Consider the following 754746-nt stretch of genomic DNA (forward strand, 5'->3'; position numbering starts at 1 on the left):
GTATTTTTTTGAAGGGTCAAAGCCAATAGGCTTGATCATAAACGCATCTAAAACGGCATCTCCTATATCTACTTTTACAAATTCTTTAGGCTGAAGCTGGAGCGCATCAAATTTCTGTTTCAATTCTTTGTTATCCTCTAGCACCCGTATTTGTTTATGAGCAGGCAAACTGACCAGCGAATACACCGGAGGTGTTGTTGCATTTTCAAAAACCTGAATTCCCCATTTCGCATTCTCGGAAATCTGATATGCGTTTTGTCCGGAATTAGATGCAGGCGTTACCCGTTGGGCGGTTCCTTTTCCATCAATTCGGCTTCTATATAAATAGCGTTGTGTATAATCATCCGGTGAGGCCGTATAGTACACATACCCTCCTTTTGGATCTATGCAGTTTATACTCACCACATCAAAATTGCCTTTGGTTATGGGTTGAATATCCGTCCCGTCTCGTGACACTTTGTACAAATGCAACCAACCGTCCCGCTCACTAGACCATGTAAAATATTTCTCGTTGTTCAACCAACGGATATCATCATGCATATCTAAAAAAGCTTCGTCTTTCTCTGTCAGGATATTTTTAAACTTAAGCGTTTCAATTTCTGCTACATATACTTTATTCGTGTTTTGCGGACGGTTCAGTTGTTGAATCATTAACTCGTTGGAATTCGGAATAAAATCCATTCGCGCTAAATAATTATTCCGTGGGTCACCAGGAATATCAAACCATTTAGTTTCCCCTCCTTTTGCCGGCACTACACCCACCTTTACTGCAGATAGTTGTGTACCCACTTTAGGATACGGCATAGGAATAGGCTTGGAATAAATAGAATCTACATTATTGATCATGTAAAACGTACCTACACCCTCCGTATTAGATTGCCAGTAGGCAATATTCTCCCCGTCAGGACTCCATCTAAAACCATCTCTACAGCTTAATTCTTCCTCATAAACCCAATCAAAAGTTCCGTTTATAATATTACCGCCGCCATCTTTGGTTATCTGGGTAACGCTATTTGAACTTACCTCTTCTACATAGATATTTAGATCACTTACATAACCGACCCGAGACCCATCTGGAGAAAATTTAGCGAACATTAACGTAGCCTCTGGCAAAGATTTACCCAACTGGCTTAGTTTCTTTGTAGCCAAATTCAGCACCCAATAATCCCCTCTAGTATGGTAACGCCATACCTTTCTGGTATTGGTGAAAACAAGGAGTTTGGTATTATCATTAGACCATTTGTAATCTTTGATGACCAATGGCTTTTCACTGCCTTTAGGTATTAAATCTACCGCGGAAACTATAATAGTCCTTTTCCCCGTTTTGGCATCGTATTTTACAATATCCTTACCGGCAAGATTGGTACTCTCCTCTAATGTAGAATAGCCCTTGTTATCTTTCATCCACCTAACGGGACCAAAACCTTTCTGACCAAACTCGCCATTTTTATAAATATCCGCCAGCGTCAATGTTTTTGCTTCTTGTCCATGTCCTACGTTGGCAAATAATAGCATTGCGAATAGGTTGATCCATACCATTTTCTTCATAGTCATTCCTCTTTTTTAAAATAATCAGTTAAAAATCCTTTACTTTCACTTTATAATTCTTGTAAGAAATCCTACAAAAAGGAGGCTATACAAGGGGTAGCAAGCTAAGTTACAATATGCCTTTGCTAATTTTAAGCAACTTTTGCACTTTTAACAAAACTCTAATGCAACCCTTTTACTATGTTAGCATCTAATAGTCTGAACCTCTAATCTATATCATATAATGAAAAGAAAATTCATGTTTTTGCTTACCGCTGTTCTTTGTAGCGGATTGTTCCTTGCCTGTAATGACACCGATGACACTATAGAATGTATTGAAGATTTTTCAGGTGTTTTGGCTTCCGCCGAAGAAAAACTACCTGGAGATTGGATGCTGACCGCCATGACGGCCGATACCGAAATTGACCTAACCGATGATGAAACGGACAACCCCTTAAAAGACCTTTTCGCACAGTATGAAGATTGCCAGAAAGATGCTTCTTATTCTTTTGGTACCAACCGCACCTATGTATACCGGCAAGCACAAAATACAGCGGACTGTACTAACCAAGTCACTTTAGGCGGCACTTGGCAACTTAGCGATGATACGCTCCGCTTGGTAACCGATTGTAACCTGAGCTCTATTGCGCTAACGTTTGCAGAAGACGACTCCGCTTTTATGTTTACCAACTCGTTTTCTATTGCAGATGCAGAGGGTAAGACCATACAGACCAACGTAACCTTTACGTATACGCTTACGGTGCAATAGCAGCATATACTTTGCAAAACAAATAGTTGTATTGTCGATTGAGAGCACTTGTACTCTTGATCGGCAATTTTGTTTTAAAATGGTTTTGGCTCTGTTTATCAAGAGATTCACAAAACCCTGACTTCATTTAAGCCGGAGCGCTACTAATGTTTAAGTCTACATATTCCCGCATTTTAAGGAATAGCATATTTCTTAAACTAAAACTAATGGGTTTTCTGTAATCGTAATCTAATTTGTATTGCGATATTTATAACTGAATCTTTAGAGGAAAGAAGCTAAATTCTGTATAAAGCCTTTAGTATCTTTTTACCCCTAGATTAGAGAAATAAAGCAACTAGTTGCTTTATACAATTGTTAGCAAAAATAGCTCAGAGAGTAAATTTCTAACTTCAAAAAGCCCAATCATTGAGTCTTTGTCAAGTGTAACGATATATTATTTTAAGGTTCCTTCTGACGTTAAAATACCTAAAAGTACGTCTTGAAATAAATCAGCATTTCCGTCAATCCCTTTTCCATAATATCCTGAGAATAGAAAATCGCCATCAGCTGAAATTCCAACATCATTTATAAAACTTGCATCCTGAACTGTATAAGACCATTTAGTATCGAACATCTTATCGGTTCTAATAATTTGCCGCTCATCATTTTTAGCATATCCTGAAAATAGAAAGCCATCATTTAACAGTTCAAAATCATAACCATAAGCTAAATCAGGAATTGTAGACTCTGTTAATTCACCTGTAGCTTTATTCAAAATTTTAATTCCCATTCGCGAAAAATTCTCGGTCCCGCCAACTACAAAAAGGGATTCGAACATTAAATAAACACTTCCATCATCATTTAAGAGTTTGTTCAAGCTAGATAAACCATTTACATCCATCTCTACCTGCGTAAAAGCCCAGCCATCTAGCTTTTCACCAGTTACAACATCTAATTGTTCAATAAAAATCACATTAAAATTCTCCCCTGAAATAGATTCTGCCCCAGCTATATAAATACTATTAGCATCAAGCGTGATGAAGACTCGAGCACTTGACAAGCTATAAAACTTTTCCCAAATTAAACTTAATGCAGGCCCAAATGCGGCAATTATTCTGGTTGAAGTACCACCTAAAGACAAATAGAGTTTATTGTTCACCCATTTACTATCAATAATAGTTGTGTTACTCGAACCTCCCTCGGTCAAAAAATCAGAAACAATAATAGAATTAATCTCATCTCCCATTTCATTTACCAAAATTACCGTAGCTTTTTTATTTGTTTCAACATCATTCCCTATATTATTCCCTATAACTGCATAAACGTCTGAGTCTAGTTTATGAATATCTTGAATCTGAATAAAAGGGATATTTTCCAACACTTTTGAGTCAATTATCTTCAACTTATCATCCAATCTTCTTATTACCCATTTACCTTGATTTATACCAGGACCAACTAAATAATCTTCATATTCAAAAGAAACAAAACCCTTATCAGTATCGAAAAGTTTTACACCCCTATCATTAATTCCGTTAGTGCCGAAACGAGCAAGACCGATTTCTGGTTCTATGATAGGGTTTTCTATCTCTTCGGGTACGACCTTTGGAGAATTAGAGTCATCATTGCTACAACCAACAAGAATAATAAACAAAATAAAGTAGTGAAAATACCTGAACATAACTTTGAACATTTTACTAAACTAACGTTTTTAGATATTCTTTAGTATTAAAGAGTAAATATCAAGCCTTAAACTGGAAAACGGCAATGCGCAAAATCAAATACAACTTTTGGTAAATGGAATTTTTAGCTTGTTTACTTAAATGGACATACTCGAATGGGTAACAAAACGTGCCATTCTGCACAATCGAAATTAAATCGTTCTCGAATCGGTATGCAATCGAAACCTAATCTGCGTAAAGAGCCTGTGCTTACTCGAACGTGTCGCAACTTTTGCTAACAAAACCTATGAGTAATGCGGGCTAAGGTTTTTAATCGCAGCATTTGCGTATTTTTATAAAGTCGCAAAATCTTCGGGATTTCGCTTTGATACAAAAAGAAAAAACAAAACCAAAAGATTTCGCTAAGCGTTGTGGCGGAATGGGAATTGCTTCTCTGCTACCGCACTACGCATAGCCTGAACGTTAGCTTTAATTAAAAAATATGACGAAAAACATTCTAATCGTAATTTTGATTTGGTGTTCTAATATTTATTGTCAAGATACACTGGTTTATACTAATCCGAATTCTAAGGCAATTCAAGACCAATATCTATTATTTACTAAAACAAATACTTTTGAACACAATGTAATTAATAACAAACTCGAAAACTGGTTTGGAATAGGAGAATATAAATTATCTGACAATACTTTGGATTTAAAATTTGGTGATTCTGATAGGTTTAAAAAGACAAATCTTGTAGAACATGTCACTCTTTACGATTTACCAAACTCAAAAAATGATACACTAATAGTTAGATTTTACAAAGAAAACACAATTCCTATTGACGGTCTTTTCAAATTTAATAAAAAAACATATGAACCTGATGTCGAAAAAGGAGTCATCAGAATTTCTAAAAGTATTTTTAATAACACTCAAAATCCTAAAATAGAAGTATATATTAACAACCAATACAAAGAAATACAACTTGAAAATATGAAAATTTTAAGGGCTTTGTATTTAAGACATTACGATTACAGTAAAACTTATCATTTCGAATCTAATTTTGAAAAAAAAATACCAATAAAAAAAGGAGATATAATCACACACAGTGAATATCTTAAAGAATGCAATTTGAATCTTAACTCACTTATGAAGAGTTTTCAGGTTTTAGACAAGCAAAACTAAAGCTAACAAAAGTAACCGTTTCACAACTAGTCATCATGAGTAAATTAATGCCTTATAATCAACCATCACAATTTGTCCGAGCATTAAAAAAATCCTAAACTAGAAATATATCTAACGTAATTAAATGAAAAAATTAAAAGAACTAACTGACGCTAAAATTGAATCAGGAAGACAGGCTAATCCTGAGTTTATGAATGGTGTAGATACTATAATTAAACAAGCAAAAGAATTTCAACAAGGAGAAGATGCCATAAAAATTGCACAGAAAGCTCCTAATTTTAAACTGCCTAACCCTGAAGGTAAATTAATATCATTAGCTATTTTATTAGAGAAGGGTCCTGTTGTTATTACCTTTTATAGAGGCAATTGGTGCCCTTACTGTAACCTACAACTTAGAGCTTTGCAAGCTAGATTAGATGAAATTCATGCATTGGGAGCTACATTGGTTGCCATTAGCCCACAAGTCCCAGATGGTTCATTAACAGAAGATGAAATTAGTAATATGGACTTTACGGTATTGTCTGATCAAGACGCAAAAGTTGCTTTACAATATGGTGTTGCCTGGGAAGTACCCGAATTTTTAGCAGAACATATGCGCGTAGACCGTAAACTTGATTTAGAGAAAATTAATAATGGTAACGGCAATGTATTACCAATCCCAGCCACCTTTGTATTAGGAAAGGACGGAATAGTTACTTGGCGCTATGTTAACGTTGACTACAGAACTCGTTCAGAACCTGATGAAATTATTGAAGCCTTAAAAAATCTATCTTAAGAACGAACGTACGGCCATTCATTGATAACGCAAGTCTATTAACTATTTCTAAAATAAAACTAGCTATAGCTAAACCCAATACCAGGTTTGGGCTTTCTACTAAAACGGAAACCAAAAATTTCCTTACCTCCACACTAACCATAGCCCAACCATTACCACTAATTTCCTATTTCAATAAAAACGCTCCTGTAAAATGCTGCTGTTTCTTTTCAGGTAATGTATGAAAACCAACTGCTTGCATGTCTCTAAAAAGACGTTCTAGTTCAATGGCTCTGTAAAAACTTTGTCCGCCTACTGTTTCCATCGCTTTATTGACAGTTTCCTTGCATGCATTTGCTACCAATGTCTTTCTAGCTAATATTTCAACACCTGTCCTTTCTTCAGGCTGAAAATCTAAATCGTTGGCTATTGCAATCATATCTTTATGAAGCACTTGAGCCATTGTAAGGCTATTGTAAATTTCCCCCAGCAATAAAGTACTATGAAGTGGTCTGCTTTGTTTTGCTTTTGACTTTTCTAAAGTAATCTTCATCGCTTTTTCTGCAATCCCAATATAGGGAGCCATGATTAACGGCAACGCCACGGTTAATACTACATTCCAAAACATAGGGAATTCGCCTTTTGCTCTTTTCACCGTTATGGCATCTTCTGGAATAAACACATTAGTAAGGGTCACGGTCTGTGAACCTGTTCCGCGCATTCCTAAGGTATGCCAATCATCCAACAGTTGTATCCCTTCAGATTTCATAGCTACTGTAAAATGGAGTACTTGCCATCCTTCCTCTGGATGATTATAGGGTATGCTGGTCACCAAGAGGTCACCTATGGCAGATTGACTAGCAAATTGTTTTCTTGCTGAGACCAAATAACCATTGTCGGTTTTTTTCATGGTTCCATTAGAATCTAGCCAGTCTCGTGCACCTGTACTTACCAGCACCAAGTTTTTATCTACTACCTCTTTTAAGAATTCTTCGCCTGTGCCCTCGTGTTTATATTTCCAGATATTTGCGGCAAGAAGGTGTTGGTGCATGGACAATGCCAATGCCGTAGAAGGGCAATACTGCGCTATTTTAACCAATATAGCACACATACCAGTAAAGGAAACTCCGGCGCCTCCCAATGCTTTTGGTATCATGGCCGTTAGATATCCATGCTTTTTTAATAACTGATAATTATCGGCTACAAAAGTATCGGCCTTATCGTGGGCAATTCCATTTGCAGCTATTTGGTCCCCAAGCTGGTCTATTAGATGTAACCAGTGATTTATAGGGGTTTCAGTTACCTTGTTTTCATGAATATTCATACTACGACTGAATTTTTTTTCTATAACACGGCTCAAACAGACAATTGCGCTTTTTGATATTTTAAAGGGGTAATACCATTCTCGTTCTTGAATATTCTTGCAAAATGGGCAGGACTTTCAAAACCACTATCATAAGCCACTTCATATATTTTCTGATTGGTATTCTCCAATAATCGTTTTGCATGAAGAAGCCTTTTTTTAGTAAGCCATTTTCCCGGAGATGTGCCATAAGCACTATAAAAATCGCGATTAAAAGTACTTAAACTTCTGTGCGAAAGCCTTGCAAATTCTTCTAATGATAAATTATAAACAAAATTAGACTCCATTATGTTTTTAATGGATGGTTTAACTTCTTGGGCAATCTGTTTAAAATAGCTCCCTATTTCTGGGTTATAGGGCAGTGACAAAATATTGACCAACAATTCCTGAAATTTAATTTCCATCAAATATTTTGAAGGCTTTTCTTCATTAGAAAAATAATCTAATATGGATGTGAAATACGTGGTTAACGTTCTATCCATTTTTAGCGGAATTGCACTATCACTTTGAAGATTGCTTTTTTGATTGGCTCCTATTTCAGGTTTTTGTGACATAAAATCCTTGACATAAGAATCGGGAATAAAGATTACTATGGCGCAAAAATCAGAGTCAAAATACTTCTCTATAATATTGGCTCCTTTTTTCACAAAAAGCACCTCATTGGCATGAACCATATAGCTGTGCTCTAGCGTTCGCCATTTCTTTTTACCCTCTAATACATAAATAAAATAATTGAGGTGGTTCCAAGTAGTGAATATAGATTTTGTCTCCGTACATCTATATTCCGAAAATAGAAGTGACGACACTTCAATTTTCTTGAATGTAGGTGTGTTTTTTGCTATGTCGTAACCGTTACCCATTATTTTTTTAGTAAACCTCGGGACAAGCCCACAAGGCATTAAAAGGAATACACTTTGCTTTTGAGGCAAGCCTCGGAGCATGTAATCTCCATTATCGAGTAAATTTTATACTATGAAAAGTACATTTTTTTTAAGAGAATGAACTCATTAGAAACAGCTTAGGAAATAACTACCTATCTATTTGCTAGAAACGCATCTCAATTTTCTATTTTCTTAGTACGCATTAAACTAGCAAGTCATGCCTACTTCCTATAAACCCATAAATGGATTTCTAATCAATTTCTGCGGGTTTTAAAATCATGTCATTATCAGATGCTAACTTGGCAAATTCCTCTGCACTTAGTGTATTAGACGGTTCTGTTCCTGGCTCTACCCCTACTTTTTTGAAAAAATCCAACAAACCATGTTTGGCATTTGGTACCGTAGCAAATACTAGTTTTAAAGGTTCATTGCCCGTATTTTGGAACGAATGCCATTCTCCCGGTGCCGTATACCATACATAGCCTTCTTTTACAATTGTTTCTTTACGCTCATCGTTCTCATAACTTATAACAATACCCGTTCCTGATAGGAAATAAGCAATCTCTTCCGTTTTATTATGCTTGTGCTCTGGTAAAGCGCCACCTACACCCAACTCGTATTTTGAAAAACCTGAAGAAGCGTTAGGGTGACTTTCAGGATCCATATAAATTTGAAGCAACCCTCCAGAACCCAATTTGTCTTTGCGCTCTGGAAATAGCCACAATTGCTGAGCGTCCTCTGGCGTTACTATTCTTTTACTAGGGTGCGAATGCGTAGAATTATCGTGAATATGAGAATCTTCTTTTTCGTCAAGAGAAAGAGCTGCTAGGGAGTCCTCTTTTTTCTTGGATGTATCCACATTTTCACCACAACCTTGAACGATGGTAAATACTATGGTTAGGGCAGCTAATTTCAGTACTTTAAGGTTTTTTTTGTTTTTTAGCATGGTTGAAACATTTATGATTGTTATTAAATTCCTATTGATGAAACAAAACTAGAGAGAATATACATAGTTTAACTGACTAGGACTTTCAATAAATTGACTGAGTATGTCAAAGTACTATTTTTGAAAGAATAACACCTATTTAGAGACTTGCTAAATTAAAAGCTGAAAACGCTAGATAGCAAAACAGACCGCTTCGTGCCGCAGAGAGGGGCTCGGTATTATGAGCGTTGTATGCTTTTTATGTAGTAACCCTCCTAAAACTGATTATCTATATATGGATGTTTGTTGATATGCATTATTTATAAGACCAGTATACCAGTACTTAGAATTTACCCCTGAACAGCCAAAAGCAACCTATTTTGATAAGCAATCAGTTGAAACAAAAGTGCGTATCCCCTACTCTACATTTCTCATACTAAACGCTCCGACCAACACGCCTCTCGCCTATTTCCTTACTGCGCAGCAGCACTATATCCCTTACAAAAAGTTCTGACTTAATTTTTTGAGAGAATTTATTCCTTTTGATTGGCTATTTATTTTAAAAACGATGGTAGCTCTGTTAATGAACAGGGCTAACAAAAACCAGTCTTCTTTTAAAAAGGAATATTACGGATGTTCTACGTCGATAAATTCCTACGTTTTGACGAATAGTGTACATCTTACACCAAAGCTTACGCTTTTCTGTAAACGTATTTTAATTTTTAATGTGATATTTAAAGAGTGAATCTATAGGAGAAGACTATTTGTGTATAAAGCAACTAGTTGCTTTATACAGTTGTTGGCAGTAAGTTAAAAGAACATAATAATTTATGACAGAATTAAATGACAGTATTGCAGTAAAAGATATGATTTCTGCTGCAAGTCCAGTAATAAAGGCTTTAGTTGAAATATTTGTTAAGCCTAAACTTGAAGGTTTTAGAAAAAAATATCCTTCTGTTGATTTAACTAAAACTTATATTCCCACGGAAGAACATTTTCAAGAATACTACCATAGAACATATAAAAAACTCGCAGTAATAAATACTTTAGTATTCAATAACTCGCAAAGGTTCTTGAAAGAAATATACTTACCTCTTACTCTTTCATCAACTAACGATGAGAAAATCAAATACCAAATCAATTATTATCCACAAAAACTCTGTCATGAATATGGAAACATATTAATAACAGATACTGCTGGTATGGGGAAATCTACATTAATGAAAAGGATTTTCATTGATATCGTTGACCAAAATATTGGGATTCCAATAATAATAGAATTAAGACGTCTAAATAAAGACAAAACTATAATTACTGAAATACAAGAACAGCTTAATTCAATAAATAAAGATTTTGATTCTGAGTTGTTGCTAGAGCTATTATCGGAAGGTGGCTTTATTATAATACTTGATGGTTATGATGAAATTTCACTAACTGATCGAGAGGCTGTAACTTCCGATTTACAAGATTTTATAGCTAAAGCTTCAAACAACGAATTTTTCATAACATCTAGACCCGAAAAGGCTTTATTAAGCTTCGGTAATTTTCAAGAATTTAGAATTAATCCTTTAAATAAGAAAGAAGCTTTTGAACTACTGCGAAAATATGACCACCAAGGTTCAGTTTCTGCCCTTTTAATTAAAAAACTTCAAGAACAGGAAATGTCAAATATTGAAGAATTTTTGACAAACCCTCTTCTAGTTTCACTTCTATTTACTGCTTTTGAACATAAGCAAGCCATACCGTTTAAGAAGTATCTTTTTTACCGTCAGGTGTATGATGCCAATTTCGAATCACACGACTTGACAAAAGGAGACTCTTATACTCACGACAAATACTCTAAATTAGAAATTGATGACTTCCATAGAGTTTTAAGACATTTAGGCTTTTCTTGTTTTAAACTTCAAAAAATTGAATTTAGTAAAGACGAAATACTAAAACTAATTACAGATAGTAAGGAATTTTGCGCTGGATTAAATTTCAATGAATCAGATTTTTTAGAAGATCTATTGAGAACAGTTCCATTATTCGCCCAAGATGGTAACTATTATAGATGGGCGCATAAATCATTACAAGAGTATTTTGCGGCTCAATTTATATATTTAGATTCTAAAGAAAAGCAAAACTCTATCTTGGATAAACTTTATAATCATTCCAATATTGAAAAATTTATAAATGTAATTGACTTATACTATGATATGGATTATAAGACATTTAGAAATAGGATTGAACGGTCTCTTTTGTCTGAATTCAAAGAATTTGTTGAGAACAACTACAACCATAAATATACAGACGTACTAGAAGAATCGGTAATAGAAAGAAAAGAAATTTCTTTTTTTACAAATTCATTTTTATTTAAAGCAACTCAAAAAGATAAAAAGCACCCATTTGAAGCAGGTAAAATCGGAAAAATGTTAAAGTCATTTTCTAAAAAAAATGAACTAGATGAAGGAGGTTTTAACGGGATTTTAGTTAGACCACCATTATTTGAATTCATATACGCTATACATTATCAAAATAGCAAAACAACTTTGTTGAGCCTTTTAGCTAGGAAAAAATCAAATTATATTAAGGGTGCTAATCATAGTGACATAGAAAATAAAACAATGGAATTGCACTATGTTTTTGAGAAAGAATATTATCCAGAAAAAATCAATGATGATATCAAAAACCCATTTAACACAAAAGAAAATTTCAAAAATATAAGTGAGTTTTTGCAAGCTACGAAATTAAACTCTTATATAATTGATTACGGTAAAGGCTTGACATTTTTGGAAAAAATAGAAAAGAGTATAGCAAATGAAGAGGCTGATGATTTTTTAGTGGGCGACATGTAAGCCTTCTGCCAACAATGTATATAAAAAATAGCGCAAGTTATTTATAACACAAAGGCTTGGGCATTTTTGGAAACCAGCCAAATGTTTAAATTTGACGATTTCCCTAAAATAAATAGAAAAATTTAAAAGTTCGGCTTGTGTTCATCCGAAAGTTATGAGTTTTTTTTTACACGCTACGTTTCATTTACCAACCGTTAGGTACAATTTAAAACAGACAATATAGATGAAAGAAAAATTATTCTGTAATAGTTGTAAAGGTTTACGCAACCAAACAGAAATTCATAAAATTGAAAAGAGAGGTGGTGATGAAGAAGGAGATTTCCAATGGTACAAAAGCTATTCTTTAATCCAATGTAACGGCTGCGACAATATTTCGTTTTTTAAGGTTTCTGGAGATACAGAAATGTATGAACAAGATGAATACGGACATCAAGATTATTATTTTGATAAATCTGTATATCCTCCGTATTTAAAGCGAGGAGAAGCAATAAAGCAACCATTCTATTTACCTGAAAAAATACGGACGATATATTCTGAAACTATTGCTTCGTTCAAATCAAACTCTTCGATTTTAACTGCCGGTGGATTACGAGCCATTATAGAAGCCATATGTAACCATCTAAAAATTAAAGGAAGAAATCTGGCAGAAAGAATTGATGGATTGAGCGAGAATGGAAATCTAACTCTTGCGGAATCTAAAAGACTACACTCAATAAGATTTTTAGGAAATGACGCGTTACATGAGATTGAAAAACCAAAAGACGAGCATTTATATTTATTATTAGAAATTGTAAACCATTTATTATCAAATCTCTTTGTCAATGACAAAAAGCTGAAAGGCAGAGTTGAAACCATGATTGACTCGTATGATGATTTTATTAGACTAATTCAAAATAGAATTGATGATGAAATGGTCGGAAAAAAAATGACTCTTTCTAATATCTTAGATAAATCAAAAAGGTTGATTACAAAGAAAAACCTGAACGTTTTCGAAAATAGTTTCATTAAAGATATCAGCTCAAAAAAGATTACATTCGTTAAAGTAGTAAAAAAGAAACCTGAAAATATCTACGAAATCATGGAGAAACCACTATTATTTCAATTTGGGATTGTGTAAAAAACTGTGCCTAACAATACCTATAGTAAAAAGTGTGGTAAGTGATGAATTTAAAAGCTTGGGCGCATTTGCTAAGCCCCTCCGCTAGCGCTCGTTTGCAACGAGTGCTCCATACAGTTTTTGCAAGTACCAATAAGACCTTTTAAGGGATAAGAATAGGTTAACCATCAGTGCAGGTAAAGCTTTTTACAAGTATATTCAACCTTACAATGATAACTTAGATTACGCACCAAAATTTAATTAATCAGAAGCGGTAGTAAAAAATTATTATGGAAAAATGAATCTCAAAATAGTTAACGGATTTTTAATTAATACCATAAATTTGATTTAGCAAAAATGCCAGCAGATGAACTTCACATTAAAAAACATCCCTCTCTATTTTCTAATTATATTCCTTTTTAATTCTTGCTCTAAAGAAGATGACCCGGAAACAATTACGGAGGAATTTGGTGAAATTGAGGTTGTAGTAACTTTTAGTGAAGGATACGATAAACTGTACTCTTTACGTATGATTACTTATGGAGTAAGAGACGGAGAAGATATGATCCCTAGATTCATTCCGGTCACGTATCTGAACACAGGCATAGACTATGACGATTCTGGATTCATTGAAGAGCAATTTGAAGATACTATTCATAGTTTTAAGACTACAGAAGACTCCAAACGTTTTAATTACGGTATTATACTACGTTCGGAATTACAAGACCCTTTTCAGGTAGACTATTCCGTTAAATTCTATTTTAACGGGGAGCTAGTACACACCCATAGTTTCTCAGAAAGCAACATAACTCAAAGTGTTAACGAATTAGGCGGCTGGAGCTCAACAGAGGGTTTTTATCAAAATTCTTTAATAATTTTATAAATCATTCCTGACGCTACAACCTAAAAATCCAGTCCAAAATAATCCATAAGCTTTATACACCTTCCCGTATAAGTAAATAAAGAATTACTACAACGCTCATTTAATTCGCCACTTTTCATAAATAAGTGCGTTGCCAAAATTATAAGAATGAAAAACATTTTAATTCTAGTATTGCTATTAACAGTTCATAAAACATACTCCCAAAATAACTTTTACGAATCTACCTGTGATTGTATCAATCAAATAAAGGATAAATCCAATGAAAGTGAATTAGCCTATAGAACTAAAGATTGTTTAAAGGAATCGACTACCAATCATCCCGAAAAAGTCAAAAAAATTTTAGAAAACTTCGCGAATGATAATCCTAAAAAGAGCCCTGAATTAACAGAAAAGAATACCTCTTACATATTATCCGAAGGATTAAAAACCAATTGTCCCGAATTTGCTAAAATTGATTCCCTGTTTACTACACTGCGAAACAATTCTGAAAATATTATCGAAAAAGTGGCTGATGACATTTGCACTCAGGCAAAAATTGAACCTAAATTATCAGGGCAAGTCGTTGACAGAATTAGAAAAAAAAGTATCGAAAAATATTTAGTCAGTATTTATGGGCAATATAATCTTAGTGATAGTTTAGATTTCAGCCGATTTGAAAATGATCTTAAATTAGAGCTTGAGGAAAACTGTGATGTTCCTAATAAGTAATAAAATAACGTTTCTTAACCAACCCGTAATATAAATTAGACATTCATCCAATTAAAGAAATACTAATGGACACTGAATCCTATCAAAACCTCAATCCATTTCTATTAGATTATATTCCCCCTGCTTTTTCAACATACCAATTAAGTGTTGTTTTATGGTTTGCATAGGTTCAGAATCCACCACAAAGTCCGTAGAAAATACGAGGAATAATTTATTGTTTTGTTGTACCCATATCCAACTAATAAATTTAAAATGTATTTCTCGTTCCCTATAATTTTGTAGACTCTGAAAACAAGATTTAGCGCTGTTCTCATCTTTAAAAAACCATTCTTCCACCTTAATATTTCCCTTAGGGTTTTCTTCGTTTTTGGTTAAAAAAGAAACGTTTAATCGGGTAGCCTTTGTAAAATCACTATTATCAAAATCTTGGGCTAAGGTTCCCGCAAATCTTTTGGCTTTGTAATTGTTTAATCTTCGGGTTACATATGCTTCATCCGCTATAGCGTCAGCATTTTTATACAAACTGCTTAAGCTTTCATTAAGTAGTGCTAATTGTTCTACAGCGTCTGTCTGAATGCTATCAAATTGTACATTGAACACCTTAATGGGAGTCTCCGCAACACTATCATTTTGCACGGTTGATTGCTCAGGAATCAATTTGTTTTGGTTGTTAGCGCTTTTACAGCTACAAAATGTAAGAACACTAAATAAAATAATACCTATCTGTTTTATAACCATAGTTGCCACTGCATTACTCTACAATGATAAGAATTATGCTGATTTCCTGTCGGCAATCTTAAAAATTTAAACCCCAAGGTTCAACCCTAGGTTATTATTAGCCGAATGTCCAGAAGTTACCTGCAACAGCAAAGTCTTAGTTATCCTATGGACAAGTAAAATGAAGTTCAATAGGTTTTCTGGGTTCAAAATCTATATCGTCTCTATAGTCAATCAACTCAAAATTATGCTCTGGCCAAACAATGTTGGTAGGGTTACAGGAGTTGTAAACAATACAGTCTACTATTTTATTGGCACCCGTACCTTCAGCAGTGCCAAATGCCGCAAATATTAAGGAATTAGAAGTAGGTACCCCCCTATTCTGTCCTAAATCACCACATATAATTTGCTTCGCACGTATTCTGGTAAAAATCACATTTTTAGAACCTTCCACAGAAGAAACAACACCATTGCCCATTTCTAGAAAATCTACATCTTCTACCAATCCGCCAAAGCCACCACGGGCACCTTCCGTATTCTGGTCTTCAAATAGTACGCCTACACCAGTGGGACTATTGTTACCTACGATCAAGCCTTTTTTAATTTGTTGTCCGGCACTTTTATAGATACTAATATTATCCTCCGTCCAAGCGATATTCCGGTCGTTAATCACCGAAAAATTCTCTAATAATCCGCCTATACATTTATCATATTGCACAAATTGCCCTCTAGGGTACGGACCTCTCATATTATGCCCTTCAATATAGGTTAATACAGAATCATCGCACTGGTTTAAACTAATACCCGTAGAACCATCTTTAACTTTTACATTGGTAATCACTAAATTTTGAGATTCAATACCCTCAATACAATTTCTTGTGGCATCCGGTAAAGGACCGCTAGACGGCGCATTGGTATAGGTAATGGAACAATTATTTATGGTTAAATTATCTGCATTTGCGAATTTAATGCCGGTATAGGCACCCGTATACTCAATAATACAGTTGCTGATGACTACGCCAGAAAAATTGTTTATTTCTATACCATGCTGGTTAGAAGTTTTAATATATAGATTTTCTATGCGTTGGTTATTGGCACTAACACTTATAGGTCCTGATTCTTGAAGGTTAGATTTGCAAATGTTTCCGCTTAGAGACGGTACGATGGTATACGTTGCTATGGTGCCGTTTTCTGCAGTTACCGTATAGGTAATCTCACTACTAAAATCTTGAACAGCCTTAGATTCCGGACTCACCGTAGTACCTGATGATAGCGCAATGGTAGGCATTAATTCCTGGATGGCAACGCTATAGGGATTCAGCTCAACATGAATTGTTTTAGTATCCTTATCCAATGTGCCTATGATATCCGTAGTAAGACCTTCATTATCTGCCGTACTAAATCTAAACGCTGTTATTTCCGGTTCGGTAATGACCACAGGTGTCTCTGGAGTAGCTTCTGGTGTATCTTCTGGAGAATCTTCCGGAGTAGCCTCTGGTGTTACGTCAGGAGGTGTATTTGCAGTGTTAGGGGTATTGAATGCATCAGTATCCGATGAACAAGAGCCTAGTTGCAGTACTAGAAATGCAAATGCCAGTAGTATTGTAGTTTTATAGTAGGTAAGCTTACGCATAGTTCTAGCCATAATGGGTGTTTAATTCATTAATACATAACTAAATAGGTTCCCATTACATTTCAAAAACCTACTCCCTTTGGATAACTATATTTTAGGCTGATTGTTGTTCTTAAAGACCAAACATTTTACCACACAAAGGTCTAATTATTCTTTTTAATTTAAGTACATTATACTTTGGCTTAATTCATGTAGGGCAGTAAACTACCTCTAGGCAAGCCCACGAGACATTAAAAAGTATACACATTGATTTCGAGGCAGGCCTCGGAGCATTTAAACTCGATTATCGAGTAAAAATCAATACTTTAAATCTCGTAGATCAATTAAATCTTAAAGCAGAACACTAATGAAAAAAATCATGACGTTACCTGTAGAACACTAATTACCTATGACCGGTCTGGTTTTGGAACAAGTGCACTAAATCCAAAATTTGAAAATGCTTAAAAGAACAATTAGCTAGTACAGACTTGGAGTTTATTTCAATTGAAGGTTAAAAAATAAAACATGATAGTTGTAAGCGGTTTTTATTTTAATATGTTGAATGGATAATTTTAAACAAAACTATAAACGAAGCTTTTATTTAAGTGGCGACCGCAAGAAATATTGGTATTCCGCTTTCTTTCTAGGCTTCTTTGTCTCTTTAATTTTAATAGGCCTTAAGCCGTTTGAAAAAAGTATAATAGACCACCCGTATATAACGCTTGTTCATATTGGTGTTGGGTTAATTTGTACGGCAGTCTATATTCTGGGGTACGAAATTTTATTAAGGTGGTTTAAAACCATAAAATTCAATTATTTAAAACTTATTCTTTTTGATGTTTTTCTTGCCCTAGTAAGTGTGACTCTTATTTTTCTTTATGACCGTTATGTTGTTGTAAAAGATGGGCATGTTACTTTTGGTTTTCTATTGGAATACATTCTTGTATTGGGTTTACCTTTTTACCCTGTTATTCTTTCTATTTTCCACTTTTTAAAAACAGTCGTGTTTCCCATTCAAGTATATGCACCCATCTCCAAAGAATATTTAGCAGATGCGGAAAATATTTTAAGCATAAAAGAAGATAATGGTGCAGCTGGGTTTAGCACAAATTTGGAACAGCTTTTATATATACAATCTCAAGATAATTATATAGAAATACATTATTTAAAGGATGGAGATTACACTAAACATTTAATGCGGGGTACATTAAAGCGTATTCTAAATGACTTTGCCTTTCTTCTTAAAGTACATAGATCGTTTGTTGTAAACCCACATAAGGTAGAATGTTTAGTAGGAAACTCTAATAAGGCCGCTATTTCTTTTAAGGGCGTTGCGGTTTCGGTTCCGGTTTCTAAATCCTACTACTCTTCTGTAAAGAACTATTTATCCACTAGTACCAAAATCTAGTCATTTCGCCACAAAAGGACTTACTTTCTTTTTCAAAAATTAAGCGCTTTATATTTTAGTCGTCAGTAATACTTAATAGTAATGAACATTTTTTAAACTATAAATAACGACCTAATGAAAAATTTCTATTTTAAATTCTTATTCGCTTTAATAGTACCACTCTCCATGAATGCTCAAAGCCAAGATACACTGGTGGATGTAGGAGGTTACAAAATGCATTTCAATATTATAAAAGGAGAAGGCACTCCCATTCTTTTTGAAGCTGGTGGAGGTAATGATGCTTCCGTCTGGGAACCCATTTTAGAAAAAATTCATACCGTTACGGGAACAACCCTAATTACTTATGACCGGTCAGGAATTGGAACAAGCGAGTTAAACCCCAAACTTAAAAACGATGCCGATTTTGGAATAGAAAACGGAATTAAAGAATTAGAAACAGGTCTTTCTAAATTAGGGTACGACAAGGATATTATCTTAGTTTCCCACTCCTACGGCGGACTCTACAATCTACTATACACCCGTAAACATCCTAAAAAGGTGAAGTCCATTGTTTTAATAGATGCAACGCCCATTGATTTTTGGAACGAAGAATTACTGACCATGAGAGATATGAATGTGGATATAAGTACTATTCCAAAGGGTACCGGTGATTATTATGCGAATGCAAATTATAATGAAACGATGCGTTCTGTAAGAGGTATGCAGTTCCCAGAACATACGTCTATTACCAGCGTTTTTCCAGAAAACTCATTTCCATATTTTCCTGAGATGCTTTCAACTAGATGGAAAAAACTTCAGGACGAGCTAGGCGAAAGAAACAAGAATGTGACCAATATAATAGCCAAAGGCAGTGGTCATGCCGTTTTTGAAGATAATCCTGCGTTGATCATCAATACTATCATTAAAGCTTACTCAGAAACGTTAGCTAAAGACCAACAAAATGCAGTGCTACAAAAAGCGCTTGACAATGCCATAGCATTAGCTATTGAAACTAAAGTTCATAATCGTTCAGAACATGATTTGAATACATTAGGGTATTCATTTATGCAAACCGAAGAACTTGATCAGGCTTTAGCGATTTTTAAATTGAATACCATGCTATTCCCAGAAAGTGCTAATGCATATGATAGTTATGGCGAAGCTTTATTAGCGGCAGATAAAAAAGCAGAAGGCATTGAAATGTACAAGAAATCTATTGAATTAAACCCTGAAAATGAACATGCAAAAGAGGTGTTATTGAAATTGAAACAAGAATAACTATTTACAATGGGGTAAAAAAAAGTATATTCAAGCTTGTAATGAGCACTTAGCTTGTGCACCAAATTAAATTGGTTTGGAACAGACTTCAAAAATGAATAAATCTCTACGGAATAGTATTTTAGTATCCTACGTATTAGGTTTACCCATAGGGCTCCTAACTATAATTGCTACTATTTATCTACCACTTTTTTTTACTGGAGAAGGGTTGTTTTCCTTCGCTATCATAGCAGGATATGGATGGCCAACCCTAGGGTTGGCTTTATCTTTTTTAGTGGCCTTGGGAATTGGCGCAAAAGTAGCCTATGACCACTTGCACCATGGTAAATCTTTACTTTTTAGCTCGTTTATGTATTCTGCGGTAGTAAACGGTATCATATGGGCTACCTTTTGTTTCATCCTTCTATTTTCCCAAGAAGACAACTACCCTATGATGATTCCCGCTGTACTGGCGCTACTTTTTTGTACCGTAGTAACCACCTTTACTTTGGGTTTGCTTATCACTTTTATAATAAGCAGAATTAGACAAAATGGAAGTTGAGAAAGCAACCCCTTAGAGAATCTGCATCTATACTACAGTTCTATTTTTTAACCGCACAATAACAAACCCCAAACCTTTTAATTTAGACGAGCTATGAAATCTAGTTTTAAACTTCTTTTCTTATTCGTTCTGCTATTTTCACAAGCATGTAAGGACGATGATAATTGTAGTGAGGTTACCTGCTTTACACCTCCTGAACCCTTTTCTTTTGAATTGGTAGACAAAACTTCCGGAGAGAATCTATTTACTAATGAGACCTATAACGCCAATGACATAAGCGTAGTAGATCTTGACGACCAAAGCGCCGTTGAATTTACGTTCCAAGATGAGAATAATACCAACCTCATTATAATAAATACCATTGGCTGGGAAACGGAAACCGTTGCGTATAGCATTCAAATAGCCACCAAAAGCGTATTTGAACTTTATGTAACCGCAGAACGTTCCACCGATGGCTGCTGCCCAAATACAGATTTTACAGAAATACGCATAGAAAAAGCAGATTCTGAATTGAACAAAGAGAGCGGTATTTATACCATTTTAGTGGATTAGGCCTTATATCAGGTATTGCAGTAGAATCTTTTAAGAGCATTTAATAGTGTTTTTGAGATACACTGTTCCGCAATAATTAGCACCTTTGCAGGGATATTTTAATACAGTACTCGTCCCCAAGTCTAATACCTGTTTTCAATGAAAAAATTTACCTGCCAACACTGCTCCAATGTGGTGTATTTTGAAAATCATACCTGTGTGGCCTGCAAACAATGGTTAGGTTACGAGCCTATTTCTTCTCGTATGCTCGCCACCAACGCGCAGCAGAACGTACCTACGTTTCAGCTAGACGGACGAAATTATCACTATTGCAGTAACCACCAACACCATGTGTGCAACTGGCTGATAGAAGCAAACGGTGCAGATACCTTCTGTGAGGCCTGCAAGCTTAACCGTACCATTCCCAATCTTTCCGTAAAGGACTATCTTGACGAGTGGAAGAATATTGAAATGGCCAAACACCGCCTAATTTATGCCCTAAAACGGTGGAGATTACCTTTCTATGGAAACACTACTGGGAGCCATAATTTGGAATTTAATTTTCTTTCCGAAGATGAAAAGCTAAAAGAAAACCAATCTGCCATGACGGGCCATGCAAACGGACTGGTTACCATAAACCTAGCTGAGGCCGATGCTATTTCTAGAGAACAGGCAAGAAGGGAATTAGAGGAGCCTTACCGTACCTTAATTGGGCATTTTAGACATGAAGTAGGCCACTACTATTGGGATAGGCTTATTTATGAAAACCAAAATAATTTAACTGCGTTTCGTAATCTTTTTGGAGACGACCGTGCAGATTACGGCCAAGCCTTAGAGCAGCATTATAAAAAAGAGCACAATTACAACTGGAAAGGGAATTACATAAGCAAATATGCCAGTTCTCACCCGTGGGAAGATTGGGCCGAAACTTGGGCGCATTATTTACACATAGTAGATATGGTAGACACCGCATTAAATTTTGGATTGCTAACGAATGCGGAGACCAATATTACCGATGCCTATTACCATCCTAACTTCACTGATATCTTTAAAGCTATTGTGCCGTTATCCATTGCCGTAAATAGTTTAAACCGTAGTATGGGCCAACCAGATGTATACCCTTTTGTGGTACCCCAAAACGTGCTCCAAAAGCTGGAATTTGTACACGCTGTATTACGTAATTACAATTCTTAGCAACAGACTGATTTTGAAGTAAACACCTATAAAAAGCTCATAAAATAGAGATTCCGTTTTTCTATTTAAAACTTATGTATTAAATTAGTAAACCACTCTACAGGTCAATAGCACACAGGAGTACAGCCGTTTTACTAACTTTTATCTTAAGCCCCATCTTATGGAAAGAGTAATACAAAGTAACATCTATTCAGACTTTTTTTACATGCTATTTGGTGTAATCGGCTCAACGATTTACTTCATGAAAGGCAGCTATATACTTGGTAGTATTTTAGTTGTGTACGGCATTGTATATCTGGTAAAAATCTTAGAGCATTTTTTTAAGAAAAATCAAAATCAGCATAGCCCTGCAGAATAGTACTTGGTTGGCTATTTCTCAAATACAAAAGTAGTCACCGATTTTTCACTCAACAGAAATTTACCATCTTCTGGTTTTTCTAAATTGCTATGCTTTAAATTCTGGTCCTTATTGGTGGTATAAGACTTTAGCTTGGTGTATCCTTCCATATTCATTTGAAGCGCTAGAAGTACCTTATCCTCTCTTTGGTTGACTGCTACCACAACCCTTTTCCCATCTGTATTCTCATATGCTGAAACCAAAATGCCATTTTGTAGCGTCTCTACGCTGGTACTATTATCATACGCAACTGAAATTCGAGTAGCTCCCGGACGTATAAATCGCGCATAGTTACCAAGCGCCCACAACAATTTTGAATCATAGATAGCACCATCTGCAATGTTCTTATCATGATAGACCAAGCCATCTTTAAAGTCATACGGACTCATAGCCAACCACCAGTGCCAAGCACTTGCATTGGCAATAGTGAGATCCGCATGAATTACACGCGCCACGTATAAGGCGGTTTGTATACCCAAATCCCTACCCTTTCCTTTAATCTCTTCGTTATTCTCTAAGATGCAATATTCACTCATCCAATATTCCAAATCTGGATATTTCAGCAATTTTTCTGCAATGCGTTCTCGCTCTCTTTTTAACTTCTCTATGCTCCAGGTCGTAAAATAACTGTGTGCAGCTATTTTAGGTGCCAAGGTGTTTAAACTCCCTAAATAATGTGGGCTTGTGGGATTGAAGAAAGTTTCAATCTGGTCGCTTCTATTTTGGTATTTCTTCTTTGTTCCCGTTAAATAATCGATAGCACCGGCTTCCGTAATTTCTATTTTAGAGTTGATTTTTTCAAGTTGAAATATCGAATCGATTACCCTAGCGGCCACAGCCAACTCAATATTATTCCAAGGCGAGCCTTCTTGCCCACCTTTCCATTCCCATTGCGGTTCGTTAAACGGACTCACATAATCAAAATCTATGGCTAAGCTATCTTTAAAGTGATGAAGTACATCTGTTAGAAAATTGGCATAGGCAGCATAATTGTCACTACTCAAATTTGCCGATAATCCATCGTCCGAATGTGCCTTTTTGTTTTTAGTAAAGTAAATTGGCGGACTGTTTACAAAAGCAACAAACTGATGTACACCTTGCTCTTTAGCAGCCTGCAAGAACCAACGCTGTCCTGCTTGTTTTTGCCAGTCATACGTTTCATTGGCTTGCAGAAATCCTTCGGTTCTTCGCCATGGATCTTTTATACCGCTATCATCTTCCTGAGTGGCACTTCCTGCGCCAATATTAAAACGCCAAGCGGTTAAACCAATCCCTTTGGGCGAACCCGTTGCATCGGTTTCGGTACTGAACAGCCATTCCGCTACTTTGCTTTTTTTGGCTTCAGGCCACAGCCCTACATATTGCGCTGCCCAAGCATCCGAAGCGCCAAAATTATGAATGGTCTGAAAAGTAATAGTAGCATCAATATTGATTTCAACAACAGCTTGCCCTTGCGCTGATAGGAAGTAAAAACTGCTACTCGCTAAACTTAGTAAAATCCATTTTTTCATCACCTTTCCTATATTTCAATTTCTATTATTTCTTGGCTACACTAGGGACTTTCATTATGCTGCCCTCATTACTGAAAAATCCATTTTTTAAATCGCCTTCACAAGCTTTTAAAAGTTCCTTTTTAAGTGCTTCCAGTTTATCCGGATGCTCATTTGATAAGTCCTTTTCCTCTTTGTAATCCTCAGGTAGAAAGAACAATTCAAATACTTCTTTTTTTAAATCGGTTCTAATTTTCCAACCCTCTTTGGTAACTAAAGTGGGACCGGTATACGAGGAATACACCACAGATTCATGACCATTATCTGTACTAGTGCCAAGCAATTCATCATAGTACGAAATACCATCCGTACGGAACGGTTTATTGAAACCAGTAACCTCTGCAAGTGTGGCCACTAAATCATAATTAGCAACAAGCCGTTTACTAGTTTTTCCCGGTTGTATTTTAGCAGGCCATCTAAAAATAAGCGGAACCCTAATTCCACCTTGAAGATTACTTCTTTTCATACCCGCTTGGCCACCGTTACCATCAAAAACATCTCCTGCAAGATTGCTGTAATATTTACGCTCCACATCGTCAAACCGTTGGCCTGTTTCTATATTCGCGTATGGTTTTAAAACCCGCCCTTCTTGCGCATAATAGATTTCATGACCGTTATCTGCCGTAAATAGGACAATGGTATTCTCATCTAGTTCTAATTCTTTCAATTTTTGCATTAGCTGCCCCACATTATCGTCCAACATTTTGACCATAGAGGCGTATTCCTTTTCAATAGGTGTAAGCCTATCGTCATTTACAAAATCCGGATGTACTTTAGGAATGGCCACAGGACCGTGTGGTAGTTGAGTGGGGAAATAAAGGAAGAAAGGATTGTCGCGGTTGGTTTCTATAAAATTGAGCGCTCTATTCATAAACAGGTCTTGCGAATAATGAACCTTCCCTTTTATATCATGCCTTTCCGTGAGGTTCTCAGGTGTTTCTGGCTCACCGGACTTTCCCGCGTTGGCAAGTGTGTTTCCTTTAATATTTACCTTTTTACCATTTTCAAATACAAAAGGTGGATAAAAACCATGTGCTCTAACATGGTCTAAGTATCCGTAATAATAATCCCAACCATGTCTTTTCATTTGCTGGTCCGTAGCCGAAAAACCCCATTCTAACTTCCCGATTTCAGCCGTTTTATATCCTGCTTCTTGGGCTACTTGCCCAAGAAACACCTGATTTTTAGGTATGGGGCGTAGCGCTTGGTTTATATTATTTTCAACTTCGGTTTGAGTAAGATTATGTGTACTTATTTTTTTATACATTGCCCCTGGCGTAATCTCAAATTTCTGGGTATGGCAATCCGTAATCCCTGTTATAAGGGATGCGCGAGCGGGAGCGCATAACATATTAGAGTATGCATTTTGAAAACGAATTCCCTCACTAGCTAATGCATCTATATGTGGAGTTTTTATGATTTGTTGCCCTTCATGCCCCAATAAACCTATTCCCAAATCATCTGCATAGATTAAAATAATATTGGGCTTTTGATCTACAACATCATTGGTTTTATCAGTATTCGATTTACAAGAAAAAAATAATACGAATGAACTCAATGCTATTAAAAAGGATATTCTATTCATCGCTGTTTAAATTTTCAATCCGCCTAAAGTACACCTAAGGCAAAATTCCATTAGAAAGAAAAATAGAGGTTCAAAACGGAACCTCTATTAAAAAAACTCAACTAACTAAAATGATTTTCTTCAACTTTCTGGTTTGGTTTAGTGTATTTGAAAAGGATTCAATTCGCTATCAGGTCTTTCTCAATATACTTCACAACTGATTTAGAAAGCAATTCAGAACCTTCTTTGGTATAATGAACATTCCCCGGACCTGCAGCATGTTTTTTATGCACTTTTTTGGAAATCTTCCCTAAAGGGTTCACCGTAATCCCATACTTCTTCATTACCGCCAAAGCTTCTCTGTTATATATCTTTTCTGCATTTGCAAAACGGCCTGCTTCTCCTTCCGGAACATAACTTGTAGTGGCAAAAATGAGCTTAGCGCCCGTCTTTTGTAAACGGATAACCAAAGTTTCTAAATTCGCTCGGTATTCTTCCGGGGTATACGTAACCGTACCTTTTATTTTATCTCTATTTCCCACTTTTTTTGAGTCTGGATGCCGGTAACACAAATCCCATAATCCCCAATTAAAATGGATAACATCCCATTTGGTGTCACCTAAATATTCATCCAATTTTTCTAGTCCAGTACCCGTGTGCTGGGCATTACCTTCATTATGAACCACATTAGCCCTATCCTCTAAAGCTAGTTTTACAAAAGGGGTATACCCTATGGATATAGAATCTCCTATGATCAATACATTAGGCCGTTTATCTTGTACGAACCCTACTAGAATTGCGCACAGAATGACAATAAGACTCAGTTTATTTTTCATAGGTACTTGTGGTTATTTTAGTGTTCTAGCTCTTTCTTTTAGCTACGGATTGAAGTTTGTCTTTAAAGGAAATAAAGAGGTCCAAAAATTGGACCTCTTCAAAAAAAAACAATTAACTAAAACTAACGATTATCTTATTTGCTGTCTAAATAGGTCTCTTGACTGAAAGTAAACACATCAGAAGGCGTACGTGCATTTTCAAAAAGCGTTTTCATTTCCTTTATGACTTCTGGGTTTTTCTCAGCTACATTATTCTGCTCCCCAATATCTGTAGTAAGGTCGTATAGTTTTATGGCAACATCTGCCCCACCGAAAACATCATACTTTACCGCTTTCCAATTATCTTTACGGATGGCCTGTCTACCGCCTTTTTCATGAAATTCCCAATACAGGTATTCATGATTTTTTTGTAAGTCTTCATGACCTAAAAGTGTGGGTAAAAATGAAATACCATCTAAGCCTTCAGGTGTTTCAATACCAGCTATTTCTGAGAATGTTGGAAACACATCCCAAAAAGCAGATACCAGCTCCGTTGTACTTCCCGGTCTAATTTTTCCAGGCCATGCCGCAATCATAGGCACTCTAATTCCACCTTCGTAAAGGTCTCTTTTTGTACCCCGAAAAGGTCCGTTACTATCAAAATATTCTGGGTCTGCGCCACCTTCTGTATGCGGGCCATTATCTGAAGTAAAGACCACTACGGTATTATCTGCAATACCTAACTCCTCTAGCTTTGCCACGATTTCTCCAACTTGCGCATCTAATAATTGTACCATGGAAACAAATGCCGTGTGAGGTTCTTTTTGTGACCTATATGGCCCTTGGTTAAACTCCGGACCATCATCAACACCTTCATAGGGTGTTTCTGGAGGGAATTTGCCTCTGTTTTTCTCCATGAATTCTTCAGGAGCAGCCAATTCCGCATGTGGAATAATAGATGCCACATATAAGAAGAACGGATTGTCTTTGTTCAATTCTATAAACTCTAACGTTTTTTCATGAATCAACCCTGGTGCGTAAGTCCCTTTATTCTTTCCTAAATTCCCTTTGAGCACCAATGAATCTTTATTTGCCCATAGATGGTCTGGGTAATAATTATGCCCCAACCGCTGACAATTGTACCCAAAAAAGGTATCAAAGCCTTGGTTTAAAGGATCTCCTTCGGAACCAGGAAATCCAAGTCCCCATTTCCCAAAAGCACCTGTCGCATAGCCTGCTTTTTGCATAGCCTCCGCCATAGTAAAAGTATTATCGGGTAAAGGATATTGACCCTCTGGCATGATTTCTTTATTTCCCCTAACAACAGTATGCCCTGTGTGCATACCGGTTAATAATGCCGACCTAGAAGGTGCACAAACCGTACTACCCGAATAGTGCTGCGTGAAAAGCATGCCTTTCTCTGCCAGCTTATCTATATGAGGCGTATTGAACTTTTTCTGACCATACGAACTTAGATCACCGTACCCGAGGTCATCTGCCAGTATGTAGACAATATTTGGTTTAGCATTACTAATTTCAGTAGTAGGCTCAGTTGTTTCGGCTGTGTTTTTTTCCTTGTTCTTACACGAGAAAACCAAAGTGCCCAGCAAAATAAAATAAAGAAGTTGTTTCATATTCTAATCTTAGTAAGTACCACGGAGTAAGAAATCATACTCCGTGGCAGTTATACTTATCCTTTTAATTATCGGTATCCATTGTTGGTAGGGTCTGATTCCAATAAGTTTGGATTCAGCTCTAACTGGTTCTGAGGTACAGGCAACAAAACATGGTATGGTTTAATGTTAGCACCTGGATTGTTCCATGGTCTGTGTTGAACAGTCTGTACCGTTTCTAACAATATGCCCCAACGTATGAGGTCCATTCTTCTATGGCCTTCTGCACTTAGCTCAAACTTTCGCTCGTCATATATTGCCTCTCTAAAATCTTCTTTAGACATGCCCGTCCATGGTTGGTCGGGCTCAAATGCTCTTTCTCTTACTTTATTGACATAGAAATAAGCGCCTCCAGGACCGTTCAATTCATTTTCAGCCTCTGCCGCCATTAAATATACATCAGCTAAACGAAAGACAATATAATTTTCTGGGTGATTGCCACGTAAGGAATTCTCTTGATCCAAATTCCAGTTCTTTCTAAAATAAGGAAACGCTAGTTTCCATCCCAAATACTCAGTAACAATGGTAGCATCATATCTAAGGTCTCCTTCTTGCCAGTTTTCTTGTAAAGCAAATTCTGGTAAAGGCACGGACCAACCGTAACCGGTCATATCTTCGGCTTGATCACGTAATAGACCTTGAAATATATCCACTTTAGTTCCTGAAACACCGTCTACAATAGTATCGTTATTTCGCCCTGCAGGTTCATCTCTAATACGCGGATTATAATCATCCGTTCTTGTGGTAAACAAACCATCATAATCGGCTTCAAAATCAACTACATAAATATGTTCGTCGTTATACTGATTGCTTGGATCTGACTGATCAAAAACATCGGCATAATTATCTAATAACCGGTGTGCTCCACCATCTATTACAACATCGCACTCCGCTTTTGCCAAAGCCCATTCCTCATCAAAAAGGTGGTATTTTGCCTTTAACGTTGCGGCGGCCCATTTACTAGCTCTACCTAAATCGTTACCAGAGTAAGCACTAGGCAACAAATCAAAAGCTCTTGCCAAGTCTTCCTTCATAGCACTTCTTATCTCTGCCTTTGGAGTTCTTCCTAATACAGACCTTTCCAAGACAGGCAACTGCTCTGTATAAAAAGGTACGTCTCCCCATAAATTGGTTAAGTGATAATACGCCAGTGCTCTTAGAAAAAGCAGCTCACCCAATCTACTATCTCTAGCCTCTTGAGTTAAACTTTCATTACCCTCTATATTAGAGATAAATTCTGTTGTATTATTAACCACTTTGTACAACTGTATCCAAGTTCCGTTGCCATCTGCAGTTCCTTCCTGAATTAGGTAATTATGAATAGAGCTGTTTACATCTCTATTGGCGGCTTGTATATCTGCACCACTGGTGTAATAATTATCTAACCCACGTTGTCTGTACACATTATTGTCTTGCAACAATCTATACACTCCATTTACAGCCAATTCTGCTTCTTTATCATTTGTAAAAAAGGCATCTGGTGTAATTTGATCTCTTAAATCCTCTTCCAAGAAATCATCGCATGAGCTTAAAACAAGAAAGCCCACAAGTAGTATCAAAAATTTACTCGTTATATTAGTTTTCATATCTGCTTTTTTAAAATTCTACTTTTATACCTAAGGTTATTGATTTCGCATAAGGATATTGACCTGATGCAAAACCTTGGGAAACAGAACCAAAAGAATTATTAGTACTTTCAGAACTAAAATTATTCACTTCTGGATCACCCAAAGTAAAGTCAGTAAAAAGTAAAAGATTTGTTCCGGTAACATAAACGTTCAATGAACTGAACACATCACTAAGCCCTCCTGATTCTAACGGGACATTGTAATTTAAAGACATGGTTTTTAACCTTATGTAAGAACCATCTTCTATATTTAAACTGCTATTAGGATTAAAAAGACTGTTGGATGGTCCTGCTCTTGGAATGTCTGAAGTTTCATTTACACCAGCAATCCAACGGTCTAGAACTATAGGGTCCACATTTTGTTCTCCCCTACCAAAATAGGCCGTTTGTGAACGTACATTATATATTTCTGCACCATAACTTCCGTGAAAAAAGACATCTAACGAAAGGTTTTTATAAGTGAATGTATTTCTAAACCCACCATAAAAATCTGGGATAGGGCTACCTAATACTACTGAATCCTCATCATTAATATTAGAATCGCCATTAACATCTTCGTATCTAGGACCACCAATAAAAGACCGTCCTTCTCTACCGTCTGCAATAATCTCATCTGCACTTTTATAGGTTCCCAAATATTTAGCCCCAACAAAAGTAGGTAGTGATTCTCCAACGATTAACCTAGCAGAGTTACCACCTTGATTTCCTGTAGATTGTAAAGTAATATACTCTTGACCATCCAACTCTAATATCTCACTTTTATTAGAAGATATACTTAGGTTGGATTCCCATTGAAAATTCTCATTCTCTACGTTAACAGTATTTAAACCAAATTCAAAACCACTGTTTCGTACAGAACCTAGGTTTTGTAATTGGGTTGTGGAGTTCGCACCCACTTGCCCAGACAGCGCTACTGCTAATAATAAATCTTCGGTTGTCTTCTTATAATAATCGGCTTCAAAAGTTATTCTATTATTAAAGAAACCCAATTCAATACCCAAATCTAATTGTTTGGTGGTTTCCCAACTTAAACCGCTACTTGGTACATCGCCAACTGCAACCCCATTTATTAAGGAGCCATTAAAAACCGTTGTGGTGTTATTATAAGTTGCTAATGAATTATAAGCTTTGACCCCTTGCTCTCCAACAATACCGTAACTACCTCTAATTTTAAACCTATCTATGACATCTGAATCTGCCATAAAGTTTTCCTCGTCTACATTCCAAGCGGCACCTATAGAAGGGAAAAAGGCATATTTATTACCCGTTTCAAATACAGAAGAGCCATCATACCTACCAACCAACGTGAGCAAATATTTACTTTTGTAGCCATAGTTAACACGACCAAGAAATGAACTTAAGGTACGTTGACTATATCCCGAGCCTACTACTGCTGTTGAAGCATCACCTAAAGCTAAATTATTGAAAAGTACAACATCGTTAGGAAATTGATCAGCCTCAGAACGAGTACTCTCATTATTATCCTTTTGCCAAGTAAAACCACCTAGTACTTTTATAGAATGATCATCTAAATCTAAGTTATAGTTCAGCGTGTTTTCATTCAATATACTCTTCGTAAAGTTGGTGTTAATACGACCGAAACCTCCATTTACTCTTTCTGGTAAAATACCTGGTAAGTAGTTGTTCTCCTTTACATAATTTAACTGAGCTCCAAAAGTAGATTTAAAAGAAAGGTTTTTAGCTATTTCATATTCTACATATGCATTGGTTATTACTTGGGTAACCAAATCATGGTCTACACGTAATTGTATATCTGCTTCTGGGTTACGTTCCAATCCTGCACTAATAGGATTTTCGAACGAAAAACTTCCATCTTCCAAATACACCGGACGTGTTGGTAATACTTGGGATACAATCCCACCATAATCTACTTTGTTATTTTCTATCTTATAGTGCGTAATATTAGCTCTAATACCTGTCTTAAACCGATCCGAAACTCTAACATCAAGATTGGTTCTGAAGTTTACCCTTTCTAATCCAGAGCCTCTAAGAACCCCTTTTTGATTGAAATAATTTCCAGAGATAAAGTAATTGGCATTTTCAGAATTCCCAGTTACGGATACATCCGTATTTGAAATAGAACCCGGTTGCTCCACTAAATCCAACCAATCTGTGGTAGTCGTAGTGTCTGGATTTAAAACCAATGGTAATGTACTATCCGTAAGTCCAAAACCATCTGGTCCCGGTGTAAACTGATACGATTCATTTTTATAGTTCACAAAATCTTGTCCGCCAAGAATATCTATACGGTTTGCCGTTCCTTGTAAACTTTGGTAATGATTTATGGCAACTACCGGTTTCCCTGGCGCCATGCCTTTACCATTTTTAGTAGTAATTAAAATTACCCCAGAAGCACCCCTTGTACCATATATGGAAAGTGCGGTGGCATCTTTTAATATTTCAATAGAAGCAATATCGTTTACGTTTATCGTATTCAGGTTAAAACCTGTTCCTGCAATGAAACCATCAATAACATATAACGGATCATTATTTCCGTTGATAGAACTATTACCCCTAATACGAATAGTGGAACCAGAACCTGGTGTACCATTGTTGGAAGTAACCTCTACCCCAGTAGCACGCCCTTGCAACGCTTGATCTACTCTAGCTACAGGTTGGTTTTCCAGAACATCTGATTTAATAGAAGATACGGAAGACACTAAATCTTTTTTGGTAGATGTACCATACCCAATAACAACAACCTCTTCTAAAAGAGCCACGTCTTCTTGTAGTACCATATTAATGGTAGTTTCGTTTCCTACTGGAATACTTTTGGTAACAAATCCCAAATAACTAAACTCTAATGTAGCACCCTCAGTTGCTTTTATAGTATAGTTTCCATCAAAATCGGCCACGGTTCCTACCGTAGTTCCTTTTACTAAAACATTTACACCCGGTAGCGGTTGGCCAGACTCATCCGTAATGGTTCCTGTCAAATCTTGCTGTGCCTGAAGCGACACCATGCCGAAGAACAGCAGTAGCAATAACATTCTTTTTAAATTCATAGTGGTTTATTGTTAGTTAAATAGTGGCCCTTTGTTGAGTTAAAAGCCTTAGGGTAAATATATTCTAGAGTTTGAGCGCATTTATCTCATATTGGTATACATATGTTGCAGATGACCGTTTTACGGGCTCTAGAGGCGGCTCATGCAACATTTATACCCTATATTTAGTACATATTTTAACCCTTTACCACAGAATTACAAGCGTACATCTCAACTGAGCTTAAAAAAATAACACATAAACATAGTTCACTTAACCAAATTGTTTATTTGAACTATACCATACTTAAAAGACCACTTTGACCAAACCGCTCTTATGAAACAAGTTCTCCTCTTTTTAATACTACTTTGTTCAGGGGTAAATTGTGCCGCACAAAACACCAATACCTATTTTCATTCTTTACATATAGATGATAGCCGTTTTAATAAAAGAACCAACGTTATCTACGAAGATTATTTAGGCTATTTATGGTTAGGTACCGATAGTGGATTATATAGATATGATGGTCATTCCTTGGTTGAAAATCAATATGATGTCTTTGATGAAAAATCTATACCTAACAACAGTATTAATTCTATTATAGAAGACAGCTACGGAAATTTATGGCTTGGTAGTGAGAGCTACTTAATACTCTACCATAGAAAAACCAATAGCTTTAAAGGGTTTTACAAGAACAATACAACGGGCATTCTTGGCAAATCTAAAGATGGTACAATATGGGTGAATCTAAAAAATACAGGTATTGTTAAGGTTGTTCCGCAGGGGGATATAGGTAAGATTGAATTTCACACCCAACTGAACTACAAACAGAACAGTAAGATTTGGACCAACGATAAAACCATAAATGACTTCTCCGAAGACCTCTTTGGACGAAATTGGTTCGCTACGCCCAAAGGCATCTTGGCGCTCAATACAGATGATATGTTGGTAGAAACGGGATTCTCTAAAAATGTATCCTTTCTAACTCCATTAGAAAACAACACTTTATTAGCTGCTACAGATGAGGGTATGTTTCTTCTTCAATATGGTAAAACCGATTTTCAACTCAAGATATTGGAAACTATAGACGTCTTCAATAAAAAGAACCAAACCAATACGGACTTTACCTCTATCTCAGCAGATTTAGGTTCAGGAACAATTTGGGCCAGTACTCAATCTGGCTTATACAAAGGGAAGAAAACCAATAATTCATATGTTTTTACCAAAATAACCGATGGTCAAAAGACCGATAGTACACCTTATGAAAACCGAATTAACTCTTTAATTATAGATCGATATAAAAATCTATGGGTGGCTACGAATAAAGGCATCAAAAAACATATTGATAGAAATTCAATTTTTGAATATACTACCATCAATAACAATCTAAACAACCACTTTACCCAATCCCTGTTAAAAACAAATAAAAATGAATTACTGGTAACCTATAATCACGTTGGTTTATACAGTTACGATTTAAAGACAAATACCAATAGGTTACTGACAACCGCCAATGAAGATTATAGCGTTGTAAAAGAATATTATTCTCAGAAAGAAATACTTTTTGCCTCTGGAAAAACCCTTTTGCTTTCTAAAAATTATAGCGACCATACTAAAAATGTACAATTTGATACGCTCAAAAAATACAATTACAACATACGTGACTTGGTTCCTCTGAGTAAAGATGAAATATGGGTTGGCCTTTGGGGCGGAGGAATAAGTATAGTAACCCCTAAACAGGAAAAAAATGCTTTTAAAAGCAAGGTGATTTCTACCCTTTTTGGAAAAAATGTCTCGGTAATGCATCTAGACCGTAATCAAAATATGTGGATTGGCACCCGTGGTGACGGTCTCTTTAAGGTTAACTTGATTAATGAAGAAATTAAAGTATTCAACCCTTCATTGAGAGATGGTCTAAGTTCAAATGCTATTTTATGTCTGCGTGAAGATGATAAAGGCAATCTATGGATAGGCACCAGAGGCGGCGGTCTCAATTTTTACGACCAAGCAGCCCAAACTATTAAAAGCTACGGTAAAAATGAAGGCTTAGTGTCCACAACAGTTGCTAGCATTGAAAGAGATTTTTCAGAAAATTTATGGCTAAGTACCCGAGATGGTATTTCCAGATTTGATATCAAAAAAGAAAAATTTGTCAATTTTAGTATTGAAGATGGTGTTACCGAGAGTCACTTTACATTCAATTCAAGCGCAGTTGGTGAAGATGGAAAAATCTATTTTGGTTGCCCCGGAGGTTTCTTTTCCGTAAACGCTAAAAACTATAAAAAGGAATCATCAGTACCCAATACCATAATTACCAACTACACCATTTTTGGAGATTTTGACAAATCAAATACCGCCAATAAAGAGAATCATTCAAAAAAATATCTAAATACTACAGACAGCCTTAAGTTAGCACATAACAGAAATAACATTGCTTTTGAGTTCTCTACCTTAGAATTTACTGCGCCCAATAAAAATGAATTTGCTTATATACTTGAAGGCACAAATGATTTCTGGCACTATACAAAAGCATCTAACAGAAATGCCAATTACAATGACCTACCTCCGGGCAGCTACACCTTTAAAGTAAAAAGTTCTAATAGTGACGGGGTTTGGAACGATAATCCAGCCACTTTTCATTTTCAAATCAGCCCTCCTTATTGGAAAAGTAATATGGCTTTTATTCTATACTTTCTTCTACTAATAACTTCCATTTATACTACTTGGCTAGTTATTAAACGCTGGTATAGATTAAAAAAGAAATTAGTAGCGGAAACGGTAAGTAGAGAAAAAGACAATGAAATGAACCGTATGAAAATGGTGTTCTTTACTGATATTTCTCATGAGTTACGTACGCCATTAGCCCTAATTCTAGGTACTATTGAAAAAGTGGTGAAAGAGAAAAAGTTTACGTTAAGCCCTATCACCTCTCAAAGAATTTACAATAATACCTTAAGAATGCACAGGCTTATTAATCAGTTGATGGATATCCGAAAGTTTGACGAAGGGAAGCTTAAACTACAGATTTCTAAAAACAACATTGTTAACGATATTGAAATCATCAAAAATGCCTTTAATGACTTTGCTAAGATCTATGATATAGACTACCAATTTGTTACAGAGGAAACTAAGATTGTGGGATGGTACGATGTAGATATTCTAGAAAAAATTCTATTTAATCTCTTGTCCAATGCATTCAAATACACTCCTAAAAAGGGAATCATTACGGTTTCATTAGGACTGGCCTCTGGAAGGGAGAAAAGTCATTTCAGTAAAAAGTTTAGAATGGGTTCCTATATTAAATGTAGTGTTAGGGATAATGGCATAGGTATTCCGCAAGAAGATATTGAGCAAATTTTTGACCGCTATTATCAAGCTACTAAAAAATACAGTAATCAGATACCCGGAACTGGAATAGGGATGGAATTGGTGCAAAAACTCATTGAAAGGCATCATGGTACCATACAAGTAGAGAGTGAGGAAAATACATTCACGGAATTCACTTTTTATCTGCCGATTCACAAAAACCGGTATCTAAAAAAAGAGCGCATTGACCGAGGTACACCTCTTACCAAGAATTTTATTAAAAACTCTGAATTCCAAGTGATCGAAGAGATTTCATCAGAATTCGAGACAAAACCTAAAGCACTCCAAACGTCCAAACCATTAATACTACTTGTGGAAGATAATGAGGACCTAAGATCTATGGTAAAAGATGAATTAAAAACCGATTTTAATGTAATTGAAGCATGCAACGGTAAAGAAGGTTATACTACCTGCTTAGCACAACGGCCTGACCTAATTATCTGTGATATTCTTATGCCCATAGAAGATGGTATTTCTATGCTCCAAAAATTAAAGGATAATCCGGAAACGAAGACCATCCCTATTTTTATGCTCACCGCTAAAAACTCTGAGGAAACAAAAATTGAGTGTCTTAGCTTAGGTGCCGATGATTATATAGAAAAACCGTTTAGCTTAGAATTTGTAAAGTGGAAGGTGAAAAATACGTTCAACACTCGTGAAGACCTCAAAAGTAAATACAGTAAAATTATAACACCAGAACCCTCTGAAATAGAAGTAGATTCTAACGATGAAAAATTTATACGCAAGCTGGTAACTATAATAGAAAAATCTATTGATGACAAACATCTTAATGTTGAATTTTTAGCTTCTGAGGCTGGTATGAGCAGGGCCAATTTATACCGTAAAGTACAAGCCATTAATAATGATACTCCTGTAAATTTTATAAAACGAATTCGTCTGAAACGAGCTGCTCAGTTATTAAAAAATAACAAAATGTATATTTCAGAAGTAGCCTATATGACCGGTTTCAATAATCAAAAATACTTTAGCAAGTGCTTCCGTAAAGAATATGAAATGAGTCCTACAGAGTATGCCAAGCAGTTTTATGAAGAAGCGAATACAACCGTTAATATATCTAATGAGCAATAGATAACTATCCCTTTATCATACAAGTTCAACATTTGTATCCCTTAAACGACTCATTATAGCCCTTTGTAATCTGTGGAATATAAATATTTTCACAGTTCTATTATCCCAGAACGCTATCCCTTTAAGGAACGCTATTCAGCTGAACTAATTAGATGCCCATATGACTCTTCCCATTAATAAAACCTTGTGCACAACACTGGTATGTATATATGCATTACACTCTTGCAAACCTGCTAAAATCGACATAACAGAGCACAAAAAACCAAATATCGTTCTTATAAACATAGACGACCTTGGTTATAAGGATGTTGGTTTTATGGGGAGTGAATACTATGAAACTCCAAACTTAGATGCTTTGGCGGAAGAAGGCATGGTATTTTATAATGCCTATGCGGGTGCTGCAAACTGTGCGCCAAGTAGAGCCTGTCTTATCTCTGGTTTAAATACACCTAGGCATGGTGTTTATACGGTGAGTCCGTCTGATAGAGGAAACACAAAAACCCGAAAATTAATTCCGATTAAAAATACCGACCATCTCAATGACTCCATTTTTACCCTTCCTCAGATGCTTAAATCAGCTGGGTATGTTACAGGTAGTTTTGGCAAATGGCATGTAGGTAACGACCCCAGTACACAAGGGATTGATGTTAATATAGGCGGAAGTGCAAAAGGAAACCCAGGTAAAGGCGGTTACTTTTCCCCATATAAAATAGACAACATTACCAATGGCGAAAATGGCGAATACTTAACGGATAGGTTGACGAACGAAGCCATAAGTTATATAGAGAAAAACAAAGACACTACTTTTTTTCTTTACATGCCTTATTACACGGTGCATACGCCTATTATGGGTAAAGAAGAATTAGTAGCCAAATTTGAAGCAAAAAGCGGACAGAATGGACAAAATAGACCTGACTATGCTGCAATGGTATACGCCATGGACCAAAATGTGGGCAAGTTGTTACATGCTTTAAAACAAAATAATCTTGAAGAAAACACCGTAGTAATTTTCACCTCGGACAATGGAGGTATACGAGCTATCTCCGAACAGAGTCCGTTAAGAGCAGGAAAAGGTTCCTATTACGAAGGTGGTATTCGCGTTCCTCTAATTATAAAATGGCCAGGGAAAATAAAACCAAAATCGACCTCTACAGTAGCGGTCAGCAATTTAGATTTCTACCCCACGCTTCAGAATATTGTAAAACCCCAAAGAAGAGCTAAACTTCTTGATGGTGTAAATCTTGAACCTATTTTATATGGAGGCGAACTCGCTGAACGTAACCTCTATTTTCACTTCCCCATCTATCTTCAGAAGTATGACCAATTAAAAGACCAAGGCAGAGACCCTCTTTTTAGAACTCGCCCAGGTTCCGTAATTATTTCGGGAGAATGGAAACTACATGAATATTTTGAAGACGGAGAATTAGAACTTTATAATCTAAAGACTGATATAGGTGAGAAAAATAACTTAACGAAACAAAACCCAGCTAAGACCAAACAGCTATACGAAGAATTGAATATATGGCGAACACAAACGAAAGCTCCCGTTCCTACTATAGCTAATAAGTTGTATGACCCTACTCATCTAAAAGAACAGTAGCAGCTACTTCTCTACCCCATAAATATCTTTTAAAACAGAAACTACCGAACCTTCAAAATGCGTGTCTAGGTCATACCGTATTCTTACTTTCGTGCCCAACGGAGCGTAGTAATAAATTACCCAAGCATCTGCTTCACGAGTACCTATGCACCCATGTGAATAGGCCTTTCCTAAAGTTTTAGGATTGGTTGTAGGGTGAATCATCTGTCCGTTTCTGATACCATTAATTTCGGTTTCCATCCATGGAATTTGAGGCATTTGCGTAAGTTTCCCATCGTCACGATGCGTTACATAATATGGCTTACCATTTACGGGATTATAAAAATCAGGATGCTTGGCATGTCTAACAATCGTTCCCTCTCCCGTTTTGGTTCGCAAATCCGTTATACGATCTCCCATTTTCAGGTAGCGTTGTTTATCCTGTCCTACCCTTACCGTAAACTCATCTTTTAGAATAGAATCCTGATAAATACGAAGCTTAAATTCAGGGATGTTCACATCAATCTCCGTATGGGCTAAATCGTCCAATATATGGCAGGCTTTTGTAGAATCCGGAAGATGTAATACACTTCCTTTTGGCAGTGCTATCATTTGTCTTTGATCATATACAAATGAATCTCTGGCCTTCATACGGTAGTAATCCGTATTTGCCAGCGTATCTATAATCCACGGATTATTACGCACCAATAGATGTTCAGATAACGGATAGGGCACAATAGAATCATAGCGCAGCACTAAGGAGTCTATATACTCAAAATACTCTGCTATCCTAACGTTTCGGGATACGTTAATGTCCTCGTATGTTTTTACTTTTTTAATGGGTACAGGCGCTACTTCTTCCTGAACAGGTTCTTTTTCAGATACCAACTTGGCTTGGTCTTTACACGAACCCATGCTTAAAATCAACATCAGCATAAAAAAAGCACCTAATAACGCTTTTTGTTGTTGAAAGAAATTCAGCTTTTCTGGGGACTTTAAGATATGTAGCATGTTAGTCTGACTATATGTAACTGGGCAATCTAACACCCAACTTTACTGTTATTCTAAATTGGTTCATATTCATTAGGAGCTACAAATTGGAAAGCCTCTTCTAGTTGTGTAATATCAAAATAGCGTTCTTGATATCCTTTCTGCAGCCTTTCAAAAAAAACATTATCAATAGGAATCAGTGCTTTCAAAATCTTAGAGTGTGCCACAATAGCTATATTTCCTATTTGTCTATAATTTCTTAGAATCCAGATGATGTCTTCCATGAACACCTTTGTTTTACTTTTACTTACATTTAGTTCGTCTAGTTTAACCAGCACATTTACATAGCCAAACCCTTCTTCTACTTTCTCCTTAAAGAACTTTTGTGCCAGTTTTTCATCTGTTCCGGTGAATTCGTCAATAACTTCTAACGCAAGTGTATTTCCTTTGTACGTTCTTATTTTTTCAATCATGGCCTTAATTTTAAATATACGGAAATGAGTCCAAACGGACTATTATAAACACATCAAAAGTAAGGGCTAAAATTCACCCATACCATGACCTTAGTCAGCAGAAACTAAAAGAAAAATTAAGGAATAATTCTACCGTCCTCCATCTGAATAATACGATCGGTACGCTTGGCAAAATCCTCATCATGGGTGACGATCAATAACGAAAGACCTTCTTCTTCTTTCAGTTTTTTAAAGATATTAAAAACGTTATCTGCATTGTGGCTGTCTAGGTTTCCTGTGGGTTCATCACCCATAAGAATTATAGGATTATTGATTAAAGCCCTGGCAATGGCCACCCGTTGCTTTTCACCACCCGAAATACGAGAAGCCCGTTGGTTGGCGAGATAATCTATTTTTAGCATTTCTAGCTTTTGCATAGCATCTCGTTCAATATCTGCGTGCGATTTCTCATTCAGTTTCTTTGCTGGAAGCATCACATTTTCCAAAACACTGAATTCCGATAACAAATAATGAAACTGAAACACAAAGCCAATATGTTTATTCCTAATCCTAGAAAAATCTTGGTGCGGTTTTCCCGTAACCAATTCATGATTCAGATACAATTCTCCTGTATACTCCGTATCCATGGTAGAAAGAATATAGAGTAACGTAGATTTTCCCGAACCGGATTTGCCCATAATAGAAGCGAACTCCCCTACTTTCACTCCAAAAGAAATATCTTTAAGCACATGAAAGTCTTTGGGCTTATAAAAATGCTTATTGATGTTTTTTGTTTCAAGAACATACTCCATTTTTTCCTTCTTTAAGTTCCACGAATTATACGAACAGGATCTATGCGTCTAGCCTTTGCAGATGGGAACCAACCTGCAATAAAAGTAGAGAGCAGCGCAAAAGCAATTCCTATTACATAATACCCAATATTATAACTTATAGGATAGGTGGTAATCGTAGGCAGTGCAGACGTTTCAAAAGCTACGTTATCTATTAGACGAGCTAATCCATACCCTACTATTAAACCCAAAACACCACCAACCAACCCAATCATCATAGCTTGGCTTATAAAGATGAGCTGTACATCCAAACCAGAAAATCCTATTGCTTTTAAAATGGCAATATCCTTCATCTTTTCATAAATAAGCATATTTAGAATATTATAAATACCAAACCCGGCTACAATCAATAAGGTAATAGAAACGGCATAGGTAATAAGGTCTCTGATGTTAGAACCGGTTTCAAACTGTGCATTGGCTTCGTTAATATCCGTAGCCTTTATCGCAAACTGTTTTTGAAGGCGTTTTGCCAAAGTAGGTGCCAACGTAATATCATAAAGTCTAATATTAATATCCGTAATGTAATTCTGCGCTTCCCCCATAATACGTTGTACCGTTTTGAGGTTGGCGTAACTCTGAATGTTGTCTACATCTGCTACGCCACTTTGATAAATTCCAACAATCTTGAGTGGAAAAATATCCCCCCCAACCGTACTTATCTGAACTCTTTCGCCAACCGATAAAGACATTTTTTCAGCAAGACCAGAACCTAATATAATTCCGTTTTCTGTGTTTTTGAGTGCCTCCGGAGTTCCTTGAATGATATAATCGTCCATACTAGAAAGTCGGGTTTCCTCCATAATATCAACACCTACCAAATTGCCGCTTAAATCAATAGAACCGGATAAGTAGAAGATTTGTGCACGGAGCTGGGGTGTTGCGCCTTTTACTTCTTTATCTTTTTTTAGATACTTTAAAATAGGCAAGGCATTATGGATTTTCTTCTGACTTTGCCTAGGCTTAATCGAGTGTACGATGTTGAAAGAATTTTTAAATTCATCATAAAGTGATACCGGTTGCGTTTCACTGGGTTCAATTTCATTATACAAGTGAATATGTGGCGTCTGATTCAAAACTAAGCCATCTAGCATTTCATTGAGGCCAGTCATAAAACTGATCAGCGTAATATACGCTCCAATACCAAAAGTAACACCCAGGGCTGCTGTAGCCGAAGACTTCATTTTTGTTACCAAGTGGGTTTTGGCAATGTTCAATATAACGGGCCAATTGATCATTGTTCTGGTTTTAAAAGCTCGGTCTCTTCGCTAATACCTGTTATAATTTCTATGCGGTCTAAATTCTGTAAACCTGTAGTTACCTCTACTGTACCATTAGAGGTTTCTACTCTATTCCCATCAATAAGATAGTCTTTGGGAATGGTCAGTATATCTTTTCTTTTAGCAATGATAATGTTGCCCTCTCCTGCCAAACCAGGATATAGAATTTTTGGCGGGTCATCAAAACTGGCTTCTACCGTAAAAGTTTGCGAGCGTTCATCTTTGCGGGGATAGATTTTATCTACCGTTGCCATAAAAACTTTGGATGGGTAAGCATCTAGTGTAATCAACGTTTTTTGACCTAGGCTCAGTTTTACAATATCTACCTCATCTACCAACATCTTAATTATAAAAACCGAGTCGCTTCCAACCGCAGCGATAGGTTCCATAGTGCTTACAATTTCTCCGGTTTCTTTTAGCAGCTCATAGACCTTCCCATTAATTTTACTGGTTACCGTAAAGTCTTTGGTATTTATCTGTGCAGATTCATAGTTGTTGCGCGCTTGGCTTACTTGTGTCTTTAGCTCATTCTTGGTACGATCATACTTACTTTGTAACAAGTTTAAATTATTACGGGAAAGTTCATAGGCCAGCTTCCTATTATCAAAATCTACTTTTGAACCTATCTCTTGTTCCCACAAGCGTTTCTGTCTATAGAAATTAATAGAATCATTATGAAAAGATAGTTTCGCTGCTTTTATTTCATCTTCTAAACCCGTGAGAACAGCAGCACTCCCGTTATAATTTTCCTGTGCCAACTTCAATGAAAGTTTCGCATTTTCCGTATTCAGCTTAGGGGTATTATTGATAATTTGAAGCAATGGTGTTCCCTTTTTAACCAAGTCTCCCTCTTCCACTAAATTGCGGTCTAAAATCCCGCCTACGGCAGCGTATACCTTATACAGACTGTCTGGCTGAATTATAGCAGACGCATACACAGATTCTGTTAGCTCCGATTTCTGAGGAAACACCTTCTCTTGTTCGTCACCACAGGACTGTAATGCGAATACAAAAATCAAAATAATTAAATAGCGCATAGTATGTAAATTGCTCATATTCAAATTAAAGGGAAATTCTATTCAAAGAACATGAGATAAGTCATGCTATTAATGATTTCGTATAAAAAAATAGTCCAACTTATTATTAGATGTGTTGAAGTACCACTAAATTTTTAATCTTCATTTTCCGTTTCAAGATGATATAAATCAACCTTTATATATATTATTTCTCCTATTTTTGAGAAAAGGAAGATCATGGCCGTTGAAAATTTTGGTATAAAGGGATTGACGGACGAGCAAGTTGTTACATCCAGAAAGACCCATGGTGCCAACTCATTTACCTACAAAGAGAAAAACGGATTCCTAGAAGCCCTAAAAAGTATCTTGAAAGAACCGATGATTCTTATATTGTTGGTGGCTTCTTCCATATATTTTATCACCGGGAATTTTGGAGATGGCATCTTTATGGTTGCTGCCATAATATTGGTCGGTTCCATATCCCTCTATCAAGATTCTAGAAGCCGAAAGGCGTTAGAAAAACTAAAAAACCTTACCGAGCCCAATTGCAAGGTTATACGCAACGGGGTTACCGTAGAAATACCAAGTGAAGAACTTGTTATAGGCGATAGTCTAATTGTTGAAGAGGGCACGATGATTCCCGCAGATGCAACTATTGTACACTCCAATGATTTTTCTGTAGATGAAGCTACGCTTACCGGGGAATCGCTTTCGGTATTTAAAGAGACTTCCTCTACGAACAATACTATTTTTACCGGCACCATCGTAGCCAGTGGTTTGGCTATCGCTACTGTAACGGCCATTGGTAACCACACGCAACTTGGAAAAATTGGTAATAGCCTAGATAATATTGAAGATGAAAAAACACCTTTAGAGCTGCAGATTGCAAATTTTGTAAAACAAATGGCCATTTGGGGAGGTATTACTTTCCTACTGGTATGGGGAATTAATTATTTTAACTCCCATGATGTACTAGACAGTTTACTAAAAGCGCTGACGCTTGCCATGAGTATTCTTCCCGAAGAAATTCCTGTAGCATTCACCACCTTTATGGCTTTGGGGGCTTGGCGTTTAATGAAGTTGGGAGTTGTAGTTAAACAAATGAAAACTGTGGAAACTTTGGGTAGCGCCACCGTAATATGCACGGATAAAACCGGAACGCTTACCCAAAACAAAATGAGCCTCGCCAGACTATTTTCCATTAAAACTGGAAAAATAACTTCTACCGAAGCTATACTTAAAAATGAAGAAAAAGAGCTTATAACCGTTGCCATGTGGGCCAGTGAGCCCATACCTTTTGATCCCATGGAAATTTCTCTGCATAACGCCTACGCAAAGCAGACAAATGTGGACGAAAGACCAGAGTATCATATGATTCACGAATACCCTTTAGGAGGCAAACCACCTATGATGACCCACCTGCTCGAAAACGAATCTGGGCAACGTATCATTGCGGCTAAGGGTGCGCCAGAAGCTTTGATACAAATCTCCAACCTGACTGCTGAAGAAAAAAAATCTGTTTACGCTACCATAGAAGAACTAGGTAAGCAAGGTTTTCGCCTATTAGGTGTTGGTCAGGCTGTTTTTGAAGGCACGGACTTTCCTAAACTCCAACAAGATTTTTCTTTTGAATTTAAAGGTCTAGTTGCGTTTTATGATCCTCCAAAGAAAAACATAAGTCAAGTACTCAAAGATTTTGATACCGCTGGAATAAATGTAAAACTGGTTACAGGAGATAATTCTGCCACGGCCGTAGCTATTGCCAAAGAAATTGATTTTATAGGATACGATAAATGTATGTCCGGTGATGAGTTGATGCAGCTCACCGATGCCGAATTTCAAAAAAAGGTGATGGATACGCAAGTCTTCAGCCGTATGTTTCCAGAAGCCAAACTCAGAATTATAAATGCGTTAAAGGCGAATAATGAAGTTGTAGCCATGACAGGCGATGGGGTTAATGACGGACCAGCACTTAAAGCGGCACACATTGGTATTGCCATGGGAAACAAGGGTACCGAAATTGCCAAGCAAGCCGCCTCCTTAATTTTGGTAGATGACGACCTGTCTAAAATGGTAGATGCCATTGCCATGGGAAGAAAGATTTATACCAACCTAAAAAAAGCGATTCAGTATATTATCTCTATTCACATTCCTATTATACTTACGGTTTTTATTCCCTTGGCGTTACGGTGGATTTATCCGTCTATATTTTCGCCATCACATGTAATTCTATTGGAACTCATTATGGGACCTACCTGCTCAATAATTTATGAAAATGAGCCTATGGAGAAAAATACCATGATCAAGAAACCTAGACCATTTACTACAACTTTTTTTAAGTTCAATGAATTAACCACAAGTATCATGCAGGGTCTGGTTATTACTTTGGCTTCGCTATCTGTTTACCAATATGCCGTAGGACAAGGTTTTGGCGAAGCAACAACCCGTACTATGGTTTTTATGGTACTAATCGTTGCCAATATCTTTTTAACCTTGGTGAACCGTTCTTTTTACTTCTCTCTATTTACAACCTTGAAGTATAAAAATAATTTAGTAGGTCTTATCATAGGTATTACAATGGCTTTGGCCGCTCTCCTACTCTTTGTTCCGCCATTGACCGACTTCTTTGAGTTTAATACTTTAAGTGCATCCCAATTGCTTGTGAGCCTTTTTGCAGGAAGTATTTCCGTGCTTTGGTATGAAGCCGTTAAATGGGGTAAAAGAACAAAGGCCAAGAAAAACTAAGGTGTATGTTTAGGGTTCAAATACTAGTTAGATAGCTACTTAAAGTTTTTCGCCATAGGCTAAATCTCCTGCATCACCAATACCAGGAACAATGTAGCCTCTTGCGTTAAGCTCGGGGTCTATTGCGGAAATCCATAAATGGGTATTTTCAGGGAATACACTTTGTACATGTTCAATACCAGCCTGTGCTCCAATAACCGAAACAATATGAATTTGTGCAGGTGTACCGTGATTTTTGAGTGCTTTCAAAACATTTTCTAAAGTTTTTCCGGTAGCCAACATTGGGTCTGTGAGCACTAGAATTTTACCGTCCAAAGAAGGTGCTGCAAAATAATTTACGATAACTTCAAAGGCATCTTCATCTCCTCTGTGGTGTCGGTATGCAGAAATAAAGGCATTCTCAGCACCATCAAAATAATTCAATAGACCTTGATGTAATGGCAGTCCAGCCCTTAAAATGGAACACAAAACCAACTTGTCTACAGGCAAGGCCATTTCTTTGGCACCCAATGGCGTGGTTACCTGACTACTTTCATACTGAAAGGACTTACTCATTTCATAACTCAAGACTTCTCCAATACGCTCAATATTCCGCCTAAAGCGCATGGCATCTTTTTGGATGTCTACATCTCTAATTTCAGCGATAAATTTGTTCATGAGCGAATTGCTTTCGCCTAGATTATGGACCGTCATAGAATGAATATGATTTGAGTTATGGTTATATTTTAAATATGCCCAAAAGGTACATCTAAATCATAAACCGAGAAAAGTTTACCTGTAAAAAAAGGGTCTTATAAATTACAAGACCCTTTTTTCAACCATCTAAAAATAGATTCTGAAGAACTACCTATTTACTAACTGTCTGTATTTTCAATTACTATTAAAACTACTTATTTATCACTATAAAATTCAATACTCCACATACCGCGAACTTGGTTTACATCATAACCAAGTGCCATATCCTCTGGATACAATTTATTTAGAGCTGTCATAGTCTCCGGCAAAACCTGCGTATTAGGTTTGCCATGACATTGCAGGCAAAGCGCATTGGTAACGATCGGGTAATAGAAAGACACTTCTCCGTCTTCCGTTTCAACCACTGGCTCCAGTTCCTCTCCTGATGCCAAGGCTTTTTTGAATGAAGCTATATATTCCAATTCCTTAGCACTAGCCTTATTTTTGGGGTTTCTGGTCTTATCCGAAACTCTTTGGATTACTGCATTTTTCATTAATGAAACGCTATCTGTAATCGTAGTTGCCTCTAGGTTACAAAAACCTATAGCGCCCACGGTTCCTTTTTCCTGAATAGCTTTTGTTAGGCTTTTACCCAATGCCATCTTAGCTTCTTTTGCATAGGACATTCCTATTGCACCGTACACTTTCCCCGGTTCAGGGTAGTCAAAGCAATTGCATTGCTCCATACCCATTCCTATCTTGTGTGAAGCTTTAAAATGTTCATCAAAACCTTCTGGCCGTTCTAATTCGTTATTGTAGATGTAATCCGCAATTTCCGCTACAGCTTCATCACGATTTGGTAGGTATGGCATAGGACCAAACCTTTTATGTGCAGCAGGAATTTTCGTTTCTGTTTCCGGATCGTTTACCCATTTAATCAAGGCTTCCGTAAACTCTTCTTGAGTTACTGTAGAATCTATGTAGTGTCTTTTAATCGCCTCCATTGGTGGCGCAATCCTATCTACCATTTTTGTTTTGGGATCATGGCACATATAACACTCACGCTCCAAAATTACTTTCCCGGGATGGGGTTCTTGGATTGCGGTATTCACAGCTACGTCAATATTCTCAACAGATTCGATTTTATTTTTTTGACTCTCTTTACAACTTGCAAAAAAGAGAACAACAAGTAAAAGAACAGAATACTTTTTCATTTAGGTCGATTAAATAAGGGTTCAAATCACATTAAGATTTTGACTTCACAATTTGTATTATGTCATTTTTCTGCAAAACGCCAGACTGTCTCCATACCTGTTTTCCGTTTTTAAATAACATCATAGTAGGCACACCACGTACATTATACGTACTGGCCAAGGGCTGGTTTTTATCCACATCTATCTTTACGATTTTTATGCCATCTCCCAGTTCTTCTTTCACTTGCTTTAAAATAGGCGCCAACATTTTACAAGGTCCACACCAATCTGCAAAAAAATCTACCAACACAGGTGTGTCAGATTCTATTATAGTATTAAAACTGCTTTTCATTTTTCTAGTTTAGATTTATAAAATTACTAAAAATTGCCCTCGCTAAAACTGACGTAAGTCATGGTTTATAATATTCTTCTCTATTAACTTTATATAAGTATCTAAAATCACAGGGGCACTTCCGTAATGTAAATGGTTACGAGGATTGCTTAATTATAAAACAAGCAAGATGAAAAATATATTGGTCGCCACAGACTTTTCCAACAATGCATATTGTGCTCTTTTTTATGCCACGCAATTATTGAAGTCAACTAAATGCAACTTTTACCTTGTAAATGTTTACAATGACCTCACGCCTTTAATTGGAGCAAAATCAGAATTTTTAGTCGGTCAAAAGCTATTGAACGAATTAGCTGCTACTTCCAAAGAAAAAATTACGGCTCTTGAGCATAAAATAACTTTGGATAATGAAAACCCTTTACACAAATTTGAGACCATTTCTAAAAAAGGGAATCTAGTTAAAACCATACACCATATGCTCAATGCATTTGATATTGATTTGGTAGTTATGGGCAGCAAAGGCTATACAGGCGCTAAGGAGATTTTTCTTGGCAGTAATACCATTCAAGTAGCCAACACCATAACCCAATGTCCTGTTTTGACCATTCCCAAAGAATTAGATTTTGTAGCTCCAACGGACATTGCCTTTGTAACAGACTATAAAAAAGGGTGTACAAAAAAAACAACCGCGCCTCTTTTGTTCATTGCAGAACTCTTTAACGCCACAATTAAGGTCATGCATATTAATGAAGAAGAGGAGCTAAGTAAAGAGCAAGAATCTCATAGAGAAATGCTTGAACTATGTCTTAAAAATACCGAGCATAGTTCTCATTGGGTACAGGCTTTTGCAGACAAGGCCATGGTTATAGATGATTTTTTAAATAACCAGGGCGTAGATATGTTTGCTATGGTGCACTACAAACACAACTTCTTTGATCGCATTTTAAATGAGCCTGTGGTAAAAAATGTAAGCATGTACTCTAATATACCATTTCTAATATTGCCCTTTAAAGACTAACTAATAGCCTATTTGATTAGCTATTTAGCAATTACATTTAATACTCACTTAAGAAATAATATCATGTACAAAAGAATTTTAGTACCGACAGATTTCTCAAAAAACGCCCTTAATGCGGTGCGGTACGCACTTGATTTATACGCAAAGCTGAATTGTGAATTTTATTTTTTGAATGTTTTTAAGTTAGAAAATTACACTACCGATGCCCTAATTATACCCGAACCGGGTAGCCAGGAGTTTGAGATTGCAAAAGCCAAATCAGAAGAAAATTTCGTGAAGTTATTAGATATGCTCGCTTTACATCATGACAACCCAAAACATATCTACCACACCATACCTACTTTTACTTTTCTATCGGCAGCAATCAAAAAAACCATTTCAAATAAGGATATTAATTTGGTGGTTATGGGTACCAAAGGTGCATCTGGCGCCAAAGAGGTTATTTTTGGTAGTAACACGGTAAAGACTATGGAAATCGTATCCGAATGTCCCGTTTTGGCCATACCAGCAGATATCCGTTTTTCCCCTCCAAAAGAAATTGTTTTTCCAACAGATTTTAAGTCCGGTTTTAAACGAAAAGAATTGAATTACCTCATTGAGATTGCTAAAATGCATGGTTCCACCATTCGCATACTACACGTCTCAAAAAAACAAATACTAAAACCTGAACAGGAAGAAAACAAAATACTATTAGATAATATATTAGACGAAGTAGCCCATAGTTTTCATTCCCTAACTGAAAAAAACATAGCAGACAGCATTACCACTTTTGTAGAAAGCAGAGATAGCGATATGATTGCTTTTATTAACCAAAGACACTTTTTCTTCGAGAAAATATTTACTAAACCATTAATCAAAGAAATAGGATATGATGCTACTGTGCCTATTTTGGCCTTGCACTAAAGGAACCTAACAATGAACTAAATAGGAACTTGGGTAAAGGAGAAGAATACTTATAGAACCGCTATTTTTTTTTAATAACTAAAGGTGGACATCATTTCAAAAATCTTCTCGATATCTCCGTATTAATAGTTTTATAAAAAGCATTCATGGACGCACTGCTCAACTTTCTAAATGACCCATTAGCCGCAAAGGTTTTAAAACTTTTGTTGTGGATTATCTTTATTGTTTTCTCCATTGGCTTTCTAAGGAAGCTGCTTAAAAAACGTATTAGTGATGTAACCATTAGATACAAGGCTCAAAAGGGTGTTGAGTTGGTTGGCTATTTTTTGATTTTCCTTTTGATATTGATTTCTTTTACCGTGAAAAGTATAGCGGACTATACTATTATCATCGGTCTGTTTACTGCGGGAATTACCTTTACGTTGCAAGAGCTCATTTTAAGTATAACAGGTTCATTTTACATTTTTTTTGTCCGTGTTTACAAACCTGGCGATAGAATTGAGATTAATGGAATAAAAGGCGATGTCATTGATATTGATAGTATTTACACAACCCTAATGGAATTGGGTGAATGGGTAAGTAGCGATAACTATTCTGGGCGGATTGTAAAAATCAGTAATTCCTTTGTTTTTAAAGGTCCTATTAAAAACTATTCTATGGATTTCCCTTTTCTGTGGGACGAGCTAAATATTATGGTTACCTATGAATCCGATATCGCATTAGCGAAAAAAATCATACTGGATGACGCCACAGAACTGCTTTCTGAATACACCAAAAACTCACTGACCAAATGGAAAGAAATGGTAGCTCATTATTATATTGAAGACGCCACTCTAGAACCAACCATAGCACTAAAAATTACCGATAATTGGATTGAAATTAACCTAAGGTATATAACGGATTATAAGAGACGCCGCATTACAAAGAATCAACTTTTTGAGCGTATTCAACAATCTATAGTTGCCTCTAACGGTAAAGTAGTTTTAGCTTCTACTACGCTACAATTATTAAAAATACCCGACGTAAATGTTCAGGTAAAGAGCTCAGTTTAAAATAGATTTCATCCCCCTTTAATAACTCAACTTATGAAAAAGGAAATCGACATTATAAAATCATCCGGTGCAAGGGCCCATTTTTCAATGGATAAGCTCCGTAACTCCCTTAAACACACAGGAGCAAATCACGAGTTGGTTGAGCATATTGTTGATCAAGTGCGCGATGAACTTTATGAAGGTATTTCTACCAATGAAATTTACAATAGAGCCTTTGCCCTATTGAAAAAAAAGAAATCCGTTTTTGCTTCAAAATATAAACTTAAAAAGGCGATTTATGAGTTAGGACCAACGGGGTTTCCTTTTGAACGTTTTATTGGAGCCCTTTTGACTTATTCCGGTTATGAGACCAAAATAGGCATTGTTATGGACGGTATTTGTGTTACTCATGAAATTGATGTAGTAGCCGAAAAAAATGAAACCGTAACCATTATTGAATGTAAGTTTCATAGTGAAGAAGGTCGCAACTGCAATGTTAAAGTACCGCTCTATATACATTCTCGCTACAATGATGTAAAGGCGCATTGGAAGACCAAAACAACGGAGACCAAAACCCTGAACCCCGGTTGGGTAGTGACCAACACACGTTTTACTTCGGATGCCATAAAATATGGTAAGTGCGTTAATTTATACCTTTTAAGTTGGGATTACCCTTTAAACGATGGTATCAAAGACCGTATTGACAGGCTTGGTCTATACCCCATTACCGTTTCTACCATATTGACCAATCGTGAAAAACAATTCTTGTTAAGTAGAGATGTGGTTCTCTGCCGGGATCTATGGAAAGAAAAATTCTTGTTAGACCATTTGGGAATATCTAACACGCGTAAGGCAAAAATATTAAGCGAGGTTGAACAACTCTGTAATCTTTAAGCTATGAACAAAGTAAAAATTCACTTTTTGGGTGCCTCTGGCACAGTAACCGGATCAAAGTTTTACCTAGAAACACCAGAACTCAATGTAATGGTAGACTGTGGAATGTATCAGGGTTTAAAAGAATTACGGCAATTGAACTGGGAACCCTTACCTATTGATACCTCAAAAATTGATGTGGTGTTACTAACACATGGGCATTTAGATCATACAGGGTATCTTCCTAGATTGGTCATGCAAGGCTTTCATGGAAAGATAATAGGCACGCCCCCAACTTTGGCTATAACCGAAATCATACTTTTGGATAGCGCCAAGATTCATGAAGAAGAGGCCGAACGCGCCAATAAAGAGGGGTATAGCAAACACGATCCAGCAAAACCTTTTTATACGCTTCGCGAAGCGGAAAGGGCAATAGATCTATTTTCTTCGGAAGAAAAAGATGAATGGATATCTCTTTCCGAACATGTTCGTTTCAGGTTCAATTTTAACGGACATATTATAGGCGCCACTTTTATAGAACTGGAGATTTTTGGAAAGCTATTTGTTTTTTCAGGTGATGTTGGTAGAGAACATGATCCCTTATTGGCACCACCAGAACATCCAAAATGGGCAGATTATCTTTTTATTGAAAGTACATACGGCAACAAGTTACATCCAAAGGAAGATGTAGAACAAATCTTGGTTGACCTGGTTACTGAAACTATTAATCAAAGAGGAAACTTAATTATTCCATCCTTTGCCGTAGAGCGTTTACAGTCGCTCATGTACCTCCTATGGCAGTTATTTAAAAAGAACAGAATACCCAACATTCCTATTTTTATTGATAGTCCCATGGGTAATAATGTGTTATCTGTTTTTGAACAATTTCCCGAGTGGCACAAACTCTCAAGCAAAGAATATGCGGCCATGTGCAGACACTTCAATATCATAAGCTCATATGCAGATACCTGGAAAACAATTGACGATACTAGACCAAAAATAGTAATTGCCGGTAGCGGTATGGTTACTGGTGGAAGAGTACTCACCTATTTAAAACAGCTAATGGGCCGTTCTTCAACAACAATATTAATGGTAGGTCACCAAGCAGAAGGTACTAGGGGCAAACAACTTTTAGAAGGTGCTTATGAGTTGAAATTATTTGGAAAATATTATCCTGTGAAATCAAAAATATATCACTTAGAAAGTCTCTCTGGTCATGCAGACCAAAAGGAGCTATTACATTGGATGCAAGACATTAAGAACATACCCGAAGAAGTTTTTCTTGTTCATGGTGAACCCTCTTCTCTAGATGCTTTTAGAGTAAAGATTCACGATGTATATAATTGGAACGTACACATTCCTAAACTGAACGAAATCAAAGAAATTATTTTATAATTCAGTACCTGACCCAAGTCATTGTCTACCAGCCTAACCGGTCTTAACTTTAATCTATATAACGAGAGCTATGGTAACAAAAATGGAAACAGAAAAGTTAAATTGGACACGACAGAAAAACGAAGAGGAACTTTGTCGGGAAACTGAGCAATGGAAATCAAGTCTCAAATTTTCGGATAATGCTATTCTTTTTGTAGAACGTTTATTGAATTCGTATGTTTTTGAACCAGACACCCCTGACCTTTTTGAGTGGTTACAAAACCATAAGATTAGATTACATAGGGTAAGAGCGGCAAAAAAAGAAATTCAAGAAGAAATTCGTCAACACAAAAATATGTTGGCCGGAATCTTAGAATCCGCTGCAGATTCTTGCGATGCCAGTTTCCTTAAAAGACATGCCATATTACAGCAAAAAGTAAATGCATGTACTAAAGATTTTAAGGATTTAAAGGCAGATGTATTCAATTATGCAGGGGCAATACTAAGGAAGAAGCGTAAACCCTAAAGACCACCTTATCTTAAGCTCTTTAGGAAATGACTATTGTCATTTTAATTTGCCCTTATATATCTTATCTTGCGCCCAACTCTTATTGGGCGCAACTTCAAATAAGCACAATTAAGAATACGTTGATAGAAGAAAATAAGTTATGAAAAAACTCTCTGCACTACTCTTATTAGTTGTTTTAGGTTGTTCGTCAACAAGTTTGGTCGAAAATTGGAAAAACCCTGATATCGTCTTATTCGATGCGCAAAAAGTACTTATTGTAGGTATGACCCAAAACCAAGATGCTAGAGAAAGTTTTGAAGCCCGCCTACAAAAAGAGTTTACCAAGAGAAATGTGGAGGCCATGCAAAGCCTAGATGTTTTTGATGTATCCTTTACCGATAAAAGAAAAACAGAAAAAGAACTAGATGATGTAGAGGAAAGTCTATTAGATAAGGGCTTTGACGCTATTTTATTTACCAAAATTACCGGTTCTGAAAACAGGGAAAGTTTTTTAAGTGCTATTTCTAGATTAGATAACCACAAAGGACGCTTTAATGAGGACTATCTAGACAATCAAGATATTTATTACGATGATACTTACTACGATGATTTTAATGTCTACCATGCAGAAACTACGCTGTACTGTATTTGCGCTGGTAAAGATAGATCTATGATTTGGAGAGGTAGTATAGATATCTCAGACCCAAAAAATATAGAAAAATCCGTGGATGATTATATACAGCTTGTTGTTACCGCCATGGAAGAGCAAGACCTAATCTTTAGAAAAGAAAAATAGCTTTCTTTAAGTCAATGTTTCATCACTTTTGCAGAAATTACTTGTTAGGGTTCTACCCTACTACCGAGGTCTATTTTATTTCCCGATTGTATTTGCTAAATTTAGCTACTTGAACGGCAAACCTGTCGCTCTTAATTGGAAAATCCATGGAAGATCTACAGCTGAAAATTAATCCTGAAGTAGCATTAGTTTTTGATAAATATCCAGAGAGCGTTCGGAATCAAATGTTGGCCTTACGAAAATTGGTGATTGAAACGGCTAAAGAAATTGATGGTGTACATCAGTTAGAAGAAACCCTAAAATGGGGAGAACCCAGTTACCTGACTAAAATAGGCAGCACGCTCCGTATGGATTGGAAAGCCAAATCTCCCGACCAATATGCCCTCTATTTTAAATGTACCAGCAGATTGGTAGAAACTTTTAAAGTCGTTTTTAAAAACACTTTTGACTTTGAAGGAAAAAGAGCAATTGTTTTTAAGCTTGATAATGAAATCCCTACCGAAGAACTTACCTATTGCATAAAAGCTGCCCTAACGTATCATAAAGTAAAACACCTGCCTACATTGGGTATTTAAGAAGCTATGGCAAAGATGGAAACAGAAAGTTACTGCCCTGCAAACCCTAAAGAATGGCGGTCATGGTTGGAAGAAAACCATGTGCAAGAGGACTCAGTTTGGTTGATCATCCATAAAAAAAATACAACCAACACCAATTTATCTTGGAGCGAAGCTGTAGACCACGCACTTTGTTTTGGTTGGATAGACAGTACCAAAAGAACAATAGACTCGGAGAAATACAAACAGTATTTTTGCAAACGAAAAGCAGTAAGTAATTGGTCTAAAATCAACAAAGAGAAAGTAACGCATCTTATAGAAAAAGACCTAATGACCGATGCTGGCCACAAAAGTATTGCTATAGCAAAGACCAATGGTTCGTGGACTATATTGGATGCCGTTGAAGCCTTAGAAATCCCACCAGACCTAGCCGAGGAATTACAAAAAAGAAAAGGCGCTGAAGATTTTTTTACTGCATTAAGCAAATCCGGAAAAAAAATCCTGTTATATTGGGTGATTTCTGCCAAAAGAAAAGAAACTCGGCAAAAACGAATTTTGGAAATCGTAGAGAATGCCAGTAAAAACCTAAAACCAAAGCAGTTCAGGTAAAGGAAAAACAGCTACTTTTAAAATTCTAGTGGTTACCCCTACCAACAATATTCGCTATTATGAAAAAACTATTTTTTCTACTCTTACTCTTATTAAACTTTAATGCGCTAACCGCACAAGAAACTCTTCAAAAAAACAGGGTTATAATATTAACAGATATTGAAGCAGACCCAGACGACACACAATCATTGGTCCGTTTACTAGTATACTCAAATGAAATAGACATTAAGGGTATTGTTGCTACCACTTCCTGCTGGCTTAAGGACAGTGTGCACCCAGAATCTATAACTAGGATACTAGAAGCCTATGACAAAGTACAACCCAATCTAAAACAACATCATCCTGATTTTCCCGAAGCCGACGATTTATTAGCAGTAGTAAAAACAGGTTTACCCGTTTACGGAATGTTGGGTGTTGGTGAAGGAAAAGACTCTGAAGGCTCTGATTGGATTATTAAAACTCTTGAGGAAGATGATGATCGCCCGCTATGGATTTCGGTCTGGGGAGGCTCATCTACATTGGCACAAGCACTATTCACAATAAAAGCGACGAAAACGAGACAAGAACAAAAACGACTAATTTCCAAACTCCGCGTTTATGCTATTTCTGACCAAGATGATAGTAGTATCTGGATCAGGGATAATTTTCACGACCTCTTTTATATTGTGAGTCCCGGAGATGATTATGGTACCGCCACTTGGCAAGGAATCAACAGCGTTATACCAGATAATGACAATACAGAAATTAGTAACCCGTGGATTGTAGAGAATATTCAACAAGCACACGGACCTCTTGGTGCCGCCTATCCTGATGTTGCTTATGGAATGGAAGGTGATACGCCAGCATTCCTTTCTCTTATCCCTAATGGGTTAAACTTTGCTGAACACCCTAATTGGGGAGGCTGGGGTGGTAGATACGAATTTTACAAGCCTTATTTCTCTGGAAGAAAACAAGGGAATTCTGGTGTCCCGTTTGAGGTTGAAACTAGAGAAATATGGACAAACGCCGAAGACAGCTATACGCCTTACGTTGCAAGTGAGTATGGAAGAACAATAACTTCAGACACTTTAAATTTCACAAGCGATAAAGCATCCTTATGGCGTTGGCGAGACGATTTTCAAAATGATTTTGCCGCCCGAATGGATTGGTGTACGCTACCTTATGAAGAAGCCAATCACGCTCCAATTATTGTGCTAAATCATCCTGAGAACATTACTATAGAATCTGGTAAAAGCATCACTTTTGATGCCGCTAATTCTACTGATCCGGACGGAGATAACTTAAGTTATCTGTGGTATAATTATCCTGAAGCGGGTACGTACGAAGAACCTCTACATATTGAGGGCACAAAAAACCTGCATTTTGCCAAAATCAATACGCCTAGACTTAGGGAAGAGGTAACCGCTCATTATATTCTAAAAGTAACCGATAAGGGCGAACCTGCATTATCTAGCTACAAACGAATTATCGTTACGATTAAACCCCGAGTTTATTAGCGTGTCTATTTTTTAATCAAATGGTTGGGGAAATCTGAAACCCGTTCACAACAAATCTGCTCCATAACCTGTTGTAATTCGGTTTTAAGTAATGATATGGTGTGGTTTCCTCCGTTGTTACCAAGGGCGCTTACACCGTACATAAACGAGCGTCCCATAAAAGTGAATTTAGCACCACTAGCCAAAGCCCTGGCTACATCAGGGCCGGAACGTATACCGCTATCCATCATTACGGTTAACTGCTCTCCATACTTTTCTGCTATTCTACATAATGGTTTTATGGTAGATTCTCCCGCATCTAATTGCCTACCGCCATGATTGGAAACAATGACACCATCTATACCTAACCTCACCGCTTTTTCCGCATCAGCTTCATTGGCTACTCCTTTCAGAACCAACTTGCCTTTCCACATATCTCGAATCGGTTTAATTTTCTCCTCATTCAATCTTCCTGAAAAGGTCTGATCCATGAACTTACCCAATTGTTTTAAATCCAATCCTTTGGGCATGTAGGGTTTTAAAGTCTCAAAACTAGGTTGCCCGTGAATAAGCGTTTTCATTGCCCATTCCGGTTTACCCATAATCTGAAGTATATTTTTAACGGACATTTTAGGAGGCATTGCCAATCCGTTTCTAATATCCCGTGGTCTAAAACCAAAAGTAGGTACGTCACAAAGAATAACCAAAACTGGACATTCCGCAGCGGCAGCCCTTTTTATAATATCATCACGCAACGAATTTTCTGCTGGATGATACAATTGAAACCAAGCATTACCTTCCGTTATCTCAGAAATTCGTTCAATACTACTGGTGCTTACCGTACTTAATACAAAAGGGATATTATGCTCAAAAGCTGCTTTCGCTAAAATCTCAGGTGCATTAGGCCACATAAGACCTTGCAAACCAACCGGTGCTATACCAAAAGGAGCATCATACGTATGACCAAAAAGTTCCGTTTTCATGACGGATTCCGTGTGCTTACTTAGGTAATACGGTAAAAGTTCAACATCTCGTATTTCAGCTGTGTTCTTATGTAGGTTCACATCTTCGTTACATCCTCCATCCAAATACTCGAAAGCAAATTTTGGAATCTTTCGCATCGCCTTGTTTCGCAAATCAGCAATAGACGGATACCGAGGATCGAATCCTGTTTTAGATTTTTTTCCCATTGTAGTAAGTTATAGGTAAAATGGCACGCATTAAAAGGTGCCATTCAAATTTTATATCAAAAATAAATTCTATTCTAAATCGTATTTTTTATACGCTCTGTGACCGTAAAAGGCTACCACAAAAAAGCAAAGCATAGGAAGTATAAACGAAAAATTCACTTCTGGTACTCCTAGTATACGGACATCACTATATCCCGATCCGCCAATGTCTAATATTAAGCCTTGTAACATGGGCATAAAAGCACCACCTACAATGGCCATAACCAAAAATGCGGAAGCAGATTTGGCATCATCCCCCAATCCTGTTAATGCAATCCCGTAAATAGTTGGGAACATTAAAGACATACAGAAAGAAACCATAACCAAAGAATATAGGCCTCCTATGCCCTCCATAAAAATCGTACCCGCACAGAAGACAATTGCCAGTAAGGATAGGATCATCAGTAACCTTCCTGAATTGATGAACTTCATAAGATATGTACACAAAAACCTACTGACCAGAAATATTACTAAAGCTGCATAGGCATAGTTAACGGCATCTCTGTTGTTAATGCCAATGTTTTCTGCATACTGGTAAATGTACGTCCAGCACATAATCTGGGCACCTACATAGAACATTTGCGTAAGCATTCCGCCTACAAAACGTTCCTTTTTAAATATCCGCTTTATGGATTCTCGTAACCCAACTTGATTCTCCGTCTTGCCTTCTGGCATTTTTACCATGGCAATAACCACGAACATAAAAATAACGAACACACCCAATCCCACATATGGGTTCCGTATCACCATTAAATCTGAAGTCTTAACGGCTGCTTTTGCCGACTCAGATAAGGTTTCATAAATATAGGAACCGTCTGAAGCCACATCATCTGACTGCAATGCTCCCAGTATAAAAAATTGTGCAACAAACAGACCAGAAAGAGCTCCTAGCGGATTAAAAGCCTGGGCAAGGTTCAATCGTAAAGTTGCTGTTTCCTCTGCTCCCATGGCCAAGATATACGGGTTAGCCGTAGTTTCTAAGAAGGCAAGACCAAAGGTTAATACATACAAGGCCAAAAGGAAGAAGATATAGCTTTCCATAGCTGCTGCAGGATAGAACATAAGTGCTCCCACTGCGTACAGCGCCAGCCCAACTAAAATACCCACTTTGTAACTAAATTTCTTCACTACATAAGCTGCTGGTAATGCCATGGTAAAATAGCCGCCATAAAAGGCCGCCTGTACCCATGAAGCTTGCGTATTGTTAAGCTCCAAAATTCTCTTAAATGCTGCTACCATGGGATTGGTAATGTCATTCGCAAATCCCCAAAGCGCAAACAAAGAGGTAATTAATATAAATGGGAAAAGTAATTCTTTAGCTACTACTGGTATTTTTTGTTCGGTTTTCATATTTAATCTTCAACTGTTATTGCCCTATCTAAATGTGTATATCCTCCATCTACAAAAAGTAATTGTCCTGTAGTATGGCTAGATAGTTCTGACAATAGAAAAACAACCGTGTTGGCTATTTCTGCAGCTGTCGTCATACGGTTACCTAATGGAATTTTACCCGTGATGGATTTCATTTTTTTCTCAGGTTCCGAAAATGTACTGATCCACTTTTCATATAAAGGCGTGTAACATTCCGCTACTATTACGGCGTTCACCCTTATTTGGTAAGGTAAAAGTTCTACCGCCCATTCTCTTGTTAAAGCATTTCTACCTCCGTTGGAAGCTGCATAACCAGATGTTCCGCCTTGACCCGTAAAAGAAGTTTTAGAGCCAATATTTACAATGGCTCCTTTGCTCTTTTTAAGCTCAGGAAGGGCATACTGTGCCATAAGATAATAATGGACTAAACTTTTTTGAAGGGAAGCCATAAAGTCTTCGTAATTGCCATTTTCCAAACCAACACCATCATTTACGCCAGCATTGTTTACAAGACCATCAATTCTACCAAAGGTAGAGATGACGTTTTCTACGGCTGCTTTACATTGCTCAGGATCCGTTAACTCCGCAAAGGCGTAACCTACTTGGCCACCCGCTTTTTTAATCTCTTCTACCACCGCTATGATACTAGGTTTGTTTCTACCTATAATAAAAGGAATAGCTCCTTCTTTTAATAGAATCTGACTTATACCAAGGCCTATGCCTTTTGAACCACCAGTAACGATAATGACTTTATCCTTTAAGTTTAAATCCATATTTGCTTTTTGCTACTAATATGCTTTTGCCAGTTGTTTTGAACTTCCCAATCCTTCAATACCAAGCTCTACAACATCTCCTGCCTTTAAGTATTTTGGTGGATTAAAACCTAAACCAACACCAGAAGGCGTACCTGTAGAAATAATATCTCCTGGTAATAACGTCATAAACTGACTGATGTAACTTACCACTTCTTGTATATTGAAAATAAAATCTGAAGTATTGCTATCTTGAATTTTTTCTCCATTTAACTTCAACCATAAATTAAGGTTGTTTGGATCTTTAATTTCATCTGCAGTAGCGATAAACGGTCCTAAAGGAGCAAACGTATCACATCCTTTTCCTTTACACCATTGTCCTTCTTTCTCTATCTGAAAAGCACGTTCACTATAATCATTGTGCAAAACATAACCCGCAATATGGTCATATGCATCTTTCTCTTCTACATAAGAAGCTTTCTTACCAATAACCACGGCAAGCTCTACTTCCCAATCCGATTTTTCACTATTCTTAGGAATGATAACGTCATCATTAGGCCCTACAATAGCAGAAGTTGCTTTAAAAAAGAGTACTGGCTCTTTTGGAATAGCCATACCACTTTCTGCTGCATGTTTAGCATAGTTTAAGCCTACACATACAATTTTTGATGGGCGTACCAAAGGCGAACCTAAACGAACATCTTCCGAAACTACCGGACAGTTTCTTTCGTTTTTCTCCAACCAATCCTTCAATTTTGCGATGCCATCGCCTCCAAAAAAATCTTCGCTGTAATCTGATATAAACTCAGAGACATCCAACCGTGTACCATTATCTAATTGCACTCCGGGTTTTTCAGCCCCTATACTTCCAAATCTTATTAATTTCATCTCTATTTTATATTTTGATATGTGTCTGTTTTCTTTATAATTTAGATGCTACTATGAACCGTTTAAGGTAACAAATCCTCCATCTATTGGAAAATTAGTTCCCGTAATAAACGAAGCTTCTTCTGAGCAAAGGTATACCGCTAAATTTGCGACTTCTTCCGGTTTACCCATTCTGCCAATAGGTTGAGTTTTGGATAATTTTTCAAAAATTTCTTTTTCTCTACCTGGGTAATTCTTATTAATAAACCCATCAACAAAAGGCGTGTGCACTCTTCCTGGGGAAATACAATTACATCTAATGCCATCTTTTAAATAATCTTTGGCCACGGAATAGGTCATGGTCAATACGGCACCCTTTGTCATGGAATAGGCGAATCTATCATTTATTCCTACCGATGATGCAATGGAAGCCATGTTTATAATAACGCCACCAGTCTCTTTCAATGAGCCAATACTAGCATGCATGCAGTTATAAACCCCCTTGATATTTACATCATACAAGCGGTCTAAATCTTCTTCTTGACAAACTTCCAAATTGCCTATATGAGCAATACCGGCGTTATTGATTAGAATATCGATTGGATTTTTTGCCGTTATGGCTTCAAATGCAGCAGTAACTTCTTTCCGCACAGCTACATTGCAACTATAAGTGAAGGCAGTACCTCCCATGTTTTCAATAAGTGATGCAGTCTCTTTTGCATTTTCTTCGTTCATTTCTAGAATGTGAAGAATTGCACCTTGCTCGGCAAGCGCTATACAAATAGCTTTGCCTATACCACTGCCACCACCAGTAACCACAGCTGATTTATTCTTTAAACTAAATTTCATAGGTGTTTTATAATGTTGTGCTTAATTCTTTTTCCCAATAACTCCCGTTTGGAAAACTGTATTCTGCTAACGATTCGGGTTTCATTGTTATACTATACCCAGCCATACTTGGTGGCATATACGCGCCATTTTTAATGACCACAGGGTCAAAGAAATGTTCGTGCAAATGGTCTACGTATTCAATAATACGATTTTCTAAAGAACCACTTATAGCAATATAGTCGATCATTGATAAATGCTGTACATATTCACAAAGTCCAACGCCACCTGCATGCGGACAAACAGGTATATTAAATTTTGCAGCCATGAATAAAATGGCCAATATTTCATTGACACCTCCTACCCTACAACTATCAATCTGACATATTTCTATAGCATTGGCTTGCATTAATTGCTTGAACATTACCCTGTTCTGACAATGCTCTCCTGTTGCTACTTTAATAGGTGCTACCGCTTTTGCTATCTTGGCATGTCCTAAAATATCATCCGGACTTGTGGGTTCTTCGATCCAATACGGATTGAATTTTTTCAATTCGGCCATATTCTCAATAGCTTCATCCACATCCCATTTCTGATTGGCATCCATCATCAATCGAAGGTCTTCACCAATTTCTTCGCGAATAATTGCAGCACGGCGCATATCATCTTGCAAATCCGAACCTACCTTAATTTTCATATGGTCAAAACCAGCTTCTTTTGCTTCTCTACATAGCCTACGCATCTTATCATCTGAATACCCCAACCAACCGGCCGAAGTAGTATAGGCAGGATAACCGTCTTGCTTTAATTTAGCTATACGTTCTTGTTTTGAACCTTCTTTTTCCTTTAGCATGGCCAATGCTTCTTGCGGAGTGATAGCATCGGTTATATAGGTGAAATCAACACAACGAACCAACTCTTCTGGAGTCATATCGGCCAGCAACTTCCATAGTGGTTTCCCTTCGGCTTTGGCGTATAAATCCCAGACGGCATTTACCATAGCACCAGTAGCTAAATGAATAACTCCTTTTTCAGGACCTAACCATCTTAGCTGGCTATCACCAGTAATCATTTTCCAGAAAGCACCCATATCTGCGGTAAAGCTTTCCAATGTTTTCCCAACCACTAATGGAGCTAAGGATTGGATTGCGGCGGCACATAATTCATTGCCCCGACCAATGGTAAAAGTTAATCCATGACCTTCTAGTCCGTTGTCGGAATCGGTCTTTAATATTACATACGCCGCAGAATAATCCGGGTCTGGATTCATTGCATCCGAACCATCTAAGGACTTACTCGTTGGAAAACGGACATCTTTAATTTCGACACCCGTAATTGTTATTTTTTTTGACATAAATTCTTTATTAACAGTACAAACTTAAAACTTCAACTTTTTCAAAACCACCAGATATTGTACCCAAAGTGATACTTTTTTTGCTTATTAGAGTGTTTTATCTCCAATTAAGATATCAAATAATCAAAAAAATACATTTCGCAAACTTTCATAAAAGCTTTAAAATCATTCGTTTCTTTCCTCTGGCTCATTATTTCTTTAAACCTTAACTACCTAACTATTTCTCTAAGTTCTTTTAATAACTTCAATGATTCACCTGACACAGATCCATCTTCATACATTTCTAAATTAATAGAAAGAGGGTATCTATTATGTTGCGCATTCTTCACATATTTACTCAACTCTTCTACCGAGTATTTAGACTTTTTTATTGGCGTATTAAAGTCGATATGTCCCCATCTTTCTTCTAAAGGAAAACACGTATGCGCCATGAGGCCTTTATGTTTTCCATCAACAAACTTACCTTCATCTAAATTTTCAAACCGCTGTAACCCTTCTCCTGAATAGAAATCTTGATACTCGGTTACTCTTGGTAAAATCCAAGAATTATAGGTCAATACTCTTTGTTCATTCCCCCTTCTAGCAGCTTCGCTCATTTCTTTAAATGACGCACTCAATACTCCTTCTTGTGTGCCATCAAAACGGGAATCATAGTAGCGCTGTCCGCCATCAAAAAACCACCCGTTTAATTTGTCTCCATATCTATTACCGACCTCAGCAATAATCTCATTTACATTCTTATACAATCTGGTTTTATCTGCTTCATAACCTCCTGCCACATTTAACCATGCAGGATCTTTAGAATGATAACAATCGTAACCGTAGTGGTAATAAAAAATTAACTTAATGCCTTTTGCGTGGAGTTGATCGGCCATTTCCCCTAGCAAATCTCGCTTCGTAGTACGGCCTTCAATCAGTTTATCCAATGATGTTATAGGAGCTGAAATATATTGCTGTCCCCAAGTTATAGACCAGATAACATACGCCGCTCCAGTTTCCTCAACCATATTGGCAAATTGTTGAACATCAAAATCGTTTATTTTTTGCTCCCAATCTTTAATTTTCATTCCTTCCTTAGGAGTTGCCCTATTCGTCCATTGAAACATAAGTCCATATCCGGCATCCTTAAACCAATCCAGGTCTTGCCGTACAGATAAGGCTTCATCTATTATCTGTTCTTCAATGGTTGGTCTTGTCAGCTCTAATGCTGAAACTTTAATAATTTCATCTGACTGAATTTTTAACTCAATTTTATTGCTTCCTTTTTTAAGCTGAATATTGCCTAAATTCAGTCTACTCCAATCTTCTGATTGTACTTTTACATTTCTTTTTTCACCGTTACATAGTAGTTCTATGTTGGTATTTTTACCTAATATTTCTGCAGTAACCGTGTAATTTCCAGATGAAGGCACATTTACTTCCCAAGACAAAGAATGTTTACCAAAAGCAGTAGATTCCACCCATAAAAACATAAAATTTAGCACCTTAGATTCTATGTTTTCACTTTTTAATGCGCTCCCCGCGGAAAGCACATTAATAGTTTCTAAATCTATAGATATAGGAGAAAGCCCACTATTCGTAATTTCATCTTCTGTTTCTGCATAAGGGTCTGGACTGTCCTGTGCAACCAAAGCTAAATTTGCTAAAAGAAGAAAAAACAAGCACCATATTTTTTTGATACTCCTAGAGCCAAGTTTGCACTTGTAGTACCTGATTTTATTCATTTTAGTTACGTTATATTTCTTTAAAAGCCCTTAGATTTTAGAAATTCTAAGGGCTTTACTTTTGATATTAGAATTGAAGTACTAGAAAATATTTCAATTAATTACAACTTTTCTATATACACATAATACGCAGGGTGTATTCTTTTGTCTTTATCTATCAGTTGAGCTTCCATATTATATTTTCCTGCAGAAATATTAGCCGTAAACGACACTTCTTTTTGGTCTTTCTCAATTTTTGCCGTCCCTTCTAAGTCAGCCACAAAGATATAAGCACTCTCAAAATCGGATTTTGTACTGGCTGGCATGGCACGATCTAGTTCTATTGTTTTTTTCTCCGCAGAAAAAGTTTCGTTTATACCAAGTCCACTTTCACGTGGAAAACGGCGTAGACTTATTTTATACTCACCATCTTCAACAAATTGAATTTTCCAGTTCCCTGTAGCTTGCACCGCATTCGCAGCTCCATACTGGTGCCACATTGTGGTAAACTTACCTGTTAACATGTCATGTGCGGAAATACGACTGGGGTTCTCTTGTGGCGTACCCACTTTAATATAAGCGTATCGTTCATTAACACCTTCGTCCATTATCGATTGCCACCAATTCTCATAACCCATGGCTAATTTTTCAGCAACCTCAGGATGCTGATCAAAAACATTGATAGTCTGGCTGCGGTCTTGGTTCATATCGTATAGCTCAGTACCATTTACAAGGCGCCAGTTGTCATCCATAACAGCATACTTTCTGTATTTCACCAAATTTTGCAGACGCTGCGTATCCATATACAATGTTCTGTTAGGCCAATCTTTGGCAGTATCATATAGTAAAGGTTTTAAACTAGTCCCATCTAATGGCTTAACCGGATTATAGTCAAAACCCAACAGGTCTACAAAAGTTGGTAACAAATCGTAATGTGCTACTAATTTATCAATATCCTTACCACCGGTAAGCTCACCGTTGGGCCATCTAATCATGAAAGGTACGCGATGCCCACCTTCATATTCACTACCCTTACCACCTTTAAGACCCGCATCATAAACTTCGTTTCCGCCTGCTGTACCATTATCTGTTGTAAAAATAAGAATGGTATTATCGGCAATATCAAGTTCATCAAGCTTATCCTCTAACAGTTTAAAGTTATCATCTATATTAGTAATCATTCCATAAAACCGTTTGAACTGGTCAGGAACACCATCAACTTCTTTATACATATCCAAATACTCTTTTGGGACATTTAATGGGCCATGTGGAGCATTAGTAGCTATATAACAGAAAAAAGGACTGTCTTTATTCGTCTCTATGAAATCCAAGGCTTCTGAAAAGAACACATCGGTGCAGTATCCTTCGTATTTTTCAGTTTTACCATTGTGCCAATAGGTATCATCAAAATAATCATTGTTCCAATAATCAGGGCCTTGAGTTATACCACCACCTCCATGGCGAACAACTTCGTGAAAACCTCTGTCTTCCGGACGGTACGGATAATTATCTCCCAAGTGCCATTTACCGAACATACCATTGGTATACCCATTTTGAGCAAAAATCTGAGGAAGGATTACCTCATCTTCAAAAAGTAAAGAACGTCCTGCAATCGTATGAAATACATTTAACCGGTTCGTATGCCGACCGGTCATTATTGCCCCTCTACTCGGGGCGCAAGTGGTAGACACGTGATAATTACTCAACCGAACTGCATCCGTATAAAACTTATCGATATTCGGCGTTTTTACGTACGGGTTTCCGTAGCATCCCAAGTCACCCATACCTTGGTCATCCGTGATTACGACAATTACATTCGGTTTTTCCTTGGATTTACTTTGTGCCTGCATAACTGCGGATGACGTACAAGCCAAAATCATGAAAACCGAAAGGCTCTTCGCTACAAAGCCTTGCTTATTTTGGTTGCCGAGCTTTCTATTACTTTTAAATAAATTATGTTTCATTTTTATTCCCAGAGTTTAGTATTGTTTGTATTGAAAATATGACGATTTTTAAAAAGCTATCGCGTCATTAATATCCTGCATTCTGAACAAGATTCTCATTGTTCCGAAGCTCATCTGTAGGTATAGGAAACAATAGTTCACGCTCCGTTAATGTTGGGCCGTAAGCAAATGAATGACCTACAAAATCTTCAAAAGTTCCCGTGGTAACATTAAATCCTTTTTTAAGCCTAACCATATCAAACCAAGTGACATTCTCATAACTAAGCTCGTGCCATTTTTCCTTCCAAATAGCTTCACGAAACTGGTCTTTGCTTAGCCCGGCCAAATCAGGAAGCTCTGCTCTAGTTCTAATTTCGTTTACAGCGTCGTATGCTGCTGCTGTAGGGCCTGACAACTCATTTGACGCCTCAGCATAAATTAGTAAGACTTCCGCGTAGCGTATCAAATCCCAATTTAAATCACTGCTTGCCGTATCAAGATTAGCAACGATATCAAAATGTTTATAGAGGAAGTATCCACCTAGAACAATGGTCTCATCCCTATCAAATTTTGAGGTATAGGTAGTATAGTAAAATTCCTTTTCAGCTACCCTTTTATCTCCTTCTTCATATGAGTTTATAAAATTCTCATTGGCATAAATAGCACCTGTCTGTTCTGAATAAGCAGAAATATTCATGTTATAAGGAATCACTAAAGGTTGCCAATCAGAAGGGTCTACAAAAGCTTCATATTGAACCATAAAAATGTTCTCGCCAGCATTATTTTGTTCAGGGTCGTGTAAATCTGCATACGTTGGGAACAAACTATATTCCGCCGAGTCTATAACTTCTTTGGCTTTGTCCGCTGCTTTTTGATAGTACTCGCTACCCAATTGTAGAGGGTTACCAGCCATAGTCAAATACACGCTAGATAGCAATGATTTGACAGCTCCCAAGGTTACTTTTCCCGTACCATCATTAAACGGAAGACCTGATGCCTCTGCATTAGTCAAATCTTCTACGATTACCGTATAAATATTCTCTACCGTTTCTTGGGACGAATACAAGTTTTCCGAACTCAAATCAATAGGGTCAGTAATTAAAGGAACACTACCAAAAATCCTAACAAGGTTATAATAGTAATAAGCTCTTAAAAAGCGAGCTTCTCCCAATAGTTGATTTTTTTGGCCTTCATCCATAGTAATATCAGGAATATTTGCAATAGCTAAGTTGGCATTGGCGATACCTTTATAGCTACTATCCCAGTATTCCTTGCCATATGCATTATCTGACGTATTGGTCAAGTTTCGAATGATATTGCTATTATCCGCCTGACCTAAATCACTATCTGCTAAACCTGTAGCAAATTCCAACATTAGCCAAGGGCTACCGCCATATGACCCTCCGCGTACTTCCCTTAAATTGGAATAGATAGAATATACAGCAGATTCTGCATGCTCCGCAGTTTTAAAATAACTGTCTGCGGTAATATTAGATGGATCGGTTTCTTCAAGAAAATCAGAACAGCCCACTCCTATGATTAGCAAGAATCCCATCAAGACTACTTGAATTCTGGTTTTAATTATATTTTTCATGTTTGTCATTTTTTGTTTAGAAAGTTGCGTTCAACCCAATCATAAATACTCTAGGCTTTGGATATTGATCAAAGTTTACCTCTCCTTGTCCAAAAGTGTTATCACTAGTTTGTACTTCTGGATCGTAACCTTCATATTTTGTGCTTACAAAGAAATTTTGAGCCGATGTATATATCTTCAACCTACTTAACTTAAATTTCTCTGCGATATCCGGTGAGAAATTATATCCCAATAGTAAGTTTCTACCTCTAATGAATGACCCATCTTGAATCATGTGAGAAGTATCTAAATTGTCATAACCGGCAGATACGGGTCTCCACTGTGCAATTTCTGTATCTTGGTTCTCAGGAGTCCAACCATCCAATACCGTGGCAAGGCTATTTGCTATACCCTGTCTATTTTCTTGTGGACGTGTAGTGATGTACATGATATCATTACCGTACTGAAACTGTAAATCCACCAATAATTCAAAATTCTTGTAGCGGAAGGTGTTGATCAAACTTCCATAACCATCGGGAATACCCTTACCAATAATAGTTCTATCGGCCTGATTGATAACCCCATCATCATTCCTATCCTCTATTTTTACATCACCTGGTAATCTAAAATATTTAGCAGCTTCATCAGCTTCGTCTGTTCCCCATGTGCCCTGATTAACTAGGCCAAAGAATGAACCTACAGCCTCTCCTTCACGAATGATAGTCCGACTAGAAAAAATATCACTTCCTCCAGAAAGCGCAACTACCTCATTTTTATTCATGGCAATGTTGAAATCCGTATCCCAAGAAAAATTATCGGTTGCAATATTCCTAGTACTCAAGGAAAACTCAATTCCTTTATTTTCCATACTCCCTATATTTCGGAATACAGAAGCGTATCCACTACTGGTAGGTACAGGCGAGTTCAGTAACATATCTTCTGTTAACTTACGGTAGAGATCAACCTCAAAGGAAATTCTTCCATCAAACAAGCCAACCTCAATTCCGGCATCAACTTGGTTTGTTTTTTCCCATTTTAAATCAGGATTAGCCAAACGGTCTATACCAATACCATTTACAACCGAATTATTAACCACATAGGCATAGTTTCCTAAACCAGGTAATGCTCCGTATGCAGGTATTTCTGAGTTACCAGTAACACCATAACTAGCTCTTAATTTAAGATTGGATATCGTTTTAGATTCTTTCAAAAAATTCTCTTCGGAAACTTTCCAAGCTAAAGCTGCTGAAGGAAAGAAGGCGTATCTATTGGTATCTCCAAATTTGGATGATCCATCTACACGACCTGTAACCGTCAATAGGTATTTATTTTGAAGACCATAATTGATCCGTCCGAAATAAGAATTTAACCCATAAGCAAAAGCACTTGACGTTGGATTGCCAACCACTGAACCCGCTCCTAAATTATCGAAGCTAAAAAAGTCATCCGAGAAATTTTCCGCTCGGGCACTAAATGCCGTGTTATTTATATGTTGCCATGATATCCCCAATAAACCAGTTATAGAATGGGTATCAGCTATCTCCTTATTATAGGTCAGGTAATTTTCAAATTGCCATGAAGTATATTCATTAGCTTCTCTTTCTGCATAACCGTTTGTATTCGTTCCAATAAAACTAAGTTCACGGCCCGCATATTCATCGGTTTTTTGCTCTACGCTATTTACTCCTATGGAAGTTCTAAAATCCAGTCCTTTAGCCAAAGTAATATTGGCGAATATGTTTCCTAATATGGTATTGGTGCGCAAGAATTTTTTGTACTCTTCCCCTACCCTAACTGGGTTTGGCCCGCCTTCCATTCCTGGATAATCTGCATTACTCGCCCAGCTTCCGTCAGGATATTTAACTGGAACAATTGGAATATTCTCAATCATGTTCCTTCCTACCCACGAAGCGTGAATAACTCTTTCTTTTTGGTTGTTATAACTAAGACTACCGCCTACTTTCATCCAATCTCTAATATTGGAATCAAAAACAAAACGACCAGAATATCTCTTTAACCATGAGTCTTTCATGATACCCTCTTCGTCCATATAACCAAGAAACGCACCATAACTACCTTTCTCCGTTCCTCCTGTAAATGACAGTTGGTGGTTCTGTGTGAAGGCCGCTCGGGTCACCTCATCTTGCCAGTCCGTATCATAAAGCGGATTACCATTGGCATCAAAAAGTTTTGGGTCATTTCTTTTTAAAGCCGGGTCCGTATACTTGCCATTGGCAAAACCCACGGCATCATATTTTTCTGCATTCTGATAGGCTACCTCTTCTATCATTAAAAATTGCTCTGAGTTCAGTACGTCTACTTTTCTAGAAAGGTTTCCTATACTATAGTAGCTATCATAACTAATTTTTCCTCCTGATTTACTTCCTCTTTTTGTAGAAACCAAAATAACACCATTAGCACCTCTAGAACCATATATTGCCGTTGCCGAAGCATCTTTTAAAACTTCTATTGAAGCAATATCATTGGGGTTGATATAATCTATTGGGGAACTGTTATTGCCCAATCCCGATGAGACCAATATAATTCCATCTACTACATACAATGGATCATTAGAAAGACTAACCGAAGAATTTCCTCTAATTCTAATATTAGATTTCCCTCCCGGTCTACCTGAATTAATAGATACGCTTACACCGGGCATTTTACCAGATAAGGATTGGGTAAGGGAAGCGGCCGGACGCTCTTGCAACTCAGCTGCAGAGACAGAACCAACGGCACCTGTTAGGTCACTTTTCTTTTGGCTACCATAACCAATTACAACCACCTCATCTAAGCTTGCGGCATCCTCCTCCATAGTTACATCTATACTACTAGATGCGCCAACCGTAAGCGACTGAGTTTTCATACCAATGTATGAAAAGACCAATACATCTCCCGAGCTTGCCGCTATGGTATAGTTTCCATCAAAATCTGTTTGTGTTCCTGTTGTACTGCCTTCTATAAGTACATTCACGCCCGCAAGAGGTATTCCTACATTATCCAAAACAGCACCGGTAATTTGCTGTTGAACATCTTCAAAATCAAGTCCTGAGGTTATGGGAGCGCTGCTCGCCTGAACTTCTGAAATTAATGCTGGCAAAAGGAATGCACAAAGGCAAACCTTTAGAACCTCCTTTGGGATAATGCCAAAGGGATAAATTTTGGTTGTCCGTTTTTTCATTTTCTAATAATTAAGTTAGTACGATGGGTTGGCGACTGCGAATTAAGTATATCGCAAAAATGGCGTCTCAAAAAAATAATATAGCCTCTTTAAAAACTATATATTATCATTTTGTTAAAATGACATAGCCAAAACTAAGAATGTAAAAAAACTCTCACCACCAAAAAAAATACCAGATTCGATACTTTTTTTGCATAAACTGTATTACTTGGAAATTTTTAATACGGTTTTTACTACTTTTTTCATTTTATGAAATTCAGTCTTTTAATTACCAAATCATGTAAACACCTGAGATTTTCACTTTTACATATGATGTTCTGATAAATAATTAAAATAAAAAAAAGCTCCACGTATGAAGCTTTTTTTATTCGTTTCAAGTTGCACAATGAATCAGTTCATTTTCACTTGTAATTATTCATTTGTGGGTTCTATTGAATTTCTTGCTTCTGAAAATGAATTAGAAGGTGGACTTTTTGGTAGTGATTTTTCGAATGTTTTGAACTTATCCATTAGTTCTCTCTTCTTTTCTGGATTTTCAGCGGACACATCTTTCTGCTCTGCCCAGTCCGAAGAAATATCATATAGTTCCGCTCTTCCTAATTCTTCATTTGCCAACAACTTCCAATTCCCTTCCTGTACACCTGCACTTGGCCAAAAATCCGGTCGGTCATTCGGAAAACGCCAATCCCAAAAAATCGGTTTTTGTCGTTCAAAAGGTTTTCCCATAATAGCTGGTATTATACTTACCCCATCTGGTTCATAATTTTCAGGATAGGTTGTATTCGCTAATTCTAAAAATGTAGGTAGTAAATCTACGGTAGCCAATTCTGTAGTTTTATCAACCACACCAGAAGGAGTTTTGCCTGGCCAACGCACTAAAAACGGTATACGTACACCACCAGCAAACAAAGATCGTTTTCGTCCCTTTAAACCGCCTGTTTCACCCACAGAGTAATAGGTTCCCTTTCCGGGCCCTGTAGAATTGTCTTCTATTATTTTTTTATCACCTGTAATTTCCGGTCCGTTATCCGATGAGAAAACTACCAATGTATTTTCATCTAAACCTAAACTTTTCAAAGCTTCAAATAGCTCACCAATACGAGCATCATACTCCGCTATCACCGCTGCGTAAACCTGTTGTTGCTCCTTTAAATGAGCAAATTGCTGCATGTACTTTTCCTTAGGATAATGCGGGGTATGCGTGGCGTGAATCCAAGCATTTACAAAAAATGGTTTGTTCTTGTTCCGTTTTACAAAATCGATTGTTTTATACAACGTTGAGTCTGCTTGCATTTGGTGTAGGTCACTCGGCAAATTAAATGCGCCGTACTCATCATAACCATATTCTAGTGGACTAGGTGCATCTTGAACATGGGTATTGGAAAGATGCCATTTGCCGAAATGAGCAGTGGCATAACCTGATTCTTTTAGCATTTTTGGAAGTAAAGGAGCTTCAGGGTTTAACCAATCTGGCATACCTCTTTTCATATGTGATTCCACGGATGCAAAGTGACCGTGCACACTTTGTCGCGCCGGAAATTGTCCCGTCATTACTGCAACCCTACTAGGTGAACAAACAGGGTTCACCACAGAGAAGTTTTGAAAATCGATGCCCTCAGCGGCCATTTTATCAAGGTTTGGGGTTTCACAAAACGTACTACCATGGATACCTAAGTCACCATACCCCCAATCATCGGCAAAAATGAATATGATGTTAGGCCGGGTATCCTGTTCAACCGCTATCTCCTTTTTAGCTTCTTGTTTTTCTCCACACGAAAGAATCATCAAAGTGCTAAAAAGCAAGAGTTTTATTCCTATTTTCATTTCTTGGTCTTATTTGGTTTTGTAGTGTTTCTAATGATTCTACATTGAAATTATGACTTAGTCCAATCTGGCATGTCCCAACCTTCTTTTACATAAGATTGTGGTGTACCGGGTGTAGTTCTCCCCTCTTCAATAATTTTGGTGATTTTCTGAGTAAGCTTTTTTACTACTTCCGGATTATTAAAATAAAGATTTGTTGTTTCTCCTGGGTCTTCTTCCATATTGTAAAGCTCATATATGGCTTCACCTTCTTTTGGCTCAATAATCTTAGGCTCCAAAGAACCTCCAGAACCGCGAAACATATTTAGTTTCCATTTCCCTTCTCTAATTGCAAAATTTCCCGAAACGGAATGATGAATTACAGCTCCTCTTACCGCTTTATCATATCGCTCCCCTTTTAGAATGGGTAATAAACTATAACTATCCTCACCCGCATTATCAGGAAGTTTTACTCCAATAATATCAGCAATGGTAGCCAAGTAGTCGGTCTGGCAAACGGGCACATCTGACTTCTCCCCTGCTTGTATTCCGTTAGGCCAACGCATTAGAAAAGGAACCCGATGTCCACCTTCATAGATATCTCGTTTACCTCCTTTAAAGTTGAGGCTACTATAGTGTCCATATTTTTCTCGTTGATAAACGTAGTTGGTCTCCGCGCCATTATCCGATGAAAAAATTACCAGGGTATTGTCTTCAATTCCATTTGCCTTTAATGCCTCTAGAACATGTCCGATTCTATGATCGGTTTCTTCCATAAAATCGCCATAATTTCCGCAGTTACTCTTCCCTTGAAAATCAGGATGCGTACAATGCGGTAAATGCGGACTGGTCAATGGTAAATACAAAAAGAACGGTTTACCCGCTTTGGCCTCCGCTGCAGATTCGCTAATATAATCCACCGCTTTATCGGCAAATGTCTTTAGAACTAATTCATCGTTAAATGATGGTGCCACTTCTACCCATCCATTGGTGCCTTCTTTACGCTCACTTATGTAGGGTGGTGTCATTCTATACCCTTTCGGGTTAATACTATCACTAAATGCACGTGGTCTTTTATCCGCTTTCTTTTTAGTCCATAATACAGGAGGGTCTAACACCTTATCATTTTCTAAATACGTTAAAATACCGTAATTCATAGAAGCTGGAATACCAAAATAATAATCAAATCCTTTCTCTATTGGCCCATCTGTAAAAGGCTTTGACCAGTCACGTTCTTTGCCCAAACTCCCTTCAAATTCCATTTGAAGATGCCACTTTCCTATCATGGCAGTTTTATAGCCGTTTTCTTGAAGTAAAGAAGCAATGGTCATCCTATCCTTTTCTATTAAACAAGGCCCATCAGCTCTTAAAACTCCTTCTTTTAAAGAGGTTCTCCAACTGTATCGCCCTGTTAGCAAGGAGTATCTAGATGGGGAACATACCGCATCACTGCTATGCCCATCCGTAAAAATGATGCCCTCATTGGCCAATTTATCCATATTTGGCGTTTTGAATTTAGCATCGGGATTAAGTGCCCCTACATCGCCATACCCTTGGTCATCTGTGTAAATAACAATGATATTTGGTTTTTGGATGTTCTGGGCGCCCAGAGTTATTGAAAACAATAAAAGTAAAATTCTTAATGCTTTATATTTCGGTAAATTCATAATCGGTTTCTTTATTAGTTTTAGATTGTTCCTTTACAAACAATCCCTCCCAGTATTGGACACAAGATATGGATTGGGTTCCTTAAGGTCTTACTCCATACTTCCTTCTGGTGTCAATCGTATTTCTTTTAGACTTGCATTGCTCTTTTTTCCATCTACCAAAGAAACTGTTATGGTATGCTTTCCGGGCTTATTAAACTTTATAAGTCCCATTTCATAATAACTATATACCTCTGATGAATTTTGCTGATTCTGAACTACAACTCCCTCATCTGAAGTTATATTCCAAACCAAACGACCTTCACCTGCATAGTTTAATTCCGTTTGATAATAACCCGGATCTTTCACCTCTATTTCCCAAGTCACTTTACTTCCTTCTTTCCAATCTTGTGCTTGCTCAATATGTTTCCATTCCCCAAATTTTTCCATCCATCTTTTCTCCGCAATGGCGCAACCCTCGGCCGTAGCAAAGTCAACTGGCAGCACCGTTGAAAAAACTGGGTCTATACTATTGGATACAGCCACCTCTGGGCTACCCTCTATTTCTAGCTCTATAACCGATATTAATCTTTCGTTTCGTCTTGCTGGTAGTGAAATAGCAACCCAACCATCTTCAGTTGTGGTTTCTAATTTTTGTCCTTTTCCATCCACTAATAAATCAGCAGACTTAATCGTATTCTTTAACCCTGGAAGCCACAGTTTACCATCTAATGGCCATTGGTAAACACAAAGGTTCAATTTGCCATCAGCCGCTACGGTGGCATCACCCCATGGCAATGCATGACCCCATGGCGAAGCTCCTGTTTTATATACCACCTGAGGATACTTGCTAATCCATTCTCCTGATGCTCTTAGCGATTCTTGAGCCTCCGCAGGAATTGTTCCGTCTGGTGCAGGCCCCACATTTAGCATATACGTCCCTCCACGGGCCACTGTAGAAATAATACTTTTTAAAATCCGTTTTGGGCTTTTCCAATTTTGGTCGTACCAAGCGTAGCCCCAAGAATCGTTGGTAACATCTACAGTTTCCCATAACCCACCAATATTTTTTATGGGAATGTTCATATCCCCTAAAGATTTATAATCTCCTAAACCATGACCGGCCCTTCCTGAAATCATAGCATTAGGTTGATGTTTGCGAACTACTTCTACCAATTCTTCCACATATTTTTTTTCCATATTGCCAGGCGTATCGAACCAGACCATGGCGATATCACCATATTGGGTTACAATTTCTTTAACCTGCGGAAGACACTTTTCTTTGAAGTAATAATCAAAGCCTACCTCTTTCCCTTTCTCGTTCACCTTTGGTCCTCCATTGCCTCCTGGAAATGTCCAATCTTGATTGTGTGAATAATAAAAACCAAAACCAAGGCCTAATTCTTTACATGCCTTTGACAGTTCCTTCATAGGGTCTCTGGCAAAAGGCGTGGCCTTAACTATATTAAAATCGTTGCTTTTAGAATTGTACATGGCAAAACCATCATGGTGCTTACTGGTAACCACTATATATTTCATTCCGGCATCTTTAGCGAGTTGGGCAATTGCCATAGCATCAAAATTTACAGGGTCAAAGGTTTTTGCCTCTGCCATATATTCGTCCACGGGAATATTTGCTCTTCTGGGGTTCATTATCCATTCGCTAATGCCATAATATGTACTGTCTTTCCATGTGTTGGCAATCTTGGAATAGATGCCCCAGTGAATGAACATGGCGTAATTACCATCATCAAATAATTTTGTTCTAGAGTCAGGTGCATTTGCTCCCAATGAATTTTGATGTCCCCACATCTCGTCCATATTTTCTCCTTTTTCTTTCTTTTGGCTGAATACAGAACCACCTTGAAAGAGGAACGTCACAAATAATATCAACACTATATTTACCCTGGTATTCTTAAATTTCATTGGTTTGGACTTTAAATTGAATTCGATTAATTATAACAAATTTATGGACGATTACCATCCACTATCTTCATAGGAGAACTATACATTCTGCCTTCTGAATTGATTACATTTATGAAATAAGCAACTGCTTCTTCAGGAAGCTTTGCTGAAATTGTTTTATTGGTATCGGATACTTCAGTAGTGGTTTCTATCCATTGGTAACTGTCCTTTCCCCAATCACTAGTATCTGTGCTATAGTACAAATAAGCTTTATCTACTTTTCCTTGATATTGATACAACAACTTCTTGTTTTTGTTTTGAATGAGTTTTGGTAATTCTGGTGCAGTACCGTTGTTTGTCATATATTCTGCAAACGAGTAAATTGACTCCGGTGCCCATCCTGCTTGATGACCATGTTTCATATTATGCCCAACTGATAGATATTTTTCATTGGGAGAAGCTTCGTAAGTTTTAGTGAAACTGTTCATAGTAAAGTGAAAATCGTTGGTACCATTCACAAAAAGTGTGGGTTGTTTTTGAAGTGGCACATATAAAGAAGGTTCCCAAGTATCTAAATAATACGTTTGTTGCTCTTTACTTAACTGACTTAATAGATTACTATAATTAGGAGTTTCTTGTAAATATCCACAACCGTAAACAGGTATGGCAAAAGCATACCGATTGTCAACGCCTGTTATCACATTGGTTAGAATACCTCCCCAAGAAATACCGGTAATCCCGATTTTGTTTTCGTCTACATTTGGTAGGCTTTTCAATAAGCTTGTAGCCAACATAACATCTGCCACCGCGTGAAAGAACCATTGGTCTTCTAATTTCTCTACAACTACATCTTCAAAAAAACCTTGACGCTTGGGTCCGGAATACTCAAAGGTCTGATACTCCTTTTTACCATTCTCGCCTTCAATTTTATCTCCGGGAATTTGGCCTTCCAATGCTATTGCTATTGCAACATACCCTCTGTTGGTCCATTCTTTAACCCAATCAATAAATGCAGTACCTCCACCTCCATGTACTAAGACTATTGCAGGGACTTTATCATTTTTAGTCAGGTTTTCGGGAACTCCGTACCAGCTAAAAACTTTTGTTGGTTTTCCTTTAAAAGATAGGCCTTCATAAAAAATTCCTTTTATATTCTCTTCTGATTTTTCAGCATCAAACTCATTGGTAAAATTATACTTCGGGGCTTCTAACACACCACTTTCAATTAAAGTAGTCTTTACCAATAAAGGCCCGTCAACATTCTTTTCAAGAAGGTGATTTTTATCTTTACCTGTTGAACCAGTACTTTGACCACTTAAAGAATGTGTGTGGGTAATCAGAAAAAAGCCGACTACCAAAGTCATTAGATTAAACCGAAAATATTTAAATTGAAGTAAATGCATTTTTAAATTTTGAAAAAGAATTTGTTTCGTACCGTTCTTGATTCGAACACTATTTACAGTAACCGATTTTAAATAAAATCAACTTGTAAAAGGATTATAAATAAGAAATACTCAATTAAACAAACGAACTATTAGAATTACTTAAATAATTAGAGAGTTTATTATCAATATTCCAATGTGGTTAAAACTAATAATCTATCGTGTGGTCAACTACCAAAAAAAATACAATTTCTGATACTTTTTTTGCACGCAAATGCATTTTCTAGTCGTTTGAAGAATAATATTTTAAATAAGCGGAAGGTGCCATCCCATGAATAGTCCTAAACTGCCTATTAAAATTAGAGATATTATTAAACCCGGATAAGTATGCTATAGAGGTGATACTTTCCTTGTTTTCCAAAAGGAGCCTACAAGCGTAGCCCACCTTTATTTCATTAAGATATCTAGTAAAAGATTTACTATGGGCTTTCTTGAAAAATCTGCTGAATGCAGATTTGTTCATACCTGTCATTTCAGCAACATCGCTGGCGCTAATACCATCATTGAAGTTTTCGAATACGTAGGCATATATTTTATCCATTCGTGAGTTATCGGCTTTTTGAAAAGCATTTACAAAGCTTGTACTTGACAATAACTGGTAATTTTCTTGCTTTGATAAAGCAACCAAAACCTCAATAGTTTTATATACACGTGTAGTAGTATCGAAGTCTTTTAGATTCATGATTTGACCCACCAAATCCGTACTCAACGTATTAAACTTAATACCTCTATTAGCTCTATTTAAAAGGTCGGAAATTTGTTTCATTTCTGGGATATCAAAGAAACCTTTTCCTAAAAAATCTCTAGTAAAATGTATGGCCAGAGCCTCCGCTTCCAATTTACTATCTGGCTGAAAATAAACCTCATCGTTTAACCACATGTGCGGAACATTTTTACCGATGAGTACTACTTCTCCCTCTTGAAATTTTTCTATGTTATCTCCTATAAAACGTGTTCCAGAACTTTTTAGAATTACCACCAACTCAATCTCTGGGTGATAATGCCAAACCCTTAAAAAATTAGGGTACAGATTATGATTGACCGAAAATGACCGATCAGATACAGATGCCCTATTTAACAAATGAAGTTTCATGTAATACTATACTATTTATAAGACTGGAATTCTATTTTGCCTGTTGGTCCCAAAGTCTATACGGATCTTCATATGCTTCCATTTCCGTCAATAACAACGCTTCCATTTCTGCCAGCTTATCCGCATATTTGGGATTATCTGCCAAATTGGTTAGCATTTCGCCTTCTTTATTATGCTCTTTTAAATATTCATTTGGGTTTTCAGCCAAATTGAATAGTTGTGTTTCACGCACTGCACCTTCCATTACATCATATTTGATTAATTTCCAGTCGTCTTTTTTTACCGTACGCATACCTGGTTTTGTTCCTCCACAATATACTCCGTACAACACATCCCTAACAGTTTCTTTTTCACCTTCCAAAACAGGCTTAAAGCTTGTTCCTTCTACAGTTTCTGGAATCTCTATGCCTGCCAAATCACATAAGGTAGGTAAGACATCTAATAAATAAACATTCCCCTTTGTGCGTTTGCCTGATGGAAGTCCAGGTCCTTTAATAATCATGGGTACCCGCCATGTATGCTCATATAAGTTTTGTTTTCCCATAAGTCCGTGTCTTCCAATAGACATTCCGTGATCGGAAGTGTAAACAATATAGGTGTTGTCCAATTCACCCATGGCTTCTAATTTCTTTAGTACTTTGCCTAGCTGAATATCTATGTTTTCGGAACAGGCATATTCCCTACCCAACTCATTTCTAACGGTCTGTTCATCTCTATTTTTCCATACTCCACTTACCCGTTCTTCATCCCTAAGCTCTGGGTGACCATGGAAAAAAGGATGTGCTTCTAAATAATTATCTTGAAGTGGTGGCTGTTTATCATTGGCCGGAGGAAGACTATTTTTGTCCGTATGATTTACCGCTCCATATTTCGCTAACAACTCTGGCGTACCGTCTCTGGTATCATGTGGATGGGAAAATCCAAAATATATGAAAAAGGGATTTTCTTCTTTAACTTTCTCTCGATCTCCTAAATATTCTAAAACTTGTTTGGAGTGCCAAGCACTTCCTGTCTCTTCAGTACCCCCTCTTTTTACAGCATCATGAACAACCGTAAACTGTTCGTTTGCGCCAGGATATGAGTTACCTTTTTTACAAGTTCTCATAGTATTATAACCTGCTCTATTGAAAACAGCCCCAATGGTCTGCTTATCTAGTTCATGAGGAGCCGTGTTCTTTTGAAATTCTGCACTAGGCGGTAAATGCCACAGGGTACGCCCCGTCATAATCATATGTCTAGAAGGTGTACATACCGCACCGTTCATAGAGCCCATATGGTGGGCAGCTTCTATAACCGTACCTTCTGATGCTAATTTAGAAATAATAGGAGTTTCTAATATTGACTTTGGATCATACACCTGTAAATCAAAAGGTGATTGATCATCTACCAAAACAAAAAGAAAGTTTGGCCGTTTTTTAGTTTCCGTTTTTTTTTCTTCGCTTTTACATGACGATAAAATAATCACCACGGAAAAAGCCCATAAGAAACTCCTGTTATTAATTTTCATGCTGTACTATATTTAAAAAAATATTGTTTTTCTACTATCTGCCCATCCAGCCACCGTCAACCAACATTACGGTACCTGTCATATAATTAGAAGCTTCTGAGGCCAAGAAAACAATAGGTCCTTTAAAGTCTTCTGGTTCTCCCCATCTTCCCGCAGGAATCCTTCCTAAAATAGACTTACTACGGTCTTCATCTTTTCGCAAAGCTTCTGTATTATCCGTAGAAATATATCCTGGAGCAATAGCATTTACCTGTACTCCTTTGGATGCCCACTCATTAGATAATGCCATAGTTAATTGACCGATAGCTCCTTTTGAAGCGGCATAGCCTGGCACGGTAATTCCTCCTTGGAAAGTCAATAAAGAAGCTGTGAAAATAATCTTCCCGCTTCCTCTATTTACCATTTCCTTACCTATTTCCCTAGACAGAATAAACTGGGCATTTTGGTTTACTTCAATTACCTTGTCCCATAGTTCATCTGTATGCTCTGCTGCAGGTTGTCTTAAAATAGTACCGGCGTTGTTTACCAAGATATCTATGATAGGGTTTTCACTTTTTACTTTTTCAATAAAAGCATACAAAGCTTTTCTATCACTAAAATCACATTGATAGGCTTTAAAGCTTTTATTCAATTCAGTTATCCGCTTTTCTATTTTAGAACCCGAAAGCTCCAAAGTAGCGGAAACCCCAATAATATTAGCACCTGCTTCTGCCAAAGCTTCAGCCATGGCAAAACCAATACCGCGTTTACAACCAGTTACTAAAGCCGTTTTTCCTTTTAAATCGAACTTATTCAATATCATATTCGTTCTTCCTTGTGTTTATTAAAATCTTAAAGTACGCCCTGTAAAGGTTCGCCATCCATATCTGTAAATGCTTTGTTCTCACCTGCCATTCCCCAGATAAATCTGTAGTTACTAGTACCTGAACCTGAGTGGATAGACCATGGTGGAGAAACTACGGCTTCAAAATTCTTCATGGCAACGTGGCGCGTCTCTTGAGGCTGTCCCATATAATGCATTACAATATTGTCTCCTGGAATATCAAAATAAAAATAGACTTCCATTCTACGCTCATGGGTGTGCGGTGGAAACGTGTTCCAAACACTACCTTTTTTCAATTCCGTATATCCCATTACCAACTGGCAACTTTGAATACCGTCTTCGTGAATGTATTGGTATAATGTTCTTTCGTTACTTGTTTCAACAGCACCTAATTCTACTATATTAGCATCTGAACGTGTTGCTTTTTTATTTGGATATTCTTTATGCGCCGGAGCTGAATTCAAATAGAATTGTGCAGCATCAGAGCCATCTGTACTTGCAAAAGTCACCTCTTTTGAACCTTTACCTACGTATAAGGCTTCCAAGTTTCCAAGTTCAAATACTTCACCATCTACGGTTACGGTACCTTTACCTCCAACATTAATAATTCCCAATTCTCTTCGCTCTAAAAAATAATTGGCTTTCAACTCATCGTAAGTTGGTAATGAAAGGCTCTTAGATTTAGGAAAAGCGGTACCATATATAAAACGATCGTAATGTGTGTAAATCATTTTTATAGCATCCTCGCCCATTAGGTCTGAACTATGAAACTCTTTTCTAATTCTTTGTGTGTCGTATAATTTGGCATCATCAGGATGCACTGCGTACTTAACTTCCATGTCTAAATTTTAGATTTAATTATTTTGTTATCATTTTCTGTAATTCTTCTAAGGTCTTTCCTTTGGTTTCTGGCATCATAAATATGACGAACAGCAACTGCAGTACCATCATACCACCAAAAAAGAAAAACACTATTCCAGGGTTGTCAAAACTACCCATGGCTATTGGCATAAAAAGCGTAATCAATGCAGCTAATACCCAGTGGGTAGAACTACCAAAGGACTGCCCTTGTGCTCGTAAATTTGTTGGAAATATCTCTGATATAAAAACCCAAATTACCGCTCCTTGCCCAATAGCGTGAGAAGCTATAAACAGGAATAAGAAAATAGGTACCATTAGGCCTTGCCACTCTAATGTGAAAGCAACACCTACCATAGTTAATGAGATAATATAACCGATAGAACCAATGTACATAAGAACTTTACGACCTACTTTATCAATTAAATAAAGGCCCAATAGCGTAAAAACCAAATTGGTTATACCAATACCAATACTGCTCAATAAAGCCGTATTTTCTCCCAAACCAGCGGAACTAAATATCCGAGGCGCATAATATAGAAAGGCATTAATACCTGACAATTGATTGAAGAAAGCAATCAAAAATGCTAGCATTAAAGGAAATTTGTATTTCTTGACAAACAGGGCAGATTTCTCTGTTTGTTCTTCTTTTAACTGCTCAATAACGGACTCGTCCAATTCAGTTCCGGTAAGTTCCAATTGAATTCTTTTTGCTCCCTCCAAGTCGTTTTTCTTCTCTAACAACCATCGTGGACTTTTAGGAACTCCTATCATAGCCACAGTATAGATTAAGGCAGGAAGTGCTTCTATACCAATCATCCAACGCCAAGGTTCTGATCCAAAATCTTTCAATAAATAATTGGATACGAAGGCGATTAAAATTCCGAAAACAATATTGAATTGATACAATGCCACCAATCTACCACGGTTTTTAGCCGGAGCAATTTCAGAAACATAGGTAGGTGCTGCAACAGTTGATGCCCCTACTCCCAGACCTCCAAGAAAACGGAAGAAAGAAAATAAATACGGGTCATCTGCGAGACCTGAACCTAATGCAGATACAAAGTATAATATACCTATCCATAAAAGGGTGTTTTTTCTTCCTATTTTATCGCAAGGAATGGATGCAAAAATAGCTCCTATTACTGTACCCCATAATGCCATTGACATAATGAACGTACCATGAAAAATGTCTGACGTACCCCATAAAGTCTGTAGCTGTTGGTCTGCTCCAGAAATTACAACGGTATCAAAACCGAATAAAAACCCTGCTAAGGCAACCACAAATGATGTGAAAAATAATTTAGTTTTCATGGTGGTTTATTTAGATTTTTTAACTGAAACTGATAACGGACTAGACAAAGCCTGAGACTGTTGTTTCAACATATTTTCCCAGTCTTCCAAAGAACCTACTTGTCCACTTTTATCCCAAGCAAAACCTGCGTAGTACGTCAGTTTCTCTTGAGGCTTAGTTACGATTAAAAGATTACTCTGATCCACAGCATCGGATTTGTGGATTATAGCATTTTCCACTATTGCTGGGTCTATAACTATACCCTCACCTACTTTAGAACTATCTATAGTTTCCCAATGACGGAACCAACCTTCTTCTTTGTTCACAGCTCCTTCACCTTCGTTTTTATGCAACGTAATACCTACCGTGTAATTTGGCACCTCTTTATCTGAAGAAAGACTAATATCAAACTTGGAAAAATTGGAACCTAAATCTAGAGTTATACGTTTGGTCTCTTTTACTCCATATGCACTCCACGGAGCATAATCCAGTTCAAACACTGTGCGTAATGGACCTGCTGCCAAAGTTCTAGATGCCGTGAAATTATTAGATACTAAAAGGCTATCATTATCCCAGATACCAATACCACCTGTTCCTCTACTGCTTCCTACGTGATACGGGTCGTAACCCTCACCGTGGTCAATATGATAAGAACCTGATTTAATTGTATGTGCCTTATACCATTTGTTTATGATAGATTTATCGGTACGTTTTAGCCATAAATCTATTCCGCTAGAAAGTGTACTTCCTGAAACACCTGCCAACGCTTCTTTTTCTCCTGTAGGACCGTACGTTCTAAAAGCTACTTTATCATTCTCCCAGGTATAATCATCCGTTCTTTCTGGTACGAGACGTGAATATGCAATAACATCACTTTCTGCCGGTGCCTTTACGCTATCCACAAGAATAACATATTCGGAGGTGCTATTTGCGGGAACCTCAGCTTGAAAAAGTAATTCATCATTGGTGCCGTCCTGATCATTATCTACCCATTGCGTACGCAGGTATTCTTGACCACCTATTTTCTTTACTCGAATATTGCTTTCCGAGTTATTTTTTAAAACAGCGGATAAGTCGGCAGCGTTTGCGCCCACGACTTCAATTCTAGAAAAATTAAGGTCGTTTTTTACTTCTACTGATACCGTTTCAATCTTAGTAGTAGATTCACAAGATGCCATCAAACAGATTGCTGTTAGATAAGCAAGGTTTAAAGGGTTAGTTAGGTTGATTTTCATTGTTTTCATTTTGTTGTTACTTCGCTATTTTCTCACTCTTTAGACTAAAGACTTTAAAGTTTTCTATGGTCATATGATTATTCACCGTTCTAAAGCCAAAATGGCCTGAAGTATAAGGGTTAGGGTCATAAAAATCAATTATACGTTCGCCATCTCTATAATATTGGACGATTCCATCGTATGCTATGATTTTAATCTTAGTGACTTTGTTAGCCTGAATAAGGTATTTTTTATCTGTAAAATCATGCTCTGGCAACAAAGGCCTTTCGCCATCGCCAGTATATCTACGAAAACGAGTTTTAGAATTGTCATGACCACCAACACCTATATAGTAAAGCCGAAGATTATCATAGTTGGAAAATTTACCACCACGCTTTTCTGAATTAACGAATAGGTCATTAGGGTGCTCCATATCTTGAGCCATCCAAAAACAATTAAGATCTGATACACGGTCTTGCGGGCCATCTTCACCAATAACACAAGCGTCATATGTTATCATAAGCGGACCTTCAAATTTTTTAGTGAGCCAAATAGTACAACCGGCAACATCTGTGATTTCTAACTTTCCATCTTTTACTTGGGCGGTACCTTCGGGCATCTGCTCTACCTTCCAGTTTTCAAGACCCAGTTGAAAAGAATCTAGATAAACTAGTGTGGTACTTGCCGTAAGCGTATCATTAATCTTTACAGTTTCCTCCTGTGCACTTGCTATCATGGAAACTGACATTAGGATGAAACTCGCTACTATTTTACTTTTTATCTTTTTTATCATACTATTTGCTATAAGCCTAACTTATTTTAAGGCTTCTTCCTCATTCAACTTATCTAATTCTTAAATTTTATTTTTTTAAGAATTTCTTCATCGCAATTGACTTATCTAATTCCTTTATCTTGATGTTTCTATAAAATATTTCGGCTGTTTCAGATTGAAATCCTATTATCCCCTCACTAACAGAAAGGTTTGTGCCCATATTTACAATCTTTCCGTTTAGCTTGTGAATAGTATATTCATCTCCCATCACAATTATCTCACACTTATTCCATTCGTCATTTAAAGCATTGAATTCCGCCTCTTTAGAAGCATGAAGTTCATTTTTACTTTGTTCTTTTTTCTTCCCTCCATTCTTTGGAGTACTAAAAGTTTCGCCATCTGCAGAGTACCAATCTAGAGTTGTGCCTGCAGCCCAAAAATCTCCTGTGTGGTTTCTTTCCGTTAAATGGTTATACCGTACTTGATATTCAATGCCCTTAGGCCATACGCTATCATCAAATACGTGGTAATAACAACCGGCATCATACTGCCACTGATCAAAATTGTTCGTTATTTTCTCACCCCACTTATATTCAAATCTAAGAATATATTTACTATATTTTTTATCGGTATAAAATAGGCCATGCGTGCCATTATCACCTGTATTAAGATTTAAACTATCTGGAGAATCTTTAAAAACATGTACAATTCCATCTTCAATAGCGTACACTTTTTTCGCCATCTCCTCATCTCCATTTCTCAACTTAAGATGCCATCCATTCCAATCCTTACCATTAAAAAGGTCTACAAAACCTTTATCGCTAGATTTCTGAGCTTGCAGGTTGCCAAAGCTAATTGCACAAACTAAAGTAGCAATAAGATATAACTGAAAAGAGTTTTTTTGATTTTTCATTTTCTAATATTCTCGTTGTTTGGTTATTTATATTCTATTTCTACTGCGTTGCATTCCCTCTACAGTCTTTCTAGACTTACAAATTATGTCTCAATAATTTCTTCCAGTAATGCAATGGGTTCATGAAAAATTACCTGCAAGTAAAACGGATTATCATTATCTTTTTTGTCTAACCAACTAAAAGCTTTATCCACTACAATCTGACAACTGAAGCCTTCTATTGGACCCACATTCTCCCCATTTCTGACGAATTTTTTGAGATTTTCATGACTAGGCGACGCATTGGTATGCGTAGCGAACCAATAATCGAATCCAAAATAATCTGGCTGCGGTTGGGCACGGTTATTAAAAAGTGAACCGCATTGCCATTTACCCACCAATGCCGTTGAATAGCCAACAGTTTTTAAACGCTCAGGTATGGTTTCTTCTCTTTTTTGCAAATTCACCAAATGACGTAAATCTTGACTCTTTTTAAGACCAGGTATAAAATCATAGATACCTGCTTTATTAGGTTGAGAAGGTTCTTTCCCATCCTGTGCTCCAGCAGACATAACTGACACAATCAGTACCACAAAGGAGAAAATACGAAAGGTCATTTCACTTAAAGTTTATGAAGTTATAATTCAATCGCAATGTAATTCTAGTGATAGAAATAGCATATAAATTATATGCCCTATACTATAACTCATGATTCTTTTCCCTAAAAATAGGGGTTACACAAGGGTTTGATATTCTTAAGGAGTTTAGTTCTATACCCAAAAGCAACGTTTCTGCATAAAACTAACCTTTTATTTTTGCTTAACTATCATGTACTCTCGTGGTTCAGGCAATAAAAGTATTACTCCAAACCCTATAAATACACGTAAATATTTTATTAAGAAAATCTATCAATGCCATGTAATTTTCGCCTTCCTTGCCTCCGTATCTACCCAAACACTTGCATGTTCAAATTCACGTGTGAATATCCATCCATCTGGCTTTACGCGCTTAAAGACACCTGTTGGCTTCCCTAATGGTTTTTGTAATGAAGGGTAATCTACCAGATTGCCATCTTCCAGGTTCCAACCCCAATTCCACTGAAAATACGAATAAGGTTGAGCGCCGATAAGGTAACAGGCTTGATGAAATTCTAATTGATCATGAGACCTTTTCTCTATTCCATCGGTCTTTGTTGCTCCCGTCGTAATATCATTTTTTCCTTTTCCTTTAGCACCAAAACGATAGATTGAAATTTTACCGGCCTCTGCAATGCGGGCCATATCTCCCCATTCTTTAAGTAGGTTTTCTTTATTGGTGACAGTAGCGTTATAATGCTCAAACATAAAAGCATCGCAATGAGGAAAAACCTCTTTTGTTCTGGCGGCATTGTTACCAATCAATATTTTATCTGGCCCCAATTGTTCTTTGAGCGCAGCCATCATCTCACCTTTGGCTTTTGCTAATTCCGCTATATCATCAACATGATAATCTGCATTTTCGTCCACGTTCATACGATCTATAAAAATACCGTCAGCACCCGAAATTTTAACGCCTTCTATAGCTGATGCCACCCACCACTCACGAAATTCAGGGTTTAATGCATCAAAATAGTACGAAAATGCCGGTCCTCTTGTTTTTTCCAAGAGTTTTCCAGTCTTTGGGTCACGTGCCAAAAATTTGGTCAATTCTTCGTTTTTCGCAATGCCATCCGGTGTAAATTCTTTATTAAAACGTGGAAAGGGCCATGCCACATAAGAATTGTAGTAGAACAACACTTTGATCTCAGGCTCAACTTCATGAAATGCTTCCACCTCGTGCTTTGTCCCCAATACCTGGTCACCAAGCAAATTGTATGCGTGAGATTTCTCCATACAGATAAAATCTGTTCTATCTGAAATAAATTGAATCTCTTCAGGCTCCAATACACGATCAATATCACCAAAATGATAGTACATCGGGGTCGTTTCCCAATTGAATTTTGGGAAATAGGACTGTGCATTAAAGCTAGAACCATCACTTGTAAGTAATGATGGTTGTTGCTGTCCGTAAGCGCATAAACTTACTGCAATCAAGCAGAAAATTGTGCTAAATGTTTTTACTGATGGCATTTTAAATAGTATGTTATTTTTCATCTTTAATAGTTTATTCTATTTCAATTTTTCGTAATGTTCCAGCGTCAAATTTCTTTTTTGAATTTTTATAAGTAATAGTAATAGAAACTTCATTATTTAAGAGCAACTCACCTTGTTTTGACTCCAATACCACATTACCCATTTCAGAAGTTATGATAGTATGGCCTTTGGCCGAAACTTCTTTTCCGTTGCCTATAAAAACTACCCAATCTCCGTTCTCTTCATTCCCAAATAAAGTATAGGTAGCGTCACTAGACATTGCTTTATAGTTTGCTTTTTGATGATTAGCCGATGAAAACACGAAATCTTCACGACCGGATTTATGTAGGATATTCAACCCAACAAATTCATTATTCCCGTTTTCATCTTCAAAGCCTGAAATCTTTTCTATGCTTTTTCCTTCGGCAGAAGTAAAAGGTTCATAGACCGAAACGAAAGGTTTTTCCCATGCAGCCCCGTGTTGTCTTGCGGCAAAGGTTAAATAAGGTTCTTTATCTACTTTATAAGGTATACCGTGATTGCCTCTAAATGCTTTGTTCGGCGGAGATTTTATGGAGAATACCTCACGCCCTACTGTGCCTTTCATCCAAAGGTTCATAAAAACATCATCCTCACCCTCGGGCATGTCTATTTTCCATTCAGCTTGGTAATCGTCTTCTAGCTTTACCGATTTTTTATCCCACATATAATCCAAGGCATAAAGGTGGCCGCCAGCAAATGCCATTTCCTCACTTTCTGTTAGCTTCAGTGAATTTCCATCAGCATCCATTACACGCATACTTTGTCCTAGATTATGATAATAGTAATCATGAAATTTATCACCTTTACGCTGTTTTTTAGAGCGAAATACATCAACATAATAACCCGCAGTTTCACCTGTTTTTACAATACTTACCAATCTGCTTTGATCACTCTGCGTTTCGGGTTCTAAAAAGTAAACATCAGAGTAAGTGATGTCTTCATAAAAGCCTTCTTTCTGTTCGGATTTTGGATATTCACCCAAGACATCAAAAGCATGGTAACTTAACATTTCTGTATACGAAGAAGCTCCGTCTACCATAACCGTATTGTGTGCAGGAAACTGCGAGTAATACTCCAAATAAATAGGTTGCAAATAGCCCGCTCCTTTTCCTGGGTCTGCTCCTTGAACAAATCCCTTTCCATACAATTCCATATTAATACCATTGGCATGCATATGGTTTCCTAGAGAACCGTTCAAAGAAACCATTAGTCCATCTTTACCTTTTCCCATACGCTGCACATGCCAACTAACACTTGGAGCATTAAAAGTTTGGGTGATATAATCTTCTATGTTGTGTTCTTTATAGTTTTGATTTAACACTAAAGGTTTACTTGCAAAAAAAGAAGATATTCCTTTAGAATGTCTTTTTCTGTTTTGAGCAGATTCCTCTTTATCCTTAGCAAATAATCTATACAAACCTGTAAACTCTTTTTCTAAATCTTTGTCCCCATTTTTCTGAGCAATACGAATCATATCTTCTATTGCCTCTGTACTTATTGGCCCGTAGTTTGAATCTCCAAAAGCTACAATCTGATTGTTTGGAAATAAATACTGTGGCATCATTTTCACCGCTTTACTCATTACAGGGGTATACGGAAGAATGTTATGATCAAATGTGTTATCGAAATCACGAATAAATTCGGTAAGACTACTTGTTACCCCAAGTGAATAACTAGGACATTCGTTCCAAACCCCATTACTTTCATCATAGCCGTAATCAATAAACTTTGATAGCGACCACTGCCTAGCGGAAGTAACATTTAAGATGTAATTAATATAATACTCGCGACCTTTTTTATCCTCATAGTTTTCATCGTCTTGTAATACCATGGCTGCTTTTAAGATGATGTTGGCTTGATGAAGGTTCCAATTATTTTGCGGTACACCATTTTTTATAACTAGGTCTGTCCAACGTTTTATAGTTGCATCATACATAGCAATATGCTCCGGATGGTTTGCTTCTATGTACGGATGTAAAAAATCATAAAGTATGGCTATTTCACGAAGAATACCTTCGTGTATTACTTGAAAGTTGGTAAAACCAACCAGTGTTTGAATATGTCCGTTTAGCAAATCAATAGGTTCCCCACGGTAAGACATACCTTGCATATAGGTATGGAAAACATCATAGGAAAACTTTGCGAAATGCTCGTCATTTTCAAGCCAATATAAAAATGCTGCATCTCTTGCCAATCCAGTAATCTCATCATTGATAGAGTTTATAATTCTACCTGTTTTCGATTGCTCTACCCACTCAAACGGCTGACCTTCTTTACTCTTATTTGGTAAATACAAACCACGGGGGTCGTCCATATAGGGCAAAATATCTTCTAACTTTGGTTTTCCATAAAGCGTAGTATAATCACGCGAACCAGAAAAACGCACCGTAGGCACAGGAGCCTCACCATCTGCATGAGAATAATCCTGACCATTTATATAAACATTGGTTGCTTTTGTTTTCCAGTACATTTGCAAACGAGATACCATCCATTCCGGATCCTTAACATGACGCTCTACATGTTCGTCTACCTCACCATGCAATCCCGCTAAAACGTCTTTTGCCCATGCTTCTTTTTTGATGGTTTCCTGAAGGTCTTTCTTTTCAGAATTGGTGATGTACAATCGTGGGTAACCTTGTTCTAAATTTTTCGGTAACGGTATATCTGCTGAGTTCTGAGCTGATATATAAGTGGTGAACAAACAGAAACCAACTACCAAAGTAAATGTTCTGATGACAATTATTGATATTCTACTGTTTCTTGTCAACATTTTGGTCTCTTTCTGTATATAATTATTCATCTATAATGGTGTATAGGTAATAGTTAATTTCCCTTCTTTATTCGCTAAACGATAAATACTGTGCGTAATTGGCACTTCAGGTTTTGTGTTCAGTAATCCATTCGCTTTTACTAAGTAATAATGACCTGATTCAGAGTTTGCAATTGCAGCCCAATACGTTCTATCCGATAATTTTGGAGCAGGTCGAAAAGCCTCTTTTGGCAGTACCTTTTTAAGCATTTCTATTTGTTCAGAAGACGGATAGATAATATCACTATCTGCCAATTTTAGATAAGTTGACATATCTAAATACCCAGAAGAAGTTTGCCCTAAAACATCTTGATTGAGAATAACAATCACCGTAAAGCAACATATAAATTGAAGTATTTTTTTCATCATATAGAATTAAGTATTGCCCCTGCCTAAGGGGACAAACTATAATATTGTTGATGGTTAAAAAAAAAGCCAAGAACCAATTACATTACAATGTTATCGGTTCTTGGCTATATATAATATAATATAGTGTTCAGGACATATAAATTATAGCCCATTACCTGTATAATGGACTATAAAGAGGTTATTCAAAATAAAAATCGGTTATTATTCTTCTCAAAATTCCAATGATTTTTATACATCTATTTTTTATATGACAGCGATTTTATATTTGCTTCTGCAAAATAATACTGAATTGTATACTTCTATTTTTTCTTCAATGCTTTGGCAATAGCTTCATTGACCAATGGAGCCATAACGTTATATCCATCAAGATTTGGATGCACACTATCTCTACCATACTCGCTTTTTAAGCCCTTTTCCGCATCTACCATTGGCGTATAATAATCTAGGTAGACTATATTGTTTTTATCCGCATATGCCTTAATTCTTTTGTTCAGTTCAACAATCTGATCAGCAGGTGAAATAGACGGACTCCAAGAGTAACTATTAGCTGGTAATGCCGATGCCAGAACCACTTTAATCCCATTCGCTTTAGCTAACTGAGCCATTGAGAATATATTCTTCGCAATCTGGTCCATTCTGATGGGACCACGGTTACCTGCAAGATCATTAGTTCCTGCAAGTATAACAACAGCTTTAGGGTTCAAATCAATAACATCTGGACTAAAACGCAACAACATTTGTTGTGTTACCTGGCCGCTTATTCCCCTATTGATGTATGATGGATTTTTTTCAAAAAACTCAGGATTGTTTTTGCCCCAGCCTTCGGTAATAGAATTCCCCATAAAAACAACACGTTTCTCTTTTTTAGCAGGTGCTTTCAACTGGTCGTTTGCAGCTTTATATTTTCCAAAGTTAGCCCAATCATCATTGGAGAGTAACGTCATTTTAATCACGGTAGCTGCAGCATCAGGAGCCGTTTTTGGAAGCTGAATGGTCAACCCTTTATCGGTAAGACCTGCTTTCAATTTAGTTCCGTCTGCCAATAAAGTAGCTCTCTGTAATTTTATATCGCTATTGATAACTAGGTTACCATCTTCGGGCCAATCAAAAACATGAGCATAAAGAATATCATCTTTAATTGTATAACGGCCCCATTCAGGTCTGTCATAAGGACTAGCGCTACTTCCGTAAATGGCTTCACCGTTTACATCCGTCCAGTCTCCCATAGCCTTTAATCTTTCTACGCTCTCTGGTGGAAATTGACCAAGACCATCAGGACCTATATTTAAAAGGAAGTTCCCTCCTTTTGATACGATATCAATCAAATTTTGAATCAGCTTTTCACTGCTTTTCCAGTTATCATCTGATGGTTTGTACCCCCAAGACCCGTTCATAGTCATACAAGACTCCCAATCGGAATCGATTCCAGTAGCCGGTATTTCTTGTTCAGGAGTACCAAAATCGCCCGCAAAGTTACCTTCTCGGTCCATTCCTTCCATTCCCATACGGCCCTTATCCACTCTATTGTTTATGATCGTATTAGGTTGAATCTCCCTGATAAAATCATACATTTCCTTACCCATTTCGGTTGTATAATCTGCAATCCAATCGCCATCAAACCAAACTACACCTATATCACCATAATTGGTCAATAACTCCTTAACCTGTGGTTTTAGATAATCTTTAAAATATTCTGGAAATTCAGGATTTACAACGGTTTGGTCTTTTTGACCCGCATTATAATTAGGGAATAAATTGCCCTGAGCCTGAGGATGGTGCCAGTCTACAATGGAGTGATAAAAACAGAAAACAATATCTTGTTTTTTACACGCATCTGATAATTCTTTGATGACATCTCTTTTAAAAGGAGACGAATCCATAATATCATAATCAGATACTTTTGAGTCCCACAGACCAAAACCATCATGGTGCTTTGAAGTAATTACAATATACTTCATTCCGGCATCTTTGGCCATGGCTACCCACTCATCGGCATCAAATTTTACTGGATCAAATACTGGAGGTAATTTTTCATACTCCTCAATAGTATAATCCAATTTATCCATAATCCATTCGGCACCACCTCCGCAAACTTCTCCGTTTCTTTCACCACCCGGAATAGAATATACACCCCAATGAATAAACATACCGAATTTGGCATCTTGCCACCATTCCATGCGTTCATCATCAGATAGTTTTTTTACTTCTTTTTCTTGGGCCAGTCCTTTGCCCGCAGTCAACATCGCAACAAATGCGAACAATACCACTTTCATTATTACTTTCATGTTCTTGTACTTAAGATTACTTGGTTCTAATTGATAATTTATGTTCAGATTGATTTCTAACTACAATAATGTCTAATTTCTCTTGTGTTTTAGATTCCAAAACAACTTTAAAAAAGTCTGTTATTCCTTCAATTTTTTCTCCGTTGGCCTGTACTATTACATCCCCTGTTTTTAGTCCGTTGTTCTGTACTGCTGGGCTTTCTGCCCAAACACTCAGGATAATTACCCCTTGAGCTGTTTTTAAACCGTAGGCAGATTGCTCTTCTTTTGAGGATACATTTTTAAGTTTATTTCGCAACCAGGTCACAACCAGTGTCGTTTCCGTTCCTTTCTCTGATTCATTTTTTAGCTCCGGTACTTCAGGTGTTTTGGCAAGTGCTTTCAACTCGGCCTTTTGCACGCCAAATTTGTCCATCGGGAAATTTTTAAATCCGATTTTGAAAGCAGGCGAATTTTCTAGAACGGAAAAATCAAGATGCGCAGGGTCCTTGAATAATGGATCTCCATAAGCACTGTTCAAATCCCTATCATACACTCTAGATTTCATCATGGTTACTTCATTAGGGAACAAGTTATAATCCAATTCCTTTCCCCAACCGTCTAACCTAATATCTTGATATGACTTTTGGACAATGTTGTGCCGGAATACATCTTGGCTATTTTTGAACCATACATGAGGGTGCAGTGAATTATTGACCATGATGTTATTCTCGGCTACCCTAGCAAATCCTTCCCTTAATTTAAGGCCATTGTTCAACAGCAAATTGTTGTAGATATGATAATTGGAAGACCCATCGTCTAAATCAATATCCCAACCGTGATCACAACGAAAGCGGTTATTACGAATGATGGTAGTATGCACAGCATCCCATTTCCACATATTGGGGTTTGCATCAGTTAAACTATCCATTACACCTCTTTTGGGATGCCAAAACCTATCTCTTCCCCACGAATTGAAAGACCCATGGTCACTGGTCTCCAATACGGTATTGAATACATCATTATACTCTAAAATATGTCCGCCCCAAGTACCATCACCAATATTGATACCCGCTCTAGGCACATCATAAATACTATTATGCCGAACAGTAATATCCATAGCCATGGAAATTTGAACGCCAGCCGTTTGCTTCTCTATTCTGCCTATTCTATAAATGAGGTTATCCTCCACCAAACATTCTCTTGGGTACAGTTCGTTTTTAGGACCCGATACGGTATCCATTTCGGTTACCGAAACAAACTCCTTATAAGTAAAAGCAGGAGACCTCACTGCCGAAGGGTCACCTATAAAAGAAACGGCACTAGCACCAGAATCATGAATGTGATTTCCTTTGATCTCAAGGTTTTTATTATACTTACTTGCCAAGATTACATTGCCACCAAGGTTTGTGAATTCGTTATTGCTCACCTTGCAATTTTCCGTTCCTTCAAAGAAAACGGCTCCACCTCGGTATATCATCCAATCGCTTCTTAAGAGAGGCTCGTATTCGTCCATAAAGGTGCGTTGCGAATTCTCAAATTTCACCCCTTCTATGGTGACATTCCTTACCGGGTTCTCTAAGGTACCCGTAAGCTGAATTAGATTTTTTAATACCGAAACCTCCAATTGAGCTGTATTCAAATCCGTACCCTCCAAAGGCCAATAGTAGAGCTTGTTTTCCTCTGTATTCAAGTACCATTCTCCCGGGCTATCTAGTTCCTCAAAAACATTCTCTACCATGCGGAATTCTTTGTGCGGTTCTGACGCTCTATTATTTTGATGCCCGCCTTCAAAAATTGGATTCCCCTCGGCGTCAAGACCTGTAATACGAAAATGAAAACCACCCCATCTACCACCGTGTAAAGCATGAAAATATGCTCCAGCGGGGTTCTCCCATGATGCCACACGTTCTTTAGACAAAGCATCTTCCGCATAGCCTTGCCAGTACTGTGCAGTTTCGTCGTAATTGGGATATCGGGCTAAAACCTGTGGTTTGCCATTGACCATAAATTGGTCGAAACTTGAGGCTTGATCTACATTGGCTACATACATATGGTCTTCATATTTCTGCCAATTCAACTGTATGGGAACAGCCCCTTTTAAAGTAACTTCTGAAGCTCCCGAGCCTTTAATAGTCAAATTACTCAATGAAGCGGGTATTGTAATTGGCTTAAATAAGTAATACGTTCCTGGAAGGATATTGATAATTATATGAGCTTCTGGGCTATCTTTTTTTAATTCCGATGCTTTCTGAATTGCCTCTTCTAAAGTTTTATAATTAATCTCATCTGTCTTTTCATTTTCTTCTGATTTAGAAACATAAATCTCTATGGTTTTCTCTTCTTGAGTACACGAAAAAAGAAGAGCCATAAAGCCGACCAGGAAAAGTATTTTATTGAGTTTTTGCATGTTTTTTTGATTTGTTTAATAGGTAATCAAAACCTTATCATACTCTTTGGAAAGCTTAAACACGACTTGCCCTGAGTTGTTCCTGTTAGTTGTTCCCTTTCTGCTGGCTACGAGTTTCCCTCCTTCGAACAATTGTATTTTAGGTTGGCTTCCCTCCTTTGGTAGAGGCATATTGATGGTTATAGGATTGTCATTACTTACCGCATACCCATTCGTAGTTTTTTCAAGCGAAAACGAAAATGGTCTACCCGATGAAACGATATCCCACCCGTGCGATTCAAATTTTTCCATTCCGGATAAAAACATGAATGCGATATCGGCCTCATTATTGGTCAATCGCAATACGGACAACAATCCTTTTTGATAGAAACCTTCTTTGGCTGCAATATCACTTTCAGATGCATTTAAAACGATCCGATCTAAAGTGACTTTATCACTTAGCGAAACATCAATAATCTGCGTATTGGGATACGCTGTTAAAGATGAAAAAGACACATTTGCTATGGGATTAGTTTCCCCTTCCATAAAAGGATTAAATATTACCGCAAACGGATTTCCCCAAGCCGCTTCATCTCTTTTTAAAATTAATGTAGGTATGGGTTTTTCAAGAACTTCTTCGGGAGCAGTACCCTCACTAAGGGCATTAGATTTTGGCGAATTGACTTTGTATAAAGTTTGATTTTCGTTTCCTTTTACCCACAGTTTCATGAAATTATCGGCCTTTTCACTACTTTTTAGCGTAAAAACGGCTTGAATATTACCAGAATTGACCACTTTGCTTTTATCCGTAAAATAATCGTAACCTTTTAAATCCCCCTTTTGAGAAGATAAATCATCGGTTGAAACCGTATTTAAAAGATTCTTTTTTGCATCAAAAATATCTAATGATTGCCCTAAGTTATGATAGATATATTCGTGCTTCTGCTTCCCTCCTTTTTGCTTTTTAGAGCGAAATACATCGATTACATATGGTTTTTGACTTTTGGAAGCGATTACTGCCGTAAAACGCTGTTGATCTGAAACCGTCTTTGGTTCAACAAAGGATACGTTTGAAAAAGTTACTTTATCAAAAGAAGGTCTTTCTCCTGATTTAGGAAATACATTTTCTAGCTTAAAAGGAAAATAAGTCCGCATTGCTGCATAATCAGATTTACCGTCTACGACTACCGTATTATGTGCCGGAAACCGTGAATAGAACTCCCTATGATCTGGATGCCAGTAACTAGAGCCACGCCCCATATCCGTACCCAACACATAATTGTTCGCATACAATTCTAATGAAATACCATTGGCATGAGCATGATTGCCAAAAGACCCCACTGTGGATGCCATTACAGCATTTTCAGCCTCTCCCATTCGTTGATTGACCATACTAACATTAGGCGCATAAAAAGTTGGAGATATGAGCTTATCTGTATTTATATCTTCAGAATTACTATCAATCAAATTATCTGTATAGAAAAACAACTCAAAGAAATCTTTTGCTTTTCGGTCGTACGAACCATCATTTACCTTTTGGGACAAAAGCCCTGATATCAATTTTTCTTTATCTTCTTGACCGTACTTTTTATAGTTTGAAACTAAAAGCTCAAAATTTTCTGGCGGCAACATTTTATGATGTGAATCTCCAAAACCAACCATATAACCACTTGGAAACAAATACTGAAAAGAGGCTAAGGCTGCCCTTTCTACTATAGGATAATTAGCAAATTCATTGGCATTCGTTGCATGATCTAACAAAGTGAAGATTCGTAAAAAGGTAGTAATCACATGCACTGAATATGATGCACACTCAGGCCACATGGCATTTTCTTGGTCATATACCAACAGACTTTCTTTGATAGCTATTTGCCTATCCGTAGAAATATTAAAAGTATGATCTAAAAAATACTCTTGTCCTTTTCCGTTCTTATAATTTTCGTTCCCCTCTAAAACCAAACCAATATAGGTAAGAAACCTAGCTTGGAATAAGTTCCAATTATTATCAGGAATTCCCTTATTGATTATTTGGTCTCCCCATTTCTGAAGCACAGCTACAGAAGTGTCTAACTTTTTATTATTCGTCTTAAAATAGTTGAATAGAAAATCATAGGTAGTAACCAAGGAAACCACAATACCTTCATGAATAACTTCAAAAGTAGCAAGGCCGGATATGTTGGCCTGTTCGGATTTTTCTAAGTCAATAGGAGCATCTCTATAATACATTCCCTCCATATAGGTAAAGAAAACAGGAGCCGCAAAATCTGCATACTTTTGTTCACCAGTAAACCAATATAAAAAAGCAGCATCTGAAACCAATTCCATTATCTGCTCATTGATCTTATCTATTGCAAAACCTGATTTGGAAGGATGTACCCATTCCATTTTCCCGGTTTCCTTGTGCTTTAAATACAGACCACGAGAATCATCCAAATAGGGTTGTACATCTTCTAACTTGGGGCGCTCATAATCTGTTGCCCAATCTCTTGTACCAGAATATCTAACTGTAGCCACAGGAGCCTTTCCTTCTGAATGCGAAAAATCTCCTCCCTTTAGAAAAACTTTAGTATGCTTAGTGTTCCAGTTCATTTGAAGCCTTGAAACCAACCATTCTGGGTCATTCTCCCAATAGGTAATATACTTTTCTAAACGCTCCTTCTTTTTAACAACAAGTTCCTTTTTCCATTCAACGTTTTCAACCGATTTTACAAAGACTTCCTTTTCTTGATCGGTGACGTAAATTCTTGGGTGTTCTGTTGTTTGCCCCGTAACAATGATTGATACAAATAGAATACATGCCGAAATCCATACTTCTTTCCTTTTCATTCTCTTCATCATCTTTCTAAAATTCATGGGTGTTCTATACCGTATCAATCAGTTACCTCAAGGACTTTTCTAATTTAATATTGGTTAGGGTGTTCGTAATCCCCTATTCTGTGATATACATTCCTTTTTAAAGGTATCTGCATACCATCGCTATTCTCTAGCCAATCATAAAGGCTATTGGCAAAATCCTTTATCATGGGTTGTAATTCTGGTTTGTCAATAAGGTTTACAATTTCACTAGGGTCATTCTCTATATCATAAAGCTCGTTCGTATCCCAAATACCATTGTAGCGTATGTATTTATATTTATCTGTTCGTACACCAAAAACCGTTGGTGTCATTGGAAAATCGTACTCAAAATAATACTCGTAGAATATCTTATCGCGCCATTTATTCTCATCCCCTTTAAGCAATTGAACAAATGATTTACCTGGCATATAATCCGGCTTTTCTAGTCCCGCACACTCTAAAATAGTTGGCGCTACATCTACATTTTGCACCATTCTTTCTATAGTCTGCCCTCCTTCAAAAATTTCTGGACAACGCACCAACATCGGTACTTTAACCGACTCTTCGTAAAAATGACGCTTATCTATCAAACCATGCTCGCCCCAACTAAATCCATTATCACCCATATAAATAACCATGGTAGACTCATCAAGACCGTTGGCCTTTAACCATTCCATAACGGTTCCTACACTTTCATCAACACCCATTAAAGTTTCGCAATACCGTTGTACCAAATCATCAAAAGTACCTTCTGCCTTTCCGTGATACATGTAATCTACACCATGCCAGCTATCTCGTTGTTTTTTAACCCATTCTGGCCAATTCAACTTTTTATAAGCACTACCAATAGTTTGCGTATACGAGTCCGGTTTCACTATTTTTTTACCCGCATACATACCTTCATGACGCTTGGCTGGCTTAAACATAGCATGAACTGCCTTATGAGAGAGGTACATGAAAAATGGTTTTTCAGCATCTCTATTATCTAACCAATCCACTGCGTGCTCGGTCAACAAATCTGTTACGTAAGTCTCTTTATCGTATTGCGTATTTTTTCCGTTGATGTTAAGATTGGGCGCATAGTAATCTCCTTGGCCAGCAAAACTTTCCCAATGGTCAAAGCCAGGTCTTGGATTGTCATTATGGTCTCCCATATGCCATTTCCCAAAAAAGGAAGTTTGGTATCCTGCCTTCTGAAGGTACTCTGGAAAAAACGTTAGATTGCCAGGGTTTGGAGCTACATTATCTACAATCGTGTGTACATGTGAATACTCTCCCGTTAGAATACTAGCCCTACTTGGCGAACATAAAGACGTTGTTACAAAGGCATTTTTCATGTGTGCACCTTCTGCCGCCATCTTATCCATATTAGGAGTCTTTAGCCACGGCACCTTACCTGTAAAGCCCATAAAATCATAACGGTGATCATCTGTTAAGATGAAAATTACATTCCGTTTCTTTTGGCCCTTAACCTTCTTTAAATTTAGGTTGGTTTTTTTAATTTTTTGAGGTTGCTGAAATCCAAAACTAGGGTTTGGCGATAAGAGCAACATGGTAATAACAAAGACAAAAATTCTACTTTTCATATATGGTCTGATTTGTAATTAATTGGTTTTTTGAATACGCATAGCGAATCCGCTATTTCTTTCAATGTTCAATTTAATTAAACTATTTGAATCCAATTCTTTTTCCTCGATCTTAACGTGTGTTCTCGTTTGTACCATTCTATCATCTGTATACAATTTTGCCTTATAAGGGGTATTTTCATCTAAAAAAGAAAAATCAAGTTCAACGGTTCTTCCTTGATTTCCGTTGATACCACCAACAAACCAGTCGTTCCCTTTTCTACGAGCAATCACTCCTATTCCTCCTATTTGTGCTTCTAGTACCTTGGTTTCATCCCATGTGGTAGGTACAGCATCAAAAAACTCCAATTCCGGTTCGTTTCCTATATGTCTTGTATCTCCCCAAAGACCATCATTCTTTTCCGGAGAATCCAAAGGTTTATCATACCAATACAGAAATTGTAACGGACTAAAAATACAGACGGTTTTTGCCAGTTGAGAAGCATGTGACCCCATTACATCTACCCTAGAATTGTAATAACAAACCGTATTATCTGCAGCACCGGCCAGCATTCTTGTAAACATCGTTATTAAAGTATGCTCATTGGTTACTGTAGTTTCATCACCAGCAATTCCTTCTTGTGTTAAAAAATTAGGGTATGTTCTTGAAAAACCTGTTGGACGATACTCATCATGCACATCAACTACCATTTTATAACTTGCCGCTTTTTTTATAGCCTCATGTAGCCATGCCGTTGCATCTTGGTCTCCTACTCTAACAAATCCGAATTTAATACCTGCCACTCCCCATGATTGGAAAAGTTCTAGAACTTCATCTAATTGTTTTTCAAGGGCACGTCTATTGACATATAGGATGACACCTATGTTTTTGGTTTTACCGTAATCAATTACAGCTTTTAGATCTAATGGTCCTTTTGAACGATTAGGGTCTACCGTAATGGTTGTCGCATCAGATGAATCATACATTTCATTCCCGTACCAACCAGCATCAAATAACACATATTGCATATTATGATTTGCGGCGAAGTCTACGGTAACATATCCACCTTCTGTAGTTAATGTCGCTTCTCTGATTACCTTCCCTGGTTTAATCCAAGATTCATCATTTATTTCAGAAGCATCGTTCAAGTTTTGAATGATGGAATTATTGGTTAATAATTGCCCTTCATTTTCTGCCATCATTACTACACGCCAAGGCGATTGAAATGGCAGCTTTTTATGAACTTTCATCATATTTTCATGCTGTTCAGAGATTACCGCGCCGGTAATGGTATCCTGTTGCTGCTCACCCATCTTACTGTCCAAAGAAGAAACAATACTAAATTCTGAACTTGAACCTTTATCAAAGCTAAGACGAGCAAAATCTACCAATTTAGCTTCAGCTAAGGCGACCATTAAACTGTCTCCCATTTCTATAACTAATGGGCGTTCACATCCTTTTTGTAATTGTGATATCGGAATCTTTCTATATTCTCCTTGTGCGGTTAAAACACCCTTTTCTCGTTTTGGTGTTGACCACAGTTTATAGTCCTCTTTAAAATTATAATTGATTTTTTCGTCTAAATCAATTTCGGTAATTCCGCCTTGCTCGAGTATTTCATACGCCAAAGCAATACCCTCATTATAGGCCCTAACAATTAAACTTATTTGATTACCACCCTTATCCAAAAGAACCTTGAGCTGGTTGTAGTTGTCATGAAAACTACTATTATCAAGAAAATTTGAATGCCACGTGTTTGATTCGGAAGTATGTTCTGTACTCAATACAGACAAAGAGCCGCTAAAAGGCAACTGCTCTGATATAATTTCTAAAGTTGATGGTAATAAGACTGAGTTTCCATTATAAAAAACAGTAAATTCTATTTGGTCATTTTCTGTTGTAACGCTTATTTTTTTAGTTCCGTCAGGCGATTTTAATTCAGTTTTCTCAGATGAAGAACATCCCAAAAATATCACTAAGATTATAAGAACCAGAATCTTATATTTTAGAAAATGTAAAATCTTAATCATTTTGGCTGTTTATAATTTAATCTGGCTTTTTGACTTTTAAATTAAATTCTAGGCTTCCCTTTTAAGTATCCCATAGATTGAAGAAATTTATCGGCTTCCCTCGTAGTCTTAATATAAAACTCACCGTTACTTCTGGGTTTATTAAAAAATCCGTGGGTTTGACCTTCGTATAAAAAGAGGTCACACCTGCTTCCTACTTCCTCCATTTTTACTTTATATTTTTCCATTGTCGATACTGGTATTAAAGCATCTTTTGTTCCTAGAAAAATTATGGTAGGCGCAGTACCCTTCTTAATATTATGCTTTGGAGATATCTCCATATGACGGCCGTTCATTCGTTCGTACTCAAACCCATCAGGTCCATTATCAATTACTGGATTGTAAAGCACTAAAGCGTTAGGTTTTGCACTTATAGAAAGGTCATCTGTAGATTCATCTAATCCTTCTAAAGTTGCCGTTGCTGCTGCCAAATGACCGCCAGCAGAACCTCCTGAAGCTACAATTTTATTAGGGTCTATTTGAAATTTAGCTGCATTACCTCTCACAAACCTAATAGCCGATTTTGCATCGCTTACGGCTTCAAATGGTGTAGTCTGATGTCTTGATTTCACACGATAGTCAACCAAAAAACCAACCATACCCCTAGAAGCGAAGTATTTTGCCTGGTCCTCAAATTGCTTTGTAGTTCCGCCGTTCCATCCGCCTCCAAAAAAGAAGACTATAGCAGGATATTCCTTGTTTGGTTTTAGGTTTTCAGGATATAGCACTTGCATTTTTAGCGTATCTCCTTCAATAATTTTATAGATAATCTCATCAGGCAAAGATGGAATTGACGCATTGCTTTCTTGGCTGCTTGCTGTGGCCAACACCAAAAACATTAATACAAGTAAGACTTTATTTTTAAAGTTTTTCATTCGGTTGTTATTTTATAATTCCACTCCTCCCGATACATGTAGCAGTTATCCTTTGCATAGCAAATCTATATATAATTCTATTCCACATTCTTTGTGACGAACAACCATTACCCCTACATCAAAATTATTTAGATGCCTCAAGTTTTTTCAATCGTAATAAGGCTTCCATATAGTAATAATCGGCATAAACAATGGGCATATCTATTTCCGAGTTATTAGGGTGATGTCCAGTTGAATGCAGGAGAAGAGATTGATTTGTATCTCCACTATAATAAGGTTCACTGGATAATTTCTCTAATAAATCTTTAGCTGCATCAATATATTTTTGTTTTAAAATAGCATCTTCAACAAGTCCGGAAAGCTCTAACAAGCCACAAGCGGCTACAGCAGCTGCAGAAGCATCTTTAGGTGAATTCGGAATCTTGGGGTCATCAAAATCCCAGTAAGGAATGCCATCTTTAGGTAAACGCTCCAAAAAGTGATCAGATAGTTTGATTGATGTATTTAAGAAATCTTTGTTACCCGTCTCTCTGTACGCAATGGCAAAACCATATATACCCCATGTCTGCCCCCTGGCCCACATAGAATCATCTGCATACCCTTGGTGAGTCATCCCTTTTAGGAACTCTCCTGTTTCACTATCAAAAGAACCTAAGTGAAACATAGAGCCATCTTCTCTAACTAAATAATCCATAGTTAACCTTGCATGACTTTCAGATAGATTATATAGATCCTGACTACCTCCGTTCTTAGCTGCCCAAAAAAGCAACTCTAAATTCATCATATTATCAACAATGGTATTATGATTAAATTTACTTGTCATTACTGGCCAAGATAAAATACTACCTACTTTAGGATTGTAAAGCGTAGCCAAAGTATCTGCAGCTGCCAGCAAAATACTCTTATATTCTTCATTACCTGTTAATCTATATCCATTGCCATAGCTACAATATAACATGAAACCAATATCATGATTGTCTGCTGGGCTATATGCTATTTCTTTTAGTGCCTCTGTAGATTTCATGGCACTTTCCTTTATTTCGGAATCGTTGGACTGCTCATAAGCGTACCACAATACACCAGGCCAAAAACCGCTACACCAATCACGTACACCTACCATTTCCCAATTGGTCTGTCCTTTTGGAATATTTCTAGGAAATTGATCTACGCTTTTTACCGTTTCTTGAACTTCCTTGATTTTCTTGACATTTTCATCAAGCACTTTCTCTGCAGAAAATTGAACAACTTCCTTTTCTTTTACTTTGGAAGCACACGAAAACAATAAAAACGAAACAAATAAAATTAAATGTAGCCTTACTCTCATCTGAAATATTTTAGATACCCTGAGGATATCATTAAAATTGGTTGATTAATTGAAAACGAAATGTTCTTAATACGAATAAAATCTGCCCCCAAACTTGAACAGGTTTTAAATTGAATTTTCGCTCTCTACAATTTTACCGAGAATGCAGATAAAGACTCATAAATTATGATTCATAAGCTATAAAATAATAGCCTTTTATAGCTTATAGGGGTAAAATTTACACGTTACCCCTCAAAACCGAAGCAATTCCTTGTGCTTTTAAGAATATTCTCTTTTAAAGTTTAAAGAAGACTTTTAGACCTTGGTATTGCATTTCCTTTTTTGACCTACCTCAGTTTAAATTCCCGCAGGTTTTCCTGTTTGAAATTTCATTCTAAACAACACCCAATCTTTAATAACTCAATATTTATAGTACTTGCGAGAGTACTTAAGGGTTATTCTAATGTAACACACCTAAGTTTCCCTTTAAATACTTCTAAAAATAGGCCTGCCATTACTTCTTAAAATCATGCCATTTTCACTTCCGATAATCACCTTGATAATTTGAGGTTTTCACCTACCCATTTTTGTCAATACCTTATTTTAAGCCTATTTAAACTGATAATGAACAATAATTTATAATCAATGAATGATAATTTATCGATACTGCTTTCAATTCTTTTTAACATTGGCTTAACAATTTTTGAGTACTCTTATTCTACAGTATGAGTTCAAAAAATTAATTCAACAAAAACTATTAAATAACACTTTTATGACCACTGAAAAAAGAAATCGAACCAACTTAAAGTATGTAGCGGGTCTATTAGGAATCTTAGGGTTTTTAATAAGCGGCGCATGTACAAATTTATACGCTGCAACAAGCAGTCGTATTATTCTTGACGTTATAGATACGCAAGATTTAACTATTACTGGTACCGTAATAAGTAGTGATGATGGCATGCCTGTTCCTGGGGCGAATGTTATTTTAAAAGGAACCACTACAGGAACCACTACAGATTTTGATGGGAACTTCGCAATTGATGTTCCTTCTTCTAATAGTGTACTTGTATTCTCATCCATTGGGTTTGCTTCAAAAGAAGTTACCGTAGGAAATAACACAACTATCAACGTTTCACTAGATATGGATGTCTCCGCTCTTGATGAAGTAATTGTAGTGGGTTTTGGTACAACTAAAAAAGAAACCTTAACAGGTGCTGTCGAACAAATTAGTTCTGAAGTTTTTGAAGATCGTGCGGTTAGTAATGTTGCATTAGCTTTACAAGGGCAAACGCCAGGTCTTACTGTCAATAGATCTTCTTCAAGACCAGGTAATGAAAATGTTAATTTACAAATTAGGGGTGTTACTTCCATTAATGGTGGAAGCCCATTAATTGTAATAGATGGTGCACCTGCATTTGACGACAGTGAGTTTTTTCAAATGAACCCAGATGATATAGAATCTATTAGTGTGCTTAAAGATGGTGCTGCATCTATATATGGTTCTAGAGCAGCAAATGGTGTTATTTTAGTTACCACTAAAAAAGGTAAAGGTAAAATGAAAATTGAGTTCAATTCTAATACTAGAATGAATTTCCTAGGTTTGAAACCACCTTTTCCATCGTATCAAGAATATGGACAATTATGGTTAGATACAGCAGAACAGGATTTAGCTGCAACGGGTGTTGCTAATTATTGGAACTGGGGAGAAGAAGCTTTACAAGGTATTGCATCTGGACAAGCTGGCTATTACGCAACTCCAATAGTTGACGGCTGGGGAGAAGGCGGATTCTTATATCTAGCACCTGCAGATCGTTATGAAGATCTGTATGGATCAAACATAGGTCATCAACAAAGTTTAAGTCTTTCTGGAAGTTCAGACCAAGCAAGGTATAGATTATCTATGGGCGTATCTGAATCACAAGGTGCATTAAAAACTGCTTATGATGGTATAAAACAATTTTCTGTACGTTTAAATACAGATTTTGACATTACAGAAAGACTAAATTTAGCAACTAACATTTCATTACAAAAAAACCGTACATCTAGTCCTTCTTCAGGTTTTGGACGAGGCTTAGTTGGACAAGATGCTCCCATATTCCCTGCAAAAAATTCTCTTGGACAATGGTATGGTAATTTTGGACGATATTCTACAAATTCTATAGCCGCTACTAGTGAAGGTGGTAGAGATGATTTGGAAGAAAATATAGCAAAAATTTCTTTAAATCTTAAGTATGATCTCGGGTCTGGTTTTAGTGTAAATGCTACTGGAACATATAACCATGTAAATAGTAGACAAGATATTACTCAATTAACAGTACCAGTATTTGGTTGGGAAGGCGAAAGTTATAATGAAGCAGTAAATTCAACGTCAAGTATTGAAACTGTACATCTTACCAATGAATATCAAACCTATGGTGGTTTTTTAAACTACGAGACTAAATTAGGTAAGCATAATTTTAAAGCCATGGTAGGCATGACGGCTGAACTAAATGAATTTAAAGGGCTTAGTGCAAAAAGAACTGATATTGTAAATGAAGGTGTGTTTGATTTAGCAGTTGCTTCAGGAGTTCCAACAATTGGCGGGGCTGGAAACAATAACAATAGAGGTCAAGACCATGATGGCCTATACTCTTATTTAACAAGACTTAATTATGATTATAATGAAAAGTACTTGGTTGAATTAGTAGGTAGACGTGATGGTTCTTCTAGATTTGCTCCTGGATTTAAATTTAACAATTACGGAAGTGCATCAGTTGGTTGGAACATTCACAAAGAGAGTTTTTTAGAAAATCTTGAAAGCTTAAGTAATTTAAAGCTGAGAGCTAGTATTGGCTCTAGTGGTAATCAAGCAGGTATAGGTAGGTACGATTATGTGTCTACAATATCTCAAGGCACTGAACTTTTTGGTGAGGGAGGAACTTTAAGCAATACTGCTTCAGTTGCTGGTATTACCACTACACAACGTTCTTGGGAAGTTGTTACAATCAAAAATATCGCTATTGATTTTGGACTTTTTAACAACAAGCTTTCTGGTACTTTTGAGACCTATGAAAGAGAAAACAAAGATATGCTTTTAGGCAGATCGTATTCTGCACTATTAGGTGGCGACGCCCCGGAAACGAATATTGGAAATTTAAAAACCACTGGTTGGGAAGCCATGTTAAATTGGAAAGATCAAAAAGGAGATTTCTCGTATAACATTGGTGTAAATATGAGTGACAACACAAATGAACTAGTTAACCTAGAAGGTGGCGGAGGCTCAATACAAGCAGGTTATAATCAGTTAGTTGAAGGTTTTCCTTTAAATTCCTATTTTGTATTTGAAACCGATGGCCTATTCCAATCACAAGCAGAAGTAGATGCCTACAATGCATTATATGATAAAGATGGTTCTTCAGTGCCTAACGGAGGAAACGCTTTGCGTGTTGGTGATACTAAAATAGTAGATTTAGATGGAGACGGTAGTATTAACGCAATAAACCAAGACAATGAAAAAGGTCAAGGTGATATTAAATATGTAGGAGATGCACAAACACATTATGTTTTTGGTATCAATTTAGGAGCAAAATATAAAGGTTTTGATTTTACCGCCTTTATGCAAGGTGCACTACAACAAAATGTACTTAGACAGGGAGTTAGTGCATTTCCCTTTAATAATCCTTGGCCTAACCAAACAAACGCTTATAATGACCTTACTTGGACTCCAGAAAATACGGGTGCAACATATCCTAGATTAACGGCTCAGCGGACTCTAGCCCGATGGAACTGGTCTAACACAGATACATTTATACAAAACAACAAATATATACGTCTTAAAAATATTGTTATAGGGTATTCGTTACCTGCAGATGTTTTAGATAAATTAAATATGGATAAAATACGTATTTATGTTTCTGGAAATGATCTTTTTGAGCTTAGTTCTTTGGTTGACGGTTATGACCCTGAAGATGGGAACGTCCCAACAGTAACGGATTCCAATGTACAAACATCAGTATATCCATTTCAACGTACTGTTGCTGTTGGAGTTAATTTAGCATTTTAACATTACCAAAAGATCACAAATAATTACTAAAAAATATACAAATGAAAAAATTAATAACCCTATTTTCAGCAGCCGTATTCCTATTGACGAGCTGTGAAGATAAATTTCTAGATTTACAAGATTTAGATAGTGTTACGGAGATTGTCTTCTTTGACAATCCGCAAGATTTCGAAGATGGTGCTAACGATTTTTACAGTGGGCTACATTCCCCAAAAGCATCAAACCCTGGTACTGGATCTGGAGACAATGACGGTTTTGCAGAAATTTCAGATTACGGCACAGAATTAAACGGGTATGCTCAAGACTTTGGACAAGGAGTTAATAACCCAACATTTGAGGACTCGTATTGGAAAAATGCATATTGGTATCTTAGAGATATAAATACTTTAATTCAAAAAGGAGAAGAGTATGTTGCAAATGGCGGTAGCGCATCAGAGATAAGTGAATCAATTGCAACGGCTTACTTTTTTAGAGCATACCATCACTTTAGATTATTAAAACGCTTTGGTGGCGCTCCTATTATGACCGTAGTAGCTGGTTTAGATGATGAAGTTTTAGATTCCCCAAGAAATAGTAGGTATGAACTTGTAACACAAGTTTTAGCAGATTTAGATTTAGCTATTGCAGGTTTACCCGCAACAGCTGTAGGTTCTGATCTTGGAAAAATTAGTAGTATTGCCGCAACAGCATATAAAGCACGTGTACTTTTATTTGAAGGTACTTGGGAAAAATACGTAGGTACTGTTACCGATTTTGAAGGGTCTGGTGGACCAACAGTTACCGCAGATGCTTATATCGCACAGGCAGTTACAGCAGCAAAAGAAGTAATAGATAGTGGTGATTTTGAAATTTGGAACCAAAATGCAGACCCACTTATGGAAAATAATTCATATAAATGGTTATTTTCTTTAGAAGGTGCAGATTCAAACCCTGGAGGCTACACCAAAGCATCAAATAACGAATTCATTATTCAAAGTATATTTGACCATGCAGCAAACGATCAAATACGTTCTCAATTTACGCAGATAAATGAAAGTAGAAATTCTGCCACACAAGTTGCTCTAGATATGTATTCCACTTTAAATGGTTTACCTATAACCGCTACCGGTAATACTCAATTTATGGGTTATGCTAAACAATCTGATCAATTTATTGATAGAGACCGAAGAATGTGGGCAAATTTTGGAGGGGGATCAGCACCAGTTGATGGATCAAATGCAATTTTAGCAATTTCAAATGTTAATAATTCTAATTTACCCAATCAAAAATTTACCACTTGGAATAAGTATAGAAGTGTTCGTGAAGAATCTTATAATTATCCTCACTTAAGATATGGTGAAATATTACTTACCTATGCTGAAGCATTGTATGAGCGTGATGGTTCTATTTCTGATGCTGATTTAGACATATCTATTAACCTAATTAGAAATAGAGCAGGCATTGCTCCTTTAACTAATGCATTGGTTACTTCTAACGACTTAGATATGTTAGAGGAGATTAGAAGAGAAAGAACCGTTGAATTATACATGGAAGATAATAATCATTGGAATGATATTAGACGATGGGATACAGCTGTAGATTTACTTAGTAACAACATAATTGGAGCTGTAATTGAAGGAACTGAATACGAGTCTAATATTGATCTTTTTGATCCATCAACTGCTATTTATGGTTTTGTTGATAATTACCCTTCTGGGGTGGGACCAGTACGAGCCTTAATAATTGACCCTGCAAGTTTTAGAACATTTAATCACAAGAATTATCTGTGGCCATTACCATTAGAAGAACTTGTATTGAGCTCTAGTTTAAAGCAAAACCCAGGGTGGTAAGATTTTTGAGCATCCATTTATATGGATAAATTGTTTGTTTAGTTTTGAGTTAGTTTAGTAAAAGGCAGTTGTATTCCACCTACAGCTGCCTTTTCTTTTGTGCTAATTTCTAGCTAGAAGACAAGGGCTACCTTTAGCTATCTTGGCTTTCTTGCTGATCTATAAACTCCGTAGGGGTTACATTAAATAGCTCCCGGAACGTTTTACTAAAGTACGCTGTAGAATTAAAGCCGGTCATATAGGATATTTCCTTAACGGAATACTTATTCGCTTTTAATAGCTCCGAAGCATGCCGTAAACGGACCGTACGCATATAATGACTCGGGTTTTTGCCTGTTAAAGAATTTATTTTTCTGTACAATTGAGATCTACCGATTCCCAACTCTTTTAGGAGATCCTCCTGTTTAAAATCCATATCGCCAACATTGTCCAAAATAGTTTTTGTGACCTTATCCAAAAACACCTCATCAATAGTATTGGTAGTAACTTCACTTGCAGGAAAGATGCCCCCAATTTCAGAGAACCGTTGTCTTATCCTCTTTTTGGTTTCTAGTAAGTTGTTGATACGAGCAATTAAAACTCTAGTCACAAACGGTTTCGATAAGTAACCATCCGCTCCACTATGGTACCCTTCTACCCTATCATCATCCAAACTTTTAGCGGTTAGTAATAATACAGGAATATGACAGGTTTCAAATTCGTTTTTAAGGTTCTTACAAAGCTCAAAACCATCCATTATGGGCATCATAACATCACTTATAATCATATCTGGTAAATGTTTTTTAGCCATTTTTAACCCCTTCTCTCCATTCGCGGCCTGCTTTACTTGATAAAACTCCCTAAGGTCATTTACTAAATGTGTCCGTAACTCCTTATTGTCTTCTACAACTAGAACTGTTGGGCGGTCTTTATCTCCTGTCTGTTCTTGAAAATCTTTGCTTGTTACCAATTCATTGGTCGTAAGCATTTCATACTCCACCGCTTTCATGGAATTAATACGAAACTCGTTCTTAATATTTTCGGTTTCTATGGCTTCCTCATCAAGATTCAAGGGCAACCTGACTGTAAATTTACTTCCTTTTTTAGATTGACTTTCAACAGATATATCGCCTCCGTGCATTTCAGCTAAAGCTTTACTAAAGTTTAGCCCAATGCCCGTTCCTGTTTTTGATGGATCTAAATTATAGAACCTAGAAAAAATGTTTTTCAATTGTATCTTATCCAATCCTCTACCGGTATCTTTCACTATAATTTCTACATAATCGCCCATCTTCTCTCTGATGAAGAGGACCGAGTCGTATGTTTTCACTTTTTTAGTAATCTTATTTATGGATACTTCAATGGTTCCTTCTGGCGGAGTGAACTTTATAGCGTTGGAAATTAAGTTGGTTATTATTTTTTCGACTTTGTCCAAATCAAAATGAGCTTGTATTTTCTTTGAATCTGACGTAAACGTATAAGTCAGCTCCTTCTGATCTGCCAAGCCTTTAAAGAGCATAAAAATATCCTCAGAAAACTTCACAATGTTTCCTTTTTCCAATTGCAAAGGCATCATCCCAACATCCATCTTTCTGTAGTCCAAAAGCTGATTTACCAAATGCAATAACCTTCTGGCGCTACGCTGTATGGTCTGTGCCGAATTCATCATAGGGCTAGACTCATTAATACTAGAAAGTATCTTATCTACAGGATTTAAGATTAAAGTTAATGGAGTTCTAAACTCATGCGAAACATTTACAAAAAACTGAAGTTTCATCTGATCTAGCTCGTGCTTTTGACCCTCTCTTACTTTTTGAGTGTAGTAATACATTACCGCCCAAAGAAGAAAACCGCCGGCAATGGCATAAATAAGGTACATCCACCATGTTTTCCAAAACGGGGGCAAAATCTCTATATTCATCTTTGCAGAACCGGCATTGACCCATTTACCATCCACAGATGCCTTTACTTCAAAAGTATAGTTACCTGGTTGAAGGTTAGAATGGTTTACCACCCTATTGTTTCCAATATTTACAAAATCATCATCAAGCCCTTGCATTTTATAAGCGTATTGCACTTGCTCCGGGTTCTCAAAATATAGCGCTACAAATTCAAAGGAGATATAGTTCTCATCGTACTTTAGTTTGATTTCCCCAATGGAATCCAACGCACTGTTAATCAATACACGCCCACTTATAGAATCGCCTTTAACTACTTTCTTGTTGTTGAGTTTAAAGCTTGTAATTAGCGGTTGCAGTTTTACTTCTGCAGGTAATTTTATATTGTCCGGATGAAATATATTAAACCCGTTTAGCCCACCTGCCAAGATTCTACCATCCTTGGTCTTGTCTATTGACTTTGTTTGAAACTCTGCACCTTGCAGTCCGTCATGAACATTAAAGTTTCTAATCTCGTTCGTTACCGGATTTAGGAAAGAAAGTCCACTTTTTGAGGTAATCCAAAAATTGTGATTATCATCTTCTTGGAGACCAACTACCAAGTTATTAGGAAGGCCATCATGCGAGGAATATGATTTGATTTGTTTTAGGTTCTCATCAAGAACAAAAATCCCTGAGTCCGTACCCAGCCATATGTTTCCCTTATAATCTTCGGTTATAAAATTTATTCTATTTCCCTCTACTCCTTCTTCATAAACCCTTGCAAAATCTATATCTTTTGGAGCAAACTCAGTAAGCTTATCTAGCTCAACTATATTCAACCCAAGAGTAGTTCCTATTAATAACCGTTTTTTAGAATCTACATACAAATACAGGATAACATTACTAGTTAAACCTATATCCTTTAAGGATGTATTCCTGTAATTGCTAAATACTCCCGTTTTAGGGTCTAAAAGGTTTAGACCATCTGTACGCAGGCCAATCCAAATTCTTTTTTCAAAATCTTCTAAACCCGCCCACACAGAATTCTGACCTATAGATTTAGGGTTAAATACGTCATTTTCATAACGCTTAAAAACCTCTTTTTCCGGGTCAAAACTGTTAAGGCCACCGTCTAAAGTACAGATCCAAATTTTACCGTCAGAGGACTCAAACGTATATAAAATTTTATCGGATGATAAGGAGTTTGCATTACCGGGAACATTCTTATAATGCTTGTATGATTCATTCTTTTCATCAAATAGATTAAGGCCTCCATTATAAGCACCCAACCAAATTCGCTCTTTTGCGTCTTGTAATACAGACTGTACTATTTTCTCGCTAAGCCCTTCAAGACTATTAGGTTGATGATAATAATGACCAAAGGAATACTTTGATGGATCCAATTTACTTACTCCCTTATCATAACTTCCTATCCACAAAATCTCATTCCTGTCCTCGTATATTATAGAGGGTTTATCATTAGCCAGTGAGAAAGGGTCAAAAAGGTTATTTACAATTTGCTGGGTTATTTTCCCTTGTTTCTTATCATATAAATAAATGCCATGGCCATCTGTTGACAACCAAAAAATACCGTTATCATCTTGATAGATATTGCTTACCGGAATATGAAAATCTACCAAAGAAAGGTGTTCAAATTCGTTTTTATCTCGAATCCAAAATATCATATCAGATAAATCATTTCCTATTAAAAAATCACCATCGCTATCTATAAATACTCTTTTAGGTATATGGTTTAGTTCGTAGGGATTGCCACTATCAATAAATACTCTGTCAAAATCATCTTTGGACCTATTATATTTATTAAGATATTGCCCGTCTGTGTTAATCCATAATTCATCCTTACTTATCAGTATAGAATTAACGTTGTTGGAATCTAAAGACCTATCATTTGTAGCATCGTTTAAATAGTATGAAAACTTTAAGTTATGAAGCGTATCTACATCCGTAAGTTTAATTTTAATAACTCCATTTTCAGTAGCTACCCAAATATCATTGCCCTTGTCATCATAAACCACATCGTTTATAATCTTTCTAGGGCTACTTGATAAGGATAAGGGGCCATAGAGATCAATATGCGTGAATTTGTCAGTTTCCTTATCATAGACATTTAAACCGTTATTGGTTCCCACCCATAGTTTTCCATATCTATCTTCGGCTATCGTATTTATTCTATTATTACTTATGGAAGTGGTATCGTTTAAAACCGACCTAAATATTTCAAATTCATAGCCATTATATCTATTGAGTCCGTCAATAGTACCAAACCAAAGAAAACCTTCTTTATCCTGAAATATCTCTGAACAAGTGCTGCTAGACAACCCTTCCGGCGTTTCAAAATTCTCAAACTTTAGGGTGTTAAACTGTGCACTCAATGTTGTTGAGAGAAGTAGAAGCAATAAATAAATAGGTTTTACAGTAACCATGTACGGATTGGACTTTATCGTGTGCGTAAACAACAAATATAATTTAAGGGGAAAATCTACGAAAAGATGCACTAGAACCACAGTAAAATCGGGAATAATTTTGAGTGAACGGTAACATTATATTAATATTTAGTGAGAATACGTTAGCACCTTACTACTAGATGTAAGAGCAGAAAATTGAATAATTTTCTTTAAATCGGACTTTTTTATCCAATTATTTTTGAAAAATGGTCATAAGGTGACTTTTGTCACATTCTAAACCAAAAGTTGCTCCTAAATTTGCGGAGTGAAACCATCGCAACTACTCATATCAATTCTATTCTTGGCCATAACCCTGGCAAGCAGTTTAAAAATTGCAGGGACTATTGGTTACTATACTTTGTTCACCGAGAATTTTATTGAAACACTTTGCGAAAATAAGAATACCCCAGAGCTACATTGCGACGGAAAATGTGCTCTTTCTCAAATGATGGCACAAGAGAACCCTAACGATAAAGAGCCTATAAATCTTGATATTCTAAAAATTGAAACTGTTCTATTCTTACAGTCCGTTTATGCTATTGAGTTTCCTTCTGTCTTTGTTTCACACGTTTTTGATGTATCCTATACGGATAACTACTACTTCCGTTTAATGAACCAAATTAAACATCCTCCCAGAGTTTAAAATTATACTTCAACCTCTTATTCCGAAAGCTTTTAGCAGCGTTCGAAAGTATTTACATGTATAATTTTAATTATTCAAATTATGAATTTCAAATATCTATTGGCATCCCTACTGTTCACAATTGGTCAACTTAGTATGGCTCAGAATTTTGACGGAAAGGTATTAGATAGCCAAAATAACAGTCCCCTCCCTCAAGCACATGTTCTTTCTCAAAAAGGCAGTGCCACTTATACCGATGCAAATGGGAATTTTCAACTTTCCATTCCTGAAAAAGGTACTACCGTAACCATCTCTTATATGGGTTATAAAACGATACAACAATTTATATCTCCTAATAATACCACAAACCAATTTCTTATGGAGGAAGAACCTTTTGAGGTTCATGGGGTTATGGTAACCGGTAACGCAAAAATAGACCCTGTATTTGCCGCAGTAACAAATGACTACGTCAAGAAAATAGTGCAACCTAGAAATGTTGCCGACCTATTTAACGACCTCAACGGTTTCTCCCTCATTAAACGGGGTAATTATGCAATTGACCCTTCTTTTAGAGCTACCCAATATGAGCAGTTAAATGTACAGTTTGATGGCGGCACCAAAGCCATGCACGCCTGTCCAAACCGGATGGACCCTATTACTACACATGTTATTCCTGAAGAAATAGAAAGAATAGAAATCATTAAAGGCCCTTATACCGTGCGTTACGGGGCTACATTTGGTGGCATCGTTAATTTGGTTACTCAAAAACCTGGAATTGATGACTATGGTATTAGCGGCAGCGTTCAAGCGGGTTATGAAAGTAACGGAAACTCATTGGTTTCTATGGCACGTTTACAACAGGCTACAGAAAAATATGATGTGGTGGGCAACGTAGGTTTTAGAGATTTTGGCAACTATGAAGATGGTGATAGCGTTGAAATTCCTTCGTCTTTTAGAAGTTTGGATTACGGATTACGCGTTGGCTATAACTTTACCGAAAACCAGCGACTACAAGCACATTGGCGACAATCATACGGAAGAGACGTATTACATGCCGGACTTCCTATGGATACAGAAACGGACGATAGTTCTATCTTTTCTTTGGATTATAACTTAAATGGCCTGACTGGTGTACTCAAAGGTTTGGATGCCAAAGTCTATTACAGTTATGTAGATCACTTGATGACCAATGCCCAACGCCCCACTTTTATGATGGTAGATGCCGTTTCTTCTGTAGATGCGGTTACCGCAGGAGGAAAATTAGAACTGGAGTTTAAACCCTCTGAAAAGCTAACCTTGTTTACTGGTGTTGATATGCTTCATATTGCTAGGGACGGACAACGTACTAGACTGGTTAAACAAAATGCCATGGGTACCTTGGCTACACCAATGGAATTTACGGATAAGGTTTGGCAAGATTCTTATATCAATGACTTTGGATTGTTTGTGGAAGGTAAATACCCTATCAGCAACAAAACCATTCTAACGGCTGGTTTGCGATATGATGGAGTGATATCCGATATAAGAGACCCTGAAGCAGATTTTGCTGCATTATATACGGATTTAGATAAACGTACAGAACATAACATAAGCGGTACGGCATCTATCAAATATGCCCTATCTAGTCAGTTTTTAATGGAGGTTGCCTATGGTAGAGGCGTTCGTTCTGCGAATATGGTTGAGCGTTTCATCAATCATTTTAGCGTAGGGCAAGATTCTTATGAATATATTGGCAACCCTAATCTTGATGCTGAGATCAATAATCAATTCGAGGTTGGTTTTAAAGGAAAAATACCTTTGGAGGCCAATGGTTTTGACCAGTTTAATTATGGTAGTTCTTTTTACTATTCTTTCTATGAGAATTATATTGTAGCCGTTATAGACCCCACCCAAAGCCGAAAGTTCATGCCCATGCAAGAACCCACAAGCGTAAAAGTTTATAGAAATTTGAACGATGCTTATAAAACAGGATTTGAGGTAAACGCCGGTGTAGACTTTTTAAATAATTTTAATTTTACTACGGAGCTGTCTTATGTATACGCTAAGAATAAAGACCTAAACGAATCCTTGCCTCTAGTTCCACCTTTGGTAACTAGATTTAAACTAGGCTTTGAAAAAGAAAAATTCTGGGCGAATGCCAATTATACCTTAACATCAAAACAAGATAACATTGCTTCTTCTTTTGGAGAAACTGTAACAGATGGTTATAATGTTTTGGATATTCGTTTAGGCGTGGTTCCTTTTAAAAATATTACTATAGGAGTTGCCGCTTTAAATGTATTTGATATAACATATAACAACCACTTAAATTTCTCTTACAACAATCAAACAGATTTTGATAGTGTTCCTATCAATGATCCAGGAAGAAACCTATCAGCTTTTGTTCAGTACAAGTTTTAATCCTATTCATAAACAAAAATGCCCCGTTAAACATAAAGTTCAATGGGCATTTTTATTTGATATACTCTAAAATTTAGTAGTTTAGATACTACAACCTTTCCCTTCTTTCTTTACGCCTAACTTTACAAGAATAGTTTCTAACAAGCACCACTTTGTAAATGCAGATTGTATAAGGTTTACCCCTATGAACACGGTAAACCACAACCAGTTTATATTTACATACACGGCCAGAACAACACTTAGCAAAACCATTACACCAACGATAACTCTAAAATATGTATTTAGCATTTTGATTGTTTTTTGATATTAAATAGCCCTTTCAATAGGCACTACAGCTGCCTTTATAGGATTACTAGTTTTCAAGGTTGTATTGAATTCTTTGATCAGTATAAAAAGAGCATCAATTTTATCCTCTTCAACAAAAGAAAAGAACAAACTAGATTCTACGCCTTCTTTTTCGCTGGGAAACCAACTAGCAGCTCGTAACACTTCGGTATGATTTTTATATCCATCAATACCTGAACTGCTAAAACTATCTATTTTCGCTTGTTTAAAGAGTCGCAAGATTTCCTTTTCAAATTCGTGTACGACCGTTACGATTAGTAATTTCATCTTTATCTTTTTTAGTCTTCTATCTTATCTTCTACTTCTTTCATTTCCGTTTCAGGATAGTTCTTGCGCTCTATTAGATAATAGACCAACGGTACCACCAACAAGGTCAATACGGTAGAAACAATAGTCCCGCCCATTAAAGAAATTGCCAAACCTTGAAATATTGGGTCAAATAAAATAACGAAAGCTCCAATAACCACCGTTCCCGCAGTTAACAAAATAGGGATTGTACGTACGGCACCAGCTTCAATAGCAGCTTGTTTTATAGGAACACCTTCTTCTAGCCGTAAGTTTATAAAATCTATTAACAGTACAGAGTTTCGTACCATAATACCGGCCAAGGCAATCATACCTATAAAAGAGGTTGCAGTAAAAAATGCACCCATTATCCAGTGTCCTAAAACAATTCCTATTAATGATAAGGGTATGGCCACCATCATGACAATAGGCGCCTTAAAGTTCTGAAACCATCCTACGATCAAAATATAAATTAGAATAATAGCTCCTAGAAAGGCAATTCCTAAATCTCTAAATACCTCTAGTGTAATCTGCCATTCCCCATCCCATTTGACGGTATAGTTATCTTCAAATTCAGGCTGCCCTAAATACATCTCATTAATAGTATACCCTTTTGGCAAGGCTATCTCTTTTAGCTTTTCTTCCATTCCCAAAATGGCATATGCCGGACTCTCTAATTCTCCCGCCATATCTGCCATTACATACACCACTCGTTTTTGGTTTTTATGGTTAATGCTCTTTGCACTTATAGTTTCTGTAATATCTACCAAGTCAGCAATAGGAACCATAGTACCCTGTTTAGAGATAATTTTTAACTGAGAAATATCAGAAATAGTTGATTTCTCTTTTTCATCCAAAGCCAATACCAAGCCTACTTGATCAATGGCATTTTCATCGTATAAATTGGTTATGGCCCTATTGGACAATGCCATATTCATGGTGTAAGCAATCTGCTGTGGCGTAACACCATAAAGCATTGCTTTTTCTTTATCAATCTCAAATTGATATTCCGTTTGGTCGTCTTCAACCATCCAATCAATATCTACAACATCATCTGTGTTTTTTAGAATATTTTGAACACTGTTAGCAACCTTGATCTGCTCGTCATAATCTGGTCCATACACCTCTGCAACAATAGTAGATAACACAGGAGGTCCTGGAGGAACTTCTACCAATTTTACGTTCGCATTGTACTTGGCCGCAATTTTCTGAATATCCGGTCTAAGCAATCTTGCAATATCATGACTCTGGGCAGAACGCTCCTCTTTATCAATAAGATTCACTTGAATATCTGCCATATTGCTACCTCCACGTAAATCATAGTGTCGTACCAAACCGTTAAAAGTAATAGGTGCGGAAGTACCAATATAATTTTGATAATTGACCACTTCTGGGCGCGTAGATAAGTACTGAGAAATTTCTTGAGTTACCACCCCAGTACGTTCTAGAGTAGTTCCTTCTGGCATGTCAATCACTATTTGAAACTCATTTTTATTATCAAAAGGCAACATTTTCACGGCTACAGATTTCGTGAAAAATAGCATCACAGAGCCTATGAGCAATAAAAAAGTTACGCCTAAAAACAACCATCGTTTGCTTTTATTTTCAATAAGTGGTCGTTCATATTTATTATAAATTCTATAGATAAAAGTTTCCTCCAAAGGTTTTTGTAGCTTTACTACTTCACCTTTCTTATCCTTTTCTCTTAGGAAAACAAAACCTAAATAAGGTGTAATGGTCAAAGCAACAAACAAGGATAAAATCATGGCAATAGAAGCACCAATAGGCATCGGAGCCATATATGGACCCATTAATCCCGATACGAATGCCATGGGCAATACGGAAGCAATTACGGTAAAAGTTGCCAAAATGGTTGGGTTACCAACTTCATTAATGGCATACAACGCGGCTTGTTTAAAAGGCAAGCGTTTCATCTTAAAATGCCGGTGCATATTTTCGGCTATAATAATGGAATCATCCACTACAATACCGGTAACAAAAACCAAAGCAAAAAGGGTAATTCTGTTCAGCGTATAGTCTAACATGTAATAACTTAACAAGGTCAACGCAAACGTGACCGGCACAGATAAAAACACCACTAGACCACCGCGCCAGCCCATAGCCAACATAACTACCAACGTCACGGCAATAATAGAACCAATAAGGTGTAACAGAAGTTCGGATACTTTATGCGATGCCGTTTCTCCATAGTTTCTGGTAATTTCTACATGAACATCATCGGGGATTAAATTTTCGCGTAAATACTCAACTTTACTAATAACAACATCTGCAATTTTCATAGCATCCGCACCTTTTCTTTTCGCTACGGAAATGGTTACGGCAGGGTATTCAGATTTATAATCGGTTACCTTATCACTTGCCTGTCCAAAACCTAAGGACACATAACTTTGTGGAATTTCAGGACCATCAATAATGTTCGCAATTTGCTTTAAATAAACGGGTTGGTTCTGTTGCACGCCAACTACCAGGTTTTCAACATCGGAAACCGATGCCAAAAAACTACCCGTATTTATCAAAAATTCCGTGTCATTTTTATCAAAACTGCCCGAGCTTAACTGCGCATTGTTCGCCTTGATCATTTCAGAAACCGATAAAAAATCCAATCCGCTAGCGGCCAATTTATCCTTATCTAAAACCACGCGCAACTGGCGGTCCTGATTACCAATTTTATGGGTAACCGCAACATCGTTCACCTTTTTGATTTCACTTTCCAACTCCTGCGCCATTTGGCTTAACTGGTACCCATCGTAATTTTCGCTCCACAAGGTTAGCCCAAGCATAGGCACATCATCAATAGCCCTGGTTTTCACCAACGGAAACGTTACGCCCTGCGGCATCTCGTCCATATGCTTATTAATTTCGTTGTAGAGTTTTACAAATGAGCGCTCAATATCCTCACCCACATAAAACTGAACAATTACCATTCCCTGCTCCTTCATAGACGTAGAATACACATATTCCACTCCCTTAATATTCGATATTAATTGTTCTAAAGGCTTAATCACCCGCGACTCTACTTCAGTAGGACTCGCACCAGGGTACCCCACAAAAATATCGGCCATAGGCACATCTATCTGAGGTTCTTCTTCTCTCGGAATCAAAAACGAACTGTATACCCCAATGACCATAAAAACAACCATTAACAACACTGTTAACTTGCTACCTATGAACATTTTGGCAATTTTACCTGCTAATCCTTCTTTCATCGCTATTTATATTATTTTGGGCGTTCGGGCGGGCTTTTCACTTCTACTCCTCATGCTATTTATCTGTATCCAGATCAAAAGCATTGTGGGGTATCCGTTGCACTCCCTAACGCAATCGCTCGTTATCTTCTCTATCTTTTTACTGTACGCTAACCTTTACCCCATTGAATAATTTTCCTTCAGAAGAAACAACGTATTGTTCCTCTTGAGACAATCCTGAAAGTACTTCCACCTTATCGCCAAAAACGCGTCCTAAACGTAACCAACGTAACAAAGCGGTACCGCTCTGGCTTATGGTATAAACACCGGTCAATTGGCCTTTTTCAACTAATGCTTCGGTAGGAATCATAATGGCACTGGCATTTGCTTTTCGTTCAACAGGAAACTGAACCGTGGCATACATACCGGATAAAATCTTAGCATCAGAGGCATCCAACATCACCTTTACCAAGTATTGCCCGCCTGTATTCTTGGCAGAGCTGCTCACTTCTGTTACTTTACCTTTTACTGTTTTATGCAATGATTTTATAAGAACTGTTACTTCAGTATTAAGCTTGATATCCAAAATCTCTGATTCTGCTACCATAGTCAAAACTTGATGTTTTTCAGGAGACTCTACTTCCAACAATGGCATTCCCGGGTTGGCCATATCGCCTGCGTTTATAAACTTGTTCGTTACCACTCCGGCAAAAGGAGCCCGAATATTGGCATACCCCATTTGAGCGTTCACTCCGTTTTTCATTTGTTTTGCACTTTCCAAACGCGCCTGAGCCATATTATAATTGGCCGTTATATCATCTAGCTCTTTTTGCGAAGCACTGTTCTCATTGAACAAATTTGTAAAACGTTGGTAATCCTTCTCCGCATTGGTAAAGGCTGCCGTTGCTTCTGTTATTCCTGCATTTACTTGTGCAAGCTTGGCGGAAACATCTGCATTGTTTACACTCAATAATAATTGGCCGTTTTTTACCTTATCCCCTACTTTCACGTAAATCTTATCTACATACCCCATCATACGGGTGCTGATATTGGCACTTTTGGCCGCCTCAATTTTACCACTAGACGTTACGAACGAATTCTCTGTATTCTCAGCTACCGTGCGCACTTGAACGGGAACCGCCGGGGAATTATCCACAACCGCTTTCTTTTCTGTTTCTCCACAGCTAGCCAATACAAGTGTCATTGTTAGAACTGCTGTTATTATGTAATTTCTATTTTTCATCATTTTAGAATTAAGTACTAGGTAAAAGTGTATCGTAGTTTATTACTTGGTCAAGAATTGTACATATGCCATGGCATAGTTATGTTGAAAAATGGTGCTGTAATATTCCAGTTGTTTCTGGGCATATTGGGTTTCGGCCATTAATACATCGGTCGTTTTTTCCAATCCCTGTTGAAAGCGGTTGGTGCGTATGCGCAAAGATTCTTTGGACTGCTCTAGGGCAAGGGCCGTAAGCTCCAAGTTGTTCTTGGCATCTTGGAGCGAACGTTTGGCCCTATTCAGCTCTACCTGACTTTCAGCTGTATATTGCTCTAATTCTATTTTTGATTTTTCGTATTCCGCTTTACTTTTTTGAGCTTTTCCGTAACGCTTGCCTCCTTCTAGAATATTCCATTTTAGCTCGGCCCCGAACAAATATCCGTTGGAAGCTCCTTGAAAAATTTCGTCATCGTGAAGTTCATAGGTCCCAAATGCATTTAACCTTGGCAAGAAGCTCATTTTATCTGCCTTGTGCATTTGTCCGTAAGCATTACTTGCAGATGACATGGCTAGTATATCCGCTCTGTTTTCAGAAAGCTGGTGTACGGCCGCATCACTAATTGTAACCGTTAGTGAATCTGTGGGCTGTAAGATTGCGTAGGTTTTATCATCCATTAAAACCGATAAGTAATTAGATGCATTTTGAATATTACTCTTTGCATACTGCAACTGGTTCTGTATCTCACCTACACGGACTTCTACGGCAAGAACATCTGATTTCTGTAGATATCCCTGTTTAAAACTATTGTCTGCAATACGTTTGTTTTCTACTGCGGCTTCTTTTGCTTTTTCTAAAACTTCTACCGTTTTATACGCCAACTGTAGCTGCATATATGCCTTTTCTATCTCCAGCGACATATATTCCTGAGTACGTTCTGACTGTAGCTTGGTGGCATTATACTTGGACTTGGCCGCCTTGCGTTGGTAGATGCCATCAAAATTAACCAGTGGTTGTTGTACCTCTATTCGCGTAGCGAAATCTTCAATTTGACTAGGATTGTTCAGTAAATCCGGAGCAAAATCACCTGAAGTCAAAATAGATTGATTTAACTTAGAACCAAATGCCATTAACGGGTTGGTAGTTGCTATTCCCGTATGTGAAACTCCTATACTAGGCAACAAGGTGGCATTGGTCTGCCTATAATCTCCCAAAGCTGCCAAAACATCTTGTTCCGCCATTTTTAAGGTGTTGTTGTTTTCGTTTACCTTGGCAATGACCTCAGCTTTTGTAATCAGTAGTGTTTCCTGTGCTTCTGCAAAAAAGGAACCTCCCAGAAAAACCAATATCAAGAAAATATACTTCATCATTAATTTATTTTCTACAAAATTACGGTCGCGTTCCTAGCTCCACAGTAACCATTGTTACCATTCAAAAAAGTATTGCATCGCTCATTCTACGGAATAAAAAAAGGCCCCTCGTTTACCGAAGTGCCTTTCGTTGACTTACCTATATTATTTAATTTCTAACTAATTTATTTCTGAGGAGATTTCACAAACATATTAAATAACAACCCTCCCATAAGAGCTCCGTACAACGTACTGTTCAGTGGTTTGGAGGTGATAGCGCAAGTACCAGAAACACACCCAATTTCTGAATAATACACATACCCGGCAATTGCTCCTACAGCTATACCAAGCATTGTAAGCCATACTGTTTTTCTTATCATTATAATGTTGTTTTTCGGGTACCACCATGGCCTCCGGCCACAACAATCAATATCTTTAAACTCAACCAAATGAACTTGAAGAATTGAATGATAGGATTCCTCATAATGAATCGTTTTGATTTTGATATTCTTTTCATCTTTTTCTATTTCAAATTAAACCACTTACCAATAATGAATAATCGCTGTCCTACTTTTTACTCAGGAATGAGCCACCAAAACGGCTTCATTTTGGCCTTATACATAAAGGCATAATGCAATGCCAGTTTTAACCAGTGGCCAGCTAAACCAATTTCACCAAAGGTCTTGCCCAATTTTCTACCATGAGTTTCTGGATATTTTATAAAATCGGGAACAATAGGGAATGTGGTAATGCTAATTCCGCTTCCTTGTGTCATGCCATAACCTGCAGAAGCAATACATGCTGCGCCCATATTACCCATAGATCCTTTGTGCTGTAATTCTTTTTTCCCTTTAATGACATCTATAATATTATCTGCAACCAACTTGGCCGTAATTCCCGATGGCATTCCCGTACGTGGCGGTGCCGGCGAAATAGCTGTTCCGTTTTTACTTACCCTTGGTTTAGAAATGGCGTGTGGAGGTGCAAAGGCAATACCTGGCGCGAATATGTTTTTATATGACGGATTCTGATACGTTTCTGGCCAATCTTGCACGCTCCAATTTTCATAGGGTTTTGGCCTGTAATCTGCATCTACCAGCATAAAGCCTTTAAAAAGCTTATCTGTTATCTCTTCATTATTTTTATCGTAAGCCTTGAACCCATGCCCTGAAAAAGCAGGAATGAGCATTGCAAAATCATAGGTTTCCGATTTTTGCTCGCCCTCCAAATTTTCATAATGGGCTATACCGTCTTCTATTTTATTTACTCCGGCACCTAGAATCCATTTTATGCCTCGGTCTTCAAAAACCATTTCAACCAATTCACTAGACTTCATAATGTTACTGCCGTAGCTAAGCAGAACGCCATCCATACCAAAATCTCCCAATTGATATTCGTTAGAAATCCAGGTAACTTCAGCCATATCTCGCACATTATGTCTGTGAAGTTCTTTCTCTACATTTAAAATATACTCAAAAGCAGCCCCTTGGCAGGTTGCCTTGGCATGACCTGTACCTATTAGAATTTTTACTTTTTCACCCTTCTTCATTCTTTCAATGAGGGCATCCAATCCTTGCCATGCATGTTCCGCATGGGTATAGGTACATACAGAATAGGTCTTATTGGTTGCGGGCATAAGCCCTTCCGTTTGGTCAAAAGCCAATTTTGGACCAGTAGCATTAATCAAATAGTCGTAGGTTACTTTTTCCGTTCTGCCTTTTTCTTCCTCAAGAACATACTGCACGTTTACATAAGGTTTTGAGATTTCAGTATCCCCTTCTGGGTGAAAGGTTGTCACCTTGGCCCTTTTAAAGTCAATCCCTTTTTTCTTATATAATGGTGTTAGGGGAAAAAGAATATCTTCCGACTTCATCCTTCCCACACCTACCCATATATTAGAAGGTATCCATTGGTAATTTCCGTTTGGGGAAACAACGACTACTTCATGTTCTTTTGATAATTTTCTCCTTAGGTGAGTGGCGGCCACGTGACCTGCAATTCCAGCTCCTAGTATAACTATTTTAGACATTTTGTTTGGATTTTTGGTATGAAGTTCATTCCTAAAAAACAACAACCAACCTGATTATTATTGACTAAGAACCAACAACACTAACACTGTAAATTTCAGTATTTAACAAAGCGCTCACAGCTACTTTTGTTACAGAAACAACCTGCTCAGAAGAAAAATAATTGTGTAAACGAATATTGACGGGTTTGTTGCAAATAGTTTATAAATAATACGGTATTCTGTAAGAAGTAGGTGACATGATTATTTATATTGCAGTTATAGTCTAAACATGGGTAGACTCAACAGAGTGGTTTTATACCCTAGTATTGAGAGGTATGTACTAGGGTACATATACAATTGTTACAAAACAATAAAAAAAGCACTAGTAAGATAAAAAAGTTCATTAGCTAGATTGCAAAATGTAGACTAACTAACAAAGCTCAATCAGATTATAAACGAGTTCAAATTTTTACAATACTAGAGTTAAAGAAAATGTAGACGCGTTTTGTACCGCTTGGATTGATAAAACAAGATTAACAGTAACAGATACTATTACTTCCTAAAAAGAGTTTTACTTTTTATATAAGGTCTAATTTTAGGATGATTATACAGTAAAAATAATTGATAAATGCAACGTTTCCCCACTAGGGTGCTCTTAACCTCGGTATTATATATCCTTATGATACTGGGCCTTAATGCGCAATCTAGTAATCAATTTTTAGAAAAAATTGGACTTGAAAATGGGCTTTCATCTAATTATCCTACATGCATTATTGAAGACTCCAAAGGATTCATTTGGGCTGGCTCCAATAACGGATTGAACCGATACGATGGGTATCAATCTAAAGTATTTAAGTATGACCCAAACAATAGTAACACCATCTCAGAAAATTGGATTACTGCTCTATTAGAAGATTCTAATGGAAATATATGGATTGGAACAGAAGGTGGTGGACTAAACCTTTATAATACCACTACAGACGTTATAACGAGATTTACCCATAGAAAAAATGATTCAACTTCTATTAGCAGTAACACGGTACATAGAATATACGAGGATAGTACATTAAGACTTTGGGTAGCTACAAATAGTGGTTTGAATTTACTAAATCGCTCCAAAGGCACCTTTAAACGCTGGATACAACCCAATGAATGCGAAAATTGTGAGTTCTCCGTAAAAGCTATAACTGAAGATCAAAAGGGAAATCTTTGGATTGGAGACGAGTTTCAAGGGCTTTACTACTTTACTCCCTCCAGTGGTAAATTCACCAAACCTCATTTAAACAATACCAATGAAAATGTACTTCCTTCAGAATTTATAAATGATCTATATTTCTCTAAAGGCAATTTATGGGTAGGTACTGACAATGGATTAGCCATATTAAACACACTAACTACTCCATTTAAAAAAGTGGCATTAGATCCTGAACGTAAAAGTGCTCTTAATGGCATGTATATATGGAAAATTTACAATGACAATAATGGGAGTATTTGGTTATGTACAAATGGTAGCGGTTTAATAAATTATAATAGAAAGACACACGAGATAACTGTTTATAAGGCAGATGGCAACTCTGCTTACAAAATAGGTAGTAATTCCATAGAAGATGTACTTGTAGATACATCCAGAAACATTTGGATGGCAACCACAGGAAACGGATTGAATAAATTCAATTTGAAAAACCTGAACTTTCATCATTGGGAAAAAGACAACGACAACAGCAATTCATTGGTTGATAACAGTGTCCGAGCAATGTTGCAGGATAAAGACGGTACGATATGGGTAGGAACTAACAATGGGTTAAGCGGATTCAATCCAACATCTCATCTATTTAAAAATTATAAAAAGGATTTTAATTATAGAGCTGATGTCAATACTCCAAAAATCCGTTTTATACTTCGTTCCAAAAGCAATGACTTATGGATAGGCTCACAAAGTGGTGGACTCTATAAATACAATCCAAAGCAAGATCGGTTCATCTTAGAATTAGATTTTATAAATAATCCAATAGCAACTAAAATAGGACACATTCAAACCTTATATGAGGTAGAAGATGGTGTACTGTTAATTGGAACCGTAGGAGCTGGCTTAGTTACCTACAATACTATTACAGGCGAAACCAAGCATATATACTCACAAGACAATCCCAATAACATCATATTTAGCTTAGATGCAAAATGCATGTTAACAGCTTCTGAATCTGAAATATGGATAGGTACTGACATAGGTTTGCTCTTGCTTAATACCAATACTTTAGAGTTTAAATTATGGGAATATAAAGAAGGTTGTGACAACTGTATTGTTGGAAATAAAATTCGTTCCTTATACCGTGACAGGAACAATAGATTGTGGATTGGAACCAGAAGTGGCTTAGCCATATTTGATCCTAAATCCGAAAAATTTGAGCAATACGGAATAGATGATGGTCTACCAAGTGATATCATATTTGGTATTCTACCAGGTATTGACGGTAATATTTGGCTAACAACTCCCAATGGGTTGTCAAAAACAAACCCTCTAAATATAGAATTCAAAAATATTACAGTACCCGGAAACAATATTCTAGACATGGGAGCCCATGCACAGGGGTTAGACGGAAATTTACTCATAGGAGGTACATCTGGGTTTACGGTTTTCAACCCTAACGACATAAAAAGTAACCCGCACATTCCTAATGTAGTTTTTACAGATGTTAAGGTTAACAATGAATCCATATCGTTCGATAAGAATATTTCCGAATTGGACTCCATAGATTTATCCTATGACCAAAACAATTTAACCTTTGAATTTTCTGCTTTAGAATTCACAAATTCCCAAATTAATAAATACAAATACAAATTAGAAGGGTTTAATGATAGTTGGGTTGAATATGGTAGTAAACACGATTTAAATTTTACAAATTTAGACCCAAAAACATACGTATTAAAAATTAAAGGCTCCAATGATGAAGGTGTGTGGAATGAGCAAGAAACGTCACTAACTATTTACATAAAACCACCTTTTTGGAAAACACTGTGGTTTAGAATCCTTAGTATTTTACTAATTATTGGGTCTCTTTTTACTTTCTATTATTTACGGATCAATAGATTGAAAAAAACGGAAGCCATGCTTCAAAAAGAGGTCTCTAAACAAACAAAAGAACTGGTAGAGAACAACAAAAAGTTAGAGGAACTAGATAGAGAAAAGGATGGTATCATTGGGATTATGGCTCATGACCTCAGAGGCCCTCTTAATAATATTCAAGGTCTTAGTCAGCTTTTAGAAAGTAATGAGAACTTAAATGAAGAACAAAAAACATACATTGGGTACATTAATAAATCTGTAAAAAGTGGTAATAGCCTAATCACAGATTTGCTCTTTATGAGTAATGTTAATCACCCAGAAAAAACAATTGAATTAAAAGACATTGAGCTTTCTGAATTTATAGAAGAATGGGGAAAAAGCTATATAACCAGGTTAGATAAAAAAGGTCAAGAACTAAGAACGTTTATTGACAAAAAGCCTCTCATAATTCATACGGACCAAAAATTGGTGACCCGTATTTTTGATAATTTAATGACCAACGCAATTAAGTTTTCAAACAAAGGAAATAAAATTGATTTATCCGTAAACTCCAGTAACGACCTAATAATTATTTCCTTCAAAGATTACGGCCCTGGTATGTCTGAAGCTGATAAAAATAAAGCATTTAAAATGTTTCAAAAACTCTCTGCACGACCAACGGATGGGGAAAGTTCCCATGGGTTGGGCTTAGCTATTGTTAAAACACTGGTTGAAAAGCTAGAAGGGTCTATTACAATTAAAAGCGAACTGAGGAAAGGCACTGAGTTTATTCTCAGTTTACCTAAAGGGAAGATATAATCTAATCTTCTATTGCCAATTACAACTACTACAATTTTATAACTCTTGGGCTGTGACAGCTCATTTGAGAGATTCTCTCTTTAAAGTTGACTACTAGTATATGCGTAAATAAAACACACGGTTTAACTCCGTAATCTTCTTATTCAAAAAACACCCCTTCATTAAATAATACAGTATTCTGTAAGAATCAGACGACATGATTATTTATATTGCAGCTATAATACCGATTTAAACAGGCTAAAAAGCGCCATGGTTACCCTCATATTTAGATAGATGTGTGCTTGTGGACATATACAAGCACTGTTAAACAAAATAAAATGTACAAATTCATAATTTTACTTCTCATTCTATTTGTGCCATTAACTACGTTTTCACAAGATAAATATTTCAAATTACCACAGGCTAAAACCCAAAAACCCTTCTTAATTTTCAATAAAAACATTATTGGAAATGATTTTTTAATGAATCGTTTTGGAACTTCAGAGAAAGAGGCGAGAGAAAAAATTAAAGAAATGTATGTTTTAATAGACAAACAAAACAGAGAACTCAGCGACTATTATAACCTCACAGAACACGGACTCGTATTATTCGATTTAAAAGATAGTTTAATAAGTAAAACTCAATCAGAACTGAATAAATTTTTCGGACTGGACAAACAAAACGAAATCTATATTGACGGCTATTTATTAGAAAGTAAAAAATATAGCATCGCATTAATCGGAATTACCGAGATTGAAATTGTGGAGCCTGATGGCATAAATGGACTTAAGAACAGAGTCCTGAATATATGGACTTTAGGAAAAAGCAAAAGGTATTTCAAAAACGAAAACTGACCATGAAAATAATTTGCAACAAAACCTAAATATAATACAAACCTTAGGGCAAAATCACAAGGTCTGTGCCTATTTACAAACCGCTAAATTTTATTGATTTAGCTTTAAAATAGAAAAATAAAATAATTATCATTGAAAAAAATCTGGCTGTTTCTATCAAATATTTTCTTTACAAATCGCAATTCTAAAACCAAATTTAATTTGGAAACAGTATTAGAAATGGATAGAGAGGACTTGATTGTTACGGAAATAGATACGTATTTAAATGAAATATCAAACTACGGACAAGAGATAGAAAAATTGAATTCTTCTCAAAGAGTTTTGCTAATTATTGAAAACCTACAACGCGAAATTAATAATGGCGGATTTAAACAATTTTACTGGAATTCAAGCGGAGATTATGCAATGGAAACGGTAGATACTCTAAAACAAATTGGAGCTACAATAACTGCTGGAGTAGTTAAAAAAGCTAACGACCAATTTCCTGACGGACTTGTTCCTGAAGACAGGGATAAAAGAGGTGAGGTTTTGAATTTAATTGGGGAAAAATCTTCTGAATACTGGAATGCGTTAGACCTTAAATTCTACGGACCTAATAAGGAAACCGGAATATGGGAAATTGACGACTTGCCAAATCTGCTTATTAAGTTTGTAAAAGCTAATAAAGCTGACTTTGAAAAATAATATGTTACAACAAAACCTCCTAAAAAAAGCCTCCCTCCTATTTTCTAAACCAAATTCCTGTTTTCTTCTACCTTAAAACTCCTTATCTCATCTTGCCTTTCACATAGCTTACCAGCTTTTTTATATTTACAGTCGGTGCTAAACGTAAAGGTTCGTGTGTAACGATTCGTTCCTAATCATAACCTTACCCCTGCCTGTAATTCAAAAAGTAGACAGACTTGTCTGCTTTTTGTATATTTGTCCCGTGAAACACTCCGAAATAAAAAATAGAATCATTGAGACGGCCTCCTCCTTATTTTATAAGAATGGTTATAATGCTACAGGGATAAATGAAATCATTTCCGAAGCTGGTATTGCTAAAGCAACACTCTACAGACATTTTAAATCTAAAGAAGATATCTGTATTGCCTATCTGCGGTTTAAAGACACCGGTTTCACTAAAGATATTGAAGAACTCACCTCTTCCAAACCAAAAGGAAAAGCGCAAATACTAGCTATTTTCGATTTTCTTGAATTACTCTTTCAGACCAAAGACTTTAATGGTTGCTGGTCTATCAAAACAGTTTCAGAAATTTCGGGGAATAATGAAGTAATTAGAAATGAGATACAACAGCAAAAAAATGCGTTTATTGAATTTATCTCAAAACTGATAACGACTAATTTAGAGGATATTAAAGAAGAAGAAATTAACTCACTTTCTCGAAAAATATATTTACTCTACGAAAGCGCAGTAGGTGAAAGTTATTTGCATCAAGCAGATTGGCCAATTGAGGAAGCAAAGAATTTGTGCTCCACAATATTAGAATAAAGCAATTTACGCCCATATAGACAGACTAAAATTAGACTGTCTAATTAGTAATGCCGCTAATAATTACTTTGACGAACAACACTTAAAGCAACTACTTTTCTAAAACAGCTTTTATAACTCTACGCAAACCTTCTTCTAATATTACTCTAGGGCAAGCAAGGTTTAATCTAATATAGCCATCTGCATTGGCAACAAACATATTTCCGCCTTCCAATAAAACCCCTGCATTTCGTGCGAAATACAATGTTAGGTTTTCATTATCAGCAAAATAATAACTAACATTTACCCAAGCCAAATAGGTTGTATCAGGAATAATGAACTTTGTATGAGGCAAATGTTCATCTAATTGTTCTTTTAAGTACTTAAAGTTATCATCTAAATAATCTGTCAATTCAATGAGCCAAGCATGACCTTCTGAATAAGCAGCCTTAGCTGCTACAATACTCAATGGGTTTTCTACAGGCACATAATTCTCATTGTATTTAGTTCTCAATTCATCGTTGGGAATAATAATATTAGCAAACAAATTACCAGCAAGGTTAAATGTTTTACTTGGCGCCATACAAGTAATAATCTTATCTGAATTAGGAAAAAGACTTGCCAAAGGTGTAAAGATTTTGTCTTTACGGAGTACGTCACAATGAATTTCATCAGATATAATAGTCAATCCGTTTTCTAAACAAACTTGGCCAAACTCTAATAATTCTTTTTGGGACCATAATCTCCCGGTAGGATTATGAGGGTTACAGAAAACCGCCAAAACACATTTCTCGTCTGACGCTTTCTTTTTAATATCATCCATATCCATGCGAAACCTGCCCTTCTCTTCTATCAGATCAGAACAGACCAACTCTACCTCATTATAATCGGTTCCGTGCTTAAAAAACGCATAAGAAGGCGTAACAATCAATACTTTTTCGTCTGCTTTACAGATATAACCGATCAAATCATATAAAGCGGGAATAACACCTTTAGCATGTACTAAATGTTCTATGTTAAACCTCCATTTATAACGGTCTATACACCATTGCAGAAAACTCAACGCATAAGAAGGGTCAGCTACCATAGAATATCCCAATAACGGGTGTTCTAAGCGCTCTTTCATAGCATTGATAATTTCTGGTGCAATCGCAAATTCCATATCTGCAACCCACATTTTAATAAAATCTTCTTCCGGATAATTACCACTAAGATCTTCATCTGTATCAAAAAGATAACCTCTATACCCCTCTACGGACATAGCATTGGTTCCTTTTCTTTCTAATACTTGATTAAATTGGTATGTGTTAGATGACATCATTTTAAAAATTAGGAAGCGTTATAGTACTAGATTATTAAAGGCTATTTCTTTGCAGCAACTACAGACATTTCTACGAGCAATTCAGGTCTGGCCATACGAGCTTCAACACATGCACGTGCCGGCTGATGCCCTTCCTCTACCCAGGCATCCCAAACTTCATTCATGGCAGCAAAGTCTTTCATATCTCTTATATAAATGGTTACCGAGAGGATGTGTCTTTTGTCAGAACCGGCTTTATTAAGCAATTCTTCTACCTTTTCTAGGGTTGTTACCGTTTGTTCTTTGATGCTTTTAGTAGCATCTTTTGCCACTTGACCGCAAAGATAAATTGTACCATTATGCTCTACAATCCTACTCATACGCGGCGTTGTATCTATTCTTGTTATCGACATCAGTTTTTGTTATTGGTTAAAATGCAAAATGAATACATATAATTTTTTTACTGAGGAACTCATTGCAACTATGTACACTTTCCTAACACAAATGCATGCGGTTGGGAGACTTGTACATTATAAATAAAAGACTTTAAACTTGATTATTAGAATATTGATGAAAAAGAATTACACCAAGTACAACAGGTACTATAATCATTGCCCTAAAACATATTAAGATGCAAAAGGACACTGATTATAGCCTTGTTGTTCTCTGCCAGAAGTTTCAATAATTTAATACTCATTTCAAAAATCCAAATTAGATAAAACAAGTACCCATTAAAAGCCTGACAAAATTATTAAGTACAAAGAATTACTTTATAATATGTGTTCCATGAACAACTGCGGCACCTGCTCTTAATGCTGCTGCAATAAACGTTGTTTCTGCTAATTCTTCTTCGGTTGCTCCTGCTTCCACTGCATGATTCTTGTGAATCTCAAGACAGTAAGGACATTGCGTAGTAAGTGCTACTGCTAAAGCTATTAATTCTTTATATTTTTTAGGAATTGCTCCTTCGCCCATAGCTGCTTTATCCAATGCTTGAAAAGCTTCCATTGCAGCAGGTGCCATTTTACCTAAACTTCCTAGTTTACTCAATTGTTTCATGTCATACATAGTACTTCAAATTTAATGTTGAATTCAAATGTACAAATAAAGACAGACCTGTCTGTCTTTATTTTGTTTTTAACATTTATATACAAATTAGAATCTATGAGTCATTCTATTGCCGCAGAACTAAATGAAACGTTATATAGATTGACGAAAGCTAATTTGAGCTATCAGAACCTCTGCACAACAAAACTCTTCTATAAATATTACGCCTTTCTGTAAGAATAAAATGACGCGAATATTTATATTGCAGGTATAATCTAAATGTGGGTAGGACTAACAGAGTTGTTGTATACTCAATTATGGAGAGATAAGAATACTAATGTAGATATGTAATTGTTAGGCACAATTAAAAAACAAAACCTTAAATGAGCGAATTCCATTGCCTCGACATTGAATTTCCCAATGTTGATTTAAATCCATATTTTATTGATACTAAGACGGAAGTTAAACAAATTCATCACGCTCACTTGTACTCACACCAAGATGAAATTGAACTTAGAATCTTCTATGAAGACAGTACTTATTTTGGAGAAAAATTATCAACTTGGTTAAATAATATCGATTCAAAAAAATTTGGCTCATTCATTAAAGTAAAATTAACTGAAAATCATACTAACGAGGGATTACAAAAAATTGATTTTTCTGAAGCAAAACTAATCGGTCTTTCAAATAGCACTAGTTATTATAAAGGTGACGAAAAATATATTATTATCACAATTGATACAATTAAGTCATATTGGGATTCTAACGAAGAAAATAAAAATACAGGTGAATTTTATTTAGACGATAAAGGATTTAGGGTTGTTCAATCATTTTATGGAATTTTTGCTCCAAAAACATTTTTTAAAAATGACGGTAAATTTGAGATAAATAGAAAGAAAGACGCAACCAAGTTTTACAAACTTGGTAAATCATCATTTCGTCCAGAATTCAATTTATATTCAAAAGGCAATGTAAAAGATAGAACTGCTTCCATTATAAAAGAACCAAAAATCCAATTCAAATATCAAAATGAGATTACAGAAAAAGAAACTATTTTTTATGGTAATGTAGTATTGATGTTGGCTTCATTTTATCATCATCTAAAAATAGATTACACTCTTCGTAGAATACATTTGACAGAAAGTACAATAACCATAAAGAAAAGTGAGCAAAAAAACTATTTTGATAGAAATGGAAGTCTTAGGGGATTTGGAATTAATTGGAATTTCAATAAATTTCTTCAATCAAGTTGGCAAACAGAATCTATAACCAACTTTGGTATGCTTTCAAAAGCAATTACTTTGTTTAATCAATCGCATTTAGTTGACAATTCATCTGCATTTTTGATTCGTTATAATATTATTGAGATTTGTGACAAGCAAAAACAAGACACAGAAAAGTTCACCCTTACTTTGAGCAAAAGACAAATAAAACAAAAACAAGAAGAAGCTTTATCAAATCTATTAGAGACAATTAAAACTGATGAACAGCAAGTCTTTAAAAAGCGTTGGGCAAATGTTCTAACTTTATTACAGAACAAGCCTATGAAAAACCAATTGATTTCCTTTTTAGAAAACCAAAGTTTAGACCCAAATACATTTCCAATTACAATTAGAGAATTAAAAGAACTAAGAAACAATATAACACATGGTAGTATCGATAAAGTAGATGTAGAATTACTTAGAAAGGCTAATATCTTACTTTATAGAATTAGTGGTATACTAATCTTAAACTTAATGGGAATAAAAGATTGGAAATTAAACACGGAAATAAAGTAACTGTGCCTAACACGGTATAAAAAACATAAGTCATCTGTGCTAAACCGAAACAAAAGTGGTTATCACCTGCTCTACGCCTCAAACATTAGATTCATAAACACCACCCCCAACTCTACAAATCAACCAATTTTATATGGTATCGATTTAGTTTAACCTTGCCCATATTTTCCAGTTTTTTAAGCAACCTAGATATTACTACGCGAGAAGTATGTAGCTCGTAAGCTATTTCTTGGTGGGTACTATTTATAGTGGTGCTGCCTGTAACCCGAGATTTGTTTTTCAGGTATTTTAAAAGACGTTCATCCATTTTTAAAAATGCGATGCTGTCTAAAGTTTCCAGCAATTCATTCAGCCTATTATGGTAACTTTCTAGAATAAAATTACGCCAGCTTGGGTATTTGGCCATCCATTCTTCCATTTTACTAATGGGCACCATAATTAACTTTGCTTCGGTTTCTGCCACCGCGCGTATTTCACTCTTTCTATGACCTACACAACAGTTTAGTGTCATGGCACAAGTATCGCCATGCTCAAGGAAATAAAGCAATAGCTCATCACCTTTGGCATCTTCCCTCAACACCTTTATTACTCCTGAGACCAGCAACGGCATAGTTTTAATGAATTCCCCTATTTCTATAAGTTTAAATCCTTCAGGAATTTCTTTATACGTAGCTACGTTATCAATTTCTTGAAGAAGTTCTTCCTCAAAAATATGCCCGTAATTCTCTTGTAATGGCTGGTTCATCTTAAAAATTTAATCACTCTTTAATAGAACAGGTCTTAAACCCGAAAAGCGTGTATAACGGACAGAAGTTTATAAAACTGGTTATAATAAAAATTGCAGCTACGCCCAACAGCACGTAAGCTAAAGTGCCCCCAATACTATTTTGCCAATAGAGTACAATAACAATAGCGGCAAAAATAAATCTAATGATGCGGTCTGTACTTCCCATATTCTTTTTCATGGTTCTAAAATTTAGTTGGTTGAAGGTTTCTCGCATCAGAAATATTCTGGCTTCATCCAATTCCTGTCATACCCTTTATTCTGTATATTCAGTAATTGGAGGGCTCACTACTTAGACATTTTACCACTCACACAACTAGCAAAAGAAATTGCCTTTGCGGCCATAGAATTAGCGCTGTCTATGGATGGGTAACCCAATGCTTTTAACTTGTCTTTTACAAGCAAGGCTACGTTTACATCTTCATGCATAAAGGAAACCATAGAAGACTCTACATCTACCGAAAGGTTAGATATCTCATCTAACTCCGAAATTTTAGAAGTTATGGTTTTGGCGCAGCCGCCACATTTTAGGTTTTGAACTATAATAGTTGTTTTCATAAAATTATTTTCTACGGCCACACAAAGGTGTTAACCGTTGGTTATTTATAAAATTTAAGACCATCTTGAATAGCCTCCTTTTAAATCAAAAATTTGCGAAAAGCCCATTTCTAGGAGTTTTCTAGATGCTTTCTGACTTCTTGCTCCTGAACGGCAATAGACATAAACCGGTTTTGTTTTATCTAAGCTTGAAAAAGATTTTTCAAAAGCGGCTTGATTAAAAAAATCGATATTCTTAGCTCCTTTTATATGCCCACCGCTAAACTCATTGGCCGTACGAACATCTACCAATTGTACTTTTTTACCTGAAATAGCAGTTGCATATTCCTTTTTATCCAAGACTTTTATTTTATCTGAGGCTTCACTTTTATTACCGAATATTGAACTTAAGAATGACATAGTTTTTATTTTTTTTGAAGGAAGGATTAAAAAAAAGGAAACGGTCTAATTAATCCTGACCGTTTCCCAATAAAATAACCAACCAATTTTTTTTGTTGTTTCTATTTTATCGCCAGAAATCCCATTTATGTTATCAATAGAACTGCTGGTGTCTTAGCTTTTATGTTAGAGCAATGTAGTAGGACAAACGTAGTCTGATACTCTTATGCCCGTATTTTTAATTTCTGCAAAACCACCTTCTACATCTACAAAATTATCCCAACCTCTTTGTTTTAATATAGACGAGGCTATCATACTACGGTACCCGCCTGCACAGTGAATCACAAAAGGTTTTTCTTTAGGAAACTGTGCCAAATGCTGGTTGATTTCATTAAGCGGTACGTTAATAGCACCTATGACATGTTCAGAATCAAATTCGCTTTTCTTACGTACATCTATAACCAACGGTTTTTCCGCAGCGTAGGCTATCTCTAATTCTTTTGGTGTAATACGGCTAACGGTCTCAATCTCTTTCTTAGCTTCTTTCCATGTTTTGAATCCGTCTTTTAAATAACCAATAGTATGGTCGTAGCCCACACGAGATAATCTGGTCATGGCTTCCTCCTGTTTACCGGGATAGGTAATTAAAAGAATTTCTTGTTTCACATCCGGAATCATCTCTCCTACCCATTGGGCAAAGCTTCCATCAAGACCTATATTTACGCTATTGGGAACAAACCCTTTTGCGAAATCTTTGGCATCTCTTGTATCTAATAACAAGGCTCCCGTTTCATTAGCAACCACTTCAAAAGCCTCTGCAGATAAAGGTTTTTTTGCACGGTCCATAACCGTATCCAAGCTATCATATCCTTTAATGTTCATCATCACATTTTGTGGAAAATAACTAGGAGGCGTTGTTAAGCCCGTCAATAATTCTTTAATGAACTCTTCTTTGGTCATATCTGCTCGCAACGCATAGTTGGTAGCTTTTTGGTGTCCTAAAGTATCCGTAGTTTGCTTACTCATCTTCTTTCCACAAGCAGAACCGGCACCGTGGTTAGGGAATACCATTAAATCATCGCTCAGCGGCATAATTTTGTTGCGCAAAGAGTCATATAGGTAACCTGCCAACTTCTCTTCCGTTAAATCTGCAACTACATGTTGTGCTAAATCCGGTCTACCCACATCGCCAATAAACAAAGTATCTCCGGTAATAAGGCCATACTCTTTTCCTTCTTCATTTATTAAAAGATAGGTTGTACTCTCCATTGTATGACCGGGAGTGTGAATGACCTTTATTTTATAATCACCAACATTAAAAATTTGACCATCTTCTGCAATCAACGCATCATAGCCAGGTTTTGCTGTTGGGCCAAAAACAATCTCTGCTCCTGTTTTCTTTTTTAGGTCTATATGACCACTCACAAAATCTGCATGAAAATGAGTCTCAAATACATATTTAATTTTAGCATGGTCATTCATTGCCCTATCTATATAAGGTTGTACCTCACGTAGTGGGTCAAAAATAGCCGCTTCTCCATTACTTTCTACGTAATAGGCCGCATGTGCCAAACATCCTGTATAAATCTGTTCTATCTTCATTATGCTTTGCTTTTTTAATTAGGGTAAAGTTACAACGTACTGAAAACCTGCGAAGTAACATTAGTTACAAAGCTCATGAATTATAAAATCAAAAAAAATGATATCCGTCAGGTTAAAAAAATAAATAACACCCTTTTTAAATCAAGAAAAGAGCACCTGTTTTACCGTTATTCGTTCTTCAAAAAATAAGTTTAGCCTATACTCCACACCCATTTTTCACACTACCATAATACCCTAATAACCAACAAATAGCACCAATTAAGAACATTGAGAAAATCCTTTACGGTTTTATTAAGTTCATTCACTGATAACTTCCCATGATTCACTTAATGAAGCTATTTCATATGAAACCATTGCCAATATTTGTAGCTGTAAACACAAATCATAAAACTAAAAATATGAGTGCAAAAGCAATGTTAATAGGTGTAACAACCATCGCAATAATGGCAGTTTCGTGCAAAAGCCAACAAGCTAGCAGTGAACCTGCAAAACAAGGTCCACCTTCTGTTGATGCAATTTTTACTAAAATGGATTCTAATAAAGACGGTCTTCTTTCTAAAACTGAAGTAAACGGTCCTTTAAAAGAAAAGTTTACAGAGATTGATACCAACAAAGATGGTTTCTTATCAAAAGAAGAAGTAAAAAAGGCTCCAAAACCATCAGGAAAGAGACCTCAAAGACAATAAGCGTTTAAACAATCTTACTTATAATTTAAAATCTCCTTATCATGAAAAATACGTTTTACCTTACTTTAGGCTGCTTTGCTTTTTTATTCTCTTTAAATAGCTGTAGCAACGATTCTGATGATACATCTGTAGACGATAGTGTTGATGAAGAAGTATCAACAGAGCTTGTAATGAATGTAGACCCCGAATACTTTACAACAGATAATTTAACGATAACAACCGTACCCTGTACCTTATCTGACGGTACAGAAACAGATTGTTATAAAATAGTAACGGGCAGCACTCCTTCTGATCACGAAATGGGTCCTTGGTGTCCTGATAATATTACGGACAATGCAGAGGCTGGAGGTATATGGTTAGAAAGCGGAGAAGTTTATGATGTAGATGGTGCTTTTATTCAAAACATGGCCAATTTTTATAATGATGAAAAATGGCAAATGTATGATGAGAATGGTGATGTTTTTATTACCGCAACAGAAGATGATTGTATTAATGCAGCCAACCCAGATGTTGGGGCCGAATATGAAAATTTCTGTGTAGAATGTATTCCTTCTTACATCACCGATCTTTCGCAAACTTGGTTAATTCCGGTTACACCAGTTCTACAATCCGAAAAGGCTTATTTCTCCACAGGTGGTGGCGGTCCAATGACGGCAAGTACAATCCCTTCTACACGTGGTGTTGCTCTTAACGGAATAGAATATTCTGCTCCAGCTCCAACAAATAGTATTTTAAGTGCCTATACCCTTGCTCCTTTTGATGATGCAGGTGGGCATATTAACGTACACCAAGGCTACCATTATCATGCTGCTACAGGCTATAGCACTACTATAGATCAAGATGATGATCATGCGCCACTAATTGGGTACGCAATGGATGGTAATGGAATTTATGAAATGTTAGATGATAGTGGCAATGAATCTACAGATTTAGATGATTGTAGAGGTCACTCAGATGATATTAGAGGTTACCATTATCATATTGACGCTGCAGGAAACAACAACTTTATTAACTGTTTAAAAGGTGCTTATGTCATTGAATAAATCCAGCAAAAGAAATGGGTTGCTTGTAGCCTTCTTATGGCTACTGCTCCCCATGGTGGCCTTTGCCCACTCCCCTTCTCAATCAAGTACCATTTTAGTAGAAGGTAAGAATGGCGTTTGGACGCTTCAAATAAGAGCTTCCCTTACTGCTTTTGAGCAAGTAGTTCATGCGGAATACACAGCTGAAGGTTATAAAACACCAGAAGAATTTCAAGATTTAATGGGTACGCTTTTATCAAGAAACTTACATCTAAATATTGATGCTAAAGAGATAAACCTTGTTAAGCCTATTATTAAATTAGGCCATGAAACTATTGTGGTCTACAAGTTTGTTCCCCCGGCAAACTTTGAAACTGTGAAATTGCAGAATACCCTGTTTAAAGATATAAACAGAAGTACCAGTAGTTTTATGGTCTTAAAAAATGGTTCCAAAAGAAACTTGTTTTCGTTGGATAAAAAAAACCAATATGTAGCTCAGGTACATCTTGAAAACAATGAATTTGTACTTCAGGAAAAGTCCATTGGTTTAGCAGGTATCTCTGTTAATTGGTATGTACTTGGATTGGTATTGATACTCGGAGCTTTTGGTATGGCAAAGAAATTTAAATCGAAGAAAAAATACCCTTTCGCCAAAAGTTAGATTGACCAACTCATGTTGGTTTAAATCAATTTAAGTTGATATTAAATACGTTTTATGAAATATAGAAGTATCCTAAAAATAGGGATGGTAACCATAGGGTTGGCACTATGTACCGCTTGTGGTGAGAAACAAAAGAAAGATCAAGTTGATCAAAACAAGATGAATCAACGGCACGATGATAAAAGGCCATGCAAAGATGGCGAAGAACCTCCGCAAAGACCATCTGCAAAAGAAATGTTGGCAGAGATGGATAGCGATAAGGATGGAAGATTATCTGAAAGCGAAGTGAAAGGTCCTTTACAACATGATTTTTTAAAAATAGACACCAACAACGATGGTTACATTGAAGAAGAAGAATTAACTAACGCACCTAAACCCAAAGGTCATCCACCACATGGAAAACCGCCCAGAGGTGATAATAAAACTGGGAAATAGTACTTGCTTTAGCAAGGCAACTTAACCCTGCGCTGATTAACGTAAATACTTGCTTTTAAAATGCTTTACGGTGCTTATCCGTAATAATTAATCAATTAAAAAAATGATCATGTTCAAATTCAATTACATCTTTGGATTCTTGACTTTTATTTCCCTCAATTTTGGGTCTTGCAGTTCCGATGAAAGTACAGATGGTAGTACAGACGCTGAAACTGAAACAGCTACGGATAGTGGCGATTATTTAATTACAGAAGCGGCTTTCAACAGTACTTCATTAGTCTCTTTTGAAACCGTTACCGCTACTTTAGAAGATGGTTCTAGTGCAGAATGTTTTCAATTAACTTTCTCAAGTAACCCAGTAGAAAGTGGCCCTTTTTGCCCTGAAACTATTAATGATATTGGTGGTTTAGGGGTTTATGATGGAGCTACAAATCCTGGTTTTCAAGTAATGAAAGCAGAATTGTTCAATGCTATGGAAGCAGATGGTTACGATATTGTAGATGACGAAGGCAACATTAACACAGATGATTTTGCTTCAGGACCTGTAGATGGAGATTTAGCTTATTGTTTACAAGCTGCTCCTGATAATAATTTACAATTGACATTTCTGATTCCTACAACACCAAAATTGGCATCTTCAAATAATGATATAGATACAATTGAATTGGTTGGTGTTTCAATAGATGGTGCTCCTATTAACGGCGCTCCACCTTCTGTTGCTAACCCAGGTAGAGAAAAAGCAGGTAATATCCCTTCTTTAGACCCTTGCGGTGGTCATCATGATCCAGCTGGCTACTATCACTGGCATTTTGTGGCAGCATCCATGAACCAAGTCTTGGAGGCCAATAATATAACGGACGTTTCCTGTACATTGGTGGAACAGGTTGTTGACACCAAATTAATAGGTTTTGCTAAAGATGGTTTTCCAATATATGCCTATGGGGTTGAACCGGACGATTTAGATGATTGCGGCGGAAGAACTGCAGCTACAACAGAATACCCAAATGGTACATATCATTATGTTGCCAGTAATACAGATGCTCCAAACGTTCCAAAATGTCTTAAAGGAGTAGCGGCAAGCAACAACTTTAGTTACCAATAAGAAGCGTTATGAAAAAGACTTTTATTTTTTGCTTACTTACTATGCTGACCATAAAAATGACGTACGCCCACAATCCATTGTCGGCTACCTACTATTTAGAGGTTAATCAAGAATTGGGAATATTGAACGTTAGTGTAAGTCAGGCTGGTTTTCAAGAGGCCCTAAACAAACATTATCCAGAAATTAATTTCGATAAATTGTCTGATGTTGAGTATAAGAAATTAGCGGTAGGTTATATAAAAGATAATTTCAATTTAATGGTAAACGGTAATCAGGTCCAGCTTTTAAACGGCGGTCTGAAACTGGGAAACCACCAAACGGATTTAAAATTTATAACCTCAGATTTACCTCATAAGTTCAGCAACCTAGCTATTAAAATTGATGCATTCAAAGAGAACGACCACCATCAAACGGTTTTTTCATTGTCTTTGCATGGTGTATCGGACAAGGTTATTCTAACCGAAAAAAATGATTACGCTACTTCTGTTAATTTCGAAAACAATAAAATGGTAGCCAAAACAGAAGGCTTTGACACAAAATATTTATGGTTTTTTACAGCGATTCCAATTCTTATAGTGGGTAAAAAGTTATTCTCATCTCAGAAGGATAGCGAATAGGCAGCTATCCATTTCATTTTTAGTTCTTTATCAAAAATAGCTATGCAATCTAAGATTGCATAGCTATTTTTTTATATGACCTATGTCATAGTCAGTATTATCTTACTACAATACCTTTAGTCTTTAGAAAACAATCTAGTAACGCTTGGAAAAGAGGTTGTTAAAGCCTTGGAGCTACTAATTAATAGTGACCATAAGATATTTTAGAACTGAATAATTCTGTGAAATGAAAAAAATTATAATTCCTACCGATTTTTCAAAAAATGCACAAAGGGCTATTGATTATGCACTTCTTCTTTTCAAAAATGAGACTTGCACATTTTATATCATACACGCATATCATGATGCGCCTTCTGCCCCAGGGTCTAAAATGACCTTTCAAGAAGACCTGAATAAACTTGTGAAAGAATTGCAGGCTCAAAACACGACTTATAATCATCGTTTTGAGGGAATCTTAGAAACCGATTCAGTTTTTAGCTTAACAAAGCGGACTGTAATTAGCGAAAAGGCAGATTATATATTTGTCGGAACAAAAGGCTTGTCTGCCCTCCGTGAAGCTTTTGTGGGAACTAATACGCTACAACTCATTAGAGATATTAAGAATTTCCCAATAATTTCTGTACCCTCTGTCTATACCATTAATAGTCTAAAGGAAATTGTTTTTGCAACGGACTTCAAACATACTTTCAAAACTGAAGAGCTCACCCCTATTGTTCAAATAGCTTTAATCTGTAATGCCGATTTGAACATAGCTCACATTAAAACTGAAGAAGCTTTGAGCGATGAACAAAAAATAAACAAAGAAATATTGAGAAGCGGACTCAAAGGAGTGAAAGGTCATTTTTTTGAAATCGATTTACAAGATTCTGTAGCCAATACATTGGTTCAAATAAAAAATACAAACCAAAATATAGGTATGCTATCCATTTTGAAGACGAAGCACGGTTTTTTTGAAAGCTTAACACGTGAGAACATCGTAAAAAGTATCGCTTTTAAAACTGAAGTGCCTTTTATGGTACTACCACAAATTGAATAAAACAAATTATTTGGAGGAGAACAACACACAAAATAAATAGGTCTTGAAATTTAGATTATGGGGGAAATAGCTACATCAAGCAAACAGATTACGTTTTACTATAGCTCAAAATCATTACGGGCAAAACAAGCCTTGGCCTATGCCAAAGCAGAAGGATTACCTGTAGAAGAAATTGATCTCCTCAAAAATAAACTCACTGGAACACAAATCTTAGAACTAGCGGAACGACTACAATTAGAAGTGGCGGACTTGGTAAACAAAGAGATTCCAGCCTATAAAAAACACTTTGAGCAGTATAGTTTATCTACAGATGATTGGATAAAAATGATGCGGTACAATCCTCAAATTATAAAACAACCTATTGCCCTACGTGGCAACAAGACCATCTTGGTCAAAAACCCTACAGATATAACTAAATTATAATTCCTACTGCATATAACATGTACAAGTAAATAGAACGGTATTCGCATATGATGAAATAGAAAATGTACAAATGAAGCAGGAAGAACTGAATATCAATTTATTACAACTTAAAATATGTCTCAGCAATCAGAGGCGCCCGGCGCACCAGGAATGGAGGCTAGATGGACTTCTAGTACAAAAACAGGAATAGGCAAAGCCTTAAATTCTGCATCAGATGTAACTTTCACCCTTAGTCACGGTATTCTTAACGAAGCTTATTACCCACGAGAAGATATTGCTTGCATACGTGATATGGGTTTTGTTGTTACCGATGGCCATGAGTTCTTTTCAGAAGAAAAAAGAGATACGGAACACTTTATAGAAACACTCAAAGATGGTATTCCCGCGTATCATATAGTTAATACGGACAAGTTCCAAAAATTTCAGATTACTAAAGAAGTCATTGTAGATCCTTATAGAAATACTATTCTACAACATATAGTTTTTGATCAGAAAGACCCCGAACTTCCTTTACGGCTATTTGCATTACTTGCTCCGCATCTAAACAATGAGGGTGGCCACAACACAGGATGGATTGGTGAATATAAAGGTGTTGAAATGCTATTCGCTCAGAATGGAAACATTGCATTGGCTATGGCTTGTTCCACAAAATGGGTGAAACGTTCCGTAGGGTTTGTAGGAACATCTGACGGTTGGAGAGATATTCGCCAACATGGAAAATTAGAATGGGAATATGACCTTGCCATTAATGGAAATGTGGCACTTACTGGAGAAATAGATCTTACAGAAAAAGATTTTGTTTTGGCCATAAGTTTTGGAAGAACCCATATAGAAGCCGCCAATCACGCAAGGGCAAGTATTCTAAATGGTTTTGAAACCGCAAAAAGAAAATACATACAAGAATGGCAAACTTGGCAAGATACCCTACCAAATATACCTGCAGCAAATTTTAGAATGAGTGCTGCCATGTTGCGTATGCACGAGGCCAAAAATTTTCCCGGGGGAATTATTGCTAGTCTTTCCATTCCTTGGGGAAACACAAAAGGAGACTCGGACAAAAGTGGCTACCATGTAGTTTGGCCAAGAGATTTACTGGAAACTGCAGGCGGATTTAATGCGTTGGAAACAAAAGCAGATGTATCCCGTATCGTTAACTATTTGATGTCTACCCAAAATGAAGATGGTAGTTGGCCACAAAATATGTGGCTTCAAGGAGAACCTAACTGGGATGGCCTGCAGATGGATCAAATTGCCCTGCCAATTTTGGAAATACTCAAAGGCTACTTACGCAACACAATGGGTGTAAGCCGGATGAAAAGATATTGGCCTTTAGCAAAAAAAGCGATTACATTTCTATTGAAAAATGGCCCGTATACCAGTCAAGACCGTTGGGAAGAAGAAGATGGTTTTTCTCCCTTTACGATGGCCACAGAAATTGCCGCATTATTGGCCGGAGCCGAACTGGCAGAAGTAAGTGACGAAAAAGATTTTGCCATCTATTGCCGCGAAACCGCAGATAGTTGGAACGATACTATAGAATACCGCACCTATGTTACGGGTACTCCCCTAGCCCAAAAACACGGTGTAGACGGGTATTATATTCGTATTAATCCATTTTCAGATATTCCTGCAACGGAATTGGGTGACCGAACTATTAAACTTAAAAATCACCATTCTGATTATGGAGAAACAAAAATAAACGAACTGATCAGTGTAGACGCTTTAGCGCTAGTCAGGTTTGGTCTTCGGGCAGCCGATGACCCCAAAATTCTGAACACATTAAAAGTTATAGACGCTGAATTAAAGGTTGCAACTCCTAATGGTGATTGCTGGTACCGTTATAATGGTGATGGTTATGGTGAGCAAGAAAACGGAGACCCTTATGATGGTACCGGAATAGGTCGTGCATGGCCACTGTTGACCGGAGAAAGAGGTCATTATGAAATAGCCGCCGGTAATATGGAAGCAGCTACTAAGCATTTAATAGCTATGGAAGCCTTTGCAAACAATGGTTTGTTACCGGAACAAATATGGGACAAAGCTGATATTCCCGAAAAGGGCTTATACTTTGGTGAACATACTGGTTCTGCAATGCCACTAACTTGGGCACATGCAGAATATATTAAACTCTGCATTTCTATACAGCACAAAAATGTTTTTGACATGCCCAGCCAAACGTGCGAACGTTATCTGAGGAAAAAAAAGAAATCAGATTATAAAATATGGCGTTTTGATAATGGAACCAGAACACTACCTAAAGACAAAACATTACGAATTGAGACCTTAACGGAATGTACGGTTCATTGGACAGATGATGATTGGAAAAGTACGTTTATTACAGAATCCGAAAATATGAAATTCGGCATTTTTGTAACCAATATTATACCCACAACACCCCAGTCTACTGCATTGCAATTTACATTTCATTGGAAAGAAGCAGACAAGTGGGAACAGAGAAATTATTCTGTAAGTATAGCTAATGAATAATGCTTGATTAGTGATTGAGAAACTCAACTAGTAGTAAAATCATAAGATTACTCTTTAGAAAAAAGTAGACATGCAGATGTCTACTTTTTTTTGTTCTGTATCATAAATATTGACAAAAAAACAGGCGGTAGAAAGTGATATTCACCTCTGCTGCCTGTCTTCCAATTACCAACCAACTCTAATCATACCAGTGTCTTAAAAAGCCAATGGTGTTTTTCTTGTACTAGGCTTTTTTATGATGATTCAAAATTTTGCCTTTTGCATTCGTATGTACATGTATTTTTTTACCATGGTTTTCTAGGATAACTCTATAACGTTTTTTTGCTTTCCCATTTCCCAATTGAACCATGTCGTAAGAATCTTTTTCAAATTTCCATTCAGGATATTCTTTTGCAATAGATTTACTTACGGCATAAGGTAGCGCTACATTTTTAAAATGCTCTGTAGTTTTAACAAGGTTACCGTCTCTGTCATAAGTAGCAGTAAGTTCTTTTCCTTTCTCTTTCATTACTATTTGAAAGGTATCGTAATCTGCATTAGAATCTATATTTGGGTTGATGTAAACATCTCCCTCTACATATTCTACGGGTATCGCATTGTACTCCACAATTGAGAAATCCGGAAAATCTTCTTCCACAGCGGTTACTACTAGTTCTGGTACTTCTTCTACTTCCAATTTAGCTCTAAAGAGCATGTCTTGTGCATTAGATTGAAAAGCCAATCCCATTAAAACTGCACTTAATACTACTGTTTTCATTTTCTTATAATTTAATATGAATTTCAGTTAAAATTATTTTTGATACTTATGCAGATACCGCTTCATCTGAATGGTTATCTACTTTAGTAGCTGAATCTGACATTATTTTTTTTGCTTTCTCTAGTTCTTCAGGGGTGCCGTTAGCAATTACTAGAAACTTATCTGCTTTAAGAGCAGTCTCATATTGTAATACGCTATCTTTTGGAATTCCAATACCAAAAAGAGCACCACCAAGGGCAGATAATCCCCCAACAACTACAGCTCCTTCAAGAGCACCTACTAAAGATGATATTATAGGACCTGCCAACATAACCGGTCCAACACCTGGTATTAAGAAAAAACCGGCACCAAAAACAAGTCCCCAGATACCTCCCCAGAAAGCTCCTGCCGACCCCCAGTTTTTCATTCTATCACCAGTGTTATAAAACCCCATTACTTTGTCTTCCTCGTGGTAATCTTTACCAACAATAGAAAGCTTTTTCATATCAAAGCCAGACTCTTGTAGTTCTTTAACCACTTTTTCGGCTTTTTGATGCGAGTCGCATATAGCGACTGTTACTCCATTTTTCATATGATTCTTATTTAATTATTAATTAAACTTCAAATTCTTATCATCTTTTGATAGGTCAAAATTATCTTGATTGATAAGCGATAAGAATGACCCAGATCAGTTACCCTTAGTTTTAATATTTTTTTAACAAAGCAGTTATTTATTCTTAAAATTGATAAGCAATTGATAAACAGTATTTTATATTGAAACATGGCATTGTAATTTCTATAGGGAGCTCTCGTCTTTATTCAAAACACGTTTAAGTAATATGGAATAAATAGGTGCATTACCTAGCATGGTAGTACAAACTGATGCCGTAACCGCAGTAAAAATCAACGGTAATATCAACTCATAATTTGCCGTCATTTCTACGGAAAGCGCCAAACCCGTGAGTGGAGCCCTAATGGTTGAGGCAAAGATGCCCGCCATACCGGCAACACCAAAAATAGCTGGATCAGGCACCAGGTCTGGGAAAAAATGTTGCGCTACTCCGCCAAAAAGCATCCCTAGAATAACCCCTAAAGTTATTAAAGGAGTAAAAATACCTCCTGGTACTCCCGAGCCATAACTAAGAACAGAAAGAACAAAACGGACAATAAACAGCGCTAGAAGAAACTTTAACGTAAAAGAACTATTATATACATGTGAAATAGTGCTGTAACCTGCTCCAATCATATCTTCTGAATACAATCCTACCGCAGTAATTATAAACGCCATACAGAGCGCAATGATGACATAACTTACTTTCAGTTTTTTAAATAAATCCAAAGCGCCAATCAATAATTTGTTAAACATAATTCCGATTACGCTAAGCACAAGCCCCAACAAGACAAACAACCATATGCCAGATAATTCTTCAAAAGTAAAAATGGTTGTTTTAAGGACAGGTCCACTCCCAACCAACAACCGTACTACCATATCTGCAGAACCGGCACCGATCATAAGCGCTGCTAGTGAATAAAAATTAAACTTAAAATGGCCGTTCATTTCTTCAATAACAAAAATGATACCTGCAAAAGGAGCGTTAAAGGCACTTGCCAAACCTGATGCCGCACCTGCGCTGATTAATGGATTATCCTCTTCTGAAGATTGCTTAAAAACGTCTTCTGCCATCTTACCAACGTTGGCACCTATCTGTACTGTTGGTCCTTCACGACCCAATAGCAAGCCACTACTTAATGAAAATATAGAAGCGATGAATTTAATAGGTAAAACCCTGCGCCATCTCACCGGTCTTAAACCATCTAGAGCACCTTCAATTTCCTGAATACCACTACCAGCAGTTTCAGGAGCGTATTTTTTGACCAAGAATATTGAAAACCAAATACCAAAAAAAGTAAAAAGCATAGGCCAGAGCCAATCTTGCCAAGCCTGACCAATCTCACCTATTTGAAAAGTTGTTCTAAGCGCAGCTAAACGAGCAAGAACCAACCTAAAAGCAGAACTCAATAGACCTGTAACCAAACCCACCAAAAGTGCATAAAATAAAAGTCTATAATTACTGACATCTAGATCTACTAACCTATATCGTGACCGGGTTATTTTTCTATTGTTCATGGCTGTGCTTAAACTGTATCCAAATTGAATATAGATTCACAAAATTAAACCGTGTATACTGCATCAAGAATGACCCAGATCAGTTGTTAAAAACAATACTCATTTATTTTTTAGATATGACCCAAGTCATTCTTATTGGGTGGGAAGTCGGTTAATTTTGAGGGTTGCATAGCGCTACAAATTCAAAAAATAGATTTGAAAATCAAGACTCCAAATAAGATAAGGCAATCACTGACTGAGATCGGGGAACTCTCCTATTTTGCAGGTCGCTTTTTTAAAGAGGCGTTACGGCCACCTTTTGAATTCAACGAATTCTTGCGGCAATGCTACCAGATTGGTTATAGATCGCTAACCTTGGTACTGGTTACGGGTTTCATTATAGGATTGGTTTTAGATTTACAATCACGTCCTACAATGCTTCAATTTGGTGCTGTTTCTTGGATGCCTAATATGGTAGGGATTTCAATCGTACGAGAATTAGGTCCTGTTATTACAGCTTTAGTTTGTGCTGGTAGAATTTCTTCAGGAATTGGCGCGGAGTTAGGTTCCATGCGGGTTACAGAACAGATTGATGCCATGGAGGTATCTGGTACCAACCCTTTTAAATATTTAGTGGTTACAAGAGTTATGGCATCTATACTAATGCTTCCGTTGCTAGTTGTTGTGAGTGATGCGGTATCTCTTTTTGGTTCGGCTTTAATTGAAAACATACAGGGAAACGTTTCTTTTCAATTGTATTTCAATACTATTTTTGACGCCCTGTCCTATACAGATTTAATACCCGCGCTTATTAAAACATTCTTCTTTGGTTTTGCCATTGGACTAGTGGGTTGTTTTAAAGGCTATTATAGTAAAAAAGGAACAGCAGGTGTTGGTGTAGCAGCAAATACGGCTGTAGTAATGACCTCTTTACTTTTATTCGTCATAGATTTTGTAGCAGTTTTTATATCCAACATATTTTTTGATGTGTAATGAAAAACCAAAAAAACATAGACGTAATGGAACAGGCTAAAGGCCAGAAGGAAGTCATTATAGAAATCAAAGATCTCTATAAAAGTTTTGGTGACCATAAGGTGCTGGACGGGTTTCATATGGAGCTATACAAGGGTGAAAACCTTGTAGTCATGGGCAAGTCTGGTTCTGGAAAATCTGTAATGATAAAATGTTTAGTGGGTTTAATGCAACCAGATAGTGGCTATATCTCTGTTCTAGGTAATGAAATAAAGAATTTAGATCGTGAAACCTTAGATGTACTTAGGTCAGATATTGGATTTTTATTTCAAGGGAGTGCGCTTTATGATTCTATGACCGTACGGGAAAATTTAGAATTCCCCATGCGGCGGCACAAAGAAAAGTTTGGTGAAATTAAGGATACTACGCCGTTAGTAATGGATGCCTTGGAAAGTGTTGGTCTCGTAAATACAATTGACCTTATGCCAGAAGAACTCTCTGGTGGAATGCAACGCAGAATTGCTTTGGCACGCACATTAATTTTACAACCTAAAATTATTTTATACGATGAGCCTACTACGGGATTAGACCCAATTACATCCAAAGAAATTATTGAGTTAATGCGTAACATTCAGATAAAATATGGCACATCTTCATTAATCATTACGCATGATGTGGATTGCGCTAGGGTAATTTCTGATCGGATGATTCTATTGGTAGACGGTATAAATTATGCAGAAGGCAAATACACGGATTTGATACAATCAAACGACCCTAAAATAGAGGCCTTTTTTAAAAAATAGATCATGGAAAAATCAGCATCGGAAAAATTCAGATTAGGGGTTTTTGTTCTCATAGGTTCGGTATTGTTAATCATCGTAATCTATATGATAGGTAACAAACAAAATATGTTTGGGAACACCTTTACCCTTAACGTCACTTTTGACAACATACGTGGGCTCCAGAACGGTAATAATGTTCGTTATGCGGGTATTAGTATTGGTACGGTAAAAGACATTGAGATGATCAATGATACCACCATACAAGTAGGTATGCTTATAGACAATAAAATGCAAAAACATATCAAAAACAATTCAATTGCTAATATTGGTTCAGATGGTTTGGTAGGTAGTATGATTATTAACATCGTTCCTGGAACCGGTGAAGCACCCTATGTTAAGTCTGGTGATGAGATAAAGTCTTATAGCAACGCTGCTACAGCAGACATGATGAATACATTAAACGTAACCAATGAAAATGCCGCGGTATTAACAGAGCAATTGCTAACTATTACACGCTCCATAAATGATGGAAAGGGTACATTGGGCCGTTTACTTAATGATACCATTATGGGGCATAATTTAAATCAAACATTAATCAACCTAAAATACACGACTAATGACGCCCAAGAGACCATGCACAAACTAAACGCTCTTGTAGAAAGTTTTGATACCAAAGAAAGTGTTGTCGGAACCTTATTGAGTGATCCGCTATCCGGAGAAAAAATCCGTAATGTACTTAACCATTTAGAGAATTCATCTATAGAAATTGAGAAAACAGCCAAAAACCTCAACACGGTAGTTGACCGTGTCAACGGCGGTGACGGAGCTATTAACTATCTATCTACAGATACCACATTGGTACATCAGCTTCAAAACTCAATGAAAAATGTAGATGAAGGTGTGCTGAAATTCAATGAAAACATGGAGGCATTAAAACATAATTTCTTGACCCGTGGTTATTTCAAAAAACAGGAAAAGCAGAAAGAAAAAGAACAGAAAGAATAACGGAAAACAGGAATAGTCAGCTTTAAATTCATTCGTTCATGATTTGTATCATACATCATTTTTAAATACTGTAATACCTTCATCCCATCAAAATAATTAATGAGCAGAAACAAGTTCTTCTCCCTGTTGATTAGGAGAAATATTCTTTTACATAAAAGGAATAAAGTAACACTATATATTCAATAAGATGAATTCAAAAATAACATCTATTTCGGCTCTCGAGATATTAGACTCTCGAGGAAACCCTACGCTAAGGGCGTATGTAACTTTAGAAGATGGAACCAGAACTTCTGCTTCCGTACCTTCAGGAGCATCAACCGGTATGAACGAAGCTTTAGAACTGCGCGATGACGAAAAACGTTACAGCGGAAAAGGCGTTCAAAAGGCTGTAGAAAACGTTAATAAAAAGATAGCTGCAGCCCTAACAGGAATGCATGCCGTTGACCAAAAAGATATTGATTACACCATGATTGCATTAGATGGTACCGAGAATAAATCTCAGCTTGGTGCCAATGCTATTTTGGGCGTTTCCATGGCAGTTGCTAAAGCGGCAGCCGTTTCATCTAACCTTCCGCTATATCGTTATTTGGGCGGATCCAATACCTTACGTGTTCCCGTGCCGTGCATGAATATCCTAAACGGTGGCGAACATGCAGATAATAGTGTAGATTTTCAAGAGTTCATGCTCGTACCACACGGAGCTCCAGATTTTAAGGAAGGGTTACGTTACGTTGCAGAAACTTTTCATGTACTAAAAAAAATATTGAAAGATAAAGGCCTCGCTACCAGTGTTGGTGATGAAGGTGGCTTTGCACCTAATTGTGCCAGCAATGAAATAGCTATAGAATTTATTATTGCAGCAATTGAACAAGCAGGGTACCAACCTGGTATAGATTTGTCTGTTGCTATTGATAGTGCTGCCAATTCCTTTTCTCCTAATTTGGATAACAAGTATGACCTTACAAAGTCAGGTGCCGGTAAAATGACAACTAATGAGCTTATTGACCTGTCTGGCGAGTGGTTAAAAAAATATCCTATCATCTCATGGGAAGACCCCCTTTCTGAAGGTGATTGGGATGGGTTTGCAAAATTCACCAAAAAATTTGGCGATAAAATCGAAGTAGTTGGTGATGATATTTTTGTTACCAACAGAAAATATATTAGTAGAGGAATTAGCGAGAAAACCGCTAATTCGGCACTTATTAAATTAAATCAGATTGGGTCGGTTACAGAAACCATAGAAGCAGTACGCATGTGTCGTGAAGCCGGATGGCGTTATTTTCTATCTCACCGCTCAGGAGAAACTGAAGATACTTTTTTAGCAGATTTTGCCGTGGCTATGGATGGTGGACATTTAAAATCTGGTTCTGCATGTAGAGGTGAACGTGTTGCTAAATACAACCGTTTATTAGAAATAGAACATGAGCTTAAAGGACGCTCAGAATATCGTTGGAAATAAATAAGTATCTTATCATATACAAGAACATTTCTTGGAAGTAAATGCTATATTTATATAGTTTAGAACATGCATTTTTATAATAAATTAGAATTATGATGGACATATCAGTTAGCGAAAGTACCCGCGTTCTTAGGGATAATTATAGTGGTCATCTTGCCTATATTGCAGACGGGAAACCTTATGTTATACCTATCACCTACTTTTTTGATGCTGAAGACAACAGTATTATAAGCTATACGGCAGAAGGGCATAAGATAGATTCCATGCGGGAAAACGATTCTGTGTCTGTGGTAGTGGAACAAATACAATCTATGGTCAATTGGGAGTCTGCTCTTATTCATGGTACTTTTGAAGAACTAGAAGGTATTACTGCAAAACAAAAATTGCATTTATTTACAGAAGGCGTAAAAGCAATTATACGTCGCAAAGAACATAAAAACCCAGAGTTCATCAATGAGTTTTCAAGTAAGTCTTATACTAGAGGTAATCCTATTGTATACAGGATTAATATTCTTGAGATTACCGGTAAACGTCGGGAGGCCTAAAAAAAATTATAAATCAAATTGAGAATCAATTCTCGATATTGATCATTATCTAAAGCTGTTTTAAAATGTGCTACGGAATTAAAAATCGTGACTCATTTTAAAACAGTTTTTTTTATTCATATTCTATTTTCTACCTTCTTTATAGCCGGTCAAAGCAGACTATATTATATAATATATCTTCACTATTCTTCTCTGCACATTATGTGCCTTTTCTCTCATTTAAGTTCTCGCTAGATAATCATTTTGCAGAGGTATGATTGAGCGTCACAACTAGGCATTTTAAAAGGTATAAAGTAGCAAAAAAGTAAGCTTTTGATAAGAAATCACTTGCCAAAAATCATAGTAAATCTTCAATACTAAAAATTTTATAAATAATATCCTTCTGCATGATTTGAATCATAAATACAAATCATACTACCTCCTACTTTTGTATAAAATTAAAGCCATCATCAGTAAAGATGGTTCGTACTAAAAGTCAATATAATGAAACGTCGCTCAATAATTTTACTAGCTATAATGCTCTTACCAATAAGCTGGGCCTATTCTCAAACTTTAGAGTTAGACTACTGTCAAGAGAGAGCCAGATCTCTTAGTCCTATTAAAAAACAAGAGCTATTATATGAAACCCAAGCAAATCTGAATATCAAAAATTTAAATACCCTAAACCTGCCGCAATCGCGTTTAAATGGGGCTTATAATTATGTGTCTGACGTGTTGGATATTGGTATTGATATTCCTGGTTTGGATATCGCAGAAATTCCTCAAAACCAATACACCTTAACATTAGATATCTCTCAAAAAATCTATGATGGGGGTTATGTAAAAAATGCCAAAAAAATGCAAGAAGCACAATTAGCTGCCAATGTAAAGGGAATGGAGGTTGATTTGTTTGAGATAAAGGGAATGATAAACACGCTTTATTTTAATGCACTGGTTTATCAAGAAAATGAAAAATTACTAGGTACTGTAGTAGACGAATTGAATAAGCAACTTAAGAAAATAAATTCTCAAGTAGAAAATGGTGCTATGCTTAAGAGTAACGCCAACATTCTTAATCAGCAAATATTAAAAATTCAACAACAAATATTAGAAGTGCAATTAGGCCGTAAGGCAATGATAGATATGTTAAGCGATTGGATAGGAGAACCTATTTCTCCTAATGCCGAATTTACACTACCACTTATAGCAGACCAGGAATTAAGCCAAGATATAAGTAGGCCAGAACAGCAATATTTTGATTTGATGGAGGAAAATTTAGAATCTCAAAAAAAAGTATTGAATGCCCAAGTTTTGCCTAGTCTGTCTGGTATAGCTCAGTTAGGAGTCGGGAGCCCTAACCCTTTAAATTATTTTGAAACGGATGCCACAGAATATTATGTAGTTGGAGCAAGATTGAAATGGAATTTTTGGGATTGGAAACAAACATCCCGAAAAAAGAAAGTACTAGAGATTAACAAAGAAATTCTATCCAGTAAAAAAGAAGACTTTGAAAAGAAAATCAACATAGCATCCATCCGTGATAAATCTAGTATTGACACCTATAGCCAACTTATAGAAAAGGATAAAAAAATATTAGAGCTACAGGAAGATATCGTTAGAAAAAGCTATTCCCAATTTCAAAATGGTGTAATCACATCAACAGAATACATCATAGAAGTTAACAAAAGAACTGAGGCCCAATTGAATCTTCAGATACACGGAATACAAAAAATACAATCAGAAATTAATTATCTGACTACTAAAGGAAATTTGTAACCATTAAATAAACAAAAAAATGAAATATTTTATAGGTGTTATCATTTTATGCTTTGGACTTATAAGCTGCTCCGGCGAGAAATTATCGGATGCATACGGCAATTTTGAAGCAGATGAAGTGATTGTTGGCTCTGAAGGCCAAGGCAAAATACTTTCCTTTAATGTAAAGGAAGGAGAGCAAATAAAAGCGGGTGCTATAGTGGGTTATATTGATACTATGCAGCTATCCCTTAAAAAACAACAGTTGGTTGCCAGTATCAATTCGGTCACAGCGCAAACCATGGATGTTCAAAGTCAGTTAAACATTTACAGGGAACAGAAAAACAACATTCTACGTGAAAAGCGTAGAGTAGAACATATGTTGAAGGATGAAGCAGCTACCCAAAAAGAACTAGACAATATAACCGGAAATATAGAGGTGGTAGACCGTGAGATTGAAGCGGCCCGTAAAAAATTAGAAACTGGTAACAGAGGCATTCTAAGCCAAATAGAGCCCATAGAAAAACAAATAGATCAGATTAATGATCAAATAAACAAAAGCCTAATTATTAATCCTGTTTCTGGAACGGTTCTCACCAAATATTCCGAAGAAATGGAGTTGGCCGGTTATGGCACGCCCCTATACAAAATTGCAGGGTTAGATGAAATCACACTCAAGGTTTATGTGAGCGGTGATCAACTACCTCATATAAAACTAGGGCAAGAAGTAGAAGTGTTGATTGATGACACTAAAAAAGAAAACCGCTCTTTAAAGGGTACCATTAAATGGATTGCTTCCGAAGCTGAGTTTACCCCAAAAATTGTTCAAACTAAAGACGAACGGGTAGATATGGTTTATGCTGTTAAAGTGCTTGTCGTGAATGATGGGTACTTAAAAATTGGTATGCCTGGAGAAATAAATTTCATGAGTAGTTCTGAAAAGGACTGATCAGTTGAGAAAAAATAAATGTAACGGTTAAGACAAAACGATGACTCCAATTTCAGCAGAAAATATTGTAATGAATTATGGTAAGGTCAAAGCATTGGACGCAGTTTCCCTAAAAGTGGAAAAAGGCGAATTGTTTGGACTTATTGGTCCTGACGGTGCTGGAAAAACCAGTCTTATCAAGATTCTAGGCACGCTACTATTGGCAAATAGTGGTACTGCTGAAATAGAAGGGATGGATGTTGTAAAACAATACCAAAATATACGCCGACAAATTGGGTACATGCCCGGTAAATTTTCGCTATATCAAGATCTAACGGTTGAAGAGAACCTTAACTTTTATGCCTCCATTTTTGGAACAACTCTAGAAGAGAACTACGATCTTATCAAGGACATATATAAGCAAATCGAGCCTTTTAAAAAACGAAGAGCAGGTAAACTCTCTGGTGGGATGAAACAAAAATTAGCCCTTTCATGTGCTTTGATTCACAAACCCAAAGTACTGTTTTTAGATGAGCCTACCAGAGGTGTAGACCCTGTTTCCAGACAAGACCTTTGGGATATGCTTCAAAGTTTAAAGAAAGATAACATCACAATCTTGGTTTCCACAGCCTATATGGAAGAGGCCCTTCTCTGCGATCGAATATCCCTTATGGATCATGGTAAAATATTGGCTACGAATAGCCCTGACGGACTTATCGCAAATTTTGAAAAGCCATTGTACGCCATACGTTCTGGAAACTCCTTTAAAGTTATTAAAAAACTAAAGGATTATGAGCATGCCAACTCAGTTTATCCTTTTGGAGATTGGGTTCATTATACGGACAAACGTGATACGATTGACCCATTAGAAATAAAATCCTATCTGGAGAATAATGATACCACCAATGTTGAAATAAAACAAATAAAAGCAAGCGTTGAAGATTGCTATATGTCACTTACCTCTAAAAATCAAAATTATGAGCCAGCCTGAAAAAGCATATAGCATTAGTGTTGAAAATCTGACCAAAAAATTCGACGATTTTGTGGCTGTGGATAAAATTACATTCAATGTGAAAAAAGGCGAAATATTCGGTTTTTTAGGAGCTAACGGCGCAGGTAAAACAACTGCTATGCGTATGCTCATTGGGGTATTAGAACCTACTAGTGGTAAAGGCGAAGTAGCGGGCTTTGATATCTTTAAAAACTCTAGAAAGCTCAAAAAGCACATCGGCTATATGAGCCAAAAATTCTCTTTATATGATGATTTAACAGCAAAAGAGAACATGCGTTTTTTTGGTGGAATCTACGGTCTTACTAATAAAGAAATTCGCAATCGCACCAAAGAATTATTAACCCATTTTGGGATGGAACATATTGAAAAAGAACGCGTAAGCTCCTTACCCTTGGGTTGGAAGCAAAAACTAGCGTTCTGTACTGCTTTGATGCACAAACCGGATGTAGTCTTTTTGGATGAACCTACTAGTGGCGTTGACCCATCTATAAGAAGACAATTTTGGGAAATGATCTATGAAACTGCAGAAGGTGGTGTAACTGTTTTAGTAACTACTCATAATATGGATGAAGCCGAATATTGTCATCGAATATCAATGATGGTCGCCGGAAAAATGATAACAGTAGATACGCCCCAAAATTTAAAAGATAAATATAAGCTTGAAACAATGGGAGAAGTATTTCTCCATTTGGCAAGAGGTTACGAAAAAGAACATGCAATTACTGCAAGCTAACCGGCTTAAGTCATTGAAGTTATAAAAAAGCAAAATGAAAAATTTCAAGATATTCAAAGGACTTGTTCGTAAGGAGTTTCTCCATATCCTAAGAGATTGGCGTTCCTTAACGATGCTATTGGGCATACCCATAGTCTTGGTTCTGTTATTTGGTTCTGTAATGACCATGGAAATCAAAGATGCTAATATTGCGGTTGTGGACCATGCCAAGGACCACGATTCAAAAGAATTAATTAATTTAATAAGCACTTCTGAATTTTTTAAACTAGTAAAATACCTAGATACTTCTGATGAAATTGATGAAGAATTTAAAAAAGGTACCATTCGTATGGCCTTTGTTTTTGATAAAGACTTTGGCTATAAACTACACCACGAAGGTCATGCGCAGATACAGTTAATTGCTGATGGATCTAAGATATTGACCTCCCCTAGCCTTATCTCATATGGTAAAATTATAATCAATAAACACATTGCAAGCAAAAACCCGCCAAGCAGAGCCGGATACTACATTATACCCACAGTGCGTATGATGTACAACAAGAATCTTAATGGTAGGTATATGACCGTACCTGGTATTATGTCTACAGTGATTTTACTGGTAGGGGCTTTGATGACTTCGTTATCAATTACCAAAGAAAAAGAATTAGGTACTATGGAGTTACTGTTAAGTACCCCCATAAATAGATTTCTGATCATGTTCGCTAAAATAGTGCCCTATCTAATAACCTCTTTTATTAGTGCATTATCTATTATTTGGGCCGCAAAATATGTGTTTGAGGTACCTGTTTCAGGGAGTATGGGACTTTTGCTATTGAATACTGTTCTCTACATTCTTACAGCTCTAGCTTTGGGTTTGTTGATTTCTACTTTCGCAAATTCTCAGCTAACAGCTATGATGATTACTATGACTTTATTGATGCTGCCCACAGAAGTTTTATCGGGAATGACTTTCCCTACAGATAGTCTGCCTGTGGTGTTACAATGGTTAGGGAAATTACTGCCTTCCACTTGGTTTAATATTATAAGTAAAGGTATCCTGCTACAAGGTGCTAAGGGCGGTAGTCTTTTCTTTGAAACAACCATCCTTGTAGTCATGGTAATGGTGTTTTATTTCTGGAGTGTTATACGGTTCAAACCAAGACTCCAATAAGAATTAACAGTTAAAATAAAGAGAGATGCGTATCATAAGATTCATCATCGTTAAAGAATTTATCCAGATTTTCCGGAATCCACTGTTGGTACTCATTATTTTGTCTCAACCTTTCATACAGGTTCTTCTATTGGGTACAGCTGGGGGTGATATTAATTATGCCAGTGTTTATGTAGTAGATGAGGATTTATCTTCTACCTCTAGAGAGATAATCTCTAAAATGGAGGGTTCAGATTTCTTTGATATCAGAGGGGCTGCTCTAACCATGGATGAAGCCTATAAAGTAATGGAGTACAAAAACATTAATCTGATTGTACATTTTCCTCCAAATTTCGAAAAAAAACTAATCAAAGAACATAGCAGTAAAGTGCAGTTAGTTACTAATGCTATTGATGCTATTACCGCCAGTCTTACCTATGCGTACTCCAGCGAAATTATAGGCGCTGTAAATAAAGATGTAGCTATAAAATGGGGCAGTAAAAGCCTATCAAATAAAGCATCAACAGTTAGTATTCCCTATTCTTACTGGTATAATAGAGCGCTAATTAGTCAGTATATCATGGTGCCAGCTATGTGCGTAGCAATGGTTGTTATGATAACAATTCTATTGTCAGGAATGAATATCGTAAAGGAAAAAGAAATAGGCACCATGGAACAATTGAATGTGACTCCCATGAGAAAGACTCATTTTATTATGGGAAAAATTATTCCGGTTTGGATTATTAACATTGTACTTCTTGCCATTGGTTTAATTTTAAGTAGCCTTGTATTTCACGTACCTGTAGTAGGAAGTCTGTGGCTTGTTTTCTTTTTATCCGGTGTTGTAATGTTCCTGCTTTTGGCAGTAGGCGTATTAATCTCGGTAATTTCCAACACCCAACAACAAGCTATGTTTTTCACCTTTTTTATTATCATGATATTTGTGATTTTTGGTGATTTTATAACACCTATTGACAATATGCCTTCATGGGGTAAAGCGATGGCTGATTTAAACCCACAAGCCTACTATTCACGAATGATTCACTTGGTAATCACAAAAGGTAGTGGCATAAAGGATATCTTACCTGATCTACTAAAAGTATCTGGTTTAACCTTTGCTACTCTAGCCGTTTCACTATGGATTTTTAATAAAAAAGACTAGAAAAGGTAACGGTAAATTTATACTCCACCCCTATTATACTGGAAAAGTCTCTAGCTGAAATTGAAATTATAGATGCAAAAAAATACGGCTATCGTAAGTTACAATAGCCGTATTTTTTTTTAAAACTTAATAGAAGAGTTTAACTCCTAATCATTCTTTAAGGCCGTAAAACCAGAGACCACATCAAAAAGCTCTTCGTCTATGGAACTTTGTCTTAAACGATGGTAGGTATGCCCTATATCATCCAGCAATTCTTCAATATTCTTTTCTGCACGTTGCATGGCATTCAACCTACTTAAGTTTTCACTAGCTAACGATTCCGTACAGGTCTTATAAAGCGTAACAAAGAGATATTCTCTAATTAAACGACGTATAAGCTTACTACTATCACCAATAACTTCAGGTTGTTTTTGAGTAGGCCATTTTAGCTGTGCTTTTTCCTGGCGCCATTCTGCATCTAGGGGAAATAATCGTAATTTTTCTTGTTCGTAGGACCCTTCGTTTACCAAGTGGTTATGGAAAAGATAATACTCATCTACGTTTCCGTTTTGCCGGTTTTCCTCTACCTGTACCAAAATTGAACCTATAAGTGCGGTAATGGCATTTATAGAATTTGGAAGGTTAAATTCTTTGGTCACCGTCAGTCCCATATCCGCCAGTAATAAAGGTACCCGGACACCAACGGTCCAGATTTCCAATTTACCTCTGTGAGTAGATAAAGACTCTTGGACGTATTGCGAAAGGGAGTCATTAAATTGCCCAACAAAACCTTGGTCCGATCCAAAAACAATAGCGCAAATAGATTTTTCGCCTTTACTATTGTTCTCGTTCTCTCTAACATCCTGGTTGTCCAAACCAATATCTTTTAAATAGGCTACAAGCCCTAAAGACACATTGGTCCAATAATCATCCAACGATTCCATGGCCCTTTCATATTGGCCAATATTAGCTGCTGCCATGGCCTTCATAGTTCGTACTATGGAGTTTAGCTCTTTGGCTCCGGTAATCTGTCTTGTTAAGCTTTCCAGCGAATCCATGGCTATGATTTTTAGTGGTTACTCTGCCTTTTGAAATTCCTTGAGTGCAGTTTTTGTAGCCGCTAACATACTTTCTCGGCCTGCATCATCTAACCCTTTATCGGAATACAAACTTTTTTGAATAGCTTCTGGTAACGTGGCTATACTTTTTATCACCGCCTTTTCTGCTTCGCGCATGTTTTCAAGTGAAATCGTATCAAAAAAGCCTTGGGTCAGCGTTAGAAGTACTCCTATCTGTTCTGCCACGGACAACGGTTGAAGTTCATTCTGTTTAAGAATTTCCCGAATACGTTTACCGTGTTCAATAACATTTTTTGTTTCTTCATCTAAATGAGAACCAAAACGGGCAAAAGTCTCCAATTCTTCAAATTGTGAAAATCCAAGTTTTAAATCGCCCGCAATGGCTCGGTAAGCAGGTAATTGTGCCTTACCACCCACACGAGAAACCGATTTGCCAACCTCAACCGCAGGTAAAATACCTAACTCAAATTGTTTAGGTGATAGGTAAATCTGCCCATCCGTAATTGAAATTAAATTGGTGGGAATATAAGCCGACATGTTCTGCGCTTCAGTCTCTATTATGGGAAGGGCAGTCAATGATCCGCCGCCAAGTTCATCGCTTAAATGCGTAGAACGTTCCAATAATCTGGAATGGATATAAAAAATATCACCAGGAAAAGCCTCCCGGCCAGGCGGTCTTTTTAGTAAAAGGGAAAGCTCACGATAGGCTCTGGCATGATTTGTTAAATCATCATATACAATAAGTACATCTTTACCAATTTGCATAAAATATTCAGCAATACTAGTTGCTGCATAGGGAGCAATATATTGTAATCCTGGAGAATCGTTTCCTTCTGTGACCATAACAATGGTATACTCCATTGCCCCATTCTCTTTTAAATCTGCAATAACTTTAGCTACGGCAGAAGCCCGTTGCCCAATAGCACAGTAGACACATATAACATCTTTATCTTTTTGATTGACAATAGTATCCAATGCAATGGCCGTCTTACCTGTTTGGCGATCACCTAAAATCAACTCTCTTTGTCCGCGCCCTATTGGGATCAGTGCATCTATAACTTTAATACCCGTTTGCAAAGGCATGCTTACCCCAGAGCGATCCATAATAGGTGTAGCGCTCCGCTCTATAGGCAATCTTTTTTCATAGGAAATAGCACCTTTATCATCCATAGGTTCTCCCAAAGGCCCTATCACTCTTCCTAGGAGTGCTTTGCCTACAGGAACATCCATTACGCGATTTGTGCGTTCTACAAGGTCTCCAGCATCTAAATCCGAATCTTCACCTAAAAGAATGGCGCCTATTTCGTCTTCTTCAATACTAAAGGCTATACCATACAAATTACCAGGGAATTTTAATAACTCCTCATAACCTACGTTGGGCAAACCTGAGACTTTTACCACACCGGCAGAAACACTGGTAACACGGCCTACCTCTTTTGGCGCCAGATTAAACTCGTGCTCTTTTGTATGCTTTGCAAGTTCATCAAACGTATCGTTTACTAAACTTTTATAATCTGTTGCGCCCATGTCATTTCATTTTCGATTATTCATTCGTGTCCATTTCAACCTTTTTACCAGCTTCAACATCTTCTTCAAGAGATTTTAAATAGTCCGTAACACTCCAAGATAGTTTGTACCCATTGGTTAAAATCTCAATACCATTTATCAATTCTGGCCTGGTTTTAAACTCGTAGGTATTCTCTGTTTTCAACAACCCACTTATTGTTTTTTGTATAACACCTTGCTGATTAGCAGAAAGGGCAAAAGCACTTTGTACCAATATGGGCTTACCTCCTTTTAGAGCCTCAGAAAATTTTGCTTTCTCATTGGCTTGTAGTTCATTTATTCTTTTCAAAAAGACTTCTACGGTCTGCCCCTCTAAGCTAACAGATGAGAGATCTGTTAATGTTTTTCTTGCCATGTCAAGAACCTCATCTTTTAACCTTTTAGCCATGTTATTATTTTTATTAGCTTGATCTTCAGCAAAAGCTTTTTCTAATCTATCCTTGAGTTCATTAGCTTCATTCCTTGCATTTTCTTTAAGCTTATCTCCTTCGGATTTGGCTTCTGCAGCGGCCTTTTGCATTAATTCATCCCTTTCTTTATTGAAAATTTCATTTTTATGGTTGAATTCATCCTTAGCTTTTGCTGCCTCTTTTTTCTGAGATTCGGCATCCAAGAGTTTGTTCTTTATATTAGTTTCCCGTTCATCTATTGATGATAAAATAGGTTGATAAAGAAAACGTTTCAATAACCACATTAACACCAAAAAATTGATGATTTGAGCTATTACGGTAAACCAGTCGATTTTCATTTTTTAATTATTTAGCGATGAAATAATTCCAGAAAGGATTGGCAAAAATCAAAATCATTGAAATCACAAAACAATAGATTGCCAATGATTCTAACATCGCCAGCCCCACAAAGAGGGTACGTGTAACCGTCTGACTTGCATCTGGCTGTTGGGCCATTGAACTTAAAGCGGTTGAAATAGATTTACCCTGACCTAAAGCAGGTATCATACAGCCAATTCCTGTTGTTATTCCGGCTGTAATGATAGAGACCATTGCGATTATTGTAGCATTATCCATAATATTAAATTTTGATGTTATACCAATTTTTAGTTTGAAATTAAATTTAAAAAAAGGGGTTTATTCCCTTTGTATTACGCTTCTATTACTGTTTGATTTTTATGCTTTATTCTTTTGTTTCTAGTCTTCTTTTTTTCTGATTCTTCAGTTGCTGCGGCAATGTATACCGTTGCCAAAATGCTAAATATATACGCTTGTATAACACCTGTAATAAGTCCTAAAACAGTCATTAAAACCGGAAAAAATAAGGGCGCAATACTCAAGAGAATAGTAACAATTAGACCACCACTCATAATATTACCAAAGAGACGCACCGCCAATGCCAACGTACGTGATATTTCACTTATAATATTAAAGGGAAGCATGATGAACGTGGGCTCTATAAATGTTTTCAAATATTGTAAAACACCGTTTTCTGCAATGCCGAAAATAGGCGTTGCCAGAAAGACACAAATAGCCAAAGCTGCTGTTGTAGACAATGAACTTGTAGGAGGTTCATAACCTGGAAAAATAATACACAAATTGGCAAAAGCTATAAAAATGAACAGTGTTCCTATAAAGCCCAAAAACTTCTCAGATTTCTTAAGTCCAACTTCTTTTATCTGTTCATTCATACCGGTTACCAGCATTTCTAAAATGCATTGCCACCGCGATATCTTTAAATCGGTACGGAGTTTTCTGGTTATCAAAATGGACACAAGCACCAATACAAACATTAATACCCAAGTGGTAACCAATGTAAGATTGATGGTGATAAAGCCATTTTGCCAAAAAATCGTTTCGTCAGGACTGAGTTCCATTTTAATACTCTTTTTCTAGTTCTATTGGTTTCATCTCTTTGGTTTTGGTCATACGAATCACAATAAATCGGGCGCTTATAAAACCCAAGAGGCAAATCAACATATACTTAAAATTGTTTTGGCCCATGTAATAGAAACCCAAAAGGGTAAGCCCCACCCTTGTGAACAAACTTCCCAAATACCATAATACCGGCTTTGGGGAGGATAACATCTTCTTTGAAGTAAACCATAGCCCTCCAAAAAATAGAAAGCCTAAGCAAGAGCCGCCAAATAGAACCATTAAGGTCATTACTAAATCATTCATCTTTCTTATTTTTATGTTCGTGCATTGATTTGTTTTCTTTGTCTATCCATTGCCAAGCAAGGACACAACCAACAAACAGCCCCGCTAGCAATAAGGTTAGTGTCCAAGAAAAAGTCTGCGGATATCTCTGATCTAACCATACCCCAACAACGGCTCCTAATACGGTTGGTACTGCAACGGACCAACCCACCATTCCGAATGTGCCAAAACCTCTCCACTCACTCCTTTTCTCTTCATTTCTGGCATGCAACATTTGTCTTTCTTTGCTATCCACTTGATCCATGAAGCCTTTTTCCCTTTTCTTATCCTCCGTATTTTTGCTCATGACTGACGAAGTTTTTTAATCCCGTGAATAAATTCACTTTCTAATTTGGCAACGGCCTTCCGTACATCTCTTTCCTCTTCATCTAAATTCACAAACTGACTTTCTACGGCACTTCTAAGTTTTCCTAAATCAGCTCCTGCAATTGCATTTCTAACTGATATCTCTACAAAACCGTCCCTCTTTGTGAGTATACCTTCATCCATTGCTACATAATGTTCTTGGCCATCCCTAGTCTCATAGGTCAATATGCCAGGTACCAGAGCAGCTACACAATCTAACCTGTGAGGTAAAAATCCGTATGAACCGGCATTGGTATCTACTACAATGCGGAGCACTCCAGAGATTTTAAGAAATATCTTAAACGGAAGTAAAATATGTAACTCCATTATTTTTAGTTCTAGATCTATACTTTAGCGGTAACATTTTTTTTCTCTTCATCAGGTTTCTTTTCCGCTTTCTTAGGTTCTTTTTTAGCCTTTTCTATAGCTTCATTAATAGCACCCACCATATAAAAAGCACTCTCCGGCAAATCTTTAAATTCATCCTTAAGAATACGTTCGCAACCATCAAGGGCATCTTCTAATTTCACTCCTTTTCCTTTGAGTCCGCTAAACTGTTCCGTTGTAAAGAAGGGTTGTGTAAAGAACCTTTCTAAACGCCTTGCTCGGTTTACAGTAGCACGATCCGTTACAGAAAGTTGCTCCAAACCCAACATGGCAATGATGTCCTTTAGCTCTTCATATTGGGCCAATGTTTGTTTTATTTGCTGTAGAAGGTGGTAGTGACGTTCACCAATAACAGTTGGTGTCGCCATTTTGGAGCTGGACTGCAATAAATCTATTGCAGGAAAAAGCCCCTCTCCCGCTCTTTTTCTTGATAAGGTAATTGACGCCGATAGGTGAGAAAATGTATGCACCGCAGCAGGATCCGTAAGGTCATCCGCAGGAACATAAACTGCCTGTATACTGGTAATGGCCCCCGTATTGGTATTCGCAATACGTTCTTCAAATTTGGAAAGCTCGGTACCCAAAGTTGGTTGGTAGCCCAATCTTGACGGCATTTGCCCCATAAGACCGGAAACTTCCATTCCTGCTTGAATAAAACGAAACACATTATCTACAAGTAACAGCACATCACGATGTTCTTCATCCCTAAAATATTCAGCCATAGTTAAAGCCGCATGACCTACCCTAAAACGGGCTCCAGGGGGTTCGTTCATCTGCCCGAACATCATCACCATATCTTTTAAAACATCGGCCTTTTTCATATCATGGTACAGTTCATGCCCTTCTCTGCAGCGTTCACCAATACCACAAAACATACTTATACCTTGGTGATACCCTACCATATTATGTATCATCTCGGTTAGTAACACGGTTTTACCAACACCGGCACCACCAAACAAACCTGCGTTACCGCCATGTTGTAAAGGCACCATTACATCAATCGCTTTTATTCCTGTTTCAAAAATTTCAGATTTTGTAGACCGTTTTGATAACGGTGGTGGCAATTGGTGTACACTTTTACGGGGTAATTTTGGTAAAGCTTCTCCGTGATCAATGGTATTTCCAAAAACATCGAACATGCGGCCCATAATCTCCTTGCCTATTGGAACGGATAACTGTCCGCCATCTGTTTCCGCTCTCATTCCCCTTGCCAAACCTTGCGTTGGGGTTAAGGCTATACCTCTAATTCTATGGTCATCTAATTGTGACAACACCTCAATAGCAATGGCATTATCAGGCCCTGTGTGTATTAAAGTATTTATAGAGGGCAAATCCTTATCGAACCAAATATCTACAACACTTCCAAGCACGGCAACTACTTTACCTACTATTGATTTACTGATGTTATTTTTTGAGACTGTTGCCATAATTCTCTGGTGTATATGAAACAGTAAAAGTATGATCCAAAACTGCTACTTGCCATGACCTAGGTCATGACGCAATTTTTTTCCTCCATGACCTAGGTCATTTTCATTGGCAAGGAAACATCGGAGATTCGTAGTCTATAATCTTGGCCGGAGACGACCTTTAAAATATATAGCGATGAAAAATTACATACGTCACTTTAGTGAAATTGACATTAACGATGTACCAACTGTAGGAGGTAAAAATGCCTCTCTCGGAGAAATGTTTCAAAAGCTAACCTCTAAAGGAGTCCAGATTCCTGATGGCTTTGCTACTACAGCAGAAGCGTATTGGCACTTTCTGCAAGAAGTACACATTCAAGAAGAGATTTTTGGTCTTTTAGCAAAGTTGAATACTACAGATTTTTCGAACTTAAAGGAGATTGGTGCTAGCGTAAGGAAAGCTATTTTAGATACAGAACTTCCAAAAGATCTTAAAGATGCTATTGAAGAAGGATACGATGCCCTTTCTAAAAAATATAATGGTGATATTTCGTTAGCGGTAAGAAGTAGCGCTACTGCAGAAGATTTACCCACGGCGAGTTTTGCGGGCCAACAAGACAGTTATTTAAACGTAAAAGGAATAGATGAGCTTGTTGATGCTTGTAAAAGATGTTACGCATCACTATTTAATGACCGTGCAATAAAATACAGAGAAGATAACAACTTTGACCATACTAAAGTAGCGTTATCCATTGGTATACAAATGATGGTACGTTCAGATTTGGCTGCTTCCGGAGTAAACTTCACCTTAGATCCAGACACTGGTTTTGACCAAGTGGTAATGGTTTCCAGCATATATGGTTTGGGCGAAAATATTGTACAGGGCAGCATTAACCCAGATGATTATTTTGTTTTTAAACCCAGCTTAAAGAATGGTATTGAACAACCTATTGTATCTAGACGTTTGGGGAGCAAAGAAAAAACCATGGTCTATGATACATCTGGTAGTGGTACTATAAATCTTGATACTCCTATGGAGAAACAAGAACAATATGTACTTACAGATGCCGAAGTAGTAAAACTAGCGCAGTGGTCATTAATTATTGAGGATCACTATAAACGCCCTATGGATATTGAATGGGCAAAAGACGGACAAACAAATGAGCTTTTCATAGTTCAAGCTAGACCGGAAACTGTTCAGAGTGCGAAAACGAATAAATTAAAAATCAACACCTATACCTTACTTAAAAAAGGTAAAGAGCTTACTCACGGAATGGGCTTGGGTAACAAAATAGCATCGGGTAAAGCCCGCATATTACATAGCCCAGCAGAATCTGATAAACTTCAAAGAGGTGAAATATTGGTTACCGAACGTACCAATCCCGATTGGGATCCGATTCTTAAAAAAGCAGCGGGTATTGTTACAAATCAAGGTGGGCGAACCAGCCATGCGGCTATTGTTGCCCGTGAAGTTGGTGCTGCCGCAATAGTAGGAAGTAACAATGCTACAGAAGTGATTAAAGACGGACAAGAAATTACCATTTCTTGCGCAGAAGGCGATACAGGCGTCGTTTATGATGGCCTTTTAGAATGGGACGAAACCGAAGTGGACCTAACTACCTTAGGAAAGCCAAAAACGCAACCTATGCTTATTTTGGCAGATCCAGACCAGGCATTCAAATTTTCATTTTATCCTTCTGAAGGAGTTGGATTGATGCGTATGGAGTTCGTTATCAACAACTCTATTCAAATTCACCCTATGGCCTTAAAACATTTTGACACGTTAAAAGACCAAGCGGTTAAAGATAAAATCCAGAAACTAACACACCACTACCCAGACAAGTCAGATTATTTTGTACACAAACTTGCCGAAGGTATTGGAACAATAGCTGCAGCCTTTTATCCAAAAGATGTCATTGTTCGTACCAGTGATTTTAAAACCAACGAATATGCCAGCTTAATTGGTGGTTCTGAGTTTGAACCTGTAGAGTCAAATCCAATGTTAGGTTTTAGGGGCGCTTCTAGATATTACAATCCTAAGTACCAAGATGCTTTTGAACTAGAATGTAAAGCACTAAAAAGAGTACGGGAAACTATGGGGTTGACCAACGTAAAAATTATGATTCCATTCTGCCGTACACTAAAAGAAGCTGCAAAAATAGTAGCCGTTTTAGAGAAAAACGGTTTGAAAAGAGGTGAAAATGGACTTCAGCTTTACATGATGACAGAGATACCTAACAACATCATCTTAGCAGAACAATTTGCTGAGTTCTTTGATGGGTTTTCAATTGGTTCAAACGATTTGACACAATTGACTTTAGGTGTAGATAGAGATTCTGAATTGTTGAGTGACATCTTTGACATCAATGATATAGGAGTTAAAAAAATGATTGCGATGGTGATTAAATCAGCTAACAAAACCAATACCAAAATTGGATTATGTGGCCAGGCGCCAAGTGATTTTCCCGAGTTTGCCCAGTTTCTTGTAGAGCAAGGCATTAACTCCGTATCCTTTAATCCTGATGCATTGATTTCAGGTATTAAAAACATTAATAAGGCTGAGAAAAGCAAGACTGCATACGGAATGGCAGAAAGCAGCAATTAATATCTCTTTAGAATTCTAAAATGAAAATAGCAATATTCAACGTCCATAATTGGGAAAAAGACTATTTACAAAATGCAAGTAATGGCAAGCACACTTTAAAAATGTTTGATACCTATCTGACTTTAGATACGGTTGATTTAGCTAAAGATTGTGATGCCATATGCATTTTTACAGAAGACAATGCATCTGCACCCATCTTAGATAGGTTGCATGAACTTGGTGTTAAATATGTAGCCCTACGTTCGGCCGGTTTTAATAACATAGATGTGCCACATGCAAAAAAATTGGGTATTCGCATGGCGCGGGTACCTGAATATTCTCCCTACGCCATTGCCGAATTTACGGTAGGTGTTATGCTTGCCCTTAACCGAAAATTAGTCAGAACCCACTACCGGATTATGGAAATGAATTTTTCATTAAACGGGCTGGTTGGTTTTGATATGAATGGCAAAACGGTGGGCATTATAGGCACGGGGAAAATTGGCCGTGTAGTGGCTAAGATTTTACACGGATTTGGTTGTAAACTATTGCTTTATGACATTTTTGAAGATAAATCTTTGGTAGAAAAATATGATGCTACTTACACAGATTTAGATTCTTTGTGCAAGCAGTCTGATATCATTACCCTCCATGCTCCTCTAAATGCAGAAACACATCACCTTATTGATGAGGCTAGAATTGCGGATATGAAAAAAGGCGTGATGCTTATTAATGCTGGCCGTGGCGGATTGGTAAAAACCATAGATGTTATAAACGGACTTAAATCAGGTCAAATAGGCTATTTCGGGATGGATGTGTATGAAGAGGAAAAAGGACTCTATTTTGAAGATCATTCCGAAGATATTCTTCAAGATGATTCCATGGCGCGTTTAATGACCCTTAGAAATGTATTGATAAGTAGTCACCAAGCATTTTTGACCGATACAGCCCTAAACAATATTTCACGAATAACCTTTGACAATCTGGAATGTATGGAAAAAGGAGATTCTTGTATTAACGAGATAAAATAAGCCTAGCATGGGAAAATTAATATTGGTCAGGCACGGTAAAAGTCTATGGAACGTAAAAAATGTTTTTACAGGGTGGACGGATGTTGATTTGGCACCGGAAGGAATGGAAGAGGCAAAAAAAGCTGGGGAACTTATCAAATCAAATCTTATTGATATTGATATTTGTTTCTCTTCTTATCTAAAAAGAGCCATCCGTACCGCATGGATTCTATTGGAAACAGCAGAAATGATGCATGTAGACACCAAGTATAGCTGGAAGCTAAATGAAAGGCATTATGGAGATTGGCAAGGAAAGAACAAAGATGAAGTTTTAGAAGAAGTAGGAGAAGAATTCTTTTTAAGCGTGCGCAGAGGCTATGCCACTCCCCCTCCCAGTCTTTCTATAAACGATAAACGAAATCCAAAATTCGATTCTAATTATAAAGCTTTGGATGCATCTGTATTACCATTGGCAGAATCGCTTAAGGATACTTCAAAAAGAGTAGTCAATTACTTTTTTGAAGCTATTGCTCCAGAATTGGCCAAGGGCAAAACCGTATTGATATCCGCACACGGAAATTCATTGCGCGCTCTTATAGAATATCTAGAGCATATATCATCCGAAGAAATTGCAAAAGTTGAAGTAGCTACGGGTGTTCCACACTTGTATGAGTTTGATGGTAAACTGAATGTTGTAGAACATTACCAATTAAAATAAGACAAAAAAACGAGTTTAAAACTTATTAAAATGGCACGTATAATTACACTCACCGTAAACCCCGCTATTGATAAGAGTACTACCGTAGCGGGAATTGGCCCTAATACAAAATTACGTTGTACCCAACCTACATTTGATGCGGGCGGTGGTGGAATAAATGTATCACGAGCTATAAAAAAGTTAGGCGGCACATCGCTTTGTAGCTACTTTTCCGGTGGTCCTTCAGGAGCTTATTTGAAACAACTTTTAGATGAAAAAGATATAGAACAATCTATAACCCCGATTAAGGGGTTTACACGTGAGAACCTTGCGGTAACGGATACCAGCACCAATCAACAATACAGATTTGGAATGCCGGGTCCACCAATACAGGAAGCAGAATGGCAAAATGCCTTAAAGCAATTGGAACTGCAGCTCAATAAGGGAGATTATTTAGTTGCAAGTGGAAAGTTACCTCCCAACATACCAGATGATTTTTACGTAAAAATAAGCCGTATAGCAGAAAATAAAGAAGCACTTTTTATTCTTGATACTTCTGGTGAGGCACTTATAAAAGCAGCGAAATCCCGTGTTTATATGCTAAAACCCAACTTGGCAGAATTAGGCGCGTTATGTGGGGTTACCTCTATAACAGACTTAGACCTGAAATCATTGGCACAAGAATTTTTAGAAAATAATGATTGCCAAATTCTTGTCGTCTCCCTAGGGCCAAAAGGGGCCTTACTGGTTACCAAAAATGAAATGGTACAAGTACCAGCTCCCGTGGTTCACCAAAAAAGTACTATTGGTGCAGGTGACAGTATGGTTGCCGGAATGGTCATGAGCCTTATATGGGGTAAATCTCTAGTTGACATGGTAAGGTATGGCGTGGCATGCGGAACTGCTGCCACAATGCACCATGGCACACAACTATGTATTAAAGAAGATGCGGACAAGCTGTATGAATGGATAAAACAGCAAGCACCCATTTTAGAAACTAATTAAAACACTAATGATGGAAATTGAAAAATATTTAAAAGAAGAAACCTTCTACCTGCTAGATCATGAATGTATTACTATTCCTAAGGATAAAATCCACCTTCCAGGCCCCGATTTTAATGATAGGATAATGGCTTTGTCCGATAGATCTAACCGGGTTTTAGGAAGTTTACAACAGTTATTTGACCACGGGAGACTAGGAGGTACAGGCCATCTTTCCCTATTGCCGGTAGATCAAGGTGTAGAACATTCCGCAGGTGCCAGTTTTGCACCAAACCCTGAGTATTTTGACCCTGAGAATATTGTAAAACTTGCCATTGAAGGGGGCTGTAATGCAGTAGCTTCCACATTAGGTGTACTAGGAGCAGTATCCAGAAAATACGCTCATAAAATTCCTTTTTTGGTTAAATTGAACCATAATGAGTTACTTACGTATCCCAACACTTTTGATCAAATTTATTTTGCACAAGTAGAACAAGCTTGGGACATGGGTGCTGTAGCTGTAGGAGCTACAATTTATTTTGGCTCTCCAGAATCCGATAGACAAATACAAGAAACCAGCAAAGCATTTAAACGTGCGCATGAATTGGGTATGGCCACAGTTCTTTGGTGTTATCTGCGTAATGACGCATTTAAAAAGGATAAGGACTATTCCGTTAGTGCTGATTTAACCGGGCAGGCCAATCACCTTGGTGTAACGATTGAGGCCGATATCATCAAACAAAAACAGCCAAGTAATAATGGTGGTTTTAATGCTTTGAAAAATTTCGGAAAAACTAATGACCTTGTCTATAGTAAACTAACAACAGACCACCCTATTGACCTGACCAGATACCAAGTTGCGAATTGCTACATGGGGAGAGCTGGACTTATTAATTCCGGTGGTGCTTCAGGTGATGATGATTTTGCAGCCGCTGCACGTACTGCGGTAATTAACAAAAGAGCTGGTGGTATGGGATTGATTTCGGGCAGAAAAGCTTTCCAAAGACCAATGAAAGAAGGTGTTAAACTATTAAACCTTATACAAGATATCTACTTAGACCCAGCAATTACGATAGCTTAAAAATATACGATTATGAAAATGACGGAAAAACTTTCTTTGCCCTTAGCTCATAAATCTCTGATTCCTTTGGCAGTTGGTTCTAAAACGAGTTTAGGTCATACAAATGGAAATGTGTTAGCGGGTGATATAGGAGGAACTAAGACTAATCTAGCACTTTACGAATATAAAGATGGTCACCTTTTTCTAGTCAAACAAAAATCATATAGAACAAAGAACCACTCCTCTTTACTAGAAATCATAGAAGATTTTGAAATAGAAGAAATGGCTAAGATAGATAGTATATGTTTTGGTGTAGCCGGTCCCATAACCAAAGGAAAGGTGCATGGCACCAATTTCCCTTGGCGAATTGATACCAAAAAGCTCATCAAAGCACTTCATCTTAAATCCATTTTTTTAATAAATGACATGCAGGCCAACGCCTATGGGCTGGCCGCACTAGAGGAAAAGGATTTAGATCATTTAAAATATGGTTCAAAAATAGAAGGTAATGCTGTTATTATTTCTCCAGGAACTGGTTTAGGGGAAGCCGGCCTATTTTGGGACGGCTCTGCATACCATCCTTTTGCCACAGAAGGAGGCCATTGCGATTTTAGTCCGAGAAACGATTTTGACCTTGAAATATGGAAATATTTTCAGCAGAAATATGGCCATGTAAGTTGGGAGCGTTTGCTATCAGGACAAGGTATATGTGATACCTATCAACTGATACGTAATGTTAGTGGTGAAAAAGAAACCGATGCTTTTAAAGCAAAAATGGCCAAAGAAGATCCGGCTGCCGTTATCACCAAAACGGCTTTGGAAGGTTCTGATGTAGTCTGCAGGGAAACCTTAGATCTTTTTGTTCGATTTTTAGCAATAGAAACTTCTCAACTTGCCTTAAAATTTAAGGCTACCGGAGGTATTTATATTGGTGGAGGAATTATGCCCAAGATTATAAAAGGAATGAATAGAGAAGTATTTACAGATAATTTTATGCAGTCTGGACGCATGAACTCTCTTTTACAAATGGTTCCCGTAGATGTTATTCTTAATGATAATACAGCTTTGATGGGAGCGGCATATTATGCTGCAATGAATCTTGAGTAAAGTTCAACCTATTTGAAGTAAAAAAGACAGCAGGTCTTGAATCATAATGACTCAAGACCTGTTGTCTTTTTAGAAATTCTAAGACCTTTCTTCACTTAATTTCGTGGGCTACATCTTATCGACTTCTACATCCATTTCTATGACTTTGAACAATTCCCTTCTATTTCTTCTAGTGTTCTTGATAAATTTAGTCACTTCTTCTTCAAGCTCGTTATGCTCCACCCTGAACGTTTTATAATTTTGTTTTTCAGGGTCATCAATTATTGCCGCTATATGTAATAAATGCTTACCAACTCGCTCTAACAACTCGTCACAATCTCTTGAATCCTTAAGGATACTTTCCCCAGCTCTTCTTATGTTATCCAAATCTGCTTGTGCCTTAATCCACAAGAAATATTTATCCTCTAAGTGTCTTAAAAACCTAAGGTCATCCTTATAAAACAAAAGGTCTGACTTCCAATGTTCCGTTAAAATATATAGTTCTTGCCAGTCACCATTTTCAATAAAATCACCTTTGGGCCTGATTCTAAAATTTTCCATGTCTTATATTATTTTAAAAAATAACAGTTTTGATTTTTTCTTGTTCTTGTTATTCTAAAACAAGTATGGGTACTTTAGAGTTTAGAATCAACATTTGCGTCAATTCCCCTTCAGTAGGCTCACTGTGCATAGTTTGATTTCTAGGAAGAATGGCCACAACATCAATATCATTCTTTATCGCGTATGTATTTATTCCTTCTATAACATCATTATTCTTAATGAACACACGCTCTTTATAAAACGTTTCTAGATAATATTCTATAGCATTCTCATTCTTCTCTTCTTCTTTGCTATACCCATAAAGACCAGGCTGGTTTTCTACAGTCAACACATGTACCTTAGCATTACATTTACGGGCTATCATTAAAAGCGTTCCTAATTTTTTGGTATCATCAATCTCTTCCCTACCAATAACCAATGCAATATTGGCTAGATTGTAATCTTGACAATCATGAGGTATAACCAAAACTGGACATTTACCCTTTAAAACAAGGTTTGCTGTATTTGTATGTTGCTTAATTTCTTTTTTGTCTTTACCAGATGTTCCCATTATGATAAGATCTATCTTATCTTTTTTCCGGATTTTAATTAAGGTCTCAATAAGCTTTCCATCTTGAATTTCCCACTCCAATTTATTCTTAAGAATGCCTCTATATTCTTTCTCCAGCCTTTCAAAATTTTCGGGTAGCAATTCAAGATTACAGTTTCCAGAAACATAGGCTAATACAATTTTAATATCGTCCAGTCTACCAACGAAACCTGCAGCATACTCCAATGCTTTTTTTGATGCCTTCGTAAAATCAAAGGGAATGAGTATTGTTTCAATTTTGTCCATGTTGTGTTTCTTTACGTATGGCTTTCGTAAGCCATACACTCAAATTTAGTCTTAGATTATAAGAAAATACATGACTTTGGTCATATGCGAATACGTAACACATATGACCAAAACATGCTAGTTAATTAACTTACTGCTTCAATCTTGAAGTTTAGGCTTAACAATTTTCCAGGTATTAGTTTTATCTTTCACAGCTAAGAGATTTTTTGAAATCAACCTAGCCTGTAATTCAGGTAATTTATATAGTTTTTTAGACATCACAATGTCTTGCCTTTCTTGTATTGGCCACAGCATTTCACCAGCTTGGTTCACTACTACCTCGGTAAAATCATAATCATATATTTTTAGTTGAAAGGAATTCTTTCCCCGTAATTCCTTGCTTTCGTAGATACCCACTGCAACGCCATCACTAAACTGACTCACATTTAAAAAATCAGTTGGTACAACTATGTTGCCCTTTTTGTCCATAAACCCGTATCGCGCAATACCATCTTCCTTAATTGTTTTTACGGCACAAAGTCCATCTTTAAATTTAGGGGATTCAATGCCTTCTATGCCAAAATTGTTAGTGTTTGGTGTTTTGTTCCATACCAAATCTCCTCTAAATCCAATAACCAACTGACCGTCTTCATCAATAAAACCCCATTGGCTTCCTTTTTTAACTGCTGCTAAACCTTCACTAAAAGGCTCAATCTGATCAAGTTCGCCAACTATAGGTTTATTGATGTCCTCTACTGACTGCGAAATACCCAAAATAGGTATTGACAGTAAAAACGAAATAATAAATAAGCGTTTCATCTCTAAATGTTTTTGTGTTCACTCAAAGGTATAGGGGTCTTTTTCAATTTTAAATGACCTACGTCAGTTGCCTATTATTTTTAAACGCATCAAAAGAAATCTTTCAAAATACTTCTCAGTTACTTCAGTCTCAATTTATAGGTATGGGAACAGCCTCATCCCCCTACCTTCCTCCAAAACCTATAATTTCCTAGAGGCTACTGATTTAAATCATATTTAAACTTGAGGATTTAAAATAGCTTTGAACTGGTTTTGATTACACTAGAAAAAATCATTTCTAAAACTGTATAAATTCTAAAATACTTCGTCATGATAAAAGATTATGGAAAACACTACAACGACCTCACAAGATTAATAAAGGAATTAGGGACTAATATACCCGACACTATAAGTGGCTTCAATAGTTTACACAAGGCCAGTACTGCAGAAGGTGTACTTTCTACCCAAACCAAGGAACTTATTGCTCTGGGTATCGCCATTACAGTTCGCTGCGACGGTTGTATTGCCTTTCATGTGCACGATGCCATTGAAGCAGGCGCTAGTTCCGAAGAAATTATAGAAACCATAGGCGTGGCTGTTATGATGGGTGGAGGTCCCGCTCTCATGTACGGTTGTGAAGCTTTGGAAGCATTGAACCAATTTGTGGTACTCCAATAATATGAAACAGCAACCAAACAAAAAAGACACCGGTACGCCGAAGGATAAAAACTCAAAATCGCCTTTTGGCGGATTCAATTCTAATTGGATTCTCATTTTGGTTTTTGGGTCTTTTGCCTTGTTCACTTTTATCTCCAGCCCTGTTTCTGCTACACAAAAAATAAGTTGGACGTTTCTTCAAGATTCGCTTTTAGCGAAACGTGAGGTTTCAAAAATAATAGTGGTCAATAAGGAATTTGCAGAATTCTATATTAAAAAAGATACCGCTGCAAACAAAGCTTCAAAAGATAGTGCCGAGAGTTTGTTTGGTAATATTCAAGGGCCTAAATACAGAATGACTATTGGCTCTGTTGAGAATTTTGAAAATAAGTTAGAACAAGCGCAAAGTTCTTTTTCGTCTCCAAACAAAATTGATGTTCAGTATCAAAACCGTACAAGTTGGGGTTCTACCCTATCTTGGATTTTACCACTAGTGGTACTTATGGCTTTCTGGTTTTTTATGCTGAAGCGAATGGGAAATGGTAGCGGCATGGGAAGTTCTATGATGAACATAGGAAAGTCTACTGCTAAACTGGCTAAAAAGGACACTAAAAGCTCCGTAACTTTTAACGATGTAGCAGGTTTAAAAGAAGCGAAAATTGAAGTCATGGAAGTCGTAGACTTTCTAAAGAACCCAGAAATGTATACGGAGTTGGGAGCAAAAATTCCAAAAGGCGTTTTGCTCGTAGGACCTCCTGGTACAGGAAAAACTCTGATAGCAAAAGCCGTAGCCGGAGAAGCCCAAGTTCCTTTCTTTTCTATGTCCGGTTCTGAATTTGTTGAAATGTTCGTTGGTGTTGGTGCATCTAGGGTGCGTGATTTATTTAAACGTGCAAAAGAAAAAACTCCAAGTATTATTTTTATTGATGAAATTGATGCCGTAGGCCGTTCCCGTGGTAAAGGCGGTGGTTTTCAGTCTAATGATGAGCGTGAAAATACATTGAACCAATTACTTACCGAACTAGATGGTTTTGGCCCCAATACTGGCGTAATTGTATTGGCCGCAACCAACCGCCCAGATGTGCTTGATAAAGCCTTATTGAGACCCGGAAGGTTTGACCGGCATATATATCTTGAACTACCTACCAAGGATGAGCGTGAAGAAATTTTCAAAGTGCACCTTAGACCACTTAAACTTGCGGGAGATGTAAAACCAAAGGATTTGGCTAAATTAAGTCCGGGATTTTCAGGAGCGGACATTGCCAATATCTGTAATGAAGCTGCACTTATTGCCGCTCGTAAAAAAGAGAAAAAAGTACATTCTCATGATTTTATGGATGCAAGGGACCGTGTTGTTGGAGGAATGGAACGAAAAAGTAAAATTATAGCACCAAAAGAAAAAGAAACCGTTGCACATCATGAAGCAGGTCATGCCGTGGTAAGTTGGTACTTGAAAAATGTAGATGCCTTGGTTAAAGTCTCTATTATCCCACGGGGTAAATCTTTGGGTGCTGCATGGTATTTACCAGAAGAAAGACAAATTGTTACCAAAGCCCAATTTATAGATCAGATGTGCGCCTCATTGGGGGGAAGGGCTGCAGAAGAAATTGTTTTTAACGAGATTTCTTCAGGAGCTTTAGATGATTTGGAAAAAGCAACAAAACAAGCCTATGCCATGGTATCTTACTACGGACTTGACGAAAAAATAGGCCCAATGAGTTTTTATGACTCCTCAGGACAAAATGACCGTCTTGTAGGGAAACCTTATAGTGAATCTATGGCCAAGCTTATAGATCAGGAAGCTCAATCTCTAATTCTCAATGCCTACAAGAAAACTAAAGCCGTATTAGTTGAGCACAGAGCGGAGCTAGAGAAACTTGCCCAACATTTGCTGGAGCATGAAGTAGCCGAGAAAGAGGATTTGGAAGCTATTCTTGGAAAAAGAATAGAATTTATTCCTAAAAATGCAGATGTAAATGACGATACCCAATTATCTGTCATCTAAAATAAAAAAGCCATGTTTTATCAATCTATTTGATAAAATTTAATGATACGCTAGGTCATTTTTTAGAGGGTGCATTATACTTATAATGTACCCTCTATTCTTTTAAAATGATTTCCTAAACTAGATTGTTCATATTTCTATTTACTATATTTAAAGTTAACTATACTAGCAAAGTATGACTTGCGTCATATCTAATGTGCTAGGAAAATTACACCTTTGACTATAGATTAAATTTTAAGTAAAACTCTTAGTTAATAATTTTATAGACAGGTTATGAAAACAGCAGTTATTTACAATTCCGATTTACACTTTGAACACAAACAATGGGAGTCTGAACTTGCTTTTTGGAAGGACGAATTAAAATCTTTCAATAACAGATTAGGTGAACTTGTAACACGTTGGACGGATAAGGATGTTCTTGCGCAACTCGAACATTATCAGAATGAATTTATTCTACATGGTAATGTAATTGAAGATTTACAAGAAGCGATGGAAAAGCATGAAATGAACATTTCCGAGCATAGTAATAAACTAGGTGACACTATGGATGTTCCTATGTTTAGTACACATAAAGAGATTCGTGAAAAAATGGAAACCCAGAGACAGATTTACGCTGATCTTAAAAAAGATTTTTTCCGGTTTCTGTCAAAATATATGTAATAACACCATAAAATATGGCTGCATTTAAAATTCCGAAACAAAAAGAAATAAAAAGGTATGCCACCTTATTCAACGTCCTCGCCAAGTATGGTTTTGAGGACGTTTTGGTAAATAGCGGTATCTCTAAGGCGATTCCAAAAAGTTATTTGAACGGACATCCCGATACCGAAAAAAACCTTTCTTTTTCAACATACGAACGTATTCGTATGGTGCTCGAAGAACTAGGACCAAGCTACGTAAAGCTAGGCCAGATTTTCAGCAATCGGGAAGACATGCTTCCACCTGAACTCATAAAGGAATTAGAGAAACTACAAGACCATGCGCCCAATTTAAAAAACTTTGATGTACAAAAAACCATTGAAGACGAGTTAGAAATTACCTTGGCCGATTATTTCTTGTCCGTCAATCCAGAACCCTTAGCGGCAGCATCTTTAGCCCAAGTACACAGGGCCATATTATTGAACGGTGATGAAGTGGTTCTTAAAATTCAGCGCCCAAATATAGAAGAAGTTATTGAGAGCGATTTGTTGATTATGAAACAAGTTGCCAAAGCATTGGAGAAATACAGTACCCAAGCACAAGCTTTACAACCCGTGCGTATTATAGCCTCTTTTGAACAAAGTATTCGCGAAGAACTTCAGTTTTTGCGAGAGATGGATAATACTGAAAGATTCGCTCGCAATTTTGAGGGCAATGAAATGATTCATGTTCCGGTAATCTATCGTTCGCTGTCTACCAATCGTATGATCTGCATGGAATTTATTGACGGGATAAAAGTATCCGAAGTCAATACGCTAAAAGCTGCAAACATAGATCCAGCGGCAGTAGCTAAAGTTGGAGTTGACCTGTATATAGAACAAATTCTTGAGCATGGTTTCTTTCATGCGGATCCACACCCAGGAAACATTTTTGTACTTCCGGCTACGGGCCAAATCTGCTTTTTAGATTTTGGCATGATGGGTACGGTAATGCCTAATGATAAAGAAGCCCTTGGCGACCTTCTTCTCTATTTCTTGAGAAAAGACGTTAAGAAAATTATTATTCTACTTGAGAAAATTGCGGTAAAAACAGATATACCCGATTACAAAAAACTAGAACAAGATTTATATGAACTGGTTTCTGGAATAAGTGACATTTCACTTCAAAATGTGAAAATAGGAACTATTCTCATTCAGTTTAAAACTGTACTGTACGAGAATAGAATTGTCCTACCACACTATCTATATATGCTGATAAGGGGACTTATTATAATAGAAGGCGTAGGTAGAAAATTAGACCCAGATTTTAATATTACGGATAATTTAGAGCCTTATACCTCTAAAATTATTCGCAGAAGATTCAGCCTAAAACGGCTATTCAAAAAGAACCTAAGTCGCTTTCAAGATATTAATGATCTCATAGACACCCTGCCCGATGACGTCAATGCCATACTTAAAAAAATAAAAGATGGTAAACTGTTAGTCATCCACGAACACAAGGGGTTAAATGAATTTCAAACGGCAATGAGTAAATCTGTGAACCGTTTGGTCTTTGCTGTAATCATAGCAGCCCTTTCTATTGGGTCTTCTATCTTGGTTATGGCAAAAATGCCTCCTCTGGTTAATGGTATTCCACTATTGGGAGCTATTGGTTTTGTGCTATCGGCCGTATTGGGTTTTTACATTGTAATATCAATTTTTAAAAACAATCAATTTTAAGCAGTGACCACTAATCTAAAAACTAGATGATAAAGTTTGAAGGCATAAGTGAATTTACGGACAGCTACATTTTAGGTGTGCTCATAAGTATGGGAATTGGCTTGATTATTGGCTTGGAAAGAGAATATGATAAGTTAAAAGATCAAGGGTTTGCCGGTATTCGTACTTTTCCTATTGTTGCCATTCTAGGCTTTACCTTAGAAAACCTCACCGATAAATTCACGGTTTGGATATTGATTATCAGTTTAGGAGCTTTCATACTGTTTTTAGCGTTCAATCATATTTATCAAAAACAGGAAGAATATGGCAAAGGATTAACCACCAACTTAGCCTTGATCGCTACGTTTGTTTTAGGTATCATGGTATCCGCAGAGTATTATAGAGATGCCGTTGCTACAGCGGTTATTATAGTAACCTTACTTTCATTAAAAACAAGATTCCGAACGGTAATCAGCAACATTACTTCAGAAGAGCTTTTTGCTTTTATTAAGTTCTCGATTATATCACTTTTGATTCTGCCTTTCCTTCCTAACAAAGTCTACGGCCCCAGTGGCTTATTGAATCCGTTTGAAATTGGATCCATAGTTGTTATTGTATCTTTTTTGAATTTTATAGGCTATTTTTTGGTCAAATATGTAGGTTCAAAAAAGGGAATATTATTAACAGCGATTCTAGGTGGTCTCATATCCAGCACAGCGGTTACATGGAGCTATGCTTCTCGAAGCGAAGAATCTCCCGAGCTCTCAAAAAAGTACGCAGCAGGTATCATTATTGCTTCCGCAATTATGTTTCCTAGACTTGCGCTTTTGGCGTATATTTTTAATGGAGACCTTCTGATATATTTAGCACTCCCCTTTTGCCTTTTAACCATAATATGTATAGTAGTCTCGTTAGTCCTCATCCAAAGAGATACAAAAAAACCAGATACCAATATTAAGTTAGGAAACCCACTTAACATATTAAATGCTATTGGTTTTGGAGCTATTTATGTGGTAATCCTATTTGCTGTTTTCTACAGTAATAAGTTTTTTGGCGAAAGTGGTCTGTATTATTCCGCCTTAATTTCGGGGTTAGCAGATACGGATGCTATTACCATAAGTATGGCAAAATTTTCATTGGATTCAGAAAAACTAGAATTGGCATCTTTGGTCATCATTGCTGCCATTTCAAGCAATATGCTCGTGAAGTTAGGCATCAGTATATTTAAGGGCTCAAAAACTACAGGAAAGCTCGTAGGCTATACTTTTGGTTCCATCATTCTTGTAGGTGTCATCTATATCCTTGTGAACAACGTTTAATCCTAGCCAAAAAAGCATCTACTTAAATAAATTTTCTAATCTGTCTTCAGCAAGATGGGCTAGCCCTTATTTTCTTAAACTATCACCTGGATAAACAACTGAAATTTCATGTTTTTACGTGTGCATGACCTAGGTCAGTTTATCATCTCGCGCCTTCCCATAACTTTGAATACGGATTTTTCAAGTAGGCTTTTGCTAGAATGCAATTGTAAACTTCAAACCCCTATTATAACTAAAAAACCGCACAAAATAATGTAGCTCTTAGATAGACCCGAAGACTTTAATCAGGCGATGATGATGCTGAAGAAACTTACTGGCCAACTACGAATTACGATAAATAATAATTTAAAATAATTTATTATGGATATTCAAAACAGTGACAGAAAAGCGTACTTCATTGGTGGTGGAATAGGATCACTAGCCGGAGCAGCATTTCTAATTCGTGATGGCGGAGTATCAGGTAGCAATATTACCATCTATGAGAGCTTGCCAGTCCTTGGCGGTAGTTTGGATGCTGGAGGAAATCCTGAGCAAGGGTATACGTTGCGTGGTTCCCGTATGTTAACCTTAAATATTTATGAATGTACTTGGGCATTGTTTAATACAATTCCATCACTTACAGACCCCAATACCTCTGTATACGAAGAAACTGTTGCGTTTAACGAACGCGTAAAATCTAACGCAAAAGCACGTCTTATTGATAAAAACCGAGCCATTGTTGATTCTTCTAAACTAGGTCTTACCATGGCCAACCGTACAGAACTTCTTAAACTGAGTGAGGCAAGTGAAGAAAAATTAGGTAATAGTTCAATTTACGATTGGTTTACCCCTTCGTTTTTCGAAAGCAATTTCTGGTTTATGTGGCGAACAAGTTTTGCTTTCTCTCCTTGGCATAGTGCTGTTGAATTTAAACGTTACCTACATAGATTTATGCAGGAGTTTCCCAATGTTGAAACCATGACGGGAGTTAGACGTACAGTTTATAACCAGTATGACTCTATGATTCTTCCTTTGGAAGTCTGGCTTAAATCTCACGGTGTCACTTTTATGAGAGGCAGTACGGTTACTGACTTGGATACAGAATATGGTCTTGATCCAAAAACGGGAAGCGAAAAAGTAATTGTAAAAAACCTTGTTTACGAAAATGCAAGAAATAGCAAAACAATTGAAATTAAAGATGGTGATTTGGTATTCTATCAAAATGGATCAATGACAGATGCTTCTAGTTATGGTTCCATGACAAGTGCTCCTAAATTCTATACAAAAGCAGATAGCCAAGGATGGACCTTATGGGAAAAACTAGCTAAAAAATATCCGGAATTCGGTAATCCTGCAGTATTCAATTCTAACATAGCAGAATCCTTTTGGGAATCTTTTACAGTAACCTTAAAAGACACTGCCTTTTTTGACCAGATGGAAAAATTCTCTGGTAATAAAGCAGGAACAGGTAGCCAGGTAACTCTAAAAGACTCTAACTGGTTTATGAGTTTTTCACTAAACCAACAACCACATTATAAAGATCAACCATCAGATGTTCAGGTATTCTTTACGTATGGGCTACACCCTGACCGTGTTGGAAATTTTGTAGGCAAACCTATGACAGAGTGTTCTGGAGAAGAAATTCTTAGAGAACTCGCCGGACATCTAAAATTTGATTATGATGTTGTATTTGCGAATGCTATTTGTATTCCTTGTAGAATGCCGTATATCACAAGTATGTTCATGCCACGTTTAAAAACGGATAGACCCCTACCAGTCCCTAAAAACTCAAAAAACTTGGCATTTATTAGTCAGTTTGTAGAAATACCTGATGATGTTGTTTTCACGGTTGAATACTCAATTAGGGCTGCTCAAATGGCAGTGTATGAATTACTTGAGATTGATCTTGAAATTCCGCCAATAACCAAATTTGATAAAACGGTAAAAGTGGAAGTAGAAACGGTAATGAAAGCATTTCATTAAATATACTCACGGTCAACCTTAAGGAATTAATAAAAAAGAACATTTATTAAACAGGCAAATTAAGACTCTGCTCCGAAGCTTCGGAGGGGTCAGGATAGAAAAACAATGAAAGCAAACTTTTTATACCTAGCCTTAATTGCACAATGCTCAGAAAATTAGAAAACATGGGAAAAATAACAGAAAAATTCGACAAAGTATTAAATGCATCACCATTCCCCGGACATGTAGATCATGCTCCAGATGCCAGTAAAGAAGTAGTACGCAATTCTAAAGATCAACCCATGCCTTTTGCTGATCTTACCGGAAACTACCAACGTAATAAGGGTATTCCACCTATATCTTTTAAAGACAGTAAAGTTTATATTGTAGGTACTGGTATTGCTGGTCTATCTGCTGCATATTACTTTATAAGAGATGGGCACATACCTGGCAAAAATATCGTTTTCCTTGACAAAATAGCTATTGAAGGTGGTTCTTTAGATGGATCAGGAAATGCTGAAGATGGCTACCTTATAAGAGGTGGCAGAGAACTGGAAATGAACTATGAGAACCTATGGGATATTTTTCAAGATATTCCTGCTTTAGAAATGCCCGCTCCTTATAGTGTTCTAGACGAATTTCGTTTACTAAATGATAACGACCCCAATTATTCAAAAGCTAGATTAATTCATAATAATGGAGAAGTACTAGATTTTAGCAAATTTAATTTAAACAAACTAGATCAATTAGCTGTTGTAAAACTTTTACTAAAAAAGAAAGAAGAGTTAGATGATGTTACCGTTGAAAGTTATTTCAGTGACTCCTTTTTTGAAAGTAACTTTTGGGCGCTTTTCCGTACCATGTTCGCTTTTGAAAACTGGCACAGTTTACTAGAGTGCAAATTATATATGCACCGGTTTTTACACCGTATTGATGGTTTTAATGACCTATCATGCTTGGTATTTCCAAAATACAATCAGCATGATACTTTTGTAAAACCTCTAACAGAACATCTAAAATCTAAAGGGGTTCAAATTCAGTTCAACACCTTCGTTAAAGATTTAGATATACAAATAAATACAGAAGGTAAAGTTGTTAAAGGTATAATTACCCAACAAGAAGATAAAGAAGTAACCATCCCTGTAACTGAAAACGATTTTGTAATTGTTACCACAGGTTCTATGACAGAGGACACTCGTTATGGAGATAATACAAATGCACCAATTGAAGGTATTGATAGTATTAAAGGTGGTGAAAGTGACGGATGGCAGTTATGGAAAAACTTAGCTACAAAATCTATTGAATTTGGTAAACCTGAAAAGTTCTACAGTTCTGTTGAAAAATCTTCTTGGGAATCTGCTACATTAACGTGTCGCCCTTCTGCTTTAACTGAAAAATTTAAAGAATACTGTGTAAACGACCCATATTCCGGAAAATCGGCAACCGGAGGTATTGTAACTATTACAGACTCTAACTGGTTAATGAGTTTCACCATTAATCGCCAACCGCACTTTCCTGAACAACCAGATGATATTTTGGTGGTATGGGTCTATGCTTTATTTATGGATAAAGACGGGAACTATAGTAAAAAATCAATGCCACAATGCACAGGTAATGAAATATTAGCTGAGTTATGTTTTCATATTGGTTTAGAGAATAAAATTGATACTATTATTAAAAATACTATTGTAAAAACCAGCTTTATGCCCTACATAACTTCTATGTTTATGCCTAGAGCAGCAGGAGACAGACCAGAAGTTGTACCAAATGGTTCTAAGAACTTAGGTCTTGTAGGACAGTTTGTAGAAACACATAATGATGTAGTGTTCACCGTAGATACTTCAATTAGAACTGCTAGAATAGCTGTTTATGAATTAATGAATCTTAACAAGCAAGTACCAGATATTGCTGCTGGTCAGTATGATATTCGTCAACTATTAAAAGCAGCTAAGGCTTTAAACGATTACAAACCTTTTCCTGGTGAAAGTGTTCTAAAGCGTGTACTAAAAAACACCTACTTTGAACATATTTTACCTGAAGGAATAGAAGACGAAGGTCAACATGATTCTTTTCTTTATGAACAGTTAGATAAAATTAAAGGGTGGGCAAAAGAGCTTACACATTAACTTTTTATCTGACTTGCAGAAAATACGTTAACAGTTATTACGCTGCATCTTATAATATTTACATTTAAGAAATACAGATTCAGCAACTTTAGTTAGTTGCTAATCTGTATTTTTTTGTGCTTACAGGTCTACGGTTCTGGATGTTTCTAAGTGCTATCTACCATTAAAAACTACTCTTCTTTTTTTAAATTTTTATAAAAAGTAGCTACATGATTTAAATCAGTATAATCGTTTTTCAATCGCTATACCTTTGAATAGGTATTAATTAAAAACTATAAAAATGAAAACACCTAACATCGGAATTTCAGCAGAAAATAGACAGGCCATAGCAGACCAATTATCAAAAGTATTAGCAGACGAATTCGTACTTTATTCAAAAACCCTAAATTTCCATTGGAACCTTGAAGGTCCTGATTTTCATTCTGTACATCTGTATTTAGAAACTTTGTATGAAGAGCAACAAGAAGTAGTTGATACCGTGGCCGAAAAAATACGCATGGTAGGTCATTATGTACCAGCTACGTTAAAAAACTACTCTCAATTGACTCATCTTACCGAAAAATTAAAAGGTAAAAATGATAGTCAAAGCATATTTGCCGAGTTATTGGAGGACCATGAGAGCATTATTATCTTTCTAAGAGAAGAAATTCAACCTATTGCAGAAAAATGGAAGGCTGAAGGCATTAGCGATTATATTACAGGGTTAATGGAACAGCATGAGAAAACTGCTTGGATGCTGCGATCACATTTAGCTTAGTTCAATTAAAGCAAACCTATTATGAAACGGATTGTAAAACCTAAAAAACGTACATCAATTGTATTCGGTTTTTGTTGTGTACTCATAGTTATTGTTTTGGTATTAAGCTCTGCCAAAAACTTGTCATCTAGTAGTATTGCTCAAAATACCAAAAGGAATTTAGACTATCCAATAGTTGGCACGAATCAGACTAAATTCTACGACAACAGTACTGAAATTAATACTCAAACCGTTGGCGATGATTTTTACGGGCAAAATGCAAATTACCCTAAAAATACTCCTAAATATAAAGACAACGGTGATGGTACAGTTACCGATTTAGTGACCAGTTTAATGTGGCAACAGAGCCCGGACACCAATGGTGATGGAAAAATTACGGCAAGAGATAAAATGACCTACAAGGAAGCAGTTGCCGGTGCAGCTTCTTTTAATTTAGGAGGGTATACAGATTGGAGATTACCCACAATTAAAGAACAGTATTCGTTAATTGTTTTTAGCGGAGTTGACCCTAGTGGTTATAAAGGTTCGACTTTAGATGGTTTAAAGCCTTTTATAGATACAGATTATTTCAAATTTGCTTACGGTGATACAAATGATGGAGAACGTATTATTGATTCTCAATATGCTAGTTCTACCATGTATGTAGATGGAGAATTATTATTTGGAGTCAATTTTGCCGATGGTCGTATAAAAGGCTACGGATTAAAAATGCCATTTGGTCCTGGAGATAAAACGTTTTTTGTAACCTATGTTAGAGGAAACAAGAACTATGGCATTAATAAATTTAATGATAATGGTGATGGTACCATCTCTGATAAGGCTACAGGTCTTATGTGGATGCAAAACGATAATAAAAAAGGCACAACATGGCAAGAAGCATTGAACTATGCGGAAAACTATGAATTTGCAGGGTATTCTGATTGGAGGCTGCCCAACGTAAAAGAATTACAGAGCATAGTTGATTATTCTAGATCTCCTAACACTTCTGACTCTGCGGCTATAGATCCAATTTTCAATTGTTCAGAAATCGTAAATGAAGCTGGTCAAAAAGACTATCCTTTTTATTGGTCAAGTACAACGCATTCTAACTGGTCTACGGACATGAATGGTAGAAATGCATCTTATGTTTCTTTTGGAAGAGCTATGGGCTATATGGATGGCAAATGGATGGATGTACACGGTGCAGGTGCGCAGCGTAGCGACCCAAAAATTGGTAACCCTAAAGATTGGCCCGAAGGCCACGGCCCGCAAGGTGATGCGCAAAGAATTAATAATTATGTGCGGTTGGTAAGGGATATTAAATAACAATAGCTTCTGATTTTTTATCACTTAAAAATCAGAAGCTATTTTTTTATTTTAGTTTTTTAATGCGAGGTCTTACTCTAGCTTAACATTGAAATTTCTGCTGATAGAGTTTTAGAAATTACCTTTTCCTAACTCCACCAATTATTTACTGGAAAAACTCTAAGGTCTTCCGCTATTTAAAAATATAAGCTACAAGAAGAATTCTTTCTTAGCTTATACAAAAATTCTAATGGGTATAACCGCCACCTAAGAAGCTCTCTAACACCTTGAGTTGCCACTTACCTACTATTGAAAGTTTGGTTTCAGCATTCATTAATACAAGACCATAACCCAAACGAGATAATTTACAATCACTTATAACCTCATCAGCAATACTACTAAAAACAGGTCTGAAATGCTCTCGTAAATTCATTTTAGAAGACTTGGCCACATCCATAGCTTTCGCTACCGCAGAGCTAATTTGCTTTGGTGATAGTCCTTTATACAATAAATCGCTAGCAAAGAAATGCATACGCAAACCGTAGTAAAGATCCATGAAGTTGTTAATGCTGTCTGCGGTTTGGTTTTCTTGCTTATAAATAGAGACTTGCATAATAATATTAGTTTAGAACATTTTATAGTTTGAATTAAAAATAAACAAGCCGAGATCAATTTTTTCAAGAACTTCTTTTCTCAATATTTGACTCGGCTTGTTCTGGTAAATAGCGCAAATAACTTGCGCTACACTTGCTTAGAGAGATTAAATCCCCACAATCTTTATATCTCTAAGCTAAAAAGTTAAAGACTTTTTACATACCCGAAAACCATCTTTTTGAACTGACGAAAGTTATTTGTAAAACCTTCCATCCTTTGTTTAAGTTGGCGGTGTTTATCTCTATAGTCGGCATCGGCCAAACCTTTTTCACCTAATTCTAAACGAGACAGTAATTTTTCATGTTCTATTATATCATTCTCTAAATAATCGAACAATTCTTTATGTACGGTATCTAGATTTTCAAGAATTTGGCCGTAGGCTGTTTGTGCAGCATCATTGGTCTTTCTTTTCTCTATTAAATCAGCAAAAAATCTAGTCTCGTCTTTATAAAAGGCAATGTTGCTCAACCATTCCTCACTTTCAAAATGAAGAACGTCTAACCCGGCACCTATTAATAATTCCGTTTTTGGATTCAACGTTTCTGTTTTCATAATGTACTATTTAAATTTGTTGTTTTATAAATTACCTGGCTCAACTGAGCTGGGATTTTATAGCTATTTGATAGTAACGTATCAATTTATTTTTCTATCTCATACCTATTGAAAAAACTAGCTTCAAGGCTCTTACGGGCATTATCTAAAAGCACTTTTACCTCGCCTATACTTTGATTACGGATCATGGCTATTTGACTAATAGAAAATTCATATTCCGTAGCTAATTCAAACACGGTACGCATTGGCTTTGGCAAATAATGCAAGACCATGGCCGCATGTTTTTTGATACTCTCTTTATCCAAATCCTTATCAATTTTATCCATCAGTTCTTTTTTATCGTCTTCGATAAAAACATGGTTTAATATGTAATCATTCTTTGGGTATGACATATCATCTAGCTCATCTATCATAACTAAATCGCCACCACCATCTGTACTAAATTTTTCTTCCATCTCATCCCATTCCGGACGGGAATAATCATCAATATTTTTCAAAAAATAATCATCAAAGTCTTCATCTAGTATGGTGTTCTCTAAAAGTTCATCTGCTTTTTTAAACAACCAAGGATGCAAATCATCTTCACTTCTAACCTCTTCAAAATGATCAAAGACTACAATAAAGAGCTGATCAATAAAATCATCTACCTTATATTTTCCTTTTGGAAGGTTTCCTTTAGTTAGTGCAGTTGCCAATCTTTTGGTAACGTAATGTTTTACCTGACTTAAGTCTTTCAATAATAAATTATTGAATAAGGACTTATCACCCTCCTTTTTAAAGTGTTTTAAATCTGAAAACGTACTTGCTACAAATACATTAAATTCCTTTTTACTTTCATAATATTCAAGAGTGTCCATGTTGTTTGCTTTAAATTATAATACGATATAAAAATGCGTACATATGAGGTAGATTACTATGACCTAGGTCAGCCGTTCCAAAATAAAACCGATTTAGACCTTAAGATTTCCTCTGAAAAATCTAATCAATAAACAGCCGTACTAACTTCTTATAATGCTACGTATATTTGTTAATTACCCAATTTATCTTCCAGTTGATTTCCTAATTGATTCTCCAATTTCTGAATATCAGAAAGGTTTCCTCTGGCAACCAGTAAATACGTTTTATCTTTTAATTTACTAATGCTAGCAATAGCATCTTTTTCAGTTATACCAAAACCCCTCAATATTCCATATGGGCCTCCAGAAAGTTCTCCTATACCCCTCTTTCCTACAGAATTAAGAAATGTCTCAACCAAGAACCCAGCTACAAATAAGCGTCCTAACTCAGCATTATAAAAAGTGTCAAAAGCGGTAGTAGTACCCAGTAACTCCTTAAAGAAAGGGCTTAATTGGTTTTCTATAGTTGTTAACTCTTTACTCTCATTTATATACTCTTCTCCAAGATTTCCGATTACCGATACGGCCATTTTATCAAAATTTGTTTGGCGGACGGTTTTTAAAGCATTTTCCAAATCCGAAACCAGTTCGTACGGTTTTAGAAAAATCTGTTTTTGTTCTGTTTTTGACATGTCCATTTTAATAAAAATTTAGAGATTGCTGTGTTTGGTCGGGGCGTTCTCTAGGGTAAAATTACAAGTAGATATTTTTAATACTACTGACCTAAGTCATGAAGACAAAAAATTAACTTAGTTAAATTTGTTGTACAGATTTAATACTAATTAAAAATTTATATCATGGCAAACGATAGTGGAAATGTACTTCTAGCATTATTCACGGGAGCAGCAATTGGTGCAGGCTTCGGAATATTATATGCTCCTGAAAAAGGAGCTGAAACAAGGCATAAAATCAAAGACAGAGCTTTGGAAGCCAAACATGATCTTTCTGATCGCGTAACACACGCCAAAGATGAGTTGACTAAAACAGCCAACGAAAAGAAGGAAGATTTTGAACGTAAATTAGATGAGACCATTAGCCATATGAGCTACAAAGCAGATGATATTATTGCTACTTTGGAACGCAAATTGGAAGAGCTTAAAAAGCAAAACGCACAACTACACAAATAATGCATTATGGCATTTGAAACATTAAAAAAAGACCTCGTTGATGTAGATACAGATATGAGGTCTTATCTTGAAACTAGCGAAGAATATTATAAACTAAAGGTTTTTAAAGTTCTAATGGGTACTGTTACGACAATAACGCAGTCCCTGTTCATTGGAGCTGTAGTATTTCTTGCGCTATTCATGCTATCTATTGGAGTGTCTATTGCTCTTAATGAGGCTATGGGTAACTTCTATTCCGGGTTTTTAATTGTTGGTGCTTTCTATATTCTAGTTGCCATTTGCAGCTATGTTTTTAAAAATGTTCTCCACAGACCTTTATTACAAAAATTTTCGAAACATTATTTCAATAGACCATGACAAAAAAATATAGCTCATTTTCTGAAATAGATAACGATTTAAAAATCTTAAAGCTTAAGCAAGAAATTGCCAAAGAAAATTTGAAGCTTGATCTTAAAAGCACAAAAAGTCATTTAAGTCCTGTACAAATGGTAAGTACCACAAGTTTTGGTGTTAAACAATTAGCGGTAGATTTTGCTTTGAGCAAAGGGTTGGATTGGCTTCATAGGTTACGACGCAAACCATAGCTCAAAACAACCTCTGCATACTACCCAAAATCTGCAACTTGCTGTAATTGTTTTTTATCCGAAAGGATAATTCTACGGGATTCACCCAGTTCTATCAATCCCTTATCCTTAAAACTTGAAAGTACACGTATTGCGGTCTCGGTAGCTGTACCTATTAAACCTGCAAAATCTTCCCTAGAAATACTAATACCCAAATGAGCATCTTTAATCAGCCCTTTGTCATATAATTCCAAAAGAGCTGTAGCTGCTCTTTTCCGAACCGAATCAAAAGCCATACCCATTAGCTGTTCTCTCATGTGCAACACATCATTAGAGACCATACCAATAAACTTATGTGATACTTCTTTATTATTGAATAAAAGTTGCGTGAAATCATTTTTAGGAATAGAGCATATCTCACAATTAGTGAGTGCTACGGCCGTTTCTGTATATAAACCCGAATTACCCAAAACACATAGCTGGCCTATAAAATCTCCGGCTTTAAACATACCTGTAACATACTCCTTGCCATTTTCATTGTGCTTGTATGTTTTAACTTCCCCACTGTGAATAAAATATAGATTATGAGCAGAACTATCTTCCGAAAAAATCTCTTCTTTTGCTTTGTATTTGCTCAGTTCTCTATCTTCAGAAAGGTCTTTTAAGTTTTGATATTTTGAGGCTTCTTGAATAAATTCATTGAGGCCTTGAACACTTCTCGAAAATTCCTTCCGTAAAAAAGAACTCTTTTTAAGCCTAGCCTCTATGGCCTCAATTAAATCTTCTGCTTCAAAAGGCTTGGTCAAGTAGTCATCTGCTCCCATGGTCATTCCCTTACGGAAATCTGCCTTTTCAGATTTAGCGGTTAGAAAAATAAACGGAATACTGGCAGTAGCTTGATCCTCACTTAATTGCTCATAAACACCGTAACCATCTAATTCTGGCATCATTATATCGCAGAGAATAATATCTGGCGTAAATGATCTTGCTTTTTCAACACCAATCTTACCGTTTTCTGCAGTAGTCACTTCATAATTCTCAAGTTCCAGAATTTCCGCGGTCATTTCGCGTACATCTAGATTGTCTTCAATAAGTAGTATTTTTTTCATTTTTCAATAGATTTAAGGGGAGTTCTATAGTAAAAGTTGTGCCTTGGTCAAGATTACTCTTAAAGGTAATATTTCCTTTCATTAAAAGAACATATTGCCTTACGATGTTCAACCCCAAACCGGTACCCTCATAATTAGCCGCATTTTTAGCTCTATAAAAACGCTGAAATAAATGAACTTGGTCTTCGGTAGGTATGCCAATACCTTGATCCGTAATTTCAATAAAAAGATTAGTTTTCTTAGTATCAATTTTCAGGGATATTTTTTTGTTCTCTTGTGAATATTTAATGGCGTTAGACAACAAATTATATACAATGTGCCTTAATAGTTTAGGATCAAGCTGCACTTCTATATTAGACTGGCTATTTATAATCTCAATTATTTGACCTGTTTTTTTGACTCCCTGTATCTCCTCTACCAAAGATTCTAAAAATTCAACCAAATCAAATAAAGTAGGTTGTGATATAACTTTTCCTTCTTCCAACTTACTCAATGATAGAAAGTCATTCAATATTCCCACTAAATTCTTAACACTGACTTTTATCTTACTTATATACTTTATTCTTTTTTCTTCTTGACCAACTTCATTCTGCCTTTCAATAAGATTTGTAGCAGAAAGTATGGTGCTTAATGGAGTTCTAAACTCGTGTGAGGCCATTGAAATAAAACGAGATTTCAATTCGTTTAACTCTTTTTCTTTTTCTAGCGTATTCCTTATCTCAACTTCTACCCTTTTCTGATCAGAAATATTGTTGTAAACCAGTAATGCCCTTGTTACCAAATGATCTTCATTAAATAAAGGGGTTGTATTTACCAAATAAGATGTGTTCTCTACTTTTACTTCAAAAGAACAGTGCTCGCCTTTTAATGTTTTCTGAACATTTTCCTTAACCTTTTTCTTTAGCTGAATTGGTACATTACTTAACTCATCTATTCTTTTTCCAACTTGTATGGCTTCTCTAAACCCAACAGCATCTAGGTCTTCTCCTTCAATAAATACCACAGACAGATTCAAATCTACTACGCCTACAAAACCCCTTGGGAAATTTTTAAAAATGGTTTCCAACAATTTTTGACTGTCTATCGCACTATTCTCGGCAGTTTTTGTAATCTGAATCTGGTCCTCAAGACTTAAATTAGACTCTACCAATTTCTGAACCATATCCTTTAACTCCACCGTCCGATCGGCTACCTTACTTTCTAATGCTCCCGCATAAGCAGCCAATTCTTCCCTACTATTTTTTAAGGCAACGCCTTCATTGTGTTGGTCAATAGCCACACTTGTAGCCTGCGTTATATTGTAGATGATTTCTTTTTCTGTATCTAGAGGTTTTCTTGAAACGGGAAAATAAATAGCAAAGGTTCCCAACAGTTCCTTATTAGATGAAAATATAGGAAATGACCAACAAGCTTTAATGTTGTCTTTCAACGCCAATTCTCTGAAAGCTTCCCACAACGGATCATTAAACGTATCTGAAACAATTACCTCTTCTTTTAAATATGCGGTTGTACCAGAAGATCCATTTCCTGGCCCCACAAACATATTTTCTATAGCTTTCGTATAGATTTCGGACAGGTTTGGAGCTGCCAATATCTCTAATTTTCTAGATAATTTATCTAACAAAAGAATAGAACCTTGGCAGTTAGGAATTGCCGTTTCTATAGTCTCAATAATCTTATATGCTATACTTTTTAATGGTTCATGCTGAATAATCATATCCATAACATGAGACTGTCCTATTTTAAAGAACTCATTAATCTTGTGAGTGGTAACATCATTTTGTACTCCTACAAAATGAGTCATTATTTTTTTGCTGTTATATATAGGCGTAATACTGATGTCATTCCAGAATAAAGAGCCATCTTTTCTGTAGTTACGCAAAACCACGCGGCATGCTTCTCCTTTTTCAATGGCAACAGACATTATTTTAATCTCAATTTGCTCCTTATCTTCATCTTGTAAGAAACGGCAATTTTTACCCATGAAATCTACCTTCTCATACCCTGTTATTCTGGTAAAAGCTTCATTACCATATATAATAGGAAAATCTGGCTTTTGGGTATCGCAAATAATAATTCCGCTAGCCGTGGCACCCAATGCACGATTACGGACATACAAAATATCTTCTATTGCCCTCTCTTGCGTGATATCTCTAATGATGGTCAAAAGCTTATTCTTGCCCATAGGAACAATCCTACCTTCATAAAACTGCCGTCCGTTTTCTCCATCAAAATCATACTCTACAAACTGAAGTTCTCCTGTTTCAATAGTTTTATCCATTCCCTTACGTACAGCCTCAGCAATATGAGCAGGTAACAATTCATTTATATTCCCGCCTATTAAACCATCTGGTGGAGCAAAAAGTTTTTCGGGCTCTGGTGTATAGCTATCCAGAAATTTACCTTTATAATCTAGAATAAACGTCATGTCCGGCAATGCGTTTAACAAAGCCTTGTTCTTAGCTAAATTTTCTTCTAGCCGCTGTTCTATTTCTTTTTGTTCCGTTATATCTTGTATCGTCCCAAACCATTCTAAAGGTTCTCCCATAGCATCATAAGATGCTCTACCATGAGCCGTGATATGTCTTACCGTACCATCTGCTCTTACTATTCTTACATTATTTGAAAAAGCCGTGCCGTTTTCAATTGCAAAATCTACAGATTCTTTAGTCTCTTGCCGTTCATCTGGGTGAATAAAGTTAAAGGCAGTTTCATTAGTAAGTTGCTCATCACCAGGTGGCAGACCACATATTCTATAAAACTCATCAGACCAATTTCTTTCACCTGTCTTCAGATTCCAGAACCAACTACCAACATGAGCCAGACTTTGAGCCTCGTTCATTTTTTCTGTATTGATAGCTGCTTTTTTCTGAGCTAATAATCGTTCTGTAATATCTATTACAAACGCTACAACTAAATGCTCATCCTTTATATCTGTTGGGCTTAGACTTATTTCTACTGGAATTTGCACTCCATCTTTTCTAAGTCCCCATAAATCTTCCCCTTTACCCATAGCCCTACTTGAGGGAGATTTCGCAAAACCTTTTCTATGATTTTCATGAGATTTTTCAAATTGATGCGGGATAAGGTTTTCCACTTTTTTACCCACTAACTCGCCTAGTTCGTAGCCGAACATTTTTTCAACAGAAGGGTTCGCCTTGATAATTTGGCCTTGCTCATCTACTACCAAAATACCTTCTACCGAGGATTGAAATATACCCTTGAAGAGTTCGCTATCGTTAAGTTTTTCTACCATATACGCAGGGTAAGAGTCTTTCTTTACAGACTAAATTAAGGAAAAGAAAAGGACTGTGGTAGAAGTTTAGTCCTAAAAAAACACACCCAGATGCCAAGCCCAAATAGTAGAGATTATATACTTTGTTTATTAGTATGGGAAAAAGAGCGTTCATGTAAAGTTTTAACAAATATATAGTTACCCTTTCTTCAAAAATATGACGCTTGTCATGTTTCTGACTTTATACCCTAGACTACACCGAACTAGTCTGCTTTAACGGGAAACGCACCTCCGTTTTCATCAAGAATTTTCTTTGTGGTCAAGTAGCCTAAGTCAAATATGGCATCTATACTATTCATGTCAAACGTTCCAAATTCCGATAGGCCTTCTGGCAAGATAATCATATCACACTCATCAAACTTCAACATAGATTCTGAAGCGGATTTTAGTTTATATGCCCGCTCTACTACCGTATAAGAATGTTTTAAATCTTCTATTCTTATTTTTTTTAAAGCATTTACATAGCTTCCAATAATCCTATCGCATTTCTTTTTAAGTGGTTCTATGGGGAAATTGTTTAAAACGCCACCATCTACATAATAAGCATCCCCTATTTTCATAGGTGTGAACATCCCTGGAAACGTAGCCGAAGCAAGTACAGGACGAATAACCTGCCCTTTATGAAACACTTTAAGAGTACCTCTTATAATGTCTGTGGCTGTTACATAAAGTGGTTTTTTTAATGCACTAAAATCATCCACAGGGAAGAACTCCTTGAAATTTTCATAATACTTTTCAGTATCAAAAAAGCCAGGTTTACTACGGGCGTAGTTTTGTGTACGAAATAAAGGAATAGTTTTAAAAAAATGTAATATTTCTGACCAACTGGCACCACTTGCATAAAGTGCGCCCACAACGGCTCCGGCACTTGTACCTGCAATATGTGTTGGAAAGATGCCGTGCTCTTCCAGAGCTTTTATAGCGCCTATGTGTGCTACACCCCTAATTCCTCCTCCAGAAAGTACAAGACCTATATTCATTTTTATTTTACTTGGTTGTTAGTATACAAGATTCCTGATATGAAAGGTATTGAAAATGGACTCCCCTTTACAGGACCGGACTAAAAACTTTGGCAAACCCCTCTTTCAAACGGTCTAATTTGGGTCTTTTTTTAAACTCATGATAATCCATTTGCTCGCTTATTTTACAGTCCCTCAAAAAATCGTGTTTCAGTTGTTCGGTAAGCTCTCTATCGTACGCCAAAATATTTACCTCATAATTCTGTTCAAAGCTTCTAACATCTAAATTTGCGGTACCTATGGTTGTTAACTGATCATCCGAAAACATGACTTTACTATGTAAAAAACCATCTGGATATAAATAAATTTTAATACCTGCCTCTAGAAAATTTTCAAAATACGATTGCACACTCCATTTAACCAAAAAACTATCGGAACTAGAAGAAAGCAAAATCCTCACGTCTACACCGCCCAACGCAGCCACCTGTAAAGCTTCCATAATTGCCTCACCTGGTATGATATAAGGATTAATAATATACACGTACTTCTTAGCTCTATTTATCAATGAAAAATAAAGTTGATGTACGGACGGAAAGTCAGAATCCGGTCCACTTGATACCGTTTGCACAATAGATTTTCCTATTTCCGGAATGGCAGTAAAATAGCTTAATGTTAGAATATCGTCCTTACCACTGGCAAAATTCCAATCCATAGCAAATACCGCTTGTAAACTATTGACTACGGGACCTCTCAGCCGTAAATGCATATCATGCCATGTTCCCAAAACAGGGTCTCCGTTAAGGTATTTATCCGATACATTAATACCGCCCGTAAATGCGGTAAGACCATCAACAATAACTATTTTTCTATGGTTTCTGTAGTTGATAGATGAGAGTAACCTCTTAAATCGTATGGGTAAAAAGCCGTACACCTCTATACCTGATTTCTTTAAATTATTTATATAAGTTTTGCTTAACGTATTACTTCCCAAGCCGTCATACAAAAAACGTACTTCTACACCTTCTTTTCTTTTCTTTTGTAAAATGGAAAGAAACCTATTTGCCAATTCGCCTTCCTCAAAAATATAATATTGAATGTGTATAAATCTTTGGGCACTTTCCATAGCCTTAAAAATAGCCTCAAAAGTTACCGGGCCATCTTTAAGCACCGTAAGTTCATTACCCTGACTAGGTAAAAAATTGGAGTTTTTAGCTATAAGCTTCACGAGTTTTATGTGGCTTTTGATGGGAGCAGGAACGGTTAAATCTTCATCGTCATCAATATCATCATAATAGTCTTTGACCGTTTTGAGGTACGCTGTTATTTCTTCTGTCTTTTTAAGCCTGTAAAACTTGTTTTTACGTCTATTACGACCAAGAACATAGTAAAACAACATTCCACCAACAGGAATTGTAAAGATGGCCAAAAGCCAGCCTAATGTCTTTGTAGGCCGAATACCGTAAAGCAGTAACCTAACCACTAAGAAAAGGGCCAACGAAAAATAAATAATAAGAGCGATGGTCATATTCTGGGTGTTAATTGAATGCGATATAAGGTTTACTCTCGGATACTTATTTTAAAGTTTACCAAGCCACCATCAATATCCGCTTCATGCAAAATACCATTTTTATAGAAGTAGATATTCTCTTTACCATTAGCATTAATTTTCTTGTACTTATGATTTCCTAATGAAACAATAGTATTCATGGTACCATCTTGTTCAGAATAGCATTCTTTGATATTCTTTGGCTCCTTAAAATACATTAATACCGTGGTATATTGAATAGAGTCTTGTAAGGTACTTTCTTTTTTATCTTTTATAATTTCATATTGAGCATTCTTCCATAAGGTGCTTGTTTCTGCATGTTCTCTACTATTAACAACAATGCTAACCTTGGCCTTTTTGAGCATGGACTTACTAAAAGTTACATCATATTTATAATCTACCTCTATTGTCCTCAACAGCTTGGTTTTAATACTCGTAAAACTCTGATATGTGGTTATAGTTCCTTTTGTTTTTTGGTGTGTGTCCAAACTACCAATTACCTTATCCTTCATAACAATGTCATAATGTAGCTCAGTAGAATTAGAAACTGAATCACTACTAAAACCCATAAATAAGAGAACCCATATTAGATGCTTGATCATCATGCTTTTATTTAATTAAAAGAAGCTATGCTACAATGCAAATTACTTTTTATTACACAGTATACCGCTGACATATGTCATGTAACCTCAGGAAACCACAAGTGGACATAGATTTAAAAATAACTTAAAACATGGTTGCAAACAAAGTAATAAATCTATGTTCTTGTTCCGGTGATATTGCCTATAACTCTGAGAAAATTAGAAATAAGCGTAAGGCGGAGCCTTTAAAAGAAAAAATGCCCTAAAATCTAACTTACCATACATGGACGCATATAAGTTTGGATAGAAAGGCATTTCTAATGGTTAGTGCTTGCTAGTTAATCTCTTCTGTCTTTAATGGTAGTTTTTAAATTTCTTACGGAAATATTTATACTTCTATTCGTTGTACATTCAACAAAGTTATAGAAGAAGAAGGATCAAAAGAATGATTTAAGTCATAGACTCTAAAAAAAATTAACATTACCAAAACAAAATCCCTACTCATCAATACTTGATAAAATTGTCTTCTACCTAAGCGATAGGCATGATTACTTTTTTAAATCTGGACCTGTGGCAGGCACAACAACCATATTTATGATTTGAATTTTACTCTTCAAGAACAAACCTAAATTTGAGTTGTTTATGCGTTAGTATAATCTTAATGTTTAAAAACAACCTCTATCAGCATTCTATTTAGATAATGCTACGGTAGCTACAAAAGTATAACCGGTCTCTTTGACCGGCCTATTGTATAATAGTAAAGTGTAGTTTAAAATAATCCCAAACGAAACCATTGGAAAACAAAAAACCTCGTAAATCATGTGATTTACGAGGTTTTATTACCATTTGCATGGATTTTGTCGGGGTGGCAGGATTCGAACCTGCGACCTCCGCGTCCCAAACGCGGCGCGATAACCGGGCTACGCTACACCCCGATAATATGGTTATCTTCTTTTATTCACTACTTGAGAAATATTTTCTGCCCTCGCAATTTGCTTTGACAGCTATTGCGGAGAGACAGGGATTCGAACCCTGGGTAAGTGTTTCCACCTACGACGATTTAGCAAACCGTTCCTTTCGGCCACTCAGGCACCTCTCCAATAATCTCTTTAAAGAACTTAATTTTAGCACCGTTAGGTGGTTAAAATTGCGGTTGCAAATGTATATTTTAGTATTCAATTTCACAACTATTTCTTTCATTTTTTTCAAGAAATTTAAAACTATTTTAAATCGGCATTTAAAAAAAATAAAATAGGTGACATTTGAACTTTCCTACCACCTTATCATTCAGGATATTCCACTCGTAAATGGTAAATATTTATCAGTTTTTGTTTGAAAATCTTTTTTATCGCTTCAATCTCTTTAAAGGTAATATTCGCATTTAAAAACTGCCCAGCGCTCATTTGTCCCGCTACAATTTTATCTACAAAGTCTTCAATAATTCCAGAAGTTGGATTTTTTAAACTTTTGGAGGCCGCCTCTACAGAATCTGCCATCATAAGTATTGCCGTTTCTTTTGAAAAAGGTATTGGTCCGGGATATCTGAAATTTGCTTGATCTACGTCCTCATCTATTTCTTGTTGTTTTTTATAAAAGTAATAGACTAAACTAGTGCCATGGTGAGACCTTATAAAATCTATAACACGATCTGGAAGTTTGTTTTTCCTAGCCAGTTCAATCCCATCAATAACATGATTGATAATTATTTTAGCGCTCTCCTTAGGAGCCAACTCATCATGCGGGTTCACATTCGTTATCTGGTTCTCAGTAAAATAAGTTGGGTGATTCATCTTACCAATATCATGATACAGCGCTCCTACCCTCACCAACATAGCATTAGCCCCTATTTCATTGGCTGCTGCTTCCGCAAGATTCGCTACTTGCAGGGAATGATGAAAAGTGCCTGGGGCCTTGTTAGAGAGCTCTTTTAATAGTTTGGAGTTGGTATCCGACAATTCCAGTAGAGAGACATCAGAGACCAGCCCAAAGACCTTCTCGTACACATAGATCAACGGTTGAACAAAGAGCGTAATCATTCCGTTTAATAAGAACAGTCCTAAAGTAAACCATTGTATATTATCTAAATTGCCTTCATGTATGATATGAAAAGCCAAATACCCCACCACGTATATCAACGTAATCTGACCGACAGATATAAAAAGGTTCGCCCTTTTATATAACTCGGAAACCGTTAATATGGTAACAATACCAACTATTATCTGCAGAAAGATGTATTCGAAACTGTTAGGCACTACAAAACCTAATATGAGCACGGTTAATACGTGAACAAAAAGGCCTAACCTGGCATCAAAAAATGTTTTGAGCACCAAGGGTAAAATGCATATAGGTACTACAAATACAAATGCCTCGTCATATTTAACCACCATGGTGGTGACGAACACCATAAAAAGAATATTAAAAAAGATAAATGTAACCTTGGTGTTGTTCTCAAAATCTTCCTTTCTATATCTCTTCAGAAAAAGAAACAGCATCATCAACACCAATGCTACAAGAACAGTATACCCGAAGAGTATAAAGTAATAGTTCTTGGCTGTCCACAGTTCAGACTCAAACTCCGCTTTTAAAGAGTTTAAAACAGTAAGGTTCTCTGCCTCAACGACCTCCCCTTTTGCTATTATAAGTTTACCCTCATCTACAGCTCCCCTTGTATGAGATATACCTGATAGTGCTTCGTTTAAGGCTCTCTCGGATAAATTTTCATCATAAATGATATTCGGCTTAACAATATCCAGAAAAAGGTCTTGATACTCTCGGGCGTAAATGACCAGATCTTTTTCTTGAAGTATTTTCTGAAGTGCCTCTCTTAAATTTCTAATTTGAATAAGACTACTTACCTGAACGGTTTCCGCTTGATTATCCTTTACAAGATAAAGTTGGTCTTTTATGCTTCGCTTATTGGACTGAGCTAAAATCCCGTTTTTATATAATTTCTTAAGAATATCTTTTCCTGCAGAATCTAGAGCCTCTAAGGCACTTGCACTAAATCTCTCCCCAGTAAATACCTCATAGAATTTCTTTTCGTATTCTTTGCTTACAGTACCTTCTACAGATGGGTCTAGCCTGTAATAATCTATTTGATTTTCAAGAAATTCTGCCTTTTCTCTTGAAATATCCTCATTATCTTTCTGAATAGAAAAATCAAAGGGAGCATACAAATTTTCGTATTGCCAAGGTTTCCCTTTTTGAAATTCATATTTAAATTTCCCTCCTTTAGGAAAGAAGAAAACAATACAGGCAACCGAAACCAAGTATAAAAAATACTTATATAGAAGCGATTGGTTTTTAAAAACTTTATCCAAAATATTGCGCATGGGCTTGGTATCTCTGTCAAAAATAGAAAATTATAAACTTCCGACAGGCTTTTATAGAAACAACGAAATGTATTGCCTATTAATTTCTTAGTTTTGCAATACGAGAAACTCTTGCTTTAATATGAAAAATGTAGTTATAGTATCTGCCACAAGAACCCCAATTGGGAGCTTTATGGGAGCTTTATCCACAATTCCAGCCCCAAAACTTGGAGCTGCGGCCATAAAAGCGGCACTTGCAAAAATAAATCTTGACCCAAAATTAGTTGACGAAGTCATCATGGGCAACGTGGTTCAAGCCGGAACAGGCCAAGCACCTGCCAGACAAGCAGCTATTTTTGCAGGAATACCGGACAGCGTACCGTGTACTACTATAAATAAAGTTTGTGCTTCGGGCATGAAAGCAGTTATGCAAGCCGCTCAAGCAATAGCTTTAGGAGATATTTCAGTTGCAGTTGCAGGTGGAATGGAAAATATGAGTCTTATTCCTCATTATGTTCATATGAGAAACGGACAAAAATTTGGCCCTGCTACATTGGAAGATGGCATGCAAAAAGATGGTCTTGTAGATGTTTATGACCAAGAAGCTATGGGTGTCTGTGCCGATGCATGTGCTACGGAGTATAATTTTAGCCGTGAAGACCAAGATAATTATGCTATTCAATCCTATAACCGTTCTGCAGAAGCGTGGAAAAATGGAAAATTTACGAATGAGGTTTCTCCTGTAGAAGTACCTCAACGCCGTGGAGAACCTATCATTGTTTCTGAAGACGAAGAATTCAAAAACGTTAGAATGGATAAAATTCCAGCGTTACGCCCAGCATTTTCAAAAGACGGTACGGTTACCGCAGCAAATGCATCTACTATTAATGATGGTGCAGCTGCGCTAGTATTAATGAGTGCAGAAAAAGCGGAAGAACTAGGTTTAAAACCTTTAGCTACTATAAGAGGTTATGCTGATGCTGCTCAAGAGCCAAAATGGTTTACCACTGCACCGGCAAAAGCACTTCCTAAAGCAATTGCTAAAGCTGGTATTTCAATAGACGATATAGACTTTTTTGAATTCAATGAGGCTTTTTCAGTGGTTGGGTTAGCCAATATGAAATTATTAGGATTAACAGACACCAACGTAAATGTAAACGGCGGTGCCGTTTCATTAGGACACCCTTTGGGTTGTTCAGGTGCACGTATTCTTATTACGCTCCTTAATGTTTTAGAGCAAAATGATGCAAAGATAGGGGCTGCCGCAATATGTAATGGCGGAGGTGGCGCTTCTGCAATAATTGTAGAACGATAAAGAATACCTTCACTCAACCAACCATATGCAATACGGAATTTGTCCCTTAAGTATAGTTTCCGTTCGCGTAAATGCCGATGAAACATCAGAAATGGTTTCACAACTGGTATACGGCGAACACTTTAAAGTCTTGGAGCGCAGGAAAGCTTGGAGTCGTATTCGCGTTGCTTTTGATAAGTTTGAAGGATGGGTGAGCAATCACCAAATGAACCTAATATCGGAAGAAGCTTATGATTCTATTGAATCTTCTACTGATATAGGCTACACATCAGACCTTATTTCTTTTGTTGAAACTGAAAACTCTATACTTTTACCCGTTATCCTAGGATCCTCTACCTGTAACTGTGCTGTGCTTTCACACACTTTTGATGGTAAGACCAACGGAAACAAGAAAGACAAGACAGAACTTATACAAACCGCTTTACTCTACCTAAACGCCCCCTATTTATGGGGAGGAAAGACTCCTTTTGGTATTGATGCGGCAGGGTTTACTCAAATGGTATACAAGATAAATGGATATCGTTTATTAAGGAAAGCCGCAGAACAATCTGGCCAAGGTCATGCTTTGAGTTTTATAGAAGAAACTGAAGCAGGAGACTTAGCTTTTTTTGATAACAATGAAGGCGAGATATACCACGTGGGTATCATTATGGAAAACAACTACATTATTCATGTAGACGGGAAAGTACGAATAGACCGTATTGACCATACCGGCATATTCAATACTGAAATTGGCAACTACACGCACAAGCTAAGGGTCATAAAACAAATCGTTTAACTCCCAACTGACAGAAAATAAAGAAAATAAAAAATCCCCTAGGAAATTCCTAGGGGATTTTTTTATGATTATGTTATCGGCAAATTACTCGCCTAACAACTTTTTAACTCTCAAAAAGTTATCATTGTCGCCCATTGCGCCATAGATATTTTTTAATTGAGTTAAGATACCTTGGTTATCAGGATTCAATTTCAACGCATCTTCCAAAACAGTTGCTCCTTCTTTGAAAAGGTTATCTTTCTTTTCTTTTAACTCATCGTAACGAGCAATATCTTTTTTGGAGTTACCCAAAGAGTTCATCTCATCAATAAGACCGTTACCTTCGTTTACGTAAGTTGTAGAAAGGTTTAATTGTGCATTGGTATACCCAGGATTGATTGCTAAAGCTTTCTTGTATGATTCTCTAGCATCTTCCAAATTACCTTGCTCCATGTTGATTACACCAATATTGTAGTGTAAATCTGGATTATCCGGTGCAACAGATGCAGCCTCAGCCATTAAAACTTTAAACTGGTCTTTATCGCCCATTTTATAGTATAAATTAGCTTCGTTCAAGATTAAGTTAACATCTTTAGGATCGTTGGCTCTTGCTGCTTTGTAAGCTTCTAAAGCTTTATCATCCTGACCCAATTGAGTATAGATCAAAGCTGTATTCTTAACAATTTCAGCTTTTTTAGATGGAGATTTCTCGTCTTTAGGATCTTTATAAGTTCCTGACTTCACCATTAAGTCTCTCTGAGTCTTGTCCATCTCTTCTTCCGTACCAGTCTCTACGTTAGTAGCTTTATAAACCACACCACTACCGTCATAACCAACTTCTTGAAGCTCGTTATAGTAAGTTAATGCTTCTTCATAATGACCACCATTAACAGCGCTACTGGCTGCATAATAAAGGTAAGAAGTATCTTTTGGGCTAATTTTATAGCTTGTATATAACTTCTCAGCAGCTTCTTTAAACTTTTTGTTACCGTTATCCTCTACTGCAGAGTTTACTAAATCGGCACTTAAAGCAGACATGTGCTGTTGAGTTTCATCAGAATACTTTTTCTTTCCGCTTGCTTCCTCAACTGCAATCACTTTTTGATAAGCATCTGCGGCTTTTTGAAAAGCACTTGCATCACCTTTTTTGGCTAAATCGGCATAAGCCTTACCACTTACGAAGTAATATTGTGCCTGTAACTTTGGATCTGCTCCTGATATAGAACCAGAAACAGCTTCAAGTGCACTACTAGCTGATGCGGCATCGCCGGCTTTCATAGCCTTTTCGGCTGCTTTTATTTCGTTCTTCTGTGCGAATCCTACCATGCAAAAACAAAGGCTCGCGACTATTAAAAATCTACGTTTCATTTTCAAATTAATTAAATATTAGTGTTATAATTATGGTTCAAATTTATTCTTCTTCTGTTCCTTCTGCCTCATCAATATCAAGAGCCGTGCCACCTTCTTCAGCATCCACGTCTATATCTAACAGATCAGCCTCTTCTAATTCATCTTCATCCTTCATAACCTTGGCCACAGCAGCAATAGAATCATTACCCTTAAGGTTGATTAAGCGCACCCCTTGAGTAGCTCTTCCCATAACACGAAGATCTTCAACACTCATACGAATAGCGATACCTGATTTGTTGATAATCATCAAATCATCTGAATCTGAAACATTTTTTAAAGCAACGAGTCCACCTGTTTTCTCCGTAATGGAAATAGTCTTAACTCCCTTACCACCTCTGTTCGTAATACGGTAGTCATCTATATTAGATCGCTTACCATATCCATTTTCAGAAACAACAAGAAGATTTTCTTCCATATCATGAACGGACACCATACCAATAACTTCATCGTTATCGTCGGCTAAAGTAATACCACGCACACCAGAAGCATTTCTACCCATAGGTCGTGTCTTACTTTCTTCAAAACGTATGGCTTTACCAGATTTCAAGCCTAAGAATATTTGGCTTGTACCAGTAGTTAATTTTGCTTCTAGCAACTCATCGTCTTCGCGAATACCAATGGCATTAATACCATTTTGTCTTGGACGAGAATATTGCTCTAGGCTTGTTTTCTTGACCACACCTTTTTTGGTAGCCATAATAACGTAGTGACTGTTTACGTATTCTTCGTCCTTAAGGTCTTGAGTACAGATAAACGCCTTAACGTTATCATCTTGCTCAATATTAATAAGGTTCTGTATAGCCCTACCTTTTGAAGTTCTACTACCTTCCGGTATTTCGTAAACCCGCATCCAGAAACATTTCCCTTTCTGTGTAAAGAAGAGCATGTACTGGTGGTTGGTTCCTATGAACAAATATTCTAAGAAATCTTCATTTCTAGTGGATGATGCTTTTTGACCAACGCCACCTCTGTTTTGTGTTTTATATTCGGAAACTGGTGTTCTTTTAATATATCCGGCATGCGAAATAGTAATTACTACTTGCTCATCAGGAATCATATCTTCGATACTTAAATCCCCTCCGGCCAAATTAATTACAGAACGACGCTCATCACCATATTTTTCTCTTATCTCTACAAGCTCTTCCTTAATAATATCCATTCTTCGCTCTTTTCTAGCCAAGATGTCTTTAAGGTCTGCTATGGTCAAAATAACCTCATCATATTCAGCACGTAGTTTGTCTTGTTCAAGACCCGTTAACTGACGAAGTCTCATTTCAACTATTGCTTTCGCTTGAATTTCGGTAAGCTTAAAGCGCTCCATCAAGTTTTCCCTAGCTTCATCTGCATTAGATGACGCTCTGATGATAGCAATTACCTCATCAATATTATCAGAAGCAATAATTAAACCTTCTAAGATGTGGGCGCGAGCCTCAGCTTTCTTAAGTTCAAATTCCGTACGTCTTACAACTACTTCGTGACGGTGTTCCACAAAATAGTGAATCATCTCTTTTACGTTCAACAACCTAGGACGGCCATTTACTAACGCAATGTTATTAACACTAAAAGAGTTTTGTAATGCCGTATACTTATATAAGGTATTAAGAACAATGTTTGGAATAGCATCTCGTTTCAAAATATAAACGATACGCATCCCGTTTCTATCCGATTCGTCCCGAATAGTTGATATACCTTCTATTTTCTTTTCGTTGACAAGATCGGCAGTTTTCTTGATCATATCTGCCTTATTGACCTGGTATGGAATCTCGGTAACAATTATACACTCCCTACCTTGAACCTCCTCGATAATTGCCTTAGCTCTTATCTTTACTCTACCTCTACCGGTATGAAAAGCTTCTTTAACGCCTTCATAGCCATAAATGGTACCACCTGTTGGAAAATCCGGTGCTTTTATATAGGTTATGATTTCATCAATCTCTATATCATTGTTTTCGATATAAGCAATAGTACCGTTCACCACCTCTGTAAGGTTGTGCGGCGGCATATTAGTTGCCATACCTACTGCAATACCTGAAGCTCCATTTATCAACAAGTTGGGTACACGGGTAGGAAGAACCGTAGGTTCTTGCAAAGAATCATCAAAGTTTAATTGATGATCCACTGTATCCTTATCTATATCCGCCAACATGTCATCGGCAATCTTTCGCATCCTTGCCTCAGTATAACGCATAGCCGCAGGGCTATCGCCATCTACCGATCCAAAGTTACCTTGCCCATCTACAAGCATGTAGCGTAAACTCCACTCTTGCGCCATACGCACCATAGAATCATAAACGGACGTATCACCATGAGGGTGGTACTTACCTAATACCTCACCTACAATACGTGCAGACTTCTTATGAGAGCTACTGGAACGAACTCCAAGCTCATGCATTCCGTACAATACCCTTCTGTGAACGGGTTTTAGACCATCCCTGACATCAGGTAAAGCACGTGACACAATGACTGACATCGAATAGTCGATGTAAGCAGATTTCATTTCGTCTTCGATGTTAATCGGGATCAATTTTTCTCCTTCTGCCATTTTTAAATCCTAGAATTACTTTAGTTAAAAAACATGCCAATATACGTAAAATGATAGCCTTTAAAGCACATACGGCTTTCTTTATTAAACAATTTATCAACACTTTTTTTTACACTAAAAATTGCTGGTTCTCTTTTACACCTATTCCTTTTTCATTATTTCAGGATACTTTATCTAATATTAGGTACACTATTTGCGTTAGATTGGTATAGTTTTAGTAATTTTATAGATGAAAGGATAAATTTATGGATGATAATTTTTCACCGAGAGTAAAAGACGTAATTGCTTATAGTAAAGAGGAGGCGCTACGGTTAGGCCATGATTTCATTGGTACCGAGCATCTAATGTTGGGGCTTTTACGAGATGGTAATGGCAAAGCAATTAGTATTCTTGACGCTATGGAGGTCGATTTAGATCATCTAAGGCGAAAGGTTGAAATACTTAGCCCTTCCAATCCAAACCCGAATAGTTTACAAAAAGATAAAAAGAACCTGCATTTGACGAGGCAGGCAGAGCGGGCCCTAAAGACTACGTTTTTAGAAGCCAAGCTTTTTCAGAGTTCCTCGATCAATACTGCACATTTATTATTATGTATTTTGAGAAATGAAAATGACCCCACCACGAAACTACTTCACAAACTGAAAGTAGATTATGATGGTGTAAAGGAACAGTTTAAATTTATGATCACAAGCGACGATGATATTGTAGACGCACCAACTTCCGAATCGTTTCCTAGTGAAAACGACGATAACGAGGGTAAAGAAGGTAGCTTTGGAACTGCAGCCGGACAAAAAGGCAACAAAAAATCAAAAACACCTGTACTTGACAACTTTGGTCGTGACCTAACGCTTATGGCGGAAGAGGACAAACTTGACCCTGTAGTTGGTAGAGACAAAGAAATAGAGCGTGTTTCACAGATTTTAAGTAGAAGAAAGAAAAACAATCCTTTATTAATAGGTGAACCTGGTGTTGGTAAAAGTGCTATTGCCGAAGGTTTGGCATTACGTATCATAAACAAAAAGGTTTCGCGTATCCTATATAATAAAAGAGTTGTAACTCTTGATTTAGCTTCTTTGGTTGCCGGCACTAAATATCGTGGCCAGTTTGAAGAGCGCATGAAAGCGGTTATGAACGAGCTTGAAAAGAATGATGATGTTATTCTTTTTATAGACGAGATTCATACCATTGTAGGTGCCGGTGGCGCTACAGGTAGCTTAGATGCATCAAACATGTTCAAACCTGCCTTGGCAAGAGGTGAAATTCAATGTATTGGAGCTACTACGCTAGATGAATACCGTCAGTATATAGAAAAAGATGGTGCACTAGAAAGACGTTTCCAAAAAGTTATTGTAGAACCTACAACAGTTGATGAGACTATTGAGATTCTTCATAACATTAAAGCAAAATATGAAGATCACCACAATGTAACCTATACAGATGAGGCTATAATTGCTTGTGTTAAGTTAACCAACCGTTATATGACGGATCGTTTCTTACCAGACAAAGCTATTGATGCCCTTGATGAAGCTGGTTCTCGTGTTCATATTGTAAATATGGATGTTCCTAAACAGATTCTAGAGCTTGAAAAGAAGCTTGAAGATGTTCGTGAACTAAAGAACAGCGTTGTTAAAAAGCAGAAATACGAAGAAGCTGCCAAACTACGCGATGATGAGAAACGTCTTGAGAAAGACCTGGCTTCAGCGCAAGAAAAATGGGAAGAAGACAGCAAATTACATAAAGAAATAGTTAGCGAAGACAATGTTGCCGATGTTGTTTCTATGATGAGCGGTATACCCGTAAACAGAATAGCACAAACAGAAAGCAATAAATTAGCCGAACTACCTAACCTTATTAAAGCCAATGTTATTGGCCAAGATGAAGCGGTTGCAAAGGTTGCTAAAGCTATTCAAAGAAACCGTGCTGGGTTAAAAGATCCAAATAAACCTATTGGTTCGTTCATTTTCTTAGGTCAGACTGGTGTTGGTAAAACCCAGTTGGCCAAAGTATTGGCACAACAACTCTTTGACTCGGAAGATGCGTTAATACGTATTGACATGAGTGAATACATGGAGAAGTTCGCTATTTCTAGACTAGTAGGTGCACCTCCGGGATACGTAGGTTACGAAGAAGGTGGCCAGTTAACTGAAAAAGTTAGACGCAAGCCTTACTCTGTTATTCTATTGGATGAAGTTGAAAAAGCGCATCCAGATGTATTTAATATGCTGTTGCAAGTTTTAGATGATGGTTTCCTAACAGATAGTTTAGGACGAAAAATAGACTTTAGAAATTCTATTATCATTATGACTTCTAACATTGGAGCCCGTAAATTGAAAGATTTCGGACAAGGTGTTGGTTTTGGAACTTCAGCAATGAAATCTCAAGAAGATAGTCATCAAAAAGGAGTTATAGAAGGCGCGCTTAAAAAAGCATTTGCCCCTGAATTTCTAAATAGAATAGATGACGTTATTGTTTTCAACTCATTAGAAAGAGAAGACATACACAAAATTATTGATATTGAACTTCGCAAGTTGTTCGCAAGAATCAAGGATATTGGATATGAGCTTAACCTAACGGACAAAGCCAAAGACTATATTGCAGACAAAGGTTTTGATAAACAATATGGTGCTAGACCTTTAAAAAGAGCTATTCAAAAGTATATTGAAGACGCTTTAGCCGAAGAGATAGTAAACTCCAAACTTGAAGAAGGAGACACTATCCTAATGGACCTAGACGAGAAGAAAGAAGAACTTACAATTGAAATTAAAAAAGCAGAAAAATCTTCTAAATCATAAACTTAACGTAAGAAATGTTAGCAAAGGGAGTCAATTAAATTGACTCCCTTTTTTCTTATGATAAAATTTGAAAGTAAGAAACACTACACAATCCTATTCTAGCAATAGCACTATAAACGATATTTACGCTTTTAATCTATTATTTTTCACAATAGATAATGATACATCTACATTCGTCTCAGGACATTATAATATATTTAAAATGAAAGTGAGACGACCAAAGAAGACTATTATAGTCAGGGAGTATCAATTAGATGTTGGAAAAATACAGGTTTACGAAAACTATATGGTTTCGCTGTTTGATGAAGGGGCAACACTTACATTAGAGAGAGTATACCAAATAATAGGAATTTCAGAAATTCACTTTAGGGATAAAAACTTTGGCTATATAAGCCTGAGAAAAAATTCTTATGCCGTAGACCCTACTATTTACACCTATTTGAGACAATTAGATAACCTTAAAGCATTAGCTATTGTTTCCGTAAAAGAAATAGATATGCATAACTTTAAGATTGAAAAACTTTTCTACAAAAAACCAATGAAATTCTTTATTGAATTTGATAATGCCGTTACATGGGTTAAAAGACGTGTGAAAGCTAAATAGAATTACATAACTCTACCAAAAACAAAAAACCTCAAGATTTAAAAGTCTTGAGGTTTTCGTTTTTCTATACCTTATCTAAAGTCTATTCCGGCGGCGCTTCATTTTCGTTAACCTCAGGTCTACTTTCTGGCTGCGCGAACAAATCCATAAAAGCGGATCCAATATCGTCAATAACATTAGTTGCCGTAAGTGCCTGGTAGCCTGTTTTATCAACAGCTATATCTCCTGCTCTACCATGTAAATACACTCCAAATACAGCAGCATTTAATGGGCTATAGCTCTGAGCAATTAATCCAGTTATCATACCAGTTAAAACATCACCAGTGCCAGCTGTTCCCATTCCTGGATTACCAGTTGTATTTACATAGCCCTTTTCATCATAGATTGTAATGGTATGCGAACCTTTTATTACCAGGATACAATCGTATTGTTTTGAAAATTTCTTGGCTTTATCCAACTTATCAAAATCATCTTTCCACTTCCCTATTAGACGTTCCAATTCTTTTGGATGCGGCGTTAATACACTTTGAGCAGGAATCTTTTTAAGTAAGTTTTTGTTTTCCGAAAGGATATTAAGCGCATCTGCGTCAATAACCAAAGGCTTTTTGTTTTTATCTAAAAACTCATCTAACGCTTTTACTGTACTCTCATCTTTTCCTAATCCAACTCCAACACCTATTACGGTTGGATTAATATCAAAATCAATTTTAGTAATATATTTTTCTTCGGCATCGGTTAAGACCATTGCTTCTGGAAAACTTGTTTGAAGGGGAATATATCCGCATTTAGGAACATATGCCGTAACCAAACCACTACCCGTTTTTAAACAAGCTTTAGAAGCCAAATTAACCGCTCCTATCTTTCCATAGCTACCTCCTATTATTAGACCGTGCCCATGAGTGCCTTTATGCGAGAATTTCTCCCTCGGAATATAAACGGGAAGCATTTCATTTTTACTTATTAACTCATACTCCGTTTCCGTAGTTGCTAGAAATTCAGGGTCAAGACCAATATCTAAAGCTTCCCATTGTTGGGTAAAAATTCCAGTTTCTGGCAAGAAAAAAACCAATTTTGGAACTTGAAAACTTAATGTATGGTTTGCTTTTACTACCGCCTTTTCATCTTTTTGAACCTTATCTGTAAACAATCCTGATGGAATATCTACAGAAAGCACAAAAGCTTCCGATTTTTGAATATGCTCAAACAAGTTAACAACCCAAGTATCGGGTGCACGATTCAAGCCAATTCCAAAAATAGCATCTACCACAATATCTTCACGACCTATTTCAGGTAAAACCGAATTTTCTTCAAGAAATTCGGGCCATACCTTTCGCTCTTTTAACCGATCTAGGTTTACTAAGAAATCGTCTGAACGCTTCTTACTATAGTTTACAACGTATACGGCTATATTGTAGCCATGTTCTTGTAAATGACGAGCCAAGGCAATACCATCACCTCCGTTATTACCAATACCACAGAACAAGTGTATTTTTACCGGTCCTCCTTGAATTCTAAAATGTAACCAATTAAAAAGTTGAACGGCAGCACCTTCCATTAATTCATTACTAGAAATATTATTCTTTTTTATTGTCGCCTTGTCAGCTTCATAAATTTGCTTTGCAGAGAAAATTTTCATGTATAAGATTGTAGAATTATCTAGTTTTTAAATATGTACCTAGTTGTTAATTGTTACTTCTGTATTAAAATCAAGGGTTTACAACCATAAATCCTTGCATAAATCTCACAAATATTTGAATAATGTAAGTAATTAACATTAACGCTCAATAACTAACAACAAAAATTTGATTAAGAATCCAAAAGTACTACTTTTGATGCTTTCATTTTTACTATGTATCAGCATATCGCCAACATATCAACTGAATTTTTCTTCACGACCAATGGTTCAATCAACACGTTTGGCACCACCACCCCTTTGGGGTAGACAAAAACATATCAGTTCGCTATTGCGTTATTTCGCATTCAATCTATTTTTAAGAGTTAATTTCATCTAACATGAAAGTTTTAAAATTCGGCGGCACCTCTGTTGCTAACGCCTCCAACATATCATTAGTAAAAAATATTGTAGCCAATACAAATACCAATAAGACCATTGTGGTGGTATCAGCTTTTGGTGGAGTCACAGACCTCTTATTGAATGCGGCTCATTTGGCTTCAAAACAAAGTGAAGGTTATAAATCAATTTTAAAAGAAATTGAAGACAGACACTTAGAGACTGCCAAGGAACTTATTCACGTAAATGCCCAGAGCAAAGTACTTAGCAAGGTCAAAAGTGAACTCAATACTTTGGAGACACTACTGGAAGGTGCGTTTCTAATTGGTGAAATCACTCCCCGACTTTCCGATAAAATTGTAAGCTACGGCGAGCTTTTATCATCCTATATTATTAGTGAGTATTTTGCCCAAGAAGGATTGAAAGCCGGCTATTTAGATAGCAGAGAGCTGATCAAGACCAATGATGTTAACGGCAAAGCCACGGTTAATTTTGATTTAACCAACGCTAATTGCGCAAATTTCTTAGATAAAGACGAACACCAAGTTATTGTCATGGGAGGTTTTATCGCTTCCAGTGAAAGTGGTAACTCTACCACTTTAGGACGTGGAGGTTCTGATTATACCGCAGCCATTATAGCAGCGGCAATCAATGCTGAATTTTTAGAAATCTGGACAGATGTTAGTGGTATGTATACTGCTAATCCTAAATTGGTAAAACAAGCCAAGGCTATCCCACACATATCTTACGAAGAAGCCATGGAGCTTTCTCATTTTGGCGCCAAAGTTTTATACCCTCCAACAATTCAACCGGTGTTGGCTAAGGGAATCTCTATCGTTATAAAAAATACTTTTGAACCTGAAAATGCAGGTACATTAATTACCAAGAACAAAAACGAAAAAGGCAAGACTGTACGTGGCATAAGCCATGTTGAAAATATTGCACTTTTATCTCTAGAAGGACCTGGAATGGTAGGTATTCCAGGAACTTCAAAACGATTTTTTGAAGTACTTTCTCAATCGGAAATAAGTGTTGTACTTATTACTCAAGCGTCTTCTGAACATTCAATCTGTGTAGGTATTTCTGCTGATGACATTGATAAGGCAACAGAAGTTGTGAACGCCGCTTTTGAATATGAAATTGAAAGAGGAAAAATAAAACCTGTAATAGCCGAAAAAGAATTGGCCATAATTGCTCTAGTTGGCGATAATATGAAAAGCCACCAGGGTTTGAGCGGTAAAATGTTCAGCACCTTAGGGAAGAACAATGTAAACCTTAGGGTTATTGCACAGGGAGCATCCGAACGAAACATTTCTGCAGTCATAAAAAAAGAAGATGTCAAAAAAGCTCTGAATGCGCTACATGAAGAATTTTTTGAGGAAAACATAAAACAATTAAACCTATTTGTAATGGGTGTTGGTAATGTAGGTTCAAAATTTTTGAATCAAGTTTATCAACAAAAGAAGTTTTTGAAGGAGAACTTAAAATTGAACATTCGTGTAATTGGTATGTCCAATTCACGAACCATGGTTTTTGAAGAGAATGGAATTTCTCTCAAAAACTGGGAAGAGGCTTTGGCCGGTGGTCAAAAAGCGGACAAGGTTGAATTCATGAAAATGGTGAATGAACTCAATTACCGTAACAGTATTTTTGTTGATAATACGGCTAGTGAAGAGGTTTCTAAAACTTACAATACTTATTTAGGCAATAGTATTTCTGTAGTTACATGTAATAAAATTGCATGCTCTTCGGCCTATGAAAATTACCAAGAATTAAAATCTCTTGCTAGAACCTACAATGCTCCATTTTTGTTTGAGACCAATGTAGGCGCAGGATTACCTATTATAGACACCTTGAAGCACTTAATTGCTTCCGGTGATAAAATTCTTAAAATTCAAGCGGTACTTTCCGGAAGTCTAAACTTTGTATTCAACAATTTTAATGATAAGACTACTTTTCATGATGTTGTGAAACAAGCACAACAAGAAGGTTATACTGAGCCAGATCCAAAAATAGATTTAAGTGGTGTTGATGTAATGCGGAAAATATTGATTTTAGCCAGAGAAAGTGGAAATCAATTAGAGATTACAGATATCGCGAACAAACCTTTCTTACCACAAGAAAGTTTGGATACCGATAATAATGAAGACTTTTTTGCTACACTTATAAAAAATGAAGATGATTTTCAGGCTATGTACAAGGAAGCAAATGATGCTAATAGTAAACTTAAATATGTTGCTCAGTTTGAGGACGGAAAAGCAAGTGTAGGCCTCCAGGCTATACCAAAAGGTCATGATTTTTATAATTTAGAAGGCAGTGATAATATCGTTTTGTTCTACACAGAACGTTATCCTAACCAACCTATGATTATAAAAGGAGCAGGTGCAGGTGCAGATGTTACAGCATCAGGTATTTTTGCCGATATCATCAGAATCGGAAATTTCTAATTATGGAGGAAATCAAAGTTTTTTGCCCTGCCACTATAGCAAACGTTTCTTGTGGATTTGACGTCTTAGGTGTTGCCCTTGATAATGTAGGCGACACAATGGTTGTTCGTAAAACCCAAGAAAAAGGCATACGAATCACCAAACTTGAGGGTCAAGATTTACCAATGGAAACGCTTCAAAATGTTGCAGGCGTAGCTGGGTTAGCTCTTTTAGAAAAAAGCGATTACACAGGTGGATTTGAAATTGAAATTTACAAAAAAATTAAAGCAGGTAGTGGAATAGGCAGCAGTGCCGCAAGTTCAACAGGTGCGGTTTGGGCCATGAACGAACTTCTAGACAGGCCGTTTACCACGTTAGAACTCGTTAAATTTTCAATGGAGGGGGAAAGACTAGCAAGTGGTGTAGCCCATGCAGATAATGTAGCTCCTGCCCTATTTGGTGGTTTTACGTTAGTACGCAGTTATGACCCTTTGGATATCATTCCTATCCACACACCTAGTGATTTGCATGCAACTGTAATTCACCCGCAGATAGAAGTTAAAACATCAGATTCAAGGAAGATACTCAAAACCAATATTACTTTGGCGGACGGTATTAAACAATGGGGAAATGTAGGCGGACTCATAGCTGGTCTGTTTACTGAAGATTATGATCTTATAGGTCGTTCTTTGGAAGATCACATTGTAGAACCCGTACGTTCCATTCTTATACCCGGTTTTAACCAAGTAAAAAGTGAAGCTCTAAAAGCCGGCGCTTTAGGTTGTGGCATCTCAGGGTCGGGACCATCTATTTTTGCTTTCAGCAAAGGAATAGATACCGCAAATAAAGTTGCTACGGCAATGAAAGAAGTATACAAAAACATTGGTATTGATTACGATGTTCATGTATCTAAAATTAACAGTGAAGGAATTAAGACCATACAGTAATGAATTTTTACAGTCTAAATAAAAAAGCACCTGAAGTTTCATTTAAAGACGCAGTGATTAAAGGGATTGCACCTGATAAGGGACTCTATTTTCCAGAACAGATTGACCCTCTTCCTGCTAGTTTTTTTGAAAAAATAGAAGATTTAACTGATCATGAAATTGCGTTTAATGCCATTCATCAGTTTGTAGCAAAGGAAATTCCTAATGACAGACTTCGTGAAATTATCGCCAAGGTTCTTGACTTTGATTTTCCTTTAGTTGAGATTGAAGAAAACATTTCAACCCTAGAGCTTTTTCATGGACCAACCATGGCTTTTAAAGACGTAGGCGCCCGTTTTATGGCAAACTGTCTTGGTTATTTTTCGGAAGGAGAAAAACAAGATGTAACTGTTTTAGTTGCTACTTCTGGTGATACTGGTGGTGCCGTAGCCAATGGATTTCTAGGTGTAGAAGGAGTACGTGTGGTTATTTTATATCCCAACGGAAAAGTGAGTGATATTCAAGAAAGACAGTTAACTACTTTAGGTCAAAACATTACCGCCCTTAAAGTTGACGGTACTTTTGACGACTGTCAAAAAATGGTGAAAACTGCATTTTTAGATGAAGCTCTTCTGGAGAAAATGCAATTAACATCCGCCAATTCCATTAACGTGGCGCGCTGGTTACCACAATTGTTCTATTTTCTTTTCGCTTACAAACAGGCAAAATCAAAAGAAAAGGAAATTGTATTTTCCATACCTAGCGGAAATTTTGGAAACGTATGTGCCGGTATGGTAGCTCAACGTTTGGGTATGCCGGTTAAGCACTTTGTGGCTTCCACAAATGTTAATGATACTGTTCCTCAGTTTATGAAAACCGAGGAGTACAAACCAAAACCATCTACAGCAACAATTTCAAATGCTATGGATGTGGGTGACCCTAGCAATTTTGTCCGTATTAGACATTTGTATCAAGACAATTTTGACAAACTAAAAGAAAGCCTCTCTTCTTATTCATTTACAGATGCAGAAACTAGAGAGACCATGAAGAAAATATATAACAACAGTGGCTACATTGCAGACCCGCATGGTGCTGTTGGTTATTTAGGATTGAAGAAATATCAGGAATCACATCCTGGTACTTATGGAATCTTTTTAGAAACCGCTCATCCCGTGAAATTTTTAGACGTGGTGGAAGACACTATAGGCAGGACAGTTGAAATTCCTGAACAAATTAAAAAGGTTATGGATAAGGAAAAGAAATCCATTTCAATAAAGGAGTATGATGAATTGAAACAGTATTTGTTAAACAGATAAAACAAAAAAGCCCCTAAAGAAAAATTTCTTTAGGGGCTTTTTTATTACTTCAAAATAGGAAGTTCAAACTTGTCCAGCGGACTTGGCTGCTTCATTACTCTCTCTATTTCTTCCGATTTTCTCGGTGCCATTGCTGATAAATTTATAGGACCTTCTTTTGTTATTAGAATATCATCTTCTATTCGCACCGCAATACCCCACCATTTTTTATCACAATCACTACCTTCTGGAATGTAAATTCCCGGCTCTACTGTAATAACCGTATTTTCTTGAAAAGGTCTATAAGTACCTTGATCGTGAACATCTAAGCCCAAATAATGTGACGTACCATGGGGGAAGTAAACACGTGCATCTGCCTCTTTTTTAATAATTCCCAATGCCATTAGTCCTTCTGTAACTACCTTACTGGCAGCCTGACCTGGAGCTTGAAAAGGAGCTCCTGCCACACTAGCTTCAATACCGGCTTCCTGTGCATTATACACAATGTCATAAATCAGCTTTTGTTCTTTAGAAAACTTCCCATTGGCAGGAATGGTTCTAGTAACATCTGCAGTATATCCGTGGTATTCAGCTCCTAAATCCATCAACACCAAATCATTACCTACTTTAGTTTTATTATTTTCTATATAATGTAAAATACAACCGTTGTTCCCTCCTCCTACTATAGACGGATAGCCTTCGTATTCTGCTCCATATTTTTTATAGACGTACTCATGAACTCCCTGAATTTCAGTTTCAGACATATTTGGATGCATAGCTTTCATTACCTCAACCTGACCAACAGCAGAAATTTCTACGGCCTTTTTCAAAAGCATCATTTCTTCAGCTGATTTAGTCTCTCGTAGCGTCGCCATAATTTCGTTCAGCATGGAAGAATTCAAATTATTAGCATCCAATTTCAATGTTACCTTCTGTTTAATTTCACTTCTTAATTTGTCATCCTCAGCATTTACGAAACCGTTTATTAGTTCGTCTTCTTTTAGTTTTTCATCCCTACTCAAATATCTACCTAATATTTGTGCGACATTGGCGCTATTCTCCACATCCGTAGATGTAATCATAGAATAGAACCTATCTTTTGAACTATCATAATCCGCAGGGTAATTGGCTTTAGTTTTAAATGTTTGAACCAAATCGTAAAGATCCGCTTCATCACTTGAGTCACGGAAATCATTCTCAAAATCAAAAAACAAAACTTTATCAAACTCCTGAAAATTGAATTCAGCTTGTTTAAATGCACTGCCATTAAATGCCGTATTGAATCCCAAAATATTTTTAACCCCTTCTACACCCAAACGTTTTCCATTCCATTGCTCGGCTCGTGGGTCACGCTCTTGAACATATAGTACTTCATTATTACTAACACCTTCAATTTGTTGTTTTTCAGAAAAAATAACCAAAACTGCATTTGGTTCTTTATAGCCCGTTAGGTAGTAAAAATTAGGGTCTTGATGATAGACATAATCAACATCATTTGCGCGGTTCCGTACCGCATTTGCAAAAAATACGGCCACACTATTAGCAGGCATCATTTCTCTAACTGCCTCTCTCCTGCCTTTATGAAAATCTGACGAAAGAAAATCCGCAGGTTCATCTTGTGCAATGCTTGTCAAAGGAGCCAATAACAACGCCACTAATAAATAAAGAAGTCTCACCATTATATTTGTTTTATGGGATTAATTTAAAGTTTGGTAATTTACAAAGATTGTATAAAACATAATAAAGCGCAATTATACAATAAGCTCATATTTTAATAATATTGAAAGTTAAATAAAATTGTCTATCGCTATGCGACCATACAAATATCATCTTCATACACTTCTTTAAAACATCAACTTCCACGTAGAAATTAGAAGTCTTAAAATTGACCTAGAATACTTACATAAGTCTTTTGCTCCGATACTACTTTTTGTATTTGCGCCTTCATCAACAATAGCATCTTCTTTGCTTTCTTAGTGAAAAGAAATTCCCTAAATAAGAAAAACCCTTGAATATACATTCAAGGGTTTTAAATGAAAATTATTTCTGTTCTAATAGATTTTCAATAATTCATATTAAGAACTAATTAATGTTCTACATAAAAATCATAAACTACCACTTCTCCATAATTATTAGAATTACCTGTTTGGCTGCCTTCTTTTTCAGCATTACTTTGTGTGTAATTACCAATTTTAAAATAAGCTTCTCCATAGCTTCTATCCATAACGTAGGAGTTACTGCCATCTTTTACTAAATAACGAGAAGCATTACCACTAGCATAAGCACTTTTTAAGCCACCATCTTCACTGTAATAGCAATAGTGTTTTCCATTTACTACTTCAAAAATTACTTCATGCTCAGTTCCTAAACTATAATTTGATTTAATAGTTAGGTCACTTCTTAGCTTACCACCGTTGAAACTTAAGAAAAGTTTTGAACCTTCTAATCTTAAAACCATTGCATCATCAATACCATCTGCTTTATTACCGTGTATTTGAGTAGCAACTAAATGGTCCTTTACTATGGGTAGATGCGTAATAGCTTGCTTAACATAAACCACATTGGTTCCCGAAGTTGTCCATGAAATATCAGTTTTACCATCTTCTGTTCTTTCACGAAGTTCAGAACGTACATAATCAGAATTAGGAGTTGTTCCATTACCACTTCTAATTGGTGCTCTAAAAACAATTCCGTTTTTATTATCATTTACATAGAAATACTCATTGTTACCTTCTCCACATAGTGTTTTATCTTCTCCACCATCTGGATAAGTAATTTTCCATTGGTTACAATTATTCATTAAATCCGAAGGAATACTAGCAGTTCCTGTTCCGCCGCCGCCGTTACCATTGTCGTCGCTAGCCCCAAAAACTTGTACTTCTGCTAGAGATAATGGGTTGTTCCCTTTTAATTTTATTCTAACTCTTGAACCACTTACACCACCTGTACTAACCGTAACAGAAGGATTTGGCGTAGAAGTAATTGTTGTCTTAAAAACCTGAGTACCCGCAGAATTATAAACAAAAACGTCAAAATTGCTCAATCTACTTGAACAACAATTTGTTCTGTTCCAAATCTTAATATCGCCTATGGTATAGTCATCTCCCAACTGTACTTGCCACCAAGGCTGGTACATATTACTCGTATGGGTAACACTACCTTGGCTCCATACACCAGATGTATTTCCATCAACTGCTAAACCAGCAAGACCTGAAGTACTTGAATAGTTTGAAGATTGAGTTGCTGATTTACCAAGTGCAAGATTACTAGAATCAGCATTATTACCGGCATCAACGCTAACAGGTGTTATTTTTATCCAGTTAATATTCCAACCATTACCTGTGGCAAGAATTTTAAGAGTACTGCTCCCCGCAGACAAATTCACTGTTTTTGAAGTGGTTATCCAGTTTTGCCATCCATTAGTTGCAGCTTTATTAACATTAGATAGCTTTGTGTTATCCTGATAAAAATCGAATTTTGAGCTACTATCTTTAGAAGCAACTCTAAATTCCATTTTATAACTTCCAGAATTTGCTATGTTCAAATCATACTCCAAATAATCTCCAGTAGCTATCCATCCAACATTCTGACCTCCTCCAGAATCGGAGGTTGTTTCTGTTCTAACACCATTCATGTTATCATAATCCTCTGCTTGGATTATAGTTGATGAACTTGATGGAACACTGAAAAGGTTCGCTACAGCAAAGTCTTCTTTCTCCTCTACCTCAGTTTTTGCACAACTTTGAGCAAAAACTAATGCCAGAACAGCACCACTTGCCAAAAGACGAGATCTTGAATTTTCAAAAATTGTTTTCATAATAGTGTATTTAAAATAAGTTCATGGTTAACCAGTATGGTTAACCAATTTGGTTAACCAATATTAACTAGAAAATGTTAAAAAACTAAATAAAACGCCAATTATTACCTAAATAACAATTTAGGTGCACAAAAAATACCAATAAAACAAAGACCTCAAATTTGTATCAAAAACATCCTTAAACTTCTATTTTAAAACAAATGGCATTGAAGTTATTTTCTATTTGTCTGATAACCTTAAAAACAACTTTTGTATCCTTGATTTATTCAATAGCTTTGTTTACTAAATAGCAAGAAAATGAAAAACACAGCTTTAACATCTACCCATGAAGCTTTAGGAGCTAAAATGGTACCCTTTGCAGGGTATAATATGCCTGTTTCTTATGAGGGCATAAATGTAGAACATGAGACCGTTCGTAATGGTGTAGGCGTTTTTGACGTTTCGCACATGGGGGAATTTTTAATTGAAGGACCAAAAGCTCTAGAGCTAATTCAAAAAGTATCTTCCAACGATGCTTCCAAACTCACCATTGGAAAAGCCCAATATAGTTGTCTTCCTAATGAAACAGGTGGCATTGTTGATGACCTTATTATATACTACATTAAAGAAGAAACCTACCTTTTAGTAGTAAACGCTTCCAATATTGATAAAGATTGGTCGCATATATCAAAATATAATGAAGAGATAGGCGCAACTATGCGTAATATTTCAGAAGGATTCTCACTTTTAGCAATTCAAGGTCCTAAAGCCGTTGAAGCCATGCAAGCCTTAACCTCAGTAGACTTAGCCAGCATCAAATTTTATAATTTTGTTGTTGCCGATTTTGCTGGAATAGGAAATGTAATCATATCCGCTACAGGATATACTGGTTCCGGTGGATTTGAAATCTATTGCAAGAACAGTGAAGTTCAGCAAGTATGGGACAATATTTTTGAAGTTGGCGCCGCCTTCGGTATTAAACCAATTGGCCTTGCTGCACGTGATACCCTTCGTCTTGAAATGGGCTATTGTCTGTATGGAAACGATATTGATGACAGTACATCTCCTTTTGAAGCTGGTTTAGGTTGGATTACCAAGTTCACTAAAGATTTTGTGAACAGCGAAGCCTTAGCAAAAATAAAAGCACATGACCCAGAGCGCAAACTAATTGGTTTTGAACTAGAAGAAAGAGGTATACCCAGACACGGTTATGACATTGTAGACGGCCAAGGAAAAACTATTGGTATTGTAACCTCCGGAACCATGTCTCCTTCATTAGGAAAAGGAATTGGATTAGGTTATGTACCGCAAGTTTTTTCTGAGGTTGGTTCTAAAATACATATTCAAGTTCGTAAAAAGGCAATACCCGCAACCGTCGTGAAACTCCCATTTTTTAAAGCCTAATGGTAGATTATCAAACCATAATAGATAAAATTGTAGCGAACTCCAAAGAAGCAACAGAAAGAGGTGTTATAGCTTCCTATATTCCTGAATTAGCCAATATTAGTTTACATAAATTCGGCATTCATATTCTAGATGCGGACAGGAAAACTTATAGTGCCGGAGAAGCATTGGAAGGCTTTTCTATTCAAAGTATTTCTAAGGTACTAGCACTTGCTTTCTCTTTTAGTTTAGTAGGAGATGAATTATGGAAAAGAGTTGATGTTGAGCCTTCTGGTGACCCATTCAATCATTTATCACTATTAGAACTAGAGAATGGTATTCCTAGAAACCCTTTTATAAACGCTGGTGCTTTAGTTATTGCAGATGTATTAGTTTCTCATTTAGAAAATCCTAAAGAAGAATTCTTGCGTTTTGTTCAAGAGCTAGCAAATGACTCCTCTATTCGTTATAACGAAAAAGTAGCATTGTCAGAAAAAAGGACTGGATTTAAAAACTACGCAGCGGCTAACTTATTAAAATCTTACGGCAACCTGCGCAATGATGTAGATTCAGTGCTTGATTTGTATTTCTATCAATGTTCATTAGAGATGAACTGCAAGCAATTAACCGATGCTTTTTATATTTTCATGAATCACGGTACTTGTCTAAGAGAAAAGAGCTATCTAAATCTAACCCAGGTAAAACGCATAAATGCTTTAATGCTAACTTGCGGTTTTTATGATGAAGCTGGAGAGTTTGCTTTTGAAGTTGGCCTTCCCGGAAAAAGTGGTGTTGGCGGCGGAATAGTAGCTTTACTGCCTAATACATATTGTGTAGCTACCTGGTCTCCTGGTTTAAATCCAAAAGGAAACTCTAAATTAGGAATGGCTGCTTTAGAAGAATTAACAACTAAAACAGGACACTCAATTTTTTAAAGATTGGATATAAAAAAAATTTTAATACTTGGTGGAAGTGGTTTTTTAGGTAACGCTATTTACAAGGAACTATGTAACTATTTTGATACTTATGGAACGTATAATTCAGCCAGACGGTCGTTTGAAGACAACAAACAATTCTTCAAATACGATATGGAGGAAGATGATGTACATGAGATTTTAGAAAAAGTCCGGCCTAAGGTAATCGTTTCAGCCCTTCGCGGTAATTTCGCCGCTCAAATATTGGCACATCAACATATTATTGAATATTTAAAAGAGAACGATTGTAGACTGTACTTTCTTTCTTCTGCCAATGTCTTTGATGCTTATAGAAAATACCCATCTTACGAGCACGACAAAACTCTTTCCGAGAGTGTTTATGGAAGGTTAAAGATTAAAATTGAAAACATGCTGCTTAGGCTGCCTCAAGATAAAATGGGAATCCTACGTATTCCCATGGTTTTTGGAAATAGCTCTCCGCGGATAAAAGATATTAAAAAATATATTTGGGATAATGCCCCTGTTGAAGTTTTTCCTAATCTGGTTTTGAATGTCACCAATGATGATAAACTTACCCAGCAAATACATTATCTCATTAATAGGGACAAGACAGGAGTCTTTCATTTGGGCAGTAACGACCTTGTTCATCATGAAGATTTTATAAAGGAAGTAGTAGAACGTATTGGAGAATTTACTCCAATTTACAAACGGATATTTACAACTAACGACGAGAGATATCTTGCCGTTCTACCAAAAGACAATAAATTGCCTAAAAATTTACAATACGGGTATCAAGATATTATTAATCATCATGTGATGCGTTAATACTAAAATTAGGGGGTTTTCGCAATTAAAGGAATTTGAATTGCGTAATTTAAGAGTGCTATTAATTACGAACAAAACATTATTTAGAATACTATGAAAAAACTATCGGAACAAGAAATAGAAAGTCAGCTTACCAAATTAAGCGGCTGGGAGTATGTTGATGGTGCCATTGAAACTTCTTTTGAATTCAAAGATTTTAAAGATGCATTCTCTGTTATGACTCGCATTGCATTTGAATGTGAAGCTCAAGGCCATCACCCAGATTGGAGCAACGTCTACAATTCTTTACATATTCGACTCAACACTCACGATGCAGAGGGGATTACTGAAAAAGATTTTAAGTTAGCACAAAGCATAGAAGAGATTATAGAGAGTGAATAAAAAATTGACACGCGGTTCTCATTCATTGCTTCAAAAACGACACTAAGTAAAGTTCTTTTGAATTGATGAAGTTCGGTTACTTGCAACCGTTGCCATTTTTATTAAATTTGCTACCTTCAACAAATATATTACACATAGATTATGGGAAGAGCTTTTGAATTCAGGAAAGCACGTAAAATGAAGCGATGGTCAGCAATGTCAAAAGCCTTTACGCGTATTGGTAAAGACATTGTTATGGCAGTAAAAGAAGGAGGACCGGATCCGGATTCCAACTCTAGACTGCGAGCCGTAATTCAGAACGGAAAGGCCGTTAACATGCCTAAAGACAATATTGAGCGCGCTATTAAAAGAGCCTCAGATAAAAGTCTAGGTGATTACAAAGAAGTTCTTTTTGAAGGTTACGCGCCGCATGGTATTGCTATTCTAATAGAAACTGCAACAGATAACAATACCCGTACCGTTGCAAATGTTAGAAGTTACTTTAATAAATGTGATGGTAGTTTGGGTACATCAGGTTCGGTAGAGTTTATGTTTGATCACACCTGTAATTTCAGGATTCCTGCCGAAGGAATCGACCCGGAAGAACTAGAATTAGAACTTATAGATTTTGGAGCAGAAGAGGTTTTTGTTGATGATGATGGTATCTTGATTTATGCTCCTTTTGAGAGCTTTGGAGACATTCAAAAAGAATTGGAAAACAGAGAACTCGAAATTTTGTCTTCTGGCTTTGAGCGTATTCCACAAGTAACCAAAGCACTTTCTGAAGAAGAAGCTGCCGATGTTGAAAAACTTTTAGAGAAAATTGAAGAAGATGATGATGTACAGAATGTATATCATACAATGCAAGAGTAGCATTTTGCATCAAATATATTTGAATAAAAAAAGCGCCCAGAAATGGGCGCTTTTTTATTGTTTTATACTATTTATTTATTACCATCTGTTTTTGATATTGCTCACCTTGAGCATCAAGTGATCTAATAAAATAAGTTCCTGAAGGAAGTTCTTCTACATTTAACAAGTACGCCCCATCATCAGATACTGCTGATCCACTATATGAATGTACCAATCTTCCAGAAACATCAAATATATTTATCTCAGTTAATTGAACCGGTTTTTCAAAACTTAATATTGTTTCAGCTATCACAGGATTTGGAGTCAAGGTTGTTGTATTTATAATCGAACCTTTAGCATTAATACTAGTTAAAGACATATCCGAGTCATCACAACTAATACCACCATCATTAATAGTCCAATCATAGATATCGATTAATTGTTGACGTGCATCTTCACTTGCACAATATGTTATATTAGTTGCGTCTAAAGTAATATATTGAGTTAATTCTTCTTGCTGTGCCCAACCAATTAAGGTTTTATCATAGTTTAAGGAACTTAAACCTGAACCTGAAAACATTTTTGATAAATCCTTAGTATTAGAAATATTAAAAGAAGATAAATCTTGATTGAATGAGTTAGCATCTAAAAACATATGACTCATACTATTAACATTACTGGTATCCCATGAGCTAATGTCTTGATTAAAAGAATCTGCATTTAAAAACATATATGACATATCTAAAACATCATTAGTATCCCATCCACTTATATCTTCGTTCATGCTCGTCGCATTTACAAACATGCGACGGAAAGAAGTTACATCTCTAAGATCCGGAATATCACTAGCAAGAATATGAAGGTTCTTACAATCCTGAAATGCTTGAGACATACCAGTCCATATCTGATCGCCCCACTGATCTACAGAAATTAGTTTATAAGAATCACTTTTGTAACTTTCTTCCATAAAAATTCTTGGGAAAGCACCACTTATTGAAATTTGATATACACCTGGCACTTCATAAGTATGTGTTTTACTGCCCGTAATCCCTATATCCGAAGTCCCATCTCCCCAATCAACACTATAATTATATATTTCCGGGGCATATATAGGTATCTTAATTTGATTATCCGCTGAGGCCCCTACATTATCTGTTTTCCATGTTGTAATAAAAGGTCTAATTATTGGATCATTACAATTGCTCTTACCGGCGTCAGTTATGCTCCAACCAAAATCATTGATTAATTTTTGGCGTGCTTCTTGACCTTGGCAATATTGCGAGTTACCAGCATTAAATATTACTCCATTTTTCAGGGTTTGACTACTCCAACCATTAAGCAAAGCGTCATAATTTTTATTAGAAAGACTCGCTCCTTGAAACATATTATTCATAGTTGTCACATTACTAATGTTCCAAGATGAAATATCAGAATCAAAGAAATCAGAATAAGAGAACATATAGTCCATATTAGAAATATTGGAAAAATCCCATGTACTAAGATTAGTTCCAATATTATCTACTCCACTAAACATGTGTGAAAGAGAAATTACATTCGATAAGTCTGGAGTATCAGTTGCAACAATTTTAAGATCTTTACAATTAGCAAAAGCATACTCCATAGATGACCATTTTATATCACCCCAATGATCAATGGATATCAATTTTTCATTGTCTCCAAAAGTACTCCAATTCATTTTCGGGAATATTCCTGTAATACTGATTTGAAATACTCCACCTGTTCTGTACTTATGAGTGATTTCTCCCGTGACTCCAGAATTTGAAGTATCATCCCCCCAATCTACGTTATAATTATAGTCCATTCCGGATGCAGGTATTCTTACTTCATTGTATCTTGATACCCCATTATTATTTGTTTTCCATGTAGTAACAAAGGATGAAGAATCAATACAGTCCGCCATTTGACCTGAATCCTTTATATGCCAGCCATAATCATTAACCAGTATTTGACGGACCTCTTTTCCCAAGCAGAAAGTCAAATTATTAGCAGAAAAATAAACATCTCGAGGTATTCTTCTTTCGTCAGCACTCAAAGTACTCCATCCAAGAAGTAATTTATCATAATTTTCAAAAGACATTTCCGTTTGTCCATTGAACATATTCTGAAGTCCAAAAGAACCCGTTAACCCACTAATATCCCAATCACCTATGTCTTGATTAAAAGCTTTACTGCTATGAAACATTGAAAACATAATTTCTACCTGACTAACATCCCACTTTCCAATATCCTGATTAAATTTACTAGCGTACTGAAACATTTCAGACATGTTTTGAACATTACCAACATCCCATGAACCAATATTTTGATTAAACTCATAAGCTGATTTAAACATGTTATTCATTTTGGTAACATTACTCACATCCCATTCGCTAATATCTTGATTGAATTTATAACTGTCATTGAACATGTGGCTCATCTTAGTCACGCTACCTACATCCCATGCTCCAATAGGTGCATTAAACAAAGTTGTTCCGAAAAACATATATTGCATATTTTCTACTTGAGATACATCCCATTTATTGAGGTTTTGATTAAAGCTTTTGGCTGTTGTAAACGTTCTAAACATATCAACAACATTTCCAACATCCCAATTATCAAAAGAAGAATTCCCAACAAGCGCATCACAACCTTCAAACATAGATGCCAAGGAATAAACCTTTGTTAAATTTGGAATATCGCTAGCTACTACATCAAGATTTCTACAGTCTGTAAAGGCAGATTCCATTGAGGTCCATTTAACGTTACCCCATTGGTTAACTGAGATTATTTTTAATTCATCAACATTTTCGGTCTGCTCAAAACCAGCATTGAAATAAATTCTTGGAAAATCTCCACTAATTGAAACCTCGTAAATGCCTGGTGTCTCATAGGTATGTGTTATATTTCCTCCCACATTTACATTTGTTGAACCATCTCCCCAATTAACAGAGTAATTATAATTTTCTTCTGGAAAAGTCGGTATCGTAATTTGATTATCTCCTGATATTCCTGGATTATCAGTTTTCCAGGTAGTTACAAAAGGCCTGAATTCATTCATTTCGGCCTCATTGATTCTGAACTCCGAAATACTGTTCCAGTTATTGTTCTCCTGTGAATTACCCTGGCCTATATAGCGCAGGTACCTCACACTTTGCAACGGAAAGCTATAAGCCTCCAAAGATATGGAATTGCCACTGCTCCTTTGGCCTTCCAAAACGTTAGTCCAGTTAGAACCATCATCCGATACGGCAAGGTCAAAAAGACTAGTCCTTCGGTTTCCCGAGAAAAAGGCGATCTCCACATCGGACACGTTCTTGGTCTCCCCAAGATCGAATGTCATCCATTCTCCCAAACCGTTGGAACTCCATCGGGAATAATAATTGCCGTCCATAACGTTGCAGGGGCCGTTACCGTCGTCCGAACTGACTGAAATCCGAACGAGAGCGATTCCCGTACTCGGCGAAGAATCCAGACAATCCCTTTCAGGTAAAACAAACTTGTTTATTCGGAATTCCGTAACTCCTTCTAAATCATTATTGTCCTGGGAATCTTGAGCCGTATAGCGTAAATATTTGGTATTTCGGACGGGAAAATTAAACTTTTCCAAGGCCAGCGAGGCACCGCTGCTAGACCCGTCCTTTAGTACTGTTGTCCAGTTAGCACCATCATCCGACACCGAAATATCAAACACGCTAGCGCTTATATCACCTGACAAAAAGGCTATTTCAACTTGGTCGACATCACTTGAACCATCCATTTCAAAAGTTATGGATTTGCTCGAAAAGTTGGAACTCCAATAGGAGACTAAATCATTGTCCATGACATTACAGGGACCGTTGCCTTCATCTGAAACAGCCACAATTCTATTTGGAACTAGGCCGGAAGAGGGACTTGAATCAAAGCATTCAATTTCAGGAATTCGTGGTTCGTTTATTCTAAATTCGGTAATACTATTCCAATTATTATTTTCCTGTGAATTCCCTTGTCCTACGTATCTAAGGTATCTAATATTTTGTGTTGAGAATTGAATCTCTTCTAAGTTTGTAGAAGCACCACTACTTGATTGATTCTCCAAAACAGTAGACCAGTTTTCTCCATCAATAGACACTTCTAAATCAAAAATACTAGCTCTATTATTACCCGAGAAAAAGGCAATTTCCACACCTCCCACGTTCTTAGGCTCTCCAAAATCAAAAGAAATCCACTCACCTAGACCATTGGAACTCCATCTAGAATAAAAATTACCATCCATTACGTTGCATGGACCATTACCGTCATCGGAATTTGCTACAATATTTTCAGGCACTAAACCAAAAGGTGGGTTTATTTCAAGACAGTTACTTTCAGGTAAAACAGATTCGTCTATTCGGAATTCCGTAATCCCGTTTAAAGCATTATTGTCTTGGGAATTACCTTGAACAGTATACCGTAAATACTTCGTGCTTTGGAAAGGAAAATTAAATTTCTCTAAATCCAAAGAGGTTCCACTACTTGATCGGTCCTTTAAAACTGTTGTCCAGTTTACTCCATCAACGGACACTAAAATATCGAATACGCTGACCCTTGTCTCTCCATACAAAAAGGCTATTTCAACCTGATCAACATCCTTAAAACCTGTCAATTCAAATGTTATGGATTCGCCTAGAACATTGGAACTCCAATAGGAGGTTAAATCATTGTCCATCAAATTACAGAGACCATTGCCGTCATCTGAAACAGCCACAATTCTATTTGGAACTAGACCAGACGAGGGACTTAGATCAAGGCATTCAATTTCAGGTATTCGTGGTTCGTTTATTCTAAATTCCGTAATACTGTTCCAATTATTATTTTCCTGTGAATTCCCTTGCCCTACGTATCTAAGGTATCTAATATTTTGTGTGGAGAATTTAAACTCCTCCAAGTTTGTAGAAGCACCACTACTTGATTGACTCTCTAAAACAGTAGACCAGTTTTTACCATCGATGGATACTTCTAAACTGAATATACTAGCTCTATTATTACCCGAGAAAAAGGCAATCTCAACCCCCCCAACGTTCATAGCCGCCCCTAAATCGAATGAAATCCACTCACCTATACCATTGGAACTCCATCTAGAATAAAAATTACCATCCATTACGTTGCATGGCCCATTACCGTCATCGGAATTTGCTACAATATTTTCAGGCACTAAACCAAAAGGTGGATTTAGCTCAAGACAATAGCTTTGAGCACTAGCACTTAAGGATATACCAAGTAAAAAAAATAAAAACTGGGTTTTAATGTAAAGTTTCTTCATATAGTTGGTCGGTTTTGATGCTAGAAAAAAATAGTTCAATATTTATAATTTGTCTGGTATAAGAAAAATAATGCTTGTAAGATATTACTTAGATTCAGACATAGGAGTTAGTAAAGCTGATTATCGATAAAGTGTATATAAACTGTGTTAAAATACACACAGTTTTTACAAACAAAAAAAAACGCCCATTTCTGGGCGCTTTTTTGTTAATTATCATAAGAGTAATAATAGAGTGGTTACCTGAGATTAAAACAGTAAGCCTAACTCAAGAAACACTACCGAGAGATCTTTCCTACTACACCTTTAAAGAATTTTTTATAGACTTTAAAATCAGCTTCTTTATCGTCCGTAGTATACAAAGGTTCTGAAACCTTGACCTGTTTTTTACCAAAATCAAAAGCTATTAAAACTATGGGGACATTAGCTCCTTTAGCAATGTAGTAAAAACCTGTTTTCCATTTATCTACCTTCTTACGGGTACCTTCTGGCGCAATTGTTAACCTGAATTTTTTTCGTTTTTCAAATACCTTTACTGTGGCCGAAACCATATCGTTATTCTTGCTACGATCAATAGGCTCACCCCCTAATCGTCTAAATATAAACCCGAAAGGAAAAGCAAAAAGACTCTTTTTACCAACAAAATTGATTTCTTCTCCCCATACCTTTCTAATAAGGAGTCCGAGGAAAAAATCCATATAACTTGTATGTGGTACTACTGCAATTACAAACTTATCTATATGACCGGGAAATTCGCCCACCATTTTCCAGCCCATCAACTTGAAATAAATAAAACGAGCTAATTTTTGCATGAGAGTACGTAGAGATTTAAAAAAGTGAAATTGGCTTTACCATCTAAGGTAATCACCTATTTCACCAATAAAAATATAATACTAAATTTTTCTGTAGATGGATTCTAACTTTTCAGGAGTAATGGTGTCCCGCCAGTTTTTACCTAATGCATTTTCCCATAGCGGAACCATGTTCATTGCTACGGAAATCATAGTCTCAAACTCTGCTTCACTTAGATTAGCACAGATACCAGTTGGTAATTCAATATTATGTTTTTCCTTCATTTTATTGAAAAGATTTACACCTTCTGGGTAGAACTCTTCAAGATGTTGAAATACTAAACAATTACCAATACCATGTTTGACTCCCAATAAATAGCCAAGACCATAACTCATAGCATGTGCCACACCTACTTGAGAATAAGCAATGCTCATACCTCCGTGCCATGAGGCCATCATTAGTTTATCTCTTGACTCCTCTGCCGGTAAATCTCCTAAGTAAACCTCTTTACACAATTCTAGAGCTTTCTCTCCATAACTTTGGCTAAAGGCATTTAAAAATGTCCCTGTAAGTGATTCAATACAATGAATAAAACAATCCATACCAGTATAGAACCATTGCTCTTTTGAGACTCCTTGGGTTAAATCTGGATCTAAAAGCACTTGACCAAAAGTAGTATGGTCTGAATTTATTCCTAATTTTTTATCTGGCCCCAATAAAACCGTAGTTCTAGAAACTTCTGCGCCTGTTCCACTTATTGTAGGTATTCCCACGTGAAAAATTGCTGGCTTTTGAACTAAATCCCATCCTTGATATTCTGAAGAACTTCCGTTATTAGTTAGTAAAATTGATACAGCTTTGGCTAAATCTAATAGAGTTCCTCCTCCAATACCAACAATTCCCGAAGGCAAATCTTGATATTCTCTCTTAATTTTATCGACTAAAGCATCTACTTGAGCTGTTTTAGGCTCCTCTTCTGCAGAGATGAATATAATCTGATCATTGAAAATCAGTGGAATTCTTTTTGCCAACTCCGTATTTTCAAAAACATCATCAACTAAAAAAATAAAAGGAGCATCAGAATGTTTGCGCTTGGGCATTAGTATCTCTCCCAATTGATTAAAACTTCCCTTGCCAAAAACCACTCTAGGCACCATTGGAAAATTTCTAAATTCCGTTTGTTTACCTACAGTTGCTTTTTTTACCTGCATTTCTTTTTTTACCTCCATCATAACCTATTTCAAATACGCTAATATATCTGACAATGTATTAATTTTCAGATAATTGTAATCTTCATCATTAATTTTCACTTGTTCATGTTGCCACGTAGTATGAAAGGGTACATGTACCGCTTGCGCACCAATTTCAACCAAAGGCAGCACATCGGATTTTAATGAATTCCCTATCATTAAAAACTCATTTACATCAATTTGCAAATGGTTCAACAAATGTATATAGTTTTCTTCTTTCTTATCACTTAGGACTTCCACATGGTGAAAAAATTCAGAAAGTCCAGACTTTTCTAATTTACGTTCTTGATCTAAAAGATCACCTTTTGTCAAAACAATAAGTCGGTAATTACCGCTTAATTTACGTAAAACTTCTCTTACACCATCTAATAACTCTACTGGTTGGCGTAACATTTCTTTACCTAGATTCAAAATTTCTTCAATCGTTGCTTGTGAAACCCTGTTATTTGAAAGTTTCAATGCAGATTCTACCATAGAGAGCATAAAACCTTTTACACCATAGCCGTAAAGCTCCAGGTTATTGATTTCCATTTTAAACAACTCCTGATCTATGGTATTCATAGTCTCGTAACCTTCCAAAAGCTTAGCGAACTTCTCCTCTGCTTCTCTAAAATAGGTTTCGTTTACCCACAACGTATCATCGGCATCAAAGCCAACTACTGTAATTTTACTATAATCTACTTCCATGCTTGTTGTGCTCTTTTCAAATCTTCGGGAGTATCTATTTCTATTCCCGAAACGGTTGTTTCAACCATTTTGATTTTCTTTCCGTACTCTAGGTAACGAATAGCTTCAATTTTTTCAATAGCTTCTAACGGCAGCATTGGTAATCTTTGGAAAGCCATTAAAGCACTTTTCCTAAAGGCATAAATACCTTTGTGCTTATAATAAACACTATCAATTTCTTTATTTCTTGGGTAAGGAATTACAGAACGTGAAAAATACAGGGCAAAATTACGATTATCAACAATGACCTTTACTGTGTTGGAGTTGTTTATTTCTTCTTCATCAGTAATCCTAACCATTAAGGACGCTAAGTCTATTTCTTTCTCCGTATCGTTTTTAAACACTTCTAAAACGCTTGCCAAACTTTCTCTATCCGTAAAGGGTTCGTCTCCTTGAACGTTCACAATAATATCAACATCCATATCCGTAACTGCCTCAGCAATTCGATCACTACCGCAGTCATGTTCCTTCTGGCTCATAAGTGCTTGACCACCTGCGCTGGTTATAGCATCAAAAATAACATCACTATCTGTCACTACATAAACCTCGTCAAATAACTTGGTCCCTATTGCTGCTTCGTAAGTACGCAGAATTACAGGTTTCCCTGATAGGTCCTGCATTAATTTTGCAGGGAATCTAGATGCCGCATAACGGGCCGGTATCATGGCTATTATTTTCACTTTATATCCTGATTATCGTTTACTATTATATTTCTTTTCTCTCTACAGATTACTAAAACTTGAAAATTTCGTAAGCCACTTTAAATGTCTTTAGTCCGTTCTTTTGGGCCTTAACTTTCTATAAATACGAAAGATAAAAACCAAAATGATAATAACTAAAATCACTGCAAGTACTGGCGCAAATATTGATGCCGTGGCTACAACGACCGCTGTACCTGTTTCTACTGTTGAAACTATAGGATTGGCCAAACCACCTGTTGTTGCTGTAGAAGCCAATCTACCTGTTGCTCCCGCACCTTTTATAGCAGTAGCTGTTCCTCCTCCTGCAATGATTGCCAAAGACCAAGTTACCACCGGGTCTAAATCTGCCACTGTAGACACCATAACGGCCGTACCGGCTATGGCGGCTAAAGGCACTGCAAAGCTATCTAAAAGATTGTCCACCAAGGGTATGAAATAGCCAAAAATTTCAACTAGGGTTGCAACTCCCAGAGCTACCACCGCTGCAAAACTCCCTATCCATTGCCAGCTTTCATTAAGCTCCCAAACTCCGGTATATGATGCCAAGCTCAAAGCAAATAGTGGCAAGAATACACGAAAGCCTACAGATGCAGCAAGGCCAATGCCTAAAAAAATACTGATTATGCTTTCTGAGGTCATATTATTCCTAAATTATAGTGATTTACATAAGGTTAAATGGAGTACATTCTTCTGTATAGAAGCTCAAAACCCATTAATAAACTCTTTGCAAAGACGCAATTTAGCCTATTCCTCACCAACAAAAAAATCATCCTTGAATCCTATAAGATACAACTGCTTTTTTGCCCGTGTAACGGCAGTATACAACCAACGTAGGTATTCTTTATCTACTCCATTTGGCAAATAGGGTTGCTCAACAAAAACAGTATTCCATTGCCCTCCTTGAGACTTATGACAGGTTATAGCATATGAAAATTTCACTTGCAATGCATTGAAATATTTATTGCTCTTTACACCTAAAAACTTCTTGTATTTAGATGATTCATTAGCAAAGTCCTTCATTACTTCTTGATAGAGCCTATTCCCCTCCTCATAAGGTAAAGACGGTGTTTCTGCCTTTATCGTATCTAACAATAAAACGGTCTCAAAAGGTTTTTGGTTGGGATAATCTACCATTTGAACTTTAACCTCTGCAAATCTAAAACCATACAATTCTTTTATAGCAAATAATTCAAGGACTTCAATAACATCGCCGTTAGCTATAAAACCAGCTTCACTATTAGGAGACAACCAAAAGTAATTGTTCTTTACGACCATCATAAAATCTCCTACGGCTATCTCATTTTCTAAAAATAAGATTCGGCTACGAATATTTTCGTTATAGAGATTAGCCCTTTTATTGGACCTGACTATAAATGCGGTCTCTTCTTTCCCATTTTCGGAATAACTGGTATCAATAGCTTCTTGTATCTCATAACCATCAACAAGCCTAACTATATCTTTAAAATTGCTTAAATGAAATTTAAACTCATCTGTAAAATTACTTTGCAATTGCTCCCGAAGTAAGGTTGCATTTACCAAAATACCAGAATCCTCGGCCTGCCTAACTACTTCATCCAATTCCAATCGCACCACTTCCTTATCATAGTTTAGTGCTAACTTATCCGGGTCTAATGCTGGACTGATATTCAAATGCACAGGTGGTAGCTGAGCAGTATCCCCAATTAAAATGAGTTTACAATTATGCCCGGAATAGACAAACTGAATTAAATCATCCAAAAGAGATCCATTACCAAATAGCTTAGAATCTGTTGGCGCATCGGGTATCATAGAAGCTTCATCCACTATAAAAATGGTATTTCTATGTTTATTTGGTGCCAAAACAAATTGAATTCCTCCTCCTCCCTGCTTTTTAGGAAAGTATATCTTTCTGTGAATGGTGAAGGATTGCGTGTTCGCGTAATTAGACATTACTTTTGCCGCTCTTCCTGTGGGCGCCATTAAAACAGCCTTCATTGTGGTTTTCCAGAGGCTATTAACCACAGTTCCTACCAAAGTTGTTTTACCCGTACCGGCAAAACCTTTAAGTAAGAACACATCGTCCTTTCTGTCAGAAAGTATATACGTAGCTAGCTTTTGTAATGCTATTGCCTGCTTGAGTGTAGGCTCGTGTGGAAATTTCTCCTTTAGTATTTTATAAAATGATGCATCGTTCAACGTTACCATAGGTATCAAAGATAAACAGGATTTTTACGAGAAAAACTTTTGCGATTGAAAAAAAATTGTAGATTTGTCACAACCACTAAAATATAATTAACACTTAAGAAATGAAGACCATAATTCAAATTGTACTGTGGGTAGCATGTGCAGGTTTAGCATACGCTATATACCAATCAGTTACGGGACCAATAGAGTTCAACAAAGTAAAAGAAGAACGTTACGGGCAGGTTATCGCCAAGTTGAAGGACATTAGAAACGCTCAAGAGGCCTATAAAACTGTAAACAGAAAATACGCCAAAGATTTCAACAGTTTGATCAAGTTTATCGATACTGCTGAGTACACTATTACTCAACAACGTGATTCATCTTACATGGAATTCGATAAAACATATCAAATTGACCTTTTGAAAGAGGTTAAAATCATTGATACGTTAGGTGCTGTTTCGGTAAAAGATTCTCTTTTCAAAGGAGATACTCGTTACAAGACTCTTATGGAAGTTCCTTTTGCACAAGGCGGAGAGAAATTTGAAATGAAATCTGATATTCTTACTAAAGGAAGCTATAAAGCTCCTGTTTTTGAAGCTAAAATAGATAAGTCAGTAGTATTGTACGATCAACCGGAAGCACTTCTTAAGAAAGAAAAAGCAGAAATTGGTGTTGAAGAAGTTAATGGAGCATTTATAAAAGTTGGTTCTCTTAACGAAGTAAGTACGGCTGGAAACTGGCCCCCTGTATATGACAAAAAAGGAGACGAATAATAATACTGGAAAACCAGTTGAGAATTTTAAAAAACTGTCCATTCAAGTTAGCTTGAATGGACTTTCTTTTTGTGTATTTGACACAGTAGCAAATTCAATCTTAAACTCAGAAAAGGTTGTTTTTGCAAAAGAGCTTACGCCCTATGAAATCTTAAAGCGGTTAAAACTTCTATTTTCTACGCATCACATAGAAGAAGATCAGTTTTCTGAAATTGTAGTAGTACACAGAAACAACTTGTTCAGTCTTGTACCACAAGTCTTATTTAACGAAGACGAACTGGCCAACTACCTAAAATTCAATACCAAAATATTGGCCAATGATCACTTAGCCTTTGATGAGCTCGAAAGCTATGAGATTAACAATGTTTATGTTCCATTTGTAAACATCAACAACTACATCTACGATCTTTTTGGTGAATTTACCTTTAAGCATAATGGCACCGTAATGGTAGAATCGTTATTGAACAACCATTCCGCTAGTAAAGAAGCCGTGTGCTACATACATACTTCGCAACGCCAGATGGATGTTACCGTTATAGCTTCAAAAAAGCTTTTACTGTTTAACAGCTTTAACTTTGTGACTAAAGAAGATTTTCTCTATTACCTGCTTTTCACGTTAGAACAACTAGAACTTGATACAGAATCGGTTTCCATAAAACTCTTTGGTGATATTGAAAAAGATGATGATATTTATGACCTTTGCTACAACTATGTAAAGGATGTCTCCATGTTCTACCCTTCATTTACTGAACATCCAGGCATAGATCGACCAGAAGAAACTATTGATTTCACCGTAATAAACGCTTTTTAATGCGCATCATTTCAGGTTTACATAAAGGAAAGCGAATAACAGCACCTAAAAAATTACCCGTTCGTCCAACCACAGACATGGCCAAAGAAGCTTTGTTCAATATTTTGAACAATCGATATTACTTTGATGACCTTGTAGTGCTTGATTTGTTTGCAGGAACAGGAAATATCAGTTACGAGTTTGCCTCTAGAGGTACGAAGCAAATTAGTGCCGTTGATGCTGACTATGGATGTGTGAGATTTATTAATGAAACATCTGACGCAATGGAAATGGGTATTGCTGCTTACAAAAGTGATGTTTTCAATTATCTTGAAAAGTCTCGCGAAAAAGCAAACATTATATTTGCCGACCCACCTTACGGCTTACCATTGGAATCCTTCGAGAAAATACCAAAACTAGTTTTTGAAAAAGAATTATTACTAGAGAACGGTCTGCTCGTAATAGAGCATGCTAACCAAATGGACTTGTCTCATCTGGACAATTTTGTTGAAAAACGAAAATACGGAGGTAGTATTTTTAGCTTATTCGCAAATCCAAGCGAAGACTAAAACTTGTAATCGGAATAAAAAAAATAAAGCAGGCCCATAAGCCGGATTCTGTTAAGCCCCTAAGGACTCCCCTATCATTTATCTAGGACTAACATTACTGTTAATATCAAACCGCCTACCCTTCGGCTCGAGCGTACAGCCCTCAAGCACCGATTTACATGACGTTTCACCGCATAGAGTTTACCTGGTTTCACTACAGCATTACCTGTACATACTTTCTGCTGCACTTGTCCTTTCCGTTAAACGGACGACGGGCGTTACCCGCTATGCTGCACTATGGTGTCCGGACTTTCCTCTCCCGTTTTCACGGCAGCGATAAGGAGACCTGCTTAACGTGCTAAATTAGTACAATTGTTGATAAATAAAGACTTTATCCTACCGAAATAAAACGCTCTTATCATTCCTATATTTATATTTGTATAATTGAGTTGATGTAAATTCTAAAACCCTAAGTTTTTTTTGGAACCTTTTATTGTATCGGCACGTAAATATAGACCTCAGACATTTAAGGATGTTGTGGGGCAACAGGCCATTACTAATACCCTAACCAATGCCATTGAACATAATCATTTGGCACAGGCCCTTTTATTTTGTGGTCCTAGGGGAGTTGGTAAGACTACCTGTGCACGTATTCTTGCCAAGCAAATAAATTCCGATGGAACAGAAAGTGAAGATGAGGATTTTGCATTCAATATTTTTGAGCTAGATGCCGCCTCTAACAACTCTGTAGATGATATTCGTAACCTTATAGACCAGGTACGCATACCACCCCAAGTAGGTAAATACAAAGTATATATTATAGATGAGGTGCACATGCTCTCACAATCGGCCTTCAATGCTTTTCTAAAAACACTTGAAGAACCGCCAAAGCATGCTATTTTCATCTTAGCAACCACTGAAAAGCACAAAATTATCCCAACGATACTTTCTCGTTGTCAAATATTTGATTTTAAACGCATTACAGTTAAGGATGCTGCTCAATATTTGAAATACATAGCCGAAAACCAAGGTATAGTTGCAGATGATGATGCTTTACATATCATTGCTCAAAAAGCTGATGGTGCCATGAGAGACGCCCTTTCTATTTTTGATAGAGTGGTTAGTTTTTCAGGAAAAGAACTGACAAGAAAGGCCGTAACAGAAAACCTAAATGTTTTAGATTACGACACCTATTTCTCGGCAACAGATTTTATTTTAGAGCATAATATTCCACAGCTACTACTTTTATTCAACGAAACCTTGTCATTAGGTTTTGACGGACATCACTTTATAAGTGGCTTAGCTTCGCATTTCAGAGATCTTATGGTTTGTCAACATCAAGACACCATTAACTTATTGGAAGTAGGTGACGTAGCCAAACAGAACTACTTAGAGCAGTCAAAAAAGACCTCTATGCAGCTTCTTATGCAAGCTTTAAATATTGCCAATGACTGCGATTTAAAGTATAAAACCAGCAAGAATCAGCGGCTGCTGGTAGAACTTACTTTAATGAAATTAGCTTCAATTGGATTTGAGGCCGAAAAAAAAAACTCTGAATCTGACGTCTTAGACGGTTCTACTATAGATTTTATTGCGCCTGCATCCTTTTTTAGAGGAAATAGCTCTGTTAAAAAAGATTCTGCCGAAACCCCTACCCCTCAACAACACACAAAACCAGCTACTCCAGCACCTGCAGAGATAAATAAGCAGGAAGCCCAGCAGTATCAGGCAGAGGAAACAAAGCAAAAATCAAATTCTTTAGCAGTGGCAGAACCTAAAGTTGAGGAAACTGCACAACCACCTAAACCCGAAGCCGCTCCGGTAAATAAAATTAATATTGGTGGAGGAAAAAGAGTTTCCGGACTCTCTATTTCTAGCCTAAAAGCAAAGAAAGAGCACGAACTCAGCCGAAAGGACGATACAATTGACGAAAGTAAACTCCCTAAAGACCCCTTTACCGAAGAGGCTATGCAAAAACATTGGGCGGATTTTGTTCATAAAATCGATATAGATGGCAAGAAAATACTAGCATCTAACCTCAGCGTAGATATACCTAAGCTAGTTCAAGACAAAACCATTTGGATTGAATTGCCTAACGAAACAATGAAAAAGGAAATTGAGCGGGAGCAATATGGCCTTATGGAGCACCTGAGAAAAAATCTCAACAATTATTTCATTGAACTTAAGATTACTGTTAACGAAAAAATAGCTAAAAAATTCGCGTTTACTCCTGAGGAAAAGTATGAAAAACTTAGAGAAAAGAACCCAGCTATAGATTTGCTTAGAAAAACTTTTGACTTAGATCTTTAACCCTTTTACAAAGCGAATTCGCAGGGCATATACTAACATTACTAATGCTATAATTAGTAAACCACAAGCCTCTCTACCGCGTTCAATATTTTCTATATCTCCCTCTCCAATAGCAAAACCTTGAAATTGCACAGGCCATTGCTTATAAGCACCTTTAATTGATATGAGACAAAAAATAGTTGCTATAGTAAACGTCAAACGATTCGCTACAAAAAGGACTGATGCAAAAGCAGCTAAGCCATAAATTACATACCATATAGTAGCATCTGGATCATTGTATTGTAGATATGCCGCCCAAGTGAAAAGGATTGCAAATACAGCGCCTACTATTTTAAAGAAAGACTTCATTCTTCTTCAGTTAGATGTTTCTTTAAGATACCATATACATCGGTCGCTTCAATATCATCATTAAAAGAGGAGTTTACCTGATCCGTAACCAAAATAGGAAAGTCCGCTTTATCTTCTGGTATTCTACCGTGCGAACCCTTTACTAAGGTTGCATCCAACGGAATTATATTCATTACAGTTCTGAATCCCATTTTTTTCTTAAGCAACATAGCAACAACTTTTGCCATTACCAATTTGTCTTTAGGATCCGTCAACATTTCCACTGGATCATAACCTGGTTTTTTATGAATATCAACCATACGCGCATAATCGGGTGCTTTGGCGTCATCCAACCAGAAATAATATGTGAACCAAGAGTCGGCATCGGCAACCACAACTAGGTCACCGCTTCTTTCATGATTCAATTTAGCCTTTTCAAGCTCTTCACCCATAAGTACCATCTCAACTCCTGAAACTGATTCCAGCAAAGCTTTAACCTCTAACTTAACGGAAGGATCATTCAAATAAATATGTGCTATTTGATGATCTGCCACAGCAAAAGCTCTGCTTTGGCCCGCATCTAAAAGCTCCAGTCCTCGTTCTTCACGAATAGCTATATAGCCCTTAGAACGTAAAATTCTATTTAAGTGGATAGGATTATTCACATCTGTAATACCATATTCAGAGAGCAATACAATACGTGCGTTACGCTTTTGAAAATGGTTCACCAATTGCTCTACAACCCCATCTATTTCTTTCAGGTCTTTTTTGATTTTATCAAAATCAAGTCCGTGACGTTGTAAATTATAGTCTAAATGCGGAAGATAAACCAAAGACAATGTTGGGTTATGCATCTCATCCGTACGTATGGCTGCATCTGCAATCCATTTACTAGATTTTATTGACGTTTTTGGGCCCCAAAATTGAAAAAGAGGAAAAGTCCCCAACTCATTTTGTAGCGTATCTCTTAACTCAGGTGGATATGAATATACATCCGGAATTTTTCTACCATCGGCCAAATAATTAGGTCTTGGAGTTAGACTGTAGTCTACATTAGAATACATGTTATACCACCAAAAATGATTTGCACATGTAAAATGCTCATCTTCTTTTTTTAGCTCATCCCAAATTTTTTCGCTCTGCACCAATTTATTAGACTGGTTCCAAAACTTCACCTCACACAAATCTTTAAAATACCATCCATTACCAACAATACCATGTACGTCAGGCGTTTTTCCGGTCAAATATGTAGACTGTGCGCTGCAAGTTACCGCAGGCAAAACCGGACTTATGTAAGCTGATTTACCTTTTTTTAAAAAAGCTTCAATAAACGGGGTATGCTCCCCAATAAGACGTTGGGTCAAACCCACAACATTAATCACTAGCGTTTTCTTCATCTTCTAAAACTTTTCTACAAACCAATCAATCTCTCTAATAATAGACTCAGAAAGGTCTCTTTTTAAAGCAGACGGAAGAACATCCCAAGTATAGGTCTCAATTTCCAAATGCTCAGAAACAGGATGGTCCTTTATATATTTCATCACTTTTAGAATATGGTCTTGCGTAGAATCTAACGCACCAAAACGTTCTAAAAATATTGGCACATGAAAATGTGCCCGTAACTCTTCAAATTCTCTTTTATTCTCAAGTACAATAGGCAAATCATTGTAAGTTTTTACCTTTCCATCTACCTTTTCCGTTACTTGATGAAGGTATGTAGGTTCGTCAAAAAGCGTCAAGGCTTTCCATATCTCATCATTCCCTGACGGGTTAGACAAGATTTTTAAGGCTGCACTAACTTGAATCTTTCCTATAGCAATGCCTGCTTCTGCAAACTTTTCAAAGGTATCTATGGGTTCTTCATAAGCCAATGAAAAATGACAAATATCGTAACAAACCGTAAGGTAACGGCGTATTATTTCATCCGCAGTCTCAGTATTTACTCCAAGTTTTTCACTGATTACAGATGTTCCGATAGGCAATAGGTAATCTGCAAAAAAATGCAACACCTCATCACTGTTCTCTAACATGCCATCTGGTTCCGGTTCAATATCAAGATGTAGATACTTCCCCGTTTCTTTTTCTATATTATGTAGATGGATGGCAACCTCTATCATATTTTTTGCTCCAGTTTCAAAAGCTAATTTTGTAGCCTCTTCTGTAGCATGCCAGTATTTATAACTTACGGGAGATGTTGAAATCCCACCTGCAATACCCTCTGGAAGTAAAGCTGCCAACTGATCAAACATACGCTTGGTATAAATCAGCCTTTCCTGGGTGGTCCAATCTGGTGCATGAACATCATCTTTAACCCGTTCATTATGAAAATTACCATACGGAAAACCGTTCATGGTAAACACATAAACCTGATTATCACCTAACCATTGTTTAAACTCGTTTAGGTTTCCGTTCAGAGCAAGCTCTTCGCTCGCCTTATTGGATAATCGTAAACCAAGTCCAAAAGGGTTATTAGGAGACACCTTTTCCTTTATCTGCGGAACGTGTTCTTTAAGACTGTCAAAAGTGGTCTTCCAATTAAATCCTGGATGGATATTGGTGCAATATGTAAGTTGAAAATTGTTATCTATGCGCAAGCTACTCTACTTTAAGTTTTGAAATTTCGTTTACCAAATCCAATGCCTTTTTCATGGTCTGCCGGTCAATTTCGTGAACGTCGTGTTTTACACCAATATCTGAAATAAGAGTTATGGTAAGTTCCCCACCTAAGTGTTCCCTAAATTCTTCTATTCCATTAAGTAATTCATCGACTTCTTTTTCTGTAGCCAACGGAAAACTTAAATCAAAACCGATATTCTGAAAAACACGTACAACACGATTTAAATCGGCCTCATTAATCAAACCAATTAAATGAGTGTATGCCACATCTAGAACAATACCCTTTGCTACGGCTTCGCCATGGCGAAGTGCGTAGTTGGTCATATACTCCAATTTATGTGCAGCCCAGTGACCAAAGTCCAATGGCCTAGAAGAACCACTTTCAAAAGGATCACCGCCTTGTGCAATATGGTACATATGCATTTCTGCACACCTATAAATGGTATACTGCATGGCTTCCATATCTCTATCTCTCAATAGATGTGCATTTTTCTCTATATATTCAAAAAAGACAGCGTCCTTAATCAATGCAACCTTTAAGGCTTCAGAAATACCGGAAATCCAATCACGTTGTTCCAACGTTTTAAGGAAATCAGTATCATTAATGATAGCATATGGAGGAGCAAAAGTTCCTATAAAGTTCTTCTTCCCGAAGGCGTTGACACTATTTTTTACACCCACAGCAGAATCATCTTGCGAAAGTACTGTAGTAGGTATGCGTATCAACTTAACACCTCTATGTGCTATTGCCGCAGCGTATCCTGCCATGTCTATTACAGCGCCTCCACCTATAACGACAACAAATGAATGGCGACAAATCGCATACTCGCTAACTGCCTTAAGGATATCTTCAACTTGACTTTCATTATTCTTGCAAGCTTCACCACCTTGCACCACCATACTTTTCATATGAACCAGATTCTCTTGGTAATGTTGACAGTAGGCTTTTATATTTTTAATAAGGTCCGGGTGAGCAGCAGCTACCCCATCATCAACAACAAAAAGAAGCTTTACGGGCTCATTTTTATATGCCTTAATAATATCCTTGAACAAGGTATTTTCTGTACCGAACAAATTTTCGGTAAAGTGGAGGCCATATTGATATGAAACCTCAAATTTTTGCTCTATAGTTTTAAACATCGTATTTCTTTTGAAGGTCGATAAAAATTGACCTTAGGTAACGGCAAACACTCTAGATAAGCCTTTTGAAACAGGCAGTAATGCCAATATAATTAATCCGTACCACCAGTCAAAAAATGCAACGGCAATAGACGAATCCAATAAGATTAATGCTATGACACCTGCCATAACAGCTTTTTTAATATTCTCTGGTGAGTTTACGGAGTGTGCTTTTATTAAAGGTCTAAAAACCGTGAACGCAAACAATACTAAAAACAATAACGGAAATAAAAGGGCATCCGTATGTAAAAAGGCCATAGTTGCCACAGCTAAAATAACTGCACCATATAGTACTCCTGCCAATACAATGTGGTTTTTGTTTTTTCCATGTACTTCCCCTCTGCTTATCAGCGTGATAGCAAAAATATAAACGATTGGAATAATAGCCATAAACCAGGAATCGAAATTACCTAAAATGGACATGCCCAACAGCAAATTTACACCTCTACATAAGCCCATACTCAACGGACCGAAAAAATCATATTTTTTGGCAATCCCATCGTATAAAAGAATTGCCAAGGCAAGTGCAACAGCTACTATGCCAGAAGTTCCCGAAACTAAAAAGGCCAACAACACACCAATAACCAAGGTGGTTACACCATACATAGCAGCTGCATTAAAAGGAACTACGCCACTAGGAATAGGCCGCTCAGGTCGTTCTACTTGATCAAGCTTAAAGTCAAAAACATCATTAAGAATAACTCCTCCGGCATAAAGAAACACCGATGAAAATACTAAGTATACGATATTTAGGAAAAGGTTAGAACCAACAAAACCGGCATCAATCCCACCTATGAAAACACCGCCAATAGCTACACCTGCCAAAATATCTGCGGCAGCTGTAGGTAAATTAGCAGGTCTTGCCAATCGCGCATAACCAAGAAATGTGCGATTCATTATTTAATCTGATCAGAATCTACTCTAGGCTCTTGCCCTCTTAAAACGCTATTATCATTAAAAAGTTGGGCTTGGTTAATACCTTTTGGATTCAACCAGTGCTCTTCTTTCATCTTACCATTTGTGCCAAAAATATCTAGCGCATTCTGGTAACAGGTTTTTACAACGTCTTCTCTTGCAATCCCTCTTTTTAGCATAAGGTTTGCGGTTTTTGGCACCGCTAATGGATCACTTACACCCCAATCTGCAGAGCTATCTACAATTATATTATTACTACCATATTTTTTTACAACCTCTACCATTCGCTCATTACCCATTTTTGTTTTTGGGTAAATAGTAAATGCAGCAATAAAACCTCTATCAAGAACGTCCTTAACCGTTTCTTCGTTATTATGATCAATTACCACTTGCGAAGGGTCTAGACCATGCTCCAGACAAACTTCCATACTTTTTAAAGTACCTGCTTTTTTATCACGGTGAGGCGTGTGTACTTGGACGACCATACCCAATTCTTTAGCCATTTCTAATTGCATACGGAAATACTTATCTTCCGCTGGGGTTTGGTCATCATAACCTATCTCGCCAATAGCTACTACATTCTGCTTGTGAACATATAAAGGTAAAAGCTCTATAACTTGTTCTGCCAAAGCTTCATTGTTTGCCTCCTTAGAGTTTAGACCAATTGTACAATAGTGGTGAATACCAAATTGACTAGCTCTAAAAGGCTCCCAGCCAACTAAACTACTGTAATAATCTTGAAAAGAACCTACTTGAGTTCTTGGTTGTCCTAACCAAAAAGAAGGTTCTATTATAGCAACAACCCCGGCCGCAGCCATAGCTTCATAATCGTCTGTGGTTCGCGATGACATATGTACATGCGGGTCGATTATCATCATTTTATCTTCCATACTAATCTTTTATATTTTTCCAGGTAATGTTTTTGTTCTCTACTTGAGCTTTCAACTCGGGATGCTTTGCCAATAATTCTTTAGCCATTGGCTCTTCAGAAGTATAACAGCATAAGGCCGCTACTTTATTTTCAATAGGATTATCGCTAGCAAACAAGCGCACCATATCTTTCAATAGGTTTTCATCCAAAAATGCGGCTACTGGCCTCCAGAATAAGGGTTCTATTTCTCGTGAAGCTGCCCATCTCTCATGTGCGTAATCAGATATAATACGCGTCAAATCCTTATTCGCTCGTTCATCAATACTTAAAATGGTCGAAAGGTCTAACTGCATAAATGCAGCCTTAAGGAACATTTGGTTCCATTGCTGATCATTAAAGTATTTTGCGGGATACGGATTCTGCATACTTATCGCCTCGAATATTGTGGCAATGTTCGTACGCAATGCTTCTACTGCAGTTTGCTTATAATTTTCGGCATCGGGCAATAGAATAAGATACTTCAGGAAAGTTTCAAGTTCTCCGGTATCCGCCACCTGAATTAGGTTGGCAACTTTAGGCACAAAGAAATCGCCGTTTGCCTTCAATACCTTTATTAAAAGATAAATTCTGGCTATCTGAAGCGTTGTGGCATTCTGCGTTCTTAAATATTGGGTTACTTCATCTGTATCTGAGCTCAGATTCAAAACGGTGTCTGAATCAATCTTACTAGCCAACAAGCTGTAAGTCATATACAGGTCCTTTGTAGAACTAGAGCTAGTGATTTGCTCCAATTTTGATTGCAACCATGAATCTGTAGCAGCATCTAAATTGCTATTCAATAAAGACTGAAGCTCTTGGTCTAATTTGGTTAATTCCATAATCTGTTATTCGGGTTTCTTGACAAGTGGTAACAACCCTATTTTTAGTGCCTTTCGGCATAATAAAAAACAACTATTCACAAAACTAATTATTCTTTGGAGAAACAAGATATATTAGATGCTAAATTCTAGTTATAGTTTACAAAGATTCTTGCTAATTTTACGAAAAACATAATTATGCTAGGCCTGAAGTTACCAACTGACCCAAGATGGGTGAATATTGTTGAGAAAAACATAGATGAAATTTTAACGGACCATGCGTACTGTGAGCAAAAAGCAGCAAGCACAGCCATATCATTAATTATAAGTTTTCCGGAATATACAGCGCTCGTAGAGGAAATGATTGCTCTTTCTAGAGAAGAGATGGCACATTTTAAAATGGTACATGACCGAATTACAGCAAGAGGGCAAACTTTAGGGCGTGATAGAAAGGACGAATATGTACTTCAATTGATAAAATTTTTTCCAAAAGGTGGAAGCCGAACGACCCAATTAGTTCATCGTCTTTTATATGCCGCATTAATTGAAGCGCGAAGTTGCGAGCGCTTTAGATTACTTTCAGAAGAACTAGAAGACAAAGAACTTGCAGAGTTCTACCACAAGCTTATGGTAAGTGAAGCCGGACATTACACCATGTTTTTACAATTTGCAAGACAATATGGTGACCGTACCGAGGTGGACAAAAAATGGCAAGCACTACTAGATTTCGAATCTGGAATAATGAAAAACCTAGGAAATAAAGAAAGTATTCACGGATAAGAATTTCAAATTTTAGGTAAACAAATAGCATTACCTAAAACTTGAAGTCTTCAATTATTTTTACTCCGGAATAGGAGTATCTGCATCTAATTTATTTTTATAATAATCATACGTAGCAAACTGAGACCGTAGTTTTGGCTTGTCATTTATACGATACGCATTATCCTGCTCTTCGTTGAACACTCTGGCCTTAACATTATCGTTCCAAGAGATTTCATAGGTATCTAGCAATTCCTTTTTCACATCTTCATCATAAATAGGACAACCAACCTCTACTCTATTCTCCAAGTTACGGGTCATGAAATCTGCCGATGAAATAAATACGCTTGTATCTCCATCATTACAGAAAATGAATATACGTGGATGTTCTAGAAATTTATCTACAATACTGATTGCTTCAATATTCTCGCTCATACCTTCTATACCTGGAATCAAGCAGCAGATACCGCGTACAATCAATTGTATCTTAACGCCGGCATTACTGGCCTCATACAATTTATCGATCATCTTATATGAAGTAAAGCTATTCATCTTTATTTTGATGAAAGCCTCTTTACCTGCCTTAGCATTCAAAATTTCTTTATCGATCAGTTTAATAAAGAACGATTTAGTATAGTGCGGAGATACTATTAAATGTTTGTATTTATTGATTTTATACGTGGTTTCAAAGAAATCAAAAACCTTGTTCAATTCTTTTAAAATAGGCTCGTTTGCCGTGAACAATGTATAATCTGTATAAATTTTTGCTGTTGATTCGTTAAAGTTACCCGTACTTATAAAACCATAACGTTTTATAATTCCGTTCTCTTCACGTTCAATCATACATATTTTACTATGCACTTTTAGACCAGGTACACCAAAAATAAGCTTCACTCCTTCCGCCTGAAGTTCTTCTGCATATCTAATATTGGCTTGCTCATCAAAACGTGCTCGTAGCTCAATCTGCAAGGTTACCTGTTTCCCATTTTTTACGGCATTTGAAAGGCATGCCGCTACTTGAGAATCATTGGCAAGACGATAAACCGTAATCTTAATCGCTTTTACTTTTGGATCAAGAGCTGCTTCCCTTAAGAATTTCAATACATAAGCAAACGATTGATAAGGCGTGTACTGCAAGTAATCTTTCTCTGCTATTTTCTCTAACAGACTACCTTCTAGACTTAGTCCTTTTACCGGTAGCGGCACTATCTTATCATACATAAGATCTTGTCTTCCCAAGCTAGGAAAGCTCATGTAATCTCTCTTGTTATGATATCTTCCTCCGGGAATGACACTATCCGCATCTTCAATTCCCATTTTATCTTTTAGAAAATCTAATGTATCCGATTCTATATTTTTGTCATAAACAAAACGTACCGGATCACTAATTTTTCTATGCTCTACGCTAGAGTAAATTTTCTCTATAAAACTCTTACTTAAATCATTATCTATATCAAGTTCTGCATCTCGCGTAATCTTGATCATATGAGAAGAAATGGACTTGTAATCAAACATTGGGAAAACGCTATCCATACAATACCTAATTACATCATCTAGAATAATGATATAATTCTTATCACCTTCTTTAGGAAGCACAACAAAACGATCTATGCCTTTTGGAATTTCAATTAAAGCATATCTTTTCTCTCTTTTCTCATACGTAAGCTTAGTGTGATCATCACTTTTCAACACCATTTTTACAGCCAAGTAAGCAGCAGTATCTTTTAACATAGGGAACTCTGCCAAATCATTCAAGATAATGGTCATGAGTTGTGGACTCACCTTTTGGTTAAAGTAGCTTCTAGCAAACTCACCTTGCTTTTCTGAAAGTTCATTTTCATTAAGCAAGTAAATATTTTGTTCTTCTAGTTCGTTTTCAATATTCCTTAGTATTTCAACGCTTTTACGCTGTTGCTCAATAACGAACTTGGTAATCTCTACTAGTAAATCTTTAGCCTTTTCACCACCTAAAACACTTTTCCCAGATTTTCCTGCTTCAAAAATACGTTTCACAGTGGCATAACGAACCTTAAAAAACTCATCTAAGTTGTTCGAAAAAATACCTAAAAAACGAAGACGTTCAATTAACGGTACGTTTTCATCCTCGCACTCTTGAAGTACCCTTTCATTAAAACGTAACCAACTTATTTCTCTGTTTATATATCTAGTTTTAGTCTTTATCATTTATCTAAGGTCTTTCGGGAAAATTGTCTGTTTTGTTATTCCTTTTTCAACTGAATTCCAATTATCAACATTGAAATTAAGATGCACCAGTCCACTGGTAGAAACGTTGTCAATATAGGAATTTCCCAAAGAATTGGCAACATGTGTAAAAGCATGATTATGCCCAAAAATCATTACAGAATCTAAGGAATCATCAAGATTTGCTATAAAGTCGAAAACCGATTCTCCCGAAAAATCATACAACTCGTTCTTTATCTGTACTGAAGATAATGGTAGGTTTAGTTGTCTGACAAAAATCATACAGGTATGCAAAGCCCTATTAGCAGGACTTGAGAAAATAGCATCTACTTTTTGAGCTTGAGATTTAAATTCTGAAGATACCAAAAGAGCGTCGTTTACCCCTCTTTCCTGAAGCGGCCGATCTTTATCACTCACCGAATAATCCCAAGAAGATTTGCCATGCCTGACCATCACCAATGTTTTCATTTAACTAAAATTTAAAGTTTTAAAAATGTTTTGATAGCCCTTCACCTGACTTAAGCCAAACGATTAAGGTGCCAACCGTTCCATTTTCCAATCTAAATTATCTATTAAGGCGTATCTAATGCGATCATGCAAGCGATTAGGCCTGCCCTGCCAAAACTCCATAGATTGCGGCTTAACAATGTAACCGCCCCAATTATCTGGCCGTAGAATCTCTTTATTCTCGTATTTGTTCTCTAATCTTTTTAAATTATCCTCTAAAGTCTCTCTTGAAGGAATAACCGAACTTTGCGGAGAAACCAAAGCACCCAACTTACTGCCCTCTGGACGTGATTCAAAATAACCGTCAGATAAATTTTCTGCTATTTTTTCGGCCTTACCCTTTATAATAATCTGCCTTTCCATGTTGGGCCAAAAGAAAGAAATACAGACATTAGGGTTAGCTGCAATAGCTCTACCCTTTTCACTATGGTAGTTTGTATAAAAGATAAATCCTTCGTGGGTAAACTTTTTCAATAACACTACCCTACTTTTGGGATAGCCATCTAAACCAATAGTAGAAACAGTCATTGCATTAGGTTCGTCTACTCCATCCGATGCCTCGGTTTCATAGAACCATTTCTGAAATAGCTCCATTGGATTGTCTGAAATAGAACCCTCTAGAAGGGCGCTTTTTTCATATGATTTTCGGTAATCGCCTAAATCTTTTTGCATAATCTTCTTTGCTAAAATCCTTTTACCCAAAGTTCAGCAAAAGATTGGTAACGAAGAAGTAGGAAGGAGACTAAAACTCAAAAAACTTACCATCATCGGCAAGCTCAACATTTGGGAAGATTTCCATAGCTTCTTCTTTAAAAAGCTCAATGGATTTATAACGCGTAGAATAATGTCCTAAAATAAGCATTCCCACGTTGGCAGCTTTAGCAATAGATGCTGCCTGCATTGCTGTGGAATGTTTTGTTTTTACCGCTAAATGAGCCTCAGATTCTAAAAATGTAGATTCGTGATACAATGCTGTTGCACCTTTAATTTGGTCAACGATATCTGGCTTGTAGCCGGTATCACTGCAATACGCATAACTTTTAGGAACTGGCGGATCAAAACTTAATTCTGTATTTGAAACTATAGTACCATCATCCAGCACCACATCTCTGCCATTTTTAATGTTTTGAAAATAAGCTTTGTCAATCTTATGCTTCTCAACAGCTTCTACATTAAGTTTGCGCTCACCTGCTTTCTCCTTAAAAAGAAAACCGTTGGTATACACCCTATGACTTAAACGAATGGTCTCTACCGTAACTTTATCATCCTCAAAAATAACCTCAGGCTCCTTACTGGTAAGCTCATGAAAATATAGTTGATAATTGGTCCATGAATCTCCGAGCTTTAACAAAAGTGTAATAGCCTCTTTAATTCCTTTTGGACCGTAAATATGTAATTCCTTATCTCTTCCCAACAAGCGAAAAGTTGAAACAAGACCAGGCAAACCAAAAAAATGGTCGCCATGTAAGTGAGAAATAAAAATATGGTTGATACGCGAAAACTTAATCTTATGTTTCCGTAATTGTACTTGCGATCCTTCACCACAATCAATCAAAAACATATGATTCTTAACTTCCAACACCTGAGAAGTAGGGTTGGTCATCGTTCGTGGTGTTGCTGCATAACAACCTAGAATTTGAAGCTTCATTTTTCTAGTTCTTGGGCGAATATATTAAAGCATCTTCAGCTGTAAATTGCCCTTTAAAACTAAAAGCATAAGGAGATTCTCCATGGTCATTTAGATACTGAAGACGTTCTTTAGCCTCCTCCGGAGTGGGCACATGACCTTCCTTAGTATACCACAAACACATGTGCATGTCAGACATGTTATGAAACCATTCTTTCTTTCTTTTCATGACTCCAGCATGCTGTGAGGCATATGTAAAATTGAACAAGGCCTCTTTAGATTCCCAAACCGACATATTTATAATAAGGAAATTATCCTCAAAAACACGTAGCGCGGTGGCATCGTTTTCTTCACCTTTTAATCTCCAAACAAACCCTGTACTATTATCTGCAATGGCATTTATACGATCTAGATCCTTTACAAAATCAGCCATCACAGGGCTGTCTATTGGGGCTAGCATTTTAGCAATGTTTACTTGAGATAGGTGGTAGTTACTCATAAATCTAAATCGCGTTCTATTTCTTCCATTTCAATAACATCTTGTGCTTCTTTAATTGTTGGCACAACCATTATAGCATCTGGCACCTCATCATAAGAGACTTTATTGGTAACCAAAACAAAAGATTTCTTAGACTTTTTATGCAAATCGGAAATTTGCAAAAATTCAAGAACATCATCTGCCTTTAGCTTTGAAAAGGAAAAAAGGTTTATGACAATATTGTCATTTTTAATTTTTGGATAAGCGTCATTTAAGTTTTTCAAGAAAATAGAAAGCGTGGCATTTTCTTGAGAAACGATAGTTGTAGAACCGTCTGAATCGAAAATCATACTTTTATTATTTTATTTTTGAAGCTAATAAATAAATCACTGCCATACGAATGGCAACACCATTTTCTACTTGATTTAATATGATGGACTGCTTTGAATCTGCCACATCACTTGTAATTTCTACACCTCTGTTTATTGGTCCGGGGTGCATAATTACTATTTCTTTATCTAAACTATTTAGTAATTTTTTATTAACACCAAACTGCTGGGTGTACTCCCTAGTCGTGGGAAAATAACTAATATCTAATCTCTCATTCTGAATACGCAACATATTAGCTACATCGCACCAATTTAAAGCCTTCCTTAAATTCGTCTCTACGGTTACCCCTAAAGATTCTATATGTTTTGGCAGCAAGGTCTTAGGTCCGCAAACCTTTACATTTGCCCCTTGTAATTTTAAAGCGAAAATATTGGATAACGCTACCCGGGAATGCAGAATATCACCAACAATAACCACGTTTTTACCTGCTACGTCTCCTAACTTTTCTCTAATGGAATATGAATCCAAAAGTGCCTGTGTAGGATGCTCATGTGCCCCGTCTCCTGCATTTACGATAGATGCATTAACATGTTTTGAAAGAAATATGCCGGCACCAGGATTGGGATGGCGCATAACCACCATATCTACCTTCATAGAAAGGATGTTATTGACCGTATCTATTAAAGTCTCCCCTTTTTTTACCGATGATTGTGCAGCCGAAAAATTAATGACATCCGCAGAAAGTCGTTTTTCAGCAAGCTCAAAAGATAATTTGGTTCGGGTACTGTTTTCAAAAAAGATATTGGCAATAGTAATATCTCTTAAAGAAGGAACCTTTTTAATAGAACGATTGATTACTTCCTTAAAATGGTCTGCGGTCTCGAAAATGAGTTGAATATCATTTTCATTTAAGTATTTGATTCCTAATAAGTGTTTTACACTCAGTTCAGCCATTGTTATTTATTTATCAAATATATCGCGTCTTCACCGTCATTCTCTTTCCAAAGAACCTTAACTTTTTCTCCGTTTATAGCATCTACTTGCCGCCCACGGTAATTAGGCTGAATAGGCAAATGCCTACTAAATCGTCTATCAATTAGTGCCAGCAACTCTATCTCAGAAGGTCTCCCAAATGATTGTATAGCCGTTAAGGCAGATCGGATACTACGGCCCGTATAAAGCACATCGTCTATAAGCACCACTTTTTTATCCTCAATTAAAAAATCTATCTTAGTTTTGGTTGCTTCTAGCGTCTTATCTCCTCTTCTAAAATCATCTCTATAAAAAGTGATATCTAGAAAACCTAGCTTAATTTCCTTTACGCCATAATCTTCTTGCAATATTCTCTTTAATCTTTCTGCCACAAAAATACCCCTAGGCTGAAGGCCTATGAGGACGGTATCTTTAAAGTCTAGATGATTTTCAAGGAGTTGACATGCCAAACGATGGAGTATGATGTTTATTTCTTTTTCAGAAAGAAGTACTTTTTGACCCATACTGCTTTATTGCTTTAGCTACACAAAAATAGGGAATTCTGCTTATAAACAAAGTTACTTTACAAATGTATGCGGTTTTCTTCTAATCTAATGAAAATTTTGTAGGGTACCCTGTGGTTCCAAATCCTACCTATCACAATAAACAACAGGAAAAACACGTTTTTACTTCTCATTAAAACCGAATCTAAAATGATGAAAAGAATTCAATTATTGAGTGTCTTATTTATTCTAATAATGACATCTTGCTCAGACTCTGAAGAAGCCGCTACCCTATCCTCTGAAAAACAAATAATTAGTTTTGAAATAACAGGATACAGAACTGAAATGCAAGGCTCAAAGATAACAATTTACGTAAACCCCTCTAGCGATGTACAAGGTAAGGTAACTCCAATAGTTGAGGTTTCAAAGAATGCTAATTTCAGCATGGACTTTGGAAATATAAGCATTGAGAATGAAGATAAAATAATAGTGACCGCAGAAGATGGTTCAACCGCAGAATACATTACTACCCCTGTTTTTGAAAACGGAATTAAAGAAATCAACGTTCTTTATACTCAAGAAATGGACGGAGAGACTATTACTGGACGATACCCTGGGAAAATTAACTTAAACGATAAAGAAATCACATTTGATGTATCAAAAGAGTTCTTACTACAAGACAATGTAATTTCACAAATAGAATTAGAAACAATCGGAGAAATAAGTACTCAGCCCAATAATAATGATTTTATAGACCTTTCCCTAGAGTCAATTTCAACTACAATAGATGGAACTAATACTGATTATACCGTGAGATTTTTAAACATAGGTAAGACTTTAGGACAATTCTATTTAGATATGACAGGATTTAAAACCGGAGGATCTCCATCAAGACAAGCCCCAGAAGAAGATAGAGTGGATTTACCAAGTGGAAATTTAATATACTATACCTTAGAGAACCAAGACTTGACTAATATAAATGTAAGTACAAGTTTTTTTCCTATGGGCGCTACTATTAGCCCTAGTATAGATGAACCTATAGATTTTACAAATGATGTAACATTCACAGTTACATCTGAATCTGGACATACCGATTCATTCATTGTTCGTGTTGTAAAAAAGAAAATATTCTTTAGTGGAGAAATTCTTGGAAACTCATCAACCATAGATAATGATGCTTTTAATCGCTACTTTTCTAACAGCAAAATAAGTAAGCTCTACTTAGTAAATTACGATACCAATCGCAGAATTGCTTGTAATATCAATTCAGATAATTTTGAACCAGGTGTTTCTACATATATAACATATCAGCTAACTGACGAAGTTGAAGATGGAGAAAGATTCGTTCTTGAAGTAGAATTAGAAAATGGAGAGGTGGTAACCACCAATGAAAAAGTTGTTATTAATAAAAAATAACATTCAACCTCATAAATAAAAAAAATCCCCATAACCAAAAGGCTATGGGGATTTCTATATAGATTAATGTGAGGCTTAACTCTTACCTTCCATCTTATCTTTCAACGCTTGCAATGCTTCGTTAGCATCACCTAATGTTGGCTTAGCTTCGTCTGCAGATGCTGCAGATTTCTTCTGCTGTGCTTTAACGTTACGCTGCTCTTCCTCACGGAAAATAGCAGTGTGACTTGCAACAACACGTTTGAAATCTTTATTGAATTCAATGATCTTAAATTCAGCTTCGTCTCCTTTGCCTAATTTCTTACCATCTTCCTTCTCTAAATGACGTTGCGGAACGAAAGCAGTGATATCTTCATTAAAGTCTATTGTAGCACCTTTATCAACGATATCGGTAATAGCAGCTTTATGAATAGTATCTACAGCAAATTCAGCCTCGTATTTATCCCAAGGGTTCTCAGTAGTCTGTTTGTGACCTAAGCTAAGCTTACGACCAGCAACATCCAACTCTAACACTTCAACTTCCATTTTGTCTCCAACAGAAACAAACTCAGATGGGTGCTTGATTTTCTTAGTCCAAGAAAGGTCAGAAATATATATCAAACCATCAATACCTTCTTCCATCTCAACAAAGACACCAAAGTTGGTAAAGTTTCTTACGATACCTGAATGTTTAGAACCTACAGGATATTTAGTAGTAATATCTGTCCATGGGTCTGGAGTCAATTGCTTGATACCAAGAGACATTTTACGATCTTCACGATCCAACGTCAACACAACAGCTTCTACTTCATCACCTACTTTTACGAAATCTTGAGCCGAACGCAAGTGCGTAGACCAAGACATTTCAGAAACGTGGATCAAACCTTCAACACCTTCAACAACCTCAATAAATGCACCGTAATCTGCGATTACAACTACTTTACCTTTTACTTTGTCTCCAATTTTGATTTCGTCGCTCAAGGCATCCCAAGGATGTTTCTCCAATTGCTTCATACCCAACTGGATTCTAGATTTGTTCTCATCAAAATCAAGTATAACAACGTTGATTTTCTGATCCAATTCTACAACCTCGTTTGGATGGTTAATACGACTCCAAGAAAGGTCAGTAATATGTACTAAACCATCTACACCACCAAGATCAACAAACACACCGTAAGAAGTAATGTTTTTCACAACACCTTCTAACACTTGTCCTTTTTCTAACTGGCTGATGATTTCTTTCTTCTGCTCTTCGATATCTGCTTCGATCAACGCTTTGTGAGATACTACAACGTTTTTGAATTCATGGTTAATTTTAACCACTTTGAATTCCATTGTCTTACCAACATACTGATCGTAATCACGAATAGGCTTCACATCAATTTGAGAACCTGGTAAGAAAGCTTCGATGCCAAAAACATCTACAATCATACCACCTTTAGTTCTACACTTAACGAAACCACTAACAATTTCTTCGTTATCGTGGGCTGCATTTACACGATCCCATGCCATAATGGTTCTAGCCTTTCTGTGAGAAAGTACTAATTGACCACTTTTATCTTCACGGATATCAATAAGAACTTCAACCTTATCACCCACTTTTAAGTTTGGGTTGTAACGGAATTCGTTCAAAGAAATAACACCTTCAGATTTAGCATTGATATCTATGATCGCCTCACGGTCGGTCAAATAGACAACTCTACCTTGAACTACCTCTTCATCGGCAGTATCTACGAAGTTTTCAGCTACTAATTTTTCGAATTCCTCTAATTTAGAGTCATCTACTTTTTCAATACCTTCTTCGTACTTCTCCCAATTAAAGTTTTCCAAAAATTCTTTTGGATCTTGTTTAGGGGCTTGTTCTTTTACTTCTTGTTTTGCTTCAGTAGTATCTTCTACCTGGGCAGTTGTTTTTTCTTCAGCCATTTGCTGATTATAAATTTGTATTCTACGACGTCACAAGAGTTAAACAATGATCGCAGAAGTTGTTATATGTATTTTTTTATAGTTCCTTTTCGCTCTTGATGAATTTGTAAAAAAGGAGTGCAAAAATACAATTAATTTATTTGTATAACAACAGAATTGTTAGCGAAGGTCAAATTAACACATGTCATGCCTGTATCAATACTCCGATATATATTAACAAGCGACTAAAATATAATTTATCTTAAAAGGTAAGAGTAAGTTGAAGTTCATACCACTCCCTATCATTAAAATGATTGTTTTGCTGAAACATGCGCTTCGTATAGTCTCGCTTGGTGCCTAATTTAATTAGTGAAGCATTTATTCCGGGACCAAAATCACCGGTCGTTTCAGGTTTTACCCTTAACCCTTGCATTTCTATTTTTTTCTGAATTTCAGTTGGTATTTCGATATCATAGAAAGGAATGTTCAAGTTAGATACAGGTTTGGTATAGTAACTCCATTTCAACGCCTTAAGGCCATCTTCAAAATTGTAATCGGCGTAACGAAGAAGGATGTGATCATAATTACCTGAAGTTGTTATTTGTTGGTTATCGTAAGTCAGATTCATTTCAGGCATAGGCTTATAAGAGAGACCCTTTTGCCTAGTAATGACAGAGTAATAATTTCCGATATAAGCTCTTATATATTTTTCATAGATTTCGAACTCCTCAATTATCGGAATATAAAATCCATCACTATAAATATTGGCACCAGCAGAACCTATTTGTAGCATATTATGATATATACCATTTTGATAATCTTGTTCATTCCTAAACCCACGAATAGTGCAATGATAATTATCAGCAATGTGGGTTTTAAACTCATCGGGGATTTCAACTTCGTAAAAGGAACTTGGCGTTAAAAAATCACTTTGCTCGTAAGATGTTTTTTCCAAATCAGTAATAATCAAATAACTGTAATCTTCTTGAGTATTTGCGCTTATTGGGTTTGTGGGGACATTGATCATTAGAAAAAAGTCATTCGCTATGTCACTTGAATATCTAAGAGGCAAATCTGTAGTATTCGTAATATAGCCTTGGTAGCCATAACCATTAGCGGAAGCCAAATGGTCTGAAATAACGCTCAAATTCGCATTTTGATTTCTATCAGGAAAATATTCGTAGTTATCTTCTAATTGTAATTCTGATTGAGATGCTAAAATTGTTCCGACTGGAACTTCATCAAAAGTTTGGATAGCAAAGTTGTTATTGGAATTTTTTTCAGTAGGACTTGTAAAAAGAGATGCGATTATATTTTCTTTTGTCGTTTCATCATCCCCATAAAATATGATATCCTGACCTGAAGTATAGTTTTGGTAGTCAATGAGTTTTCCATCTAACGAATGAATCATTACATAATTATCATAATAATAATTATCCTTTAAATTAGAATGAGGAACACTAATTAATAACCGCTTCATTTCAATCTGTTCATTTACTCTCGTCTCGTTTTCCGAACCGTCAATGGCAATTATTTCAATATTCAAATTACCCGTGGGATAATCAAACGGATTTATTATGAATGAAATTTCATTTGTGGTTGAAGTAGCAGCTTTTTGACCATTTACAATAAGTTCTGTGTCGACTATGGACGAATCATCAGAAATTTGAAATTTTATCTCTGTTTCGACTTCTATAATTTCCGGTAGGTTTTGAACAATTACCAATGGTGCCTCTTCATCTTTTGTTTCAATTTCAGGGGACTTCTCATCATTTTCACAACTATAGACAAGCAGCAAAAAAAATGTAAAAAACACCACATAAATAGGGTATATTCGTTTCATCATTTTATCTTGATATGGTGACTAATTAACTCTCAAAACCTAATTACCAGTACTATTGTTTCTTTTCCTACTACTAAACATAACCTTTTGCTCCTTACCACAACGAAGAATCGGCTTAATTATTTTAAGACCTTTTTTACATCATTTTATACGTAAAACAGTGGTTTTATCGTTATCTTAGGGACAATAATATTAACCATTAAAAAGTATTAAGTATGAGCGTAAAAGCAAAATATCAAGAAGTTTTAAATCTTGGTGAACAATTGGGTATAAAAAACGGAGATGTTTCTGAAGAAAACGGTGTGCTGAAAATCAAAGGCGAAGCTGGGACCCCATATGAGAAAAACTTGCTTTGGGATAAAATAAAGCAGTTAGGCGGCGAAAGTCCTTCTGACGTAAAAGCTAATATTTCTGTTACGGATTCTTCTATCTATGCCAGACACACTGTTAAAAGTGGTGAATCTTTGAGTAAGATTGCAAAACAATACTACGGAGACCCTATGAAATACAAGCAGATTTTTTCTGCCAACACTGGCGTATTAAGTAACCCAGATGTAATTCAGCCTGATCAGGTTTTAGTTATTCCAAATTTATAGGGAATAATAACCTGTGAAATAAAAAAAAACCTGCCAGATTCAAATCTGGCAGGTTTTTTTATACTTTTTCAATATAGCGCTCGGCTATACTTAGCAGCCGTTCAAATTGTTCTTTGAGGCCCATGTCACTATTATCAAACTCTATAGCGTCATCTGCTTTTCGCAACGGAGAAAACTCGCGATGCGAATCTATAAAGTCCCGTTTTTCAACATTTTCTAGCACATCTTTATATAAGACTTCCTCTCCTCTATCCAACAATTCTTTATATCTACGTGTAGCCCTTGCTTGAGGTGATGCTGTCATAAAAACTTTTAATTCTGCATCAGGAAAAACTACGGTACCAATATCTCTACCGTCCATAACAATTCCTTTTTCCTTGCCCATATCCTTCTGCATTTCCACTAACTTAAAACGCACCTGTTCAATCTCGGCAATTCTACTAACATATTTAGAAACTCGCATAGTGCGTATTTCTTTCTCTACGTTCTCATTGTTTAGGTACATTTCGGCAAAACCAAGTTCAGGATTAGGAACAAACCGTAACTTTATTTTTGGTAATAATTTTACCAAATCTTCTAACCGCTCTTCTCCGTCTGCAATAAAATTATTGCGCATTGCAAACAATGTTATTGCTCTGTACATAGCACCTGTATCTACATAAACGTAGCCCAGTTCTTTGGCTAATTGTTTAGCCAAAGTGCTTTTTCCTGTTGAAGAAAATCCATCTATTGCAATCGTAATCTTAGACATTAGAGTTTTTTTGCGTTCTTAACTTTTTGATTTGTAATAGCTAAATCTACCACTTCATGCATGTCCGTAACATAGTGAAATGTAAGACCCTTAAGATACTCTTTTTTAATCTCTAAAATATCTTTTTCGTTGTCTTTACAAAGAATCAATTCTTTAATTCTAGCCCGCTTAGCAGCAAGGATTTTCTCTTTAATTCCACCAACAGGTAACACTTTACCTCTAAGTGTTATTTCGCCAGTCATAGCCAAACTCTTCTTCACCTTCTTCTGAGTAAACAAAGATACTAAAGAGGTTAGCATAGTAATACCTGCACTAGGGCCATCTTTTGGAGTAGCACCTTCAGGCACGTGAATATGAACATTATATTTATCAAATACTTCAGGATTTATTCCAAATCTTTCTGCATTGGACTTGATGTATTCCATGGCAATTGTTGCCGACTCCTTCATTACCTTACCTAAGTTTCCGGTAATATTTAAAGTACCTTTCCCTTTTGATAAGATAGATTCTATAAAAAGGATATCACCCCCAACACTTGTCCAAGCAAGACCGGTTACAACTCCTGCTACATCATTATTTTCATACTTATCACGCTCTAACCTAGCTGGCCCTAAAACCGTTTCGATTATTTCATTGGTGACTTTTACTTGATATTCCTCTTCAAAAGCAATATTCTTGGCCGCATAACGCACCATTTTTGCAATCTGTTTTTCCAAAGAACGTACACCAGATTCACGTGTATAGCCTTCTACTATTTTTTCTAATTGAGGTTTTGCTATTGTCAGGTGCTTAGAAGTAAGCCCATGCTCTTTTAACTGTTTAGGAAGTAAATGTCTTTTGGCAATTTCTACCTTTTCCTCAATAGTATAGCCTGTAACATTTATGATTTCCATACGATCGCGAAGCGCCGGCTGAATTGTACCTAAGTTATTCGCCGTTGCTATGAACATCACTTTAGAAAGGTCATACCCCATCTCCAAGAAGTTATCATAAAACTCACTATTCTGCTCAGGGTCTAAAACCTCCAACATTGCAGAAGAAGGATCACCTTGACTGCTACTGGATAATTTATCTATTTCATCTAGAATAAAAACCGGATTGGATGTACCTGCCTTTTTAAGGCTCTGTACAATTCTACCTGGCATAGCTCCTATATAGGTTTTACGATGCCCACGTATTTCCGCTTCATCTCTTAAACCACCCAAAGATATTCTTACATATTCTCTCCCTAGAGCTTCTGCTACCGATTTACCCAAAGAGGTTTTACCAACCCCTGGAGGTCCGTATAAACACAAAATGGGAGACTTCATATCGTTTCTCAGCTTAAGAACAGCTAGATATTCAATAATACGACGCTTAACATCCTCAAGACCGTAATGATCACGATCTAATATTTTCTGAGCACGTTTTAAATCAAATTTATCTTTTGAAAACTTGTTCCAAGGCAAGTCTAGAAAAAGGTCTAAATAATTTCTTTGAATAGAATACTCAGCAACCTGAGGGTTCATTCGTTGCATTTTAGCCAATTCTTTATCAAAATGCTCTTTTACCTTAGCATCCCACTTTTTCTTCTTAGCCTTCTTTCGCATCTCAAAAATCTCATCATCGTGAGAAACTCCACCCAATTCTTCCTGAATGGTTTTCATTTGCTGATGCAAGAAATACTCCCTTTGTTGTTGGTCCATGTCATTTCTGACCTTAGACTGTATATCATTCTTCAACTCCAATTTCTGAAGCTCAAGATTCATGTGTTTTAATGTGGCAAGCGCTCTTTCTTGGAGATTATTTATCTCCAATAGCTCTTGTTTTTCTTTTACACCAAGGTTAAGATTAGACGAAACAAAGTTAATTAAGAACGAATTGCTTTGAATATTCTTAATGGCAAAAGAAGCCTCACTTGGTATGTTAGGATTATCCCGGATAATCTTTAGCGCTAAGTCTTTTATAGACTCAATAATCGCTAAAAATTCAGGTTCAGCCTGATTAGGTCTCTCCTCGTTGGTATCCCTAACCGTTGCAGTCATATAAGGTTCTTCTGTAAGCATCTCCGCTACTTCAAAACGTTTTTTTCCTTGAAGGATTACCGTAGTATTCCCATCGGGCATTTTCAATACCCTTAAAATACGTGCAACCGTACCCAGAACATTTATATCGTTTACTGTTGGATTTTCAGTGTCCTTATCTTTTTGAGATACAACACCAATTACCTTAGAACCTTTGTTCGCATCTTTTATTAAATTGATGGATGAGTCTCTACCCGCTGTAATAGGAATTACAACTCCAGGAAACAAAACGGTATTACGTAAAGGCAGTATAGGAAGTGTCTCAGGCAAAGCCTCATTATTCATTTCTTCCTCGTCTTCTGCAGTCAAAAGGGGTATCAGCTCAGCATCCTCATCGATGGCCTGTAGCGACATATTGTCAAAATTCGTGAATTTAGGATCTCCCATAGTATTATTTGCGGTCATTCTGTCATTTTAGTGACAGAACCCTTAGTTATCTATTAACATCATATTCATTAAAAGCACTGTTATCATTACTGTAACCAATAATAGCACCTTTTCTATCTGTCCATAATTGGCAATTCTTATGCCATCCTTCTAAAATGCTTCTCATTTATTTTTTCACCCCAACTGTAACAATCCATATCTTTCGTCATCTATAAAGAAACCATTCACTTTTTGAGCCAAGAAAGAGAACATATTGATACATTATTACAATTGTGTCTAAACGGAAAGCAAAGTGCCCAGCTAGAAGTTTACAATCGCTATTACAAGGCCATGTACAACACAGCCGTGCGAATTGTAAAACAAAGCGATGAAGCCGAAGATGTTATGCAAGAATCGTTTCTGAACGCGTTTACGAAACTACATACATTTAAAGGCGAGGTTACATTTGGCTCTTGGTTGAAACGTATTGTAATAAACAACAGTATCTATCATTATAGAAAGCAGCAGAAAAAAAATGAGGTTGCTTTAGAAGATGTGTTGTACAAGGTCGAAGATAATGAAATAGGCGTTGCCGACTCTCATGCGTTTACAGAACCGAAGGCTCAAAAAGTGATGGAGACCATGAAGCAATTGAAAGACAACTATAGAGTTTCTTTGACCTTACATCTTATTGAAGGTTATGATTATGAAGAAATATGCCAGATTATGAATATTAGTTATTCAAATTGTAGAACTACTATTTCTAGGGCCAAGGAAAGCCTAAGAAATAAAATGATGGAAGCTTAAGATGAAAAAAGACAACATAGATAACCTGTTCAAGAACCTAGAAGGTTCTTTTGACCTAGAAGCTCCCGCCCAAGGTCATGAACAACGATTTTTGGAAAAACTAAATGCCCAGCAAGGCACCAAGTCCCTACAGACTAAAAATAAAACATGGTGGAAACCCCTGTTTATAGCGGCTTCAATTGCGATTGTTTGCGCCATTACTTTTGGTGTTTATCAATCAACGCCTTCTTTAGAACAGCAGGTTGCAGAAATTTCACCGGAGGTATCACGCACCGAGTTTTATTTTACTAGCCTAATTGAAGAACAGGTAAACGAACTTAAAAACGAAAGTACCCCGGAAACCAAAAAGATTGTTGAGGACACTATGGTACAGCTTAAAAAGCTAGAAACTAACTACACAAAGTTAGAACAAGACCTTATTAACGGTGGTAACAGCAAGCTTCTTTTAAGCGCTATGATAACAAATTTTCAAACTCGTATTGACCTATTACAAGAGGTCCTCAATACTATTGAATCTATAAAAAACTTAAAAAATTACGATAATGCAGAAACAACTATATAACCCCATTGCTATACTTTTATTCATGCTTCCCGTTTTCCTTTTAGCAAATAATGGAGAGCTAAAAGGCAAGTACAAAAAAGAAAAGACCATAAAAAAAGAATTTCAGGTAAATAGCGATGCTCTTTTGGAAGTTAGTAATAGTTACGGTAACCTGAATATTATTTCTTGGAACGAAAACCGTATTCTTATTGAGGTTCACATTACGACCAATAGCAACAATGAAGAAAAGGCTCAAGAGAAACTAGATCAGATTTCTGTGGATTTTGAATCTAGTAAAAGTGCCGTATCCGCAAGAACTATTTTTAACGAAAGTAAAAGTAGATGGGGTTGGAATTGGGGCAATAGCAATAATGTGAACATGCAAATTAATTACACCATTAAACTTCCTATTAAGAGTAATATTGATTTAGATAATGACTATGGCAGTATAAGTATTGACCGTATAGACGGACATGCAAAAATAAGTTGCGATTACGGCAGGTTGGATATTGGAGAGCTTCACGGGCGTAACAATCAGCTAAATTTTGATTACACCTCAAAATCTACTATTTCCTATATTAATAGTGGTAAAATTTCAGCAGATTACTCAGGATTCAATGTAGAAAAAGCAGGCGATTTAGTCATTAGCGCAGACTATACCAACAGTTCCGTAGAACAGATGGACAACCTACAATACTCTAGTGATTACGGAAAAATAGAGATTGGAGAAGTCAATAATATAGAAGGTAATGGCGATTATATAAATGTACAGCTAGGAACGGTTCATGGTAATGTAGATATTGTTGCTGATTATGGCTCGCTAAAAATAGATAAAATGGCAAGCGATGCAGGAAATATGAACCTCAACACAGATTATACAGGTATTAAAATTGGGTATTCCCCTGACTATCATTTCAATTTTGAAATTGAAACTTCTTATTCTGGAGTAAGTGGTAAGGATGATTTTGAAATTAATATTAGTGAAGAAAAAAACACGAGCAAGTACTACAAAGGCTTTTATGGTTCTGACAATAGCGGCAATTCCGTCTCAATTTCAAGCGACTATGGCGGCGTATCATTTTATAAAAATTAAATCATCATCAAAATCAAATTAAAACAAACAGTCATGAAAAATTGGATCGTATTAGGTTTAGTATTAGTAAGTGCATCTTGCCCAGCACAATGGGGCAAAGGAATAAAAGGTAATGGAAATATAGTTAGCATAGAACGCAGCGTAGGAGATTATGAGTCTATTGCTATATCTGGATCTTTTGACATAGACTTGGTAAGCGGCAGTGAAGGAGCGCTAATTGTTAAAGGCGAAGAAAACCTATTGGAGTATATTGTTACTGAAGTTGAAAACGGAAAATTGGTTATCAGAGTCGAGAAAGGTGTCTACCTTAAACCATCTATACACAAAGGTGGGATTCATGTACAAGTACCCGTAGAAAGCATAGATGCTCTTAGCTTGTCTGGTTCTGGAGATATTGTTGGACATACGACACTAAAAACAGCTGATTTTAAAACTTCGATGTCCGGTTCAGGAGATATTACTTTAGATGTGGATACCGAAGCACTAACAGCTAGCATGTCCGGCTCGGGAGATATGAACCTAAGCGGTAATACTCGTGATTTTAAAGCCACTATTTCTGGCTCAGGAGATATTAAGGCTTATGATTTAAATGCCGATAATGTGGAAGCTACTGTTTCTGGTTCTGCCGACATCAAAGTTACGGCCAATGAAAAATTGAAAGCTAGAGTTTCTGGTTCGGGTGATATTCATTATCGCGGCAATCCCAAAAAAGTAGATACAAAAACATCTGGTTCAGGAGATATATCTGGCGAATAATACATCAAAAAGCGAGTACTATAGTCATCAAATTAAGCCTCTTCTAAAGGGGCTTTTTTATTTACCCTTGTCAAAAGAATCATCCCAATTAAAAAAAACAGTCCTAAAAAGATAATAGAATATCTAATGCTTCCTGTTATCTGTGCTATGTAACCATAGCTAAGCATTCCTATAACAATTCCTATTTTCTCCGAGACATCGTAAAAACTAAAATAAGAAGTAGTATCTACTGCGTCTTCCGGTAAAAGCTTAGAATAAGTAGATCTTGAAAGTGATTGTATACCTCCCATTACAAGACCTACTGCCGCAGCGGTAATGTAAAACTCCATTGGAGTTGTGATTGTATAAGCGAAAATGCAGATAAAAATCCAAATTAGGTTTAAAACAATTAAGGTATTGATGTTCCCAAAATGTGCAGAACAGCGTGATGTTACGAAAGCTCCCAAAATTGCCACAATCTGAATTAGCAAAATACTCACTATAAGCCCCGTAGTTGAATCCGTCGTGCCCCAGTCCAGTTCTTCTATTCCAAAATAGGTAGCGATCAGCATAATGGTCTGCACAGCCATACTGTACACGAAAAATGCTCCCAGATATCTCTTTAATGGTACATTGGTTTTGATTTTCTCCCAAATGAGCTTCAATTCTTTAAAACCATTAAACAGAACATCTTTTGTGAAAGTCTCTTTTTTATTTCCTTTTGGCAGGTGATAATAGCTATACTGACTAAAAACTATCCACCATATACCCGTTAACACAAACGAAAGTCGGGTTGGTGTGGATTCATCTTCAAAACCAAATGAATCAAACTTTAAAATCATAGCCAAACAGATAATCAAAAGCACCACACTACCAATATATCCTAGCGAATAGCCTTTGGCACTAATGGCATCTTGCTGCTCCGGAAAAGCTATATCTGGCAAATAAGAATTATAGAATACAAGGCTGGACCAGAAACCTATCAATGCTGTAAAATAACACAGCAACCCAAACCAAAGGTAATCCATACTAAACCAATACAACCCTATACAAGATATGGCTCCCAGATAACAAAAGAATTTCATGAAAATTTTCTTGTTACCTACGTAATCTGCTATTCCACTTAAGAACGGACTCAGAAAAGAGACCACTAAAAATGCGGCTGCCGTAACATAACTGATTAAAGTATCATTATTAAAATCGGTACCCAAGAAGTGAACCGTATCGTCAAGAACTTTGCCTTCCTCATCTTTTACCAAGGTAAGCGCTCCATAAAAAATAGGAAATATGGCTGACGAGATTACGAGGTTGTAAACTGAATTGGCCCAATCATAGAATGCCCAAGCATTCAGAAGTTTTTTACTTCCTTTTGGAAGGTTGGTTTTTGGCATAATGGTATAAAAAAACCGTTCTTTTTCAGAACGGTTTTAAATATACAATAATTGTTAAGATTTACTCAAAAGAGGTCACCCCAAACTTTTTAGCTTCTGCTCTAGCTGATGGAGCCCATTCAGTAAGATTTTTGATTCTAGTATCATTAGAAGGGTGAGTACTCATGAATTCTGCTGGAGCATTACCCCCACTGTTAGCTTTCATTCGTTTCCACAATTCTGCTGCTTCCGTTGGATCATAACCAGCTATTGCCATAATCTGCAAACCTATACGGTCTGCCTCTGTTTCATGGCTTCTACTAAAAGGTAACATTACCCCTACTTGCGAACCAACAGCATAAGCTTGGTTAAAAATAGCTAATTTCTGAGAATCTTGAATTGCCACATTACCGGCCACAGCACCCAATTGTTGTAGTGTACCAGCACTCATACGTTGCGCTCCATGATCAGCCAGAGCATGTGCCACTTCGTGACCCATAACTACGGCAACACCTCTCTCACCTGCACAAATAGGAAGAATACCTGTGTAAAAGACAATTTTTCCGCCTGGCATACACCATGCATTCACAGTTTCGTCATCTACTAGGTTATATTCCCATTTATAATCTTTAAGATATCCAGCATAACCATTTGCCGTCAACCATTTCTCTGCTGCAGAAGATATACGTTGCCCCACCTTAGTTATCATTCTTGCATCTGCAGAATTCTCTACGACCTTATTCTCTGTTAAGAATTGGTCATACTGGGCAAACGCCGTTGGAAAAACTTGACTGTTCGGGTAAAAATTTAATACTTTTTTTCCTGTAAACGGATTCGTTTTACATGAAGCTACCCCTAAGAAAAGGGCTAAAACTAAAATTATTTTTCTCATTATGGTTGTGTTTATACCTGCAAATTACAAAAAAACTTACTCTTCAGTAATACGTAATTGGGTAAAGTCTTTGCTCACATAAATCGTACCGTCTCCATCAGGCATAACATCCTTTATGGCTGTTTTTTCATTATCTATCTCAACTTTCCCTATTTTGAATGGAAGTCCGTGCAATTTTATTTTGAACGTTTCATAGGTAGTAATAAAAGCACCATCCTTAAATTGTTGAATAGTCATTTCCTTTTCTTTACCTAAAAGTTTAAAGTTCCGTAGACTAAATTTACCGTTCTCATAAGCATAACCATCTTCCGCATCTTCATAAACGGTAGAGTTCTCTGTTCCTTCAGTAAAGTAAACATCTAGAATCAATTCTTTGATTTCAAGTTCACCCACATACTGCTGAACAGGATATTTTGGAATAATGGCACCGGCCTTTATAAACAAAGGAACCTTATCAATATCGGCAACGACCCATTTCTCTTTTCCACCCTCTACAACCTCATCAGTCCAATAATTATACCAATCACCTCTAGGAATGTACATTCTACGTCCTTTAGCATTTGGTTCTTGAATTGGGCAAACTAAAATTTGTTCTCCAAAAATGAACTCATCAGTTCTAAAATGCGTTTGTGTATCTTCTTGATCATAACAAACAATAGGCAATAACATTGGTGTCCCTTCTTTGGAGTATCTCCAGAACATGGTATATAGATAAGGCAATAACTCGTAACGCAATTCTATAAATTTTCTAACAATGTCTGTAATTTCTGTTCCAAAAGACCAAGGCTCTTGGTCTCCGTGATCTCCACTGGAATGTACTCTACAAAAAGGATGAAAAATACCTAACTGGATCCATCTTGCAAAAAGCTCGCCATTAGGCTGCTCGGCAAAACCTCCAATATCAGAACCTACAAAAGAATAACCGCTCATACACATACGCTGCATTTGAACATTGGCTATCCATAAATGTTCCCAAGTGGCAACATTATCTCCCGTCCAAGTTGAAGCAAAACGCTGCGTACCCGAATAGGCAGCTCTTGTTATTACTAAAGGTCTCTTAGGGTAAACATATCTTTTTACGCCTTCATAAGTAGCCCTTACCATTTGCATTCCATAAATGTTATGCGCTTTTCTATGGCTACTAGGGTGACCATCATAATCATGGCGTGTATCTAAGGGTGCAGTTTTAGTAGGCACCTCCATAACTGCTGGTTCGTTCATGTCGTTCCAAACGGCATGTACACCAATCTCTGCCATGAATTCTTTATAAAGCTCTGCCCACCACTCACGTACGGCTGGATTGGTAAAGTCTGGGAAATTACATTCCCCAGGCCATACTTTTCCTTTCATTCTTGGACCATCTGCACGTTTACAGAAATAATCATTTTCTACGGCTTCCTGATATATCCAATAATCTTTATCTACTTTAATACCCGGATCGATCATGACTACGGTCTTAAATCCGTCTTCATACAATTCATCGATCATCCGTTTAGGTTCGGGAAATTTCTTTTTATCCCAAGTAAAACACCTAAAACCGTCCATGTAATCAATATCCAAATAAAGGGCATCACATGGTATCTTAAGGTCTCTAAACTTTTTAGCTATTTCTTTTACATTACTTTCTGGGAAATAACTCCATTTTGACTGGTGATAACCTAAAGCCCACAAAGGTGGTAACTCTGGCGCTCCGGTCAAATTGGTATATGCCCTTACTACTTTATGCATTTCCGGGCCGTAAAAGAAATAATAGTTCATCTCTCCGCCATCTCCCCAAAAACTTGTAGTGGAACGACGTTCGTGTGCAAAATCAAAATGAGTTCTGAAACTATTGTCAAAGAAAACACCGTAAGCTTGTCCACTGTGCAAACCTATATAGAAAGGTATTGCCTTATAAAGAGGGTCTTGATCTTTAGCGTAAGCGTATTGATCCATTACCCAGTTATTTACTCTTTTTCCTTTAAGGTTACTATGAGTAGCTTTATCTCCCATACCATAGAAACTCTCCGTATGTTGGGTGATTTTACTCATTTTCACGGTATTCCCACCGTGCTCATAGTTCTCTTCCCAATGAAAACCTAGTTCGTCTTCATTGATTATATTACCGTTTAAATCGGATATTTGAGTACGTAATGTTTTCTTATCAATGAGTACCTGTAGCTTAGAGGTCTCAATTATGTATTCGGTTTTGGTTTCTAAACAGTCTAAGTGACTGTAACCCCTACTTGCATTGGGGTCAATAGCATATGAAAAATCAGGTTGAAAGGCATAATCAGTCCCATATCGAAACCGTATGGTTCTATCTTGAATTACCGTAATTTCTAAAATTACTCCATTTTCAGTAGTAAAATAGAATTTATCCTTATCCCTTACAAAGTTTACAATCTCATTGGGGTAAAGATTTCCTTTATATTCTAACTCCGTATTGGTTATCATAGGTTTGGTATTTGAAATACTAACAAAAAAACAAAATTAAGTCTTATAATGAAATGATTACACAACTATTAGAAACAATTATGATATCACAAGACAACCCTATTGAAAAATAATAATACTTAAAGGTGGGATAGTCATTTCTATGGATTGCTCACGACCATGCCACGGCTTTTCTTTAATACCAGAAATTTTAGGATCTGTACCAGCTCCGCCGTATTTTTTATCATCACTATTTAAAATGACCTTTAGTTTACCAGAATTTTTTGGTATACCAACTCTATAATTCTCTCTAGGAACCGGAGTAAAGTTACAGGCAATGAATATATCATCTTCCGCATTATTACCTTTTCTTATATAGGTTAGGACAGAGTTTTCATGATCTCCGTAATCTATCCACTGAAAACCGTCAGGGCTAAATTGCTTTTGATATAAAGCTGGAAAATTTTTATAAATGCTGTTCAAATCTCTAATAAGCTCCTGCACGCCGCTATGTACGGCATACTCTGTAAGGTGCCATTCTAAACTTTTCTGGAAATTCCATTCGCTGGTCTGGCCAAATTCACCTCCCATAAAAATAAGATTTGTTCCAGGATGCGTAAACATGTAACCAAACATTAAACGCAGGTTAGCAAAACGCTGCCACTCATCACCAGGCATACGGTATACTAATGATTGTTTACCATATACCACTTCATCATGAGAAAATGGCAACATATAATTTTCAGTAAAGGCGTAAGTTGCACTAAATGTAAGATCGTTTTGGTGATGCTTTCTATAGATTGCTTCTTTTTTGAAGTATTCTAAAGTATCGTGCATCCAGCCCATCATCCACTTCATTCCAAAACCTAAACCTCCATACATAACGGGTTTTGAAACTCCAGAAAATGCTGTAGATTCTTCTGCAATAGTCTGCACATCTGGAAAACTACCGTAAACCGCCTCATTGAACTCACGAATGAAAGACAAGGCTTCAAGGTTTTCGTTATTACCATACATATTGGCTTCCCACTCTCCTTCTTCTCTAGAATAATCTAAATAAAGCATGGAAGCTACCGCATCTACCCGTAAGGCATCTGCATGGTACTGATCTAACCAAAAAATTGCATTACTAATCAAAAAGGCGCGAACTTCGTTCCTTCCGTAGTTAAAGATTAAACTTTTCCAATCTGGGTGATACCCTCTTCTTCGATCCGGATGCTCATAAAGATGCGACCCATCAAAAAAGCCAAGACCGTGTGCATCTTCAGGAAAATGTGAAGGAACCCAATCCAAAATAACTCCTATTTCTGCTTGGTGCAATGCGTCTACCAATAGTTTAAAACTTTCTGGATCACCAAATCTAGATGTTGGTGCAAAGTAACCTGTAAGTTGGTAACCCCACGAAGGATCATAAGGGTATTCCATTATTGGCATGAACTCTATATGAGTAAAGCCCATATCTTTTACATAAGCTACCAAATCTATGGCCAATTGCTCGTAGGTCAGAAAGTTTCCGTCCTTATCACGTTTCCAAGAACCTAAATGAACTTCGTAAACGGAAAAAGGTGCGTCAAGAGCATTTTTCTCTTTTCGCGTTTCCATCCACTTTTTATCTTTCCATTCATAATCTGCCTCCCAAACAATAGATGCCGTTTTTGGAGGATGCTCACAGTATCTTGCAAACGGATCGGCCTTTTCCGTTACTGCACCGTGGTTATTAGAATATATTTTGTACTTATAAATTTCACCTACACCAACTTCGGGAATAAAACCTTCCCATATACCACTGCCATCCCATCTTACATTTAGCATGTGCACATTATCGTCCCAATCGTTAAAATTACCTATAACGGAGACTGCGCGAGCAGATGGTGCCCATACAGCAAAATAAGTACCCTTTACCCCATTCAATTCCATTGGGTGGGAACCTAGTTTCTCATATAATCTAAAATGTTTTCCTGATTTAAAAAGATCAATATCAAAATCGGAGAAAAGACTAAAAACAGTTACTTGTGGCATAGTGTTCGATTAGTTAGGTATTACTGACAAATCTAAGGAACTTTACAAAAAAGCTTACATATTTGTTAATTAACTTTAGGTCAGCATATCAATGTTACAAATAAAAGATACGAATTATCCGAAAATGGAACGCTTTTTGAAAAAAGAATCTTAAATATGTTTTAAATTGAAAATATAAACTCAATATTATGAAAAAACCTCTTCTTTTACTCGGTACGCTTTTTACAATTCTTTTTATTTCATGTGATGGTTCTGATGGACGCGATGGTCAACCTGGACAGAATGGCCTAGATGGTATACAGGGTCAAGTTTTTGAAGTAGAAGACGTAGACTTCACTTATATAGCTGCAGATAACCTATATGAAACTATATTAAATTTTGGAGATTTCACTAGTTTTTCTGTAGAAGCGAATGATGCTGTATTAGTTTACCAATATGATAGGTCTGTAGAATTTGGATCTGACGTAGAAGATATTTGGAACTTAATACCACAAACCTTCTTTTATGATGAAGGAACCATTCAGTTTGTACCAGGTCACACTACAAAAGATGTAGAGATTCTTATTACTGGTAATTTTGACCTCTCAGACTTAAGTACAGATATTACACAAGGTCAGATATTTAGATTTGTAATCCTGCCAGGAGTTTCTGCTGCTGCGAAAATGGATAAAAGCAATATTTCTTCCGTAATGAGTAGTATTGGTGTTACCGAAGCCGATGTTTTAAAAGCATCATTCAAATAATACGAGTCCCATAAACATAAAACACACACCCTGCTCATATTTGAGCGGGGTGTGTGTTTTTTAGGCTGAATCAAAACCGTTTCTTAAAACTATCGTAAATACCTTTAAATTTGAAAGGACGGAGTTTCTCTTTCGTCTAATTGAGAACTTATAAAAAATTAAAAACGCTATGTACAAAAATATATTAATTGCTATTGCTTTCGCACTTGTGGGCTGCCAAGGAAATTCTCAGAAGAAAGAAACGGCTCAGAAAGCAACTGATAAAAAGGAAACCAATTTTAGTGTTGTAAAAACTGACGCCGAATGGCAAAACGAACTTACCGACGCCGAGTTTTACGTACTTCGTAAGGCTGCTACGGAAAACCCTTTTACGTCCGATATATTAGAGAATAAAAAAGAAGGAACTTACGTTTGCGCGGCTTGTGGCACTGAACTTTTTAAAAGCAATACCAAATTTGACTCCGGTACGGGGTGGCCCAGTTTTTATGAGGAAATAAAAGGAAATGTAGGGTACGATGTGGACTATAAGATAGGATATAAAAGGACGGAAGAGCACTGTGGTACTTGTGGAGGACACTTAGGACATGTTTTTGAAGATGGCCCAGAACCAAGTGGTTTAAGACATTGTATTAATGGTGTAGCATTAGATTTTGTACCTGCGGAATAGTGATTATGCTATGGTAATTCAATATTTTTATATTGAAAATTACCTTTGTATATGGACTATCCTGATAATTTTATAAAGAGTGCTCTTTTTGAATTCAACCGATATAAATCAATGGGCGACAGTACCTTTGTACAGCTCAACGATAAAGATATTCACTGGAAACTAAACGAAAGTGATAATTCTATTGCTCTTATTGTAAAGCACATATCCGGAAATATGCTGAGCCGGTGGACAAATTTCCTGACAGAAGACGGAGAGAAACCATGGCGCAACCGGGAAGATGAATTCACTAACCCGTACGAGACTAAAACAGAAATGCTAGCTGGCTGGGAAGAAGGTTGGCGCTGCCTTTTTAAAGCTTTAAACTCGGTAACATCAGATAATTTTGACACAACAATCAAGATAAGAAATGAGAGTCACACAATTGTAGAAGCAGTTCATAGGCAACTAGCTCATTACAGCAGTCACATTGGTCAAATCGTACTTTTAGGCAAGATGATTAAAGCCGAAAATTGGACCGCTCTTTCTATACCAAAAGGCACCTCAGAAGACTTCAACAAGAACATGTTTAAGAAGTAAGGTGTTACACATACCACAAAATGTTAGTTTAACACACTACCAAACAAGTTCTTTTTAATACTAGACTTCAATTTTCGTATTAATCTTTCCGTTTGGTTTTGTACTTTTGCACCTGCTTAGCTAAGGCGGGCTTTTAAATATACAACAGCAAAAAAATAAAAAATATGAGCAATTTCGATGTTATTGTTTTGGGTAGCGGACCCGGAGGATATGTTACCGCTATTAGAGCCTCTCAATTGGGGTTTAAAGTAGCCATTATCGAGAAAGAAAATCTAGGTGGTGTTTGTTTGAATTGGGGTTGTATACCTACAAAAGCATTATTGAAATCGGCTCAGGTTTTTAATTATCTACAACATGCAGAAGATTACGGTCTTTCTGCTGAAAATGTGGATAAAGATTTTGATGCCGTAGTAAAAAGAAGCCGTAGCGTTGCCGATGGTATGAGCAAAGGTGTTCAGTTCTTGATGAAGAAAAACAAGATTGAAGTTATCAAAGGTTATGGTACATTAAAGGCTGGCAAGAAAGTTTCTGTTAAAGATGCTGATGGCAAAGAAACTGAATACAGTGCGGAACATATTATTATTGCTACTGGAGCTCGCAGCCGCGAATTACCTAGTTTACCACAAGATGGTAAAAAAATTATTGGATATCGCGAGGCTATGACCTTAAAAGAACAACCAAAATCTATGGTTGTTGTAGGTAGTGGTGCTATAGGTATTGAATTTGCCTATTTCTACAATGCTATGGGTACGGATGTAACTGTAGTGGAATATTTACCTAGCATTGTTCCTGTTGAAGACGAGGATATCTCAAAACAATTAGAACGTAGCCTAAAGAAAGCCGGCATAAAAATTAAGACTTCTGCAGAAGTTACTTCTGTTGATACTTCAGGTAAAGGCATAAAAGCAACTGTAAAAACTGCTAAAGGCGAAGAGGTTATAGAGGCTGATATTGTTCTTTCTGCCGTTGGTATCAAAACCAATATTGAGAATATAGGTCTTGAGAACGTTGGTATTTCTACCGATAGAGATAAAATATTAGTAAACAATTACTACCAGACAAACATACCAGGTTACTATGCTATTGGCGATGTAACTCCAGGTCAGGCACTAGCACACGTTGCTTCTGCCGAAGGTATTCTTTGTGTTGAAAAAATAGCTGACATGCATGTTGAGCCGTTAGATTACGGTAACATTCCTGGATGTACGTATTGTACTCCTGAGATTGCATCTGTAGGTCTTACCGAAAAACAAGCAAGAGAAAAAGGATTAGATATTAAAGTTGGTAAATTTCCTTTCTCTGCCAGTGGTAAAGCAAAAGCAGCTGGTACTCCAGACGGTTTTGTAAAAGTTATTTTTGATGCTAAATATGGTGAGTGGTTAGGATGCCATATGATTGGCGCAGGTGTAACTGATATGATAGCTGAAGCTGTTGTTGCTAGAAAGCTAGAAACTACAGGTCATGAAATCTTAAAAGCTGTTCATCCTCACCCAACAATGAGTGAAGCGGTTATGGAAGCTGTTGCAGCTGCTTATGACGAAGTAATACACTTATAATATTTTATAATAAATTATAAATGGGCCTATAAGATTGTTCTTAAAACATATCTCATAGGCCCATTATTTTATCTCTTAACGAATACATTAAAATCCATTCCGTATGCTAAGTTTTTTTCGGGTTATAGCTATTTTAGAAGGTATCTCTTATTTGGCCCTATTTGCCATTACAATGCCGTTAAAATATTTGGCAGATTTACCAATGCCCAATAAATATGTAGGCTATGCTCACGGTGCGCTATTTATCACCTACGGTATTTTGGCTATCGTACTCTGGATGGAGCAAAAATGGAGCATTAAAAAAGGAATTATAATATTAGTTGCTTCCCTTCTACCCTTCGCCACTTTTTACGTGGAAAAAAAATACTTAAGCGATACAGCTGTTGCGTAAGTTTATAGTCTTCTTCAACTAATTTATCTGAAATGTCTTGCTGATAAAAAGGTATAGACAAACCCCATGGTAATCGTAGACCAAGTGCTGTCGTTTATGTTGATACCTGTGTACGAAAAGTTAAGTTCAGATTTTGGACCCACTTGGAATCCTATTTGAGGGCGATAATAAAGTCCACCATCGTTTCCTTCATTTAATCCAAAAGCGTTTCCGATGTCTCCTCCAATAGAAAATGTTTTTGAAGGCCACAATCTAACTGATGCTGCAAGAGGCAAAAACTGAACGCTAGGATAGTCAATAGTAACATTCTGACCGGTAAAGGTTTCGGCAAAGCCGTGAATTATACCTGCTTTTATTCCTAGGTCAAATACTTTGTTCGGAGCCCACATATAACCCACGTCAGCACCTATAACGACACTTACATAATCATTATACTCTCCAATAGGCATACCGGCGTGCGCGCCAATTTTAAAGCCTTCTTGGGCAAACATTGAAATACATGAAAAGGTCAGGGTCAGAAATAAACAAAAAGATTTAATCATCGTAATTTGAAGTTTGGTTTGTGCTTGGTTGTTTGGTAAACTAAAGGCTAAACGAAATTCATTGCCTTTTTGTTGTAGCTACAAATCAAAAATCGATGTGTGACAGAAGTCTTTACTTCTTAGAGCAAGCTTCTTTAAAGCCAGAAAACTTACCTAAATAAAATTTAAATAGAAATTAACCTACTTCAAAAAACTCTGAATGGCCAAATCATAGCTTTGAAGACCAAAGCCAAGAATCACCCCTTTTGCAACGGGCGAGATGTAAGATACATGCCTAAATTCTTCACGTTTATGAGTGTTAGAAATATGAACCTCCACAACCGGTGTAGTCACCGCTTTTATAGCATCACCAATACCTACGGATGTATGTGTGTAAGCCGCAGCATTTAAGACAATACCGTCATAGGAGAAACCTACTTCTTGTATCTTCCCAATTAGCTCCCCTTCTATATTAGACTGAAAATATTCTAGTTGCACATCTTTAAACCGAAACTGCAAATCAGCAAAATAATCTTCAAAAGTTTTGTTACCATAGACTTCGGGCTCACGCTTGCCCAACAAATTCAGGTTGGGACCATTGATTATGATTAATTTCATACTTCAAAAATAAACTTTTTACTGTGATTTCTAGCGACACGGAAGAAAAACGACCGCTCAAGGCGGTCGTTTAATTCTATGTTATATTTTATTATTACAAAAAGTATACAGCACCTACAGATACAGCTCCATTATGCGTTCCAGAAAACTTTAACACTTTTGAAAGTCCAAAACCTAGTCTTAACTGAAAATAAAAATTTTCGTCCATTCGGTATCCTCCTCCTAGATTAATACCTAAATCAGTTGAATTGGTGTCTTGCATATTTAAATCTTCATCCCAGTTATCACCCAAAAGAAATCCTATTTGAGGACCTAACTCAACAGCTACCTCATCTGTAATATGATATTTTGCCATAAGTGGAATTTGTACGTAAACCAAACTCACGTTAGAAGGGCCTAAATCTGCGCCTTGTAAAGCAAATACTAACTCTGGTTGCACATAAAAATTATCCGCAACTGGTATTTCAACGACACCTCCAATAAAAGCACCCACTTTTGCCGAAGTATTATCTGCATTCTCACCAAGTAAAGTCGTAAAATTAATCCCTGCTTTACCCCCAAAAGAAATTTCGCCCGTATTAAGGCCGCTCGAAGGACCAGTACCCTGTATTACCGTTTGTGCACTACTACTTTGAACTCCAAAAAAAACTAACGCTGCAATAGCGTAAAACTTAATTTTCATAATTACAGTTGTTTAATGAACCCCATTTAATTTGTTGTCACCCCTTACTGTTCTTATTATAAACAGATTTAAAAGGAGGAGGAAATAAACAAAATCAGAATTGGTTCGTAGTTATATCACAATCAAAGATAGAAAACTTTACTTAGCGTCAATTCTTTAGATTAAAAATTGACTATAATTTTATTTTTATCCACTATTCAAAAATGAATGGTATTGAGTCTAGCAATAGTTAACTTTACACTATGAATTGGGATCAAGCGCTTCAAGACTACGGGCATTATCTTAGAATAGAACGAGGTCTCTCGGACAACTCTATTAAAAACTATAGTTGGGACATTAGTAAACTCATCAATTTTTTAAAGGATAATTCATTAAATGACAATCCTAAACGGGTACAAAAAGAAACACTACAACAATTTATTTATGAAGTAGCAAAGACCATGAATCCTAGGTCTCAAGCACGGATTATCTCAGGCCTCAAGAGCTTTTTCAACTATTTGGTATTTGAAGATTATAGAGAAGATAATCCTATGGATTTGATAGAATCTCCTAAAATAGGCAGAAAGTTACCGGACACCCTCTCCGAAGATGAAATCAATAAAATTATAGAAGCCATAGACCTATCCAAAGCAGAAGGCGAGCGCAACCGCGCAATGCTCGAAACCCTTTACGGATGTGGCCTCCGGGTTTCCGAATTGGTAGATTTAAAAATCTCCGACTTATTTTTTGAGGAAGATTTTATAAAAGTTACCGGAAAAGGTGATAAGCAACGTTTTGTACCTATTAGCGAGGTGAATAAAAAATATATTACCATTTATAGAAAAGAAGTAAGGGTACACCAGGATATTAAAAAAGGATTTGAAGACATCTTATTTCTAAACCGAAGAGGAAGACAACTTACCCGCGCCATGATTTTCACCATTATAAAACGCCTTGCCGTAGAAATTGACCTTAAAAAAAGTATTAGCCCGCATACATTTAGACATTCTTTTGCAACGCATTTATTACAAAATGGAGCCGACCTTAGAGCTATTCAACAAATGCTGGGACACGAAAGCATCACTACTACAGAAGTTTACGTGCATGTAGATCGCACACACCTTACAGAGGTCATGAACAAATACCACCCAAGGAAGTAGTACCTCTTAAAACTTAATTTTACTTTTTATAGATAATAAACTTGGCATTCCATAAGCACCAAGGTTGGACTTATTAAAATTTAGGTCGTGGTTAACTTCCATCATGATGTTGTTATTGATATCATAGCCCACACCATTAGTCATGAGATAACGGGGTTTGGCTGTTATTGCGCCATGCTTATCCAATTCCCGTTCCATTGTAACTCCGTTTACGAAGTATAGCTTATCACTAACATAATTTTTTAGTTGCAACGATACCTTATGAACATCAAAAACTCTATAAGTATCATAGTAATTCTGAAGCTCAATCATGAATTTATCGTCAAACTTATAGCCTATAGTGCCCTGTGAATGCATCTCGTTATCCATGAAAACTGGATAAGCAAAGCTGTCCGTATAAAAACTGGAAGTTTCCGTAGACTCTACATAATCTTGATTTGGATTTGGATTCTGAGCTCTTCCTATTACCATACAAAGGAAAAGAAATACAATTCTAACAAGTGTAATCATAGATTGGTTTTGCTTTGCTAAATATAGCCATACCTCTTTATAATTGAAGTTATTTCTGACAAATTTAACCTTTCAAAAAGAGCAAAAACCTTTATGGATTAATTATTAAAATGTGGTTTGAGAGATTATTTATGAACCGAAAACGTTATAGTTCAGCCTCATATACTACAACTGTATTTAGTTCCATTTACAAATTCTATATTTAAATTCAAATAGCTAGAATATGCATAAGACTACCGAACGCAAATGGTGGAAAGAAGGTGTTGTTTATCAAATTTATCCTAGAAGTTTTCAAGATACTACCGGTAATGGTATTGGGGATTTACAAGGTATCATCAAAAGACTTGATTATATAAAAAGTCTTGGTGTAGACATCATTTGGCTCAACCCTGTGTATACCTCTCCAAATGACGACAATGGTTACGATATTTCTGATTACAGAAATATTATGGCCGAGTTTGGTACTATGGCTGACATAGATGAGCTAATGGCAGAAATGAAGAAAAGAGATCTTCGTTTGGTCATGGACCTTGTTGTAAATCATAGTAGTGATGAGCACGAATGGTTTGTAGAATCCAGGAAGTCCAGAGACAATGAGTACCGGGATTATTACCACTGGTGGCCAGCCGAGAAAGGTACGCCTCCAAAGCGTTTTAGTTATTTTGATGTGGACAGTAATGCTTGGAAATATGATGAACCTACAGATTCCTATTACCTACACTATTATTCAGCAAAACAGCCAGACCTAAAATGGGAGAATTCAAAAGTAAGGGAAGAAGTATATGACCTTATGAAGTTCTGGTTCGAAAAAGGTGTTGACGGTTTTCGTATGGATGTAATTTCAACTATTTCTAAAGACACAACCTACCCAGAGCTTCCTACAAAATATAATGGCGATTTTATTCCTTACTATGCAGATGGACCACATTTGCATGAATATATAAAAGAAATGAACCAAGAGGTTCTTAGCAAGTATGATGTTATGACCGTGGGCGAAGCACCGGGTGTTAGCAAAGAACAAGCTTTGAATTTTGTTGATGAAGACCGTAACGAACTTAACATGTTCTTTCACTTTAGTCTTATGTCACTAGACCGTGAGCCCGGCGAAACCTTTAAGATGAGGCAAGAAAAGTGGAAGCTTACCGAGTTTAAAAAAATCTTTTCAGAGTGGGATGATGTTTTTGCTAAAAAAGGCTGGGGAAGCTTGTATTTAAACAATCATGATTTTCCAAGAAGTGTTAGCCGCTGGGGTAACGACTCTAAAATGCATTGGCAAAACTCTGCTACTTTATTACAAACTTTTTTACTTTCTATGAGAGGTACTCCTTATTTTCTCTACGGAGAAGAAATAGGTATGACCAATATAAAATTTGATCGTATAACCGACTATCAGGACATCAATACGCGTACCCGCTATGAAGGCATTAAAAAGGCGGGTGGCGACCTAGAAGCCTTCTTAAAAGACGAGAAAAAAGCAGGAAGAGACAATGCCAGAACCCCAATGCAATGGGATACCAAATTAAACTCCGGATTCTCTGAGGGTAAAACATGGCTTAAGGTAAACGATAATTTTAAAGAGGGTATTAATGTTGCCGAACAAGAACCTGAAAAAGACTCTGTTCTTAACTACTTTAGAAGTATGGTCAAGGTTCGAAAAAATCACCTTGCGCTAGTATATGGGGATTACCGCTTATTATTGGCGGACAACGAGCAGGTTTATGCCTATTTGCGAACATGGGAAGATGAACGCTTTTTAGTTTTATTGAATTTTTCAACCAAAAGAAACTCGGTTACAATAGATGAAATCCATTTTGACAAGGCACATCTTATAATTTCTAATGATGATGCAGAAAACAATAAAACTGACAATAGTTTTGAGCTTACACCTTACCAAGCAGTAATCTATAAAGTCTTCTGATCTTTAAATAAAGAATAGTCGCGTTGGTAGGGACGTATGATCAATCGTGCTTCCCTATCAAAACGCACATAATTGTATACCCAATTTACAAATACCACTACTCTATTTCTGAAACCTATTAGAAAGAATAAGTGAACGAACATCCACACAAACCAAGCAAAAACTCCTTGGAACCTGTAATTTTTCATATCTACCACTGCCTTATTACGGCCTACGGTAGCCATACTTCCTTTGTCTTTATAAACAAACGCTTTCATAGGTTCGTCACGAACTAATCTTAATAAGTTATCACCCAAATTCCTTCCTTGTTGAATAGCGGGTTGAGCCATCATTGGATGACCATGGGGTGTATCCTCCGTTTGCATACAAGCTATATCGCCAACAGCAAAAATGGCATCCTGACCTAAAATCTGATTGAACTCATTTACTTTAAGTCTATTTCCTCTTACCAAAAACTCTTCGGCATCTAACCCACCAATGGGAACACCTTTAACTCCTGCAGCCCATACCAGAGTGGCAGCCTCAAATTTCAGTTCTGTTTTAGTATCTGCCGTTTTACCATCATAACTGGTAACCCGTGTGTTTTTCCAAATATGTACACCAAGGCTTTCTAAAAATTCTTCTGCTTTTTTAGAGGCATTATCACTCATGCCCTTCAATATTCTATCTCCAGACTGCACCAAGTTTATTTGCGCTCTACGCGTATCTAAGTCCGGATAATCTTTGGGAAGAATTCCCTTTTTAATTTCAGCCAAAGCTCCAGCAAGTTCAACACCTGTAGGTCCTCCGCCAACAATAACGAAATTCATAAGCGCATCCCGCTCATGAAGGTCATCGGTCAAAAGTGCCTGCTCAAAATTCTCCAATATTAGACTTCTAAGATTTAGAGATTGTGGGATGGTCTTCATGGCCATACCATTGGCCTCTATGGCTGTATTACCGAAAAAATTTGTTGTGGAGCCAGCTGCTATTACCAAATAATCATACCGTAATTCACCAATATTGGTAATTATCGTTTTTGATTCAGGCACTACCGATTGCACCTCTGCCAAGCGAAAAAAGAAGTTACTGTAATCCTGCAAAATCTTACGAATAGGATATGCAATGGAATCTGGTTCTAAACCACCCGTAGAAACTTGATAAAGAAGAGGTTGAAAGGTATGGTAGTTATTCTTATCTAGAAGCACTACCTGCACTTCTTTCTTACTTAATTTTTTAGCTAAGGCTACGCCCCCAAAACCACCGCCAACGATTACGATTCGTGGTAGGCTAGATTTAGGTAAGTTAAGTGCATCTGTGTCTGACATGTTTCAAAATATCGGCAAAATTAAACATTCATTGACTACCCCAACCGATAAACTATGCGTTTTATTATATTTAAATCAGTAAAAAACGTAAGAAAATTCACTATTTTGCATGATTTGTTCATTTCTAAAATCAATCAGGAAAAATTAAATGAGAAAATAATAAGTTAAATTTCTTCCATTTGTCTAATCATAATCCTCTAACAATCAATATAATTTCAATCATTACTATTATAATCTCAAATTTAAACTCACCACATATAAATTTATGTGTAACAATTAATCCTTTTAGGCTACCTATAGTCTAACAACCTACCAACTGGAGTGAATAACGAACTGGAACATCAATTTGTGACGGAACTTGAGAGCAATCAAAACATTGTTCACAAGGTCTGTACATTGTATACCAACGATAGAGATTCGCATAACGACCTGTTTCAAGAAATTACGATACAACTATGGAAAGCCTACCCCAAATTTAGGGGAGAGTCTAAATTTAGCACTTGGATGTATCGTGTGGCACTGAATACAGCAATTACGTTATACAGAAAATCTAAAAGACGTGTTCAGACGCAAGACTATGAATCGGTAATTTTTAAAATTAAAGCCGACGAATATGATGCTACTCAAGAAGAGCAATTAAAGCTCATGTACAAGGCTGTAAAACAACTGGGCGATATAGATAAAGCACTAGTATTTTTATATCTGGAGGATAAAGATTACCGCGAAATAAGTGAAACACTTGGTATTAGCGAAGTAAATGCGCGCGTGAAGATGAATCGTATCAAGAAAAAATTAAGAACCGTATTGAATCCTTAAGGAGATGATATTATGGACGAATTAGACCTTTTAAAGAAAGACTGGCAAAAGAAGGGAGATCAACTTCCTAAATTGACCTATAACGATATACATAAAATGACATGGAAGAAATCATCATCCATAGTCAAGTGGATACTAATTATCAGTATTCTTGAAATTGCGTTACCTAACCTTCTCTATTTAATACCCTCCTTTAGACAAAGTATGAGCATCTACGAAAATACTATCGTAGACAAGTACTTTTTAGGTATGACCGTTATTTATTACTTAGTAATTTTTTACTTCATTTACCAATTCTACAGACGATACAAAGAAATATCCGTACTGGATAGCGCCAAAGGCCTTATGCGCAAAATCATTAGAACAAGAAGAACTGTAAAGTACTACGTGATATTTTCATTATCCACCATACTTGTATTCATAGCAATAGTCATTATAGGTATTTACCTAAATGATAGTTTCATGGATAATTTTACAGAAATGGCAGGTGATTCTAACTCGGTTTCGCCAGAAAAACTAAAAACAACTCTAATGGTATCTATGGCTATTTTAGGTGTTGTTATGATAGCTTTCTTTGGAGGAGTCTACTTTCTACTATATGGTCTACTCCTTCGTAAGTTGAAAAAGAATTATAAAGAACTAAGAAAGTTAGAAGTCTAGATTTTATGTCTATTCCGGTATCTTCTTAATTCATTCTCTTCTTCGTAAGCCAATAGGTCCTTTTTAGAAATCACCTTTAAGAAAGATGGGTGTTGCTCAATAGCATATTCTAACTTTTCTATGATAGAATCAAAGGATTCGTTTTCATAGTCTATATCTAGAGGCTCTTTAATTACTATGGATTGAAGAATACCTTTCTTCTTAATACGAAGTCCCTTTTTATCAAAAGAACGTCTAAAACCATCAATAACCACAGGAACTACAACTGGCTTGTATTTTTTAATAATGTGTGCAGTACCCTTTCTAAGCGGCTTCCACGGTGTAGTTGTCCCTTGCGGAAAAGTAATTACCCAACCATCTTTTAGTGCCGTCCCGATACTTGAAATATCGCTCATTTTCACTTGTCGGTTAATGTCCTTTCCTTCTGCACGCCAAGTTCGTTCTACACTTACTGAACCTGCGTAAGCAAATATTTTAGTCAGAATACTCTTTTTCATGGTTTCCGCTGCTGCAACATAATACATGTTTACCTTAGGATTCCAGATATAACCTACATTTTTAATATTATTATCACGCCCTTTAAGACTTGCATTGAACACGTGAAACATGGCAACAACATCTGCAAAGTATGTCTGGTGGTTGCTTACAAAAAGTACATTCCTTTCCGGAAGTGCCCGGATAATATCCGAACCCTCTATTTCTAGACTGTTAAATCGCTTATACCTAGAATGCGTAACTAACCCAATAAGACGGATAAGCCACTTTTTTAGAAACAAGATATGTCCGAAAGGATTTTCCTTAAATATTCCCATAGAAAGCAAAAATACGAATTTACCCCTATAAAACCTGTTGTAACAAGGCCTTGATTTCACTAAGCATCATTCCTGTTGCTCCCCAAACGGTATAACCATTTAATTTAAAGGCAGGTACGGGTACATTTGAAGCGTAAGAAGTAGTCATTTCTTCTGTAAAAATGTTAGCGTCATCCATAAAATCCATCAAAGGAACCTCAACTAGTTCTTCTACTTCAGTCTCTTGAAGTAAAAAAGGCTCCGCGCCATTGTAAAGCCCCATAAACGGGTGCACATCAAAATTACTTGGTGGAATATAAATCTCCGTTAAAGATTTAATGATCTTTACGCTATTTGGCTCTACACCTACTTCTTCATGAGTTTCCCTAAGTGCCGTGGCCATCATATTAATATCTTCTGCTTCTACTTGCCCTCCTGGAAAACCAATCTGATTGGAGTGCACATCCTTAGGATGGCTCTTTCGTAAAATGAGCAATAAACGTGTTAAATTGGCCTCATCTGGGTAAAAAAGGGCCATAACAGCAGCTTTTTTAGTTATTTGAGGCTTTTTACGAGCATCTTGTAACTCCTCTAACCTAAATTGAGGAGCCATTTTTAAATGCGAAGCCTCACCGGGTAAAGGCAGATTCTTTATTTTTGGGATTCGAATAGAGAAATCATCAAAATTCATGACAATCAGAAATTCAATTATACTAACAATATTACCACTTATTTTTCTGGCTTCCTGTGGCGAAAGTCCTAAAGAAAAGCAAAAGTCTACAGTAGAAGTCGAAGCAAAAAAAGATTCTGTTCAAATAGATTCAACCGAAATAAAGAAAGAAAAGGAATTTGTCCTGACCGAAGAAAATGCCATCGACTTTTTCTTTCAATACCAAAAAGACCTTAAAGTTGATAAAGTAAAAATCACCACCCGATTGGGAAGCTTTACCATTCAGTTGTTTGATAATGTTCCTTATCACAAGGCCAATTTTATTTACTTAACCCGTAAAGGTTATTTTAAAGACACCCAATTTCACCGGATAGTGAAGAACTTTATCATTCAGGGTGGAAATTCCGATGACGTAAAAACCGGAAGAAAACGAAGTGAAATAGGTCGCTATTTACTCCCTCCAGATACTAGAAAAGGGCATAAACACCATAGAGGTGTAATATCTATGCCCAGTAGTGAAATTAACAATCCACATATGTTGGCATCACCTTTTGAGTTTTTCATTGTGGTAACAAAACCGGGATCATATCATTTAGATGGTGATTTCACCCCTTTTGGAAAAGTTATTGAAGGTATGGATGTTGTGGATAAAATAAACAGCGTAGAAATTGGTGAGGGCGATTGGCCTTCACAGAATATATACATCCAAAACGCTGAAGTAGTAGAATAGATAGAAAGTCTAACTCTCTATTTTTCTATAAACATTAGGTAAGGCTATGCCAAACTTAACAGCCAATAGACGGGTAATAATAATTATCATAATGGCTCCAACATATGCATAAGCGGCGTCAAAAGGCAAAAGCACCAGTATAAAATAACTAATACCGCCCATAATACAGGCCGTAGCATAAATTTCTTTTCTTCTAAAAATTACTGGAATCTCGTTACAAAGCATATCACGAATAACTCCCCCAAAACATGCTGTAATTGTACCTAAGGCAATACACATTACAGGCAACAAATCTGCCGCTAAGCCTTTTTCTATACCCAGCATGGTAAAAAGACCAATACCAATAGTATCGAAAAGAAATAGGGTTCTTCGCAAATATTTTAACTGCTTTACAAAAATTACGGAAAAGATAACCGACCCTGCAATTACTGTTATGTAAATGGGTTCGCGCATCCATAGTACTGGCGTATTACCAATAAGCATATCACGTAATGTACCACCACCCACCGCAGTGACGAATGAAATTATAAAAATCCCGAACAAATCCAGTTTTTTATCCATTGCTACCAGTACCCCTGAGATAGCAAATGCTATAGTACCTAGAATATCAATTAAAAAATAAAACATGCGCTAAGAACTATTTTGAGTGTGTTTTACAATTACGCTTGGCTACGCTACCTTTCTTATCAAATTACAGTAATTAAAGTTGTTGCGTGTAATAGCTATAATCCTTAATTATCCTGTCTACAAAATCAATAGGATTCATTTCCGAAGTGATGCTTGTAACTTTTTTGATTTGATCGCTCAAAGATACAATTACATTGTGGTTTCCGTTGCGTTTTGCGGCATCGTAAAATTCTTTTATGGTCTGCATTTCGCGGTCTTTAAAAACTGTTACCTGCGGGAATTGTGGTTTATAATCTTCCGGAAGATCTCGTAATAAGGTATCTTTTAAAGAAATACGTTTTTTTTCGCTGATTACAGTTGTTCCCGCGGCGATATCTCCTACCCGCTGGCCGTTACCACGAATTAAAATAGTTAGTACAGCAACGCCTCCAGTAGTAAGAACAACATCTATAATACGTAAAATCCATCTTACAAAGTAACTAGAGAAACCCGGTTTTGAACCATCTAATTTCACCACCCTAATCTTCATTACGGTTTTACCTACGGTTTGCCCATCCATAAAAGTTTCTAGCAACACATAATATAAAAAGGCCGGTAAGCTAATAAGCATATAAAGTGCCCACATATCCCCAAATTCTATATCTAAAGACAGTAACCCTATAATCATTAGTATGGTATAGGCAAGGATGATTAAACTATCCATGAGATAGGCCAACATGCGGTCTCCTAGATGGGCTGTATGCTGGTTAATGGTTATATTTTGGGCTGTTTCTATTTGAAATTGTTCCATAGTTTCGTTTCTTTGGTATAAACCAAGAGTTGATGCGCGAGGCCGCCTTTGTAAAGCAAAATAAAGACAAATGGGCTACTTTTGAAAATGCCCTGTCGAATAAAACGGCTTTGACCCCTGATAAATTGTCCGATCTCTATATTGAAATCACGGACCATCTTAGCTACGCCAAGACCTTTTACGCAGGCAGCAATACGGAGTTTTATCTCAACACCTTAGCCTCACAAGCCCACCAAAAAATCTACAAAACCAAGCGAGAACCCAAGAACCGTATTCTGGAATTCTGGAAAACGGAATTCCCAACGATGTTCTACCATCACCAACGTGAATTGCTGATTGCCTTTCTTGTATTCTTTTTCTTTAGCTTAGTAGGTGCTTTTTCAGCCGCTAACGAAGGTACGTTTGTTCGCTCAATTTTAGGTGATAGTTATGTAAATATGACCCTAGAAAATATTGAAAAAGGAGACCCCATGGCCGTTTATAAACAGATGGGAGAATTCAATATGTTCTTAGGCATTACCATTAACAATATTCGTGTAGCATTAATGGCATTCGCATATGGCATTTTATTGGGCATAGGAACATTATTTGTCATGATGCAGAATGGAATAATGCTTGGTAGCTTCCAATACTTCTTTTACGACAAAGGTTTGCTTTGGGAATCTGTAAGAACCATATGGATTCACGGTACCATAGAAATAGCTGTTATTATAATTGCTGGTTGCGCAGGACTCGTACTTGCCAATGGCATTCTATTTCCAGGCACGTACACCAGATTAGAATCTTTTAAAAGAGGCGTTCAAAACGGTTTGAAAATTATGCTCAGTACGGTACCCTTTTTTATTATTGCCGGCTTCTTAGAAGGTTTTGTTACCCGTCATACAGAAATGCCGGACGCATTGGCCATTCTCATTATTTTAGCCTCTCTGGCACTAATTCTTTTTTACTACGTTATATATCCTAAACGACTCAACAAAAGACCAACCCCATGAAACAGTTTATAGAGTTTAAGAAACAACGGGAAATGAGCCAGATCCTATCCGACACCTTTGGCTTTTTACGCAACGAATTCAAATCATTTTTTGGCGTATTTTTTAAGATAATAGCGCCCTACTTGGCAGTTATGCTTATTAGTTACGGCTTTTATATGTTCCAAATAGGGGATATGATGAACCTTACCATGACCGGTTCAACCTCAATAATAAATGGTTTTGCAACTTTTATAGTAGTTCTGGTATTTATAATTGCTACCGTAACTACCTATGTTATGTCACAGGCCACTACCTTATTTTATATTAAATCTTACATAAAACATAATGGTAACATAGATTTTATTGAAATCAAACAAAATGTATATGGCTCATTCTGGAAGTTTATAGGTCTAGGTTTTTTAGTAGCCATCTGCGTAGGTTGTGGTTTTCTTTTCTGTATTATTCCAGGTATTTATCTATATGTTCCACTTGTGCTATCATTTAGTATTTTGGCTTTTGACGGTAAGAGTGTTTCGGATGCTTTTAGTGCTAGTTTTAGTTTAGTCAAGGAGTATTGGTGGATAACTTTTGCTTCTCTTTTTGTGGTAGGCATCATCGTAATGGTTTCCAGTTATGCTTTTGCCTTACCAGCTACTATTTATACCTATGCCAAAATGGGAATCCTCTCTGGAGAAATAGACGCTGAGAATTTTACGGTAGCAGACCCTATTTCTATTGTGTTAGGTATTATTAGTACGCTTGCCCAATTTCTACTGAATATTATATCTGTTGTTGCCAGCGTTTTAATTTATTTTGATTTAAACGAAAAGAAGAACTTTACAGGTACTTACGAACGCATAAAAAATCTTGGAGGAACCGACGAATAAATATGCGGAAACTGCATTTCTTCTTATGGCTAAGCCTATGTTGCGCGGGGTTTTTAACTGCACAGAAAGACTCTTTAGGGATTGCCTATGATACGGTTGCGCTTAAAACGAAAACTATAAGCGACTCTGATCTAAGCAAATTTTACGAAGACAATGCTTTTAAATATGAGGTTATAGAAGCCGAGCGCACTTGGTGGGATGACTTTAAAAGTTATTTAAGCAATTTAATCTTACGCATTTTAGAAGGTATTTTTGGAGTAGAAGAGGCATCAGGTATTTTGGCTACATTCTTACGTCTGGCACCGTATTTACTTTTAGGCATCCTCATTTATATTCTTATTCGATTTTTTCTGAACATTAACGCCAGTGCTCTACGACAGGCCAAAAGTAATAAGGCTCTAGTTTCATTATCCGAAGAAGAACATATTATAAAAAATGAAAACATTCAAGACCTCATTCAAAAAGCACTTGCTAAAAACGACTTCCGTTTAGCGGTTCGTTATTCTTATTTGCAAGTTCTAAAACTACTTAGTGAGAAAGAACTCATTTCTTGGGAATCACAAAAAACGAATGACGATTATATAAAAGAAATTTCAAAGACAGAGCTCCAAAATCCATTCATCAACATAACTCGTTTATATGATTTTACTTGGTATGGAGATTTCCATATCACAGAAATAGAGTATTCAAAAGCAAAGAAAACCTTTCTATCCATAGAAAAAATCATACGCACAAATGGATAAGAAAGGACTAAAATATATAATCATAGCCGTAGCTACTGTAGCATTGTTGATGGTTATGCAATACAACCGGCCCAAAGAAATAAACTGGACCAATTCCTACGTGGCCAAACATAAGATACCCTATGGCACTTTTGTCTTAAACGATGTTATGGAACATCTTTTCGATAAAAAAATAAAACAAGTAAACATTACGCCTTTTGAGTTTCTAAAAGCTAATGAAGAAGCATCAGGAACTTATTTTTTCTTAAACGATAATATTAATTTTGGTGATGCAGAACTACTTTCTCTTTTAGATTGGGTAGATAAGGGAAATACCCTTTTTATTGCTTCAGAAAATTATGAAGAGAAACTTCTGGACACTCTTAAACTAAATACCGCTACTCTTTTTAGCGGGTTAGAAAACATACGGTCCCATAAACATAGATTGGTTAACCCCTTGCTAGATTCAGAAGACGGTTACGTTTTCAAGAAAGAAGATTATGTAACGTATTTTATGAAATACGGAACAGATTCTATGACTATTTTGGGAACTGTAGCCAATATAGAGAAGAACAAAAAGAAGGATGAAGAAGTAAACAACGTAATCAAAAGGTCATTTGGCAAAGGAGAGATCATTCTAAGTACTTTCCCTAAAGCATTTACAAATTATTTCATTTTAAAAGATAACAATAAGCAGTATACTGCAGGGGTCCTGTCTTATTTAGACGACTCCCGCACCATTTATATGGATAACCACCATAAAAGCGGAAAAGCCGTTTACACTTCACCTATGTATGTCTTTCTAAATACCAAGGAGTTCAAATGGGCCTATTATCTTGCTTTGATTGGCGTGGTTATTTATGTCTTTTTTGAAGGAAAGCGCAAGCAAAGGGCCATACCGGTGATTATTCCACTTAAAAATCAGACACTGGCATTTACCCGTACCATTGCAGATATGTATTTTGAAAAAGGTGAAAGAAAACAAATTACCGAACATAAAATTGCTCATTTCTTAGAATACATCCGTTCCCGTTTTTACATGAGCACCCTAAAAAGAGATGATTCGTTCTATACCAATTTAGCTATGCGCAGCAATCATAGTAAGGAAGAAATAAAAGCACTTTTTTCACTTTTAGAACAATTGGAAGCAAAAGATAATTTGACCGACATTGAGTTGCAAAAACTGAATTCGGCCATAGAAAATTTTAAAAAGAAATCACATGGAAAATAATGAGATGCAAAATGAAGAACTCAACTTCAACAATCGTATTCCGTTAGAAGATTTAAAGAATGCCGTTGATGGAATAAAAAGAGAACTTTCAAAAGTCATCATAGGACAAGAGAATTTCATAGAACTTCTCATTGTCTCTCTATTAGTTGATGGACATGTACTTATTGAAGGTGTGCCTGGTATAGCCAAAACTATTACCGCAAAACTTTTTGCAAAAACATTGAAGACAGATTTTAGTCGAATTCAGTTTACACCGGATTTAATGCCTAGCGATATCCTTGGTACTTCCATTTTTAACGTAAAGACGTCTGAATTTGAATATAAAAAAGGTCCTATTTTTTCTAATATTATTCTGATTGATGAAATAAACAGGGCTCCAGCAAAGACACAGGCGGCCATGTTCGAAACCATGGAGGAACGCCAAGTAACTATGGACGGAACCACCTATAAAATGAAAGCACCGTTTATGGTATTGGCTACACAAAACCCTATTGACCAAGAAGGGACTTATGCCCTACCCGAAGCGCAACTAGACCGATTCTTATTTAAAATTAAAGTGGAATACCCTTCACTAGAGGAAGAAGTTTTAATTATTAAGACTCACCATGAACGCAAAGGCGCTATAGTAAAAGAACTTATAAACGGGGTATTGACACCGGAACAATTAGCTGGTTTTAAAGCGAACATTCAAGAAGTTATCGTTGAAGAGAAGATTATAAAATACATTGCAGAGATTATTTCAAAAACAAGAAACCATCCGCATCTTTATTTGGGAGGTTCCCCTAGAGCTTCCATTGCCACATTAAATGCTGCAAAAGCCTTTGCTGCAATTAGTGGACGAGATTTTGTTACCCCAGAAGACATTAAAAAAACATTGGTACCAGTTCTTAACCACAGGGTAATTTTAACTCCTGAACGTGAGATGGAGGGCATGACCACAGAAAGCGTAATCCAAATGATAACAGAGTCGGTAGAAATCCCGAGATAAGAATGCAATTTTTAAAATCGTTCTACATACACAACGTTTTCTTTAGGTATATAGCTATACTATCAGCTAGCTTTATACTCAGCTATTGGATACCCGTGCTCTACCCTATTGCATGGCTTCTGAGCTTACTTTTAATTGCGCTCTTCTTATTTGATGCGTATTTATTATATACCGCTAAAACAGGTATAAAAGCATCCAGGATATTACCAAAAAAATTATCCAATAGTGATTTAAATCCTATTTTAATAAAGTTTGAAAGTCACTATACATTCCTGACACAGGTTTCAATTATTGATGAGCTACCCGCTCAATTTCAAAAGCGCGATTTTGAACATAAAATCAGTTTATCAAAAGGAGAAAAGAAAGAATTTAAATACACGGTTAGACCTGTTGACCGTGGAGAATATGTTTTTGGAAACTTAAATGTTTTTGCCTCATCACCTTTAAAAATAATTATAAGAAAGTTCGTTTTTCAGAAAGACCAGATGGTCCCGGTGTACCCGAGCATCATCCAAATGCAGCAGTACGATTTTTTAGCTATCAATAATAAACTTACCCAAATAGGTCTTAAAAAAATACGTCGTATTGGACACACCCAAGAATTTGAACAGATAAAAGAATATGTTCAAGGAGATGATTTTAGGACTGTTAACTGGAAGGCTACTGCCAAACAGAACCAATTAATGGTTAACCAATACCAAGATGAACGCTCACAGCCTATTTATTCTATTATTGATACAGGCCGTGTAATGAAAATGCCTTTTAACGGACTTAAATTATTGGATTACGCCATTAATTCCGCTTTGGCTTTTTCTAATGTCGCCTTAAAACGAAACGACAAAACGGGCATGATTGCATTCTCTAAAAAAATTGAATCCTTTGTTCCCGCCATTCAAAAAATTACCCATTTAAATACCATTTTAGAAAAGCTTTATAATATTAATACCCAGTTTACCGATGCAGATTATGGCATGCTCTATGCCCATATAAAAAGGAACGTAAACCAAAGAAGTTTACTTCTACTCTATACCAACTTTGAACATATATCTGCTTTAAAAAGACAGCTTCCTTTCTTAAGTGCAATTGCCAAAAAGCATGTGCTGGTGGTCATATTCTTTGAGAACACAGAATTGGACACTCTAATTTCTAAAGATGCCCATGACATTCAAACCATCTACCACAAAACAATAGCTGAAAAATTTACGCTAGAAAAACGTTTAATGCAGAAAGAACTTCAGAAATATGGTATTCAGACCATCTTAACCAAGCCAGAGAACTTAACCATGAATACCATCAATAAGTACCTAGAAATCAAGGCTCGGGGACTTCTTTAACTATATTCTGTAAACACAATTTTCTACCACAACGAATAAAGTCGAAAAAAGTTGTTAACAAGTTATCACCAACGTCCATGTTGATAACTTTAAAATGATTTTATAATCAATTCGCAACCCTAATAGTCACAAGTGATAGGCAATAAAATGTGGGTTTAATAACCCCCATTTTTAGCTCTATCCTCGTTTAACCGCCCAAAAATTTCGTCATAATTCTGTAAATTGCAGTCCCCAGTAGGTATGCAAACATACCGCCCCTTTAAAATCTATTTACGAACCAAACCTAAGAGAACAGGAATGAAGAGAACATCTCCTTTAGTTGCTAAAACGTCCCCGACATTTTTCAATTTTTTACGGTCCAAGCCAAAATATAGATTTCGTCTTGTAGATTTTAAGAACAAAGACTACAAAACAGATTTACTTTTATCTCAGACCAGATGTGATTTAGAAATTTCACCAAAGGGGATTATGGTAGCGGGTAACTTTAATAATCATGAAAGTATAATCCCTCTATTAAAGAATGAAATAGAGTCTATTAGTTTAGTTAGGGGCAAAGAAACTATAGATACCTTCTATCTTTCTCCAATGCATATTCTAATAAAAATGGGCATACCAAGCCGCGTTGCTCGTTTATTTAAGGTCTACCCATCAGAATATAAAATTTCCGAGACTCAGGTTATTATTAAATGCGAAGAATACCAGCTTAAATTAATTACCGACGGTACTAATTTTGAAACTTTATTACGCACTTTTACGAAGTCTGGATATTCAGAAGAACTAAATCTTATGCGTAAACCTTCTTTAAACCTCTTAAGCTACAGCGTATATTAATTGCAGGATTTCTATTCCTGTTAATTAACCATCAAATCTATTATTTAGAAGTACTCTTTTTTATACTGAGGTCAATTGTGGTTGGTGATCTTATAGCTAGTTAATTTAGCAACAGTTTATTACATTTAATGCTTACTAGTACTCTACGCTATAAGAAACTAAAGTAATGAGACTTAAAGAACTGTTATTATTACCTTTCTGCATTTTATTTTTTGCAATAGGTCACACTCAAGAATTACATACTCTAGCCCAAGATTTTCTCAGTACTATGGATGCAGGTCTTCTAAAAGAAGCTCAGTTCCAACTTAACGATGATGAACGTTTCAATTTTAATTATGTGCCGATCCAAAGAAAAGGACCAACTTTTAATAATTTTAATGAGAAGCAAAAAGAAGCTGCAACCAACTTATTAAAAGCCTCTCTTAGCCAAGAAGGTTTCCGTAAAGCATCAGAAATCATGGCGCTAGAAAATATATTAGCTGTTCTAGAAAATAACAAAAAGAAGATGCCAGATGGAACTCCTATGAGAGACGCCCTAAACTATCACTTTTCTATTTTTGGCAAACCCGCTGCAGGAGAATTTTGGGGCTGGCGTTTTGAAGGCCATCATGTGTCTTTAAATTTCATTGCCTCAGAAGATACTATGATATCTGCCACACCTTCTTTTATAGGCTCTAATCCCGGTGTAGTTCCTAGTGGAAAATCACAAGGAAAACAAGTGCTAAAAAAAGAGACTGAAATAGGTTTTGAACTTCTGAACTCGCTCTCTAAAGAACAACTTACCAAAGCGGTATTTTCTAATGAGGCCCCTTATGAAATATTTACAAAAAACAACAGAACCGTATCTAACTTAGAACCCAACGGAATTCTATTTTCTGATCTATCAGAAGAACAAAAAGCAATCTTTCAAAAACTCTTGAATCTCTATTTAAATAACTACAAAGCTGAATTTTCAAAATCGCTCAAAACTAAAATTGAAGAAGCAGATTTCAATAAGCTTTCTTTTGCTTGGGCAGGCAGCTTAAAGCCTGGCCAAGGACATTATTATCATATTCAAGGGCCTACCATTTTAATTGAGTATGATAACACACAAAACAATGCCAACCACGTGCATACCGTAGTTCGCGATTTAACCAATGATTTTGGCCAGGATATTTTAAAGGAACATTACAACCACAGTCATTAAACTAGGACAAAACCCATGCAAGACCCTAAACCTGAAGTCTGGCTCCGCGGACCTATTCCAGAAATTCCATTGCTATTGCAACCTGCTGCACATGCTCTATTACAATCTTCGGAGGAAATAGAGCGCTATTTGCTTGATTTTCCGGAGGACAAATTATGGACCAAAATTGCTGGAAGAGCTTCAGTTGGGTTTCACTTACAGCATATTACCGGAGTGCTAGACCGCATGATGACTTATTCTAAATCTGAAAACCTATCAGAATTGCAATTCAACTACCTCTCTCAAGAAGGAAAGCCGAATGAACAACTCCATACAAAAGACCTTATCATCAACTTTCAAAATAAAACCGAACAAGCATTATCGTTTTTTAAAAACCTAACAGAAAATACTTTAAAAGAAGAGCGTACGGTAGGAAGAAAAAAACTTCCGTCAACAACTTTGGGTCTTCTATTTCATGCCGCAGAACACAGCCAGCGCCATGTAGGTCAACTATTAGTTACAGTAAGTGTTCTGACCTATTCTGAAAACTAGAAATTATTTTCTCTCATCAGATTTATAGGATCAAAAATTAACGTTTTATGAGGTCTTCCACATGTAATAACACGCTAACTTTATATTGTTATAAAAATGAAGTTATGAAATCAAATGAAGTTAAAATTTACTCAGGAAACCGCTTTACAGCTCAACGTATAGAAGAAAAATTAAACGAAGTTGGTATTAGTCCAATTATCAAGGACGCCTCTGAATCTGCCCGTCTAGCAGGGTTTGCTGCCAATATTAATGGCGAGTTGGACATTCATGTGCGTGAGGACGAAAAGGACAAAGCAATGATTATAGTAAGGGCCATATCCGCACAACAAAAAGATTAAAAGCTTGTCGTTTACTGTATTCAGAATTGCCTATTTTTATTGGCTACTTACCAATGAATACAAAACAACAATGACAAACAAAACCAAACTCACCCGTTTATTAGCGTTATCGCTTCTCACCACACTATTTTGCGCTTGCGAGTCCAAGCCTAAAAAACCAAAGGAAACCCCGTTGGTTATTGTAGAAGACTCCCTTACGGAAGTAAGTAGAGCTCAAGAAATACGAGAAGGAATAAGCCCTAAAATTGCAGATGGCTTAGAATTGACGCTATGGGCTTCAGATTCTTTAGCCCCAGATCCTATTGCCATGCAAATTGATGATGAGGGCAAAGTTTACCTCACACGTACCAATCGGCAAAAAAACTCAGAATTTGATATCCGAGGGCATCAAGATTGGATGACATCTTCCATTTCATTGCAATCCGTTGAAGACAGGCGCAAATTCCTTCACGATACTTTTGCTCCCGAAAAGAGCGAAGAAAACGAATGGCTCCCAGACCTTAACGATGACGGCAGTCACGATTGGAAAGACCTTACTGTAGAAAAAGATGAAATTTGGATGCTGGAAGACAGCAACAATAACGGAATTGCAGATAAATCAACCAGAATTCTAGAAGATTTCAATGAAGAAATTACCGATGTTGCCGGAGCACTTTTAGTACGTGAAAATGATGTATTTGTTGGTGTAGGCCCAGATATGTGGCGTTTGACAGATACCAATGATGATTTAATTCTAGACGAAAAAACATCAATTGCTCATGGATTTGCTGTACATATTGGATTTGCAGCTCACGGAATGTCCGGAGCCATTGAAGGTCCTGATGGTAAAATATATTGGGGTATTGGAGACATTGGCGCTAACCTTACCACTGTTGATGGCCAGAACTTAAAATACCCAAACCAAGGGGTTATTGTACGTTCCAATCCTAATGGAAGCAATTTTGAAGTATTTGCCAGAGGATTAAGAAACACCCATGAATTTGTTTTTGATGCCTACGGAAATATTATTTCTTCCGATAATGATGGTGACCATGCAGGAGAAAGCGAAAGACTTGTTCACTTAGTGGAAGGTTCCGATTCAGGTTGGCGTTCTAACTGGCAGTATGGTAAATACACAGACCCAAAAAACAACGATTATAAAGTATGGATGGATGAAAAGCTATTCACTCCCCGCTGGGAAGGCCAAGCCGCATACATAGTACCTCCTATTAAAAATTTCCATAACGGCCCAACCGGAATGACTTTTAACCCTGGTACTGCTTTAGGTAAGGATTGGCTCAACAAGTTCTTTTTGGTAGAATTTGTGGGCAACCCTGACCGATCTAACATTTGGGCTTTTGATTTAAAACCTAAAGGAGCTTCTTTTGAGCTAAATACAGACAAAAGTATCTTAAGTGGTGTTCTACCTACTGGAATTCAATTTGGTCCGGATGGCGCCATGTACGTTGCCGATTGGATTACCGGATGGGGTACTAAAAACTATGGTCGCGTATGGAAGCTAGATGTAAGCGATTCCAAAAACGACCTTGAGAAAGAACGAAAAGAAACCGAACGTCTAATGACCTTGGACTATAAAGAACAGTCCACAGATGAGTTGGTAAAATTACTTTCTTATGGAGATATGCGTATTAGAAAGAAAGCTCAGTTTCAGTTGGTGAAAAATGGCTCTAAAGGCTATCAAGAACTTAAAGAAGTGGCCGCTAATAATGCAAATCAATTTGCACGTATCCACGCTATTTGGGGTATTGGTCAGGTTGCAGATAAAGATACTTCGGAAGCGGAGCCACTTGTGGCACTATTAGCTGATAGCGACCCTGAGATTATCGCTCAGTCCGCTAAAATTTTAGGAGATGCAAATTATATTGATGCAGGAACAAAATTAATTCCTCTTTTAAAGCATGACAATTCGCGTGTAAAATTCTTTGCCGCTCAAGCTTTGGGTAGATTTAAAACCGAAGCTGCCGTTGAGCCTTTATTAGACTTTATCGTAGCAAACAATGACGAAGATGTTTATTTGAGACACGCCGCAGTTTTAGCGTTATCTAGAATTGGCAAAACTGAATCTATTACCACTCTAGCGCACAACCCCAACCGAAGCTTGCGAATAGCCGCAGTTCTAGTTTTACGTAGACTTCAAGATCCTGCAGTTGCAGAATTTTTAAAAGACGAGGATGAGTATATTGTAACCGAAGCCGCCAGAGCTATTAATGATGATTGGTCTATTGACGCTGCACTTCCTGCGCTTGCAGATATGTTAACCGTAGAAAAATTTAATTCAGAACCTTTGTTGCGTAGGGCTATTAATGCAGCACTTCGTGTGGGAACTGATAAAGAATTAGAAAATCTTATCGCTTTTGCCAAAGATAAAAATAGGTCTAATATACTAAGAGGTGAAGCTTTAGCCACTATTGGTACATGGGCAGAACCATCTGTACTTGATAGAGTTGATGGCCGTTTTCGTGGTGAAATACAAAGAGACCCTAATGTTGTAAAACAGAAAATTGAAAAAGATATTCCAGATTTTCTTGAGGACACAGATGTTGACATTATTATAGGTATCACCAACACCTTAGCCAACTTAGGAATCGATACACATAACGATGCTCTTTTTGCTATCATGAAGAAGAACAACTCGCCAAAAGTAAGGTCTGAGGTTTTGAAAGCATTAGGAAAACTAAATTTTGATAAGGTTGAAACTGCCATGCAGTATGGTATGAAAGACGGAGATAAAGATGTGCGTACCACAGCTATTAGCCTAATGCCGAAAATGGACATATCCAAGGAGAACCTCCCTAACATCATCAAACCTATTTTCCAAAAGGGATCAGTTCGTGAGCAACAACAATTGTTAAGTGTTTTAGGTGAACTTCCTGTTGAGAAAAGTGGCGAAGTTTTAGAAGGATTAATAAAACAAGCTAGCGAAGAGCACTTAAAGCAAAGTGTTATCCTAGACCTTATTGAAGCAGTTGAAGCAACCAAAGATGAAAACCTAATTGCACAACTAAAACCTTTAAAGGAAAATGGTAACTCTATGGATGCCTTTAAAGAAACTCTAGTAGGCGGAAATTACAGAGACGGTAGAAATGTTTTCAATAAAAATCCAACTGCCCAGTGTACCCGATGCCATGCTATTGGCAGCGCAGGTGGTGACGTAGGACCATCTCTGGAAAATATTGGAAATATTTTAAGTAGAGAACAAATCCTTGAAGCACTTATTGAGCCTAGCGCAAGATTGGCTCCAGGTTATGGTAGCGTTTCACTTACCCTGAAAGATGGACAAGTAGTAAATGGTATTCTTGAGGCCGAAACTCACGAGGAACTTACCTTAAGAACTTCTGAGGCAGAGCCTTTGGATATACCCATATCACGGATTGAGAAACGAGAGAATATGCCATCGGCTATGCCGCCAATGGGTCGTTTGATCTCAAAAAGAGAATTGCGAAATTTGATAGAATATCTTGCTAGTCTTAAAGAAGGATAGACAGAAACCAACAAAAAAGCCCTCCATAATGGAGGGCTTTTTTATTTTATATCATTTGTAAATTATAAAGAAGCAACTTTCTTCTTTGCAACTTCAAATTCTGTCATCATATCATTTACAATACTTGCTGCTGGCTTAATGGTATGAATAAGCGATGCTACTTGACCAATCTCAAGCTCACCCTCTTCCATATCACCTTCAAAAATACCTCGCTTGGCACGAGCTCTTCCCAATAAAGAAATCAAGTCTTCTTTTGAAGCACCATTAGCGTATGCATTCTGAATATCTTGATAAAACTTGTTCTTGATAAGCCGTACAGGAGCCAATTCTTTTAAAACAAGTTGGGTATCACCTTCACCTGATTCTATTACTTTTTGTTTAAATAGCTGATGTGAAGAAGCTTCATCACTAGCCACAAAACGACTACCTACTTGCACTCCATCCGCACCTAAAATCATTGTGGCAAGCATTGCTGCACCGGTTGCTATACCGCCTGCGGCAATTATAGGAATAGTTACTTTTTCCTTCACGGCAGGAATTAAAGTAAGCGTAGTAGTTTCATCTCGTCCATTATGTCCTCCAGCTTCAAAACCTTCCGCAACTATAGCATCCACACCAGCCTCTTGAGACTTTAGGGCAAACTTTAAGCTACTGACTACATGAACTACCGTGATGCCTTTTTCCTGTAAATAAGAAGTCCATGTTTTTGGATTTCCTGCAGAAGTAAAAACAATTTTAACTCCCAGCTCTACAATTATTTCCATCAACTTATCCAAATCAGGATAAAGCATGGGTACGTTTACTCCAAAGGGTTTATCGGTTGCTTGCTGACATTTTTGAATATGCTCGCGCAATACTTGCGGATACATACTACCTGCACCAATCAATCCCAAGCCTCCTGCATTGGAGACAGCAGAAGCTAAGCGCCAACCGCTGGTCCATATCATACCTGCTTGAACAATAGGATATTTTATTCCGAAGAGCTCTGTTATTCTATTTTGCATGGATTGAATATATTGAAAAACTACCTATTAGGAAATTACACCAGAGCCAATAAGTTCATCGCCAAGATACCATGCAGCAAACTGACCTTCCGTTATAGCCGATTGTTTTTCCTCAAAATCAACATACAATCCACCAGCAACTTTATAAATAGTAGCTTTTTGCAATGACTGGCGATATCTAATACGTGCCATTACTTCAAGAGTTTCATCTTCCTTCAACGCTAAATCCCTCCGTACCCAATGCAACTCCTCATCCGTAATAAAAAGCGTTCTTCGGTACAAACCTGGATGCGATTTACCCTGCCCCGTATAGATTACATTTTCATTAACATCAGTATCAATAACGAACAACGGTTCTTTGGTACCTCCTACATCAAGTCCTTTTCGTTGCCCTTTGGTAAAATAATGAGCTCCCTGGTGGTCACCTACTACTTTACCATCTTCAACATGATAGACTGGTTTTTCAGCGTAAAAAGATAACTCTGCTTGCTTATTTTCAAATTGAGGCAATTCTTTATGATATTGAGAAACATCAGAAGGGACCTCAACAATTACTCCTTTTTTAGGTTTTAACTTCTGCTGAAGAAATTCAGGCAAACGTACTTTTCCAATAAAACAAAGCCCCTGAGAATCCTTTTTATCTGCGGTAATTAAATCATTATCTGCAGCAATTTGGCGTACTTCTGGTTTATTCAAATGCCCGATTGGGAACAACGTTTTTGATAATTGCTCCTGTGAAAGCTGACAAAGAAAATACGACTGATCCTTGTTATCATCCTTACCCGCTAAAAGCTGATAAGTTTCAGAACCATCATCATTCTTAATCGTTCCTTTTCTACAATAGTGACCCGTTGCTACGTAATCTGCACCCAATTGCAAAGCAATGTCCATAAAAACATCAAACTTGATTTCGCGATTACAGAGCACATCAGGATTAGGGGTACGTCCTCTTTCATATTCCGCGAACATATAATCTACAATACGTTCTTTATACTGAACACTTAAATCTACGGTCTGGAAAGGTATACCCAACTTCTCGGCCACAATTAGAGCATCATTACTATCTTCTAACCACGGGCACTCTTCCGAAATAGTTACCGAGTCATCATGCCAATTCTTCATAAACAAGCCTATTACCTCATACCCTTGCTCTTTTAAAAGGTATGCGGTCACACTTGAATCCACTCCTCCTGAGAGGCCTACAACTACTTTTTTCATGCTCAATAATAAGATTGCAAAATTAGTCAATAAACACGGATTGTACCTTTTCAAATACAATTTTAGCATTTCCTTAAAACCAAAAGTGTTCAACTTTTTTACAAAAGAGTTAAACAAAATGATATTTTTATTATAAATTGCCACAGATTTAAATTAGAAAAGTGGCCTAGAATGATTCCATTTTCCGTTCTACCCATTAAATATGAACAATTAATATATGTATTATGATTCTCAACAATTTTAAAGGTATTTTACCCCTAGCCCTAGCTTCTATCTTTTTTGTGTCATGTAGTGATGATGACAATGCACCAGAAATTCCAATGGAAACTGAGACCGACATTGTAGATATCGCTATTACCGATTCTAACTTATCCATATTAGTAGAAGCCCTTGACGAAGCTGATTTGGTTTCTACACTACAAGGAACTGGTCCTTTTACTGTATTCGCTCCTACTAATACTGCTTTTCAAGCTTTTCTAACTGAAAATAATTTTGCTTCGTTAGACGACATTCCTCAAGAAACCTTAAAGCAAGTATTATTAAATCATGTTGTTAGTGGCAACGTAAAAGCCGCAGATTTAGAAACTACATATTATAGCTCATCTTCCACAGCTGGTGTTGATGGAAAAAACTTAAGTTTATATGTAAACACTACAGAAGGTGTAACTATTAATGGTTCTGCTGTATCTACCGCAGATATTGAAGCTTCTAACGGAACTATTCATGTTGTGGACAAGGTAATAGGTTTACCAAATGTAGTTAATCATGCTACCTATAATAGCGCTTTTACTTCATTGGTGGGCGCATTAACAACGGATGGCAATACAGTTTTTACCGATTTACTAAGTGATGCCGAACAGAAGTTTACTGTGTTCGCTCCTACTAACGATGCATTTACTGCATTTGAAAATCCTAATGAAAACGAATTGAACAACATTCTTGCTAATCACGTAATTGCAGGAGCAGCTTTAGCAGCAGGCGATTTAAGTAATAGCTATGCCAATACAGCAGCTGCAAACGTAGATGGTGATAACTTAAGTATATATGTAAACACTGACGATGGTGTAACATTAAATGGTGTTAGCAAAGTTATTATTGCAGATGTGGTAACAACTAACGGTATCATACATGCAGTAGATACGGTAATTGACTTACCTACTGTTGTTACATTTGCTACTGCTGACAGTGAAAACTTTTCATCTTTAGTTGGAGCTCTTACTTCAGAAGGACAACCTGATTTTGTATCTATTTTAAGTTCGACAACTGAAAATAACCCTTTTACAGTTTTTGCCCCAGTAAATAGTGCTTTTGCAGCATTAGCAGAAGTGCCTGCCGGGGAAGACTTAACTGCGGTTCTTACACATCATGTAATTGCTGAAGCCAATATTGTTTCTGGAGATTTAAGTGACGGATTGGTTTCTCCTGCAACATTACAAGGTGATGCGTTGACATTTACTGCTTCTGATGAAACTTTTGTTATCACAGATGGAGCCGGAAATACAGGAATTGCAATTGTAAAAGCTGATGTTCAAGCTATAAACGGAATAATTCATGCTATAGATACTGTACTTATTCCGAGTAACTAGCAAGAATAAATTAAAAACATATTGCTCACACAAAAGGCCGCTAAATTTAGCGGCCTTTTTCTTTTTTTGTATTGATAACAAATAATTGATTTTTAACAGTATACGGTAAAACCGTATGAAATAAGCAAAGCATTTTAACGAATTTAAATTATGTATTTACTGTATACAAATTCAAATTTCACAATGCTTTATTGAAAGTAATAATTACCAAACAACATAGCTGTGCAAGTTAGCATACAAAAAAGAGCACTTGACAACTCTCTTTTTTTTTAAGCTTGGTTTATCTGCATCTTTACAATCCCAAATCTTACCAAACCAACCTAACTAATGCAAAAAACCCTGACAGATATCTGTCAGGGTTTTTATTTACATTAAACTCTATATAATTTAGACTTTTTATTTCTTGTCTATTTTCTTCTGATTTTCAGCCTGCTCCATCATCTCACGCATCTTTTTCTGGAACTTATTCTCTTTCTTAGGCTTTTTCTTATTCTCCTGTATCTGCGCATGAATTTTCTTGTCGTCCAAGATAAAATTCTTGATTACCAACATAATACCAATAGTAATCATGTTAGATACAAAGTAGTACAAACTAAGTCCACTAGCATAGTTGTTAAAGAAAAACAACATCATTAGAGGCATTAGGTACATGATAAATTTCATATTAGGCATACCTGGTTGTTGTGGCATATTCTGACCTGTAGTCATCGTCATATAAAAGAATATAGCGATAGAAGCCAAAATTGGAAATAAACTTACGTGATCTCCATAATATGGAATATGAAATGGCAAGTTAGCAACAACATCATACGATGATAAATCATCTGCCCATAAAAATGGTTTCTGACGCAATGCGAAAGAAGTTGGAAAGAACATGAACAATGCATAGAAAATAGGCATCTGCAGTACAGCAGGAATACAGCCACTCATGGGGCTCACACCAGCTTTACCATAAAGCTTCATAGTTTCTTGCTGCTTTTTCATGGCATTATCCTTATACTTCTCTCCCAATTCTGCTATTTCAGGTTTTAGAACCTTCATTTTAGCTTGAGATAAGTACGACTTATAAGTTACAGGAGACATTGCCAATCTAACCAAAACGGTCATAGCCACAATAGCCCAACCAAATGGTAAGACAGAACTTAAAAAGGAATAGAAAGGATTAAATAAATAACGGTTTAACCAACCGAAAATACCCCATCCAAAAGGAATAGAATCATCAAGACCCAACTCTTTATATTGGCTCAATACCTTTATATCCGTAGGACCATAATACCAGTGCATATTTTGCGCCACTTCACCTCCTGTTAATTCCAAAGGCATTGTTGCACCAAACAATTTGGTAAATTTGGTATCTTTACTTTCTTCTTCAACTAAATTCTTAGAAGTAAGCTCTGCAGTCTTAAAGTTAGTTTTGCCAACTAACATAGAACTAAAAAAGTGTTGTCTGTACGATAACCACTTTACATCTTCTTCTTTTTCATCATCATCACTAGCCAGCGATAGGTAGCTAATCTTACCATCTTCATGGCTATAAGTCAGCTCCGTGTATTTGTTCTCGTACTCTACACTTTTATTGTGACGTATACCTTTTAGGTCCCATTCTAAATCTACAGGTCTACTACTGTCTATAATACCACTAAGTCCTTGCGAACGTATAGTAAAATCTACAAGGTATTCCCCTTCTTTCATTTCATAACGGTACTCAAAAAAATTGTTCGGACCCGCTTTGGCTTTCATTGAAAGAACCTTACTCCCATTATTTTCGGTTAAAGAAGGCTCAAAATAAAGATCTTTAGTATTTAAAACTCTATTATCAGAAGTAGTAAAGTTTACACCAAAAGAAGCATTTCCATCATGCACTAAGTACACAGGAATAGAATCATACGTATGATATTGTTTCATACGTGCCTCTACTATCTGACCACCTTTATTACTAATTTCAAGAGAAACTAGTTCGTTCTCTAGTTTAGTAATCTTATCGGATGGCTGCGTGAAACCAAAAGCACCTATTTTACCTTGATAATTAGCAACTGCAGTAGAATCTTGAAGATTAACTACTGGAGATTGTTCAACTTTTTCAGATGGTAAGACCTCTTTGCTTTCCTCTTTTACAACCTGCTCTTGTTTTGCTTTTTCAGCTGCTTGCTCTTCTGGAGTGGGCTGATTCTGATAAAACATAAATATCAATATTCCAAAAATCAGTACAAAACCGATTATAGAATTTATATCTACTTTCTTTTCTTCCATCTAAATAATTGTTATTAAACCGATTGCTTCAAAATCAAATCGGTCATGCACAGGGGTTTGGTTCAGTCAATTAGCAAATATATGTCCAATTGTACAGATTATGCCAGAATGGCATTAATTTATTGCTTTTTATGTTTAAGTGCTGCTTTAACAAACCCTACAAACAACGGATGCGGACTGTCTACCGTACTTTTGTATTCTGGGTGGTATTGAACACCAATAAACCAAGGATGCTCTGGTATTTCAACGATTTCAACAAGACCTGTTTCTTTATTTATACCCGTTGCTTTAAGACCTTTTGCTTCAAGTTTCTCTTTAAAATCACTATTAAATTCATAACGGTGACGGTGTCTTTCAGATATACTATCTGCACCTTTATAGATTTCTTTTGCCAAACTGCCATCTAGAAGTTCACAGTCCCATGCTCCTAATCTCATGGTACCTCCTTTATTGACAATGGTTTTCTGCTCTTCCATTAAATTAATAACAGGATTTGGCGTCTTTTCATCCATTTCCATAGAGTTGGCATCTTTTAAGCCCAACACATTACGTGAGTACTCAATTACTGCCATTTGCATACCCAAACAAATACCCAAAAACGGAATTTTGTTTTCGCGGGCATATTGCACAGCTCTAATCTTACCTTCTATACCTCGTTCACCAAAACCTGGCGCTACAAGAATACCATCTAAATCCTTCAACAATTTATCAAGACTTTTTCCAGGTAAATGTTCTGAGTGAATAGATTTTACGTTTACACGAACTTCATTAACTGCACCTGCGTGAATAAAAGATTCTAAAATAGACTTATATGAATCTTGAAGCTCAACATACTTACCTATAAGGCCAATGTTGATTTCGTTCTTAGGATTCTTATGCTTGTCCAAAAACTCTTTCCATTGGGTAAGGTCTGGTTCTACAACATCTGCCAATGCCAATTTTTTAAGCACCACAGTATCTAAACCTTCTTCTTGCATCAACAACGGAACGTCATAAATGGTAGAAGCATCAATAGATTGTATAACTGCTTCACGCCTTACATTACAGAAAAGCGCTAGTTTTTCTTTTATCTCATCAGAAATTTCATGCTCCGTACGACAAACAAGTACATCTGCCTTGATACCACTTTCCATTAAAGTTTTAACGGAGTGCTGCGTTGGTTTTGTTTTCAATTCGCCTGCAGCAGAAAGATAAGGTACAAGTGTCAAATGAATAACAATACCGTTATTATCACCAAGCTCCCATAGTAGTTGCCTTACGGCCTCTATATAAGGTAAGGATTCGATATCACCTACCGTACCCCCTATTTCAGTAATTACAATATCATACTCACCACTATTACCCAACAGTTGAACACGTCGTTTAATTTCATTGGTAATATGAGGTACTACCTGAACGGTCTTGCCCAAAAACTCCCCTCGGCGTTCTTTTTCAATTACGCTTTGATAAATACGTCCTGTAGTTACGTTGTTGGCCTGAGAAGTACGTACGTTCAAAAAACGTTCGTAATGCCCAAGGTCCAAATCGGTCTCTGCTCCATCGTCGGTCACATAGCATTCGCCATGTTCATACGGATTTAGCGTACCTGGATCCACGTTGATATACGGGTCTAATTTCTGAATCGTTGTCTTATAGCCACGTGCCTGTAGCAATTTGGCGAGTGATGCGGCTATAATGCCTTTCCCTAGAGAAGAAGTAACACCTCCCGTAACGAAAATATACTTTGTCTGCGACATATTGGTGTTCTTTGTTACGGGGCACAAAGATATAAATCCCCCTTGGAAATCATAGGCTTTACCTAGGAAAATCTTTTTGAATCCGATAAATTAACGGCTCTAGCCCATTTATCTTAATTTCTAGCATGGATTTGAGGAGAATTCCTAATTTTCCATCAGGAAAACCCTTCTGTTGATACCATATGAGATATGGCTCGGGAAGATTTACCAAATACTTGCCTTTATATTTTCCAAATGGCATTCTATAATGAGCCAATTCAATCAATTTTTGTTTATCCGGAGCTATGTTCATTATTAAATCTAAATATTTTATCTTTATTTCCGCCTAATAGCCAAAAAATTATGAAACGAAGAAAATTTATCGGTACATCTGCCGCCGCATCGGTTGGATTGGTGGCCTGCAAAACTACGAATGCCATGGCACCTTCTAATACAGAAAGCGTAAAATTAAAAGAAAATATTAACCATAGTGTTTGCCGTTGGTGTTACGGAAAGATTCCTTTGGAAGATTTCTTAAAAAGCCTGAACGAACTTGGTATCAAAGCTATGGATCTTACAGGTCCGGAAGAATGGCCTTTAATGAAAAAATATGGAATTCATTCCTCTATGTGCTGGGGAGCCGGTTTTGGAATTGAAAAAGGATGGAACGACCTTTCTCTACATGAAGAACTAATTGCAGATTATTCACAACACATTCCAAAAGTAGCTGCTGCTGGTTACACCAACCTTATCTGTTTTAGCGGAAACCGAAATGGTATGGACGATGCAGAAGGATTAAAAAACTGTGCAGAAGGACTTAAAAAAATTATGCCGATTGCAGAAAAACACGGTGTTGTTATACAAATGGAACTTTTAAACTCTAAAGTGAATCACCCAGATTATATGTGTGACACCACGCCTTGGGGTGTTGAACTTTGTAAAGCTATAGGTTCCGAAAACTTTAAATTGCTTTATGACATTTACCATATGCAAATTATGGAAGGTGATATTATTCGCAACATTCAAGACTACAACCAATATTTTGGTCATTACCATACAGGAGGAAACCCTGGTAGAAATGAAATTAATGACACACAAGAGCTTTTTTACCCTGCTATAATGAAGGCGATTCTAGCTACTGGCTATACTGGCTACGTTGCTCAAGAATTCATACCTACATGGGATGATAAAATTGCAGCCCTTAAAGAGGGTATCACCATTTGTGACATTTAAAACTTACTAACCTCCCTTCGGGGAGGTTTTTTTTTACCCCAATAATTTTTTCAAAAAATCTTCTTTTCTCTGCACCGCTACCTCTATATGAGAACCATTGTTCACAAATGCGCAATCTCCCTTACCTTTTACATATTTATCCAATCACGTCAATACAAACACATAATACCTTCATAGTTTGAGACTATGATTACCAAATATATCTTGATAAAAAGGAGGTCAGACCAACAAAATCGACAGTTATCAATATAAAACGAATACATTTTTGACTATAAACGGCACTGTACTGTGGAAACAACTTTCAACTAAAAAAAACTTTAATCAAAATTCCTTTACCTAGCTCTATACCAAATACATCCAAGCCATAAATTCAATTTTACAACAAACTAAAAAAGAGAAGCAGAAAGAATGTTATTTAAAATATGTGTGTATTTTTACCCCAGCATTATTTCTAAATAACGACTTTACACTAAACATTATTAAAATGAAAAAGACAATTACATTATTAGCAACATTTGCTTTCTTAGTACAGTTTGCTTCTGCCCAAGAGTTTGAAGTAGGCACAAATGCCATTAACGCCGGTATTGGTCTAGGAGGTTATTATGGAGGATACACTACATCTACTCAAAGTCCTGTTTTCAGTGCTAGTTACGAAAGAGGTGTTTGGGATGTTCCTGGTCCTGGTGTAGTAAGCCTAGGAGGTTACCTTGGTTATAAAAGATTCAGTTATGACAATGATTTTTTCGGTAATGATTACAGCTGGTCATATACAATCATAGGTGTTCGCGGAGCTTACCATTACACTGGATTAGATGTTGACAATCTTGACGTTTACGGTGGAGTTATGGCCTCTGTTAGACTTCTAGGTGGAGATGAATTTAGTGATTTAAACAGCAGACCAGGTGCTACCGCTTTCGTTGGTGGCCGTTGGTACTTTACGGATAACATTGCCGGTTTTGCAGAAGCTGGTTACGGGGTTGCCTTTTTAACTATAGGTGCTTCTTTCAGGTTTTAAGAAACTAAAATAATAATAAAAAGCCCTCTTAGAGTAGAACTCTAAGAGGGCTTTTTATTATTTAAGGGCTGTTTCAATCTGCCGGTTCCAAAGTATTTGCTTTTCCAAATCTTGAGAAAAATTGGTTTCCCTATCGTATTTATTTTGAAAATCATTCAACTCTTTTAGAATAGTCTTATAAATGACTTTCACTTCTGCCTTAGCATTCATCGTAAATTGAGCCTCAGAGAGCCGCTCCCGCATTTTTCTAGCGTAGATCTCGGATATATCAAAGTGTAATTGCTCATGGCTTAAAATGACTGAATCGCACACTTCTGGACGATACCATGATTTCCCAGGGATAAACTCACTCTGCACTACAAAATCTAAGTATGTCTGACCATCTTTCTTAAAAGAAGAGAATGAATAACTAACACCACTTGCGGTTGTAGCGGCGGCCCAATGGGTTTTAAAGTAAGTTCCTTTAAAATCTGACCATTGCAGCTTTCTATCTGCGCTCCAAATAATTGTTTCCTCTTCTTGAGAAGAAACAGTTCCAAACACACAAAGACAAAGCAAACAAAGACCGTATTTTAAAGTTCCCAATGGAATGTTATTACTTTTTCTATATCTGGATGCAAGCTGTAAAGTACAGGACACGTGTTAGCGGTATTCTCTAAAATCTTCCTTTCCTTATCGGAAGCGATAGAAGGCAGAATCAGTTTCGCTTCAATTTTAGATATTCTTCTTGGCTCAGTAGCCATGTGCTTTTTGATTTCAACAGTAGAGCCATCTAATTTCAAATCCAGCCCCTTGGCCTTAATTCCCATCATGGTAATCATACAACTTCCCAATCCGGTTGCCACAGTATCCGTAGGCGAAAAGGCTTGCCCTAGCCCATTATTATCTACAGGAGCATCTGTAATAAAAGTATCACCAGACCGCATATGTTCGCAGGTGGTTCTTAAATCTCCGTTGTAGGTTACTTTTGATGTCATACTAACTTAGGGTTTAGAATTAATAAATCTATTCGCAAGTCCTAAGTTAGTACTACCTCATATAAAAAAGAAATTAATTTCAGTGATTTCTAAACTTACTCAGCTTGCTTAATACGCAGGTCTTCAAACATTAGAATGTATGATGACTGATTAAAATACCCCGAAGCACCTTCCTTTTCATAGTCAAACTTACTACCGGAGTATTCAGTTTCACCAATAAGCTTAGAGGCTTCAACCATATTATTCTTATAAGCCAACTTCAACAAAATATCAAAAGTAAGATCAAAACCACGCACGGCATACCTATCTGGCGTACTGCCAAATCGTTTTTCGTAACGCTTAGAAAAAGAATCGTTTGATCCTATTTTATATACTGAAGGATATGTAAAGTGCAAGTTTGATAAATGTGAGTTACTGATTACCTCATTGTCAAAAGCATTGTTCTTGTTCGTTGTGAACATGCGCACCTTTCTATCTTTGGTGTTCATTGAGTTCAAAATAGAACTCACACTTGACACCAATTTGAAATTATCAGTTTCTACAAACACCCAGTTATCAGATTCTTCCGACAGAAGTTCAGTCAACTTTTCAATGTTAATACCAATATTTTTCTCTTCCTGAGTTACTTTTAAAGTATCAGCTCCAGGGAAACCTAACAATAATTGCTCCTTAACCTTTTTGTTCTTGTCATCTGCAATTATAATTACATGCTGTTCAGCATTACGCTTGCCTTGCACATACTCAATCATATGATCACGTAGCACCTCATCAGAAGTATAAGAAAAGAATACATTAGCTAAACTTAAATCGCTCTTAGCAGGAATAGGCGCCACAAGAGATACTTTCTTTCCACTTGCTCTTAAAGCTGTTTCCTTCATAGAAGGTAAATCTAACGGCCCAATGATTGCACCATAATCAGAAAGGTTCTCTTTCTGCAAGATTTCTTTAGTCCTATCAAGGTTCAGTTCGTTATCAAAAGTCTTAACATCTACTGAAATTCCTAAGTCTGCAATAGAATCTATAGCAACCAACGCTCCTGAATAAAGACCTAAGCTATACTTAAGACTATTTCTTTTATCAATAACATTAGCCACACGGTCTTTATCACTCAAGTCTAACTTATCTAACCTAAAAGGCAAAAGAAACATCAACTTTGGTCTGTTCTGCACATCAATGCTATCCACAAGGTTAATTTTATCCAAAACCAGTGAATTACGAACTTCAAAGTTACCCTCTTGGTCTTTTGGTAGTTTTAGAATCATACCTGCTTTCAACCCTTGGGCCAAATCTGGATTCAATGCTAAAAGCTCTTTGTAGCTAACACCAAATTTACGGGTAAGTGAGAATTCCGTTTGCTTTGGTTTTACTTCGTAAAAGTTATAATTGTCCGTGTTGATTACACCGCTATTTGCTTTTTTCTCAGGAATGCGGATAACCATACCTTCTTTCAATCCACCTCTTTCAGTAATTTCAGGATTCAAACGAACAATCTCATCTGACTTTACGCCAAACTTCTGCTCCAATTGAAAGAAATTCATTTTTGGAGGAACCGTATATGAAGTATATAATTGCGTTTGCTGGTTTTCAACAGTACTTCCTGCAATTTTTGGCAACTTCAATTCTTGACCCACCGCTAAGTAATCATTAGACCCAGCAAGCTCAGGGTTCAAAACCACCATGCTATCTACGGTAATGCCATACTTGTAAGCAATACTCCATCTGGTTTCTTTAGGAGCTACTTTATAGGTATCAAAATTACTCTCATCTATTACAACTTCTTCTTCCGGCTTAACCCTACGGTATTTTGGAATTTTTAAAGTCATCTTTCTTTTCAGCTGAGAAGAGTACAAATCTGGATTGTATTTTTTAATTGCCTCTTCGCTAATATGAAATCGTTTAGCAATGCTATATAAAGTTTCCTTTTTCTTTACGCGGTAAGACGTAAAACCAACAGGCTGTTCTTGCTCTTCTTCTCCTTCTTTCTGAACCGTAGTACTTTCCACTTTTCTAGTGGATTGTGCAGCTACAGCCTTAGCTTTACTATCCTTTGGTATAACCAATATAGTATTAGCTCTCAGCTCATCACCTCGTTTTACTTCCTTATTTAATTTAAGTATAGTTTGCGCATCTACTCTATACTGTTTTGCTATACTTTCTAGGGTCTCACCCTTCTTAACTGCATGCGTCGTAAACTTCTGTGCGGACACTTTGCATCCAACAAAAACAAACAATAAAAGCGTTAGGCTAACTTTAAAAAACTGATTCATATTTATTCCCATTCAATGGTTGCTGGTGGCTTAGAACTTATATCGTAAACGACTCTATTGACCCCTGGCACTTTGTTGATAATATCGTTTGATGTCTTTTGTAAAAATTCATAAGGTAAATTCACCCAATCCGCCGTCATACCATCGGTACTCTCTACAGCTCGTAAAGCTACACATTTTTCATAAGTCCGCTCGTCTCCCATTACCCCTACACTATTAACTGGTAGAAGCATGGCTCCGGCTTGCCAAACCTTATCGTAAAGACCCCAATCACGAAGTCCTTGTATAAAAATATGATCCACCTCTTGTAGTATAGACACCTTTTCTGGCGTAATGTCACCCAAAATACGAATTGCTAGCCCAGGACCCGGAAATGGATGCCTTCCTAAACGCTCTTCATCTATACCCATACTCTTACCTACACGGCGAACCTCATCTTTAAATAACATTCGTAAAGGCTCCACAATTTTTAATTTCATAAAATCTGGTAAACCCCCTACGTTATGATGACTCTTTATAGTTGCTGAAGGACCGCCCGTTGCAGAAACCGACTCTATCACATCTGGATATATAGTTCCCTGCGCCAGCCACTTAACATCCTGTACCAGATGCGCCTCATCATCAAAAACTTCTATAAATGCATTACCAATAATCTTACGTTTTCTTTCTGGGTCACTCTCTCCTGCAAGGGCATCCAAAAAGCGTGCCGAAGCATCTACACCCTTTACATTTAATCCCATGTGTTCATATTGATCCAGAACATCTTGAAACTCGTTCTTCCTAAGCAGACCGTTATTAACAAAAATACAATAGAGGTTCTTGCCAATAGCTTTATGCAGAAGCACAGCAGCAACGGTAGAATCTACTCCACCGGATAAACCTAACACTACTTTATCGTTACCAATTTTTTCTTTCAATTCAGATACGGTCAAATCCACAAACGCGTCCGGAGTCCAAGATTGGTCCAGCCCAGCTATGTTTACCAAGAAGTTTTCTAGTATTTTCTTGCCATCTTTAGAGTGATAAACTTCTGGATGAAATTGAATAGCATAAGTACTCTCGTCCTCAATTCTATACGCAGCGTGTTTAACATCATGTGTACTAGCCAAAACCACTCCATTTTCAGGAAGTTTTTGAATGGTATCACTATGGCTCATCCACACTTGGCTACCTTCTGAAACACCTTCAAAAAATGCTTCATCTGACTTGATGTAGGATAGATTTGCACGACCATATTCTCTTGTATTTGACGGCGCAACATTACCACCTCCAAAATGAGCTAAGTATTGAGCACCATAACAAACGGCCAATAAAGGCTTCTTTCCTCTAATCTCAGATAGATCCGGATGAGGTGCATCATCTGCACGTACCGAGAACGGTGAACCTGATAGGATTACCGCTTTATAGGACGATAAATCCTCCGGAGGCTTGTTATATGGCTTTATTTCACAGAAAATATTGAGTTCTCTAACCCTTCTAGCGATGAGTTGCGTGTACTGAGAACCGAAATCTAGTATAAGGACGTTGTTTTGCATGGGCAAAAATAGCAAATTCCATTCGCCCGAAAAGACTCTTTTCACATATTTATAATCGGGTTTTTAACAATCACCTAAAATAGGATAACCAATACGATAGAGAACAAGCTAAAATGAAAACTAAAATTCTTACAAATCAGCTAAAAACACAACTCCGTAAAAATGAAATAGCCAATATTTTCATAAACTCTAAAATGAATTACGACTCCACATTTGCATATTTTTTCAGAAAATTTTCAAGGAATAAGTCAAAATAGGAGCACTTTTACCAAAATTAGTCAAATGTGATTAAAAACTTTATATAATTATATTTAATATACTGGTTTTTAAATTATTAATAGTTTTCCTACAAACTGTTAAATTATGTTAATTTTAGTAAAATTCACTCATTTTATTATCAAATTAGGCTTAAGTTGATTTCGGCCTGGCAAAAATTCAAATCTTATTTTCAACTTACTTTACCCTCTTTTATATTTATCTTTTCGTTAACAGCATGCTCTAAAGATTATGACTTTCTTGCGTAAGAATTTACTGCTATACCAACATTTCATCAATGTATAAAAGCAGTGTTCTCATCAATCAAAAAACGAACATATCTTGAAAAAAGCTATCTGCTGTACTTCATTTTTTCTTGTCCTTTTTCAACAAGGTCATGCAAAAATGAATCGACTCCCTTGCGGGATTGAAAAAGGAATTCACAAAAATTTACGGACCCTTCTCTTTTCAGAAGACAACTATCTTCCTCCCGATCAAGCCGAAAAAAAACATACCATTAGTGGGTATATTACTGAAAGTGGAAGTGGTGAAAATCTCTTGGGAGTTTCTGTTTATGTACCCGAATTAAAATTAGGAACAACAACTAATGACTATGGATTTTTCTCTTTAACCCTTCCCGAGGGAAATCATGAAGTGGTCATATCATACATTGGTTATGGAAACGAAAAGCGACAACTAAATTTATTGGAAGACAAGATTCTTTCTATAGCGTTGAAACCTTCCGCCCAAAATCTTGAAGAAGTAATTGTTACTGCAGATGAAAGAATAAAAGAAAGCAAAGTAACTCAAATGAGTAAAGTGCAGATCAATCCTGCAGACATTCAAGACATCCCAGCATTACTGGGTGAAAAAGATGTAATGAAGACCTTGCAGCTCATGCCGGGTATTCAAGGTGGATCAGAAGGTAGTTCTGGTTTTTTTGTTCGTGGAGGTACTCCTGACCAAAACCTAATTATCTTAGATGATGCTGTTGTTTACAACTCCAACCACCTTTTTGGCTTTTTCTCTGTCTTTAATGGCGATGCTATAAAATCTGTTGAAGCTTTCAAAGGTGGTTTCCCTGCTCGTTTTGGAGGACGGCTATCCTCTGTTATTAAGTTAGACATGAAAGATGGGAACAAAGAAAAGCTCTCTGGCAAGGTAAATATTGGCCTTATATCATCATCTGCATTGCTTGAGGGGCCTATTAATAAAGGAAAAACATCGTTTATTGCCAGTGGCCGCCGTACTTACGCAGATATTATGGCACGCCCATTTATAGATAGCGATAAAGGAAATAAAACAGGGTATTACTTTACTGACTTCAATTTTAAAATTCATCATATTTTTAGTCCAAAAGACAAATTGTACTGGAGCAATTATTTTGGACAGGACAAATTCTATGATAACAGTGTTTATATAGATGGAAAAACGGACAAATCACGATTGCAATGGGGAAATATTACTTCTACCCTTCGTTGGAATCACCAGTTTAACAACAAGCTTTTTTCTAACACCTCATTGATTTTTAGTAATTATAAGTTCAAAATTCTTTTTGAGGAGGGTTTTGAGGACGAAAAATTCCAGTTTAAAAGTAGCTCGGGTATTAACGATTATACCTTGAAAACCGATTTTGATTATTACCCTAACAGTAAACACACCATTAGATTTGGGGCCAATGCAACCCGTCATAACTTTACTCCACAGCGTTTGTTGCTCAAAGACGAATTTAACCCAGATATAAATAAAGAACAAGAACTGAATTCTTTTGAAGGTGCAGTATATGCTGAGGACGATTGGAAATTGACCGATAAATTAAGCCTATCTCCAGGTCTAAGGCTTAGTTATTTCAATTATAAAGATAAGCACTACGTAAATCCCGAACCTAGGTTAGCACTATCTTACAACATGAAATCTGACCTTGCTTTTAAAGCCTCGTATTCTAGAATGAACCAGTACATTCATCTGTTATCTAGCTCTGGTATTGGTCTACCAACAGATTTATGGGTTTCATCAACAGATAATATAAAGCCCCAGACCTCCCAGCAGTTCGCAGTGGGCATTGCCAAAGACTTCTTTGATAAAGACTATTCCGTAACCTTAGAAGGCTACTACAAGACCTTAGATGATGTTATCGCCTACAAAGAAGGTGCCTCTTTCTTAGCTATTGATAACTTGGAAAGCGGCAAAAACATCAATTGGGAAAATAATATTACTTCTGGACAAGGATGGGCCTATGGCGCGGAAATTCTCTTCAGGAAGCAGACAGGGCCATTTACAGGTTGGCTGGGTTACACCTTAGCTTGGTCCGAAAGACAATTTGATGAACTGAACTTAGGTAAAAAATTCTATGACCGTTATGATCGTAGACATGATATATCATTAGTGGGTATTTATAAACCGAATGAAAAAATAACACTTTCAGGGACCTGGGTATTTTCAACCGGAAATAATTATACCTTACCTAACCAGCAACATGTTGCCAACCCTGTGGACTTTCCTATTGCCAATAATGAAATCTTTTATAATGAAACTGGAATGGAAAACTTTACCACAAAGCGGAACAATTTTCGAGGAGAAACAAGTCATAGGCTAGATTTAGGCGTACAGTTCCATAAAAAGAAAAAGAAGGATAGGGAACGTATTTGGGGATTCTCTCTCTATAATAGCTACGCCCGAAAAAATCCGTTTATATACACTGTTGAAGATAAACATGATGATTTAAATTCTCCAGTAGAAAAGGAATTGATTCGAACGTCAGTACTTATGTTAATACCATCCATTAATTACACCTTTAAATTTTAGAGCATGAGCAAGTATATTCAGATAACTTTATTGCTCACAATCATTTGTAGTGCATGTCAAGAACCTGTTGACGCAGATGAGTTGATCAATGTAGAAGATAGTACATATATAATTGGGTATATTTCCCCCACAGACACTGTACTTACCATACATGTTTCAACCGTAGTTCCTGCTGTGGGCACGCCTATACCTAGATACAACTATTCATACGAAACCGAAACAGGAGCTACCATTGAAAAATTTATTATCAAAGATGCTACGGTTATCATTAGTGACGAAGAAAATAATGTAATTCAGCTTAGTTATAACCCAGAAAGGAGAAATTACCAAGGTCTGGCATCTGAATTTGATATTATTGAAGGTGCAACTTATTTTTTACGGGTTTCCGCAAACAATAAAGAATATACCGCTTCTTGCATAATTCCAAAGAAAATAGAAACCATTACGGAAAAAATAATCGCGGGAGAAAAAGACGAGTACTATCAAAACTACAATTTAGATGTTGCTTTTCAAGACATTAGTGGAACTAGGAATTTTTACTTAATAAGTGGTTTGGCAGAAATAGAATACGAGGATGGACCTTATATTATTCCAATGGATTTTGGACTAAATGGCTACCTAACTGACGTTATTGGTGACGGGGCAGTTGTAAGTATAAATTCTACTTTTTCATATTTTCCGCAAGATTCTGAGGCTAGCTCTAACGCTAAAATAACCTTACAAGTAGCAAATGTTGAAGAAGCTCTTTATTTAAACCGCCGCGCAACCTATTTAAACAATTATAATGATGGCAATCCATTTGTGGAGTACAGTATTGCACCTAATAATATTGAAGGCGAAAATGGTGTTGGTGTTTTTGCGGGCTATCAGCTTACCGAAAAGGTAATTGAATATGAATTAAAATAAAAATCTTAAAAAAGTAAAAGTCCGGGATACCAAACCCGGACTTTTCATCAAAATCAAAAAAACCAACCTAAACACATGAAATCGTTTAAGAAAAAAACTTTTTCATAACATTTTTACTAATAACACTCTACTTGCCAAATACCCTACCCCTTTTTAAAAGTTTTTTCTACTTTTATTAAAAAGCACACAAATGACTTCTACTTTTTGGGATGAAACCCTAGCCGAAATAAAGAAAGGAATAACTGAAAGAGGGCATCCGTTCCGGTTTTTTACACTAGCTACTATAGATCAATCAGGTGCGCCAAGCCAACGTACTGTAGTGTTTAGACACTTTAATGATAATTTAAGTCTGGTGTTTTATACAGATGAGCGTTCACAAAAAGTTCAGGAATTAAATAAAACTGGAGCTATTAGCCTACTATTCTATCATCCTGAAAATCTTTTGCAGATTACCATAAAAGGTAAAGCGTCCGTAATTACAGATCCTGAAGTATTAGAAGAATATTGGAGTGCCGTGCCGGACGGCAATAAAAAAGATTATACCACTCATATAGCACCCGGAAGTACTATGAAAAATCCTGATGCTTTGGAATATTTAAATGGAGACCATCATTTCTGCGCCATACAAATTGAACCCATCAGTATTGAGTACCTTAAATTGAAGCGCCCCAACCATATCAGGGTACTTTTCACTAAAGTCAATACATCTTGGGAAGGTGAATTTTTAGCTCCTTAAAAGCCCACTACTACATTCTTACAATTGTGAATTCTTGCTGTAACGGTTTTAAAGTATCTAAAAGCATTGGCACCAAATCTTCTCCTAACTCTAAATATAGTTCCGAGAAGTTTACGTTACGCTCTTGCAGTGATTTGTTTGGAAAAAGTTCGTTCTGAATTTCGGTCATGCGTAACACATGGTCTTTCAGTTTGCGTTTTTGAGCCTGTAGCAGTCTTTTTTCTAGATTATCTAGACCTTTCATTTGCTTTACCTCTTGTGCCTTAACAGCTCCTAAGAAAGAAGCATCAGTCTGTTCTGCTAATTCATACATGGTTTTGAACTGCTCTTCTAACTGCTGTTTTTGAGCTGTAAAGTCAATATCAATATTAGATATCTCTCTTATCTTTTTATTAATGAAACTACTTTGTTTTAAAAAGAGATCTTCTACAGAAAGGTTCATTTTACCCAACTTTTCCGTTTGCTTTTCAGTCACCACCAATGCAGAATTTCTAAGCAACAAAACAGGAAAAGGCACTTGCATAGCCTCAAACATAGTTTTAAGCTCTAACCAATATGCTATTTCTCCACCTCCACCTATGTAACACAGGTTAGGCAAAATAATTTCTTGATATAAAGGTCTCGCGATTACGTTGGGAGAAAACCGTTCTGGGTATGCTTTTAATTCTTTTTGTAGTTCTTCTTTCGTAAAACGAATATCAGTGTCGTTTATGAAGTATGTACCATTTTGCTCCACTATTCGTTCGCGAAGTCCATTTTTCAGGTAAAAATAATTGATTTCACGTGGGTTTACCTGAACATTATATTTCTGATCCAAAGCTTCGAATTCTGCTATGGTTTCAGAAACTTTTTGATATGCTAGTTGGTCAAAAATATCCTTCTGAGCATAAGGAACTAAAAGGGTTTTCAAATTCCTATCGTCTCCATCAACAATAACCAATCCTTCCTTACCAAAAATTTCATTTGCCAAATAACGTGTAGCATCTGCTAAATTAGTATGCTCTAAATATGCTTTCTTAAATAGCTCTTTTAGAGCAATGGCGTTTGTGCTGTTTCCAATTTGATTTGAAAATGCCTCGAAAATCTCATCCAGACCTTTTGTATCTAAATGACCTACGGCACCAGATGCCGTTCTGTTCCACTTTAGTTTTTTACCTCTAAAATTAAAGTAGTTGATTTCCTCAAAATCATGATCCTCAGTAGCCATCCAATATATGGGTACAAAATTGTATTTTGGATGTGCCTTTTTAAGTTCTTTAGTAAGATTGATAGTGGAAACTATCTTATATAAAAAGTAAAGTGGACCCGTAAAAAGATTCAGTTGATGCCCCGTTACTACGGTAAACGTAATTGGCTCTTTCAGTTTTCTAAGGTGCGTCTGAGTTTCATTAGTAACATTAAAACCCTTGTATTGTTTCTGTAATGCTTCATAAAGAACTTCTCTGTTTGCATCAGGGAAACTTGTAGCCTTTTCGGCTATTTGAGCTTCAAAATTCTTAAGGTTTGGAAACCGGTTATAAAAGTTACGTACCTGCGGTTCTTCAGCAAGATAATCGCAAATAAATTCTGAAAAATAGCCGGTTCTGTAAAAAGGTAAACAATCAATCTCCATAAGGGTGTAAATATAAAACTCTTCGCCAATGCGACTTCCTAAAAATACGTTAATTACTTTAACCTATTTTTCATACCGCTAGTAGTAAATCCAATCCTTTATTAATCAATATTCATTAAATTTGATAATATCCTAAGGAAATATCCTACGTATGAAGTTTCTATTATCCCTTCTTATTTTTTCTATCAGCCTTACCATTAACGCACAAGATTTAAAATCGCCCTCAGAATTTTTGGGTTACGAACTGGGCACACAATTTACTAGACACCATCGTGTAGTTGATTATTATGAATATTTGGCTAAGACTGAATCTACCCGAGTACAACTAGAACATTACGGAAAAACAAACGAAGGAAGACCCTTGTTTCTGGCCTATATATCCTCTACGGAGAACATAAAAAATCTAGACAACATACAACAAGAACACCTTAAAAATACCGAAGGCCAAGGCAATCCTACCACTGCTATCGTATGGATGAGTTACAACGTACATGGTAATGAAAGCGTAAGCACGGAAGCTTCCATGAAAACGGTTTACGAACTTCTAACCAACAAATCTGAATACCTAAAGAACACCGTAGTTATTATTGACCCTTGTATGAATCCTGATGGACGTGAGCGTTATGTAAATTGGTACTATCAATTTAAAAACTCACCTAATATGGTAGACCCAAATAGCAAGGAGCATCACGAACCTTGGTTAAACGGAAGAGCCAATCATTATATGTTTGACTTAAACCGAGATTGGGCATGGCTTACACAAGCAGAGAGTCAACAACGTATAAAGTTCTACAACAAATGGCTGCCCCATGTACATGTAGATTTTCATGAACAGGGAGTTGACAATCCCTATTATTTTGCTCCTGCAGCAGAACCTTTCCACGAGGTAATAACTGATTTTCAGCGAGAGTTCCAGACTACTGTAGGGAAGAACCACGCTAAATATTTTGATGCCAACGGATGGTTTTATTTTACGAAAGAAGTTTTTGATTTACTCTACCCTAGTTATGGAGATACTTACCCCACCTACAACGGTAGTATTGGAATGACCTATGAACAAGGCGGTAGCGGACGTGCCGGTTTGGCCGTAACAACCAGCTTAGGAGATACGCTTACCTTAAAAGACCGGATTCTACACCATTATACTACAGGACTATCTACCCTAGAAATAGCGTCGCAAAATGCATTGCGATTAAACGAGGAGTTTAAGAAATTCTATCAGCCAAAAAACTACAAGTATAAAAGCTATGTACTAAACGGCAATCCTGATAAGTTAACTGCGCTGACCAAATTATTGGAACAACATGAAATTGAATACGGTTGGGCAACGGGCAAAACCACAAAAGGCTTAAATTATAGTACAGGTAAAAACAGCCCCATAAAAACTTCTAAAAATACCTTAGTAATAGGTACGGACCAGAAAAAATCAACGCTTGTAAAAGTACTGTTCGAACCCAGCACAAAGCTTAGCGACTCACTTACTTACGATATTACCGCTTGGTCCCTTCCCTATGCATATGGACTAGAAGCTGTAGCTTCTGAAACCAAAGTGAATGCTAGTTTAGATACAAACAAAACTGCATCTCCCGTTCCTGAGAACTCAAACATAAACAAAGAGACCTACGCTTTTATAACAGAATGGAACAGCTTTAGCGATGCTCAATTTTTAGCGGAGCTCCTTAATAATAATATTAAAATAAGACATGCTAAAAAACCTTTTGGTCTAGATGGGAAACAATATGAACGAGGTACGCTCATTATTACCAAGGCAGACAATAAGAGTAATCCTGATTTCTTAAGCACACTATCTGCAGTAGCCACCAAACATGCAAAGGCGCTAAAAGCTACATTAACCGGTTTTGTTGACGATGGCAAAGATTTTGGTTCTGATTCTGTACAGCCGCTAAAACAAGTTAAAGTTGCACTACTCTCAGGAAAGCCTACCTCTACTTTAAATTTTGGTGAGATCTGGCATTTTTTCGAGCAGCAACTACAGTATCCTGTCACTATTCTTGATACCGATTATTTTAAAAATGTAAATCTTTCTGAGTACGATATTCTGATTTTACCAGATGGAAACAATTACACCAAGTTCTTTAGTACCCGCAGAATGGATGAGCTAAAAGATTGGATTAATGACGGAGGAAAGTTAATAGCATTAGGTGGTGCTTTAAAAGCACTTTCCAAAGAAGAGAAATTTAAATTGAAACCAAAAGAAACGGACAAAGACAGTATAGCTTTAGTTCCTATTTACGATCATAACGAACGTGATCAGATAAGAAATGAAATTACAGGTGCTATTTTCAAAACTAAAGTAGATAACACGCACCCATTAGCTTACGGATATGCCAAATCCTATTTTAGTCTAAAATTAGGAGGTGCCGCTTACAATTACCTAGACAAGGGTACCGTGGTGTATCTTGATTCAGACAGCACCACACCAGCAGCTGGTTTTGCAGGTAGTGAAGCTCAAGATAAAATTGGTGAGACATTGGTTTTTGGTGTCGAAGAATATGGTAATGGCCAGTTAATCTATTTTGTAGACAACCCTTTGTTTAGAGGTTTTTGGGAGAATGGAAAATTATTCTTTGCCAATGCTCTTTTTATGGTCGATTAATTTGAAAGTGGAAACTTTAAACATCCTTCATTGACTGTAGAGATTAACACTTCTAATTTTATTTTTTAGATTGAAGTAAGTCTTGCGCCCCTGACAAACAGATATCTTTGTGTCCTTAAGGTATACTTATCAAATGAAAAACTTTAAAAAACAATTTGGAGGCAAATTAACGGATTCGCTAACCGAACGCTACAATAAATCTGAAAATTGGAAAGATGGCAAATTTCTTAATCTTGAAGAAACCAGCATGTCTATCAACTTTTGGGAGATTCCTAAACTTTTATATAAACAGTTTAGTGATAAGGAAAAAAGAGAGCCGGCAAAACCGTTGCCTATTATTCCCTTAGACAAGAAAGCCTTCCTGTTAGATGACATCAACTTTAAATACATCTGGTACGGGCATTCAGTTTTATTAATGCGAATGAATGCAAAGACCATTTTAATAGATCCAATGTTGGGACCTAATGCATCGCCTATAGCACCTTTTAAGACTAAACGCTTTTCCGAAGACACCCTGAATCTAATTGATGATTTTCCTGAAATAGACCTCATGTTACTGAGTCATGACCATTATGATCACCTTGATTATGACAGCATTCAAAAATTAAAAAATAAAACCAAAGAATATTATGTTGCTTTGGGTGTTAAACGACACCTAGTAGCCTGGGGCATTGACCCAGAAATAATTACGGAATTTGACTGGTGGAACGACGCTACATTTACGGACATCAAAATTACCTTCACTCCCAGCCGCCATTTTTCCGGTAGAGGATTGACCGACAGGTCCAAATCACTTTGGGGTGGATGGACGTTCAAAACTGAAAATCAAAATATTTGGTTTAGTGGTGATAGCGGTTATGGCACTCATTTTAAAGAAATTGGAGAGAAATTAGGCCCTTTTGATTTTGGTTTTATGGAAAACGGCCAGTATAATGAGAAGTGGCACCAGATACATATGTTTCCTGAAGAAAGTATTCAGGCGGCACTAGAAGCAAAAGTCAAGAAGGTAATGCCGGTACATTGGGCGGGCTTTGCTCTGGCACAACACGATTGGACAGAACCTGCAGAGAAATTCCAAGAAGCTGCAACTAAAAATAATCTAGATGTTTCTTTTCCAAAATTGGGAGAAATCTGTTCTATAGAAGACCTAAATGACAAAGCATGGTGGTTTTAGGAAAATATAGATTGTGCTTAATCTAAAATAGAAAAGAGGTCGTAATTATATAGTACCTAGCATTAATATAAGATTGTGAAGTAGCCGTAAAAACATACGCCTAGACCTATAAATGCAACGCCTACCATAAAAGCGGTAAAAACTTCTTGCATCCTACGGTTTTCATCAATAATAAGACCTAGAACCCCAAATAGAATACCTATCTGAAGAAACAGAATACCAATATCTATTTGTGATACCAACTTCCTATTGGCAAGACCAATATCCTCCCAAGTTCGCAACCCAACGATCTGTCCCATTTCCCCATCAAGATCTTGTGACCATGAAGCACGGGGAATATTATCAGATCCTAACAAAATTTCCGTCTTTTCCTCATCATATTTTCGGATGAGATCTTCGGTCATATGTATTCTAAAATCTAATTGTTCCATCTTATCTTCCGCCACTAAACCTGTGCCTCGTAAAGATTCTAAATAATCTCGTTGGTTTTCTTTTAAAATTTGTTTTATACTTTTAGCATTGTACCAGCTAGAATAGCTCACATGCTTATAATTGGCATTTGCAATTTTCTCTTCTAACTTACTATTGACTACTTTCATAACAGCCAACAATGCAACGAGAATTATAATTATTGCTCCTCCCCTGTTTTCTATTTTACTATTTTTAGGCATTACTTTGTATTAAAGACTGATTTGGTTTCGGTCGACATTAGACTCGTAAAAGACTAATCCCATTTATTATACGTAAAAAATCTCATTAAAGTTGGCGCGTAAAAACTATACCCCTGACTTTTTTAAAAACTTCTTTGTTTTGAAGAAAAATCGAAAGAAATAGAGTAAATAACTTACAATAATTAACAGTATTTACTTACTAAATTGTATTTGATGATTTTTGAAACCGAAAGATTACAATTAAGACCGACTTCAGAAGAAGATGCAGATTTCATTTATAAGTTGTTCAACACTCCAGATTGGATAGAATATATTGGCGATAGAAACATACATAGCACTACCGAAGCAAGAAGCTATATAAAAGCTAAAATGATGCCTCAGTTCAAAAGACTAGGGTTTGGCAATTACACCGTAATACATAAGTCTGATGGAGCTAAAATTGGGTCTTGTGGCTTATATGACAGAGAAGGGTTAACAGATATTGATATTGGATTTGCTTTCCTTTCTGAATATGGAAAACAAGGTTATGCTTACGAAGCTGCTTTCAAATTAAAAGAAATAGCTTTTCAACAATTCAACCTTGTTAAACTTATTGCCATAACCAGAAAAGAGAATCTATCTTCTCAGAAACTTTTGAAAAAATTAGGCCTTTACCAAACCGGTACTGTTGTCCTACCAGGCGAAGCTGTAGAATTAGTATTATTTTCAGTTAGTAAAAGTTCTTCTTAAATGCTGTGGATTTGAAAAACAAGGTGTTAAAACTAGCCCAAGACAAAAAATCTTCCATTAATACCTCTTAAATTTGCACTCCAAAATCTAAAGCAATTAAATCTTGCGGTAGGCAACATCTTACAAACCAAGATTTAATTCTATATCATAACTATTGACCTAATGAAAGTTATCCTTTTTCCTTTACTACTGACACTTGCGACTACCTGTCATAGAAAACCTTTAGAACTAGAGGTTTTAGACACTACATTGCTTGATAACGTTCCAAGTGCTTCAGGTATAACCAAAGCATGTAATAGTTTTTATGTAGTAGGTGACGATTCGCCATATTTGTTTGAAGCAACAAGTGATGGTAAAATAGTAAACCAAACAGCCATCTATTCTACCGAGCTTTTAAACGGTAACAGATTAGACAAGGTTAAAAAACCAGATTTTGAAGCTTTGGAAACTATAAATACAAATGAAATCCTTGCTTTTGGATCCGGAGCAAAATCTCCTGAAAGAGATATTTTTCTTCACATTTTTTTAAAGGATAGCATTACAGTAGAAACTTATCAAATTTCTGAATTCTATAACCACCTAAGAAAGCTTGATGCATTAAAGGGCGAACATTTAAACATAGAGGGCGTGGCGTTGTTCCATGATATCATTTACCTCTTTAACCGAGGAAAAAACATCATCTTTAGTTTTAACTATTTAGACTTGATTGCTTATTTAAAGGATACCAAATCTTTTCCTGAACCAAAAACTGTAGAATATAAACTACCTACAATAGATGGTTTTCAATCTGGGTTTTCTGGGGCTACTATTTTAGAAGAAGAGAATCTAGTCATCTTTACCTCTTCCGTAGAAAAAACCGGAAGTGCCTACAGAGACGGAGAAATAGCCGGAAGTTTTATTGGTGTTATCCCCATTGTTAACGGTACTTTTTCTAAAAAATATAGTGTTGCCGCTATTCCTACTACAGACGCACCTCTAAAAGTAGAATCGGTTACGGTAGTAGAAAAAACTACTGATGGCAAAATAAAACTTGCCTTGGTTACGGATGACGATAAGGGCAACTCGTTGCGATTAAACTGTCTTCTGAAAATATAATTTCAATTCATTTTAGCTCAAAATTCTGTTAAAATCTTTTCTTTTTCTTTATCGCATAGATATTAATCGTAATATTGCAATGTACTTATAAAAGAGATGCATGGGATTAGCTAAAACTGAAATGTTTACAGACCTTCAAAATGAAATTGCACTTTATGCCAAGGTTTTTGGGCATCCTGCAAGAGTTTCTATTTTACAACATTTGTTTAAAATAGATACCTGTGTTTGTGGAGATTTAGTAAATGAAATAGGTCTTGCACAACCTACCATTTCACAACATTTAAAAGAACTCAAAAATCTAGGCCTTATACAAGGTACCGTAGAAGGTACTAGCGTTTGCTATTGCATTCATAAAGAAAACTGGACGCAAATGAAAGAGGTTATGCTTAAATTCTTAGATCAAGACCTTCCCAAATCAGATTGTTGTTAAAAAATTTAGATGCTTTTATCGTAAAATTACAATAAATAAATATTCACATGAAACTATCAGAAATTAAATCAGAGCTTTCAAAATTAGATAAAATAGCTTTTCAATTACCTAACGGAGAGCTGGTTCCAAACCACTTTCATGTAACGGAAGTTGGTAAAATAACCAAGCACTTTATAGATTGCGGCGGAACGGTTCGTAAAGAAGAAGTGGTGAACTTTCAGCTTTGGAATGCAGATGATTATGACCACAGACTACATCCTGAGAAATTAACTCACATCATAGAACTTTCTGAAAAAACCTTGGGTATAGGCGATCTGGATATTGAAGTGGAGTACCAAGGAGATACTATTGGCAAGTTTGGGTTAGATTTTGACGGCACCAATTTTCTTCTGACAACCAAACAGACCGATTGTCTTGCTAAAGATAATTGCGGTATTCCTGCCGAAAAACCAAAATTACAATTCACAGATTTAGGTCAAGGTAGTTCTTGTGACCCTAATAGCGGATGTTGTTAGTCTAAATGTTTTATATATAAAAATAACCGAATGAGCACTTTTGAAAAAATTGAAAACACCATCAGTTCTTTAACAACCAATTCTATTTCAAGCGAACGAAAAGAAACGTTACAACCTCTAATAGATTTTATACAAGATAAGGTCAGCACTAATGAAGAAATACGCCTAAATTTTATCTGTACCCATAACTCCCGCAGGAGTCACCTGTCTCAAGTTTGGGCGCAGACCATGGCGTATCATTTCAATATTCAAAATGTTTTTTGTTATTCTGGGGGAACCGAGGCTACGGCTTTGTTTCCTGTGGCAGCAAAGACTCTTGAGAATACCGGATTTGAAGTTGTAAAGCGTTCCGATGACAAGAACCCAGTTTATAGCATTAAGTATGCTCCAAACGAACATCCTGTTATCTGTTTTTCGAAAACTTTAGATGATAATTTTAATCCACAATCAGGTTTTGCCGCTATTATGACGTGCAGCCAAGCAGATGGTGGTTGCCCTTTTATTGTAGGTGCAGAAAAACGGATTCCAATTACTTTTGAAGACCCCAAGGCTTTTGACAACACGCCACAGCAGGCCGAAAAGTACCACGAAAGGAGCATTCAAATTGCTACTGAACTCTACTTTGTTTTTTCAAAAATAAAAGCATAGAAATGGCAAAAAAATTAAGTTTTCTAGATAGTTACTTAACCCTTTGGATTTTTGGCGCCATGATAGTTGGGGTTGGTATTGGTAATTTTTTTCCTAAGTTTCCTGAGCTCATAAATTCCGCTAATAGCGGAACAACAAATATCCCTATCGCCATAGGTCTAATATTAATGATGTATCCTCCTTTGGCCAAGGTTAATTATGCGCTGCTTCCAAAAGTTTTTAAGAATGTAAAAATCTTATCGATCTCATTAATTTTGAATTGGATTGTTGGTCCTGTCCTTATGTTTTTATTGGCCATTACTTTTCTTCAAGATTACCCTGAGTATATGGTAGGTTTAATTTTGATAGGTCTTGCACGTTGTATCGCCATGGTTTTGGTCTGGAACGACCTTGCCGAAGGCAGCAGCGAATATGGAGCCGGTCTTGTTGCGTTGAACAGTGTTTTTCAGGTATTCGCGTATAGTTTTTATGCTTATATTTTTATAACCGTGTTACCTCCCTATTTTGGTTTTGAAGGCGCCATTGTAGATATTTCTATTGGCACCATTGCAGAAAGTGTTGCCATTTATCTTGGCCTTCCTTTTATTCTGGGCATACTAAGTCGTTTTATTCTGGTGCGTTTAAAAGGCGAGGAATGGTATTCAAAAAAGTTCATTCCTACTATTTCTCCCATGACATTGATTGCCCTTCTTTTTACAATTGTCGTAATGTTTTCATTGAAAGGCGAATTGATTGTTGAAATACCTATGGATGTACTGATAATTGCCGTACCCCTTCTTATTTATTTCACCCTAATGTTTATCATCGGTTTCTTTGTAACCAAAGCAACAGGAGCAACGTATGACAAAACCACATCAGTTGCTTTCACCGCTGCAGGTAACAATTTTGAATTGGCCATTGCTGTTGCCATTGCCGTTTTTGGATTGAATTCTGGTCAGGCGTTTGCTGGGGTTATAGGTCCTTTAGTAGAAGTTCCCGCTTTAATACTGCTTGTTCGCGTTTCCTTTTGGCTTAGAAAAAAATATTATAACAAGGAGAAAAATCTTGTTTAACGAACACTTTTAGTCTACCGTTACTATCATAATAAACATGTCCTTCATGAAGCTTTGATAGTAACGGTATTCCTTTGAATAAATTAACTAAATATTTGTTTAACGGATTAACAAGTCCTCTTCAATTTTGATTGATTACCTTAACAAGAAATGATATCTTGCACAGATATTTTTTAAGGACGCAAAAGGAATGAATCTTACCATTGAAAATATTGTCTTAATTGGCTCTTTACTGCTATTCATTAGTATAATAGTAGGTAAAACATCATACAAATTTGGGGTTCCTACCTTATTACTTTTCCTTATCATTGGAATGTTGGCCGGTTCTGAAGGTATAGGAGGTATTGTTTTTGACGACCCAAAAATCGCCCAATTTATTGGCGTAGTATCATTAAATTTTATCCTGTTCGCTGGAGGTTTAGATACCAGTTGGCCAGCCGTAAAACCAATTCTTAAAGAAGGTATTCTACTTTCTACCTTAGGTGTATTACTCACCGCAGTTTCCTTGGGCGTTTTTGTACATTTTGTGACGGATTTCACCATTTATGAAAGTTTACTGCTAGGGTCTATCGTTTCATCTACTGATGCCGCAGCAGTTTTCTCTATTTTACGAGGTAAGAGTCTTGCTTTGAAAACGAATCTTAGACCTACCCTAGAGCTAGAAAGTGGTAGTAACGACCCCATGGCCTATGTACTTACCATTGCTTTTCTTTCTTTGGTAGTGAACAAAGACCAAAGTTTAATGTCTATTATTCCCCTTTTCCTGCAGCAAATGATTCTTGGTGGCGCGGCAGGCTTCGGTTTTGGTAAGTTGAGCAAACTGGTTATCAACAAAATTAAACTCGATTTTGAAGGTCTCTATCCCGTATTGGTTATTGCTCTAATGTTTATCACCTTTTCCGCAACTGATTTTATTGGTGGTAACGGATTCTTGGCAATTTACATCTGTGCCGTTTATTTAGGTAATCAAGACCTTATCCATAAAAAAACCATCTTTCGTATGTTTGATGGTCTGGCTTGGTTAATGCAAATTGTACTATTCCTTACCTTAGGACTTTTAGTTTTCCCTAGTCATGTTGTGCCTTACATAGGTATTGGTTTAACCATTTCACTGTTCTTGATTTTTATAGCAAGACCAGTTGGTGTATTCATTAGCCTCATGTTCATTAAGATGAAACTGCGAAGGCGTTTCTATATTTCTTGGGTAGGACTCCGTGGTGCCGTACCTATTGTATTTGCAACCTACCCCCTTTTGGCAGGCATTGATAAAGCGCATATCATTTTCAATATTGTATTTTTTATTTCGGTTACATCTGTGCTTATACAGGGAACAACGCTAGCGTTGGTTGCCAAGTGGCTGAATGTTGGTCTTCCTGAAAAATCTAAACGTATTTACGAAAAAGAGAAATTTTTAGAGGAGATACCTAAGGCCGTAATGAAAGAAATTGTCATTACACCCCAATGTTTTGCCGTAAATAAAAAGATAGTTGATTTGAGTTTTCCAAAGAATGCCATCATTGCTATGATTAAAAGAGCAGATGTCTATATTACTCCAAATGGGTCTACGGTTATTGAAAGTGGCGATACCATGGTAGTTCTTTCCGATAATATGGAAGGTCTTGACCAGGTTCAAGAATGTTTAAATCAATAACATTTTTTTAGCATTTGCGAATCAATATAATTTTACCTTTGTGCCGATGAAATCGGTTAAACAGCTATTTGGTTTATTCATGCTCACAGCAATTTATTGCTGCGCCATTGGCATGGGCCTAAATCCCGACCGAACCATTACGGCAGAAAATAGTAGTAATCATTCTCAAAAAGAATCGGTTTCTGCGGTTAATGCCAAGCTCTATTGTCATACTTCAGAGTCTGAAACTATAATAGACGCCCCGTCTAACAGCACGCCAAATCCTCTTGAAGGCTCATACAAACTTTGGGGAACACAAAAAATTAGCGACCGTGTTTTTGAAAGTACGCTAGCGCAATACACTCGTTTTTCGCAGAATCTCCTTATTTCTAAGCGAAAGGCAGATATTATATTCCCTTTTCATTACTTCTGGTAAATCCTTTTTTTAAGTAAACGACGCCAAATTTCTTGTTTGGCACTTTAAACATTGGGCTTGCACTACGTATTGCCCCATTTACCAATTTTAAAACTTAGAAAAATGAATTTAGATTTCGGCACAACTCTTATTGGGGCCATATCAGCAGTTATATGTGTAACTCCTTTTGTTTTAGTTACCAGAAGTGTAAAGAAAAAAGAAAAAGAAATGCTCCGTTCGTTGACTGATTTTGCAGATCGAGACAATTGCAAAATAAATGAACATGAATACGTGGGCGATTTTATAATAGGAATGGACACCAATAAAAAGGTTGTCTTTTTCTATAAAGAAGAAAGGAATGAAATAGAAAAACTATCCGTTGATTTGAAAGATGTGAAAAGTTGCAAGGCATCCAAAATAGGAAAGTCCGTTCGTAACAATGGAAAAGTAGAACAGACCATAGAACGTATTGAATTGGTTTTCACTACCAAACCAGCCGCAGGTCGTGATGTTGTTTTTGAGCTTTTTAATACTCAAAATAACTTACAACTAAACGGAGAATTGCAAACAGCCGAAAAATGGGCTAAAATGGTCAACGACATCGTTTAATTTATAATTATGACGAAATATAAAAAGCCCCACAGCATGCTGTGGGGCTTTTTGTTTCTTTAAAAAAATAATATTTATTTGAGCGAAACGCTCAATACATAATCATCAGCAGTCAGGTAAAGGATTTTCTCATCTTTCCCAAAAACACAATTAGCGGTCTTTTCACCAGTGTGTATTCTGGCTATAGCCTTACCTGATTCATTAAAAAGCCAAACACCCCCAGGACCTGTAGCAAATAAATAGCCTTTACTATGCATTTTCATACCGTCTGGCAAGCCTTGCTGTCCTTCTTGTCCTACCAGCTCGGTTACATCATAAAATAGCTTTTTATTACCGACCTTACCTGGTGCAAAAATATCATATTGGTACCAAACGGCATGTTCCGGATTAGATACGGACACATAAAGTTTAGAGCCATCATTATTCACTGCAATGCCATTAGGTCTAGACAACTTGTCCACCAAAACAATATCACCGGTAGCTTGCAAACAGTAAACTCCTTGGTAATCCAGTTCTTTTTGCTCGTCGTCCATTTGTTTTGGTAGCCCATATGGTGGATCTGTAAAATATAGGTTCCCCTCGGCATCAAATACTCCGTCGTTGGGACTATTAAAACGTTTCTCCTCAAAAGAGTCCGCTAATGCTTCATACTCCGCTTTTGGGGCATTCAATGTACTTTTCATTTTAGCCACCCGTCTTTCACCATGCTGCATCAAAACCAGTTCTCCATTAGGACTTAAGAGCAATCCATTAGAACCCGGTTCTGCTCCATAATCACTTTCACCTAAATAGCCAGAAGGTTTTAAGTACTCACTAGTTTTTCCTGAAGCATCAATTTTAAAGACTGTATTGTTGGGTATGTCCGAAAATAGGAGATAATCACCATCGGCAATCCATAACGGACCTTCCGTCCAAGTAAATCCGCTTCCTATTACTTTTATTTCGGCATTAACATCAATGACCTGTAAAGCTTCGTCTTCAAAAATTTCAACTGAAAAAGCCTGTTTCTGATTTTGAGAAACGATTGTAAGATGAAGACTAAATGCACAAACGAACACAAAAATTCTATTCATAATTAATTCTTTAAAAATGGAATATCGATTTAATATCAACTTATAATTTTTGAAATACAGAATATTACCGCAATCGCCGAAGTACCCAAAATAAAAGTGCCAACAGTATGTATCTGGTTTCCTTGTTTAACATCCATACCCGTTAACTGCGTGAGTACCCAAAAGAAACTATCATTGGCATGCGAGACTACGGTTGAACCTGCTCCAATAGCCAAAACAGTCATAGTTCTCATAAAGGTTTCATCCAACCCAAGGGCGGGCATCATGGGAGCTACAATGGAGGCCGTAGTTATTAAAGCTACCGTAGAAGAACCTTGTGTGGTCTTTAAACAAGCTGCCAGTAAAAATGGAAAAAATAGACCTATAGTCATATCCGAAAAGCTCTCGGTAATCATTTCAGCAAACCCTGAATTTTGAAGCATGGCCCCAAATATGCCACCTGCACCGGTAATCAATATAATAGGAGCTGCAATTCGTAATGCATCTCCCAACCAACCTGTTGCCGAATATACGCGCTGATCCAACTTTTCGGGAAGAAGTAAAGAAAGTATTACTCCAATTAAAAGCGCAATAACCGGCGTACCCAAAAAAGTTATAACAGGATAGATAACCATCCCTGTCATATCTAGTTCAGGATAATCAAAAACAGATTTTAAAACAATCAGAATTATAGGTACGATGATGCACAGTAAGGAAAGTGATAATTTTGGTCTGTGAACCACATCCGGAGCAGCTTCCATCCGAATAGGAATATTCACTTTAGAAGCTATTTTGGTTGCGAAAAAGTAGCAACTTACCAATGACAATGAGCTAACAATCAATCCCCATAAAATTACACTACCCAATTCTGCATTCAAAATTCCCGCTGCGGCAATGGGTCCTGGTGTTGGCGGCACCATTACATGGGTTGCCATTAGCCCTAATGCCAATGCGGCGGTGGTACCTGCAAAAGAAACCTTCGCTTTTTCAGAAAGTGCCTTGTTCAAAGAACTCATAATAATAAAAGCACTGTCTGCAAAAACGGGAATCGAAAGAAGATACCCCGTTAACATCATGGCTAAATGAATAGATTTCTCACCAATTAGCTGAACCATACGGGTAGCAATAACCATTGCGCCACCAGATTTTTCTAAAATTGTACCGATTGCCACACCAAAAAAAATGATGAGACCAATCTTACCCATTATACTACCAAAGCCATTATTGACAGAATCAATAATGGCTTCAGCGCTCATTCCCGTTATGAATCCATAGCCAATAGCAGCTAGTAACAACACAAAAAATGGATGAATTTTCCAGCGAACAATCCCCAAAACAATAAAAGCAAGGGCACAGATTAAAGCTACTACATAGAGCATATTGGTTGATTTAGGTTATCCGAATTTAATAACTAAATCATTCAAAACCTGTATTTTAAATCTGTTTTTTACCACTCGGCAAAACTACCGTCTTCATTTCTCCATACAGGATTTGACCAGTTATGGCCAATTTTCTGACCTTCTCTTAGTTTTTCTTCATTCATATCTACACCTAGACCTGGCTTTTTAAGAAGCTCTATGTAACCGTCTTTTACATCAAAAATTTCAGGGTTATCCATGTAATCTAACAAGTCAAAACCTTTATTGTAATGTATACCCAAGCTACTTTCTTGGATTACGGCATTAATAGAATTAAAATCTACATGTAAGCATGAAGCAAGAGCAACAGGGCCCAGCGGGCAATGAGGAGCCAAAGCAACATCATAAGCTTCTGCCATAGCAGCAATTCTACGTACTTCAGAAATACCGCCAGCGTGACTTAAATCTGGTTGGATGATATCTACCGTACCCCTGTGTAGAAGTTCTTTAAAATCCCAACGGGAAAACATACGCTCTCCTGTTGCAATAGGAATACTAGTATATGGATAAATATGATCAAAAGCTTCTTTATTCTCGCTCAGCACCGGTTCTTCAATAAACATGGGGTTGTAAGGTGCCAATTCGTCAATTAAACGCTTGACCATACCTTTGTGTATTCTTCCATGAAAATCCAGACCAATGTCTAATGTATCTCCAAATTCCTCTCGAAGCAATCTGATATTATCTGCAACGGTTCTAATTTTCTGTAAAGAATCTATCCAAGCAAAAGCACCTGTAGCATTCATTTTTACAGCCTTGTAACCCTGTTCTACTTTTTCGCGAGCTTGCTCAAGAACAACTTCTGGGTGATCACCACCAATCCAACAATACATTTTCATTTTCTTACGTACAGCTCCTCCCAAAAGGTCATAAACAGGTACACCAAGGTGTTTCCCTTTAATATCCCAAAGTGCTTGATCTATACCTGAAATAGCACTCATAAGAATAGGACCTCCACGGTAAAAACCTCCTCCGTAGAGTGTTTGCCAAATATCCTCAATATCACTAGCCGAACGACCAATTAGGTATTGTGATAGTTCTTGAACACAGGCTTCTACTGTAGCAGCTTTGCCTTCAACAACAGGTTCACCCCAACCTATGATGCCACTTTTTGTGGTTATTTTGAGAAAAAGCCAACGTGGTGGCACTTTAAAAAGTTCTATTTTTTCAATTCGCAAGTCATCCATACTAGTCTACTAAAGTTCTTAAGGTTGATTGATTAAATTCAATTGACAGGCTATACTATCAAAAATTGATTTCCCTAAAGTAGTGAATAATTTTGAAGTGTAATTAATACGTTTAAAATAACACCTAAGAAATAGTAACTTCTTAACACAAAAAAAAACCTATCCAATAGTGGACAGGTTTTAAATTTTCATGAAATAATCCTAAAAGGATTTATTCAACTATGCAGGCTCGCCGTATAAATCAAAATCAGCAGCTTCTGTAATCTTTATATTTACGAATTCACCTTGTTTCAAATAGAACTTAGTAGCATCTATCAAAACTTCGTTATCAACATCCGGAGAATCAAATTCCGTACGTCCAACAAAATGATTTCCTTCTTTACGGTCTATGATACAACGAAAAGTCTCTCCTATTTTATTTTGGTTCAACTCCCATGAAATCTGAGATTGTAACTCCATTATCTCATTAGCCCTTTCCTGCTTAACATCTTCAGGAACATCATCTTCCAATGAATAGGCATGTGTATTCTCTTCATGACTATACGTAAAACAACCTAAGCGCTCAAAACGCATCTCGGCTACCCAACTTTTTAAAGTCTGGAAATCTTCTTCCGTTTCTCCTGGATAACCAACTATCAATGTAGTACGAATAGTCATTTCAGGAACCGCAGCTCTAAACTCTTTCAACAATTTTGTTGTTTTAGCCTGTGTAGTACCGCGACGCATACTTTTTAATATGGAATCTGAAATATGTTGTAATGGAATATCTAAGTAATTACAGATTTTAGGTTCTTGCTTCATAACATCAAGCACATCCAAAGGAAAACCCGTTGGAAAAGCATAATGCAACCTAATCCATTCAATACCTTCTACCTTTACCAAAGCTTGTAACAGTTCGGCTAAGTTTCTTTTTTTATAAATATCAAGACCGTAATACGTCAAATCCTGAGCAATAAGAATAAGTTCTTTTACCCCTTTTGCCGCTAATTTTTCAGACTCAGTAACTAAATCTTCAATGGGCGTGCTACGGTGCTTACCCCTCATAATAGGAATAGCACAGAATGAACAAGGTCTATCGCAACCTTCTGCAATCTTTAAATAGGCATAATTTTTTGGCGTGGTCGTTAAACGCTCACCAATTAGTTCATGCTTATAATCTGCACCAAGAGCCTTCAATAAATTAGGCAGTTCACTGGTACCGAAATATTCGTCTACATTCGGGATTTCTTTTTGTAAATCTGGCTTGTATCGTTCACTAAGACATCCGGTTACAAATACCTTATCTACTAGACCTGCCTCTTTTTTCTGAACGTATTCTAAAATAGTATTGACACTTTCTTCTTTTGCATTCGCAATAAATCCGCAGGTATTGATTACCACAACATTACCCTCCTCTTCATGCACTACCTCTTTGTCGTTGGCACGCAACTGCCCCATGAGTATTTCGGAATCATACACGTTTTTCGAGCATCCCAAAGTGACTACATTTATTTTATTCTGCTTCTGCGTTTTCGTTCTCATAACTAGAAATTGAGCGCAAAAATACAACAAGATGAACGAACAGCTTCCTTTTGGTACGATTTCTTGTTGAATTGCGTTAAACTTTCATAACAAGTTGATGTCCAACAAGAAATCTAAGTCATGAAATACATAACTTCAACTATCCTGAGTCTTATTTTAGTAGTTCTCACTAGCTGTTCCAAAGACAAGGTAGAACCCAAAATAGAAACGGAAGTTCAAGAAATGTACTTTCCTGCAATAGCTGATACCGAATGGGAAACAATTACACCAGCCGAATTAAACTGGAACGAGACCAAAATAGCAGCTTTGTACACCTATTTAAAAAATAACAAAACCAAGGGATTCATGGTTTTGGTGGATGGGCGCATTGTTATAGAAGAGTACTTTAATGGCCATAATGCAAATGCGCAATGGACTTGGTTTTCCGCAGCTAAAAGTTTAACCGCTACCATTGCCGGTATTGCCCAAGAGGAAGGTTTACTAAATATTGAAGATAAAACATCTGATTATCTTGGTATGAATTGGAGTTCGTTACCCACAGAGAAAGAAAACCTAATTACGGTACAACACCATCTAAGTATGACCACTGGTCTCACGGATAATGTGGGAGATTATATCCCATGGGTATGCACCACACCAAATTGCTTGGACTATACAGCAGATGCCGGAAAACGCTGGGTCTACCACCAAGGTGCTTTTATACTCCTTCAAGATATTCTTACCCAGACTACAGGTGTAGGCTTTCAAAGCTATGGAAAAACTAAACTTGAGGACCGAATAGGAATGCAAGGAAATTGGACAAAAGCATTAGGGTTAAACATTTATAACAGTAATACGCGTAGCATGGCTAGATTTGGACTACTCGCCCTAAACAAAGGTACTTGGGATGACAACATTATTATTAGTGAAGATTACTTCAATGGAATGACTACTACTTCGCAAGAACTAAATAAAAGTTATGGTTATCTCTGGTGGCTTAATGGAAAACAAAGTTATATGGGAACCACTTCTCAACAGATTGTTGATAGTAACCTCATACCTAACGCACCTTCTGATTTATTTGCTGCGTTAGGTGCAGATGACCAGAAAATCTATGTTGTACCTAGTATAGGTTTGGTAGTTGTTAGATCTGGTGAGACTGCCGGAGAAACACAATTAGGACTCTCTAGTTTTGACAACGAATTATGGGTAAAACTGGATGCAATTATGAATTAAATATAATTACACATTAAAGAATGAGTCTACAAATTCATGCTTATTAAACACTTGTAGATCTTCAATGCCCTCACCTACTCCAATATACTTTACAGGAATTTGGAATTGATCAGATATACCAATAACAACTCCTCCTTTTGCTGTTCCGTCTAATTTTGTGACCGCCAAAGAAGTAACTTCTGTTGCCTTGGTAAATTCCTTGGCTTGCTCAAAAGCATTTTGACCTGTAGAACCGTCAAGCACCAACATAACTTCATGAGGCGTATTGTCTACTACTTTTTGCATTACTCGTTTTACCTTGGTCAACTCGTTCATTAAGTTTACCTTGTTATGAAGACGACCTGCAGTATCTATAATAACAACATCTGCATCTTGCTTAACTGCTGAACTTAACGTATCAAAAGCAACTGAAGCTGGGTCACTGCCCATACTTTGTTTTACAATTGGCACATCAACTCGGTCTGCCCAAACTTGTAATTGATCTATGGCCGCAGCACGAAAAGTATCTGCTGCACCTAAAATTACTTTTAAACCTTGCTTTTTAAACTGATAGGCCAATTTACCAATGGTTGTAGTTTTACCAACACCATTAACACCAACTACCATAATTACGTAAGGCTTCTTATCTTTTGGTACTGAAAATTCGGTTTCACTGCCAACATTGGTTTCTGAAAGAAGGCCAGAAATTTCTTCCCTAAGAATTGTATTGAGCTCTTCCGTGCCCATATATTTATCCTTAGAAACACGCGCCTCTATACGCTCTATGATTTTTAAGGTTGTAGTTACACCAACATCCGAAGAAACAAGAACTTCCTCTAGATTATCTAATACATCATCATCTACTTTAGACTTACCCGCAACAGCTTTACTAAGCTTAGAGAGAAAAGATGTTTTAGTTTTCTCTAAGCCTTTATCAAGGCTTTCCTTTTTCTTTGAAGAAAATATATTCTTGAATAAACTCATGTGTTCTTTGTATTAATAGTCTCAAAGATAATAAAGTAAGGTGGAAGTTTTTACTTTAAATGATACTACAATTACTTGAAAGACAACTACTACTAATGAGTGCTTCCTTAACCTAGATGTTAATCAACAAAAAAAGCCTCTTCTTAACGAAGAGGCTTTATAATACTTTAAAAGTATCTTACTTTTTAGACAACCAATCGTTAACCGATTCTGGGGTCATAACTGACTCAACAAAAGTATATGATCCACTTTTTGCTGATTTCACCATCTTGATGGCTTTTGTCAATCTTTTTGAACTTGTCTGTAAACTTGCTACCGTCTTTTTTGCCATGACTAATATGCTTTTATGTTCTCGTTAAAACGAAAACTTATTTAATCTCCTTATGGATTGTCATCCTCTTCAAAATAGGATTGAACTTTTTAATCTCCATTCTTTCCGGAGTGTTCTTTTTGTTCTTGGTAGTAATGTACCTTGAAGTACCTGGTTGTCCCGACTCTTTGTGCTCGGTACATTCCAAAATAACTTGTATTCTATTTCCTTTCTTTGCCATCGTATTCTAGCTTATTTTACCAATCCTTCTGCCTTTGCGTCTTTCAACACAGCAGAAATACCCTTTTTGTTGATAATCTTCAACGCCTTTGCAGAAACCTTTAAGGTCACCCAACGGTCCTCTTCGGGAATATAAAAACGTTTCTTAGAAAGATTGACATTGAATCTTCTTTTAGTCTTATTTATAGAAAACGATACGTTGTTTCCAAACATCGCTCTCTTTCCCGTAATTTCACAAACTTTTGACATCCCGCAGATTTTTCTTTAAACAGGGTGCAAATTTATGTCATTTTTATGGATGCACAAAACAATATTTCAGATTTTTGAAATTTCTTTTTGTAATAGCTCTAAAGCCTTGTTCACGGACTTCTCCACAATGCGCTCTCTATGGTTGCCCATATTGAATTCTTGAGCATAAACGCCACTAGGAGTTGCTATAGCAATAAAGACCGTTCCAATCTCTGCATCTGAGTCACCTTTTGTAGGTCCGGCGTTTCCTGTAGTAGCTATTGCGTAATGCGTTTTAAACAAATGCCTTACATTTTCTGCCATTTCCTTCGCTACTTCCGCACTTACTACAGAATACGTTACTATGACGTCTCTAGGCACCTTAAGTACATTTATCTTGGCCTCTGTAGCGTAACTCACTACACTGCCTTTAAAGTAAGCTGACGCTCCTGGCAAGGCTGTTAGTTGTTCCGCAATTTTACCTCCCGTAAAACTCTCTGCTGTAGACAGCGTCAAATTTTTCGCGGTAAGTAGTTTAGCTACCACTTGTTCTAAAGTCTCTTCGTCTTCGGTGCCATATATAATATCGCCAATTAACGGATATAGTTTTTTAAGCTCCGCTTCTACCCTGTCTTCTAATTCTTGTTTATCCGGGCCCTTAGCACTCAACCGTAACCTTACTTTTCCCAAATTTGGCAAATATGCCAATTTGATAAACGCAGGTAAATTATTCTCCCAATCTTCTATTTTTTCAGCAATAGCGCTTTCACCTAAACCATAGGTAACAACAGTTCTATGCAAAATAAAGGGACGATTAAAATCTGAAATGATTTTTGGAATGACCTTGTCCGTCATCAGATTTTTCATCTCATAAGGAACTCCGGGAAGCGAAACAAAAGCTACACCATCCTCTTGTATCCACATGCCAGGCGCAGTACCAAATGCATTATGCAAAACTGTAGCCTTGGATGGAACCAAAGCCTGTTTTCTATTGATATCCGATATAGGTGTAGAGGTAATATACTTTTTAAAAAGCTCTTCCACATGTGCTAGAACACTTGCGTCTTCTACCAAGGTGTCGTTAAAAAACTCACACAGGGTATGTTTGGTAATATCATCTTTGGTCGGACCAAGACCTCCGGTTATGATAACAACTTGAACTCTCTTTTTAGCATCTTCTAGCGCTTGAAGAATATGTTCCTTGTCATCCTGAATTGAAGTAATCTGATAAACAGACACTCCAATTTTATTAAGTTCTTTGGAAATAAAAACGGAATTGGTATCAACAATCTGACCAATTAGAATTTCATCGCCAATAGTAATAATTTCGGCAAGCATCAGATATTGAAATCTTTTTTCAACTCAGATACCACCTGATATATATCTTTTTTCAACAAAGGAAAAACCACTTGTATCTCGGACATATTGGCTTCTGCCTTGCCTAACGTTTCTATCTGTAAGGCTGCGGCACGAGTCTGCTCCATACCCAACAAATCAACATTGGGCTTAATCTTATGGGCTAATTTGTAAACCTGGTCATGGTTTTGCTCATTTAATGCAATTTCAAGAAGCTCAAGATCCTGCGGTACTTCTTCTAAAAATACTGAAATAACAGAGTTGATGAAATCTTCATCTCCTTCAGCCATTTCATTGATTTTATCAAGATTGTAAATCATTATTTTACTTTTAAGTGGAAAAGTTCACGCCCCTCCAGAACCCCCGAAAGGTAGTCATTTGCTTCAATTCTACCAACACCGGCTGGTGTTCCAGTAAAAATTACATCGCCTTTTTTTAACATGAAGAATTGAGAAACGTACGAAACAAGCTCATCTATCTTCCAGAGCATGAGACCAGTATTCCCCTTTTGCACTTCTCTTTCATTCTTCAACAAAGAGAAATTTATATTGTTTAAATCTTTAAAATCTGTCTTTGGAAGCCACTCTCCTATAACCGCTGCACCATCAAAACCTTTTGCTTTTTCCCAAGGAAGACCTTTTTCTTTTAGTTTGGATTGCAGGTCTCTGGCCGTAAAATCTATGCCCAAACCTATTTCATCATAATAATTATGGGCAAATTTCTCGCTAATATGCTTTCCTACTTTTTTTATCTTAACGAGCACCTCAACTTCATAGTGTACGTCTTTAGAAAAATCAGGGATATAGAAGTCCTGTTCTTTTGGCAAGATTGCAGAATCTGGCTTAATAAAAACTACAGGTTCTTCAGGCTTTTCATTAGCCAACTCCTCTATATGCTCAGTATAGTTTCTACCGATACAGATAATTTTCATTGAAACCTTTTTAAAATTTTCTAACCTAACTTGTTGTTGAGCTGACTCAATTTTACTTGTGTCAATACCTTTTTGGTGTACAGGGGAAAATCGGCATTTAGAATCCACCCGAAGTAGCCAGGTTCCTTCTCAAGTACATCTAGTACTTTTCTGCCTTTATGTTTACCAAATGCAAAAACCTCAGCACCATCTTCATCATATCCTAAGAAGCCTGCAAAATCTGCAAACTGGCGATGAGTAGAAAATTCAGCTAGTTTTTTTACATTATTCTCAAGCTCCGGATATTTATCCAATTGAGACAATAACACCTCATATGTTGCTAGCGTATCCGCTTCTGCACTATGGGCATCTGTAAGGTCTTTATCGCAATAGAACTTGTAAGCAGCCACTAAAGTGCGCTTTTCCATTTTATGGAATATAGTTTGAACATCTATAGAAACCATGCTCTTCATATCAAAGTCCAACTCAGCACGCAACATTTCTTCAGCCAATAGCGGAATATCAAAACGGTCAGAATTAAATCCGCCCAAATCGCAATCCTTTATCATGGCATAAATAGTTCTAGAAAGGTCTTTAAAAGTTGGCTCATTGGCCACTTTTTCGTTGGAAATTCCGTGAATAGCAATCACCTCTTCAGGGATTTCCATTTCTGGATTTACCAACCAAGTCTTGCTTTCCTTATTCCCGTTAGGGTATACTTTTAAAACAGATATTTCTACAATTCGGTCTTTGGCAACATTGGTACCCGTAGTTTCCAAATCAAAAAAACAAATGGGACGCGTGAGATTAAGCTCCATGTTTTTGGCTATTTTTTTAACAAAGATACTATTTAACAAGGTTCAAGAAAACATATCTATACTTTTCTTAATAAAGAAAAATACGGTTATAATCTTGTATTTATAACATTATTGAAAGCCGAACCAAAGGTATAACTAAGCCCTACGCTAAGACTGGTCTCATAATCTGTAGCAATCTGCTTTTGTTGTAGCAATACATCCTCTAAAGAAGCATCTCCACCAGGCAAATTTATTTGATCTCTAATCAACTCAAACCTTCCTGAAAACCGAGCTGCAAGCCCCTTTAAAAGGCGCACGGAAAAACTACCGTTCAGCTGAATTCTATTCTTGGTAAAATCGTTCAAAAAGGTAGACCCAATTAAGCGGGCATATACATTACCCCAAGGTTGACGATACCTAACCTGCACATCTAGAGAATGACTGAAGATACCTTCCGTCTCTTTAAGAAAAACGGTTTGCTCTATATAATCATTATGAAAATAACCGATTTTATAAGCGAATACAATTTCTCTGCGAAGCACTTCTTTATAAGGATAGATATTGTATTCAATAGCTGGCCTTGCGTAATATCTAAAATCTAGATTCGTAAAAGTATTATGTTGCACACCACCAAAAACACCTGCAGACCAATGATCTGACAAACTAGCAACAATACTGGCGTCTGCAGAATACCTAAAGCGCTCACTTGTAAAAGTTTCATCATCGTTGATGATTTCTTTATTTGCTTGGTTAATTTGTAAATCACTACGGATACGCAGTTTTTCCGTTACATGATCACTTTGAAAACCCAATTCGTATTCAAATTCTTTACGGCTAGACTCCCTTTTAATCTTTGCCTCTCCGTAGACTTCAAAAATCCAATTGTTCCAAGGATCCCTAAAATCAATCTCTTGAATCTCACCAAGACCCTCTTTATTAACGGTATACGTGATATTCTCTGCCAAGTCCGACTCTAAAACGTACTGAAGAAGTCCTGACTGTACTTTTTTCAAAAGCCCTTTGCGTACCTCATCATCTGTCATACTAGCTGTACTATCATAGGTAAGCTTGCCAAGAATATCTTTATAGCCATCTACACCCTCAAATTCTAGCATGTACGTACGCCCACCACTACCATTGGTAACGTCATAAATAAATAGTTTTATATTGGCTTGCCCTTGATCACGAACGTGACTGACATAATTGATTTCCTGCCGTAGATAATTCTTTTCGCAGTTACAATCTATATAAAGTTTTAAAGGTTCTTTTGCCTCATCACCTTCATCCTCTTCTTGAGCAAATATCAAAAGCGGAGTGATGAACAAAAAGAAGCATAACAAATTTAGAATTTGTCGTGAGGACGTGTTGAAATTTCTATTTGGCATTATTGGTTTGGAAGGCCTTATGGATACTTTTCTATCGCATGAAAATAAGATTATTAATCTATTATCCGCGAAAGCGTACCAAAAAACCAAAAGATTTCACAGATTTTAAAGAAATACAACTTTAAAATAAGAATGCTTCAACAGAAAAGTGTTTGGACAACACTTTAAACCTCCCGATCTACATCCCAAGCTTCTAAATAATCTGCAACTGCTTTTGCAAACATACTACCCAATGCACCATTTACTACTCTATGATCATAACTATGAGAAAGATACATCTTACTTCTAATTCCTATAAAATCTCCTTCTGGAGTTTCTATGACCGATGGAATTTTACGGATAGCACCTAAAGCAAGAATACCCACTTGAGGCTGGTTGATTATTGGCGTACCAAAAACACTACCAAAAGTTCCCACATTGGTTACAGTATATGTACCATCTTGAACTTCATCTGGCTTAAGTTTATTTTCTCTAGCTCTAAACGCTAAGTCGTTTATTGCTTTGGCCATACCTACCAAATTTAACTGGTCTGCATTTTTAATTACCGGAACAATAAGATTACCGTCTGGTAAAGCGGCTGCCATTCCTATGTTAATATTTTTCTTTTTAACAACCGTATCGCCAACTAGCGATATGTTCATTAAAGGATATTTTTTTAGTGCCTTTGCTACAGCTTCAATAAAGATTGGTGTAAAAGTCAGCTTCTCACCTTCTCTCTTTTCAAAAGAGCTCTTTACTTTATTTCTCCAATTAACAATCTTAGTAACATCTACCTCAATAAAGCTCTGAACATGCGCAGAAGTAGATACACTGTCTACCATATGCTTGGCAATCATTTTACCCATTCTACTCATAGGCACTACCTCACCATCGGCACCCTCAGTTATTCCAGAACCATTAGTTGTTTTAACAGCAGAAGACTTATTGTTTACTAAAGGAGCTGCCGCTACCTTTGGAGCAGGCGTTTTTTCTACTGGCTGCTCAACGTTTTTAACGGCACCATTTTCTAAATAGGCAAGAATATCATTTTTAGTAACGCGACCTTCATTTCCTGTACCCGCTATCGTATCAAGCTCAGCAACAGAAATACCTTCTTGTTTTGCTATATTTTTCACCAAAGGCGAATAAAAACGCTCAGAAGATGATTTTTGATTGTGATGTACTGGCGCACTTACAGCATCTTTGGCCACTTTTACAGTTTCCTCTACCATGGCAGCGGATTTCTCAGCACCGTTTGATGCAGCAACAGACTCAGTTGAAGCGACAGGTTGAGCTACTTCAATAGATTGTTCTGTTTCAATAATCGCTACGGTATCACCCACTTTGATTACATCGTCTATATCAAAAAGCTTTTCGATCAAGATACCCTCCACTTCACTTGGAACCTCTGAATCTACTTTATCAGTAGCTATTTCAAAAATTGGTTCATCCAATTCAATAGTATCACCAACTTCTTTCAACCAAGTGGTTAATGTTGCCTCTGCAACACTCTCGCCCATTCTCGGTAATTTCAGTTCAAACTTTGACATATTCTTATTTTAGACTGCTTTTACTCTAATTTTGTCGCAAAAATACCAAAAAAAACACCTATCAGTTACAGTTATCACATTTTTAATTCGCTTTTAACGAACCTTCAAATGGAATCCGGTTTAAAATACTCCGTCCTAGCGTGACTTCATCGGCATATTCCAGCTCATCGCCAACAGCTATTCCCCTCGCAATGGTTGAAGTATTAATATCCAAACCGTTTAATTGCTTATAAATATAAAAATTGGTCGTATCACCCTCCATAGTAGAGCTTAAGGCAAAAATAAACTCCTTAACCTCTCCTTTTTGAGCTTTTTCTACCAAAGAACCAATTGTCAAATCTTGCGGGCCAATTCCCTCCATAGGAGATATTTTTCCTCCCAAAACATGATATAATCCTTTATACTGACTTGTATTTTCAATAGCCATAACATCCCGAATATCTTCAACAACGCAAACCAGACTTCTATCCCGTTTGGGATTGGCACAAATTTCACAAACGGCCACATCTGAAATGTTATGGCAATTTTCGCAGAATTTTATCTCACTACGCAAGCTTAATAATGAATTTGAGAGCCTTTCTGTCTGTTCTTTAGGTTGTTTAAGCAAATGAAGAACCAACCGAAGTGCCGTGCGTTTACCTATACCAGGTAATTGCGACATTTCGTAAACGGCATTCTCGAGAAGCTTTGAAGAAAAATCCATAGTCACAAAATTACGTACTATTTTTACTTTTTGTACTTTGGTTTTAAATTTTATTACATGACCGCCACGCACATCCTAATCTTAATAGGTGCTTATTTTCTCTTGCTTTTATTCATATCCTATTTTACAGGAAAAAACGACTCTAATGTTGACTTTTTTAAGGCGGGGAAATCCTCTCCTTGGTACTTGGTCGCTTTTGGAATGGTAGGTGCCTCTCTTTCAGGAGTTACCTTCATCTCTGTGCCCGGTTGGGTAGAAGCTTCCGGCTTTAGTTACATGCAAGTTGTTTTTGGATATCTGGCAGGTTATTTTGTCATAGCCTTTATTCTTTTACCCATTTATTATCAACTAAATGTTACCTCTATCTATGAATATTTAAAAAAGCGGTTTGGTATCGTAAGTTATAAGGTAGGCGCTGTGTCTTTCTTTATCTCTAGGGTTCTAGGAGCTGCTTTTAGGCTGTTTTTAGTGGCAATTGTTCTACAGCAATTTGTATTTGATGAATTGGGCGTACCATTTGAGGTTACGGTTATCCTCTCTATTTTATTAATATGGATATATACTTTTAGAGGCGGAATAAAAACAATTGTTTGGACAGATACGCTCCAAACGGCCTTCATGCTTTTATCCGTTGGACTGAGCATTTACTTTATCAACCAGAAATTGGACTGGAGTTTTACCGAATTTCTAGCATCCGAAGAATTAAAACAATACAACCAAATACTATTTACAGATAGTTTTTTTGATAAGAACCACTTTCTAAAATCCTTTTTTGGAGGCATGTTCATCACCATTTGCATGACCGGTCTAGACCAAGATATGATGCAGAAAAATCTTACCTGCAAATCGCTGAAAGATGCCCAGAAAAACATGATTTCTTTCAGTTTGGTCCTAGTTGTTGTGAATTTTGTTTTCCTTTTGTTAGGGGCACTTTTATTTATCTACGCAGCCAAATTTAACATTGCTATTCCATTAATGGATGGCCAACCAAAGCCCGATCTACTATTTCCGGAAATTGCAATGAACAGCGGCTTGGGAATAGTTGTTGCTGTTACGTTTATGCTAGGATTGATAGCCGCAGCCTATAGCAGCGCAGATAGCGCATTAACCTCACTAACAACCTCTTTTTGCATAGACTTCTTAAACATTGATGAGAAAGCCGAAAAAGACCAGAATAAAATTAGAAAGACAACTCACGTAGGAATGAGTATTCTTCTGATTGTTACGGTAATCTTGTTCAAATACATCTTAGACCGAAACGTTATAGACGGCCTCTTAACCGTTGCCACGTATACCTATGGTCCTTTACTGGGACTATTTACCTTTGGTATATTCACAAAGCATGCTATAAAAGATAATTATGTATGGCTTGTTGCCTTATTATCCGTTCTCTCTATTATAGGATTTGCGAATCTGCCAACCGAATATTTAGGCGGTTACAAATTTGGATATGAATTACTACCTTTGAACGGATTATTAACTTTTCTAGGGCTGTGGCTGATTCGAAATAAGAATCCTGCAGTTATATCCGATAAAACGTAACTCCTTAAACGTTAAAGTTTTATAGGAAAAATCTTACATGTATTTCATCGATCATTTAATATTGACCTGTTGCCAACAGCACTAATGTACACGCAACAACCGCCTCAATCCCTTCATTTTGCAGTAATGCGTAAAATTCTGGGTTTTCTGTTCCTGGATTAAAAATGACTCGTTTGGGAGCAATTTGTAGGATTTTGTCGATATACTCAGGCTGACGAGCTGCTCCTATGTATAAAGTAATGGTATGAATATTTTGAAAATCACTTAAATTGGTCTTTATTTGTGTTTCCCTGATTTTGCCCTCGCGCAAACCAAATGCTTCAGTTTTGATATTATGATCTAACAGCCTATTTACGGCTAGATTGCTATATCTACTGGGTTTAAGGGAAGTTCCGAAGACTAATGTTGTTTTCATATGTTAAATATGATGTTAAAGTTCATTTAAGATGTAACTTTTTGATAAAATAACCGTCTATTGTAAAAGACGATATTTTGAAGAACAACTTTTAAAAATATTGGTCGGTGATAATGCTATATGTTTATAGTTAATGGTTAGTGTTTAGTATAGCAGCATCAACGACAGAAACCCCGATGGAGACATCGGGGTTTTGTTTTGCTATAAAGTTACCATTTTATAATAGCGCTACCCCAAGTGAAGCCACTACCAAAAGCGGCCAGAACCACTAAATCTCCTTCTTTAATTTTTCCTTTCTCCCATGCCTCAGTAAGAGCAATTGGAATTGATGCTGCGGTAGTATTACCATATTTCATGATATTATTAAAGACTTGATCATCTCCTAGACCGAATTTCTTTTGAATAAACTGAGAAATACGCAAGTTAGCTTGGTGTGGTACCAACATATCTATGTCTTCCGGTGTAAGGTCATTGGTTTTTAAACCTTCCATTATTACCTCACTAAATCGTACTACTGCATTTTTAAATACAAACTGACCGTTCATATGAGGATAAAATGATTCATCGTTATGATCATTATCTTCAATAATATCCGTAACCCAACGTTTTCCCATACCCGGAGCTATCAAAGATAATTCCTCTGCATGTTGTCCTTCGCTATGTAAGTGCGTAGAAAGTAGCCCTTTTGAGTTATCTTCTTCCCTACTCAATACTGCTGCACCTGCACCATCTCCGAATATAACGGAAACAGACCTACCTCTTGTGGTCATATCAAGACCATGGGAATGCAACTCAGAACCAATTACAAGAACATTCTTGTACATACCTGTTTTAATGTACTGATCAGCTACACTTAATGCATAAATAAAACCAGAACATTGGTTTCTTACATCTAAGGCACCAACGGTTTTAATACCTAAATCTCGTTGTACCAAAACACCTGGGCCAGGAAAATAATAATCTGGACTTAGGGTAGCAAAAACAATAAAATCAATATCGTCTTTATCAATACCTGCACGTTCAATAGCGATTTTAGCCGCTTTTACACCCATGGTTGTTGTGGTGTCCCCACCTTTAACCACGTGTCTTCTTTCTTTAATACCCGTTCGTTCTTGAATCCACGCATCGTTGGTATCCATTACCTTGGCCAAATCATCATTGGTCACTACGTTTTCGGGCACGAAGTATCCTAGTCCCGTTATTTTTGAATTATACATAGAAGGTTTTTTTAATTTTAAAAGCAACAGCTTTAAACCATATTGCAAAGTAACCCGTAAATTTCTAAGATAAGCAAAATAAATAGCATGAATTTTGACATAATCTCAATTAAGAGATGTATTGCTTATAACTATTTACTTCAATTTTAGCTTTTAGGTCGTGTAATAGATTGTAAAGACCAAAGAAAGTCCTGTTCATATACAAGAAGTGTTTAGACCCCCTATTACCATTCATTTTACGTATCTGCGTATCTTTTGAATAACGCTCACTTAAATCGGCTATTTTGTCCCAGAAATCATCTGCACCAAAATCAAAATTCTCCTCATGGAATGGAGAAGTTAAAAGAGAAAGCATCTCTTTAAATAACCCTTTAAAGAATTTAATTTCTTCCGGAGTATCGGTTTCTGTTAGAATTTCCAACTCATACATTTTTTGTGTAAAAACCGTATCATTTTCTATATTATGCTTTTGAGCCAATTCAAAATAAGGCACATAGAACTCATCCGGAACCTCTTTAATACAACCAAAATCTATAGCTATTAAAGTATGGTCCTTACTCACTAAAAAGTTTCCCGGATGCGGATCGGCATGGACTTTTCTTAGTCCGTGAATCTGAAACATATAAAAATCCCACAGCGTCTGACCCAATTTATTACCAACTTCCTCTTCAAAATCTTTATTGGTAAACTCACTTAAATGCTGACCGGACATCCAATCCATAGTAATAATACGCTCACTAGAAAGCGCTTCATAATACTTTGGAAACTCAAGATTTTTTATAACCGCACAGCTTTCAGTTATATTAATACTTTGTTCTATTTCAAGAAAATAGTTAGTCTCTTCAATTAGCTTGTTCTCTACTTCCTTGAAATATTTGTCGGAATCTTTTCCTTTTAGATTAAACATTCTAATGGCAATGGGCTTCACCAAAGCTAAATCACTAGAAATACTTTGGGCCACTCCTGGGTACTGGATTTTTACTGCTAATTCTTTCCCGTCTTTTGTTGCTTTATGAACTTGGCCAATACTGGCTGCATTAATACTATCCTTATCAAAAGTGTCAAACAAATCCTCAGGATACTTGCCCAAATATTTTTTAAACGTTTTCCGCACCAATGGCGCGGAAAGTGGCGGTACAGAAAATTGGGAAAGAGAAAACTTATCTACATACGCCCTAGGTAATATGTTTTTCTCCATACTAAGCATCTGCGCAACTTTAAGAGCACTACCCTTCAAACTTTTTAGTCCGTCGTAAATATCCTCCGCATTATTTTCGTTCAATTCGTTCTTATCCAACTCAGGATTAACCAACTTTTTACCAAAGTACTTCACATAGTTACCACCTATCTTCACACCCGTCTTCACCAATTTACTGGCTCTTTCTATCTTACCTGTTGGTATACTATCAAGTGTCTTCATATATTTTGTTTTGAAAGGGGGTTTCCAATGACTAGTTATTAAGCAAAAGTTTCTTTGTACAGGAATTTTCCGAAATCAATAATATTATCTAACGGTGTATTATCAAATATGTCAAATATGGTGTTGATTGATTTCTCAATGGCCATATCCGTCTTTTCAAATCCTGCAGAATTATCATCCATCCAAAATTTAAGAACGAACAAGAACTGCAACCAGGCTCCTTCTGAAAAAAGTTGTGGATTATATTTTGTGATTTTCAGGTTCTTTTCTGCATTTGCATCGTCTATAAGGCCTGTTGCAAAACCTTTAATATGCTTGCGCAGCCCTTTTAGCTGTTCCAGATTTTTGAGTGTACTGCTGTTCTGCTTTAAAGAAAATAGAACATAGCTCCTATTTAGAGTAAGCATCTCAAAGAAGGTATAGAAAAAAGTAAGCATTTTCTCCTTGTTCGAAAAACCTTCGTACTCCTTGTTTTTGTTCAGAAGAGCTTCCGTATTGGTGTAGAATTTATTCCAAATCTCCTTCTGTAAACTCTCTACAGAACCAAAAAAGGCATAAAAATCCGCCTCAGGAACCTTATTCTCTTTACAGAACTTGTAAATAGATTTAGGAACACTCTCGTGCTCCAAAACATAATCCATATACATTCCTATAATATCATCTTCTGTAACTTTTTTTGTTTTCGTTTTCGCTACCATTTTGAACAATTTTATATATTAAAATTACGTCTAAAGTGCCGCATTTACTGTTAACGGTATACCAATTTTATTGTATAACACAAAACGTGCTTCCCGGAGAAAGCACGTTTTAAAACAACCTAACCAATAAATGATTATAAACATGATCTTGATTAAAAACTCTCTCTTTCACAGCAATCTTAATCACATCTCCTACAAAGATATAAAATGTTTAACAATTTTAAAAATAAATTAAACAAAATAAATTATCGTACTCATTTCGTCACACTAATATGTCAGTTTGTCATAGTCTTCATATGTGGTATTTTTTTTGACAACTACCATGCAGGTAAACACTACCAGATTCTTCTATGCAGAAGAATGAAACTAAGTATTAAACAAAGTTCAAGCTCTGGCGAGAACATTTCTAAAATTTATAATTTATGTCTACAGGTAAAATCAATGTTTCGGTGGAAAACATTTTTCCGCTGATAAAGAAATTTTTGTACAGTGACCACGAGATCTTTTTAAGAGAGCTCATATCTAATGCAACAGATGCTACCTTAAAATTAAAACACCTTACCTCTATTGGAGAAGCCAAAGTAGAATACGGTAACCCAATGATTGAGGTTAAGATTGATAAAGAAGGTAAAAAAATACACATTACAGACCAAGGTATTGGTATGACCGAAGACGAGGTCAAAAAATACATTAACGAGCTTGCCTTTTCTGGTGCTGAAGAATTCTTGAACAAATATGAAGATGGTGCTAAGGAAAGCGGCATTATAGGTCATTTTGGTCTTGGTTTCTATTCTGCCTTTATGGTGGCCGAGAAAGTAGAGATTAGTACCAAGAGCTTTAAAGAAGGTTCTGAAGCAGTTCTATGGAGTTGTGATGGTTCTCCAAACTTTACATTAGAGCCAGGTGAAAAACAAGATCGTGGTACAGAGATTATTCTTCATATTGCCGAAGATTCTACGGAGTTCCTAGAAGAAGGCCGTATCAATGAGCTTTTAAACAAGTATAACAAGTTCATGCCTATTCCTATTAAGTTTGGTATGAAAACGGAAACTTTACCTAAGCCAGAAGATGCTAAGGAAGAGGATCCTGCACCTACACAAGAAGTAGATAATATCATTAACAACCCTAACCCAGCTTGGACTAAACAACCAGCGGATTTAGATGCTGATGACTACAAAAACTTCTACCGTGAGTTATACCCAATGCAGTTTGAGGAACCTTTGTTCCATATTCACTTAAATGTAGACTACCCTTTTAACCTTACCGGTATTCTGTATTTTCCAAAGATGACCAATGATCTTAACCAACAGAAAGATCGTATACAACTGTATCAAAACCAAGTTTTTGTTACCGATAACGTAGAAGGTATTGTACCAGAATTCTTGACTATGTTGCGTGGTGTAATTGATTCTCCGGACATTCCTTTGAACGTTTCTAGATCATACCTTCAAGCAGATGGCGCGGTAAAGAAAATCTCTTCGTACATCTCTAGAAAAGTTGCCGATAAATTAAATTCACTCTTCAAAAACAGTAGAGAAGAATTTGAGCAGAAGTGGAACGATATTAAAATCGTTATTGAATACGGAATGCTTAGCGATGATAAATTCTTTGAAAAAGCAGACAAGTTTGCACTCTACCCTACTGTAGATGGCAAGTATTTTACTTTTGAAGAACTTCAGGAAAAACTTAAAGGAAACCAAACGGATAAAGACGATAAACTTGTAGTTCTTTATGCTTCTGACGAGGTTGCTCAGCACAGTTATATTGAAGCTGCAAAAGCTAAAGGATATGAAGTTCTATTGATGGATTCTCCTATTATTGGTCATTTAATGCAGAAATTGGAAACGTCTAAAGAGAAGCTTTCTTTTGCCCGTGTAGATGCAGACCATTTGGATAACCTTATCAAAAAAGAGGAAAATCAAATCTCTAAATTATCCGACGAGGAAAAAGAAACTCTTAAAAAGAATCTTGAGGAAGTAATAACAGATAAGAGTTACACCGTTCAGCTAGAAGCTATGGATAGCGATGCTTCTCCTTTTATCATTACTGAGCCCGAGTTTATGCGTCGTATGAAAGAGATGCAACAGACCGGTGGCGGTGGCGGTATGTTTGGTATGGGTGCTATGCCAGATATGTACAACCTTATCGTAAACACAAATTCTGAATTGGTAGGTGAAATATTAAATACCAAAACAGCTAAGAAACGTGAAAGGTTAATTAGCCAGTCTATTGATTTGGCCCGTCTTTCAAAAGGCCTATTAAAAGGTGAAGAATTGACAAACTTTATTAAGCGTAGCTACGAGATGGTGAAGTAACTTAAAACAAATACACTTACAAAAACGTCCAATTGCTGAGTTCAGCGATTGGACGTTTTTTCTTGTAAAATTTATATCTTCAGCAAAAATATGCGAGGGTATAGGATTACATGAAGAATCTGGTTGAAATTCCCTTCTGGTATTATCCACAATAATTCTATTACGAGATAATTAAGTTTTTATTGACTTGAAAAAATACAATACTATCTGGTTTACAATTACATAGATATTGTTCCTTTAAATTTATATCATGTTAAAATTCAATCATTTATTCTGCTATAAATCTAAAAAAGTTCTATTTTGTACTATTTCCCTTTCTTTAGTCAATAATGTTAAAGAACTTTGAAGAAAGAAAATATTTACATCGTTTTAAGTTGAGCAACTTACTTTGTACAAGAAATTGCTCCGGTTACGAAAACAAAGTATATTTTTTATGGTTATTACAGAACTTAATCCAAGGGGCCAATTTGAAAATTGGGATAAAAAGAAGCTGAAAGAAATCAAAGAAAAAAAATTTGATAATAAAATCGGTAATATCCTTTTTGAAAATAATGAACTTATTCTAAGCGAAATTGCCCTAAAACCAAAAGAACGTTTGCCTTTTAGATTGCACCAACGTGACTGTAGCTGCACTAGTTTTACTGATGGCCTTCTAATTTCGCGAAATATTAATGGCCAAATAGCGCTGTTACGTATTGAAAAAGCCAAGTGTTTCTATTGGACCAGTAATAATGGAGAAATGATTAATGACCTTGAAAATATTGGAGAGAACACAGTCATAATTAAGATATTAGAAATGAAACCTTAACGGCTACTCCAGACAGTGCAAAGCAACCGTTTCAAAATATTTTCCGATTGAATATTACCAATAAATAGGTCCTTTTCCCAAGTATTTTTCAGCAATTGGTTGGTAATAATCTCTTACATCCTCTAAATCATAGATTTTTTGACACTTTGTATACAGGTCATATTTATTAAAATCTTTAATAAGCTCTAGATATTCCTTATCTCCTTCATTTAGAAGTTCTTTATAACTCCCGCCTGTGTGCCAAGGGTAAAAAGAGTGGTAACGTATCATAACCATAGCCTCTTTTGGCAAATTGTTTTCCTTATGGTTTGAAAGAACTTGAAACAGATACTCATCATGGCCCCAAGCCAAATCAAGATTATCCATACCACATCCTTTTTCGTAAATCCCTGTTGGTGTATTATAACGAGCATCTGCCATATCTGGATTCAACTTATTAAACTCAGGATAGACACACGTATCCGGTAATTCGCAGCCTACTACAAATACATCTCCAACAGTTCCCCATTGCTCATCTTGGCTGGTACCATCTTCATCGCTTCCCCAAAGAAACATCACTTTTCCTAAATCGTGAATAAGACCTGTAAGTTGCATCCAATCCGGACGGTTGTCTGCCCTAATAGCTTCTGCGCTTTGGATTAAGTGCTGTACGTTAGGTAAATCCAAATCTGGATCACTTACATCTATTAAATCATTCAAGTGCCCCATAGCCTCCCATAAATCCATAGGCTTGTCATACGTCAAATATTTCTTATGCATACCTTGGACATAGTCTACAGTTTGCTTTTTACGCATTTTTCTATAATGCTCCTTAACAGCCGCCGACACATCTACAGCCTCATAATCTCTGAACGTTTTTTCCATCTTTAACAATTTAATTTTAAACTACATACAACAACTATTTTAGTTTACACATTGCCTAAAACAAGGTACAAAATAATCGTAAATGTCACTAGAAAGAGACTAAAAGGCTTTGCATACCTCCATGGTTTGAGGTTCAAAATACCTGCATCTTTCATTATAAATCTTTCTTCTTTCTTTCCAAAGGCCGACACCACGTGCATAACTAAAATATTCAGTACAAACTCTATTCCCCAAATATGTATAAAATGAAGATTCACTTCAATTATATAATACATAACCACATAGAATACCAAACCGAACATTAGTCCCGCTTTTGCCCCTATAGCGGTAACTCTTGGGAATAAGAATCCAGCAATAATTACACTGGCAATGGGTATAAAAAATATTCCGTTAAGCTGCTGTAGCAGTTGATAAAGGCCATCAGGTGCATTTGCCACAAACGGTGCTATGCCTATTGCCAGAACCGCCAAAATAGCAGATGTACTTTTACCTATGATTACTAGTTTTTTATCACTTGCATCTTTCTGAATATATTTTTTAAAAACATCTAAACTAAAAACGGTAGCCGCACTGTTCAATGCGCTATTGAACGTACTTAAAATAGCGCCCATCATTACCGCAACAAAGAAGCCTGTTAGCCATAGTGGCAATACTTTTTTTACCAAAAGTGGATATACATTATCTGGATTATCATAAAGACTCTCTCCAAAATAATAAAAACCGATAAGACCTGGTAGTACAATTACTAAAGGAACCAATATCTTAAGCAAACCGGTATATAACAGTCCTTTTTGAGCTTCTTTTAGATTTACCGCCCCCAATACCCTTTGGATAATAGATTGATGCATGGTCCAGAAATAAATCTGATTTATCATAAGACCTGTAAACAAAACTTCAAAAGGTAATATGGCGGAACGTGCTCCCTCTCCTACTCCAGATTCATCACTTACTACATTGAATTTATCTGGACTATGGTTAAAAACTGTTGTCATTCCTTCAAACACATTTCCATCTCCAATGCTCAATAATGCCAAAATGGGAACCAACAGACCAGCAACTAAGAGACCAAATCCGTTTATTGTATCTGTATAAGCTACCATTTTCAATCCTCCAAAAATGGCATATATAGCACCAATGGTACCTACTACTAAAATGGTTATCCATATACCCTCACTTTGGGTAACGTTCAATAGTTCCGAGATTTCAAAAATTGCTTCAATATTCAAGGCTCCTGTATACAACACAATGGGCAGCAAAGTGGCCACGAATGAAATAATTAAAAGTAATGCAACAAAGGTACGAGTGAGACCGTCAAAGCGTTTTTCTAAAAACTCTGGAATAGTAGTCAGTCCCATTTTTAAATACCGCGGTGCAAAATACAAGGCTGCAATAACCAAAGCTAAAGCAGATGTAACTTCCCAAGCAACAATAATTGCTCCGTTCCTATAGGCAGAACCGTTCATACCCACCAAATGTTCCGTAGAAATATTGGTCAATAATAATGAGCCGGCAATTACAATTCCCGTTAACGATCTACCTCCTAAAAAGTAACCGTCTTTGGTATTCAGTTTATCGCGCCTAAGCTTATATGTAGCATAAAAAGCGACAAAACCTGTAAAGAGTAAAAATGTCAATAACGCCATAAAAGGGACCTGTGGGGATTAAATAGCAAATAATTACCATGCTTAAGTATCAAATAAACATAAATAAAATGAATAAATTACAATATTCCTAAATTTTTCGTGTGCGCAAACGAAACTTTATGATTTAAACGCACCCATCTCGCTAAAACACAGTTTATAAAAATAAAGACTAGTTACCAATAGCACTTTTGTCCTTCATAGGTAAAACAGCTTTACCCATATTAGCAACCCTATCTCCACTAATGAAACAGCCAAAAAATACCAGAAATCCAGTATTTTATAATTTGTAGTGGGTTTGTACTTTAGCACCGAACCACAAACAATCTTTAACATGAAATATTCTAAACTGCTAATATTGTTTTTTATAGTAATGTTCTACTCAGCTAATGCCCAGAATGCATCAGACGAGATTTTTATGACCAATGGAGAAACTATAGCCGCTAAGGTTTTGAGAGTAGAGCCCAATACAATTACCTATACTTATTTAGGAGAGGATTTGGAAAACGTTGTCAAAAAAGAAGCGGTTTATAAAATTACTTTCAAAAGTGGTCGCGAACAACTCTTCACACAATCAAGTACCGGGCGCCAATCTATAAGCCCAGACTTTGAATACCCCACAATGAAAAGTAATGAGGGAGTTATTTTACCTTTTGAATTTGTTTTTGACGGCGCCGAGGCTCCCGAAGAAGGGTTCGAAGCCCAAGAGTATTACTACCATAACCTTATGCGTAAACCTGAGAGAAATACAATTACATACCAAGATATAGATATTACCCTAAAAAGATTGCGCGAAGCGGGCATTACTAAAGCCAATGATTTACGAAACTATGAAATGACCGAAATTGCTAAAATTGTTGGTGCAGGTGTTTTGGTGACAGGCAAAATTACTGTGGACTACCGTAGTACAACCTCATCTTCATCAGGCTCTAGCACCACAAAAGTAGACACAAAGAAAAAAAAGGTGAAAACATATTCATCAGGTTCAAGCAGATCTATGGATGAATTTGACACGAAAGTGCTTTTTGTAATTTACGATAAGAACGGAAATAAAATTGTTAATGTTAACCGTGTTCCATTTATGGCTACAACACGCGATAACTATGTTACCGCTTTAAATTACTTGATGAAACGCACCCCATATTACCAGAAGTAGTACATGTAAATTAGAATAGGTAACCAATCATTGTACTATTGTTTTTAAACCACAGTTATCATTCGTTAATTGTCCATGGTTTATTTACTTTTATTACATGAAAATTATCTCAACCAATATTGGTAGCCCAACCACAATTACTTGGAACGGCAAAGAAGAACAAACGGGAATATTCAAATACCCAGTGGACGAATCTCTTTTTTTAGGAAAAACAGATGTTGCCAAAGACACCGTAATAGATAGAAAGCACCATGCAGGTATTAATAAGGCCTGTTTTCTATTCTCAGTAGACCATTATGATTATTGGAAAAATAAATACCCAAATCTAGATTGGAACTGGGGTATGTTTGGAGAAAATCTTACGGTTAGTGATTTTGATGAATCTAAAATCCGTATTGGAGATATCTACAAATTAGGTTCTGTACTGGTACAGGTTTCGCAACCAAGGGAACCCTGTTATAAATTAGGAATTAGGTTTGAAGATCAAGGTATTCTAAAAGAATACATAGATTATGGATTTCCTGGCACTTATGTGCGTATACTAGAAGAAGGAGAAGTAAAAAAAGGCGACGAATTGGTCTTGGTAGAACAATCAGAAAATCGCCTTACCGTAAAAGATTTTTATCAACTACTGTTTATGCGTAAAAAGGACCCTAGCATATTACAATTGGCTTTGACCAATGAATCTTTGCCTGAATATAAAAGAGAACGTTTAAAGAAATACCTTCCAAAAATATGAATTACCCATGGCACCTATATCTAATGGGAATAATTTATGTAATGGGCGGCATCATGCATTTTATAAAACCTAAGGCTTACATGAGGATAATGCCTCAATATTTACCAAATCATAAGCTTTTAGTGACGTTAAGCGGTATTGCCGAAATAATTTTGGGTATTGGTGTTTGTCTTCCTTTAACAAAAGACTATGCTGTTTACGGGCTTATTTTAATGCTAGCGGTATTCTTACTTGTACATTTTTATATGCTGTCTAGCAAAAAGGCTTCTGCAGGTTTTCCTAAGTGGATATTACTATTAAGATTACCCTTGCAATTTGTTCTAATCTACTGGGCATATAGCTACTTATAAGCACAAAAAAGCCCCTAACGCTCTCAACAACATTAGGGGCAATTAACTCAACTCAACTTAAACTTCCTTAGTTTACCGTAATTTCCTTGTAATAGGTTTCTTTACTGTCTTTAACTACAAGTGTGTACTCACCTTCAAAGGCTTTGGTAAAATCAAATGCTTTTTCAATAACCATTTCATCTTCTCTAGTTTCAGAGAAAACTAATCTGCTGCTGCTGTCGAAAACTTTAATTTCTACATCTTCGCTGTTTAGGTTCAATAGGTTTAGATAAACCATTTTTTCTTTAACTCTAAAGACTGGTTTACTGTTTTCTTTTCTATCGATTACCTCTACATCATCTCCTTTTACACTTATCGTGTACGATACTGTTGTTAAATCATCTTCTGATTTAAAAAAGTAAAGACCATCTTTAAGTTTAGAAAGATCAAATTTCTTTGCATAGCCACCTTTTTCAACAGCTTCAAAGAATATAACATTCTGCTCTGCGTCCATAAACTTGATAGTTGTTCTTCCCGATTGGGCATCTAGTTCGTAAACAAAGCTTTTTACATTTTCATTTGGTACAACACTAAGTTTGGGTTCGTTAGCCATGCCTACAGTCGTAGTGAATAATAAAGCGATCATTGCGGCGGTTCTTACTACTTTTCTCATATCGTTGTTGTTTAATATCCTGCTGTCACACAGGGTAGGTTAATAATATGATACAAACTTACCTCCGTTATCTTGCTCTCACTACTCCTCTATTCGCCAATAAATGTGCTATTTTACCATTGCATATATAGCAAAACACCCTTTGGGGTAATATTGAGTATATTTTGGTTAATTTTGTAAAGAATGGTAGAAATCCCCTTCTTTAATTTTGTATTATGAACAAACCCCCGCAATTAAATCAGAAGCCCGCTTTTGAGGTCATTGAACCTAGTTTTGGGCATTCTTATACGTATCAAAGATTTGATGCGAGTAAGAACAATAAGAACAATGTCTGGCATTATCATCCTGAGATAGAACTGGTTCATGTACATGGTGGATCGGGAAAAAGGCAGATTGGTAGTCACGTATCCTATTATTCAAAGGGAGACCTTATATTAATAGGTAGTAATCTCCCGCATTGTGGTTTTACCAACTCTCTTACGGATAATGAGAGCGAAACCGTAATACAGATGAAACTAGATTTCTTAGGAAACGATTTTTTTGATATTCCCGAGATGAAAAAAATTCAATCGCTTTTTGAAATGGCCAAGGGCGGTATTGCCTTTTCTGGAAAGACCAAAAGAAAGATAGGCGAGAAAATGCAGATTCTGGAATACCAGACTCATTTTCAGCGTTTGCTTTCCATATTGAATATTTTAAACGAACTGGGGAATTCCAAGGAATTTAAAATTCTAAATGCCGAAGGTTTCTCTATGGAGACCGAGGTAAAAGATAATGACCGCATCAACGTAGTTTTCAATCATGTAAAGAATAACTTTAAAGAAGAGATTACTTTAGATGAAATAAGTACTATGGTAAGTATGACAATACCCTCATTCTGTCGTTACTTCAAAAAAATCACGAATAAGACTTTTGTTCAGTTTGTAAACGAGTATCGTTTGGTACATGCATCCAAACTTTTAGCGGAGCAACCTTTAAGTATCACCGAGGTTTGTTTTGAAAGCGGATTCAATAATTTCTCGCATTTCAACAAGCAGTTCAAAGCCTTTACGGGACAAAACCCATCTGAATATAGAAACGAACTGAAAACAGTTCTTAAGTAATGGATGGTCTGTTCTCAGATGAAATAGACTTAAACCTACCGGATAGTGATATTATTTATTACCCGGATTTTATAGGTAAGAAAGAAGCTGATGTTTATTTTGATTTGCTTCGGAATAAAATACCGTGGCAGCAAGATGATATTACCGTGTTTGGTAAAACCTATGCCCAACCCAGACTTACTGCCTTGTATGGTAATAATGACAAACCCTACTCCTATTCAAAATTGGTAATGGTACCTCATCCGTTTACTCGGGAACTTATAGAAATTAAAGAAAGAGTAGAATCGAAAGCTGATGCTACGTTCACCACTTGTTTACTTAACCTTTATAGGAACGGGCAAGATAGTAACGGTTGGCATGCAGATAATGAAAAAGAGTTAGGTGATAACCCTATTATTGCTTCGGTAACTTTAGGACAAGAACGCTTCTTTTACCTAAAACATAGAACAAATAAAAGTCTGAAACAGAAAATTCTACTAAAGCATGGTAGCCTTTTATTAATGAAAGGAAGTACGCAGGAACACTGGCTACACCAAATACCAAAAACGGCAAAGATGGTTGATGAACGCATCAACTTAACCTTTAGAATTATTATATAAAAAAAATCGACCATTAAAAATGGCCGATTTTTTTTTACCCTTTACATATGGAGAAGATTGCTGCCTTTAGCCGCCGGGTGCCGGCTAATGTCCTCACAACCATCTACTCTAATATAACCCCAAATTGAGCCTTAATGTATAATGATTCGTTGAACGTTAGCGTTTTTTTGATAAATGGTAATTGACGGTTTAGAAAAGTTCATTCAAAACCTTAGCTAAGCGCAAACCGCCTTTTTGTAGTTGATTTTCAACAGTACCCCACCAATCATAACTGTAGCGGTAATATAATTTCTCTCCCGCTTCTACGGAATCATACAACTTACCTGCAATTTCTTGAGATTCTTCAACCCATTCTATAACAGTACCTTGTTGAATAAACTTTACTTGTTCTTTTGAAAGTTCTGGAAGACTAGATGCCAATTCCGTATAACTCATTCCATATGAATTAATCATATTAGAATCCCAAAGCCTATGCAGATTGGTGCCCTCATTGAACCACTGCAACTGAATATCATTACCCCCTTTATCTTCATAACGGCCAACGTGCATTGGCTGGTGAAGATCACCAATTAAATGCACTAACATTTTTAGGTAAAAGACTTTGTCTTCCTTTTTGCTGTTCTCATCTTTAATAATCTCAATGCATTTATTGATACCTATAATAAGGTCTCCATTTTTACTAGGTTCAATATCTGCGTAATCTTTTCCTTCAGGAATATTCACATAATGCCAAGCACTAAATTCTTTGAAAGCCCTGTCGGCCTTTATATCATCTGCAAACGTAGATACATAAGCTAAGCTCTCTCCGTTCAGTAATTTTTTAAGAGCCTTCTTTGCTTTTTTTGAAAGATGGTGTTGTGCTACTTCACCAACGGTACGGTGTCCGGTTTTTGACCATTCTTCATCGTTTGCGTTAGAAAGTGTTGTTATTAAGAACAGAAAGAATACTATTTTTCGCATGAAATAAATTTAGCCGCAAAAGTAGAAAATTGAAGTTTAATCTATTGTTAAGAAACTCAAGTGTTTCATTTTTTAATTTGATATTGCACTCACAAAATTCATCGATTTGATTTTAAAAAGAATAAAGCCCTCATATTTAAGATATATTTTACTTGCCGCAATCGCCTTTGCGGTATTCTTCTTTGTATTTATTCTCAGTATTTACTGGGGAGCTTGGGGCAAACTACCAGGCAAAGAAGAGCTCTCTGACTTCCAATACCAAAGAGCTTCAGAAGTGTACACAGCAGACAGTGTGCTTATTGGCAAGTTTTATTTATTTGATAGGCAGCCCATTGCTTTTGAGGCCATTCCTAAAAATGTACTGAACGCCTTGGTGGCCATAGAAGATGAACGCTTTTACGAGCATACCGGTATTGACTACCAAAGTTTAGGACGTGTAGCCGTTAAAACAGTGCTGATGCAAGATCAATCTGCTGGTGGAGGAAGTACCTTAACACAACAGCTTGCTAAAAACTTATATCCTCGAAGGGATAGAAAAAAGGCAAATATTGTAGTCGATAAAATAAAGGAGATGTTCATTGCTTCCCGCCTGGAAGACATTTACTCCAAAGATGAAATTCTTACCAACTACCTAAATACGGTTTCCTTTGGCGATAATACTTTTGGGATTGAGAGTGCTTCCCTTAAATTTTTCAATAAACAAGCCAAAGACCTTACGGTAGAGCAAGGTGCCGTGCTGATAGGAATGCTAAAAGCAACCTACGGCTATAACCCTCGTATATTTCCAGAGAAGAGCCTTACCCGAAGAAACTTGGTACTTCTTGCTATGGCGAATAACGATTTTATTTCCGCAGAACAGAAAGATAGCCTAACGGATATTCCAACAAAACTGGATTATCGGGACTTTGACAACAACTCTGGTTTAGCGCCTTATTTTAGGGAAGAGGTTAGAAAGCAATTACTAAAATGGAATGACAAGCAGAAGGAAGAAGGAAATGAATATAACATCTACACTTCCGGTCTAAAAGTATATACCACCTTAGATTATAATATGCAATTCTGGGCAGAAGAAGCAATGCAGGGTCATATGAAATCGTTGCAAAGTAGTTTTGAAAAAAGCTATGGAAAAAATGCACCATGGCTAAAGAATAAAAAGCTGATTGAGAAAGTGGTCAAAAATTCGGATGTTTATAAGAAGCTTAAAAAACAAGGCTTGGAACACCAGCAAATCATGGATTCCCTTAGTTTAAAAAAAGAATTAGTCCTAACGGATTGGGATGGCGAGAAGACCCTAAAAGGTAGCTCCATAGATAGTATTGCTCATTACATGAAAATTTTGAATACCGGTTCTTTAGCACTGGACCCAAAAACAGGTGCTGTAAAAACTTGGATAGGTGGTGTAGATTTTGAACATTTTAAATACGACCATGTTGCACAAAGCAAACGCCAGGTAGGTTCTACCTTTAAGCCTATTGTTTATACCGCTGCTTTGGAAACGGGCACTTTGCCTTGTACCTATTTCTCTGCTGAAGAAGTTGAATATGAGAATTTAAAAGGATGGACACCCAGTAACTCCGGTAAAAAAGACGAGGCTTATCTTAACTATTCTATGGAAGAGGCACTAAGCCATTCCGTAAATACGGTAGCGGTAAAAGTTTTAGAAAAAGCGGGAATTCAAAACGTCATAACCATGGCAAAAAACATGGGTATTTTCTCAAAATTACCTGAGCAGCCGTCATTAGCATTGGGTACCGGAGAAATTTATCTGAATGAACTAGCTGGCGCATATGCCAGTTATGTGAATAATGGAAAAGCCGTTCTTCCCTACCTCATTGAAAAGATTACGGATAGAAAAGACTCCGTTTTAACCAAATTTGAACCAAAAAGAGCTAAAACAACGGCTTTTTCTGAAGAAACAAGGCAAATTATGGTGGAAATGATGAAAGGTACTATTGATAAGGGTACCGCCTCTAGAATCCGTACAACCTATAAACTGAACAATGCCATTGCTGGTAAAACCGGAACTACACAAAACAATAAAGATGCCTGGTTTGTGGCAATTATGCCAAAATTGATTCATGTAACTTGGGTTGGACTAGACAATCATGAAATTGGATTTAGAAGCACAAGTTTGGGACAAGGGGCAAATGCTGCACTCCCTATTTTTGCCAAGTGGATGCAGGAAATGAACAAACATCCATACTATAATGAAATTACCCAAGCACAGTTTAAACGCCCCAATCCAGCTACTTTAGAGATGCTAGACTGTGAACCCGTAAAACGCGATGGCTTCTTTAAACGCTTGTTTAAAAATCCGGATAAGAAAAAGACTAAAGCTTTCAGGAAAGGGAATTCTGGCTAAAGCCTTATTTTTAAATAAATCTAAACTTGTAAGTCATGAAAGAATATAAAATTGTTACTCAAAAAAATGGGCTTTTAAAAAATAATGACGCCGAATTTGAGATTGAACTCAATGCGTTGGCACAAAAAGGATGGCGTGTTATAAGTGTAGTGTGTATGGAATTACAAAGTTTAAAAGCTGTTCTTGAAAGAGATGAAGCATAATAAAAAGCATATTTAAAATCTTAAATAAAACTAAACCCTTTGAATTATAAAATACTCTGCTCCGACTTAGATGGTACGTTATTAACCACAAAAAGCGATGTTTCCGAACTTACAATTGCCGAAATTGATCGCATTAAATCACATTTAAAAGTCATTTTAGTATCAGCTCGTATGCCTAGTGCTATGACCTATTTGCAAAAAGACCTGGCTATTGAAGAACAACCTATTATTTGTTACAATGGCGCCTTGATACTTGATGGAGACAAAGAACTTTCTTCCGTACATATTGGCACGCAGCATCTCCAGCAAATATATGAGCTGGCAGAAGCCAACAATACCCAACTCGGTTTGTACTATAAAAATGAATGGTATGTAGAAGTAGATTCTGAACGCGTTCAAAAAGAGGTTAGATACACCAAGACCTCTCCTGTTTTTAGACCTACACCAGAAACTCTTTCCGATTGGAAAGGTCGCGAAATTGGGGCGCACAAGATAATGCTCATGAGCACTAAAGAAAGTGCTGATATCCTTTACCCTGCTTTAGAAGAAAAATTGGGTGAACACCTCAACCTATATCGCTCTAATGATACTTTAATTGAAGTGGCCCCTAAATCCGTTTCAAAATTATCTGCTATAAAATCATTATTACAAGAAGGTGAATCCCTTGAGCATGTAATCTCTTTTGGGGATAATTATAATGATATTGATATGCTACAACACAGTGGTCATGGTGTAGCCGTTGGTAACGCCCGCGAAGAAGTGAAAGCTGTTGCCGATGCCGTAACCCTAACCAATACAGAAAATGGTGTGGCAGACTATATTAAAAAGCATCTGGTAATTTGATTATATTTGAGAAAAAGTACCCGAAAATTATATGACCGAACCGCTTCTACCCGCTCCGCTAATAACCGATGATACTGTTGTTTTTGGACTTCTGGCCCTCTGCCTAGGCTTCATTTTTTATGGCTCATCTAAGAATACTGGCTTTTGGAGCAAATTCTACGGTATTGTGCCTGGCGTGCTCATGTGTTACCTACTACCTGGTATACTTGCCTCTACAGGTATTGTTGCTGAAAAATGGGAGACTTTAAATGATGCTGGAGAAGTAATCACCCACACTTCTAGTCTTTACTATGTTGCAAGTAGGTACTTGCTGCCTGCTGCTTTAGTGCTCATGACCTTGAGTATCGACTTAAAAGCAATAGCTAACTTAGGCTCAAAGGCCTTGATTATGTTTTTAACGGGTAGTGTAGGGATTATTATTGGGGGACCAATTGCTATTTTAATAGTCTCTATTTTTTCCCCGGATACCGTAGGTGGAAATGATTTTGATGCTATATGGAGAGGACTTTCTACCATTGCCGGTAGTTGGATTGGTGGTGGAGCTAACCAAGCTGCCATGTATGAAATCTTTAAATACAATCCTGAAAAATATGGTGCTATGGTATTGGTAGACATTGTTGTTGCCAATATCTGGATGGCTATTATTCTATTGGGTGTTGGCCGTACCAAACAAATTGACAAATGGCTTAAAGCCGATACTTCCGCAATTGAAACCCTAAAGGTAAAGGTGACCGCCTTTTCCGAAAAAATAACCCGTGTACCTACCATAAAAGATTATATGATGATGCTCTGCTTTGCGTTTGCTGCAACGGGTATTGCGCATTTCTTTGGTAATCATATTAGTGATATGCTAACGAACTCTTTTGAAAGCGTCCGTGATCAAAAAAGCTTTCTGTCTTTCTTGGGCTCCAGTTTCTTTTGGATGGTTGTTATTGCCACAGCAGTTGGCATAGCACTGTCATTTACCAAAGCTAAAAATTACGAAGGTGCAGGTGCCAGTAAAATTGGCGGCATGTTCATTTATCTTCTTGTAGCGACCATAGGTATGAAAATGGACCTTGGAAAAGTGCTTGAAAACCCTGGCTTGATTGCCATTGGTTTTATATGGATATCCATTCATGCCGCCCTATTGATTCTCGTAGCAAAACTTATAAAGGCTCCCTTCTTCTTCTTAGCCGTAGGTAGCCAGGCAAATGTAGGCGGTGCCGCTTCGGCTCCCGTTGTAGCTGCCGAATTTCACCCATCGTTGACTTCCGTTGGGGTGCTTCTAGCTGTTTTTGGTTATGTAGTAGGTACTGGTGGCGCACTGCTTTGTGCGTATTTGATGGAGGTTGCTTCGGCTTTATAGGTGAATTAAGATATATTAAAAAAAGTAAATCTAACCCCAACTCAACTGACTGCGTTCCTCCCAATATACTTTGGAGTTTACTTTTGCCTTGGTAAGTTCTGCTAGTTCTTCTTCATTTAAAGTGAAGGAATTCGCTTTTAAATTTTGTTCCAACTGATTAATATCTGCCGCTCCGCTCAGAACATAGTCGGGTTGAATAGCATCCATAACATATCTTAAGGCAATGGCATCCACGCCTACTTCATACCTTTTCGCCAAAGTTTGTAACGTAGCATATAAAGACTGGTATTGAGGATATTTTTCATTTTTAAAAACTCGCCCGTTTGCCATAGCTTCTTTGACTATAAGTTTTTTACCTTGTAATTTTATATCTCGTAAAACAGGCAAAACCGCTTGTTCCAGCATATTGAAGGTAACTTGAAAACTATCAAAAACTACCTCGCCATCTATTCTTATCTGGAGTGCATTTTCTATAACTTCTTTTTGATTAGGGCCACTTGTAGACATCCCAATTTTAAGTCCAGTCGTTCTTTTTATGTCCAGCAATTTTTCTAATACTGGTTTATTCTGAAGCACGCCACTTTCAAAAGTCGCGGAATGAATTTGATAGTATTCCAAAGAGGGAAGCAGTTCCTTAGAAACTTGCCATTGCTCCGTTAGCTTCTCCAGAGAGTGTTCTTTTACTTCATGAGGACCATCATAGCCCAGTTCCCAATTGGCAACATAGGTATAGCCCCATTTGGTTCCTAGGACTACATCTGTATGTTTCCGGCTATTGTGCCAAGCTTTCAAAAATTCTTCGCCTTTTCCGTAAGACGGAGCGGTATCAAAATAACGTACGCCTTTCTCATAGGCCTCATCCAACACTTTTAAGGCATTGGCCCTAAAAGCAACTTCAGACTTATCCCTGTTGCCAGCATCAATATTTATATATTCCGGACGGCCCAAAGCGGCCATACCCAACCCAATTTGGGTTTTAGATGTATTCTCTGCCATAAATTTCATTTTACGAACTACAAGACAACATGGAGCAACCTACTTTGTTACGCGCCCAATCCGGACGTTTGGCAAACCATTTTTCATTCTCTGGTTGCTCACCATACGGTTTTTTCAACAGTACAAACAATTCATCAATTAGAGCATAATCCCCTTTATCAGCTTCATCAATCGCCAATTGCGCCATGTAATTACGCAGCACATATTTAGGATTCACCTTATTCATTTTTTCCTTTCTATCCGCGTCTGAAAGAGTTTCTTTTTTCAATCGAGTTTGATAAGTTGTAAACCAAAGCGTCCATTTATCTAACACTTCTCCCGTTACTTCATCTGGAGTATAGAAAGCATCCTCAACAATTTTCAGAAACGAATCTACATCATTGGAGTCCTTTTCAAACTCAGCTAAATTCCGAAAGAACAAAGTCATGTCGGTTTCCGTAAGCTGTAGGTTTTCTTCTAAATCATTCAGCAATTGTTGGTCCAAATCATCCTTTTCATAAAGTCCAATTTTAGACTTCATCATATCCAAATACTTCTCCTCGAACTTCGTTTTAAATCCTTCCAAAACATTCTCCAAAGGTTCCGCTTCTTCTATCAACGGAAAAATAGCATTGGCCAATTGGTATAAATTCCACAACCCAATATTAGGCTGATTCCCGTACCGGTATCTACTATGCTGGCGATCTGTAGTATTTGGCGTCCATCCGTGGTCATAACCTTCTAACCAACCGTAAGGGCCGTAATCTATGGTCAAACCTAGAATGCTAAGATTGTCTGTATTCATAACGCCGTGCACAAAACCTACACGTTGCCAGTGTACCAACATCTCCAAAGTAGCATCTGCCACAGCTTGAAAAAATTGAGCATACGTTTCTTTGGAAGGCTCCCCTAACTCTGGAAAAAAGTGTTTTAAAGTATAATCCACCAACGTTCTCATGGTTGCGGTATCTTCCCGCGCAGCAAAAATCTGATAGTTTCCGAAACGGAGAAAAGAAGGTGCAATCCGGCTAACGACTGCCCCTTTCTCATAAGCGGCATTCCCGTTATAAAGTACATCACGAAGTACTTGATCACCAGTTAACGCTAATGATAACGCGCGTGTTGTAGGAACGCCCAAATGGTACATGGCCTCACTGCACAAATATTCCCGAATGGACGAACGCAAAACTGCAAGTCCGTCTGCAGTTCTGGAATATGGCGTTTCACCAGCACCTTTTAATTGCAGTGCCCAGTGTTTTCCGTTATGTTCTATTTCCGTTAAGTTAATAGCTCTACCATCTCCCAACTGCCCGGCCCAGTTACCAAACTGGTGACCGCCATAGCACATGGCATACGGAGTGGTTCCGTCTATAACTTTATTACCCGTAAAGATTTTTAGAAATTCTTCGCTTTGAGTATCTTCTTTGGAAAAGCCCAGTTCGTTGGCCATTTCTGGCGATACATGAACCATACTTGGATTGGCCGTCTGCTTAGGAGTAGCATATGAAAAGCAGGCTTTTTCAACCTGTCTTCTGCTATTCTCCATGATAGGATCGGCCGGCAATTCTTTATTAAAAGTCTCTTGTATGTTGAATTTCATCTATTTCTTTTTTTTGTAATTTTTTCACCTCTCCTCAAAAAATAGAGCGGTTACTTTTTAAAGGTAACAACCTTGTTCCCTTGCCCCATTAAAACAATATCCGTAGAGGTTAAGAAAAGTCCGGTTTCCACCACACCTGGGATTTGAATGAGATGATTGTTCAGTTCCTGTAAATCATCTTTTTTAAAAATATCGACATCTATTATGCAATTATTCTCGTCGGTCTTATATACCTCATTATTCTTCATGCGTAATTGTGGTTTCAAATCCATATTATGCAATTCAGAAATAATAATTTCTGTAGCAAAAGGTATGGTTTCCACAGGTAGTTTGAATTTTCCTAAACGGTCTACCTTTTTACCTGAATCTGCAATAATGATGTTAAACCTTGAATTATGGGCCAATATTTTTTCTCTGAGCAATGCTCCTCCTCCACCTTTTATCAGCTGAAATTTAGGATCAAACTCATCGGCTCCATCAATATTAATATCCATCGTTCCCGCATCATCTAAAGAGATTAAAGATATACCGGCTTGTTTAGCCAATTTGGCGGTAGCATCTGAGGACGGTATGCCTTTCATTATGAGTCCGCCTGCAACTCTTTTACCCAGTTCAGCTATCATAAACGCTGCAGTAGAACCTGAACCCAAGCCCACTAACATACCATTCTTTACATAATCTGCGGAAGCAATAGCTGCTATCCATTTTTCGTTTTCGACGTTCATATGCTACCCATTTAAAAAAATTCGATAATTGAAAAGATATAAAATTATTTGCAGAACCATGACTCTTATTAGTCGTAATCCGAGCTGTTTTCTTTCGTAAAATCAACACAAAAATAGAGTACTATTTGCTAATCATTCAGCAATTTCAAAAATAGCTTCTAAAGGAAACCAAAAAAATTACAGATATTTGCGCCACCAAAAACTATACATGAAAAACATATTTCTTTTAAGTGCCATTTCTATTCTATTGCTTTCTTGTGGAGGCGAAACCAAAAACACCATGACCGTTACCGGAAATGTAAAAGGTCTTAAAAAAGGTACACTCTACCTTCAGCACGTGCCCGACTCGGTTTTGACTACCATAGATTCTTTGCAAATAGAGGGTAATGGGAATTTTACTTTCACAACAGAACTTGAAAGTCCAGAGATTTTCTACCTCTACTTAAATAAAAAAGATGCTAGTGATTTAAACGACCGTATTACCTTTTTTGGTGAACCTGGTACGATTACCATAAATACATCTTGGAACACTTTTGATACCAATGCAGAAATAACAGGCTCTGAAAGTCAAGAAAAATTGGAAGAATACAGAAAAACAATGTCTCGGTTTAATATGAAGACCTTAGAAATTGTTCAAATGGCGAATGACCCTAATAATGTTTTGGATTCATTGCAACTAGACTCTGTTCAAACGTTGAGTGACCGAAATTTACAACGTGGTTATGCTTTCTCTGTAAACTACGCAATTAATAACAAGAACTCATATATAGCTCCTTATATAGCATTAAATGAAGTACCTGATGCTAATGTGAAGTATCTAGATTCTATTTACAATGTATTATCTCCGGAAGTATCGGACTCCAAATACGGCAAGCAATTAAAAACGTATTTAGAAACTATTAAAAAGTAAAAAAGCCCGCAATTGCGGGCTTTTTAATTTAGTTCTCAGAAGGCTTAACCTAATTTGTTCACCTTTTCAACAAGACCAGTAGCCTTTGTTTCCAATTCTTTACGAACATCGTTTAAGTGTTTCTTTCTGTTATCAACACCTCTTTGGTTCACTTTCTGAATAAGGCTGTCAAAAGTCTCGATAGCTTCATCAATTACTTTTGCTCCTTCTTTAGATTCTTGGTCAGCATTTGCAGCCTCTACTATGTATACCGCTTCAATGATGTCACCTAAGACATTATTAATATCCTTCTTTAATTCTTTTACACTTGCCATTATCAATAAATTTTACGCAAAAATACGCTATTTATAATCAATTTGTATAGAAAATATTTATCCCAAAACGCAATTTCACCCTTTAAATGGTTACTTCTAAGAGCTTAGCCCCTTGAGTTGTAATTTTAATAGTATTGGATGCAGCAGGTAAAAGCGTAGTTTCTCCCTTTTTAATTTCTACTGAACCGTTTTCATTAGCTATAGTAGCCGAACCGCCTACACACATAAAAATAGTGAACGAATCACGATTAGTTACATCTTGCGTTAAACCTGAATTTAGATCTAAGAAGTCAGTTTTGAAATACGGACAGTCTACCATATCATTCACGGTATTCTTATCGTTTTTATACTCGACTTTAAAATCGTCTTTCTTATTATAATCAATTGCATCCAACGCTTGCTCCGTATGCAACTCTCTAAGATTTCCGTTTTTGTCTTTTCTGTTAAAATCAAACACACGATAGGTAACATCTGATGTCTGTTGGATTTCCGCCAAAAGAACCCCAGCCCCTATGGCATGAATTTTTCCTGTATTGATAAAAAACGTATCTCCCTCTTTTACCTTTTCATAGTTCAAAAGGTCTAGAAGCGTATCATTTTCGATACTCTTTGCATACTCCTCTTTGCTAACATCTTTGTTGAAACCTACTATTAAGCTAGCATCATCATCAGCATCCATAACATACCACATTTCAGTTTTTCCGAATGAATTATGACGCTTTTTAGCCAATTCATCATTAGGGTGTAACTGAATAGATAAGTCCTGTTTAGCATCAATAAACTTGATTAGAATTGGAAAATCGGTTCCAAAACGTTTATAAACGCTCTTACCCAATACACTCTCTGGGTCTTTTTCTATAAGGTCTTGTAGTGAAGCTCCCGCTAAATCTCCGTTGGAAACCACAGAAATATCACCTGGAACAGTTGAGAGTTCCCAGCTTTCGCCAGTAATATCATTTTCAATAGGCTTACCCAAAACATCTTTGAGTTTAGTTCCGCCCCAAAGGCGCTCTTTTAAAATAGGATTGAATTTTAAGGGATGCATAGCGTTTGTTTATGGTTATTTATTTTTTAGTTCTAACCAGAAAAGGTTACAAAATTTCGGGGAGTTTCATATAAAACAACTTCAAGCTCGTGCTTTTCGTTGATGTGTGGTCGTAATTTTTTCCAAATAACAATAGATATATTCTCTGCAGTTGGGTTTAGGTCTTTAAATTCTGGAACCTCAACATTTAGATTTTTATGGTCCAAAGCATCTTCTACTTTTTCCTCTATCAAATCTTTTAAGACTTTCATATCCATTACAAAACCAGTCTCTGGGTCTATTTCACCGGTAACACTCACAATTAACTCATAATTGTGACCATGGTAGTTGGGGTTATTACACTTTCCGAAGACCTTGGTGTTTTTATCATCGCTCCAACCTTTGTTATACAAACGGTGGGCGGCGTTAAAATGGGCCTTTCTACTAACCTTTACTTTCATCTTCAGTTGCGTTTTGGCCTATGTGATCATAAAATTTTTCAAAAATAATCTTGAACCAAGCAGTGTAGGTATCCGGATTTTCGGCAATATCTTTTTTGATATCTGCGGGTTTCATCCATTTCCAATCTGCTACCTCATCAGGATTAATTTGTGGTTCACCAATATAGCTACCCATCATTACGTGGTCTAGCTCATGTTCCGTAAGACCATTGTCAAAAGGCGCTTTGTATATAAAAGAGAACAATTCTTTAAGTTCCGTTACAAAACCCATCTCTTCTTGTAGCCTTCTTTTTCCCGCCTGTATATTACTTTCGCCCACACGTTGGTGGCTGCAACAGGTATTGGTCCAAAGTTGAGGAGAATGGTATTTGTGCGATGCTCTTTGCTGCAACATGGTTTCACCCTTGTCGTTCATTACAAAAACAGAAAATGCACGGTGGAGCACAGCCTTCTCGTGTGCTTCCATTTTAGGCATCGTACCTATTTGATTATTGTCTTGGTCTACCAAGATTACTTCTTCTTCTTTCAATACTAATATTTTTCTTTAGAGGGAATAAAGATGTTCTTCAATTACAAAAATAGCACCTTTACATTAGTATCATGCCAACAGCGTAATAAAATATAGTTATAGAACTACTAATTCCTACCTTTTTAAAAACAGAAAACCCCTGAATTAAAGCTCAGAGGTTTTTGTTTAAGTATTATTTAAAAGCTAACATTAGTTAAGATAGATATAACCTGAAAGTGTCTTGCTATCTCCTGTTGTATCTTCATAATTTAAAATATAAAAATAGGTTCCGCTTGGCAGTCTTTCATTTTTTCCTGCTGTAAGTCTCGCTGATGAATATCCATTAAAATAGTTGGTTAACGAATCATACGATTCTGTGCTGAAAATCAATATTCCCCATCTATTATAAATCTGGATATTGTTATTAGGCCTAACGTCAAGACCTGTTATTATTAATGTATCATGCGCACCATCTCCGTTAGGGGTTACCACATTAAATACCTCAACCTCTATATACGGTTCTTCTAAATAGTTAGGGATACCGTTGTTGTTTTCATCATCGTTTGCATAATTACCATCTGAATTCGTATCTTCTTCAAGCGTTGGTATTCCGTCATTATCATCATCCGTATCACGATAATCTAATTCATCGTCACCGTCCGTATTTGGAAGCATTGCAAACGGATTATCTATTTCATCGTTTACATCGTCATCTATAGCCTGTAGGCCTTCATAACCATCATCAAGTCCATCATTATCTTTATCCGAACCAATGAACGTAACATCTGCAATACCATCCTGGTTTTGATCGTGCGCCTCTATTGCATCTGGAACATTATCATTATCACTATCTAGGTCCAAATAATCTGGTTGATCTTCGCCATCTGTATTTACAGGAACCAAACCTAAGTCTGTCCCGCTTTCATAGGCGTCGTCTAATCCATTATTATTAGCATCCACAAGATTTGGTTCAATATAACCAGCTGTAGTCTGTGCTTCGACATTATCTGGTATACCGTCATTGTCACTATCAATATCTAAATAATCTGGATATGCGTCACCGTCTGAGTCTGTAGGATTAGTAGATGGGTCATTATCTCCATCTGCATTTAAATCCTCAATACTATCAATAATTCCATCATTGTCACTATCTATATCAAGGCTGTCATCATCATCAATAATAGTCCCAATTGCCGTATCTGATGTATCACCTACTGTACCTGCATCTACACTTAATATTGATATCGTAAAGTCTTCATCTACTTCATCAAAAGTATCGTCCGTAGTTGGTATATCTATATTAATTGTAGTTGTACCTGCCGGAATAGTTGCTTGAATATTGGTATTGGTATAATCCTCATCATCTGCCCTACCGTTGGTAAAAGTGAATGTTAGGGTGATATCTGTTGTGCTGGCATTACTTAAAGTTACCGGAAAGGAAATATTGTTACCTTCTATAGCACTTGCATCGTCTATGATTATTGTTGGTGAACCATCGTTATCTATAATAGTACCTGTTGCGGTATCCGATGTATCGCCAACTGTACCTGCATCTACACTAGCAATTGCTATTATAAAATCTTCATCAGATTCATCAATAGTATCGTCCGTAGTTGGTACATCTACATTAATAGTTGTTGTGCCAGCCGGAATTGTCACTTGAATATCTGTGGTGGTATAATCTGCATCATCTGCCGTACCATTGGTCAATGTAAAAGTCAACGTAATATCTGTTGCACTAGCATTACTTAAAGTTACCGGAAAGGAAACATTATCACCCTCTATAGCACTTGCATCATCAATAGTTACATCGGGATTATTTAGTGTGTCAATATCAGTTGCAGAATTATCTGTTGTATCTGGGTCAGTTGAATTTATAGGATTCCCTATAACCACCGTGTTGGTTAAATCTCCCGTAAAAGTTGATGGAATGCTAACCGTAATCGTGTAGGTAATAGTACCTCCAACCGGTAAGCTAACCAAGTCATTTATAACTCCTGTTTGCGTTCCAGAAACTGTAGTAACACTTCCTGAAGAAGCTACAGCTGTATAAGAAATATTTGCCGCTGGTATTCCAGTTGGCGTATCTGTTACCGAGGCTCCCTGCACACCAAACGGACCATTATTACTGGCCACAATTGTATATGTTGTATCCGTTCCAGGAACATAAGTTGTAGTTCCATTTGTTTTTGTAACCGAAAGATTGGCTTCAAAAATTATAGTTGATGTTACACAATGGGCACCATCGTTATGCAATGCCGCACTAGACGATGAAATTAACGTCCGCTCTCCGGTTAGGATATCAAACTGATAGAACCCTCCTGTGTTTAGATTACCATAAATTTCACCCGTACTACTGGCGTACATAGCTCCAAATAAAGTTAAGCTATTGGTACTTCCTATAGTACTTACCGTTCCCGTTGTTATATCAATAGTAATCAACGCTCCAGCATTTGCTCCTGTTTGCTGCACAGAATAAATTAGATTATCTGTAATGCTATATGCAAAATCATTTGCAACGATGGTCTGGTCTAAGTTTATAACCGTTGCTGTTTGCGTAAGAATATCTATTTGATAAACAATTGAAGAAGGACCATCTAACTGCACATAATAATTACCGCTGTCATCTATTTCTCCTGAAGAGTATAAACCACTTGGTAATCCTGTAATAGCTCCCAATCTAATTGTTGCTCCATTAGAGGCTATCTTAATTAGCGTATTACTGTTTTCTTCTATTCCATAAATAAAATCATCTATTGGATTATATCCCATGGCATTGTATTGAATACCGTGCGAGTTATCTCCAACTGAAGAAATTGTGAAAGGATTTGTTGACGATTCTAAATCATAAAATGTAGTTGCCGTAGCTGTTTCATGCTGACTTAAATACAAGCTTTCATCACAAGAAAAAGGCAATAATATAGTATTATCATCTCTATAATCTACATCGCCACCAGTAGTTGCATCTGAGTCGTTATCCGGTAAAATTACAGTTCCGGTTAATGGGTTATCTATTGTACCACCTACATCAGAATAATCTGTTGTTGCATCTGTTGCATCATCTAAACCATCATTATCAGAATCAATACCTGTTAAAATTATGTTGGCTTCCATGGTATCATTGGCACCTTCATTATCTGAATCCGTATCTAAATAATCTGGATTGTCCGCGCCATCTGTATTCGTTGGAACAAGACCTAAAGTATAAGCCGTATCAACACCATTGGCATCTATACTTCCGGTTGGAGAAATATAACCAATTGTTGTCTGCGCTTCTACATTATCTGGAATACCATCTCCATCACTATCTAAATCTATGAAATCAAAAATAGTATCCGTATCTCCTGCACTTTCTGATAAGGTATAGTTTACAGCCCTATTATCTGCAATAGATTGAACACTATCTGGAATACCATCCGTACCTGTAACTCCATCTAGAATACCATTTGTATATGCTTGACCATGACCTGCCTCAACAGCATCATAAATACCATCATTATCACTATCCAAATCAAAAGCATCATAAATACCATCGTTGTCTGTATCTCTGCATGCTCCCGAATTACTATACTTAAGGCTAACCATATCTAATGCTGCCCCAGAACTGGTATTTGTTGCGAAAGGTTGAGCCGAAAACCGTACCGTTATTTGTGTCGTAGTTGCTACAAAAGTACGTTCCTCATAAAACCAATTTTTTGGACCTGTATAACCACCTACTTCACCGGTTGCTACCGTTGTTAAGGTTTCGTCCAAAAGGGCAACGCTGCTAGAATCTGTAATATCAAACTCTAAGGTTACGGTCTGACCGCTTAGATGTCCGATATCTTCACCCCAGTAAAATGAGAAAGTATAACTTTCTCCGACTATTAAATCTACTGTTTGTGTCAACTCATTAGATACGCCACCTGTAACATTATTGTTTCCAACGATATCTATATATTGAGAACCATTAATGGCAGGAGCAAAAGCACCTGCACCAAATGAACCACTATTTACCCAACCATCTAAGTTTTGTGTATAGTTCCAAGCAGATAACGTATTGGTATTATAAGTTGTACCGATAAAAGTTCCGTTGGCACCAGTAAATCCGTCAGGAAAAGCTACTGGATCTCTGAAATCATCTTGCTCAAAAGAGCCGTTTATAATGAAATTACCACAACCTTCATCTGTATCAAGAATACCATCATTATCATCATCTAAATCTGCATCATCTACTATACCGTCATTATCATTGTCCGGTCTATCATCTGTAAGATCTCTAAAATCAACATCACCACCTGTAGTTGCATCTGAATCAACATCTGGTAAAATTTCAGGAGCTGTTAATGGATTATCAATAATTCCACCAACATCTGTGTAATCTGATGTAGCATCCGTAGCATCATCTAAACCGTCATTATCACTATCTACACCAGTTGGTCTAAAACGTGCCTCGGTTGTATCACTGACCCCATCATTATCCGAATCAATATCTAAATAATCTGGATTATCTATACCATCTGTATTCGTAGGAACAATTCCTGAAGTATAAGCCGTATCCACACCATTAGCATCTACAGTTCCTGTTGGAAGAATATAACCTACTGTTGTTTGTGCCTCCATATTATCCGGAATAAGATCACCATCACTATCCAAATCCAAGAAGTCATAAATAGTATCTGCATCCTCTGTGCTTTCTGAAAATGCATAGTTAACTTGTCTATCATCTATAACAGATTGTACATTATCAGGAATACCATCAGCACCTGTTGTACCATCTACAATACCGTTTGTATGAGCTTGGCCATGACCAACTTCTACGGCATCAAAAATACCGTCGTTATCACTGTCAAGGTCAAAATAATTAAATACTCCATCTCCATCTGTATCACAGTCTACTGGTCTAAGCGATGCAAAATCACCTAACATACCAAGATTAGGACCTGTATTTTGGCTAAAAGCTATTTTTACAATTGGATTTAGTTCATACCCTTCAAAAAGAAGAATTCCCCAAGATTGACCAGTACCTGGCCCGTTATCTACATATCTTATTCCTGCAGGATATGGAGCTCCTACTCTTTTTACTAAATGGATTGCATAATCTGCATTGCCGCTATCCTCTCTAGATTGATAATCATAAACATCCTCTGCAGGGTCATGTGTTACCGTAAAATCTGCATTTTGAACTATAGTACCATCTGCCAACGTAAGTTGGAAATCTCCAATTTCATTATTTGGATGTACATTCCCTAAGGTAAAAGAAAGACGACCAACTGGTTCTGCAAAAGTAAATTCATGACCAGGAGCATCTTCTTCCATTCCAATACCGTTAACTCCTACTCCAATAATTGGGTGACCTGTAGAAGTAACACTTAAACCGTACGATGCATTTGTAATGGTTTGGCCAGAACCGATGGTGTAAGTTAACATAGATGGATTCTCACCAAGACATTCTTCAATATCAGGTATACCATCATTATCATCGTCCATGTCTACCTCATCTACAATACCATCATTATCATTATCCGGCCTGTCATCATTCGCATCCCTGAAATTAACATCACCGCCAGAAGAAGCATCATTATCTACATCTGGAAGTACAATTGGTGCTGTTAGTGGATCATCTATGGTACCGCCAACATCTGTATAGTCTGCTGTAGTATCTGCGGCATCATCTAACCCATCATTGTCTGCATCATTTCCTGTTAAGATAATACTGGCTTCTGTGGTATCATCAGCACCTTCGTTATCAGAATCGTCATCTAAATAATCTGGGTTGTCTGTACCGTCTGTATTTGTTGGCGTTATTCCTTCTCCTAAACCTGGAGAAGTTTCATAAGCATCATCCAAACCGTTGCCGTCTGAATCTACTCCGCTTGGAGCGACGTAACCAATTGTTGTTTGAGCTTCCACATTATCTGGAATACCGTCATTATCCGAATCTAAATCTAAATGATTCTCATTTCCGTCTCCATCAGAATCTATAGGCGAAGTACAAACATCAAGTCCAAAATCATCAAATGATGAAATAGAACTTACTGGTGCCTGTTTATCATAAAAATAAACTCTAACCGTATAAGTAGTAGATGGCTTTAATGATATAGGGTCAAATTGTACATCGTGTATAATTGCTCCATTACCCGTGGTAAACAAGTTTTGAGCTAAAGATTGTTGTGTGGTAAAATTATCTTCTGAAATAATACTGGCCCACTTATGATGATGTGCCGATGAGGTACTATATTCCCTTAATTGGGTTATGATATAGTTATTAGCTAAGGTACCAACTGTAGTAAACGAATATTCCAAATATTCATTCATAGCAATAGACTCTGCCAAATTAAGCGCATCTATATTCTCTATTTGAACTGCCGTACCAGAATAACCCGAAATTGTAATACCTGAACCTGTAATTTCATTACCAGCCGAAGCTACAATAGCCGTACTTTGAATAGTTGGTCCTGAATTGGTTGTGTTATGATCCCAACGGACTATACTTGTTGTCGCCGTACATGCGAATTCGTCTATATCCTTAATACCATCATTATCATCATCTATATCTACGGCATCTGCAACCCCATCATTATCGGTATCGGTTCTATTATCTGTAGCATCTCTAAAATCTACATCGCCACCTGAATTTGCATCTAAATCTACATCTGGTAGAACAACTGGGAAATTTAATGGGTTATCTATAGTACCACTAGTATCTGTATAATCTGTTGTGGCATCCGTAGCATCATCTAAACCATCATTATCAATATCGTTACCTGTTAAGGTGATGTTGGCCTCTGTAGTATCATCCGCTCCTTCGTTATCAGAATCCGTATCTAAATAATCTGGATTGTCCGTACCATCTGTGTTAGTTGGCACAATACCTGAAGGATATGCTGTATCAACGCCATTGGCATCTACAGTTCCGTTTGGAAGTATATAACCTGTAGTTGTCTGCGCTTCTACATTATCTGGCAAGCCATCTCCATCACTATCTAAATCTAAAAAGTTTACAATAGTATCTGCATCATCTGTACTTTCTGCAATGGTATAGGTAGCAGTAGCCGCCTGACTATCATCAGATTCCACTGCACTAAACAAACCATTGGCACCAAAATCTGCCGGTAAACCATCTATTTTGCCGTCATTATCAGAATCTAGTTGTAAATGACCTGATTCGATTACATCAAAAATTCCGTCATTATCTGAATCTAAATCTAATGAATTCGGTACACCATCTCCATCTGTATCGCAGTTTTCTACTTTTATACCGTAGTCTACACTCGCTAAATTATCTCCATAAATTCCATCATTATAATAGAAATATAAAGGTCCGGTGGTAGTTGATACAGAAATACTGTTTGGCACTAAAGGATCTACGGGACCTAATAATTCATCTACACCGTCTTCATATGTGCCATTCCCGTTTGCATCAATAATACCGTAGAAAACATAAAACCCTCTATTTACCAAACCACCTGTTACCGCAGAATCACCGGCATTATAGGTGAAGTCAGAATTATAGACTGCCGTTGCACCATTAAGAGTTGCCCCTCCACTAGTTGTGTTGGTTAAATAAATATTAATCGTTTGCCCTATAAAAGGACCATCAACAGCTACTCCTGTAAGAATACCACCTGTAGAAACATTTTCAATATCCAATACATATTTAATACCAGCTTGCAGCATGGTATTAGCGTTTTGCAGGGTATTTAGATTGGAACTCATATTTTGTCCCGTTATAATATTACCGCAAATATTTTCGTCTGTATCTAAGATACCATCGTTATCATCATCCAAATCAACATAATCAGGAACGGTATCGTTATCCGTATCCGGTTGTGGCTCATTGTCAAGGATTCTTAATGCTGATTTTTCAGTATTTATACTTACCCTAGAAGGTCCGGAACCATATTTAGTTGCTTCTGCTGCATTGCGCGATTTAACACCGCTAAATTCTTCAGTTGGTTCTATAATTGAATCATCTAAAGTAGGAACAGGAATAAAAATTTCTGTACCAGCAACTGAATTAGCTGGAAAAGTTACCGTTACACTAAGGCTGCTGAAATCCAAAACTTCTGTAGCTGGATTACTTGAAGAAGGTCTTTCTTCAAGTAAAAAGTCTACATTATAAGCATCTTCAATACCAACATACTGTTGGCCACTTCCGTTAGTACTTGTTGATAAAAACAATCTGTATTGTATTGTACCTCCTTCAGTAATATCAAAATTACCTCCAACTACATGAGCTACATCTGTATCAAGAATAGTACCTCTACCTTCTGGGTCACTAATATCTACTATACCAGCAGGGTTAGTTATGACTGCATCAAATGATTGATTAGCCTCTACCCAATTATCATCTATAGCTGCAACATTAAATGTTACACTAGTTGTATTTGCTGGTAACGTAATTGTAGTCGGACCACTATAATCTGCATTAATAGTTGTGATATTGGTATAATTAATATCAAAAACAACATCTTGCGGAATAGCTTGCGAAGAGGTAATTGTAAAGGTTAAATTAGTTCCTTCTACGCCAGAAACATCATCAATTATAATAAACGGTCTGTCATCTGTGTCATCTCTATAATCTAAGTCTCCACCAGTATTTACGTCATCATCTTCATCTGGAAGTTGAACCGGTGTTGCTGTAGGATCATCTATTGTTCCACCTGGATCTGAATAACCAGTTAAATCTGAATCAGTAGCATCATCAAGACCATCATTATCAACATCGTTACCCGATAAGGTGATTGCTGCCTCTAAGGTGTCGTTCCCTCCTTCATTATCAGAATCTATATCTAAATAATCTGGATTGTCTGTAGCATCCGTGTTTTCTGGTGTAACGCCTCCTAAATAGGCTGTATTTACCCCAGAATTGGTACGATAAGTAGCTGCGGTATCCGCATTGGGAGCAGTATATCCTAAAGTTGTCTGTCCTTCTATATTATCAGGAATACCATCATCATCACTATCTAAATCTTTATGGTCAGTGATACCATCATTATCAAAATCTTTAAGGCAATATGTAGGTTGTATAAATCGTGTTGATGAGTTTGAAGGATGATTAAAAGTTAAGACGATACGACTTACCGGTCTTTCAAAGTAAAAATAAATAGCCCCATTCATGTCATCCGCAGGGTCGTTTCCATCTGAATTAACAGAACCGGCCGCAAAATCATTTCCTGTTTGGGTAATTCCCGAACCAACTAAAATAATGCCTTCCGAATCTAAATCGTATAGTACATTACTGTCATCATAAATTTCAATGGTATATTGTGTATTATTATCAAAATCCGTCATTTTGAAAAAGACGTTTTCGATTGGCGTGCTGTAGGTTGATGTTAAACTACCTGTGTCTCCAGCTTGGCCTTCTATGCGAATTCCGTGGCCATTTGCACCAGCATCATAGGCATATATATTTGTGCTCGCAGGTTTGCTAACTGTATAGGTAACATCCGTTCCAACAAGTGGATACGTTGTATCAGAAATGGCATTACCAATACCAACTGTACCGGAAATATCAGTATTCTCACAACCTTCTACAGTATCATAAATTCCATCATTATCATCATCAAGATCTAAACCGTCTTCTACTCCATCGCCGTCAGTGTCCGGACCACTCATTGCATCTAAACAAAGTGTAAACGTATCTGTAGTAGTTATGTATCTATTATCTACTGTTATGTAATATGTTTCTCCTGGGGTAAGACTCCAGTGCCTAAGCCTTAAATCATCTTCTGGATCTGAATACGTAGTACATGCTAGCTCAGTCTCACCATCATCTTCCCATAGCGCCATATAAGCATGGCGAAGGGTTCCCTTACTGCCTCCTCTATCCAGGTTTACTTCTATTCTACCAGATGAAGGTGCTATAAAGCTGAACCATTTGTTATGGTTTACTAAGTCTAACCAACATGAACCAGTACCTTTATCAAAAGTAGCACCTAGTGTGGTGTAAGCAGCATCCGGAGAACAACCACCTATGAAACCAGTTACATCTGTTGCTCCTTGATAATAATCATCTGTGGCTTGATCGCTTAAACACAACGAAAAGGTATCGAAGGCATGTATATATCGGTTATCTACGGAAACATAATATGAATCTCCAGGGGTTAAACCCGTTGCCAATAGGGAAATATCATCGTAATCACGCCCCATTCTGTAGCTATTACAACCTAACTCATTGGTACCGGTACTATCCCAAAGGGCTAAATATGCCGTTTGTAATGCTCCTTTTTCAGAGCCTGTATCTAATTTTACTTCAATATTTCCGGTTGCTGGAGCGGTAACTTCAAACCAAACATTTCTATTTGGACCTGTACCCCAACATGAACCTGCTACTCTATCTGCAGATGCACCCAAAGTTGAGTAAGCAGCATCGGCAGAACAACCGTTCATAAACGAATCTATATTTATGGCACCTTCCAAATAATCATTTGTAGGTGTATCGCTAAGACATAATTTAAAAGTTTCCGCTCCGGATGGTGTTCCGTAATACCTATCTACCGAAAATAAATAAGTATTACCAGGGGTAAGTCCGCTTTGTAATATGGAAATATCATCACTGACATCTGTGTAAGAACTACAAGCAATCTCCGTTGTACCCGTGGCATCCCAAAGGGCCATCAAAGCATAACGTAAATCTCCGGTCATGTCACCACCAATGGTACCACGATCCAAATTTATTTGTACCGTACCAGTGGCACTTGCTACAAAACTGAACCATACATTAGCGTTTGGGCCTCCTGGCCAACAGGAGCCAATAGTTCCATCAGGAGTAGCATCTAAAGTATTATATGCTGCATCTGCAGAACAACCATTAATAGAAAGAGGGGTGGCATTAGCTATGTCATCGTTTGCAGGTTGTGCCCACAAAGACTGCCCCATAAATAAAACGAATAATAGCAGAAAACCGAAATATCTAGGGTATTCTCCAAAAAAGGTAGAATTTCTTTTTCGTCTGACGTGCATATGCTAAGCTGCTTGGTTGGACTATTTTAACGAAAATCTCTTGTTAATATTGTTAAAATTAGCCGTTGAACATATCTCTATAAACCACTTAATCAAAGATTAAGAACTTATAAAATTAAGAGCAAGCAGCTCCTAGATTTCAACTTTTGTTGTGAAACGGTCTAAATGAGGTGTGAAAGAGGTAATATCCTATGGCACCCTTTATTTATAGGGCATTCAAAAATTAATTGCAGTCGACAAAATGTGCAAAAAAGCCAGTTATCGAACCTGATAAAATAGAATAGAATTTTAAAATCCATTCTTACTAAAGAAGTATTTTAAAAGAAACGAGGCGATTTTAAGTTGCCTTTTGTACTGATGAAATCATATCGTAAAATAGCCTCAAAAGAACCCGAATTAAAGACCGCTTTACCAAGCTCTGTAACTTCACGATCGTAAGCAAGACCAATCAAGAACTTCTTAGATATATTGAAACCAACCATACCACTAACCGCCGCATCCCAGCGGTAAGCTGCTCCAAGAATAAACTTTTCACTAAACATAAAGTTCGCAGAGATATCTACTTGTAAAGGTGCACCTGTAACCAATTTGGTCAATAAGGCCGGTTTAAATTTTGTGTTGTCATTCAAATCCCAAACATATCCTGTAATAAGATAAAAGTTCATTTGTTCTTTTGCGGTTGATGGATCGGAGCCTTCTTGAAAATGAAGGGTCTGTAAAATTCTAGGTACAGAAAGGCCTGCATAAAACCTTTCATTATGATAATAGACACCAGCACCAAAATTGGGTGAAAACTTATTTTCTATATCATTCTGTAAGCTGTTATCCGAAGTAAATTGATTCAGTTCTGAAAAACGAACATCTAGTAAGTGAGCACTTCCCTTTAAACCAAAACTTAATCTACCTTCCGAAGACGTATAAACGGTATAAGAGAAATCTATATCTATGTAGGTTTCAGAAGTAGGTCCAATTTTATCGTTTACAATAGACGCACCCAAACCTACACCCCTATATCCTATAGGCGAATGTATATTAAATGTCTGTGTTGTAGGAGCCCCGTCAAGACCAACCCATTGCGAACGGTGCAAAAGAGCCGTACTTATATGTCCTCGTGAACCTGCATACGCGGGATTTACACTTACAGTATTATACATATACTGTGTGTACTGGGAATCTTGTTGAGCAATGGCGTTTTGAATGGTTGCCATAAATAATAGGGCAAACGTTACACCAAGTTTACGAGCGGTTTTTCTGAGATTTGGGATCATCGTTACTGCTATCTGTTAATATATATGTATCCTGAAAGTGATTGTTGTTCACCCTTAGCATCTTTGTAATCTAAAATATAGAAGTATGTACCTACCGGTAGTTTTCTATCGGCATCAACGGTTACTCTACCTTGAGAGGTTCCGTCAAATACATTTCCTTCGGTATTATAGGCCTGCGTAGTGTAGACCAAAACACCCCATCTATTATAAATCTTAATTGAATTATCTGGGTATTTCTCTAAACCTTTAATCGTAAGCACATCATGCGCTCCATCATTATTAGGCGTAACCACATTAAATACTTCAATAGGATCTTCTTCTGCATTAGGCTCTAAATATTCAGGTATACCATTGCCATCTGTATCATCATTGGCGTAATTACCATCTATATTTACATCCTCATCTTTACTCTGGATGCCGTCATTATCATCATCCGTATCTCTATAATCAGATTCTCCGTCACCATCTGTGTTCGGTAAATCATTATAAGGATCGTTTATTTCATCATTAACATCAAGATCAATCGTGGTTTCTCCTTCATAACCGTCATCAAGACCGTCACGATCTTTATCTGAACCAATTAATACAACGTCTGGAATACCATCTCTGTTGTGATCATGTGCTTCTATTCTATCAGGAATGTTATCATTGTCACTATCTTCATCTACATAATCCGGTAAATCATCACCATCTGTATCTTCTGGGATAATGCCCAATAATCCATTATTTTCATACGCATCATCAACACCGTTACCATTAACATCTACTCCACTTGGAGCTACATAATCAATAGTACTCTGCGCTTCTACATTATCAGGAATACCATCATCATCACTATCTATATCTAGATAATCTGGTACACCGTCATTATCCGTATCCGTTGGATTGGTTGCGGGGTCATTATCGGCATCTAAATTCAAGTCTTCAAAACTATCCAAGATTCCATCATCATCCATATCTAGGTCAATAGCATCACTAACCAAAATAGTTACCGTAGCCGTATCACAATTGCCTGCTGTATCGCAAACGGTGTACGTAAATGAATCCGTACCATCAAAATTTTCGTTAGGTGTATAGGTCACTAAATCATCAGACGGGTCATTAGGAGTTCCTCCATCATCTAACGTCAACGTTCCATTAGATGGATTCGTTGTTGTTAAGGTTCCTAGAGATGGAAGATCATTATCATTTGCAAGAATATCCAAGACAACCGGTGTGTCTTCTGCAGTTGCTACACTATCATCTATAGTATCTAAAATTGGTAGCACATCTACGGTAACAGTAGCGGTACTACAGTCTCCGAAAATATTACAAATCGTATAATTGAATGTATCCGTACCATTATAATCTGGGTCAGGAATATAGGTTACAATATCGTCCGTAGGGTCGTTAGGTGTTCCGTTATTATCAATATTTACCGAACCATTTGCTGGGTCGGTAGTCGTAAGATTACCTTCGGTAGGTACTTCACTATCATTAGCATAAATATCTACAATTACAGAACTGTCCTCATCTACTGTAACAAAATCGTCAACAAGAATAGCAGATTCGTCAATACAGACTACGGTAAAACTGGGTAAACTTTTGTTATTTCCTGCCTTAGTAATGGTTGCTATATAGCGCTCTACATTTTGTGTTGCAATTACCATTGGTGCACTTTGATCACCTGGCAAAGGCGGATTCCAACTAACGGTAGCTCCTGCCGAAAGGTTATCTGTATTATCACTAATATCTAACGTTACCTCGTTATATGGGGAATTACAATTGGTAACTATAAAATAGCTGGTTGCATTCTTACCGCATAAAGTACCGTCATAGGTTGCAAAATAAATTCCTTGATCGGCTACTTCCAAGAAAGGGTCCGTACTTAAAATAGTACTTGTATCCTGCGCTTCGTACCAACGAAAATTGGTTCTGGTCTCTTCTGCCGTATCATCGGGAGCTCTCAATAAGTACTGAGCGTTGGATACCGCAAGCCCCAATATAGTAAACACCATACTGAGAACAAGTTTTTTATATGTAGATTTTGCTTTCAAATCGATTGGTTATCGTTTAGATTATTTTACTACAAAAACTACATTAATCAATGAGTTGTAACTAGCAGGCTGACCAATAACGTCATACGTCATTACACCTGCCGCGTTTACATTTACATTAGCAAACACAGCCGTATCATAAAACGTTACATAATAATACAACTCCGTATTAGCATAGGTTGGAATAGCTGCTGGTGCCGAGGCACTCGCTACCATTGGCGAACCATATTGAGCAACATATTGAGCGTGTAAATCTATAGTTCTTCCCGTACCATTTGTTGAAGCGTCTACTTCTATAGAAGGTGGATAGAAAATCTTAGAAGCTTTTAATGAATTAACTTCAACAAGATCGCCATCTGCTTCCACGCCCATTAATGAAGTTGGCGTTCCCGTTATAGCATTTGATCCATAATCAGAAAAACGTACTGTACCACCTTCTACATCTAATTTTGCATCTGGTGAACTGGTTCCTATACCTACTTCATCAGATGAAGCATCTGTAAATAATAGGTGGGTATTCGTATCACCCTCTACTCTAAAATCAAAGTTGCCACCTGTTTCATTGATTGTTACCCTATTATCTATTCTAGTATATTTATTAAACAAATTGCCTGTACCGAAACCATTGGTGCCATGCGTATTAATTCTTAACCAACCATCAGTTGCCCTTAAGGTTTCTTTACTATTCATGTATAGGTAATCATTTATTTCAACATTACCCTCTACATCTAAAGCTCTATTATTTGTTATAGTAGTTGTACCAATACCCACATTTCCTTCCGTAAAAATATTGTCGGTTATGGCATCTGGAGCAGATGTTCCGCCTACTTCATACCAGTCATGATCAGCTAATCCACTCAAATCAACACTATTTCCTGAAGTTGCAGGATTAGTTAATGTAAGAGTTGAGCCGGTTAATTCTAAATCTTGTAATTCGTTCGTTGCATCAGAATCAGCATCCCTAATATCTATTGTTGTATTTGTACCATCATTAATTTGTACTTCAACCGATTGATTTGGTACAACAACAGCACTAGTAAGATTTTGATCATCTCTAAAATCGGTAAGATCTACTGTTGTATTAGACCCTGTTCCGTTTGCTAAAGTGATGATGTTTCCGGCAAGACTAATTTGTTGGTTATCTGTGTTTGCTAAGCTTGATAAATTTACTGTTTGACTGCTACCTTCCTCAATACCAATCGTTAGTGTAGTTCCTGATAAACCTGAACCTTGTATACTTTGGTTATCTGCCAAAGCAGCCAAGCTTACCGTATCAGAACTACCATTTTCAATACCAACAGTTAAAGTATTTCCAGAAAAAGTTAAATTCCGAATGCTTTGGTTATCCGTACCTGAATTATCTAAGTGTGATAAGTTTACAGTTTGACTGCTACCATCCTCAATACCTACAGTAAGCACATTAGAACTTGTATTTACAGCAAGACTTTCTATATTTTGATTATCGGTACCAGTATTATCTAAGTGAGATAAATCTACAGTCTGACTTGTACCGTCTTCAATACCTACGGTCAATACATTTGATGTTGTATTAACTGCTAGACTCTCTATATTTTGATTATCACTACTTGCAGGAAAGTTTACTGATAAATTATAGTCGTCATTTGTCTCTGTTAAGGTCACAGAACCATCTGTTGAGGTTAGTGTCTGGATTTCGTTTGTAATGTCTCCATCTACTTCCGTACCGGTAACTACATAAGGACTTGCGGTTGTTCCTGAACCGGTAACCGAGTTTATACCTGCTCCGTTTACGATTGTCTCCGAACCATCGGCAGTTGGGATAGTAACTGTGTTACCACCCGTTATGCTCAACTGATCGCCAGCTATTCCTAAATCTTGGATTTCATTGGTTGCATCGTTATCATTGTTCGCAGGAATCGTTATTGATAAATCAAAATCGTCTCCCGTTCTTACTACGTCTACAGAACCATCTGATGATGCTACTGTCTGGATTTCATTCGTGTCATTGTTCGCATAAGGACTCAAATCGATTGCAGTTGCGGTAGGATCATCACTTAAAGTAAGGTTATCACCTGTCAAGCTTAAATCCTGAAATTCATTCGTTGCATCGTTATCGTTGTTCGCAGGAATCGTTATCGATAAATCAAAATCGTCTCCCGTTCTAACTACATCTACAGAACCATCTGATGATGCCACTGTCTGAATTTCATTGGTTGCATCGTTATCGTTGTTCGCAGGAATTGTTATCGATAAATCAAAATCGTCTCCAGTTCTCACGACATCCACAGAACCATCTGATGATGCCACTGTCTGGATTTCGTTCGTGATATCATTATCGTTGTTCGCAGGAATAGTTATCGATAAATCAAAATCGTCTCCAGTTCTCACGACATCCACAGAACCATCTGATGATGCCACTGTCTGGATTTCGTTCGTGATATCATTATCGTTGTTCGCAGGAATAGTTATCGATAAATCGAAGTCGTCTCCTGTTCTTACTACATCCACAGAACCATCTGCTGATGCCACTGTCTGAATTTCATTGGTTGCATCGTTATCGTTGTTCGCAGGAATTGTTATTGATAAATCAAAATCGTCTCCCGTTCTTACTACATCCACAGAACTATCGGCTGATGCCACTGTCTGGATTTCGTTCGTGATATCTCCATCCACTTCAGTTCCAGTAACTATATAAGGACTTGCAGTTGTACCTGAACCAGTTACCGCATTGATACCTGCTCCGTTTACGATTGTCTCCGAACCATCGGCAGTTGGGATAGTAACTGTGTTACCACCCGTTATGCTCAACTGATCGCCAGCTATTCCTAAATCTTGGATTTCATTGGTTGCATCGTTATCGTTGTTCGTAGGAATCGTTATTGATAAATCAAAATCGTCTCCAGTTCTTACCACATCCACAGAACCATCCGCTGATGCCACTGTCTGGATTTCATTCGTGTCATTGTTCGCATAAGGACTCAAATCGATTGCCGTAGCGGTAGGGTCATCACTTAAAGTAAGGTTATCACCTGTTAAGCTCAAATCCTGAAATTCATTCGTTGCATCGTTATCGTTGTTCGTAGGAATCGTTATCGACAAATCAAAATCGTCTCCCGTTCTTACTACATCTACAGAACCATCTGATGATGCTACTGTCTGAATTTCGTTTGTAATATCTCCATCCACTTCAGTACCGGTAACTACATAAGGACTTGCTGTTGTTCCTGAACCGGTAACCGAGTTTATACCTGCTCCGTTTACGATTGTCTCCGAACCATCGGCAGTTGGGATAGTAACTGTGTTACCACCCGTTATGCTCAACTGATCTCCAGCTATTCCTAAATCTTGGATTTCATTGGTTGCATCGTTATCATTGTTTGCAGGAATCGTTATCGACAAATCAAAATCGTCTCCTGTTCTCACAACATCCACAGAACCATCGGCTGAGGCTACTGTCTGTATTTCATTCGTATCATTGTTCGCATAAGGACTCAAATCGATTGCAGTTGCGGTAGGGTCATCACTTAAAGTAAGGTTGTCACCTGTTAAGCTCAAATCCTGAAATTCATTCGTTGCATCGTTATCGTTGTTCGTAGGAATCGTTATTGACAAATCAAAATCGTCTCCCGTTCTAACTACATCTACAGAACCATCTGATGATGCTACTGTCTGGATTTCGTTTGTAATGTCTCCATCTACTTCCGTACCGGTTACAACATAAGGACTGGCGGTTGTACCTGAACCAGTTACCGCATTGATACCTGCTCCGTTAACTACCGTTTCTGAACCATCGGCGGCAGCGACAGATAAATCATAATCATCACCTGATGGTGTTAATGTTACAGAACCATCGGTCGATGTTAATGTCTGTATTTCGTTTGTAATGTCTCCATCTACTTCCGTACCGGTAACGACATAAGGACTGGCAGTTGTTCCTGAACCGGTAACAGAGTTGATACCTGCTCCGTTTACGATTGTCTCCGAACCATCGGCAGTTGGGATAGTAACTGTGTTACCACCCGTTATGCTCAACTGATCTCCAACTATTCCTAAATCTTGGATTTCATTGGTTGCATCGGCATCCGCATCGTCAACATTATCAATACTACTAATTTGATAAGGACTGCCCGTTGAACCGTCTCCGGTTACCGTAACATTTGCATTTCCTGATTCAACTTTTGTTTCTGTTCCGTCCGCAGTTGGGATAGTAACCGTGTTACCACCCGTTATGCTCAACTGATCTCCAGCTATTCCTAAATCTTGGATTTCATTGGTTGCATCGTTATCGTTGTTCGTAGGAATCGTTATCGACAAATCAAAATCGTCTCCTGTTCTCACAACATCCACAGAACCATCGGCTGAGGCTACTGTCTGTATTTCATTCGTATCATTGTTCGCATAAGGACTCAAATCGATTGCAGTAGCGGTAGGATCATCACTTAAAGTAAGGTTGTCACCTGTTAAGCTTAAATCCTGAAATTCATTGGTTGCATCGTTATCGTTGTTCGCAGGAATAGTTATCGATAAATCGAAGTCGTCTCCTGTTCTTACTACTTCCACAGAACCATCTGCTGATGCCACTGTCTGTATTTCATTCGTGTCATTATTCGCATAAGGACTCAAATCGATTGCAGTTGCGGTAGGATCATCACTTAAAGTAAGGTTGTCACCTGTCAAGCTTAAATCCTGAAATTCATTCGTTGCATCGTTATCGTTGTTCGCAGGAATCGTTATTGATAAATCAAAATCGTCTCCCGTTCTTACTACATCTACAGAACCATCCGCTGATGCCACTGTCTGAATTTCGTTCGTGATATCGTTATCGTTGTTCGCAGGAATAGTTATCGATAAATCGAAGTCGTCTCCTGTTCTTACTACATCCACAGAACCATCTGCTGATGCTACTGTCTGGATTTCGTTCGTGTCATTGTTCGCATAAGGACTCAAATCGATTGCAGTTGCGGTAGGGTCATCACTTAAAGTAAGATTGTCACCTGTTAAGCTCAAATCCTGAAATTCATTCGTTGCATCGTTATCGTTGTTCGTAGGAATCGTTATCGATAAATCAAAATCGTCTCCCGTTCTTACTACATCTACAGAACCATCTGCTGATGCCACTGTCTGTATTTCATTCGTATCATTGTTCGCATAAGGACTCAAATCGATTGCAGTTGCGGTAGGGTCATCACTTAAAGTAAGGTTATCACCTGTTAAGCTTAAATCCTGGAATTCATTGGTTGCATCGTTATCGTTGTTCGTAGGAATCGTTATCGATAAATCAAAATCGTCTCCCGTTCTTACTACATCTACAGAACCATCCGCTGATGCCACTGTCTGGATTTCGTTGTTTGGATCTGGATCCGCATCAGGGCTAGCATTTCCACCTACTTGTTGCCATGTACTACCATCGTAGACATATAGTTGTCCCGTTAAAGTATCTACATAAGTTTCTCCACTATTAGTACCTGTAGTTCCTGTTGCGGCAGGCGTACCCGCATCAACAAAGGTAAGTTCGTTAGTAATATCTCCATCCACTTCAGTTCCGGTAACTACATAAGGACTTGCAGTCGTACCTGAACCGGTAACAGCGTTGATACCTGCTCCGTTTACTACCGTTTCTGAACCATCGGCGGAAGGAAGCGTAATTGTATTACCACCTGTTATACTTAATTGATCTCCAGCTATTCCTAAATCTTGGATTTCATTGGTTGCATCGTTATCATTGTTTGCAGGAATCGTTATCGATAAATCAAAATCATCTCCTGTTCTTACTACATCCACAGAACCATCCGCTGATGCCACTGTCTGGATTTCATTCGTGTCATTGTTCGCATAAGGACTCAAATCGATTGCAGTTGCGGTAGGGTCATCACTTAAAGTAAGGTTGTCACCTGTTAAGCTCAAATCCTGAAATTCATTGGTTGCATCGTTATCGTTGTTCGTAGGAATCGTTATCGATAAATCGAAATCGTCTCCCGTTCTTACTACATCTACAGAACCATCCGCTGAGGCTACTGTCTGGATTTCATTCGTGTCATTGTTCGCATAAGGACTCAAATCGATTGCAGTAGCGGTAGGGTCATCACTTAAAGTAAGGTTGTCACCTGTTAAGCTCAAATCCTGAAATTCATTGGTTGCATCGTTATCGTTGTTCGTAGGAATTGTTATTGACAAATCAAAATCGTCTCCTGTTCTTACTACATCTACAGAACCATCCGCTGATGCCACTGTCTGAATTTCGTTCGTGATATCGTTATCGTTGTTCGCAGGAATTGTTATTGATAAATCAAAATCGTCTCCTGTTCTTACTACATCCACAGAACCATCTGCTGATGCTACTGTCTGGATTTCGTTTGTAATGTCTCCATCCACTTCCGTTCCGGTTACAACATAAGGACTGGCAGTTGTTCCTGAACCAGTTACCGCATTGATACCTGCTCCGTTTACGATTGTCTCCGAACCATCGGCAGTTGGGATAGTAACCGTGTTACCACCCGTTATGCTCAACTGATCTCCAGCTATTCCTAAATCTTGGATTTCATTCGTTGCATCGTTATCGTTGTTCGCAGGAATGGTTATCGATAAATCAAAATCGTCTCCCGTTCTTACTACATCTACAGAACCATCCGCTGATGCTACTGTCTGGATTTCATTCGTATCATTATTCGCATAAGGACTCAAATCGATTGCAGTTGCGGTAGGGTCATCGCTTAAAGTAAGGTTGTCACCTGTTAAGCTCAAATCCTGAAATTCATTGGTTGCATCGTTATCATTGTTAGCAGGAATTGTTATCGATAAATCGAAATCGTCTCCCGTTCTTACTACGTCTACAGAACCATCGGCTGAGGCTACTGACTGGATTTCATTGGTTGCATCGTTATCGTTATTCGCAGGAATGGTTATCGATAAATCAAAATCGTCTCCCGTTCTCACAACATCCACAGAACCATCTGCTGAGGCTACTGTCTGTATTTCATTCGTATCATTGTTCGCATAAGGACTCAAATCGATTGCAGTTGCGGTAGGGTCATCACTTAAAGTAAGGTTGTCACCTGTCAAGCTCAAATCCTGAAATTCATTCGTTGCATCGTTATCGTTATTCGCAGGAATGGTTATCGATAAATCAAAATCGTCTCCCGTTCTTACTACGTCTACAGAACCATCTGCTGAGGCTACTGTCTGGATTTCATTATTTGGATTACCATCTAAATCTGGTGATGCATTTCCACCTACAGCATTCCATGTAGTACCGTCGTAAACATATAATTGTCCAGCAACCTCATCTACATAAGTAACCCCACTATTACTTGGTGTTACAGTTGGAGAACCATTACCTAATAAGGTAAGTTCGTTAGTTACATCTGAATCAGCATCACGGATATCAATATCAAAGTTACTTCCTCGTTCCAAAGCAACATTTACTAATTCATTTGGAGTAGTAACCGTACTACTTATTTGTTGGTTATCACTAGCATTGGCAGCTAAATCTTCTAACGCTTCTTGAACTGTAGTTTCGTTTACCGTATCTCCGTCAACATCAAAAGGGGCATCCAAAAGAACTTCCGTAGCATTTTGCTCATCTAAATCTACACTACTGATTTGATAAGGACTAGCGATAGAACCATCTCCTGTTACCGTAACATTGGCATTTCCTGATTCAACTTTTGTTTCTGTACCATCTACAACAGCTACAGAAAGATCATAATCATTCCCTGAAGGTGTTAATGTTACTGAACCATCTGTTGATGTTAAGGTCTGTATTTCGTTTGATGCGTTTGCATCTGCATCATCTACATTTAAGCTAATTGCATTTCCTTCGGATATACTAACATTACCAGGATTACCATCCGTACTTAACGTTTGGTCATCACTGGCATTAGCAGCTAAATCTTCCAATGCTTCTTGAACTGTAGTTTCGTTTACTGTATCTCCGTCTACATCAAAAGGAGTGTTCAAAGCTACTTCCGTAGCATCTTGAATCTCATTGGTTGCATCGGCATCGGCATCTTGAATGTTTATTGTAGTAGAACCACCGCGTTCTAAATCGATATTGACTGTTTCGTTTACTATTCCAACAGCACTACTCACCTGCTGGTTATCACTAGCATTGGCAGCTAAATCTTCTAATGCTTCTTGAACTGTAGTTTCGTTTACTGTATCTCCATCAACATCAAAAGGAGCATCCAATGGAACTTCCGTTGCATTTTGCTCATCTAAATCTACACTACTGATTTGATAAGGAGTGGCCGTAGACCCATCTCCTGTTACCGTAACATTTGCATTTCCTGATTCAACTTTAGTTTCTGTACCATCTACAACAGCTACAGATAAATCATAGTCGTTTCCTGATGGCGTTAATGTTACCGATCCATCTGTAGAAGTAAGTGTCTGTAATTCATTATTTGGGTCTGGATCAGCATCTGGTGCTGCACTACCTCCGACTTGCTGCCAAGTTGTTCCGTCAAAAACATATAATTGCCCTGCAACATCATCAACATAAGTAACACCTGAATTTGAAGGTATTACTACTGGTGCGCCACTATCTATTAAGGTAAGTTCATTCGTTTCATCTTCGTCAGGATCGGTAGAAGTAACCGTATAGTTTCCGTTTCCGTCATCAGCTACCGAAATGGCACCTGTTCCAGCAATTACCGTTTCTACAAGAGATGATAAGTCAACGCTCGTTGAACTTCCTCTTTCTATATCTATTTGAAGTTGATTTGTTCCACTTAAAGTTGCACCTGTCAAATTCTGATTATCGCTAGCGTTGGCTGCTAAATCAATAATAGCTTCTTCCACTGTTGTTTCATCTACGCTATCACCATCAACATCCAAAGGAGTTGTTAAGTTGACTTCCGATGCTTCTTGATCATCAGTACCATCAAAACTCGTTGGCGTTCCATTCTCTGATGTATAGGTATAGTTTACACTATCAGCTGTGGACAATGTTGTAATCGTCTCATCTATTTCTGTAAACGTTCCATCGGCTTGTGTTACCGTGGCAATTAGATTACCGGCAACGACATCTGTAATAGCGATGCCGTTCGTGTTGATATCTACATCCGTTCCATCTCCATTGGTGAATCGGTACAGACCGCCACCTAAATCAGTAATATCAGATTTGGCTACCGTTACACTATTTCCGGCTTCATCTACTAAAGTGATGTTACCATCATTATTATCTTCTATTCGTACGATGCTCTCTTGAATGGAAACCGTTGTTCCATCTTCCTTTTCATAAAGACCTATTTCATTTCCACTAGTTGAAGTACCGGTGATATTTGTTATGGTTTCGTCTATTTCCGTAAAAGTTCCATCGGCTTGTGTTACCGTGGCAATTAAATTACCGGCAACGACATCTGTAATAGCGATGCCGTTCGTGTTGATATCTACATCGGTTCCATCTCCATTAGTGAATCGGTACAGACCGCCACCTAGATCCGTGATATCTGATTTAGCTACGGTTACACTATTTCCAGCTTCATCTACTAAGGTGATGTTACCATCATTATTATCCTCTATTCGTACAATGCTCTCTTGAATGGAAACCGTTGTTCCGTCTTCCTTTTCGTAAACACCTATTTCATTTCCACTAGTTGAAGTGCCGGTGATATTTGTTATGGTTTCGTCTATTTCTGTAAACGTTCCATCGGCTTGTGTTACCGTGGCAATTAGATTACCGGCAACGACATCTGTTATAGCAATGCCATTCGTGTTGATATCTACATCCGTTCCATCTCCATTGGTGAATCGGTACAGACCGCCACCTAAATCCGTGATATCTGATTTAGCTACGGTTACACTGTTTCCGGCTTCATCTACTAAAGTGATGTTACCATCATTATTATCTTCTATTCGTACAATGCTCTCTTGAATGGAAACCGTAGTTCCATCTTCCTTTTCGTAAACACCTATTTCATTTCCACTGGTTGAAGTACCGGTGATATTTGTTATGGTTTCATCTATTTCCGTAAACGTTCCATCGGCTTGTGTTACCGTGGCAATTAAATTACCGGCAACGACATCTGTAATAGCGATGCCGTTCGTGTTGATATCTACATCGGTTCCATCTCCATTAGTGAATCGGTACAGACCGCCACCTAGATCCGTGATATCTGATTTAGCTACGGTTACACTATTTCCAGCTTCATCTACTAAGGTGATGTTACCATCATTATTATCCTCTATTCGTACAATGCTCTCTTGAATGGAAACCGTTGTTCCGTCTTCCTTTTCGTAAACACCTATTTCATTTCCACTAGTTGAAGTGCCGGTGATATTTGTTATGGTTTCGTCTATTTCTGTAAACGTTCCATCGGCTTGTGTTACCGTGGCAATTAGATTACCGGCAACGACATCTGTTATAGCAATGCCATTCGTGTTGATATCTACATCCGTTCCATCTCCATTTGTAAACCTATAAACACCGCCACCTAAATCAGTAATGTCAGATTTGGCTACCGTTACACTGTTTCCGGCTTCATCTACTAAAGTGATGTTGCCATCATTATTATCCTCTATTCGTACAATGCTCTCTTGAATGGAAACCGTAGTTCCATCTTCCTTTTCGTAAACACCTATTTCATTTCCACTGGTTGAAGTACCGGTAATATTCGTAATTGTTTCATTGATGTCCGTGGTAGAACCATCTGCCTCATTAACCGTTGCAATACGATTACCTAATATGACATTATCTATGGACATTCCATTGGTGTCAATTGTCACATCTGTACCATCACCGTTTGTAAACTGGTATACACCACCACCTAAATCTGTTATATCTGATTTAGCTACGGTTACTGTTGCTCCTGATTCATTGGTTAGCGTAATGTTACCATCACCAGCATCACTGATAGTAGTAATTGTTTCATTGATCGTAACTAAATCACCGTTTTCATTTTCATAAACACCAATAGCATTCCCTAATGCAGCCGTTCCCGTTAAGGTAGTAATGGTCTCTACCGGTAGGATAACTGTTGCTGTACCTCCATTTTCAAGTGTAAGAGAAAGTTCTCCACTTACATTATCAAAAGTAAAGTTTTGAAGTTGCTGATCATCGGAAGAGGTCAACTCCCAAGAATCACCATCCCAGAAATAAATTGTACCGGTATCAGTATTGACATAAATATCGCCAATATCTGCTCCTGCAGGAGTAGGTAACCCTGGAGCGGTAACATCTGTACCGCTTAACACCTCGCAATTACATTGGTCTTCTAAATTGACCGTAGTCTGTGCAAATGTTAATCCGGAGATTAGGAAAACTAAGAGTGTAATTATTCTTTTCATGACCATTACTTTACTTAAAATCATATTGTTCAAAATTTCTTCATAGCCACTTGAACAATCGTTACAAGTAGCGAACTATTTTAAACTAAAATCAAAGCTGAAATCTTACCCGGGACATTGTACTTTTTATGTACATTCTTGGTATGGTGAAGAGGAGGTTGGTACTTCCTAAATGCCATTTGGTTTTGAAAAAAAACCTATGTCAAAATTTGGTTAAGTTATTCAGTTTTTGGGTTGTGTAGAATCAATTCAATTGAATATGATCCAATTACACTTTACAAAATTAACCTTAGTGTTAGCAACAGAAAATAATTGTTGTATAAGTGTTAATTACTATTGTATAGGTAGAGAAAGCTGAGGTCTTGGTTTATTTTTTTCTTGTGTCAATCGTCGATAAGTTCAATAATACGACTGACTTACGAGCCATTATCCCGAAAATAAATTCGTTGAAATACCTACTTTTTAACACTAAATGAAATGTTAATTTTACTGATTTAGAAGATAATTTTGGCCCTTTATCTGAGCTCAAATAAGAAAAATTTCTAGTTGGGTTTTACTCTATATGTAATTCTTCTGTTAGTAATAACAGTGTACGCTTTAACCGTACTTAATGGAGAAAATTCAGATGTAGAGTTGGTTAAAGTTGCCGTGGTGGTTATCGTCTTTCCTAACGCTATTCCTGAAGGTAAAGGAATACTAAATTTAAACTTATTGGTGTTATCCGTATTATTGTCTTCATCTGTGTAGGTAGAAATATTTGTCTCCGAATCAGAAGCAGAACCTTCTACCATAGTATTAAGGTAGCGTTGCCCCTCCCCATAGTCATAAATCATTCCCAATGTATTATCACCAATGGTTGCCGTACCTTCATTAATATCCGTAGCAAACAGCTCTATAGTCGCCCCTGGTCTTGACAAGCCTTCTATCACTAAATTAGTTCCTGAAACGAACGCTCCAGTAATTATAGGGAAGTTAACAGCTCCATTAGGGCCATTATCACTATCCCCTGAATCATTAATTGTTACTCCATCACCAAATCCATCTGTTAAATCTAAATCAATACCTAATGCTGCACTAGCCGTTCCGTTTGCATATATAGAATTTCTAGAAATTAAGTTTCCAGATGTATTACCTCCACTTAATACAATTCCTGCTCCGCCATTTGCAGCTATAATATTATTGACTACGGATGAGTTACTGCCGTCTAAACGAATTCCTACGTTGGCATCATCCCCCGTACATTTACCTCCATCTTGACCTGAATTTGTAATTGTATTATCCGTAATCGTTAATGACCCAGTTATTCCTTCTGCATCAATCCCAAGTGAAGCTGCTCTATCTATTAAATTCTGTTGAATAACGATACCAGTACCTCCACTGATTTTTATATTGTCAAAACAAGCATTACTGCCATTGTCCGTAATATGATTATTTTGAATAGTAGTAGATGTTCCACCGGCAACTAAAATACCCTCATCTGTATTTTCTGTAATATAATTGCTATCTATTATAGCTATTCCCCCAGTAACCTCAACACCATAATCTATATTACCTGAAGGATTACCAACAGCATTTACGCCTAATAAACTATGGGACACGGTAGCCGAACCACCTTGAATGATAATTCCGGCATTGTTACCTGCACGAACAGCCAAATTACGCGTTACTACATTGGTTCCGTTTAATTGAAGAACATCTCCACCTGCACTATACAATTCTATTTCTGGTCTCTCAAAATTTGGTAAAGCCGTATTGGAATTCCCTACTCCTGTTCCTCCTAAACCTACTGTTCCAGAATTAGTATTTCCCGAATAGGCCGTTTGCGTACGACCATCAATCACGGTATTTGTGCCTGTTACAACAGGCAACTCGTTAGGGTTTGACATGGTAAAGTTAAAATACCCATTCGCAAAATTATTATCGGCGGCTCTGCCTAAAGGGTCTGCCGTAGAGGGTATCATAAATATTGAAATGTCTTCTCCTGCTACTGGATCAAACAAACTATTGGCTTCTATATCCAAACCTACTTCACCTATGGTATTAGAATTCCTGATAAACTGAGTCAATGAACCCTGGCCGGTTTCATTTGTATTAACAATGGTATTAAAATTAAATCCAAAATTGATACCTACTACACCGTTACCTGCAACCTCTACGGCAGATATACTTTGCGCATTATTAAAAACACCTAAGGAAACATCTTGACCTGCTTTTGGATTAGCCCCTCCTACTTGATTAGTAATATCTATAATATTACCAGAAACCATCTCTGTCTTGTATGTCTGAACCGGATAGCAAGAAGAACAATTTGGCCCATTATCTCTTGTAGATCTTACGGTTGAACTTACCACTTTAACAAAGTAATCTCCATCCGCCATTCCTCCAAATGAATAATTTCCGTTTGCTTCCGTATTTTTTCTCTGGATAAAAGTCCCTGAAGAATCAAAAAGTTCTACAATTGCTCCTGATATTCCTATCCCTCCCGATGTTAATTGATTGCGACCTGCACCTCCTGGATAATTGATATCCTCAAAAACACGGCCTGCAATTAAGTTGGAAGGAACTTTTAATACCACCGCTGCAGAAATAACAAAATCTTGACCTACATCTACATTTGCCGTTACTTCACTATCCGCTGGTTGTATAAATGACGAAATATCATACGTATCTAAATCTACACCATACATATTAGCATTATTATAAACTGGTGGCCCTACGGTGTTATCATAAATTGTAGAATTATAAGAGTTGTTACCCGTTTGTCCCCCATCACCTATCAAAATATTTTTCTGATTTCGCTGGTTGGTAATCGATAGTTCTTCAGGATTAGTTGAACCAGAACTTGAACCATTTAAATCCGGATCACCTTCCCATGATAAAAATGAAGCTTTAGCCCCTGTTCCTGATATGGCATAAAATGAATCTAGCGTAAACGAATTACCATCATTACTAAGTCCATCAAAACCTTGATATAAATTTATATTTACAGCTGGTAAAGAACGGTCTTCATAAAACACCATTAGTGCCCAGCCCCCTAGAACCGTACTGGTAGTACAATATTCTCCCGTATTGTTAATCGTTAAACCACTAAAATCAAAAACATTGCTCGACAAATTAGATACACCTTGCAATATGCTGGTTACATCACTTACATATCCAAAGAAGTTTCTGTTACCCAGAGAGGTTTGATACAGAAAATTAGCAGAAACGCTTTGCCCTTCAAAAATTACATCTGCATCACGAATGGTACTAGAATGAGACCAATATAAATAAGCTCTTTCTACAGTTGCTGTTCCCGGAACCGGAGAAACCAAACTATTGGACGATGATGTCGTAACCGCACAAGGACTAGCTCCATTTGGGCTCGTACGCATGGTACCTCCCGTGGTTGAATAATCATAATACCCATCAAATTCTTGAAATAGTGTTAAAGGGTCATTTGCCAAAATTTGTGAGTTTATGGTTCCTTTTCCTTTATCGTTATAGTTCACGACTGCATATTGAGCAGTTGCTCCTGTAAATTCTATATCAAAATCTTCAGCAAATTCAGGTACACCATCATTAGAAATAGGTACTGATATTGTTTGGACATTATTTAGTTCTCCCGTAAATGTTAAAGTACCTGATGATGCAGTATAATCGCTACCAGCCAGCGCCAAACCATCTACTGTTTGAAAATCTACAGTAAACGGAGATTCTACAAACCCAAAGAAAAATATATTTCTACCATGTGCAGCCCTAGTGGACCTTACTGTGAATACGGCATTACCCACATCTTCATCAAAAGTTATGTCATCAATTACAATAATAGGACCATCAACAAAACAATTAATTTCTGCTTCCCAACCAGCGCCTGTATTGCTTCCGTTAGAAACAAATCTAAATGTTAGACAGCCAGATGCAGCAGAAGAATTTATACTTGTAGGTACATTGGCACTATCATACTGGCCAATTAATGTACCACTGGTATTAGAACCGTCATAAACATATAGTACATCTCCCGAAACAATTTCAAAGCTTGTAAAATTTATATTTATATAAGTATCGGCGGTATCTGGGCAAATGGTATATGTTACATCTTGATTGTTACTGTAATTAGAAAGTCCGCCCGGGTCAAAAAAGGTATCACTACATGTGGTAACGCTACCACCGTCTGTCATTATAAGAGCATCGTCATCTATAATTGTTCCTGTAGCTGTGTCACTAATATCAACCGTTGGATCAGACGCTAATGTAAATTCTAAAGTAAAATTTTCAGGATTTTCTATCGTACCATCATCTAAAATAGGAACGGTAATGGTTTCCGTATCTCCAGCAGTACCATTAAAATTTAAAACACCAGTCCTAGACGTATAGTCGCTTCCATTAACCGCCGAACCATCTACAGTTTGGTAATTCAGCGTAAAAGGTCCTGTAGTATTAGTACCTGTATGCCTAACTGTAAAAGTAGCATTGCCTGAATCTTCATCTACAGTAACATCATTAACCTCTATAACTGGGATAGGTGCGGGAAAAGTTGCCAAAATCTGAAAATTATCGATTAAGGCATAATCATCATTATTCCAATTATTGCCCGATTTTGCAAACCTTACCGTTGTGGTTGCAGAAATAAAACCAGATATGTCTCGCGTATAAGTTCCTGAACTGTTATTCCCACTAATTGTACCTACCGTTGTATAAGATGCTCCACCATTATTGGACACCTCTATTCCCAAAGCTCTACCGTTGGTAAGACTTACAGTCTGCCAATTAAAACTAAGCACTGCTGTTGCAGCCCCATTAAGGTTAGCCGATCTGCGTATATTTTCTGCCCATATATAATAAAGTTCTAGTCTATTGCTACTTATTCTAATATATTGACTGGCAGGGCCATTATTTGTATCCCCTGTTTCTACCCAATCTGTAGAAAAATTAGAACTACCATTATTATTTGAATACGATACACTGCTAAAATTATCACGATAGGTTTCCTGAGCGACCAACTGAAATGAAAACAGCAGCGCTACAAAAATGTAAAGGAATTTTAAAGAGTTATACAACATTCTATATATCTACAAATAACCTAGTTTCTTTGTCAATAGAATTCATTGACCTTCTAACCAGGCAAATATATCTGTATATAAACTGTTAGTATAAATATTGTTGTGTAAGTCCCAAATGTATGCGCAACTGGTAGATTTTTGAATGTCAACTGATTTCTAAAATTACTTAAACCCCTGTAAAACTTCTGTCTTATCGATTAAAAGTCTATCTAAATACGGTTTTAATAAAACTAAATTATATGTTATTTAATAGACCCCTTTTTGTTCGAGTCACTATCTCTATTTAAGAAATTAATTTTTCTTGACCCTCACTGTAATTCGTCTATTAGTAATAACCGATTTCACTTTAATTGTAAGTAAAGCTGCATTTGAAACTTGGGCAGCACAAGTAGTTAACGTACTCGAAACTAAAACTCTATATTGAAAATTATTTTGGGTTAAGTCTACCCCAATAACATTTAAGGTTTCTGTTTGAGTACCTGTATAATCAGGTCCATTAGAGATGTCATTAAAAGTAACTCCTCCATCTGTACTTACTTGCCATTGAAAAGTATCGGCATTAGTAGTATTCACCGTAAAAACAGCATTGTCATTTACAAAAACAGACTGTGTTACTGGTTGCATATCAATGGTAGATTCTGGGATATCAGAAATAATATGCTCCCCTAAATCTACCGGACATTGATTATTACCCCACCTCGCCCATAAATGATATGTACCAGAGGCTAAATTTGAATACGTTACAGAACCACTATTATCTGGCACTAAGGATTCATAAGAAGCTTGATTATCTAAACTAAATTCAATTGATGATCTATTTAAATTATCAGGATAAGTAAAGCTAATTTCTCCATTATCTAAATCACAACTGGATGATGTAACGTTAACTGTAGGATTTGGCGAAGGATAAACTTTTACCCGTACGTCATCTGACATTGTACACCCGTTAGGAAGTGTTACCGTAACCGTATATATCAAATCAGTAATTATTGTAATATCAGCACCAGAATATGTAAAAGTTGGTTGTGCTGCACCAATATTGTCCAAATAAGCTGTTTCAACGGCCGTTGCACCAGACCACACATAACTATAATTTGGGTTTGAGGTTTGACCTATTATTATAGAATCAGATACTTCGCAAACCGTTACATTAGATCCAGCTAAACCAGAAAGGCTTGTAGGTGAAATCATCTCTGCTTCTGAATTTGCACAAGCACATGAGTTATTTGATGATTCAATTACTAGTACTATATTACAAACCCTGTTTGGAGATGTGGTGAAGTCAATAGAACCATTAACAGTACTTGTTGCTGGAATCTGAACTGTCATCGTTTTAGTACCAATTAAAACATCTCCAGCTGAGAAGACTCCATTAGTATCCGCATCATAATACGCTGAAACAATAGTACCAGTTGGCATCATAGTACCAGAAGTATTTTCAATTGAAAAATTGGCACTGACATTCTGATCATTACCACTGACTGTTGCGGTTGTAGATGTTGAGTTTATAACCAAAGTAGATTTTTCGACAGAAATTGTTTCATCAGTCTGCGCCGTAACACTTTGAACAACCGGACAACTTGGTCCACCTGATCCTGAACAGTCAATACTTTGTTCAATTCTTGTAGCTACGTTTAAATCATAATTTTGACAACTCACATCTTCAGGTGAAACAACTTCAATTTCAAAATCGAAGGCAATAAGAGAAGTGACCCCTACTCCATCGGGAATTTGCCATTTTAATATGCGGGTGCCCGCTACTGGATCGGTTGATACTGTTGGTCCTGCAGAAGGACCATTCGTACCTGCTACATACGAACCTGCTACATAATTAAATGCATCGTCTATTGTAGCAACAACAAATTCAATATCCCCATCACTTTCAATACCCTGGTTTGTAATTTCAACTGAAATACCTTCAGTTTCATTACATGCTTGAATAGCATTATCATCAGAAGTGACCGAAATATCGTAATCAATATTAGAAGGTACTTGTGTAACATTTACAGGATTGGTTTTAATTTCACTCTGACCATCATTAGGGTCAATGGCTTGTTGACAACCAGACTCCGCATTTATTTGCGTAATTATCTTACTACCGGATACATAATCGCAGGTAAATGACAATTCAAAATTCACCTTAAATTCATTAGGCTCCGGAACAGATACACCCGGTAGACCATTGGTACCACTAATGGGACTTCCAACAATTGCAGAAATATCTATTGAATATGTATTTGTACCCGCATTAAAAAGAATCAGACCTGAATCTATTGCATAATCGACTGAGTCATAAGTCAAAACCCCTGAAGTATTATCGAGTACCATACCAACAGGCAATTTTATATCTGCGGCCAAAGCGTAAGCAAAGCCATTGGCAGCATTGTTTACGTCTATTGAATACGGTACAACATCGCAAAAATCATAAGTAGCTGGAGGTACACCAAGAGCTGTAGTTACATTAATAGAGGGGTCTTGGGTACTTAATGAAAGTTGAATGACTTCTTCACTACAATTGTAATTACTTCCAGAACTCCCTAAGGGATAACCCGTATCAGGATCGGTAGGGTACTGACTACAATTTTGACCAACCCGTATATCAAAACTATCTGTACCACAAACGGTAAAATCATCAGACCGGATTTCCAATTGTTTACCTGCGCTTGATATGTCTCCTACTTGTGCCCAATATTTACCAGTACCATAGCCAATAAGGGGTATTTCTGTTGTGTTATCCCAAAGTGTTGGTACAATATTGTTATTTGTAATTTCTATAGCAATCCACGTGTTTTGCAAAGAAGCTCCACCAGAGGTTGTATTATTGATATCAACAACCCATTCGGCATTTTGGGTGTTAGTAGAAATTGTAGGCGTAGGTGAACTAACGGTATAACTTAGAGGTAAATATTGTGTATTTCTTACGTTGGTCGATCTTCCCATATTGATAGACCTTCCTGGTAAACTTACATTTCTAAAAATTTCAAATTCTGTACTTGGTAAAACAATTATGCCTAATCTTTCATCGGAAAAAGACCAATCTTCAATAGTGCAATTTGCAACAACATTAAAATTGACGTCTTTAATTGCATAGCTAACGGAGGCTTTTTCTTTTGACCAAGAGCCGTCATTCGTCCAACTGTATCTATGAAACCCTGGTTCTGCATTATAGGTTATAACAGGGTCCGTTATATCATGTAGAAACTCTCCATAACCTCTATAACTGGAGGTTCCAGGTACATAATCAACTCCAACTGGAACTAAAATATCTACTACTTTAGGTATCGCAAAATTTCGAAATTCATTAGGAAAAAGATCCCCTAATATAGAATAAGTTGCATGATGAAACCGTATTCCCATTCCAAATTCATTACAACCATCAATGGTTAAACTTTGTTGTACCACTTGCGTAGTTGGTACATCTTTATAAGCTAAGACCCCAAACTCTTCCGTAAGAAAATTACAAGTATGTTCCGTTGGATTAGCCGCAGAAGTTACAGGAGATGAAACCAAAATTCCGGTCATAGGCATATACCTAGTATTGGAAATAGAACTATTTTCAGAGACCTTCAAATCTACATCGATAATATATCTATCACCAAGCCCCGGTGTTATTGTTGAAAAATCACCTCCCAATACATCTACTGAATGATTGCTTTTTCCTCCATTATTCTGAACATAAGAATACTGACCTAGATTATTTGATACTGATGAAGCACCTCCACCACTAGGAAGGTATTCAACTTGTATTGCTTTTATACCTCCGTCTGATTGTGTACCAAACCAGTTATTAGCATCATATTCAAGTAACGCCTTAGCAGAAGTAAGATTTGTTTCATTTACATCAATCTCAACATGCCATCTAACCATATCGCCCTCAAGCACATGATCTAAACGTAGACCAGAGGTACTTGCTGGAATTGGAGTAGACTCAGTCATATCAGTATATCCTAAAGTAGTACGATCTAATGAGAAATTAGATACGCAAACCGATGGTCCACCACTTGGACAGGTGACTGTAAACGTAGGACCGTCTTCACAAATGTGTATAGGTTCGTATGTGGAATCACCTTTTAAATGATATTCATAAGATATACCCCCAGCAAAACTGCCAGAACAGGTTGGGTCTACCATTAATGGAATTTTTGGGTTTCTACTAATTAAATACCCATAGGTAGGTGCAGAAATAGAAGAGTATATAGCAACTCCCGTTGCTGCATTAAAACTAAGTAAATCAAAAGGTTCCGATTGCCATACTCCGTTTCCATTTGGTATGATACCTGGAGGTAAAGTATAGTGAACTTCCCAATGCATACCTGGAATACTGGTTGTCGTTGGTGTTTGACTACTTGAAGTACTTATAAAAAAATCAAAAGTATCTCCAGGACCAAAATTAGCACTTCCACTAGATGAATTAATATTTGTTGCTATGGATTGCGTGTTGTAAAAACTCCAAGGACGCCACGTATTCAATCCGTTATTAGGAACGTTCAAACTTATTGAACTGCCGCATTGGTCTGTGTATTCGTAAGCCCAACGTACCATTGAATAACCTGCATTCATGCGATCACAAGCAGTGTCATTATTTGAATCTAATAGATAGTTATATGCTAGTTCTGCTTCTAAGACCAATGAATTGCCAACTGGTAAATCATCAAAAAATCCATCTCCATCTAAATCTTCTAAACCAACTCCAACCCCGTCAGGATCTGTTGTCAATTGAAAATCAGCAAGACTACCTTCTGTTCCTTGGTTGGCAAAAGATGTCCCGTCTACATTAAAATTAGACCAGGTATAAATGTTATAATCAGCAGGAATATAGGTCGCACCTCCATTACTAAAACCTAAATCAAGCGTAAGGTTATAAATGTCACCCGCACCTGTGCCATCATTCCGTAATAAGAATTCAGCGGTATCGGTAGTGGTTAATCCTGGCCAGGCTCTTTTGACTACTCTAGTATATAAGTCCGGGGCTCCTGAAGCTAAAGCAATACCTGACGTAGAAGTATTACCTGATTCACACGCGTTAGCACCAGTAATACAACCCCCATAAGCTGCTTGATATGTTATGGTTTCTCCCGCACCAGACGGGCAATTTAAAAGTTTTGCCGTTACAGTTATTGAAATATTTTCACTCTGTTCAAAGCGCGAATCATTATCACCAATAGCTGAAATTTCCACAGCATTCAATTCTAAGGTATCTGTAACCATGCCTCCTACTGGTATACCTAAAGAAAAATTTCCTGTACCTCCATATGAAATAGAAATATTATCGGAATGTACAATATAAGCTACCACATTGTTACTGTAGGCATTAGAATTTACGGGGTCGTTACCAATTGTAAAGGTAAAATCTTGAGTTTCTTTAACACGTAATGAACCTGATAAAGGTGTAATAGCATTATCAACTTCCAAAGATGAATACAAAACTGATGGGTAATCAACAGTTGTTGAAATAGAAGGATTGCTGATGAGCGTATGTTCAATTTCTGGATCTATCATTGTTGAACACCCTGTCTGAACCGTATATGTTATGTCTATAAAACTTATTGTTCCAATAAGAGGTGCTGCAATAGTAAATATTGGGTTATTAGGATTAGTGGCATCTACTGAAACCCCTGCAACAGGAGATACAAGTGCCACGAACTCTGATTGGGTAGGTAATTGAACACTTACCTGTTCATCTGCTCCAGTGGTACCATAAAGCCTAAATTGAAATGTAGACGAATCGCCACAAGCAACAACCTCCGTTGGAACATCAGTTGACGGGTTAACCACAATATTTTGCGCTTTTAGACCTGCTGTGCTCAAAAGAAGCATCGCTACTAAAATGTAAAAGAATTTTATCGGGCTATACAACATCCTATGTACCTACAAATAACTCATCATATTCGTCAACAGAATTGATTGACACAGTTATTAGGTAAATATATCTGTACTTAAGTTGCTATGAGAAAAATTGTTGTGTAGACCTAAAATGTAGGTGTAACCGGTGTTTTTTTCAATGTAAGCAGATTTACAAAAACGCTTAAACACCTGTAAACATTATACCCTATCGATTAAATACCTCGCTATATAATGATATTGAAACAAAAAAAGGCAGCTATTTTAATAGCTGCCTTTCCTAATTTATGTAAAATAAATTTTATTCTAAAATGATGAATTCCGATCTTCTGTTCAACTCATGGTCTTTATCAGAACATTTGACGCCATTAGCACATTTGTTAATCAGTTTTGTCTCACCAAAACCTTCTCCATCTAAACGTTCTTTATCTATTCCCTTTTTTACCATATAATTTACGGTAGATTCAGCTCTCTTTTGTGAAAGCCAAAGGTTATAGGAATCCTTACCTCTACTATCCGTATGTGAATTTACCTTGATTCTCAAACTTGGATATTTCTCCATGGCTGCGATTACTTTCTCAACCTCTATTTCAGAATCTTTACGAATGTCATATTTGTTAAAGTTGAAGTAAATAGTACTTAACTGTAATAGTTTGGCTAAATCGTCACCAAACCCAGCTGTTATAGAGCTTCTCTCTAAATAAAAGTCTATTACTTTAGGTTCTCCATCAGATTTTCCTAAGTATTCTTCAGAAGGCACATAACCTTCTGTCATAGCTCTTACGAAATTGCCTTGCGTACAATCTAGCAATAAATCGTATTTACCTTCGGCATCTGTAATAGCAGACATGATTTCCTCATTATTCTCGTCTATAACTTTAACGGATGCACCAATAAGTGGTTCGTTAGAAATCTTATCCCTTACCACACCAGAAATAGCTTGCTCACAATCAATAAGCAAAGGCTTCGTTTCTAAAACAGCGTAAATATCATCAGCACCTTGTCCTTCTGCTCGGTTAGAGGCAAAATATCCTTTTCTTGTTTCTTCATTAAAAATGAACGTAAAATCGTCCATTCTTCCATTTACGGGTTCACCAACATTCATTACATTTCCGTCCAATCTACCATTGGCTATTTTAGAAGCAAAAATATCTAATCCCCCAAGCCCCGGATGTCCATCTGAAGAAAAATATAAAACATCTTCACTCGTTACAAAAGGAAAGGTTTCTCTAGCCTCCGTATTGATAACTGGACCTAAGTTTTCAGGAGTACCATAAGTTCCATCTTCATTTATGGCTACCTTAAAAATATCGGATTCACCTAAAGTGCCTGGCATATCTGACGCAAAGTATAATGCTTTTTCATCTGAACTTAATGTTGGATGAGCTACTGAGTAATCATTACTATTAAAAGGTAGTTCTTCAATTTCAGACCATACGCCTTCTACCATTTTAGCCTTGAATATCTTAAGACGTATTACTCCTGTTTCGTCTTTGACATACTTACCTTCCTTAAAGTTATTACGAGTAAAATATAGTATGTTACCATCTTTGCTTACAGTAGAAGTTGATTCATGCAATCTTGTATTAACGTGATCCCCGAATTTAATAACAAACCCTTGCGAAACACTATCTGCATTCACCTTGTACAAGTCCAAGAAATCTTTTGAATTCCATGTGTGACGGTAGCGAGCAAAGTTTCCAGTATCTCTATCCGAAGAGAAAATAAGACCTTCTTTATAGAAAGAAGGAGCAAACTCTGAATACGGGGAGTTATACTGAAAAGGTGATACATTGTATCTTCCAGAGTTTCTCTTTATATCGTTTAAATAGTCTTCCTCATCTTTATAAGCAGTTGCTCTAGCATCATCAGAAGTAGCCTCTAAGAATTTAGCCATAATGGCTTTTGAACCCTCGTAATCTTCTAAAGTCTTTAAAGTTTGAGCGTATCTAAAATAATACTCTGGACCAATTTCATCCGGATACTCGTCTACTAATCTTTTATACGTATTAGATGCATCTTCATAATCTGCATTGTAATAGTAAGAGTTTCCTAATTTCTTAAGTAAATCTGCAGAAGCGTACCCGCGATCTAATACCTTTTTATAAATATCAATAGCTGGGCTGAAAGAATATTCGTCATATTTTTCATTGGCTTTGGTAATCAACTTTTCTTGGGCAAAACCACTTAAGCCCATCAAAAAGACCAAAACAAATAGAATGTGTATTTTTTTTATCATAAGGCAAGGTTTAGAAGAAACGAGGAGAAACCAGTTTTTCAAATGATTTTACCAATTCCCATCTTAGAAAAATTTCAAAAGATCCGCTATTGAACTGAGTACTACCAAAATCGGTTGTTTCTTTATCATAAGCCAATCCTAACATAATTTGATCAGATACTTGAAAACCAGCTAAGGCACTTACGGCAGCATCCCATCTGTAACCCGCACCAAAAGAGAACTTGTCTGCAAAAAGGAAGTTAGCAGATACATCTACCTGAAGTGGCGCTCCACCAACAACTTTGGTTAAAAGTGCCGGTTTGAACTTAAAATTATCATTCAAATCAAATACGTAACCAGTAATTAAATAAAAGTTAACACGGTCTTTAGCCAAAAAGTCAATATCATTCGCATCGGAATTAGAAGTATCAAAATGTTCTATCTCCAACAAATTTGGAGCAGAAAGACCAGCATAGAATTTATCTGTATGATAGTACATACCCAAACCTACGTTTGGAGAAAATCGATTTTCAATATTATCCGTTCCTACAGCCTCCTCAAATCCGGGTCTTTGCCTTAATTGGTCAAAATCCAAATTAAGGATATTACCTCCTAATTTCAAACCAAAAGATAATTTAGCTTTAAGAGAAACATCTATCGAATACGAAATTAATCCATCAATATAAGTTTCTTGAACCGTACCTTCCCCTATCTTATCATTAACAATAGACAATCCGTACCCCACACTACTATTTCTTATGGGCGAATGTAAGTTAATGGTAAAAGTCTCCGGTGAACCGTCTAAACCTACCCATTGCGACCTGTAGAGACCTGCTATACTAAGCTGTCCTCTAGAGCCTGCATAGGCTGGGTTAACGCTCATAGTATTGAACATATACTGAGTGTATTGAGCATCTTGCTGGGCCGAAGCCGTTTGGCAATAGACCAACACCAAGAATAGGGCTGCTAGTAGTTTGTTTTTTATAATCATGCCTACTTTATAGATTACTTGCTAATGTAAATATAACCACTATCAGTTATATTCTCGTCGTTTACAGTGGTGTACTCAAAGATATAAAAATACACGCCGGCAGGTAAATAGTCTTGCCCAGCTATAGTTGATCTTCCTTTTGATCTACCATCAAAAACATTGTTTTGATTATTATAATCTTCACCGTCATACACGGCTATACCCCATCTGTTGAAAATCTGAAGTTTATTGTTTAATGCCTTATCTACATTTTCAATCCACAAGAATTCATTTTTACCATCACCATTAGGTGTTACCATTTGCATTACTACAATCTCTGTTTCCTCTTCTGGATCAAGGTATGAAGGAATACCATCATTATCACGATCATCATCCGTTGGGTCTCCGTTTCCATTGCCATCTTCATCTGCCGTGTTAATTCCATCGCCGTCATCATCAAAATCTCGGTAATTTACATCTTCTGTACCATCTGTATCTGGTAAATCTGTTGCAGGGTCGTTAATTTCATCATGAACATTGAAACCATCACTAACATTAGATCCTTCATATCCATCAAGAAGACCATCATTATCAGTATCCTCTATTGTAGGTAACTGATCTGGTTCTCCGTCAAAATTGAAATCATTTCCTTCGTTATTATCAGGCACCAAGTCATTATCACTATCTAAATCCAAATAATCCGGTTCATCTGTTCCATCTGTATTTACAGGTGTAAAGCCTTCTGGATAAGCTGAATTAACACCATTATTCTCATTTATAGTAGCTTCATCATCCGCATTTGGAAGAATAAAACCATCAGTTGTCTGAGCTTCTACGTTATCTGGAATACCATCGTTATCCGCATCAATATCTAAATGATTAGGGAAACCATCGCCATCTGTATCTAATGGGTCTGTTAACGGGTTATTATCTCCATCTGTGTTAGGATCTTCAACCGTATCCAATATACCGTCATTATCATCATCTAAATCTACCATATCCGGTACACCGTCACCATCGGTATCAGTTGTAGGAATGTTATCCGTAGGATCTAAGTAGTTAGGAATACCATTTCCGTTACTATCGTCATTGGTAGGGTCACCATCTTGATCTATATCTTCATCTGGCGTATCAATACCATCACCGTCATCGTCCAAATCACGATAGTTTACATCTTCTGTACCATCTGTATCCGGTAAATCGTTTGCAGGATCATCAATCTCATCGTTTACATCAAAACCATCATAGACATCACTTCCTTCATAACCATCGTCCAATCCATCACCATCTGTATCTACACCAGTGTAGGTTTGGTCAGGAGCACCATCGAAGTCAAAATCGTTACCTTCATTATTATCAGGCACCGTATCATTATCACTATCCAAGTCTATGTAATCTGATGTACCATCTTCATCCGTATCAACTGGTGTTAAACCATCTGGATATGCAGAATTTAAACCGTCATTAGCTATAGTTGTAGCTTCATCATCTTCATTTGGAGCAATATAACCGTCAGTAGTCTGAGCTTCTACATTGTCTGGAATACCATCATTATCAGCATCAATATCCAAGTGATTAGGAATACCATCCTCATCTGTATCCAACGGGTTGGTCAAAGGATTATCATCACCATCTGTATTAGGATCTTCTACAGCATCTAAGATACCATCGTTATCATCATCTAAATCAGTTACATCAGGCACTCCATCTCCGTCCGTGTCTTTTGTAGTGTCTTCATCAAAATCAAGATAATCTGGTGTACCATCTTCATCAGTATCATCGTTGGTTGGGTCACCATCTTCATCTACATCTTCATTTGGCGTATCAATACCATCGCCGTCATCGTCTAAATCACGATAATTTACATCTTCAGTACCATCTGTGTCAGGTAAATCGTTTGCTGGATCATCTATTTCATCGTTAACATCATAACCATCGTTAATATCACTTCCTTCATAACCATCGTCCAAACCATCACCATCGGCATCCGTACCTAAGTAAGTTTGGTCAGGAGAACCGTCAAAATTGAAATCGTTACCTTCATTATTATCAGGCACATCATCATTATCACTATCCGCATCCAAATAATCTTCAACATCACGACCATCTGTATTAACTGGTGTTAAGCCATCAGGATATGCTGAGTTCAACCCGTCGTTAGCTATACTTGTAGCTTCATCGTCTGCATTTGGAGCTATATAACCATCCGTTGTCTGAGCCTCTACATTGTCAGGAATACCATCATCATCAGAATCAATATCTAAATGATTTGGAACACCATCTTCATCTAAATCGTAAGGATCTGTAAGTGGATCGTTATCACCATCAATATTAGGGTCTTCTACTGTATCTAAAATACCATCGTTATCATCATCAAGATCTGTTGCATCTGGCACGCCGTCTCCATCCGTATCAGGTGTAACATCATTGGTTGGATCCAAATAATCTGGAGTTCCATCACCATCTGTATCATCATTGGTTGGGTCACCATCTTCATCTACATCTTCATTTGGCGTATCAATTCCATCACCATCATCGTCCAAATCACGATAATTTACATCTTCGGTACCATCTATATCAGGCAAATCGTTTGCTGGATCATTTATTTCATCGTTTACATCAAAACCATCATTAATATCACTTCCTTCATAACCATCATCTAGTCCGTCACCATCCGTATCTATACCAGTATAAGTTTGATCAGGGTTACCATCAGAATTAAAGTCGTTACCTTCATTGTTATCAGGTACTGTATCATTATCACTATCAATATCTATATAATCTTGTGTATCGGTTCCATCTGTATTAACAGGAGTCAATCCGTCAGGGTAAGCAGTATTAAGACCATCATTAGCAATACTTGTTGCTTCATCATCTTGATTAGGTGCTATATAGCCATCTGTAGTCTGAGCCTCTACGTTATCTGGAATACCGTCATCATCAGAATCAATATCCAAGTGATTAGGAATACCATCATTATCCGTATCCAAAGGATTGGTCATAGGATCATTATCACCATCTGTATTTGGATCTTCAACAGCATCTAATATACCATCATTATCATCATCTAAATCTGTAGTATCCGGCACTCCGTCACCATCAGTATCGGTGTCAGGACATTGAACCGGAATAATGGTCAAATGAATTCCATTAATAGGAAAACTAGAAGAGGTGTAAAATTGAATTTCATTAACAAAACCTTGAGATTCCCAGGTAAACCGACTTTTTGAATTTATAGGAGTATTTGTTGTATTCTCAACAAAATAGTCATTCCCTTCGTTACCTGAAACGGTACCATTCGGCAATGCACTTGTATAATCATACATAACATTATCTAAGGCGATAATTCCATCTCTGTGATTGGCATCTACCCTAAGAGAGTGTTCTGCAATTATTTTCACCGGAACCGTACCTGAAAAAGAAAAAGTAGCTGGAAGATCTTGGTTTACTTCAAAAAACCCACCTGAACTCTTGGTGCTAGCACCTTTAACAGATACTAAAACGCTACCATCAGGAAGACCCCATTTGGAGCTTAAATCTACATTTTCAGCAGAAAGGCTACCATCGGTAACTCTATCAGGAAAACCAAAATCTTTAGCGGTGATTTCTATACCATTCAGTTCCATACAATCATTCATATCCAGTTCGGATCCAACAATTATTTCGGAATTTTCTACTTCAGGTTTTTCCACATTCCCAGTAGTAGCAAAAGAAGAACTCAAGCCAAAAACGGCTAGAGCGAAGGTATACGTAACGGTCTTAAAAGCACCGTTCTTAAAATTCAATAGAGTAAAGTTTTCCATAAATGTTTAGTTTTTATTAAACTAATCACCATGGCCTGTAGGTTTAAAACATATAAAGTAAGAAGTTGGGGAGCTTCAATATGGATGCAAGATATATTTAATATTTCGTTAACCAAATTCTTTTGATTCTAGAAATTATGATTTACCCTTTAAAAACCTAAATATTCGGTAAAGGGCAGGAATTAAACCAGGTTATCGAATTAGCACATCGACGAAAACAACCAAATATCATTCCCTTAATTCATTAAATCGAATTTATGTGTAGTTTATCGATACACTGCAATCTGCTATTAAAGGGGTAATTAGTTAAAATACTTATCCATTTTAGTACTTTGTTATTAACCTATCTTCTGTTCTAGATAAACTATAATTTAACGTATTTTTGCACAAATTTTCTTCATGAGTTTTAAAGATGAGATTCAACGGCGTAGAACTTTCGGAATAATATCGCACCCAGATGCAGGTAAGACCACTTTAACGGAAAAACTTCTGTTATTTGGCGGAGCTATTCAGGAAGCAGGTGCCGTAAAAAACAATAAAATAAAAAAAACCGCTACCAGTGACTTTATGGAAATAGAGCGCCAACGTGGTATTTCTGTTGCTACATCTGTACTTGCGTTTATATATAAGGATAAGAAAATAAATATTCTTGATACGCCAGGGCACAAAGATTTTGCCGAAGATACATTTAGAACACTTACCGCTGTAGATAGTGTAATTGTGGTTGTTGATGTTGCTAAAGGTGTAGAAGAGCAAACCGAAAAATTGGTACAAGTATGCCGAATGCGGAACATACCTATCATTGTTTTCATAAACAAATTAGATAGGGAAGGCCGTGATGCTTTTGATCTTCTTGATGATTTGGAACAAAAACTTGGACTATCTGTCACCCCTTTAAGTTTTCCTATTGGTATGGGATATGATTTTAAGGGGATTTATAATATTTACGAAAAGAACATCAATCTTTTTAGTGGCGACAGCAAGAAAAATATTGAAGAAACTATTGCTTTTGATTCCATTGAGAGCCCAGAACTTGAAAAAATTATTGGTAACAAAGCTGCAGAAGAACTACGTGAAAATATAGAGTTGGTTAAGGGTGTATATCCTGACTTTGACAAGGAAAAATATTTACAAGGCACGCAACAGCCAGTATTCTTTGGCTCTGCCTTAAACAATTTTGGAGTTCGCGAACTACTGGACTGCTTTATTGAGATTGCTCCTTCTCCACGCCCTAAAAAGGCTGAGGAAAGACTAGTTGATGCGAATGAAAAGGAAATGTCCGGTTTTGTATTCAAAATACATGCGAATATGGACCCGAAACACCGTGACCGACTAGCATTTATAAAAATCGTATCAGGTACTTTTGAACGAAACAAACCATACTTACATGTTAGAAATGGAAAAAAGCTGAAGTTTTCAAGTCCAAACGCGTTTTTTGCCGAGAAAAAGGAAATTGTAGATATATCCTATCCAGGAGATATTGTAGGTCTTCATGATACCGGTAATTTTAAAATTGGTGATACACTTACTGAAGGAGAGGAACTCCACTATAAAGGCATACCCAGTTTCTCCCCTGAGCACTTTAGGTACATTAACAATGCCGACCCAATGAAATCCAAGCAACTTTACAAAGGTATTGACCAGTTGATGGACGAAGGTGTAGCGCAGTTATTCACTCTTGAACTAAACGGAAGAAAAGTAATAGGAACAGTGGGAGCTCTACAGTTTGAAGTTATTCAGTATCGTCTTGAGCATGAATATGGAGCCAAATGTACGTATGAAAACTTCCCTGTGTTTAAAGCCTGTTGGGTAGAACCATCAGACCCAAAGAACGATGAATTCAAAGAATTTAAAAGAGTAAAGCAGAAATTTTTAGCTAAAGACAAGAGAAACCAATTGGTTTTTCTAGCAGACTCCCAATTCTCGTTGCAGATGACGCAACAAAAATACCCTAGCGTAAAACTACATTTTGTTTCTGAGTTCGATTAAAACAATATATAAACTAAAAAATGCCCTTTGTAGGAACAAAGGGCATTTTTTAGTTTATATACTTAAGCCTCTCCTGTTGGCCCAAAATTCATAGGTATTGGAGGTTGCTCATAATCCTTAATGGTACCATGTGCCGCCTCAAAACGCTTTACATTGTCGTTCAAAGCCTTTAAAAACTTTTTGGCATGCTGCGGTGTAAGAACTATTCTACTCTTAACCTTCGCTTTTGGAGCGCCTGGCATCATACTAATAAAATCGACTACAAATTCTGATACAGAATGATTGATAATCGCCAGATTTGAATAAATACCTTCCGCCGTCTTTTCATCAAGCTCAATATTAATCTGGTTCTGTTTTTGTTCTTTTTCGCTCATATGTAAAAAAAATAAACCCTCAATAGAAACTATTGAGGGTTTGAATTATTTGAGTTTAAAATTTCAAGGCTTCCTTGCGTGCCATGATTTCATCATACTCTTCTTTAGAGCCTACAATGATGTTCTCATAATCGCGCATACCCGTACCTGCTGGAATTTTATGTCCAACAATAACATTCTCTTTCAAGCCTTCTAATGTATCTATTTTACCGCTTACCGCAGCTTCATTCAATACTTTAGTCGTTTCTTGGAAAGATGCTGCAGATATAAACGATTTAGTCTGTAAAGACGCACGTGTTATACCTTGCAATATAGGCGTAGCAGTAGCTGCAACTGCATCCTCTGCAGTTACTAGATTCTTATCAGTACGTTTCAAAACAGAATTTTCATCTCTTAATTCACGAGCCGTAATAATCATACCTGCTTTAAGGTTTTCAGAATCACCAGCTTCAACAACAACTTTCTTGCCGAAAATCTCATCGTTTTCTTTAATGAAATCATCTTTGTGAATCAATTGATTCTCTAAGAAGATTGTATTACCTGGATCTTGAATACGTACTTTACGCATCATCTGTCTAACAACAACCTCAAAATGCTTGTCATTTATCTTCACACCCTGTAAACGATATACTTCTTGTACTTCGTTAACCAAGTACTGCTGAACAGCAGATGGGCCTTTAATCTTAAGAATATCCTCAGGAGTAATAGAACCATCTGACAATGGCATACCTGCACGAACGTAATCGTTTTCTTGAACCAAAATCTGATTAGAAAGTTTCACCAAGTATTTCTTGACTTCACCTAATTTAGATTCTATAATGATTTCACGGTTACCTCTTTTGATTTTTCCAAAAGAAACAACACCATCTATCTCAGAAACAACTGCTGGATTAGAAGGGTTACGTGCTTCAAAAAGTTCAGTTACTCTTGGAAGACCACCCGTAATATCACCTGCTTTAGCAGATTTACGAGGTATTTTCACAAGAATTTTACCTTCTTTAATCTTATCACCATCATCTACCATGATGTGTGATCCAACAGGAAGGTTATACGAACGTAACGTTTCACCTTTACTATCTTGAATTAAAAGAGTTGGTATCAACTTCTTGTTACGAGATTCCGAGATAACTTTTTCTTGGAAACCGGTTTGCTCATCAATTTCAACTTGATAAGTAACACCTTGATCAATATTCTCGTAAGCAATCTTACCTGGAAACTCAGATACAATTACACCGTTATATGGATCCCAAGAACAAACAATATCATCCTTAGCTATTGTTGCTCCGTTCTCAACAAACAATTGAGAACCATAAGGTATATTATTAGTACTTAAAGTAATACCTGTTTTCTTATCTACAACCTTAATTTCAGACGTTCTAGAAATAACAATTACAGCTGGTTTACCTTCGTTGTCTTCTCCTAAAACAGTTCTCAAATCTTCGATTTCAGCTACACCACCAAATTTAGCGATCAACTTGTTATCTTCAGAAATGTTACCTGCAATACCACCCACGTGGAAAGTACGCAATGTAAGCTGTGTTCCTGGCTCACCAATTGACTGAGCTGCTACAACACCTACAGCTTCACCTCTTTGAACCATTTTATTGGTAGAAAGGTTACGACCGTAACATTGAGCACAAATTCCTTTAGGAGCTTCACATGTTAATGCTGAACGTACTTCAACTTTTTCAACAGGAGACTCTTCAATTCTCTTAGCATCAATCTCCATTATTTCCTGACCAGCAGAAAGTAACTGTTCTTGAGTTAATGGATTGTATACATCATGTAAAGAAACTCTACCTAATATACGTGCTCCAAGAGACTCAACAACCTCTTCATTCTTTTTCAAGGCAGAAACTTCAACACCTCTTAAAGTTTCGCAATCTGTAATATTAACAATAACATCTTGCGAAACATCTACCAAACGACGTGTTAAGTAACCTGCATCTGCCGTTTTAAGAGCAGTATCCGCAAGACCTTTACGAGCACCGTGAGTAGAAATAAAGTATTCAAGAATTGAAAGACCTTCCTTAAAGTTAGATAAAATTGGGTTTTCAATAATTTCACCACCACCGGCAGTAGATTTTTTAGGCTTGGCCATCAAACCACGCATACCTGTTAACTGACGAATTTGTTCTTTAGAACCCCTTGCACCAGAATCAAGCATCATATACACAGAGTTGAAACCTTGTTGATCCTCACGAATACGCTTCATTGCCAATTCGGTCAATTGCGCGTTCGTAGAAGTCCAAACATCAATTACCTGATTGTAACGTTCGTTGTTGGTAATAAGACCCATATTATAGTTGGCCTTAATTCCATCAACTTGTACGTTAGCTTCAGCAATCATTTCATGCTTTTCCTGCGGTATAATAATATCACCTAAACTAAAAGATAGACCACCTTTGAAGGCGAAATCATATCCCATAGTCTTAATCTTATCTAAGAAATCTGCTGTAGTAGGAACATCAGTAACTGCTAAGATTCCTCCGATAATATCTCGTAAAGATTTCTTGTTTAATACATCATTAATGTATCCTGCAGCTTCTGGAACTTCCATGTTAAACAAAACTCTACCAACCGTAGTAGGTATAATTTTATTTACCAACTCACCTTCTTCATTGAAGTCTTTTGCTCTTACTTTTATCCCAGCATTTAAGTTAACCATTCCTTCATTAAAGGCAATCTCTACCTCTTCGTAAGAATAGAAAGTTAAACCTTCACCTTGAATAGGCACTTCTGGAGTTGATTTTCTCTCTTTGGTCATATAATACAGACCCAATACCATATCCTGAGATGGTACAGTAATAGGCGAACCATTTGCAGGGTTCAAAATATTATGAGAAGCCAACATTAATAATTGACACTCTAGAATTGCTTCTGGTCCTAAAGGAAGGTGAACCGCCATTTGGTCACCATCAAAATCCGCGTTAAATGCCGTACATACCAATGGGTGAAGACGAATAGCCTTTCCTTCAATAAGTTTTGGCTGGAATGCTTGAATACCTAAACGGTGCAATGTAGGGGCCCTGTTCAACATTACAGGGTGTCCTTTCAATACGTTTTCAAGAATATCCCAAACAACAGGTTCTTTTTTATCTATAATCTTCTTAGCAGATTTAACTGTTTTTACGATACCTCTTTCTATCAGTTTTCTGATAACGAAAGGCTTGTAAAGCTCAGCAGCCATATCTTTAGGAAGACCACATTCAAACAATCTCATTTCAGGTCCAACAACAATTACCGAACGTGCAGAATAATCAACACGTTTACCCAATAAGTTTTGACGGAAACGTCCTTGCTTACCTTTTAATGAATCTGAAAGAGACTTTAAAGGTCTGTTAGATTCAGTTTTTACAGCTGAAGCTTTTCTTGTGTTATCAAAAAGAGAATCTACTGCTTCTTGAAGCATACGTTTCTCGTTTCTAAGAATTACCTCAGGAGCTTTAATCTCAACTAACCTTTTTAAACGGTTGTTACGAATAATAACCCTTCTGTAAAGATCATTTAAATCCGAAGTTGCGAAACGACCACCATCTAGCGGCACCAATGGACGTAATTCTGGTGGAATCACCGGAATTACCTTCATGATCATCCACTCAGGTCTGTTGTCTCTATTTTCTTGAGATTCACGAAGCGCCTCAACAACTTGAAGTCTTTTTAAAGCCTCAGTTTTTCTTTGCTTGGAAGTCTCTGTATTTGCCTTATGACGTAACTGGTACGATAATTCTTTTAAGTCAATACGAGCTAAAAGATCTATAAGACATTCCGCACCCATTTTAGCGATAAACTTATTAGGATCCGTGTCATCTAAATACTGGTTTTCAACAGGAATAGACTCTAAAATAGTCAAGTACTCCTCTTCTGTCAAGAAATCCATTTTATTGATTTCTTCACCTTCAGCGCCTTTAGCTATACCCGGTTGAATTACTACATAACGTTCGTAGTAAATAATCATATCCAATTTCTTGGAAGGTAATCCCAAAAGGTAACCTATTTTATTTGGCAACGAACGGAAGTACCAGATATGAGCTACAGGAACCACCAAGTTGATGTGCCCTACTCTATCTCTACGTACTTTCTTCTCCGTAACCTCAACACCACAACGGTCACAAACAATACCACGGTAACGAATTCTCTTATATTTACCACAAGCACATTCGTAATCCTTAACAGGACCAAAAATACGCTCGCAAAAAAGACCGTCTCGCTCCGGCTTGTGCGTTCTGTAGTTGATAGTTTCAGGCTTAAGAACCTCTCCTCTTGACTCCGCCAAAATTGCTTCTGGTGAGGACAATCCGATAGAAATCTTATCAAACCTTTTTATTGGATTATTATCTTTTATTCTAGCCATAATCTAATGGTGATACTAATTAAAATGTGTGTTCTTCAATCGCTGCAATCGATTCTATTCTTCCAAACGGATATCTAAGCCCAAACCTTTAAGTTCGTGCATCAATACATTGAAAGATTCCGGTAAACCGGGTTCTGGCATGGTTTCGCCCTTAACTATTGACTCATAGGTTTTAGCTCTACCAATAACATCATCCGACTTAACGGTCAATATTTCACGTAAAGTTGCCGAAGCACCGTATGCCTCAAGAGCCCAAACTTCCATCTCTCCAAAACGCTGACCACCAAATTGTGCTTTACCACCTAATGGTTGTTGTGTAATTAAAGAGTATGGTCCTATAGAACGTGCGTGCATTTTATCATCTACCATGTGACCAAGTTTTAGCATATAAATCACACCAACTGTTGCTGGTTGATCAAAACGCTTACCTGTTCCACCATCATGAAGGTAAGTATGACCAAATCTTGGAATACCAGCTTCATCTGTATATTCATTTATTTGATCTAAAGTGGCACCATCAAAAATTGGCGTACCAAATTTCTTTCCTAGCTTCAAACCTGCCCAACCTAATACGGTTTCGTAAATCTGACCAATGTTCATACGAGAAGGTACACCCAATGGATTCAATACGATATCTACTGGAGTTCCATCTGCCAAGAAAGGCATATCCTCTTGACGAACGATACGAGATACAATACCTTTGTTACCGTGACGACCTGCCATTTTATCACCTACTTTAAGCTTACGCTTTTTGGCAACATAAACTTTAGCCAATTTCATAATTCCAGCTGGTAATTCATCACCAACAGAAATTGTAAACTTGTCTCTTCTCAAGTTTCCTTGAAGATCGTTCAATTTTATCTTATAGTTGTGAAGTAAATCGGCAACAGATATGTTTGTATCCTTATCCATTGTCCAACTACCACCTACCAAGTGAGCAAAATCATCTACAGAGTTTAACATTTTAAGTGTATACTTCTTGCCTTTTGGCAATACTTCTTCACCTAAATCGTTTAATACACCTTGAGATGTCTTACCATTGATTAAAGTAAAAAGTTTCTCTATCAAGACGTCTTTCAACTCTTGGAATTTCACTTCGTACTCTAACTCTAACTTGTTAAGTTCTTCTTTATCTTCAGAACGCTTACGCTTATCTTTTACCGAACGAGAAAACAATTTCTTCTCAATAACAACACCATGTAATGATGGAGATGCTTTTAAAGATGCATCTTTTACATCACCTGCTTTATCACCAAAGATTGCTCTAAGCAATTTCTCTTCAGGAGTTGGATCAGACTCTCCTTTTGGAGTAATCTTACCAATTAAGATATCACCAGGCTTAACCTCGGCACCGATACGAATCATACCGTTTTCATCCAAATCCTTAGTAGCTTCCTCAGAAACGTTAGGAATATCGTGAGTTAATTCTTCTGCACCTAATTTAGTATCTCTAACCTCTAAAGAATACTCATCTACGTGAATAGAAGTAAAGATATCTTCACGAACTACTTTTTCAGAAATTACGATTGCATCCTCAAAGTTATATCCTTTCCAAGGCATAAAAGCCACGGTAAGGTTACGACCTAGTGCTAATTCACCTTTTTCAGTTGCATATCCTTCACAAAGAACCTGACCTTTTTTAACTTTATCACCTCTTCTTACAATTGGCTTCAAGTTAATACTAGTACCCTGGTTAGTTTTTCTAAACTTAACCAAGTTGTATGATTTTGAATCTTCTTCAAAACTAATTAAACGCTCAGCATCAGTACGATCATACTTAATCGTAATCATCTTAGCATCTACATACTCTATAGTTCCATCTCCTTCCGCATTTATCAATACTCTAGAATCTGAAGCAACCTGACGCTCAAGACCTGTACCAACAATTGGCGCTTGTGGTCTTAACAATGGCACCGCTTGGCGCATCATGTTAGATCCCATCAACGCACGGTTGGCATCATCATGTTCCAAGAAAGGAATAAGTGATGCAGATATAGATGCAATCTGGTTAGGAGCTACATCTGTATAGTTAATTTCTATCGGATCTACTACCGGGAAATCTCCTTCTTCTCTAGCAATAACCTTATCCGCATCAATTGTACCATCTTCCTTCAATGGAATATTTGCCTGCGCGATTTTCATTCCTTCTTCTTCCTCTGCACTTAAGTAAACGAATTCCTTCGTATTTACCTTAGCATTATCCACCTTACGATATGGAGTTTCCAAGAAGCCCATTGGGTTTACTTTAGAAAATACTGCCAATGAAGATATCAAACCAATGTTTGGACCTTCAGGTGTTTCAATAGGACAAAGTCTACCGTAGTGTGTGTAGTGAACATCACGAACCTCAAACCCAGCACGCTCTCTAGAAAGACCACCTGGCCCTAGAGCAGATAATCTACGTTTGTGCGTAATCTCTGCTAATGGATTTGTTTGATCCATAAACTGAGACAACTGGTTAGTACCAAAGAAAGAATTAATCACAGAAGACAATGTCTTTGCGTTAATTAAATCTATTGGGGTAAACACTTCGTTATCACGAACGTTCATACGCTCACGAATAGTTCTTGCCATACGAGCAAGACCTACACCGAACTGAGATGACAACTGCTCACCAACAGTACGAACACGACGATTAGAAAGGTGATCAATATCATCAATCTCTGCTTTAGAGTTGATAAGTTCGATCAAATATTTAATAATAGTTATAATATCTTCTTTAGTCAAGACTTGCTTGTCCATTCCGATATCCAACTGTAATTTTTTGTTCATTCTGTAACGTCCAACTTCACCTAAGTTATAACGTTGATCAGAGAAGAATAATTTATCAATAATACCACGTGCAGTCTCCTCATCAGGCGGCTCAGCGTTACGTAATTGACGATAAATGTGTTCAACAGCTTCTTTTTCAGAGTTTGTTGGATCCTTCTGTAATGTATTATGAATTATAGAGTAATCTGATTGCGCATTGCTCTCTTTGTGGAGAAGAATGGTTTTAACATCAGCATCTATAATTTCTGTGATATGTTCTTTTTCCAAAACAGTATCACGATCTATAACGATTTCGTTTCTTTCAATAGAAACAACCTCGCCAGTATCTTCATCAACGAAATCTTCATGCCAAGTGTTCAAAACCCTAGCCGCCAATTTACGTCCCAATACTTTTTTAAGACCTGCATTTGAAACTTTAACCTCTTCAGAAAGGTCAAAAATTTCAAGAATATCTTTATCTCTTTCAAAACCAATAGCTCTAAAAAGAGTAGTTACAGGCAACTTCTTTTTACGATCAATGTACGCATACATTACCCCGTTTATATCTGTTGCAAATTCTATCCAAGAACCTTTAAAAGGTATTACTCTGGCAGAATATAATTTAGTTCCGTTCGCATGAAATGACTGACCGAAGAAAACACCTGGTGAACGGTGTAACTGAGAAACTACAACCCTTTCCGCTCCGTTGATAACAAATGTACCACTAGGTGTCATATAAGGAATAGTACCCAAATACACATCTTGCACGATAGTTTCGAAATCTTCGTGCTCAGGATCGGTACAGTATAATTTTAATCGTGCTTTTAACGGAACACTATAGGTAAGACCACGCTCAATACATTCTTGGATAGAATATCTTGGCGGATCTATGAAGTAATCTAAAAATTCAAGTACGAACTGGTTTCTGGTGTCCGTAATAGGGAAGTTTTCCATGAAGGTATTGTACAAGCCTTCATTGCCTCTTTCATCAGATTTCGTTTCTAGCTGAAAAAAGTCTTGAAACGATTTTATCTGAATGTCCAAGAAATCCGGATAAGCCGGTGTGTTCTTAGCGGATGCAAAATTTATTCTCTCAGTCTGTTGTGTGAACATCTATGGACAGTATTTTGAACGTGAATACTAAATTCGGGTCGTATATCTCATCATATACGTGGGTCTTACTTGTATAAAAAGGCTTAGGTCTAGCTCCGCCGAAGCGAGGAAAGACCTAAACCAAATTGTTATGGTTGCTGATACTATTTAAGCTCAACTTCCGCTCCTGCTTCTTCCAAAGATTTTTTGATTCCTTCAGCTTCGTCTTTAGTAACACCTTCTTTTACAGCTTTAGGCGCGCTATCAACGATATCTTTAGCATCTTTCAATCCGAGACCAGTCAATTCTTTAACCAATTTAACTACAGCTAGTTTAGAACTACCTGCTGCTTTTAAGATTACGTCAAATTCTGTTTGCTCATCAGCAGCTTCAGCAGCGTCTCCACCACCAGCAGCAACAGCAACTGCAGCAGCTGCAGGCTCTATACCGTATTCATCTTTTAATATATTAGCTAACTCATTTACCTCTTTTACGGTTAAGTTAACCAATTGTTCTGCGAAATCTTTCAAATCTGCCATTTTACTATCGTTTAATAAATTTTTAAAATATACTTAGTTTACTAGTGCGTTCTTATCTTTCTGATAATGTCTTAAGGATACCTGCTAGTTTACCACCACCAGATTTAAGTCCAGAAATAACGTTTTTGGCTGGGGATTGTAACAATCCAATAACCTCACCGATCATTTCTTCTTTAGACTTAATGCTTACAAGTGCATCCAAATTCTCATCACCAATATATACCGCTTCTTCTACGAAGGCTCCTTTCAACAAAGGTTTATCAGACTTCTTTCTAAAAGCCTTAATAATTTTTGCTGGAACATTACCTACTTCTGAGAACATCAACGAAGTATTGCCCTTAAGCACTCCGGGAAGTTCACCGAATTCTCTTTCGGAAGCTTCCATTGCTTTTGCAAGCAATGTATTTTTGACTACTGCTAGTTTAACGTCTGCCTTAAAACAAGCTCTTCTCAAATCTGAGGTCTGCGTTGCATTCAAGCCCGATATGTCAGCTAAATAAATAGTTGCATTATCACCTAACTGTGAAGTCAAATCCTGTATTACGTTTGCTTTTTCTTCTCTTGTCATACTGTAAATTTTGAACTACCCAGTTCGATTAAACTGTCTTTGGATCTAACTGAACACTTGGGCTCATGGTACTTGACATGAAAATACTTTTCATATAAACACCCTTAGCAGCAGCAGGTTTCATTTTCACTAAAGTATCTAATAACTCTCTAGCATTTTCTTCCAATTTATCCGCAGAGAAAGAAGCTTTCCCTACAGCAGCATGAACGATACCTGTTTTATCTACTTTAAAGTCTATTTTACCAGCCTTTACTTCTGCTATCGCCTTAGCGACATCCATAGTAACTGTTCCTGTCTTTGGATTAGGCATAAGACCTCTTGGCCCTAAAACTCGTCCTAAAGGACCTAGTTTACCCATTACGCTTGGCATAGTGATGATAACATCAACATCTGTCCAACCGCCTTTTATTTTTTCCAAATACTCATCCAATCCAACAAAGTCAGCGCCGGCTTCCGTAGCCTCTGCCTCTTTGTCTGGTGTTACCAAGGCCAAAACCTTAACATCTTTACCAGTACCATGAGGAAGTGTAACCACCCCACGAATCATTTGGTTTGCTTTTCTTGGATCTACACCCAAACGCACTGCCAAATCTACAGATGCATCAAATTTTGTATTGGTAATCTCTTTTACCAAAGCAGCACCTTCAGCTACAGAATAAAGTTTGTCTTTATCTATTTTAGCGTGGGCGTCTTTTTGTTTCTTAGTTAATTTTGCCATTTCAAATTGCTTTTAAGATTTTAGAAAGGTCGCTTACCTGCAACTTTAAGACCCATAGACCTTGCTGTTCCGGCTATCATGCTCATTGCAGATTCTACCGTAAACGCATTAAGGTCTACCATTTTGTCCTCGGCAATTGTTTTAACTTGATCCCAAGTAACATTACCAGATTTTACACGATTAGGTTCGCCTGATCCTTTTTTAATCTTAGCCGCTTCCAATAGCTGAATTGCCGCCGGTGGTGTTTTTACAAGAAAGTCAAATGACTTATCTTTATATACTGTGATAACAACTGGTAATACTTTACCCTGTTTGTCCTGCGTACGAGCATTAAACTGCTTACAGAACTCCATTATGTTAACACCAGCAGCACCTAAGGCGGGTCCAACCGGTGGCGACGGATTCGCTGCACCTCCCCTAACTTGTAGTTTAACTACTTTACCTATTTCTTTTGCCATTGTTTAAAATTAAATTTCAGCTGTATTATTTTGGAAGCAACACAACTTTAAATATGTAACACTTAACTTATACTTTCTCTACTTGCATATAACTTAGCTCTAATGGTGTTTTTCTTCCAAAAATCTTAACCATTACCTCTAGCTTACGCTTCTCTTCGTTGATTTTCTCAACAGTACCGTTAAATCCATTAAACGGACCATCAATAACTTTTACCGTTTCACCGTGAGTGAAAGGTATAGCTACTGTATCTGTATTAACAGCTAATTCATCTACCTTACCTAGCATTCTATTCACTTCAGCTTTTCTCAATGGAACAGGATCACCTCCTTTTGTCTCACCTAAAAAACCAATTACGTTCGTAATTGAACGCACAATGTGAATCATCTCACCACCAAGGTTAGCTTTGATCATTATATAACCAGGAAAATAAACTCTTTCTTTATTAACCTTTTTTCCGTTACGGATTTGAATCACCTTTTCCGTAGGTACAAGGATATCTTCCAAATAGTCAGAAAAACCATGGCGTTCTACTTCACTCTCAATATAGCCTTTGATTTTATTCTCTTGCCCACTGACAGCTCTCACTACATACCATTTCTTTTCCAATACTTCTGACATAGCAACTGACTAGTTTAAGATGTTATCGAAATACAATCGAACCAATTTGCTGAATGTACTGTCCACACCCCAAGTCGCCAAAGCGAACAAAATAGAAAATACCGCAACCACTACCATAAGGTTAGATGATTCGGCTCTTGGAGGCAAAGTAACATTGTTACGAAGCTCTTCTAAAGATTCTTTTATATACGTTAACATAATGATTCTTACTTATAATTCGCACGGGAGGAGAGACTCGAACTCCCGACACCTGGTTTTGGAGACCAGTGCTCTACCAACTGAGCTACACCCGTTTATAATTGCATTTAAAGGTGTCCTACAAAAGCAGAACACCCTTAATTACATTATTCCTATATAATAAATTAATCTATAATCTTAGTAACCTGACCGGCACCAACTGTTCTACCACCTTCACGGATAGCAAAACGAAGACCTAAACTTAAAGCAATTGGCTGAATCAACTCAACTGTAATAGTAAGGTTATCACCAGGCATTACCATCTCAACTCCTGCAGGAAGTGCGATGTTACCAGTTACATCCGTAGTTCTTACATAAAACTGTGGACGATAGTTATTATGGAATGGTGTGTGACGACCACCTTCTTCTTTCTTAAGAACATAAACTTCAGCTTCGAATTTAGCGTGTGGCTTAACAGAACCTGGCTTACAAATTACCATACCTCTACTAATCTGAGCTTTCTCAATACCTCTTAACAAGATACCTACGTTATCACCAGCTTCACCTCTATCCAAAATTTTACGAAACATCTCAACACCAGTAACAGTAGAAGTTAATTTCTCAGCTCCCATACCGATAATCTCAACAGGGTCACCTGTATTAGCAACACCAGTCTCAATACGACCAGTTGCAACAGTACCACGTCCAGTAATTGTAAATACATCTTCAACAGGCATCAAGAAATCTTTTTCAACATCTCTTTTTGGAAGTTCGATCCAGCTATCAACAGCTTCCATCAATTCCATTACCGTGTCAACCCATTTTTGCTCACCGTTCAATGCACCTAATGCAGAACCAGCAATTACAGGACCATTATCACCATCATACTCGTAGAAAGAAAGTAATTCTCTTACTTCCATTTCAACTAGTTCAATTAATTCCTCATCATCAACCATATCCACTTTATTCATGAATACAACCATTCTAGGAATACCCACCTGACGTCCTAAAAGGATATGCTCACGAGTTTGTGGCATTGGACCATCTGTAGCTGCAACAACTAAAATAGCACCATCCATCTGAGCAGCACCAGTAACCATGTTCTTTACGTAATCCGCGTGACCAGGACAGTCAACGTGAGCGTAATGACGGTTAGCTGTAGAATACTCTACGTGTGAAGTGTTAATAGTAATACCTCTTTCTTTTTCTTCAGGAGCGTTATCGATAGACTCGAAACTTCTCAATTCAGAAAGACCTGCATTTGCCAAAACCGTAGTAATAGCAGCAGTTAATGTAGTTTTACCGTGATCCACGTGTCCAATAGTACCTATATTTAAGTGCGGTTTGGAACGATCAAAAGTTTCCTTTGCCATTTTTAATGAATTTTAATCTTAGTTATATATTAGTGTACAAATAATGCCTTTGTTGAGCCAACGACGGGAATTGAACCCGTGACCTCTTCCTTACCAAGGAAACGCTCTACCCCTGAGCTACGTCGGCTTATTAGGTTCAAGGTTCAAGACTAATGCCTGTAGATTTAAGACTACAAAACATTACCTTGGCTTATTAGAGCGGGAGACCGGGTTCGAACCGGCGACATTCAGCTTGGAAGGCTGACGCTCTACCAACTGAGCTACTCCCGCAAATTTTAATAATCCAATATTTCAAAACCCAAAAAAAATCGGGCTGCTAAAAAAAAGTGGGGAGAGCAGGATTCGAACCTGCGAAGACGTAGTCAGCAGATTTACAGTCTGCCCTCGTTGGCCGCTTGAGTATCTCCCCAAACCAATTTTTTAAAAGAACTTAAGAGCCGATGGAGGGACTCGAACCCACGACCTGCTGATTACAAATCAGCTGCTCTAGCCAGCTGAGCTACATCGGCCTTTCTACGCTGTTTCCGGCATAAAAAAGTCCGCTATTTCTAACGGACTGCAAATGTATACGTTTTTTTGTATATTCAAAACAAAAAATGAAAAAAAAATCATCAAGCTTGAACGCGAGATTTCTCTTTATGCTTTATTAGCTTTCTTTCCAAGGAGTTACATGCCGAATCTACTGCCTCCTCAAATTTCTTACATTGTTTTTTTATCATGAATTTATCACCCGGAATATTCAATTTGATTTCTACTATCTTATTTTCCTTTGAACTGGTGTTCTCCACCTTCATATAAACATCTGCGCTAATTACCTTATCGTAGAAGGTTTCAAGCTTATCAAGTCTGGTTTGCAAAAAATCGATAAGCGTCTGATCTGCGTTGAAATTAACTGATTGCGCATTTACTTTCATAGGTTGTAGTTTTTAAATTAAACAATATAAAATTACCCAATTACTCCTTACTCCTAGGATGAGCCTTGGCGTGTACCTTTTTTAGCTCGGCAATACTATTGTGAGTATATACCTGTGTAGATGCCAAACTTGCATGACCCAACAACTCTTTTACAGAATTCATATCTGCTCCTTTATTCAGCAGATGGGTAGCAAAAGTATGCCTTAGGATATGAGGACTCTTCTTGACCTTAGACGACACCTTACTAAAATACTTATTTATTAACCGATAAACAAGATTTTCATATAATTTATTGCCCGACTTCAACAAAAAAACATATGCATCATCAGCTATTAGTTCAAGCGCATCCCTTTCTCTTAAATAGACATCTAAAAGTTTTATAGTAGAAGGCAATAATGGTAGAACGCGTTCTTTGTTTCGCTTCCCTAAGACCTTTATGAGCTGTTGTGAAAAATCCAGATTTGACATCTTCAAATTAATAAGCTCCGCCCTACGCATACCAGTTGTGTAAAAAAGCTCTATAATCAACCGATCCCTAACTCCTTCAAAATCATCTGTAAAATCTATTTGAGAAAGAACCTCTTGCATTTCAATTTCCGAAAAAGGAACTTCAATTTTCTTTGCTGTTTTAAGAGCCTTATGCTTAGCTAATGGGTTTATATCTATTGACCCTATGTTTTGAAGAAATCTATAGTACGCTTTTAGTGAAGCCATCTTTCTGTTTATAGATCGATTAGAAACACCGGAATCTACCAAACTAATAATCCAACTTCTCACAATACCGTACGCTACAGCATCAATATTTTTATAGTCGTAATTATTATAGCAGAAATCACTAAACGTCTCTAAATCTCTTTTATATGCCGTTACCGTATGAACAGAATAGTTCTTCTCTAAAGCCAAATATGATATAAAGGGTTCCAAGGACATACTACGAAGTTAACAAAGTTGATAACATACTGCAGATTTAACAACGCTAAGAGAAAATAGACATTGCAATTACATGGAGAAAAATATTTAAACAAAAAAAAATCCCATCATATGATGGGATTTTTCTATTTGTACACTAAACAAGATTTATCAGATTTCTTCTTTATCTCTTAAACCTTGAATGTATTCTGCTTTCTGTATCTGCGCTCTGCGCTGAACTGAAGGTTTTGTGAATTGTTGACGCTTACGCAATCTGCGCATCGTACCCGTTTTATCAAATTTACGCTTGAAACGTTTCAAAGCGCGATCGATGTTTTCTCCTTCTTTTATTGGTATAATTAACATTGGCTACAACCTCCTTTCTATATGATTAAGGCGGCAAATATATAAACTAATTTACAATTGAGCACTACTAATTTTTAAATATACCAGAAAACGTCATATCAAAAAATACGAATAACTCCTCAGCCTCTGTATTCACTACTCTTTTGGCATTCTATATTCTTTTTTATCGATAACAATTTTTGCAATTATCTCTTTAAGTATTTCAGAGGTCCCCCCTCCTATTGGCCCTAAACGACTATCTCTAAACATACGTGCCATAGGATAATCTTCTATATAACCGTAACCTCCTAAAAACTGCAAACAGTCATAAGCAACCTTATCGGCCATTTCAGTAGACTTTAACTTAGAAATAGTGGCTTCCCGAACAACATATTCACCTTTGCCCATCTTGTAAACCACTCCGTAATTGTATTGCTTACACAAATCCATATCTGCATGCAGATCTACAAACTTATGTCTTAACGCCTGATACTGATTAATTGATTTACCAAACGTTTCCCGCTCGGACATATATTGTTGCGCATAGTCCAAAGCCCATTCTGCTCTAGCATGAGCATTGACTCCCATAACCAAACGCTCTAAAGCAAAAGCTTCCATTATAAAAGTGAAACCTTTTCCTTCCTCTCCCATCAAACTACTTGCTGGAATTCTCACATTGTCAAAAGCAAGTTCTGCGGTATCCGATGCACGCCAGCCTAATTTATTCAACTTGTTAGCAGAGACACCTTCCTTATCTAAATCAACAATAAAAATACTTATTCCCTTATTACCGGCAGATGGAGCAGTCTTTGCTGCAAGAATACAGTAGTCACCATACACCCCATTAGTAATAAAGGTCTTTGAGCCGTTTATTATATAACTATCCCCTTCTCTTACTGCAGTCGTTCGCATACCAGCAACATCACTACCACCAAAAGGCTCAGTAACACCAAGACAACCTATTTTCTCCCCGTTTACACTAGGAATCAAATACGCCTTTTTCTGGGCGTCATTTGCATTTTTGTTCAAATGGGTCATGGCCAAATACGCATGCGCCCACATAGCAGCTGCAAAACCACCCGAATTTACTTTCTGGAGCTCTTCCAGAAATATAACCGTATAGAAAAGATCTAGTCCCAGTCCATCATAAGTTTCAGGGGTTGCAAGACCAAAATAGCCCATTTCACCAAACTTTTTCCATATGAAAGTTTCTATGGTTCCCGAAGCTTCCCATTTATCTATATGAGGTACAACTTCTTTCTTTAAAAAATCTCGGAGACTCTCTCTAAATAATTGATGTTCTTCCGTAAAGTACATGCTTTGCATTCCAATTAAATTTATAGGGTCAAATATAACTTAATTCTATCAATCTTCTCAAATGGAAAATTCTCTATTTTTGACAATTCATCAAAAGAAAGTATGGTTCTATTGTCACTTCTGTAATTTACTATACTCTCAGAGACGTCTTTTTGAAGATATACTAATTTCGATAGATTTTTTGCTGATGCTGTATTTATGTTAATTTTCTCGATAACTGGCTTTTTAAGCACTTGAAACCGCTTCAAAGTTCGCTCTACAACCTCAGGCTCTAATCCATACACATCATACAATTGTTCATTTACCAAAAACCCTCCTAACCTATCCCTAAATTTTACGATTCTAGCAGAAAGCTTTTCCCCAATTCCGCTAATTTCCTGAAGTTCTTCAATAGTTGCAGAATTTAAATCGGAAACTGCATATTTTGATTCCGCCTTTCTAACACCTCTTTCTTGTTCTGTAGATGATGTTTTATAAGATGTAGTTGATTTTGATTTCCTCTGCGCCCATTCAGGAAATTTAAAATAGGGAGAAATTACCTGTAGCAAAGAATCTGAAACTTGGGTTACTTTTTGAAAGTCTTCTGCGGAATTTGCAAATTTCCCATCCTTTCGAAAATCATGCAACCTATCAATCTCTTCTACGGACAATCCCAAAGTATACCCCTTATAATCTGTTATGTAATTAGGATTAAAAGGATAGATCTTAACGGAGTCTTTTAGCTGCTCCCGAGCCTTTAGACTATCTATCTGTGTTTGCAACTGTTCATTCCCCATAAAAGAATTATCTAAATCAGCAGCTCCCGATGAACGAAGAACAAAATAGGTCACCTGAAGTATTACTATAATAAACAGCAAATAAAAAACCCCACTTCGTTCTTGTTTATTGAACCTGAAGTGGGATTTGAAATTTTTCATCCGCTAAATAAGATATATTAATTACTCCTTAGCGGTTATCTGCTTTTTAAAAAGTTCGTTTTTCTTAAGTTTCTTCCAGTATGTACCTAAGTCACTTTTAACCTCACCAGACATTATATAAAGTCCGATAATATTTGGAAACGACATTGCCAGAATCATCATATCTGAGAAATCCAATACAGCTCCTAAACTAACAGAAGCGCCGATAACTACAAATACTAAGAAAAGCATTTTATAAACCATCTCTGATTTTTTACTTTTTCCAAAAAGGTATGTCCAAGCACGCATACCATAATAAGACCATGATATCATTGTAGAAAAAGCAAAAAGGAATACTGCTAAAGCCAATACATATGGGAACCATGAAATCTGACTTCCGAATGCATCTGAAGTTAACTGCGCCCCTGCCATACCTTCTACCTCATGCATACCTGTAAAAATAAGAACAAGAGCTGTAAGCGTACAAACTACCACCGTATCTAGAAATGGCTCAAGAAGAGCTACAAAACCTTCTGATGGAGGATGATTAGTTTTTGCGGTACTATGCGCAATGGCTGCGGAACCAACGCCCGCCTCATTAGAGAAGGCCGCCCTCTGAAAGCCAATGACCAGGACACCTATAACCCCACCTTTTAAAGCAGATGGACTAAAAGCTCCTTCCCATATTGCCGTAAATGCAGGCCCTATGTTTTCTATATTCATAATAATTACCGCCAAAGCCGCTATGATATAAACCGAAGCCATTAAAGGAACAATCTTACCCGTAACATTAGCTATACTATTAATTCCTCCAATAATTACAACACCTACAAGAATTGCCGTAACAACACCAAACCAAAATCCTTGACCAACCAAAGCTGGAAATTGTCCTGCCAATTGCTCAAAAGACTGATTTGCCTGGAACATGTTCCCTCCTCCAAAAGATGCTCCAATTGCCAAGACAGCAAAGAAACCCGCCAAGACTTTACCAAAGCCTTTCATGCCACGCTTCTCTAGTCCGTATCTTAAATAATTCATTGGACCTCCAAAAACTCTTCCATCAGGTAATATGTCTCTGTATTTTACTCCTAATGTACATTCAACAAACTTGGAAGACATTCCTAACAAACCACATACAATCATCCAAAATGTAGCTCCCGCACCACCTAAAGAAACAGCAACTGCAACACCAGCAATATTACCAAGTCCTACTGTTCCTGATACTGCTGTTGCCAACGCTTGAAAATGAGTTACCTGACCTGGCGCATCCGGATCATCATACTTTCCTCTTGCCAAATCAATAGAGTGTCCAAAACCTCTAATATTTATAAAGCCCATTCTGATAGTAAAGAAAGTAGCTCCCAGTACCAACCAAATAACAATAAACGGGATTGGCTTAGTAATAGGGTCTCCATTTGGGTGCACCATTACTAAAGGTTCATCATACTTAATTTCTGCTAAGTAATGCGCCCCTGACTCAATAACATGTTTTGCGTTTTCAGAATTGTAAATGACCTTGCCTTCACCTACCAAATATTTCAATTCTCCCGTAACGGTAGCAGTGACTGTTAAATCCTCCTCATCATTACTTGAAATTATAGCGATATTATCCCCTTTTTTGACCTTACCTCCTTCAGGTTTCAGCCATTTTTTAAGAACGAATCTATTTTCAGTTTCATTAGTCCACCCAGGAGTACCTACTAACTTAACATCTGCATAAACCACGGGATCATAAATACCTATAGCAGCAAAAGGATCCCAAAAAAGTATAGACCCCAATGCGCTTACCGCAGGCGTCATTGTACCATTAAAAATTTCCGCTATTACTGTAGGCTCTATTTCAAATACTTTTGTCTCTGAATTGCCTGCAGCATCCGTAACCAATACATTATAAGGCACACCTTCTACAAGCCCACTTGCTCTTTTAGAAGACAAAGCAGTTGATTGATTATTCCATTTATAAACATATGGAGGGGTTCCTCCTGTTACATTTAACTCAATGACACCATCGTTTATTTGTGCTGAAGGGTTGTAAACTTTGCCTTTTACAACAAGTTCTTGAGAAAACGCTACTACACCAAGTAGTAGGAAAAACAATAAGGTAAATTTCTTCATATGTATTTTTGTCGGTTCAGTGCTCATCGATGGTTTTAACACAATTGCGGCAATATCATAAAAAATTGTAACACAATCAAATAATACTGTTCAATTAACTTAGGTGGTGTTAACTAATCTTAAACATTTCATTTAGTTTTCGTATTTGCTCCGGTCTACCTAAAACAATTACTTTACTCCTTGGCTGTAATTGTAAATCTGCCTCAGGGTTAATTATATAATTACCATCTGGCTCTATATAACCAATTATGGTACAGCCTGTTCGCCTTCTAAGATCCAAATCTCGCAAAGAATTACACTCAACTTGTTCTTTGAAATCTTCAATAGCAACCTCTTCTAAATTAGTCGTATGTTCGCCCTCTACGCCCAGCTTATCCATAAAAGTAATTAAATCCGGCATCACAATTAATGAAGCCATATGGTCTCCACCAATTTTATCCGGCATAATTACTTTATCGGCACCGGCCAAAAGCAATTTTTTTTGTGAAGTCTGCAAAGATGCCCTAGTAACTATAAAAAGGGCTTTGTTTAATTGTCGGGCAGATAACACTACAAAAAGATTGGTAGCGTCATCGGGAAGTGCTGTTATAAGATACCGAGCGCGATCAATACCTGCTGCTTGTAAAACTTCGTCTTCGTTAGCATCCCCTTCTACAAATAAAATGTCTTCATCATACTTTTCAATAACCTCTTTATCCCTTTCGATAATTACAAATGACTTGTTATAAGCTGTTAATCGCTTAACGGCCTGCATTCCATTTCTACCAAAACCACATACAATAACATGATCAGAAAGGTTTTCTATCTTATTTTTCACTTTTTTATTTTTTAATTCTTCTAGTGAATTTCTACTCAAAATATATTCGGTAATGACCGAGATAGCAAATGCAAAAATGAAGATACTAAGTATAATGAGTACTACGGTGAACAATTTTTCTTGGGTATCCATTGGCCCAACTTCGGAAAAACCTACAGTGGTAACCGTAATAATGGTCATATAAAGCGCATCTATCCAAGTAAGGTCCGACAGGAAGCGGTATCCAAGTACACCAATTATTAGCACGCTTGACATTAACGTTAGCGCTATATTCATTCTAGACTGAAAGAATTGTGTAATCTTCATAAATCAAAAACGGAAGTACGTTTTGTATACATCAGATCTTTTATTCCTAGCCAAAAAGCCAAAAACAAATAAAGTGCAAAACCAAAACCAAGGGTTACAAAAGTTAGATAGATAAACGAAGTACGGACTACTCTAGCCCTAATACCTAATCTTTCCGCAATTCTACGGCATACCTCAAAACCACGTTTCTGAAAATAATAAAGTAGTTTATAGAAAATATTCATATTAAATCTGGGTATTGACAGGACGTGCTATTAAAAGCATCATAATCAAGAAATCAAATTTAACCATTTCAACGCAATAAACTAGTACCTACAGCACATTGCAAACATTTGTTTTGTGTACAGTACTCATTATACAATTGCAATAGAGCTTGACTCTCTTGTGCATTGGCAATAACAAGACCGTGTGTATTAAAATTACGCACGACCGTATTCTCCTCTTTTTTGATTTCTGAGATAATATTCATAATACTCTCATTAACATCCCTACCCTGATATTTAGCGTAACAAAATTGCAACGGCAGAATAGCATTCATTATCAATAAATCAATGAACTTTGAGGTTAATTTTTTTGTACTCTTTTTTGATTCTTTACCAAATGTATAGTGGTTGTTCCAATACTCACTAGCAGAAACTTCAAACAACGTATGCATTTCTTCTAAACTTTTTGCCGAAACTACTTTTTGAAACAATGATGAATGTGTAGCGTATAAATTAGCCAATTGAGATAAGCGAATAGTAGGAAAATTAGGAGGTCTTAATTTGAAGAATTGTGGCCTCAGAACGCTTTCATCTTTCAAATCATATTTTTTCTTCTGGTAAGCGTACTCCTTCTTAAGTTGAATATAATGCTCATCCAAGACTTCCTCACCTTCTAATAAATGAGTCATCCCAAAGAACAAACTCTCCATCTGAAATAGATTCTCTTGCTGCTTTCTAAAAACAGAAAATTCAAGAGCAGAGCCCAAACTTAAAAAAGCAGCTCCGTTTATCTTAAGCCCAAAAGTCTTCAAAAGCAATGTGAACAAAACTTGCTCCCAGTCATTGTTAGATTTTTTCAAAAGCTCAAATACAAATTCCGCTTTGGTCTCTAGTCTTTCAAAATAAAGTCGCTCTAACCAGTTTTTAACCAAGAAATCGTCAATATCTTTAATGTCTTTTTCACAATTAATAAAACGTGTTTCATTTTTATCAAAAAGCTTTTGGTACGATTGCAAAAGCTGCATTGGAATATATTTGCGGAGTTCTAAAGTGGGTATACTACTGTTATCATTTCTAAAAACCTCGGCATCGTCCTCCCAAACTACATGTAGTATTACATTATTATAGTTCTCATCTTCTTCATGATGATGCGCGTACCAATCAGAAGATTTTAAATGCATCTCTACATTACCTGCCCAAACCTGATTATCAATATTTATTTTAGCATTAAAGAAATCAGGACCTGCCAATAGATTATGCGTACCAAAATCCAAAAGAGACAAATGCTCTCCTTGGGTCGTCACCAAGTCGGTAAGTTGTATTTTTTTATACTTCCAAATAAAATGAAGAAGGTCTTCACGCATGGCACACTGTTTATCTTTGTCTTTGTCTTTGTCTTTGTCTTTGCACAATGTAGAGACAATAATTGTAAAAACTAAATTACAAGAAACAACAAGTCCCCAAAGACGCCTTTACAAGGCAGCTATTGAGGACTCTATTTCCTTAAGGTTTAAAAAGTAAAATTAACTACTCCCCTTCTATTGCTCCATCCCAATTCATGAAACCACCTTCCAAATTATAGGTATTCTCAATACCTACGCTATTCATAATTGCACAGGCCTGACCGCTACGGTTACCACTACGGCAATACACATAATAATTTTTACTCTTATCAAGCTTTTCTATCTCGTTCAAGAAATCTTGTCCAAGGTAAAAATCTATATTAGTGGAATTAGGAATATAACCTTCTTCTATTTCTTGTGGAGTTCTAACATCTAGGATAAGTGCATTGTCATCTTTTGCCAATTGCTCTTCCCACTCTTCTTGTGATAAATTCATAACGTTATTTTTTATCGCTACCGCGGATATCAATTAAAATTCAAAATTACGGATTTTGACGCAAAGGCATTTCCTAAATATTTAACAAAAAATTACCGCTTCAATATTTCATCACATCAAACAATCAACATACATTTGTATATACAATAGTTGTATTGACATGAATGTTGAAGATATTTTAAAGACCGAAAAAGAAATTCCTTTAAAAAGCCGAACGCTAATTCACTTTTTATTGGTTAACAATACAATTACGGAAGCGTTAAGCGCTGCTCTAAAACCTTACGGTGTATCATTACAGCAGTTTAATGTTCTGCGTATATTAAGAGGACAAAACAAAAAGCCGGCAAGTTTAGCCACACTTAATGAGCGTATGGTTACTAAAATGAGTAATACCACCCGCTTGGTGGACAAACTATTGTTAAAAGGGTATGTAGAAAGAAAGGTTTGCCCTTCGAACCGACGAAAGGTTGAAATACGTATAACTAAAGAGGGACTTCTGATTTTAAAAAAAATGGATACCTCAATGTCAGAAGCTGAAGACAATGTTCTTCAAAATCTATCTGATCAAGAAATGGAACAACTGAACATATTGTTCAACAAATTTGAATAGAAACACTAATTATTAATTAAATTTTACAATCAATTATGAAAAAAGGAGTATTTAGTTTAGCCCTAGCCTTGGTATTTGGAGTTGCAACTGCAACAGAGCCTGTGGCAGAAGAGAAAAAAGAAGTAAAAACAGAAACAAGTACAATTACTTGGAAAGCATATAAAGTAACTGGTTCACATACTGGTACTGTAAACATAAAGTCAGGTACTTTGGCTTTTGATGGTGACAAGCTTACAGGCGGTGAATTTGCTGTAGATATGACTACTCTTGTAGCTACTGACCTTGAAGGCGAGTCTAAAGGAAAATTAGAAGGACATTTAAAATCTGAAGATTTCTTTTCTACTGAGAAGAACGCAGAAGCTACATTGGTTTTCACTAATGTTGAAGCTAAAGGTAAAAATGCTTACGAAGTTACTGGTGACCTAACTATTAAAGGTATTACTAAACCTGTAACTTTTGATGTATCTATTTATGGTAGTAAAGCAACTGCTTCTGTAAAAGTAGACAGAACTGCTTATGACATTAAATATGCTTCAGGTAATTTCTTTGAAAACTTAGGTGACAAGACCATTTATGATGAGTTTGACCTAGTTGTTGATTTAGAATTCTAAATCATTTAAATATTAAAATAATTTAGCCCTGCTTTCCACATGATTGCAGGGCTTTATTTTTTCAAACAATCGGTTTGTTGTTTTAAAAATGATTTCTATATTTGAACCAATGAACAGAAATAACTCAAATACTTGGTGGTGGAACAACTCTCGACAGATATCGTGAGCTGAGCATCATTGTAGTAAAACTATATAAAGGCTTGTCTTCACGACAAGCCTTTTGCATTTGAATACTATCAACATGAAGTACAAATTAAAATCTTATCACAAAAAAATTCTAGCAGATACTATTACGCCGGTAAGCGTCTATCTAAAAATTAGAGACCGTTTTCCGAACAGTATTTTACTGGAAAGTAGCGACTACCATGCGACGGACAATAGTTTTTCTTATATCTGTTGCAACCCTATTGCATCTATAAAAATAGAGAACGAAACAATAGTTGAGCATTTTCCTGATCAGACTTCCAATGAAACGGAAATCTATTCAGATACAGACGTTGTAAAAGTCCTTCATGATTTTAGCAAAAAGTTTGAAGCTGAGGAAAGCGATTTCAAATTCATAAACAACGGTATTTTTGGCTACATGGCCTATGATGCAGTGCGCTACTATGAAGATGTCAAAATCAGCAAAAAAGACAATTCTGTTTCCATTCCTGACATCTATTATGCGGTTTACCAGAATATAATTGCCATAGACCACCAGAAAAACGAAGCTTATATTTTTGCACATTGCTTCAACACAGAAGAAAACACCACGGAAATTGCGCATATTTTAGATGTACGCACTTTTGCTTCCTATAAATTTTCTTTAGATGGTGAAGCTACTTCTAATTTAGAAGATGAAGAATATAGAGAACATGTACGATTAGCTAAAAAGCACTGCCAACGTGGCGATGTTTTTCAATTGGTTCTATCTCGCCGTTTTTCTCAAGGTTTTAAAGGAGATGAATTTAATGTATACCGAGCGCTACGTTCTGTAAACCCATCACCGTATTTATTTTACTTTGATTATGGCGATTTCAAAATTTTTGGTAGTTCTCCTGAAGCGCAGCTTATTGTAAAAGATGGTAATGCAGAAATTCATCCTATTGCCGGAACTTTTAAACGTACCGGAAATGATGAACAAGATGCCATCTTAGCCAAAGAACTTACAGAAGATGACAAAGAGAATAGCGAGCATGTTATGTTAGTTGACTTAGCTCGTAACGACTTAAGCCGAAACGGTAGTATGGTAGAGGTCACCAACTACAGGGAGGTGCAGTTCTTCTCTCATGTTATTCATTTGGTATCAAAAGTAATGGGCAAAAAGAAAAAGGATATTCCTACCATGAAAGTGGTGGCAGATACTTTTCCTGCAGGTACTTTAAGCGGTGCTCCAAAACACATGGCCATGCAGCTTATTGAAAAATATGAAAAGACCAGTCGTGGCTACTACGGTGGCGCCATTGGCTTTATGGATTTTGATGGCAACTTTAATCATGCCATCATGATACGTACTTTTTTAAGTAAAAATCACCAACTGCATTACCAAGCAGGTGCAGGTATTGTTGCCGCATCTGACCCTGAAGACGAACTTCAAGAAACATATAATAAATTGGGCGCACTTACCAAAGCTTTGAAAATTGCTGAAACCATATAACCATGAAGAAGATTTTAGTAATAGACAACTACGATAGCTTTACTTATAATTTGGTTCATTATTTAGAGGACTTAGATTGTGAGGTTATTGTAAAACGTAACGACCAATTAACCTTGGAAGAGGTGGATTCTTTTGATAAGATTGTTCTTTCGCCAGGTCCTGGCATCCCAGATGAAGCAGGACTGCTAAAAGAAATCATAGCTAAATACGCCCCTACAAAAAGTATTTTTGGAGTTTGTTTAGGACAACAGGCCATATGTGAAGTTTTTGGAGGTTCGCTTATCAATCTAGAAGAAGTTTATCACGGTATTGCTACCGAAATAACGATAACTAAAGACGACCCAAATTTTGAAGGTTTACCTAAAAAATTACTTGTTGGCCGCTATCATTCTTGGGTCGTAGACCCAAATCTACCGGAAAGCTTAGAAGCCACTTCAGTAGATGAAAACGGTCAGATTATGTCGCTTCGTCATAAAGTATATGATGTTTCTGCAGTGCAATTTCATCCGGAATCGGTTTTGACTCCTGAAGGCAAAAAAATTCTTGCCAACTGGGTAAAAAACTAAATTAAGAAATCGCACAAAATACACTAAGTAGTATCCCATAGTAGTAAGAACAGTATCATGAAAGAAACATTAAATAAGCTCATCAATCACGATATTCTTCCAAAAGAAGAAGCAAAACAAGTGTTGGTAAACATTGCAAAAGGAGATTATAATACAAGTCAGATTGCCGCATTTCTAACGGTTTATATGATGCGTAGCATTACCATAGATGAATTAGAAGGTTTTCGTGACGCGCTTTTAGATTTATGTTTGGCCATTGACCTTTCTGAATACGACCCTATTGACCTTTGTGGAACTGGTGGTGACGGAAAAGACACGTTCAACATCTCTACCCTAGCTTCATTTGTAACGGCTGGTGCTGGTGTTAATGTTACCAAACATGGTAACTACGGAGTTTCTTCTAAATGTGGAAGTAGTAATGTAATGGAATTTCTAGGGATTAAGTTCAGTAATGAAGCTGACTTTCTTAGAAAATCTATTGATCAAGCTGGTATTTGTGTTTTACACGCTCCATTGTTTCACCCTGCCATGAAGAATGTAGGTCCCATTAGAAAAGAATTGGCCGTGAAAACATTTTTCAACATGTTGGGACCAATGGTAAACCCTGCTTTTCCAAAGAACCAAATAGTAGGTGTTTTTAATCTTGAACTCGCCAGAATGTACGGTTACCTTTATCAAAATACAGATAAGAAATTTACCGTGCTTCATGCATTGGATGGATATGATGAAATATCATTAACAGGAAATACAAAAACTATTTCTAACCATTCAGAAAGTATGCTGAAACCAGAAGATTTTGGCGTGCAGAAAATAAAACAGTCTCAAATTATTGGAGGTGATTCCATTGAAGATTCGGCACAGATATTCTTGAACGTACTGCAAGGCCGCGGTACGGAGGCTCAAAACAACGTAGTTTGTGCTAATGCAGGTATTGCTATTGCAACCGTTCAAAACCTAAGTCCAATAGAAGGTTTTGAAAAGGCCAAAGAATCTTTATTGGCCGGAAAGGCTTTAAATGCTTTGAGAAAATTACAAGAATTGAGTAAAAACTAAAGGTATTTTCAAAGAAGGAAACATGAACATTCTAGATAAAATAGTAGCGGACAAACGCAAAGAAGTAGACTTAAAAAAGTCTCTTATTCCGGTTTCACAATTAGAAAACTCGGTCTTGTTCTCACGTCAAACGGTTTCTTTGAGCAATGCGCTTCGTAATAGTAGTTCTGGCATCATTGCGGAACACAAGCGTCGCTCACCATCAAAATCCGAAATTAACCAAGGTCTGAATGTTCAAGATGTAGCCACAGGATATGAAAATGCAGGTGTTTGCGGTATGTCCGTTTTAACAGACGGTAAATATTTTGGTGGTTCTTTAGACGATTTACTATTGGCTCGTGCAGCAGTGCAAATGCCTTTGTTACGTAAAGAGTTCATTATAGATGAATATCAACTTATAGAAGCCAGAGCTCATGGTGCGGATGTTATCCTTTTAATAGCAGCCATTTTATCCAAAAAAGAAATAAAGACGTTTTCAGAACTTGCAAAAAGTCTTGGCTTAGATGTATTATTAGAAGTGCACAATGAGGCTGAACTAAATAAAAGTATAATGCCTAGCCTAGACATGTTGGGTGTAAATAATAGAAACCTAAAAACTTTTGAAGTTAGCCTAGAGACGAGCAAATCACTTTCTCAACTAATTCCAGATGAGTTTGTAAAGGTTTCAGAAAGTGGTATCAGCTCAATAGAGGCTATTAAAGATTTAAAGCCTTATGGTTATCAAGGGTTTTTAATTGGTGAAAATTTTATGAAGACCGATAATCCTGGTGAAAACGCCAAGAAATTTATAAATCAATTGTCGTAATTGCGACCCAATAGCGATGACTAAAATGGACTATCAATACACGACTAAAAAAGAAGGGCCTTCTACCATAGAAAATGCTCCGATTAAATTGAAGGTCTGTGGCATGAAAAAAAATACGGCAGAAATTGCCGGCCTAAAACCTGATTACCTGGGATTTATTTTTTGGGACAAATCAAAAAGGCACTTTTTGGGTCCAATGAAACCCATCCCACATACCATCAAGAAAGTTGGCGTATTTGTGAATGCCAGTATTGAAACCGTCATTGCCCGTATTCAAGATTATGAGCTTTTACTAGTACAACTGCATGGCTCCGAAAGCCCTGAATATTGTGCTGAGCTTAAGCAAAAAGCAAAGCAAGTAGAAATCATTAAAGTATTCTCCATCAAAAATGATTTTAATTTTGATGTTTTAAAACCTTATGAATCCGTATGTGATTTCTATCTTTTTGACACCAAAGGAGAATTACCCGGCGGAAACGGTTACGCTTTTGATTGGGGAGTTTTAAAGGATTACCCGTCTACCAAACCCTATTTTCTAAGTGGTGGAATTGGTTTGAATGAAGTTAGCTCCTTAAAGGAGTTCATGAAAAGACCAGAAGCCAAATACTGTCACGCCATTGATGTGAACAGTAAGTTTGAAATAGAGCCTGGGCTTAAAGATGCCGAGAAATTAAAGGAGTTTAAAAAACTATTGCAGTTGTAAATAAGTTTTTGAAGGATTTTAATTAAAAAAAATACTCAAATGAAAATTTCTGTTTTTAGCATTACTCAATTATCATTTCCACATTTTATGTGTTAGGTAAATTGGTAATAGGCAAAAAGGAAATTTTAAAAAGGTATTTAAACTTTCTAAGAGTAAAAAAGAGATAAATTAAGGCTCACAAAAACCAGTAAAATGATTAATACCATAAAATTTTTGCTTTTTAGTACAGTTTTTTTGCTTTTTGCTTGTCAAGACTCTCCTAAAAAAAATAAGGTAAAGGCTGAAATCGAAACACAAGAAGCCGTATCTACTTTAAATTTAGATAGTGCAATAAATAACTGTGTCACTCAATTAGAAATAGCAGTTCCAAAACTTACTGATTTAACAAAACATCCCAGACTTATAGAAACGGATGAAAAGGAGTGGAAAGAAGTTCCGAATGGAAGATTAGTTTGGACATCTGGTTTCTACCCTGGTATTTTATGGTACATGTATGACTTGACCAAGGATGAAAAATGGAAACTGGAAGCCATTAAAAGAACCGAGGTTTTTGAAGATTTCAAAACTATTACGGAACACCATGATATTGGCTTTATGATGTTTCCAGCCTTTGGCAATGGTTACCAATTAGGTGACAAAAAAGAATACAAAGATATATTATTGACTTCTGCAACTTCTTTAGCTTCGCGTTATAATCCAAATGTTGGCACTATTAAATCTTGGTCTAACAAAATGCATCCGAGATGGCAACAGCATATTACTATTATTGATAATATGTTGAATTTAGAGCTTTTATTTTGGGCCGCTAAAAATGGCGGAGACTCCAACTTAAAGGATATTGCAATCAAACATGCCGAGACTACAATGAAAAACCATTTTAGGGATGACTATACTTCATGGCACGTAATTGAGTATGATTCTGTTACCGGTAATGTATTGAATCATCATACGAAACAAGGTTATGCAGATGATAGTAGATGGTCTAGAGGGCAAGCATGGGGTATTTACGGATACAGTATGGTGTATAGAGAAACTGGTGATAAAAAATTCTTGGATTTCGCTCAAAATTTATCCGATAAGTATCTTGAATATTTACCGGAAGATTATATTCCGCATTGGGATTTTGATGTACCAAACCTAGAGGAAGAAGAAAGAGATGCGTCAGCAGCGGCAGTAGTAGCATCTGGTTTATTGGAACTAAGTACATTTATTGAAGATGAAACCAAAAAGGAGAAATACTATAACGCTGCTATAAAAATGTTAAGTTCTCTAAGCTCAGAAAAATACTCAGGTGTTGGAAAAGCGGACTCTTTCCTATTACATTCTACAGGTGCAAAATCACTTGGGTCTGAAATAGATGTTGCTTTAATCTATGCCGATTACTATTACATAGAAGCATTAGATAGGTTGAAAAAAATCAAAAGTCAAAAAGACGTTGCTCAACTATAACTATTGAACAGTGTTTCTTTTGAAATAAAAAATATATCATGACAAATGTAAACAAAACAGCCCCTCTTAAAAACGAATCGGGGAATAGTTCTTATCAAGCGGACGAAAAAGGATATTATGGAGAGTTTGGGGGTGCTTTTATTCCTGAAATGCTCTACCCAAACACAGAAGAGCTTAGGCAAAACTATATTCGCATTATGCAAGAACCTTCTTTTAAAGAGGAGTTTGACCAATTGCTAAAAGATTATGTAGGCCGCCCTACTCCACTCTACTTTGCTGATAGACTCTCAAAAAAATACAATACAAAAATATATCTAAAACGGGAAGACCTTTGTCATACCGGAGCTCACAAGGTGAATAACACCATAGGGCAGATTCTTATGGCCAAGAAATTGGGCAAAAACAGAATTATAGCCGAAACTGGTGCTGGACAACACGGTGTAGCTACGGCAACCGTTTGTGCACTTATGGGTATTGAATGTATTGTATACATGGGTGAGATAGATATTGCCAGACAAGCTCCTAACGTAGCCCGCATGAAAATGTTAGGTGCAGAAGTTAGACCCGCTCTTTCTGGTAGTAGAACCTTAAAAGATGCCACTAATGAAGCTATTCGCGATTGGATTAATAACCCCGTAGATACCCATTATATTATTGGTAGTGTTGTTGGGCCACATCCTTATCCTGATATGGTAGCGCGGTTTCAATCGGTTATTTCCGAAGAAATCAAATGGCAATTAAAAGAAAAAGAAGGTCGTGAAAACCCTGACTACGTAGTAGCGTGTGTCGGTGGTGGAAGTAATGCCGCAGGTGCATATTACCACTATTTAGACAATCCAGATGTTGGTATTATAGCTGTTGAAGCTGCCGGAAAAGGAATAGATACCGGCGAAAGTGCAGCAACATCTGCATTAGGAAAAGTGGGTATCATTCACGGTAGCAAAACCTTATTAATGCAGACAGGTGACGGACAAATTACAGAACCGTATTCTATTTCTGCGGGATTGGATTATCCAGGTGTTGGACCTATGCATGCTAATTTATTTGTATCTGGTCGTGGTGAATTTATATCTATTACAGATGACGATGCCATGAATGCAGGTTTACTTTTGTCTAAAATGGAAGGTATTATTCCTGCCATAGAATCTTCGCACGCGCTTGCAATTCTTGAGTGCCGAAAATTCAAGCCTGAAGACATTGTGGTCATCAACCTATCTGGTCGTGGTGATAAAGACCTCAACAATTATATTGAATACTTTAATCTATAAAATATATGGGGAAAGTTTCAGGAACATTATAATACATGTTCGTAACTAACTTACTCCATCCTACTAAAAAAGGAAAAACCGATTTGAAACTATGGCAAATAGAATCAACACCAAACTGAAAGAAGATGGAAAATTGCTTTCTATCTATTTTACGGCAGGATACCCAAAATTGGCTGACACCGTAGAAATCATTCAACAGTTAGAGAAAAACGGAGTAGATATGATTGAAATAGGCCTCCCGTTCAGTGATCCACTGGCAGATGGTCCAACCATTCAAAAAAGCTCTACAGCAGCGCTTAAAAATGGTATGACAACCGATATTCTTTTCAATCAATTGAAAGATATTCGGAAATCGGTTTCCATTCCACTTATTATCATGGGATATTTTAATCCTATGTTTCAATATGGGGTAGAAGCGTTTTGCAAAAAGTGCCAAGAAATTGGTATAGACGGACTTATCATACCCGATTTACCTGTAGATGTTTATCATGAAGAATATCAAGAGATGTTCGAAAAATACGGACTCATCAATGTATTCTTGATTACACCGCAGACTTCTGACGAACGTATTCGTTTTATAGATTCGGTTTCGAACGGATTCATCTATATGGTGAGCTCGGCAAGTGTAACAGGTGCGCAATCTGGTTTTGGTGACGAACAGCAAACCTATTTTCAGCGTATTGCAGATATGAAGCTAGATAATCCTCAAATAGTTGGTTTTGGCATAAGCAACTCCGAGACTTTTGAGCAAGCAACAAAATCGGCAAAAGGTGCTATTATAGGCTCTGCCTTTATCAAACATTTAAATGGGCATGGCGTAGACGGAATTTCTGCATTTACAAAAACTATCAGATAATAGACTTCGATTAAAATACGCGTTAATGAAAGACCTTATTAACAACTGGAAGATTGTAATACTGCTATGCCTCACTATTGGCCTTGCTCCTTTTTTTCCTGAGCCTCATATTTGGGGTAAAGTAAAATGGATAATGGGTGGTGCAGTCAATATGCAATTCAAAGATTGGTTTGATGTGGTTTTTCATGGGTTTCCTTTTTTCTTATTACTTCGGCTTTTAATACTGAAAATCAGTAAATCCCGTTCTCAATAAAGTACAAGCCCTTATTGGGAATTTCTCTGTACATAATTGTTTACGCCATGAAACGATACATACTAGTTCTTTTCTTTCTCGCCGCCTGCTATGGCAATGCGCAAGAGATTAAAATTATAGACACCAAAGACCGTTCTCCCATTTCTTTTGCCACAATATCATTTGGCGATGGGCTAGGCACTTTTGCTGACGAAGAAGGCCTTTTCATTTTTTCCAAAAAGAAGTATCCCGATATAGATACACTTTATATTTCTGCACTTGGATATAGAGAAAAAGCGGTAACTATAGCTGATGAGATTAACGCAGCTACCAACATTGTTTCTCTAGTCCCTGAGGTCTCACAACTTGGAGAAGTCATAGTTTCCGCTCCAAAACAAGGAAAATTTAAGTTTCGAAAACAAAAGGCAGAAACCCATAAAGACATTTTTGCTTGTTGGTTACCAACTGTAGAGAGTGAAGTAGCGGTATTATTTAATAGATATGAAAATAACGTATCGCAAATTTCTAAACTGTATCTCCCGGTCAATGCAGAATCTGAATACAAATCTAAGGGGAAAGGGAAATTTGCTACTATTTTTAGAGCTCAATTCTACGAAAATAATAATGGAACTCCAGGAGTAGGCATACCCTACGAGAACGTAGTTTTTGCTATGGATGAAAAAGCCGATAAGGTTTTTGAGTTGGATTTACTATCCAAATCTATTTTCATACCCGAGTCTGGCATTTTTGTTTCTATCCAAGTGTTAGGATATGCCAATACCGATGGAAAACTGGTTGAAACAAAAAAATACAGAGAAATAAAGACGGCCCGAGGCATTCAAAAAATATCCACTTCATTCCGACCCCTATTACCTTTCGTAAAAGGCGAAGCCACGCAACGCACTTTCGTACGGCGCATTTTCTTCAACGATAAAAAATGGCAAGTTTTTGACCGCAACTATAATCCCAACTCAAAACTACTTCAAAGCGGACATCGCAACTACGGTATGGGTGCTGAGTTTAAAGTTTATGAGGATTAAGAAAGCAAAATCACTTTACACTAAAACAAAAAGCCCTTACTTTAAAAGTAAGGGCTTCATTTTTATGCTGAGTTTCTACTGGCATTAATATTACCGTAGAGCGAGCGGGTAACGATTTTTTCATACTCATCTTTAAACCCTTTATCTTGTCCTATTTTCTGCAGTGCAAACTGCTGAATAACCAATAACGGAAGAACAATATTTTCGCGTATTCTGATTGACTCACGAGAAATAGCTTCATTTTCCATCAAAATTTTACTTCCAGAAATCAGAAGCAACATTTTCTTAGACAATAGATATTCTTCATGAAGAATGTTCCAAAAAGCACCATACTCTTCATCCTTCTGCATATAGCTGGTAAGCTCAAAATAGCATTTAGAAAGAGACATCATACTATTGCTCATTAAAGCTTTAAAGAAAGGTACTTCTTTGTACAGTTTTTTAAGCTCAGATAGCCTGCCTTCATCTTTAATGGTTTGAATTGCAGTACCCAACCCAAAGTAACCAGGAACATTCTGTTTCAACTGGCTCCAAGAACCTACAAAAGATATTGCTCTTAAATCAGAGAGCTCTAATTTCTTCTTATTACCTCTCTTACCTGGTCTACTACCAATATTAGCTTTCTGGTAGTATTTTAAAGTACTTCGGTTTTCTAGGTAAGGCATGAATTTATCATGCTGCTTAAGGGCATCATACTTACCAAAGCTCAACTCAGAGAGTTGCTCTATTAGTTTTCTGTGCTCTTTAGAAATTACATTCTCTTTACCAAAAAGGTTATTTGAAAGTCCCGCTGTCAACAATTGCTCACTGTTGTGAATAAATTGTTCCTTGGTACCGTATGTACTTGTAATAGTTTGCCCTTGTATGGTCAACTGAATTTCGTGATTAGAAACAGTCTTTGTCTGTGCCGCATAAAAACGGTGTGTTTTACCACCACCACGTGCCGGTGGGCCACCACGTCCATCAAAGAAAATAGCATTGAATCCATTTTTATCACAAACTTTAGACAGTGTTTCCTTAGTCTTAAAAATAGCCCAGTTGGCTTTTAAATAACCACCGTCCTTCGTTCCATCAGAAAAACCAAGCATAATAGTCTGCTTTTTATTTCTTCTTTCTAAGTGTGCATTATATTCAGGTAAATCAAAAAGCGTCTGCATAGTATTCTCAGCGCCATCCATACCAATCATAGTTTCGAACAAAGGCACAATATCAAAACTGATATCTTCCTTCTTCCAACCACACCATCTGAACAATCCAAAAACGAACAATACAGAAAATATATCCTCAGAGTTACTTATGATATAACGATTACAGCCATCTTCGCCATTAGAATCCTGAATACCTTTTAATTGCTGAATGTTGTTTATGGTATCCTTAATAATATCCTCAGAATAATCACCAGCATTAATCGTAATGTCCTTATTGATAAGAATATCAATCAATGCATCTTGCGAAAGCTCATTGATATCTTCCTTAATCAACTTATTCTTTTTCAAAATAGTCTCTACAGCCAATAAGTGCTTGCTATGATCTTGTCTTACATCTAGCGTAGCAAAGTGAATCTTGAATATCTTTACCTTATCAATAAAATTCTCCAACTCCTTTAGGTAAAGGCTATGATATTTGTTAATCAATAACTCCTTTGTATCAAGAAGTGGTTGTAAAATATCATCATATCCTACTGTTTTCTTAGAATCGAACATAGCCGCATACAAGTTACTTCTAAGCTTTTGTAACGGTTCTTGTACATCTTTGAAGGTCAACTTTTCCTGAATGATTTTTAAATCATTGTAGTAACACTTCATTAAGGTAACGCGAAGTTCGTCTGCAACATCTTTAGTGATATCTGCAGTTACAAATGGGTTACCGTCACGGTCTCCACCAGGCCAAAAGCCTAGTTTCATAATGTTATGATTCTCAAAATCGGCTTTGTTGATATTCTCTTTGATATAAGCGTATAAATCACCTACTGCATTGTAATAGACATGGCGTAAGAAATAAATAATATTCTTTGCCTCATCTAAAGGAGTTGGTTTTTTAGAATTGATCAAAGAAGTAAGACCTAATTGCTGTAAAACAACATCAATATCATCTATCTTATCCTCCAATATAAGAGAACGTAATTTTTCAATAATATCTAACACCGCAGGTGTATAAAACTGCGTAGGGTGTGCTGTAAGTACCAAACGAGCACTAAATGTTGATAGCTTTTTAGATACCTTGTCCCAACTTTTATTTTTATCTACTAGTTGAAAATAATCTTTTATAGATAGTGATTTTGTGTGCTCTTGTAATTTAGGAAAAGCAGCATCCTCAACACTATCATACAAAACCACCTGTCTTTCAACATATTGAATGATTTTGAACATAAAATCGATTTGGTCTTTCTCCGATTTTATTTCCACATAATTCGCAAAAAAACCTTCCAGAATTTCTTGAGGATTAAGACCTGAACTCAAGCCTTTTTGGCATTGATCCAACAATAAAGGAATAAGCATACCCACATTCTCAATATCGCGATACGGCAAATTTAAGAACAGGCTATTATAAACATTAAACTTATTGTTGACCGATTTTTTAAACTCAACCAATCTTTCTGAATGCGCCATAGGCTTTATTAAAATTTAAAGACAATTATATATCGATTTCGATTCGTAAATATCGGCAATAATCCACGACTATCACCACTCCAATACGTCTTATAACAAAAATACAGTGCTACACCACAAAAACAACAACCTTGACAACAATAATTACCTAGAAGCAGTACAAGGCAGTACATTTACAATGTAATTAATACCGAATCAAAATTTTTCATTTTCATATAGTGTTCTCGTAAAAGAGTCTTGTCGTAACCGATGAGACTCTTTTTAGTTTATGACAATTTGATTGGTGTTTTTTGAAGAGGAAATAAAATAGATATCTTAGAAAGTAAACTACTTCGGGGCAAGCCCACGAGGCATTAAAAGGAATACACTTTGATTTTGAGGTAAGCCTCGGAGCATTTAATCTCGATTATCGAGTGAAAAAATCACGGTACTGCATAACCCGAAAATCCAATGTATTAAAATTGGCATCTGCAGCTTTCATCTCTTTATAGGAATCCAAACTACCCACTGCCCTATTTGCCGCACCTGATGGCGCCGTTAATGAAACTGTACGTATAATTCGTTTGGATTTAGGAAGTTGTAGTTCATACACACGAGGCACTTGATCAGAAATAGTTTTAAGCTTCAAGCCTAAAGGTTTCAAAAGTCTTCTAAAAAAGTATTCCGGTCCGTTTTTACTGTTACCGCCCATGAAAAGGATAGTCTTTAGTTTCGGATAAAGTTCTAAGTAATGAACTAAATCTCTTAACTTCACATTTTGCATTCCCAGGTCAGAAGCATCTACTTTATCCCGCTGCGCTGCTTCAACAATATCGCAGACCCCAATTTTATTAGAAACCAAAAAATTCTTGCGTTGCTCAATGGCTAAATGGGTATTTTCATATACTAGACCTAAATCAAAAATACGATTAAGAATAGGCCAAAGCATGCCATTTCTGCTACCGTAGCAAAAATCTACATCATCTACCTTTAAATCACCAGTCGTAAATCTAGGTGGTGGCAACGTGCCAACAATTAGCTTTTCTGCTTGTTCAAAGATGAAAGGCTCATAAGGATGCGTGTGTAAGAACATAGATACAAAAGTATACCTATTTAAGGGTCAGCACCAAATCATCAGAATTCACCAAAGAACCACCTTTCAATTGAACTTTAGCAACAACACCTTCTTCCGTAGCTGTTACCGTAGTTTCCATTTTCATGGCCTCGATTACAAACAATGGTTGGTTTCTTTTTACTTCCTGCCCTGTTTTAACTAACACGGTAGACAATAGCCCCTGCAATGGTGCACCAATTTGTTTTGGATCAGAAGAATCTGCCTTTACGTTTTCTTGCTTTTCGACTTTTACAGATGTATCCTTTATCAAAACGTTTCTAAGCTGTCCGTTAATTTTAAAGAAAATACTAACGTTTCCAGCTTCATCAGGTTCTCCCTTAAGCATTAAAGAAATTAAAACGTTCTTTCCGCCTTCAAGCTCCACCATAATCTCTTCGCCCACATCCATACCATAAAAGAAATTTTTGGTAGGTATGTTCACCACATTACCATATTTTACATGGTTGTTATATGCATCCGTAAACACTTTTGGATATAATTGGTACGAAAGTAAATCGGTCATTTCAAGCGGTCTACCCATTCCTTTACTGAACTTTCTTTTGAAAGCTTTGAACTCCTTATCAAAATCTATTGGTTCTAGGTGAGCATTAGGTCTATTCGTATATGGTTTCTCATCCTTTAAAACAATCTTCTGCAATTTCTTAGGAAATCCACCAACTGGCTGCCCAAGGTCTCCCCTGAAAAAGCTTTTTACAGATTCCGGAAAGGAAATATCCTGACCTTTTTCCATCACGTCTGCTACAGTCAGGTTATTACTAACCATATATTGAGCCATATCTCCTACTACCTTGGAACTAGGTGTAACTTTTACAATATCACCAAACATTTGGTTAACCTCAGCATACATTTTGGTCACATCCGTAAACTTGGTTTCAAGACCCAAAGCAATAGCTTGACCTTTTAAATTGGAATATTGTCCACCAGGAATTTCATGATGATACACATCTCCCGTACCTGACTTCAATCCAGATTCAAAAGTGTAATAGTAATTTCTTACACCTTCCCAATAATCAGAATACTCGGCTAACTTATCGGTATTCATTTTATTCTCCCGCTCATTAAAGCGCAACATCTCTACAACCGAGTTGAAGTTAGGTTGCGAGGTAAGCCCAGAAAGACCTCCTAAAGCCACATCTACAACATCTACTCCAGCTTCAATAGCTTTTAAATAAGTAGCCGTTTGCACGGAAGACGTATCATGCGTATGCAAATGAATAGGAATATTTATTTCTGACTTTAATGCCGAAATTAGCTCAAAAGCGGCATTTGGTTTCAAAAGTCCGGCCATATCTTTTACTCCAAGAATATGGGCTCCGGCATTCTCTATATCCTTAGCCAGTTGTATGTAATATTTTAAGTCGTATTTTGTTTTGGAAGGATCTAAAATATCACCTGTATAACAGATGGAACCTTCTGCTAGACCTCCCGTTCGCTTTCGCACATGTTCAATACATGGCGCAAGGGATTTCATCCAGTTTAATGAATCAAAAATCCTAAAGACATCTACTCCAGTATTCCAAGATTCCTCTACAAATTTTTCAATCAGGTTATCTGGATAAGCAGTATACCCTACTCCATTTGAACCACGAATAAGCATTTGCAACAGTACATTTGGCATTGCTTTTCGCAGAAGAGCTAAACGCTCCCAAGGGTTTTCGTGTAAAAACCGCAAGCAAACATCAAAAGTGGCACCACCCCAAACCTCCATAGAAAATATCTCAGGATGATTTTTAGCGTAACCTTCGGCTACTTTCATCATATCTACCGTTCGCATACGGGTCGCCAATAAACTTTGGTGGGCGTCACGCATGGTGGTATCCGTAAAATGTACTTTTTTCTCCGCTTTTAACCATTGGGAAAACTTCTCTGGCCCCATCTCGATCAACAAATCTTTTGTTCCCTTAGGATAGCTGTCCGTTTTTAAAAACGATGGTACTTTCGGTTTTGTGAATTTTCGGTTAGGGTCGTAATTTTTAACGTCAGAGTTTCCGTTTACAATAGTTTCTCCTATAAATGTAATAAGCTTATTAGCTCTATTTCTAGGCTCTACAAACTCAAAAAGTTTAGGTTCATTTTTAATGAAATTAACCGTTACTTTTCCTTCACGGAAAGTATCATGCTTTAGAATATTATCTAAAAATGCCATGTTCGTATTTACACCGCGAATACGGAACTCCGCCAAAGCACGTCTCATTTTTCTACAACAACCATCTAAAGTTCGGCTACGTGCAGATACCTTTACCAGCATTGAATCGAAAAAAGGAGAAATAACCACACCTTGATAGATGCTTCCTGCATCTAAACGAATACCAAAACCAGAAGCACTTCTATACGTAGTTACTACGCCATAATCTGGCTTAAAGTCATTAGACGGGTCCTCTGTTGTTATTCTACACTGCAGTGCAATACCATTTACCTGAACAGATTCTTGATTAGGTATTTTAATTTGGGTATCGGAAAGTTTATATCCACCGGCGATAAACAATTGTGCCTTTACCAAATCTATATTGGTAATCATTTCTGTAACCGTATGCTCTACCTGTATACGAGGGTTTACTTCAATAAAATAGATACTACCATCATCATCTACCAGAAATTCTACGGTACCAATATTATTGTAATTAACCGCCTTACAAATATCTATTGCATATTTATACAGACTATCTTTTGTTTCTTGGGGAAGCCCTATAGATGGCGCAAATTCTATAACCTTCTGATACCTTCTTTGCACCGAACAATCCCGCTCATAAAGGTGTACTATGTTACCATGCGTATCAGCAACAATTTGTACTTCTATATGCTTTGGATTCTCAACAAATTTTTCTAAGAAAACCGTATCATCGCCAAAGGCGTTCAATGATTCTCTTTTAGCTTCTGGAAAACCTTTTTCTAATTCTTCTTGTGTTCTAATAACCCGCATTCCGCGACCACCACCGCCAGAAGCTGCTTTTAACATTAACGGATAACCAATTCTTTTGGCTTCCGTAATGGCTATTTTTACATCTGTTAAATCTTTATCACTACTTTGAATAACAGGAATATTATTCGCTACCGCCACTTCTTTAGCAGTAATCTTATCGCCTAAGGCTTTTAAAACTGATACTTTAGGTCCAACGAAAACAATACCGTTATCCTCACATTTTTGAGCAAATTTGGCATTTTCAGATAGAAATCCGTAACCCGGGTGAATGGCATCTACATTATTCTCCTTTGCCACCTTTATAATGGCGTCAATGTCTAAATACGGTTTTAGCGGTTCGTTGTCCTCTCCAATTTGGTAGGATTCATCAGCTTTATAGCGGTGTAGAGAATACCGATCTTCGTAAGTATAAATACCCACTGTACGAACTCCTATTTCAACGCAGGCCCTGAAAATACGTATAGCAATCTCTCCTCTATTCGCTACTAAAACCTTCTCTATTTTCATTTCTGCGTTGTTTAAATTCGTGTTTAAAAACCGATTCAAACAAACTTAACTTTTTTGACTTACTATAGCAATATCAAAAGCCTATTAATTAAAGGAAAATTGTGAAGTTTCTCAGACAAATAAAGTGGTTTTTAGACACTTCATTTGAAGTTGTAAATCTAAAACTGTATATTAAAACAAAGAATAGAAAGATATGGGACGAGGAGATATAAAAACGAGAAGAGGCAAAATTGCAAATCGCTCTTTTGGGGCAAGGCGACCAAGAAAAATCAAGAGACGCCCTACCGTGGAAGAAAAAATTGATATTAAAAAAAAGAAATAATTATCTAATGAAAACGGGTTCGTTTTCTTTGACGGTGTGTGCTTCACTAAATTCATACTCGTCATAATTGAACCCCTTAAGTTCATCTAGCGTGTTTACATCTTTGTCAATAATGTAACGAACCATGGAACCTCGTGCTTTTTTAGCATAAAAGCTGATTATCTTAAGCTTGTCATTCTTCCAGTCTTTAAAAACAGGACTTATTACAGGAACTTTTAATGCCTTTTTATCTATTGCACTAAAATATTCGTTGCTCGCTAAGTTGATAAAAAGTTCATCTTCTTTCAACTCTGAATTTAATTCCTCAGTTAAAGTCTTTTTCCAGAATTCGTAAAGATTCTTCTTTCTACCCACTTTTAAGTGTGTACCCATTTCTAAACGATAGGGTTGCATTAAATCTAAAGGACGTAAAAAGCCATAGAGACCAGAAAGAATCCGTAGTTTTTCCTGCAGTTTCTCCACATTACGCGCGGGCATGCTATAGGCGTCTAAACCTTGATAGACATCACCATTAAAAGCATAAATAGCAGGACGGGCATTTTTCAAAGTAAAAGGCACCTCAAAACTTTGATTCCTTTCATAATTAAGCTGTGCCAATTTATCTGAAATGCCCATCAATTCAGATAGGTCTTTCGGGTTTTTCTTGGCTAAAATTTTGTTCAGCTTTAAGGCTTCATCTAAAAATTGAGGCTGTGTTTCCCTAAATCTGGGATAATCTTTATCAAAATCCAATGATTTTGCAGGTGAGATAACAATTTTCATACTAGTGTCTATTTTCTAAAACTTAAGGTAAAAATACTGATGATTATCAACGTGACCTATGGCTAAAGAAAAGAGTTATTGATACGGGTATCAATGTTATTTATAAGTTAGCTGCTGTGATTTGAGTAATGTCTCCATTTTTCAATACACTCTACCATGTCTTGCGGAATCTCAGAATCAAATCGCATAGTTTCTCCAGTTACGGGATGCACAAAACCTAGCGTTTTAGCATGCAATGCCTGACGCGGTAAAATTTTGAAGGCATTATCTACAAACTGTTTATATTTTGTAAACGTGGTTCCTTTTAAAATTTTATCACCTCCATAGCGCTCATCATTAAAAAGCGTATGGCCAATATATTTCATATGCACCCTTATTTGATGCGTACGACCAGTTTCTAACTTACACGACACCAAAGTAACATAACCCAACCGCTCTATTACAGAATAGTGCGTTACGGCTTCTTTACCTTCATCTCCATCAGGAAAAACATGCATTTGAAGGCGGTTCTTAGGATTTCTAGCAACATTTCCTTCTATAGTACCCTCATCATCTTGAACATTACCCCATACTAAGGCAACATATTCCCTTTCAGAAGTTTTATCAAAGAATTGTTTCGCCAAATGTGTCATGGCGGCTTCCGTTTTGGCAACTACCAATAACCCTGAAGTGTCTTTATCTATACGATGTACAAGACCAGGACGTTCATTACTGTTTGAAGGTAAATCTTTAACATGGTGTAAAAGTGCATTTATAAGTGTCCCGGAATAGTTTCCATGACCAGGATGCACGACCATACCTGCAGGCTTATTCACAACCAACAGAACATCATCTTCATAGACAACATCTATAGGAATATCTTCTGGAATCAAAAGAAATTCATGAGGCGGATGTTCAAATAACACCTTTACCTCATCATTTGGTTTTACCTTATAATTTTGTTTTACGATAGTCCCATTCACCCAAATATGTCCGCTTTTAGCAGATTGTTGAATTTTATTTCGGGTAGCGTATTCAATAAAGTTCATTAAGAATTTATCTACTCTTAACGGCTCTTGCCCCTTAGAGGCTATGACACGGTGATGCTCAAAAAGGTCATCATCGTTTGGTTCTTGATTTTCTGGTGTTTGCATGTATTATTCTGAATCTGCTTGAACCCTTGCTTTCTCGGTTATAGAACCGTTGCCACAAACCAATTCTACTTTTGAAGTTTTAGGTAGTTTATCACCAGGCTTAATCTGTTTTCCTTTATACTTTATATAGTATACCATGTCTTTACCCAATTGGTCTATATATGTAACGCGTTGTACATCTAAACCAACGGCGCGCAGCATAGATTCTGCATTACGTTGTGTAACCTGTATTATATTAGGTACAGAAACCTTCTTATAACCAGATGGATTTACAGTAAAGTATATTTTACGATTTTCTTTTACCTTATTACCTGCGGGAGGTGTTTGCTCTATAATAGAGAATCTAGGATAATCTGGATTGAAATTAGCAGAATCCAAGACCTCATATCTTAATTTTGCCTCCTCTGCAGCTTTGCGCATATCCGGTACGGACATTTTACCAAAGTCAGGTACTTCAACAAATTCACCATGATTTGTGGTTGAACTTAACCAACGTAACGTAAAAAAAACAAAAAGTATCAAAACCAATATGGCTAGACCTATTTGAATAAAAAATACCTTACTTTTTAAAAAATTGAAAAAATTACGCATCGGGTTCCTTTTAACGCAACAAATATAGTGAACTCGTGTTGCTTTTTTTGTTTAATTTCGGTTTCGTTTTATTGAGTAAATTTTAAACGGTCGTATGAAGAAAAATATTGCCATTATTATGGGTGGTTACAGTAGCGAATATAAAATTTCGCTAAAAAGTGGAAATGTGGTGCATACCTACATTAATAAGGAAAGGTTCAATACTTACCCTATCCATATTTTTAAGGACAAATGGGTCTATGTTGATGAGAATGAAAAAGAGCACCCCATAAATAAGAATGACTTTACCGTAAACCTAGGAAATAAAACCCTCAGTTTTGATTGTGTTTTTAACGCAATTCATGGTACACCGGGAGAAGACGGACTTATGCAAGCTTATTTTGAACTGCTGGGTATGCCACAGACTTCTTGCGACTATTACCAATCTGCCCTTACTTTTAACAAGAGAGACCTTTTAAGTGTTTTAAAACCTTACGGAATTAACGCTGCGCCATCCTATTATTTAAACTTAGGTGATAAAATAGATGAAGAGGCTATAATCGAAAAAGTAGGTTTACCCTGTTTTGTAAAAGCAAATAAGGCCGGAAGCAGTTTTGGTATTTCTAAAGTTCATGAAAAGGAGAGTCTAAAGAGTGCCATAGAAAATGCCTATAAAGAAGATGATGAAATTATCATTGAATCTTTTCTAGACGGCACGGAAGTTTCCGTTGGTGTTATAACCTATAAAGGCAAAACGAAAGTTTTACCTATTACGGAGATAGTAACAGAAAACGACTTTTTTGATTACGAGGCAAAGTACGAGGGAAAATCTCAAGAAATTACTCCAGCTCGTATTTCCAGAATACAGCAAGAAAAGGTTGAAGAACTTGCCAAACGTGCATACGAGGTATTAAAAATGAAAGGCTATTCCAGAAGCGAGTTTATTTTTATTGGCGACGAACCTTTTATGTTAGAAATGAATACCACTCCTGGCCTTACTACTGAAAGTATTTTGCCACAGCAGGCAGAAAAGGCCGGTATTACTCTTGAAGAATTGTTCACCAGTGCCGTAGATGAAGCTTTAAGTAAAAAAGGATAACTTTATAAGAACGGGCAAAACCAGCTCCAAATTTCTGTAGAACATATGAGACGCGCTATATTCCCAGGTTCCTTTGACCCACTTACCTTAGGTCATTCTGATATAATTCAAAGAGGCATTACTCTTTTTGATGAGATTATAATAGCTATTGGCGTAAATGCCGATAAAAAATATATGTTCTCACTAGAGGAGCGTATGAAGTTTATTGTAACTGCTTTTAAAGATGAACCTAAAATTAAAGTTCTTACGTACGAAGGTCTTACAGTAGATTTCTGTAAGAAAGTAGATGCCGATTTCATTTTAAGAGGCTTACGAAATCCCGGAGATTTTGAATTTGAAAAAGCTATTGCACACACAAATAGAAAATTATCTGAGATAGAAACCGTTTTTTTACTCACAAGTTCAGGAAAATCTTACATCAGTTCTTCTATCGTTAGAGATGTAATTCGTAATGGTGGCGACTATACCAGCCTTGTGCCTGATACTGTCCGTATATCTTAATTTTTTGAGTTTATTTCCGAATATGATATTTCAAGGGAGGCTATTGTTATTAATTATTTGTATTTTGTAAGTAAATACAACATAAATGGTTTTTTAACTAAGCCAAACATCCTATTATCCTAGCAACACAACGAGTTTGATACTATTCACAACAAAGGTTTAATTATCACGCCAAATGCGCCTAGTTTAGTAAGAAATTACCACATGATCTTGAACGGAACCAAAACCATACAAAATAACCCACTTGTAAAACAGCTGCCAACGGCCACTGTTTTCACGAACAAAAAGTTCGAGGTTATTTATGCGTCCGACAAGTTTATGAGTGACTTTTCTTTTGAAGCTAAAAACACTTTTGGCAAACCAATCAATGAACTTTTCACAACCCTTAGTGACAATTGGGAGAAAAAACTTTACAATTACCTTACGGATGAGTCTCATGATGCGAATCTAAATTACACTCTAAAAAGTGCTGCCGGTTCAAAATGGTATAAATGGGCATGTACAGCATGGCAAAATGATACTGGCGAAACCATTGGTCTTATTATTCACTTTGAAGATATTACCGAAAAAAAACTTAAAAACGAAGAAGGAGATAGACTTCAATCGCTTTTGGACGCTATGTGCGAGATTAGTCAGATTGGAGTTTGGGATTACGATATTTTAAATGACAAACTTGTATGTTGTGATGTGATTCGCAAAATATATGATGTTGACCAAGATTACGAATTTACGTTTGATGCTGCCATTTCTTCCTATAAAGATGGATACAGTAGAAATACCGTATCTATGTTGGTTCATGAAACCATGAGCAAGGGTACCAAATGGAACGAAAAATTACAGTTTAGAACTTCCAAAGGAAAAGAAATTTGGGTTCAAATAGCCGGTATGCCAACCTATTTAGATGGCAAAATAGTGGGCGTTAAAGGAACTTTACAAAATATTGAAAAAGAGGTACAATCAGAAACCAAGACCAAAGAAAATGAACTCTTACTCCGCACGCTTATTGACAATTTGCCATTAAACGTATTTATAAAAGATACTGAATCTAGAAAAATTCTGGTTAACAAATCAGAATGTGACTATATGGGTGTTGACAATGCCGATAAATTATTGGGGAAAAGTGATTTTGAGCTTTTCAATGAGGATGTTGCATCACTTTCTAGAGCTGAGGACCTACAAGTAATGGAAACTCTTATTCCTATATTAAGTAGGGAGACTATAAACGAAACTAAAGACGGTAGAATAGCTACTTTCCTTACTTCAAAAATACCTTTGTTAGGAAATAATGGTAAAGCTCAGGGTCTGGTAGGCATCAGTATGGATATCTCGGACATCAAGCAAAAGGAACAAGAATTACGTGACCTTATAAACGTTACCTCACAACAGAACAGGAAACTGGTAAACTTTGCTCACATTGTTTCTCACAACCTACGTTCACATACCGCTAACTTCTCCATGTTATTGGATTTTCTTACCAACGAAAAAAACGAAGAAGAAAAGACCCACATTGTTAAAATGCTTACACATGCATCGGATAATTTATTGGAGACATTAGAAAATCTGAACGAGGTAGTGGCGATCAACACGAACATCAATCTTGAACGAAAACCTATTCGATTAAATCAGCGCATAGTTTCCGTAAAACGAAATCTAAAAGAATTTTTAGTCAACAATAATGCTAAAATAATAAATGCGATATCTGAACATACGGCCATAAAAGTTATTCCTTCATATATAGACAGTATTTTAATGAACTTCATTACAAATGCTGTAAAATATAAACACCCAGATAGACCACCATTAATTACGTTGAGTGCAATAAGCGAAAACGGATTTATAGTTCTATCTATTGAAGATAACGGCTTAGGTATTGATCTTAAAAAATACGGCGACAAATTATTTGGAATGTACAAGACCTTTCATGATCACAGTGACTCCAGAGGCATTGGTCTTTACATAACCAAAAACCAAATAGAGGCAATGAACGGCAAAGTGACAGTTGCTAGTGAGGTAGGCGTAGGTACTACCTTCAAAATATATTTTAATGAACAAAATTGAAAGCATTTGCATTATTGACGATGACCCTATTACGGTTTTTGGCATTCAAAAGATGTTGAGTCTTGTGGTTGATTGTAGTGACATTACGGTATACCGTAATGGTAAATTGGCAATAGAAGGAATTAAAAAGAGAATTGAGGAAAATAAAAAAACGCCTCAGGTAATTTTCTTGGACATTAATATGCCAATTATGGACGGGTGGCAATTCTTAGATGAATTTATAACCCTAAACTTAACAGATAAGGTAAGGGTAAACATTATCACCTCTTCTATTGACACCCTAGATTTGCAAAATTGGGAGGATTTCAAGAAAAAAACTGCCCATACCATTACCTTCAATAATAAACCCATCCGTAAAGAACACGTTGCCGAGATTACCAAAATTGCATAGTATAAGCTTACCTGTTTTTGCTTATTTTTGATATATGCGACGAATATCTACGAGTATCAACCCCTTCTTATTTACCATTCTTTTGGTAGTCGTACTGGTTTGTTTTTCATGCGAAACAGAACAGCAGGACAAGACAGCAGATCATAAAACTCATTTTGAACTTAGTGATGGCAATGAAACTGCCACATATCTAGAAACAATAGATTTTTATATTCATTTAGCTAAGGAGTTTCCTGAAATAAACATGCAGACTATTGGTGATACAGATAGTGGGCACCCACTACATATTATTACCTACAACCCTGACGGGGACTTCAACTTTCAAAAAATAAGCGACAAGAAAACTATTCTTTTCATTAACAACGGCATACACCCTGGCGAGAGTGATGGTATTGATGCTACAATGATGCTGTATAGGGATTTTGCCACAGGTAAATTAAAGGCTCCAAAAAATACTGTGTTGGTCACTATACCCATCTACAATGTTGGTGGAGCGCTAAACAGGAACAGCTCAACCAGAGCAAACCAGAACGGACCTAAATCATACGGCTTTCGCGGGAACACACTTAACTATGACCTCAATAGAGACTTTATTAAGGCGGACACAAAAAATGCGCGAACATTTTTTCAAATCTTCCATATGGTTAAACCTGATATTTTTATAGACAACCATGTAAGTAATGGGGCGGATTACCAATACACGCTGACACACCTCTTTACCCAACACGACAAATTAGGTGGCGAATTGGGCAAATACGTTAACAATAAGATGATGCCGTCCCTAGAAAAATCATTGCAGGACGCGGAATGGGATATTACTCCCTATGTAAATGTTTTTAACCAAGTACCGGAAAAAGGGTTTTCTCAATTTATGGATTACCCTAGATACTCTACAGGTTATACCACATTATGGAATACGTTTGGCATGATGGTAGAAACTCACATGCTTAAACCTTACAAACAAAGAGTAGATGGCACTTATACTCTAATGACCAAAATGATTGATTTAGCAGAGACAGATTTTAAACAAATAAAACAACTTAGAGCAGAAGCAAAACACAGACATAAAGATTGGACCCACTACCCTACCAAATGGCAGGTAGATACTACAAAAACTACAATTTTAGATTTTAAGGGATATGAAGGTGACATACTTACCAGTGAAGTCACAGGGTTAACGCGTCTAAAATATGACAGAACCAGGCCCTTTACCAAAAAAGTAGCCTATCAAAATTTTTACAAAGCTGTTGATTCCGTGATAATTCCCGAAGCTTACATTTTAAAAAAGGGATGGCGTAAAGCTCTTTCGTTATTAGAACTTAACAAAATAGACTATAACACCATTAAGAAAGACACGGTACTTACTGTACAATCGTACAAAATAGACAGCTACAAGACCTTAGACTACCCATACGAAGGCCATTACCCGCACTATGATACGGAAGTAACAAACTCCACTAAAAAACTAAAATTTCAACAAGGGGATATTATCATTCCTACGGAGCAAGAAGGTATTAGGTATATTTTGGAAACCTTGGAACCCGAAACAAAAGATTCTTTCTTTAATTGGAATTTTTTCGATTCGGTTTTACAACAAAAAGAAGGTTTCTCTCCTTACGTGTTTGAAGATGAAGCAGCAAAATTACTAGAAGAAAATCAAATATTGAGAGATAGTTTCCTTTCAAAGAAAGCTAACGACACAACATTTAACACTAATTGGTACGTGCAACTAGATTGGCTTTATAAACATTCGGACCATTATGAAGCGGCCCATTTGCAATATCCGGTATATAGAATAATGAAAAACTAATGCTTATGCCCCAAAAAGGATTTTTATATTGTTGTAAGAATTTAAAAGTGCTTCTTGGATCTTTTTGGGACCTTTCCACTTTGCTTTAATTATTCCTTCCTTCTTTTCTGGCTTAAGTTTTCCCATGAAACTAGTTCTCATTGCATACCAATGCACCTCTTTTAGAGTATACACCCCATTATTGCTGAATATATGATAGGTAATTCTAAGGAAGTTCTCTATCCGTAAATCTTTTACACCAGTTTCTTCCATAACTTCTCTTATGGCACAAGCTTCTATAGACTCACCTTTATCCAATTTTCCTTTTGGCAAATCCCATTTATCATTTCTATAGATAAATAGCACCTCTCCCAAGTCATTCGTAACCACTCCACCCGCTGCAACTACTAGCGGAATTTTATGAGTAAACTTCTTAAGAATATCCTCATGATTAGGGTGATATATGTAGGCTTCGGTCAATTTTTTCTTCCTCAACGCCTTTATAGCTTCTTGAATAGAAGCTTCGTTTAGCAAAAAATATTCACCACCTCCAGTTTCCGAGAGTTTATTTGTTAGGATCAAAGGCAATTCGTTCACAAAAACTTTATACATTTGCGTCATGGTTTTAGACAAAAATACCGCCAAGAAAACGGCCGAACTTCTATTGCAAATTAATGCAATTAAGTTGAAACCGGAAAATCCTTTCTCATGGGCTTCCGGATGGAAATCTCCAATCTATTGTGATAATAGAATAATACTCTCCTATCCTGTCATTAGAAACTTCGTTAGAGAAGAAATGGCAAAGCAGGTAGAAGCACTTTATGGCAAACCGGATATTATTGCCGGAGTAGCCACTGGCGCTATAGGAATTGGGGCTTTAGTTGCAGATTTCTTAGGACTTCCGTTCATATACGTAAGACCTGAGCCAAAATCTCACGGAAGAAAAAACCAGATTGAGGGGCAATTAGAACCCAATCAAACAGTAGTAGTTATTGAAGATTTAATTAGTACTGGAAAAAGTAGTTTGAACGCTGTAGACGCTTTAACGGAGGCTGGCGCCAATGTTAAGGGCATGTTAGCCATTTTTACTTACGGTTTTGATGTTGCGCAAAGTAATTTTGAAGAAAAAAATGTTTCTTTAAACACATTAAGCGACTATGAGCATCTAATTGAGCAAGCTTCAGACACTAAATTTATTAAAGAAGATCAGTTAAACACCTTATTTGAATGGAGAAAAAATCCATCTAAATGGCAACAATAATAGTACTATGCACATAGAAACACCTCAAAAAGATATTTCAAAGGGAGACAAAGAAGTCTATGATTTCTTGACAGACCTAAAGAATTTCGAAAAATTGATGCCGGATAATATCGATAAGTTTGAAGTAATAAACGAAGATCGATTTCTTTTTGCACTAAAAGGCATGCCTCAAATTGTATTGGAACGCCAAACCCAGACTCCTAACAGTCAAATTATTTTAGGTGCAGCAAGCGATAAATTACCATTTACGTTAACTGCAGATATTATTGCCGTAAGCGATACAGAAAGTAAAGTGTCTTTAAGTTTTGAAGGTAAGTTTAACGCTATGATGGCTATGATGATCAAGCATCCCATAACAAATTTTATGGGTACTTTATCTGATAACTTAACGAAGATTTAATTAGTAGAGCAATTTCACCTCTTTAATATCAAATTCTTTTAGCACGTTGTCCTCAAGCGTTATTTGAAGTCTCCCTGTTGGTGAAACTCCGCGAATAAAGCCCATGAACAACTCATTTTGTTTATTCTCAAAAGTTGAGGGTTTGTCTTTTCTAAAAAGAACCTCTTCGTAAGCTTTCCAGAGATTTTCTATGCTATTAGTATTTGATTCTAAAAAAATTGATTTTAGGTTTTCTACAACTTCATGTAGTAGCTCATCTAAGTCAAAATTGCTCCCTAATATCAGTTTTAAAGACGATGCATTTTCCAGTTCACCAAAGAAGGTTTGGTTAACATTAAGGCCAATTCCTATAATAGCGGTATTTATTAAATTTCCAGAAAGAATATTTTCAATAAGAATTCCACAAATTTTTGAAGTACCTGACAGAATGTCGTTGGGCCATTTTATACTTAAATCTGGCACTTGGTGCGCCTTTAAGGTTTTGTAAACGGCTAGCGAAACACAAATGTTTAAAACAAAATAATCAGTAACACTTAAACCCAAATCCTGTCTTAAAACACTAAACGTAAGGTTTTTACCAGAATCAGATTCCCATTTAGCACCCATCTGACCTTTACCTTTCAGCTGTTTTTTTGCGGTAATTACTGTAAAATCAGCCCCCAAACCATCAGACAACAAACGCTTTAAATATGCGTTTGTAGAGTCCGTGGCATCAAGTTTGATTATGTTCATGCTAGGCTTATTTAGAATATATTGTATCTATTATAAAAAACTAGGTCTAAAAGAACAAAAAAATAATAACTTTGTACAAACTAAAATTTTTGAATGCAAAAAAGCAAAGCCAGTGCAGATGAACTAATTGCATTGATATTACAGGGAATAGAAGAAGTTAAGGGTCATGATATTTATTTACTTGATCTTAGAGATATAGAAAACACAGTTTGTGACTACTTTATAATTAGTAACGGTACTTCAAACACACATGTAAACGCCATAGTAGGATCAGTTCGTAAAATCGTTAGTAAAGCAATCCAAGATAAACCTTGGCATGTAGAAGGCGAAGACAATGCGGAATGGGTACTAATGGATTACGTTAATGTTGTTGTACATGTTTTCCAGAAACATATTCGGGAGTATTATGATATTGAGGGCCTTTGGGGAGACGCTAAAGTAACCAAGATAGAAAGTAGTAGCAGTTTGAATCAGTAAAAAAAAATAATGGCTAAAGATAACAACACGAATACAAAGAAACCGAAGTTCAGCTCATGGTGGATTTATGGATTGATCGCAATACTTTTAATTGGTTTTCAATTTATAGGTAGTGGCAACTTAGCCAGTACAAAAAAAACAACAACTTCTGAGTTACAAGAATACCTTAGAAATGGTGATGTCAAAGAAATTATGATCATTACCAATACCCGTCAGGCTAAAGTCTTCCTAACAGACGAAGCTATGGCAAAGGATGTTCATAAAGATGTAGCTGAAAAGCCATTACTTCCTTCAACAGGTGTTGTACCTCAGTATGTGTTGGATTATGGTGATTTACAGAACTTTGAGAATGAAATAAAGAACATAAAAAAAGAAAATAACCTAGATACTATTGTCGATTATGATACTGACAATAATTATCTAATGGACCTTCTTTTAGGCATATTACCTTTTGTTCTAATAATTGGTATTTGGATTTATTTGATGCGTAGAATGTCTGGCGGCGGCGGCGGCGGTGCTGGTGGCCAACTCTTTAACATTGGAAAATCTAAAGCAAAACTTTTTGACGAGAAGACAGACACTAGAACATCTTTCAAAGATGTTGCTGGTCTAGAAGGCGCAAAAGAAGAAGTCGAAGAAATTGTTGAGTTTCTTAGAAACCCGGACAAGTATACTTCTCTTGGAGGAAAGATACCTAAAGGAGCCCTTCTTGTAGGTCCTCCGGGAACAGGTAAGACCCTTTTAGCGAAAGCTGTAGCAGGAGAAGCTAAAGTACCTTTCTTCTCTCTGTCTGGTTCTGATTTCGTGGAAATGTTTGTTGGTGTTGGTGCGTCTAGAGTACGTGACCTTTTCAAACAAGCTAAAGATAAATCACCTGCCATTATATTTATAGATGAGATAGATGCTATTGGCCGTGCACGTGGTAAAAACAACTTTACCGGTTCTAATGATGAACGTGAAAACACACTTAACCAGCTACTTACTGAGATGGACGGTTTTGGTACAAACACCAACGTTATTGTATTAGCCGCTACCAACCGTGCAGATGTATTGGATAAAGCATTAATGCGTGCTGGACGTTTTGACAGACAGATATATGTAGACTTACCGGACATTAGGGAACGTGAAGAAATTTTTGAAGTTCACCTAAGACCTATTAAAACTGCTGAAGCTTTAGATACAGAATTTTTAGCGAGACAAACACCTGGTTTCTCTGGTGCGGACATTGCCAATGTTTGTAATGAAGCTGCATTGATTGCTGCCAGAAAAGAGAAAAAAGCCGTTACTAAACAAGATTTCTTGGATGCCGTTGACAGAATTGTTGGTGGATTAGAGAAAAAGAATAAAATAATCACTCCTGGTGAGAAGGAAACTATTGCTTACCATGAAGCGGGTCATGCCACTACAAGTTGGATGCTTGAACATGCTGCTCCGTTGGTGAAAGTAACTATCGTCCCAAGAGGTCAATCCTTAGGCGCTGCATGGTATTTACCAGAAGAACGCCTTATTGTTCGTCCAGAGCAAATGCTAGATGAAATGTGTGCCACTATGGGTGGTAGAGCTGCTGAAAAAGTTATTTTCAACAAGATTTCTACAGGAGCTTTAAGCGATTTGGAAAAAGTAACCAAACAAGCCAGAGCAATGGTAACTATCTACGGTCTTAATGAAGAGATTGGTAACGTTACCTTTTATGATTCTTCAGGGCAAGATTCATATGGTTTCTCAAAACCTTACAGCGAGGATACTGCCAGAAAGATTGACAAAGAGATTTCTAAAATTATTGAAGAGCAATACCAAAGAGCTATTCAAGTATTGACCGATAATAAAGACAAGCTTACTATTCTTGCTGAAAGATTACTAGAAAAAGAAGTTATCTTTAAAGAAGACTTAGAGAAGATTTTCGGCAAAAGAGATTTCGGTGAAACATTCGATAAAAAAGGACAAGAAAAACTTTCTGCCAACAAATCATCCGCCGAGGATACTGTAGCAGAAGAAGATGAAGAAAATAAATAAGAATATTTAGCGTTTTCTTTAACTAGAGGAGAACACGCATTGAGTTTTATAAGAGCAAATGGGGCTATTTGACAAATTATTCGGCGGTGGTAAGCAAAAGAAGGTTTCCAAAGAAACAGCGGAAACCAGAGGTGCGCATATGCCCGACCTGAACATTCCTGTAGACGAGAAATTTACCATACATTTTAAACAAAATGGTGGTAAATTTCTTTACTGCGATTCATTTTCTGAAATTTCTCAGGCGGTAAAGAATATCGTTAATGAGAATAGCTGGCAGGAACACCCCTTCTATGTCATGAACCCAAAGCTGAAAGAAAAGTTTGCAAAAGAAAACATCAGATTTACAGATACTAGTAGGGATAGTGAAGTCTTTTTCACCACTTGCGAGCATTTAATCGCTCAAAATGGATCTATATTGGTTTGTTCTAATCAACTAATGGATAAAAAACTGAACGAACTACCTTACAATGTAATCGTATTTGCCACTACTAGTCAGCTAGTAGAGTCTATAGGCGAAGGTTTAAAAACGATTAAGAAAAAATACGGTCATAACATTCCAGCCAACATTACTACACTAAAGCACTTTCAAGCAAATGAAGGAAATTCAGATGATTTCCTAACTTACGGAAGCAGTTCTAAGAATTTGTACCTTTTACTTCTGGAAGACCTATAATAGTATGAAGGAAATTTTAAGGCGGTCGATTACTGGAGTTGTTTACATCCTTTTACTATTGTCCGTGGTCTTTTTAAGTTCAGATGCTTTCGACTTTTTATTTATGATATTTGGACTTGCCTGTCTAAATGAATACAAAAAACTTGTTGGGTTAAAGGGACTTCATATTTATGGCGCCTATTTAATTCTATGGTGGGCCTACATATATTTCGTAAGCGAAATGTATTCGGTTTACGTTCTTTTGGGATGTACTCTAGCCGTAAACTTTATGCTTCTGTTTTTTCTTTTTTCCAAAAGGACTAAACTCTTCAATACAATTCAAAAATTTCTTATTGGTTTATTCTACGTAGGAGGTGGTTGTATTTTCCTTACAATGATTCCATATACCAATAATGACTTTGCCAAGTTTCTAATTATAGGTATTTTTATCTTAATTTGGGTAAATGATTCGTTTGCTTACATTGTTGGTCGTAGCTTTGGGCGAACAAAGTTGTTCTCTGCGGTATCACCAAAGAAAACAGTTGAAGGTGCACTTGGCGGTTTAGTTTTCGCCATTGGAACGGCTTATTTTATAGCTAAGTACGAGCCCATCTTAAATCCCCTACAGTGGGTTATGTTGGCTATTGTAATTGTAGTTACAGGTAACTTAGGTGATTTAATTGAGTCAAAATTTAAAAGGACGGCAGGCGTAAAAGATAGTGGTGCTATTTTACCTGGCCATGGCGGCATGCTAGATCGCCTAGATAGTTTAATATTTGCTGCACCGTTTGCATACTTAACTTTAAAAATTTTCGCGCATGTTTCATAGAGAGGGTCAAAAAATTATCCTGATCACCTTTTTTATTGTGGCTTTAGTTGTACTTGGCTCTCAATACGCTATTGATATTCCATGGCTTCGGTTGGGAATTCAATTAATTGCACTTGTGTTTTTAATTTTGATTCTGCAATTCTTTAGAAACCCTACACGTAGGGCAGCTAAAAACTTTGATGACATCTTGGCTCCCGTAGATGGAAAAGTAGTTGTTATTGAAGAGGTTGAAGAAACTGAATACTTTAAAGACAAGCGCATACAGGTTTCTATCTTCATGTCTCCTACCAATGTGCATGTTACACGTTATCCGGTAAGCGGAAGTGTAAAATACTCAAAATATCACCCTGGTAAATATTTGGTAGCTTGGCATCCTAAGTCCAGCACAGAGAACGAACGAACAACCGTGGTTATACGTACACCTAAATTTGGAGATATCCTTTACAGACAGATTGCCGGTGCATTAGCAAGGAGAATTGTTAATTATGCGGAAGAAGGTGACAACGTTCAGCAAGGTGAAGATGCAGGTTTTATTAAATTTGGATCAAGAGTGGATTTGTTTTTGCCATTAGACTGTGCAATTACCGTTAAACTAAACCAAAAAGTAATCGGTGCAGAAACTTGTGTTGCCGCAGTTCTAAAAAAGAATGAAGAAGGAGAAATTACATATTGATTTCGACAAGGCCGTAGAGTTTATGAACAGCTTTACAGAACCCTTGCCGGCCGATTTACTATTAAAACTCTATGCCTATTATAAAATAGCCAATAGAAACTATAGTAATCCGGGTAGCAGTACTCCCCTTATCAATGCTTTTAAAGCAAATGCCCTTATTCAGGCTAAAAACATTAAGCGAGATGATGCCATGAAAGCATATATTAAACTCGTTAAAGTTGAAGTTAGAAAGAAAAAATAAATACTCTTTTGAACTATTCTAAAGCCTATTCTATTCGTAAAGGTCTTCTGTATCTGCTTGACAGAGTTCGTAGATAAAATGCCCCATTTTCCGGGTTACATCATTAAAGAACCGCTCCCCTTTTTCTTTTGTAGATTTATGTGGATTACCCACACCAGTATCTTCACTTATTTTTGACCACTCTCGTTCAGCCCAAGCCCAACCTTCTGAAAAAGATTTTATTTTATATTTTTTAGAAGCACCGTCCCCCCATTTTTCTCTTGGCAACACCAAATCAGGTCGTAAATGAAGCATTAGACTAGTTTCCATTTCATCTGCATGGTCTCCTTTTTCATCAAAATACAAATCCTTGTCCAACACCCCGGGAAAGAAGCAAAAACTGATGAACATTTTAGGAAACTTATATCCTAACTCACGGACTAAAGGCTTAAAATTATTACCTCCATGACCATTAAAAATCAGTAATTTATAAATCCCCTGTCTATTGAGTACTTCTACTATATCAGTTAAAATAGCAAGTTGCGTACTTGGGTTTAAGTTGATGTCCAAATAAACATCAGACTGTCCCGTATTAACCCCAAACGGAAGCGTAGGTAAAACAATAGGCTTCCCTCCTTTCTCCCATGCTACACGGGCAGATTCTGCAGTCATATGGTCTGCTTGATAATTATCCGTAGCATAGGGCAAATGGTAGTTGTGGGCTTCGGTCGCACCCCAAGGCAATATGGCTAAATCAAATTTTTCATCCTTTAAGGCTTCCCAATTCGTTTCTGCTAAAATATAAGGTCTCATAACTTAAAAATTGATTGATTAATTCAGTGGAATTAACTCAATATTATATCTGAACACTATTAAAATTAGTGAACCTCAACATTATCGTTCCTACTTAGAAAATTAATTAAAAGGACCTACCATGATATGTGCCCGAAAAGTACCTGGATCCATAAGCCAAGGCATTCCTTTTTCATGAGGTTTTGAAGGTAAACCTGTAGATTCTGCCGTAGCAAATGGAGTATAGATAACATATCGGTATTGTCCATCTCCCAATTCACCTGTTTTCTTATCGTAAGCCTCATCGCTACCATAATAAATATATAGCATACTTGGCACAATAGGCATTTGCCATTTACCAGATGCTACCTCTGCACCTTGAATCTCCCTTTTTTCTTTTGTATTCTTTCCTTCTGCGGTAAGTTCTCTACCTCTTTTCATGAAAGGTTCCAATGTTTTGGAATAACACGCCACGCTGACTCCTTCTTTAGTTGGATCATCACCAATACATATCAAATTATTGGTCCCCTCTCTTAATACCGTCAAATTTCCAGAACTATCATATCCATAGACCATGGCAGCATCTTTATCTGCCTCCGGGGCAGGCAAAACCGCAGTTTTAATTTGAATTTCAGGTGATAGAATTTCGGTCTTAGTTTCTTGTGAAGTCACAAAACAAACCGATAAAAGAGCTGCTATAAATGTTATCTTTTTCATGTTATGCTGGTTTTACATAAATATAAACATGAAAAACTAATAATGAAGATATACTGACTAAAAATTATTAGTAGCAGAAAAAAGAAGGACCTCGAAGTCATACAATGGGGGAACATTTAAAATCATGACAATTGGGGCCTCCAATGGCTTAAGCAGATCAGACAAATCTTAAAAAAAATGTACCCAAGTAAGAATATGGAGCTATACAAACTAATTTTCGATGTCATTAAAGTCTCAAGACATAACAATATACGGTCATAAATGAATTTCAGTTCATTTGGCAGTTTGTAATTCATAATTCAACCACACAAGACCAATGAATAGAATAAAAAAGAACTAAAAACAATGATATACTTTCTAAATCACTCTAAAACTAAAAGTTATTACAGAAGTCATTAAAGCTACTAAACAAAACAGCCGAATATTCTAATTAAAGAATATTCGGCTGTTTCAATTTTTAAGAAAAAAGCTTACTTCAAACTTGCCAAACTTTTCTCTAGCGTTTCTATTTTAGCCTCAGCATCTGCTTGCTTTTGGCGTTCCATAGTAATAACTTTTTCTGGAGCATTGCTCACAAATCGCTCATTAGAAAGTTTCTTCTGAACAGATTTTAAAAAGCCATTAGTATACTTTAATTCTTCTTCAATCTTTTTGATTTCGGCTTCAACATCAATTGCGCCACTCATTGGAACAAAGTACTCATTACTTTTTACACGGAAAGACAAAGCACCTTCTACCGTTGCATCAACATAAGCAACTTCACCAACATTGGTCAGTTTTTCTATAACCACATCCCAAGTTTTAGCAAAATTTCCTTCGTTGAGAACCATAAGCTCCAAGCTTTCTTTCATTGGAATATTCTTTTCTTTTCGAATATTCCGAACACCTGATACCACTTCTGCAGCCACATCAAAACTTTCTATTAGCGCTTCATCAACCTTTTCTACTTTTGGCCATTGCGCGACTACTAGAGCCTCTTCTGGCGTACGCTCTGTTATATGCTGCCAAACCTCTTCTGTTAAGAATGGCATAAACGGATGTAACAGTTTCAAATTCTGTTCAAACAAAACAATCACTGCTTCATAAGTTGTTCTATCTATAGGTTTCTGATAGTCTGGCTTAATAATTTCCAATAACCATGAACTATAATCGTCCCAAACCAACTTATAAATTGCCATTAACGCATCTGAAATACGATACTTGCTAAAATGGTCTTCGATCTCTACTAAGGTCTTATTGAATTTAGCTTTATACCATTCAATACCCAATCTTGATGCTTCAGGTTGTGGTAAATCTGCTATCTCCCACCCTTTTAGTAAACGGAAACCATTCCATATTTTATTGGCAAAGTTTTTACCTTGCTGGCATAAATCTTCATCGAACATTAGGTCGTTACCCGCAGCAGAGCTTAATAAAAGTCCAACACGAACACCATCTGCCCCATAGTCTTCTATCAATTTAAGCGCATCAGGAGAATTCCCGAGCGACTTAGACATTTTTCTACGTTGCTTATCACGTACCAATCCTGTGAAGTATACATTTTTAAAAGGACGTTCATCACGGTATTCATAACCAGAAATAATCATTCTAGCTACCCAAAAGAAAATAATATCTGGACCGGTCACCAAATCATTGGTTGGATAATAGTAATTTATCTCTTTATTATCCGGCTCTAAAATGCCATTAAACACACTAATAGGCCATAACCAAGAAGAAAACCAAGTATCTAAAGCGTCTTCATCTTGTCTTAAGTCCGCCTCTGTCAAATTGGCATTTCCTGATTTCTTTTGAGCCAATTTTAAGGCTTCAACTGCAGTTTCTGCTACTACAAAATCTTCTTGTCCATCACCAAAATAAAAGGCGGGAATCTGCTGTCCCCACCACAATTGGCGTGAAATATTCCAATCACGAATGTTCTCCATCCAGTGACGATAGGTATTCTCGAACTTTTTAGGGAAGAATTTTACTTCTTCAGTTTCAAGTACCGCTGTGATGGCAGGCTTTACCAAATCTTCCATTTTTAAGAACCACTGATCACTTAAGCGAGGCTCAATAACAGCTTTAGTACGTTCTGAAGTACCTACTTTATTAACGTAGTTCTCCTTTTTAACCAAAAATCCTTTTTCTTCAAGTTCCTTGGTAATTTCTTTTCGAACTACAAAACGGTCTTTTCCTTCATAATGCAATCCAAAAGAATTTAGAGTTGCATCTGCATTAAAGATATCTATAGTTTCAAGGCCGTGCTTTTCACCCAAAGCCTTATCATTAATATCGTGTGCTGGTGTTATTTTCAAACATCCTGTACCAAATTCAATATCTACATACTCATCCTCTATAATCGGTATCACCCTACCAGAAATGGGAACAATTACTTTTTTTCCTTGTAAATGACGGTATCGTTCATCATTAGGATTAATACAAATAGCGGTATCTCCTAATATAGTCTCAGGTCTCGTTGTCGCTATTGTTACGCGCTCATCAGAACCTTCAATTGGGTATGACAAGTAATACAAAAGACCCTGCTTTTCCTCATATATTACTTCTTCATCAGAAAGGGTAGTCTGCGCTTCAGGATCCCAATTCACCATACGGTGCCCTCTGTAAATCAAACCTTTATTGAATAAATCAACAAAAACCTTGATGACCGATTTATACATATCGTCATCCATGGTGAATTTAGTGCGTTCCCAATCACACGAAGCACCCAATTTTTTAAGTTGACCAAGAATAACTCCGCCATACTCGTCTGTCCAATCCCAGGCGTGTTTTAGAAACTCTTCACGAGTTAAATCAGCTTTATCTATACCTTGAGATTTCAATTTTGCCACAACTTTAGCTTCAGTAGCAATAGAAGCGTGGTCCATTCCCGGAACCCAACATGCATTCTTACCCATTAAACGGGCTCTTCTGGTCAATACATCCTGAATAGTGACATTCAGCATATGTCCCATATGGAGTACTCCAGTTACATTTGGAGGAGGAATTACAATAGTATAAGGCTCTCTTTCATCTGGGGTAGATGAAAAATAATCGTGCTCCATCCAGTAATCATACCAGTGGTTCTCAGCTTTTAGGGAGTCATATTTAGAAGGGATATCCATATTTTTGGAACGGTTTTTGTCTAAGTAATAACGGTCATAACAATAAAGACCGTAATTTGATGTTACGTTATATATAATTTATGGCAATTTTGCCTAATTTTAAATACGAAACAAAAATAAGTAACGTTAACAGATAACAAAAGAATTTTGGAGGTTCATCTGAAAAGATTTATTTTTGAGATTCCCTAAATTTAATAAAATGAAAAAAATAGTACTCGTATTATTTATTGGCCTAATGGGTTTATCCCTAACCGCACAGGACAAGGCCGCTAAAATCGAATTCAAATCTGAAACCGTAGATTACGGTGAAATTCAAAAAGGAGCCGATGGCGTCCGTGTTTTTGAATTTACAAATACAGGCCAAGCGCCATTAATTATTAGCAAGGTAAGTTCTAGTTGTGGTTGTACCATTCCTAAAAAACCTGAAGACCCAATTTTACCAGGTAAAACAGGTGAGATTTCTGTAAAATATGATACTAACCGTGTAGGTCCTATTAGAAAAGCGATTACCGTTATTTCTAATGCAGAAACACCTACTAAGGTTCTTAAAATTAAAGGTGAAGTTAAAGCCGCTGACGGGAAATAACATTATCTTAAAATTTAAACTGAACCCCAATCGAAAGATTGGGGTTTTTTATTTGAGCATGTTTTTAAGAACAAAGGAAAAGAGCAAATCAGAATTATAGCGTTCTATTAGTAATTTAACACGTTTACCTTCCTTTTCATTAATCATCTCAAGAATGTCTTGCAGCTTATAACGATGAATCTTTTTACCGTTTACTGCTAAGATAATATCACCCTCTTTTAGGCCAGCTTCATGTGCGGGACTCCCCGCTCTAATGGCGGATACAATAATTTCTGGAGCAACACTTAGTCTAGTCTGACCCTCAAAAAGCAACTGCACATTACCAAAATCGCTTTTATCCTTATATACTACCCCTTTATCGTCGGCAATACTTTCCGCTATATAACGAATACCATCATGTTGGAGGTCCAATCCAGATAAGTTGTATTTAAAAGGTTTGTCGAAATTGGAATTCTTACGGAGAGTGATAAGGTTGCGTTGGTAATCAAAGACCACATTAAACCGCTTTAAGACGCAGCCACCAATACTACCATTACGACCCGCCAAATTTTTCAGTTCCCGCATAGATTCTTTATCGGGGAAAGCAGCTTTAGTATCATTTAATACAAAACGTCCAATACGCAGGCCATCTACCTTGGTTCTTTTTCCATAAATATTACCATTTAGACCTTTACCTAAGAAATCGTCATAATGCTTATCGGGTACATTTATAGAATCATTTTTAAAAAGCCAGAGGGCATCGCTACTTCCGGTATCCAGTAAAAGCCTTACAGGAAACTCTTTTCTATCTTTTTGATAAAGCCCTGTGTTCAGATATGCTTTTTTAGCCCTAATAGATAAAGGTAAAACCTGCTTTTTTTTATTTTTTGAATATACATAACTTTCAGAATCTCGGAACTTAATGGTTTTTCGCATATAATTTATATCAACCACAAAATCCCTAAAAAGGTCATATCCTATAATGCCATGCACTGGAATACCCATGGAGGTTGAAAAATTAATACTTTTATCCATCACAACGAACAGCTTCTGATCTTCATTCATTATATTTTTTAGTCGGAATTGATTCCCATTTGAAACCAGCGCCTTTATAGGAACATCACCTCCAAAGCCTTTTATCGTAATCTCTGAAACATTGTTTATTTGGATAGAATCTTTCTCCGATATATTAAACAATATGGGAGTACTCACCCCAGAATCTAATAAAAAGGATAATTCAGTGCCATTTACTTCAATAGGCACTACAATTAAATTATTTATCAACTGAAACTTTAATTTTTCAATTTTTTGACCTTTAGGCAAGTTGAAGCCCTGCGCTGTCACCAAAGAAGATAGCAACATTAAAAAAAAGATGATATGTGGCTGTAGCTTTTTCAACTTTTCTCATGTTTTCCTCTTTAATTTACGATATTTATAGATACCTATCTTATTTTTTAACAAATTACCAATAAACGATTTTCCCATCTGGCATGGTTTTCTCATTTGGTTTTCTCACTTTTGCAGCTAAATTGAACCTATATGCCATCAGTATCACATAAAGGGCTTTCTATGCCCGAATCTCCTATTAGAAAATTGGTTCCCTATGCGGAAGAAGCTAAGAAAAAAGGGGCTAAAGTAATTCACCTTAATATTGGCCAACCAGATATAAAAACGCCACAGGTAGCTCTAGATGCGGTAAAAAACAATACGCTAGAGGTTATTGCTTATAGCCGTACAGAAGGGTCTGAAGAATACCGTGAAAAACTTGCGGCTTACTATGCCAAAAACAATATTCACGTAACAGCTAAAGATATAATAGTGACCACTGGTGGGTCAGAAGCTTTGGCTTTTACCATGGGTAGTATTGCGGATAATGATGATGAAATTATTATTCCGGAACCTTTTTATGCCAACTATAACGGTTTTGCAACCGCAACAGGCGTCAAAGTTGTTCCTGTAACATCTCATATCGATTCTAATTTTGCCCTTCCGGCCATTGAAGAATTCGAGAAATTAATTACTCCTAGAACTAAAGCTATCCTTATATGCAATCCTGGTAATCCTACAGGATATTTATATACTAAAGAGGAAATCAAAAAACTAGCTGCAATCGTTAAAAAACATGATCTGTTCTTAATTGCAGACGAAGTATACAGAGAGTTTACCTACGACGGAAAAGAACACTATTCAATTTTACAAGAAGAAGGGTTAGAAGAGAATGCTATCATTATAGATTCTGTAAGTAAAAGATATAGTATGTGTGGCGCTCGCATTGGGTGTTTGGTTACAAAGAATAAAGACGTTATTAAGACAGCTCTAAAATTTGCCCAAGCAAGATTATCACCCCCAACCTACGCGCAAATTGCCAGTGAAGCAGCTTTAGAAACGCCTCAAAGTTATTTTGATGACGTAAAAGAAGAATATGTAGGTCGTAGAAACGTACTCATTGAAGAACTAGAAAAAATTGAAGGTATTAAAGTAGGTAAACCACAAGGTGCTTTTTATTGCATTGCAGAATTGCCTATTACAGATGCCGATGATTTTGCACAGTGGCTGTTAGAAGATTTCAGATTGAATAACGAAACGGTTATGGTTGCACCAGCAGCAGGATTTTACGCTTCGGAAGGACTAGGCAAGAACCAAATTAGAATTGCCTATGTACTAGACAAAGAAAACTTAAAGAGAGCCGTTAATATACTAAAGGAGGCGTTAAAAAGTTATATAGCTTAATGGAGGTTACCAAAGACATATCCCTTAAATCATATAACACTTTCGGAATTGATGCTAAGGCTCAATTCTTTATTGAAATCAATAGTTTGGAGGACCTAAAAGCGGGACTTCAACTAGATGGTTACCCTAACAAATTTGTCCTTAGCGGAGGAAGTAATATGTTGATTACCGATGATGTTAATGCATTGGTAATGCACATTAATCTAAAAGGCAAAGAAGTCATTGAAGAAAGTGACGACAACGTCATTTTAAAAATCATGGCAGGCGAAAACTGGCACCAAATGGTGTTATGGACGCTAGATAATGGTTATGGCGGATTAGAGAATATGTCTCTCATTCCCGGTAATACAGGTACTGCGCCTATACAAAATATAGGTGCTTATGGAGTTGAACTAAAAGACAATTTCGTTTCCTGTGAAGCTATGCATATTGAAACGCAAACCTTAAAGACCTTCTCCAAAAAAGATTGTCAGTTTGGTTATCGCGATTCTTTTTTTAAAAACGAAGGAAAAGGAAAATTTATTATTACTTCGGTTACGTTTCAATTAAGTAAAAACAACCATAAGAAAAATACTTCTTACGGAGCTATTGAGGCCGAGCTTGAAAGAATGGGAATTTCAAATCCCACAATCAAAGATATTTCAAATGCTGTAATAGCAATTAGGCAAAGTAAATTGCCGGATCCCGCAGTTTTGGGCAATAGCGGTAGTTTTTTCAAAAATCCGGTAATAAGTATTGAAGAATACAATAAATTCATTGCTCTACACCCAGAAGCGCCATCCTATAAAATTACGGATGAAAGCTTTAAAATACCAGCAGGTTGGTTAATTGAACAATGCGGCTTTAAGGGTAAGAGATTCGGTGATGCAGGAATTCACAAAAATCAGGCATTAGTACTTGTTAATCATGGTACAGCTACAGGTCAGGAGATACTAAACTTGGCGTATAGAATAATTGATGAAGTGAAGAAGAAATTCGGCATTAGTATATCACCGGAAGTAAACATCATAAAATAAATAACCCCCAAAGAAAAAATCTCGGGGGCTATACCAAACCAAACTAACCAAAAATTAAATGTGCAGTTACCAAGTGCACATTTATATTATTAATATTTTAGAAAACGCCGATATAAAAATCAATTTTATAAATTAGCGTTTAAACATATACGGTATTAGCGATTGAATTGGATGCCCAAACATTCATTTTTTTTGACTCCGGCACTATAACATGAGTACACTACTTGAAAAACATATTGTAGAACTACTTCAGGAAAGAGATGAAAAAGCCATTTCACTCTTGTATGAACATTATGGCGACACGCTTTTGGGGGTGGCCAACAAAGTAGTTCGAAATGAAGAATTGGCACAGGATGTATTACAGGAAAGTTTTATAAAAATTTGGAAAAAATCTGACTCGTACGACTCCTCTAAAGCAAAACTTTTTACATGGTTATTTCGCATAACACGCAACACAGCAATAGATAAATTAAGAAGTGTTAATACAAAAAGCGATAAGGAAATCCAAATTGATGTTTCTGACGTATATAATTTAGGCGTCAACAGCATAAGACCAGAGTTTATGGATGTCCGTGAAAATTTAGAGAAAATAGAGACCAAATACCAAATTGTGTTGGATGCCTTGTTTTTTGAGGGGATGACACAACAGGAAGCGAGCGACGAGCTTAATATTCCGCTGGGAACTATTAAATCTAGATTAAAAATCGGACTCAGGGAACTCAAGAAAATTTATGGCCCAACAATGCTGTTGTTGTTATCAATAAACCTGATATCCTAATACCATGAAAGAAAAAATAAAACTATTTTTAGACTCCGATTTACTGGAAAGCTATCTTTTGGGTGCTACAACAACTGAGGAAACATTACAAGTAGAACGTTACTTATCTATGTACCCAGAAGTTCGTAAAACTTATGAAGAGTTGCAAGACAACCTAGAAACGTATGCAAAAATGCATGCCGTTAAAGCTCCAGAAGCCCTTAAAGAAAGAATACTTTCAAGTATCAACAAAGAATCTAACTTTAAAAGAAATTTCTACCGCATGGCAGTTGCTGCCAGTTTTGCTGTATTAATTTCTGCAGGTGCCTCTTATTTCTTCTGGGACCAGAATCAAAGCTTGCAAGCAGAGAATTCTATCGTTAACAATAAAATTGACGATTTAGAAGAAACAATGCGTGCACAATTAGAGGATGTGAGAAACCAGTTTATTGTACTTCAAAATCCTGAAACGAAAAAGTATACCGTTAAAGGAAACAGGAAAGCGCAAGAACTTAAGGCAGTTGCTTATATAAATCCGGTTAAGAGACTTTCTTACCTTAACGTTAGTAAGCTTCCACATTTACCAAAAGACCAATGCTACCAAATGTGGACAGAGGTTAATGGTGAAATGTTGAATCTAGGAATTATCAAAGAGGCTGACAGTCAAGAAAAATTATTGGCATTACCTTATGCAGAAGATGCCGTAAGTTATATTACTATTGAGCCTAAGGGAGGAAACCAAAGTCCATCTGTAGAAAATATAGTAGCGAATATCGCATACTAAGCAATCATCTTATTTAAGATATCATTAAGCCCCGAAACTTCCGTTTCGGGGCTTAATTTTATATCTTTGTCCCAAAATTCATCTATATGAAACTCATATTATTGACAATTGGTTTATTGGCATTAGCCTTTGCAGGAATAGCCATTAAAATTTGGGCTAAAAAAGACGGTAAATTTGCAGGCACCTGTGCTAGTCAAAGTCCTTTTTTGAATCAAGATGGGCAAGCTTGTGGTATGTGTGGTAAATTACCAAGCGAGCAAGACTGTAAAAATGAAGACAACATAAATCTTCAATCTTCAATTTAAAATTCTCATTTTCAAACTATCTACTCTTGGCAAAAGCCGATGAAAATATTCAGATTACCATAAAAAAGGCCCTTGCGGGCAGCCAAATTGCTTACAGCACACTTTTAGATACTTTTTGGAACGGTGTATACGGCTTTCAGCTAAAACGTACTGAAAATGAGAGCGATGCAGAAGATATAACCGTACAGACTTTTTCAAAAGCATTTGATAAATTAAGCACTTATAATTCCGATTACGAGTTTAACACCTGGCTTATTACCATTTCAAAGAACATACACGTAGACCTAATTCGGAAGCGTAAAAGAAATCTTGAAACCAGTGGAAATCAAGATGCGGTTAAAAAGGTTCTGGACGATACACCATCAGGAGAAGATCAATTAATTAGAGAGCAGAACTTGGCTACCCTTTTAATGCACATTAAAAAATTGAAGCCACATTATCAAGAAGTCATCAACCTAAGGTATTTTAAAGAATTGAGCTATGCAGATATAGCGCTAGAACTTAATGAACCTATTAACAACGTTAAGGTTAAACTATTAAGAGCGAAAAAGCTTCTAGCCGAAGTCATTCAGAAAAAATAGGACTCTTCCTATTTCAAACAAATTTCATATACTGTTTGAATTTGGTATTATCTTAAATCTCACAAAAAGTACTTTTTAGGTAAAAGCAAAAACCAGCCATTAGCATCGGTGCTGCAACGCTAAATCGTATATTTGTACAAAATTGCATTAAACTATGAGCACAGATACTATAGGTAACGTTATTCCTCCCAAAGGCAAACCAAAATGGCTAAGAGTTAAGCTTCCTACAGGTAAAAAGTATACTCAACTTAGAAGTTTAGTAGACAAATATGACCTTCATACCATCTGTACTTCAGGTAGTTGCCCAAATATGGGTGAATGCTGGGGAGAAGGCACAGCTACGTTTATGATTCTAGGAAATGTTTGTACTAGATCATGTGGTTTTTGTGGTGTTCAGACCGGTCGTCCTGATACAGTAGATTGGGCGGAACCAGAAAAAGTAGCACGTTCAATTAAAATAATGGGCATCAAACATGCCGTTATTACTTCTGTAGATAGAGATGATTTAAAAGATATGGGATCTATCATTTGGGCAGAAACCGTAAAGGCCATTCGTAGAATGAATCCCGAAACGACTCTAGAAACATTGATTCCTGATTTTCAGGGAATAGAAAGACATCTAGATCGCATTATAGAAGTAGGTCCGGAAGTTGTTTCCCACAATATGGAAACCGTTAAAAGACTTACTCGTGAAGTTCGTATACAAGCAAAATATGAACGTAGCCTTGAGGCTTTAAGGTATTTGCGTGCTAATGGCGTAAACCGTACTAAATCTGGTATTATGCTAGGTTTAGGAGAACTAGAAGAAGAAGTAATAGAGACTATGAGAGATTTGCGCGATGCCGATGTAGATGTAGTTACTATTGGACAATATCTTCAACCTTCCAAAAAACATTTGCCCGTTAAAGAATTTATTCTTCCAGAGCAGTTCAAAAAATATGAAGAAATAGGCCTAGAAATGGGCTTTAGACATGTTGAAAGTGGTGCTCTAGTGAGATCTTCTTACAAGGCCCACAAACATATACACTAATTGCTTTTTAACTGAGGATTACTAATCAGTTAAAACAATTTCACTGTCAAATGAAAAATAGCTTTAGAATTTTATTCTTTAGCCACTACCTTTCTTATGAAGAAGACCAATATAGGCATTAACGGATTTGGCCGGATAGGTCGGACACTTTTTAGGCTTTTAGACGCACACCCCGATTTAAATGTAGTAGCCATAAACGATTTGGCAGATGCCCGAACACTATCACATTTATTAAAATACGATAGTATTCACGGGGTTTTCAATCACCAGGTTACCTATAAAGAAAATACAATTCTTGTAGACGATAAATCCGTCGCTTTAACCAACCACAAAACCCCTAACGACATTAGATGGTCTGATTACGATGTAGACATTGTGGTTGAATGTTCTGGGAAATTCAAAACCAAAGAAAGTCTTGAACCACATTTGGCAAACGGGGCTAAAAAAGTGATTTTATCAGCTCCACCTGCAGATGACGATATAAAAATGATTGTATTGGGCATTAATGAAACTGCTATAAATGCCGATGATGATATTATTTCAAACGCATCTTGTACAACCAATAATGCGGCACCAATGATCAAAATAATTGATGATTTGTGTGGTATAGAACAAGCTTACATTACCACAATACACTCGTATACCTCAGACCAAAGCCTTCATGACCAACCACATCATGACCTTAGAAGAGCTCGTGCAGCTTCACAATCTATTGTTCCCACGACTACGGGAGCAGCCAAAGCGCTTACGAAGATTTTTCCTCACTTAGCAGACGTAATTGGTGGTTGTGGGATTCGTGTACCAGTGCCAAATGGATCTCTAACAGATATTACCTTTAATGTTAAAAAGGAAACATCCATAGAAGAAATAAACACTGTTTTTAGAGAAAAAGCAGACAAAGAGTTCAAAAACATACTTTTATACACAGAAGATCCAATAGTATCAATAGACATAAACAATAGTTATTATTCTTGTACGTTTGACTCTATGATGACTTCGGTTATCGGAAGAATGGTCAAAATTATTGGTTGGTATGATAACGAAACCGGCTACAGTAGTAGACTTATAGACCTTATTTTAGTACTGAAAAGAAATAAATACGTTTGAATCTTGATTTTCTACATATTGGCTTAAAAAGAATCTTATCAATATTCGTATTGATTTGGGTTGTGCAAAATGCACAGGCCCAAGATAGTCTTGTTGTGGAAAATAGTGATGTTCGTATCTACTTTGAAGAAGCGAGAGCTTTCCGTAATAGAGACCAAACCGATTTAGCTCTTGAAGCTCTTGAAAAGGCTTCAAAGGTAGCTGAGAAAAATGAAGATGTAAAAGCACTCATAGATTGCTATCATAAATTTGCTCTAGTCTACCTAAAACTCAAAAAAGAAGAAACTACCTACTTCTATTGGGACAGAGCCAAGGCACTGCTAAAGGATATAGAATATCCTTATGGTAACGCTATGCAAAAGTATATTGAAGCTATTTTACTCTTTCATGACGAGAAAAACTTTCAGGCTATCTTCATGCTTAATGAAGCAAAACAGCTGAATAACGATCGTAATTTCTTCAATAATATATTACTAGCGGAAGGTAATATCTATCTGAAACTAGAAAAGTACGATAGTGCCACAAAAAACTTCAACTCACTTATTATCAATACGGATATTTACGAAAGTGATTATCTTGCCACTAGAGCTTATCTAGGTTTAGCCAAACTAAATCTAGCTACCGAAAAATTTGAGCAGAGTGCAGAAAATGGGGAAAATGCACTAAAGCTGGCGAAAAAGAATAAGTTTTTTAAAGAAATATGGGAAGCTAATGAAATGCTCACCACTGTTTACGAAAGACTTGGTAAGTATGACAAATCATTAGCTAACAACAAAGACCTGTTGCAAATACGAGATTCGCTCTTCAATATTGCAAAAATGAAGACCGAGGCAAAAACAGCGGAAAAGATTCAGTTTGATTTTATGAGCGATGAAATAAAGCGCCAAGAACAAAAAATTGAAGAACTGAACGAATCCAAGAACAAGTCTGATATTACTATAATATTGACTTCTGCCCTATTAATAATCATTACGCTTTTGGCCGTTTCATTATTTAGAAACAACCAAATAAAATTAAAAACTAACGATTTACTTCAGACTAAAAACAACGAACTAAAGGCCGCTAGAGATGCTGCAGTAAACGCTATGGAGGCTAAGACAAACTTCTTGTCTACGGTTAGTCACGAGCTAAGAACTCCACTCTATGCGGTAACAGGTCTTACGCATTTACTCTTAGAGGAGAATCCAAGCAAAGGACAGAAGGAACATTTAAAAGCCTTAAAATTCTCAGGAGATTATCTGTTGAATTTCATAAACGACATACTTCAAATTAATAAAATTGATGCTGACAAATTGGAACCTCTTAATGTAGAATTCAACCTTAAAAAAGTACTTCAAGAAGTTATTGATTCCCTTAAACAAGGTGCGCAGGCCAATAACACTACACTAATTTTAGATTACGATACGAAAATACCTTACCACTTGATGAGTGACCCGTTAAAGCTCTCTCAGATTTTCCTAAATTTGGTTGGCAACGCTTTAAAATTTACCAAAGGTGGCGAAGTTAAGGTAACTGCCAAACTCATGAAAAAGGATGACGAAGATGTTACCCTTTATTTTGAGGTAAAAGACAATGGTATTGGTATTGCCAAAGAGCAACAACAGAACATCTTTGATGGTTTTGAACAAGGTTCAATACAAATAAACAGAGAGTACGGTGGTACTGGTCTGGGTCTTACTATAGTTAAGAGTTTGCTAGGCCTTTTTGAAAGTAAAATAGAACTAGAAAGTGAACTAGGTGTTGGAAGTACATTCTTCTTTCAACTAGAAATGAAGGGCAAGGATAGTATTGTAGATGATATTCCGTTTGAAGTAACTCCGCAAGATTTCAAATTTAAAGGGCTTAAATATTTTAATTGTTGAAGACAACAAAATAAACCAAGTCATTACCAAGAAAATGCTTTCTAAAAAAGAAATTACGAGCGACATTGCAAACGACGGTGGCGAAGCAATAGATATGGCTCGTGAAAACTACTATGATGCTATTTTAATGGATATTCACATGCCAGGTATTGGAGGTGAAGAAGCCACGATTGAAATTAGAAAGTTTGATATTGTTACTCCTATTATAGCTCTTACCGCTATTTCTTTAGATGATAGTTTGGAAAGTTTCTACGCTGCAGGCTGTAATGATGTTGTTACCAAACCGTTTAAACCTGAAGTCTTCTATCAGAAGATTGGTGAAAATATTTTCAATAGAAAAGAACTTAAGAATTCTACTTCATAAATTCTAGCAATCTTCCTCTTAACAAAGACTCCCCGTCATCAAAAAACCTATGCTTTACGGGAATGAAATAAAGATTATCCACCTTATCTTTTAGACGTACAAAATCTTTTTCCGTAGTTAGAATACATTGCTTTTCTCGTAAAACAGCTAATTCTGAATCACTGAAATCATGATGGTCTTTAAACTTTAGATGCTCAAATCTCAACCCTTTAGACTTCAAATAATCTAATAATGGCTGTGGATTTGCAATACCGGTAACTAGAGTAACTTCTTTGGTCTTTAACTCCTCTAAAGAAATAGAATCATCAACAGCCTTAATCGTATCATCATAATCCAAGTAGGAAAATAATACTTTTTGACGAGGTTCTGGCTTCAGTTTTGTCATTATGGTATTCCGAGCATCCACACTTAAATCACTGGGGCATTTGGTCACCACTATAACCTCTGCCCTACGCGCTTCCTTTTTACTATCCCTCAAATTTCCCGTTGGCAAATACCAGTCATCAACATAAAGATTTCCAAAAGAAGTCAGGAGTATTGAAAATTCACAAGTAACCTTACGGTGTTGGTAGGCATCATCCAATAAGATGACGTCCGGCTGAATACGTTTTTCTAGAATTTCTATTCCATTTCTTCTATCTGCATCAACAGCCAAGTTTATATCCGGAAATTTAGAAAATATTTGAAAAGGCTCATCACCCAACGTTTCCACTGTAGCATCATCATCAGCCAAAACAAATCCTTTTGATTTCCTGCGATACCCCCTACTCAGCACGGCCACTTTAAAATTGTCCTTCAACAAACCAACCAGCAGCTCCACCATAGGAGTTTTACCAGTACCACCAGCACTTAGGTTCCCTATACATATAGTGGGTGTTTCAAATCTTTTGGAACTGAAAATTCCTTTATCGTAGAAATAATTCCGTAGATAAACCACTAACGCATAAACCAACGATACGGGAAATAATATTTTTCTGAGTAGTTGCACGAAGGCGAAATTATAATATTTTATCTTTAGACCTCATAAAAATAGCAATGACCGTAAAAGAAGTTACAGATATTCTTGAAGATTTAGCTCCGCTACCCTATGCAGAAGGTTTTGACAATGTTGGTTTATTGGTTGGTGATGCCAATGCAAAAGTTTCGGGAATACTCGTTACCCTAGATACATTAGAGAATGTTATTGACGAAGCAATTGCTACTAAATATAATCTAATTGTCAGCTTTCATCCTATCATTTTTGGGGGATTGAAAAAGCTTACCGGAAAATCCTACGTAGAACGTGTAGTTATCAAAGCTATCAAAAATGACATTGCGATCTATAGCATGCACACCGCTCTAGATAACGTACCAGAAGGCGTAAATGCTAAAATCTGTGAAGTTCTTGGGATAAAAAATCCTAAAATATTAATTCCACAGAAAGAAACCATTAAGAAACTAACCACATACGTCCCTGTAAAGGATGCTGAGACACTCAGAGAGGCACTTTTTGATGCTGGAGCAGGAAACATAGGCAATTACAGTCATTGTAGCTTTAACGCTAACGGACAGGGTAGTTATAAGGCTGGAGAAAAGGCTAATCCTACAGTTGGTGAAATAGGAAAAATCCATTATGAGGAAGAGACCCAATTAAACGTTACCTTTTCCAAAGCAAACCAAGGAAAAATAATGAAAGCCCTATTTACTTCCCACCCCTACGAAGAGGTAGCTTACGAGGTAATTACCTTAGAAAACACCAACCAGAATATTGGTATAGGAATGGTAGGCGAACTTGAAACTCCTATTGAGGATATGGCTTTTCTAAAAATAGTAAAGCAAAAAATGGGAGCTGAAGGTATTCGTCATTCAGCATTATTGAATAAAAAAATACAAAAAGTTGCCGTGCTAGGTGGCAGTGGTGCTTTTGCTATTGACGCTGCTAAAGCTTCTGGAGCTGATATTTTGATTACAGCAGACATTAAATACCATGAATTTTACAAAGCGGAAGGCAAAATGATAATTGCGGATATCGGACACTTTGAAAGCGAGCAGTTTACAAAAAACCTTTTAGTTGACTATCTTACGAAAAAAATCCCTAATTTTGCAATCCGTTTATCGGAAAGTAAAACCAATCCTATCAAGTATTTATAAAGTATATGGCAAAAAAATCAGAAGCAACGGTAGAGGAAAAGTTAAGGGCATTGTACGACTTGCAATTGATTGATTCAAGAATCGACGAAATACGTAACGTACGAGGCGAACTTCCTTTAGAAGTAGAAGATTTAGAAGATGACGTTCTTGGTCTTAAAACTAGATTGGATAAGTTGAAAACAGATGTTGAGACTATCAATTTTGAGATTGGTGCCAAGAAGAACCTTATTGATGAGGCTAAAGCACTTATAAAAAAATATACTGAGCAGCAGAAGAATGTTCGTAACAGTAGAGAATTCAACTCTATCAGTAAAGAATTAGAATTTCAAGAACTTGAAATTCAATTGGCTGATAAGAACATCAAAGAATTCAAAGCACAAATAGATCAGAAAAAATCAGTTGTTTCTGAAACGAAAGAGCGTTTATCTGAACGTGAAACGCACTTGAAGCATAAGAAAAGTGAACTTGATGCTATTTTGGCTGAAACCGAAAAAGAAGAAAAAGCACTTTTAACGCAATCTGAAAAATATCAAGGTGATATTGAAGAGCGTCTTGTTAAGGCATACACTCGTATCCGTAACAATGTTAAGAACGGTTTAGCAGTTGTTCCAATTGAAAGAGGAGCTTCAGGTGGATCTTTCTTTACTATTCCGCCACAGGTACAAGTTGAGATTGCTTCTCGTAAAAAAATCATTACTGATGAGCATAGTGGTAGAATCTTAGTTGATCCTGTACTAGCTGAAGAAGAGCAAGTAAAAATGGGTAAAATGTTTACTAAAATGTAGTCGCACATTTTTCTGAAAAAATAAAAGCCATCCTCTTTTTAAGAGGATGGCTTTTTTTAGTATATTAAGAATTGAAAGAAATTCACTTATGAAATTCCTTAAATTCTTTATACTAACTATATCACTAATGGCATACTCCCAAACTTTTGGACAAGACTTGGATAGCTATAAATGGAAGAATCGCCTCCTACTGTTCGTTGCTCAACATATTAACGATAATGCTTTAAGCGCAAACTTAAATGCATTTACAAAAGAGCAAAAGAAACTTACTGATCGTGACCTTGTGCTTTTTGCTATGAGCCCTAAAAAGGTATATAACCAAGACAACAGCAAATCTAACCTGAATGCAGAATTGATTTACAAGCAACTAAAGCTAGCACCTGACTTTGAAGGTGTTTTATTAATAGGGAAAGATGGCGGCATTAAGCTAACAAAGGCTTATCCGCTAACGCCAGAGGTCGTATTTGATAAAATAGATGGTATGCCCATGCGGCAATCAGAAATGCGCAGCAGAAAGGATTAAATTAAGTCTAAAATTTTCTGCTCTACTTCCTTACTACCCCATTTTTCCTCAATATTAGGTATTTGCATTACTTCTTGCATGATTTCTTCCTGAGCATCACCCATTGCTAATGCTTCTGAATAAGGTCTATTTGAAAAAGTAACCCTAGAATATGCCGGAATCCATTTATCCGGATGCAAATTAGCAAAGTGCTTTTCAATTTTTTTCTGTAATAAAAATTTTGGATCAGCAGTTTTACTACTCATTTCAATAAAGTTACGATAGCTAAGTTCTGCTATTGCATCAGCATCAGGTTTCCTTTCTTCTTGATAATCCTTAAAAGTAGCTTCCCAGTCGTCGCCATACTTTTCAATTTTTTGTTTTAGCACAAAAATATCTTCAAATCCAGCATTCATACCTTGTCCATAAAAAGGGACTATAGCATGGGCAGAATCGCCCACAAGAGCAACTTTGTCCCAATACGTCCAAGGATAACACTTCATGGTTACCATGGCACTAGTTGGGTTCTTAAAGAAATCTTCCGTTAGATTCTCTATCTCTTTTCTAACATTAGGAAAATAGTCTTTAAAAAAAGACTTTGCTTGTTCTTTGGTCTGTATACTATCAAAAGACGTCTCGCCTTCAAAAGGCATAAACAAAGTACACGTAAAACTACCATCTAGATTAGGCATGGCAATTAACATGAACTTGCCACGAGGCCAAATATGGAAAGAATTCTTATCTAACTTATGGGTACCATCTTCATTGGCAGGAATAGAAAGTTCTTTATAACCAACATCTATAAAATTTTGAGAATAATCAAAACGGCTACGACGTTGCATTTTATGACGTACACGAGAAAATGCGCCATCACAACCAAAAATAATATCGTAATTGTACTCTTTCCACTCGCCCTTCTCTGTGTCTCCCGTATACAAAGTAGCTTCGGGCAAATCAACATTCCAGACCTTCTCATCAAAACGAAACTCAACTCCAGCTTCTTCTGCTAAGTCAATCATTTTTTTATTCAACACACCTCTAGAAATAGACCATATTGCCTCACCCTCTTTTCCATATTTCTGAAAATATATAGGCTTATCAATTACGTGCATCGCACGTTTATCTAACGGAATTGCAATTTTCTTTATTTCCTCTTCTATACCAACTTCCGCTAACGACTGCCAGCCTCTATTGCTCATTGCCAGATTTATAGAACGTCCAGAGAATTTTATATTTCTAATATCCGGTCTCCTATCAAAAACGGTAATGGTATGTCCCATTTTTTTGAGATAAATGGCCAATAACGACCCGACAAGACCTGAACCTATTATGGCAATATTCTTGGAAATTTGTTTCATAGTAATTTCAAATGATGAGAAAAACGTAGATTGTAAATGTACTAAATTCTACCACAGTCTCTACATACAGGGTAATAGACCACAGAAACAGCTTACTTTGTTATGCAAGTGCTTTACATAAACCAGAGTGATGAAAATTCTACGAGAGCATCTATATACACGCAAAAAAGTCCTTCATAATTTCTAAATTACGAAGGACTTTTTAATTTTCTAAAGCTATAGTTACTATTCTAGAATACCGTCTACGATGCCATAAGCAATCGATTCTTCGGCGTTCATCCAATAATCTCTATCAAAATCTTTCAATACCTTTTCATAATCTTGACCACAATTGTCTGCTAAAATACGAGCACTCAATTCTTTGGTCTTAATAATTTCTTTGGCCTGAATTTCAATATTTGAAGCTTGACCTCTTGCACCACCACTAGGCTGATGAATCATAACCTGTGCATGTGGTTGAATAAATCTTCTACCTTTTTTTCCTACAGAAAGCAAAATAGACCCCATAGAAGCAGCAAGACCAGTACAAATTGTAGAAACCGGACTTTTTAGCGACTTTATGATATCATACATTGCAAAACCAGAAGTAACATAACCACCTGGGCTATTAATGTACAACTGTATTTCTTTATTATTCTGCATATCTAAATACAACAAACGATCAATTACGTGCTTGGCAGAATCATCATCTACCATGCCCCATAAGAAGACTTTTCTTTCTTCTAACAATTTTTCGTCTATCGCTTCTTGAACTTTTCCTTTTTTAGAACTCATTTCCTATTGTTTATACATATCAAAATTAAACAATTTATCTGTACCAAAACAGAGTATATCTAATATCGATACAATTACCTTTTATCGTTTTTTTTAACGGTCTATCCATAACGATCAAAATATGCTTATCGATATAATCGCGCAACTCGTCTATAGATAAATGCCACTGGCGAAAATAAGAACCGTTCATCGGATAGTGTGCGTATTAACGGCACTTTAAGTGAACTTTACATATATCGAACAAATAATATGCTATAAAATTACAACACTTTTTTACCCCAAATAACCTAGTTGCTACAAATTGAACTTGACCTTAATTACACCATTACAAAACTATACAGGTAAAGACCGTATTGTAGCTTCTGATTATATGTCAACCAATGAGGATTGTTAGACAAACCTATAATTATGAAGAAAATTTTACTTTCCAAAAAAATATTACGAACTGCTGGACTATTTATGCTCCTATTAGCTTTTAATTCAGCTAATGCGCAGCTTCAGAAGGGGTTTACCCCTCGGTATTCAGAAACTATAACTGGTGATTTCACTATGATTGCCAACAATGTACTTTCCAGACATGCAACAAATGCATATAACGGTAACGGCAGTAATCATGACTTCTCAGACAATGTTTTTGTAGATATTGATAGTGACCTTACTACTTTTAATTCTAGTAGCGCCAACTTGGTCAATCCATCTCCGGGAAGTTCATGTATGACAATAGAACGTGTTTTTCTTTATTGGGCAGCAGCCGATAAGGAATATGAAGTAAATGGTTCTGGAACAATCATTGCTGGTACTGGAGGCGTTGAACCTTCTTGGAATTATAATGATATAAAATTAATGCTACCGGGATCTAGCACCTATGAACCAACAATAACGGCAGACGAAGTAATCTACCGTGGTAGAGATGACCATTTTGTAAATGACCCTTATATCTGTGTTAAAGATATTACTAGTTGGGTACAAGACTTAAGTGATCCTTTTGGAACATACCAAGTAGCGAACGTTAAGGCAACAGAAGGACAATTACTTTCTCACGGTGGAGGAAGAACAGGTACTTCTGGCGGATGGCAAATTGTTGTGGTTTGGCAAAGTCCTCTTATGCCACAGAAACACATTACTCTTTTTGACGGTTATGCACATATCACCAGTACCGAAAATAATTTTGATATCACTTTTGATGGTTTTCAGACCGTACCTAATGGTGATGTAAAAGCAAACATGGTAATGGGTTCTCTTGAAGGAGATAGAGGTATTTCTCGTGATCAGTTGTTAATACTGAATACGTCAAACACATGGGAGCCTTTATCGACCCCTGTAAGACAGTCCAATAATTTTTTCAATAGTTCTATTACCACCCATGGCAGTGATTTCTTGGACAGAACACCAGCCAGTTCAAATACGCTAGGCTATGATGCTAGTTTGTTTGATTTAGATAACAAAAACAACTCTCTTATAACCAATAATCAAACCTCTGCTACGGTAAGAATGACATCGGATCAAGAGGTCTATGGTCTTTACCTTTTAGGAATGGCCGTAGAAGTATACGAACCTTCTTTACATTCTTTAGACTTGTATGCAACCCCATCTGATGAAAACCCACGTACGGGAGAAACCGTTCAAATCTATTTGGATGTTGCAAACACAGGAAATGATAATATTAGAGATTTGTCTTTTACCACTACTGTTCCAGAAGAGATGGATTTTATAGGTGTAGAACCTTTACCTAGTGAAATTACTTATGATTTTAACACAACTACGCGAGTACTTACATTTAATGTAGCAGATGGGTTAACAGATGTTACAAGCGCTCCATATACCATTCAATATTCGGTACGGGTTAAAGATGATGCGTATTTTTCTAGCATTCCAGCCTGTACATTTAACTCTGAATCTCAGACCTTGGCTACATATATGGGTGAAATTAATATGACCCAACAAGTATCTAATAGTTCTTTTACTTTTGACGACTGTGGTATTGGTAACGGAGACCCAACTAATATCGTAATTCACATTACAGATGTACAAGCTCCCGTATTTGCAGAAAACTTGCCAGGTGACATTACAGTACCATGTAATGGTGTTCCTGACGCGGCTACATTAACCGCAATTGATTATTGTGACCCTAACCCAACTACTACATTCACAGAAACGGCTACTAATGACCGAAGTTGTGAAACGGGATATGAAATTACCAGAACGTGGACAGCTACAGACAACGCTAACAATACCTTTACTCACACGCAAATAATCACTGTAATTGCTGATGAATGCATCATGGACGAAGAAGCGCCAACTTTTATTGAGGAACTTCCTGAAGATATGACTGTAGATTGCGACTCTATTCCCGATGCAGTACTATTGACGGCAATAGATAATTGTGATACTGACCCAGAAGTAACTTTTACCGAAACTGCTACTAATGACAGGGATTGTACAACAGGTTACGAAATTACCAGAACGTGGATTGCTGTTGACAACAACGGTAACGAAACGGTTCATACCCAACTTATTATTGTTGAGGCAGATTTACCTTGTGATATTGAAAATCTAATTATCTCTAAAACTATTACAGCCAATGGAGATGGTATTAATGACATCTTTGAAATTACCGGATTAGAAGGATGTGATTATACCTATCACTTGAAAGTTTTTAACCGTTGGGGCAATATTGTCTATGACAATAACGATTATACTAATGATTGGAACGGAATAGCACCAAGTAATGCTTTGGGTAACTCAGGCATGCTTTCGTCAGGAACGTACTATTATATTATCGGTTTTGGTAATAATGAAATGAAACCAGTAAACGGATATATTTATATCGGTTCAAACTAAAAAGGCAACCATGACAGCACTTAGAAATTACCTAGCAATTTTGGCGGTAAGCTGTGCCTTTTTTTCAAATGCACAACAGCTTCCACAGTTTACACAATACGTTTATAACACTATGTCTATAAATCCGGCATATGCGGGCAGCAGACAAACATTGAATGCTACTGCATTGCACAGGAACCAATGGGCTGGTATAGAAGGAAACCCAACAACAAGTACGCTATCTGTACATACACCAATACGTTTTAGTAATATAGGTGTTGGTCTATCCTACATAAATGACCAATTAGGTTTTGAGAAAACAAATTATATCTACGCAGATATTTCATATACTGTTCCATTAAGCAGCGATGTAAATATGGCCCTGGGACTAAAAGGTGGTGTTACTAATTATAAATTAGGAACACCGGACGAAGGTGACCCTTTCTTTTTTGATGGCTTCTCTAAATGGAATCCTAATATGGGTGCCGGTATTTATGTTAGTTCAGACAAATGGTACCTAGGTGCATCAGCTCCTAGAATATTAAATACAGATTTAAACAATGGCGAATTTGTAGCCCTTGAACGCAACAGCTATTATGCTATTGGTGGTTATGTTTTTGATATTGGACAAACTACAAAATTCAAACCAACGGCCATATTAAAATATACCAACGGTGCACCAGCGTCTTATGATGTTACAGCCAATTTCCTTTTCTATGAGAAATTCTGGATTGGAGCTTCATACCGTTTTAATGATTCCGATAGTTTTGGTGTGTTGATGGATTATGCCATTTCCGATTCTTTTAGAATTGGGTATGCTTACGACTTGCCTACCTCAAGCTTTAGACCTTATTCAGGAGGAACACATGAGGTTATTCTTATTTATGAATTATTTAATAGAGGATTAAAGGCCATGAAATCTCCCCGTTACTTCTAAGAGATATTCTTTATTTTTCAGTAATTATTCCGTAATGATTTTTAGCCAAGTACTTGCTTTGAGTAAAAGCATTTATCTTTGAGAAAAATTTCCGTTATGGCAAAGTACTTTTCCGCATGTATTCTTTTTACAATTCTTTTTATTAGCTGTAAAGAGACAAAAAAAACAGAAGCACCTCAACCCGAAAAAGAGCTAACTATTTTAGAAAAAATAGCTTATGCCAACGGCTATGAAAACTGGAATAAAGTTGAAGAGCTAAAATTCACTTTTAACGTAGACCGAGATACTTCTCACTTTGAACGTACGTGGATTTGGAAACCGAAAATGAATCAGGTAACTGCCATATCCGCAAAAGACACCTTAGTCTATAACAGAAAGGATATGGACAGTACGGCCTACAAAACTAACGGCGGGTTCATTAATGATAAGTATTGGCTGATAGCACCCATCAATATTCTTTGGGATAAAGACGGAAGTACAAACGAACTTACACCAAGTGCCGAAGCCCCTATTAGCAAAACATCCATGCAGAAACTAACGGTGGTTTACAAACAAGACGGCGGCTACACACCTGGTGATGCTTATGATTTTTATTTTGGCGATGATTACCTAATTAAAGAATGGGTATTTAGAAAAGGGAATCAAGCAGAACCTTCTATGAGCACTACTTGGGAAGATTATACCGATGTTGGCGGACTTAAAGTTGCAAAAATGCATCAAAATGAAGATGGTAGTTTTAAACTTTACTTTACCAATCTTGAAGTAAAAACTAACTAATCATTAAGCTTTTTTCCAGTTTCGATTCAGTTTAAACGTTGCTGCCAATACCAAAAGAGCACAAGCAAACAGTACCACAAAGCAAGTTTTTAGTGAAGAGCTATCGGCAATAAATCCCAAAATTGGAGGGGCCACTAAAAAGCCAGTATAGCCAGTACCTGCTATAAATGATACACTTTGTGAAGAATCCACACCCTTTACTTTGCCTCCAATACGAAATACCTCTGGTACCATTACTGAAAATCCGAGTCCACTTAACGCAAAACCAGAAATAGCCATATACGTTTCCGTACTCAAGACCATTACATATCCCAGCAACACCAAGACAGTGGCGAACGTTACCATTTTCACCGATCCTATTTTTTCGCTGATACCATCACCAAGAAAACGTCCCAAGGTCATAGTCACCTGAAAACCTAAAAATCCGGCGCCCCATAGCACTTCGGGCGCTAAACTTATTTCTTTTAAATAAAGTCCACTCCAGTCTACGATGGCACCTTCGCTTCCCATGGCTACGAATGAAATCAACCCTAAAAATAACATCGGTTTAAAAAGTTTTAAACTGAATGCCTCTTTTTCCTCAACCGCTGCTACTATATTTTTATACTTTCCATGGAAAATAAAATTGACACCCAAAACTAATAAAACAGCAATTAGCATGTGTAATGGCGGATTACCCAATGGACCGATAAGAAAACTACCTAGTCCCGCTAGCACACCTCCCAAACTGAAAAATCCATGGGAAGCACTCATAAAACTTGTCTTATCTTCTTTTTCTAGTTCTGTCACCAAGGTATTCATAGAAATATCTGTAAAACCATTAGCTGCCCCAAAAAGAAATAGCGCCGCCATAAGCGTATAATAATTAGGAGACAATAAAGGTAAAAGTGCTGCCACGCTGCTTAATACCACTCCATACCAAGTTGCTCGCCCCACCCCTATTCTATTAATGATGGATGATGCCATGGGAAAAACCGTGAACACCCCAAGCGAAAGAAAAAATATAGCAAGCCCCAGTTGAGACTTATCTATTTGAAGCTGTTCTTTTACCGCTGGTATATAAATAGCCCATGTACCAAAAAGAATATTAATACTGGCAAACACCCAAGCCGCGCCAAAATAGCGGGAATTTGTTAGAATAAGACGAAGAGATTTCATATTGGGTATTTCATGCGAAGATAATTGAAATACTAGTGTCCAAAAACGAAAAAAGACCACCTTTTAAAGGTGGTCTTTCTTTTTATGTAACGGATAAAAATTTACCCTATTTTAGCCCCTGGTTGGTATTAATTACAACTTTTTATGTAATTCCAACGTGTATAATCTCTTTGGTATACCCTTCCATAATACAATACATAATCACCTACGCTGTATGCTTTGTTGGAAGCATAAGTAGATGCTGTATCGCATAAATCTTCTTCTTTAGGTGCAGGATTATCTCCTCCACCATCTGTAGACGGATAAGCAGCATTCGTTCCTTGTATATCTAATGAGGATAAACGGGCTTGTCTTTGAGGCAATGTATTCCCACTACGATCAGTAATAGTTGGCTGTCCGTTTTTACTAAACGTATAGCTACCGTACATCATAATTGAATTCACATCAAAAGAACCCGTAAGAAAAGTTGCCGAAGTACTCTTGTAAAACTGGTCTTGGGCATTAGATTGGATATTCTCTGTTTTAATAATAATATGATTATCTCTATCTGACCTATTCTGTTCGTGAATATACCCTAATGTATGACCAAGTTCATGAATGATAACCACTGCTGTAGCACGAGTACCTAATTGAATATAGCCACCAGAATTATACATTCCTAAAGTTGCAACTCCAGAATTACTGTTAGATCCCGAAGAAGATATGGTTACATAATTAGATTGGTTGGTGCGTTCTTTAAAAACAACATTGGTCTTGCTAGACCATTCATCAAAAGACTTTTGCAACTCACTTTTTACGCTAGAGCTTAAACCATTAATTACATAATAAACGGTATTATTTGTCCATTTTCTAATTCCACCAGCCAAAGCCAGACCTGAAAGCTCTTCGCCCGGAACAGGATTTGGGTTATAGGCATCAGGAGAATTTGCGAGTTGATCTTCAAATAATCGTGCATCGGAACCAGCCAAACTGTAGGTGCCATCATCTTCTAAAGATACTTGCACGGCATCACCCATAAAATATTTAGTGATAAATTCTGCATCTTGAATATCTTGATTTGCCGGAACTTCCGTTTGGGGAACTAGAGAAGTTTCGGCATCAAGTTCAGTAGTATCATCGGAACAGGAAATTACTGCCAATGTACTTACCGCCATTAAAAGCATAAGACGAGTAGGAAACGTTTTGTTTTTCATTTTTTTCATTTAGTGTTCATTTTAAGTTTTGGGGCCAAAACTCACATTTTATGTACGGAAATAACCACCACTACGGTCGACGAATGGTAATTATTATCGATGAAATGCACTAATTAAAAATTTCAAAAAACGGAAACACCTCTCCTATCCCAATAGAATCAGGAGAAAATTAAGTGTTGGAAGAAATAGGAATTAAACCGTTTTAATACCTTCTTTTAAGATTTGACCAAAACGATACATATCTTCAAATGAACAATAAAAAGGTGCCGGAGCCAAACGAATCACATTGGGTTCACGCCAGTCCGTAATGACGCCATTTTTCATTAAGTAGTCAAAAAGTGGCTTTCCTTGCCCGTGAAGAAAAACGGACAACTGTGTACCTCTATCTTTAGGCGTAATAATTTCGAAAGAAGTCCCATCCATTTCCGCATCTATTTCTTGAAGAACAAACTCTAGATAAGCTACAATACGGTCTCTTTTGTCAATTAAAGCGTCCATACCTACCTCTTCAAACATCTCCAAAGAAGCTAAATAAGGTGCCACAGATAATACAGGAGGATTACTTAACTGCCAAGCATCTGCATTTGCCATGGGCTCAAATTCTGGTTTCATCAAGAAACGAGTTTCCTTTTTGGTTCCCCACCATCCTTCAAATCTTGGAATATCTTTTTTATTCAGATGACGTTCATGTATGTATACACCAGAAGCATTACCGGGACCACTATTCATATATTTATAGCTGCACCATGCAGCAAAATCTGCATCCCAATCGTGCAATTTCAATTCAATATTACCTGCACCATGAGCCAAATCCCAACCTACATTGGCACCAACAGCCTTACCGGCTTTGGTAATGGTTTCCATGTCAAAAACCTGACCGTTGTAATAATTTACTCCACCAATAAGCACTAGAGCTAGCTCATCACCTACCTCATTTATCTTATCAATAACATCTTCGGTACGCCAGAAGTTTTCACCTTCTCTTTTCTTTACCTCAACCAAAGTATCGTCCGGATCAAGACCATGATGCCTCACCTGACTTTGCAACATATATTGATCCGATGGAAATGCTTTTTCCTCGCAAAGTATTTTATAACGTTTGGTTGTAGGCCTGTAGAAAGTAACCATCAAAAGATGCAGGTTTACCGTAAGCGTATTCATTACAGAAACCTCTTCCGTCTTTGCTCCTACTACTTTTGCTAAGGGAGCTGCTAATTGCTCATGATAATCCCACCAAGGCTTTTCTGAATGAAAATGACCTTCCACAGCAAGATTTTCCCAATCTGTCATGACATCATCAACAAATTTCTTAGTCCGTTTAGGTTGTAATCCGAGAGAATTTCCTGTAAAATAGATAACCTGTTTTCCGTTCACTTTTGGAAAGTAAAATTCATCACGATAGCTTCGTAATTTATCTTCGCCATCTAGTTTTTGGGCAAACTCTAAGGTGTTCTCGAATTTCATAAGGCAGTTTTTATCAAAAATACAATTTAGGAAAGGATATTTAAACTATTGAAGCGCTACTTTGGGTTAACAATTCTCATCTCAACAATGTGTGCTTTAAAACCTACTTTCTCGTAAGCTCTAATAGCTCCTGCATTATCATCATAGACGGTAAGGCGTATCTCAGAAATACCTTTTGATTTGGACCAGTCCTTTAGTGCTTCTACCACCTTTTTATTTAGTCCTTGCCCTCTAAAACTAGCATCGGTATACATAAAACCTAGATAGCTATATAGTTCATGATCAAGATATGGCTTGCCTTTCTTAATTTGTGCATAGCCGGAAGCAACGAGTTGTCCTTCGTGTTCAATTACCACAACCTCTGCCTCATCACTTGTAATCAACTCACCCAAATCATAGTAACTGATAGGGTCTTCTTTTAGGGTTGGATCAAAAGGTCTTTCAAAAGTAATGATGCCTTGTTCAAATTCAAGTAAAGTATTTAAATCGTCTAGTACCGCACTTCGTGTTATAAATTCATTCATAGTTTCTACGGGTCCGTTCTACAGTTAAGAAGTTCTAAAATACTATATATTTGCACAAATTACAGGTCATGCATTTCTTATCTTCAGATTTAGAGGATTACATTCAAAATCACTCAGAGAACGAACCCAAATTGCTTCAAGAACTTACTAGGGAGACACATCTTAAAGTAGTGCGCCCTCGTATGCTTACAGGTCATTTTCAAGGAAGGGTATTGAGCGTACTATCTAAAATTATTTATCCAAAAAATATTCTAGAAATAGGCACCTACACAGGCTACTCAGCCCTTTGTCTTGCAGAAGGCATGCAGAAAGACGGTCAATTGCACACCATAGACATTAACGAAGAACTACAAGATATTCAAGAGCGATATTTTTCACGAAGTGCCTATAAAGGTCAAATTATACAGCATATTGGCGATGCCAAAAATATCATACCTCAACTGGACACAACCTTTGACCTTGTTTTTATTGATGCCGAAAAAAAGGATTACCCCGATTATTTTGAACTGGTCATGCAAAAGACCCGACCAGGTAGTGTTATACTATCTGACAATGTACTATGGTCTGGTAAAGTAGTTGAACCTGTAGACAAAAAAGATAAGGTGACGCCAATTCTATTGGACTTCAATAAAAAATTAAAAGAAGACCCACGGATAGAAACAGTATTACTACCTATTAGGGACGGCTTAACCCTAAGTAGGGTGCGATAAGGCGAACGTAGAGCATATAGAAAAGCCACGCCGAGAAAACACCTACTGATGATCCCACAATAATATCTATTGGAAAATGTACGCCAACAAAAATACGGCTAGACACAAATAATATTGGCCAAATATAGAACAGCCAGCACCATTTAAAACGTCTTCTTAAAAATAGCACTACAATAGTAGTTACCGAAAAAGAACTGGATGAATGACCGGAAAAGAAACTAAAGGTTGAAGAAGGTTTAAGAATACGAATTAACGTATTTATATTCTCGTTATTATTGGGCCTTGTACGTGCCACGACCTCTTTGGTCAAGTCTGTTATAGTTGATACAAAAAACAACATCAATAAAATAGTGATGACTACAAAGACAGCTTCTTTCTTTGGGTATTTTAAAAAAATTAAAACGAGAAATAAAATAAAAAGGGGAATCCAAGTGGAGAAATGTGTAACTATAACCCAAAATTGATCATAGTCTTCAATGCCTAAATTATTGAGGTAAATAAAGGTTTCCTTATCCCATTCTAAAATACGATCAAGCAAACCTAACTTCTTTTGATGCTTCCAGTAACATCATCAACGCTTTTCTTAACGTCGCTTACTCCTTTTTTAAGGTCGTTACCGATTCCCGAAGTAATATTATCTTTAACATCATCTATATCCTTTTTGATGTCAGTGATGAAGCTGGTATCTATACCCTGCTTATCGGCACTCTTTTGAATTTCTTGTTTAATATCTTCTGTGGCATCTTTTAATTGACGCATACCCTTGCCGAGCCCCTTGGCTATGCCGGGAATCTTATCGGCGCCAAAAACCATTACCACGATGAACATGATAAAGAATATTTCACCTCCGCTAATGAATAAAAAGTACAATGAATACATATCACAAATATAATAAAGTTTACATAGAAAGACCTGTCAGGTTAAGAAAACCTAACAGGTCTTTTTGTGATATTAACAAAAATTTATTTGCCTTTAACGGCGTTTTCTTTCATCTTCTCGAAATCCGATTTCTCTTCTTTCTTAGGCCATGAGTTATTAGACGTATCAATGTCTGCAGTTTCGGCCTTTGGATCAACAACAATACCAGTAAGTTCTGTCTGTGAAGATATCACCACACTTACTTCCTTATCATTTTTTCTCCAAATTTCAGGTGGGTAAGTAATATTTTTAGTAGTTCCATCCGCATAGGTGTACTCTACAATTAATGGCATTGGTATACCACCTGGCTTATCGTAAGTAACCTCGTAGAAATATTTAGGCTCCTTAACAGCTGCTCTTTCGTCTGCTGTTAAATTATCCATCATAAATTCTTTAAGCGATTTTGAATTCTCAGAAGGTGCCTTACCCTTTAAGTTAGGATCTAAATCTTCACTTCCTTCTTCAGCCAAATAAACTAATGGAGGTAAATCTTCTTCAGTAATACCACGAACAGCCATATACTCTTGCATTTTTTTGCTTGGCTTATCCGTTACATAGTATTTTTTAATTCCTTTTACACCTATATCTACAAAATCCGTAGTATAGAACCATCCTCTCCAATACCAATCTAAATCTACTGCAGAAGCATCTTCCATAGTTCTAAAGAAATCTTCTGGCGTTGGGTGTTTGAACATCCAACGGTGAGAATATGTTTTAAAAGCATGGTCAAAAAGCTCTCTCCCCATTACGGTCTCACGTAGAATATTCAAGGCTGTAGCTGGCTTACCATAAGCGTTAGGACCCAACTGATAAACGTTTTCTGGATTTGACATGATCGGTGCAAGCGTGCTCTGATCTCCTGCCATGTAAGGAACAACTTTAGATGGGTCTCCTCTTCTTGAAGGATACTTATCGTTTGGCGCAATTGCTTCTGGAAATTTCTCACCAAATTCTTGTTCTGCCATGAATTGCATAAAAGTATCTAAACCTTCATCCATCCAACCCCACTGGCGTTCGTCAGAATTAACGATCATAGGAAAAAAGTTGTGACCTACTTCGTGAATAATTACACTGATCATACCATATTTTACACGATCGGAATAGGTACCGTCTTCATTAGGACGACCATAGTTCCAACAAATCATTGGGTACTCCATACCTTGTTGTTTGGCATGTACCGATATTGCTTTTGGATAAGGATAATCAAACGTATGTGACGAGTATGATTTTAATGTGTGTGCTACGGCTTTAGTAGAATACTCTTCCCATAATGGGTTACCTTCTTTTGGGTATAGCGAAACTGCCATAACATCTTTGCTGCCAACTTTAACTGCCTGCATGTCCCAAATAAATTTTCTTGAAGTAGCAAAACCATAATCTCTTACGTTCTCTGCTCTAAACTTCCATGTCTTTTTCTTTTCAGAAAAACCTTTCTCTGCCTCTTCTGCTTCGGCTTGGGTTACGATTACTACAGGTTTGTCATATGACTTTTTTGCTTTTTCGTAACGCTTCATCATATCTTTTGAAAAGATATCTTTTCTATTCTGAAGTGTTCCCGTAGCATCTAAAACGTGATCCGCAGGTACGGTAATATTTACATCATAATCACCAAAAGTGAGGGCAAATTCACCGCTACCCCAAAACTGATGGTTCTGCCAACCTTCTACATCACTATATACTGCCATTCTTGGAAAGAATTGTGCAATAACATAGGCGCGGTTGCCATCTTTAGCGAAATATTCAAAACCAGAACGGGCTCTGTTTACGGTATGATCAGGAATGTTATAGTTCCATTTTATTGAAAATGATATCTGTTCTTTACTTTTCAATGGCTTTGGAATATCAATACGCATCATAGTTTGGTTGATGGTATATTTTAAAGGTTTTCCGTTAGCATCTTTCACATAATCTATATTGAAACCGCCGTCAAAAGGCTCGGTCATATATTTCTGTGCGAAAGTACCGGCAGGCTCTGCCATTGGTACACCACCACCGTCACGCAAAGGAGATTTTGAGGTCTTAGCACGTACGTTTTGATCTAATTGTAACCAAAGGTATTCAAGGTCATCTGGTGAGTTGTTGGTATAGGTTATGGTTTCTGTACCAAAGATTTTTGCATTTTTATCGTCAAGCTCAATATCCATCTTGTAATCAGCTTTTTGCTGATAATACTCGGGACCAGGAGTACCCGATGCTGATCGATAATTGTTAGGAGTTGCGAACTCTTCGTATAATTGTTTGAATTTACTTTGATTGTAGTGGCCTGGTTCCTTGTCTGCGTTAACGCCTTCTTGTGCCATTAATGCGCTGGCGAATACAAAAAGTAACGAAGCTAGACAGTACTTTAATTTGTTCATATATGTTTGTGGTTTTAATCGCTGAAAATTAAAATAATTTAAGGAATAGTTACCTAGATGTTATAGTTTTAACATTCCTTTAGTACGAGATTTGACTAAAACAAAGCTCTTTTTATCTTTTCCTACCTTAAAGTGCACTACGTTTTGTTGTTCATCAAACAAATCGGTCAAAACTTCATTTTCAATCTGAATGGTTTTTAATGTTGCTAAATCAACATTGGGCACCTCAATATAAAAGATGACTACATCTGCATCGTATTTCTTTCCTATATAATTATAAGAGGCATTTGCACCGTTTACTTCCACTACAAATTTGGCCCGCAGGTATTTCTCCAGGTATTCATCGGCCAATGGCGATTCTTCCTCTGTAGCTAATTTAGATTTCACATCATACCGTTCTTGAAGTAATTTATCTAGATCATCTATAAAAACACGAGAAGTGATTTGTAACGCCTTGTCTTTTTCTGAATAATTGACATTCGTTACGCTTACATAAAACTTATGAGCTGCCGTAAAGGCAACCAATGGAAGTACTAGTATTACAAGAAACTTTTTTAAAGATTTCATAAACTCATTTTCTACTACAAAAATAGGCAAATGTTATGCCAAAAACAGTATTAGTCCAACCCGTTGTTTTTTCTGTAAACGAGACTTTTCTGTGACATTAACTTATATAACGAAGCCATGTCACCTGCGTTTGCATGTTCCTTAAAATCAGCATCAATCATACAGTAGTTCAAGAAATCATTAATTTGTTCTTCTTGAATATTTAGAGTATTTACAAAAACAAAGTCCGTAAAAAATAACCGTATCTCATCTATTTGCCGAACCTCTTTTTCTAAAGTCGCATACTTTTTTAAATCTTTGGTCTTTCCTGAGATATCTTCGGATAGTTTCACAATTTTCAAATCGAATCGGACCTTCATCGCTAAAGTAATGGTATCATAACCCGTAACTAGGTTTAGGTATTTATTTAATCTAAAAGTTTCACCCATTCCTTTACGGTTAATTGCCCTTTTGTTTTCTAAACCCAATGAGCGCGCCGTAATTATTGAACCAACAGGAACTCTATTTAAATCCCTATTCATATCTCCTGTTAAACTATATGGGGTTACCACTACCTCCTCTAACTGAGTCAAAACTTCCTCTAGGGGAACTACCAGTAATTTACTTCCTAAAATAGCTGTTGTAACTACTATTTCTTTCTTTTTGAATTGCACAGCCGAAAAAACCAAGGTGTCATTAAGCTGGACTTCAATATCAAAAAAACCATCGGTAGTTGTAATTGTGGCTCTATTTGAGGTTGTATTCAACACATGTGTGGCAGAAACATCACCATTCTTGCTATATACACGACCTTCTAATGAAACTTGGGCTTGAGACATGGTTCCCACCATTGCCAAAACACTTACAGAAAATAATTTTTGCAATGGTTTCATATGATACTATTTTAGCAAATAACTACAACCTTAATTGCTTTTTATCACCTACATCATCATCTACTCTTCATAATTCTTAAGGTACACAATACTCTTCTTCCTCATATAACCCCATATTTTTATTCTATCATGGGTATCTACAATTTGTTGAAAAGCGGCATCTACTTCACAGAAGTACATAAATTCTTCAATCTTATCTTGGGGAATTTTTAGCTCGGTAGTATAAAGGGAATCCACATAAAATTCTCGTACCCGTTGGGTTCGGGCATATTTCTCATTCCGCTTTAGGCGAGCTTTCAACATTTTCTTACGACCGGTAATCATATTAATTAACGGGTCAAAACTCATGTATGGGTTTGCGGTAGCAGCCTGAAATTCGCGCTCTGTTTTAGTCATGGGAACCACATAAGCATTAGGTAACCCTAAAGTAGAAGCGGTAATGACAGGCTCCGTTCTCAAGGTTTTAAGGTCACTTGCTATATTTCCCGAAAGATTATAGGGCATAACCACCACCTCATCCAATTCTGTCAGAGATTCTTCTAGTGGTATCATTAGAAGTTTGCTTTCAAGAAGACTAGGCGTAATTACAATTTCCTTGCGTTTATATTGCACAGCAGAAAACACCAAGGTATCATTAAGCTTAGCGACAATAGTAAAAAAACCATCAATGTTCGTAATTGTGGCTTTTTTAGTGGTTGTATTCAAAACGTGAGTTGCGGCCACATCACCATCCTTACTAAAAACGCGGCCCTGAAGTTCATCAGAAAAGAAATCTTGAGCGGATAGACCCGTCAAGAGAAAGAAAAAAAATATAAAAAGAAGTTTATTTCTCTTCATTCATTAGTTCTCGGTACGCCTTGCTTTTGTTGACCAAAAAATCGATTAGCTCAAATTCGTTTTTCTTTAAAAGCAATGCATATTCAGGTTCGTGGGTATCTAAATATATTAGAAAATCATCTATAGAAGCTTGAGGTAATTTAAGATCGGCTACAAAAAACTCATCATCATATACCTGTCTTAATACTTGACTCATTTTCATACGTGGCTTCTTATCAGCGGTATCTCCTTTACTTGCTTTAGCCAGCGCCTTAAATATATTTACAAAATTAAGTCCGTCTTTCATTCCCCTTTCAGATTCACTTAGGGCTATATTTTCTACTTCGGTAGAGCGATCAATATCATACTCAACCTTTTTAAATTCTTCATTCTGCAATTGTAGGAACTTCTCCTCGTTTTCAGGGCTTACGACCACCTCATCCAATTCAGTAACCTTTTCGTTCACTTCAACTACCAAACGGCCATTTTCAATAATTTCTTCGGTAACTTTAAGCACTTCCAAATTATAGTTTACTGCTGTAAAGGCCAATTCATCACCAGCTTTAACCATTATAGCAAACTGTCCTTCTTCATTAGATATCACTGCAGTTTCTGTAGTAATATTTATAACGTTCTCATTAGGTACACTTATATTTCTGTACAATACCGTACCACGTAATAATTGGCGATCATCATCTTGGGCGGTTACAGATAAGAAAGTAAAAAGAACACATATTAGGGTAGGGATAATCTTCATTTGGTTGTTTTATAAGTAGTCTTGTAAAAGACGTGGTTTTTTAAAATCAATTTCAGGGCAACTTTATAAGGAGTACTTTCGTACAATAAAATAGAGTTACCAGTTTTTTAAATTAAGTGGTTAAAGGAAATACATGTTTTGGTCTTAAAAAAACCACGGTGGCTAAACTTTTGTTAATTCGTAAAATAACTAAAATCTATGTTGTAACTACCTCATTACTAATAACCATAATCCTTTTAGCTAGACTTACACGTAGTTTGTCTTGTTAATTTAGATAAGTTCCAATATAATTTTATTTTTGTTTACCCTAAAATTTTAAATCGCAATTGTATGCAAAAGCGCATCTCGATACCGTTATTCTTTATCGGTTTTTTCCTCATCAGTTTTGCTCAAGCTCAAGTAAAAATAGGTGATAACCCCCAAGTTATTGACCCAAGCTCTATTCTAGAACTCGAAAGTTCAGATAAGGTATTGGTCATTACCAGGGTAGATTCAGAACAAATGGCAACCATTGTACCCAACCGTGGTGCCTTGGTCTATAACACTACAGCAGATTGTGTCTATTATTATGATGGTACAGCGTGGATTAGTATGTGTGAAGGTGTTGATGGCGGTGCTCTCACGGCTTTACCTATCGAAAATGACGAAAGTACTATTGTAATTACCCCTACTGCGGATGGTAACAATATAGAAATAGCTCCTAATAGTATCTCTAGTGATCAAATATTAAATGGAGGTATTAATGGTGTAGATATACAAGATGGATCTATTGGCAGAGGAAAATTAGCTCCTAATGCCGTAGATAAGGCTAGAATTGCTGAAAATGCAGTTGGCCCATATGCCATTGATCGGGATAGTCTTGGTTTAAGCTTCTTTAACAATGATGCTGGTTTTATTACCGGTGCCAATATAGTAAGTGCCGATGCGGACAATGCTATTGTAATTGGAAGTGATGGCGGTGCTCTTTTTGATGCTACTACAATAGAAACTAGTATTGCGACCAATGCTGCTGCGATTGCTGCGGATAATGATAATAGTCCTACCAACGAATTACAAACCTTAAACCTTACTGGATCCCAACTTTCTATAAGTGGTGTTCCTGGTTCTGTTAATTTGCCTACGGCAACTGGATCGGATACCAAAATAAATGCAGGAAACAATGTAACCATACAAGGAAATGGAACTACTGCCACTCCATATGTAATAAACGCGAACAACGAGATTGACGGAAGCGTTACGAACGAATTACAAGACTTGGATTTCGATCCTGCTACAAACATATTAACAATAACCAATGCCGCAACTGCTACTAATGAAGTTAACCTTAGTGCTTTAGCTGGTGGCGGCGGTACAACTGCACAAATTAACTCAACTCCAAGTATAACAGTGGCAGGAAATGGCTCTGCACTAACACCTTATGAATTAACAGCTGTTGGTGGTGGAGGTACTGGAACAACAGAAGTAGCAGACGGAACAACTATTACAGGTGTTGGTACGGCTGGCGATCCTTTCAAAATAGAACCCTCAGCAACTACTGGAAGATATTTAAGTACTGATGCCACTGGCGTTGTATGGTCTGATCTTCCACCAAGTGGAGCTTCTGCTCTTTTTGATGCGAATACGATTTCAGGTACTGGTCTTATTGGCAATGAATATACAGTAGCTGATGACGCTATTAATTCTGCTAAAATAGAAGATGGTACTATTGACTTAGCTGACCTAAGTCCTATGGGAGCCACTGCAAATGGAGAAATTATACAATGGGATATTACTGCCAACGCTGGGGCAGGTGGCTGGACAATTGCTGATAATTCAGGAGGTCATACAGGAACTCCTAATTCAATCTTTTTTGCAGATGATAGTAATGCACCTACCGACGCTGGAAATGAATTTTTCTGGGATCCTAATGTTAGAGAAGAGAATGGCGGTAATTTTGGAGCTTTAGGTATTGGACTAGACGGAGGCGTAATGTCCACTAAAGTAAAAATTCATGTTGCCGAGCAATTAAATGGTAAACTTACGTACCCAATAGAGATGCAGAATAGAACGAATCAGAACGAGAATAATTCAGCTGTAGGTATGTTGTTTTCTGTGGATTTAGATAATGCCCACGGTAAGGGTGCTTTATCTTACGAAAGAACAGGTGCTTGGGGTGTGGGAGATTTTCATTTCCTTCAAAATACCGTTGCAACGGCAACCAATCCAACTCTTGCTGACAAAAGCTTTAGTATATTAAGTAATAAAGACATACAACTATACGGAAACCTTATCGCCAGAAATGGCGCTGGTACGGACGGTCAAGTTTTGACTACAAACGCAGCCGGAGAAACTGTTTGGGGTACTGGTGGAACTGGTACAAGCACTACGAACACTACATTTGAAACAACAGATACCGATGCGGACGGAATCGATGATTCACTTACCATAACTGATTCTGAAAGTGCAACTGTGTCTATACTCCTATCTGAAATCAACACAACTAACGCATCTTTTGCAGTTACGGATGCAGATGCAGATGGTACCGACGACTCGCTTACTATTACAGATTCAGATGGTACGGAATTTTCTGTTCCCCTTGCCGATATTAGCAGTGGTGCAAACACTACTAACTCAACGTTCGAAATTACCGATACAGATTTAGATGGTACTGATGATTCGATTACTATTACTGATTCAGATGGTACGGCATTGTCTATTTCCCTTGCAGATATTAGCAGTAATACTAACACCACTAACTCAACGTTTGAAATTACCGATGCAGATGCAGATGGTACAGACGATTCGCTTACTATTACTGATTCAGATGGTACGGCGTTATCTGTTGCGCTTGCAGATATTGGAAGTGGTGCAAACACTACTAACTCAACGTTCGAAATTACCGATACAGATTTAGATGGTACTGATGATTCGATTACTATTACTGATTCAGATGGTACGGCATTGTCTATTTCCCTTGCAGATATTAGCAGTAATACTAACACCACTAACTCAACGTTTGAAATTACCGATGCAGATGCAGATGGTACAGACGATTCGCTTACTATTACTGATTCAGATGGTACGGCGTTATCTGTTGCGCTTGCAGATATTGGAAGTGGTGCAAACACTACTAACTCAACGTTCGAAATTACCGATACAGATGCAGATGGTACTGACGATTCACTTACTATTACAGATTCAGATGGTACAGCATTGTCAGTTCCACTTGCGGATATTAGTGGACCAGTTTCTAGCGATGGAATAACAATAACAGGAGACGGAGGTGCAACGACACCATTAACAGTAGCTCCTTTAGGAATTAATACCGCTCAATTAGCGGACGATGCTGTAACAGTAGGGAAAATTGCAGCAGGTGTTGACGGTGAAGTTTTAAGTACCAATGCAGCAGGTGAAACAGTTTGGGCTGTTCCAGAAAATCTGGAAAACGAAGATGTTACTTTAGCTGAAGATAGAACTATTAATCTTGGTGGAAATGATTTTGCTTTTGATGGCAGTGGAAATGTTGGTATTGGTACTGACACTCCTTCCAATAAATTAGAAGTTGATGGTGCAATAAGAGCTCAAGGAATTCTCAATTCTGATGGTACCGTAGGTGAACCTTCTTTCCGTTTTAATGGTGACACAAATACAGGTATGTATCAGGGGGGATTGGTAGACTACTTAAGATTCACCACAGGAGGAATTGAAGCAATGACAATTGACCCTTCTCAAAACGTAGGAATCGGTACAGCTACTCCAGCACAAAAACTTCATGTGGCGGGTAGCATACAAGCTGATGGTAGTTTTATTTCCAACGACCCCGTAATCCAAATACCAGATTACGTTTTCCAAAAATATTTCTTAGGAAACTCAGAACTAAAAGAAAGCTATAACTTTAATACTCTTAGCGAAGTAGAAGCGTTCATTAAAAAGAACCACCACTTACCAGGGGTAACGTCTGCTATTAAAGCTAAAGAAGAAGGTCATTGGAACTTAAGTAATTCAAACTTGCAAAACCTTGAAAAAATAGAAGAACTTTTTCTTCACACTATTGAACAAGAAAAAGAAATCAATAGACTTAAAGCAGAAAAAGAAGCCATGGCAAACGAGTTGAAAACCATGAAAAACGACATTGAAGAAATCAAAGCGCTTCTAAATAAATAAAAAGACCAACAGATTCAATCTGCATTGAACATGAAAAAACATCTATACATAGCGGCTCTAATTTTGGCATCGGGCGTACAGGCACAAGAAGCATTGTACAATACCGGTAACCTCCGTATTCATGAAGGTGGTGTCATGGGCTTTCATACCGATCTAATTAATGATGGTAGTTTTGATGAAAATCTGGGCTTAGTCGGTTTCTACGGAGATAACCTTCGCAGCATTAGTGGTAGCTTTCCTGCTACGCTATATGATGTAGAGTTTGTAACAGGGTCAGGAACAGTTTTACAGAACGCTTTAAACGTATTGAACAATGCCAACTTTGTTACCGGAGATGTCATTACCGATCGGGCACAACCTGCTTTATCACTTAACTTCTTGGCAAATGCTTTTCCCAATGGGCAAAGTAATATTAGTAAGGTAAACGGTTATGCGAGTGTAAACGATCAGCAGAATTTTATTTTCCCCGTAGGAGATGATGCGCAATTACGTCCGTTAATATTAAGCTCAGAAGGCATTAATACTTTAGCCAGATGTGCCTATTTTATAGAAGACGCTAATAACCCTACTACCCTACCGGGTTCATATAATACAAATAATAAAGATACCCAGATTGGCGATATCAGTATAATAGAATTTTGGCACTTAGAAGGTTCCGTACCTTCTAGTATACAACTCTCTTGGAACGAACGTAGCAACATTGGCCTTCTAACTAGTGATGTTAACGAGGTTGCCATTGTAGGTTACAGTAAAGCTACCAATCGTTGGGAAAGCCTTAATGGTTCAGCACCTGCAGGAGATTTAAACGAAGGCGTTGTAGCTTCCGGTTCTTTTATTCCGGATGACTACGAAGTACTTACGTTTGCTGCCATGGGTGAACCTAGAGATTTTTTAAAACTAGAAAACTATTTTGTTTCTCCTAACGGAGATGGCATTAATGATTTTCTTGAGATTCCAGAATTGGCGTTATCACCTAACAACTTTGTACAGATTTATAACCGTGAGGGACTCAAGGTTTTTGAAAAACAAAACTACACAAATGAGTTCAACGGACTTTCCACACAAAATAATTTTGTCATAACAAGAGACCAAGGCCTTCCTTCTGGGGTGTATTTCTATATTGTTACACTAGACGATTTGGACCTTGAATTCCAAGGATTTTTATATTTGGCGAACGATTAATTAAAAAAGAGACCACTTAGGTCTCTTTTTTTTTACCGTTCATCGATCTTTTATACTTCATTTTACTTTTACAGAATTTACCTACAACTATTTTCCCTTGTAACACTACAACTTCACTTCACTTCACAACAAATAGTGTGCATTTCATCGATCTGACTCTAACTTTACTTAAAAAAAGTTAAAGAGGCTCTGATTTATAATGACACGTCAGGGATTTACATTTTAAGTTTAAAACATATTTCTAAGCTTAAGCTGTAATTTAATTGGATTCTAAAATTGAACATTAGACTACTTGCCCCCACAAGGAACCCTTTCACACGAATCTGAAATTTTCTTTAAAGCTATTTGAGCTTATTTTTTGAATGTCATTTTCAAAGAATAATTATAACTGACCTGCCATTTGTTCTCAAAAATAAATGGTTATAAAATTGAAAATTAATATGAAAAACGTTCCCCTCGTCGTTCTCTTGTTTTTAACGCAACTCGCGTTTTCACAAGTAAAAATTGGAGATAACATTAATCAGATTGATGCGGCCTCGTTAATGGAACTAGAAAGTTCCACTAAAGTATTTGTGGTTACGCGGGTTACCAATGCCCAAATGAACAGTATTACTCCATTAAATGGGGCACTGGTCTTTAACACCGATCAGAATTGCCTGTTTCAATACAAAGGTAATATTTGGTCCAGTCTATGTGTAAACATTGCTGCTGGGGAAACCATTACCGCCTTATTGGATAATAATGATGGTACGGTAACCTATACGAATGAAGCGGGTATTTCTGCTCTAATTTCAAAAGCAAACTTAGTAGACAATCTAGATGGTAGCTATACTTTTAGTAATGGTACTAACGCAATAAACTTTGTTGGCACGGACAACCAAAATTTGGAAAATGCCAATTTAGACGCTACTACATCTATTTTAAATATTGATATCGAGAACGGAAATAGTACCACTGCAAACCTTTCAGCTTTGGAAGAATCTGCAGATATCACTGCAGTTCAAGACGATGTTGATGCAAATGAAGCGGATGCAGATTCCGCACTACTTGCTGAAATTAACAGAGCTACAGCTGCCGAAACAAATTTACAAGCTGATGTTGACACAAACGAAGCTGACGCCGATGCTGCAATTTTAGCCGAAACAACTAGAGCTACTGCCGCTGAAACTACTATCCAGAATGATGTAAACCAAAATGAGGCAGATGCAGATGCAGCCATCGCTTTAAAAGAAGATACCGCAAACAAATCGACTGACGTTACCCTTGCCGATGCTACCGATACCAAGTTCCCAACGGAACTTGCCGTTAAGACCTATGTGGACGGACAAATTGCCGCAACTGCAGATGACGATATTACTGCAGCGACTATAGATGCTGCCAGTGTTTTGAAAATTGATGAAGGTACTACCTCGGTTACCGTTGACCTGTCCGATTTGGAAGAATCTGCAGACATTACTGCCGAAACAAATAGAGCAACTGCTGCCGAAACCGCTATTCAGAATGATGTTGACCAGAACGAAGCAGATGCCGATGCTGCAATTTTAGCCGAAACAACCAGAGCTACTGCCGCTGAAACTGCTATCCAGAATGATGTAAATCAAAATGAGGCAGATGCAGATGCTGCGATCGCATTAAAAGAAGATACCGCAAACAAGTCGACCGACATTACCCTTGCCGACGCTACCGATACCAAGTTCCCAACGGAACTTGCCGTAAAAACCTATGTGGACGGACAAATTGCCGCCACTGCCGATGACGATATTACAGCAGCGACTATAGATGCTGCAAGTGTTTTGAAAATTGACGAAGGTGCTACTTCAGTTACCGTTGACCTTTCCGATTTGGAAGAATCTGCCGACATTATTGCTGTTCAAGACGATGTTGATGCAAATGAAGCCGACGCTGATGCAGCAATACTCGCAGAAACAAACAGAGCAACTGCTGCCGAAACTGCTATCCAGAATGATGTTGACCAGAACGAAGCTGACGCCGATGCTGCAATTTTAGCAGAAGCAACTAGAGCTACTGCTGCTGAAACTGTTATCCAAAATGATGTAAACCAAAATGAAGCAGATGCCGATGCTGCCATCTCTCTTAAAGAAGATGCCGCAAACAAATCGACTGACGTTACCCTTGCCGATGCTACCGATACCAAGTTCCCAACGGAACTTGCCGTTAAGACCTATGTGGACGGACAAATTGCCGCAACTGCAGATGACGATATTACAGCTGCGACTATCGATGCTGCCAGCTTATTAAAAATAGATGAAGGTGCTACTTCCGTAACCGTTGACCTTTCCGATTTGGAAGAATCTGCAGATATTATTGCTGTTCAAGACGATGTTGATGCAAATGAAGCCGACGCTGATGCCGCAATACTGGCAGAAACAAACAGAGCAACTGCTGCCGAAACTGCTATCCAGAATGATGTTGACCAGAACGAAGCTGACGCCGATGCTGCAATTTTAGCCGAAACAACTAGAGCTACTGCCGCTGAAACTGCTATCCAGAATGATGTAAATCAAAACGAAGCGGACGCGGACGCGGCCATCTCATTAAAAGAAGATACCGCAAACAAGTCAACCGACGTTACCCTTGCCGACCCAACCGATACAAAGTTCCCAACAGAATTGGCCGTAAAAACTTATGTGGACGGACAAATTGCCGCAACTGCAGATGACGATATTACTGCAGCGACTATCGATGCTGCCAGTGTTTTGAAAATTGACGAAGGTGCTACCTCGGTTACCGTTGACCTTTCCGATTTGGAAGAATCTGCCGACATTACTGCCGTTCAAGACGATGTTGATGCAAATGAAGCCGACGCTGATGCAGCAATACTCGCAGAAACAAACAGAGCAACTGCTGCCGAAACTGCTATCCAGAATGATGTAAATCAAAACGAAGCAGATGCCGATGCTGCCATCGCTTTAAAGGAAGATGCCGCAAACAAATCGACAGATGTAACCCTTGCCGATGCTACCGATACCAAGTTCCCAACGGAACTTGCAGTTAAGACCTATGTGGACGGACAAATTGCCGCAACTGCAGATGACGATATTACTGCAGCGACTATAGATGCCGCCAGTGTTTTGAAAATTGACGAAGGTGCTACTTCCATTACCGTTGACCTTTCTGATTTGGAAGAGTCCGCAGATATCACTGCCGTTCAAAATGATGTGGACCAGAACGAAGCTGACGCCGATGCTGCAATTTTAGCGGAAACAACTAGAGCTACTGCTGCTGAAACTGCTATTCAGAATGATGTAAACCAAAATGAAGCAGATGCAGATGCTGCCATCGCTTTAAAAGAAGATGCCGCAAACAAATCGACTGACGTAACTCTTGCCGACCCAACCGATACCAAGTTCCCAACGGAACTTGCCGTTAAGACCTATGTGGACGGACAAATTGCCGCCACTGCAGATGACGATATTACTGCAGCGACTATAGATGCTGCCAGCGTTTTGAAAATTGACGAAGGTGCTACCTCCGTTACCGTTGACCTTTCCGATTTGGAAGAATCTGCGGACATTACTGCCGAAACAAATAGAGCAACTGCTGCCGAAACCGCTATTCAGAATGATGTTGACCAAAACGAAGCTGACGCCGATGCTGCAATTTTAGCCGAAACAACCAGAGCTACTGCTGCTGAAACTGCTATCCAAAATGATGTAAATCAAAATGAGGCTGATGCAGATGCAGCAATCGCATTAAAAGAAGATGCCGCAAACAAATCGACAGATGTTACTCTTGCCGACCCAACCGATACCAAGTTCCCAACGGAACTTGCCGTTAAGACCTATGTGGACGGACAAATTGCCGCAACTGCAGATGACGATATTACTGCAGCGACTATAGATGCCGCCAGTGTTTTGAAAATTGACGAAGGTGCTACCTCCGTTACCGTTGACCTTTCCGATTTGGAAGAATCTGCCGACATTACTGCCGTTCAAAACGATGTAGACCAAAACGAGTCCGACGCGGACACCGCTATTACTGCAGTTCAAGACGATGTAGACCAAAACGAAACCGATGCTGATGCAGCAATACTTGCAGAAACCAACAGGGCAACAGCAGCTGAAACCGCTATCCAGAATGATGTAAATCAAAATGAGGCAGATGCCGATGCTGCCATCGCATTAAAAGAAGATGCCGCAAACAAATCGACTGACATTACCCTTGCCGACGCTACCGATACCAAGTTCCCAACGGAACTTGCCGTCAAGACCTATGTGGACGGACAAATTGCCGCTACCGCAGATGACGATATTACAGCAGCGACTATAGATGCTGCCAGTGTTTTGAAAATTGATGAAGGTGCTACTTCCGTTACCGTTGACCTTTCCGATTTGGAAGAATCTGCAGATATAATTGCCGTTCAAGACGATGTTGACCAAAACGAGTCCGACGCGGACGCTGCAATACTCGCAGAAACAAACAGAGCAACTGCTGCCGAAACTGCTATCCAGAATGATGTTGACCAGAACGAAGCTGACGCCGATGCTGCAATTTTAGCCGAAACAACTAGAGCAACTGCCGCTGAAACTGCTATCCAGAATGATGTAAATCAAAATGAGGCAGATGCAGACGCAGCCATCGCTTTAAAAGAAGATACCGCAAACAAGTCGACCGACATTACCCTTGCCGATGCTACCGATACCAAGTTCCCAACGGAACTTGCCGTTAAGACCTATGTGGACGGACAAATTGCCGCTACCGCCGATGACGATATTACAGCTGCTACTATAGATGCTGCAAGTGTTTTGAAAATTGACGAAGGTGCTACTTCAGTTACCGTTGACCTTTCCGCTTTGGAAGAATCTGCCGACATTATTGCTGTTCAAGACGATGTTGATGCAAATGAAGCCGACGCTGATGCAGCAATACTCGCAGAAACAAACAGAGCAACTGCTTCCGAAACTGCTATCCAGAATGATGTTAACCAGAACGAAGCTGACGCCGATGCTGCAATTTTAGCCGAAACAACTAGAGCTACTGCTGCTGAAACTGCTATCCAAAATGATGTAAATCAAAATGAGGCAGATGCAGACGCAGCCATCGCTTTAAAAGAAGATGCCGCAAACAAATCAACCGACGTTACCCTTGCCGACCCAACCGATACCAAGTTCCCAACAGAACTTGCCGTAAAAACTTATGTGGACGGACAAATTGCCGCTACCGCAGATGACGATATTACAGCAGCGACTATAGATGCTGCCAGTGTTTTGAAAATTGACGAAGGTGCTACTTCAGTTACCGTTGACCTTTCCGATTTGGAAGAATCTGCCGACATTACTGCCGTTCAAGACGATGTGGACCAAAACGAGTCCGACGCGGACGCTGCAATACTCGCAGAAACAAACAGAGCAACTGCTGCCGAAACTGCTATCCAGAATGATGTTGACCAGAACGAAGTTGACGCCGATGCTGCAATTTTAGCCGAAACAACTAGAGCTACTGCTGCTGAAACTGTTATCCAAAATGATGTAAACCAAAATGAAGCAGATGCCGATGCTGCCATCGCTCTTAAAGAAGATGCCGCAAATAAATCTACTGACGTTACCCTTGCCGATGCTACCGATACCAAGTTCCCAACGGAACTTGCCGTTAAGACCTATGTGGACGGACAAATAGCAGCAACTGCCGATGACGATATTACAGCTGCGACTATAGATGCTGCCAGTGTTTTGAAAATTGATGAAGGCGCTACTTCAGTTACAGTTGACCTTTCAGCTTTGGAAGAGTCTGCCGATATCACTGCAGTTCAAAATGATGTTGACACAAACGAGGCTGACGCAGATGCAGCTATACTCGCAGAAACAAACAGAGCAACTGCTGCCGAAACCGCTATTCAGAATGATGTTGACCAGAACGAAGCTGACGCCGATGCCGCTATCGCGTTAAAAGAAAATGCCGCCAATAAATCAACTGATGCAACTCTTTCAGATGCTACCAATACTAAGTTCCCAACAGCACTTGCCGTTAAAACTTATATTGATGGACAAATAACACTCTCAGCTGATGATGATATTACAGGAGCTTCTATAGATGCTGCCAGTCTTTTAAAAATAGATGAAGGTGCCACCTCAGTAACCGTTGACCTTTCCGCTTTGGAAGAGTCCGACGATATTACTGCCGTTCAAGACGATGTTGACTTGAACGAAGCCGATGCCGATGTCGCCATCGCATTAAAAGAAGATGCCGCAAACAAATCGACTGACGTAACTCTTGCCGATGTTACGGACACAAAGTTCCCAACAGAACTTGCCGTTAAGACTTATGTAGACGGACAAATTACGGCTACTGCCGATGACGATATTACTGGAGTAACCATAAATACATCAAGTATATTAACAATTAGTGAAGGTGGAACTTCAGTAACAGCTAACCTTTCAGCTTTGGAAGAATCAGCTGATATTACCGCAGTTCAGAATGATGTAAATCAAAATGAAGCCGATGCCGATGCCGCTATTTTAGCGGAACAACTAAGAGCTACTGCAGCAGAAACCACGCTTCAAAACAATATCAACTTAAAAGAAGATGCCAATAATAAATCTACGGACGTAAATCTTGCTGACGCCTCTAATACGAAGTTCCCAACTGAACTTGCTGTAAAAACGTATGTTGACAGTCAAGTTGGAAGTGTAAATAGCCTCACAAACAGCAATATTTTTGTTGGAGATAATAGTAATATTGCACAAGGAGTTGCGATGAGCGGAGACGCCACCCTATCCAACACCGGTGCTTTAACTATTGAAACCGATGCAGTTACCGCTACCAAAATAAATGTTGATGTTGCAGGAAATGGTTTATCACAGAATGCTACAACTGGAGCACTAGAAGTTGATGCCTTAGGTATTTCAGATTTAGTTACGGGGAATAAGATTGCAACCATAACGCAACCTGATGCCTCTACAGTGGTTATTAATGAAACTATAACCTCATTTGCAGAAGTTTCTGGAAATAGAAGTATTCTACGCTTTACTAATGAGGCAAATGGAACAGATGATGTTACCAGTGTAGTAAGAAGTGTAAACGGTGTTGTGCCGGCCGCAAATGGTAATGTTGCCGTAATCCTTTCAAGTACCTCAACAGGTCTTGAAGCAGATTTACCGACAATGGGATTAGATTCAGATATTTATATAGTAACCGGAGAATCTGGCTTAACGGCAGATAGAAATGGAGTTGCCTTTATTTATGATGATGTTACAGGATGGCAAGAAGTAACTACCGACCTTTCTACAAACGATGCTCGGTATTTGAATGTAAACGGAGATGCCATGGCAGGCACATTGTCTATGGCCAGTCATCCTTTAACCAATTTATTAGACCCTTCCAACGCGCAAGATGCAGCTACTAAAAATTATGTTGATGGTTTAGCTACTGGAGATATAACTTCTACAGACTTAACGGTTACCAACGGAACTGATTCTGCTTTTAAGGATGTCACCTTAACCATTGCCAACGGTGCCGTAACTCCCTTAAAAATAGCTGCGGGAGCCAATAACCAATCACTCGTTACGGACAATACAGGAACAGTTTCTTGGATAGATTCTAGCACTTTTAACCACTCTGGAACGACAGGTTCTGTTTTCTTTGCAGGTGCTACAGGAACTCCTAGTGAAGATAACGACCAACTATTTTGGGATAGCACACTTAACAGGTTAGGCATTGGTACCGATACCCCTACTCATAAACTACAAGTTAGCGGACAAGTTAGGGCTACTTCATTTGCCAATGCAGACGGTACTGCCAATGCTCCTTCTTATCGCTTTAATAGTGATGCGGACATGGGTATGTACAGACTAGCCGCCAATCAATTAGGCTTCTCCACCAACGGAACAAGTGCTATGTTAATTGATGCCTCTCAAAATGTAGGTATTGGTACAGTTACACCAGACGAAAGTCTTCATATAGCTAATAACATGAGACTAGATGGTAGTTTTGAAGACAAGGATGGCGAAGCTGGAACAGCTGGCCAAGTATTGTCATCAACAGCAACTGGAACAGATTGGATAGACGCTCCTTCAGCAGACCCAAAGATTAGCACTGATGCCGGAAATAGCGTGACCGCAGGTACAGACGCAGGAGTTTTCTATAACAGCCCTATCAAAGCTTTTGGTAAAATTTCTTCAGCGGGAACGGTTATTAAATCAACTCCCGGAGTTACTGTCACAAAACTGGCTGGTTTAGGTCACTACCAAGTTACTTTGGCCGCAGGTACAACAGCAGATTCAGATTACATTATTCAACTATCACAACCAGGAAGAGGTGGTGCTGGAAATGATGACCCAGGAATATCATACAGTAGCCAAACCACTACAACATTTGACGTAATCATAGGAGATAACGATAATGGAGGTACGGACCGTACTAGATTTGATTCTGAATTTATGTTCACCATTTTAGACCTGTAAGCAAATGAAGAAATTACTATATATAGTTTTGCTTTTAGTGATAAAAGTAACATGGGCCCAAGCCCCTACTGCTAATGAACTAGTAAGTATACACTCTGCTACCCTAGCAGAAATTACTGCAATGGCAAGTCCTATTGAAGGTTCTCTAATCTACAATACTAATGATAAATTTTTATACCAATTTAATGGTACTCTTTGGCAGAAACTGACGCCTGAGGGCAATGAAACAAAAATTGTTGCTAACGATAATGTTAGTATAAGCGGAACCGGAACAACGGCAGACCCATATGTAGTTTCTTCCATTAAATCTACATTTACCACCAATCCAGACGGATCTTTTACTTTTTCCAATGGTATTGACCCTGATGTGAATTTTAGCCCTACTGTACCCGGCAACACACCTATTGTTTCAAATTCTAATGCCGGAATAGGTAACTGTTCTCAATTTGGACTGAGTGAAACCAGAGACTTAATCATTCAAGGTGCTTACTTTGACGGTGCATCTACAGTTGCAATTACAGGACAAACAGTAAATTCTGTAGTAATCAATAGTTCTTCTCAAATAACTGCTAATGTAACCACTGGAGGAGCTTATGGAAATTTTGATATTTCCGTTACCAATAATGCAGGTTTAAGCACCTTAGCTGGTGGCTTTGTATTACAAGCATCATCCCCACTTACAACTAATAGTATAACCGCTACAGATATGGTCCTTACAGGCTCAATGACCTATGATGGTAACATCCTGACTAAAACTGCAACAGCAGGTTGGAACGCGCAAGGTTACTCACTTAACCATGAAATAAGTAATATAAAAGGTGGTAGATTAGATTTTACACCCAACCAAACAAATCTATTAGCGATGATAGGGCTAAGTTATGACCCTTCTTCAAGTGCCTCCTACCCTAACCTTAATTATGCCATGTATATAGTTTCAAATTCTCAAATACAGATTCGAGAAAGTGGGGCCAGTCTAGGTTATGTTTCAAGTTACGCAGCTGGAGATGTTCTAAGTATTGATGTGGATTGTTTGGGTAATGTAACTTACTTACGAAATGACAACATTATTTTCACTTCCTCTAGAAAAGCTGTGAGCCCATTATATTTTGATTCTTCTTTCTACCATATAGGTATGAAAATCTCAAACATACTAATGAAATACTAATGACAATAGAAAAACGTATATTCTTTATTTTCAATAAATTAGGTATCCACGCTGATAGAAATCAAGATGCTATTCTTTATTTTCTTAAACCTACTTACACCAAATCGCTTCAATCAGCAACAATAAATATATCCCCCACTAAACCATTAATTGCAAACCAATTATGAAACGATTAATAGTAATGTCTTTATCACTTATTGCACTATACCCTAGCGAGGTCGTAGCGCAAGTAGATGGCAACTATTTACTGGGGCTTACTAATGCAACAACCTTAGAAATGAATACCGGTATAAATCCTGTAGCCGGCTCACTTTTATATAATACCGACGAGGAAAAAATGTACTTGAACACTGCTTCAGGTTTTAAAAAAATACCTTCAATAGATACAAATTCAGTAGATTTCTGGGGAGCTACAGGAAATACTGGCTCTAATGCTACCACTCATTTTTTAGGAACTACGGACCTTCAGGATTTCGTGATGAAAACGGATAATAGTGAAAGAATTAGAATATCCTCTACCGGAAACGTAGGTATAAATAATCCTACGCCTAACGCTCAAATAGATATTGAAAGTGCAGGTGTGCCTTTACGAATTCAACCCAGCACCACTACTCCAACCGGAACCGAAAGTGGGCAAATTTTTATGGGAAACGATGGTATTCTATATGCTTACGACGGATCTAGAACAAAATGGCTGAGCGTTGACCGTACTATGGTAGGTTGGGGAGTCAACAATCCTGCAACCACATTAGCCTACATGAGACAGTTTAATGGTGCAGAATCTGATAAAAACGGTTGGCGTATGCTTAGAGATGGTACAATTACAGGAATTACGGTCCAAACTGAAAACGCCAACACCTGGACATTGGAAATCAGAAAAAATGATGGCCTTATACCAATAGCTGTTTTAGCAATTGCAGCTACAGAAGGTGGCCAAGATGACACTATAAATATCGATTTTAACCAAGGTGATTTTTTACAAGCTTATTGTAATGGAACTGCTGTGGAATATCCAGAAACTTTAATTGAAATAGCCTGGAGAAAGTAACCCTAAAAACGATGAAGAAATACGCAATTATTATTGGTAGCCTAGTCTTGAGCATGTATAGTAATAACATGGTCGCACAAGACTCATTTCATAATTTTGGAAACATGAAAATGCATGAAGATGCACAGATTGGTTTTTACCAAAATTTAATCAATGACGGCTCCTTTGATGATAATAAAGGTCTAGCCGGTTTTTATAATGAAGACATAGCCTATATAAGCGGAGCTTTCAGGCCCGTTTTTAAGGACTTAGAAATAGTTGTAGATAAAGACCTTATTTTAGAAGTTGGTATAGGAATAAAGAACAACAGCAATTTTATTTCGGGAGACCTGGTTACCCCCAAATTTTTAATTGACACGAACATTGAATATATTAATGATGCCTTTTATAATGGTGATACTAATTTTACCAAAGTAGATGGATATTCAGCTGTAAGAAACCAACAAGATTTTATTTTCCCCATAGGTCATTTTGATAAATTAAGACCTTTAAAACTATCTTCCAACCAAATTAACGAGAATGCCAAGTCGGCTTACTTTTTCGAAGACCCTAATCACCCATCTACCTTTCATACTACGTTTAATACAGAAAATAGAACTGATATTTTAGTATCCATAAGCAATGAAGAGTTTTGGGATTTAGACACAGAGGTATCTTCCAAAGTTACCTTAGGATGGGATACGGACAGTAGTCTATCTACTTTTATGGATAAAGTTGAAAACTTAAGAGTGGTTGGTTGGCATACAGAACACAGCATTTGGGAGGATTTAGGTAATACCGCCATGGAAGGAGATTTTAATCAAGGTGAAATAACATCGGACACTTTTACACCGGACGACTATACTATTATCACTTTTGGTGGAAGCCTTAGTAGACAAAGTGTTGATTTGGGTAATTACCTAATGACACCAAACGGGGATGGAAAAGCTGATTTTCTTGTTTTGGATGCCGTTTCTTTATCGCCTAACAATCAACTTACCATTTACAACAGATGGGGACGGGCCGTTTACGAAGCTACTAACTACGACAATAGCTTTGGAGGTACAGCCAACGTTAGTAGTGTAGTTGCTACCTCAAAAAAACTACCTGCTGGAGTTTATTTTTATATTATTGATTTGAAAGATATTGATGTTAAACATCAAGGATTCTTGTATATAAATCAAGAGTAATCCTCTAAATAAACAAAGCTACTTTACACCGGGCCAACTGGTTTTTTTTACTATAAACAAGCACATTGAATAAAAAGCTTCCTTTAAAATATAGTACTCGTTTAATTTATTTTAAAGATACAAGCCTACTTTACAAGATTTGTACCTTCATAAACGTTATCAATATAACCACAATCTATTCTTGGCATCAAATTTGAATATCTTTGCTTAGATTGTGAACACGATTAAATTCAACAATGGTATGATGGAACGACGAGCATTCATAAAAAAAAGTGGTGTTGCTGGCCTTGCTTTGGCAGCTTTACCCAATTTGGCATTTTCTAAAGATTTTGAATATAGCATCTTAGAGTTAATGGGTAAAACCGATATTAAACTCTACGGAGAAGGTATTAATTTACGTAAAGAGGCACATGATGCGTTTGTAGAAATGAAGAAGGCTGCATATAGCGATGGTATTAATTTAAAAGTAGTATCTAGCTATCGTAATTTTGAACGTCAACGTTCTATTTGGGAACGTAAATACTTAAAATACACAGACGATAATGGCATGACTCCTCAAAATGCCATTGATAAAATTATAGAATACTCTACCATACCGGGAACTAGTCGTCATCATTGGGGAACCGATATTGATATTGTTGACGGAAACAGAAATGTAAAAGGAGATATGCTCGTACCTTCCAAATTCTCAGAAGGAGAACCCTATGGCGATTTTAAGAAGTGGATGGATGAAAATTCAAAAAGTTTTGATTTTCATTTAGTATATACAGATGTACCTGGCCGCAGAGGATTTAAATATGAGCCATGGCATTTTAGCTACGCACCTATTTCTGTGCCTATGTTGACTGAATTTCGCAGAAAAAACATCATGCAATTGCTAAAAGACGAAGATTTCTACGGTAGTGAACACTTCACAGAAGGCTTCTTAACCAATTATATACAAGACAATATCCTAGATATCAATACAGAACTTCTGTAAGTCTTTTGTATATTGAGCTGATAAATAACACTATACCATGCGAGGAGGAAGTTGGAAAATAAGAATATTCATTGGCTTGGCCATTGTAGCATTTGCTTTTATTAAGCGCTGCAGTAGTAAAGAAGAAAACCAATATACCGGAAGAGTACAGACCATTAATATGAGTGCCGAACAAGAAATTGCTATAGGCCTACAAAGTACTCCAGAAATTGCACAACAATATGGTGGGCTATATCCAGATGAAAAGTTACAAGCCTATGTAGACCAGATTGGCAATAAGCTCGTTCAAAATAGTATTGCAAGAGAAACTCCGTATGCATATGACTTTCACCTTTTGGCAGATGACCAAACTATTAATGCTTTTGCATTACCTGGAGGTCCCGTTTTCATTACCTATGCCCTATTCAGACAATTAAATGAAGCACAATTGGCAGGTGTACTTGGTCATGAAATAGGCCATGTAATTGGTAGACACTCCGCAGAGCGTATTGCAGAAGGAGAATTTTGGCAAACCTTATCGACTGGAGCTTCTGTAGGAGGTGATATGGGAGGCTTAGTTGGCGGAATTGGCCAAAACACGCTACTTAAAAATGGTCGTGGGGATGAATTGGAAAGTGATGACCTTGGAGTTCTCTTTATGATAAACTCTGGTTATCAACCTGAAGAAATGATTCACGTTATGGAGATTTTAAAGTCTGCAGCAGGACCTGATCGTGCTCCAGAATTTCAAAGTACGCATCCAGATCCCGAGAATAGAATCGAAAAAATACAAGAATCTATAGAGAAGTACCGTAACCAATAATGCTTCTTAAAACATATTAAAAAGGCGCTTAAACGGATATAGATTCGATTTAAGCGCCTTTTGCTTTTTATTTTATAAATGGCATGAATGGTTGTTAAATTCGTTGAAATGCAGCCTGTTGTGTCCTTATTTATCTATCTTTACACCTCCCAAATACTACCGTTGCTAACGCAGCAATTTAACCATTATAGCTTTTACAATAATCAATGCCCCTAGACAAGGCATTTAAAATAAAACTATATGGGAACACTATCGCACTTTAAAAATTTATATACCGAAGCATTTGAGAACTGCAAGCCTGAACTAGTAGTAATACTTCTAAAGGCATATTCGGTATTTTGTGGATTAATGCTGTTTATGGCTGTTTACGCGTTTGTAGACAGAGCCGTTAACGGGTTTGAATTTTAATTCACAGCGCTTTACCGCTCTTTTACGAGAAACTATATGAAAAAAAGCCCGACCATATTAATATGGTCGGGTTTCTTGTTTTTCATAGCAATCGGACTAATTCAAATTTTTAGCTTCCCATTGCTGTTTCAATTACCCTAAGGGCTTCAGAAGCATTAGAAAGCTCTGCATATTTTGAAATGGAATACCCTTTATCACTTTTAATTTTCAGGTTAGCTCCATTGTCTATTAATAATTCTAAAATCTCGGCCTTGTTATAACGGGCAGCAAAAATAGCCGGCGTCATACCTAAAGACTTTTTGTTGACATCCTCGCCAAGCTCTATCAGTTTTTTTACAACATCTATATCTCCCTGCATAATTGCTTTGCAAAAAGAATTTAGCTCTACCGTGTCATACATTTCAAATGCAGAAGCATCTGTAGTAGTAATTGTGTCATTGGCCATTACGGCTGAAGTTCCGACCAAACAGGCCATTGCGAAAGTTAATAACGTTTTTCTCATGATGAATGATTTAAATTGATGAATGAATAATTGATTGTTTAATAATAGACTGGAATTTTGCGAAGTTGTTACAGCCGTAGGCTCATAATAACTAAATTTTAACATTTACGAATATTTGACAACACTCAAATAAAGCCCCATAATCAATCAATAAAATCATTCCACCATACTTTTTACAAGTACATAAAAAATTGAAAACTTTTCAGCTAAGGTTTAAAAAACCTCGTTGAAACCAATAAAATGTGGAATCTCTAACAATGCTAAAATCCCATTAAAAAAGCACCGTTATAATTGGCATTTCCTCTTAGATCACAGTACTTTTGAAAATCTAATTTATCATAGCCATGAACAAAAAAGTAATACTTATGATTCTTGATGGTTGGGGCAAATCTCCCAATCCCAAGGTCTCCGCAGTAGACAATGCAAATACTCCATTTGTTGACTCACTTTATAAAAACTATCCAAACGCAAACCTTCTTACAGACGGTATGAATGTTGGTCTTCCTGAAGGCCAGATGGGTAATAGTGAAGTAGGCCATATGAACCTTGGTGCCGGACGTATCGTATACCAAGATTTAGCTAAAATAAACCTGGCAGTAAAAGAGAATACCCTAAAAGACGAGAAAGTCTTGAAAGATGCTTTTGCTTATGCCAAGAAAAATAACAAGCCTGTACACTTTTTAGGTTTGGTTAGTAACGGTGGGGTTCATAGCCACATTAACCATATTAAAGGACTTATTGAGGCAGGGAATGATTCTGGCGTAAAAAATATGTTCGTTCACGCCTTTACCGATGGTAGAGATGTTGACCCTAAAAGCGGAAAAGGTTTCTTGACCGATCTTAGTGATTTTTGCACCGATAAAAATACAAAATTAGCTTCTGTAATAGGAAGATATTTTGCTATGGACCGTGACAAACGTTGGGAACGAGTGAAAAAAGCCTACGATGTCATGGTAAATGCCGAGGGCGAAAAAACTACTGACATTGGTGCCAAAATGCAGGAGAATTATGATAATGGGGTTACTGATGAATTTATTGAGCCTATCGTAATGACTGATAGCAACGGAAATCCTCTTGCTAAAATTTCAGAAGATGATGTGGTTATTTTCTTCAACTTCAGAACTGATCGTGGCCGTGAACTTACTGAAGTATTGAACCAAGTAGATATGCATGAGCAAAACATGCATAAATTAAATTTATACTACGTTACGCTAACAAACTATGACGCATCTTACAATGGTGTTCATGTAGTTTATGATAAAGCAAATATTGAGGATACCCTTGGTGAGGTTTTAGAGAGAGCACATAAAAAGCAGATTCGTATTGCGGAAACGGAAAAATATCCACACGTTACTTTTTTCTTTAATGGTGGACGAGAAGAGCCTTTTGAAGGCGAACAGCGTCTTTTATGCCCTTCTCCTAAAGTTGCCACTTATGATTTGCAACCAGAAATGAGCGCTTATGAAATTAGAGATGCCATTATTCCTGAATTGAAAAAAGGAGAGGTTGATTTTGTTTGTTTAAACTTCGCAAATCCAGATATGGTAGGTCATACAGGAGTTATGTCTGCTGCAATAAAAGCTTGTGAAGTTGTTGATGAATGTGCCAAAGCTGTGGTAACCGCAGGTTTAGAAAACGGGTATACTTCTATTGTAATTGCCGATCACGGTAACTGTGAAACCATGGTTAATCCAGATGGTAGTCCAAATACAGCACATACCACTAACCCTGTTCCGTTAATCTTGGTAGACAAGGACATTAAAGCAATTAAAGATGGTGTTTTAGGCGATATTGCTCCAACCATTTTAAAATTACTAGGTGTTCCACAACCTAAATTAATGACAAGAGAAGCTCTTGTATAAAGAATAACATCAATTATTTTTACCTTTGCCACTATGATTAAATTAAAAACACCCGAGGAAATAGAACTAATGCGCGAAAGCGCCCTAGTAGTATCAAAAACTTTGGGCATGCTGGCATCGGAGATAAAACCAGGTGTCAACGCTCTATTTCTTGATAAGTTAGCAGAAGAATTCATACGGGAACAGGGCGCTGAACCAGGTTTCTTAGGCATGTACGACTTTCCGAATACATTGAATATGAGCCCTAATGCTCAAGTGGTACATGGTATCCCAAACAATGAACCATTGAAAGATGGTGACATTATTTCTGTGGATTGTGGTTCTCTTAAAAATGGTTATTACGGTGATCATGCCTATACTTTTCCCGTAGGAGAAGTATCTGAAGAAACTAAAAAACTATTAAAAGTAGCCAAAGAGTCATTGTACTTGGGGATTTCAGAATTCAAAACTGGAAACCGAGTTGGAGATGTTGGTTTTGCCATCCAGAATTACTGTGAAAACCATGGTTACGGAGTTGTGCGTGAATTGGTTGGTCATGGATTGGGCAAAAAACTACATGAAGGACCAGAAATGCCAAACTACGGAAAACGTGGTCGAGGAAAACAGTTTAAAGAAGGTCTTGTTGTTGCCATTGAACCTATGATCAATATGGGAACAAAACGCATAAAACAACTTAAGGATGGTTGGACAATCTTAACTGCAGATGGAAAACCAAGTGCACACTTTGAGCACAATGTAGCCATTGTTAACGGTAAGCCTCAATTACTATCTACGTTTCAGTACATTTACGATGCTTTGGGTATCGAAACTGATGAAGAAGACAATTTCCGCAAGGAAAATTTTGTTCTTTAAGTTAGGGCGAACAGAGGTAATTTGTGCAAATAGATGTAATACGTGTCCAAAATTTTCAAGTTTATTCTGAATGCTGTTCCCAGGCCCTTACTTATTAAACTAAGTTACGTGGTACGGCCTATATTAGGGCTATGGATGCGCGGCAATCGTTACGAGGACCCTATTGACGGTAAAACATTTAAGAGCTTCTTACCTTACGGCTATGAAAGCCCAAGAGAAAATGTACTTTCGCCTTTTACCTTATCTCTAGAAAGGCATCGTTTGTTATGGCTTTACTTAAAAAATGAGACTAACTTCTTTACCGAAAAACTAAAGGTGCTTCATTTTGCTCCCGAACAGGCATTCTACAAGCGTTTTAGAAATCTTAAAAATCTAGAATATATAACCACTGATCTTTTATCTCCACTAGCGGATGTAAAGGCAGATATTTGCAATTTACCTTTTGAAGACAACTCTTTTGATGTTATTTTCTGTAACCATGTTCTTGAGCATATTCCGGATGACACCAAAGCAATGCAGGAACTATATCGTGTTCTTAGAAAGGGTGGTTGGGCTATTTTACAAATTCCTCAAGACCTTGAGCGTAAAACTACTTTTGAAGACGATTCTATTACAGACAAGAAAGAACGCGCCAAAATATTTGGTCAGTATGACCATGTACGAATCTATGGTTGGGATTATTTTGATAAACTAAGAAGCATAGGTTTCATAGTGAATGAAGTGGACTATACCGCTACTCTTTCTTCAGAAGACATAGACAAATACCGCTTGGCTAAAGGTGAAATAATACCTTTTGTAAAGAAACCGCTTTAGTTTTTTACTATTAAAGCTTCAAAACCGGGCGTCATGAATTCATGCGTTTCTCCCTTTTCGTCTATAAAAATAATATAAGCTTCCAGTTCCCGTTTTACGGTCAATAGCTTCAGCACCTTATCCAAGTCCATTGCCATAAAAGAAGTGGCATACGCGTCTGCCTTTGCACAATTATCTGCCAAAACAGTAGCTGCCAATGTATTTGCATTTTTTGTATACCCTGTAGTTGGATCAATAGTATGAACATATTTGAGCCCCGTTACCGGGTCCTCCCTAAAATGTCTATAATTTCCCGATGAAGCCAAAGCCCTATCCTCAAGACGAATGGTTGCTTTTAATTTTCGCTCATTTTCCATGGTAGGATCGTCTATACCTACAATCCATGGTTTTTGTTTGATTTGGTTTTGACCCTTTGCTACAAGCTCCCCTCCTACTTCCAATAAATAATTTTCGATACCCTTGCTATCCATAAGCTTTGCCAGCCTATCTATGGAGTATCCTTTGGCAATGGCATTAAAATCAAAATAGATATTAGGATTGGATTTACGTATCGTATTTTCTTCCGTAAGCTCTACTTTGTTAAAACCTACGTATTGCAACAAGCTATCTACACGAGTGCTATCCATCTGTATCTGCTTTTCTGGACCAAACCCCCAAGCATTTACCAATATGCCAACAGTAGGGTCAAAATACCCTTCAGTAGCTCCGTATACTTCTTGAGACAATTGAAAAACCTCTTGAAACATTTCATCCACGACTACTGTAGAATCACCTTGATTAATCTTAGAAATATCCGATGCAGGAATATAAGTGGATAATGAGTGATTGATAGCATCAAAAACAGAATCTACCTGTTTTTGAAGATCCAATTTATCCTGAGACAAATAAATAAGATTATAAGAGGTACCCAAAGCACCTCCAGAAGTTTCATTGCGCACCATACCTGATGGGTTACTACCACATGAGAGTAAAAACAAAACACTAAAAAAAGCTAAAAATCTATTCATTCTTTAATTTCGATTAAACCAATGTAATCTACTACGTAGGCTTCATTTAGATACACTGGTAGGTCTTGATTTTCGGCGTTTGAAAGTCCAACTCCCGCATAATACGTTCGTGCTTCCTGTTTATCTGCATGATTTTTCATCTTTTTCATAAAAGCCTCATCATATTTATGAGGATTCTCTGGATAAGCTACGTAACGAACAACAATAAAATGTAATAATTTATCTTTTAGACATACAAATTGCGGATTCCTTTTAGGCTCGCTATTTACACCCATAAATTCAAAACCTTCGGCCTCGAGTTCCTTACCCACTATATTCATAGCTAAGTTATGCAGTTCTCGCTCAGATAATGGTTTGCCCATGATACTCAAAAATTAGGTCAAAAAAAACCGATGCGTAAACATCGGTTTTTTTTATTTATTTGATTTATCAAAGAATAAAACTTAACTCTTATTTCCTTGACAATAAAAATCTTATTATCCACCGAAATCATCAAAGCGGATGTGCTCATCAGGGATACCGTAATCTTCTCCCATTTTTTGCACAGCTTTGTTCATCAATGGTGGTCCACAGAAGTAAAGCTCAATATCTTCTGGAGACTCATGAAGGCTCAAGTAGTTATCAATAACACAATTGTGTATGAAACCTACAAAACCATCGCCAGGAGCGTCTATATTCTCTTTAACCTTCCAATTATCTTCCTCTGCAGGCTCTGAAAGTGCTAAATAGAATTTAAAGTTAGGAAAGTTTCTTTCTAATTCTCTAAAGTGCTCAAGATAGAAAAGTTCTCTTTTAGAACGACCACCGTACCAGTAAGTTACTTTTCTGTTAGTCTTTAATGTATTAAACAAGTGATACAAATGCGAACGCATTGGCGCCATACCTGCTCCACCACCAACGTAAAGCATTTCTGAATCAGATTCGTTGATGAAGAACTCACCGTAAGGACCTGAAATAATAACGTCATCACCCGGTTTTAAATTGAAAATATAAGATGAAGCAACACCAGGGTTAACATCCATCCAACCATTCTTAGCACGATCCCATGGTGGAGTCGCAATACGAACATTCAACATAATCTCTCTTCCTTCTGCTGGGTAAGAAGCCATAGAATAAGCTCTTTCAACAGTTTCAGGGTTTTTCATTACCAATGGCCAAAGATTAAACTTGTCCCATTCAGCTTTAAATTTATCTGGAGTTTCGTGTTCCTCTGGGTGAGCAGTAATATCTATATCTGCATATTTAATCTCACATTGAGGAATTTCAATCTGAATATAGCCACCAGCTTTATAACCCATATCCTCAGGAATCTCAACAACGAATTCCTTAATAAAAGATGCTACGTTATAATTACGAACAACTTTACCAGGCCATTTCTTAATACCAAATACCTCTTCTGGTATAGTAATGTCCATATCTTGCTTCACCTTAACCTGACAGGCCAAACGTGCACCTGAATTCAATTCTCTTTTAGAGAAATGAGGTGTTTCAGTAGGAAGTGCTTCACCACCACCAGCAAGTACATGACACTCGCATTGTATACAAGTACCACCACCGCCACATGCAGATGGTAAGAATATTTTTTGGTTACCTAACGTAGTAAGTAAGGAACTACCCGAACCAACTTCAATTTTCTTTTCTCCGTTAATTGTAATGGTAACCGGCCCCGATGGAGATAGTTTTTCTTTAGTGAACAATAAAAGGGCCACCAAGACCATCAATAGTATCATAAAGGCGACAACGGTGATTAAAATCGTTCCTCCAGTACTTGTAGCTAATAGCATATCTATTTATTTATGGCGTCGTTATAAGAGACTTCTTTAGTATCTATCTCTTCTTTAATTTCTTTCTTCTCTATTACTTTCTCAGCTGTTGTTTCTTCAACTGGTGCCGGTGCATCATCACCACCTGTTAACATACCTCCAAAACTCTGAAAACCAATACCCATTAAACCAGTAATGATAAATGTAATACCCAAGCCTCTTAACGGAGCAGGTACATTTGAATATCTAATTTTCTCACGAATTGCAGCAATAGCCAAAATAGCCAAGAACCAACCAATACCAGAGCTAACTCCATAATTAAAGGCTAATCCCAACGATTGAATATCTCTAGCTTGCATAAAAAGTGAGCCTCCTAATATAGCACAGTTCACAGCAATTAAAGGCAAGAAAATACCCAATGAATTATATAATGAAGGTGAAAACTTCTCTACTACAATCTCTACCAACTGAACCATTGTTGCAATGGTAGCGATAAAAAGAATAAACGAAAGAAAGCTTAAATTGTAATCTGCATACTCAGGTCCTAACCAGACCAAAGCACCATCTCTTAAGAGATACTGATCCAACAACCAGTTTAACGGTACGGTAACAGCAAGTACAAAAATTACAGCCGCTCCTAAACCTACAGCAGTAGCCACTTTTTTGGAGACCGCTAGGTAAGAACACATCCCCAAGAACACGGCAAATACCATGTTATCTATAAAGATGGATTTAAAAAATAATTCAATATGCTCTAACATAATTCTATCTTTTTACCTTAATTAATTATCTTCTACCAGTGCTGGGTTTCTTGAGCGCTGTACCCATATGATAATACCAACCACAATAAGTGCTGCTGGTGGAATAATCATAAACCCGTTATTCTCGTAACCAATAGAATAAAGTCCGGTTTTCTCAATTGGATTTCCCAAAACAGGATATCCAAATAAAGTACCAGAACCTAAAAGTTCTCTAAAGAAACCGACAATTATCAGAATTAATCCGTACCCAAGTGAATTACCTATTCCATCTAGAAAAGACTTCCAAGGACCATTAGCTAAAGCGAAAGCTTCAAAACGACCCATAATAATACAGTTGGTAATTATAAGACCAACGAATACCGAAAGTGTTTTACTGAGTTCATAAGCAAAAGCTTTCAGAACCTGATCCACAATAATCACCAAAGTAGCAACGACGATCAACTGAACGATAATTCTAATTTTTGATGGAATAATGTTTCTCATCAAAGAGATAACAACATTACCTATTGCAAGAACAAAAAGTACAGAAACAGCCATTACTACAGAAGCTTTTAATTCTGCTGTAATCGCCAAAGCGGAACATATACCCAATACTTGAATAGTAATAGGGTTGTTATCTGCTAACGGATCCGTTATTAAACTTGCATCTTTTTTTGTTAATAGTGCCATATTATTTTGCGCTAACGGTTTGTAAATAGTCTTTATAGAGTTGTAAACTCTCCTTGATCATAGCAGAAACACCGTTACCAGTAATGGTGGCTCCAGCTAAAGCATCTACTTCATTATCATCCTTAATATTGTTCAAAGGGTCGTTATTCCCCTTTGCAACAGCAATACCAGCATATTCCGTTCCTTTAAGAATACTTTCTCCTGTGAAATCATCCATAAAGTAACGTTGCTTGATGTTTGCACCCAAACCTGGAGTTTCCCCCTTGTGATCAAAGTAAACACCTTGTACAACCATTTTATCATCTAGTGCAATAAAGCCCCAAATAGCATCCCAAAGTCCTTTTCCATACATTGGAATGATATAATATTTCTTACCATCTTTCTCTCCTATCATAAGAGGAAGTTTAGGCGTTTCACCTTTTGAAGCGAGTGCCATTTGCTTTTTCATATCTATCAAATAGGCCTCATCATTTTCGGTGATTTTATCACCTTCTATGATCAACTGTTCTTTAATGAAAGTTTTAAACTCCCCTTCTACCTTATCGGTAGAAACAAAATTTACACTACCCTCATCAACATTATCATCTACGCCCATGGCATAAAGAATATTCTGTTGTTTCTCGAACCGTTCGTTCTCAGTTATTCTGTCTTTTAAGCTTGAAGACATAAAAGCAAGAATAGACCCTACAATTACCACCATAACGGCAGCAAAAATAATGGTATATGAATTTTTATCTGTATTGACTGCCATAACTATGCGGTTTCTGCGTGAAGTTCATTTGCCTTGCCAGCTGAATCTTTTGGCAAGATAGTTGCATTTTTCAATCGTTTCAATCTACGTTTTACGTTTCCACGAACCACATAATGGTCAATTGTCGGTGCAAACACGTTCATTAGAAGTATAGCCAAGAAAACACCTTCTGGATATGCCGGGTTGAATACACGAATCATTACCGAAAGGAAACCAATGAAGAAACCGTAGAACCATTTACCACGATTTGTCTGAGCTCCTGTAACAGGATCGGTTGCCATATAGACTATACCAAAAGCTAGACCACCAACAATAAGATGTTGCCAGAAATCAAAGCTCATTAAACCATAAAATTTACTTGTTTCACCAATCCATCCTTGATCAACAACTCCGTTAAAGATTAAGCCCATTACTAAAGAACCTATTACAGCACTTAGCATAATACGCCAGCTAGCAATCTTACTAAAGATTAAGAACAGCCCTCCTAAAAGGATTAAGAATGTTGACGTTTCACCAACTGAACCTGGAATAAAACCAAAGAACATATCCGAAACTGAATATGACATTTCTGCACCTTTATTCTGTGCCAAATACCCTAAGATAGTCTCACCAGAAATAGCATCAGGACCACCAGCGCGTTCTACAGCTTGGTAAACCCAAACCTTATCACCACTCATCCAAGTAGGATAAGCGAAGAATAAGAATGCTCTAATTGTCAAGGCTGGGTTAAGAATGTTCATTCCTGTACCACCAAATACCTCTTTACCTATAACTACACCAAAGACAACGGCTACGGATAACATCCAGAGTGGCGTATCTATTGGCACAATTAATGGAACTAACATACCTGTCACCAAGTATCCTTCTTCTACTTCATGCCCTTTAATAACGGCAAAAATAAATTCTACCAAAAGTCCTACCCCATAGGATACAACTACCAACGGAAGTACTTTTATAATACCGATCCAGAAATTGTCCCAAGTAAGAAAATCATTCACTAAAGAGAATTCCTGCGGAAACCCGTTAATGGCAGAAAAATGCTGATACCCTGCATTGAACATAGAAAAAAGTAATACAGGAACCAAGGCCATAATAACCGTGTTCATCGTACGCTTTAAATCATCTGCTGCTCTAACATGAGAACCATTATGTGTGGTTTCATCAGGAGCAAACAAAAATGTGTGCAGTGCATTAAATGCAGGTGCCATTTTTTTACCGCGATAATGGTGCTTTAAAATGTGCAGCCTTTTCTTGAAAGTCAGTTTTTTATCACTCATCTTTTATCCTATTTCTTTATGCAATAGATCTAATCCTTCTCTAATAATCTGTTGATGTGGTTGTTTTGAAACACAAACAAACTCAGTCAACGAGAAATCCTCCGGTGCTACTTCATAAAGCCCCAGTTGCTCCATCTCATCCAAATCTTTTATCATACATGCTTTTAGCAACTGCATAGGAAAGATATCCAATGGAAATACTTTTTCATACATACCCGTTACCACAAACGCACGATGCTCTCCGTTTGTATTTGTAGTAAGGTCATATTTTTTATTTGGTTGCATCCAAGAGAATGTTAACGCTCTTGTAGCCGATATTTTATTGAAGACAGGCTTGTTCCATCCAAACAATTCATAATCATCTCCTTCTGGAATAGCAGTTACCGTATTATTATAATACCCTAAATGACCATCTGGAGCAGATTTTGATCCCGTAAGAACATCACCATTTATTACCCTAAAATTATCACCTTCAACGCCACTAGCGTATAAAAAGGTAGAAATTTCAGTTCCAATCTTAGTTGTATAATATTTTGGAGCCTTTACTGAAGAACCTACCAAAGCAACAGTACGTTCAGCATTAAACTTACCGGTCAATAGCAACTCACCAATTATCACCAAATCCTGAGGCGTAACCGTCCAAACTGTTTCTCCTTTATTAATAGGGTTTATCCTATTAATCTGCGTACCAACCAAACCAGCTGGGTGCGGACCAGAAACCTTATGCAATTCAACCCCTTTTAAACCGGCCAATGGCGAGTTATCAGATTTCCCAACGGAAACATGAACCTTACCTGGCGTTAATTTATCCAAAGCGGTTATTGCAGCTTGAAGCTCTTTCTCCTTACCTTGCAAAACGTAGTTTAAGTCTGCCGCCAAAGGTGCCGTAACATAACCTGAAACGAAAATTGCTTTTGGATTTACATCCGGGTCAGCAACTATATCGTACGGACGTTGTTTTATAAAAGGCCAGCACCCTCCTTTTAAAAGGTATGCTTTAACCTCTTCCTTAGAAGCACTTTCTACATTCAACAAATCATGCACAACAGCTGCCTGTTCTTTATCTGCCAAAATCTTAAGTGAGAGAATGCGTCTTCGCGCTCCTCTTACAATCTCAACAAGCTCACCACTTACCGGTGATACGAAAAGCATGCTTTCTTTGTTTTTATTGTAAAAAAGTGGTTCTCCCGCTTTGACTTCAGCACCCTGTTTTACCAACATTTTGGGTGTGACTCCGTGAAAATCGCTTAAGCCAATAGCATAAACGTTACTTAAAACGGCTTTTGATGTAGTTTGCTCTGCAGCTCCAACAAGTTTTATGTTCAAGCCCTTTTTAATCCTGATGTCTTTAGACATATTGTTCTAGACCTTAGGTTAACAAAATTTGCAGCAAAAATAATACTAAAAGGATTGTTTTCATAATAAATGCCTAGAAATTTAGACATCATACCGATCAAAATTTTTTAGGTACGCTTTTTGTTTACCTTTACCTCAAAAAATAGCTGGTAATGCGCTTGAATATTATACCAATTTTTTTCTTCTTTCTGATATCTTCATTAGGTGCTCAGGTTCAATTAGAGGTCAACCCACCCGAGAACATTAAAACCGTAATTTTTGGAGGACCTACAGAGGATCAATTTCCTGTTATAGAGCTTGGAGAGACCATGAAACTGGAGTTTGATGACATTACCGCCTCTGAAAGTGACTACTACTACAAAATAATTCACTGCAACTACGATTGGCAACCTTCTCAACTTTTAAAATCACAATACCTTAGTGGTGTAGACAACCAACGTATTGTTAATTATGAGAACAGCTATTCTACTTTACAATCCTATTCTAATTACAAATTATCCATTCCTAACGAAAATGTAGGGCTAAAAGTTAGCGGTAATTTCATATTAGAAATTTATAATGACAATTATGAACTTCAATTCTCAAGACGTTTTGTTGTATATAAAGATGCAGTAACCGTAGGCGGAACCGTTAAACGTTCTCGCGATTTTAATTTTATAAATGAAAAACAAGTAGTTCAGTTCAACATTAATGCTGGCAATTTTCAACTTGTAAATCCAAAAAAAGAGGTTAAAGTGGCAATTTTACAGAATTACCAATGGGAAACGGCACTTTATGATGTAGCACCTCAATATACTATAGGAACGGAGTTGGTTTACAAATATGACCAAGAAACCAGTTTTTACGGAGGAAATGAATTCCTGAACTTTGATACTAGCGATCTTAGGGCTCCTACTTCGCAAATATCAAGAATAGAAGTTGATGAACTTTACAACCATTATTTATTTACCAATAGCTACAGAGCAGACAACCCATACTCTTATTACCCGGATATAAATGGCGATTTTGTAGTTCGTACTTTACAAGGAGAAGATAACTCCAGAGAAGCAGAATACACTAAAGTACACTTTTCCTTACCCTATGACGAGCGATTAGCACTGGATGAAGTTTATGTTTTTGGAAAGCATAATAACTACGCCCTGTCTGAAGAGAACAAAATGATTTACAATGAGGATAATGGCATGATGGAAGCCACAATTAAACTCAAGCAAGGCTTCTACAACTATAAGTTTGTTATTAAACGTGAAGATGGCACATTAGAAATTAATACCGTTTGCGGTAATTTTCACTTTACCGAAAACAACTATTTAATTTTGGTATACTATAGGAATTTTGGCGATTTGTACGACAGCATCATTGGTGTTGGTTCTGCAAACTCTAGAAATATCAGTAATTAGATTATATTTATCCTTAATTCTCTTGGATAAATGACCAACAAGCTCGCCCACTCCGAAAAAGGAAGGTACAAATTGAACTACAGAGGTACCGAATGCCTTAATTGTGGGCACCCTTTGGACATGAGCGACAAATATTGCCCGAATTGCGCGCAAGCTAATAGCACCAAGAAAATTACCATCAAAGATTATTTAGATGAGTTTTTCGGAACTATAATTTCGTATGATTCACGGTTACTTCGCACACTATCTACCTTATTAATCAAACCTGGTAAAATTACCAAAAGCTATATAGACGGCAAACGTATTTCCTACACCAATCCTTTTCGGTTTTTATTAAGCCTTGCTATAATCTACTTTTTGATTATCAATTTTAGCGGTAATTTTTCAAAATATGACAAATACGGAGCGAATGATATTTCTGATGTAGAAAATATGGTTGATGAATGGAATAAAAACTCAACTAATGATGATATTGTTCAACTTTCAACAAAAATAGATTCTATTAAAAAATCGGCCGTGTATTATGAGGATTACAAAGAGCAAAAAAACGTACGTGATTCTGCAATATTACTCGATCCAAAAGCAAATTTTAAAAAGATAGAGCAAACTTCATTTTTTGATCGTTACTCCCAAAAGCTCACTTTTTTTACTACTATTTTAGAACATGATACTATTTATGATTTTCAAGATTTAAAAAATAAATATACACTTCCAGAATCTTTTGAAAACAAAATGGCATTCAACACTTCAAACGGGTTTTTAAAATTCCAGAAGTCGCCAGGGAGTTTTCTTACTGCATTAATTTCAAAATTACCGTTCGTCGTATTTTTCTTTTTACCGGTCTTTACAGTGTTCATTTGGCTGATATATATCAGAAAAAAATATAGTTATACCGATCATTTGATCTTTAGCTTTCACAACACTGCATTATTATTTATCTTGCTCATTATTAGCTATTTGATTAATTCAATATTTGAGACTCAGACTAATAAGTATTTTATTACAATTTTTTCGATATACCTTTTTATAGCTATGCGAAATTTTTACGGTCAAGGCATATTTAAAACTATTGTTAAATATCTTTTTCTGAACACTATTTTTTTTATATTGGCTATATTATCTACGGTACTACTTTTTACCGGTAACATAATTACCTTTTAGAAGGAAAACATATGATCACACAAGTAACTAAAGGCATTAAGATTTCAGTAAATACTAGTTTTGAAGGAACCTTCTTCAAGAACTATAAGATGCACTTTGCTTTTGGCTACACGATTACTATAGAGAACCAAAGTAAAGACTCTGTTCAACTTACTTCTCGCCATTGGAAAATATACGATGCTCTTAACGAATTAGAAGTATTAGATGGCGAAGGCGTTATTGGCAAAAAACCGGTCATAAAACCTGGAGAATCACATACCTATACATCTGGATGTCTTTTAACTTCGCCTATTGGAGCAATGAAAGGTCATTATAATATGGTCAACTTTAGTTCTACCGAAAAATTTAGGGTCTATATCCCTACGTTTAAATTTCATGCACCTTTCGCATTAAATTAGACCATTCTCTTTCAATTTCCATAGCTTTTTACGCTTTAACCTAGCAATCTGGTAGCATATAGTCCCCTATGTGGTTTCATTTCACATATGAATTTATTTCATTAAGGTTTTTTTAGCATAATCCTTTTGCGTCATTAGTGCTTAGGCAGTTTTTTATTCGCACTAAGAATCCTACCTTTGCGCTCTATTTTAAACTTAATAAAAGCATTATGGGCAAAGGTTTTTTTCATGTACCGACAGCGATTAACGAACCAATAAAGAGTTATGCGCCGGGCACTTCTGAAAGAGAAGAAGTTCTTGAACAGTACCGTTCTTATTTTAACGGTAGCGTAGATGTACCATTATATATAGGTAGCGAAGAAATTAAGACAGGGAATACCAAGCCTATGTCTCCTCCACATGACCACAAACATATTGTAGGCCAGTATCACGTTGCTGAAAAGGCACATGTTACAAAAGCTATTGACAATTGTTTAGCATCAAGGTCTGCTTGGGCAGATTTAACCTGGGAGCAACGCGCTGCCGTGTTCTTGAAAGCTGCAGAATTGATTGCAGGGCCATACCGTGCCAAGATCAATGCAGCAACTATGATTGCACAATCAAAAAACATTTACCAAGCTGAAATTGATGCAGCCTGTGAGTTGATTGATTTTCTACGTTTTAATGTAGAATACATGTCACAGATCTACGATCAGCAGCCAGATTCTGCAGAAGGTATTTGGAACCGTGTAGAATACAGACCTCTTGAAGGTTTCATATACGCTATTACTCCTTTTAACTTTACAGCTATTGCCGGAAACCTTCCTGCAAGTGCTGCAATGATGGGTAACGTAGTTGTTTGGAAACCTAGTGATAGTCAAGTTTTCTCTGCAAAGGTTATTGTTGACATTTTTAAAGAAGCTGGTCTTCCTGATGGCGTTATTAACGTAGTTTACGGAGATCCAGTAATGATTACTGAAACTGTTTTGGCTAGCCCAGACTTTGCAGGTATTCACTTTACAGGTTCAACACATGTTTTCAAAGAATTATGGAAACAAATAGGAAACAACATTCACACCTATAAAACATATCCAAAAATAGTTGGTGAGACAGGTGGAAAAGATTTTATCGTTGCACACCCATCAGCAAAACCTCAACAAGTAGCTACGGCAATTGTTCGTGGTAGTTTTGAATTTCAAGGACAAAAATGTAGCGCAGCTTCTCGTGTTTACCTTCCAAAATCACTTTCAGAGGAAATTCTTGAGTCTGTTAAGAAAGACATAGCATCTTTCAACAAACCAGGTAGTCCAGAAGATATGTCTAACTTTATAACAGCAGTTATTCACGAAGGCTCTTTTGATAAATTGGCTAAGTATATTGACCAGGCTAAGAAAGATGACAATGCAGAAGTTATTGCAGGTGGAAACTATGATAAATCTAAAGGGTACTTTATAGAACCAACAGTTATTCTTACTACAGACCCAAAATACACTACAATGGAGACTGAATTGTTCGGCCCTGTAGTTACTATTTATGTTTACGAAGACAAGGACTGGTCAGAAACCTTGAAATTGGTTGACGGAACTTCTGAATACGCATTAACAGGTGCAATTCTTGCAACAGACAGATATGCTATTGACGAAGCTACAGTAGCATTACAAAATTGCGCAGGTAACTTCTATATCAATGACAAGCCTACTGGTGCCGTAGTTGGTCAGCAGCCATTTGGAGGAGCTAGAGCTTCAGGAACAAATGACAAGGCCGGTTCTGCACAGAACTTGTTAAGATGGGTTTCTCCGCGTCTTATTAAAGAGACTTTTGTAACTCCAATAGACTACAGATACCCTTTCTTAGGTTAAAATAAGCAACATTTTACACTGATAATCAGCGTTTTATTATCAATTTTTACTAGATTCCCCAATTCCTTGATTCAAAAATTACGGATTGGGGAATTTATTTAACCACTAAAACTAAGAAAATGAAAAAACTAGTAGTAGCGGCATTCGTAATGGTAACGGCCATGACGTTTGCACAAGAAAAATTAACACAGAACACAATTCAAGGTGTTTTACAAGGAAATCAAGGACAAGTAGTTGCTTTGGCAGAAGCTTTTTCAGAAGAGCAATATGACTGGCGCCCTACAGAAGGCGTAAACTCCGTTGCAGAAGCATTGTTACATGTTGCAGGAGGCAACTATTACTTAGCTTCTAAAATGGGTTTTGCTCCACCAGAAGGTGTAGATGTAATGAATCTATCGAAAATTACAGGAAAAGAGAACATCATTGCTGCTCTTAAGCAATCTAATGAATTTGTTCTGGAAAAGATAGTCTTAGTAGAAGATGCCCAGTTTGCAGAAGAGGTTGATTTTGGTTTTGCCAAAATGAATATGCTTGGCGGCCTATTAGCCATAATGGAGCACAACGGAGAGCATAAAGGGCAACTAATAGCCTACGCTCGTTCTAACGGAGTTACTCCGCCTTGGAGTAAGTAATTCACTAAAAAAGGACTAAAAAGTCCCCTGATGCATATTGTGTCAGGGGACTTTTTTTTGACTGAATTTCAAATTTCATCGATGAACTACACAATTTAAGCACTTGGTTAACGTTATGTTTACATTAAAATAACATTACAAAACAATTACCATTTTTTAATGATTTAAAATTCAGGCATAAGAATATAAAATACTGATTTATAGATTGTTAAAAATAAATTAATTGAAAAAGTTTCAACTTACATTATTAACAAAATATGTCGAACACCTAACGTACAAGCTTGATTTTCAGCTAAAAACTAGAAGAAAATCAAAATAAACATACTTTTAATGTAAATTTAACGTTAAGTAATTGTAAATTGAAGGTGAAAATTACAAACTTTATACTAACTGTAAAAAATGGAGATTATGGATATGCAGAAAACATACAGTAAACCGCAAAATATAGTAGACTACCTAACCATAAATGTGTGGGATCGTTTAAAAAATTACGCAAAGAGATATAGAAGGTCATATTACCAACTATTGAGCTTATAGCTTATCCCTTATATTTCATAGGTAAGTATACTACCTTTTTAGTTTCAAAGAAAGGATCATCAAAATAGTCGGTAAGGTCATACATTTCTATGGCCTTGTACCCTTCTAGCTCCTCAGCCAAATCCCCTCCTTTTAGATAAAGAATCCCATTTCGTCTCTCGTGTTGTGACTCTTTCTTTATTTTCCCTTTCACCCAGTGTACAAAAGTTGGCATTGCGGCAACTGCCCTACTTACGATAAAATCATATTCCCCTTTGGTTTCCTCCACTCTGGCATTAATAGCTGTCACGTTATCAAGCTCTAAGCCTTCAATAACCTCCTTAACCACCTTTATTTTCTTCCCGATAGAATCTACTAAGGTAAATTGTACTTCAGGAAATAATATAGCTAGAGGAATACCTGGAAAACCACCACCAGTACCCACATCAAGAATAGAAGAACCATCTTTAAACTGCTGAACCTTAGCTATTCCGGTTGAATGTAGAACGTGCCTCAGATAGAGTTCATCTATATCTTTACGAGAAACCACGTTTATTTTTTGATTCCAGTCTTTATATAACTCTTCTAGTAATATGAAGTGTTTTTGTTGAAGATCTGATAAATTGGGAAAATATTTAAAAACTAATTCGGCAGTCATGCGTATATTTGTATAGTTACAAAACTACTATTTTCATCGATGAAATAGCATTTTCTCGACATTTAAAGCTGTGCATTTCTTCGATATTTATTTATAATACTACTTATATGGACCAAAAAACAATACGATTCTCCAGAAAAGACTCTGCTCAATTCTTCAGAACGTTGAATAAGCGTGTCAACGATTATTTTAAAGACAATAAATTAAAAAAGACAGGTAACTGGCGCTTGCACGTTAAAACGGTAATTATGTTCGCCCTTTTCCTGACGCCGTATTTCTTGATTTTAACCTTAGGACTACCTATTTGGGCCAATCTTATCCTTACTATCGTTATGGGTGTTGGTATGGCCGGTGTTGGCATGAACGTTATGCATGACGGTAACCATGGCGCCTATTCCAACAAAAAATGGGTAAACAAAATCATGGGAGGCAGTATTTATATCTTAGCCGGTAATGTTTACAATTGGCAAGTTCAGCACAATGTACTGCATCATACATACACCAACATTCACGAGCACGATGAAGACATGGAAGCAGGACGTATTCTGCGTTTTTCGAAACATGCGGAATGGCAAAAGCACCATAAATTTCAACATTTCTATTCTGTTTTGCTTTATGGACTGTTAACTTTCAATTGGGCTATTACTACAGATTTCCAGCAGATGTACCGTTACATGAAACGCAAACTTGCTTATGGAAAACTACCAAGTGCGGCAGTAAACTGGAGCACCCTTGTTATTACAAAAATTCTATACATAACTATATGGATTGTCCTACCCCTTATTTTTGTTGATATGGCTTGGTGGATGATTCTTATAGGTTTCTTTATTATGCACTATGTAGCTGGTGTTATTTTAAGTATGGTGTTTCAATTAGCTCATATTGTTGATGACGCGGATACGCCACTACCTGATGCATCTGGCACCATGAAAAATACCTGGGCTATACATCAATTATTTACAACGGTAAATTTCGGCACTAAAAATAGGATAGTAAATTGGTTTACAGGCGGTTTAAATCACCAGGTAGAGCATCATATTTTCCCTAATATTAGCCATGTACATTACACAAAAATTGCAGAAATTGTGAAAGAAACAGCAAAAGAATTTAATTTGCCATACAACGAGTATGAAACTACTCGAAAAGCTATAATTTCGCACTTTAAACATTTGAAGGAACTTGGTAAAAGACCTACCATGAACCTGCAATAGACGCAATTAAAGAAATTTTATTAACACGAATAGTTTAAGATAACTGTCAACTATTTATTTGAGTTATTCAGTGTACAAACCTTAGCTTTATTATGACATCATCAACTGCTACAAAAAATCAACTATCTGACCGCATAAACAGCCTTACGCCGTCGGCTACTTTGGAAATGGCTGCCAAGGCACGAGAATTACGTGCAGCGGGAAAAGACATTATCGGTTTGAGTTTAGGTGAACCGGATTTTAACACACCTGATTACATTAAAGAAGCCGCAATAAAAGCGATAAACGAAGATTACAATTCATACACACCCGTAGATGGATATGTAGATTTAAAGGCCGCTGTTATTACTAAATTTAAGAGAGATAACGGCATTAGTTATGAGCCTTCTCAAATTGTAGTATCAACTGGGGCAAAACAAGCACTATACAATATCGCACAAGTTATTTTAAATGAAGGCGATGAAGTTATTTTACCTTGTCCTTACTGGGTAAGTTATAGTGATATCGTTAAACTGGCAGATGGTGTACCTGTAGAGGTCGCTACAAGCCTAGAAAGCGATTTTAAAATGACGCCTGAACAATTGGAAGCTGCAATTACACCAAAAACTAAAATGCTTTGGTACAGCTCTCCTTGTAACCCAAGTGGTTCTATTTATAGTAAAGCAGAATTACGTGCTTTGGCAGACGTTTTACAAAAATACCCACAGATTATTGTGGTTAGTGATGAGATATACGAACACATCAACTACGGTGTAACCGAGCATGCTTCTATGGCTGCTTTTGACGATATGTTTGACCGTACCGTTACCGTAAACGGAGTTGCGAAAGCATTTGCAATGACCGGTTGGCGTATTGGTTATATTGGTGGACCAGCATATATAGCACGTGCTTGTAACAAATTACAAGGGCAGGTTACTAGTGGTGCCAACTGTATAGCACAACGTGCAGTAATTACTGCATTACTTGAATCTCCAGACCGCATTAAATACATGGTAGACGAGTTTAAAGAACGTAGAACAATCATTCTTGAGCTTTTGAATGCTATAGACGGATTTAAATGTAACGAGCCAGATGGTGCTTTTTACGTATATCCTGATGTAACTGCTTATTTTGGAAAAACCTTGAATGGCGTTACTATAAACAACGCTTCTGATTTTGCCTTATATCTTTTAGAATATGCCAATGTAGCTACCGTTACCGGTGATGCTTTTGGAAATGGAAACTGTATTCGTATTTCTTACGCTGCAGCGGAAAAGGAAATTAGAGAGGCTATTTCTCGAATTGAAAAGGCATTGAAATAAAGACACCTAACAATAATTAAAATCCCCCTGAAGGTTATGAATTAACTTGTAGGGGGATTTTTTATGTTCGAATTTTAGACAAAAGTCACTCTTGCCCAATATTGAAATATTTGTTCATTAGCGAAACGGAAATTAAGTACGCTTCCAGAAATATGGAGTAAGCAGAATAAGCACGGTAAAGAGCTCCAATCTACCTGCTAGCATAAGAAAGCCACACCACCATTTTGCAGCGTCAGGTAGGCCGTTAAAATTGCTTAGGGGATAAAGTCCACCAAACGCTGGACCTACATTACCCAAAGAAGAAGCTGAACCACCTATTGCGGTTACAAAATCGATACCCATTGCCCCAAGTACCATAGCTCCTATTATAAACAACAGCATATAAAGCACGAAAAAGGCAATGATATTATAGACAATCTGCTCTTTAACAGTTTTGTTGTTATACCGTACGGGAATGATTGCATTTGGATGCAAGGTTCGTTTAAACTCCAACAGTCCGTTTTTAATAATAAGAACATGGCGCATTACTTTAATACCACCTGAAGTAGAACCAGCCGATCCTCCTAAAAACATTAACCCGAAGAAGAAAACGGTCATAAAAGGCGTCCAACTTGTAAAATCCGCAGAAACAAAACCTGTAGTAGTTATTACTGAAATCACCTGAAACAAGGTATGTCTAAAAGCACTTTCCCCGCTACCAAATACCATTGGGTGGTAATCGCTAATAGGAACTTCCGCTTTTAAATAAACTACCAATGCCGCAACAATAGTAAATATCACAACAAAACCAGTGTAGTATCTAAACTCTTCGTCATGAAGTACCCTTTGCACCTTGCCCTTAAAGGCAAAATAACTGAGTACAAAATTGCTTCCTGCAAGAAACATAAACAAGATAATGATATACTGTATTAAAGGTTGGTCGTTCCAGTAAGCCACACTTAAATTCTTGGTTGAAAAACCACCTGTAGATAACGTAGCTAGTGAATGGTTTATAGCATCAAAAAAGCTCATACCCGCTAATTTTAAAAGCACGGTTTCAGCCAAAGTGTACCCCACATATATCAACCAAAGACGTTTGGCCGTATCCGTAATTCTTGGATGAAGTTTATCTGCACTAGGACCAGGAGCTTCGGCTGCGAACAATTGCATACCACCAATACCTAGCAAGGGTAAAATGGCAATGGCCAAAACAATAATACCCATACCTCCTATCCAATGCGTAAGACTACGCCAAAAAAGTATGCCTTCGGGCATAACCTCTATATCATCTAAAATAGATGCTCCTGTGGTAGTGTATCCTGATACGGTTTCAAAAAAAGCGTTGGTAACCGTAGGTATAGATCCTGAAAACAGATAAGGCAACATCCCTGAAAAGGACATTACCAACCAGCCAAAAGTTACAATAATATACCCTTCCCTCCGCTTTACTTCTTTTTTATGACCCCGTGTGTAGAACATAGCAAATGTACCTACGAACATGGTTGTAATTGCCGCAAGAGCAATGCTTAGCGTTGCGCCATCATTATAGATACCACTAACTAAGGTTGCCAATAGCATAAAGCCTCCGTTACAAAGTAACAGCAGCCCCATGATATGAAAGATTATTTTTGAATTTAACTTCATTAAAGAAACAGTCGTTCAATTTTAGGAATGGCTTCTGGCAGACAACAAACCACAACCCGGTCTCCTGCTCTTATTTCAAAGCCCCCTAAGGCAATGATTCCCTCTTCACCACGAATAACCCCACCTATGGTGGCAGCTCTTGGAAATTTCAGTTCACGAATAACGCTACCTGTTACCCTTGAGTTAGGTTTAACTATAAATTCCAGAATCTCTGCATTTAAGTTGTTCAAGCGCATTAATGCAACTACCTCACCTTTACGAATATGTCTAAAGATATTATTCGCTGCAAGTAGTTTTTTATTTATCAACGTATCAATACCTATGGAATGTGATAATTGAAAATAGTCCATATTCTCAACCAAAGCAATGGTTTTCTTAATATGCTTTGATTTCGCTACAAGACACGACATGATGTTCGTCTCAGAGTTTCCTGTAACAGCTATAAAAGCATCCATAGATTCCAGACTTTCCTCTTCCAACAATTCAACATTTCGTCCATCGCCATTAATAACTAATGCGTTTGGAAGATCATCTGCTAAATCAAAGGCTTTTTCCTTATCCTTTTCTATAAGCTTTACGTTAAACTTACTTGCGCAAAGGTCTCTAGCCGCTTTAAAACCGACTTTACTACCCCCTAGAATCATTACATTTCTAATAGATTCTTTCTTTTTTCCGGTAAGTTTATACAACTGCTCTACACCTTCTTTAGTTGTAATAAAGTAAACCTGATCACCATGTTTAAAGACGGTATCACCTCTAGGCACCACCGTATACTGGGTTCCGGTTCGCTGTAAGGCTATTGGCATAAAATTCAACTCAGGAAATACCTTTGCAGCTTCTTTTACCATTTTACCCACAAAAGGAGCAGAAGCAGGTAGAGAAACCCCTACCATAATTAGTTTCCCATCGTCAAACTCGTATGTATCGTTAAAAGCTGACTTATTCAACAGAAGTTGAATTTCCGCCGCAGCCAATTCTTCAGGAGATATCAATTCATCTATACCAAGTGCAGGAAAATTTATTTCCTCTTGGTTCTCAATAAATTCTGTATTTGATATTCTCGCAATAGTTCGTTTACACCCTAACTGTTTGGCCAACATACATAGAGTAATATTGGTCGTTTCCGAAGATGTCACCCCTATAACCAACCTAGAATTTTGCACATCGGCATCTCTAAGTACAGAAATAGAAGTTGCGTCACCACGCAATACTCGTATATCCAAGTGAGTATCGGCATAAGCCAAGCTCTCTTTTCTCGTATCGATGAGCGTAATATCCTGAGATTCGTAAGAAAGCAGTTTAGCTAGGTGAAAACCTACTTCACCAGCGCCTGCAATTATGATTTTCATGTATTTGCAACTTAGTTCGGGTCTGCGGTTTATAAACCCTCTATGAATGTAAAAACCACTTCGTAGTTTATATTTTGCTGCGCAAAATTACGTAATATTTTGGTTGACTATTTAAAATGAAGCTAAAATGCACTTTACCTCTAAAATGCATTCATTACTTTGCTTAAACGTTTACTTAAAACGATATTGTATCTTTGCCCAAAAAATTGCCCACTATGGCTAAAAAGGTTACGCCCTACAAAGATTCTGAGCTTGGCAAGAAGGACCAAGTCACCCAAATGTTCGATAATATATCGGAAAATTACGATGGCCTTAATAGGGTTATTTCTTTTGGTATTGACATTAAATGGCGTAAACGGGTCGTAGCCATTCTAACTGCCCAGCAACCAAAGAATATATTGGATATTGCTACTGGCACAGGCGATTTAGCCATAAATTTAGTAGAAACCGGAGCTAAAAAAATAGTAGGTCTGGATATTTCCCCTGGAATGCTAGAGGTTGGCAAGAAAAAAATAATACATAAAAAGCTAGATGGCACTATTGAAATGATTGTTGGAGATAGTGAAAACCTTCCTTTTGAAGCCAACAGTTTTGATGCTATTACCGTTGCTTTTGGGGTTCGTAATTTTGAAACATTAGAGAAAGGCCTTGACGAAATATATAGAGTTCTTGCCCCTGGCGGTACTTTTGTAGTTCTTGAAACTTCCGTTCCCACAAAAACACCTTTTAAACAAGGATATAATCTTTACATTAAATATATGTTGCCTGCTATTGGGAAACTCTTTTCTAAAGACAAATCTGCCTACACGTATTTAAGCGAATCGGCTTCGGTTTTTCCTCACGGAAATGCCTTCAACAATATTTTACGGAAAATCGGGTTTATAGAGGTAGAGAACAAGCCTCAAACATTTGGGGTTGCATCTATATATGTTGCTACTAAATAATTTCACAGCCGATAAAGCTAATAAGAATAGCGGTTCGACATTTTTGAACAAAAAAAGCGAACGGATAATATTTTTTTTGAATGAAAAGATTTTTTTTGCTTTTGGGAGGTATTTTATTTCTATCCCTACCGGCCAATGCCCAATTTAACCCAAACCCCGTTCTAAATATTGAGAACAAGGATAAAAAATTGCTGAACTACGGTTATTTTTTGGGCTTTAACAGATACGGTTTTAAGTTTGACTATAAGCAGGACAAGGGCAACCAAAATACTGATATCCAGGTTCTGGAATCTACAGGTTTTAATGTAGGTCTTATTGGCGAACTGCGTCTGAATGAATTTCTAGATGTTCGTTTTGAACCAGGACTGTATTATAATGCACGAACTTTAGGTTTCCCAGGCTTCGTCGCCACAGAAGAAGGAGAAAGAGATGCTATTACAGAGGTAAAATCTACTTATATTAATTTTCCGATTTTACTAAAAATAGGAACACGGCGTTATGGCAATTTTAAACCATTCATAGTGGCCGGCCCGTCTGCTTCTCTTAATCTTGGAAGTAACGAAAAGAGTCTTGACGACAATAGTAGTGGTACTTTTAGAATGAATAAATGGTCTTACAATTACGAGCTTGGATTTGGAATAGATTTCTATCTAGAGTATTTCAAATTCACTCCTTCCATTCGTGGAGTATTTGGATTGACGGACGAAATTGTGCGAGACAATGACCCCAATAGTCAATGGACAGGAAACATAGAGTCCATGAAGACCAGAGGGCTTTTTATTAACTTTACTTTTGAGTAAAGCTATTTAGCCTCTTCTAATTTCGTTTAATAAAATAGCAGTGGCGGTAGCCACGTTAAGGCTCTCAGCTGTACTTTTTACAAACTGAGGGATGCTTATTTTTTGAGTCACTAAAGCTTCCACTTCTTCTGAAATACCGTTGGCCTCATTACCCATCACCAAAATTCCTGTTTTAGGTATAGTTGCATCATACACAACATCACCTTCCATAAAAGCGCCAAAAACTGCAACCGGAGCATCCTCTAAAAAGGTCTGTAAATCTGTGTAACCAATATTTACTCTTGAAATTGAACCCATTGTAGCTTGTAGCGTCTTAGGATTGTAACAATCTACCGTATTATAAGAACAAACCAGATGTTCAATTCCAAACCAATCACACAACCTAATAATGGTACCAAGATTTCCTGGATCACGAATATCATCTAACACAACTACCCACCCATCAAAATTTGGCTTTCTGGTATCAGGAATCTCAAACACACCTATAATTTTATTAGGTGCAGTAAGCGCGCTCATCTTTTTGAGCTCGGCTTCAGTAACATGTTCTACAACATCTGTAGTCCCTAAACTTATTTCCGAATCCGAACTGAATATAGCATTCACCTTAAAATCCGAGTTAACTAGCTCCCGAACCACCTTAATACCTTCTGCAACAAAAAGGTTATGAAGATTTCGGTACTTTTTTTGATGTAGACTTTTTATAAGTTTGATTTGATTTTTTGAAACCATAGCAATCTATACTTCTATCAATGATTTTTATTCGTGCAAAAATGCTATTTTACCTGTATCATTCAACTTATACTAGAAAAATAAGCTCTTGGGATTACACAAAATGGCTCATCCCTTTAGAAAAACTTATATTTTCAGCTTCAAATAAAAAAGTTTAAATGAAATCAATGTATTTTTGATCTCTATGGGCAAAACGTTACGCTATATTAATACCGCTGCTAAAATAAGCCTATTATTTGTAGTTCTGGTAATCAACTCGTGTAACACGCTTAAACGGGTTAGCGAAGATGAATTATTGCTTAAAAAAAATACCATCTACGCGGATAGTGCAGAAGTAAAGAGCGAAGACATAGAAAGCCTAATCGTTCAAGAACCTAACACCACAATTTTAGGTTACCCGTTACGCTTAAATCTCTATAACCTGGCAAAAAAGAATCCCGATTCGTCATACAACGCTTGGTTAGACCGCAATGAAAAACGGGAACGAAAACTTATCAACTTCCTTTCTAAAAAACAAGTTGACCGTTTGGGAGAATCATTTCTAGTAAGCGGTCTTAGCGAATGGCTTAAAAAAGTTGGCGAGGCGCCATCTACTCTTGACACCACAAAAACAAAACGCACCTTAGAAAGGCTGAGCGCTTATTACGGCAGTAAAGGCTATTTTAACAACAATACGAGCTATGAAATAGATACTATAGTTGCGAAAAGAAGAGCTTCCGTTTCTTATAAAATAAACCTCGGTGAGCCTTTTATGATTGATTCCGTATCAAGAAAAATAGCATCAAACGCTATAGATTCTATTTACATGCTTCATAAGAGCGAAGCATTTGTTCAAGATGGTGAGCAATTTGACCTTTCTAAATTTGCCAGTGAAAGGGAACGCTTGAGCAATATTTTTAGAAACTCAGGTATTTATAATTTTCAAGAGAGCTCTATTTCTTACGACATCGCTACGGATACCACCAAACTTGCCAATGATCAAAAAATGAACATTGAGCTGAATATAGATAATTTTAAAAGACGAGGAGATAGTGCAGTAACCAGTTCTGAATATAAGGTGTACAAGTTTGACAAAATTAATATTTACACAGATTTTCTCTACGATGAAAACGATAGCGAGCAGAAATTTATTCGCTATGGAGACTACACCATCTATTACAGAAATAAACTACGGTTTAAACCTAAGACTTTGGCCAATGCCGTGTTTTATGAAAAAGACAGCATTTATAAAGATATAGATCGTACGCGTACTTACAGGCAGATAACAAACTTAGGGGTTTTTAAATATCCTACAATTACATCAACTCCTAATGATAGTTCTGCCACCTTGGATGCCAATATCTATTTAGCCGCAAGGCCAAAATATTCTTTAGGTACATCATTCGAAGTTACGCGCTCCAACATTCAACAATTTGGATTAGCCCTAAGCCCTTCATTGCAAGCAAGAAATCTGTTTGGTGGAGCTGAAAATTTAAATCTATCCGGTAGACTAAGCATTGGCTCATCTAACGACCCTAGTATCATAGATAGCCGATTTTTTAATATTCAAGAATTTGGTGCGGACCTTACCTTAGATATCCCTAGAATCTGGCTACCTTTTATTAATACCTCTAAAATTATACCTAGCTATACCCTACCAAGAACCCGTATTTCTATTGGTACAAGTTTCCAAAAAAATATAGGTTTGGACAAGCAGGCTTTCAATACCGTTTTGGGTTATAACTGGGTTCCTTCAGATTTTATAAAACATGATGTTGAATTACTGAACATTCAGTTTGTTAGAAATGTTAACCCCGATCGGTTTTTTAATGTTTATGGAAACTCATTCAGTCAGTTAGATGATGTTGCGGATAATTTTGACAGCTATAATGATACAGTATTATATCCTGAGCTAACAAGTTATTTTGAAACTACTGAAGACTCAGAGGACCCTAGTCTTCGTATTCCAACAGGAACTACCGATTTTACGCAAGCAATACTCGATAGAACGGTACCAAGCACTACTGACGAATACCAAACCGTAAGCCGTATTGAAGAGAGAAGGCAACGTCTAACTGAAGACAATCTTATATTCGCAAGTAACTACACATTCAATCTAAACAATCGTAAAGGTATTACTGATAACACTTTTTTTCAGTTTAGATTCAAAGTAGAAAGTGCTGGTAATGCCTTATCCCTGCTTTCAAAAGTAATTCCCTTTAACACAAATACGGATGAAGACAAATTAGTCTTTAGCGTTCCTTTTAGTCAATACATAAAAACAGAATTTGACTATGTAAAATACTGGGCTACATCAAGAACTAACGTTTTGGCATTTAGAAGCTTTTTTGGTATTGCCATTCCTTATGGAAACTCAGACAACATTCCGTTTGTACGCAGTTACTTTGCAGGTGGTGCAAATGACATTAGGGCTTGGTCTCCTTACTCACTTGGACCAGGACGTACAGATGCTATTAATGACTTTAACGAAGCAAACCTAAAAATAAGCCTTAACCTAGAATATCGTTTCCCTGTTATAGGAAACCTTAAAGGTGCTCTTTTTGCCGATGCTGGAAACATTTGGAATGTTTTTGATAACGTAGAAGACCCTGAGGCTACCTTTACAAGTCTTAAATCACTTGAGGATATTGCTTTAGGTACTGGTTTTGGACTCCGATACGATTTTACCTATTTTGTACTACGTGCAGATTTAGGTTTTAAAACTTATAATCCTGCTGAAGAAATTTCAAAAAGATGGTTCAGAGACTATAATTTTGCTAATTCCGTGTTACAAATTGGTATTAACTACCCTTTCTAATGCAAGGGTAAGTGACTTCTTCCCTATAAAGGGCCATAAACCCAAACGCTCATAAATTTTTTATAGAATAAGCCTCCAAAACACCCTTTTTATAACAATATTGAGCCACAAACTTGATAAACTTATAAAAACCAATCTTTTTAGACCTATTTATTTTATTACATTTGTCCTATTGATTTTACACATATAATTTAGACAAGAACATTATGGCTCACAGTATAAAACCAGGTGTCGCAACAGGTGACGAAGTACAAGCAATCTTTAACTATGCTAAAGAAAAGGGGTTCGCTCTTCCAGCAGTAAACGTTATTGGTTCTGACACAATTAATGGTGTCCTAGAAACAGCAGCAAGTTTAAATGCTCCTGTAATCATTCAATTTTCTAATGGCGGTGCTCAGTTTAACGCTGGTAAAGGTCTATCTAACGATGGTCAAAAAGCAGCTGTTCTTGGTGCTGTAGCCGGTGCAAAACATGTACACCAATTAGCAGAAGCTTATGGTGCTACGGTTATTCTTCATACAGATCATTGTGCTAAAAAATTATTGCCTTGGATAGACGGACTGTTAGATGCTAGTGAAAAGCATTTCGCCGAGACTGGAAAACCTCTTTACAGCTCACATATGATCGATCTTTCGGAAGAGCCTCTTGAGGAAAACATCGAGATCTGTAAAGGTTACTTGGAGCGCATGAGCAAAATGAACATGACATTAGAGATCGAACTTGGTATTACAGGTGGTGAAGAAGATGGCGTTGACAACTCTGATGTAGATGATTCTAAATTATACACACAACCAGAAGAAGTAGCTTACGCTTATGAAGAACTTTCTAAAGTAAGCCCAAGATTTACAATTGCAGCTGCTTTTGGTAATGTTCACGGTGTATATAAGCCAGGTAACGTTAAGTTGACTCCAAAAATCTTAAAAAACTCCCAAGAATATATTTCTAAAAAATACAATGTAGAGCACAATCATATTGATTTTGTTTTTCACGGAGGTTCAGGTTCTACAGTTGAAGAAATCAGAGAAGGTATTAGCTACGGAGTTATCAAAATGAACATTGACACTGATTTACAGTACGCATTTTTAGCTGGTGTTCGTGACTATGTACAAGACAACAAAGACTACCTTCAAGCTCAAATTGGTAACCCAAAAGGTGCTGATGAGCCTAACAAGAAGTTCTACGACCCAAGAGTTTGGTTACGTGCAGGAGAAAATACTTTTGTAGAGCGTTTGAAGAAAGCTTTCGAAGATTTAAACAATGTTAATACCTTATAATAGGTACTAAACATCCCTAAAACTAATATGGAAGATATGACGGCTTGGTTTAGAAGAAAAGAAAAGGGAATACAAACGGCTACCGAAGAGAAAAAAGACACCCCAAAAGGGTTGTGGTACAAATCTCCAACGGGAAAAATTGTTGAATCAGAAGTACTTGCAAAAAACTATTACGTAAGCCCAGAAGATGATTATCATGTTCGTGTAGGCAGTAAAGAGTATTTTGAAATACTTTTTGACAACAATAAATTCAGGGAACTGGATGCCAAGTTAACCTCAAAAGATCCTTTAAAGTTCGAGGATACCAAAAAATATTCTGACCGCTTAAAGGCCGCCCAAAAGAAAACAGGACTCAATGATGCTGTAAGAACCGGTTTTGGAAAGTCTTTGGATAAAGATGTGGTTATAGCATGTATGGATTTTAATTTCATTGGTGGATCAATGGGTAGCGTTGTAGGAGAAAAAATTGCACGCGCCATAGATTATGCCATAAAGAGAAAAGTTCCGTTTGTAATGATTTCAAAATCTGGTGGCGCTCGTATGATGGAAGCTGCCCTGTCTCTGATGCAATTGGCCAAAACATCGGCTAAATTGGCTCAATTGGCAGAAGCTAAACTTCCTTACATATCACTTTGTACAGATCCTACTACAGGAGGTACGACGGCTTCTTATGCAATGCTAGGGGATATTAACATATCAGAACCTGGTGCATTAATAGGTTTTGCGGGTCCAAGAGTTGTAAAAGAGGCTACAGGAAAAGAACTTCCTGATGGTTTCCAAACGGCAGAATTCGTAATGGAACATGGTTTTCTAGATTTCATCTCACACAGAAGAGACTTAAAAAAGAAAATCAACCTTTATATTGATTTAATTCAGAACATTCCAGTAAGGACTGAAAAGGCTTCGGCATGAAACCGTTAGTTATTACACTAATTTCGTTTTGGTTTTTATGTTGTTCAACTGATAAAGAAAAAATGCTTGCCGCAGAATCTGACGCGGCAAGCTTTTTATCTGATACGGCTGGAGTAATTGGAGTTACCATTTCAGGAAAAGAGAATTCATATACCTTTGACACCACTGTTCAAAGCCCAGATACAGGCTGCGACCAATATGCAGATTGGTGGGAGGTAGTTGATTTAAAAGGTAATCTCATTTACCGAAGAATACTTACCCATAGCCACGTAGACGAACAACCCTTCTCCCGTTCGGGAACAAGCATTCCTTTAGAAAAAAATACCCAAGTATACATTCGCATACATATTAATTCCTTAGGTTACGCCTCTGAGGTTCAAAAAGGTTCGGTAGAAAATGGTTTTATGAAAACTGAATTAGACGTAGAATTTGCCAAAGAGTTAGAAAAAGTTGAACCACTTCCTTCAGGATGTGCTTTTTAAAATCGAATTGCAAAAGAAAAACTTCTTACGAACAATATAATTTTCACAAGAAGTAACCTCTACATATATTTCATCAAAAAAAAAGCCTCGCTATTTCTAGCGAAGCTTAATTGATTTTTTAAATAGGTTTTTATCTACTCCTCTGAAGCATTATCAGCAAGACCCTGCAAGGCTGCTAAAACAATCTCCAACGTTGCATCACTATTTATAACACCATGCCGTGATACAAATAATTCAGGATTATTAAAAGCTATTTTAACCTCTCCGTCAGTATTTTCATACACCAATATCTTCTGTGGTAAATCAAGAGCTGAAGTTTGGCTCTTTTGCATCAACATTGTACCCAAATTTGGATTACCAAAAATAATCACTTTAGTAGGTAGCAATTCTAACCCAACATTAGCGGCATTTGCTTGATGATCTAACTCAGCTACAATTGTGAGATTTTCGTTGCCATCAATTACACTTCTTATATCGGCGTAAGTGGCATCAAATGTTTGATCGCTTAAAACGGTAGTTACATTATAATCAGCAATTACGTCACTAGTCTGCTCAGTTATATCTGCCATGGATGCATTTTCACTTAAATTTTTTAATGCAGTTGCAATTGTTGTCAAAGTAGCTACGTCACCAAGCGTATGGCGGTTAGCTAAATAGACTGTAGAATTATATCCTACAAAAACCTCCTCATTATCATTTTGATAAACCAAAATACGTTGTGGCAAATCTAAACCAGCTTGTTGATTTACCTGCATCAACGGTGTACCTAAATTAGGATTACCAAAGAAAATTATTTTAGTTGGATTCAACTCCAAACCAACAGAAGCTGCATTAGCCATATGATCTACTTCGGCAACAATTTTAATATTTTCATTAGCTTCTAAACTTGCTTTCAATACGGCATAGGTATCATCAAAAGATTCCGTGCTTTTGACGTAATTCATACCTACCACAATTGGATTAGTATCTATCGTTTCTGGCTCCTTTGTTTCATCATCGTCACAAGCAACAAAAGTAAATGTCAAAAAAAGTACTGCTAAAAATTTCAAATTCATAATTCCTTAATTTAGGGCAATCTTAAATTAGTGTTCTCTGTTCTCTTTTTAAGATTGTAGTTAATACTTATTAGATATACGCATGGTACCATTAATCAGTTTTTTATATAGTCCCCAATTTTGTTAATCGTTAAAAACGGTTAGTGTATTTTATTTCCCAAATCATTTGTTTTTAGCGCATTAATTGTATCTTTGCCGCTTGATTGGAAATCAATCATATACATAAAAATCATTTAAAATAATATTGGAATGTATTTAACGAAAGAAGTAAAAGCCGAAATCTTTACGAAATACGGCGGAAAAGCAGAGAACACAGGTTCTACTGAAGGTCAGATTGCATTGTTTACACACCGTATCAATCATTTGACTGGTCACTTGAAGAAAAATCACAAAGACTTTAATACTGAGCGTTCTTTAGTAAAGTTGGTAGGTAAAAGAAGAAGCCTACTTGATTATATGATAAAGAATGATATTGTTAAATATCGTGAGCTTATTGTAGAGTTAGGTATTAGAAAGTAATATTCATAGGGGCTGAAAATTTTCAGCCCCTATTTTATATAAAGCCCTTATTGTTTTAAGGCAAAACTAAAAGCTGCACACAGTTTTTCATTGGTCAAGTGCTATCAGCACACACACAACAACACAACCTTCTGGCCTCAACAACCAGACGACCATTGTTTAACAGTCCGCCCGTTAGCGGATACAAATCAATTTTATGATTCCAAAAGTATTTAGAGAGGTCATAGACCTAGGTGATGGTAGAGAGATTTCTATCGAAACCGGAAAATTGGCAAAACAGGCTCATGGTTCTGTTGTTGTACAATCAGGAAAATGTATGCTATTGTGTACAGTAGTTTCCAACTACGAACAAAAAAATCTTGGTTTTCTACCATTAACAGTAGATTACAGAGAAAAATTTGCTGCGGCAGGACGTTACCCAGGTGGTTTCTTCAAAAGAGAAGCAAGACCAAGTGATGGTGAAGTATTGACTATGCGTTTAGTGGATCGTGTATTACGTCCTCTTTTCCCAAAAGATTATCAAGCAGAAACACAAGTTATGATTCAGTTAATGTCTCATGATGATGATGTTATGCCTGAAGCTATGGCTGGTTTAGCGGCGAGTGCTGCTATTCAATTATCTGATTTCCCTTTTGAATGTGCTATCTCCGAAGCTAGAGTTGGTCGTGTTAATGGCGAATTTGTAATTAACCCTACACGTGCTCAATTAGCTGAATCTGATCTTGAAATGATGATTGGAGCTTCAGCTGATTCTGTAATGATGGTTGAAGGTGAAATGGATGAGATTTCCGAAGAGGAAATGGCTGACGCTATCAAGTTTGCTCACGAAGCTATTAAAGTACAAATTGCTGCGCAATTGCGTTTAGCAGAAGCTTTTGGCAAAAAAGAAGTTCGTGAATATGAAACTGCGGAAGTTAACGAAGATTTAGAAAAAAGAATCCACGATTTAGCTTACGATAAATGTTATGCTATTGCTAAGAAGGGAACTTCTAAAGCAGAACGTAGTAATGCATTTGCTGAAGTAAAAGAAGAAGTTAAGGCTTCTTTTACAGAGGAAGAGATGGAAGAATTTGGACATCTTGTTGGCGGATACTACAGACAAGCAGAAAAAGCAGCTGTTAGAGATTTAACCTTGAACGAAGGTTTACGTTTAGACGGTAGAAAAACTGACGAAATTAGACCAATTTGGTGTGAGGTTGATTATTTACCATCAACACACGGTTCTGCAATCTTTACTCGTGGAGAAACTCAAGCATTAGCTACAGTTACTTTAGGAACTTCTAGAGATGCTAACAAAATAGATATGCCATCTTATGAAGGCGAAGAGAACTTCTATTTACATTATAACTTCCCTCCTTTTTGTACAGGTGAAGCTAGACCAATTCGTGGAACATCTCGTAGAGAAGTTGGTCATGGTAACTTGGCGCAACGTGCACTAAAAGGAATGATTCCTGCGGATTGTCCTTATACTGTTCGTGTTGTATCTGAAGTACTAGAATCTAACGGTTCTTCTTCTATGGCAACAGTTTGTGCTGGTACAATGGCTATGATGGATGCTGGTGTGCAAATGAAAAAGCCAGTTTCTGGTATTGCAATGGGATTAATTTCTGATGCAAAATCTGGAAAATATGCTGTATTATCCGATATTTTAGGTGATGAAGATCACTTAGGAGATATGGATTTTAAAGTTACTGGTACTGCAGATGGCATTACGGCTTGCCAAATGGATATTAAAGTAAAAGGATTGTCTTACGAAATTCTTGTGAATGCTTTAAAACAAGCTCGTGAAGGTCGTTTACATATCTTAAGTAAACTTACTGATACGATTGCTACACCAAATGCTGAAGTTAAAGAACACGCACCTACAATGGTTACGCGTAGAGTTCCTAATGAATTTATTGGTGCTTTAATTGGACCAGGTGGTAAAGTGATTCAAGAGATGCAAAAGGAAACTGAGACTACTATCGTTATTAACGAAGACCCAGTTACTGAAGAAGGTATCGTAGAAATTTTAGGTGTAGGTAGTAAAGGTATTGATGCTGTTATGGCAAAAATAGATTCTATTCTATTCAAACCTGAAGTAGGAAGTGCTTACGAAGTTAAAGTCATTAAAATGTTAGATTTTGGTGCTGTTGTAGAATACCAAGATGCTCCTGGCAACGAAGTATTGTTACACGTATCAGAATTAGCATGGGAAAGAACTGAAAATGTTACCGATGTTGTAAACATGGGCGATGTTTTTGATGTGAAGTATTTAGGTACTGATCCTAGAACTCGTAAAGAAAAAGTTTCTAGAAAAGCTTTATTACCTAAACCAGAAGGTTTTGTAGAAAGACCACCACGTAATGATAAAGATCGTGGCCGTGGTAGAGATGACAGACGAGGCGGCAGCAGAGATAGCCGTGATCGTAAACCTAGAGACTAAGACCTCTAAATTTTAACACATATTTTAAGCCTCAACTTGTTAAGTTGAGGCTTTTTTGTGCGACTCATCTAAAAAGTGAAGTTTTTTACGTCCGTTTGTAACATTTCTGGCTTTTTTGCGTATAAGTATATGCAGTCTATGCAAACTGAACCTAATTTATTTACATGAGACAGCTTAAAATTACAAAACAGGTCACCAACAGGGAGACCGCATCTTTGGACAAGTACTTGCAAGAAATAGGCAAAGTAGACTTGATTACAGCAGATGAAGAAGTAGAATTGGCACAACGTATCAAGGCAGGCGATCAACTCGCTCTTGAAAAACTCACAAAGGCCAATCTTCGATTCGTTGTATCAGTTGCCAAGCAGTACCAAAACCAGGGACTTACTTTACCCGATTTAATTAACGAGGGTAACCTTGGCCTTATTAAGGCCGCACAACGTTTTGACGAAACAAGAGGATTTAAGTTTATTTCTTATGCTGTTTGGTGGATTCGTCAATCTATTTTGCAAGCTTTGGCAGAACAATCTCGTATTGTACGTTTGCCATTGAACAAAATTGGTTCAATCAACAAAATAAATAAAACCTTTGCTTTTCTTGAGCAGGCGCACGAACGTATGCCTTCCCCTGAAGAAATTGCAAAAGAGTTAGATATGACTGTTGAGGACGTAAAGCAATCGCTTAAGAACTCAGGCCGTCATGTATCTATGGATGCTCCTTTGATTGCTGGTGAAGATTCTAACCTTTATGATGTACTTCGTAGTGGTGAGTCTCCAAACCCGGACAAAGAATTATTGCACGAATCTTTACGTACAGAAATTGAGCGCGCTTTAGAAACTTTGACTCCTAGAGAAGCAGATGTTATTCGTCTATACTTTGGTCTTGCCGGACAACATTCAATGACTCTTGAAGAAATTGGTGAAACTTTTGAACTTACTAGAGAGAGAGTTCGCCAGATTAAGGAAAAAGCTATTAGAAGATTGAAACATACTTCTAGAAGTAAGATTCTTAAAACCTATTTAGGTTAAAAAATCTAAAAAGTTACACGTTAAATATTCCTTAAATTGGAAATTTGGCATATATATTGTAATTTTAAAAGCAACAACAGTTTATCATGACTGTTCGTTTTTTGATTGATGAATAAACTCCGGCTGATTACCGGAGTTTTTTCATTTAAAATATTTTAGAAGTCAACATAAAGAATTTATTTTTAAACAAATCATCACTTTCAAAAAACGTGGTTTTAAACCCTAAAACATCTTATGGCATCTGACAACGAAATACCCGAAGGTCAACCTAACAACCCGCTACATGGGGTGAAATTAGTTGACATTCTAGAAAAACTAACGGAAAAATACACTTGGGAAGAATTGGCAGACCGCATAAACATCAATTGCTTTAAAAGCAATCCTACGGTAAAGTCTTCGCTAAAATTTTTAAGACGTACGCCATGGGCAAGAACCAAAGTAGAACAGCTATATTTAAGATCTTTTCATAAATAGATAATTGTATGCCCTTTAACATTGTACTTGTGGAGCCAGAAATACCCAACAACACAGGAAATATTGGCAGATTGGCACTTGCGTCAGGCTCTATGCTTCATTTAATAAAGCCATTTGGTTTTGAATTAGATGACAAACGCGTAAAGCGGGCCGGTCTTGATTATTGGCAACACCTTGATTTGCGTATTTATGATAGTCTAGACGACTTTTTGTCGCAACATGGCAGCAAGAATTTAGTATTCTTTTCCAGCCATGGCACAAAGAACCATTGGTCCATACCTTTTGAAGACGGTCAATTTCTTGTTTTCGGTAAAGAATCGGTTGGATTGCCTTCCTCCCTACTCTCCTCTTACAAAAATGACTTATATAAAATTCCATTGTATAGTGAACACGTGCGCAGTTTAAACTTGGCTAACGCCGTTGGCATTGCAGTTTATGAAGGCCTAAAACACATACAATAAAAAAGGACTGCTCGCTGGGATACTGGTACATAATTCACCACTTGGAAAAGTGTTAAAACCTAAGCCCTTTATAAAAAAACACTTAAATTGAGTGGTAAATCGCTCATTTTCAAAACAAAATGCAATCGCTTTATGAAAGACACTTCAATCCAAGCCTTTATTCAGGATTTACCCAAAACCGAGCTCCATTTACATATTGAAGGTACTTTTGAGCCTGAGCTCATGTTTAAGATTGCGAAACGAAACAACCTTACCATCCCATATGCAGATGTTGACGAACTAAAAAGAGCCTACAGTTTCAATAACCTTCAAGAGTTTCTAGATATTTACTATGCTGGAGCTTCCGTTCTAATTAAAGAAGAAGATTTTTACGACCTCACTTGGGCCTATTTGACAAAGGTTCATGAGCAAAATGTAAAACATGTAGAGATATTCTTTGACCCTCAGACCCATACTGATCGCGATGTTCCTTTTGAATTTGTGATGAATGGAATTTACAGAGCGTTAGAAGATGGAGAAAAGCAACTAGGCATCAGTTTTAAACTCATTATGAGTTTTTTAAGACATTTAGACGAAGCATCAGCCTTTAAAACATTAGAACAAGCCTTGCCTTATAAAGACAAGATTGTGGCCGTAGGGCTTGATTCTTCTGAACTAGGGAATCCTCCATCAAAATTCAAGAAGGTATTCCAGAAAGCCTTAGAAGAAGGTTTTCTGACCGTTGCCCATGCAGGCGAAGAAGGTCCTTCAGAATATATTTGGGAAGCTCTAGATTTACTCAAGGTTACACGAATAGATCATGGTAACCGTTGTTTAGATGATTCTAAGTTGATAAAGCGGTTAGCAGAAGAACAGATGCCTCTTACCCTGTGCCCTTTATCCAATCTTGAGCTTAAGGTAATTAAAGATTTAAAAGAATACCCTTTGCTTAAAATGATGGAGCACAATTTACTGGTTACCATCAACTCTGATGACCCTGCCTATTTTGGAGGTTATATGAATGAAAATTTTTGGGGTATAACCAAAGCCTTGAACCTTTCTAAAACACAGATAGCAGAATTGGCTAAAAACGGATTTAAAGCGAGTTGTTTATCTGACGAGAAAAAAGAAGCCTATTTAAACGAAATTGAATTGCTTCTTGAGAACAACTAATACTTGAATCTGGTCAGCGGTCCTCTTTACAATGTTATAGGGTATCCCGTAAAAACACAATTCACTACTTTTGTATAAATTCTATTTAACAGATATAAAATGAGCAAAACAAAAATTGCACCTTCTCTTCTGGCAGCCGACTTTGGCAACTTGCAGCGCGATATAGAAATGGTAAACAAAAGTGATGCAGATTGGCACCATATTGATATAATGGACGGTGTTTTTGTTCCAAATATATCGTACGGAATGCCAGTTCTAAAGACTATTGCCGAGCATGCTACAAAGCCTTTAGATGTGCATTTAATGATTGTAGATCCAGACCGTTATATCAAAACTTTTGCAGAGCTGGGTGCTACACATCTAACCGTTCATTACGAAACTTGTCCTCATTTACATAGAACTATTCAGGCAATAAAGGCCGAAGGCATGAAAGCTGGTGTGGCTTTGAACCCTCACACTAATGTGAACTTGCTTAAAAATATCATCAAGGATCTGGATATTGTACTTATCATGAGTGTAAATCCTGGTTTTGGTGGTCAAAGTTTTATAGAGAACACTTACGATAAAGTATACGATCTTAAGCAACTTATAAAAGATTCCGATTCCTCTGCTTTAATAGAGGTTGATGGCGGGGTAAACGCTAAAAATGCTAAAGCTCTTATAAAGGCAGGTGCCGATATTCTTGTGGCAGGTAGCTTTATTTTCAAGAGCGAAGACCCAACAAAAACCATTCAGGAACTTAAAAAATCCACAGACAAATGGAGCATTTTCGAGTTGTAATTATAGGAGGTGGACCCATAGGAATAGCATGTGGACTTGAAGCTCAGAAAAAGGGCCTGAGCTACGTGATCCTTGAAAAAGGACCTATCGTAAACTCATTGTTCAACTATCCGCAGAACATGCAATTTTTCTCTTCTTCGGAAAAACTGGAAATAGATGAAATTCCTTTTATAAGTACAGAAGCAAAACCTAAACGAAACGAAGCTTTAGAATATTACCGAAGAATCGTTACTTCTAACAAGCTCAACATCCGGCTTTTTGAAAAAGTAAAGAAAGTTGAAAAGGTTGAGAATGGGTTTTCAATCGTTTCTGAAAAAAACAACTATACAGCAGATAAGGTAATTGTATCTACTGGGTTTTATGATTTACCTAATAAACTAAATATCCCAGGAGAAGACTTACCTAAAATTGCCCATTACTACAACGACCCACATTTTTATGCTAATCAAAAACTAGCGGTAGTTGGTGCTAGTAATTCTGCCATTGATGCCGCTCTTGAGTGTTATCGTAAAGGCGCGGAAGTTACTTTAATCATAAGAGGTCATGAAGTAGGGCCACGTGTTAAGTATTGGGTAAGGCCTGATATTATAAACCGTATTGAAGAAGGGAGTATTAAGGTATATTATAATTCAAAATTGAAAGAAGTACGCCAAAGCGGAATTATAATTGATACGCCCGAAGGCACTGTCTCTTTAGAAAATGACTTTGTTCTAGCTTTAACCGGTTATATGCCCAATTTTGAATTCTTAACGAATATGGGTGTAAAACTATCAGATGATGAAAAAAAATTACCCCAATACAATCCTGAAACTATGGAAACTAATGTAGCGGGTATTTACTTGGCAGGCGTTATCTGTGGCGGAATGGAAACCCATAAGTGGTTCATAGAAAACTCCAGAATACACGCTAAAATAATCATCTCTTCTATTCTTGAAGAAAAAGAAATCAGCAAAGTTTAAAATTCACATACCCCCTTTTTCAGGGGGTATCTTTTCACTGTTCTAGGTATATTTTACAGTAGTACAAAACATGACATTTGTATCAACAAAGAACCTGAACAATGAAATATATTTATCCAAAACTACTTCTTGTCTGCCTGGCTCTCGCCATTTATTCTAACAACAAACCGGGAAGAGACAAAAACCTATCCCATTCAGAAGAAACTAACCGATATTCGCTATTGGTGCAAAGAGGTGCCTTTCATTTTGATTCATTTAAAATTACCAAGAATAAAATCTCGCACATACCAGGCATATCTTCTAATTTTGAAACCGCTACTTATAATAAAAACAGTCAGTCATTTTTAGACAGTTTACAGACTTTAGGGTTTTTCAAGAAAATAGAAGCCAATGGTTTTTGGAACCTAGATACGCATTACGGCACAGAAACATCATGTACCAGCCAACTTATAGTGACGCTGACCACTAATGGAAAATCAAAAACCGTAATTTGCGATGATTACCAAACGGATTGCCCCAAGCTTATAAAATATATAGAGAAAAAAGTTGTTGAATTGGAAGGAAACGATTTAAAACGAATCTACTTACCCGGATAAAACCATACCACTGAAAACAAAACACAAATTTTATATCACTCGTATTCTGGGCTCATTCAAGCTTTTTAGCTTAGCAATTTTGCTATGCTTTTCTAATCTTCATGCCCAAGAAGCTAGCAAGGATTCGGCAAATGAAGACCGTCCACAGCGGATTACATTTTCTACGATTCCAAATACAAGGGAAGACTCCTTAACACCATACTACGAAGCATTAAAAAATGCGGATTTTGGAAGTCAACGGTTTTCAGTTTTTGAACAATTGGTAGAAGAACACATCAAAAAGGGAAATACCGATTCCATTTTACATTATGGCAACCTTTATGTAAAAGAACTGGGTAACTGGGAAAAACCGGATGTCTCAAAAAATCTACATTATGCCAAAGCCCATTACTTTTTGGGTATAGGAAATCATTTTAATGGCCTTTTAGATAAATCTATAGAATGGCATATTAAAGGTTTGCAAGAGGCAGAAGCTGCAAATTCAAACGAATATCAATTCAAGAATAAAATAGGTCTTGCCCATAACTACATTTTAAAATCAGAGGCAGATAAAGCCATTGCTATGCTCACCAAAGCCATAGCTGATTTTGGCGCTGAGTTTCCTGACCAAACCATACAAGCTCGTATTTTATTGGGCAACGCCCAACTAAGTAAACAAGCATACGTACTCGCCAAAAAAGAATTTGATGAAGGGTTACGCATGGCTACAGACTTCAAAAATTTAGAAAAAGAACTGACTGTAAAATTAGAAATCGCCAAACTTGCGGAAGCACAAGCGGACTATGAGAAAGCATTTCAAGGTTATGAATCTGTTAGAAATGAAGCGCTTTCAAACGGTTTTATCGCCATTTATTTTGAAGGGTCCCTACTATTAGGCAGGTTATATTATAAGGAAGAAATGTATGAAACGGCCAATATAGCCCTAAGTGTTGCCTACATTAACGCTATAAACCGTGAAAATTTGCAGTTTCAAAGAGAGGCTTTAATTGTACAAGCCAGAAGTTTTTCCAAACTAGAAGATTATAAAAATGCATATGCTATATTGACCCAACTGTTTGGTGTAAACAATCAAATCAATAATAAACAACAGCGGGAGATTATAAAAGAGCTTGAGATACAATATGAAACCCTCCAGAAAGAGAAAGCAATTTCCACCCTAGAGGAAGACCAAATAGTAAAAGTTGCTGAACTTGAAAGACAAAAGACCATCAAAAACGCTTTTCTCATTGGCTTCTTAATTATACTGATTCCTGTAATTGCACTACTCTACGTCTATTATCAAAAAATACAGACGCAAAGTGAACTGACAAAAAAGCAAGAAGAAATAAACACACAAAAAGTTACTGCGCTAAAACAGAAACAAGAATTAAACCTCATTAAAGCCTCTGTTGAAGGCCAAGATGAAGAACGGAAAAGAATTGCCCAAGAATTACATGATAGCATTGGCGGAAACTTGGCAGGAATAAAACTGCAGGTATCTACTATGACCAGTGATTCTAACAAATGGAAAGAAATTAATAGTCAGTTAGATGAAACTTACCAACTGGTAAGAGATATATCTCACACGCTTATTCCAAAGAAATTTAAGCAACATGCTTTTTCAGATTTAATTCGGGAATACATAAAATCGATTTCAAGCAGCGGAAAAATAAAAATTGGTTTTTATCCGCATCCGGAGGTAGATATAAATGCGTTGGATGAAAAAGTCCAAATGGAGCTTTTTAAGGTGATTCAAGAGTTGATGACCAATACACTTAAACATGCGGAGGCAAATAACGTAGACATACATCTTAGCTTGCTTAATAAAGAACTATCACTCCTTTTTGAAGACAACGGACAAGGATTTGATATTTCTAAAATAAAAGAAGGCATTGGTTTTGAAAATATCCGTAGTAGAATCAACCAATTAAATGGTTTGCTTCATATTGATTCATCAAAAAATAGGGGTACCGTGATTTCCATAGAAATCCCCATAAAAACAACATCCCATGAAATATAACCTCATCATTGCAGATGACCATAAAATGTTCATAGACGGCCTATTGAGCATCTTGAGTGACGCACCTGAATTTTCGGTAACCACTACGGCCAAAAATGGAGCGCAAGTCATCAAATACTTAGAAATTAATGGGACCGGTGACCTTCACCTATTGATTACCGACCTCAGCATGCCCGAAATGGACGGTATTGAGCTAAACCGTATTGTAAAAGAAAAGTATACGACCCTTAAAACCTTGGTCGTGAGTATGCATATAGATGGCGGTATGATCGAGAAGCTCATTCAAAACAATGTGGATGGTTACGTACCCAAAAATGCCGAAAAAGATGAACTTCTTACAGCTATGCGGACTATAGTTAAAGGTGAAAAATATTTCTCACAGGAAATAAAACGCGCCTATACCGATGCTATGTTCGAGAACAAAAAGGAAGAAGAGGTGCACCTTACAGACCGCGAAAAACAAGTACTAAAGCTTATTGCAGATGAATACACTACGCAAGAAATTGCAGATGAACTCTTTCTAAGTAAGCACACTATAGAAAGTTACCGCAAAAATCTCATCTCAAAATTACAAGTGAAAAATTTAGCCGGACTCACCAAGCATGCCATTAAAATTGGACTTCTAGACTCTTAACTAAACAAAGAGCAAAATAAGCGTAAGTACGAGGCCGCCTAAGGCAAAATAAAGACCTTTCTTAAATATAGGAGCACTAGGCCTGAACATCCAAAATGCAGATATTACAAAGAACAATAGTGACGCTCCAAAGAAAATATTTAGAAAAAATAAAGGCTGACTAGAAGTAGCCTTATGTATTTTGGTCATTTTACCTATAACAAAAGGCAGCTTTTTCTCGGTATATGATGCAACCCCAGTTTTGCTATTATAAGAACCACCTTCAAAATGAATAATGCCTCCCTCTTCTTTTTCTACCTTAAAATGTTTGATTTTAAGTGCCTTTCCTACATCTTCTGCTTTTATGTTGGGTTTTAATGTTTTCTCTGCCGCAACTTCACTCTTAAGAAAATCGGTATCTCTAAAAATTAGAATAATACCGCTTATTGCATACATAGCCATTATACCAGCTAAGAAAAATCCTAGATATCTGTGGTAGGTACGCATTTTTGCTTCAGTCTTTCTCCCCATTACTTTTATTATTTATTGGTTGGTTTTATCTTCTTCTTCCAGAATATTCCATAGCCTCGCCTTTACCGAAACCATAACTGAAGCCAAAAGTAATAAACCTACCACGTTGTCTTCGGGAATAAGTTGAAAAAGTTTCTTGTGTTGTTTCCGTTTCGTTTACTCGTGAAGCAAATACATCTCTTACACTAAAGTTTACGACTCCTTTACCTTTCAATATTTTCTTGCGGGCCCCCATATCCAAAAAGAGGTTATCGCTTGTGTTTCCTTGAACCGTCTCATAACTACTTTGGTAATTTCCTGTAGCTTCAAAATCAATATCTGCAGGTAGTTTAAGTTTGGTCATTAACTTCATAGACCACCTATCGGCATTAAAATCAAATACTTGAGTATCTAAGCTTCCCTTTCTATCAAACTTATTATAGTTCATATCTGTAGTTACGGTAAACCACTTGGCAGGACTATACTTCCCGTTGAACTCAACACCTGTAGCTTTATTGGTACCAATGTTCTCAGGTTTACTTATGGTAACTTCATCCTCATAGCTAAATATAGATTCAATAACATCTGTGGTGTAGCGGTGATACACACTAAAATTAAGCGATGCTTTTCCTAAAACATAAATACTTGTAATCTCATAAGAATCTGTATACTCTGGTTGTAATTCTGGATTACCTTGACGGATATTAAAGTTATTTCTAATATTAAAAAAAGGATTCAAATCCCACAAATCTGGCCTATACACTCTGCGTGAGTATCCCGCTTGCATAGAAACCTTATCACTGAATTTATAGGACGTATGCGCACTAGGAAAAAGGTTGGTATATTTCTGTTCATTCTTCTGGTTGGTATTTTGCAACAGCGTATTGAGGTTTGTTTGTTCCATACGGACCCCTGCTTTCATACCCCATTTTCCAATTTCATATGCACCTGTACCATAAACAGCAAAAACCTTTTGATCATATTCAAACACATTGGTCAAATCAGGGTTTGAAACATAAACCCCATTTTCTAAATCGTCAACCTCATAATCATTGCTAACATCGTTCAAAATATATTGACCACCTGCTTCCATTGTCCATTCTTCATTAAATGGCCGTGTATAATCTAGTTTAAAAGTATATTCCGCTTCCTGAAATTCGGTTCGAGTACGTTGTGTGGCATCGTTGTCCTCTCCGGATATGGTTACATCTTCAAAATCTGAGGATTGGTCTTTTCCGAAAAAATTACCCAAAGCACTGAACAAAAGATCATGGTCTTCGTGATCCTTAAAATCGCTTTTATATTGAAGCTCGTATTGGTATTTTGGATTAGTAGCCTCTGTCGTTTCAGTCCGCTCCCATTCTGAAACCAACTGATTATCCGCATCTAGAGATTTGTATTTTGTATTGGAGGGTTGGTCTTCAATTTCATAAGCGAAATTCCCCGAAAGAGTCAATACATTATTTTGATTAATGTAATAATCCGTTCCTAAAATAATATTGTAAAACTCCTCATTTCTAAACTCCTCACCTATTGAAGCAATTGAAGTTCCATCGGTAAGATTTCGGTTAATGTTCTCCGTGTCATTTGGCAGTTCCCTATACCCTGCTCCTAACTGACTAAAAAGATTGAATCTTTCCGTACGACGATTTAAACTTAACCCAAAACTATGATTATCCGGTGAGCCTGTATTCAAACTAATAGAACCGTTAAAGCCTTCCCGCTCTTCTTTTTTTATGACAATGTTGATTATTCCCGAAGTACCCTCAGCGTCATACTTAGCCGAAGGATTGGTAATAACCTCCACCCTTTCAATCATATCAGAAGTAATAGTTCCCAAAGCATTCCCGCCATCTCCAGTAAGAATAGAAGGTTTTCCATTAATTAGAACCTGTACACCTTGGCTTCCGCGTAAACTTATTTGCCCTTCTATATTTACATTCACAGAAGGCACATTGTTTAAAACCTCTAAAGCACTTGCTCCAGTGCTACTAATATCCTTACCAACGTTGAACACCCGTTTATCTAACTTGAATTGTGTTCTTGATACTTCCCCTTCAACCACAACTTCCGAAAGCTGTTGGGCATCTTGATTCAGTTTCACCTGCCCCATATCGATAACTCCGTTTGCGGGCACGAGATCATCGAATCTTTTTTTCTCAAAGCCGATAAAACTAATTTCAATAAAGTAGTTCTGAGCGTCTGTTTTTAGGCTGAATGAACCATCATCTAAAGTAGTGGTACCGGTGATTCCTTTTTGTGTGGTTTTGTCTCCTACTAAAACTGTTGCGAAAGCAACTGGCTGCCCACCGGATTGTTCAATTACTGTTCCTACAATTTCAATCTCACCATTCTGGGCAAGGTTTATATTCGTAACGAGCAACGCCAAAAACAGCGTAAAAGAAGTGGTGGTAAATTTTAAATGCATGGTGTGAGTTGTTTGGATTATAAAAATGCATAAAAAAAGCATCCAACGAAACTTAAAAACCGCTATTTAACAATTTTAACAATGTTGAGTCAGCCTGATAAATACGCTGAATCAGAATAATTTAGGTTATACGTTTAATCCCATTTCATGTTCTGTAAACGCACGGCGTTCAAAATAGCTAAAAGCGCTACGCCTACATCTGCAAAAACGGCTTCCCACATGGTAGCCATTCCCACAGCTCCAAGAATCATAACCAAAGCTTTGACCCCAAAGGCAAGAGCTATATTCTGCCAGACTATTTTTCTAGTAGACTTCCCTATTTGTATGGCCTGCGCAACTTTTTCAGGTTGATCGGTCTGTATGATAACATCCGCTGTCTCAATGGCCACGTCGCTTCCTAAACCGCCCATAGCAATACCAACATCGCTAGCCGCCAATACCGGGGCATCATTTATACCATCACCAATAAAGGCTACTTTTGCCCCAGAGATATCCTTTAATTTTTCCACCTCATTAAGTTTATCCTCAGGTAGAAGTCCACCCTTGGCCCAATCTACATGAAGTTCTTTAGCCACCTTCTGTGTAATGGCATCCTTATCTCCGGACAACATCACAATTTTAGACACCCCAGTTTTCCGTATCTTCTCAATAGCGGCCTCAGCACCATCCTTAAGTTCATCAGAAATAACAACGTAACCCAAAAACTTTCTATCAACAGCTATCATTACTATACTTTCTACAACAGCCTCCGTTTCTTTAGGAACCGTTATTCCATTAGCAACCATTAGCGCTTTATTTCCTACCAAAACGGATTTACCCGCTACAATACCTACCAACCCCTTTCCTGCAATTTCAAAAACATCTTTGGCCTTACTACTTGCCCCCTCTTCCTTATACTCCAGAATGGCCTTTGCTATGGGATGGGTAGATTGTGCTTCAATGGCCATGAGGTAGTCCATAAAATCCTTCTCGCTTAAAGACTCGCCAGATTCTTCACTATCAGCATGTAAAACAATTTCCTTTATTTTAAACACACCCTTGGTTACAGTACCTGTTTTATCCATTGCCAAGGTGTTGATCTTGGTAATGGTATCTAGAAAGGAAGCGCCTTTAAACAGAATACCATTTCGGGAAGCTGCACCTAGGCCTCCAAAATACCCCAAGGGAATTGAAATAACCAAAGCACACGGACAAGAAATAACCAAGAAAATTAACGCGCGGTAAAGCCAATCCCTAAAAATATATTCCTCAACAAAAAAGTAAGGTAACAAGGTTAGTCCAATAGCCAGGAACACCACAATTGGTGTATAAATTCTAGCAAACTTACGAATGAACAATTCTGTTTTTGACTTGCGGGCCGTGGCGTTCTGTACCATATCCAAAATACGGGCAATGGAGCTGTCTTTAAATTCTTTGGTAACCTCCACTTCAATAACCCCATCTAGATTAATACTCCCGGCAAATACTTTCTCACCTTGAGCAATAGTAGACGGTTTACTTTCCCCGGAAATAGCCGCTGTATTTAAACTGGCTTTCTCCGATAATAATTTTCCGTCAAGCGGAACTTTCTCACCCAAACGAACTTGAATACGTTCACCAATTTTTACAGCTTCAGGAGCTACAGAAAACATATCTCCGTTACGAAGCACCGTAGCCGATTTAGGCCTTACATCCAATAACGCCTTTATATTTCCTTTGGCCTTTGTCACGGCAGAATGCTGAAACAATTCTCCCACCGCATAAAATAACATTACGGCCACACCTTCTGGATATTCCCCTATAGCGAATGCACCAATAGTGGCAATGGACATTAATAGAAATTCAGTAAAAAAATCTCCGTTCACAATGCTCTTCCAGCCCTGTTTCATTACCGGAAACCCCACAGGTACATAGGCAATACTGTACCAAACCACACGCACCCAGTCCGTAAAAAAGAGCACATTAAAAATATCTAGAGCGATACCTCCCAGTAACAGTACAAAGCTAATAATAGCCGGAAGGTACGGACTAAGAACCTTACTGGATTTTTCACTTTCATGATTGCCACAACAACTCCCACAATCGTCATCCGAAACTTCACCAGAATGTTGGTGATTATCTATATCCCGAAGATTGACCTTCTTCTTTTTTATCATTTCTCTAAAATTGTAAGTTCTTAAATAACATCTTGCAAACGTGTTGCTAGAGCCACCCGTAATAAAATTTATTCCAAATAAAGCAAAGACCTCGTACGCGAAAATTATTAAGCGAAACAAGTTGCCCTAGCAGTATAATTGGTCTAATGACTATGTTCCGCTTCTCCCTTTTTCATTTCCGTCATTAAAAAGTAGCCGTTTATGAAAGCAAACTTAGATTGAGAGTCAATTTCCATCAAAAAATTTACAGCGACCCACTCATTATCTTCAGTACCTAAAGTTACTTCATACGGAACAAAACTAAATGCGTCTCCTTCTTTTTCTACACCCACTGCTCTACTATGTAATTGTTGTAATGAGGCACCACACTTTTTACCCTTTTAAGAGATACCTGGGTCATGCTCCAAATACCTGTACCAACTAGTGCAAGCGTGAGCAGACCAACAATAAATTTGTTATTGATGGAAAAATCAATGATTCTATTAATCATATGGAATGTTATAATTCAGTTAAAAAATGCGTTTCCTGCCTAGAAGCAAAAACGACAGAAACTAGGGTAATGAAATCTAAAACGAATTCATTACATAGGGATATAAGTATCCCCTAAAAAACTGAATTATACCCTGGGAGGTTGTAAAAGGTCTAGAAAAACGTCTTTGCCCGAACTCTCAAAGTGAGCTAATTCTTCTTGTGAAATTAACGGTTGAAAAGGCTCAAACGTAACCATATTAAAATTAACAGTATGCGTATGACAGCAGTGACACATGCAAAACGGAGAACACATATCATTAGATGCATGCCCGTGATTCACACCATTATCTGCAGTTACCATAACCTGATTATCAGTCACAATATCTACATCACTACAAGGCACCACATTGAGTGCCAAAAAGTAAACGGATAATATGAGAGTCAATAATTTCACGCTGCAAAGGTATAAAGATTTTGATTGGGCAATACATTTATTGGATATAAAGCAAGAAGCCATATCTAATATAGCCTAAAGACGACTTGTAATACTTTAGCTACTTTTTGTATATTTAGTTATTCACCTTATACATAAGTTGTGCTTAATTATCAAAATCAATGATTGAACAATTTATTCAGAGAACAAATACAAAAGAATTTTATCAAAATGGTCGGTTATATTTGACTGGATTAAAAGGTCAGATTGGAAAATTCAAAACAATGGAATTTAATTTTGTCGTTGAAGAACAAGACAATTCAGGTAAAATAAATAACGTTGAATACTGGAGATTGACTACTCACGAAACAGTAGATTTTAACGGAATATATGCTGACTTGTACCTTCCATATATTAAACTTAAAATTTTGACTGACCACCCACTTCTTTGGACTTACAACAAAGCTGAATTAGAATGTGAATTAATAAATTTTCCAGAAAATCCCAGTGAATTTATTGGAGATTTATTTTTTGAATGTAAAAAAGTTACTGGAAATTGGATTCCCCTTCACAAGAACTTTTGGGATTTGAATGACTATTATAAAAAAAACGGAAAGCGAAATTTATCGATACCAAAACCTTTGAAAGAACCAATCGAAAAAATTTGTAAAAAACATGGAATAGAATTTAAAGTTAAGAATGAAACCGACGGTTATGATAAAGGCTATGCCCATAGACCAAATACTAAACTTCTAATTTTCGGGAATGAAGATATAAGCCCAAATAACTTTAGTTTGGGACAACCATATATTATTGCGGACGAATTTATAGCAAGTCGAGAATAAAACATATGGCTACAACAAATTGGGCCGAAAATTCTACATCTAGAAGCTGGAACTTATTTAATGAGATCGCTGCATCTTTTCTATTTGTAATAAAAAAAATATTTTGTTTTAATTCTAAAATATAACATTGCAACAACATTTAAGACTATTACTACTTCTGTCAACTGTATTGATTTCTTATAATGGAATGAGTCAGAAAAACACAACCTTATTAAATGGGATAGTCAAAAGTGCTGAAAATGATGTTTCTAATGTGTTAATTGTCAACTTAAATTCTAAGGAATCTACGATTACAGACTCTTCAGGACTATTCACTATTGAGGTTAGATTACGGGATTCACTCCGTATTATGGCAGTTCAATATCTTAAAAAGGAAATTGTTATTACAGATAGCATTTTCAATGAAAATTTTGTTGCCATAAACCTTATTGAGAATATTATTAATTTAAATGAAGTTACCGTTACTCCTTATAATCTTACAGGTAGAATAGACCAAGATCTTGACCGACTAAATATTAAACCAGCCGTTACTTCATCTTCTTTAAAATTACCAAATGCGGATTTGGAACTAATGACCCATAGTGAGCGACTACTTATAGAGGCCGATCGCGGAAAGTATGTCTCTTATTATGTTATAGCCCTAAAAATAAATTTACATAAAACATTAAATAGATTTTCTGGCAGAACCAAATCATTAGAAGACATGGTAGCCCGAGATGAAAAAATGGCGATAGAAAAGCAAATCATAACTAAGTTTTCAAAGAAGACACTATCAGAAAATTTCGATATTCCTGAAACAAACATTGATGGATTTCTTACGTTTTGCCTATCTCAAGAAGATTTTTCTGAATTATCAAACACATGGAACACAACAGAGGTTCGGGATTATCTAAAGGCGAAAAGCATTGAATTCAAAAGAACCGATTTGATTACAGAATAATTGCTACTTGGAGAATTTGAATAAAAGATAAAAATACTTAACCCAAAACTTAACAAATGGAAAATATTTGGATAATAGCAGTAAGCCTTTTGTTCATAGTCATTTTTATTTTTTGAAAGGTTACCTGCGGTTATTTCAAAAAAGAATATGCTAAAAAGCTACGGAAAAAATGGGGAACGAAACTTTTTATTGGCAAGGTGTCATATACACAAGTACCGGCAGTACATTTCTAATACTGCATTTCTTTAAATAGACAAATCTTTTGACTTTTTAGAAATAGAGTAACCACTGGCAACGAAGGCTCAACAGGCCAAAGGAAAACATCAAATCTGGCGTGTAATATCCTAATGTTATTTCAGCTACTATCAAAGTGTAGGTTAGGTATTAGGGGAGCTTTGAATCAAAAACGTAATTAGAACGTAACCTTTAAGAAAAAAGGATTTCAAACAAAGTGAAGAGTTCCACTTATCTTATAAAATCTTTCAAACCTTTAGAATCCTGTTTTAAAGTGCTGACTATAGGAAACCTGATTTTTTTCCGTTAATTTTAAAGTAACTCAATTATTGATATACAAAATTTATGGAATTTTACATTTCCATAAATTATATTTATATCCGAATAAAATATGAAAATAACTTTATTGAATTTACCGGAGGCAACTAGGGTAAATTTGATAAGTATAAAACTATAAAATTCTTAAACCCCTTAGATATGGAAAATGATAAACATTTAAACTCATCTGACGATGAAAGTAAATGCCCACACCACCAAGAGCAATCTTCACCTATTTCAGAAGAAAATAAAGAAAACGCGCACAGCCATGGTTCATCATTAGGCAAATGTCCTGTAATGCATGGAGGAAATACAGTAACCAAATCATCTGTTATGGAGTGGTGGCCAAATGCCCTAAATCTTGATATTTTACATCAAAATGATACTAAAACTAATCCGTTAGGACAAGAGTTTAACTATCACGAAGAACTTAAAAAATTAGATACTGAGGCGCTTAAGAAAGATATGCATGCTTTAATGACGGATAGCCAGGATTGGTGGCCTGCAGATTGGGGTCATTACGGGGGGTTATTTATACGTTTATCTTGGCACTCTGCTGGAACATACCGTGTTTCTGATGGTCGTGGTGGCGGTGGCTCCGGTAGTCAGCGTTTTGCTCCATTAAATTCATGGCCAGATAATGTTAGCCTAGATAAAGCAAGACGTTTGTTATGGCCAATCAAGAAAAAATACGGTAATAAAGTAAGCTGGGCAGATTTAATTGTTTTGGCAGGTACTATTGCTTATGAAGATATGGGCTTAAAAACCTTTGGTTTTGGTTTTGGTCGCGAAGATATTTGGCATCCTGAAACGGATACCTATTGGGGAAATGAAAAAGAATGGTTAGCACCAAGTGATGAACGTTACGATAATGTAGACAAGCCTTCTACTATGGAAAATCCATTAGCTGCCGTGCAAATGGGTCTAATCTATGTAAATCCAGAAGGTGTTAATGGAAAACAAAACCCTTTAAAAACAGCTGCTCACATACGTGAAACTTTTGAACGTATGGCCATGAACGACGAAGAAACTGTGGCTTTAACTGCCGGTGGACATACGGTTGGTAAAACTCACGGTAATGGTGATGCTAGTATTTTAGGACCAGAACCTGAAGGTGCTGATGTAGAAGAACAAGGACTAGGTTGGCATAACCCTACAAAATCAGGAAAAGGCCGTTATGCGGTAACGAGTGGTCTTGAAGGCGCATGGACAACACACCCTACCAAATGGGACGGTGGTTTTTTTGAGATGTTATTCAATCATGAATGGGAACCTCGCCAAAGCCCTGCTGGCGCTTGGCAATGGGAACCAGTGACTATTAAGGACGAAGACAGACCAGTAGATGTTGAAGACCCTAGCATCCGTCACAATCCTATGATGACCGACGCTGATATGGCTATGAAGGTTGATCCAATTTATAAGGACATCTCTTTAAAGTTCATGAAAGACCAAGAGTACTTCTCTGAAACTTTTGCTCGTGCCTGGTTTAAATTAACGCATAGAGATATGGGGCCAAAAGCAAGATACTTTGGTTCTGATGTTCCACAAGAAGATTTAATCTGGCAAGATCCTATTCCGGTTGGAAAGAGTGATTATGATGTATCGGCTGTGAAGAACAAAATAGCAGCTTCTGGTTTATCTATTTCAGAAATGGTATCTACTGCTTGGGATAGCGCACGTACTTTTCGTGGATCGGATATGCGTGGTGGAGCCAATGGTGCTCGTATTCGTCTAGCTCCTCAAAAAGATTGGGAAGGAAATGAGCCAAAACGTTTAGCACATGTGCTTTCTATTCTTGAACCTATTGCCGCTGAATTTGGTATTAGCATTGCTGATACAATTGTCTTAGCTGGTAATCTTGGTATAGAGCAATCTATAAAAGCCACAGGTTTTGATATTGCTGTTCCATTTGCACCTGGTCGTGGCGATGCTACAGATGAGATGACAGATGCAGAATCTTTTGAACCTTTAGAACCATTAGCTGACGGCTATCGCAACTGGAGCAAAAAAGAATATGTAGTAAGTCCAGAAGAATTAATGCTGGACAGAACGCAACTAATGGGCTTAACTGCACCAGAGATGACCGTACTTGTTGGTGGTATGCGTGTGTTAGGAACAAATCATGACAACACAAAACATGGTGTTTTTACTGATAAAGTTGGTGCATTAACCAATGATTTCTTTGTGAACCTAACTGATATGGGTAATACTTGGAAACCTACTGAAAAAGGACTTTACGAGATTCGTGACCGTAAAACGGGTATCGTAAAATGGACTGCAACACGTATGGATTTAGTGTTTGGTTCTAATTCTATTTTACGTTCGTATTCCGAAGTTTATGCTCAAGATGATAACAAAGAGAAGTTTGCAAGTGATTTTGTAAAAGCTTGGACTAAAATGATGAATGCCGATAGGTTTGATTTAAACTAAATCAAAAATCTACAGTTCGTTATATAAATTGTAAGCGGTTTCGGTTCTTTACCGAAGCCGCTTTTTTTTGTGGACATTCTCAGAATAGAAATTAATTGATTCAAGATGATTAAACCATTCAATTACGTACTTTTATAAAGATGTGTTATTTTGAGGTTTTACTTTTGAGAGTAAAATTAAATCCAACAAGAATATTTCATCAGCAATAGAACAACCAGCCATTATGATAAAAATTCAATTTAAACACCTCGCTTTAAGCTTAGTATTAACTACAGCTTTTATAGGGTGTAAAGATAATAAATCTAACGTAACAGCGGATAAAGTGACTATATCTGTTAAGAGCGATAACTTTCTTTCTGGTGGATTAGCTGAACCTATTATAATTGAGAGCCGAACTCTATCTGATGGTTCCACTGCAGATTGTTACAAAATAGTAGTTACCTCAACCCCAACAGATCACGAAATGGGACCTTGGTGCCCCAGTAATATTTCGGACGATGCATCAGCCGGTGGTATTTGGTTAGATGGAGGAAAGGTTCATGATGTAGATGGTGATTTCGTGAAAAATCTGGCCACCTTTTATGAAGATGATACTTGGATGTTATATGACAAGGAAACCGGTGAAATCACAAAAACTAAAACAAAACAAGAGTGTCAAGAAGCTGCAAACCCAAATGTAGGGGTGGAATATCAAAATTATTGCGTTGAATGTCTGCCTTCCTATGTAACAGATATACAGCAAACATATTATATTCCTGTTACCCCTAAAAAGGCGGTCACCCCATACAAATTTTCAAGCCATCCAGGTGGCGGACCTCCTCCAGGAGATGACGGAGATAAAAGACCAGAAGGCCCACCAGAAGGACATGGAGGTCCGGAAGGAAATTCAACCTTACCATCTGATAGAGGCTTGGCGTTTAATGGCGTAGTTTTTAATGCTCCTGCACCTGTAGATAATATTTTAGCTGCATATACTATAGCACCATTTGATGATGCTGGCGGGCATGTAAATTTAAACGCAGGCTATCACTACCATGCAGCTACAGGGGTTTCTAAAAAAATAGAACAAACAGATAATCATTCTGCCATGATCGGTTATGCCTTTGACGGATATGGAATCTTTGAAAATGCAGATGCAGACGGAAAAGAATACACAGATTTAGATGAGTCAAGAGGTCACTATGACGAAACAAGAGGTTATCATTACCACGTAGACAAAGCAGGAAATAACAACTTTATAGACGGTTTACGAGGTGAATATGCCCTATAGAAAATCTATACTGCAACTATTCATTTTTTGTTTAATGTTAGTGAGCAAAGTAGTATTTGCTCATAACCCCGATTTATCTAACATTATCATCTCTAAAACTGATAGTGGGCAAATAATTTTACAAATCAACAGCTCATTAACCGCTTTTCAACAAGAGGTTATCTATATAAATGGAGAAGGTTCTTACCAATCGCCTGAAGATTTTCAAAACCTTGTTCTCAATCATTTCAATGCTACTTTTTCCATTATTGTAAATAAACGAGACACCCTGCAATTTAGAAACCCACAGGTTTTCTTAGGTCATGAAACTAAATTAGTTGCCGAAATTATTGGACTACCAGAAACGTTAACCACTATCCACTTAAAAAATGAATTATTCAAAGACGTTCATAACAACCAATCTGTAGTAATATTTTTATTAGATGATTTTCCTAAGGAAAAATATACGTTAAACAAGACCAATACCCATTCAATAGGAATAGAACTAAAAGACGGAAAGTGGAAAGAATTGAAAACAGAAAATACGGATTCTTATTTTAAGTACTTAGAATACGCAGCTATTCCCGCTATAGTCCTTTTGTTATTTTTTGTAATTAGAAAAAGAAAGAATATCAGTACATAGAAGCTAGTCCTTTTCATATTCCCTCATTTGCAAAAACTAAGGTTACCACAACTTTGAAGGTAAGTATAGCGCAATCTTATCTTCATGTTGAAATTAAAAGACCTCTAATTTACAGCACGCCCATACATTACTCTCAATTACAAAACCTCTTCCTAAATTTTATAACTAAATGTGTAATCAATGTTACCCTCATACTTAGCTATATAGATTATTTTTGCTGACATAATTTCATCTTATGGAAGACATGATTTTTTATGATAGACTGCAGTTCGCATTCACTATCACATTCCACTATATATTTCCTCAATTAACAATGGGATTGTCATTATTGATTGTCTATTTTAAATGGAGATATCTCAGAAATAAAATTGAAAAATATAACGATGCCGCAAAATTTTTTATGAAAATTTTCGCCATCAATTTTACAATGGGCGTTGTTACCGGGATTCCAATGGAATTTCAATTTGGCACCAATTGGGCAAAGTTTTCTGAGCTAACAGGTGGTATAATTGGTCAAACCTTGGCTATGGAAGGCATGTTCTCTTTCTTCCTAGAATCTTCATTCTTGGCACTATTTATTTTTGGTGAAAAGTTAATGGGTCAAAAACTACACCTCTTAACTGGCTTTTTAGTGTTCTTAGGATCTTGGGCAAGCGGTTGGTTTATTTTAGCCACCAATGCTTGGATGCAACACCCGGTAGGATATGAAATTTTGGATAATGGTAAATTTGTATTAGAAAACTTCTCTGCACTTTTTGGGAACCCTTGGCTCCTACCCGCTTTTTTACATAATCAATTAGCATCTGTTGTAACCTCTTCCTTTGTTGTAGCAAGTATAGGTGCCTTCTATATTTTAAGAGAAAAACAAACTGAATACGGAAAACTGTTTCTAAAAACCGGAGTTATTTTTGGTTTGGTTTCTAGTGTTTTGGTAGCTTTCCCAACAGGTGATTGGAATGCTAAAAATGTTGCTCAGTATCAACCCGCTGCTTTTGCCGCCATGGAAGGTATTTTTGAAACAGAACACGCAGGAGCGGAAATTGTACTTATTGGTCAGCCCAATATGGTCGAAAAAAAACTAGATAACAAGATTGCCGTTCCCAACATACTAAGCTTTTTAACCTACCAAGAATGGCACAAGCAAATTCCTGGAATGGATAAATTCAAAAAGGAAGAGTTGCCAGATAATATTCCCGCACTGTATTATTCTTACCATATCATGGTTGGTCTAGGTACCGTTTTTATGGGTATTATGGCTTTGGCCGTTTTCTTTTTGTGGCGTAAAAAATTATACCAAGCAAAAGCATTACTTTGGACAATCATGTTTCTAGTACCGTTTCCTTACATAGCTAATCTTACCGGTTGGTATGTAGCAGAATTAGGAAGACAACCATATTTGGTATACGGCTTATTAAGAACAGTAGATGGTATTTCCCCCACAGTTTCATCTGGTAACACCTTGTTTACTTTACTAGGTTTTGTTGCACTATATATGCTGCTAGGCTTGTTATTCTTAGTCTTAGTTGGCAAAACTATAAACCAAGGTCCAAAACCTCAAACACATTAAATTATGGAAACATTTTGGTTCATCATAATAGCTATTGTTTTAGCTGTATTTTTTATTTTAGATGGTTATGATTTTGGTGCAGGAATCATTCATTTATTTTTAGCAAAAACTGAAAACGACAAAGAACTGATTGCAAAATCTGCAGGCTTGTTTTGGGACTCGAACGAGGTTTGGTTAGTGGCAGCCGGAGGCATGCTTTTCATGGCTTTTCCAACCTTTTACGCATCCGTTTTTAGTGGTTTCTATTTACCATTGATTATTGTTTTATGGTTAATTATTTTTAGAGCCATTGGCTTGGAATTCAGAGGTCAATTCCACTTTCAAATGTGGAAAGATATTTGGGACAAGTCTTTTGGTGTTTCTAGTTTATTATTAGCCCTATTTTTTGGGATTGCCTTGGGCAACATCGTAAGAGGTGTAAATCTAGGTGGTGTTGAAAATGGCGTATCTATTTATGAAGGGCATTATTTTTTCCTTCCCCTATGGGATAGTAGTTTTAGTCCGCTAAGCGAAACACCTGGAATTATAGATTGGTTTACAATTATTATAGGTTTAATATCTGTGGTTACTTTGGCTATTCATGGTGCTAATTGGATTATTCTAAAAACCAATTCATCTATAAACGGCAATCTTAAAAATGTCATTTTTAAGATGAATATAGCGCTTGCTGCCCTAACCTTATTTTCATTAGCGGTATGGAAAACTGTAAGTCCTAACTCCTTAGATAACTTTGCTCATAAGCCCTATTTGCTCATCTTCCCTATTATTTACTTAACAGGGTTAGTCGGTTTGTTTTTTATTAAAAAATTGAAAAAAGATATCCATGGTTTTGTATTATCCAGCTTATTAATATTAGGCGGAATTACTTCTTCCTTAGCATCATTGTTCCCTGTGATATTGCCTTCTGTGAATTCCATAAACGGACCTTTAACGATTTACAATACTGCTTCTTCCGAGTATGGTTTATCTGTAGCATTAAATTGGGGTATTATTGGCTTTATCCTTCTTTTTGTTTACATGATTATACAAAAAAGATTAATGGGCGGGAAAGTAGATAAGATGGATTACGGTCACTAAAAAGTGAATTGATATGACAGATACTTTAATTTCTCTAATAAGTATTTTCATTGGCATAGTTGGCGCTAATATTACAGCTTCCATTTTCAAAAAATACTCCTTTGGTATTATAGGGAATACCATTGCCGGTGTATTTGGTAGTATCCTTTTAATTAAATTATTTGGCAGGTTAGGTTTCACCCCTCAATTGATAATGCAATCGGGTATTTTTCATCTTAGCTTATTTATTATAAATTCTATTGTTTCATTTTTAGGAGGGAGCCTTGCTGTAATCTTAATAACTAAACTGAAGAATAAAATGAATAAATCCTAGGAGTAATCCCAACACAAACTATTTACTTCAAAAAACACACATACAACCAAAAAAGCCTCATAATGAGGCTTTTTTGGTTTAAGCCCAATATTCAATTAGTTTAGTGTAAAAACAAAACTAGTAGGAAAGTTTAAATAAGATATACGTTCTTTAATACCGCAACAAGAATAGGTAAAATACTCCTAGTTAATACCGATTTAGAAAAAGAGGGAATAAAAGAATTTATTGATATCTGGGTCAAGTTGGAAGAATATGAAAATAGATTATAAGCCAGCTAGTTAAGTTTAGGTTTTAAAAATATAGTACCTTATACCAACATCCTAACAACCACCGACTATAATATAAATACCACAAAAAAACTACACTATGCACACTAACAAGTCTTCACTCTTGTACATTTCGCTCTTATTCGTTATCCCCATTCTATTTGTGGGCTGCACGCAATTAAAAACACCTGTAGAGTCACCCAAAGTAATAGATACCGATAAAAAAATGGACGAAGCTGAAATAACTACTGAAACTATGGTTCACCCAGAAGATTGGGCTATCATTAAACCGTTACCATTGGACCCAGCTATTGAAGCACAAATAGATGAACTATTGCCTAAATTAACTTTGGAACAAAAAGTAGGTCAGGTTATTCAAGCAGACAATGGATCTATTACTCCAGAAGAACTAAAAAAATATCGTTTGGGATCTATACTGAGTGGCGGTAATTCAGCACCGGGACCACTATCCTATGCGGACAGCAAAACATGGTTGGCAAAGGCCGATGAATATTACAACGCCTCCATTGACCCCGAAGGCGTAGAAGTTGCCATCCCGTACATATGGGGAATTGATGCAGTACATGGTCACACTAACCTACGCGGTGCAATTGTCTTCCCGCATAACATTGGACTAGGCGCCATGCACAATCCAGATTTAATCGAAAAAATAGCATCTGTAACTGCTCACGAACTTACGGTCTCTGGTCACGATTGGACCTTTGCACCAACGTTGGCCGTACCGCAAGATTTGCGTTGGGGAAGAAGTTATGAAGGTTTTTCTGAAGATGCAGCAATCGTTAAATCCTACGCAGACCGGATTGTATATGGACTACAAGGGCATGTTGGAAGCTCAGATTTTATGGGTGATGGTCACGTTATATCTAGTGCAAAACACTTTCTAGGTGATGGAGCTACAGAAAATGGAGTTGATCAAGGTGATGCTAAGATTAGCGAAAAAGAATTAAGAGATATTCATGCCGCTGGATACTACAGCGCTATACCTGCCGGAGTACAAACCGTAATGGCCTCATTCTCTAGTTGGGAAGGCAGAAAATTGCACGGCGATAAAGAACTGTTAACAGATGTCCTAAAAGGTAGAATGGGCTTTAATGGCTTTGTTGTTGGAGATTGGAATGGTCATGGTCAAGTTCCCGGATGTACAAATACAGATTGCGCAGCATCTTTAAATTCAGGTTTAGACATGTATATGGCTCCTGATAGTTGGAAAGGATTATATGAAAGCACCTTGCAACATGTAAAGGATGGAACCATCCCAATGACCCGTTTAGATGATGCAGTACGCCGTATCCTGAGAGTTAAAATTGCCTCTGGAATATTTACCAAAGGAGCACCAAGTACTCGTAAAAATGCAGGTGACGAAAATTTATTGGGTCTTCCTAAAAACAGAGCCATTGCAAGGCAAGCCGTACGAGAATCTATGGTTTTACTAAAGAATAACGGTGGTGTATTACCACTAGATGCATCAAAAACTATTATGGTAATTGGTGACGGGGCAGATAATATTGCTAAAATTAGTGGAGGCTGGACGCTTTCTTGGCAAGGTACAGGCCACACTAATGATGAATTTCCTAACAGCCAAACTGTATTAGACGGTATAAAAAAAGCTGTGAACACAGCTGGCGGAAAAGTAATTTTTTCAGCAAATGGTGATTCTAATGAAGCAGCCGATGTGGTGATTGCAATATACGGTGAAGACCCTTATGCCGAGTTCCAAGGAGACCTTGAGAATTTGGACTTTGTTCCAAACGGCTTTGACACCAACACACTAGACAAATTTCGTAGTAAAGGTATTCCTGTAGTGTCCGTATTTCTATCGGGACGGCCTCTGTGGGTTAATCCAGAAATAAACAAATCAGATGCATTTGTTGCTGCATGGTTACCGGGTAGCGAAGGTGGTGGTATATCAGACTTATTATTTAAAAGAGACCCTTCCTATGAATTTACGGGCAGCCTGTCTTTTGCATGGCCAAACAACGCAGTGGTTTCCCCTGACTTGGCTACACGAGAATCTACAAAATTGTTTGAGTTAGGTTATGGTCTTAATTATCAAAACGAGGTGATCATCGATCAACTTTCTGAAGATTCTGGTCTAGAAAATACTGAAGTGGTTTCAACAGGTGTGTTTTTTAATAAAGGTGCAGCTGTCGCACCATGGAATTTAGGGTTAAAAACGGGCGACTTAAACAAACAAATCGGCAGTTTCCCAACATCTGTTGGAGGCTTGCTAGTCAGTAAAACTGACCATACCGCACAAGAAGATGCTTTACGTATGAATTGGACATTACCAGATTATGACCAACTTCTTATAAGTGCAGCTTCCCCCAGTAATATGAGTCGTCAAACAAATGGCGCAATGGAACTGACCTTCTTCGCTAAATCTTTTAAAACCAACGATGCCACCGTCAAAATTGGGATGTGTAGCGAAGATGCCACTTGCGACAAAACACTGGATATAAAAATAGTAGCCAATGAATGGCGAGAATATAGAATAAGCTTAAGCTGCTTTGCTAGTCTTGGTGTTGATATGAGTAAAATTAGCAGTGCATTTATGATAACCGCTGGTGAAGGTGCTGATATTGGACTTAGTCAAATTCGCTTAGAATCGGACATTGATGCTAAGCCTGGCTGTAGTGGTATGTAATAATTTCATTCAGAATCTGGATAAAAAAACAATAAAGAGTAGTTTTAATAAACTGAAAAAACTCTAATTTTTAAATTAATTTCAAAGAGGTAAATGACAATGTCTTTACCTCTTTTTTATTTAAAATTTCAGAGTCCGGACTATCCTTATTTGGTACTTGTAATATGGCTAAATAGTCAAAAATTTCCACCCATAAAGTTTGAATTAAAAATCACACAGTACTAGTGTTTTGCAGACTGGAGAAATTGACCTATGCATCTCCTTTCAAATTATATAACTTATTTCAGCATAAAATATCGCTTATTTAAATATTGAAAAATGAAATGAAAATTAGGAGAATTCTAAAAACAATTTGCCAATACATTACGCATTAGTCTCGATTAGGATGATAGAGGTAACTTGGTATAAATCAACAGAAAGTAACATTACACCTTATATTTACATATCTAGATAACCTAACCAGTTCTAACTATAAACCACAAATATGAATCCTAAAAAGGATGTTTTTGAAAACTCAGAAGAAAAATGGAATTTTATAATTGCGATAATTGTCATTGCCATTTTCTCCATATTCATCTATCAATATTTCTTCAAAACGGAAGAAAACCTAGTCGCTGAAACACCAACTGATTTGGATGAATCTCAAATAGAATCCACTTCATATTCCAAGACTAAAGATGAGGAAAATAAATATTTCTATGCAAATTCCACAACCTATGAACTTAAGAAAATAAAGGCCGAAGATGCATACGAAAGCCAGATAGATAGTGCGCTTGTTATTTCGGATATTACAAGAGGTAAACCTGAGCTTATTGATACTATTTTAGAAACTAAAACTTCGGATAGTAAAATAACAACACAAATTGAAGAGCAAAAAGAAGGCTTTGAAATCACTCAACCTTCTACAGACAAATTAATTCTTAAAGAAACTATTGCAACGCCAGAAGAGCCAACAGAAGCAGAAGTAAAAATAGAACCAATAACGGAAAAAGTTCAAACCAAGACTGAGAACAAAGCCGAATCCCAGACAACTAACCTAACGTATAACTGTGTTATAATAGTTGGTGTGTTCAGAGAGCAAAACAACAGAAATGCCATTATACAAAAACTAAAATTATTAGGTTATAATCATTCAGAAGGTATTTTACGAGAAGGTATGAATTATGTTGGTGTACCTACTGCCTGTAACGATGAACCAGGAAAGCAAAAGCTTTTAGACGAACTGAACGCTGCTTTTGGTATAGATTCGTGGGTAAAGAAACTTTAATTTAAAACAAAAAAAGCCGTAAGATTTACTTACGGCTTTTTGCTTTACATCAATCAAGAACTTATTTGCCCCCGTTTAATTTATCCTGTAATTTTTTTAACTCATCCCATTTATCGGCACTAGCCAATTTAGCCTGTTTTGGCCAAGAACCTGGTTTATGCATGGTATAACGAGGTCCGGCTTCTTTTAAAATATCTTCTAGAACCTTAGCAGTTGTTTTACTTAGTTTTTCAAAAGTTCCAATACCTTTCTCTGCTAAAATAGAAGCTATTTTAGGTCCTATTCCTTCTATCTTTTTTAAATCATCTTTTTTTGCCTTCGCAGCAGGTTTCTTCGCAACAGTTTTTTTCGCGACAGGTTTCTTTGCGACTGGCTTCTTAACAACTTTTTTTACTGGTTCTTTTACGACCTTTTTCACCGTTTTCTTAACTGGTTTCTTTTGCTCGGGCATTGAGCTCAAATCAACCACACTGTTATCTACACCATCGTAAGGCGAAGGTACATAAGCATCTGCATCATGGTCATTGAACCAACCTTTATCCGTACTCAAATAACGAAACTCATAACGTTTTCCTATCTCAAGCTCTATAGTCTTGGAATAAGAACCGTTCTTTTTATCCATTTGATAAGCACTATCGTTAGTCTGCCAATTATTAAAGTCACCCAACAACAAAACATCAGATGCGCTTGGAGCTTCATTTTTTCCCACCTTGAATGTTACCAAAGCATGTGAACTCTTACCTTTTGCCTTTTTTATTAATGCCATATCTCTAGAATTTGTTTCTTATATAAAAGTAACACAGAAATTACTCATTTCCATAAACTTAGGTTAACAAATTCCTTATTTTAATTCATTACAAACAAATCAGGGCAAATTGCAGAACTATATTCAATAAAAATTCACTTCATAAAACAAATACAGCAATATCCTTAAAGCCAATTCTTAAATGGTAATCTTTGGTAAAAAGCTATCTTTACACCTTTAAATTAAATGAATGCCCTATACACTGCTATCCTCCCCATTACAAGGTTTTACAGATGCTACTTTCCGTAATGCACAACAGAAATTCTTTGGAGGAATAGACACTTATTATGCACCGTATATTCGGTTTAATAGAAAGATGATTATAAAGGGTTCGTACCAACGAGATTTAAACCCCGAAGCAAATACCACTTTAGAGCTTATTCCGCAGGTAATGACAGCAGATGTTGATCATTTTATATTTGTAATAAAGTACATCCAGTCTTTAGGGTACACAGAACTTAATTGGAATTTGGGTTGCCCCTACCCTATGGTTACCAATAGTGGCATGGGCTCCGGTCTTATTTGTAATACTGAAAAAATAGACCATATTTTGGATCGCGCACATAGTGAAACAGATGTTACCATCTCTATGAAAATGCGTCTTGGGTACGAAAATAGTAATGAAATATTAGATTCTTTTCCCGTTCTAGAAAAGTACCCTCTTAAAAACGTGGCCATTCATGCCCGGCTTGGAAAACAATTATACAAAGGAGGTGTTGATCTTGAAGCCTTCCAGAAGTGCGTAGACGTCGCTAAGCACACTTTATACTATAATGGCGATATTACTACTGTTGCTCAATTTAAAGCAATGCAAGAACGGTTCCCGTCCATTGAACATTTTATGATAGGTCGTGGTCTTATTGCAGATCCGTTTTTACCAAGTATGATTCGCGCAAATACTACGGAATATCCTGCTGACCGATGGAATATTTTTAGAGAATTTCACGATACCATTTACCAACAGTATGATGCCATGCTTTCTGGGCCAACGCCTATAAAAATGAAGATGCTTGGTTTTTGGGAATTCTTTTCCCAATCTACACACAATCCGCAAAAAGTCTATAAAGCGATTAAAAAGGCAGGCAACCCCTTTAAATACAAACAAGCTGTTGGAGAAATTATAGCTGCACAAAAACGGAATTCTATCAGATAATCCATATTGCTTTTTTCTATCGGCTTTTAGATTTGCTAGATGTTCTTCATATTTCTATAAACGAAACTCAGCACAATCAAATGAACTCTTTTGTAGCGTTATTCTATATCCAACTACACTAATCAAAAAACTTTGCTCAGAGTCCCCTTAAAGCACTTAGAACAGTTGTATGGTGTATTCTGCACTAATCTACTTTAATAAATGTGTTTGGGGACGTTTCTTAAAAAACGACATACTTCTGAAAAGCAAAAAAGCTCTTTAAACAAATTGTTTAAAGAGCTCTAGATAAAATTGTGACCCCGGCAGGATTCAAACCTGCAACCCTCAGAGCCGAAATCTGATGCGCTATTCAGTTGCGCCACGAGGCCAATTTTATGCTAATTTTTGTTTTACGATGGCAGAAATGGTTTTACCATCGGCCTGACCGGCCAATTCTTTGGACACCATGCCCATAACCTTACCCATATCTTTCATTCCTGATGCTCCTGTTGCATCTATAGTTTGTACTACTACTTTTTCTATTTCTTCTTCTGTAAGCTGCTCTGGTAAAAACTTTTCCAATACCGCTATCTGTGCCAATTCTGGTTCAGCTAAATCTTCTCTCCCTTGTTCCGCAAAAATAGTAGCACTGTCCTTACGCTGTTTTACAAGCTTTTGAACAAGTTGAATCTCGTCATCTTCCGTCAATTCTTTTTCAGTACCACTTGTCTGTGCCATAAGCAAGGCAGACTTAATGGCGCGAAGCGATTCCAAAGCAACAGCATCCTTTGCTTTCATTGCCGCTTTCATCTGCTCCATTACCTTTTGTTGTAAGCCCATGACATTTTTATTTAGGATTGCGAAGATAAAAAATAAACCCGAAAAAAATTACTTTTTTCGGGTTTAAGCTTGAGTTAGTTAAGTTTACTCTAAAATCTTTAATCTACGTTATCATGAAGGAAAGAATTGTTAGAACGCAAACGAATTTCATCGTTGCTATCCTCACCTAGCGTAGTTCTTGAAACCTTGCTTTCTTCTCTTCTTGCATCGCTTAAATCAATGCCTTGACGCTTGTATGCTGGTTCTTTTTCAATCTCGTCAATACTGCTTACGCTGTTCTGAAACTTATAATTGAAATCCTTTAGTTTTCTTCTTCTCTCGTCCGCTCTTTCTCTTAACAGTTCATCAATTGGACTATCCATTGGATCTACCTGTGAAGATGCATGATTCTGTGGAGCTATTTCCTGAACTTCAACAGGCTTTACTTCCATAGTAGGCTCTTGCCTAACCACACGTTGTGGTTGTGGTTTTGGAGTTGGAGCCGGAGTTGGCTTTGGAGCTGGCTTAGCATTGCTCAACTTATCCTCCATTTCCATATAATCATCCAGACTATAGCGTTTTTCGCCTTGCTCGTTATATTCTAAAACTGGAACAACTTCTATGTGGCTTTCAACCTCAATATCCTTTACATCTTCATCAAGACTAAACGTGATTACGTTGTCTTGCTCTTCTTCTTCCACTTCTTCCTTCTTAGCGAAAGGCAAGTCAAAACTCATTGTAATCTGCTCTTCTTTCAACTTATCGTAAGATACAGTCATAGGGTCTACAACCTCTATATCGTTGATAGAATCTTGAGCGTTTACGATTACGAAATCATCTTCAGAAGTATTTACTTCGGCAACTTCTTCTAAAACTTCTTCATAAAAAACATTGAAGTTTTTAATGTAGCTAGTCGTTTCGATTAAATCCATTCCCGGCTCTTCTCGCACATCTTCTTCTTCAAGTGTATGCTTAATTACCGGTGCTACTTCCTTTACTTTTTCAATCGGTAATTGGTGAACGATATTCTTTCTAGCCGTTAAATCATGCTGAGCACGTTGCTCATCTTCCAACGTGTGGATGATTTTTTTTGTTTCGGTATTTACAATCTCGTCTTGTTGGTCTACATCAAAACCCGTAGCAATAATAGTTACCGCTATAGATTCGCCTAAATCTTCATCTTCACCTACACCCATAATGATGTTGGCTCCATGACCTGCTTCAACTTGAATATAATCGTTGATCTCACCAATTTCATCAATGGTGATTTCTTGTGAACCAGAAACGATAAGTAACAATACGTTTTTGGCACCACTAATTTTGTTATCGTTCAACAACGGAGAATCCAAAGCCTTTGTAATAGCTTCATTAGCTCTTGCTGAACCTGTTGCCTGAGCAGAACCCATAATAGCAGTACCGCTATTAGAAAGAACTGTCTTGGCATCTCTAAGGTCAATATTCTGAGTATAGTGATGTGTAATTACTTCTGCTATACCTCTAGCTGCTGTAGATAATACTTCATCCGCTTTAGAAAAACCTGCTTTAAAGCCTAGGTTACCATATACTTCACGAAGCTTGTTGTTATTTATAACAATCAATGAATCTACATTGGCACGCAATTTTTCAATACCTATACGTGCTTGTTCGCAACGCATTTTACCTTCAAACTCAAAAGGCATGGTAACGATACCCACGGTAAGCACGTCCAATTCTTTTGCTTGTCTTGCTATAACAGGAGCAGCACCTGTACCGGTACCACCACCCATACCAGCGGTAATAAATATCATTTTGGTAGTAGTGGCCAACATCTCTTTGATCTCCTCCATACTTTCCAAAGCGGCCTGTTCACCAACCTCAGGATTGGCACCAGCACCCAAACCTTCTGTTAATGAAACACCAAGTTGTATTTTAGTAGGCACAGAACTATTGTTCAAGGCTTGCGAATCTGTATTACAGATTACAAAATCTACGCCATTGATGCCTGACTGAAACATGTGGTTAATTGCGTTACTACCACCGCCTCCTACGCCAATTACTTTAATTACATTGCTTTGATTCTTTGGAAGATCGAAAGATATCCCATCAAATTCCGTGTTGTTGTTCATAGTGTCTTTATTACTGGTTAATGTGTGTGTCGTTTTTTACTCGGCGTTATCCAAAAAGTCTTTTAACTTCTCTGACCATTTGTCAAATACCGATTTTCGTTCTTGTTGAACTTTTGCCGAATTTTGCTGCTGATGCTCTTCTTCTTCATGGCCTGCCATAACAAGTTCTCCCTCGTCTACAAGCTCTTCTTTAACTTTTACTTCAGCTTTACCTTTATTCTCACTCTCTACTGCGTTCATCAATAGACCAACAGCGGTAGCGTATAACGGACTAGCGATTTCGGCATCTGAATCGCCTGCCAAATGTTCATTAGGGTACCCAATACGTGTATCCATACCCGTAATATATTCCACCAATTGCTTTAAATGCTTCAACTGGCTTCCTCCACCTGTAAGAACTATACCTGCAATTAGTTTCTTTTTTTGTTCATCATGACCGTAATTCTTGATTTCAGCATAAACTTGCTCAACGATTTCAACAACACGTGCATGAATTATTTTTGATAAGTTTTTAAGGGTAATCTCTTTTGGCTCCCTACCACGTAAACCGGGTATAGAAACTATTTCATTATCCTTATTTTCTCCTGGCCAAGCGGAACCGAACCTTACCTTTAAAAGTTCTGCTTGCTTTTCAATAATTGAACATCCTTCCTTGATATCTTCGGTAATTACACCACCACCAAAAGGAATTACTGCTGTATGACGGATAATACCATCTTTAAAAATGGCTAAGTCTGTAGTACCACCTCCTATATCAATCAATGCTACACCGGCTTCTTTTTCTTCTTTGCTCAAAACGGCATCAGAAGAAGCTAAAGGCTCCAATGTAATATTTCCTAAATCTAGACCGGCACTTTTGATACACCTTCCCACATTCTTGATAGAGGATACTTGACCTACTACCACATGAAAATTAGCTTCAAGACGGCCACCATACATACCTATCGGTTCTTTGATTTCTGCCTGTCCGTCCACTTTATATTCTTGCGGAAGTACGTGAATGATTTCTTCACCTGGAAGCATTACCAGCTTGTAAACTTGATTACAAAGCTTATCCAAATCCTCGTCATTGATAACCTCTTCAGAATCTGGCCTAGTGATATAATCGCTATGGTGCAGACTTCTTATATGCTGCCCGGCAATGCCCACAACAACAGATCCAATTTTCAAACCTGAATTAACTTCAGCTTCTTCTACTGCTTGTTGTATGGATTGGATGGTTTGCGTAATGTTATTCACAACACCACGGTGTACACCTAAACTTTTAGATTTACCGATACCAAGAACCTCAATCTTACCATACTCGTTTTTCTTACCGATTATAGCTACGATTTTGGTTGTTCCAATGTCTAATCCTACCGAATAATTACCTACTTCCATAACTTAATTTTTGGTGCATACTACTTGATTGTCAAACTCTAGATTAACAACATCATAGTTCTGCAGAGTTTTGTCTTTATTTGCCTTGGCGTAAAATGCCTTGAAATTGCTAAACTTTTCTTTCAACCTTTCTACATCTCCCAAATTGACAACAAACTCTTCGGTTCGAAAACGAAGTTCGTACTTCTCTTCGTTTACGATATGCAACCCAATGATGTTCTTCTTAAGAAACTCGTCCGTATTGATATAATTCAAAATCTTATAGACATCTGCTAAGCCTTCATCTGTTGTGTTACCTGTAATCATAGGCACACGTGCTGAGTAGCTATTTGACAATGGCATTTGCTTTCCATCCTCGTCAAGATAATATTTTGAATCCCCTTCTACACGTCCGATTGGTGTACGTTGAATGATTTTCGACGCTAGTTCACCGCTTACTGTAAGAAAAACTTGGGCACTTTTCACCATTTTGTTGGCCTCAATGGCCTTCTCGATGGTATTCAAAGCTAATTTTTCTTTAGGCATGTTTTCCAGACTACCGAATTTTTGTATTAACAATTTATTAACCGCGCCTTCAGTGATGAATAAGTGTTGATTTTCCACGAATTCAATCGCAATTCCCTTTACGTTTCTATTCGCACTTCTTTGACTAGAAAATGCGTAAAGCCCCGTTATTACAACGATTAAGGCTAATAGCTTTATGTAGTTATAATTAATGTGCATCTTGCAATTCTTTTGTGATCTTATTGACCTCTAAACCTATGTCTCCAGCACCCATGGTGATAAGTACTTGCGGATTTTGCTCTTTTATCTCGTTTATTAATTTGGATTTCTGAATTGTTTTTACTTTGGTATTACTAATTTTCTCCAACAACCATTCCGAAGTTATCCCTTCTAACGGTTTTTCTCTTGCTGGATAGATATCCAATAATAATACACTGTCAAATCTTGAAAGACTTTTAGCAAATTCATCCGCGAAATCTCTAGTTCTTGAAAAGAGATGTGGTTGAAAAATTGCCAAAGTTTTTTTATTAGGGTGCATTTCTGCAACCGCATCATAAACCGCATTTATCTCCGTAGGATGATGTGCATAATCATCTATAAAAATAAAATTTTCTGTTTTTATTTTATATGAAAACCGTCTTTGAACACCTTTAAAAGTTGCCAATGCATTTGCTAATTTATCCGCAGACACACCTGTGTGCAGCGCCATAGCAAAAGCTACCAGTCCATTTAGTAAATTATGTCTCCCTGGCTTGTTGAATTTTACGTTAACCAACGTAGCATCAGGCATTATCAAGTCAAAAATATAACTGCCGTTTTCTATTTTAAGATTAGTAATACAGTAATCCGCATCATCATCAATTCCATAAGTAATACCTTCTAAAGGCAAGCCTTTGCGAACAAAAAGTGCTCCATCTGGCGCTACTCTATTGGTAAATTCTATGAATGATTTTTGCAACTCTTCTGGGTTACCATAAATATCTAAATGATCTGCATCCATAGAAGTAATACAGGCCACATTAGGGAACAACCTTAAAAAAGACCTATCAAATTCATCTGCTTCTACTACAGAATAGTCCGTACCTTCAAAAACAAAGTTACTATTGAAATCTTCGGATATCCCTCCTAAAAAGCCAGTAAAACTTACTCCCGTTTCTTTTAGCAAATGTGCCAATATACTTGTAGTGGTTGTTTTACCATGAGTACCTGCTACCGCTAAACAAAAGCTGTCTTTGGTAATGATTCCGAGAACTTCGGAACGTTTTTTAATTTCAAAACCATTGGTTAAGAAATACTGATACTCCTCATGCTCTACAGAAACTGCAGGCGTATATACTATAAGTGTGTTTTCTTTATTCTTGAAACCGTCAGCAACCATGGTAATATCATCTTGATAATGAATATCTATACCTAGGCCAGAAAGCTCTTCTGTAAGTGGTGTTTGCGTTTTATCGTAACCAGCAACACTCTTTCCTATGAACTTAAAATAACGTGCCAGGGCAGACATACCTATGCCTCCGATGCCAATAAAATATACGTTATGTATGCGTTTTAAGTCCATTTCTACCAATTCTCATGCCTTTATTTACTGGTGGCATTCCCAATTAATTTTTCTATTTCGTCAACAATATCTTTTGTTGCATTTGGTAACGCTAATTTCTTAATGTTATCGCCCAAGTTCTTTTGCTCTGCTTTATCTTGAAAAAGTTCAGAAAATACGTTTTCAAACTTTTCATCCAGCTCACTTTCTCTCAACAGTATGGCTGCATTCTCATTAACAAGCGCACGTGCATTTTTTGTCTGATGGTCTTCCGACACATTAGGCGAAGGCACAAATATTACAGGCTTGCCCACAATACATAACTCCGAAACGGATCCTGCACCTGCTCGTGATATAATCATATCGGAAGCGGCATAGGCATAATCCATACGGTTCATAAAATCCAGCACCTTAACCGTATCAGAGCTATATTTAGCATATTCCTCTATATAAAGTTTACCACACTGCCATATTAACTGCACTCCGGTTTTCTTGAAAAATTCAAGGTTCTGAGCCACCAACTGATTGATTCGTCTTGCCCCAAGGCTACCACCTAAAATTAAAAGTGTAGGCACTCCTTTTTTCAATCCAAAGAAATCCAACGCTTCATTTTTATCCGCGACCATTTCGACCAAATCTCCACGAACGGGATTTCCAGTCTTTACAATTTTATCTTTTGGAAAAAATCGTTCCATCTCATCATAGGCCACACAAATCTTGGCCACTTTATCCTTAAGTAATTTGTTAGTAATACCGGCATACGAATTCTGCTCTTGCAATACGCAAGGCACACCTTTACCTGCGGCAACCCTTAACATAGGACCACTAGCAAAGCCACCTGTACCAATCACGGCATCAGGTTTAAATCTTCGCACTATTTTACCAGCTTTTATCAAACTACTTATCACTTTAAAAGGAAACATTAAATTTTTAAGGGTCAGTTTCCTTTGTAACCCACTAATCCATAATCCTTCAATCTCGTAACCCGCTTGAGGCACTTTTTCCATCTCCATTCTATCTTGAGCGCCTACAAATAAAAATTGCGCATCAGGATGTCTTCTTTTCAATTCGTTCGCAATAGCAATTGCTGGGTAAATATGCCCACCTGTTCCACCACCAGAGAGTATAAATTTATAATTGCCCACTGAGTACTTCTAAAGGATTCGTTTCGTCTATATCTGCGGATGGTTTTTCCACACTTAAATTTTTATTGCTCACACTTAAAATAATACCAATGGCCAAACAGGTCATCCAGCTACTGGTACCACCACTACTTATTAACGGCAAGGTCTGTCCCGTAACCGGAAAAAGTTCTACCGCTACGGCCATATTAATTAAAGCCTGAAAAACAATGGGTAGTCCTACACCTAGCACCACCAGTTTACCAAAAATATAAGTACTACTATTAGCTACTACCACTATACGGAACAGCAAAAACATGTAAAAGAACATTAATGCAAAACCGCCCACCAAACCGTATTCCTCAACGATTATAGCGTAAATAAAATCTGATGAACTCTGCGGCAAAAAGTTCTTCTGAATACTTTTTCCTGCACCTTTCCCAACTATTCCACCAGTAGCAATAGCAATCTTGGCGCGTTCAATCTGATAATCACCTTCTGTATCTTCTGAGTCCGCGAAATTTTCTACTCTACTGATCCACGTATCTACACGATTGGGAAACAACCCAGGAATTGCCTTGGCTGTCAATATAAAAAAGGCAAGGCTCAAAACACTAGCCCCAATTATTCCCATTAAATATTTTATAGGATATCCTCCTAAGAAACAAAGCAAAAGCACCATTGAAAAAATAATAGCTGCCGTTGAAAAGTTTGCCGGTAAAATAAGGGCTACCGTTAAAAAAACGGGAATCCACAAAGGCAAAATACTTTCTTTAAATGTGATTTCTTTGTGGCGCACCTTACTTAAGTAGCGAGCTACATATATCATTAACACCACCGCAGCTAGGTTGGATGTTTGAAACGAAATACCAACTATGGGAACACTGATCCACCGGCTGGCATTAGCCCCACCTATTGTTGTACCCTGAGCCAAGGTAAACACTAACAAAACCAAAACTAAAGGCATCGCAATTAGTGACAGCCCTTTAAAGAAATGCGAAGGAATACGGTGTATTCCGTAAATTATACCAAACCCCAGAGACAATAGCAATGCATGCTTTACCAAATACCCAAAAGTAGTTCCGTTCCCCACTACATAGACCAGATTACTACTTGCGCTATATACCGGTAAAAACGAAAACAAGCCCAAGAGGGCCGCAATGGCCCAAATAGCTCTATCTCCTTTGATATTGTCAAAAAATGCGTTCACTGTTTACTCTTGTTTATAATGTTTTTACTGCTGCTTTAAACTGATCTCCACGGTCTTCATAGTTCTGAAACAAATCAAAACTGGCACATGCAGGTGACAACAAAACGGTATCTCCACGTTCAGCAATCTTGTAAGCTACTTTTACAGCTTCTTCCATAGCGAAAGTCTCTACCATAAGATCAACTACATTGCCAAAAGCATCTTTGATCTTCTCGTTATCCAAGCCTAAGCAAACTATAGCTTTTACTTTTTCACGTACTAACGGCATCAATTCTTTGTAATCATTGCCTTTATCCTGTCCACCAACAATCCATACAATAGGTGTTTTAACACTGTCTAACGCATAGAACACAGAGTTTACGTTAGTTGCCTTAGAATCGTTTATATACTGTACATGGTGTATTTTTAATACATTTTCTAGACGGTGGGGCGCTCCTTGGAAATTAGCAATACTCTCACGTATAGATGCTTTTCTAATGCCTACTAACTTTGCCGCAGTCATTGCCGCCATACTATTTTTTAAATTGTGTTTTCCTTCTAGTGCTAATGTCTCTTTTGTCATTTTCAATGTCTCGTTATTTGTGTTCAGTATAATGTTGTTGTTCTGTAAATATGCGCCTTCTTCCAGTTCTCGCTTAATGGAAAAAGGGAGCAGTTTTGATTTAACGGGGTGCTTTTGAAGCCATGCAATAATTACGGGATCATCTGCGTCGTATATTAAATAGTCTTCTTCGGTTTGGTTCTCCGCAATGCGGAATTTTGAAGCGACATAATTTTCAAATTTGTAATCGTACCGGTCCAAATGATCCGGAGTAATATTTGTTAGAATGGCGATATGCGGTTTAAAATCCACAATACCATCCAGTTGAAAACTGCTGATTTCTAAAACGTAGAAATCAAAATTGTTTTCAGCTACCATTTTGGCGTAACTATCACCAATGTTACCCGCCATACCCACATTAAGACCGCCTTCTTTTAAAAGATGATTCGCCAACATGGTCGTGGTTGTCTTACCATTACTTCCCGTTATTCCGATCAAAGTAGCATCTGTATATTTTGATGCAAACTCAATCTCAGAAACAACAGGAATTGCCTTTTCGTGCAATGCCTTTACCAACGGAATCGTATCTGGTATACCAGGACTCTTCATGACCAAATCGGCATTCAGAATCTTTGCTTCCGTGTGCTTTTCAGCTTCCCAATCAATATCAAAATGCTCAAGAACTTTTCTATATTTCTCTTTAATTTTCCCTCTATCGGATACAAAAACCTCATACCCTTGTTTTTTACCCAAGATGGCTGTGCCTACTCCACTTTCGCCTCCTCCTAAAATTACTAGCCTCTTCATCTTATCTTACTTTCAAAGTGACGACCGTAATAATTGCTAAAAGAATACCTACAATCCAAAACCTGGTTACAATCTTACTTTCGTGATACCCCTTTACTTGGTAGTGGTGATGGATAGGAGACATCAGAAAAACACGTTTTCCTTCTCCAAATTTCTTTTTGGTGTACTTGAAATAACCTACTTGTATCATAACCGATAATGACTCGGCAAAGAAGATTCCACATAAAATGGGAATCAATAATTCTTTTCTAATTATTATGGCGATTACAGCAATGATTCCTCCAATAGTTAAACTACCCGTATCTCCCATAAAAACCTGTGCAGGGAAAGCATTGTACCAAAGAAAACCAATTAATGCACCCACAAATGCCGTAATAAAGACCACCAGCTCTCCCGAATTGGGTATGAACATAATGTCTAGATAATTTGAGAATATGACGTTACCGGACACCCATGCAAAAATGCCGAGTGTAAAAACAATGATTGCAGATGTACCTGCTGCCAGACCATCAATACCATCAGTAAGGTTGGCCCCATTAGAAACCGCGGTAACAATTAGTATTACAATAGGAATGAATATTAACCAAGCATAATCTTTAGCATTTTCTCCTGCCCAACCAATGAAATCACTATAATCCAATTCATTATTCTTAAAGAAAGGAACTGTAGTTTTTACTGATTTAATCTCTAGCCCCATGACATCACGAACCTGAAGTTGTTCCGTAATCATTGTACTAGAATCTTCTCTCATGGTAACCCCAGGATGAAAATATAATGTTGCCCCTACACCAAGACCCAACACTACTTGACCCAAAACTTTGAACCTACCTTTAAGCCCGTCTTTGTCTTTTTTGAATACTTTAATATAATCATCAGTAAAGCCAATGAAACCCATCCAAAGGGTGGTAACGATTAATAAGATGATGTAAATGTTATCTAGCTTAGCAAACAACAACACCGGTATTAGCGTTGACATGATAATGATAAGCCCACCCATAGTTGGCGTACCTGCTTTTTGCTTCTGACCATCAAGACCAAGGTCCCGAACACTTTCTCCTATTTGTTTCTTCTGAAGAAAAAGAATAACACGCTTACCGTATACCGTAGCGATTACTAGCGAGGATAGAATAGCCATAGCAGCCCTAAAGGTGGTGAACTGAAATAAGCTCGCCCCTGGCAACTGGTATTGTTTCTCTAAATATTCGAATAGGTAGTATAGCATCTTTTAAGCTTCTAGTCTTTTATTTATTTGGTCTTTGTTATTTATCCAAACTCTTCAAAATCTCTTTGACCATTTCAAAATCGTCAAAGTGAATTCGTTTTCCGTTGGTTTCTTGATACGTCTCATGGCCTTTACCGGCAATGAGTATAATATCTTCAGCATTGGCCAATTGGCATGCTGTTTTTATAGCCTGTTCCCTATTTTCTATGGATAGGATTTTCTTTAAGTTCTGTGGTTCCACACCTTCTTCCATGGCTTCAATTATGGAAGATGGCGATTCACTTCTAGGATTATCCGAGGTAAAAATGGCCTGGTTACTCATTTCTGAAGCGATATGACCCATTACCGGACGCTTTGATCTGTCTCTATCGCCACCACACCCCACAACGGTGATGACGTTTTCATTTCCAGTTCTCAAAGTGCTGATTGTTTCCAGCACATTTTTTAACGCGTCCGGCGTATGGGCATAGTCGACTATGGCAGTAATCTTTTTACCCGATATAAAATATTGGAAACGACCGTCTACATTTTCAAGCTCGCTGAGCAATCTTAATGTTTCCAAGGTTTCCATTCCCAACAAATCCGCTGTGGCAAAAATGGCCAACATGTTATAAGCATTGAAGTGCCCAATTAGCCTTGACCATAATTCATGGTCGTTTATTTTTAACAGCGTACCGTCAAACTGACTCTCCAAAACCTGTGCTCTATAATCAGCATAAGTTCTAAGAGCGTACGTATATTTCTTTGCCTTTGTATTCTGAAGCATGATAGCCCCGTTCTTATCATCAATATTTGAAATAGCAAAAGCATTTTTCGGCAATTGATCAAAAAGAATCTTCTTGGTATCTCTATACTCGGCAAACGTTTTATGATAATCTAAATGATCATGAGAAAGGTTCGTAAAAACAGCTCCTTCAAAAACCAACCCTTGTGTTCTTTTTTGATGAATACCATGCGAACTCACTTCCATGAAGCAAAACTCTACACCTGCCTCATTCATGAGATACAAATGCTCATTAATTGTCAAAGCATCCGGAGTGGTGTGGCTTGTAGCATACACTTCTTCATCTACCATTATTTTGATAGTAGATAAAAGCCCCACCTTATACCCAGCCTTTTTAAATAACTGGTACAACAGACTAGAAATGGTGGTCTTACCATTGGTACCCGTAACACCAACTAGTTTCAAATTTTTAGAAGGATTGCCGTAGAAATTAGATGCCATCATAGCCAATGCCGTGTTGCCATCCTTTACTTCTACATAAGTAACCCCTTCTACCGTCTGATCAGGCAATGCCTCACAAACAATAGCCTTTGCACCAAGATCAATTGCTTTAGCTATATATAAATGACCATCGGTCAATGTGCCTTTTATAGCCACAAAAACATCGTCCATCTTGACCTTTCTAGAATCAAAACAGATGTTATTCACCAATACATTGGTAGAACCGATTACATCGGTCAGGCTTGCCCCGAACAATATGTCTTTTAACAACTTCACGATAGCTCTAGTGTAATTTTCTTAGTGTTCTTTATATTCTCTCCTTGAGAGACGGATTGTCTTTTTACTTTTCCGTTACCTCTTACTTCTACCTCTATCCCAAGATTCTCAAGAATTGAAATGGCATCCATGCCGCTCATACCTTTTACATTTGGCACTTGCTTATAATTCTTTTGAGCTTCGGCATAATATCTTTGATACGATTTATCCAATCGTTCATCTTTCATCTTTTCCATATCTACCTCATCAACCAATGGTGATGTCGCATATACTTTTTGAGCTACAGATTTAAAAACAGGACCAGAAACATCCGCTCCATAATACCCTACACTCTTGTCTGGCTCATGAATCACCACTATGCAAGAATATTTTGGGTTTTCTGCCGGAAAATAACCTGCAAAAGATGATATATACTTTAGTTTATCTGGATCCTTAGATACATAGTTCTTTTGCGCCGTACCCGTTTTACCCGCCATAGAAAAATTAGGCGAATACAAACCATGGCCTGTACCGTATTTCTTTTCGACTACGTTTTTCAAAAGCTTCTGAACCTTAGCTGCCGTTTCTTTTGAACAAACAGCTTCATTTATAACTTCCTTATCGAACTTGCGGATTGTCTGATCCCATTCCTTCACTTCTTTAATCAACCTTGGCTTTACCATCTCACCATCATTGGCAATAGCATTGTAAAAGGTCAACACTTGTAAAGGCGTCATAGAAACTTCATACCCATGAGACATCCACGCCAAAGAAATACCCGACCAACCCTTATCACCAGGGAACCTAATAACAGGCTCACCTTCACCTTTAATAGGTAAATCAAGCTTTTTATTAAGGTTCATACTCATTAAGCGATTCACATATTTTTCTGGGTCGTTCTTGTAATTATTATGAATCATTTTTGCAAAAGCCGTGTTTGAAGAAACTTCAAAAGCATGACCAACAGATATTTTTCCATAACCACCCCACTTAGAATCTTTTACGATTCTGTCATAGATTTTCCATCTACCCTTTTCCGTATCGATTACCGTACTGGTATCAATTACCTTATCCTCAAGAGCAGCAACAAGAGACATTAATTTAAAAGTAGATCCAGGCTCACTAGACTCTCCTACTGCGTAGTTCAAACGCTCGTAATATTTACCAGCTTCCGTTCTACCCAAATTAGAAATAGCTTTTACCTCTCCGGTTTCTGTTTCCATTACAATAACACAACCGTGATCAGCCTTATAATGCTCTAATTGACCCAGCAAAGCGTGGTGGGCGATATCCTGAATATTAATATCGATGGTAGACACCAAATCATACCCATCTTTAGGCTCAACAATATTCTCCCACCCAATTGGCTTCCACTGGCCTTTGGCAATTTTTTGCTTTAATCTTTTTCCTTGCACCCCTCTTAAATACTCTCCATAAGCTCTTTCCAAGCCAACACCAGAGTAATACCCTTCATCATCTACATTTTCATACCCAACACTACGCTCGGCAATTTTTCCTAAAGGGTGTTCTCTTACCGTTTTCTGATCAATAATCAATCCTCCTTTGTACGGACCTTTATTAAAAAGAGGAAAATCCTTTACGGTTATATATTCTGAATAATCTAGATTTCTAGCGATAAGCGCGTATCTGTTTTTATTCACTTTAGCCTTTCTCAATAACTTCTGATAATGAGAAGACGGCTTACCTAACATTTTTGAAAGCGCATTGGATAAAGGCACTATATTTTGTCTAAAATCCTCATCGCTTACCGTAACCGCATCAAAACGGATGGTATAGCGAGAAACGGAAGTTGCCAAAAGGCTTCCATCATCAGAATACAGATTACCACGGTTGGGAGCAATGGTAAACATCTTCTCGGTTCGCTCCATAGCCAAGGCCTTATACTTATCGCCCTGTGCAAACTGGATATTCACCAATTTGAATAGCACCGCGATAGCGAACAAGAACATGAACGCCGTTACAACGTACACCCGGGTTAATATGCTTTTTTCCGTTACTGCCACTACTCTTCTATCTTATTAGACTTAACTCTTATTTGTTTGGGTGGCACCTGTGAAGGAAACAACCCTTTCTCTGAAACTATGTTCATTACAGTAGACTCCAGTTTTAACTGCTGTACATCTGAGCGCGCATCTACGAACTCATTACGAAGCTCTTTTACCTCTTCGTTCAACGCAGCTATTTGATGCACCTTTTTATCTGCACTGTGCGAGCTACCAATCATTATAGTCGCAAGAAAAGAAGTAAAAATGATGAACAGCCAGTTCTTAGGAGCATCATCGCTCACCAAAAACCTACCTTTTAATATGTTCAACAAACCTTTTTTCATGTCTTTCTTCTCTCTTTTTAATTTTCTTACTTCAATACTTATATGCGTTCCGCAATTCTTAATTTGGCACTGCGAGCGCGATTATTCTTTGAAATTTCTTCTCTGGACGGAACTATTAATGGCCCAACTTTTTTAAACGGAACATCTATATTTCCATAAAAATCTTTTGGAGCCTCTCCTTGAAACTGTCCTTCTCGTATAAAGCGCTTCACCAGCCTATCTTCTAAAGAATGATAACTGATAATGCTTAACCGCCCACCTACATCTAACAATTCTGGTGTTTGAAGCAAAAACTCTTCAATTACCGCTATCTCTTGGTTAACCTCAATACGAATGGCCTGATATATCTGAGCCAATATTTTATGTTCCTTTGCATTGGGCAAAAATGCCCGCAACACCTCTTTTAATTTTTCAGTTGTTTTGATGGGCTCCTCTTCTCTTTTCGCCAGAATGGTCTTTGCCATAGCATTTGCATTTCGCAAATCGCCATATTGAAAAAGAACCTTTCTTAAATCATCATAATCATAAGTATTAACCACATCGTAGGCCGACAAAAGATTTCTTTTGCTCATACGCATATCCAAATCCGCATCAAACCTAGTTGAGAACCCACGTTCCGCTTTATCGAACTGATGCGATGAAACACCGTAATCGGCCAAAATTCCATCTACTTTCCGAACACCATAGAACTTCAAAAACTGCTTGACAAACCTGAAATTCTCGTTGATTAGCGTAAACCGCTCATCTCCTAAAGTATTTGCAAGTGCATCTTCATCTTGATCAAAAGCAAATAGTTTCCCTTTGCTCCCCAACTGTTTTAATATCTGTTTAGAGTGTCCGCCGCCACCAAAAGTGACATCAACGTAGACTCCGTCTTCCTTAATATTGAGCCCGTTTACCGACTCCTCTAATAAAACTGGATTATGATACATAGCTTTCGTCATCTCCGTCATCGCCCATTACCTCTTCTGCTAATTCGGCAAAATCCTCTGCGGTTTCTTCTAATACTTTTTCGTAACTATCCTTGTCCCAAATTTCAATAATGTTGATTGCTGAACTCAAAACAACCTCTTTAGAGATATTAGCAATCTCGACAAGGTTTTTAGGAATCAACATTCTACCTGTGCCGTCTATTTCAATAACCTTTACACCAGCAGAAAAACGACGGATAAAATCGTTGTTCTTTTTCTTGAAACGGTTCTTCTTGTTCATCTTCTCCATAAGTAGATTCCACTCCTCCATAGGGTACAATTCTAGACATGGCTGAAAAACAGACCTTTTGATGACAAAACTTTGATTTAAAATAGGAGACATCTGATTTTTTAGGGCAACCGGGATCATTACCCTACCTTTGGCATCGGCCTTACAATCGTATGTTCCAATGAAATTTATCACTTAAAAAAGCTGTTTTACAATACTATAACTCAAAACTACACATTTTATTACCACATTTTACCACTAATTACCACTTTGTTAATAACTAGTGGGTTTTGGGCATAAATTCTACTCAAAATTTTACCCTAAAAAAGTGTGTTTTTAGGTCTAGAATGAAAAATTATAGTCAATTCTCGCTTTATTGGTCTATACTTGTATTAAAGTCATAATAGGATAATGCCTATCTTTGACAAACAGACCAAGAAGTATCTTGAATGGAAGAAAATTTAATTACAGAAGGAAAATTCCGGTATATAGAAATAGGTGAAGGAACACCTATCATTATTTTACACGGTCTTATGGGAGGGCTTAGTAATTTTCAAGGTGTTTCCGAATACTTTCCTAGCAAAGGTTATAAAATCCTCATACCAGAACTACCTATTTATGACATGCCAATGCTTAAGACGAACGTTAAGCAATTTGCTAAATTCTTAGCTAAATTCATTGAGTTCAAAGGGCTAAAAGATGTTATATTATTAGGTAATTCTCTTGGAGGACATATAGGTCTTTTGCATACCAAACTCTATCCTAAATTTGTAAAGGCACTTATTATAACCGGAAGTTCTGGATTGTATGAAAGCGCTATGGGAGACGGTTACCCAAGAAGAGGTGACTATGAGTTTATAAAGAAAAAAGCACAGGATGTTTTTTATGACCCCTCTATTGCTACTAAAGAAATTGTAGACGAGGTATTTGCAACTGTAAACAACCGCGTAAAAACCTTAAAGACCTTGGCCATTGCAAAAAGTGCCATCCGTCATAATATGGCTAGCGACCTTCCTAAAATGAATACGCCAATATGTATTATTTGGGGGAAAAACGATACTGTTACACCTCCTGATGTTGCAGACCTTTTTCATGAGCTACTACCCGATTCTGATTTGTTCTGGATTGAGAAATGTGGACACGCTCCAATGATGGAAAACCCAGATAAGTTCAACGAAATTTTAGACGGCTGGTTAACCAAACGAGGATTTTAACCACCGCTACTACAAGCTTCTTAAAATAAATTTACAAGGTGCACATTAAATCGGCAAAGTTTATAATTAGTAATACCGATGTGGCAAGATGCCCCAACGAGCCCCTACCAGAATATGCCTTTATCGGTCGTTCTAATGTAGGTAAATCTTCATTAATCAATAGTCTTACCGAAAGAAAAAGCCTAGCAAAGACTTCCGGTCGGCCTGGGAAAACACAGCTGATAAATCACTTTAAAATTAATGAAAATTGGTTTTTGGTAGATTTACCAGGTTATGGCTATGCCCGTGTTTCCAAAAAGAGTAAGAGTACTTTTCAAAAATATATAACCGATTATTTTGTAAAACGTGAGCAATTGGTATGTGCCTTCGTTTTAGTAGATATCCGTCATGAACCACAGAAAATAGACATGGAGTTTATGGAGTGGATGGGCGAAAATAATATTCCATTCTCTATTATTTTTACAAAGGCCGATAAATTGAAGCCTGCAATAATAGAAGAAAATGTAAACAAATACATTGCTGAATTATTGAACGGTATTTGGGAGGAAGCTCCTTCCTACTTTATCACGTCATCATCTAAAGGCTATGGCCGTGATGATGTATTAAATTTCATAGACAAAGTAAACACCGACTTTTTTAAAGCCACTAAGATTTAAGCTTTTGTTCTTTCTTGAATAATTTTCGTTAGCGATTCTGCATCTTCAAGAGTATTCATCTCCTCAGTACTCACAAAAACTTGCAAATCTTCATTTACCTGAGCTAGTATAATAGGAAAAGTATACTTGTTTCCAAATTTAGAAGCATACTGTTTCTTATACTCGTCTTTATGTAGAAACTCCATTTCTAGATTGGTTTGCTCTCTAAATTTTTTCCAAACCTTATCTTCCGTAAAAACTCTAAAAGTTATGTCGCACAAATTACAATCATAGGTGCTTGGGCTCAAAATTTTATGAGCACTATCTAACAATCCATTTTTTAAACCTGAATCTGCATTATAAATAAAAATGAGCTTTTGAATATCTAAATTTTTCATTATTGTAAGGTAAAACTATATATTTATATAACTGAAAAGAACATGAAATATGACCTACAAATTGCCCATATTAATTTTGTTCTTCGCTTTCACGCTGCTGAGCTGTAAGTCACACAAAACCCGCACAACTTACAGTAGCGAAACCTTAAAAATAATTCCTGTTTCCAAAAATAGCTTCATTCACATCTCCTATTTATCTACGGACGACTATGGAAAGGTAGCTTGCAATGGACTTGTTTATATGAATGACGGTGAAGCTGTAGTTTTTGATACACCAACCGACAAGGAAACATCAAACGAACTGATACAGTGGATTACAAAAACTAAGCAGCACAAAATAAAAGCGGTATTTGCGAATCACTTTCATGATGATTGCCTTGGAGGCATAGAAGCTTTTCATGAACTAAACATTCCATCTTATGCAAATAATGCAACCATAGAGCTCGCCAAAAAGGAAGGTAATCCAGTCCCACAAATTAGTTTTGACACAGAAAAGGAACTGACTCTTGGAAATAAAAAAATAATTAATAGGCATTTTGGAGAAGCACACACTAAAGACAATATTGTAAGCTATATACCCAGCGAGCATTTACTCTTTGGAGGTTGCCCCGTTAAATCGCTCAACGCTACCAAAGGCTATCTTGGCGATGCGAATATTGAGGAATGGAGTAAGACTATTGCAAAAATAAAAACAGCTTATCCAGACCTTAAAATCGTTATTCCAGGACACGGGGATTATGGCGACATAGAATTACTGGATTATACCATTACTCTATTTAAAACAGGACAATCTCCAAAATAGAACATTTATAAACTTAACCCTATAACCCTTATGCGCACTACACTCCACAAAGCAGATACCAGAGGTCATGCCAACCATGGCTGGCTTAACAGCTATCACACTTTCAGCTTTGGCAGTTATAATAATCCAGACCGGATGAGTTTTGGTGTATTACGAGTTTTAAATGATGACGAGGTAGCTGCAGGCATGGGTTTTGGCACCCACGGACATAGCAATATGGAAATCATCTCCATTCCCTTAGAAGGTGACCTGGAACACAAAGATGACATGGGAAACACAACGGTTATTCGCCAAGGCGATATACAGGCCATGAGCGCAGGAAAAGGGATACAACATAGCGAAAAGAACAAAAGCCGCAACCAACAGGTAAAGTTCCTGCAGATTTGGATTCTTCCTAACAAGGTTAATGTTACCCCTCGTTATGATCAGATTACTCTAGCTCAGGGCAGTCTAAAGAACAACTTACAGCAAATTGTTTCTCCCAATACAAATGACGAAGGTATTTGGATTCATCAAAACGCTTGGTTTAGCTTAGGAGAGTTTGATAAAGACGAAGCAAGCACCTACACTCTAAAAGACACCGCCAACGGAGTTTACATTTTTCTATTAGAAGGAAAATGTACCGTGAACGGCGTTACATTAGAAAAAAGAGATGGCCTTGGTATTGAAGAGACAGATAAAATTGACATCACTTACAACGAAAATTCAAAAATTCTACTGATGGAAGTACCTATGGCCAACTAACAATAGGTATTATTTTAAATCTAGTTTTTCAGCAAAGTATGCACAGAAATCTTTCATGGTAGCCGTCATTTTTTCATCTTGAGTGGCTTTCATGAAAGTATCCGACAACGAAACCAAAGTTTGGTGAAAAAACAATTTCATTTCATCAACAGGCATATCTTTTGTCCAAAGGTCAATTTTAAGCGACTCTTGATTCTTACTATCCCAAACAGATAAAAGCATAGCTTTTGCCTTTTCATTCTCTATACCGCCATCTTGTGCAGACCAAGTAAGCTCTTCAGGTACTTGATTCTCATCTAAACCTACCCTTAACGTTATTTCTGAAGTATGAAGTTTTGACATATTATTTTCTTGGTTTGTAATTTGATTTTTTAAATATTTCCTCTGCTGGCAAGCTCAACATTTGTTGTAACGTTACCTCATTCTTATCCATAAAAGAGCGTACAATCTGCCATCCTATATAGCGACCTATACGCCCCGGTGATTCATTATCCAACTCTAATCCAAATTTAGAAAATGGGGCCGGATCTAAAAATCGTCTGGCCAAAGTATTCTCTGTACTGTATAGATATTCACTCTCTATAAAATTACGCCAAATAGCCTGTTCATTGGCCTCTGCCCATAAGAACTGGTCTTCTGAATAGTTTATTTTTTGAGCATCGGTTGCTAAAGGAAGTAATTCATCTTTCAAATACAGCTCTTTTCCATAATAAATAAGCTGCGCAAGAAATGTACGTTCTTGAGGTCTAGGCACTACCTTTTTAGCAAAGGCGCTTGCCACATCAACAGCCAAATATTGACTATCCAAATCTGCACTTATATAATTTTGGATTTCGTGATAAAAACGATGTTCGGGACCCAAATAATTATCCAACCCAATAAGCAAAAGGGTATCTGTTAAGATAATACGATTGGTATAATCCACATCTGAAATTACCGTAACTACTTTTGGAGTATCAAACTGTGGATAGTAATATTTAATATGTTTGAACAAAAGCTCTAAGGATTCTTCTTCCTGAGAAAAATCTGAAAACGTTTTTTCTACTTCAGATAAGAGTTCTATCTGAATGGTGTCTTTCATTTTAGCTACCCAAATACTATCTGAATACTGTACTGGAAACAGATAAGGATATTTACCCTTTAAAGCAGCAAGACCCTCTGGAGTTGCAGCAGCAAACTCAGAATCGAACCTATCTACTTGTAGTTCCACATTTATCTTCTTGACATCTTCAGAGACCTTTGGACTCTCATTACAGCCCAAAAACAGGACTGAAATTATAAAAATGGCAAAAACAGGGACATAATTGTAAAGTAATTTCCGATACATTTCAATATTTAACTGCAAGACGTTATTTTTAAGCTCACAAAGTTAGTCGATCTAGACATAATGACAATCCTATGCAGACAGAAAAGGTAGTAGATTACATAGTAAACTGGTTAAAAGAATATGCAGTAAATGCAAATATGAAAGGTTTTGTCATAGGAATATCCGGAGGAATAGACTCAGCGGTCACTTCTACGCTATGCGCCAAAACCGGTCTTGAGCTTATGTGCTTAGAGATGCCCATACACCAAGCAGAGAACCAAGCGTCTCGCGCTTCAAAACATATTGACTGGCTTCAGACCAATTTTGATAAGGTAAAAAGACAACCAGTCAACCTTACTCCCGTATTTGATAGCCTCGTAGCGACCCTTCCTGCAGTAGAAAATGAGGAAGAGCGTTTTATGTCATTAGCGAATACCAGAGCACGTTTACGGATGACTACCCTCTATTATTTTGCTGCTTTAGAAGGCTATTTAGTGGCTGGTACAGGAAATAAAGTGGAAGATTTTGGTGTAGGATTTTACACCAAATATGGTGATGGAGGAGTAGATTTAAGCCCTATTGCCGACCTTTTAAAGACTCAAGTTTATGAAATAGCCAACTATTTGAATATCAATATTGACATTCAAAAGGCGGCCCCTACAGATGGGCTTTGGGGTGATGATAGAACAGACGAAGATCAGATAGGAGCAAGCTACCCTGAGTTGGAATGGGCTATGAAAATGCAAGATAAAGGTAAAACTGAAAGCGATTTTACTGACAGAGAGAAGGAAGTCTTTCTTATTTACACAAAACTTAATACAGCTAACAAGCACAAGATGAATCCTATACCTGTTTGCGAAATTCCGCACACGCTTTTTTAGCAATTTATCCGTAAATATGGTAAACTAATCGAATATATTCATAAAACATGCCTATTTGGTGAAAAAAACACCAGTTTTGTTTAAAGAATTAGATTTTTAAACCTTACATTGCATGTCAGTATTTTAGACGTACGATGAACGTTTATAATCTAGATTAAAACTATCAACATGATTAAAGTATTGATTGCAGACAACCATCCTATTATTAGAATGGGAGTGACAAATGTTCTTGAATCTGCTAATGGATTTGAAATGGTGGGTGCGGTAGCCACTACTTCTGAACTCTTCGAAAAATTGGAGAGTGTAAATCCTGACGTAGTAATGCTGGAGATGGACATTCCGGAAATTAACGGAATCGCCACGCTGCGGAAAATCAAAAAAGAGTACCCGAGTGTTAGAGTATTAATGTATAGCGGTCAATCTGAAGACGTATATGCACTAAGTACAATTCGCGCAGGTGCCTTTGGATATCTTTCAAAAGCTTCAGACATAGACTACATCATAACAGCAGTAAAAAAAGTAAGCGAAGGCAATATGTTCATTACAAATGAACTAGCGCAACGTTTAGCTTTTGATGAAGGTACACAGAAACCAAGAAGGTTCTTTAGAAAACTTTCTACTCGTGAGGTTGAAGTACTTAAGTTATTGGCCAGCGGAAAGCGTAACAAAGATGTTGCCATCGGTTTGAACTTAAACGAAAAAACAGTGAGTACCTACAAGGCTCGTTTGATGAAGAAATTGAACGTTGACAACATGGTAGATCTTTTGCAACAAGCAAAAGCACTAGAACTTTATTAGAAAGTTTACATTCGTAACACGTACAAACCCTGATGATTTCCGTTAGGGTTTTTTTGTGCCTAATTTTTAAGGTTCACGAAGTAATAGTTAAGAAAATACTCTATTCAATTTCTTATTTAGCAGCTTATTAAGCTGTAAATAATTCATGATTTCCTCTAGGGTTTCCCTATGATCTTCTACGCTTTCTTTGGTATTATCCTGCAAAGCGGTCATGCGCTTTTTAATAAGAAAACAACGTAAGGTCAAAATAGTCTCGCTTACCAACTGCGCTACCCCTACTTCCTTTTTTTTAGGGTAGATATCTTTCCGTTCCCAACTATGTAATGTATATTTTTCTTCCTCCATTAAGATTGAAGAAATTTCGGATACCAACTGTTGATCCAGGCCACTCAGAAATTTACTAATAGTAAAATCTGCCTCTTGGTTCAATGCTTCAATAAGTTTAGAATAAATCTGCCTAAACTGCTCATTGGCCAATTCAATCTCATCATCCTGAAGATCTAAATAAATCTTTTCGTAAACTTTAGCTTCAATAGATTCCGGCTCCAATACCAAATCTCCCGATTCACTTTCTTTCAGTACTAAATCTTCAAACTCTTCCTTTTCACCTCCGTACAACAACAATAACTCTATAATCTTTCGCTCTAACAAATATTGCACATCTACCTTTTCCTGCGGAGCTTCGTTCTTAACTACATCAAAAGCTTTCTGCTCTGGTCTTTGATTTTTAGAAGCATCCGAGGACTCTTTTTTACCCATTTGTGCCAATGTACTAAATAGCACACCTTCCGATACCTTCATGATATTAGCACACTCCTGAATATAAATTTCCCGCTTTATAGCATCGGGTATTTTTGAAATACTCTGTATGATATCCCTAACCGTATCCGCACGCTTTATAGGGTCATTGGCTGCTTCTTGAGCCAAAAGCCCCGCTTTAAACTGTATAAAATCCTGTGATTTTTCTTCTAAATAAAGTTGAACATCTTCTAGCGCATTGTTCTTGGCAAAACTATCTGGATCCTCTCCTTCCGGAAAAGTGCAGACCTTAACGTTCATTCCTTGTTCCAAAATCAAATCTATACCACGCAAAGATGCCCGTAGACCGGCTGCATCCCCATCAAAAAGAACAGTGATGTTTTTAGTCAACCTATTTATCAAGCGAATTTGATCAGGTGTCAATGCCGTACCACTAGACGAAACCACATTATGGATTCCCCTTTGATAAAACTGAATAACATCTGTATACCCTTCCACCAAATAGCAATTATCCTCTTTGGCTATAGACTGCTTGGCATGATAAATCCCGTAAAGCACCTTACTTTTATGATAGATATCACTCTCTGGAGAATTAAGATATTTGGCTGCCTTTTTATCATTTCCAAGAATGCGACCTCCAAAACCCAATACCCTACCGCTCATAGAGTGTATAGGGAACATTACCCGACCTTTAAACCTATCAAACGTCTTAGGGTTGTTTGGGTTCTGTGCGTCTTCTTTGACAATAGTTAGACCCGTTTGTTCCAGGTACTTTAATTTATACCCTTTATCAAAAGCTGCCTTTGTAAAACCATCCCATTGATCAAGACAATAACCTAAATTAAATTGCTTTATAATCTCTTCCGTAAAACCTCTTTCCTTAAAATAGCTAAGACCAATGGCCTTCCCTAATTCTGTATCCCATAGCATTTGAGCAAAGTGCTTCTGGGCGAATTCCGAAACGAGATACATACTTTCGCGCTCATCTGCTTCTTGCTTTTGTTCATCAGTACGCTCGGTCTCCTCTATTTCAATATTATACTTCTTAGCCAAGTACTTTATGGCTTCCGGATAAGTAAAATGCTCGTGTTCCATTAAAAAAGCCACCACGTTGCCCCCTTTTCCACTACTAAAATCCTTCCAAATTTGCTTCACGGGAGACACCATAAAACTTGGTGATCTTTCATCTGAAAAAGGACTAAGTCCCTTAAAGTTAGACCCTGATTTTTTCAATTGTACAAAATCGCCAATAACCTCCTCTAAACGGGAGGTTTCGTAAACTTTATCAATTGTATTTTTTGAAATCAAATTTTGAGATTTTTATGTGGAAACGAATCCAACAAAGATAAACAGAAAAGAGCTACCCCCTATTTTCAGGGATATCATTTTCGCTAGCAAAAGGGAATTTAACCAGGACTCATTATCTCAACTTTGTACCATAGATTTTTAACCCTATTACAAACTTAAAAAACAAAATTATGATCTGGGGAATTGCATTAGTATTATTAAGTATCGTAGCTGTACCATCTTTATTATTATCAAAAAAACCAAACGCAAAAGAACTCTTAGAAAAAGTAGAACCCTACCAAGGCTGGATTGGCATTATATTCTGCTTCTGGGGAGTCTGGGGCATCATTACAGCCATTTTAAATTTAGGATGGCTAAGCACATCACCTGTTTGGTGGATCACTTTTTTAGCAGGCAATATAGTTTCTGCAGGATTAGGCTTCATGTTGGGCTCAGGTCTTATCAACAAATTCTTCTTATCCAATAATGCAGCGGCGCGTGTTAAAGCAGAAGAGCTAAGGGAACGAATTGCTCCTAAGCAAGGAAAACTAGGGCTTTTAGGCATAGCCGTAGGAAGTTGGATGATTATTGCCTCTTTTTTATTCTCTGTAGCATAAGTTTCTATCTACAAAAACCGTTAAATATTTAAATCAACAACTTCATAAAAATAACATCATGAAAAAAGTAATAACAAGCATTGCATTAATGGTCTTCTCATTTATGGCTTTCGCTCAAAATAATTTGCAAAACAACATTAACGTTAATGGCGCTTACGAATTTAGTATTGCCCCAGAATATTCTAGCAAGATGATCGTAAGTCTAAATAACGTGTATTACGACACACAGACCATGAACCTTGAAGAAGTAAAAACTAGGTATATGGAAAATTTGACCAAAGCAGGCATAGAGAAGGAGCAGCTTAAAGAAGTTCCTCTTTATTATGCACTTTTGGGTTATGAAAAAGAAGGCACCGTGTACGAGTTCAAAACGAAATCCTTAGAAGAAATGCAGAAGTTTCTTAATGTAAAAGCCATTGGCGTTACACGCTCGGATACGAACCTTGAAGCTCAATTGAGCGACATGCAAATGGCAGAGTATGCAAAACTTGCTTTTGATGACGCTAAGGCTAAAGCGACAGCTATTGCTCAAAAAATTGGAAGAAAAATTGGAAAAGCAATCTATATTAATGATACGAACTCACAGAAAATAGTAGAATCTATGTACTACGGAAACTCAGAACAGAAGAAAATGTATTACTTATCTGTCTCCTTTGAGTTATTGTAAAGAATGATTATTTAGTAGAAAAATTAAGCCTTCGTAGAATATACTTAATCATGGTATTTTTACGGAGGTTTTTTATGCTGACATTTTTGAAGTCAAATAAAACCTAGTAGGATTATAACATTACTTTTTTCGGTCCACCACGTAGTTCACCATCAATTCAAGTGAATCTCTATAGGTTGATTTTGGATAGGTAGATAGTATTTTTAATGCTTCTTCTTTAAAATGTAGCATTTTTTGAACAGCATAATCTAAGCCTCCGCTATCCTTTACAAAGGCAATTACTTCTTTGACCCGCTTCTTATCTTTATTATGGTTTTTTACCGAATTGATAAGCCACTTCTTGTCAGATTTTGAACAAATATTAAGTGTATGTATTAAAGGCAATGTCATTTTTTGCTCTTTAATATCTATTCCCGTAGGTTTCCCTATTTTCTCATCTCCATAGTCAAAGAGATCATCTTTTATCTGAAAAGCCATGCCACAAAGTTCTCCAAACTTTCTAAAAGTTTCCACATCTAATGATTGTGGCTGAACCGAACAAGCTCCTAAACTACAGCACGCAGCAATTAAGGTTGCCGTTTTTTGACGGATGATATTATAATATACATCTTCGGTAATATCTAAACGTCTTGCTTTTTCAATTTGCAATAATTCGCCCTCACTCATTTCGCGTACTGCAACAGATATAATTTTAAGAAGGTCAAAATCTTCATTATCTATAGACAGCAAAAGTCCTTTTGACAACAGATAATCACCCACCAAAACAGCAATCTTATTTTTCCAAAGTGCATTTATAGAGAAAAAGCCTCGGCGTTTATTACTTTCATCAACTACATCATCATGAACCAATGTGGCAGTATGAATGAGTTCTATTACCGATGCACCACGATAGGTGCGTTCGTTAACTTCACCATTGTTGAGCATTTTGGCCGTAAGAAATACGAACATGGGTCGCATTTGCTTCCCTTTTCGATTTACAATGTAATAGGTTATGCGATTCAGTAGCGCAACTTTTGAAGACATCGCCTCACGGAACTTTTCCTCGAAAATTTCCATTTCGTGGTTTACAGGTTCCTTAATTTGCGATACTATTTTCAAAAAATCGAGTTTTGTTTGCTACCTATTTTAAGCGCATAAATTTAGGTAAAAAGAAAAGAGTACATCGTATGCTTGCAGCAGTAATCACAAAAAGCATATCAGTTACTCCCAATATGAATTTCAATGTGAGAAATACTTACAATTTGAAGTAAAGATATAAGTACAGAAATTTAACGCCTTATTGTTTATTGGCCAATTGACCACAAGCTGCATCAATATCCTTACCTCTAGACCGTCGCACAGTTACCACTATACCATTTCTTTCCAAGGTGTTCACGTACATATCTATTGCACCATTTGATGCTTGCTGAAACTCTCCATCATCTATAGGGTTATACTCTATAAGATTCACTTTTGAAGGCGCAAATTTACAGAAGCTCACCAAGGCATCCACATCAGACTGAGAATCATTAATTCCCTCCCAAACAACATACTCATAGGTAATCCTACTTTTTGTTTTAGAATACCAATATTCCAATGCTTCTCTTAAGTCCGCTAAAGTAAAAGTAGCGTTGAAAGGCATTATTGACGTGCGGATTTCATCAATAGCAGAATGCAATGAAACCGCCAATTTAAACTTCACCTCATCATCTGCCATCTTACGAATCATCTTGGGCACACCAGATGTAGAGACAGTAATACGTTTAGGAGACATACCTAAGCCTTCTGGAGAAGTTATCTTGTCTATGGCTTTCAATACATTATTATAATTCATGAGCGGCTCGCCCATACCCATAAAAACAATATTACTTAAAGGCTTGTCAAAATACAGGCGACTCTCATTATCTATGGCAACCACCTGATCGTAAATTTCATCAGGATTTAGATTACGCATACGCTTTAAACGCGATGTTGCACAAAACCGGCAATCAAGACTACAACCTACTTGACTAGATACACAAGCTGTAGTTCTAGTTTTAGTTGGAATAAGAACCGACTCTACTACCAGGTCATCATGCAAACGAACGGCATTTTTAATCGTGCCGTCATTACTACGCTGCATTAAATCTACCTTAATGTGATTGATCACAAAATTAGCTTCCAGCATATCTCTAGTTTCCTTTGAGAGATTAGTCATCCCCTCAAAAGAATGAGCAGCTTTCTGCCACAGCCATTCATATACCTGATTACCACGAAAAGCCTTGTCTCCATTAGAAACAAAGAAATCGCGTAATTGTTCTTTGGTAAGTGCCCGTATGTCCTTTTTTTGTGCCTTCACATTTTAGAAACTAAAAACCCTTCTATACTTTTCAATAAAATATAAAGAAGGGTTTTAAAAAATTTATGTTTTTACCAGTTTGGTAAAACTAGATAATTAGCATTGCATCACCATAAGAATAGAACTTGTACTGCTCTAAAATGGCTTCTTTGTATGCTTTCTTCATTAAATCATGACCTATGAAAGCAGATACCATCATCAACAAAGTTGATTTAGGCAAGTGAAAGTTAGTTACCATACAGTTTGCAATACTGAATTCGTATGGAGGAAAGACAAACTTATTTGTCCAACCATCAAACGTATTCAATGTATGTTGTGAAGAAACTGCACTTTCAAGTCCACGCATTACCGTAGTACCTACAGCACAAATACGTTTTTTCTTTTTCTGAGCATTGTTAACTATCTCTGTAGCTTTCTCATCAATAAAAAGTTCTTCGCTATCCATTTTATGTTTAGACAGGTCTTCAACCTCAACAGGGTTGAAAGTACCTAAACCAACATGAAGCGTTACTTCTGCAAAATCAATTCCTTTAATCTCAAGACGCTTTAATAAGTGCTTTGAGAAGTGAAGACCTGCAGTTGGTGCCGCAACAGCTCCTTCATGCTTTGCATATATAGTTTGATAACGATCCTCATCTTCCGGCTCTACATCTCTCTTGATGTATTTTGGCAATGGAGTTTGACCTAATTCACGAAGTTTTCTTCTGAAATCGATATAAGAACCATCATAAAGAAAACGCAATGTTCTACCTCTAGATGTTGTGTTATCTATAACCTCAGCTACTAACGTCTCATCTTCTCCAAAGTACAACTTGTTACCGATACGTATTTTACGAGCTGGATCAACAAGAACATCCCAAAGACGTTGTTCTTCGTTTAACTCACGCAACAAAAACACTTCGATTCTTGCACCAGTTTTCTCTTTATTCCCGTATAAACGAGCAGGAAAAACCTTAGTGTTATTCAAAACCATTACATCGCCTTCATCAAAATAATTGATAAGGTCTTTGAACATTTTATGTTCTATTTTTCCGGTTTCACGGTGAATAACCATTAATTTGGACTCATCCCTGTTTTCTGCAGGATACTCGGCCAATAAATTATCAGGTAATTCAAAATGGAAGTGCGATAGTTTCATCTATGAAATTTAGTTAAGTGTTTTGCGGTTGCAAATATACGATGTGCGAATAGGCGTTGTCAAGTAAAACAGCGATTATATTGACACTTACCTTTTTACAATCATCAATTAATTAACCAACTTATTGCAAAAAAGCAAAAACAAAACCGTAAAAACTTGATTATTAAATATTTATATAGATTTTGAGACAAATCCCAATTTCTCTAAATCTTTCCAAAAGTCTGGGTATGATTTTGAAACTACTCCTGCATCGTTAACAAACAACGGTACTTTCATTGCTAAAGGAGCAAATGCCATGGCCATTCTATGATCATTGTAAGTATCTATTGCAATGTCTGCATTCATTGTATCAGACAAACTTAATGTCAACTCTTTTTCCGTCACCGTAATGTTTGCACCAAGTTTTGAAAGTTCTGTATGCAATGCTTCCAAGCGATCAGTTTCTTTAATTTTAAGGGTATGCAAACCCGTTAAATGACACTCCATTCCTAAACCAAAACAAGTAACAGCTATGGTTTGGGCAATATCAGGTGCATTGCTTAAATCAAATTGAACCTTTTGCTCTTTCGGGTTTTCAATTTTTCTAAGAATTACATTATTCCCTTCGAATTGAGTTTCTACACCAAATTCGGTATATAACTCCTGAAGTGCGCTATCTCCTTGGAGGCTATTATTTTTATATGCAGATAAGGTAATTTCACTACCTACCTCACTCAAAGCTACAATACTGTAATAGTAAGAAGCAGAACTCCAATCGGACTCCACAACTAAACTAACGTCATCAACACTTGCTTTTGGTGACACCTTGATTGTGTTCCCTTCAAAAGAATTTTCTATCCCAATTTGAGACAAAAGAGCCAATGTCATTTTTATGTAAGGAACCGATGTAATCTTGCCCACTAAATCTAGTTCCAGTCCATTTTGCAGGCTGGGAGCAATTAGTAAAAGAGAAGAAATATATTGGCTACTAATATTAGCAGGTAGACTTACCTGGCTTTTTATCAACTTTTTTCCTTTGATACGAATTGGTGGGTATCCATCATTCTTTTCATACGAAATTTCCGCACCTAAACTCTGCAACGCCTCTACCAAAACCTTTACAGGTCTTTCGGTCATACGTTGCGATCCAGTAAGGGTTACTTCTTTTCCTTCTTGCGAAGCAAAATACCCAGTAAGGAAACGCATTGCAGTACCAGCATGATGAATATCTACTACGCCGTTCTCTATCTTAAGTCCCTTTTGCATAACCTCAGCATCATCTGAATTTGAAAGGTTTTTTATGCTAATATTTGGGTATAACGCCTGCAACAACAAAGACCGGTTAGATTCACTTTTAGAGCCGGTAATCTGAATGTTATTATGTAGTAATTTGTTTGACGGAGCGGATAGGTGTAGTTTCAAAAGCTGTTCTCTTTAATAGATTCTTAAAATAGGTAGATTTGCTTCCAAATCTACCTCTCTACCCCAGTGTACACAGGGTAAAATTCAAGTTGCCAAATATAGCACTATTTAAGCTTTTCATTATTGTGATGACGGTCATGATCTCGTTTTGTTTTCAAATCGAGTTTTTTATCAAAAGCATCTTGAAGGTCAACACCTGTTTGATTCGCTAAACAGAGCGTTACAAAAAGGACATCGGCTAGTTCTTCTCCAAGATCCTTGTTCTTGTCCGACTCTTTTTCACTCTGCTCTCCGTACCTACGAGCTATTATACGAGCCACCTCACCTACTTCTTCCGTAAGTTGCGCCATATTAGTAAGTTCGTTAAAGTAACGAACACCATGCTCTTTAATCCAGTTATCTACCCTTTCCTGAGCTTTCTGTAGTTCCATTAGAAGTAATTTTTGATAAAACTACTTTTTCTGTTTGTTTTTCAACGATATTTTTAAACAATTCTTTTAAGCCGTTGTAGTAGCTTGCAGCTATCACCGCTTGGTTTATCTTAACATCAACCCTAAGTTGTACTGCTGTTCCATTATCTAAAACTTGATATTGAAATCCTCCTATATTATCAACCATTGTCATGTTTGCACTTTCTGGCAAAGATGTTATTTTGTAACCTTCAGGAATCGCTATGTTCACGGTATATTTTTCTCTCCATGGAAAGCTAAAATCTATTGGATATTCTCTTTTTTCCAGTTTAAAAGGATTTTCGTTCATCGCAAGATGAAATAAAGGCGAAAAGTATATCTTATCACCCACAACGTCTGCTTGGTTGTCTAGCGAAAAACTATAACTCTCTAAAACAGGTTTTCCCATACTGCCTTTATTTTTAATAGAGTAATCAGATATTTCCATTCCATTGTTTTTGTTTTCCAATTTCTCTAGGTAATCATCTTCTACACTGTTGGCATATTTATTTCTGAACAAATAGGCATTATAGTCTCTATTACTATGTCTTACTTTCCCCTCAATACTCCCATTTTCTTTTAAGTTAATACTTAACTGTACACTTTCCTCAGAAAGGTTTTTAGGAAAAAGATCTACCAAAACTATAGAGCCATCTTTTTGGATTTTCCTTCCAAACCAGTTTAGCGCTCTTGTTGGCAACAAATTAGGCCTAGTATACTTATTGGTTGCATCTAACAATATTAGATTCCCATCTATTTCAACCGAAGCAATTACGTAGTTAAAACCTTCTCTAGTAGGAGACATAGGAACCCCATGACTTCGTGTACTTACCAATACAGGACTAGCGCTTAGGCCAGCTTCTTGGAGCATTGCTGTTAACATAAGGTTTATATCTGCAATATTACCAGACTGTTCTTTATATGCAGTTTTCACTCCTTTATCTACATAATATCCGTAAATATTATTCCAATTCATGCGCCCCTGTACATGTGAGAAGATAGCCCCCATCAATTCAGTCTCGGTAGATGTTTCACCCCGTAAAACCTCAAGCTCATCTTTAAAATATCTTGTAGATTTTAATTGCCCTCCAAAATTATCACTTTCATATATTTTCTTAATTACATCTTCCCATGTGGTGGTATAGTTTTCCTGTAGTTGCTGAGGAAATTTCACATACTGAAGTTCATAATTAACAGAGCTCCTATAATTATTCATAGCATTCACAAACGGCTCCTCTTTTAAAGCAGGTATGTTGGTCATGTTATAATTAGTAATATTCACTTTATAATCTATGCTTTGACCAGAGTATTCTGTAGATGTTACTCCCCATCCCCCACCACTTGTAGTTCTAGATTTATTTGTGAAATTTATTTTATCAGACTTTGTGCTATACTTTGGATTCACCGCTAGATATCCTTTCATGTTTGGTTTAAAAACAAAATACTCTGGGGCTGAAATACTGATTTCTTGTTGTTTTATAGGTATGTCATATTGAAGTGCAATTTCATCTATTGAATAATAAAAGGGAGATGTTATTCTATATTGATACTCAATTACACAACCTTCTTTTACATTTGGAAGCGTAAATTTTTCTTCATTTCTATACTTATTTAATTCTGTCGTGAAAATAGCAGATTTTTCCATTTTGCTCTTTTCAATTTTACCATTCTTCAATGTATGGGTATATGCTTTTAACCCAGAAACAGTTTCTATATCATTATTATTTCTGTACAAAGATTGAGACACAGTGGCGTAATCAAACCCCGCTTTATCATAAATTTTAATTCTTTCAAATACTTCTGTAACGACACTAAATCCAGCTCCTTGGATATAATTAAATCTAATATCCTTACTTCTATACAAAACGGTTGCCGTTGCAGAAGAATCGCGAGGATTAAAGGTCTCTTTTAACTCTTCTTCGGAAACTTTTCCAAATTTAAATTCCTGCGCGTTACCAGAAAATGAAATGGCAAGAAGAACTAACAAAACGGTTGTTCGAAGTTGTATCATACGTATGGTTTTTTTATTACGGTGGTTTGGTTATTTTTTAAGAAGAACAATCTGTGAATTATCCGTACTGGCAATCTCTTTTCTAAAATTGCGATATTCCTTGTATTTATCTTTTGAATAAAATCCCTTTTTGAGCAAAAACCTTCTTTTGTATTTCACAGAATGATTATCTGCATTCTGCTCAAAACTTACGGAATACGTGCCAAATTCATTTTCAATTTTCTTAGCGTTTGGAAGCGCCTCTACTATGTACCCTGCAGGAAGTTGAATTGCAAAGCTATCTTCATCTAAAAACCCTCTTTGAATTTCAAAAGGCAATTTTCTGTTGCGATAACGATCAGGCACAACATTTTGATTGTTGAACGCATTTGCGGTAAATAGAATTCTATCTCCACTTATTGAAGCATAGTTTGTTGCATTAAGTGAAATATCTTCAGTAAAGATTACATCGTTTGTATTGTTATCAAAATGATAGTTTGTGATAGTTAGATTATTAATTGAACTCCACCTACTCTTAAACTGCTTTACAACATCCTCTTCGGTTTTTTCCTTTAACCTAAAATGCGCGTTATACTGGCTTCCTTTTGTGACAAGATGTGTCTCTCCGGAAATACTACCATCAGGCTTTAATTCATATGACGCTTCTATGGATTGATAATTATCTTCATTGACGTAAGCCGTGGTCGTTACAATTTCTCCTCCATCAGGTTTTACAATCATCACTTTTCTATCGTCCGTAAAAGTCCCAATATATCCAAACGGGAGAATCTGGGATGTACAATCTACCCAGTAGTAAGTTTCATTATAAGGGATGGCTAAAATAATATGATTGCCCTGGGCTAAATCAGCAAAATCATCTTCAAAATCAACTTTATCTCCTCCAGCTTCTACCACAGCGTAGTAGGATGCAACACCCACTTCTTTCAAAAGTGCCTTGGTATAGTTAGAAAGACCTTTGCAGTCACCATATTTAACCTTATCAACATCAATAGCAGAGATAGGCTGAAGGCCGCCAATACCAATTTGAACACTAATGTACCTTGTATTATCCTGAACGTATTTGTAAATGATTTTAGCCTTTTCAAGATCATCATCTACCCCCAAAACTAGAGCCTTTGCTTTTGCTACAGTCTGCGGACTTAGTTTATCTCTACCTGATAAAAGCTTGTTATCTACCCAAGAACCCATGTCCGTCCAGTTATCAATAGAAGCATCAAATCCTTTATAATGAAAATTAGGTATTCGTGCCATTAACTTAGGACTGATTTTCTCAAAAGACGGACTCATACCTTCCCTTTTCATGGCCGGAATAGTATGGGCCGTGTAGGTTATAGAATTATTTGTTTCCTTTTTATCAAATTCTAAACTCTCTAGATTTTTTTCATAGATTACGGGTTTTTGACCTGCATCTGCATACACTATGGAATAATGACTTTTTTCAACACTTACTGTAAATCCGCTTAAAAAATACCAAGAGGGAATAGACCCGGTATCCGATGTTTCGTATTCATAATTAAATTGAATAGTGTATGGATAACTTATAGGAGTGTAATTATAATACAGTTTGCGATAGTCAATATACAGTGAAAAGCCATCTACGGCACTTACGTCTTTAAAATCCTTTTTCTTGATTTTTTCAATCTCGTTACCAACTGCATCGTAGACCACAATGTTTATACTCTTTATTTTCTTTGAACTATCATATCCCAGACCGTTTCGAGCATTACGATTGCCTAGTTTATTCAGTACGGTAATAACCTGCTTATTCTTAACGGTCATTTTTTGTTGAGAGAGAATTTCAACATCCAACTGATCTAGACGAACAACGGCATTTGCGTTATCCGTCAAAGTTTTATTAATAAAAAGGGAATTGTATTTTAATTCTTGTGCATAGGAAAGAAAGCTCAAGAATAATAGAGGGAATAATAACGATAGTCGCATTGATTGTGTTTGGTTGTGGGAATCTAGCACAAAACACACATTTTTCTTACAAATTGAAGAAAAAAATCGACGAAACTACGTTATTCCCTGTTTTTTGTATCTATTGCAATAGTAACAGGACCATCATTTAATAAATCTACCTTCATATCTGCACCAAAAATACCTGTGCCGATTTTCTTGCTTAAATCTATTTCTACTTGAGCTATAAACTTTTCATATAACGGAATAGCAATATCAGGTTTTGATGCTTTTATATAAGAGGGTCTATTGCCTTTTTTAACAGCGGCATGCAAGGTAAACTGACTTACGACAATGGCATCTCCTCCACTATTTATAAGCGATTCGTTCATGACACCATCAGCATCATTAAATATTCTAAGATTTGTGATTTTGCGAGATAGCCATTCAATATCTTCTTGACTGTCTGCATCTTCAATGCCCAGTAATATTAGAAGTCCGTTTTGTATTTCTGAAATTATTTTGCCGTCTACTGTTACACTGGCTCTTGAAACTCTCTGAATAATGGCTCGCATTGCTCCTAATCTGATATTTCTTATTCTTCTAAACGCTACTTTTTAACGTCATGAATATCAACCCTATAATTCTCATCATCGCCATTTACCATTTGCACATAACTTCTGTAACGGCTCCAGGCTACTTCATCATTCTCCAATGCGTCCTTTACGGCACATTTAGGTTCGTCTATATGTAAGCAATTATTGAACTTACAATTTCCTTTAAGTTTGAAGAACTCAGGAAAGTAATCCCCTATCTCCTCCTTTTTCATATCAACGATACCAAAACCCTTAATACCAGGGGTATCTATTATACGAGCACCAAAATCCAAATCGAACATTTCAGCAAACGTTGTGGTATGTTGCCCTTGTAGATGTTGCCCGGAAATTTCTTTAGTTTTTATATCGAGTTTAGGCTCTAGAGTGTTTACTAATGTAGATTTACCTGCACCCGAATGACCTGCGAACATGCTGGTTTTATCAAGCATCATTTCTTTTACCTTATCTACATTTTTACCGGATTTAGCCGAAATACCAACACAGGTATACCCTATTTTTCTATAAAGTTCAGCCAAGTACTTAATCTCCCCCAATTCTTCAATAGCGTAGCTATCTACTTTGTTAAAGAGTAAAACCGCAGGAATATCATAAGCTACTGCAGTTGCCAAAAATCGGTCAATAAAAACAGTGTGGGTTGTTGGGTTATTTAACGTAACAAGCAAAAACACCTGATCTAGGTTGGCTGCAATAATATGCGTTTGCTTTGAAAGGTTCACCGATTTCCGAATGATGTAGTTCTTACGGTCATCAATACTATGAATGGTTCCTACAGTAGCATCGCCCAATTGTTCAATCTCAAACCCCACTGTATCGCCTACCGCTATAGGATTCGTGCTTTTAATACCCTGAATCCTGAACTTACCCTTAATACGGCATTCGTAATATTCACCATCTTGTGCTTTTACGGTATACCAACTCCCAGTAGATTTATATACGATTCCTTTCATGCATTTACTTGGTTTTCAAGTAGAGTGCAAAATAACGCTTTTTTACGCTAAACATGGCCTTTATTAGGTCGTTAAAAGGTTTTGTTAATTTCATATAGTTTACTTACACTTCTAGCAACATTTCTAGAAGAGTGAAACAGGAGCTTGTTTAGAAAGAAAAATCTCATATTCCTACCACAAAAACACCATAAAAAAACACGGCTTACCAGAAGGCAAGCCGTGTTCTTATAAATGTACATATAACTAATACTATCCGTTTACAATCTTCTCTTGATGATTGATTGACTCTTGGTGAATAGCTTTGAACATCTTAAGAATAAATTCTTCGCTCAATCCTTTTGATTCTCCTTCAAGAATCATAGCACCAAGAATTTGGTTCCATCGGTTAGATTGTAGCACCGCTACGTTCTTTTGTTTTTTCAACTCACCAATACCATCTGAAACTTTCATACGCTTGCCCATAGCCTCTAGCAACTGATTATCAAGAATATCTATCTGAGCTCTTAAGTTGCTCAACTTAGCATTGTAATCTGCTTCACTATTAGTTTCTTTTCTGATTTTCAAATCTCTCATGATCTGTACTAATTTTGCTGGTGTTACCTGCTGAGCAGCATCACTCCAAGCATTATCAGGGTCAAAATGAGTCTCGATCATTAAACCATCAAAGTTCAAATCAAGTGCAGTTTGCGAAACATCAAAAATCATATCACGCTTACCTGTAATGTGAGATGGATCGTTGATCAATGGCAAATCTGGAAACTTATTTTGAAACTCAATAGCCAATTGCCATTCTGGAATGTTTCTGTATTTTGTTTTCTCATATGTAGAGAAACCTCTGTGAATAGCTCCTAAATTCTTTATACCAGCAGTATACAAACGCTCAATACCACCTAACCATAAGGCTAAATCTGGGTTAACTGGGTTTTTCACCAATACAATCTTATCTGTACCTTCTAAAGCATCTGCAATTTCTTGCATGATAAACGGACTTACAGTAGAACGTGCTCCTATCCATAGAAGATCAACATCATTCTCTAAAGCTAGATCAACGTGGGCTCTGTTAGCAACCTCTGTAGCCGTTTTTAAGCCAGTCTCTTCTTTTACTTTCTTCAACCATTTTAACCCAATAGCACCAACGCCTTCAAACATACCAGGACGTGTTCTTGGCTTCCAGATACCCGCACGGTAATAATTTACATCGGTATCTTTTAACTCGTGAGCAATACGCAACACTTGTTCCTCGGTTTCAGCACTACATGGCCCTGCTATTACTAGTGGATGGTCTAAACCCATATCATCCAACCATGTTCTCATTTCTTTTGAATTCTCCATTACTTCTTGTTTAGTGGTATTCCGTTTAAAATTTCCTTTATTTTATTAGTGTCGTTCATTTCGTTAAAAATGCCCTTGTAATCTCCTTTTTCCAACAGTTGTTTAAACTCCTGAAGGTTCTGTATATATTCGGTCAATGTTTCGACCACATTCTCTTTATTCTGTTCAAAAATAGGCGTCCACATGGCCGGTGAACTCTTTGCTAACCTAACCGTGCTCTCAAAACCACTGCCCGCCATGTCAAAAATATCACGTTCATTTCTCTCTTTATCAATTACAGTCTTTCCCAACATAAAAGAGCTGATGTGTGACAAATGCGACACGTATGCAATGTGCTTATCATGTGCTTCTGGATTCATATACCTAATACGCATTCCAATCTCTTGAAAAAGCTCTAAAGCCCTTTCTTGAAGTTTGAAAGCTGTTTTCTCTACCTCGCAAATAATATTGGTCTTACCTACATATAAATTTTCAATAGCTGCCCTGGGACCTGAATGCTCGGTACCTGCAATAGGATGCGCTGCTAAATAATTTCTGCGCTTTGGATGTGCATCTAATGTTTTACAAATCAAACTTTTTGTAGACCCACCATCAAAAACCACACAATTATCATTTACTGCATCCAATATCTTTGGAAGCTCCGTAATCATTACATCTACAGGAATACTCACAATGACCATATCGGCAAGTGCTAAATCTGCATAACTCGATTCTAAATCGATTACACCCAAATCTAAGGCTTCCTTTATATGCGAAGCGCTTGTATCTATCCCGTAAATTTTGCTCTCTGGACGCAGGCGTTTGATGTCCTTTGCGAAAGAACCTCCTATTAACCCAACACCAACTATAAAAACGTTCATTTTATCAACTCTAATTCGCCTGTCTAAAACCGACTAATTGCTTCTTTTATTTTATCTTCCGTAACGCATAATGAGAAACGAATATAACCTTCGCCATTGCTTCCGAAAATAGTTCCTGGGGTTATGAAAAGATTCTTTTCATACAGCACCTCGTCTATAAATTCCTCGGCAGATTTGCTTCCTTCCGGCAATTTTGCCCAAATAAACATCCCAACAGCATCAGTATCGTAGGTACAATTTAACTTGTCCGCTAATCGATACATTAACGCTCTTCTAGAGCTATATACCTCATTCAACTTATCAAACCATTCTTGACCGCTTTTCAGCGCCTCAATGGCTCCTTTTTGTATTCCGTAAAACATACCGGAATCCATGTTACTTTTCACCTTTAATACCGCATTAATATGCTCTGCATTTCCTAAAACCATTCCTACGCGCCATCCGGCCATGTTAAAGGTCTTACTTAGTGAATTGAGTTCTAACGCTACATCTTTTGCGCCATCAATAGCCAAAATACTGGCTGGTGAATCATTTAGCACAAAACTGTACGGGTTATCGTTCACCAAAAGAATATCGTTCTTTTTGGCAAAAGCAACCAACTTTTTAAACTGAGCCTCTGTGGCCGTTGCTCCAGTTGGCATATGTGGATAACTCGTCCACATAATTTTAACCTTGGTTAAATCATGCTCTTGTAATTCTTCCAAATCTGGAAACCATCCGCTTTCCGCGGTCAGGTTATAATATTTAGCCTCTGCTCCCACCAATTTCGTAACCGACGTATATGTTGGATATCCTGGATTAGGAATCAAAGCTACATCGCCTTCGTTCAAGAAAGCCATGCTAATATGCATAATGCCTTCTTTGGAGCCCATTAAAGGCAAAATCTCCGTAGATGCATCTAACGTAACACCAAATTTTAAACTATAAAAGTCAGCTACAGCCTCCCTTAACTCAGGTAAACCTTGATAACTTTGGTACTGATGCGCGCCACTTTCTAAAACAGCATCTTGAATACTTTTGATTATTGCTTCGGATGGAGCCAAGTCAGGACTACCGATACCCATATTGATAACAGGTCTTCCTTCGGCAATCAAACCACGTACCTCTCTAAGCTTCTTTGAGAAGTAATATTCTTCAACTGTATGTAAACGATTTGCCGTCCGTATCATATTCTAGCATTTTTATATTCACCCAACACTTTAAAGTCTTCGGCCATGATGTTCAACAGTGCTTTTGCCTTGTCAAAATTGTCATATTCGTCAAAAGTTACGTCTACAAAAAAGGCATACTTCCAAGGTGTCTCTATTATGGGTAACGACTGTATTTTTGTTAAATTCAATCTGCAATCGCTCATTACGTTAAGCACAGCAGCAAGACTCCCGCGTTTATGGTCTGTAACAAAGCGTAACGAAGCTTTGTTAATTTCCTCTTTTGGAAGCTCCTTATTTTTTGTTTTTACAATGATAAAACGGGTTGCATTATTTTGAATGGTCTGTATGTTGTCCGCTACGATGTCCAAATCATATAAACTGGCAGCAACTGCCGGTGCTATTGCTGCAATATGGGTTAATTGTTGGTCCTGAATACGCTTTGCAGTTTCAGCTGTATCTACATCTTCCACCATTTTAATCTGCGGATAATCGCCAAAAAATTCCTTGCATTGCAATAAAGCCATTGGGTGTGAACGAACCTCTTCTATATCAGATATTTTTTGTCCCTTTAAGACCATCAAATTGTGATGTATGTTCAAGTAATGCTCACCTACAATATGCAAGTCTTTATGGTAAACCAATGCATAATTAGGGATGATTGAGCCCGCTATAGAGTTCTCAATAGCCATTACTCCAATATCTGCTGTTTTTTTCAGCAGTTGGTCCACCAAGAAATCAAATGACATGCATTCAACCATATCCACATTATCGTCAAAATACTCACGGGCCACTTGGTGGTGGTTGGATCCCTTAATTCCTTGAATGGCTACTTTTAATTTCATAACTGGCTTTCTTCCTGGTGACGACAAATTTTCTAACTGAAATTCCGAATAGGTATTGAACAAAAAAAGTCCCGTTTTACACGGGACTTTAATTTGTTTATATCATGCAATATTTTACAACAGTCCCATACCTCTCTTAAAAAAGAAGTAAAAATAAAAACCGCTAAAAAAGAATTGCTTTGTCATAACACACTTAAACTTCGGCTAAAGTAACAATTAAATTTAAAAATAAACTGATAGAGCACATTTTTTTCAATTTTATATATAACTCGCAATCAGGATGTGCTCTAATTTTGAATTCCATAGTTCACATGCTCTTTTGAAAAAAATACAATATTACTTTATTCCTTGTTTTGATGAAGCACTACTTTACACTCTTAAAAAGCTCCCTGTAAAACGCCATACTCAAGAGAAAAATCTAACAGTTAATTTGTTATACTATATCTATAAGCGCTACCATTATCTCCAAAAATATTGAAAGCTTGTTCGCAAAACTTACATCCAACTAAAAACAAAAAGCCCGAAAGTCAACTCATGACTTCCGGACTTTTTTTAAATTATGGACTTCATTAAAACTTCAAAGCCAATCCTACTCCATTTTCATTAACAGCAGGCACCATACGGAACGAAGTTCCATTACCAACACTATCATTATAGTTGAGTATTGCTTCTTTTTTGTTTTTCATGGCATGGTGAAAGAAAATAGAACCAATGATTGCCGTTCCTCCAAAAGCAATTGCAGGTGCGGCTACACTCTTATGGTCGTTCTCATTAACTAAAAACCAAATTGCTGTTCCAAAATTGGCAGCTCCAGCAATCATACCTCCAAACATTTGTTTTTTGGATTTTTCCCAGTTCACCTGTGCCACTTGGCTTTCGGACATTATTTTGTCAATTTCTTTCCAGGTGAGTTTATCTTTGTCTTGATAAAATTCAGGCCCCCACATTCCTGAGAAAGAAGTTATTTCCTGTGCTGTCATGGTCAAGGCAAAAAGCCCGCACCCAAGAGTTAAAAAGATTACTTTTAAATTTTTCATAGCTTTTTTTTATAAAGCTAAATCATTTGAACACAGTAGTCAACCCTTTAACCCTCAGAAAACCAGATGAATCAATTATTTAAGTATTAGAATTAAAATCTAGTCCAAAAACTACTGAATTGGACCATCAGAAGAGATAAGATGATCTATAATTTCGTCTAGTTCAGGTTGAATTTTAGGATCAGTGCAGTTGGTTAAAATGGAGAATACCATTTGCTCCTTAGGATAAACAAAGAAATTAGAGTAACCCCCAACGCCATTACCCACATGGCCGTAAAATAGCCTTCCTTTTGAATCTTCACTCACCTGCCATCCTAAACCGTAATAAACAGAAGCTCCGTTAACTTTTTGAGCCGTAAGAAACTCATATTGCAGTTCACTATTTAAAACTTGACCATCAAGATAAGCTTGCCCAAATTTGGCTATATCTTCTGTTGTAGAAAGAAAACCACCACCCGCCAATTTGTAGAAATTATCTACGGGAATAGCTTTCCTAAATCCTAATCTGTTTTTGGAGTAGAATGTCACCACATCGCTTGCTCTCGACTGCGCTCGAGCTGGCGCTACATTTTTATCATAAGAATCGGGAGCTGGCTCCTTTAATTCATCAAAATTAAACTCTATTTGACCAGCAGGGTCAACTTCTTCTTGCACAGTATTTACTGGGTCTGACTGAGCGCAGTCGAAGTTTGACCCAGCGTAGTTAAAGTCAGGCCAAAACGTATGGTCCATTCCCAATGGCTGTAAAACTTTCTTTTCCACATATTCCTCAAAAGGCACTCCGCTTACCTCTTGCATTGCCAAGGAAATCAAAACCCAATCAAAACTATTGTAGAGATAGTCCGTTCCCGGTTCAAAAAGAAGTTCATCATCCTTAAAAAGCTCAATACTCTCCCTAATAGAATATGGTTTATTCAACCCATACTCCGTACCTCTATACCCTCTTATACCCGCGGTATGACTTGCCAACTGACGAATGGTAAAGTCATACTTCTTCTTAGGGTAATACGGTACGTATGTATAAAAGGAAGCGTCTAAATCCATTAATCCTTCTGCTACCATATGTGCCAAAGCAGTAGCCGAAATAGGTTTTGAAACACTGGCTATTCTAAAAACTGAAGCTTGAGGATTTATGGAAGTTTTCTTTTCCATATCTGCAAAACCATATCCTTTTTGAACGAAACGCTCTCCATTTTTTAAAACGGTAATTGCCAAACCCGTAACTTTTTCATCTTTGATCAAGTCCGTTAAAAGCAAATCGGCAGCAACTAATCCGTTCAGCGATGGTTCATCACCCAGAACACGCTTTTTTGCGAGTAGGTTTTTGATATATTTTAGAATCGGATTCATATCGGTTTTTGGTCAGCGCAAAGTTACAGATTGCATCTGTGCCCATACCAATTTCACTTACAGAACTTTTGGCTTAAAAGAAGAAATTATTTAAACACCAATCGCCCTTTGTACAACACTTCCACATCAACTTCTGCAGGTTGATTTGAGCTAAAAACATCACCAACGCCACGAATTACACCTTTTATAGACTGTTGTGGGTTAACGAACATATCATTTGAGCCTCTGTGATTTAGTGTCACATTTTGAGCTATTAAGTCTGCGGCATCAATTCGCGAATCTCCCGCTGCTACAGTCAAATTTAAATTATCGCTGGCACCTTTCAATTTAAAATAAGCTATACCATTCACCACAACACTCAAAGTTTCAGTGTCTAGTTCTAAATCAAATTCCCCGTCAGTAGTTTGCGCTTCTGGGTCGGCAAAACTTTCTGACAAGAGTGTTAACCGTGAATATCCCAAGACACCATCACTAGTAATTGGCCAGCCTGTACTACTGCGTATCTCGGTAATATTAGGTGAGGTTACATAGATTTTTGTAACACCATAATCTCTAAAGTAATTGCAATCATTGGTATCCCGTAAAAGCAAACGTCCATCTACAACCTCAGCAGTAACTTCGTTTCGCAATACGTTTCCCGTCTCAATTTCAACCTTCTGTTCTACCCCTTGTTTTACAATTAACGTAACGTTTTCAAAAACAGTGATCTTGGTAAAATCATCAACAGTTACTTCTTCACGAACAATATCACCAGTATTCTGAAAACAGTCCGAAGCATTTTCACCGTTGCACGAAAAAAATAGGACAACACAACACAGCATCACAAAAAAACGAGACACGCGCAAAACTGTACCAACACCCAAAGGTGTGGTTTTGCTTTCTCTATTTTTTAATTCTTTTACCATATGTCGTACCTCTTTATAATCTAACGCCTATTCCAAATTCAACAGCTTCCGCTGCAGCTCCATGTGACTTAAGGCTTACTACTCCAAACACTTTCTCTCCAAAGTAACGTTTCAAACTAACACGGTTATATACCTTTCCTTCAAAATCAAAAGGGTAATACACATAGTAACCCAATTGGGTTCCTATAGAAAGTTTATTGATAAAAAGTTCGTGACCTACAAAGACACCCACCCTTTTAAAATCGGTATCTGGGTCAATATTATTTTCTGGAAATGCAATGGTTTGATATTCTATGAGTTCCTTTAAAAAGTTACTAAAAAACACATCCGCACCTAACTGAATTGCACTTCTACGACCTAACCGCTTATCTGCATAACCAGAGAATATATAGAAAGGATACTGGCCATGACCTATATTATCGCTTTGGTTTATTCCTGCTCTAAAAATAAGATTATACTTTATTGGCTCGGTAACCCTCACCTTCTCTCTCCGTATATATTCCGTGTCTTTACCCTCTAAAGTATACGTCAACCCTGCAGTAAAAGCAAAAGTATTGGTAGAGGTATTAGGTGCCTTTACGTTTGCATTTGAGAAATGCATGATAGAAATACCCGCCTTAAAACCTAAGCCCTTATAAAGATTCTCTTTGTGATAATTTAGCATCACATAGTTAGAACTCAATATTCTGGTACCGTAGGCATTGTTTCTAAAATTGGTCTCCCGGTCATAAGGGTTGGTCATATATGCCAAACCTTGAGCCACTCTAAATTGAAGATTCCGTTTTAGAAAGTAAAAATTAAAATGGGCATATACAGCATAGGCTTCACCCAAAACAGAACTGTTGGTGTTTTGGTAGATAAAGGAACCTCCCAAATCTGGGTAGTTGTACAGCTGTTGCCATTCTTCAAGACCATAGGTCTTTCTATTGTAGGCCAAAATAACACCAGCAGGGTGACCCGTAATTAAATGAGAAATATCCGGATTATGTAGAATAACGGAACCATAAAATTGGTTCACTTCAAACGTATAACTGTTAAGTCTGTCGGTCTCTTGCGAAAAGCAATATCCAACACACATCAGAAAAAATAAAAACACCCTTGGGTTCATGGAGCGCAAAAATAATACTATTCGTTATTTTAAACCCAAGGTTCGCCCATATTTTCTTACAACGTCTGTATTTCTAAAAAAGCTGCTCGGCAATCGCCTTAATATTATCAGATTTACCCATTGAGTAGTAGTGTAATACGGGTACACCCGCAGCTTTCAACTCTTTAGATTGCTGAATAGCCCATTCCACTCCAACCTTACGCACATCTTTGTTAGAAGAGCAATCATCAACAGCATCAATAAGATCTTGCGGTAAATCTATTCTAAAGACCTGTGGCAATAATTGCAAATGCCTTTTAACGGCAATTGGCTTAATACCCGGTATAATAGGTATGGTAATGCCCATTTTCTTGGCCGCATCCACAAACTCAAAATACTTCTGGTTATCAAAAAACATCTGGGTTACTACGTAATCAGCACCGGCATCTACTTTTTCTTTCAGTCTTCTTAAATCTGATTTTAAAGAAGGTGACTCTAAGTGTTTTTCCGGGTATCCTGCCACACCAATACAAAAATCGGCACAATTATCACTATCTACCGTATCATGTAAATAGTTACCACAGTTCAATTCATGCACCTGTTTTACCAAGTCTACAGCAAAAGCATGCCCACCTTTAGTTGGCTGAAAATATTTTTCATCTTTCATGGCATCACCACGCAACGCCATAATATTATCAATACCTAAGTAATGGCAATCCACCAATAGATACTCTGTTTCCTCTTTTGTAAACCCACCGCAAAGAACGTGGGGTACGGTATCTACGTCATACTTATGTTTTATAGACGCACAAATTCCCACGGTACCAGGACGCATACGGGTCAACTTTTTATCCAACAGTCCGTCTCGTTCCAAGTAAACATACTCCTCACGAGAAGTAGTTACATCAATAAACGGAGGGTTAAATTCCATTAAAGGATCAATGTTATCGTAAAGCTGTTGTATCTGGTGCCCTTTAACCGGTGGTATAATTTCAAAGGAAAATAAAGTTTTATCCTTTGCATTTTTTATGTGGTCCGTTATTTTCATGTATGCTGCCCTTTAAAATGGGAAATTTAATGTTTGTTCTATTTTATGGCGTTCGAGCGGGCTATTCGCTAAATTTTTTAAAGCTAAATGGACTTTAAAAAGATATCGCTGCTATCCCTAACGCTTCTTTTTACTTTAAATTAATTATACGTCCGCGAGCATTTGCTTCACCTCTTCATAACTTTCTAGGTATTCCCAATAAATCCATCTGCCATCTAAATAATCGGTCAAAATGTATTTTTCACTAACCGATTTTATGCGATCCACCGCTACCAACTTTTTGGAAAAACCGTCTACAACAACCCTCTCCTCTATTTCCTTATTATTCTGGTCATACCCATGGCTAATCATAAAACTGCCCATGCTTACCTCTATGTATTTTTTCATATCAGTCATCTGCAATATTTGGAGCCAACCATTTGGTAGCCTTTTCCAGAGTAATTCCCTTTCGTTCTGCAAAATCGGACACTTGATCTTCCTTAATTTTACCTAAACCAAAATATCTAGCTTGTTCATTTCCGAAATAATACCCGGAAACCGATGATGCAGGCCACATGGCCAAACTATCGGTGAGTTTTACTCCAATTCGCTCCTCTACCTTAAGCATATCCCAAAGTGTTACCTTTTCTAAGTGATCAGGACAAGCAGGATATCCTGGCGCAGGACGAATACCTTTGTATTTTTCGTCAATTAATTCGTCATTTTTAAGATGTTCATTACCGGCGTAGCCCCAATGTTTCATCCTAACCTCTTTATGCAAATACTCAGCAAAAGCTTCTGCCAAACGATCACTTAATGCTTTTACTAAAATGGAATTATAATCATCTAAATTCTCTCTGTACTTATCTGCCAATTCATCCGTTCCAAAACCAGTGGTTACACAAAAACAACCTACGTAATCTTCTTTTCCCGATTCTTTTGGAGCAATAAAATCTGACAAAGCATAATCTGGTACGCCTTCACGTCTCTTTAATTGCTGACGCAAGGTTCTAAAAGTATATTTCTTAGTCTCTTGACCATCTTCAACATCTACTTCAATATCATCATGATTGGCTAAAGTATTAGCAGGAAAGAGTCCAAAAACTCCTTTACCCGTTAATTTCTTACCCTTTAAAATATCATTCAACATTTGTTTTGCATCAGCAAAAAGCTCGGTAGCCTGTTCGCCAACTATCTCATCCGTTAGAATATCTGGATATTTACCGTGTAGCTCCCAACTTCTAAAAAATGGAGTCCAATCGATAAATGGTACCAATTTTTCAAGATCTACCTCTTCAATAACTTGAATACCTAATTGCTTAGGCTTTACTATTTCAGCCGCGTTCCAATCTATTTTAAACCTATTATCTCTAGAGGCTTTAATAGATTTGTATTCTTTCTTCTGAGTACGGCTCAAGAACTTTTCTCTAAAAACATCATAGTCTTCTTTGATTGTTTTTTTGTACGTAGCCGAAGTTTCTTTTTTCAATAAATCACCCACTACGGTAACCGCTCTTGAAGCATCATTTACATGCACAACCGCCTCACTATATTGAGGGTCTATTTTTACTGCCGTATGAGCTTTGCTGGTAGTTGCCCCGCCAATAAGCAAAGGCAGTTTAAAGTTCTTGCGCTCCATCTCTTTGGCCAAATGTACCATCTCATCTAGAGAAGGTGTAATAAGTCCGCTAAGACCAATCACATCTACATTATGTTCTATTGCCGCAGCAATGATTTTTTCTGGCGGTACCATGACACCTAAGTCAACAATTTCATAGTTGTTACATGCCAAAACTACACTCACAATATTTTTACCAATATCATGAACATCACCTTTTACGGTGGCCATTAAAATCTTACCATTCCCCTTATCGTCTCCGTCTTGAGGATTTTTCAATTTTTCTTCTTCAATATAGGGCAGCAAATACGCTACCGCTTTTTTCATAACACGTGCCGATTTTACCACCTGCGGCAAGAACATTTTTCCGCTTCCAAAAAGGTCACCTACCACGTTCATACCTGCCATTAAATTCCCTTCAATAACCTCAATAGGCTTATCTGCAGCAATACGTGCCTCCTCTATATCTTCTATTATATATTGATCTATTCCTTTTACTAAAGCTCTGGTAATTCTATTTTGTAAAGGTTCTTCTCTCCATGAAAGGTCTACCTTACTTTCTTTAGCCTTACCCACAACCGATTCTGCAAAATCTAGCAGTCTTTCTGTGGCATCGTCTCTACGGTTAAGAATTACATCTTCTACGCGCTCTAATAAATCTTTTGGAATATCATCGTAAATCTCCAACATGGTTGGGTTTACAATTCCCATATTCATACCCGCTTTAATAGCATGGTATAGAAACACAGAATGCATAGCTTCACGCACGGGATTATTTCCCCTGAAGGAAAACGAAACATTACTTACCCCACCACTAATACTCGCGTAAGGTAAATTCTCGCGTACCCATTTGGTAGCTTTTATAAAATCTATGGCATTGAGTTTATGCTCATCCATTCCTGTTGCTACAGGAAATATATTAAGGTCAAAAATGATATCTTCTGGTGCAAAACCAACTTGGTCTACCAGAATATCATAAGACCTCTTAGAAATCTCTATTCGTCTATCAAAATTATCTGCCTGACCAACTTCATCAAAAGCCATTACAATCACCGCTGCACCGTATCTCTTTACTAATTTAGCGTGATTGATAAATTCTTTTTCACCTTCTTTTAAACTGATGGAGTTTACAACACATTTTCCTTGAACAACCTGTAAACCTGCCTCAATAATATCCCATTTGGAACTATCTATCATGATAGGCACTCTAGAAATATCTGGCTCAGCAATAACCAAGTTCAAAAACTTGACCATAGCCTCTTTACCATCGATCAAACCATCATCCATATTAATATCGATGATTTGGGCTCCACCTTCTACTTGGTCTCTAGCAACACTTAAAGCCTCTTCAAACTTGCGTTCTTTAATGAGACGTAAAAATCGCTTGGAACCGGCCACGTTGGTACGCTCACCCACGTTCACAAAATTACTTTCGGGGGTGATTACCAAAGGTTCCAGACCCGATAATTTTAAATATCTAGCTGGCTTCTGATTATCAGTTACTGGTATGTCTGAGTTGTTACTCATAATATCTCCATCACTTTTTGTGACAATTGATGAATTCGTTTCTTATTCTTCTTTATGGCAAATGTATTACTACACAGATACTGCACGCGGGTCATACTTTCTCACCAAATCTGCAATGGCAGTAATATGCTCAGGCGTGGTACCACAGCATCCGCCAACGATGTTCACCAAACCTTTTTCTACATATTCTTTTATCTGTGCAGCCATTTGCTCAGGAGTTTCGTCATATTCTCCAAAAGCATTAGGTAAACCAGCATTTGGATGTGCCGAAACGGCATGGCCTGTTTTATTTGCCAAAACTTCTAAGTGTGGCACCAATTGGTCCGCACCCAACGCACAATTAAAACCAACTGAAAAAATTGGAATATGTGAAATAGAAATCAGAAAAGCCTCTGCTGTCTGTCCAGATAAAGTTCTTCCCGAGGCATCGGTAATAGTTCCGCTTACCATTATAGGGACTTCTATTCCGCGTTCTTCTTTTACTTCTTCTATGGCAAAAAGTGCCGCTTTTGCATTTAGCGTATCAAAAATAGTTTCTACCAACAGTAAATCTGATCCACCATCCAATAAAGCTTCTACCTGCTGCTTATAAGCAATACGAAGCTCATCAAAAGAAACTGCTCTATATCCTGGATCGTTTACATCTGGAGACATGCTTGCTGTTTTGTTCGTTGGACCTATACTTCCTGCAACGAATCTTGGCTTGTTTGGTTCCTTTGCCGTAAACTCATCCGCTACTTTTTTGGCAATACGTGCAGACTCGTAATTAAGTTCGTACACTAAATCTTCCATATAGTAATCTGCCATAGCGATGGTAGTACCGGAGAAAGTATTGGTTTCTACGATATCTGCACCAGCAGCAAAATACTTGCGATGTACTTCTGCAATAGCTTCCGGTTGGGTCAAGGACAACAAATCATTATTACCTTGTAAAGGATGCTCCCAATCCTTAAAACGCTCTCCGCGAAAATCTTCCTCGGTAAATTTATAGCGCTGTAACATGGTCCCCATGGCACCGTCCAGCACTAGTATGCGTTCCTTTAATATTTCTCGAATATCTTTCATTTTTTCCTCCTTCTAATTGAGCATCCATTTATAATTGAATTCGATATCAGAAATATCAAAAACATTATTTAAAATCAATCTACAAACAATTATCAAGCAAAGGAATAAGGACAATTATAATTGCCTCTCTTTGTTATCTGTCCTACAAATATGTAGGATAGAATGTAGCACCTTCTTTATAAGAAAAGGGTTGCCAAGGTTTCACAGGGTCTAATCCCTCCGCCTTTCTTGATAACAGTCACGTATTTTAATGAACGATTTGCAAAGTAACGCCACATATGGTTCAAAACCAAAGAAACCTAGTTGTTTTTGGTACTTTGCGTTAGTTAAAAGCCTTCTGTTCTAATATTAGAATAGAAGGCTCTTACCAATTATATGCACTAATAGCTAATTAAGAAATACTTTGAACGACCTCTTTTTTGGCCTCTTTCTTTGTACCGTCAAATCCTTCTACTCCACCTACAGTGGTGTATTTCATAACGTATCTTTTACCTGGATTTATCAATTTGTAAGCAAACTGACACATCACTGCAGCTTCATGGAAACCTGATAAAATCAGTTTTAATTTACCTTCATACGTATTGACATCTCCAATAGCAAAAACTCCCGGTATGTTCGTTTGGTAATCTTTAGCGTTGTTTACCTTGATGGCATTTTTCTCGATTTCTAAACCCCAATCACCGATTGGACCTAATTTTGGAGAAAGACCGAACAATGGAATAAAGCTATCTACCTCAACATAACTCTCTCCTTTTTCCGGATCGTTATGCTTAACAACAACTGCCTCTAAATGATCATCGCCATATAGTTTCTTCACCTCAGCTTCGGTGAACAATTTTATTTTTCCTGCTTTTGCTAATTCTGCTGCTTTTTCAACAGAATCTAAAGCTCCTCTAAATTCATTTCTTCTATGCACCAAAGATACTTCTGAAGCAACGTCTGCTAAGAAAATAGCCCAATCCAAAGCAGAATCTCCACCTCCGGCTATAATCACTTTTTTGTCGCGATATACCTCAGGATCTTTAATCATGTAGGCAACTCCCTTATCCTCAAAATCAAGAATATTCTCGATAGGTGGTTTTCTAGGTTCAAAAGAACCGAGTCCACCAGCAATAACTACTACTGGAGCCTGGTGCTTTGTACCTTTGTTAGTTGTTACGATAAAAGAACCGTCTTCTTGCTTATCTAAAGTTTCAGCACGCTCACCCATAGTATAACCAGCCTCAAAAGGCTTAATTTGCTCCAAAAGATTCGTTACTAAATCACCTGCTAGGATTTCCGGAAAAGCCGGAATATCATATATTGGTTTCTTTGGATAAATTTCCGAACACTGACCACCTGGTTGTGGCAAAGCATCTATCAAATGACATTTAAGCTTTAACAAGCCTGCTTCAAATACGGTAAAAAGACCTGTAGGGCCTGCGCCAATGATGAGAATATCTGTTTTTATCATAACTATTTACTTAACTGTAATTCTTGATTCTGGGCAATGGATAAAATGCTCGCCCTGTGTTTTACTACTTCACCTATTATAATTATTGCTGGATTGGTCAATTGCTGCTTTTCCACTTCATCTTCAATGGAAGCAATAGTACCTACCGCAATTTTTTCGTCTTTTCTGGTCCCGTTTTGCACGATTGCAATTGGGGTTTCAGATTTACCTTCTGTTTTGAACAATTCCGCTATCTGTGATAATTTGGACATGCCCATTAAAATAACGACTGTAGCGTTACTTTTAGCGGCCAGAGCCACATCACCTGAAAGCTTATGCTCTTTAGTTGTCCCTGTAATTACCCAAAAACTTTCGGCGGCACCTCTTTTGGTAACCGGAATGTTCTGTGAAGCTGGAACCGACAAACATGAGGATATACCAGGAACCATGGCTACTTGCAACCCGTGAGCTGCAGCGTACTCCATTTCTTCGGCGCCACGGCCAAATACAAATGGATCTCCGCCTTTTAAACGTACCACATGGGCATTGGTTTTAGCTCGGTTTACAATCAATTCGTTTATCTGTTCTTGTTGGTACGCATAACACCCTTTTCTTTTACCTACAAAAATCTGTTCGGCTTTAGGTGCATAGTCCAACAACTCAACCGACACCAACGCATCGTACAACACTACATCTGCACTTGCAAGCGCCTTAATAGCCTTGAGCGTAATTAGCTCAACGTCACCAGGACCTGCTCCTACAACCGTAAAGCAACCGCCCACGTTGGATAAAGTGTTATTATTTTGGTTGGTATATTTCATACTTAAGCTTCTGCTAATTCTTGTTTTCTGAACTTCTCAACTGCTTTTAAAAACACCTTAGCATCATCTAAGTAGCTTTTTGCAAAAGCTTCCGTTGGTTCGTTCTTATTCAATTTTAAAACAAGTTCTTCAAAACCTTGACCTAAATCTATTCTACCAGAGGCAACAAATTTTTCATCAAAATCTTTAATGATACTTGCATGCGTGTTTACTTTCGCTTTTTCTGAAGTCAACATAGCTTTTGCAGAGTTTACCATTGAAGAATACGAATGGTAGATACTAGCCGCCCATTTGTTTTCATCAAAAGACTCTTGTGCTGTTTGTATTTTCTCTTCGCTTTCAAAAAGTAACGTAGCGATAAGGTCAATTACCACACCGGCACATTCACCAATACCTATTGCTTTTTCGTAACGTTCTGTTGTTCCCCAGTCAATAAAGTCTTCTGCGGTAAGATTATCTACATCCGATAATGGCGTTAAGAAATCATAGAAATACATCTGACCTTTATCTTGGTAATAATCGGCATATGATTTTCCGTTTCCGTTTTTATCAAAATCATCCAAAATTAATCGTAATGCCTGAGGACCTCTTTTAGAAGGAACCTTCACTACTTTATCGGCAAATCTTCCGTTACCATTACCATCAGTACCACCACCCAACAATACTTGAAGTGCAGGTGCTACCAATTTATCTTTTGTTCTAACACTCATACCCTGAAAACCAATATTGGCCATGTTGTGCTGACCACAGGCGTTCATACACCCACTGATTTTAATTGCTACATCTGGATTACTGATGTATTGAGGGTAATCTGCTTTTATAATTCTTTCTAACTCCTCTGCAATACCTGTACTACTTGCTATACCTAAGTTACATGTATCTGTACCTGGACAAGCTGTAATATCTATTGCTTTGTTATAACCCGCTTCTGCAAAGCCTAATTTATTTAATTCATTGTAGAAAAAAGGAATCAACTCAGTAGCTACGTAAGGAATCAATATGTTTTGACGAAGACTTAATCTCACTTCTCCAGCAGCATATTTATCTACTAAGTCTGCTAACAATCTTGCTTTGTCTGTATAGAAATCACCTAAAAGTACTTTGATACCAATAGCTGAATACCCTTCCTGCTTTTGAGGAATAAGATTCGTTGACTTCCAGATTTCAAAAGCTTCTGTGTCTTCTATTTCTACTTGTGGTGCATCAACCTTAGCTATCTTAACTTCAGGATATGCATCTGCATCAATAGGATAAGTTTTATAAGGAACTGCCTTTTGCTCTTCTTCCAATAAGGCTTTGAATCCATCAACACCTAAATCTTTTAACAAGAACTTCATTCTTGCCTTGGCTCTACTCTTTCTTTCACCATAACGGTCAAAAACACGAACCACACCATCCATTAATGGAATGATTTTATCTGCTGCAAGAAATTCAAACAGCAAATCTGCATGACGTGGCTGTGAACCTAAACCACCAGCTAACATTACTTTAAAACCTCTTACACCATCTTGAATCTTAGCGATAAAACCAAGATCATGCATGTATGAAAGACCAGTATCTGCATCACTAGCAGAAAAAGAAACCTTGAACTTACGTCCCATTTCTTGACTGATAGGGTTACGCAAGAAGTATTCAAAAAGTGCATGTGCGTATGGCGAAACATCAAACGGCTCGTCTACATCAATACCAGCAGTTTCACTAGCAATTACGTTACGTACCGTATTACCACAAGCTTCACGAATAGTAACATCATCTTTCTCTAACTCTGACCAAAGTTCTGGCGTACGAGCTACATCTACATAATGTATCTGAATATCTTGACGTGTAGTAATATGTAATCTACCTCTAGAATATTCATCAGAAACATCACTGATACGCTTTAACTGCTTAGAACTAACTTTACCATATGGCAATTTAATCCGAATCATCTGCACACCAGGCTGACGTTGACCGTAGATACCTCTGGCCAAACGCAAACTGCGGAACTTTTCTTCATCTAAATTACCTTCATTGAACTGACGGATTTTAGCTTCTAATGCTAAAATATCCTTCTCAACTACAGGATTTTCTATTTCTGTTCTGAAACTCTGCATGCTATATCTATTCTAGTTTCTTACCTTTTAATAGGTAGATTTATTAATTGTATATTTTCCCTATAGGTTTTGTAGAGCTGATTGAATCAGCACCCTTAACCTTTTTAGTTTAAAGAGACACTTCTTAACTTATGAAGCCTGCTCCTACTGTACTATTGGTCTGTGTATCTATTAAGATAAATGAACCATTGGTACGGTGATCTTTAAACTTATCGTAAAAAATAGGCTTGTTTAATTTGAAAGTTACCTGAGCAATATCATTCATGCCCAACCCATCTACATCCGTATCAATACCTGAATAATCAGGATTAATTTTGTGATGAATGTTATCTACTTTGGCCAATACCTTGTTCACACCATGTTGCACAACGTATTTCTTACCTGTAGTCAGCTTATTAGAATCCATCCAAGAAATGGTAGCTGTAAACTGCTTTTCTATAGTAGGCATCTCGTCAACTTTCACCAACATATCTCCTCTACTGATATTAATCTCATCTTCTAAAGTTATCGTTACCGATGACCTTCTTGAAGCGGTCTGATATTTCTTATCGTGAAAGTAAATCTCTTTAATCTTAGATTTTGTCTGAGACGGAAGTGCTACCACCTCATCACCAACACTTAATTCACCACCGTAAACTTTACCAGCGAATCCTCTAAAATCATGAAAATCTTCTGTCTTAGGACGAATAACATACTGAACTGGGAAACGCGGCGTACCAACGTTAAAAATATCTTTACGGTCTAAAGCTTCAAAATGCTCCAATAAAGTTGGACCTGTATACCAAGGTGTTTTGTCTGTTTTATTTACTACGTTATCACCTTTAAGGGCACTAACAGGAATAAATGTAATCTTCTGATCTTGGTAATCTCTTTTTGCCATCAATTCCTGAAAATCGGCTTTAATAGCATTATAAGTTTCCTCAGAATAATCTACCAAGTCCATTTTATTAATAGCTACTACCACGTCTTTAATACGCAATAGGTTATTAATAAAAAAGTGACGGTTGGTTTGCTCTATAACTCCTTTTCTAGCATCGATTAAAATAATTGCTGCTTGAGATGTAGATGCACCAGTAACCATGTTACGTGTATATTCTACATGCCCAGGAGTATCGGCTATAATGTAACTTTTCTTTGCAGTTGAAAAATAGATGTGTGCTACATCTATAGTAATACCTTGCTCACGTTCTGCCACTAGACCATCTGTAGCCAATGAGAAGTCTAGGTAATCATACCCTTTACTCTTACTGGTCTTTTCTATGGCTTCTAGCTTATCGCTAGTCAATGATTTTGTATCGTACAGAATTCTACCGATCAAGGTACTTTTTCCGTCATCTACACTACCTGCTGTTGCTATTTTTAATACGTCCATCTTCTTTGGCTGTAGGCCCTGAGCATAATACTCCTGGCATTTTTAATCAATTTTTTAAACTAGTTCTCTTTTGAGAATTCTAAAAGTATCCTTGTTGCTTTCTCTTCTCCATTGCCGCTTCTGACCTTTTATCGTCAATACGGGCTCCTCTTTCAGAAATACTAGAATCACGAATTTCCTCAACAACAGACTCAATATCGGTAGCATCAGAAAACACAGCTGCAGTACAACTCATATCACCAACAGTACGGAAACGTACCATGCGCTCTAAAACTTCCTCATCATCTTCTTGGTACACATAATCAGAATGTGACCAAATTAGACCGTCACGTAAGAATACTTTACGTTTATGTGCAAAGTAAATAGAAGGTATTTCAATCTCTTCTTCTTTAATATAAGACCAAACATCTAGCTCCGTCCAGTTAGAAATTGGAAAAACACGTACGTTCTGTCCTAATTCTATCTGACCGTTTAACATATCAAAAAGCTCTGGACGTTGGTTACGCTCATCCCACTGACCAAAATCATCACGTACAGAAAAAATACGCTCCTTTGCTCTTGCCTTTTCCTCATCTCTACGAGCACCACCAACACAAGCATCAAACTTGAATTCCTCAATAGCATCTAATAATGTAGTTGTCTGCAAAGAGTTTCTACTTGAGTACCGACCTGATTCTTCTTTTACCTTACCTTGATCAATAGAATCCTGAACATTTCTTACGATAAGCTCAAGACCTAACTCCTCAACCAATCTATCTCTAAACTCTATAGTTTCAGGAAAGTTATGACCCGTATCTATATGCATTAAAGGAAAAGGGATTTTAGCTGGCCAAAATGCCTTTTGTGCCAAACGCACCAATGTAATAGAATCTTTACCTCCGGAAAACAAAAGTACCGGTCTCTCAAATTGAGCAGCTACTTCTCTAAAGATGTAGATGGCCTCATTTTCTAAGGCGTTGATGTGTGATGTATCTTGGCTCATAATTTTTTGAATATATTGTTCGCTACTGCTATGCTTGGATTATTATTTTTTCGCTTAAAGCGGGATGTCTTTTTAAGTATGTAACCCACACTCGCGATTCTCAAGAACCTTTGTTGGGTCAAAATATTTATGTTCGTTAGGCAATTGCTTTTCTTCTAGATATGCATCTAATTGAGCATCGCTCCAATGATAAAACGGACTCACTTTAAGAACACCGTCTCTGCTTACACTCAAAATATCTAATGAATCCCTTAATGCAGTTTGCCCTTTTCTTAAGTTAGTAAACCAAACATCTGGCTTATGTGCAGCCATTGCTCTTTTAAAAGGTTCTAGTTTTACCTGCTCGGTAAAAACGGCATGCTTTGGGTCATCTATTTGAGGTATTCCCATTACACTATCACGGTGTGCGCTAGTTTGTTTAGGCACATACAAATCTATATTAAGACCTAATTTCTCAATGATTTCTTCTGCATGCTTATATGTATTTGGTGTGTTATAACCTGTATCGCACCAAATTACCGGAATATCGTTCTTTACATCTGCAACTGCATTTAGAATAGCCACCTCGTAAGGTCTAAAGTTGGTAGTAACTACCGCATTTTTAGCATTCTCAATAGCCCAATCAATTATTACCGAAGGATTTGCTTCTTTAAAACGCTCGTTAAGCTTTTGGATTTCTTTTTCTGAAAAACTCATATCCTATTTATTTACCCCAATTAATTTTATTCCATAAACGCTCGTGAAAGAAGTACAAAAACATCTTAGTCACAAAATCTACAGAAGCAATAGAAGCAGCAATAGCTACTTCATTAGTTAACAAATAAGAAACTATCAAGGTATCTAACGTACCAATTACCCTCCAGCTTACCGCTTTGGCGATACTACGGACAGGTTTTTCAGATTTTTGATCCTCTGAAAAATTCTTTTTGGAAGCTGCTTTATCTAAAATCAATTGATCTACAATCATTTTTGTGTTAATCTAATTACCCTATCAATCTAATAGAGTAAACAAATGTAGTACATTTATATTGTGTTAGACGGCTGAAATCTAAAGAATTTACTTTAACCCTATAGATTTAGTAGATTATTAAAAAAATGCAGTAAATATTGAAGATTTTTTACCAGATATATGAAATAATCGGAAAATCAGGCTATTAAATCAGCCAAAGTGTTGTTACGGTACACCTCTAAATTGGCATCGCGCACCATAAGCATGAGCTTATTTACAGAACAAGTAGCCTCATCCGGACAGTCAGCACATTTTTCGTAGAAGTTAAGACTTACACAGGGAACCATGGCAATTGGGCCTTCCAAAATACGCATGACATCTGTCATTAGCACTTCTTTTGGGTCTTTAATTAAGTAGTAGCCACCACCTTTACCTTTCTTGGAACCTAAAAATCCGCTTTTGCGGAGAGAAAGTAAGATACTCTCTAAGAATTTCTGTGAGATATTCTCAGCTTTAGCAATTTCAGAAATCTGTACAGGCTGTTTGTCTTTCTGCGCAGCCAAGTAAGTTAGCGCCTTTAACCCGTATTTTGTCTTTTTTGAAAGCATGGGGTAAATATAGGGAATTTAACACTTTTTAAATTTTATTTGGGAAAACCTTCTTAAAGCGAAACTAATCCAAAGTTATATTTGCGCTGCCACTATTATTTAAATTTTGAAAAACATCGATTCTTTCAAAACTAAGGACAAAACCAATTACTTATGAAGTTTATAAAATTACTATTGTTCTTATGTATATCTCAAATTATTAATGCTCAAACTAATGACTTTTCAAAATCTGATAAGATAACAACTATTGGCGTATTCTTAGACACCTATTTAATAGATTTCTATGACGGCCTAGATGTAGGCAGTACTGTTTCTTATTCTAGGGATTTTTATCGTAAAGGCAAGCATTCGTTCGCATACAACCCCTCCTTAGGTTTCTTCAATTCAATAAATACGGAAAACCGATATATTTTGGGTTTCGGTGCCCAATATCGATTTGAATTCACCAAACGCTTGAATGTTAGGGTGAATCTTGGCGTAAACTATATTCTAACGAAATTCCTATACGATCGGTTTGAATATAATGCCCAAAACGAACAAATAGCTCAAAACAGCATTAAAAGTAATTTCGGTCCATCTTTTGGGTTGCAATATAGCTATGACCTTTTTAAGATAAAATCAGCATCATTTGCACCAGTTTTAGGTTATAAATTAATAAAACTAGATGGGGGCAATTATTCCAGACCAACCGAGGGATTTTCTTCTAGTATTTCTTTAGGAATTTTATGTAAATTTTAAAATACATGATGACAAAAATAAACTGTATAGGATTAGTGATTACATTTTTAATGGTTAACTCATGTACTATAAAAGATGATATTCCGGCAGAACTTACCAACAATAATTTATCGTCAGATATTGATATTGCAGTTGACAATATCTACAACGGCTATAAGGACAATTTAAACACTATAGGTCTCTCCATTGGGATATTAAAGAACGGTGAAACCCACTTTTATGGTTATGGTGAAACAAAAAAAGGTAGTGGCAACATTCCTAATCAAAACACATTTTATGAAATTGGATCAATTTCTAAGACTTTCACCTCTATTCTAGCGGTTAACATGTTATTGCAACAAGACTTAGACATCGAAACAAGTATAAAGTCGTATTTACCAGAAGATTTACCTACCTTAAATAGAAATGGTATTGAAGTTAACTTTAAACATTTACTAACACACACTTCTGGTTTAGGTCGTATGCCCAATAACTTTAATAAATCTAAAGATGCTGGAAAAGAATTTGCCGATTATGATGAACGCCTTTTATATTCATATATAGAAAATGCAAGGTTACACGCTGATCCTTTTACCCAATTTTTGTACTCTAACGTAGGTATGGGAATAGTTGGTACTGTTTTAAAACGAAATTATGAAATGGATTATGGTAAAGTACTTCAGCAAGAACTTACGATTCCATTAGGTCTAAGTAATACGACGGCATATTTTGAAGATACCAATATTGATAATTGGGCTACGGGATATAATTACAAAGGGAAAGAAACAGACTATTGGGAAACGTTGAATGCATTAGATGGTGCAGGAGTAATTAATTCCACAATCTCAGATTTATTAATCTATGCTCAGGCAAATATTACCCCCCCAGAAACACAACTAGGCAATGCTATACGGATAACTCATGAAGTTTACTTTAAAGAATATGAAACCGGTGATTATGGAAAAAGTCAAAATTGTTTGGGCTGGTTTAAATTTACACCTACTAGTCTACCGGATAAATCCTTTATTCAACATAATGGTTTAACTGGAGGTTTCAACTCAGAGCTATTAATAAATCTAGAAAATGAAACAGCAATAACCGTACTATTTAACAAAGCTCCCCTCAATAATGAAGGAAGACAAGCTTTTATTTCAGAATTATTACAACTACTTTCCGAATAGATTTCACGCCAATCTGGTTTGCCACTTCTATATTACTATCTATTTTTTTAAGAAAGACGGTCACACAACCTATACCCTCCATTACACCTGTTTCAGCTCTTTCTTATATAGATAACTCACTATGTGCTATAAAAATCAGATGGATTAAACCATGTCAAAACGGTAAGGTTTATAAAAGTGTAAGATTATACTTATTTTAGTCTAGTTGTTTAAGTGGCTTATTGGTATTATCGTCAAAATTCAAGAAATGAACATCCGATATAAGAAAAAGCGATTACGAGTAAACCTATTTATAGCTATTCTGTGGGGGGTTCTGGTTGTCTTGACTCTCTTTTTCAGCAGCAAAAGACAATGGTTTGACTATACCTACTTTGTAGTGTTTGTCTTGTACCTCGCCCAATATTTTTATGAAAACAAAAACCAATATCTGACCATTAAAGATGGTACTATTAGTAGAAACCTACTATTTCAGAAAAAAAAAAAAGATGAATTTGAATGAAATTACACAGGTCAAAAAATTCGCTGGTGATTATATATTAAAAACGAAACGAGAGGAATTGACCATCTATACTCAAGTCATAGATGAAGATTCTTTAGCCGATTTAGATGCTGTTTTATCTCAGTTGGACTTACCTACAGATAGAACACCGTTTGCGAAAGCGGTTTAATTAGAAGTACTTATTATACCACCCCACATTCATTCCAAACTGCCTTGGATTTTCATTAAATCTATATAAATTTTGATTGACGAAAAAGATTTTATCTTAAGAGAAATACAAAGGCTAACCATGCTTATACAGATGCTTATTGGTAAGGTAAAAGGTTCTAATGCTGGAAATATAGGCTCAGAAGCAAACGAGATTGACCAAGCACTAAAAAGTGAATTTGATTTATCATTGGTAGAAATTATAGAAAAATCAAATGAAGACTTATTGAATATAGTTGGTAATATGAATGAAGTTCATATTGAAAATATAATAGAGCTCCTATTTGAAATAAACAAAAAAAGTAAAGAGCAGATTGGAAATTTAAACTTGAATACATCAGAATTAATTAAAAAAAACATCTTACTGATTGAGTTCTTAGACAAAAGGTCGAATACCTTTTCAATGCCCAGAATGAATATGAAGAACACTTTACAGCAATGGCTCTAATTTAACTTAGCAACCACTTTAAAACATGAAAAAAATAAAAACTATTAGCCTTTCTATACTAATTCTATTAGCTATTTACGCCGCGTATCTTTATCTGTCTGACCCTTATACAAAGGCTTTGATTACTAATAACGAAACAATACTATTTTACAGACCTTCTACGGAGGTTGGTGATATGACTGATTTCAATTTTTCAGAAAATACTTTACAAGTAGAAGATTCTATTACCATACACACCTATATATTCAGTCCAAAAACGAATCCAAAAGCTAACATATTTCTAGTTAGAGGAAATAGCGGTAACACCAGTACGTATGCAGATTTAATTAAACCCTTAGTCAATAATGGATTTAAAGTATATTCTACGGATTGGAGAGGTTATGGAAAATCCACCGGAAAACCCAATTATAGGGGGATTTTGAAAGATTCTGAAGCAGCATTCACAGATTTTTTGAAGCATGTTAAAAATGACAGTATCAAAACCGTAGTATACGGCATGTCTTTAGGTGGCCAAGTTGCCGTTAAGCTTACCAAAGGCAACCCTGATAAAGTAGACGCTTTGGTTTTAGATGGTTCTTTAGCATCTGCCTACAGCTTTATTGAAGATAATTTTCAGGGATTCTTGATGCGTAATTTCATTAAAGATTCCACAGCATATAATCAAGATTATGTGGCCATTAGAGATATTGCGGATATAAAAAACATACCAAAACTAATTATTCACAGTACAAAAGACAGGGCAGTTCCTATTGAACGTGGCCAAATGATTTTTGCTTCTGCCAAAGAACCAAAAACATTTTGGGAAACAAATACGCAGCACATTCAAACGCTAAAGGATTTACCGGACGAGACTAATCAACAGCTTAGCACATTACTGGAGCAATAAACGTCAACAAATGACATTACTAAACATTTTTTCAATTCACCCCCTAATAACTACAACTCAGAAACATCTTCTTTAAAAAACCATGGTATTGTCCGAGTTTTACTTTAATAACCAATACAAACACCATGGAACAAACGATTACTTTCTTTATTTACCTACACGCTTTCTTTGGAGGAGTGGGCTTGATTACCGGAATAGGAAGCATCATTGTTAAAAAAGGTAGCTCGTTACACAAAAAATTCGGCAAATTGTTCTCTATTGGAATGATTGGTAGTTCTGTAATTTCCATGCCAATAGCCATGACGCCAAATCATGAAAATCTATTTCTATTACTAATAGGCTTATTCACCATATATCTTGTTCTGGTCGGCAATCGTGCGTTGGCTTTCAAAATAAAAACTGAAGCCGATTTAATAGACAAAGTAATTTCAGGAAGTATGTTTTTCTTTTCGGTGATAATGCTGGGAATTGGCATATATACCCTTTTGAACACGAATACTATGGGTGTATTATATGTATTTTTTGGAGGGTTTGGGCTGCTCTTGACGCTTAAAGACTTTCAGTTTTATAGAAATTCTCAGAAGACCAAAAATGGGTGGTTAATATCACATATCGGCAAAATGATAGGTGCCTTAATTGCTTCTATTACGGCATTTATAATTGCTGGTCTTAGCATTGGAAACCTCATTGCCTGGACACTTCCTACCGTTCTTGGAACTATCTATATTATCTATTGGAAAAGAAAGGTTAGCCCAAAAACTGTGGCTTCCAAAAAACTATAAATAGATACTAAGTACATCATTTTGAAGCCTCAAAAAAAAACAAGACACCTACTAACGGTGCTCCAGCCTATAGTTAGATGGACTCTCCCCTACTAATTTTTTTGAAGAATCTAGAAAAGCTAATGAATTAATCTTTTGGAACCCTTGGCTGTGGTAAAAAAACTAGGCTTCTAGATAATAAAAAAGCTTCCCGTTGGGAAGCTTTTCTTTTTTAGTAACTACTAAAATAAAATGCTACAGTATTTTCTTCTCTACCCTAACGCCTGAGAAATATCGGCAATAATATCATCTATATGCTCTAGACCTACAGAGACACGCACCATACCGTCTGTGATGCCCGTTTCTGCTCTTTCTTCTACAGAAAGCTTACTATGAGTAGTAGAGGCAGGATGCGTTACTATACTACGTGCATCACCCAAGTTAGCCGAAAGCGATAACATTTTTATAGAGTCGAAAAACTTTTGTCCGGCTTGTAGTCCACCCTTAATCTCAAAAGCTACTACACACCCACCGGCTTTCATCTGCTTTTTAGCAATTTCATATTTAGGGTGCGATTTTAGAAATGGATATTTCACCCAATTCACTTTCTCATTCGCTTCCAAAAATTCCGCTAATTTCAATGCATTTTCACAATGACGGTCAACACGTACCGCTAGTGTTTCCAAGCTTTTAGAAAGTACCCAAGCATTAAAAGGAGACAATGCCGGCCCGGTAATACGAGAGAAACGATATACTTTATCTATTAATTCTTTAGACCCTACAGTAATACCTGCAAGCACACGACCTTGACCATCCATTAATTTCGTTCCAGAGTGGATTACCAAATCTGCTCCAAATTTAATAGGCTGTTGTAAGTAAGGTGATGCAAAACAATTGTCTATTACCAATATTAAATTATGCTTTTTTGCAATCTTTCCTAAAGCTTCCAAATCCAGTATATCTACACCTGGGTTAGTAGGAGATTCTGCATATATGATTTTGGTCTTTGGTGTAATCAATCCCTCAATAGCATCTAAGTCATCAATCTTAAAGTAGCTATGATCAATATTCCATTTCGGGAAAAAGTTAGTGAACAACGAATGTGTTGACCCAAAAATACTACGTGCAGAAAGCACATGGTCGCCACTATCTAAAAGCGCCGCCAACGTAGAAAATACAGCAGCCATTCCCGAAGCAAAAGCAAACCCATTTTCGGCACCTTCCATCTGGCATACCTTCTCTATGAATTCAGATGAATTGGGATTTGAATAACGCGAGTAGATGTTTCTTTCTTTCTCTTCCGCAAACGAAGCGCGCATATCTTCTGCATCTTCAAACACAAAACTAGAAGTCATGTACATTGGTACAGAGTGCTCTAGATTTTTAGTACGTTCCAACTGTGTTCGAATGGCGTTCGTTTCAAATTTCTTTTCCATGATCATGTAATTTACAGAAAGAGAACTTTCTCTACTGTTTCAATTTTATAATTTATCCTTTTTCGGCTATTCTGAGGATATCCCCAAAAACACCTCTTGCCGTAACTGCAGCGCCTGCTCCCGCTCCTTGTATCACTAATGGATTTTTACCATAAGATTCCGTATAAATCTCAATTATAGAATCAGAACCTTTTACTTGCCCTAAAGCACTTTCTTTTGGCACCGAAACAAGTTTTACATCTAATATACCTTTCTCTTCTTGAAGGTTTCCGTGTAAATCGCCCACATATCGTAATACATGACCTGGTTTCTGATTCTTTTTAATTTCGTTGAACTTCGCATCTACCAAATCTAGGTTGTCAAGAAAATGGTTTACATCGCCATCTCTCAATTCTTCCGGTATTAGGTTTTCAATATTTATATCAGAAAACTCATTGCTCAAATCCAATTCTCTTGCAAGAATCAACAGCTTTCTACCTACGTCATTACCGGAAAGGTCTTCACGAGGGTCTGGTTCCGTAAAGCCGCTTTTCATTGCCGCTCTTAATATGTTCGAAAATGGCTCTTCGCTCTCAGAAAAAGTATTGAAAATATAACTTAACGAGCCCGAGAATACACCTTTTATACCTGTGATATTTTCACCTGAAAGATGTAATAAACGTATAGTATCTATTAAAGGAAGACCAGCGCCTACATTAGTTTCATACAAGTATTGTTTCTGATGTTTGTCCAGTTCTTCTCGCAATAGTTGATAATAATCAAAGCCTAATGTGTTCGCTATTTTATTGGACGAAACTATATCAAAACCATTCTCTACAAACTCAAAATAATGAGCTACAAAATCACTGTTTGCCGTATTATCAACAACAATCAGATTTTCTAAATGGTGCTCTTTTGTATAGGCAATAACATCTTCAACGCTATAAGCAATACCTTTATCCTCAATCGCGGATTTCCAGTTTTTAGGAATTCCCTTTTTATTCAATAAAATCTTTCTAGAATTGGCTACAGCAAAAACATTCAGGTCTATACCTTTTCGCTTTTGTATGGTCTTAGTCGATTTTAAGATTTGGTCAATAAGCGTTCCACCAACATTTCCGTGACCAAAAATGACCAAGTTCACCTTTTTGCTAATTCCAAAAATCTGACCGTGCATTACATTCAATGCTTTATTCAAGTCAGATTTTCTTAGGACAAGACTCACGTTCTTGCCAGATACCGTGTTATTAAAAAGTAGCGGTGCAATCTGGTTTTTAATCAAAGAGTTGTACGGTCTATGGAACGTACTCAAGTCCTGACCCACAATTGATATAACCGAAACCTCATCCAAAACGGTAATCATATTAATATCCTTAGACTGGTAATCGCTTTCAAATTCTCTATCTAAAGCACGTTTGGCTTCTAGAGCTTGATCGGCATTTACAACCAACCCAATACCTCGCTCAGAAGAACCTTGCGAAATAATACTAACACTTATATTACTTTTTTGAAGTGCGCTAAAAATACGGGCATCCACCCCTACTTTACCCAAAAGACCTCTACCCTCTACATTAATTAAGGATACATTTTCAATAACAGATAGCGATTTAATACCACCCTCTTCGGTCTTTGCACTTATTAGTGTGCCTTCATTATCATTGTTGAACGTATTTAAAATACGCAGCGGAATATTCTTTTCCAGTAATGGAATTATGGTTTTGGCGTGCAAAATAGTAGCACCAAAATTAGCTAGTTCATTAGCCTCCCCATAAGAAAGGTGAGAGATACGTTTAGCATCTGACACCAAATCAGGATTAGCCGTGTAAATACCATCTACATGGGTGTAATTCTGGAGCTCTTCTGCATTCAAAAAGTTAGCGAACAATGCTGCAGAATAGTTACTACCGTTCCTACCCAAAGTTGTTGTTTCTCCTTTTTCATCAGAAGCTATAAAACCTGTAATAATAGGCACTTCATCTGCCTCTAACTTAGCAAACTTTCGTAACACATTCTCTTTTGACAAAGCTTCATTAACAGAAGCATCGCCAAAATTAGAATCGGTTTTTATCAGTTTTCTAGAATCTAGCATTACAGCTTTTATGCCTTTCCCTATCAATAATTTAGTAACCAATTTCGCGGAAATAAGCTCTCCAAAAGATAATAACTGATCCTTTATCTTTAAGCTGTAATCTCCCAAAAGAGATACTCCTTCAAGCAACTTTGCGAGGTCTTTGAACTCCGCCGAAAGGTTAACGTTCTTAAATGTATGCTTCTGATATTTTTCAAAAGCCTCAAAATCTTTATAATAGTTTTCGCCATTGGCGGCCTTTTCTAAAATAGCTTCCAATTGATCCGTCCCCTTTGCCCGAGCAGACAGAACTACGGCAATATTTTCACCTTCTTTTACCTTGCTAGAAATAATTTCCAAGACACGTTCCAACCCTTCACCATTGGCAAGTGATTTTCCGCCAAACTTTAGGACCTTTGCTTGTTTTGACTTTCCATTGGTACTAAAAATAGGTTCCAGCAACCTTTCCATCTGTTCAAACTCAATCAAAAAAGCATCGTGCCCATGAAGAGAATGTACCTCACCATAAGTAACGTTACCATTAGCCTGAGCTAAACGCTTGAAAGTTTCTTTATTTTCTTTTGCCGTAAAGAACAAATCAGAATCTACCCCAATAATATGAATGTTTACATCACTATTTTGAAGGTCGATAAAATTCTGTTCCCCATCTCTCATGACATCTATAGTCTTGAGCAATTGGTTCATTAATTTATAGGCCGAAAGCTGAAAACGTTCTTGCAGTTTTTCTCCGTGATGTCTTAACCAGCTCTCCACATTAAAAACCTGGAGCTCTTCATTAGTACTCCTTTTGAAACGTTCTTTGAACGATTCCGGTGTACGATAACAAAGCATAGCATGCATACGTGCATCATGAACAGGCTGCTTACTATTTACCAAAAATTGCTCTTGAATCTGACAGTTACCTATCAACCAATCCGTAGATTTCCAATCAGATGCCACGGGAATCAAATGTTGCATCATTTTAGGGTTGAGTGCAGCCATTTCCCAAGCAATACCTCCTCCTAAAGAGCCACCCAAAAGAGCGAACAATTTCGTGATTTCAAGCTTTTGAAGACCTAACAAGAAAATTCTTGCAATATCTCCTGATACGAAATCCTTATAATTATCGATAATAAATTTATCCTCTCCGTTTCCGGGAATATTAAACGATAGTATCGTATATTTTCTGGTGTCAATGCACTTGCCCTCCCCAATAAGTGCAGACCACCAGCCGCCTTTTCCCGTAACATTAGAGTTACCGGTTAAAGCATGGTTGACCTGTACAATGGGAGCAGTGTGCAATTTTTGACCAAACAACTGATAAGACAACTCAATATCTTGAGTTACCCCACTAATTGTAGTATAGTTTGCTAATTTCAAATGATGAAGCATACGACTTATATTAGACCTACCCGACATAATACCGGGTTAGGTCTTATTAATTTCTAATAGAAAAACTTATATTGATTAGAGCGCTGCGAAAGCGTTTTCCAAATCTGCTTTTAGATCCTCTATATCTTCCAAACCAACTGACAAACGAATTAAATCTTGACCTACACCTGCTGATGCCAATTGCTCTGCATTTAACTGCTGATGCGTTGTACTAGCTGGGTGAATGATTAATGATTTGGTATCGCCAATGTTAGCTAATAGAGAGAAAATCTTAGTAGCATCGGTAACTTTTTTAGCCGCCTCAAAACCTCCTTTTATTCCAAACGTAACTAATCCACTTTGTCCTTTTGGTAGATATTCTTTGGCTAAATCGTAGTACTTACTACTCTTAAGACCTGGGTAGTTTACCCATGCCACTTCTTCTCTTCCTTCTAACCAAGTAGCCAATTCTAGAGCGTTTACACTATGTTGCTTGATACGTACATTCAATGTTTCCAAACCTTGAATAATCTGGAATGCATTAAACGGACTCAAAGCTCCACCAAAATCACGCAATCCTTCTAAAATCAATTTGAAAGTAAAAGCAGCTGCACCTAAAGCTTCGCTATAAACCAAACCGTGATAACCTGCGGATGGCTCAGTAAATTCAGGGAATTTTCCGTTAGTCCAATCAAAAGTTCCGGCGTCAATTATAGCTCCACCTAAAGAAGAACCATGACCACCAATATATTTAGTAAGTGAATGTATAACCAGGTTAGCACCATGCTCAATTGGATTCAAAAGTGCTGGCGAAGCTACTGTGTTATCTACAATAAAAGGAACCTGTGCCGCTTTAGCCTGTTTTGAAATCGCTTTTAAATCAAGTACATCCAATTTTGGATTTCCTAAAGACTCTACAAAGAAAGCTCTAGTATTATCTTGTACTGCTTTTCCAAAACTTTCTGGATCAGATGCATCTACAAAAGTTGTAGTGATTCCCAATCTTGGCAAGGTAACATTCAATAAATTGAAAGTACCACCGTATAAACTGCTGGAAGCCACAATATGGTCTCCCGCTTTTAAAAGTGTCAATAAACCTGTAGAAATAGCAGCAGTTCCCGAAGCAAAAACTACAGCTCCTACCCCACCTTCTACGGCAGCCAATCTATCTTGAAGAATTTGATTGGTAGGGTTGTTCAATCTCGTATATATAAAACCAAGTTCTGCTAACGAAAATAAATTAGCTGCATGGTCCGTATCATTAAAAACGTATGATGATGTCTGATAAATAGGCACAGCACGTGTACCCGCAGTCTGCGTAGTATCATGTCCGGCATGTAATGCGTTGGTTGAGAATTTCTGGTCACTCATAATCTTAGATTTTTAATTGTTATTTAAAATAATTAAAAGCCCAACCCTAAACTGCAGCCTCGCAATTAGGTAAAATATCAAAAGAGTTATAAGAAGGCAAAAGATTAGTATGAGTAATCTATTTTGTTATCTGTCCCAATATTACAGGGATAGAATGTAGCACCTTCTCTGCGCAAAGAGGCAAAGGGTTGCTAAGGTTTCAAAGGGTCTATTCCCTCCACCTTTCTTGATAACTATTCAATACGTGTTTGAACTTTTGTGAATGCAAATATATAGTCGGTGAATTTAAATTCACCAACATTTTTGAAAAATTTATAAATTAAAGGCTTTTTTCACCTCATCTACCATGTCTAACTTTTCCCAAGTAAACAATTCTACTTCTTTCTCAATACGACCGTTGTATGGCGATTCAAAAACCTTAGTTACTGTTCTTGGTTCTTTACCCATATGGCCATAAGCTGCAGATTCTAAATAAATAGGGTTACGCAACTTTAAACGTTCTTCAATAGCATGTGGACGCATATCAAAAAGTGCCTTCACCTTCTTGGCAATTTCACCATCAGAAAGGCTTACGTTAGATGTACCGTACGTGTCCACATATATGGAAGTAGGCTCTACCACTCCAATAGCATAACTAACCTGCACCAAAATTTCATTGGCAACACCTGCTGCCACTAAATTCTTAGCAATATGACGTGCTGCATAAGCGGCACTTCTATCTACCTTACTTGGGTCTTTTCCACTAAAAGCACCACCACCGTGAGCTCCTTTACCACCGTAAGTATCAACAATTATTTTTCTTCCCGTAAGTCCGGTATCACCATGAGGCCCACCAATTACAAACTTTCCGGTTGGGTTAATGTGATATTTAATCTTATCGTCAAATAAGTTTTGAGTTGCCTCAGGCAATTGCCCAACAACCCTTGGTATTAAAATCTCTACAAGATCTTTTTTGATTTTAGCTAACATAACATCATCATCCGCATCAAAAGCATCATGTTGTGTAGAGATGACAATAGTATCTATTCGCTGGGGCACATTATCATCAGAATACTCAATAGTAACCTGAGATTTGGCATCTGGTCTTAAGTAATCTATGATTTTACCTTCTCTACGTAAGTCTGCTAAATTCTGAAGAATTTTATGCGAAATATCTAAAGCCAAAGGCATGTAGTTTTCTGTCTCTTTAGTAGCATAACCGAACATCATACCTTGATCTCCTGCTCCTTGCTGTTCTTTTTGACCGCGATCTACACCTTGGCTAATGTCTTGAGACTGCTCATGAATAAGTGAAATAACCCCACAAGAGTCTCCACTAAACTGATATTCACCTTTGGTATAACCAATTCCATTGATTACATCTCTTGCAATGGTTTGAACATCTAAATAAGTATCGCTCTTAACCTCTCCGGCTAAAACTACCTGACCTGTGGTAACCAAAGTTTCACAAGCAACCTTGCTTTCTGGATCAAAAGCCAAAAAGTGATCTAATAAGGCATCGCTTATTTGATCGGCAACTTTATCAGGGTGTCCTTCGCTAACAGATTCGGAAGTAAATAAATATGGCATAACAAACTTTTATTTTTATAAAAGGATTTGAACGCAATGCCCGAAGAAGATGATGTGAAAAAATTCAACATCAACTGCTTTAGCATTTTTTTTGTTTCATAGTCTAACTCAGACTCAAAACAGAGGTTGCAATCAGTCAAATCCCTCCTCTTTATTTATAACTAGGACGCAAAAGTATAAAAAATGTTCAGTTCAATATATTAATATCGTGTTATTTATTGCCTCAATTAATAAATAACATATTTAAACCCCCTATTCATTATTAATTATAGGTCATATTTTACCGAAAAAAGTATGTAGCGAGGCTGCACAAAATAGGTCTGGGTAGTAAAAAATAAATCATTGGTACTATCTCTATTCAATGTAGTGGTATTTAGCAAGTTGGTGCCTTTTATACCATACTCCCAATGGCTATCTTTCTTTTGATACGTAATATTAGATTCTAAAAAACTATACGTATTGGCAATAGTATCTTCCTTGTCTGTATAATTATAATAGTCATAATCAATATTAAAAATAAAGTTCTTCAGAAAAGTAGCATCAAACCTAGCATAAGGCCTGCTTGTAAAGTATGTAGTCTCTAAATTTCCGTTTTCATAATTATTTACGGTATATCTGTACCCCAATTCTAAATTGGGTGCATCTTTAAAATTAGTTGATAATGCCCCCGTATAGTTTTGCGTAAAAGAATTGGATGTACGTTGCAGGTTATCAATTAAATTATTGGTTGTAGACCATGACACATTCCCTCTTACAGAACCTTTTATCTTGCCAAAAGTGCGTTCATAATTCCCACTTGCGGACAATGACTCATCTTCAAAATTGGAATTGATAGTCGTACTCACCCTATTAATTCCAATAATATCAGCACTACTTTTTAGCGCATCTATTCGTTTGGTATAGGCTACGTTCGCAAAAATGTTGGTCAAATTGAACATATTGAAACTAAAGAAATTCAACGATAGATTGTGATTTAGAGCACTTTCTAAATCTCTGTTGCCACTATAAAGAGAGTTATAATTATTAGCAACATACCCTTGCGCAAAATTGCTGACATCTGTAAAAGCCCTTGTTACCCGGTAATTGAAACGTATGTTTTCTGATTTTTTCAACTGGGCATTAATATATAAATCCGGTAATAGAGAGGTAAGATTATCTTCTACTACAGTTGCTAATTGCTCATTCTTAACATTGAATTGATGGAGTGTAACTCCTGGATTAAAAGTAAAAATTCCTGCGATGACTTTATAATGAAGTCCCAAATACAAATCCGAAACATTAAAAGTAACGTCATTACCAAACTCAACTCCAGTCATATCTAACGTATCTTCATTATCTAAAATCTGAAAGATATCCGAACTAAAGTTCTGATGACTTTGGGTGGTTCCTAGTGTAAGATTGAGGTTACTTTTAGAACCAAGCACACGATAATAATCAACCTTTGCATCTACTTTATTGGTGATCACATTTTTAGATTGATTTATATTATATAGATTTTGATTTTCATCTACTGGAAAAATATCGGCAAAAGCAAATTCACTCCTAATTGCTTCATAAAAAGGGTCTTCGTCTTGATACAAATGCTGTGCCTCTACTGCAAAAATGTTCTTTTCATTCAATGTATAGTAGAGATTAAGATTCTGATTCACCGCTAAAGGCCTTTGCTTTTTAACTTCAGAAATCTCGTCCGTAATATTGGATATGGAAAGCACATCTACCTCTTCATTATCATCGGATTGCTTTAAAAGCGCATCATAATCCAATTGAAAATTAGCATTGGGTTTATATCTAGCACTAAATTTCGCTAGCCCAAGGTGTACCGTCTGATCTGTATTTGTTGTGGCATTTTCTACATCGTTACTAGCTATATAGGTGGTATTTCTTTGAGATTTCATTAACGTTCCTGTATAGGAATAAATTCCGAAACCACTTAGGTCTAATGTCTCAGTTGGCGCATAACTAAAGTTGGCCGCAGCAAACTTAGTATCTATATCATTAGCTCTATTGTTCTGTGCTGTAGAAAGACCCAACCCATCAGCTCCGGTTGCTATTGAACTACCTCCTCTTGAGTTTATATTCCTAAAGCCACCGGTAAAATTTCTATAGTCGTTCCGAGTAAAAGGAACTTCGCCTAGATTGTTTAAATCGGTAATAATATTAATGCTGTATTTGGGACTGTAATAGAAAAGTTTAGGATGTGCTAGATATCTATCATCAGGACCAAAGCCCGCCGTTAACTCACCAAACCAAAAATTCTTTTTCCCTTCTTTCAGCCTAATGTTCAAGGCCACATTATCATCATCATTAGTAAGGCCTTTCATTTGAGAAACCTCATTGAAATTTCTTAATACTTCAACCTTACTTAGAGCATTTGCGGGAATATTTTCAACAGCCAATTTAGTATCGCCATCAAAAAAATCTTTCCCTTCTACCATAACCTTGCTAACAGTCTTCCCCTCTACCTCTATCTGACCATCATCGTTTATCTCTATACCTGGAAGATTCTCCAGAACGTCTTTCAGCTTTTTTTCGGTACCAGAAACAAAAGCATCCGTATCATAAACAATAGTATCGCCTTTTACGGACACTGGCATTTCATAAGTTACCTCTACCTCATCTAATTGACTTGCCTGTTCCTGCATGATAATGTCCTTAACGGCATCGGCATCAGTTGCGGTAAACGTAAATGACTCGGTCTTAAAACCCAAGTAACTAACTTTTACCGTGTATTGAAATCCAGATTTCAGCTTTAACTTATACAGCCCGGCATGGTTTGTAATGCCATACGATTCCAACCCTTTGGTTTCCGTATTTATAGCTATAACGTTAGCCATATCCACACCCACATCTAAACTGTCCTTAACCGTTCCGGTCAATGAAATTTCTTGAGCCACGCCCATGGTTACCATGGTAAGGAAAAAGACAAATAATAAAATATTTCTCATTATGAAATTGTTAGATGCAACTTGGTAATAGTTTGTGAATAGAAATATTATTGAGGGCGGCCGTCTCCTCGTCCACGTCTATTCCTAAAGTTTTCGCGCATCTCTTTCATCTTCTCCTGTGATATCTCATCATATTCCGTCTGAGTAACTTTTTTACCTTTACTCGGAGCCTTGATTTCTATTTTCTCAGATGGGTTTAAAGTGATTTCAGAACACACTATAGTCGTAATATCATCACTTACAGCAAGAATAAGTCCCGGAAGCCCCCAATAGGAAGCTGGACCTTGGTTAATAGGTATCTCTGGAGTATACCACGCTATAATTTCAACTTCCTTTATAATGAATTCCTCATCTTTTTTCTCACCTTCTTTCTTCTCCAAATCATTTGGACGGCGAAAAACAGCTCTCATATTAGGACGTTTTATAGTCTTTACAGCCGTAGCCTTAAAAGCCGTATAATTCCCTATCTGTTTGGTATCACTTTCTAATTTCCAATCTAGTTTCTCCAATTCATCATCAACTAGAAAAATTTTACCCAAAAGCTCGTTTTTGATTAAATATCTCTGGCTTTTAATATCCTTGTATAAATCACCACCAGAAGCCATCATAGCACCAAAACGTGGTCTTCTACCACCTTCTCTACCTCCTGGTTGTTCTAACTGTTCTTCTTCCTCATATATAGATTCTGTCTGATTGAAAGTAAGCTCAAAGGTTTTTTCATTGGCCTTTTTCATGCGCTCCATTATCTCCTTTTTACGGTCTTCTGGTATTTTTCTACCTCCAAAATCCATATTTACCTGAGTCTTGCTCTGGTATGTTGCTTTTCCCTGAAAATCTTGTGCGTACGAACTAGCGCATAGCAAAACAAGAATTAAACCTATAGACCACTTATCTTTCATCATAATAGTTTGTTAGATTGAATTTAAGACTGTGAAAAATCCATTTGGTTTAATCCACCTTTCAAAAGAAAATAAATGCGCATTTAAACATTTTTTCCTCTGTGCTTGAAATATTTTTTTTACTTCATACAGTTATCTTGTATCTTGTACCTTCTAATTGTTCTGAAAACAACAACACAACCATTAATTAATTTAGCTCTATGCACATAGCAGTTGCCGGAAACATCGGTGCGGGAAAAACAACCTTAACTAGATTATTAGCAAAACATTACAACTGGGAAGCCAATTTTGAAGAGGTCGTAGACAACCCGTATCTAGATGATTTTTATAATCAAATGGAACGTTGGAGTTTTAATCTTCAAATCTACTTTTTGAACACAAGGTTTCGTCAAATCCTCCAAATAAGAGAAAGTGGCAAGGATATTATACAAGATCGGACCATTTATGAAGATGCCTATATTTTTGCACCCAACTTGCATGCTATGGGCCTTATGACCAATAGGGATTTTACTAATTACCAAAGTCTTTTTGAGTTGATGGAAAGCTTAGTTCAACCTCCTGACCTGCTTATTTATTTACGTAGCTCTATTCCTAATTTGGTAAAACAAATTCATAAAAGAGGCCGTGAATATGAGAACAGTATATCAATAGACTACTTGAGTAGACTAAATGAACGTTACGAAGCATGGATACATGGTTATAGCAAAGGAAACCTTCTTATAATTGATGTAGACAATTTAGATTTTGTTGATGAACCTGAAGATTTAGGTACAGTTATCAATAAAATCGATGCAGAGATTAACGGCTTATTCTAGGTAGAAATCATTTTATAAAACCATTTTCTTTAGCATGAGCAATGGCCTGTTCACTACTTTCCACCAATAATACCGGTGTTGTTTTGTAGGTTTCGAACAGTCCGCTTACGCGTTCCATTCTCCTTTTATGGGCTACACTTCTTAAATAGATTGCGCTAACTTGTTTAGGGTAAAGCTCTGCTATTTCTTTATAAATATCTGCGTCATGCTCACCACTATCTCCTATCAAGATAAATTTTAGATTCGGATAGGTTTTTAAGATATTGAGTATTTCCTTTTGTTTTTGAGGTTTCTCTGCTCTTGATTTACCACCTCCCAATCTGGGAAAATTTCGCAAAAGAATAGGTCCTTTTGGAAAATCATTTTCTTGAAGAAAAAGTTCTAGATAGCGGTACAAGTTCCATGGGCTGTGGCTTACGTAAAAGATTGGATTAGCAGCTGCTCCGGATTTTCCTCTATGTAACAAACCATAAAACTCTGCCGAACCCTTAAGTGGTGTTCGCTTACTTGCACGTTTTAAAATAGTGTTCACCACCACACGCCACTTTAGAGAAGATACTACACCGGTATGTAAGATGGTATCATCTATATCGCTTATAACTCCAAATTCCGCATTTTTAGAAGGAATTAAAACCTCACCCGGAAAGCGGTTTTGATGAAGTATTTCTCTACGCAGAGCACTATCATCATATGCAATTTCATAGTTTAACCATCCTTCCTGATTGGTAAGCTGACCTAAATCCTCAAGGGATTCATCAAAAACGTAATAGCCTCTCCTATCGGTTTTACCGGATAATATTCTACCATCTGATAGTTTTACCTTCACGGAGGTGTGTCTTATTTCATCGGTTTCAAATCGTTTGTAACTGTTCCAAATTAGATTGAAGAAACCTTTTTGGGACAAATCTATTTCTTCATCCTCCAAAGCTCGGCCGCGTGCATAAAAATGCGAATCCGTACCATAACTCTGAAAAGCAATGATCTGCAACTTGTCTTTCTTCCCGAATAAACCCATAGCATCAAATATACTTAAATATAGCACTTGGACTAGACCTAATAAAAAACTACAAGTGCTCAAAAGGAACGTTCACGCAACCAAAGGTAGGTTTCCCTCAACGGTGGTTTTTTAGAAAAGAGTTCAGCAGTAAGTTTAACCAAATCTATTCTGCAGATAGACGCTAAAATTCAAAAAAAATGAAGCCAAAGAAAAATCCACAACAGGACCTGAACCGCAACCGACCCATTTACTTTCTATTTGGACTACTATTTGTTCTTATGTTAACCCTAGCAGCATTTGAATGGAAAACCTACGATCATTCCTATGACTATGATATTTCTATGAATATTGAGGATGAGCTAACTGAAGAGCTACCCATTTTGGTAGAGTTTAAAACACCACCATCTCCTAAACAAATTCAGGCGCCACCTATTATTGAGATAATTGATGATGAAGACGAAGAAATAGAAGACATAATTGAATCTTCCGAAACAGACCAAGAAGAAAAAATCTTAGAGGTCTCAGATATTGAAGTAATGGATAACGATGAGCCAGAAGAGATGTCCTTTATGGTTATTGAAGATGTACCGGTTTTTCCAGGATGTGAAAAGGAACAGAACAAAAGAGCGTGTTTCCAAACAATGATGAACAAACATATTGCAAAAAACTTTAGATATCCTGAATCTGCACAAGAAATGGGCATACAAGGCAGGGTGAATATTATGTTTGTAATACAAAAAGACGGAAGCATTGGCAATGTACAATTGCGAGGACCAGACAAAAGCCTTGAAAAAGAAGCCAAAAGAATAATAGATAAACTACCTCAAATGGAACCGGGAAAACAGAGGGGTACACCAGTAAGAGTCCCTTTTAGCATCCCAATAAATTTTAGACTTCAATAAATAAAAAAGGGACCATTTTCATGGTCCCTTTTTAAATATGAATTAGGTTAAGTTATTTTCGAATATCCACATTTTCAATAGTGATTTCGGTTTCTTTACCTTTATTCGATTCAACGTTTTTCTCAAAAGCCATCAATTGATTTTTTACGTCTGATTGAGTTCCTTTAAAAATTTTCTCTTGAGATAATTTTTCACCGTTCACAACTGTAGTATATGCAATTGTTGCCTCGGCCATGTGAGAATCTAGGTCATTCATTTCAATCCTAATCTCTTTATTATTCTCTACACCGGCCATGCCAGTAGCTTCCATTGCAATACTTGGCGCAATAACCAAAGCCACAACAGACATCAATTTTAAAAGAATATTTAAAGAAGGTCCCGAAGTATCTTTAAATGGATCACCCACCGTATCACCTACAACGGCTGCTTTGTGTGCATCCGTACCTTTACGACCATCAGACTCAATCATCTTCTTAGCGTTATCCCAAGCACCACCAGCATTAGATTGGAAGATTGCCATTAGAACACCACAAGTTGTTACACCAGCCAAAAGACCACCTAGCATTTCTGCACCACCTATAAAACCAACCGCAACTGGAACCACTATTGCCAATAGGCCCGGCAAAACCATTTCTCTAATAGAAGCTTTTGTAGAAATATCCACACACTTGTCATATTCCGCATAACCATCGGCGGCATCAAAAATAGCACGTTGTTCTGGTGTCGCTTTTGACATATCTGAATCTACCTCTCGCATTACCTGTAAAGCGGCTTTTAACTGAGGAATATCTCTAAATTGACGTCTTACTTCTTCGATCATTGCCATTGCAGCACGACCTACAGCATTCATTGACAACGCGGAGAATACAAAAGGAAGCATCCCTCCTACTAAAAGACCCGCCATAATTTTAGGTTGTGACACATCAATAGAAGTTACATTGGCCACTTTCATAAAAGCAGAGAACAAAGCTAAAGCCGTTAACGCTGCAGAAGCAATCGCAAAACCTTTACCTATAGCTGCTGTAGTATTACCTACTGCATCTAATTTATCTGTACGCTCTCTAACTTCCTTAGGAAGTTCTGCCATCTCTGCGATACCACCAGCATTATCAGATATTGGTCCGTAAGCATCAACAGCTAATTGGATACCTGTATTAGCTAACATCCCTACAGCAGCAATTGCGATACCATATAAACCTGCAAAATGATGCGATACTATAATTGCAGCTGCAATTAATAAAATAGGAATCATCGTAGACATCATTCCCACACCTAAACCAGCTATTATATTTGTTGCAGCACCAGTTTCAGATTGTTTTACAATTGAGTTTACTGGTTTTGAACCTGTACCTGTATAGTATTCCGTAATCTTACCAACACCTAAACCAGCAATAAGACCAGCAAGAGTTGCATAGAATATACCCATTGCACCCATTGGTAAACCGTCTATAGATTCTGGGATTAAGGCAGTAATAATAAAGTATGAAGCCACAACCATTAAACCAGCAGAACCAAATTCGCCAACATTTAAAGCAGTTTGTGGATTTCCACCATCTTTAACTTTCACAAAGAAGGTACCTATAATAGACATCACAATACCTACCGCAGCTAGCACTAAAGGAAGGTAGACAGCACCTAAACCTGCAAAATCAGGAGTAATAATAAATGCACCCAATACCATGGTACCTATAATAGAACCTACGTACGATTCAAATAAATCTGCTCCCATACCGGCAACATCACCAACATTATCACCAACATTATCTGCAATTGTAGCAGGGTTTAAAGGGTGATCTTCAGGAATACCTGCTTCAACCTTTCCAACTAAATCCGCACCAACATCAGCAGCTTTGGTATAAATACCACCACCTACTCTAGCGAAAAGAGCAATAGAAGAAGCTCCTAAAGAGAAACCTGAAAGAACATTCAATACTAAACTTAAATTCTCTGCACCAGGCCACATAGACTGGTAAAACATGAACAGAACACTTAGTCCTAAAACTCCTAGTCCAACAACTCCTAGTCCCATTACAGCACCACCTGCAAAGGCAACTTCCAAGGCTTTGCCTAAGGAGGTTTTAGCAGCTTGGGTTGTTCTAACGTTTGCTTTTGTAGCAACCTTCATTCCTATGAAGCCTGCTAAAGCTGAACAAATTGCTCCTACTACAAATGATAGGGCCACCATTCCGTGAGAACCTTCTTCATTACTTCCTTTAAAAAACAGAAGAATAGCTACTGCTACTACAAAAATTGCAAGAATTTTGTATTCGGCTTTCAAGAAAGACATTGCACCATCGGCAATATTCTTTGCTATTCTTGCCATTTTTTCGTCACCAACTTCTTGTTTGGTTACCCATACGTCCTTGACGAAAACGAATACCAGAGCCAGTATTCCAAATACTGGCAAAAATTTCACTACTAATTCCATTTGAGTTGTTGTTTAGGATTTCTAATGACAACTAAAGTAATGAAATTGATCTTATAAAAAAAAGCCTTTTTTATTGCTAAAAAAGGCTTTTTGAAGAGTAATTATTATTTATATCGTAAATGTACGCGTCTTTTTAAATTCGCTATTATCATAACGCTCTACACATTCATGATAGATTTTAACGGCTTCTTCAGCATCACCCCATCCACCAGTATCAACTTTCTTCTTTTCTAAATCTTTATAGACTTTAAAGAAATGCTCAATTTCCTTTAAACGGTGAGGATTCAAATCACTAATGTCGTAATTGTTACTCCATATTGGATCTGAAACTGGTACACAGATAATTTTTTCATCCGGCCCTTTTTCATCGGTCATATGAAAGACACCAATTGGTCTTACTTCCATTACTACCATAGGATATGTTGGTTCTGCTCCCATTACCAAAACATCTAGCGGATCTTTGTCCAGCGCTAAAGTCTCAGGAATGAAACCATAATCACCAGGATACATCATTGACGAAAAAAGCATACGGTCAAAACGTATTTTATGTAATGTAAAGTCGTATTCGTATTTATTTCTACTTCCTTTTGGAATCTCTATTAAAACATCAAAAGTTATGTCAGCTTTTTTTCCCATTTTTTAGGTTTATTTTACAACCGCTAAGGTACAAAAATGCATACGTGTCCACCCAGAAATACAAAAAAACATCTGATTTTGCAGTAAAAAATAAGAATCAACAAATTATAAGGGAGTCTACTACAGCGATAGGTATTTAAAAGTCTAAAAATATAAACCACTACAAATGAGCGGACTACACTTTACTGACCAATTAAAGCATTTAGTTAGAAGTCAAATCCAAACGTTCCTGTAACACTAAAAGGACGAGCATCTGGAGCATCCAAATAATTACCTCTAAAGTTGAAATCTATTCTAAGAATCTTAAAAATGTTACCAATCCCTAGCGAATACTCGTAGTAAATTTTATCAGATGGCGCCTGCAATGGTGTATTTATAGTTGCCGGCAAACTTAAAGCTTTGTTTTCATCAGACAAATCTCCCCAGACCCCTCTAAGTCCAATAATCTCCCGCAGATTAAGTTTCCTCAACAAAGGAATTCGTGAAAAAATACGACCATTAAAATTATGTTGTAAGTGCAATGCTACATAAGTATCGGTAACAAACTCATAGAAGTCAAGGTTAGGAAATGTTCCGTAGTTCGAAAAGAATGTCTGGTTTCCTGGCACTACATTTAATAGTCCCAAAGGCACTGTGTTAAAGGTCTTACCCATTTCTAAAGTTGAGAATAACCTACCAAAACCACCTATTTGCCAAGGCTGACTATAAGAGAATTGTAATTTACTATAGCTAAAATCGCTATCAAAAACCACATCCACACCTTTGGTGTAACTCAATAATAGCGTACTATAATCTTCGTTCATTCCCTTACGTTCCACGCCATAACCAATGGTTCTTTTTCCAGGCGTATAAACTACCAATGCATTAAAATCGAACTGGTTTATCTCTGATGAAATTCCTGTTGGAGAATCTGCATCTACATAATCTAGACTAAAATCATCTGGTAAGGCCGAACTTAACTTTCTAAACGTTCCTCCTATCCCAAGCCTAAGGTTGGTTACAGGTTCTATTTCTATATTGAATTTGCTCAGGTTGATATTCGTTAACCTATTATTAGCACCAACAGTCACCAATGAAGACGAAGCTATACTTCTACCGAGCACATCATTCGTGGCAGTAAGACTTACACCTAACTGTTCAATATCTCTCCTGTTACCACCTGAAACAATAAGCCTACTCTTTTTATCAAGCAATATTTTACCGGACATACCGTGCTTGAATTTTTTATCGGTAAAACCATAAGCTGTATACCCTTCAACACGCCAAAGGTCATTTTCTCCAAAATACGAACGTGCACCAATACGAACACGTGGCCCTTCTGCTTGGTTATAACCAAAAACATCATAAACGGAACCAATGTCCATGTTCCACTTATCAATCTCTACAAAACCACTACCCAAAATACTAACCAAATTGTAGTAAGACCTAAATTTTGGTACTGTTTTTAAAGTATCTAAAAGCTGATAAATTCCTTTTTCGTCCTTATTTAAGCTCTCCAACCTACTATTCTCCCAAAAAGTACTATCACGATTTAGGACTGCAGTATCATAAGGGTTACTCTCTGTCTTATAAAACTCTTTTGGCTTCTTTTGATCAAAAGTATAATTATCAAAAACAGTAGTACGTTTACCGTACATACCTCTTGACTCTTCTTTCTTCTGAAAACTAAAGTCGCTCATCATATAATCCCGTTTCAAAAGAAACACGGAATCATTAACTACCTCAAAATCTTGTTCAATATATATTTCTTTTACCCAGTTGATGTTGGCACTTTTGGTCACTTCTAAGTTGATGTTCTTTACAGCATATGTAGAATCGTTCACCCAGAAATCACCTTTAAAAGTAAGTTCGTTCTTTCTTCTTGGGTAATAGACAATGTTGTAACACCATTTATCCTCAATAAACGCACTATCCCGCAGGGCATAATTATAAACATCAACCCCTGTTCTTGACAAAGGGCTAGTAAAACTCTTATCAAAGAACTTCAGGTAATTATCGTAGATATCATACTCTTGATATAGATCTGCAACAAAAGCAATTATAGACTGGTTGTTATCAAAACCAGAGTTTTTATTACCTAAGATGTCTTCTTTCTCTTCATCAAGGCGATTATCTCCATAGACTTTAGAGAAAGTCTCGTTCAAAAATATTGGCAAATAGGTTTTACCGGTAATACGTGAAGTATCTAAATCCTTAAAGACAAACTCAAGACCCTTAAATATCTTTTTCTTCATTAGGGCGCTATCAATAGTATTCAGGTCAAATTCTACCTTCTCATACTTTTCAAAAGCATACTGGTTAAACTTCCGTAGACCGTTCTCCCGTTTTTTTGCCCATATTTTTCTCAGTATATCTACTGCAGGATTATTTTTCTTAGACTGCTTTCCACCAACAAGAACTACCTCATCTAGTTGCTGAGAAGACTCCTTCATTACAACCTTCATCTTATAGGTCACCTTGGTAGTCAATGGAATCTCCACACTCTCATACCCTATAAAAGAAATAAGAAGGATAGGATGGTCATCATCAGACTCCATATAAAAGTTACCATTATCATCGGTAATAGTACCTTCATAAGAGCCTTTAAAAAGTACATTGGCAAAAGCTACCGGCTGGTTATCTTCGTCAATAACAATACCACCCACTTTAGTTTGCGCGCTGGCAACCAAAGAAAAAAGTAGTACAACAAATAATAGAAGGTTTTTCATCTAAGAAATTTTCTCTGTACTATATAAACAAATAATGTACCAGAACAGATTTTATAATAATTCTTGGCTCGTTTTTACATAAAAATTAAAGTTCGCTTCTGTTTTTTGCCTACAACCTGAATTTAAGCTAAAAACATTGAACCGAACTACTAAAAAAAATGCTTCGCCAACATTAAGTCGGCGAAGCAAAAGTACCTTTACAAATTTGTTATACCTATTTTTTGTACATCACTTTCTTGACTGCGTTAACCACATCTGTATGATTTGGCAACCATTCCGCCAACAAAACAGGAGAATACGGTGCAGGTGTATCTGCTGTATTTATCTTCTGAATAGGTGCATCTAAATAGTCAAAAGCGTGAGATTGCACATGAAAAGTTATTTCAGAGGCAACATTACCAAAAGGCCAAGCCTCTTCTAAAATAACTAAACGATTTGTTTTCTTAACCGATTTTAAAATTGCTTCGTAATCCAATGGCTTAACAGTACGCAAGTCAATGATCTCACAGCTTATTCCTTCTTTTTGAAGTTCATCAGCAGCTTTATCGGCCTCTTTTATAATTTTACCAAAAGAAACGATAGTAACATCACTACCTTCTCTACGGATATCTGCAACACCTAATGGAATTGTATAGTCTCCTTCAGGAACTTCTCCTTTATCTCCATACATCTGCTCAGACTCCATAAAAATAACAGGATCATTATCACGGATAGCTGCTTTCAACAATCCTTTTGCATCTGCCGGATTAGAAGGAACAACAACTTTTAGTCCTGGACAGTTAGCATACCAGCTTTCAAAAGCTTGTGAGTGCGTAGCACCCAACTGACCTGCAGAACCTGTAGGACCTCTAAAAACGATAGGACAAGGAAACTGCCCACCCGACATTTGACGGATTTTAGCTGCATTGTTGATGATCTGATCGATACCCACCAAAGCAAAGTTAAAAGTCATAAACTCTATTATTGGACGACAACCAGTCATTGTAGATCCTATACCTATACCTGCAAAACCTAATTCTGCAATAGGCGTATCTATAACACGCTTGGCACCAAACTCATCTAGCATTCCTTTAGAAGCCTTATAAGCGCCATTGTATTCGGCAACCTCTTCTCCCATCAGGTAAACTGACTCGTCTTTTCTCATTTCTTCCGACATCGCCTCAACGATGGCTTCCCTAAATTGTAGTGTCTTCATATTATATGGAGTATCTTTTTATTATGTGCGTTAAAAACGCAAGCAAAAATAGGAAAATATATGTCAAATAATAGGCTCTAAGAATCAAAATAAGTTATAAAAAATACTATGCATGCATAGTATTTTTGAAAAAGATTACATATCTTCGTCTAGATTATAAATAGCTTTATAGACATGAAAATATTAGTTTGCATAAGTAATGTTCCTGACACAACCTCCAAAATTAACTTTACGGATGGTGATACAAAGTTTGACACCAATGGTGTACAGTTCGTAATAAACCCTAACGATGAGTTCGGTTTAACACGCGCCATGTGGTTTAAAGAAAAGCAAGGAGCTACAGTACATATTGCTACAGTTGGCGAAGCTAGCGTAGAACCAACTATGCGTAAGGCACTTGCAATTGGCGCTGATGAAGCCATTAGAATTAACGCTGTTCCAACAGACGGTTTTTTCGTTGCCGAACAATTGGCCAACGTAATTAAAGACGGAGCATACGACCTTATTATTGCCGGTAGAGAAAGTATTGATTATAACGGAGGTATGGTTCCTGGAATTTTAGCCACTCTTTTAGGAATGAATTTCGTAAACACTTGTATTAGTCTTGAGGTTGAAGGCACTACAGCTACCGCTATAAGAGAAATAGATGGTGGAAAAGAAACTGTACAGACTTCACTTCCCCTAGTTATTGGAGGACAAAAAGGTCTTGTACAAGAGAGTGACCTTAAAATACCCAACATGCGTGGTATTATGATGGCAAGAAAAAAGACACTTACCGTGATAGAGCCTGTTGGCGCTACAGTTGCCACTAAAGACGTTAAATTTGATAAGCCAGTAGCTAAAGGAAGCGTTAAATTGGTTAATTCAGCTGAAGAATTAGTAGAATTACTTCACAATGAAGCCAAAGTAATTTAGTCACTATATATAGGTTGCAGTTTTCTAGATGCCGGTTCTTTGACCAGAACATTAGAAACTACCATATACAGTTAAGCTTTATCCCTAAAAAATAAAACAATACACAAATGTCAGTATTAGTATATACAGAATCCGAAAACGGAAAACTTAAAAAAAGTGCTTTTGAAGTGGCCTCATATGCCAAAGCAGTGGCAGACCAATTAGGTTCATCAGTTACCGCAATTTCTTTTAATGCAACCAGTAACGATGAACTAGGTACTTATGGCGTTTCCAAAGTATTGAATGTAACAGATGACAAATTAGCTACATTTAACGCTCTTGCTTACGCTAATAGCATTGCACAGGCAGCAAAAAATGAAAATATTCAGGTAATTATAGTGAGCTCTAGTACGAACAGTAAATTTTTAGCTCCTATTCTAGCTGCTAAATTAAAAGCTGGTTACGTACCAAACGTGGTTGCCGCTCCTGAAAGCGCATCACCATTTACAGTAAAGCGTACTACTTTTAGTAATAAGGGTTTCGCACATACCGAAATTACCACGGAGACTAAGATTATAGGTGTTTCTAATAATTCTTTTGGTCTAAAAGAAAATGCAACGACTGCAGCAGTTGAGGCTTTTAATGCCGATTTAAGTGATGCTGATTTTTCAGTTAAGTCCATTGAAATAGATAAAGTTGCTGGTCAAGTTACTATTGCAGATGCAGATATCGTAGTCTCTGGCGGAAGAGGTCTTAAAGGACCTGAAAACTGGGGAATGATAGAAGACCTTGCCGAAGTTCTTGGTGCAGCTACAGCTTGTTCCAAGCCTGTTTCCGATATGGGATGGAGACCTCATGGAGAACATGTTGGGCAAACAGGAAAGCCAGTTGCGGCTAATCTTTATATCGCAATAGGTATCTCAGGTGCCATTCAGCATTTAGCAGGAGTTAGTTCTTCAAAAACAAAAGTAGTTATCAACTCTGACCCTGAAGCCCCATTTTTCAAGGCTGCAGACTATGGAATTGTAGGTGATGCCTTTGAAGTAGTACCTAAACTCATTGAAAAATTAAAAGAATTTAAAGCACAAAACGCTTAATTTTCGTTAATTTGCGCTTATTAAAGGGCTGTTTAAATGCATGGTTTGCCCATATTTAAACAGTCTTTTGTATTTTAATGATTCTATGAGCTTAGTCAGGTTAAAAATAAAAGGTATTTCCTATAGCCAAACACAGAATGGAGCTTACGCTCTTATTCTGAACGAAGTTGAAGGCGATCGTAAACTACCCATTGTCATCGGTGCTTTTGAAGCGCAGTCAATTGCTATTGCACTTGAGAAAGAAATAAAGCCGCCAAGGCCTTTGACTCACGATTTGTTCAAAAATTTTTCGGATCGTTTTGATATTGTAATCAAACAAGTCATTATCCATAAATTGGTAGACGGCGTTTTTTACTCTAGCATAATTTGCGAACGAGATAAAATTGAAGAGATTATAGACGCTAGAACAAGCGATGCCATTGCTTTGGCACTCCGCTTTAACGCACCTATCTTCACCTATAAGACCATTTTGGATAAAGCAGGAATCTTCCTTAAATTTTCGTCTAAAGACAAGGATAAAGAAGAGACTGACGATAGTATTGTGGTAGATGAAATTTTGCAAGAAGGCGAAACCGTAGAAATAGAATCTGGCGCAACAGATGGTTACACAGAACTTTCTATTGATGAACTCCACAAAGAACTAGACCTAGCCGTTAACAATGAAGATTACGAAAAAGCGGCCAAGCTTCGAGACGAGATTTCCAAAAGAAACTGATAAACAAGCAAGTACCCTATGAAAATCAACCTTTGGATTGTTCTACTTGCCCTATTTATTTTTTTCCCATCCATAGCACAAGAAACGATTGCAGTACCAGCCGCAGAAACGGCTGCTATAAATGATATTGTTTCACAAAACACCAATCACATTCAACCTAATGCAGGTTTTAGCTTAAATAGCTTAGGCCGCGGCATATTGGGTATGGCTGTACTTTTACTCATTTCATTTTTATTCAGTTCAAATCGCAGAGCCATCAACTGGAAGACCGTTGGTATTGGCCTTACATTGCAATTAGTTATTGCCATAGGCGTGCTGAAAATTCCATTTATTCAAAGAGTATTTGAGTCCATTGGCGAAGTTTTCATTAGTATTCTGGGATTTACCCGTGCAGGAAGTAAATTTCTGTTTGAAGGACTTGTGGTTGACACCGGTACTTTTGGTTATATTTTTGCTTTTCAGGTATTACCTACCATCATTTTCTTTTCAGCACTTACCTCATTACTATTTTATTTGGGAATCATCCAAAAGGTAGTGAGAGTACTAGCTTGGATGCTTTCAAAAACTCTAGGTATTTCCGGAGCGGAAAGCCTATCTGTTGCTGGAAACATCTTTTTAGGACAGACCGAAGCACCATTATTGATTAAAGCTTACTTGGAAAAAATGACCAAGTCTGAAATTCTTCTAGTGATGATAGGTGGAATGGCTACCGTTGCCGGAGCTGTTTTAGCTGCCTACATTGGTTTCTTAGGGGGAGAAGATAAAGTATTGCAATTGGTTTTTGCCAAACACCTTTTAGCGGCATCGGTTATGGCCGCACCAGGCGCTATTGTAATTTCAAAAATATTATACCCACAAACAGAAGCAGTAAATACAGAGGTGGCAGTATCTTCTGAGAAGATTGGCTCTAATGTTTTGGATGCTATTGCTAACGGTACCACAGAAGGTTTGAGATTGGCCGTCAATGTTGGGGCCATGCTTTTAGTTTTTGTGGCTATGATTGCCATGTTAAACGGAATTTTAGATTGGATTGGCGATTTGACTTCCTTAAACCAATGGGTCGCTCTCAATACATCATATGATAAATTTTCGCTAGAGGCCATTCTTGGGACCATCTTTGCTCCACTAATGTGGCTTATTGGTGTTGCTAACGAAGATATTATGCTCATGGGGCAACTCTTGGGGATTAAGCTTGTAGCCAGTGAATTCGTAGGGTACATCCAGTTAGCTGAACTAAAAAATATGGCTACAGGAGCTAGCTTTACCTATAACAAATCTGTGATCATGGCAACGTATATGCTTTGCGGGTTCGCAAACTTTGCATCCATAGGGATACAAATTGGTGGCATTGGTTCATTAGCTCCAGGACAACGTAAAACTCTTTCAGAATTTGGCCTTAAAGCTGTTCTTGGTGGTTCTATAGCTTCCTTGTTATCTGCTACTATAGCAGGTATGATTTTAGGTTAAATCAATATTCTTTACTTCAACTGAAAATATTTTGGTTAATAAATCTCTAATAACTACAACGAGTAGTCTTTGAGCTTTTACCAACAAAATTCTATTTTTGCCCCACTATGAAACAATACCACGATTTACTAAAGCACGTACTAGATAACGGTAACCAGAAAGGAGACCGCACAGGGACAGGAACTTTAAGCGTTTTTGGACATCAAATGCGTTTTGACCTAAGTAAAGGTTTTCCTATGGTAACTACTAAAAAGTTACACCTGAAGTCTATTGTCTATGAATTGCTTTGGTTCTTGAAAGGTGATACAAACATCAAATACCTTCAAGAAAATGGTGTACGTATCTGGAATGATTGGGCAGATGAGAATGGAGACTTGGGCCCTGTTTACGGCCACCAATGGCGTAACTGGAACAATGATGAAATTGATCAGATTAAAGATGTTATTGATTCTTTAAAAAATAACCCTAACAGTAGACGTATGTTGGTTTCCGCTTGGAACCCGAGTGTACTACCCGATACGTCAAAATCGTTCTCTGAAAATGTAGCCAATGGTAAAGCAGCGCTTCCCCCATGTCACGCATTTTTTCAGTTTTATGTTTCTGATGGCAAGCTTTCATGTCAACTGTATCAACGTAGTGCAGATATCTTCTTAGGCGTGCCTTTTAATATTGCCTCCTACGCTCTATTCACTATGATGATGGCACAAGTATGTGGTTACGAAGCTGGTGAATTTATTCACACTTTTGGTGATGCCCACATCTATAACAACCATATGGAACAGGTAGAATTGCAATTGAGTCGTGAAACTCGTCCGCTACCCAAAATGATTATCAACCCTGAAATAAAAGATATTTTCGATTTTAATTTTGAGGATTTCAGTTTAGAAGATTACAACCCTCACCCACATATTAAAGGAGCTGTTGCAGTTTAAAGCTATATCATGAAAATTTCTATATCTATTTTTGTTTTGATGTTTTCCTTTTTTTCTTATTCACAAGAAAATGAAAATTCAATTTACTTTCCACAGGAACAGTTAATTCATCCAGAATGCGATAACGCTGATGATAAAAATGCGTGTTTGTATAATATACTTGAAAAACAAGTTCTTGCTATATTGAACACCAAGAAGAACTTGAAACTAATCAAAAAAAGCAAAAAAGATACGCTTGCCGTCAATTACACCCTAATAGCAACTGACGAAGGGCTATTAAATCAAGAATCAAGTTATACCCACATTAATAGTAGAAAATTATCTGGAAAAATCGAACCAGATTTAAATCAAACACTCAAAGAATTTCCGAAATTCAAAACTCTAAATCGAAAAAGCAAAGACCTAAAATCCAAACATTTTTTATGGTTCAAATACTTAATTCAAGATACAGCTGAAGGTACTACGCTAAATTTAATTGAAAATAAAAATTGTTACAAAGGTGGAATTATTGAAACTATTCCGATATTTCCCGGCTGTGGTAATGCAGATAATTCAGAAAGTAGAGATTGTTTCAACAAACAAATGCAAAACCACATTGGCAACCATTTCAATTACCCAATCGAAGCTCAAAAAAAGGGTATTAAAGGAAAAGTAAGTATAATCTTCACTATTGGAAAAGATGGAGCAGTAACTGATATCAGGACTCGGGGACCACATCCTATTCTTGAAGCAGAAGCAGTTAGAATAATTAAACTACTACCACAATTAGGACCTGGCACACAAAATGGAAAAGCAGTTGAAGTCCCTTTTTCTATACCTATGACATTTAAACTTGACTAAAATTTTAAATTGTAGATTTAGTAACTCTTTATGAGCTTGAAACCAGTACAATTATATTTTCTACATCTTTAAAAGATTATAACGACATACTCATAGAAAAGGAGCTGTTGCCGTATAGCGTTCACCAAAAACACTATTGAGTCCATTGCGTACTTTCTATAATCCTTATATTTATAAGATATTAGAATTGTTATGACATTGACCGATTCCCTCGTTGATTTTTTTTTAGAGACCCGCAAACACACTGAAAATATTTGCGAACCTCTAGAAATCGAAGACTATGTAGTGCAACCTATTGTAGATGTTTCTCCACCAAAATGGCATCTAGGTCATACGACTTGGTTTTTTGAAGAATTTATTCTTAAGCCCCATTTTAAGGGCTATATGATTTTTGACGAAGATTTCTCCTTTGTATTCAACAGCTATTATGAAACTGTAGGCAAACGCGTGGTGCGTTCTGACCGTGGCAATCTATCAAGACCGTCGGTAGAAAGTGTTTATGCATACCGCACGCATGTAACTCAAGCCATTAAAAATCTATTTAGCGCAACACAATCTCAAGAATTATATGACCTATTGGAAATAGGCATACATCATGAGAAACAGCACCAAGAATTACTTTTAACTGACATTAAATTTATTCTAGGTAACAACCCCTTGCTCCCAATCTATTCTGACAGTTTTACAGAACACCCTATTGAAACTGAATCCCAAGAATGGATTTCTATGGACGAGGGTATTTACGAAATTGGTCATAACTCTAACGCGTTCTGTTATGATAATGAGCTGGGCAGGCACAAGGTATATTTACATCCTTTTAAAATATCGCGCAATTTAATTACCAATCAAGAATATATTGAATTTATAGAAGCAGGAGGCTATAAAAAGTTTGACGTCTGGCATGCCGAAGGTTGGGATTGGGTGAATCAAAATGGAATTTCTGCTCCCTTATATTGGCATTCAATTGATGGGGTTTGGCATAATTATACACTAAACGGACTTCAGAAAGTTACACCCAAAGCTCCTGTTACTCATATTTCATACTTTGAAGCGTTTGCTTTTGCACAATGGAAAGGATGCCGTCTTGCTACTGAATTTGAGTGGGAAGCCGCCCAAACTAATTTCTCTTGGGGCCAACGATGGGAATGGACCGAAAGCGCCTACCTACCCTATCCCTTCTACAAAAAAGCGGACGGAGCTCTTGGAGAATATAACGGCAAGTTTATGGTAAATCAAAAAGTATTGCGAGGAGGATCTGTAGCAACTCCCATACGCCACACAAGACCTACCTATCGTAATTTCTTTCAGACTAGTCTAAGATGGCAATACACCGGATTACGATTAGCCAAATAATTTTTATATCATACGTATAGTTTTCTGATAATTTCCGACTTAAACAGCATGCAAAAATCAACCAAAGCAATTTTTACAACCCAATTTGAAGAAGAAGTTCATGCTGGGCTGACTGATTTCCCCAAACATTTATCATCTAAATACTTTTATGATGAAAAAGGAGATAAGCTGTTTCAGGATATCATGCACATGCCGGAATACTATCTGACACAAAAGGAATATGATATTCTTTTGAACCATACGGCAGAAATATCAGAGCTCTTTGCTTCGGGAAATCCTAAATTCAAACTTATTGAATTAGGGGCCGGTGATGGTAAAAAGACTAAAATTCTGCTAAAATACTTATCTGAAAACGGTTTCGATTTTAAATACCAACCTATAGACATAAGTCAGAATGTACTTAATGGTCTGGAAAAATCACTCCAAAAAGAATTACCTAATGTTACGGTAGAACCTCAACAAGGCACTTATTTTGAAGCCTTAGAAGAAATAAATTCAGAAAACGGAACTAAGAAGGTTATTCTGTTTTTAGGCTCAAACATTGGAAACTTACTTCATGAACAGGCTATAGATTTTCTTAAAAGTGTTCAAGAACTCATGCAAGATGAAGATCTGTTTTTCATAGGTTTTGATATGAAGAAAAACCCGCAAACTATACTAGACGCCTATAATGACCAGACCGGTATTACAGCAGCATTTAATAAAAATGTTTTAGCTAGAATCAACAATGAGCTAGGTGGCAATTTTGATTTGGATAAATTTCTTCATTGGGAAGTGTACGACCCAGAAACCGGTACTGCAAAGAGCTACTTAGTGTCTAAAGAAGACCAGACTGTAAGTATTGACAGCTTAGACGTACTAATTGATTTTAAACAATGGGAGACAATACACACTGAAATCTCTCAAAAATACGATGATAAAGTAGTTGCTTGGCTGGCAGAAGAAGCTGGTCTAAAAATAGAAACAGAGTTTTCCGACTCAGAGAAGTTCTACAAGAATTTTGTGCTGAGAAAAAGATAACAATACTTCCTCATTAAAACTTAATGATCATGTGCCATCTAAAAGTTGGCCCCTTAATTTACTTGATATGAAAGCAATTTGGAACGGTACGGTAATAGCCGAAAGTGATGAAACAGTAGTGGTAGAAAACAATCATTATTTTCCTGCTGAAAGCATCAAAAAAGAGTACTTTAAAACCAGTCAAACACATACCACTTGCCCGTGGAAAGGCCAAGCCCATTATTACACGTTAGCGGTAGAAGGTAAAGAAAATGCTGACGCGGCATGGTATTACCCAGAAGTCAGTCCGCTTGCCAAAGGTATTAAAGGACGTGTTGCTTTCTGGAAAGGAGTTACTGTAGAGGCATAAGAAACACAACTAATAACTTAATTGATTATAAAAAAAGCCGGAACATGAAAATGTTCCGGCTTTCTATATTTATCTAACGAAAAGATTATAGATCCAGAACGGCATTCTCGCCACCTGCAAAATCATTCCATTGGTAACGATCAGCTTCTGCCTCGTTTACATAGTTTCCGTCTACTATATACTTGAATTCAAAAGAAGTTTCTTTAGGAAGCTCTATAGTACCTTTAAAGCTACCATTTTTTAATTTCTTCAATGCACTTGCCTTGTTAGCTTTCCAATTGTTGAAATCACCTACAACTGCTACTTTTGTTGCTTCTTCCGCAGGAACTGTAAAAGTTACTTTACACACGGGTTTTGTTTTTAAATACTGTTTTGAAATTGCCATTATGTATTATTTTAAATTGATTTTTGGTTTCCTAATTAGAAGGCAAAACTAATATATTAAAATGCTCATATACAATGATTAACGCATTTTTATCATTTTCGCAATATTCACTTAACAAATAGTGTGTAGACGTAAAAAAAGCGTCTATATTCTTTACTTTATCAAGCTCTATATTGCTGTCCTTAAGATTTTTACAACCTCATTAATATCTTCTTCGGTGTTATAGAAATGAAAACTAAATCTAATACCTTCACCACGCTGCGAACAGATGACTCCGTTCTCGGTTAATTTTTGAAAAAGAGCGTTATCTCCCTTAATATTAAATATGGTACTATGGTCTTTCCTTCCAACAATTACCTTAGACAAAAGATCTAATTGACCAAACTCTTGTTGCGCCTTGCTAGAGAGTTTTTTTAATTGCTCGTCAATTGATTGTTTACCTAAAGTATTTAAATACTCTAAAGAAAATTTTAAACTTCCAAAAGTTAACGTATCCAAATGCCCTGGCTCAAAATGATTAGCAAACGGTATTCTATCTCTAGCCCCTAAATCATGTCTTGAAGCATTAAAACCTATTACACGTACGTTAAATATTTCCTCAACTCCATCCTTAAATAACATAAATCCATTTCCGTAGCCGGATAACAACCACTTATATGCACTTGCTCCAAGAACGTCTATTGGTGAACTTTCAAAATCAAAATTTTCAGTTCCGCAGAACTGTGTCCCATCCGCAATAATCTTCAAGTTAGGGAATTCCGATTTAATTTTTGTAAGAAAATTCATATTAATTTTAAATCCATCAGTCCACTGAACTAAACTTAAAGCCAATATGGATATATCATCTTTCCTAATTGTATCCAAAATGTCCTCCTCTAAATTCTCGTTCAATTCTACATAAGAGACTTCAAAACCCCTATATTCAAAAGACCAGTTCACAGACGGATAATCGTCTTTTATTAAAAGTACTTTATGCTTTCTATCCAATCCTTCCAGAAGCATATTTAACCCAAGCGAGAAATTTTGAACTAAGGATGTGTTCTCTTTTTTCGCACCAAAAAAATTAGCTACAGTTTCGCGAGTTTCCGAAATCGTTTTCATAGCCACTTTGTTTCTAAAGTTACTACCTCCTATTAAATAATCTAAGTCATGTTCTTGCCTCCACTCCATTAAATCATCACTAAGTAATCCTGCCGAAGCAGTATTTGCATATATGTACTGACTTAGAACAGGAAAGTGTTTTCGGGTATTTTTCATCTGGTATTTTCTGTGTCGGCAATTGCCTTATCTTTGTAGACTAAAGGTAACGATTCGTATGTTCTCTAAAAACAAAAACCGGTCTGAAGTAGATCTTGAGCAACACGAAATGCTCGAAAACGCCCAAACCCGCATCAAGCAAAAGAAGCGTCTATATGTTCATTTTGTAATCTTTCTTATTGGTAGTGTCTTTATGATTCTAATTAATAAGATTCTAAAATATGGTGACACCTATGATTGGTTTATCTGGTGTATTACCTTCTGGGCCTTCTTATTTATCATTCATGCTTTTAATGTTTTTATCACACAAAAATTCATGGGTAAGGACTGGGAACGCGCTCAACGTGAAAAACTTGTAGCCAGACAAAAGAAACGTATTTCAGAAATACAAAAAGAGATAGAGACCGATTTTCCGCTTGCTAAAATCAATAAAAAAATTGAACCATGAACAATACCATAGCCATGATTGCAGCAGCGGCCGAAGATAATGCTCTAGGCAAGGACAATGACCTTCTGTGGCATTTACCGGATGACTTTAAAAGGTTTAAAAGCCTTACCTCTGGCCATACCATTATTATGGGCAGGAAAACATACGAGAGTTTCCCTAAGCCACTTCCAAATCGCAAACATGTGATAATTACAAGGGATAAAAACTACACCGTAGATTACGACGCATGTGTTGTGGTGCATTCCTTACCTGAAGCTTTGGAACTTGTAAAAGATGAGCCGTTATCCTTTGTAATAGGAGGCGGTGAAATTTACAAATTGGGAATGGAGCTAGCCAATAAAATTGAACTTACCCGCGTACATGGGAGTTTTGAAGATGCGGATACATTTTTTCCAGAAATAGATGAAACTATCTGGGAGCTTGCTACCGAGCAGTACCATCCAAAGGATGAAAAACACAAATACGCGTTTACGTATCTTACCTATTTAAAAATCTAGTTGATTTACCGAGATATTAGCAGCTACGCCTTCAACAAAGTTTTTTAATACATCTGGATTTACATTGGTATAAAACTGATGCTTTACAAGTTTTTCCGAAGTATTCAGGATATCGTTTTTTTCTAAAATAGCTTTCACTTGCCTAGCTACGGCCTCACCTGAATCAATGATTTTTACGTGAACCGGTAACATCCTTTTTAACACAGGAATTAAATACGGATAATGCGTACAGCCCAACACTAAGCAATCCATACCCTGATCAAGCATTGGTTCTACATAGGTGTTCAAAAGCAACCTGGTTTCTTCCGCATCTACTTTACCGTTTTCTATTAACGGGACTAAACCTGTACCTTCTTGCTCTATTACTTTAATACCATGGGCATGGTTTTCAGAAGTACTATGAAAAAGGCTACTAGAAAGCGTTCCCTTTGTTGCCAACACACCAATTGTCTTAGATTCGGATTGTAATGCAGCCGGCTTAATTGCGGGCTCTATGCCTATAAAAGGCAAGTTGTAATTTGCTCTTAAGTATGAAATAGCATTTGTTGTTGCCGTATTACAGGCAACAACAATAATCTTACACCCCTTCTCTAACAGAAGGTCTGTGTTCTTGATGCTAAGTTGAAGAATCTCTTCTTTGGATTTCTCCCCATAAGGTGCATTCTTACTATCCGCCAAATAGATGGTATTCTCATTGGGCAGTAATTTTTGAATTTCTTTCCAAATGGAAGTTCCTCCTACCCCTGAATCAAAAACCCCTATTGGTTGATTGCTCATAGTTATCTTTTTATTCTAACACCTGAACTATAGGAGTTCCCGTAGCTCCGCTCGGAAATGCAATCCCCAACAATGCAGAAACAGTAGGCGCTACGTCATCTATTTCAGTCCTTTCCACCGTGCTACCCTGTTTAATTCCCGCTCCATAAAAAAGTAATGGAACATGCGTATCATAAATCTGGGGAGAACCATGGGTAGAACCGGTTTTAGGGTACGAAATGGTAAGTGGAGACAACACTAATAATACATCGCCTGAACGCTTTTGGTTATAGCCATTTTGAAGAATATAAGGAATACCATGTGTATAATCATTCTGCCACATTTGGTATGCAGTATATGTACGATCTATTCCTTTATAGGTCAACAGCTCCTTAGCTATAGCTTCCTGAACCTCTTGAACACTTAAATCTAAATTCTTAATAATTTTATGATCTAGGAAATATTGGTAATTTGAAAAATTCTTAACGATATCTGTCGTACCATAGTTAAACTCTAAAAACTGATTAAAATTAGCTTTCATACTATCCCAATCAATATAATCTGCTGGTATTTTCTGGTCCTTTAGGTATGAAGGAACATCAATTGCCGCATGATCCGCTGTCAAAAACACCGTATAATCCCCTTTACCCACTTTACGATCCAATTCTTTAAATAATCGTTCCAAATCTTGATCCAATCGTAAATATGTATCCTGCACCTCTTTGGAATTTACTCCAAACTTATGACCTACATAATCTGTACTAGAAAAACTAACTGCTAAGAAATCAGTTATATCATCAGACCCCAACTGTTCAGCTTCCAATGCAGCTATAGCAAAGTCTGCTGTCATACTATTACCAAAAGGAACTGCTTTTAGCATCTCATATTTTCCATTCTCATCCCAAAGCTTTGGTATGTTATGCGGAAAAACAGAAGACTTCTCCCCCTTAAACAAACCTTCATAAGCATTATCGTCGACACCACTTTCAACGTAATCCTTAATATCTCTTAAAGTCTTCCAAGGTTTTTTATAAGCATCAAACGATTTTTCCGCATTGAATTTTTCAACCCAACTAGGCAACTTATCCATATAGTAAGAACTCGTAATCCATGAACCATTACTAAACCAATAAGCTCCGTTGGCCGTATGACCACCAGGCAATACAGCTCCCCTATCTTTCAAAGCAATAGCTATAGTTTTTCCTCGCATTTGGGTATGCAACCTAAGTTCGTCCGTTATGGTGGTTACAGCCATTCTGTGTGGCGACATTTTTCCGGCATCAGAAGTAGTCCCTACGGAATTGTAAGTAGAGTCCCCAGCGCAATAGACGTCAGTCTCCGTAGTTTTATCATACCAATCATTACCAATAATCCCGTGCATGGCTGGCGTTGTACCCGTATATACAGATGTGTGACCAGGACCAGTACTAGTAGGCGCATAGTTATAATGATTGTTCTTACAGTTGAATCCTTCGTTCACCAAACGTTTAAACCCATCATCACCATATTGATCCCAAAAACGGGTGATGTAATCATACCTCATTTGATCCACAATTATACCAACTACCAGTTTTGGATTGGTTTTTAAAGGTGCTTCAATTTGTTCTTTAGATTTTTTCTGACCGAAGGAATTGGAAGGTAAAAAAGCGATTGTAAATACTGAGAAAAATAAGATGAAATAATTCTTGCACATAGTTGTTTTGTTGAGATAACAAAAGTAAAGAAATTCCCCTTTTAAACTAAAAATGCAAGTTAAATGAAATCCTTTATTGCTATTTTTGTTAGGATATACCTATTTTCATCCCATGAAACACCTAGCATCGATTGGCAGATATGCCATTATGATAAAAGAGGTCTTTAAGAAACCTACAAAATGGCGCATTATGAAATCGCTCATTTTGAAAGAAATAGACGAACTCATTTTTGGATCACTGGGTATCATTATTTTTATTTCGTTCTTTATAGGGGCGGTAATAACTATACAAACCGCCTTGAACCTTACCAACCCAATAATTCCAAAATACCTTATTGGTTTTACTGCAAGACAATCACTGATTTTAGAGTTCTCACCAACCTTTGTCTCTATTGTCATGGCAGGTAAAGTAGGGTCTTACATTACATCAAGCATAGGTTCTATGCGTGTGACCGAACAGATAGATGCCCTAGACGTTATGGGTGTAAATGCACTCAACTACCTTGTTTTTCCTAAGATTATTGCAATGCTTTTTTACCCGTTTGCCATAGCCATCTCCATGTTCGTTGGTATTTCTGGTGGATGGATTGCAGGAGTTTTTGGTGGGTTTCTTACCAGTGCCGACTTTGTTGAAGGTCTTCAGTTAGACTTCTCCCCATTTCAAGTTACTTATGCTTTTATAAAAACATTAGTGTTTGCATTTGTTTTGGCTACAGTACCATCTTATCATGGTTTTTATATGAAAGGTGGGGCATTAGAAGTGGGTAAGGCTAGTACAACTGCTTTTGTATGGACGAGCGTTGTAATTATTGTATCAAACTACATACTCACTCAACTCTTATTAGGCCAATGATAGAAGTAAACGACATACACAAGTCTTTTGACGACGCCCATATTCTTAAGGGGATTACAACAAGTTTTCAAAAAGGGAAGACCAATTTAATTATTGGACAGAGTGGATCTGGTAAAACCGTTTTCCTTAAATGCCTTTTAGGTCTTTTTACTCCTGAAGAAGGTACTATTAGTTATGACGGAAAAATATACAACGATCTTACTGACGCGGAAAAAAGAGACTTACGCCAAGAGATGGGTATGGTTTTCCAAGGTAGTGCCTTGTTTGATTCTATGTCTGTTGAAGGCAATGTAAAATTTCCTCTAGAGATGTTTACCAAACAGTCTAAGTCTGAAATGCAAGACAGAGCGGATTTTGTTCTAAAACGAGTAAACCTTGTTGATGCTCATCATAAGTTTCCTTCTGAAATTTCTGGTGGAATGCAAAAGCGTGTAGCTATTGCACGTGCCATTGTAATGAATCCAAAATATCTTTTTTGCGATGAACCCAACTCAGGCCTTGACCCTAAAACGGCTATCGTAATAGACAACCTAATTAAAGAAATCACGGAAGAATATGATATCACCACGATAATCAACACTCATGACATGAACTCGGTGATGGAAATAGGTGAAAAAATTCTTTTCCTAAAGGATGGATTAAAAGCTTGGGAAGGTACTAATAAAGAAATATTCAAAACCGATAACGAGACCGTTACCGATTTTGTGTATTCTTCTGATCTCTTTAAAAAAGTACGTCAAATGTACATTGAGGAGAGAAATTAGATTTTACTTATTCTATTTAGAAGTTCCGCGTAATTGAATGGTAGTATCTTTCAATCGCACTTTTAACCATTCGTAAACCCTCTTGTTTTCTGCTTCAATTTTACGGGAAGCTAAACCTTGTTTCCATTTCACTTCAAAAATAGTTAAGGTATCCGTCTTATTGAAATCGGTAATTACCGCATTATCATATTGCAACGAAACTAAATCTTCATAATTAGCCTTTGCCTCAGCGCTTATATCATGAAAAGGTATTTGCTTTTGTTGGGAAGCGTTCTTTTGCAAACGCGTCACCTCAGCTTCTAAAAAAGCTATTTTTTCGGCTTTACCGGACAATTGGTTTTTCTGGGATTCATAAAGCTCATTAATATATTTCAACTGATCCACTTGCTCATTCTGAGAACCTTGAATAACATGTAGTTCTGTATCGGCTAGACGTTTATAATCATCGTCTTCCTTTAACATCGTATCCCATGTAGAAATTATATTTGCCGGTATAATTTCATTACCCATACAAACCAATTCAATCATTGGCTTTTCTCCCTTATTATATTTAATACTAGTAAAATTATCTAGATATCTTCCACCGCCAGTAAATTTATACTTCCCTATTGTTGCGTTTACAAACTCATTTGCTTGCTTCTTAAACATAGACTCTTGAAAAGCCTCATAGAAAGTCATTCCCGCAGGAATCATTACCAATAAAGCTACAATAGAAGCAATACGCGCAATACGTCTTCTCTTTGCAGAATTAGCATAACGTACCATTGGAAACTTCAAAAGTTTTATGGTTAAAAAAGTTGCTAGAGCAATGAATATTGTATTTATCGTAAACAAATACATAGCCCCAACAGCGTAATCCAGATTACCTATTGCTAGACCAAAACCAACGGTACAAAGGGGTGGCATCAAAGCCGTAGCAATAGCCACACCAAAAATAACACTCGCTATAGTACCCTTTTTTGCCCTCGCAATCACCAGTGCCAAACCACCAAAAAAGGCGATAAGCACATCACGAATGTCCGGCGCAGTACGGGCAAGAAGTTCTGAAGATTCATCTTGAATAGGAAAAAACTCAAAGAACAGGTATGCAGTCAATACACTGAGCACCACCATTACCGCAAAATTCTTTAGCGACCGTCTTAATGTATCAATATCATTAATGGCCAAAGACATCCCTAGACCTAAAATTGGCCCCATTAGTGGCGAGATTAACATGGCACCAATTACCACTGCGGTAGAGTTTGCATTCAATCCAATAGATGCAATAAAAATAGAACAAATCAAAATCCACGAGGTATGCCCTTTAAAGGGGATATCCGCAATTATAGCCGCTTTAGTGGCCTCTTGATCTGTATTCTCACGAATATCCAATAATTCACGCATGAACCTTCGTAAGCTTTCCCAAAGACCTTTGGCATCCTGCTTAACGGCCTCTTGGCTCTCTGTTGGTTCCTCTGTAGGCGTAATATTATCTTGATTCAATTTATCGCTCATATTGTACTTTTAGGCATACTCATCTCCATATGCATCTTTAACCTCTCCCAGCACTTTTTTAATATCCTGTTCTTTCGATTTTGGATATATTAAAAGCACCTCTTCTTTGTCTACGATAATATAATCATTAAGACCGTCTACAACAACCACTTTGCCTTTTGGAGACCTAATCATGTTTCCGGAGGCGTCTGCTGTAATGACTTTACTATTTACTATGGCATTATTGTTTTCGTCCTTATCCAACTTATCGTATAAAGAGCCCCACGTACCCAAATCGTTCCAATCAAAAGTTGCTGGAAGTACAAAAATGGATTTAGAATTTTCCAAAATCGCATAATCTATAGAGATATTCTCTGCTTTTGGGTAATTCTCTTTTATAAACTCTTTTTCTTCGCTTGTATTGTAAGAAGACATGCCTGATTCAAAAAGTGAATACTGCTCAGGTTGATAGTTTTTAAAGGCATTCACGATAGTTTTAACACTCCACATAAAGATTCCTGCATTCCACAAGAAATTACCTTGAGCTAAAAATTCCTTCGCCGTTTCGTAATTAGGTTTCTCTCTGAACTGATTTACCTTCTTAATCTCTTCCGCACTTTCTTTTTCAAATTCAATATAACCAAAACCAGTATTTGGAAAAGATGGTTTTATACCTAACGTACAAAGCACATCTTCTTTCTCACATTTCTCAAAACAAGTAATAACATCTTTGGCAAAAGCATCTTCATCCTCAATCCAATGATCACTAGGCGCAACAATCATAACGCCATTTTCGTTCATTTTTTGAATCTTCAATGCGGCGTATAAAATACAAGGTGCCGTATTTCTCATAGCAGGCTCCAAAACCACTTGGTCTTGCTTTACTAACGGAAGTTGCTCTAAAACCAAATCATTATAACGTTCATTGGTCAAAATGAGAATATTCTCAGTAGGCACAAATTTATTAAGACGTTTAAAAGTTTTTTGGATTAAAGTGTCCCCTGTACCCAACATATCATGAAACTGCTTTGGGTAAGATGATGTACTAATTGGCCAAAATCTTGAACCGACACCACCGGCCATTAAAACTGCGTAATAATTTTTGTTCTTCATTTCTTTGTTGCTATTAAACCGAAAGTCAAGGGACTTACCTAGTTCTTATTTAAAGTTACTTATTTTCTTGTTCTTAACACTATTTCCTACAAACATCATTCAAAAACTAATTCAACCTCAGCATTGGGCTGAAAAAGATACATACGACCGGTAGCTACCTCTACACATTCATAACGCTTTACTCTTCTATTTCCCATTTTGTATAATTTTCCATTATGTATACGAAAAATACTACCTAAAGGAACTTCAAAAACGTAAGTTCTATTTGTTTGTTGTTCATCAAAATGCTTCAGGGCTATTGACAACCTGGCATCTGTACTACTACTTGCTTTAGGATTCTTAAAATGATTAGCTAAAAGAGGCAACAATTGAGTAGGGAATATTTCAGGTCGAATAAATGGTAACATCAGATATTGAAAAATATGTTTCCATTCTGCCCCATGCGGTTTTATACTTCTACCATACTTTTCAAAAGCTACTAAATGAGCAATTTCATGTATTAACGTTATTAAAAACCGATATTTATTGAGATTTGCATTTACAGTTATTTGATGCATTCCGTTAGGCATTCTGCGGTAATCGCCATGACGCGTGACCCTTTCATTAACCACTTTCAAGTTTACACCTGTTTTCTTGATCAACTCTAAACACGAATCAATAGCCCGTTCGGGAAGATATTTCTGTAGCACATTTCTCACTGCGGACAAAAATAAGTTAACTCAACCAATAAATGAAGCTATCTATTATTAAGCCTATGTCAAAATTTATGACATTGAGTAGCTTCAAGCAGCCCTTTGAATAAAATAAGGCAAAAGCAATAAGAATATTAGGGTGTGCTATTACTCACCTGAAGCAACTTACCATTATAAAACTGATGCCCCGTTAGCGCAAAGTTTTTGATATAATGAGCCATCTCCAAAGCAGTTGTTGGTGCTTCATACCCAGGGAAAGCCTCTTCCAACATTTCAGTCTGGACAGCACCCAAGGCTAATACGTTAAATGAAGGCCCAGTTTCTTTGAACTCTTCCGCCCAAAGTTCTGTGAGCGTAATAACGGCGCCTTTACTAGAACTGTAAGCAGACAGGCCAGGAAACTTAACACTACCCTGAACACCGCCCATAGAACTAATAGTTATGACATGCCCATCTTTAGACATTTTAGGAACAACCCTTCTAGTCATCTCTGCAACCCCGAATACGTTTACCTTATAAACAGCTTCGAACTCATCAGCTTCGGTTTCTAGAAAAGGTTTGTTCAACAACAGTCCTGCATTATTAATAAGCAAGTCTACGGTTTTAAAATTTTCATCAATGAAATCTTCCATCTTCTTAAAGTCAGATGGTTTACCAAGATCAAAAGGAAAACTGAAAATATTCTTGTGGCCTAATTCCGAAATAGGTTTGTCGTTACGTGATAAAGCCAAAACCTTATGCCCCTCATCCGCAAATAATTGAGCCAGTTCAAAACCTATACCTCTACTCGACCCAGTTATAATAACATTTGCCATTAGTTGTATTTGATTTCTTTAGTTGGTGCATTTACGACTCCTTCAATTACTGGAATACTCTTGTTTATTAAATTGGCCATATGTCCAAAATCCATTTCAGAAAGCTCATCGCCTACTTTATGGTAGTGATTAAAGTTCGTGAAGTCAAACGTACTAAATGTCTGAGATGGCACTCCAAAAGCTTCATGAAACGGGTAATTATCCGACCTTTTGAACAGATTGAATTCTTTTGCCTTTGGAAGAAAACCTGCATAGGTCTCATCTGTATAGCTATTTGCTACCTCCGCCATGTTCGATTCTTCAAAGCCAGTTAAATAGGCCAAGTAATCTTTACCAACCAATGGTACACCAACCATCTCATAGTTAATCATCGCGTAGAGATTAAGATTTTCTTCTTTAAGTTTTTGCGACAAATGTTTTGAACCGAGCAACCCCTTTTCTTCAGCTGTAAAGAGAACAAACATAATACTACGTTTGTTTGTCTTTGCTTTACCAAAATAACGTGCTAGCTCCAATACAGTGGTTGTACCTGTTGCATTATCATTTGCACCATTGGCTATCTTATCTCCGTTCTCCTCGGCAATTAGACCTATGTGATCATAGTGAGCACCAATGATTACAAACTCATTTTTCAATTCAGGGTCATTACCTTCAACCACACCTACTACATTGAATGCTGGTGTTTCATAGTCAGGTAAGTTATCTCTATACGTTTCAAAATAAGGCTTCACATTATTCTTTGAAAAAATGTTTTCTATGAAAGTAGCCGCTTTTTCTATCCCTTCACTACCGGTATCTCTACCTTGAAGTTCGTCTGAAGCCAAAAAGCCCATAATAGCACCTACTTTATCTGCACTAGAAAATTGATTTTGCGAAGTATTTACCGCACTACCTATACCATTAACGTCATCTGCTTTCTTGGGAACTTCCATTAAGCTACGATCAAATTTCACCGCTTCTTCACTTTGAAGGGTTACCGATTCGTCAATTTTTGAAGAGCCACAAGATAGGGCCAACATACCAGCTAAAAACAGAAAAGACTTTTTCATAGATGTAATAATTTTAAGGTACAATTTAGAAATAAAAAAAGGCATCCCGAAATAACCGAGATGCCTTTATTATAATAGTTTGCTATCTGTTTAAGCCAGCATAGTTACCGGGTTTTCCAAATACGCGCGTAATGTAGATAAAAATTGAGCTGCTGTAGCACCATCAACCGTTCTATGGTCACATGCCAAAGTTACTTTCATTGTGTTACCCACAACAATTTGACCTTCTCTAACCACTGGTTTTTGAACTATAGCACCTACTGATAGAATTGCTGAATTAGGCTGATTGATAATTGAAGTAAACTCCGTTATACCAAACATACCTAAGTTAGAAACTGTAAACGTACTTCCATCCATTTCTGCTGGAGTCAATTTTTTATTTCTAGCACGACCGGCCAAATCCTTAACGGCTGAACCAATCTGAGTTAAACTCAACTGCTCTGTAAATTTCAACACAGGAACAACAAGACCTTCGTCTACCGCTACGGCAACACCAACATGTACATGGTGGTTGTAACGCGTAGTATCTCCGTTCCAAGTAGTATTAACTTGCGGATGCTTCTTCAATGCCATGGCACATGCTTTCACAACCATATCATTAAAAGAAACCTTTGTATCTGGCAAAGCGTTGATTTGCTTTCTTGATGCCATTGCATCACTCATATCTACCTCTATAGTAAGGTAATAATGTGGTGCTGTAAATTTAGACTCAGACAATCGTTTCGCTATGGTTTTACGCATTTGCGAATTCTTCACTTCTTCCGAACCTTCTTCACCTACTGGTAAAATTACCGGAGCGCTTACAGGTGCTGCAGCTTGAACAGCGGCTTTTGGAGCTTGAGCAGTTGCAGCAGGCGTATAACCTTCTACATCTTTTCTAACAATTCTTCCGTTATCACCAGAACCTTTAACACTAGATAAATCAATACCTTTTTCCTTAGCAATTTTCTTAGCTAGAGGAGAAACAAAAATACGCTGACCATCGTTTACCGGTTTTGACGCCGAAGTATCTTTGGCAGCTTCTTTCTTAGGCTCTTCTTTCTTAGCATCTGAAGACGCTGCTTTTGCACCAGATGATGGCTTAGCATTTAGCACAGCATCAACATCTGTACCTGCAGGTCCTATAACGGCCAATACAGCATCAACCGGAGAAGATTCTCCTTCTTGAATACCAACATATAATAAGGTACCTGTATAGAAAGATTCAAATTCCATTGTAGCCTTATCCGTTTCGATTTCAGCTAAAATATCACCTTCTTCTACTGTATCACCAACTTTTTTCAACCAAGCAGCAACAGTACCTTCTTCCATAGTATCACTTAGGCGTGGCATCTTTACGATTTCAACACCTTTGGGAACTTCTGCAGAAGCATCACCGGAACCTTCAGAACTATTGCTCACAGGCTCACTAGCTTCTTCAGTATCTTCATCTTCTGAAGCACTTGCACTACCATTTAAAAGTGATGAAATATCCTCTCCTTCTTCGCCAATAATAGCCAACAAAGAATCTACTGGGGCACCATCTCCTTCTGCAATACCAATATACAACAAAGTACCTTCATAGAAAGACTCAAATTCCATTGTAGCCTTATCAGTCTCTATCTCTGCAAGTATATCGCCTTCCTCTACTTTGTCACCAACGTTTTTCAACCATTTGGCTACGGTACCTTCTTCCATGGTATCGCTCAAGCGGGGCATGTTTATTACTTCTGCCATTTTAGCTAATTATTTATGTTCTACAAATGGAAAATCTTCTTGCTCATAGACCATGTCGTACAATTGCTGTACTGGTGGGTAGTCAGATTCATCTGCGAATTTCTCACATTCTAAAACTAACTCTTTAACCTTTTTGTCTATTGCTTTTATATCTTCTTCGGATGCGTAATTATTTTCTTTAATAATATCAAGCACTTGAGTAATAGGATCTATCTTCTGATATTCCTTTACCTCATCCTTAGTTCTATAATGCTGTGCATCTGACATAGAGTGACCTCTATATCTGTATGTTTTCATTTCTAGAAAAGTTGGTCCACCACCAGAGCGTGCTCTATCAACAGCTTTACTAACTTCCTGAGCTACCGTAACAGGATCCATACCATCAACAGGACCACAAGGCATCTCATAACCCAGACCTAGTTTCCAAATTTCTGTAGAGTAAGATGTTCTTTCTACTGAAGTACCCATGGCATAACCATTGTTTTCACAAATGAATACAACCGGAAGTTGCCAAAGCATAGCCAAGTTCAATGCTTCATGAAACGCACCTTGGCGTACAGCACCATCACCCATATAACATAAGGTAACATTGTCTCTACCTGCGTATTTATCCCCAAAAGCCATACCTGCACCTAAAGGAATTTGACCTCCTACGATACCATGACCTCCGTGAAAACGGTGCTCTTTAGAAAAAATATGCATTGATCCACCCATACCTTGAGAGGTACCTGTAACCTTACCATATAATTCTGCCATTACTCTTTTAGGATCAACTCCCATACCAATGGGCTGTACGTGATTCCTATAAGCAGTAATCATACGATCCTTAGTTAGGTCCATTGCATGCAACGAACCAGCCAAAACCGCTTCTTGACCATTATACAAGTGTAAAAAACCTCTAACTTTTTGTTGAATGTATACCTGTGCAAGCTTGTCTTCGAACTTACGCCAGAACATCATATCTTCATACCATTGCAGATATACTTCTTTAGTTATTTTTTTCATTGATGCTAATAATTTGGATTCTTGGTTACAACAACCTGACTATTCCACTTTATTTCACGGAACGGACCAGAAGGGCAAAAATACATATTAAATTAATAGTTGAAAAAAATAGATGAAAAAGGTTTGTTAGAATTTATCCTAAGGATGTCAAGAACTGTTACAAAAAGGAACTATCGAAGCCTAAAGGCAGAATATCGGCCATAGAATTACATTTAAAGACTTTGCCTTTTTCACCCATCATCATTAATGGTATAGGCTTTTTCTGCTTGACTTCGTATTCAGAAATAGCTTGCCTGCAGTTACCGCAAGGTGCTGCTGGATTAGTTAATTGATAATTTATAGATGTTGCCGTAATAGCAATGGCCTTTACACCTACGCCCGGATATTTGGCACCCGCATAGAAAATTGCAACCCGCTCAGCACAAAGACCTGAAGGGTATGAAGCATTTTCTTGGTTATTACCAATAACAACCTCCCCATTTTCTAGCAGAACTGCTGCCCCAACCTGAAAATTGGAATATGGAGCATAGGCATTCTTCCTAGCGCTAATAGCATCTAACATTAATGCGTTATCTTCTTTTGAAAGTTCTTCAATAGAATCAAAAATGGTCAATTCAAAAGTTATATTCTGTTTTTGCATACTTCTTTTAGTGAGGGCCTAAAATAAGAAAACCTACCGTATGGCAGGTTTTCTTATTTTATATTTATTGATTTCTTAATCATTATAGAATTCCTCCCCTAAGTTAAAGGTCAAAGAGAAACGAAGTGAATTTTCTACTGGATTGGTAATTTTAGATGTAGAGAATAAATAAGATAAATCTATCTGTGCTGATTTAAATTTAAATCCTGCACCCATAGTAAAATACTTTCTATACCCTTTTACATCACTTTCATTGAAATAACCTGTACGGAACATAAAAGCATCTTGATACGTGTATTCTGCACCTAATGCCCAAGTCATTTCTTTTAGCTCTTCGCTGAAACCATCAGGCGCATCTCCAAAAGATTTGAAAACTCCACTTAAAAAACCAATGCTCTGGTATTCATCATTATCAGCAGCATCTAAATCTCCATCATCATCAAAATCCTGAGGTGTTGGCACCAACAGTTTATTGAATTCAGAGGTTAAACCAATAACGTTATCTTGGTCAAGAATAAAATCGAAACCAATACCAAACTTTAGATTAGTAGGGATGAAGTTATCCTGTCCGTTTTCATCATAAGCAATTTTACCACCTAAGTTTGAGATATTGAAACCTGCTCTCCAGCGACCATCAAAGGTATTATAAGCGATTTCTCTTGAACGATAAAACCCAGCCACATCCACTGCGAAAGTACTTCCAGGTTTAGAATCTACATTATTATCATTCTGGAATTTCAGGTTAGACCTGATATACCTACCACCTACGGCCATTGAAAAAGTAGGGCTCAATTTTAACGAATACGAACCATCAAAAGACAGTTCATTAGGCTTTACTATTGTTCCTATATCATCAAAAGTCTGCCTTAGCTCAATATCTCCCAACGTAAAATACCTAAGACTAAAAGCAAAGGCACTCTGGTCATCAATTTTATTAAAATAACTAGCATTTAAAAGACCAATACCTGAAATAGAATTGCTCAAATAAGGCGTATAACCCATACCAATACCCATTTTACGCTCTGCGAACGCAAATTTTGCAGGGTTCCATTGTTGCGAATACGCATCGGTTGAAGTAGCTACACCTAAGTCACCCATACCTGCTGCTCTGGCATCTGCCGTAATATTCAGGAAAGGAACTGCTGTTGTAATTACCCGATCACCTATTTCTTGGGCCGATATTTTACCTGCAAGCGCAAGCAAAACGAGTATTGAAAGTTTTTTCATTTTTTAATAGAGCTAAATTTAGTCGGTCAAATATTACAATATAGTGCTACATCCAAAAAAAATATTAGATGTATTACATGTAAACGGCCATTTAAGGAATATCTTGCATGAGAAATACAATATTTTTAAATTTTCGTTTCAAATTAAAATCGGTGTACAAAGTACGTACATCTTTTGTAATTTCGCGTTCCTAAAAAAATATTAGGTTAGGCCCACATTTTTTTAAGCAAAAGAAATACGTGTAGCCATACTATAAAGCTATTTGTACCGTTATGATTTTTAAGGCGGCTTAGGTTATATCAAAATACGATAGCTCCTGTTTGACAAAATAATTTTTGGCAAATAAAATATTATGTGCAAAACATCGTTTTATATGCCGAAAGTGATACTAAAAATTAATCAAAATAAAATAACCAACTGCGCTACCATTTTAGCAGTGGTACTATTTGAACTCAAGTCCTAATTATGAAAAAACAGTTTATCAAAGTTGTACTTTCTTGTGCAGTACTAGCAGGAGGTTTTACAGTTACCAGCTGTAAGAAATCCGGTTCCTCCAAAGATGTGTCGAGAGCCACAGGTTGGAAAATAAATGCCAAAGAAGGTGGTTTTCAATACAATACGGATTTTAAAGAACAAGAAACGGCCCCAGGCCTTGTATTTGTTGAAGGTGGTACTTTCACCAAAGGTAAGGTGCAAGATGACGTTATGCATGATTGGAACAACACTCCAACATCGCAGCACGTTCAGTCCTTCTATATGGACGAGACTGAGGTAACTAACGTTATGTACTTAGAGTATCTTGATTATTTAAAGAGTGTTTACCCTCCAGAAGACCCAAAATATACTAATATTTATAAAGGAGCTTTGCCAGATACATTGGTATGGAGAAACCGCTTAGGTTTTAACGAAACTATGACTAATAACTACTTAAGACATCCTGCTTACGCAGAATATCCTGTAGTTGGTATTAACTGGGTTCAAGCTACCCAATTTGCTGAATGGCGTACAGATCGTGTAAACGAAGTTATGCTAGAAAGAGAAGGATACTTAGCAGAAGATGCTAAATATAAAGCAGCACAAGGAGATGTTACAGGTACGTTCAGTACACAAGCCTACCTTAACAGACCTGAATCTGTTTACAATGGTCAAATAGATTCTTTACAAGGGAAAGCTAAAAAAGATAGTGTAAATACATTTGCAAAAAGAAGTAGCGGTGTAATTATGCCGGAATATAGATTACCTACAGAGACTGAGTGGGAATATGCCGCTCAAGCAAACCAAGGTACTCGTGAATACAACAACTATAGAGGTAGAAAAAAATATCCTTGGGATGGTGATTACACGAGAAACGGACAACGTGTAGGTAGAGGTGATCAATTGGCCAACTTTAAGCAAGGTAAAGGAGATTACGGCGGAATTGCTGGATGGTCTGATGATGGTGCTGATATTACTGCTCAAGTAATGTCTTACAAGCCTAACGATCTTGGTCTTTACGATATGGCCGGTAACGTTGCTGAATGGGTAGCTGATGTTTACAGACCTATAGTAGATGATGAAGTAAGTGATTTCAACTACTACCGTGGTAACATTTATATGAAAACTGCAATTGGCGAAGATGGTAAAGTAAACATTCTTAGAGATTCTGTAATGTATGATACTATGCCTAATGGAAAAATAATTGCAATGAATCTTCCTGGAGAAATCAAGATGGTTCCAGTTGATGAAGAAGAAACTTACCTAAGAACAAACTTTTCTTCAAGTGACAACAGAGGATACCGTGATGGTGATGCAGGTTCGTCTAGATTTTTTGACCAGTTTAGCGATGAGGATGAAGAACAAGAGGATAGCAAAAAAATGTACAACTCACCAAAGCACAGTGTTGAGCGTGATTCAGCAGGCAAGTTAGTACGTCAATATGACCACTCAAACAACAGATCAACTTTGATTAATGATGAAGTAAGAGTTTACAAAGGTGGTTCATGGAGAGATAGAGCTTACTGGTTAGACCCAGCACAAAGAAGATATATGCCACAGTATATGGCTACCGATTATGTTGGTTTCAGATGTGCAATGTCTAGAGTTGGTTCTAAGTCTAAAACGAAGAACAAAACACCAAGGGGCAAAAAAGTAAGATAAGCTCTTTAAAATATAATTTTCCAGAAAGTCCCGGTACATTATGCCGGGACTTTTTTTATACTTTTACTTTATGAAAACAGCGCAATTGCATAATATCTTTTTGGAGTTTCCAGAAATATGTACGGATACTAGAAAAATAAAAGAGGATAGTATTTTCTTCGCTTTGAAGGGAGACAACTTTAATGGAAACAAATATGCTTCCGCTGCATTAGAAAATGGCGCCGCATATGCCATTATTGACGAAAAGGAATATGTAGAGTCTGATAGACATATTTTAGTTGATGATGTATTGAAGGCGCTTCAAGAATTGGCTTCCTTCCATAGAAATCATTGCAGGGCCAAGGTTATTGGATTAACAGGAAGTAACGGCAAAACAACCACCAAGGAATTGATTAACGCAGTACTATCAAAAAAGTACCGCACCATAGCTACCAAAGGCAACCTCAACAATCATATTGGCGTACCCCTTACCCTACTCTCTATAAAAGAAGATACCGAGATTGCTATTGTAGAAATGGGCGCGAACCATCAAAAGGAAATTGAGTTTCTATGCAGTTTGGCGCAACCAGATTTTGGATATATTACAAATTTTGGAAAAGCCCATATTGAAGGTTTTGGAAGTGAAGAAGGCGTTATTAAAGGCAAGAGTGAATTATATGAGTTTCTAATTAAAAACGATAAGCATATTTTCATGAATGCAGATGACCCTATTCAACTTCAAAAATTGGGTGGTTACATCAAAAAATATGGTTTTAGCACCAATCAAAAAGAGTTTTACAAAATAGCATTTTCAGGTGCAAACCCATTTGTAAAAGTAATCGTTGAAGATAATAGCATAGAATCGCAATTAGTAGGTAGTTACAACTTTACTAACTGCGCTGCTGCTATTCTAATGGGGAAATATTTTAATGTTCCTTTAGAAAAAATTAAAGAAGCCATAGAAGGCTACTCCCCTAGCAACAACCGTTCACAAATTATCACCCGTAACGGCCGGCAAATTATCCTTGATGCCTATAACGCAAACCCAACAAGCATGAAGGCTGCACTAGAAAACTTTTCTCAAATGGAGGGGAATCACAAAATTGCATTCCTTGGAGACATGTTTGAACTGGGAAGTATAACCCCAACAGAACACCAAAACATAGCCGATTTAGCTACAACACTAAAATTTGACGAAGTAGTACTAGTGGGAGAAAACTTTAACCGTGTAGAAACAAACCTAAAGAAATACAGCTCGTTTGATGAGCTTAAGAATTTTCTTAACAACAATCAATTACATTCAGAAAGTCTTATTCTTATAAAAGGATCGCGAGGCATGGCTTTAGAACGAATTTTAGACACTATCTAATTTCACTAAACAAGCAAGGGCGGCACTCCCTAAAGCACCGCCCCAACTATCTATTTGTTTTAAAATACTATCCTAACTTAACTCTGTTTTCTACAATCTCTTTTATAGGAACAATAAGCTTACCTTCTTTTGTATTTAAGGTTACACTTATATTATCTATTGCTTCTATAGTGCCTTCTATATCAACAAACTTAACTTTATCGCCAACAGCGTAATTTTTTCTTGCATAAAAAGTCTTCAACAAACTCTCTACCACATTTCTAGACCCAAGACCTAGTCCTAGAGCAAAAGCTAATAAAAATGCCCCAAGTATAAGGGTAAAGTTACTAGTGAACATAGATGTATCTATACCCGCTTGATTTAATGCAGTAATTGTCACAAAAATTATAATGACATAGAACACTATACTGCTCACAAGCTTACCTCCTCCAAAACCCATAGAGTCAAAAACACTCTTTAACGCAGATTTTATAAGTTTAGCAGCATACAATCCGATCATAAGAATGACCATAGCGCTTAGCAAAATAGGCAAGTAACGTAACAGGTTAGCAATTTCTTGCGAAATAATAGTCAACTCTACAATATCTGCAGCGACAATTATAAAGACTAATAAAAGGATGTATTTTACGAATTGAAGTAAAACTTTTTCAATATCAATTTTTACCTCACTATCCCCAAACAACTTTGCTTCATTAATCTTATCTGAAAGCTTACTTAATTGTGCAATCTTAAATACCTTCTTCAAAACAAAACGTACTATCTTACTAATAGCCCAACCAATTAGCAAAATTACTATTGCACCTATGATGTTAGGCAATGCAGAAGCAATATCACTTATGATTGAGGTTAAGGTATTGAAAGCTAAATTTTGCCACTCTGAAACTTTATCCATGTTCTCTTAGATGTTAAGCGTTAAATAATGTCGGGGTTAGTTTTGAAAATATCTTCTATTGCAGACTTATAGTTACATGTGAACAAGTTAGCCATGTCCATAACAAGTTTAGCCGAAGCTATATCATCCATAACTTTCTTTTTCAAATGGGGAGGAACCTCATGTAGCGAGTCTTCCATTTCCTTAAATGGGTTTTTCTTTTCCATAGACGTTATGGTATTTTATTATAAGCTTCCACTATACGTGACTTAGCTCGTTTCAGCCGCATTTTTACGGCACTTTCACCAACATCTAAAATTGAGGTCAGTTCTTTTATCGATATATCGTCTTGATATTTTAAAAGCAATATTTTTTTGTCCTCGGGATCAATTAATTCCAAGGCTTTTTTAAGTTTTTCCGAACGCATATTGGCTATTTCCGCATCATCATCCACAACCGCCATAGGCTTTGTAGATTCGGAAATAGAATCCGATTTATCGCTCATCAGCCTCTGCTTATTCCTGTTTACATAATTCACACAAAAATTATATGTGAATGCGTATACCCATGTAGAGAATTTTGATTTTCCTTTAAAACTTGACAGTTTTACAAAAAGCATCAAAAAAACATCTTGCGTCAGGTCTTGAGCTTCCGCTTGTGAATTGGAAAAACTGTAACATTTATTATACACCCTTTGAGCATACCTATCGTAAAGCACGGCAAATAGCATGGCATTATTGTGCCTAGCTATTTTTCGCACGAGCTCTTCATCCGACATTGACTCCGGTACTACTTCTGTTTCCAATATTTGGTATAGGTTGCTTGTTACTTAATTGCGACTCATAAATAGATGAAAAATCTTTTCGTGAATCTTAACAGACTTATCAAAGACATGCAAAGGTAAAAATATACCATCAAGAACCACCCTCAAAGTTAAAAAGTAATTAGCGGGACTTCTTGTTGACCAAAATACATGTTTGCTACATATTTCAAAGAACGTCTAGGAAAGGCATTTGCCTTAACATTAAAAAGATACTAAAAGCCGACTCTTAATTTGAAATAAAATTAAACATTCAATTTTTCATGTCTTCTACGATAGGTTTTTTCTATCTTTTCCATTCTTTTTTGCCGTGCCTTTTCATTCGCAAGACTTAAAGATTTTTTCTCCTTAGCTGCAGCCTTATCAGCAACTCCCAAAGACTTTGCTTCATTTATCACAGAATCATCTGCAAAACCTATTGGCTTTATATCCTTAGTAACAGCATTTGGCGAAAAAAGGATATTAGGTAACATTACTACCATACCCAATAGGAATATGGCAATACTTATACTGAAAAAAACAAATACAAGATCATTCATCATATAGTAATTTAGTTAGTCTATATAATAAGACCCAACATTTATTAAAAAGTCACATCAAATAATGTACTTCTACAAATACGATAAATAAAATTTAGAAAATCAATCAAAAATAAGGACTACTCTTGAAGTGGGATAAACGGAAGAGAGAATAAATAAGAATGTTAGACTAGATAAATATTACTCTAATCGTTCTTTTATATTTTTTCTCAATTTAACCTTTCTTCGCCGTCGTGAAGAACTCTTACCTTCCGTAATATATTTTTTAGATGTTAAAACAGATGGTATTACAAATAACACTATGACCAGGAAGATGATTAAACTAATAACTAAAAGCAGAATAAATGGATTAAACACACTTAGTAATTAATGGGTTATACATTTAATAAGAAACCACTTAAGCCAAAAAGTCACTTAAACAGGCCTAAATATTCAATTATCCACTAAAAAGAAAGAGTTTTAAGCCCAAAAGGCTGCTAAAACCGAAAAATATGATTTTTGTGAAGACAAAGTGCGAATCATAGAAACAACAAGAAAGAAAACTAATGTGGGACATACTGGATTCGAACCAGTGACCTCTGCCCTGTCAAGGCAGCGCTCTAAACCAACTGAGCTAATGACCCTAAAATAGAAGGTCAAAGGTAAAATTAATTTCGGATTAAGAAAACATTAATTGAGCGACTTCATGCCAACAATCCATTTCTAAATCGTTTAGCACTTATGATCAATACCTTATCAAGCTAACCCAACTAAAGAAATCTTCTAAAACTATTTGATTCACAGTTGCACTAACAGTTTATTCTAAAAAATTCACCAATTAATTAAATGCACAAAAACTGAACAATGCATATTTTGACCATTTGTTACCCTATTGCTAACATCAGGAATATGTATTTTGCACCAATCGCATTAGATTTACTAAATCTCATATAAAGATTACTAGATAATTTTACAAAAAGCTAATCGTATAACTCCTGCGACTCACTATTGAAGAAAGAAATTATTTAAAATCGATTTTTCACCAACTGAAACGAAAAGATTAGAACCAATAATTATGATTGCACTAGAATTCACAACATTTATAGGTCGTTTTCACCCCCTCTTTGTACACATGCCAATTGGCTTTCTCTTTCTAGCTATTGCATTAGAATGGTACGAAAGCTTCAAAAAAGTAAAGGTTAAAAGCAAATTGATTCCTATAGCCTGGTTACTAGGAGCATTAAGTGCTGCGGGAGCTGCTGCTACCGGTTGGTTCTTGGGCGAAACAGGCTTATACGAAGAAGAATACTTATTTTCTCACCGGTGGCTTGGCATAGCTTTGGTCGTTGTTGCTTTTATAGGATGGTATCTAAAAAGTACGCCCAAAGCTTTTCCTGTTAAACTACAACACGGTTTCAATATACTTTTATTGGCCATGCTTTTTATTGAAGGACATAAAGGCGGAAATTTAACACACGGCGAAACTTATCTTACGGAATACGCACCTGCTCCTATTCAAAAACTATTAGGTGGTACGGAAGACAAAAATGCGCTTCCGAAGTTTGCCAACCCAGATTCCGTTCAGGTGTATGCTAATTTGGTTGCGCCAATTTTTCAAGCAAAATGTGTAGGCTGCCATAACGATGAAATAAAAAGAGGAGGACTTAATATGAGTCATCCAGATTCTTTAAGAATGGGTGGCGAAAGCGAAAATGTTATTGCAGCAGGAAATACGCAAGAGAGCGAGCTGTTTAGAAGGATTACGCTTCCACCGAAGAACGTAAAATTCATGCCACCCACAAACAATGCCCTCACCTACGATGAAATAAAAACCGTAGAATGGTGGATTGAACAAGGAGCTCCTTTTGAAGGCTCCCTTACCAGTTTAGAAGTTACTGAAAATATAAAGCCAGTTTTACTTAGACGTTACGGCATTGACACCAACCCCAAAGCTTGGTACGAAACCGTACAACTTAAAAAATTAGACAGTACACAACTATCAAACCTGGTTCAAAAAGGGTTTGAAGTTAAAACTCTAGGGCCTGATAACTCTTTATTAGACATCAAATACTCTGGCTCCGATTTAACCAAGGAGAAACTATCTGAACTTGAAAAGGTAAAAGAATACATTACTTGGCTATCTCTTGCTAATAGTAATATTACAGATGAATGGCTTTCTAGTGTCTCACAATTTTCTAATCTTACCCGTCTACAATTAGAAAAAACAGAAATAACGGATAAAGGAGTAGCACATCTATCCGGATTAAAGCACTTAGAAGCACTTAATTTATATGGCACCAAAGTAACTGATGCCTGCCTACCTCATATAGAGAAAATAAGCAGTCTTAAACGAGTTTATCTATGGCAAACAGGTGTAAGTGCCAAAACAGCCAAAAACATACAAGAGAACAACGAGAAGCTGAAAATTGTAATTGGAAAAGGATAGATAATTACGTAACCTTTGAAACTAAAAAATCCCATCTAATTGAATTAGATGGGATTTTTTTTAATAAACATTAGTATTGATATCACCAGACTAGAAATGACCTAAAATGAAAAAATCCTCAAACATTTTCATGCTTGAGGATTCTGGTGGGCAATGAGGGATTCGAACCCCCGACCCCCTCGGTGTAAACGAGGTGCTCTGAACCAACTGAGCTAATTGCCCCAAAAGGTGTGCAAATATAAGACTCTTTTTTAGTTCTCAAAAGAAAAAAGAAAAAAAATTAAATAACTTCTGAAACAGTGAACGTACTACCTCCAATAAAGATGAAATCCTCAGGTCCCGCATCTGCCAAAGCCGCGCTATAAGCAGCCCTAACAGCTGTAAAGCTTTTGCCAACCAAATCAAATTCTTCCGCCCTGTCTACCAACTCATTAACCTCTAATCCGCGAGAAATTTCCGGAGATGTAAAGTAGTATTCTGCGTCTTTCGGAAACAATGGTAATATGGTATTTAGGTCTTTGCCTTTTACAAAACCTAGGACTATAAATAATTTTTTAAATTTCTGTTGGGTCACCTGATTTATCACAATAGAAAGACCTTCTTTGTTATGTGCGGTATCACAAATAACCATTGGGGCAGTCTTTAGTTGCTGCCACCTTCCCATTAGACCTGTGTTTTGAACCACTTTAAGAAGTCCAGAACGTAATTGATCATGGGTTATGGAAAAACCACTGAGCTGTTCTATAACGGCCATTACTCCTTTTACATTCTTTTCTTGATACGCGCCTAATAGTGAGGTTGTATATACCTCATCAATTTCTTGTTCGGCATAAATAAGTTTTGCATTTTTTGATTGAGTAACATCCTGAAAAGTTTCTGCGGTCTCAGTCTGAAACTCGCTTACCACCACAGGAACACCTTCTTTAATAATTCCGGCTTTCTCAAAAGCTATCTTAGGTAACGTATCTCCTAACATATCTACATGATCAAAACCTATATTAGTAATAAGGCTTACTTCTGGCGTTATAATATTGGTAGAATCCAACCTTCCTCCTAAACCAACCTCTACTATGGCTATATCAACCTTTTCCTTTGCAAAATAATCGAAGGCCATGCCAACGGTCATCTCAAAAAAGGATAGATGATGATTTTCAAAAAAAGATTGATTGTTCGCTATAAATTCAATCACGAAGTTTTCTCCTACACATTTGCCATTTATGCGAATGCGCTCTCTAAAATCTTTTAGATGAGGTGAAGTATATAAACCTACTTTGTAGCCAGCTTCTTGAAGAATGGATGCCAGCATATGACTGCTAGAACCTTTTCCGTTGGTTCCACCAACATGAATGCTTTTGAATTTATTTTCCGGATTATCTAAATGATTTGCGAAGTTTCGAATACCATCAAGTTTCGCATTATAGGCTTGCTTTCCTTTTTGCTGATACATTGGAAGTTGCGTAAACATCCAATCTAAAGTCTCCTTATAGGTCACTCTCCTAGCTTAAAATTAACCACCACAAAACCGACTTGTTGACTTGGCGCATTAGAATCCAAGTTCCACTTGTGCTTCATAGCTGTTTTCTTTGCTGGATCTAATAAGCAAGGGCTATTATTGGTAGTTCCTTTAACCCCTGGTGTAGCACTTACAACGTTACCGTTCCGGTCCACAATGATTTTCACCACTACTCTACCTTCTTGATTACATTGTTGTTTTACCTGACCTTTACCAACCAAAGAACGGCCGTTCAGTCCATAACCACCTGTTCCGCTACCAGAACCTGGGCTACCATAATAACTAGTTGCGTAAGGATCACCATCTTGCTGTCCTTTATCACCTGCTCTGTTATCGTCACCTTCACTGCCTGAAGCATTGCCATCAGATTTACTGATGCCACCAATAAGGGCATCAAGCTTTTTCTTTTTGGCTTCCTGCTCTTTACGGGCTTTATCTTCTGCAGCTTTTTTCTCTTGGGCTTTTTTAGCAGCTTCGGCTTTTGCTTTTTTCTGGGCGTCCTCCGCTTTTTTCTTAGCAGCCTTCTGAGCATCCTCTGCCTTCTTCTTGGCTTCCTCTGCTTTTTTAATTTTTATGGATTCTTCGTTCTCTTGCGTCAATACCTTTTCCGCCGGAGCTTCTTTAGCTACGACTTCCTCAGGTACATCTTCTGCAACCTCCTCTATCTCTTCTACAACTTCTTCTTGTTTTGAAGGTTCAACAGGTGGTGTATCCAAAGGTTCTGAACGAATCTTCTCTTTAGGCTGTACTTTTCCACTACCAAATTCGGTTGTACCAAAATTAACGGAAATTCCGTTTTCGATAGGTGGGTCCATATAGGTAAGGCCTATATAGAACAATACAAGCAAGAGTACACTTAGTAGAAATGTAGTAAGTGTAAATGATTTTTTTTTGTGTCTCGTGTCTAGGAATGACATTAATTGGGTCGCACAGCCAAGATTACCTTATAACTATTTCTATTGGCAATATCCATAACGTTAACCGCTTCTTTAATAGCAACGCTTTCTTCTGCCCTTAAAATAATAGTGGGTTTATCTTGCCCTTCTAGTGCCTTTTTAAGTTCAATTTCTATGTATTCTCCGTTTATCTTCTCGTTGTTGACGTAGTACTGTAAGTTCTTATCTATACTTACAGATACGTTTTGAGTGTTCGTAGACTTCCCTTTTGCTTTAGGTAATAATAAATCCAAAGCATTTGGAGAGTTTGCAGTAAGCATGAAAAATATCAATAGCAGAAATACTATATCTGTCATTGAAGACATGCTAAAATCCGGACTAACCTTGTTTCTTCCTTTTAATTTCATGTCTCGCGAATTATAGAGGTTCGTTCAACAAGTCTAGGAAATCTACGGCGTTAGCCTCCATTTTATGTACCACCTTATCGGTTCTGTTCACCAAGTGGTTATATCCAATATAAGCGATGATACCTACAATTAATCCAGCAACGGTAGTTGTCATTGCCGTATAAATACCAGATGCCAATGAGCCCATTTCAGCTTGACCACCACTGGTTGCCATTTCGTGAAATGCTAATATCATACCGATTACAGTTCCTAAAAACCCAATCATTGGTGCAGCACCGGCAACAGTTGCCAAAATGCTTACGTTCTTCTCCAATTTATAAACCTCTAAGGTTCCTGCATTTTCAATAGCGGTATTAATGTCATCTAAAGGCTTTCCTATTCTTGAAACCCCTTTTTCTGTCAATCTCGCTACTGGTGAATCTGTCTGCGCACAAAGCAATTTTGCCGCGTCCAAATTACCATTGGTTACATAATCACGAATCTGGTTCATGAAATTACTATCTATCTTGGATGCCGCCTTAATAGCGAATATGCGCTCAAAGTAAATATAGAGAGCCACAAACAGCATGATAAAAAGTACTGATATAATAAGTACACTTCCTGTACCGCCATTGAATATCAAATCGATAACAGAAAGTGTCTTCTCTTCTGACATAACATCCGCAGCTGCAGGATCTTGAGCCATATCTTGAAATAACATCATAGAATTCTTAGGTATTAGAGTTGCCTCTATAACGGTATTTTGTCGATTAAATTATGCGTTCAACACAAAATCTCTTAATAAAATAAAAGTAATCGCTCCTGAAACAAAACCGATCAATGCCAACCATGCTATATTCTTAAAATACCAGAAGAAATCTATCTTCTCCATACCCATAGCTACTACCCCTGCGGCAGACCCAATAATCAACATACTACCACCTGTACCAGCTGAATATGCAATGAAGTGCCACAATGGATTATCTAATGGTTCTGAGAACATTCCTAAACTAGCCGCAACTAAAGGAACGTTGTCAATAACAGCAGAGCCAATACCAAATAACATAACAACAATGTCTGTATTAGGAATGGCTTCATTTAGACCTTCTGCATAATGAAACAGCATACCCAACGACTCTAAAGCAGCAACCGCTAATAATATACCCAAGAAGAATAAAATACTTGGAAGTTCAATTTTAGATAATGAAGCGTGTACCGGACTGTGATGACCTACTGTATCGTCACCTTCGCCTTCAACATTTGATAAACTGAATTTTGAATTACTATATATTTCAGCAAATGTCGCAACAACCGCTAAAGAAAGCATCATACCAACGTAAGGTGGCAAATGAGTAACTGTTTTAAAGAATGGTACAAACACAATAGCACTCAAGCCCAAATACAACATTGTTGCTCCATATTTAGATTTAGGCTCCTCTACAGTTTCTATATCATTATCAAGAGAACCAGTAAAAGCTTTAAATCTACTTGCTATCAATACTGGCACCACCATACAAACTATTGATGGTAGAAGAACGTGCTCTACCAATTGTAGTGCAGATACTTTGTTCGCTATCCATAACATGGTAGTAGTAACATCACCAATTGGCGACCATGCACCACCAGCATTGGCGGTAATGATAATCATACCTGCAAACCATAAACGTGTATCCCTATCTTTTATCACTTTTTGTAATATCGTAATCAACACGATAGTAGCAGTTAAGTTGTCAATTATAGCCGAAAGAATAAAGGCCAATATAGAAAATAACCATAAAAGTTTGCGCTTACTTTTAGTTCGTATAAACCCTTTAATAGTTGCAAAACCATCAAAATAATCAATGATTTCCACAATGGTCATCGCCCCCAGCAAAAAGACTAGTATTTCTGCGGTTTTACCTAAATGGTGGAGTAAAATTTCATCAAGATGGGTGGGTTCAAGCTCCCTGAGCTCGGTATTGACTTCGAAAACATCCATATGGGTAAGGGCAATAATAGCCCAAAGGATGGCCATCATGGCTAAAGCCGGAATCAGCTTATCTATTTTGAGGTTATGCTCTAGGGTAATCGCAAGATAACCTGCGAGGAATACAATGATAATAATGGTCTCCATACTCGTTCTATTTATATTAGTTGTTTCAATGCAATTTCAAATGCCGTTTGGCTGATGTTCTCTTTCGAGGGGTTTTGTTTATATATGTTCAAAATAGCTTTTCGGATGGTCTCCGAAGTGTCGCTAAAGATAAGCTCATCATCAATACCTACTCTTTTTTCCATGAAGTAAGCAAAAACACGGGCCATCCCACAATTGGATATGAAATCTGGAATTAGGCTAACCTTGCCATCCGTATATTCCATTATAGATCCAAAGAAAATTTCTTTATCTGCGAAAGGCACATTGGCCCCACATGAAATAACTTCCAGACCTGTATCGATCAAACTGCTAATCTGATCTCTAGTTACCAAGCGAGATGCAGCACAAGGTGCGAATATTTCCGTTTGCAAAGACCAAATACGGTCATTTATTTCTTCAAAAGGAATCATTTCACCCGCTTTTGCGATTAAATTGTTTCCATCCTTGTTCAGAAATAAGGTTTTTATTTCCTCAAATGAGAAACCCTCTTCTTTAATGACGCCACCGGCCCTATCAATAATGCCCACTACTTTTGCACCCATTTGGGCTAAATAGTAAGCCGCAGCACTACCTACGTTTCCAAAACCTTGGACTACCGCTCTTTTACCAACAACACTACCTCCGTAAATATCGTAATAGTGTTTTACAGCCTCGGCAACACCATAACCCGTAATCATATCTGCAACAGTATACTTTCTTGAGACCTCAGGAGAATAATTTGTATTCTCTAAAGCTTTGATTACCCCAAGACGCAATTGTCCAATTCTGTTTATTTTATCTGCTTCGGTTGGTTTAAAATGCCCGTTAAACACTCCTTCTTGTGGATGCCAAACACCTGCATCTTCCGTAATAGGAATAACTTCGTGAATTTCATCTACATTAAGATCACCACCTGTACCATAGTAACTTTTCAATAATGGAGACACCGCATGGTACCAGCGCTCAAGCACTCCTTTTTTTCTTGGGTCATTAGGATTGAAGTTTATTCCCGATTTAGCTCCTCCTATTGGCGGACCTGAAACCGTAAACTTTACCTCCATGGTTTTTGCTAGAGAAAGCACTTCATTCATATCTAACCCTTCTCTCATTCTAGTTCCACCACCTGCTGCTCCACCTCTAAGGGAATTTATAACCGTCCAACCTTCGGCTTCGGTCTCACTGTCTTTCCAATTAAAGACAATTTCAGGTGCCTTATTCTCGTATACTTTTAATAACTCTTTCATTTTTAATTGATTTAAATACTATTACGACTCCAATTCTGCTCATCCGAAAACTTCTCTTTCTCTACGCCAAAACGGCGTTACTGCTGTGTCATAATCTTGCGTTTAAATCAATTTTAAAAACCAATTCAACAAATATAAAAATTTGGCTTGGGATACAAAGTTTTTGACAGCTAATGAATGATTAATTTTTAAAAAAAATAGCCATCCATGCTAGGTGTCCAATTTATCCCAGAAGCTTATATTTGTAGAAGCTCAAAAAAAAGACACAAAAATTATGGAATTCTCATTATCAGAAGAACATTTAATGATTAGACAGGCTGCGCGCGATTTTGCTCAAAACGAATTGCTGCCCGGCGTTATTGAAAGAGACGAAGCTCAAAAGTTCCCCACTGAACAAATCAAGAAGCTAGGTGAGCTTGGTTTTTTAGGAATTATGACAGACCCTAAATATAATGGTAGCGGAATGGACACCCTATCTTATGTTATTGCCATGGAAGAACTCTCCAAAATTGACGCATCTGCGTCTGTTGTAGTTTCCGTAAACAATTCATTAGTTTGCTGGGGATTGGAATCCTTTGGAAATGAAGAACAGAAGCAAAAATACTTATCACCTTTGGCTTCGGGAGAGGTTATAGGCGCGTTCTGTCTTTCTGAACCTGAAGCAGGCAGCGATGCTACTTCACAAAAAACGACTGCTATAGACAAGGGAGACCATTATATTTTAAATGGCACCAAAAACTGGATTACAAACGGCGGTACGGCTAGCACCTATTTGGTAATAGCCCAAACGGATAGAGAAAAAGGACACAAAGGTATTAATGCCCTTATCGTAGAGAAAGGAATGCCAGGTTTTGAAATAGGCCCTAAAGAAAATAAATTGGGCATCCGCGGAAGCGACACTCACTCCCTTAACTTTAATGATGTTAAGGTACCTAAGGAAAATAGGATTGGCGAAGATGGCTTTGGTTTTAAATTTGCCATGAAAACCCTAGCCGGTGGACGAATAGGTATTGCCGCCCAAGCTCTAGGTATTGCGGCAGGTGCTTATGAAATGGCTCTGAAATATTCCAAACAAAGAAAAGCTTTTGGAACAGAAATATCCAATCACCAAGCCATAGCTTTTAAACTTGCGGATATGCACGTGCAAATTGAAGCCGCACGTAACTTAGTTTATAAATCTGCCTGGGAAAAGGATCAGGGCATGAATTATGATTTATCTGGTGCAATTGCTAAACTTTATGCTTCGCAAGTTGCAATGGACACTACTATTGAAGCTGTACAAATTCACGGAGGCAACGGTTTTGTTAAGGATTACCACGTAGAACGGCTAATGAGAGATGCCAAAATAACTCAGATCTATGAAGGGACTTCTGAAATTCAAAAAATCGTAATTTCAAGAAGTATTTTAAAAGATTAAGATTCTACAAGGGACGCACCCCCGTTAAATTTATCACGTTTTTAGCCAAAATCAAGGCTAAACGCCACAACACCATTCAAAACAGAGGGGGTTAACTTCAAAATTGAAGAAATATAACAAATACCCCCTCAAAAAACCTTTCACAGGTCTATTGAATGTCCTAATTTTACCATTCTGATAAATTTAGCTCGCATAAAAACCATATCTGAATATTTTTCAACGTTTTATTCAAAACGTTGAATTTTTATTTGATTTGAAAAGAATAACTGCTAATTATTCATCAGAAATGCTATTTTTGAATAAATACCACAATTTATGACGTTGAAGAAGCAAGGGTTGTACCTACCGGAATTTGAACATGACAACTGTGGCGCAGGTTTTATCTGTAGCCTTAAAGGAAAGAAGTCTAATGATATCATCCATAAAGCACTAGAGATACTAGATAAATTAGAGCACCGTGGAGCGGTAAGTTCTGATGGAAAGACTGGTGATGGTGCGGGTATCCTTATAGATGTACCACATGATTTCTTTAAAGCGGTTTGTGATTTTGAACTTCCTGAACCAGGTGAGTACGCAGTAGGTAACATATTCTTACCTCAGAAAGATAATCAGCGTGATTTCTGTATTTCTACTTTTGAAGAAAACATAGAAAAGCAAGGCTTAAAACTATTAGGATGGAGAGATGTTCCGGTAAACAGATCTATTCCTGGCCGTGTTGCTATGGAAACCGAGCCTTTTGTTAAGCAGATTTTCATTGCGAAGGAAAACCCTGAACAGGACTACTTTAACTTCAACCTTAAATTGTTCATCGCAAGAAAAGTTACGGAGCATTCTGTAATAAATTCAAAACTTTCGGAAAGCCAGTTCTTTTATGTTCCTAGTCTTTCTACAAAAATTATCATATTCAAAGGGCTTTTGATGCCTAAAGACATCAGCCTATACTATAAAGACCTAATGGATCCTCGTGTGGTAACACGTTTATCATTGGTTCACCAACGTTTTTCTACTAACACCTTCCCTACTTGGGATTTGGCACAACCTTTCCGTTACATGTGTCACAACGGTGAGATAAACACACTTCGTGGTAACGTATCTAGAATGCGCTCACGAGAAGAATTATTAAAAAGTGATTGGTTCGGAGATGAAATAAAAAACATCTTACCTATTATACTTCCCGGAAAATCAGATTCTGCCACTATGGACATGGTTGTAGAACTTTTATTGATGACAGGAAGGTCTTTACCTGAAGTAATGATGGTATTGATACCAGAAGCATGGGAAAAAAACCCAGATATGTCTGAAGCTAAAAGAGCTTTCTACGAGTATCACTCATGTATGATGGAACCTTGGGATGGTCCTGCTTCTGTACCTTTTACCGATGGAAACTATATTGGAGCAGTACTTGACCGTAATGGTCTACGCCCATCTAGATATACGGTTACCAAAAATGACTATGTAATCATGTCATCGGAAACTGGTGTATTAGACATCGCTCCTGAAAATGTAGAGTTTCACGGAAGACTTGAACCAGGAAAAATGTTCTTGGTAAATATGGAAGAAGGCCGCATCATTAACGATGAGGAAATTAAAGAAGACATTGCTAGTCGTCATCCATATAAAAAATGGTTAGATAAAAACCTTGTTCACTTAAAGAACATACCTTATAATGATTGTCCGTTATTTTTAGGCGAAGCTTCGCTTGAAAAACGTAAATCTGTTTTTGGTTATACCTTAGAGGATATTAATACTATTATCCTTCCAATGGGTAAAACTGCCAAAGAGCCAATTGGTTCTATGGGGTCAGATACACCAATTGCAGTGCTTTCTGAGCGTCCGCAGTTGATTTACAATTATTTCCAACAATTATTCGCACAAGTTACCAACCCACCGTTGGATGGTATTCGTGAAGAATTGATTACAGATATCAGCCTTACATTAGGTAGTGATCATAATATATTTGAATTCTCAGAATTACATTGTCGTAAACTGAAAATTCAGAATCCGGTTATATCCAAAGAAGATTTGGATAAAATCAAAAATTACGATGCTAGTCCTGATTACAAAGTGGTTTCTATTCCTATGTTATACGAATTAGAAAGAGGCCATAACGGAATAGAAGATGCTCTAGAGTCTGTTTTAGACCAAGCTTCTAAAGCTATTGATGAGGATGCTAATATTATTATCTTATCTGATAGAAGCGTAAGCGAAACTATGGCGCCAATACCTGCGCTTTTAGCATGCTCTTACGTAAACAGTGGCCTTCAGCGCTTAGGTAAACGTAATAAACTAAGTATCATAATAGAATCTGCTGAGCCTAGAGAAGTACACCACTTCTGTCTATTGTTCGGTTTTGGCGCCAGTGCTATTAACCCGTACTTGGTAAACGAAATTATTGGTGAGCAAATTGAAGAAAACAATATTACCGATTTCACTGCTGAAGAAGCCATTAAGAATTACAACAAAGCTGTTGGAACAGGTATTCTTAAGGTGATGAACAAAATTGGTATTTCTACTTTGAATTCATACCGAGGTTCTCAACTTTTTGAATGTATTGGTATCAACACCAAAGTAGTAGAGAAATATCTACCAAACACACCTACACGTATTCAAGGTATAGGTTTGTATCAAATTGAAAAAGAAGTAGCCAAGCGCCATAAAAAAGCATTCAGTACAAAAGAAATTGCTGCTAACCTTGATCTTGAAATTGGTGGAGAATACCGATGGAGACGTGATGGAGAAAAGCACATGTTTAACCCGTTAACTGTAGCTAAATTACAGAAAGCAGTACGTGGTAACGAAAATGATACTTATAAAGAGTATGCTTCAATGGTGAACGAACAGTCTAAAAACTTGATGACTATTCGTGGTTTATTTGAATTCTCTAACTATGACCCTATTCCTTTGGAAGATGTGGAACCATGGACGGAAATCGTAAAACGTTTCAAGACCGGAGCCATGTCTTACGGATCTATTAGTAAAGAAGCTCACGAAAACTTGGCTATTGCTATGAACCGTATTGGCGGAAAAAGTAATTCTGGTGAAGGTGGAGAAGATGCTGAACGTTTCTACAAAAATGCCACAGGTGATTGGAGAAACAGCGCTATAAAACAAGTTGCCTCAGGTCGTTTCGGTGTAACTTCCGATTATTTGACCAATGCAAAAGAGATACAAATTAAAATGGCACAGGGTGCTAAACCGGGCGAAGGTGGTCAACTACCTGGTCCAAAGGTGAACCCATCTATTGCTAAAACTAGAAATTCCACTCCTTATGTAGGATTGATTTCGCCTCCACCGCATCACGATATCTACTCTATTGAAGACCTTTCGCAGTTGATATACGATTTAAAATCGGCTAACAGAGAAGCACGTATAAACGTGAAACTGGTTTCCGAGGTTGGTGTAGGTACTGTTGCTGCAGGGGTTTCTAAAGCAAAAGCAGATGTTGTTCTTATTTCAGGATTTGACGGAGGTACCGGAGCATCGCCATTAACATCATTAAAACATGCTGGTCTACCATGGGAACTTGGTATTGCGGAAGCACAGCAGACTTTGGTCATGAACGACCTTAGAAACAGAATTGTTCTTGAATGTGACGGTCAACTTAAAACTGGTCGTGATGTTGCTATCGCCTGTTTACTAGGTGCAGAAGAGTTTGGCTTTGCAACGGCTCCGCTTGTTGCATCAGGTTGTATTATGATGCGTGTTTGTCATTTAAATACCTGCCCAGTAGGTATTGCCACACAAAACCCAGAACTACGTAAGAAATTTGCTGGTAAGCCAGAACACGTTGTTAACTACATGTATTTTGTAGCTCAAGAATTACGTGAAATCATGGCGCAGTTAGGTTTCAGAACTATCAACGAAATGGTTGGTCAGGTTCAGAAATTAGACCGTAAGAAAGCTATTGATCATTACAAATCTGCAGGAATTGATTTAACTCCGATTTTATATCAAGTTGATGTACCAGCAGGAACTAAGTTCTATAACACACAAAAACAAACACACGATATTGATAAGTCAATAGAATTTGACATTATCGCAAAAGCAAATCCATCTTTATTTAGAAAAGAAAAACTAACGTTAGAATTTCCTATTAAAAATACGGATAGAGCTGTTGGAGCTATTATCAGTAATGAGATTTCAAAAGTATATGGTGCACAAGGCTTACCTATAAACACTTTGAAATTGAATTTCACTGGTTCTGCAGGACAAAGCTTTGGTGCCTTTGCAACTAGAGGTTTAACCATGACCGTTAATGGAAACACCAACGATTACCTTGGTAAAGGACTATCTGGTGCTAAATTAGTTATTAAGGTTCCTGAAAAATGTACTATTGTACCGGAAGACAACGTAATTACCGGTAACGTTACTCTTTACGGAGCAACAGCAGGACGCGCTTACATAAATGGTAGAGCAGGTGAACGTTTCTGCGTTCGTAACTCAGGTGCCAAAGCAGTAGTAGAAGGCATTGGTGATCATGGTTGTGAATACATGACCGGAGGTGTTGCCGTTATTCTTGGTGAGGTAGGAAGAAACTTTGGAGCAGGTATGAGTGGTGGAATAGCCTTCGTATATGACCAGAATGGTACCTTCAAGAAGAAATGTAATAACACTGACCTGAATTTATTAGAGGTTACTGAAGATAATGATATTAAGGAATTGAAAGATTTAATAGAAAGTCACTATAACTCTACTTTGAGTCCGCTAGCACAGCGCATTTTAGAGAAATGGGAAGATTGTCTACCTAAATTTGTCAAGGTCTTACCTGAAGAATACAAACAGGCATTACTACGTATGGAAAGAGAAAAATTAGAAACTATTTAAAGTCGAGAAATGGGAAAGATTACAGGATTTTTGGAATTCGATAGAAAAGTAGAATCATACGCGCCTGTTGAAGAACGCGTAAAAAGTTATCATGAGTTCACCGTTCCAATGAACGAGCCAGAACTTAAGGATCAAGGTGCAAGATGTATGGACTGTGGTATTCCTTTTTGCCATAGTGGTTGTCCATTAGGTAACTTGATTCCAGACTTTAACGATGCGGTATACCGCGGAAAATGGGAAAAGGCTGCCAAAATTTTACACTCAACGAACAACTTCCCGGAATTTACCGGTAGACTTTGTCCGGCACCTTGTGAAGAGGCTTGTGTATTGGGAATTAATGAAGACCCGGTAACTATTGAGAATATTGAGAAGAATATTGTAGAAACAGCCTTTAGCAAAGGATGGATAGTTGCTGAACCACCAGAAAACAGAACTGATAAAAAAGTAGCTGTAGTAGGTTCTGGCCCTGCCGGTCTTGCTGCTGCTCAACAATTGAACCGTGCGGGACATACGGTTACTGTTTTTGAAAGAGACGAAAAACCAGGCGGATTATTACGCTATGGTATTCCTGATTTCAAAATGGAAAAAAATGTCATAGACCGTAGACTTAAGGTTTTAGAAGAAGAAGGCATAGAGTTTAAATGTGGTGTAAACGTTGGTAAAGATATTACCGGAGAAGAACTTCAGAATGATTTTGATGCTGTAGTACTATCTGGTGGAGCTACCATTCGCAGAAAACTACCTATAGAAGGTGCAGACCTAAAAGGTGTTGTACAGGCTATGGATTTCTTACCACAAAACAACCGAAGAGTAGATGGAGTTAAAAGTTTCGAAAATGAAATTTTAGCTACAGGTAAAGACGTTGTTGTAATTGGTGGTGGTGATACTGGATCTGACTGTATAGGAACCTCTATTAGACATGGAGCAACTTCCGTTTCAAACTTTGAGATTATGCCAATGTCTACTACTGAAAGACCAGAAGGGCAGCCTTGGCCATTTTGGCCTATGCGTTTAAAAACGAGTACTTCTCACAAGGAAGGTGCTGAACGTTTTTTCAGCATATCTACCAAAAAGTTCTTAGGGGATAAAGACGGTAACTTAACAGGTTTGATTACATCTCAAGTAGAATGGATTAAAACCCCGGGACAACGCCCACAATTAAAAGAAGTTCCAGGAACAGAGAAAGAATGGAAATGTGAACTAGCGCTTCTAGCATTAGGTTTCACCGGTTCTGAAATGACCATTGCAGATCAATTAGGCATTGAAGCAGATGATAGAACTAATATTAAAGCTACTGAAGAAAATTACATGACTAACGTACCAGGCATATTTGCTGCCGGTGACCAAAGACGTGGCCAATCATTAATTGTTTGGGCTATTTCAGAAGGTCGTCAAGCTGCTTATCACGTAGATAAGTATCTTATGGGAGAATCTGCTTTACCATTAAAAGGCGAAGGAGATTTACCAAGGGTATAACCTAGGGTTAGTTTTATAGACTATAATTTATCCAACCCAATTATATTGGGTTGGATTTTTTTATCCGCTACATCCCAGTAGCAAAAAGCCGCAAAGGTTTCCTATTATGAACATTAGAAAAGTTCTTTTTTACATGATAATTAGTGCTTTGGCATTCACTCTAATGAATGTTTCTGTAAAGCAGCTTCAACATTATAGTGTTTATCAAATTGTATTTTTCAGAGGTTTTGGCTCCTTCATTCTTACGATGGCTATTCTAAAACAATTGAAGGTTCCCGTTTTGGGAAATAACAAAAAACTATTGATACTCCGTGCAATTGTAGGTACCAGCTCAATGACTTTATTCTTTATGTCATTGAAATATCTCTCTGCAGGTACAGCAGTTTCATTACGTTATTTGGCTCCTATTTTTTCCGCAATTTTTGCCATTTTTCTATTGAAGGAAAAAATAAAGCCTGTGCAATGGCTATTCTTTATCATTTCCTTTATAGGGGTCCTAACCTTAAAAGGACTCGATTCCAACCTTGATACTACAGGACTGTTATTGGTGTTTGGCGCTGCAGTTCTTAGTGGACTGGTATATATCATCATTAGCAAAATAGGAAAAGGTGATCACCCCATAGTAATTGTCAATTACTTTATGTTTACAGCAACTATTTTTGGAGGTGTTTTGGCTATACCTTATTGGGAAAACCCAGTAGGTATAGATTGGGTGTTCTTTCTAACTTTAGGAATCTTTGGATTCATAGGACAGTTATACATGACCAAAGCCTTTCAGATAGCTTCCAACAACCTTGTAGCTCCTTTTAAATATCTTGAAGTGCTATTTACTGGGCTCATTGGATTTATGTGGCTGGGCGAAGTATATACCATTTGGAGCTTAGTGGGTATTCTTTTAATTATCGCAGGCCTTGTAATGAATGTTGCTTACAAAGCCCGTGACAAAAGATATACGCTTTAAATACGCATACCGGTAATCATTCAAAATATAAGTACGCTCTAAAAGGGTCTAGCAAGATTTTTATTAATAATCATTTTCTTGTGCACTATTCTCTTGAGAGGTTTTCCACTCATTCCATGTGGTGACCATTGAACTCAGTATTTCTGGCTCATCCCCTACAAGGTTATTTTGTTCTTTAGGATCATTTATGATATTATAAAGCTCAAAATTTTGACCCTTATCAGCGCTATATATTTTATACTCATTATTCATGAGAGCTGCTTGCTTCTGAAAGTCAAAAGCTAAAGGTTTATTCCTTTGCTTTACATCACCTTGAACAATAGGTATTATATCTATACCGTCATATGGACGGTCATTTTTCTCCAAATCAACTCCTAAGATATTCGCTATCGTGGGAAAATAATCAGAAGTAAAGCAAGGAGCCTCTACTATGGTTCCAGGCTGCACTTTACCTTGCCACTCCATAATTCCAGGAACCCTAATACCTCCTTCATACAAACTTCTTTTTCTACCCTTCAATCCGTTTGTTACCCCTTGGGTTCTACCTGTGGCAGACCCACCTTCCGGTCCATTATCACTTGTATAGAAAAGCACCGTATTTTCGGCAACACCCAATGCTTTTAACTTATCTCTAAGGCGGCCTACTTGCTTATCCATAGCTGAAATAACTCCATAGTAATGTTGCTCATCTTCGGAAAGATTAGCATAAAGGCTTCGGTCTTCTTCTCCTGCCAAAACTGGTAAATGAGGCGTATGAAACCAAATGACAGTCAAAAACGGTTTTTCACTTTTAACCGCCTCCTCGATAAATGGAATAGCCCTATCCATAATTACTCTGGAGTCATCTCCTTCTAAATTATCTGTTACTATTTGCTTTGGTCCTGTCCAATATGAAGTATTAAAAGGTTGACCTTCTTTTAAACTACCGCTCACATCACCAGCTGATTTTGGCGGTGTAACCATAGGATTCCAAGTAGGTACTTTTGACTCCGTAACAAAACTAGAATCAAAACCATGGTCCCAAGGCGGCGCATAATCGGCATCAAATTTTGGCCTCCCTCCTCTATTTGCTTCAATAGTATCTCGCGTTAACGTACCCAAGTGCCATTTTCCAAAATGACCCGTTGTATACCCAACACTTTCAACCATCTCACCTAAAGTAATTTCCTGAGATTTTATATGACCACAATTGGCATGGCAAATTCCATAACGCAACGGATGTCTTCCCGTCATTACACTGCCACGTGTAGGAGAACAAACAGCAGATGCCGCATAGAAGCGCTCAAAAACAGCTCCATTACTCGCCATTTCATCCAAATTAGGGGTTCTTAGGTGTGGGTGTCCGTTATAGCCAGTATCTCCCCAACCTTGATCATCTGCCATTAGCAAAATGATATTAGGCCTTTCTTGACCTACAGTGACTACTTCTGATTTTTTAGGCTTTTCAGAACAACCAAGAAACATACTTGCTATGAAAAATCCACTTATAATTAATTTCATGATTTTATTCTGGGATTAATAATATAGTTTGATCACCTAAAAAAAATAAGCTTCAAACAATTGTTCAGATTATTGGATTGACAACAAGGATAATGGCTTACCTAACTTGATTATTCGGAACTGAGAAGATTACGGCATATTTATCAATACCGTAAAGACACAAATGAAACGTGCCTATGCTTTTTTACGACAAGAAAGTGCACAAAAGATAATCCACTCTTTGGTGTGGTTATCTTTTGTGCTCTAACTATCTTTTATAATTGAGTTATAGAAAATTTACTATTTACTCAAAACTCTCAATACTTACCTGTTTTGCCGGCCAATACTCAGCTTTTCTAAATTCAAATTTGGTAGGATTATAGTCACCTACTATAGTAACGTCTGCCTTTTCTGGAATTTGTAAGTCAAGTCCCCAGAATATACCATTGACCAGTAATCTTCTGGTACCTTCTATTAATAGATCATTAGCAGCACCTACAGTAGAGGCAAATGCTTTTCCTTTTTCACCACCTGGTAGTTGGTAGCTCTTTATCCAAGTAACCGGCATTAATTCATCACCAAGACTTTTACCGTCCTTATTGGTTGTTGCTATTTCATCATCCGTAGGTCTCATTCCGTAGAATACATCACTTTCATCGTATTCTCCCTTTCTATTCATCACCTGCCCTAAAATTATAGGCTGCGAATCACCAGGAAGTGGAAGTGTAACTCCATATACATCACTAGCTCCCCAGACATCACCATCAGAAATCCCATTAGTAATACCTGTAGTATTGGCGCCAATAGCAACCATACCTTTAGTACTCTGGTGTTTGTGATGACCATGGTGATTGATCCAAGTTTCACCAAGTACTAAACGTCCAAAACCACCATCCCACTCAGTCTTATCTCCTTTGTAATTAAAACTGTAATGTGCATATTGCGAATCAGAATCTTCTGGAAAATTAAAACCATGAGTTGCCGTTCTTAATCCCATCACCGGTTTACCCGATTTTAGATAATCATCTATATATTTCATTTGATTATCTGGAAGTGCACGAAACCGAGTAAAAACTACCATCATATCTGCTGAAGTCAATGCTTCTAAACCTGGTATATTTTTATTGTAATTAGCATTCACAATTCCAGGCTTATCTTCTTCTTGAGCAAAAAGAACCGTACATTTAAAACCATGATGTTTAGATAGAATCTTTGCTAGTTGCGGTAAGGCTTCTTCTGAACGGTACTCCTCATCACCTGAAATCAATACAATGTGTTTTGCATTTTCATCAGCACCTTCATAGGTTAGCCATTTTTTGGGAGAATCTACCTCTTGAGCCATTTCAGGTTCTTTAGTAATTGTGTTCTTCTGCTCTTTACACGAAAATAAAATTAGGCAAATTACAATTGGTAATACATTTTTCATTCTGTTCTAGTTTAGAGATGCTTATTTGGTAATTCCTATTCCTTCGGATATGAGCTTAAATCCTTCTGTATATACTTCTTCTACGGGAGAGTAGTTGCGCCATACATTAATAGCATTTGCAAACTCTGGTATAGTAGTACTGAAAGCTTCTATAGTAACCCACCCCTTGTATTTAATTTCATTTAAAGCGGAAAAAACATCTGGCCAGTTTATTTGCCCTCTACCAGGTGTTCCCCTATCGTTTTCACTTATGTGAACATGCTTTAAATAAGGAGCTATAGTTTTAATAGCACCAGATTGACTTTTTTCTTCAATGTTTGCATGATGCGTATCAAACATAGCACCTAAATTTGGATGATTTACTTCTTTAACCATATCACCTAAATCTGCCATTGTATTATATAGATAACACTCAAATCTATTTACCGCTTCCGGAGTAAGAACAATATTGGCTCCTTTGGCATATTCAGCAGCTTTATATAACATCTCATTACTCCATTTTTTTTCCTCCAGAGTGGGAGGTTTTCTTGTAAAGAGAGCGAATGTAGAATGAAAAGGTCCACACAAGACTTCGGCATTGGCTGCCGCACCCATATCAATTGACCATTTCAATCGCTCCAAACCTGCTTCCCTAACTTTTTTGTCAGGACTTGCAATATTTTCTTCAGCAGATAATGATGCCACCCCGGTAACACCCATATCCATACCAGAAAAATGGTTTCCTAATTCTGAATAATACTTTTCACTACCCTCCCCAAAGAAGAGTTCTATACCGTCATATCCGGTTTTTTTTAAATCATCTACAATACCAAAGTGCTGCTCGGTGACGTGATTCGTCCAAAGCAACATATTCATTCCTATTTTCATTATATAATGGTTAGTTAATAATTTGGTGTAATATTTACTGAGCGAAAATTTATATCTGGTGTTCTAGAATATTTCATTTTTCGACTTTTAAATTTTGCGCAGTGAACAAATCTAGCATTAAATGAAACTTCAAAATTCCTATATCTTCTTAAAGACTGGTACTTTTTTTTCTTTTTAAAAGACATTTACTGCTCAATTCCCTTCTTTTAAACTGGTTTTCGAATATTCAAAAACAACTTTCTATACTCTAACGGACACATTTCTGTAATAGATTTAAATTGCCTGTTGAAATTAGACAATGCATTATATCCGCATTCATAACTTATCTGAGAAATATTAAAGTTATCCTCCAAAAGTAATTTCCTCGCATGCCCAATACGTATCTCATTAACAAAGCGAGTAAATGTTTTATTCGCTCGGGGTTTGAAGTATCTACAGAAAGATGTTGTAGTCATATTTAGCAAGCCGGCAGCTTCATCCAAAGATATATTTGTCTTAAAATTCGTCATTACATAGTCATATACCTTACGCATCTTTTCGGCATCTCCACCCTTAAATGCATTCATATAATTAGGACTGGCCAACATGGTATACTCGGTACTATTAGCCAATGTATCCAATATCTCAAGAAGTTTCAAAATTCGTTTGAAGCCTTTTTGCTTATCTAACTCTAAAAGAAATTTAATTATAAGGTCCCTAGTTTCTCCATGAAATTCTATACCCCTAAGAGAGTGCCCTACAAGTCTATTGATTTTGTAAAACTCTTCCATCTCAAGAAGAGGTTCACTTAAGAGTACGTGATCAAAATAAATCACCAAACCTCGTGTGGTTAATTTACTGTCCTTCTCAAAATAGGCATTGTCATTTCTCCATAAGTGAGGTAAATTAGGGCCTGTCATGACCAAATCTCCCTTCTTAAAATTGTGTACATGATCACCAATAAAACGCGTCCCCTCACCCTCCATGATATATGATATCTGAAATTCGGGATGAAAATGCCAATTGGGGTTAAAAAAAGGGCCTTTTAAGTCTTTATAAATAAAAGTTTCCTTTGGCGTCAATGTCTTTTCAATACTAGGAGCACTCATAAATTTTCTTTAGAAATTCATTTAAACATCAATATAAGATAAAAAAGTACCGACTTTTAATAAGATACAGGATAAATTAATTCAAAATCTATCATAGTTTTGTCTACACTCACACTAACATTCTAATTTAATTGATAATTTTTTGAAAATAGTTCAACTATTTTAAATACAAATTCCGATATTAACAAGTGTAAAAAGTACAATAATAACTTAAACTTCTTAATTTCGGGCAATTCAATTAAAATAATACCTTAAACTGAACCAGAATTAACTCTTTGCTCAAAACAAATTATTCTACATATTATGAAAATCATTAATAAAATCGGCCTAGGAAAGCTCATCCTTACTTGTGCCGTCGCATTTTGCTTTATAGCATGTAGCGAAAAAGAAAACAAAACCTTAACCATAGGAAAAAACTCTCGGATTGTTTTAGTAGGAAACAATCTAGGTTCTAGGATGATGGAATTTGGGCACTTTGAAACAGAGATGCAACTAAGATTTCCTAATGATTCCTTATTTATAAGAAATATGGCAGATGGTGGAAATACTCCGGCGTTTAGACCTCATGCTGCAAGAAAGTCACCGTGGGCTTTTCCCGGCGCTGATAAATTTGAGCACGATTCAGGAAGTAGAATACATTTTATTGAAGATGACAAAGGACATCAGTCTGGTAGTGTAGGTCACTTTCCTACTCCAGATGAATGGATCACAAGCTTAAAACCAGATGTTATCGTTGCGTTTTTTGGTTATATCGAATCTTTTGAAGGTCAAGAAGGTCTTGAAAATTACCGGGAAGAACTTCGTGCATTCATTAAGCATACTATAAGTACCAAATATAATGGTGTTGCGCCACCCCAATTAGCAATTGTTTCTCCAATTGCTTTTGAAAATCTTTCTGACAAGATGGATTTACCTGACGGTACTAAAGAGAACAAAAACTTAGCCCTCTATACTGAGGCTATGAAAGAAGTAGCTAATGAAGAAGGTGTTCTTTTTGTAGATGCTTTTGATGCTTCTAAAAAATGGTACGAAACCGAAGCTGAAGATCTTACGCAAGATGGATTTCAGCTAACGGATTCAGGTTACAAAAAATTCGGAAAGTTATTGGCCGATGATATTTTTGGAAGTAAGCAAGCTGACGAAACCAACCGCCAATTGGTACATGATGCCGTTACTGAGAAAAACTGGTTTTGGCTAAATGATTTTAAGATACCTAACAGTGTTCATGTTTACGGAAGACGTTATGACCCTTTTGGACCAGATAACTATCCTTTTGAAATTGCTAAAATTCGTGAAATGACCGCTATCCGAGATACTGCTATCTGGGAGGCAATTCATGGCAAAGAAATGGACTTGGTCGCTGCAGATGCCAAAACAAAAAAACTTCCGCCAGTAGAAACCAATTATAAAGAAAGTGTAAAAAATGGAAATCCTGAATACTTATATGGTGAAGAAGCCCTTGCACAAATTAAAACGGCACCAGGCTACAAAGTAGAACTTTTTGCTTCAGAAGAGCAATTCCCTGATTTAGCCAACCCTGTTCAAATGTCTTTTGACAATGAAGGAAGATTATGGGTAGCGGTAATGCCAAGTTATCCGCATTACAAAGCTGGTGACAGCAAACCTAATGATAAGCTTTTAATTTTTGAAGATACGGACGGTGATAATAAAGCTGATAAGCAAACTGTTTTTGCAGATGGTTTACACCTTACTATTGGTTTTGAATTTGCTCCAGAAGGCGTATACATGTCTCAAGGAACAAACTTAATACTGTTAAAAGACACAGATGGAGATGGCAAGGCCGATAAAAAAGAAGTTGTTTTAAGCGGATTTGATGACCATGACACCCATCATGCCATTAGTGCTTTTACCACAGACCCATCAGGTGCAATCTATATGGGCGAAGGTACTTTTCTCCATTCCAATGTAGAAACAGCTTATGGTAGTGTTAGGGGTAGTAACGGTGGATTTTACAGATATAGCCCACAAAGACATCACCTAGAACGTACGGCACAACTTGCTATTCCAAATCCATGGGGTATTGCTTTTGATGAATGGGGACAGCCTTTCTTTGAGCATACTTCCGGACCTGCTGCCACTTGGATGATGCCAGGTACAATTATTCCGCGTTATGGCGTTAGCTCTCCAATACCAGAAAATTTAATTGAAAAAGACCACTTAGTACGTCCTACTTCAGGGTTGGAATTTGTTTCTAGCAGTCATTTCCCTGACAATGTTCAAGGTGATATGCTTATCAATAACACCATAGGATTTAGAGGAACAAAACAACATAAAATGGTAGATGACCCAAAAACTGCGGGTTACCTTAGTGAGCACAGACAAGACCTTATTTTCTCTGATGATAAAAACTTCAGACCGGTAGATATGGAATTTGCACCTGATGGTTCACTCTACTTTTTAGATTGGAGCAATGTTTTGATTGGTCATATGCAGCACAATGCACGTGACCCATTAAGAGATCATGTTCATGGAAGAATATATAGAGTTACTTATCCTTCTAGGCCGTTGGTTAAACCTGCAAAAGTTGCCGGTGCTACTATTGATGAACTATTAGAAAACTTAAAACTTCCTGAGTACAGAACTCGTTACCGTACAAAAAGAGAATTACGTGCACGTGACGCAGATGAAGTTTTAGCTAAGTTAAAACCATGGGTTGCCAACCTAGATAAAAACGATGAGAATTATGAGCATAATCTATTGGAAGGCCTTTGGGTTACTTGGGGATTAAACAAAATAGACAAAGATTTATTAGTACAATTATTACAGGCTAAAGATTTCAGGGCTCGTACTGCGGCAGTTGAAGTTCTAAGATATAATGGTCACCAAATTGATAATCAAGCAGACTTGTTAATGCAAGCTGCAAAAGATGACAGCCCTAGAGTACGTCTTGAAGCATTAGTAGCTGCATCTAGATTAGGAAAGGACCTTGGTATTCCTATTATTACTGAAGCCGGAAAAAAAGGACTTGACAAATGGATGGAACGTCCTTACGAAGCAGCTCTCGCTCATTTAAATGGCCATAGAGCTGGTGAAAAACCAAAAGATGTCATTGAGACTGACCTAAAAGGAAAAGATTTAGAACTTTTAATGGCGGGACAAGAAATTTACGAACGTGACGGCTATTGTGCTACATGTCATCAACCGGACGGGCAAGGACTTACTGCTTCTGGATTTCCACCTTTAGCAGGTTCTAAATGGGTAACCGGTAGTGAAGAAAGGTTAATAAAATTAACCACGAATGGAATTATGGGACCTATTGAAGTAAAAGGAAAAAAATATCCTGGTCAAGTACCTATGACTCCATTTGGTAAATTATTAAATGAGGAAGAAACTGCTGCTGTCTTAACTTATGTTAGGAACACTTTTGGAAACAAAGCGTCTGCTATTTCTCCTGAAAAAGTAAAAGAAGTTCGTGAGAAAATAAAAGATAAAGAAGGTTTCTATTCTCCAGAAGAATTACTTCTGGAACATCCTATGAAATAATTAAACAAATACCATTCTACCATTTTTAAAAAAGGGACATTCATATGAAGGTCCCTTTTTTATTTGCCATAACAGCGCAATTAATTTTTAGCAATTCTTCAGAATAGCGCTTTTTTCAATTTTACTAAAATTCCTACTATTTTATCTTTCTTATAAATTACAAAAATATACTTCATCCTTTAATATTTTCTTCTTTATAGCACCATTAAAAAATGAAAAATTACCTTTTATTTTGTAATAACTTCAACTTATTACATAAGCCAGAATAGTACAATTTTACTATGCTAGCACTGTATTCTTATAGGATATAGATTTCAGTGAATTTATATCAAAATTGCACACCATCAAATATCTCTTTACTTCCTCTTAAAAAAATTCATTTATGAAATTCAAAAAGTAAAGTATTCAAAAAAATGAATGTCATAAAACATTAAATAATCAAAATATGACAAGATAATACCACTAATTGCAAAATTACAGGTGTACTGGCTTACTTCATCAGTATATATTTACCAACATAACCCCCTAACTGATTCAACAACTTAAACAATTAAACTATGACTCCAATGTTATCATCTTTTAAGATCAAACACGTTTGTATCTTATTAGGTATTCAAATTGTATGTCTCCAATCAGCTTTTGGAGCAAGTATATCTGTCGATAGTATCGATAGTTATACGAACAGAAACGACGCAGTTCGGTATACTCTACCGAAGACACAAGACAATGTGATTACAGGTACCATAAATGACCAAGATAATCAACCGCTACCTGGTGCCAGCATTATTGAAAAAGGCACAACAAATGGTGTGACAACAGATTTTGACGGTAATTTTTCTATTGAAGTAAGTAGCCAAGATGCCGTACTTGTTATCTCCTATATTGGCTATTCACCAAAAGAAATTTCCGTAAGTGGTCAGGACAATATTACAGTAAGCCTTGAGGAAAATGCTTCAGCTTTAGACGAGGTAGTTCTTATTGGTTACGGCTCTCAAAAGAAAAGCGATTTAACCGGAGCAGTAGGTTCTGTAAAAGCAGAAGAATTGGCCGAACGGCCTGCCGCCTCAATGAATCAAGCTATTGCAGGTAAAGTTTCCGGGGTTAATATAACTTCTGGATCAGGAAGACCTGGAGGAAGAACTGTGGTAAGAATACGTGGTAATACTTCAGTAAGTATCGCTAACACGCCACTTTATGTGATTGATGGTGTTATTCTTAGTGCTGCTAGCTTACCAAACGGCAGTACACCCATTGATTACATGAACCCAAATGATATTGAATCTATTGAAGTTTTAAAAGATGCTTCTGCAACAGCAATTTATGGTGCAAGAGGTGCAAACGGTGTTATCCTGGTAAGTACCAAAAGAGGTACTACTAATGGAGGTGGCCGTCTTAATTACGATGTAGATTTTAGTATAGGAACACTACCCAAAAAACTTAATTTACTAAACTCAGAAGAATTTCTTCAAGTAGAAGAGACTGCATATGCCAATGCAGAAAAATTTGACCCAGACGGATGGGCAGGAGGCAGATACACAGACCCTACTCTAAAAAGAACAGACCCTAGACTTTTTGACTCGGAAGGCAATCCTCTATATGATACAGATTGGCAGGATGAAGCCATAAGAACTTCCTATACGCAAAATCATCAACTATCTTTTACAGGAGGTACTCAGAAAGGCAACTATGGTCTTTTTATGGGTTTCCGTGATGAACAAGGACTAATTGTAGAATCATGGCTAAAGCGATATTCTGCAAGGTTTACTATGGATTCTGACATCACCGATTGGTTAAGAGTTGGTGGTAGTTTAGGTTATAATGACCAAAATGAAAAACAAGTAGACCAACTTGGTGGTGGTGGTATTACCACAATGCGTCAGGTATATGAAGCACTTCCTATAATCCCTGTGACCTATGAAGATGGAACCTGGGGATCTAATATTGACTACCCTGGTATGGAAGGTGGCGGAAGCCCTGTTGCAGTTGCGAACGATAGAAGATATTTTCTTAAGACACAATCCCTTATTGGTAACTTTTATAGTAATATTTCTTTGCATAAAAATTTACAGCTACGAACTACGGTCGGCGCCAATGTCATAAATCAAAGGAATGATTACTACGGTGGTCGTGATTTACGATATATTGCTAGACCTGATGGCGCTGCTTATGTAGAAAACGGTCGTTACAATTCATGGCAATTTGAAAATTATTTGACGTATAACAAAGATTTTGAAAATGAGAATTCATTAACGGCAATGGTGGGGCTATCTTGGCAACATATAGATGAATTCAAGGCAAAGGCTGAGACTAGAGGATTTGCAGATGACTTTTATGGTTTCAACAACCTTGGCGCTGGATCTAACCCACAAACACCAACATCTAGTAAAATTGCATATGGGCTTAACTCTTATTTTGGTCGTGTAAATTACAACCATCAAAACAAATACTTAGTAACCTTAACAGGAAGAGCAGATGGTTCTTCAAAATTTGGTCCTGAAAATCAATTTGCCTTTTTCCCATCAGCAGCATTGGCTTGGAGAGTTTCTAATGAAGATTTCTTATCACAAAGTGAAATCATTTCTAATTTAAAGCTGCGAGCAAGTTATGGATCTACGGGTAATTCTGAAATTCCTGCATATAGAGCTTTAGCCGGTTTAGAAAGTGGAACAGTTATATTTGCTGGTGATCGTGCGTCCTATAGCATTCCGCAACGTATGGCTAATTCTGATTTGAAATGGGAAAAAACAAATCAAGTAGATGCCGGTCTGGAATTAGGTCTTTTAAATAACCGTATTTCAGTAGAACTTGATGTATACCGTAAGTTAACTACAGATATGCTTCTTAATGCACCTGTACCTTCTACAAGTGGTTTCTCAAATGTTTTTAGAAATGTAGGAAGCATGGAAAATAAGGGTATAGAAATTACTTTGAATACGACCAATATAGATAATGAAGTTTTTGGATGGGATTCTAATTTTAATATTTCCATCAATAAGAACGAAGTAGTATCATTAACAGGAGGCTCGGATATTTTCTTAGGCTCAACACTTATTCGTGAAGGAGAACCAGTAGGTACTTTCTTTGGTTATATTGATGAAGGTACGTGGAATACAGACGAGGCTGCACAAGCTGCTATTTACGATAGACTTCCTGGTGACATTAAATACAGAGACCTAAATGATGATGGCGCTATTAACAGTGATGACAGAGCTATCCTAGGAAAAGGTATTCCTGATGGTTTTGGAACATTTTCAAATACATTCAGATATGGCAACCTAGAACTATTAGTAGACCTTCAGTTTCAATACGGGAACAGTATTATGTACCGTGATGAACACTCTGCGGAAGATCGCCAAACTATTGCCAACAGTTTCTCAACAGTTCTGAATGCCTGGACACCAGACAACCAAGATACAGATATCGCTCAGATAAGACCCATAGCTGCCGGTTATGATACAAATAACGATTCTGGAAAATTAAAAGATGCTTCTTTTATCAGAGGAAGAAACTTAATGCTTTCTTATGTTTTTGAACCTGAACTGACTGAACGTTTACATTTAAAACGCTTAAGACTATACACCTCTGTACAGAACTTTTTTGTTTCCACAAAATACCCTGGTTATGACCCGGAAAGTTCAAATGGTGGCAGTACGTTCGATCAAGGTTTTTCTTTATACGATTACCCAAGACCACGTACATTCATGATAGGGCTTAATGTTGGATTGTAATAATATTAAAAAGATAAAAAAATGAAAACCTATAAAAATTTTATAAGAACTATAGTGGTCCTGACCACTGTATCGCTTACATCTTCATGTAGTGACTTTTTAGATGAAGAAGACGAATCTAACTTTACTACCGACACCTATTTTACAAAAGCAGAACATGCTGAAAGTGCAGTAAACGGTATCTACGAACCTTTAGTTCCAATTACAAATAGTGGTTTTGGTGGCGGAACGTGGCTTATGCTTGAATTTGCAACTGGATTAGCAAATACTTCACTAGGACAGGCTACTAACATTTACTTGGTTAAAGATTTGATCAATAATTCAGACAACGGATATGGTAGTAGTTATTGGAACGAATATTACACTGGCATATCACGGGCTAATTTGGCCATTGAGAAAATTCCAGAGATAAATATGGACGAGACCGTAAAACAGAATTACCTAGCAGAAGCTAAATTCTTTAGAGCTTACTACTATTTTGGTTTGGTGCGCATGTTCGGAAACATTCCAATTATAACGGAATCTATTGATTTGGGATCGGAGTCACTTTACCCAGAACAAGCCACACCAGAAGCCGTTTATGATTTAATTATTGCGGATTTAACAGAAGCTGAAAATTCTAGCCTAGCATGGCGAGATGAATCAGGTAGAGTTTCCATGGGAGCAATAAAAACTCTATTGGCCGATGTCTATTTGACATCAGCAGGTTACCCACTTCAAAAAACCGAAAACTTCCAACTTGCCGCTAACAAAGCAAAAGAAGTAATTGACTCAGCCCAGTTCACGATTTTTGATTCATACGATGCGTTGCATGACCCTGCAACCAAGAATAGTGGTGAGTACATTTTCATGACGCAATTTGCAGGTAATATCCAATCTGGAAACTGGCAACCTGCAATTTTACCTTATAACTTAGGAATCTCTGCATACTCAGCACAAACGGGTGGTATATTCTCTACTAATGAGTTTGCAAGTTCATATGAAGCAGATGATAAAAGAGCCGAAGAAAAGCAATTCTATTTCACAAGTTATTCATTGGAGGCAGATAGAACCGACAGTGTCAATCTAGGAGCTCCTTATATATTCAAGCACTTTGATATACAAGCTAATGAAGACAGTGCACAATCAGATTTAAATTGGTGTATTTATCGCTACGCGGATGTTTTATTAATGTATGCTGAAGCAGTAAACGAAGCTGAAGGAACAGCGTCTGCAGATGCGTATAATGCCATCAATGAAATAAGACAACGCGCTGAAGTTCCTGATTTAGCTGGACTTTCTCAAGATGATTTCAGACAAGCCGTTCGTATAGAGCGTATTCACGAGTTAAGTTTTGAAAATAAGACCTGGTATGATATGGCACGTTGGAGAAAAGCATATAATCCTGAAACGAATCAACTAGAAGATTTTGTAGGACACAATTTCTCTTACCTACCAAACAAGGCATTGACAGAAAGAGAACTTTTATTCCCTATTCCAACATCAGAAATGCAAAATAATCCTAATCTAACACAAAACACCGGTTACTAAAACAACCACAGTTTATAATACTTTTGTAGTTTAATATTTAGTTGATAGTGATTATAACCCTTTGGCGTAGCCAAGGGGTTATCTTTTTCTATATACTAGTGTCAGTGGTTCAAAATTTTGATTCTTTTAATACACAGATTCACTCCTCAGACCACTCGCTAAACAAGCGCAACAGAATTCTTCTTATCCCCGAGGTTTCTAGTACTATGTAATAAGACAATAAAAACCCTATACATCTTATAAAACATAGATATCATGTTAATCAAGTAATACATGAACGTAAAATAACATTTGTATATAGTATTCCATCCCCTGTATAGTAGACCCACATAGTGGTAGTATAATTTTTCATGTATATAGCCGGTAATTATCCGGTGTAACCGAAGATGGATATCACTTGTACGAACCTTTCGGGTGCTTAACAAATATCTTTAACCGGGAATGGTCAAGAGGTTTTCGTAGTAGTAGTAGTAGTAGTAGTGGTAGTGGTAGTGGTAGTGGTAGTGGTAGTGGTAGTGGTAGTGGTAATAGTGGTAATAGTGGATTTCGGGCAAAAAAAAAGGTCCCGATCAGAATAAACTGATCGGGACCTCGAAGTAAGGCGGCTTCCTACTCTCCCACCTGTTGGCAGTACCATCGGCGCTAGCGGGCTTAACTTCCCTGTTCGGAATGGAAAG

General features: G+C 37.0%; 619 protein-coding genes, 10 tRNA genes, 1 rRNA gene, 1 other RNA gene, 1 pseudogene and 2 riboswitches (1 of these 634 only partly in view). Of the genes and pseudogenes, 278 read left to right on the top strand and 354 right to left on the bottom strand.

Translation table 11 applies throughout. The features are described 5' to 3' along the window. Positions 1 to 1554, bottom strand: the 5' portion of a protein-coding gene (locus HW347_RS09310; RefSeq protein ID WP_225901885.1) for a S9 family peptidase. It extends 690 nt beyond the left edge of the window; 1554 of the gene's 2244 nt are visible here — the first part of the coding sequence; the start codon lies at positions 1552 to 1554; the stop codon falls past the left edge of the window. 217 nt (positions 1555 to 1771) lie between these two features. On the opposite strand from HW347_RS09310, the gene HW347_RS09315 reads away from it, so the two are divergent. Then, positions 1772 to 2296, top strand: coding sequence for a DUF5004 domain-containing protein (locus HW347_RS09315; protein ID WP_214611629.1), 525 nt, complete (start codon positions 1772 to 1774; stop codon positions 2294 to 2296). Between the two features lie 433 nt (positions 2297 to 2729). Here HW347_RS09315 and HW347_RS09320 read toward each other — a convergent pair whose 3' ends face one another. After that, positions 2730 to 3953, bottom strand: a complete 1224-nt coding sequence (locus tag HW347_RS09320; RefSeq protein WP_214611630.1) for a hypothetical protein — start codon at positions 3951 to 3953, stop codon at positions 2730 to 2732. Between the two features lie 482 nt (positions 3954 to 4435). Here HW347_RS09320 and HW347_RS09325 point away from each other — a divergent pair, with 482 nt between their 5' ends. Continuing rightward, on the top strand, positions 4436 to 5119 hold the full coding sequence (locus tag HW347_RS09325) for a hypothetical protein (RefSeq protein WP_214611631.1): 684 nt from the start codon (positions 4436 to 4438) through the stop codon (positions 5117 to 5119). 124 nt (positions 5120 to 5243) lie between these two features. Beyond that, on the top strand, positions 5244 to 5894 hold the full coding sequence (locus HW347_RS09330) for a peroxiredoxin-like family protein (RefSeq protein WP_214611632.1): 651 nt from the start codon (positions 5244 to 5246) through the stop codon (positions 5892 to 5894). 166 nt (positions 5895 to 6060) lie between these two features. Here the strand turns inward: HW347_RS09330 and HW347_RS09335 are convergent, their stop codons facing one another. The 3 genes from HW347_RS09335 to HW347_RS09345 form a co-directional block, all read right to left on the bottom strand. Then, positions 6061 to 7197: an acyl-CoA dehydrogenase family protein gene (locus HW347_RS09335; protein ID WP_214611633.1), complete on the bottom strand. Its 1137-nt coding sequence runs from the start codon at positions 7195 to 7197 to the stop codon at positions 6061 to 6063. A 32-nt stretch (positions 7198 to 7229) separates the two neighbouring features. Then, positions 7230 to 8096 (bottom strand): helix-turn-helix domain-containing protein, encoded by an 867-nt coding sequence (locus tag HW347_RS09340; RefSeq protein ID WP_214611634.1) that lies wholly within the window; start codon positions 8094 to 8096, stop codon positions 7230 to 7232. A 271-nt stretch (positions 8097 to 8367) separates the two neighbouring features. Beyond that, positions 8368 to 9063 carry a cupin domain-containing protein gene (locus tag HW347_RS09345; RefSeq protein ID WP_214611635.1) on the bottom strand — a complete coding sequence of 232 codons (696 nt, stop codon included), beginning with the start codon at positions 9061 to 9063 and terminating at the stop codon, positions 8368 to 8370. An 809-nt stretch (positions 9064 to 9872) separates the two neighbouring features. On the opposite strand from HW347_RS09345, the gene HW347_RS09350 reads away from it, so the two are divergent. The 4 genes from HW347_RS09350 to HW347_RS09365 all read left to right on the top strand — a co-directional run bounded on the left by HW347_RS09350 (position 9873) and on the right by HW347_RS09365 (position 14566). Further along, positions 9873 to 11879 carry an NACHT domain-containing protein gene (locus HW347_RS09350; RefSeq protein WP_214611636.1) on the top strand — a complete coding sequence of 669 codons (2007 nt, stop codon included), beginning with the start codon at positions 9873 to 9875 and terminating at the stop codon, positions 11877 to 11879. 223 nt (positions 11880 to 12102) lie between these two features. After that, positions 12103 to 12996: a DUF4145 domain-containing protein gene (locus HW347_RS09355; RefSeq protein WP_214611637.1), complete on the top strand. Its 894-nt coding sequence runs from the start codon at positions 12103 to 12105 to the stop codon at positions 12994 to 12996. Between the two features lie 346 nt (positions 12997 to 13342). Then, entirely contained in the window at positions 13343 to 13858 is a 516-nt protein-coding gene (locus HW347_RS09360) for a hypothetical protein (protein WP_214611638.1), read from the top strand. Between the two features lie 147 nt (positions 13859 to 14005). Beyond that, positions 14006 to 14566 (top strand): hypothetical protein, encoded by a 561-nt coding sequence (locus HW347_RS09365; RefSeq protein ID WP_155597069.1) that lies wholly within the window; start codon positions 14006 to 14008, stop codon positions 14564 to 14566. Between the two features lie 90 nt (positions 14567 to 14656). On the opposite strand, the gene HW347_RS09370 is transcribed toward HW347_RS09365, so the two are convergent. Next, positions 14657 to 15304: a hypothetical protein gene (locus HW347_RS09370; RefSeq protein ID WP_214611639.1), complete on the bottom strand. Its 648-nt coding sequence runs from the start codon at positions 15302 to 15304 to the stop codon at positions 14657 to 14659. Between the two features lie 145 nt (positions 15305 to 15449). Further along, positions 15450 to 16928: a right-handed parallel beta-helix repeat-containing protein gene (locus HW347_RS09375; protein WP_214611640.1), complete on the bottom strand. Its 1479-nt coding sequence runs from the start codon at positions 16926 to 16928 to the stop codon at positions 15450 to 15452. A 529-nt stretch (positions 16929 to 17457) separates the two neighbouring features. On the opposite strand from HW347_RS09375, the gene HW347_RS09380 reads away from it, so the two are divergent. The 5 genes from HW347_RS09380 to HW347_RS09400 all read left to right on the top strand — a co-directional run bounded on the left by HW347_RS09380 (position 17458) and on the right by HW347_RS09400 (position 21826). Continuing rightward, on the top strand, positions 17458 to 18303 hold the full coding sequence (locus HW347_RS09380) for a LytTR family DNA-binding domain-containing protein (RefSeq protein WP_214611641.1): 846 nt from the start codon (positions 17458 to 17460) through the stop codon (positions 18301 to 18303). Between the two features lie 114 nt (positions 18304 to 18417). Further along, positions 18418 to 19560, top strand: a complete 1143-nt coding sequence (locus HW347_RS09385; RefSeq protein WP_214611642.1) for an alpha/beta fold hydrolase — start codon at positions 18418 to 18420, stop codon at positions 19558 to 19560. Between the two features lie 94 nt (positions 19561 to 19654). After that, positions 19655 to 20101: a hypothetical protein gene (locus tag HW347_RS09390; RefSeq protein ID WP_214611643.1), complete on the top strand. Its 447-nt coding sequence runs from the start codon at positions 19655 to 19657 to the stop codon at positions 20099 to 20101. 93 nt (positions 20102 to 20194) lie between these two features. Further along, positions 20195 to 20653, top strand: a complete 459-nt coding sequence (locus HW347_RS09395; RefSeq protein ID WP_214611644.1) for a hypothetical protein — start codon at positions 20195 to 20197, stop codon at positions 20651 to 20653. 138 nt (positions 20654 to 20791) lie between these two features. After that, positions 20792 to 21826, top strand: coding sequence for a zinc-binding metallopeptidase family protein (locus HW347_RS09400; RefSeq protein ID WP_214611645.1), 1035 nt, complete (start codon positions 20792 to 20794; stop codon positions 21824 to 21826). A gap of 369 nt (positions 21827 to 22195) precedes the next feature. On the opposite strand, the gene HW347_RS09405 is transcribed toward HW347_RS09400, so the two are convergent. The 6 genes from HW347_RS09405 to HW347_RS09430 form a co-directional block, all read right to left on the bottom strand. Further along, positions 22196 to 23734: a glycoside hydrolase gene (locus tag HW347_RS09405; protein ID WP_214611646.1), complete on the bottom strand. Its 1539-nt coding sequence runs from the start codon at positions 23732 to 23734 to the stop codon at positions 22196 to 22198. 25 nt (positions 23735 to 23759) lie between these two features. Beyond that, positions 23760 to 25358: an arylsulfatase gene (locus tag HW347_RS09410; RefSeq protein ID WP_214611647.1), complete on the bottom strand. Its 1599-nt coding sequence runs from the start codon at positions 25356 to 25358 to the stop codon at positions 23760 to 23762. A gap of 158 nt (positions 25359 to 25516) precedes the next feature. Continuing rightward, on the bottom strand, positions 25517 to 26173 hold the full coding sequence (locus tag HW347_RS09415) for an SGNH/GDSL hydrolase family protein (RefSeq protein ID WP_214611648.1): 657 nt from the start codon (positions 26171 to 26173) through the stop codon (positions 25517 to 25519). A gap of 134 nt (positions 26174 to 26307) precedes the next feature. Beyond that, positions 26308 to 27786, bottom strand: coding sequence for an arylsulfatase (locus tag HW347_RS09420; protein ID WP_214611649.1), 1479 nt, complete (start codon positions 27784 to 27786; stop codon positions 26308 to 26310). A 68-nt stretch (positions 27787 to 27854) separates the two neighbouring features. Then, complete coding sequence (locus tag HW347_RS09425) at positions 27855 to 29411, bottom strand: RagB/SusD family nutrient uptake outer membrane protein (RefSeq protein ID WP_214611650.1); 1557 nt, start codon at positions 29409 to 29411, stop codon at positions 27855 to 27857. A gap of 10 nt (positions 29412 to 29421) precedes the next feature. Continuing rightward, positions 29422 to 32478: a SusC/RagA family TonB-linked outer membrane protein gene (locus tag HW347_RS09430; protein ID WP_214611651.1), complete on the bottom strand. Its 3057-nt coding sequence runs from the start codon at positions 32476 to 32478 to the stop codon at positions 29422 to 29424. A 313-nt stretch (positions 32479 to 32791) separates the two neighbouring features. Between HW347_RS09430 and HW347_RS09435 the strand changes: the two genes are divergently transcribed. Both HW347_RS09435 and HW347_RS09440 read left to right on the top strand, forming a co-directional pair. Continuing rightward, positions 32792 to 36910 carry an ATP-binding protein gene (locus tag HW347_RS09435; RefSeq protein ID WP_214611652.1) on the top strand — a complete coding sequence of 1373 codons (4119 nt, stop codon included), beginning with the start codon at positions 32792 to 32794 and terminating at the stop codon, positions 36908 to 36910. A 160-nt stretch (positions 36911 to 37070) separates the two neighbouring features. Beyond that, positions 37071 to 38510, top strand: coding sequence for a sulfatase (locus HW347_RS09440; protein ID WP_214611653.1), 1440 nt, complete (start codon positions 37071 to 37073; stop codon positions 38508 to 38510). 3 nt (positions 38511 to 38513) lie between these two features. Here the strand turns inward: HW347_RS09440 and HW347_RS09445 are convergent, their stop codons facing one another. The 5 genes from HW347_RS09445 to HW347_RS09465 all read right to left on the bottom strand — a co-directional run bounded on the left by HW347_RS09445 (position 38514) and on the right by HW347_RS09465 (position 43114). Next, positions 38514 to 39500, bottom strand: a complete 987-nt coding sequence (locus HW347_RS09445) for a L,D-transpeptidase (protein WP_225901886.1) — start codon at positions 39498 to 39500, stop codon at positions 38514 to 38516. A 53-nt stretch (positions 39501 to 39553) separates the two neighbouring features. Continuing rightward, complete coding sequence (locus HW347_RS09450) at positions 39554 to 39952, bottom strand: SpoIIAA family protein (RefSeq protein ID WP_214611654.1); 399 nt, start codon at positions 39950 to 39952, stop codon at positions 39554 to 39556. A 116-nt stretch (positions 39953 to 40068) separates the two neighbouring features. Beyond that, positions 40069 to 40743, bottom strand: a complete 675-nt coding sequence (locus tag HW347_RS09455; protein ID WP_214611655.1) for an ABC transporter ATP-binding protein — start codon at positions 40741 to 40743, stop codon at positions 40069 to 40071. Positions 40744 to 40754: 11 nt separating this feature from the next. Then, entirely contained in the window at positions 40755 to 42017 is a 1263-nt protein-coding gene (locus HW347_RS09460; RefSeq protein ID WP_214611656.1) for an ABC transporter permease, read from the bottom strand. Further along, the gene (locus tag HW347_RS09465; protein WP_225901887.1) at positions 42014 to 43114 is read right to left on the bottom strand and encodes an efflux RND transporter periplasmic adaptor subunit; all 1101 of its coding nucleotides are present in this window, start codon (positions 43112 to 43114) and stop codon (positions 42014 to 42016) included. Before HW347_RS09465 ends, HW347_RS09460 begins: the two co-directional genes overlap by 4 nt. 198 nt (positions 43115 to 43312) lie before the next feature. Between HW347_RS09465 and HW347_RS09470 the strand changes: the two genes are divergently transcribed. Beyond that, entirely contained in the window at positions 43313 to 45820 is a 2508-nt protein-coding gene (locus HW347_RS09470) for a cation-translocating P-type ATPase (RefSeq protein WP_214611657.1), read from the top strand. Between the two features lie 39 nt (positions 45821 to 45859). Here the strand turns inward: HW347_RS09470 and upp are convergent, their stop codons facing one another. From upp to trxA, 3 genes are all read right to left on the bottom strand, one after another. Next, positions 45860 to 46513, bottom strand: a complete 654-nt coding sequence (gene upp, locus HW347_RS09475) for a uracil phosphoribosyltransferase (RefSeq protein WP_214611658.1) — start codon at positions 46511 to 46513, stop codon at positions 45860 to 45862. Between the two features lie 197 nt (positions 46514 to 46710). Further along, positions 46711 to 47709 (bottom strand): Tll0287-like domain-containing protein, encoded by a 999-nt coding sequence (locus HW347_RS09480; protein ID WP_214611659.1) that lies wholly within the window; start codon positions 47707 to 47709, stop codon positions 46711 to 46713. A 31-nt stretch (positions 47710 to 47740) separates the two neighbouring features. Continuing rightward, positions 47741 to 48040, bottom strand: coding sequence for a thioredoxin (trxA, locus tag HW347_RS09485; RefSeq protein WP_214611660.1), 300 nt, complete (start codon positions 48038 to 48040; stop codon positions 47741 to 47743). 169 nt (positions 48041 to 48209) lie between these two features. On the opposite strand from trxA, the gene HW347_RS09490 reads away from it, so the two are divergent. The 10 genes from HW347_RS09490 to HW347_RS09535 all read left to right on the top strand — a co-directional run bounded on the left by HW347_RS09490 (position 48210) and on the right by HW347_RS09535 (position 57202). Then, the gene (locus HW347_RS09490) at positions 48210 to 49058 is read left to right on the top strand and encodes a universal stress protein (protein ID WP_214611661.1); all 849 of its coding nucleotides are present in this window, start codon (positions 48210 to 48212) and stop codon (positions 49056 to 49058) included. 63 nt (positions 49059 to 49121) lie between these two features. Further along, positions 49122 to 49961 (top strand): universal stress protein, encoded by an 840-nt coding sequence (locus tag HW347_RS09495; RefSeq protein WP_214611662.1) that lies wholly within the window; start codon positions 49122 to 49124, stop codon positions 49959 to 49961. Between the two features lie 146 nt (positions 49962 to 50107). Continuing rightward, positions 50108 to 51013 carry a mechanosensitive ion channel family protein gene (locus HW347_RS09500; RefSeq protein ID WP_214611663.1) on the top strand — a complete coding sequence of 302 codons (906 nt, stop codon included), beginning with the start codon at positions 50108 to 50110 and terminating at the stop codon, positions 51011 to 51013. Positions 51014 to 51046: 33 nt separating this feature from the next. Then, a complete protein-coding gene (locus HW347_RS09505) occupies positions 51047 to 51886 on the top strand; it encodes an ATP cone domain-containing protein (RefSeq protein WP_214611664.1) in 840 nt (279 codons plus the stop codon). 3 nt (positions 51887 to 51889) lie between these two features. Next, a complete protein-coding gene (locus tag HW347_RS09510; protein WP_214611665.1) occupies positions 51890 to 53260 on the top strand; it encodes an MBL fold metallo-hydrolase RNA specificity domain-containing protein in 1371 nt (456 codons plus the stop codon). An 82-nt stretch (positions 53261 to 53342) separates the two neighbouring features. Then, positions 53343 to 53765, top strand: a complete 423-nt coding sequence (locus tag HW347_RS09515; RefSeq protein WP_214611666.1) for a hypothetical protein — start codon at positions 53343 to 53345, stop codon at positions 53763 to 53765. 142 nt (positions 53766 to 53907) lie between these two features. Then, positions 53908 to 54543 carry a hypothetical protein gene (locus HW347_RS09520; protein ID WP_155597099.1) on the top strand — a complete coding sequence of 212 codons (636 nt, stop codon included), beginning with the start codon at positions 53908 to 53910 and terminating at the stop codon, positions 54541 to 54543. 146 nt (positions 54544 to 54689) lie between these two features. Further along, the gene (locus HW347_RS09525; RefSeq protein WP_214611667.1) at positions 54690 to 55118 is read left to right on the top strand and encodes a DUF1801 domain-containing protein; all 429 of its coding nucleotides are present in this window, start codon (positions 54690 to 54692) and stop codon (positions 55116 to 55118) included. Positions 55119 to 55133: 15 nt separating this feature from the next. After that, on the top strand, positions 55134 to 55706 hold the full coding sequence (locus HW347_RS09530; protein WP_317195316.1) for a YdeI/OmpD-associated family protein: 573 nt from the start codon (positions 55134 to 55136) through the stop codon (positions 55704 to 55706). A 59-nt stretch (positions 55707 to 55765) separates the two neighbouring features. Beyond that, positions 55766 to 57202 (top strand): nucleoside hydrolase-like domain-containing protein, encoded by a 1437-nt coding sequence (locus HW347_RS09535; RefSeq protein ID WP_214611669.1) that lies wholly within the window; start codon positions 55766 to 55768, stop codon positions 57200 to 57202. Positions 57203 to 57207: 5 nt separating this feature from the next. On the opposite strand, the gene HW347_RS09540 is transcribed toward HW347_RS09535, so the two are convergent. The 33 genes from HW347_RS09540 to HW347_RS09700 form a co-directional block, all read right to left on the bottom strand. Further along, positions 57208 to 58371, bottom strand: coding sequence for an alpha-hydroxy acid oxidase (locus HW347_RS09540; protein ID WP_214611670.1), 1164 nt, complete (start codon positions 58369 to 58371; stop codon positions 57208 to 57210). Positions 58372 to 58440: 69 nt separating this feature from the next. Then, complete coding sequence (gene fucP / locus HW347_RS09545; protein WP_214611671.1) at positions 58441 to 59760, bottom strand: L-fucose:H+ symporter permease; 1320 nt, start codon at positions 59758 to 59760, stop codon at positions 58441 to 58443. Between the two features lie 2 nt (positions 59761 to 59762). Next, on the bottom strand, positions 59763 to 60554 hold the full coding sequence (locus tag HW347_RS09550; protein ID WP_214611672.1) for an SDR family oxidoreductase: 792 nt from the start codon (positions 60552 to 60554) through the stop codon (positions 59763 to 59765). 15 nt (positions 60555 to 60569) lie between these two features. Continuing rightward, on the bottom strand, positions 60570 to 61421 hold the full coding sequence (locus HW347_RS09555) for a fumarylacetoacetate hydrolase family protein (protein ID WP_214611673.1): 852 nt from the start codon (positions 61419 to 61421) through the stop codon (positions 60570 to 60572). 51 nt (positions 61422 to 61472) lie between these two features. After that, on the bottom strand, positions 61473 to 62249 hold the full coding sequence (locus HW347_RS09560; RefSeq protein ID WP_214611674.1) for an SDR family NAD(P)-dependent oxidoreductase: 777 nt from the start codon (positions 62247 to 62249) through the stop codon (positions 61473 to 61475). A gap of 7 nt (positions 62250 to 62256) precedes the next feature. Then, the gene (locus HW347_RS09565; RefSeq protein WP_214611675.1) at positions 62257 to 63582 is read right to left on the bottom strand and encodes an L-fuconate dehydratase; all 1326 of its coding nucleotides are present in this window, start codon (positions 63580 to 63582) and stop codon (positions 62257 to 62259) included. 209 nt (positions 63583 to 63791) lie between these two features. Continuing rightward, the gene (locus HW347_RS09570; RefSeq protein WP_214611676.1) at positions 63792 to 65243 is read right to left on the bottom strand and encodes an alpha-L-fucosidase; all 1452 of its coding nucleotides are present in this window, start codon (positions 65241 to 65243) and stop codon (positions 63792 to 63794) included. A gap of 164 nt (positions 65244 to 65407) precedes the next feature. Beyond that, the gene (locus HW347_RS09575; RefSeq protein WP_214611677.1) at positions 65408 to 67249 is read right to left on the bottom strand and encodes an arylsulfatase; all 1842 of its coding nucleotides are present in this window, start codon (positions 67247 to 67249) and stop codon (positions 65408 to 65410) included. Between the two features lie 67 nt (positions 67250 to 67316). Further along, positions 67317 to 68822, bottom strand: coding sequence for a RagB/SusD family nutrient uptake outer membrane protein (locus tag HW347_RS09580; protein WP_214611678.1), 1506 nt, complete (start codon positions 68820 to 68822; stop codon positions 67317 to 67319). Positions 68823 to 68838: 16 nt separating this feature from the next. Continuing rightward, complete coding sequence (locus HW347_RS09585; protein ID WP_214611679.1) at positions 68839 to 71982, bottom strand: SusC/RagA family TonB-linked outer membrane protein; 3144 nt, start codon at positions 71980 to 71982, stop codon at positions 68839 to 68841. 411 nt (positions 71983 to 72393) lie between these two features. Further along, positions 72394 to 73806: a sulfatase-like hydrolase/transferase gene (locus tag HW347_RS09590; RefSeq protein ID WP_214611680.1), complete on the bottom strand. Its 1413-nt coding sequence runs from the start codon at positions 73804 to 73806 to the stop codon at positions 72394 to 72396. A 50-nt stretch (positions 73807 to 73856) separates the two neighbouring features. Next, on the bottom strand, positions 73857 to 75452 hold the full coding sequence (locus HW347_RS09595) for a sulfatase family protein (RefSeq protein ID WP_214611681.1): 1596 nt from the start codon (positions 75450 to 75452) through the stop codon (positions 73857 to 73859). 90 nt (positions 75453 to 75542) lie between these two features. Next, complete coding sequence (locus HW347_RS09600; RefSeq protein ID WP_214611682.1) at positions 75543 to 77357, bottom strand: alpha-L-fucosidase; 1815 nt, start codon at positions 77355 to 77357, stop codon at positions 75543 to 75545. Between the two features lie 41 nt (positions 77358 to 77398). Beyond that, entirely contained in the window at positions 77399 to 78739 is a 1341-nt protein-coding gene (locus HW347_RS09605) for an alpha/beta hydrolase family protein (RefSeq protein ID WP_214611683.1), read from the bottom strand. Positions 78740 to 79001: 262 nt separating this feature from the next. Next, on the bottom strand, positions 79002 to 79871 hold the full coding sequence (locus HW347_RS09610; RefSeq protein ID WP_214611684.1) for an AraC family transcriptional regulator: 870 nt from the start codon (positions 79869 to 79871) through the stop codon (positions 79002 to 79004). 31 nt (positions 79872 to 79902) lie between these two features. Further along, the gene (locus HW347_RS09615; RefSeq protein ID WP_214611685.1) at positions 79903 to 81378 is read right to left on the bottom strand and encodes a sulfatase-like hydrolase/transferase; all 1476 of its coding nucleotides are present in this window, start codon (positions 81376 to 81378) and stop codon (positions 79903 to 79905) included. 34 nt (positions 81379 to 81412) lie between these two features. Then, on the bottom strand, positions 81413 to 82177 hold the full coding sequence (locus tag HW347_RS09620) for an SDR family NAD(P)-dependent oxidoreductase (protein WP_214612137.1): 765 nt from the start codon (positions 82175 to 82177) through the stop codon (positions 81413 to 81415). 32 nt (positions 82178 to 82209) lie between these two features. Next, a complete protein-coding gene (gene kduI, locus HW347_RS09625) occupies positions 82210 to 83040 on the bottom strand; it encodes a 5-dehydro-4-deoxy-D-glucuronate isomerase (protein WP_214611686.1) in 831 nt (276 codons plus the stop codon). 19 nt (positions 83041 to 83059) lie between these two features. Beyond that, positions 83060 to 84373, bottom strand: a complete 1314-nt coding sequence (locus HW347_RS09630; protein WP_214611687.1) for a sugar porter family MFS transporter — start codon at positions 84371 to 84373, stop codon at positions 83060 to 83062. 6 nt (positions 84374 to 84379) lie between these two features. Continuing rightward, positions 84380 to 85588, bottom strand: coding sequence for a DUF4861 domain-containing protein (locus HW347_RS09635; protein WP_214611688.1), 1209 nt, complete (start codon positions 85586 to 85588; stop codon positions 84380 to 84382). A 16-nt stretch (positions 85589 to 85604) separates the two neighbouring features. Then, positions 85605 to 86360, bottom strand: coding sequence for a DUF6250 domain-containing protein (locus HW347_RS09640; RefSeq protein ID WP_214611689.1), 756 nt, complete (start codon positions 86358 to 86360; stop codon positions 85605 to 85607). Positions 86361 to 86427: 67 nt separating this feature from the next. Next, positions 86428 to 87252 (bottom strand): 3-keto-disaccharide hydrolase, encoded by an 825-nt coding sequence (locus HW347_RS09645; protein WP_214611690.1) that lies wholly within the window; start codon positions 87250 to 87252, stop codon positions 86428 to 86430. Between the two features lie 83 nt (positions 87253 to 87335). Beyond that, entirely contained in the window at positions 87336 to 87848 is a 513-nt protein-coding gene (locus HW347_RS09650) for a sulfatase-like hydrolase/transferase (protein WP_214611691.1), read from the bottom strand. Positions 87849 to 88139: 291 nt separating this feature from the next. After that, positions 88140 to 89363: a putative glycoside hydrolase gene (locus HW347_RS09655; RefSeq protein ID WP_214611692.1), complete on the bottom strand. Its 1224-nt coding sequence runs from the start codon at positions 89361 to 89363 to the stop codon at positions 88140 to 88142. A gap of 10 nt (positions 89364 to 89373) precedes the next feature. Continuing rightward, positions 89374 to 92184 (bottom strand): heparinase II/III family protein, encoded by a 2811-nt coding sequence (locus HW347_RS09660; protein ID WP_214611693.1) that lies wholly within the window; start codon positions 92182 to 92184, stop codon positions 89374 to 89376. After that, positions 92185 to 92562 (bottom strand): hypothetical protein, encoded by a 378-nt coding sequence (locus HW347_RS09665; RefSeq protein ID WP_214611694.1) that lies wholly within the window; start codon positions 92560 to 92562, stop codon positions 92185 to 92187. A gap of 299 nt (positions 92563 to 92861) precedes the next feature. Continuing rightward, entirely contained in the window at positions 92862 to 94847 is a 1986-nt protein-coding gene (locus HW347_RS09670; protein ID WP_214611695.1) for an alpha-L-fucosidase, read from the bottom strand. Positions 94848 to 94863: 16 nt separating this feature from the next. Further along, positions 94864 to 97236, bottom strand: coding sequence for a PDZ domain-containing protein (locus HW347_RS09675; RefSeq protein ID WP_214611696.1), 2373 nt, complete (start codon positions 97234 to 97236; stop codon positions 94864 to 94866). 15 nt (positions 97237 to 97251) lie between these two features. Then, positions 97252 to 100041, bottom strand: a complete 2790-nt coding sequence (locus tag HW347_RS09680; RefSeq protein WP_214611697.1) for a heparinase II/III domain-containing protein — start codon at positions 100039 to 100041, stop codon at positions 97252 to 97254. A gap of 74 nt (positions 100042 to 100115) precedes the next feature. Next, positions 100116 to 101636, bottom strand: coding sequence for a sulfatase family protein (locus tag HW347_RS09685; RefSeq protein WP_214611698.1), 1521 nt, complete (start codon positions 101634 to 101636; stop codon positions 100116 to 100118). 18 nt (positions 101637 to 101654) lie between these two features. Further along, positions 101655 to 103646, bottom strand: a complete 1992-nt coding sequence (locus tag HW347_RS09690; RefSeq protein ID WP_214611699.1) for a glycoside hydrolase family 97 protein — start codon at positions 103644 to 103646, stop codon at positions 101655 to 101657. 41 nt (positions 103647 to 103687) lie between these two features. Next, positions 103688 to 104560 (bottom strand): alpha/beta hydrolase, encoded by an 873-nt coding sequence (locus HW347_RS09695; protein ID WP_225901889.1) that lies wholly within the window; start codon positions 104558 to 104560, stop codon positions 103688 to 103690. Positions 104561 to 104684: 124 nt separating this feature from the next. After that, complete coding sequence (locus HW347_RS09700) at positions 104685 to 105884, bottom strand: glycoside hydrolase family 88 protein (protein ID WP_214611700.1); 1200 nt, start codon at positions 105882 to 105884, stop codon at positions 104685 to 104687. A gap of 751 nt (positions 105885 to 106635) precedes the next feature. Here HW347_RS09700 and HW347_RS09705 point away from each other — a divergent pair. Beyond that, entirely contained in the window at positions 106636 to 109905 is a 3270-nt protein-coding gene (locus HW347_RS09705) for a SusC/RagA family TonB-linked outer membrane protein (protein ID WP_214611701.1), read from the top strand. A gap of 41 nt (positions 109906 to 109946) precedes the next feature. Then, positions 109947 to 111734, top strand: a complete 1788-nt coding sequence (locus tag HW347_RS09710) for a RagB/SusD family nutrient uptake outer membrane protein (protein ID WP_214611702.1) — start codon at positions 109947 to 109949, stop codon at positions 111732 to 111734. 133 nt (positions 111735 to 111867) lie between these two features. On the opposite strand, the gene HW347_RS09715 is transcribed toward HW347_RS09710, so the two are convergent. Then, positions 111868 to 116037, bottom strand: coding sequence for a hybrid sensor histidine kinase/response regulator transcription factor (locus tag HW347_RS09715; protein WP_214611703.1), 4170 nt, complete (start codon positions 116035 to 116037; stop codon positions 111868 to 111870). Positions 116038 to 116323: 286 nt separating this feature from the next. Here HW347_RS09715 and HW347_RS09720 point away from each other — a divergent pair, with 286 nt between their 5' ends. After that, on the top strand, positions 116324 to 116701 hold the full coding sequence (locus HW347_RS09720; protein ID WP_214611704.1) for a hypothetical protein: 378 nt from the start codon (positions 116324 to 116326) through the stop codon (positions 116699 to 116701). An 81-nt stretch (positions 116702 to 116782) separates the two neighbouring features. Further along, a complete protein-coding gene (locus tag HW347_RS09725) occupies positions 116783 to 119080 on the top strand; it encodes a TonB-dependent receptor (RefSeq protein ID WP_214611705.1) in 2298 nt (765 codons plus the stop codon). Between the two features lie 81 nt (positions 119081 to 119161). On the opposite strand, the gene HW347_RS09730 is transcribed toward HW347_RS09725, so the two are convergent. The 8 genes from HW347_RS09730 to HW347_RS09765 form a co-directional block, all read right to left on the bottom strand. After that, on the bottom strand, positions 119162 to 119368 hold the full coding sequence (locus HW347_RS09730) for a YgaP family membrane protein (protein WP_155597136.1): 207 nt from the start codon (positions 119366 to 119368) through the stop codon (positions 119162 to 119164). Positions 119369 to 119386: 18 nt separating this feature from the next. Further along, on the bottom strand, positions 119387 to 119692 hold the full coding sequence (locus HW347_RS09735; protein ID WP_214611706.1) for a hypothetical protein: 306 nt from the start codon (positions 119690 to 119692) through the stop codon (positions 119387 to 119389). An 11-nt stretch (positions 119693 to 119703) separates the two neighbouring features. Beyond that, on the bottom strand, positions 119704 to 122937 hold the full coding sequence (locus HW347_RS09740) for an efflux RND transporter permease subunit (RefSeq protein WP_214611707.1): 3234 nt from the start codon (positions 122935 to 122937) through the stop codon (positions 119704 to 119706). A gap of 139 nt (positions 122938 to 123076) precedes the next feature. Then, positions 123077 to 124159, bottom strand: a complete 1083-nt coding sequence (locus HW347_RS09745) for an efflux RND transporter periplasmic adaptor subunit (RefSeq protein WP_214612139.1) — start codon at positions 124157 to 124159, stop codon at positions 123077 to 123079. Between the two features lie 42 nt (positions 124160 to 124201). Then, positions 124202 to 125503, bottom strand: coding sequence for a TolC family protein (locus HW347_RS09750; protein ID WP_394370279.1), 1302 nt, complete (start codon positions 125501 to 125503; stop codon positions 124202 to 124204). A 167-nt stretch (positions 125504 to 125670) separates the two neighbouring features. Beyond that, entirely contained in the window at positions 125671 to 125865 is a 195-nt protein-coding gene (locus HW347_RS09755; protein ID WP_214611709.1) for a DUF6132 family protein, read from the bottom strand. Continuing rightward, positions 125865 to 126002 carry a hypothetical protein gene (locus tag HW347_RS09760; protein ID WP_214611710.1) on the bottom strand — a complete coding sequence of 46 codons (138 nt, stop codon included), beginning with the start codon at positions 126000 to 126002 and terminating at the stop codon, positions 125865 to 125867. Before HW347_RS09760 ends, HW347_RS09755 begins: the two co-directional genes overlap by 1 nt. Positions 126003 to 126059: 57 nt before the next feature. Next, on the bottom strand, positions 126060 to 127514 hold the full coding sequence (locus tag HW347_RS09765; RefSeq protein WP_214611711.1) for an NAD(P)/FAD-dependent oxidoreductase: 1455 nt from the start codon (positions 127512 to 127514) through the stop codon (positions 126060 to 126062). Positions 127515 to 128121: 607 nt separating this feature from the next. On the opposite strand from HW347_RS09765, the gene HW347_RS09770 reads away from it, so the two are divergent. From HW347_RS09770 to HW347_RS09785, 4 genes are all read left to right on the top strand, one after another. Continuing rightward, a complete protein-coding gene (locus tag HW347_RS09770) occupies positions 128122 to 131355 on the top strand; it encodes a ligand-binding sensor domain-containing protein (RefSeq protein WP_214611712.1) in 3234 nt (1077 codons plus the stop codon). Between the two features lie 317 nt (positions 131356 to 131672). Next, on the top strand, positions 131673 to 132188 hold the full coding sequence (locus HW347_RS09775) for a hypothetical protein (protein ID WP_214611713.1): 516 nt from the start codon (positions 131673 to 131675) through the stop codon (positions 132186 to 132188). A gap of 201 nt (positions 132189 to 132389) precedes the next feature. Then, complete coding sequence (locus HW347_RS09780) at positions 132390 to 132872, top strand: DMP19 family protein (protein WP_214611714.1); 483 nt, start codon at positions 132390 to 132392, stop codon at positions 132870 to 132872. A gap of 244 nt (positions 132873 to 133116) precedes the next feature. Then, positions 133117 to 133680, top strand: coding sequence for a TetR/AcrR family transcriptional regulator (locus HW347_RS09785; RefSeq protein ID WP_214611715.1), 564 nt, complete (start codon positions 133117 to 133119; stop codon positions 133678 to 133680). 91 nt (positions 133681 to 133771) lie between these two features. Here HW347_RS09785 and HW347_RS09790 read toward each other — a convergent pair whose 3' ends face one another. From HW347_RS09790 to HW347_RS09800, 3 genes are all read right to left on the bottom strand, one after another. Next, entirely contained in the window at positions 133772 to 134980 is a 1209-nt protein-coding gene (locus HW347_RS09790) for a MalY/PatB family protein (protein WP_214611716.1), read from the bottom strand. Between the two features lie 41 nt (positions 134981 to 135021). Continuing rightward, on the bottom strand, positions 135022 to 135372 hold the full coding sequence (locus HW347_RS09795; RefSeq protein ID WP_214611717.1) for a RidA family protein: 351 nt from the start codon (positions 135370 to 135372) through the stop codon (positions 135022 to 135024). Between the two features lie 352 nt (positions 135373 to 135724). Further along, positions 135725 to 136027 carry a carboxymuconolactone decarboxylase family protein gene (locus HW347_RS09800; protein ID WP_214611718.1) on the bottom strand — a complete coding sequence of 101 codons (303 nt, stop codon included), beginning with the start codon at positions 136025 to 136027 and terminating at the stop codon, positions 135725 to 135727. A 362-nt stretch (positions 136028 to 136389) separates the two neighbouring features. On the opposite strand from HW347_RS09800, the gene HW347_RS09805 reads away from it, so the two are divergent. After that, positions 136390 to 137784, top strand: coding sequence for an MBL fold metallo-hydrolase (locus HW347_RS09805; protein ID WP_214611719.1), 1395 nt, complete (start codon positions 136390 to 136392; stop codon positions 137782 to 137784). A 112-nt stretch (positions 137785 to 137896) separates the two neighbouring features. Here the strand turns inward: HW347_RS09805 and HW347_RS09810 are convergent, their stop codons facing one another. The 5 genes from HW347_RS09810 to HW347_RS09830 all read right to left on the bottom strand — a co-directional run bounded on the left by HW347_RS09810 (position 137897) and on the right by HW347_RS09830 (position 141106). Next, a complete protein-coding gene (locus HW347_RS09810; RefSeq protein WP_214611720.1) occupies positions 137897 to 138529 on the bottom strand; it encodes a Crp/Fnr family transcriptional regulator in 633 nt (210 codons plus the stop codon). Between the two features lie 13 nt (positions 138530 to 138542). Then, positions 138543 to 138749 carry a YgaP family membrane protein gene (locus HW347_RS09815; RefSeq protein ID WP_214611721.1) on the bottom strand — a complete coding sequence of 69 codons (207 nt, stop codon included), beginning with the start codon at positions 138747 to 138749 and terminating at the stop codon, positions 138543 to 138545. 107 nt (positions 138750 to 138856) lie between these two features. Further along, a complete protein-coding gene (locus HW347_RS09820; RefSeq protein WP_155597148.1) occupies positions 138857 to 139126 on the bottom strand; it encodes a heavy-metal-associated domain-containing protein in 270 nt (89 codons plus the stop codon). Positions 139127 to 139180: 54 nt separating this feature from the next. After that, on the bottom strand, positions 139181 to 139525 hold the full coding sequence (locus HW347_RS09825; RefSeq protein WP_214611722.1) for a rhodanese-like domain-containing protein: 345 nt from the start codon (positions 139523 to 139525) through the stop codon (positions 139181 to 139183). Between the two features lie 165 nt (positions 139526 to 139690). Next, a complete protein-coding gene (locus tag HW347_RS09830) occupies positions 139691 to 141106 on the bottom strand; it encodes an MBL fold metallo-hydrolase (RefSeq protein WP_214611723.1) in 1416 nt (471 codons plus the stop codon). Positions 141107 to 141504: 398 nt separating this feature from the next. Between HW347_RS09830 and HW347_RS09835 the strand changes: the two genes are divergently transcribed. The 9 genes from HW347_RS09835 (at position 141505) to HW347_RS09875 (ending at position 149575) form a co-directional block, all read left to right on the top strand. Beyond that, a complete protein-coding gene (locus HW347_RS09835) occupies positions 141505 to 141792 on the top strand; it encodes an EF-hand domain-containing protein (protein WP_225901890.1) in 288 nt (95 codons plus the stop codon). Between the two features lie 41 nt (positions 141793 to 141833). After that, a complete protein-coding gene (locus tag HW347_RS09840; RefSeq protein ID WP_214611724.1) occupies positions 141834 to 142835 on the top strand; it encodes a YHYH protein in 1002 nt (333 codons plus the stop codon). Continuing rightward, positions 142822 to 143475: a hypothetical protein gene (locus HW347_RS09845; protein ID WP_214611725.1), complete on the top strand. Its 654-nt coding sequence runs from the start codon at positions 142822 to 142824 to the stop codon at positions 143473 to 143475. The genes HW347_RS09840 and HW347_RS09845 overlap by 14 nt, the downstream gene beginning before the upstream one ends. 54 nt (positions 143476 to 143529) lie before the next feature. Next, positions 143530 to 143910: an EF-hand domain-containing protein gene (locus tag HW347_RS09850; protein ID WP_214611726.1), complete on the top strand. Its 381-nt coding sequence runs from the start codon at positions 143530 to 143532 to the stop codon at positions 143908 to 143910. Between the two features lie 109 nt (positions 143911 to 144019). Beyond that, positions 144020 to 145012 (top strand): YHYH protein, encoded by a 993-nt coding sequence (locus tag HW347_RS09855; protein WP_214611727.1) that lies wholly within the window; start codon positions 144020 to 144022, stop codon positions 145010 to 145012. Positions 145013 to 145020: 8 nt separating this feature from the next. Then, positions 145021 to 145629, top strand: coding sequence for a hypothetical protein (locus HW347_RS09860; protein WP_214611728.1), 609 nt, complete (start codon positions 145021 to 145023; stop codon positions 145627 to 145629). Positions 145630 to 145855: 226 nt separating this feature from the next. Next, entirely contained in the window at positions 145856 to 146665 is an 810-nt protein-coding gene (locus tag HW347_RS09865) for a universal stress protein (protein ID WP_214611729.1), read from the top strand. Between the two features lie 57 nt (positions 146666 to 146722). Beyond that, a complete protein-coding gene (locus HW347_RS09870) occupies positions 146723 to 147088 on the top strand; it encodes an arsenate reductase family protein (RefSeq protein ID WP_214611730.1) in 366 nt (121 codons plus the stop codon). 114 nt (positions 147089 to 147202) lie between these two features. Continuing rightward, complete coding sequence (locus HW347_RS09875) at positions 147203 to 149575, top strand: glycoside hydrolase family 15 protein (RefSeq protein WP_214611731.1); 2373 nt, start codon at positions 147203 to 147205, stop codon at positions 149573 to 149575. Positions 149576 to 149798: 223 nt separating this feature from the next. Here the strand turns inward: HW347_RS09875 and HW347_RS09880 are convergent, their stop codons facing one another. The 3 genes from HW347_RS09880 to clcA all read right to left on the bottom strand — a co-directional run bounded on the left by HW347_RS09880 (position 149799) and on the right by clcA (position 152439). Beyond that, complete coding sequence (locus HW347_RS09880) at positions 149799 to 150332, bottom strand: hypothetical protein (RefSeq protein WP_214611732.1); 534 nt, start codon at positions 150330 to 150332, stop codon at positions 149799 to 149801. Between the two features lie 46 nt (positions 150333 to 150378). Next, the gene (locus HW347_RS09885; protein ID WP_214611733.1) at positions 150379 to 150903 is read right to left on the bottom strand and encodes a DUF1269 domain-containing protein; all 525 of its coding nucleotides are present in this window, start codon (positions 150901 to 150903) and stop codon (positions 150379 to 150381) included. Between the two features lie 204 nt (positions 150904 to 151107). Next, complete coding sequence (gene clcA / locus HW347_RS09890) at positions 151108 to 152439, bottom strand: H(+)/Cl(-) exchange transporter ClcA (protein WP_214611734.1); 1332 nt, start codon at positions 152437 to 152439, stop codon at positions 151108 to 151110. Between the two features lie 195 nt (positions 152440 to 152634). On the opposite strand from clcA, the gene HW347_RS09895 reads away from it, so the two are divergent. From HW347_RS09895 to HW347_RS09945, 11 genes are all read left to right on the top strand, one after another. Continuing rightward, positions 152635 to 153411: an MlaE family ABC transporter permease gene (locus tag HW347_RS09895; RefSeq protein ID WP_214611735.1), complete on the top strand. Its 777-nt coding sequence runs from the start codon at positions 152635 to 152637 to the stop codon at positions 153409 to 153411. After that, the gene (locus HW347_RS09900) at positions 153411 to 154193 is read left to right on the top strand and encodes an ABC transporter ATP-binding protein (protein WP_214611736.1); all 783 of its coding nucleotides are present in this window, start codon (positions 153411 to 153413) and stop codon (positions 154191 to 154193) included. The genes HW347_RS09895 and HW347_RS09900 overlap by 1 nt, the downstream gene beginning before the upstream one ends. A 3-nt stretch (positions 154194 to 154196) precedes the next feature. Further along, the gene (locus HW347_RS09905) at positions 154197 to 155177 is read left to right on the top strand and encodes an MlaD family protein (protein WP_214611737.1); all 981 of its coding nucleotides are present in this window, start codon (positions 154197 to 154199) and stop codon (positions 155175 to 155177) included. 187 nt (positions 155178 to 155364) lie between these two features. Next, a complete protein-coding gene (gene eno / locus HW347_RS09910; RefSeq protein ID WP_214611738.1) occupies positions 155365 to 156636 on the top strand; it encodes a phosphopyruvate hydratase in 1272 nt (423 codons plus the stop codon). Positions 156637 to 156728: 92 nt separating this feature from the next. After that, complete coding sequence (locus tag HW347_RS09915) at positions 156729 to 157181, top strand: pyridoxamine 5'-phosphate oxidase family protein (protein WP_225901891.1); 453 nt, start codon at positions 156729 to 156731, stop codon at positions 157179 to 157181. 483 nt (positions 157182 to 157664) lie between these two features. Continuing rightward, the gene (locus HW347_RS09920) at positions 157665 to 158936 is read left to right on the top strand and encodes a TolC family protein (protein ID WP_214611739.1); all 1272 of its coding nucleotides are present in this window, start codon (positions 157665 to 157667) and stop codon (positions 158934 to 158936) included. Positions 158937 to 158955: 19 nt separating this feature from the next. Then, on the top strand, positions 158956 to 159864 hold the full coding sequence (locus tag HW347_RS09925) for an HlyD family secretion protein (RefSeq protein ID WP_214611740.1): 909 nt from the start codon (positions 158956 to 158958) through the stop codon (positions 159862 to 159864). Positions 159865 to 159904: 40 nt separating this feature from the next. Continuing rightward, positions 159905 to 160834 carry an ABC transporter ATP-binding protein gene (locus HW347_RS09930; protein WP_214611741.1) on the top strand — a complete coding sequence of 310 codons (930 nt, stop codon included), beginning with the start codon at positions 159905 to 159907 and terminating at the stop codon, positions 160832 to 160834. Further along, a complete protein-coding gene (locus HW347_RS09935; protein WP_214611742.1) occupies positions 160821 to 161588 on the top strand; it encodes an ABC transporter ATP-binding protein in 768 nt (255 codons plus the stop codon). The genes HW347_RS09930 and HW347_RS09935 overlap by 14 nt, the downstream gene beginning before the upstream one ends. A gap of 34 nt (positions 161589 to 161622) precedes the next feature. Next, the gene (locus tag HW347_RS09940) at positions 161623 to 162738 is read left to right on the top strand and encodes an ABC transporter permease (RefSeq protein ID WP_155597170.1); all 1116 of its coding nucleotides are present in this window, start codon (positions 161623 to 161625) and stop codon (positions 162736 to 162738) included. Between the two features lie 25 nt (positions 162739 to 162763). Next, positions 162764 to 163879: an ABC transporter permease gene (locus tag HW347_RS09945; RefSeq protein ID WP_214611743.1), complete on the top strand. Its 1116-nt coding sequence runs from the start codon at positions 162764 to 162766 to the stop codon at positions 163877 to 163879. A 146-nt stretch (positions 163880 to 164025) separates the two neighbouring features. On the opposite strand, the gene HW347_RS09950 is transcribed toward HW347_RS09945, so the two are convergent. The 9 genes from HW347_RS09950 to atpD form a co-directional block, all read right to left on the bottom strand. Continuing rightward, positions 164026 to 164916, bottom strand: coding sequence for a F0F1 ATP synthase subunit gamma (locus tag HW347_RS09950; protein WP_214611744.1), 891 nt, complete (start codon positions 164914 to 164916; stop codon positions 164026 to 164028). Positions 164917 to 164934: 18 nt separating this feature from the next. Continuing rightward, positions 164935 to 166464, bottom strand: coding sequence for an alternate F1F0 ATPase, F1 subunit alpha (locus HW347_RS09955; RefSeq protein WP_214611745.1), 1530 nt, complete (start codon positions 166462 to 166464; stop codon positions 164935 to 164937). Between the two features lie 16 nt (positions 166465 to 166480). After that, positions 166481 to 167251, bottom strand: a complete 771-nt coding sequence (locus HW347_RS09960) for a F0F1 ATP synthase subunit B family protein (RefSeq protein WP_214611746.1) — start codon at positions 167249 to 167251, stop codon at positions 166481 to 166483. A gap of 7 nt (positions 167252 to 167258) precedes the next feature. After that, positions 167259 to 167528, bottom strand: coding sequence for a F0F1 ATP synthase subunit C (locus HW347_RS09965; RefSeq protein ID WP_155597175.1), 270 nt, complete (start codon positions 167526 to 167528; stop codon positions 167259 to 167261). A gap of 74 nt (positions 167529 to 167602) precedes the next feature. Continuing rightward, a complete protein-coding gene (locus HW347_RS09970) occupies positions 167603 to 168328 on the bottom strand; it encodes a F0F1 ATP synthase subunit A (protein WP_225901892.1) in 726 nt (241 codons plus the stop codon). 1 nt (position 168329) lies between these two features. Then, complete coding sequence (locus tag HW347_RS09975; RefSeq protein WP_155597177.1) at positions 168330 to 168632, bottom strand: ATP synthase subunit I; 303 nt, start codon at positions 168630 to 168632, stop codon at positions 168330 to 168332. Further along, positions 168625 to 168957 (bottom strand): AtpZ/AtpI family protein, encoded by a 333-nt coding sequence (locus HW347_RS09980; RefSeq protein ID WP_214611747.1) that lies wholly within the window; start codon positions 168955 to 168957, stop codon positions 168625 to 168627. The genes HW347_RS09975 and HW347_RS09980 overlap by 8 nt, the downstream gene beginning before the upstream one ends. After that, the gene (locus tag HW347_RS09985) at positions 168954 to 169343 is read right to left on the bottom strand and encodes a F0F1 ATP synthase subunit epsilon (protein WP_214611748.1); all 390 of its coding nucleotides are present in this window, start codon (positions 169341 to 169343) and stop codon (positions 168954 to 168956) included. Before HW347_RS09985 ends, HW347_RS09980 begins: the two co-directional genes overlap by 4 nt. A gap of 17 nt (positions 169344 to 169360) precedes the next feature. Beyond that, entirely contained in the window at positions 169361 to 170830 is a 1470-nt protein-coding gene (atpD, locus tag HW347_RS09990; RefSeq protein WP_214611749.1) for a F0F1 ATP synthase subunit beta, read from the bottom strand. Positions 170831 to 171005: 175 nt separating this feature from the next. Between atpD and ppsA the strand changes: the two genes are divergently transcribed. From ppsA to glk, 6 genes are read left to right on the top strand one after another with little or no spacing between them, the layout of a single operon-like run. Then, positions 171006 to 173414, top strand: coding sequence for a phosphoenolpyruvate synthase (ppsA, locus tag HW347_RS09995; protein WP_214611750.1), 2409 nt, complete (start codon positions 171006 to 171008; stop codon positions 173412 to 173414). Positions 173415 to 173434: 20 nt separating this feature from the next. Beyond that, on the top strand, positions 173435 to 174424 hold the full coding sequence (locus HW347_RS10000) for a 2-hydroxyacid dehydrogenase (protein ID WP_155597182.1): 990 nt from the start codon (positions 173435 to 173437) through the stop codon (positions 174422 to 174424). A gap of 7 nt (positions 174425 to 174431) precedes the next feature. Then, positions 174432 to 175121: a 2,3-bisphosphoglycerate-dependent phosphoglycerate mutase gene (locus tag HW347_RS10005; RefSeq protein ID WP_214611751.1), complete on the top strand. Its 690-nt coding sequence runs from the start codon at positions 174432 to 174434 to the stop codon at positions 175119 to 175121. 30 nt (positions 175122 to 175151) lie between these two features. Then, positions 175152 to 176105, top strand: a complete 954-nt coding sequence (locus HW347_RS10010) for a 1-phosphofructokinase family hexose kinase (RefSeq protein ID WP_214611752.1) — start codon at positions 175152 to 175154, stop codon at positions 176103 to 176105. A gap of 10 nt (positions 176106 to 176115) precedes the next feature. Then, the gene (locus HW347_RS10015) at positions 176116 to 177162 is read left to right on the top strand and encodes a class I fructose-bisphosphate aldolase (protein ID WP_214612141.1); all 1047 of its coding nucleotides are present in this window, start codon (positions 176116 to 176118) and stop codon (positions 177160 to 177162) included. Between the two features lie 12 nt (positions 177163 to 177174). Continuing rightward, positions 177175 to 178248, top strand: coding sequence for a glucokinase (gene glk / locus HW347_RS10020; protein ID WP_225901893.1), 1074 nt, complete (start codon positions 177175 to 177177; stop codon positions 178246 to 178248). 108 nt (positions 178249 to 178356) lie between these two features. Here the strand turns inward: glk and HW347_RS10025 are convergent, their stop codons facing one another. From HW347_RS10025 to HW347_RS10035, 3 genes are all read right to left on the bottom strand, one after another. After that, positions 178357 to 178788: a hypothetical protein gene (locus HW347_RS10025; RefSeq protein ID WP_214611753.1), complete on the bottom strand. Its 432-nt coding sequence runs from the start codon at positions 178786 to 178788 to the stop codon at positions 178357 to 178359. Positions 178789 to 178837: 49 nt separating this feature from the next. Beyond that, positions 178838 to 179623: a universal stress protein gene (locus tag HW347_RS10030; RefSeq protein ID WP_214611754.1), complete on the bottom strand. Its 786-nt coding sequence runs from the start codon at positions 179621 to 179623 to the stop codon at positions 178838 to 178840. A 138-nt stretch (positions 179624 to 179761) separates the two neighbouring features. Then, positions 179762 to 180421, bottom strand: a complete 660-nt coding sequence (locus tag HW347_RS10035; protein ID WP_214611755.1) for a WG repeat-containing protein — start codon at positions 180419 to 180421, stop codon at positions 179762 to 179764. 309 nt (positions 180422 to 180730) lie between these two features. Here HW347_RS10035 and HW347_RS10040 point away from each other — a divergent pair, with 309 nt between their 5' ends. The 9 genes from HW347_RS10040 (at position 180731) to HW347_RS10080 (ending at position 192846) form a co-directional block, all read left to right on the top strand. Then, positions 180731 to 181078, top strand: coding sequence for a carboxymuconolactone decarboxylase family protein (locus HW347_RS10040; protein ID WP_155597189.1), 348 nt, complete (start codon positions 180731 to 180733; stop codon positions 181076 to 181078). Position 181079: 1 nt separating this feature from the next. Beyond that, positions 181080 to 183062 (top strand): ATP-dependent zinc metalloprotease FtsH, encoded by a 1983-nt coding sequence (gene ftsH / locus HW347_RS10045; protein WP_214611756.1) that lies wholly within the window; start codon positions 181080 to 181082, stop codon positions 183060 to 183062. 273 nt (positions 183063 to 183335) lie between these two features. Next, positions 183336 to 183722: a hypothetical protein gene (locus tag HW347_RS10050; protein ID WP_214611757.1), complete on the top strand. Its 387-nt coding sequence runs from the start codon at positions 183336 to 183338 to the stop codon at positions 183720 to 183722. A 14-nt stretch (positions 183723 to 183736) separates the two neighbouring features. Next, positions 183737 to 185419: an ABC1 kinase family protein gene (locus HW347_RS10055; protein WP_214611758.1), complete on the top strand. Its 1683-nt coding sequence runs from the start codon at positions 183737 to 183739 to the stop codon at positions 185417 to 185419. Positions 185420 to 185445: 26 nt separating this feature from the next. Continuing rightward, positions 185446 to 186717 carry an MgtC/SapB family protein gene (locus HW347_RS10060; RefSeq protein WP_214611759.1) on the top strand — a complete coding sequence of 424 codons (1272 nt, stop codon included), beginning with the start codon at positions 185446 to 185448 and terminating at the stop codon, positions 186715 to 186717. 360 nt (positions 186718 to 187077) lie between these two features. Further along, positions 187078 to 188679 (top strand): oleate hydratase, encoded by a 1602-nt coding sequence (locus tag HW347_RS10065; RefSeq protein ID WP_214611760.1) that lies wholly within the window; start codon positions 187078 to 187080, stop codon positions 188677 to 188679. 164 nt (positions 188680 to 188843) lie between these two features. Next, positions 188844 to 190784: an oleate hydratase gene (locus HW347_RS10070; protein WP_214611761.1), complete on the top strand. Its 1941-nt coding sequence runs from the start codon at positions 188844 to 188846 to the stop codon at positions 190782 to 190784. A gap of 280 nt (positions 190785 to 191064) precedes the next feature. Next, on the top strand, positions 191065 to 191541 hold the full coding sequence (locus tag HW347_RS10075; RefSeq protein ID WP_214611762.1) for a Dps family protein: 477 nt from the start codon (positions 191065 to 191067) through the stop codon (positions 191539 to 191541). A 21-nt stretch (positions 191542 to 191562) separates the two neighbouring features. Next, entirely contained in the window at positions 191563 to 192846 is a 1284-nt protein-coding gene (locus HW347_RS10080) for an Lcl C-terminal domain-containing protein (protein WP_214611763.1), read from the top strand. A gap of 226 nt (positions 192847 to 193072) precedes the next feature. Here the strand turns inward: HW347_RS10080 and HW347_RS10085 are convergent, their stop codons facing one another. The 4 genes from HW347_RS10085 to HW347_RS10100 all read right to left on the bottom strand — a co-directional run bounded on the left by HW347_RS10085 (position 193073) and on the right by HW347_RS10100 (position 195565). Further along, positions 193073 to 193438 (bottom strand): hypothetical protein, encoded by a 366-nt coding sequence (locus HW347_RS10085; protein ID WP_155597198.1) that lies wholly within the window; start codon positions 193436 to 193438, stop codon positions 193073 to 193075. A gap of 185 nt (positions 193439 to 193623) precedes the next feature. Next, the gene (locus tag HW347_RS10090; protein WP_155597199.1) at positions 193624 to 194031 is read right to left on the bottom strand and encodes a hypothetical protein; all 408 of its coding nucleotides are present in this window, start codon (positions 194029 to 194031) and stop codon (positions 193624 to 193626) included. Positions 194032 to 194117: 86 nt separating this feature from the next. Further along, on the bottom strand, positions 194118 to 194888 hold the full coding sequence (locus HW347_RS10095; protein ID WP_214611764.1) for a sigma-70 RNA polymerase sigma factor region 4 domain-containing protein: 771 nt from the start codon (positions 194886 to 194888) through the stop codon (positions 194118 to 194120). Between the two features lie 170 nt (positions 194889 to 195058). Continuing rightward, a complete protein-coding gene (locus tag HW347_RS10100) occupies positions 195059 to 195565 on the bottom strand; it encodes a hypothetical protein (protein WP_214611765.1) in 507 nt (168 codons plus the stop codon). Between the two features lie 159 nt (positions 195566 to 195724). Between HW347_RS10100 and HW347_RS10105 the strand changes: the two genes are divergently transcribed. Genes HW347_RS10105 through HW347_RS10115 form a run of 3 tightly spaced genes read left to right on the top strand, consistent with a single transcriptional unit; the run spans position 195725 to position 196638 of the window. Continuing rightward, entirely contained in the window at positions 195725 to 196054 is a 330-nt protein-coding gene (locus HW347_RS10105) for a YtxH domain-containing protein (RefSeq protein WP_214611766.1), read from the top strand. 6 nt (positions 196055 to 196060) lie between these two features. Further along, positions 196061 to 196411 carry a phage holin family protein gene (locus tag HW347_RS10110; protein WP_214611767.1) on the top strand — a complete coding sequence of 117 codons (351 nt, stop codon included), beginning with the start codon at positions 196061 to 196063 and terminating at the stop codon, positions 196409 to 196411. Beyond that, positions 196408 to 196638: a DUF6327 family protein gene (locus tag HW347_RS10115; protein WP_214611768.1), complete on the top strand. Its 231-nt coding sequence runs from the start codon at positions 196408 to 196410 to the stop codon at positions 196636 to 196638. Before HW347_RS10110 ends, HW347_RS10115 begins: the two co-directional genes overlap by 4 nt. Positions 196639 to 196658: 20 nt before the next feature. Here the strand turns inward: HW347_RS10115 and HW347_RS10120 are convergent, their stop codons facing one another. From HW347_RS10120 to HW347_RS10155, 8 genes are all read right to left on the bottom strand, one after another. Further along, positions 196659 to 197726 carry a response regulator gene (locus HW347_RS10120; protein ID WP_214611769.1) on the bottom strand — a complete coding sequence of 356 codons (1068 nt, stop codon included), beginning with the start codon at positions 197724 to 197726 and terminating at the stop codon, positions 196659 to 196661. Beyond that, entirely contained in the window at positions 197704 to 200982 is a 3279-nt protein-coding gene (locus HW347_RS10125; protein ID WP_214611770.1) for a PAS domain S-box protein, read from the bottom strand. The genes HW347_RS10120 and HW347_RS10125 overlap by 23 nt, the downstream gene beginning before the upstream one ends. Positions 200983 to 201224: 242 nt before the next feature. Beyond that, a complete protein-coding gene (locus HW347_RS10130) occupies positions 201225 to 202001 on the bottom strand; it encodes a patatin-like phospholipase family protein (RefSeq protein ID WP_214611771.1) in 777 nt (258 codons plus the stop codon). 67 nt (positions 202002 to 202068) lie between these two features. Further along, complete coding sequence (gene cls, locus HW347_RS10135; protein ID WP_214611772.1) at positions 202069 to 203505, bottom strand: cardiolipin synthase; 1437 nt, start codon at positions 203503 to 203505, stop codon at positions 202069 to 202071. A 32-nt stretch (positions 203506 to 203537) separates the two neighbouring features. After that, a complete protein-coding gene (locus HW347_RS10140; RefSeq protein WP_225901894.1) occupies positions 203538 to 204131 on the bottom strand; it encodes a DUF6134 family protein in 594 nt (197 codons plus the stop codon). 836 nt (positions 204132 to 204967) lie between these two features. Continuing rightward, a tRNA-Pro gene (locus HW347_RS10145) sits at positions 204968 to 205042 on the bottom strand. A gap of 75 nt (positions 205043 to 205117) precedes the next feature. After that, positions 205118 to 205206: transfer RNA gene (locus HW347_RS10150), tRNA-Ser, on the bottom strand. A 184-nt stretch (positions 205207 to 205390) separates the two neighbouring features. Next, entirely contained in the window at positions 205391 to 207439 is a 2049-nt protein-coding gene (locus HW347_RS10155) for an HD family phosphohydrolase (RefSeq protein ID WP_214611773.1), read from the bottom strand. A 121-nt stretch (positions 207440 to 207560) separates the two neighbouring features. On the opposite strand from HW347_RS10155, the gene HW347_RS10160 reads away from it, so the two are divergent. Further along, positions 207561 to 208733: an acetyl-CoA C-acyltransferase gene (locus tag HW347_RS10160; protein ID WP_214611774.1), complete on the top strand. Its 1173-nt coding sequence runs from the start codon at positions 207561 to 207563 to the stop codon at positions 208731 to 208733. A 25-nt stretch (positions 208734 to 208758) separates the two neighbouring features. Continuing rightward, positions 208759 to 209511 carry a C40 family peptidase gene (locus tag HW347_RS10165; protein WP_214611775.1) on the top strand — a complete coding sequence of 251 codons (753 nt, stop codon included), beginning with the start codon at positions 208759 to 208761 and terminating at the stop codon, positions 209509 to 209511. A gap of 84 nt (positions 209512 to 209595) precedes the next feature. Here the strand turns inward: HW347_RS10165 and HW347_RS10170 are convergent, their stop codons facing one another. Beyond that, positions 209596 to 210858: a tetratricopeptide repeat protein gene (locus HW347_RS10170; protein WP_214611776.1), complete on the bottom strand. Its 1263-nt coding sequence runs from the start codon at positions 210856 to 210858 to the stop codon at positions 209596 to 209598. Positions 210859 to 210901: 43 nt separating this feature from the next. After that, positions 210902 to 213442 (bottom strand): DNA gyrase subunit A, encoded by a 2541-nt coding sequence (gene gyrA, locus HW347_RS10175; RefSeq protein WP_214611777.1) that lies wholly within the window; start codon positions 213440 to 213442, stop codon positions 210902 to 210904. A 245-nt stretch (positions 213443 to 213687) separates the two neighbouring features. Here gyrA and HW347_RS10180 point away from each other — a divergent pair, with 245 nt between their 5' ends. Together HW347_RS10180 and HW347_RS10185 are read left to right on the top strand one after the other, a co-directional pair. Continuing rightward, positions 213688 to 216234, top strand: coding sequence for an ATP-dependent Clp protease ATP-binding subunit (locus HW347_RS10180; RefSeq protein ID WP_214611778.1), 2547 nt, complete (start codon positions 213688 to 213690; stop codon positions 216232 to 216234). A gap of 202 nt (positions 216235 to 216436) precedes the next feature. Beyond that, positions 216437 to 216838, top strand: a complete 402-nt coding sequence (locus tag HW347_RS10185) for an STAS/SEC14 domain-containing protein (RefSeq protein ID WP_155597345.1) — start codon at positions 216437 to 216439, stop codon at positions 216836 to 216838. Between the two features lie 82 nt (positions 216839 to 216920). Here HW347_RS10185 and HW347_RS10190 read toward each other — a convergent pair whose 3' ends face one another. After that, complete coding sequence (locus tag HW347_RS10190) at positions 216921 to 218474, bottom strand: NAD(P)H-hydrate dehydratase (RefSeq protein WP_214611779.1); 1554 nt, start codon at positions 218472 to 218474, stop codon at positions 216921 to 216923. Positions 218475 to 218851: 377 nt separating this feature from the next. Here HW347_RS10190 and thrA (HW347_RS10195) point away from each other — a divergent pair, with 377 nt between their 5' ends. From thrA (HW347_RS10195) to thrC, 3 genes are read left to right on the top strand one after another with little or no spacing between them, the layout of a single operon-like run. Then, on the top strand, positions 218852 to 221296 hold the full coding sequence (gene thrA, locus HW347_RS10195) for a bifunctional aspartate kinase/homoserine dehydrogenase I (RefSeq protein ID WP_214611780.1): 2445 nt from the start codon (positions 218852 to 218854) through the stop codon (positions 221294 to 221296). Between the two features lie 2 nt (positions 221297 to 221298). Then, a complete protein-coding gene (locus HW347_RS10200; protein ID WP_214611781.1) occupies positions 221299 to 222222 on the top strand; it encodes a homoserine kinase in 924 nt (307 codons plus the stop codon). Further along, positions 222222 to 223517, top strand: a complete 1296-nt coding sequence (thrC, locus tag HW347_RS10205; RefSeq protein WP_214611782.1) for a threonine synthase — start codon at positions 222222 to 222224, stop codon at positions 223515 to 223517. The genes HW347_RS10200 and thrC overlap by 1 nt, the downstream gene beginning before the upstream one ends. 44 nt (positions 223518 to 223561) lie before the next feature. On the opposite strand, the gene HW347_RS10210 is transcribed toward thrC, so the two are convergent. Further along, positions 223562 to 225175, bottom strand: a complete 1614-nt coding sequence (locus tag HW347_RS10210; RefSeq protein WP_214611783.1) for an aminopeptidase P family protein — start codon at positions 225173 to 225175, stop codon at positions 223562 to 223564. 407 nt (positions 225176 to 225582) lie between these two features. Beyond that, on the bottom strand, positions 225583 to 227313 hold the full coding sequence (locus HW347_RS20785; protein ID WP_214611784.1) for a carbohydrate-binding protein: 1731 nt from the start codon (positions 227311 to 227313) through the stop codon (positions 225583 to 225585). Positions 227314 to 227610: 297 nt separating this feature from the next. Here HW347_RS20785 and gcvT point away from each other — a divergent pair, with 297 nt between their 5' ends. The 5 genes from gcvT to HW347_RS10240 all read left to right on the top strand — a co-directional run bounded on the left by gcvT (position 227611) and on the right by HW347_RS10240 (position 231668). Beyond that, complete coding sequence (gcvT, locus tag HW347_RS10220) at positions 227611 to 228696, top strand: glycine cleavage system aminomethyltransferase GcvT (protein ID WP_214611785.1); 1086 nt, start codon at positions 227611 to 227613, stop codon at positions 228694 to 228696. Beyond that, a complete protein-coding gene (locus tag HW347_RS10225) occupies positions 228696 to 229610 on the top strand; it encodes a glutaminase (protein WP_214611786.1) in 915 nt (304 codons plus the stop codon). Before gcvT ends, HW347_RS10225 begins: the two co-directional genes overlap by 1 nt. 3 nt (positions 229611 to 229613) lie before the next feature. After that, complete coding sequence (locus HW347_RS10230; RefSeq protein ID WP_214611787.1) at positions 229614 to 230435, top strand: sugar nucleotide-binding protein; 822 nt, start codon at positions 229614 to 229616, stop codon at positions 230433 to 230435. 93 nt (positions 230436 to 230528) lie between these two features. After that, a complete protein-coding gene (locus HW347_RS10235; RefSeq protein WP_214611788.1) occupies positions 230529 to 230816 on the top strand; it encodes a 4a-hydroxytetrahydrobiopterin dehydratase in 288 nt (95 codons plus the stop codon). A gap of 141 nt (positions 230817 to 230957) precedes the next feature. Further along, a complete protein-coding gene (locus tag HW347_RS10240; RefSeq protein WP_214611789.1) occupies positions 230958 to 231668 on the top strand; it encodes a YebC/PmpR family DNA-binding transcriptional regulator in 711 nt (236 codons plus the stop codon). A gap of 67 nt (positions 231669 to 231735) precedes the next feature. On the opposite strand, the gene HW347_RS10245 is transcribed toward HW347_RS10240, so the two are convergent. The 7 genes from HW347_RS10245 to HW347_RS10275 all read right to left on the bottom strand — a co-directional run bounded on the left by HW347_RS10245 (position 231736) and on the right by HW347_RS10275 (position 242575). Then, the gene (locus HW347_RS10245) at positions 231736 to 236925 is read right to left on the bottom strand and encodes a BspA family leucine-rich repeat surface protein (protein WP_214611790.1); all 5190 of its coding nucleotides are present in this window, start codon (positions 236923 to 236925) and stop codon (positions 231736 to 231738) included. Positions 236926 to 237200: 275 nt separating this feature from the next. Further along, entirely contained in the window at positions 237201 to 237734 is a 534-nt protein-coding gene (locus tag HW347_RS10250) for a 1-acyl-sn-glycerol-3-phosphate acyltransferase (RefSeq protein WP_214611791.1), read from the bottom strand. Between the two features lie 81 nt (positions 237735 to 237815). Then, positions 237816 to 238943, bottom strand: coding sequence for an iron-containing alcohol dehydrogenase family protein (locus HW347_RS10255; protein WP_214612144.1), 1128 nt, complete (start codon positions 238941 to 238943; stop codon positions 237816 to 237818). A 6-nt stretch (positions 238944 to 238949) separates the two neighbouring features. Continuing rightward, entirely contained in the window at positions 238950 to 239651 is a 702-nt protein-coding gene (locus tag HW347_RS10260; protein WP_214611792.1) for an HAD family hydrolase, read from the bottom strand. Continuing rightward, positions 239642 to 240355, bottom strand: a complete 714-nt coding sequence (kdsB, locus tag HW347_RS10265) for a 3-deoxy-manno-octulosonate cytidylyltransferase (RefSeq protein ID WP_214612145.1) — start codon at positions 240353 to 240355, stop codon at positions 239642 to 239644. The genes HW347_RS10260 and kdsB overlap by 10 nt, the downstream gene beginning before the upstream one ends. A gap of 105 nt (positions 240356 to 240460) precedes the next feature. Next, positions 240461 to 241030: a DUF4126 domain-containing protein gene (locus HW347_RS10270; protein WP_214611793.1), complete on the bottom strand. Its 570-nt coding sequence runs from the start codon at positions 241028 to 241030 to the stop codon at positions 240461 to 240463. A gap of 105 nt (positions 241031 to 241135) precedes the next feature. After that, the gene (locus HW347_RS10275; RefSeq protein ID WP_214611794.1) at positions 241136 to 242575 is read right to left on the bottom strand and encodes an ATP-dependent DNA helicase; all 1440 of its coding nucleotides are present in this window, start codon (positions 242573 to 242575) and stop codon (positions 241136 to 241138) included. Between the two features lie 101 nt (positions 242576 to 242676). Here HW347_RS10275 and HW347_RS10280 point away from each other — a divergent pair, with 101 nt between their 5' ends. From HW347_RS10280 to HW347_RS10290, 3 genes are read left to right on the top strand one after another with little or no spacing between them, the layout of a single operon-like run. Further along, complete coding sequence (locus HW347_RS10280) at positions 242677 to 243327, top strand: hypothetical protein (protein ID WP_214611795.1); 651 nt, start codon at positions 242677 to 242679, stop codon at positions 243325 to 243327. Next, positions 243305 to 244138, top strand: a complete 834-nt coding sequence (locus HW347_RS10285; RefSeq protein WP_214611796.1) for a DUF3822 family protein — start codon at positions 243305 to 243307, stop codon at positions 244136 to 244138. The genes HW347_RS10280 and HW347_RS10285 overlap by 23 nt, the downstream gene beginning before the upstream one ends. Next, positions 244138 to 244686 (top strand): RsmD family RNA methyltransferase, encoded by a 549-nt coding sequence (locus tag HW347_RS10290; protein ID WP_214611797.1) that lies wholly within the window; start codon positions 244138 to 244140, stop codon positions 244684 to 244686. Before HW347_RS10285 ends, HW347_RS10290 begins: the two co-directional genes overlap by 1 nt. 21 nt (positions 244687 to 244707) lie before the next feature. Here HW347_RS10290 and rnpB read toward each other — a convergent pair. Continuing rightward, positions 244708 to 245018, bottom strand: an RNA gene (gene rnpB, locus HW347_RS10295) — RNase P RNA component class A. A 127-nt stretch (positions 245019 to 245145) separates the two neighbouring features. Here rnpB and HW347_RS10300 point away from each other — a divergent pair. Further along, positions 245146 to 246975: a DNA polymerase III subunit gamma/tau gene (locus tag HW347_RS10300; protein ID WP_214611798.1), complete on the top strand. Its 1830-nt coding sequence runs from the start codon at positions 245146 to 245148 to the stop codon at positions 246973 to 246975. Here HW347_RS10300 and HW347_RS10305 read toward each other — a convergent pair. The 7 genes and pseudogenes from HW347_RS10305 to HW347_RS10335 all read right to left on the bottom strand — a co-directional run bounded on the left by HW347_RS10305 (position 246964) and on the right by HW347_RS10335 (position 253761). Then, positions 246964 to 247323 carry a transmembrane 220 family protein gene (locus tag HW347_RS10305; RefSeq protein ID WP_214611799.1) on the bottom strand — a complete coding sequence of 120 codons (360 nt, stop codon included), beginning with the start codon at positions 247321 to 247323 and terminating at the stop codon, positions 246964 to 246966. The two genes, HW347_RS10300 and HW347_RS10305, sit on opposite strands and share 12 nt — an antisense overlap. After that, positions 247320 to 248699 (bottom strand): alkaline phosphatase family protein, encoded by a 1380-nt coding sequence (locus HW347_RS10310; RefSeq protein ID WP_214611800.1) that lies wholly within the window; start codon positions 248697 to 248699, stop codon positions 247320 to 247322. The genes HW347_RS10305 and HW347_RS10310 overlap by 4 nt, the downstream gene beginning before the upstream one ends. 3 nt (positions 248700 to 248702) lie before the next feature. Then, positions 248703 to 249896 carry a metabolite traffic protein EboE gene (gene eboE / locus HW347_RS10315; protein ID WP_214611801.1) on the bottom strand — a complete coding sequence of 398 codons (1194 nt, stop codon included), beginning with the start codon at positions 249894 to 249896 and terminating at the stop codon, positions 248703 to 248705. Position 249897: 1 nt separating this feature from the next. Further along, positions 249898 to 251061: pseudogene (locus tag HW347_RS10320) on the bottom strand (3-dehydroquinate synthase); the annotation flags it as partial. A gap of 30 nt (positions 251062 to 251091) precedes the next feature. Continuing rightward, positions 251092 to 251994: a UbiA-like protein EboC gene (gene eboC, locus HW347_RS10325; protein WP_214611803.1), complete on the bottom strand. Its 903-nt coding sequence runs from the start codon at positions 251992 to 251994 to the stop codon at positions 251092 to 251094. Continuing rightward, on the bottom strand, positions 251994 to 252902 hold the full coding sequence (locus HW347_RS10330; protein ID WP_155597370.1) for a TatD family hydrolase: 909 nt from the start codon (positions 252900 to 252902) through the stop codon (positions 251994 to 251996). Before HW347_RS10330 ends, eboC begins: the two co-directional genes overlap by 1 nt. Before the next feature lies 1 nt (position 252903). Further along, positions 252904 to 253761: an EboA domain-containing protein gene (locus tag HW347_RS10335; protein WP_214611804.1), complete on the bottom strand. Its 858-nt coding sequence runs from the start codon at positions 253759 to 253761 to the stop codon at positions 252904 to 252906. A gap of 177 nt (positions 253762 to 253938) precedes the next feature. Between HW347_RS10335 and miaE the strand changes: the two genes are divergently transcribed. Further along, positions 253939 to 254520, top strand: a complete 582-nt coding sequence (gene miaE / locus HW347_RS10340; protein WP_214611805.1) for a tRNA-(ms[2]io[6]A)-hydroxylase — start codon at positions 253939 to 253941, stop codon at positions 254518 to 254520. Between the two features lie 60 nt (positions 254521 to 254580). On the opposite strand, the gene ppk1 is transcribed toward miaE, so the two are convergent. From ppk1 to pyrR, 8 genes are all read right to left on the bottom strand, one after another. Continuing rightward, complete coding sequence (ppk1, locus tag HW347_RS10345) at positions 254581 to 256683, bottom strand: polyphosphate kinase 1 (protein ID WP_214611806.1); 2103 nt, start codon at positions 256681 to 256683, stop codon at positions 254581 to 254583. Continuing rightward, positions 256684 to 257169, bottom strand: coding sequence for a SixA phosphatase family protein (locus HW347_RS10350; protein WP_214611807.1), 486 nt, complete (start codon positions 257167 to 257169; stop codon positions 256684 to 256686). A 63-nt stretch (positions 257170 to 257232) separates the two neighbouring features. Then, positions 257233 to 257880, bottom strand: coding sequence for a pyridoxamine 5'-phosphate oxidase (pdxH, locus tag HW347_RS10355; protein WP_214611808.1), 648 nt, complete (start codon positions 257878 to 257880; stop codon positions 257233 to 257235). A 70-nt stretch (positions 257881 to 257950) separates the two neighbouring features. Further along, a complete protein-coding gene (locus HW347_RS10360; RefSeq protein ID WP_214611809.1) occupies positions 257951 to 258856 on the bottom strand; it encodes a ribonuclease Z in 906 nt (301 codons plus the stop codon). A gap of 4 nt (positions 258857 to 258860) precedes the next feature. Beyond that, positions 258861 to 259334: a DUF3291 domain-containing protein gene (locus tag HW347_RS10365; protein ID WP_214611810.1), complete on the bottom strand. Its 474-nt coding sequence runs from the start codon at positions 259332 to 259334 to the stop codon at positions 258861 to 258863. Continuing rightward, the gene (locus tag HW347_RS10370) at positions 259331 to 259663 is read right to left on the bottom strand and encodes a ribonuclease Z (protein ID WP_214611811.1); all 333 of its coding nucleotides are present in this window, start codon (positions 259661 to 259663) and stop codon (positions 259331 to 259333) included. The genes HW347_RS10365 and HW347_RS10370 overlap by 4 nt, the downstream gene beginning before the upstream one ends. Positions 259664 to 259670: 7 nt before the next feature. Further along, on the bottom strand, positions 259671 to 260597 hold the full coding sequence (locus tag HW347_RS10375; RefSeq protein ID WP_214611812.1) for an aspartate carbamoyltransferase catalytic subunit: 927 nt from the start codon (positions 260595 to 260597) through the stop codon (positions 259671 to 259673). Positions 260598 to 260599: 2 nt separating this feature from the next. After that, positions 260600 to 261139, bottom strand: coding sequence for a bifunctional pyr operon transcriptional regulator/uracil phosphoribosyltransferase PyrR (gene pyrR, locus HW347_RS10380; RefSeq protein ID WP_155597380.1), 540 nt, complete (start codon positions 261137 to 261139; stop codon positions 260600 to 260602). A gap of 189 nt (positions 261140 to 261328) precedes the next feature. Here pyrR and HW347_RS10385 point away from each other — a divergent pair, with 189 nt between their 5' ends. Beyond that, positions 261329 to 262534, top strand: coding sequence for a hypothetical protein (locus HW347_RS10385; protein WP_214611813.1), 1206 nt, complete (start codon positions 261329 to 261331; stop codon positions 262532 to 262534). 75 nt (positions 262535 to 262609) lie between these two features. Here HW347_RS10385 and rpsA read toward each other — a convergent pair whose 3' ends face one another. Next, on the bottom strand, positions 262610 to 264439 hold the full coding sequence (rpsA, locus tag HW347_RS10390; RefSeq protein WP_155597382.1) for a 30S ribosomal protein S1: 1830 nt from the start codon (positions 264437 to 264439) through the stop codon (positions 262610 to 262612). A 241-nt stretch (positions 264440 to 264680) separates the two neighbouring features. After that, positions 264681 to 266264 carry a hypothetical protein gene (locus HW347_RS10395; RefSeq protein ID WP_214611814.1) on the bottom strand — a complete coding sequence of 528 codons (1584 nt, stop codon included), beginning with the start codon at positions 266262 to 266264 and terminating at the stop codon, positions 264681 to 264683. A gap of 212 nt (positions 266265 to 266476) precedes the next feature. Here HW347_RS10395 and HW347_RS10400 point away from each other — a divergent pair, with 212 nt between their 5' ends. Then, positions 266477 to 266857: a LysM peptidoglycan-binding domain-containing protein gene (locus HW347_RS10400; protein ID WP_194534173.1), complete on the top strand. Its 381-nt coding sequence runs from the start codon at positions 266477 to 266479 to the stop codon at positions 266855 to 266857. A 58-nt stretch (positions 266858 to 266915) separates the two neighbouring features. Here the strand turns inward: HW347_RS10400 and cmk are convergent, their stop codons facing one another. Both cmk and lon read right to left on the bottom strand, forming a co-directional pair. After that, positions 266916 to 267608, bottom strand: coding sequence for a (d)CMP kinase (gene cmk, locus HW347_RS10405; RefSeq protein ID WP_214611815.1), 693 nt, complete (start codon positions 267606 to 267608; stop codon positions 266916 to 266918). Then, positions 267608 to 270058: an endopeptidase La gene (gene lon / locus HW347_RS10410; RefSeq protein ID WP_214612146.1), complete on the bottom strand. Its 2451-nt coding sequence runs from the start codon at positions 270056 to 270058 to the stop codon at positions 267608 to 267610. The genes cmk and lon overlap by 1 nt, the downstream gene beginning before the upstream one ends. 231 nt (positions 270059 to 270289) lie before the next feature. Between lon and HW347_RS10415 the strand changes: the two genes are divergently transcribed. The 4 genes from HW347_RS10415 to HW347_RS10430 are packed head-to-tail and all read left to right on the top strand — an operon-like array spanning position 270290 to position 273234. Continuing rightward, positions 270290 to 270844: an RNA polymerase sigma factor gene (locus HW347_RS10415; RefSeq protein WP_214611816.1), complete on the top strand. Its 555-nt coding sequence runs from the start codon at positions 270290 to 270292 to the stop codon at positions 270842 to 270844. 1 nt (position 270845) lies between these two features. Continuing rightward, complete coding sequence (locus HW347_RS10420) at positions 270846 to 271406, top strand: hypothetical protein (protein ID WP_214611817.1); 561 nt, start codon at positions 270846 to 270848, stop codon at positions 271404 to 271406. Further along, the gene (locus HW347_RS10425; RefSeq protein WP_214611818.1) at positions 271387 to 272478 is read left to right on the top strand and encodes a hypothetical protein; all 1092 of its coding nucleotides are present in this window, start codon (positions 271387 to 271389) and stop codon (positions 272476 to 272478) included. The genes HW347_RS10420 and HW347_RS10425 overlap by 20 nt, the downstream gene beginning before the upstream one ends. A 33-nt stretch (positions 272479 to 272511) precedes the next feature. Beyond that, on the top strand, positions 272512 to 273234 hold the full coding sequence (locus HW347_RS10430; RefSeq protein ID WP_214611819.1) for a head GIN domain-containing protein: 723 nt from the start codon (positions 272512 to 272514) through the stop codon (positions 273232 to 273234). Positions 273235 to 273266: 32 nt separating this feature from the next. On the opposite strand, the gene HW347_RS10435 is transcribed toward HW347_RS10430, so the two are convergent. The 4 genes from HW347_RS10435 to glgB form a co-directional block, all read right to left on the bottom strand. Then, positions 273267 to 274604 (bottom strand): MFS transporter, encoded by a 1338-nt coding sequence (locus tag HW347_RS10435; RefSeq protein ID WP_214611820.1) that lies wholly within the window; start codon positions 274602 to 274604, stop codon positions 273267 to 273269. 61 nt (positions 274605 to 274665) lie between these two features. After that, complete coding sequence (locus tag HW347_RS10440) at positions 274666 to 275475, bottom strand: M48 family metallopeptidase (protein ID WP_214611821.1); 810 nt, start codon at positions 275473 to 275475, stop codon at positions 274666 to 274668. Between the two features lie 36 nt (positions 275476 to 275511). Next, on the bottom strand, positions 275512 to 277911 hold the full coding sequence (locus tag HW347_RS10445) for a glycoside hydrolase family 31 protein (protein ID WP_214611822.1): 2400 nt from the start codon (positions 277909 to 277911) through the stop codon (positions 275512 to 275514). Between the two features lie 99 nt (positions 277912 to 278010). Continuing rightward, entirely contained in the window at positions 278011 to 279909 is a 1899-nt protein-coding gene (glgB, locus tag HW347_RS10450; protein ID WP_214611823.1) for a 1,4-alpha-glucan branching protein GlgB, read from the bottom strand. A gap of 188 nt (positions 279910 to 280097) precedes the next feature. Between glgB and HW347_RS10455 the strand changes: the two genes are divergently transcribed. The 5 genes from HW347_RS10455 (at position 280098) to HW347_RS10475 (ending at position 283845) form a co-directional block, all read left to right on the top strand. Beyond that, positions 280098 to 280652, top strand: a complete 555-nt coding sequence (locus HW347_RS10455; RefSeq protein ID WP_214611824.1) for a collagen-like protein — start codon at positions 280098 to 280100, stop codon at positions 280650 to 280652. Between the two features lie 169 nt (positions 280653 to 280821). Beyond that, a complete protein-coding gene (msrB, locus tag HW347_RS10460) occupies positions 280822 to 281319 on the top strand; it encodes a peptide-methionine (R)-S-oxide reductase MsrB (protein WP_214611825.1) in 498 nt (165 codons plus the stop codon). Positions 281320 to 281370: 51 nt separating this feature from the next. Then, complete coding sequence (locus HW347_RS10465; protein WP_214611826.1) at positions 281371 to 281898, top strand: DUF1572 family protein; 528 nt, start codon at positions 281371 to 281373, stop codon at positions 281896 to 281898. A 164-nt stretch (positions 281899 to 282062) separates the two neighbouring features. After that, on the top strand, positions 282063 to 283454 hold the full coding sequence (gene lpdA / locus HW347_RS10470; protein WP_214611827.1) for a dihydrolipoyl dehydrogenase: 1392 nt from the start codon (positions 282063 to 282065) through the stop codon (positions 283452 to 283454). Between the two features lie 103 nt (positions 283455 to 283557). Then, positions 283558 to 283845, top strand: coding sequence for a DUF3817 domain-containing protein (locus HW347_RS10475; protein WP_214611828.1), 288 nt, complete (start codon positions 283558 to 283560; stop codon positions 283843 to 283845). 23 nt (positions 283846 to 283868) lie between these two features. Here HW347_RS10475 and HW347_RS10480 read toward each other — a convergent pair whose 3' ends face one another. The 3 genes from HW347_RS10480 to HW347_RS10490 form a co-directional block, all read right to left on the bottom strand. Continuing rightward, positions 283869 to 284387, bottom strand: a complete 519-nt coding sequence (locus tag HW347_RS10480) for an outer membrane beta-barrel protein (protein ID WP_214611829.1) — start codon at positions 284385 to 284387, stop codon at positions 283869 to 283871. A 180-nt stretch (positions 284388 to 284567) separates the two neighbouring features. Beyond that, positions 284568 to 284984 (bottom strand): type II 3-dehydroquinate dehydratase, encoded by a 417-nt coding sequence (gene aroQ, locus HW347_RS10485; RefSeq protein ID WP_155597400.1) that lies wholly within the window; start codon positions 284982 to 284984, stop codon positions 284568 to 284570. Between the two features lie 94 nt (positions 284985 to 285078). Next, positions 285079 to 285666, bottom strand: a complete 588-nt coding sequence (locus HW347_RS10490; protein WP_214611830.1) for a porin family protein — start codon at positions 285664 to 285666, stop codon at positions 285079 to 285081. A 242-nt stretch (positions 285667 to 285908) separates the two neighbouring features. Here HW347_RS10490 and xerD point away from each other — a divergent pair, with 242 nt between their 5' ends. Continuing rightward, positions 285909 to 286805 (top strand): site-specific tyrosine recombinase XerD, encoded by an 897-nt coding sequence (gene xerD / locus HW347_RS10495; protein ID WP_214611831.1) that lies wholly within the window; start codon positions 285909 to 285911, stop codon positions 286803 to 286805. Positions 286806 to 286811: 6 nt separating this feature from the next. Here xerD and HW347_RS10500 read toward each other — a convergent pair whose 3' ends face one another. Continuing rightward, a complete protein-coding gene (locus HW347_RS10500; protein ID WP_214611832.1) occupies positions 286812 to 287315 on the bottom strand; it encodes a hypothetical protein in 504 nt (167 codons plus the stop codon). 223 nt (positions 287316 to 287538) lie between these two features. Between HW347_RS10500 and HW347_RS10505 the strand changes: the two genes are divergently transcribed. Further along, positions 287539 to 289233 (top strand): glycoside hydrolase family 13 protein, encoded by a 1695-nt coding sequence (locus HW347_RS10505; RefSeq protein WP_214611833.1) that lies wholly within the window; start codon positions 287539 to 287541, stop codon positions 289231 to 289233. On the opposite strand, the gene HW347_RS10510 is transcribed toward HW347_RS10505, so the two are convergent. Further along, complete coding sequence (locus HW347_RS10510; RefSeq protein ID WP_214611834.1) at positions 289218 to 290540, bottom strand: NAD(P)/FAD-dependent oxidoreductase; 1323 nt, start codon at positions 290538 to 290540, stop codon at positions 289218 to 289220. The genes HW347_RS10505 and HW347_RS10510 overlap by 16 nt on opposite strands. A 321-nt stretch (positions 290541 to 290861) precedes the next feature. Between HW347_RS10510 and HW347_RS10515 the strand changes: the two genes are divergently transcribed. After that, positions 290862 to 291356: an RNA polymerase sigma factor gene (locus tag HW347_RS10515; protein WP_162524545.1), complete on the top strand. Its 495-nt coding sequence runs from the start codon at positions 290862 to 290864 to the stop codon at positions 291354 to 291356. Between the two features lie 12 nt (positions 291357 to 291368). Further along, on the top strand, positions 291369 to 292016 hold the full coding sequence (locus HW347_RS10520) for a hypothetical protein (protein WP_214611835.1): 648 nt from the start codon (positions 291369 to 291371) through the stop codon (positions 292014 to 292016). Here HW347_RS10520 and HW347_RS10525 read toward each other — a convergent pair. Both HW347_RS10525 and HW347_RS10530 read right to left on the bottom strand, forming a co-directional pair. Next, a complete protein-coding gene (locus HW347_RS10525) occupies positions 292013 to 292828 on the bottom strand; it encodes a lysophospholipid acyltransferase family protein (RefSeq protein WP_214611836.1) in 816 nt (271 codons plus the stop codon). The genes HW347_RS10520 and HW347_RS10525 overlap by 4 nt on opposite strands. Before the next feature lie 25 nt (positions 292829 to 292853). Then, positions 292854 to 293498, bottom strand: coding sequence for an NUDIX hydrolase (locus HW347_RS10530; protein WP_155597408.1), 645 nt, complete (start codon positions 293496 to 293498; stop codon positions 292854 to 292856). On the opposite strand from HW347_RS10530, the gene HW347_RS10535 reads away from it, so the two are divergent. Beyond that, positions 293497 to 294207, top strand: a complete 711-nt coding sequence (locus HW347_RS10535) for a peptidylprolyl isomerase (protein ID WP_214611837.1) — start codon at positions 293497 to 293499, stop codon at positions 294205 to 294207. The genes HW347_RS10530 and HW347_RS10535 overlap by 2 nt on opposite strands. A gap of 9 nt (positions 294208 to 294216) precedes the next feature. Here the strand turns inward: HW347_RS10535 and HW347_RS10540 are convergent, their stop codons facing one another. Both HW347_RS10540 and HW347_RS10545 read right to left on the bottom strand, forming a co-directional pair. Further along, entirely contained in the window at positions 294217 to 294834 is a 618-nt protein-coding gene (locus HW347_RS10540) for a trimeric intracellular cation channel family protein (protein WP_214611838.1), read from the bottom strand. Between the two features lie 73 nt (positions 294835 to 294907). Next, positions 294908 to 295624, bottom strand: a complete 717-nt coding sequence (locus tag HW347_RS10545) for an RDD family protein (protein ID WP_214611839.1) — start codon at positions 295622 to 295624, stop codon at positions 294908 to 294910. Positions 295625 to 295656: 32 nt separating this feature from the next. On the opposite strand from HW347_RS10545, the gene HW347_RS10550 reads away from it, so the two are divergent. The 11 genes from HW347_RS10550 to HW347_RS10600 all read left to right on the top strand — a co-directional run bounded on the left by HW347_RS10550 (position 295657) and on the right by HW347_RS10600 (position 308124). Beyond that, positions 295657 to 296616 (top strand): stage II sporulation protein M, encoded by a 960-nt coding sequence (locus tag HW347_RS10550; protein ID WP_155597412.1) that lies wholly within the window; start codon positions 295657 to 295659, stop codon positions 296614 to 296616. Further along, positions 296613 to 297482 (top strand): hypothetical protein, encoded by an 870-nt coding sequence (locus tag HW347_RS10555; protein ID WP_214611840.1) that lies wholly within the window; start codon positions 296613 to 296615, stop codon positions 297480 to 297482. Before HW347_RS10550 ends, HW347_RS10555 begins: the two co-directional genes overlap by 4 nt. Before the next feature lie 2 nt (positions 297483 to 297484). Continuing rightward, complete coding sequence (locus HW347_RS10560; RefSeq protein WP_214611841.1) at positions 297485 to 298225, top strand: DUF4129 domain-containing protein; 741 nt, start codon at positions 297485 to 297487, stop codon at positions 298223 to 298225. After that, a complete protein-coding gene (locus HW347_RS10565; protein ID WP_214611842.1) occupies positions 298218 to 299435 on the top strand; it encodes a DUF4350 domain-containing protein in 1218 nt (405 codons plus the stop codon). The genes HW347_RS10560 and HW347_RS10565 overlap by 8 nt, the downstream gene beginning before the upstream one ends. Next, entirely contained in the window at positions 299425 to 300423 is a 999-nt protein-coding gene (locus HW347_RS10570) for an AAA family ATPase (protein ID WP_214611843.1), read from the top strand. The genes HW347_RS10565 and HW347_RS10570 overlap by 11 nt, the downstream gene beginning before the upstream one ends. Positions 300424 to 300425: 2 nt before the next feature. Next, positions 300426 to 301757 carry a DUF58 domain-containing protein gene (locus HW347_RS10575; protein ID WP_214611844.1) on the top strand — a complete coding sequence of 444 codons (1332 nt, stop codon included), beginning with the start codon at positions 300426 to 300428 and terminating at the stop codon, positions 301755 to 301757. 297 nt (positions 301758 to 302054) lie between these two features. Beyond that, positions 302055 to 302588: a hypothetical protein gene (locus tag HW347_RS10580; protein ID WP_214611845.1), complete on the top strand. Its 534-nt coding sequence runs from the start codon at positions 302055 to 302057 to the stop codon at positions 302586 to 302588. 166 nt (positions 302589 to 302754) lie between these two features. Further along, the gene (locus HW347_RS10585; protein ID WP_214611846.1) at positions 302755 to 303774 is read left to right on the top strand and encodes a DUF3500 domain-containing protein; all 1020 of its coding nucleotides are present in this window, start codon (positions 302755 to 302757) and stop codon (positions 303772 to 303774) included. A gap of 15 nt (positions 303775 to 303789) precedes the next feature. Then, a complete protein-coding gene (locus HW347_RS10590) occupies positions 303790 to 304305 on the top strand; it encodes a DinB family protein (protein WP_214611847.1) in 516 nt (171 codons plus the stop codon). A gap of 104 nt (positions 304306 to 304409) precedes the next feature. Next, positions 304410 to 304643 (top strand): putative signal transducing protein, encoded by a 234-nt coding sequence (locus HW347_RS10595; RefSeq protein WP_214611848.1) that lies wholly within the window; start codon positions 304410 to 304412, stop codon positions 304641 to 304643. Positions 304644 to 304713: 70 nt separating this feature from the next. Next, a complete protein-coding gene (locus HW347_RS10600; protein WP_214611849.1) occupies positions 304714 to 308124 on the top strand; it encodes a HEAT repeat domain-containing protein in 3411 nt (1136 codons plus the stop codon). A gap of 62 nt (positions 308125 to 308186) precedes the next feature. Here the strand turns inward: HW347_RS10600 and HW347_RS10605 are convergent, their stop codons facing one another. Next, positions 308187 to 309128, bottom strand: coding sequence for an NAD(P)H-dependent flavin oxidoreductase (locus tag HW347_RS10605; RefSeq protein ID WP_214611850.1), 942 nt, complete (start codon positions 309126 to 309128; stop codon positions 308187 to 308189). A 27-nt stretch (positions 309129 to 309155) separates the two neighbouring features. Continuing rightward, on the bottom strand, positions 309156 to 310346 hold the full coding sequence (mnmA, locus tag HW347_RS10610; RefSeq protein ID WP_214611851.1) for a tRNA 2-thiouridine(34) synthase MnmA: 1191 nt from the start codon (positions 310344 to 310346) through the stop codon (positions 309156 to 309158). 224 nt (positions 310347 to 310570) lie between these two features. Here mnmA and HW347_RS10615 point away from each other — a divergent pair, with 224 nt between their 5' ends. Continuing rightward, complete coding sequence (locus HW347_RS10615; RefSeq protein WP_214611852.1) at positions 310571 to 311932, top strand: fasciclin domain-containing protein; 1362 nt, start codon at positions 310571 to 310573, stop codon at positions 311930 to 311932. A 396-nt stretch (positions 311933 to 312328) separates the two neighbouring features. Here HW347_RS10615 and yidC read toward each other — a convergent pair whose 3' ends face one another. From yidC to HW347_RS10630, 3 genes are all read right to left on the bottom strand, one after another. After that, positions 312329 to 314182, bottom strand: coding sequence for a membrane protein insertase YidC (gene yidC / locus HW347_RS10620; protein ID WP_214611853.1), 1854 nt, complete (start codon positions 314180 to 314182; stop codon positions 312329 to 312331). 119 nt (positions 314183 to 314301) lie between these two features. Beyond that, positions 314302 to 315918: a CTP synthase gene (locus HW347_RS10625; protein ID WP_214611854.1), complete on the bottom strand. Its 1617-nt coding sequence runs from the start codon at positions 315916 to 315918 to the stop codon at positions 314302 to 314304. Positions 315919 to 315976: 58 nt separating this feature from the next. Continuing rightward, on the bottom strand, positions 315977 to 316210 hold the full coding sequence (locus HW347_RS10630) for a DUF3820 family protein (RefSeq protein ID WP_155597427.1): 234 nt from the start codon (positions 316208 to 316210) through the stop codon (positions 315977 to 315979). Positions 316211 to 316260: 50 nt separating this feature from the next. Between HW347_RS10630 and HW347_RS10635 the strand changes: the two genes are divergently transcribed. Further along, entirely contained in the window at positions 316261 to 317130 is an 870-nt protein-coding gene (locus HW347_RS10635; protein WP_214611855.1) for a hydroxypyruvate isomerase family protein, read from the top strand. Between the two features lie 484 nt (positions 317131 to 317614). After that, the gene (locus HW347_RS10640; RefSeq protein ID WP_214611856.1) at positions 317615 to 318145 is read left to right on the top strand and encodes a hypothetical protein; all 531 of its coding nucleotides are present in this window, start codon (positions 317615 to 317617) and stop codon (positions 318143 to 318145) included. Between the two features lie 57 nt (positions 318146 to 318202). On the opposite strand, the gene HW347_RS10645 is transcribed toward HW347_RS10640, so the two are convergent. The 4 genes from HW347_RS10645 to guaA all read right to left on the bottom strand — a co-directional run bounded on the left by HW347_RS10645 (position 318203) and on the right by guaA (position 322924). Next, on the bottom strand, positions 318203 to 318730 hold the full coding sequence (locus tag HW347_RS10645) for a DUF922 domain-containing protein (RefSeq protein ID WP_225901895.1): 528 nt from the start codon (positions 318728 to 318730) through the stop codon (positions 318203 to 318205). Further along, on the bottom strand, positions 318718 to 319122 hold the full coding sequence (locus HW347_RS10650) for an OsmC family protein (RefSeq protein ID WP_214611857.1): 405 nt from the start codon (positions 319120 to 319122) through the stop codon (positions 318718 to 318720). Before HW347_RS10650 ends, HW347_RS10645 begins: the two co-directional genes overlap by 13 nt. A gap of 95 nt (positions 319123 to 319217) precedes the next feature. After that, positions 319218 to 321389, bottom strand: coding sequence for a LysM peptidoglycan-binding domain-containing protein (locus tag HW347_RS10655; protein WP_225901896.1), 2172 nt, complete (start codon positions 321387 to 321389; stop codon positions 319218 to 319220). 2 nt (positions 321390 to 321391) lie between these two features. Continuing rightward, on the bottom strand, positions 321392 to 322924 hold the full coding sequence (gene guaA / locus HW347_RS10660; protein WP_214611859.1) for a glutamine-hydrolyzing GMP synthase: 1533 nt from the start codon (positions 322922 to 322924) through the stop codon (positions 321392 to 321394). Between the two features lie 597 nt (positions 322925 to 323521). On the opposite strand from guaA, the gene HW347_RS10665 reads away from it, so the two are divergent. The 3 genes from HW347_RS10665 (at position 323522) to HW347_RS10675 (ending at position 327626) form a co-directional block, all read left to right on the top strand. Next, entirely contained in the window at positions 323522 to 325984 is a 2463-nt protein-coding gene (locus tag HW347_RS10665; protein ID WP_225901897.1) for a TonB-dependent receptor, read from the top strand. 3 nt (positions 325985 to 325987) lie between these two features. Next, positions 325988 to 326890 carry a DUF4249 domain-containing protein gene (locus tag HW347_RS10670; RefSeq protein ID WP_214611860.1) on the top strand — a complete coding sequence of 301 codons (903 nt, stop codon included), beginning with the start codon at positions 325988 to 325990 and terminating at the stop codon, positions 326888 to 326890. Positions 326891 to 327080: 190 nt separating this feature from the next. Further along, complete coding sequence (locus HW347_RS10675; RefSeq protein WP_214611861.1) at positions 327081 to 327626, top strand: pyridoxamine 5'-phosphate oxidase family protein; 546 nt, start codon at positions 327081 to 327083, stop codon at positions 327624 to 327626. 10 nt (positions 327627 to 327636) lie between these two features. Here the strand turns inward: HW347_RS10675 and bshC are convergent, their stop codons facing one another. Continuing rightward, positions 327637 to 329238, bottom strand: a complete 1602-nt coding sequence (bshC, locus tag HW347_RS10680) for a bacillithiol biosynthesis cysteine-adding enzyme BshC (protein WP_214611862.1) — start codon at positions 329236 to 329238, stop codon at positions 327637 to 327639. Positions 329239 to 329389: 151 nt separating this feature from the next. Here bshC and HW347_RS10685 point away from each other — a divergent pair, with 151 nt between their 5' ends. Then, positions 329390 to 331855, top strand: coding sequence for a M14 metallopeptidase family protein (locus HW347_RS10685; protein WP_214611863.1), 2466 nt, complete (start codon positions 329390 to 329392; stop codon positions 331853 to 331855). Positions 331856 to 331988: 133 nt separating this feature from the next. Further along, entirely contained in the window at positions 331989 to 333029 is a 1041-nt protein-coding gene (locus tag HW347_RS10690) for an MBL fold metallo-hydrolase (RefSeq protein ID WP_214611864.1), read from the top strand. Between the two features lie 62 nt (positions 333030 to 333091). Here the strand turns inward: HW347_RS10690 and HW347_RS10695 are convergent, their stop codons facing one another. Then, positions 333092 to 333700 carry a DUF4337 family protein gene (locus HW347_RS10695; protein ID WP_214611865.1) on the bottom strand — a complete coding sequence of 203 codons (609 nt, stop codon included), beginning with the start codon at positions 333698 to 333700 and terminating at the stop codon, positions 333092 to 333094. A 213-nt stretch (positions 333701 to 333913) separates the two neighbouring features. Here HW347_RS10695 and HW347_RS10700 point away from each other — a divergent pair, with 213 nt between their 5' ends. The 9 genes from HW347_RS10700 to HW347_RS10740 all read left to right on the top strand — a co-directional run bounded on the left by HW347_RS10700 (position 333914) and on the right by HW347_RS10740 (position 340823). Further along, positions 333914 to 334429, top strand: a complete 516-nt coding sequence (locus tag HW347_RS10700) for a GNAT family N-acetyltransferase (RefSeq protein ID WP_214611866.1) — start codon at positions 333914 to 333916, stop codon at positions 334427 to 334429. 162 nt (positions 334430 to 334591) lie between these two features. Next, complete coding sequence (locus HW347_RS10705; RefSeq protein WP_214611867.1) at positions 334592 to 335524, top strand: DUF6929 family protein; 933 nt, start codon at positions 334592 to 334594, stop codon at positions 335522 to 335524. A 100-nt stretch (positions 335525 to 335624) separates the two neighbouring features. Next, complete coding sequence (locus HW347_RS10710; protein WP_214611868.1) at positions 335625 to 335954, top strand: ArsR/SmtB family transcription factor; 330 nt, start codon at positions 335625 to 335627, stop codon at positions 335952 to 335954. Between the two features lie 47 nt (positions 335955 to 336001). Continuing rightward, entirely contained in the window at positions 336002 to 336469 is a 468-nt protein-coding gene (locus HW347_RS10715; protein WP_194534108.1) for a DUF6428 family protein, read from the top strand. A 30-nt stretch (positions 336470 to 336499) separates the two neighbouring features. Further along, complete coding sequence (locus HW347_RS10720) at positions 336500 to 337117, top strand: low molecular weight phosphatase family protein (RefSeq protein WP_214611869.1); 618 nt, start codon at positions 336500 to 336502, stop codon at positions 337115 to 337117. Positions 337118 to 337119: 2 nt separating this feature from the next. Beyond that, positions 337120 to 338169: an ACR3 family arsenite efflux transporter gene (gene arsB / locus HW347_RS10725; RefSeq protein WP_214611870.1), complete on the top strand. Its 1050-nt coding sequence runs from the start codon at positions 337120 to 337122 to the stop codon at positions 338167 to 338169. A gap of 190 nt (positions 338170 to 338359) precedes the next feature. Continuing rightward, on the top strand, positions 338360 to 339820 hold the full coding sequence (locus HW347_RS10730) for a potassium/proton antiporter (protein ID WP_214611871.1): 1461 nt from the start codon (positions 338360 to 338362) through the stop codon (positions 339818 to 339820). Between the two features lie 46 nt (positions 339821 to 339866). Beyond that, positions 339867 to 340235, top strand: a complete 369-nt coding sequence (locus tag HW347_RS10735; RefSeq protein ID WP_214611872.1) for a hypothetical protein — start codon at positions 339867 to 339869, stop codon at positions 340233 to 340235. 102 nt (positions 340236 to 340337) lie between these two features. Continuing rightward, a complete protein-coding gene (locus HW347_RS10740; protein ID WP_214611873.1) occupies positions 340338 to 340823 on the top strand; it encodes a hypothetical protein in 486 nt (161 codons plus the stop codon). A gap of 74 nt (positions 340824 to 340897) precedes the next feature. Here the strand turns inward: HW347_RS10740 and HW347_RS10745 are convergent, their stop codons facing one another. The 4 genes from HW347_RS10745 to rimO all read right to left on the bottom strand — a co-directional run bounded on the left by HW347_RS10745 (position 340898) and on the right by rimO (position 346001). Then, a complete protein-coding gene (locus HW347_RS10745; protein ID WP_214611874.1) occupies positions 340898 to 341896 on the bottom strand; it encodes an SMP-30/gluconolactonase/LRE family protein in 999 nt (332 codons plus the stop codon). A 35-nt stretch (positions 341897 to 341931) separates the two neighbouring features. Continuing rightward, entirely contained in the window at positions 341932 to 343254 is a 1323-nt protein-coding gene (locus tag HW347_RS10750; protein ID WP_214611875.1) for a GntP family permease, read from the bottom strand. 68 nt (positions 343255 to 343322) lie between these two features. Then, positions 343323 to 344480 carry a galactonate dehydratase gene (dgoD, locus tag HW347_RS10755; protein ID WP_214611876.1) on the bottom strand — a complete coding sequence of 386 codons (1158 nt, stop codon included), beginning with the start codon at positions 344478 to 344480 and terminating at the stop codon, positions 343323 to 343325. A 219-nt stretch (positions 344481 to 344699) separates the two neighbouring features. After that, positions 344700 to 346001: a 30S ribosomal protein S12 methylthiotransferase RimO gene (rimO, locus tag HW347_RS10760; RefSeq protein WP_214611877.1), complete on the bottom strand. Its 1302-nt coding sequence runs from the start codon at positions 345999 to 346001 to the stop codon at positions 344700 to 344702. Positions 346002 to 346121: 120 nt separating this feature from the next. Here rimO and HW347_RS10765 point away from each other — a divergent pair, with 120 nt between their 5' ends. Further along, complete coding sequence (locus HW347_RS10765) at positions 346122 to 347216, top strand: serine hydrolase domain-containing protein (RefSeq protein ID WP_214611878.1); 1095 nt, start codon at positions 346122 to 346124, stop codon at positions 347214 to 347216. Between the two features lie 6 nt (positions 347217 to 347222). Here the strand turns inward: HW347_RS10765 and ftsY are convergent, their stop codons facing one another. The 11 genes from ftsY to recR form a co-directional block, all read right to left on the bottom strand. Continuing rightward, complete coding sequence (ftsY, locus tag HW347_RS10770) at positions 347223 to 348179, bottom strand: signal recognition particle-docking protein FtsY (RefSeq protein ID WP_214611879.1); 957 nt, start codon at positions 348177 to 348179, stop codon at positions 347223 to 347225. A 178-nt stretch (positions 348180 to 348357) separates the two neighbouring features. Next, positions 348358 to 348510: a DUF4295 domain-containing protein gene (locus HW347_RS10775; protein ID WP_194534096.1), complete on the bottom strand. Its 153-nt coding sequence runs from the start codon at positions 348508 to 348510 to the stop codon at positions 348358 to 348360. Positions 348511 to 348547: 37 nt separating this feature from the next. After that, entirely contained in the window at positions 348548 to 348730 is a 183-nt protein-coding gene (rpmG, locus tag HW347_RS10780) for a 50S ribosomal protein L33 (protein WP_038234759.1), read from the bottom strand. A gap of 11 nt (positions 348731 to 348741) precedes the next feature. Further along, positions 348742 to 348978 carry a 50S ribosomal protein L28 gene (gene rpmB, locus HW347_RS10785; RefSeq protein WP_155597461.1) on the bottom strand — a complete coding sequence of 79 codons (237 nt, stop codon included), beginning with the start codon at positions 348976 to 348978 and terminating at the stop codon, positions 348742 to 348744. A 66-nt stretch (positions 348979 to 349044) separates the two neighbouring features. After that, entirely contained in the window at positions 349045 to 350295 is a 1251-nt protein-coding gene (locus HW347_RS10790; protein WP_214611880.1) for a competence/damage-inducible protein A, read from the bottom strand. Continuing rightward, on the bottom strand, positions 350295 to 350633 hold the full coding sequence (locus tag HW347_RS10795) for an Hpt domain-containing protein (protein WP_155597463.1): 339 nt from the start codon (positions 350631 to 350633) through the stop codon (positions 350295 to 350297). The genes HW347_RS10790 and HW347_RS10795 overlap by 1 nt, the downstream gene beginning before the upstream one ends. Continuing rightward, positions 350633 to 351244: a fumarylacetoacetate hydrolase family protein gene (locus HW347_RS10800; RefSeq protein ID WP_214611881.1), complete on the bottom strand. Its 612-nt coding sequence runs from the start codon at positions 351242 to 351244 to the stop codon at positions 350633 to 350635. The genes HW347_RS10795 and HW347_RS10800 overlap by 1 nt, the downstream gene beginning before the upstream one ends. Before the next feature lie 20 nt (positions 351245 to 351264). Next, positions 351265 to 352041, bottom strand: a complete 777-nt coding sequence (locus HW347_RS10805) for a 3'-5' exonuclease (protein WP_214611882.1) — start codon at positions 352039 to 352041, stop codon at positions 351265 to 351267. Between the two features lie 86 nt (positions 352042 to 352127). Next, the gene (locus HW347_RS10810) at positions 352128 to 353405 is read right to left on the bottom strand and encodes a hypothetical protein (protein ID WP_214611883.1); all 1278 of its coding nucleotides are present in this window, start codon (positions 353403 to 353405) and stop codon (positions 352128 to 352130) included. A gap of 164 nt (positions 353406 to 353569) precedes the next feature. After that, positions 353570 to 354934 (bottom strand): dihydrolipoamide acetyltransferase family protein, encoded by a 1365-nt coding sequence (locus HW347_RS10815; RefSeq protein WP_214611884.1) that lies wholly within the window; start codon positions 354932 to 354934, stop codon positions 353570 to 353572. 82 nt (positions 354935 to 355016) lie between these two features. After that, positions 355017 to 355637 carry a recombination mediator RecR gene (recR, locus tag HW347_RS10820; RefSeq protein WP_194534089.1) on the bottom strand — a complete coding sequence of 207 codons (621 nt, stop codon included), beginning with the start codon at positions 355635 to 355637 and terminating at the stop codon, positions 355017 to 355019. Between the two features lie 57 nt (positions 355638 to 355694). Here recR and HW347_RS10825 point away from each other — a divergent pair, with 57 nt between their 5' ends. Then, positions 355695 to 357179, top strand: a complete 1485-nt coding sequence (locus tag HW347_RS10825) for a sodium:solute symporter (protein ID WP_214611885.1) — start codon at positions 355695 to 355697, stop codon at positions 357177 to 357179. A gap of 55 nt (positions 357180 to 357234) precedes the next feature. Here HW347_RS10825 and HW347_RS10830 read toward each other — a convergent pair whose 3' ends face one another. From HW347_RS10830 to HW347_RS10845, 4 genes are all read right to left on the bottom strand, one after another. Further along, positions 357235 to 357594, bottom strand: a complete 360-nt coding sequence (locus HW347_RS10830; protein ID WP_214611886.1) for a CoA-binding protein — start codon at positions 357592 to 357594, stop codon at positions 357235 to 357237. Between the two features lie 209 nt (positions 357595 to 357803). Next, complete coding sequence (locus tag HW347_RS10835) at positions 357804 to 358811, bottom strand: 3-oxoacyl-ACP synthase III family protein (RefSeq protein ID WP_214611887.1); 1008 nt, start codon at positions 358809 to 358811, stop codon at positions 357804 to 357806. Between the two features lie 109 nt (positions 358812 to 358920). Next, positions 358921 to 360231: an ABC1 kinase family protein gene (locus tag HW347_RS10840; protein WP_214611888.1), complete on the bottom strand. Its 1311-nt coding sequence runs from the start codon at positions 360229 to 360231 to the stop codon at positions 358921 to 358923. Between the two features lie 38 nt (positions 360232 to 360269). Then, positions 360270 to 360929 (bottom strand): TetR family transcriptional regulator C-terminal domain-containing protein, encoded by a 660-nt coding sequence (locus HW347_RS10845; protein WP_214611889.1) that lies wholly within the window; start codon positions 360927 to 360929, stop codon positions 360270 to 360272. A 422-nt stretch (positions 360930 to 361351) separates the two neighbouring features. Between HW347_RS10845 and htpG the strand changes: the two genes are divergently transcribed. Together htpG and HW347_RS10855 are read left to right on the top strand one after the other, a co-directional pair. After that, positions 361352 to 363244 carry a molecular chaperone HtpG gene (gene htpG / locus HW347_RS10850; RefSeq protein ID WP_214611890.1) on the top strand — a complete coding sequence of 631 codons (1893 nt, stop codon included), beginning with the start codon at positions 361352 to 361354 and terminating at the stop codon, positions 363242 to 363244. 433 nt (positions 363245 to 363677) lie between these two features. After that, on the top strand, positions 363678 to 364052 hold the full coding sequence (locus HW347_RS10855; RefSeq protein ID WP_214611891.1) for a hypothetical protein: 375 nt from the start codon (positions 363678 to 363680) through the stop codon (positions 364050 to 364052). Between the two features lie 54 nt (positions 364053 to 364106). On the opposite strand, the gene HW347_RS10860 is transcribed toward HW347_RS10855, so the two are convergent. Beyond that, the gene (locus HW347_RS10860) at positions 364107 to 364916 is read right to left on the bottom strand and encodes an inositol oxygenase (protein ID WP_214611892.1); all 810 of its coding nucleotides are present in this window, start codon (positions 364914 to 364916) and stop codon (positions 364107 to 364109) included. A gap of 44 nt (positions 364917 to 364960) precedes the next feature. Further along, positions 364961 to 366559: a solute:sodium symporter family transporter gene (locus HW347_RS10865; RefSeq protein ID WP_214611893.1), complete on the bottom strand. Its 1599-nt coding sequence runs from the start codon at positions 366557 to 366559 to the stop codon at positions 364961 to 364963. Between the two features lie 331 nt (positions 366560 to 366890). On the opposite strand from HW347_RS10865, the gene HW347_RS10870 reads away from it, so the two are divergent. The 3 genes from HW347_RS10870 to HW347_RS10880 all read left to right on the top strand — a co-directional run bounded on the left by HW347_RS10870 (position 366891) and on the right by HW347_RS10880 (position 368801). Continuing rightward, a complete protein-coding gene (locus tag HW347_RS10870) occupies positions 366891 to 367712 on the top strand; it encodes a hypothetical protein (RefSeq protein WP_214611894.1) in 822 nt (273 codons plus the stop codon). A 97-nt stretch (positions 367713 to 367809) separates the two neighbouring features. Continuing rightward, positions 367810 to 368451: an MOSC domain-containing protein gene (locus HW347_RS10875; protein ID WP_214611895.1), complete on the top strand. Its 642-nt coding sequence runs from the start codon at positions 367810 to 367812 to the stop codon at positions 368449 to 368451. Next, positions 368448 to 368801 (top strand): DoxX family protein, encoded by a 354-nt coding sequence (locus tag HW347_RS10880; protein ID WP_214611896.1) that lies wholly within the window; start codon positions 368448 to 368450, stop codon positions 368799 to 368801. Before HW347_RS10875 ends, HW347_RS10880 begins: the two co-directional genes overlap by 4 nt. 67 nt (positions 368802 to 368868) lie before the next feature. On the opposite strand, the gene HW347_RS10885 is transcribed toward HW347_RS10880, so the two are convergent. Then, positions 368869 to 369453 carry a hypothetical protein gene (locus HW347_RS10885; RefSeq protein ID WP_214611897.1) on the bottom strand — a complete coding sequence of 195 codons (585 nt, stop codon included), beginning with the start codon at positions 369451 to 369453 and terminating at the stop codon, positions 368869 to 368871. A gap of 215 nt (positions 369454 to 369668) precedes the next feature. On the opposite strand from HW347_RS10885, the gene HW347_RS10890 reads away from it, so the two are divergent. Next, entirely contained in the window at positions 369669 to 370556 is an 888-nt protein-coding gene (locus HW347_RS10890) for an AraC family transcriptional regulator (protein ID WP_214611898.1), read from the top strand. After that, entirely contained in the window at positions 370556 to 371155 is a 600-nt protein-coding gene (locus HW347_RS10895) for an alpha-ketoglutarate-dependent dioxygenase AlkB family protein (protein ID WP_214611899.1), read from the top strand. Before HW347_RS10890 ends, HW347_RS10895 begins: the two co-directional genes overlap by 1 nt. 189 nt (positions 371156 to 371344) lie before the next feature. Here the strand turns inward: HW347_RS10895 and HW347_RS10900 are convergent, their stop codons facing one another. Next, positions 371345 to 372115: a S1/P1 nuclease gene (locus HW347_RS10900; protein WP_214611900.1), complete on the bottom strand. Its 771-nt coding sequence runs from the start codon at positions 372113 to 372115 to the stop codon at positions 371345 to 371347. A gap of 106 nt (positions 372116 to 372221) precedes the next feature. On the opposite strand from HW347_RS10900, the gene HW347_RS10905 reads away from it, so the two are divergent. From HW347_RS10905 to HW347_RS10920, 4 genes are read left to right on the top strand one after another with little or no spacing between them, the layout of a single operon-like run. Next, a complete protein-coding gene (locus tag HW347_RS10905; RefSeq protein ID WP_214611901.1) occupies positions 372222 to 374477 on the top strand; it encodes a transglycosylase domain-containing protein in 2256 nt (751 codons plus the stop codon). A 35-nt stretch (positions 374478 to 374512) separates the two neighbouring features. Beyond that, the gene (locus tag HW347_RS10910) at positions 374513 to 374680 is read left to right on the top strand and encodes a DUF4177 domain-containing protein (protein ID WP_214611902.1); all 168 of its coding nucleotides are present in this window, start codon (positions 374513 to 374515) and stop codon (positions 374678 to 374680) included. A 39-nt stretch (positions 374681 to 374719) separates the two neighbouring features. Then, positions 374720 to 375523, top strand: a complete 804-nt coding sequence (locus HW347_RS10915) for a Cof-type HAD-IIB family hydrolase (protein WP_214611903.1) — start codon at positions 374720 to 374722, stop codon at positions 375521 to 375523. 31 nt (positions 375524 to 375554) lie between these two features. Beyond that, on the top strand, positions 375555 to 376871 hold the full coding sequence (locus tag HW347_RS10920; protein WP_214611904.1) for a DUF819 family protein: 1317 nt from the start codon (positions 375555 to 375557) through the stop codon (positions 376869 to 376871). A gap of 30 nt (positions 376872 to 376901) precedes the next feature. On the opposite strand, the gene HW347_RS10925 is transcribed toward HW347_RS10920, so the two are convergent. From HW347_RS10925 to rpiA, 3 genes are read right to left on the bottom strand one after another with little or no spacing between them, the layout of a single operon-like run. Continuing rightward, a complete protein-coding gene (locus HW347_RS10925) occupies positions 376902 to 377867 on the bottom strand; it encodes an aldo/keto reductase (protein ID WP_214611905.1) in 966 nt (321 codons plus the stop codon). Between the two features lie 10 nt (positions 377868 to 377877). After that, a complete protein-coding gene (locus HW347_RS10930) occupies positions 377878 to 379446 on the bottom strand; it encodes a protein adenylyltransferase SelO (protein WP_214611906.1) in 1569 nt (522 codons plus the stop codon). 50 nt (positions 379447 to 379496) lie between these two features. Beyond that, positions 379497 to 380171 (bottom strand): ribose-5-phosphate isomerase RpiA, encoded by a 675-nt coding sequence (rpiA, locus tag HW347_RS10935; protein ID WP_214611907.1) that lies wholly within the window; start codon positions 380169 to 380171, stop codon positions 379497 to 379499. A 208-nt stretch (positions 380172 to 380379) separates the two neighbouring features. Between rpiA and HW347_RS10940 the strand changes: the two genes are divergently transcribed. After that, positions 380380 to 381081, top strand: a complete 702-nt coding sequence (locus HW347_RS10940) for a DUF4369 domain-containing protein (protein WP_214611908.1) — start codon at positions 380380 to 380382, stop codon at positions 381079 to 381081. A gap of 44 nt (positions 381082 to 381125) precedes the next feature. On the opposite strand, the gene HW347_RS10945 is transcribed toward HW347_RS10940, so the two are convergent. The 13 genes from HW347_RS10945 to HW347_RS20655 all read right to left on the bottom strand — a co-directional run bounded on the left by HW347_RS10945 (position 381126) and on the right by HW347_RS20655 (position 426778). Further along, positions 381126 to 381395 (bottom strand): hypothetical protein, encoded by a 270-nt coding sequence (locus HW347_RS10945; protein WP_155597495.1) that lies wholly within the window; start codon positions 381393 to 381395, stop codon positions 381126 to 381128. Between the two features lie 82 nt (positions 381396 to 381477). Next, entirely contained in the window at positions 381478 to 382440 is a 963-nt protein-coding gene (locus HW347_RS10950) for a type I phosphomannose isomerase catalytic subunit (protein WP_214611909.1), read from the bottom strand. A 32-nt stretch (positions 382441 to 382472) separates the two neighbouring features. Further along, positions 382473 to 382880: a 6-pyruvoyl trahydropterin synthase family protein gene (locus HW347_RS10955; protein ID WP_155597497.1), complete on the bottom strand. Its 408-nt coding sequence runs from the start codon at positions 382878 to 382880 to the stop codon at positions 382473 to 382475. Further along, the gene (idi, locus tag HW347_RS10960; protein WP_155597498.1) at positions 382864 to 383409 is read right to left on the bottom strand and encodes an isopentenyl-diphosphate Delta-isomerase; all 546 of its coding nucleotides are present in this window, start codon (positions 383407 to 383409) and stop codon (positions 382864 to 382866) included. The genes HW347_RS10955 and idi overlap by 17 nt, the downstream gene beginning before the upstream one ends. A gap of 189 nt (positions 383410 to 383598) precedes the next feature. Next, positions 383599 to 394335 (bottom strand): DUF6923 family protein, encoded by a 10737-nt coding sequence (locus HW347_RS10965; protein WP_214611910.1) that lies wholly within the window; start codon positions 394333 to 394335, stop codon positions 383599 to 383601. A 317-nt stretch (positions 394336 to 394652) separates the two neighbouring features. After that, positions 394653 to 395603, bottom strand: coding sequence for a PorP/SprF family type IX secretion system membrane protein (locus HW347_RS10970; protein WP_155597500.1), 951 nt, complete (start codon positions 395601 to 395603; stop codon positions 394653 to 394655). 8 nt (positions 395604 to 395611) lie between these two features. After that, complete coding sequence (locus tag HW347_RS10975; protein WP_214611911.1) at positions 395612 to 397600, bottom strand: Ig-like domain-containing protein; 1989 nt, start codon at positions 397598 to 397600, stop codon at positions 395612 to 395614. A gap of 60 nt (positions 397601 to 397660) precedes the next feature. Then, positions 397661 to 408904 (bottom strand): beta strand repeat-containing protein, encoded by an 11244-nt coding sequence (locus HW347_RS10980; protein WP_214611912.1) that lies wholly within the window; start codon positions 408902 to 408904, stop codon positions 397661 to 397663. Between the two features lie 542 nt (positions 408905 to 409446). After that, entirely contained in the window at positions 409447 to 413946 is a 4500-nt protein-coding gene (locus HW347_RS10985) for a beta strand repeat-containing protein (protein ID WP_214611913.1), read from the bottom strand. A gap of 291 nt (positions 413947 to 414237) precedes the next feature. Continuing rightward, positions 414238 to 419763, bottom strand: coding sequence for a hypothetical protein (locus tag HW347_RS10990; RefSeq protein WP_214611914.1), 5526 nt, complete (start codon positions 419761 to 419763; stop codon positions 414238 to 414240). A gap of 325 nt (positions 419764 to 420088) precedes the next feature. Then, positions 420089 to 422026, bottom strand: coding sequence for an OmpA family protein (locus HW347_RS10995; RefSeq protein WP_214611915.1), 1938 nt, complete (start codon positions 422024 to 422026; stop codon positions 420089 to 420091). Positions 422027 to 422036: 10 nt separating this feature from the next. Beyond that, the gene (locus HW347_RS11000) at positions 422037 to 422996 is read right to left on the bottom strand and encodes a PorP/SprF family type IX secretion system membrane protein (RefSeq protein WP_214611916.1); all 960 of its coding nucleotides are present in this window, start codon (positions 422994 to 422996) and stop codon (positions 422037 to 422039) included. 14 nt (positions 422997 to 423010) lie between these two features. Next, on the bottom strand, positions 423011 to 426778 hold the full coding sequence (locus HW347_RS20655) for a T9SS type B sorting domain-containing protein (protein ID WP_225901898.1): 3768 nt from the start codon (positions 426776 to 426778) through the stop codon (positions 423011 to 423013). Positions 426779 to 427177: 399 nt separating this feature from the next. On the opposite strand from HW347_RS20655, the gene HW347_RS11010 reads away from it, so the two are divergent. Continuing rightward, complete coding sequence (locus HW347_RS11010; RefSeq protein ID WP_214611917.1) at positions 427178 to 428767, top strand: peptide chain release factor 3; 1590 nt, start codon at positions 427178 to 427180, stop codon at positions 428765 to 428767. Between the two features lie 62 nt (positions 428768 to 428829). Here HW347_RS11010 and HW347_RS11015 read toward each other — a convergent pair whose 3' ends face one another. The 25 genes from HW347_RS11015 to HW347_RS11130 form a co-directional block, all read right to left on the bottom strand. Beyond that, a complete protein-coding gene (locus tag HW347_RS11015; RefSeq protein ID WP_038234848.1) occupies positions 428830 to 429141 on the bottom strand; it encodes a DUF3467 domain-containing protein in 312 nt (103 codons plus the stop codon). Between the two features lie 55 nt (positions 429142 to 429196). Continuing rightward, positions 429197 to 433495: a DNA-directed RNA polymerase subunit beta' gene (gene rpoC, locus HW347_RS11020; RefSeq protein WP_214611918.1), complete on the bottom strand. Its 4299-nt coding sequence runs from the start codon at positions 433493 to 433495 to the stop codon at positions 429197 to 429199. Positions 433496 to 433549: 54 nt separating this feature from the next. Then, complete coding sequence (gene rpoB, locus HW347_RS11025) at positions 433550 to 437359, bottom strand: DNA-directed RNA polymerase subunit beta (protein WP_214611919.1); 3810 nt, start codon at positions 437357 to 437359, stop codon at positions 433550 to 433552. A gap of 143 nt (positions 437360 to 437502) precedes the next feature. Next, the gene (rplL, locus tag HW347_RS11030; RefSeq protein ID WP_155597509.1) at positions 437503 to 437877 is read right to left on the bottom strand and encodes a 50S ribosomal protein L7/L12; all 375 of its coding nucleotides are present in this window, start codon (positions 437875 to 437877) and stop codon (positions 437503 to 437505) included. A gap of 52 nt (positions 437878 to 437929) precedes the next feature. After that, positions 437930 to 438445 (bottom strand): 50S ribosomal protein L10, encoded by a 516-nt coding sequence (gene rplJ / locus HW347_RS11035; RefSeq protein WP_155597510.1) that lies wholly within the window; start codon positions 438443 to 438445, stop codon positions 437930 to 437932. A 28-nt stretch (positions 438446 to 438473) separates the two neighbouring features. Next, positions 438474 to 439163: a 50S ribosomal protein L1 gene (gene rplA / locus HW347_RS11040; RefSeq protein WP_155597511.1), complete on the bottom strand. Its 690-nt coding sequence runs from the start codon at positions 439161 to 439163 to the stop codon at positions 438474 to 438476. A 20-nt stretch (positions 439164 to 439183) separates the two neighbouring features. After that, positions 439184 to 439621: a 50S ribosomal protein L11 gene (gene rplK, locus HW347_RS11045; protein WP_155597512.1), complete on the bottom strand. Its 438-nt coding sequence runs from the start codon at positions 439619 to 439621 to the stop codon at positions 439184 to 439186. Between the two features lie 67 nt (positions 439622 to 439688). Then, positions 439689 to 440240 (bottom strand): transcription termination/antitermination protein NusG, encoded by a 552-nt coding sequence (nusG, locus tag HW347_RS11050; protein WP_194534045.1) that lies wholly within the window; start codon positions 440238 to 440240, stop codon positions 439689 to 439691. A gap of 9 nt (positions 440241 to 440249) precedes the next feature. Further along, a complete protein-coding gene (gene secE / locus HW347_RS11055) occupies positions 440250 to 440438 on the bottom strand; it encodes a preprotein translocase subunit SecE (protein ID WP_214611920.1) in 189 nt (62 codons plus the stop codon). Between the two features lie 22 nt (positions 440439 to 440460). Further along, positions 440461 to 440533 (bottom strand) — tRNA-Trp (locus HW347_RS11060). Between the two features lie 69 nt (positions 440534 to 440602). Beyond that, a complete protein-coding gene (gene tuf, locus HW347_RS11065; protein ID WP_214611921.1) occupies positions 440603 to 441790 on the bottom strand; it encodes an elongation factor Tu in 1188 nt (395 codons plus the stop codon). 55 nt (positions 441791 to 441845) lie between these two features. Then, positions 441846 to 441917: transfer RNA gene (locus tag HW347_RS11070), tRNA-Thr, on the bottom strand. Positions 441918 to 441987: 70 nt separating this feature from the next. Beyond that, positions 441988 to 442060 (bottom strand) — tRNA-Gly (locus HW347_RS11075). 57 nt (positions 442061 to 442117) lie between these two features. After that, a tRNA-Tyr gene (locus HW347_RS11080) sits at positions 442118 to 442199 on the bottom strand. A gap of 26 nt (positions 442200 to 442225) precedes the next feature. Further along, positions 442226 to 442299, bottom strand: a tRNA-Thr gene (locus HW347_RS11085). 102 nt (positions 442300 to 442401) lie between these two features. Continuing rightward, positions 442402 to 442704, bottom strand: a complete 303-nt coding sequence (gene hpf, locus HW347_RS11090) for a ribosome hibernation-promoting factor, HPF/YfiA family (protein WP_194534042.1) — start codon at positions 442702 to 442704, stop codon at positions 442402 to 442404. 40 nt (positions 442705 to 442744) lie between these two features. Further along, complete coding sequence (locus tag HW347_RS11095; RefSeq protein ID WP_214611922.1) at positions 442745 to 443635, bottom strand: tyrosine-type recombinase/integrase; 891 nt, start codon at positions 443633 to 443635, stop codon at positions 442745 to 442747. A gap of 150 nt (positions 443636 to 443785) precedes the next feature. Then, positions 443786 to 443980: a 30S ribosomal protein S21 gene (rpsU, locus tag HW347_RS11100; protein WP_155597518.1), complete on the bottom strand. Its 195-nt coding sequence runs from the start codon at positions 443978 to 443980 to the stop codon at positions 443786 to 443788. Between the two features lie 135 nt (positions 443981 to 444115). Further along, positions 444116 to 445285 (bottom strand): acyl-CoA dehydrogenase family protein, encoded by a 1170-nt coding sequence (locus HW347_RS11105; protein WP_214611923.1) that lies wholly within the window; start codon positions 445283 to 445285, stop codon positions 444116 to 444118. Between the two features lie 11 nt (positions 445286 to 445296). Further along, a complete protein-coding gene (locus tag HW347_RS11110; protein WP_214611924.1) occupies positions 445297 to 446193 on the bottom strand; it encodes a ComEA family DNA-binding protein in 897 nt (298 codons plus the stop codon). A 21-nt stretch (positions 446194 to 446214) separates the two neighbouring features. Continuing rightward, positions 446215 to 448287 (bottom strand): amino acid carrier protein, encoded by a 2073-nt coding sequence (locus tag HW347_RS11115; protein WP_214611925.1) that lies wholly within the window; start codon positions 448285 to 448287, stop codon positions 446215 to 446217. Positions 448288 to 448396: 109 nt separating this feature from the next. Further along, complete coding sequence (locus HW347_RS11120) at positions 448397 to 449410, bottom strand: potassium channel family protein (RefSeq protein ID WP_225901899.1); 1014 nt, start codon at positions 449408 to 449410, stop codon at positions 448397 to 448399. Then, positions 449407 to 449634 (bottom strand): PspC domain-containing protein, encoded by a 228-nt coding sequence (locus HW347_RS20660; RefSeq protein ID WP_155597522.1) that lies wholly within the window; start codon positions 449632 to 449634, stop codon positions 449407 to 449409. Before HW347_RS20660 ends, HW347_RS11120 begins: the two co-directional genes overlap by 4 nt. Positions 449635 to 449702: 68 nt before the next feature. Then, a complete protein-coding gene (locus tag HW347_RS11125; RefSeq protein ID WP_214611926.1) occupies positions 449703 to 450977 on the bottom strand; it encodes a DUF2851 family protein in 1275 nt (424 codons plus the stop codon). Between the two features lie 163 nt (positions 450978 to 451140). Beyond that, entirely contained in the window at positions 451141 to 451452 is a 312-nt protein-coding gene (locus HW347_RS11130; protein WP_194534036.1) for a rhodanese-like domain-containing protein, read from the bottom strand. Positions 451453 to 451612: 160 nt separating this feature from the next. Between HW347_RS11130 and HW347_RS11135 the strand changes: the two genes are divergently transcribed. From HW347_RS11135 to HW347_RS11190, 12 genes are all read left to right on the top strand, one after another. Then, a complete protein-coding gene (locus HW347_RS11135) occupies positions 451613 to 452062 on the top strand; it encodes a MarR family winged helix-turn-helix transcriptional regulator (RefSeq protein ID WP_214611927.1) in 450 nt (149 codons plus the stop codon). Between the two features lie 35 nt (positions 452063 to 452097). Then, positions 452098 to 452673, top strand: coding sequence for a YceI family protein (locus HW347_RS11140; RefSeq protein ID WP_214611928.1), 576 nt, complete (start codon positions 452098 to 452100; stop codon positions 452671 to 452673). A 241-nt stretch (positions 452674 to 452914) separates the two neighbouring features. Continuing rightward, complete coding sequence (locus HW347_RS11145; protein WP_214611929.1) at positions 452915 to 454312, top strand: anthranilate synthase component I family protein; 1398 nt, start codon at positions 452915 to 452917, stop codon at positions 454310 to 454312. A 2-nt stretch (positions 454313 to 454314) separates the two neighbouring features. Further along, on the top strand, positions 454315 to 454878 hold the full coding sequence (locus tag HW347_RS11150) for an anthranilate synthase component II (protein WP_214611930.1): 564 nt from the start codon (positions 454315 to 454317) through the stop codon (positions 454876 to 454878). 57 nt (positions 454879 to 454935) lie between these two features. Then, positions 454936 to 455931 (top strand): anthranilate phosphoribosyltransferase, encoded by a 996-nt coding sequence (gene trpD, locus HW347_RS11155; RefSeq protein WP_214611931.1) that lies wholly within the window; start codon positions 454936 to 454938, stop codon positions 455929 to 455931. 22 nt (positions 455932 to 455953) lie between these two features. Further along, entirely contained in the window at positions 455954 to 456736 is a 783-nt protein-coding gene (gene trpC, locus HW347_RS11160) for an indole-3-glycerol phosphate synthase TrpC (RefSeq protein ID WP_214611932.1), read from the top strand. 82 nt (positions 456737 to 456818) lie between these two features. Continuing rightward, on the top strand, positions 456819 to 457439 hold the full coding sequence (locus HW347_RS11165) for a phosphoribosylanthranilate isomerase (RefSeq protein ID WP_449669059.1): 621 nt from the start codon (positions 456819 to 456821) through the stop codon (positions 457437 to 457439). Positions 457440 to 457631: 192 nt separating this feature from the next. Continuing rightward, the gene (locus HW347_RS11170) at positions 457632 to 458888 is read left to right on the top strand and encodes a glycoside hydrolase family protein (RefSeq protein ID WP_214611933.1); all 1257 of its coding nucleotides are present in this window, start codon (positions 457632 to 457634) and stop codon (positions 458886 to 458888) included. A gap of 38 nt (positions 458889 to 458926) precedes the next feature. Further along, positions 458927 to 460156 (top strand): tryptophan synthase subunit beta, encoded by a 1230-nt coding sequence (gene trpB / locus HW347_RS11175; protein ID WP_214611934.1) that lies wholly within the window; start codon positions 458927 to 458929, stop codon positions 460154 to 460156. A 91-nt stretch (positions 460157 to 460247) separates the two neighbouring features. Then, entirely contained in the window at positions 460248 to 461012 is a 765-nt protein-coding gene (trpA, locus tag HW347_RS11180; protein WP_214611935.1) for a tryptophan synthase subunit alpha, read from the top strand. Positions 461013 to 461037: 25 nt separating this feature from the next. Next, positions 461038 to 461265 (top strand): hypothetical protein, encoded by a 228-nt coding sequence (locus HW347_RS11185; protein WP_214611936.1) that lies wholly within the window; start codon positions 461038 to 461040, stop codon positions 461263 to 461265. Positions 461266 to 461312: 47 nt separating this feature from the next. Further along, complete coding sequence (locus HW347_RS11190; protein WP_214611937.1) at positions 461313 to 462284, top strand: carboxypeptidase-like regulatory domain-containing protein; 972 nt, start codon at positions 461313 to 461315, stop codon at positions 462282 to 462284. Between the two features lie 62 nt (positions 462285 to 462346). Here the strand turns inward: HW347_RS11190 and HW347_RS11195 are convergent, their stop codons facing one another. The 3 genes from HW347_RS11195 to HW347_RS11205 form a co-directional block, all read right to left on the bottom strand. Next, positions 462347 to 464893 (bottom strand): phosphoenolpyruvate carboxylase, encoded by a 2547-nt coding sequence (locus HW347_RS11195; protein ID WP_214611938.1) that lies wholly within the window; start codon positions 464891 to 464893, stop codon positions 462347 to 462349. A gap of 406 nt (positions 464894 to 465299) precedes the next feature. After that, positions 465300 to 465965: a uracil-DNA glycosylase family protein gene (locus HW347_RS11200; protein WP_214611939.1), complete on the bottom strand. Its 666-nt coding sequence runs from the start codon at positions 465963 to 465965 to the stop codon at positions 465300 to 465302. 16 nt (positions 465966 to 465981) lie between these two features. Continuing rightward, positions 465982 to 469434 (bottom strand): pyruvate carboxylase, encoded by a 3453-nt coding sequence (locus tag HW347_RS11205; RefSeq protein WP_214611940.1) that lies wholly within the window; start codon positions 469432 to 469434, stop codon positions 465982 to 465984. A gap of 193 nt (positions 469435 to 469627) precedes the next feature. Between HW347_RS11205 and HW347_RS11210 the strand changes: the two genes are divergently transcribed. After that, positions 469628 to 469756, top strand: coding sequence for a 30S ribosomal protein THX (locus HW347_RS11210; RefSeq protein ID WP_155597538.1), 129 nt, complete (start codon positions 469628 to 469630; stop codon positions 469754 to 469756). On the opposite strand, the gene yaaA is transcribed toward HW347_RS11210, so the two are convergent. From yaaA to HW347_RS11225, 3 genes are all read right to left on the bottom strand, one after another. Beyond that, on the bottom strand, positions 469757 to 470518 hold the full coding sequence (gene yaaA, locus HW347_RS11215; RefSeq protein ID WP_214611941.1) for a peroxide stress protein YaaA: 762 nt from the start codon (positions 470516 to 470518) through the stop codon (positions 469757 to 469759). A 107-nt stretch (positions 470519 to 470625) separates the two neighbouring features. After that, positions 470626 to 471651 (bottom strand): RluA family pseudouridine synthase, encoded by a 1026-nt coding sequence (locus HW347_RS11220; RefSeq protein ID WP_214611942.1) that lies wholly within the window; start codon positions 471649 to 471651, stop codon positions 470626 to 470628. 3 nt (positions 471652 to 471654) lie between these two features. Then, positions 471655 to 472242, bottom strand: a complete 588-nt coding sequence (locus tag HW347_RS11225) for a PASTA domain-containing protein (RefSeq protein ID WP_214611943.1) — start codon at positions 472240 to 472242, stop codon at positions 471655 to 471657. Positions 472243 to 472336: 94 nt separating this feature from the next. Between HW347_RS11225 and HW347_RS11230 the strand changes: the two genes are divergently transcribed. From HW347_RS11230 to HW347_RS11250, 5 genes are all read left to right on the top strand, one after another. Further along, entirely contained in the window at positions 472337 to 473320 is a 984-nt protein-coding gene (locus HW347_RS11230) for a D-alanine--D-alanine ligase (RefSeq protein ID WP_214611944.1), read from the top strand. A 45-nt stretch (positions 473321 to 473365) separates the two neighbouring features. Then, entirely contained in the window at positions 473366 to 473821 is a 456-nt protein-coding gene (coaD, locus tag HW347_RS11235; RefSeq protein ID WP_155597543.1) for a pantetheine-phosphate adenylyltransferase, read from the top strand. Positions 473822 to 474025: 204 nt separating this feature from the next. Beyond that, complete coding sequence (locus HW347_RS11240) at positions 474026 to 475879, top strand: PAS domain-containing sensor histidine kinase (RefSeq protein ID WP_214611945.1); 1854 nt, start codon at positions 474026 to 474028, stop codon at positions 475877 to 475879. Further along, complete coding sequence (locus HW347_RS11245; protein ID WP_214611946.1) at positions 475866 to 476270, top strand: response regulator; 405 nt, start codon at positions 475866 to 475868, stop codon at positions 476268 to 476270. Before HW347_RS11240 ends, HW347_RS11245 begins: the two co-directional genes overlap by 14 nt. A gap of 34 nt (positions 476271 to 476304) precedes the next feature. Next, entirely contained in the window at positions 476305 to 478080 is a 1776-nt protein-coding gene (locus tag HW347_RS11250; RefSeq protein ID WP_225901901.1) for a M14 family metallopeptidase, read from the top strand. A 3-nt stretch (positions 478081 to 478083) separates the two neighbouring features. On the opposite strand, the gene HW347_RS11255 is transcribed toward HW347_RS11250, so the two are convergent. After that, positions 478084 to 478671, bottom strand: a complete 588-nt coding sequence (locus HW347_RS11255; protein ID WP_155597546.1) for an NUDIX hydrolase — start codon at positions 478669 to 478671, stop codon at positions 478084 to 478086. A gap of 7 nt (positions 478672 to 478678) precedes the next feature. On the opposite strand from HW347_RS11255, the gene pyrE reads away from it, so the two are divergent. Continuing rightward, complete coding sequence (gene pyrE, locus HW347_RS11260) at positions 478679 to 479320, top strand: orotate phosphoribosyltransferase (RefSeq protein WP_214611947.1); 642 nt, start codon at positions 478679 to 478681, stop codon at positions 479318 to 479320. A 7-nt stretch (positions 479321 to 479327) separates the two neighbouring features. Next, the gene (locus HW347_RS11265; protein ID WP_214611948.1) at positions 479328 to 479720 is read left to right on the top strand and encodes an SRPBCC family protein; all 393 of its coding nucleotides are present in this window, start codon (positions 479328 to 479330) and stop codon (positions 479718 to 479720) included. Here the strand turns inward: HW347_RS11265 and HW347_RS11270 are convergent, their stop codons facing one another. Next, a complete protein-coding gene (locus HW347_RS11270; protein WP_214611949.1) occupies positions 479721 to 480452 on the bottom strand; it encodes a biotin--[acetyl-CoA-carboxylase] ligase in 732 nt (243 codons plus the stop codon). Between the two features lie 93 nt (positions 480453 to 480545). Between HW347_RS11270 and rsfS the strand changes: the two genes are divergently transcribed. The 6 genes from rsfS to HW347_RS11300 are packed head-to-tail and all read left to right on the top strand — an operon-like array spanning position 480546 to position 485337. Next, complete coding sequence (gene rsfS, locus HW347_RS11275) at positions 480546 to 480929, top strand: ribosome silencing factor (protein ID WP_155597550.1); 384 nt, start codon at positions 480546 to 480548, stop codon at positions 480927 to 480929. A gap of 9 nt (positions 480930 to 480938) precedes the next feature. Further along, positions 480939 to 482942: an ATP-dependent zinc metalloprotease FtsH gene (gene ftsH, locus HW347_RS11280; RefSeq protein ID WP_214611950.1), complete on the top strand. Its 2004-nt coding sequence runs from the start codon at positions 480939 to 480941 to the stop codon at positions 482940 to 482942. Between the two features lie 58 nt (positions 482943 to 483000). Beyond that, positions 483001 to 483615, top strand: coding sequence for an LUD domain-containing protein (locus HW347_RS11285; protein ID WP_214611951.1), 615 nt, complete (start codon positions 483001 to 483003; stop codon positions 483613 to 483615). A gap of 4 nt (positions 483616 to 483619) precedes the next feature. Beyond that, entirely contained in the window at positions 483620 to 484423 is an 804-nt protein-coding gene (locus HW347_RS11290) for a phosphatidate cytidylyltransferase (RefSeq protein ID WP_214611952.1), read from the top strand. Then, a complete protein-coding gene (locus HW347_RS11295) occupies positions 484413 to 485096 on the top strand; it encodes a phosphatidylserine decarboxylase family protein (protein WP_155597554.1) in 684 nt (227 codons plus the stop codon). Before HW347_RS11290 ends, HW347_RS11295 begins: the two co-directional genes overlap by 11 nt. Beyond that, positions 485071 to 485337: an acyl-CoA-binding protein gene (locus HW347_RS11300; protein WP_214611953.1), complete on the top strand. Its 267-nt coding sequence runs from the start codon at positions 485071 to 485073 to the stop codon at positions 485335 to 485337. The genes HW347_RS11295 and HW347_RS11300 overlap by 26 nt, the downstream gene beginning before the upstream one ends. 30 nt (positions 485338 to 485367) lie before the next feature. Here the strand turns inward: HW347_RS11300 and HW347_RS11305 are convergent, their stop codons facing one another. The 3 genes from HW347_RS11305 to HW347_RS11315 all read right to left on the bottom strand — a co-directional run bounded on the left by HW347_RS11305 (position 485368) and on the right by HW347_RS11315 (position 489926). Further along, positions 485368 to 486129, bottom strand: coding sequence for a creatininase family protein (locus tag HW347_RS11305; protein ID WP_214611954.1), 762 nt, complete (start codon positions 486127 to 486129; stop codon positions 485368 to 485370). A 102-nt stretch (positions 486130 to 486231) separates the two neighbouring features. Further along, entirely contained in the window at positions 486232 to 486825 is a 594-nt protein-coding gene (locus HW347_RS11310; protein ID WP_214611955.1) for a hypothetical protein, read from the bottom strand. A 470-nt stretch (positions 486826 to 487295) separates the two neighbouring features. Then, on the bottom strand, positions 487296 to 489926 hold the full coding sequence (locus HW347_RS11315; protein ID WP_214611956.1) for a valine--tRNA ligase: 2631 nt from the start codon (positions 489924 to 489926) through the stop codon (positions 487296 to 487298). A gap of 199 nt (positions 489927 to 490125) precedes the next feature. Between HW347_RS11315 and HW347_RS11320 the strand changes: the two genes are divergently transcribed. Continuing rightward, positions 490126 to 490512, top strand: a complete 387-nt coding sequence (locus HW347_RS11320; protein WP_155597559.1) for a DUF1573 domain-containing protein — start codon at positions 490126 to 490128, stop codon at positions 490510 to 490512. A gap of 48 nt (positions 490513 to 490560) precedes the next feature. Here the strand turns inward: HW347_RS11320 and HW347_RS11325 are convergent, their stop codons facing one another. Further along, positions 490561 to 491889 carry a PDZ domain-containing protein gene (locus tag HW347_RS11325; RefSeq protein ID WP_225901902.1) on the bottom strand — a complete coding sequence of 443 codons (1329 nt, stop codon included), beginning with the start codon at positions 491887 to 491889 and terminating at the stop codon, positions 490561 to 490563. A gap of 141 nt (positions 491890 to 492030) precedes the next feature. Here HW347_RS11325 and HW347_RS11330 point away from each other — a divergent pair, with 141 nt between their 5' ends. The 10 genes from HW347_RS11330 to HW347_RS20665 all read left to right on the top strand — a co-directional run bounded on the left by HW347_RS11330 (position 492031) and on the right by HW347_RS20665 (position 501027). Then, a complete protein-coding gene (locus tag HW347_RS11330; protein WP_214611957.1) occupies positions 492031 to 493221 on the top strand; it encodes a pyridoxal phosphate-dependent aminotransferase in 1191 nt (396 codons plus the stop codon). After that, positions 493221 to 494237, top strand: coding sequence for a UDP-N-acetylmuramate dehydrogenase (murB, locus tag HW347_RS11335; protein ID WP_214611958.1), 1017 nt, complete (start codon positions 493221 to 493223; stop codon positions 494235 to 494237). Before HW347_RS11330 ends, murB begins: the two co-directional genes overlap by 1 nt. Positions 494238 to 494448: 211 nt before the next feature. After that, positions 494449 to 495015, top strand: a complete 567-nt coding sequence (locus tag HW347_RS11340) for an RNA polymerase sigma factor (protein ID WP_194533998.1) — start codon at positions 494449 to 494451, stop codon at positions 495013 to 495015. Positions 495016 to 495019: 4 nt separating this feature from the next. Further along, the gene (locus HW347_RS11345; RefSeq protein ID WP_214611959.1) at positions 495020 to 495778 is read left to right on the top strand and encodes an anti-sigma factor; all 759 of its coding nucleotides are present in this window, start codon (positions 495020 to 495022) and stop codon (positions 495776 to 495778) included. An 86-nt stretch (positions 495779 to 495864) separates the two neighbouring features. Continuing rightward, entirely contained in the window at positions 495865 to 496083 is a 219-nt protein-coding gene (locus tag HW347_RS11350) for a membrane or secreted protein (protein ID WP_155597563.1), read from the top strand. Between the two features lie 26 nt (positions 496084 to 496109). After that, positions 496110 to 496664, top strand: coding sequence for an RNA polymerase sigma factor (locus tag HW347_RS11355; protein WP_214611960.1), 555 nt, complete (start codon positions 496110 to 496112; stop codon positions 496662 to 496664). 154 nt (positions 496665 to 496818) lie between these two features. After that, positions 496819 to 497694, top strand: a complete 876-nt coding sequence (gene lipA, locus HW347_RS11360; protein WP_155597565.1) for a lipoyl synthase — start codon at positions 496819 to 496821, stop codon at positions 497692 to 497694. A gap of 96 nt (positions 497695 to 497790) precedes the next feature. After that, the gene (gap, locus tag HW347_RS11365; RefSeq protein WP_214611961.1) at positions 497791 to 498801 is read left to right on the top strand and encodes a type I glyceraldehyde-3-phosphate dehydrogenase; all 1011 of its coding nucleotides are present in this window, start codon (positions 497791 to 497793) and stop codon (positions 498799 to 498801) included. Next, on the top strand, positions 498798 to 500663 hold the full coding sequence (locus tag HW347_RS11370) for a tetratricopeptide repeat-containing sensor histidine kinase (protein WP_225901903.1): 1866 nt from the start codon (positions 498798 to 498800) through the stop codon (positions 500661 to 500663). The genes gap and HW347_RS11370 overlap by 4 nt, the downstream gene beginning before the upstream one ends. A 34-nt stretch (positions 500664 to 500697) precedes the next feature. Continuing rightward, complete coding sequence (locus HW347_RS20665) at positions 500698 to 501027, top strand: response regulator (RefSeq protein WP_225901904.1); 330 nt, start codon at positions 500698 to 500700, stop codon at positions 501025 to 501027. Here the strand turns inward: HW347_RS20665 and lpxK are convergent. Beyond that, a complete protein-coding gene (gene lpxK, locus HW347_RS11375; protein ID WP_214611962.1) occupies positions 501017 to 502015 on the bottom strand; it encodes a tetraacyldisaccharide 4'-kinase in 999 nt (332 codons plus the stop codon). The genes HW347_RS20665 and lpxK overlap by 11 nt on opposite strands. A gap of 47 nt (positions 502016 to 502062) precedes the next feature. Here lpxK and HW347_RS11380 point away from each other — a divergent pair, with 47 nt between their 5' ends. From HW347_RS11380 to HW347_RS11390, 3 genes are all read left to right on the top strand, one after another. Beyond that, a complete protein-coding gene (locus HW347_RS11380) occupies positions 502063 to 503157 on the top strand; it encodes a Nif3-like dinuclear metal center hexameric protein (protein ID WP_214611963.1) in 1095 nt (364 codons plus the stop codon). A 5-nt stretch (positions 503158 to 503162) separates the two neighbouring features. After that, positions 503163 to 503942, top strand: coding sequence for a zinc ribbon domain-containing protein (locus HW347_RS11385; RefSeq protein ID WP_194533992.1), 780 nt, complete (start codon positions 503163 to 503165; stop codon positions 503940 to 503942). 127 nt (positions 503943 to 504069) lie between these two features. Further along, positions 504070 to 504465 carry a DUF4174 domain-containing protein gene (locus HW347_RS11390; protein ID WP_214611964.1) on the top strand — a complete coding sequence of 132 codons (396 nt, stop codon included), beginning with the start codon at positions 504070 to 504072 and terminating at the stop codon, positions 504463 to 504465. Here HW347_RS11390 and HW347_RS11395 read toward each other — a convergent pair. Then, a complete protein-coding gene (locus tag HW347_RS11395) occupies positions 504462 to 505802 on the bottom strand; it encodes an FAD-dependent oxidoreductase (RefSeq protein WP_214611965.1) in 1341 nt (446 codons plus the stop codon). The two genes, HW347_RS11390 and HW347_RS11395, sit on opposite strands and share 4 nt — an antisense overlap. Before the next feature lie 225 nt (positions 505803 to 506027). Next, positions 506028 to 506576, bottom strand: coding sequence for a ClpP family protease (locus HW347_RS11400; RefSeq protein ID WP_038234982.1), 549 nt, complete (start codon positions 506574 to 506576; stop codon positions 506028 to 506030). A 408-nt stretch (positions 506577 to 506984) separates the two neighbouring features. Here HW347_RS11400 and HW347_RS11405 point away from each other — a divergent pair, with 408 nt between their 5' ends. The 3 genes from HW347_RS11405 (at position 506985) to HW347_RS11415 (ending at position 511110) form a co-directional block, all read left to right on the top strand. Then, on the top strand, positions 506985 to 509417 hold the full coding sequence (locus HW347_RS11405) for a gliding motility-associated C-terminal domain-containing protein (protein WP_214611966.1): 2433 nt from the start codon (positions 506985 to 506987) through the stop codon (positions 509415 to 509417). Positions 509418 to 509427: 10 nt separating this feature from the next. Beyond that, on the top strand, positions 509428 to 510333 hold the full coding sequence (locus HW347_RS11410; RefSeq protein WP_214611967.1) for a PorP/SprF family type IX secretion system membrane protein: 906 nt from the start codon (positions 509428 to 509430) through the stop codon (positions 510331 to 510333). Positions 510334 to 510429: 96 nt separating this feature from the next. Beyond that, positions 510430 to 511110: a hypothetical protein gene (locus HW347_RS11415; RefSeq protein WP_214611968.1), complete on the top strand. Its 681-nt coding sequence runs from the start codon at positions 510430 to 510432 to the stop codon at positions 511108 to 511110. 3 nt (positions 511111 to 511113) lie between these two features. Here HW347_RS11415 and HW347_RS11420 read toward each other — a convergent pair whose 3' ends face one another. From HW347_RS11420 to HW347_RS11435, 4 genes are all read right to left on the bottom strand, one after another. Further along, entirely contained in the window at positions 511114 to 512268 is a 1155-nt protein-coding gene (locus tag HW347_RS11420) for an MFS transporter (protein WP_214611969.1), read from the bottom strand. 128 nt (positions 512269 to 512396) lie between these two features. Beyond that, a complete protein-coding gene (locus HW347_RS11425) occupies positions 512397 to 513461 on the bottom strand; it encodes a M12 family metallopeptidase (RefSeq protein ID WP_214611970.1) in 1065 nt (354 codons plus the stop codon). Positions 513462 to 513653: 192 nt separating this feature from the next. Further along, positions 513654 to 514925 (bottom strand): kynureninase, encoded by a 1272-nt coding sequence (gene kynU / locus HW347_RS11430; RefSeq protein ID WP_214611971.1) that lies wholly within the window; start codon positions 514923 to 514925, stop codon positions 513654 to 513656. Positions 514926 to 514981: 56 nt separating this feature from the next. Beyond that, the gene (locus HW347_RS11435; RefSeq protein ID WP_214611972.1) at positions 514982 to 515449 is read right to left on the bottom strand and encodes a GNAT family N-acetyltransferase; all 468 of its coding nucleotides are present in this window, start codon (positions 515447 to 515449) and stop codon (positions 514982 to 514984) included. A 68-nt stretch (positions 515450 to 515517) separates the two neighbouring features. Here HW347_RS11435 and HW347_RS11440 point away from each other — a divergent pair, with 68 nt between their 5' ends. Then, positions 515518 to 516159 (top strand): O-methyltransferase, encoded by a 642-nt coding sequence (locus HW347_RS11440; RefSeq protein WP_214612154.1) that lies wholly within the window; start codon positions 515518 to 515520, stop codon positions 516157 to 516159. Here the strand turns inward: HW347_RS11440 and HW347_RS11445 are convergent. From HW347_RS11445 to HW347_RS11475, 7 genes are all read right to left on the bottom strand, one after another. Next, complete coding sequence (locus tag HW347_RS11445; RefSeq protein WP_214611973.1) at positions 516125 to 516697, bottom strand: phosphatase PAP2 family protein; 573 nt, start codon at positions 516695 to 516697, stop codon at positions 516125 to 516127. The two genes, HW347_RS11440 and HW347_RS11445, sit on opposite strands and share 35 nt — an antisense overlap. 2 nt (positions 516698 to 516699) lie before the next feature. Next, positions 516700 to 517038, bottom strand: coding sequence for a Sec-independent protein translocase subunit TatA/TatB (locus HW347_RS11450; protein WP_155597579.1), 339 nt, complete (start codon positions 517036 to 517038; stop codon positions 516700 to 516702). Between the two features lie 83 nt (positions 517039 to 517121). Further along, positions 517122 to 519434, bottom strand: coding sequence for a M1 family metallopeptidase (locus tag HW347_RS11455; RefSeq protein ID WP_214611974.1), 2313 nt, complete (start codon positions 519432 to 519434; stop codon positions 517122 to 517124). Between the two features lie 60 nt (positions 519435 to 519494). Continuing rightward, complete coding sequence (locus HW347_RS11460) at positions 519495 to 520001, bottom strand: DUF6702 family protein (protein WP_214611975.1); 507 nt, start codon at positions 519999 to 520001, stop codon at positions 519495 to 519497. 50 nt (positions 520002 to 520051) lie between these two features. Next, on the bottom strand, positions 520052 to 520873 hold the full coding sequence (locus HW347_RS11465; protein ID WP_214611976.1) for a carboxypeptidase-like regulatory domain-containing protein: 822 nt from the start codon (positions 520871 to 520873) through the stop codon (positions 520052 to 520054). 60 nt (positions 520874 to 520933) lie between these two features. Next, a complete protein-coding gene (locus HW347_RS11470) occupies positions 520934 to 521710 on the bottom strand; it encodes a carboxypeptidase-like regulatory domain-containing protein (protein ID WP_214611977.1) in 777 nt (258 codons plus the stop codon). Then, on the bottom strand, positions 521697 to 522446 hold the full coding sequence (locus HW347_RS11475; RefSeq protein WP_214611978.1) for a hypothetical protein: 750 nt from the start codon (positions 522444 to 522446) through the stop codon (positions 521697 to 521699). Before HW347_RS11475 ends, HW347_RS11470 begins: the two co-directional genes overlap by 14 nt. Positions 522447 to 522776: 330 nt before the next feature. Here HW347_RS11475 and HW347_RS11480 point away from each other — a divergent pair, with 330 nt between their 5' ends. The 9 genes from HW347_RS11480 to HW347_RS11520 all read left to right on the top strand — a co-directional run bounded on the left by HW347_RS11480 (position 522777) and on the right by HW347_RS11520 (position 541762). After that, a complete protein-coding gene (locus HW347_RS11480; protein WP_214611979.1) occupies positions 522777 to 526589 on the top strand; it encodes a beta strand repeat-containing protein in 3813 nt (1270 codons plus the stop codon). A gap of 30 nt (positions 526590 to 526619) precedes the next feature. Then, complete coding sequence (locus HW347_RS11485) at positions 526620 to 527771, top strand: gliding motility-associated C-terminal domain-containing protein (RefSeq protein ID WP_214611980.1); 1152 nt, start codon at positions 526620 to 526622, stop codon at positions 527769 to 527771. 440 nt (positions 527772 to 528211) lie between these two features. Continuing rightward, complete coding sequence (locus HW347_RS11490; RefSeq protein WP_214611981.1) at positions 528212 to 536191, top strand: hypothetical protein; 7980 nt, start codon at positions 528212 to 528214, stop codon at positions 536189 to 536191. Positions 536192 to 536195: 4 nt separating this feature from the next. Next, the gene (locus HW347_RS11495; RefSeq protein WP_214611982.1) at positions 536196 to 537356 is read left to right on the top strand and encodes a hypothetical protein; all 1161 of its coding nucleotides are present in this window, start codon (positions 536196 to 536198) and stop codon (positions 537354 to 537356) included. A gap of 163 nt (positions 537357 to 537519) precedes the next feature. Next, a complete protein-coding gene (locus HW347_RS11500; protein WP_214611983.1) occupies positions 537520 to 538404 on the top strand; it encodes a hypothetical protein in 885 nt (294 codons plus the stop codon). 11 nt (positions 538405 to 538415) lie between these two features. Next, positions 538416 to 539573, top strand: a complete 1158-nt coding sequence (locus tag HW347_RS11505; RefSeq protein ID WP_214611984.1) for a gliding motility-associated C-terminal domain-containing protein — start codon at positions 538416 to 538418, stop codon at positions 539571 to 539573. A 244-nt stretch (positions 539574 to 539817) separates the two neighbouring features. Next, entirely contained in the window at positions 539818 to 540552 is a 735-nt protein-coding gene (locus HW347_RS11510; protein WP_214612155.1) for a M15 family metallopeptidase, read from the top strand. A gap of 37 nt (positions 540553 to 540589) precedes the next feature. Continuing rightward, positions 540590 to 541354: a M48 family metalloprotease gene (locus HW347_RS11515; RefSeq protein WP_214611985.1), complete on the top strand. Its 765-nt coding sequence runs from the start codon at positions 540590 to 540592 to the stop codon at positions 541352 to 541354. Positions 541355 to 541594: 240 nt separating this feature from the next. Continuing rightward, positions 541595 to 541762: a DUF6747 family protein gene (locus HW347_RS11520; protein ID WP_162857274.1), complete on the top strand. Its 168-nt coding sequence runs from the start codon at positions 541595 to 541597 to the stop codon at positions 541760 to 541762. Positions 541763 to 541871: 109 nt separating this feature from the next. On the opposite strand, the gene HW347_RS11525 is transcribed toward HW347_RS11520, so the two are convergent. Beyond that, positions 541872 to 542264 (bottom strand): ankyrin repeat domain-containing protein, encoded by a 393-nt coding sequence (locus HW347_RS11525; RefSeq protein WP_214611986.1) that lies wholly within the window; start codon positions 542262 to 542264, stop codon positions 541872 to 541874. A 344-nt stretch (positions 542265 to 542608) separates the two neighbouring features. On the opposite strand from HW347_RS11525, the gene gpmI reads away from it, so the two are divergent. The 3 genes from gpmI to HW347_RS11540 are packed head-to-tail and all read left to right on the top strand — an operon-like array spanning position 542609 to position 545791. After that, entirely contained in the window at positions 542609 to 544126 is a 1518-nt protein-coding gene (gpmI, locus tag HW347_RS11530) for a 2,3-bisphosphoglycerate-independent phosphoglycerate mutase (protein ID WP_214611987.1), read from the top strand. A 33-nt stretch (positions 544127 to 544159) separates the two neighbouring features. Beyond that, positions 544160 to 544978 (top strand): type I methionyl aminopeptidase, encoded by an 819-nt coding sequence (map, locus tag HW347_RS11535; protein ID WP_214611988.1) that lies wholly within the window; start codon positions 544160 to 544162, stop codon positions 544976 to 544978. 42 nt (positions 544979 to 545020) lie between these two features. Further along, the gene (locus HW347_RS11540; RefSeq protein WP_214611989.1) at positions 545021 to 545791 is read left to right on the top strand and encodes a class I SAM-dependent methyltransferase; all 771 of its coding nucleotides are present in this window, start codon (positions 545021 to 545023) and stop codon (positions 545789 to 545791) included. Here HW347_RS11540 and HW347_RS11545 read toward each other — a convergent pair. From HW347_RS11545 to HW347_RS11580, 8 genes are all read right to left on the bottom strand, one after another. Next, positions 545788 to 546798, bottom strand: coding sequence for an FAD:protein FMN transferase (locus tag HW347_RS11545; RefSeq protein WP_214611990.1), 1011 nt, complete (start codon positions 546796 to 546798; stop codon positions 545788 to 545790). The two genes, HW347_RS11540 and HW347_RS11545, sit on opposite strands and share 4 nt — an antisense overlap. Continuing rightward, positions 546795 to 547160, bottom strand: a complete 366-nt coding sequence (locus HW347_RS11550) for a Na(+)-translocating NADH-quinone reductase subunit F (protein WP_214611991.1) — start codon at positions 547158 to 547160, stop codon at positions 546795 to 546797. Before HW347_RS11550 ends, HW347_RS11545 begins: the two co-directional genes overlap by 4 nt. A 114-nt stretch (positions 547161 to 547274) precedes the next feature. Continuing rightward, positions 547275 to 548582, bottom strand: coding sequence for an NADH:ubiquinone reductase (Na(+)-transporting) subunit F (nqrF, locus tag HW347_RS11555; RefSeq protein ID WP_214611992.1), 1308 nt, complete (start codon positions 548580 to 548582; stop codon positions 547275 to 547277). 2 nt (positions 548583 to 548584) lie between these two features. Next, positions 548585 to 549322, bottom strand: coding sequence for an NADH:ubiquinone reductase (Na(+)-transporting) subunit E (gene nqrE / locus HW347_RS11560; RefSeq protein ID WP_155597599.1), 738 nt, complete (start codon positions 549320 to 549322; stop codon positions 548585 to 548587). Between the two features lie 21 nt (positions 549323 to 549343). After that, complete coding sequence (locus tag HW347_RS11565) at positions 549344 to 549991, bottom strand: NADH:ubiquinone reductase (Na(+)-transporting) subunit D (RefSeq protein WP_155597600.1); 648 nt, start codon at positions 549989 to 549991, stop codon at positions 549344 to 549346. 1 nt (position 549992) lies between these two features. Continuing rightward, positions 549993 to 550742 carry a Na(+)-translocating NADH-quinone reductase subunit C gene (locus HW347_RS11570; protein ID WP_214611993.1) on the bottom strand — a complete coding sequence of 250 codons (750 nt, stop codon included), beginning with the start codon at positions 550740 to 550742 and terminating at the stop codon, positions 549993 to 549995. Positions 550743 to 550744: 2 nt separating this feature from the next. Continuing rightward, positions 550745 to 552019: an NADH:ubiquinone reductase (Na(+)-transporting) subunit B gene (locus tag HW347_RS11575; protein WP_214611994.1), complete on the bottom strand. Its 1275-nt coding sequence runs from the start codon at positions 552017 to 552019 to the stop codon at positions 550745 to 550747. A 3-nt stretch (positions 552020 to 552022) separates the two neighbouring features. After that, positions 552023 to 553375 (bottom strand): Na(+)-translocating NADH-quinone reductase subunit A, encoded by a 1353-nt coding sequence (locus HW347_RS11580; protein ID WP_214611995.1) that lies wholly within the window; start codon positions 553373 to 553375, stop codon positions 552023 to 552025. 152 nt (positions 553376 to 553527) lie between these two features. On the opposite strand from HW347_RS11580, the gene HW347_RS11585 reads away from it, so the two are divergent. The 5 genes from HW347_RS11585 to HW347_RS11605 all read left to right on the top strand — a co-directional run bounded on the left by HW347_RS11585 (position 553528) and on the right by HW347_RS11605 (position 558801). Continuing rightward, positions 553528 to 554772: a type IX secretion system plug protein gene (locus HW347_RS11585; protein WP_214611996.1), complete on the top strand. Its 1245-nt coding sequence runs from the start codon at positions 553528 to 553530 to the stop codon at positions 554770 to 554772. A 30-nt stretch (positions 554773 to 554802) separates the two neighbouring features. Continuing rightward, complete coding sequence (locus tag HW347_RS11590; protein WP_214611997.1) at positions 554803 to 555933, top strand: DUF3667 domain-containing protein; 1131 nt, start codon at positions 554803 to 554805, stop codon at positions 555931 to 555933. 11 nt (positions 555934 to 555944) lie between these two features. Further along, on the top strand, positions 555945 to 556331 hold the full coding sequence (apaG, locus tag HW347_RS11595; RefSeq protein ID WP_155597605.1) for a Co2+/Mg2+ efflux protein ApaG: 387 nt from the start codon (positions 555945 to 555947) through the stop codon (positions 556329 to 556331). Between the two features lie 209 nt (positions 556332 to 556540). Then, the gene (gene pruA, locus HW347_RS11600; protein ID WP_214611998.1) at positions 556541 to 558169 is read left to right on the top strand and encodes an L-glutamate gamma-semialdehyde dehydrogenase; all 1629 of its coding nucleotides are present in this window, start codon (positions 556541 to 556543) and stop codon (positions 558167 to 558169) included. A gap of 119 nt (positions 558170 to 558288) precedes the next feature. Beyond that, positions 558289 to 558801 (top strand): DinB family protein, encoded by a 513-nt coding sequence (locus HW347_RS11605; protein ID WP_214611999.1) that lies wholly within the window; start codon positions 558289 to 558291, stop codon positions 558799 to 558801. A 538-nt stretch (positions 558802 to 559339) separates the two neighbouring features. Here HW347_RS11605 and rsmG read toward each other — a convergent pair. Beyond that, complete coding sequence (rsmG, locus tag HW347_RS11610) at positions 559340 to 559975, bottom strand: 16S rRNA (guanine(527)-N(7))-methyltransferase RsmG (protein ID WP_214612000.1); 636 nt, start codon at positions 559973 to 559975, stop codon at positions 559340 to 559342. 107 nt (positions 559976 to 560082) lie between these two features. Here rsmG and HW347_RS11615 point away from each other — a divergent pair, with 107 nt between their 5' ends. Beyond that, positions 560083 to 561186: a fatty acid desaturase family protein gene (locus tag HW347_RS11615; RefSeq protein ID WP_155597609.1), complete on the top strand. Its 1104-nt coding sequence runs from the start codon at positions 560083 to 560085 to the stop codon at positions 561184 to 561186. Between the two features lie 92 nt (positions 561187 to 561278). After that, positions 561279 to 562487, top strand: coding sequence for a pyridoxal phosphate-dependent aminotransferase (locus HW347_RS11620; protein ID WP_214612001.1), 1209 nt, complete (start codon positions 561279 to 561281; stop codon positions 562485 to 562487). 132 nt (positions 562488 to 562619) lie between these two features. On the opposite strand, the gene HW347_RS11625 is transcribed toward HW347_RS11620, so the two are convergent. Beyond that, entirely contained in the window at positions 562620 to 564110 is a 1491-nt protein-coding gene (locus HW347_RS11625; RefSeq protein ID WP_214612002.1) for a TrkH family potassium uptake protein, read from the bottom strand. Next, positions 564110 to 565459: a Trk system potassium transporter TrkA gene (gene trkA, locus HW347_RS11630; protein WP_214612003.1), complete on the bottom strand. Its 1350-nt coding sequence runs from the start codon at positions 565457 to 565459 to the stop codon at positions 564110 to 564112. Before trkA ends, HW347_RS11625 begins: the two co-directional genes overlap by 1 nt. A gap of 215 nt (positions 565460 to 565674) precedes the next feature. Between trkA and ubiE the strand changes: the two genes are divergently transcribed. Continuing rightward, complete coding sequence (gene ubiE / locus HW347_RS11635; protein ID WP_214612004.1) at positions 565675 to 566403, top strand: bifunctional demethylmenaquinone methyltransferase/2-methoxy-6-polyprenyl-1,4-benzoquinol methylase UbiE; 729 nt, start codon at positions 565675 to 565677, stop codon at positions 566401 to 566403. 80 nt (positions 566404 to 566483) lie between these two features. After that, a complete protein-coding gene (gene porT, locus HW347_RS11640) occupies positions 566484 to 567203 on the top strand; it encodes a type IX secretion/gliding motility protein PorT/SprT (RefSeq protein ID WP_214612005.1) in 720 nt (239 codons plus the stop codon). Between the two features lie 6 nt (positions 567204 to 567209). Here the strand turns inward: porT and HW347_RS11645 are convergent, their stop codons facing one another. Continuing rightward, positions 567210 to 567932: a TrmH family RNA methyltransferase gene (locus HW347_RS11645; protein ID WP_214612006.1), complete on the bottom strand. Its 723-nt coding sequence runs from the start codon at positions 567930 to 567932 to the stop codon at positions 567210 to 567212. Between the two features lie 184 nt (positions 567933 to 568116). On the opposite strand from HW347_RS11645, the gene tamL reads away from it, so the two are divergent. From tamL to HW347_RS11665, 4 genes are all read left to right on the top strand, one after another. Then, complete coding sequence (gene tamL, locus HW347_RS11650) at positions 568117 to 570729, top strand: translocation and assembly module lipoprotein TamL (RefSeq protein WP_214612007.1); 2613 nt, start codon at positions 568117 to 568119, stop codon at positions 570727 to 570729. A gap of 206 nt (positions 570730 to 570935) precedes the next feature. Next, positions 570936 to 572003: a class II fructose-bisphosphate aldolase gene (gene fbaA, locus HW347_RS11655; RefSeq protein ID WP_214612008.1), complete on the top strand. Its 1068-nt coding sequence runs from the start codon at positions 570936 to 570938 to the stop codon at positions 572001 to 572003. 36 nt (positions 572004 to 572039) lie between these two features. Next, the gene (gene accD / locus HW347_RS11660) at positions 572040 to 572915 is read left to right on the top strand and encodes an acetyl-CoA carboxylase, carboxyltransferase subunit beta (protein ID WP_155597803.1); all 876 of its coding nucleotides are present in this window, start codon (positions 572040 to 572042) and stop codon (positions 572913 to 572915) included. After that, the gene (locus HW347_RS11665; RefSeq protein ID WP_214612009.1) at positions 572912 to 573397 is read left to right on the top strand and encodes a hypothetical protein; all 486 of its coding nucleotides are present in this window, start codon (positions 572912 to 572914) and stop codon (positions 573395 to 573397) included. Before accD ends, HW347_RS11665 begins: the two co-directional genes overlap by 4 nt. Before the next feature lie 134 nt (positions 573398 to 573531). On the opposite strand, the gene HW347_RS11670 is transcribed toward HW347_RS11665, so the two are convergent. Continuing rightward, a complete protein-coding gene (locus tag HW347_RS11670) occupies positions 573532 to 574452 on the bottom strand; it encodes a DUF302 domain-containing protein (RefSeq protein ID WP_225901905.1) in 921 nt (306 codons plus the stop codon). A gap of 249 nt (positions 574453 to 574701) precedes the next feature. Here HW347_RS11670 and rpsO point away from each other — a divergent pair, with 249 nt between their 5' ends. The 11 genes from rpsO to HW347_RS11725 all read left to right on the top strand — a co-directional run bounded on the left by rpsO (position 574702) and on the right by HW347_RS11725 (position 585479). Further along, positions 574702 to 574971 (top strand): 30S ribosomal protein S15, encoded by a 270-nt coding sequence (gene rpsO / locus HW347_RS11675; RefSeq protein ID WP_194533940.1) that lies wholly within the window; start codon positions 574702 to 574704, stop codon positions 574969 to 574971. Positions 574972 to 575167: 196 nt separating this feature from the next. After that, complete coding sequence (locus HW347_RS11680) at positions 575168 to 577396, top strand: polyribonucleotide nucleotidyltransferase (protein WP_214612010.1); 2229 nt, start codon at positions 575168 to 575170, stop codon at positions 577394 to 577396. A 164-nt stretch (positions 577397 to 577560) separates the two neighbouring features. Next, positions 577561 to 578424 (top strand): sigma-70 family RNA polymerase sigma factor, encoded by an 864-nt coding sequence (locus HW347_RS11685; protein ID WP_214612011.1) that lies wholly within the window; start codon positions 577561 to 577563, stop codon positions 578422 to 578424. A 234-nt stretch (positions 578425 to 578658) separates the two neighbouring features. Further along, on the top strand, positions 578659 to 578898 hold the full coding sequence (locus tag HW347_RS11690) for a VF530 family protein (protein ID WP_214612012.1): 240 nt from the start codon (positions 578659 to 578661) through the stop codon (positions 578896 to 578898). 8 nt (positions 578899 to 578906) lie between these two features. After that, positions 578907 to 579359, top strand: coding sequence for a tRNA (cytidine(34)-2'-O)-methyltransferase (locus tag HW347_RS11695; RefSeq protein WP_214612013.1), 453 nt, complete (start codon positions 578907 to 578909; stop codon positions 579357 to 579359). Positions 579360 to 579491: 132 nt separating this feature from the next. Then, the gene (locus tag HW347_RS11700) at positions 579492 to 580511 is read left to right on the top strand and encodes an adenosine deaminase (protein WP_214612014.1); all 1020 of its coding nucleotides are present in this window, start codon (positions 579492 to 579494) and stop codon (positions 580509 to 580511) included. A gap of 99 nt (positions 580512 to 580610) precedes the next feature. After that, positions 580611 to 581291 (top strand): ribulose-phosphate 3-epimerase, encoded by a 681-nt coding sequence (gene rpe / locus HW347_RS11705; protein ID WP_214612015.1) that lies wholly within the window; start codon positions 580611 to 580613, stop codon positions 581289 to 581291. Next, positions 581270 to 582250 carry a YpdA family putative bacillithiol disulfide reductase gene (locus tag HW347_RS11710; RefSeq protein ID WP_214612016.1) on the top strand — a complete coding sequence of 327 codons (981 nt, stop codon included), beginning with the start codon at positions 581270 to 581272 and terminating at the stop codon, positions 582248 to 582250. The genes rpe and HW347_RS11710 overlap by 22 nt, the downstream gene beginning before the upstream one ends. A 101-nt stretch (positions 582251 to 582351) precedes the next feature. Beyond that, complete coding sequence (locus HW347_RS11715; RefSeq protein WP_214612017.1) at positions 582352 to 582846, top strand: hypothetical protein; 495 nt, start codon at positions 582352 to 582354, stop codon at positions 582844 to 582846. Between the two features lie 79 nt (positions 582847 to 582925). After that, entirely contained in the window at positions 582926 to 584845 is a 1920-nt protein-coding gene (locus HW347_RS11720; protein ID WP_225901906.1) for a tetratricopeptide repeat-containing sensor histidine kinase, read from the top strand. After that, positions 584835 to 585479 (top strand): response regulator, encoded by a 645-nt coding sequence (locus HW347_RS11725; RefSeq protein ID WP_214612018.1) that lies wholly within the window; start codon positions 584835 to 584837, stop codon positions 585477 to 585479. The genes HW347_RS11720 and HW347_RS11725 overlap by 11 nt, the downstream gene beginning before the upstream one ends. Here HW347_RS11725 and HW347_RS11730 read toward each other — a convergent pair whose 3' ends face one another. The 6 genes from HW347_RS11730 to HW347_RS11755 all read right to left on the bottom strand — a co-directional run bounded on the left by HW347_RS11730 (position 585480) and on the right by HW347_RS11755 (position 591456). Then, complete coding sequence (locus tag HW347_RS11730) at positions 585480 to 585989, bottom strand: hypothetical protein (RefSeq protein ID WP_214612019.1); 510 nt, start codon at positions 585987 to 585989, stop codon at positions 585480 to 585482. It lies immediately after the preceding gene. A gap of 25 nt (positions 585990 to 586014) precedes the next feature. Further along, on the bottom strand, positions 586015 to 588396 hold the full coding sequence (locus tag HW347_RS11735; protein WP_214612020.1) for an outer membrane beta-barrel family protein: 2382 nt from the start codon (positions 588394 to 588396) through the stop codon (positions 586015 to 586017). A 134-nt stretch (positions 588397 to 588530) separates the two neighbouring features. Continuing rightward, positions 588531 to 590528 (bottom strand): heavy metal translocating P-type ATPase, encoded by a 1998-nt coding sequence (locus HW347_RS11740; RefSeq protein ID WP_394370282.1) that lies wholly within the window; start codon positions 590526 to 590528, stop codon positions 588531 to 588533. A gap of 146 nt (positions 590529 to 590674) precedes the next feature. Further along, the gene (locus HW347_RS11745) at positions 590675 to 590863 is read right to left on the bottom strand and encodes a hypothetical protein (protein ID WP_214612022.1); all 189 of its coding nucleotides are present in this window, start codon (positions 590861 to 590863) and stop codon (positions 590675 to 590677) included. Further along, the gene (locus HW347_RS11750; protein ID WP_155597636.1) at positions 590854 to 591021 is read right to left on the bottom strand and encodes a hypothetical protein; all 168 of its coding nucleotides are present in this window, start codon (positions 591019 to 591021) and stop codon (positions 590854 to 590856) included. Before HW347_RS11750 ends, HW347_RS11745 begins: the two co-directional genes overlap by 10 nt. Before the next feature lie 126 nt (positions 591022 to 591147). Then, positions 591148 to 591456 carry a DUF6660 family protein gene (locus HW347_RS11755; RefSeq protein WP_214612023.1) on the bottom strand — a complete coding sequence of 103 codons (309 nt, stop codon included), beginning with the start codon at positions 591454 to 591456 and terminating at the stop codon, positions 591148 to 591150. Positions 591457 to 591617: 161 nt separating this feature from the next. Between HW347_RS11755 and HW347_RS11760 the strand changes: the two genes are divergently transcribed. The 10 genes from HW347_RS11760 to HW347_RS11805 all read left to right on the top strand — a co-directional run bounded on the left by HW347_RS11760 (position 591618) and on the right by HW347_RS11805 (position 605249). Continuing rightward, on the top strand, positions 591618 to 592280 hold the full coding sequence (locus HW347_RS11760) for a hypothetical protein (protein WP_214612024.1): 663 nt from the start codon (positions 591618 to 591620) through the stop codon (positions 592278 to 592280). Between the two features lie 127 nt (positions 592281 to 592407). Next, on the top strand, positions 592408 to 593220 hold the full coding sequence (locus tag HW347_RS11765; protein ID WP_214612025.1) for a carboxypeptidase-like regulatory domain-containing protein: 813 nt from the start codon (positions 592408 to 592410) through the stop codon (positions 593218 to 593220). Positions 593221 to 593931: 711 nt separating this feature from the next. Further along, entirely contained in the window at positions 593932 to 596202 is a 2271-nt protein-coding gene (katG, locus tag HW347_RS11770; protein WP_214612026.1) for a catalase/peroxidase HPI, read from the top strand. 223 nt (positions 596203 to 596425) lie between these two features. Then, entirely contained in the window at positions 596426 to 597472 is a 1047-nt protein-coding gene (locus tag HW347_RS11775) for a YHYH protein (protein ID WP_225901907.1), read from the top strand. Between the two features lie 40 nt (positions 597473 to 597512). Beyond that, positions 597513 to 598094 carry a hypothetical protein gene (locus HW347_RS11780; RefSeq protein WP_214612027.1) on the top strand — a complete coding sequence of 194 codons (582 nt, stop codon included), beginning with the start codon at positions 597513 to 597515 and terminating at the stop codon, positions 598092 to 598094. A gap of 235 nt (positions 598095 to 598329) precedes the next feature. Next, positions 598330 to 599661 carry a cytochrome ubiquinol oxidase subunit I gene (locus tag HW347_RS11785; RefSeq protein ID WP_155597642.1) on the top strand — a complete coding sequence of 444 codons (1332 nt, stop codon included), beginning with the start codon at positions 598330 to 598332 and terminating at the stop codon, positions 599659 to 599661. Positions 599662 to 599664: 3 nt separating this feature from the next. Further along, positions 599665 to 600738: a cytochrome d ubiquinol oxidase subunit II gene (cydB, locus tag HW347_RS11790; RefSeq protein ID WP_155597643.1), complete on the top strand. Its 1074-nt coding sequence runs from the start codon at positions 599665 to 599667 to the stop codon at positions 600736 to 600738. A gap of 13 nt (positions 600739 to 600751) precedes the next feature. Continuing rightward, positions 600752 to 601051: a hypothetical protein gene (locus HW347_RS11795; protein ID WP_155597644.1), complete on the top strand. Its 300-nt coding sequence runs from the start codon at positions 600752 to 600754 to the stop codon at positions 601049 to 601051. Between the two features lie 366 nt (positions 601052 to 601417). After that, positions 601418 to 603982 carry a glycoside hydrolase family 3 protein gene (locus tag HW347_RS11800; protein ID WP_225901908.1) on the top strand — a complete coding sequence of 855 codons (2565 nt, stop codon included), beginning with the start codon at positions 601418 to 601420 and terminating at the stop codon, positions 603980 to 603982. A 484-nt stretch (positions 603983 to 604466) separates the two neighbouring features. After that, a complete protein-coding gene (locus HW347_RS11805) occupies positions 604467 to 605249 on the top strand; it encodes an SPOR domain-containing protein (RefSeq protein ID WP_214612028.1) in 783 nt (260 codons plus the stop codon). 61 nt (positions 605250 to 605310) lie between these two features. On the opposite strand, the gene HW347_RS11810 is transcribed toward HW347_RS11805, so the two are convergent. Next, a complete protein-coding gene (locus HW347_RS11810) occupies positions 605311 to 606015 on the bottom strand; it encodes a helix-hairpin-helix domain-containing protein (RefSeq protein WP_214612029.1) in 705 nt (234 codons plus the stop codon). 229 nt (positions 606016 to 606244) lie between these two features. On the opposite strand from HW347_RS11810, the gene HW347_RS11815 reads away from it, so the two are divergent. After that, positions 606245 to 607207, top strand: a complete 963-nt coding sequence (locus HW347_RS11815) for a tRNA dihydrouridine synthase (protein WP_214612030.1) — start codon at positions 606245 to 606247, stop codon at positions 607205 to 607207. 294 nt (positions 607208 to 607501) lie between these two features. Here the strand turns inward: HW347_RS11815 and HW347_RS11820 are convergent. The 15 genes from HW347_RS11820 to mraZ form a co-directional block, all read right to left on the bottom strand. Then, positions 607502 to 607575, bottom strand: a tRNA-Arg gene (locus tag HW347_RS11820). 4 nt (positions 607576 to 607579) lie between these two features. Beyond that, entirely contained in the window at positions 607580 to 608026 is a 447-nt protein-coding gene (locus HW347_RS11825) for a GatB/YqeY domain-containing protein (RefSeq protein WP_155597649.1), read from the bottom strand. A 98-nt stretch (positions 608027 to 608124) separates the two neighbouring features. After that, positions 608125 to 610110 (bottom strand): cell division protein FtsZ, encoded by a 1986-nt coding sequence (gene ftsZ / locus HW347_RS11830; RefSeq protein ID WP_214612031.1) that lies wholly within the window; start codon positions 610108 to 610110, stop codon positions 608125 to 608127. A gap of 36 nt (positions 610111 to 610146) precedes the next feature. After that, a complete protein-coding gene (gene ftsA, locus HW347_RS11835) occupies positions 610147 to 611490 on the bottom strand; it encodes a cell division protein FtsA (protein ID WP_214612032.1) in 1344 nt (447 codons plus the stop codon). 3 nt (positions 611491 to 611493) lie between these two features. Further along, complete coding sequence (locus HW347_RS11840; protein WP_214612033.1) at positions 611494 to 612213, bottom strand: cell division protein FtsQ/DivIB; 720 nt, start codon at positions 612211 to 612213, stop codon at positions 611494 to 611496. Next, on the bottom strand, positions 612203 to 613555 hold the full coding sequence (gene murC, locus HW347_RS11845) for a UDP-N-acetylmuramate--L-alanine ligase (protein ID WP_214612034.1): 1353 nt from the start codon (positions 613553 to 613555) through the stop codon (positions 612203 to 612205). Before murC ends, HW347_RS11840 begins: the two co-directional genes overlap by 11 nt. A gap of 20 nt (positions 613556 to 613575) precedes the next feature. After that, a complete protein-coding gene (murG, locus tag HW347_RS11850; protein WP_214612035.1) occupies positions 613576 to 614679 on the bottom strand; it encodes an undecaprenyldiphospho-muramoylpentapeptide beta-N-acetylglucosaminyltransferase in 1104 nt (367 codons plus the stop codon). Beyond that, positions 614666 to 615865 carry an FtsW/RodA/SpoVE family cell cycle protein gene (locus HW347_RS11855; protein ID WP_214612036.1) on the bottom strand — a complete coding sequence of 400 codons (1200 nt, stop codon included), beginning with the start codon at positions 615863 to 615865 and terminating at the stop codon, positions 614666 to 614668. Before HW347_RS11855 ends, murG begins: the two co-directional genes overlap by 14 nt. 13 nt (positions 615866 to 615878) lie before the next feature. Further along, positions 615879 to 617213: a UDP-N-acetylmuramoyl-L-alanine--D-glutamate ligase gene (gene murD, locus HW347_RS11860; protein WP_214612037.1), complete on the bottom strand. Its 1335-nt coding sequence runs from the start codon at positions 617211 to 617213 to the stop codon at positions 615879 to 615881. A 1-nt stretch (position 617214) separates the two neighbouring features. Beyond that, positions 617215 to 618435 carry a phospho-N-acetylmuramoyl-pentapeptide-transferase gene (mraY, locus tag HW347_RS11865; protein ID WP_155597655.1) on the bottom strand — a complete coding sequence of 407 codons (1221 nt, stop codon included), beginning with the start codon at positions 618433 to 618435 and terminating at the stop codon, positions 617215 to 617217. A 37-nt stretch (positions 618436 to 618472) separates the two neighbouring features. Beyond that, the gene (locus HW347_RS11870) at positions 618473 to 619936 is read right to left on the bottom strand and encodes a UDP-N-acetylmuramoyl-L-alanyl-D-glutamate--2,6-diaminopimelate ligase (protein ID WP_214612038.1); all 1464 of its coding nucleotides are present in this window, start codon (positions 619934 to 619936) and stop codon (positions 618473 to 618475) included. Further along, positions 619933 to 621939, bottom strand: a complete 2007-nt coding sequence (locus tag HW347_RS11875; RefSeq protein WP_214612039.1) for a penicillin-binding protein — start codon at positions 621937 to 621939, stop codon at positions 619933 to 619935. Before HW347_RS11875 ends, HW347_RS11870 begins: the two co-directional genes overlap by 4 nt. After that, positions 621939 to 622265 (bottom strand): FtsL-like putative cell division protein, encoded by a 327-nt coding sequence (locus HW347_RS11880; protein WP_194533907.1) that lies wholly within the window; start codon positions 622263 to 622265, stop codon positions 621939 to 621941. The genes HW347_RS11875 and HW347_RS11880 overlap by 1 nt, the downstream gene beginning before the upstream one ends. A gap of 38 nt (positions 622266 to 622303) precedes the next feature. Then, on the bottom strand, positions 622304 to 623209 hold the full coding sequence (gene rsmH, locus HW347_RS11885; protein ID WP_225901909.1) for a 16S rRNA (cytosine(1402)-N(4))-methyltransferase RsmH: 906 nt from the start codon (positions 623207 to 623209) through the stop codon (positions 622304 to 622306). Beyond that, positions 623187 to 623660, bottom strand: a complete 474-nt coding sequence (gene mraZ / locus HW347_RS11890) for a division/cell wall cluster transcriptional repressor MraZ (protein ID WP_194533906.1) — start codon at positions 623658 to 623660, stop codon at positions 623187 to 623189. The genes rsmH and mraZ overlap by 23 nt, the downstream gene beginning before the upstream one ends. A gap of 254 nt (positions 623661 to 623914) precedes the next feature. Between mraZ and HW347_RS11895 the strand changes: the two genes are divergently transcribed. Together HW347_RS11895 and yihA are read left to right on the top strand one after the other, a co-directional pair. Beyond that, complete coding sequence (locus HW347_RS11895; protein WP_214612040.1) at positions 623915 to 624679, top strand: alpha/beta fold hydrolase; 765 nt, start codon at positions 623915 to 623917, stop codon at positions 624677 to 624679. Positions 624680 to 624717: 38 nt separating this feature from the next. Further along, positions 624718 to 625335, top strand: coding sequence for a ribosome biogenesis GTP-binding protein YihA/YsxC (gene yihA, locus HW347_RS11900; protein WP_214612041.1), 618 nt, complete (start codon positions 624718 to 624720; stop codon positions 625333 to 625335). Here yihA and HW347_RS11905 read toward each other — a convergent pair. Then, the gene (locus HW347_RS11905) at positions 625332 to 625712 is read right to left on the bottom strand and encodes a GTPase (protein ID WP_214612042.1); all 381 of its coding nucleotides are present in this window, start codon (positions 625710 to 625712) and stop codon (positions 625332 to 625334) included. The two genes, yihA and HW347_RS11905, sit on opposite strands and share 4 nt — an antisense overlap. A gap of 49 nt (positions 625713 to 625761) precedes the next feature. Between HW347_RS11905 and bla the strand changes: the two genes are divergently transcribed. Then, positions 625762 to 626514, top strand: a complete 753-nt coding sequence (bla, locus tag HW347_RS11910) for a subclass B1 metallo-beta-lactamase (protein ID WP_214612043.1) — start codon at positions 625762 to 625764, stop codon at positions 626512 to 626514. A 30-nt stretch (positions 626515 to 626544) separates the two neighbouring features. Next, positions 626545 to 627258, top strand: a complete 714-nt coding sequence (locus HW347_RS11915) for a pirin family protein (RefSeq protein ID WP_214612044.1) — start codon at positions 626545 to 626547, stop codon at positions 627256 to 627258. A 9-nt stretch (positions 627259 to 627267) separates the two neighbouring features. Here HW347_RS11915 and gldC read toward each other — a convergent pair whose 3' ends face one another. After that, positions 627268 to 627600, bottom strand: a complete 333-nt coding sequence (gene gldC, locus HW347_RS11920) for a gliding motility protein GldC (protein ID WP_194533900.1) — start codon at positions 627598 to 627600, stop codon at positions 627268 to 627270. 1 nt (position 627601) lies between these two features. Beyond that, positions 627602 to 628585, bottom strand: a complete 984-nt coding sequence (gene gldB, locus HW347_RS11925; protein ID WP_214612161.1) for a gliding motility lipoprotein GldB — start codon at positions 628583 to 628585, stop codon at positions 627602 to 627604. Between the two features lie 71 nt (positions 628586 to 628656). On the opposite strand from gldB, the gene nadE reads away from it, so the two are divergent. After that, a complete protein-coding gene (gene nadE, locus HW347_RS11930; protein ID WP_214612045.1) occupies positions 628657 to 629445 on the top strand; it encodes an NAD(+) synthase in 789 nt (262 codons plus the stop codon). Positions 629446 to 629613: 168 nt separating this feature from the next. Beyond that, on the top strand, positions 629614 to 630243 hold the full coding sequence (locus HW347_RS11935; protein WP_155597664.1) for a response regulator: 630 nt from the start codon (positions 629614 to 629616) through the stop codon (positions 630241 to 630243). Between the two features lie 87 nt (positions 630244 to 630330). Here the strand turns inward: HW347_RS11935 and dnaG are convergent, their stop codons facing one another. After that, complete coding sequence (gene dnaG / locus HW347_RS11940) at positions 630331 to 632310, bottom strand: DNA primase (RefSeq protein WP_214612046.1); 1980 nt, start codon at positions 632308 to 632310, stop codon at positions 630331 to 630333. 170 nt (positions 632311 to 632480) lie between these two features. Here dnaG and HW347_RS11945 point away from each other — a divergent pair, with 170 nt between their 5' ends. After that, positions 632481 to 632906, top strand: a complete 426-nt coding sequence (locus HW347_RS11945) for a hypothetical protein (RefSeq protein ID WP_214612047.1) — start codon at positions 632481 to 632483, stop codon at positions 632904 to 632906. A gap of 58 nt (positions 632907 to 632964) precedes the next feature. Beyond that, positions 632965 to 633573: an SIMPL domain-containing protein gene (locus HW347_RS11950; RefSeq protein ID WP_214612048.1), complete on the top strand. Its 609-nt coding sequence runs from the start codon at positions 632965 to 632967 to the stop codon at positions 633571 to 633573. A 120-nt stretch (positions 633574 to 633693) separates the two neighbouring features. Here the strand turns inward: HW347_RS11950 and HW347_RS11955 are convergent, their stop codons facing one another. From HW347_RS11955 to HW347_RS12095, 29 genes are all read right to left on the bottom strand, one after another. Next, positions 633694 to 634671, bottom strand: coding sequence for a polyprenyl synthetase family protein (locus HW347_RS11955; protein WP_214612049.1), 978 nt, complete (start codon positions 634669 to 634671; stop codon positions 633694 to 633696). Between the two features lie 178 nt (positions 634672 to 634849). After that, a complete protein-coding gene (rlmN, locus tag HW347_RS11960; protein WP_162524556.1) occupies positions 634850 to 635890 on the bottom strand; it encodes a 23S rRNA (adenine(2503)-C(2))-methyltransferase RlmN in 1041 nt (346 codons plus the stop codon). Between the two features lie 88 nt (positions 635891 to 635978). Continuing rightward, positions 635979 to 637028, bottom strand: a complete 1050-nt coding sequence (queA, locus tag HW347_RS11965; RefSeq protein WP_214612050.1) for a tRNA preQ1(34) S-adenosylmethionine ribosyltransferase-isomerase QueA — start codon at positions 637026 to 637028, stop codon at positions 635979 to 635981. A gap of 171 nt (positions 637029 to 637199) precedes the next feature. Continuing rightward, positions 637200 to 638429: a 3-phosphoshikimate 1-carboxyvinyltransferase gene (locus HW347_RS11970; RefSeq protein WP_214612051.1), complete on the bottom strand. Its 1230-nt coding sequence runs from the start codon at positions 638427 to 638429 to the stop codon at positions 637200 to 637202. 104 nt (positions 638430 to 638533) lie between these two features. Next, positions 638534 to 638860, bottom strand: a complete 327-nt coding sequence (locus tag HW347_RS11975) for a nucleotide pyrophosphohydrolase (RefSeq protein ID WP_194533891.1) — start codon at positions 638858 to 638860, stop codon at positions 638534 to 638536. Beyond that, positions 638826 to 640889, bottom strand: a complete 2064-nt coding sequence (locus HW347_RS11980) for a DUF3857 domain-containing protein (RefSeq protein ID WP_214612052.1) — start codon at positions 640887 to 640889, stop codon at positions 638826 to 638828. Before HW347_RS11980 ends, HW347_RS11975 begins: the two co-directional genes overlap by 35 nt. 30 nt (positions 640890 to 640919) lie before the next feature. Then, positions 640920 to 642830, bottom strand: a complete 1911-nt coding sequence (locus HW347_RS11985) for a DUF3857 domain-containing protein (RefSeq protein ID WP_214612053.1) — start codon at positions 642828 to 642830, stop codon at positions 640920 to 640922. Positions 642831 to 642910: 80 nt separating this feature from the next. Further along, positions 642911 to 643363: a D-aminoacyl-tRNA deacylase gene (dtd, locus tag HW347_RS11990; RefSeq protein WP_214612054.1), complete on the bottom strand. Its 453-nt coding sequence runs from the start codon at positions 643361 to 643363 to the stop codon at positions 642911 to 642913. Positions 643364 to 643398: 35 nt separating this feature from the next. Next, positions 643399 to 644352: a ribosome small subunit-dependent GTPase A gene (gene rsgA, locus HW347_RS11995; RefSeq protein WP_214612055.1), complete on the bottom strand. Its 954-nt coding sequence runs from the start codon at positions 644350 to 644352 to the stop codon at positions 643399 to 643401. A gap of 249 nt (positions 644353 to 644601) precedes the next feature. Next, positions 644602 to 645684, bottom strand: coding sequence for a bifunctional 3-deoxy-7-phosphoheptulonate synthase/chorismate mutase type II (locus tag HW347_RS12000; protein ID WP_214612056.1), 1083 nt, complete (start codon positions 645682 to 645684; stop codon positions 644602 to 644604). Further along, a complete protein-coding gene (locus tag HW347_RS12005; RefSeq protein WP_214612057.1) occupies positions 645684 to 646544 on the bottom strand; it encodes a prephenate dehydrogenase in 861 nt (286 codons plus the stop codon). Before HW347_RS12005 ends, HW347_RS12000 begins: the two co-directional genes overlap by 1 nt. Positions 646545 to 646567: 23 nt before the next feature. Continuing rightward, positions 646568 to 647713 (bottom strand): pyridoxal phosphate-dependent aminotransferase, encoded by a 1146-nt coding sequence (locus HW347_RS12010; protein ID WP_214612058.1) that lies wholly within the window; start codon positions 647711 to 647713, stop codon positions 646568 to 646570. Beyond that, positions 647710 to 648537, bottom strand: coding sequence for a prephenate dehydratase (locus tag HW347_RS12015; RefSeq protein ID WP_155597677.1), 828 nt, complete (start codon positions 648535 to 648537; stop codon positions 647710 to 647712). Before HW347_RS12015 ends, HW347_RS12010 begins: the two co-directional genes overlap by 4 nt. Before the next feature lie 569 nt (positions 648538 to 649106). Further along, positions 649107 to 649574 (bottom strand): hypothetical protein, encoded by a 468-nt coding sequence (locus HW347_RS12020; protein ID WP_214612059.1) that lies wholly within the window; start codon positions 649572 to 649574, stop codon positions 649107 to 649109. Positions 649575 to 649685: 111 nt separating this feature from the next. Then, complete coding sequence (locus HW347_RS12025; RefSeq protein ID WP_214612060.1) at positions 649686 to 650924, bottom strand: serine hydrolase domain-containing protein; 1239 nt, start codon at positions 650922 to 650924, stop codon at positions 649686 to 649688. A gap of 86 nt (positions 650925 to 651010) precedes the next feature. Then, positions 651011 to 651829: a head GIN domain-containing protein gene (locus tag HW347_RS12030; RefSeq protein ID WP_225901911.1), complete on the bottom strand. Its 819-nt coding sequence runs from the start codon at positions 651827 to 651829 to the stop codon at positions 651011 to 651013. A gap of 13 nt (positions 651830 to 651842) precedes the next feature. After that, positions 651843 to 652937 carry an acyloxyacyl hydrolase gene (locus HW347_RS12035; RefSeq protein ID WP_214612163.1) on the bottom strand — a complete coding sequence of 365 codons (1095 nt, stop codon included), beginning with the start codon at positions 652935 to 652937 and terminating at the stop codon, positions 651843 to 651845. Between the two features lie 73 nt (positions 652938 to 653010). After that, positions 653011 to 653964: a methylenetetrahydrofolate reductase [NAD(P)H] gene (gene metF, locus HW347_RS12040; RefSeq protein ID WP_214612061.1), complete on the bottom strand. Its 954-nt coding sequence runs from the start codon at positions 653962 to 653964 to the stop codon at positions 653011 to 653013. Positions 653965 to 654108: 144 nt separating this feature from the next. Continuing rightward, the gene (locus HW347_RS12045) at positions 654109 to 654351 is read right to left on the bottom strand and encodes a hypothetical protein (RefSeq protein ID WP_214612062.1); all 243 of its coding nucleotides are present in this window, start codon (positions 654349 to 654351) and stop codon (positions 654109 to 654111) included. Position 654352: 1 nt separating this feature from the next. Next, positions 654353 to 657088 (bottom strand): methionine synthase, encoded by a 2736-nt coding sequence (metH, locus tag HW347_RS12050; protein ID WP_214612063.1) that lies wholly within the window; start codon positions 657086 to 657088, stop codon positions 654353 to 654355. 69 nt (positions 657089 to 657157) lie between these two features. Beyond that, on the bottom strand, positions 657158 to 658153 hold the full coding sequence (locus tag HW347_RS12055) for a homocysteine S-methyltransferase family protein (RefSeq protein WP_214612064.1): 996 nt from the start codon (positions 658151 to 658153) through the stop codon (positions 657158 to 657160). Between the two features lie 130 nt (positions 658154 to 658283). Next, positions 658284 to 658391: riboswitch (SAM riboswitch) on the bottom strand. Between the two features lie 153 nt (positions 658392 to 658544). Further along, complete coding sequence (locus HW347_RS12060; RefSeq protein ID WP_214612065.1) at positions 658545 to 659606, bottom strand: NAD(P)/FAD-dependent oxidoreductase; 1062 nt, start codon at positions 659604 to 659606, stop codon at positions 658545 to 658547. A gap of 2 nt (positions 659607 to 659608) precedes the next feature. Beyond that, entirely contained in the window at positions 659609 to 660406 is a 798-nt protein-coding gene (cobA, locus tag HW347_RS12065; protein ID WP_214612066.1) for a uroporphyrinogen-III C-methyltransferase, read from the bottom strand. A 2-nt stretch (positions 660407 to 660408) separates the two neighbouring features. After that, a complete protein-coding gene (locus HW347_RS12070; protein WP_214612067.1) occupies positions 660409 to 662499 on the bottom strand; it encodes a HEPN domain-containing protein in 2091 nt (696 codons plus the stop codon). A 124-nt stretch (positions 662500 to 662623) separates the two neighbouring features. Beyond that, complete coding sequence (locus HW347_RS12075) at positions 662624 to 663871, bottom strand: sulfate adenylyltransferase subunit 1 (RefSeq protein ID WP_214612068.1); 1248 nt, start codon at positions 663869 to 663871, stop codon at positions 662624 to 662626. Between the two features lie 79 nt (positions 663872 to 663950). Continuing rightward, a complete protein-coding gene (cysD, locus tag HW347_RS12080) occupies positions 663951 to 664865 on the bottom strand; it encodes a sulfate adenylyltransferase subunit CysD (protein ID WP_317195319.1) in 915 nt (304 codons plus the stop codon). A gap of 60 nt (positions 664866 to 664925) precedes the next feature. After that, on the bottom strand, positions 664926 to 665549 hold the full coding sequence (locus HW347_RS12085) for a phosphoadenosine phosphosulfate reductase domain-containing protein (RefSeq protein ID WP_155597689.1): 624 nt from the start codon (positions 665547 to 665549) through the stop codon (positions 664926 to 664928). Between the two features lie 7 nt (positions 665550 to 665556). Next, on the bottom strand, positions 665557 to 665820 hold the full coding sequence (locus HW347_RS12090) for a DUF2061 domain-containing protein (protein WP_214612070.1): 264 nt from the start codon (positions 665818 to 665820) through the stop codon (positions 665557 to 665559). Positions 665821 to 665999: 179 nt separating this feature from the next. After that, complete coding sequence (locus HW347_RS12095; protein WP_214612071.1) at positions 666000 to 666410, bottom strand: RrF2 family transcriptional regulator; 411 nt, start codon at positions 666408 to 666410, stop codon at positions 666000 to 666002. A 153-nt stretch (positions 666411 to 666563) separates the two neighbouring features. Between HW347_RS12095 and HW347_RS12100 the strand changes: the two genes are divergently transcribed. The 6 genes from HW347_RS12100 (at position 666564) to HW347_RS12125 (ending at position 671130) form a co-directional block, all read left to right on the top strand. Beyond that, positions 666564 to 667148, top strand: coding sequence for a hypothetical protein (locus HW347_RS12100; protein ID WP_214612072.1), 585 nt, complete (start codon positions 666564 to 666566; stop codon positions 667146 to 667148). A gap of 5 nt (positions 667149 to 667153) precedes the next feature. Then, entirely contained in the window at positions 667154 to 668308 is a 1155-nt protein-coding gene (locus tag HW347_RS12105) for a serine hydrolase domain-containing protein (RefSeq protein ID WP_214612073.1), read from the top strand. Between the two features lie 440 nt (positions 668309 to 668748). Then, on the top strand, positions 668749 to 668976 hold the full coding sequence (locus tag HW347_RS12110; RefSeq protein ID WP_214612074.1) for a hypothetical protein: 228 nt from the start codon (positions 668749 to 668751) through the stop codon (positions 668974 to 668976). 72 nt (positions 668977 to 669048) lie between these two features. Further along, the gene (locus HW347_RS12115; RefSeq protein ID WP_214612075.1) at positions 669049 to 669462 is read left to right on the top strand and encodes a hypothetical protein; all 414 of its coding nucleotides are present in this window, start codon (positions 669049 to 669051) and stop codon (positions 669460 to 669462) included. A 25-nt stretch (positions 669463 to 669487) separates the two neighbouring features. After that, positions 669488 to 670348, top strand: a complete 861-nt coding sequence (locus tag HW347_RS12120; RefSeq protein WP_214612076.1) for an alpha/beta hydrolase — start codon at positions 669488 to 669490, stop codon at positions 670346 to 670348. Positions 670349 to 670473: 125 nt separating this feature from the next. Then, entirely contained in the window at positions 670474 to 671130 is a 657-nt protein-coding gene (locus tag HW347_RS12125) for a hypothetical protein (protein WP_214612077.1), read from the top strand. Between the two features lie 251 nt (positions 671131 to 671381). Here HW347_RS12125 and HW347_RS12130 read toward each other — a convergent pair whose 3' ends face one another. From HW347_RS12130 to HW347_RS12155, 6 genes are all read right to left on the bottom strand, one after another. Continuing rightward, positions 671382 to 672545 carry a trans-sulfuration enzyme family protein gene (locus tag HW347_RS12130; protein ID WP_214612078.1) on the bottom strand — a complete coding sequence of 388 codons (1164 nt, stop codon included), beginning with the start codon at positions 672543 to 672545 and terminating at the stop codon, positions 671382 to 671384. 52 nt (positions 672546 to 672597) lie between these two features. Continuing rightward, positions 672598 to 675984, bottom strand: coding sequence for a bifunctional aspartate kinase/homoserine dehydrogenase I (gene thrA, locus HW347_RS12135; RefSeq protein WP_214612079.1), 3387 nt, complete (start codon positions 675982 to 675984; stop codon positions 672598 to 672600). Between the two features lie 75 nt (positions 675985 to 676059). Continuing rightward, positions 676060 to 677334, bottom strand: coding sequence for an O-acetylhomoserine aminocarboxypropyltransferase/cysteine synthase family protein (locus HW347_RS12140; RefSeq protein WP_214612080.1), 1275 nt, complete (start codon positions 677332 to 677334; stop codon positions 676060 to 676062). A 123-nt stretch (positions 677335 to 677457) separates the two neighbouring features. Then, a riboswitch (SAM riboswitch) is annotated at positions 677458 to 677570 on the bottom strand. A gap of 76 nt (positions 677571 to 677646) precedes the next feature. Then, a complete protein-coding gene (metK, locus tag HW347_RS12145; protein WP_214612081.1) occupies positions 677647 to 678903 on the bottom strand; it encodes a methionine adenosyltransferase in 1257 nt (418 codons plus the stop codon). Positions 678904 to 679169: 266 nt separating this feature from the next. Next, positions 679170 to 681848 (bottom strand): carboxypeptidase-like regulatory domain-containing protein, encoded by a 2679-nt coding sequence (locus HW347_RS12150; protein WP_214612082.1) that lies wholly within the window; start codon positions 681846 to 681848, stop codon positions 679170 to 679172. A 47-nt stretch (positions 681849 to 681895) separates the two neighbouring features. Beyond that, on the bottom strand, positions 681896 to 682750 hold the full coding sequence (locus HW347_RS12155) for a GLPGLI family protein (protein ID WP_317195318.1): 855 nt from the start codon (positions 682748 to 682750) through the stop codon (positions 681896 to 681898). 197 nt (positions 682751 to 682947) lie between these two features. Here HW347_RS12155 and HW347_RS12160 point away from each other — a divergent pair, with 197 nt between their 5' ends. Continuing rightward, positions 682948 to 683562, top strand: coding sequence for a deoxynucleoside kinase (locus tag HW347_RS12160; protein ID WP_214612083.1), 615 nt, complete (start codon positions 682948 to 682950; stop codon positions 683560 to 683562). A gap of 7 nt (positions 683563 to 683569) precedes the next feature. On the opposite strand, the gene HW347_RS12165 is transcribed toward HW347_RS12160, so the two are convergent. Then, positions 683570 to 684577, bottom strand: a complete 1008-nt coding sequence (locus HW347_RS12165) for an App1 family protein (RefSeq protein ID WP_214612165.1) — start codon at positions 684575 to 684577, stop codon at positions 683570 to 683572. Positions 684578 to 684756: 179 nt separating this feature from the next. Here HW347_RS12165 and HW347_RS12170 point away from each other — a divergent pair, with 179 nt between their 5' ends. Further along, positions 684757 to 685461 (top strand): energy transducer TonB, encoded by a 705-nt coding sequence (locus tag HW347_RS12170; protein WP_214612084.1) that lies wholly within the window; start codon positions 684757 to 684759, stop codon positions 685459 to 685461. Between the two features lie 52 nt (positions 685462 to 685513). On the opposite strand, the gene HW347_RS12175 is transcribed toward HW347_RS12170, so the two are convergent. The 4 genes from HW347_RS12175 to HW347_RS12190 all read right to left on the bottom strand — a co-directional run bounded on the left by HW347_RS12175 (position 685514) and on the right by HW347_RS12190 (position 692428). Next, positions 685514 to 687889: a sodium-translocating pyrophosphatase gene (locus HW347_RS12175; protein ID WP_214612085.1), complete on the bottom strand. Its 2376-nt coding sequence runs from the start codon at positions 687887 to 687889 to the stop codon at positions 685514 to 685516. Between the two features lie 108 nt (positions 687890 to 687997). Next, positions 687998 to 688525 carry an inorganic diphosphatase gene (locus tag HW347_RS12180; RefSeq protein ID WP_194533855.1) on the bottom strand — a complete coding sequence of 176 codons (528 nt, stop codon included), beginning with the start codon at positions 688523 to 688525 and terminating at the stop codon, positions 687998 to 688000. 206 nt (positions 688526 to 688731) lie between these two features. Next, on the bottom strand, positions 688732 to 691233 hold the full coding sequence (locus HW347_RS12185; RefSeq protein ID WP_214612086.1) for a DUF5686 family protein: 2502 nt from the start codon (positions 691231 to 691233) through the stop codon (positions 688732 to 688734). A 214-nt stretch (positions 691234 to 691447) separates the two neighbouring features. Continuing rightward, positions 691448 to 692428 (bottom strand): pyruvate dehydrogenase complex E1 component subunit beta, encoded by a 981-nt coding sequence (locus tag HW347_RS12190; protein ID WP_214612087.1) that lies wholly within the window; start codon positions 692426 to 692428, stop codon positions 691448 to 691450. 174 nt (positions 692429 to 692602) lie between these two features. On the opposite strand from HW347_RS12190, the gene HW347_RS12195 reads away from it, so the two are divergent. From HW347_RS12195 to HW347_RS12235, 9 genes are all read left to right on the top strand, one after another. Then, on the top strand, positions 692603 to 693343 hold the full coding sequence (locus HW347_RS12195) for an electron transfer flavoprotein subunit beta/FixA family protein (protein ID WP_214612088.1): 741 nt from the start codon (positions 692603 to 692605) through the stop codon (positions 693341 to 693343). 107 nt (positions 693344 to 693450) lie between these two features. Continuing rightward, a complete protein-coding gene (locus HW347_RS12200; protein ID WP_214612089.1) occupies positions 693451 to 694419 on the top strand; it encodes an electron transfer flavoprotein subunit alpha/FixB family protein in 969 nt (322 codons plus the stop codon). An 85-nt stretch (positions 694420 to 694504) separates the two neighbouring features. Then, on the top strand, positions 694505 to 695134 hold the full coding sequence (locus HW347_RS12205; protein ID WP_155597711.1) for a bifunctional nuclease family protein: 630 nt from the start codon (positions 694505 to 694507) through the stop codon (positions 695132 to 695134). Positions 695135 to 695152: 18 nt separating this feature from the next. Then, positions 695153 to 696601: a NupC/NupG family nucleoside CNT transporter gene (locus HW347_RS12210; RefSeq protein WP_214612090.1), complete on the top strand. Its 1449-nt coding sequence runs from the start codon at positions 695153 to 695155 to the stop codon at positions 696599 to 696601. Between the two features lie 107 nt (positions 696602 to 696708). Then, positions 696709 to 697533 carry a thymidylate synthase gene (locus HW347_RS12215; protein ID WP_214612091.1) on the top strand — a complete coding sequence of 275 codons (825 nt, stop codon included), beginning with the start codon at positions 696709 to 696711 and terminating at the stop codon, positions 697531 to 697533. 9 nt (positions 697534 to 697542) lie between these two features. Next, the gene (locus HW347_RS12220) at positions 697543 to 698373 is read left to right on the top strand and encodes an energy transducer TonB (RefSeq protein ID WP_214612092.1); all 831 of its coding nucleotides are present in this window, start codon (positions 697543 to 697545) and stop codon (positions 698371 to 698373) included. Positions 698374 to 698565: 192 nt separating this feature from the next. Next, on the top strand, positions 698566 to 699726 hold the full coding sequence (egtB, locus tag HW347_RS12225) for an ergothioneine biosynthesis protein EgtB (protein ID WP_214612093.1): 1161 nt from the start codon (positions 698566 to 698568) through the stop codon (positions 699724 to 699726). 48 nt (positions 699727 to 699774) lie between these two features. Continuing rightward, positions 699775 to 700746, top strand: a complete 972-nt coding sequence (egtD, locus tag HW347_RS12230) for an L-histidine N(alpha)-methyltransferase (protein ID WP_214612094.1) — start codon at positions 699775 to 699777, stop codon at positions 700744 to 700746. A gap of 67 nt (positions 700747 to 700813) precedes the next feature. Continuing rightward, complete coding sequence (locus HW347_RS12235; RefSeq protein WP_214612095.1) at positions 700814 to 701095, top strand: DUF427 domain-containing protein; 282 nt, start codon at positions 700814 to 700816, stop codon at positions 701093 to 701095. A gap of 85 nt (positions 701096 to 701180) precedes the next feature. On the opposite strand, the gene HW347_RS12240 is transcribed toward HW347_RS12235, so the two are convergent. Further along, positions 701181 to 701480 (bottom strand): isoamylase early set domain-containing protein, encoded by a 300-nt coding sequence (locus HW347_RS12240; RefSeq protein WP_214612096.1) that lies wholly within the window; start codon positions 701478 to 701480, stop codon positions 701181 to 701183. A gap of 168 nt (positions 701481 to 701648) precedes the next feature. Beyond that, entirely contained in the window at positions 701649 to 702737 is a 1089-nt protein-coding gene (locus tag HW347_RS12245) for an aminotransferase class V-fold PLP-dependent enzyme (protein ID WP_214612097.1), read from the bottom strand. 58 nt (positions 702738 to 702795) lie between these two features. On the opposite strand from HW347_RS12245, the gene HW347_RS12250 reads away from it, so the two are divergent. Both HW347_RS12250 and HW347_RS12255 read left to right on the top strand, forming a co-directional pair. Beyond that, positions 702796 to 703185, top strand: a complete 390-nt coding sequence (locus HW347_RS12250; protein WP_214612098.1) for a 2TM domain-containing protein — start codon at positions 702796 to 702798, stop codon at positions 703183 to 703185. After that, positions 703182 to 703682 carry a dihydrofolate reductase gene (locus HW347_RS12255; RefSeq protein ID WP_225901913.1) on the top strand — a complete coding sequence of 167 codons (501 nt, stop codon included), beginning with the start codon at positions 703182 to 703184 and terminating at the stop codon, positions 703680 to 703682. The genes HW347_RS12250 and HW347_RS12255 overlap by 4 nt, the downstream gene beginning before the upstream one ends. Here HW347_RS12255 and murI read toward each other — a convergent pair. After that, positions 703671 to 704459, bottom strand: coding sequence for a glutamate racemase (gene murI, locus HW347_RS12260; RefSeq protein ID WP_214612099.1), 789 nt, complete (start codon positions 704457 to 704459; stop codon positions 703671 to 703673). The genes HW347_RS12255 and murI overlap by 12 nt on opposite strands. 10 nt (positions 704460 to 704469) lie before the next feature. Continuing rightward, positions 704470 to 706131, bottom strand: coding sequence for an alkaline phosphatase PafA (pafA, locus tag HW347_RS12265; RefSeq protein WP_214612100.1), 1662 nt, complete (start codon positions 706129 to 706131; stop codon positions 704470 to 704472). Between the two features lie 112 nt (positions 706132 to 706243). On the opposite strand from pafA, the gene HW347_RS12270 reads away from it, so the two are divergent. Both HW347_RS12270 and HW347_RS12275 read left to right on the top strand, forming a co-directional pair. Then, a complete protein-coding gene (locus tag HW347_RS12270; protein WP_214612101.1) occupies positions 706244 to 706984 on the top strand; it encodes an MlaE family ABC transporter permease in 741 nt (246 codons plus the stop codon). Beyond that, positions 706981 to 707748, top strand: coding sequence for an ABC transporter ATP-binding protein (locus HW347_RS12275; protein WP_214612102.1), 768 nt, complete (start codon positions 706981 to 706983; stop codon positions 707746 to 707748). The genes HW347_RS12270 and HW347_RS12275 overlap by 4 nt, the downstream gene beginning before the upstream one ends. Before the next feature lie 12 nt (positions 707749 to 707760). Here the strand turns inward: HW347_RS12275 and HW347_RS12280 are convergent, their stop codons facing one another. The 9 genes from HW347_RS12280 to porV form a co-directional block, all read right to left on the bottom strand. Continuing rightward, the gene (locus tag HW347_RS12280; RefSeq protein WP_214612103.1) at positions 707761 to 709242 is read right to left on the bottom strand and encodes a DUF389 domain-containing protein; all 1482 of its coding nucleotides are present in this window, start codon (positions 709240 to 709242) and stop codon (positions 707761 to 707763) included. 9 nt (positions 709243 to 709251) lie between these two features. Continuing rightward, complete coding sequence (locus tag HW347_RS12285; protein WP_214612104.1) at positions 709252 to 710334, bottom strand: mannose-1-phosphate guanylyltransferase; 1083 nt, start codon at positions 710332 to 710334, stop codon at positions 709252 to 709254. Between the two features lie 95 nt (positions 710335 to 710429). Then, positions 710430 to 711032 carry a SprT-like domain-containing protein gene (locus HW347_RS12290; protein WP_162524571.1) on the bottom strand — a complete coding sequence of 201 codons (603 nt, stop codon included), beginning with the start codon at positions 711030 to 711032 and terminating at the stop codon, positions 710430 to 710432. A gap of 128 nt (positions 711033 to 711160) precedes the next feature. After that, on the bottom strand, positions 711161 to 711841 hold the full coding sequence (locus HW347_RS12295) for an SDR family NAD(P)-dependent oxidoreductase (RefSeq protein WP_214612105.1): 681 nt from the start codon (positions 711839 to 711841) through the stop codon (positions 711161 to 711163). Beyond that, the gene (locus HW347_RS12300; RefSeq protein ID WP_214612106.1) at positions 711841 to 712890 is read right to left on the bottom strand and encodes a M28 family metallopeptidase; all 1050 of its coding nucleotides are present in this window, start codon (positions 712888 to 712890) and stop codon (positions 711841 to 711843) included. Before HW347_RS12300 ends, HW347_RS12295 begins: the two co-directional genes overlap by 1 nt. A 90-nt stretch (positions 712891 to 712980) precedes the next feature. Further along, complete coding sequence (locus HW347_RS12305; protein WP_214612107.1) at positions 712981 to 714606, bottom strand: pyruvate dehydrogenase complex dihydrolipoamide acetyltransferase; 1626 nt, start codon at positions 714604 to 714606, stop codon at positions 712981 to 712983. Between the two features lie 9 nt (positions 714607 to 714615). After that, complete coding sequence (pdhA, locus tag HW347_RS12310; protein WP_155597729.1) at positions 714616 to 715611, bottom strand: pyruvate dehydrogenase (acetyl-transferring) E1 component subunit alpha; 996 nt, start codon at positions 715609 to 715611, stop codon at positions 714616 to 714618. Positions 715612 to 715768: 157 nt separating this feature from the next. Next, a complete protein-coding gene (gene cdd, locus HW347_RS12315) occupies positions 715769 to 716251 on the bottom strand; it encodes a cytidine deaminase (RefSeq protein ID WP_214612108.1) in 483 nt (160 codons plus the stop codon). Positions 716252 to 716326: 75 nt separating this feature from the next. Next, positions 716327 to 717478: a type IX secretion system outer membrane channel protein PorV gene (porV, locus tag HW347_RS12320; protein ID WP_214612109.1), complete on the bottom strand. Its 1152-nt coding sequence runs from the start codon at positions 717476 to 717478 to the stop codon at positions 716327 to 716329. Between the two features lie 465 nt (positions 717479 to 717943). Between porV and gldJ the strand changes: the two genes are divergently transcribed. Then, positions 717944 to 719614 carry a gliding motility lipoprotein GldJ gene (gene gldJ, locus HW347_RS12325; protein ID WP_214612110.1) on the top strand — a complete coding sequence of 557 codons (1671 nt, stop codon included), beginning with the start codon at positions 717944 to 717946 and terminating at the stop codon, positions 719612 to 719614. 70 nt (positions 719615 to 719684) lie between these two features. Further along, the gene (locus HW347_RS12330; protein ID WP_214612111.1) at positions 719685 to 720962 is read left to right on the top strand and encodes a UDP-N-acetylmuramoyl-tripeptide--D-alanyl-D-alanine ligase; all 1278 of its coding nucleotides are present in this window, start codon (positions 719685 to 719687) and stop codon (positions 720960 to 720962) included. Positions 720963 to 721029: 67 nt separating this feature from the next. Here HW347_RS12330 and HW347_RS12335 read toward each other — a convergent pair whose 3' ends face one another. From HW347_RS12335 to HW347_RS12355, 5 genes are all read right to left on the bottom strand, one after another. Beyond that, on the bottom strand, positions 721030 to 721854 hold the full coding sequence (locus HW347_RS12335) for a mechanosensitive ion channel family protein (protein WP_214612112.1): 825 nt from the start codon (positions 721852 to 721854) through the stop codon (positions 721030 to 721032). Positions 721855 to 721874: 20 nt separating this feature from the next. Further along, the gene (locus tag HW347_RS12340; RefSeq protein ID WP_155597736.1) at positions 721875 to 722060 is read right to left on the bottom strand and encodes a hypothetical protein; all 186 of its coding nucleotides are present in this window, start codon (positions 722058 to 722060) and stop codon (positions 721875 to 721877) included. A gap of 5 nt (positions 722061 to 722065) precedes the next feature. After that, positions 722066 to 722638 carry an RNA polymerase sigma factor gene (locus HW347_RS12345; RefSeq protein WP_225901914.1) on the bottom strand — a complete coding sequence of 191 codons (573 nt, stop codon included), beginning with the start codon at positions 722636 to 722638 and terminating at the stop codon, positions 722066 to 722068. Between the two features lie 260 nt (positions 722639 to 722898). Continuing rightward, a complete protein-coding gene (locus HW347_RS12350) occupies positions 722899 to 723195 on the bottom strand; it encodes a hypothetical protein (RefSeq protein WP_214612113.1) in 297 nt (98 codons plus the stop codon). Positions 723196 to 723740: 545 nt separating this feature from the next. Beyond that, positions 723741 to 723815 (bottom strand) — tRNA-Val (locus HW347_RS12355). A 431-nt stretch (positions 723816 to 724246) separates the two neighbouring features. Here HW347_RS12355 and HW347_RS12360 point away from each other — a divergent pair. Further along, the gene (locus HW347_RS12360) at positions 724247 to 725617 is read left to right on the top strand and encodes a c-type cytochrome domain-containing protein (protein ID WP_214612114.1); all 1371 of its coding nucleotides are present in this window, start codon (positions 724247 to 724249) and stop codon (positions 725615 to 725617) included. 144 nt (positions 725618 to 725761) lie between these two features. Here HW347_RS12360 and HW347_RS12365 read toward each other — a convergent pair. The 7 genes from HW347_RS12365 to HW347_RS12395 form a co-directional block, all read right to left on the bottom strand. Next, positions 725762 to 725839 (bottom strand) — tRNA-Val (locus HW347_RS12365). A gap of 58 nt (positions 725840 to 725897) precedes the next feature. Beyond that, a complete protein-coding gene (locus tag HW347_RS12370) occupies positions 725898 to 727109 on the bottom strand; it encodes a bifunctional folylpolyglutamate synthase/dihydrofolate synthase (protein WP_214612115.1) in 1212 nt (403 codons plus the stop codon). Beyond that, positions 727106 to 728047 (bottom strand): energy transducer TonB, encoded by a 942-nt coding sequence (locus tag HW347_RS12375; RefSeq protein ID WP_155597739.1) that lies wholly within the window; start codon positions 728045 to 728047, stop codon positions 727106 to 727108. The genes HW347_RS12370 and HW347_RS12375 overlap by 4 nt, the downstream gene beginning before the upstream one ends. After that, positions 728047 to 728433 (bottom strand): ExbD/TolR family protein, encoded by a 387-nt coding sequence (locus HW347_RS12380; protein ID WP_155597740.1) that lies wholly within the window; start codon positions 728431 to 728433, stop codon positions 728047 to 728049. Before HW347_RS12380 ends, HW347_RS12375 begins: the two co-directional genes overlap by 1 nt. 10 nt (positions 728434 to 728443) lie before the next feature. Continuing rightward, positions 728444 to 729136 (bottom strand): MotA/TolQ/ExbB proton channel family protein, encoded by a 693-nt coding sequence (locus tag HW347_RS12385; protein WP_038235335.1) that lies wholly within the window; start codon positions 729134 to 729136, stop codon positions 728444 to 728446. A gap of 51 nt (positions 729137 to 729187) precedes the next feature. Then, entirely contained in the window at positions 729188 to 730525 is a 1338-nt protein-coding gene (gene nhaD, locus HW347_RS12390; protein WP_214612116.1) for a sodium:proton antiporter NhaD, read from the bottom strand. A gap of 11 nt (positions 730526 to 730536) precedes the next feature. Continuing rightward, complete coding sequence (locus tag HW347_RS12395; protein ID WP_214612117.1) at positions 730537 to 731769, bottom strand: Glu/Leu/Phe/Val dehydrogenase dimerization domain-containing protein; 1233 nt, start codon at positions 731767 to 731769, stop codon at positions 730537 to 730539. Between the two features lie 274 nt (positions 731770 to 732043). Here HW347_RS12395 and HW347_RS12400 point away from each other — a divergent pair, with 274 nt between their 5' ends. From HW347_RS12400 to HW347_RS12415, 4 genes are all read left to right on the top strand, one after another. Continuing rightward, positions 732044 to 733186: an acyl-CoA dehydrogenase family protein gene (locus HW347_RS12400; protein WP_214612118.1), complete on the top strand. Its 1143-nt coding sequence runs from the start codon at positions 732044 to 732046 to the stop codon at positions 733184 to 733186. Between the two features lie 315 nt (positions 733187 to 733501). Continuing rightward, a complete protein-coding gene (gene gltB / locus HW347_RS12405) occupies positions 733502 to 738010 on the top strand; it encodes a glutamate synthase large subunit (protein WP_214612119.1) in 4509 nt (1502 codons plus the stop codon). Positions 738011 to 738019: 9 nt separating this feature from the next. Beyond that, entirely contained in the window at positions 738020 to 739486 is a 1467-nt protein-coding gene (locus HW347_RS12410; RefSeq protein ID WP_214612120.1) for a glutamate synthase subunit beta, read from the top strand. Positions 739487 to 739592: 106 nt separating this feature from the next. Then, entirely contained in the window at positions 739593 to 740447 is an 855-nt protein-coding gene (locus HW347_RS12415) for a DMT family transporter (protein ID WP_225901915.1), read from the top strand. 63 nt (positions 740448 to 740510) lie between these two features. Here HW347_RS12415 and HW347_RS12420 read toward each other — a convergent pair whose 3' ends face one another. The 4 genes from HW347_RS12420 to HW347_RS12435 all read right to left on the bottom strand — a co-directional run bounded on the left by HW347_RS12420 (position 740511) and on the right by HW347_RS12435 (position 745307). Further along, entirely contained in the window at positions 740511 to 741947 is a 1437-nt protein-coding gene (locus HW347_RS12420) for a sulfatase family protein (RefSeq protein WP_214612121.1), read from the bottom strand. A gap of 283 nt (positions 741948 to 742230) precedes the next feature. Continuing rightward, positions 742231 to 743352 carry a ThuA domain-containing protein gene (locus HW347_RS12425; RefSeq protein ID WP_214612122.1) on the bottom strand — a complete coding sequence of 374 codons (1122 nt, stop codon included), beginning with the start codon at positions 743350 to 743352 and terminating at the stop codon, positions 742231 to 742233. A 21-nt stretch (positions 743353 to 743373) separates the two neighbouring features. Continuing rightward, positions 743374 to 744219, bottom strand: coding sequence for a sugar phosphate isomerase/epimerase family protein (locus tag HW347_RS12430; protein ID WP_214612123.1), 846 nt, complete (start codon positions 744217 to 744219; stop codon positions 743374 to 743376). A gap of 206 nt (positions 744220 to 744425) precedes the next feature. Then, positions 744426 to 745307 (bottom strand): AraC family transcriptional regulator, encoded by an 882-nt coding sequence (locus HW347_RS12435; RefSeq protein WP_214612124.1) that lies wholly within the window; start codon positions 745305 to 745307, stop codon positions 744426 to 744428. Positions 745308 to 745610: 303 nt separating this feature from the next. On the opposite strand from HW347_RS12435, the gene HW347_RS12440 reads away from it, so the two are divergent. The 3 genes from HW347_RS12440 (at position 745611) to HW347_RS12450 (ending at position 754069) form a co-directional block, all read left to right on the top strand. Beyond that, positions 745611 to 748811, top strand: a complete 3201-nt coding sequence (locus tag HW347_RS12440) for a PVC-type heme-binding CxxCH protein (RefSeq protein ID WP_214612125.1) — start codon at positions 745611 to 745613, stop codon at positions 748809 to 748811. Between the two features lie 557 nt (positions 748812 to 749368). Beyond that, entirely contained in the window at positions 749369 to 752539 is a 3171-nt protein-coding gene (locus tag HW347_RS12445; protein ID WP_214612126.1) for a SusC/RagA family TonB-linked outer membrane protein, read from the top strand. Positions 752540 to 752560: 21 nt separating this feature from the next. Continuing rightward, entirely contained in the window at positions 752561 to 754069 is a 1509-nt protein-coding gene (locus HW347_RS12450) for a RagB/SusD family nutrient uptake outer membrane protein (protein WP_214612127.1), read from the top strand. A gap of 596 nt (positions 754070 to 754665) precedes the next feature. Here HW347_RS12450 and rrf read toward each other — a convergent pair. Further along, positions 754666 to 754746 (bottom strand): 5S ribosomal RNA (rrf, locus tag HW347_RS20840); the annotation flags it as partial.

Source organism: Zobellia barbeyronii, assembly GCF_018603515.1.
Taxonomy (GTDB): domain Bacteria; phylum Bacteroidota; class Bacteroidia; order Flavobacteriales; family Flavobacteriaceae; genus Zobellia; species Zobellia barbeyronii.

What these genes read in the sequence shown, in the direction of transcription:
- HW347_RS09315 (WP_214611629.1), top strand. Translation starts at nt 1,772, where the DNA reads ATGAAAAGAAAATTCATGTTTTTGCTTACCGCTGTTCTTTGTAGCGGA.
- HW347_RS09320 (WP_214611630.1), bottom strand. Translation starts at nt 3,953, where the DNA reads ATGTTCAGGTATTTTCACTACTTTATTTTGTTTATTATTCTTGTTGGT.
- HW347_RS09325 (WP_214611631.1), top strand. Translation starts at nt 4,436, where the DNA reads ATGACGAAAAACATTCTAATCGTAATTTTGATTTGGTGTTCTAATATT.
- HW347_RS09330 (WP_214611632.1), top strand. Translation starts at nt 5,244, where the DNA reads ATGAAAAAATTAAAAGAACTAACTGACGCTAAAATTGAATCAGGAAGA.
- HW347_RS09335 (WP_214611633.1), bottom strand. Translation starts at nt 7,197, where the DNA reads ATGAATATTCATGAAAACAAGGTAACTGAAACCCCTATAAATCACTGG.
- HW347_RS09340 (WP_214611634.1), bottom strand. Translation starts at nt 8,096, where the DNA reads ATGGGTAACGGTTACGACATAGCAAAAAACACACCTACATTCAAGAAA.
- HW347_RS09345 (WP_214611635.1), bottom strand. Translation starts at nt 9,063, where the DNA reads ATGCTAAAAAACAAAAAAAACCTTAAAGTACTGAAATTAGCTGCCCTA.
- HW347_RS09350 (WP_214611636.1), top strand. Translation starts at nt 9,873, where the DNA reads ATGACAGAATTAAATGACAGTATTGCAGTAAAAGATATGATTTCTGCT.
- HW347_RS09355 (WP_214611637.1), top strand. Translation starts at nt 12,103, where the DNA reads ATGAAAGAAAAATTATTCTGTAATAGTTGTAAAGGTTTACGCAACCAA.
- HW347_RS09360 (WP_214611638.1), top strand. Translation starts at nt 13,343, where the DNA reads ATGAACTTCACATTAAAAAACATCCCTCTCTATTTTCTAATTATATTC.
- HW347_RS09365 (WP_155597069.1), top strand. Translation starts at nt 14,006, where the DNA reads ATGAAAAACATTTTAATTCTAGTATTGCTATTAACAGTTCATAAAACA.
- HW347_RS09370 (WP_214611639.1), bottom strand. Translation starts at nt 15,304, where the DNA reads ATGGTTATAAAACAGATAGGTATTATTTTATTTAGTGTTCTTACATTT.
- HW347_RS09375 (WP_214611640.1), bottom strand. Translation starts at nt 16,928, where the DNA reads ATGGCTAGAACTATGCGTAAGCTTACCTACTATAAAACTACAATACTA.
- HW347_RS09380 (WP_214611641.1), top strand. Translation starts at nt 17,458, where the DNA reads ATGGATAATTTTAAACAAAACTATAAACGAAGCTTTTATTTAAGTGGC.
- HW347_RS09385 (WP_214611642.1), top strand. Translation starts at nt 18,418, where the DNA reads ATGAAAAATTTCTATTTTAAATTCTTATTCGCTTTAATAGTACCACTC.
- HW347_RS09390 (WP_214611643.1), top strand. Translation starts at nt 19,655, where the DNA reads ATGAATAAATCTCTACGGAATAGTATTTTAGTATCCTACGTATTAGGT.
- HW347_RS09395 (WP_214611644.1), top strand. Translation starts at nt 20,195, where the DNA reads ATGAAATCTAGTTTTAAACTTCTTTTCTTATTCGTTCTGCTATTTTCA.
- HW347_RS09400 (WP_214611645.1), top strand. Translation starts at nt 20,792, where the DNA reads ATGAAAAAATTTACCTGCCAACACTGCTCCAATGTGGTGTATTTTGAA.
- HW347_RS09405 (WP_214611646.1), bottom strand. Translation starts at nt 23,734, where the DNA reads ATGAAAAAATGGATTTTACTAAGTTTAGCGAGTAGCAGTTTTTACTTC.
- HW347_RS09410 (WP_214611647.1), bottom strand. Translation starts at nt 25,358, where the DNA reads ATGAATAGAATATCCTTTTTAATAGCATTGAGTTCATTCGTATTATTT.
- HW347_RS09415 (WP_214611648.1), bottom strand. Translation starts at nt 26,173, where the DNA reads ATGAAAAATAAACTGAGTCTTATTGTCATTCTGTGCGCAATTCTAGTA.
- HW347_RS09420 (WP_214611649.1), bottom strand. Translation starts at nt 27,786, where the DNA reads ATGAAACAACTTCTTTATTTTATTTTGCTGGGCACTTTGGTTTTCTCG.
- HW347_RS09425 (WP_214611650.1), bottom strand. Translation starts at nt 29,411, where the DNA reads ATGAAAACTAATATAACGAGTAAATTTTTGATACTACTTGTGGGCTTT.
- HW347_RS09430 (WP_214611651.1), bottom strand. Translation starts at nt 32,478, where the DNA reads ATGAATTTAAAAAGAATGTTATTGCTACTGCTGTTCTTCGGCATGGTG.
- HW347_RS09435 (WP_214611652.1), top strand. Translation starts at nt 32,792, where the DNA reads ATGAAACAAGTTCTCCTCTTTTTAATACTACTTTGTTCAGGGGTAAAT.
- HW347_RS09440 (WP_214611653.1), top strand. Translation starts at nt 37,071, where the DNA reads ATGACTCTTCCCATTAATAAAACCTTGTGCACAACACTGGTATGTATA.
- HW347_RS09445 (WP_225901886.1), bottom strand. Translation starts at nt 39,500, where the DNA reads ATGCTACATATCTTAAAGTCCCCAGAAAAGCTGAATTTCTTTCAACAA.
- HW347_RS09450 (WP_214611654.1), bottom strand. Translation starts at nt 39,952, where the DNA reads ATGATTGAAAAAATAAGAACGTACAAAGGAAATACACTTGCGTTAGAA.
- HW347_RS09455 (WP_214611655.1), bottom strand. Translation starts at nt 40,743, where the DNA reads ATGGAGTATGTTCTTGAAACAAAAAACATCAATAAGCATTTTTATAAG.
- HW347_RS09460 (WP_214611656.1), bottom strand. Translation starts at nt 42,017, where the DNA reads ATGATCAATTGGCCCGTTATATTGAACATTGCCAAAACCCACTTGGTA.
- HW347_RS09465 (WP_225901887.1), bottom strand. Translation starts at nt 43,114, where the DNA reads ATGAGCAATTTACATACTATGCGCTATTTAATTATTTTGATTTTTGTA.
- HW347_RS09470 (WP_214611657.1), top strand. Translation starts at nt 43,313, where the DNA reads ATGGCCGTTGAAAATTTTGGTATAAAGGGATTGACGGACGAGCAAGTT.
- upp (WP_214611658.1), bottom strand. Translation starts at nt 46,513, where the DNA reads ATGACGGTCCATAATCTAGGCGAAAGCAATTCGCTCATGAACAAATTT.
- HW347_RS09480 (WP_214611659.1), bottom strand. Translation starts at nt 47,709, where the DNA reads ATGAAAAAGTATTCTGTTCTTTTACTTGTTGTTCTCTTTTTTGCAAGT.
- trxA (WP_214611660.1), bottom strand. Translation starts at nt 48,040, where the DNA reads ATGAAAAGCAGTTTTAATACTATAATAGAATCTGACACACCTGTGTTG.
- HW347_RS09490 (WP_214611661.1), top strand. Translation starts at nt 48,210, where the DNA reads ATGAAAAATATATTGGTCGCCACAGACTTTTCCAACAATGCATATTGT.
- HW347_RS09495 (WP_214611662.1), top strand. Translation starts at nt 49,122, where the DNA reads ATGTACAAAAGAATTTTAGTACCGACAGATTTCTCAAAAAACGCCCTT.
- HW347_RS09500 (WP_214611663.1), top strand. Translation starts at nt 50,108, where the DNA reads ATGGACGCACTGCTCAACTTTCTAAATGACCCATTAGCCGCAAAGGTT.
- HW347_RS09505 (WP_214611664.1), top strand. Translation starts at nt 51,047, where the DNA reads ATGAAAAAGGAAATCGACATTATAAAATCATCCGGTGCAAGGGCCCAT.
- HW347_RS09510 (WP_214611665.1), top strand. Translation starts at nt 51,890, where the DNA reads ATGAACAAAGTAAAAATTCACTTTTTGGGTGCCTCTGGCACAGTAACC.
- HW347_RS09515 (WP_214611666.1), top strand. Translation starts at nt 53,343, where the DNA reads ATGGAAACAGAAAAGTTAAATTGGACACGACAGAAAAACGAAGAGGAA.
- HW347_RS09520 (WP_155597099.1), top strand. Translation starts at nt 53,908, where the DNA reads ATGAAAAAACTCTCTGCACTACTCTTATTAGTTGTTTTAGGTTGTTCG.
- HW347_RS09525 (WP_214611667.1), top strand. Translation starts at nt 54,690, where the DNA reads ATGGAAGATCTACAGCTGAAAATTAATCCTGAAGTAGCATTAGTTTTT.
- HW347_RS09530 (WP_317195316.1), top strand. Translation starts at nt 55,134, where the DNA reads ATGGAAACAGAAAGTTACTGCCCTGCAAACCCTAAAGAATGGCGGTCA.
- HW347_RS09535 (WP_214611669.1), top strand. Translation starts at nt 55,766, where the DNA reads ATGAAAAAACTATTTTTTCTACTCTTACTCTTATTAAACTTTAATGCG.
- HW347_RS09540 (WP_214611670.1), bottom strand. Translation starts at nt 58,371, where the DNA reads ATGGGAAAAAAATCTAAAACAGGATTCGATCCTCGGTATCCGTCTATT.
- fucP (WP_214611671.1), bottom strand. Translation starts at nt 59,760, where the DNA reads ATGAAAACCGAACAAAAAATACCAGTAGTAGCTAAAGAATTACTTTTC.
- HW347_RS09550 (WP_214611672.1), bottom strand. Translation starts at nt 60,554, where the DNA reads ATGGATTTAAACTTAAAGGATAAAGTCATTATCGTTACTGGTGGTTCA.
- HW347_RS09555 (WP_214611673.1), bottom strand. Translation starts at nt 61,421, where the DNA reads ATGAAATTAATAAGATTTGGAAGTATAGGGGCTGAAAAACCCGGAGTG.
- HW347_RS09560 (WP_214611674.1), bottom strand. Translation starts at nt 62,249, where the DNA reads ATGAAATTTAGTTTAAAGAATAAATCAGCTGTGGTTACTGGTGGTGGC.
- HW347_RS09565 (WP_214611675.1), bottom strand. Translation starts at nt 63,582, where the DNA reads ATGTCAAAAAAAATAACAATTACGGGTGTCGAAATTAAAGATGTCCGT.
- HW347_RS09575 (WP_214611677.1), bottom strand. Translation starts at nt 67,249, where the DNA reads ATGAAACATAATTTATTTAAAAGTAATAGAAAGCTCGGCAACCAAAAT.
- HW347_RS09580 (WP_214611678.1), bottom strand. Translation starts at nt 68,822, where the DNA reads ATGAAAAATATAATTAAAACCAGAATTCAAGTAGTCTTGATGGGATTC.
- HW347_RS09585 (WP_214611679.1), bottom strand. Translation starts at nt 71,982, where the DNA reads ATGAAAAAACGGACAACCAAAATTTATCCCTTTGGCATTATCCCAAAG.
- HW347_RS09590 (WP_214611680.1), bottom strand. Translation starts at nt 73,806, where the DNA reads ATGAAAATAGGAATAAAACTCTTGCTTTTTAGCACTTTGATGATTCTT.
- HW347_RS09595 (WP_214611681.1), bottom strand. Translation starts at nt 75,452, where the DNA reads ATGAATTTACCGAAATATAAAGCATTAAGAATTTTACTTTTATTGTTT.
- HW347_RS09600 (WP_214611682.1), bottom strand. Translation starts at nt 77,357, where the DNA reads ATGAAATTTAAGAATACCAGGGTAAATATAGTGTTGATATTATTTGTG.
- HW347_RS09605 (WP_214611683.1), bottom strand. Translation starts at nt 78,739, where the DNA reads ATGCATTTACTTCAATTTAAATATTTTCGGTTTAATCTAATGACTTTG.
- HW347_RS09610 (WP_214611684.1), bottom strand. Translation starts at nt 79,871, where the DNA reads ATGAAACTTCATTTGTTAAATAGGGCATCTGTATCTGATCGGTCATTT.
- HW347_RS09615 (WP_214611685.1), bottom strand. Translation starts at nt 81,378, where the DNA reads ATGAAAATTAATAACAGGAGTTTCTTATGGGCTTTTTCCGTGGTGATT.
- kduI (WP_214611686.1), bottom strand. Translation starts at nt 83,040, where the DNA reads ATGGAAGTTAAGTACGCAGTGCATCCTGATGATGCCAAATTATACGAC.
- HW347_RS09630 (WP_214611687.1), bottom strand. Translation starts at nt 84,373, where the DNA reads ATGAAAACTAAATTATTTTTCACATCATTTGTGGTTGCCTTAGCAGGG.
- HW347_RS09635 (WP_214611688.1), bottom strand. Translation starts at nt 85,588, where the DNA reads ATGAAAATCAACCTAACTAACCCTTTAAACCTTGCTTATCTAACAGCA.
- HW347_RS09640 (WP_214611689.1), bottom strand. Translation starts at nt 86,360, where the DNA reads ATGATAAAAAAGATAAAAAGTAAAATAGTAGCGAGTTTCATCCTAATG.
- HW347_RS09645 (WP_214611690.1), bottom strand. Translation starts at nt 87,252, where the DNA reads ATGAAAAATCAAAAAAACTCTTTTCAGTTATATCTTATTGCTACTTTA.
- HW347_RS09650 (WP_214611691.1), bottom strand. Translation starts at nt 87,848, where the DNA reads ATGACCTTTCGTATTTTCTCCTTTGTGGTACTGATTGTGTCAGTTATG.
- HW347_RS09655 (WP_214611692.1), bottom strand. Translation starts at nt 89,363, where the DNA reads ATGAAAAATAACATACTATTTAAAATGCCATCAGTAAAAACATTTAGC.
- HW347_RS09660 (WP_214611693.1), bottom strand. Translation starts at nt 92,184, where the DNA reads ATGAATAATTATATACAGAAAGAGACCAAAATGTTGACAAGAAACAGT.
- HW347_RS09665 (WP_214611694.1), bottom strand. Translation starts at nt 92,562, where the DNA reads ATGATGAAAAAAATACTTCAATTTATATGTTGCTTTACGGTGATTGTT.
- HW347_RS09670 (WP_214611695.1), bottom strand. Translation starts at nt 94,847, where the DNA reads ATGAAAGTAATAATGAAAGTGGTATTGTTCGCATTTGTTGCGATGTTG.
- HW347_RS09675 (WP_214611696.1), bottom strand. Translation starts at nt 97,236, where the DNA reads ATGCAAAAACTCAATAAAATACTTTTCCTGGTCGGCTTTATGGCTCTT.
- HW347_RS09680 (WP_214611697.1), bottom strand. Translation starts at nt 100,041, where the DNA reads ATGAAAAGGAAAGAAGTATGGATTTCGGCATGTATTCTATTTGTATCA.
- HW347_RS09685 (WP_214611698.1), bottom strand. Translation starts at nt 101,636, where the DNA reads ATGAAAAGTAGAATTTTTGTCTTTGTTATTACCATGTTGCTCTTATCG.
- HW347_RS09690 (WP_214611699.1), bottom strand. Translation starts at nt 103,646, where the DNA reads ATGATTAAGATTTTACATTTTCTAAAATATAAGATTCTGGTTCTTATA.
- HW347_RS09695 (WP_225901889.1), bottom strand. Translation starts at nt 104,560, where the DNA reads ATGAAAAACTTTAAAAATAAAGTCTTACTTGTATTAATGTTTTTGGTG.
- HW347_RS09700 (WP_214611700.1), bottom strand. Translation starts at nt 105,884, where the DNA reads ATGAGAGTAAGGCTACATTTAATTTTATTTGTTTCGTTTTTATTGTTT.
- HW347_RS09705 (WP_214611701.1), top strand. Translation starts at nt 106,636, where the DNA reads ATGACCACTGAAAAAAGAAATCGAACCAACTTAAAGTATGTAGCGGGT.
- HW347_RS09710 (WP_214611702.1), top strand. Translation starts at nt 109,947, where the DNA reads ATGAAAAAATTAATAACCCTATTTTCAGCAGCCGTATTCCTATTGACG.
- HW347_RS09715 (WP_214611703.1), bottom strand. Translation starts at nt 116,037, where the DNA reads ATGGTTACTGTAAAACCTATTTATTTATTGCTTCTACTTCTCTCAACA.
- HW347_RS09725 (WP_214611705.1), top strand. Translation starts at nt 116,783, where the DNA reads ATGAATTTCAAATATCTATTGGCATCCCTACTGTTCACAATTGGTCAA.
- HW347_RS09730 (WP_155597136.1), bottom strand. Translation starts at nt 119,368, where the DNA reads ATGCTAAATACATATTTTAGAGTTATCGTTGGTGTAATGGTTTTGCTA.
- HW347_RS09735 (WP_214611706.1), bottom strand. Translation starts at nt 119,692, where the DNA reads ATGAAATTACTAATCGTAACGGTCGTACACGAATTTGAAAAGGAAATC.
- HW347_RS09740 (WP_214611707.1), bottom strand. Translation starts at nt 122,937, where the DNA reads ATGAAAGAAGGATTAGCAGGTAAAATTGCCAAAATGTTCATAGGTAGC.
- HW347_RS09745 (WP_214612139.1), bottom strand. Translation starts at nt 124,159, where the DNA reads ATGAAAAATAGAAATTACATAATAACAGCAGTTCTAACAATGACACTT.
- HW347_RS09750 (WP_394370279.1), bottom strand. Translation starts at nt 125,503, where the DNA reads ATGAAGTATATTTTCTTGATATTGGTTTTTCTGGGAGGTTCCTTTTTT.
- HW347_RS09755 (WP_214611709.1), bottom strand. Translation starts at nt 125,865, where the DNA reads ATGATAAGAAAAACAGTATGGCTTACAATGCTTGGTATAGCTGTAGGA.
- HW347_RS09760 (WP_214611710.1), bottom strand. Translation starts at nt 126,002, where the DNA reads ATGAAAAGAATATCAAAATCAAAACGATTCATTATGAGGAATCCTATC.
- HW347_RS09765 (WP_214611711.1), bottom strand. Translation starts at nt 127,514, where the DNA reads ATGTCTAAAATAGTTATACTAGGAGCTGGAATTGCAGGTCACGTGGCC.
- HW347_RS09770 (WP_214611712.1), top strand. Translation starts at nt 128,122, where the DNA reads ATGCAACGTTTCCCCACTAGGGTGCTCTTAACCTCGGTATTATATATC.
- HW347_RS09775 (WP_214611713.1), top strand. Translation starts at nt 131,673, where the DNA reads ATGTACAAATTCATAATTTTACTTCTCATTCTATTTGTGCCATTAACT.
- HW347_RS09790 (WP_214611716.1), bottom strand. Translation starts at nt 134,980, where the DNA reads ATGATGTCATCTAACACATACCAATTTAATCAAGTATTAGAAAGAAAA.
- HW347_RS09795 (WP_214611717.1), bottom strand. Translation starts at nt 135,372, where the DNA reads ATGTCGATAACAAGAATAGATACAACGCCGCGTATGAGTAGGATTGTA.
- HW347_RS09800 (WP_214611718.1), bottom strand. Translation starts at nt 136,027, where the DNA reads ATGTATGACATGAAACAATTGAGTAAACTAGGAAGTTTAGGTAAAATG.
- HW347_RS09805 (WP_214611719.1), top strand. Translation starts at nt 136,390, where the DNA reads ATGAGCGAATTCCATTGCCTCGACATTGAATTTCCCAATGTTGATTTA.
- HW347_RS09810 (WP_214611720.1), bottom strand. Translation starts at nt 138,529, where the DNA reads ATGAACCAGCCATTACAAGAGAATTACGGGCATATTTTTGAGGAAGAA.
- HW347_RS09815 (WP_214611721.1), bottom strand. Translation starts at nt 138,749, where the DNA reads ATGAAAAAGAATATGGGAAGTACAGACCGCATCATTAGATTTATTTTT.
- HW347_RS09820 (WP_155597148.1), bottom strand. Translation starts at nt 139,126, where the DNA reads ATGAAAACAACTATTATAGTTCAAAACCTAAAATGTGGCGGCTGCGCC.
- HW347_RS09825 (WP_214611722.1), bottom strand. Translation starts at nt 139,525, where the DNA reads ATGTCATTCTTAAGTTCAATATTCGGTAATAAAAGTGAAGCCTCAGAT.
- HW347_RS09830 (WP_214611723.1), bottom strand. Translation starts at nt 141,106, where the DNA reads ATGAAGATAGAACAGATTTATACAGGATGTTTGGCACATGCGGCCTAT.
- HW347_RS09835 (WP_225901890.1), top strand. Translation starts at nt 141,505, where the DNA reads ATGAGTGCAAAAGCAATGTTAATAGGTGTAACAACCATCGCAATAATG.
- HW347_RS09840 (WP_214611724.1), top strand. Translation starts at nt 141,834, where the DNA reads ATGAAAAATACGTTTTACCTTACTTTAGGCTGCTTTGCTTTTTTATTC.
- HW347_RS09845 (WP_214611725.1), top strand. Translation starts at nt 142,822, where the DNA reads ATGTCATTGAATAAATCCAGCAAAAGAAATGGGTTGCTTGTAGCCTTC.
- HW347_RS09850 (WP_214611726.1), top strand. Translation starts at nt 143,530, where the DNA reads ATGAAATATAGAAGTATCCTAAAAATAGGGATGGTAACCATAGGGTTG.
- HW347_RS09855 (WP_214611727.1), top strand. Translation starts at nt 144,020, where the DNA reads ATGTTCAAATTCAATTACATCTTTGGATTCTTGACTTTTATTTCCCTC.
- HW347_RS09860 (WP_214611728.1), top strand. Translation starts at nt 145,021, where the DNA reads ATGAAAAAGACTTTTATTTTTTGCTTACTTACTATGCTGACCATAAAA.
- HW347_RS09865 (WP_214611729.1), top strand. Translation starts at nt 145,856, where the DNA reads ATGAAAAAAATTATAATTCCTACCGATTTTTCAAAAAATGCACAAAGG.
- HW347_RS09870 (WP_214611730.1), top strand. Translation starts at nt 146,723, where the DNA reads ATGGGGGAAATAGCTACATCAAGCAAACAGATTACGTTTTACTATAGC.
- HW347_RS09875 (WP_214611731.1), top strand. Translation starts at nt 147,203, where the DNA reads ATGTCTCAGCAATCAGAGGCGCCCGGCGCACCAGGAATGGAGGCTAGA.
- HW347_RS09880 (WP_214611732.1), bottom strand. Translation starts at nt 150,332, where the DNA reads ATGAAAACAGTAGTATTAAGTGCAGTTTTAATGGGATTGGCTTTTCAA.
- HW347_RS09885 (WP_214611733.1), bottom strand. Translation starts at nt 150,903, where the DNA reads ATGAAAAATGGAGTAACAGTCGCTATATGCGACTCGCATCAAAAAGCC.
- clcA (WP_214611734.1), bottom strand. Translation starts at nt 152,439, where the DNA reads ATGAACAATAGAAAAATAACCCGGTCACGATATAGGTTAGTAGATCTA.
- HW347_RS09900 (WP_214611736.1), top strand. Translation starts at nt 153,411, where the DNA reads ATGAAAAACCAAAAAAACATAGACGTAATGGAACAGGCTAAAGGCCAG.
- HW347_RS09905 (WP_214611737.1), top strand. Translation starts at nt 154,197, where the DNA reads ATGGAAAAATCAGCATCGGAAAAATTCAGATTAGGGGTTTTTGTTCTC.
- eno (WP_214611738.1), top strand. Translation starts at nt 155,365, where the DNA reads ATGAATTCAAAAATAACATCTATTTCGGCTCTCGAGATATTAGACTCT.
- HW347_RS09915 (WP_225901891.1), top strand. Translation starts at nt 156,729, where the DNA reads ATGATGGACATATCAGTTAGCGAAAGTACCCGCGTTCTTAGGGATAAT.
- HW347_RS09920 (WP_214611739.1), top strand. Translation starts at nt 157,665, where the DNA reads ATGAAACGTCGCTCAATAATTTTACTAGCTATAATGCTCTTACCAATA.
- HW347_RS09925 (WP_214611740.1), top strand. Translation starts at nt 158,956, where the DNA reads ATGAAATATTTTATAGGTGTTATCATTTTATGCTTTGGACTTATAAGC.
- HW347_RS09930 (WP_214611741.1), top strand. Translation starts at nt 159,905, where the DNA reads ATGACTCCAATTTCAGCAGAAAATATTGTAATGAATTATGGTAAGGTC.
- HW347_RS09935 (WP_214611742.1), top strand. Translation starts at nt 160,821, where the DNA reads ATGAGCCAGCCTGAAAAAGCATATAGCATTAGTGTTGAAAATCTGACC.
- HW347_RS09940 (WP_155597170.1), top strand. Translation starts at nt 161,623, where the DNA reads ATGAAAAATTTCAAGATATTCAAAGGACTTGTTCGTAAGGAGTTTCTC.
- HW347_RS09945 (WP_214611743.1), top strand. Translation starts at nt 162,764, where the DNA reads ATGCGTATCATAAGATTCATCATCGTTAAAGAATTTATCCAGATTTTC.
- HW347_RS09950 (WP_214611744.1), bottom strand. Translation starts at nt 164,916, where the DNA reads ATGGATTCGCTGGAAAGCTTAACAAGACAGATTACCGGAGCCAAAGAG.
- HW347_RS09955 (WP_214611745.1), bottom strand. Translation starts at nt 166,464, where the DNA reads ATGGGCGCAACAGATTATAAAAGTTTAGTAAACGATACGTTTGATGAA.
- HW347_RS09960 (WP_214611746.1), bottom strand. Translation starts at nt 167,251, where the DNA reads ATGAAAATCGACTGGTTTACCGTAATAGCTCAAATCATCAATTTTTTG.
- HW347_RS09965 (WP_155597175.1), bottom strand. Translation starts at nt 167,528, where the DNA reads ATGGATAATGCTACAATAATCGCAATGGTCTCTATCATTACAGCCGGA.
- HW347_RS09970 (WP_225901892.1), bottom strand. Translation starts at nt 168,328, where the DNA reads ATGGAACTCAGTCCTGACGAAACGATTTTTTGGCAAAATGGCTTTATC.
- HW347_RS09975 (WP_155597177.1), bottom strand. Translation starts at nt 168,632, where the DNA reads ATGAATGATTTAGTAATGACCTTAATGGTTCTATTTGGCGGCTCTTGC.
- HW347_RS09980 (WP_214611747.1), bottom strand. Translation starts at nt 168,957, where the DNA reads ATGAGCAAAAATACGGAGGATAAGAAAAGGGAAAAAGGCTTCATGGAT.
- HW347_RS09985 (WP_214611748.1), bottom strand. Translation starts at nt 169,343, where the DNA reads ATGGAGTTACATATTTTACTTCCGTTTAAGATATTTCTTAAAATCTCT.
- atpD (WP_214611749.1), bottom strand. Translation starts at nt 170,830, where the DNA reads ATGGCAACAGTCTCAAAAAATAACATCAGTAAATCAATAGTAGGTAAA.
- ppsA (WP_214611750.1), top strand. Translation starts at nt 171,006, where the DNA reads ATGAAAAATTACATACGTCACTTTAGTGAAATTGACATTAACGATGTA.
- HW347_RS10000 (WP_155597182.1), top strand. Translation starts at nt 173,435, where the DNA reads ATGAAAATAGCAATATTCAACGTCCATAATTGGGAAAAAGACTATTTA.
- HW347_RS10005 (WP_214611751.1), top strand. Translation starts at nt 174,432, where the DNA reads ATGGGAAAATTAATATTGGTCAGGCACGGTAAAAGTCTATGGAACGTA.
- HW347_RS10010 (WP_214611752.1), top strand. Translation starts at nt 175,152, where the DNA reads ATGGCACGTATAATTACACTCACCGTAAACCCCGCTATTGATAAGAGT.
- HW347_RS10015 (WP_214612141.1), top strand. Translation starts at nt 176,116, where the DNA reads ATGGAAATTGAAAAATATTTAAAAGAAGAAACCTTCTACCTGCTAGAT.
- glk (WP_225901893.1), top strand. Translation starts at nt 177,175, where the DNA reads ATGAAAATGACGGAAAAACTTTCTTTGCCCTTAGCTCATAAATCTCTG.
- HW347_RS10025 (WP_214611753.1), bottom strand. Translation starts at nt 178,788, where the DNA reads ATGGAAAATTTTAGAATCAGGCCCAAAGGTGATTTTATTGAAAATGGT.
- HW347_RS10030 (WP_214611754.1), bottom strand. Translation starts at nt 179,623, where the DNA reads ATGGACAAAATTGAAACAATACTCATTCCCTTTGATTTTACGAAGGCA.
- HW347_RS10035 (WP_214611755.1), bottom strand. Translation starts at nt 180,421, where the DNA reads ATGAAACGCTTATTTATTATTTCGTTTTTACTGTCAATACCTATTTTG.
- HW347_RS10040 (WP_155597189.1), top strand. Translation starts at nt 180,731, where the DNA reads ATGATAAAAGATTATGGAAAACACTACAACGACCTCACAAGATTAATA.
- ftsH (WP_214611756.1), top strand. Translation starts at nt 181,080, where the DNA reads ATGAAACAGCAACCAAACAAAAAAGACACCGGTACGCCGAAGGATAAA.
- HW347_RS10050 (WP_214611757.1), top strand. Translation starts at nt 183,336, where the DNA reads ATGAAAACAGCAGTTATTTACAATTCCGATTTACACTTTGAACACAAA.
- HW347_RS10055 (WP_214611758.1), top strand. Translation starts at nt 183,737, where the DNA reads ATGGCTGCATTTAAAATTCCGAAACAAAAAGAAATAAAAAGGTATGCC.
- HW347_RS10060 (WP_214611759.1), top strand. Translation starts at nt 185,446, where the DNA reads ATGATAAAGTTTGAAGGCATAAGTGAATTTACGGACAGCTACATTTTA.
- HW347_RS10065 (WP_214611760.1), top strand. Translation starts at nt 187,078, where the DNA reads ATGGATATTCAAAACAGTGACAGAAAAGCGTACTTCATTGGTGGTGGA.
- HW347_RS10070 (WP_214611761.1), top strand. Translation starts at nt 188,844, where the DNA reads ATGGGAAAAATAACAGAAAAATTCGACAAAGTATTAAATGCATCACCA.
- HW347_RS10075 (WP_214611762.1), top strand. Translation starts at nt 191,065, where the DNA reads ATGAAAACACCTAACATCGGAATTTCAGCAGAAAATAGACAGGCCATA.
- HW347_RS10080 (WP_214611763.1), top strand. Translation starts at nt 191,563, where the DNA reads ATGAAACGGATTGTAAAACCTAAAAAACGTACATCAATTGTATTCGGT.
- HW347_RS10085 (WP_155597198.1), bottom strand. Translation starts at nt 193,438, where the DNA reads ATGCAAGTCTCTATTTATAAGCAAGAAAACCAAACCGCAGACAGCATT.
- HW347_RS10090 (WP_155597199.1), bottom strand. Translation starts at nt 194,031, where the DNA reads ATGAAAACAGAAACGTTGAATCCAAAAACGGAATTATTAATAGGTGCC.
- HW347_RS10095 (WP_214611764.1), bottom strand. Translation starts at nt 194,888, where the DNA reads ATGGACACTCTTGAATATTATGAAAGTAAAAAGGAATTTAATGTATTT.
- HW347_RS10100 (WP_214611765.1), bottom strand. Translation starts at nt 195,565, where the DNA reads ATGGACATGTCAAAAACAGAACAAAAACAGATTTTTCTAAAACCGTAC.
- HW347_RS10105 (WP_214611766.1), top strand. Translation starts at nt 195,725, where the DNA reads ATGGCAAACGATAGTGGAAATGTACTTCTAGCATTATTCACGGGAGCA.
- HW347_RS10110 (WP_214611767.1), top strand. Translation starts at nt 196,061, where the DNA reads ATGGCATTTGAAACATTAAAAAAAGACCTCGTTGATGTAGATACAGAT.
- HW347_RS10115 (WP_214611768.1), top strand. Translation starts at nt 196,408, where the DNA reads ATGACAAAAAAATATAGCTCATTTTCTGAAATAGATAACGATTTAAAA.
- HW347_RS10120 (WP_214611769.1), bottom strand. Translation starts at nt 197,726, where the DNA reads ATGAAAAAAATACTACTTATTGAAGACAATCTAGATGTACGCGAAATG.
- HW347_RS10125 (WP_214611770.1), bottom strand. Translation starts at nt 200,982, where the DNA reads ATGGTAGAAAAACTTAACGATAGCGAACTCTTCAAGGGTATATTTCAA.
- HW347_RS10130 (WP_214611771.1), bottom strand. Translation starts at nt 202,001, where the DNA reads ATGAATATAGGTCTTGTACTTTCTGGAGGAGGAATTAGGGGTGTAGCA.
- cls (WP_214611772.1), bottom strand. Translation starts at nt 203,505, where the DNA reads ATGACCATCGCTCTTATTATTTATTTTTCGTTGGCCCTTTTCTTAGTG.
- HW347_RS10140 (WP_225901894.1), bottom strand. Translation starts at nt 204,131, where the DNA reads ATGATGATCAAGCATCTAATATGGGTTCTCTTATTTATGGGTTTTAGT.
- HW347_RS10155 (WP_214611773.1), bottom strand. Translation starts at nt 207,439, where the DNA reads ATGCGCAATATTTTGGATAAAGTTTTTAAAAACCAATCGCTTCTATAT.
- HW347_RS10160 (WP_214611774.1), top strand. Translation starts at nt 207,561, where the DNA reads ATGAAAAATGTAGTTATAGTATCTGCCACAAGAACCCCAATTGGGAGC.
- HW347_RS10165 (WP_214611775.1), top strand. Translation starts at nt 208,759, where the DNA reads ATGCAATACGGAATTTGTCCCTTAAGTATAGTTTCCGTTCGCGTAAAT.
- HW347_RS10170 (WP_214611776.1), bottom strand. Translation starts at nt 210,858, where the DNA reads ATGAAACGTAGATTTTTAATAGTCGCGAGCCTTTGTTTTTGCATGGTA.
- gyrA (WP_214611777.1), bottom strand. Translation starts at nt 213,442, where the DNA reads ATGGCAGAAGGAGAAAAATTGATCCCGATTAACATCGAAGACGAAATG.
- HW347_RS10180 (WP_214611778.1), top strand. Translation starts at nt 213,688, where the DNA reads ATGGATGATAATTTTTCACCGAGAGTAAAAGACGTAATTGCTTATAGT.
- HW347_RS10185 (WP_155597345.1), top strand. Translation starts at nt 216,437, where the DNA reads ATGAAAGTGAGACGACCAAAGAAGACTATTATAGTCAGGGAGTATCAA.
- HW347_RS10190 (WP_214611779.1), bottom strand. Translation starts at nt 218,474, where the DNA reads ATGAAAATTTTCTCTGCAAAGCAAATTTATGAAGCTGACAAGGCGACA.
- thrA (WP_214611780.1), top strand. Translation starts at nt 218,852, where the DNA reads ATGAAAGTTTTAAAATTCGGCGGCACCTCTGTTGCTAACGCCTCCAAC.
- HW347_RS10200 (WP_214611781.1), top strand. Translation starts at nt 221,299, where the DNA reads ATGGAGGAAATCAAAGTTTTTTGCCCTGCCACTATAGCAAACGTTTCT.
- thrC (WP_214611782.1), top strand. Translation starts at nt 222,222, where the DNA reads ATGAATTTTTACAGTCTAAATAAAAAAGCACCTGAAGTTTCATTTAAA.
- HW347_RS10210 (WP_214611783.1), bottom strand. Translation starts at nt 225,175, where the DNA reads ATGGTGAGACTTCTTTATTTATTAGTGGCGTTGTTATTGGCTCCTTTG.
- HW347_RS20785 (WP_214611784.1), bottom strand. Translation starts at nt 227,313, where the DNA reads ATGAAAACAATTTTTGAAAATTCAAGATCTCGTCTTTTGGCAAGTGGT.
- gcvT (WP_214611785.1), top strand. Translation starts at nt 227,611, where the DNA reads ATGAAAAACACAGCTTTAACATCTACCCATGAAGCTTTAGGAGCTAAA.
- HW347_RS10225 (WP_214611786.1), top strand. Translation starts at nt 228,696, where the DNA reads ATGGTAGATTATCAAACCATAATAGATAAAATTGTAGCGAACTCCAAA.
- HW347_RS10235 (WP_214611788.1), top strand. Translation starts at nt 230,529, where the DNA reads ATGAAAAAACTATCGGAACAAGAAATAGAAAGTCAGCTTACCAAATTA.
- HW347_RS10240 (WP_214611789.1), top strand. Translation starts at nt 230,958, where the DNA reads ATGGGAAGAGCTTTTGAATTCAGGAAAGCACGTAAAATGAAGCGATGG.
- HW347_RS10245 (WP_214611790.1), bottom strand. Translation starts at nt 236,925, where the DNA reads ATGAAGAAACTTTACATTAAAACCCAGTTTTTATTTTTTTTACTTGGT.
- HW347_RS10250 (WP_214611791.1), bottom strand. Translation starts at nt 237,734, where the DNA reads ATGCAAAAATTAGCTCGTTTTATTTATTTCAAGTTGATGGGCTGGAAA.
- HW347_RS10255 (WP_214612144.1), bottom strand. Translation starts at nt 238,943, where the DNA reads ATGGAGGTAAAAAAAGAAATGCAGGTAAAAAAAGCAACTGTAGGTAAA.
- HW347_RS10260 (WP_214611792.1), bottom strand. Translation starts at nt 239,651, where the DNA reads ATGGAAGTAGATTATAGTAAAATTACAGTAGTTGGCTTTGATGCCGAT.
- kdsB (WP_214612145.1), bottom strand. Translation starts at nt 240,355, where the DNA reads ATGATACCGGCCCGTTATGCGGCATCTAGATTCCCTGCAAAATTAATG.
- HW347_RS10270 (WP_214611793.1), bottom strand. Translation starts at nt 241,030, where the DNA reads ATGACCTCAGAAAGCATAATCAGTATTTTTTTAGGCATTGGCCTTGCT.
- HW347_RS10275 (WP_214611794.1), bottom strand. Translation starts at nt 242,575, where the DNA reads ATGGTAACGTTGAACGATGCATCATTTTATAAAATACTAAAGGAGAAA.
- HW347_RS10280 (WP_214611795.1), top strand. Translation starts at nt 242,677, where the DNA reads ATGAAGACCATAATTCAAATTGTACTGTGGGTAGCATGTGCAGGTTTA.
- HW347_RS10285 (WP_214611796.1), top strand. Translation starts at nt 243,305, where the DNA reads ATGACAAAAAAGGAGACGAATAATAATACTGGAAAACCAGTTGAGAAT.
- HW347_RS10290 (WP_214611797.1), top strand. Translation starts at nt 244,138, where the DNA reads ATGCGCATCATTTCAGGTTTACATAAAGGAAAGCGAATAACAGCACCT.
- HW347_RS10305 (WP_214611799.1), bottom strand. Translation starts at nt 247,323, where the DNA reads ATGAAGTCTTTCTTTAAAATAGTAGGCGCTGTATTTGCAATCCTTTTC.
- HW347_RS10310 (WP_214611800.1), bottom strand. Translation starts at nt 248,699, where the DNA reads ATGAAGAAAACGCTAGTGATTAATGTTGTGGGTTTGACCCAACGTCTT.
- eboC (WP_214611803.1), bottom strand. Translation starts at nt 251,994, where the DNA reads ATGAATCGCACATTTCTTGGTTATGCGCGATTGGCAAGACCTGCTAAT.
- HW347_RS10330 (WP_155597370.1), bottom strand. Translation starts at nt 252,902, where the DNA reads ATGGAAGATAAAATGATGATAATCGACCCGCATGTACATATGTCATCG.
- HW347_RS10335 (WP_214611804.1), bottom strand. Translation starts at nt 253,761, where the DNA reads ATGGAATTAACCAAATTAGACCAAGAGCTTCAGTCTTTATTGAATAGC.
- miaE (WP_214611805.1), top strand. Translation starts at nt 253,939, where the DNA reads ATGCTAGGCCTGAAGTTACCAACTGACCCAAGATGGGTGAATATTGTT.
- ppk1 (WP_214611806.1), bottom strand. Translation starts at nt 256,683, where the DNA reads ATGATAAAGACTAAAACTAGATATATAAACAGAGAAATAAGTTGGTTA.
- HW347_RS10350 (WP_214611807.1), bottom strand. Translation starts at nt 257,169, where the DNA reads ATGAAAACATTGGTGATGGTCAGGCATGGCAAATCTTCTTGGGATTAT.
- pdxH (WP_214611808.1), bottom strand. Translation starts at nt 257,880, where the DNA reads ATGCAAAAAGATTTAGGCGATTACCGAAAATCATATGAAAAAAGCGCC.
- HW347_RS10360 (WP_214611809.1), bottom strand. Translation starts at nt 258,856, where the DNA reads ATGAAGCTTCAAATTCTAGGTTGTTATGCAGCAACACCACGAACGATG.
- HW347_RS10365 (WP_214611810.1), bottom strand. Translation starts at nt 259,334, where the DNA reads ATGAGTAACTACCACCTATCTCAAGTAAACATTGCTAAAATGCTAGCC.
- HW347_RS10370 (WP_214611811.1), bottom strand. Translation starts at nt 259,663, where the DNA reads ATGATTTTCGATTCAGACGGTTCTACAACTATCGTTTCTCAAGAAAAT.
- HW347_RS10375 (WP_214611812.1), bottom strand. Translation starts at nt 260,597, where the DNA reads ATGGCTGAACTGAGTGTAAAACACTTATTAGGAATCAAATACTTAAAT.
- pyrR (WP_155597380.1), bottom strand. Translation starts at nt 261,139, where the DNA reads ATGGGTCAAAAAGTACTTCTTTCTGAAAAAGAAATAAACATCATACTC.
- HW347_RS10385 (WP_214611813.1), top strand. Translation starts at nt 261,329, where the DNA reads ATGATGAAAAGAATTCAATTATTGAGTGTCTTATTTATTCTAATAATG.
- rpsA (WP_155597382.1), bottom strand. Translation starts at nt 264,439, where the DNA reads ATGGCTGAAGAAAAAACAACTGCCCAGGTAGAAGATACTACTGAAGCA.
- HW347_RS10395 (WP_214611814.1), bottom strand. Translation starts at nt 266,264, where the DNA reads ATGATGAAACGAATATACCCTATTTATGTGGTGTTTTTTACATTTTTT.
- HW347_RS10400 (WP_194534173.1), top strand. Translation starts at nt 266,477, where the DNA reads ATGAGCGTAAAAGCAAAATATCAAGAAGTTTTAAATCTTGGTGAACAA.
- cmk (WP_214611815.1), bottom strand. Translation starts at nt 267,608, where the DNA reads ATGTCTAAGATTACGATTGCAATAGATGGATTTTCTTCAACAGGAAAA.
- lon (WP_214612146.1), bottom strand. Translation starts at nt 270,058, where the DNA reads ATGGGAGATCCTAAATTCACGAATTTTGACAATATGTCGCTACAGGCC.
- HW347_RS10420 (WP_214611817.1), top strand. Translation starts at nt 270,846, where the DNA reads ATGAAAAAAGACAACATAGATAACCTGTTCAAGAACCTAGAAGGTTCT.
- HW347_RS10425 (WP_214611818.1), top strand. Translation starts at nt 271,387, where the DNA reads ATGCAGAAACAACTATATAACCCCATTGCTATACTTTTATTCATGCTT.
- HW347_RS10430 (WP_214611819.1), top strand. Translation starts at nt 272,512, where the DNA reads ATGAAAAATTGGATCGTATTAGGTTTAGTATTAGTAAGTGCATCTTGC.
- HW347_RS10435 (WP_214611820.1), bottom strand. Translation starts at nt 274,604, where the DNA reads ATGCCAAAAACCAACCTTCCAAAAGGAAGTAAAAAACTTCTGAATGCT.
- HW347_RS10440 (WP_214611821.1), bottom strand. Translation starts at nt 275,475, where the DNA reads ATGAGAAAAATAATTTTAGTTTTAGCCCTTTTCTTAGGGGTAGCTTCA.
- HW347_RS10445 (WP_214611822.1), bottom strand. Translation starts at nt 277,911, where the DNA reads ATGATAACCAATACGGAGTTAGAATATAAAGGAAATCTTTACCCCAAT.
- glgB (WP_214611823.1), bottom strand. Translation starts at nt 279,909, where the DNA reads ATGCCACAAGTAACTGTTTTTAGTCTTTTCTCCGATTTTGATATTGAT.
- HW347_RS10455 (WP_214611824.1), top strand. Translation starts at nt 280,098, where the DNA reads ATGAAAAAACCTCTTCTTTTACTCGGTACGCTTTTTACAATTCTTTTT.
- msrB (WP_214611825.1), top strand. Translation starts at nt 280,822, where the DNA reads ATGTACAAAAATATATTAATTGCTATTGCTTTCGCACTTGTGGGCTGC.
- HW347_RS10465 (WP_214611826.1), top strand. Translation starts at nt 281,371, where the DNA reads ATGGACTATCCTGATAATTTTATAAAGAGTGCTCTTTTTGAATTCAAC.
- lpdA (WP_214611827.1), top strand. Translation starts at nt 282,063, where the DNA reads ATGAGCAATTTCGATGTTATTGTTTTGGGTAGCGGACCCGGAGGATAT.
- HW347_RS10475 (WP_214611828.1), top strand. Translation starts at nt 283,558, where the DNA reads ATGCTAAGTTTTTTTCGGGTTATAGCTATTTTAGAAGGTATCTCTTAT.
- HW347_RS10480 (WP_214611829.1), bottom strand. Translation starts at nt 284,387, where the DNA reads ATGATTAAATCTTTTTGTTTATTTCTGACCCTGACCTTTTCATGTATT.
- aroQ (WP_155597400.1), bottom strand. Translation starts at nt 284,984, where the DNA reads ATGAAATTAATCATAATCAATGGTCCCAACCTGAATTTGTTGGGCAAG.
- HW347_RS10490 (WP_214611830.1), bottom strand. Translation starts at nt 285,666, where the DNA reads ATGAAAATTAAGTTTTACGCTATTGCAGCGTTAGTTTTTTTTGGAGTT.
- xerD (WP_214611831.1), top strand. Translation starts at nt 285,909, where the DNA reads ATGAATTGGGATCAAGCGCTTCAAGACTACGGGCATTATCTTAGAATA.
- HW347_RS10500 (WP_214611832.1), bottom strand. Translation starts at nt 287,315, where the DNA reads ATGATTACACTTGTTAGAATTGTATTTCTTTTCCTTTGTATGGTAATA.
- HW347_RS10505 (WP_214611833.1), top strand. Translation starts at nt 287,539, where the DNA reads ATGCATAAGACTACCGAACGCAAATGGTGGAAAGAAGGTGTTGTTTAT.
- HW347_RS10510 (WP_214611834.1), bottom strand. Translation starts at nt 290,540, where the DNA reads ATGTCAGACACAGATGCACTTAACTTACCTAAATCTAGCCTACCACGA.
- HW347_RS10520 (WP_214611835.1), top strand. Translation starts at nt 291,369, where the DNA reads ATGGACGAATTAGACCTTTTAAAGAAAGACTGGCAAAAGAAGGGAGAT.
- HW347_RS10525 (WP_214611836.1), bottom strand. Translation starts at nt 292,828, where the DNA reads ATGGGAATATTTAAGGAAAATCCTTTCGGACATATCTTGTTTCTAAAA.
- HW347_RS10535 (WP_214611837.1), top strand. Translation starts at nt 293,497, where the DNA reads ATGACAATCAGAAATTCAATTATACTAACAATATTACCACTTATTTTT.
- HW347_RS10530 (WP_155597408.1), bottom strand. Translation starts at nt 293,498, where the DNA reads ATGAATTTTGATGATTTCTCTATTCGAATCCCAAAAATAAAGAATCTG.
- HW347_RS10540 (WP_214611838.1), bottom strand. Translation starts at nt 294,834, where the DNA reads ATGTTTTATTTTTTAATTGATATTCTAGGTACTATAGCATTTGCTATC.
- HW347_RS10545 (WP_214611839.1), bottom strand. Translation starts at nt 295,624, where the DNA reads ATGGAACAATTTCAAATAGAAACAGCCCAAAATATAACCATTAACCAG.
- HW347_RS10550 (WP_155597412.1), top strand. Translation starts at nt 295,657, where the DNA reads ATGCGCGAGGCCGCCTTTGTAAAGCAAAATAAAGACAAATGGGCTACT.
- HW347_RS10555 (WP_214611840.1), top strand. Translation starts at nt 296,613, where the DNA reads ATGAAACAGTTTATAGAGTTTAAGAAACAACGGGAAATGAGCCAGATC.
- HW347_RS10560 (WP_214611841.1), top strand. Translation starts at nt 297,485, where the DNA reads ATGCGGAAACTGCATTTCTTCTTATGGCTAAGCCTATGTTGCGCGGGG.
- HW347_RS10565 (WP_214611842.1), top strand. Translation starts at nt 298,218, where the DNA reads ATGGATAAGAAAGGACTAAAATATATAATCATAGCCGTAGCTACTGTA.
- HW347_RS10570 (WP_214611843.1), top strand. Translation starts at nt 299,425, where the DNA reads ATGGAAAATAATGAGATGCAAAATGAAGAACTCAACTTCAACAATCGT.
- HW347_RS10575 (WP_214611844.1), top strand. Translation starts at nt 300,426, where the DNA reads ATGCAATTTTTAAAATCGTTCTACATACACAACGTTTTCTTTAGGTAT.
- HW347_RS10580 (WP_214611845.1), top strand. Translation starts at nt 302,055, where the DNA reads ATGAAGAGAACATCTCCTTTAGTTGCTAAAACGTCCCCGACATTTTTC.
- HW347_RS10585 (WP_214611846.1), top strand. Translation starts at nt 302,755, where the DNA reads ATGAGACTTAAAGAACTGTTATTATTACCTTTCTGCATTTTATTTTTT.
- HW347_RS10590 (WP_214611847.1), top strand. Translation starts at nt 303,790, where the DNA reads ATGCAAGACCCTAAACCTGAAGTCTGGCTCCGCGGACCTATTCCAGAA.
- HW347_RS10595 (WP_214611848.1), top strand. Translation starts at nt 304,410, where the DNA reads ATGAAATCAAATGAAGTTAAAATTTACTCAGGAAACCGCTTTACAGCT.
- HW347_RS10600 (WP_214611849.1), top strand. Translation starts at nt 304,714, where the DNA reads ATGACAAACAAAACCAAACTCACCCGTTTATTAGCGTTATCGCTTCTC.
- HW347_RS10605 (WP_214611850.1), bottom strand. Translation starts at nt 309,128, where the DNA reads ATGCAAAATAGAATAACAGAGCTCTTCGGAATAAAATATCCTATTGTT.
- mnmA (WP_214611851.1), bottom strand. Translation starts at nt 310,346, where the DNA reads ATGAAAAAAGTAGTTGTAGGCCTCTCAGGAGGAGTGGATTCAAGTGTG.
- HW347_RS10615 (WP_214611852.1), top strand. Translation starts at nt 310,571, where the DNA reads ATGATTCTCAACAATTTTAAAGGTATTTTACCCCTAGCCCTAGCTTCT.
- yidC (WP_214611853.1), bottom strand. Translation starts at nt 314,182, where the DNA reads ATGGAAGAAAAGAAAGTAGATATAAATTCTATAATCGGTTTTGTACTG.
- HW347_RS10625 (WP_214611854.1), bottom strand. Translation starts at nt 315,918, where the DNA reads ATGTCGCAGACAAAGTATATTTTCGTTACGGGAGGTGTTACTTCTTCT.
- HW347_RS10630 (WP_155597427.1), bottom strand. Translation starts at nt 316,210, where the DNA reads ATGAACATAGCTCCGGATAAACAAAAATTGATTGAATTGGCTCATTAT.
- HW347_RS10635 (WP_214611855.1), top strand. Translation starts at nt 316,261, where the DNA reads ATGAAACGAAGAAAATTTATCGGTACATCTGCCGCCGCATCGGTTGGA.
- HW347_RS10640 (WP_214611856.1), top strand. Translation starts at nt 317,615, where the DNA reads ATGAAAAAGACAATTACATTATTAGCAACATTTGCTTTCTTAGTACAG.
- HW347_RS10650 (WP_214611857.1), bottom strand. Translation starts at nt 319,122, where the DNA reads ATGACATCAAAAGTAACCTACAACGGAGATTTAAGAACCACCTGCGAA.
- HW347_RS10655 (WP_225901896.1), bottom strand. Translation starts at nt 321,389, where the DNA reads ATGAATCAGTTTTTTAAAGTTAGCCTAACGCTTTTATTGTTTGTTTTT.
- guaA (WP_214611859.1), bottom strand. Translation starts at nt 322,924, where the DNA reads ATGCAAAACAACGTCCTTATACTAGATTTCGGTTCTCAGTACACGCAA.
- HW347_RS10670 (WP_214611860.1), top strand. Translation starts at nt 325,988, where the DNA reads ATGAGCAAGTATATTCAGATAACTTTATTGCTCACAATCATTTGTAGT.
- HW347_RS10675 (WP_214611861.1), top strand. Translation starts at nt 327,081, where the DNA reads ATGACTTCTACTTTTTGGGATGAAACCCTAGCCGAAATAAAGAAAGGA.
- bshC (WP_214611862.1), bottom strand. Translation starts at nt 329,238, where the DNA reads ATGGAGATTGATTGTTTACCTTTTTACAGAACCGGCTATTTTTCAGAA.
- HW347_RS10685 (WP_214611863.1), top strand. Translation starts at nt 329,390, where the DNA reads ATGAAGTTTCTATTATCCCTTCTTATTTTTTCTATCAGCCTTACCATT.
- HW347_RS10690 (WP_214611864.1), top strand. Translation starts at nt 331,989, where the DNA reads ATGAAAAACTTTAAAAAACAATTTGGAGGCAAATTAACGGATTCGCTA.
- HW347_RS10695 (WP_214611865.1), bottom strand. Translation starts at nt 333,700, where the DNA reads ATGCCTAAAAATAGTAAAATAGAAAACAGGGGAGGAGCAATAATTATA.
- HW347_RS10700 (WP_214611866.1), top strand. Translation starts at nt 333,914, where the DNA reads ATGATTTTTGAAACCGAAAGATTACAATTAAGACCGACTTCAGAAGAA.
- HW347_RS10705 (WP_214611867.1), top strand. Translation starts at nt 334,592, where the DNA reads ATGAAAGTTATCCTTTTTCCTTTACTACTGACACTTGCGACTACCTGT.
- HW347_RS10710 (WP_214611868.1), top strand. Translation starts at nt 335,625, where the DNA reads ATGGGATTAGCTAAAACTGAAATGTTTACAGACCTTCAAAATGAAATT.
- HW347_RS10715 (WP_194534108.1), top strand. Translation starts at nt 336,002, where the DNA reads ATGAAACTATCAGAAATTAAATCAGAGCTTTCAAAATTAGATAAAATA.
- HW347_RS10720 (WP_214611869.1), top strand. Translation starts at nt 336,500, where the DNA reads ATGAGCACTTTTGAAAAAATTGAAAACACCATCAGTTCTTTAACAACC.
- arsB (WP_214611870.1), top strand. Translation starts at nt 337,120, where the DNA reads ATGGCAAAAAAATTAAGTTTTCTAGATAGTTACTTAACCCTTTGGATT.
- HW347_RS10730 (WP_214611871.1), top strand. Translation starts at nt 338,360, where the DNA reads ATGAATCTTACCATTGAAAATATTGTCTTAATTGGCTCTTTACTGCTA.
- HW347_RS10735 (WP_214611872.1), top strand. Translation starts at nt 339,867, where the DNA reads ATGAAATCGGTTAAACAGCTATTTGGTTTATTCATGCTCACAGCAATT.
- HW347_RS10740 (WP_214611873.1), top strand. Translation starts at nt 340,338, where the DNA reads ATGAATTTAGATTTCGGCACAACTCTTATTGGGGCCATATCAGCAGTT.
- HW347_RS10745 (WP_214611874.1), bottom strand. Translation starts at nt 341,896, where the DNA reads ATGAATAGAATTTTTGTGTTCGTTTGTGCATTTAGTCTTCATCTTACA.
- HW347_RS10750 (WP_214611875.1), bottom strand. Translation starts at nt 343,254, where the DNA reads ATGCTCTATGTAGTAGCTTTAATCTGTGCCCTTGCTTTTATTGTTTTG.
- dgoD (WP_214611876.1), bottom strand. Translation starts at nt 344,480, where the DNA reads ATGGATGACTTGCGAATTGAAAAAATAGAACTTTTTAAAGTGCCACCA.
- rimO (WP_214611877.1), bottom strand. Translation starts at nt 346,001, where the DNA reads ATGAGAACGAAAACGCAGAAGCAGAATAAAATAAATGTAGTCACTTTG.
- HW347_RS10765 (WP_214611878.1), top strand. Translation starts at nt 346,122, where the DNA reads ATGAAATACATAACTTCAACTATCCTGAGTCTTATTTTAGTAGTTCTC.
- ftsY (WP_214611879.1), bottom strand. Translation starts at nt 348,179, where the DNA reads ATGAGTTTATTCAAGAATATATTTTCTTCAAAGAAAAAGGAAAGCCTT.
- HW347_RS10775 (WP_194534096.1), bottom strand. Translation starts at nt 348,510, where the DNA reads ATGGCAAAAAAGACGGTAGCAAGTTTACAGACAAGTTCAAAAAGATTG.
- rpmG (WP_038234759.1), bottom strand. Translation starts at nt 348,730, where the DNA reads ATGGCAAAGAAAGGAAATAGAATACAAGTTATTTTGGAATGTACCGAG.
- rpmB (WP_155597461.1), bottom strand. Translation starts at nt 348,978, where the DNA reads ATGTCAAAAGTTTGTGAAATTACGGGAAAGAGAGCGATGTTTGGAAAC.
- HW347_RS10790 (WP_214611880.1), bottom strand. Translation starts at nt 350,295, where the DNA reads ATGCTTGCCGAAATTATTACTATTGGCGATGAAATTCTAATTGGTCAG.
- HW347_RS10795 (WP_155597463.1), bottom strand. Translation starts at nt 350,633, where the DNA reads ATGATTTACAATCTTGATAAAATCAATGAAATGGCTGAAGGAGATGAA.
- HW347_RS10800 (WP_214611881.1), bottom strand. Translation starts at nt 351,244, where the DNA reads ATGAAAATTATCTGTATCGGTAGAAACTATACTGAGCATATAGAGGAG.
- HW347_RS10805 (WP_214611882.1), bottom strand. Translation starts at nt 352,041, where the DNA reads ATGGAGCTTAATCTCACGCGTCCCATTTGTTTTTTTGATTTGGAAACT.
- HW347_RS10810 (WP_214611883.1), bottom strand. Translation starts at nt 353,405, where the DNA reads ATGCCAAATAGAAATTTCAACACGTCCTCACGACAAATTCTAAATTTG.
- HW347_RS10815 (WP_214611884.1), bottom strand. Translation starts at nt 354,934, where the DNA reads ATGTCAAAGTTTGAACTGAAATTACCGAGAATGGGCGAGAGTGTTGCA.
- recR (WP_194534089.1), bottom strand. Translation starts at nt 355,637, where the DNA reads ATGGATTTTTCTTCAAAGCTTCTCGAGAATGCCGTTTACGAAATGTCG.
- HW347_RS10825 (WP_214611885.1), top strand. Translation starts at nt 355,695, where the DNA reads ATGACCGCCACGCACATCCTAATCTTAATAGGTGCTTATTTTCTCTTG.
- HW347_RS10830 (WP_214611886.1), bottom strand. Translation starts at nt 357,594, where the DNA reads ATGAAAACAACATTAGTCTTCGGAACTTCCCTTAAACCCAGTAGATAT.
- HW347_RS10835 (WP_214611887.1), bottom strand. Translation starts at nt 358,811, where the DNA reads ATGTATAATTCAAAAATAACGGGACTAGGATACTTCGTGCCCGAAAAC.
- HW347_RS10840 (WP_214611888.1), bottom strand. Translation starts at nt 360,231, where the DNA reads ATGAAGACACTTGATAGTATACCAACAGGTAAGATAGAAAGAGCCAGT.
- HW347_RS10845 (WP_214611889.1), bottom strand. Translation starts at nt 360,929, where the DNA reads ATGGTAGCGAAAACGAAAACAAAAAAAGTTACAGAAGATGATATTATA.
- htpG (WP_214611890.1), top strand. Translation starts at nt 361,352, where the DNA reads ATGTCTACAGGTAAAATCAATGTTTCGGTGGAAAACATTTTTCCGCTG.
- HW347_RS10855 (WP_214611891.1), top strand. Translation starts at nt 363,678, where the DNA reads ATGGTTATTACAGAACTTAATCCAAGGGGCCAATTTGAAAATTGGGAT.
- HW347_RS10860 (WP_214611892.1), bottom strand. Translation starts at nt 364,916, where the DNA reads ATGGAAAAAACGTTCAGAGATTATGAGGCTGTAGATGTGTCGGCGGCT.
- HW347_RS10865 (WP_214611893.1), bottom strand. Translation starts at nt 366,559, where the DNA reads ATGGCGTTATTGACATTTTTACTCTTTACAGGTTTTGTCGCTTTTTAT.
- HW347_RS10870 (WP_214611894.1), top strand. Translation starts at nt 366,891, where the DNA reads ATGAAATATTCTAAACTGCTAATATTGTTTTTTATAGTAATGTTCTAC.
- HW347_RS10875 (WP_214611895.1), top strand. Translation starts at nt 367,810, where the DNA reads ATGAAAATTATCTCAACCAATATTGGTAGCCCAACCACAATTACTTGG.
- HW347_RS10880 (WP_214611896.1), top strand. Translation starts at nt 368,448, where the DNA reads ATGAATTACCCATGGCACCTATATCTAATGGGAATAATTTATGTAATG.
- HW347_RS10885 (WP_214611897.1), bottom strand. Translation starts at nt 369,453, where the DNA reads ATGAGAAAAGTAGTAAGAACCGCCGCAATGATCGCTTTATTATTCACT.
- HW347_RS10890 (WP_214611898.1), top strand. Translation starts at nt 369,669, where the DNA reads ATGAACAAACCCCCGCAATTAAATCAGAAGCCCGCTTTTGAGGTCATT.
- HW347_RS10895 (WP_214611899.1), top strand. Translation starts at nt 370,556, where the DNA reads ATGGATGGTCTGTTCTCAGATGAAATAGACTTAAACCTACCGGATAGT.
- HW347_RS10900 (WP_214611900.1), bottom strand. Translation starts at nt 372,115, where the DNA reads ATGCGAAAAATAGTATTCTTTCTGTTCTTAATAACAACACTTTCTAAC.
- HW347_RS10910 (WP_214611902.1), top strand. Translation starts at nt 374,513, where the DNA reads ATGAAAGAATATAAAATTGTTACTCAAAAAAATGGGCTTTTAAAAAAT.
- HW347_RS10920 (WP_214611904.1), top strand. Translation starts at nt 375,555, where the DNA reads ATGACCGAACCGCTTCTACCCGCTCCGCTAATAACCGATGATACTGTT.
- HW347_RS10925 (WP_214611905.1), bottom strand. Translation starts at nt 377,867, where the DNA reads ATGGCAGAGAATACATCTAAAACCCAAATTGGGTTGGGTATGGCCGCT.
- HW347_RS10930 (WP_214611906.1), bottom strand. Translation starts at nt 379,446, where the DNA reads ATGAAATTCAACATACAAGAGACTTTTAATAAAGAATTGCCGGCCGAT.
- rpiA (WP_214611907.1), bottom strand. Translation starts at nt 380,171, where the DNA reads ATGAACGTCGAAAACGAAAAATGGATAGCAGCTATTGCTTCCGCAGAT.
- HW347_RS10940 (WP_214611908.1), top strand. Translation starts at nt 380,380, where the DNA reads ATGAAAAACATATTTCTTTTAAGTGCCATTTCTATTCTATTGCTTTCT.
- HW347_RS10945 (WP_155597495.1), bottom strand. Translation starts at nt 381,395, where the DNA reads ATGGCAAGTGTAAAAGAATTAAAGAAGGATATTAATAATGTCTTAGGT.
- HW347_RS10950 (WP_214611909.1), bottom strand. Translation starts at nt 382,440, where the DNA reads ATGCATCCCTTAAAATTCAATCCTATTTTAAAAGAGCGCCTTTGGGGC.
- HW347_RS10955 (WP_155597497.1), bottom strand. Translation starts at nt 382,880, where the DNA reads ATGAAAGTAAAGGTTAGTAGAAAGGCCCATTTTAACGCCGCCCACCGT.
- HW347_RS10965 (WP_214611910.1), bottom strand. Translation starts at nt 394,335, where the DNA reads ATGCACGTCAGACGAAAAAGAAATTCTACCTTTTTTGGAGAATACCCT.
- HW347_RS10970 (WP_155597500.1), bottom strand. Translation starts at nt 395,603, where the DNA reads ATGATCCCAAATCTCAGAAAAACCGCTCGTAAACTTGGTGTAACGTTT.
- HW347_RS10975 (WP_214611911.1), bottom strand. Translation starts at nt 397,600, where the DNA reads ATGGTGTTTACTATATTGGGGCTTGCGGTATCCAACGCTCAGTACTTA.
- HW347_RS10980 (WP_214611912.1), bottom strand. Translation starts at nt 408,904, where the DNA reads ATGAAAAGAATAATTACACTCTTAGTTTTCCTAATCTCCGGATTAACA.
- HW347_RS10985 (WP_214611913.1), bottom strand. Translation starts at nt 413,946, where the DNA reads ATGTTGTATAACTCTTTAAAATTCCTTTACATTTTTGTAGCGCTGCTG.
- HW347_RS10990 (WP_214611914.1), bottom strand. Translation starts at nt 419,763, where the DNA reads ATGCTTCTTTTGAGCACAGCAGGTCTAAAAGCGCAAAATATTGTGGTT.
- HW347_RS10995 (WP_214611915.1), bottom strand. Translation starts at nt 422,026, where the DNA reads ATGATAAAAAAAATACACATTCTATTTGTTTTGGTCTTTTTGATGGGC.
- HW347_RS11000 (WP_214611916.1), bottom strand. Translation starts at nt 422,996, where the DNA reads ATGATTATAAAAAACAAACTACTAGCAGCCCTATTCTTGGTGTTGGTC.
- HW347_RS20655 (WP_225901898.1), bottom strand. Translation starts at nt 426,778, where the DNA reads ATGGAAAACTTTACTCTATTGAATTTTAAGAACGGTGCTTTTAAGACC.
- HW347_RS11010 (WP_214611917.1), top strand. Translation starts at nt 427,178, where the DNA reads ATGAGTTTTAAAGATGAGATTCAACGGCGTAGAACTTTCGGAATAATA.
- HW347_RS11015 (WP_038234848.1), bottom strand. Translation starts at nt 429,141, where the DNA reads ATGAGCGAAAAAGAACAAAAACAGAACCAGATTAATATTGAGCTTGAT.
- rpoC (WP_214611918.1), bottom strand. Translation starts at nt 433,495, where the DNA reads ATGGCTAGAATAAAAGATAATAATCCAATAAAAAGGTTTGATAAGATT.
- rpoB (WP_214611919.1), bottom strand. Translation starts at nt 437,359, where the DNA reads ATGTTCACACAACAGACTGAGAGAATAAATTTTGCATCCGCTAAGAAC.
- rplL (WP_155597509.1), bottom strand. Translation starts at nt 437,877, where the DNA reads ATGGCAGATTTGAAAGATTTCGCAGAACAATTGGTTAACTTAACCGTA.
- rplJ (WP_155597510.1), bottom strand. Translation starts at nt 438,445, where the DNA reads ATGACAAGAGAAGAAAAAGCAAACGTAATACAGGATTTGACTTCACAG.
- rplA (WP_155597511.1), bottom strand. Translation starts at nt 439,163, where the DNA reads ATGGCAAAATTAACTAAGAAACAAAAAGACGCCCACGCTAAAATAGAT.
- rplK (WP_155597512.1), bottom strand. Translation starts at nt 439,621, where the DNA reads ATGGCAAAAGAAATAGGTAAAGTAGTTAAACTACAAGTTAGGGGAGGT.
- nusG (WP_194534045.1), bottom strand. Translation starts at nt 440,240, where the DNA reads ATGTCAGAAGTATTGGAAAAGAAATGGTATGTAGTGAGAGCTGTCAGT.
- secE (WP_214611920.1), bottom strand. Translation starts at nt 440,438, where the DNA reads ATGTTAACGTATATAAAAGAATCTTTAGAAGAGCTTCGTAACAATGTT.
- tuf (WP_214611921.1), bottom strand. Translation starts at nt 441,790, where the DNA reads ATGGCAAAGGAAACTTTTGATCGTTCCAAACCGCACTTAAATATAGGT.
- hpf (WP_194534042.1), bottom strand. Translation starts at nt 442,704, where the DNA reads ATGAAAGTAAATGCGCAATCAGTTAATTTCAACGCAGATCAGACGCTT.
- HW347_RS11095 (WP_214611922.1), bottom strand. Translation starts at nt 443,635, where the DNA reads ATGTCCTTGGAACCCTTTATATCATATTTGGCTTTAGAGAAGAACTAT.
- rpsU (WP_155597518.1), bottom strand. Translation starts at nt 443,980, where the DNA reads ATGTTAATTATACCAATAAAAGAAGGAGAAAACATCGATCGCGCTTTG.
- HW347_RS11105 (WP_214611923.1), bottom strand. Translation starts at nt 445,285, where the DNA reads ATGCAAAGCATGTACTTTACGGAAGAACATCAATTATTTAGAGAGAGT.
- HW347_RS11110 (WP_214611924.1), bottom strand. Translation starts at nt 446,193, where the DNA reads ATGAAAAATTTCAAATCCCACTTCAGGTTCAATAAACAAGAACGAAGT.
- HW347_RS11115 (WP_214611925.1), bottom strand. Translation starts at nt 448,287, where the DNA reads ATGAAGAAATTTACCTTATTGTTTTTCCTACTACTTGGTGTAGTAGCG.
- HW347_RS11120 (WP_225901899.1), bottom strand. Translation starts at nt 449,410, where the DNA reads ATGAAGATTACACAATTCTTTCAGTCTAGAATGAATATAGCGCTAACG.
- HW347_RS20660 (WP_155597522.1), bottom strand. Translation starts at nt 449,634, where the DNA reads ATGAATATTTTCTATAAACTACTTTATTATTTTCAGAAACGTGGTTTT.
- HW347_RS11125 (WP_214611926.1), bottom strand. Translation starts at nt 450,977, where the DNA reads ATGCGTGAAGACCTTCTTCATTTTATTTGGAAGTATAAAAAAATACAA.
- HW347_RS11130 (WP_194534036.1), bottom strand. Translation starts at nt 451,452, where the DNA reads ATGAATTTATCACAAGAAGAGTGGGAAGAGCAATTGGCAAAAGATGAC.
- HW347_RS11135 (WP_214611927.1), top strand. Translation starts at nt 451,613, where the DNA reads ATGAATGTTGAAGATATTTTAAAGACCGAAAAAGAAATTCCTTTAAAA.
- HW347_RS11140 (WP_214611928.1), top strand. Translation starts at nt 452,098, where the DNA reads ATGAAAAAAGGAGTATTTAGTTTAGCCCTAGCCTTGGTATTTGGAGTT.
- HW347_RS11145 (WP_214611929.1), top strand. Translation starts at nt 452,915, where the DNA reads ATGAAGTACAAATTAAAATCTTATCACAAAAAAATTCTAGCAGATACT.
- HW347_RS11150 (WP_214611930.1), top strand. Translation starts at nt 454,315, where the DNA reads ATGAAGAAGATTTTAGTAATAGACAACTACGATAGCTTTACTTATAAT.
- trpD (WP_214611931.1), top strand. Translation starts at nt 454,936, where the DNA reads ATGAAAGAAACATTAAATAAGCTCATCAATCACGATATTCTTCCAAAA.
- trpC (WP_214611932.1), top strand. Translation starts at nt 455,954, where the DNA reads ATGAACATTCTAGATAAAATAGTAGCGGACAAACGCAAAGAAGTAGAC.
- HW347_RS11170 (WP_214611933.1), top strand. Translation starts at nt 457,632, where the DNA reads ATGATTAATACCATAAAATTTTTGCTTTTTAGTACAGTTTTTTTGCTT.
- trpB (WP_214611934.1), top strand. Translation starts at nt 458,927, where the DNA reads ATGACAAATGTAAACAAAACAGCCCCTCTTAAAAACGAATCGGGGAAT.
- trpA (WP_214611935.1), top strand. Translation starts at nt 460,248, where the DNA reads ATGGCAAATAGAATCAACACCAAACTGAAAGAAGATGGAAAATTGCTT.
- HW347_RS11185 (WP_214611936.1), top strand. Translation starts at nt 461,038, where the DNA reads ATGAAAGACCTTATTAACAACTGGAAGATTGTAATACTGCTATGCCTC.
- HW347_RS11190 (WP_214611937.1), top strand. Translation starts at nt 461,313, where the DNA reads ATGAAACGATACATACTAGTTCTTTTCTTTCTCGCCGCCTGCTATGGC.
- HW347_RS11195 (WP_214611938.1), bottom strand. Translation starts at nt 464,893, where the DNA reads ATGGCGCATTCAGAAAGATTGGTTGAGTTTAAAAAATCGGTCAACAAT.
- HW347_RS11200 (WP_214611939.1), bottom strand. Translation starts at nt 465,965, where the DNA reads ATGTTCTTACACACGCATCCTTATGAGCCTTTCATCTTTGAACAAGCA.
- HW347_RS11205 (WP_214611940.1), bottom strand. Translation starts at nt 469,434, where the DNA reads ATGAAAATAGAGAAGGTTTTAGTAGCGAATAGAGGAGAGATTGCTATA.
- HW347_RS11210 (WP_155597538.1), top strand. Translation starts at nt 469,628, where the DNA reads ATGGGACGAGGAGATATAAAAACGAGAAGAGGCAAAATTGCAAATCGC.
- yaaA (WP_214611941.1), bottom strand. Translation starts at nt 470,518, where the DNA reads ATGAAAATTGTTATCTCACCTGCAAAATCATTGGATTTTGATAAAGAT.
- HW347_RS11220 (WP_214611942.1), bottom strand. Translation starts at nt 471,651, where the DNA reads ATGCAAACACCAGAAAATCAAGAACCAAACGATGATGACCTTTTTGAG.
- HW347_RS11225 (WP_214611943.1), bottom strand. Translation starts at nt 472,242, where the DNA reads ATGCGTAATTTTTTCAATTTTTTAAAAAGTAAGGTATTTTTTATTCAA.
- HW347_RS11230 (WP_214611944.1), top strand. Translation starts at nt 472,337, where the DNA reads ATGAAGAAAAATATTGCCATTATTATGGGTGGTTACAGTAGCGAATAT.
- coaD (WP_155597543.1), top strand. Translation starts at nt 473,366, where the DNA reads ATGAGACGCGCTATATTCCCAGGTTCCTTTGACCCACTTACCTTAGGT.
- HW347_RS11240 (WP_214611945.1), top strand. Translation starts at nt 474,026, where the DNA reads ATGATCTTGAACGGAACCAAAACCATACAAAATAACCCACTTGTAAAA.
- HW347_RS11245 (WP_214611946.1), top strand. Translation starts at nt 475,866, where the DNA reads ATGAACAAAATTGAAAGCATTTGCATTATTGACGATGACCCTATTACG.
- HW347_RS11250 (WP_225901901.1), top strand. Translation starts at nt 476,305, where the DNA reads ATGCGACGAATATCTACGAGTATCAACCCCTTCTTATTTACCATTCTT.
- HW347_RS11255 (WP_155597546.1), bottom strand. Translation starts at nt 478,671, where the DNA reads ATGTATAAAGTTTTTGTGAACGAATTGCCTTTGATCCTAACAAATAAA.
- pyrE (WP_214611947.1), top strand. Translation starts at nt 478,679, where the DNA reads ATGGTTTTAGACAAAAATACCGCCAAGAAAACGGCCGAACTTCTATTG.
- HW347_RS11265 (WP_214611948.1), top strand. Translation starts at nt 479,328, where the DNA reads ATGCACATAGAAACACCTCAAAAAGATATTTCAAAGGGAGACAAAGAA.
- HW347_RS11270 (WP_214611949.1), bottom strand. Translation starts at nt 480,452, where the DNA reads ATGAACATAATCAAACTTGATGCCACGGACTCTACAAACGCATATTTA.
- rsfS (WP_155597550.1), top strand. Translation starts at nt 480,546, where the DNA reads ATGCAAAAAAGCAAAGCCAGTGCAGATGAACTAATTGCATTGATATTA.
- ftsH (WP_214611950.1), top strand. Translation starts at nt 480,939, where the DNA reads ATGGCTAAAGATAACAACACGAATACAAAGAAACCGAAGTTCAGCTCA.
- HW347_RS11285 (WP_214611951.1), top strand. Translation starts at nt 483,001, where the DNA reads ATGGGGCTATTTGACAAATTATTCGGCGGTGGTAAGCAAAAGAAGGTT.
- HW347_RS11290 (WP_214611952.1), top strand. Translation starts at nt 483,620, where the DNA reads ATGAAGGAAATTTTAAGGCGGTCGATTACTGGAGTTGTTTACATCCTT.
- HW347_RS11295 (WP_155597554.1), top strand. Translation starts at nt 484,413, where the DNA reads ATGTTTCATAGAGAGGGTCAAAAAATTATCCTGATCACCTTTTTTATT.
- HW347_RS11300 (WP_214611953.1), top strand. Translation starts at nt 485,071, where the DNA reads ATGAAGAAGGAGAAATTACATATTGATTTCGACAAGGCCGTAGAGTTT.
- HW347_RS11305 (WP_214611954.1), bottom strand. Translation starts at nt 486,129, where the DNA reads ATGAGACCTTATATTTTAGCAGAAACGAATTGGGAAGCCTTAAAGGAT.
- HW347_RS11310 (WP_214611955.1), bottom strand. Translation starts at nt 486,825, where the DNA reads ATGAAAAAGATAACATTTATAGCAGCTCTTTTATCGGTTTGTTTTGTG.
- HW347_RS11315 (WP_214611956.1), bottom strand. Translation starts at nt 489,926, where the DNA reads ATGGATATCCCTTCTAAATATGACTCCCTAAAAGCTGAGAACCACTGG.
- HW347_RS11320 (WP_155597559.1), top strand. Translation starts at nt 490,126, where the DNA reads ATGAAAAAAATAGTACTCGTATTATTTATTGGCCTAATGGGTTTATCC.
- HW347_RS11330 (WP_214611957.1), top strand. Translation starts at nt 492,031, where the DNA reads ATGCCATCAGTATCACATAAAGGGCTTTCTATGCCCGAATCTCCTATT.
- murB (WP_214611958.1), top strand. Translation starts at nt 493,221, where the DNA reads ATGGAGGTTACCAAAGACATATCCCTTAAATCATATAACACTTTCGGA.
- HW347_RS11340 (WP_194533998.1), top strand. Translation starts at nt 494,449, where the DNA reads ATGAGTACACTACTTGAAAAACATATTGTAGAACTACTTCAGGAAAGA.
- HW347_RS11345 (WP_214611959.1), top strand. Translation starts at nt 495,020, where the DNA reads ATGAAAGAAAAAATAAAACTATTTTTAGACTCCGATTTACTGGAAAGC.
- HW347_RS11350 (WP_155597563.1), top strand. Translation starts at nt 495,865, where the DNA reads ATGAAACTCATATTATTGACAATTGGTTTATTGGCATTAGCCTTTGCA.
- lipA (WP_155597565.1), top strand. Translation starts at nt 496,819, where the DNA reads ATGAGCACAGATACTATAGGTAACGTTATTCCTCCCAAAGGCAAACCA.
- gap (WP_214611961.1), top strand. Translation starts at nt 497,791, where the DNA reads ATGAAGAAGACCAATATAGGCATTAACGGATTTGGCCGGATAGGTCGG.
- HW347_RS20665 (WP_225901904.1), top strand. Translation starts at nt 500,698, where the DNA reads ATGCTTTCTAAAAAAGAAATTACGAGCGACATTGCAAACGACGGTGGC.
- HW347_RS11380 (WP_214611963.1), top strand. Translation starts at nt 502,063, where the DNA reads ATGACCGTAAAAGAAGTTACAGATATTCTTGAAGATTTAGCTCCGCTA.
- HW347_RS11385 (WP_194533992.1), top strand. Translation starts at nt 503,163, where the DNA reads ATGGCAAAAAAATCAGAAGCAACGGTAGAGGAAAAGTTAAGGGCATTG.
- HW347_RS11390 (WP_214611964.1), top strand. Translation starts at nt 504,070, where the DNA reads ATGGCATACTCCCAAACTTTTGGACAAGACTTGGATAGCTATAAATGG.
- HW347_RS11395 (WP_214611965.1), bottom strand. Translation starts at nt 505,802, where the DNA reads ATGAAACAAATTTCCAAGAATATTGCCATAATAGGTTCAGGTCTTGTC.
- HW347_RS11400 (WP_038234982.1), bottom strand. Translation starts at nt 506,576, where the DNA reads ATGAGTTCTAAAAAAGGAAAAGTTCAAGAAGCGATAGACGAAAAATTG.
- HW347_RS11405 (WP_214611966.1), top strand. Translation starts at nt 506,985, where the DNA reads ATGAAGAAAATTTTACTTTCCAAAAAAATATTACGAACTGCTGGACTA.
- HW347_RS11410 (WP_214611967.1), top strand. Translation starts at nt 509,428, where the DNA reads ATGACAGCACTTAGAAATTACCTAGCAATTTTGGCGGTAAGCTGTGCC.
- HW347_RS11415 (WP_214611968.1), top strand. Translation starts at nt 510,430, where the DNA reads ATGGCAAAGTACTTTTCCGCATGTATTCTTTTTACAATTCTTTTTATT.
- HW347_RS11420 (WP_214611969.1), bottom strand. Translation starts at nt 512,268, where the DNA reads ATGAAATCTCTTCGTCTTATTCTAACAAATTCCCGCTATTTTGGCGCG.
- HW347_RS11425 (WP_214611970.1), bottom strand. Translation starts at nt 513,461, where the DNA reads ATGAAAAACAAAACGTTTCCTACTCGTCTTATGCTTTTAATGGCGGTA.
- kynU (WP_214611971.1), bottom strand. Translation starts at nt 514,925, where the DNA reads ATGAAATTCGAGAACACCTTAGAGTTTGCCCAAAAACTAGATGGCGAA.
- HW347_RS11435 (WP_214611972.1), bottom strand. Translation starts at nt 515,449, where the DNA reads ATGAATGAATTTATAACACGAAGTGCGGTACTAGACGATTTAAATACT.
- HW347_RS11440 (WP_214612154.1), top strand. Translation starts at nt 515,518, where the DNA reads ATGCATTTCTTATCTTCAGATTTAGAGGATTACATTCAAAATCACTCA.
- HW347_RS11450 (WP_155597579.1), bottom strand. Translation starts at nt 517,038, where the DNA reads ATGTATTCATTGTACTTTTTATTCATTAGCGGAGGTGAAATATTCTTT.
- HW347_RS11455 (WP_214611974.1), bottom strand. Translation starts at nt 519,434, where the DNA reads ATGAACAAATTAAAGTACTGTCTAGCTTCGTTACTTTTTGTATTCGCC.
- HW347_RS11460 (WP_214611975.1), bottom strand. Translation starts at nt 520,001, where the DNA reads ATGAAATCTTTAAAAAAGTTTCTTGTAATACTAGTACTTCCATTGGTT.
- HW347_RS11465 (WP_214611976.1), bottom strand. Translation starts at nt 520,873, where the DNA reads ATGAAACCATTGCAAAAATTATTTTCTGTAAGTGTTTTGGCAATGGTG.
- HW347_RS11470 (WP_214611977.1), bottom strand. Translation starts at nt 521,710, where the DNA reads ATGAAGAGAAATAAACTTCTTTTTATATTTTTTTTCTTTCTCTTGACG.
- HW347_RS11475 (WP_214611978.1), bottom strand. Translation starts at nt 522,446, where the DNA reads ATGAAGATTATCCCTACCCTAATATGTGTTCTTTTTACTTTCTTATCT.
- HW347_RS11480 (WP_214611979.1), top strand. Translation starts at nt 522,777, where the DNA reads ATGCAAAAGCGCATCTCGATACCGTTATTCTTTATCGGTTTTTTCCTC.
- HW347_RS11485 (WP_214611980.1), top strand. Translation starts at nt 526,620, where the DNA reads ATGAAAAAACATCTATACATAGCGGCTCTAATTTTGGCATCGGGCGTA.
- HW347_RS11490 (WP_214611981.1), top strand. Translation starts at nt 528,212, where the DNA reads ATGAAAAACGTTCCCCTCGTCGTTCTCTTGTTTTTAACGCAACTCGCG.
- HW347_RS11495 (WP_214611982.1), top strand. Translation starts at nt 536,196, where the DNA reads ATGAAGAAATTACTATATATAGTTTTGCTTTTAGTGATAAAAGTAACA.
- HW347_RS11500 (WP_214611983.1), top strand. Translation starts at nt 537,520, where the DNA reads ATGAAACGATTAATAGTAATGTCTTTATCACTTATTGCACTATACCCT.
- HW347_RS11505 (WP_214611984.1), top strand. Translation starts at nt 538,416, where the DNA reads ATGAAGAAATACGCAATTATTATTGGTAGCCTAGTCTTGAGCATGTAT.
- HW347_RS11510 (WP_214612155.1), top strand. Translation starts at nt 539,818, where the DNA reads ATGGAACGACGAGCATTCATAAAAAAAAGTGGTGTTGCTGGCCTTGCT.
- HW347_RS11515 (WP_214611985.1), top strand. Translation starts at nt 540,590, where the DNA reads ATGCGAGGAGGAAGTTGGAAAATAAGAATATTCATTGGCTTGGCCATT.
- HW347_RS11520 (WP_162857274.1), top strand. Translation starts at nt 541,595, where the DNA reads ATGGGAACACTATCGCACTTTAAAAATTTATATACCGAAGCATTTGAG.
- HW347_RS11525 (WP_214611986.1), bottom strand. Translation starts at nt 542,264, where the DNA reads ATGAGAAAAACGTTATTAACTTTCGCAATGGCCTGTTTGGTCGGAACT.
- gpmI (WP_214611987.1), top strand. Translation starts at nt 542,609, where the DNA reads ATGAACAAAAAAGTAATACTTATGATTCTTGATGGTTGGGGCAAATCT.
- map (WP_214611988.1), top strand. Translation starts at nt 544,160, where the DNA reads ATGATTAAATTAAAAACACCCGAGGAAATAGAACTAATGCGCGAAAGC.
- HW347_RS11545 (WP_214611990.1), bottom strand. Translation starts at nt 546,798, where the DNA reads ATGAATAGATTTTTAGCTTTTTTTAGTGTTTTGTTTTTACTCTCATGT.
- HW347_RS11550 (WP_214611991.1), bottom strand. Translation starts at nt 547,160, where the DNA reads ATGGGCAAACCATTATCTGAGCGAGAACTGCATAACTTAGCTATGAAT.
- nqrF (WP_214611992.1), bottom strand. Translation starts at nt 548,582, where the DNA reads ATGCTATTAGCTACAAGTACTGGAGGAACGATTTTAATCACCGTTGTC.
- nqrE (WP_155597599.1), bottom strand. Translation starts at nt 549,322, where the DNA reads ATGTTAGAGCATATTGAATTATTTTTTAAATCCATCTTTATAGATAAC.
- HW347_RS11565 (WP_155597600.1), bottom strand. Translation starts at nt 549,991, where the DNA reads ATGGCACTATTAACAAAAAAAGATGCAAGTTTAATAACGGATCCGTTA.
- HW347_RS11570 (WP_214611993.1), bottom strand. Translation starts at nt 550,742, where the DNA reads ATGGCAGTCAATACAGATAAAAATTCATATACCATTATTTTTGCTGCC.
- HW347_RS11575 (WP_214611994.1), bottom strand. Translation starts at nt 552,019, where the DNA reads ATGAGTGATAAAAAACTGACTTTCAAGAAAAGGCTGCACATTTTAAAG.
- HW347_RS11580 (WP_214611995.1), bottom strand. Translation starts at nt 553,375, where the DNA reads ATGTCTAAAGACATCAGGATTAAAAAGGGCTTGAACATAAAACTTGTT.
- HW347_RS11585 (WP_214611996.1), top strand. Translation starts at nt 553,528, where the DNA reads ATGCGCTTGAATATTATACCAATTTTTTTCTTCTTTCTGATATCTTCA.
- HW347_RS11590 (WP_214611997.1), top strand. Translation starts at nt 554,803, where the DNA reads ATGACCAACAAGCTCGCCCACTCCGAAAAAGGAAGGTACAAATTGAAC.
- apaG (WP_155597605.1), top strand. Translation starts at nt 555,945, where the DNA reads ATGATCACACAAGTAACTAAAGGCATTAAGATTTCAGTAAATACTAGT.
- pruA (WP_214611998.1), top strand. Translation starts at nt 556,541, where the DNA reads ATGGGCAAAGGTTTTTTTCATGTACCGACAGCGATTAACGAACCAATA.
- HW347_RS11605 (WP_214611999.1), top strand. Translation starts at nt 558,289, where the DNA reads ATGAAAAAACTAGTAGTAGCGGCATTCGTAATGGTAACGGCCATGACG.
- rsmG (WP_214612000.1), bottom strand. Translation starts at nt 559,975, where the DNA reads ATGACTGCCGAATTAGTTTTTAAATATTTTCCCAATTTATCAGATCTT.
- HW347_RS11615 (WP_155597609.1), top strand. Translation starts at nt 560,083, where the DNA reads ATGGACCAAAAAACAATACGATTCTCCAGAAAAGACTCTGCTCAATTC.
- HW347_RS11620 (WP_214612001.1), top strand. Translation starts at nt 561,279, where the DNA reads ATGACATCATCAACTGCTACAAAAAATCAACTATCTGACCGCATAAAC.
- HW347_RS11625 (WP_214612002.1), bottom strand. Translation starts at nt 564,110, where the DNA reads ATGAAGTTAAATTCAAAAATAATCTTTCATATCATGGGGCTGCTGTTA.
- trkA (WP_214612003.1), bottom strand. Translation starts at nt 565,459, where the DNA reads ATGAAAATCATAATTGCAGGCGCTGGTGAAGTAGGTTTTCACCTAGCT.
- ubiE (WP_214612004.1), top strand. Translation starts at nt 565,675, where the DNA reads ATGGCTAAAAAGGTTACGCCCTACAAAGATTCTGAGCTTGGCAAGAAG.
- porT (WP_214612005.1), top strand. Translation starts at nt 566,484, where the DNA reads ATGAAAAGATTTTTTTTGCTTTTGGGAGGTATTTTATTTCTATCCCTA.
- HW347_RS11645 (WP_214612006.1), bottom strand. Translation starts at nt 567,932, where the DNA reads ATGGTTTCAAAAAATCAAATCAAACTTATAAAAAGTCTACATCAAAAA.
- tamL (WP_214612007.1), top strand. Translation starts at nt 568,117, where the DNA reads ATGGGCAAAACGTTACGCTATATTAATACCGCTGCTAAAATAAGCCTA.
- fbaA (WP_214612008.1), top strand. Translation starts at nt 570,936, where the DNA reads ATGGCTCACAGTATAAAACCAGGTGTCGCAACAGGTGACGAAGTACAA.
- accD (WP_155597803.1), top strand. Translation starts at nt 572,040, where the DNA reads ATGACGGCTTGGTTTAGAAGAAAAGAAAAGGGAATACAAACGGCTACC.
- HW347_RS11665 (WP_214612009.1), top strand. Translation starts at nt 572,912, where the DNA reads ATGAAACCGTTAGTTATTACACTAATTTCGTTTTGGTTTTTATGTTGT.
- HW347_RS11670 (WP_225901905.1), bottom strand. Translation starts at nt 574,452, where the DNA reads ATGAATTTGAAATTTTTAGCAGTACTTTTTTTGACATTTACTTTTGTT.
- rpsO (WP_194533940.1), top strand. Translation starts at nt 574,702, where the DNA reads ATGTATTTAACGAAAGAAGTAAAAGCCGAAATCTTTACGAAATACGGC.
- HW347_RS11680 (WP_214612010.1), top strand. Translation starts at nt 575,168, where the DNA reads ATGATTCCAAAAGTATTTAGAGAGGTCATAGACCTAGGTGATGGTAGA.
- HW347_RS11685 (WP_214612011.1), top strand. Translation starts at nt 577,561, where the DNA reads ATGAGACAGCTTAAAATTACAAAACAGGTCACCAACAGGGAGACCGCA.
- HW347_RS11690 (WP_214612012.1), top strand. Translation starts at nt 578,659, where the DNA reads ATGGCATCTGACAACGAAATACCCGAAGGTCAACCTAACAACCCGCTA.
- HW347_RS11695 (WP_214612013.1), top strand. Translation starts at nt 578,907, where the DNA reads ATGCCCTTTAACATTGTACTTGTGGAGCCAGAAATACCCAACAACACA.
- HW347_RS11700 (WP_214612014.1), top strand. Translation starts at nt 579,492, where the DNA reads ATGAAAGACACTTCAATCCAAGCCTTTATTCAGGATTTACCCAAAACC.
- rpe (WP_214612015.1), top strand. Translation starts at nt 580,611, where the DNA reads ATGAGCAAAACAAAAATTGCACCTTCTCTTCTGGCAGCCGACTTTGGC.
- HW347_RS11710 (WP_214612016.1), top strand. Translation starts at nt 581,270, where the DNA reads ATGGAGCATTTTCGAGTTGTAATTATAGGAGGTGGACCCATAGGAATA.
- HW347_RS11715 (WP_214612017.1), top strand. Translation starts at nt 582,352, where the DNA reads ATGAAATATATTTATCCAAAACTACTTCTTGTCTGCCTGGCTCTCGCC.
- HW347_RS11725 (WP_214612018.1), top strand. Translation starts at nt 584,835, where the DNA reads ATGAAATATAACCTCATCATTGCAGATGACCATAAAATGTTCATAGAC.
- HW347_RS11730 (WP_214612019.1), bottom strand. Translation starts at nt 585,989, where the DNA reads ATGGGGAGAAAGACTGAAGCAAAAATGCGTACCTACCACAGATATCTA.
- HW347_RS11735 (WP_214612020.1), bottom strand. Translation starts at nt 588,396, where the DNA reads ATGCATTTAAAATTTACCACCACTTCTTTTACGCTGTTTTTGGCGTTG.
- HW347_RS11750 (WP_155597636.1), bottom strand. Translation starts at nt 591,021, where the DNA reads ATGATTAATAGAATCATTGATTTTTCCATCAATAACAAATTTATTGTT.
- HW347_RS11760 (WP_214612024.1), top strand. Translation starts at nt 591,618, where the DNA reads ATGATTGAACAATTTATTCAGAGAACAAATACAAAAGAATTTTATCAA.
- katG (WP_214612026.1), top strand. Translation starts at nt 593,932, where the DNA reads ATGGAAAATGATAAACATTTAAACTCATCTGACGATGAAAGTAAATGC.
- HW347_RS11775 (WP_225901907.1), top strand. Translation starts at nt 596,426, where the DNA reads ATGATAAAAATTCAATTTAAACACCTCGCTTTAAGCTTAGTATTAACT.
- HW347_RS11785 (WP_155597642.1), top strand. Translation starts at nt 598,330, where the DNA reads ATGGAAGACATGATTTTTTATGATAGACTGCAGTTCGCATTCACTATC.
- cydB (WP_155597643.1), top strand. Translation starts at nt 599,665, where the DNA reads ATGGAAACATTTTGGTTCATCATAATAGCTATTGTTTTAGCTGTATTT.
- HW347_RS11795 (WP_155597644.1), top strand. Translation starts at nt 600,752, where the DNA reads ATGACAGATACTTTAATTTCTCTAATAAGTATTTTCATTGGCATAGTT.
- HW347_RS11800 (WP_225901908.1), top strand. Translation starts at nt 601,418, where the DNA reads ATGCACACTAACAAGTCTTCACTCTTGTACATTTCGCTCTTATTCGTT.
- HW347_RS11805 (WP_214612028.1), top strand. Translation starts at nt 604,467, where the DNA reads ATGAATCCTAAAAAGGATGTTTTTGAAAACTCAGAAGAAAAATGGAAT.
- HW347_RS11810 (WP_214612029.1), bottom strand. Translation starts at nt 606,015, where the DNA reads ATGGCATTAATAAAAAAGGCAAAAGGTAAGAGTTCACATGCTTTGGTA.
- HW347_RS11815 (WP_214612030.1), top strand. Translation starts at nt 606,245, where the DNA reads ATGCCCTATACACTGCTATCCTCCCCATTACAAGGTTTTACAGATGCT.
- HW347_RS11825 (WP_155597649.1), bottom strand. Translation starts at nt 608,026, where the DNA reads ATGGGCTTACAACAAAAGGTAATGGAGCAGATGAAAGCGGCAATGAAA.
- ftsZ (WP_214612031.1), bottom strand. Translation starts at nt 610,110, where the DNA reads ATGAACAACAACACGGAATTTGATGGGATATCTTTCGATCTTCCAAAG.
- ftsA (WP_214612032.1), bottom strand. Translation starts at nt 611,490, where the DNA reads ATGGAAGTAGGTAATTATTCGGTAGGATTAGACATTGGAACAACCAAA.
- HW347_RS11840 (WP_214612033.1), bottom strand. Translation starts at nt 612,213, where the DNA reads ATGCACATTAATTATAACTACATAAAGCTATTAGCCTTAATCGTTGTA.
- murC (WP_214612034.1), bottom strand. Translation starts at nt 613,555, where the DNA reads ATGGACTTAAAACGCATACATAACGTATATTTTATTGGCATCGGAGGC.
- murD (WP_214612037.1), bottom strand. Translation starts at nt 617,213, where the DNA reads ATGAAGAGGCTAGTAATTTTAGGAGGAGGCGAAAGTGGAGTAGGCACA.
- mraY (WP_155597655.1), bottom strand. Translation starts at nt 618,435, where the DNA reads ATGCTATACTACCTATTCGAATATTTAGAGAAACAATACCAGTTGCCA.
- HW347_RS11880 (WP_194533907.1), bottom strand. Translation starts at nt 622,265, where the DNA reads ATGAAAAAAGGTTTGTTGAACATATTAAAAGGTAGGTTTTTGGTGAGC.
- rsmH (WP_225901909.1), bottom strand. Translation starts at nt 623,209, where the DNA reads ATGACGAAAGCTATGTATCATAATCCAGTTTTATTAGAGGAGTCGGTA.
- HW347_RS11895 (WP_214612040.1), top strand. Translation starts at nt 623,915, where the DNA reads ATGGAAGAAAATTTAATTACAGAAGGAAAATTCCGGTATATAGAAATA.
- HW347_RS11905 (WP_214612042.1), bottom strand. Translation starts at nt 625,712, where the DNA reads ATGAAAAATTTAGATATTCAAAAGCTCATTTTTATTTATAATGCAGAT.
- bla (WP_214612043.1), top strand. Translation starts at nt 625,762, where the DNA reads ATGACCTACAAATTGCCCATATTAATTTTGTTCTTCGCTTTCACGCTG.
- HW347_RS11915 (WP_214612044.1), top strand. Translation starts at nt 626,545, where the DNA reads ATGCGCACTACACTCCACAAAGCAGATACCAGAGGTCATGCCAACCAT.
- gldC (WP_194533900.1), bottom strand. Translation starts at nt 627,600, where the DNA reads ATGTCAAAACTTCATACTTCAGAAATAACGTTAAGGGTAGGTTTAGAT.
- gldB (WP_214612161.1), bottom strand. Translation starts at nt 628,585, where the DNA reads ATGTATCGGAAATTACTTTACAATTATGTCCCTGTTTTTGCCATTTTT.
- nadE (WP_214612045.1), top strand. Translation starts at nt 628,657, where the DNA reads ATGCAGACAGAAAAGGTAGTAGATTACATAGTAAACTGGTTAAAAGAA.
- HW347_RS11935 (WP_155597664.1), top strand. Translation starts at nt 629,614, where the DNA reads ATGATTAAAGTATTGATTGCAGACAACCATCCTATTATTAGAATGGGA.
- HW347_RS11945 (WP_214612047.1), top strand. Translation starts at nt 632,481, where the DNA reads ATGATCTGGGGAATTGCATTAGTATTATTAAGTATCGTAGCTGTACCA.
- HW347_RS11950 (WP_214612048.1), top strand. Translation starts at nt 632,965, where the DNA reads ATGAAAAAAGTAATAACAAGCATTGCATTAATGGTCTTCTCATTTATG.
- queA (WP_214612050.1), bottom strand. Translation starts at nt 637,028, where the DNA reads ATGAAACTATCGCACTTCCATTTTGAATTACCTGATAATTTATTGGCC.
- HW347_RS11975 (WP_194533891.1), bottom strand. Translation starts at nt 638,860, where the DNA reads ATGGAACTACAGAAAGCTCAGGAAAGGGTAGATAACTGGATTAAAGAG.
- HW347_RS11980 (WP_214612052.1), bottom strand. Translation starts at nt 640,889, where the DNA reads ATGATACAACTTCGAACAACCGTTTTGTTAGTTCTTCTTGCCATTTCA.
- HW347_RS11985 (WP_214612053.1), bottom strand. Translation starts at nt 642,830, where the DNA reads ATGCGACTATCGTTATTATTCCCTCTATTATTCTTGAGCTTTCTTTCC.
- dtd (WP_214612054.1), bottom strand. Translation starts at nt 643,363, where the DNA reads ATGCGAGCCATTATTCAGAGAGTTTCAAGAGCCAGTGTAACAGTAGAC.
- rsgA (WP_214612055.1), bottom strand. Translation starts at nt 644,352, where the DNA reads ATGAAAGGAATCGTATATAAATCTACTGGGAGTTGGTATACCGTAAAA.
- HW347_RS12000 (WP_214612056.1), bottom strand. Translation starts at nt 645,684, where the DNA reads ATGGAGAATTCAAAAGAAATGAGAACATGGTTGGATGATATGGGTTTA.
- HW347_RS12005 (WP_214612057.1), bottom strand. Translation starts at nt 646,544, where the DNA reads ATGAACGTTTTTATAGTTGGTGTTGGGTTAATAGGAGGTTCTTTCGCA.
- HW347_RS12010 (WP_214612058.1), bottom strand. Translation starts at nt 647,713, where the DNA reads ATGATACGGACGGCAAATCGTTTACATACAGTTGAAGAATATTACTTC.
- HW347_RS12015 (WP_155597677.1), bottom strand. Translation starts at nt 648,537, where the DNA reads ATGAAATTAAAAGTAGCCATTCAAGGAATTAAGGGATCCAACCACCAC.
- HW347_RS12020 (WP_214612059.1), bottom strand. Translation starts at nt 649,574, where the DNA reads ATGAAAAATTTAAAAGTAATCTTTTTAACTCTTGGGTGCGGGCTTTTT.
- HW347_RS12025 (WP_214612060.1), bottom strand. Translation starts at nt 650,924, where the DNA reads ATGAATCCGATTCTAAAATATATCAAAAACCTACTCGCAAAAAAGCGT.
- HW347_RS12030 (WP_225901911.1), bottom strand. Translation starts at nt 651,829, where the DNA reads ATGGTAAAAGAATTAAAAAATAGAGAAAGCAAAACCACACCTTTGGGT.
- HW347_RS12035 (WP_214612163.1), bottom strand. Translation starts at nt 652,937, where the DNA reads ATGAACCCAAGGGTGTTTTTATTTTTTCTGATGTGTGTTGGATATTGC.
- metF (WP_214612061.1), bottom strand. Translation starts at nt 653,964, where the DNA reads ATGAAAATAACGGACCACATAAAAAATGCAAAGGATAAAACTTTATTT.
- HW347_RS12045 (WP_214612062.1), bottom strand. Translation starts at nt 654,351, where the DNA reads ATGAAAAAATACATAGAGGTAAGCATGGGCAGTTTTATGATTAGCCAT.
- metH (WP_214612063.1), bottom strand. Translation starts at nt 657,088, where the DNA reads ATGAGTAACAACTCAGACATACCAGTAACTGATAATCAGAAGCCAGCT.
- HW347_RS12055 (WP_214612064.1), bottom strand. Translation starts at nt 658,153, where the DNA reads ATGAAAGATATTCGAGAAATATTAAAGGAACGCATACTAGTGCTGGAC.
- HW347_RS12060 (WP_214612065.1), bottom strand. Translation starts at nt 659,606, where the DNA reads ATGATAAAAACAGATATTCTCATCATTGGCGCAGGCCCTACAGGTCTT.
- cobA (WP_214612066.1), bottom strand. Translation starts at nt 660,406, where the DNA reads ATGAAATATACCAACCAAAATAATAACACTTTATCCAACGTGGGCGGT.
- HW347_RS12070 (WP_214612067.1), bottom strand. Translation starts at nt 662,499, where the DNA reads ATGCAGAGTTTCAGAACAGAAATAGAAAATCCTGTAGTTGAGAAGGAT.
- HW347_RS12075 (WP_214612068.1), bottom strand. Translation starts at nt 663,871, where the DNA reads ATGGACGTATTAAAAATAGCAACAGCAGGTAGTGTAGATGACGGAAAA.
- HW347_RS12085 (WP_155597689.1), bottom strand. Translation starts at nt 665,549, where the DNA reads ATGAGTTTTTCAGAAAAAGAAATCCAAAAGCTTAACGAGCGTTTTAAA.
- HW347_RS12090 (WP_214612070.1), bottom strand. Translation starts at nt 665,820, where the DNA reads ATGATTGTAGATCAATTGATTTTAGATAAAGCAGCTTCCAAAAAGAAT.
- HW347_RS12095 (WP_214612071.1), bottom strand. Translation starts at nt 666,410, where the DNA reads ATGCTTTCAAAAAAGACAAAATACGGGTTAAAGGCGCTAACTTACTTG.
- HW347_RS12100 (WP_214612072.1), top strand. Translation starts at nt 666,564, where the DNA reads ATGAAGTTTATAAAATTACTATTGTTCTTATGTATATCTCAAATTATT.
- HW347_RS12105 (WP_214612073.1), top strand. Translation starts at nt 667,154, where the DNA reads ATGATGACAAAAATAAACTGTATAGGATTAGTGATTACATTTTTAATG.
- HW347_RS12110 (WP_214612074.1), top strand. Translation starts at nt 668,749, where the DNA reads ATGGTACTATTAGTAGAAACCTACTATTTCAGAAAAAAAAAAAAGATG.
- HW347_RS12120 (WP_214612076.1), top strand. Translation starts at nt 669,488, where the DNA reads ATGAAAAAAATAAAAACTATTAGCCTTTCTATACTAATTCTATTAGCT.
- HW347_RS12125 (WP_214612077.1), top strand. Translation starts at nt 670,474, where the DNA reads ATGGAACAAACGATTACTTTCTTTATTTACCTACACGCTTTCTTTGGA.
- HW347_RS12130 (WP_214612078.1), bottom strand. Translation starts at nt 672,545, where the DNA reads ATGGAAAAGAAATTTGAAACGAACGCCATTCGAACACAGTTGGAACGT.
- thrA (WP_214612079.1), bottom strand. Translation starts at nt 675,984, where the DNA reads ATGCTTCATCATTTGAAATTAGCAAACTATACTACAATTAGTGGGGTA.
- HW347_RS12140 (WP_214612080.1), bottom strand. Translation starts at nt 677,334, where the DNA reads ATGAGTGACCAGAAATTCTCAACCAACGCATTACATGCCGGACATGAT.
- metK (WP_214612081.1), bottom strand. Translation starts at nt 678,903, where the DNA reads ATGCCATATTTATTTACTTCCGAATCTGTTAGCGAAGGACACCCTGAT.
- HW347_RS12150 (WP_214612082.1), bottom strand. Translation starts at nt 681,848, where the DNA reads ATGAGAAATATTTTATTATTTGTCTTTTTCCTTACCATGGTAACCATG.
- HW347_RS12155 (WP_317195318.1), bottom strand. Translation starts at nt 682,750, where the DNA reads ATGATGAAAGATAAGTGGTCTATAGGTTTAATTCTTGTTTTGCTATGC.
- HW347_RS12160 (WP_214612083.1), top strand. Translation starts at nt 682,948, where the DNA reads ATGCACATAGCAGTTGCCGGAAACATCGGTGCGGGAAAAACAACCTTA.
- HW347_RS12165 (WP_214612165.1), bottom strand. Translation starts at nt 684,577, where the DNA reads ATGGGTTTATTCGGGAAGAAAGACAAGTTGCAGATCATTGCTTTTCAG.
- HW347_RS12170 (WP_214612084.1), top strand. Translation starts at nt 684,757, where the DNA reads ATGAAGCCAAAGAAAAATCCACAACAGGACCTGAACCGCAACCGACCC.
- HW347_RS12175 (WP_214612085.1), bottom strand. Translation starts at nt 687,889, where the DNA reads ATGGAATTAGTAGTGAAATTTTTGCCAGTATTTGGAATACTGGCTCTG.
- HW347_RS12180 (WP_194533855.1), bottom strand. Translation starts at nt 688,525, where the DNA reads ATGGGAAAAAAAGCTGACATAACTTTTGATGTTTTAATAGAGATTCCA.
- HW347_RS12185 (WP_214612086.1), bottom strand. Translation starts at nt 691,233, where the DNA reads ATGAAAAACCTTCTATTATTTGTTGTACTACTTTTTTCTTTGGTTGCC.
- HW347_RS12190 (WP_214612087.1), bottom strand. Translation starts at nt 692,428, where the DNA reads ATGAAGACACTACAATTTAGGGAAGCCATCGTTGAGGCGATGTCGGAA.
- HW347_RS12195 (WP_214612088.1), top strand. Translation starts at nt 692,603, where the DNA reads ATGAAAATATTAGTTTGCATAAGTAATGTTCCTGACACAACCTCCAAA.
- HW347_RS12200 (WP_214612089.1), top strand. Translation starts at nt 693,451, where the DNA reads ATGTCAGTATTAGTATATACAGAATCCGAAAACGGAAAACTTAAAAAA.
- HW347_RS12205 (WP_155597711.1), top strand. Translation starts at nt 694,505, where the DNA reads ATGAGCTTAGTCAGGTTAAAAATAAAAGGTATTTCCTATAGCCAAACA.
- HW347_RS12210 (WP_214612090.1), top strand. Translation starts at nt 695,153, where the DNA reads ATGAAAATCAACCTTTGGATTGTTCTACTTGCCCTATTTATTTTTTTC.
- HW347_RS12215 (WP_214612091.1), top strand. Translation starts at nt 696,709, where the DNA reads ATGAAACAATACCACGATTTACTAAAGCACGTACTAGATAACGGTAAC.
- HW347_RS12220 (WP_214612092.1), top strand. Translation starts at nt 697,543, where the DNA reads ATGAAAATTTCTATATCTATTTTTGTTTTGATGTTTTCCTTTTTTTCT.
- egtB (WP_214612093.1), top strand. Translation starts at nt 698,566, where the DNA reads ATGACATTGACCGATTCCCTCGTTGATTTTTTTTTAGAGACCCGCAAA.
- egtD (WP_214612094.1), top strand. Translation starts at nt 699,775, where the DNA reads ATGCAAAAATCAACCAAAGCAATTTTTACAACCCAATTTGAAGAAGAA.
- HW347_RS12235 (WP_214612095.1), top strand. Translation starts at nt 700,814, where the DNA reads ATGAAAGCAATTTGGAACGGTACGGTAATAGCCGAAAGTGATGAAACA.
- HW347_RS12240 (WP_214612096.1), bottom strand. Translation starts at nt 701,480, where the DNA reads ATGGCAATTTCAAAACAGTATTTAAAAACAAAACCCGTGTGTAAAGTA.
- HW347_RS12245 (WP_214612097.1), bottom strand. Translation starts at nt 702,737, where the DNA reads ATGAAAAATACCCGAAAACACTTTCCTGTTCTAAGTCAGTACATATAT.
- HW347_RS12250 (WP_214612098.1), top strand. Translation starts at nt 702,796, where the DNA reads ATGTTCTCTAAAAACAAAAACCGGTCTGAAGTAGATCTTGAGCAACAC.
- HW347_RS12255 (WP_225901913.1), top strand. Translation starts at nt 703,182, where the DNA reads ATGAACAATACCATAGCCATGATTGCAGCAGCGGCCGAAGATAATGCT.
- murI (WP_214612099.1), bottom strand. Translation starts at nt 704,459, where the DNA reads ATGAGCAATCAACCAATAGGGGTTTTTGATTCAGGGGTAGGAGGAACT.
- pafA (WP_214612100.1), bottom strand. Translation starts at nt 706,131, where the DNA reads ATGTGCAAGAATTATTTCATCTTATTTTTCTCAGTATTTACAATCGCT.
- HW347_RS12270 (WP_214612101.1), top strand. Translation starts at nt 706,244, where the DNA reads ATGAAACACCTAGCATCGATTGGCAGATATGCCATTATGATAAAAGAG.
- HW347_RS12275 (WP_214612102.1), top strand. Translation starts at nt 706,981, where the DNA reads ATGATAGAAGTAAACGACATACACAAGTCTTTTGACGACGCCCATATT.
- HW347_RS12280 (WP_214612103.1), bottom strand. Translation starts at nt 709,242, where the DNA reads ATGAGCGATAAATTGAATCAAGATAATATTACGCCTACAGAGGAACCA.
- HW347_RS12285 (WP_214612104.1), bottom strand. Translation starts at nt 710,334, where the DNA reads ATGAAGAACAAAAATTATTACGCAGTTTTAATGGCCGGTGGTGTCGGT.
- HW347_RS12295 (WP_214612105.1), bottom strand. Translation starts at nt 711,841, where the DNA reads ATGGCAAATGTTATTATAACTGGGTCGAGTAGAGGTATAGGTTTTGAA.
- HW347_RS12300 (WP_214612106.1), bottom strand. Translation starts at nt 712,890, where the DNA reads ATGAAAAAGTCTTTTCTGTTTTTAGCTGGTATGTTGGCCCTATCTTGT.
- HW347_RS12305 (WP_214612107.1), bottom strand. Translation starts at nt 714,606, where the DNA reads ATGGCAGAAGTAATAAACATGCCCCGCTTGAGCGATACCATGGAAGAA.
- pdhA (WP_155597729.1), bottom strand. Translation starts at nt 715,611, where the DNA reads ATGAAAAAAATAACTAAAGAAGTATATCTGCAATGGTATGAAGATATG.
- cdd (WP_214612108.1), bottom strand. Translation starts at nt 716,251, where the DNA reads ATGCAAAAACAGAATATAACTTTTGAATTGACCATTTTTGATTCTATT.
- porV (WP_214612109.1), bottom strand. Translation starts at nt 717,478, where the DNA reads ATGAAAAAACTTTCAATACTCGTTTTGCTTGCGCTTGCAGGTAAAATA.
- gldJ (WP_214612110.1), top strand. Translation starts at nt 717,944, where the DNA reads ATGAAAAAACAGTTTATCAAAGTTGTACTTTCTTGTGCAGTACTAGCA.
- HW347_RS12330 (WP_214612111.1), top strand. Translation starts at nt 719,685, where the DNA reads ATGAAAACAGCGCAATTGCATAATATCTTTTTGGAGTTTCCAGAAATA.
- HW347_RS12335 (WP_214612112.1), bottom strand. Translation starts at nt 721,854, where the DNA reads ATGGATAAAGTTTCAGAGTGGCAAAATTTAGCTTTCAATACCTTAACC.
- HW347_RS12340 (WP_155597736.1), bottom strand. Translation starts at nt 722,060, where the DNA reads ATGGAAAAGAAAAACCCATTTAAGGAAATGGAAGACTCGCTACATGAG.
- HW347_RS12350 (WP_214612113.1), bottom strand. Translation starts at nt 723,195, where the DNA reads ATGATGAATGATCTTGTATTTGTTTTTTTCAGTATAAGTATTGCCATA.
- HW347_RS12360 (WP_214612114.1), top strand. Translation starts at nt 724,247, where the DNA reads ATGATTGCACTAGAATTCACAACATTTATAGGTCGTTTTCACCCCCTC.
- HW347_RS12375 (WP_155597739.1), bottom strand. Translation starts at nt 728,047, where the DNA reads ATGTCATTCCTAGACACGAGACACAAAAAAAAATCATTTACACTTACT.
- HW347_RS12380 (WP_155597740.1), bottom strand. Translation starts at nt 728,433, where the DNA reads ATGAAATTAAAAGGAAGAAACAAGGTTAGTCCGGATTTTAGCATGTCT.
- HW347_RS12385 (WP_038235335.1), bottom strand. Translation starts at nt 729,136, where the DNA reads ATGATGTTATTTCAAGATATGGCTCAAGATCCTGCAGCTGCGGATGTT.
- nhaD (WP_214612116.1), bottom strand. Translation starts at nt 730,525, where the DNA reads ATGGAGACCATTATTATCATTGTATTCCTCGCAGGTTATCTTGCGATT.
- HW347_RS12395 (WP_214612117.1), bottom strand. Translation starts at nt 731,769, where the DNA reads ATGAAAGAGTTATTAAAAGTATACGAGAATAAGGCACCTGAAATTGTC.
- HW347_RS12400 (WP_214612118.1), top strand. Translation starts at nt 732,044, where the DNA reads ATGGAATTCTCATTATCAGAAGAACATTTAATGATTAGACAGGCTGCG.
- gltB (WP_214612119.1), top strand. Translation starts at nt 733,502, where the DNA reads ATGACGTTGAAGAAGCAAGGGTTGTACCTACCGGAATTTGAACATGAC.
- HW347_RS12410 (WP_214612120.1), top strand. Translation starts at nt 738,020, where the DNA reads ATGGGAAAGATTACAGGATTTTTGGAATTCGATAGAAAAGTAGAATCA.
- HW347_RS12415 (WP_225901915.1), top strand. Translation starts at nt 739,593, where the DNA reads ATGAACATTAGAAAAGTTCTTTTTTACATGATAATTAGTGCTTTGGCA.
- HW347_RS12420 (WP_214612121.1), bottom strand. Translation starts at nt 741,947, where the DNA reads ATGAAATTAATTATAAGTGGATTTTTCATAGCAAGTATGTTTCTTGGT.
- HW347_RS12425 (WP_214612122.1), bottom strand. Translation starts at nt 743,352, where the DNA reads ATGAAAAATGTATTACCAATTGTAATTTGCCTAATTTTATTTTCGTGT.
- HW347_RS12430 (WP_214612123.1), bottom strand. Translation starts at nt 744,219, where the DNA reads ATGAAAATAGGAATGAATATGTTGCTTTGGACGAATCACGTCACCGAG.
- HW347_RS12435 (WP_214612124.1), bottom strand. Translation starts at nt 745,307, where the DNA reads ATGAGTGCTCCTAGTATTGAAAAGACATTGACGCCAAAGGAAACTTTT.
- HW347_RS12440 (WP_214612125.1), top strand. Translation starts at nt 745,611, where the DNA reads ATGAAAATCATTAATAAAATCGGCCTAGGAAAGCTCATCCTTACTTGT.
- HW347_RS12445 (WP_214612126.1), top strand. Translation starts at nt 749,369, where the DNA reads ATGACTCCAATGTTATCATCTTTTAAGATCAAACACGTTTGTATCTTA.
- HW347_RS12450 (WP_214612127.1), top strand. Translation starts at nt 752,561, where the DNA reads ATGAAAACCTATAAAAATTTTATAAGAACTATAGTGGTCCTGACCACT.